The organism is Flavobacterium kingsejongi, from assembly GCF_003076475.1.
Classification (GTDB): Bacteria; Bacteroidota; Bacteroidia; order Flavobacteriales; family Flavobacteriaceae; genus Flavobacterium; species Flavobacterium kingsejongi.
Genome location: NZ_CP020919.1, coordinates 3,055,040 through 3,977,785 on the forward strand (window position 1 = coordinate 3,055,040; position 922,746 = coordinate 3,977,785).

A 922,746-nucleotide genomic window follows, 5' to 3' on the forward strand; every position below is an offset into this window, starting at 1 on the left:
AAAACTTCACTAAGGGCATGATTCCAATTCACGGATTCCAATGTAACAGCAGCCTCTTTCTCGGCATAAGTTCCAGTAGTAGTTTCTATTATAGCCGATGACTTAAAGTATTGATAGGCTACATTTTCAAAAGCATCATCAAACATCCATACTACAGGGTGGAATTCTGCAAAAACAAAGTTTCCACCCGGTTTTAAGAATTTTGAAATTACCTGTGCCCATTTTTGCAGGTCAGGAAGCCATCCAATAGTTCCATAACTGGTAAATACCAGGTCAAATTGCGCATCGAGATACTTTGGAAGGTCATAAAGGTCACAACAGATAAATTCTGCATGGATTCCCGATTCTTTGGAAAGCCTTTTGGCACTCTCAATAGCAACATCCGATAAGTCAACTCCTGTAACCAGGGCACCCATTCGGGCTAAAGAGAGGCTGTCCTGCCCAAAGTGGCATTGCAGGTGTAATATTTTCTTGTCCCTAACATCCCCCAGCAATTCCAGTTCAATGCTATTAAGGGAGGAATTTCCCTGAAGAAATCCCTGGACATTATAAAAATCAGAGGTCAGGTGCAAGGGCGTACGCTTGTTCCAGGATTCCCGGTTGATAGTAATATAATCTTCTTCGTTTGTCATGAGTTCTATTTTTCGGAGATGATCCGGGGTAGGGCTTACTTTGTCTTTTGGTTGATGGTATCGATGGCAACCTGCAGGTAATAGGTTTCAATTTCTGAGGCAACATCCGTTTTGGGATCGAGCAGGTCATCAGGCAGTATGCCTTCACCAATGGTGCTATATGCTTTTTTCGAACGATCGATCAGTGTGCCATTGGTCAGGATCAGGAAAGCACCGTCAGAAAGTTTATACTCCTGATTATCGGAGGTCAGTCCGTTGGTAGGCCTTCCAATTTGGGTTACATTTTTTTGTCCTTTAAAAGCGGCTACTATAAATTCACCCGAACTGGCCGTTTTGTTATCTGTTAAGATGATAATAGGTCTGGTAGTGTATTTAATTTTGGGAGCTGCTTCAAAAGTGTACAACAGCCTTTTGCCAAAATATACTTTTCCTTTTTTATAAGTATAGAAGGTACTAACATTAGTTATATTCACAGATCCCACAACCTGTGGATGATCTAATAAAGGCTGGATTGCAGCATACATAGGCGTAAACATTCCCCCTTCGTTTCCGCGTACATCAATAATCCATCCTTTGGGATTCTGGCTGCTCAATTCCTCCAAAGCGGCATAGAAATTACCAACATATTCGTTCCAGTCGTCATCATTCAGATTGCCGATAGCGGGTATGGATAGATAGGCATACTGCTGGTCGATCATTCGAAAATTGATGTTTGGGAATTCGAACCCCTGGTCCCTGTAGCGTTTATAAAAAGAGCTTACCATTTCCGGAGGGGCAAAATGGGAATGGGCATCCTTCATCTGGTCTAAGGCATATTGGATAGCAGGATACGTCATTCGTAGCGTCTTGGCATCCTTTGCAGCCTCCAGTGTTTTAGTGTAAACTTCCGGCCAGTTGATCTCGGAACGGTGGAGCGCATTGCTCTTCATCACGTCTAAGGCACTGATCACATATTTTTTAATACTGTCCTGTTGTGCCTGTAGTTTTGAACTGCAGCACAGCAGTAATAGTAAGAGCAAAGGAAATAGCTTTTTCATAGTAGTATGGGGGTATCAGTTTGATGGTGTTTCAGGCTTTAAATATAGTATTTTTCCCTGAATAAGGATTTATATTACAGGATTTCAGGATTTACAATTGCAGTAGGAGTGCCATTGGCATAGGCCAGTATATTTTCAAAAGCTTTACCGAAATACAATTCATAACTCTGTTGCTCCACATAACCCAGGTGCGGGGTGCAGATTACATTTGGCAGTTGCAATAAAGGGTAGTTAACGTCGTAAACAGGTTCATTTTCATAGACATCTACCGCTGCAAATCCGGGATTTCCCATTCCGAGTGCATTTTCCAATGCTCCTTCCTGAATCAGTTCCGCCCGGCTGATATTGACTATAATCGCAGTGGATTTCATGGTAGCAAGATCCAGTGCCGTTACACTGCCTGTTGTTTCAGGAACCAGTCTCAGGTGTAAAGAGATGACATCCGCCAAACGGAAAAAATCCATTTTATTCTCGGCACTTTCAAAACCGTCCGTTATTGCAGCAGTCCTTGACGTAAGGCTTCCCCAGACGATAACCCGCATGCCAAACGCCTTAGCATAATGAGCTACTTTTTTACCAATTTTCCCATAGCCCCATATTCCCAGTAGCTGTCCTTCCAATACCTGCCCGATATTGGTTTGCCAACGCCCTTCTTTCATTGCAGCGATAGCCTGTGGCAGCTGCCTTCTGGCATTAAGGATCAGGCTCCAGGCCAATTCAGCCGGAGCAGTAGGGGAGCCGCTACCTTCTGCCACGGCAACTTTGTGTTGGGAACAGGCGGCAAGATCAATATGAGACGCTATCTTCCCCGTTTGGCTAATTAGTTTAAGCCGGGGCAAACGGTCTAATAATCCTGCTGTAATTGGAGTGCGCTCCCGTATCATTACGAGCACATCGGCATCCTTAAAACGTTTTGCCAATGCTGCCTCATCGGAAACAGCATCATTGAAAACCGTAACATTATGCTCTTGTAGCAAACGGAAGCATTGTAATTTGGAAACAGCATTCTGGTAATCTTCGGGAATGATGATATTCATGGTGCTGTATTTAGGTCATAGTTAGAAAGCAGCGTTACGATTTTGTGCAATCCTTTTCCCTTGTTTGTCAACGTATAAAAAGTGTTATCTGCCCTTTTTTCTTTAATAAGTAAAAGGTCGTCCTGTAATTGTTTCAGCTGTAGGGAAAGGACCCGATCGCTTACAGTGGGTAATATTTTTTTAAACTCCGAATAGGTAAGTGCATTTTCCTGTAATGCAAACAATAGGGACAATTTCCAACGGCCACTAATCAGGGCTAAGGTCTTTGAAGCATTGCAGAAGTCATGCAACAGCATTTCATTTTCGAAGTTAACAGAGGTTACTTTTCGCATCACTAACAATTTTGTAAGTTGTATCTTTTGGATTGGGTTGCCGTAATTTTGTTCAAAAATAATTAAAAAATGAATCAGGATAACATTATTGGCTTTCATCATTTCGCTATTAAAGCACAGGATTTTGATGCAACAGTACAATTTTATACCACATTAGGGTTTGAAACCGTACACCATTGGGCATTACCCGATTTTCAGCTGGAGCGATGCTGTATGATGCGACACCGCCATTTCGGGAGTCATATTGAAATTTGTGACAGCAAGGCTAATTTTCCCACGCAGGGACGTAAAAAGCTCCCTAATGAAGATTATGTAGAGAATGCAATCATGCACCTCTGCTTTACGGTTAAAGATGCCCGGCTGGCTTACCATACTGCCATCCAAAATGGTGCTACTGCCTTGTCAGAAGTAACAACTCTGAACTTGCCAAACACTGATAAAAGTACTACAGTAACCAATGCATTGGTGTATAGCCCCAATGGGGAAGTGATTGAATTTTTAGAACAAGTGACTTTTTGAGACTTACGGGATAGCAATCTTTTTCCTACAGAATATTTAATATGACGCAATGCACTGACCTTTAGCCTATTTTAGGGCTGCCAAGCAAATGATGTCTTAATCTGTTATTTTTATGTCTTTTTAGGGCTCTTTTTTTGTGAATTCCACCTTAGATTTGCGCTCGCATAAAGAGATTATATCTTTTAATGCCATGGAAGAAGAGCAATAATAACATAAATATAAGAATGGAATACTACAAGACTAACAAAAGAAAGAATAAAATGGAATTAATTGGGATGGTTACTGGAATCCTGGTTTTTATTGGCGCCTTATGCTTTACGCTTTTTTTAGCTATTAGCGAATAAGTATTGAATTGATAAGCTGCTTAACTTAGCATGGTTGTATAAAATGAAAAAGCGGATTACTTTCCAAAAGTAATCCGCTTTTTTTATTGAATAGGAGAGGCGATCACAATTGGATGACGACTTTTCCAAAATGCTGCCCACTTGCGACGTACTGAAAAGCCTCCTTAAATGCCGAGAAAGGAAAGGCACGATCGATTACAGGTTTTAGGTTATTGTTTTCGATGGCGCGGTTCATGGCTTCAAAACTTGCTTTGGAACCTACCTGCAGCCCAATGATAGAAAGGCATTTCAGCATTATCCCATAAACATTGACCGAAGTATCGGCACCGCCCAACAGGCCAACTACGATGATTTTACCGCCCATTGCCATAGCAGTAATTGTTTTGTCGATACCGGTCCAACTGAGTTCTACGGCAAGATCAACCCCTTTCCCTCCGGTAAGCTCTAATACCTGTTGCTGCCAGTTGGGATGGGTAGTGGAATTTATGGTTGCATCTGCGCCCAGCAGTTTTGCTTTCGACAGTTTCTCGTCGGACCCTGAAGTGATAATTACCCGGGCACCAGCCAATTTTGCAAATTGCAGGGCAAAAATGGATACGCCGCCCGTACCTTGTAATAAAATAGTTTGCCCCGCTTGTATATTTCCTTTAGTATATAAGGCTTCCCAGGCACTCAGGCCGGCAATGGGAAGGGTAGCAGCTTCTGCCGGGGTCAGGTTTTTCGGGATTTTTACCAATCCTTCTTCGGGTAATGCCCAGTATTCTGAGAAAACCCCGGGACGGTCTGTTCCCAATCGGGTGGTCTGTTGCTCTTTGGTCAGCTTACCGGATTGCCAGGACTGTATAAATTGAGGGATGACCACATCACCTACATTGAATAAAGAAACCGCGGCTCCGATTTTTTCGACCACGCCTACGGCATCCGAACCTAAAACATGCGGTAATGCCGTACCAAAATCACCTTTTGTAATCATCAGGTCCAACTGGTTGAGTGCCATTGCGGTTGCTTTTACCAATACTTCTTTCGGCCCGATTTCCGGGATGGATTTTTCTTCCAGAGCGATATGCTCCAGGCCATACTGCCCTTTTATAACGATTGCTTTCATAATAGTATCATTTAATTTGAGCAAAGCTATTTATTCGATATCTTTGAAACAAGTATGTACTTTTTAGTACCCTACGAACTAAAAAGATACTATTATTGATTTACACTACTTTAAAAAAATGAAAAAAGACAAAAAATATAATGATATCCCTATTTGTTCAGTAGATTATGCCTTTCGGCGGATTGGTGGAAAGTACAAAGGACGAATTATCTGGTATCTGAGTCACAACAAAAATGTCCTGCGGTATGGAGAACTTCGTAAAATCATTACGGATATCACCCCGAAAATGCTCACACAGACTTTACGGGAACTTGAAGAGGATCGGTTGGTTACCCGGAAAGTATACCACGAAGTACCGCCCAAAGTGGAATATTCATTAACAGATGATGGCCAGGAATTGATCCCGTTCATCAATCACCTACGGGAATGGGGCGATAAACAAATGGAGAAGGACGAAAGGCTGGCGATTAAATGCTAATCGTAAACGATTTTATTGTAGTGTTTTAAGGTAATCCGCTGCAGTGGTAACTTTAGCATAGAAAAAGCTCAGTGCGGCTAAAAAAGAATGGTGTACTGCAGTGGCGTTTATCGTTTCACCATTAAGTTCAAGATCTTTAGTCGCACAGCAGTCGCTTAGCACCTCACAATGGAATCCAAAATCTTTAGCAGCGCGCACTGTGGCATCCACACACATGTGTGTCATCATCCCACAGATGACCAGTTCAGAAATGTTATTTTCCTGAAGGTATTCCAATAGTGTTGTTTCCCTGAAACTGTTGGGGTAATGTTTGGTAATTACCGTTTCAGTAGCTAACGGTGTTACTTCCTTGTAGATTTCCGCTCCGGGTGTATTGGTTTTGAAAAAGGTAGCTTCCGGACTTAGGGCAATATGTTGGATATGGATGATGGGAAGTTGTTGTTCCCGAAAGGTTTGTAATATTCCTTTTGTCTTTTGGGCGGCTTCTTCAGAACCCACAAGGCGCATGGTACCGTTTTCAAAATAATCATTCTGGATATCGATCAGGAGCAGTGCTTTTTTCATGGGTTTGCTTTTTAATTATTTCCTATGACTGTACTTAAGGAAGATAAATTTAATCAATTAAATTGATTTTGTAGGCACAACGCCTTCCGTTATGCAGGATATGTTCGGTACGTTCTATTGTGACTGTACTACCCAGTGCCTGCCGAAAGCTTTGCAGCTCTGCACGGCAGAAACCCTGGCATTCTGATGCCGCTGCACAGATAGGGCAGTGGTTCTCTATAAAAAAATAATCGGAATCTACTTTCTCCCATTCGGCCATATAACCTTCCTGGCTGCGTATTTCAACCAGGCGTTGCAACTTGTCCTCGAGTAGTGATAAAGATTCCAGTTCACGGCGGTAATGCTCTAATGACAGGCGCTCCCGTTCTTCAATCAAACGGTCAAGTGCCTCCTGTCCCAACATTTTTTTAACCGAATTCAGTAACTGTACGGTCAATTCGGCATGGGTATCCGGAAACCGCTTTTGGGCTTTATCAGTCAGCGAAAAAACAACGGTCGGCCGTCCTACACCTTTGGAAATCGATTCCGGGCTGATCCATCCGTCTTCGGTAAGCTTTAAGAGGTGCAGGCGTGTACCTTCATTGGTAATACCCAACGATTTTGCCAATAGGGAGGCTGGCTGTTTGCCCTTCATCTTAAGGTGCATCAGTATGCGTTCCTGGGTAGTGTCTACCCGTTTCGTAAGTTTGTCAGTTTTATTTTCCAAGTCTTTACTTGTTTTATAATGCAAATATAATAACTTTGCTGTAGTGTTAGCGCTATAATTATCATAAAAGCAAGAAACCAATAGGATGAAAGAGGAAACAATAGTCAATAAAGTAACCGCTTCGGGTATACAAAGCCTTGATTTGATGGCGTATTCCCCTACGGTTGAATTTGTTCATTTTGATATAGCGCCCTATCTCTATATGGGACTTATCATAAAGGAAAAAGAATTCCGTAAGGCCATGGAAACCATCGATTGGGCATCCTATGAAAACAAAGCCGTTTCAATCGGCTGTGCTGTAGAGGCCATTTTGCCACAATGGGTTTTTATGGATATTGCCAGCAAACTCTATCCCTATGCGTTTGCTGTAATAGAAGGAACGCCAGATTTACATAAGGAACAGCTTTGGGCTGAAAAACTGATGGAGCAGGATTTCGGAATTTTTACAGGACAGAAAGTGACCCTTATTGCCAATCCCGATGTCCCGGTTGCTTTATATGTATTGGCGACCAATCTGCTTACCGGTAGTGTGGCTTCTTTGATGTATGGGGAACCAGGATTGCCAAAAGTGATTTATAAGAAAGCAAAATAATAGAACATCCGGATCTAAAATTTTTTTTGAATCCGGATTTCAATGACATAGTACCGGGGCTTACCGTTTGACATATTTAGCTTTAGTTTCAATTTAAAGCAGTCCCGGTATTTTTCTTTCGATTAAAAATTATTTTTCAACCAGTGTACAGCCGCCTTTATTTTGCTGTCTTTTTTAAGATCTTCAAAGTTATCTCCGCCCACGATTAGGGTATCAGGTACGAGTTTGTAGCTGTAACGCACCCCATTGCGGTCTATTGGATAAGCTATTGCAAGATTGAGCCCGGAATTGGAATTTAATTCGAAACCCTGATTGGCCGTCGTATACCCGGCTGTATTTTCACCCAAAAGAATACTGTTCTTCCGTCCTTTAGTTGCGATTGCAGTCATCTCCCCTGAGCTTGCAGTATAACTGCTTACCAATACCACCAAAGGGATGTTTTTGGGAATCGGAAAACCATCATAATCTGCGATGGCGACTTTAGTGCTGTCCACAAAAAAAGTTCCGTTTTTAATACTCCATACCCCGTCCGGTTTACCATCAGACGTGATAAAACCGCCTACTTTTTCGTCCTGTCCAATAAGATCGCTCAGGCCCGCAATCATAGGATACATATTGCCTCCTGTATTGTTTCTTAAATCAATGATCCATCCTTTTACCGATTTGCTGCTTACCTGGCTAATGGCTTTTTTGATGTCCCGGGTAATGCTGTCCATCTTACTCGTATTAAAATCATTATTCCCCGGAACACGGATGTAAGCGATGTTCTTGGAAATGAGCACCGATGTGACATTAGTGTACCGGGCCACTGCTTTTTCCACCGCCTTATTGGGGATTATTGATTCTGTACCGTCCCATTTATAGGTTTTATTGTTGTAGAGCAAGGCACCATGATGGTCATCAATGGCTTCAAAAATATACGGATAGAGTGGTAGTATATCTTCATAATTTTTTGACTGTGCGCTTTTATCGTGCAGTTCCTTCCGGAAATCCACCCAGTTGATTTTATCGCGGTTTAAAGCATTTTTAGCGATAATGTCAAGGCTTTTATCTAAGTACACCCGAACACTGTCGGCATTATTTTGTGCGGTCAGGGTGTTGCATAATACACAGCAAAGTAGGAAGGGCAGCGCGTAATTTGTAATGATTTTAATTGTCATTGGGTGTATAGGATGAGTTTTATGGTGCATTGAGATAGGCATGCCGTATGAGATCATTTTTGTCCGTAATTACAATCTTATTATGATCTTTGATCAGGAAGTTCCGATCGCTTACGGCTAATACGTCTTCATAATAATGGTCGGTTAAAACGATGCCTTTAGATTCTTTTAAATGGAGCAGGGTATTTTTGATGGCTTCTTTATACAGCGGTTCTACCATCGAAAAAGGTTCGTCGAGGAGTAAGAAGTCGTGATTGAGGTGACCGATCAGCAGCAATTCGAAGTAGCGAAGTTGTCCTAAGGATAGTTCCCCAATACGGCGGTTTTCAAACCCATGCACGCCGGGAGCATAAAAAATCAGGTCCTGGTCTTTTCCATCGGGATATACCAACGGAATCATATCGCGTACTTTCTTTCTTTTTGGCAGAAAACTGTGCTGGGGCAAATAGGCTATTTTTTGCTGTGGAATTACAGATTGAGGCAGCAGTATTTCGGAATTGTAGCGCAATGTGATCGATTGCGCCTTCTGAACACCGTAAATGGTTTTGAGCAGTGACGATTTTCCACTTCCATTCCTGCCGAAAATGCCGATGATTTCTCCCGTTTTACAGTCCAAACTGATATTTTGCAATACCATTTTAGAACCATAGGAAAGGTGTACATTTTCAATTTCAAGTAGATTCATACGGTACAGAGGAATATAATGAAGAGCATTAAAAGCGTTATTGCCAGATTAAGGATCCCTGCCCGCAGCATAAGGTTTCTTTTGCTGTATCCTAAATTGCTATAGAGGAAGTATTCCTTTTTTTTAAATTGCTGAAAGCCCAAAAGGCCAATCAGGGTTCCTACTGTACCAAAAATAATCAGTCCCCATTGTAGTCCATAAAAGACACCAAAAATCATAGAAAATAAAAGATTATACAGGTTTACATCCTGATAATAGTGCCAGAAAGCTCTTGGATTATTCATTATCGGTTAGGCTGATTCATGCTGTTATGGTATTATTTACAGTGCTTTTTATCCTATGTTGAGTATAAAAAGCAGGCTTTTCATTATGATTCTTTTATTTCACCAGTATCGGGCTGGCTTTGTCATTATAGTAGCTCAGCACTTTCCGGGCTTCGGCAGGAGTCACTATTTTCAGCTCGGTATTTTCCAAAGCTTCTTCTTCTGGCATCATGGATCGTGATAACAATAATTTAAAAATTTCTTTTTCTTCTTTCAGTTCCGGTTTGGGGGTTCTGCCGGAAAGATACTTTTCATAGGCATCAGCCATAGCAAGCCAGATCCTGATTTCGTTATCCGGATTCAGGTCCCGTTCAAAATTGGTAATGGATTCTTCCAGGCTTACCGGATATACATTGGCAAAAACAGCTTGTATTTTGGTTACTTTCTGTAATTGTTCCGCTGTTAGCGAATCCTGTAGTATTTCCGTTTGGTGCAATGTACCGGGTTGTGGGACTTTCTGTGGTTCCGCAGGCTCCTTTTTACAGGAAATAAGGAACACTAAAAGTAATAGGGAGTATAGTGTTTTTTTCATGGATGCAGGTAATTTAAAAATTAGAAGCACGCTATAGTTCATAGAGAAGCGGGAATAATACTCCAAATTTACATAATATTTGATTGTCTATTGAAATAGTGCCACTTATTGTTCTACTGAAGATTTGGATTTACTTTTTGACGCATAGCTGAAGATCATTAGAAAACATACCGGAACCAGGACACAGGCCGTGGCATATACTTCTTTGGGGATGCTATAGCCTAAAACATCCAAAACTTCCAGGCCTATAATTATAGAAAATAGGATACTAATTAAGACCAGGAACAATTGCATTTTGTAAAAGGCTATTGCTTTGTTTTCCGGGGTTAGTGCCATAGGGAAATTTGTATATTTTGGATTGCGGATTATATAATAGATAAAAAGCAGCAGGGCCAGGTTGAGTACGACCGTAAGCCAAACGTATGTCTTATTCCCATATCCATCAATTGTCCCGGAAATATCACGGTGTATGGCTATAGTTTCGGGAAGTATGGCATAATTGAAAATAAGTAATAGTGTATAGGCCACCAGGATCAGGACACTGCAGGAATAAAGTAGGGTAATCTTTTTGGGAAGCATTGTATGCTACATTTTATAAAATTAGTGTAAAAGTTTTTTTCTTCTGGTAATTTTTTCTATTGTTTACTACCACTTTTCGCGTGCTATGAGGCTTGTGATATGGGCTAAGTGGTGATTGCAATGCCAGGCATAAATACCCATATTTTCTGCAAGGGTAATTTCTTTTCCCTGTTCGGGATGTATAAAAGTGCGTTGCAGGGTTGTGGTATCGAGGGATTGTAATAAAACGTTCCAACGCTGGTGCAATCCTTCTAAAAGCAGCAATGCCGGTTCAATAGCCATATGGCTGTCGGGCAATTCCGCCCATCGGTCTTCAAAATACGGCTGGATGACTGGATTTTCCTCCGTCAGGGCAAGTTTAAATCGGATCAGGCTGTTCATGTGGCTGTCAGAACAGTGGTGTATTACCTGGCGAACAGACCAGCCGCCGGGACGATAGGGCGTATCAAGTTGTGTCTCGGAGAGGGAAGCTACGGCTGTGCGCAGGCGTTCCGGAAAAGCTGCAATAGCATACCGATACTCCTCTAATAAGGCTGCTGTAAAAATCGTAGGTTTCTGAAAATGCCCGATCGGGTATTGTAAGGCTGTAAGATCCATAGCGCTAAATTGTTTTTATTTGACCAATTGGAACGTATAAAAAGGTTTGCCTTTGGCATCGCTATACCGTTTCCAGTTGCCAGAGGCTGTGGGGTCGTTGAATTCGGTATCGGCTACGGGAGCAATTTCAAAAGCGGTAAACCAACTTTGGGGACTCCCCCCGTTTTTCTTAAATCCGATCCTTCGGGCCAGTATGCTGTCGCGTGGTGGTACATCAAAGGATTGATTGTAAGGATAGGATCCCAGTGTTCCACTATATTTTATGACGGTTGCATTGAAGTGTACCGGTTGGTCAGAATTATTTTTGACATAAAAGGAAGTCATCGGAAAACGGCCGCAACTTACTGTTATGAAAATGAGCAGTAGTAGGAAGTATTTTTTCATCACCTTTATTTTGTGCTAAAGATCTGTATTTATTTCTACATTTAATACTACTGCATGAGGTCTTTTTTAAGGCTTAGGCAACGTGACCAGAAGCTTAGGCAACGCGGCAAGAAGCTTAGGCAATGCGGCCAATGGGGTCAAATCTCCGTAACCTACATCGACAAAATGGTTTTTACTTTATTGACCAGAAGCAAAGAGGGCGTGACAAAAAGCAAAGAAGGTGTGACAAAAAGCAAAGAGGGCGTGACAAGAGGCAAAGAAGGCGTGACAAGAGGTAAAGAAGGCGTGACCAGAAGCAAAGAAGGCGTGACAAGAGGCAAAGAAGGCGTGACCAGAAGCAAAGAAGGCGTGACAAGAGGTAAAGAAGGCGTGACAAGAAGCAAAGAGGGCGTGACAAGAGGTAAAGAAGGCGTGGCAAGAGAGACTGGTCGAAATTTTGTGTAAACAGTTCTTAGTGTTTAATATTACACCTTTCTCCAAATATGACCAAGAACTGATTCATGATTAATCCCCAGCTTGGTATTGCATTTATCCAGCTTTTTTCACAATTTTGTATTGCTAAATAGACTGATTTCTTGACGCTTTTTTCATCTGGGAACTGCACTTTTGTTTTGGTATATTTTCTAATTCCCCTGTTTAAGTTTTCTATTGTATTTGTGGTGTACATTATTTTCCTGATTTCAGCAGGATAGGCCAAAAAAGGCATGAGATTTTCCCAATTCTTTTCCCAGGAGCAAACGGCATATTTATATTTTGCTTCCCAGTTTTTTTTAAATTCAGCCAGAGCTAAAACGGCTTCTTCCTGATTTATTGCAGTATATACTTCTTTCATTGCACTGCAAAATGCTTTTCTATCCTTAACTACTACAAACTTAAGGCTATTCCTTATTTGATGAACAATGCAAAGCTGGGATTCTGTATTTGGAAAAACACCTCTGATAGCTTTTGTAAATCCGGTAAGGTTATCTGTACAGGCAATGAGAATATCCTTTACTCCACGAGATTTTATGTCAGAGAGTACAGTCATCCAAAATGAAGCCGACTCTTCTTTATTTAGCCACATTCCTAATACTTCTTTCTTACCATCTGTTTTTAGTCCGATTACAATGTAAATTGCATGGTTTTCATATTTCCCATCTGTTCTTACTTTCATATGCACAGCATCCATCCAAACAATCAGATACTGTGGTTCTAAAGCCCTTTTAGTCCATAAATCAACATCAGCCAGTATTCTATCAGAGATGGTCGAAATCGTGGACTCACTTACTGATATCCCATAAACTTCTTTAACTTGTTCTACAATATCACTACGGGTCATTCCACGACTGTACATTCCTAAAATAGCATCTTCAATCTTTTCACTCATCGATTGGCCTTTTCCGATGACCTGAGGCTCGAATTCACCATTTCTATCCCGGGGAATAGCCAGGACCATATTGCCCAAAGTCTCTGATTTTATATTCTTTGAGAAAGAACCATTACGGCTATTGCCTGTATTGTATCCGTCAATATTATGCTTCTCATATCCCAGATGAGCATCCAATTCTCCCTGGAGTAGTTGTTCAATGCCTTGTTTATACAGGTCTTGAAAAAAAGTATGGAAGTCTTCTTTGTTTTTAAATTGCTTTGCAAAATCTTTGGGTAATTTACCATCTTCGATCATAATCCGCTCTTTTTAAATTATTTAAATGTAGTTCTTTTAAATTCTATACTTAATGATCTGTTGTTTTTTGGCTAAGCCTTAAAATCTCAAATCAAATTAAAATCAATTTCTACGTTTACACAATCTAACGACTACTCCCTGACCAAAGCGTAGAAGGTGTGGCAATAAAAAGGCAGGCTGTAAAACGTATAAGGGGTAACCGTGCGATTGTATACAGTAAGAATTGAGATTTGATAGTAGTATTTTTTTTGATCAAGCTAGAAATCAAGCGGTGTGGTGGGGTCTATAGTTTACGTAAAACCATAAAAAAAATCTAAAATTTAAATTGCACTATTCGCAGAATGAAATATTTTAAAGTAAAAGCAGCGGTATTCTAATATTTTTTATACTTTTGCCAATACAAAGTTAAATTTGTGCTCCCCTTCCTACTGTAAAAATTAATACACCATCTTATCGTATGCAAAAAATTACCACCTTATTCCTATTGGGATTGGGCCTCTATGGCTATTCCCAGGACATCCTTTGGGAGAAATCCTATGGCGGCCAGCACGCCGAATACTTGTTTGATGCCCAGCCTACTGCCGACTATGGTTTTATACTGGCAGGCAGCTACTTATCTAAAAAGACAGGCAAGAAAACCGAAGACAATAATGGCGATTTGGACTTCTGGCTTTGGAAGATGGATGAAAAAGGGCAGGATGAATGGCAGAAAAACATTGGCGGTTCGGGAGCCGACTTATTGCAAAGTATTCGCACCACGCATGATGGTGGTTTTATCCTGGCCGGCACCTCCGAATCGAATAAGGGATTTGCAAAACTCCATGACGGAAAAGGCAAGGAAGATTACTGGATCATAAAACTCAATGCCAAAGGCGATGAGCAGTGGCAACAAACCTTTGGCGGCAGTGGACAGGACCGGGTGACGGCAGTGATCCAAACCCGTGATGGCGGTTATTTTATCGGTGGCTCCAGTAGTAGTAGCCTGGACAAAAAGAACCTGCAGGACCCTACCGGGAAATCGGAAGCGAGCCGTGGGAATTTGGACTATTGGGTGATCAAGCTCGATAGCAAAGGCAAAATGGAATGGCAGAAAACAATGGGCGGCCAATATGCTGATATCTTAGAAAGCTTACAACAAACCACCGACGGTGGGTATATCTTAGGCGGGTATTCCAACAGTCCATCGGGCGTTTTGGAAGATGGCCGTCGTAGTGATAAATCGGAAGATGTGTTGGGTTATGGTGATTTCTGGATCGTAAAATTAGATGCCAAAGGTGAAGAAGAATGGCAACAGACTTTAGGGGGTGAAGGGGACGATCATTTGTACAGCATCATCCAAACCCAGGATGGCAATTATATCGCTGCGGGCAATTCCAACAGCAACCGCTTACCCAAAGGCGGCAGTACCCGCGACACCGATTTCTGGCTCATTAAACTCGATGCAACCGGCCAACCGCTGTGGAGCCGTGCCTACGACTTTGGCAAAACGGATATCCTGACTTCCTTGACTGAAAATAAAGATCGAACGCTGATGGTGGGTGGCTATTCCAAAAGCAGCAATGTACCGGGCAGTAAAAAGAAAGACAAAGAAGGCATTAACGATTATATCGCACTGAAACTCTCCGCTACCGGAGACGAATTGTGGAGTAAAACGGTAGGCAGTAATGGCGAAGACCTGTTAAAGAAATTGGTCGAAACCCGTGATGGCGGTTATATCCTAGCGGGTACTTCCACACCCAATCCAGCCTCAGTAACCGCCTACAACAAAGGCAACTCCCGGGACCGGAATACGGCTATTGGGAAAAATGACTTCTGGGTGGTAAAACTTTTAGACAAAGACAAACCCAAAGACAACCGCCTCAACATACAGGCCGTACCGAATCCTGCGCAGCAGTTTACCAACGTGATTGTAGGCTATGAATATAACACCGGAAATGCTTTTGTCTACGATTTAGGTGGCCGTTTACTGCAAAGTTTTGCCATTGAAAACCGTACGGTTCCGGTAGACTTAAGCACGTATCCTGAAGGCATCTATATCGTACAAATCAAAACCGATGTACAGGAAGATTCGGTGAAGGTGGTGAAAGGAATTGAAAAACATTAATACTACAAAATATTTTAAATGAAACGATTATTACAAGTATTACAATTATATAGCCTAATGGCCTGCAGTTGGGGCTATGGACAGACTGCTACCTATCCTTCGGTGGTGGCACCGGAAGCTTCGATCGCTTCGCTGATGCGCTTTGAAGAATTTGCAGTGAGCAACTATACGGGTGTTCCGGATGTATCCATCCCTTTATTTAGCCTGCCCACCAAGAGCAAGGATGTGAGCCTGCAAATGGCATTGGGATACCATCCTTCTTCAGTTTCGGTATATGAAGGCATTGGGGAATGTGGCCGGGGCTGGAGCCTTTTTGCAGGCGGTGTTATTTCCCGTACTGTTATTGGTGATGTGGATGAAGTGATCCTGCAACAGGGGATGAACCAGACCGATGATGTGTACCAGTTTAACTTTATGGGGCATATGGGGCGTTTTTATATGAAAAAGGATGCCTCCGGGGCTTTAAATATCAGGGTTTTGGAAAACAAAGGCGCCAAACTGGCACTGACTTTTGTACAGCATCCTACTAATTATACCATCACATCCTTTACCATTTATGATGATAAAGGGAACAAGTTTGTATTTGAAGAGAGGGACCGGGAAGTACAGTACATCTATACTACCTTCCGGACATTTAACGGATCCTACCACCTGAGTAAAGTATATGATAATAACGGGATTGAACTGATGGGTTTTACCTATCAGGACAATGTGGTCCAGGTGCCCGGTGACGGAAGCGGCCAATTGATCCTGCCCAGGATTTATAAAAAGACAAAAGAAATTACTGTCCCGGGTTATGGAAAAGTAGGCTTTACCTATAGTACCCTTGCTGGAAATACATCGAAACTTACGGAATTATTATTAAGTGACCAATTTGGGACGCCGGTACGAAAAGCCAAACTAATTGGTGCCTTAAAAGAAGTGGTGCTTTCCGATCCCGCGGAAACCCTTAAGGAATCCTATAAACTTACCTATGGTAGCGTGGAGGAACCTGGCTCCGGTAGGTTTGGTGCGGATAAATGGGGTTACCGCAATTATACCCCTTCCTGTCTTGGATTGTGGTATGACCTGGATAAAACCGAACCCTCCCTGGTTACTGGTGGGGTATTGGAAAAAATGACCCTGCCTACGGGCGGCTGTATTATCTATGGGTATGAATCCAATACATTTGGAAATTCCCGGAAGTTCAATCCCGATACGCAGCAAATGGAAGAAGGCCCGTTTGATGTGGAATCGTATTATAAGGAAGACTATTACAACTACCTGCCGGAGAACCATATTGTGGAAACCATTGGCAACGCGGCTTTTACCCCGGGAGGCACTAATATCACCCTTTTCCGGGTAACGGCAGCCAATCCTACGATTTATATCCAGGCAGAGGGATTTCCCTATACGATCGGCGGGATTGAAAATGGGAATGGGAATAACAACTTATACCCTCGATTTACAATAAGCGGCCCCGGGCTTGCTGAGACCACCTTAGAGCAGGGAAGCAATTATGAATCGAGCTGTATGGGGAATAAATTTACCTTAAGCCCTGGATTTTATACCATTAGTATCCTTACCGTTGCTAATGCCCATGGGGATGGACAGGTGACTATACGAACCCGAAAGCGCAACCCGAATGTCAAGAAATGGTTTTATGGCGGAGGGATCCGGATTAGGGAAATAGGGTATTTTGATGCAGATGCCCCTTACAACTACTACCGGAACAAGGCACATGCCAATAGTATGGGGTATTTCCCGGTGCGGGAAAAACGATATGCGTACCACTTTTTTGGAGAGCCTAACAGCAGTAGCGGTTATGTTGCTTACGATGGATTTTACCTGCCTACCAATGCGCGGGCGCGTAAAGAACAGATTGGGTACCAAAACGTCACGGTATATGATACCGGAGTTGGGGTAGCCAATGGAAGAACGGAATATACTTATACGGTACCCCGGGTCAATAATGTGGGCAATGAACTGGTACAAACCTATTACGATTACAAACGGGGACTGGTGACCAACCAAAAGGTCTATAACAGTGCCAACGAACTGCAGGCTTCTACCGATTTTACGTATGAGTATGTAGAAAGCCCTGATTTTAATGTTTTATACAACCATCCGGCGCTGAACGAAAAGCTGGGCTGGGCAAAACTGGTGGGTAAAACCAGTAAGAACTATTACAGTAACAGCGCTACGCCGGTTACCGTGACCGAAAATTTTACCTATAGCAACCTGAACCGAAAGCCATTGAGCCAGACCATCGCCTTTGGTAATGGCGATACCCAAAAAACGGAATATACCTACCATAACGGGAACTCGACCTTATCGCAAAACCGGATCTCAATGCCCGAAACGGTTAAGACTTATGAAAATGGGGAATTATTATCGGCTACTACAATCAATTATAGCAATGCCTGGCCCTTAAATGTGTCCTACCTGCCTTCTTTTATAGCCTCCAGCAAAGGCCCACAGGGTGTTTTAAAACCCCTTACCCGGTATACCTTATACGATGACCATAGTAATGTATTGGAAGCCCGTGCCGAAAACGGTATACCAACACTATATATCTGGGGGTATAATAAGACGCTGCTGATAGCCAAAATTGAGAATATGGCTTATGCTTCGCTTACAACGATTATCAACAGGCAGGTTTCTTTGGCGGTCACGGCCTCCAATACCGCCAATAATGAAGCGGCATTACTAACCGCACTTGCGAATCTGCGGCTGAACCTGCCTGCTGGTGCTATGGTAACGACGTATACCTATAAACCACTCATTGGTATCAGTACCGTTACAGATGTCAAAAACGACCGGTTGAATTATTTTTATGATGTCCAGGGGCGATTGCTCATGGTAAAAAATAAAAACAACCAGATTGTATCAGAGCAGGAATACCATTCTAAAACCCAAAACTAAGCCCGGATGAAAAAACTATACTACCTTATCGTATTATTATTCCCACTGCTGGTTTTAGGGCAGAGTGCGGACCAGAATTATATCAAGACGATGATCTATAAAAAAGCAGTTCTGGCCACAATTCCCGGAACTGTTCCGCCGGTAGAAACGGCAGATATCCAGATCACCTATATGGATGGGCTGGGTCGCCCGATCCAGCAAAGGGCTTATCGGGAAACCCATACAGGGAAAGACATGGTGACCCACATCGAATATGATGGGCTGGGGCGCCAGTCTAAAAATTACCTTTCTTATCCTAATAATAGTACACCTTCCCTAAACTATGATCCAAATGCGGCTACAGCGGTAAAGGATTATTATACGCCTTCGGGGGTGAGTTTTACCAATTTTGAAGGTACGGCCTATCCGTATAGCGAAACTCAATATGACAATTCACCTTTGAACCGTGTGGTTAAACAATCAGCTCCGGGTGATGATTGGTATATGGGCAGTGGTCATGAAATTAAAATGGAGTATCAGGCCAATACCGCGGCTGACGGTGTCAAACAATTTAAGGCAAATGCCCAATGGGTGGCTTCGTATGGGATTTTTACTATCTCAATGACTGAGCTGAGTAGTTATGGTACCGGGCAATTGGTCAAAACGGTATTAAAAAACGAAAACTGGACCTCTGGTAAAGACAATACTACCGAAGAGTTTAAAAATCCAAAAGGGCAGGTAGTGCTCAAAAGAGCTTACGAATCACAGGTCGCCCATGATACTTATTATGTGTATGACCAGTATGGCAACCTGACGTATGTGCTTCCACCTTTAGCCGGAGGAATTGTAACTCCTGAGATATTAAATAATCTGTGCTACCAATACGGCTATGATGAAAACAACCGATTGGTTGAAAAAAAGCTACCCGGTAAAGAATGGGAGTTTATTGTGTATGATAATTTAGGCCGGGTAGTGGCTACAGGCCCGGCACTTTCCCCTTTTGGGGACGAAAGCAAAGGCTGGCTGGTTACCAAATACGATGCGTTTGACCGGGTAGTGCTGACGGGTTGGATGCCTGTTGCTTTTGAAACCTTAACCCGTAAAAATTTACAGTTTAGCTTAAACGCTACGGTTACCAACCTGAATGAAACCAAAAGTACCGCGGTTAGTACAGTGAATGGTGTTGGGTTTAACTATACGAATGTGGCTTTCCCGACTTCAGGGTGCCATGTGCTGAGTGTCAACTATTATGATGATTATGCTTTTGCAGGTGCGCCTTCCAGTTTTGCAGCAACAGCAACAGCGGATATCTATTATAACAATAGCACCCAAAAACCTAAAGGAATGCCTACGGGCAGCTGGACCAGGACCCTGACGGGGATCAGCCAGTATGATGGGGAAACGGCCTATGTGTTGTATGACGTAAAATCCAGGGCAGTATGCAATTACAGCAGTAATAATTTCGGGAAATACACCCAGGTGGATACCCAATATGATTTTTCGGGCAAACCCCTGAAAGCCATTACCCTGCACCGGCGCAGTACGGCTATGGCAGAGGTTAAAACCACCCAAACCTTTGAATATACGCCACAAGACCGTTTGCTACGCCACCGCCACCAGGTGAATAACCTTCCGGAAGAGGTGCTTTCGGAAAACCGGTATAACGAGCTGGGACAGCTCTGGATAAAAAAAGTAGGGGGTGTGGTGGATAATCCGTTACAGGTAGTTGATTACGGCTATACAGTACGGGGCTGGCTCAAAGCCATCAATCCGGATACTTCCGGGCCACCGCCACCGCCAAATGATTTGTTTTACCTTCGCCTGAATTACAGTACGGCAGAAGGCGATCCGGCTCCGGCAGTACAACAGTATAACGGAAATATTGCACAGGTAAGCTGGAAGACAGCTTCTGACGGGCAATGGCGGAAGTACCATTACAGGTATGACAACCTGAACCGCCTATTGAGTGCGAATTACCAGAAGAATTATGATGCTACTTCGGCTTATGATGAGCAGTTGACTTATGATAAAAATGGCAACATCCAATCACTGCTGCGCAATGGAGGCCATGATCTCCAGGTAGGTATCGCGATGGATGAATTGGTATATGGCTACTCCCCAAACAGCAACCAACTGGAAAAGGTAACGGATAATAGCCAAAACGCGGGCGGCTTTTATGATGGGAATACCGCAGGCAATGATTACGAGTACGATCTAAAAGGGAACTTGACGATAGACCGAAATAAAGGCATTAGCAAAATCTATTATAATCACCTGAATCTGCCTACAAAAATACTTTTTGGTTCGGAATCCCGAAAAATTGAATATTTTTACAATGCTGATGGTAGTAAAATACTAAAACAGGTGACCGATGGGGCAACAGTGACCAGTACAGATTATTTGGATGGTTACCAGTATACCAACGGGGTATTGCAATTTTTTCCTACTGCCCAGGGGTATATCAGCCATTCCGTGGGGAATTATAACTATGTGTATAACCATACGGATCACTTGGGGAATGTTAGGGTATCGTATGCAAAAGACCCGGTAAGTGGACTGACCAAAATTGTAGAGGAAAGCAATTACTATCCTTTTGGGATGAAACATGCCAATTACAATGACTATGCTCCTCCTGCGCCGGGAATAGCCAATAAGGGGTATCAGTACAAATATAATGGTCAGGAGTTGCAGACCGAGCTGGGGCTAAATTTGTATGATATGCCTTTACGCGATTATGACCCTGTCATTGGGAGATGGAGTTCTATGGATCCCGTAGTAGATTTTGAGCGCTCTCCTTATAATGGCTTCGACAATAATCCAGTGTTTTGGTCGGATCCAAGTGGGGCTTCTGTAACTTTTTACAACAATGGAGTCACAGCAGATGGGGAAGATGCAGGTGCATTTTATAATGCGATACTCGGGGCACAGAATAATGGTATTGCGTCGTTTACGCCATTAGGCCCCATTTATGACTATACGGCATATACCACCTTACCACCGGTATACCTGAATTATGGGAATTTTGGAGATAATGCTACAATGCTACGCCAACATGTTTATAGGAATAGCCCTTTTTATAATTATATTTGGGAACAGGGCAGGCAAAGGCAATTGGATAGTTTTAATACAATGTTGGATGCCTTTGGTCTCATTCCAGGTATTGGTGAATTTGCTGATGGACTTAATGTTGCTATTTATACTGCCAGAGGCGATAAAGTGAATGCTGCTATTAGTGCAGCTTCGATGGTACCTCTTTTAGGTTGGGCTGCAGTGAGTACTAAATATGCGGTTAAGGGGGGAGTGCAGGCTGCTGAATATACTTTTACGAAATCAGCTGGAAAGCATCTAACAGAGGTTGTTACCAAAGGAGCAAATAAAGGGCAATTATCAAGGCCTTATATGAATTCATCGTTAACTATTCAAGAGATTATGTCAACTGGCAAAGGAAGTATTGATGCTACTTTTAAAGGCGGTATGAATTGGAAGGTGCCGGGTACGTTTAGAGGGTCTCAAGGAATTTGGGAATTAGGGATTAATCCTAAAACAAGTGTCATTTATCATTTTAATTTCGTCAAATAACAAACTATGAAGTTTATAATTGATCATACAGATTATATAGGTAGCTCTAAACGACTAATCTATGATGCAGAGGAATTTTCTTTTGAAACAGAACCCTCAATACAAGAGATAAATTTTGATATCGTGATAAACAGATTAAGCCTATCGGCAGTTGATGATGATAACAAGATTGTTCAGCTTAGGGGTTTTTGTGGATATAAAGAATGGCAAAAATCTAATTATGAGCCACCTAAATATAAGGCTGGTATTTTGAAAGTTGCAGGTCATTTAGAGGAAGGTTTCTCTTACAGTGTAAGCAAAGATGATTTGCCAATGTTTATTAATGTTCAAAGTGGCTGGCTATGTATTGGAAACCCAGAAAAGAAGGGTAATACTGTTGAGTTTATAAATAATTGTGTTGTCGTTATTGACGATGACAAGGAATTTATATCTCTATGGCTAAAGCCTGAAACATTGCCTGATATTTAATAATAAAAGCCACCGATTAGGTGGCTTTGTTGTTTATCTAAAAGCCTGTTTAGTTTTAAAATTTGGATGTAGGTATCAATAATGTTGAACAGCACGCTTTTGGTCTCTACATCCATTTTTTGTATGTCGTTGATACGTTCTACCGTTTCTTTATCGTATGAAGTATTTTCCCCTTCCCAGATTAAAAAGTCCACCGTTACGCCAAAAGTAAAAATAGTTTTGGAAATTAAAGTCAAAAAATCGAATATCTTTATGACGGGGCGGAACCAAATTACAAAAAAGGTTACAGAAGGAGCAACTATTGCCACAACAGAGTACTCCGATGGCTTCCAGTATAAAGATGGCGTGTTGCATTTTTTTCCTATTGCCGAGGGGTATATCAGCCATTCTGCGGGGAATTATAATTATGTGTACCACTACAAGGATCACCTGGGGAATGTTAGGGTATCGTATGCAAAAGACCCGGTAAGTGGACTGACCAAAATTGTAGAGGAAAGCAATTACTATCCTTTTGGGATGAAACATGCCAATTACAATGACTATGCTCCTCCTGCACCGAGAGTGGCCAATAAGGGGTATCAGTACAAATATAATGGTCAGGAGTTGCAGACCGAGCTGGGGCTGAACGTGACGGCGATGGATTACCGCCAATATGATAATGCACTAGGTAGATTTTTAGGAATGGATAGATTCGCAGAACTGTCTTTTTCTTTAACACCCTACAGGTTTGCATTTAATAATCCCGTTTATTGGAGTGATCCTACTGGTCTTTTTGAAACAAAAGATGACGCTAAAAAATGGGCAAAAACAAATGGAATAAGAACAGGTTGGTTTAGTCGTAACAAAATTCAAGAAAGTGAAGATGGAACCTGGGCAATTAACAATAAAGAACAAGGAACTTCTATCTTTGCAATTAATAAAGAAGATGCAGAAGCTTTGGGAATAAATGTAGGTGATGTTATCACTGCACCATTGGTTGAAGGAGCAACAAACGCAGGGGAATCAGGTTATAAATCTTTTGGCTGGCTTACTATATGGGGAACAGACAGAAGCGGTGATACAAGCGGTTTGAAAGGAACTACAACACATTCAGTGCAATCGAGTGATTTTATAACCCCTGGAATTTCTCGGTCTTTAAATAATAAGTCGACTGGTATATTAGAATGGATAATGAGTTTGGTTTATAATTCAGCTTATTCATCTCAATATGGTACCGCTATTGAGGAAGCTGTAAAGAAAAATGGGAATACCTCTACTATGGAAGTACAGAATTTAGAGCCAGTACTTTCTCCAGAAATACTCATCATTTTTCTTGACACGACACATTACCACATACATTTAGAAAAAAAGGCAATAGAAAAAAGGATAGGAAAGATGCCATTTAAGGGAACAAAAAGAGATATTCAAAAATCAAAAGACTCAATTAATGAGAAAAGCAATTACTACAACAACTGGTTTAACAATTAAAATTGTTATTATGCTAATACTTTTTTTTACTTCATGTAAAGAATCTTCATTAGAAGAATTAAAAACTTATTATCAAAATGGGAATATAAAAAGTATTGAGTATCTAAATAAAAAAGGAAAAAAGGAAACTGCCAGTAGGTACTATACTGAAGATGGTATTTTAAGTCATATCACAACTTTTAAAAATGGAACTCCAATTAAGGTTTTACATTTTTATAGTGATGGAAAATTGCATTATAGTTCTGAATTAATGCAAAACGATACAATAAAAGCATTAAGTTACTTCAAAAATGGTAAAATAAAAACTGTTGGTAATCTTATTGATACTATAAAAATTGGTTGGTGGAAGGAATATCGCTACGATGGCACTATAGGTGCAGCATATGAGTATCTAAATAATAATGGTAAACAATATCTAAATCAGCTAAAAGTTTATACTAAAAATGGTACCCTAAATGAAAATGAAAGTTCTTTTTTTACTCTAAGTCTTCCAGACACATTGCAAATAGGTAAAAATGCAGGAAGCATAAAATATTATTCGATACCAAATAAAAATTCTGAAAGATATTTATACATTATTATAGATAATGAATATGAAGGTGGAATAATAAAAAAAGACACTTTTTTTATTACAAATAATGAAAATAACCGATTCGGGATATACGCTTATAAGCCCGGTTTATTGAAAGTAAAAGGGACAATATTGGACAGGGAATTATATGAGAAAAAAGTAGGGAAAGATTCTTATGAGTTAGAATTTAAAGACGGATATAAATACTTTGAAAAAGAAGTGTATGTAAAGGATTAGGGTTAATTGTTTGGATATCATGAAAAAGTTCTCAAATTATGAATGTTAATATAATGAAAGGTATGGTTTAGATTCAATAGAAGTTATCCACTTGGCTTGCGAAGTAAATTAAGCAAGAAGTTTAAAGTAACAACCAACTCTAATCACAATTATTTAATTGTCGAAAATGTATTAAACAGAGAGTTTGATGTAAAAAATGCCTTCAAAGGTTTGGGTTTTGGATATTACATACATCCAAACTAAAGAGGGATTTGTATACCTGACCACTATTATGGATTTATACGACAGAAAAATTATAGGCTGGAGTTTAAGCAACGGAATGTGGACATATTAATAATACCGAAGTAGATAATATGATAAACGATAGTTATGAAAGATAAAATAATAATATCTGTATCATTGTTATTAACTTCATTTGGCATTTTTTCTCAAAAAGGAGAAATTCCCAAATATGTGATAATAACTTATCAAACGGACAAGAATAGAGATCAACACCCGGCAAAGGATTATTATTGGATCATTCCTTTAGATGATAGTTTTAAAGGCAAAAATGATTTTAAAATTTTCCCTCTTTATTTAGATGAATTTTCTAAAGATGATATAAATGATTGTGTCCATGGCAAAAATATCAATATTTTGACAATGAATTCCAGTGAGGATTTCTCATGGGGAGAGGAAGATAATAAACACATTAATAATCTTAAAAACATTTTAGACAAAAACAGCAAATTATTTTTTAAGATTAAAAAAAAGTGGACGAATAATTATAACGAAAAAATAAAAGTATTTATGACTCCTGTTTTTGGTGAATTTTGTAATAGTTTAATAGCTCCAGAAAGTGGAAAACTAATAGATTATAAAGGTTTGATTTATATTCCTATAAAGAATTTTAATCTTTATAGTGATTTTTATCGTCTAAAGTATGAGAAGGATATTTTAGCTAGTGATTTTTCAAACTTAATTTATGTTAATAGGAATTAGGAAACGAATATATTCGTAGTGTTCCAGATTAACTGTTTTTCTGAAGTAGCTGCTAATTGCTTTAACAAAATATAAATTTAAATTTTGGAATAAATAGAGACGATCATTGGGTCGTCTCTCTATTTTTATAGTTTTTAAAAAGGAATTGTTGATGGAGTAGAATACTCCGAGGGTTTCCAGTATAAAGCCGGGATATTGCAATTTTTCCTTACTGCAGAAGACTATGTAAGTCGTACCGGGAATGCATATAATTATATTTACAATTATACCGATCATTTGGGGAATGTCAGGGTTTCGTATACTAAAGACCCGGTAAGCGGGCTGACCAAAATTGTAGAGGAAAGCAATTATTATCCTTTTGGTATGAAACATGCCAATTACAATGACTATGCTCCGCCTGCACCGGGAGTGGCCAATAAGGGGTACCAGTACAAGTATAATGGTCAGGAGTTGCAGACGGAGCTGGGGCTGAACATGACGGCGATGGATTACCGCCAATATGATAATGCCATAGGGCGATTTAACAGTATGGACGTCTTATCAGTACTGGGAATGTCAATGACCCCTTATCAGTTTGGGAATAACAACCCGGTATCTTTTAGTGACCCTACGGGTTTGATTGCGGGGGGGAATCCATTTATGAATGGGCTTTGGAATAATAGTCCAGATAATAAAAATACAATATGGACGAATAACGGATATGGTTCTTTTGTGAATCAATCATATACCGGAATGGTGGATATTCAGGATGGAATGTATACGGATTTGACGGAAGTGGTTAATTTACCGGAAATTTCAGTTTCTATTCGTCCGGGCGGAGGAGCAGCAGGAATAGCAATTCAGAATCATGTGTATAATAATAGTCCTTTTTATGATAAATATACATTGTTTGGATTGATAAAAAACCCTGATGTTTATGATCCTATGGGGAATTATATAGCTAAGAGAGATAATCCAAATTATAATCCTGGTGAAACTAAATGGGATAGAATATTTCGGTTAATGAACAGCTCTCATATAGAGCAAATGGCTGATTTTGGAAGTGGAGGGCATAATATGTTGGGGGATATGGTAGAGCTATTCAAGTTGTAAAAGGGACTTATTCAGTGTATCAGGGAATTGATGCAGCAGGAAATGTTAAATATGTTGGAATTACTTCGAGAATTCCGGCACTTAGATTTGCAGAGCATTTAGGATCTGTTGGTACAGGAAAAGAAAATTTAATTTATCGAGTTATTGATGGTGCTAAGGATTTAAGTAAGGAACAAGCTAAAGTTTTAGAGCAAACATTGATAAATCAATACGGGATACAAAAAAATGGAGGGCAATTAATAAATAATATGAACTCAATATCTCCCAAAAAAATGGGAGGCTAATGGAATAAAAAAATAATGATAAGGACAAAAACAAAATTAGGAGATGTGTTTTCAGTTCAAATAGACGAAAATACAAAGAAATATTTTCAATATATTGCTAACGATTCAAATCAACTTAATAGTGATCTAATAAGGGTATTTAAGAAAAAATATAGGATACAAGAAAAAGTCGAATTGCATGATATAATAAATGATGAAGTAGATTTCTATGCTCACTGTGTAACTAAATTTGGTGTTAAAATGGAATTATGGGAAAAAGTAGGTAATGTACTTTTTAAAGGTGAAATAGATGTGATTTTTAGAGATACAAATGATTATGGGCGTAGAGTTGGAGATCAACCAATAAAAATATCTGAAAGTTGGTATATTTGGCAAATAAAGGATAAAGATTTTACCAGAGTTGGTAAGTTAAGTGGGGAAAATAGAAAAGCAGAAATAGGAGTTGTTATACCTCCTTTATCAATTATTGAAAGAATAAAAACTGGTAAGTATGATTTTGTATATCCTGATTTTGAATGATTTGAATAATAGATAGTATGTTAGGGTTTTTGTTCCTAATTATTTCAGAAAAACATTCTCAAAAATCAAAATTTTGATGATACTCTTGAATTCAAAACTAAACAACCTAAGGTTGTTTTTTATTATATATAGATGCATTTGAATAAAAATGAATAAAGTAGTGCAAACTGCTAAAAAGTAGTAAATTGTAGTTACGACACAACAATTCAGATGCACAACTTTACAGCAAATTACGAGAAAATTTTAGAAGTATTAAAGGAATTAGAGCTTAAGAGCGAGAATTTTTTATCTCAAGATCGAAGATCTATAAAAGAATAAAAAGAGATCATTGCTAATGATCAAGAAACATTATATAGAGAAAATAAGGCAATTAATTCAAATTGGCAAATATGGCCAGGCGCAATGATAATATAATATCATGAAGTTTATAAAAGCATACGAATTTTTATTTTACAAATTATTCGGATTTTTTGAGACATCAATGTATTCAAGATGGTGGAGTGAATGGAAATCATTGACAACAATTTTAGTATTGGAATTATGGACAATACACTCCATTAAAATTTATTATCATTTTTTCTCAGTGAAAGCATTAAATAATTCTGGTGATGCTATGAGTATAGAAATTATAGCTTTTGGGATACTTTTAGCAGTTATAAAATGGTACCTGTTTGAATATAAGGACAAATGGAAACAAATTGTGGCACACTTTGATAAGCTCCCTAAAAGCATAAATAGAAAGGGGTCTATAATTGTGGCTCTTTTTAACTATATATAATTATACCGATCATTTGGGTAATGTCAGGGTTCCCTATACCAAAGACCCGTTAAGCGGGCTTCCTAAAATTGTAGAGGAAAGCAATTATTATCCTTTTGGGATGAAACATGCCAATTACAATGACTATGCTCCGCCTGCACCGGGAGTGGCCAATAAGGGGTATCAGTACAAGTATAATGGACAGGAATATCAGCAAGAGTTTGACCTTGATCAATATTCAATGCCCTTTCGACAATATGACCCTGCGATAGGACGTTGGACTAGCATAGATCCTATAGTACAATTTAGTTTGTCACCCTATAATGGTTTCGGCAATAATCCAGTATTGTGGTCTGATCCAACTGGAGCTTATGCTGAATATAACTGGAAAGCTCATGATAATGGGTATATGGGGCTTACAAATATTGGTGGTACAAACTATGATTATGAAGGCAATGAAGATAATAAAGCTGTCTTTTCATTGAAAACTACTGCAAAGTTATATTTTGAAGGTAAGGATGTAAGTACTTTAACTGAAAATGATAAACAAAATATTTTTAAAACTAATGCAACTGAAACAATCGGGGTTTTATTATGGGAATTTGCAACTGGAACAGGTTTAGAAAATAGGAGTTTTAATTATGGAGAGCATCCTTTTGCAACTCAATTTATGGATGGTAGGATGCAAATTCCGGTTATATTGATCACCCCATTCCGTTTTAAAGTGAGCACCTGATTCCAGTTCAAAATGACCACCTAATTCCGGTGCAAAGTGAGCACCTCCGTTTTGATTAAAAACTATATTTTTTCATCTGTTAATTAGTATTCAAATATAATAAAATATCACTCTTTGTTTATTCCTCTTTTCTTTCTCATGGATTCTCCATGTAATTCAAGCCTATGAGATTGGTGTATAAGTCTGTCTAATATTGCATCGGCTATCGTTTTTTCTCCAATTATATCATACCAGCCTTGAACTGGTATTTGTGATGTCACGATTATAGAGCCGTTATTATGCCTGTCCTCTATGATCTCTAAAAGAGTAATTCGGTTATGGCTGTCAAGTGCCTGGAGTCCAAAATCATCAAGTATTATAACATCCTGTCTTTGTATTTTGGTAAGTTCCCGTAGATAAGTACCATCTGCTTTAGCCATTTTTAGTCTAGCGAACAATTTTGAGGTATTAAAATAACTTACCTTAAAACCCTGTATACAGGCTTGATAACCTAATGCAGTACCTAAATAACTTTTACCGACACCGGTGCTTCCAGTGATTAAAATGTTTTCGTTTTTCTCTATAAATTCGCATTCTGCCAGACGCAGTACCATGTTTCGGTCCAGGTTACGTGATACATCAAAATTGATACTTTCAATATTTGATTTGTAATGGAATTTGGCATTAGTGATACTTCGTTCAATACGACGATTGTACCTTTCATCCCATTCTGCATCAATAATCATCGATACAAACTGGTCAAGGGTATAATGATCTGTTTTCCCGCTTTCAATGGCTGTTTTAAAAGCATTAAACATGCCATAAAGCTTCATTTGTTTCATTTTGGTTACTGTGGATTCATTCATTTTTTCAAGATTTAATTTAGTTATAATAGTGTTTTCCTCTTATGTTACTGTGATCGGGAAGTTCCTGCTCAGGTTCTTGATCAAAATCAATATGATCCAAGTTGTTTTCTAAAATGTTTTGTATGGTCTTAAAATTGTAAATTTTAAAATCAAGTGCCCGCCTGCAGGCATTTATTAATCGCTGTCTGCCTACCTTTTTTTCAAAATTCAGTATTCCTAAACAGCTTTTATAAGCCTGTTCTGGATGATTTCTGCTTTCGATTATCTGCATTATATATTCTCCTACTGACTCATCAATATTATTAGCCCATTCAATGAAGCGGGCAGCACTCCATTGGGCTACAAATTGATGTGTACTGGCTAAATGCTCAGGAGTTGTTGTATAGACATAAGGTTTGTAGTTTCTTGGATGTACAGCTATTCGATTGTATTTATAATAAATCTCTACTGTTGATTTGGTATATAACAGCTTGGCTTTCTTCTTTACATATTGATACGGAACGCTGTAATAGTTTTTGTCCTGGCTTAATTGAACATGACCGTTTTGCATTACTGTTGCAAAAGACTGGTATTTAATTTCAAAACGATCTTGTGGGAGTGGACGCAGTTTTTCTTTCTCGTCTTCTAAAAATAATTCAAAGCGGGAATAAGGGCGTCCTGTCAGTTTTCTGTTATTGTGAGAGTCAAGTAAATCCCAGATCTGCTGGTTTAATTCTTCCAGAGAAAAGAACTTAGTTTCTTTTATGGTTACATAAATCCTTCGATATAATATCTTAACAGCTCCTTCAACTAGTGACTTGTCTCTGGGCCTGTAAGCTCTGGCAGGTAAAATTGTGGTTTCGTAATGTTCTGCTAAATCAGCCAGGGTTTCATTGATTGTCGGTTCAAAACGACTGCTTTTTATTACGGCAGATTTTAAATTATCTGGAACAATGGCGGCAGGAGTGCCTTCAAAAAAGCGCATGGCATTTTCTACCGAGTCAACAAAGTTTTCCTTTTGCTGGCTCATGGAAGCTTCAGCATACGTGTATTGGCTAGCGCCCAATATTGCTACAAAAAATTGTACTTCTTTGACTTCTCCAGTATCTATATCAATAATTGAGAGTGTCTTTCCGGCATAATCAACATACATTTTATCACCAGCCTTATGGTTCATATGCATGACCGGATTAACTCGTTTGCCCCATATATTGTAATGATAATGAAATTGTGAAGTTCGATAACCATCAGGATTTACAGCAATATATTGTTCCCACATATGCTGTACGGTAACGCCAACTTTTTTTAGTTCACGTTCCATTTTAGGAAAAAAATCATAAAGTGTCTGTAATCTCGGGCTAATGGCCTCTACACTAGTCTGGGAGAATAAAAGTTCCAGCTCTGCATCGGTTTTTTGGTCGATTAATTCAAAGCTTAATTCGAGAACTTCAAATAAAGAAATATATTTCTTTACCGTATTTCTTGAAAGGGATAAGTAGCTACTTATAAATAACTTACTCTTTCCATTACAATAGAATTTAATTACTTTTCTAATTTTACTCATGTCTGTTATTTTGTTTGCCATAATCCGTAAATTTTTAACGAATGTATGGTTCTAACAACATGAAAAAATCAATAGTTTTTAATACTTAATTCACCACAAAACTTGGTGGTCAATTTGCTCCGGAATTAGGTGGTCAGTTTGCTCCGGAACGGGTGGTCAATTTACTCCGGAATTAGGTGGTCAAATTGACCGGTTTTTCCACCTATACATCAATAAAAAAAACTAATTTAGAACACTAAACTTAGGACTTATGCACGAAATACAGCAGTACATCGAATATGTGGCTAAAGGAATCGAGATCACCGGTATTATTGCGCTGGTGGTTGGGATGGTGTTGGCATTAGGGAAATTTATATTGGGGATGCAGGCCGGGCGGCAACGTTCCTATAAAATACTACGGCAGGAGTTGGGCAAAGCGATTTTGCTGGGGCTGGAGATCCTTGTTGCCGGGGATATTATTGGGACTGTAGTGGCGGAACCCACAATGGATCGTGTACTGGCATTGGGGATTATTGTCCTTATCCGTACTTTTCTCAGTTTGTCCATCGAAGTAGAAATTGAAGGCCGTTTTCCATGGCAGAAAAAAACGGAAGATCCGGCAAAAGAGTAAGAATAGTACTGTATTTTAATTATTTTACCGGAGTAATCAGCAGGTATTTGGCAGTCAGGGTAGGGGGAATCGGGAATAAAAAGGATTAACAGTAAATTTATTAGCGTTTCATATCCTATGTTGTAACTAATTTGTAATTTTACGCTCTTTTAAATATAATTTTCGTGGGAAAAAATAGCCATTTAGGACATAAGTTATCTGCAGCAGGATTATTGGTGACATTAGGAATTATTTTTGGGGATATTGGAACCTCTCCATTATATGTTTTAAAAGCAATCGTTGGTACCCATGACATCAAAGTCAATGAAATAAAAGGCGCTATTTCTGCCATTTTCTGGACACTTACCTTACAAACGACAATCAAATACGTTATTATCACGCTACAGGCCGATAATAATGGAGAGGGAGGAATCTTTTCCTTATATACCTTAATACGAAAAACCAAAGTGAAATGGTTGCTGTTCCCGGCCATTATCGGGGGTAGTACCTTACTGGCTGACGGGATCATCACACCACCGATTTCCGTTTCTTCTGCAGTAGAAGGGCTTATGGTCCTTAACCCGGAAATCAAGACCATTCCAATCGTTATTGTTATCATCACCTTATTATTCGGAATCCAGCAGTTTGGAACCAAATTTATCGGGAAGTTCTTCGGCCCTGTAATGTTCTTGTGGTTCTCCATGCTGGGGATATTGGGATTCTCCCAGTTATCACAGAATTTAGGAATTATAGAATCTCTTAACCCTTATTATGCTTACCGTTTACTGATCGACCACCAAATGGGATTCCTGATCCTTGGTGCCGTGTTCCTGTGTACCACCGGAGCAGAAGCGTTGTATTCGGATTTAGGGCATTGTGGTAAAGACAACATCCGCGTAAGCTGGATTTTTGTAAAACTAATGCTGATCCTGAATTACTTCGGACAGGGTGCCTGGCTGATCAGCCATCAGGGCAAGACACTGGAAGAAGTAGGCGTTAGCAATCCCTTCTTTGCCATCATGCCGGAATGGTTTGTACCTTTTGGAATCGGTATGGCAACATTGGCTGCCGTTGTAGCCTCCCAGGCAATGATCAGTGGTTCCTTTACCCTTATCAATGAGGCAATCCGCCTGAATTTCTGGCCTAAAGTAAAAATTAAATACCCAACGGATCTTAAAGGGCAGTTGTATATCCCGTCCCTAAACTGGATGTTGTGGGCAGGTTGTGTAATGGTGGTATTGTATTTTAAAGAATCATCAGGAATGGAAGCCGCTTATGGGCTTGCTATTGTAATGACCATGCTGATGACTACCTCTTTATTGAATTACTACCTGATCCTGAAACGTTACAATAAGTTTTTCATCATCATCTTTATCTCGACTTTTGCTATTCTGGAAACCGCATTCCTGATCGCCAACCTGCATAAATTCAAAGATGGTGGTTATATTACCTTACTGATTGCAATGATGCTGATGGCGACGATGTTTACGTGGTATTTTGCCCGTAAAATCCGAAACCGTTACCTGGTCTTTGTAAAACTTACCGATTACCTGCCGATACTGGAAGATTTGAGCCGCGATTTAAGTGTGCCTAAATATGCGACCCACTTAGTGTATTTAACCAGTGCCGACAACCGTCAGGAGATCGAATCGAAAATTATCTACTCTATATTAAATAAACAACCGAAACGGGCAGATATCTATTGGTTTGTACACGTACATGTGGTAGATGAGCCGTATACTATGGAATACAAAGTGAATGAGTTCATTCATGATGATGTTATCCGTATTGATTTCAGGCTTGGTTTCCGTATTGCGCCCCGTATCAACCTGATGTTTAAAACAGTGGTGGAAGATATGGTAAAAAAAGGGGAAGTGGATATCACAAGCCGTTATGCGTCACTAAACAAAAATAACATCATTGGTGATTTCCAGTTTATCCTGATTGAGAAATTCATCTCCTATGATAATGACCTGCCATTCTACGAAAAATGGATCCTGGATATCTATAACATCCTAAAGAAATTAGGACTTTCAGAAGGAAAAGCTTTTGGGCTGGATTCCAGTTCGGTCACGGTAGAGTCAGTACCGCTGATGATTACGCCATCGAAAGAAATCAGTATGAAACGCATCGAATAAAAAAAGAAAGCCTGTTGCAACGCAACAGGCTTTCTTTTTTAATAAATTAATTCTTCTACATTCTTCTTGATATTCTCTGCTATTTTCTGAGTTGGCAGGTCATTCGGATCATTGCCAAACGGATCTTCAATCTCTTCTGCAATCAGCTCCAAACTGGCTAATACATAAAATATAAAGACAACCACCGGAATAACATAATACCCCAATTGGAATACATAGCCAAAAGGTAGTGTAAGCACATAGGTAAAAATGAACTTTTTAATGAAAGCGCTATAGGAATAAGGAATAGGCGTGTTTTTAATCCGTTCGCAGGCACCACAGGCATCAGTAAAAGAACTGAGTTCTTTATTAAGGATAATCAGTTGGTCCCCGGATAATTTCTTGTCCAGATAGAGCTGGTTGATCTTCGCCAGCATTGTTTTGGCGATCTGGTTGGGTTTGTGCTGATAATGTTCTTGTGAAAGGGTTTTATCATCAAACAGCTCATGGCTGATCTCGGCACTTTTCAGGTGCAGGTTCAGGACTGAAGCATAGGCTGGGATTAACTTCCTGAAAAAATCCTTATCTGCTTTATCGGTAAGCATCACCGCGAGTTTTATCGCCAGGTTACGGCTGTTGTTCACCATCGACCCCCATAGTTTGCGGCCCTCCCACCAGCGGTCATAGGCTGTATTGGTTCGGAATACCAGTAAGAGGGAGATAACAAATCCCAGCATATTGTGCATGAGGGTAATGTTCTTTACATGGCTTCCGTTGGACAACTTCCAGTATTCGATTTCGAGGTAGGCAACACCGTAGGAATAGACTGCGATGCCGATCATCGCCGGAAGGAGCTTGCGGAATGTGTCGCCTTTATGGAACTGGAAAATAAACGAAAACCATTCTTTTGGATTGTAGGATATCATAAGTGGAAATATTAACTGATTGCAAATATAAAATAGATTTAATTAATTTAAATTTGCAAAATGTTTTTATGTTATACAATTTAACGCAGATAGTACCTTATTAAACGCATTCCAATGATTGAAATCCACAACGCTGAAAATGAAGATTATGCTGTTATCCGAAAAATTGCCGAAGCCACCTGGCCGGTAACATACGGTGCAATATTGTCCAAAGAGCAGATAGACTATATGTTCGACATGATGTACACCGTAGCCGTATTAAAAGAGCAGGCAGAAGTGAAAAAACACCACTTCCTGATCGCAAAAGAAAATGGCGAAGCTTTAGGATTTGCTTCGTATGAACTCCACTATGGGAACCAGCCGGTAACCAAAATCCATAAAATTTATATCCTGCCAACAACGCAGGGGAAAGGAATCGGTAAGTTATTGATTGATAGGATATCGAATGCTGCTATCGCAAGTACTGATTCGAAGCTTTCACTGAACGTAAACCGCTATAATCCGGCTTTTACATTTTATATTAAATCGGGATTTGAGAAAGTGGCAGAAGAAGATATTGCTATTGGGAACGGCTACCTGATGGAAGATTATGTGATGGAAAAACAGTTGTAACTAACTGATGTAATTCCAGATGTTTTTCTTTTTTGTCAGTTGGATATAGGTTTCGCGGGTATTGAGATGCTCGGGTAATTTCAACGCGGGATCTTTTTTGAGGATGGTCATGGCATAGTTGCGTGCCAGCATCAGGATATCCCGGTCCCGGACGATATCGGCAATTTGCAAATTCAGGATACCACTTTGTTGTTTTCCCATAAGATCACCAGGGCCCCTGAGTTTCAGGTCGACTTCGGCAATTTCAAAACCATCATTGGTAGCGGTCATAGTCTCCATACGGGTTTTACTGTCACTACTCAGTTTATGTCCTGTCATGAGTATGCAATAGCTCTGTTCCGCACCACGGCCAACGCGACCCCGGAGCTGGTGGAGTTGGGAGAGCCCAAAACGTTCGGCACTTTCAATAATCATCACACTGGCATTGGGGACATTTACTCCAACTTCAATGACCGTGGTTGCGATCATAATATTCGTTTTTCCCTGGGAGAAACGTTGCATTTCGGCATCTTTCTCCGCAGGTTTCATCTGTCCATGTACAATACTGATGCTGTACTGCGGAAGCGGGAAATCCCGGGAGATGCTTTCATAACCGTCCATCAGGTCTTTATAATCCATCGTTTCCGATTCATTAATCAACGGATATACAATATAGATCTGTCGTCCGAGGGCGATTTCATCTTTGATAAACTTCCATACTTTGAGTCGGTTGCTGTCAAAACGATGTACCGTTTGTATGGGTTTACGGCCCGGAGGGAGTTCATCGATTACCGAAATATCCAGATCGCCATAAAGGCTCATGGCCAATGTGCGCGGGATTGGCGTTGCAGTCATGACCAATATATGTGGCGGGATGGTATTTTTCTGCCATAACTTAGAACGCTGTTCGACACCAAAACGGTGCTGCTCATCGATAACGGCGAGTCCTAAATTCTGGAATTTCACTTTATCTTCAAGTAGGGCGTGGGTTCCGATGAGAATGTGAAGCGTGCCATTTTCGAGTTCCTCATGGATAATTTTCCGGGCTGCAGTTTTCGTAGAGCCCGTGAGTAATTTTATATTGATATTGAGCTCGTTTGCGAGTTCAGAGAGCCCCATAAAATGCTGATTGGCTAATATTTCTGTGGGAGCCATCAGGCAGGACTGAAAGCCATTATCGAGGGCAATGAGCATCGACATCAGGGCAACAATTGTTTTTCCTGAGCCTACGTCACCCTGTAGCAAACGGTTCATCTGGGCATTGCTGCCCATATCATTCCGGATTTCCTTAATCACCCTTTTCTGGGCATTGGTCAGTTCGAAAGGCAGGTGGTTCTTATAAAAGCCATTAAAATGTGCGCCGACAATCTCAAAGCTATGGCCTTTGATCTTGTTTTTCTGGATCATATTCTTCGCGATCAGCTGGAGCTGAATAAAAAAGAGTTCTTCAAACTTCAGCCGATACTGTGCTTTAGCCAGTAATTCCGGTGTTTGTGGGAAATGAATATTGAATAAAGCGAGGTTTTTGGGGATCAGCTTTAATTCTTCCAGTAAATAGGGCGGAAGCGTTTCTTTAAACAGCTGGTGTGTCTCCTGGAATAGCTGCTGGATCAGCTTGTTGATTACCCGGTTACTGATGCCTCTTTTTGTGAGCGTTTCTGTAGAAGGATATACCGGCTGCATCGCTGTCTTCAGGCTATTTTTATGTTCTTCGAGCAATTCCATTTCGGGATGTGCCATCGAATACTGATTGTTGAACGCGGTACATTTTCCGAAGATGACATACACGGTATTCAGTTTCAGGCTTTCGCGAATCCATTTATGGCCCTGGAACCACAACAGTTCCATTTCCCCGGTTTCATCGGCAAAAACAGCGACCAGGCGTTTGCCTCTTTTTTGTTCTACCGTTTTGATGCGGATTACTCGGCCAATAATCTGTACATCAGCATTATTATTCTGTAATTCATTGATCTTATAATAGCGGGTACGATCAATATAGCGGTTGGGGTAAAAATTAATTAAATCTTCATATTTATGGATACCCAATTCCTTACGAAGGAGTTCGCCCCGGTTGGGACCAACACCTTTGAGGTATTCTATAGGAGTCAGGAGCAGGTTATTCATGAAGATAGTTGAAAATGGGTTGTGGTATCAAAAAGCGAAGATAACTCTTAATTTGAAAACCTGAAAATGAGAATTGAAAATTGCGGTCAAGGCCATCTCCGGGAAATTAATATCTTTGGAAGGATTTTAAATATGCACGTACGATCCCAAAGTCCCATGAAAAATATCCTTACCATACTATTGCTTTTTAGCTCTATGCTAATGGGGGCGCAACAGCCCAATCCACAACTCCAAAAAGTCGATTTTCTGACAGCTACCGGAGCGATTAGCATCAACCCGGTAAAACAAAATGTTATAGGAAGCGCTTCGTATACTTTTGACGTAAAAAGTGCCATAGATACTATCCGGATGGATGCCGTAAAAATGACTTTCCAATCTGTGAAAATCAATGGAAAGGAAGTTTCTTTTAAAGAAAACAAAAAAGAACTATTGCTCTTCGAAGGTTTCCGGATAGGGGCAAATACACTGACATTTGATTATGAGGCTTTCCCTACACAGGCCATGTATTTTGTGAATTGGGGCTTTACGACAGCAATTGATACTCCCGAAGAAGTGCAGGGACAGATTTGGACACAAGGGCAGGGGAAATATACGAGCCATTGGTTTCCGAGTTTTGATGATGTAAATGAAAAAATGGTCTTTGGCCTTGATATTACTTTTCATAAAAGTTTTACGGTGCTTTCTAACGGGAAGCTTGAGAAAAAGATTGCTGATGGTGACAATGTCACGTGGCAGTACCGTATGCAGCGTCCCATGAGCAGTTATCTGCTGATGCTGGCGATTGGCCATTTTGAAAAGCAGGACCAGGTAGCGGCTTCCGGAATTCCGTTGGAATTGTATTACGAGCTACAGGACGAAAGTAAATTTGCTGCCACCTACAGGGACAACCAGAAAATATTCAATTATATCGAAAGTGAGATAGGGGTACCTTATGCCTGGGAAGTATACCGGCAGGTTCCGGTACGGGATTTCCTGTATGGCGGGATGGAAAATACCTCCGCAACAACGTTTACCAAAGATTATGTCGTAGATAATATAGGCTTTAACGACCGCAATTATACTAATGTGAATGCCCATGAGCTGGCCCATCAGTGGTTTGGGGACCTGGTTACAGCGGCATCGGGCAAAGACCATTGGCTGCAGGAAGGTTTTGCGACTTATTATGCTTTATTGGCGGAACGGGAAGTATTTGGCGAGGATTATTTTTCCTGGCAGCTGTATAATACCGCCCAGCAATTGCAAAAAGCGGCACTGACTGATACAATACCGCTCCTGAATCCCAAAGCCAGCACTTTATCCTTTTATCAAAAAGGCGCCTGGACATTGCATGCATTACGGGAAAGCATCGGACGGGAGAAGTTTAACCTGGCGGTAAAAAATTACCTGAATCGGTATGCCTACCAGAATGTGGTAACCGATAACTTTTTTGCAGAAGTGAATAAAGTGAGTGATTTTGATACCGATAGTTTTCGTAAATTATGGCTGGAGCAGGCGAAGTTCCCCGAAGCAGAAGCCAATCGCTTATTGCAGAAGAACGCTTTTATCAAAGAATACCTCGAGTTACAAAATAATCCTTTAGCCCTTGCGACACATCAGAAGCAGTTATTGAAAATCCTGAAAAGCAAAACCTATTATCCGATAAAAGAATTGGTGGTTTACCAGGTGGCGTCGGAGCCTTTTGAGAAAAAAGAAAAAATACTGCGCGCGGCATTGGATACCCGGGAAATTAAAGTAAGACAGGCAGTAGCGTCTACTGTGAATCCGGTACCAGAAAGTTTCCGCACTGCTTATGAAACCCTGTTAAAAGATGATTCCTATGTGACCCGTGAAATTGCACTGTTTACACTATGGAAGTCGTTTCCCGAAAAACAGCAACAGTATGTTGACCTTTCGCGGGACTGGATTGGATTCCAGGATCGTAACCTGCAATTTTTGCACCTGACGCTGGCTTTTGTCACTTCAAAAAGCGATAAAGAGAAATCGGAGATTTATAAAGATATCATTACTTTTACCGGAACGAATTACGAAGCCACCCTGCGCCAGAATGCGTTGGAAAGATTGCTAAGCCTTGAAATTTATACAAAAGATGTATTTAAAGGATTGGTGTTCGGACTGTCGAGCCATCGCTGGCAGTTTGTGAAATTTTCAAAAGATACGATCCGTGGACTGATCAAAACTGAAAAACACCGCAAAACTTTCGAGCAATTGTTACCCAATTTATCCTTTAAAGAAAAGACACAATTACAACGGCTGCTGGATGAGAAATAAAGCAGTTGATTAGCTTAAAATTATTAGACTATTTGTATTCAATCTTCCGTTCGGTTATTTCGATTTTCTGTTTTCCAGAAAGCGTTGTTTTTACTGTCCAGTTGCCTTGTATATCGTAAGTGTATTCATATTTTGTTTCGGGCGGGGTTACGCCATCATTAAGGTAGGCTCCCAATTCGGTTTCGCTGATTGTACTTCCTTTTTTGTCATAGCGGTAGGCTGTTTTTGAAACAAGGTTTTCAACGGTATTGTCTTCAGGATCATTCAGGTAATAGCTGTAGGTACTCATAAGGCCTTTATTATTATAGGTATACCGACCGATAGAAAATAAAACAGGAACAGGTACTGTTGTAGTATCTTTTGCAGGATAGTAGAGATAGGATTCTGCCCCGATTTGGTTGCCATTGGCATCGTAGCTGTACTTCTCTTGGGAATAGGGCTTGCCCTCCGGACCGAAAGCCCGCTGAGCGATTAACGTTCCTGCAGCATCATAATCATACCAAACGGTTAAAAGGGTTTGCGGTTGCTGTTTTTCTGCCTGTGCTGCTTCAAAATAACGTTTGTTGTGCGTTGTTACCGCTTTTTTTAGCCGCTTGTGTTCGTCGTATTCATACTGAAGGGCATAACAATCCGCATACATCCAGTTGGTATAGTTTCCGCTAATTTCCTGAGTAGCAATTTTTCCTGTTGGTGTAAAGGTAAATACAGAGGTGGATACTTTTATTGCTTCGGATGGAGTAGCCTGAGGTACCCTCTTTTTAGTTTCAGTCATTTTGACCACAGTTCCTTTTAGGGCATAAGCGGCCATGTTTGTTTTTGTCATTTGCTGGCTAAAAATGGGGCCTATGCAAAATAAGAGAAGGAACAATGCGGCTATTTTTTTCATGATAGAGAATTCTAAACTATAAATATTATAATGCGGTTATAGGGAAGTCCAGCTGTCTGGAAATCCATTGTATGCGATCGGCATGTTGCAAAGGAACGACCAGGAAAAGATAATCATCGCCTAAGGTATCATAATTGAATAATTTGAGCCCTTTGTGTGCCAATGCTTCCTGTGCATAAGGGAAAAGTTGCTGTCCGTACAATTCCTTTTGAGGCAGTTGCAGCCTGATTTCATGTCCTGCTAATTCACTAAGATGCATGGTGAGGTCTGCGGCATCAAACTTCCAGTCGGAGGAGACCTGTGGTATATGCCCAATTAGTGCCAGTGCTGTAAGCGGACCGGGCTCCAAAGTATCGGAATCATCGAGGTCCTCAATTTCAAAATCTAAGTCATCGTCCTCAAAGTAATCCGGGTTTTCTTTGATAAAGGCCACTGGGTTTTTATAAAGAGCCTGCAATTGAGTTGAAATTACGGCCACGGGTTCGGGAGCAAGTGGAATCAGGTAGCCTGCGAGTTCGGTGATCAGTTCCTTTTCTTTTCCAATATGGGCAAAAGCTTCCGGTACAGGATAGCCTGTGGGTATTGCAATGGATTTTTTTAGGAATAAAGCATACAAGGCAGTATTGAGGTTTTGTAGCGCAATACGATTACTTTCGGAAGCGATGGTATCCAAATGCAGGGCTTCATTAACTTCGGTCACTATGTTTTCAACATCTGGATTTTCATTATAAAGCACTTTAATTCCTGTATCAGTCGAAAATAAAAAATAGGTTGTCATGCACTGATTTTGATAGTTTTCCTGTAGTGTTGGTATCGGAACCGGAAAACGTACCATAATCCCATAGTGCGAAATCGGAGTGCCTATTTTAGCGAGTAGGCGTTCAAAAAAAGGTTGCGCTGCTGCTGCTTTTCCTTCTCCAAAGATCAATTCGGCATTGTTTCCAAAACTTGCCAGATTCAGCCATCCTACCGAAGCATAATCCGGTATGCCGATTATATGGAGTAGTGTTTCAGTATTCTGGCTTAGCAATAGTGTGGTTACCGGATCAAAATTCTCCGGGGTAACGAGCAAACTGTTTTCTTTAGGATTAGTAGCGTGGGTTTTATGAAGCATCATACCAAATAGGAGAGGGATTATTTTTTTTAGCATTTTGAACGGTACTGTTGTGTACGAATTACGAATGTTACGGTCTGTAATTCTTAGACGGTTATGGCAAATATAGTCCGTTATGGAATAAATAGAAAGCGGTAAATGTTATAACGGACTTAAAAAATACAGCTATCGTTTTATCTCAGGTAGTACAGATTAAAAAAGCCTTCCGGTTGGGAAGGCTTGCTATAAAAGTTGGGTGCGGATTAAAAAAGCTGTGACACATCGTTTCGGATGTAGGCGAGGGCAGCGTTGCTTGGGGACTGTTTTTCCAGCAGTTCATTCAGCACGGTTTCCCGTAAGGAATCTGCATTGTCTACTTTTTCATTCCGTCCTGCTTTGCGAATCATTTGTATGGTAGCATTTTTAGCAGTAACAATAATGGTCCAGCATTCATCGGTCATATAAATCTGTTGGGTGAGGTTGTGCTCGAATTCCTGTTCGATTTGGGCAATGACAAAATTTTCATAGCTATTTTTATCATTCGATTCCGGGGTAATGCGAATCAACAGTTTCGAAGGATTAATGCGCTCCAGGAATAAGGTTAGCCTTTCATACGCTTGCAGGCGCAGGGGCAGGGCATCTTTTTGGGCCTCCTTTTTCAGCAGGTAGCGGCGGCGTCCTTCTTCGTTTTGGGTGTGCAGGTTAAAAAAGTAATAGGCCACAAGCCCGGTTACAATCGCAGGAAGGGTATACGCCAGTAATTCTATAATTTTAGTGGTATTCATAGTTTGTTTTGTTTTAGCACAGCAAAAATAGAACTTTCGTGCATTTACCATCATCAAAACGCTATATTTTTTAATTAATTGTACGGGATTACAATTCACTTTTAAAGCAAAATTATTTACACAAATCGATTTCTGAATGTTATAAATGTGTTTTAAAATTTTGAATAAAACGCCTATATTCGGCCCCAACAACAATTAATTAACCGAAATCTTATGAAAAAAACTTTACTATTGTTAATCCTGTGCCTACAGGGGCTTTTCAGTACTGCACAACAAACGACGCTTACCGTTTTTAATGAAATATTATTCTATGACGGGTATGCTGGCGTGGTGAGCTTCCCGGTTCCGGAGGGTGTGATCCGCCATCGGAATGACCTCTATGCCAAAAAACTGACAGATGCACAGTTGGCTGCTTTTGGAACCACCCTAACGGCAGACGTAACTATTAAAGCGGCTTGTGATAACTACGACCGTATTGGAAATGTCAATCTGGCTTTTGTACCGAAAGGTGCCACCACGTATGTGCCTTCTGAAGTGCAACGTATTGAATTGGGGCGTTTTATCACTCCTTTTATGAACAAAAATATAGCTCCTACCCAGGTGCCTTATACTTTTAATGTGGATAATATCGCAAAAATACTAAAAGATCCAACGATACTGGCGGCTTATGATATCTGGGCGGAACTGGAGGTTTTTGGAGTGCCTTATGCGGCACAAACCCAGGTAAGCGGCTGCACTGGTCGTAATGATGTTTTCTATGGCACACTGAAATTGGTATCCAACAGCGAAACACAATCTGTTGTCCCTTCTTTCCTGTTGCCTCTAAACTTTAAAAAGGATCTGAATAATTATGCTGCCGGTGCAAGTGATGCTGTAGGCCAAACGGTACGAACCATTACTTTTACGCTATCAGAACAAGTGCTTAATGCAAAAATGTACCTGATCACGTCCAATCATGGCGCCAATTCCGGTGGGGAAGAATACAATAGGAGACAGCACAATATCTTTGTAGATGACGTATTGAAATTGCAATATACACCAGGAGGGCTTTCCTGTGAGCCTTTCCGAATGTTTAATACTCAGGGTAATGGTATCTATGGTCCGGTACCGCGGACACTGGCTACCTGGGCTTCTTTTAGCAACTGGTGCCCGGGTGATGTAATCCCGATTCGTACCATTGCTTTAGGCGATCTTGCTCCGGGAGTTCATACGTTTAAAATCACAGTTCCTACTGCCGTATTTGCGAACCAGGAAGGGTATATCCCGGTTTCCGTTTACTTGCAAGGAGTGAAATATTCTTTGGGCACTGAAGAATTCAACACTACTACTTTTAGCCTTTATCCAAACCCAACCAATGGGCAGGTGACCATCCAGTCTGAGGAAGCGGTAAAAAGCGCTGTGGTATATAATATGCTTGGACAGCAGGTATGGAAAGGATCAACGAAACAAATTGATCTTTCTGGCAGCCAGCCGGGCGTGTACACTGTTCAGATTGAATTCGCAAACGAACACAAAGCGACTCAAAAAATCGTTCGAAAATAATAAAGAATAGAATACCCGATAAGAAGCGGCCGTCCATTATTTTGGAGGGCCGCTTTTTTTATTCCGGAAGCCAGGAACCTACTTCGATTATGGACTGTATTTTACTGCACCATTTCATACATGCTAACTTCAAAATTCTTATTTTTGCATCTAAATCAAAAAAATGCAAATTCAGAATTATATCAGCCAGCTTAATGAAGCCCAACAGGCACCGGTACTCCGTAAAGATGGGCCGATGATTGTAATTGCGGGTGCAGGATCCGGTAAAACAAGGGTGCTTACCATTCGTATTGCCTACCTGATGAGCCTGGGTGTAGATGCTTTTAATATATTATCACTCACGTTTACCAACAAGGCGGCGCGGGAAATGAAAAAAAGGATTTCGGATATTGTAGGATCCAGTGAGGCGAAAAACTTATGGATGGGGACTTTCCACTCCATCTTTGCTAAAATTCTACGTATCGAAGCCGACAAATTGGGATATCCCAGCAATTTCACTATCTATGATGCACAGGATTCCGTAAGGCTTTTGGGATCTATTATAAAGGAGATGCAGCTGGATAAGGATGTCTATAAACCCAAACAGGTATTTAGCCGGATTTCGTCCTATAAAAACAGCCTGATTACAGTTAAGGCCTATTTTGACAATCCCGAACTTCAGGAAGCAGATGCGATGTCCAAAAAACCGCGTATGGGGGAAATTTACCAACAGTATGTAGAGCGATGCTTTAAGTCGGGCGCAATGGACTTTGATGATTTATTGCTAAAGACCAATGAGCTGCTGACGCGTTTCCCTGATGTACTCTTGAAATACCAGGATCGTTTCCGGTACATATTGGTAGATGAGTACCAGGATACGAATCACTCCCAGTACCTTATTGTACGCGCGCTTTCCGATCGTTTTCAGAATATCTGTGTGGTTGGGGACGATGCACAAAGTATCTATGCCTTCCGTGGGGCAAATATCAATAACATCCTGAATTTCCAAAAAGATTATGACAATGTAGAGATGTTCCGTCTGGAGCAAAACTACCGTTCCACCCGTAATATTGTGGAGGCAGCAAACTCTATTATTGATAAAAATAAAACCAAACTGGACAAAATCGTATGGACTGCCAATGATGATGGCCCTAAGATTAAAGTACACCGCAGCCTTACCGATGGGGAAGAAGGACGTTTTGTCGCTTCTACCATTTTTGAGGAAAAAATGAACAACCAGCTGAATAATAATCAGTTTGCAATCCTCTACCGGACCAATGCACAATCACGTGCTATGGAAGATGCCCTGCGAAAACGCGATATTCCCTACAGGATCTATGGAGGGCTGTCGTTTTACCAACGTAAGGAGATCAAGGATGTATTGTGTTACCTGCGGTTGGTGATCAACCCAAAGGACGAAGAAGCCCTGGTCCGTGTGATCAATTACCCGGCAAGGGGAATTGGAGATACCACAGTAGAAAAGCTGACCATAGCTGCCAATCATTACAAGCGTTCGATCTATGAGGTGATGCAGAACATAGACCGTATCGATTTGAAGCTGAACACAGGGACTAAAAACAAGTTGAAAGATTTTGTGACCATGATCCAGAGTTTCCAGGTGATCGACCAGAACCAGGATGCTTTTTACCTTGCCGATCATGTTACTAAAAAGACCGGATTGATCCAGGAGCTGAAAAAAGACGGAACACCGGAAGGTATTGCACGTCTGGAGAATATTGAAGAGTTGCTGAATGGTATCAAAGATTTCATTGATGGTCAGAAGGAAATTGACGGTGCCCGTGGCGCTTTGTCTGAATTTATGGAAGATGTAGCACTGGCAACCGATCTGGACAATGATACCGGTGATGATGACCGTGTGGCGCTGATGACAATTCACTTAGCCAAAGGGCTTGAATTTCCACATGTATTTATTGTAGGAATGGAAGAAGACCTTTTCCCGAGTGCGATGAGTATGAGTACCCGGAGTGAGCTGGAAGAGGAGCGACGGTTGTTTTATGTTGCCCTAACCCGGGCAGAGCACCAGGCTTACCTGACTTATGCCCAATCCCGCTACCGTTGGGGGAAACTGACGGATTGTGAGCCTTCCCGTTTTATTGAAGAGATTACAGAACACTTCCTGGATTATATGACGCCTATGGAAGGATCCCGATACAAACCTATGATTGATATTGATATTTTTGGGGATGTAGATAAGTCCAAATTGCGTTTGGCAAAACCAACGAACGGGACACCGCCAAAAAATTATAGCAACGATGAGCCGCTTTTTTCATCAAATATTCGTAAATTGAAGCCTATGGACGGCAGCAGTCCGACAAAAGGCAGTATTTCGGAAAGCAAACTCAACATTGGCAATATCGTACTTCATGAACGTTTTGGAAAAGGGCAGGTGGTGAATCTGGAAGGTGTCGGTGCCGATAAAAAAGCAGAAATCAAATTTGAAGTAGGTGGCCTTAAAAAGCTACTGCTGCGCTTTGCCAAGCTGGATGTTATAGCATAGCATAAAAAGAAAATACCAATCCCCAAAAACAATCTATCATGGCACAATTTATAAAAATATATCCCCAAAATCCCAACGAGAAAGAAATTGCCAAAGTGGTGAAAGTACTCCGGGATGGCGGCCTGGTGATTTATCCTACCGATACCGTTTATGGTTTGGGATGTGATATTACCAACACCAAAGCATTAGAGAAAATAGCAAAGATCAAAGGCATCAAACTGGACAAAGCCAATTTTTCATTCATATGTCATGATTTGAGTAATATCTCCGATTATGTGAAGCAGATTGATACCAGTACCTTTAAGTTGCTCAAGAGAGCCCTGCCAGGGCCTTATACTTTTATTTTGCCAGGCAATAATAACCTGCCAAAGGAATTTAAAAAGAAAAGTACTGTCGGGATCCGGGTACCCGATAACCCAATCGCCCTTGAAATTGTAAAAGTATTAGGGAATCCTATTGTTTCCACTTCAATCCACGATGATGATGAAGTACTGGAGTATTCCACCGATCCGGAATTGATTTTCGAAAAATGGCAAAATATTGTTGATTTGGTTATTGATGGCGGTTATGGTGATAACCAAGCTTCTACAATTATTGATTTGTCCGAAGGGGAACCTGTTGTGATCCGGGAAGGAAAAGGCAGTATCGATATACTATAGTAGCTGCTATATATAAAAAAGGTTGCCTGTTTAAATTCAGGCAACCTTTTTTTATGGCGAATGATGGCAGGGCACATCACCGTGTAGTTGTATTTAAATAAATAAATGTTCACTTTCATCTCCATACCAATCTTCAAACTTTAAGTCAGAAAGCCAGTTGTCAGTAGTGTTTTTGGTATAAAGATCTTCGTCTTCATCGCTATATCCGTTAGAATAGTCGTGTGCGTCTTCTTTGGTTGCTTCTTTTTTAAGAATAATATAACCCAGTACGGCTGCCATGGAGGCTGCGGCTATACCAGCAACTAAAATCTTAGAAAAATTCATAATGTCTCAATTTATGGTTAGGTATAAATAGGGCTTCTCACATGTAATCCCCGGACTGAAATTAATAATAAAAACTCAAATCTATATTGATTTTAGTATAAATTTAGTAAATGATTTTTAAAATTATTAATTATGTAATGTATACTTTTATTAGAGGGTTAAAAATGAGGATTATGCTGAAAATTATGTATTTTTAATTTATGATTTCCCCAGGATTATCAGTATTTTGATAGTATTTCGGCAGTAGTTCAAATGTGGAAACGGATAAAACAATTGTGTTTAATTTTCCTACTGCAAACTAATTATTTATATTTGTCACTTCATAAAAATAAAATCAACAATAATATGAAATTATTAGAAGGGAAAACCGCTATTATTACCGGTGCCAGTAGAGGTATTGGCCGTGGCGTTGCTGAAGTTTTTGCAAAACAGGGCGCTAATGTCGCTTTTACATATAGTTCTTCTGTAGAGTCCGCTAAAGTATTGGAAGCAGAACTTATCGCGTTAGGGGTTAAAGCCAAAGGATACCAATCCAATGCTGCTGATTTCACAGAAGCACAGACATTGGTAGAAAATGTTATCGCTGATTTTGGTACGATTGATATATTGGTGAATAATGCGGGAATTACAAAAGATAATTTATTGATGCGTATTTCCGAAGAGGATTTTGATAAAGTTATTGAAGTCAACCTGAAATCAGTTTTCAATATGACGAAAGCTGTGCAGAAAACATTCCTTAAACAAAGAGCCGGATCCATCATTAATATGAGTTCTGTGGTAGGGGTAAAAGGAAATGCAGGCCAAACGAACTATGCTGCTTCTAAAGCCGGGGTAATTGGATTTACAAAATCGGTTGCACTGGAGTTGGGATCCCGTAATATTCGTTGCAATGCTATAGCTCCCGGATTTATCGAAACAGAAATGACCGGAAAACTGAATGAAGATGTTGTACAGTCCTGGAGGGATAATATTCCATTGAAAAGAGGAGGAACTCCGGAAGATGTAGCGAATGTATGTGTATTCCTCGCAAGTGATATGTCTGCTTATGTAACAGGGCAGGTATTAAATGTAGACGGTGGAATGCTGACCTAATAAAAAAGAAGTATTTAATTTAAAAATGACACTATTATAATGGCAAAAAGCACCATAGTACTGATTTTACTTTCGATTCTGATCGCTTTTGCCCTGTCATTTTTTCAATATTATTATAAAGCCAAAAGCAGGAGCAAAGTGCAACTGCTTTTGGCTTCTTTTCGTTTTCTGAGTATTTTCGGAATACTCCTGTTAGTGATCAATCCCAAAATAAGCAGGGAAACCTATCGGGATACTAAACCGCCTCTGGCAATCGTAGTCGATAACTCCGGTTCCATTACCTATCTTGAGCAGGACAGCCTGAGCCGTTCGCTGGTAAAAAAGATAACTGAAAATAAAGCATTACAGCAAAAGTATGACATCCATACCTATGCCTTTGCGACTGATTTTGAAAGTGTGGACCAATTCACTTTTAAAGGTACCCAAACCAATATTGACCAGGCTGGAAAACAACTAAAAAGCCTCTATAAAAATAAAAAATACCCTACCGTATTGCTTTCCGACGGAAACCAGACTATAGGTTCGGATTATGTATATGGTTTTGATGCTGAAAATGCCGTATTTCCAATCGTTTTAGGAGATACCATTTCCTACCTTGATGTAAGGATCAGTGGTCTCAATGTCAATAAATATGCTTTCCTCAAAAATAAATTCCCGGTTGAAGTCCTGCTGCAATACAATGGCAAAAAAGTGGTAACAGCAGACTTTATAATTCAACAGGGGGGTGCGGTGCTGTACAAACAAAAAGTAAATTTTTCACCACAGAATAAGTCGGCGGTACTGCAGGTAGTATTACCTGCCGATAAAGTAGGGCTTCAGGTTTTTAAAGCCTCGGTACTCCTGGCTGAAAAAGAAAAAAACACCTATAACAACACGAAAAATTTCGCGGTAGAAGTAATCGATCAAAAATCGGAAATAGCCATTATTTCTGAAATCAACCATCCGGATATCGGGGCGCTGAAAAGGGCGATTTCTGCGAATACACAACGCAAGGTTACAGTACTACAGCCCAGTGCAGTCGAATCTTTGCAGGACTATAATGTGTTAATTTTTTATCAGCCAACCGCTGCTTTTAAAACGGTATTTGAAAAAAATAAAGTTGCTGGTATTAATTCCTGGGTAATTACCGGACTTTCGACGGATTACAATTTACTGAACCAGTACCAGGATGTGATTGGATTTAAAATGACTTCCCAAAAAGAAGATTATACTGCTGCCTATAATGCCCAGTTTAATCTTTTTGCGCTCGATGACATCGGGTTTGAAGGTTTTCCGCCACTGCAAAATGGGTATGGTACCTTAAACCTAAAGCAAAAAGGAGAAGTGCTGCTCAGTTCCAAAGTGCGTAATATTGATACAAATGCCCCAATGCTGGTCTTTACGGAGAATCAGTCCAGGCGTAATGCTTTCCTGTTAGGGGAGAATATCTGGAAATGGCGCCTGCAATACTATGTGGATAAAAAATCGTTTGAAGGCTTTGATATTTTTATTGACAAAACAATACAATACCTGTCTTCGGCGAATTCCGGGAAAAGGCTGGTAGTCCATCACGAAAGTTTTTATAATTCCGGCGATGCCATTACCATTGCTGCTGAATACTTCAATAAGAACTATGAGTTTGATGACAAAGCCCGTTTGTCTATTACAGTAACCAATAAAAAAAGTAAAGCGGTTAAGAATTACGATATGCTAAAGGGCAATAACAGTTTTCGGGTGAACCTCGATGGTTTTGCAGCCGGAGCGTATGCTTTTACTGTAAAAGAGCTGAATTCGAATACCGTGTACAGCAGCCATTTTGAAATTTTGGATTTCGATATGGAAAAACAATTTGTAAATCCTGATGTACCACAACTCCAGGCTCTTTCATTGGCTACCGGAGGTAAACTCTATTATCCGGGTCAGGCAGAAGAGCTGATCACAAGCCTTTTGGAAAATGAGCAATACCAAACCGTACAAAAAGCGATCGTGGAAAAAAAGCCGCTGATTGATAGTGTGTTGCTGTTATTGCTAATCGCTTTGCTGCTGGCGGCAGAATGGTTTGTACGCAAATACAATGGCATGTTATAGTGCTTTCTTAAGATTCGCTTAAATCTCGGAATGCGAATCAATTTTAAAGGTAATGCTACGTTAATTTTGTAATAGCAATTACGTAACATTATGACATTTAAAGTACCTGGGTTTGCACACTTATCCAAACGTTTTTCACTACTTTTTAATTTTATCAAAGGTTTTATTCTCTTATCCTTTCTGCTGAGGATTGCCTTTTTTATATGGCAATATGATGAAGTCTCCTGGAATATCTTTGCTATTTTCCGAACGGTGCTTACGGGTGTCTTTTATGATTTTGGTGTAAGTATCTTTATTGCTTTTCCGGGGATAGTGTATCTGCTGTTGTTTCCAAATAAATTTATAGGCTCAATTGTCGATAAGGTATTGGTCTTCTTTTTCTTTGTCCTGACGATTTTTATATTGGTTTTTACTTTTTTTGCTGAAATCACGTTCTGGGATGAGTTTAAAAATCGTTTCAATTTTATCGCTGTCGATTATTTGATTTATACCCATGAAGTCGTTAAGAATATCCAGGAATCCTATCCGTTGCCGTTATTGATCTCCGGTGTAGTCGGTATTACAGCATTCATTGTATTTTTATTTTATAAATGCGGATCATTTCGCGATACCTTTACTGCCAAAGCACCATTCAAGCAGCGTACCGTGGTGTTCCTATCGGCTTTACTGATTGTTACCGTCTACATTTCATTTGTTACCAATAAAGATGCGGAGTGGTCGTCCAACCGGTACAACAATGAGATTTCAAAAGCCGGAATTTATTCTTTTTTTGCTGAATTCCGAAACAACCAGATGAAGTACGAGGATTTTTATACCACCTGCGACAATCAGGAAGCCTTTGGTATTGTCCGGGATAAGATTACTCAAAAAAATAGCACATTCCTAAAAGACGATTGGTCCATTCGCAGGACAATAACGGATACCTTACCAGAAAAAGTAATACAGCCGAATGTAGTGTTTATCCTGATGGAAAGTATGAGTGCTAATTTCATGAAGGAATTCGGGAATGATAAAAATATCACACCGAATATGGATGCACTGGCGCAAAACAGTATTTTCTTTTCTAATTTATTTGCAACCGGAACCCGTACCGTACGCGGAATGGAAGCGGTCACTTTATGCATTCCGCCGACACCGGGACAAAGTATCGTCAAACGTCCGGATAATCATAACCTGTTTACCGTTTCCAGTGTCTTCCAAAAGAAAAACTATAAGAATAATTTTTTCTATGGAGGTGATGGCTATTTTGACAACATGAACAGTTATTTTGGAGGTAATGGCTTTACAATTTACGATCGTGGCCGTGGCAGTGTGCTTAGTGATGATATAAAGACCGTTAGGCATAATATTGAAGACAATGAAGTGACCTTTGAAAATGCCTGGGGTATTTGTGATGAAAACATCTATGACAAAATGCTGAAAGTAGCCGATGCGCATTACCAGAAAAAAGAAGCCTTTTTTAATTTTGTAATGACAACTTCAAATCATAAACCGTATACGTATCCGGACCATACCATTGATATCCCTTCGGGAACTGGCAGGGATGGAGCGGTGAAATACAATGACTATGCTTTTGGAAAAATGATGGAAAAAGCACGTACCAAACCATGGTTTAAAAATACTGTATTTGTTATTGTGGCAGACCATTGTGCCAGCAGTGCCGGTAAGGATGAAATTGATATTAAAAATTACCATATTCCGGCTTTCATTTACAATTTACCGGGCGTTGCCAATCAGAAAATAATGCAGCAATGTTCCCAAATAGATTTATTTCCAACATTATTTTCGCTTTTACATTGGAATTATGAGTCTAATTTCTTTGGAAAGGACGTTTTTGATAAAAAATTTGAGCCTCGTGCCTTTGTGGGAACTTACAGAAAATTATCTTTGCTGAAAGGGGAAAAGGCGATGATTTTGTCAGATCAGAAAAAACAGGCATTTTATGCTTGGAATAAAGAGACGAATGACCTCAAGCCACTCCCAATGGACAAAAAATTTCTGGATGAAGCCATTTCCTGGTATCAGACAGCAGATTATTTATTTACAAACAAACTGCTTAAAGAATGATTTATTTACATTTTATTGTAAATCCGATTTCGGGAAAAGGAAAACATACAATAACCAAAGAGTATTTAGATACTTATTTTTTAGAAGGCCAATATAAGATACGGGTCGACTATTCGGAATATAAAAAACATGCGGTGCTGCTCACCCAAAATGCGATAGCTGAAAATCCGGATGTGATTATCGCCTGTGGTGGTGATGGCACGATCAATGAAGTTGCTTCCTGTTTGGTGAATACCAGTATACGTTTGGGAATTATTCCTGTAGGATCCGGGAACGGCCTGGCTTCAAATCTTAATATTCCCAGGAATATAGAGCAGGCATTAGCGATTATACGTAAGCAAAATGAGCAGGCAATTGATGTAGGCAAGATCAATGACAGGTATTTTTTCAGTAATATGGGATTGGGTATAGATGCGCTGATCATCCGGAAATACGAATGTTTTGAAAAACGAACCCTGAGCGCTTATGTGAAAGCATCGCTTAGGGCGAGTGCTGAATTTAAACCGCCAAAAATGATTGTGAAGTGGGCAGGTCAGGAGAAGAAGGTAGTTCCCTTTTTGTTTTTTGTGTCTAATTCCAATGAAATGGGGTACAATATGAGCCTTACGCCAAAAGCGAGCCTTTCGGATGGATGGCTGGATTTATTGATTGTATCTAAACTTAATATCGCACAGAAAATGATGTTTGGTACTTTGGTGCTGCTCAATAAAACGGATAAATTCAAAAAGGCAGAGCGATTTTTGGTCAAAGAACTGGAGATTGTACTTCCGGAAGCTACGACGGTTGACTTACAGGCTGATGGCGAGTATTATCATCTTGACAATAGTACAATCAGTGTGGCGGTATTGGAAAAAGCCTTAACAGTACTGGTGGATTCAAAGTTATAATGTGTGCTGTAAAGCGATAGAGTAATTTATGGGAAAGGGGATGAAAAACTGGATGATAATGCTGTTGTTTGTAGCGTTAGGAAAAGGATATGCGCAAAATAAGGCCGTAGAGACTTCTGGCGACATACTGATGCTGGCCATTCCGGTTTCAGCTTTAGCAACGACCTTATTTTATGAAGAAGATAATAAAGGGACCTGGCAATTTGTAAAAGTATATGGAACCTCTTTTGTGGTGACACAATCCTTAAAACGGATCATTGCAAAAGACCGGCCGGAGCATAATGGTACTAATGCGTTTCCGTCGGGGCACAGCTCCAATGCTTTCTCGGGGGCAGCTTTCATTCAGCGCCGCTATGGATGGAAAGTAGGACTACCGGCTTATGCTTTGGCGGCGTATACTGGATGGACCCGTATTGATGCCCGAAAACACGATGGCTGGGATGTGCTGGGTGGTGCTGTAATTGGGATTGGAAGTGCCTATTTATTTGCTACGCCTCATGAAAAGAAGACCCAGATGGATCTTACTTTTTCAAAGACGAAAGAGGGCTGCGTTGTTGGTTTTATTTATACTTTCTAAAGTACAGGAACGATTACATTTTTACTACTTTTGCAAAAAAGAATCTCCATGAAAAGTACTATAGTTATCGCGTTGCTTCTCTTCTCTAATGCGGGTTATACTCAGGAATGGTATACCAATTTAGATACGGCAAAAGCACGTGCGATTTCTGAAAATAAAAATATTTTACTCGTCTTTTCGGGTTCCGACTGGAATCCATCAAGCATAGCGTTGGAAAAAGAAGTATGGCAGTCAGAAGAGTTCAAAGCAGATGTTTTGACACACTGGGTATTGCTATCGGCAGATTTTCCACAGAAAAATCCGGGATCCAAGCCTGTGAATGTCCAGAATGATAATATGGTGCTGGCAGAGAAATACAACCGCGATGGTTTTTTTCCGTGGATTGTAGTACTGGACAAATATGGAAAAGTACTCGGTAAAACGGGGTATGATACAGAAATGTCCGTACGCGAGTATATCAATCATATCAAATCATTTCTGAGATAATTTAGCGGCCTTAACTAAAAATTAAAGGGTATGCATATTTTAATTGTTGAAGATGAAAAAGGAATATCCGATTTCCTGAAAGAAGGCTTGGAAGAAGAAGGCTATCAGATTACCATTGCCAGTAATGGAATGGAAGGATTGCGTTTAGCACAATTGCATCTATATGACCTGATCCTGTTGGATTGGATGTTACCGAAGCTAAACGGTTTACAGGTCTGCATCGAATATCGCAAAAAAAACATGCTGACTCCCATTATTTTTCTGACTGCCAAAGATACACTTCAGGAAACGATTGCCGGACTTCAGGCAGGGGCCAATGATTATATCAAGAAACCTTTTAGCTTTGAAGAATTGCTGGAGCGTATCAAAGTACAGTTTCGGACAATTCCGCCAACTCCCACAGAATATGTGTTGGGAACGATTCGTATTAAAAATGAAACCCATCAGGTTTTCAATGGAACCAAAGAAATTTTCCTGACCCAAAAAGAATACCTGCTTTTGGAGTACCTGATCAAAAATACAGGTATTGTATGCACGCGGACGCAGATCATCCAGGATGTGTGGAATATTTACTTTGAATATGATACCGGAGTCATTGATGTGTTTATCAATTCGATTCGCAAGAAATTAGGGTTGAAAAAAGAAGAAGACTACATTCGAACCATCCGGGGAGTGGGCTATATTGCTAATACCATCGTATAAATGAAATCATTATCATTCCGGAACCGCATCGCCTTTTACAACCTGATCAGTACTGCTACGATTATTTTTGGCGTATTTGTAATCATTTATAGTATTGTATCCTTATCGGTAAATCGGGATATCAACAATGACCTCGCAATGGAAATCGACATCCATAAAAATCAGGTTGAAATCCAAAAAGGGGAAGTACGGCTGGTGGATGAAGAGGAATGGGGTGAGGTGGAGCATAATGAAATTAATATCAATCCGGTTTTTGTACAGGTTTTTGATAAAAACCGGAATTCCGTAGAGAAATCACCCAACCTGAAAGATGAAAGCCTCAGGCTCATTCCGAATAAGGGGGAAAATGATTATTGCAATACCTATTTGGGCGATATTGCTATTCGGCAGGTGCAAACGGCACTCACGAATAAAGGAAACACTGTAGGGTATGTGGTAATACCAATGTCAGTGGAAGCGCCTAAAAAAGTACTTGAAAACCTATTGTATACGCTATTTACCATCTTTCCAATTATATTATTCCTGCTGTTTTTCCTGACGCGCTATATTGCGGGCAGAAGCATAAAACCGGCATTAAATATTATCAATACCACCAGTCGGATTACCAATAATAATTTCAATGAGCGTATTGTATTGCCCCGTAATAAAGATGAGTTGTATGTCCTCTCAAAAAGCATCAATGACTTACTGGATCGCATTGAAGATGCCATTGAGCGTGAAAAACAGTTTACTTCAGATGCTTCCCATGAACTGAGAACCCCTTTGGCTGTTATAAAAGGAACACTTGAAGTCTTGATTCGTAAACCGCGTGAAATACAGCATTATGAAGAGAAAATAAAATACTGTGTAACGGAGGTCGATCGCCTGAATAATTTAGTAGATCAATTGCTGTTGCTGGCCCGGTTTGAAAATCAAAAGAAAATAGTCAAGGCTGAAAACATACTGCTGGATGAAGTGGTTTTGCAATCCCTACAGCGGTACTCTTCCCGAATTGAAGTGAAGAAACTGACGATTGATTTTAAATTCAAAGAGCATTTCAGAATTGTATCCGATGGCTATCTGGTTTCTATTATAATTGATAATTTGGTTTCGAATGCTGTAAAATATTCCAAAGATAATGGACAGATTGCTATTCACTTGAAAATGGAGCAGGATACCATTTCGTTTCGCATTTCAGACGAGGGCATTGGCATTGATGCTAAAGACCTGTCGAAGATATATGAACAATTCTATCGTTCTGAAGCCACAGAGCATGTGGAGATCAAAGGCAATGGCCTGGGACTGTCAATCGTCAAAAAACTATGTGTACTGTTGGGTATTGGCATAGAGGTCAAAAGTGAAAAAGATTGCGGCACTACGGCAATCTTATATTTCAAAAAGAATTAATCCTCTTGTTTACCGTACCGCGTTCCAGATTACTTCTGATGGTGTAGGAGCGACTATTGTAATCGGTTCTTTCGTTACAGGATGTACAAATACCAGTTTACGGGCATGCAGGTGAATACCGCCATCAGGATTACTTCGGTCAAAACCATATTTCAGGTCACCTTTAATCGGCGATCCAATGGCTGAAAGTTGTGCGCGTATTTGGTGGTGCCTACCGGTATGCAGGTTGATTTCCAATACGGAATAGTTATTCAGCTCTTTAATAATAGTGTAATCCAGGCTGGCCACTTTGCTGTCCGGTACTTCTTTGAGGTGTGCTTTGGAGGTATTGTTCTTTTCGTTCCGTTTTAGGAAATGCACCAGGGTATCTGCCGGTTTGGAAGGTTTATTTTTGACGACAGCCCAATAGGTTTTCTGTGTTTCCCTGTTTTTGAAAAGCTCATTGAGCCGTGTAAGCGCCTTAGAAGTACGGGCAAAAACCACAATCCCGGTGGTAGGCCTGTCCAGGCGGTGTACTACGCCTAAAAAAACCTCACCGGGTTTGTTGTATTTATCCTTAATATATTCTTTGACCACTTCACTCAAGGGTTTATCTCCGGTTTTATCTCCCTGGACAATATCGCCAACCCTTTTGTTGACTACAATAATATGATTGTCCTCATGTAATACCTGAAGATTATGCTTGGTCGAAAGTTCTTTCATTTTCAAATGTGAAATAGGAGGGATGCGTAAATCTGAAAATTAATATTGCTCTTTTTCATTTGGGAAATCAGCAGATTTTACATCGGTAACATAGTTTCCGATAGCTGTTGTCATTTCCTCATACAGATTCATGTAACGTCTCAGGAAACGAGGACTGAATTCATTGTTCATTCCCAGCATATCATGGATTACAAGTACCTGTCCGTCTACACCACCACCAGCACCAATTCCGATTACCGGAATGGAAATGCTTTCGGCTACTTTTTGAGCCAGGTGTGCCGGTATTTTCTCAAGAACAAGGGCAAAGCAACCAATACGTTCCAGGAGTTTTGCGTCCTGCAATAGTTTTTCAGCTTCCTCTTCTTCTTTGGCACGAACAGTATACGTACCAAATTTATAGATGGATTGTGGGGTCAGGCCTAAGTGTCCCATTACTGGAATTCCGGCGTTGAGTATTTTTTTGATAGAATCTTTTATTTCGCTTCCGCCTTCCATTTTTACAGCGTGAGCGCCGCTTTCTTTCATAATCCTGATAGAGGAGCGCAAGGCTTCTTTAGGATCTGATTGGTAGCTCCCAAAAGGAAGATCAACAACAACAAGGCTTCTGGAGATAGCACGAACCACACTGGATGCGTGGTAGATCATTTGATCCAGGGTTATGGGCAGCGTGGTTTCATGACCTGCCATCACATTGGAAGCAGAATCACCCACAAGAATTACGTCGACACCTGCGGTATCTACAATTTTGGCCATGGTGAAATCGTATGCGGTTAACATGGATATTTTTTCTCCATTCGCTTTCATTTCAATCAAAGACTTCGTTGTTATTCTTTTATAATCTTTTTTAGCTACAGACATAATTTGTAATTTAATAAGACGTAAATGTACTAAATACTATAAAAAGAGCACCCATCTGGGTAGATTATTATAATTTAAAAATAACGCGGAAAGTACGGTTTCCTGGTGCTGTAATCCTGTTATATTGTCATTGAAAACAGTTGGGTGTTAGGGGCTTTTCGTTGTAAGTGCAGGTCAAAGGCCATGCAAATATTACGGACAAAGGCCTTTCCGGCTGTTGTTACAGTAATACTATCAGGGCTTAAAACCACCAGTCCATCCTGTTCCATCTCTTTTAAGCGTACAAGGATTTCTGGCATTTCCTGCAGGTATAATGTATCTTCATTCCAGGAGGTTTGAAATTGGCACATCAGGTTAAGGATATGCCGGCGTACTATAAGGTCCTCGGAGTTTAGGATATGTCCTTTGGTAACCGGAAGGATGTTCCATTCCAGCAGCTGGTAGTAGTCTTCGAGATTTTTGGCATTTTGGGCAAATCCATACCAGCTATCACTGATGGAAGAGACCCCAAGACCAATCATAAGCTGTGTTTTGGAAGCGCTGTAGCCCATGAAGTTTCGATGCAGGTTGCCATTTGTAAAAGATGTATAAAGAGCATCTTCTGTGACTGCAAAGTGATCCATGCCGATTTCATGATACTGGTAACGTTCCAATAATGTTTTTCCAATTTCATATAGTAATCTTTTCTCACGGTCTTTTGGAATATCTTCCTCTTTAAAACCTCGCTGCCCATTCCCTTTGATCCATGGCGTATGGGCATAACTATAAAATGCGAGCCGGTCAGGTTTGAGGGATTTTGTCTTTTCGATCGTATCCACGATATCTTCAAGTTGCTGGAAAGGGAGACCAAAAATGATATCATGGCCTATAGAGGTATAACCAATTTCACGGGCCCAAAAGGTTACTTTGGCCACATTATGGAACGGTTGCTCGCGGTGAATGGCTTTTTGTACGACAGGAGAATAATCCTGAATGCCAAAACTCACCCTGCGGAAACCAAGATCATATAGTTTTTGCAATTGCTCCCGGGTAGTGTTATTAGGATGTCCCTCAAAACTAAATTCATACCCCGGAGCTTTTATAGCGTAACTCATTAGCCCATTAATAAGGTCTTCTAAATGTTTTATGGCAAAGAAAGTGGGGGTTCCACCGCCAAGATGGATTTCCTTGATCCGTGGTTTTTCACCCAGCAGGCTACAATAGATCTTCCATTCTTTCAGCAGAGCGGAAATATACGGATGCTCAACATTATGATTTTTGGTAATGCGTTTATTACAGCCGCAAAAGGTACAAAGGCTTTCGCAAAAGGGCAGGTGGATATACAGGCTTATACCTTCCGAAGCGTTACTTTCTGCAAATGATTGCCTAAAAGAGGTAACCCATTGATCGTAAGAAAATTTGGATTCCTCCCAATATGGTACTGTTGGATAACTGGTATATCTGGGCCCCGGGACATTGTATTTTTGGATCAGATTATTTTTCATGATAGCGGCTTTTTTGAGGATCAAAAGTAGCAGGTTACCTTTCTTTATAAAATGATATTTATCATGTAATTGCTACGATTTAAAGCGGTTACCCGCTATTATACCCGAAATACTGTTAATTATAGGGAAGATATAGTTTTAAAGGTTTTAAAATCTTATTTTTGCAAAAATCTAAAAGACCCAAATGTTTCAAAACGATTCAGAAATAGAAGTAATAGAAGACAAAAAACAACTCTATAGTTACCAGCAAAATGATATCAATTCGATATTCGATAAGATTGATAATTGTTCCGCGAACTATCACTTGTTGTATCAACTGCCAACCGGGGGTGGAAAGACAGTTATCTTTTCTGAAATTGTAAGACGCTACCTGGAAGAGCACAAGAAAAAAGTAGTGGTTTTGACACACCGTATCGAGTTGTGTAAACAAACCTCAAAAATGTTGAAAGGTTTTGGTGTTAAAAACAAAATCATCAACAGTAAAATTAAAGAGATGCCGGACCAGGAAGAATATTCCTGCTTTGTAGCGATGGTAGAAACCCTGAAAAACCGTCTGAATGATGAGTTGCTCGAGATTGATAATGTCGGACTTGTTATTATTGATGAGGCGCACTACAACTCGTTCCGCAAATTGCTGAGCTCCTTTGGGAATGCTTTTATATTAGGGGTAACGGCCACTCCGTTAAGCTCCAATATTAAGTTGCCGATGCACGAGAACTACGATGAGCTTATTGTTGGAGATCCGATTAAATCACTGATTGACAAAGGATTTTTAGCAAAAGCGACAACGTATAGTTATGATGTAGGATTGACTTCACTGAAAGTGGGGATCAATGGAGACTATACCGTAAAGTCTTCTGACGAATTGTATTCCAATATGGCGATGCAGGAGAAATTGCTGCATTCCTATGAAGCACGATCCAAAAACAAAAAGACCCTTATTTTTAATAATGGTATCAATACCTCATTATATGTATATGAGACATTCCGCGCTGCGGGATATCCGATACGCCATTTGGACAACACCAATTCCAATGAAGACCGTAAGGATATATTGCGATGGTTCAAAAATACTCCGGATGCTATCCTGACTTCTGTAGGGATTTTAACCACAGGATTCGATGAGCCTACAGTGGAGACCATTATCCTGAACCGTGCGACAAAATCCCTGACATTATACTATCAGATGATTGGGCGTGGTTCCAGGAAGTTACCTAATAAAGATCACTTTACCGTAATCGACCTGGGGAACAATGCTGCACGTTTCGGCTTGTGGAGTGAACCTGTAGACTGGCAGCATATTTTTAAATCTCCGGAATTCTACCTGGAAAACCTGAGAGACGATGCTGAAATCGAGAGCCACTTCAAATATACGATGCCGGATGAGCTGCGTAAGAAATTCAGCAATACCGAGATCGTTACTTTTGATGTAGAAGAAGAACACAAAAAAGCGATAGCAACAAATCAGCGGTCAAAAATCGTATTTGAAAATTCAATTGACCAGCATGCTGCGATGTGTGTGGATAATACCGAAGACCTCAATAAAGCACGTGCTTTATCCAGAGAGCTTTTTGATGATATTGAATGCCGCGTTAAGCGCTTCAGTAATTGCCTGAGCAAAAGCAGCAAGAACTACAGGGAATATCTGTTTGACGATTATAAAACAAAACTCACTTTGTTGATCGGAAAGAAATATCGTGAAAAGATAATGAACGAAGATTAAATACATACCGGGCCTTAAAAATAATTTTAACTTTTAATTATTTTTAAGGCCTGTTTTTTTGAGCATAAATTAAGTAGTTTTGATTTCTATCTTTTTATGAAATGAAAAAACTGTTTGTATTGCTCTTATTTTTTATGCCTATGGTTTCCCAGGCCCAGGATTATGATTTTATTACGCCGCTGCATAAAAGCAATGCCGAAAAGGCACGTACTATTGCTGATCTGATTGCTGGAAATGCCCGTACGAAGTACGTTTTTAATAAAGTGCTAACCGATCCCAAAACACAACAGGCCTCTTTTTTATATTACCCTGAAAATGTGACGGAAGCCCAGATCAAGTCCAAGAAAGCGACAAAGCTTTTGCGGGTGGATTTTTGGGCAAAAGAAAATCCTGAAAGTCCGGGAGAAGTGGTATTTCGTTTTAAGGAAGCTACCGGATCTTATATGGATTTGTTTCCGACCTGGCAGCGCTATTTCAACATGATGGCCGACGAAAATAACTTACCGTTCGATTATAATGGAAAAGGGCTGGTAGATTTTACTAAAAAAATAGAATTCCGTTTCCAAAAAGCAGATTTTAGCTCGGAGTGGAAGCTGACCAACAGATCCACATTACCTTAAATACAAAAGGCAACATTTTGAAATGTTGCCTTTTTTTATTACAGTATATTTTTCAGTCGTGCATATTGCAGGAGCATGATGGTTTTTCCGTCTTTGATGGCGCCCGTATCAATCATGGCTAAAGCCTCATCCAACGATACTTCCAGAACCTCAATTTCCTCCTGTTCTTTTTTTAATCCGCCCCCATCAGAAATTTTCATGTCTTTGGAATATTCGGCCACAAAGAAATACAGAATTTCAGTTACCGATCCTGGTGACATATACGATTCAAAAACCTTGCGTACATCTTTTAGCACATAGCCTGTTTCTTCTTCGGTTTCCCGGCGGATGCAATCTTCCGGATTTTCTTTTTCGAGCAGGCCGGCACAGGCTTCAATAAGCATGCCGTCGGTATTACCATTCAGGTAAGTAGGAATACGGAACTGTCGGGTCAGGATTACCGTTTTTCGTTCGGTGTTGTAGAGTAGGATGGTAGCGCCATTCCCGCGATCATAGACTTCACGGATTTGTGTTTCCCAAGTGTTGTCTTTACGGAGGTAATCAAAGGTCACTTTGTTGAGTACATACCAGCTGTCCGATAGCAGTTGGGTTTCTTTAATTTTTATGCGATCATTCATGGGTAAGGCGAAAATTGTATTAATGAAAGTATAAATATAAATCTAAAAGCCCGGATGTGCGACTGTAATAGATTAAAAAAAAGATAAATTATTTTCGCTAGCCTATACCTTGAAATGCCAGTAGCCGTAGGGTGATCATAAAGTGATAGGACTGTGATTATACCAACACGGACACCGCTTTATCACTAATAATAGCTACCTTTGCCAAAATTATATCCACAATGGCAAAATCATTCCTGCAGCTTGGCGTTTCCGAAGCATTAGTACAATCCCTGAATACACTAAAAATTACTGTCCCTACTGAAATACAGGAAAAATCCATTCCGGTATTATTGGAAAAAACGGATGATTTTGTGGGGGTTGCACGAACCGGAACCGGAAAAACCTTAGCGTTTGGATTGCCATTACTGCAACAGGTGGTTATTACTGACACCACAGTTCAGGGCGTTATATTGGTTCCTACACGGGAATTGGGGCAGCAGATTGCCACACACTTAGAAGCTATAGCCAATGCGATCCCTGGGATTTCCATTGGATTGGTTTGTGGTGGTACGCCAATCAAACCACAAATCGAGCGCCTTGCACAACCCACCCATATTATTATTGCTACGCCGGGAAGGCTAATTGACCTTTTAGAGCGTAAGGCTGTTTCGCTAAAAGAAACCAAAACACTGGTACTTGATGAAGCAGATGAAATGATGAGTGCGTTAAAAGACGGATTGGATACCCTTGTTGCAGAACTGCCAAAGAGCAGGAGAACCTGGCTTTTTTCGGCCACTATGCCGGGAACGATAAAACAGTTGATTCAAAATTACATGTCCAAACATGTGATCCAAATTACGGCTTCCGAACAGCCTACGGGCAAACAGGAAATCAAACACCAATACAGTATCTTAGAGCCTATTGAAAAACTGGATGTACTGATGCATTTCCTGACAGCACATGATGGTGAGCGTGGTATTATTTTTTGCAAAACCAAAGCAGCAGTAAATAAATTGGCTAAAAACCTGGCCATTAACCGTTTTTCTTCCGGTGCATTGCATGGTAGCCTGACACAGCCGATACGGGATCGTATTATGGAACAATTTCGCGAAGGGCATATCAATATTGTAGTTGCTACAGACCTTGCTGCAAGGGGAATTGATGTGGAAGGGCTTTCTTATGTAGTACATTATCATCTTCCGGATGTATATGAAACTTATGTACACCGAAGCGGAAGAACAGGAAGGGCCGGAAAAAGCGGTCTTTCATTAACGATACTGCAACCCGAGGAAGCGGCTGAAATACAGGATTTCGAAAAAGAACTGGGGATAAAATTCTCTGTTTATGAAAAGCCAACCCAGGACAGTATCGAAGGCAACAATACTTACCTTTGGGCGAAACAGATCTTCAAAACCAAACCGAATCATGATATTGATCCGGGATTAAAGGAAAAAGTAAAAACCGTTTTCCATCACCTGACCAAAGACGAACTAATCGAAAAAATGCTGGCAAATTATGTGTTACAGCATAAAATCGAAACGGGGCCTAAAGAAGCAGTAGTCAAAAAAAGAAAGCAATAGATCAGATTAGTTATTATCGTTCATAAATGCAATGATTTCCTTATAACGCGGATTGTAAGCATTAAAAAACTGGGTGATCATGCCCACATGTTTTTTGTTTTTCAGGATGTAAAAGTTCGGTTCCGGATCATATTGTTCCAGGGCACCGATAAATCGTTCTGTGCTGCTGCTAATTGAGGTGTATGTTTTTTCACCCTGGTAAATGAGGAGTGGTGGCATACCTGCGTGTAAAGCATAAAGTGGAGAAGCTTGTTTCCATTGTGATTCTGCTGTGGTAAAGGTTTTGAGGTAGGTATTGTCCGGACTGAAATTTTCTGCTTTCAGGTAACCATACATGTCCAGACCTGCTGCGTCAATCAATATGACGCCTTTGATGGGATTCGGTTCGTCGATTGCTTTAAAATAACGATTGTCAATAGCCACCAATGCTGCCAGGTGTCCTCCCGCAGAATGCCCGGAGATAAAAATAGCATTGGGATCACCACCATATTTGCTAATGTTTTTACTGACCCATTGTACCGATCGGGCTGTTGCTAATGCCATTTGTGTATAATCAGCGTTCGGTGTCAGCGGATAATCTATGATCACAGTCACTACGTCTTTTCGGGCCAACCGGTTACCCAAAAAACTATATAACCCTTTCCTACCCGAATTCCAGTTGCCGCCATGAATAAAAATCAATACTTTTTTTAGTGAGGTTCCTTTTTCCGCCGGGGCAAAAACATTCAGCTTTTGTGCGGTCACACCCGATTCTTTTTCATTTTCGAGATAGGTGATATCTTTGGAACGGGTTACACTTTTAAAGGCACATCCGGAGAGTACAAACACAAGCAACGCAGCGAAGAGGATGCCAAAAAATATGTTTTTGATGGGGAAAGCAAGGAATGGTATCATATGAGTCAGGAGTAGGTTGGGCTTATTTATAATATTAACGAGAATATACAAATTCCAGTTTGATTTTTAGTCTCAAATTTTAAAATTAGATTGTTTATCGTTAATTTTCACGGACACAATCAAAAATGCAGAGAATATTCCTATTTTTGGAATGCTCCGATTACGACTATTGTTGCGGAGTTACTTTAACTTTACTTTAAATCAAAAAAAATGAAAAACCGCTGCCTGATTTTTGCAATGCTTGTGTCGGCATTAGTATCAGCTCAAAAACAACCCTCCGCTTCTGTGGAAGGCAAAAAAATTACCGTGTATACCACAGCCGAGAATACGGACTACAGGATCTCGCCAACAGCAACTGCTAACTTTAAAAAAATGGGACAGCCTCTTGAAACACAAATCTGTGTTTTTGTAGATCCTACCCATAGTTTCCAAAGTATTATGGGCTTTGGTGGTGCGATAACGGATGCTGCTGCTGAGACCTTTGCCAAAATGCCGAAAGCACAACAGCAGGAAATCCTTACAGCCTATTTCGATGCTGAAAAAGGAATCGGCTATACGATTGGAAGAACAACCATCCACAGTTCTGATTTTTCCAGTGGAAGTTATACCTATATTAAAGAAGGTGATGCCTCTTTAAAATCGTTTAACATCGACCATGATAAGAAATTCAGGATTCCAATGATCAAGCAGGCGATGAAGACTGCAGGTGGAAAACTTACCTTATATGGTTCTCCATGGAGCCCACCGGCATTCATGAAAGACAATAACAACATGCTAAAAGGAGGGAAATTGAAACCGGAATTTTACCAAAGCTGGGCGAACTATTATACAAAATTCATTGCTGCTTATGAAAAAGAAGGCATTCCAATCTGGGGTATTTCCATTCAGAATGAGCCTATGGCAACCCAAATTTGGGAATCTTGTATTTATACAGCAGAAGAGGAACGTGATTTCCTAAAGAACTACCTCGGGCCAACCATGCATAAAGCCGGTTATGCCGATAAGAAAATTATTGCCTGGGACCACAATCGTGACCTGATCTACCAAAGAGCCAGCACGATGTTAAACGATCCGGAAGCAGCAAAATATGTTTGGGGTATTGGTTACCACTGGTATGAAAACTGGAGTGGTGGAGAGCAGATGTTTGGTAATCTTGCCAAAGTGCACGAAGCATTCCCGGAAACCAACCTGATTTTTACCGAAGGTTGTAAAGAAGCGTTTAAACTGGACAAAATCAACGATTGGAAATTGGGTGAATTATATGGTAATGCCATGATCAATGACCTGAATAGCGGTATTACAGCATGGACTGACTGGAATATCCTCTTGGATCAAAAAGGTGGGCCTAACCATGTTGGGAACTTTTGTTTTGCCCCAATCCACGGGGATACCGAAAGTGGTAAAGTAATGTATACTAACGAATATTACTATATCGGTCATTTTTCTAAATTCATCCGTCCGGGCGCGAAGCGTATCGCAAGCACACCAAGCCGTAGTGCGATTAGCAGTACTGCTTTCCTGAATAAAGATGGTAAAACAGCTGTAGTCGTAATGAATAAAGGAGACGAAAAAGTATCGTATTTCCTTTGGATTGATGGACAGGCAGCAGAATTAAGCATAGCACCACACGCTATCCAGACATTGGTGTATTAATACCAATAGCATTTGCTGAAAATTACAAGGCCGGAATAAAGTGATACACTTCATTCCGGCTTTGCTTTAAACCATAAAATTACAATGACCATGAAATCACAGAACATCATTGCCTTGTTGCTTTTAATGGCTGTTTCCGGCCTGCAGGCACAAAAAAAGCAAACCATTACCTATTTTAAGAATGATACACTTAGCCTTCAACTCAATCTGTTCCTGCCTGAAAAAGCAAGTGCTAAAAAGTTACCATTAGTGTTGTATGTGCATGGCGGTGGATTTTCAGGAGGCGACCGAAGCGCAGGAGATAGCCCGTCTAAGTTCCTTGCACAGAATGGGTATGCCGCAGCTACCTTAAGTTATACGCTATATGCAAAAAATAAAAAATACAGTTGCGATGGTGCCCTTCCGGAAAAGATTAAAGCATTTCAACATGCCGTAAATGATCTCTGGCTTGCTACTTCTTTTTTTATTGATAATCAGGAGAAATACAATATTGATACTTCAAAAATTTTCATCACAGGAGTAAGTGCCGGAGGAGAAACGGTCCTGCACGCCGCCTTTTGGGATTTCAAACTGATGAATATGTACTCCAATACACTACCCGGAAATTTCCGTTATGCCGGGTTGATTTCCGGAGCAGGAGCTATCATGGACCTGAATCTGATTACTGCAGAAAATAAGATACCCATGATGCTTTTTCATGGAAATGGAGATCAGACTGTGCCTTATGGAACAGCAGCGCATCACTATTGCCCGACGAATGCTACCGGATGGCTGATGTTGTTTGGATCCTATTCCATATATAATGACCTGATTGCGAAAGATGGTACGGTAAGCCTCTATACTTTTTGTGGTGGAGGACATGAATACAGTGGTTATCTTTTTGAAAAAGACCAAAAGCCGATGTTGGATTTCCTGAACGATGTTATGGCTGGTAAGAAATTCCAAAATCATACGATCATCCCTACAGGGAAAAAGAATGCGCTATCTGCGGCCTATCATTTTTGTGATTAAATAGAGCTTTATTGGCTCACTGTATTGCAATGAGCCAATAAAACCCTAAAGTGTCATAGTTTTTTTTTATCTTTAATGTGGAGTTAAGATTCTTATTTTAAATTACTTATAAACTTAAAAGGAAAATTATGACAACAATTACTACAACAGAGATTAAAAAATTACACAAAACGCTAAAAGTGCTCAGTTCAGTATTTTTGTTTTTAGCGTATGTTATTGCTATCCTGACTTTAATTGGGACGATCTATCTTATAGCCACCCCACGTGGACTCGGAGGCTGGATTTTACCGGCTTTTACTTTTGGTGCTGGCTTTATTATCTTTTTGTTTTTGTATGCCTTTGCAAAAATTATAAGTTCTTTAATCGAAATCAGTAACCGATGAAAAAGTGCCTGATCTATTTTGTATGCATCATTTTATTAGGTTCCTGTACTGATAAAAACAGTAGCGAAAGCGAGACTGTAGATGTGGTTTTGGTAGGGGGCGGCATTATGAGTGTTACACTCGGAACGATGCTCAAAGAGTTAGATCCCAATATATCGATTGCAGCCTATGAAAAACTGGATGCTGTAGGGCTGGAAAGTTCGGCAGCATGGAATAATGCAGGAACAGGGCATTCGGCATTGTGTGAACTTAATTATACTCCGGAGCTTAGTGATGGTAGCATTGATATTCATAAGGCAGTAGAAATAAATGAATCTTTTGAGATTTCTAAAGAATTCTGGTCGTACCTCGTTACAGCACAGAAAATAGGCCCACCCAAAAGTTTTATCAATCCTACGCCACACATGAGTTTTATCACAGGAGCGGACAATGTGGCCTATTTGAAAAAAAGATTCCTGGCTTTACAAAAGGCCCCTCTTTTTACCGGGATGGAATTTTCTGATGATCAGCAGCAAAATAAGCAGTGGATTCCATTGGTCATGAATGGGCGTGACGCCTCCCAAAAAGTAGCAGCTACGAAAATCGATATTGGTACTGACGTTAATTATGGGGCACTCACGCAGGAACTGACTTCAAATCTGGTAAAATCATCCAAAACATTCCTGAAAGTAAACCACGAGGTTACAAACTTCAAGCGAAATACCGATGGTACCTGGCGAGTGTATGTGAAGGACCTGGCCACTAAAAAAACGAAAACGATAAATGCAAAATTTGTATTTATTGGAGCAGGTGGGGCAACGCTACCCTTATTAGAGAAGACACACATTCCCGAAGCTAAAGGATATGGTGGTTTTCCGGTTAGTGGTGAATGGTTGGTATGTAATAATCCTGAAATCATTGCGCAACACCAGGCCAAAGTATATGGTAAGGCTTCTGTAGGATCACCACCAATGTCGGTACCTCATCTTGATACCAGAATTATTAATGGGAAGAAGGAATTACTATTTGGACCTTTTGCGGGATTTTCACCTAAATTCCTAAAAAATGGTGCCTGGACTGACCTTCCCGAGTCCTTTAATTTTTATAATATCCGTCCTATGATGGAAGCGGGACTGGATAATGTACCGTTGACGAAATATCTCGTAGAACAGGTCGTACTTACACCAGAGCAACGCCTTGAAGCCCTGAGGGAGTATTTCCCAAAGGCAAAAATGGAGGACTGGGACCTGAAGGTTGCCGGGCACCGGGTTCAGGTTATTAAAATCGACGAAAGTACGCAAGGCGGGATCTTACAATTCGGAACCGAAGTAGTTACAGCTTCCGATGGTAGCGTAGCCGCATTGTTGGGCGCTTCTCCGGGAGCTTCCACTTCCGTTTCGATTATGCTGAAAGTAATCGAGCAATGTTATAAAGAACAACTGAAAACCCCGGAATGGCAGGCTAAAATAAAAGAAATGATTCCGTCTTATGGACAAAAATTATCAGACAATATCCCACTGGCAAATGCAATCCGGAAACACAATTGTGAAAAATTGGGTATCATTTGGAAAGAAATTCCAGAGGCAAATATGGCGAAAAAGCCTTAATCATTTAAGCATCTAAAGATTCCCTATACATTAAAAGTATAGGGATTTTTTTTGGATAGTTTTGCTATGGGACTTTTTATACCTTTAACCGCAATTCCTAAAACTGAATCGCCAATTGTATTTTTAAATTACTTATTGTAAGGTGCCATGAGAAAAATAGTAGTATTGTTTTGCTGCTTCCTGATCCCAGCAGTATATGGGCAAGCATCCCGGGTAAATCGCGTTTTGGATTCCTGTGTTGCCCATAGCAATTTTAATGGTGTTGTATTGATTGCTAAAAAAGGAAAAACGGATTATCTCAAGTATACCGGTATTGCAAACCGGGAGCAGGGCACAAAATTCTCTAAAGATTCCCGATTCCATATTTTCTCAGTCACCAAGACCTTTACAGCAGTACTGATAATGCAGTTGTATGAAGCCCATAAAATTGATCTTGATGCTACCATTGCTACTTATTATCCCGAATATACAGGAGAAGGAGCGAACAAAATCACGATTCGGAACCTGCTGACTTATAGCAGTGGGAGGGATCTTGAAGAGATGCGTAACTTTCTCGAGGTCTACAGCAATGATATCTGGGGAGTTGATACTTTTATCACGAAATATTGTTCCGGTAAATTACTGACGACACCCGGTACGACATTCAATTATAGCAATGGTGATTATATCATCCTGGGGAAAATCATTGAAAAGATTTATGGAAAACCGTACGAAGTAGTATTGCAGGAAAAAATAGTACAGCCATTAGGAATGAAACATACCGATTACCTCCATCATGTGGATATCATCAGGGGGCTTGATGCTGCCTATACAAAAGATGATAGTATTCCCAACCGATTGAATCGGCCGACGAACTTTTATATGGATAATTTCTATGCTGCGGGGGCGATGTATTCGACTCCGGAAGACTTACTGATTTTCGACCAGGCCATTTTTAAGCATACATTGCTAAAAAAAGAAACCGTAGATCTGATGCTAACGGCTTATAGTGCCCTTGGGGATGTCGCTATAGGATTTTGGGTCTATCCGAAAACATTTGGAAAGACCCAAACTATTTTTGCCGAAAGGCAGGGTTATGGCTATGGTCATAGTGCCAACTGGATCCATCTCGTTGATAAAGACCTTACTTTTATTATATTATCCAATACCAATTCTGTTGACCTGAATAAAATGCGGGAAAAGATTATCAGTGCTTATCTCGGAGAATAGCTTTTTATCTTTTTATGCTATTGTAAAATTGCAGGCAGCAGGTAGGTTGTCACTATTTCATCAGCCTGGGTGTGCCCAAAGGAACTATTATACGCTGTGGACGTGATTACAATAGTAAGCGGAATTGTAGTGAAAACGATAATTTTATTACCCCCATTGCCATTGCATAAAAAGGCATCATAATTTTTACCATTTACCGTATAGGTTTGGTTCCAAAACAGGTAACCGTATTTTTTCGGATCGTTGGGATTGGTGAAATAATTGGTAAATGTTTTTTTGACCCAGTCCTGCGTAAGGATTTGCTGCCCGTTCCATTTTCCTTTATTTTGATAGAGTTGCCCGAATTTAGCATAATCCAGTGTATTCATCTGTAGGGATCCTGCGGTATTACCCACATTTTGAGGCGTATATTGCCACTCATAATGCGTAATGCCCAGTGGGGCAAATAGTTTTTTATCAGCATAAGCCACCAGGCCACCGGGAACATTTTTATCGATAATATCTCCTAATACTACTACCCCCGCAGTAAAATAATCCCAATTTTTTCCAATAGTTTTAGTCTTATCCATAGGCAGGTTTAATGTAAAACTCACCCAATTGTCGGTAGGATACATGTTTTCCTCATTCCCGGGTGAATCATTATTGGCATCTGAACCGTCAAAACCGGAACTCATCGTCAACAGGCTTTTTAGGGTTACTTTTTCTTTTTTCGGACTGTAATTTTTAAATTTTTTAAGGTCAAAAAATTCACCTAACGTTTGTTGCTCATTTTTGAGGTAACCATCGTGTATGGCAATTCCGGTAAGGGCAGAGGCAAACGATTTTCCTACAGATCGCGTGTCGTGCAGGGTCGTTCTGTTGGCCCCATTAAAATATTCTTCAATTAGCAATTCCCCTTTTTTGATTACAACAATGCTGGTGATCTTTCGAAATTTACTTTCGGCAATTTTACGGTTCAGCTCTTTTATCGTTTCAGTAGCATACGCATCTTTAGAAACTGGCCAGCCACTATTAGGAGCAATTGGTTGTATGGCGGCCTCAGCTTCAGTAGCCTTAACCGGGGGTGTGACTACAAGTTCGACGGCACCAACTGCAATCAGCGGGCTTATTTTAAGGCCATTATGATCCAGGTAAGTGCGCATTTCTATTTTGAGTTGATGAGTTCCTACCGTAAGGTGCTGCTCACCAGCATTATTCTCATAAAAGCGCCGCCACATCGAACGTCCCCATGATCCTTCACTGCGTTGGCTAACCAAAGGAATGGTCAAAATAGTCTTACTATTTTTATCATTAGGCCATTCTGCCCCATGATGCAAATTTTCTACATATACCAATTTTCCATCCACCCAAAAACTAAACTGGTAATTTCCTTTTTGCAGCAATTCTTCAGCAGTTAAGTTGGTATCTAGGCGATGGAGGTAATTGGTTACCGAATTATCCATAAATGCCCTAAGGTAAAGATTAGTTGTACTATTGAACTGTACAGAAGCCATAGCATCCGAATCTTTGTAGTCTTCTATCGGGGCTGGAGTCGCTATAAAAACTATTTTTCCCAGATTAGCCCGATGATCCGGAGTGTTGATACCGTTATTTTGTACTAAATCTTTTGTTTGTCCCAATACGCCGATTGTTAGTATGAAGGAGCAGAAAAGAAGGATTTTTTTCATGTTTATTTTTATTTGTCGATGTTCCAAAACTACCCTATAAACAAGTGTCAAAATAGAACAGGATTAACATCGGGTTATTTTGAGTAGAGTTTGCGATAGTCAGATGGTGTGGTTCCCATCATGATACGAAAACTGCGGGTAAAATGGCTTTGATCTGAAAAACTACAGGCATAAGTGATATCCTGCAGAGAAAACTGTTTTTGGGAGAGCAGGACAAGCGACTTTTCGATTTTTAGCTTTCTGATATAATCCCCAAGATTGCAATGAAAATACTTCGAAAAGTCCCGGGACAGGTGTACGGGATGGATGCCTAAGTTTAGTGATAGTTCCTGTAAAAGCAAATTTTCAGGATAGCTGTCGTGTAATATTTCACGCAGTTGTCCTAACCATAAAGGTTTATTTTTACGATCTGTTTGATGCGATTCGTGAAGGGTGGTAAATGTTTTTAAAAGTAGTGTTTCTATGGCCAGTGCTGTAGTAGCGTCGTCCATCTTGGTTTCCCGAAAAAGCGAAAAAAACAATAATTTTAATTCAGGATCCTGAAGTTTTAAGCTGCCCTGAACCTGATCGAGGGCTATTCCGGATTGCCTGATCCACTCTGGGCGGACTTCAATCTGGAAACCCCTGGTATAGCCTTTCGGTTTCCGGTTGTAATGGGGCTCCTGCCAGTTATGAAAGAGCAAATCCCCACTGGTACAATTGTAGATTTCTTTTTTATTCCCTTCCAGTACATTTCCCTGTAGGATAAATGTGAAATAAGCATTCTCATGATAGTGCCAGTCTACCCAATCATGGGTATATTCTGTATCGGTGAGAATGATACCACCAATTTCAAGTTTCTGATTGGTTTGTCCATAAAATTGTCCAGTAGTCAGCTGTTTCATTAGAATAGGGATAAAAGGGATTACCCTTTATTTTGCCGTTAAAGTACAACAAAAAACGTTTCCGGATCTATGGCAATTCCTGCAGTGTGTTTTTCTTAGTATTCCTAAGGATCATATAGGCTAAAGCAATTACGGTTATTCCGGCTGAAGCATAAATGATATGAGGAATTTTGGCAATTGCATCCTGATAATACCAGCCGGCAAACAGTGCACCAAGGCCAATCCCGGCTTCCAGTGCAATATACATTGTCGCCATTGCTTTTCCACGATGATCGGGATGGCTCAGGTCGACGGTCCAGGCATTGATCGCCGGGGAAAGTATTCCGGTAGCAATACCATAAAAGACCGATCCCAGCATCAGCCCTACAATAGTTTCTGAATACCCAACAATAAGCAGGGCGATGATCAGTACTACAAGTCCGGCCTTCAGTACATCGGTGCGGCCATAACGATCGGAAGCTCTTCCTGCAACAAATCGGATAACGAGCGAGGAAAGCGTGAATACCATAAAGAACATTCCTTTATTGGCAATGCCCAGATGTTGCGACCAGTCTGGAATCAGTGTTAGGATACAACCATAGGCCATATAGGATAAAAAGGTGACAATACCCGCCGGCAGCACTTCAATGGCAATAATGTCTTTCCGCGAAATTTTCAGCATAGACATACGAAAAGGCTGCTTGTTTTTTAAGGTTTCGGTCATGTTCATAAGAATGACTATCGAGAGCAATGCAAAAACAGAGGAAGCATAAAAAAGTACATTGATGGAATAGTACAGTCGGATGGTACTGCCGATGGCCGGTCCGATGGCCATTCCGGTGCTAAAGCACAGCCCGTGTATGCCTAAGGCTTCCCCCCAGCGTTCCCGCGGGATAATATCAGCCACATAAGCAGCGGTAGCCGTTGGTTTAAATCCAGTAGAAAAGCCATGCAGTAAACGTAAGAAAAGAAATCCCGAAACCGTACCCAATACCGGATAAAGAAAACCACAGACAAAACAGACAATAGATCCAGCAGCCATTACCGGCACACGGCCTAAGGTATCGGTCAACCGGCCGCTAAAAGGACGGGAAATTCCTGCGGTCAACGTGAATAAGGCGACAATAAGCCCTTTGTGTTCGGCTCCTCCCATAGCACTCAGATAGGCAGGAAGTTCGGGAATAAGCATATTAAAACTTGCAGAAAAAAGTAAGGAACTCAGGCATACTAATCCAAAATGGATATTGTATATGGGATGGGCTTTAGGAATCATATTAAGCATACTAAACTAAGCCGCAAAATTACTGTTTAAAAGTGGAGGCAAAAAGAGAAATAGGGAAAAGGTAAGCGAAAAAAAGGGAATGCCGAAACGGATCCTGTCAGTGTGCCACTAGGGTTCAAAAAAAATCAAAAACGCTTGGGTTTTGGATTTTCAGGAATTATAATTTAGAGGTTATCGTACTGATGAGTTTGGTAAAAAACGGATAGTATATTTTTCCCCATAATGGTTTTTGATGGTAGCGGTAAGCAATACTTTTGGTGGAATCAAATACGATTGGAATTTCAAATGCTGAAAAATGTTTTTTCGAGAAGCGCTCACAGAAATCGGAAGCACTCCGGTCTACATTTTTGCTTTGGAGAATGGCAATAGATCCTACAGCGGACTGTAGGCCTCTCGGCCAGCCTTTATTATTTTTGATGGCATATTCCAGGCAACTGCTGGAAAATTTTTCGATGGTATTTTTAGCTATGGTATCTTCGGTTTGTGCCATAAAGACAAAGGTATTGAGTTGGGTGGCCATCCAGCTCCATTTGAATTTTTTGCTATAGCCTACAGCGCAGGAAATGCCATTGATGGTCACTTCGCCGATATAATCCATTTCTTGTTCGAGTAGTGGCTTAAAATGAGACATGGGGTTGTGGATATGCAAACAAAAATTGCACAGTAAGTTAAGCTACATTTTTGTAATTAATTTGATTGTTGAATTCTTCAATAGTTGCATAATTTAAAGCAGAATGCCTTCTTTTTCTGTTGTACCAAATTTCAATGTATTCAAAGATTTCCAGTTTCATTTGTTCTTTAGAAATGAGTTTGTTGCCATAAATCAATTCCGTTTTCAAAGATTTGAAGAAACTTTCGGCTACAGCATTATCCCAGCAATTTCCTTTACGGCTCATACTGCGAGTTATTTTTTTATAGGAATCAAGAACATTTACAAACTTTTTACTGGCATATTGGACACCTCTGTCGGAATGAAAAATCAAACCATTTTTAAGATCTCGGTTTTTAATTGCCATTTTCCAAGCTCCAAGTGTCGTTTGCTCAGTGCTCATTGCGTTGCTCAAACTCCAGCCTATAATTTTTCTGTCGTATAAATCCATAATAGTGGTCAGGTATACAAATCCATTGGATATGCAAACAAAAATTGCACAGTAAGTTAAGCTACATTTTTGTAATTAATTTGATTGTTGAATTCTTCAATAGTTGCATAATTTAAAGCAGAATGCCTTCTTTTTCTGTTGTACCAAATTTCAATGTATTCAAAGATTTCCAGTTTCATTTGTTCTTTAGAAATGAGTTTGTTGCCATAAATCAATTCCGTTTTCAAAGATTTGAAGAAACTTTCGGCTACAGCATTATCCCAGCAATTTCCTTTACGGCTCATACTGCGAGTTATTTTTTTATAGGAATCAAGAACATTTACAAACTTTTTACTGGCATATTGGACACCTCTGTCGGAATGAAAAATCAAACCATTTTTAAGATCTCGGTTTTTAATTGCCATTTTCCAAGCTCCAAGTGTCGTTTGCTCAGTGCTCATTGCGTTGCTCAAACTCCAGCCTATAATTTTTCTGTCGTATAAATCCATAATAGTGGTCAGGTATACAAATCCATTGGATATGCAAACAAAAATTGCACAGTAAGTTAAGCTACATTTTTGTAATTAATTTGATTGTTGAATTCTTCAATAGTTGCATAATTTAAAGCAGAATGCCTTCTTTTTCTGTTGTACCAAATTTCAATGTATTCAAAGATTTCCAGTTTCATTTGTTCTTTAGAAATGAGTTTGTTGCCATAAATCAATTCCGTTTTCAAAGATTTGAAGAAACTTTCGGCTACAGCATTATCCCAGCAATTTCCTTTACGGCTCATACTGCGAGTTATTTTTTTATAGGAATCAAGAACATTTACAAACTTTTTACTGGCATATTGGACACCTCTGTCGGAATGAAAAATCAAACCATTTTTAAGATCTCGGTTTTTAATTGCCATTTTCCAAGCTCCAAGTGTCGTTTGCTCAGTGCTCATTGCGTTGCTCAAACTCCAGCCTATAATTTTTCTGTCGTATAAATCCATAATAGTGGTCAGGTATACAAATCCCTCTTTAGTTTGGATGTATGTAATATCTGAAACCCAAACCTTTGATGGCATTTTTACAGTAAACTCTCTGTTTAATACATTTTCGACAACTAAATAATTGTGACTAGAGTTGGTTGTTACTTTAAACTTCTTGCTTAATTTACTTCGCAAGCCAAGTTCTTTCATATACTTTGCAACTGTAACTCTTGAAATTTTATAACCAATGCTTCGAAGTTCTAATGTTATTCTAGGACTCCCGTATCGTTGCTTGGTTTGAAAATAAATCAATGCTATCTGTTTTTTTATGGCGCTTTTTAGTTGCTGTCTTGCAGTATTTATTTGTTTTTTCCATCGGTAATAACTTCCATTGCTTACTTGTAGAACTCTGCACATTTTTTCAATCGGGAATAGCTGTTCATTGTTTTTAATGAAACTATAAATCATCGACCGTTCTTGGAAAAAATGCCGATTGCTTTTTTTAATATGTCACGTTCTAACTCTGCATCTTTGAGTTTTTTCTCCAGTTCATGGATTTTTTCTTGCTCGGGAGTTAGTTTTAAATTTCCTTTTCCAGGAAAACTTCCTTCTCCAAATTCCTGGAGTTCTTTACGCCATTTATAAAGCTGGGGGGCTGTTATTCCTAACTCCCTGGCAAGTTCTGATACATTTGTTCTATCATAACTCAATTCAACGGCTTTTTCCTTAAAAGCCTTGTCGTAAATTTTGCGGACTTGTTTCATAGATTAAAATTAAGATTATTTCTTAACTTTCAATGCAGGCTAAGTTAGCATGTCCACCTCTTTAGTTTGGATGTATGTAATATCTGAAACCCAAACCTTTGATGGCATTTTTACAGTAAACTCTCTGTTTAATACATTTTCGACAACTAAATAATTGTGACTAGAGTTGGTTGTTACTTTAAACTTCTTGCTTAATTTACTTCGCAAGCCAAGTTCTTTCATATACTTTGCAACTGTAACTCTTGAAATTTTATAACCAATGCTTCGAAGTTCTAATGTTATTCTAGGACTCCCGTATCGTTGCTTGGTTTGAAAATAAATCAATGCTATCTGTTTTTTTATGGCGCTTTTTAGTTGCTGTCTTGCAGTATTTATTTGTTTTTTCCATCGGTAATAACTTCCATTGCTTACTTGTAGAACTCTGCACATTTTTTCAATCGGGAATAGCTGTTCATTGTTTTTAATGAAACTATAAATCATCGACCGTTCTTGGAAAAAATGCCGATTGCTTTTTTTAATATGTCACGTTCTAACTCTGCATCTTTGAGTTTTTTCTCCAGTTCATGGATTTTTTCTTGCTCGGGAGTTAGTTTTAAATTTCCTTTTCCAGGAAAACTTCCTTCTCCAAATTCCTGGAGTTCTTTACGCCATTTATAAAGCTGGGGGGCTGTTATTCCTAACTCCCTGGCAAGTTCTGATACATTTGTTCTATCATAACTCAATTCAACGGCTTTTTCCTTAAAAGCCTTGTCGTAAATTTTGCGGACTTGTTTCATAGATTAAAATTAAGATTATTTCTTAACTTTCAATGCAGGCTAAGTTAGCATGTCCAAGCTGTGAAGTTATCTTTTTACATTTAAAAATAAATATGAAATTATATCTTTAAGTTGTTGCTGGTAGACCGGTAATTTTTTTTATAACATCTCCAATAAGTATAAAATTAGTAGGTTTAATAATGAGATTAAATAAAGATGCGTCAATATTTCTATTGGTTAGAGCTTCTCTAATTTTATTGTTACCTGTTAGAATTACAATTTTCTTATGTATTAAATTATAAGTTTCAACTAAATATTCAATAAGGCTGTATCCATCATTGACACTTTTACTTGATAAATCTATATCAATAAATATTACATCAAATTTATTCAATGCAACACCTTCAGCAGATTGTGAAGAAGGGAATATTTTGAAAGTAATAATATTGTTGAAATATATTAGATTAGCTGTTTCAAAAGCTATCTTAACAGAATCATATTCATTTTCAAATATCGCTACTTTCATCGTGGTAAATTTTTAATTTTAATTTAAGCATTAGTATTCCCCCATCTTCATAAACACTAAAGATGATATCCATGTCATTAAGAACCGATTTAATTTGATGTAATCCATGAGTCGTTCTCTTCATAATTTCATTTCTATCATTGGATGTTAAATCATTAATTAGATTAGAAACTACTTCTTTTGTTTGTGAATGGTCATTCTCAAAAGTTATATAAAGATAATCACCATCTTCAGTAAAAATACATTTTATATGATGGACATGCTAACTTAGCCTGCATTGAAAGTTAAGAAATAATCTTAATTTTAATCTATGAAACAAGTCCGCAAAATTTACGACAAGGCTTTTAAGGAAAAAGCCGTTGAATTGAGTTATGATAGAACAAATGTATCAGAACTTGCCAGGGAGTTAGGAATAACAGCCCCCAGCTTTATAAATGGCGTAAAGAACTCCAGGAATTTGGAGAAGGAAGTTTTCCTGGAAAAGGAAATTTAAAACTAACTCCCGAGCAAGAAAAAATCCATGAACTGGAGAAAAAACTCAAAGATGCAGAGTTAGAACGTGACATATTAAAAAAAGCAATCGGCATTTTTTCCAAGAACGGTCGATGATTTATAGTTTCATTAAAAACAATGAACAGCTATTCCCGATTGAAAAAATGTGCAGAGTTCTACAAGTAAGCAATGGAAGTTATTACCGATGGAAAAAACAAATAAATACTGCAAGACAGCAACTAAAAAGCGCCATAAAAAAACAGATAGCATTGATTTATTTTCAAACCAAGCAACGATACGGGAGTCCTAGAATAACATTAGAACTTCGAAGCATTGGTTATAAAATTTCAAGAGTTACAGTTGCAAAGTATATGAAAGAACTTGGCTTGCGAAGTAAATTAAGCAAGAAGTTTAAAGTAACAACCAACTCTAGTCACAATTATTTAGTTGTCGAAAATGTATTAAACAGAGAGTTTACTGTAAAAATGCCATCAAAGGTTTGGGTTTCAGATATTACATACATCCAAACTAAAGAGGGATTTGTATACCTGACCACTATTATGGATTTATACGACAGAAAAATTATAGGCTGGAGTTTGAGCAACGCAATGAGCACTGAGCAAACGACACTTGGAGCTTGGAAAATGGCAATTAAAAACCGAGATCTTAAAAATGGTTTGATTTTTCATTCCGACAGAGGTGTCCAATATGCCAGTAAAAAGTTTGTAAATGTTCTTGATTCCTATAAAAAAATAACTCGCAGTATGAGCCGTAAAGGAAATTGCTGGGATAATGCTGTAGCCGAAAGTTTCTTCAAATCTTTGAAAACGGAATTGATTTATGGCAACAAACTCATTTCTAAAGAACAAATGAAACTGGAAATCTTTGAATACATTGAAATTTGGTACAACAGAAAAAGAAGGCATTCTGCTTTAAATTATGCAACTATTGAAGAATTCAACAATCAAATTAATTACAAAAATGTAGCTTAACTTACTGTGCAATTTTTGTTTGCATATCCAAAGTCTATCTTCAAAACTTACGATTTTAGCCGAAACAAAGATAAATAGTTTTTTTAGGATCTTTAAGAAAATCCATTCAATATAAAAAATCTGCGCATTAAGAGAAATCTACTAACGTGGGAAAATGCATAACATCGGAGAACCTTTGAAAATATCCTATATGCGATAGAGGAGGAATATGTACCATTGCCGACCTTGAAGCTGCTGCAGATGTTGATTCCACCCATATTTCGGAAGCCATCCAATACCGCAGCCTGGATCGGGAAGGATGGTTGGGATAAGATTGTATTTAGTGTATAATAGCAATGTTCTACAATTTAAATAGATGTAGGGGCTATTGCTATAGGTGTGAGTAGCGTTTCTATAGGCATGTAGTATATTGCTATAGGTGTGTGCACTGCTTCTATAGGCGTATAGTATATTGCTATAGGTGTGGGTCCAATTTCTATAGGCGCGTATTATATTTCTATAGGTGTGGGTACAATTTCTATAGGCGCGTATTATATTGCTATAGGTGTGGGTACAATTTCTATTGGCGTGTATTATATTGCTATAGGTGTGGGTACAGTTTCTATAGGCGTGTGTAATGTTTCGTATACCTAAAAGGTCATTCTGACACTACATATAACAAAGCGCAGCATTACTACGCCCTGTTTAAAGTCATCTGTATTTTTTTATAGTGTTGCTATATAAATGGTCATTTCTGATGGTTTCCCTTCGGGATAAATTTCAAAATCGGTAGTGTAGGCACGGGGTAGGTCTGATTTCCAGATCTTAGTCCATTCGTCATATACAATTCCCTGTTGCAGTTCCCCTTTTACCGGAAATAGGGAATAAGTTCCTTCCGGTATGGTTTTTCCCGTCATTCCCTCCGGGATCTCATCCAAACTACTGACCCTGCAGCCCAAAAGGGTTGTATAGGGACGTGTGTAGTCTTTTTCATATTCGGTATACAGGCAATAAATAGAATGGTCAATCGCATTTGGAATTTTATGCAGCAGTCCGTTGGTCATAAACTGATTCCATAATGCTGGAATCGCTATTGCAGATTCCCCGTTTTCATTGGTGGTATGTATGGCAATGCCGATAATATGGAATTCAGGGTGGGTTTCAGGATTCATGTACTATTATTTTTAGAGTTGATTACAAATATAAAAGAGGGCAATGACAACAGTATGTCAGGGGATAATTTTAGTTGTCACGATAATTTTAGTTTTGCCTCGCAAAATCAATATGAATTACGGGAGCTTTGCGTAATTTTAGGGACTGATAAAAACAATTTTAAGCATTTAATAGTAACTATAAAACAGCTGAAATAATGGAGGATCTCTGGCTTGACCGATGGAATGAGCGCTATAGCAAAGAGGAATTTGCGTATGGCGAACAACCGAATACTTACCTGAAACAACAATTGGAGCAATTAGAAGTAGGAACCATGCTCTTGCCCGCAGAAGGGGAAGGGCGTAATGCCGTATTTGCCGCTTCGCTGGGATGGAAGGTTTCGGCATTTGATATCAGCGTTGAAGGAAAAAATAAAGCATTGCAACTTGCCGCATCTAAGAATGTTACGATGGATTATCAGGTTGGCCCATTAGACACCATGAATTACCAGGATGGGCAATTCGATGCTATTGCACTTATCTATGCACATTTTCCGGCCAACATAAAATAAGCATACCATAAGAGGCTTGACCATTATTTACGTTCGGGCGGAGTGATTATTTTTGAAGCATTTAGTAAAAAGCACATTGAGTACCTCGCTAAGGATGAAAAGGTAGGCGGGCCAAAAGAAGTATCGATGTTATTCTCCATTGCAGAAATAAAATCAGATTTTGAAAATTATGATATTATGGAATTGGAAGAAAAAGAAATTGAGCTGAACGAGGGGCAATTTCATAATGGAGTAGGCTCAGTAATACGATTTGTCGGGCGAAAAAAATAAACGGGTTTTGCTTACAATTCATATTAAAAGAGGCGAAAGTTTGTTATAATCGTAAATAGTACTATTTGCTAAAAATACCCTGAAATGAAAGAAACCCCAATGCAGCGTTATATACTGCTTTCCAAAGATTTTAGAGATTCGAAACAGTCCAAAGAAAGTATTGTGCACTTGTATGCCTTTTTGGATCGTCTCTGTTTGCTACACGATAAAGAATCTCTTTTAATTTCTTCTTATGTGTACTCGTTATTAGGCTATCACAAAAAAGCATATACTATTTTCCTGCCTCTTGCCGACAGGAACAACCGCAAAGACGTTAATAAACTCTTTGCAATGGAACAGCTTGCCCAATCCCATCAGGATAATTTTATACTGAAAAGAAAAAGGGAAAAGCCTGATAAAAGTTTGTACCAACTGTCAGTAAATGACTTCCAGAATGAAGGTATCGACGCTGAATGGCGCAGCTATAAGATCAATAAGCCGGTTGTCGTTTTTGATATGGTATTTGAAAAGGAACCTATAACTGTTTTTATTCATAATAAATTGAATTTTAGTGATCTATATGAACTACTTATAGCATACATTCAATGGATGGGCAATTGCAAATCAATATTAGAAACGGGATATCAGGTCCTTATGGAAGAAGAAGTTGATAAAGAATGGTATGAAGAGTTGGAGATTTTCAGTGTTGTCATTACTGTAAATGAGCTGGGTCGTATATCAGCTGTTATTACAGCTGGTGATTCGATTATGCCGGATCATATATTAGAAATTAGTTTCGATGACAAAAAAATAGCCGCTTTAAATTACGATGGCTAACTTAGGGGAATCGGAGGCTTACATCCAATAAATTGGTATTTTTGTAATGCATCAGGCGTAATTATTGTGTGGCAATGGAAAAAATGAATCAGGAAGAAAGGAATAAAAAATATAGTGGTTTTGTAACCGTAACAGGTGCAAGAGAACATAATCTTAAAAATGTGGATGTCGTAATCCCGCGGGATGCACTGGTGGTATTCACGGGTATTTCGGGATCTGGAAAATCATCATTGGCGTTCGGAACATTATATGCCGAAGCCCAAAGACGGTATTTGGAATCGGTATCACCGTATGCCCGAAGGCTCTTTAACCAAATGGCCATTCCCGAGGTAGATGCTATTGAAGGATTACCCCCGGCAGTAGCGCTACAGCAGCAAAGGGGTGCTGCAAGTACCCGTTCTTCGGTGGGTAGTGTAACTACATTATCCAATTTGTTGCGGATGCTCTATTCCCGCGCTGGTGATTATCCTGAAGGACAATCGATACTGTATGCGGAATCTTTTTCACCGAATACTCCTGAAGGGGCATGTCCGGAATGCCATGGTTTGGGGCGGGTTTTTGAAGTCACTGAAAAATCAATGGTACCGGACGATTCTCTAACGATACGGGAACGTGCTGTCGCTGCCTGGCCAATGGCCTGGGCAGGCCAAAACCAACGCGATATACTAACGACGCTGGGGTATGATGTGGATGTACCGTGGCGGGATCTTCCCAGAGAAACACGGGACTGGATTCTTTTTACAGAGGAACAGCCTGTTGTGGCCGTATATGCCGGACAGCCGCGGGAGCAGGTACTGAAAGCGATAAAAAATAAGACACAACCGGATTATATGGGGACTTTTACGGGAGTAAAACGCTATGTTATGCACACGTTTGCCAATACCCAAAGCCCATTGATGAAAAAGAGGGTATCACAGTATATGCTGAGTGCCGATTGCCCGGTTTGTAAGGGCAAAAGACTCAAAAAGGAATCCCTGTCCGTGACCTTTGCAGGGCTGGATATTACCGAAATGACCCGGGTACCTTTGGAGCGCCTGGCTGAAATATTCGAGCCTTTTACAAAGACAAAAACGACTGCAACTACAGCATTTGAAAAGGAGAATCCTGAAAAAGTGCTGGTTGCCCTGCGTATTGCAGAAGATCTTATCGCCCGGTTGCATGTGTTACTGGATCTTGGCCTGGGCTACCTGACGCTCAACCGAAGCGCTCCAACATTATCTCCGGGTGAGTTACAGCGGTTGCGTCTTGCAACACAAATACGATCCAATTTATTTGGGGTGGTGTATGTGTTGGATGAGCCTTCAGCAGGGTTGCATCCAGCCGATACGGCAGCACTGCTTCGGGCGCTTGACCGTCTTAAAGCTTCCGGAAATTCACTGTTTGTAGTGGAACACGAGATCGAAGTGATCCGGCATGCCGACTGGATTGTCGATGTAGGTCCTGCGGCGGGAGAATTAGGTGGGCATGTGCTGTATAGTGGACCTCCAGAAGGCTTGCATAACATTAAGGATTCGGTGACCCGGCATTATCTTGAAAAGCATAAGCCTGTATTAAAAGTACCTGCTGTTCCTAAAGGCTGGCTTCAGTTGGAAGATGTATCCCGTAATAATCTCAATACCATTTCGGTAAAATTCCCACTGGGTGTATTTACAAGTGTAACAGGAATATCGGGTTCGGGCAAAAGCAGCCTGGTGAGCCAGGTATTAGTTGATTTGGTTGCCAGCCAGTTGGGCCAGCCTGAAACCGCCGCTAATGAGGAAGAAAACCAACTGCTGGATGAGCCTGTTGTAAAAACAGTGGGAGGCAGTATTACAGCTGGGATGGAATTTATAAAACGGCTGGTTGTGGTGGACCAGAAACCCATCGGGCGTACCCCAAGATCCAACCTCGCTACCTACACCGGATTATTTGACCATATCCGTAAGTTATTTGCCACGACAAAAATGGCCAAATCACGTAAATATGATGCGGGACGTTTTTCATTCAATGTGGCCAAAGGACGTTGTTCGCATTGCCAGGGTGAAGGATTTGTGATGGTGGAGTTATTATTCCTGCCCAGTGTTTATGCACCTTGTCCTACCTGTAACGGAAGCCGTTATAATGAAGCAACACTGGAAGTGCGCTACCAGGATAAAAATATAGCCGAGGTATTGAAGATGACAGTCGATGAGGCCTGGGAATTTTTTAAAGAAGAGAAGCAAATTCACCATGGACTTACCGTAATCCGGAAGGTAGGGCTTGGTTATTTGCGTTTGGGACAGCCTGCAACCGAATTATCAGGAGGTGAGGCACAACGGATTAAACTGGCGACAGAACTGCAACGCGTACAACATGGAAATACATTATATGTCCTTGATGAGCCTACGACCGGCCTACATCCTTCCGATGTTGAAAAGCTAATGATCCAACTCAACGGATTGGTACAATCCGGAAATACCGTTATCGTGGTGGAACATGATATGGATGTAATTGCCGCGAGTGACTGGGTAATTGATATTGGTCCCGGAGCAGGAGATAAAGGAGGAAAACTTGTAGTAGAAGGTGTACCGGCTACAGTGGCTAAAAGCACCAAAAGTAGTACCGCACACTATTTAAAAAAGTATTTGAGATAATACCGTCTCTATTGCTACTGATTATAATAATAGCCAGCCGAAACTGTAGTTTCATTTGGGCTGGCTATTGCTTTTGTTAGGATTTAAAAATAAGGGGTAGCTACCCAATTATTTTTAGAATCCTGATTGGGGATTACTCCTCAAAATTATCATAATAGGTAAAGTCTTTGGTGATTATACCGTTTTCAATAGTGAAAATAGTACAGATGGGCAATTCAAATTTGGATTGATCCGGAGCTGTACCTGTGGAAAGAAACTCTACAATGATATGGTTTTTCCCGGAAGGGTACACAGTGAGCACTTTATCATTTACATCCGGAAACATGGTGCTGAGTTCCGCATATTTTTTGATAATTTGAGCGCGCGTTTGTTTGACAATTCCACTGCCTAAGGAAGGATCTTTAAATTCAGCGGTCTCCGCGTACATTGCGGCCATTTTCTCCCATTCATGTTTGTTGAAATGGCTAAAGTATTGCTCGATCAGCTTTTCGTTGTCAGAAGTCGTTTCGGAGTGGGAGTCAGTATTCATACAGGAAGTAAAGGTTAGTGTTACAATAAGGATCGGGAGTAGTTTTTTAATCATGGTGTAGTAGTTATAAAGGTTGTGCCGTTAAGCTGGCTATTGAAATACTTCAAATATACCATTTTTCCATTCGAATAGCTTATCCGAAACTAAATAACTGTCAGTCAGGTTAATCTCAGCAACGATGTCATACATTTTGTGCAGATTTTCTGAATCCTTATCTCCCGTTATCAGTAGATGACCCCGGGAAGGAATTCCTATTATAAAATTGCCCTGTACCGGAAAATAATCATGGTTCCAGATATCGAGCAGGATAAGGCTGGATTCATAATTGCCATCAGTCGCAATTCCATAGTAGCCGTTTTCGCCATGCCTTTCAATTACCAAAACATCTTTTAGGTTCTCCAGTGCTTTAGTTTTTACATATTCCGGACACAAACGCAGCATTTGTAGGTGTTTTTGAGTCAGATAGGTAATCGTATCTTCTTTGTCTTCTACATAAAAGATATAAAGTTCACTATTATACTTTTGGTAGACATGGGTGATTTCATGTCCGGGATGCAGGCTTTCCAAATGATCCAAAAAACGCTTGTCTTTGAGTACTGGTAAGATCCGGTCTATCGATATGGCCGTTTTAGAATCATAGAATTCCCGGATGCCATTAATGTATTTTTCGATGATGCTGCTAATGGCCGTTGGATTTTTTAAATAGTCCGTATAACAGGCGCTAAGGATATGATTGTATTTTTTGGATTGCCGGAATTGTGTATGGATTGTCAGATCGTGGATGGATACAATTTCCAATCCCAGTACCTTTTTTTGTAATGCTGTGGCAAATTTTTTGGAAAATTCAGCTTCTGAAAGTGTTGTATTTTTGAAGATTTTGAAAAACATAATTTTAAAATTTGGGGTTCTTAAAATAGTGTGCCGATTCAAAGTGGCAGCTGTAGGGCTACCGTATACAAATATAGTATTACAAATATAAATAATAATCCGCTAAATAACAGTTGTTTACGGGTTAAAAAAAGGTTTGTCTTTGATTTCAGCACTAATGATAGCGGTTGACGATTTAGGAAGCAAGGGAAATCCGGTAAGCAGTAGGCGATAGCAGCTGGTTTTTCCTGAAAAAATTATTGAAATGGGCTTGTTCCTCAAAGCCAAGGCAATAGCTGATTTCAGCGATTGTCCAGTCCGTATATTTCAATAAATCCCGGGCTTCGGAAATTATTTTCTGGGTAATATGGTACGTAGTTGTTTTCCCTGTGGTTTCCTTAATAGCCCGGTTGAGATGATTTACATGTACTGATAACTGCGTGGAGAAATCTTTTGCAGAGCGCATTGCAAACTGCTGTGCATGGGATTCGATCGGGAACTGACGGTCTAAAAGTTCTTTAAATACTGCAGTAATGCGGCTATTGGCATCGGCATTCGGGTAAAGTGTTTCTGTAGGTTCCATCTTGAGGGCAAAGTGAAAAAACTCGGTCACATAATTCTGGATCAGGTCAAATTTATAGCGATAATCCGAATTCATCTCCGCCAGTATTTTTTCAAACAATGCAACAATCTGCTGGTGCTGCCCGGAATCGAGGCTATACAAAGGCTTATTGATTGTTTTAAACATCGGGAGCTCCCGGATGTTGCTTCGCATATAATCGGTAAAAAAAGATTCTCTAAAAATGCAAAAATAACCGGTACTGTTATCGTCTCCACAGGCCTCCCAACGGCAGGGAATCTGCGGATGGAAAAACATCAGGTTATTTCCCGAAGTTTTGATACTCTTATTTCCAAAATGGAATATATGTTCACCGCGGATCAGGCTTATTTTGTAAAAATCCCGCCGTGCATAGCGAACCGGGGGTGGGACTATGGCATTGTCTATAATGTCTTCCCGCCGAAAAACATTAAAATGGGTAAAGTCCTGCCCACAGTTTGCCGGCAGCACCTGGTTTTTATGTTTGTAAAAATCTTCTAAAGATTCGGATGGGATCATAATATGAATTTTGTGAGTTGCCCCCGTTCCTGAAAATTATAGTGTTTCATCTCTTTGTAGCTGCCGGGGCACAGCATCTTTTGATTTGCAATAGGATAGCCCTATTTCGAAACGCACAAAGTTACCGCAGAACCAGCGTACCGGATTTGCATATTTCAAACTATTTTTTACGAAATTCAAACAATTTTAAATAAAAAGGGATCCTCCGTTGTTCGGTTTTGCTCAGGCACCTATTTCATAATCGATGGAATGAGTGATGTCTTTCCACTGTTCCAGGATTTGGGATAATCCCCTGATTTTATTCCGGGCTTTGCTGTGGGCATCATTGCCTAAGAATAAATAAAGCGGTGGATTGGGATGGCTACTGATTTTTAGCAATGCTTCGGTAACCTTATCATAATCGCCCTGACGCATCCTTTCGAAGACAAATTGCTGCTGCTGCCGTTTACGGGTATTTTTATAATCTGCAATAGCCTTTGCTGCAAAAGGCATAGCGGTCTCATCCTGCATGTCCGTATTAAACTCTCCTGGCGTTACAATACTCACCTTGATGCCCAGTGCAGCTACATCCTGTGCCAGCGCTTCAGAGATTCCGTTGACGGCATATTTCGCTGCAGTATAAAGTGGCAATGGTGCACCAGATGAAAATCCGGATATCGCAGAGATATTGATAATGTGCCCGGAACGCTGTTGGCGCAGGTACGGCAATACATTCTGAATGACACGGATAGTAGCCAATAGGTTGACATTCAGGCTGTGCATGATTTCCATACTGCTGAGTTCTTCAATACTGCCGCCAATCGCGTATGCCGCATTATTAAGGACTACATCAATAGCACCAAAAGTCGTATGGGCACGGTAGAGCGATTCGGAGATAGCATCTTCATCATTCAGGTCTACGCTCAGGGGCAGTAGCTTTCCGGAAGCGGTATCAGAAATATCCTCCATACTCCAGTTGACTGCAGCGACATTATGACCTGAATCCAACAGTTTTTTTGCCAGCATACGACCAATCCCCTTGGAAGCATCTGTAATATACCAGGTTTTTACTTTGTCCATGATTTCTTTTTTTTAGATACAAAGTTACAGGCATTCGCAATCACTGGAAATGTAAGAATCAAACCAATATTTGCAAATATCAAACAATTATAGGCATTTCATAATTTCCGGATTGAGTGATTAAAATTTAGCCTGATCCGAAAAGAAATGCTATCATAAGGAGATGTTGAAAAATAGTGGGCGACTGGAAAAAGAATAGAAAGTTGCAATTTTAAAGCATGAAATCGGTGGAACTGTTAAGAGAAAGTGTAGCTTTGTGATGATGAAAATTTTAGTAATAGAAGACGACCAAAGGGTAGCCGAACTGATTCAGAGGGGCTTGGAAGAGCAGGGATTTGAACTTTCCCTGGCTTATGACGGCCTTTCCGGAAAAAAATTAGCACTGAATAATGATTATGACCTGGTCATTACAGATGTCATATTGCCCAAACTCGATGGCCTGGACCTGTGTAAGGAAATACGAAAAACGAAACCAGAATTGCCCATTTTGATGCTAACCGCTTTGGGAACTACGGATGATAAAGTGGAAGGATTTGATGCCGGAGCCGATGATTACCTGACCAAACCTTTTGAAATGAGGGAACTCCTGGTGCGTATCCGGGCTTTGCTAAAACGAAGCAACGGTAAAATGAACAGTATCGGTTTTATCTTGAAATACGACGATCTCGAAATGAACCTGAAAACACTAAACGTAAAGCGAAAGGATATTGCCATCAGCCTGACGCCTAAGGAATTTAAGCTATTGGAATACATGCTCCAGAATACAGAACGGGTACTGTCCAGAACAGAAATTGCCGAAAAAGTATGGGACATGCATTTTGATACCGGGACCAATTTTATTGATGTGTACATCAATTACCTGAGAAAAAAGATAGATAAAGATTTTGACAAAAAACTGATTCATACCAAATCGGGAATGGGATTTATTTTGAAAGCAGAATGAAAATACGACAAAGGCTTACCTTATTGTTCACTTTTATCACAGCAACAATCTTATTGTTTTTTGCTGCGATTATTTATATTTCCGCTAAGGAAAACCGGGAGAATGAATTTTATGCCGTACTGAAAAAAGAGGCAATCACCAAAGCCAATTTGTTCCTGAATGCCCAGGTGGATACCAAAACCCTGCAAAGCATTTACATCAATAACCGCGCAACGATCAACGAAGTAGAAGTCGCCATTTACGATACTTCTTTTCACTTGTTGTATCATGACGCCGATGATATTGATGCTGTCAAGGAAACCAAAGCGATGATCGATGAGATCCAAAAGAAAGACAAGCTACAGTTTTACCTGGACGATTGGCAGGTCGTTGGCCTTAAATACAAATTCCAGGACAAAGAATACATCATTACTGCCATTGCGTATGATGAACATGGCTATAAAAAATTGCAGAATCTGCTGGAAAATAGTGTGATTCTTTTTATTGCTTCTATTTTGTTCATTTATATTGCCGGGCGGTATTTTTCCAAAAAGGCATTTGAGCCTATTGTTGAAATGACTGAAAAAGCAAAAAACATTACTGCGACCAACCTGGATTTACGAATTGCCACCAAGGGAAGCAAGGATGAAATCTCTAAAATGGCGGATACTTTTAATGAAATGCTGGATCGGTTGGAGAATTCATTTGATGCGCAAAAGAATTTTGTTTCCAATATCTCCCACGAATTGCGGACACCACTTTCGGCAATTATTACCGAACTGGAACTCTCTACAAATAAAGAACGCAGCATCAGCGAATATAAAATTGTGGTGCAAAATACCTTGCAGGATGCACAAAAGCTGGTGAAATTATCCAATAGCCTGCTCGATCTTGCCAAAGCAAGTTATGATCCTTCTGAAATTACCTTTAAGCCGGTACGTATTGATGAGATATTATTGGATGCAATACAACAGGTGCAAAAGGCAAAACCCAATGTTTACCACGTTTCCATTCATTTTGAAAATGATTTTGAAAACGACAACCAAATTTCGGTTAACGGAAATGAATACCTTTTAAAAGTTGCTTTTGTAAACCTGCTGGAGAATGGCTGTAAGTTTTCTGAAAACCACCAGAGCAGGCTTTCGGTTTCATTTACCAACCATAGCATTGTACTGCAGTTCTACGATAGCGGGATTGGGATTTCAAAAGAAGACCTGGCTTGTATCTTTACACCGTTTTACAGAGGGGAAAACAAAGAATTTGCCGACGGGAACGGGATTGGGCTTTCGCTGACCCAAAAAATAATACTGCTCCACCGCGGAACAATTTCCGTGACTTCCAATCCTGGCGAAGGCACTACTTTTACAGTAGAAATCCATCATTTATAAGGGGTTTTTAGCTCTAATGAATTTCTAATAATTTTCTAAAACATCTCTAACAGGCCTGTGTGAAAAGCTGACCTAACTTTGCTATGCAATCTATACAAAGCAAAGCAATGCAAAAGCAAAAACAACTTCTCATCTTATTTGTTGTGATGGTTTTTTCAGGAACAGGTTTTTCACAAAGCAACTACAGTCTGCAAAAAGCACTGCAGACTGCCAGGAGTAATAACCCGGTCCTCAAAAATCAATCCTATACAATTAACATCGCGGAAAGCGATGCCGTAACGGCAAAAATGAGGCCTAATCTTACGTTAGGGTTCAACTATATTGGGGTTTTAGGACAACAATATCAGGTAGCCAATACCGGTACCCTAAACGGGGCTAATACACAAGCCAATTTCCAGTTGGGTAAAGTTTTTCAACTTCCCGGCATGCGAAAAAACAAAATTGACCTGGCCAACCAGAACACGGACCTGGCGCATAAAAACTATGCGGAAACAGAACGTAACCTGTACCAGGATGTAGCCTTGAAATGGCTGGATGTCTGGACTTCTCAAAAACAATTGGAAATTGTAGAGAAAGCAAAGAATAATCTGGACAGCCTCGTTATTATCAATAAAGTGCGCCTTAAAAACGAGGTGATTACCGAGACGGATTTTAATCGTACCCAATTGTTGGCTAATCAGTATGGGCTTCAGATCAAATCATCGGAACAAAATTATCGAAATGAACTGACAGAATTGAAATACCTGTTGGGCAGTACCGAAGAGATCACAGTGGATAGCAAAGACGGTTTCAATTTTATCGTGCTTTCCTCCCTGAATGATTTTCTAAATGAAGCGATGGAGAAACGTACCGATGTACAGGCCGCTAAATCATTAATTGATGCAGCAGATACCAACATCAAACTGCAGCGTTCTATGGCTTATCCGCAGCCTGAATTGGGAGTTATCTATAATCCACAGAATGCTATTCCGTATGCTGGAGTATATGGCACTGTAGATATTCCAATATTTTCCAGGAACCAGGGAGAAATCAAAAAATCAAAATATTTGAAATTGCAGGCAGAACAAGGATTGGAGATCACACATGCTCAAATTCAGACCGAAATTACGAATGCCTATCAGACCTATCAGACGGAAAAGGAAAACGTTCGGAATTTTGATGTGCTGTTGCCACAGTCCGAAGCCATTCTGAAAAGTGTGCGTTATTCTTACCTCAGGGGCGGGACCACGATTATCGACTTTTTGGAAGCGCAGCGCAGCTGGCTGGAAACACAGCAGCAATATTATGATACCATGCAGCACTACAGGGAAAGTTACATCAAACTACTATATACTTCAGGATTAATCAATCAAATAGCTCAATAAATATGAAAATTTTAATGCAATACAGCAGCTGGATTATGGTCTTTTTACTTTGCGCCTGCGGCAGTAAAGAAGACAAAACAGTGGTAACCAAAGATAATACGCCACAGGTAACGGATAATGGTACAAAAATCATGTTCCCAAATCCTGAAAATGTAGCTTTTTTTGAAACGGAAACGATCAACAATTCGCTGTTGAACAATCAGGTAACCGCTCCGGCGAAAGTATCTGCGACAGTAATCCGATCTGATGAAGGAGCATCACAGAATATTGTGCTATTTGAAAATCCGGAATTAGCGGGAAATTATACCCAACTGATCCAGCATTTGATTACGATCAAACAGATTCAAAGCCGCAATATCAAACAAAAAGAAATCGAGTTGGATCGTGCCCGGGATTTACAGGCGCATGGTGCAGCTACCGGAAAAGATTTGCTGGAAGCGCAAACGGCCTTATCTATGGAGAATGCCAGCCTGGCGAATGAAAAAGCAGCGATCATTGAACATGAAACTAAATTAAAAGCAGGTGGATTCCTGCCGGAAGAACTAAAAACTGCCAAAGCCGGTACCGCATTTATTACTTGTGATATCCCAGAGAATCAAATCAGCAAAATCAAAAAAGGAAATGAATGTATTGTTCAATTGACGGCATTCCCTAATGAGAAATTCAAAGGTACCCTGGACGGAATTGCCGATATGGTGGATGAATCTACCAGAATGGTGAAACTGCGAATTAAGATGAATAATGACAGCGGGAATTTTAAAGCAGGCATGTTTGCTACAGTTTCATTTGGTATCAGTGAAGGCGATTACATCAGTGTGGATAAAAATGCATTGATTACAGTACAGGCTAAGAATTATGTATTTGTGAAAAAAGGAGCCGATACTTTCGAACGCAGGGAAGTAGCGATAGGAAGCCAGCTTGGCGACCGGATTTTAATTTACAGCGGACTGAATAATGGGGATGCTATTGCCATCAAAGGCGTAATGCAACTGAAAGGATTAAGTTTCGGATACTAAACACAATGAAGATGACACAGGCACAAGTATATATTGATAAAGATGAGATGTACGGCACACAATCACTGTACGAATATGTATTCCGGCTTTTGCTGGAGCATCAGATACTGGGGGCTACATTATTCCAGGCCAGCCTTGGTTATGGAGCGAGCCAGCACCTGTACCGTCCCAATGATTTGTTCAGTTTTGACGGAATTCCCATGCTGATCCTCTTTACAGATGAGGACGAAAAGGTAAAACAGGCCCTTACAGCACTTCGTGCGGTATACAAAGGCGGTTTTATAGTTACTAACCAAGTAGATAAATGGTAATATAATGATTAAAAATTTGCTACTATTCAGCCTGCGAAATCGCTGGGCTGTAATTGCGATTAGTGTAGTATTAATGGCAATCGGTTTCTGGTGTTTTACCCAGTTAAAAATTGAAGCCTATCCGGATATTGCCGACACCAATGTTATTGTTGTGGCACAATATGATGGAAGAGCTGCCGAAGAAGTAGAGCAACAGGTGACTGTTCCTATCGAAAGAGCGCTACAAAATACCCCTAATGTACTGGACAGAAGAAGCAGGACGATCTTTGGATTGTCTGTAGTACAGTTGACTTTTAAAGATGGGACTGATGATTATTTTGCGCGTCAGCAGGTTATTGAACGTTTGGCAGCAGCAGAATTGCCTGCAGGCGTATCACCTGAATTGGCACCATTATCTACTGCGGTAGGGGAAGTGTACCGCTATGTGGTGGAAGCACCGCCAAGCTACAGCCAGGCAGATCTTAGGGATTTACAGGACTGGGTAATCAAACCGGCATTGTTGCAAGTGCCTGGTATTGCCGATGTGACCACTTTTGGTGGGCCGCTAAAACAGTTCCATATCATTACTTCACCTGAAAAACTAAGAAAATACAACCTTAATTTACAGGATGTAATCGATGCGGTAAATGTGAACAACCAGAATACCGGAGGGAATATTATCGAACGTGGTGGGCAAGGTTTTGCGATTCGCGGTTTAGGAGCGATAAAAACAGATCAGGATATCCGTAATATCGTATTGAAATCAGAGAATGGAATTCCGGTTTTTATACGTGATGTGGCAACAGTGGAAATTACGCCACCACCACCAAGCGGTGTAATGGGGTATACCATTACCAAAGATAAAAAGGATGTAAGCAGTGGGGTGGAAGGAATCATACTATTACGCCGTTATGAGAATCCGAGTGAAGTGCTCAAAAAGCTGAAAGAAAGGATTTCTGACCTGGAAGCCCATGACTTACCGGAAGGCGTTACTTTACGTCCAATGTATGACCGTAGTTTCTTAATTGATCACTCTTTGGAAACCGTAGCCCATACTTTATTTGAAGGAATCTCGATTGTGGTTATCCTATTGATTTTCTTCCTGGGAAGTGCCCGTAGTGCGCTGGTTGTAGCGCTTACAATTCCATTTTCTTTGTTCTTTGCTTTCATTTTAATGCGTTTATCCGGAATTCCGGCCAATTTACTTTCTTTAGGTGCTATTGACTTTGGGATCATTGTAGATGGAGCGTGTGTCATGGCCGAACACCTGATTCGAAAATACAGGACGGCGACCACGGAAGAGAAAGAACAGGGAATTGTTAAAATCACATTGCAGGCTGCTCAGGAAGTAGGCCGTGAGATCTTCTTCTCTGTTACAATCATCATATTGGCTTATATGCCGATACTTTTAATGACCCGTGTAGAAGGTAAACTGTTCTCTCCAATGGCACTGACACTTGCATTTGCAGTAATCGGTTCCATGTTGGCAGCCCTGACGTTTATTCCGGTACTGATTTCGTTTGTCTACAAAAAGAGCCTGACGGATACCAGCAAACCGATTAAAGAGCATAAGAATTTTATCCTGGATTTCCTGACACGGATCTATACTAAAACGTTAGATAAGTTTTTAAAAGGATACAAAAAAACAGTATTGATAGGTTTCTCTGTAGTATTGATCTTTATTTTATGCGGACTGAAATTAGGAACTGAATTCCTGCCTACGCTGGATGAGGGATCCATTTTCCTGAGAGGGAATTTCCCAGCCGGTATTTCAATACAGGAAAATGTAAAATATGCGCCTAAAATCCGTAAGATTATAGCAAAATATCCGCAAATCTCTTATATCATCACCCAAACGGGACGAAATGACGAGGGTACCGATCCTTTTCCTGCCAACAGGAATGAAATCCTAGTAGGGCTAAAAGATTACAACCTGTGGAGTGATACCATTTCTAAAAAAGACCTTGTAGAAAAAATAAAAAACAACTTGCAGCAGGAGATTCCTTCCGTTCAGTTTTCTTCCGGCCAGCCGATTATCGACCAGGTGATGGAAATTGTGAATGGTAGTGCGGCAGACCTTGCGATATCTATTGTAGGGGATGATTTGGAAATGATGCGTAAAAAAGCAGATACGATTGCACAGATTGTAAAAAATACACCCGGAGCAGCCAATGTGAATATTGAGCAGGAAGGGGAGCAGGAGCAACTGGCAGTGGATATTAATCGTGAAGCAGCAGCCCGTTTTGGGATTAATGTGGCGGATATCCAAAATATGATCGAAGCCGCGATTGGTGGGAAAAGCATCTCTACATTATATGATGGTACAAAACGTTATGATATCGTAGTCCGCTTTTTACCGGAAGACCGGAACTCAATAGATGCTATCAAAAACATTCTGATTCCATCTGCGAATGGTTCTTTAATTCCGATGAGCCAACTTGCCAATATCCATTTTGTGGAAGGGCAGACCAATATTTACCGCTTTGGCAGCAAACGCATGATTACGGTTCGAACCAACATCAAAGGCAGGGATCAGGGAAGTTTTGTAAAAGAGCTGAAAAAGAAAATCGATAAGAGCGTCCATGTTCCAAAAGGGTATGACATTAAATATGGTGGACAATATGAAAACCTGGAGCGTGCTGGAAAACAGTTATTATTTACTATTCCGCTAACGATAATTATGGTGTTCCTGTTCTTATTCATGCTGTATAAAAATTTCCAGAATACATTGATTACCATGAGTTGTATATTATTTGCCCTTGGTGGTGGAATTGTAGCATTGCTGCTTCGGGGGTATTACTTTAATGTTTCTGCAGGAGTAGGTTTCGTGAGTATTTTTGGAATCTCAGTAATGGCGGGTGTCCTCCTGGTATCGGCAATTAACAGAAAGAATTTGTTTAAGGAAAATGATATCGAAAGCAATGTGCTGTCTGCTTCCAAAGAACAATTACGCGCACTCTTATCCATTTTGGTCGTAGCAATTATTGGACTTGTTCCAGCTGCTATATCCTCGGGTATCGGTTCTGATGTGCAACGTCCTTTGGCCACAGTAATCATCGGTGGTTTAACCAGTACACTGATTTTTGCACCATTGCTGATTCCACCGTTATACATTTGGATTCATAAAAATAGAAAAGAGAAAATAGTAACAAAAGAGGATAATTAATGCCGTTGGATTTCAGTAAGCTGGTATGGATTGCACTACAGTGTACTGATAAATGAATCATTGAAGATGAATCATGTAGTGTAGTTTATTTTCAGTGTATTAAAGTTACTATATAAATTGGGAGAACTGCTTCTGGAAGGTGGATTTGGTACAACAAATCGATTTCTGGGAGCAGTACTTTTTTAGGGTATAACGTAAAATTATTTTAGAATAAAAACAGTCGTTTTATGCAACACATTAAGGAACCAATACGAGATACCGGACATGGATTGGATAATCAATTAATTAGGTTAAATTTGCCCTGTACTTTCCTTTTACCCTAAAAATAGCGCAATGAAATTATTATTAGTCGAGGATAATCCTGAGCTGATTAAGAGTATGGCCGATTACCTGGTACATGAAAACAATATTTGTGAAATGGCCCATACCTTTGAAGAAGCCCGCGAAAAGTTGGTTTTATTTACCTATGACTGTATTATACTCGATATAATGCTTCCCGATGGTAATGGGATTAACCTGCTGAAACTGATCAAAAAGGAAGGATTGGAAAGCAGTGTCATTATTATTTCTGCTAAGAATTCGCTGGATTTTAAAATTACAGGTCTGGATGAAGGCGCAGACGATTATATCACCAAACCTTTTCCATTACCGGAGCTGTATTCCAGAATCAAAGCAGTAACACGACGGAACAGCAAAACAGCTTCCCAACTGCTACAGTTTAATGAGATTACAATAGACCTGCTGTCTATGGAAACCCATATTAACGGACAAGCTGTAACCTTAACCCGTAAGGAAACCAATCTCCTGATTTATTTTCTGAACAACCAGAACCGGATCCTGTCCCGACAGGCTATTGCAGCACACCTTTGGGGTGATTATACCGACAATCTTGATAATTTTGATTTTGTGTACCAGCATGTAAAGAACCTCCGAAAGAAAATTACAGATGCGGGTGGAGAAGATTATATCAGTACCGTTTATGGGCTGGGGTATAAAATAAGCCATCAGTAATGCGGCTCAATTACCGGTATACGATTGCTTATTCCTTAATCACTTTTTTTGTATTGCTGATTGGTCTTGCGATTGTTTACACTGCCGTAAAAAGAAGTAGCGCACAGGCAACAATAGGGGAACTAAAGCACCTTAACCGTGTTGTGGCCAACCAACTCAGCAGTTCCGAAGACTATAGCAGCCATCCTTCACGTAAAAATGTTACAATTGAAAAACTAACCGGGATTCCCAATACTACCGAAAAAGTAGATTATAACATAGTTTGGAATGCGGAACTTCAAAATAAGGTAATGAATGTAAGCCTGGCGACAGTACATCAGGTAGGCACTGATTATTATCGGATTACGAGCCATACTTTTATGATCATTACCGAAGACATTTACCTCAATGGGATATTTATGGTATTTGCCTGGACGTTTATCTTCCTGATTTCGATGGTTATTATTTCCAGTGAAGTGATCTCCGGATATATCCTTGCACCCTTTAATGCCACTTTATATTCGATACAAAAATTTGCCCTGCACCAGCAAACCAATATCAAATTCCAGAAGACAAGTACCTTAGAATTCCAGGAACTGAATCGATTTTTACTAAAGATGACAGAGAATGCTAAAAAAGATTATTGGGCGCTAAAAGAATTTTCTGAAAATGCATCCCATGAATTGCAGACTCCAATTGCGGTTATCAAGGCCAAAATTGAGTTACTCATACAGTCAAAGCTCGATGAATCCCAACTGACCCAACTCATGTCGATGCTGGATGAACTCGAAAAGCTTTCTAAGATCAATCAATCACTAACTTTATTAACCAAGCTGGAAAATTTTCAGGCGAATACTAATAGTGTTACCAATATCAGTAGTATTGTATCAGAAACACTACTTTCTTTTGCAGACCTGATCGAGATGAAGCAGATTACAGTAAAGAGTCATTTGATCGATTTGGTTTATATTCCGATGGAAGAGTCATTGAGCCGTATTCTACTCAATAATCTGCTTAGCAATGCCATACGGCACAACTGGATTTCAGGGTCGATTGAGCTTATGGTAAGTCCTTCCGGACTTATGATCCGTAATACCGGGAATCAGCCTTTGGTACCGACCGAAGAATTATTTGGGCGTTTTAAAAAAGATAATCAATCACTGAATTCTATTGGGATTGGACTGGCTATTGTTAAAAAGATCTGTGAGATTTTTGGACATACCATCACCTACCACTTTATTGCCGGTTACCATACTATCGAAATTGCTTTTGTACAGCCTGAAAAGTAGCCCGCAGCGCAGCTGTAAAACGAAAACGTTTGAAATTTCAACTTAAAAACAATATTTCTTCAAAATTCCTTCAAAATTGAAACCTTAGTTTGTAACAGGCAAAGTGCCGGATTCTTGTTTACTCACTAATTATATTTTGATTAAAATGAATTATATGAAAAAAATAGTGTTTAAAACCTGCTTTACTGTATTTTTAGGTGGAGTAAGCGGTGTTTTAAATGCACAGGAAATCAAAGATACGATTCCCATATTACAGGTGCCGGCTGCTAAGGTCAAGACACCACCTTTGGGTGACCTGAAAATAAAATTCAATGAGGATGGAAGTAAATACCTAAAATTTGGTTTTTGGAATCAAACCTGGCTTCGGGTGATTGAGAATAATCCTGGAACGGCTGTCAATGGTACACCACAAACGACCACCTATGATGCGGGTATCCGTAGGATGCGAATAACGGCTACCGCACAACTTTCCCCACGTTACCTGATTTTTATACAGATGGGAATCAATAACCAGTCTTTTATTTCCGGTGGTGGTACAGGAACAGGTGGTAATGGAGCAGGAAAGAAAGCAGTATTCTTTTTTCACGATGCTTATAATGAATTTGCTATTTTACCTGCAATAAATGAGGAAACCAAAAAGAAAAATGCATTCAATCTGTATATGGGAGCGGGATTGCACAGCTGGAACGGTGTCAGCCGACTGACCAATGCGAGTTCCAACCGGATGCTGACGGCTGATTTACCAGTATTTAATTTCAACACCATAGAAGTTTCAGATCAGTTTGCCCGGCAAATGGGGATTTTTGCCCATGGTGAATGGAACCGTCTGGCCTATCGGGTGAATGTAAATAAGCCTTTTGCAACCAATTTAGTGCCGTTGGTCAATGGTTCTGCTTTAGACAATAATAAAAGCGGGAAACTTTCCTTTGCCGGCTATTTTGATTACCAGTTTTTTGATACCGAAAATCGAAGCAGCCCATTCCTTGCCGGAACCTATTTGGGTGAAAAACGGATACTGAATGTGGGTTCCGGATTTTATTCTACTAAAGATGGTACCCTAACACAACCACAGGAAGGCGTTTTTGAAAACCATGATATTACTATCTTTGGAGCAGATGTTTTTACTGAACTTCCGATAGGTGCGAAAGACAAAGAAATGTCTCTGTCCATTTATAGTGTGCTGTATAATTATAATTTTGGACCCAATTACATCCGCACGACCGGACTGATGAATCCCGGTACTGCCGATCCTGATTTTACAGGTATGGTGGCCAAAGAAGGATTTGGAAATGCAAAGTACTTATTGGGCACCGGAAAAATATGGTACACACAGGCAGGTTTCCTATTGCCAAAGTTTAGTGATAAAATCCGGATCCAGCCCTATGTGACCTATACGTTGAAAGACCTGAAAGCACTTTCAGAAACAGGCCATTTTTATGATTTGGGAACCAACCTTTTATTGGATGGGCATAATGCAAAAATATCACTTCAGTATTCGAGCCGTCCTTTATATGATGCGGCTACCAATACTGTTTTTAAAAGGGCAGGGGAAGTTATCGCCGCTGTCCAGATTTATCTTTAATACTTAAAAATTTATTTATAACTATGTCACAATTATCAAGTATAGCCCGGCCAGAAGAAATGAGCATGGCACGACGTGTGAAAGCAATTATGAGCGGTTCTATAGGGAACCTTGTTGAATGGTATGATTGGTACGCTTATTCCGCCTTTTCCATCTATTTTGCGCCCGTCTTTTTCCCTGAAAGTAGTGCTACGGCACAATTACTGAATACAGCCGGAATCTTTGCAGTAGGATTTCTAATGCGCCCCATCGGTGGTTGGCTCTTTGGGAGTTTAGCCGATCGTGCTGGCCGTAAATTCTCAATGACACTTTCCGTATTATTAATGTCTTTTGGATCGCTCCTGATTGCATTAACTCCTTCGTATGAAGCTATTGGCGTACTCGCACCAATCTTATTATTGGTAGCGCGCTTGTTACAGGGATTGAGCGTTGGTGGGGAATACGGAACTTCAGCAACCTATCTCAGTGAAATGGCTACGGCCAAACACCGTGGTTTTTTCTCCAGTTTCCAGTATGTGACCTTAATTGGTGGACAGCTCATTGCTTTAGGGATCCAGCTTGCTATGCAGAAGCTATTTCTTACCGATGCCGAAATGCATGATTGGGGTTGGAGGGTACCGTTTTTTATTGGAGCAGCCTTATCATTGGTCGCTTTATACCTGAGAAGCCACATGGACGAAACTGCTGCATTCAAGAAAACAGAAGAAAATGAAAATGTAGTAGAAGAAAAAAAGAAAAGTGGTTCTTTACGGGAATTAATGCGCCATCCAAAAGCTTTGGCTATTGTTGTAGGGCTTACTTTAGGCGGGACGATCGCTTTTTATACCTACAGTACGTATATGCAAAAATTCTTAGTCAATACCGTACACCTGACTAAAGATGAATCGACTCTTATTACATTTTTATCCTTACTGATTTTTGCTTTGCTGCAACCTGCATTTGGCTTATTATCGGATAAAATTGGAAGGAAACCTTTGCTGCTGGCTTTTGGGGTTTTGGGAACCATTGCAACCTATCCGTTACTGACAGCGGTCAGCAATTCGTCAGGGAAGTGGGAAGCCTTTGGTTATATCATGATTGCATTGGTTATTGTGAGTGGTTATACCTCCATTAATGCAGTCGTAAAAGCAGAATTGTTTCCTACAGAAATCCGGGCATTGGGAGTTGGTTTTCCCTATTCCGTTACCGTAGCACTTTTTGGAGGTACAGCAGAATATATTGCCTTGTGGTTTAAAGATGCAGGCCACGAAACCTATTTCTATTGGTATGTAACGGGATGTATCTTTATCTCACTGTTAGTCTACAGCTATATGAAAGATACCCGCAAAACGTCTACTTTTGGAGATACGAATCACTAATATTTTTTAAATAAAAACACGAAATCCCCTTACTAATAAGGGGATTTCGTGTTTTCAAAAGTTGAAATTCCGCAGTTAGGGATTAAATAAAGAAATACCCCAGGCTCAGGCTAAAAGAATTTGGTTTGGATTTAAAATCCTTACTCAGGTTATTCAGTCCGCCTTCATAACGAAGATCGATGGTAAAGCGGGAAATATCTACTCCGGCTCCAAGCTGGTACCCCACATTCGATTTGTCAAATTCACGGTAGGAATTGTTTACGTTATTCAGGATAGAGATGTTGTCATCCATGACATAAGAATATACACCACCACCAAAAACACGTACATTCAGCAAAGAAAGATCTACAATTTTATACCCAATTACCAATGGCACTTCGATGCTTTTCCATTTCGCATCTTCAGTTCTGCCATCGTTCGTTTCGATTTTGGATTTTTTTTGTGCAAATAAAACGTCACCCTGGATATATACTTTTCGCAAATCAACACGAACCATAGCTCCGGCAAAATAACCACCAGAGAATTTAGAGTCCAGTCGTGTATCCGATAAAGAAAGGCTGCTGAAATTCCCACCACCTTTGATTCCGAAATGTACAGGAGAAAGGGTTTGTGCCTTTCCGGATAGGGCGATAAAACTCAGGATAAGGCTTAGGAATAGGAGGCATTTGTGTGTTCTCATTTTTTTCATTTTAAATTAATTTATACAAAGAAGCCACAATATTTTGGGCTATAAAAATAATTTTGACCAACACCTTTCAAATATTGACAAAAGGCTTAAGGAAGCCGGCCTAATCTATGACGATTACCGGAGCGTTACATTGTGAAAGGCCAAAATAAAAGGCAATACAACAGCAATCTTTCAAATTTACACAGAAATTAATAAAAAAGACAGCCTTCATGGGGCTGTCTTTAGTTTTTATGCGAATAACAGTCAAAGCTGTTCTCTTTTTATTTTTATACCTGTATTACGCCCAGATTAAAAGGTTTTTCAATCGGTGCGTGATTGGCAGCCTCAATTCCTAAGGAAATCCATGTACGCGTGTCTAACGGATCGATGATTCCATCAGTCCAAAGGCGGGAAGCAGCATAATACGGAGATACCTGAGCATCATATTTCGCTTTAATTTTATCGAACAATTCTTTTTCTTTTACTTCATCTACAATCTCCCCTTTCGATTTCAGGGAAGAAGCTTCAATTTGCATCAATACTTTTGCCGCCTGGGTACCACCCATTACGGCCAGTTCCGCACTTGGCCATGCAAAAATTAACCTCGGGTCATAGGCCTTACCACACATAGCATAGTTTCCGGCGCCATAAGAATTCCCTACGACTACAGTAAACTTAGGGACTACAGAATTACTGACTGCATTCACCATTTTAGCTCCATCTTTAATAATACCGCCGTGTTCCGATTTGGAGCCGACCATAAATCCGGTAACATCCTGAAGGAAAACCAACGGAATTTTCTTTTGGTTGCAGTTGGCAATAAAACGCGTGGCTTTATCGGCAGAATCGGAATAGATTACACCACCAAACTGCATTTCTCCTTTTTTGGATTTTACAACTTTTCGCTGATTGGCTACAATTCCCACAGCCCAGCCATCAATACGGGCATATCCTGTAATGATCGTCTGTCCGTAACCGTCTTTATAAGGTTCAAATTCTGAGTTGTCTACCAGTCGGTTGATGATTTCCATCATATCATATTGCTCCGAACGGGATTTTGGAAGTATGCCGTAAATATCTTTTTCGTCCAGTGCCGGTTTCTCTGCTTTAATACGGTTGTAACCCGCTTTGTCAAAGTCCCCGATTTTATCAATTATATTTTTAATTTTATCCAGGGCGTCTTTATCATCTTTGGCTTTATAGTCCGTCACACCCGAAATTTCACAGTGCGTCGTAGCGCCACCCAGGGTTTCATTATCAATACTTTCGCCGATTGCCGCTTTTACCAGGTAGCTTCCCGCTAAAAATATACTTCCTGTTTTATCTACGATAAGCGCTTCATCGCTCATTATAGGAAGGTAGGCGCCACCAGCAACACAACTGCCCATGACAGCAGCGATCTGGGTAATCCCACGGCTGCTCATAATGGCATTGTTGCGGAAAATACGGCCAAAATGCTCTTTATCCGGAAAAATCTCATCCTGTAGTGGCAGGTATACACCGGCACTATCCACCAGGTAAATGATCGGCAGGCGGTTTTCCATAGCAATTTCCTGAGCCCTGAGGTTTTTCTTTCCCGTGATAGGGAACCAGGCACCGGCTTTTACAGTAGCATCATTGGCTACCACAATGCATTGTTTTCCTTTGATATAGCCAATTTTAACGACTACACCTCCAGAAGGGCAACCGCCATGTTCCACATACATCCCGTCTCCGGCAAACGTACCAATTTCGATACTTTTTGCTTTAGGGTCCAATAAATAATCAATTCTTTCCCGGGCAGTCATTTTGCCCTCTCCGTGCAGTTTTGCAATTCTTTTTTCACCGCCGCCAAGTTTTACTGTAGCAAAACGCTGTTTTAAATCGGATAGTAATAGTTTGTTGTGGTCTTCGTTTTTGTTGAAGTTAATGTCCATTGTATGAGTCGTATAATTTTTTTGGGCGTGTCCCAAAGGGCCGGGCTTTTCGCTTTATCTTTTCCCCGCTGAAAGACCGGGAAAAAGGATGCCGCTGCACTCCCTCACGCAATTTAGTTCATTTTGTTTTGCGCCTGCTAAAGTACGAAATCGTTTGAATTCTAAGCATGCCATGACAATATAAGTTTAGCGGTATGGTATTCCATAACCCGCATTTGACGTTAACTTAATATTATCTTAACATTGAAAGGGTACATTTGCAGCATTAAATTTAAGATATGAATCTCAATAGTATTTTCCAGTTTTTTGTTCCGAAAGATAAAAAATTCTTCCCGCTTTTTGAAGAAGCAACCGCTAATTTAGTGAAACTTGCTGAAACATTACATGAGGCCGTAAATGCGCCACTTGCCGAAAGAGAAATTCTGTATAAGCTTATCGAAGAGCTGGAGCAGAAAGGAGAGGACATCACCCACAAGACCAATCTTGAATTAAGTGTCAATTTTATTACACCTTTTGACCGTGAGGATATTCACTCATTGGCGAGTTCAATTGATGGTGTGGCAAATTATATCTATGGTGCTGCCAGCAGAATGCGTTTGTACCAGGTAGATAAAATCACCAAATCAATCCGTAAGCTGACAGAGATTAACCTTGAAGCCTGCCAGCTGATTCAGGTAGCTATTGTAGACCTGAAAAGCATGAATAAAATAAAAAGCATCACTGCAGCTTGTGCAAGGATTAATAAATTAGAAAATAAGTCAGACAATGTTTATGACAGGGCAGTAGCTGATTTATTCGAAAATGAAACCGATGCTAAGAATATTATGAAATATAAAGAAGTGTTATCGGCTCTGGAAAGCGGTATGGACAAATGTAAAAGTGTGGCCAATGTCCTGGAATCGATTTCTGTAAAACATTCTTAATACAAATTTTATATAGAAATTAAATTCTATGACTCTACTTATTATAATAATAGTTCTTGCATTAATTTTTGATTATATCAACGGTTTTCATGATGCTGCGAATTCTATTGCAACTGTAGTAGCCACTAAGGTTTTAACGCCTTTTCAGGCGGTACTTTGGGCGGCGTTCTTTAACTTTTTGGCCTATTGGGTTTTTGGTTTTGGTGTTGCCGATACGGTGGCCAAAACAGCCCACACGATGGAGATTGACCTTGTCGTTATTTTAGCGGGGGTTATTGCAGCTATTTTATGGAACTTGCTGACCTGGTGGTTGGGAATACCTTCCAGTTCCTCCCATACTTTAATTGGAGGTTTTGCCGGAGCTGCCATCGCACATGCCGGATTTGGAGCTGTCGTATGGTACAATGCCGGAAAACCAGGCGAAATGCCAACAGGTGTACTTATCATTGCAGCCTTTATATTTCTGGCACCATTAATAGGAACACTGGTTTCGTACCTGATTTCCCTTTGGTTAATGCATTCTTCTAAAAAGACGATAGGCCCTAAAATCTTTACCGTTCTATTAATGGTAGTGACAATATGGTTTGTAGTAACCAAAATAGAATATTATGATGAAATCAAACACCCGCGTTTTGCCTCGCAATTCCTGAGTGTTATTACCGAACCCCATAATATTAAGTGGTTGCTGGTTGCTTTTATTATACTATCCATTAGTTTTTTCTGCCTAATATTCAGCAGCCTGAATCAAAACCAGTCTACTTCATGGTTGCGTAAGATGCAATTGTTGTCTTCAGCATCATTCAGTTTGGGACATGGTGGTAATGATTCACAAAAAGTTATGGGTATTATTGCAGCAGCAGTAGTCGTATACATCCATACCAGTGGTTCTTCATTGGCAGCAATGCCGGAATGGTTACAGGTAAGCCTGCCATCGATAGGAGCCAATGGAGAAGAATTTACCGGACACATGCCCGGATGGATTCCATTAGCCTGTTATACTGCGATTGCCGCCGGTACCTTAAGTGGTGGTTGGAAAATCGTAAAAACAATGGGATCTAAAATTACAAAAGTAACGCCATTTGAAGGTGTAGCTGCAGAAACTGCAGGAGCACTGACGCTTTACTTTACAGAACATTTGAAAATTCCGGTAAGTACAACACATACCATTACAGGTTCTATCATCGGTTGTGGACTTACAAAACGTATTTCTGCTGTTCGTTGGGGCGTAACTGTAAAATTAATATGGGCATGGATTTTAACCATCCCGGTCTCAGCATTATTAGCTGCTCTGATCTATTACTTCTTAAGTATATTCCTGGAGTAATACCATTGCAAAAAAATCATAAGGCCTAAGATGACAGTCAGAAACTACCATCTTAGGCCTTTTTTTAATTTCTTCATTGAGTACTACTGTACAAATCTAATATCCTAATTGCTATGACTTTTACGCTTCAAGGTGGAACTATTGTTGACTTTTCTAAAATTTCCTATCGCAGCCTTGGCTTTGGTGAAGCTACGACGCTTCCGGTTAAAAAGTTCAAACTGGAAATAGGCTATAGTGCCCTAAAACCAGAATTTATTGATAAAGCAGCGCTTTTTATTGAAGAATGCCAGGCCGAAGACGAAGGGCAGGGCTATTCGGACGTACCTGAATTACGCGATTTAGGGTATCCCGATTTTATAGAACTTGTCGAGCAGTATCCGGATGTCGCTGGAATGCTGATTACTGATTACCTCTATTTTGATTTTCTGAAATCCCTTTTTGGTGCTGTAAAACAACCGGAATTGATCATAAATACGGTACTGGGTGTAGTAATAAAGAACAGCGTTTTTGCTGTATATGGCGAAGTATTTGAACAGGGCAAGTAATATATTGAGGTGTAAATCAAGGTAAATAAAGACAATATTGCTGATCGATCAGCAAGTCTGTTCTTTTTTTAATACTTTTGCAGCCACCCAATCTCCTTACAAATGAAGTTATACCAATACCCATATTGCCTATTCCTGTGCTTACTTCTTTTTTCCTGTTATACAGGAACTGCACAAATTAATACATTATTTGATAGTTCCAAGCAATTCCGTACACTCAACGAACGATGGGAACTGGACAGTACCAGCCAGAAAGGGACTTTCCTGATTACACCTTACAAATCAATCTATATATTGCCCACACGTTGGTCCAGTAAACCCAACGAAAAGCCATTTAGCGATAATCCTCAAAACGTATCTCCGGAATCGGTCGATTATAACAATGTGGAAACCAAATTTCAGATTAGTTTTAAAACCAAAATTTTTCAGGGCTTGTTTTTTGGACGGGGAGATCTGTGGGTTGGCTATACACAAAAGGCCAGCTGGCAGCTTTACAATAAAAGCCTTTCCAGGCCATTTCGGGAACTGAATTATGAGCCAGAAGTTATCCTAAATTTCGCCACAGATTTTAATGTATTTGGGCTGCGTAATAAAATGTTGGGGATATCGTTTAATCATGAGTCCAATGGGCGCGGTATGCCACTGTCCCGCAGCTGGAACCGGATTATACTTCAGGCCGGATTGGAAAAAGGGAATTGGAGTGTATATTTACGTCCGTGGTACCGTTTGCCGGATACCGAAGATGATAATCCTAATATTAGTAAATACATGGGCAGGGGAGACCTGACGGTTATCTATATAAAAAATGCCAATGTACTATCGCTAATGGCACGTCATAACCTGTATTTTAATTCTAAAAGCAAAGGCTATCTTGAATTTGACTGGGCTTATCCAATTTCTGGAAATTTAAAAGCACATTTACAGGTTTCACAAGGATATGGGGAAACATTAATTGATTACAACAACAGGCAAACAACCATAGGTTTAGGGGTGTCTCTAATTGAATGGTTGTAATTAACGATTTAAATATTCCAATTCCGATTGAAAGATAACCGGTAATGAAATAATAAAAGAAGCTCCTTGCTCTTTTCCTTTGCTTGTGGCGTATATTTTACCTTTGTGCAATTCTACCAGTGATTTGCAAATGGAAAGGCCTAAGCCATTCGAGCTTTCTTTTCCGGTAGGAGAGGAACTCAATTTGGCAAATTTCACAAATAACTTATCAAGATCAGTATTACTAAGTCCCTGGCCTTCATCCTGAAATTCAATTTCAACACAATCACCCGATAATTTTGCAATGACACGAATAAGGGTATTGGGATACGAATATTTGATGGCGTTGCTCAATAGATTGTGCAATACATCAGTGATCTTATTTTTGTCCACATTAATTTTTGGGATGCTGCTGTCATAGTCCAGAATTATTTTTTGTCCTTTACGATTGGCAATTAACTCAAAGCTGGAAATCATGCGGTCGAGCATAAGCTTAAGGCTGGTTTCTTGGATGGATAATTTGAATTCCGTATCTTCCATTTCTGAAAGTTTCAGCAAATCGGTCAGTTTGTATTGGATACTGTCAACGCTTTTCTTGATCATATCGGCCATCTTTGGAACCCGTTTGAGATCCATTTTCAGGATATCATTTGCCAATTTGATAGAGGCCAGCGGATTTTTAATCTCATGCAATGTGATCCCCATAAGGTCGTTCTGGGCTTTGATTACCTTTTTATAGCGTAAACGGTCTTCCAGTTCATCCACTACAAGTGTGGAAAGCGTTTTTAGCATTTTCAGCTGTTTTTCGGTCACTTCTCGCGGTACGGTATCTGTCACGCATACGGCACCCAACAAAAAACCTTCCGGAGATTTTAAAGGTGCGCCAGCATAAAACCGAATTCCTTTCGGGCATTTTACCATGCTATTGCTTTGCAGCTCCGGGCTGAGTAAAGTATCGTTAAAAACAGTAATTTTAGTGTTTAATATTGCAAGGGAACAAAGGCTGTTCTCCCTAAGTACCTGACTTATTTTATTGGGAGTATTGCTAATCATTGATTTGAAAAAGACGCGCTTCTCATCCACGAATGTGATATACGCATGAGGCGTATCAAATATTTGGGAAGCCAGCAAGGCTATCTTATCAAAAGTATCTTCTGGATGCGTATCGAGTATCTGGTACTCGTACAGCTTCTCAAGACGGGATTTATCGTTTTCTGGTATGATGGTCTGGGGTTTTGTGGTAATCATATCTCTTTGATATTTAAATTATTAAACATTTCCATTGGGATAGATTTAACTAAAAAGGACATGCCACAAAAATACAATTAAGATTTTATTAACAGTTGCATAATTACGTTTTATTTTTACATGATCTTACGATTTATAAAAAAACCTGCTACATTTAACTGAAGCAGGTTTTTCCATAGGCATTTTATATTTTATTCATCTTCTTTCTGTCCCATCATCATTAGGAATGATTTTAGAAATTCATCAATCTCACCATTCATTACGCCATCGACATCACTGGTTTCATAGCCTGTACGGACATCTTTCACCAATTTATACGGATGCATCACATAATTACGGATTTGCGATCCCCACTCAATTTTCATTTTTTTGGCTTCAATCTCATCCCGTAAAGCCTGTTTTTTCTTGAGTTCAATTTCATATAACTGTGACTTTAAAAGCTGCATGGCTTTCGTTTTGTTGTCCAGCTGGGAACGGGTTTCAGAATTTTCGATAATAATACCAGTAGGGTGGTGTCGCAACCTTACTGCAGTCTCTACCTTATTTACATTCTGGCCTCCGGCACCACTGGATCGCATGGTTTCCCAGGAAATGTCTGCGGGGCTAATCTCGATTTCAATAGTGTCATCTGCAAGCGGATATACATAAACTGAAGCGAAACTGGTATGCCGTTTTCCGTTGCTGTCAAAAGGAGAGATACGTACCAAACGATGTACCCCATTTTCGCCTTTGAGGTAGCCAAAAGAATAATCCCCTTCAAATTCAAGGGTTACCGTTTTAATTCCGGCAACCTCCCCGGCCTGGAAGTTAAGTTCTTTAATTTTGTAGCCATATTTCTCCCCCCACATCATGTACATACGCATCAGCATTTCAGCCCAGTCACAACTTTCGGTGCCACCGGCACCAGCTGTAATCTGTACTACTGCGCTCATACTGTCACCTTCATCGGATAACATATTTTTGAACTCCATAGCCTCAATATGGTCATTGGTGAGGGTATATTGAGCATCGAGTTCTTCCCCTGTCAATTCTCCTTCACGGTAGAATTCATAGGCGAGCTGCAATTCATCTGCCATCGAAACTGCTTTTTCATAATCTTCAACCCATTTCTTTTTAGAACGTAGGTTTTTTACGATGATTTCTGCTTGTTTCGCATTATTCCAAAAGTCAGGTGCAAACGTCTTTTCTTCCTCGTTTGTAATTTCAATTAGCTTTTTATCAACGTCAAAGATACCTCCTCAACGCACCAAGGCGCTCTATAATACCTTTAATTTGTTCGGTATTTGTCATATTTATTGTAGTTTTGTAACCGCAAAAATAAGCTTTCATTCTGAAACTATGGAAATAAATTTAATTAGCGATACTGTTACGAAACCAAGCCATGAAATGCTGCATTATATGATGCAGGCAAAAGTAGGCGATGATGTGTACAAGCAGGATCCTACTGTTATTGAACTTGAGACGATTATAGCTAATATTTTTGGTATGGAAGCCGCTATGTTTTTTCCTTCCGGAACCATGGCCAACCAAACGGCAATTAAATTGCATACCCAACCTGGTGAACAGCTTATTTGTGATAAATGGGCTCATGTCTATAATTATGAAGGTGGTGGTGCCTCTTTCAATAGTGGGGTCAGCTGTTGCCTTTTGGATGGGGACAGGGGAATGATTACTGCAGATCAGGTATTGGCGGCCATTAATCCACCTGAATTTTTCCACAGTCCACTGACCAGTCTTGTTTGTGTTGAGAATACCACAAACAAAGGAGGTGGGGCTTGTTATGATACACTGGAACTTGCTAAAATAAGAGCGGTTTGTGATGACCATAATTTAAAATTCCATTTGGACGGCGCACGCCTTTGGAATGCATTGGTTGCCCGCCGGGAAAATCCAAAACAGTACGGAAAAATATTCCATACGATTTCAGTATGCCTTTCCAAAGGGCTTGGTGCACCAATAGGATCGGTATTGGTAGGGGATAAGGAAACAATCCACCGCGCTTTGCGTATCCGTAAGATTCTGGGTGGTGGCATGCGTCAGGCAGGGTATCTCGCCGCTGCAGGGATTTATGCGCTTAAAAACAACGTGAGCCGCCTGGATGAGGATCATCGCAGGGCACGTGAGCTTGCAGGAATATTACAAAAGTTACCCTGGGTCAACAATGTAGAGCCGGTAGAAACAAATATTCTAATATTCACAGTGCGGGAACCGCTGAAGGATACTATTGTCATTGAAAAATTAAAACAAAAAAGCATTTTTATCAGTGCGATGGGACATGGTAAATTACGCATTGTAACCCATCTCGATTATAAAGGTGTAATGCATGATTATGTGATGGAAACATTGCATAAGATTACATTTTAAATATAAAAAGCCTGGTAGTACCAGGCTTTTTTATGCATGATGTCGTAGCATATTAGGCAAACATATCCATTCCGGGAATATTTGGCATGCCATCTTTCGCAACAGCACCCAGTTCTGCATCATTCACTGCAGAAGCTTTTGCTATGGCTTTGTTAATAACCAGCACCAAATAGTCTTCCAATTGCTCTTTGTCCTCAAGTAAACTTTCATCAATACTGATGTTTTTTACCGTACGGTTTGCGGTTAAAGTTATCTTTAATAACCCGTCATTGCTCTGCTCGTCGATTAAAACGGTGTCAAGACGCTTTTTAGTTTCTTCAATTTTCTGTTGGGTTTCCTTAATTTTTCCCATCATTCCCATAATATCTCCAAACATTGTTGATAATTTTTATAATTAATATTTACAAATTTAGTAAATTGGCAAATGATTGTCAATAGGAAATATCAATGAAAAAAATAATAGTATTAGCGGCTGTTTGTATTACTTTTGCATCTTCGTATTCGCAAAAAATCGAAAAAAAAATGACTCACAATATACCGACACCCTCGGCTCCTATAAAGCCTGTTACTTTAGAAAAACATTCCGATAAAAGAATTGACAATTATTTCTGGCTCAACGATCGCGAAAACCCTGAGGTTATCAATTACCTGAACCAGGAGAATGCGTATTATGAGCAAATGACAGCACATACCAAGCAGTTTCAAACGGACTTATTTGAGGAAATGAAAAGCCGGATCAAGGAAGATGATGCTTCTGTTCCTTATCTTTATAATGGGTATTATTATATTACCCGTTTTGAAAAAGGTAAAAATTATCCAATCTACTCCCGTAAAAAAGGGAGCCTGGCTGCAGCAGAGGAAATTATGTTCGATTGCAACGCACTTGCAGAAGGCCATACGTATTTTAACTTAGCAGGTGTAAGCATTAGCCCGGATAATAAATGGGCTTCTTTTTCTATCGATACCGTAGGGAGAAGGATTTATACGTTACAGATTAAAAATCTTGAAACCGGTGCGATTTTAGCAGATAAAATTGATAATACTACCGGTGGCGGTACTTGGGCAAATGATAATAAAACGTTATTTTATACCCGCCAGGACAAAAAAACACTACGTTCGGATAAAGTATACAAACATACACTGGGCAGTAAATCAGCAGATAAATTGATTTACAATGAAAAAGACGATACTTTCAGTACCTTTGTGTACAAAGAGAAATCAAAAAAATATATTGTAATAGGCTCTTCCAGTACGTTAACTTCGGAATACCGGATTGTAAGTGCTGATAAGCCCAATGAGGAGTTTAAAGTGTTTCAGCCCAGAGTTCGTGGCCTGGAATATAGCATTTCCCATTATGGGACTGATTTTTATATTGTTACCAATAAGGATAAGGCTACCAACTTTAAACTAATGAAGACTCCGGAAAAGGCTACAGGCCAGGAAAACTGGAAAGACCTGATTCCGCACCGTGATAACGTATTGTTGGAAGATATTGAGATTTTCAAGAATTACTTAGTTGTAGAAGAACGCACCAATGGATTGAATGTACTGCGTATTATGGCCTGGAATGGAGAGCCGGAGTATTACCTTCCATTTGAAAGTGAAACGTATACGGTTTATACGACCTCAAATGTCGATTTTGATACGGATGTATTGCGCTATGGCTACCAGTCGATGGCAACGCCTGCATCTATTATCGATTTTAACATGAAAACGAAAGCCAAAGAAGTCCTGAAAGAACAACAGGTTTTAGGAGGTAAATTCGATAAAAATAATTATACGGAAGAAAGGGTATGGGCAACGGCACAGGACGGTACTAAAATCCCAATTTCAATGGTGTATCGTAAAGGATTAAAAAAGGATGGTAAAAATCCATTATTGCTTTATGCATATGGTTCTTATGGGGCCACAATGGATGCTTATTTTTCCTCATCCAGGCTATCATTACTCGATCGTGGTTTTGTATATGCTATTGCTCACATCCGTGGAGGTGAAGATATGGGGCGTGAATGGTATGAGAATGGAAAGCTCCTGCATAAAAAAAATACTTTTACCGACTATATTGATTGCTCCAAGTTTGTTATTGCAGAAAAATATACTTCACCCGAGCATTTATATGCAGAGGGAGGCTCTGCAGGAGGTTTGCTGATGGGTGCTGTAGTCAATATGGCTCCGGAACTCTATCATGGCGTTATTGCTCAGGTTCCTTTTGTCGATGTGATTACTACCATGCTGGATGATACAATTCCTTTGACAACCGGAGAATATGATGAATGGGGGAATCCGAATGATAAAGAATATTACGACTATATGAAGTCTTATTCGCCTTATGACAACGTTACAGCGCAGGAATATCCCAATTTATTGGTCACAACCGGGCTGCATGATAGCCAGGTTCAGTACTGGGAGCCTGCAAAATGGGTTGCCAAACTAAGAGCCGTAAAAACAGAAAACAACCTGTTATTCCTTGATACTAATATGGATGCGGGGCATGGGGGTGCCTCCGGAAGATTCGAAGCACTGAAAGAACTTGCTAAAGAATATACTTTTTTATTAGATTTAGAAGGAATTCAAAAATAATTAAAATTTTTTAATTAAATTTGCAAGGTTTTGCGGTTATTAAAACTTTGTAAGAGTTTATACCCTTGATTAACTTATTTTTTATGAAAGAAGAAATAAAAGCCTATAATAATGTTTTGGAATTAATAGGTAACACACCACTTATTAAACTGAACAAAGTTACAGAAGGATTAGAAGGAAATTTTTATGCGAAAGTAGAAGCCTTTAATCCCGGACATTCAACCAAAGACAGAATAGCTTTATATATCATTGAAGAAGCTGAAAAAAGAGGAATTCTAAAGCCGGGTGATACTATCATCGAAACGACTTCCGGAAACACAGGTTTCAGTATCGCAATGGTAAGTATTATTAAAGGTTATGATTGTGTTTTGGCGGTGAGTTCAAAATCATCAAGAGATAAAATTGATATGCTGAGAAGTATGGGGGCTAAAGTATATGTTTGCCCTGCACATGTTTCTGCCGATGATGAAAGATCGTATTACAATGTTGCTAAAAGGCTTCATGAAGAAACGAAAGGATCGGTTTACATCAACCAGTATTTTAATGAATTGAATGTCGATGCTCATTATAAATCTACAGGTCCGGAAATCTGGGAACAGACCAACGGAAAAATCACCCACCTTGTCGCGTGCAGCGGAACAGGAGGTACAATCTCCGGAACAGCACGTTTCTTAAAAGAAAAAAATCCAAATATAAGAGTTCTGGGCGTTGATGCTTATGGATCTGTACTGAAAAAATACCACGAGACCAAGGAGTTTGATAATGATGAAATCTATCCTTATCGAATTGAAGGTTTAGGGAAAAACCTAATTCCTACAGCTACCGATTTTGATGTTATTGATGAATTCATTAAAGTAACAGATGAAGAAAGCGCGCATGTAACTCGTGAGATAGCAAAAAAAGAAGGTTTATTCGTAGGATATACCAGTGGTGCAACGATACAGGCTGTACGTCAATATGCTGAAAAAGGAGAATTTGATAAAGATAGCAATGTAATTATTATCTTCCCGGATCACGGTTCCCGATACATGAGCAAAGTATTTAGCGATGACTGGATGAATGAGCAAGGTTTCTTTGACAGTGTAAATGTAGAAGAAGCACAAAAAATAGAATTTATAAAGTAACATACTACAACTGTAGATAAAGATAAGAGCCTCAAATTTTGGGGCTCTTATCTTTTATAAATAATTTAGAGCTTTTATTTTAAATTATAAAATGGCTATTAGTTAAAATGTTCTATATAAATAATATAACAATAAATATTCTCAAAACGAGAAATTTTTATTTTAAAAAGATGTATTAATGAGAATTATGTTTATATTTGAATGTAAATTTTAACCTACAAATTTTTATTATGAAAAAATTATTATTGTTACCCCTTATGATGTTTAGTATTTTTATTGGATGTTCATCCGATTCAGATCAAGTAATTGCTGATCAGCAGCAAAAGATTGTAACTACACCTGTTGATTCAGAAATTGTAATTTCATTGCAGGAACAAGAAAAAGCTGCAGCTGTGCCAGGTTGTGTAGTTAATTTTAATGTTAATGAAACAGCTACTCAGCCCGCGCCTGGTATTATGGCTGTTAGTTATTCTACTTTCCAGCCTTTAGATCTTTATTTTTGCCAACTTAGCGCTTATATTGAAGCTAAATCTTGTGCTAACCCAACGGTGATTAAGAGATTTGCTATAAATTTATTTAGTAATACTCCTACTTTGACTTATTATGTAAATATCTCTGATATTGTTGGATTTGATACGACTAACGCATGCTTTAGCTGGAGGGTAGTCCTAAATGGAGCATCCTGTTCTTCAGAATTTGGATCACCTACTTGTAATAATGCAACACCATGGCATAATTATTAAATCAAGAATAAAGAGATTTTTTTTATAAATATAAGCCTGTTCATTTAATTGGACAGGTTTTATATTTAATTAGATATGCAATATTTATATAAGTTATAAAAAATCCCGATCAATCGAATGTCGGGATTTTTACTTTAAATTTTTCAGGAAAAGTTCTATGTAAATTTAGTAGTATAGGTTTCGTGATTGTATTTCCTTTTGGATCTCTTTTTCTAAGATTTTATTATTTTTCGAATTTCTAATTATGATATAGGCCAACAGTAAAAGGAAAGAAAGTAAAGAATCCAAAACCATTTTATACTGCACTATAAATCACAACTCCAATAGTACTTCCTACAATTGCAGCGTCAATTATTGAATTGGTTTTTATTCTTTTTATTTTCTGTAAAAGTTCCTGGTTGCTTAATTCGGTCAGGCTTTCTGGTTTCATACCTCTAATTTTCTTGAATATTAAATTTAAAAACTAAATGCACCAGGAATAGGAGCTATATTTTACCCAAAAAAATAAAACAGTTGTAAAGGGTTTACAACTGTTTTATTTTTACATTATTGCCTGAAAATTTATTGTAGTGGAAAAGGACAGTTAACCCTCCATAGTATGATAGACATTTTGAACGTCATCATCTTCTTCAATTTTTTCCAGTAATTTTTCAACATCTGCTATTTGTTCTTCTGTCAGTTCTTTGGTAACTTGTGGGATACGTTCAAAACCAGAAGAAAGAATTTCAAGGTTTCGGTGTTCCAGTTCTTTCTGGATAGCGCCAAAACTTTCAAAAGGAGCATAGATTAAGATTCCGTCTTCATCTTCAAAAACTTCTTCCACACCGAAATCAATTAGTTCCAGTTCCAATTCTTCTGTATCTATATCTCCTTTTGGGATACGAAAATTACAGGTATGGTCAAACATAAATTCAACAGATCCCTGTGTGCCCAAACTACCATTACATTTGTTAAAATAGCTACGGATGTTTGCTACAGTACGGTTATTGTTATCGGTTGCTGTTTCAATTAGCAAGGCAATCCCGTGTGGTGCATAGCCTTCAAATAATACTTCCTTATAGTTGGCTGTATCTTTATCGGTTGCTTTTTTGATAGCTCGCTCTACGTTGTCTTTCGGCATGTTTACTGCCTTGGCATTCTGGATGACAGCACGAAGCCTGGAATTGGATTCCGGATTTGGACCACCTTCTTTCACAGCCATCACAATATCTTTTCCTATTCTTGTAAATGCTTTGGCCATAGCTGACCAACGTTTCATTTTTCTATTTTTTCTGAACTCAAACGCTCTTCCCATTTCTAATGTTTTTTTAACGTTGCAAAAATAATGTTTTCCCAATTATTTTTAAGGATTACAACTCTTTTTTGCTAATTTTTATTCTATTTTTTACTCTAAGCTGCTGTTGAAAGAACTAATCCCGAAAGTCATAAATTGTAAAACCAAATAATGACATGGCTACCGACTCCTGTATTAATATTCGGTTGCAACAAAATCTTTTATGATGTGTACGGCTTCAGGAATATAGGGATTTGTTTTAATATTTTTAATTTTAAAAGTATTCATTTCTTTTAACTGCGGGTTATTTTTCATCGATTCGCTATCATAAGAAGTATTGAGTATTGTCAGGGTGTTCTCTTTGGAGGTCACCATTTTAATGGATTCCCAAATACTATCATTCTGGTGCGTGCTTGCGAAAACCTCATTAAAAAGAGAAGGCACAGGCTCTTTAGGAGTGGTCATATAAGAATTGATACTTTTATTGAGTGCTGTTATAGTCATGAAATCTGCATTTGTTTCAATACGCTTTTTACTTTTATCAATTGCATCCTGATAAATAGCCTTGGAATAAGGGATAAAGTTGTAATGAATTTTGATGCTATCATTCGGCAGTGCGGTCTTGTAATTCTTTTCACGGCTGACGAAATCATTAAAAAGGTATGGGATCTCAATATCCGGCAACACCCCTGTAATTTGATGGCTTTTTCCTGTAACCCTGTAAAATTTATCAATAGTAATTTTTAAAAAGTCTTTTTGTTTTTTATCAATTGGCAATACGGTTTGCATGGTCGCTTTACCAAGGGAGGGGGAACCAATCGTAATGGAGCGGTTGTAATCCTGTAAGGCTGCAGCAAAAAATTCACTTGCAGAGGCTGAATTACCATTGATCAGCACCACAATAGGACCGTTATAAATTGCCCCTTTATTATAATCGTTGATGATGTTTTGCCGGTTTTTATTGTCAACCAATACAGAAATAGGGCCGCTATCCAGAAACATCGTCAGCAATTTGATGGCTTCATCCATGGAGCCACCACCATTATCTTCCAAGTCAATTAAAAGGCCATCAATGGTATCGGCTTTTAATTTTATAATTTCTTTTGCAACATCACGGGCACATCCTTTATTCAGATCATCATCAAAATCACTGTAAAAACTGGGTATTTTCAGGTAACCCAATCGGGTATTTTCATCTTCAATGATAAAACTATAAACAAGATTTTCATCCGATTTCATGATTTCTTTTTGAATCGTCACCTCATACACCGTTCCATTTTTTTTACGCAAGGTGAGTGTTACTTCTTTGTAATTATCAGAAAAAACAATATCAGCAATAGTTTTCATTGCGACACAGGTCACCCAATAGGATTCGTTTTGAGAACCTACTTTGATGATCTGGTCTCCAATATCAATTTTACCCGATTTGAAAATGCTGCTTCCGGGTATTACTTCCTCAACAATAATTTCTTCTTTTTCATTCAGGCTAACATAAATTCCCAACGAATATTTTTCCGTAGAGAGACCTGAAAAAAAAGTAGATTTTTCTTCAGATGAAAAATAAGCAGTATGGGGATCAAAATAGGAAGTGTAAATCGTATAGAAAGAATTCTCCAGATTGGTTTTCAGGTGGTCCGGATCATCGAGTATGCTATTGATTTTGCATAACTTGGTTTCGAATACTTTAGCTTTTGAAATTTTTTCAAAAGCATCAAACTTTTGCTTTACACTATCAATATCCGGGCTCATTTTAGCAATGTCTTCGAGGATATCATAGCGGATTTTTTTGCGAAGGATTTTCTCTACATCCTGTTCTTTTAGGTAGAAAGCAATGGTTTCAGTAGTGAAACGTAAGGTATCAGTATTATAGAAATAGTCTAAATCTTCCTTTTCTAATTTTTGGATAACCGCTTTATTACGTTCTAATGCTGTTTCATACGTAGTCGTAAAATCATTAAAAAAGGAACAGTCTTTTGCCCGAATGGCATTATCAATCGTTAAACGGTGCTTTTTAAGATGCTCATATTCTGATTTTAAAAACAGGCTCCGGTCTGGATCAAGTTCATTGATAAAACTATCAAAAACATAAACCGATAAACTGTCGTCTATCGGTTTAGGCCTGAAATGCTCTTTTTTGATGAGCTTATTGATTTTAGTAAGCAGGTCACAGGCTTCCTTATTATTTTGCCCATATAAAGAGAATGATAAAAATATAAGTAACAGTGTGAGCTTCTTCATTCCATCAGGATTTTATTTTTTATAAAAAGGCAACTTTACCACTTTAGCTGGAACATCGTTTTTACGGATCCGAATAAAGATATCAGAGTCGACTTTGCTATACGGCAGGCTTACATAGCCTAAACCAATTCCTTTATTAAGGGAAGGAGACATGGTTCCTGAGGTTACGTGTCCAATAACTGTTCCGGTAGCATCAACAATTTCGTAATCATGACGTGGGATTCCACGATCGGTTAACTCAAAAGCAATTAGTTTTTTAGTGACACCATTTTCTTTCTGTGCTTTTATAGCTTCAGAATTTGTAAATGTTTTATCGAATTTGGTAATCCAGCCCAATCCGGCTTCAATAGGAGAAGTGGTGTCGTTGATATCATTCCCATACAGGCAGAATCCCATTTCGAGACGTAAGGTGTCACGTGCCGCAAGGCCAATTGGTTTAATGCCAAAAGGAAGCCCGGCTTCAAAAATAGCATTCCAGATGTCTTCAGCATCTTCGTTTTTAAAATAAAGTTCGAAACCACCGGAACCTGTATAACCAGTTGCGGAAATAATTACATCATCCTTATCCGCAAATTTTCCGATTTTGAAACTATAATAGTCCATATTATGGAGGTCTACATGCGTTAATGCCTGTAAAGCGGTTGCCGCATGTGGTCCCTGGATTGCCAATAGCGAATAGCCTTCAGAAGCATTTTCCATTTCTACCCCTAAATCATTATGTTTCCAGATCCAGTCCCAGTCTTTTTCGATGTTGGAAGCATTTACAACCAATAAATATTCCACATCAGAAATTTTATAAATCAGTAAATCATCTACGATTCCACCTTCATTATTGGGCATACATGAATATTGTGCTTTACCTACTACAAGTTTGGAAGCATCATTTGTCGTTACTTTTTGGATTAATGCCAGGGCATTTTCGCCTCTCAGAAAGAATTCACCCATGTGGGAAACATCAAACACTCCGACAGTATTACGTACTGTTTCATGTTCAGCAATAACTCCTTCGTATTGAACAGGCATATTGTAACCCGCAAAAGGTACCATTTTTGCTCCTAAACTTTCGTGAACATGCGTAAGCGCAGTATTTTTCATTGTTGTATGTTGTTTTAATTTGTCGCGCTAAATTATTCAAAAAAAAGGAATTTTAATAGTTATTCCTGATGAAGTTTCCCGCGATTATCCATTGCTATTGCCTAATAAAAAGGATTTAAGATCTTCATAGCCTGCAATAGTATGGCTTTGTTTCTTTTTATCCAATAACTCCTGTATTTGTGCTGGTACTTCTAATTTTTCTGAAAGAATCGCTTCTACTGTTTCTTTGAATTTTATTGGATGTGCGGTTTCCAAGAATACTCCGGTATAATCGTTATCCCCATTGTATTTTTTCAATCCCAAATAGCCTATCGCACCATGGGGATCAGCGATATATCCTGATTTTTTATATAATTCCTGCATGGCTTGCAATGTTTCTGTGTCACTAAAACTGTAGGATGAAAATGATTGTTGTAATAGCTGAATTTTATTTTCATAGAGCTTTAATATCCTGATAAAATTACTGGGATTGCTGACATCCATTGCATTCGAAATTGTTGGGATAGTAACACCAGGTTCATATTTTCCGCTAACTGTAAACCGCGGTACAGTATCGTTGCTATTGGTAGCAGCTATAAAATGCGACACTGGCAATCCCAATTGAGCGGCCATCATACCGGCACAACAGTTTCCAAAATTCCCGCAGGGAATGCTAAACACTACATTGGAAGCTTCTCCTTTACTTTTTAAGTTTTTATAGGCCAAAAAGAAGTAAAGCATTTGCGGAAGCCATCGGGCTACATTGATAGAATTTGCGGAAGTCAGTTTTCTATGGGCCAGGCCAGGATCTAAAAAGGCTTTTTTTACCATTTCCTGACAGGCATCAAAATCACCTTTAACTTCAAGAGCGTTAGTGTTTTTTCCCAAAGTGGTCAGTTGTTTTTCCTGTATTTCACTGACTTTTCCTGAAGGATAGAGGATCACAACTTCGATACCGGGTGTGTCGAGGAACCCATTGGCTACCGCTCCGCCAGTATCTCCGGATGTTGCGACAAGAACAGTACTGTTTGATATTTTAGTTTTAGAATTAAAATAGGCAAGGCATCGCGCCATAAATCGTGCCCCAACATCCTTGAATGCCAGGGTAGGGCCGTGGAACAACTCCAGGGCATAGGTTCTTTTTTCGATAGCGACTAATGGAAAATCAAAAGAAAGCGTATCGGAAATGATTTCGCGCAATGCCATTTCCGGAATTGCATCTCCCACAAATTGCTTCAAAGCCTGATAGCCGATTTCTTCGGGAGTAAGATCCTGGATAGTTTCAAAAAAAAGATTGGGCAGTGGCATAATTGTTTCCGGAAAGTACAATCCACGATCGGGAGCAAGGCCATTAAATACAGCTTCCCGAAATCCTACTTTTGGTGCTTTATCATTTAGACTGATATATTTCATAATCAATAGTTAAGATATTATTTTAATTCCGGCTGGATTGATTCCGGATACATGGACTTCAAACGGAAGTTGCATTTCGGTATAAATATTTGAAATCGCAACTGCTACATTTTTAGCGGTTTCAATCCCTTTGCTTAAAGCGAATACAGAAGGTCCGGATCCGGAAATCCCACTGCCTAATGCGCCATTATCCAGAGCTGCCATCTTTAGTTTTTCGAATCCTGGTATGAGGATACTACGCAAAGGCTCGACAATTTCATCATGAAGCGATCGCCCGATCAATCCATAATCTTCGGTATATAGCCCACTGATAAGCCCGGCAATATTTCCACATTGGATAACAGCTTTCCCAAGGGGTATATTTTCGCGAAGTACAGATCTGGCATCTGCGGTTCGCACTTCAATCTGTGGATGGATAACAGTGGCAAAAAGGGCTTGCGGGGCGTTTATTTTAATAATGTCCAGAGGAGCATAACTTCGGATTAATGCAAAACCTCCCAATAGCGCCGGTGCCACGTTGTCTGCATGTGCTGTCCCGGAAGCCAGGCGTTCGCCTTCCATGGCAAAAGGAATAAGATCTGCCGATGAAAAGGGCCTGCCCAGCAGTTCATTAATCCCAAATACAGCTCCGGCAGCACTGGCGGCACTGCTTCCGAGTCCACTACCGGCTTTTATTTTTTTATGGATCCTGATTTCAAAACCAATTTCAGTGTGGAACTGATCCAATAATGCCAAACCTGCTACACCTGCTACATTTTGTTTTGTGTCCATAGGAAGGTCGGCACCGGTAATTTCAATAATACGGATGCCTTTTGTCCGGCTTTTCCGGATAATCATTTCATCACCAATATGATCGAGGCAGACACCCAGTACATCAAAACCGCATGATAAATTGGCGATTGTAGCTGGGGCAAATAGTTTTATTTCATCCATTTTTGTATAGTAAGGAATTAAAAATAGTGTCTCTAATTATTGATTTTATTGGATTACTATGGAATTAGTTATTACCAATCCGGATCACATCTGCAAAAATACCCGAAGCTGTTACTGCGGCTCCGGCTCCGGCTCCTTTGATTAATAGGGGTTGTTCATTATAGCGCTCTGTAAATAAAAGCACGATATTGTCTTTTCCTTCAACAGCATAAAACGGATGGTCTTTTGGAATCTGCTGTAAGCTGACACTTGCCTTGCCATTTTTTAGTTGCGCTACATATTTCAATCTGCAATTTTTTTCATTTGCCTTGAGCAGCAATGATTCAAAATGGTGGCTATTTGTGGCTAAACTGCTCAGGAAATCAGCTACAGTATCAGTAGATAAGCTGGATTCCGGAAGAAAAGAAATATTTTCTATGGCCTCCATTTCCATAGCCAAACCACTTTCCCGGGCAAGGATTAATATTTTACGCATTACATCAATACCACTTAAATCAATTTTCGGATCTGGTTCAGTATAGCCTTCTGCCTGAGCTTGTTGTACGATATCGTAAAAGCTGTTTTCTGTATTGAAATTATTGAATATAAAGTTCAGGCTACCGGAAAGAACGGCTTGGATCGTATGGATTTTATCGCCGGAAGCCATGAGGTTTTTTACGGTGTCAATAATTGGTAATCCGGCACCCACATTTGTTTCATATAAAAAGGGGGCATTAAATTTACGGGATAGGTCTTTCAGCTGCCTATATTTATCAAACGAAGAAGAGCAGGCAATTTTATTGCAGGTTACTACAGCAATACTATTTTCAAGATAATAGCTATAGCCCTCAGCAACTGCACTGCTGGCCGTATTATCAATAAAAATGCTGTTTCTGAAATTAGCCGCTTTTACTTTTTGCTGGAATATGTGAATATTGGAAGGGATACCATTTTCTATATCGGCCTGCCAGTTTTTTAGTAAAATTCCATCTTCATCAAAAATCATCTTTCTGGAATTGGAAAGTGCAATGATGCGGATTGTAATTTTATGATGCGCTTTCAGATAGTGCTTTTGCTGCATTATTTGCGCTATAAATCGTTCACCAACATTACCGACACCCATCACAAACAGATTTAATTGCCTGCTGTCTTCTTCGAAAAACTTTTCATGAAGGCTATTGATGGCTTTTTTGGTATCACTGCTTTGGATTACTGCGGAAATATTTCGTTCTGAGGCGCCTTGTGCGATCGCCCGGACATTAATGTTATTACGCCCCAGAGTGCTGAAAACGCTACCGCTAAGCCCCTGATAGTTTTTCATATTTTCCCCAACTACAGCAATAATCGATAAACCGCTTTCAATAGCACAGGGTATAATTTTAAACTGTGAAATTTCAAATGCGAAAACAGTATCCAATGCTTTCTTAGCTTCAGTAGTATCAGCATCGCTTATGCCAATACAAATGGAGTATTCTGAAGAAGCCTGAGTTATAAATATAACGCTAATGTTTTTATTGCCCAGTGCTTCAAATATTCTTTTGGAAGTACCGGAAACTCCTATAATGCCTGATCCTTCAATAGTAAGTAAGGTAATCTTATCGATATGGGTAATACCTTTAATAGGATTGCTTTTCGGGTTTCCATATTCTGTAATTAAGGTTCCAGTTGCGAGGGGGGCAAATGTGTTTTTAATCGCAATTGGAATTTTGGAATTGAAAACCGGTTGTATGGTCGGGGGATAGAGTACTTTGGCCCCAAAATGAGAGAGTTCCATCGCTTCCTGATACGTGATATCGGTTATGGGATAAGCATGTTTGACCAATTTTGGATTCGCAGTATACATACCACTTACATCGGTCCAGATTTCTAATAGATCAGCCTGTAGGGCCGCAGCAAGTATGGCAGCGGTATAATCCGAACCACCACGCCCTAAAGTAGTGGTATGGCCGTCCTGTGTACGGGCAATAAAACCCGGAACGACAACTAACGGATTATCAACAGTCGCCAAATACTTCTTTATCAGTATATTGGAAACTTCAAAATCGACCATAGCCTTACCAAAATGATCATTCGTTTGGATCAGTTCCCGGCTGTCTTGTAGTATCGCTTTTAGTCCCTGAACTTTTAGTGCTTCTGTAATGATGTAAGAGGAGAGCAACTCACCAAAACTGATGATCCCATCTTTGGTTCGTTTTGAGAGTTCTCCAAGCAGGAAACAGCCGTCAAGTAAGGTTTCTAAATGATTTAAAGTACGTTTGGTATGACTGATAATAGCGCTTTGTGCTACAATCGGGATTAATTCCCTTATCACTTCAAAATGACGGAATTCGATAGTCTCAAAAAGCGCTTTGTATTCCTGTTTTTTATCCGCTGCATTTTCCGCTGCAGTCAATAGTAGATCAGTAATGCCTCCCATGGCAGAAACAACAACAATAAGCCTGGGTTCGTTTTGGATTTGATTTTTAAGTATCGCAACCACTTTTAAAATATTTTCCGCATGTGCAACAGAAGTTCCACCGAATTTTAATATCTTCATAGGTATTCTTTTTTAGTTATAATAAGAGAAATGGAAATACCGTTGGCATTTCAGGTGTTTATTAAGAAATAAACAGAGGGACGATATTATATATAGAAAGAATACCCCAAAGGGTTGTAGTTGTAGTAGCTGTAGCAACAACAGTACGTTTATCCGAAGTCTCGGATAACACTAAATTACTGTATTTTAAACTGATGCTTAGCAAGTTATTTCTTTTTGTTTTTCAAATGTAAGGTTTTTATGCTAACGGTTGAAAGCTGCTATTAACATTTTCGGATAATTTATAAATCGATAGAAAAAATGACAATATGAAAATTTTAAGTGGTGATCAGATTCGAAAAGCAGATAGCAGGACGTTAGTAGAACAAAATTTAACCGGGGTAGCACTGATGGAAAGAGCCGGAATAGTACTGTATAAATGGTTCAATGATTACCTGAAACATACCACTGCTACGATACATATTTTTTGTGGAACAGGAAATAATGGAGGTGATGGCCTGGTAGTTGCCCGTTTGTTATCTTTTGAGAATTATAACGTTACAGTGCATATCGTTCCTACCAGCAAGCCGACTCCGGATTTTAAGACTAATTTGGAGCGCCTCACAGAAGCAGTGCTTTATCCGGATCACTATGATAAAAATGCAGCTCTTCCGGAGATTAGCCCTCAGGATATAGTGATAGATGCCATTTTTGGCAGTGGGCTCAACCGACAACCGGATGCTGGAGTCGTGCGCCTTTTTCAGCATATTAATAATACAGGAGCTACAGTAATTGCAATTGATATACCTTCGGGATTATACCTGGACAGGAAACCGGAAAGAGAGGAAGATGTACTCTGTGCTGCGATAGTATTAAGCCTTCAATTTCCAAAATTGGTTTTTTTCCTACCCGAATTACAGCGTTATCTTGAAAAATTTGTGGTATTGGATATTGGGCTCAGTAAAAAATACAGTCAAGAAGTAGTGACCGTTTTTTCATATACCGATGCAGATGACATTCAAAAACGATTAAAAACTTTTGGGCCTTATTCTCATAAGGGAACTTTTGGGCATGTGCTTACTATCGGTGGCAGTTATGGTAAAATCGGATCGATGATTTTAGCTTCTACAGCCGCTTTAAAAACAGGATGTGGGCTTGTGACTGCTTTTGTACCGGAATGCGGTTATGAAATTCTTCAGGTAGCCATACCGGAGGTGATGGTCGTGACCGATAAAAATAAGAACTTCATTACGGCTATTCAATATGAACTTCAGCCGGACGCAGTGGTAATTGGGATGGGAATGGGTCAAAATAGTAAAACACAGCAGGCACTACATGAGTTTCTAAAGTCCTATGAAAAAGCATTGGTCATTGATGCCGATGGACTAAATATTATTTCTGAAAATAAAACCTGGTTATCATTATTGCCGTCAAAAACAATTCTTACGCCACACCCTAAAGAATTAGAGCGTTTGATTGGTAAGTGGAAAGATGATTTTGATAAAATAGATAAAACAGTTGCTTTTTCTAAAAAATATGATATTGTCGTCCTTATTAAAGGAGCCTATTCCATGGTTGTATATGATGGAAAAGTCCATATCAATTCAACCGGAAATCCAGCACTTTCTACCGGTGGGAGTGGAGACGTACTATCGGGTATGATTGCGAGTTTACGCGCACAGTCGTATGATGCGACAGATGCTTTAATTATTGCGGTGTACCTTCATGGACTTACGGCTGACCTTGCACTGGCAGACATGAGCTATCATAGTTTTGTAGCTTCGGATAGTATAAACTATCTGGGCAGGGCGTATCAAAAAATAGGGGAATAAAAAAGCCTCCCGATCAGGAGGCTTTATCATTTATATTTTTAAAGATGTCCCGTCCTGAAATAGCGATACAAAAAAAAACTCAATTATGTCTAAAGAGAAAAATTATGTAAAGCGAACCCAGCGAGATTACAGTATGTCTCTCAAATTGCAAATCGTCCATGAGATTGAACGAGGAGAGTTATCTACACATGGAGCTTGTAAAAAATATGGTGTGCAAGCACATTCAACAGTTGTTAGTTGGCTTAGAAAATTTGGTAACTTTGATTGGGAAACCCAAACCCCATCTCAAATGGCTAAAACACCTGAACAGCAAATCATGGAACTCGAAGCTAAAGTTACGCTTCTTGAAAAACAGAAAGCTCATCTGGAGCAACAAGTTAATTTTACGGATAAGAAAGCTATTATTTTTGATATGCTTATTGATATTGCAGAGAAAGAATATAATATCGATATCCGAAAAAACTCATCACCCGAACAATTGTCCTATTTAAAGAAGAACAAAAACAAACCTTAGGTTTTACCTGTAGTTTGTTCGGGATAGACAGGCAGGTCTATTATCGTAGCATTAAAAGAAAAATCTTAAAGCAATCAAAGTCTGAACAAGTCATTCTTATGGTAAGAAAGATTAGGATGAAAATGCCTCGTATCGGTACGAGAAAGTTGTATTATTTATTAAACCAGGAGCTTAGAGCATTGAAGATTGGAAGAGATATGTTTTTTAATATCCTCAAAGTAAACCATCTGCTAATATCTCCAAAACGGAGCTATCATATTACGACTAACTCATATCATCGTTTTAAAAAACACAAGAATTTAATTGAAAACTTAAAAATAATACGTCCTGAACAGGTTTGGGTATCCGATATTACATACATCGGAAAAAGAAGTAAGCCCTGCTATTTAAGCTTAGTAACAGATGCATATTCAAAACGGATCATGGGATTTAATGTAGCTACTAATTTAAATGCCGAAAATAGTCTTAAAGCTTTACAAATGGCTCTTAAGAGCAGGAAAAATAGTTGTTTGTCGTTAATCCATCACTCAGATAGAGGTATACAATATTGTTCTGATGAATATCAAAAAGTGATAAGCAAGACTAAAAACCTGCGCTGTAGCATGACTGAGTCTTATGATCCATATCAAAATGCGGTCGCTGAAAGGGTAAATGGAATATTAAAACAGGAGTTTTTAGTAGATAGGTATAATGATCAGCAACTTAATATTATTAAGTTAGTAGTTAAGGAATCTATACAGATTTATAATCTAGTAAGACCGCATTGCTCTAATCATATGCTTACTCCGATGCAAATGCATCAGCAAAAAGAAATAGAAATGAAAACCTATAAAACAAAAAACAGAAGTAACCATGAAGCTACTTCTGTCTAAAAAATGTACTTTTATTATTATTAATCCTGTATTGCTATTCTAGGACTAGACAAGAAGTAAAAAGTTCTTTTAGTTTTGGATCCGATGGTCTTGGCGCATCTGCCGAAACGATATTTCCATTAGGGTCTATCAGGATGAATCTTGGAATACCATCTACAGCATAATCTACTGCAAACTGTGATTTCCAGTCTTTATCTGCCATCAACTGAATACCTTCCAGTTGTAAATCGGCCACCATTTTTTTCCAGGTTTCATGATCTTTCTGCTGATCAATGGAAAGGCTTACAAATTCGATGTTTTTACCTCTGTAGGCTAACTCAGTTGCTTTTAATGAAGGAATTTCCTGTTTGCAAGGCCCACACCATGTAGCCCATACATCTACATAAACATATTTCCCTTTCAGGCTTTCAAGGGAGGTAGTGCCACCTTTATAATTTTCATAGTTAAAAGAAGGTGAAGGTTGCCCTTTGGCTAATTTCTTTACTTTTTCAAATTTCTCTGCAAGCTTAGTTTTGAATAGTTCATTCGTTGAAATTTTATTAAGTTCATCAAAAAGTTGCTGTGATTTCTCATTAGCTGGTGAAATATCATAAGCTAAATCAGTAGCTAAAGCATTTTTAATGTTTTGGCTTTTTATCTTTTTAAGGAAAGGAAGTGCGATATCCGAAAGTTTATCCTCTTCTGATTTTGTATTTTTTTCTACCTCTTCATAGAATTTTGAAGATACGAGTTGCTTGTAAGCATTAGAGAAATAAAAGTCTTTCTCATTATCCAGGTTCAGTTTATCGTCAAATTTCGGAAAAGTAGCGGATGGCTTGTAATCCGGAGCTTCAGCATAATGCGCATGGTAGGAAGGATAGTTAACGAAAGCCAGTGCTTTTGCATAATCGATATTTTTAAGTTCTTCTTCTTTATAGGAAGGAACATCAAATTTTGTTTTTTCAACCAATGCTTTTTGTTTCCCTACCAGTTCTTCCACTTTTTCTTTGAAAGCTTCTTCGGATAAGGCATAAAATTCACTATTGGAAGAAATTAATGATTTTTTGATTTCCGTTTTAGCTTTGATATAATTGTTTTCGGCACTCAGGTCACCTGTAAAAGCAATTGATTTTGTAAGATCTGAATAATCTGCATTGATTTCGAGATGCTTGCCTGGCATAAGGTAAAGCTCATTACTTTCGCTATTGGTTTTGATTGCATAAGCTCCGGAATAGTTCAGGTCCAGTGTATCGCTAAAGGTGCCATCAGGCTTAAGGGTCAGCTCTTTTTCAAAAGAATCTCCGGTAATAGTAATTTTGTTTCCATCAGAATTGATAATCTTCCCCGAAACCAGTAAATAATCAGCGTCTTTACTGCACGAAGCCAGTACAAGAAGCGTAATAAGTCCTAATATTTTTTTCATCGTATGTGTTTTTTATGATTCCAAATTTAAGCTATAAATCATAAAATAATTTAATTGTCTTCTCTTTTTTTATAATGAGATTTTACAGAGCACCACAATTTCCCTACTTCACAAAACTCTCATAAATAACCCGAATAAATTTTGCTTTTCTGCAAACGTTTGCGGAATTTTGGGAACTCAAAAATTAACTTCAAAAATGGACAATTTTCATTATATCAGCTCTGAAACCTTAACAATAGAATCTGTTCAGGAAATTCATTCCCAGGGCAAAAAATTAGCGTTATCAGAAGAAGCTACTGTCAATATCGAAAAATGCAGAAATTACCTTGATCAGAAAATGCTTACTCATAGTGATCCTATCTATGGTATTAATACTGGTTTTGGTTCTTTATATAATATTAAAATTTCAAATGAGAATCTTTCCCAACTTCAGGAAAACCTGGTAAAATCCCATGCTTGCGGAACAGGGGAAGAGGTCTCCCAGGAAATTGTAAAATTGATGCTCTTATTGAAAATACAGTCCCTGAGTTATGGACATTCAGGAGTACAGTTGGAAACCGTTAACCGTCTGATCGATTTTTACAATAATGATATTTTCCCGGTAATTTATTCACAGGGTTCACTGGGTGCCTCTGGTGATTTAGCGCCGTTAGCACACTTGTCACTTCCCTTGATTGGAGAAGGGCTTGTCTATTTTCAGGATAAGAAAGTACACGCTTCAGAAGTACTGGCTCACTTTGGCTGGAAAAAAATCATCCTGAAATCAAAAGAAGGTTTGGCATTATTGAACGGTACTCAGTTTATGAGCGCTTTTGGTGTTGCTGTATTGATAAAATCCGCGAAGTATTCTTATATGGCAGATTTAATCGGAACCATCTCGCTGGAAGCTTTTGACGGTAGGATAGAGCCTTTTAATGAATTGATTCATTACATCCGTCCCCATAAAGGCCAGATCATAACAGCGCAACGTGTGACTGCGTTCCTAGAGGATAGTGAAATTATTGTACAGCCGAAGCAGCACGTTCAGGATCCTTATTCTTTCCGTTGCATGCCACAAGTACACGGTGCTTCCAAAGACGCTATTGATTACGTAAAAAAAGTATTTAAAACAGAAATAAATTCCGTTACCGATAATCCGAATATTTTTATCGAAACGGATCAAATAATTTCAGGTGGGAACTTCCACGGGCAACCCCTTGCGATTTCATTAGACTTTTTAGCGATTGCGTTGGCCGAATTGGGAAGTATTTCTGAAAGAAGAACCTACCAGCTAATTTCGGGCCTTCGTAATTTACCCGCCTTTTTAGTTGATAATCCGGGGCTTAATTCCGGTTTTATGATTCCACAATATACTGCAGCCAGTATTGTAAGCCAGAACAAGCAGTACGCAACACCCGCAAGCATTGACAGTATTGTTTCATCTAATGGACAGGAAGATCATGTGAGCATGGGCGCTAATGCAGCGACAAAAGCACTGAAAATAATAGAAAATTTAGAAACCATTTTAGCGATTGAGCTAATGAATGCTTCCCAGGCTATGGAATTCAGAAGACCTTTACAGTCAAGCCCTTTTATTGAGATGTTCCTAAAGTCATATCATGAAGAAGTGTCTTTCGTAAAAGAAGACCGTATCCTGCACGATGATATCATGAAGACTATTGCTTTTTTACGCAGTTTTCAAATTGATGAAGCAGAGCTATAGCACCTTTTTATAAGTAATAATACCACAAAAAAATAACCTGCACATCTTAAAAATATGCAGGTTATTTTTTTATATTTAGAGTAGAATTAATTGATTCCTCCCAGTGATTTATGGGCTCTTTTTCTTTTGAAATGAGTTTGCTTCAAATTTTTATCTCCAGAGATAATACTGATATTCCCATCAATTTCCAGCATGGCTAATTTTACATCTTTATAATATTCTACGCCATGTTCGTGCATTGCTTCGGTCAGTTCATCTGAGGTAATCCCCAGTTTGCTTAAGATGTCAAAATCAATTTTACCATTGTGAATCAGGATTTCGGGTTTTTGCTGCAATAAATTATTAAGGCGTTTGTAGCGAAACATCAGTTTTTTCAAAATAAAATTGACTACAAATAAAACTGTTGCTGCAGCCAATCCACCCCACAGGCTTGTATCTGTTCCTACCATAGCATTTTGGACAGAATTACTAATCAGCAAAATCAATATGACATCGGCAGTATTGAGTTGTGAGAGTTCTTTTTTTCCGAAAATGCGGAGTGCAATGACCATAAATAAGTATACAGAAGCACTTCGTATGATGATATCGAGATAAGGATTCATGAATAAAAGCCGTTTTTAAGGGTTATTTCCATTTAAAATTCTTTTCAATCGCTTTGATCATTTCTCCGGCAATATCTTTATTGGTAGCACCTTCAATACCCTCAAGGCCTGGAGAGGAGTTCACTTCCAACAACAGTGGTCCTTTGGAAGAACGGATAATATCTACACCGGCTACTTTTAGGTTCATCGCTTTTGCAGCTTTAATGGCAATCCGTTTTTCATCAGCAGTAACTTTAATGATAGAAGCTGTCCCACCCAAATGGATATTTGCGCGGAATTCACCCGGTAAAGCTTCCCGCTGAATGGCGGCTACCACTTTCCCATCAATAACAAAGCAACGGATATCTTTTCCATTGGCTTCTTTGATGAATTCCTGTACCAGGATGTTTGCATTAAGGCTTTTAAAAGCATTAATAACACTTTCAGCAGCTTTTTTAGTCTCTGCCAAAACAACGCCTTTTCCTTGTGTACCTTCCAGTAATTTTACGATAAGGGGAGAACCACCTACCATTTTAATCAAATCATCGGTATCTAAAGGCGAATTGGCAAAACCGGTAGTAGGAATGTCGACTCCGTGATTTAATAACAATTGCAGCGAAAATAATTTATCTCTCGATTGGGTTATAGCAGCTGCAGAATTGAGGCAGAATACTTTCAGCGCCTCAAATTGCCGGGTCAGGGCACAACCATAAAAAGTAATACTCGGACGTATCCTTGGGATTACCGCATCAAAATTACTCAGGATCTTACCACCACGATAGTGAATCTCAGGATTGGTAGCATCGAGTTTCATATAACATTCCTTGATATTCAGGAAATGCATTTCATGCCCGCGCATTTCACCCGCTTCAATAATTCTCTTATTGCTGTACAAATCCGGGTTACTGGCTAAAAGCCCAATTCGCAAACCTGTTTTTGCTTTTTCTGAATTTTGGTATAACTCCTTTAAAACCTCGCTGGTAGGTTGTCCCAGCAGGTATTTTTTTTCAGGATCGACCAACACACGGCCACTCATTGCTTCACGTCCCAATAGCATCCGGAATCCCATGGAATCCCTATTGGTAAGCGTTACTTCAATCTGCCATTGGGAACCGCCAATTTCAAGCTCGGTACGGATAACATAGCGTTGTTCGCGGAAGCCACTGGAGCTTTTGACCACACGTTTATCGACCAAAGGTGATTCACAATGGATTACTGTTTTTAAATTATTCTGGATAGGATTGATATCATACTTCACCCAGTTTTCTCCTTCTTTAATGAAAGGAGCAATATTTATCGCGTGTAATGCTGAAGTCTTAGCACCCGAATCAACACGTGCTTTTATAGTAGGGATTCCCAGAGATGGAAACGAACACCATTCCTCACTACCAACAATTACTTTCTCTTGTAACATATTTTTCTAAATTGAAATAAGATTCTAAAGTACTACTTTTTTTGAAATGCCGATGCGAATGCACTGTTATTATATGAACAAAAAAAAGAAGCTGTCTCAAAACTGAGTCAGCTTCTTTTTTTTTAGTTTGTATTTTTATATGCAATTTTGTAAATTTAATCAGTGATAAACAGCTGATTATATATGAGATTCAAACATTATAACCAACAACAAACGATGCTTCTACCTTATTCGTTTGATGATTTAATTCCACATACACATGCGGTTCGAATAGTTGACCAAGTTGTGGAATCCCTTAATATCCAGCCTCTTTTAAAAGCGTACAGTAAAGAAGGTAATCCTGGATATCATCCAAAGATGTTACTCAAAGTGATGTTGTATGCTTATATGACTAATATCTATTCTTCGAGAAAGATAGAACTTGCACTTCGTGAGAATATCAATTTTATGTGGCTTACTTCTATGACTATTGTTGATCATAATACAATTAATAGATTTAGAAGTGATAAACTAAAAGAGAGTTTTAAAGAAATCTTCAAGCAGGTAGTTTTGATGTTGGCCTCAGAAGGACTGGTGAATCTAAAACAAATTTATACCGACGGAACAAAAATAGAAGCTCAGGCCGGCAGGTACACTTTTGTGTGGGGTAAGAGCATAAAAACCAATAAAGCAAAAATGCTCACCCAGTTGGAAGAATTATGGAACTATGCCCAAAGTATCGACAATGAAGATGACCCCAACCCGGAACCAACAGAGTTCAAAGAAATCAGCAAAGAGGTAATTGAGAAAACTGTAGCTAAAATAGATGCCAAACTCTCTGGTAATGAAAAGACCAGTTCTAAAGCAAAAGCTAAATTACGCTACATAAAAAATAATTTTACTTCCAATCTTGAAAAGTATGAAAAGCAAGAAGCTATTCTGGGAGAAAGAAACAGTTACAGCAAAACCGACACCCAGGCTACTTTTATGCGAATGAAAGAAGACCATATGTTAAACGGACAGCTCAAACCAGCTTATAATACTCAAATATCTACACAAAATCAGATCATTGTTCATTATACCATCCATCAAAATCCGACCGATACTAAAACACTCCAGCCTCATTTAGAAAATTTGGAACAAACCTTTGGTAAAAAATTATTTAAAAAGATAAAAGAAATAACTACTGACGCAGGTTATGGAAGTGAAGAAAACTACGATTATCTGAAACAGAAGAAACTCAAAGCTTTTGTGAAGTATAATACTTTTGAAAAAGAACAAGATCAAAACTACCAAAAGAAACACAAGGCTTTTAGCAAGGAAAATCTCTATTACAATCCAGAAGAAGACTATTATGTATGTCCAATGGGACAAAAAATGCATAAAACATATCAAAACCAGAAAACAACAACTACAGGATACACCCAAACCTTATCGCATTATCAGGCCAAAAACTGTGAAGGCTGTTCACTTCGAGGTCAATGTTTTAAAGCTCAGGGAAACAGAAGCATCGAGCGAAACCACAACCTTGAAAGACATAAACAACAAGCAAGGGAATTACTACTAAGTGAAATAGGAATACAAAGAAGAAAGCAACGCTCTGCCGATGTAGAGCCTGTATTCGCTCAACTCAAGCATAATAACGGTTTTAGACGGTTTTCTTTAAAAGGACTTCAAAAAGTAGAATTAGAATTCGGATTAATGGCTTTAGGTCACAACTTAAGAAAGAAAATTGCAGCATAAAGGCAATTTTTTACTCCCGTTAAAATCTAGATAGTTAAAATCCAAAATTGTATCAAATAAAAAAACCGTCTCAAAATTTGTTTTGAGACGGCTTCTTTTCTATTTTCTGAATCTTCACAACCAGTTCATTATCTTCTAAATCGATGAAAATCTCATCGCCTTCATGAATCTTAGAAGTTATAATTTCTTCGGCCAGGGCATCTTCAACATATTTTTGAATTGCTCTTTTCAATGGTCGTGCTCCAAATTGTTTGTCAAATCCTTTATCTGCAATAAAATCTTTTGCAGCATCGGATAATTTTAATTTGTATCCAAGATCATTTACACGAGCATATAATTTATTCAGCTCAATATCAATAATCAGGTTAATTTGCTCTTTTTCCAAGGCATTGAAAACGATTACATCATCAATTCTATTTAAGAATTCCGGTGCAAAAGCTTTCTTAAGCGCGTTCTCAATAATCCCTTTAGAGTGATCGTCTGCTTGTGACACTTTGGCAGATGTACCAAAGCCAACACCTTGACCGAAATCTTTCAGCTGACGCGCGCCAACATTGGAGGTCATGATGATAATAGTGTTCCTGAAGTCAATTTTTCGACCCAGACTATCTGTCAGGTATCCATCATCCAAAACTTGTAACATCATATTGAAAACGTCCGGATGGGCTTTTTCAATCTCATCAAGCAATACAACACAATAGGGTTTTCTACGTACTTTTTCGGTTAACTGGCCACCTTCTTCGTATCCTACATATCCCGGAGGCGCTCCAACCAATCGTGAGATTGCGAATTTCTCCATGTATTCACTCATATCAATACGAACCAACGCATCTTCTGAGTCAAAGAGTTCTTTTGCTAGTACTTTTGCCAATTGGGTTTTACCAACTCCTGTTTGTCCCAGGAATATAAAGGATCCAATTGGCTTGTTTGGATCTTTAAGTCCAGCACGGTTTCTCTGGATAGAACGGGCAATTTTTAACACCGCTTCATCTTGACCAATTACCTTACCTCTAATGAGTTCCGGTAGTATGGCTAATTTATTGCTTTCAGTTTGTGCAATACGATTTACGGGAATCCCGGTCATCATCGAAACTACATCTGCAACGTTGTCTTCTGTTACCAGAATTCTATTGTTTTTAGAATCCTCATCCCATTGTTCCTGAGCGATTACAAGGTCTTTTTCGATACGTTTTTCGTCATCGCGTAGTTTCGCAGCTTCTTCATACTTCTGTTTTTTAACAACCGTATTTTTCAGTTCGCGTACTTCTTCTAACTGGCGTTCCAAATCAAGGATTTGTTTTGGGACATCAATATTGGTAATGTGAACTCTTGATCCTGCTTCGTCCAGTGCGTCAATAGCCTTGTCCGGAAGGAATCTTTCAGACATATATCGGTTCGTTAACTTCACACAAGCCTCAATAGCTTCTGGTGTATACGTTACGCTGTGATGGTCTTCATATTTGTTTTTAATATTATTGAGGATCGTAATGGTTTCTTCTACAGAAGTAGGCTCTACAATTACTTTTTGAAAACGTCTTTCTAAAGCACCATCTTTCTCAATATACTGACGGTATTCGTCTAATGTAGTGGCACCAATACATTGGATTTCACCTCTGGCTAATGCCGGTTTGAACATATTGGAAGCGTCCAGTGAGCCAGTAGCCCCGCCTGCACCTACAATAGTATGAATCTCATCGATAAATAAGATAATATCCTCATTTTTTTCGAGCTCGTTCATAACAGCTTTCATACGCTCTTCAAATTGCCCTCTGTACTTAGTACCGGCAACAAGACTCGCTAAATCCAGCGTTACCACACGTTTATTGAATAAAACGCGGGATACTTTCTTTTGTATAATTCTTAGGGCAAGACCTTCAGCAATAGCTGATTTTCCCACTCCTGGTTCTCCGATTAATAACGGATTGTTCTTTTTTCTACGACTAAGGATCTGAGAAACTCTTTCTATTTCTTTTTCTCGTCCTACTACAGGATCTAATTTTCCTTCTTCTGCTTGTTCAGTTAAATCTCTTCCGAAGTTGTCAAGCACCGGAGTTTTAGACTTTTTGTTAGCTTTATTCGTTGGATTATTGAATGTTCCTTCTTTTAATCCTTCATCCTGGCCGGAATCATCATTAAATGATTCTGCCCTTGGAAGGTCCTGTAAAAAATCTTCTTCGTTTGGGATCATATTTAAAAATTGTTCTTTGACTAAATCATAGTCGATTTTTAATTTATTCAATAATTTTGTTGTAGGATCATTCTCATTCCTGAGAATACACAATAATAAGTGCGCAGTACTTATGGAAGTGCTCTGAAATACCTTTGCTTCCAGGAATGTTGTCTTTAAGGCCCTTTCTGCCTGACGTGTCAGGTGTAGGTTTTTCTTCTCGTTATTGCGTTCCAGACTCGGATTTGGCGGGCTTAATATTTCTACTTTTCTGCGTAAATGCTCTAAATCAACTAATAGATTGTTTAATATATTAATAGCCTTACCATTTCCGTCTCTCAAAATCCCGAGCATTAAGTGTTCTGTGCCAATGAAATCATGCCCCAGACGTAATGCTTCTTCTTTGCTGTAGGTAATAACATCTTTTACTCTTGGTGAAAAATTATCATCCATAATAAATAGGTTTGTTGCTGTAAATTTAATAAATATGAATTGGGAATTGCAAAAACCATTCCTTGTCATACTGCTGACAGCTAAGTGACAAAAAAATTATTGAAAATAAAAATGAAATAACAATATTTTTAAGAAATATTCATGGAATATGTGTTGATAAATCATTGAAATTTAAACGCCAAATTAGTCGTCAAAAAAAATTAAATATCGTATATTGGCACGTTTTGAAACTAATATAATTTTTTAATTTAAATACTTATGTCTGAAGGAGAAAAGTTAATTCCTATTAACATTGAAGACGAAATGAAATCATCCTACATTGACTATTCGATGTCGGTAATTGTATCCAGAGCGCTTCCAGATGTTAGAGATGGCTTGAAACCAGTACATCGAAGAGTACTTTTTGGAATGTATGAATTAGGAGTTTTTTCGAATAGAGCTCATAAAAAATCTGCAAGAATTGTAGGAGAAGTTCTTGGTAAATATCACCCACACGGAGATACTTCCGTATATGATGCGATGGTTCGTATGGCACAGGAATGGAGCCTTCGTTATCTTTTAGTAGACGGACAGGGTAACTTTGGTTCTGTCGATGGTGACAGTCCTGCAGCGATGCGTTATACAGAGGCCAGAATGCGCAAGATTTCGGAAGAAATCATGGCTGACCTTGACAAAGAGACAGTAGACTTCCAGCTTAACTTTGATGATACTTTAGAGGAACCTACAGTTATGCCTACTAAAGTACCTACATTACTGATCAACGGAGCTTCCGGGATTGCAGTAGGGATGGCTACTAATATGGCGCCTCATAACCTTACCGAAGTAATCGATGGTACATTGGCCTATATTGACAATGAAGACATAGAAATTGACGAATTAATGAACCATATTAAAGCACCCGATTTTCCTACCGGTGGGGTGATTTATGGTTATGATGGTGTTCGTGAAGCATTTAAAACAGGACGTGGCCGAATTGTTATGCGGGCGAAAGTTGGTTTTGAAGAAGTAGATGGAAAAGAATGCATCATCGTTACAGAGATTCCATATCAGGTGAACAAAGCCGATATGATCAAGAAAACAGCTGATCTTGTTAACGATAAGAAAATAGAAGGTATTTCAAACATCCGTGATGAATCGGATCGTAACGGAATGCGTATCGTTTATATATTGAAACGTGATGCAGTTCCGAATGTAGTACTGAATACACTCTATAAATTTACCTCATTACAATCTTCTTTTAGTGTTAATAATATTGCTCTGGTAAAAGGTAGACCGCAAATGCTGAACCTAAAAGAGCTGATTCACTATTTTGTAGAACACCGTCATGAAGTTGTTGTAAGGAGAGCGCAATATGAATTGCGTAAAGCAGAAGAAAGAGCACATATTTTAGAAGGTTTAATTATTGCTTCCGATAATATTGATGAAGTAATCCAATTGATCCGTTCTTCTAAAAATACCGATGAGGCTAAAGAAAAATTAGTCGAACGATTTAATTTATCTGAAATCCAATCGAAAGCTATCGTAGAAATGCGTTTGAGACAGTTAACCGGGCTGGAGCAGGATAAACTGAGAGCAGAATACGAAGATATCATGAAATTAATCAATCATTTGAGAGAATTATTGGCAAGCAAAGACCTGAGAATGGAGCTTATCAAAGAGGAATTGAATGAGATTAAAGAAAAATATGGCGATGCCAGAAGATCGGTCATTGAATATTCGGGTGGTGATGTAAGTATTGAAGATTTAATTGCAGATGAGAGTGTCGTAGTTACAATTTCACATGCTGGTTATATCAAACGTACTGCACTTTCGGAATATAAAACTCAGAATAGAGGAGGAGTAGGGCAAAAAGGAGTGGCTACAAGAGATGCCGATTTCCTGGAGCATTTATTTGTTGCTACCAACCACCAATATATGATGTTCTTCACCCAAAAAGGAAAATGTTTCTGGATGCGTGTTTATGAAATTCCGGAAGGTAGCAAAACATCGAAAGGACGTGCGATCCAAAATTTGGTAAACATAGAAAATGACGATAAAGTAAAAGCCTTCATTTGTACCCAGGATTTAAAAGACCAGGATTACATCAACAGTCATTATGTGATCATGGCTACTAAAAACGGCCAGGTTAAAAAAACACTGTTGGAGCAATATTCCCGCCCAAGATTGAATGGTATCAATGCCATTACAATTAAAGAAGATGATGTATTATTGGAAGCCAAACTGACTACAGGTGAAAGCCAGGTATTAATTGCAGTGAAATCCGGAAAATTAGTACGTTTTGAAGAAGCTAAAACACGTCCAATGGGAAGAAGTGCTTCAGGAGTTCGTGGAATAACTTTAGCAGACGATAAAGATGAAGTAATTGGAATGGTTACTGTTAATGATATGAATAGTGAAATTCTTGTGGTTTCTGAAAATGGTTATGGAAAACGTTCCAGCCTGGATGACTACAGAATTACCAATAGAGGTGGTAAAGGTGTAAAAACACTGAATATCACTGAAAAAACAGGCAAATTAGTTTCTATCAATAGCGTAACTGATAGTGATGATCTTATGATTATCAATAAATCAGGATTAACAATCAGGATGGCAGTTTCTGACCTTAGGGTTGTTGGAAGAGCTACACAGGGTGTAAAACTGATCAATATTAAAGGAAATGACTCTATTGCTGCGGTTACAAAAGTACTTCGTGAAGAAGAGGCAATAGAAAATCTGGAAAACCTTGACGGTGTAGAAAGTACCGGTATAACTGAGGGAGAAGAAACCAGCGAAGATACAATTGAGAATACTGACACTGAAGAATAAATAAACTTAAAATTAAAACTATGAAAGGTAAATATTTAATCACTGCATCGGCGATTATGATATCATTCGGTTCATTTGCACAGAAAGATGAACTCAAAGCGGTAGAAAAAGCATTAAAATCAAATAATGCTGTAGAAGCTAAAACGAATATTGAAAAGGCAGAGTCTTTGATAGCCAATGCTGACGATTCCCAAAAAGCGCAGTTCTATTATTTAAAAGGTAATACTTATTATGAACTTGCTAAAAAGAAAAATGCTGAGACTAGTAAAAATTACAGCACTGCAGTTCAGGCTTATTCTGATTTAATAGCTGTTGAAAGTAAATCTGGAAAGCAAAAATTTAGTAAACTGGCAGAAGTTTCATTGTTACAAATGAAAAGCGAAATTCAAAATAGTGCTATAGCCGATTATGAAGCTAAAAGGTACAAGGATGCTGCAATAAAATTAAATGAGGTGTATCAGCTGGATAAAAAAGATACTTTAAGTCTTTTCAATGCTGCATTGAGTGCTGTTACTGCAGAAGATCTTGATTTAGCTTTAGGATATCTTAATGAGTTAAAAAGATTAAATTATACTGGTCGTGGAAATTTGTATACTGCTGTTAGTAAATTAAATGATCAGCCGGAAGGTTTTGCGAATGCAAAAGACATGAATGATGCTGTTAAAAGAGGAACGCATACAACACCAAAAATAACAAAACTTGAATCTAAAAAAGGAGAGATATTTAAATATATTTCTTTGATTTTAGCTAAAAATGGTGATGTTGAAGGGGCTAAAAAAGCAGTCTCTGATGCTAGAAAAGCCAATCCTAATGATGATAGTTTATTAGAAACAGAGGCCAATTTATACTTGCAAACTAACGATATCGCTAAGTACGAAGAGTTGATTAAAGAGGTTGTGGCTAAGAAACCCAATGACCCTATTTTATTTTATAACTTGGGAGTAGTAACGGCTCAGGCAGGTAAAACTGCTGATGCTGAAAAATTCTACAAGAAATCAATAGAATTAGATCCTAAAAACGTAAATACATATTTGAATCTTGCCATTTTGAAGTTCTCTAACGATAAAGCGATTGTAGATGAAATGAATAAATTAGGTACTACGCCAAAAGACAACAAGCGTTACGAAGAGCTTAAGAAAAAGAAAGACGGTATGTATAAAGATGCATTACCTTATTTAGAAAAAGCACATGAATTGGCACCTGATAATACTGATGTATCACAAACGCTTATGAATGTATACAATGCTTTGGACATGACTGATAAATATCAGGCAATGAAAGCGAAAGCAAAAAAATAAGCAATAGCTTAAAATTAAAAATCCCTTAACAGGTAACTGTTAAGGGATTTTTTTAGTTATTCCAATTTTTATCAAGGAAGTTCTCAATGTCACTTTTTTTAGTGACGATTGTGAGCTCTTGTTTTTTAAGGAGTGTTTCCACTTTTTGAAAGTTCTGTTTATCACTTAAAATAGGACGATCCTTAATGTATTCATTGGCAAATTCAATTACCTGCATTCCGTCACTTTTGTCTAATTCCTCTACCGAAACATCTAAAGGTTTAAATTTTTTGGAATCTTTTTCTACGGTCCAATTATAATCCTGGTACCATAAATCATCTTTTTTGAAATTCTCCATTTAACTGTATTTTAATAGGTTAGTTTTGCTAAGCTACTCAAAAGATACTATTAGGACGAGGGAATTATGTTAATGTTTGCTTTTTAACGCTTTCTTATGATTTAAAATACAATGCAATTTTGAAACTCTGATTTATCTTTGTTCCAGCATAATCATCATAACGACACTCCCTTTCCAATTATATGAAACAAGGTAAGCCTTCCTTTCGAGATCGTTTTTTAGAAAAGAACCCTGCATTAAAAATAAATGAATTTCTTTACTTTCTTACCATTCGGTTTGGATTGATTTTCGCACTGAATTTACAATCGACAACAATTTACTATTGGGTATACCATGTTACCAATGATAAGTTGTCATTGGGATTTGTTGGTTTGGCAGAAGTAATTCCTGCCGTATGCTGTTCCCTTTTTTCAGGACATATCGTAGATCTGAATGAAAAACGTAAAATGGTGCTCTTCTGTATTGTGGGTTATCTTTTTTTGGGCACTGGGCTTTTTATATTAACTACTTCTTTTATCACATCGCATCTCGGTACCTCATTGACGATATACTGGATTTATTTCTTTGTCTTTTTGGGTGGAATTTTACGCTCCTTTTTAGGGCCTTCAATGTTTTCACTCTTTGGCCTTGTCGTCCCACGAAAAAATTATGCCAATGCAACGAGCTGGAGTAGTATGACCTGGCAGATAGGAGCAGTTATCGGTCCGCTTGTTGCTGGTTTTATTATTGCCTGGAAAGGTATAGAGGCAGGGATGTTTCTGGTGATAGTCATCGAAGTCTTACTACTGATCCCAATACTTTTCATTTCGACCAAACCTGTAGTAAAAAAAGAAAAAGAACCGATATTGGATAGTCTGTCGGAAGGGCTCAAATTTGTTCTTAAAACTCCCGCATTGCTCGGGGCTCAATTACTCGATATGTTTTCAGTGTTATTTGGTGGCGCTGTTGCTTTATTGCCGGTTTATCAGAAAGAAATATTACATGTAAATGAAATGGGATTCGGTATTTTACGTTCCGCCCCAGGTTTGGGCGCATTGCTCACTTTTGGATTATTGGCTTTTCTGCCACTCCAAACGAATCCCGGAAAAAAATTATTTATGGCTGTCACCGGTTTTGCACTTTCCATTATTGTTTTTGGCCTATCAAAGAATTTCTACCTTTCCTTCTTTATGTTACTCCTCTCCGGAATGTTTGATGCGGTGAGTGTAGTCATCAGGAGCACTATATTACAACTGGTAACTCCAGATGAAATGCGGGGGCGTGTTGCTGCCGTAAATACTATGTTTGTGAGTTCTTCTAATGAACTGGGGGATTTCGAAAGTGGTGTTATGGCCCATTATCTGGGAACAGTACGTGCTGTAGTAGCTGGTGGCTGCCTTACATTAGGTGTTATTGCTATCACCTTTTTTAAAGCCCCTCAGTTGCGGAAATTTAAGTTTGAAGAGGAAGGCAAAGAAGTATAGTTTTTGAAATTACTATTTGTTTCTAATTTTATTTTAAAAGCATCCCGTACTGGTATATTTTTTCTAAATTTATAGTAACCTTTTATACCATACCTATGGCTTATATCGATTACTATAAAATTTTAGACCTACAAAAAGACGCCACTCCAGAGCAAATCAAAAAAGCCTATCGCAAACTGGCACGAAAATACCATCCCGATTTAAATCCGGATGATGCCGAAGCGAATAAAAAATTTCAGCAAATCAATGAGGCCAATGAAGTATTGAGTGATCCTGAAAAACGGAAGAAATTTGATACCTATGGTGAAAACTGGGAGCATGCAGACCAATTTGAGTCACAGCGAGCCCAATCCCAACAACGAAATGGTCAGGGAAATCCGTTTTCCGGAGCTGAGTATTCAGGAGAAGGCGATTTTTCCGATTTCTTCTCTTCGATGTTTGGCGGCCAGGCTGGCGGTGGAAGACGACAGGCACAATATAAAGGACAGGACTACCAGGCTGAACTTGAAGTACCGTTACGGGAAGTGGCCAAGACACATAAACACACCTTAGCTGTCAATGGTAAAAACCTCAGGATAACCGTTCCTGCCGGTATTGCAGACGGGCAGACCATTAAATTGAAAGGCCATGGTGCTCCTGGAATGAATGGAGGCCCCTCAGGCGATTTATATATCACCTTTAGGGTTCTGGAAGATAATACGTTTAAAAGGGTTAACAACGACCTCTATCTTGCTGTAGAACTGGATCTTTATACTGCTGTTCTTGGCGGTGAAATCACAGTTGAAACCCTTGATGGAAAAGTAAAACTAAAAATACAACCCGAAACTCAAAATAATACTAAAGTACGCCTCAAAGGAAAAGGGCTTCCGGTTTACAAAAAGGAAGGTGCTTTTGGCGATCTGTTTGTTACTTACACTATTAAGATACCAACAGGACTGAATGACAAGCAAAAGGAATTGTTTCAGGAATTATCAAATTTATAACTAATACCGAGGACGTATGCCAACAGAATATATAACAGTAAAAACCTATTGTGTACATTATAATGTGACACCTGATTTTATACTACTACTGGATGAAGCCGGACTGATTGAAATTCCTGAGGTCGATGGGGAGCCATCCATAGCATTGGATTACTTTCCGAAACTGGAACGGTATATCAACCTGCATTATGACCTTCGTATTAATATTGAAGGTATTGATGTTGTTACCAATCTTCTAGATCGCGTGTCAACACTCCAAAATGAAATTAACAGCTTGAAAAGCCGTCTGAAACTCTACGAATAAGAAAACGTTATATGCTAAATGTTTCATAATTTTTAGCTTTAAACCTTTGACTATGCTACTTAAATTCGTGGAATAGACTAATTTTATAGTCTCAAAAAAATACGTTTTTATTGTATTTATCTTACAAAAACAAAGTGTTTTACTAAAAAATAAATCACATGAAACTAGTAATAATCGGTGGTGGTTTTGCAGGAGTCAATCTTGCAAAAGAGCTGGCAAACTATAAAGATATCCAAATTACCCTGGTGGATAAAAACAATTATAATTTTTTCCCTCCATTGATTTATCAGGTGGCTACTGCTTTCCTGGAACCTTCAAGCATCAGTTATCCGTTTCGTAAACTCTTTCATGGAAAAAAGAATATCCAGTTTCGACTCGGTGACCTTCGAAGCGTAAACATGGCTGAGAATAAAGTAATCCTGAATAATGGAGAGCTTTCTTATGATTACCTCGTTTTTGCCACGGGAGCAGAGACCAATTACTTTGGGATGGAAAACGTAAAGAAAAATGCGATCCCGATGAAAACGCTGAACGATGCAATTGTTATGCGTAACAAAATGCTGCAGCGCATGGAAAAAGCTTCTATTTGTAAAGACAGTAAAGAGCGCAGAAAATTATTGAATATTGTAGTTGCCGGTGGTGGACCAACAGGAGTGGAACTATCAGGGATGTTTGCAGAAATGCGTAACGGTATTGTACGAAAAGAATACCCGGAACTTACCACTACAATCGCAAATATCTACCTCGTTGATGGGCAGTCAGCAGTATTAAGCCCGATGAGCGAAAAGTCACAGAAAAACACTTATAAAGCTTTAACGGATCTCGGTGTAATTATCAAACTCAATACTCAGGTAAAAGATTATGTCGATGACACAGTCTATTTTTCAAATGGAGAGAGCATACAAACCAAAAATCTAATCTGGACGGCTGGAGTAGGAGCACGCACTTTTGAAGGAATCCCGGAGGAAAGTTATGGTCGTGCCAAAAGGATGACTGTAGATGCCTATAATAAACTGGTCAATACAACTAACGTATACTCTATCGGGGACACCTGTATCCAAAATAGCGATCCTAAATTTCCAAATGGGCATCCCCAGGTGGCACAAGTGGCTATCCAACAGGGACTCAATTTGGCAAAAAATTTCAAGGCAATGCTTCAGAATAAACCACTAACCCCTTTCCTTTATAAAGACAAGGGTTCAATGGCTATCATTGGAAAAAACAAAGCTGTGGTTGATCTCCCGAAACCAAAGATGCACTTCAAAGGCTTTTTTGCCTGGATGATCTGGTTGTTTATTCACCTGATATCTTTGATCACATTCCGCAATAAAATCAGGACGTTTATTAACTGGATGGTGGCTTATCTGGCCAAAGACCAATCCCTGCGAATGATTATCAGGCCGGATAAAAAGATTAAAGTTGTCCCTAAAGAAGTTTAGAATTGAAAAGCTCATTTATAGTAAATGGGCTTTTTTTATGTTCTATAAATACTGGTTTCAATAAAAGCCTTAAAATGCGACTAAGCGCCTATGGTAATTGATTTGTCCTAAATGATAAGCAAGATGCGTCGTCAGGTGAATCATAAAATAGGCCGTCGATGTTTTGTTTTCCAGTACCAAAATTGGATATTCATCGTCGAGTTGCACATCGTTCATGCTGTCTAATGTTGCAATTACGACTGCTATGGTTGCTTCAACTTTCAGGATTAGATCGGCTTTAGGAATATCTTTTGCACTGAACTCGAGTTCCCGGTTCCGAATGTAACCGGAGTTTCCCAACTGAGCTCCAATATAGGTATTCAGGTTGCCTACAATATGCAGGCAAAGGTTCCCTGCCGCATTAGAAATACCTTTTTCAATGGCCCATAAACTTTCTTCTGAATTATAGGCCGCAATTTCATCCCTTAATGCGGTAAGATCTCTTAGGAATATTTTTTTTAGGATATCGATGATCATCTGTTACTCTAAATTAATTGGTCAAAATTACAATTTATCCTTATTCTTTTTGATTGTTTAACACACAATATCCTTTTGCAGGCTGTGAGTATTTATACCTGTAACCCTAATTCCAGTATTTCTACCTGAGTAAAGATAGTAGGGATCCATTTACTTTGTAATGTATTCAGATATAACGCAATAGGTCTAGGGATTTAAAGAAGCACCTACAAGATTATTGTATCAAAAATACCCCAAATATTTAATCATTAAAAAAACGTACATCATGTCAAAAGAAACAAAAACAATCAGTATCGGACCAGGCGCAATTGCCACTCCATCAGAAGTAAATGGCCCGGGATTCGCATTAGCAGCCTCAGAATGGTATGCAATCCAAACGTATGTAATCACAGCACAAAGTAAAGAAATCATGCCGCATAACAGCGCTGATTTTAAAGCGTATCTGGGTAGTGGAGCACCCAGTGATATGACCCCATTTAATCCACTGATCAAAGCTTATAAAGATATTTATGATCACGTAAAAGTATGGCAGGATGATACTTTTCCACAAAGTGTTTCTTTGGCTTCAGATGTAGTGGCTTATGCACAACAGGCACCTACCTACTACAATCCAATTTTGCCACTCGCGCAAAAATTAACAACAAATCCTGACGATCAGCCTACGAAAGACAAACTTAAAGCTATTTTGAGTGTATTGACCAATAGCGCCAATGGCTATCAGAAAAAAGCAGTGGAAGTGGCTTCAAAAATAAAAACATTCGCTGACGAGACTATGTCGGATAAGATTGTATTAGTTGGTACAGACGGTAAAACAGGATTATTTAAAACCTATAATGACCAATATGGCGCTACAAGTGCTGACGTGGTAGAATTAAACAAACAACTTGTAGCACAACAATTAGTTCTGGATTCGGCAAATGCAGAATATGAACATGATGTTATAGTTGCTGCAACCTCTCCAACCTATGCCTGGATATTTCCTTTTGGAACTATTGCAGCTGCTGTTGTAGCTGGAGTTTATGGAAAAAAAGCTACAGATGCATTAGACAGGGCACATGCCGCTACACAAAAAATTAAAGAACTAAATGCTAAAAAACAAGCAGATGCTTATTTGATGATGTCATTATATACTTCACAAGAGACTGGTCGAAATTTTGTGTAAACAGTTCTTAGTGTTTAATATTACACCTTTCTCCAAATATGACCAAGAACTGATTCATGATTAATCCCCAGCTTGGTATTGCATTTATCCAGCTTTTTTCACAATTTTGTATTGCTAAATAGACTGATTTCTTGACGCTTTTTTCATCTGGGAACTGCACTTTTGTTTTGGTATATTTTCTAATTCCCCTGTTTAAGTTTTCTATTGTATTTGTGGTGTACATTATTTTCCTGATTTCAGCAGGATAGGCCAAAAAAGGCATGAGATTTTCCCAATTCTTTTCCCAGGAGCAAACGGCATATTTATATTTTGCTTCCCAGTTTTTTTTAAATTCAGCCAGAGCTAAAACGGCTTCTTCCTGATTTATTGCAGTATATACTTCTTTCATTGCACTGCAAAATGCTTTTCTATCCTTAACTACTACAAACTTAAGGCTATTCCTTATTTGATGAACAATGCAAAGCTGGGATTCTGTATTTGGAAAAACACCTCTGATAGCTTTTGTAAATCCGGTAAGGTTATCTGTACAGGCAATGAGAATATCCTTTACTCCACGAGATTTTATGTCAGAGAGTACAGTCATCCAAAATGAAGCCGACTCTTCTTTATTTAGCCACATTCCTAATACTTCTTTCTTACCATCTGTTTTTAGTCCGATTACAATGTAAATTGCATGGTTTTCATATTTCCCATCTGTTCTTACTTTCATATGCACAGCATCCATCCAAACAATCAGATACTGTGGTTCTAAAGCCCTTTTAGTCCATAAATCAACATCAGCCAGTATTCTATCAGAGATGGTCGAAATCGTGGACTCACTTACTGATATCCCATAAACTTCTTTAACTTGTTCTACAATATCACTACGGGTCATTCCACGACTGTACATTCCTAAAATAGCATCTTCAATCTTTTCACTCATCGATTGGCCTTTTCCGATGACCTGAGGCTCGAATTCACCATTTCTATCCCGGGAATAGCCAGGACCATATTGCCCAAAGTCTCTGATTTTATATTCTTTGAGAAAGAACCATTACGGCTATTGCCTGTATTGTATCCGTCAATATTATGCTTCTCATATCCCAGATGAGCATCCAATTCTCCCTGGAGTAGTTGTTCAATGCCTTGTTTATACAGGTCTTGAAAAAAAGTATGGAAGTCTTCTTTGTTTTTAAATTGCTTTGCAAAATCTTTGGGTAATTTACCATCTTCGATCATAATCCGCTCTTTTTAAATTATTTAAATGTAGTTCTTTTAAATTCTATACTTAATGATCTGTTGTTTTTTGGCTAAGCCTTAAAATCTCAAATCAAATTAAAATCAATTTCTACGTTTACACAATCTAACGACTACTCCCCTTCACAAATTGGATTATCAAAAAATGTAGAGTCAATTTCTGCAGCATTACCAGTAATCCAAAAAATTCAGGGTGTCTGGGCAGCTATTTCAGATGACCTTAGCAACATCAGCAAACTAATTGAAACCAATATAGCAGAAGCACTTCCTATCATTATGGATTTAGGGGTGGATGCAGCACTTACTGCGTGGGTTGCTGTAGGGAAAGAGGCGCAAGCTTACCGTGTTAATGCCTATGTAACTGCTCCAGCAGCAGCTAAAGCAGCCTAATATGTCTACAACAACTTTACAACTGAACCATTCTGTGCCCGGCACGGAATGGTTTAAATTTTATGAAGATCTGGAAATTAAAGGTAATGTTCCCGATACTTCATGTGCGATACTAAATCCGAATAACAGTATTTTCCGTGGAATGTACCAGAACCTTGGAGACATTAAAGCAGCCATAGAAAATGCTAATATTGCACCGGTACTGGTCACTGTGTATGCAGACGTACTATTTGTTCCCCAGAATATGGTTTGGGTTTTAAAGGCAGAAGGATTAATTATCTACGCCCGCCAAATAGAAATAGAGGGAAATTCCTCAATAATTCTGGATTACCAACAAAACACAACTGCTAAACTGATACTGTTTGGTAGTGAGATGACAGGGGCTTTAACTGTAAAAGCGGTGTTTAATACCAGCAGCCAGCCACAGTTATTTGAGATTACAGCACGTAATATTGCTCCCGGATTAATTATAGCAGCTGTCAATAAAGAAGCGAGTCTTAAAACACTTGATTTGAAACAGGGTTTTGCATTGCAATTGAGTGCTGATATGGCACTGTATCTAAACAACTCTTTTATTTTCGGATCCTTATTATACGATCAGAATCCAAAGCTTGCGGTTGCTCTTTTTTTATGGGTCAAAGGCTGGGCGGCACAAAATGATGAATTACAGGAGCTCTTTTATCGCAGTACCAGTTTAGCAACATTATTAAACTCAGAATTGAATGCTAAAGTAAATGGCGCCCGGTTTGTTCCTTATTTAACTTCCGATATTTACAAAAATCTATCGCATGTTTTCGCTGCTTCAGCTGCAAAATATGAAAGCGATTACAAAATACTGAGCCTGCAGAAAGTACTAACCCAGGAAAATATCGAAATGGCTAAAACCATGGCGTTAAATTCTCAAAAGGAAATTGAGTATGTCAATGCACTTTTGGCTCAGGCTAATGAAAATTACAACAATGCTGAAACTGCAGCTAAAAATGCATTAGCTAATTTCAATAAGCAACAGCTTGCAGTAGATATGGTAGCCGTCGATTTTGAGTTGGTAGGAATTCCGGAATATAAAAGAAAGGTAATTATACAGGGCGTTTTTGATTTGGTCTCAGCAATAGTCACTTTTGGAGGTGCTATCGCATTAATGGCGGTTGGTGATGAAGCAGCTGCTCCCGCTGCGGCAAAAGGAGCGGTAAATGCCGTAGATGCTGTTGCAGGTGCTGCATCATCCGGGGCTAAAGTGGCCAAATTAGCAGAAGACCTGGCGAAAACAATGAAAGATCTTAAAAAGCTTGTTGAAGTTTTAAAGCAAGTTTACGATTTGGCAAAAGCAGTTAAGGCTGTTGCGGATAACATTAGCTCAGCTAAGAGTAAAATAGGGATCATCCAGGAAATGCATGATACCACGAATGGAGCTGACTTAAGTGCTGCAGATGGATGGACTGTTTTTCAAATCAAAGCCAGCAATATTATGGAAGATCCTATAGAACTGGAAATCGGATATGCCAAAGAATACAAAGAAGCAATGGATATTTTGGTTGTGTATGGCCAGTCTCTTGCCGCAGCACAATTAGCGGTGATTAAAGCCAGCCAGGATGTTGCATCATTATATTTTCAATTGCATTATACGCAGGAAAAACAAGCCAATCTGCAAAAATTAGTAGATAGCCTTCAGGTGGGCGAAAATACAACTCTGGCGCTGATGCAACAGTTTTATCAAAAGTACCTAAACAGTAAAAGTTTGTTGTTTTCAGCTTTAAAGTCTTACCAAGATTCCTTTTTCTATTGGGCTTTGGCGAATTCTAAGATTCAACCTAAAATTATTGATTCGGTAGATGATCTTAATTCAGGAATCCAGGATATAGTAAAAATTGCAATGGATAATGCTTCAGCACTGGAAAGATTTAATCCACCACCACAGAAAATGGAAAACATGACTTTTGAGATTACCGACGAAGCCATCCTAAAAAATTTGCGGGAAACTAGAGAATCAAGCTGGATTCTACCATTATCGGATCAGGAATTTATGGGATTGGAACGCGTTCGGCTGGATGATATTCGTGTCTGGCTGGAAGGAGCTGAATTTAAAAACAATAAGGAGCAATCTGTTTTTATGACCATTACAAACACTGGAAACTATTTGGATCGGTATAAAAACCTGGGGTATCAGTTCAATAGCAAAGGGCTTACAAGAGTCTTTAAATATGAAGTCTCGAAAAACAATACAAATGCTAAGTGGGCCTTTAAAAATGGTACTTTCGGAATTGTCAAAATTGATGGGAAAGTAGATGATGAAGTAAAATATGCCTATTTCCGCCCTACACCCTTTAGTGAATGGAAAATCTCCCTGAAATCAAATAATGATGGAGTTGATTTTTCTAAAGTCTCCCGGATTACAATGTATTTTGAAGGATCTGCAATTGGTACCACTGCCAGTGTCCAAAAATTACTCCTTAAAAAGATAAATGATGCCAAGTTTAGCTAATGAATCCGTAACCAGTCTGTTCACCATTCCAACAAGTCAATGGACAGCTATAAATCAGCGTGTAGGAGCTGTCTTCAGTGTTGAGAGTATTGCTGCTGTAATTTCAAAGGACCTGCCTGGTTACCCGGGCTTGCTATCAAGTAGCAAATTATGGCAATCCACTACTTTTAACGGACTGATTTCAGTATCGGGAAGTATAGCTCAGTATGCAGATACTGCTATTACGAATTTTACGAATTTGAATAACCAGGTTCAGGGCATTTCGGGCAATACTGTTCCGGTTAGTATACAAGACCTAACACTCTCCGTACTGAATCAACTTGTAACTGATACAGCACCTATAGTCGTAAGTACAACGCAGTTGTCGAATGCACTCAAAATATTCCTGACGAACAATCAGATTGTTGATGCTGAGATTGCCTTAAATAAGGAATCGCTCGGTAGCTTTTGGGCACCTTTGGGCGCTATTATTACTACTGTCGAAAATGCTGCGGGGACGGTGACAGGAACGTGGAAGGCTATTTTGGATGATCTGAATAATACGGTAGCCAAGGAAATTACGGTAACCCTACCTTTCATAGAATCCTTAGATATTGATGCCGCTCTTATAAGTTGGCAAAATGTAAAAACAATAACTTCTGCTTTTCCTGCCAATATGGCTAACCAGAAAAATTATTGGAATACAAATTAATTTAATTCTTCAAAATTATGATAAAAATTAGTAACGGCAGTTTGTCTGAACTTTTAAAAGCAGCAGCAACCGGACCTTTTATGCAGGCAGAAATCTATTCTTTAACCGGGCTAGGAAATGTACGGGTAACCTGCAACTGGGCTTATTCGGCATTGAATATCGACCCCAGTAATGGAGCTGAATTTTTATGGCAATTCAACAAAGTTGATGATAACAATATCTCTTTATCCCCGGTATCCAGTTGTATTGATAAAACAATTTATGCCAGTGTACGGGATGATAACGGGTACTATTTGAAAGTGCAGGCACCCTTTTCAGCTGATTGGATAACAGAAGTACGCAGGGATGAAATTATTGCGTTAAAAATGCATGACCTGAATGTTGCAGAATTAAAGGGATTTAATGGAGCCTTTTTTTTCTTGGATAATGGAATGTCATCATATCAAAATCATAGTGGTTATTGCATTCGCAGTATTGGTAGAACTTTTGATCAAAATATGCAGTGGTATTTAAAAATTAAAAGATCATTGCAAGATGGAATTGATTTTAGTTATAGCGATCATAGTTTAGGTACCGTAAAGAATCAATTGGACAATTGTGGAATACAACTCGATGATGCAACGTTGAATACTTTAGTTACACAACTTAATTCCCACTAATACGCTTTATTATTTAATACAGAAGCCCCTCTAATGGGGCTTTTTTGATGCTATAAAAACAAGATAAATAAATATTTATTTATTTATCCAGAATTCCTTTCCATTTGGTATACCCCCAAACCAGGATAGTCAATGTCAATACTAAAGGAATTCCGGTTTCTATAAGTTCATGTGGGCGGTTGTCAATAAGCAGGTGAAAGAGGAAAATGGTTACAATAACCGGCGTTAAAAAGAGTACACCTAAAATTCTCGTTCGCGGAATGAGCAACAATATACCGGAAAGTATTTCGATAAAACCTACAACTTTGGTAAATCCGGAACTGCATAATGCCGTCATCAGATTTTTGTAATCTTCGGGTAAAGGACTATCAGATCCATAGGTTTTACAAGGGGAGAGAAAATGTTTATTAAGTCCTTTATAAATAAAAAATAATCCAAGTGCTGTACTAAGAATCAGAATGGAATACGAGGTGACTTTTTTTTGCATGATACTATAGTTTTTTGGTTTTTTTTTATACAATAATCTAATATAGATTAAATTAAACTAGTAAATGTAAATAATTAATTTAATCTATATTATCATAGATTGGGTGTAGATACCAAGTGCAAATATATACAAAAAAATGTTAAAAATATTTTTATTTAGATTTGGTATAAATAAAAATAAGATTAGATTTGCGGAAAATTTAGCCACCAAAAAAATGAAAAAAATTTTACATGGAATCCTCCTGATGATGACTTTTGGAATCATGGGCCAAACTAAAAACGACTCCGTGTCGTCGTTTCAAAAAATGAAAGAAGCGATCAAGCTTGAGTTGAAAGAAGAGCTAAAAGCGGAACTGAAGAAAGATTTTATAAAAGAAAACAAAAGCCTTGTGGATTGGAGCAAATTTACACTCAGTGGTTACGGAGTGGTAAATTATTACCACTATGGGCGGTATGATACCGATCTCAATATCAAAGACAAATTTGATGCAGAACGCCTCAATCTCTATTTGGGATATAATTTTAATGATTGGATCAGTTTCAAATCGGAAATTGAATTTGAGCATGGGGGAACCGGTTCTACGATTGAATTGGATACGCAGGAAGAATTTGGTGAATACGAACAGGAAATTGAATCCGGGGGCGAAGTAAAAATTGAGCAAATCCATATCAATTTCGCCATACGTCCGTATCTGAATGTACGTGTAGGGCGTATGAAGATACATTTTGGCCTGGCACAGGATTTAGATCGCCCTATTTCTTACTTTACTACCCACCGACAGGAAATGGAAAACGAAATACTGCCGTTGGGATGGTATGAAAACGGAGTACAGATCCATGGTATTTTCTGGAAACGGTTAAAGTATGAAGTCTCTATTACCAATGGACTGGATGCTTCAGGCTTTAGCTCACGAGGCTGGATCAAAGATGGTTATCAAACCCGTTTTGAAATGGCTAATGGAAATTCTTTAGCTTTTACAGGACGACTGGATTATAAATTTGGCAAAAATAAATATACGTATGTCGGAATGTCGGCTTACCTAAATGATGCCGCAGCCAACCGCCCTAAAAACGATATGTCCGAATCAGCCTATGTGACCATTCTCGAAGGACATATCACTTATGATGAAGATTACCTGCGTTTTAATTCAGTAATCCTTTGGGGTAATCTTGAGAATTCTAATATCGTTTCCCGTAAAAATTCCTCCCTTTCCAATAACCTGGGCGTAAAAAGAACTCCCGTAGGTAAAAATACCCTGGGCTTTTCTTTTGAAGGCGGTTACGAAATATTGCATTTTATCAATACCACGGCCAAACAGAAAATTTATCCTTTTATCCGATACGATTACTACGACACCATGCACGAAGTGGAAGGCAACGTGATTCGTAAGCCACGATGGGAGCGTAGTGCACTTATGGGAGGGATTAACTGGTTCGTACATCCGCAAATTGTATTAAAAGCACACTATCAAAACAGAAGATTAGGATCTGATAACTATGATCCAGTGACTTCGTTGTATACCGGAAGAAAGCAGGAAGAGAATACACTTTCTGCCGGAATCGGATTTTCATTCTAAAAAAATAGTCTAACCATAATATCCAAAAAAATGAACAAACAAATTTTAAATTTAGGAGCACTCATAGTAGCTTCCCTGTTTTTTGCCAATTGTAGCAATAACGATGATAGTACGTATGTAGATCCTAATGCAAACCTGTTTACGGAAGTACTGAACAATGTTCCTACAAACGTAATCACCGATACCTACAAGCAGCTGAATGAAAAAGCGATGGCCTTAAAAAATGCCATCAATACATTAGCTATTACACCAGATGAGGCTAATCTTGCTGCTGTTAAAGCAGCCTGGCAAGCTACCAGGTCACCGTGGGAACAGTCTGAAAGTTTCCTGTATGGTCCTGTGGGCATTGAAGAAGTAGTGGATCCGGCGATTGATTCCTGGCCGGTAGATGTTGCTGCTATTAATACGATTATATCAAATAGCGCCCCAATCACGGCTGCTTCCTTAGAAACAAATGATGATGCAAGAGGATTCCACACAATTGAATATTTTGTATGGGGTATCAACGGTAACAAAGCGGCTACAGCACTCACCGCAAGAGAACTGGAATTCCTGAAAGCGGCAGCTGATGATTTACAGCGAAATACACAAAAATTGTATGATGCCTGGAAGACTTCAGGAAGCAATGCGGGTAGTTTTGCCAATCAGTTCATCAATGCAGGCCAATCCGGCAGTCAGTATGTTTCTCAAAAAGCAGCATTGGCAGAGATCGTGGAAGGTTTGTTTGGTATTGCTGATGAAGTGGCATCCGGAAAAATCGAAACTCCATTGAATGGTAATGCTGGTGCTGCAAAACCAGAAGCAGAAGAATCCCGTTTTAGCAATAATTCCAAATTGGATTTTGCAAATAATATCCGAAGCATACAGAATGTATATACGGGTGATTTTGATGATACTTCAGGTAAAGGTATTTCGGATATTGTTATTCTGACCAATCCAACCCTGGATGCTATCATTAAAGCTAAAATAACGGCTGCTATTGAGGCTATTGAAGCGATTCCCGGTACTTTTACCCAGGCGATTAGTAACAACAGGGCACAGGTACAAAATGCACAACAAAAAGTAGATGAATTGAAAATTGCATTGGAGAGTCAATTATTCCCTTTCATTAACAACCTATAAGCCTCATTATTTATAGTGCCCCACCCATTATGAGGTGGGGCATTTTTTTAATTTTATATAACGCATACGGATGGAAATAGTTAAGAAAGGGATGGTATACGCGATCATAGGCATGCTAATAGCTTCCTGCCAAAATGATGACGCAGCGGAGTATGAAACACTTCCGGATCTCTCGGAGCGCTTATATGCCGGTGGGCAAACCACTACTTTTTCTGCTACCAGCAATGCTTTTGGATATCCTGCACCCAATCTTTCTGCAGCAGAACTTCAAAAACACCTGGCGGGCGATCTTCAGTTTGTAGCTACTTTTATCACAGCTCCGGCACCTGTAAATCCGGGATTGGGACCTTTATTTAATAATGTCTCCTGTATTGCATGCCATCCCAAAGACGGCAGGGCAGCGCATCCATCCACTATCAATTCCAGAAACGGGTTGTTGGTTCGTGTGAGTATTCCGGGTATGGATGAACATGGTGGTCCTTTGGCTGTTCCTGGTTTTGGGTTACAGATCCAAAACCATGCACTCGCAGGTTACTTGCCCGAAGCAGATTATCAGGTGACCTATATTCAGAAAACAGAAACGCTTGCTGATGGAACCGTAATCACCCTTCGCAAACCCATTATTAGCCTTACCAATCCGTATATCAGCCTACCACCGGGTGTGATGCTTTCTGCCCGGCTTGGCCCACCGGTATTTGGCTTGGGACTTTTGGAAGCCATCCCGGAAGCTGATATTATTGCGTATATCGATCCAAATGATTGGAATGGTGATGGCATTTCAGGTAAAGCCAATTATGTGTGGGATAGTTATTTGCATCAAACGATTTTAGGCCGTTTTGGATGGAAAGCCAATACAGGAACCATTCACATGCAATGTGCGTCAGCCTATTTGGAAGATATGGGAATTACGAGTAGTGTTTTTCCGCAGGAAACCGGCCATAACCAGCCGAATGGGAATGACGGGCAAAATGACGATCCTGAACTATCTGATGAAATAATGGAGCAAATAGTAATGTATTCCAGCACTTTAGCAGTTCCAGCACCAAGAGGAATTACTAATTCAAATGTTAGGGAAGGGGCTCAGATCTTTGAACAGCTTGATTGTGCCAAATGCCATGTTCCGAGACAACGGACAGGCTATAGCCCAATTTCAGCACTGGCATTCCAGACCTTTTATCCCTACACCGATCTGTTATTACACGACATGGGACCAGATCTGGCAGATCAACGCCCGGATTATTTAGCCGATGGAAGCGAATGGAAAACCAGGCCACTCTGGGGTCTCGGGCTCACACAACTGGTTAATGGACATACCGATTTGCTGCATGACGGCAGGGCCAGGAATACTACCGAAGCCATATTATGGCATGGTGGAGAAGCCCAAAATGCAAAAGAAAAATTCAAACAGTTGCCTACAGCCCGACGGGAAGCCTTATTGGCCTTCCTGAATTCATTATAATATACATAAGCGGTGGTAATGCTGCCGCTTATTCTATAAAACGGCTCCCGCTTACCTGTCCAAATACCACCAGGACATCATAACCATTGATAAAAGAAAGTAATCTCGGTTCTATTTTTAGTGTCCCGGCTTTGACAGCCTTACGGATTGGCCTGAAATCAAAAAGAGCCCATTCCTCACCTTGTACCTGATCGGAAAAAGGGAGTAACGATTTTAATTCATCATCAGTAGCTATATCATACGGCTGGATAGCCAATGTATTATCGGTTGGTGCCATGGTATTCGAAGTTCCTTTCTTGCCAAAAACCAAAATATGCAGCGTTTTCTTGACGGCTGCTCCTGCCAGGTTATCGGCGAGATTGCCTACTTCAAAGGCAGTATTCATTTCATCAGTTCTGGAAAGGTGATTGGCTCCGAATTTAAAGAGCAGTTTAGGCATATTAATAGCATCAGCCGTAATATCGGAATGCAGGTAGTTCAGCAAATTCTTTTTCATCAGATTCACCCTTTGAGTGTAGCTGCTGTTAGCAAATAAAGGAATGGATCGTTTTAAATCCTGTAACATTTTTTTGCTTGCTGCATTTTCATTTTTAAAAGCAACAATCATCGAATCTACTGTAACTTCTTTTAGGCTGTAGGCACTAAAATCGCTGTATTTTGCTATGTCTTTATAAAGAGGCAGGTCATGAAGGGAAATAGTTGCCGCCTTTTTAAGGGCTAATTTTTTTAGTCCCGGTTTTTTAGTTTCGGCAGCCAGGGTTTCAAAAAAAGTAGGTAAAGAGAGGAAGTTGATTTCATTTAATCCCCATATATCGATGTTGGAAGATGTCATCTGCCTGGCCAGCGCCATTTCGGTTTCCCAGCTGTAGAAGGCAAAATCATACGGTTTTTGTCTAAAATAAGCAGCATATTTAGAAGGATCCACACTTACTTTTTTCAATTGTGATGCGGTATAGGGATCAATTTCAATAACCAGTGCTTTGGGCTGGAATACCTGAGCCACTTTACCCGCAAAAACCGGAATTTCGGCTTCTCCGTGTTGTTCACCGATCATTACGAATTGTGATTTTGCAATTTCTGCTTTTAGCAAATCCCAGCCTTTACCGCTATATTCTCCATTACTATAGGAAAACGCAGATTTGTGAATCATGGATTTTAGATCGGGATCCTGTACGGATTGTGCGGTAGAGATTAAAAAAGAATAACAAATGAAAAATAAAAGGGCAATGAGTCGAGCAAGCATGGTGGTGGTTTTTTTATAAGACTATCCAGCAGGATTTTTGTTACAGCGCAAACGAAATAAAGTAACGGTTTTCGTGTGATTTTTTATTCGATGTTTTAATTGCCCAGTTTCAATTACTATGGAAAGGATATCGTCGTTTACCAATTTCAATCTCAAGCCTTTATTCTTCTGGCATTCCAGCATTTTTAGCTTCTTCTTTTTCTATCGCTTTACATTTGTTGTAATTTATTTCATCTTTCGCCTGAAGGTAAGCTGCAGCAACGAAACCAGCCTGTACATAGGTTTCTATTTTATCTTCTCCTTTTTTAGCAATTTCATATTGTTTTTCTGCATCTAAAGCTATCTGATTTTCAATATTTTGAAGGTTTTTAATGAAAATAAAGGATACTGCTAAAATAGCAATGGACTTATAGTTTGCATTGCCCCATCATAACGGGGTATTTGTTTTTTTAAATCGTTAGTTATTGGTTTACTTTTTTAATTGCATTTGAAGGGTATCTTTATTTAAAATCATATTCCACTGCATGCTTGTACCATTGAATTTTTTGATCTGTACTGGAATGGTATCGGGTATACTTCCTTCATACGAGATGACATCTAAGCTATTTTTGGTATCATCATACAGGTATCGCATTGCAACAGCAGTACTGTCCACAAACATATGAGGATTTGGTGAATAATATAGTTTGCCGCGCTCTTCAAAATAAATTACTTTCCATGCAGCTGTATCTTTTTCCCAGGCATTTTCCGGCACTATTTTTCCATTGCGGGTCATCGTTTCTACTTTCCATTTCCCGAAATACTTTTCAGAAAGCCGTACTCCATGGCTATAATACAATATAAATATACAAGGGATCAGGATACACAGTACGCGCGCTAGCAGACGAGCGATTTTACTTCCAATTACTGGTCCTGTATTTTTATAGTGCATAAAAAGTGCTATTATTTCTTCTTTTCGCTGCAATAATAAATAACATAATCCCAATGTAATCAATACACAGGTAAAGATCGTGATGGGACCAATGCCATAAAAAATATTAATCAATACAATATTGAAGAATACCGGTAACAACGTTACGATCCCTAATAATATGGTGCGCCTGAATAATAAAAAGATACTGCCGACAATTTGCAAAAAACCTATGATTAAAGAGAGCCCATAGGAAAAACCATAATATTTCCAGGTGAGCTGTTGCCCTGTAAGGGAGTTTACCAGCGTATCATCCGCATGATAAGAAAAGGTAAAATTAACTTCGAACAGTTTTTCAAAACCATATACCGAAATCTGGAATGCCAGCCAATAGCGCAATAGTATAATGAACCAGACCTTGTATTTTAGAATGGTGGTATTTCCCCTTTTTTCTTTATAATTCCAGTATATGGAGAAACCAATAGCAAATAAGATGGCTCCTAATAATGAAAAGAGCCCTGCGATATTAAAATAATTTGCATATTAAGAGGCAATAACGGGATGATTACTGTGAGGCTTGCATTAACAGCGCCAACAAAAGCTAAAAAGCATAAAGAGAATTTTGAAAACCAATTGGATCGTTGTGTTTCTGCTGCAATCATATCAAATTTATATGTATAATCTATTTGTTTTGTTTATCTCTATTTTTAACGACGATGTGATGAACAAATATAACTTTTTTAGGCAAAAAGTATTACATAAACAATTATTTGACGAAAGGATTTTGTAAGAGGGGAGAGGTCTTGTTCTTATTGTTCTACTTCTGTTATAAGGAGTTTAAATTTTTTTAGTATTTGCATCTATAAAGCTAAAAAAAGACTTTTACGAAGTATATTTTACTAAATATTCTTCGTATTTCAGTGCTGAAAGGGGAACAAATTTCTTCTCATTTCTATTTTCAATTATTATGTAAAATAGAAATTTAATCATACTTGCAGTTTCATTTAGGTAAACTATCTTGAGATTTAGGATCACTACTATAAATTTTATTCATCAGTCAGTTCATGCTTAACTATGAGTTTGAATACATAAGCTTTGTAGCGATTATTATTTTAATATGTTATATAAAAATTTGAATTAATTTTAGGTACACACACTGTACTAATAAAAATATAATTCAAAGCTATTAGATTTAAATTCATTGCTATGATAAATTGACTCCTAAAATAAATAAATCGATAGGCAGGTAATTATTTCTATGGTTTTTAAGAGCTGATAATATATCTATTTGGATTCCGAAGTATAAAGAGAGAAATAGTAAGCGTTCCAGTTTTACATAATAATCATTATTTAAGGTAAATTTGACCTTAGGAACCTGTAATCTATGCATTTCTATTTAAAATATCATTTTGATCTATAATTTATATTATGTAAAATAGAAAAATTTAATGATAATGGATGGTTTCATTTCCGTATAATTATGCTATTTTTATTTAAGTTAATATTAAAGCTATGAATACAACTTACCATACCCTCTACTATTTAGAGAATTCAAAAATTGCTCTAATTGAAATTAAGATTGATACTATAGAGACCAATAACCTGGATAAAATATTCTATTGGTTTTTGTATGATAAAACTGAGGATACTTTACAGCGTTTGGATTTCCAGTCCAGTCATCTGCATAATAATTATGAAGAGCGCCATTTTGAACAAGGTTATTTGCGTTTTACCAATGAAGTTGGTCAGTATACCGCTGATACGGAAACAGAAGTTTCTAAATTAGTGAACAATCAAAGGCTTTTTTTACCGGAAAATATTATATCATACATCAATAAATACCTGAAAGAACATTGATTATTCTATTTCATTTTTGGGTTCTTCGGATGGAATAACGGCTACAACCGGTGGGTTGTCATCTTCACCCAGCACTAATCCCCAAGGTTTTAATCCTTCAACTCGATCAAAGACCACTTTGAAAATAGCAATTACGGGAATGGATAAAAACATTCCTTTTATACCCCATACCAATTCCCCTATCACCAATCCCAAAAGGGCTACCAGCGTATTGATTTTTACTTTTGATCCTACTATTTTCGGCATAATGTAATTACCATCTACAACATGAATGAGGACTACTGCAATTAAGACAAATAGTACATCCGTTGATCCCATCGTGGCAAATGTGATGAGTATGGTTAATAATGAGGCTGTTAATATTCCGATATACGGGATTACATTAAACAATCCTGTGATAAGGCCCAGCAGCAAAGCATATTTAATACCGATAATTTCAAATGCAGTACAGGCTAAAGTCGTAACGATTAACATCTGCAGGAAAAGCCCTGCAATGTATTTTTTGACAATGTATTGAATCTGGCCCACCACATCATATACAATAACAGAATGTTCTTCGCGGAATAAAGAGATGATAAATTTGAGCAATAATCTTCGGTGCAATAGTATAAAGAAGGTGTACAAAAATATAAATACCAGAAAAAGCATCAGCGATGAAACAGACAATAACGTATGCCCCAATAAGGTTGTGCCTTTGCTTAAAGCATCAGTTGTAGCACTATTTACATAACTCAATTGCTCGTTATTATCAATATGGAAGGTTCTGGAAATCCAGTCCTGAATATCAGTGGTGGCCAAAAGAATCTGCTCTTTAAAAGCAGGAAGGTCGTTAGAAAGTTCGCTAAACTGGCTAAACAGCAGAAAAAGCATACCCGATATGACAATCACCAGGCTTAGCAATACTAATATTGATGAAACGGAGCGTGGCATTTTCCATTTTCGTTCCAAAAAATTGGCAAAGGGTAGCAATAATAAAGAAAAGAGAAATGCAAATAATAATGGAGCCAATACCGTTTGTCCGATAATAGCCAGATAAAACATACAGATTATACTAACAAGTACATGGGCTAACCGGGTATAAAAAGGTGTAGATCGTATCATAATTTTCTTCAATTTGGTATAAATATAAGTAAAACGGCGTAATTCTATATCCTAAGTTAAGAACAAAAAGGAAAAGTATAAAGAATTTGGAACTCGTTTATTTAATTTTTTTTTATAGGGTTAAATTTAGTATTTTTAAACTTTATATTTTTTTATGAAAAATACAATAGCAGAACGCATTGCTGATTTTTTAAAGCGTTATCCCCCATTCCTTTCGCTCAGTTATGCTGAGCTCCTGGAAATAGCATCGGAAGTCCGTATCCTCTCTTTGGAAAAGAATAAGACTCTTTTCCAGATTGGCGATCCCTGTCATACTGATTTTTATGTAATCAAAGATGGCGCTGTAGGGCTCTCCATTACTTCTGATGCAGAAGAAACCCTCATCGACCGTTGTGCGGAAGGTGATATTCTCGGACTACGTCCATTTTTTGCCAAAAATAATTACCTCCTGACGGCCAAAGCCCGTGAAGAAACGATCATATTTGCTATTCCGATATTGATTTTCCAAAAGATACTATTGCGGAATGAAGAAGTTCTTAGTTTCTTATTGGAGAGTTTTGCTTCCAACACCCGTAATCCTTATGATAAAGAGCATAAAGGCAAGCTGATTTCTGAAAATGTAATTTATAGCGACCAACAGTCCGAAATCCAGTATTTCCAGTCTATCGATTATTCGGAAAAACCACTTTTGGCTACTGCAGATGCGATTGCAAAAGATATAGCACAAATGATGACCGATAATAATATTGGCAGTGTCATTATTCAAAATAACAATCTCCCGATAGGTATTGTAACGGACAAAGACCTGCGTACCAAAATTGCTACCGGGCGTTTTCCAATTACAGTCGAAGTTGGTAAAATAATGGTTTCTCCAGTGATTACCGTTCCGGAAGATTTATCACTGGCCGAAGCACAACTCTACATGCTAAAGTATGATGTGGATTACCTGTGTGTAACACTGGATGGTACAGCCAAATCCGAAATAAAAGGTATTATTTCTGAGAATGATTTAGTTGAAGCACAGGCGAATAACCTTGGTGTGTTAATTAAAGAGATCAAGCGTGGCCATTCTTCAAAAGACCTTAAACGAAGCCGTGAAAAACTATCCGAGCTGATTGAATCTTCCTTGGCGAATGATATCCCATTACCCCAAATTACCAATATTGCGGGTGAAGTCAATATGGCTTTAATCAAAAGAGCCATTGATATTGCTATTTTAGAAATGGGCTCTCCTCCTGTCCGATTTGCCTGGCTTGCTATTGGTAGCCAGGGCCGTAAAGAGCAACTATTACTTACGGATCAGGATAGCTTCCTCGTTTTTGAAGATGTGGCTAATGATAAATACCGCGATGTGAAGGATTATTTCCTGAAACTGGCCCGTCGGGTGACGACTACACTGAATCGTGTGGGTTATCAGTCTTCACCTGAAGGGAATATTGCGAGTAATATATTGTGGTGTAATTCCCTTAGCGTCTGGATTAGTCAATACGGAAAATGGATTAATACTCCGGGTGAAAACTCAGATGCTATCAGCAGGACTTTCTTTGATTATGAATTTGCCTATGGTGACATTGCTATAGAAGAAGCCATTACTACGGTGATCTTTAAAGATATCCGGGAAAAGAAAAAATTCTTTGGTTATTTAGGAAATGATGCGTTGAAAAAACCACCAGCCTTAGGTTTCTTCAAGCAGTTTAATGTGGAGGAAGATGGTGAAAACAAAGACCTGTTTGATATTAAAAACCGTGCACTGGCGCCTTTAATTGATGCAGCACGCCTATTGATCCTGAGCCAGAATATTAAAGGTGTAAACAATACATATTACCGGTTCCGCCAATTGGCTGTTTCGGAGCCTAAATATGCCGAATTGTACCTGGAATGTGCAGATGCCTTTATCACACTTTCCCAGTTCCGTACAGAATCTGGAATAAAAAATGATAATAACGGACAATACATTAATCTGGAAGAACTTTCAAAAACGGATAAAGCCAAACTGAAACATACTTTCACTGTAATTAAAGAAGTACAGGACCTGATTAAAAACCGATTTGCCCTAACTTATTTCTCATAACCATGCTGGAATGGCTTAAAAATATCACTAAAGAAACCCCGGAGTTCTGGAAAAATTACCTTGGTAAATTCGATAAGAAAACCGAGCGTCGCTTTGTGGTATTCAGTACTGAAACTACAGGTACGGATCCTGAAAAAGATAAAGTGCTCTCTATTGGGGCACTGGCAATTATTGATAACAAAATCATTGTAAAAGATGCTTTTGAAATTCAAATTGATCCGGAGAAAAATATTACTGATATTACCCCGCTTTCCCCTATCGGGACAAAAGTATCCGAACCAGAAGCCCTTAAAGAATTTGTTGACTATATTGGTAAAGCCATACTTGTAGGCCATCGGATTAATTTTGATATTGAAATTATCAATGAAGGCCTTTTAAAGCTCAATTGTGGTAAATTAAAAAACGAGGCACTGGATATCGAGATCATGTACAAAAAATGGAAACAACTTACTGATGAGAGGCAACTCTCGCTGGAAGAGCTTTCTAATGCTTTTAAAATGATCAAAAGCGAACGGCATTCTGCGTCAAACGATGCTTATACTATTGCGCTTTTATTCCTGAGGCTCAAATCCCGATTGGACCTGTTGAATTAAGCAATAATAGATTTAATACGATATAAAAAATAGAAAATGATACAATTAGGCTATACCATACTCTATGTTCAGGATGTCGTAAAGACAGTAGAATTTTATGAGAATGCTTTTGCTTTTCAGCGTAAATTTATTGCTCCGGACAATAGTTATGCCGAATTGATTTCTGGGAGTACAACCCTTTCATTTGCAGCTATTGACTTGGCAGCATCCAATCTTACAGCGGGTTTTATAACAAGCACCTTAAAAGCAAAACCTTTTGGAATTGAAATTGGTATGGTTACAGATGATGTTCCTACAACCCTTGCCGCTGCGATTACTGCGGGTGCGACACTACTGGAAACCCCAAAAACAAAACCATGGGGACAGATTGTTGCTTATGTAAGGGATTTGGATGGCTTCCTGATCGAAATTTGTACCCCTGTAGGATAGTTAGAATTATCAATTTACTTTAACGCAAACAATATGGATGCATTAGTTATTTCCGGAGGTGGCAGTAAAGGCGCATTTGCAGGCGGTGTTGCCGAATACCTCATGCAGCATAGCGGCAAAGATTATGATTTATATGTCGGTACTTCCACCGGTAGCCTGTTAATCCCTTTTCTTGCCTTAGGAGATATTGAACGGATTAAAAAAATTTATACGACTATCCGTCAAAGTGATATTTTTACGGTATGCCCTTTTATCATCAAAAAGAAAAATGGTGTAGTTACCACCCGGATGAATCATTTGGGGATTATAAAACAATTTATAAAAAGACAAAAAACCTTAGGAGACAGTACTAATTTACGCAAATTAATCGGGGAAAGCTTTACAGCCGAAGATTTTGCCATGCTGCAATCCAGAGGAAAAGAGATTGTGGTGACAGTCGCTAATCTTACCACTCAGACTATTGAGCACAAATCCTCTAAGGATTATGGTTATGAAGATTATTGTGACTGGATCTGGGCCTCTGCTAACCTGATTCCCTTAATGAGCCTTGTTTGTAAAAACGGACAGGAATATGGTGATGGTGGATTTGGGAACCTGATTCCCGTACAGGAAGCGATTATACGTGGCGCTTCTGCCATAGATGTTATTGTGCTCCGATTGGAAAAAGGGGTTTATAATAATCCACCATTGCGTAATGCCCTCGAAGTTTTCAGCCGAACCTATGATTTTATGCTCAATCAAATTGGGATTGATGACCTGCTTATTGCCAATCTGCAGGCAGCAGGAAATAATGTAGCGGTTCACTTTTATTACATCAACAGACTATTGACCACGCGGTCCTATATTTTTGATGCGGATGAAATGAAAACCTGGTGGCAGGAAGGGTATGAAATGTTTCAGAAAGAAGCCTGTAAAAGCCATTATATCGAATCCAGGGACACCGAAAGTATGGATTAAAATCCTATCAAAATAGCGTTCAAATACTCTTTACTCATTCCAAAATACCAATTCCTATGTTTAGAATAGTACTTTTTAGTTTTTGCCTGATCCTATCTCTTTCTTCCGTAGCACAAACCAACAAATACCCGAATAGCAGCTTTTTAGCCCAGTGTTACAAGGATCCGCAATACCTTGCTTTAAAAGAAAAAGTTTCCAGAGAATTTGCCCATACCCCACCCGGCCAATGGGGCGAATTTGTAAAAGGGGTAGATGAGGATTTGATTACGAGCCAAAAGATCATTGCTTTTACTTTTGATGCCTGCGGTGGTAAAAATGCAGATGGTTATGATTCTGAACTCATTAATTACCTGCGTAAAGAAAAAATTCCGGCTACTTTATTTGTGACTGGAAAATGGATTGATGCCAATTATACTACTTTTTTGGAATTAGCGAAAGATCCTTTATTTCAAATTGAAAATCACGGACTGAATCACCGTCCATGTTCAGTTGATGGGGAAAGTGAATATGGTATTCATAGTACAAAAGATATTCCCGATGCTTTTGATGAGATAGAGGCTAATGCCGAAAAAATTGAAAAAATTACGGGCAAACGGCCCCTTTTTTACCGCTCTGCCACTGCTTATACCGATGAAGCCTGTGCTAAAATTGCAAAGCAACTCGGGATTACCGTAATCAGCTTTGATGTGCTTTCGGGTGATGCAGTCCCAAATACACCCAAAAAAAAAATAACGGATGCCGTTTTAGAACATGTACGTCCGGGGGCTTTGATCATCATGCACTTTAACCGTCCAAAATGGAATACTTTTGAAGCCATGCAGGATATTGTACCCCAACTTCGTAAATCGGGTTATACTTTTGCCCGGCTGAATGATTTTCCTTTAAAACAAAAATAGTAATCGCGGCGATTTAGGTAACCGGAAATTGTAGTTTGACGTGGAAAGTTTTATCTTGGCAGAGACAACTCATTTCGTATCGATCCGCGAGTTCGATTACAGTCGAAAAAAATTACCATTAATAATTTATGGACAGCCACTATAGAATAGCACTTGACCAGGCATTGGCCTGGATAAACTCAAATTATACTGCGACAGGAATAATTGTTAGCGGAAGTATAATTCGTGGCAATCCCAATAAAAATAGCGACTTTGATATCTTTGTTATTCACGACGGCTTATTTAGGCAAAGAGTTCAAAAATTGTTCAATAAAGTACCTTGCGAAATATTCGTAAATAATATTGAACATGTTTACCGCTATTTTGAAAGTGAATTAGCGGATAACAGACCTGTTAGTGCCAATATCATTGCAACAGGACAATTATATATGGGAAACGACAATCAAAAAATAGTTGCCCTTGTTGACGATGCAAAAAAGTACATTTTATTGCCCAAACCCTTAACAGATGAACAACTGATATTTTATAAATACGCTATAACAAATCTGCTTGAAGATGCCACAGATATTTATACCACAGACAAGATAACAACTTTATACATTCTTGACAAAGTAGTAATAGACATAATTCATTTCATTTTTTATGCTAAGCAACAACCCTTACCAAGACTAAAAGACAGAATTGAGAATCTATTAGAATTAGACCCAGTAATAGGAAATTTGATAACGATATATTATGGTGAAAAGAGCGTTGAGGAAAAGTATAAATTGACAAAACAAATGGTTATTGGCTTGACAGGTGTAACAGGTTTTTTTGAATGGAGTTCAGCCCCAGAATAATTATTCTATATAGGCTGTCTCAAAAAACATTTAAAAATCCAATTTATATGTGAGGCATTTTCTATCCTACTTGACATAATGTTAAAAAATATTTTACTACCTAACTAACTACACCTACATTAAATCATGGTACAAAGAATTATTGGTATTATGGGCGCTATGCCCGAGGAAACGAATGGCATTGTTGCATTACTCCAAAATCCGGTTGCTACTACCCGAGGCCGAAGAACTTATACTTCAGGTACCATTAATGGCATTACGGTCGTTGTTGTTTTTTCACGCTGGGGTAAAGTAGCAGCTGCCACCACTGTAACCCACTTGATCCTGGAATTTAATATTACTGAATTGATTTTTACAGGAGTTGCTGGAGCTATACTCGATGATTTAAATATTGGTGACATCGTCATCGGTAACCAGTTCATACAACATGATATGGATGCACGGCCACTAATGGCAAAGTATGAAATCCCTTTACTGGGCGTTACTCATTTTGAAAGTCCAGAGGATTGTATAAACGCTGGATTTGTTGCAGCAAATTCAGCCATTGCAGAAAAGAAACTACATACTGAAATTCCAGAAGCCGATCTAGCCCAATTTGCAATCACAGCCCCAAAAGTAATTATTGGGGTCATTGCCAGCGGAGATCATTTTTTCTCTGACACGGAGACAAAAACAAAATTACTTTCAGAATTACCCGACGTGGTATGTGTAGAAATGGAAGGCGCAGCGGTAGCTCAGGTATGCTATGAATATGCCATTCAGTATACGATCATACGGACAATTTCAGACAACGCAGAAAGCACTTCAGATATTGACTTCGCCGCTTTTATTGCAACAATAGCGAGCAAATATGCTGCATTAATCATACAAAAATTGATTCTATAAACCAGCATTTATAGAAAAGCCTTATAGAAATTATAAGGCTTTTTCTAATATTTATCTTTAAAAAAATAAATTAAAATCTAAATTAATACTTTAAATAAACCGTATAAATAATTAAATTACAATCTATAAATCCATTATACTATCAAGTCCTCTTTTAAACCCTGTAAACGACCCCACTTTTTTGATGGCTAATAAACCACCTTTTACATAAGGAGCTGCTCCAGTACCGGAATCATGGCGGATGGTAAGCCGTTCCTCTTCCAATCCAAAGATTGTTTCCACAGCGATTGTGTAGCTGGGTAAACGTACAGCATGAACTGTTACATTACTTACTTTCGCTCCCCTACTTTCTATTGGGCCTATCAAATTTTTAGCGGTTACAAAATCAGTAGGAACCTGAACTTTAGAAAGTTTGTCTACCAGTTCCAGTGTGGTACCACTGGGGGTATCAATCTTATGGCTATCGGCATAATCAATTACTTCAAAATTTGGAATGTATTTAGCCGCCATTTCTGAAAATTTCTGCAATAATACGGCTGTAATAGCAAAATTCCCGACTGCCAGTACTGAGACTTTTTTATGTAGTGCAAGCGCTTCAATTTCTTCGTAATCTTTCGTAGTTAATCCTGAAGTGCCAATAACTACATTAATTCCTTTTTCGATTGCGATAAGCACATTTTGTTTTGCCACGTCAGGTTTGGTAAACTCTACAAAAACGTCACAATCTATGGTAGAGAGGGCGTCGGATGCATTTCCAAAAGCAGGAACATCATGTGCTGTGAGTTGCAATAACTCTGAAAGGTTTTTCCCTGCCATCTTTCTGGAGATGCCCCCCACAAGTTCTAATTCCGGATCACTATCAATTCCTTTACTCAATGCAGCACCCGCCCAACCTGTGGCGCCGGCTACACAAACTTTTATCTTTCCCATAGTCTATTTTTTGTTCTTTATTTTCATTTCCAAGACAACTTGGCTATAACAAAATTAGTATTCTTTATTTGTTTAAATTTGCCATCTATTTAATATAATACGACAATGCTAAAATGTGGAATGTATTCTGAGAGACCTAATGTACTGGTAGACCGTATCGAAAAGGAAGCCTATGTCTGGTATGAGGCGGATTGGGTGCATGATACCGAAGAACATTCGCATCAGCGGGGCCAGTTGGTTTATGTCGAGAAGGGATTCCAGTATTTACACATATTGGATCGTGTTTATTTGCTACCACAGAACCATGCGGCCTGGATTCCTCCCCATTTACCCCACCGGACTACGGCTGCCTCTCCCCATATCCATCTTCGGACAGTATTCTACCATCTTACAGAATCAGACAGTTTTTATCAGGAATTACGGATTTTTTCAGTTCCCCCTGTCCTGAAAGAAATGATTCTTTACGCGTCCAAGTGGAGCACACGTACAGAATATATTATAGAAGAAGCTACATTTTTAAAAGCGATACTATTGGAGTTGCCGCACTTTTTCAAGCACGCACTTGCACTGAATATTCCTGTACCCCAACAGGAACAATTAATAGCAGTATGCAATTATATTATGGAACATTTTGACTCCGATTCCACTATACTAGATATTGCCGAAAAGCATAATTTGTCACTGCGCTCCCTGGAAAGGCTATTTAAAAATGAAACCGGGATAACCGTTTCAAAGTACCTGCAATTGGTCCGAATTATTAAAGGGGTAGAATTCCTGAGTTCCGGTAACTATAATGTTTCAGAAGTAGCCTATAAAGTGGGATACAAAAGTATACAGGCATTTAGTGCCAGCTTTTATGCGCTGCTGCAAAAAAGGCCTAATGAATTTTTAGGGTAAAAAGCCTCTCATTATAAAATGAAGGGCTTATAGTAAATGCTATTAAAAAGAAACATCATCGGCACTGGGGCCATAGCTTCCGGGAATTGGAATATCTAATAATCTTAAATAGACACCCAATTGCGCACGATGGTGTACTGTTTGGAAAAAAGACATCCGGATCACTTCATATTTGCTCTCCCTGCTGTAAATCTGGCTTCCATTACGAAGTACCCACTCTTTTTCAAAAGTGCTGTCATCTGCCTGGGCTAATGATGCAGTACCATCCCGTAAGGATTTTTCAAAAAAATCAAGAAGTTCTCCTGTGCTTTTTACTATATTATGTGGATAGGGATTGCTCTCAAAATCGAGTTCGTCCGTAGTCAATGCCATTGTCACCCAACCCGGAAGTTCGGCTACATGGGTCGAAAGTCGCTGTAAGGTCATACTCTTGGGGTGTGGCTGCCAGCCAAATTTTTCTGCAGGAACTCGGGCAAGCATTTTGCGGGTTGTTGCTGCTTCCTGTAGCATTTCTTTCTGTAATAATGTGATAAGTTCCATCTTGAATCGGTGTTAATTTGTTTCTGGTACAAAGTAAATCACAGTCGATGACAACCCTATGTCAGCAGGTTTTCGAAATCTGCATTTTTTTTGATCATTTTTTGAAGCAGGTCCTTAACCCTGTCTTTTAATTGCTGTGGTTCGACTATAGTGGCATAATCCGCAAACATCATGTACCAACGTGCTAAACCTTCATCCAATGATTGCGAGAGGAATGTCATATCAACATGAGTATCCGTTACAATTTCTGAAACAAATCCGTAATAATGTTTTCTGTCCTGAAGGTAAACAGCAATCGTGGGATCAATTCGGAGTATAGCTTTCACTAATGTAAGAGTAGTTTTTGATTTTTCCTTTAGTTCCTGGTATTCTTTTAAGCTTGCTCTTTCCAGTTGGTCTATTTCGGTCAGTTCGAGGGCAAAAATCCTATCGGTTCGGAATTGCCGATAACTTTCCCGCAAGTGGCAATAGGCAATGGTATACCAATTTTCATTTTCATGAAAGATACCTATAGGCTCCACCATCCGTTCTTTAGTGGCAGTATCGCCAAAAGTACAGTACTCCATTTTTACTGCTTTCTTATCGGTAATAGCTTTTAGCAGGACATCCAGGATATTTCCCGGTACATTTTCCCTGTTCTGTACTTTTTCCTTTACGATAATCTGTGTTTCTAAATTTTCCAACAGGTCTTTTTCACTGCCTCGTAATACAGCTCTTACTTTATATATTGCAGCACTAAAATGTTTTTGCAGCGTTTGATCGGTAAACTTTCCCATTAGTTTTTCGGCGGTGAGGAAAGCGGTCGCTTCTTCGGGAGTAAACATTACTGGTGGCAAACGATAGCCTTCCACTATGGAATATCCCACTCCGGCTTCACCATATAAGGGTACGCCTGCTTCTTCCAGTGTGCGGATATCCCGGTATACGGTTCGTAAGCTAATCCCAAACCGATCGGCCAAATGTTGTGCTTTGACTACTTTTTGAGATTGGAGCTGGATCAATAGGGCTGTTATTCTGTCGAAACGATTCATGATGTGAATTTATCAGGTTCCAAATATAAATCTTTTACCCCGCATAATGCCAACAGTACCCTATTGGAGATTCTAAATTTAGGAAAGAGCAGGCATTGCTTCTAATTCTTGTTTTAGGAAAGTTTGCACTTCCTCCCAACTGTGTATCCTAAAATGACGCTCGGTAGTACTGTTATGCGCAGCATGGAATAAGATGGGTTTACCTTTGCAAAAATCGAGATTCTTGAAATGATCATCAATCATATAATCCGTTGCAATCACACTTTTGTCTCCACAGAAAATAATATTTTTCCAGGAAATAAAAGGGAAATGCTCTCCCAACCAGGCTTGTTTTTCACTTAATGATTGTGGGAATTCCATTGCTGCAGATACGATGTAGATTTCAAAATCATCGATTAATGCCTTTAGCGCAGCTATAGCTCCCGGCATTACAGGAACAGTCCTGAAAAATCCGGGCGCATTCACAAATTTCCAAACCGCTTGTTTATCCGGAAAAGCTTCTGACTCCGGTTTTCCAATTAATTCTTCCCGGGTTACAAGAACACCATAGTCTCTGGCATACCAGTTAATAAAATGGGTTTCTGTATCGGCTATTACACCATCCATATCGATGGCTATTGTAGGTTTTTTAGTTTTCATATTGCATATATTTGCTGTTTCACGAATACAAAGCTACAACTTATTGCAATATACTGCAATATTTTGCAATATATTTTTAGTTATATTTGCAACATGATAAAGGCAGAAAGACATACGCTCATCTTAGAATCACTCGCAAAAGACCATAAAGTCCTACTGGATCAGATCAGTAAAGTATTGTTGGTTTCAGAAGATACGGTGAGACGTGATATCAAAGAATTATCAGATAAAGGACTTTTAAAAGCAGTACGTGGCGGTGCGATTCCGAAATCCAATATTCCCATGCACTTCAAAGAGCGCCAGCATATTGCTATAGGACTTAAAAAAATAATAGCAGAAAAAGTATTGGAATACATCAAACCTGGTATGGTTGTGCTTATCGATGCAGGAACTTCCGTACTGGCTGCTGTTGTAAACCTACCGAAAGATATTGAACTCACCGTAGTTACGAATAGCTTCCCGGTGGCTTCTATTTTGGAAGATTATCCTAAAATAGAAGTGCTATTCATGGGTGGCAAGCTCAATAAAACCTCTTTTTCTACGACTGGCCATGAGACCATAGAAGCTGTACGTAATATCCGGGCTGATATTTGCCTGATGGGTATCTGTAGTATTGATTCAACAATGGGAGTTACCGGTGATGATTATGAAGATAGCTTGATAAAACGGGCTATGGTCGAAACATCCAAATCAACTATAGCACTTTCTACTTACGATAAGTTGGGTACTTGTGAGTCTTTTTATATTTGTGGGACCAACCAATTGGATGTAATTATTACCGAAGCTGATCCTTCACTCGCCTTTTTTGATGATTATAAAAAAATGGGAATTACAATACAATAAGCTTTTACCCCACTCTTTGTCGCTTTAGATTAACAATATGGCAATTTCAAACAAATTCCTACGCGTATTTTTGTGCCTTAATTAATCCTTATGAAAAGTACAAAAGTCGCTTCCGACAGTCTCCTCCCGAATAAAATAAAAATAATCCTGTCTTTCCTTGGTGTAGTTTTAATAGCCGCCAATCTTAGGGCACCTTTGACTGCAGTGGGACCGGTACTCAATGAGATTAGAAATGCATTGGACTTATCGATCACTGCAGCAGGCTTTTTGACAACAATCCCTTTGTTTGTTTTTGCCTGTTTTTCGATACTGATTCCTAAGCTGACCCAATACTATACGATAGAAAGGATACTTTTTTGTGCTTTACTCCTGTTATCCCTTGGACTTTATACTCGGATATCGGGCACTACTACATCTTTATTTATAGGCTCAGCTATTGTTGGATGCGCCATTTGTATAGGGAATGTACTGATTCCAGCCTTTATCAAAAAAGATTTTCCGAATGCTACAGGAGTGATGATGGGTATTTATGCTGTATCTATGAATTTAACTGCCGCACTGGCCTCAGGTTTTAGTATTAGCATTGGAAAGACAACAACATACGGCTGGAAAGGATCGTTGGGTATCTGGATGGCAGTAGCAATAGTAGCGTTGGTATTGTGGTCACCATTGGTATTCCAAAAGAAAGAAATAAAGATGGGCACGGCTGAGCCTAAGCCGATGTCCAAAAGCATTTTACAATCCAAATTGGCCTGGCAGATTAGCTTATTTATGGGATTGCAGTCTTTGATGTATTATTGTTTAGTAGCCTGGCTTCCAATTGTCCTTCAGGAATGGGGAATGCCCAATGAAGATTCAGGGTGGATATTATCCTACATCCAGATGGCTATGTTGCCCGTGACTTTTGCGGGCCCTATCATTGCTAACAAAATGGCCAATCAAAAAGTTTTGGTGCTGCTTGTAAGTGCAGCTATGGCACTAAGTATTTTGTTGCTGATTGTGTTTAAAACCGATTATATCTATCTTGCTGCCATTTTGTTTGGTATGGCCTCAGGATTGGCTTTTAGCCTCTCAATGATGTTCTTTGTACTGCGAACCAAACAGAATGAAACGGTGGCCAAAATTTCCGGAATGGCACAGTCCATAGGATATTTCCTTGCTGCCTTTGGCCCTCCAATATTTGGAAAACTATATGAATTAAATCACAATTGGAATTACTCTTTCTATTTTATGTTTGGACTGTTATTCCTCATGTTATATGTGGGTATACAAGCGGCCCGGAATAAATATATAGACTAAGTTAATTTCACTATTTAAGAACATTTCAATAGTATTAGTCCTTTTTTTTAAATGGAAATAGCTTAAAGTAAAGATTTAACAAAGCTAGGATAAGTGCTGTAAAAACACCTACAAACAGGCTACGCAATGCGATGGCACCTAAAGTACTAAGAAGATTTGTTCTCTCGAAGTTAAATAAAATAGTATTCAGGACGTCATACACAAATAAGCCAGTGGTTAAACCAACTGCTACTATAATAAAAACAAATTTAAACGTATTTAGTTTTTTCATTTTATAATTCCAATCAGGTAAGGCTGATATACTTCAAAAATACTAATTATTTAGAAATCACACTAAATTCCATTGTTTTTTCTACGTGCTTTTGGGCTGTAATTCCTGTTGCATATTTTGAGTTCTTGCCATGATTGTATTTTTTGAGGTAAGCAACATTAATCGCAGCACTTAAATCGCTGGAGTCTTCCGGAATATCGGCTTTAATCTGAAATTGCCTTTCGCCACATTGTAGGTAACCAATCGGTTCCGTTAAAAATGTATTGTACCAACTTTTTTCTGCAAAGCTCCACGATCGTGCAAAAATCCGGTTGCCCACAGCAACCATCCAGATGTTGGTAAAAGTCTCCCGCTCCATTCCTGCTTTAATTCCAATTAAATTTGTCGCGTTGATCAATTGTACTGCTAATTCCTGATTCGATTGTTCCATAGCCTGATTTTAAAAGTTAATGCTTTTAGGAATCAAAAGTACTAGCAAGGGATTACGTTACAAACTTTATTATACCATTTGACCCTAAATCAATGTTGTTCGCCTATTCTGGGATGTAGTTGTACTATAACATTCTTTTCTCTATGGCTGTTATGAGGCAATTTTTATAGCTTTTGGCTATTGCTATTTTTTGATACTGCACTATTACATGATTGTCTTCTATCCGATCGATGCTATCAAGGTTGACGATATAGGAATTATGAACCCGCATGAATTCCTCCGGGAGAGTTTCAATAAGTTCCTTCAGGGATTTATAATAAAGATGCTTTTGACCATCAAGGAGGTTGATTTCGACATAATTTCCGAGCCCTTTAATTACTGTGATCTCTTTATAATAGAGCTTTATCAGTTTTTTATCAGTTTTTATAAAAGCAAAGCTATCTTTCATTCCGTATCAATTTGGTGGCCTACATAAGCATTATTTTGCAATACGGGAACTGTGTTGCTTATATTGAAGTCAGCCGCCAGGATAATGTCTTTTTCGAATCCTCGGGCAATAAGTTCTTTCCCTGAGCTGCATCTTTTAAGTTCTTCATATAAAGTTGGCTGTAGCTGCTCAAAAAGAACCAGTCCTGTTTTACTTTCCGGGGATAAGGTTCCGGGTAAATAAGAAATAATAGCGCCAGCACCTAATAAATCTTCAAAAGCAACCCGCATGCTACCATCCGGCCACTGTTCACCGGCAGCAATAATTCCAATCTTACGGCCATAGGTTTGGGCCTTTAGGGCAACTGCTTTTGCATTTCGTAAGCTGCCGCAAAGTGTTGGTGTAGTCTGTGTCGCCAAGCTTAAGGTCGCTCCGTTTGGAGATGCCAATACTAATTTATGATGGGCTGGTATATTCAATAATGAGGTTGGAGAGAGTGAAAATCCATCGGTGAATTTACGTTTAAAATCAGCCAATTCAGCGCCAATACTTTCCGCATAGGCAATAGCCGATTCATCTTTCCAACGATATGGATATACGATAGCACCATTTTGTGTTGCTATGGATACGCAGGTAGAAAACGATAGGACATCGACAATAATAGTTACATCACAAATTGGAACAAGCATTTCAATTGCCCCCATACCCCATTCTAAGCGGATATCAAATTCATGTTGGTTATAAATCATATTTTAATACTGAATTTGAAATTATTTCGTTGCGATGTATTCTTTGTAACCACTCTTTTGGTAAAAATCAGATATGGGGATATTATAAATATCTTTCCAGGAGTTTTTCCCATGAATTTTGACATATTCTTCAATAATACGGAATCCCATAAAGTAGCATAATTCATTTTCTACTTCTTTGGATAACCCTTCAATCAATGGCTTGCAATCGTTATTCCTGCCACAATGCCTGAATATAGGACACCCCTCTTCATTGGTTTTAAACAAATAAGGCTCGAGTTTTTCAAAAATTTCTTTTTCCCTGCTCATGAGTAGCTGCGTTTCTGAACCATACAGTGCATCTTCCCGATTTTGTTTCAGGTAGATGTATGTAAAATATACGGCCAGGCCTTCATCCATTGTTATTCCAAGTCCCATTTTACCAACCGGGTCTTTTTCCATCAGCGGACCAAAAATCAAATGCTCCAATTCGTGAGCAAACACTTTGTTAATGGATTGTGTATTCCAGGAATCACCAAACATATCAAGTATCATGGAATTATTATCACATCCTCCAAAAATCTGAAAATCTTTTGGGCCAAAATAAACCAGCCACTTACCTTCTCCTGTATGCCCTGTAATTTTCTGGACAGCAGTTAAATGATTAGTAAATAATGCATTGATGTTTAGGCTATCCAGAACTGCCAGCTTTTTACGGATAACACTTTCATTGGCGAGTAAATTCCTATTCCATTCATACAATCCTTTGGGTTGAAAAAGCGGGCTATTGGCATCGCCAAAGATCATTCCCAGGCAATTATCAAAAGCATATTTATTGGGTTCGTATACTTTTTTTAGAATTAACAGACTGTCATATTGATTGTCTTTATGCGCAAGGATTTGTTGCTTAAAAGCATTATTGATGGTCATTTTTCCTACGGTAATACTGTCTTCTACCAAGAGTACTTTATCAAAAATAGTAGCTATTGTATTTTGTTTTTTATGGGCTTTACAGCCAATGCAAAGCACGACTATAAGTGCAAGAAATCCTTTTTGTATCATTTGTACAGGGAGTAATTTCAGAGTGATGATTTTGAGATTTCAAACATACAATTAATTTAAATAGTAAAAAATGAGTAGTGGCTATGATTCCATTAATAAGATAGGAATAAGTTTTAAAAAAAAGTATAAGTGACGTAGGGGTAAAATGAATATCAGTTGTATTACCAGTATAACAAGAGCTCAATTACATAATCCTAAAAACAAATTGCCTTATGACACGGCTTATCATTACCACTGTTTTTCTTTTTTGGCTATTAAAAAAAATATAGCATCGCTATTCTTTTATGGTGCCTACTATACTGATGTATTGTATAAAAACCTGAAAAAATATTCAGTGTTCAATTCCATATTGGCCATGAAACTACAAGCTAAAGAAGAACATACTGTGTCTTTCAGCAACTCCCATGACCTAAACGTTACAGAACTTCAAACCAAATAAATCCACTTATGCAGCTCACAATTCTAAACCGTTGGATTGATAAAATGCTTTTTTTCAGTGTAAACCATGGGCCAATTCCTATGGTACAACTTCATGAAATTGAAAATAACAGCTTTATATTATACACCTTATTAATTGCAGTAAGTTTTATGCTATTTGAATTTATATTGTTGCACGTTTTCCAATATAACAGTATTGCAAAAAAAATGTACTCAGGATCCGGACAGCTAAACAACCCTAATTACATGGAAGCTTTATTTCTAAAAAAGAATGTATTGTACAGGAGTTATCATAGAATTCCATATCGCATTACTATAAATCGGGGGCTTCCCTTACCCGGCTTTATTTTATTGCCTATGATATTGCTACTTATTGCTTTTTTTCGGATAACCCTAACGGCTCTTTCGTGAAATTAAAAGAAAACGGAATACAACGTCTCTTCCATTTTTTAAAAGAAGGCTCAATTCAAAAATAAATTAAAACACTATGACCATCCAGAAGCAACATAAATTATTTCATTTATTCCAAAAAGAAATTATCGCCTATTTCAAGAGTAAAAATGACCAGGTCCGTATTCTAAACAACCAGACTATTATTATGTCCGGGACAGACAAAGGACTTATTTTTACCTGCATGCCTGATAATAGCTGCGATATCAGTTATGATGAGTTCAGTCTCAGTATCGATATTTTATCTGATTTTTCAATAGAAGCTTTTATTTCCATTTTGACCAATCATAAATTAATACAACAGGAAGATTTTATACCCCATCGCACTGAATTGGAAATGATACTGCGGTAAACAGTAAAAAGCATCTATCTTTGGTTTCTGGTTTTCAAATTATAACTGTGGAGTATAACAATAATAATCAATTTTCTGTGCTACGGGTCAGTAATGAAGCCGCTTTTGAAAAGGTTTTTAAGCTTTATTTTAAAAGCCTTCATGCCTATGCCTTTACTTTTACTAAAGAAAGTGGGACTGCAGAAGAAATTGTACAAAATGTATTTTTTAAGATCTGGGAAAAAAACAGTCATCTTCAAATAGATGATTCCTTAAAGTCATATCTCTACAGGGCGGTTCATAATGAGAGTCTCAATTACATCAAACATGAAAAGGTAAAATCCTCTTTTCAGTCCGCATATTCAGGCTATACTGATTTCGCAGATGCTGATGCTTCAGAAGCAATCATTGCTACTGAATTGGAAGGTGCTATCCAAAAATCCATCGATCAGTTGCCGGCACAATGCCGCCTGATATTTCAAATGAGCCGTTTTGAACAATTGAAATACCAGTAGATCGCCACCCAACTGAACATCTCTATCAAAACAGTAGATAACCAAATGGGGAAAGCCCTTAAAGTATTACGACAAAAACTTGTCGAATATTTGCCTTTTATTTTATTCTTATTCTATTTAATTCAAAAATCATGAGCGAAAACTACCATATTATAAATGATGACATGCTAGTGAAATACCTGGTAGGTGAAGCAGATATTACTGAAAAAGCCGCAGTAAAAAAATGGCTGGATGCCGATGTATCCAATCAAAAACACTATGATGATTTCCAAAAAATATGGAATGCAAGCCTTACCATTACTCCAAATGATGCCGTAAATACAGATGCTGCCTGGCAACGTTTGCAAAAAAGGATACATGAAAAAAGCGATCTTGTAGCCGTGCCTATCGTCAGAGCCCATCATTTCCGGAACTGGATTCGTATTGCAGCATCGTTTTTACTCATTAGTACCTTAGGATTGCTTGCCTATACTTTCCTGGAATACAGGGCTACAACAGTCCTTCGTTTGCAGGCGTTACATAGCACCATTAACAGTACATTGCCGGATGGCACTACAGTAACATTAAATAAAAACTCCATGATTTCTTACACCAGGATGTTCCAGGGGGAAACACGGCCTGTAACCTTGCAAGGAGAAGCTTTTTTTGATGTTGCTCCTAATGCGCAAAAACCTTTTATTATCACCATCAATGATGTTACAGTAACAGTTGTGGGAACTTCTTTCAATATCAAAAATAAGAACGGAAAAACAACGGTAGATGTGGAATCGGGTATTGTTACAGTCCGTAAAAATGCTGAATCCGTAGCCCTCAGTAAAGGTGAAAAGGTGATTGTACAGGAACAGCAATCGCTCTTTCAAAAAGAAATGAGTAAAGGGCAATTATACAATTATTACCGCACCAATGCTCTTGTATGTGATCAGACACCATTACAGGAACTGATAGCGGCCCTAAATGAGATTTACGGAGTTACTATTATTATTAAAAATCTTACATTACAAAATAAACCCATAACTACAACGTTTAAGAAACAATCACTTACTCAAATTCTCAATGTAATCTCCGAGACCTTTATGGTTAAAGTAATACGCGAAAATAATCGAATCATATTAGAGTAGTTTTTTAAGCCTATGCGGTCAATTTTACGATTCTTTCTTTTCCTTTTTCTGATCAGCAGTACTGTTTCCAGTGCCCAATCATTATTGTCTAAAGAAATTTCGATAAAGGCAACCGGGCAGTCTTTAGGAAGTATTCTGGATCTGATTGAAAAAAGGGAAAACTTTAAATTTTCGTATTATAGTAAACTGGTACCGCGCGACAGCATCGTTTCTATTACTGCAGATAAGATTTCGATTAAGGACGTATTGGATCGATTGCTTGACAAACGTTATGAATATAGGGAATCTTCTGATTTTATCATTTTACGCTACGCTCCTTCCGAACTTACCCTGATTGTTGAAAAAAACACCAACATGGGAGATTACTACCTGGTTACCGGTTATGTCAGTGATGCCGCCACTAATAAAAAGCTTGAGAATGCTACGATTTATGAAAAAAATGTCATTCAGTCCGTAATGACAAACAATTCCGGCTATTTTGAATTGCATTTAAAAAACATACAGCGGCCGATAGAAATTACAGTATCCAAAGAAAACTATAAGAGCATTACGACTTTTTTCCTTTCTGAAATTATTATCGAAACAGGCCCTAAAAAAAATTGGTTTGATTATTATAAAGACGATTTTTCAAATGTAGAACGAACCGGTATAGGGCGTTTTTTTATTTCGTCCCGGCAAAAAATACAGTCGCTTAACCTGGGTGGACTGATTGCCAAAGCGCCGGTGCAGGCTTCATTGATTCCCAGTATAGGAACCCATGGATTGATGAATGCACAAATGGTAAATAATTTTTCATTGAACTTAATTGGCGGTTACAGTGGTGGCGTACGGGGTTTTGAAATTGCGGGCCTTTATAATATCAGTAAAACGAATGCAGAAGCATTGCAAATGGCAGGACTGTTCAATACTGTTGGAGGTTCTGTCAGAGGTGTCCAGATGGCCGGAATCTACAATAATGCTTTTGGTGATCTTATGGGATTGCAAATGAGTGGGATCCATAATAGCGTAAAAGGAACTCAAAACGGGCTGCAAATTAGTGGTGCTTATAATAGCGTTGGAAAAAATGGTCGTGGTATGCAACTATCGGCAGGTTATAATAACATCAGGCAATCCCAGGCAGGAATGCAGCTTACATTCGGATACAACAGGGTACGGGAAAATGCCTACGGTGTTCAAATGGGTAGTTACAATTATGCTGGTAATCTGCAAGGCCTCCAGATCGGGCTTGTGAATGTTACGGGCTCTACTTCGGGCTATAGTATCGGTTTGCTAAACTTTAAAAAAGGAGGTTATAAAAAAGTGAGTTTCTCCTCCAATGAAATCTCTGATTATAATATCGCCATAAAAACAGGAGACAATAAATTTTATACTATAATAATGGCCGGAAAAAGTGAACGTGCTGACGAAGCAAAGCTTTTTTCCTTCGGATTTGGATTTGGGAAAAATATAAAGCTTTCAAAATACATTCATTATAATCCGGAAGTGAGTTTCCAATCACTATACCTTGGTAATTGGGGAAATATCAATATCCTGAGGAAGATTGATTCTCCCTTTACATTTCGCATCCTGAAAGGTCTTTCTGTCCATGCCGGGCCTTCTTTTACACTTTATACGTCTGATATATTGCCTTTTTCGACACCAGATCCTAATGCTACGGCTTTTATAGCAAAACGTACCGATCATCTTACAGTAATTCGGGATAAAAAGCTATCGGGGTTTCGGGGTTGGTTTGGATGGAGCGTTGGAGTAACCATTTTTTAAAGCACTTTTATTCTTAAATCTCCTCACTATTTGTTATTTTTAATGAAGCTTATTTTTTAGAAATTATTCTGTGCTTTAGCAATAAAACTTAAAAAAATGACAACAGCATTAACTGAAATACCTCAGGATGAATCGGATCAAAATGCCATTGATCACTTGATTTCCAGGTTTTATGGTATATTCAACACTAAAAACAACACACCCGATTTCGAAACTATCTATAGTTTATGCATTGTTGAAACACAAATCATAAAGATTGAGGATGCTTCTCCAGTGTTGTATAATTTACATAGTTTTATGGCGCCGAGAAAAGCATTGCTAACGGATGGCAGGCTAACGGATTTTGAAGAGTATGAAACGGTTTCGGAAACTAAAATTAGTGGCCATCTTGCCCAACGGTATTCTGAATACTCTAAAAATGGAATTTTGCAGGGTAAACCATTTGAGGGTAACGGGAAAAAAATGTTTCAGTGTATCCGGATGGAAAATCGCTGGCAGATTACAGCCGTGCAGTGGGAAGATGAATAGTAATATTAGACTCTCTCCCCTTGTTGCTGCATCATAAATTTTGCAATATAATATATTCCAGCACTATAACAGGCGTAATCTGTTTAAAATCAAGACTATTCGTTCCGCAGTAGAGAAATCACCGTTGATTTCAAGTACTGGTATTTGCTGATGCTGTAACCATTCCCGGTGTGCTTTGATATTCCGGGTAGCGATTCCTGTGACTTCATCATAATCTTTAGCCCATTCCAAAAATACCTCACTTTTTTCTTTGCGGGCCGGATCGGCTAAAATGGCGGCACCATACCGTTCCGTTTCCCTTTTTTGCAAACGTTCCATCCGGATGGGCTGTGGAATATGCAGGAATACTATAAAATCAAATTTTTCCGTAATGGCAGTTCCCCAGTTGACTACTGAACCTCCCGGAATCCAGTCTTCCGAATGTCCGGATACCGTCAAAAACTCTTTATTACGCAATTCTGGATCACGCGTTACACTGAAGGGCCTCCGTCTCTTCCCAAAAAAAAGCATCACTATCAAAATAGTTTATTTTTAATTGGGTAGCCAACGCAGTGCCTAAAGTGGTTACACCCGACCCTGATGCTCCAAAAATATTAATTTTCATGTGTACGTATTGATTTTAGTAGCAAAACAGGCATAAAAAAATCCTTATAAAAAGGATTTTTTAGAATAGTATAGCTTTAAAATTGTTTTATTCTTCGCTGTCTTTTAAGATCTCCATGATTTGATTTTCGATGTCTTCCAGATTTTCAAAGTTTTGGAATACAAGTTCTTTCTGAAGGTCTTTCAACTCCTGGATGATTTCCAATACCAATTCCAGCGGCTCGATTTCAAGGCCAGACAGGTTTTCGTCAAAATCGGTTCCGATCAGTAAGGCATCATTGGACATGCCTACGCACCAGTTTTCGATAAATTCATTCAATGGAATTTCAACAGCAGTAAAATCAGCCCAGTCATTGTTGGCCGATTTTTCAGCTAATGCTTTCTTAGACCAAAAACAAAGAATTTCTACCGGTTCACCATTTTCATCCGTATAATCATTCGAATCGGAAGTTGCAAAACCATCATTACTTTCCAGTCCGTATACTTTTTGTGTTTCACAGATTGTTGCCAGGAAGTTTTTATAACGCTCCTCTAATTGTATGTTTTCGTCTGACATGATTTTTCTTTTTTGAAGTTTATCAGCGTCAAAGGTAGTTTTCTTTTTTTACAAAAAAAATCTCCCCCACCCATTTAAATAAGCAAAGCCGGTATAAAAGGATACCGGCTTTACTGTTTGTTGTTATTTTGTAGTAAAATTATAATTTACCGTTTTTAATTTCGTCTACAATTTCCGGATTGAGTAAAGTCGAAGTATCCCCAAAATTACTAAAATCACCTTCGGCAATTTTTCTCAGGATCCTACGCATGATTTTACCCGAACGTGTTTTAGGCAAGCCCGAAACGAACTGGATTTTATCCAATTTAGCAATTGGCCCGATATGGCTGGAAATAAACTGGTTGATCTCATTGCTTAGGTTATCGCGATCCCTGGTTTCTCCAAACTCTTTCAGGATAATAAATCCGTAAAGAGCATTTCCTTTTACAGCGTGTGGAAAACCAACAATAGCCGATTCTGCAACAGCCGGATGTTCATTGATGGCATCTTCGATAGGTGCTGTACCCAGGTTATGCCCAGATACGATCACGACATCATCTACACGTCCTGTAATCCTGTAATAGCCTACTTCATCGCGCAATGCACCGTCACCGGTAAAATATTTACCCGGGAATGTCGAAAAATAAGTATCTACAAACCGCTGGTGATCGCCCCAGATGGTTCGGGCCATACCTGGCCATGGGAATTTAATGCATAAACTTCCAACTACCTGGTTCCCTTCTATCTCATTGCGTTTTTCATCCATTAAAACTGGTTGTACCCCTGGTAATGGCAAGGTAGCATAAGTAGGTTTTGTAGGCGTTACAAATGGAATCGGTGAAATCATGATTCCGCCGGTTTCTGTCTGCCACCAGGTATCTGCAATAGGTGCTTTTTTCTTGCCGACATGGTCATTGTACCAGTGCCATGCTTCTTCATTGATTGGTTCACCTACGGAAGCCAATACTTTTAAGGAGGTTAATTTGTATTTATCAACCCATTCCGAATTTTCTTTTGCCAGCGAGCGTATGGCTGTTGGCGAAGTATAAAACTGAGAAACTTTATGTTTGTCGATGACCTCCCAAAAACGTCCAAAGTCTGGATAAGAAGGAACTCCTTCAAATATAACTGTAGTAGCGCCATTCAATAAAGGCCCGTATAAGATGTAGGAATGACCTGTGATCCAGCCAATATCAGCAGTACACCAGTATACATCATTCTCTTCGTATTGAAATATATTTTTAAAAGTATAAGCAGAATAAACCATATAACCTGCGGTAGTATGCAACATCCCTTTAGGTTTTCCGGTAGATCCGGAAGTATAAAGTATAAACAATGGATCTTCTGCATCCATAATTTCAGCTACGTTATTGTTTAGGGCATCGTCCAGTAAAGGCTGAATCCATTGATCACGCCCCGGTTTCATTGTGATTTCCGAATTGGTGCGTTTTACAACAAAAACTTTTTCTACAGAAGGCGTTTTCTCCAGGGCTTCATCAATAATCCCTTTCAGGTCAATCGATTTGCTCCCTCTGTAACCGCCATCTGCCGTAATGATAACTTTGGATTCAAGGTCATTCACACGGGTGCTGACAGCAGAAGCTGAAAAACCGGCAAAAATAACGGAGTGCACGGCACCAATACGGGCACAGGCCAATACCGCAAATGCCAGTTCCGGAATCATAGGCAGGTAAATACATACCCGATCTCCTTTTTTGACTCCCTGTTCCCGTAATACGTTAGCCCATTTTGAAACCTGTTCGTATAATTCGTTATAGGTAATATGGCGTGCTTCTTCTTTGGGATTATTCGGCTCAAAAATAATGGCTGTTTTTTCTCCCCTTTTGGCAAGGTGGCGATCGATGCAGTTCTTAGTGATATTGACTTTGGCATTTAAAAACCATTTCACATCTGCCGTCTGCATATCAAATTCTACAACTTTATCCCATTTTTGATACCAGGTAAAGTTCTCATCGGCTATTTTGTCCCAAAATTTACGGGGCTCCCGTACTGATTTTTTATAATGCTTGAAATACTGTTCTAAATCGTCAATTTTATAATAACTCATCTCCTTTATTTTTAGTTATTTATTTCGTGAATTTTTATGTTTGGATCTTAATTCAATGTAAATATAAGCATCCTGTTTTTTATTTTAAATCTATAAGTTGCAAAAATAATATATATAATGAAGTGGTTTAAACTTTTTCCTTTTTAAATTTTTTTGATGCTATTACTATAAATGCTATATAATTGAATCCTTTCCAAGATTCAGTTGTTGTGTCATATCTATTTAAGATTGACCTAAACCCATCTAACCAGGCATTTGTGCGTTCGATTGTATATCTCTGCTTATAGAGTTGCTCATCAAAATATTCATCCCTCTCACTATGACCGTTACGTTTGTTAAAACAGATATTAGCTTGAATGTTCTTATCTGAACATGCTTTTCTTAAGTCTTTAGAGTCAAAACCTGCGTCTGCATTGAGGAACAATCCATCTACAGAAATATTGGCTTGTTCTAATGTTGCTGTAATGTCTTCAAACTGAACCTCAATATTATACAGGTCGTTGTGGTTTCCCGCAAGAGGTTCTGACATTGCTAATGGCAAGCCTTGCCTATCGGTTAGATAGAGTGAATTAGTTGTTTTTCGCTTCTTCCGACCTTGATAGTCAACCTGTTCACCGCCTCGGATAGCAGGAGTATGGCTTCCGTCCAAATCCACACTGGAAAGGTCAAGTTTTGAGTGATGACGGCTAAGGAATTTAATCCAACAAGCTTTCCAGAAACCGCAAAGACTCCACTTGCGATAGTGATAGTAAACAGATTGCCAACTTATAACCTTATTTTCAAAAAGAGCCCTAATGGGTAGCTGATGCCATTGAAGGCCCGTTTTAAGTTTGTAGAGTATAGCATTTATCACTTCTGATAATGGAACTGTTACAGGAAATCCACGACGGGCTTTAGGTATATATGCAACAATTTCCAATTCTATTGTATCTTTGTCAAGTACACTGTACATAAAGGGTTGGTTTTGATAATTGTATGTTTAGCGACACAAATATCGACAACCCTTTTTTAATTCTAAAAAAAGTTTAAATCACTTCAATGAAAATTAGGGATCTTATTTTTGTAATTATACTATTTACCACCCTCATATACTTTGAAGTCAGCAGTTATTTCTGCAATAATGGTCACATCATCGATTGTGGAGGGTATTTGAATGACTTCTCCATCAGCAATACTGCGAAGTAATTTACGCAATATTTTACCAGATCGTGTTTTTGGAAGTCGTTGTACGACAATCACATTCCGAAGTGAGGCTACAGCGCCTATCTTAGCGCGCACTTTTTGTACGATTTCATATTCCAGTTGGAACTGAGCAATAGTTTCTCCTGCTTTAAGAACGACCAAAGCAAGTGGTACCTGCCCTTTCAGGTCATCATGAACTCCTATCACAGCACACTCAGCAACCGCACTATGGGTCGCTACAATCTCTTCCATTTCAGCTGTTGACAAACGATGCCCGGCAACATTAATAAGGTCATCTACCCGACCTGTAATATACACATAACCGTCTTTATCTTTAAAACCACCATCACCGGAAAGATAATAGCCTTCGAATCTACTAAAATAACTATTTTGGAAACGTGTTTCATTTTCCCAAAGCCCCAATAGATTGCCAGGCGGTAAAGGTAATTTCACCACAACGAATCCTTCTTCGCCATCTCCCAAAACCATACCTTCTTCATTAAAAATACGGATGTCGTAACCACAAACTGCTTTTCCTCCAGCACCTGTTTTTAAAGTCGTGTTTCCAAGTCCGAGGGAATTGGCAACCATGGGCCATCCTGATTCCGTTTGCCACCAGTGATCAATCACAGGAATCGGGATGTGTTTTTGAAACCATGCTATAGTAGCTGAATCACAGCGTTCCCCGGCAAGGAATTGATTCCGCAAACAGCTCAGGTCATACTTTTTTATAAAAAGACCATCAGGATCTTCTTTTTTGATGGCCCTGATAGCTGTTGGAGCCGTAAACATGGTTCCCACTTTATGCTCAGAAATAACACGCCAAAATGTGCTGGCATCGGGTGTTTTAATCGGTTTTCCTTCAAATATCACAGTGGTGTTTCGGTTGATCAATGGCCCGTATAAAATATAACTGTGCCCCACTGCCCATCCCATATCAGACGCGGCCCAGAATGTTTCTTCCGGCTGTACATCATAAATATAGCGCATCGAAAATTGAAGTGCCACTGCATAACCGCCTGTATCCCTTACAATACCTTTCGGTTTTCCAGTGGTTCCGGATGTGTATAAAATATACAAAGGATGGTTAGACGCGACAGCAACACAATTGGTTTCTTCCGATCCGTATACTAAAGCTTCATAATCCACATCATATTTTTTAAAAGGTACCCTTGCCCCCAACTTACGATTGAAAACAATCACATGGTCCGGCTGGTGACTGGCGAGTGCTATTGCTTCATCAACCAAAGGTTTGTACGCAATAAGACGATCGATTTCAATTCCGGAGGAAGCGGTAAGCAGTACTTTAGGTTTGCAGTCATCAATCCTGATCGCCAGTTCATGCGGTGCAAAACCGCCAAAAACAACCGAATGGATCATACCGATCCGGGCACAGGCGAGCATTGCAAAAGCGGTCTGTGGAATCATCGGCATGTAGATGATTGCAGTATCTCCTTTTTTAAAACCCAAAGATAAAAGTCCCCCGGCAAGTTTGGCAACTTCCGTTTTTACCTCCTGATAAGTATATTTTTTAATGCTTTGTGTAACCGGCGAATCATAAATAAAAGCGACCTGATCACCATGTCCATCCTGTATGTGCTTGTCAAGCGCGAGGTAACACATATTGAGCTGCCCGTCCTCGAACCACAACGGATATCCATTGGCATCTTTTGATACTATCGTTTCAGGCCTGCTGTACCATTCAATTTGCTCCGATTGTTCCCGCCAAAAATCTATTGGATTTTCGATGCTTTTATTATAGAAATGATTGTAGTCGCTCATAATCAAATACTTTTATTTTCAATAAGTTCATTTACCTGTTCTACCAGTTTTTTTAAGGAAAAAGGCTTGGTAACATAGGCATCCGCCCCTAATAGTAATCCTTTTTGAATGTCACTTTCTTTATTTTTAGCTGTCAGGAATATCACTTTACATTGTGATAGCCTTTTTTCCTTGCGTATTTGTTCTAAAGTGGCATACCCATCTACATGAGGCATCATAATTTCCAGGATAATCACGTTGGGTACTTCCGATTTTAGGATATCCAATGCTTCTTGTCCATCCCGGGCAATGAAAACTTCAAAATTGTTTTTTTTGAATGTATATTCCAGGGACATGACGATATTAGGTTCATCATCCACAATTAATATTTTTCTGGCTTTAGTATTCATAAACTCTTTGTGTTTTTAGGGAGGCTAAAGGTAATTTTAGCCCCGGAATCAGGCCTGTTCTCTGCCCATATCTCCCCATTATGGTGTGCTATTATTTTTTTGCAAATCGCAAGTCCAAGTCCGCTTCCTATTGGTTTCTGGATATTTTGGTGCTGCGACTGATAAAATTTATCAAAGATAGCTTCAAAATCTTCTTCTGCAATTCCTTTCCCATTGTCTTCAACCCCTACTTGGATAAGTAACGGGGTTTCAATGATGGAAATTGTAATAAGGCCATCGGTAGCCGGGCAAAATTTTATGGCATTCGACAAGAGGTTGTGCAACACCTGCGTGATGTGGTCTTCATCATAATAAGCTTTAAAAATATTCTTCTCCGATACGATCTCCACTTTTATATTTTTGTTCTCTATTAGCTGCTTCAGGTTGACTAATGATTCTGAAATACTGCTATAAATATTATTCTCTGTAAGGTCAATTTTCTGTTGTCCGGAGTCAAATTTTTCCAGGTCCAGTATTTTTGTAATCAGCCTGTTCAGCCGATCCGACTCAGAAATAATGTTTTTCAGGAATTGTTTGCGCATTTCTTCCGGTAGATCATCGTCTTCATATAAAATTTCTGTAGAAGCCCGGATCGCTGTTATTGGTGTTCGCAATTCATGGGAAATAGTATCCAGGAAATCATCTTTCTGCTTGTCTTTTTTCAATAGGTCCATATTCGCTGTTTTCAATTGCTGTGTTATGGCCTGCAGTTCTTTTGAGGTTTCAGTGAGCTTTTTATTGATCACGATATTTTCTTTGGACTCTTCCAATATCTTGAGTAATTCCGGCAATGATATTTTTTCCTCTTTGACAACATTTGAAATCAGTATTTTGGCAGAGGCGGTACCAATATGCCCCGTAAGAAGGTTCTCTGCATATTTGATCAACCGGGAATCAGCCAGTTGGTTTTCGAGGGGAATATTGTATTTTGTATTAAACGTATCGATAGCTTCCATCGTTTTTTCTTTACCCAGGAAACGAAAGAGAATATTTTGTATATCATTAATATAGGCCGTTCCTTTCCATACAAAAGCGTTTTCATGTAAGGTAATGTATTTCTCGATATCCACGAACATTTCGGCATAGTTCCGTTCCCGGTAATCTCCTTTAAAACTTATGGAGACAATCATGTACGCAAACAAGTTAAAAAACAAACTCCAGAATAAGGCATGAGGTACTATATCCAGATAATCCAACCCAAATAACTGATACGGCTTCAATAATTCTATACCAAAAATGCCATGTTCAATATAGTCCCCATCCACTATAAAATAGGGGATTAAAAGCGTATAGGCACAAAGTATAAATCCGATGCAAATTCCAATTATAGCGCCTTCTGAAGAGCCTCTCTTCCAAAATAAAGCGCCAAAAAAGGAAGGTGCTAACTGTGCAATAATGACAAAAGAAACCAATCCTATAGAGAATAGAGACGATTCCAAGATGTACTCCCTATAGATGATATAGGAAATAATGATTAGGGAAAAATAGCGATTTTACGAATAAAAACGATGCGCCAGGTATTTGTTTTTTCTTTTTCATTGAGGAAAGAACCCAAAAAACCATAGGGGATCAATACATTATTGGAAAGCATAATCGATAAGGAAACAGAGGATACGATGACCATCGAAATTGCGGCAGAAAATCCGCCAAGAAATACGAGTAATGTCATGGTATTGTTTCCAAAATGCTGTGGGATCAATAAAGAATAGGTGTCGGAATTATGATCCTGCCCCTGAAACAGTATATTGCCTCCCCAGGCAATCGGATATACAAATATATTGAACAGTAATAAGTACAGTGGAAACAACCAGATGGCTTTTTTAAGATGGCTTTCGCGATTATTTTCTACAACAGCGGTATGGAACTGCCGCGGCAATAAGAATATTGCAAAAAGGGAAAGCATACAGAGGAAAAACCAATTCAGTCCTTGGGATAACCCACCAATGGTATTGCGTTCTTTAAAATTAGGCAAGATAGAGGCCTGCGCATAAATATCATCAAAACCATCAAAGACAAAATAGGTAACATAAATCCCGGCGATGATAAAAAATAATAATTTTAATAATGATTCCAAAGCTACTGCTGTAACGATTCCCCTCCTTTTTTCAGAAGCATCTACATAACGTGTCCCATAATAGGAAGCAAACAGCGCAAGGCTAATAGCTACATAGGTAGAAGTATCTTCGAATATATTTGAAGTAGTGCCGGTTTTGGTAATAACATGGAAGGTTTCGGAAATAGCTTTAAGCTGTAATGATATATAAGGCAATACTCCCGAGATGCATAGTAGCGTAACCACCGCGCCTAATGCCCTATTATTCCCATAGCGCAGCGAAATAAAATCGGCAATGCTGGAAATCTTATTTACCTTAGTGATACGGATTACTTTTCGTAAAATTACAATCCATGCCGGAATAGCAATGATCGGCCCCAGATATACGGTAAGGTAGTTCAGTCCACTATCCGCTGCTACCCCTACACTGCCATAATAAGTCCAGGCCGTACAATATACCGCCAGCGAAAGGCTATAAACGTAGGCATTGTTAGTCCATCTTGAACTTGCCTTTTTCTCTGCCCACCAGGCTGTGAAGAATAATACGCCCAAGTACATCAGTAAAATCAATAAGACAACAATGCTATTCATAAAAATGATTAATGATGATGTACGATATAATGATAGAAGCCAACCAGCAACTGAAAATATAGATATAAATGACAGGAAAGCCCACTATACTTTCGGTACTCTTAAATAATGTAATGATAGGGATATTGAGCAGTGCCAATAACGAAATCGTTACAATCACCAATTTCTGTTCGTGCCTTCTTTTCATTTGTCGCTTATTAAAAGCCAAAGCTCCCGGGGATTTCCGGAAGCTTTGAACTATATTAACCAATTTATTTAAACGTCATCATATTCTCCTAACAAAGCATAATACCCAAAAGTCCCCAATCCAAAAACAATAAGAGGTGTAAGGATGAAAAGTATTATTATTCCAAAAACAAGATCGTCCTGTTTTCCTGTGGCAAATTTAGGCAACCCAAATTCTATGATACAAAAGTAGGCAGCCGCTGCAGCTAATAACAGCCAGATGATTCCCAATATTCTTTTTACTATTTTCATATACTTTTTAATTAATCGTTAGCGGTGTTATTTTTGTTTTTCAGGTATACCATCCCAATCACGAAGCTGATTGCAGCAATCACAATGGGATACCACAATCCTTCTAAATAGAACTCCGGATTTCCACCTTCCTTGGCACTCGTGACAAAATAGGTTGAAATAGCGGGAAGTAAACCTCCAAAAATACCATTACCAACATGATAGGGCAACGACATCGAAGTATAGCGTATTTTTACCGGGAACATTTCCACCAGAAAAGCAGCAATAGGACCGTATACCATTGTCACAAAAATAACCTGTATAAATACCAGCCAGATTAGGCTCCATTTATCGGAAGAATTGGCAACAATCGTTGTTTTCGTATCCGATTTTGCCTTTCCGTCCACCATAATGGGCTTTCCATTATCTAAATGTACGGTTTTTACCTGTTGCCAGGTGGTTCCATCCGAAAATTCTTTAGTGCTCGTATAGACAGAATCCAGTACCTGATGGCTATTTATTTTGGTCATGGCCACCACTTTTGATTTTTCGAGGAGTTCTGTTTTATGGGCTACATCAGTTGTTTCATACATCTTTTTATAAATCGGGCGGTACAATAAGATTGCACAGAGCATCCCCAGCATCATAATACTTTTTCGACCTACTTTATCACTCAGCCATCCAAAAAACACAAAAAACGGGGTTCCAAACAGTAAGGCAATCCCTAACAGGCCATCCACTTGGGAAGACTCAATAAACATTACTGTTTTTAGGAAACTCATTGCATAAAACTGGCCTGTATACCAGACTACCCCCTGTCCCATTGCGGCTCCAAATAAAGCCAGTAATACAAATTTTAAATTATAACGGTTCCCAAAACTTTCTTTTAACGGATTAGTACTGGTTTTTCCTTCTGCTTTTGCTTTTGCAAATACCGGGGATTCATGCATGTTCCGGCGAATGATGTACGAAACAAATACCATGACAATAGACAACCAGAATGGTACCCTCCATCCCCATTCATCAAAAGCTTCCGCGGATAAGGCTCCTTTCGTAATCAGGATTACGACCAAAGAAATGAATAAACCAAAGGTTGCAGTAGTCTGAATCCAGGAAGTCCAGTAGCCACGCTCCCCTTTAGGCGCATGTTCTGCCACATAAGTTGCTGCTCCGCCATATTCTCCTCCCAAGGCCAATCCTTGTAATAAACGTAGAATCAGCACTAATAATGGAGCCATAAAACCGATCGATTCATAGCTTGGAATACAGCCAATCAAAAATGTTGCCCCACCCATTAATAACAAAGTAACCATAAAAGTATACTTTCGTCCGATCATATCGCCTAACCTGCCAAAGAATAAGGCTCCAAAGGGACGTACTACAAATCCTGCTGCAAAGGTAGCCAGTGTAGATAAAAAGGCGGCTGTTGGGTTATCCGAAGGGAAAAACTTTGTCGAAATAACAACGGCCAGGCTTCCAAAAATATAAAAATCATACCATTCAATCAGGGTTCCCATAGAAGAAGCCGTAATGACTTTCCAGATCCCTTTTGTTGATTTTGCTTCTGTGCTCATAAAAATTCAATTAAGTATTTATAAATAGATTTGTAGTTGTACAGTAAATTCTCCTTTGAGTCCATCCGTCTTATCAACAGCTGTATAAACCGGTCGCGTAGAATATTGTGTGGTTACTTTGGCGTGATGCCCATCGATAAAAAAATTTGCGCCAACATCAAACTGGCTACTGGCTTTTTGCAGCGCCTCAAAATTTTTGTAGGTATAGGCTCCATAGGGCTGTATTCTTACTTTGGGTTTTTCCTGTGCTGTAGGTAATAATATTCCTGCCTGTGTATACCAGATATTTCCGGTTCCCATTGTAGGTTGAAAGTTCCCGGGCCCTGCAAGTGCCCGTTCTCCTTCATAATCCGGATTCACAGTGCCCACATTCATAATCCCAAGGTTCCTCAGGTAATTAGGGCCAAAATCATAATTGTAAAATACGCTATAGGCAGTAATTGCCATTTTTTTCTCTGGTTTTCCTATGGGCATGTCTACAAAAACATCGGCAGAAAGTAATGTAATATCATGTTTCCAGATATCACCACCACCAGATGTTCGGGTAGCATCCGGAGCATTGTAGAATCCGGCTCCGATATTAAATACTCTTTTAGTTCCCAGATAAGACCCTACTTTATACGGCAGCACATTCGATTCAATGTCCAAAAACTGATATTCAAAATAGCCGGCTTTAGACCATTTTGCATTACCGTTATTATCGACCGCTACGGCAGATTCGCCATTGGTTGGTTCAACAGGAATAAGATTGGTTGCAAATGGTTTATTATAACTAACACGGTATTCGAACTTACCATATTTTCCTTTGGCAAATAACCCCATCTGGCGGGCAAACTGATCTGAGTTTTCAATAAGTGGCCAATTAAATATTGGGGCATCGATAGTCAGGAAATTCAAAGTAGAGGCCATTGTCATCCGGGAAAGCCCCATATAATAATGCAAACCACCGCCTAATGAAAGGCTGAACTTGCCTTCCTCCGGTAGAATTACTGCATATTCATTCCAGGCATCATGAAAAAACAATCCTGGTTTTTTCCCGGCTCCGTAGCCACCGGTTCCCGAAGTGCCTGAAGCGCCACCATTTGTAAACGTTTGGTTGTTAATTCCAAAATGGGTTACGATCATGTAACGTTTGGAAAGCTGTGCCTGAAGGAGTATGCGTAATCTCCGGTTTCCAATATCGGTGCTGGATGTCGCTTCTTCCCCGTTAATCATAGTACCAGGATTCATTTCGGAAGCCCTAAACCAGATTTGATTCCAGGCCAGTACCCGCAGGTATTTGGATCCATCTTCATTCAGGTTGAATTTCAAGCCGCTGCCATAATCTGGTGCTCCTTGTGAAAATCCGGACGCTGCGATCAACAGCATAAAAAAGAGGAGGTTTGTTTTTTTCATAATACGCCAGAATTGAATTAGTAACTGAATTACCCTGTCCAAATTCTAAAATTGTATCGTAGAAAAAAAAATGCTTATATATATTTGTAAAGTACTATAGTTAATCTTTGAAACGCTCCCATTTTATGAGCATAAATTTATCACCAAGTTCCGTAATAATCATCCCTGCACCGGAAAGCTGATCCTTATTTTTCAGGTATTCAATTAGTTCCGAGTGGTTATAAATCTTATACGTAGGATGGTAATCTTTATGAGAAGGCTTTTTAATCTTAAATTCCTTGACCCAATTGCTTACCGTAACGTGTGAAACCCCGATAATGCGCTCTATTTTCCTAAAACTTAAACCTTCCAGATAGAGCTGTAATGCCTTAGTAACATAATAATCATCAATCTTTTTACCCATTTTATTTACGGTAAAAAAATAATTACAATTTTTGCATAAATACCTTTGTTTACTGTTGATGACACCACTTTTAACGATAGTAGCACTCTGACATTTAGGACAGGCTAAAATCTCCATATATATATAAATTTTGCATAAATATACTAATTTAGCAATTATGCAAAAAATGAATATTGCAATAAAATCATATTTTTTTTACACACCTATTAATTTTAATTTCATTTTATTGAATAATTAATTCAATATTTGGAGTAAACAGGAATTCAATTATACTAAAAAGGAACTACATCATAACTGCACATCACGATCAATAAAAAATTTACTATATTTAGGTAAACTAAAAAACGAAAAGCTATGAACGGATTTTTTAAAACAATTCTTGCCGGATGGGGTGCCAAAAAAATGGGCTTCGGGTGTGTAGGTACGATTATCGTATTTTTTATTTTATACTATTTATTAGGGCATTTATAGACAGTCCATACAGCACAAAGCCCCAAAAATTTCGGGGCTTTGCTGTTAGAATTATTTTTTTAATATCCAGGGTGGATTTTCATTATACTCATAGAGTTCTTTGACTTTTGCCAAAAGTGCCACCGTTGGAGTTTTTTCAGAAGAGTCCAGATTTCGTAACGGTGCCATTATTCTTATAAAATCATCATTAAAATCCTGTGTAGGTAAAATTTCAAAGCTATTTTCAGTGGCAATCGCAAGGTATCTTCCTCCTTCATTCAGGGCCAATCCTATTTCGTAATACGAAACCGATGTACCAAAAGCTGCCAGTTCTTTAGAGTAAATCTCTTCATAGTAAATACTGCTGCTATCTACAGGAACACCTATTTCCCTATGATTGCTCAGAAAATTAATAATTTGTGTTTTTTTAGTATCCAATTTGGGATCTAAAAGTTGTGCGTAGCCACTGGGAATTATCCCCATTAATAGTAGTAATTGTAATTTTTTTATCATGCAATAAGTAGGTATTTTGGGGGCTTAACAGGAGAAATTTGGAATTATACTGCATTTGCCAAATCAAACATACGATTTTACTTTTTAATTCATAAAAGAAATTTAGAGCTGTTATCTATATTTAACACTATCATAAACTGCCCGTCTGATTAGCATCAGATACCATAGATTAGATCTGGTTTAATTCCGTATTTTTGATTTAGATTTGTAAAATAAGGCTGACTTTATACAACAAAGAGATCTTTTTAATTTATACACTATGCTTGAAATTAATACCAAAGAAGATTTTATTATTCCATTTGAGAAAATTGGAGATGATGAATGGATAGAACGTACCCAAATTATACTGGAAGCGATTGCAGATAATTCTTATGCCACTTTGGAAACACCTGTTTCCGATAGTGAAATTGACATACTCGAACAACGATTGGGTACTGCACTCCCCACAGGATTAAAATTATTTTACTCCACATTTGGTATTGCGGATATAGGGGAGATATTAATGGATTTTGATACCATAGGGAGGCTGAGTGCTATATGGGCCAATAGTTCCCATGGTCCTTCTTTTACAGCAAAAGATCAGGAATACCTTCCCTATCTCATAACCTTTGGCGATTATTTAGGGAACGGCAATATGTTTTGTTTCCATGAGAAAACCCATGAAATCTATTATTTTGATCATGATAGTGCTCCATTCCTTAGCAAACTATTTGATACAGCAGATGATTATATCCGAAGTTGCCTGATTTTTGCACAATGCGAATTTTGTGGAGAGGAGACTGATGAAGAAGAAACAGAAGAGTGGGCAGAAGAAATTGTTGAAGCATTCGTAGGGCGTGCTGTAATTGATAAGTGGCATTATTAAAAGAACAGTAATCAATAAAACAAAACTCCCGAATTAGAGATTCGGGAGTTTTTGTTATGATAGCATAGTGCTATTAATAGGCAATCAGTTCTTTCAGTGCATTTTCAAAACGCCCTTTAGCCATATATTGATCTTCCAGGGCTTTAGTAAACGGTATTGGGCTATCCAAACTCGCTACTCTTTTTACTGGACCATCAAGGTATTTGAAGCAATTTTCCATAATCATAGCCGAAATATCACTGGCAATACCACCAAACATACTGTCTTCCTGCAAGATAATTACTTTTCCTGTTTTTCGCACAGAGGCATAGATAGCATCGGTATCCAAAGGCTGTAAAGTTCTTAAATCCAATAGATCAGCTGCAATTTCCGGATTGTTTTTTAAAGTTTCCAGTGCCCAGTGTACACCGGCGCCAAATGAAATAATTGTAACATCATTTCCTTCTTTTAACAAAGCAGCTTTACCCAAAGGCAGCGTATAATAGTCTGTAGGCACATCCTGGTAAACGCTTCGGTATAATTGTTTGTGTTCAAAATATAACACCGGATTCGGGTCATTAATCGCACTGGCTAATAATCCTTTTGCGTCGTAAGGAAATGCCGGATAAACTACTTTTAATCCCGGGGTTTTAGTAAACCAGGCTTCATTCGTTTGTGAATGGAATGGGCCTGCCTGTGTTCCTCCACCACAAGGCATCCGCACCACTACATCAGCCTTTTCAAGCCAGCGGTAGTGTGATTTTGCCAGCAAATTTACAATCGGATTGAATCCGGTAGAAACAAAATCCGCAAATTGCATTTCAACAATAGCTTTATAGCCGTTAATGGATAATCCCATGCCGGCAGAAACTACTGCGCTTTCACAAATAGGTGTATTGATTACCCGTTCCTTGCCAAATTGTTTGACAAAACCATCTGTAATCTTAAAAGCACCACCATATTCAGCAATGTCCTGCCCCATAATAACCAGATTATCATGGCGCTCCATGGACTGGCGTAATGCTGTTGAGAGTGCATCAATGAAACGTATGTTTTCGGTCTTATCTGAAGGGGTTATCGCTTCAAACTCATAGGATTTATACACATCATTAAGTTCTGCTTCATAAGTGGCTACAATTTCAGGCTCATTATTAGCTATCGCCAGGTGCTCATCAATTTCTTTCTTGATTTCTGATCGTAATGTTTCGTCATAATCCAATGAAAGGATTCCGTGATCCTTCAGGTATTTCCTGAAATTATCAACTGGGTCTTTTATGGCCCACATATCCATTAATTCCTGTGGCACATATTTAGTACCACTGGCTTCTTCATGGCCCCGCATACGGAAGGTTTTAAACTCCAGTAATACCGGCCTCGGACGTTCCACCATCGATTTTTTTAATTCAGCAATCTTTGTATATACATCGAGGATATTGTTTCCATCAATAATATACGATTCCATTCCGTAACCGACACCTTTATCGGCGAGGTTTTCACAACGGTATTGTTCATTTGTAGGTGTAGAAAGTCCATAACCGTTATTTTCGATCACAAACAGTACCGGAAGTTCCCATACGGAGGCAATATTCAGTGCTTCATGGAAATCGCCCTCACTGGTAGCGCCTTCACCAGTAAATACAGCGGTAACTTTGCCATTTTTACGGAGTTTATTGGCCAATGCAATTCCATCTGCTACTCCCAATTGAGGTCCCAGATGCGAAATCATTCCAATAATTTTATATTCCTGCGTTCCAAAATGGAACGATCGGTCTCTTCCTTTGGTAAATCCATTCGCTTTGCCCTGCCATTGCGAAAATAGTCGGTATAACGGGATGTCCCTCCCGGTAAATACCCCTAAGTTCCGGTGCATCGGAAGGATGTATTCGTCTTTGTCCAAGGCTGCAGTAATTCCTACAGCAATAGCTTCCTGGCCAATGCCCGAAAACCACTTGGAAACTTTCCCCTGACGAATCAGGATCAGCATCTTCTCCTCTATCAGTCTTGGTTTTACAATTCTTTTATATAAGTCCAACAACTGTTCGTCGGTAAGATTTTTTCTGTCGAAATTCATAATAATGCGAAAAGGTTATAGTAGTTGATTAACGGATCCAAAAGTATAAAAAAATAACAGTATTCAGGTTCAATGTTACATAATTTTAAATTGTTAATAACTTTTAAAATTGCTTTCTCAAATAATTCTATACTTTTGTGAACTTAAGGCCTTAGCGCCAGCAAAGTTATTAACAAATATTTTTAGGTATGCAAAATATTCCTAGTGTTGACTTGCGTGATTTCCTTTCGGACGACCCGAAACGTAAACAAAAATTTGTAAATGAAATCGGAAAAGCTTTTGAAGATATTGGCTTCGTAGCTTTAAAAGGTCATTTTTTGGATGATCAATTGGTAGAGGAACTGTATAGTGAAATCAGAGATTTTTTCGCCCTGCCTTTAGCCACAAAAGACAGCTACGAAATCCCTGGTATTGGAGGGCAACGAGGTTATGTCTCTTTCGGTAAAGAACATGCCAAAGGCCGTAAAGAGGGCGATCTTAAAGAGTTCTGGCACTTTGGGCAGTATGTAGATGCCGATTCCAAATATGCTTCGGAATATCCGGAAAATGTTACGGTAAAAGAGCTGCCACGATTCAATGTTGTGGGAAAAGAAGCCTACGAAATGCTGGAAAAAACGGGTATTTATGTTTTAAGAGCATTAGCATTACACCTGGGACTGGATGAATTTTATTTCGATGCTTTTGCAAAAGAAGGAAATTCTATTTTACGTCCGATCCATTATCCCCCAATTACCCAGGAACCAGAAAATGCTATCCGCGCTGCTGCCCATGGTGACATCAATCTGATTACCCTGTTAATGGGAGCTCAGGGACGCGGATTACAGGTTCAGAATCATAACGGTGAATGGATTGATGCGATTGCACAACCGGATGAGCTGGTCATTAATGTAGGAGACATGCTTTCCAGGCATACCAACAACAAATTAAAATCAACCATCCACCAGGTTGTTAATCCTCCAAGAGAATTATGGGGAACTTCCCGCTATTCTATTCCGTTTTTTATGCATCCCGTGAGCGATATGCCGTTGGATTGCCTGGAGAACTGTACAGATGCAGCACATCCTAAAAAATATGAAGACATTACTGCAGGTGATTTCCTTTATGAACGTCTTGTAGATTTAGGGTTAATTAAAAAATAATTTATATTTTTATACTGTGGAAGAAGACATTGGGTGTACTTAATGTCTTCTTTCCTGTTTTAAATACATCATAATTATGGCAAAGAAATTAAGCAGCTTAGACGATTTGGGCGGATTTGTTTTTTCGACTAATGAAAATTTCGAATTCGATACCAATTCCGATACAGCAGAAACACTTGCTCCAAGTAAGCAAAGACTGGAAGCGCATCTCGATAAAAAAAACCGGGGTGGTAAAATTGCTACTGTAATCAAAGGTTTTCAGGGCAATGAAGAAGATTTGAAAACTTTAGGAAAAATGCTCAAAACCAAATGTGGTGTCGGTGGAGCAGTAAAAGATAATGAAATCATTATACAGGGCAATTTTCGCGATAAAATAATACAAATCCTCCAGGCTGAAGGCTATAGTGTCAAACGTGTAGGCGGATGATTCCTGCCATTAAAAATACTTCTAAAATTAAATATATGTCCATACAATCTTCAGAATTAATTCTTAATCCGGATGGTAGTGTATATCACTTAAACCTGAAACCGGAACATGTAGCAAACGATATTATTTTTGTAGGTGACCAGAACCGGGTAGAGAAAATCACCCAGTTTTTTGACAGCATCGAATATTCTACTCAAAAAAGAGAATTTAAAACACAAACAGGATGGTACAAGGGAAAACGGCTTACCGTGCTTTCAACCGGAATTGGTCCTGATAATATTGATATTGTTATCAATGAACTGGATGCTTTGGTAAATATTGATCTGGAAACACGCCAGCCCAAAGCAGCATTGACAGCACTGAATATTATCCGTGTCGGGACTTCAGGCTCCTTGCAAAATGATATCCCTGTTGACAGTTTTGTACTATCCAAATTCGGATTGGGACTTGATAATATGCTACGCTCTTACTGTATCGATGCAGTGACCAATACTGCTCTGGAAGATGCTTTTATAGCACAGACCAACTGGGATCAAAAAAAAGGAAGGCCTTATGCTGTAGGCTGTAGTGAAACGTTGGAAAAATTGATTGAGAGCGATATAATATTCAAGGGAATAACAGCTACTGCGGGCGGTTTTTACGGACCACAAGGCCGTGTATTGCGCCTTCCGGTACAAGATCCGGAACTGAATGGAAAAATGGATCATTTTAGCCATGAAGGTCAAGCCATTACTAACTTGGAAATGGAAACTGCTGCTATTTATGGCCTTTCAGCTTTATTAGGACACAATGCCCTATCCCTGAACGCCATTATAGCTAATCGCGCAAATGGTACTTTTAGTGAAGATCCCTATAAGGCCGTTGATGCTCTAATCACTTATACTTTAAATAAGCTGGCGGAATAATCTGCCGGCTTTTTTAATATCTCTACTCCACTTATGTATTCTGACGGACGTTGCCCTATTATTTTATAAAAGGTATTCGAAAAAGTGGGTACACTGCTATAGCCAACTTTTCGGGCTACTTCATTCACTGTGAACTTATGTTCCAAAAGTAGGCTCAAGGCTTTTAAAATACGCTGAATTGTATAAAATTGTATATTCTGGAGGAAGTTTTTTTTCTGAAACACCCGCTTTTCCAATGCAGGAGAACAAACAGCAAAGCTGACCCCGTCGAATAAAAAAATACTACAGTTCTCTTTTTCAATCTTTTTAAACTTCATCATAATAAGAAATTATTTTTGGGGAAGTTTTTTTACTTTTTTTCATAATTTTTGACTAAAATAGTACCATATTTGGTGTATTAAATATTCTGTTAGTACCTTTATCATCTTAACGATTAAAAATGAAAACAATAAAGATAGCCGGAGTTCCTGAACACTTCAATCTGCCTTGGCACCTGTGCCTGGAAAATAAAGAATTTGAAGCAGTGGGAATCGATTTACAATGGACCGATGTTCCCGAAGGAACCGGTAAATTATGCCAGATGCTCCGGAGTACTACCATTGATATTGCCGTAATACTAACCGAAGGGATTGTAAAGGATATCGTTGCCGGAAATGAAACGACTATCGTTCAGGTCTATGTTGCCTCTCCCTTAATCTGGGGTATCCATGTAGGCGCAAATTCCAGTTATCAAAAAATGGCTGATTTAGAAAATACTAAAATTGCCATTAGCCGCATTGGATCAGGATCCCAACTGATGGCCTATGTAAATGCGGAAAATCAGGGATGGAACACTGATGAACTTTCTTTTGAAATTATTAATACACTGGATGGCGCTGTACAGGCATTGACAGAAGGTACGGCGGATTATTTTATGTGGGAACGCTTTATGACAAAACCACTGGTCGATAAGGGTATTTTCAGAAGAATTGCTGACTGTCCTACCCCCTGGCCTTCTTTTGTTATTGCCGTTCGCAGTGAAGTATTGCAAAGTGATCCCGGCATTATTGCAAAAATTCTCGAGATCATCAATCATCAAACTGCTGGATTTAAAGTTATTCCGGGTATTGATGAAACGTTAGCCGCACGTTATGGTCAGAAAGCAGAAGATATCCAGGAATGGCTATCCCTTACAGAATGGTCAGCAAACCCTTTGACTATAAAAGAGTTGGAAGCTATACAGAAAGAATTACTTGAACTAAAAATTATCGATAAAATAATACCTTTCGAAGCTGTTGCCCAATACTAAACTATAATTTTTTCGCCATTTTCAGCAGCCTATGACTGTAAAGCCAAAAATAGATTTAAAGACGATTAAAGAGAAACTAAGCATTAAAAAGCCTTGGGACAACGTCATTATATTTATTTTGAACCTGCTGATTGCTATTCCTGTTTTTATCATCATTCACCAAAATGTCGTCGATCCCGATATGATTTTTCATCTGGATCGGATATTGCTTTTTATCGTTATTTTGGCTGTAATACAGATTATCCTCCGATTGATGCGCACTGTAATTATCATCTGCATTGCGTTATACTTAGTCGTGCTTCTGTATGGTAGTACGATTGGAAATTATGGTTTCGGAAGTGTCTATGAGGACTACCGCTCTATGATCTATACTATGGCTGATGATGCTAATCCCCAGGATATTATTATTTCAAAACTCCTGCCATTCCCCAATAAATCAAAAATTATTGCAGCTGTAGAATTTGAAAACCCTGCTGTCCGAAACTTTGCGCTTTCGGCAACCACTAAATATTTCAGGGATATAAAAGGATACCATAAATACCGTCGGATCATCCAGAGTTTTGCTATTTTCAAGGAAATAAATACGCGCTGGAATTATGTCAATGACCCTAAAGGCAGGGAATATATCGCAAGTGCGAGTGAAACCGTCAGGCATCTTTCCGGAGATTGTGATGACCATGCTGTATTCATGTCCGCCTGCATCAAAGCCATTGGAAGCACGCCCCGTATTATCCATACTGGTGGCCATCTTTATCCCGAAATGCTTATCGGGGATAAGAGTGATCTTGAAAATATCAACTACCTCATAAAAGAAGTCTTATTTAAAGAGGAAAGCAAAGGAAAAGAAATCCATTACCATATCGATGAGCGCGGACAAATATGGCTCAATATGGATTATACCGCTAAATATCCAGGTGGGCCTTTTATGTCGGCGGAAATATTGGGTGCATTGACCTTAAATTAGATTAAAATACTGATTGATTTAATTATATATAGATGCTTTTGAATAGTACTCCTTCAAAATGAATTACTTAAAAAGCAATACTAAAATCTACCATACAATCGGTTCAATTGCCTTCTCTTCTAAAAACGCATTGGTCTTGCTAAAATGTTTATTACCAAACCAAAAACCCCTATTGGCACTCAATGGGGAAGGATGGCCGCTTTCCAATATGAAATGTTTACTCCTGTCAATTTTGGCTCCTTTTTTCTGTGCAAATCCACCCCAAAGTAAAAATACTACATTTTCTTTTTTATCCGAAACTGCCTGAATGACAGCATCTGTAAATGTTTCCCAGCCTTTCTTTTGGTGGCTTCCGGCCTCTCCGGCACGAACGGTTAAGGTGGCATTTAACAGCAACACACCCTGGTCTGCCCAGCGTTCCAAATTTCCTGTTTGTGGAAAAGGTTTTACGAGATCCGTTTCGATCTCTTTAAAAATATTAATTAAAGAAGGTGGAAAGGCAATACCATCATTTACCGAAAAGCATAATCCGTTCGCCTGTCTTGGTCCATGATACGGATCCTGGCCAATGATCACAACTTTCACGTCATCAAAATGACAATGGTCAAAAGCAGCAAATATCTGGCTTCCCTTAGGATAACAAGTGGTTGTAGTATATTCCGATTTTACAAATTCTATCAGACTATCAAAATAGGGTTTTTCAAACTCATTGCCCAAGGCTTCTTTCCAGGAAGGATCAATTTTTACAAGCATTTTTATAATTTTATAAGTCAAAAATAAGACCTTTTTCCCACTATTTCAAGTTTGGAATTTTCAAGACGTTGCTTTTACTTAAATTTCAGTAAATTTGTATTCAAATTTGCTATAAAACAGAATGATTGCGATTACAGATAAAACCCTAAAAGACTTAGAATTTTCAACCGTTTTGGAAACTATTGCCGCTTCCTGTGTAACAGAAACCGGAAAAGAGAAAGCGATGCAGGTACTTCCCTTTCCAAATAAGGAAACATTACTGGAAGCCCTACAGCAAACTTCTGAATATGTATCTTCCTTTGCGAACAATAATGCCTTACCCAATCATAGTTTTGATACGATTACCAATGAAATAAAATTTCTGGCTATTGAAGATAGCTATTTAGATACAGCCGCTTTTCGTAAAATTGCCACTATCTCAGATACTGTCAATACATTGATTGTTTTTTTGAAAAAATTCGATGATTATTATCCTACACTAAATCAAAAAGCGGAACAGGTAACTTTCACCAAGGAAATCATTAAAAAAATCGATGAAATTGTTGACAAATATGGTGAGATAAAAGATAACGCCTCACCTGCCCTTTCTGCCATACGTAAAGAAATGAACCTTGTAAAAGGAAAAATTAACCAGAGTTTTGTTGCGGCTTTAAGCCAATACAGCGCATTGGGATATTTAGATGAAATAAAGGAAAGTGTTGTAGAAAATCATCGCGTGCTGGCCGTATCGGCGATGTATCGGAAAAAGGTTAAAGGTTCCATATTGGGCAGTTCCAAAACAGGTAGCATTGCTTATATTGAACCTGAAGCAACACTGCGATATTCCAGGGAACTAAATAATTATGAATACGAAGAAAAAGAAGAGGTTACCCGAATTTTAAAACAGCTCAGTAACCACATCAGGCCATTTGTTTCATTGCTTTATGAGTATCAGGAATTCCTTAGCGATATTGATGTTATTTCCGGAAAAGCGAAATATGCCAACAGGATTGGCGGAATTCTCCCAACCATCATAGAAGAAAAACGGCTATTTTTTAGGGAAGCCTTCCATCCTATATTGCTGTTGAGTAATAAAAATAAAAAAGTTCCTACGTATTCACAAACGATTGAACTGGATGAAAAAAGCCGGATTATTGTTATTTCAGGGCCAAATGCCGGAGGTAAGACGATCTCGTTAAAAACGGTTGGATTACTACAATTAATGCTACAAAGTGGTATCTTAATTCCGGTACACGAACGTAGTGAGACCTTTTTATTCGATCGGATACTTACTGATATTGGAGACAATCAGTCTATTGAAAATCATTTAAGTACATACAGTTACCGATTGAAAAACATGAATTATTTTCTCAAAAAATGCAATGCTAAAACCTTATTCCTGATCGATGAATTCGGTACAGGATCTGATCCGGAATTGGGAGGTGCTTTGGCTGAAACATTTTTAGAAGAGTTTTACCATCGGGAAGCATTCGGAATCATTACCACCCATTATTCCAATCTAAAAATACTGGCGAATGAACTCCCTTTTGCTACGAATGCCAATATGCTTTTTGACGAAAAATCGCTGGAACCTATGTACAAGCTGATCTTAGGTCAGGCTGGAAGTTCTTTTACCTTTGAAGTAGCACAGAAAAATGGTATTCCATTTGGTTTGATCAACCGGGCTAAAAAGAAAATAGAAGGTGGAAAAGTTCGATTTGACAAAACGATTGCTACGTTACAAAAAGAACGCTCCAAATTGGAAAAAACCTCTCAAAATCTAAAAGAAGAGGAAACCAAGGCACGTGAGGAAGGCAAAAAAATGGAAGGCATCAATACCAAAATTCAGCAAAAACTGGAGAGTTACCAGGAATTATATGATGCAAACCAGCGCCTGATTTATATGGGGCAAAAAGTAGATGATATTTCTGAAAAATATTTTAATAATAAGAACAAAAAAGACCTTATTGGAGAATTTCTTAAAATGGTAGAAATTGAAAACTCCAAGCGTAAAAAAGCTACGCCAAAGGAACAAAAGATCAAACAGGTCGTTCAAAAACAAATCATTGAAGAAGTCAAAGTGATTGTGGAAGAAATTCGACAGGAGAAAAAAGAAAAGAAAGTCAAAGCAGCCAAACAGGAGCTCAATAAACCAAAAGTAGCTTTAAAATTAGGCGACCGTGTTCGAATGATTGATGGTAAAGCCGTGGGAAGTATTGATAAGATCGAAAAAAATACGGTCACGGTTAATTATGGTATCTTTACTTCCAAAGTAAGTCTGGATGTGCTAGAATTAGTAGAGGCTAAAAAAATTACGCGATGATCTTACCTGAAAATAAAAAAATAATACTTTTTGATGGTGTTTGTAATCTTTGCGATAGCGCAATACAGTTTATCATCCGTAAAGACAGCAAAGACCTGTTCCGTTTTGTAGCACTGCAATCAGAAAAAGGTCAGGAAATACTATCGTATTTGGGAATAGATCCTTCAAAAATCGATTCTATTATTTTGTATGACCCCCGGATCGCTTATTATCATAAAGCTGAAGCGGCTCTTAAAATAGCTGGGCATCTTGGCGGAATCTACAGTCTTCTGGCTACATTAAATGTACTGCCTACAGGACTAAAAAATACTGTCTATGATTATATTGCCAGAAGCCGGTACAAGTGGTACGGTAAAAAAGAGGCCTGTATGATTCCAACTCCGGAACTTAAAGCTAAATTTTTATAAAAAATCCCCTGGAAACGAATTTTCAGGGGATTTTTAATTATGAGGAAATAGTAACTATTATTTCTTGATAATTTTCTTTACAGTTGTTCCCTGCTCTGAGGCAATATTCATCATATAGACACCTGCAGATAAATCTGAAACATTAATCTGTTCTGCGCTATTCGTGTTTTTTACGATTCTTCCATTTAAGTCCGTAATCGTTATGCTATTGATTGCAATAGCATCATGATTTGTAATGCTTATGATGTCTGTAGCTGGATTAGGGAATACCGAAAACTTAGAAGCTAAGAAATCTTCCCTTCCTAAAGTTGCTGTCGTTACTTTGAAATCATCTATCATGAACATATAGACATCGGCAGAAACACATTGAATACCGATCCGAATTGTTTGTCCGCTATAAGCATCTAATGATTGTACTCTTTCAGCCCAGTTCGGATATGTTGCAGTTAGTGACGTTGGACTACCTGCAATAATTGTAAAATTAGCAGATGAAGTTGGATTTCCGGTACCTACATACACACCAATACGATAGCGTTCCGCACCATAACTACCTGATAATGCCTTTACCCAAAAACGTACTTCATTAGCTGAAGCACCTAAAGTAACAGGTGGGCTAATCAACCAATCTTCATTTGCCGTTATCCCACCACCGGGAACAGCATTCCATGCTACAGCACATTTTAAACCTGTTCTGGGATCAAAATTACGGGTTTCGTCACCTGTACTTGCATTGGTAACCCCAGCGGCTGTAGGATTAAAAATCTGAAAAGCTTGGGGAGCACCTGCGTTAGGCCATGCAGGATCAGCAAGACCTCCAGTATAAGTTGGTCTAAGATCAATGTCTAATGTTTGCCATTGCCCAAAACCAGAAATAGCAAAATCAGTATAAGTATCAAAACTATCTTCAAATAGTGTTGTTTGTGCATTTGAAGAAAAAAAGGTGCCCATTAAAAGCCCTGCAAAGAGTAATGTTTTTTTCATAAAATATGTTTTTGGTTATTAGTAATACTAAAGTTACTTATATTTAGTCACTTACCATATATGTTATATGAAAATTATTTGTTTTTTATAAGCAAAAAGGCTTTTTAGTTTTAATATGAAACTTTGTTAAGTGAAATAGCGATGATACCGTAAAAAACAAAAGCCAAACTTCCGTTTGGCTTTTGTTAACTATTTGAGAATTATTATTTTTTAATAATTTTCTTTACTGTTGAACCTTGGTCAGAAGAAACATTCATCATATAAACTCCTGCAGAAAGGTCAGATACATTTACCTGAGTATTAGCAGCACTATTCACTTTGATAGATTTCACAACGCGACCATTAAGGTCTGTAATCTGAATTGCATCAATAAGCGCATTGTTACTGTTTGATATTGTTAATACATCTGAAACTGGGTTTGGAGCAATTATAAATTCTGAAACAGGAGCGAATTTTTCAGTCCCTAGCAATGAATCGACATTAGTAGCTTTAACAGTTATATTGTCTACAAGACCTACACCTGCAATGGTATTAGGTGTTGTGATGTTTGTTCCTGTATATAATGATCCTGAAAGCGCTGCAATATCCAATTCATAAGGAACTGTTGTAGGAGCAGTGCCAGCAATACCACCATTAAAACCAGGTCCTTTGAATTTAACTGCACCTGTAGTATAGTTATAACTAAACGAAAGCCTAACCCATGTATTTGCTGCTAAAACTATTGGAGAACTGGCATTAGCACCTAACCCAAAGGTATAGTTACCAGAATTTGGTCCGGAAGTATAATATGCCAAACCAGAAACGATACGTGTATTCATTGCTACTGAGATACCAGCTAATACTTTGTTATATGTTTCATCATAAATAGCAAGCCTCATAGTATTCAAGCTTGTAGTAGCAGCCCCGGTATAGAAGTCATATTCTACTTCAATAATATTGTTCCCTGAACTTCTGGCTGCCCACCATGTGGCTCCACCATTTTGCCACATGAAATTTCCGCCCAGATTTCCGTTTGGACCTGTCATTTGGAGTACATTTCCATGAGGAGCTGCATTAGCAACGATTTGAAAAGATGCATTTGAAGCATTTGTAGTAGTCGTTGGTGCAGTCCCATTGGTAGGATTTGTATACCAACCACCTTGTCCGGCTGTAGCACCAGTTATATCAGTTCCTACATTGCCCACGTTTAATGCATTGAAGTCATAGCTCAAAGTTTGCGCATTAACTGTAAATAAAGAGCCCATTAAAAGCCCTGCTAAAAGTAAAGTTTTTTTCATATAAAATTAAATTGGTTATTTTAAGGCACTAAAGTAATTGATAATTTCATTTATACAAGAATTATAATGTTAAAAAATAATCAGTATCCAATTTATACTATTAATTTAAAAAGAATCTCTAATTTTTTAAAGATACCTGTCCAGGATTGTTGTAAATATTGTATTCTAACATAAAAGAGGCGCATCCTAAATAGTAGGATGCGCCTCTTTTATTAAAATTTCCTAATTGGAAACAGGCTGATTAATATATTTTATTGAGGAGGAAATAATCAGCAAGTACCATTGCTGCCATCGCTTCCACGATGGGTACAGCGCGTGGCACTACACACGGATCATGCCTGCCTTTACCCTGCATCGCAACAATATTACCCTGATTGTCCAGTGTTTCCTGCTCTTGCATAATAGTGGCTACGGGCTTAAAAGCAACACGGAAATAAATATCCATGCCATTGCTGATACCACCCTGGATACCACCAGACAAATTGGATTGTGTTGTGCCATCGGTATTGTGTAAGTCGTTATGCTCGCTACCCTTCATTTTCGCTCCACAAAAACCGCTACCATATTCAAAACCTTTCACCGCATTAATCGATAACATGGCTTTTCCTAATTCAGCATGTAATTTATCGAATACAGGCTCTCCTAAACCAACAGGCACGTTTTGAATCACGCAGGTTACTGTTCCTCCTATTGTATCTCCCTGTTTACGGATCTCCTTAATATAGGCTTCCATTTTTGCTGCTGATTTCTCATCAGGACAGCGTACCGGATTACTTTCTATTTTGGAAAAATCTAAATCCTGGTAAGGTTTATCAATAAAGATATCCCCGACAGAGGAAACAAAAGCATTTATTTTTATTTCTGGCAGCATCTGTTTTGCAATCGCACCTCCTACTACTCTACTGGCTGTTTCGCGTGCAGAACTTCGCCCACCACCACGGTAATCCCGAATGCCATATTTTTTTTCATAGACATAGTCAGCATGACTGGGCCGGTAATTGTCTTTTATATGCGAATAATCTTCTGATTTCTGATTCGTATTGGGTATGATAAAGCCAATAGGAGTTCCCGTAGTCTTGCCTTCAAAAATACCGGATAGGAATTGTACTTCATCGTTTTCTTTTCTTTGCGTTACGATAGCAGACTGCCCTGGTTTCCTACGCGACATTTCATATTGGATCTTTTCAAAATCCAGTTCAATTCCCGGTAAGCATCCATCAATAATTCCTCCTAATGCTTCTCCGTGGGACTCACCAAATGTTGTAATTCTGAAAAGTGTTCCAAAGCTATTTCCTGCCATTTTTTAGGGTATTTAAGACTCTACAAGCCTAATTTCTATTAGTAACAAATTTATGGGTTATGGGTTAGAATAAAAAGCCGAAAGCTAAAAAAGTTCTGAGACATCAAATTTAGCCCCGACAGCAGTGGTATCTTTTTACCTTTATTCCGCTCTAAATCTACACTGGTAAAAAATTTCAAACGGATGGCGGGAATAGGGTCAATAGTAATACCCAATGTTTTGCTTCTCAAAAACAATTTCTTAACAGTAATTTCGTAATGGTACCGGAAAATTAACTTTGTGCTAAATCTGGATTTAATTTAATTGCTTTGCTTTGATAAACGATAAATCAGGATCACATGAAAAAAAGAATAGTAGATGTAGTAGTTATTTCTGATGTTCATCTGGGGACTTTTGGTTGCCATGCCAAAGAATTATTGTATTATTTGTCTACCATAAAGCCAAAAATACTGGTTCTGAATGGCGATATCATTGATATCTGGCAATTTCGAAAATCATATTTTCCAAAATCACACCTTAAAGTTGTCAAAAAACTGATCGATTTTGCATCAAAAGGAACAAAAGTATATTATGTAACCGGAAATCATGATGAGATGCTACGTAAATTTAGTGATACTGTCATGGGTAATTTTTCTGTGGTTGATAAACTCATACTGAATCTGGATGGAAAAAAAGCCTGGATCTTTCATGGTGATGTATTTGACGCTTCTGTACAGCATGTAAAATGGATTGCCAAACTGGGGGGAATCGGATACGACTACCTGATCCTTTCCAACCGCTTTATCAACTGGTGCCTCGCTAAAATAGGACGGGAACCCTACTCACTTTCTAAAAAGATCAAATCAAGCGTTAAAAAAGCCGTCAAACACATTGGGGATTTTGAAGCCATCGCTACGGATCTTGCCATCGATAAAGGCTATGATTATGTCATTTGCGGCCACATCCATGAACCCAAAATGGAACGCAAAGAAAATAGGAAAGGACAAACATTATATCTCAACTCCGGCGATTGGATTGAGAATCTTACCGCTTTGGAATACAATAAAAAACGCTGGAAGCTGTATCAATATGCTGAAGAAATCCAAGTGCAGGAAGAAGAATATTTTGAATTTGAAAATGAACTGACACAGCAGCTGTTTAATGCAGCGATATTGACAAAATAGGTTGTTTCGAAAGTTTCATTATATTAGCTCCCAACTAATTAATAAACTACTATGAAATATCGATTCCTTTTAATGGCCTGTGCTGCTTTAATTTTCTCCTGCTCTTCTGATGACAGTACACCTGACAATGTTAACCCTTCTGGCGACATGGGCGTTTACCTTCCTTTGAAAAGTGGGAACTACTGGAATTATGACAACACCAGCCCCGATGATTTACCCACAGGAAGCGACTCTTTGTATGTCAAAAAAGATACTGTTATTGCAACAAAAACGTATACTGTACTCGAGGTAGATGGTATCCCAAATGGACTTTTCACCGGTGCAATCAGTGGAAGCAGCATCCGTAAAGAAAATAATTTGTTAGTTCTGACAGGAAGTACAAACGCATTGAACCTTGGTGAAATTCCACTCGAGATTGCGATGAATGATTTCATTCTTTTGAACGCAGCTGCCACACCCAACCAGGTTTTAGGTTCGGTATCCGGTACCTTCAGCCAGGAGGTAGAAGGGATTCCCTTAACCTTTGATTATACTCTTACCTCCACAGCAGGAGCGAATTTTGCGAGCCATGTTTCCGGAACTACAACCTATCAGGATGTAAAATCAAGTACTATTACTTTGAATCTTAAAATTTCATTAGTTACTTCCGGAATAACGATCACCGTTATGGCACCTCAAAATGTACTAACATCTACTTATTATTTTGCGAAAAATATCGGAATTATTGAATCTTCCACTATAGTAGCCTACACTTTGCAGAGTTTCCCGGGAATGACCTTACCCATCCCATCTTCGGGATCACAGAGCCAGTTACAGGTTTTGCGGAACTATACTGTAAATGAATGATTTTAACAAATTTTAACCTGAAAATATGTTAATGTTATTTTAATACAACGGTAATTGCTGTTTCCGAAACTTATTTTTGTTTCGAACATTTAATAAAACCAAACTATGAAAAAACTGATTTTATCTGCCCTGATGCTAGTGGGGTTTGCATTTGGTGCATAGGCACAAAATTTTTCGAAGAATGCTATTGGACTCCGTTTGGGAGACAATGATGGATTTAGCGCTGAAGTTACTTACCAGCGTGCATTAAGCTCAGACAACAGACTTGAAGTTGACCTGGGTTGGAGATCTTCTGACTACAGAGGATATGACTACAATGCTGTAAAACTAACCGGACTTTACCAATGGGTATGGAATATCGATAAAGGTTTTAACTGGTATGCCGGTGTTGGTGGTGGAATTGGAACCTGGAGCTATGATTTTGATCACAACGGTCCTTATGACAGGGATTATGATGATAGCGGTGCTTTGCTATATGCTGCAGGTAATATTGGTATCGAATATAATTTTGATATCCCATTAATGGTAGCACTTGATTTCCGTCCTGAATTTTACTTCACGAATGATGATTTCAGAAATGATCACTTTGGACCGGACATCGCGCTAAGTGTAAGATACCGTTTCTAATAAATCTCATTCATGAGATTTTGCTAAGAAAAATGTCTAGTCCTAGAATAGCAATACAGGATTAATAATAATAAAAGTACATTTTTTAGACAGAAGTAGCTTCATGGTTACTTCTGTTTTTTGTTTTATAGGTTTTCATTTCTATTTCTTTTTGCTGATGCATTTGCATCGGAGTAAGCATATGATTAGAGCAATGCGGTCTTACTAGATTATAAATCTGTATAGATTCCTTAACTACTAACTTAATAATATTAAGTTGCTGATCATTATACCTATCTACTAAAAACTCCTGTTTTAATATTCCATTTACCCTTTCAGCGACCGCATTTTGATATGGATCATAAGACTCAGTCATGCTACAGCGCAGGTTTTTAGTCTTGCGTATCACTTTTTGATATTCATCAGAACAATATTGTATACCTCTATCTGAGTGATGGATTAACGACAAACAACTATTTTTCCTGCTCTTAAGAGCCATTTGTAAAGCTTTAAGACTATTTTCGGCATTTAAATTAGTAGCTACATTAAATCCCATGATCCGTTTTGAATATGCATCTGTTACTAAGCTTAAATAGCAGGGCTTACTTCTTTTTCCGATGTATGTAATATCGGATACCCAAACCTGTTCAGGACGTATTATTTTTAAGTTTTCAATTAAATTCTTGTGTTTTTTAAAACGATGATATGAGTTAGTCGTAATATGATAGCTCCGTTTTGGAGATATTAGCAGATGGTTTACTTTGAGGATATTAAAAAACATATCTCTTCCAATCTTCAATGCTCTAAGCTCCTGGTTTAATAAATAATACAACTTTCTCGTACCGATACGAGGCATTTTCATCCTAATCTTTCTTACCATAAGAATGACTTGTTCAGACTTTGATTGCTTTAAGATTTTTCTTTTAATGCTACGATAATAGACCTGCCTGTCTATCCCGAACAAACTACAGGTAAAACCTAAGGTTTGTTTTTGTTCTTCTTTAAATAGGACAATTGTTCGGGTGATGAGTTTTTTCGGATATCGATATTATATTCTTTCTCTGCAATATCAATAAGCATATCAAAAATAATAGCTTTCTTATCCGTAAAATTAACTTGTTGCTCCAGATGAGCTTTCTGTTTTTCAAGAAGCGTAACTTTAGCTTCGAGTTCCATGATTTGCTGTTCAGGTGTTTTAGCCATTTGAGATGGGGTTTGGGTTTCCCAATCAAAGTTACCAAATTTTCTAAGCCAACTAACAACTGTTGAACGTGCTTGCACACCATATTTTTTACAAGCTCCATGTGTAGATAACTCTCCTCGTTCAATCTCATGGACGATTTGCAATTTGAGAGACATACTGTAATCTCGCTGGGTTCGCTTTACATAATTTTTCTCTTTAGACATAATTGAGTTTTTTTTTGTATCGCTATTTCAGGACGGGACAAAACTATTGCATAAAAAACCGGGCTTGAAAGCCCGGTTTTTTTTATTTAAACTCAATCGGTTTTGTAGTGTGTATTTTTACAATTGTAAATGGCCTTGTTATTGCCATTGTGCTCATCTCTCCCGCTGCGGGTTTCGTCTCTTTAACCGTCACCCAGACTACATTGTCTTTTTCGGTAACTTTATCTACAGCAATCCCATAACCACCTGAATTTTTTTCTCCTAAAAATAAGGCTACAATTCTTGATTTTTTAAAATCTATTGTCGGCACTTCAGGATCTTCAACTGCAGCATAAAGTGCTTTTAGCTGGGCTTCATTCTGGATCACTTCATACATTTTTTTTTCTTTTCCTTTGTATTCGGATACTGTCAACACCTTGAATTCAGGTGCGCTTTCATTAGAAACCACTTTTTTTCCCGTGTTACACGAAAATAATAAAAGGGTTACGGCAAGTGTGGCTAATTTTTTCATACGTACATACTGTTTAGTGCTTTTTCATAAAGTGCTTCATACTGAGGCAAAATGTTTAAAATATCAAATTCTTTGGCAACTTTACGGGCATTCAATTTAAATTCAGACAGGATTGCGTCATCGCTTAGGATTTTTATAGCATTTTGAGCCATATCATCAATGTCTCCAACATCACTAAGGTAGCCGGAAAAACCTTCGATATTAACTTCTGGAAGTCCGCCTGAATTACTGGAAATCACAGGTACACTACAAGCCATTGCCTCTAGTGCAGCAAGTCCAAAGCTTTCTGTCTCAGAAGGCAATAGAAAAAGATCGGAATAACATAATATTTTATCGATCTCATTACTATTCCCAAAGAAGATAACTTTGTCGGTCAGTCCTAATTTTTCACACAGCAATTCTGCTTTTGCTTTTTCAGGCCCATCTCCTACCATCATTAATTTGGCAGGTATTTTCTTTTGAATTTTATTGAATATTTTTATAATATCCGGAATCCTTTTTACTTTCCTGAAATTGCTAATGTGAGTGATAATTCGCTCGTTGGGCAAAGCCATCACACTACGTTGGCAACTGTTCATTATTTCGACTTTATTTTTGTCGAGGTCAATAAAGTTAGGAATAACGGTAATTTCTTTTTTAATATTGAATAACTTATAAGTATCATCTTTCAGGCTTTGTGAAACCGATGTCACCATATCCGATTTATTAATACTGAAACTTACTGCGGGTTTATAAAAAGGATGATTTCCAACTAATGTAATATCGGTACCGTGCAGTGTGGTGACCATTGGTATTTTGATTCCTTCATCTTCCAGCATTTTTTTTGCCATATATCCGGCATACGCATGCGGTATGGCATAATGGACATGGAGCAATTCAATACCATATAATTTGACCATATCAACCAATTTGCTTGATAGTGCCAGTTCATAGGGTTGGTAATGGAATAGTGGATATTCAGGAACATTCACTTCGTGATAGTGAACATTAGTATTTAAAAGTGCTAAACGTACAGGCTGGCTGTACGTGATAAAATGTATTTCATGACCTTTACGAGCGAGTTCAAGACCGAGTTCGGTAGCTACTACACCGCTTCCTCCAAAGGTTGGATAACAGACAATTGCTATTTTCATTTTGATGTTTTATAATCTTACGAATTTACTCAAAATAAAAATCGAATGGTTTATTTTAGCTAAAATTAACTTTAACAAATTGAATTTTCTATCCCTTGCGGAATGCTTTCTCATATAAGGAAATCCAATGATCGGGAGTTATTTTTGTAAGTAATTCAGTAATAAGTTCCCAAGGGATCGTCTCCATATTTTTAAATCGGATGCAACTTTTACCCATATCCAGTTTTGCAGTAGTATGTTTCGGATAGGCCTCTATAAACCAATTTATCAGTTCCGCATCAGCATACAATCCCATATGATACAAAGCGATAAAATTCTTTTGTGAAGCCAGGTTTAAAAAAGGCAACGGTAATGTAGGATTACAATGATAGCCTCCGGGATACAAGGTGTGAGGTACAAAATACCCTAACATGCCATACCCCATTCCCTCTTCAAATCCTGTTGGCAAGTTCGCAACGATTATATTTCTAAAATGAACCATGGCTGCTTTTCGTTCTTCCGGCAGCTGATCCAGGTATTCTAAAGGAGTAAGTGCTTCTGATCGCATGTTTTTTGATTGTATTATTTTAGTACAGCGTCATTGATTATTTGTTGGATGTTGGTCCTGATATTCTCTTTGGCTAAAAGATTATTTTCTGCATCAGGGAATGTACGGTTGGAAAGAAATACATATACAATTCCGGTTTTAGGATCTGCCCACGCCATTGTTCCTGTAAATCCGGTATGCCCGAAACTTTCCGGTGACACACAATCACATGTAGAACCTCCTTTACCATTCACCGGTTTGTCGAATCCAAGAGCCCTACGGTTATTTTCTTTATTAAAATAGGTAGTATTGAACAGGTCAAAAGTCGCAGCACTGAAGTACGTTTTTCCTCCATAGTGCCCTTTTTGCAAATACATCTGCATGATCTTAGCCACATCTACAGCGTTAGAAAATATACCTGCATGCCCGGCAACACCGCCTTGCATTGCAGCCCCCATATCATGGACATAACCATCAATAGTCTGGTACCTGAAATAGTTGTCAACCTCCGTAGGCGGGATACTACTCATATCATATTTTCGCAACGGATTATACGTTGTATTATTGGCTCCTAAAGGTTTGTAGAAATTTTCCTGGCTCAAAATATCTAATGTTTTACCGGTTGTTTTCTCTAAGTATTCTTTTAATATAATAAAAGAAAAATCACTGTATTTGTATACTTTTGGTGTAATCAGCTTACTGTCGGCAATTTGCTGTAAAATATTTTGAGTATACCCTTTTTTAATATACAGATTTTCTGCTACCTGATCCGGAAATTCAGGACTGTAGAACTTACTGTAAATTTCAGGCTTCGGATGTTTCTTAGCATCCAGCGTAGACTGATAAAATGGAATCCAAGCCTGAAAACCGGCAATATGGGATAACATTTCTTTCAAAGTAATATCGCTTTTATCTGTATTTTGGAAAACCGGTAACATGTCACCCAATTTGGCATCGAGGCTTAATTTTTTTTCATCTACCAATTTCATGATATTAGGTAAAGTTGAAAGCATTTTGGTCAATGACGCAACATCATAAATATCGGTATTTTGAACTTTATAGTCCTTTTTATCATACGTATGATTACCAAAGGATTTATTATAGACTACTTTACCATCCTTAGCTACTAAAATTTGCATACCTGGCGTAATTTTACGGTCGATTGTATTTTGAGCAATTTTATCGATTTTGGATAGTATTTTAGAATCCATGCCTGCTTTTTCAGCAATTGTATACCCTAAGACATCCAGTTTCTTCGTATGCAAACCATAATTCACTTTGAATTCCGGGCTAATCGTCACTGGCAGTTTCCCTTTAGCTTCGAAAGCACCAAAAATCAGCTGAGCAGAAAGGCTTTGGGAAATATCATTATTCTGGTAGGATACAATCACCCCTTCAATATTCTCATAAGAAGTAATCGGAATCATTGCATACGGCTTAGCAAATATATCCAGAATTACATTTTTGTTGCGTGCAATTTCCTGTAAGCGTACCAATTCAGAATCTTTAAAATCATGATTCTTCCAGGCATTGGCGTCCGATTTGTGGTAGCCAACAATTACGGTGGTATATTCTTGCAACTTCACCAATAAGCTATCCAGGTTTTCTTCGGTTACTTCGGTAACTTCGGTATAATTTTTTAACGTGCTTAAAAATGTACTTTTAAAATCATCCCCTAATTTTACGTAAGCGATTTTTTGACTTTCTAAATTTTGCAGCGGCAGGATATCATTTTTATTCTTTAATACTGTAATTGCATTTTCAAACAATTCATATTGCAAAACATCATCTTCCGGATTCACCAAATCATTAGCAAGATTCTTAGTGCTTATAGGCGTGTAATTATTCAGGCCTGCTCTGTATTTATACTCCAGGATTTTTTTAACCGAATGTTCTAAGCGTTCGTCGGTTAGCCTGTTCTGCAGGTAGGCATCGGCAAATTTTTCAATAGCAACGGGAACATTTTCTGCAAAAAGTAAAATATCATTTCCTGCAAGGAATGCTTCCAAATCGATTTCTCCCGGTTGTTTAAAATTGCTCGCGGCTTTCATATTCAGGGCATCCGTAAAAATAAGACCTTTAAAGCCCAATTGTTTCTGCAATATATCGGTCACTATGGTGTATGATATCGAAGAGGGAAAGTTTTCCCTTTTTTCCAGAGCAGGAACATTAAGGTGTGCAACCATGACGCTGGCAAGCCCTTCCTGGAATAATCTTTTATACGGATAAAATTCAACTTCGTTAATGCGTTCTTTAGTAAAATTGACTGATGGCAAGGAATGATGCGAATCGGTAGCGGTATCACCATGCCCCGGGAAATGTTTTCCTGTTGCATAAACGCCCTGGCTTTGCGATCCTTTCATCAGTGCCAAAGCCCGATTGGTTACGTTTTCTTTATCCTCTCCAAAAGAGCGGTTTCCAATAATTGGATTTTTAGGATTGGTGTTAATATCCAATACAGGGGCAAAATTAAAATGAATCCCCATTCTTTTGCTTTCTTTACCATATTGTACGCCAAGGCGTTCTATCAGGCTCATGTCCTGAATAGCTCCTAAAGTCATATTCCACGGATATCGATAGGTAGAATCCAATCGCATGCTAATTCCCCATTCCGCATCAATCCCTACAAACAAAGGTACTTTTGCTTTCGACTGAAACCTATTGGTTAGATTCGCCTGCCGTCCGGGACCACCCTGAAAAAAAATAACACCCCCAATTTTTTGTTCTTCTACTAACCGATCCACACTTTTAATGTGTTCTGCATCTTTATTAGAATAAGCAGCAACCATAAATAATTGGCCCACTCTTTCTTCAAAAGACATTTGATTGTACACACTATCTACCCAGACAGTTTGCTCGGTTGTATTTAAACTTTTTGGATTTTTATTTTGAGACTGGGAAATCTGAAAAATAAAAAAAAATGCTATTATAAGATATTTCATCCGTAAGGTCTACTAAGTATTGGTGATTAGTACAGGTATGGCCCTAAAATAACAAATTACATAAATGAATTATGTAATTTGAAAAGAAGGTATATTTTTAATTAGAAAAATCGGCTATGCCAACTGTCTTCAGCAGGAACTTCCCAATATTCATGCCATTCGCCCACTGTATTTACAAGATTATTAAATACGATGGTATTCGCTGAAACCGCTTTTTCCTTTGCCATTTTTTTAAATTCGATCAATGGCTTGTGTGCAATGTGCTCTCCTAATTTGAACGTAACATTCATTTTGTCCAGCAAGTCGATCTCGTATCTTTTCTCCAGATCCTGAATGAACTGCACTGAGGCATCGATAGAACAGCCAGTCGCTGGTTGCGTTTCCTGATTCACTGCTATAATAATAAAACGGTTATATCTGAGTTGGTAAGAAGCTTCCAAAGGTTTTCCGTGTGCCGCCCAGTTTTCCAGGAATGCTTTCAGATCAGCTTCGATTTCATTCATCTCATCATCAGAAAGTTTTCTGTTGGATTGGTAAATCCATATTTTGGATTCGTCCGGTAAAGTATCAAATGGTACGTACATTATGTTACGGATTATTAAGTTTGGATTTAGAGATCTTTTGCATTGGCAATTAGTTCCGCTACATCCATCACTTTGATTTCGTGTTCTTTGTTTTTATTTTTCACTCCGTCGGTCATCATTGTATTACAGAACGGGCATCCTGCAGCAATAATTTCCGGTTGTGTTTCAAGCGCATCTTCAGTTCGTTCTACATTCACATCTTTAGTACCCGGTTCCGGTTCTTTGAACATTTGGGCACCACCGGCACCACAGCATAATCCATTTTTACGGGAACGTTTCATTTCCACCAATTCGGCATCAAGTTTCTGGATCAGTTCTCTTGGAGCTTCATACACATTATTGGCCCTACCCAAATAACAAGGATCGTGGAATGTAATACGCTTTCCTTTGAATTGTCCTCCTTCAATCGCCAACCTTCCATCGTCTAATAAGGATTTTAGAAATTCGGTATGGTGTACAACTTCGTATTTCCCGCCCAATTCCGGATATTCATTCTTAATAGTATTAAAACAATGCGGACAGGCAGTTACTATTTTTTTTACTTCATAGGCATTCATGACCTCGATATTCATCATGGCCTGCATCTGAAATAAAAACTCATTACCTGCTCTTTTTGCAGGATCTCCGGTACAGCTTTCTTCCGTCCCCAATACTGCAAAAGGCACTTTGGATTCGTTTAATATTTTTACAAAAGCTTTGGTGATTCTTTTGGCTCTGTCATCAAAACTTCCAGCACAGCCTACCCAGAATAAAACTTCCGGTTGCTGTCCCTGTGCCATCATTTCTGCCATTGTAGGCACTACTAAACTTTCTGACATATGTTTTTTATAAGTTGCCGCTCATTATAAGTAGGATGAGTTGCAGAATTGTTCGTTATAATTCTTGAATTTGACTTTTAATTATTCATGGTTTCCATCATCGAAAACCTGAATTGTCACATCTTTATCTACAAGATCTGTAAACTTACCTCTGTAGCGTGTTGCTTTTACCAAATGATTATCAATCCAATGGTAATTTCCACCTCTTGGTTTGCCCATTAGCATACCATGATATTTAAATCCGTGTTTTTTCAACCACTCTTCCGTGATGGCACGATGTGCTTCAGTCCTGGAAGTGAAAAAGAAAATAATATGACCTTCATCATACCATTTGTTCAGGGTAATTTGTGCATCAGGATATACTGCCGCTGTAGCCATTCTTTCCGGCTCTTCGTTTGGGATATCATCACAAATAGTTCCATCTATATCTATAAGATAATTTTTAATTCCCTCAGGCAATACGGGACTGATTGCTTCTCCGTTTTCTGTTGCTGCCTGTAAATTCTTATCTATATCTTCTGCTTTCATTGTTGTGTTATTCTAGTAGTTAGGTGTTTTATATGTTATGTTTTACTCGTCTTTCCAGTTGAGGCGGTCCATTTGGTTGTATTGCCATGGTGCTCCATTGTTTTCAATATTGGTCATCATATTGTTCAGCTCTGTTGGTGCGGCACTTTGCTCCATTACTAAGTAGCGGCGCATGTCAATAATGATGGAAAGCGGGCTGATATTAACCGGACATTCTTCTACACAGGCATTACAGGAGGTACAGGCCCATAATTCTTCAGCTGTAATATAATCGTTCAGCAATGTTTTACCATCTTCAACAAAAGTACCTTTGTTTTTATCAATGTTTTTACCGATCTCTTCCATACGATCACGGGTATCCATCATAATCTTTCGGGGCGATAATTTTTTACCGGTGATATTGGCTGGACAGGAAGAAGTACATCTTCCGCATTCCGTACACGTATAGGCATTTAGAAGCTGTACCCAGTTCAGGTCTGTAGCTTCACTTGCCCCAAATTTTGCCGGTACTGCATTTTCATCTACAGGTGCTGCAGCGAAAGGATCAGCATTAGGATCCATCATCAGTTTTACTTCAGTGGTCACCGATTCCAGATTATTGAATTTCCCCTGTGGATTCAGGTTGGCAAAATAAGTATTTGGAAACGCCAATAAAATATGCAGGTGTTTCGAAAAATACAGGTAATTCAGGAACAATAGTATTCCCGTGATGTGAAGCCACCAGGCAGCACGATCAATGATTTCAACACTATGATTGCTCATGCCGTCAAAAAGAGGCGCTATGAACTGGCTTATTGGGAAAGATCCTGCTTGTGTATAATGGGAATATCCTCCTGGTACATATTGCAAATGAAAATCTGCAGCATTCATCACCAGGAACAATGTCATCAATACCATTTCAAAATAGAGGATGATATTACCATCGCTTTTAGGCCAGCCTTTCAGGTCACCATGCACCAGTCTTTTTATTTTGATAATATTCCTGCGCAACCAAAAAACGATTACAGCGACCAATACTAAAAATGCAAGTATTTCAAAAGAACCAATTAATATATTATAGGTGACACCTAAAAAAGAAAATACACGGTGTGTTCCAAACAACCCATCAATTATAATTTCGAGTACTTCAATATTGATAATAATAAATCCTGCATAAACGACAATATGGAGTATTCCGGCTATTGGCCTTTTGACCATTTTTGATTGCCCTAAAGCAATCATTGCCATATTTTTCCAACGTTCTTTTGGATTATCATAACGATTTACAGCTGCTCCCAGCTTAATATTACGGATTAGTTTTTTTACATTGCTTGCAAAATAACCACCTCCGAGTATCAAAAGGACAGCAAATAAAATATTATCTAAATAACTCATATAAGTAATGGTGTTTCTATGGTAATTATTTTATAGTGTCTTTTTTAACCGTTTCATTGTATGGGGTTCCTTTTTTTCCAAAAACTGAAAAATGTACGTATCGTTTTGGATTGTTTTTAACATCTGCCAGCAGGAGCTCTAACTCTTTTGAAGCAGCATCAAGATTATTGTACATACTTTCATCTTTCAACAGTTTTCCAATAGAACCTTTTCCGGATTGTACATCATTGATCAACTTGTCTACATTTGCAAGTGTTTTCTCAAGATTACGTGCCGCTTGCCCAAGTTTCGCATTATTAAGGGAATCAGATAATGTTGCAAAATTACCGGACGCTTTATTCAGGTTAGCCATGGTACCATCGATATAATTTTTATTCCCTGAAATAATACTGTTCAGGCTTACAGAAGCCTTGTTGAACTGTTTCATCGTTTGGGTAAGTTCCTCAATGGTAATTCTGAGGTTCTCTTTGTTTTTGGCATCAAAAACAGTATTCATACTGGTCAGCAAACTGTCAGCAGTCACTACTGTAGCTTCAACTTTTGTTTGCAGTGGTGTAAGCTTATCGCCTACTACCGAAAGCATTCCTGGCTTCACACTACTGTTAAGATGATCTCCCGATACTGCTACGCTCGTATCTTTAAAATTAGGCAGGATTGCAATTTGTTTACCGCCAATAATACTCGGCTCATAAATAGTTGCAATACTTGATTTTGAAATAGGGAAGTCCGTTTTGACCTGAAGTTCCACTAAAAGTTTACCGTTTACATCCAAAGTGATACTCTCAACCTTACCGACTGTGAGTCCGTTGATGGTTACCGGAGCAGATGGGGCAAGCCCTTCCACTTCTTCATAAACTACATAAAATGTTTTATAGCTATTAAAAAGGTCTTTGCCTTTTAAGAAGCTGTAGCCCCAAATAAATAATAAAATGGAGGACAATACTAAAATTGCCGTTTTAATTTCTCTAGATATTTTCAAAGTTCTCGTGTTTTATTAACAAATGTAAATAAATGCAAATATAAAATAATTAATTTTGTGTTATAATTAATTATCGTAAAGCTTCCTGTATTGTTACTTTTTTGCCATTTTTGAAGGCAACAATAAAGGCACTGTCGTAGCCTTTTGCCTTTGCTTCTTTTAATTGATCTTTTGCAGCATCATAATTACCGGTCTCACCATACATATACTTGTATATTTTATTCTCCTGCTCTACACTAATGTTACCCAGTCCTTTAAAGTTACTGGCTACCGGTTCCAGTTTTTTTCCACTGGCTGCAATCTGTACTTTAAATACCACACCGTTTGACTCTGCTTTTTTAGGTGTTTCCCGCTCTTCTGCTTTTTTCTCCAGTTTTTTAGTTACCGGTTTTTCTACAATGGTTTCACCTCTGCTAATTGGTGCTGTTTCTCTTGGTGTATTTGTTTTTACAGAAGGCTTGTCTTTTTCTGCAACTTCAGGCACACCGCCATTTCCATAATATTCCTTTTTATATTTAATGATTGCGTCCGCAATAGATTTAGCAACTTTATCCTGCCCGTCTTCGGAATTCAGGTACTCTCCTTCCGGCTTGTACGAAATAAAACCTAATTCAATCAGGATGCTTGGCATTGCTGTTTTGTGCAGTACCCAAAAAGGAGCCTGCTTTACACCGCGGTTTTTACGTTCGAGATCATCTGTAAAATTAGCCTGTACGTTACTGGCCAGTGTAATGCTCTGGTCGATGTATTCTTCCTGCAACAGCATGAGCCCGATCATAGATTGTGGCGAATTGGGGTCAAAACCACCATATTTCATTTTATAGTCACTTTCTAACGTAATTACCGAGTTCTCCTTTTTAGCTACTTCAAGATTGGATGCATTCTTAGTAAGACCCATTACAAACGTTTCCGTACCATAAGCTACCTTTTTTACTTCCCCGTTACAGTGGATGGAAACAAAAAAATTAGCATCCGCTTTGTTGGCGATATTAGGGCGTTCGGTAAGCTCAATAAAAACATCTGTCTTACGGGTATAAATAACATCAATATTCCTGTCTTTTTCCAAAAGTTTCCCCACTTTCAATACGACACTCAGGGCAATATTTTTCTCGATAAAACCGTGGTAATTGGCTCCAAAATCTTTCCCTCCGTGACCCGCATCCAATACTACTTTAAATTTAGTATTGGATTGTCCGGAGACGGAGAGACTCACAATAGTGGCTAACACAGTTAAAGTGGTATAGAGTTTATTTTTTAAAGTCATATTTTAAAATGTTATTTTTAATATAGTATAGGTTATAATTTTTATAAATGCTTATTTTTGATGAAAAATATATGTAAGTTTGGCTCCACAAAATTAAGCCATATTTTTACAAAAATAGCATTTAAACCTTTGCGTACAAACTTATTTCATATCGTTTTAGCGGCTTTTTTCCTATTCTTAGGAAATGCCAATCTTTATTCCCAGGAAATCCCAAAACCAAGTAAAAGCATTGCTGCTGAAAAACAACCAGATAGCCTTACGATTACTCCTCAAGGCCTTATTATACCCGCAGATTCTACTGCTGTTAAAGACTCGTTAAAAGTCAAAAAACCGATTATTGAAGACCAAATCCGTCACAAAGCTAAGGACTATACAAAAATGGATCAGAAGAAAAAACTGACCACAATGTATAACGAAGCGGAAGTCTACTACCAAGATATCGAATTAAAAGCAGGAATTATTGTAATTAACTATGAAAAAAGTGAAGTATATGCCGGCCGGATTAAAGATTCCCTTGGAAATTATACCCAATTTCCTAATTTCAAACAGGGGAATAACACCGTAGAACCCGATTCGATCCGATTTAATTTTAAGACTAAAAAAGCATTGATCTGGAATTCCAGGACAGAACAAGGTGATATGAGAATAAAGGCTGAAGTCACGAAAAGAGAAAATGACTCGGTGTACTTCATGAAAAATTCCAGGTTTACTACTTCGAAAGATGTTGACAATCCGGAATATTATTTCCTCGCACGAAAGGTAAAATTCGTTCCCGGAAAGAAAGTTGTTGTCGGCCCTACCAATATGGTAATCGCTAACGTCCCTACCCCTCTTGGGCTTCCTTTTGCTTATTTTCCAATGTCGGAAGAGAGTGTGTCGGGTTTTATATTGCCAAGCCCGGGACAAAATAACAATCGGGGATACTTCCTTCAAAACGGTGGTTATTATTTTGCTTTAAGCAAAAATTATGACCTGGCAGTTATTGGTGATTATTATACTAATGGAAGTTACGGGCTTCGTTTTGAATCCAGTTATGCCAAGCGTTACAAATACCGGGGCAATGTGAATTTAAGGTACGAGAACCTTATCAACAGCGAAAGAGGCCTTCCCGATTATAACAAAACAAAAATTTACAACTTACAGTGGTCGCATTCTCAGGATACGAAATCCAGTCCAAGCTCCCGTTTTTCTGCTTCTGTCAATTTAGGAAGCAGCAAGTACTTCCAGCAGTCCATTAATCAGGTAAATACCGGCTCCAGGCTGAACAATACATTAAGTTCATCGGTATCCTATGCCAAAACATTTAATTCGATCCCACAGGTCAATGTTTCGTTAACAGCAACCCATTCCCAAAACACACAAACACAGCAGATTGATATGACGCTTCCCACATTGCAGGCCAGTGTGGATCGTATTTATCCATTTGCCCCAAAAGATGGAAGCAAAAGAGGATTAATCAAAAACATTAACTTTCAGTACAATTTAAATGCAAAGAACCAGATTCAGACTACTGACTCGCTTTTCTTTAAACCTGAAATGTTCCGTGATGCCAAAGTAGGATTCCAGCATTCTATTCCACTCAGTACCAACTTTAAAGTCTTCAAGCACTTTAGCGTGACTTCCGGAGCGAATTATAACGAGGTCTGGACGTTAAAAACGATCAGCAAAAGATATGATGCGGCACAAAACAAAGAAATAACAACGGATATTAATGGATTTGATGCCTACCGTACTTACAATTTCAATACCAGCATCAATACCATCATTTACGGTACGTTTAATTTTGGTGAAGATAAAAGAATCCAGGCCATTCGCCATTTAGTAAAACCTTCCATAGGGTATAGCTACGCACCGGGTTTTGAAAAATACTTCGATACCTACGCGATTGATGCCAGCGGAAGAACAGCGGAATACACCCGATTTGCCAATGGTGTTTACGGTGGGCCTTCAAAAAATAATTCCAATCTTTTAACCTTCGAGTTAAACAATACTTTCGAAGCTAAAGTCACTGATAAAGACAGTACTAAAACGGCTCCTAAAAAGGTAATGCTGCTGAACAGTTTGCGTTTTGCGACCAGCTATGACATGACAGCCGATTCATTGCCATGGTCACCTTTACGAATCAGTGGTGGAACCCTGCTCTTTAAAGACAAGATGAACATTAACTTCGCGGTAACCCTGGATCCTTATGCTTTGGATAATTCTAATCGAAAAATCGAAAAATTCAATATCGACAATGGCGGTAGCTTGTTCCGAATGACCAGTGCCAATTTAACCATGAATTACTCTTTGTCCAGTAAAGACAACAAAGCAGCAAAAAAGAACGAAGACCAGCTTTCCAATCAGGGATTGCGTAATGGTGGACGTGCCGATGACCTGTTTGGTACTTCTACCGATTTCAGTAACCAGAAGAGCCAGTTCGAAGACGACGATGATGAGGAAGAATCAGAGTTTAAAGGCTTCTTTAATGCTGAAATCCCCTGGGACCTGCGCCTTGCCTATTCCCTTACCTATGGAAATATGACACGACAAAATAAGATTACGGGGAATTCGATAATGGTCTCCGGAAATATTGATTTAACACCGCGATGGAAAATGGGTGTTTCGACCGGATACGATTTTGTCCAGAAAGGTGTTACTTTTACACAGCTCCGGTTTGAAAGGGATCTCTTAAGCTGGCGCATGGACTTTAACTGGGTTCCTATTGGGGATTATTCCTACTGGGGATTCTTTATCGGAATCAAATCCGGGATGCTTAGTGATATCAAATGGGATAAACGAAGCACTCCTGACCAACGTATCCGCTAACCAGAATACTACAATTAATACTCATATTATCATGAAAAAAATTATTCATACAACAAATGCTCCGGCACCTATCGGGCCATACAACCAGGCAGTTTTAGTAGATGGTACTTTGTACATCTCCGGGCAAATTGCGTTACATCCCGCTACCGGCGAATTGGTTAACGACTCTATAGAAACGGAAACCAAACAGGTAATGGAAAATATGAAAGCGGTATTGGAAGCTGCAGACATGACTTTTCTGGATGTCGTAAAGACAACAATTTTTATCATGGACATGAATGATTTTGCTAAAATAAATACGGTTTACGGCAGTTATTTCGACGAAAAAACCGCTCCTGCAAGAGAAACGGTTCAGGTGGCAGGTTTGCCAAAAAACGTAAATGTAGAAATTTCTATGATTGCTGTGAAATAGCTTTCAGCAATAATTCGGCCGTAGCATAATTCGTTGCTAACGGCACATTATGGACATCACACACACGAATCAGCATATTAATATCTACTTCGTGTGCGTGGTTGGCCAAAGGATCTTTAAAGAAAATAACCATCTGGGTTTTTCCCTCTGCAACTCTTGCTGCGATCTGCGCATCACCCCCCATAGGACCGGAAAGCATTTTTGTCACTTCAAAACCGGCTCTTTCCGCTTTACTTCCCGTTGTTCCGGTAGCAATCAGCGTTATGCCTTCCGCAATGAGTATATCCCTATGCTTGTTTAAAAACTGAACCATGTCTGCTTTCATTCCATCGTGGGCAATTATCGCTATTTCCATAGGGGTATCTTTATAAAAGATTATTTTTTATTTACAGTATGGTATTCAATCAGTCCATCAATAGGGCGTCGTAATACATTCCCCAATTGCAGTCCGTTACGATCCAATACCACTTTCAATTCTTCTTTAAGGTAGAATGCAATAGAACCTACAAAATGCACTTTTACTTCAGCACAATTATCATATTGACGAATGTAGTTTTCTACGAAAGTTTCCATCGCATCAAAAATGATCGTTTGGAAAAAAGGTTCATTTTTATTTTGGATCAGGAATTTCGCAAATGTAGCGAGGTACGCATTTGGATTTGGTTGTTTGTACAAATGGTTTTTGATCACATCCGGGTCCATATCATATTCCTTACCAAACTTCTCCGCTAAATGTTTTGGCATTTTACCAAAATAGTACGAACGTACCAATTGTCGTCCAAAACGATTTCCGGAACAATCATCCATAGCAATATAGCCCAAAGACTGTACTTTCTGATGCAATTCTTCCCCGTCAAAAAAGCTACAGTTTGAACCGGTTCCTAAAATAGAAATAATAGCGGGTTCATTGTGTGGGTTAGTCGCGTAAGCTGCTGCATAAGTATCTTCTTTCACGCTAATTTCAGCATTTGGAAAAAACTCCTTAAAAGTTTCAGCCAACGCATTTTTCATACGATCGGTTCCACAACCGGCACCATAAAAATATAAGTGCGAAACCTGATTTCTATTGTGGTAGATATCGAAACGGTCTTCCAATCGCTCGATTACTTCCTTTTTTTCTAAAACTTCTGGGTTTAACCCCAATGACTGCGTTGTGAAAAGTCTGTTTCCATTATCATCTAAAGCAATCCAATCGGCTTTCGTAGAGCCACTGTCAACAAGTAGGATCATATTTTGTGTGTACTATCTCAATAATTGCAGTTTTACGCTGCTTCCCAAACGAAGGAAAGTATGGCTGCAGGGCGATGGTGCTCAATCCGGACGTTTGCGCAGTGGGATAGCTATCCCGACACATAACGCTTTTTAAAATACCCTTGCGGTCTGCTCTGAAACTTACTTTTATTTAACGATATATTAATATTTAAAAAAATTATAAAAAAATCCCGCTATGCATTAGTCATACATAGCGGGATTGGGAAATTATTATTTCAAGTTAGCGATATGAACCGATAAATCAATTAATTTACTGGAATAACCATATTCGTTATCATACCAGGATACTACTTTAAAGAATGTGGAGTTCAGACCGATACCGGCTTTAGCATCTACAATAGAAGTTCTGGAATCAGATACGAAATCCTGAGATACAACATCATCTTCTGTAAATCCTAAAATTCCTTTCAGGTTGGTTTCTGATTCTTTTTTCAAAACAGCCATGATAGCCTCATAGGTAGTTTCTTTGGCTAATTTTACCGTTAAATCTACTACAGAAACGTCAGCGGTTGGTACACGCATTGACATTCCCGTTAATTTACCGTTTAATTCAGGAATTACTTTTCCAACGGCTTTAGCAGCACCTGTAGAAGCAGGAATGATATTCAATAAAGCAGCACGTCCACCACGGAAATCTTTTCTTGATGGTCCGTCAACAGTCAATTGTGTAGCTGTAGTTGCATGGATCGTAGTCATAAGCCCTTCAACGATACCAAAGTGGTCATTGATTACTTTGGCCAATGGTGCAAGACAGTTTGTAGTACAGGAAGCATTAGAAACGATAGTATCAGCCGCTGTAGCTTTAGTATGGTTTACTCCCATAACAAACATAGGTGCATCTGCAGATGGCGCAGAAATTACTACTTTTTTAGCCCCACCTTTAATGTGTGATTGTGCTGTTTCCAGTGTGGTAAAAATACCCGTGCATTCTGCTACTACATCTACACCTACTTCATCCCATTTTAGGGTTGCAGGATCTTTCTCAGCAGTAACACGAATGTGTTTATCATTTACAAATAATTTACCGTCTTTTACTGCTACAGTACCAGCGAAACGCCCGTGAACTGAATCATATTTCAATAGGTAAGCCAGGTGGTCTACATCCAATAAATCATTGATTGCTACAACTTCTACATTATCTCTGTTGAATGTTTCTCTGAATACAATTCTTCCAATTCTACCGAAACCGTTTATTCCTAATTTTACTTTTGACATTTTTATGTTATTTAATTTTATGATTTGATTTAAAGTGAATGCGTGATCTGATGGATTAAGTTGACATTATATCAGAAACGCGCAATAATTCCCTGTCGATTTCGCTATGACCTTTCACAGCTTGCTCCAGCGGAGTGAGCACAACTTCATCTTTGATGAGTCCTGCCATATAGTTGCTTTTACCAGCAATAAGGGACTCTACAGCCTTTACGCCTAAACGACTGGCCAATACACGGTCAAAACAACTTGGTGCACCACCGCGCTGCATATGCCCTAATACCGATACCCTAACGTCGTATTCCGGAAGGTTTTCTTCTACATAATCTTTCAGTTCAAAAACGTTTTTACCCATTTTATCCCCTTCAGCGATTACTACAATACTGGATGATTTTCCAGAAGCTTTACTTTTTTGAAGTGATTCCAGCAAACGGTCCAGTCCCAAATCCTCTTCAGGAATCAGTATTTCCTCTGCTCCTGCACCAATTCCGGCATTCAGTGCAATGTGTCCTGCATCACGCCCCATAACTTCCACAAAGAAAAGTCGGTTGTGTGAACTCGCGGTATCCCTGATTTTATCAATTGCTTCCACCACAGTATTCAGTGCTGTATCATAGCCAAGCGTATGGCTTGTTCCAAAGATATCATTATCGATAGTACCCGGAATTCCAATTACCGGAAACCCATATTCTTTATTGAAGACCAAACCTCCGGTAAAACTTCCGTCACCTCCAATTACTACCAAAGAATCAATCCCGGCTTTCTGTAGGTTATCGAATGCTTTTTTCCTTCCTTCTGGTGTCATGAATTCTTTTGAACGGGCAGATTTCAAAATCGTCCCTCCTTTATTCACAATGTTATTTACACTTCGGGGACCCATTTCTTTGAAATCACCTTCAATCATTCCCTGGTAACCTCTGTAAATTCCTATACATTCGATATTATGGAATGCACAGGTTCTGACCACGGATCTGATGGCAGCATTCATACCCGGAGCATCACCTCCTGATGTTAAAACGCCAATTTTTTTAATTTTTCCGGACATTATTTTTGTATTTGATTGTAAATTTAAGAAACATATGCCATTATCAATTATCAATTTACGGTAAATTAATACACCGTCGGCAATTCAAACGATTTCGTTAATAAGTTTTATTTTAAAATGACTTTTCTAAGCGTCAATAAAGGGACATAAAATAGAATATGATGGTATAAAACGGAAAAAGCTTTCAAAAGTATAATTTTGAAAGCTTAATTTTATCAATCCTATAATTATGGATTTGGTATTAGTCTACTTCAGGCACTCTTTCGACCTGGTGCTTCGGTTTTTTGACATTTTTCTTTTTATCCCGTTTTTCAATAAATTTAATATACTCTGGAGAAAAGTCCGAATCCGGGATTTCCGTGGCAGAACCCTTTTGCTGCTTTAACTTTTCACTGTTGAATATTTTGGTTAGGAATTCCCGGAAAGTATCAAAGCTCATTTCCCACGAAAGCCCTACCCCTTGGGTATATCCAATGTTTTCACCAAAATAGTTAATATCATTTTCACGATTAAAGACACGGGCATTCAGCGTCCGGTCTTCATTGAGTCGCAGCAATACTTCTACATTACCTACAATTACCGTTTCGGTAGCACCACCAACCGGTACTCCTAACTTCCCATTGATCGTTATATCTTCATTGATCTGGGTTGTAATATTCAATCCTACCCTGCCATCAGTTACCGCATTCGGATTTCGGTCGGCCTGTTGGTAATCTACCCCAACATTAAATTTACCATCCTGGTCTGCAAAAATATCAGAAAAAATACCACTGGCACGTTCCAGCAAACTACCCGTTACAGCATTTTCACCAGAATCGGTATTGCTCAGGAAGCTTCCGGAAGCAAGCAAATACAACGCCTGTGTCTGGCGCGTATCCCGATCATCCAGCTTGTATTGTATTTCCGATTTCAATACCGAACTTACATTCGGGAAGTTAATCGCGAAATCCAGCGTAGGCTGCATCAGCTGATCGGTTAATTTAATCGATACTTCTACAGGGATTTTACGGTTAAAGGAAAGGTTATCCAATAATACCGCAGGGTTAGCCTGTGTTTTATATATGGCTTCAATATTAATGATTGCACGGGTCGGATCCCCTTCCCAGTTGATGGAACCGCCATTTTTTACCTCAAAACGCTTATCGATGATTCCACCATATTTGAAGTTATAATACCCTTTATTGGCAATAAAGTTACCCCACATATTGAATTTACCCAGCGTATTGATATCTAACAATATCGTTCCAAAACCCTGCCCCTTAATCCCATGGCCCGTATTCTTATCGATAATGATTTCAATTTCAGCTTCCGGGGTAATGTCCAGGTTGAATTTCAGTTCCAATCCGGAGTTATTGATTTCAGAAGCGATTGCATTTTTATCTTTATTGTATTTTTCTTTAGGGCTGATAAAATGGATGTACGGCGTACTGCCCACCGCCCGGGCGCTGTTTACCGGAATTTTAATCGCCGTTCCTTTAAGCGAAGTGGCTTCAACTTCAATCAGCAATCCTTTTGTAGGCCCTTTTATGGTTGCGCCTCCCTTTATAATAGCAGTTCCATAGTAAATAGCATCATCAGAATCTTTCGAATCCAATACCAACAAACGATCTGACTGAATGTTCAGGTCCAAAATCCAGTTTGTAAAATGCTTGTGTCGTATTACACCGTCCAGGATCCCTGAAGTTCCCATCTTGGTATCGGTCATCCGCATTCTACGCAAAGAAATTTCACTTTCGGTCAGGTCGACCACTACGTCTTTATCAAATTCATAATCCACATTCAGGTAAGGAATCGTCATACCCGTTTTTTGAAGATACAGCCTTCCATCAACTTCCAGGTTTTTCACCGGGCCTTGTATATTGGCCCTTCCCGAAGCATAACCCCGGATATTCGAGATCACCGAACCTCCAAAAGAACTAAAAGCAGAAAGGTCGAGCTTATCCATCTTTACATCCAGGTCCAGATTGGTTTCCTTATTGACGATCTGTAAGCCTCCTTTGGCCGAAAACGTTTCTTCATCATTCTTTTCCAGCGTACTGGAGATATTAAAACGACGCAAAGATTCATCTCCGGTAACATCCACCATCAGGTTCCCCAGTTCGGTTTTATTGAGTTTTAAATCCTGTACCCGCAAAGAAGAAGTGGGCTGGTATACATTTTTATCCTGCTTGAAATTAATCATCCCCCGCAGTACACCATCCACTTTTAAGCTATCAATAGTAGGCACCACCTTAGAGAGGTCGACATCATTAAAATTCAGGCTAATATCTTTATAGGTAGAATCCCGCAGTACTCCCATCAGTTCTATGTTCTGGTTTTCGTGCGACATGATAATTTTATCAATCGAGAAGTCAGTCAGTTTTTTATTGAATACAATTTTATTATCCCCGGTATCTTTTTCATTCAGGAACCATAAATAGTTTTTAAAGTTCACCTCCGATTTTTTAAACCCAACAACCGATTTATTATCCTTATCAATCGTATGGTAGAGATTTAAGTTGTAATAATCCTTGTTCTCATTTCCTCCTTTAAATTCGGTACGGACAAATAAGGTATCATTACTTTTAATGTTGATGGAGCTGAACTCTGATATCTTATAATATTTTGTACGAACACTATCCATCTCGATATAAGCATCAAAAAGCGGATTCTTATTATCGACCTTAATCTGGATGTTATTGAAGTAATTCTCAAACGCAACAATATTGGGCGAATTGAAATTAAACTTAAATTCTCCAGCATCTGAATTTATGGTACCACTAACAGCCGTATTCGTCCCAACTTTAATCTCCGGATAAAAGATCTCTATAATTTTATTGTAAATGGTAAAATTGAACTTCATGAACTGGTCGGGCTCTACCTTATTTGGAGAATAATTGGCATACAAACTACCCAAAGCATTTTCTACCAGTTTTTGTACTTCTTTAAATTTATATTTCCCTACCAACTGCCCTTCTATAATATCCGGGGAGTTAATCGTAATGGTACGTACACGATCCGCATCAAAAAGCGATTCAATCGTAAAATCCTCAAAAAAGTAAGTATCCCTATTATTCTGATACGAAGTTTGCGCAATCGTCAGTTTACCCGCAACATTCTCAAGGGTATTCCCTTCTGCTTTCAGGTCCAGGTCCCCTTTAAAGATCGCGATACTGTCTTTCTTGATAAAATTAAGCTCATGCAAATCGGCATAATCCACAGTCGCGTGGAAATCATATCGTTTTTCCTTTTTGCTCAAATCAATCAATCCATTAAAGGACAACAATAAATTAGGGTCATTCACATCGATACGCCCTTCATAGATTGGCATTTTCATGTGTCCGTTTACGGTAATGTTCCTATAATTGTATTTGTTATAATACACACTCTTAACAGTTCCTACAACAGCGGTGTTCAGGTATTTTTCAGTAAAACCTTTACCGTCTACATCTAAGTTCAGTGTCACCTTACCCAAACCGTTTTGATTCAGCATCTTGCCAGCATCAAAATTATCCAGGATTACCTTTCCTTTATAGGTAGCATTATCAATGTTATTAATATTAGTCATCACCATTTCTGCAGACAGGTTCCCCAACTGGGTTACCATTTTCAGGTTGGCATCAATACTGGTTTTCGTTATCTCCGCAAGCCCCGATAAATTAAACTGACCCAATTTTTGAAAAGAACTTGGTAATTTATTCCCCAACACATTCGGAAGTATCCCGATCAGATCCTTGTAATTTGAATTTACTTTCTCAAATTTCCCTCCAATATAAAACAGGTTTTTGTCCGGATTCAGCAGGTTTTTAAAATGCACATCCCCTTTTATTTCCGATCCGCGCTCATCGATCAGGTGCAAATTATGCGTATACAGGTTGTTTAATGTCCCTTTGGCATGCGTTTTAAGCGCAAACTTTTTATTTTTCCCAAATTCATTGTAGAAAAAATTCAAATCATTAGTCGCTACAGAAGCCGTATCTAATTTAATATCAAGGTCTACTTTATTAATAAAATCGGCCATTCCGCCTACTTTATATTTCATTGTGATATTCCCTTTTAACAATGAATTGCTGGTGGTAGCATCCAGGTCTTTCAGTACTATTTTTTCATTAGAATAGTACATGGTGGTTTTTAAGTTTTCTACAAAAATCCCCCTGTGGTCCTGGAAGGATAATTTTTCAATATCAGAATTGATTTCGCTTCCCTTAATTTTAAAATTATGGAGCGTCGCATTCATTTTTGTAAAATCAACACTCTTAGGCGTATGTGCATCTTCATTGATGACACGAAAGTGCCCGGAAGTCAAATAAATATTGGTGGCCTGAAGTTCAAACGGCTTCTTTGATTTCGGCTTGTCATTTTCAAATAGCTTGACAAAAACATTAATATTGGATTCATGTTCCCCTTTGTAGTTTTTAAGGTAAAATTTGAGGGAGTCCGCACGGATATCGCCAAAATGAAGATCGCCATTCGTTAGTTTTCGAAAATTAAGGATATTTGTTTTTAACCGATTGGCATAAATTAAAGTATCTTTGTGGTGATCTCTGATCAAAACTTTTTTTAATTTGACACCTCCAAAAACGCTGATAGCCACCTGGTCGACACTAATGTCGGTTTTGAAGTCTTCATTCAGTGTATCAGTTACATAGTGCGCAATTTTTGTCTGCACAAAAGGTAATGAAAGTGCAATTCCTAAAAGCAGGAGCAGGATAATGAGTCCTATAATAATCCGAAATAGTATTTTTAGAAATTTTTTGATACTCTGAAATGTTTTAAATTTGTCAAATATAATTCAAAATTTGCGTCTGTCTATGGGAAATCTGCCCATTTTTATCTTAGCTATCGAAAGTTCTTGTGACGACACTGCCGCTGCAGTATTGAAGAACGATAAAATCCTGTCTAATATTGTTGCCAACCAGAGCATACACAACGAATATGGTGGTGTTGTACCGGAATTGGCTTCCCGTGCCCACCAGCAAAATATTGTCCCGGTTATCGATATGGCATTACGAAAAGCCAACATCAATAAGGACCAGCTTGATGCTATTGCCTTCACGCAGGGCCCGGGCCTGATGGGATCGCTATTGGTCGGAAGTTCTTTTGCCAAATCCCTGGCTTTAGCACTGGATATCCCATTAATTGCCGTTAACCACATGCATGCCCATATATTGGCGCACTTTATTGATGAAGAAGGTTTTGATAAACCGGAATTTCCTTTCCTGGCCCTGACTATTAGTGGTGGCCACACACAAATCATTCAGGTAAATGGTTTTTTTGATATGAAAATTATTGGGGAGACTACAGATGATGCTGTTGGTGAAGCTTTTGACAAGAGCGCTAAAATCCTTGGCCTGCCTTATCCTGGCGGTCCTTTGATCGATAAATATGCCCAATTAGGAAATCCAAAAGCATTTCCATTTACAAAACCAAAAGTACCCGGTCTTGATTTTAGCTTCAGTGGCCTAAAAACACAAATTCTTTATTTTGTCCAAAAGAATGTAGCTTTGAATCCTGATTTTATTGCCGAAAATAGAAATGATATCTGTGCTTCCATTCAGTATACGATCGTACAAATTCTATTGGATAAACTAAAATTAGCCGTTGCACAAACCGGAATTCATCAGATCGCCATAGGTGGTGGTGTTTCTGCCAATACCGGCATACGACAGGCAATCAAAGACGGAGAGAAAAAGTACAACTGGAAGTCCTTTATTCCAAAATTTGAATACACCACCGATAATGCTGCTATGATTGGAATTGCAGGTTATCAAAAGTTCTTAGTCCATAATTTTGAAAATGCTGCTGTAGTCTCTAAAGCACGAATTGAATTTTAACATGCAATTATTTTATAATCCTGATATTACACCCAGTAGCGATGAATTTTCTTTTGACAAGGAAGAAAGCCGTCATATTGTTAAAGTTTTACGCAAAAAAGAAGGCGATACACTTCATGTAACCAATGGCTTAGGTTTTTTATTTACCACCAAAATCATTATGGGATCTGAACGTAAATGTACCGTAAAAATCATTGCTTCTGAAGAAAAAGAAAAACCGGGGTATCACCTGCATCTTGCAGTCGCCCCTACCAAAATGAATGATCGTTTTGAATGGTTCCTTGAAAAAGCTACTGAAATGGGAATTCAGGAGATCACTCCTGTAATTTGTGATCACTCGGAAAGGAAGTTTATCAAAGAAGAACGATTCGATAAGATCCTACAGGCCGCAATGAAACAATCGTTACAGTGTTACCTGCCAAAACTCAATCCTCCTGTCGCTTTCGCTCATTTTATAGAAGCGCCCCAGAAAGGCATGAAATGTATTGCGCACTGTGAAGAGACCGATAAAAAGCTGCTAAAAGACATTTTAAAACCCAAACAGGATATCCTGATCCTGATAGGCCCGGAAGGCGATTTTTCTGAAAAAGAAATTCAAAAAGCGCTACAATTAGAGTATATCCCCGTTTCTTTAGGAAATACCAGGTTACGTACTGAAACGGCTGCAGTTGTAGCATGCCATAGTGTTGTTTTTACAAATGAAGTCTAAATAGTATCCCCCGTATGAGAAAAATCATAGGCCTGCTCTTACTGATCTTATCCTGTAATGCTCATGCGCAGGAAATTGCTTTGGTGAAATATAATGGCGGTGGTGACTGGTATGGTAATCCGACCTCGTTGCCCAACCTGATTAAATTTTGCAATCAGAACATCCATACCCGCATCAAATCCAAGCCCGGAACTGTAGAGTTATCCAGCCCGGATTTATTATCCTATCCTTTTGTGCATCTCACAGGGCATGGCAATGTTTTTTTTAATGAATATGATGTAAACAACCTGAGAAATTACCTTACTGCCGGCGGTTTTCTTCATATTGATGATAACTACGGTATCGATACATACATCCGGAAAGAAATGAAAAAGGTGTTCCCGGGCAGTGATTTTGTAGAAATCCCGGCTACCCATGCCATATTCCAGAAACCCTATGCTTTTCCAGGTGGGCTGCCTAAAATACATGAGCATGATGGAAAAAGACCTCAGGCTTTTGGTATTTTTATTGGGGGGAAATTAGTGTGCCTTTACACGTATGAATGCGATCTTGGTGACGGATGGGAAGATGCTGAAGTTCATAATGATCCGGCAGCAGTACGCGAAAAAGCACTAAAGATGGGCGCCAATATCATCAATTATGTCTTTAATAACTAAGGAATGCAATTAGTCCACGAGCAGAATTTTTCCACCAAAACCCTTTTTCCAGTAGTAATTGTAAGTGATACCATCAGCTTTCTGGACAATATTGGTTCATTATTTCGGGCAGGAGATGCTTTTGGAGTGTCTAAAATATTTTTTTATGATGAAAATCCAGCATTCAACTACCGCAAAATACATAAGACATCCCGCAATACCCATAAAACGGTACCACACGAAGTTATAACCGACCGGAAAGAAATAATCCGAAGGCTACAGGAGGAAAATTATACTATTATAGCACTCGAAATTACCGCTACCAGCAAAGATTTACGAGACATCGAACTGAACAAAGACCAAAAAATAGCCTTAATTATTGGTAATGAAGTGCATGGCATCCAACAGGATTTTTTAGAAATTGCACACCAGACCGTCCATATCCAGATGCATGGTACCAACAGCAGCATGAATGTGGTTCAGGCAGCGGCTATTGCATTATATGAAATCATCAATCAAATTAAATAACTCAGCATTGGAAAATCCTGTTTTAGCACCGGAAATACAACACTTTATCCAGGACCACATCGGTGCGGACATCACCCGTCTTGCCTTACAGAAAAACCCCTTCCCTGCTGTTTCATGGCTTGAAATCCTAAACCAGATTGCTGCAAAAACAAAATCAAAAGAAAAACTCCCGACCTGGTTTAATGCTACGGATATTATCTATCCTGCTAAAATTTCAATAGAACAGACTTCTTCTGAAAAAACGGCTTTGTATAAATCCCAAATCGTTTCCGGTGAGACACTTATTGACCTTACGGGCGGCTTTGGTGTGGATGATTTTTATTTTGCCAAAGCCGTAAAAAAAGTAATTCATTGTGAGATCAATCCCGAACTATCCACACTTGTCCGTCATAATTTCCAAGCACTTGGAATCGACAGTATAACCTGTATTACAGGGGATAGTACTGAAATCCTTAAAACCATACCGGAAAAACTGGACTGGATCTATATCGATCCTTCCCGCAGGAGTGATCATAAGGGAAAAGTATTTATGTTACAGGATTGCCTTCCAAATGTACCGGAATTGCTGGACTTTTATTTTGAGCATACCGATGCGCTCCTGATCAAAACAGCTCCCATTCTGGATCTAAGCTCTGGTATTTCAGAACTTTCTCATGTCAAAAATATCCATATCGTCGCAGTTGAGAACGAAGTAAAAGAACTGCTATGGGAATTATCAAAAGGTTACAATGGTGCAATTACATTGAAAACAGTCAATATCACCAATAGCGGTATGGAATATTTTCAAAGCACTCATAAAGAATCAATTGCTGACGTACAGTATAGCTTACCCAAAAAATACCTTTACGAACCCAATAGCGCCATTATGAAATCCGGTAGTTTTGATGCGATAAGCAGCACTTTCCATGTGGAAAAATTACACCAGCATTCCCATCTCTACACTTCAGGGAAGTTAATTGATTTTCCGGGAAGGCGCTTTGAAATTCAATCTGTTGTGCCTTATCAAAAAAAGGAGATGAGCCAGTTCAAAGGCAAAAAAGTAAATATCACTACCCGCAATTTCCCGGATAGCGTAGAAAACATCCGTAAAAAATGGAAAATAAACGATGGTGGCGATGATTATTGTTTTTTTACAACAGATGTAAATACTAACAAAATAATCTTAATTTGCACCAAAATAAAAAACACCTAATGAAGCGTCTTCTACTTACCTTATTTTTCTTCGGAACCCTTACCCTGACAGCACAAAAAAATTGTGTTTATGAAACCAATATCAGCGATTCTATCGGAACCCTCAAAACCACAGAAAAATATTTGGTAAATGAAATGGTATTTGGTAATACCACGAAGTATGTGTTTCTTTCCCTGATGAACGTCAGCGGGTATCCGATGCTGAATTTCCAGACCATCACCAAAACAAAAGACTTTCAAAAAGTAAGCTGTTTTGATAAAAACTCCAGAATCTATTTCCAGTTGACCAATGGTAAAATTTACACTTTAATTGCAGCGGAGGAAAATAACAATTGCGGAACTATTATTCCGGATGAATCAAAACAATACAACATCAACCTGCTGACTTCAAATTTCCTCTTCATGAAAGCCGATTTGGAAGACCTGAAGAAGTACCCGGTTGTATTAATGCGTGTTCGCTATGGCGCTGACAACACCGTTGATTACATCTTCAATAAGGAACTAAAATCAGATACCATAAAAGGGAATTATGCTCCTGAAACCTACTTTATTAATTACTTCAAATGCATTGAAGAATAGCTTTTTAACGCTATTGTATTAAATTAAAAAATTACTCATTTTTTAATCGAACACTGGCCCAGGGTGAACTTATTCACAGGGCCATACAAAGTTGGACACTCCATACTATGTAGATCCTTTTAGGTTAAAATGCCACCATTCCGTACGAATGGATTCAAACCCGTTTTTCTCCATGATCTCACGGAGCAAATTTCTATTGGCTCTTATTTCAGGGGATAACTTTGTATAATCCTGATGTGCTTCTTTCCCGAAATGATCGAATTCAGTCCCCATCGGTACAACTGCTCCTGTGCTGTCAATTAAAGAAATATCAACCGCTCCACCACGGTTGTGTATTGATCCAGTTTTAGGATTCGCTACATATCGGGCATCCGGAACAATTTTGTACATCCTTTTTTGGATCTCCAACGGGCGGTAGCAGTCATAAATCGTAATCTTGTACCCCAGTGCCCCAAATTCCTTATTCGCCGCCAAGAGCGCTTTAATTGTAGCATAACGAAGATAGCATTCGGCACAATCATACACCTTTGCCTTCAAAAAATTATTTGGGGTAGCATAACGCATGTCATAATTAAAATCGGAACTGTACGCATTTAAATTCACAAAGGCAGTGTCCTGGGGTTCTATAGTATCCGTAACGGGCGAGTTGTAGGAATGGCTTCGAAAACTTCCTGTTTCAAAGTGCTCCAGCCTTGTTGCACCGCAAAAAGTGAAGATAGACAGCCCAAAACTTAAGATAAAATATTTCATACGCGTGATATCAGTAACCGTAAAAATACAGGTTTAAAATAACTTTAGAAACCTCCTTTTATTTTTAGTCCCAAAAAATTATTTTTATTAAAAAATTATTACTTTTATAGTACAATTTTAAAAATAAACCAATTATGAAAAATTTATTAACGATTTGCCTGTCATTACTGCTTTCCTGCTCTGTTTTTTCTCAGGCTACCACTAAGGAAAAAGTCAAAGCAGATGCTAAAGAAGTAAAAAACGATGTTAAGTCCACTGCAAAATCTGCCGCTGACAAAACTAAAAAAGAAGCTAAAGAGGTAAAAGAAGACGCTAAGGCTACTACTAAGAAAGTAGAGAACAAAGTGGATAAAGGAGCGAAGGAAGTAAAAGCAGATACAAAAGCTGCCGCTAAAAAAGTAGAAAGCAAAACAGAAAAAGCAGCTGACAACGTAAAAGCTGATACGAAGACTGCTGCTTCAAAAGTAAAAACAGAAGCTAAGACGGTGAAAGCGGATGTGAAAGCTGCTGTTGGCGAAGATAAAGTTACAGGTACCTACAATGGGAAAAAAGTATATACCGGCCCTAAAGGCGGCAAGTATTACATCAACAGTAACGGGAATAAAACTTATATTGAATAATTAATTTAGTTCATCTTTCTTAAATGCGGCTCTTACAAAAAGTAGCCGCATTTTTTTTTGACGCTATATATTTGAGTATGAATGATTTTAAAAATAATCATAAAATTTATTAAAAATAATCCTCAAAATAGTTGCAGGAAACATAATACATGCTTAGATTTGCAACCGCAAAAAAGGGTAAGTTTTACCAACTTATTTCAGGAGAGGTGCCGGAGTGGTAACGGAGCAGATTGCTAATCTGTCGACGAGCAATCGTCGCCAGGGTTCGAGTCCCTGTCTCTCCGCTTTTTTTCGGGGTGTAGCGTAGCCCGGTTATCGCGCCTGCTTTGGGAGCAGGAGGCCGCAGGTTCGAATCCTGCCACCCCGACTACACTTTCCTAAGGAAAGAATTTGAAATTATGGACGCATAGCTCAGCTGGATAGAGCACCTGCCTTCTAAGCAGGCGGTCGAAGGTTCGAATCCTTCTGCGTTCACAACCAAAACCTCTGTTTTACAGGGGTTTTGTTGTTTATACACGTTTCCATAATCTTTATTTTTATACTTTTACCGACACAAATCGACCCTTTTTAAACCAAAATCGCGGATTTTTCGCGGATTATAATATTAAAAATAAATCCCTTTTGGTTGGCGGAAATGATAAAAAGCTAAGTATCTGCTTAGTACATTATACTATGTATTTAAAACGCCTCTATAAGCAATAGACATATAGAGGCGTTTTGACTGTACTACTTAAGTACATTCTACTTATGAACTTTATTCTTTAGCTGTTTATTTTGGATCAAACGCAAAGCTTGGGGATTACCCAAAAAGATTAGATAATCTAAATAAGAAGAAATCTACTTTACGCACTCCTCTAAATTGACTTCTAAATGCTTTTACTTTAGCATTAAAAGATTCTGCTGAAGCATTTGTACTTCTATTGTCAAAATAGTTTAAGATTGACTGGTAATTAACCGTTATAGTATTTAAAAGGATATTAAAATTTTTAAACCCTGACTCCTCTACATTCCTGTACCAATGTGCCAATTTTGTCATCGCAACGTGTTTATTGTTATGATTGTTGTAAATACCTCGTAGTTGTTGGGTTAAACTGTATGCCTTTTTAATATCGGGATATAAGCCAAATAACAATTGGGCTCGTTCATTTTGTCTTTCGGTCCATTTATCGCGGGATTTATAAAGAACATATCTACTTCTGGCGAGCAACTGTTTTACAGAGTCTCCATTAGATAAAAGATCTGGGAGATAAGTTTTTTTTTCTTTTTCCGCTTGTAATATGAATCGATTCTCAGTATCCATCGCTTCCCAACGATATTTTATTCTAATCTCCTGTAATGCTTCTAGAGCTAATTTTTGAACATGAAATCTATCGGTAACCTGTACCGCTTTTGGAAAACATTTTTTGGAAATCAACTTCATGGAATTAGCCATGTCAAGTGTTATTTCTTGAACCCAACTTCTTTTTTTGTAATCAATTTTACAGATATGTTCAATGACCTGATCTGCCTTTGTCCCTGCAATAATAGCAACTAGGCAACCTTTTTTACCTTTAGCTTCCTTATTGGTTACAATAGTAAAAAGCTCACCCTGAGACAAGGCTACTTCATCAATTGACAAGTGGGTACCTATATTTTCAGGATAAATAATCCACTCATGTGCATGTTCACGTTGAGCCCACGTACTAAAGGAGCTTAAATGTTTTTTGTATTGTCTTTGTAACTTTTTCCCATTGACTCCAAAGAAACCTCCAATGGTATGACAGTCAATAGCAGTTTTATCTATTAATTTCTTTTAAAAAAGCCGCAAACTCCTGAGTCATGCGGGTTCCCTTGGCAACTAGATTCCAATCTCTTTTAACGATCTCACTTGTGTCTTTATTGGTCCAGCGACGTCTTTTGATGTGTAGATACACGAACTTCCCTCTCAAAGGAAAGTCCTGAATAGTGATCTCATCCTGGAAACCCTTTGAGATTAACTGAAGTCCATTAAATTCTGACGGAGGTTTGGCATTCTCTTCAAAGTATAGGTGTAATATTTCTTCTGTATTAGTAGAAGAAACCACTTCAAAATGGTCAACTAAAAAATCAGGAAGCATAAACTTCAATAGCTCTATTGGGGTCATATCAAATTCTTAGATTGCAAATTTCTGATTTTATTTTGACATTCCTCCCCAACTTTTGTTCTTGATCCGAAATAATTATCTTAAAATACAATTCGGAATCGGTTAAGACCCCATACAGAAAAGCAAATGTAGATAATAAGAATGTAAATAGTTTTTTCATAGAATTAAGCTTTTTCCCATATAATTTGGCTTTAGCGACTTTAGATACTACCCCACATCCCAAAAGCACAACAGCAAGATAGGTGAATGCTACGTGTTAAACTCACGGCTTTACATAAATTCATTAAAAACACAGTATCAAAATTCATAATAGTTCCTCTTTTGTACTACAATTTGCTATGCTCGATTTCATTCTAATCCCACTATGCTACTCAAAGCGCAAAAAAGAGCGTCGCCATTCCAAAGTAAATCAGCAATCCTGTTATATCAACCACAGTAGTAATTGCAGGACTTGCGGCCACCGCCGGATCGCCTCCAAAACGATTCACCAGCAAAGGCAGCCCTGCTCCTATCACCGTGGCTGTAATGACTTGCAATGCCAGTGCCAAGGAAATCATAAACGCAATGGATTCTAAACTATAAGCTGTCGGGATTTCCGTTTCCCAGCTCAGAAAAAGCACTTTCCCATAGGCCAGCACACTCAAACACAACGCTAACAGAAGACTGATTTTAGCTTCTTTCCATAAGATACGCAGCCAGCTTCGGGGTGTTACCTGCCCTAATGCTAAGGCCCGTACAACCACAGTTGCCGCCTGGCTTCCTGAATTACCTCCCGTATCTGCTACCATAGGCATGTATAAAGCCAGTATTAATAATTTTTCCAGTGCATTCTCATAGCTATGGATAATCAGCCCTGAAATAATCCCAACTGCTGCCAGCGACACAATCCAGACCATCCGTTTCTTAAAATGCTTCCAGCTCGACGTATCAAGATAGGCAGATTCTTCTCTGGCAGGGACAATCCCCATGAATTTCTCCATGTTTTCCGTATGCTCTGCCCGTATGATTTCAATGGCATCATCGTGCATTACGATCCCCACAAGCTGATTTCCCCTATTCAGTACTGGTATGGCAACCAAATCATATTTCTCAATTTTTTCAGCTACTTTTTTTCGATCCTCATCCACATACACCCATACAAAGTCAGTATGCAGGGCTTCTTCCACCAGCGTTTCCGGATGCGCCAGAATCAGGTCTTTCAAGGTGATAAAACCCTGGATTTTCTGATCGGCGTCTACTACATAGGTATAATAGATCGTACGCTTGGAGGGTGCATCACTCCGTACTTTGGCGATAGCCTCTGCACAGGACATCGATTTTACCACCGTAGCAAAATCGGTACTCATGATTCCCCCAGCCGTTTCAGGAGGATAGGAACTCAGTTCGATCACATTCTCCTGCACTTTTTTAGACAAATAGGGCAATAGCAAAACCTGTTCTTCCTGACTGAAATGCTGAAATAGATCCGCCCGGTTTTCTGACGGCATATTCTCAAAAAAAGAAACAAATTTCTTTTTGCTCAATCCCTGGAATATATCCAATTGCAGGCGAACCGGAAATTCGGCATACAATAAGCCTTGTTGTTCCGGGCTGAATCGAAAAAGCAGGTCCATGATGTAAAAAGTATCCAGTCGCAATAATACCTCTGCCACTTCAACCGTCGGCATCTTTTTCAATAAAGGGATTACCTGGATCAATTGATCGATATCCTGAAATTCCTTCGCCAGTTTTTTTAAATCCAGTATATTCATTCTATTAGTCATTTTGTTCGCCATTTACTTCCCAGCTCACCTGTGTCACTCCATATTCAACAGTAAGTTTGCCGGCTAATATTTCCATTTCCAGGTCATGGTTGCCATTGGCCAGAATTTCCGCTTCCACATAGGCGTATCCCACACTTCCATTATCACTGCTTTTCAGGGAACGCAATTGCAAATGCACATCGTTTTTTAAAAAGCCCAGCATCAGCACACGCAAGTGATTTTCTACCTGCTCCTTACATCGTATTTTGAAAGAATAGAAATACAGGCTGTCTTCTGTAGCCCTAAACGTGAGCCGGTTCATTTTTAGGCCTACCGGCCTCAGGAACAAATGGGTCAGCATAATGGCTATTGCCACCACAAAAGATTCGGCAAATAATCCCAACCCTGCCAATGCCCCTACAGCAGCGGAACACCATAGTGTTGCTGCAGTGTTCAATCCCTGTACGCTTAGGCCATCTTTCATGATGACCCCAGCGCCCAAAAAACCAATTCCGGTAACGATCTGTGCCGCAATACGCCCCGGATCACCGGATTCTCCCGTAATCGATACCGACAGGAGAATAAAAGCTGCTGCACCTAAGGAAACTAAAGTATTGGTCCGGAGCCCGGCGCTCTTTTGGCGCCACTGCCTTTCAAAACCTATCGTCACACCAAGTGCTGCTGCCCATCCCAGACGTAGTGCAAATTCAAATATTGGCATCATTGTACTGATTTTTTCGGTGCTTCTTTCGCCGGGGCGTTGCTACAGGAGTACTTATCGTTTTATACGTAATCACATCCAGGTACCCTGCAATCCCTATAGCAATATAAGGCATGGTCTCAGGGGCGAGATTTTCAACAGTACCGTGCTGCTTCGATCTCTTTAATTTTGGTACGAATTTTAATCCAAACATTTTTTTTTAGATTTTCCCTACTACTACGGGGAAAACCAAAAAAGGAATTCGTGCAGAAGCAGGAGGTTAATAATTAAAACAACAATGAGGGGGTTCGATATCCATAATAATAGTATTTGATTATGCATTCTTTATTGTCTTACAAAAGTAAAACGACTTCTCCGGAAAAGGCGTTAGAGATATTTTAGAAAAAAATTAGAATACTATTAGAGCCTGCTCCAAACATAAATTCCCCAATCCAATTTCCTTATTGTAAAGCCCATACGGATTAATAAATCCCTATAGGATTCGATTATCCGTACTTGTATGCCGTTCCCTTTATCCGCAACTTTGATCAAAATTAACAACAAGATGAAAAACGAATCACAATTCCAGATGGAATTATCAGGCAAAACAGCCTTGGTTACAGGCGGTACCAAAGGAACCGGAAAAGCAATTGCAGCACGCTTGTTACAAGCCGGGGCCCGGGTTATCATAACAGCCCGGAATACACCAGATGCGCTGGACGAAAAGTATCATTTTATCGCTGCCGATCTCAGTACCCCAACCGGTACACAAAAAGTAGTAGAGGCCATCACGGCAACTTTTGGTGGTGTGGACATCCTGATCAATAACATGGGCGGTTCCGAAACGCCGGGCGGTGGATGGAATGCCTTGACCGATTCCCATTGGGAGGCCACATTACAGACTAATCTTTTGGCACCTGTACGAATGGACAAAGGGCTATTACCCTATATGATTACTCAGGGTGGCGGTGTAATCATTCACATTGCCTCTATACAGGCGAAGCTTCCCTTGTATGAATCCACGCTGCCTTATGCAGCAGCAAAAGCAGCGCTGGTCAATTATAGCAAAGGCCTTTCTAATGAAGTAGCCCCCAAAGGTGTCCGGGTACTTACAGTATCTGCCGGATTTATCCAAACCACAGCTGCGGAGCGCATGATTGACCGCCTTGCCGAAAATTCCGGCAGTACCCACGAAGCAGCATTAAATGAATTGATGGCAGCTTTGGGTGGAATTCCTATGGGAAGGCCTGCACAGCCTGAAGAAGTAGCTGAACTGGTCGGCATTCTTGTTTCGCCAAGAGCCGCTTACCTCACCGGTGCTAATTATACTATAGACGGAGGTACTATCCCAACACTATAATTTTAGCGGTTTTCCCATAAAAATGGCTTTAATAAATGCTTATTCAACAAAGAGCATGTGGAATGTTATAGTACTTTAATAAAGGCTTTAGATTTTATTATCATCAGTTTTTACTGTCAATCACCGATAAAAATTAAATATTGTATATTTTTATAAATAAAATTTAATTAATTTCGCAACTTAAAACCACATTCAAACATATATATTATGAATACAAAAGTTGTTATCGTATCGGCTGCAAGAACACCAATTGGAAGTTTTATGGGAGCTTTATCTACTGTTTCTGCTCCACAACTGGGCGCTGCAGCGATTAAAGGTGCGTTAGGAAAAATTAATTTAGATATCAACCTGGTAGACGAAGTTATCATGGGTAACGTAGTCCAGGCTGGTGTTGGACAGGCTCCGGCCCGTCAGGCAGCACGTTTTGCAGGATTACCGGATTCTGTAATCGCTACAACAGTAAATAAAGTTTGTGCTTCCGGAATGAAAGCCGTATCACAGGGCGTACAGGCAATTTTAAGCGGTGACGCTGAAATTGTAATTGCTGGTGGAATGGAAAACATGAGCATGATCCCTCATTATGTACACATGAGAAACGGGAACAAATTTGGTCCTGCGACAATGATTGACGGTATGCAAAAAGATGGCCTTACGGATGCTTATGACAATAATGCCATGGGAGTATGTGCCGACTTATGTGCTACAGAATATAAAATTACAAGAGAAGAGCAGGATGCCAATGCAATCCAGTCTTATGAGCGCGCTGCAAAAGCATGGGAAGCAGGAAAATTTGATAACGAGGTAGTACCGGTAGCGGTGCCACAACGCAAAGGAGATCCGATAATGGTAACCCGCGATGAGGAATATACCAATGTAAAATTGGATAAAATTCCTGCATTAAACCCTGTCTTTACTAAAGACGGTACAGTAACAGCTGCCAATGCTTCTACAATCAATGACGGTGCAGGTGCTGTCATCCTGATGACTGAAGAAAAAGCAAAAGCATTGGGACTACAACCATTGGCTTATATCACAGGATATGCTGATGCAGAACAGGAGCCAAAATGGTTTACAACTTCTCCATCAAAAGCATTACCAAAAGCACTTAAAAAAGCAGGTGTAGCTATCGAAGATGTAGATTTCTTCGAATTCAACGAGGCTTTCGCAGTAGTAGGGATTGCTAATGCTAAAATCCTTGGATTGAATGACAGCAAAATCAACGTTAACGGAGGAGCGGTTTCATTAGGCCATCCACTGGGATGTTCCGGAGTTAGAATCCTGATTACGTTACTGAATGTACTGGAACAAAACAACGCAAAAATCGGTGCAGCTGCAATCTGTAATGGTGGCGGTGGCGCTTCTGCAATGGTGATTGAGAGAATCTAATTTGTAAAGTAATTTTTTTAGTCTTAGTTTTGTATTTTTATCTAAATTAAGTAATGTTCGGAATCTGCAATTTAGCCATCATCCCGTTAAGAAGTGAGCCCAATCACCGAAGTGAATTAGTTTCGCAGGTATTGTTTGGAGAACACTTTCAAATTATTGAGGAAAATCCGGAATGGAGTAAGATCCAACTGGCCTTCGACGATTATACCGGGTGGATTGATAACAAGCAGTACCAGTCAATTTCTGAAAATGAATACTTTCAATTGCAGGAGGATTCACTCGTATTGAATTCCGATCTGATCGAATACATTACAGCGCCGAATAACCTGTTGATCCCTATTCCATTGGGGGCATCCCTTACATTTTTGAACCATCAAAACATCAATACGTCCAATTTTGAGTTTGAAGGCCTAAAGATTACCGGGACAAAGCCAAAATCGAATCTGATCAACACTGCTTTTATGTACCTGAATACCCCTTACTTATGGGGCGGTAAGACGCCTTACGGTATTGATTGTTCCGGGTTTACACAAATGGTATACAAGTTAAACGGTTATAAAATACTGCGTGACGCATCACAGCAGGCCGCAATGGGAGAAGCACTAAGCTTTATTGAAGAGAGCGAACCCGGCGACCTGGCCTTTTTTGACAATGAAGAAGGCAAGATCATCCATGTTGGTATGATCATGGATAATAATTATATCATCCATGCCCATGGTAAAGTGCGCATTGACCGGCTCGACCACTTGGGGATTTATAATGTAGATACCAAAAGGCATACCCACAAACTCCGGGTAATTAAAAAAATTATATAATAGTTTATCAATACCAAACCTGTTCTTCTGAACAGGTTTTTTTTGCTTTGCAGGAATTAACCCTAAAATAAATGCGGGTTTACCGTAGGTTACTACAGCCAATTTACGATATTTGCCAATATTCTGTTAATTCAAAACTTGCTTCCCTCTTATGGCGCACCATCACTTACGAAAAGACCGAACTTGCCTGAATTGCAATTATGTCGTTGAAAACCGGTTTTGCTCCCGTTGCGGACAGGAAAACACAGAAACACGTCAATCTTTTGCACATTTAGTAACGCACTTCTTTGAAGATTTTACGCATTATGACAACTACTTCTGGAAAACAATAAAAACCCTCCTTTTTAAACCCGCAGTCCTTACCAAAGAATATTTAGCAGGTAAAAGGCAACTGTATGTACCTCCTGTTAAACTGTATATTTTTATCAGTTTTATTACCTTCCTGACCGTGGGATTATTACAATCTGATGATAATGAAGCGGAAACAGACCGTAACCTCAATGAAGCACTGAAATTAGAAAAAAAAGATGAAGCTACTTCAGGACAACAGAGAGGGCGCGATAATGATGACTTAGCTTACATTTCTGAATACAACTTTAATAGCATCCACGAAATGGATTCTATACAAAAAACACTGCCACCCCCAAAAAGGCTTAAGGGCATGAATCACTGGATGGCAACTAAACTCATCCAAATAAAGGAAAATACCCGTAAGGAAGGCTTTAGTGAAAAATTCCGGGAGTCCTTCCTCCATAATGTGCCCAAAGTACTATTCATTTACATGCCCTTTTTTGCTTTTGGCTTATGGGTAATGCACAACAAAAAGAAATGGTATTTCTTTGATCACGGCATTTTTACGCTGCACTATTTTTCGTTTTTGCTGATTTCCTATCTGATCCCGTTCCTTATAGGTTCTTTGTTATCCCTGGTCGATTGGATGGAAATAGATGGGATCATGCATCTGGGATTTTTAGCCTGGTCTTTCTTTTATTTCTTCCGCTCACATAGCAAATTCTATGGTGAGCGAAAAGCAATCTCCAGGCTAAAGGGAATGGTACTCTTTGTTATCAATATGTTTTTTATAACCCTATTGCTTCTGGTATTATTCATCTATAGCGTATTAAACATCCATTAGGCAAAAGCATACAAATCCATATAAAAACTCCCGTACCTGTGAAGGCCGGGAGTTTTTTTATCGTACGAAATGATCTGTTTTTATTGTCCGTCACTTCGGAGTCGGTCCAGTAATAAATTCAGGTCTACCGTAGCAAAGCCCGAACTGTGGTCTGATAAGCCATAAGGTATAATCAATTCGCCGTTGTGGATAATCGAACCACAGGAGTACACAACGTTAGGTACATACCCTTCTCGTTCATCCGGATTAGGCATGATCAGTGGTTCTTTTAACCTTCCGATTTCAATTTCAGGATTATCAATATCCAAAAGTGAGGCCCCGATACAATAGCGTCGCATAGGCCCTACCGCATGGGTCATAATCAGCCATCCGTATTCCGTTTCAATTGGAGAACCACAATTTCCAATTTGGACTAATTCCCATGGATATTTAGGGCTTTGTATTTTGATCGGGTTTTCCCAGATATTAATATGGTCAGAATACATCAGGTAATTATTCCAGCCATCAATACGCGACATCATCACATATTTACCATTTATTTTTCTCGGGAACAACGCCAGATTTTTATTTTGTGCCCCATCGCCGTTCAGCGGGCTGGTTTTAAAATCATAAAAGTCATAGGTATGCAGTAATTTCGGCATAATATGCGCACCATCATAGGCGGTATACGTAGCATAATAGACTACTACCCCGTTCTCTTTTGTGAATTTTACAAAACGTGCATCTTCAATTCCTTTGCGTTCAAAGTCAGAAATAGGGAAAATCACACGATCACTAATATCGGTATCTTTTGAAAAACAAATCTTGCGATAACTGTCGGATAATGCCAGGATCTGGTTGAACTGGTTGTTCGTCTTGACATCAACTTCCTTGTCTTTGGCTTCCAACACAAGGCGTTTTAAACTTTCGTAATCAAAACGATCTCCAAGCTGGGAATCCACTGTTTTCAGGAAATCAGGATTGATTTCAGCTTCCTCACCTTTTTTCAGGAAGAGTTTCTTGTTGTAAATCATATTGTGAATCTTTTCGGCTTCATCAATATAATTTCCTGCTGGAATCACTGTAATATTATTATAGCGGTCGATTAAGGCTCTCCGGAATACTACAGAAGAAACATGGCCCTCACCTACTGCCCTAAAGCTAATCAAAACGCGAAGTTGCCCTTCTTCCAGATTCGTCTGGTCCGGATCAGGCACGATCGAAGGATTGAAAAAAGCAGCAGACTCAATCGAGTATTCATGCGTAAAATAAGAGCCTATTAATAGTTTCGTATTATAATTCAGTGTCTCATAGTCAATTCCTAATTTTTCAATGTAAGGCTTTATGCGTTCGCAATGGTGCATCAGTTTTTTGGTGATGTTACGATGCCGTTTTGAAAAGTCCTGCAGTAATGGGGATAAAATTGAAAATACCATGTCATCTTCCAGTTCCAGTACTTTCTTGATCAGCTCAATGGCGCGTTCTTCACCATTAAAAAAATAACGTGCTATAACGCGTCTTGCATCTGGAGTTACCTTTACCGGCTTTCTTTCTACGGATAATCTCATAAGGGGTTAATTTTGCAAATTAATATACAGTGAGGCCTACACAAGGCCCCATAATTTTCAATATTCTAAAGTACGATTTCTGACCGAAAAACCATGGTTGTGAATCTTAAATTTAAGAGAAAAATCAGATCGGCAGCCTATAACGCAATTATCCACGGGATTCATTACGTGGTTATCGTGCTGAAGCCTACTGATGTACCCTTAGTTATTTACCGGGTTTACGCAGTTCATGCGCAGCATAAGGCTTCGTTATCCGGAACCGTACCTTAAATTATATACTATATTTAACAGTATTCGGATTTCTTATTACTAAATTTAATAGCCTAAAAAATCTACAATACTTTATTAAATCATGGAATTAATCTGGACAGAAGTTACCCTGCGTCTTATTATGGCTGCGGGTTTGGGAGCTATTATCGGACTGGAACGGGAACGAAAAGACTGGGCAGCAGGGATGCGAACCCACATGATGGTCTGTCTGGGTGCTTCATTAACCATGATTGTATCCTGTTATGGCTTCTCCGATGTCCTGAATAATGACCATGTTACTCTTGACCCCTCCCGTGTGGCCGCTCAGGTAATCAGTGGGATCGGGTTCCTTGGTGCCGGAACCATACTCTTTTTGCGTCCGGGTACTGTAAGGGGATTAACCACCGCTTCCGGATTGTGGACCGTTGCTGCAATTGGCCTCGCTGCCGGAGGAGGAATGTATTATGCCGCTGGAATCTCTACCGTATTAGCCTTGGTTATTTTATGGCTGCTACAACCGGTACAGCGCAGGATTGCTACCCGGTACAAAAAGAAAACCCTTGTCATTACCGCATTCCCATCTGCCGACTCCAAAGTTATTATTGAGAAGATTATGGACAATAAGTTTTTGGATTTTCCCAATTTCTCCATGAACAAAAGTGACAAGCACTACGAAATACAGGTACAATTCAATAGTATCAATAAAATTAAAATGGCAGAAATAATAAAAGAATTGCATTCGATCGAAGCAATCAAAAAAATAGAATGGATCACAACCTAAAAAACAAAGCGTATGATATTCCTGATCTTATTAAATGCTGTACTACTAATTATGCTGGCTTTCCTTCATGTATTTTGGGCCATGGGTGGTAATTTTGGCATGAATGCTGTATTGCCTTCCCTGTCCCCCGAACATTCGCCAAAACATCCCAGCACTTTTGCAAAAGCAGCTGTTGCGGCCGTACTCATGCTTTTTGCTTTTATCATTATGTGCAATTATGGTATTATTGATCCATATGTCGAACGCCGGTATATCCAGTATATCACGATTGCTATAGGAATCCTATTTTTGGGAAGGGCTATTGGAGATTTTAAATTTGTGGGCTTTTTTAAAAAGATACAAAGCACTCTTTTTGCCAAAAATGATACCCGCTATTATTCGCCCCTATGTGTACTCATTGGGCTGAACTGCATTCTGATGGTACTCATCGAATAAATTACGGACGACCGCGCTCGATATCTTCCAACGTAGCACATGGGGTCAGGATCCTGATCCCATCATACACTACAGGCAGTTGAACCGTTTCTACTTCCGATAAGTCTTCTTTAAGGTAAAAAGCCATATCTTCAAGCGCATAAAACCATTCAGTATCAAACTGTACTTTGTGGATTGACATATCTTTAAGGAGTAAAATCTCCGTTAGTTTTTTTGTTTTTGAAGCCATTGTAATTGTTTTAATACTGCAACACTATTTTTATTTTACGGAATACTACAATCCCATTACAGGAATTGAAAATGCAAATTTAATACATCAGTATTGAATTTATGCTATGGTATGCTTGAATGAAATTTTTTTTCAAGTGCCGCTATATGAAATATTGCTATACCTTCTACGCTTCTTGTCACGCCTTTGCGGGAGTAGTCGTTAGATTGTGTAAACGTAGAAATTGATTTTAATTTGATTTGAGATTTTAAGGCTTAGCCAAAAAACAACAGATCATTAAGTATAGAATTTAAAAGAACTACATTTAAATAATTTAAAAAGAGCGGATTATGATCGAAGATGGTAAATTACCCAAAGATTTTGCAAAGCAATTTAAAAACAAAGAAGACTTCCATACTTTTTTTCAAGACCTGTATAAACAAGGCATTGAACAGCTACTCCAGGGAGAATTGGATGCTCATCTGGGATATGAGAAGCATAATATTGACGGATACAATACAGGCAATAGCCGTAATGGTTCTTTCTCAAAGAATATAAAATCAGAGACTTTGGGCAATATGGTCCTGGCTATTCCCCGGGATAGAAATGGTGAATTCGAGCCTCAGGTCATCGGAAAAGGCCAATCGATGAGTGAAAAGATTGAAGATGCTATTTTAGGAATGTACAGTCGTGGAATGACCCGTAGTGATATTGTAGAACAAGTTAAAGAAGTTTATGGGATATCAGTAAGTGAGTCCACGATTTCGACCATCTCTGATAGAATACTGGCTGATGTTGATTTATGGACTAAAAGGGCTTTAGAACCACAGTATCTGATTGTTTGGATGGATGCTGTGCATATGAAAGTAAGAACAGATGGGAAATATGAAAACCATGCAATTTACATTGTAATCGGACTAAAAACAGATGGTAAGAAAGAAGTATTAGGAATGTGGCTAAATAAAGAAGAGTCGGCTTCATTTTGGATGACTGTACTCTCTGACATAAAATCTCGTGGAGTAAAGGATATTCTCATTGCCTGTACAGATAACCTTACCGGATTTACAAAAGCTATCAGAGGTGTTTTTCCAAATACAGAATCCCAGCTTTGCATTGTTCATCAAATAAGGAATAGCCTTAAGTTTGTAGTAGTTAAGGATAGAAAAGCATTTTGCAGTGCAATGAAAGAAGTATATACTGCAATAAATCAGGAAGAAGCCGTTTTAGCTCTGGCTGAATTTAAAAAAAACTGGGAAGCAAAATATAAATATGCCGTTTGCTCCTGGGAAAAGAATTGGGAAAATCTCATGCCTTTTTTGGCCTATCCTGCTGAAATCAGGAAAATAATGTACACCACAAATACAATAGAAAACTTAAACAGGGGAATTAGAAAATATACCAAAACAAAAGTGCAGTTCCCAGATGAAAAAAGCGTCAAGAAATCAGTCTATTTAGCAATACAAAATTGTGAAAAAAGCTGGATAAATGCAATACCAAGCTGGGGATTAATCATGAATCAGTTCTTGGTCATATTTGGAGAAAGGTGTAATATTAAACACTAAGAACTGTTTACACAAAATTTCGACCAGTCTCGATTCATGATTAATCCCCAGCTTGGTATTGCATTTATCCAGCTTTTTTCACAATTTTGTATTGCTAAATAGACTGATTTCTTGACGCTTTTTTCATCTGGGAACTGCACTTTTGTTTTGGTATATTTTCTAATTCCCCTGTTTAAGTTTTCTATTGTATTTGTGGTGTACATTATTTTCCTGATTTCAGCAGGATAGGCCAAAAAAGGCATGAGATTTTCCCAATTCTTTTCCCAGGAGCAAACGGCATATTTATATTTTGCTTCCCAGTTTTTTTTAAATTCAGCCAGAGCTAAAACGGCTTCTTCCTGATTTATTGCAGTATATACTTCTTTCATTGCACTGCAAAATGCTTTTCTATCCTTAACTACTACAAACTTAAGGCTATTCCTTATTTGATGAACAATGCAAAGCTGGGATTCTGTATTTGGAAAAACACCTCTGATAGCTTTTGTAAATCCGGTAAGGTTATCTGTACAGGCAATGAGAATATCCTTTACTCCACGAGATTTTATGTCAGAGAGTACAGTCATCCAAAATGAAGCCGACTCTTCTTTATTTAGCCACATTCCTAATACTTCTTTCTTACCATCTGTTTTTAGTCCGATTACAATGTAAATTGCATGGTTTTCATATTTCCCATCTGTTCTTACTTTCATATGCACAGCATCCATCCAAACAATCAGATACTGTGGTTCTAAAGCCCTTTTAGTCCATAAATCAACATCAGCCAGTATTCTATCAGAGATGGTCGAAATCGTGGACTCACTTACTGATATCCCATAAACTTCTTTAACTTGTTCTACAATATCACTACGGGTCATTCCACGACTGTACATTCCTAAAATAGCATCTTCAATCTTTTCACTCATCGATTGGCCTTTTCCGATGACCTGAGGCTCGAATTCACCATTTCTATCCCGGGGAATAGCCAGGACCATATTGCCCAAAGTCTCTGATTTTATATTCTTTGAGAAAGAACCATTACGGCTATTGCCTGTATTGTATCCGTCAATATTATGCTTCTCATATCCCAGATGAGCATCCAATTCTCCCTGGAGTAGCTGTTCAATGCCTTGTTTATACAGGTCTTGAAAAAAAGTATGGAAGTCTTCTTTGTTTTTAAATTGCTTTGCAAAATCTTTGGGTAATTTACCATCTTCGATCATAATCCGCTCTTTTTAAATTATTTAAATGTAGTTCTTTTAAATTCTATACTTAATGATCTGTTGTTTTTTGGCTAAGCCTTAAAATCTCAAATCAAATTAAAATCAATTTCTACGTTTACACAATCTAACGACTACTCCCCTATTTCCCGGTGATTCTCTGGAATATCGGAACCCTTATTGCCTTTTCTTTCGTGGCACTCTATACCTATCTCGGCTACAAAGGCATGTTCCAGTCCCAAATCCTGCTTCCGGAATTCCTGTTGCAGCGCCTTTCTATCACAACAGTCGGGGATCCAACCGCTCCGGCACCACCTCCAAAAGCGGTTATACGCCAACTCGACCATTATCCAATAGCCGAAATAGAACGCCTGAAAAAAAAATTATTCGATATCCTGGAACACAAAAAACTTTACCGCAATGATACCCTTAGCCTGACGGAACTCTCGGAAACCATGGGAATTTCAAATAAAAAATTATCCGAATTGCTGAACCAGCATATAAAGATCAATTTCTATAACCTGATTAACAACTACCGGATGGCCGAAGTGATTGAACGAATGGGCGCTTTGGATTCAGACAAATATACGCTGGTAGGGATTGCCTATGAATGTGGTTTCCAGTCTAAAGCGAGTTTTAACAGGATCTTCAAACAGAAAACCGGGGTCTCACCGTCCAAATACAAGAAAGAGCTGGAATTGAAAACAGGGCATACAATACGTACTCCTGCATAACCTTGTTTCGCATACTATCAGGAGGGCCAATTAGAGGGTATTTTCCCGTAATCCGGTGCCTCAAATGCAAATTTCAAAGTCCCTTTTGGGATCAAAAAAGAAAGTAAAATACTTTATCCTAAAAATTTTCGTTATAATTTTAACGGTAACAAAAAAAAGCTATTTTTGTCACAGGTAAGGAGCCGGTAGTAATGGCAGCAGGACGTTCGGTCGTTTCCTGTCGTATGAATCCCAATCCTGCAATAACATCAAAAATCAATACCTCTGTTTATGATATTTTCAACATTTTTTTTACAGGCTGATACGTTGGCAGCAGCAACAACAAATACTGTTTTAGACGGTGTTGCAACGGGACAGGAAGTTTCAGCTTTAAGCTTTCTTTTAAAAGGGGGTGTATTCATCTATCCTATTATCCTATTGTTATTTTATACCATATACCTTATTATAGAACGTATCATGTTCATTAACAAAGCAACCAAACAGGATGCCCGTTTACTGAATGACGTAAAAAGCCAGCTGAATGCCGGTAAAATTGATGCTGCACTGGCCGTATGCTACCGGGACAATTCGGCAGCTTCAAATGTGCTGCAGGCAGGAATCTCCACTATTGGAAGGCCGATCAATGAGATTGAATCCAAAATGGAAAAATCCGCTAATATTGAAATTGGTGAGATGGAGAAAAAATTAGGGTACTTAGGGCTTATTTCCGGTATTGCGCCTATTTTAGGATTTATCGGTACAATTTCCGGAGTTATCAAGATTTTCTATAGTATTTCTGTAACCGAGAATATTAGTATCGGAAATATTTCCGGAGGGCTTTATGAAAAAATGATCAGTTCCGGTGCCGGACTTGTAGTAGGGGTTATCGCCTACTCTGCCTACCATATCTTCAACGTAATGATTGATAACTTTTCGCTGAACGTACAGAAACAAGTTTTAGAATTTATTAATATTATCCAACAACCAAGCTATGAGAATAAAAAGGAATAAACGATTTGCTGCAGAAGTTGCCACATCATCGCTGAGTGATATCATGTTCTTTTTACTATTATTCTTCCTGATTATTTCTACCCTTGCGAATCCCAATGTGATCAAGATGACATTGCCGAAATCAGAAGCAAACCAGCAAACGAACAAACAGCATATCAGTCTTTCTGTCACCGAAGATAAACATTACTTTATCGACAAGCAGGAAGTTGCCTTCAGCGATATCGAAGCACAGCTAAAAGCCAAAGCAGCTGCCGGAGCCGAACAAACGGTAATCATCCGTATTCCTTATAACCTTCAGGTACAGGATTTGGTTGATTTACTTCAGATCGGGGTCAAACTGAACCTGAAATTTGTACTGGCCACCAGCAAAAAATAAAACCGAAGCCTCATTTCTTAAATGGGGCTTTTTTACTTAAATTTGGTAAAACTACAATCGGATGCGTACAAAAATACTACTGTTATTCTTCTTTTATGCCTTTACCGCTGCGGCACAGCAAAAAATGGTACTAACCGCAAAAGGCTTTGAGCCGCTAAAAGTGGAAGTACCGCAAAACAGCGCCTTCCAGATTTTTACCAATTCCAAAGACTGGATGCGTGGTTATTACCAGACCGAAACCGAATTCCAGGAAATCGAAGGACAGCAGCTGACCATTGACGCGTTTAAAAACAATGCTTTCTTTTTCCGCAGCCTTGGGGAAACGTATTATTACAAGATCAAATACAATCTCAAAATCGAATTTGTCGATGGTTTGTATACCTTTTACTTTCGCGTAGACGAAATCTATACCATCAATACGCTTACAAAAACACAGATCGCCGATTATTTCCTGAGCAACGGAAACATCAAGGATGACTATGCCGATGTAAAGTCCTCACTGGAATATACTGTAAATGCGATTGCACGATCCCATTACAACTATGTTTTTGGTATCTAACTCATAAAGAAGCGGCTATAGCCACCACAGCAGGTAAAATACTGCACACCCCATAAAATGCATCGCAAAAAACAATAGCATCCGTAGTTTTCACTCCGGAAAAAGTGGTTAAAAATACTGAGAAAAGTAACTATTTTTTTTCAACTGCAAAATGCAATTGTTATCTTTGCTCACTTAGCAAAAAAACATCCAATACACAAATGAAAATATCTTACAATTGGCTCAAGCAATTCATCAAAACAGACTGGAAATCAGGTGAAATATCATCATTATTAACCGATTTAGGTTTGGAAGTTGAAGGAGTCGATGCCTATCAATCTGTAAAAGGCGGCCTGGAAGGCATTGTTGTGGGTCATGTATTGACCTGCATCCAACACCCGAATGCAGACAAATTAAGCCTTACTACAGTAGATTTGGGCGATGGTAATCCACCAGTTCAAATTGTTTGTGGCGCCCCTAATGTTGCTGCAGGGCAAAAAGTGGCAGTAGCTACAATTGGCACCACACTTTATGATAAGGAGGGCGCCGCTTTTCAAATTAAAAAAGGAAAGATCCGCGGGGAAGAAAGCCACGGTATGCTGTGTGCGGAAGATGAATTAGGCCTGGGCGGAAGCCATGAGGGTATCATCGTATTATCTCCGGACTTAAAACCGGGTACCCTGGTTGCCAAAATCTATAACATTGAAAACGATGAAGTTTTTGAAATTGGCCTGACACCAAACCGGGCAGATGCCATGAGTCACTGGGGTGTTGCACGGGACCTGAAAGCAGGACTGACACAACGCAATGTACACACCGAGCTGATCACTCCTTCTGTGAGCAGCTTCAGAGTTGATAAAAGAACCTTGAAAATTGATGTTAATATCCAGGATTCTAAATTGGTGCCACGCTATTGCGGGGTAACCATTTCAGGCGTTTCTATAAAACCTTCTCCGGAATGGCTTCAAAACCGGTTGAAAGCGATCGGCCTAACACCCAAAAATAATATTGTTGACGTAACGAACTATGTATTGCACGAGCTGGGACAACCCCTGCATGCGTTTGATGCGGCTAAGATAAAAGGAAATAAAATAAGCGTTAAGACACTTCCTGCGGGTACAAAATTTACCACACTGGATGATGTGGAACGCATACTGCACGAAGATGACCTGATGATTTGCCACGAGGAAGGCCCGATGGCTATCGCCGGTGTTTTTGGTGGTAAGAATTCTGCCGTGAATGAAAATACCAGTACTATATTTTTAGAAAGTGCGTATTTTAATCCGGTATGCATCCGCAAAACAGCCAAAAGACAAGGATTAAGTACTGATGCTTCCTTCCGTTTTGAACGTGGAATCGATCCATCAATCACAGAATACGCCCTGAAAAGAGCAGCAAACCTGATTAAAGAATTGGCTGGTGGTGAAATCACATCCGATATCGTTGACCTTTATCCAAAGAAGATCGAAGATTTTTCAGTTTTCCTGAATTTCAAAAATGTAACTAAGATCATCGGGCAGGAAATTTCCAAAGAAGTAATCAAGAATATATTGGCTTCTTTAGAAATAAAAATCACCAGTATCTCAGATGCCGGTTTAGGGCTTTTGATTCCTACCTACCGTGTCGATGTACAACGGGAGATAGACGTCATCGAAGACATACTGCGTGTTTACGGATATAATAATGTGAAGTTCACCCAAAAACTAAACGCTTCCATATCCAATTCATCCCGTACAGAAGACCATAAAGTACAGGATATCATTGCCAATCAACTGGTTTCTTTAGGTTTCAATGAGATGATGGCCAATTCGCTTACCACACCGGACTATATTAAATTATCCGAGCAATTGCGTGAAGAATTTAATGTGATCATGCTGAATCCGTTGAGCAATGATTTATCGGCCATGCGCCAGTCGTTATTGTTCTCTGCCCTGGAAGCGATCTCCTTTAATATCAACAGGCGAAATGCCGACCTGAGGTTATTCGAATTTGGTAAAAGCTATCACAAGCTTCCTTCCGGATATGAAGAAAATAAACACCTGACACTTACCGTTACAGGAGATAAAATGCCAGAAAACTGGACGGCAACAGCCAAACCATCTGATTTCTTTTTGTTCAAAGGATATGTAAACAGCATCCTTTCCAGGCTTGGGATTTCCGCTTCCCAGATTGCAACGCCTACTTCCGATGTATTCGCAGAAGGAATTGCATTGGTATTGGGTAATGAGACAATAGTTGAATTTGGAACGATTAAAAAATCAATCCTGAAACATTTCAGTATCAAGCAGGAAGTTTTATTTGCTGATTTCAACTGGGGTGCTATCCTAAAAGTAATTTCCAATAAAACGAAATTTGTTGAAATTCCAAAATATCCTGAAGTACGCCGTGATTTAGCATTACTGGTTGATGAAAATATTTCGTTTGAAAGCATTTATAATTTAGCCAAGCAAACAGACAAAGGATTATTGAAAGAAATCAGCCTTTTTGATGTGTACCAGGGCGATAAATTACCGGAAGGTAAAAAGTCCTATGCCGTTAGCTTTGCAATCCAGGACAGTACCAAAACACTGACAGATGCACAGATTGAAAAATTAATGAGTAAACTGATCCAGAATTTTGAAAGCCAACTTGGCGCACAACTGCGATAGTGCTATCATAAAAAGAATAGTATAAAAGCATGCCCCCAAAAAGTAAAACACGATTTGGGGGCATTGTTTATTTTGGATCTTTTTATTTTGCCTTAAATTACATTGAGGTGATGATAAACTGGCTTCTGCGGTTTTCCTGATGTTGCGCTTCGGTACAAGGCACTCCGTCTGCACAGCCATTCACCAATTGTGTTTCCCCATATCCTTTTGCTGTTAACCGATCCCTGCTGATTCCGGATTGTACCATATATTCTAAAGTGGCCTGTGCTCTTCGCTCTGACAGTTTCATATTATAAGCCCTGGAAGCCCTACTGTCGGTATGCGAGGCAATAGCAATTTTCATATTGGGATACTCCTTCATCACTTCCACAACTTTGCTGATGTCGAGCGCCGCGTCGGGGCGTATATTGGATTTGTCCAGGTCGAAGTAAATGATGCTGATACGGAATAATGTTGCCAAATCCGTTCCGGTTTTTGCTGTTTTAATATTTTTATCCAACGCAATAGATCCGTCTGTTTTTCCGGAAGTTGCCGGGATCGTTACTTTTTCTTCTTTGGTTTCATACTGTGGGTGCTGGGCCCGTACATAATAAACTACATCACAATTAGCTCCGTCCCAGGAATAGTAGCCTTGTTCATCGGCATAGGATTCTTTGATTATTTTCATGTGATCGTCGAGCACTATGACTTTGGCATTGGCTAATGGCGTTTTGGTATCACTATCCGTTATGGTTCCTTCAAGCAACTGTTCACAACTTAACTTACGGGTTTCGGTAAATTTATAAATATCATCATATCCCAATCCTCCATCGCGGTTGGAAGAAAAGAATCCGTTTCTTGATTTTGCATCAATCATAAAAGCAAAGTCATCCGTTGGCCCGTTAACCGGAGCGCCCACATTGGCAACTTTACCCAGTGTATTATCTTTCATTATCCTGGAGACAAAAATATCCAGCCCTCCAAGTCCCGGATGCCCATCGGAAGCAAAATACAATTCATTGTCCGCTGAAACAAAAGGGAATGTTTCTTTTCCTTCGGTGTTAATAGCGATCCCAAGATTTTCGGGTTTGCCATAACTTCCATCGGTATTAATCACCACTTTAAAAATATCGGATTCCCCCATAGTACCCGGCATATTGGAAGCAAAGTACAGGGTTTTCCCGTCAGGGCTTAATGCGGGGTGTGCAGTGCTGTAATTGTTGCTGTTAAAAGGAAGTTCCACTACATTTTTCCATTTCCCATTGTCCAGTGTCGCTTTGTATAATTTCAACAGAACCTGGTCCTTTTTATCTTTTCCCTTTTTACCGTCATTATAATTATTGCGCGTAAAATACATCGTAAGCCCATCGGGAGTAAATGCCGGTGTGGCTTCGTTAAACCGGGAATCGATAGTACCGGAAAACTCCTCCGGCTTTAGCAACTGCCCATCGCCATTGATCTTAGCGGCATAGAGCGTCGTAAAAGCCTGATTGTTCCATTTCTGGACCCGTTTGGTAATCCCTGGTTTTTCACGCGAACTCGCAAATACCAGCTGATCATCGAAGAAAGCAGTTCCATAGTCAGAGTATTCAGAGTTAATTCCTGCATTTTCAATCCGGAAACGACCTGAATTGGCTTTGATGACGGCCAGGTAATCTTTGTTGCTTTCATATAACTTTGCCCTTTGGTCATTACCGCTGCGGGTATTGAACTCTTCGAGCATTGCATTGGCTTTGGTATAATCCCCGACTGATTTGAGGGTCTGGGAATAGCGGTAATAATATTCTGGGGCTATGGGCTGGTTGAGCTCAAAAAGGGCTGTATACCATTTATTCGCGGGCTCGAGTTCGGCATTAAAATAATAGGCATTCCCCAGTTTCTCAAACAAATCAACCGATTTATGTCCTTTTTCGGCTACGCGTTCATAAATTTTAATCGCATCGATATAAGCCAGTTTATCATATTGCTGATCAGCTTTACGGATTTGGGTAGTTTGGCTGTATCCTGTAGCAGCGTAATCAAGGCAACAGCACTAAGGAGTATTTTTGATTTCATAATAATCGGTTTTTAGAAAAATCGAGGTGATATGATCTTATCGTAGCTTTTAAAAAGTTCAAAACGCAGAAAAACTTCATGAGATCCTGAATTATAATTGGCCAGTCGTGTTGTTTCCGCATCATAAGCATAACCAATAAATAGTCCGTCTGACACCTGGAAACCGACCAACGCACTAACTGCAGCATCCCAACGGTAAGCTACCCCGGCAGTAAATTTTTCACTGAATAAAAAATTTGCAGAAAGGTCGACCTGCAATGGAGCACCCTGGGTCATTTTCACCAATGCAGAAGGTTTAAACTTCAGGTTGTAGGCAAGGTCAAAAACATGCCCCCCCATAAGGTAATAATGAATTTGCTCTTTGGCAACAAAACTGGAAGAGGTATTGTAATCGGCCGTTTCATCAAAATGTTTGGTTTGTAGCAGTGCGGGTGCAGAAAGCCCTATATAGGTATTTTCAGAATAAAGGTATGCCCCGGTTCCGATATTAGGAGAGAATTTATTGTCAACATTGTTTTGAAATCTTGGATCAGAAGGATTATAGATGTTGAGCTTTGTATAATCTACGTTGAGTAAGTTGGCTGTGGCTTTAACCCCAAAGGCGAGTTTATATCGTTCTGATACCGGAACCGTATAGGAAATGTCTACGGAGATATTAGTTTCATCAGAAGGCCCAATACGATCATTCACAAAGGACAAACCAATCCCTACATTCGTATCAGAAATAGGAGTATGTATAGAAGCTGCTCCTGTTTTTGGTGCTCCATCAAGCCCGACCCACTGCGCACGGTATAAACCAAAAATACTCATGACTCCACGGGAGCCTGCGTAAGCTGGATTAATGGTAATTGGATTATACATGTACTGTGTATACTGGGAGTCCTGCTGTGCGATCAGCGTTCCACCCCAAAAAAGAAAACCGCAGTACAAACTCTTTTTAAGTAATTTTAGATTCATCTTCAATGTTTTAAAGTTTTAGCCAGCATTCAGATAAAGGTCGCTACTTTTAATCGTTGTATAAACTTAACTTTTTTTGTAGGTATCTTTTGCAGTTGATAATAACTTTAATTTTTCAAATGATGGATACAAATTCATCATCCCGCACAAAAGAACCCCCTAATAATATCACTTAAATAATGTTAAAATTACAAAATATATTTACGCCACAATACTATTTACCTATTATTTATCGCTTACAATCAGAAAATCATCTAAATAATAATACTTCATACTCTAATTTATTCAAAATAAGAACAAAAAAAAACTGTTACTAATAGCAACAGGTTTTGAATAGCTTTGTTTGATTTTATAATTTACTGATATAACTTCCGTAAATATCTTTAAACTGATAGCCTTCTGTGAATCGGTCTTTGCTTAATTTTTTATACTGTGCCAATCCCCATAAAATGAATTCCCGCATAAAATACTGATCTTCTTTCGGAGTATCAGGTTGGTATTTTAAAAGCAATTGCTTCAATGGAATAATGGCATCCAGCTGTTTTTTATATTCTTCATCGGTAGCATCATCCAATAATTCAAAGCCGCTTTCGGTAAAGAACCAGTCAATAACCTCCTGATACGGGCTTTTGTCATTCTGCCGTTCGAGTTTTTCTATTTTTGGGAAAAAATCAGGGAAAAAGGTCTGTATGGCATTTCCAATTAGATGCTCTGCAACCATCGCAGCTCCCTCCTGTTCTCCTTCATACACCAACTCTACCTTACCGGTGATCGCAGGGATAATCCCCATAAAGTCTGACAGGCGCACGGTCGTTTTTTCAGCTCCCGAACGCAAGGCACGACGTTCTGCGGTACTCAATAAATTTTCAAATGCGGTGATACTCATACGGGCGCTCACCCCACTTTTGTAGTCGATAAATTCACTCTCGCGGGCTTCAAAACTAATTTGCTCCAATAAATCTTTTGCTAAAGACGGCACATGGATGCTATCACTCTGGCGGCCATCCAGGTTGGCTTCCTGTTCGGTGATGGTCCTGGCTATTTTTACAGTCTCCGGATAATGCGTCAGGATTTGTGATCCGATACGGTCTTTCAGAGGTGTGACAATACTACCGCGATTCGTATAATCTTCGGGATTGGCTGTAAATATAAACTGCAGGTCTAAAGGCATCCTTACTTTGAATCCACGAATCTGGATATCCCCTTCCTGCAGGATATTAAATAGTGCGACCTGGATCCTCGCCTGTAAATCGGGAAGCTCGTTGATCACGAATATACAACGGTTGGCACGTGGAATCATCCCAAAATGGATCACGCGGTCATCGGCATAGGATAATTTTAAATTGGCAGCTTTGATCGGGTCAATATCCCCAATCAAATCGGCTACCGTCACATCCGGAGTCGCTAATTTCTCATAAAAACGTTCCGATCGGTGGAGCCATGCAACAGGCGTCTCATCACCCTTTTCTGCAATCAGGTCCAATGCGTAACGTGACACAGGGCGCAACGGATCATCATTGATTTCCGAACCTGCCACTACCGGTATCCATTCATCCAGCAATTCCACCATCAGCCGTGCGAGCCTCGTTTTGGCCTGTCCGCGCAATCCCAGTAAATTGATGTTATGGCGGGATAAAATCGCGCGTTCCAATTCCGGGATTACGGTATGCTCAAATCCCCATACTCCGGCAAAAACAGTTTCGCCATTTTTTATTTTAGTCCTTAAGTTCGTACGAAGTTCATCCTTTATACTCTGGCTTTGATAGCCTGCCTTTTTCAAGGCTCCTAATGTTTGTATCGTTGTTGTATCCATTATTGCTTTACGGGTATTATTTAATTTTTTTCTTTCTGTTGGTCTCGTAATCTTCAAAAATCATCTCGCCCAGTCCTTTTAATCCGGTATAAAATGCCTTCCCCTGGTTGGCTGCCGTAAACTGGTTCACAAAACGCTGCAGGTATGGATCATTTGCAATCATAAAAGTGGTAATGGGAATGTGCAGTTTTCGGGCCTGTTGTGCCATCGTATAACATTTGTCCACAATATACTCATCCAGGCCATTACTGTTCATGTAGTAAGAGCCATCCTTTTCCCGGATGCAGCTTGGCTTACCATCTGTAATCATAAAAATCTGCTTGTTGGTATTTCTTTTTCTGCGTAGCAAATCCATCGCCAGCTCAAGCCCCGCTACCGTATTGGTATGGTAAGGCCCTACCTGTAAGTAGGGTAAATCTTTAATTGCGATTGGCCAGGCATCATTGCCAAAGACCAGGATATCCAAAGTGTCTTTAGGATATCGGGTGGTAATTAATTCAGCCAGGGCCATTGCCACCTTTTTGGCCGGTGTGATCCGGTCTTCCCCATACAGAATCATACTATGGCTGATATCGATCATCAAAACCGTACTCATCTGGGATTTGAACTGGGAATCTTCAACGACAAGATCATTTTCAGTCAGCTGAAAACGATCTATTCCATTATTCACCTGTGCATTCCGGATGCTTTCTGTCAGGGAAATACGCTCCGGGCCATCACCAAAATGGTATTACCGGAATTCTCCGGTATGCTCATCGCCACTGCCCGAGTATTTGGTTTTATGATTTCCAGAACCGCTTTTTTTGAGGTTGCCAAAAATTTGATTTAAGGCCTGCTGACGGATCGACCGCTCTGTTTTGGCTGTTATTTTTAGGCCTCCGGAGCCATCATCTTTGATTTCATCCCGGATGTATCCTTTTTTCTTGAGGTCTTCGATAAAATCGTCTATCGTATATTTTTCATCCGTAAGTTTATATTCTTTATCCAACTCCCGAAGCCATTCTAAAGCCTCGTCCAGATCACCCGAAGTGTGTGTAATCAGTTCCGTAAAAATTTCGAAAAGTTTATCAAACGGAGACAGATTAGGAGCTTCATATTGCCTGAATATAAACCCTTTCTTTTTGTTTGCTTCCATAGTGATTAAAATTAAGCGTTTATCCAGTGCGCCAGCCTATAAAAATTATTAATTTTTAGTTAAAGAAATGCTGCTATCAAGCGGTGTATCCTACGGTTTTATCTCCTTTTTAGCATAAATTAAACGCTCCTATAACAAAACACAAAAAATATGGCAATGCTGTAATTTTTTATAAAAAGCATGTAATAAAATTTCAATAGAATAAGGTAAACTTTGTAAGTAGGACTGGTTTTTGGCACCAATCCGGATGATTGCCATCTGATGGAGCGGAAACCCTATCTCATAAACTCAAAATTTTATATCATGGACATTACTACTCTCATTACTTCAATGGTGCCCAGCACTGAAGACCATATCTCAAAAAAACAGCGACTCCTGATGATCGCAGCGGGTGGTTACCTGCTTTATAAAGCACTTCGCAAAAAAGAAGACCGCAATATACTGGAAACGATTACTGCAGGGGCTTTATTATACCGGGGACTTTCGGGATACCTCCAGGAAAGCCAGCAGCGTAAAGAACCGGTATACGACAACCATTATACCAACATCCGGTAAACGGGACTAAAAAAATAAGTATGAAAGCAATATGGAAAGGCGGGATCAGTTTTGGACTGGTCAATATCCCGGTACGGCTCTATAGCGGAGCCACCACCCATCGCATTGATTTTGACATGATCCGGAAGAAGGATCAATGTGCGATACAATATGTGCGGGTGTGTAAAAAAGACGGTAAGGAAGTTTCCTGGGATGATATTGCCAAAGGCTATAGAAAAGAGAACGGCGATTATATTATCCTCGATAAAGCTGATTTTGCTAAGGCTGCGCCTGAAAAGACCCAGACGATTGATATTTTCGAATTTGTCAAAGAAGAGGAAATCCCTTCCAAATATCTGGAGAAACCGTATATCGTTGAACCGGCAAAGGAAGCCCAAAAGACCTATACCCTGCTCCGTGAGGCCCTGAAAAAAACGGAAAAAGTAGGGCTGGCTAAATTTGTCATCCGTACAACTGAACATTTGGGGATTTTAAAAGTGGAAGATGATGTCATCCTGCTGATCCAAATGCGTTTTGACGAAGACCTGAGGGATCCCCATGAAGCTAAAATCCCGGGCAAGAGTACCGTTTCAAAAAAAGAACTCGACATGGCCATCAGTATTGTAGACCAGCTGACCGAAAAATTTGAACCGGAAAAATATAAGGACACTTATAAAAAGGAACTGCTGGATATGATCCAGAAGAAATCCAAAGTCAAAACCGAAAAAAAGGAGGCAAAACCCGTAAAGTCAAAAAAAGAAAACGCTGCTTCAGATGATTTGCTGGAACAATTGAAAGCCAGTATTGAGGCGCTAAAAAATTAGGCTATGAAATTAGAACGATACAATCAAAAGCGTGATTTTACAAAAACGAAAGAGCCTAAAGGTGTTCCGAAGAAATCCAAAAACACCTTACAGTTTGTCGTTCAGAAACATGCCGCCTCCCATCTTCATTATGACTTCAGGCTGGAAATTGATGGGGTACTCGTCAGTTGGGCAGTACCTAAAGGCCCTTCTGCGGATCCTGCCGACAAAAGGCTGGCTGTAATGACGGAAGACCATCCTATGGCATACCTCCATTTTGAAGGAAGTATACCTGCCGGAGAATATGGTGGTGGAACTGTAATGGTTTGGGATACGGGCGAATACCGCCCCGAAGGTTCCGAAAAGCCAGCAGATGACGCCAGAATGATGATGGAACAACTCAAATCAGGATCAATAAAAGTGGTATTGGAAGGCGGGAAACTCAAAGGTGCCTGGCATTTGGTACAAATGAAATCCGGGAAAAACTGGCTTTTGATGAAAGCTAAAGATGAGTTCTCGGGTGATCACGTTACATTTGATGAAAATTCCATCCTCAGTCAAAGGGATTTTCCTGAAATTGAAAAAGAAGGTGTTGCCTGGGGTGAAAAAAAAAGTAACATCCAGAAACCAAAAACTGATTCAGTTGCAGCTACAAATACAGCTGAATTCACAGCCGACAGCCTTTCGGGAGCTGTAAAACTTACCCGCTTTCCGATGGACTGGCGACCACAATTAGCAACACTCACCGATAGTGTTTTTGATAGTGAAGACTGGATTTTTGAAACGAAATATGACGGATACCGTGCGCTGGCACAAATCCAAAACAATAAAGCAGACCTGATTTCCAAAAATGGCAATTCTTTTCTTTCCAAATACAGCACTATAGCCAAAGCCTTGGAGCAAATTCACGATGATGTCATCCTTGATGGCGAGATTGTAGTAGAAGATACCAAAGGGACTAGCCATTTCCAATGGTTACAGCATTATGAAGACACTCCTGAAAAAGGGCTGTTGAAGTTTTACATCTTTGATATCCTCTATTTTAATGGATATGACCTGAGAGGGCTGGAATTACTGCAGCGTAAAAAAATACTAAAAGCCATTTTACCACCACTTGAAAACTGCGTGTATTCCACCCATGTAACCACTACCGGAACGGCACTTTTTCAAACCATTCAAAAAGAAGGCGGTGAAGGTATTATTGCAAAAAAGAAAAGCAGTACCTACCATACTGATACACGAACCAAAGACTGGCTAAAAGTAAAAACAACCAAGGAACAGGAAATGGTAATTGGCGGATATACCGACCCACAAGGGCAACGCTCCGGTTTGGGGGCCCTGCTTTGCGGCTATTATAAAGACAATGCTTTTGTCTATTCCGGAAAAGTAGGTACGGGATTTTCAGACAACTACCTGACTGCCTTACAAAAGCAGTTAAAAAAACTGGAACAGCCCTCCTGCCCGTTTAGTACACCGCCAAAAATCCAAAATGTACATTGGGTAAGCCCAAAACTTGTAGCCCAAATCAAATTTTCAGAATGGACTGAAAGTGGGAATATGCGGCATCCTGTTTTTATCGCCCTGCGCTCAGACAAAGATCCCAAAACAGTAGTTCGGGAAACAGTACAATCGAAGATCAAAAAAACCCCAAAAACAAAAATGGAAAAGAAAGCAAAACCATCCGAAGTGCAATCCGATAAAGTAACCTTTACGAATCCGGATAAAGTATTCTGGCCGGACGAAAAAATAACCAAAGGTGCTGTGATTTCCTATTATGAACAGATAGCACCTTACCTCCTACCCTTTTTAAAAGACCGTCCGCAGTCATTACGGAGGAATCCGGATGGAATTAGTAAGCCCGGCTTTTTCCAGAAGAATGTTGCCGGTTTGGTACCGGATTGGATCAAGACCCGAAAACTAAAATCAAAAAGTACAGATGAAACCATTGAATACCTGCTTTGCCAGGATAAAGATACCCTGCTTTTCCTGGCCAACTGGGGTTGTATCGAATTAAATCCCTGGAGCAGTCGTGTCGGGAGCATTAATAATCCCGATTATATTATATTCGATTTAGATCCTAATGAGGCTGATATGGAAAAATTAGTCGCTACAGCATTAAAGGTAAAGGAACTATTAGACCGGCTAAAAGTCACAGCCTATCTTAAAACTTCGGGCGGCAAAGGCCTGCATATCTTTATTCCGGTATTGCCTAAATACACCTATGACCAAAGCCGTCAGTTTTCGCACCTGATCAGTCAAATGGTACATCGTGAATTGCCGGATAGTACCAGCCTGGAACGAAGCCCCGATAAACGAAAAGGTAAAATCTATCTCGATTTCCTCCAAAATGGTAAAGGCAAAACAATGGCCAGTGTCTATTCTCTCCGGCCCCGTGCGGGTGCTCCTGTGAGTACACCATTGGAATGGGAAGAACTACACCCGAAAATGGACCTTAAAAGTTATAACATCCATACCATCATCGATCGTATCGCGACAAAAGGGGATTTGTGGAAAGATTTCTTTGAGCATAAAATGGATTTGAAGACTATTTTAGCCTCTTTATAAGCTAATTTCAATGTTACGCCCCTTTATTATATGCATACATACAAATTGTACAATATTTAAAGAAAATCATATAAGAACCTTTCCATACTCGTGATGTATCTTTGAATATAAGCTAATGGTTCGCTATCAGCTGAATCAGTTTAAAAATTATGCTATGAAAACAGTACCCATATTAGTAAGCCAAAAATCAAGCTGTATAACAGCTCCACTATATGTGCCGGATCACCGGTAACCCTATATGAGACGATGTTCTCATTGCAATAAAAAGTGGAGTGTCTTATCAAATAAGTTATTCCACTTTTTTTTTGCAGCCTACGGAATAATTTCCGTGGATTTGAAATCCAAAAACAAACTTATACTAACTAAAATCAATGCGAATGAATAAAAATGGTGAAATTTTAATTGTTGATGATGATCAGGACGATCATGATGTTTTAGCCGATATCTTTAAGGAATTAAATTATAGCAACGAAATACGCTATTTCTTTAATGGTTTTGATCTATTAGATTATTTGAGACAACCTACGACAAAACCGTTTCTGATCCTTTCTGATATCAATATGCCAAAAATAGACGGCTTTGACCTTCGAAGCCAGATATTCCAAAATGAAGAATTACGGACCAAATGCATTCCGTACCTCTTTTTTACTACCCATGCAAACGATCAATTCGTAAAAGATGCGTACCAATGTCTGTACAGGGTTTTTTCCAAAAGCCCAACAGTTATAACGAACTCAAAAATACGATCTTTAAAATCATGGAGTATTGGAAAGAGTGTTATGCACCTTAAAAACAAATACTTACTATTAGTGACTGCTCCACGCCTATTGGGCGATGGGGCAGTTTTATTTTTTTAGCAAATGAGAATCATATAACAATATATAAAAATTGTATAACGGGATATTATGCCAAAAAGTCCAACTTTGAAACTAACAAACAAACTATCTCTTATAATTATTTAATTAAAACCAGAACGCCATGGGATTACATCACACCGACCTGAAAAATCAAGGTAATTCGAAAGGTCAAAATGCTACACCAGAAGGAACATTTTCACGAATAGACCCATCCGGAACCAGTCCGAACCGCTATGAAAACATTTATAGTAAAGATCAGGATGAAGACTATAGAAAGAGCTGTAAAAGCAAAGATAAAAACTGTGTCATCCCGGGAGTTGAAGTCAATGTAAGTAAAATAGAACGCCTCCTTATGATTGCAGCAGGATCTTTCCTGGTATACAAAGCCATCAAAGGACGTAAGAAAAATATAGGCCAGGGTATTGCAGGGGGAACAATGATTGCCCGTGGCATTAGCGGCTACTGTCCGGTATATGATGCTTTGGGACAAGGAGGGCTAATGAAAAGTGCGAATATCAATATCCACACCGCCGTAGAAGTTAGCAAACCTATCAATGAAGTATATGCTTTCTGGCGCAATTTAGAAAATTTGCCCCTATTCATGAAACACCTGGATAGTGTAGACGAAAAAAACAACCTTACTTCTATATGGAAAGCCAAAATCCCCGGAGGTATTGGTACGGTAGGATGGAAAGCGGAAATCCTGATGGATGAACCTGAAAAAGTATTGAGCTGGCACTCCCTTCCAGGATCTACAATTAATAATGCCGGAAAAGTTTCCTTTACAAAAACAGGATCCGGCAGCACCACAGTAGATGTTGTAATTTCATACCATGCGCCACTGGGAACAGCTGGTGAAGCCGCTGCTAAATTACTGAATCCGATCTTTGAAAAAATGGTCAAAAAAGACATCCAAAACTTTAAAGACTATATTGAAAGTCAACCACAGCACGCCTTAATCAATTAATATTGCCTATTATAGGCTGAATTAAAAAACACTGGACTATTCTAATACGAATGCTCAGTGTTTTTTGATTTTTAGTTTGTCACCATCATTTACTTAAAAAAAATCCAAATGGAACCTACAGATCCTACCCCAGATCAATGCAATTTGATACCACATCATTCCGAAAAGGCCTTTAATGACCTTATGGAAATTGCTTCAATTATGTGCAATAAATCGACTGCATTGCTGTCTTTTTTAGATTCCAACCTGAAAATTTTCGAAACTCATTTTGATACGGTTATTTTTCGTATCCCTATTGAAAAAAGCTTTTGTCAATATACCATTGAAAATACCGAGGGTATCTTTATCATTCCCGATGCCCAAATCGATGTGCGCTTTAAGGATAATGCCCTGGTGACGGACTATCCCTTCATTCGCTTTTATGCCGGTGTACCGTTACGCCTTCAAAATGGGCAGGTGATTGGCGCTTTATGTGTGATTGATAATACACCCGGAACCTTAAATGAGGAGCAACAACGCATCCTGAAAATAATAGCCGCTAAAATCAGTACAGAACTGGACAAACGTGAGAAAGACCTGAAAACGAAAATACGGCTAAAGGATCTCAACCGCCAGTTGAACTACCTTACTACTGAGTTCTATAGTGCACAGCAAAGTGCCAATTTTGGAACATGGACCTGGGATATCGAAAAGAAAGTCTTTGAGTTTTCTCCCAACCTGATCCATCTTTTTGGTTTTGAAAACCGAAAGTCATCGGAAATTGAAATCCAGGAGTGGATGAACAAAATCCATCCGGAAGACCTCCCGGCTGTAAAAAACAGCCTGAGAGCCTCGAGGGAAACTACAGAGAGCCAGTCAGTCGAATACCGTATTTTTGATGCCAACGGCACAATACAATGGATGCTTTCTGAAAACGAGCTAATAGTATCCAATGGAAAACCCGCCAAGCTGAAAGGGCTGGTAATCAACATAACGGCCAAAAAGGAATACACTGCCATGCTGGAAGAAATTTTGTTTTCCATTTCCCATGTGATGCGCAGGCCTGTAGCCAATATGCTCGGACTTTGTGAAAACCTGCCTTCCGATAATATTCCCCAGGCACAAATCCGGGAACAAATTAACTATTTTAAGAAAGTGGCTTTAGAAATGGATTCCTATATACGGGAACTCAACGACGTTTTCCATAAAAGGAAAAACAAGTTCTCCGTTGATTCCGCATTCAAGCACTGTCTGTAACCATCACGCTAATACAAGGCTTATGAAAAAAGACAACACCTATAAAAAATCATTTAAAAATACATTCCATATCCTGAAACAATCTTTCACAGGGTTCATGGACGATAAAGGGCTAAAATTAAGCGCTTCTTTATCCTATTATACGGTATTTTCGCTGGCACCATTGCTATTACTGATGATTTCCCTGGCGGGGCTTTTCTTTGGTAAAGAAGCCATACAGGGCCATGTTTTTGCAGAAATCAATGGCCTGATTGGAAATGCTGCTGCTGCCCAGATACAGGAAATGATCAAAAGTGTAGAGCTATCCGGCAAGACCACAACCGCAGTCATCATTGGTGCCGTAACCCTGGTTATTGGTGCAACGACCGTTTTTGGGGAAATCCAGGATTCCATTAACATGATCTGGAAAGTAAAAGCCAAACCTAAAAGAGGCTGGCTGAAACTCATCAAAGACAGGCTGCTTTCCTCCTCCCTGATTGTAGGGCTGGGATTCCTGCTTATTGTTTCCCTTATGGTAAATGGGGCCTTGCTCGCTTTGAGTGATCTTATCAAAAGCTACTTTCCCGATATTACCGTACTACTTTTTAATATCCTCAATATTGCAATCAGCTTTGTCGTGATTACGCTTTTGTTTGGTGTTATTTTTAAAATACTGCCCGATGCTAAAATAGCCTGGAAAGATGTCCGTATGGGTGCTTTTTTCACAGCCTGCCTTTTTATGCTGGGCCGTTACCTGATTGGCATCTACATAGAAACCACCAGTACCGGATCTGCTTATGGTGCCGCAGGATCACTGATTATTATTTTGGTCTGGGTATATTATACTGCTGCAATCCTTTATTTTGGTGCCGAATTTACACGGGTATATGCTGACTTTATCGGAGCCCGTATTGAGCCTGCAGATTATGCCGTCTATGTGGAAGAGCATGAAAAAGAAATTGATACGGCGGTATTGCCTAAAAAAACAACTTCTGAAAGCGATACTCGTCCTTAAAATGGTAATCATATAAGATTAGTAGGAAATGTTATAAAATATAATGGCCTTGTCCTATAGATCTTTACAGTACCAAAATCAAAATAGTACTGCCATGAAAACGAAAACCAAAAATAACACGAACACCACACAGGAAACGGGTAAAAAAACATCCGCAACCAAATTAGAAACAACCACCAACAAAGTAGAAATTCCGGATTATATGTCCCACTGGACGTAATCCTATTGAAAAACACCTCAGGATCCCCAAATTTATAAACAACTATAGATTTGGGGATTTTGTCTTTCCTGCCATCGGATTGCGTTAAAATGAAGCAACAAAATTTAACAGAGATTCTATGGTTTCCTTATTTCTTCCTTGTAAATTTAATTCATGATGGCATCCGGCCGTCTGCCCGAAACCGAAAGCCCCTGTATGACTGAAAAATTACCCTCAAAACGCTGGTTACCAAAAACTAATTTCCCCCGATGGCTTAGGATCACACTTCGCATTTTCGGGGCTTTTGTAGTACTCCTATTGCTTTCCTATATCGGTATTGCCTGGTATGTGAACGCGCATAAAAAAGAATTACTCGGAAAGATTACCGAAAAGCTAAATGAGAATATTGATGGGGAACTTACGATAGGCAGTATGGATCCTTCTTTCCTCAAAGGATTACCCAGAATATCACTCAACCTGAAAGATGTTGTCATCAAAGATGCCCAATGGAATGTCCATCAGCATACGTTACTCGATGCCAAAAACTTTGATGTTTCCGTCAATACTTTGGCGCTGCTGCGGGGAGCTGTCGAAATTCGCATCATTGAGATCAGCAATGCCAAAATCTACCTGTATACCGATGCTAATGGCTACAGCAACACCTCTATTTTTAAATCCAAAAGCAACGATACCAAAAAGGAATCATCCGATGGTGCCACCGAAATAAAACGTTTCTACCTCGATAATGTAAGCCTGGTGATTGACAACAAAAAGGGAAATAAGCTATTTCAGTTTGATGTTGATAAAATTGATGGCCGGATGGATTATTCTTTTTCCGACTGGGAAGCCAAAATCAATCTGAAAACCTATGCCCGAAGCTTGGCTTTTAATACCGTGCACGGCAGTTTTATCAAAGACAAACTGGTACAGGGAACCATTGCGGCGAATTATGATTCCGGAACCAAAAACATTACGGTTCTACCCAATAACCTTGATATCGGTGAAGACCGCTTCAATATCGGAGGAAAATTCAGCCTGGGAGATACAGCCGATTTTACCATCAATATCAAAACCAATATACTATGGCGCAATGCCTCTACCCTGCTTTCGCGGAATATCAGCCAGAAACTCGATCTTTTTAACCTCGAAAAACCAATTGATGTCAGCTGTGACCTTATTGGTAATTTTGATGCCGAAGGAGATCCCTCTATCGTAGTGACCGCCCAGGTTAAAGAGAATGTACTGACCATTCCGGATGCAACCATAAAAGAATGCAGCTTTACCGGCATTTTTACTAATGAATACGTGGCTGGCAAAGGATTTTCTGATGCCAATTCAGCTGTGAAATTATTGAATTTTGCTGGAAGCTATGAAGAGATTCCTTTTACCATGCAAAAAGCTTTTATCGTTGATTTTGATCATCCAATGGCAATTGGTGATTTTAAATCCAAATTTGACTTAAAAAAACTCAACAATATTATCGGGGATGACCTGCTTCAGTTTTACAACGGCAAAGCCAGCGTTGAAGTAACCTACAAGGCACCGATTGAAAACTTTAAGCTGACGAAACCATTGGTGGAAGGGCTTATTGAAGTTGAAAATGCCAACCTGAATTATATTCCACGACACCTGAATTTTAAAAATACAACGATCTCCCTGAATTTTAATAATGACGATCTTTTCATCAAGAACATAAAATTGCAAAGTGGTAAGAGTATCGTATTTATGGAAGGTAGTGTGAACAATTTCCTGAACCTCTATTATACCGCTCCCGAAAAGATTGTACTGAACTGGAAGATCCGCAGCCCACAGCTGCATTTGGGGGAATTCCTGGGTTTCCTGGGACAACGCAAGCAGGTGGCGGCAGTACGTAAAAGAAGCCGGACGACTAATTTTACCAAAGAGATGAACTCCCTTTTTGAAAAAAGCAATGTCAATATGCAGCTGAAAGTAGACAAACTCTATTATAAAAAATTCCTCGCCACCAACGCTACAGCTTCCATTTTGCTTTCCGAATCGGGTATTAACCTCAACAATGTATCGGTACAGCATGCCGGTGGTACAGCAACGCTAAATGGTAAACTCTATCAGCAGGGCAAACGCAACCAGTACCAATTTCAGACAAATGTCAATAATGTCGATATCCAAAAATTCTTCTATTCGTTTGATAATTTTGGGATGCAGTCCTTTACGTCCAAAAACCTGAAAGGCTACCTGACAGCCAAAGCCGCCATTTCGGGAGCCATCACCGATTCCGGGGATATGGTTCCGGGTACTATGAATGGAAACCTGAGCTTTGACATAAAAAAAGGCGCACTAATCGGATTCGACCCTATTCGCAATGTCGGTAAGTTTGCCTTTCCGCTGCGTGACCTCAACACCATCACTTTTACCAACCTGAATGGCAAATTTGATATCAAAGGGGAATTGGTCACAATCAATCCGATGCAAATCAATTCCAGTGTCCTGAATATGGACATTGCCGGAATCTACTCCTTTTCAAAAGGAACCAATATAGCCCTGGATATCCCGCTCCGGAATCCGAAAAACGATAAAAATATTGTAGATAAGGAAGAACGGAAGCTCCGTCGGAAACGAGGCATTGTATTACACCTGTTGGCGACCGATGGTGATGATGGAAAGATCAAGATCAAATGGAACGGCAACCGGAACAAAGACAATAAAGAGGAATAAGTTTCAACCCACAGGTGTTAATTATATAAAAAAATAGAAATATTGTATAAAGCATTTGTGGCCTAAAAGCTGAATCTTTGGTATATCATAAATCATGGTTGCACAATGAATAACCTCCCTAAGAAAGAGCCTGTTTCGGCCACCGAAAGCAATTCCAGTAAAAGGAAAAAGATGCCAGAACGTAAAACTGTGGAAGATGTATTGCCATCCGAACACCACAATGGCACACTGGACGCAGAAGATGGTTCTTCGATGCACCGTGATAATTTTGACAACAATCCTGACAGCACTGATGACTGGAATGCGGAACACAACCGTAGCAGTCGCCATAAATAATGATTATTTTAGTACTACCCTTCATAAAGTCCATTCCTGTAATGGACTTTTTGTTTTTAGATCAGGTCCTTAAATTTAATTTTGCCTTCACATAAAAATTTTGCCCCTCTGAAAAAACGGGTTACCTTTGCACCCTTCCAATAATCACAACAATGTCCAGACAACGTTATATCTCCCTGATTCTTATTTTAGGATCCTTAACCGCTTTAGGGCCCTTTTCTATTGATATGTACCTTCCGGGATTTCCGGCTATTGCAAAAGACCTGAACACAACAGTAGCCAGTATTTCCATGTCGCTATCCAGTTATTTTATTGGAATCTCAGCCGGGCAATTACTCTATGGGCCGTTACTGGATCGCTTTGGCAGAAAAAAACCACTTTATATCGGATTGGGTGTATACATATTGGCCTCGTTAGGATGTGCCTCGGCAACGACACTTGATGCCCTGATCTGGCTTCGTTTCATACAGGCTATCGGAAGTTGTGCTGCTACAGTAGCTTCTGTCGCTATGGTACGTGATTTATTCCCTGTAAAAGACAGCCCTAAAGTATTTGCATTATTAATGTTGGTGGTGGGGCTTTCCCCTATGCTGGCTCCAACAGTGGGAGGTTATGTGACCGCCTATTTTGGATGGCATACTGTTTTTATCGTTCTTGCTGTAATGGGCTTTTTATTCCTCTTAGCTTCTAAGTTCGGGCTGCCGGATACCCACAAGCCGGACCCTTCCATATCACTCAAACCGAAACCCATCATTCGTAATTTTATTATGGTGTTGCGAGAGCCTCAGTTTTATACCTATGCCTTTACCGGTGCAGTGGCTTTTTCCGGGCTTTTTACCTACGTTGCGGCCTCTCCAATGATCTTTATGGATATTTATAACGTCGACGAAAAGGTGTACGGATGGATCTTTGCGTTTCTTTCCATTGGGATGATCGGTGGAAGTCAATTGAATTCCCTGTTACTAAAAAAATATAAAAGTGAACAGATCATTTTTGCCACCCTCGTTTCCCAGGTAGTGATTACGATCGCATTTCTAATCTGCAGCTGGTACAATTGGCTCGGTTTATATGGGACTATTGCCCTGATTTTCTTTTTCCTGCTGTGCATTGGGTTGGCCAATCCTAACAATGCCGGACTTTCATTAGCGCCTTTCGCACGAAATGCAGGAAGTGCCTCTGCTCTCATGGGAGCAGCACAATTGGGAATGGGTGCCGTAGCCTCGTTTATAGTAGGCATTTTTACTGCAAAATCGGTTATTCCTATGGTGATGATCATGGCTGTGTCTTCCATAATTGCCTTACTGATCCTTACTTTGGGCCGCCGAAACATTAAAAATACAATCGACATCAGTGCCGACAGTGAAACCGTTTTGCACTAATCCTAATTTATGAAAATACAGTATACCTACGATAGGGAAATTAAAAATAAAGTCTTTCGTCCGGAAGAACTCATGTACAATGAATTTGAAAATTGTATTTTCCGGGATTGCGATTTTTCAGCCTGTGATTTTCTCGCTGTTGTTTTTGTAGAGTGTACTTTCTATTCCTGTAATTTCAATGCTGCCGAGATCAACTATGTTTGCTTTAGAACTGCGATTTTTATCGATACCGACTTCACCGGTGTCAACTTCTCCATGTGCAATCCGTTAGTGTTTGAAGTGCATTTTGAAAGCTGTACGCTGGATTTCTCCAAATTCTATAACCTTAAGATGAAACGCACGACCTTTAAAGACTGCCGCCTCATTGCCGTAGACTTTATGAATGCCGATCTTACTGAAGCTGTTTTTAGCAATTGTGATCTTTATCGGGCTGTATTTGATAAAACAACACTTGTAAAAGCTGATTTTATGACGGCTTACAACTTTACAATTCATCCGGAAAAGAACAAACTAAAAAAAGCCCTGTTTTCAAGAATGAACCTGAAAGGGCTTTTGGATGCTTATGAAATAAAAGTTGTCTGACGTATGTATTTGTTATCCGTGGATGGTTTCCTGATTGCCATAACGGGCAATAACCGAGGCTTCAAAATCCAGCCATTCCCGCCATCTTTTTTCTACATCGATCCCTGTACCATATTTACGGGCAAAAGTGATAAAAGTGGTATAATGCCCTGCTTCACTTTCCATTAATTCCCGGTAAAACACAGCCAGTTCCGGATCCTGTATATTTTCAGAAAGAATCTTGAACCGTTCACAACTCCGGGCTTCAATCATAGCCGAAAACAGCAATCGCTCTACCAATCCCGATACCCTGCTCCCCGTATTGCTCTTTTTCATGTAGGTATACAGTTCATTCACATAATCGTCTTTGCGCTCCCGCCCTAAAGACAGACCTCTTTTTTTTATGATCTCATGGACCATTTCAAAATGTTCCAGCTCTTCTTTCGCCAGTGCCAAAAGTTCGGTAACCATATCCGGGTATTCCGAATTATTGGTGATGATCGTAATGGCATTTGTAGCTGCTTTCTGTTCGCACCAGGCATGATCCGTAAGGATTTCTTCAATATTTTTCTCAACAATATTCACCCATCTCGGGTCTGTAGGCAGCTGCAGGCGTAACATCATGGCTTTTTTTTACAAAAATAATAAAAAATCATCACGTTTTGGCCACTGCGTTACCTAATGCGGCGATAGCTCCCTATAATCCAATACCCCTGATTATTTTTACCTGATCCTATCCGCTTGTATTTCTACCTGTGTTACCGGTACAATTACCTGAAATGCAATTCAGGTGCATCTACATACTGTACACCAGCATATTATGTCAAAATTTGTGTTATACAAAAGGAGATCGGCTGAAAATCCTAAAGAGAGTAAGCATCAATTGTTCAATTTAATTTTATTTATCATGGGATTTTTAGGAATAATACCAGCTGCTAAACTTGCTGCTATGTACGATACAAAACAGCAAAAACTTATTTTATATGCCGAAGGGGTGCTCAAAGGCGCTACGTATGGGTTCAGCTTTAAGCAGGATACCTTTATGGGCGGACTTAAATTTACGCTTCAGGCATGGACAGGACCTCTTACTGGAAAAGAACAACCGTACCAATACAGTGAAGGTTTCCAGATGCACCTGCCACAATCGCATTTCAATTCAAAATCAGTGCTTATTGTGACGGAGAACCATCCACAGGGAGAAACTGTAACGATCAACTATACTGGATTTGTAGGGCCCGATAAAGCTAAAGCCAATGCAAAAGAAGCTGTAGCAGTTCCGGCTGATGTAGCGGTTAATGTACCTGCAGCAAACAGTTCTCAATTGAATGTATTGTTTAAAATGCCTTTCAATATCAACGCCAATTCAAATGTGCCAAAGATGGGATCGGTCGATATTCAATATGATAGAACCCTATTGCAACTGGTCACAGCAGGTATTAATGATAGTGATATTGTCTGGACCTTCAACTCTTTAAAAACCGGCGATACGCAGATTGTAGTAACTACCTACGGTGGCATCGCTCAATTTGTAATGGCAAAAACTTATGACGTGCGCATATTTGTGCTCTAATTACCCTTACTTTTAAATTTAAAAACCCCTGTGTACGAATAGTGCACAGGGGTTTGATAGTATGGGCAGATAGAAGAATCATCCATACCTATAGAAAATCGTTACATGCCTACCGAAGCTTAGTACACGCCTATAGAAGGATGATCCACACTTACAGAAACTTAGTACACACCTATAGGAGGATGAACCACACCTACAGAAACTTAGTACACGCCTATAGAAGGATGACCCACACCTACAGAAACTTAGTACACGCCTATAGAAGAATGAACCACACCTACAGAAACTTAGTACACGCCTATAGAAGAATGACCCACACTTACAGAAACTTAGTACACGCCTATAGAAGAATGATTCACACCTACAGAAACTTAGTACACGCCTATAGAAGAATGACCCACACTTACAGAAACTTAGTACACGCCTATAGAAGAATGATTCACACCTACAGAAACTTAGTACACGCCTATAGAAGAATGATACACACCTACAGAAACTTAGTACACGCCTATAGAAGAATGATACACACCTACAGAAACTTAGTACACGCCTATAGAAGAATGATTCACTTATCTGGAAGTATAACACAAACGACATAGAAGCTGTCACTACCAGCTCCTACGTCGTTCTTTCATCGGTTAGCCTTTAATGCGATTTTGTTCGCTTTCGGCACCGCCGCCTTCATATTTCTTTTTATTTTCGATTACTTTTCCAAAAGCATACGTAAATACCAATCCCACAAAACGCGTGTCGACAAGATTTCTATAACTCGCATCGGTCAGCCTTAAATTATTGATGACACCCTTATTTAAATAACTGTAAAAAATATCATTGAAAATAAATCGGATACTGCCCTGCTTATTCAGTATTTTCTTTTGGACTGCCAGATTGATCGCGCTTCGTGCCCCGGCCGTAAACTGAGCCGATTCCTGTTTGGAAATATAACGCCCTCCGAGCTCTGCCGACCAGTCTTTCTGGAAAGTAAACCGGTTCCCGCCCGAAACAGACCAGAAGGCCCCTTCGGTATTGAGTGTTTCCGTATACAGCTGGCTTTTAAAGCTGACATAGGAAACGCTGGTATTCAGATTGAAATTCCACCATTTAGTTACCGGCAGGTCTGTGCTTAAGTTCAGTGACAGGTTTTCACTTCGCCCAATATTACCCGGGCGGCTGTAGTAAATCCCATCTCTAATCTCGATTGATTCCGTGATATTATCCCTGGTTTTTTCATAACCCAAAGCCGCAGAAAACAAACTCGTATAATTGTACTGCAATTCAACTGCATTCCCGAAAGAAGGATTCAGGTACGGATTTCCCGAATAATAGGTAAACTTATCCAATGGGCTCAGAAAAGGGTTCAGGGACTGATAGTAAGGCCGGTTAATCCTTTTGCCATAAGAGAGTGTAATCTGGCTGTTGACTACGGAGTCCAACTGGTAGGAGAAATATACCGTAGGAAAAAGATTGGTATAGTTCCGGCGGAAGGTGGATGGCGGTTTCTCTACATTACCAAGCTGATTCCCTTTTGAGGTGGTATTTTCAAGCCGTAAGCCCGTTTGCAGTGAAAATTTACCGAAACCCACATTATAATTCACATACGCCGCATTGATCACTTCATCATACTGAAAGTGATTGCTCCGGTCATAATTGGGCACTATACCACCCATCGTAACATCATCATAGTCCGCTATATTATCCGTCTTGGAATAACTTATCTTATAGCCGGCATCCATTTTTCCCGATCCCAAAGGCTGTTCATAATCGGTTTTAAAACTGTAGATGTTGATGGTTGATGGTAAACTCCCCAGAAGTTCATCGGTACTCTTTAACATTCCATCCTGCTGGTAAGTGGCATTTACGAAACGCTGGTCCCCATCCATGGTATAATGCAGGTAATCTGCATCCATAGTAATTTTGGTTCCGAGGCTATCAAAATCATGCCTGAAGTTCAGGTTTACGGCTCCATAATCGAATTTTCTCGTTTCATAATTATTGGATCGTACAATGGAATCAGTAACCCCGGCAGGACTGGAGAGCACGCTTTCACCTGCTTTGGTCCCCAAACCCGACCGGAATGTACCATCCACACTAACTCCCAGAGTACTGCTGTCCGAAAGGTAATAATCCATTCCCAGTTTGATGGTTCCGGAATTCGAACGGCTATATATTCTGGTATTCTGATCGAAAAGCAACTTCGCGCTTTCATCCTCATTTTTAAAACGCCTGAAGATATAAAGATGGTTTATAATCTCCTGTTTGGCATAACTCAGGTTACCATACAGACGGATCTTATCTTTACTATAATTCAGGTTAAGACTATTGGTACTATAGGAGCGCCTGCCTTGTAAAAGGCGCGATGAAAAATTACCATTAAATCCTACATTCCGGTTTTTCTTAGTCTTAATATTAATGATTCCGGCTGTTCCCGCTGCATCGTATTTTGCCGGTGGATTGGTGATGATCTCAATCTGGCTTAAGGTACTCGATGGCAATGATTTCAGGTACATTTCCAAATCAGCCCCGGACAGGTTGGTAGGTTTGTCGTCGATAAAAACCATTACCCCCGATTTACCATTAATACTGATGGTACCATTCTCATCCACCTGGATACCCGGTGCCTTTTCGAGCACTTCCAAAGCATCGGCTCCAGCATTAGAGAGGAGTGCATCAACATTAATGACAGTACGGTCGATCTTATGTTCGATATATGATTTTTCCTTTTGGACAACGACTTCATCCAGATTATTAATACTTTCCTGTAGCACAATTGTAGGAATGATGAGCTCCTTTTGTTGTACTGTCAGCTGGAATTTACCACTTTGATAGGTTGCAAAATCCGGACTATTAACCTGTATGCTGTACTCCATAAATTCCAGTCCGGTAAATTCAAATTTGCCATTGCCATCTGTTACTGCCTCTTTTTGCGGCGTTGCCAAAAGTGTGACGGTAATGCCTTTGAGTGGCTGGTTACTACTGCTGATTACGGTACCACTAATAGTACCTACAGTTTGGGCATGTACTATCCCGGCATAGAAAAGTAAAAAAAGGAGGAGTTTTTGTGCCTTCTTATTCATTGATTGATTTGTTGATTGATTGATGATTGAAACTCGTGGTTTTTGATGATTGTTTGTTGTGAATTGGGCATAGGTAGGGCCGTTCACTATTGTGAATACGTTTTTAGTATCGTAAATAAAGGGGTATTAGTTATTTCGAATCTTCCCCGGTAAACTTAAAGTTATAGTAGGTCGCCGTTATATTGGGGGAAGTCAGGTATTTTGCTTTCAGCTTTTCATGGATGTTCAGAGGTTGTTTAACACCATTCACGATAAGTTCATCATTCGATAACTTATAGCAGAGATTCACTGGGGTCTTAATGACGTTTTCAATGAGCAGATCCTGGATAATAGCCTTAACTTCTATATCGGCCTCCTGGCGTCTGATATCGGATTTCTGCATTGCTGCTCCTGCTTTTTCCCTTTCCTTTGATGCTCTTTTCATGGCCTCTTTCTGTAGTTCCAATCTCGCTTTCATGATTTCTTTTTGAGCTTTTAATTGCCCCTTCATAATTTCTTTCTGGGCTTTCAGCTGCTCTTTCATGAACTCTTTTTGTACGCCACTGTAAGCACTTCCCTTCATTGCTTTCGTAGTCTCGGTACGGGCGTCCATTGCGGCAGCACGGGCAATATCAGCTGTAATACGGCTCTCTGCCATCCCCTTTCGGATATTTTTACTTTCAGCCTCACTCATTACCATGACCTCGGAAGCTGAGCTCTTCATTTTTTCAGCATTGGCTTTTAGCTCCGTTTTGATAGCGGTTATTTCTTCCTCGATAGCTTCTTTTTCGGCTTTAGTCTGTGCAGCCTCTCTTTTCCGGATTTTGGATACTAAGAGATTTGCCTGTTGCTCGATTTGAGCTTTTGCAGCTTCGATGTCCGCTTCCATTGTTTCCGTCTGATTTTTCATCTGAGCTCGTAATGCTGTTGCCTTTTGGACCTGAACTTCAGCCTCCGTTGAAGCTGCCCGGGCCGCTTCTGCTGCAGCTAAAGCTGCAGTGGTGATTTTGGTTACTTCTTCAGCACTTAATACTGGTACGCTACTTTCCGGATAGGTTGGGGATACCGGCAACACTGATGGGGCCACTATTGCTAAAGGAACCTCATTTGCTTTCTTTTCTGCTTTACGCTCTGCCATTGTTTTGGTAGTAGTACAGGCTGCAAAACAAACTGTAATAATAACCAGGCAAAGCGAAAGAAAGGTTTTTTCAATAGTATCCAGCGACGTATTATCATTATAAATAATACGCTTGGCCCGGTTTAGCAGATGCTCTTTCTTAGCACCAAATCCCATAGCCAGCTGGTTTTCTTTTGCATTATATTCCTGGAAAGATACCAGGGCATGCACAAAACGGGTTTTGTTTTGAGTAATGGCAACTGCCATATCATCGCAGCAATTTTCACGCTCTTCCTTTAGCAGGGACGATAACCATAATACACCAGGATTGAAGAAAAAGATCACTTCGGCAAAACTCTGTAACAGGTTCATTGCATAATCCTTACGTTTAATATGTGCCAGTTCATGTAATAATATGGCTTCCAGCTGATCCTGTGGCAACTGAGTCAATAATCCTATTGGAATCAATATAATCGGTTTAAAAAAACCAGTTACAGAAGGTACTTTAACCAATTGGGATTCTAAAAGCTGAACGGGCTGACGGATGCCGAGAACTGCACAAAATTCATTAATGCGGTTGTTCCACAATTCAGGAACCGGATGATTCCTGTAATTCCGAACCCTGTAGATGTACCGCAGGTTTGTCATCATGGAAAAACTTTTGATACAAAATATAATAAACCACAGGAGTACTATGATATCGGAATGATTGGTCAGGTAATTACTGATTTTTGCAGAAGCAGGGATCGCCGTGGCAATGCTATGTGTGACTATTTCCGGATGTTCCGCAATTGCTATTGTACTGATGGTAGTGTTTATCGTATCGCCGGCCTGATATTCAGTGTAAAAAGTATGACCTACTCCTACAAAAAAGAGCACAAACAAAGCCGATAGTAAATTGTACCGTAAAGCTGCTGTAGTTTTTTTAGTCGCTAAAATTACTGCACCGGCTAAAATTGCCAAGATAAGCCCCTGCCAGATGGTATGTACCAATGTCCAGGAAATGGCTTTTAAAAGGGTATTGCTGATTGTAAACATAACGTGTCGTTTTAAAGTTGGTCGTTGTCTAATTTATCCAGTAAATTCCTGATTTCATCAAGCTCTTTCTTTGATGTTTTTTTATTGCCTAATAATTGCATCATCAGGCTGCTGCTTGATCCATTATACAGCGTATCCACAAATTTGTCCAACAGGAAGCCTTTGGTCTTCTTCTCTTCTATTGCGGGTGTATAGATGTGTTTCATATTGGTCTTATCACTAACGAGCATTTCCTTTTCGGTCATGATCTGCATCAGTTTTAATGTCGAAGTATATTGTACTGCCCGTTTTTGCTCATTGAGTGTATCATTGACAAAACGCACAGTAGAAGGTCCGAATTCCCATAGTATCTGGAGAATTTCAAGTTCTGATTTTGTTGGTTCTGACTGCATAGTTTTATTTTTTAAATTTTTATAGCTTCTATTGTTACCTGTTGCTCGGGTTGTGTATTGATATACTTCACCACCTTTCCATTCTCCATTACAAATTCAAAAAACACATCGGGTGCGAAGCCATCGACAATGAATTTATATCCCGAAACGGGAATCAGCTCGAGCTTTACTTCCGGATTCATCTGGATGTACAATTTCCCTGATTCCAAAAGTACTACTTTCTCGCTGCCTTTTGCCGTTTTGTATTTTCCGGCCATTTTTTCCAAAAGGGGAAGATCTACCTTTACATCCGTACCATGCAGTATATTACGAATCTGCCGCGAAGGGATAACTGTTGCTTTTGTGCTCTGGTTTTGTAATAGGATTATTGTATACTCCTGATCCAGATACCGCCCGATATAGGTGATATAGCCACCCCATCCTCCGCTATGGGATGCCGATTTTCCATAAACCGGATCATTACTGATACTCCATCCAAATCCATACCCAGTAGGCTCTTCTTTTGTGGTGTAGGAATTAAATATCAGTTCTTTATCTTTCGCGTTGACTAACTTGTCCGTATATAAAGCAGTATCCCAAACCAATAGATCCGAAGCAGTAGTATGGACCATCCCGTCTCCTACCACACCATCCAGGTAAACCACATAGTGCCTTTTCCCAAGATCGTCCGGGAATACCAAACTTTTCAAACTGTCGGAATACACGTGCCCTTCGGTCAGATTACTGATTTTTCCAGGCTGGAATCTACGTCGGTATACCTGTGTGTGCTGCATTCCCAAAGGATCAAAAATAGCTGCTTTTAAATAATCTCCATAGGTTTTTTTAGATACCTTTTCGATAATGCTCGCCAGGAATACATATCCGGTGTTACTATACTCCCATTTTTCACCAGGATCAAATAAAACTTTGGGTTGCTGCTTTTGAAAGGCTTTCAGAATTGTCGCATTGGTCGCAAAATCATTTTTGTCATTCGCCTCTTGCAGCAACTCCATATAATCAGGAAGGCCGCTGGTATGCACTAACAAATTTTTAATGGTTATACCTTTATAAGCTGCTAATTCCGGTAAATATTTGCTTATTGGATCATCATACGAAAGTTTATGCTGCTTTTCTAATAATACAATCGCCATAGCTGTAAACTGTTTGGTAACGGAAGCCAGTTCAAATACGGATGCTTTTGTTAACTTTTCCCCTGTCTTTACATTCGCCACTCCGAAAGAATGTTCATAGACAATCTTTCCTTTTTCTGCAACAAGCACATTGCTATTAAATGCACCATCATTATGAAGTGCACTAATAAGGTGATCGATTTTCTCTGCCTTGGTCTGTGCAGTCGCCTGTTGCAACAGTAAAATGCTAATGAATGTGAAAACAACTTGTATCATACTATTTGGGGTAAAAGGGTAAAAATTAGTATCGAAAAAAATTACTCATCCTGATCAGGAACAAAACAAAGGTAGGAATTAATTCGTACGTTGTTATAACTAACTTCACTTTTTTTTAAAAATATTTTATTAGTTAACTGTAAACTATAGCTTTATAGAGATTCAAATCATCTATTTCCTAATAAAATAAGAGTTTCCGGAATTATTGGTATGCTGTGCCTATCCGATATAAAAAACAAAAAGAGCCCGGAGTATAATACTCCGGGCTCTTTTCAACATTCTAAAATTATATTTTTAAAGACTTAAACGGTATGTTTCGGTGTGAAACCATCATCGCTTAATTCTTTATGCTCATATTCTTCGACCATCAATTCATCAATGGTTTTCTCTCCTTTATTTTTATTGAATCGGGCAATAAGACTATCAAAAATAGCATATACTACCGGTACAATAATCAGCGTCAGGAATAACGAACTGGTCAGACCACCAATGATTACCCAAGCCAATCCATTATTCATCTCAGCCGCTGCTCCGGAAGCCAAAGCAATTGGAATCATACCAAAAACCATCGCAATCGTCGTCATTAAGATCGGGCGTAATCGGGCGTGGTTTGCCTGGATCAGTGCATCAAACGTATTTTGTCCTTCTGCTTTCCTATGGTTGGCAAAATCGACAATTAGGATCGCATTCTTACACACCAGACCAATCAACATGATGACCCCAAGGATAGTAAAGATATTCAGGGAATTATTGGTCAGTGCCAATGCAAGCAATACTCCGATGAATGATAATGGGATAGAGAATAATACCACGAATGGATATATAAAACTGTTATATAAAGCTACCATTACTAAATATACTAATATAATTGCTGCCAATAAAGCCACTCCTAAGGTACCAAAACCTTCAGATTGATTTTCTTGGTCTCCACTCCAAAGATAGTTGACACCAACCGGTCTCTTCATTTTAGAGAATACAGCTTCCCATTCTGACGCTACTGTACCGGATGGTTTTCCAACCGACTGTGCTTCGATGGTTACAGAAGGGCTTTTGTCCCTCCTTTCCAAAAGGCTGGGGCCCGAACTCATCTTGATATTAGCAAACTGGGATAATTTTATCTGTTGTCCCATATCGTTTACGAAAATCAGGTCACTTACATCATTGATATTGGAACGGTCAAATTCATTGTAACGGATATTGATATCATACTCATATTCTCCAGCACGGAATTTACCATCGGTATTACCACTGAAGGCGGTTTGCATGGTCATACCTACAGTTTGTAATGATAATCCCAATGCCGCCATTTTATCACGGTCCACCTGTACATTAATCTCCGGGCTACCTGATTCTGAAGTCAGCTTAATTTCGGAAGCTCCTTTTATTTTAGCCAGTTCAGCTGCAGCTTTGTTCGCAAATACCATCGCACTATCCAAAGAAGATCCTGTGATCACCAATGCAATTGGTGCCTGATCAGCTCCCATTAAACCTACCGGAACAGTTTTTACTTTCGCACCAACTAATACAGCTTCCAATTCTCTTTTAATCCTCGCAGCAGTGATATAAGAACTTTCACTACGTTTCGATTTATCAATCAATTTTACATCGATTTCCCCTTTGTATTCTGTAGCCTGTGTACCGCCCATTCCTTCACTCGTCTGTCCAACAGTGGTGGTAAGGCTCAAGACTTCTTTCTTCCCTTTCAGGTAAGCTTCTGCCTTTTGTGCCATAAAGTTCGTTTGTTCTACCGATGCATCTTTTGGGAGCTCAATCTGAACTAAGAATTCACCTTTGTCGGTTTTCGGGAAAAATTCCTGTCCAATAAATCCGAAACCTACTAAAAAGAAGGACCCAAAGAACATTACTACTACAATAAGCAGCGTGATCCTTTTGTGTACCAATGACCATTTCAGGATATCCGTAACTTTGTGTGTAAAAGTATCCAGGCCTTTTTCAAATCCTAAGATCACACGGCCAAACAGGTTTTTTCCGGTAATATGCTCTAATTTTCCATAACGGGAAGACAACCACGGTACTAATGTAAAGGAAGCCAGCAACGACAGTAATGTGGCGATAATTACAGTCACACAAAACTGGGAGATAATATTAGATACTAATCCGGTACTCATTGCAATTGGAAGGAATACCACTACGATTACCAGGGTAATCGCCATTACTGTAAACCCAATTTCAGAAGCACCATCATAAGCGGCACGTACCCTGTTTTTACCCATCTCCATATGACGGTAGATGTTTTCCAATACTACAATCGCATCATCCACAAGGATACCCACTACCAGTGAAAGTCCAAGTAAACTCATTAAATTCAGCGTATAGCCCATCAAAAGCATACCAATAAAGGTAGCAATAAGCGAAGCCGGAATCGAAACCATTACGATAAAGGCATTTCGGATACTGTGCAGGAAGAACAGCATTACAAAAGCTACCAGGAATACCGCAAGGAATAAATCATGGATTACAGAATCTGCTGCAGCCAGGGTAAATTCACTCGTATCATTGGCCACTTCCAGTTTTACGCCATTTACTTTATAATCTTTTTCTACCTGTGCAATTGCCTTGTTGATCATCTCACTCACCTGTACCGCATTGGCATCGGATTGTTTGATCACCTGAAGGATAATTGCGCTCTTCTGGTTTACACGGGAAATTTTCTCTACTTCCTTTTGTGAATCCTGTACATCGGCAATATCACTCAAACGCACCTGAACTCCGTTTTTGGAAGAAACCACTAAGTTTCGAAGTTCATTTACATCTTTATATTTACCGGATAAACGGATCAGTGTGCTATTTTCCCTGGTCTTGATATTTCCGGTAGGAAAGTCAAGATTAGAGGTTAAAATTACCTGCTGTACTTGTGGTACTGATAATCCGTATCCTTTTAATTTCGCTGCATCCAGGCTTACCTGAATTTCACGTTCTTCCCCTCCAACAAGATTAACCTGAGCTACTCCATTGACACGGGAAAGAATCGGTTGGATCTTTTTGTCCAGCAAATCATAGAATTCCGTTTCATCCATATTGGATGTTGCCCCAATTGTCATAATTGGCAAGTCACTCAACGAGAATTTACTCAGGGAAGGTGGATCTACATCATCCGGTAAATCCTTTTCTATGGCATTAATTTTACGTTGGGCATCATTCAGGGCATAATCCGCATCGGCATCAGCATTTAGCGTTACCATTACTACGGATAGGCTCTCATACGATTTGGATTCTACTTTCTTTACATTTTCGAGAGACGATACCGCATCTTCTACTTTTTTGGTTACCGTATTTTCTACCTCTCCCGGCGAAGCTCCCGGGTATACGGTGGAAATGGTCACCACATTGATCTCAAATTTCGGGATCAGCTCGTAACTCAGCTGGGTGTAGCTGAACAAACCACCGAGAATCAGGATAATAAAAAGTACGATTACTAATGTCGGCCTTTTAATTGCTATATCTACTAATTTCATTTATCTGTTTTTTATAATTATTGGCAATGCCAAAGGATACGCTATTTAACGACTGATATTTGCGCTCCGTCTGTCAGGTTGATTTGCCCGCTGACCACAACGATATCGCCTTCTTTTAATCCGCTTAGCACTTCTACCTTATCTCCGAAGTTTCTGCCGGAAACGATTTTTGTCAATCGCACTTTGTCGCCATTCACTACAAATACCTGGTTGCTGCTCACACTACCCACATAGGCATTTCTGGAAACCGTAAGTACTGGTGTCTGGTCTGCTGCAGAAGTAAATACGGCTGTTCCATACATACCTGCTTTGAGGTCATTGTTAGCATTGTTGGTAATTTCGATTTCAACCGGGAAGTTCAGGGATTCATCTGCTTTTGGCGCGATGAATGTAATTTTTCCTGTAAATTCTTTATCAGGATATACGCTGGCTGTTACTTTAACTGTACTTCCAACTTTTAAAGTTGCAATATGACTTTCATCTACTGTTACTTTCAGTTTCAGTTTGGATACATTCACTAATTCGAATAATTGTGTCCCCGGAGCCACTACAGTTCCTGGCTCTACACTTTTTTTGTTCACAATTCCATTAATGGATGATTTTATTGTAGCATCTCCAAAAGTGATATTGGCCTGTTGCAATTTAGCCTTAGCGTTCACCAGGGCCAGTTTTGCCTGATCCAGTTGTTGCCTGGTTACCCCACCGGTTTTGAAAGCATTTTCATAACGCTGGCTGTCAGTCAATGCATTTTGGTAAGCAGCATTGGCATTGGATACTTCAATAGAAAGCTGATCACCTTTGATAACCGCTAAAGTCTGCCCAATACTAACCGGACTTCCTTCTTTAACCAATACTTTTACCACTCTTCCGGAGTTTTCGGCCTGGAAGTTCAATTCCTGTAATGGGATAAAGTTTCCATTGGCTACATAATCCGCAGCAATTTTCTCCAGTTTGATGGTATCGGTACGAACAGCAATAGAAGCATTCTTCTCTCCTACTATCGCCGTATCGGCTTCATTTTTCTTTTTGTTATTCATCAGGATATATGCAACAAGCCCTATAGCTGCAATTCCGATTACGATATATAATACTTTTTTCATTTTCTTGGTTATGATTAATTGATAAGTGTTTTTAATTCTCCTTTAGCTTTGATCAGCTGAATTTCTGCCAGCCTGTAATCCAGTAAAGCAGAAGTATAATTGTTCTGGGCTTCCACCAGAGAGTTTTCACCATCTAACAAATCGGTTAAAGAAGCCAGTCCGTTATAATAGTTGTTTTTGGTATCATCTAGTACTTCCTGTGCCAGTTTCAGATTTTGCTTTTGGTTATTGATGGTTACAATACTGTTGTCAATCTGTGTTCTGGAATTTTCATACGCCAGTTCCAATGATAATTTGGTATCCTTCATATCTTCTTCCAATTTTCTCAGGTCAACATCTGCCTGGCGTACTTTGGCACGCGTTCCAAAACCGGTAAAAATCGGGATGTGCAGGTTTAATCCAATAGAAGAATAATCAGACCAGTATACTTTATCCGCAGTAGGTTTGAACCATGGCATTTCAGGTCCCTGACCGATATAATTGTAGCCTGCCGTCAGTGCCAGTGTTGGATAATAGCCTGCCTGTACTGCTTTCTTTTGGTATTCTAACAGTTTTTCCTGTGTTTTCAACAAAATATAATCCGTTCTCTGGGTAGCATCCGGGGTTTCCCCTAATATTTGCGGAGACAATTCAAATTCCGTCACCGGAAGTTCAATCGGGGTTGCAATAGGCATACCCATGTAGAATTTCAGGGTATTTTCCTGAAGTTGTACCGCGTTTTTCAATTGTTGGCGTTGTGTATCGATATTGTACAGTTTTACCATAATACGATCCAGGTCAATCTTTTTTGCCAGGCCGTTATCATACTGTCCTTTGATAATATTTTTGACTTTACTCGTGTTTACATAATTGCTGTCTACTACAGTAAGTTTCTGCCTTTGGACATAGACATTATAATAGTTATTGGCAACACGTTCGATTACCTGTTCGTCGGTAAGCTGTGCATTGACCTGATAGAACTCACGGGTCGTTTTAGCCGCTTTTAATCCGGTAAAGATCGACTGGTCAAAAATATTCTGGGTCAGGTTCAGTCCTGCCGTTGAACTCCACTTTTGCCCTAATGCGGCTAAAAGCACTCCTGATCCACCACCGAATGCACTTGCATCAATAGCATTCAATTGAAGGATTGGATTGTACATCAGGCTACCTGTTGCAGAGATTTGCGGTAATGCCCGGGAACGGACCTCCTCAATCTGGTATTGGCTGTTTTCTATTTGCAGCCTTGATTTCTTGGCATCCGATTTGTTTTCCAAAGCATAAGTAATTGCATCTTTCAGCGTCAGGCTTCTTTTTTGTGCAACTATGCTTCCCGAAAATAAAAATGCCATCAGCAAACCGGCGACTGACATTTTAGCTATCGAAAAGTTGGGTATTATTTTCATTACTCGTTAGTATATAATTGGGTTAGACATTACTTTTTAAAAAGGGTATTCAATATAATTTCTTTGCGATCTTTCAGTATTTTTTCATAATCCTCGTCGCTTATGCGCATCGTCTGCTGAAACAGCGGCCGCATGGATATGGGAAAGGAAATCAGGGAGATCATATTTAGTATAAACTGGATCGGATCCATCTTATCGATTGTGCCTTTGTTCATTTCGACTTCAAATTCTTCATAAAACTTAGCCAGTAAACGTTCCATATCTTCCGGGTTTTTAAAGAAACAGCCCTGGTTGAACTGGGTAACTAAATAGATCTCCATATAAGGATATTCTTTCGCCATAATAAAGGAATCATCAATGAACTCTTCTATTTTCGCTTTAAAAGGCAGTTCGGAGAATATAATAGCTTCCGATCGTTGTTGTTCTTTTTCCTGTGCATCAAGAAATACAAGATCAAATAAAGCATTACGGGACCTGAAGTAATAATTGATAAGCGTTCTGTTCACTCCTGCTGCATCTGCTATTTCCTGTGTGGTCGCATTAAAACGCCCCTCGCCAAAAAATAATCGCTTCGCTGTATCCTTAATCAGCTGTTCTGTAGCATCTTTATTCGTTATTGACATAATAGTTTGACATTTTTGTTAGACAAAATTATTGAATAATTTAATTTGACAATTTTGTCAAAGCTTAATTTAACAAACAGTTAACATTATATCGTTTTCGTCCAGTAGGCAATAGGACAAAAAAAATCCCCCATACCTAAATTGGCATGGGGATTTAATAAAAATAGGTTCTGTATTAGAAAACGAAAATTGGCCTTTCGCTCATCATATCGTTTACTTCATCCGCAATTTGCTCCAATAATTCTTCATTGGTATGGTCCATAATTACCCTGTCAATAAGGTCTACTATAGTTTCCATATCAGCTTCTAAAAGTCCACGGGTAGTAATTGCTGCTGTACCCACACGGATCCCGGAAGTAACAAATGGTGATTTGTCATCAAAAGGCACCATATTTTTGTTTACTGTAATTTCTGCTTTTACCAATGCATTTTCAGCATCTTTCCCTGAGATATTTTTATTTCTCAAATCGATTAGCATCATGTGATTATCGGTACCACCAGAGATGATATCATATCCTCTTTTTACAAATGCTGCTGCCATCGCTTTAGCATTTTTCTGCAGTTGGCGGGCGTATGTGAAAAATTCATCGGATAACGCTTCGCCAAAAGCTACTGCTTTTGCAGCGATGATATGCTCTAAAGGCCCGCCCTGGTTTCCAGGAAATACGGCACCATCAATTAGAGAAGACATCATACGGATTTCCCCTTTTGGAGTTTTGATACCGAAAGGATTTTCAAAATCCTTCCCAATCATGATCATCCCACCTCGTGGTCCGCGTAATGTTTTATGCGTAGTGGTCGTAACGATATGGCAATGTGGCATTGGATCATTCATCAACCCTTTGGCAATTAATCCTGCCGGGTGCGAAATATCAGCCATAAGGATTGCTCCTACACTGTCTGCAATCACTCGGAAACGCTCAAAATCCATATCTCTGGAATAAGCAGAAGCACCGGCAATAATTAATTTTGGTTGTTCTTTGGTCGCAATTTCCTGAATTTTATCATAGTTTAAAACGCCTGTTTCTTTGTCTACACCATAAAATACCGGATTGTATAATCTACCGGAGAAATTCACCGGAGAACCGTGTGTTAAGTGGCCACCATGAGACAGGTCAAATCCTAAGATTTTATCACCTGGTTTCAGGCAGGCATGGTAAACAGCCGTATTGGCTTGTGATCCGGAGTGAGGCTGAACATTGGCATATTCTGCACCAAACAATGCTTTAGCTCTGTCAATAGCAATCTGCTCAATAACATCGACTACTTCACATCCGCCGTAGTATCTTTTGCCTGGGTAACCTTCAGCATATTTATTCGTTAGTATGGAACCTGCTGCTTCCAATACCTGATCACTTACAAAATTTTCCGAAGCGATAAGTTCCAGTCCGTGAATCTGGCGCTCTTGTTCTTCAAGAATTAAGTCAAAAATTTGTTCGTCGCGTTGCATCTGATAATTTTTCGTTAAGTTTGGTGACAAAAATACAAAAATGGTTTTGTAAATTCATAGATAACAATATATTTGATAACGAAATTATAAACAAACTAAAAATGCCAATAACAGCTAATAATCCTGATAGAAAATCCTGGCTTCAGGTCCCTGAAAATAGTGATTTCCCTATTCAGAACATACCCTTCGGCGTCTTTTTAACCAAGGAACATGTCGTGACCATCGGAACCCGGATCGGCAATTATGCAATTGATTTGGGTGCACTCCAGCAATTGAGTTATTTCGAAGGAATCGAACTGACGGATGATATGTTCATGCAGGATACCCTAAATGATTTTATTTCAGACGGAAAAAAAACATGGCGCCTGGTACGCAACCGTATCGCCGATATTTTTGACCAGAACAATCCCGAATTACGAGACAATACATCACACAGAGATGTGGTGATTTTCAACATAGAAGATGTAGAAATGCAGCTTCCCATCCTAATTGGTGATTATACCGATTTTTATTCCAGTAAAGAACATGCGACCAATGTTGGTAAGATGTTCCGCGATCCGGACAATGCCTTATTACCCAACTGGGTTCATATCCCGGTAGGCTATCACGGCAGGAGTTCTACTATCATTCCATCCGGTATCCCGGTACATCGCCCTATGGGGCAAACGCTTCCAAATGGTGAGACACAACCTGTTTTTGGGCCTTCCCGATTGGTTGATTTTGAACTGGAAACAGCATTTATTACTACCGACGCTAATATTATGGGTGAAAATATTCCCATTGAAGAAGCGGAAGAATACATCTTTGGGATGGTATTGCTGAATGACTGGAGTGCCCGCGACATCCAGAAATGGGAATATGTGCCACTTGGGCCATTCCTGGCTAAAAATTTCGCTTCTTCCATTTCACCATGGATTGTAACTCTGGACGCTTTAGAGCCTTTCAGGACTTCAAGCCCGGTACAGGAACCAAAACCGTTAGCGTACCTGCAACAGGAAGGTGACCATGCTTTTGACATCAATCTTGAAGTAACTATCGCTCCGGAGAATGTAGCGCCGACCTTACTTTCAAAATCAAATTTTAAATACATGTACTGGACCATGAGCCAGCAATTGACTCACCATACTGTAAATGGGTGTCGGGTAAATTCCGGCGATATGATGGGATCAGGAACGATTTCAGGCAGCACTCCGGATAGCTTCGGTTCTATGCTGGAATTGACCTGGGGCGGAAAAAATCCAATCACCATGAAAGATGGAACGGAACGTAAATTCATCAACGATGGCGATACGGTAACCATGACCGGATATTGCCAGAATGACCTGGTTCGCATTGGATTTGGTGAAGTAAGCAGTAAACTGTTACCCCCTTTTGTTCGGAAATAATTCAAAAAAAAAATAGCCTCAAAACCTCCCTTTGCCCTGCATTGGTGAGGTTTTTTTATGCCTTAAAAAATCGTGGCACAATTACTGTTAAATCACTTTAAGAAAGTTAAAAACAAAATGCACAACAGCAGGTGAAAAAAATTACTTTTGCACAAATAATCCGTATCATGAAAAAAATTACTTTTTTGATTGTAGCAGCACTTTTAGTAAGCTGTGGTGTCCGCCAAACTACTAATATGATCAGCTCTGGCGATTTTGACGGCGCTATTGACAAGGCGATCAATAATCTCCGTACCAATAAAACGTCCAAGGGCAAGCAGGATTATATTTATTTACTGGAAGAAGCCTTTGCCAAAGCCAAAGAGCGTGACTTGCGTGATATTGATTTCATGGTTCGGGAGGCCAATCCCAATAACCTGGAAAGAATCTACGTCACTTATGTACAGCTGAAAGAACGCCAGGAAAAAATACGCCCCATACTCCCACTCCCGCTGATTCGTGAAAAACGAGATGCTATTTTTCCTTTTGATGACTATTTCGCAAAAATAATCAGTAGCAGAGATGCGCTTTCCAAACACCTGTATGCCAATTCCAAAGCACTATTACTGACCAATGACAAAATGGCTTTCCGTCGTGCTTATGATGATTTTGCCTACCTGGAACAAATCAACCCCAATTATAAAGATACCCGAAAACTGATGGAAGAAGCCCAGTTTAAAGGTACTGATTTCGTGAGGGTGTATGCTCAAAACCAAACCAATAGTGTAATTCCGGTACAGCTGGAAAGGGACTTGCTCGATTTTAGTACCTATGGCCTTGATGACAAATGGACGGTATACCACAATACGCAACAAAAAAATGTATACTATGATTATGGTTTAGCTATTAATTTCAGAAATATTTTGATTTCACCGGAACAAGTAAGCGAAAAGGAATTTACCAGAGAGCGGCAAATCAAAGATGGCTATCAGAACCTATTGGACAGCCGTGGGAATGTCGTAAAAGACAGCCTTGGTAAAGCCATTCAGGTAGATCGTATAGTCACGCTTCGCGCCATAGTACGTGAGGTCGTACAGTTTAAATCCACACAGCTTAATGCACAGGTAGATTATATTGACCTGCGCTCCAACCAGCTGATACAAAGCTTTCCTTTAAGCAGTCGTTCGGTCTTCGAAAATGTCTATGCAGGATACAAAGGCGATAAGGATGCTATCGAACAGAGTTATTATATTTATTTCATGAGAGGCGCTATGCCTTTCCCAAGTAATGAGCAAATGGTATATGATACAGGCGAAAATTTAAAACTAAAACTGAAAAATATTCTGAATCAGAATCAATTTCGACAGTAATCCAAAACCGCTGATTTATAAGAAGCTGTCTCAAAACTGAGTCAGCTTCTTTTTTTTTAGTTTGTATTTTTATATGCAATTTTGTAAATTTAATCAGTGATAAACAGCTGATTATATATGAGATTCAAACATTATAACCAACAACAAACGATGCTTCTACCTTATTCGTTTGATGATTTAATTCCACATACACATGCGGTTCGAATAGTTGACCAAGTTGTGGAATCCCTTAATATCCAGCCTCTTTTAAAAGCGTACAGTAAAGAAGGTAATCCTGGATATCATCCAAAGATGTTACTCAAAGTGATGTTGTATGCTTATATGACTAATATCTATTCTTCGAGAAAGATAGAACTTGCACTTCGTGAGAATATCAATTTTATGTGGCTTACTTCTATGACTATTGTTGATCATAATACAATTAATAGATTTAGAAGTGATAAACTAAAAGAGAGTTTTAAAGAAATCTTCAAGCAGGTAGTTTTGATGTTGGCCTCAGAAGGACTGGTGAATCTAAAACAAATTTATACCGACGGAACAAAAATAGAAGCTCAGGCCGGCAGGTACACTTTTGTGTGGGGTAAGAGCATAAAAACCAATAAAGCAAAAATGCTCACCCAGTTGGAAGAATTATGGAACTATGCCCAAAGTATCGACAATGAAGATGACCCCAACCCGGAACCAACAGAGTTCAAAGAAATCAGCAAAGAGGTAATTGAGAAAACTGTAGCTAAAATAGATGCCAAACTCTCTGGTAATGAAAAGACCAGTTCTAAAGCAAAAGCTAAATTACGCTACATAAAAAATAATTTTACTTCCAATCTTGAAAAGTATGAAAAGCAAGAAGCTATTCTGGGAGAAAGAAACAGTTACAGCAAAACTGACACCCAGGCTACTTTTATGCGCATGAAAGAAGACCATATGTTAAACGGACAGCTCAAACCAGCTTATAATACTCAAATATCTACACAAAATCAGATCATTGTTCATTATACCATCCACCAAAATCCGACCGATACTAAAACACTCCAGCCTCATTTAGAAAATTTGGAACAAACCTTTGGTAAAAAATTATTTAAAAAGATAAAAGAAATAACTACTGACGCAGGTTATGGAAGTGAAGAAAACTACGATTATCTGAAACAGAAGAAACTCAAAGCTTTTGTGAAGTATAATACTTTTGAAAAAGAACAAGATCAAAACTACCAAAAGAAACACAAGGCTTTTAGCAAGGAAAATCTCTATTACAATCCAGAAGAAGACTATTATGTATGTCCAATGGGACAAAAAATGCATAAAACATATCAAAACCAGAAAACAACAACTACAGGATACACCCAAACCTTATCGCATTATCAGGCCAAAAACTGTGAAGGCTGTTCACTTCGAGGTCAATGTTTTAAAGCTCAGGGAAACAGAAGCATCGAGCGAAACCACAACCTTGAAAGACATAAACAACAAGCAAGGGAATTACTACTAAGTGAAATAGGAATACAAAGAAGAAAGCAACGCTCTGCCGATGTAGAGCCTGTATTCGCTCAACTCAAGCATAATAACGGTTTTAGACGGTTTTCTTTAAAAGGACTTCAAAAAGTAGAATTAGAATTCGGATTAATGGCTTTAGGTCACAACTTAAGAAAGAAAATTGCAGCATAAAGGCAATTTTTTACTCCCGTTAAAATCTAGATAGTTAAAATCCAAAATTGTATCAAATAAAAAAACCGTCTCAAAATTTGTTTTGAGACGGCTTCTTTTTTATTTTAAAATTATTCTATGCTGATAAAATAAGTTTGCAACTATTTTAATCTCATTTTAACTTGGATTCTAACAAAATAGTTTTACATTTGCGGCCTGATGAATAAAAAAGTGCAACATATCACTATGCTATTACGGAAACAACTACGGGAAACTTCTCGGGTTGTGCGGATATTCTCTATATAATCCGCCAAAGTACCGTCTTAAAATAGTTTATTCATTTTTTACATCAAGATTTTGAAAACATCACAATCTTTTTCCGGGAGTACCACTTCCAAGACATTACATAGTTTTACCCTACAATTTTCTGCCTTCCGGATGCTATTCCGGCCGTAAGGTCTCTATACTATTTAGGAATTGGTGCGTCCGATTCCCTACTTCCGAAACTTGTCTTTACCCTTTTATTTAATCCTATTATACATTTTTAAATGAATGTATCCATCATTATTGCTCAGGAAGAGCATTACAAATATGCACAGGAAATTTGTGATACCATTGAGGCATCTGCCCTATTGCGAGGTACCGGGATTGCGAAGCGAACGCCCGAATATGTCCAGAAAAAGATGGAAAACAAAGATGCTATTATTGCATTGGCTGACGGTAAGTTTGCCGGTTTTTGTTATATCGAAAGCTGGCAGCACGGAAAATTTGTCGCCAATTCAGGATTAATCGTACATCCCGATTTCAGAAACCTCGGACTGGCCAAGAAAATCAAAACCCGTGTTTTTGAATATTCCCAGGAGAAATTCCCGGGTGCCAAAATCTTTGGAATCACAACTGGATTGGCGGTGATGAAAATCAATTCCGACCTAGGCTACAAACCCGTCCCGTTTTCAGAACTAACAGATGATCCGAGTTTCTGGAAAGGCTGTAGCGGATGTACCAATTTTGATATACTCCAGCGTAAAGACTATAAGATGTGCCTGTGCACCGGAATGTTATACGACCCGAAACAACGCGAGGAAGAAGACCAATATACCTTTAACAAAAAGGTCCTTACCCGCTTAAAAAATATAAAACAAACCCTTTTCCTAAAAAAAGAAAAATAACAACTACAACAATATACTCATGAAAACAATTGTTTTAGCCTATAGCGGCGGATTAGATACCTCTTACTGCCTGACCTATTTACAAAAAGAACTACACTACGAAGTACATACTGTACTGGTGAATACCGGTGGTTTTGACGCTGCCGAACTGGAAGCCATCCAAGAAAGAGCATTAGCCCTGGGGAGTGCAAAGCACACTAATCTTGATATAGTTGATCATTATTATGAAAAAGCCATCAAATACTTAGTGTATGGAAATGTTTTAAAAAACAACACTTATCCACTATCTGTAAGTGCTGAGCGTGTTTTTCAGGCGATTGAAACCGTGAAATATGCCAAAAGCATCGGAGCATCAGCGCTGGCGCATGGCAGCACCGGAGCCGGAAATGACCAGATTCGTTTTGACCTGATCTTCCAGACCATTGCACCTGAAATGGAAATCGTTACACCCATCCGTGACCTGAAATTATCCCGTCAGGAAGAAATGCAATACCTGCAAAATAACGGTGTGGAATATTCCTGGGAAAAAGCACAGTATTCAATCAATAAAGGAATATGGGGCACGAGCGTAGGCGGAAAGGAAACTTTAGTATCCAACCTTCCACTGCCCGATGCCGCTTATCCTTCCCAATTACAAAAAGAAGGCACAGAAAAAGTAACCCTGCAATTTGAAAAGGGAGAACTAACAGCCATCAATGGTGTGTCGGACAAACCTACCGCCAATATTACCAAACTGGAAAAACTGGCCAGCGCCTATGCTATTGGCAGGGATATCCATGTTGGCGATACCATTATCGGTATCAAGGGACGTGTTGGATTTGAAGCTGCGGCTCCGATTATTATTATAAAAGCACACCATCTGCTGGAAAAACATGTATTGGGCAAATGGCAACAATACTGGAAAGAACAATTAGGAAACTGGTACGGCATGCTGTTCCACGAAGGGCAATTCCTGGATCCTGTAATGCGCAATATCGAATCTTTCCTGGAAGACACACAAAAAACGGTTACCGGTACTGTTACCGTAAGCCTGAAACCATATCATTTTTCGCTGGACGGCATCACATCAGCGCACGACCTTATGAACTCGGGCTTCGGACAGTATGGGGAAACCAACAATGCCTGGTCGGCAGAAGACGCCAAAGGCTTTATCAAAATCCTGGGGAATGCCCAGGCCATTTATTCACATGTAAACGACATCAGTTATGATTAATATCGGAATAATAGGAGGTTCAGGTTATACCGCAGGCGAATTGCTACGCCTGCTGGTTCACCACCCCAACGCTGCTATTGACTTCGTTTTTAGTACGACCAATGCCGGCAAACCGATAGCTTCTGTACACCAGGATTTATTGGGTGATACTGCACTTATCTTTACCGACACCATAAATCCGGAAGTGAATCTGGTATTTTTATGCCTGGGTCATGGGAAGTCAAAAGCTTTTTTAGCACAGCATCCTTTTGCCTACCATACCCGAATCATTGATTTAAGCAATGACTTCAGGCTGATAAATGAAGCTGTTTTTCAAGATACACCGTTTGTTTATGGCCTCCCGGAACTCAATAAAAATAACATTGCTACAGCGAAGTATATCGCAAATCCCGGATGTTTTGCAACGGCGATCCAATTGGCGTTGCTCCCTTTAGCCGCCCAAAAGGAGTTGCAACATCCCATACACATCAATGCTACAACAGGCAGTACAGGCGCAGGAGTACAACCTTCCGCCAGTTCACACCACCCGTGGCGTACCGGCAACATGTCACATTACAAAGCCTTTGAACACCAGCACCTGGACGAAATCGGACAAAGCCTCGAACAACTACAGGGGAATCCTGCTACGGAATTGATTTTTATTCCCAATCGTGGCGATTTTACGCGAGGCATATTTGCGACACTATATACCAAGACCGATCAGTCATTGGAAGCGATCACTGAGGCATACCAGGAATTTTATAGTACCCAGCCTTTTGTAACAGTTACCAATGCCGCGATCAACCTGAAGCAGGTCGTACAAACCAACAAATGCATCATCAGCATCGAAAAAAAAGGGGCCTATGTATTGCTTACCTCCGTTATAGATAACCTGTTGAAAGGAGCTTCCGGGCAGGCAGTACAAAATATGAACCTGATGTTCGGGCTGGAAGAAACCACCGGATTACGGCTAAAACCTGCAGGATTTTAGATTTGGAGCAGTCGTTTCGGTTGCATCACCCCTCGTGTCCCGCTGTTCCCGTTATCTTTTTTCGAAAAGAAAAAAGGATATTGGTGCCATCGGGGCTAAACAAGAACCTTTATTTTTATAAAAACAAAAAACATCATGAGTTTATTCGACGTTTATCCAATATATCAAATTACCCCTGTTAAAGCCTCCGGAGCCAAAGTCTGGGATGATAAAGGCCAGCAGTACCTTGACTTCTACGGAGGTCACGGTGTAATCTCCATCGGGCATTCCCACCCTGCATATGTTACGGCGATTGAGGAACAGGTACAGAAAATAGGATTTTATTCCAATTCCATCCAGAATCCACTACAGGAAAAAGTAGCGAAACAATTGGCCCAGCTTTCCGGTTACACCGACTACAGCCTGTTTTTGTGCAATTCCGGAGCAGAAGCTAATGAAAATGCACTAAAACTGGCCTCTTTCCACAATGGGAAATCAAAAGTTATTGCCTTTCATAAAAGTTTCCATGGCCGTACCTCTGCCGCTGTTGCCACTACCGACAATCCGGCTATCGTAGCACCGGTAAATGCAGGACATGCTGTAATCTTCCTCCCTTTAAATGACAGCGACGCACTAAAAGCCGCTTTGCAGGGCGGCGATATTACAGCCGTAATCATCGAAGGTATTCAGGGTGTTGGTGGCCTGGACGAAGGAACGACTGCTTTTTTCCAGGAATTACAGCAGTTATGCCACGAACACAATGTGGTGCTTATCCTTGACGAGATCCAGAGTGGCTACGGACGTTCCGGAAAGTTTTTTGCCCACCAGCACCACAACATCCAGCCCGATATCATTTCGGTAGCCAAAGGGATGGGTAATGGTTTTCCAATTGGAGGGATACTCATTTCACCCAAATTCAAAGCTTCCCACGGATTGTTAGGCACTACTTTTGGAGGTAACCACCTCAGTTGTGCCGCTGCCCTTGCCGTTCTGGATACTATAACCAATGAAAACCTGATCGCGAATGTGATAGCACAAAGCGCTTATTTGAGGGAGAAAATGGCTGAGATTCCACAAGTAAAAAACATCAAGGGCAAAGGCCTGATGCTGGGATTGGAATTTGATTTTGAAATCGCTGCGTTGCGTAAGCAACTTATCTACGAAGAATTTATTTTTACCGGGAATGCCTCACAGAAAAACCTCTTGCGTATCCTGCCACCGCTATCTATTACAGCGAAAGAAATCGACCAGTTTACCATCGGGCTTCAGCATGCGCTCGAAGAATTAGGACTTTAATCAATACATTAATTGTTTAATCATAATTATCTTTTAATCAGGATATAAAATTAATTCACTATGAAGAATTTCACTTCCGTAAATGATATCACCGACCTGGAAGCGCTCCTGGCATCGGCACAAAAAATAAAAGCCGCCCCATTGGCCGATAATGCTTTGGGACAACATAAAACCATAGGCCTTTTATTCTTCAATCCCAGCCTGAGAACCCGACTGAGTACACAAAAAGCAGCGACTAATTTAGGCATGCATCCGATTGTGATGGACCTGAATGCTGACGGTTGGAGCCTGGAATTTGAAGATGGCGCCATCATGAATGGCAGCAAATCGGAGCATATTAAAGAAGCGGCACAGGTCATTTCTCAATATTGCGACATTATAGCCGTACGAAGTTTTCCCAGCCTGGTCGACAAAGAAAAAGACGCCTCTGAATATGTACTCTCTGCATTTTTAAAATATGCTACTGTACCGGTAGTCAGTCTGGAAGGTTCGTCCGAACATCCCTTGCAATCGGTCGCCGATGCCCTGACTATCACCGAATATAAAACCGTAAAACGACCTAAGGTAGTTTTGAGCTGGGCGCCACATTGTAAGGCCCTGCCCCATTCGGTACCCAACTCTTTTGTAAAAATCATGCAATTGGCTGATGTTGACTTTGTGATTACCCACCCTGAAGGTTACGAACTCAATCCCGAAATCACCCAAGGCAGTGTAATTACTTACGATCAGGATGCTGCTTTTAAAGATGCCGATTTTATCTATGCCAAAAACTGGAGTTCCTATTCCGATTATGGTAAAATCCTCTCTACAGACACCAACTGGACTATTTCTTCCGAAAAGATGGCACTCACTAATGAAGCCAAGTTCATGCACTGCCTTCCGGTACGCCGTAACCTGGTCGTTACCGATGCCGTCTTGGACAGCCCCGCTTCGATTGTAATTCCACAAGCCAACAACAGGACCTTTGCCGCACAGGCGATCCTGAAAAAAATACTGGAAGATGCAAAATAAAACCCCACTCACAATTGTGAAAATTGGCGGAAATATATTGGATGATGCCCAGGCACTTCAAAACTTCCTGCAGGATTTCAGTATGCTGGAAGGACTTAAAATAATGGTTCATGGTGGTGGAAAAACAGCAACAAAAACCGCAGAAAATTTAGGATTAAAACCTTTATTTTCAAATGGAAGAAGAATCACAAATAAAGCCATGCTTGAAGTCGCTGTAATGACCTACGCCGGACTTATCAACCAGTCCGTTACTGCTGCTTTACAAGCCATGCAATGCAACGCTATCGGCTGTTCCGGTGCTGGTGGAAATCTGATCGCTGCTATAAAACGAAAAGTTGAAACCATTGATTTTGGTTTTGTGGGGGACATTAGCACAGTCAATGCAATAGCAATAGAACAACTGCTCCACATTGGTCTTGTTCCTGTATTTTCCGCAATTACTCATGATGGGCACGGGCAGCTACTCAACACTAATGCGGATACAATTGCAGCGGCATTGGCCATAGCACTATCCGGGAATTTCAAAGTTCGGCTGGTCTATTGCTTCGAAAAAAATGGTGTTTTACAAAATGCCGAAGACAATAATTCTTATATTTCCGAACTGGATTATACGACTTATGAAAACCTGAAAAATAATGGACAGATTCATTCGGGCATGCTTCCCAAATTAGACAACTGCTTTCACGCCTTGCAACAAGGTGTAGCGGCAATCAGTATTGGTAATCCCGAAATATTAAAATCCGGCAATGCAGTGTACACCAAAATTATCCATCAGCCTGCCTGATCCTATTATAACAAAATAATTTACATGACTACCAAAACGATTACACAACTCACACAGGAAGCCATAGCCTTACTCAAACAGCTTATTGCCACGCCTTCTTTTTCATCTGAAGAAGACCAGACAGCGTTGCACATTGAAAACTGGATGACTACCAACGCTATTATTTTCCAAAGAGATCAAAATAACATTTGGGCAACCAACCTGCACTATGATCCTAAAAAGCCAAACCTGCTCCTTAACTCCCATCACGATACCGTAAAACCCAATCAGGGCTACACCCTCAATCCGTTTGAAGCGATCGAAAAAGACGGAAAGATCTTTGGCCTGGGCAGTAATGATGCTGGAGGCTGCCTTGTTTCGCTATTGGCCACCTTTACCCACTTTTACAAAAGCGAAGACTTGCCATACAACCTGATTATGGCCGCTACAGCAGAAGAAGAAAGCAGCGGCCCCAATGGACTCAACAGCCTGCTTAAATTATTACCCGAGATTGATTGTGCTATTGTAGGCGAACCTACCGAAATGCAGCTCGCTATTGCCGAAAAAGGGCTATTGGTACTTGATGTGACTGTAGAAGGTATTGCGGGCCATGCTGCACATCCCAATGACCAAAATCCTATATACAAGGCATTACCTGTAATTCAGTGGTTCGAAAGTTACCCGTTTGAAAAAGTATCCGAAGTCCTGGGCCCTGTAAAAATGACTGTAACCCAGATCAATGCCGGAAAGCAACACAATGTTGTTCCTGCCGAATGCCAATTGGTTGTAGATGTTCGTGTAAACGATTGTTACAGCAACATCGAAATACTGGAACACATCCAACAGCAGGTCAAAGCAATTGTTAAGCCACGCTCCTTACACCTGAATGCTTCTTCCATCGCCAAAAGCCACAGATTGGTACAGGCTGGAATTGCATTAGGACGGAGCACTTATGGCTCCCCAACGCTTTCGGATCAGTCAGTGCTCAGCTGCCAGTCTTTAAAGCTAGGCCCAGGCCAGTCACCCCGCTCCCACACTGCTGACGAATTCATTTACCGCAGTGAAATCGAAGAAGGCATCCAATTATATACCGCTATACTAAGCGATTTTTTCAATAACACCAAGGCTGCATCCGCATCCGCATAAATACTAAAGATTATGAAACTCTGGGAAAAAGGCATACCAACCGATCAGAAAATCGATGCATTTACCGTAGGCAATGACCGCGAACTGGATTTGGTGCTGGCACGCTATGACGCACAAAGTTCTATCGCACACGCACAGATGTTGGCTACTGTCGGTTTACTTACTACCGACGAAGCCGCACAACTCACCGCAGCCCTGGAAACCATCATCACAGACATCAAAGCAGGTAACTTTACTATTGAAGACAGCTTTGAAGACGTTCATTCCAAAATCGAATACCTGTTAACCGAAAAATTAGGGGATACCGGAAAAAAAATACATACTGCACGATCGCGTAATGACCAAGTGTTAACTGATGTACAGCTTTATATTAAAGCAGAGCTTTCGGTATTAAAAAACCAGACGAAAGCACTTTTCGACCTGCTTATCACCCTCAGCGAACGCCACAAAAACGTATTATTACCAGGCTATACACATTTGCAAATTGCTATGCCTTCCTCTTTTGGAATGTGGTTTTCTGCCTATGCGGAAACACTGATTGATGATATGACATTACTGAATGCAGCTTTAAAAATCGCCGATCAGAATCCTTTGGGTTCCGCTGCAGGTTATGGCAGTTCGTTCCCCATCAATCGTACCCTGACGACAAAATTATTGGGTTTTGAAACCCTAAAATACAATTCGGTAGCGGCACAAATGAGCCGTGGAAAATCAGAAAAAGCAGTGGCTACCGCAATGGCTGCCCTGGCAAGCACCTTATCTAAATTTGCGATGGACACCTGCCTTTACCTGAGCCAGAATTTTAATTTTATAGGCCTTCCGGCACACCTGACAACAGGATCCAGTATTATGCCGCATAAGAAGAACCCGGATGTTTTTGAACTTATCCGAGGTAAGTGTAACATTATACAAGCCTTACCCTATGAACTCAGTTTATTGACAAACAATCTTCCAAGCGGTTATCACCGTGACTTTCAATTGCTAAAACAAAGTCTGTTTCCAGCTATTGAATCGCTAAAATCCTGTTTGGAAATCCTACATTTTTCATTACAGGACATAACCGTAAATTCTACTATTCTGGACGACAGGAAATACGACTACCTGTTTACTGTTGACACGCTAAACGAAATGGTCACTCAGGGAGTTCCTTTCCGTGACGCCTACAAACGCGTTGCAGAACAACTGGAAAACGGTACGTTTACTGCCCCAAAAGCTACAAAACATACACATGAAGGCAGTATCAACAATCTTTGCCTGGATAAAATCGTCGCTAAAATGGAACAGGAATACTAAACGACAAAAACCGGCTTACAAGCCGGTTTTTCATTATACTGTTTTATTTAAATGTGATGTAGCTTACTTTCTGCATTCTTACACTTTAGGATAGGTTGCCCAATTCATTCTTTTTGGTTTAGCGTCATAAAATTCAACTCAAAACAACTGTCTTAGCTGTTTTATCCCGGCCAAAAGCATTATTTTCAATCGTTTTCTTGAAATGAACTGATTTGCCATTTTCTTTTTCATTTCGTTTTATTAATTTAATTAAAAATATCCGACTGTACCTTCCTTAAAAAAACGCATCTGATTATTTTAACTTCCAATCGGTAATAATAGTAGAAAAAACAAAATATAAAACCATTACAAATTTTGTATTCGTAAATTTATACTTCCTAAACAAAAACGGATAGTCGCCTACGGGAAACTGCCCGGACTAAAAACACACATATGCACCAGGACCAGAAAACAGTTACCAAAAACCCATACATCATTGCCTGGGCATTAGGATTGATATTTTATCTTTTAGAATATGCAATACGATCGGCACCCAGTGTCATGATTCCGGAACTTTCTGTGGCTTTCACGACCAATACCGCCAATGTTGGGGCTATTATTGGAATGTATTACCTCACCTATTCCGTAACCAGCCTTGTGGCGGGAATTGCATTGGATAAAGCCGGCGCAAAATACCCCTTAACTATCGGTACTATCGTTGTTGGATTGGGTTGCGTTGTATTTGCAATCTCAAGCCATTACACCGGATATGCCGGACGATTACTACAGGGAGCCGGATCTGCTATGGCTTTTCCTGCCTGCGTATACTTAGCATCCCGCGCATTTTCACCCCGCAAACTGGCAACTGCTATCGGGGCGACCCAATGTCTCGGTATGCTCGGAGGTTCAGCGGGTCAGTTCCTCGTGGGACCAGCCATTAAAAACGGGATGTCGCTTCCTTTTTTCTGGATTGGGATTGGCATCCTCGTGATTGGAATTGGGATATTTATCCTATTCATTACCCCAGCTGAAAAAACAGAGTTGGCCACACATAAAGAAGATTCAGGGCTGCTAACACCTTATAAAATTGTATTCTCCAACGTCCAGAGTTATTTATGCGGTGCGATATCCGGATTATTATTTGCCCCTACTACAGTATTTGCCATGACCTGGGGAGTTGCTTTTTTCCAAAAAGACCGCCACATGGATTTCCAATCTGCCACATTGGTAAGTGCTTTTGTTGCCATGGGATGGGTATTGGGATGTCCGTTAATGGGATGGATTGCTGATAAAATCGGGCGTAGGAAACCTGTACTGATCGGTGGTGCCATCATGATGATTCTGAGCCTGCTGCAACTGTTATACCTTCCGGAACTGTATCCTGCTTATATCAGTACTTTCCTGTTAGGTGTTGCTTCGGGTGCAGCCATGATCCCTTATTCTGTGATCAAAGAAAGTAATCCGGACAAAGTAAAGGGAAGCGCTACCGGAGCCATTAATTTCCTGACGTTTGGTGTTACTTCCCTTTTAGGACCTTTATTCAGCTACCTGTATGGAAATACACTACAAACCGTTACCGATCAGGAAGCCCATTTCCGTGGCGCTGGTATGTTTTGGATCATCTGTATCGGGGTTTCCATCATTCTTGCGCTAATCCTGAAAGAAACCGGGCAAAAGGCGAATAATTAATTCGCTTCCGCTACCCTTACCTGTAATTCCTCGGCATCAATATCACTATGCGACACGGTGTAAATACATTTTCCATCTTTGATCGCGATCAATTGTGGTGACTGATGTTCTACGCCAAATCGTTCGGCAATCGCATTCGAAATATCGCGGTGGCTTAACAAATCTAAAAAGTAAGGTTTCACTTCTTCCTCAGAAAGTTTATAATGCGATTCGAATTGTTTTAACGCCATACGGCTGATACTACAGCGGGTACTGTGCTTAAAAAACACAACAATCTGCAAATTTGAAACTTCTACTGCTTCGTCTAATTGTTTTAATTGTGTTAATTGTGTCCAATTAATCCTATTTTGTGGCGTACCTTTACTATCAGAATCTCCGAATATTTTATTGAATATACTCATAATGACATATTTTATGACTTTTTGTCGGTTTATTTTTGGCTTTTTTACTAAAATTCAGACTTATTGTCATAATCTAGTACTTGGAACATAAATTGAACTATAGGAATCAAATTTAAATATATAATTTATGAACTTTAATAATTTTACCATAAAATCTCAGGAAGCTTTACAAAAGGCACAACAGATTGCCCAAAATTTTGGTCATCAGCAGATCGAAAATGAGCATATCGTAAAAGCTATTTTTGAAGTTGATGAGAATGTTACGCCTTTCCTACTTAAAAAATTAAACGTAAATATAGGACTGTTCCAACAAATTCTGGACAGTACATTACAAAGCTTCCCTAAAGTATCCGGAGGCGATATTATGCTTTCCCGTGATGCTTCGGCGACGTTAAATGAAGCCAGCACTATTGCTATGAAGATGAATGATGAATTCGTTTCGATTGAGCATTTATTACTGGCCATATTCAAATCAAAAAGTAAAGTCGCACAAATCCTGAAAGATCAGGGTGTGACTGAAAAAGGGCTAAAAGCCGCAATTGAAGAATTACGCAAAGGCGAAAGGGTAACCTCAGCTTCTGCAGAAGAAAATTACAATTCGCTGAATAAGTTTGCCAAAAACCTGAACCAACTGGCGAAGGACGGAAAACTGGATCCGGTAATTGGGCGTGATGAAGAAATCAGGAGGGTTTTACAAATCCTTTCCCGACGTACTAAAAATAACCCGATGCTGGTGGGAGAACCCGGAGTGGGTAAAACTGCTATCGCAGAAGGATTGGCCCACAGGATTGTAGACGGTGATGTGCCTGAAAACCTGAAGGACAAAATTGTCTTTTCACTGGACATGGGGGCATTAATTGCCGGAGCCAAGTACAAAGGTGAATTTGAGGAACGATTGAAATCGGTAGTGAAAGAGGTTACGAATGCCAATGGCGATATCGTACTTTTTATCGATGAGATCCATACCCTTGTTGGAGCCGGTGGTGGTGAAGGTGCTATGGACGCTGCCAACATACTGAAACCTGCCTTAGCGAGAGGTGAATTAAGAGCTATTGGTGCGACTACCCTGGATGAATACCAAAAGTATTTTGAAAATGACAAAGCATTAGAGCGTCGATTCCAGAAAATCCTTGTGGATGAGCCCGATACCGAAAGTGCGATCTCTATCTTACGTGGAATTAAGGAAAAATATGAGACCCATCACCAGGTGCGAATTAAAGATGATGCAATTATTGCTGCGGTAGAACTTTCGCAACGCTATATTACCAATCGTTTCCTACCGGACAAAGCGATTGACCTGATGGACGAAGCCGCTTCCAAACTCCGAATGGAAATCAACTCCAAACCGGAAGAACTGGACGTCCTTGACCGTAAGATCATGCAACTCGAAATCGAGATTGAAGCGATCAAACGGGAAGATGACGAACCGAAATTGAAATCTTTGGGAATTGAATTGGCCAACCTGAAAGAGGATCGGAACGAGATTTATGCCAAATGGAAAAGCGAAAAGGATGTGGTAGACCAAATCCAGGCAGCAAAAACAGGCATTGAAAATTATAAAATAGAAGCCGAAAAAGCAGAACGTGAGGGCGATTACGGTAAAGTAGCCGAACTCCGTTACGGAAAAATAAAAGAAGCACAGGAACAACTGGATGAATTACAGAAAAACCTGGCTGCTAACGAGGGACACTCCCTTATCAAAGAAGAAGTAACGCGTGAAGATATCGCTGAAGTAGTAGCTAAATGGACCGGAATTCCAGTCATGAAAATGCTACAGGGCGAGCGTGAAAAATTGCTGCATCTGGAAGAAGAGCTCCACAAAAGGGTTGTTGGACAGGAAGAAGCGATTGAGGCAGTAAGTGATGCCGTACGAAGAAGCCGTGCAGGATTACAGGATATAAAGAAACCTATTGGTTCATTCCTATTCCTGGGAACTACCGGAGTCGGAAAAACAGAATTGGCAAAAGCACTGGCCTCTTATCTTTTTGATGATGAAAGTGCTATGACCCGTATTGATATGAGTGAGTATCAGGAACGTCACAGTGTGAGCCGCCTTGTAGGCGCACCTCCGGGATATGTTGGTTATGATGAAGGTGGTCAGTTGACAGAAGCCGTTCGTAGAAAACCATATTCTGTAGTGTTACTGGATGAAATCGAAAAAGCGCATCCCGATACTTTTAATATCTTATTGCAGGTATTGGATGAAGGCCGCCTGACTGATAATAAAGGACGATTGGCTGATTTTAAGAATACAATCATCATTATGACTTCCAATATGGGAAGCCAGATCATACAAGAGAAATTTGACAACATGAAAGGTAGCGTAGAAGCTGCAATTGAGCTGGCCAAGGTTGAAGTGCTCGCATTACTAAAACAAACCGTACGTCCGGAATTTATCAACAGGATTGACGACATCGTAATGTTCACTCCGCTGAACCAGGATAATATTAAAGAAATCGTTGGCCTGCAACTAAAATCAATTACTAAAATGCTGGCATTACAGAGCATCACGCTCGACGCCACACCAGAAGCAATTGAATATTTAGCCAAAAAAGGATATGACCCGCAATTTGGAGCACGTCCTGTGAAAAGAGTAGTACAAAAAGAGGTTCTAAACGAACTTTCCAAGGAGATTTTATCCGGGAAAGTTACCACAGAAAGCATTATCCTATTGGATAGTTTCGATGGGAAACTCGTTTTTAGGAATCAGACCGATCTTGTAAAAGAAGAACGTCTATAAGATTTTTATTTGGTTGGTTTGGTTTATCACCGGAAGGCATCAGTTTCGAAAGAAGTTGGTGCCTTTCACCATTTATAGCAGTCTCAAAGTAAAAAAGTCGCTACTCCTCTTTCACTACGATAATGGTGGCTTTAAATCCCGTGGCCAGGTTCCACTGGTCACCCGAAATCAGGTTGCCTTTATCATCCCGAACCTGAAATTCGGCAGTATTAGGCCCGGAAGTTCCCTGATTCAGTGCTTCAAATACAATTTTATTGAATCCAGGTACCAATTCCAGGTCAAATCCCTGAAAATCGCTATCCAGTGCTACAACATCTTTGATGACAACATCATTTACATAGATTTTTATTAAATCACCATCAACTGCTCCAAAGTCCCTGTATTTCACCTTGATGGACTTGGTTTTACTCTTAAAGTCACCCAGGTATTGATTCCTGCGGTATTCTTTGGAGTCATCCCCTTCTCCTTTTGGTAAACTATTCTGTAACTTGTCTTCATACATTATTCCGGAACTCACCATTGTATTATTTTGCAACATAACATTGTCATTCTTTTTGCCAATCTGGTAGGTTCCTAATGAGGGCTGCGGTTTTGTTGCCCCGCCAAACAACGACGGAGTATTGGATGTAGTGGTTGGCGGTGTTGTAGTAGCAGGCTTAGCCGTGCTTTTTATAGGCGGAATGGACAGGGATTTCGTTCCTGTATCAAACTGTGCCGATGCCTGAAAGACTGCACAAAGAAGTATAATTGCTGAAAATATAAGTTTCATAACTGTTTTAATTTTAACTGAATTAAAAATTCAAGCCTAAAATAGACAAAAAAAATGGGCTTGCAGGGGGCTATATTTTAAAAGAGCCAGTATTAACACCGCTTTCACATTCACAAAGCTATTTGGTTTGTACTGTGAAGAATAGCATTTTTTATGCCGTAAAGATAAAATTTGAAATTTGTTTTCACCCAGGTTTTCAACATTAATATATTCTTAAAAATACTATTCCTACCGGGTAAGTTCCCTTAGAACTGTTTATCTTTACATAACACTTTAACAAATTTACCTCATTTTATGCTATTAGAAACCAAGATCCCTTTTACTTACCTCTTCAATAAAGTTAAAAAAGATATCCTCAGGGTTTTCATCATCTCGATTATCTTTCATACCGTCAAGCATTTTTATGCCCCATATCTTCCTAAAATTCCGATTACATTACCTACCGTTTTAGGAACCACCATCTCACTCCTGCTAGCTTTTCGTCTGAACCAGGCGTATGACCGTTGGTGGGAAGCCCGTAAAATATGGGGATCAATTGTAAATGACTCCCGTAGCCTTATATTACAATTAAAAGGTTTTGTGAAAGATACTTCTTTCAGGGACGACAATATTAAAGCACTGTATAAAAATATCGCTTACCGTCAGATCGGCTGGGGCTATTGCCTGGGGCAATCGTTGCGAAAAGACCACAATGCGATTGATGATATTGAATGTTTTGTGGCCGGAGAGGACATGCTGGAAATGCGTCGCCATAACAACAAGCCGTTGTTTTTAATTATGAAACATTATAAAGACCTTAAAGAATTGCACAACCAGGATGCCATCAACGACTTCCAGGAAGTACAGCTCAATGCAACGATGGTACGACTTGTTGACTCTATGGGAGCCGCCGAACGTATTAAAAACACGGTATTCCCTTCGACGTACAGCCAGTTTATCCATTTTTTCATTTACCTGTTCCTGACATTGCTATCCATTTCATTGGTAGAAAGTATGGGACTGTTTGAAATACCAACACTAATGCTTTTTGCTTCGACATTTTTCTTGGTGGAGAAATCCTCCCGACACATGCAAAACCCTTTTCAGAATAAACCTACCGACACGGCAATGACTTCTATTGCCCGTACGATAGAAATCAATATTAGGGAAATTCTAAAAGAAGATCCTGATACCATTCCTGAACCTATTAAAGCCAACGGTTTTTACATCATGTAATCCCGATATTTTCCTTTTCGGTTCGCAGCGGAATGCAACTATACTACCTAAATACAAGACTATGATGACTGAAATAGAACGTGCCGACCTAGAGAAGGCCAAATATTACCTTGAAAATCCCGGGATTGCTTCCCAACTTACAAGCCTTATCGGTACTCCAATCGAAAAAGGGATTAGTATGCTACCCGAGAACTGGAACAGTAAAGTCGCCGATGTGGTAAATAAAGCCTTGTTGAAATCCAGCGAGATTGCCATATTCAGCATGAAAGATCCCAGTGCTAAAAAATCGTCTGATTACCTGCACAAGGTATCTGTTGCCATTACAGGAGGCCTTGGCGGATTCTTTGGTATTGCTGCCCTTGCGGTAGAATTGCCCATTACCACAACACTGATGATGCGCTCTATTGCCGATATTGCCCGTAGTGAAGGGGAAAACCTGAGTGACCTGCAAACAAAACTCGCCTGTATTGAAGTCTTTGCCCTTGGCGGAACTTCCGCTACTGATGATGCTGCCGAAGCGGGTTATTTTGCCGTTCGTGCCGCACTCAGCCGTACGCTTTCAGGATCGGCCCGGCAAATTTTGGAAAAAGGAATTACCGAGCAAGGTTCACCGTTATTGATGCGTTTTATTGCCAAAGCAGCCGAACGCTTCAGTATCCAGATCACGGAAAAAGCAGCAGCACAGGCCATTCCAATTATTGGAGCAGCTGGTGGTGCGATCATTAATACCGTTTTTATCAATCATTTCCAAAATATGGCCCGTGGTCATTTTATCGTGCGCCGCCTCGAACGTAAATACGGACCGGAAACCGTTGCCCACGAATATGCCATTGCATAACATCAATCTATTAGATTGGTGCTTTATTATCTAAAGTCTGTATCAACGCCATCCACCACCCAGGCTACGGTATAAATCCACTACGGCCTGTAATTGCTGTAACCGATCGCTGATACTGCTTAATTGTGCTGCCAGAAGGCTTTGCTCAGAAGTCAGTACATCTGTATAATTCGTATTTGCAGTATATTTTAGTAAGGCTTTGGTATAATCCACCGATTTCTGCAAAAACAAAAGCTGTTGGGTACGTATCGTTATTTTTTCCGAAGCCGCTTCATAATCATACAACGCATTTGATACTTCATTACCTGCGGTCAGCAAAGTCTTTTTGAGGGTCGCTAAATATTCCTGTTGCTGCGCTTTGGCAATTTCCAATCGTTGTTTATTCAGCCCTTTATTAAAAATAGGCTGAGTGAGTCCACCGATGATATTTCCGAATAACGTAGAAGTATTGAAAAAATCAGATAACTTTTCGTCTGATAATCCTCCTTGTGCCGTAATTGTAAGGGACGGGTAAAAGTACGTTTTCGCAGTATTAATCATTTCAAAATAATACCGCAGCTGGTATTCTGCTTCCTGCACTGCAAATTCCGGTTATATTGATCACCCCATTCCGTTTTAAAGTGAGCACCTGATTCCAGTTCAAAATGACCACCTAATTCCGGTGCAAAGTGAGCACCTCCGTTTTGATTAAAAACTATATTTTTTCATCTGTTAATTAGTATTCAAATATAATAAAATATCACTCTTTGTTTATTCCTCTTTTCTTTCTCATGGATTCTCCATGTAATTCAAGCCTATGAGATTGGTGTATAAGTCTGTCTAATATTGCATCGGCTATCGTTTTTTCTCCAATTATATCATACCAGCCTTGAACTGGTATTTGTGATGTCACGATTATAGAGCCGTTATTATGCCTGTCCTCTATGATCTCTAAAAGAGTAATTCGGTTATGGCTGTCAAGTGCCTGGAGTCCAAAATCATCAAGTATTATAACATCCTGTCTTTGTATTTTGGTAAGTTCCCGTAGATAAGTACCATCTGCTTTAGCCATTTTTAGTCTAGCGAACAATTTTGAGGTATTAAAATAACTTACCTTAAAACCCTGTATACAGGCTTGATAACCTAATGCAGTACCTAAATAACTTTTACCGACACCGGTGCTTCCAGTGATTAAAATGTTTTCGTTTTTCTCTATAAATTCGCATTCTGCCAGACGCAGTACCATGTTTCGGTCCAGGTTACGTGATACATCAAAATTGATACTTTCAATATTTGATTTGTAATGGAATTTGGCATTAGTGATACTTCGTTCAATACGACGATTGTACCTTTCATCCCATTCTGCATCAATAATCATCGATACAAACTGGTCAAGGGTATAATGATCTGTTTTCCCGCTTTCAATGGCTGTTTTAAAAGCATTAAACATGCCATAAAGCTTCATTTGTTTCATTTTGGTTACTGTGGATTCATTCATTTTTTCAAGATTTAATTTAGTTATAATAGTGTTTTCCTCTTATGTTACTGTGATCGGGAAGTTCCTGCTCAGGTTCTTGATCAAAATCAATATGATCCAAGTTGTTTTCTAAAATGTTTTGTATGGTCTTAAAATTGTAAATTTTAAAATCAAGTGCCCGCCTGCAGGCATTTATTAATCGCTGTCTGCCTACCTTTTTTTCAAAATTCAGTATTCCTAAACAGCTTTTATAAGCCTGTTCTGGATGATTTCTGCTTTCGATTATCTGCATTATATATTCTCCTACTGACTCATCAATATTATTAGCCCATTCAATGAAGCGGGCAGCACTCCATTGGGCTACAAATTGATGTGTACTGGCTAAATGCTCAGGAGTTGTTGTATAGACATAAGGTTTGTAGTTTCTTGGATGTACAGCTATTCGATTGTATTTATAATAAATCTCTACTGTTGATTTGGTATATAACAGCTTGGCTTTCTTCTTTACATATTGATACGGAACGCTGTAATAGTTTTTGTCCTGGCTTAATTGAACATGACCGTTTTGCATTACTGTTGCAAAAGACTGGTATTTAATTTCAAAACGATCTTGTGGGAGTGGACGCAGTTTTTCTTTCTCGTCTTCTAAAAATAATTCAAAGCGGGAATAAGGGCGTCCTGTCAGTTTTCTGTTATTGTGAGAGTCAAGTAAATCCCAGATCTGCTGGTTTAATTCTTCCAGAGAAAAGAACTTAGTTTCTTTTATGGTTACATAAATCCTTCGATATAATATCTTAACAGCTCCTTCAACTAGTGACTTGTCTCTGGGCCTGTAAGCTCTGGCAGGTAAAATTGTGGTTTCGTAATGTTCTGCTAAATCAGCCAGGGTTTCATTGATTGTCGGTTCAAAACGACTGCTTTTTATTACGGCAGATTTTAAATTATCTGGAACAATGGCGGCAGGAGTGCCTTCAAAAAAGCGCATGGCATTTTCTACCGAGTCAACAAAGTTTTCCTTTTGCTGGCTCATGGAAGCTTCAGCATACGTGTATTGGCTAGCGCCCAATATTGCTACAAAAAATTGTACTTCTTTGACTTCTCCAGTATCTATATCAATAATTGAGAGTGTCTTTCCGGCATAATCAACATACATTTTATCACCAGCCTTATGGTTCATATGCATGACCGGATTAACTCGTTTGCCCCATATATTGTAATGATAATGAAATTGTGAAGTTCGATAACCATCAGGATTTACAGCAATATATTGTTCCCACATATGCTGTACGGTAACGCCAACTTTTTTTAGTTCACGTTCCATTTTAGGAAAAAAATCATAAAGTGTCTGTAATCTCGGGCTAATGGCCTCTACACTAGTCTGGGAGAATAAAAGTTCCAGCTCTGCATCGGTTTTTTGGTCGATTAATTCAAAGCTTAATTCGAGAACTTCAAATAAAGAAATATATTTCTTTACCGTATTTCTTGAAAGGGATAAGTAGCTACTTATAAATAACTTACTCTTTCCATTACAATAGAATTTAATTACTTTTCTAATTTTACTCATGTCTGTTATTTTGTTTGCCATAATCCGTAAATTTTTAACGAATGTATGGTTCTAACAACATGAAAAAATCAATAGTTTTTAATACTTAATTCACCACAAAACTTGGTGGTCAATTTGCTCCGGAATTAGGTGGTCAGTTTGCTCCGGAACGGGTGGTCAATTTACTCCGGAATTAGGTGGTCAAATTGACCGGTTTTTCCAATTACCAATTTGGTTACGCAATAAAATTAATTAAGGAGCAGTCGTCCTTAAACGTAATGTCTTTTTTTGGAATTGTTTGGCTTGATATGTCAAATGGATGCACCTACGGGCAATAGATAATTTTACAGTTAAATCTTATTTTCGATAAAAAAAAGCCGAACAGTATACTTAAATTTTTTTATTATCTACGCAATTATTTTATTAGATAGTTGACAGTCGTCTATTGTACAATTGTCTACTAAATGCGATTTTGGCTATATGGAAGATGTTAGAATAAAATTTGGCGCAAAAATAAAAGCATTAAGAATCTCAAAGGGATATTCTCAAGAAAAACTTGCTGAACTCGCTGATTTAGACAGAACTTACATTCCTGGTATAGAAAGTGGAAAGCGAAATGTTTCAATTATTGTAATAGAGAAAATAGCAAAAGCTTTTCAACTTACCATCTCTGATTTGACAAACAGCTTATAAGCATTGAATCGTATTGTCAAATTTTGGGACATATTCTGCATTTTAGCCACATTTAATCTAATAAAAATTCAATGTCATTAAATCCATTACTAGAAGAATTAAAAAAGCTGAGGGATTCGTCAAAGTACGCTGTGGCGCAAGGTGCTTATTCAAATTTAAATGAATTTAAAAAGTATCTACATGTTGAGCGAGACGTTGAGAAAAAATTAAAAAAAATCATCTCAAAAGCAAGTGAAAAAGATGATGCTCAATTATTGCTTGTTTGTGGCAATGTTGGTGATGGAAAATCACATATACTTTCGCATCTGCATGATGAGCTTAAAAGTGTTATCTCACAATTTAGAATTCATAATGATGCAACAGAATCGCATAACCCTAATGAATCTTCCAATGAAACGCTTTATAAATTATTACACGGATTTAAGGATGAGAATATAACTGCTTCAAAAGACAAAATTATTCTGGCAATCAATTTAGGTACTTTAAGTAAGTTTATTGAAGAATTTGGTGAAGAATTTAAAATCTTAAAAAACTATATTTCATCAAGTAAAATATTAGATACAGATTTAATTCATGATGATGAATTTGATAGCAAAAGCAATTTTCACCATGTGAATTTTACTGATTATCATATGTATTCACTGACTGAAAATGGGCCTACCTCTAAAGTCATTTCTACCCTACTTGAAAAAATAGTTGCTACTAATGAAGCAAACGCAATACATAAAGCCTACCTGGAGTATAAAGTTATTAATTCGAACAAAGTATGTTGTCCAATACTATACAATTATGAATTTCTATTTAGTGAAAACAACAGAAATATCATATCACAACTGATAGTAAAATCCATAATTAAAAGTAAAGAAATAGTATCAATCCGTACTTTATTAAACTTTGTATATGATATAATTGTCCCAGTTGATCTATCTGTTTTTAATGAAGCTGATTATTTCAAAGTAATCGAAAGAATGAATGGTCCTCAATATATTTCAAATTTAATTCCTAACTATTTATTTGAGCATCCGGAGCTTTCCAGTTTATTTGAAAAAATTGAGAGTTTGGACCCTTGTCTTCATAGAGATGCTGCTACCGATGATGTATTATTAACCTTGATAAATGCAGAGAATGCACTTGATGTTTTTTCAAAGCATATTGAAAAAACATATTTGGAGAAAATTGAACCAAAACTAATAAAGGTAACAATTTCAAAACCTGACCTCTCTCGATTCTTTATGAGGTTAAACTATTTTAGTAACTACTTTGAAAAAGATTATTTGAAAGACACTGATTATAATGAGTATTTAGTTTGGCTCTTCCATTATAACAATCATAACCCTATTTACATTAAAAAGATATATAACCTTGTTGAAAATGCGGCCAGGAATTGGAATGGGGATCCAAAAGCAGATGATAAAGTAGTTATTAATGTTGGAAAAAAACAAACTCAATATAGAGTATTTAAAGATTTTGAAGTCATTCCAGATGTGAATCCGTTAAAAGAAAAAAAGGATTCCTTAGTTAATAAATTTACACAAGAATTTTCTTTATCCTTTAAAATAAATAATGAAAGAGAAACCATAAGGGTTCATGTCGATTTCAGTTTGTTTAAAATACTGAAAATGATTTCGCAAGGATATAGGCCTAATAAAAAAGACAACAATAACTATGTTTATTTTGTTAATTCTATCAATATTTTAATCAATCAGAACAACAATAAAGCGGCATTGTATATTGACGAAGTTAACATTGGAAAACCGGTTGATTACAAATTTTCCAAAGACGCTTTTAGCGGCTATAAATTCCAAGTGATATGATGCAAATAGAATTAAATAAATCCGGATCAAACAGTCTTGAAAAAAGATATTTTAAAAACAAAACTTTTAGTCATGTCACTGGAAATCAAATAAGATTATTGCCATTTAAAACGAATCCCAGTGGTGATACTTTTACTGAAGATTTTAAATCCTTTCAAGGTATTATTGGTGAATTATTTAGAATTTTAAATAACAAATCACAGGTTGAATTGAAACAAACTGATAGTTCTTTCAAGATTGAGCTTAAAGAAATTATTGTAAAAAAAGCCATTTCTAAAGTCGAAACTCAAAATATTGAGGAATTAAAAAACATGCTTTCCAAAATATTCTTTGATGAAGAAAATGGATTAATAAAATTCAACATTAAGACTCTTTCTTATATGAATTTTATAAATTCTAATAACGCCATAAAAGAAGTTTCAAAATTTATTTTTGATATTTTTTTAAATGACAATTTTGATCCAAATAGTTTAGATCAGGATACAAATCATGAAAACATATTACATCAATTAATACTTCAATGTTTACCTGAACTATCAGTTTTAACATCTAAATCAAAGGGTTTAACATATCATAATTTATTTCCAGAGATAAAGGAGCGGTTTGTAGAGGACTTTGCATTTTTAGCAAAAAATAGTTCTTTTCTATTAAAACACGTTGAAGACTTTTTTAAATATTATTATTTTCATTATTTAAGCCAGTTAATACTTCGTTTTAATGATTTTGGTATTGCAAAAGCAAGAATAAAACCTATCTATTACACAATGGATTGGGAAACTATATCAGAAACCAGATTACTAAGTCATACAGTTGGTTGGAAGCAATTAAACAAATCTTCAGAATCTGTTTTTGCACATGTAAACACTATAGAATTGTTAAATTATATCTATGTTGATGAAAAACCAGTTGAAGACTATCAAAACATTATAAATATTTGCAACAGCTTTAGTCCTGATGAAAAAGAGAAATTTCAAGATTGTTTAAATGAATTAATCATTTTTTACACAGAAAATATTACTGTTTTTGATACAGGAAAAAACTGGGCAGATTGTGACCGTTTATTAGAACTTGATCTATTTTATAACAATCTTTCAGATAATATCCTTAAGGGTATTTATTCACTTTGGTTTAAAATAAAATATCAATTTGAAAACTCGTCCAGGAGTAAACCTTATGGCGACTATTCAAAGTGGTACTCCCAGTTTGGAAAAGTAAATTATACTAAGTTCAGAGGTAGATTAGGTAATACAACGGTTTTATCACAAGAACTTTTATTGTTCTTAACAAGAATATGCATCGGAAGCGAAGATAAGATCCGATTAAAAACATTGTGGGATAAATTAAAAGACAGAGGAATTGTCTTTGATGAAACGACAAAATTGGAAATTACCAAATTGTTTGAAAAAATTAATTTAATTGAGAAAAAAAGTGATAGCGGAGATGCACAATACGTCAAGTCAACTATATAAATATGTTTCGAATTTAATAATCGGATATTTTAAATCCCAGAAAATCCAACCTGGGGACCGTTTCAATCTATATCTGGAAGACAAGGAAAATATTGAATTTCTTTATGAGTCGTTGGAACATACTTCAACGGTAACTATTCAACCATTTTCATATACTCATCCTGAAGGAGGTGAAGCTTACACTACTTGTTGTCTATTAATTGGCGATACTAAAGTAATTATAGCTTCCAGTACTTTTGCGTCTGAGGATTACTTTACCATGCTTAGAAATAAAGTAGCTGACCAAAATGATCTTTTTGAAGGAACTGCTATTCTAATTTTATTTAGCGGAAAATTGGATAGTTTGCTAGGCGGCAGTAGTAGTTTAATTAAAGAAGGAATGCCTTTGCATTATTCAAGATTTAAAAATCAAATTGAATATGATATTGAAAATAGTGCTACCTTAAAAAAGTACGAGAAGCAAATTTTAAAATCTGTATTAGATAGAAAAACAAAAAGTGTTGTTGAAGATAATAACTCTATTTTTGATTATGAACAAGTCATTAATTCACTGCAAAAAGGCACAATTGATTTAAAAGATTATCGGTTTTTAGGGCTTTTCCCGCAAGAAGAATTAGGCAGTAAACATGGAGACCTTTCAAAAGATTTGACTAGTAACTTTAGTCTTTATGAAAAATTTGAAAATATTTTTTTAAACGGTAATCCTGCTTCAGATTTAGAACAAGATTTACCGAGTACCGCGCTTACCAGAATTATAAAAGAGGACTGGCATGACTTTGATTATTCGGAAATAGTTAAATGGATGGATAAGGAGAAAGAGAAAGCGCCACCTGTATTTCAAAATATTGAAGGGGACAATTTACTTCAAACCATATGGTACAATACCGATGGTGATTCAGCATCTAAAAAGAGGAATGTAAACATTATTGTGTTTAATCCTCCATTGGAACTTCCATTCAAAATAAATGTAAAATATGATCAATTTATAAAAAAAGAAGGCCTTAGCATTAAGCTAGGTTCAAAAAACATTAGTGCAACTAATAGCGGATTTAGTGTCGTTTTAGAGTTTAAAGAATTTGATGCTCAGAACTTATTTACTTTGATTGAGTACAAAGATTCTGAAACAGATAAAAAATATGTAATTAAGATATTGCACCTACCATTTAAGCCAGATATTATTTCGCAATTTGAAGGAAACTTTCAGTTAAACATACAAAAATCGAACTCTTACCTCCAAATAAAGGAAAGTTCATCATTAGTTTTTAATCCTGATGGTGAAATACCTATTACAGAACTTTTAAGTTTGAACAAAACTTTTCAAATAAAAGAAGATAATAAATTAATAATAAACAACGATTATTCACTGGCTCAAGAAGATCTAATTCATTTTAAAATAGAATTATTTGACGTTATAATACCTATTGCTTTCAAGACAGATTTTGAGGCACCAAAACCAATTTCTGGACTTGATGTATGGAAAGAAAAAAGAGTTAATTGCCTTGATTTTAAGTACAAAAAAGAAGGGAATATAATTAAGTTGCTGTTTAAAAATAATGAAAAAACAGTTAGTGGTGAATTTAGAAATAATTTGATTCAGGAAGAACAGATTATAAATTCTGAAGGATATTCCTGGCTCTTAGGAAATGAAAATAGCATTTCAATTAATGACTTGGAGTTAAGTGATGACATGAAATTAGCTTTTAATAAACTCAAAGCTTATTACAAAACTAAAGAAACCCAGCCTAGTTTAGTATACCTGAATGAGGAACTGAAGCAAATTGCATTAGAATATGTTAGCTGCTTCATAATGCAGTTGGAACAGTTAGAGGAAAACAAGCCGTTAACCTATAAACAAAAAAATCTTTTATGGTTAGGGGTGGTTAAGGTGGAAAAACCGGTCAATTTGACCACCTAATTCCGGAGTAAATTGACCACCCGTTCCGGAGCAAACTGACCACCTAATTCCGGAGCAAATTGACCACCAAGTTTTGTGGTGAATTAAGTATTAAAAACTATTGATTTTTTCATGTTGTTAGAACCATACATTCGTTAAAAATTTACGGATTATGGCAAACAAAATAACAGACATGAGTAAAATTAGAAAAGTAATTAAATTCTATTGTAATGGAAAGAGTAAGTTATTTATAAGTAGCTACTTATCCCTTTCAAGAAATACGGTAAAGAAATATATTTCTTTATTTGAAGTTCTCGAATTAAGCTTTGAATTAATCGACCAAAAAACCGATGCAGAGCTGGAACTTTTATTCTCCCAGACTAGTGTAGAGGCCATTAGCCCGAGATTACAGACACTTTATGATTTTTTTCCTAAAATGGAACGTGAACTAAAAAAAGTTGGCGTTACCGTACAGCATATGTGGGAACAATATATTGCTGTAAATCCTGATGGTTATCGAACTTCACAATTTCATTATCATTACAATATATGGGGCAAACGAGTTAATCCGGTCATGCATATGAACCATAAGGCTGGTGATAAAATGTATGTTGATTATGCCGGAAAGACACTCTCAATTATTGATATAGATACTGGAGAAGTCAAAGAAGTACAATTTTTTGTAGCAATATTGGGCGCTAGCCAATACACGTATGCTGAAGCTTCCATGAGCCAGCAAAAGGAAAACTTTGTTGACTCGGTAGAAAATGCCATGCGCTTTTTTGAAGGCACTCCTGCCGCCATTGTTCCAGATAATTTAAAATCTGCCGTAATAAAAAGCAGTCGTTTTGAACCGACAATCAATGAAACCCTGGCTGATTTAGCAGAACATTACGAAACCACAATTTTACCTGCCAGAGCTTACAGGCCCAGAGACAAGTCACTAGTTGAAGGAGCTGTTAAGATATTATATCGAAGGATTTATGTAACCATAAAAGAAACTAAGTTCTTTTCTCTGGAAGAATTAAACCAGCAGATCTGGGATTTACTTGACTCTCACAATAACAGAAAACTGACAGGACGCCCTTATTCCCGCTTTGAATTATTTTTAGAAGACGAGAAAGAAAAACTGCGTCCACTCCCACAAGATCGTTTTGAAATTAAATACCAGTCTTTTGCAACAGTAATGCAAAACGGTCATGTTCAATTAAGCCAGGACAAAAACTATTACAGCGTTCCGTATCAATATGTAAAGAAGAAAGCCAAGCTGTTATATACCAAATCAACAGTAGAGATTTATTATAAATACAATCGAATAGCTGTACATCCAAGAAACTACAAACCTTATGTCTATACAACAACTCCTGAGCATTTAGCCAGTACACATCAATTTGTAGCCCAATGGAGTGCTGCCCGCTTCATTGAATGGGCTAATAATATTGATGAGTCAGTAGGAGAATATATAATGCAGATAATCGAAAGCAGAAATCATCCAGAACAGGCTTATAAAAGCTGTTTAGGAATACTGAATTTTGAAAAAAAGGTAGGCAGACAGCGATTAATAAATGCCTGCAGGCGGGCACTTGATTTTAAAATTTACAATTTTAAGACCATACAAAACATTTTAGAAAACAACTTGGATCATATTGATTTTGATCAAGAACCTGAGCAGGAACTTCCCGATCACAGTAACATAAGAGGAAAACACTATTATAACTAAATTAAATCTTGAAAAAATGAATGAATCCACAGTAACCAAAATGAAACAAATGAAGCTTTATGGCATGTTTAATGCTTTTAAAACAGCCATTGAAAGCGGGAAAACAGATCATTATACCCTTGACCAGTTTGTATCGATGATTATTGATGCAGAATGGGATGAAAGGTACAATCGTCGTATTGAACGAAGTATCACTAATGCCAAATTCCATTACAAATCAAATATTGAAAGTATCAATTTTGATGTATCACGTAACCTGGACCGAAACATGGTACTGCGTCTGGCAGAATGCGAATTTATAGAGAAAAACGAAAACATTTTAATCACTGGAAGCACCGGTGTCGGTAAAAGTTATTTAGGTACTGCATTAGGTTATCAAGCCTGTATACAGGGTTTTAAGGTAAGTTATTTTAATACCTCAAAATTGTTCGCTAGACTAAAAATGGCTAAAGCAGATGGTACTTATCTACGGGAACTTACCAAAATACAAAGACAGGATGTTATAATACTTGATGATTTTGGACTCCAGGCACTTGACAGCCATAACCGAATTACTCTTTTAGAGATCATAGAGGACAGGCATAATAACGGCTCTATAATCGTGACATCACAAATACCAGTTCAAGGCTGGTATGATATAATTGGAGAAAAAACGATAGCCGATGCAATATTAGACAGACTTATACACCAATCTCATAGGCTTGAATTACATGGAGAATCCATGAGAAAGAAAAGAGGAATAAACAAAGAGTGATATTTTATTATATTTGAATACTAATTAACAGATGAAAAAATATAGTTTTTAATCAAAACGGAGGTGCTCACTTTGCACCGGAATTAGGTGGTCATTTTGAACTGGAATCAGGTGCTCACTTTAAAACGGAATGGGGTGATCAATATAACCGGAATTTGCAGTAATGGTAAACGTTACTGTTTTTGATTCTCCTGCTTTGAGCTGTATCTTTTCAAATCCTTTTAGCTCTTTTACCGGACGGCTTATCGTGCCTACCAAATCCCTCAGGTACAACTGCACTACTTCCACTCCGCCTGTTTTACCTGTATTGGTAACGGTAACCGATGCCGTAATGGTGCCGGTACTGTTCATCGTGGTTGCATTCAGTGTGATTGGGCTGTACGAAAATTGAGTATAGCTCAGTCCGTAGCCAAAAGGATATAATGGTGCATTCTTTTCATCCAGGTAATTGCTTCGGAATTTTTCGAATCCATTATCCGATGCCGGGCGACCGGTGCTGTAATGATTGTAGTACAATGGGATTTGCCCTACACTGCGTGGGAATGTAGATGGTAATTTCCCGCCTGGGTTAACGTTTCCAAATAAAACATCTCCAATAGCATAAGCCGCTTCACTTCCGCCGAACCATACATTCAGTATTGCCGGTACATTTTCGTCTTCCCAGACTAAGGTCATTGGCCTTCCGGTAAACAATACTAAGACTACCGGTTTTCCTGTTTTTAATAACTCTTTCAGTAAGCGTTGTTGTACATCTGGAATTCCAATATCGGTACGGCTGCTGGATTCGCCACTCATTTCAGAGGCTTCACCCATTGCAGCTACGATAACGTCTGCTTTGGCTGCAATTGCCAATGCTTCTGCCCGCAGCGCTTCTTCACTGGTGGCATCACGATGCAGCTCGCGATTGAACATCGTGGAATGCTTCTCCAGTACCGGATCACTGGTCAGGTTACTGCCTTTTGCATATAATATGGTGGTATTCTTCCCGGCAACCGCCTGTAATCCTTCTACTACTGTAGCCGGATTATCTAATTTTGCTGCTACACTCCAGGTACCCGGCATGTTGGAACGGGTATTGGCTAATGGGCCTATTACAGCAATCGTCTGTTTTTTAGCCAAAGGAAGCATATTCCCTTCATTCTTTAGCAATACAAAACTTTCTGCTGCTGTCTGGCGTGCTATTGCCCGGTTTTCCTTGGTATAAATTTCTTTTTTTGCACGGGAAGCATTACAATATTTATACGGATCTGCAAATAATCCCAATTTGTATTTGGCTTCCAAAATACGGCGGCAGGCATTATCGACCTGGGCCATACTCACTTTGCCTTCAGCAACCGATTGCTTGAAAGAAGAGATAAAGCCTTCGCTTACCATATCCATATCAAGCCCTGCTTTTAGGGCCAGTTCGGATACGCTTTTGATATCACCCAAACCATGGTTGACCATTTCACTTACCCCACCATAATCGGCAACGGTAAACCCATTGAATTTCCATTGGTCGCGCAATACTTCGGTCAACAGCCATTTATTACCGTGTGCTGGAACGCCATCCACCACATTAAAAGAAGCCATCACACTTCCTACACCTGCTTCCACAGCTGCTTTATAGGGATAAAAGTAATCGTTATACATCCGGTTACGAGACTGGTCGAAATTTTGTGTAAACAGTTCTTAGTGTTTAATATTACACCTTTCTCCAAATATGACCAAGAACTGATTCATGATTAATCCCCAGCTTGGTATTGCATTTATCCAGCTTTTTTCACAATTTTGTATTGCTAAATAGACTGATTTCTTGACGCTTTTTTCATCTGGGAACTGCACTTTTGTTTTGGTATATTTTCTAATTCCCCTGTTTAAGTTTTCTATTGTATTTGTGGTGTACATTATTTTCCTGATTTCAGCAGGATAGGCCAAAAAAGGCATGAGATTTTCCCAATTCTTTTCCCAGGAGCAAACGGCATATTTATATTTTGCTTCCCAGTTTTTTTTAAATTCAGCCAGAGCTAAAACGGCTTCTTCCTGATTTATTGCAGTATATACTTCTTTCATTGCACTGCAAAATGCTTTTCTATCCTTAACTACTACAAACTTAAGGCTATTCCTTATTTGATGAACAATGCAAAGCTGGGATTCTGTATTTGGAAAAACACCTCTGATAGCTTTTGTAAATCCGGTAAGGTTATCTGTACAGGCAATGAGAATATCCTTTACTCCACGAGATTTTATGTCAGAGAGTACAGTCATCCAAAATGAAGCCGACTCTTCTTTATTTAGCCACATTCCTAATACTTCTTTCTTACCATCTGTTTTTAGTCCGATTACAATGTAAATTGCATGGTTTTCATATTTCCCATCTGTTCTTACTTTCATATGCACAGCATCCATCCAAACAATCAGATACTGTGGTTCTAAAGCCCTTTTAGTCCATAAATCAACATCAGCCAGTATTCTATCAGAGATGGTCGAAATCGTGGACTCACTTACTGATATCCCATAAACTTCTTTAACTTGTTCTACAATATCACTACGGGTCATTCCACGACTGTACATTCCTAAAATAGCATCTTCAATCTTTTCACTCATCGATTGGCCTTTTCCGATGACCTGAGGCTCGAATTCACCATTTCTATCCCGGGGAATAGCCAGGACCATATTGCCCAAAGTCTCTGATTTTATATTCTTTGAGAAAGAACCATTACGGCTATTGCCTGTATTGTATCCGTCAATATTATGCTTCTCATATCCCAGATGAGCATCCAATTCTCCCTGGAGTAGCTGTTCAATGCCTTGTTTATACAGGTCTTGAAAAAAAGTATGGAAGTCTTCTTTGTTTTTAAATTGCTTTGCAAAATCTTTGGGTAATTTACCATCTTCGATCATAATCCGCTCTTTTTAAATTATTTAAATGTAGTTCTTTTAAATTCTATACTTAATGATCTGTTGTTTTTTGGCTAAGCCTTAAAATCTCAAATCAAATTAAAATCAATTTCTACGTTTACACAATCTAACGACTACTCCCCCGGTTACGGCTCATGTCTACTGTATTGTAGTCCCTTCCGCCTTCTGCTGCGCCATAAAGGGCAAAATGTTTTACACAGGCTAAGATATTGGTATTGGAAGAAAAGGTATTGTCTTTACCCTGGTAACCACGGATCATGGCTTTAGCGATTTGTCCCCCTAAGAAAGGGTCTTCCCCACTACCTTCGGATACACGGCCCCAACGTGGGTCCCTTGCGATATCGACCATAGGGCTGAATGTCCAGTTGATACCGTCGGCACTGGCTTCAATAGCTGCAATACGGGCAGATCTTTCGATGGCATCCATATCCCAGGTACTGGCAATCCCCAACGGAATCGGGAATACGGTTTCATAGCCATGAATAACATCCATTCCAAATAACATTGGGATTTTCATGCGGCTCTGTTCCACAGCAATGCGCTGAATGGCACGGATTTTTTCCACGCCTTTGATATTGAACATACCACCGACCTGGCCCAGCTTGATCTTTTCTCCGATGTTACTATTTTTTCCCAGTCCGGTCACAATATCGCCCTCACTCGGAAGGTTCAATTGCCCCACTTTTTCTTCCAGGGTCATTTTCCCCATCAGGTTAGTGATGAAAGTATCCATCTTAGGATCTTTGGATTGTTGTGCATTCAGGCTGATGGCAGCTGCACATACAAAAATTGCGGTTACTACTTTTTTCATGATAATTAAATACGATTCTGTTTGCTATAATTACAGATTCCCGTCGGCCATGAGGTGGGCAAAATGAGGGGAATCCAGTCGTAAAACTATAACGTTATAGTATGCGCAGGATTTCTATTATAAAAAAGTAGCAACTTAAAAAGACAAACCACTGAATAACAAAGTACTAATCCTATTCAGGTGGGTAAAAAAAGTAGTAAAAGTAGAGCCGTTTAATACATTTTTCCGGGGATCATACCAATTTTGGAGACCATTACTTCAAACTCATCCCGGGAAACAGCAGCCTTGTTCCGGCCCTTTGTCCGGTAATTGTAAATCGTGCTCAGGGAGTAGCGAAGGAAGGCCGCAATCTTGACACTGTCGGTAATTCCCAGGCGGATTAATGCAAATATACGCAGCTCGGTATTGAGCAGTTCACCATTTTTCAACACCACCTGTTCGTCTTTAATCAGCAGTGCATTAAAGTCACGGACAAATCCGGGATAAAGATTTAAAAAGATACTGTCAAAGTTTTTGTACAGTTCTTCCAGTTCCGTATCTACAACTGTGGTAGATTTCAGCATGCGGAACAATTCATCGAGTTGCTTTTCGGTAGCCTTTTTATTCAGGGCTTTGCGGTAATTTTCGAGTTTATTGATGTAGGTCGAACACAAATCAAAGAAATGGGCGATGTATTCCTCTTTCACATGATTGGCTTCGGACAATTGGGTATTCCGTTCATTCAGCTGATCGTTGGTACTGCTGATGTCTTTATTCAGTTCTGCCAGCTTCTCACTGGTGCGGTGCAGCTCTTCCTTAATCCGGGACACTTTGCGCATCTGTTTGTATACATACAATACTGCTAGGATCAGGAAAAGCGACAGGAGGCTGATCAGTATCAGATAGGTTTGCAATTGCCCTTTCCCTTTGGCTTCTTTGTCGAGGTAAGCGGTATTGATAATGGTATAGAGTTCTGATATCTGGAGGGTACGGAACTTCACATTGCAAAAAATGGCATCTTCTATCGCAGATTGGGTACATTTATAGGCATTGTCAATCGCACCGGACTCATAATAGATCAGCGCCAGGTTCTGCATGGAGGCATTGTCCTTAATGGCATTTTCAATATCGGTAATCGCCGAAATACTATAGTATTGCTTTTCCAGTTCGAAGTTGTCCTGCAGCTTATACGTATCACCCAATAGATAGGCGACCATGGCATAATCAGCATTTTTATGTTGTGCCGTTTTTAATAACTCCAACAGGCTTTGCTGGGCTTTGTCCACCTTTTTGGTATAAATGTCTTGCTGCGCCTGGTTGATCTTATATTTTACCGTAGCGGGATCCAGTACCCCCAATAACGAATCGCGGTAGATTTCGATATTCTGGATGTATACGTCGCTGTAAGTATTGGTAGAATAATGCTCAAAAAACTGGCTGTAGGCTTCATAATACAACGGAAAAAGCACCGGAGACAATTTTTTCTTATTGATCTTTTGAAGTAGCAGCTCCGATTCCCGGTATTTACCCGAAGAGGAATACAGGTTGGCCAGTTGCAGCTGTGCTTCCTCCGACAGGTTTTCATCATGGAGCATCCCACCAATCTGCAGGTTTCTCTTGACATAGTAAATAGCGGAATCCAATTTGAATTTCCGGTATTCCTGATAGAGCTTTTTATTACAGTCATATTCCTGCTGTGTGGATAAATCCCCCAATAAATTGCGTTTCAGCCCAGCAATCTTTTTTTCTTTCTTCTTGACGTACTGCTGCTTATTTTTAATGGCATAGTCCAATTGACTAAAAATGGAATCGCTTTTGGTTCCCGAATAGGCAGGATAAAATATGCTAAGGAATACGAGGAATAAAAGACTTTTTTTCAAACTATTTCGATATAAGTATTGTGGCTCACAAATATAGTAAAGTACCTATAAACAAAATAGCTTTTCCGGAATACGTATGCAATACTGTAGTGTCAAACATTCCGCTCTTTGGGGTTTCCGTAGTGCCTGTGCCTGTTATCGTGCGATTTTTTTGATCATTCCATCAAAAATAAAATAATGAAAAGGTACTAAAGAATACCAATACAACCTGCCCCAAAGCCCTCTGGGACGGAAAGTCGCAATCTGGTGCAGTACATTCTTATCATCGATACTGAACTCCAGCCAGGCTTCTCCCGGTAATTTCATTTCTGCAAAAAGCAGCAGCCGTTTTTCCGGGCGACTGGCCAGGAGTACCCGCCAAAAGTCTAAGGCATCGCCGGAGTGGATCAATAGCGGATGGGTTCTGCCGCGGCGCAATCCTACCCCGCCAACAGCCTTATCCATGATTCCGCGGATTTTCCACATCCAGTTGCCATAATACCATCCCGTTTCACCACCAATAGCGAATATAGCATCCAGTGTGGCATGCGGATCTTTTATTTTTATGGACTTGCTATCTTTCAGGCAGCCATACACCGGAACCTGTATATAGCCTCTCAGGTCATCTGCGTTCCTGCTGCTGGACAAACTGTCTTTCCAGCTGGAGAGCACAATATTTTGCTCAATCTTAAGGAATGCCAGTTTGAGGGCATCCAAATAGGAAATGGGTTTAATACCCAGCAGGGTTTGTAATCTTTTATCTTTGGCAACGACTTCCATTTTCATACTGTCCACCAGGTTTACCGCCAGTTTATAGGAGGTTGAGGTGACAAAATAAAGCCAGTAGGACGATAGTTTCGGCGTCATCACCGGAAGGGTAAAAATCCATAATTTGATTCCCCGGCTCTTTGCATACAGCAACAACATTTCTTTATACGTGAGAATATTAGGCCCACCGATATCAAAAGAATCATGGTAACATTCCTCCCGTAAGGCCACACCAATAAGGTATTTGATGATATCCCGGATCGCTATGGGCTGGGTCTTCGTCAGCACCCATTTTGGGGTGATCATAACCGGTAGCTTTTCACACAGGTCCCGTATGATCTCAAAGGAAGAACTGCCGGATCCTACAATAATCCCAGCTCGTAAAACCGTGAGTTCAAAATTGCCTTTGTACAGGATGTCCTCTACATCACTACGGGATTGCAGGTGTTTTGACAGCACGCTATCATTAATGATCCCGCTTAAAAAAATGGCCTGCTGAATACCAATCGCATCCATATAGGTATTGAAATTCCGCGCTGCCGTGGCTTCCAACTGGCCGAAATCATCGGTGGCGGCTGACATGGAATGGATGAGGTAGTAAGCAACATCGACACGATCAGGCAGCGTACTGAGATCAGGCTCCTGGAGGAAATCTACTTCCCAAATTGTAATCCGTGCCAACGTAATATCATCAAGCCCGTGGCGCTCTTTATTCCGCACACAGCAAATCACCTCATGATTGAGGTTCAGTAACTCCGGCAGCAATCGTTTGCCTACATATCCATTGGCTCCTGTCAGAATAATTCTCATTGATAGCTTTTTCATAAAGTTACATAATTATTGTTTAACTCTATTATTGTTTTTGTACAACAAAAGTTAACAGAACCGGGATTGTACTGCCCTAAATCCCAAAAATAAGCCGGCAACGGTAAACAAACAGGTATTTTTACGTATCGGCAACTCAGCTGTATGTGATACTTTGCAGGCTCAATAAGTCCCTAAACTTAAAACCTAATAGCATGCAAAATCATTTATCACAAAAAGCAACTGCTGCACCGGACTGTAACAGCGATCCGGCAGCATCCCTCAAAAAGATGTTTATTGACACGACCATGGGCAACCGGATCAATGCCGGGCAATGCCCTGTCCGAAGAGCGGTGTTCCTGAAACCCCATGGTGTCGCCAAAGCCGATTTCATCATTATGCCCGGGCTTCCGGCGGAATATAAAGTTGGTATTTTTGCCTTAGACCAGTTAGAGGCCTGGGTTCGTTTTTCCAGCGATACCCTACCCCACAGTACCGATGTAAAATCTACCGTAGGTGTTGGGATAAAACTCTTTGGTGTACCCGGTAAAAAACTCCTCCCGTCAAGCGAAGAAGGCACTACAGTCGATTTCCTGCTGCAAAATATGGATGTTTTCTTTGTAAACAATGCGACAGAAATGTGCCAGTTTACAAAAGCAGGTGTAGTCGATCATAATTATGACAACTTCCTGAAAGACCATCCCGTGACGCAACAAATCCTGGATGAGATGGAAAAAAATGTAACCAGCTGCCTGGCAACCGATTATTGGAGCGGGCTTCCCTATGCTTTTGGAGATCGTTTTGTAAAATACAAACTGGAACCCATCGATCCTCCTTTTACCACACCTCCTTCCCAAAATACACCGGACTACCTGCAGGCAGACCTACAGGCCCGGCTGAATATGGGAGAAGCGCAGTTCCGCTTTATGGTACAATTCAGCACTGATCTGGAAAAAATGCCCCTCGATAAAGCCACAGTACGTTGGGAGGAGTCTGAATCCGCCCCTATTCAAGTAGCCACCTTAGTGATCCGCAAACAGGATATTACCAACCAGGGGCAACGCGAATATGGGGAGAACCTGTCATTCAATCCGTGGAGAACGCTGGAAGTCCACAAACCTCAGGGGACAATCAGTGATGCCCGGAAAATAGTCTATCAGGCAGGTGCAGACCTGCGCCATTATAAAAATGGTGTTCCTGATGCCGAACCTTCCGTACCAAGACAACTCAATAACTACTAAACTTAGCAAAATGGATACGAAACAACCCCATAGTGTTGCCATTTACCCTGCCATAGGCATCGCACGGATAGGCAATTCAAAAGAATACTACCTCGCTTCCGACCTGCCGGGTGTTGCACCTGTTGCGGAAGGCGGCTTTAAAGACAATAACAACCTCTTTAAAAAACAGGTACCGGTATTCCGGATTTATGCCCTGGACCAAGAGGGAAAACCGCTTTATGAAATCAATGCCGATACCGCAGATATCGAGTGGCGCGTACATGTGGCCAACAGAAAATCAGCCTGGTACCAGTTTAATAATGCCTTAGACCTTGGCGATGACAGTATTCCGAGCACCAAACGCAACGGCGCGGTTATCGGTGAAGACCGCAACCAACTGGTGATTGATCCGGGACCGAGAACCATCCGGGGTATCCAAAAATCAGGTCCAGAATACCATTTTGATTCCGGTACCTTTTATGGGAAAAAAGTTTCCCTGGGAGAAATCCGTACCGATGAAAAAGGGCGTTTGCTCTTTTTAGGAGGCGATGGAGTGAGTGCTTCCCGCTTTAATGTCAATGCTATTACGTTTGCCAATAATGACGACTGGCACGATGATACTTCCGACGGTAGCGTACGGGCTACAGTGACGATAGGTGGTCAGGCGTTTGAGGCCAAGCCAGCCGTCGTGATCTGTACGCCTCCCAACTTCGGGCAGGGGTTATTCCCGGTAGTAAGTATGCTGGATGTGGTTCAGGACTTATACCTCCGCGAAGGATGGCTACAGCCCAAAGCTACCGTAAATTTCTATGAGGATATTTATCCGATATTATCCCGGATGAGCAGTACCCAATGGGTCAATGAAGGATTCTTCATGCTCTTTGGCAAAAACTCCCCGAGCGATTTTAGCGATCCCGAACTGATCAAAGTGCTGGAAAGCCCGGATGCTGCCTATGCCCCCGAACGCAAACGCATCTTTGAATGGTTCAGGGATAAAAATTCACCAGACTATTTACCCAATAAAGTACCGCCACACTATGGTGATCTATTTGGCGACTATGAGAAAATGGCTGCGGTGGACCTTTCCGTAACGCTGACACAATATAATAAGCTCGAACAATGGGCTTCGGGGAATTTTACTACAGGCACCCCAAAGCAAGAAGTCCCTTTTGACGAATTATCGGTTGCCGATCAGGTCAATGCCCTGCTCCATGCACCACTGGAGGAATGCCTGGGAGGCCCTTTTCACCCGGGGATTGAAATTACCTGGCCTTTCAGGCACCTTATGCTATGGGAAGAACCTTTCCGCTTAAAACTATTGCCGGAAGACAGCAGTGCCCGGGACGATTATGGTGGAATTATCACTTCTGAAATCGCATTGTCAAAAAATGGCCCACTGGACGGCAGTGGCCCCGGATCCATCACGCGATGGCTGGGTGTCCCATGGCAAACAGATGAAGCCAGTTGCTTGTCGGGATATGATGTGACACTCTACCTTCCCTTACCTTCATTCTGGTCGGTACGGGTACCCAATACCATATTGTCAATGGACAGCTTTGACCGTATCAGCACTACAACTATTAATGACGGGCAGAAATTAAAACATTTCTCCTACCGGGTGGACTGGATGCGGGATTTCACCACAAATTATGTCATAAGGATCAACAGGATGGTTCAAAAATGGCATCAGCTGGGGATTATCACCAAACAGGAAATGGAACACAAATCCCAATTTGTACCGGATGAAGTGTGGGTAGAAACCCATCGCAAAGGAGCTATCGGAATAGATCCGACCGTAGAACAGGTAAAATATGCCGAAGGCGAAAAAACGCCCCAAAACCAATTATTACGGGCTGCACCGCGACAAAGCCACCCTTTAAAAAGACACGAATTATAACACCTCCAACCTCCATACCAGTTGTCATTGTCGGAGCCGGGCCAGCAGGCCTGGCTACCGCATTGGCGTTACAGCAATATGGAATTTATTGTACCATCATTGACAATCATCCGGAACATGTGGTAAAGCCCGGAGAATCCTTACCCCCCAATGCCAATGCTATTTTAAATACATTGGGCATTGAAACCCTATTGGAATCCCCCAACCATAATCACTATGTAGGCAATACTGTAGTGTGGGGAGACGGCACTGTCCGTTCCCGATATTTTATGAATGAACCCTATGGCAATGGCAGGCACCTGAACCGTATCGCTTTTGAAACCGAACTCCGCAACACTGTACAGCAACACAACATCCCTTTATTCCTGGATTACCGCCTGACTAACATTACCGAACAGGAAGAGCAATTATTCCTAAATTGCACTACGCCTGATGGCACTGTCAGGACATTAAAAGCAGGTTTTGTGGTCGATTGTAGTGGCCGCGCTGCTATTGTGGCTAAGAAAATGGGCGTAAAAAGGACAACACTCGATACTTTATCGGCGTATTATTGTACCGTGCCCCAACCGGGAAATACATTAAACGGAATGACTTTTATAGAATCGGTGGAAGATGGCTGGTGGTATGCTGCACCAATCGGAGACAACAAAATCATTATGCACTTTATGTCCGATGCTGATCTCCATACGCTCAAAACCCCGGATCTCCAATATTGGTTCCAACAAAAAATAGCCGAAACACAACACCTCAATACCCTGATTCATCCGGATATTTCAATGGCAACGGCAATCACTATCAAAACCGCAACAACCGCGATACTGGAACAACCCTGTGGCCCGCGATGGCTGGCTGTAGGCGATGCCCTATGCAGTTATGACCCGCTTACTTCCTTTGGGATTACCAATGCCCTCGCTGGGGGACATGCCGCCGCACAGGCGATAGAAAAGTTATTCAACGGCGACAGCAGTGGCATTTCGGACTACTGCCAGCAGCAAATAAGCGTCTTTGACAAATCGGTTGCAATGCTGCAAAACCAATACAAAATGGAACAACGCTGGCCTTCAGCCCCGTTTTGGGAAAGACGGCACTGATTCCACCAATGATGCGAATGAACTGTAAAACATTGCTTCGAATACTTGAAAACCAACAGTATATTTTATACTTTAGCTTTTCCCTGATCCGCTGACGGGCTTTGAAAAAATACTGCTATGTTACGTCATTTCCCTATTATCCTTTTGACTTTAGTCTTGCCACACCTTACTTTTGCACAGGAAGTTCTTCCACTATACCCTGCCGGAGCCATCCCAAATAGTATCCCCGGCCCCAACACCGAATTCACTACACTAACCGACACGGGAATTCCGCTGTTACATAAAGTATCCGTTCCAACCATAGTTGCTTACAATGTCCCCAACAGCACCCAAAACCATAGTCCCGTGATTATATGCCCCGGAGGCGGGTATGGCGCACTGGCGAATGTGCATGAGGGTTCCGATGTTGCAAAACTGCTGAACAGCTGGGGTATCAGTGCTTTTGTGCTCCACTACCGCCTGCCCGATACTGCAATTATGAAAGACAAATCCATAGGCCCGTTACAGGATGCCCAACGTGCCCTTCAAATGGTTCGGGAACATGCTGCCGAATGGCATATTGACCCGGCAAAAATCGGGATCATGGGGTTTTCTGCCGGAGGCCATCTTGCCGCGACAGCAAGCACACATTATAAGGATCCTAAAATCAAAAACCCGAAACACATTTCACTACGCCCCGACTTTTCCATACTGATCTATCCCGTAATCAGCTTTACCGATAGCCTGACGCATAAATGGAGCCGGGAAAACTTACTCGGGGCACAGCCCTCTGCCGAAAGTATCCGTTATTATTCTAATGAACTACAGGTTACTGCTGATACACCACCCGCCTTCCTGGTGCATGCCCTAGATGATCCGGATGTGGTAGCCCTGAATACGACTTCTTACCATAAAGCTTTATTACTGCATAAGGTTTCCAGCGAAATTATCCTCTATCCCCATGGTGGCCACGGCTTCGGGATGAACAATACCACCACCACCGAAAAATGGACGGACGACCTTAAAGCCTGGATGATTGCCCATAAATGGCTGTAAAAACCCTGTATTTCAAACAGATAACCTTAATAAATCAAAAGAAAAACTATAGGCCATTCCCCTGTTTTTATCCTATTTAATACGTTTCGTCCCTATAGCATTATCCAGCTATTATTCCTACATTAGCGTATATGCAAACAAATGTGGATGTACTTATTATTGGTGGTGGACTGGCCGGACTGGCCGCTGCAATCCATTTGTCCCAAAAAGGAAAACTGGTAACTGTGGTGGAAAAATCAGCCTATCCGCGCCATAAAGTCTGTGGGGAATACATCTCTAATGAAATCGTCCCCTACCTGGAATCCCTGGGAATGGATGTTACAGTACTCCATCCGGCACACATCAACCAGTTTCATTTTTCGACCCAACGGGGCACTTCTGCTACGGCTCCACTCCCCTTAGGAGGCTTTGGAATCAGCCGCTATGTGCTGGATGCCTTTATGTACGAGAAAGCAATAGCCTCCGGTTGCCAGATGGTAGAAGATACAGTGACCCAAATTGCTTTTGCCAATGACCGTTTTACAGTAGGTACTGCGACTCAGGAATTTTCTGCCGGGGTAGTATTGGGTGCTTATGGCAAGCGCTCCAATGTAGACCAGGTACTGTCCCGTGAATTCATCCGCAAAAAATCGCCCTGGCTCGCGGTGAAAGCTCATTATTCGGGTGACTTCCCCAATAATGTGGTCGCCCTGCACAACTTCAGCGGTGGCTATTGCGGGGTTTCCAATGTAGAAAATAAGACTATCAATATTTGTTATTTAGCCCATTATAGCTCGTTCAAAAAATATAAGAATATTGCCCAATACCAGCGTGAGGTGCTCTGTAAAAATCCACAATTGAAAAGGATATTGGAATCCAGTACGCTACTTTTTGAAAAACCACTCACTATCAGCCAGATTTCATTCGATAAAAAACAACCTGTAGCAGATCATATCCTGATGATTGGTGATACTGCAGGCCTGATCCATCCGCTTTGTGGCAACGGTATGGCCATGGCATTGCACAGCGCGCAAATTGCGGCTACGCTGGTACTGGATTTTTATTCGGGTGCTATTGCTTCCCGAACACTATTGGAACACCGCTACCGCCGGGAATGGCAAAAACACTTTGGTAAAAGGCTACGGGCCGGGAGAATGTTAGCCGGAATTTTGCGCAACACAACCATAACGAACTTAGTGCTTCCGCTACTGGTTCGGTTTCCGGCACTCCTTCCAAAGATCATACAGCAAACGCATGGCAAACCTATAATCCTGATACCCTAATGGCAATCGATACTACCTACCGAACGGAAGCGACCGAGATTATGGACGACTTCTCGTTAGCCAGCGAAGAGTTACAGGACGCCCTGGATAAAATTGCGAGCATCAACCAATTGCTCGGCGGCAACCGGCTTACCCTAAATGGTGTAAAAAAACTGCTGGACATTTGCGATACTACCCAAACCATTACTATTGCCGATATCGGCTGTGGGAATGGTGATATGCTGCGGATGCTGGCCGATTATGCAACCCAAAAAAATATCGTATTGCAACTCATTGGTATTGATGCGAATGCCTTTACCATTGCCTATGCCCAAAAATTGTCAGCAGCCTATCCTAACATTTCGTACAGCTGTGTTGATATTTTTAGCCCGGCATTTGAAGACGTCACTTATGATATTGTATTATGCACCCTTACCTTACATCATTTTAAAGAAGACGAAATTGTCAATATAATTAGTATCTTTAGTAAGAATGCCACCACTGGCATCCTGATTAATGACCTGCACCGGAGCCTGCTGGCCTATCGCCTTTTTGAGTGCATCTGCTGGATATTCCGGCTGAACCGGATGTCACGGGAAGACGGCCTGGTCTCGATACTCAGGGGATTCAAGAAAAAGGAACTGGAGGATTTCTCCAAAAAGCTGAATGTTAACCGCTATAGCATCCGTTGGAAATGGGCCTTTCGCTACCAATGGATAATTTATAAAAGATGAGTGTAAAAATAATAACGGTTGCCAGGCAACTTCCTCAATATTCCCGGACAACGGCTGATATACTCCCATTGCTTGATGGCTGGCTTACGGGTCAGGAGGAGCGCTTTATCAAAAAAGTAAAAAAGATATTTGAAGGCGCTGCAGTCGACCAACGGTATTCCATCATGGATCCACTGGAAGTATTTACAGCCTCCTCTTTTGAAGAAAAAAATAATATTTATACGCGTGAAGTCATCCAACTGGGTGAAAAGGTACTCCAAAAGGCATTGGAAAAAGCCGGATGGGATCCCCAAAGCCTGGATTATATCATTACAGTTAGCTGTACCGGGATCATGATTCCATCGCTGGACGCTTACCTGATCAACAGCATGAAACTCCGGCAGGATATTGTCCGCCTTCCGGTGACTGAAATGGGATGTGCTGCCGGGATTTCCGGGATTATTTATGCCAAGAATTTCCTGAAGGCCAATCCGGGGAAACGTGCTGCGGTCATTGCGGTGGAATCGCCAACGGCTACCTTTCAGCTGAATGACTTTTCAATGCCCAACATCGTCAGTGCGGCTATTTTTGGCGATGGAGCCGCGTGCTGCCTGGTTTCCTCACACGCAGAAGACCAGGGCCCGGAGATCATCGATGAGCAGATGTATCATTTTTATGATGCCGAACACATGATGGGATTCCAGCTTACGAACACCGGCTTGCAAATGGTCCTGGACATAGAAGTTCCCGATACCATTGCGGCCCATTTCGGGGATATCATCCATCCCTTCCTCCACAAAAATCATTTAAAAATAGAAGACATAGACCACATGATTTTCCACCCCGGTGGTGAAAAAATAGTGCAGACTGTGGAAGCCTTATTTTCTGGACTGGGTAAAAACATCGATGCGACCAAACAGGTCTTAAAAAACTATGGCAATATGTCGAGTGCTACGGTGCTTTATGTTCTGGAACACATTATGGACCAGCAACCTAAAGCAGGCGAAAAAGGGCTTATGCTGAGCTTTGGCCCTGGCTTTTCAGCACAAAGGGTCTTATTACAATGGTAAATTTATAACTTAAAAAAATACAATGGATTTAAAGAATATTATCGCACAGCTACCGTATAGCAAACCTTTCCTATTTGTGGATGAATTACTCCATGCTGATGAAAACGGAATTTCAGGAACCTATACTTTTGATGAAAGCCTGGATTTTTACAAAGGGCATTTTAAGGACAACCCGGTTACTCCCGGTGTGATCCTGACCGAGACTATGGCGCAGATCGGTATGGTATGCCTGGGTATTTACCTGCTCGATAGTAACCTCAAAAAAGATACTGTCATCGCATTCACTTCTGCTGATATTTCCTTTTTAAAACCGGTATATCCCAATGAAAAAGTAACGGTAACTTCCGAAAAGACGTTCTTCCGGTTTGGCAAACTAAAGTGTAATGTGGTGATGACTAATGCAGCCGGCCAGGAAGTCTGCAAAGGAGTGATTGCCGGTATGATTACTACGAAACTATGAAAAAAAGGGTTATCATAACAGGTTTAGGTGTTGTGGCTCCCAATGGAGTCGGCCTACCGGCATTCACGCATGCCCTTAAAAACGGGCTTTCGGGGATACGCCATGATGCCCGGTTGGAAGCCCTGCAGTTTTCCGGCCAGATCGCCGGTGAACCCGAAATATCGGATGCGCTCAAAAGCCAGTATTTTACCGATCTCGAATTACGGGGTTTCAATAGTACCGGTATACTTTATGGCGTGATTGCCGGAATGGAAGCCTGGACAAGTGCCGGACTGCCGATAGTGCAAAAGGAACATCCTGACTGGTACAGCGGAACCATCTTTGGTTCGGGCACCTCGGGTATTGATAAATTCCGGGAAAGCATTTACAAGATCGACGAGCTGCAAACCCGCAGACTGGGCAGTACTGTAGTCGCCCAAACGATGAACAGTGGCATCAGTGCTTATTTGGGTGGAAAGCTCGGCCTGGGCAATCAGGTCACCACAAATTCCTCTGCCTGTGCGACCGGTACCGAAGCCATTATCATGGCTTACCAACGCATCCAGGCAGGGCTTGCCAAACGCATCCTTGCCGGCAGTACTGGTGATAGCGGCCCTTATATCTGGGCGGGATTCGATGCCCTGCGGGTGTGCAGCTCCAACCATAATACCACTCCCGAACAGGGATCAAGGCCCATGAGTGCGTCGGCATCAGGATTTGTACCGGGCAGTGGCGCCGGGGCATTGCTCATCGAAGACCTGGAGAGTGCCACACAGCGTGGCGCTACCATTTATGCCGAAATCATCGGAGGGCATGTCAACTCCGGAGGCCAGCGTGGGAGTGGCAGTATGACGGCACCCAACAGCGTTGCGGTACAACGCTGCATCACCGAGGCGCTCAAAAGTGCCCATATTACAGCCGATGCTATTGATGCCATCAACGGACACCTGACCGCTACTACCAAAGACAGCCTGGAAATCAAAAACTGGACGGAAGCCCTGGGACGCAGTGGAGATGATTTTCCTTATATAAATTCCTTAAAATCAATGACCGGGCATTGCCTGAGTGCTGCCGGAAGTATTGAAAGTGTAGCCACCGTACTCCAGCTCCACGAGCAGTTTTTGTTTCCAAATATCAATTGTGAAGACCTGCATCCTGAAATAGCCGCCTTGGTCGCGGCTTCAAAAATACCTACTCAAATGATCACTCCCCCACTCCGCATTATTGCTAAAGCGAGTTTTGGATTTGGAGATGTCAATGCCTGTGTACTTTTTAAAAAATTTGAACCTGAATCTTATGACTAAAGAAGAAATTATAGCCCAACTGAAAGTAATTGTAAAACCCTACACGACCAATACCGAAGCGTATGAGGCCCTGACGGAAACCACTGATTTTATTAATGACCTGAACATCAATTCCGCTAACTTAGTGGATATCGTACTGGATATTGAAGAACAGTTTAAAATTGTAATCGACACTACCGATATGGAACGCATGCTGGATGTTAAAGCTACGGTGGAAATTATCAGCCGCAAATTGGCGGCCGCATGATCGGCAATGACGTGGTGGACCTGATTCAGGCGCGTCAGGATAATAACTGGCAGCGCATCGGGTTTCTGGACAAACTGTTCCTGGAATCCGAACAGCTGCTGATTGCAAAAGCCAAAAACCCGGAAATCATGGTCTGGATGCTGTGGAGCATGAAAGAAGCGGCTTATAAAATTTTAAACCGGAAAACCCAAAAGCGGGAGTATATCCCAAAACAATTGTTGTGTAGTGTATCCAGTTCCGATGATTCCGGATACACTGGTTTTGTCCGGCACGTGGATTTCAGCTGTTACACCCAAACCCGGATTACCGAAGGGATCATCCATACATTCGCCACAGCGCAACAGGAAGACCTGAAGTGGGTTACCGAAGTAACGGCGCCCAACATTATAAAAGATGAGCACCGCATTCCCTGGCTATATGACAGAGCTTCCGCTACCTTAGTGCCGGTTTCTGTCAGCCACCATGGGCGGTGTACAAAAGTCGTTCAGCTCCTGAAAAAGCCATTACCCCTTTAGCCCTCCGAAGATACTGGTCAGCATGATACACAATACGATCAGTGTGATCACGACATACATCCTGTCTTTCTCTAATATAAAGGCAAACAGGGAGCAAATGATCCGCAAGATGGGGGTGGCAATCAGTACCAGGACACCCAACTGTATAATTTCTGTTGCCTGTAGTGCCATAGCACCTTGCAGGATGCCTTTGACTGTAATATCAGCCACCCTTTCTCCTACGAATTTATCGTAATGCGGCAACGTGTTGCCACCGTGTTGTATCAGGTACGCCACTCCGCCAATAAAGGCAATTGTACTGGCAGTAAGTACTCCATAGCGGAGCAATTGCCCTACCAGCTGTTCAATATCATGATCGTTCAGCAGTTTTTTTGTAAGTCCGTTTTTCATAAGGCTGTCATTTTAAAATTTGTGGTGAATACCGTTATAGATCATTTCGATGGCGACGAAAACAATCGCAACACAAAAGATGATACGGAGGATTTGTGGATTCATTCGCGTCAGTAATTTAGATCCGGTAAAAGCACCACCCAAAACCCCCAGGACGACCGGAAAAGCAATCCCGGGATCCATATAGCCCCTTTGCAAATACACCACCGCACTCGCCGCCGCAGTCACACCAATCATAAAATTACTGGTGGTGGTACTTACCTTAAAGGGAATGCGCATTACGGTATCCATGGCCAACACTTTTAAAGCTCCGGAACCAATACCCAATAAGCCCGAAATAACGCCCGCTACCGCCATAATGGAGAAACCACCGCCTATATTTTTCAGTTTATAGGAGATTTCGCCCTCTTTCGTGGGATAACTCCCGTTGAGTTTTAGCGTATAGGAAAGCGGGCTTCCTTCAGTCAGCGCCTCCTGGTTCTTTTTGCGCAGGGTCATCGCTGCCGAAAACAACAATACAGCCCCAAATAAAATAGCAATGGTATTGGTTGGTGTATATACGGCAATTAAAGCCCCGCATACCGCACCGATTGTGGTGGCAATCTCCAGGAACATCCCCAAACGGATGTTGGTAATCCCTTCTTTCACATAGGCACTGGCCGATCCCGATGAGGTGGCAATCGAGGCCAGTAATGCGGCACCAATGGCATAGCGGATGTCAACACCAAATGCCAGTGTCAATAATGGAATTACAATTACGCCACCGCCCAAACCGGTCAGTGAGCCCAGGAGCCCAGCAAAATAAGCCCCAATAAGCAAGACGATACTAAATACAAGTATGCTCATAAGAATATAAAATTAATAGTTGTTATCGAGGATTTCCTGAAGCGCCTGTTGTGCTGCTTTTGCCTTCCTGCTTTTTATCGCCAGGAATAACTGTTCGTGCAAATGATGGCTCAACGCAAAATTGACAATTCCACCCGGTTCACGCTTCGCAAAAAAGTCACGGATCATCAGGGTAAAGCTTTTATAAAGATCGGCAAGTACCGAATTACCACTGGCATGCGCTATGGCCATGTGAAAATCGATATCGGCGTTGGCACAGGCCTCGCGGTCTTCTGCCTGGATAGCGATTTTACGGTTTTCAAGGCTGCGTTCCATTTCTAACAGGAGTTCCGGGGTATAATTTTGTACCGCAAGCCGTACGAGTTCTTTTTCTAATAAAGTACGTACCGCATTGATCTCATCAAAATCGGCGCGTCCCAAGCGCTGCTCGATGGATTCGGTAGCTGTATGTTCCATCACAAACGTGCCCGATCCCTGCTGCACCTTTAAAATTCCGGCCAAAGCCAAGGCTTTTATCGCTTCCCGGATCGATGACCGTCCGACTCCATACAACAGCATCAATTCCGGCTCCGAAGGTATTTTGGAACCCGGAGGGTATTTCCCGCTCCCAATATCTTCCTTGATCCGGCTAATTAATCGCTCGCTTAGTTTTGTGGCCATGAGTATGATTGTTTAAAAAACAGCACAAACATACGATGTTTATTTTAAACATCAGATGTTTTAACGTTTTTTAACCGTACTGATGCTCTTTCTGTATCACAACTGACGGAAAGGACAATGTTATAAAACCCTACATCTCTTCCACCTCTCTACTATTCGAACATCTACTTTGCAACACTGTAATTATATTCCTTTTTTACCTCCGGTTCCTTTTTTGGATTCCGTCCACGATCGTGGACAAGCTCCTGCACACCTGCAACAGATCGTCCACGGTATACAACAGGCTCCTGCACACTTACGGCAGTCCGTCCACGATCGTGGACGAGCTCCTGCTCACTTACAGCGGTCTGTCCACGATCGTGGACGAGCTCCTGCACACGTACAGCGGCCGTCCACTATCGTGGACAGGCTCCTGCAGGTTTTCATAGCATTGTCAACCGTGGACGGAACTGTAAAATTGCAAATTAGTGCTGATACAGCTGATTTTGGTTGTAAAAACAATTACCCATTATCCACAGGGTGGCCTGCCTCCGAAGCTTGGTAAAATAGTGCTGGTAAAAATTGGCAACCCTCCCATTTGTTGTCTTACTTCAGATTCTATTTTTATTTTTTTCCTTACATTTACCACTTAATTCCGCACCATTTACCGTGAAATCGAATAAGAAACCCAACATACTCCATTTGCTGAAGCCCTATCGTGGTGTATTGGCATTGCTATTACTTTTTACGCTGTTGAGTAACGCCATCAACCTTTGGCTTCCAAAAATAATAGCACAAAGCATTGATGCATTCAGTGCGGGAACATTCCAATTCCGCCCGATAATCATTGAATTCACGCTTGCCGTCTTCCTCATCCTGATCTTTGGATTCCTACAGGGGATCATACAGACATATGCTTCGGAAAAAGTGGCACGTGACCTAAGAAGCCGGCTTTCCAATACGATATCCAGGCAGAGTTATGCCTTTATAGAAACAGCAAACCCATCCAAATTGCTGACGAATCTCACCGCCGATATCGATTCGATAAAAATGTTTGTCTCACAAGCTATTGTTGCTGTCGTTTCATCGCTGTTTATCATTATCGGTGCCAGCATTTTATTGTTTTCGATCAACTGGGAATTAGCCTTATGTGTCATTGCGATCATTCCCATCATCGGGATTACCTTTTATATGGTCTTGCGAAAAGTCCGGGCATTATTTGTTGCCAGCCGTGCCGTGACCGACCGCCTCAATAAGGTCATTACCGAAAGTATTTTAGGAGCGGCACTCATTCGCGTGATCAATTCGCAGCAACCCGAATACCAGAAGTTTTTAGAATCCAATACCAAAGCCAAAGAATACGGGCTTTCTATATTAGGCCTTTTTGCAGGGCTTATTCCTGTTATTACGTTTACAGCCAATATGGCTGGGCTCGCCATATTAGCACTTGGAGGGCATTTCGTGATTACGGGAAGTATGAGCCTTGGTGATTTTGCGGCATTCAACAGTTACCTTGCCATGCTTATATTTCCAATCCTTGTCATTGGTTTTATGAGTAATATCATGGCACAGGCCAGTGCTTCCTATAGCCGTATTACCAACATATTAGAAACACCTGATGCTCCCGAAACCGGGACACTGACCAGTCCGTTAACCGGGGCAATCACACTGGATCGCGTAAACCTGTCCTACGGACAGACACCAGTACTAAAAGATATTTCGTTTACCGTACAACCGGGTTCAAAAATTGCAGTTATCGGCCCTACAGCTGCCGGTAAAACACAATTGCTCTACCTGCTCACGGGATTGATCCAGCCGGAATCAGGAACCATTACATTCGACGGCCATAGCATTTCGGAATATAAGAGTGAGACTTTTCACAGCCAGACTGGATTTGTGTTTCAGGACAGCATTATTTTTAATATGAGTATCCGGGAAAATATTGCCTTCAGCGATACAGTGACCGATGCTTCATTGCAAAAAGCCATCGCTACTTCTGAATTAACAACTTTTATTGAGGAACTTCCCGAAAAGCTCAATACGATTGTTTCCGAACGCGGTTCCAGCCTCTCCGGCGGCCAAAAACAACGGATTATGCTTGCCCGTGCTTTATCACTCAACCCAAAAATCTTGCTCCTCGACGACTTTACAGCCCGTGTAGATCAAAATACAGAGGAAAAAATACTCGGGAATATCCGGGAGAATTATCCGGGGCTGACCTTGTTGTCGGTTACCCAGAAAATAGCTGCCGTGGCACATTACGACCAGATCATATTAATGATGCAGGGCGAAATTATCGCTATCGGAAAGCATGAGGACCTGCTTCGTACCAGTCCTGAATACATCCAATTATACCAATCCCAGCAAAGTACCAGCAATTATGAATTATGAATTGAATAAACTGTCGGGCAAGGAAAAAAAATCCTCGACACTGGCAGGGGTAAAAAGCCTCTTACAGCTCATCGCACATGAGCGTAAAAATCTATTGCTGGCACTGGCCGCCATCTTGCTGAATTCGTCACTGAATCTATTGGGTCCCTACCTGATCGGGCATACTATCGATACCTATGTGCAACACAAAGAGTACCATGGGGTATTGGTCTATTCCGGTATACTGTTAGGCATGTACCTCATTGCATTATTCACGAGTTATTTCCAGACCAAGCTAATGGGCGGTGTAGGACAACGGATGTTATTCACGCTCCGCAATGCTATTTTTAATAAATTACAATCCCTGCCGGTCGCTTTTTTCAATGCCAATAAAGCCGGTGACCTGATTTCCAGGGTGAACAACGACACCGACAAACTAAACTCCTTTTTCTCCCAATCCTTAATGCAGTTTATTGGAAGTATTGTTCCCATGCTCGGTGCGGGAATCTTTTTGCTTTCTATCAACCTTAAACTGGGTGCCGCCACGCTGGCTCCGGGAGTCTTTATCCTACTCTTCACCCAACTGGTTTCACCCTGGGTAAAACGTAAAAATGCGGCCAACCTGAAAAGCACCGGGAGCCTGAGTAGTGAAATACAGGAAAGCCTGGCAAATTTTAAAGTGATTATCGCATTCAATCGCCGGGACTATTTCCGGAAACGTTTTGGTGAAGCCAACCAGCAGAATTATAAAACCGCTATTGGTGCAGGATTGGCCAATAACTTATTCCTGCCCGTCGCCACTTTCTTTTCCGGCCTGGCGCAATTAATCGTGCTTTCTTATGGTATTTACCTGATTGCACACGGCGAATTTTCTATCGGATTACTGGTCAGCTATTTGGCTTATTCGGTGAATTTTTACAATCCGTTACGCCAACTCGCCTCGTTGTGGACCAGTTTCCAGGTCGCTATGGCGGGATGGGATCGGATTAGTGAGATCCTTTCGATGGAAACCAATCTGGAACAAATACCAACTGGTGCAACATCCCAAAATTCCAATGCCCTGGTGGAATTCCGCAATGTTCATTTCGGTTATACTGAAAAAGAAATCCTGCACAATATCTCCCTGGAACTTGAAAGAGGAAAAACCTACGCGTTTGTAGGGCCAACCGGAGGCGGAAAAACAACTACGGCTTCCCTGATTGCGCGTTTGTATGACCCCACCCAAGGCCAGGTGTTCTTAGACGGAAAAGATATCCGCACCTATACCCAGGAAGAGCGGGCTCAAAAAATTGGTTTTATCCTGCAGGAGCCTTTCCTTTTTACAGGAACAGTAAAAGACAATATCCTGTATGGCAACAGCAATTATGCCGCGTACACCAATGAGCAGTTGGAACAGGTAATCACAGCTGCCAACCTGGAAAGCCTCTTGAAAATCTTTGAAAAAGGACTGGATACCACGGTTTCTTCCAACGGTGATAATATCAGCTTAGGGCAAAAACAGCTCATCGCTTTCATGCGTGCCGTTTTACGAAATCCGGAAGTCCTGATCCTGGATGAAGCCACCGCCAATATCGATACTGTAACAGAACAGTTGCTGGAAAACATACTGGACAAGCTACCGGAACAAACGACGCGTATTATCATTGCCCACCGCCTCAATACCATTAAAAATGCCGATGTCATCTTCTTTGTAAACTCAGGAGAAGTCATTCGTGCCGGGTCTTTTGAGGATGCTATGGACAAGCTCCTGAAAGGAAAAAGATCCAGTTAAAGCTATTGTCTGGATTTATTTTTTATCCGGGACTATATTTAGCATTTTGATATTACTATTTAAGCCTAAAATTAAATACATTTGGCAGGAAAAAAAATAGCTTGTATCCCGGACTAATCATAGCACCATGCGTTGAATTCATTAGGGTGTACCGGGCTGCTTTCCTAATATGCTGAATAATGACAACCGAGACTTTCCCGATTCCTGAAAATGAAAATGACCGATTAAATGCCCTGCAACGGTACACTATATTAGATACCCTATCGGAAACGGAGTATGATGCGATAACCCAGCTGGTCTCTTATATTTGCGAAGTCACCATTGCACACATCTCCTTCATTGACGACAAAAGGCAATGGTTCAAGTCCACCCTGGGCATTGAGGTCAACGAAGTTCCAAGAGACAGTACTTTTTGCCAGTATACGATCATGGGATCTGAAATGGTGGAAGTATCGGATACTTTGGAAAACGAACGCTTCAAACACCATCCTAACGTCACCGGAGGACTCAAAGTGCGGTTTTATGCCGGGATGCCCCTCACCACGCCTGACGGTTTTAATATCGGTACCATTTGCGCTATTGATACGGCTCCCAAAAATCTTACTGCAGCACAGAAAATGGCATTGGATACCTTATCCAAACATGTGATGACCCAACTGGAACTGAGAAGCAAGAATGAGGAACTCATCCGGCAACGGAAAATAGCCGAAATGGCCGTGTATGCCAAAGACAGCTTTTTGGCCAATATGAGCCATGAAATCCGCACTCCTATGAATGCTATTATGGGGTTTACCGACCTGCTGGTGCAAAGTAACCTGAATCCAGAGCAACGCGAGTACATTACCAATGTACAGACTGCTGGTGAAAACCTCTTATTTATTATAAATGATATACTGGACCTCTCCAAAATAGAATCCGGAAAATTAATAATCGAATCCCAGCCTTTCAACCTGAAGAATACCTTAAAGGAAGTGTATGACTTATTAAAAATCAAAGCCGTCGAGCGTGATCTCGAATTTGATTTGTTTTTGGATGCCGAATTACCCGACATTATGGTGGGTGATAAAGGCCGGATGAACCAGATCATCATGAATCTTGCCGGCAATGCGATCAAATTTACCGAAGAAGGCGAAGTAACTATTGCGGTAAAAATGTTGGCTGCAACCGATACCCATTACAGCCTGCGCTTTTCAGTTAAGGACACAGGAATTGGTATTTCGGAAGACCAGTTAGCGACTATTTTTGAACGCTTTACGCAGGCGGAAGAAAGTACCACCCGTAAATTTGGAGGCACTGGGCTTGGGCTGAATATTGTAAAACAACTGGTCGAATTGCAAAATGGGGAAATCCATGTAAAAAGCAAAATCGGGCGTGGCTCCGAATTCTATTTCACACTGGACTTCAAGAAAGCAACTGATTCTGATACGGATATGCAGGAAGAAAAGGTAATGGCCAGACAAATCAACCGCAGCGTTAGTATCCTTTTATGCGAAGATAACCTGCTGAACCAACACCTGGCAAAAAGCGTAATCCGGAATTTCGGATTTGATCTGGATATTGCCAATAACGGACAGGAAGGGATCGAACTGCTGGCTGCCAAAAAATATGACCTGATTTTAATGGACCTGCAAATGCCGGTGAAAGATGGCTATGAAACCACAGTGTATATTCGGAAGGAATTGCAATCCAATATTCCAATTGTAGCCATGACAGCACATTCCCTGGTGGGCGAACAGCAAAAATGTTTTGACATTGGGATGGATGGCTATGTGGCCAAGCCGTTCAAACAAGCCGATTTATGGCATACCATTACATCCGTACTGGAAAAAGAAAACACAGTTTCCCAATCCCCCGATTCATCGAATTCAAAAAGTATCGATTTCTCTTACTTAAAGGAAATATCCGATGGTAACGAAGAGTTTATTACGGATATGATCGGATTATTTCTCAGTAAAATGCCCTCAGAAACTGATTTGCTCGAAAAGGCTATCGCCACAAACAATTATGCTATCATCAAGGCTTTAGCACACGATATGCGTTCGGCCCTTTCGGTATTCCAGCTGAATGATCTGTTGATCCATTTGGATGCTATCGAAAAAGAAGCACAGGCACACCATTGTACAACAGTATCACAACAGGAGTTCCAGGCACTGAAAGAAAAAATGCTCACGGCTGCAAACGCCTTAGAACAATCCTTTACACCCAAAGAAACCGATTCAGCCCTCAGGGAATCCCTATAAAAAACAGTCATAACGTTCTGGTACCAATTTTCTGTCGCTGTATTGCATTTAAAATAGTAACTTCACTATTCCAATGTAATACGGCTCAGGCATTTAAAAAAGGACTATGGAACCAGAGAAACACTACATCAATCGAAGTGGATGGCTAAGGGCTGCCGTTTTAGGCGCCAATGATGGCATTATGTCCACCAGCAGCCTGGCTATTGGCATCGCTGCGGCAAGTGAAACGCGGGATCCTGTAGTTTTGGCAGCATTAGCGGGCCTCGTTGCCGGTGCTTTATCGATGGGCGCGGGAGAATATGTTTCTGTAAGTTCGCAGGCCGATATCGAAACCTATGACCTGAAAAGAGAACAAAAGGAATTAGACTACAGCCCGGATTCTGAATTACAGGAGCTGGCAAAAATTTACGAGAAAAGAGGCCTTACCCACGAACTGGCACAGGAGGTAGCCCGGCAGCTCACTGAAAAAGATGCGTTGGGAGCCCATGCCAAAGAAGAACTGGGAATCAACGTTCATTCACAAGCGAAGCCCTTTCAGGCGGCACTGGCCTCAGCAACAGCCTTTCTTACCGGTGGCATTTTACCCCTTTTAGTCGCTATTTTTGCACCTTTCGATCAGATGATACTGTCCCAATATGGGTTTTCCATACTTTTTTTAGCCCTCTCGGGAGCATTAGCCGCAAAAGCCGGTGGCTCGGCAATTTGGAAATCGGTAATCCGGATTTGCTTCTGGGGTACTTTTGCCATGCTTATGTCGGCACTCGTAGGGCATCTTTTTAGCGTTACACTCGCCTAAATCCATTATACACGGTATCCATCCTGCAATTGAGAATGGTTTTAAATACCAAGCTTTAACGTCTTCTTGTTACTATCACTATTTTTATTCCTTACCTTTAGTACTATAAATCATTGCTTTATGATCCATAGTATCCCTGTGCAACACGCCACAACATACACGTAATTTCTTACGAATGCTTTTGACACCCCTCTGCCTGCAGTGCACTTCGATTTAAATAGAGCACAAGAATATACTCCCTATCTGATTCTCAAACTTAAAAAATTAATACTTTTTATTATGCCAAATGATATTTACCAGATTAAAAAGTTACTGAACACCAAAAATGGTACTTACACCTACTACAGCCTTCCAGAATTAGAGAAACAGGGATTTGCGATTAGCAAAATGCCCTTTTCCATCCGGATTTTACTGGAAAACGTATTGCGGAATTTTGATGATTTTGCCATCACCAAAGAAAATATGGAAACCCTGCTCAACTGGAAACCGGAAGCCTCCGATAAGGATATCCCTTTCAAACCGGCACGCGTACTGATGCAGGACTTTACCGGGGTTCCTGCAGTAGTGGATATTGCTTCACTACGTGCGGAGATAGCCCGGAAAGGCAAAAATCCCGATGAGATCAATCCGTTAATTCCGGTGGATTTGGTTATTGACCATTCGGTACAGGTGGATTATTTTGGAACAGAATATTCCTATGACCGGAATATGGATGAAGAATACAAGCGTAATAAAGAACGGTATCAGTTCTTAAAATGGGCCCAGCAGTCGTTTAGTAATTTTAGTGTAGTACCGCCGGGAATGGGAATTTGCCATCAGGTAAACCTTGAATACCTTTCTAAAGGAGTTATTGAACGCAATGGGGAAATATTCCCGGATACCTTAGTCGGAACCGATAGCCATACGCCGATGGTGAATGGAATCGGGGTTGTCGCCTGGGGTGTTGGTGGTATTGAGGCGGAAGCGGCTATTTTAGGCCAGCCGATCTATTTCATCATGCCAGAAGTAATCGGGCTGCGACTGACCGGGCAGCTTCCTGCAGGTTCCACAGCTACGGATATGGTATTGACGATTGCCGAATTACTGCGTAAATATGGCGTTGTAGGTAAGTTTGTTGAAGTATTCGGTTCCGGGCTTGACCATCTTTCCGTACCTGACAGGGCTACCATTGGAAATATGTCCCCCGAATTTGGATGTACCATTACTTATTTCCCAATTGATGACAAAACACTGGAATACATGCGCCTGAGCAACCGTTCCGAAGATCAGGTAAAACTGGTGGAGGATTATTGCAAAACCAATATGCTGTGGCGTACCGGAAATGAATCCATTAGCTATACCGATATACTCGAACTGGATCTTAGCACTGTGGAACCTACAGTGGCTGGCCCAAAACGCCCACAGGACAAAATATTGCTCAAAGATTTCCAAGGCACCTTTATCGATGTACTCCATAAAACATACGGTCGGAAATACATCAAACCGCAGGAGCAGCTGACCCGATGGTATGCTGAGGGTGGTGGCTCACAGCCCATACCTTCTGAAGCCCCGATGCAACCCGATACAAAAATCGAAAAGATCATCGAAAATGGGATGAAAATGGTTGCTGTAACCGTTGGCCAGGAACAATTCATGCTTTCTGATGGGGCTGTAGTAATTGCCGCTATTACTTCCTGTACCAACACCTCTAATCCTTATGTAATGATCGGAGCGGGTTTAGTGGCACGAAAAGCGCGCGAACATGGCCTGAATGTAAAACCATGGGTCAAAACATCGCTCGCACCAGGATCCAAAGTAGTAACCGATTACCTGATCAAAGCCGATTTATTAGATGACCTGGAATCGATGAAATTCCATGTGGTTGGATATGGCTGTACGTCGTGTATTGGAAACTCCGGGCCTTTGCCTTCCCATATTGCCAAAGCGATTGATGACCATGACCTGGTAATGGCTTCTGTATTGTCGGGAAACCGGAATTTTGAAGCCCGGATCCATCCGCAGATAAAAATGAATTTCCTAATGTCGCCTATGCTGGTCGTTGCCTATGCCATCGCCGGCCGTGTGGATGTTGACCTGCTCAATGACCCCATCAGTTACGATCCAAACCAGCAGCCGGTATACCTCAAAGACATCTGGCCAAGCAATGATGAGATTAATAAAGTGATGCAGGCCGTGCTTTCACCAAAACAGTTTGCGAAAAGCTACGGGACCATCTTTGAAGGTAATGAGACCTGGCAAAAACTCGAAGTGCCACAGGAAAAAATATATGTGTGGGATGAAGATTCTACCTATATCAAAGAAGCTCCATTTTTCAAGGATCTGCCGGATGAAGCTTCGCCTTTACTTGATATCGAAAATGCCAATGTACTTTTAGCATTAGGCGATAGTATCACTACGGACCATATTTCACCTGCAGGTGCCTATAATGAGTCTTCTGCTGCCGGGAAATACCTGATAAGCCGTGGGGTAGAAAAAGCAGACTTCAACTCTTATGGTTCCCGCCGGGGCCATGATGAAGTAATGGTACGGGGTACTTTTGCCAATGTACGTATTAAAAACTCCCTTGCCGACAAAGAAGGGGGGTATACTAAATATATGCCTACAGGTGAGGAAATGAGCGTATACGATGCTGCAATGCAGTACAAAGAAGCCAAAATCCCACTGATTATCCTCGCTGGTAAAGAATACGGTAGCGGATCATCCAGAGACTGGGCTGCAAAAGGTACTTTTTTGTTGGGTGTAAAAGCGGTACTGGCCGAAAGTTATGAACGGATCCACCGAAGCAACCTCGTGGGGATGGGCGTAGTACCACTCCAATACAAAACAGGTGAAAGTGCAGAAAGCCTTGGCCTTACAGGCAGGGAACGCTTTAGCATTACCGGGATTGCAACAGATATCAAACCACTCAAGGAAGTGACTGTCACAGCCGAGAAAGAAAATGGGCAAAAAATAACGTTTCAGGTCATCGCAAGACTGGATTCTAAAATAGAAATTGAATACTATCGCAATGGTGGTATTTTACAATATGTATTGCGCCAGTTCCTGAATAAAGCGTAACACGCATTATTTGATTCTAAAAATAAAGCCCGATAGCAAGTAACTATCGGGCTTTATGCTGTAAAGACATCTTAACTATTCGTGTATTCCAAGAGCCTGTACTAATTCCTCGATTTCATTATTTTTTTCTTTAGGCTCAAAACTTCTATTATTCTTTAAACTATAGAATCGTTGCATAAAATTTGTAAAATAACCATCTTTTAGAATCCCTGATCGATAGGCATCATACAGATAGTGAAAGTTCTTTTCCCTATCCTCAATTGTGGCACTATGATGGATGATAAGCCAGGGAGTATAGATGGCCTTTTCACTAGAACTATTTGTTGGATGGCCATACTTTTCTAAATACAATTCTATCTTCTGAAGGTTCAGTAAATCCAACTGGATCGTATTGTTATTAAGTTGATTATATTCATGCGAATAATAGCCATATTTCATGATGTAGTAGCCGTCTTTATTCCGGATACCCTGATCGGCATCAACAATCTCTTCCAGGAAACAGTCCCGCTTTTGTGGGGTATCGAGATTGCATATTTCTTGTTTGTCTTCCTCTGTCAGGACATTTATCCGTTCTTTTCTATGGCAAGCTCCAAAACCCAGTAGTACAATCAAAAGAAGGATTAATTTAAATTGATTTTTAACTTTAAATCTATCAGTATTATTCATGAAAATTCATTAAATTGTTGTCTATATAGCAATATTAAGTATTTAACAACAAATACCTTATTCCTATTAGAACTAAATAATTTTATTTTTTTCCTAACAAAAATCAAATTTATTTGTATAATTGTATAGTTTATTTCTAAAACCATATCGCTATGATTCGTCAGGTATATCAAAATATTCAGGAGAAACGCCTTGAAAAAAACTTTACTCAAGAATACATGGCAGATCAATTATCCATCTCACAGACGCACTATAGTAAAATTGAAAGAGGCATAAAAAATATTACATTAGAGCGCTTTATTAAAATTGGAGAAATTTTAGAGGTGGACCCTAAAGACCTCTTTGACCCTCTCTCCTTTGATTGATTAAAACTTAAAACTGCATAAAAATAAAGCCCGATAGTTACTCACTATCGGGCTTTATTATAAAAAAATTATTTTTTTACTTTTTTGGATTTCTTTTTAGACTTCGCTTTTTTCTTGGCTTTGGCTACCTTATTTGCTTTTGCCTTTTTCTTAGCTTTATCTTTTTTAGTTTTTTCTTTATCTTTCTTTTTCTTCGCTTTGGCTTTAGCCTTTTCTTTTTCTTTTTTCGCTAATACTTTTTTCTTGGCTTTGTTTTTCTCTTTTTTCGCTTTTTCTTTGTCTTTATCTTTTACTTTCATCTTTTTGATTTTTTTATCTTTTGTTTTGTGTCCTGATTCCAGTGATGCTTCCAGATTCTTTTCTTTTTCCGCTACTGTCGCTTCATGTGCTGGAACTTCTGCAATAGCTTCTTCTGCCTTTGGTACTTTTGTTACTGGCTTCCGAATACGACTTGCTGGCTTTGCTGTTGCTGGTTTTGGAGCCGTTGCCGGTTTTGGCGTTGCTGTAGTTTTTGAAGCTGCAGTCCTGGTTCTCGTCCTTGGTGCAGGCGGTGCTTTTTCAACCGGAGCTGGTGTAGCTGCTGCAGTTTGTTCCACATTTTCCTGTGTAACAACAGCTTCCGTCTCTGAAGCATTGTTTTCGGGTTTATTCTGATTTTCTCTTGCCATACATTTCCTGATTGTTAATTAGATGTAAATTTAACGTTAGCAACGCTTTTATCAAAAATAGGGAATTAATCAATACGCCAATGTTAAGCTTTTTTCACATTACTGTTGAGAATTTATTAATAACCTTACCCACTTAAACTTCAAAAAAACCACCACATTACTTCCGAATTAATAGTATCAAAGAAAAAAGCATTCCCAGTAGGGTCGTTATTCCTTTCGCAGATTTATTATATTTGGCATGCTATCGTCCCTGTATTGCACTACCGAAGGCAAATTGAAAATTTAAACATAACATTCAACAGTAATTCCGCTATCATGAATACTCCCGGTATACCAGCACTTCTTGCCGAAATCTATGAACGTATATTCCGCCCAATGGGTTTTGGAATGGAGGACCTGGAAAGCCATACAGAAAGCTTAGCATACGACGCCTGCTCCTTTACAGTACATAAGGTTCCGGTGGTCTTTCGAAAAGCTAAAATTACGCCTACCAAAATCGGGCAGTTCGTTACCTTATGGAAAAGAAGCACCGCAGGCCCTATTGCACCATATGCTATTACTGATGCAGCAGCACTGTTTATCATTGCCACAAAAACGGAACATCGCCTGGGCATATTCCTGTTTCCAAAAGCTGTGCTTGCCCGGCAGGGAGTTGTCACCACTGGTACCAAGGAAGGAAAACGTGCCCTGCGGGTATATCCACCGTGGGATAGTGTAACAAGCAAACAAGCTCAAAAAACACAACAATGGCAGCTGGATTATTTTGTAGAAATCCCAGCAGTCAACACAATTGACCTCGAAAGAATACAGGAGTTATTCCAGGATTTAATGTAGGGATGAAGAAGTGCAGTCCTATTTTTGTTTGGGACTAAAAAACGGCATGGTATCGAATCGTTTTGTAAAGGCAAGCATTAGGGTACCCGAAGACAATTCTATCGCAGAATCTTTACCCAAAGAAGGATAAACGGAATTATTATGATAATTAAGTGCTAAAGCCCATTTCTCATGATTGTAGCCAAAGGCAAACCGAAAAAAAGATGTGGGATAAGCCTGCCACTTGCGTCCTTCATCGGTGCGTTCATGGGAAAAATTGGCACCTATCGTACCTGATCCCGATAAAAACCAATGTTGTCCTATGGCCCAGGTGTAGGCATAGCCACCGCTTATTCCAAACTGGAAATTATCCAGTTCTACTTTTTCGGAACGCAGGACATTTTCTCCCGATTCGATTCGATTCATATACATCCCGCCACCAAGCGTAAAACTTCCGGCAGAATGCTTTTGCCTTTCATTCTGATTAAAGGCCGCTTTATGTGAGAATTTCTTCCCGTTAAAGACATATTGTCCATGGAGCCCATATTGCCGTGCTTTAAGATCAGGGTATAAGGTAATTTGTTGGTTTTCACCTTCCACATAAAATCCTCTGTAGCGTTGGATAAATACATCAAAAATAAATTTCCGCCCGTAATGATGGAGTTGGAAGTCAAATGATTTTGTTTTCCCCATATCCTTATCCAATAAAAAATTAAGCCCATAGCCATAAGCAAAATTAAATGCGGTGTTGTTAATGGAAAATCCTGCACCGATTTTTGTCGGAGTATTGGGTCTGTAGCTTGTACTTTTCTCCCCTTCATCACTGGTCAATGTGAGATAATTGCGTTCTATGTATAACGTTGCCGAGAGCTTTTGATCATAAAAACCAATATAGGTACTGTCTACCTCCTGCGCTTTAGAAACTTGCCCTGTAAGGATGAAACATAAAAATACAATCGATAAATAAACGGAGCGGGTCATAGCTTTAGTAAGGAAATTGAAAGATACTATTTTTACAACGATCAGTATCCTCAAAAATTGTAGGAATAGTGCAAAAAAACACTAATCAGAACCCATTATTGGGATCCCGGTTTAATACGAATTAATGTGGTTGATGAGATCGCATAATTCCGATATCCCCACTACATAATCGGGAGTGGTATGGAGTAGCGCATTCTGTGGCATAAAGGGCATTTCTGCTGTTAAGGGATCTTGTATGATAATCGTACCGCCGGTTTTTTCGATTGCACGTAATCCTTCGGTACCATCAGCATTGGCACCAGACAGCAAAACGGCAGTAAGTCCTTTGCCGTACACCTCTGCAGCAGATTCGAAGGAGACATCGATGCTGGGGCGGCTGTAATTGATTTTTTCGGAAGCATCGAGAGAAAGCAGCTCTTCTCTTTCGAACAACAGATGGTATCCTGAAGGGGCGACATATATAGCTCCTTTTTCCAGGGGTGTTTTGTCCTCCACTTCATTCACCGGAAAACTGGTTTTGAGGGCGAAAAGCTCTTCCAGTGTAGTATCTTCTGCATTTTTACGATGCAATACAATAACAATTGTAAAAGTAGGAAAAGCCGTGAGTCGTGGCAGCAGTTCCATCAGGACTTTAAGACTTCCTGCCGAACCACCGATTATCAAAACTTTACATCCGGAAATTAGGCCATCTTTTTCCATATCTTTTCTTTATTCAATTGCTTAAAACGATGTTGTATGGAAGAAAACTTTATCGTTTCCTTGGTTCCAAGCGCCAGATACCCCAGTTTGGCCAGGCTATCATCAAAAAGTTCTAAGGCGTGTTCCTGTAAATCCTTATCAAAATAGATCAGGACGTTCCGGCATAAAATCAGGTCAAATTCATTAAAAGACCTGTCCGATACCAGATTATGCTGGGAGAATACCATTTTGCTCAACAAATCGTCGCCAAATTTTGCAAACCCATAATTGGCGGTGTAGTAGTGCGAGAAATCTTTATCACCACCGGAATCTCTATAATTCTCTGCATACTGCTTCATCACACGTAAAGGAAAAACACCTTTCTTAGCAGTCTCCAGTACAACGGGATTGAGGTCTGTAGCATACAACAGGGATTTATGGAGCAAGTTGGCCTCTTTTAATAGGATGGCCATCGAAAATACCTCCTCGCCTGTTGAACATCCAGCATGCCAAAAGCGGATAAAAGGTTTGGTGGCCAATTGGGGTAATATTTCATTTCGCAATACCGAATAAAATTGCGGATCCCGGAACATTTCGGTCACGTTCACGGTAATCTCCTCGACCATGCGTTTGAAATAATCAGCATCCGCCAATATTTGCATCCGGAATTCGGTAAAGTGGGTGAATCCATCCAACTGATACAAACGGTCCACACGCCTTTTCAGAGAGGCCCTGGAATAACCACTAAAGTCGTATCCATAGGCATCAAATATATCGTTAATTAAGAGTTCCAGTGCTGCTGCTTCTATCATGCTGCTTTTATAATACGCTTAATACATCCAGTAATTTATCGACGTCTACCGGTTTTGAAACATAATCATCGGCACCGGCCTGCAGGCATTTTTCACGATCCCCTAACATCGCCTGGGCTGTCACCGCAATAACGGGCGTCTTTGCCCTGTGTGGGATGTTTTTTATAAGTGGAATGGCTTCATAACCATCCATTTCGGGCATCATCATATCAATGAGCACGGCATCTACGATTGCATTGCTTTTCAGGAGTTGCAGCGCCTCTTCGGCACTCATGCACGAAAGGCATTCAAATGATTTCGCACGCAATGTTGCCGAAAGGGCAAAAATATTTCGCGTATCATCATCAATAATTAAAATTCTCTTCTTAGTCATAGTAACACCTACAGTATATTGTATTAATTTTTATCGTACAGCCAGACTCTTAACAGCGACAACAACTGATCGACATCGACCGGTTTTGTAATGTAATCGGAGGCACCGGCATTAATACATTTCTCCCGGTCACCGGTCATCGCCTTCGCGGTTACCGCAATCACAGGCAATTCCTTTAATTTTTCATCTTTACGGATTCGGGCGGCTGTTTCATACCCGTCCATATTTGGCATCATCATATCGAGCAGCACAATATCAATTTCAGGATGGCGCTCCAAGGCCTGCAAAGCTTCTTTTCCATCAATAGCAGCAATGATATTCATCTTTAACGCCTCCAGTGCTTTGGTCAGCGAATAGATATTACGTACATCATCATCTACCACCAATACGGTTTTATTGTTGAGTATATTTTGCAGCAGGTTCCGATTTTTATAACTGTCACTGTTTCCGCTGGTCTTTTTATTTTCTTCTACCAGGTGCAGGAATAAAGAAACTTCATCCAGCATCCGTTGGTAGGAATGTGCTGTTTTTACCACAATGGAATCAGCATATTTTTTGATTTTCAGTTCTTCCTGCATCGACAGGCTTTTTCCGGTAAATACAATAACCGGCAGGTTTTCTAGCCCCGGGCTTTTCTTAATATTCTCCAGGATTTCATACGCTTGCTTGTCCGGAATACCCATATCGAGGATTACACAGTCCACATGTGCATTTTGCAAGGCACTTACCCCTTCGGCAACTTCACTCCTGATCTCTGAATTGATATCATAGGTTTCCAGGAAATAAGCGAGTGCTTTGGCATGTTTCGGATTGTCTTCGATAATCAGTACTTTCTGGGATTCCCGATTAATAATATGCTCTATCCTCTTGAAAATATCAGGCATCTGCTCAAAAGCAACTGGCTTATCAAGGAAGTTCACCGCACCTTTTAAGAGGCTTTCCTGTTTTAGCTTATGGGAAGACATAATGTGTACCGGAATCGGCTTGGTTTTAGGATTCGTCTTCAACTCTTCCATAACCTCCCAGCCGCTTTTTATTGGCAACTGAATATCCAATAATATCCCGGCGGGTTTATACATCAGGGCCAGGTTCAAGGCAAGGTCGCCGCGCACGGACACAATCCCTTTATACCCGCGTTTCCGCGTAAAATCCAACAGCGATTTGGCAAAACTGATATCGTCTTCTACGATCAGGATTACCCGGTCTCCTTCCTGGATTGCCTCCCGGTCATCCGGTACATCTTCCGGAATGTGGGCACTGATGTATTTGTTTTTTGGTAGTACGGGAACAGCTTCATGTACTGTCGTAGCTTCCGCAATAATTTCCTGCCTTTCACTATACTGCAGGAGTGCCGTTCCAATTACCGGAATGCATAAGGTAAATTCACTTCCCTCATCCGGCGTACTTTTTAGTGTAATTTCACCTTTCAGCAATTTTGCCAGCTCCCGGCTGATCGAAAGCCCTAAACCGGTACCTCCATATTTACGTTTCGTAGACCCATCGGCCTGCTGGAAAGCTTCAAAAATAAGGGGCTGTTTGTTCAATGGAATTCCAATACCGGTATCTTTCACACTAAAGCAAATGATCTTATCATCGGTAGGATGGATTTTAATTTCAAGGGTAACGTTCCCCTGTGCCGTGAATTTTATAGCATTGGAGATTAAATTTTTAAGGATTTGCTCCAAACGCATTTTATCTGTCCGGATCACTACCGGTGCCTCATCTGCCAGGACTTTAAAAACTATATTCTTGTCTTTTGCCACCTGGTTGAACAGGTCGTAAAGACTTTCTGAAATTTCATTTGTCGCAACATCATCAAATTCCAGTTCCATTTTACCAGCTTCAATCTTAGAAAGATCGAGGATTTCATCAATCAGTCCCAACAAGCCATTTCCGGAGCTCCGAATCACCTTAGCGAATTCAATCTGCTCCTCATTCATATTCTTGTCGTTATTTTCCGAAAGCAGCCTGCTCAACAGTAAGATCGAATTAAGGGGCGTTCGCAATTCATGCGACATATTGGCCAAAAATTCCGATTTGTAACGGGTTGTAAGTTCCAGGTCTTCGGATTTCTTTTGTATTTCTGTATTTTTCTCTTCTAATAAAACGCTACGTTCTGCCAGTTCTTCGTTGGTTTGTTGCAATTCTTCCTGTTGTACCCTCAGTTCTTCTTCGGAAGCCTGTAATTTTTCGGTTTGGGTTTCCAGTTCCGCATTCATACTTTCCAACTCAGTATGCTGCGTTCTTAATTCCTCCGATTGTGCCTGTGTCTCTTCCAGCAATTCCTGCAAACGCTGCCTATTTTGGGCTGCTACAATCGCAATACCAATTGTATTGGATACGGCATCAAAAAACTCAGTAATCAATGGCGAATATTTCGACAATGCAACCAGTTCTATAGCGCCAATAATTTTATTTTCAAATAAGGGCACGGCAATAACATGCCCGGGAGTAGCTTCACCCAGCGCATAGGATATCTGAATGCTGTTTGCCGGGATGGCTTCTAACTGTAATATTTTACCCGAAGCTACCGACTGCCCCATCAGGCCTTCACCCAATTGAATCGTCTTGCGCTTATCGTTTGGTACATAACTGTAACCTGCCGTGAAATGAAGGGTATCACGATCCAACAGGTACACTACTCCCGCACTGCTCTTTGTATAAAAGGCGACGTATTCAACAACATCTTTCGTCAGCTGTTCCAGGCTTTTCTCGCCAATCATGACCTCATTTAATGCTGCAATACCCGTTTGAAGCCATTCCTTATCGGATAATGATTTGAACGAAATATCCAACGCACTTGCCATATTGTTCAGCGAATCGCCAACGCTTCCTAACGCATCACTCTGGCTGTTATTGACCCGGATATCATAGTTTCCCTGGGCAATTTGCCCCGCAATACCACTGATAACCGTAATTCTTTCTGCAGTTTCCCTGTCGCTTTTTTCCAGTTCCTTCTGCAATCGGGTGCGTTCGTTAAAATCTTTCAAGATGCGCCCTAAAAACACAATACTGATGAGCAAAGCCACGATCGCAGCCACCACAATCAGTACCAGGCTGCTGGATCCATATTTTTCGGAAGCGGAAGTACGCTCTTTTAAAAGTGCCTGTTCATGGTTCTCCATCCGCTTGAAAATTATACGGATGCGATCCATCAGGTTTTTGCCAATATCCAGATCGTCGGCCAGGATTTCCTTTCCTGCCGCCTTTTCCTTTATTCTAAGGGCAAGGTATTTAAAAAACTGATCCTGTAGGGGTTTGAGTTCCTCCAATATTTTTTGCTGTGTAGGATTGTCTGAGGTCAGTGTTTTTACTTCCTGGAAATATCGGTTGGAGCGCTCTTCGGAATTGGCATATAATTCCAGGAAATCTTTTCTCCCGGTAACCAGATAGCCCCGCATGTTGGTTTGCGCATCCACCATAACGGTGGCGTTTTCATTGATATTGTAGATTACCTTATGGGTGTGATCCACCCAGGCATTACTATCCAAAAGGCTATTGATGCTGATAATTGATGCTGTCGAACTGATAATAAGAATAATCAGTGACACGCTGAAACTGACTAATAAGTTTCTTTTAAAATTTCCTTCCATATGTATGCTATAAGCAAATTGCTATTTTACAAGGGTAATATGATGATAAAGCTGGAGCCACTGCCCACTTCGCTTTTCGCCGTAATTAAACCGTTGTGTTTTTCTATTATTTTTTTGGCGATGGCCAATCCTATGCCGGTCCCTTCATAACTTCTGCGGTCATTCAGGCTCTGAAATATGATAAATATTTTATCGAGGTAGGCTTCATCAAATCCAATTCCATTATCTTTTACAATAATCCTGCTGTAAGCTCCGGAGGCATCCATTGGGCTGTCCGGTTCTTTACTGGCGATACGCTCAGCAGTAATTTCGATTTTAGGAGCTACCTCAGCCCTGGAGAATTTGAGGGCATTCCCAACCAAATTTTGAATTACCTGCCGCAACTGGCTTGGAACACCATTGATTACCGGTAAATCCTCGATGGAAACTGTCGCATTCTTACTCTCAATCAGGTAATCGAGATCGGACAATACTTCCTGTAAAACATCGTTCAAATCGGTTGGATAGGGTTTAACAATCGCTGATAAACGGGAATAATCCAATAAATCGGTGATCAGTTTGGACATTCTTTCTGCAGAACTCAAGGTACGGTCTATATAATCAACAGCAGTAGCGTTATCCTGCAGATATTTCTCTTTGATTATTTTTATGAAGATTTCGATTTTACGAATGGGCTCTTTCAGGTCATGGGATACCACCCAGGAGAATTGCTGCAATTCATGATTCCGGAATTCCAGTTCTTCATTCTTGGCCATCAGTTCTCTTGTCCGTTCGGTGACTTTTATTTCGAGGCATTCATTAGCCTGTTTTTGCTCATGGATATCGGTAAAGGTACCTACCCAGCGCGTAATGCTTTCATGGTGGATTACCGGTACGATTTTCATTATGAAATAGCGAAATTCATGGGATTTTAAATTGCGGATCCGTACTTCACAACTGAATTGGGTACCCTCACTCAAATGGTATTGCCATTTCTGAAAGCCGCTGCAATCCTCCGGATGCACTTCCGGAAATCCAGTAGTATCCGCAGCATATTGGTACCAGGGTTCGTTGGCATAGTCTATACTGCCGTTCCGGGATATGATAAACGCAATTTGGGGCAATGATTTTAATACCGACGTGAGTTCTTCCATCTGTGAAGAAAGCTTTTCCTGGGCTTCTTTCCTGATTTCCACCTCTTTCGACAGCATGTCCCGAATATCTTTGAGCTCTTTTTTTTGTTCGTAGAGCTTTAGAAAAGTTTTGACTTTTAATATCAGCAAATCCGAATCTACCGGCTTGGTGATATAATCCACACCCCCGGATTCATACCCTTTGGATATAAATTTCTTTTGTTTGTTTACCGCAGAGAGGAAAAGTACCGGAATATCTTTGGTCCGGTTGCTGCCAGCCAGGTTTTCGACGACTTCAAATCCATCCATCCCAGGCATTTGCACATCCATGATGATCAGCGAATAGTCGCGTTTTAATATCTTTCGCAGCGCCTCTTCACCAGATTCAGCCGTATCGACTGGTAAACCATGCAGTTCCAGTATTTTTTTCAGTGCAACAATATTTGCCCTTATATCATCAACAATTAAAATCATAGTGCGGGAGGAATTGTGTTAACTGCAGGAAGAATGCCCTGCCGTATCACCCCGGCAATACGTGTACATAATGTTTTAAAATCATTCGGTTTTTCAATATAATCAACGGCACCATTTGCAAAACATTCTTTTTGGTATTCGACAGAACAGGAAGTAGAATACATGATCACATGTATGTGCTTCAGTTTTGTGGATTTTTGAATTTCTTTGAGGCAGTCCAGTCCATTCATCCGGGGCATGTTGACATCCATAAAGATCAGTTCGGGAAGTACAGCACCTTCGGTATTAAGTTGCTCCAGGGCATGGATACCATCTGATGCGCTGGTATACTGAATAGAATTATCGGCGTCACTAAGCGCCTCTTGGAATAGTAGCTGATCGTCGGGGTCATCATCTACCAGTAGTATTGAGTTTATTTTTTGAATCACAACCCAAAAGTATAAAAAAGAACTGACAATTTATTATACCATTATCGTATTTCACAAATTATTAGGGATCCTAAAACGGATCTATTTCACCTAATTCCCCTGCCGTAAATCAGCCCGTATAGCAATTAGTACCCCAAAACACTGTCTTATAAAACCTTATTTTTTATGTATTTTAGAGGCCTGATTTGAAACAACCATGAAAAAAGCTATCGCTATCCTAAGTGGAATCCTGTTATTTACCGCTGCTGGACATTCCCAAAAAGTTGTCCGAAAAAACTACGAATACATCAATCCCATTATTGGTACCCAACGGATGGGACATACCTATCCAGGAGCCACTGTGCCCTTTGGGTCAGTACAGCTAAGTCCGGAAACGGATACTATCGCTTATGAGCTGGACAAAAAATACAATGGGGAAGCGTATAAATATTGTGCGGGATACCAATATGATGATCCTACAATCACCGGATTCAGCCATACCCATTTTAGTGGAACAGGGCATTCCGATCTCGGGGATTTCCTGATTATGCCCACCACCGGCGCCTTACAACTCAATCCCGGTACTGCTGCCCATCCTGAAAAGGGCTACCGATCGCGGTATTCCCACACCAGTGAATCCGCACAGGCCAATTATTATAAAGTAAAACTGGAAGATTACAATATTGTCGCAGAGCTTACGACCAGTCCACGGGTAGGATTCCACCGCTACAGTTTTCCAAAAAGCACCGATGCCCATATTATCTTCGATCTTATGGCAGGAATTTACAATCATAAGGAAAAAAATGTATGGACTTTTGTCCGGGTGGAAAATGATACCCTCATCACCGGATACCGCCAAACACAAGGCTGGGCACGCACCCGAACGGTCTATTTTGCGATGGCATTTTCCAAGCCAATCCAAAAATACGGTACCCGAAACTACGATGAAAACAACATCTATAAAGGCTTTTGGAGAAAGTTTGACCAAACCCAAAACTTCCCTGAAGTAGCCGGGCGTAACCTCAAAATGTACTTTGACTTCGACACTGAGGAAAACGAACAGATCCAAATCAAGTTTGCCCTTTCACCTGTCAGTACCGAAGGCGCATTGGCGAATATGAGAGCCGAGATTCCACACTGGGATTTTGACCGCACGAAGAACGAAGGACAACAGCTTTGGGAAAAGGAACTGGATAAAATAAAAGTTATAACGCTGAATGAAGATGACAAAACCAATTTCTACACCGCCATGTACCATGCTTTTATCAATCCTACAGTATACATGGATACTGATGGACGCTACAAAGGCCTGGATCAGAACATCCATACAGCAGTAGGCTTTACCAATTACACTACTTTTTCTTTGTGGGATACCTATCGTGCCCTGCATCCGTTATTCAATATTGTACAGCCGAAACGCAACAGCGATATGATCCAATCCATGCTGGCTCATTACGACCAAAGCGTACACAAAGCTTTGCCCGTTTGGTCCCATTATGCCAATGAGAACTGGTGTATGATTGGCTACCATGCCGTATCGGTAATTGCGGACGCCATTATTAAAGGCAATGCTGATTTTGATACTGAAAAAGCACTACAGGCGTGTATCAGTTCCTCCAACCTCCGCTACTATGATGGAATCGATTCCTATTTGAAATTTGGATATGTCCCTGAAGATAAAAACGGTTCTTCCGTTTCCAAAACTCTGGAATATGCATACGACGACTGGTGTATTGCACAAATTGCCAAAAAGTTAGGGAAGGCCGATATTTATGCGAAATACATGAAGCGTTCCCGCAGTTATCAAAATGTATTTGATGCGAACACAGGCTTTATGCGTCCGCGCCTTAGTGATGGAAGCTTTAAAAGTCCGTTCGATCCATTGGATACGCATGCTTCCGGTTTTATCGAAGGCAATGCCTGGAATTACAGCCTGTATGTGCCGCATGATCCGGAAGCTTTGATACAGCTTAACGGTGGCAAGGAAAAGTTTGTTCGACATCTTGACTCCCTGTTTACCATGACGCTACCCGACAAATATTTCGAACATACCGAAGACATCACACGTGATGGCATCATTGGAAATTATGTACACGGGAATGAGCCCTCCCATCATGTGGCTTATTTGTACAACTGGACGGACCAGCCCTGGAAAACGCAGCGACGCATCCGGATGATTCTAAAAGCGATGTACAAACCTACTCCCGACGGACTGGGTGGTAATGATGATACCGGCCAAATGAGTGCGTGGTATATTTTCAGCACTTTGGGTTTTTATCCGGTAGCCCCGGGTTCTGACCAATATGCCTTTGGAAGTCCCAGTGTTACCGGGGCTGAACTGCAACTTGAAAACGGCAAGACATTTACCATTACTACCAAAAACCAAAGTGCCAAAAATGTCTATGTCAAAAAAATAATACTAAATGGCACGCCCCTCAACAGGCATTATATCACCCAGAGTGAAATCATGAACGGCGGAACACTGCAATTTGAGATGAGCGGAAAGCCAAAACGGTAGCAGTATAGAATACCGAAGGCGGTTATCAACTAACCGCCTTCGGTACTTATTGTTTTAAATCATTCGGAGTCTGTAACCAGCATGGCACAAAACAGCATCCTTATTAATTTCTTCATATTATTCATTGATTGTATATACTTTACCATTACACCTACAAGGAAAACTTAGAATTGTATCTTTTTTATGGATGTTAAATGTCAATTCCCCTTTTCGTTTGATGATGGTATCTCCTTCTCATAAGTTCTTCAGATAATGGCAAAACCAGGACCAAATATAGCCAACTATACCAAAATTAAGAGTTGATAAATTGAGGATTAATAAGATTTTCAAGCGAATAAATCTGATCCCATTTTGCCTGTGTGATTAACTGTTTTTCAAGTACTACGATATCATGAATGGACTTCCCGGTAGCCAGGGCTTCTTTTGCTATACCTGAACAAGCCTCGTAACCCAATATCGGGTTGAGTTGGGTCACAATCCCTATACTTTGCATCACCTGTTCCCGCATGTGCTCCACATTGGCAGTAATACCGTCAATGCATTTTTCCCGCAGGGTATCACAAGCTTTCCCAAGGTATTCTAAAGATGTGAAGAGGGAAAATCCAATTACTGGTTCCATTACATTAAGTTGCAATTGCCCTGCCTCGGCGGCCATAGTGACCGTAGTATCGGCACCAATCACATAAAAACAAGTCTGATTGACCACTTCGGGAATCACCGGATTTACTTTTCCAGGCATTATCGAAGAACCGGGCTGTAATGCGGGCAAATTGATTTCACCAAAACCACAACGCGGACCACTACTCAGCAACCGTAAATCATTACAGACTTTACTGAGTTTAATCGCACTTCTTTTTAAAGTACCGCTTAATTGTACAAAGGCACCCGGATCATAAGTGGCTTCAAATAGGTCAGCTGCAAGATATACAGGAACACCACTGATTTCTGCCAGATGGCGGACACAAATTTCAGAATATCCCTGAGGTGCATTTACTTTTGTCCCAATCGCGGTTGCTCCCATGTTGACTTCGGTAATCAAATCTTCCGACTCACTGATACGGGTTGCATCTTCTGCTATGGTCGTTGCAAAAGCATTGAACTCCTGCCCCAGTGTCATTGGGACAGCATCCTGTAACTGCGTCCGACCCATCTTTAATACGGTAGAAAATTCCTGGCCTTTGGCAAAAAAAGATTGCTGTAATTTATCGAGCTTATCGGCAAAATGCTCCATTTTAAGGTAAAGTGCAATACGGAAAGCCGTTGGATAGGCATCATTAGTGCTTTGCGAAAGATTGACATCATTATTGGGATGCAGGTATTGGTATTCGCCCTTTTTATGGCCCATGTGTTCCAGTCCGAGATTGGCAATTACCTCATTCGCATTCATATTCGTCGATGTTCCTGCACCACCCTGAATCAGGTCGCTGATAAACTGATCGGTAAACTCTCCGGCAATGAGACGGTCACAGGCATAAACTATGGCATCTCTCTTTTTTACATCCAGTACACCCAGTTCATAATTGGCCAGGGCAGCCGCTTTTTTCACATACCCGAATCCACGGATAAACAGCGGCTCACTCCCAATAGGAATTCCTGTGATATTGAAATTCTCTTTGGCCCGGAGCGTTTGTACTCCGTAATAAAACTCATTGGATATCTTTTTTTCTCCAAGAAAATCGTGTTCAATGCGAAAATCATCCATAATAGCAGGGGTGTTAAGTTTCGTAAAATCAAGGGTTAATAGCGGAAGAAATAGCTTTGCAGTTCTTTACGGTTTTTAGTTTTGGTCAGGCCAAGCATCAGTAGGATCCGGGCTTTTTGGGGATTCAGGTCATCAGAAACAATGGTTCCCAAAGCTTCATCATTTACTTCTCCATCCAATACGACACGACCTGAAAGGCATCGGCTCGCCCGGCATACAATAATACCGGAGGCAGTCGCTTTTTTAATGGCTTCGGAAAAAGCTTTCGAAAAATTCCCATTTCCTACTCCGGCAATAATGATTCCGTCTACTTTTTTACGGGTAAGCATTTTTATATAGTCAACGGAGGCATCTGTATACATGTAAACAATTTCAACCTGGGGCAATTTGGTATTTTTTGTAATGGGAAAAGGAATCGAAGTTCCGGTATCCCGAATGGACTGTTTGTAATATTCCACATGCCCATCATAAACTTCCCCTAATGGCCCTGTTCCGGGAGCACTGAAAGCATTTACTTTTGTACTGTTGGTTTTTGTCACTTCCCGTGCATCATAAACCGATTCATTAAAAGAAATCAATACGCCCCTTCCCCGGCTCTTCGGATTGGCTGCTACAATAATGGCATCATGCAGGTTTTTAGGCCCATCGGCACTAATTGCAGTCGAGGCCCGCATGGCTCCTGTGAGTACCACAGGAATCGTTCGGGGTACCACCAGATTGAGGAAATAAGCCGTTTCTTCCTGCGTGTCGGTACCATGTGTAATCACAATACCATCTGCTTCTTTGTTATTGATTATTTCAGTACAGCGCACTGCCAGTTTTTTCCAAATTTCAAGACTCATGTCCTGGCTCCCCACCGATGCAATCTTTTCTCCACTGATTGCTGCCACCTCTTTTACGGAAGGAATGCTCCCAATCAGGTCGGAAACGGGAAGCGTGCCTGCGGTATAGCCTGCCCGGTCCGAAGTAGTCCCTGTACCGGCAATAGTTCCGCCGGTTGCCAATATGATGATTTTCGGTTTTTGCTGTGCTGTGGCTGATAAAGAAAGGCATAACACTACAAATAGTATAATTTTTTTCATAGGTGATTTTTTAATGTGGGCTAAAGTTAAAAATTAATAGCATTCCAAATCAATATGCTGTGGATCACCGCCACTTTTTTTAAATTATAAGCCAATTCCCTTCTTTATACACACATTCCGGTATTAAAAAAATCAAAAGCTATATTTTACTAAAATGTGCCTACTGATAGTAAAGGTAAAACTTTAGAATTGGATTTTTCAGGTATATGTACCATAATGATATAGTTGTAAAATAGTCTTAAATATCTAATAAACAACACTAAAGCTTTCGTTTATTTTGATTAAATTGCAGTGCATTAGCATTTTACATAGTAATTGTCACTATCCGTTGGCCAATCCTACACTGCTTAACGGAACCCGTTCTTATTTTATTTCTGATGGATCTATAGCAACATTTTAATTCCCCCAAATTATATGGTACAAAATTCATTTCGCAAGCCAAAAGCAGTAATGCTGTCCCATTTTACGAGTATTATTATTTCTTCCAAAAGTTATAAACGGGGAATTATGCTATTTTTCCATACCTGTAAAAAACAGGTCGTACGACAATTTTACCTTAGAAACCAAAAGGCGTTTATGGCAGTAGAAAATAGCTACCAGCCTGCTGTCCTTTTTAGTGAAGAAAAACGGGAAGAATACCTGCTCGTTTTGGAAACCTTCATGCTGCAAAAACGGCCATACCTTACTACATGCTATACAATACAGGAAATGACTGAAGATACGGGAATCCCCATATTCCATCTTTCCCACCTGATCAACAGCCAATTCAATATGAATTTCCAGAATTTTATCAATCTGAAAAGAGTGGAATACATCAAGCTGCGTTTTCAGGAAGAAGAATGGAAACAACTATCCCTGGAAGGTATTGCCTTAAAAGCAGGATTCACATCCCGCACTACTTTTTTCAGGGCTTTCATCCGCAACACAGGGATGGCACCCTCCTCCTATATCTGCATGACCCATTCACAAAGTAATTAAAAGTAAAAAGTGGAAGCTGAAATAGCGAAATTAAGCTTATCCTCACAAACAACTTTTAAGCACCATTAAATTGCGGGGAACCAAAGTCGCACCGTTAGTACATAAAGGATTATAATTTCAGGACTTCAGCATTTACAGTCATTTATAGTCTCCATTGCGAAGTTCCTGAAATAATTCAGTATCTTACCTCCTGATTCACTCAAACCAAGTAGCATGCAAAAAGGATTATTCATTTTAGTATTCATCGTCATCAGCTGTTCTAAAAAAGAAAAAACAACCACCGGAAATGATGGGGAATGGACTACCTATACAACCACGGATTCAATTCCGGAACTACTGCGCCAAAAAGTAATGGCCTATTACCACGGCGATCTGGATATGGCTAATCCTGGTGCACCTTATAATGCCACAGATATGAGAACAGACTCACTCCCTACCCGTCCGTTGATGCTGCTTGCTAAAAAAGGAGATGAATGGAGAATGTCTTATGTCCAGGGCGGTTATGGAAAATACTATGTGTATGTCCAGGCCACAATTCAAAAAAAGGCCATTAGTGACTTTAAAGTTGCAGAATCAAGAACGCTATTGGATAATAATGATACTATAGACAAGCGGATAAAAAACCACCAGTTGGAATTTAAGAACAGTCCAGCAAAATAATTCAGTTATTGCAAAATATTTATAGTATTAATAGTCCCAGGCCATTTTGGCAATAGCAGCGATTAGCCCCTCGCGCTCTTCCCGACTGACATAAGTATCTGCTACAAAAACACTGATTGCCAAATGATTTCCATTGGGTAATGTAATAATACCGACATCATTGGTAGCACGTGTCAGGCCATCATTGGTACCCGAAGTTCCAGGTTTGTGTGCTACTATTGCATTTTTGGGCAGTGCTCCTTTCAGTCGTTTTGCTCCCGGAATCGATTCTTCCATCCATTTTAACAATAACAACCTGCTTGGCGTAGAAAGCACCTTCTTACTGTAAAACAGGTATAGCAATTGTGTCATAGCATCTGGCGTTGACCAATTTTGATATTGGATCCAGTCATCGGAAACCTGAACCATTTCTGTTGTTGCAATGTTGATCCCTGTAATTCCCAGACTATTCAGGTAGTGCTGCACTTTAGCCGTACCACCCATTATCCGTAATAACACGTCACAAGCTGTACCATCGCTATCAACAATATTAAGCCGCAACAATTCTGAAAGTGTCAGTACAGCACCCTGAGGGTATTTCTCCCGGATCGGGCTCACTCCCCTCGGTATGATCTCCGAAGGCTCCACTTTTATTTTCTGGTGGAGCTGTAACCTCCCCTGGTCTACCTCATTCAGTATGGCCATAGCAATAGGGAATTTATAAACACTCTGCATCGGGAAGCGGTCACCACCATGAAATGAAACCAAAATCTCCTCGGTTTCCAATACTAATGCGGTTACTCCAATTTTAGCTTTAAATGGTGCGCTAAGCACTATAATCTGTTCCTCCAGTTTCGTCTTCTGTCCCAAAACCGGAAAAACGGTAAGTAAGGCTGCTATAATAAAAATAATGCGGCTGTTGTATGCGCTCATTCGATACCTTATTTTAAAATATAATTCGGATAAAATTAATCTGGGAGTAGTAGTATTTTACTGGAGCTCTTCCCACTTTCCAGGTATTCATGTGCTTTCTGCCCTTCAGAGAGGGCAAATGTTACGGGTGGTGTCAGCAGAAGCTGCCCGGTTCTGATCCAGTCAAAGAGTTGTGATGCGCGATTTATTCGCTCATCCTGGGTGGTCAGATAACTCCAGAGATCTCCACCAGTCAGGGTTTTACTGGTATCCATCAGCATTCTTGGGTCTACGGGTTGTGGATCACCACCACTCATTCCGTAAAATACCACATGCCCACAATCCCGGGTCACCTCAAAGCTATCCATTAATGTACTCCCAACGCTATCATAGGCTACAGCAACACCTTTGCCATTCGTGATTTTCATTATTTCAGCCTTCCAATCGCCCTGTAAAGCGACTGCATAATCTGCCCCATTATGGAGGATGGTACCGAATTTGGTCTTGTCCCGGCTTAACCCAATGACAATTGCACCTTTATTTTTGCACATTTGGATGAGTAACTGGCCTACACCTCCGGAAGCGGCATGAATCAGTACTATTTCCCCTTTTTGTACGTCATGGCTGTCTTCCGAAAGATAGTGCGCTGTAAGCCCTTGTAACAAAACAGCCGCCGCAGTAGCAAAATCAATAGCTTCGGGCAAAGGAATCAGGTGGGCTTCCGGCACAGCCACATAGGCTGCATTGGCAAACGGTACATCAGCAAAAGCAACACGGTCACCCACCTTATAGGCAGATGTATTCGATACCGAAACTATTCCTGCTCCTTCATAGCCTGCAATATAGGGTGGTGTACCTTTCAGATGATAGTTCCCTTTCCGCCGGTAAATATCGGCATAATTAAGTCCTATGGCTTTCATTTCCACCAGGACTTCCCCTTCGTTGAGTACCGGAATAGGTACCGCCTTATACTCCAATACCGACGCATCCCCAAATTGGGAAAAAGTCAGTGCTTTCATAGTAGTATCCATACGTTTATGTTTGATTTTGAAGAGTAGGCTCTTGCTACTGAATGTTCATTTATCGTTTGATAAATATAGCGATAATACTTTTCTGCCCGCTTTCTCTTTTATAAGAAAGTTCACTTTTTATACCCCGTTCATTTCTTCAATTTGTTTAATTTTGTGCCCTATTCCATATCAAAGAAAATAATGACAACCAATCATCAGCCTTACACTATTTATTTTGAAAAATATACGCCGGAGGACTTTGTCCTTTACAATAGCCTGGTGAATAGCGAACAGGTAATGGCTATGATTACAGAGCGGGCACTTACAGAAGAAGAAGCGCGGGTACAATTTGTCGAATTGCTACACAACAACACCTTACATCCTGACTTTGGACGTTTTAAAGTATTTGAAACCGAAACGAAAACCTATATTGGACTGGCTAAAATTGAAATACAATCCGGCATACTGACCGAAGCTGAATTGGGCTATATGGTAGTTCCGGAATATTGGGGTAAAGGTTTTGGAAAACAAATCGCAGCACTGCTTTTGGATATAGGCCTGAAACAGGAAACACTGGAAAAAGTAACTGCTATCATCGATCCTTCGAATGTGGCATCGCGAAAAATATTAATCCATCAGGGGTTCATCTCCGAAAAGATAGATATAATAGACGACCTGCCTACAGAAATACTTAGCAAAAGGCTAAAGCTGCTGGTGTCGGAAAAATTATAATTTTGTAGTAGTCCCGGCGATGACCAGCCACTTTCCATTCATAAAAGTCCAGGTCCGGGTATAAATAAAATCACCCTTAAAATCAATTCCCATATATTTCCCGCTAATGGTATTCGTGATATTGGTAATGGCAACATTATTAAAAATCCGTATCATTTTGTCTGTCACTACTAACGATTCGATGTGGAATTTTTCAGGATGCATCAGATCCATACTTTCGAGGCTGGTAAAAATTCGGCCAGCTTCATTTTTATAAACTACATTCGCATGGGTCAATCTTCGTATCTCGTCATAATCTTTAGTCAAAAAAGCTTTTGCAGCCCGATCTTCCAAATCCACTATAATTTCCTCATGTGATTTTATTCGCATATCGTATGTTTATTTTGCCTTGGCCAGCAAATATTCGCACAAAAGTACTATAATCGAACTAAAAGCCGGAACAATAACCCTATTTTTTTGATAGTGTTCACATTTAACTATCCCGACTGGAAGCATCTGTATTTTGATACTATGTCACAATTTAAAAAAAAACAAAATTATTTTTCCGCATTGGATCCCTCACAAACAACAATTATCATCAAACAATATCTTAATTTTATATTTATATATTACATTTACAATATATTCTTTCAAATGAAAGATTATTTTAAAAGTAGCGTGACAAAAATATACTACCGTTTTTTGATACACTACTCCGATTCCATTTTGTACCTTAAAAACTATAACACATGAGAATCCTGAAAAAAATCCTGTTGGTCATTATTGCAATTGTCCTACTGTTGTTGGTTGTAGCACTTTTTATCCCCAGGACGTATACCGTTACGGTTACCGAAACCATCCATGAGCCTTCTGATATTGTCTTCAATTATGTCAAGCTGATTAAAAATCAGGAAAACTACAGCGTTTGGGTAATGCAAGATCCCAATATCAAAATGGAATATATAGGCACTGATGGTACTGAAGGTTTTATTGCGCGATGGAACAGCCAGGAAGATGGTGTGGGTGAAGGCGAACAGCAGATTACGAAAGTGACTGCCGATCGTATTGAGGTCGATTTACGTTTCAAACGCCCTTTTGAATCCAGCCAGAAAGCAGCCACTTTTGTACAGCCACTTCCAGGGAACAGAACACTCATCACCACTGAATTTTACGGAAGCGATGCCTATCCGATGAATCTTTTATCCCTGCTTATTGGTAGAAAAATGATCCGTGATGCCCAAACAAAAAACCTGGAGAACCTCAAAAAAATCTTAGAGAAGTAACATGATGCCGACTCCCTCCCATAGCTTTGCAAAGCTATGGGAAAAAATAAGGTTCCTATTTTTTATTCCTAAGCTTACTGTGTTTTCGGCCATAAAACCAATAGAAAACAATTCCAATACCCATCCAGATCATCAGCCGGATCCAGCTTTCCAACGGGAGGCCAATCATAAGGAAAACACAGACCAATATCCCCAGTGCCGGAATAACAGGTACTCCCGGAACCCGAAACGGACGGTGAATCTCCGGGTTTGTATACCGCAAAAGTATAACACCCAGGGAAACCAATGAAAAGGCAAACAAGGTTCCAATACTGACCATGTGCCCCAAATCGGAAATTGGGACAAAACCCGCCAGTAATCCTACAAAAACCAAGAAAAACAAATTACTTTTCCACGGTGTTTTGAACCGGGAGTGGATATCACTAAAAAATGCAGGCAGTAGTCCGTCTTTGGACATACTATAGAATACCCGTGACTGTCCCATCAGCATAACTAATATCACCGAAGTATAGCCTGCTAGTATAGCAATAATAAGGGCACTGTTTAGAAAACTATATCCGGTAACGGCAAAAGCGGTAGCCGCCGGGCTGGCATCTCCTACAAATTCGGTATACGGTACCAATCCTGTCATTACATACGCAAAAACCACATACAATAACGTGGCAACCACCAACGATCCGATAATACCGATGGGCATATCCTTTTGTGGATTCTTGGCCTCCTGAGCCGCTGTAGAAACGGCATCAAAACCAATAAAACCGAAAAACACCACGGCAGCGCCCCGCACAATTCCCGACCATCCAAAATGCCCAAACGTTCCTGTATTTTCAGGGATAAACGGGCTATAATTTGATGGATTGATAAAAGCAAAACCCAAGGCGATAAACAGCACAATAACACTGATTTTTATAATTACCAAAAGATTGTTGAAAGCAGAGGATTCCCGCGTCCCTTTGGCCAATACCAACGATAAAAGCACCACTATACACACGGCCGGGAGGTTAATGATCCCCCCGCCTTCCAACAGGCTTCCATCGGCAAGCTTTACGGTATCAAAAGGGGAAGCCGTCAGTTGTGGTGGCAGTGACAAATGGAATTGTGCCAAAAGCTTATTGGCATAACTGGACCAACTGACCGCAACCGTAGCCGATGCCAAAGCATATTCCAATACCAGGTCCCAGCCAATAATCCAGGCCATCCATTCTCCAAGTGTGGCATAGGTATAGGTGTATGCTGAGCCCGCAACCGGGATCATAGAAGCATATTCGGCATAACTCAGCGCACAAAATGCACAGGCTATTCCGGCAAGGATAAAAGAAAGAATGACAGCCGGCCCTGCATTTTCTGAAGCGACAATCCCGGTTAAGGAAAATATTCCGGCACCTACGATAGCACCAATTCCCAGCGCGACCAGGTTAAAAGGTCCCAGGGAGCGGCGAAGCCCATTTTTTGTATCAGTTTCTTGTTCTGAAATCAGTTGTGCTATTGGTTTTTTAAAACGCATTGGAATCTAATTTTTATGGTAATTATAAATGAGTGATGTGTTTGTACGGGTGTGTCAGCCGGTTGAGGGTACGCTCCAGTTTACGAAAATGAACCCGCTTGCGTTTGGAGACTTTATAGTGGGCCATATTCGTAAATAGCACCCCTATCAGGATAATAAACAATCCTGTAAACTGATTTTTAGAAATACCTTCATTGGCCATAAACCAGCCAAAAAGTACTGCAACCACAGGATTGACATAGGTATGTGTACTCACCAGCGCCGGAGGCTTGATGGATAACAGCCAGATAAAGGAAAGATAGGCCACTACTGATCCGAAAATGATGAGGTAAACCAATGCCAGCCAGGCAGCTGCAGGAATTAGATTCCATTGGATTACCTGCCATTCTCCACGAAAGGACGCAATAATAAGGCTCGCAAGACCCCCGATTGTCAGCTGCTGCGCGACATTCATAAACAGCGACTGGGAGGAAGGCCTTTTTTTGGAATAGAGCGATCCTAAAACCCATAAGATGGAACTCACTACCAGCAGGCTGAAAGCGATTACCCGTATGTTGCTGTCGCCACTGGCTTCCACTGTCCCAAGACTATCTTTTAGGAACAGTACCAATCCGGCAAATCCAATGAGTAGGCCTCCACCAATAAAAGGATTGGAAAAATAGGCCTTCCAGTTTTTCTTATCGAGTACAATAAACCAAAATGGCTCACTGGCCATCACAATGGCAGCTTCTGTAGAAGTTACATATTGCTCCCCCCAGGCAACAAGCCCGACACCAGCGGCTAAAATAAGGATACCAGGTATCGCATTTTTTTTCCAGTTGGCGATTGAGTTGGGACGCTCTCCTTTGCGATAGAGCCAGAGCAATATCAACACACCAGCTACCAAAAACCGGAAGCCCGATAACAAGAAAGGCGGAAAACCTTTCAGCCCATAGGAAATGGCGAGGAATGTGGTTCCCCAAATGATATAAATACCGGTGAAAGCCAGTAGCACCCGTAATTTATGGTTGGTTGTGATTGAAGCCATAAGGATAAAGTATTAAATGATTAGATTGGGTTTGATGTCATAAAAAAAGCCCCTCCAGATGTATAATGAAGGGGCTTGGTAGATAGTGAAAAATACAACTATAAAAAGCTCCTGCAACACGAAGGCATAACCATAGGGCAGCAATTCATTTTCGTTAGGGGAAGCATAATAGTAATCATATCAATTGTAAATTATAGGGAATAAAAAAAGCCTTTCATAGTGGTATGAAAGGCTTTTATATAAGGGTGTATATACTTTATTTTCTGTAGGCCATATCATACAATAGATTCGTCGTGCAACACATCATGTTACAGAAAAATGGAATCATATTTTGGCTTTGTTTTGTCATTTCGCTGCAAATGTAGGATTATGTTTTGGAATAATTCTCAAAAAAATATTTTTTTTAACACTGCAATAATAACCGTTATACAATAATCGTTTTGGGCTCAAGGTATTCTTCCAGCCCAAAAACACCATATTCCCTACCCAGTCCGGACTGTTTGAATCCTCCAAAGGGCGCCATTGGATCATGGTTCAGGCAGTTTACCAATACCCTTCCGGCAACAAGCTGTCCTGCGACGCGATGTGCGCGTTCTGAATTTTCAGAACTCACATAAGCTTGTAATCCGTAATCGGTATCATTGGCGATCGTTATAGCTTCTGCTTCGGTCTTATACGTAATGATACAAAGTACCGGACCAAAAATTTCCTCTCGTGCAATACGCATGGTATTGGTCACATTTACAAAAGCTGTGGGTTTTACAAAATTCCCTGCTTCGAGTCCTTCAGGATGCCCGGTACCTCCAATCAGTACTTCGGCACCTTCATCAATTCCCAGCTGTATGTATTCCTGCACCCGCTCGTATTGCCGAACAGTGGCTAAGGGGCCTACACTGACGCCTTCCCGTGAAGGGGGCCCCGTTTGTACTGCTGCTATCGCTTTTTTAACCAATTCCTTTACCGTTTCCAATTGTGCTTCGGGAACCAACAGGCGGCTTCCAGCAATGCACGCCTGCCCACTATTTATAAAACAGGCCGCTACTGCCATGGGTATTGCCTTGGTAAGATCGGCATCGTCCAGGAGGATATTGGGTGATTTTCCGCCCAATTCCAGCGTAACCCGTTTTAGGGTATCTACAGCACCACGGGCAATGGCTTTTCCTACTGCAGTCGATCCGGTAAACGAAATTTTAGCAATATCAGGATGCCGGGTAAGTTCTGCTCCAACAACGTCTCCCCTACCATTTATAATCGAAAATACCCCTGCTGGCAATCCCGCTTCATGCAGGCATTCGATGACAATTTGGGTCTGCAGGGCGCTCAGTTCACTAGGTTTGATTACTGCCGTACAGCCCGCAGCAATAGCGGTAGCAAGTTTGTTGCAGATAAATGCAGCATTGGCATTCCAGGGCGTAATAATTCCTACTACACCTAAAGGTTCCATGATGACCTGTGAAGTGCCAACGGTACGTGAAAAATCAAAATCTTCCAGTACTTTTTTATAATTCAGAAAACTTTCCGCTGCCATAAGGTTAGATCCATATGCCCTGTCACGCGGTGCCCCATATTCGAGCATGGTGGCTTCTGTCAGGTCGCCTACCCTTTTCAGTACTGCGTCATGCAGGCGTTGCAGGTAGTCCATCCGTTCTGGAACCGTGGTTTTGGAAAATGTTGTAAAAGCGGCTTTCGCAGCTGCAATAGCTTCCCGGGTATCGGTAACATCCCCCAGGATTACCTGCCCGATAAGCGTTTGGTCACTGGGATTGATCAGGTCAAATTTTTCCTGTCCGTGGGGCTTTTGAAAAGCACCATTGCTGTAAATATGGTCAATACGTTTCATACGATTATTATTTGATTCAAAGTTCGGTCGTTATTTCTTTACCGACTTTGTTATAAAGCTCAATTAATTGTGTTAAAACGATCATTGTCTACTAAAAACCTTTCGTGGACTTTACAAAATAGGGTGAATCATTCCATTGGATTTTACGGTAGCTGAATTCTTTTTTCAGGGATTCGGGCAGGCAGCTCCACAGGGATTCACTCATTTTTTCCAGCAGCAGCTTACGCGAAAAACTTGCGGCGACTACCAAGCTAATTTCACGAACTGGTTTTGGGTCTGCAAAGGATTTATACAATTTATGATCCACTTCATGCGCGATTGAAAGTTCGGGTACTATTGCAAATCCGAGATCAGCACGTACCATATTTTTAAGGGTTTCTATGGAACTGATTTCATACGTAAACTGCCCTTTTATTTTCCGGCCATCTTCTATGGCACAAATGTCCAGCAATTGGGCATTGTAGCAATACTCATTTTGCAACAGCAGTAATTCCTGTCGGTCTTCCGGAAGCAATGCATAAAATTCCTGTCCTGCCATTGGGTGTGAGGGATACAGGTAGGCTACAAAGGGTTCATTGAATACCGGGTATTCCCGAAGTCCGGTGCGTCCTGTAGGAGTTGCCATCAGCGCCACATCGAGGACGCCTGTTTCCAAATCCTGCATCAGTTGCAGGGTGTGCGATTCTTTGATAGTAAAATGCATCTCCGGCAACGTGGCTTTTACCGCCGAAATAAACAAAGGAATCAGGTAAGGCGATAACGTACTGATTACCCCCAAACGGACTTCTCCCTGTAATGTATCTTTAGAATGAATAATAAAATCCCGGATCTCATCGGCTTCCCGCAGTATCTTCTTTGCTTTTTCAATAATTTCCATACCCAGTGCCGTAGGCTTTAAAGGGACTTTACTCCGATCAAAGAGCTGGATTCCAATTTCCTCTTCCAGGTTTTTCAGCTGTATGGTCAAGCCCGGCTGAGAAACATTGCATACATCTGCGGCTCTTGCAAAGTGACGGTATTCCTCCAATGCAATAATGTATTTCAGTTGCTGTAAGGTCATGGTTATATTTTTAATTTATAAAGGTAAAAAATTATTAATTTGATTTATATCTATTGCTGCTCTAAATTTGTCCTGTCGGTTGATAAGGCATTTACAAAAAGATAATCTGTTTATCCTACTGACAATCATCCTCGTATAAAAAAAAGTATTATTTTTAAGAACCACTAAAATTTATAATTATGAAATTTACAAGAAAGGCTAACGCCAACTGGAAAGGAACGGGAATGGAAGGAACGGGAACTATTACTACCCAAAGCACCACATTGGATAAAGCCCAATTATCCTTTAAAACCCGTTTTGCAGAAGGTGTAGGAACCAATCCTGAAGAACTGATTGCAGCAGCACATTCCGGCTGTTTTACAATGCAACTGAGTTTCCTGCTGACGGAAGCAGGATTCCCTCCCGCTGACCTGAATACGGAAGCCCGCGTTACTTTTGAAGATGGAGCCATTACCTTAATCCACCTGGAATTAAGTGGTGACGTACCCGGAATTACTGATGAAGCATTTCAGTCCGCAGCACAAAAAGCCAAAGAAATTTGCCCAATCTCTAAATTGCTGAATACCACCATTACTGTAACAGCAACCTTAGTGTAATTCTTTTCTCTCAAAAGACAAAAGCAGCCTTATGGCTGCTTTTGTCTTTTCTATCAACTTGTCTATTGCACCTCTTATAACCAGTGTTTTCGCCGGAACCAGAAAAAGATCACTACGGTTACGATGCCCATAGCGAGTAAGGATAAAGGATACCCCCAACGCTGTTCCAGTTCGGGCATAAACTTAAAATTCATACCGTAGATCCCGGCAATAAAAGTAAGCGGCATAAAGAAAACGGAAAAAATGGTCAGGATTTTCATTACATCATTCGTTTTACGGGCAGAAAGCGATAAATAAATGTTCAGTAAGTTATTGGCATCATCCTGTACCTGGTCGTACAAAGTCATTAATTTCAAATGAAGATCGCGAACATCTTGTAATGCAGGCCGGTCGTCTTTTTCTGCTTTGATCGATTTTACCACTTCATTCGTCAATAGCAATAATTTTTTACATAATCCGGCTTTACGTTTCAGGTAATAAATTCCTTCAATCATACCTGCAGGCACATTCTTCTTAAGGAATACTTTGGATTCATAATAGTCGATCTGTTCTGATAATTTGAATGCCGGGGCTTCATAAGAATGCAGCATTTCACGAATCAGTTTTATGGCCATTGCCGTAGTCGTTTTCAATTTGTCCTCTACAATACAGCCTTCATGAATCTCCTTCATAACCGGTTGGGCAGAACGATGGATCGTAATAATAAAATGGTCATTAAAAAAAACGGCTACTTTGGTACTCAGGTCGCGTACCGTTTGTTCATGCTTTTTAGAATGCTCCAATATCCTGACAATAAAGAAATGCGTATTGTTGTGCTCTTCATATTTTGGCAGGTGATCGGGATCGAGGCTATCAATAAGCGTATAAGGATTGAGCTCATATTCTTTACTTACCGTCTCGAGTTCTTCGCGTGTAGGACTGGTAAGGTCAATCCAGGTTATGTCTGAATTTTTGAATTGGTGTTTTGCTACAGCCATGTAAGGTGGTTTATTGGTGTGTTAAATTTAGTACTTTATTAAAGTCAAAAGTGTGAAGGAATCGTGAAAAATAGCAACAACAGCTAATTCTAATAAAATCCGGATACAATAGTTAAGATTAACCCCTCCTATCGTTACAAAAATCGCCTGCCTGACAAGCATCTATTTAAAAGTAAATAAACTCTAAAATGACATGCAGGTTATTATTTAGGCCTAAAATTGATATGGAATGTAACTTTTAACCCGATCCTACGACTGATACAGTCGGCCCTATTTTTGGTTTTCTATAGGAATGGACTACGAGACCGTTGATTTCCGTGAGCTACCAGCATTCCCACTGATCTTTATCACTTCAGTACATAACATTATTTTGTAAGAAAAAATAGCACAACATTTATAACAAAACGAAAAAATAATCGTTTTGTAAACATATTATTCGTCCTTAATCATCTTATTTAAACAATAATCCTAATGAATATAAGAGTACTTTTTGTTTTCCTCCTTTTATTTACTACAGTTACGAAAGTATTTTCACAAGAGAAATACACACTAAGCGGCACTATTTCTGATGGTGCCAGTAATGAGACCCTGATTGGGGTCAACATTTATGTCCCAGCCTTAAAAATTGGAACTACTACTAACGAATATGGATTCTATTCCCTGACTTTACCTGCGGGAACACATACGGTCGAAATCAGTTATATGGGATTTAGAACCCAGGAGCAACAAGTAAACCTGACCAAAAATACCAAACTGACCATTGCGATGAACGGTGATGGTGAAGAACTGGAAGAAGTTGTGGTAAGTACCGACCGGGTACGATCCAACATCCGAAAACCGGAGATGAGTGTCAGCAAGCTCTCTATGGAAACCATTAAGAAAATGCCGGTGGTCATGGGCGAAGTCGATGTATTAAAATCGATATTGCTCTTACCTGGTGTGACCAATGCCGGTGAAGGTGCTTCAGGCTTTAACGTGCGCGGGGGTGGTGCCGACCAAAACCTCATCTTACTGGATGAAGCCACTATTTACAATTCCTCCCACGTTTTCGGTTTCTTCTCGGTGTTTAACCCGGATGCGATTAAAGACCTTAAATTATATAAAGGTGGCATTCCTTCCCGTTATGGTGGCCGTGCTTCTTCTGTCCTGGAAATCTACCAGAAAGACGGAAACTCCAAAGAGTATCATGTAAATGGGGGAATTGGGCTCATTTCAAGCCGTATATTGGCCGAAGGGCCTATCGTAAAAGATAAAGGATCGTTCCTGATCGGCGGAAGGGCTTCCTATGCCCACCTCTTTCTAAAACTGGCCGATAATGATAATTCTGCTTATTTTTATGACCTGAATGCCAAGCTGAACTACAAGCTGAACGATAACAACAGCCTTTTCCTGTCCGGTTATTTCGGAAGGGATGTCTTCGATCTCGCCGGCAGCTTTACCAATATCTATGGTAACTCTACGCTAAACCTGCGTTGGAACCACCTGTTTTCCGACAAACTGTTTTCTAACCTTTCCGTTATTTATAGTGATTATTACTATGGGCTCGACATTGACCTCATTGGCTTCAAATATGAATCCGGCATCAAAAATTATAATATCAAATACGATTTCAGGCATTATGTATCGGATAAACTGAAACTGAACTACGGGGTAAATGGCATCTATTATGATTTTAATCCGGGAATTATCAAACCTACCAGTGAAGGTTCCGGGGTGAATTATAAAAAGCTGGAGCAGAAATATGCTTTTGAACCTTCCCTTTACCTGGAGGCAGAGCAACAGCTCTCCGATAAAATATCGGTCATGTATGGTTTGCGCTACAGTATGTTTTACCGTTTGGGTTCCGGCAATGTAAATAGCTATGCTAATGATCAGGCGGTCACTTTTAACCCGTTGTTCCAGATTTATGAAAAAGGGGTGCCTATTGGTACTAAACATTACGACAGCAATGAAGTAATTCAGTCCTATGACAATTTTGAACCCCGGTTAGCAATATCGTATGCCCTGAATGATGACCAGTCGGTAAAAGCCAGCTACAACCGTATGACGCAATACCTTCAACTGGTTTCCAATACCTCTTCCCCTACACCTTTGGATATCTGGACGCCAAGTGATAGCTTCCTGAAACCACAAATTGCAGATCAGGTAGCCGTAGGGTATTTCCGAAATTTTAAAAATGACGAATACTCCTTTGAGTTTGAAACCTATTACAAACATATTAAAAACCGACTGGACTATATTGATGGTGCCGACCTGATTGCCAATGAGGCGATAGAGCAGGTAGTCCTGAACGGGCAGATGCGTACCTATGGGGCTGAATTCCTGTTGCGAAGGAATACCGGCAGGCTGACTGGATGGATTTCCTATACACTCTCGCGCTCTGAACAGCAAACGCCGGGCAGGACACCTGCAGAAACCGGTATCAATAATGGAAATTGGTACAAGTCAGCCTATGATAAAACCCATAACCTTGCCGTGACAAGTGCTTATGCACTGAATAAAAAATGGTCTTTTGGAGCAAGTTTCGCCTTACAATCCGGACAACCGGTTACCTACCCTAACGGACAATATGAATACCAGGGCATTACAATCCCAAGTTATGGGCAACGGAATACCGATCGCCTTCCGGTTTACCACCACCTTGATATTTCAGCAACCTATGTACCGAAACCCGATCGGAAAAAGGGCTGGCAGAGCGAGTGGGTATTTAGTATTTATAACCTCTATAACCGTAGCAATGCGGCATCGGTAAGTTTCAGGCAAAACGAAACTTCCGGTATCAATGAAGCGGTACGCCTGTCGATCTTTGGCCTTGTACCCGGAGTAAGTTATAACTTCAAATTCTAAGCTGCACCACAGTATTTATAAACACAAATTACCGATTATGAAAAAGATATTCCATTATACCACACTACTGCTTGTCCTGATACTAACTGCCTCCTGTGAAGATGTCATTGATGTGGATGTTACCACGGCTGCCCCAAAATTGGTGATTGACGCGTCGATCAACTGGCAAAAAGGCACAATAGGCAATGAGCAAAAAATCAAACTAACCATGACGACGGGCTATTTTGAAAATACAATCCCTGTAGTATCCGGCGCTACGGTATACATCACTGATGCCAATAATGTGGAATACCAATTTGTGGAAGAATTTCCGGGTACCGGGCTCTATTTTTGCCATAACTTTCAGCCGGTACTGCTTACCGATTATGTCCTTACAGTAATTCATGATGGCGAAACCTATACGGCTACAGAGACCTTACAAGCTGTTCCACCGATTGACCAAATCGTGCAACGTAATGATGGTGGATTGACCGGAGATGAAATTGAGATCAAGACGCTCTATACGGATAATGGTGCTACCGACGATTATTATATGATCCGCTATAAGCCGAGCTTTTCTGCTATTGCGTATCTCGATGTGCAGAGTGATGAATTCTTCCAGGGCAATCAAATGAGCGATATCTTCTTTCATGAAGACCTCGATCACGGCCAGCATGTCGAAATAACCCTATCCGGAATTTCCAGAACCTATTACAATTACATGACCATATTAAACAATATTGTCGGTGGTGGAGGCCCTTTTCAAACTCCTCCGGCAACATTAAGGGGAAATATTATCAATACCACCCATTTTGATAATTATGCCCTGGGATTCTTTAGTATGTCCGAAACCGATTACCGGGATTATCTGGTAGAATAAAACATGTAGCATAGCACACAGTAACAAAGGACCGGTATATCATGTATACCGGTTTTTTTAGGACCACAGGTGGAGGTTATTCTGCAGTACTGTATTTCATATAAATCCGATCGGGATAACACCAAAGCCAATGTTCTCCAACTTCTGCAGAAGCAATTACAGGATGTCCCGTTGTCTCACAATGCCGGTTCATATGCTGTTCCGGGGAATCACTACAGCATAGTGTTACACCACAGGACTGACAGGTACGTAAATGCACCCAGCTGCCATCTGTTTTAATACATTCCTCGCAAACATCGCTACCCTTTTGGACACTATCGATGCGATCAAGATGGATACAGTATACTTTCTTTTCCATAACTAAAGTATTTCAGTATAAATTTAATAAATTAATGTTGTCCTGCCCAGTTTTTCAGCAGTTGCTATGGAATGCAATCTAAAAGTATATCATACTTCTAAAGCTACTGATGTACACTATTTTGAAATAATCCTTCTCTCCAATACAACACCTGTAACAATCGGGGATTTAATGGGTATTCAATGCCTTTTTAGGGTATCCCGATACGTCCTAAGTGTGGTCGCGATACGTCCCAAGTGTGGTCGGTATACGTCACCTGGCGTGTCGCGATACGTCTCAAGTGTGGTCAATATACGTCCCAAGTGTGGTCGCGACACGTTACCTGACGTGTCATGATACGTTGCCTGACGTGTCGTAATATTGACTAAAAACCAAAAAAACGAAACGGAAGCGAACTAAAAGACCTTCCGCTGGCAGACTATATACGTACTCGTGACAAACACTATCGAAATACCGACGAAAAGCAAATACTACACCGGTATACCCATTTCAACAGGCACTATTTTGTTTTACAATGCTCTTATCAATCCCACAATCGGTAATTCCGTATACGGATTAATTTATCCCTATAGCGGAATCGTTATGAATTGCTTAATTTTGCCTTATGTATGAACGGAAAATCCCTTTAAAGCCGGAATGTGGCCTGGACCTGATCCGGGAAGTTGTATATGGCAAATGGAAAATACACCTCCTGTATTATATCGCCCAGGGCATACAACGTCCTGGAGCCTTACAGCGACAGATTCCCGATGCTACCCGCCGGGTATTGAACGTACAACTCAACCAGCTCGAAGCCCATGAACTGGTTACTAAAATTATTTATCCCGAATTACCTCCTAAGGTAGAATATCAGTTAACGGAACTGGGGAAAACCCTGATTCCCGTGATCAACGCCATGGGGGAATGGGGCGATACCCATAAAGAACAACTCCGTAAAGCAGTAGAACGAAATTTACTGATCCCTGAAAAAATAGTATCATGAGCGCCTTAAAAGATCTTTACTCCCTCCCTTTTTATGACCGGTTTGCTTCGGTATTGGAAAAAACGCTTCCGGATTTTAACCGCGAGCATTTTATAGCACAAATTTTTGATGAAACATTTGCTCAAAAAGAACTGAAAGCCCGGATGCACCATACCACGCTGGTACTGCACCAGTTTTTACCCGCCGATTTTGGGGCCGCAGCCGGTGTATTGATTCACATTATCCGGCAATTGCAAAAAGAACAATTTGGAGAAGACGGACTGGTGTTTATATTTTTTCCGGATTATATCGAAACCTTCGGACTGGACGATTACGATCATGCCATCCAGGCTTTGGAAGAGACTACACAATTTGTAAGCTGTGAATTTGCCGTAAGGCCATTTATTTTAAAATATGGCGCACGTATGCTCTCCCAAATGAGTTCCTGGTCCCTACATCCCAATTATAAGGTACGCCGTCTTGCCAGCGAAGGCAGCCGTCCAAGACTACCGTGGGCCATGGGATTACCGGCTCTCAAAAAAGACCCGGCACCTATCCTTCCCCTGTTGGATAATCTTAAAAATGATCCTTCCGAGTGGGTACGCCGCAGTGTCGCGAATAGCCTTAATGATATTGCCAAAGACCATCCACAGGTAGTACTTGATATCGCCCGGAAATGGAAAGGCATCAGTAAAGAAACCGATGCGATTATCAAACACGGGAGCCGTACCCTATTAAAACAGGGGCACGCCGAAATATTAAGCCATTATGGACTGGATAATGAAGGATTGGACTGGGGAAATTTTACGGTTATTACGCCCACAGTTAAAATAACGGAAGCATTACAATTCCGTTTCGCAATTGCAAATACTGGAGCCATAGCCAAAACAGTACGTCTTGAATATGCCCTATATTACAATAAAGCGAATGGACAGCTGTCCAAAAAAGTATTTAAAATCAGTGAGCGCATATTCCAGCCGGGCCAAAGCGAAACGATAACACGCAACCAATCCTTCCGGATCATTACCACCCGAAAGTTCTATATCGGTGCCCATAAAGTATCACTTATCATCAATGGGAGTGAAAAGGAATTGCTGGAGTTTGAATTGGTGGGTTAACATAATACCCAATCGCTAAAATCAATGAGATAGCATTACTTCTTCTCCGGTACTTTCATCCTATGATTCAAATGGGATTAATAAAACGTACCATCAACATAGAACCATTGAGTACCATCAAACCGGAAAGTCGATCGCTCATGATGTACCTGTGCCTGTAATTGGGAATCCAGAAAATAGGCCTTGAATTCTACGCTATTTTGGGCTGCACTGATAATTTCGAGCCGCAGCCAGTTGTTGGATTTAGACCATTCCAGAATATCCGATTTAGAATGGTACTTTCTCCGGGAGCTATCTGTTGTGGCCACGAGGTAATCCGCAGCCTGAACCACATAGGCCGAATAGCGGGAGCGCATCAGTGCTTCCGCAGTAGGCGCCTTCTGCCTCCCATTGATATAAGGGCTGCAACATTCTTTGAATGAACGTCCGGAACCTCAATAACATGTTGGATCAGTCTCCATACCTCTGATTATGCTTCGGGAGTATGGATCTTTTGATACAATTGGTTCAGCAATACCTGGTAATGGCTGATTTCCACCAAATCGGCATCATCATCAGCATGATCCATGATACTGTCCAGGTCTTCCCCTGCGTCTTCCAGTTTGATTGTCGCTTCCGCATATTCTTTTTTAGCAATCAGGTCGATAATTTCCTGTACCGTATTCTTTAATTTAATAAGGGCATTGGCATTTTCCATAGTTATTCTTTTATTTCGGAGTCTAGTGTATTAAATTTTGCCTGGATCTGTTTTAACTTCTCTTTGCGCAGTTGTTCTGCCTCTTTTTCCCGGCTTTTCTTCTGGTCCACTTTTTTCTTGTGGGCCAGCCGATTGGTTTCATTACGTCGTCCCATGCTGTTTTCATTTTGGTGACCGCTGCAAATATAGTAAATGTAAAATGAGACTATGGCAAGTAGGGATTGCAAAAATTACGTACTTTAGAGGTATTGTTTCACCTCCTTATCCATTTTATGCCTGTACCCAAAAAAATATTAAACCGGAAAGATGAGATTACAGCAGATTTTCTGGCAATAATGGAAAAGCACATCCACGACCTGATGGAAGGACGCGATCGTTCCCGTTTTGGAGCCAGTACTTTTGCGGCCCGTTTATTCATCCACCCCCGGCATCTTACCAATACTATAAAACTGACCACCGGAAAATCACCCTGCGAATTTATGGAAGAACGCATTCTATTGGAAGCGCAGCAATTACTGGAAGAAACACCGCTTCCTATTGCCGACATTGCGCTAAAGTTCGGTTATGAAGAGCCCGCCAATTTTACCAAATTCTTTAAAGGCATGGCCGGGAACACCCCCTTGCAATACCGTAAAAAAAGCCAGGTCATGCTATAAAATACTGAAGAGTACACCATTTTTGAGGCAATTGCTCCCATTACCTTTGTCCTGTTCATAATGATAATCTAAAAAACAGTAAATATGAAACCTACTAAAATTGCATTAGTTACTGGCGGAAGCCGCGGATTAGGAAAAAACATGGCGCTTAGCCTCGCCCAAAAAGGACTGGATGTACTCCTTACCTACCACAGTAAAAAAGAAGAGGCACTGGAGGTGGTAGCAGAAATCCGCAAAATCGGGCAGAAAGCTACAGCATTACAACTGGACACTGCCAATAGTAAAAGTTTTGATGGTTTTATTACCGAAGTCAAAGCTGCTCTGCAATCCGATTTTGGTGCTGATAAAATCGATTACCTGGTCAATAATGCCGGAATTGGTATTCACGCCTCTTTTGCAGAAACAACCGAAGAACAGTTTGACACCCTGGTAAATATCCAATACAAAGGAGTATTTTTCCTGACACAGAAAGCATTACCCATATTGGCCGACGGCGGTGGGATCGTTAACCTTTCCACAGGACTGGCACGTTTCAGCCTTCCGGGATATGCCGCATATGCCGGGATGAAAGGTGCTGTAGAAACCCTGACAAAATATTTAGCAAAAGAACTTGGACCCAGAGGGATTCGGGTGAATAGCGTAGCGCCTGGTGCCATCGAAACCGATTTTGGCGGTGGCGTAGTACGGGATAATGCTGAAGTTAATGCCTTTATTGCTTCCCAAACTGCGTTAGGCCGTGTGGGCCGTCCGGATGATATCGGAGGCGTTGTTGCTTTCTTATGCAGTGATGATGCCAAATGGGTCAATGCACAGCGTATTGAGGCTTCCGGGGGAATGTTTTTATAAATCGTCTTTATAGAATCTGTAAAACCAGAAAGCCGCCTGATGTACTTCAGGCGGCTTTCTGGTTTTTAATATGGTACTCGCTATGCAATACTTTGTAAGGCCGTAATCAGCAAATCGATGTCTTCACGTGTATTGTAATGGCTGAATGAGATCCGCAATGATGGTTTTTTAAGATCCTCTTCGCTTAAAATTTCTTTGAGCACATGTGACGGACGAATGCTTCCTGACTGACAGGCGCTTCCGCGGGATACAGCAATACCTTTCATATCCAGGTGGAATAAAATCATGGCCGTTTTCTCTGCTGAAAAGGGAAACAATATATTGATAATATTATAAAAAGAATCCGCATGTTCACCGTTAATTGTGCTTCCTGGAAAATGCAGCCCTACTTGTGCTTTCAGGTACTCTTTTAAATCCCCAATAGCTTCTTTTTCTATGGCTAATGCCGAATAGGACAACTCCAATGCTTTTGCCATTCCGGCAATATTGTGCAGTGCTTCCGTTCCCGGCCGCAATCCTTTTTCCTGTTCCCCTCCAAATAACATCGGCTGTATGTTCGCTTTTTTATTAATGTACACAAAACCGATCCCTTTTGGCCCATGGAATTTATGAGCACTCGCTACGATAAAATCAACCGGCAGGTTATGAAGGTCAAAAGGGAATTTCCCAACAGACTGTACGGTATCAGAATGAAAATAGGCATTGTACTGGTGGCAGATACGCCCGGTAAGTGCCAGGTCGAGTACCGTTCCGGTTTCATTATTCACATGCATTAAGCTCACCAGCGTCGGGATATTGTCGCTCAGTAAAGCCGTCAGGTGGGTCAGGTTGATTTCACCATTCGGTTTCAGGTCGACATAAGCCACTTTTACCTTTCCTTCGCGCTCCAATACTTCCAGTGGATGCAGCACTGCATGGTGCTCAATGCGACTGGAGATAATACGGGTCACCTTGAGATCTTTTACAGCACTATTCAGGATCCAGTTGTTGGCTTCGGTGCCCCCGGAAGTAAATATAATTTCCTGGGAAGCCGCCCCCACTAATTTAGCAATGGTCTTTCGGGAAGTCTCCAGTATCACTTTAGCCGTTCTTCCAAAACTATGTGTGGAAGAAGGATTACCATAATCTTCCTCTAAAACCCGGGTCATTGTACCAATTACCTCCGGCCGTAAGGCTGTGGTTGAGGCATTGTCTAAATATACTTTTTTCATCGCAGCAAAATTACTAAAAAGTTTGCTGCTTCCGCCTTTTGGATCCAGGGAATTCCATCCCACAAAAAAACCGGACAGTTGTCCGGTTTTATAAAATATTATAATAATTCGTCTGGAGCAGTTTCCTACCTTCCACATCTTACATTTAGTGTCCTGCACCTACTTCTATTTCATGATCGATTCCCTGTTCTTTCAATATTCGGATTACTTTCCAACCATAAAAGGCCAGGTAAGCAAAACACAATACCGGAATAAAGTAGGATTCATGAATTCCGATGATATCAGATATTTTCCCCTGAAGCGGTGGTATAATTCCGCCACCCAGGATCATCATAACCATCAGGGCAGAACCTTGTGAGGTATATTTTCCGATACCGGCAATGCCTAAAGAGAAAATGGCAGGCCACATAATACTACAGAATAATCCGCCACTCATAAAAGCATAAATTGCAGTAGTTCCTGTAGTAGCCAAACCGATTAGCATAGAAATCATCCCTAAAATACCGAAGATCATCAATGTTTTTGCCGGACGGTCCTGGCCCAGGAAGAAACCACCAATTTGTATCAGGATAAGTCCTGCATACGCATACAATGGCGTAATATCCTGCCCTGAAATAGCATTTGCTGCCAACACCACACCAAATGCGATATAAGGCACTATAATCAGTAATATTTTTCGTAATGAATTCGAAGGGTTAAATACCGTTATAGCACCCGCCCATCGACCGATCATCATACTTCCCCAATACATGGAAATAAAAGGTGCGATAGCCGATCCGGTGATATTTCCAAAAGCATCAGTCCCCAATAATTCCCCCAGGTTACTCTGGATCGTTACTTCTACCCCAACATAGGTAAAGATACCCAGCATCCCCAATACCAGTTGTGGATACCGCATCGCTCCCCATCCTTCCGGGCTCTTACGTGCGGCAGTATTGGCAAACAATAAGCCCAGGACAATGATTAATAACGTTGATATGGTAAGGCCAAGCCCTAAATAATCTTTTTCCTTGTTTTCGATAAAACGGGTCACAAACTCCGGATCTTCATAACGGGAGAAGATATAAGCAAAGATGACAATCAGTGCTGCAGTAATGATCAGTAAGGTATTAAGTGCTTTTTTAGCGGGCTCAAACGTAGCTGGCAATTTACCGGCAGGAAGCTTTTTAGAGAAAAAGAATAATCCCGCTGCAATAAGGAACAACGCCCCTACAAAAACATACAGGATCTCCATTTTGTCTAACGAATCTGCTTTTTGTGCAAATTCTTCAATATTTACACCTGTCGCCACTCCAAATAGTGCAATTGAAACTACAATCGGCCCGATGGTGGTTCCAAAAGAGTTGATCCCTCCAGCAAGGTTCAGTCGGTTTGATGCTGTATGTGCCGGGCCTAAAGACGCTGCAAAAGGCTGTGCTGAGGTTTGCTGTAATGAAAACCCAAGGGCTACAATAAATAAAGCCCCCAGGATCATATAATAATTCCCCTGGCTTACGGCAAAAATCATTGCTGCTGCACCTACAGCACTAATCAGCAAGCCGTTGATGATTCCCTGTTTAAATCCCCAGGCATTCAGGATGTCTTTCTTGATAAAGCTGCTGAATGCAAATAATAGTAAAGCGCCCAGATAGTAAGCCCCATAAAAGGCAAAATCGATCAGCTGGCTCTGGAATTGATCCAGTCCAAATTTCGCTTTACAAAAAGGGATGAACACCCCATTCGAAGCTCCGATGAATCCCCAGAAGAAAAACACCGTAATCAGCGTATAAAGCGCAGGATAATTGGTTTTGGTTTCGTTGTTATACATAATTGGTTTTAAAATAATTAGGAAAGTTAAGGTTATAAGGGAAAGAAACTTACCGCAGCTCCACCACCAGCGGCCAGTTTCAGGTTCAGTTTGCTTTTTGAAGTTACTGTCAGTTTACGAATTTTGTATGATATCGGATTTTTCTCCCAATCAGCTGCAGGGCCATCTTCATATACGATCGCCTGGTATTTTTTCCCAGGAGTCAGGAAGTCTAATTTTAGGGTCGTTTCGCGTGCCTGCTCATCGGTAATAGCCCCCAGGAACCATTGCTCTTTTCCTTTTGCTTTTCGTGCAATAGTGATGTAATCTCCCGGTTCTGCTTCCAGTACTTTTGTATCATCCCAGTCTAATGCCACATCTTTGATAAATTGAAAAGCATCTGCATAACGTTCATAGTTCTCCGGAAGATCTGCCGCCATTTGCAACGGACTGTAAATCGTAACATACAATGCCAGTTGTTTTGCCAGTGTTGTATGTACCTGTTCTGTTTTCTTCGGATCATAATAACTCATTTTGATCTCAAAGATCCCAGGAGTATAATCCATAGGGCCGCCCAAAAGCCTGGTAAAGGGCAGTATTGTTTCATGTGCTGGTGGATTTCCCACGCTCCAGCCATTAAATTCATTTCCACGGGCAGCCTCGGCTGCGATATAATTCGGCCACGTACGCGAAACACCTGTTGGGCGTACCGATTCATGTGAATTCACCATGATTTTATACTCGGCAGCACGTTGTGGTACATAATTGAAGTGATTTACCATCGTTTGCCCGTCATGCCATTCCCCTCTCGGGATGATTTTACCTACATATCCTGTTTTTACAGCATCGTAACCATTGTCTTTCATAAAGGTAAAAGCCCGGTCCAGGCGACGCTCATAATTTGCGACCGAACCTGCTGTTTCATGGTGCATGATCAGTTTTACATTTTTAGATTTTGCATAGGATTCTAAAGCTTTAACATCAAAATCAGGATAGGCTGTTGTAAAATCAAATACTTCTTCTTTCCAGTTTCCGGTCCATTCTTCCCAGCCGGTATTCCAGCCTTCAATCAAGACCCCATCAAAACCGTTTTTAGCAGCAAAATCAATATAGTGTTTGGTATTGGCAGTTGTCGCAGAATGTTTGCCATTGGGGATCAGTTTATTTACATCAGTTTCATATTTATCGGCATAATTCCAGGTGCCGCGATTCACGTGCATTTCCCACCAGATCCCTACATATTTCATCGGTCTGATCCAGGAGGTATCTTCTAATTTTGAAGGCTCATTCAGGTTCAGTATCATTTTAGAAGCCACAATATCACGGGCATCATTGCTCACCATGATGGTACGCCAGGGTGATACAAATCCGGTTTGCAGGTAGGCTTTGTCCCCAATAGCATTCGGTGCCAGATTGGCCTTGAAGCTGTTGTTTTTCACATCAGTATCCAGGTGCAGCACCGGGTAGTTAATGGCAGCCGCTTCAAATATATTAATGTAAATCCCCTCTTTCGACTTCATCATCAAAGGCGTCTGAACCCTGTATTTTTCAAGCCTTCCCGGTGCTCCGATACCGTTATCCGTATCTACTTTGGCAACATCAATCCCGGAAATAGGAGTTTCGAGGTATACATATTCATTACTGTCATAATCCCCCGGAATCCAAAACGTCTTATGATCTCCGGTCAGGTTGAAGGCCGTAAGTTCATTTTTAACAACGAAGAAATTCAGGTTGTCCTGTTTTGGAAATTCATAACGGAAAGCAATTCCCTCGTCAAAAGCCCTAAAAACAATATTCAGTAGCTTGTTATCCGATTTATGCCGCAGGAAAACTTTTAATTCATTGTATTCGTTTTTGATCGAAGCGACTTCTCCGAGTACCGGTTTCCAGTTTTCAGAAAACGAACGGGTAGCGGTAGACACCACTTCAAAATTATCCTGTAAAGCGGGAAGGTCTTTCAATTCAAATCCTAAGGCACTTTTGGTAATAATCGCCTTATCCTTATACGAAACGGCATAAACCGGTTGCCCGGAAGCAGTGAGGCGAAAAGTAGCCTGTACGGATTTGGAAGGGGATACCAACACTTGAGAATGGATAATCTGGGTAGCTGTGAGGACTAAAAAAAATAAAATCTTTTTCATTTCTGGAAATTAGGATATATAAAGAATCGGCATAGAAATTATGCAGAATATAAATTACGTACCTATAAATTAAGAATAATAAATTTCCTCACCTTTATTATGCTTTTTTTAAGAACATCCAAATATAATAATTCAAGTGGATTTATCCGTGTTTTTTTTTATTTGGGAATTAAAATTGATAAAAAAAGTTATTTTTGTTTCAAATTAAATTGTGATGAAAAAATTTTTAGGCCTTTTTGTATTCTTAGTATTGTTGAATGGCTGTGATGATGGTGACCTTACTGTGAGTTCATTTAGCTTTTCCGGTACTGATACGGTACAAAGTTGTCCCCTGGATGCTACAGTGGCCGATCCGAAACAACTGCTTTATAAAATCAGTGGCAATGAAGCCATTATACTGAATATCCCTTCCAGCTTTTATAGAAACCAAAAAACGGAAGATGGTGTACCAAGAACCCGTGTATTACAGGCAGGGGAATTAATTTACAGGGTATATGCGAGTACTCCTGCAGGATTCTGTTCCTCTGCTACTGCAGCACCGGCCATCAACGAAGAATGGAGCGGAACGGCAACGGCATACATTACCTCTAAACCGGTACTCACAGATGATACCTCGACACCAGCAGTTGGAGATTCTATAATTACAAAATACGATCACCAGATTATTTTACAAAATATCACCTTTACCAAAGGGGAACAACAACAGGTAATCAGCACAATGGACTTTGGTTCGTTCTCTACTCCTTATAATGTACGTTTTAATTTCAGCCCCAATAATGTTGATCCGGCCGTGATTACAAAATGCCCATCCAAGGAATTGCTTTTTGTTTCCAAAACGACACTGGCAATTATCCTGCTACCGGAATCCAGTGCGGCCCTATTCCCAAATACTGTAGGAACCAGGACACAACCAATTAACGCGACCAACCGTGTTGCCTACCGTATCTTTAACGCCAGCCCGGGTACCAGTTATTTCTGTGCCAATATCCCACCCGTGAGCCCTACCGTAAAGGATGAATGGTATGCCCAGAATAATATAGCGGGTAATACCAATGGAATCATACAGGTGGTCACTACCGCATTTATGAATAACAATCAGATTGCAGGATACAGCCACACAGTGACCTTAAAGAATGTTACTTTTGAAAATGCACTAACCAATTTCCCAATACCACAGGCCGATTATATCCTGGGGGTCTACAATGTGAACTTGTAAAAGCTTCAGATCAAAAACAAAAAAACTCAGTACTTGATTGTACTGAGTTTTTTTATGCTTTATACGGACAGAACGATTACAATTCTCTATTTCACATTTTGCTTTATGATTACCTCTGTGGCACCAATACCATATTTTTGGTAATTGGCATCCTGAAAGATAATATTATCATACCGCCCGAAAAGGAAATCCAGTTCTGCTTTTAATATCCCTTCGCCCACACCATGGATAAAAACAATCTTAGGCATTCGATTTTTGATCGCAAATTCAATCTGCCGTTGCGCCGTTTCCGTTTGCAACGTTAGGATATCATAATTCGACATTCCGCGTTTGTTTGGAACCAGCTTTTCGATATGAAGGTCTACTTCCAGTACAAATTCATCGCGGGTAGATTTTTTCTCTTTGACAAAACTTCTTTTTTTAGGCTCTTCTTTTTCTTTACGGATCTCATGAATATTCTGCCTTCCTATACTATTCGCAAAATCAGCAGTGTTCCCCATGTGAATGAGTTCTTTGGGCTTAAAGTCCAATTCAAAACCATCATCCGTTTCTATAGTGATCACCTCTATGGTTACTTTAACGACAACACCATTTATAGCATCATCCAAAACGGTTACTTTATCACCTTTAGTAAACATCATCCTGGTCATTTTCAATATTCTTACTTGGGGTTGCGGCACTCAGGCGCATCATACCATACATAAAAACCACCAAAGCGCCTATTTGTATCCAGATATTCGCATGTTCTTTGCTCTGTTCATAAATTGCTGCACCGCCGGCAATTACCATCATCGGGATAAATATTTTTTTCATTTTGATTTTAAGATCTAATTGTTTTCAAATTTAAGAAACTTTAAAACAATATACTTTATAGAAATAATAATTTCTTTTTTTGTATAATTGTACTGCAAAAATTTAAGAAAAGATGGCATTAGAATACTATATGATACCCTGCATGAACAAAAAACTCTTCGGAGTGGATTGTATGGGTTGTGGTATACAACGCTCCTTCCTATTAATTATCAGGGGCGATTTCTCGGCTGCTTTCCACATGTATCCCCCCATTTATACCCTTCTTCTATTTTTTGGTGTCCTCGGCCTCAGTTTTATAGATAAAAGCCGGAGTTACCATAACCTCATCATTGGATCTGCTGTACTTAATGGCATTGCAATGGTGATGGCTTACACGTATAAAATGTTCTTTATATAACCAAAACTAAACCTTAACTAAAAAACAAACCATGGAAAAATTTATTATGGACAAACAAAAATTACCCAACAGTACTGCGGTATTAATTTTAGGAATACTATCAATCCCTACCTGCTGCTGCTATGGAGTCTTAGGATTGGCACTGGGTATAATTGCCCTTGTACTTGCCAAAAAAGACACGAAGCTATACATGGAAAACCCGGAACAATATGATGGTTTCAAAAATATCAGCACTGGAAAGATATTAGCAATTATCGGTATTGTACTTAGTGCTATTTACCTGATAGTGACTATTTACTTCTATGTAGCAATCGGTCAGGAAGGCATGATGGAAATGCAACAGAACTGGATTGAAAAAATGCAGCAAAACCAATAATCCTGATATACAGTTATAAAAAAATCCGCCTTAGGGCGGATTTTTTATTGTCTTCTATTCAAATGTTTTCAAAGTCGTAATGATGATACGGACACAATCCAAAAGTTGCTCCTCTGTCATCACCAATGGCGGTGCAAAACGGATAATATTACCATGTGTTGGTTTCGCCAACAGCCCATTATCACGCAATGCCAGACAGATATTCCAGGCGGTATCGCTTTCCTCTGTATCGTTGATCAAAACGGCATTCAGCAAACCTTTACCGCGAACTAAAGTAGCAATGCGACTGTTGCTTTCTTTAATATAATCATTTAGTTTTTCACGGAACAGGATTCCGAGCTTTTCAGCATTTTCTGCCAAATGCTCTTCCTCTACTACTGCCAATGCTGCAATAGCCACTGCTGCTGCAACCGGATTCCCACCAAAAGTAGAACCATGCTGCCCCGGTAATATCACATTCATTATCGCATCGTTCGCCAAAACAGCAGATACTGGATAAGCCCCCCCGGATAATGCTTTTCCTAAAATAAGGATATCAGGCTGTACCTCTTCATGATGTACCGCTAATAATTTCCCTGTTCTTGCAATCCCTGTTTGTACTTCATCAGCAATGAAAAGCACATTATGGGCTTCACAAAGCGCTTTGGCTTTTTTCAGGTATCCTTCCGATGGGACATAAACTCCAGCTTCACCCTGAATAGGCTCAACCAGGAATCCTGCACAATTTTTATTTTCTTTTAGTACCTTTTCCAATGCTTCAAGGTCATCATAAGCAATCGGAATAAATCCTGCTGTAAATGGCCCGAAATTTTTCTTGGCATTCTCGTCATTTGAAAAGGAGATTATAGTAGTAGTCCTGCCGTGGAAATTATTTTCACAAACGATGATCTGTGCTGCTTTTTCGGCAATACCCTTTTTTTCATACGCCCATTTACGACAGATTTTAATGGCTGTCTCAACTGCTTCAGCACCAGTATTCATTGGAAGCACTTTATCGAATCCAAATAATTTGGTCACGACTTCCTCGTATTTACCCAGTTTATCGTTATAAAACGCCCTGGACGTTAAAGTAAGTTGCTGCGCCTGTTCCATCATAGCTCCTATAATCTTAGGATGGCAATGCCCTTGGTTTACAGCAGAATAAGCGGAAAGAAAATCATAATATTTTTTCCCATCTACATCCCACACATATACCCCTTCACCTTTGCTTAAAACCACCGGTAGCGGATGATAATTGTGCGCTCCGTATTTGTTTTCCAAAGCAATGGCTTCTTCTGAACCGATTTTTTCTAAAACTGACATTCTGATATTTTTTTTATTCGATAACTGAGAATTCCTTCTTGTGGAGAGAAATCATCCAATAAGGCTGCAAATTACTAAATTTCAGGGACTCTTTTTAGGAATTTGATACTATTCTGCTTCCAATAGCCTTTTTGATAACATTTCTGATAATGTAACTGTCATCTTCCAATTCCGCATCGTACTATCACATTGCAGTTTGTTTTCGATCCGTTTATTGGTCAATTTTGATACGCCGGCACTGGTAAGATACCGGATGTACACTGTTTTCCCATCAATCGAAAACAGATCAGGAGCTATAGCTGCAGATTGTAATACCGCAGTGGCTGCCGCTAAGGGAGTATCGGATAAAAAAGCAACATAGAGTTGTTTTAACTCCACATCAGTGGCTGTCAAAAAAGGATTATTGGCTATAATTGATAGGAGTGCATCCTGGTCTAACAGTAGAACCGGGACAGAAAAATGATAGTGGTCTGCTATGACTTTCGACAATCGGAGCGCTAATTCGTTTTCCAAAGTTTCGGGAGCATCAAAAATAATATTACCACTTTGAATGTAGGTAGCCACGTTTTGAAATCCATTGGCTTCCAGCACAACTTTCAGGTCGGCCATTTTAATCATTTTTTGCCCGCTTACATTGATACCGCGCAGCAAGGCGATGTATGATTTCATTTAATGCGTTTTAGTCTTGACACTGGTCAATATATCATTCATCATCTCGATCTGAACGCGTTGTATCTCGATCAGTTCCTGTTGCTGGTGCAAAATCAGGTGATCCAGCTTTTCATGCAGCATCCGGATTTCCAGCTCTGATTTTAAATTGATCATATAATCTTTTTTAGCACGGTCACGGTCTTTTTCTTCCTGACGGTTCTGGCTCATCATAATAACCGGAGCCTGTAAAGCTGCGAGACAGGATAGTATTAGATTCAGTAAGATAAAAGGATAAGGATCAAAGCCTTTGTCTGCCAGGGCGATAATATTAGCACAAATCCAAAATAATATGAATACGGAAAAGGAAATGATAAATGTCCAGCTTCCGCCAAATGTAGCCACCTTATCGGCAATACGCTGCCCAAAGGTAAAATCACCCGGCTCATCTTCTACCTTGCTAACCAGAGACTCATCGGAATGTAAGGAATCCAGGACGGTAGATTCCAGGCTTGTCAATTCACTCACCTCTTTCGAAAGATAATCGGAAATGTATTTTTCCCGATACAAATTCATCTCTGTCATTGAAATACTCATCGTATTATTAAAATCCGGAAAATCTTTCTGTATCAGTGTTAGGATAGGATTACGGATTACGGCAGCTGATATTTTCTGGGATTCAGGATATTCTTTACCCGTAATATCACTGATGAATGTCTTTTTGTTCTTCATAGCAAAGTGTAATTGAAAGCTAATATACACAATATAAAAAAACCTCAAATCAAAAAGTATTGAAATGAGGCTTTTATACACGATGTAATTATTTTTAGGCCAACACTAGAGTAGCATTGGAAGTAATTTTAGTATTAAGCAATCGCGATATCGGGCAGGTTTGCTCAGCCTTTGTAACCAATGCCTGGAACCTGTCTGTAGTAATTGCATTTACTTTTGCTACGATCGAAAGATAAGACCCTACTACACTTCCATCCTGAAAATCGATGTCACATTTGGTCTCTATAGAATCTACGGTACAGCCTTCTTCTACCAGATAGGCGGTTAACTGCATGGTAAAACATCCAGCATGTGCAGCCCCGATAAGTTCTTCCGGATTGGTACCATGACCATGTTCAAATCGGGTCTTGTACGAATATTGTGTGTTGTTTAATACGTTACTTTCTGTACTGATTTTTCCATGGCCTTCTTTCAATGAACCATTCCAGACTGCTGTTGCACTACGTTTCATAAGTTTTAATTTTTTGGTTTAATTCTTTGAAATTACGCATTAAAGCCCGGAAATGCGGCTTCATTTTATAAAGTTTAACACCACAAAAATTAAAAGAGGATCGTAAATACAGCTCCTTTGTCTTTGCCCTCACTATCACCAATCAGCTTTGCCTGGTATTTCTCAATGATTTTGCGGCAAAGGTACAATCCAATACCTGTAGAGGCTTCATTTCGTGTTCCGGAACGCCCGGCAACAGTGAATTTCCTAAAAATAGCTTCTTTCTCTGCCAGGACAAATCCTGTTCCATAATCCCGCACAGAAATAGTATCCTTACTGACTATAAGATCAATCACACCTGAGACGTAGGAGAATTTAATAGCATTATCCACCAGGTTGACTAAAACCCGCAACAGCAAGTCCTCATTTATTTTAAAGTGTACCACATCGGTGGGCATTGTAATGGTAAACTTTAATTTTTTGTTTTTTATTTTCGTTTTTACCTGTTGCTGCAAACGGTCCAAAACAGCGCGGATATCGGCATCATGATCCGCCATCGGTGCTTCTGCCAATTCTTCTTCCTGCCGCAATAAAGTGATAAACGTTTGCAGAAATTTTTTCTGCTGTTGGGTTGATTCCAAAATAAGCTGGGAATATTCTACTATAGCCTCAGCAGGCTCTTCCTCCAGTATCAACTGGGCCAGATAACCGGGATTATCTGCATAGTTTTTCATATCATGGGACAAGAGATAAATCAGGTCCTGCTTGTCTTTTAAATTAGTTTCGTTAGCCTCAATAGCCAGCTGGAAGTTTTTCATCAAAAATCCTGCTTCGTCACTATAGTGCAATGGCAAATTTGGAATCATGCGGCTTTGCTGATAACCATGTAATGCTTTTGAAACCAGTTCGATCGGATACATCAATCCTTTTAGGAAATAAAGTGTGATGGCTGTTGCCAGTAGCGTTAATAGTAACGTAAAAACAATTATAGTACTCGCAGACAGGGTATTCCCATGGAAGATTACAAAAAGAATAATGCCTATTAAGGGAATGTGGGTACCTAAAAAAGAAATAAAAAGGAATTTAAAAGCATAGCTTTTCTTGAGGAAGCCAATTTTGGATAAAAGATGGTACAACTGCATAAAGGGAATATTTAAAAAATTAAAGGTTAGGAATTCGCAATTTGTAATTATTTAGATCGTTAATCCAAATTTAGTGTATAAACTGCACCATTAATTTCTTCCTATAAAGTTTGTGAAAATATTTTATAAATTAGAGCATAACTCTGAACAAAAACTTATTTTTGCGCTATGGCACGAAAAAATACAGATAAAATCGTTTTTGATTTTGTAAAAGTCCTTGATGCGGGTGCAAAAGGCGTTTCAGTAGCAAAGGCTCCTGATGGGAAAGTAATATTTATACCTAATGTAGTTCCGGGTGATGTAGTGGATGTACAAACTTTTAAGAAGCGTAAAGCTTATTATGAAGGAAAAGCCGTTCGTTTCCACGAATATTCCGAGCATCGCATCGATCCTGTTTGCGAACATTTTGGCGTATGTGGTGGCTGCAAATGGCAAAACATGAACTACCCTCAGCAATTATTCTACAAACAGAATGAAGTAAAAAACCATTTGCAACGCATTGGTAAAGTAGCGCTTCCTGAATTTGATCCGATATTAGGATCGGAAAAACAGTTTTTCTATCGCAATAAAATGGAATTTTCATTCTCGAATGCCCGATGGCTGACAGAACAGGAAATCCAGAGCGATGATGCTTTAGACAACCGAAATGCATTGGGCTTTCATATCCCTAAAATGTGGGATAAAATATTGGATATCAACAAATGTTACTTACAGGAAGATCCCTCTAATGACATTCGTAATGAGATCCGCAGATTTGCCAATGAAAATAACCTGACCTTTTTCAATCCGAGAAACCACGAAGGGCTGTTGCGAACTGTAATGATTCGTACTGCTTCGACTGGGGAAATAATGATAGTAGTCCAGTTTTTTGAAGACAATGCCACCGAAAGGGAATTGTTACTCGATTTCCTGGCAGGCCGTTTTCCGGAAATTACTTCGCTACAATATGTAGTCAACAGCAAAGCAAATGATACCTTATACGACCAGAATATCATCCTTTACAAAGGAAGAGATTATATCCTGGAAGAAATGGAAGGGTTGAAATTCAGTATCAATGCCAAATCTTTTTACCAAACAAACTCAGAGCAGGCTTACGAACTTTATAAAATAACCCGTGATTTCGCCGGACTTACCGGAAACGAAGTGGTGTATGATCTGTATACAGGAACCGGTACTATTGCACAGTTTGTATCCAAAAAGGCTAAAAAAGTAATTGGTGTTGAAGCCGTTCCTGAAGCGATTGCCGATGCAAAAGTGAATGCCGAACGCAATAGCATTACTAATTGTGAGTTTTATGTAGGAGACATGAAAGTTGTTTTTAATGATGCTTTCATCGCAAAACACGGACATCCGGATGTGATCATTACCGATCCGCCGAGAGATGGGATGCACAAAGACGTCATTGAGCAAATCCTGAAAATCAGCCCGGAAAAGATCGTTTATGTAAGCTGTAATTCAGCGACACAAGCCCGTGACCTGGCCCTGATGGATGAGCATTACAAAGTATCCCGTGTACGCCCGGTAGATATGTTCCCGCAAACACATCATGTGGAAAACGTAGTCCTGTTGGAAAAACGCTAATTGTTACCCTGTAATTTTATACCTGTAAAGCTGATGAAAAAAATAGTTATAGCACTGTTGCTTATTGCAATCCCAATAATCTATTGGAGTTGTGAGAAGGATGATATCTGTACCGAAGATACCACCCCAAAAATGGTGGTCACTTTTTATGATAATGATAATCCATCGGTGCCAAAACGATTTGTCAAGCTTCAGGTGGTTTTGGATGGCAATGCCTACAACAATCCGAATAAGCTCGTTTTTACCAATCTGGATTCGATCGGTATTCCACTGCGACCCAATTCGGAATCAACCAAATACCATCTTTTCCTCACCTATGTGGTATTAAACGACACCATCATCACCAATGATATCGTCGAGTTTAAATACAGTAAGGAGGACCTGTTTGTATCAAGAGCCTGTGGGTATAAATCTAATTTCAGGCTCAGCCCGGATCCGATTGTCCCAACCGATTCTATTGGCACACCTCTAAACCCATGGATCAAAAACATTACCGTAATCAATCGGGAAATCATCAATGAAACTGCAGCCCATGTTAAGATACTTTATTAGCGGCCTGCTGATCGTGGGGTTTTCATCCCTTCAGGCACAAAGCAAGAAAACAACAACAGCTGCTGATACGATTCCGGTTCCTCTCGAACGCTATGGTCTACGTATAGGTGCCGATTTGCAAAAATTGTCCCGTTCCCTTTATGACAAAGATTATAAAGGTTTTGAAATCGTTGGGGATTACCGCCTGACCAAAAAGATGTACGCTGCCGCAGAAATCGGGACGGAGAATAAAAACACAGTCGACGAACAATTGGATTTCACGACCAAAGGACAATACATCCGCATTGGTATCGACCTGAATACCTACGAGAACTGGCTGGATATGGAAAACATGATCTTTACCGGTTTTCGATATGGCTATTCCAATTTCAGTCAAAACCTGAACAGCTATTCTATTTATTACAATACAGCTCATACCAATCCGGATAACATCGCACAACCGACACAGCCTAATTTACTGGACAATACGACTGTTTATCCCAACAAGGAATTCAGTGGTCTTTCTGCCCACTGGGTCGAGTTTGTCGCCGGAGTAAAGGCGAAGGTCTACAATAACATCTATATTGGCTTTAGCGCCCGGTTAAACTATCTCATTACCGACAAGAAACCGGAGAATTTTGAAAACCTCTATATCCCTGGATTTAATAAAACCTATGACGGAAGTTTTGGTGTTGGTTTCAATTATACCGTTTCGTATATGATTCCTTTATATAAGAAAGCCAAAAGCAAACCAATCATCATTCCGGATCCGAAAGCACCGAAAGCAAAATAAAAAACAACCCTCCTGATCCTTCAAACCAGGAGGGTTATTTATTTATAAGTACATCTATTTTCTAAGAATCAGGAACAAGTGGACTATATTGTGATCTAATAAAAAAGGCTGCCTTTGGAAGACAGCCTTTTCGGTTTATTATAATTTCCGTACCCCTTTCAGGAAAATCCATTTCATGAAAATGGCTTCCCCATCGCGGGTCTGTAGTGCTTTAAATTGTGGTGATAATATAGTACTCACCACAAAAGCGGTAAGCGGGATCCAAATACCATTAAGGTGTGTGTATACCGCAATGATATAACGTGCTGCGATAAACAGCACCGCAAAACTCAATAGCTGGTAAATAAAGGCTTTTGTTTTTAAACTCATCTGCGCTGGTATTATTCGTTGGTCGTATCGGTTGCTTCTTCTCCCCTGTCCTGGAATTTGGTTCTCTTGCTACCTTCATACATTTCATACTTCACCAATCGGGCTTCGAGGCTACCGTTAAATAGTTTTATTTTTCGGGAAGGCTTCAGTCCTACAAATTTCAAAGCATCCAGGTTCGCTGTAATAAACCAGGCGTTTGTTCCCGGATAGTTCTTTTTCAGCGTATCGCCTATGTTACCATAAAACTGTTCCATCTGTATATCCAGACGCTCGCCATACGGAGGATTGAATACCATGTGTAACGGCCCTTTAGTTTCTTTTTCCGTAGTAAAAAAATCACGCTGCTCAATTTTTATATATTCATCAAGATTGGCATTTCGGATATTATCTTTTGCTTTGGCCACTGCCGAAGGTGCTTTATCATATCCCTGAATGGTATAATGAAACTCACGCACTCTTTTCATCAGGGAGTCGATAATCTGGTCAAAAAGGTCATTATCCCAGTCGTTCCATTTCTCAAAAGCAAATTCCTTACGGTTCAGGTTTGCCGGGATATTACAGGCGATCATCGCAGCTTCCGCCAACAATGTACCGGATCCACACATCGGATCCAGGAAATCACCCTGTCCTTCCCAACCGGAAAGCAAAATCATACCGGCTGCCAGCACTTCGTTGATTGGTGCAATATTGGTCGCCGTCCTGTAGCCACGCTGATGCAGGGAGTTTCCAGAAGTATCTAATGCGACAGAAACCTGGTCTTTGTCAATATGGATGTTAATCCTAAGATCCGGGAAGTCTTTGTCCACACTCGGGCGTTGCCCGGTACGGTTTCGAAACTGGTCTACAATAGCATCTTTACTTTTCTGGGATACAAACTGGGTATGTTTGAAATAATCCGAATGCACCGTTGTATCAATTACAAAAGTCTGGTTGGCATTCAGGTATTTCGACCAGTCAATCCCGGAAATCCCTTTGTACAATCCCTGCTCATTATTGGCACGGAAGTAATAAATCGGTTTTAGGATTTTCAATGCCGTACGCAACGCCAGATTGGCCTTGTACATAAATCCCTTATCACCAACAAAGCTCACCATACGCACGCCCTGTTCCACATCCTGTGCGCCTAAAAGCAATAACTCTTTGGCTAATATCTCTTCAAAACCAAAAAAGGTCTTGGCAATCATCTTAAAATTTTCCATATTTTCTAAATTCCAATCCGTAAAATCAAAATGCTCTATCTGAGAATTTAAATTTACTATCGTCCATTCTTATAATTCCTGCCAAAAATACACTAAATTTGTCGGCTTTTAAAATTCAGTTCGAACCTTAACTATGGTCTTGCACCAAAACCGGGCTGAACCTAACAAAACTACACTATGCACAAAGAAAACAAAACTTGGTTTGCCTCATGGTTTGATTCCCCTTACTACCATATTCTGTACAAAGACAGAGACTATGAGGAAGCACAACTGTTTGTTGATAATATCACCAACTACCTGAATCTTCCGGAAGATTCAAAAATACTGGACCTGGCCTGTGGAAAAGGGCGCCATTCCATCTACATGAATAAGCTCGGGTACAATGTTACCGGTGCCGACCTCTCTCCCAACAGTATCGAAGAAGCTAAACAATTCGAAAATGATACCCTTCATTTTGAAGTACACGACATGCGTGAGCCTTTCGAACAGAAATTTGATGCTATTGTCAATTTGTTTACCAGCTTCGGTTATTTTGAAAATGATGCCGACAACCTGCTTACATTAAAAGCCATTCAGCACAGCCTTACCGAATATGGGTTTGCCGTAATTGACTTTATGAATGTGAATCGTGTGATCAACAATCTGGTACCCGAAGAATTAAAAACGGTAGACGGAATTGATTTCCACATTAAGCGTTACCACCAGGATGGCTACATTATCAAGGACATTGATTTTGAAGACGATGGGGAAAAATTCCACTTTACCGAAAGGGTAAAAGCATTAACACTTCAGGATTTCCAATCCATGATGGACGAAGCCGGTATCTACCTGTTGGATATTTTTGGCGATTACAAACTGAGAAAATTTCACAAAGACGAAAGCGAGCGACTCATTCTGATTTTCAAATAATATGAAATACCTTTTACCACTTTTTTCTGTTTTGATGGGCTATGCTATTGCATTGTTCCTGAAACCGCAAGACAAAAAAAACCTGAAGCTCCTTTTGGCTTTCAGTGGTTCATTTCTTTTATCTCTCACCGTGATGCACCTCCTGCCGGAAGTGTACCACGAGGAGTCTCATGTCCATGAGGGCAGCCATAACAATCCGATAGGATTGTTTATTATGATAGGTATCCTGTTTCAGATTATCCTGGAATTTTTTTCCAAAGGAGCCGAACACGGGCATGTTCACGGACATGAGGAGATACATCATATCCCCTGGTCTTTATTTATCAGCCTTTGTATCCATGCGCTATTGGAGGGATTCCCGGTAAGCCATCACAATGACCTTGCGATTGGAATTGCGATACACCATTTGCCTATTGCCATCATCCTGACTACTTTTTTTGTCAATGCCAAACTCCGAAAACCAGCGATATTGCTGTTCATGGTAACCTTTGCGGTAATGACACCTTTAGGTACCGTCATTTCACAATACCTGCCCTTACTGAACCAGTATTATGCTGAAATTTCGGCTGTTGTTATAGGAATCCTGTTCCATATTTCATCGACAATCATCTTTGAAGCCAGCGAAAATCATAAATTCAACACCGCCAAGGTATCCATGATTGTATTGGGAATCCTGTTGGCCTACCTGTTATAATATCCAGATCCTGCCTATCCGTAACGGCCGGCCGGCCTGCTGTATTTTTTTCCTACTCCCGAATCGTATGGAGTAGGAAAAACATACTGTCTACCATTTCTTTGAATTTATCGCCTATTTACTGTACCCATACACTTGCTTCATAACCGGAACATCCTGCTTAGGGACCTGGACAACTATGGCAATAGACTGGGCTAGCCTATTTATTTCGGGAGTAGTCGTTAGATTGTGTAAACGTAGAAATTGATTTTAATTTGATTTGAGATTTTAAGGCTTAGCCAAAAAACAACAGATCATTAAGTATAGAATTTAAAAGAACTACATTTAAATAATTTAAAAAGAGCGGATTATGATCGAAGATGGTAAATTACCCAAAGATTTTGCAAAGCAATTTAAAAACAAAGAAGACTTCCATACTTTTTTTCAAGACCTGTATAAACAAGGCATTGAACAACTACTCCAGGGAGAATTGGATGCTCATCTGGGATATGAGAAGCATAATATTGACGGATACAATACAGGCAATAGCCGTAATGGTTCTTTCTCAAAGAATATAAAATCAGAGACTTTGGGCAATATGGTCCTGGCTATTCCCCGGGATAGAAATGGTGAATTCGAGCCTCAGGTCATCGGAAAAGGCCAATCGATGAGTGAAAAGATTGAAGATGCTATTTTAGGAATGTACAGTCGTGGAATGACCCGTAGTGATATTGTAGAACAAGTTAAAGAAGTTTATGGGATATCAGTAAGTGAGTCCACGATTTCGACCATCTCTGATAGAATACTGGCTGATGTTGATTTATGGACTAAAAGGGCTTTAGAACCACAGTATCTGATTGTTTGGATGGATGCTGTGCATATGAAAGTAAGAACAGATGGGAAATATGAAAACCATGCAATTTACATTGTAATCGGACTAAAAACAGATGGTAAGAAAGAAGTATTAGGAATGTGGCTAAATAAAGAAGAGTCGGCTTCATTTTGGATGACTGTACTCTCTGACATAAAATCTCGTGGAGTAAAGGATATTCTCATTGCCTGTACAGATAACCTTACCGGATTTACAAAAGCTATCAGAGGTGTTTTTCCAAATACAGAATCCCAGCTTTGCATTGTTCATCAAATAAGGAATAGCCTTAAGTTTGTAGTAGTTAAGGATAGAAAAGCATTTTGCAGTGCAATGAAAGAAGTATATACTGCAATAAATCAGGAAGAAGCCGTTTTAGCTCTGGCTGAATTTAAAAAAAACTGGGAAGCAAAATATAAATATGCCGTTTGCTCCTGGGAAAAGAATTGGGAAAATCTCATGCCTTTTTTGGCCTATCCTGCTGAAATCAGGAAAATAATGTACACCACAAATACAATAGAAAACTTAAACAGGGGAATTAGAAAATATACCAAAACAAAAGTGCAGTTCCCAGATGAAAAAAGCGTCAAGAAATCAGTCTATTTAGCAATACAAAATTGTGAAAAAAGCTGGATAAATGCAATACCAAGCTGGGGATTAATCATGAATCAGTTCTTGGTCATATTTGGAGAAAGGTGTAATATTAAACACTAAGAACTGTTTACACAAAATTTCGACCAGTCTCTTTATTTCGTCCGAAATCCGGGTTAATACCTTAAAAAACGGACCTAAGGAACCTCAAATTCCAGCTTCAGAAGTGCGGCATCCTGGTTAAAGGCTACGAAATACAGCTTCGGAACCACGAATTCGAGGTAAAATACCAGGGCATGCTCGTTATAAACTACGATATTCGGCTCCGGAAATTCAAAATCTGACGCTAAGTAACCGGAAAAAGCGGCGAATTCCGTTGTTGTACTATTACGCAATCCCATTAAAATTTATAAAAGATAAATCCTCTTTTCAGAATATAATTTTAGAAATCTCATTAACTTTGAGAATCTGAAAAAAAACAGGTAAAACAAGTCGCAATGACTGCTTTCCCTATAAAGTACCACATCATGCAGTTTACCAAAACCACTGAGCAGAATTCAAACTATGAGCATCTGGAAACGATGAGCGTATCGGAACTGTTGTCCAATATCAATGCCGAAGACCAAACGGTTCCAACAGCTGTAGCCAAAGCATTGCCCCAAATAGAATCCCTGGTTACCCAAACTGTAGCGCAACTCAAAAAAGGCGGCAGGATTTTTTATATTGGTGCCGGAACCAGCGGCCGTTTGGGCGTTGTAGATGCTTCGGAATGCCCGCCTACTTTTGGTGTTCCCTATGATCTGGTCAATGGTATCATTGCCGGTGGTGACCTGGCCATTCGTAAAGCTGTTGAAAATGCTGAAGATGATCGCGAACAAGCATGGAAAGACTTACAGCAGCATGGAATAAATGGAAATGATATTGTAATTGGCATTGCTGCCTCCGGAACCACTCCCTATGTCATTGGTGGGCTTGAAGCCTGTAACGCGAATGGTATTCCTACAGGATGCATCACCTGTAACGCAGGAAGCCCGCTTTCGATAACGGCCAAGTATCCGGTTGTTGTTATTGTAGGGCCCGAATTTGTAACCGGAAGTTCCAGGATGAAAGCGGGTACTGCGCAAAAACTGGTCCTCAATATGATCTCGACGGCTACCATGATCCAGTTGGGGAAAGTCAAAGGCAACAAAATGGTCGATATGCAGCTCAGCAATGATAAACTGGTACACCGTGCCGCCCGTATGATTATAGAAGAACTTGGTGTTTCCGATGAAACCGCCAACGCCCTGCTCAAAGAATACGGAAACGTACGCAATTCAATCGAAAATTATAAACGATAATCTATCCTCAAAAACGGATCATCCTATTCCATACAATAATGGCAAACAAAAAAATACTCTTTCGGGGCATCAAATACCTGGGTTGGTCACTTCCCCTGTTTTTTATTGGCCCGGTAGTCATTCACAGTTCTTTTAAAAACCAAAATAACCCGCTCTATTATGTAGTACTCGCCCTGGGTATTATCATATGCTTGAGTGCCATGTTATTGCTGTTCCGCGGCGTACAAACGGTTGTAAAAAGCTTATTCGACCATGAATGAATTGATCCACATCGATAAAACCTTCTCCAAGATCACCTATTCCGAGAAATCCATCCGGAACCGGGAATTTGAGAATTGTGTTTTTGAAGGCTGTAATTTTTACAACACTGATTTTGCCTATAACCAATTTAGTGACTGTACCTTCAACAATTGCAACCTGTCCATGACCAGCCTGAATGGATCGGGACTGAAGACTGTCACGTTTGAAGAATGTAAGCTCTTAGGTATCAAGTTTCATGAATGTGATGATTTCCTGTTTGCTGTGACTTTCACAGACTGCACGATGGATTATGCCTCTTTTATCAATAAGAAAATGCCCAAAACAGTATTTCGAAACTGTTCGTTGCAGGAAGTCAATTTCTCCGGAACCGATTTGACCAAAGCAGTGTTTGACAACGCCAATCTGCTTCGGGCTATTTTTGATGAAACTACACTTACCGAAGCTGATTTTTCAACGGCCTATAATTTCACTATGGATCCGGAACGCAATACCATCCGTAAGGCAAAATTTGCCACCAAAGATCTGGCAGGGCTTTTAGAAAAATATGATTTAAAAATCCAATAATTTAATCCGCTATACCTATGGATCTGAATGAGACTTACCTTGTAAATGTAAAAAAGCAATTCGTATACTATAAAACTGTTGCCGAAAAAGCCATTGCACAGTTGGAAGAAAACCAGCTTTTTGTCGCACTGAATGACGATACCAATAGTATTTCGGTGATCATCAAGCACCTGAATGGTAATATGCTGTCCCGATGGACCGATTTCCTGACTGCTGATGGCGAAAAAGAATGGCGGGACCGTGACGCAGAGTTTATCGATACCTATACCAGTAAAGCTGAAGTGATGGAAAAATGGGATGCCGGATGGAAATGCCTCCTGAATGGACTGGACAGCCTGGCTCCGGAGCAATTGTCTACTATTGTTTACCTGCGTAATGAAGGCCATACGGTAATTGAAGCCATCAACCGCCAATTAGCGCATTATCCGTACCATATTGGCCAAATTGTCTTCTATGCAAAACTGCTAAAAAAAGGAAACTGGGATAGTTCTGTCCATCCCTAAAAATGGTTCCAAAGAACATAACTCGACCATGTTTTCAAAAGATAAGGCCATTCGGAATTTTACCGATGTCGAAATGAAACGATTAGATACAAAATAAAAAAAGGCTTTTGCCTGCTGATGCTTACACGATGAAAAAACTGCTCCTGCTTCCCCTGTCCTTATTACTATTTTCCTGTTACGAACAAGAACGTAACTGTAAAGATTTTAAAACCGGTAAATTCCGTTTCGAAATAGAAATCGACGGACAAAAAAAAGTAACCAATTTCGAACGCAATGAAACTATTGAAATTGAAGACTTTGAAGGTAAAATTGATACTTCTTCCATACGATGGATTAATGACTGCGAATACATCCTGGAAAAATTACATCCAAAAAATCGTCAGGAAAAGAGCGCAATCCATATGAAAATATTGAATACTACTGGAAAAACATATACTTTTGAATTCTCTAAAGTTGGAGATACACAAAAACAAAAAGGAACAGTAACCAAAATCGATTAATATGGAAGTATTTTTAAATCCCGATGCGTGGATTGCCCTGCTCACGCTAACTTTCCTGGAGATTATCCTCGGAATAGACAACATTATTTTTATTTCCATAGTAACAGGGAAACTACCGGTTGAAGAACGTAAAAAAGCCACCCGTATCGGTTTGTTTTTAGCTATGTTTATGAGAATCGGGCTTTTATTCGGGATCACGGTATTGATTGCTATGAAAAAACCATGGTTCAGTTTTGACTTTGGCTGGTTCAGCGCCGGCATTACCGGACAAGCGATGATCCTGCTATTGGGAGGTTTATTCCTGATTTATAAAAGTACCAAAGAAATCCATGAAAAGGTAGACCACAAAGGTGAAGAAGAAAAATCATTGGGCAATGCTGTAAAAAAGTCATTTTCCGGAATCATTGTACAAATCCTGATGATTGACCTTATTTTTTCTGTAGACTCTATCCTGACTGCAGTAGGAATGACGAATGGAATTGAAGGCGCCTTATATATTATGGTTACTGCCGTAGTCATTTCTGTAGGGATTATGATGTTGTTTGCCGTACCTGTTGGGACATTTGTCAATGCGAACCCTTCCATTCAGATCTTAGGCCTTGCTTTCCTGATCCTGATTGGATTCATGCTAATCACGGAAAGTATGCACCTCTCCGACGCCCAACTTGCAGGACAAAAAGTAGGTACTGTACCCAAAGGTTATCTTTATTTTGCCATCGCGTTCTCCCTTGCGGTAGAATTCATCAATATGAAAATGCGTAAAAAGAAAGTTGCTTAACTGCTCTTTTTCTCCCTATATGGAAAGCTTTCAGAGGATTCTTTGAAAGCTTTCTTCTTTTTACAGAAGATCATGTATATTCAACAAAAAGAGGCTGTCTCAAAACTAAAACAAGTCTTTGAGAATTGCATATTTGAGACCTACGCTCCGACAGGAGTCCGAGTAAAAAACAGAAAAAGAGGCTATTTCACGAGTTGTGAGACAGCCTCTTTTTTATATGGTATAAAACCTCTTAATCGAGACTTAACGTAATCTGTCCATCATCATCCAAAGACACATCACCTATGGCCTCATCATAGTGTGTTTCGGGCTCTTCCGGCACTTCTTCAACAGGTGGTTCATACGGCAAAGGCTCAAGAAGATTTACTTGTTTCAGTTTATCTGCCGTGAGTTGATTCCCCATTGCTTTAATCCCTTTTACCGCAATAAAAGCCTCAAGATCAATTGTCTGATTTTCTTTTTGTACCCCTTTAACTTTTGCAAAGATAATTTCCGCTACAGGACGGTAATCCGTGGAAACGATTTCCAATTGGGAGTTGGCGTGCTCCGTAATAAAAATTTCTTCTTTATTTTCATTTTCTACTAAGAAACGTTTGATATAATACCGCTCTTTTTCCCCATCAAAGTAAATGACCGACACCGGTTTCTTAGGGTTCCATTTTTCCAGAACAACCATATCGGTATCAAAGTGCGTGGTCAGTTCCGGGGTAATCGTTTTTAACTTACCCGACTGGCTGATAATTAATAATTTATCGTTCGGCCTGAATTCTCCCAATAGTTCCCCTCTGGCATCTACGTTAAGCCTGTTGACTGTATCGTCAAACCAGATTTTTCTGGGTTTCAGGGTGGAGATCCCTTTTTCTTTTAACTCGATCTTTTTTATAGGATACTTGGTCACCAAATTACCTTTGGAAGCACGTCCTTTAATCATCATCGTAGCAAAATCAAGGTCGAATTTGAGTTTTTTGACGCTGCCTACCTGTCGTAACAATATAGTAACCACTTCTGCTTCCCCGTTAGGATTAAATGAGAAGTACGTTACCTGTGAGCCCGGTTTTTCCTGGGTCAGGTCATAGGCCTTATCCCTGGTTATCCCGGAAACATTAAAGCGTTTCACATAGGATGGCCCCGATTTACCATCACGGTAGATCATATTATAGATCGTACGCTTGTCGTTTTTATCAAATATAGCGATGTGGATGATATCTTTACCAATAAAGGTTTTAGCATCCACTTTGGTCACCATCATTTTTCCATCCCGCATAAAGACAATCACATCATCAATTTCCGAACAATCGGCTACATATTCATCTTTTTTAAGGCTCGTTCCTACAAATCCTTCTTCGCGGTTGACATACAATTTTGTATTCCTCAGGATTACTTTTGTAGCTTCAATATCATCAAAAATACGCAGTTCAGTCTGGCGCTCGCGGCCTTTACCATATTTCTCTTTTAGTTTCAAGAAAAAAGCGATCGCAAAATCCACCAGATGTTCCAGGTCGTATTTTACCTGTTCAATATCACCTTCCAACGATTCGATTTTCTCTTCGGCTTTGTTGATATCGAATTTAGAGATTCTTTTAATCCTGATTTCCGTCAGCCTTACAATATCTTCTTCGGTAACCGCTCGTTTCAGGTGTTGGATATAAGGTTTCAGCCCTTCATCAATCGCCTTGATCACGCCTTCCCAGGTCGATTCCTCCTCAATAAGGCGGTACACCTTTTTCTCAATGAAGATACGCTCTAAGGAAAGGAAATGCCATTGTTCTTCCAGCTCATCAAGCTGAATCTCCAATTCACTTTTCAGCAATTCTACTGTTCGTGCAGTTGAGATTTTCAGCATCGCAGAAACACCGATGAATAGCGGTTTATGATCTTCGATCACACATCCTAATGGGGCAATGGAACTTTCGCAGGCGGTAAATGCAAATAATGCATCGATCGTTTTATCCGGTGATACGCCTGGAAACAGGTGAATCAGGATTTCAACTTCCGCTGCCGTATTGTCTTCTATTTTTTTGATTTTAATTTTACCCTTTTCATTAGCTTTCAGGATACTATCAATCAAGGTCGACGTATTGGTACTGAAAGGAATTTGGGTAATCACCAGTGTATTTTTATCCTGTTGCGCAATCTTGGCACGAACCCGCACCCTACCACCACGCAATCCATCATTATAATTGGATACATCCGCAATACCGGCAGTTGGAAAATCCGGATAAATCTGGAAAGGTTTGCCTTTTAATATTTTCACCGAAGCATCAATCAGCTCGAGGAAATTATGGGATAGTACTTTTGTAGAAAGCCCTACTGCAATACCTTCAGCTCCCTGTGCTAATAAAAGCGGGAATTTTACCGGAAGGTTCAGCGGTTCATTACGCCTGCCATCATAGGAAGCCTGCCAGGTCGTTATTTTGGGGCTGTATAATACTTCCAGCGCAAATTTAGACAAACGGGCTTCAATGTATCGCGATGCCGCAGCACCATCACCCGTGAGTATATTTCCCCAGTTTCCCTGGGTATCAATCAGTAAATCCTTTTGACCAATCTGTACCATCGCATCCCCGATACTGGCATCTCCGTGAGGGTGATACTGCATGGTATGCCCTACAACATTGGCTACTTTATTATAACGCCCGTCATCCAGTTCCTTCATTGAGTGCATGATACGACGTTGAACCGGCTTAAAACCGTCTTCAATCGCCGGAACTGCACGTTCCAGAATCACATAAGATGCATAGTCCAGGAACCAGTCTTTGTACATCCCGGTTACCTTGGTAATGGTATCCTTGCTGTCTTCCTGGTCGTAAAAATGCTGTCCACCTTCTATTGGATCTTGATTCTCTTCGCTCATTATACTAAATAGTCCTTATTATTAATTTTGTTTATTCTTCAACTGTAATAGAATCTGTTTCTCCTTCTTCATACTCATCTCCTCCCTCAGTTTCCATTGCATCACGCAACTTCATATCCTTTAAGTCTTGATTTGAATATTGGGTGTATTGTTCAAATTTCTTAGTCTTCGGATTGTATATTATCGCTTCCTTCCCGTAATTAAAATACAACAGTATGCCATCGGCCGGGGCAGCAACTAATTCCAGTCCATCCATAAAGATCTTACTGCCTTTTTTAAAGCTGGAAATGGTAGGCATTTCGCTTTCAAAGCTCTTATGAAAAAGAAGCAGGCAATCATCGGAGATCATGAATAAGGCACTACTGGCAAAATCATTTTTTTCCAATATAAAAGCCATATCCCGATTGTCTCCTGTACTTCCGTCATTGGAAAAATCACCATAGGTAATCACCTTAGCGGCGCGATCCGGGATCTTGGAGAAAAAATATTCATTGGATTCCAGATACCCGTTTACACTAAATACGGAATGAACACAATCCCTGTAATTGTCAGGGACTACACCATATTCATTGATCGGAAATATTTTATACATATCCAGTAAGAAATCATCATCCCGTTCCTTGATTTCTTTCTTTTCCAAAAGGACAACCGCTAAAAACAATCCGCCAAAAGAGATTATGAGCGTGGCTACGATAATTCCAATTGTTCTCCATATTTTCTTTTTCGGCTTCTCACTATTTTCCATATAATCAAGGGAATGAATTAATTTTTAATACGGCAATATAGTACTTTTCCCTTATGTAATACGGCAAAAAATGTGTCCAGCTTATGCTTTTTCCACTACATCCAGTTCCACCTTGAGGTTATTGATGATAAATTCCTGGCGGTCGGGTGTGTTTTTACCCATGTAAAAAGATAATAACTGTTCGATTGACGTTGCCTTATCCAGCATTACCGGATCAAGCCTGATATCTTCGCCAATAAAAAACTGGAATTCATTGGGCGAGATCTCTCCCAATCCCTTAAATCGTGTGATCTCCGGTTTGGGTTTTAGTTTTTCTATCGCATCTTTACGCTCCTCTTCACTATAACAGTAAATGGTTTCTTTTTTATTTCGAACCCGGAATAATGGGGTTTGCAGAATGTACAAATGCCCTTCCTTGATGAGCTCCGGGAAAAATTGCAGAAAGAATGTAATCAGCAATAAGCGGATGTGCATTCCATCGACATCGGCATCGGTAGCGATTACGATATTGTTGTACCGCAGGTCTGCCATGTCTTCTTCAATATTCAAGGCTGCCTGGAGCAGGTTGAACTCTTCATTCTCGTAGACAATTTTTTTACTCATCCCGTAAGAATTCAGCGGCTTACCCCGTAAACTAAATACGGCCTGGGTATTTACATCCCTGGACTTGGTAATGGATCCGGAAGCCGAATCACCCTCGGTAATAAAAAGTGTACTCTCCAGGTACCGTGGATTCTTGGTATCTGGTAAATGCACCCGGCAATCCCGAAGTTTTTTATTGTGGAGACTGGATTTTTTAGCCCGGTCCTTCGCCAGCTTACGAATGCCCGAAAGTTCTTTTCGTTCCCGTTCCGCCTGTAGTATTTTTCGAAGTAGCAAATCTGCCGTTTCCGGGTTTTTATGCAGGAAATTATCGAGTTGTGTTTTGACAAAATCATTGACAAAAGTACGTACTGAAGGTAGGTCTGGCCCCATATCGGTAGAACCAAGCTTGGTTTTTGTCTGGGATTCAAATACCGGTTCCATCACCTTCACACTTACCGCACTCACAATGGATTTACGAATATCTGAAGGTTCAAAAGGCTTGTTGTAAAATTCCCGTATAGTACGCACTACCGCTTCACGGAATGCACCAAGGTGCGTCCCTCCTTGAGTGGTATTCTGCCCGTTGACAAAGGAATGGTATTCTTCTGAATATTGCGTTTTACTGTGGGTAAGAGCCACCTCAATATCTTCTCCTTTCAGATGGATAATTGGATATACCAGATCATCCTCATGAATCGTTTCTTCCAAAAGGTCTCTTAGTCCATTATCAGAGTAATATTTATCGCCATTGTAAATAATGCTCAGCCCTGTATTCAGGTAACAGTAATTCTTGAGCATTTTAATAACATACTCATTTCTGTATTTGTAGTTTTTGAAAATGGCTTCGTCGGCAATAAAAGAAACCTTTGTTCCTTTTCGCTTTGTTGTTTCAATTATATCTTCTTCGAGAATCAGGTTTCCTGCAGAAAATTCTGCTGCTTTTTGTTGATTGTCCCGAACAGATTCCACACGAAAATAGTTGGATAAAGCATTTACGGCTTTTGTTCCGACACCATTCAATCCAACTGATTTTTTAAAGGCCAGCGAATCGTATTTTCCCCCGGTATTCATCTTGGACACTACATCCACAACTTTCCCTAACGGAATCCCACGGCCATAATCCCTGACGGTAACTGTTTTATCTTTGATAGTGACCTCAATTGTCTTTCCGGCACCCATCACAAATTCATCGATACAGTTGTCAAGCACCTCTTTCAGAAGGATATAGATACCATCATCCGGAGATGATCCATCACCCAATTTACCAATATACATTCCGGGACGCATACGGATATGCTCCTTCCAGTCGAGTGAACGGATGTTGTCTTCGGTGTACTGATTTTCTTCTGACATAAAGGATTTTGGATTTTCAGCTAATGTACTGCTTTACGCAAAAAAAAGAAAGCTGAAAACAAGAAAATTTTTAAAAGATATCGACAAAAAAACAGCTGTTTAGCGCTGAATTTTATAGGTTACCACTGATTTCTGATTGACAAAAATAGTAAGGTATCCATTCGAATTATTATCCATGACAATATCAAATTGCGATAGATTTCCATTCCGTACCGGCACCACTTCTTTTGACTGGTTTTTACGGCTGAACTGGTAGCTGACCACATCATTATTGCCCAGGTTTTGAATGCGAAATGGAATCACATTCGACTTGGAATTGGTAAATATTCCAATCCCGGGACTTAAAAAAGTATAACCCGAAGTCAGATAATTACCGTAATACAAAGGCAATGCTGCAAAATCTTTTGCGGTTAAATCGGTAAGCAGCCAACGGGTATCATCGGGAAAATGGTTTAGGAAAAACAACTCGGGGGCAGTACAGAAATACCCATCATTAAACTTTGAAACAAAAGTTTTTGTCGTCGTGTTCATCGCTCCGGAAGCCCAGGTTGCATCAACTAATTTCCATTGGCCATCAATCTTAACAGCATTCCAGGCATGATCGCTGGCTCCGGGCAATTTCCCAATTTGGGACGGATGTGCTTTTGAGGTTCCCGGCACAATAACACTTTCCAGTCCCACAAGGCCAGCCACCTCAGAGAACAACGTTGCATACCCTTCACAAACCCCTTTCTTTGATTTTAATGTCTTTCGGGCAAGTTCATACCGGAATTGCTTTTCTTTTTCAAACTTTTCTGCTTGCGTCCGAAAAGAATAGGCCACACGGCGTGTTCCGCTTTGCGCATAATAACTTTTTAGGTCATAATTGATATTCAGTGCGATCCAGGTAAATATAGCACGTGCTTTTTCATCTTCACGCCTGAAATCGGCAGTGATTTTTGAAGCAAGTTCTTCGGGTTTGGAAAAGGACTTCGAATAGGCTCGAACGGTCTGGTCTACACTAGAAAAATCCTGCGACCGGGCAGGCATCGAAAACAGTAATACGGCTAAAACTATAAAAAATGTATTTTTCATACTTTTTTATTTTCAATAATATTGCCACAACTCCCACATCACTCATAATGCCAAAAAATCCCTTTATCAGCAGGCGTCCATAAAGCCGCCTTTTGGCCTGAAGCTTTCAGCGCATTGTTTGTCCAGGTATTGCAGGTATAAAACAGGCTGTATTTTCGATTCGCCTCATAAAAACTATCGTGGTTTCCATACGTTGAAGCGGTAACCAATAATGGATCGCCATTGGCATCATACTGAAAGCTCTGTTGAATATAATCAATCAGTTGCTGGTACTCCTCTTTGCTAATAGGAATTGCTACACAATCTTTATCTTCATTGATCGTATTGTAAAAAGTGGTATGCATGGCGGAAGTACCCAGGTAAAAAGCCGCTTTAAAGGCCGTTTTAGCCTTTAGGTCGGACCATTGAGGTAAAATCCCTTATCACCCCATCCCATCGCAATATACCGCGCCAAGGTATCATTTGCCTTTGTGTTGCTAATTTTAATTTTTTGAGACCAATCGATAAGCTCTGAGCGCAGCGGCATTACAAGATCAGTATGTACGCCATTGGTTTTAATATAAACCGTAATATCATTCGCCGGATCCCGGTCTGTAGTATGTACCGGAATTAAAGACAGCACAAAAGCCGCAACGAGATACAGCACTACAAAACCAAATATTCCTAAAATCAAATTTCGGAGTACACGAACTCCTTTACGCAGTACAGTCATAAGCATCCTCTTCAACAGCAGTATTCCCTGTTGGTTTATAATGGGCTAATATAGAGATAAAACAGGCGCCTAATACCAAAAAATAAGGCACAAAAAAAAAGGCCTCAAATGATATGAAGCCTTATTGATACTATACAAAAACAGTATTATTTTTCGTTCTTATTTTTTACAACAAGCCTGAAACCTTCTCCGTGGATGTTCAGAATTTCAACACCATCATCTAATTTTAGATATTTTCTTAATTTGGCGATATACACGTCCATACTTCTGGAAGTAAAGTAGTTATCATCTCTCCAAATTTTAGTCAATGCTAATTCTCTCGGCATCAAATCATTTTCATGAAGTGCAAGCATTTTCAGCAATTCGTTTTCCTTTGGAGAAAGCTTAATTGGCTCTTCATTTTTAAATGTAAGAAAACGCAGTTTTGAATTCAAATGAAAGTTCCCAATTTCAAATTCGAATTTTGTATTGTCTGTTTTATTTTCAGAAGCTTTACGCTGTATAATCGCTTTGATTTTCATCAATAGCACTTCAGAATCAAACGGTTTATTCAGATAATCATCGGCCCCTACTTTATATCCTTTCAACACATCTTCTTTCATTGATTTTGCCGTAAGGAAAATCAATGGAATCTCTTTATTTTTTTCTCTGATTTCTTTTGCAAGTGTATACCCATCTTTATAAGGCATCATCACATCTAAAATACATAAATCATAAGTATCTTTTTTGAATTTTTCAAAACCTTCCATCCCATTTTTTGCCAGGATAACATCGAAGTCATTAAGCATTAAATAGTCTTTCAGAATTGAACCAAAATTCGGATCATCCTCAACAAGAAGTATTTTTTTGTTTACAGTTTCCATATCTTTTTAATTTATTAGGGGTAATTTAATATTAAAGGTACTTCCCTTTCCCTTTTCGCTTTCTACGTAAATTTGACCATTATGGTCGTCTATTATTCTTTTAACATAAGCTAATCCAAGCCCGTGCCCTTTGACATTATGCAAATCTCCGGTATGTTCACGGTAGAATTTTTCAAAAATCCTCTTCTGTGCCACTTTACTCATTCCGGCACCATGATCCTTAATTTTTATCAGGATAAAATCTTTTGCATTCTCTGTATAAATATCGACTACCGGCGCATCAGGAGAATACTTAATCGCATTATCCAGGATATTGACGATCACATTGGTAAAATGCACATCATTCAATAAAGTAATCCCGCGATTCGCTTTAAAATGAGTTGTTATCTTACCCTGACGATCTTCAATAATTAAATTCACATGCTCAATGGCATCTTCAATAATTTCATGAACATCCATTGGCTCCTTTGAAATATCCAATTCTTTTTTCTCGAGTTTGGATATCCTCAACACGTTTTCAACCTGCGCATGCATCCTTTTATTTTCATCCCGTATCATTTGGAGATAACGGGTTACTTTTTCCTTGTCATCAATAATTTTTGGATTCTTGATAGCATCCAGTGCCAAATTTATTGTAGCAATCGGAGTTTTAAACTCGTGTGTCATATTATTAATGAAATCGGTTTTGATTTCAGAAATCTGCCTTTGCTTGATGGACTGGTTTAATGCACTGGTATACGCAATAATGATAATTAACGTAAAAATGAGTGACAATGTCGTTATCGGTGTAATTTCAGAGAATAGAAATTTTTGCTTTTGGGGAAAGCTCACCCATAATTCGAATTTATTGTTCCCGTCGGCATCTGTAAAAACCGGAATGCCGTAGGTAGCATTTTTATCCAGCTTGAATTTGTCCGATTTTACTTTAGTTGCAAGCCCATTACTATATATGCCGAATTCAAAAGGTGTCTTAACACCATATTCGTTTAATTCTTTTTTCAACAAAGCCTCAAGCTTCTCTTTCGATACCCGGTCCTGAATCGGAATAGCCGCAGCGATATCCTTAAATGCAATTTCGAATTGCGCTTTTTCCAATATTTCAAGATTTCCGGTTTTCTCGATTTTCAAATCGGGAGTAGCGGAACGCTGTATGTTGTTATTATCAATATGCGCGCCATTATATACTTCGGTTACCCTTTTGGACACATAATTCTTTAATTTTATGGTATCGGACTTTTTCCTGTCAAAATTTTTATCAAAGAACGATGAGTTAATATTGTAATCCTCGGGAATTATGCTATTCGAATAAATGATCGTCTCATTTGTTCTGGAATCCCTTTGGTAATATCCAAATTCTAAGAAATCGCTTTTTTCAGGTGTTTTACCAATACTATCTTTTAACTGATTATATTTTAAAGTAAAACTGTAGGCCTCCTGGTCCTGAAGCTTATCAGCGACATTTCCTATTACCTGCTTAACGTGATATTTAAATTGCTCTTCATTGATTTTCAGGGATGAATTAATCCAATACACCTGAACCAGGATGATACCGATTAAAGACAAACTCATTAATATGGCGAGCAAACGAAATAATGTTTTATTCATACCCCCCAAAATTAACATTTTAACATTTATAACTCGAATGCATTAACCAAAAATTAACATTAAGGCTTAAATTACGAATTTCGCAATTCTTTAAGAACTTTACTAACTTGTTCCTTAGCAGAATCCAAATTGATATTTTCGATTATAAAATCGCTTAATTCCATTTTTTTAGCTTCATCCCATTGGTTATTGATTCGTATCCGAACCATTTCTTCGGTTATTCCGTCCCGTTTCATGACACGTTCGATCCGAATGGGTTCAGGTGCCGTAACCATAACTATCGCATCGCAATCCTTATAGCTTCCACTTTCAAATAAAATAGCGGCTTCCTTAACTACAATTTCAGCATCGGCATGTTTTGCGACCCATGCTTTAAAATGATGGGCCACTGCCGGATGTACAATAGCATTTAATTCCGCCAGTTTCCCTTTATCTGAAAATACAATTTCAGCAATTTTTTTTCTATTTAATTCATTATTTTGAAGTATCGCATTTCCGAATTTTTTTGTAATAGCATCTTTTATATCGGCATTATCCATTAAGTTTTTTGCTTCCGCATCGGCAATATAAACAGGCACGCCTAAACTATTGAAAAACTGCGCTATAGTACTTTTTCCACTACCAATTCCTCCGGTAAGCCCTACGATTTTTGTCATGGTTAATCAATTTTAAAAAATAATTCGGGAAAAGCCTGTTGTGGCTTTTTCTTAAAAATCTTAACAGCTGTGAAGGACTTTAAAAAACCTGTCCCATACCCATAAAACTGAACGCCGACAGCATAAATCGCAAGCATCCCGATTTTAATACTTTTGTATTCAAAAGCAGCAAAAACAAAAACCAATACAAAATAAAACACATACATTCCGAAGAGGTAAGGGAATCCAAATGCCAGTGCTATAATCGACACTAAGAATCCTAATAAAAACAGCGATGGAATAAAAAACGTAGGCTTGCTGTATTCCGGATACCAGGAATCCAGTATAGGTCTTGCTTTACCAAATTTATTAACCTGCTTGTAAAACTTAGACCAATCAATACGTCTTTTATGATATACATACGCGTTTGGGAACAGTTTGGTTTCCAGGCCGGCTTTCCATAATCGGATAGAAAGATCCGGATCTTCCCCAGGATGTATATTGCCAAAACCATTAGAAATTTCAAATGCCTTTTTAGAAAGTCCCATATTAAAACTTCGTGGCTGGAATTTCCCTATTTTCTCTGAGCCCCCACGGATTCCTCCGGTAGTCAGGAATGAGGTCATCCCAAAATTAATGGCTTTTTGTATGTCTGAAAAAGAATCCAGCGCCCGGTCTGGTCCTCCAAAACAATCTACATAATTTGCATTGAGTGCTTTTTCGGTTTCTTCCAGATAATCATCCGGCAAAATACAATCAGAATCTAAAATAAGAAAGTAATCTCCTTTCGCCTTTTGCATCCCAAAGTTCCTGGAATCTCCTGGTCCTGAATTGGGTTTGAAATAATACGAGACGTTGAGTTTTTCTGAATATTTATCAATAATATGCCCACAGGTAATTGTAGAACCATCTTCCACAATTACAATTTCATAGGGTTTGGCATAACGTTGCAACGATAAGCTTTCCAAAAGCTCATCCACTTCATCCGGTCGGTTATAGACCGGGATTATAAAGGAAAAATTCATAGTGTACAATCAAATTATTGAGGAACTTACTCACAGCAAAGATAAGTGTTAAAAAACAAATTTTCTGCTTTAAATTTAAAGGCTGCGTTGCAACAGTCCATAAAAAAGAAGCTGTCTCAAAACTGAGTCAGCTTCTTTTTTTTAGTTTGTATTTTTATATGCAATTTTGTAAATTTAATCAGTGATAAACAGCTGATTATATATGAGATTCAAACATTATAACCAACAACAAACGATGCTTCTACCTTATTCGTTTGATGATTTAATTCCACATACACATGCGGTTCGAATAGTTGATCAAGTTGTGGAATCCCTTAATATCCAGCCTCTTTTAAAAGCGTACAGTAAAGAAGGTAATCCTGGATATCATCCAAAGATGTTACTCAAAGTGATGTTGTATGCTTATATGACTAATATCTATTCTTCGAGAAAGATAGAACTTGCACTTCGTGAGAATATCAATTTTATGTGGCTTACTTCTATGACTATTGTTGATCATAATACAATTAATAGATTTAGAAGTGATAAACTAAAAGAGAGTTTTAAAGAAATCTTCAAGCAGGTAGTTTTGATGTTGGCCTCAGAAGGACTGGTGAATCTAAAACAAATTTATACCGACGGAACAAAAATAGAAGCTCAGGCCGGCAGGTACACTTTTGTGTGGGGTAAGAGCATAAAAACCAATAAAGCAAAAATGCTCACCCAGTTGGAAGAATTATGGAACTATGCCCAAAGTATCGACAATGAAGATGACCCCAACCCGGAACCAACAGAGTTCAAAGAAATCAGCAAAGAGGTAATTGAGAAAACTGTAGCTAAAATAGATGCCAAACTCTCTGGTAATGAAAAGACCAGTTCTAAAGCAAAAGCTAAATTACGCTACATAAAAAATAATTTTACTTCCAATCTTGAAAAGTATGAAAAGCAAGAAGCTATTCTGGGAGAAAGAAACAGTTACAGCAAAACTGACACCCAGGCTACTTTTATGCGAATGAAAGAAGACCATATGTTAAACGGACAGCTCAAACCAGCTTATAATACTCAAATATCTACACAAAATCAGATCATTGTTCATTATACCATCCATCAAAATCCGACCGATACTAAAACACTCCAGCCTCATTTAGAAAATTTGGAACAAACCTTTGGTAAAAAAGTATTTAAAAAGATAAAAGAAATAACTACTGACGCAGGTTATGGAAGTGAAGAAAACTACGATTATCTGAAACAGAAGAAACTCAAAGCTTTTGTGAAGTATAATACTTTTGAAAAAGAACAAGATCAAAACTACCAAAAGAAACACAAGGCTTTTAGCAAGGAAAATCTCTATTACAATCCAGAAGAAGACTATTATGTATGTCCAATGGGACAAAAAATGCATAAAACATATCAAAACCAGAAAACAACAACTACAGGATACACCCAAACCTTATCGCATTATCAGGCCAAAAACTGTGAAGGCTGTTCACTTCGAGGTCAATGTTTTAAAGCTCAGGGAAACAGAAGCATCGAGCGAAACCACAACCTTGAAAGACATAAACAACAAGCAAGGGAATTACTACTAAGTGAAATAGGAATACAAAGAAGAAAGCAACGCTCTGCCGATGTAGAGCCTGTATTCGCTCAACTCAAGCATAATAACGGTTTTAGACGGTTTTCTTTAAAAGGACTTCAAAAAGTAGAATTAGAATTCGGATTAATGGCTTTAGGTCATAACTTAAGAAAGAAAATTGCAGCATAAAGGCAATTTTTTACTCCCGTTAAAATCTAGATAGTTAAAATCCAAAATTGTATCAAATAAAAAAACCGTCTCAAAATTTGTTTTGAGACGGCTTCTTTTTAAAGAATTAGATTATTTTTTTAGTATTTTAAAATTACGGACTGCTTCCGCTCCTTTTATACGAACGAGATAAGTCCCCTGAGGCAAGCTTGAAAGATCCAACCGCGCACTGGTCCCTTCTATTGCTTTAGATAGTACTTGCTGCCCAAGTAGATTGTAAATAGTTGCTTCCTTCATATTTTCATTCCAATCGACAAATAACGTTTCTTTTACCGGATTCGGATAAGCCTTGAAACGTATCGCATCAAAATCTCCCGTACCCAATGTTGCATCATACGCTGAAATACTGAATGTCCCGGAAGCATCATTGCCCTTTTCATATACCCTGATGTAAATTGAGGTATCCGGTGTTAATCCTGTAAGGTTTATTTTGGAATAGCCTCCTGTACCCGCACCATCATCATCACAACCAATCTGGCTTAACGCGGTACAGCTACCCGCATACACTGCAATGGCAGTATCCAGGCCTTGCCCCCCGGTTGATGCATCACCCGTTTCAATGGTCAATGATCCACTTGCCGGTACGACTGTAGTGAACCATACGTCACCTCCATTATACCCCACACAGCTTATCGCTGCTGACGAGGCGGTGGCACCTACTGTTGTGGCATCTAAATTATGATCCGAGAATTGTGTACCTACTGTCAAAGCGGCAGCGGTAGCACATTCATCATTTACTGGAATTAGAATTGGGGTTCCGATACAAATCGTGAAATTTTGCCGGGAAGTATTTGATACGCTATACACACGTACCCAATAAGCAGTCCCAATAGTAAGCCCCGTTATCATATTTGTTTCGGCATCGCTACACAATACCGACTCTAATGCGCCACAGCTTCCGGAAAATACCTGAAAATACATATTGACATCCGTTGGTCCCGAAACGGTAACAACATTTGCAATCACCAATTGCTGCGTTACTGATTGTGCTGTAAAACGATACCACACATCATCATCAGGTGTACCGCTACAAACTCCTGCAGCCATCGACTGTGTTGCTCCAAGAGTAGTTCCGGCGGTAGTAGTAGCACAATTCAAATTAGGATTAACCGTTAATGTTACCGCATTTCCACAGTCATCATTAACCGGAGGTGCTGGTGCTGTCGTAAAAGAGACCATGCGCCAGAGACTTCCCCCATTGGCACAGGTTGTCCTAAGATGGAAGTAATAGGTTGTAGCAGGCAAAAGCCCACTTGCAGTATAAGAATTGCCATTAATCACTATCCCCTGTACTGAAGGATTGACCGCTCCGGGCGTAGTGGTAAGGTAACCCTCAAATTGTGTGATGTCCGGAATAGCATTCCAGGAAAATTGTGCAGTTGTCGCAGTACTATTAGTTACCACCAATCCTGCAGGAGTCGGGCATCCAACAGAGTAAATACGGGGTGAATTGAAACAGAACCCATAATTATACCCTATCCCATTAAGATCATCATTATAGTAAATCCGGTATCGGAAACCGGCTAATTGTGTCGCTGTAAAATTAGTAATCATAAGCGGTACCGATGTATAATTCGTTTTAGGAATGGAACAAAAATTAAACGTCACGGTTGTATTGTTACCCGGTAAGTTTTCCGTCCATGGTACCCAAACGGAAGCATCTGCATTCCAATATTCCAATCGGAGCACATCTTCATTCAGAAAATAATATCCATAGTCTACAGTGACCTCTATACGATTTTCTCCAGCGGTATGTGCCGCAGTCAAATTGATTACAGGCGATTCCGCAGCAATCTGGTCGTCGTGGTTAAATCCAGCTGCATCATCATTAAAGGCAAAGCTTGAAGTCGTCAACGGACTGGATTCAAATGCCGCCGCCGAAGTATTGTAATTACCGGTAACTGACCAACTGGTATTGGGCCACCCAGCAGATTGATTTAAAGTTTGTGCCTGCAGTAAAGCACTCCAGAACAACAAAATAAGGCATAAGTAGTTTTTTTTCATAGCATTTGAATAAGGGCAAATCTAATATAGAGAATTATCCTTTCCCTTGTTTTTAAAAAATTATAAAAAAACCCGCATGAAGCGGGTTTTTTAGTATCATTACAAAGTGGGTTTACTTTTCAAAAGCATCCACCACTTCCTGGCTCACTCCCGTATTGGAGAATCCACCATCATTATATAAATTTTGAAGAGTCACTTTTCGGGTCAGGTCAGAAAACATTGCTACGGTATAATCAGCACATTCCAGAGCCGTTGCATTTCCCAATGGTGACATTTTATCGGAAAAAGCAATGAATCCATCAAATCCTTTTACCCCCTGACCGGCAGTAGTCGGTGTAGGAGATTGGGAAATTGTATTGACCCGTACCTTTTTTTCTTTTCCGAAGAAGTACCCAAAACTTCTGGCAATAGATTCCAGATAGGCTTTATTATCTGCCATATCATTATAATTCGGAAATACCCTTTGCGCTGCCATATACGTCAACGCGACAATACTTCCCCATTCATTCATGGCATCTTTTTTATAAAGTACCTGTAGCACTTTATGAAAAGACAATGCGGATACATCCCAGCCTTTTGTAGTAAAATCATAATTCATATCTGTATAATGATTGCCTTTGCGCACATTGACAGACATTCCTATAGAATGCAGCACAAAATCTATTTTACCACCCAGAATATCCATAGCCTGCAGGACAAGCTTTTCGAGATCTTCAACATTAGTAGCATCAGCAGGAATAACAACCGATCCGGTTTTTTCCGCTAATTGATCAATGGTACCCATTCGCATGGCTACAGGAGCATTGGTAAGAACAAAAACACCACCTTCTTCATGCACACGCTCAGCAGTTTTCCAGGCGATTGAATTTTCATCCAAAGCACCAAATATAATTCCTCTTTTGCCTTTTAACAGATTGTACATTCTAATTTATTTTAAGCTTAAACGATTCTGAAATATTAAGATAAACTCGGGATTGCCACTAATTCATTTGCCTCTTTGGAATAATCCACTCCCGGAACTTCGAAACCAAATAGATTGTAAAAATCTTTTCGGTACCCTTCCAAATCCCCTATTTCAGCCAGATTCTCAGTAGTTGCTTCTTTCCATAACTCCGCTACTTTAGCTTGTATGTCTTCCCGCATTTCCAAGTCATCTACACGGATTCTTCCTTTTTCATCTGTTGGAATTTCTTTCCCGGAAAACAGGCGATCCTGATACAAGCGCTGCATTTGTTCGATACAGCCTTCATGCACTCCTGCTTCTTTCATTATTTTATACAGCAATGAAATGTATAATGGAATTACCGGAATTGCAGAGCTTGCCTGAGTTACCAAGGCTTTATTTACAGACACATACGCTTTACCGTTAATATCTTTCAGGCTATCAGTGATTAAAAAGGCTGTTGCTTCCAAATCATCTTTAGCACGCCCAATAGTTCCTTTTCGGTATACCGCTTCTGTCAATGATGGCCCGATATACGAATAAGCTACAGTAGTAGCACCCGGAGCCAATAATCCTTCTTTTTTCAGGGCATCCATCCACATAGCCCAGTCTTCACCACCCATTACGGCAATCGTATTTTCGATATCACCTTCTTTGCTTGGCTCAATAGAAATATCAGATACTTTTCCAGTGTGGAAATCTACTGTTTTATTGCTAAAGGTCTCTCCAATTGGTTTCAGTACTGAACGGTGCGTTACCCCTGTTACCGGGTGTACACGAACCGGGGATGCCAAACTGTATATTATTAAATCTACCTGCCCTAAATCGGCTTTAATCAGGTCTAATGTTTCTCTTTTTATTTCATTTGAAAAAGCATCTCCATTGATACTTTTTGCATATAATCCTGCTTTTTGCGCTTCTTTTTCAAAAGCTGCTGAGTTATACCAACCCGGAGATCCCGGTTTGCCTTCAGCTGGTGCTTTTTCGAAGAACACACCAATAGTGGCTGCATCGGAACCAAAAGCACTTGTAATTCTGGAAGCCAGTCCGAATCCGGTTGATGCTCCTATTACCAAAACTTTTTTAGCACCCGCGATCGCGCCTTTTGATTTTACGTATTCAATTTGATTTTTTACATTCTGCGCAGCGCCATCAGGGTGTGATGTCAGGCAGATAAATCCTCTCATTCTTGGTTCTATAATCATAAATTCTGTTTATCTATTGATGTGAAATAGTATAAAAATATCGTTTACTAACGGCAAATATAGTTTGTTTTTTTAGTTCAGCAAGGCTTTCGCATGGCCTATTGCGCTTTCCGTAATCTCATTTCCACTGAGCATTTGGGCGATTTCAATAATCCGGTCCTCAGTATTAAGGAGTTTCAATTCGGAAACGGTATTCTCACCCTGGGTAGATTTCGACACTTTATAATGCTGATCTCCTTTTGAGGCAATCTGTGGCAAATGCGTAATCGCAAACACCTGCATCTCCCGACTCATTTTTTTCATGATATCCCCCATTTTTTGCGCGATTTCACCAGAAACTCCGGTATCAATCTCATCAAAAATTATTGTTGGAAGTTTAGAATACTCGGCCAGGATTGCTTTTACAGAAAGCATGATACGGGACATCTCCCCGCCGGAAGCGACTTTTTTTAGCAGTCCAAAATCGGAACCTTTATTCGCAGAGAATAATAACTGTATTTCATCCTTTCCATTTTGGAAATATGAAGCTCTTGGATTGATTTCAATTGCAAAACGAGCATTTGGCATTCCCAGCAACTGCAGGATCCCAACAATTTTTTCCTGAAAAACCGGAATTGCTTTTTGTCTTTTCGCATGGATTTTTGCTGCGATTCCATCTAATTTCTCCGCAGCTGCTGCGATCTCTTTTTCAATGGATGCAATCTTAGCCTCCAGGCTGTCAAGCGCCATGACTTTGGTATCCAAGGCTTCCTGGATTTCCAATAACTCCGCTACAGTAGTTACCTGGTGTTTCTTTTGTAAAGTATAGATCGCCTGAAGTTTCTGGTTGATCAGTTCCAATTGTTCCGGATCATTCAATAATTTCTCGGAATGTTCTGAGATCTCTTCTACGATATCATCCAGCTCTAAAAGCACACTATTCGTCCTTTCGTAAAACTGATTATACGTTGTTGAGAAAGAGGCAATTTTATGTAATGTATTTTTTATTTCTTTTAAATGCTGCAACACACCAATCTGGTCATCATTTGCAATCGCAGTTACTTTGACCAATGATTCCTTGATGAACTCAACATTATTGAGCTGTTCGAAACGTTCTTCCAATTCTTCCTGCTGCCCATTTTTTAACTGAGCCGTAAGAAGCTCCTCCAAAAGAAATGCATTGTAATCCTGCTCCTTAATAGCCTCCTGCCGTTCCACTATTAACTGGGCCAACTGGCTTTTTTGGGATTTATATTTTTTCAATACACTTTGATAATCCAATACAAGCGGATTATTTTGCGCAATAGAATCAATGATTTGGAATTGGTAGAGTTCTTCTGATAATTCCTGTGTTTGATGCTGGGAATGGATATCGATAAGAAAGACGCCTAATTCCTGAAGTTCCTGCAAATTGACAGGACTATCATTTATAAAAGCCCTTGATTTTCCGGACGGAAGTATTTCCCTCCTGATGATTGTCTCATCTTCATAATCAAGGTCATTTTCTTCGAAAAATGGTCGAAGGCTGTATTTTGAGAGTTCGAAATGGGCTTCAATAACACATTTCTCATTTTTATCTTTTAGGGAAGCTAAGTCCGCTCTTTTTCCGAGAATCAATCCTAAAGCTCCTAAAACGATGGATTTCCCAGCTCCGGTTTCTCCGGTGATGATAGAAAACTGATCCGAAAAGGCTATATCCAGTTTTTCAATTAAAGCAAAGTTTTTTATAGAAAGAGTCGTGAGCATTTGTTTTTATTTAAGGGCTTGTAAGTCTGAAAAAGCAGACGTAAAGTTACAAATTAATAAGACAGACCTATTAAAACAAATCAAAATCAGAACTTAATTTTTTCCCATTTAGCAGAATTTAAAGGAGAAATACGATTCAGATTGTCCAATAAATCGGTTACAGTAATTTTAGGGCCTCCGGAATAAATAGATACCAATTCATCTGACTTCGCATCAAAAAATACCCGGGTCAAAAAGGCATTTGGGCGAACATTATTTAATTTGCTCAGGGAACTAATAGCCACTTTTATTTTTTCTTTTGCAGTTGTCTGATTATCCCCCATCAAATCCAAACCTCCGGAATGATATTCGTATAGCGCTGCACGATAGGGAGCAAATGTATTCGAGAGTACATCTGAAATAAGGAAATAACGGTTTTGATTTCCATCGGACTGATTCCAGCCTTTATAACCGCTGGATTGGGCCACCGTCTGGATTGTTTTGGCCGCTTCATAATAAGGCGTTCCTCCTTCCGGAGCAAATGTATCGGCATCTATCCCAATAATCATATTGGCATAAAATGATACTACTGAAATCAGATTGGTATCAAAACTATTCGGATTGTAAAACAGATTTTCATATTCTACATACGTAAAATTAAAATCCTTATCATTATAATTGAATACCGGAGAGGAATACATGGAATTGAATACTGGCCGGGACGATTGTACCTGAATCGTTGCCACAAACTGATCTGAATTGTATTCCGAAATATTAATAAACATCGAGCAGTCTATCTTTTCATTTTGCTTGTATGTCTGACTCGTCCATTTTGTATTATTGACAAAATCAGATAAAGACCGTTCCAGGGTCTTGAATATTTTATTGTTTGCGTTGGTAATCCTGTCTGAGTTAATTTTAACGGAACAATTCAGTTCCTGTGCCTGCATCGAAATACCGGCAACCAATACGATCAAAAGACTTACTACTTTACGCATACTGTATTTATTATTTTATTTACTATATCTACCGCTACTGCTTCTTTTGATTTCAAAGGCATTGGCTCGATCACAAAATCCTTATCGATAAAGGTTACTTTATTCGTAGCTTTACCAAATCCGGCCCCTTCATCATTCAGCGAATTCAGAACAATCAAATCTAAGTTTTTTTTCCGGATTTTCAACTTCGCATTCTCAATTTCATTTTCTGTTTCCAGCGCAAATCCAACTAAAAACTGGCCGGATTTCTTTTGCCCTAAAGAAGCGAGGATGTCTTTGGTTTTTTCCAGTTCAATAACGAGATCATTTTCTGCTTTTTTAATTTTTTGGGCAGCAACCGTTTTGGGCTTGTAATCGGCTACTGCTGCCGCGGCAATCGCAACCGCAACCGTATCAAAATACAGATGGCAGGCATCGTACATTTCCTGAGCCGAAACGACCGGAATTACCGTCACATTAGCTTCCGCTTTAAGATGTGTAGGACCTGACACTAAAATCACATCAGCACCAAGGCCTGCTGCGACTTTTGCAAGGTCATACCCCATTTTCCCGGAAGAATGATTTCCTATAAAACGTACAGGATCTATCGCTTCGTATGTAGGTCCGGCGGTAATCAGTATTTTTTTTCCCGCTAATGGTAATTTACCTCTGATATCCGCTTCCAGAAAAGCTACAATATTTTCAGGTTCTGCCATCCTGCCTTCTCCCGAAAGTCCACTGGCAAGTTCTCCCGATTCTGCCGGAATTATAGTATTCCCATAGCTTTTCAGGTGTTCAAAATTAGCCAGTGTGGAAGGATGCTTGTACATATCCAAATCCATAGCCGGAGCAAAATAAACAGGGCATTTGGCAGAAAGATAGGTCGCTACGAGTAAATTATCGCAGTTCCCGGAAGTTAATTTAGAAAGTGTATTGGCTGTGGCCGGAGCGATTAACATCAGGTCGGCCCACAATGCTAATTCTACATGGTTGTTCCAGACAGCATTTTCGTCCTGTTCATCATAAAAGGCAGAATGCACCGGATTTTTTGAAAGTGTGGATAGCGTCAACGGAGTGACAAAATCCTTAGAAGCAGGTGTCATGATCACTTGGACATGTGCACCTGCTTTTAGTAAAAGTCGGACTAATGAAGCTGTCTTGTATGCAGCAATTCCACCAGAAACTCCCAGTATTATTTTTTTACCGCTTAAAACAGACATCGTTATTCTTTTTTATTTTGAATCCCTGTAATAGATTTTATCATCTAACCATTCCTGTACCGCTAATGCGTGTGGTTTTGGCAGTTTTTCATAAAATTTAGAAACTTCGATTTGTTCTTTATTTTCAAAAACTTCCTCGAGACTATCATTATAGGTAGCAAATTCTTCTAATTTCTCCGTCAATTCTTTTTTGATTTCAGAATTGATCTGGTTAGCTCTTTTAGCTATAATAGTTATAGCCTCATACACATTACCTGTTGGCTCTTCAATAGTGCTTTTATTGTAGGTAATTGTATTAACCGGAGCAGTAGTCTTTTTTAAATCCATGACTTATTTTATTTAGAAAATTTTTGTAATTCAGTTTCAATATCAGCTAACATTTTGTCGGCTTTCTCTTTGTAATCTGGGTTTTCGGTAGCTTTGTTTAACGAACCATAAATAGTTTTAGCCTCATTAAGCCTTTCTTCTTTCTTGGAAGGAATACTATTCATTGCTAATTTATAGGCAGAATCCAATTTATAGAACAAAGCAGGTTCTTTATATTTCGTCCCCGGGTAATCCAGGATAAAATTGTCCAATGCTTTAATCGCTGCTTTGTAATCTGAAATCGTATTATATTGCTTCGCGATCTCAAAATATTTTTTCTCTAACTTTTCATTCAATGCCTTAACCATAACATTCGCTTCTGGCAGGTATTCTGAATCCGGGTAATTATCAATAAAAACCTGTAACTTATCTAATGCTTTATAAGTATCTACCTGGTCCAATGAATAGACCGGTGAGATCTGTGCATAACTTTTAGCGCCTAAAAATGCAGCTTCCTCTCTCTTTTGCGATTTTGGATAAGCCGATGAGAAACTTTCAAACTGGTAACCGGAAAGATAATATTGTTTCGTCTTATAATACGACTGCGAAAACATATAAAATAACTTTTCCGCTTGTGGTTTCCCACGGTACGAAGGCGCTATTTGCTCAAAAAGGCGTATTGCCTTAGAATATTTTCCTTTTTCGTATAATTTTTCTGCAGTTGCATATTTAACAGCAACATCTTCTGATTTCAATGCTTTTTGGAATTCACTACAGGAACTTAAAGTGACCAACAGTAATAATAATGCTAGAAATTTATTCATTTTTGTCTTAAGGTTTCATTGATTACCAAGTCTCTACAGAACATGAAAAACCAACTGCAAATTTAGTTATTAATTAGAGATTACAAAACTTTTTTTTATCACTGGAAATAAACAAAAAAAGATGCCAAATTCATGACATCTTATAAACTGTTTTCGTCGGGATTTATTGTGTTACGTTTTGTCCGTTAAAATTCTTCATGTCATTATCAAACATGTATAACCCCCCTTTATCGTCACCGATTAAGTTGATTTTATCCAGGATTGTACGTGCCGATGCTTCCTCTTCAATTTGCTCTGCCACATACCATTGCAGGAAATTATGCGTCGCATAGTCTCTTTCCTCCAAACTGATATGAACCAGATTATTGATGCTTTGCGATACTTTTACTTCATGCTCATACAACTGCTTGAACAACGCCCGAAACGAAGAATAATCCAGTAACGGTTCTTCGGTAGCAGATATTTTTGCCTGGCCGCCACGTTGGTTTACATACTTTACCAGCTTCAGCATGTGCATACGTTCTTCGTCAGATTGTGCATACATAAAGGTAGCAATACCTTCAAATCCCTGAATTTCCGCCCAGGAGGCCATTGCTAAATATATTTGTGAAGAGTCAGACTCTACTTTTATCTGATTATTAATCGCTGCTTCTAAAGATACTGATAACATAGTTTTATATTTTCGGGTGGTTATTTTATAGGTATTATGGCAATCTCAAGTCCGTTCAGGAATGCACTACAATTATAGCAAAAAGACTTCAAATGCCAGCCTATTGCTGCTGAAATTGTATCCTGAAACCTTAAAAGGAATTTAATTTCGGCTAATTTATTATTTTCTTCACAAAGGCATCAATTCGGGATGCTAAATCTTCGTTAACATTTACTAAAGGCAATCGGACTGTGTTTTCCGATAGTTGTAATGATTTAAATATTTCTTTGATTCCTCCTGGATTTCCCTGTTCAAAAATCATATCAATACTGTCTGCAATTTTATAATGCAATGCATAGGCCTCATCTACCTTACGCTCCAGCCCCAAACGAATCATTTGAGAAAATTCTTTTGGAAAGCCTTCTCCGATTACTGAAATCACCCCGGAACCACCTGCCAAAACCATTGGAAGTGCCACCATATCATCTCCTGAAATTACCAGGAAATCTTTCGGTTTATCCTGTATCAGCCTCATGGCCTGTACAATATCTCCAGCCGCCTCTTTTATGGCAACGATATTCTTAAAATCATTTGCAAGACGCACTACTGTAGCAGGCAACATATTGCTTGCCGTCCTTCCGGGAACGTTATACAAGATAACCGGAACCGGCGAAGCTTCCGCTATAGCTTTGAAATGTTGGTAAATTCCTTCTTGTGTTGGTTTGTTATAATACGGTGAAACCGATAAAATAGCTGCAAAAGCAGACAGGTCACGTGTTTTTAATTCGGCTACAACTTCCATTGTATTATTGCCTCCCACTCCCAAAACTAAAGGTAATCGGCCTTTATTCGCTTCAATGATCGTTGCGATTACAGTTTCTTTTTCCTCTTTAGTCAACGTTGCAGGTTCTCCTGTAGTTCCCAGCACGACAAGATATTCTACACCGCCATCGATTACATAATTAACAATAGCCGCTAAAGCTGCTGTATCTACCGATAAATCTTTTTTAAATGGGGTTACAAGTGCAACTCCGGTACCAACTAATGATTGCATATGGGATTATATTTTATTAAGTATTTTTAGATATTTGAATAATTCCTCTGTAAAAACCTTATAATTCTCTACATTCGAATGAATCATAAAATGATTAAGCCGCTTATCAACAGTAGAGAATCCAACTTTAAAACGGGCTATTGAAGCATTGGTCACATATAGTAAAGGAGCTTTTTCCGTATCGTAATAACTGATTAGCATATCGAATTCCTGCGCTATAAAAGCCGCAACGGATTCGTTCTTATTTTTCCCCTTCCACCCAATGTCTTTTCTGGTGAATGTTGGGTACAAATACACGTCGCTTTTTCGTTTTTTCTCGCGATAGACCACAATCTGAACCTGATTCAGGGCAATTCCACGATCGGTTATCTTTTTAATCAAGGCTTCTTTTTCGATAAAATGTGTTTCATCAATCAGCAATCCAACAGTATGAATCTTACGATCAGCATGGTTAGGAACGGTATCGGATAAACTTTTCTTAACGTTTTTTTTTATCGAAAAGTTCTTCAGGAAATTTAAAAACATAGTACTTTTACTTGGAATACAAATTTAATCAAAATTAAGTCTTTACTAATGACAAATCTAATAAACTACAAAGTTTTTAAAAAACAATTTGTTATATTTTTAACTCTGGGCGTTCTTTTATCCTGCGCTCCAAAACACGAATACATTACCCGAATTGAGGGAAAAAAGATCGGGATCGACCAAAGCTATACTCCCGTAGATTCCATCGAAAAATTCATTCGCCCGTACCGGGAACATATTGAACAGGATCTTGACAATGTATTATCCTACGCCCCGGTTACCTTTGACAAATCAAAAGGAGAATGGCAAACCACAATAGGCAATCTACAATCGGATATTACCCTTGCCAAAGCCAATAAGGTATTCCAGCTAAGGGAACACAAATCTGTTGATATCTGCCTTTTGAATCATGGCGGAATCCGATCCACCATCCCTAAAGGGAATATCACCACCCGTACTGCTTTTGAAATTATGCCTTTTGAAAACAATCTCTTTGTCGTCGCACTCAAAGGAGCTCAAATCGCAGAAATGGTAGAATACCTGATTAAAGCTAAAACACCACACCCTTTATCCGGGATGAGTTTTGCAATCGACAAAAATAACCAGCCTAAAAATATCCTGGTACAGGGACAACCACTTGAACTCGAAAAAACCTATTATGTAGCCACTAATGATTATTTGTACAATGGTGGTGACAGCATGTTTTTTTTCAAAAAAGCCATCAAATCCTATGACCTGGATTATAAATTACGAAATGTACTCATTGATTATTTCAAAGAAACCGATACCCTACCAGTACCGACCAATGCCCGAATCATCAAAGAATAACACAAAAGGAAAGCGTATCCCGAATTAGAGAATCAAAGAAATGAAAAGAAGAAATTTTATACAGACCACTGCTGCAAGCTCTGCCTTATTAGTACTTCCCAGCTTACCGTTGATGAGTTTTAACCCATTGACCACAAAACACATAACCATACTCCACACGAACGACGTACACAGCCACATTGATCCTTTTCCAGCCAGTGACCCCAAAAGCCCCAATATGGGCGGCGTTGCCAGAAGAGCTACATTAATTGACAGCATTCGAAAAGATAATCCAAATGTACTATTACTTGATGCCGGAGACATTTTTCAGGGCACCCCATATTTCAACTATTATGGTGGTGAATTGGAATTCAAACTCATGAGTATGCTGCAATACGATTTGGCAACACTGGGTAATCATGATTTTGACAATGGACTGGAAGGGTTCTTAGCCCAATTGCCTCATGCTAAATTTGAATTTGTATCTGCAAATTATGATTTCTCCAATACCATATTACACGGCCATGTCAAACCGTATAAAACTTTTGTAAAAGACGGCATTAAAATTGGCGTTTTTGGACTTGGCGTTGAACTGAATGGGCTTGTCGATAAAAAAATGTATCAGGAAACCATTTACAGCGATCCAACAGAAACTGCTCAGGAAATGACCCGGATCCTAAAAAAAGACGAAAAATGCGACCTGATAATCTGCCTTTCTCACATTGGCTACCAATATAAAAATCAGCCAGATAAAATCTGTGACCTTAAACTTGCTGCCCAAACCAGGGATATCGATTTGATTATTGGAGGACATACCCACACTTTCCTGGAAAAACCAACAATTGTAAAAAACCTCGACAGTATTGACACATTAGTCAACCAAGTGGGCTGTTACGGCATCAATTTAGGTCGTATTGACTTCTACTTTGATGATGATAAATCCAAATCACATACCGGACGCACCATAGTTGTATAATGCTCATGGTCTTTTTCTGTCCAAAATAAAAACAGCCAAACTATCTTGTTTTAAGATGTTTGGCTGTTTTTATTATTACTGGTAAACTAAACAGTAACTCCCAAATAGTAGCTGTAAATTTTGAACATTAAGACTCAAGCATTTGAATGAAATCATTTTCTGAGATAATCGGGACATTGAGCTTTACTGCTTTTTCCAATTTTGCAGGCCCCATATTTTCTCCAGCTATCACATAATTGGTCTTTGCCGAAATAGAGCTCCCGACCTTTCCACCATTATCTTCAATTGCATTTTTAAGCTCATCTCTTGAATAAACAGAAAAAACACCGGACACTACAAAAGTTTTTCCTGCAAATTTATCACTGGCATTTTCTTTTTGTTGTGCCATTTCCAATTGCACCCCATACTCTTTCAATCGCTGTATAAGTAATTGATTTTCGGCATTCTCAAAGAAATCCACTACACTCTGAGCGATTCGTTCCCCAATTTCATCCACCAGGATCAGGTCCATCAGCGTGGCTTTGGCGAGGTTATCAATACTCTTATAATGACGGGCCAGTTTTTTGGCTACGGTTTCTCCAACATATCGAATCCCCAAAGCAAACAATACACTTTCGAATGGGATTTGCTTCGACTTTTCAATTCCGTTGATCAAATTCTCAGCCGATTTCTGAGCCATACGCTCTAAAGGAATCACCTGGTCGATTGTAAGTTCGTATAAATCAGCATAATTCTGAATCAGGCCATTATTAAACAACAATGCGACGGTCTCTCCTCCCAGCCCTTCAATATCCATAGCTTTTCGGGAAATATAATGCTGGATCCGGCCTATAATCTGTGGCGGACAACCATAAAAGTTAGGACAATAATGTTGTGCCTCCCCTTCTTTTCGCACCAAAGCTGTCTGGCATTCCGGGCAATTCGTAATGTATACTGTCGGCAGAAGGTCTAAAGATCGTTGTGTAAAGTCAACACCAATAATCTTTGGAATAATTTCGCCGCCTTTCTCTACAAAAACAGTATCTCCCACGCGGATATCTAATTTTTCTATCTGGTCAGCATTGTGAAGCGAAGCCCGTTTTACAATGGTTCCTGCTAATTGTACTGGCTGAAGGTTAGCCACAGGCGTAATAGCACCAGTTCTACCCACCTGATAGGAAATAGCATCTAATTTTGTAGACACCTGCTCTGCTTTGAATTTGTAGGCTATCGCCCAACGTGGAGATTTCGACGTAAACCCAAGCTCTTCCTGCAGATGAAGATCATTGACCTTAATCACAACACCATCGGTTTCATACGGCAGGTCATGGCGGTGAACATCCCAATAGTCAATGAAATCAAAAATACCCTGCATATCTTTCACCAACTTTGTTTCTTTGGGAGCTTTAAAACCAAAACTCCGTGCTTTTTCCAAACTTTCAAAATGGGTTGCAAAACGGACATCATTACCTAAAAAAGTATACAAAAGACAATCAAGCGGTCGTTTTGCCACTTCGGCACTATCCTGCAGTTTAAGGCTTCCGGAAGCAGTATTTCGGGGATTGGAATAGGGAGTTTCACCAATTTCTATCAGTTCCTGATTCATTTTAGCAAACCCCTCCAACGGCAATATGATTTCACCACGGATTTCAAAACTGTCCGGATAATCGCCTTTTAGCTGTAATGGAATGGAACGTATTGTCTTTATATTATTCGTCACATCATCACCCTGAAAACCATCACCACGTGTTACTGCACGTTTCAATTTGCCATTTTCATACGTAATGCTAATCGAGGCACCATCATACTTTAGCTCACAGACATATTCCAAAGCAACATCCCCCAGATTCTTCTGGAGTCGTTTTTCCCAATCCAGCAGGTCTTCTTTGGAATACGAATTATCAAGGGAATACATTCGGGTTTTATGGGGAACTGTTTCAAAATTTTTAGTGATTGCACCGCCCACACGCTGTGTTGGAGAATTAGCATCAAAAAACTCCGGATACTGCTCCTCAAGCCCCTGAAGCTCTTTCAGTTTGATATCAAAATCATAATCCGAAATTGTGGGCATATCCAGTACATAATAATTATAATTATGGAGGTTGAGTTCCTCCCGTAAAGACTGGATTTTATTTTGAATTTCCATAAAAAAAACGGTTACTTTAGTACTTGAAAAAGTGCACTAAAATAACCATTTTTTACTAAAATCAACCGCTTTTTAAGAGCGAATTATCGTATCAATCTGTTGGTATAACTGCCCATCACTTAAAAAGGCGCCCTGCATAATGATATCAAAAATCGCCTGGTTGCGGTCAGGTCCAAATTCTTTTTTACCCACTTGCATTTCAACCGTTTCTGTGAACATATTATCACTCAGCCATTGCAATCCTTCCTTACTTAGAAAATCGGTTTCCGGCATCAGGCTTTTCAGTACTATAGAATGCATCGCATCTTCGGTACAGTAAAAAAGGAAAATAATATTTTTTGAAAAATGCTCCAGGTAGGCTGCTTTTGTCAGTACGCCTTCCCAGATCAAATCTGAAAACACATCCAGTTCCTGTTCTGCTACTTCCGGTTTTTCTATTTTTATCTTATCCCATTCCGCTTTATCAATAGCTTGTGTAGCCAGGAAATTGATAAATTCAGGATGCAGTTCATCAAACTGCTCTTTTGTCAAACGTGTATATTTCATGGTATGCGTTTTTTATACTTTTAGGGCTTCCCGTGCTACAGGAAGATTCTTTAATTTTAAAAATCAAAAAAAAACCTCCTCGAATGAGAAGGTTTTAGTATAATGATGTTGGGAAATATTATTTCTCAGCAATGATTTCGTAAGATAATTCTACGATTACATCTCTGTGAAGTCTAACGTTAGCAGTATATTTACCGACACGTTTAACGATTCCACTTGTGATGAATTTTCTGTCGATAGGCTGTCCTGCTTTTTCCAAAGCTTCAGCGATATCAGCATTAGTTACTGAACCGAAAAGTTTTTCACCACCTGCTTTTGCAGAAATTTTAATTTCAATAGCTTTAATTTTTTCCGCTAATTTTTTAGCATCTTCAACAATTTTAGCTTCTTTGAAAGCTCTTTGTTTTAGATTTTCAGCCAATACTTTTTTAGCTGAAGGAGTTGCTAAATGAGCAACACCCTGAGGGATTAAAAAGTTACGTCCGTAACCGTTTTTCACGGTAACAACATCATCTTTAAAACCTAAATTCTGTACGTCTTGTCTTAATATAAGTTCCATAATTCTGCCTCTTTATTATTTTAGTAAATCAGCCACATATGGCATTAGTGCTAAGTGACGCGCTCTTTTCACAGCTACAGACACTTTTCTTTGGTATTTCAAAGATGTTCCAGTTAAACGACGTGGAAGGATCTTCCCTTGTTCGTTAACGAATTTCAATAAGAAATCAGGATCTTTGTAATCTACATATTTAATACCTGACTTTTTGAAACGACAATACTTTTTAGTTTTGTTAGTTTCAATATTTAAAGGCGTAAGATATCTGATATCTCCGTCTTTTTTTCCTTTTGCTGATTGTTCTATCGTTGACATAATAATTACGCTTTAGATGCTTTTAATTTAGTTCTTCTTCTTTCAGCCCATGAGATAGCATGTTTATCTAAACTTACAGTAAGAAAACGCATCACTCTCTCATCACGTCTGAATTCAGTTTCAAAAGCAATAAGTACTTCAGGAGCTACTTTGAATTCGAATAAATGGTAAAAACCACTTTTCTTGTTCTGAATTTCGTAAGCCATTTTTTTCAGGCCCCAATCTTCTTTGGATACCATCTCTGCTCCTTTAGTCGTAAGAAAATCTTCGAATTTGCTTACTGTTTCCTTTACCTGTTGTTCAGATAAAACGGGATTCAAGATGAAAACAGTTTCATAATGATTCATAATAATCAATTTATTTGTTAAAAATATGGGTGCAAAAGTAATCATTAATTTTTAATTTCCAAGCCCTACTATAGCCTTTTATTAAAATTTAATACTTTCCCCGGGAGTTTATAGGTTGTTATTAATTTTTTTATCTACATTTAGGACGATAAATTGATTAGACGCTTATGAAACTGAACTGCATTGTCGTTGATGATAGCACCATCCAGAGAATGATTGTAACCAAATTGGTAAACGGCCATCCTAACCTTAATCTTGTAGGAGAATTCTCTAACGCCGTAGACACCCGAAACTGTCTCGCACAGAAATCTGCCGATCTTATTTTCTTAGATATTGAGATGCCTGTTATTAATGGATTTGACCTTTTGGACGGGTTAAAAGTCAAACCCCAGATTATTTTTATTACTGTCAAGGCCGAATATGCACTCAAAGCTTTTGATTATGACGCTACTGACTACCTTCATAAGCCCATTTCAAAGGACCGCTTTAATGCTGCCGTAAAAAGAGCCATTGACCTGCAGATCCTCAAAAAGGAAAACACTGATGAAGATGGGGATCATATTTTTATAAAAAGCAACCTTAAAAAATTAAAAATCTTTACCGTACGGATAAAGTGGATCGAAGCCTATGGCGATTATGTAAAAGTAGTTACTGATGACGAAAACCACCTGGTCCTTTCCACGATGAAGGCTTTTGAAGGCGACCTGCCTAAGGATAAATTTATCCGTGTGCATAAATCTTTTATTGTCAACATTGACAAGGTGGAGAAATTCAACAGCAAATATGTGGAGATCGGGATCAACAAAATACCATTAAGCCGTAACAAAAAGGAAACGCTGGCAAAAGCCCTTCATTCGGATTAATAAAAATCTACATTTATGGCTGTTTTTACAGCGCGGTACTGTGGCACGGATTCAAAACTATGCAATATTTTACGTAAGGTATTTTTAACCCCTCCGATAGGCTGATCCTGTGGTATTTTAATCAGGATGGTTCTGATGTATTCATTTCGTATCCTGCTGATTGGTGGTTCCTCCGGCCCAAGTACCGGCAAGTCAAAGGTTTGATCCAGGACTTTGTACAGCCACATCGCCCCTTCTTTTAATTTATCAAAATCGCGGTGTTTCAGTGTTATTTTCACAAGCCTGAAATAGGGTGGATAATAATAAATTTTCCGTTCATACACCTGTTCTTTAAACATTCCAAAATAATCCCCTTCGGTCACCTGCCGGATGGTATTATGATTGGGGTTATAGGTTTGTATAATCACACGGCCTCTTTTTTCGGAGCGCCCTGCCCTGCCCGCCACCTGCGTCATCATTTGGTAACTTCGTTCCAGTGCCCTGAAGTCGGGATGGTACAGCATATTATCGGCATTCATGATCCCTACCAATGAGACATTATCAAAGTCAAGCCCTTTGGCCAGCATCTGCGTTCCAACGAGCACATCAATTTCCCTATTTTTAAAACTGTCGATAATCTTTTCATAGCCATACTTGCCACGCGTTGTATCCTGGTCCATCCTGCCAATCCTGCGTTCCGGGAACAGGCCTTTCAATTCCAGCTCTACCTGCTCCGTACCGAAACCTTTGGTCATCAGATCGATGCCGGAACAATGGTGGCAATTCGTCGGTTTTGCCATAGAATATCCGCAATAATGGCAACGCAACTGATTTTTGTGTTTATGAAAGGTCAGGCTGACATCACATTGCGGGCATTCCGGAACATGTCCGCAGGTCATGCATTCCATAACAGGCGAATAGCCCCTTCGGTTTTGAAACAATATCACCTGCTCTCCGCGCATCAGCGCTTCTGCGATCGCCTGAACAAGCGCATCACTAAAATGGCCAGTCATTTTTTTCCGGAAATAACAATCCTTGAGGTCTACCAGTTCAATTTCCGGCATCATGACTTTACCGAATCTTTCGGTAATTTCCACCAATCCAAATTTCGCCGTTTTGGCGTTAAAATAGGTTTCAATACTGGGCGTCGCAGAGCCCAATAACACTTTTGCCCCAAAATAACCTGCCAGTACGATTGCTGCATCACGGGCATGGTAGCGCGGAGCCGGATCCTGCTGTTTGAACGTCTGCTCATGCTCTTCATCCACAATGACCAACCCAAGGTTCGAAAAAGGCAAGAACAAGGCAGAACGGGCACCAATAACAATTTTTGCCTTATCCGATTGCTGCAATACCTGATTCCAGACCTCAACGCGTTCATTATTACTGTATTTGGAATGGTATACTGCAACCTGGTTCCCGAAATAAAACTGTAACCGTTGTACCAATTGTGTCGTCAGGGCTATTTCAGGCAGCAGGTACATTACTTGCTTCCCCTGATTGATATATTCTTCAATCTGGCGAATGTAAATCTCCGTTTTACCGCTCGCTGTCACACCGTGCAAAAGACAGACTTCTTTGCTTTCAAAAGCGTCATTGATACCGTCAAAAGCTTTTTGCTGTGCATCACTGAGTGACGGTCGGGTATCGTTCATTTCTCCGGTATACACCACACGGTCTTCCTGCAGGTAGTACTGCTCCATAACTCCTTTGTCAATCAGCGCTTTCACTCCGGCTACCGAAGCTCCGGAAGCTTCTACAAGCTGATTTACGGTAATGGGCTTTTTTTCACGGGCACTTAACTGAAAAAAGCTCAACAGAATTTCTTTTTGCTTTCGGGCATTTTTCAGCAATTCCAACAATGCTGCCAATGCCTCATCGGTATGATGATTGGGATGGATGCGAACATACCGGGTCAGTTTGGGCTTATAAACTTCCTGTACCTCTTCCTGAAGAATAAGGATACCTTTATCAATTAGCTTCTGGATGACCGGAAAAATGTTCTTCCGGTTCAAGATATCCATGATATCTTTGATCTTAAGGGCACTTTGCTGTTGCAGAGCCTCATAGATCAGGAATTCATCATCGGTAAATGTTGCACTGTCTGCAAATACGTCCTGCTTTTGAGAAATAATCGTTTCGCTTTCCAGCAATAAGGCCGAAGGCATAGCGCCGCGGTAGACATCCCCGATCGCACACATATAATACGAAGCGATCCATTGCCAGTGCCGAAGCTGGTATTCGCTTACCACAGGCTCTTCATCTAAAATCTGATGAATTTCTTTGGCCTCATACAGCTCAGGCTTCTTTGAATGGATATCGATTACAAGTCCGGTGTAAATCTTGCTTTTCCCGAAAGGCACCGTAACCCTCATTCCTTTTTGGATGTACTGGGATTCAGCTTCCGTGATGGAATATGTAAAGGTTTTATCCAGGGAAAGGGGTAATACGATTTCGGCGAAAAACATGGTTATTTTTTTATTTAAATGCAGGAAAGTGGCTTTTTCCGGATTCCTGAAAATGCCTCTTTTATTGCACTACAAATATAGTATTTTGTTGCTCAAATCCCACATGCATTCTACGGGGAAGCTGTATTTCCATAGGAGACAACTCTTACTGTTCCCTCATCCCTTCCCTTTGATTTCCCATAGCCCCGACAGACGGGGTATCTTTTACAGTCCCTGCTTTTGGACTGTAAAAAAATACAACCAGATGGCGGGAACTGCCTCAAAAACGAAGCCCTTTCCTTTTGCTCCAAAAAAAAACACCTCATTGCTGAAGTGTTTTTATACTTGTTAACTGCTGTATTATTTAACCCTGGACCAGGTTTGTGTTCTTCCTAATAATGAAATCCCCACATATCCGCGGACATTCAGTTTATCTTTACCATCGAGTGAAATCGTACATTTGTATAATTTCCCTTTTTGCGGATCTAAAATTTTACCATTGGTATATTCGTCTCCTTTTTTCTCTAATCCTTTGATAATAGTCAGTCCTAAAATAGGCTTGTCTTTATCGGTACCAGTACAATTCTGGCATTTGGATGCTTTTTTCTCCGGATTTAATATCTCTACAACTTTCCCGTAGATCTTACCGTCTTTCTCTGTAATCTCGACAATGGATTTGGCGTCGCCGGTTTCATCATCAATTGTTTTCCATTTTCCTGTTACCTGCGCCTGTGCGGAACAAATTCCTGCCACCGCGATGAATAGGAGTGTCAAAAAGTGATTTTTCATCATTGTAAGGGTTTTAGTTTTGCTAAATATATAAATTTTTTCTTTTTAATTTATGAATTGTGGCATTTAATTCGAATCCTAATAACAAAATAACACAATTCAACCAGATGTAAATCATCAAAACAAGAAGCGTACCAATAGATCCGTACAACTCATTATAACGGGAAAAACGCAGCACATAAATTCCGAAAAAGTAGGATGAAATAATAATCAATATCGTCGTGAATATGGAGCCAATACTGATAAAAGCATTCCTGGAATATTCTTTGGAACCAAATTTAAACACAATGGAAGTCGTCACCAAAATCATAAGCATCACAAAGATGTAACGTCCCCAAACGACCAGATAGACTTTATCCAGCAGCGCATAATCAGCTTGCAGTTTTTGAATCAGCACCTCAAATATTACAATTGCCGCTACTGTAAAAATCAGGATGAGTGACAGTACCACGCCCATACCCAAAGCTACAGCATATTGCCTGAAAAAATTACGCTTTTCAATGACATGATAGGAATTCTGGAATCCTCCTAATATTGCATTCACCCCATTGGCCATTAATATAATCGACAGCAAAATCCCCGAAGACAAAAGGCTCTTGTAGCTCTTCTTCATGATATCCTCAATAATAACCGAAATCGCATCAAATGTATTGGGCGGAACGCTATCGGCTACAAATTGTAAAAAATCCTCCCGGAATCCTTTAATCGGGATATAGGGAATGAGGTTTAAGATAAAAAGGGCAAAGGGGAACAGTGCCATAAAAAAACTGAAGGCAATAGCTGCTGCACGAAACGAAAAAGCACCTTTGGCAATACCGATTCCATACAGTTCCAGTATATCATAAAGTGCCAGCCCCCCGAGGCTCCTGAACTTTACCTTTTTGGCTTTTCGGGCCAGCGTGCGGAGTACGGGTATTTTTTCAATTTGTGCTTCTATTTCCTGTGACATAGTTTGTTTTTATACGGCTATTACCACCGTAGTACCTTTCATTTATTCGATGGCTTTCAGGCTTAAATCCATATTATATACGGAATGTGTCAATGCCCCGGATGAAATATAATTAACCCCACATTCTGCATAGTGGCGTATGGTCGCTTCGTTGATGTTACCGGAAGATTCTGTGGTACTTTGATCGCCAATGAGAGCCACCGCTTCCCGGGTCATAGCATAATCGAAATTATCGAGTAAGATGCGGAATACCCCACCACTTTTCAATATTTCGTCTACCTCATCCAGGTTCCGGGCTTCAACAATGATTTTCAGGTCCAGATTGTTTTCTTTAAGGTACGTTTTGGTTTTGGCAATGGCATTGGTAATCCCACCGGCAAAATCATTATGATTATCCTTTAGCATGACCATGTCATACAGTGCAAAACGATGGTTTTCACCACCACCAATACGTACGGCCCACTTTTCAATGGCGCGGATCCCCGGTGTTGTTTTTCGGGTGTCCAAAATACCGGTTCCGGTGCCTTCCAGCAAATCGACATAGGATTTGGTTTTGGTGGCAATCGCACTCATGCGCTGCATGGCATTGAGCACCAACCGTTCCGATTTCAATATGGATTGTGAGCTGCCCGATACATGAAAAACAACATCGCCATATTTAACGGCTGTACCGTCCTGGATGAATGTTTCCACCACCAGGGCAGGGTCAACATAGGCAAAAATCATTTTGGCAAATTCGACTCCGGCGATGATGCCCTGGTCTTTTACCAGTAATTTGGCTTTTCCCTGTGCTGTTGCCGGGATACAAGCTAATGAGCTGTGGTCTCCACTACCAACGTCTTCGCGGATTCCGTTGGCTATAATTAATTCGAGTTCCTTTTGGAATTGTGCTTCTGATATCATGAATGTCTATTATGATGCTAAAATAGGATATATTTTTGAAACCTGCTCTTATCAAAATCTTAATGCGCCCCTACCCTCATAATTTATTCTGTGAATAACGAGACCTACTGGATTGGTTTCGGGAGGTGTGTATTGCGCTTCTATAGGTGTGGAATTCATTTCTATAGGTATGCTTTGACTTTCTATAGGTGCGGATTTAATTTCTATAGGTCTATTTTAAACTTCGGGAGGTGTGTATCAATATTCTATAGGCGTGCTTTAAACTTAGGCAGGTATGCGTAAATATCCTATAGGTGCGGAATTCATTTCGGGAGGCGTGTATACATATTCTATAGGTGTACACAAACAGGCTATCCATAGATTCCAATATTCTTTTTTTATTTACTATACCACTTCACAAAAAACAAATACATTTACCGGAATTTAACTTCTTTAAAAACAATCCGATAAAACAACTAATCCCTTCCCAATGCTTAAAAAATTACTAGTACTGTTACTCCTGCTCCCTTTGTCTGTTTTTGCAAAATTCTATCAGGGTACTATTACGCTTACCAACGGAACCGTTCGACAGGGCTATATCAAACTTCCAACAGAACCAACGGACTCCAAGATAAAATTCCGTGCGGAGGAAAAAGGTAAAAACGAAAAATACAAAATTAATGAAGTACGAGAATTTGAAATCATCAATGATGATAAAGAAACCATACGCTTTACAACTATCTATCTTGGGAGTCCAAGGCTATTTAACCACTCTGAATTCAAAATAGAAAAAAAGAAATCCTGGGTCAGTATTGTTAAAGAAGGTGGGATCGCCTTATATGGTGCACATTATGCTCCCCGCGCCGGATCTGGTATGCATCCCGGAACCAGTAGTAGCCCCGGAGGTGTTGTATTTTACATCCAAAGACCAGGAGAGACACATGCCCTTTATTTATACACTATTGAAAATTTCAGTTTTACGATCGCGATCAATTCCTTCAAAGAACTGCGAAAAATAATAAAATTATATTTTGATAAAATTTGCCCCAATTTAGAAAGCCTGATTACAAAAGCGGATTTTAAAGAAAATGGCCTTTCCTATATTGTCAATTTATATGATGAGAATTGCGGGAAGGAGTAGCTTTTACTATTTTTTCCTTATCGACAGCACTCTTAATTCCTTTTCATTGCTATGTTTTTTCAAGGCAATTGAACCCCAAAAGCATTATTTGTAATCAGGATTTATATCATTATTCTAGTTGTATACTGCTGTAACATTCAGGTGACTTTACGACTTATACCATACCGCACCGAAATCGATTACCTACGATCTGCCACTTTTGAATTTGATGCAATAAAAGGCACCATGCAGATGCAACAGGATGGAAAAGTTTATAATTTACACGATAATGGAATTGGAACACCTTTAAGAATCAACCTATGAAAAGTTACCTGTTTTTGTTTTTAGCGATTATTTTTGAAATTATTGCTATTACAGCCCTGAAATATTCCGAGCAATTTTCGAAAGTCATACCTTCCATCATTACTGTCCTCGGCTATGCTGTGGCTTTTTATTGCCTGAGCATTACCTTAAAAACGGTTCCGGTAGGAATTGCTTATGCGATATGGTCGGGTGTGGGAATTGTAATGATTACCCTGATCGGTATTGTTGCCTTTAAGCAGATTCCTGATCTTCCGGCAATCCTGGGACTATTACTCATCATTGCTGGTGTAATTATTGTAAATGTATTTTCTAAAACTGCAGGACACTAAACCTGTATATCCTGAAACCTGTATCACTATTAATTCTTTTATCATGTCAAAATCACTGAACGAACTTACTAAAGAAGAGATTGCGCAATTATTTCCGGTTGTTTTAAGCCCTTATGATACGCGTTGGCCGGAACTTTTTGAATTGGAAAAGTGCATCATACTGGAGACACTGGAAAATACGGCTTTGCGAATTGAGCATTTCGGGAGTACTGCCATCCCCGGGCTTACCGCTAAAGACACCATCGACTTACTAATAGAAATTCCAGAAGATGAAAGCCTGCATGCCGATATCATTGAAAAAATGAAGCCGTTAGGTTATGAATTCATGTGGCAAACGGATGCCAATCCACCCTATATGGTATTTGCCAAAGGCTATAATACCGCTAAAAAAGAACAGACCTACCATATCCACATGGGCCCGGGAAATCATTCGCTCTGGGATCGTTTGTATTTCAGGGACTACCTTAGAGAGAACCCGGATCATGCTACTGCATATGAAACCCTAAAATTACAATTGGCAAAACAATATGAGTTTGACCGCGTAGGCTATCGGATTGCCAAAACTGAATTTGTCACCCGTATCACTGCACAGGCCAAAGCATATTATACTACCTGAATTTCATTATCATCTATGATCGATTTTACGACGCTCTGTTATCTGGAAACAGGCAATCTACGCCAGCAAAAAGCTTTTCGTGTATTGACCGATCATACGATACTGGATTGCATATCCGATTTCGATCCGTTACTCGTTGGCACTATTCCCATTGCTATCGACCTGCCGTCCAGTGACCTGGATATCATCTGCTGCTGGACGGACAAAATTGCGTTCCGGAATGTGCTGATTGCTGCTTTTAGCCATCACGAAAAATTTAGGGCTACTGAAACGATTATTGCCGAGATACCAACTGTATTGTGTCATTTTATACTGGACAGTTTCGAGATTGAAATCTTTGGGCAACCACTTCCCACACGGAAACAGTCGGGATACCGCCACATGCTCATTGAACACCGACTGCTCGAACAAAAAGGATCTGGTTTCAGACAGCAGGTTGTGGCCTTAAAAGCAAAAGGCCATAAAACCGAACCTGCATTTGCCTTGCTCCTGGGGCTTCTCGGAGACCCATACGCTGCACTCTTAGAATATTCGTTTCCGGAAAGCCCTTAAAGACTTTCTTCTTCGGATTTTCCTTTTTTAAGCTTTTTGCGTAGTACGCTGTTTTTCTTTCCGTAGACATAATAAATCAGCAAGCCAATAGCGAGCCATACAAAAAGGCGCAACCAGGTTTCCCAACGCATAAAAACCATCATTCCCAGGCAGGTCAGTATACCCAAAATCGGAATTAACGGCACCCACGGCACTCTAAAAGGCCTTGGTGTATCGGGATTGGTTTTTCGGAGGATCAGTATCCCCACACAAACCATCAAAAACGCGAGTAATGTTCCGATACTGGTCATTTCTCCCACGACATGAATGGGGAGAAAAGCGGCAAACAGCGAGATAAAGGCACAAAGCAGGACATTGGATTTCCAGGGTGTCCTGAATTTGGGATGCACTTCTGAAAATACCTTAGGCAATAAACCATCCTTACTGATGGAATAAAACATACGGGATTGTGCCATGAGGTCAATCAATATTACAGAAGTATAACCGATTAATATGGCGAGTATAATGGCCTGGCTCAACCAGGCATAAGGCGTTTTTTCTATTGCAATTGCCACTGGTGCACCGCTTCCGGCGAATTCTTTATAATTGGCCAACCCGGTCATCACATGTCCGAATAATCCAAAAAGTATCGTACAAACGATCAGGGATCCTAAAATTCCAATCGGTAAATCCCTTGATGGTTTTTTGGTTTCCTGTGCAGAAGCTGCTACTGCATCAAAGCCGATAAAGACAAAAAATACCAATCCGGCACCACGTAATATCCCACTCCATCCATAATGCCCAAATTCACCTGTATTTTCAGGAATATAAGGCTGATAATTCGCAGGATCGATGTAATTCCATCCCAGGGCTATAAACACCAGCACTACGCCTACTTTTAAGAATACGATAAAAGCATTGACCATCGCCGATCCCTTGGTACCCCGGATCAGGATCAGGGACATCAGCACAACGATTAGTGCTCCTGGTATATTAACCCAGCCACTTACTACAGAGCCATCGGCCAGTGTAGCAGACTCAAAAGGGGAAAGTGTAAGCTGCGGGGGCAGGTAAATGTGCATGGAACTTAAAAACCGGGTCAGGTATTGGGACCAGCTAATGGCTACCGTAGCACAGCCTACAGAATACTCCAAAACAAGATCCCAGCCTACAATCCAGGCAAAGAGTTCGCCCATAGTGGCATAAGAATAAGTATATGCACTTCCGGAAACCGGAATCATAGAGGCAAATTCAGCATAACATAAAGCCGCGAATCCGCAGCCCAAAGCGGCAATTAAAAAGGAGATGGTAACGGCAGGCCCGGAGTATTCCGCTGCAGCCAATCCGGTAATGGAAAATAAACCGGCACCGAGGGTCAGTCCAACACCAATCAGGATCAGATGCATGGGGCCCAATGTCCTTTTTAGGGAATTCGCGTTGGTCTCATTAGCTTCTATGGTAATCTGTTCTATCGATTTCTTCAGCATGGCTCTTCTTAAGTTTGGATGCAAAATTATGAAATACATGCGCTGTTTGTGCTACGTGCTGAATTTCTGCGGATTATTAGCCGAAAAACGATGTTTTTTTTCGTAATCGTAATTTATTGCGCTTTTCCTATCTTATTTTTCAGCATCGCTTTTACGTTTCGTCAGAAATGTCGTATTCACTGTAATTCCGGAGGTTGTGGTCCATTCTGATTTTATCTGATTTTAGTGTTTCATTGTTCATTTTTTCTCAATAATTTAGCCGCATGATAAAAATTAGTATTATTGGTTCCGGGAATGTAGCCCAACACCTTATACAGGCATTCGCCAAAAGTACGCAGGTTACTGTAGTACAGGTCCTGGCCCGAAACCGAAGTGCTATTGCCCAACTGATTGAAGCCTCAAAAATCATCAGTGATTATAAGCTTCTTGTAAAAGCCGACCTTTATATTATAGCTGTTTCGGACGATGCTATAGCAGCTGTATCCGAGCAATTGCCTTTCAAAAATGAATATGTAGTGCATACCTCGGGTAGTATTCCCCTGGAAGCCCTGTCGGATAATAACCGTAAAGGAGTATTTTATCCCTTGCAGACATTTACCAAAGGCAAAGAAGTCAATTTTAGGACAATTCCACTGTGCCTGGAAAGCCAGTTTATTTATGATTACGACCTGCTAAAACGCGTTGGAAATGCCATCTCGGACAAACTATACACCATCGGTTCAGAACAACGCAAAGCCCTGCATGTGGCTGCGGTATTTGTCAACAACTTCACCAATCACATGTATAGTATAGCAGCGGCTATTTGTGAAGAAAACCGGATTTCTTTTGACATCATGAAACCTTTATTGCAAGAAACAGCAGAGAAAGCGCTATTGCTTTCCCCGGAAGCCGCACAAACGGGTCCTGCAATACGCCATGACCAAACCACCATAGAACAGCATCTTTCTTTTCTCGAAGTACCGCTTCAACGGGAAATCTATCAATTAATTACAAAATCCATACAAGACAACAATGGCACGAAATTATAAAGAAATAATGAATGACATTACCACCTTTATCTTTGATGTAGATGGTGTGCTTACCGATAGTTCGGTTCATATTACCTCAACTGGAGAAATGCTCCGTATCATGAATATCCGTGATGGATATGCTATGAAAGCCGCTGTAGAAAGTGGTTATAACGTATGTATCATTTCGGGTGGCAGCAATGAGGGTGTACGCGTACGCCTTCGCAATTTAGGACTGACCGATATTTACCTCGCAGCTCCGGATAAAGTAGAAACATTCAAGGAATACACCGATGTATATGGTATACAACCTGAGCAGGTACTTTATATGGGCGATGATATTCCGGATTACCACGTGATGCAGTTGGTTGGGCTTCCTACCTGCCCGCAGGATGCCAGCCCGGAAATCAAGGAAATCAGTGCCTATATCTCCCACAAAAATGGTGGTACAGGCTGTGTACGCGATGTAATCGAGCAGGTCATGAAAGTCCAGGGAAAATGGATGGAACATTTCAACGCACAATACGATTAAATCCCTGTTTTGCTAAATTCTTCAAATCAACTGTATTTATGAAATTCCTTCGTCTCATACGTTACCAAAATTTATTGCTGCTGGCTTTTATGCAGCTTATTTTTCGATTTGGCTTTTTAAAATTCCAAAATGTACCACTGGCACTGGCCGACTGGCAATTTGGTTTACTGGTACTGGCAACTGTATGCATTGCAGCCGGGGGTTATATCATCAACGCTGTATATGACCGGGAAACTGATACCATTAACAGGCCGGAATCCTTTATGATAGGTCGTGACCTCTCTGAAAGTGCAGCTTACAACTGGTATGCAGCCTTTAATATTATAGGTGTTGGTGCTGGATTTTATTTATCCAATGTTATCGAAAAACCCAGCTTTGCGGCTATTTTTATTGTAATCTCAGGGACACTTTATATGTACTCGGCAGCGATGAAGCAAAGTTTGTTGATCGGGAATAGTATCGTAGCTTTATTATTGGCATTCAGCATCCTGATTATTGGTGTTTTTGATCTTTTCCCAGCGATTACATTGGATAATAAAGGGAATATGGCAACCCTGTTTGGTATCCTGATTGATTATAGTGTCTTTGCTTTTATCCTTAATTTCATCCGTGAAATCGTAAAGGATCTGGAAGATATTAATGGAGATTACAATGCCGGAATGAGTACCCTTCCAATTGTCCTGGGTGTTTCAAGAACTGTAAAACTGGTATTTGCCCTGAGCCTGATACCAATTGGGCTTATTATTTATTATATCAATCAGTACCTTTACAGCAGTGACCTGATCTGGGCCTCTGCCTATGGTATGTTATGTATCCTCGCACCCTTGTTATACGTCTCTGTAAAACTTTGGCCAGCCAAAACGCAACAGGAATTCCACCATATCAGCAGCATCCTGAAACTGATCTTACTATTTGGTATTATTTCCATTGCGGTTATTACTTTTAATATAAAATACAATGCTTAGAACCCTGTTACAAGATCACAACGTTATATTAGCTTCGGGATCACCCCGGCGCCAGGAATTTCTACGAAATCTGGATATCGATTTTGAAATCCGCCTCAAAGAGGTTGAAGAGATTTATCCCGATCACCTGCAGGGCGCAGCCATCACCGATTTTCTTGCGGTGCTTAAAGCAGATGCCTTTGAAGGAAAGCTTACCGAAACAGATATCCTGATTACCAGCGACACTATTGTATGGCATAATAATACGGCATTGGGAAAACCGAAGGATACTGAAGATGCTTTTCGTATCTTACAATCGTTATCCGGAACTACACACGAGGTGATTTCATCGGTATGCCTCCGCTCGGCCAGCCGTTCTGTCGTATTCCATGAAATCACTAAAGTTTCCTTTGCCCCGTTGCCCGAAGATTCCATTCGCTATTATATCGACAACTACAAGCCTTTCGATAAAGCAGGAGCCTATGGCATACAGGAATGGATCGGACTGACCGGTATCACTAAAATTGAAGGATCGTATACGAATGTCGTAGGCCTTCCCGTGCAGAGAGTGTATGAAGAATTACTGAAGTTTATAAAATAAGTGATTATGTTTAACGAATATTACAAGGAAATCATTAGCACTATCATCGTCATCGTGGTATTGCTGCTATTACGCGTCTTTACGAGTTCTGTGGTAAAAAGCTACGCAAAAGTAACAGAGATCAATGACCACCGCACCCATTTAATGGTGAAGTACATCAATATTTTTGTACAGGTACTGGCCCTAATTTCCCTGTTTACAATCTGGGGTGTCAAAGCCAACCAGATTTATGTGGTACTCTCCTCTGCCTTTGCAGTAATTGGCGTTGCACTTTTTGCACAATGGTCCATCCTTAGTAATATTACCGCAGGTGTAATCTTATTCTTTTCCTTTCCCTTTAAGATCGGTGATATCATCAAGATCCATGATAAAGATTTTCCGATTCAGGGCGAAATTTATGATATCCGCGCCTTTCATGTGTACATGAGAACGGCAGAAGGGGAATTCCTTACGTATCCGAACAATTTGCTGTTGCAAAAAGGGATCACAATCGTAACCATGCAGTCCGACGTACGCGAATTCACGGATTAATCCATCATTCATTTCTTAAAAAAAATAAATTAGTATTCTTTCTGGATTTTATATAATTACATTTATATAACTAACGCTTTTTTTTAGCAAACCCGACTGAATATGGAGAAAACTACTACTCAATTCCCTTTTTATGCCCGACTGGCATTCGTACTTATTTCATTAATTGCCATATTTTTTGTGCTTTCCTTAGCCCGGGGAATTGTTGTTCCTGTGCTCATGGCACTTTTGTTTTCCATACTGTTGCGCCCGGTTGCCAATTTCCTGCATACCAAATTACGCTTCCCTAATGTACTTGCTTCGCTTTTTAGTGTGGTCATGATGATTATTGTTGTGGCCAGCATTTTATTCTTTATTTCATGGGAAATCAGTGATTTTACAAAAGACTGGGACACCATCCAGAAAAACCTGAGCATCCACGGAAATAACATCCAAACCTATGTGCGGGAAAAATTCAATGTAACGGAAACGGAACAAAAGGAATACCTGAATAATGCCACACAAAACTCACTCGAAAGCGGTAAAAAGATTGTAGGAACCACCCTGATGTCTTTTACCGATACCATCATGAGCTCGACCCTGGTTCCGGTATATACTTTCCTGTTTTTATTGTACCGCACCCATTTTCTAAAATTCCTTCATAAACTCGTTAGCGATAAAAATCGCGCTACCCTCCAAGCCATCTTGTGCCAGGTAAAAGTGGCAGTTCAGAGTTACCTTGTGGGACTTATTACCCAAATGGTCACCGTATCTACCCTAACAGCCATAGGCCTCACCATCGTTGGAGTCGATTATGCGATCCTTTTAGGCGTAATTACAGGCTTGCTGAACCTAATCCCTTACATTGGTATTTTGGTAGCCTGCCTCATTAGTATTTTTGCCACCTTAACCGGATCACCGGATCTCTCGCTGATTTTAGGCGTTATCATAGTAACCATTGTAGTCCAATTGATCGACAATAATATATTGGTGCCAATTGTCGTAAGTTCCAAAGTAGAAATTAATGCCTTTGTCTCCATTGTCGGAATTATTATTGGTGGTAATCTGGGCGGTATTGCAGGGATGTTCCTGGCCATTCCGCTTATTGCGATCTTAAAAGTAATATTTGACCGTATTCCCAGCCTGGAGCCCTGGGGCTATCTTATGGGAGATGATTTGCCCAAGACATTCGAATGGCAGAAAATCAAACTTCCTTTGTATGGTACCAGCACTACTACAGTGAGTACCGTAATCGCCCCACCGGTTTTCACCGATACAACACTGCCGGAAAAACCGGAAGAACCTGAAAATAAAAAAGAATAAAATACCAACAGCCGTTTTTGTCAAACAGAAACGGCTGTTCTATTTGCAATGGAATCTGAAATCGTTTTATTTAATTATTATCTTTGAAACAATTCCGATTAAAAAAAATTATAATGCATAAGCTTTCAATAGGAGCCCTGCTCCTGCTTTTCTTATTCCAACAGCCGCTTCAGGCGCAGGAACCGCAGAAAATGAATACTACTGAAATTTTCGAACAGGTCCAGAAACTCAATTTTCTGGGATCTGTACTGTATATTGCTGCACATCCCGATGATGAAAATACAAAACTGATATCTTACCTCGCCAATAGCGTAAAAGCGCGTACGGCGTACCTTTCCCTTACCCCGGGCGATGGCGGACAAAACCTGATTGGAAATGAAAGGGGCGAAATGCTTGGGGTACTCCGTACGGAAGAACTGCTCGCAGCACGCAGGATCGATGGAGGGGAACAATTTTTCTCCCGGGCGAATGATTTTGGCTATTCTAAAGTACCCAAAGAAACCTATCAGATCTGGGATAAAAAAGAAGTCTTATATGATGTGGTATGGGCCATTCGTAAATTCAGGCCCGATGTAATCATCAACCGATTTGATCACAGAACCCCAGGTTCCACCCACGGCCATCATACCGCCTCTGCAGAATTAAGTTATGAAGCCTATGATCTTGCCAGTGATCCAAAAGCTTTTCCGGAGCAATTAAAAAGTGTAACGATATGGCAACCAAGACGGTTGTTTTTTAATACTTCCTGGTGGTTTTTTGGCAGTGAAGAAAAATTCGAAAAAGCAAATAAAGACAAATTCCTAACCGTAGATGCCGGAGTATATTATCCGCTAAAAGGCAAGAGCAATGGGGAAATTTCTGCTTTAAGCCGAAGCCAGCACCGTTGCCAGGGTTTTGGAACTATGGGAAACCGGGGTAGTGAAAAAGAATACTTGGAATTTTTAAAAGGTGATTTCCCGAAAGACAAAACCAATCTTTTTGATGGTATTGATACCTCGTGGAATCGTGTACAAGGTGGTGCTGAGATTGGAAAAATACTCTCTGGTATCGAAGCCAATTTTAATTTTAAAGATCCTTCCCTTCACATCGACCAACTGCTCGAAGCATATAAGCTGATCCAAAAACTGGACGATGACTATTGGAAAACGGAGAAAACACTGGAAATAAAAAAAATAATCCTGGCCTGTAGCGGTTTATTCCTCGAGGCCAATGCGCTGCAGTCATCAGTTAGTACGGGCGAGCAAACCATAATCGCTACCGAAGTCATTAACCGAAGTGAATATCCCGTTCAATTAGCCGCTATTACAATAGTCCCTACACAGAACACTATCGCCAAAAAACAGGTATTGCTTCCGAATAAAGCAGTATCAGACCGGATTAACATTACAATCCCTGAAGGCATTCCCAGTTCTAATCCGTATTGGCTGAATGAAACAGGCACAAATGGAATGTATAAAGTAACCAATCCCGAACTGATCGGCCTACCCAAAACACCAGAAGTACTAAATGCCGAATTTGCATTGGATTTTAAAGGATTCAGCCTTTCTTTTGAAAAGCCGATCCAATATAAATATTCCGATCCTGAAAAAGGAGAACAATACGAACCGTTCATGGTGATTCCTGCTGTAACAGCAAGCATCGTCCATGATGTTACCATTTTTCCAGACAATACACCAAAAGAAATCGCTGTCATTGTAAAAGCCGGTAAAGCGGGTATCCACGGTACCGTAGCGCTGGAGGTTCCCAAAGGATGGTCGGTATTGCAACAGGACTTACCTTTTGAAATTGACCAAAAAGGAGCAGAAAAAACGATTCATTTTGTTGTTGTGCCTTCGGAGACAGAGGGCCGTGAAATCATACGCCCTATTGTCACAATCGGAACGACAACCTATTCCAAAAAACTGGTAGAAATCAAATACGACCATATTCCAAAGCAAACCCTGCTGCTACCATCACAAGCCTATGTTACACGCCTTACCATCCAGAAAACAGGGCAACAGATCGGATATATCAAAGGTGCGGGAGATGAGGTACCAGAAAGCCTGACCCAGATTGGGTATCGTGTGACTATCATTAATCCGGCAAATATTCTTGAAAAAGAGTTACAAAAATACGATGCCATCGTCTTAGGTGTACGGGCATTAAATGTAGTGGAAGAACTTAAATTCAAACAGGGTGTTTTATTGGATTATGTAAAAAAAGGAGGAAACCTGATTGTACAATATACCACAACCGGTAGGAATGGATTTGATATGTCACAGTTTTCGCCCTATCCAATTCATATTTCCAATGACCGTGTGACGGATGAAAATTCCCAAATTTCGTTTATCGACGCAACGCATCCCGTATTAAACCATCCTAATAAAATAACAGCACAGGATTTTCAGTACTGGGTACAGGAACAGGGATTGAATTTTGCAGATGAATGGGCCAGCCAATTCCAGCCGATACTATCGATGAAAGATGAAGGAGAGAGTGCAAAAAAGGGTTCTTTACTGATCGCAAATTATGGGAAAGGGCATTATATTTACACCGGATTAAGTTTTTTCAGGGAATTGCCAGCCGGAGTTCCGGGAGCCTACCGGTTATTATCCAATCTGATTGCATTAAAAAACAATAATTAATTTATCCCCACGGCCAAATCAGAGCAATGGCTTATAGTATTACACTACGATGAAAAAAAAACAAAGTCACTGGAAAAGAGTATATACCATGGTCCTTTTGGCCAATACTGCTTATATTCTGATTTTTTATTTCCTAATGCAATTATTTTCTTAGTATGCAAACAATTGACTGGATCATTTTAATTGTTACCCTCCTCTTCATTGTCATCTATGGAACATTGAAAACGCGGGGAAGCAAAGATGTTAAGGATTATATTTTAGGAAACAATGAAGTGCCCTGGTGGACGGTCGGGTTATCCGTCATGGCCACACAGGCCAGTGCCATCACCTTCCTTTCTACTCCGGGGCAGGCGTATCATGATGGAATGGGTTTTGTACAGTTCTATTTTGGACTGCCCTTAGCCATGATTGTCATTTCGATCACTTTTATCCCCATCTATCACCGCTTAAAAGTATATACTGCCTATGAATTCCTGGAGCAGCGTTTTGACCTCAAAACCCGGTCACTTGCAGCAGTATTATTCCTGATCCAGAGAGGGCTTTCTACCGGGATTACAATCTATGCGCCTGCAATTATCCTTTCCTCTATCTTAGGATGGAACCTGACCCTGCTGAATATTATCATTGGAGCGTTGGTGATTATTTATACCGTTAGTGGTGGTACCAATGCTGTAAATGTGACGCAAAAACATCAAATGTTCGTTATCATGTCTGGGATGATTATCGCGTTTTTTATTATCATGTCCCAACTACCGAAAGAAGTTACATTTTCCAATGCCTTACATGTTGCCGGGGCAAATGATAAAATGAATATCCTTGATTTCTCATTCGATCTCAAAAGCCGTTACACTTTCTGGAGTGGGATAACCGGAGGTTTTTTTCTGGCACTCTCCTATTTTGGTACCGATCAGTCACAGGTTGGCCGCTATTTATCCGGCAAATCCATTCGTGAAAGCCAGCTTGGACTTGTATTCAATGCCTTGCTAAAGGTTCCGATGCAGTTTTTTATACTGCTAACCGGGGTTATGGTCTTTGTTTTTTTCCAATTCCAGTCGGCTCCTATCAATTTTAATCCCAACAGTAAAGTTATCGTAGATAAGTCGGTATATGCTGGTGAGTATGCAAAACTGGAAGATAAGCTGGAAGAAGTTACTACAGATAAAAAAGAGTTTACACTGCAATATGCCAATCAGCTGAATGAAAATTATGATAATGAAACGCTGAAACATAAAATTGTTGCGTTAGGGCTTAAAGAAAAAGACCTTCGCGACCAGGCCAAAGATATTATCCATAAAGCCGACCCAACTGCGGAAACAAATGATAAGGATTATGTCTTTATCCGTTTCGTATTGGATTACCTTCCAAAGGGGCTGGTAGGGCTGCTGATCGCCGTAATCCTGTCGGCAGCAATGTCCTCTACCGCATCAGGTTTGAATGCCCTGGCGTCCACTACTGTGATCGATATTTATAAGAGGAACCTGAAAACTGAAAAATCGGAAGCTCATTTTGTAAAAGCCTCCAAAGGATTCACCCTGTTTTGGGGAATCGTGGCGATCATATTTGCCTGCTATGGAACGCTTTTTGAAAATCTGATCCAGTTTGTAAATATCATTGGTTCAGTATTTTACGGTACGATACTCGGAATATTCCTGGTGGCTTTTTACCTGAAATACATCAAGGCAAAAGCAATATTTTATGCTGCAATCCTTTGCCAGTTGTCCGTATTTTACATTTTCTGGCTGGACATTGTCAGCTTCTTATGGCTGAATATCATCGGTGCAGTACTTACGATAGTATTATCATTACTGCTACAGTTCTTTTACAACAGGCAAGAAAAAATAACGATTTTATCCTAAAAAAAAAGACCCGCTATTATGCGGGTCTTTTTGTATACAACTCTTATTTTTATTTTTTCCACTCGGAAATAGAGTCTTTATTCATTTTGATATAATCAGCATTGTTTGCTTTTTCTGCAGAGGCTAATGATCGTTTTGCCGCTTCCAGTGCAGATTTCTTATCCCCTAATTTAGCATGGATCAATGATTTTAATCTCAAATACCAATACGCATCATCATTTCCTTTTAATTCAATTGCTTTATTTACCCAGGTTAGTGCTTTATTCAGGTCACCATTGGATAAATAATAATAGTTTGCAGCGTTGTAGTACGAATCAGCGCTTGGGCCTGCTAATGTTTTCGCAATGCTCTCATTAGCGATCTTTTGGGTCGGTACTTCAAATTTTACATCAATCAGGGTTTTGTCCCACATGATTTCCAAATGACCAGAATCATTATCCAGGTTGTTAATTCCAATAGTTAGGGTTTCAACACGATCCACCAGCATTTTTGGAGCAACACTTGTTTTTAATACGACTTTACTATCATCCCACTTTTCAGGTGTTCCCCAGTTATCCGTCGTTTTATAGAAAATCACATCCCATTTATCCGCTTTTGGAATCGTATATAAAGCATATTCCCCATGTGGTAATTTTTTGCCATCAATGGTTACATCATCTCCAAAAGTAATAATGGTATTCTCATTAGCTCCTGTTCTCCATGGTTTACCAAAAGGAACCAAATCGCCAAATACATTACGGTCTTTTACTCCCGGTCTGGAATATTCAAGCTTAACATCTGTTAATCCTACATATTGTTCTACAATTGCTTTCGGGCTGGCAGCCGGAGTCCTTACCTGAGAAAATCCTGAAAAAAAGGCAAGCAGGAATGCAGCAGTAATAATTACTTTCTTCATACTGTTATATTGTTATATTTTAATTTAATTCTTTGCGAAATTACTAATTTCTGAAAAATAAAATGTTAATAATTCAATAATAAAAAAGAGTTTTTGTTTACCCGTTTCGTACTTTTACCTCAACAATAATACTTCTGATGCTATGAAAATTTATACCATGCAAAGCACTCAAAAGTTCCCGATATCAATAGCGGAACTATGGCAATTTTTAACGGATCCAAAAAACCTCAAAGTCATTACTCCCGAGGCCATGGGATTTAATACCGTGTCTGGTGATGAACGCGATATGTTTCCGGGGCAGATCATACAATATACCATAACCCCGCTATTTGGCATCAAAATGACATGGGTCACTGAAATTACCCATGTCATGGATCAAAAGTATTTTGTAGATGAGCAACGTTTTGGTCCTTATGCCTTTTGGCACCATAAGCATTTTTTAAAAGAAATTCCCGGTGGTGTGGAAATGGAAGATATTGTTCATTATAAAGTGCCTATGGGTATTTTGGGACAGGCAGTACATCCTTTCCTGGTCAAACCCAAACTACAGGAAATCTTTGATTACCGAACTCAAAAACTTACCGCCCTATTTGGGGAATTTTAAAAACTTCATCTTTCTATTATGCATTTATTTTGGTTCCGAAGGGATTTACGACTGGAAGATAATACTGGGCTGGCAGCAGCTTTAGCCACGGAAGAGGAAGTGCTTCCCCTATTTATCTTTGATAAAAACATACTATCTGAATTAGCTCATGATGATGCAAGGGTCACTTTTATCCATCAGTTATTGGAACAGATACAGGAAACACTGGCAAAAAAAGGAAAATCATTGGCCGTGTTCTATGGGGAGCCCGAAACGATATTCACGCAATTGCTAAAAGATCATCCTGTAAAAGCGGTGTACACCAACCATGATTACGAACCTTATGCGCTGCAGCGTGATACGGCAATTGCAAATTTCCTACAGCAACATCAGGTCGCTTTCCATACTTTTAAAGATCAGGTCATTTTTGAAAAATCAGAAATCACCAAAGAAGACGGTTCACCCTATGTAGTCTATACCCCTTATGCGAAAAAATGGAAACAGGTATTCCGGGAACAAAAAATCCTCTTCACAGATTCGGCTAAACATCTGGATCGTATCTTCTCCCATAACTATCCTTTTCTAACGTTGAAAGCTATTGGTTTTGAAAAATCCAAAATACAGGTCCCAGCTTATACGCTCGCTACAGCTATGATCACCGATTATAAGGCAAAACGGGATTTTCCAGCCGCCAATCCCGGTACTTCTTCCCTTAGTACCCACCTGAGATTTGGTGCCGTGAGTATCCGTCATGTCATTCTGAAAGCCAGTGCAAATGCGCAGGAAACATTTTGGAATGAATTGATATGGCGTGAATTTTTCATGCAAATCCTATGGCATTATCCTCATACCGTAACCCAAAACTTCCGCCCAAAATATGATGGCGTACAGTGGCGTAATAATGAGGAAGAATTTAAAAAATGGTGTGAGGGCACTACCGGTTATCCGCTTGTCGATGCTGGAATGCGGCAACTGAATGCTACCGGGCTGATGCATAATCGCGTTCGAATGGTGACCGCCAGCTTTTTATGCAAACACCTGCTGATTGACTGGCGTTGGGGTGAAGCTTATTTTGCAGAAAAGCTACTGGATTATGAACAATCCAGCAATATTGGAAACTGGCAATGGGCTGCAGGCTGTGGCGTAGATGCCGCACCCTATTTCAGGATATTTAATCCTGCAGAGCAAATAAAGAAATTTGATGGTGCTTTTGCCTATACTAAAAAATGGGTGCCTGAATTTCAGGAACTCGACTACCGCCCTATTGTAGACCACAAAGAAGCACGGGAAAGGTGCCTCAGGATATATAAGCAGGCCGTTGGATAACCACGGCCTGCCTGTACTTTTATTTTGTATCCTCCGTCGCTTTTAGCTGTTGGATTACGTCATAATTAAGTTCGCTAAAATGACGGATCACTTTATCAGCCAATGCAGTATCCTGCAATCCGGAATGCTCCCCAATATAGCCAATACAATAAATTCCGGCAGCCTTTGCTGCTTTGATACCATTGGTACTGTCTTCAATTACAATACATTCTGACTTCGGGGCTTTAGACAAAGCTGCGGCATATTCAAAAATGGCCGGGTTGGGTTTTGATTCCGGAAAATCCTCTCCACTCACGCGATGCGAAAAATAGGGAGCCAGCCCAAATCGTTCAAAAACCTTATCAATGATTACCTTCTCCGAAGAAGAGGCTAAAATAAGCTCCACACCATTCTGGAAAAGATCCTGTATCAGGTCTTTGACTCCCGGTAGTAAATCCAGGTCTTCACTATGATCAAATGCTTCCAGGAAGATATCATTCTTGTAGGTAATCAGGTCATCTACCTCATCCGCCAGTTCAAACATATTTTTAAGGGTCTGGAAATAATTCTTATTGGACGTTCCGGTAAAAGTGCTGTACACCTCATCGGTAACTTCAATATTCAACGCCTTATGATGTTCCTTATTGACGAGATAATGGAGCGGTTCCGTATCGACGATAACCCCATCCATATCAAAAATTACGGTTTTGACCATGGTAATTGTTTTAGGTGAGTTGTTTTACTTTTTGGGCATCCAACTCGTTAAAATGATTGATAATTAAATCGGCATGGGAAATATCCTGAAGCTTGGAATGTTCACTATTATAACCGACACAATAAATTCCGGCAGCTTTAGCAGCTGTTACGCCATTTTTACTGTCTTCGATAATAATACATTCCGCAATTGGTGCTTCCGAAAGGCTGGCCGCATGTACAAATATAGCAGGATTCGGTTTGGATTGCGGAAAATCTTCACCGCTTACAATATGACTGAAATACTGGTGTAAATGAAAACGACGAAATACCCGCTCAATAGTAACTTTAGAAGCTGAAGAAGCCAAAATCAACTGTATCCCGTTTTGGTGTAAATCTTTGATGAGGTCTTCTACACCTGCAAGCAGGAATAAATCTTCCTTAAAATCAAAAGCATCATTGAAAATTGCTCTCTTACGCTGCACAAGATCTTCTACTTCTCCGGTAAGGCCAAAACGGTCTTTCAGGCTTTGGAAAACATTCTTAGTAGAATTACCCGTGAAAGTTGTAAAAAGTTCTTCCGTAACCGGAATCTTCAATTCATCAAAATGCTGGAAATAAGCATAACGGTGTACGGGTTCTGTATCTACAATTACCCCGTCCATGTCAAAAATTACTGTCTTAATCATTGTTGTTGTGTTGTTATCCTGCAAAAATAAGAATCTGAAAAGAAATAAGCGGTTATTTTAGCGGAAATATAGGCGCAATGATAATCGGTATTGCCGCCTGTTTATCGTTCTAAATCCCATCACTTGGGTATTTTTAAATTGCCAATTAAACCTTTTGGAATATCTTTAGTCTTACTAAGAAACATTTCATTGAAGGAGGATCAGGATTTTATACGTGACTTATTGGATGCTAAAACGCAAAACACCGCGTTTCAGCAACTTGTGTCCGACTATCAGCGTCCTTTGTACAACCTGATCCGGGGTATTCTCCTCAATCATGACGATACAGATGATGTATTGCAAAATACGTTTATTAAAGTGTTTTCAAACCTGAAAAATTTCAAAGGAGAGAGTAAGTTGTTTTCCTGGATTTACCGGATTGCGACTAATGAATCGATCACATTCTTACAGCAAAAGGCAAAACGAAATGGTTTGACCAGTGAGGCATTACAACAGAAAAACATAGAAAACCTAAAAGCCGACAGTTATTTTGATGGAGATAAAATCCAGTTAAAATTACAACAGGCCATAGCGATACTCCCTGAAAAACAGCAGCTTGTTTTTAGAATGAAATATTTTGAAGAACTGAAATATGAAGATATTTCTACTATTTTAGGCACTTCGGTAGGCGGACTGAAAGCTTCTTACCATCATGCGGTGAAAAAAATAGAGGATTTTATGACTGCCGATTAAACCTTTTAGAATTTAAATGGTCTTATGAATATGAAACGCTTTACCTTAGACAACCATCCCAAAATACAATCAGGACTACAGGCTCCCGATGGTTATTTTGACACCATATCGGCTCGGATCCTGGACAACCTCCCGGCTCATACCCCACGGGTAATTCCGTTTTACAGAAAGAAAATGACTTGGATAGCTTCAGCGGCAGCGGTATTGGTACTGGCGCTTATGATTCCATTCGCCACCCGAAATACTATTAGCACAGACACGATTGATGCTACTTCTATAGAAAACTACCTCAGTTACCGATCCAACCTGAGTCAATATGACCTGATCGACCTGCTGGATGATAAAGACGTTAAAAATATAAACATTGACCTTGCTTTAGATGACAAGGCTGTAGAAGAATATCTTGCACAAAATAATAATGTTGAACTTTATTTAAATGAATAATATGAAAATGAAACCGCTCTTTCTATTGCTTTTAGTGCTTATTACTATGGGCGCTACTGCTCAGGGCAGTGATGCAAAACGCGACAAAATAAAGGCTCTAAAAACGTCTTTGCTGACAACGAAACTGGAACTAACTTCTACTGAAGCAGAGAAATTCTGGCCGGTATATAATGCTTTTGAAGAAAAACAATATGACATACGCCATAAAAAAATGCATTCCTTAATCGATAAGCTTAAAGATGGTTCTGCTGAAAAAATGAATGAAAAAGAAGCTGCTGTATTTTTATCCCAACTCCAGTCAGCAGAAGATGACCTTTACCAAAACCGAAAAAAACTGGTCACTAATCTTAAAAATATTATCAGCCCGATCAAAATCATAAAACTAAAAAAAGCAGAAGAAGATTTTAACCGTACGCTGCTCAAAGAATACCGGGGCAAGAAAGAATAAGACATAATCTCACAAAAGGCCATAAACACAAAGGGTTTGACTTTAGCAGTCAAACCCTTTATTATTTTAAGTCCGCATAAGCTATTTAAACCTGATCCGTATAATCTTGTTATTTCCGGCAGCAAAGGCCGTACTGTCATTTTGAAACTGAATTGTATACAAATCCTTGTCTTTGGAGAGCTGTTGCCAGTTTTCACCTGAATCCTTAGAATAGTAAAGCCCATCCGTTCCTACTGAAACCAGTTGTTTCGCATTGGAATTGGGCACATATTGCACACAGGAAGCATACCCAAAACCTTTATTCTCGGCTACTAATTTCCAGGTTTTCCCGCCATCCTTCGTTATCGCTTTATTCTTATGATTCTGCATCGGAGTATCATAATCGCCGCCTGCAATAATCCCGTTCTTTTCATCATAAAAATCGGCAGTAAAAATACCCGTCATCGTTCGTCCCTGAACAATTGGTGTCTCAAAAACACTCCAGGTTTTTCCTTTATCCGGAGCATAAAATACCCGTGCTTTTTTGCCGCCTGTCACGATCCAGGCCTTGTCTCCTTTGACTACAATATTAGTATTACTGGCAGCAAAGGCAGCTTCTCCGGATTCAATCTGAGGAAGATCACTACACGGTATTTTATGCCAGGTCGTTCCGCCATCAGAAGTTAACAGTATCGAAAGGCAATTTTCCGTTGGATCGCCCATAGCAATACCTTCCTTATCATTCCAGAACTTCATGCAGTCATAGAATACCTTTTCATGGCTTTCTACATAGACGAGCTCATTGTGTTTGCCATCTTTCGAAATCTTATGCAGTTGTGCCGGATTGCCAATATTCAAAATAAAAAAATGGCTGCTGGTCAGGGCGAGGGCACGGAATTCAAAATGACTGCTGTCTTTTGCAATAACTCCCTGAAAATCTTTATCATTGATGAGATCCTGATAGCCGTATTTTCCATTCGTACCTGCATACCAAACCTTATTATTATCAATCCCAAGTGCCCGGATGCTGATATCATCCTGCAGGATCGTATCGATTTCCAATCCTGTAAAAGGTTTTCGCTCCATGGTTACAGTCGCTGGTGTTTCTTTTTTACAGGAAAACAGCGTAATCAGCGAGAGTAATAATAAATATTTTTTCATATTTCCAATGCGTTAAGGTAAGGGCAAAATCAAAGCTCCAGTCAAAATTAAACATTGTACTGGAGCTTCGTATTGGGTGTCTTAAAATTTTATTTCATCCAGAGATTGTCTGTTGGATCAATATCGGGAACCAGGTTGTCCGGATCGATCTGGATACGGTTCGCTGCTTTCGAAGTAGCTATAGTAGCGGTCCATTTATTGCCACGCTGCCAGATTTCTACCGGAAGCATTTTACGTTCCTTAGTACCATCTGTATAATAGATATCATATACTATAGGCATTGGGACTTCGCCTTTGTTTATGAATGTAATCTGCAGTTCCTTTCCGGTATTTTTAACTTCGGCAATACCCAAATCAATATTTCCGGTACCATAGAACCATCCTTTCCAAAACCAGTTCAGGTTTTCACCTGCTCCATTATCCATTGCATTGAAAAAATCAGAAGGTTGCGGGTGCTTGTAGGCCCAGTTTTCAATATAAGCTTTAAAAGCGGTATCAAAACGTTCCGGGCCAAGTATGTATTCGCGCAACATGATCATTCCAGTCGCAGGTTTATAATAGGCTGTGTAGGCTAAATTCATGCTTCGCGCCACATCAGGATAGGTATTAATTCCTTCCCTGCCATTCCACTTCATCCATGCCACCTTTGATTTTGCATCCGCGATATCCGATTGGTATTCGCCTTTATTAAATTCTTTGGTGCTGTAATAATTGATAAAAGTATTAAATCCTTCATCCATCCATGGGTACCGTCTTTCATTAGACCCGACAATCATAGGAAACCAGTTGTGCCCAAATTCATGGTCAGTAACATCCCAAAGCGATGCCCCTTTTGAATTCCCTCCACAAAATGATACGCCCGGATATTCCATACCGCCGACGTTTGAAGCCACATTAACCGCTACCGGATACGGGTATTCAAACCATTTTTTGGAATAATTCTCTATGGAATTCTTGGTGTATTCTGTAGATCGGCTCCATCCCTCTTTACCATTACTTTCTGCCGGATATACCGATTGTGCCAGGGCTTTTTTACCACTGGGCAGGTTTATTTTTGCAGCATCCCAGATAAACGATTTAGAGCTGGCAAAAGCCACATCCCGCGTATTGTTCATTTTAAAATGCCAGGTTACTGTACCTTTTTGCTGCGGTCGAGTATTTTTAGTATTTCCTACTTCTTTGGGCTCAATGATATAAACCGTTTTATCACTGTCGGCTGCTTTTTTGAACCGGCTGATCTGCTCTTTGGTCAATACTTCTTCCGGGTTTTGCAGTTCTCCGGATCCGACTACAATGTGATCATAGGGAACGGTAATTTTATAATCAAAATTGCCATACTCTAGGAAAAACTCTCCAGCTCCCAAATAAGGATCAGTATTCCATCCGACAATATCGTCAAAAACAGCTACTTTAGGATACCATTGCGCAATAGAATATACGGTTCCCTGCTTGCTTTCTAGCCTTCCCATACGATCCATACCATCTTTGGGAATCTTGAATTCAAAATTCATCGTCACTGTCGCTTTCCCTCCTTTGGCAGGAATAGGCTCCTTAAAGAAAACCTGCATGCGTGTATCATTGACCAGGTATTTATCTGAAGTACTGCTATGTACTTTTGCTGCAAAATAAGTAATCTTAATTCCACCATCCGTATCACCGGCATAACGATTCCCTCCTGAAGGTGTAGTTAATGTTCCCCTGGAATTTTCAGTGAAACGGTTTTGTTCCACATACATCCAGATGTAAGGCAATGCTTCAGGGCTATTATTATGATAGGTCATTGTCAGCTTTCCTTTCAGTACATTTTTAGTATCATCAAGTTCTGCTTCAATAACATAATCGGCACTATTTTGCCAATATTGTGGTCCCGGAATCCCGGATGCAGATCGGTATTCATTTCCCCTACGGTACATGAATTCATCGAATTTCGGTTGATTATTGGGCACAGCATCCTGTGCATAAAGTACATTTGCAATTCCCAGGAAGGAAAAAGCGATACATAATGTTTGGAATCTAAACTTCATTCTCTGTAAGTTTTTTATGAATAGGCTAAAGTAAGGAAAAGTGATGATATGGTATAGGCTTGCCTCCTTATTTCAATTTTTTTCTATTTATTTGCACCTGACCCTGTCTATTTCATTCTATGACAGCCTGTTTTCCTTCTAAAAGGAGCTAATAGGTTATTTTTTCCAAGAAAAGAATACAGAAAGGATACGGGAATTTGAGCTGAAAATTATGCCGGAAATACAACTCCTTTTGTTACAACTTAAATTCTTGGCACGGTATTGGAATAAGCATATAACAAGGCCTAAAAAAACAACAATTAGTACTGACCTTAATAGTATCGTATATGAAAATTAAAATCTTTACCATAGCCATTTTTGCTCTCCTTTTCGGAAGCACTATCGAAGCGCAAGACCGTACAACCGTACGCGCCAATAACGGCGACATCAGTGATAACCTCGACTTACAGGCAGTTGCCTCTATTTTTGGTGACTCCAGGGATTTAGCCGATTTTGAACAACGCCTTAATGACCCAAGCCTTCAGATTTCAAATCTTGACCTTAATGGAGATAACCAGGTTGATTACCTAAGAGTAATCGAAACCGGGGAAGGCAATACACATGTTATTGTGATTCAATCTGTTTTGGGCCGTGACATGTATCAGGATGTCGCTACTATTGAAGTGGAGAGAGACCGAAATAATAATGTCCAGGTTCAGGTAGTTGGAGACGTTTATATGTATGGGCAAAATTATATCTACGAACCGGTATATGTGAGACCACCTGTAATTTATAATGTTTTCTGGGCCAGTAACTATAATTATTATGCTTCCCCATGGTCTTGGGGATATTACCCAACTTATTTTAGCTATTGGAACCCTTATCCGGTTTACCGATACAGGAATAATGTCCACATTCATATTAACAATAACAACCATTACAATTACGTAACGACCCGTAGAAGTAACAGGGCTGAATCCATATACCGTTCTTCCCGTTCCAACTACTACGAAAGACAGCACCCGGACCAATCTTTCTCCCGTAGAAATACTAATGCAACCAACAGGCAGCAATTGGTAGAAAACCGTCGCAGCAACAGCAATAATGCCACACGTACCAATAGGGATAATTCGGTTCGAAATGGAGGGACTATACCAAATACAAATGTAAGGCCTTCGAATACATCAAATAACAGGACACAAGGTCAGGGTACTCGAAATACTACCACAGGAACAAGAGGAAATACTACTGCACAGCCTAATACGCCAAACAGAAGTACGACACCGGCAACCACGAATGTGAGAACAAATACGCCAAGCAGAACCACTCCGGCAACAAATGCTGTGAGAATGAATACGACGCCAACACAGCCTACCCGTTCGGTAAATACAACACCCCGTAACACGGCTCCAGTAAGTGCACCGGCTCCATCCAATAACAGAAGTCAAAGTGTTAGAAGTGCAGCACCAGCTCCGGCTCCGGCACGTTCTGCAGCACCGGCAAACAATACCCGATCTGCGGCTCCATCAAATGCTGGTTCAGGAAGATCCAGTGGAGGACGATAATATATATAAAAGGTTTTGAGTATAAAAAACACTGTCTTCCGACAGTGTTTTTTTGTTTTAAGCACTTTGCTCTCCTAAAAATTTCAGTCCGAGTATGGACATAATGAGTGTCGCGATAAAGAATACACGCCAAAAGTTTGCCGGTTCATTAAAGTAAAAAATCCCTACCAAAACAGTTCCCACCGCTCCTATCCCGGTCCATACCGCATAAGCAGTACCCAACGGAAGGGTAAGGCAGGCTTTATTCACAAAATAAAAACTCATCACGATACAAATAATAAAAATAATCGTCCATTTAAGGTTGGTAAAGTTATTCGACAGTTTCATACTGGTTGTAAAACCAATTTCTAAAATTCCTGCAATAATCAGGTAAATCCAGTTCATAATACATATTTTTTAAGTACTACAAAATTAGAACATCGATTTCCTACCCCATTTTACAAATGTTAAATAATATCCTTATTTTATTTCTGCCCTGATCCTGCTCAGCGTCACCTGGCTGATTCCCAAATAGGACGCGATATAACGCAATTGCACCCGTTGTAACAAGGAAGGAGAATTGGTGAGTAACTCCATATAGATTTCTTTAGCCGTTTTGAACTGCCGGTAGATAAAACGTTCTTCCAGCTTCAGCAATTCATATTCTGCCAGCTTCCTGCTCCAGTTCGCCAGTTCGATATTGGATTCAAATAATGCAATCATTTCATCGGCATTGATTTCATATAAGATGCAGTCTTCCATCAATTCTATGGTCTCATAACCGGGCAATCGGTTGATTAAGCTTCGGGCGGATATAATATAATCCCCTTCTTCACCAAACCAGAATGTCAGTTCGTTATCAGGGAGGTCACAATAGGCGCGGGCGATCCCTTTTTCAATAAAAAAAACAGACTCTTCCACTTTATTTGCTTTTAAGATGATTTCGCCTTTCGGCAGATTTCTCTGCTGCATAATCCCTATCAATGCTTTGAGCGAAACATCGCTTAGGGGATAGAGGGATTTTATTTTTCGTAATGTATTTTCCAATGGACTGCTGTTTGATTTTACAAAAATAGCCAATACTGCGCTTTTACTATTTTTTTATGCTTCTTTTATAGCGGTCCTATGGGAATTACGCTGTAAAACAACAAAAAAACAATATCTTTGCACCTCAATTACAAAAAATGAGATTACACAGAAATTTAGTGTACACCACTATAGACTCACTGAACGCCATATTTAACGAAAGTGAATATGCTGACAAGGTGGTAGCAAGAGCATTAAAAAAAGACAAACGCTGGGGAAGCAGCGACCGGAAATTCGTCGCAGAAACGATTTATGAAGTGGTACGCTGGAAGCGCCTGTACATGGAAATTGCAGAAGTAAAAGAGCCTTTTAACAGAGATGATATCTGGCGTATTTTTGCCGTATGGGCCGTTTTAAGAGGTTATCCAATCCCAGACTGGAGACAACTGGAAGGCACTCCGGAACGAAAAATCAAAGGCCGTTTTGATGAGTTTTCAAAAACACGTAAATACAGGGAATCTATTCCAGATTGGATGGATGAACTGGGAATAAAAGAATTAGGCGAAGACCTGTGGACCAAAGAAATAGCAGCACAAAACAAGCAGGCTAAAGTAATACTGCGCGTCAATACCCTAAAAACAACACGCGAGCAACTTCGTGCGTTACTAATGGACCTGAATATTGAAACAGACTTCCTAAAAGAGCAGCCGGATGCATTAGTACTTAAAGAACGGGCAAATGTATTTATGACTGATGCTTTCAAGGAAGGATTCTTTGAAGTACAGGACGCCTCTTCACAGCTTGTTGCAGCCTATCTTGATGTAGCACCTGGAATGCGGGTAGTAGATACCTGTGCCGGAGCTGGTGGTAAAACCCTACACCTGGCTTCCTTAATGGAAAACAAAGGGCAATTGATCGCAATGGATCTTTACGAAAGTAAACTGAAACAGCTAAAATTAAGAGCCAAAAGAAACGGTGCCTTTAATATCGAATACCGAATTATCGATAGTACCAAGGTGATTAAGAAACTGCATGAAAAAGCAGACAGAGTCCTGATTGATGCACCATGTAGCGGTTTAGGGGTTTTAAAACGTAATCCTGATGCAAAATGGAAACTGCAACCGGAATTCATTGATAACATCCGAAAAATACAGGCGGAAGTTTTAGAAAGTTATTCCAAGATTGTAAAACCAGGCGGAAAGTTAGTGTACGCTACCTGTTCGATCCTGCCTTCTGAAAACCAGGAGCAGATCAAACGTTTTCTGGATACGGAAATTGGAAAACAATTCACTTTCATCAAAGAAACCAAAGTGCTGGCGTCAGAATCCGGATTTGATGGATTCTATATGGCACAACTGGAACGTAAAGAATAAAACAAACTCGTTTAGAGTAGCACATAAAAAAGCCCGCAATTTTTGAAATTGCGGGCTTTTTATATGCAGTATGATTGTCCTTAATCGTTCATCGAAATCAGGAACTCTTCATTATTTCTCGTTTTCTTAAATCGGTCGTTGATAAAATCCATCGCTTCCACAGGATTCATATCTGCCAGGTATTTACGCATGATCCACATACGCTGTATTGTTTTTTCATCCAATAGCAGGTCATCACGACGTGTACTGGAAGATGTAAGATCCACAGCAGGAAAAATACGTTTGTTGGCAATCTTACGATCCAATTGAAGTTCCATGTTACCGGTACCTTTAAATTCTTCAAAGATCACCTCGTCCATTTTAGAACCAGTTTCTGTCAGTGCAGTAGCAATAATACTCAAAGAACCACCATTTTCAACATTACGGGCAGCTCCGAAGAAACGTTTTGGTTTTTGTAATGCATTTGCATCCACACCACCACTTAATACTTTTCCGGAAGCCGGTTGCACGGTGTTATAAGCACGGGCCAAACGCGTGATAGAATCCAAAAGGATTACCACATCATGCCCACACTCTACTAATCTTTTTGCTTTTTCAAGTACGATATTAGCAATCTTAACGTGTTCCTGTGGCTCACGGTCAAAGGTCGAAGCGATAACTTCACCTCTTACGTTACGCTGCATATCCGTTACCTCTTCAGGACGTTCATCGATCAGCAATACAATAAGGTATACTTCAGGGTGATTGGCCGCAATAGCATTGGCAATATCTTTCAACAACATGGTTTTACCGGTCTTAGGCTGTGCCACGATCATCCCTCTTTGTCCTTTTCCAATCGGGGAAAACAAATCGATGATACGCGTTGAAATAGAACTCTGTTTGCCGGCAAGATTAAATTTCTCTGTTGGAAAAACAGGCGTCAGGTGCTCAAAAGAGATCCGATCGCGAACGACCTGTGGATCATGTCCGTTAATTTTAAGGACTCTGACCAATGGGAAGTATTTCTCTCCTTCTTTCGGAGGACGTACCACACCTTTTACCGTATCTCCAGTTTTTAATCCGAACAAACGAATTTGCGAATTGGAAAGGTAAATATCATCCGGGGAACCCAGATAATTATAATCAGAAGAACGAAGGAAACCATAACCATCAGGCATCATTTCCAATACACCTTCGCTTTCGATGATACCGTCAAACTCAAAATCAGAATCTCTGAAATTTTGTTTTTTATTTTTGTTTTGTGCCGGATTTACATTCCCGTTTGCCTGATTCCCATTAGCCTGGTTTCCGTTAGCCTGATTCTGGTTGGAATTTTGGTTTTGATTCGGATTCTGGTTTTGGTTGGGATTTTGTTTCGGGTGGGGATGTTTTTGATTCGGATTAGCCGGTTTTGCCACCGGAGCTTCTGCAGTATCTGCAGCATTCGGCTGGCTTGGGGCTTTGGATGTTGTATCGGCAACAGGAGCGTTGCGGTCTACTACAGTATTGTTATTGTTATCTTTCTTAAACTTGATAACTTTCTTTTCGGCTGGATTTTTTGAAACTACCGGCTTCTGTGAAACAGGAGCTTCTGCTACAGGAGCAGCTACTTCGGGAGTTTCTTCAGCTACAGGCTCTACTTTTTCTGTAAAAATAGGTTCCGAATTGAAAAGAGTTGTTTTTTCTGCTTTAGGGACTATTTTTTTAGCGGGTAAAATACGGCTTCTTTTGGATTTTGCCTCCGGCTGTGCTGCCGCTTCTGGAGCTATAACCTCCGGATTTGCAGCCTGGCGATCCAGGATCTGGTAGACCAATTCTTCCTTTTTTAATCCTCTAAACTTATTTATTTTAGCATTCTTAGCTATTTCCTGAAGTTCAGACAACTTCATTTCTTTTAATACAGAAATATCAAACATGTATATAACTTGAATTTAATTATTTTAACAGCGTGTGTAGATGGGTAGTGTTTTTGTTGACTTTGAAAATCCCGTATTATGAAGTACTTACGGAATTGTTATGCAATAATACGAATTAATTTTATCAATCAATAGTATTTTTAAAAAAGAAAATATATTTTTGTGCAGCAAATAAAACGAAATGATCCAGAGAATACAGACTATATATCTGCTAATAGCTTTCATTACCACAGGGATTCTTCCTTTCGTATTCCCATTATGGGCAGACGTTTCCGGGAAAGATTACTTCTTCATGAAAAACATGGCTTATGTTGTATTATTCGGATTGAGTACTACCCTGACTGTTTTCAGTATCACTTCTTACAAGAAAAGACAAACGCAATTTGTTATCGGCAGATTGAATATCATATCAAACTTAATTTTACTAGGATTATTTGTGTATCGTTCCCTAAATTTATCTGGAGAAACTTCGGTTTCTGAGAAAGGTATTGGGATGTTCCTCCCTATTGTTTCTATCGTTTTTTTAGCTCTTGCTAACAAAGCCATCAAGAAGGATGAAGATCTCGTAAAATCTGTGGATCGGTTGAGATAAACCTTTTAACTTAGTTTATTAGTGCGCGGAAAAAACCTGAATTGAAATACATTCAGGTTTTTTTATGCTTTATTCTTACCCAGCCCTTATATCCTTTTCTCCATTTCAATCACTTCCAAATCACTGATCTTACCTTCGGACACTACAAATCGTAGCATGGTTCGTACCTGATGGAAACCGTGTTTGCCCGCAGCACCGGGATTCATGTGCAGCAGATTGAACTGCTTGTCATGCATGACTTTTAAAATATGCGAATGCCCACAGATAAATAACTGCGGAGGATTGTCCTGTATTTCTTTACGGATAGCAGGATTGTATTTCCCGGGATATCCCCCGATGTGCGTGATCAATACCGTCACCCCTTCACAGACAAAACGGTTGTTCAGCGGAAATTCCATACGGGCTTCATCATCATCAATATTACCATACACAGCACGAAGCGGTTTCAGCTTTTTTAATGTATCTGTCACCACCAAATCCCCAATATCGCCGGCATGCCATACTTCGTCAGCCTGGTTGACATATTTCAAAATGGTAGCATCAATATAACTGTGTGTATCGGAAAGTAAAAGGATTTTTTTCAAGGTTTATTTTTCTAACGTTATGGGAATCTGATTTTATACAAAGTTAACAACTCATTATCGAATTATCTAATGAACAAATTACCGATTTAACTATCTTTGCAAAACAAAAAGCACTTCACGTTTGAGATATTTTATCAGATTCGCCTATAACGGTAAAAACTACCACGGTTGGCAAATTCAGCCCAATGCCAGTTCTGTACAGGAAACCCTGGGTAAAGCACTAACTGTTTTGCTGGGGCAATCTATTGAGATCATGGGCGCCGGAAGGACCGATTCGGGAGTGCATGCCAGGGAAATGTACGCCCATTTTGATATGGAGCACCCTATGGAAGGGGATTTATGGGTACACAAACTCAACAATTACCTGCCTAAAGACATTGCACTATTTGAGATCATTCCGGTACACGACAGTGCGCATGCCCGGTTTGATGCCACCCGCAGAACCTATGAATACCACATGCATACCCATAAAGATGTGTTTGAAAACGAGAACAGTTGGTATTATCATAAAACACTGGATATTGACGCCATGAATGCCGCTTCCCAATTGCTTTTTCAGCATACGGATTTTCAGTGTTTCTCGAAGGTCAATACAGATGTCAATACCTTCAACTGCACCATTTTTGAGGCGCATTGGGAGCGACAGGGCAACAAAATGGTTTTCACCATATCGGCAGACCGTTTTTTACGGAATATGGTCCGGGCCATTGTAGGCACACTGGTCAATGTAGGGCTACACAAAATCACGCTGGAGGATTTCAATACCATCATCGAGCGTAAAAACAGAAATAATGCGGGATTTTCAGTCCCCGCACACGGATTGTACCTGACCAAAATCGTCTATCCGTATTTAAACTAATACCCCAAAATGAAAGCAATAAAAAGCGATATTTTTAAAAAGATAATGAAGTTTACCAAACCGTACCAATGGCGCTTTAATGGCGTGATCATCTGGGCGGTTTCACTTTCGATATTTGCGGCACTACGCCCCTACCTGCTCAAAAAAACAGTGGATAGCTATATCGAGCCCAAAGATTCCCAAGGACTTTTACTATACATTGTTATCATGGGCGTGGTTTTACTCTTAGAAGTAGCCTCCCAGTTTTACTTTGTATACTGGGCCAACTGGCTTGGACAGGACATCGTAAAAGACATCCGGGTAAAATTATTCAATCACCTCTCAAGTTTCAGGATGAAGTATTTCGACAATGCCCCGGTAGGCCAATTGGTCACCCGTTCGGTGTATGATATCGAATCCATTGCCAAAATATTCAGCCAGGGACTATTTATGATCATCAGTGACTTGATGAAAATGGTGGTGGTCCTGATTTTTATGTTCTTCATGAACTGGAAACTGACATTGATCGTTTTAGCGGCTATGCCAATATTATTATATGCTACCAGTGTATTCCAGAAAAAAATGAAAGTCGCTTTTGAAGAGGTACGTACCCAGATATCCAACATGAATACTTTTGTACAGGAACGCGTAACCGGAATGAAAATCGTACAGCTTTTTTCCAGGGAAGATATCGAATATGAAAAATTCAAAGAAATCAATAAAAAGCACAATGATGCGTGGTTGAAAAACGTATTATACAACTCCATCTTCTTCCCGATTGCCGATATCGTATCTTCACTTACCCTCGGTTTTATCGTTTGGTATGGCGGTATGAGTATCCTAAACGGAGATAACATTACAACATTCGGGGATTTATTCGCCTACACCATGCTGATCAGTATGCTGTTCAACCCTTTACGCCAGATCGCTGATAAATTCAATGAGATGCAAATGGGTATGGTTTCTGCCAACCGTGTTTTTGAGATCCTCGAAAGCGATGAACTGGTACAAGATACCGGAAAACGCGAAGCACCCAAATTCAAAGGCAGTATCGAATTCAAGGATGTACATTTCGGATACCTTGAAAAAGAAGAAGTGCTTAAAGGCGTAAGCCTGTCTGTCAATGCTGGGGAAACCATTGCGATTGTCGGGGCAACCGGTGCCGGAAAATCAACCATTATCAACCTGCTGAACCGTTTTTATGAAATCAATAGTGGTGAAATCAGTATCGACGGCATCAACATTGACGAGTTCCGACTGGCGTCCCTCCGCACCCAGATCGCTGTTGTCCTTCAGGATGTTTTCCTGTTTGCCGACACGATCCTAAACAACATTACCCTGAACAATCCTGACATTACACGTGAAGATGTAGTGAATGCAGCAAAGAAAATCGGCATCCACCAGTTCATTATGAATTTACCAAATGGCTACGACTATAATGTAAAGGAACGCGGTGTAATGCTGTCTTCCGGGCAACGCCAGCTTATTGCTTTCCTTCGGGCCTATGTAAGCAATCCTAGCATCCTGATCCTGGACGAAGCCACATCATCCATCGACAGTTACTCCGAAGAATTGATCCAGAACGCTACCGAAACCATTACCCAGGGCAGGACTTCGATTGTTATCGCCCACAGGCTGGCTACTGTAGTTAATGCCGATAAAATAATTGTAATGGACAAAGGGCTTGTAGTCGAACAGGGCACCCACCGGGAACTTTTAAGTTTACCCGATGGTTTCTACCGAAATCTCTATCAATCCCAGTTTTTAGCTGTAGCTGAAGAATAAATTAACGGTATACAGATTTTTATCTGACCAAATAAATAACTATTTTCGTGGTCTGAAATCAAATCCGCTTTTTTAGATCGTGGACGAGAGCAATAGAAATAATTAAAAATTTAGAAATGAAATACGATATCATTGTTTTAGGAAGTGGTCCGGGTGGCTATGTTACTGCGATCAGAGCTTCTCAGCTTGGATTTAAGGTTGCGGTTATCGAAAAAGAAAATCTGGGCGGAATCTGCCTGAACTGGGGTTGTATCCCAACAAAAGCATTGCTGAAAAGCGCGCAGGTTTTTGATTACCTGAAACATGCTTCAGATTACGGACTTACTATTTCGGAATTTGATAAGGATTTCGGAGCTGTAATTTCACGTTCCAGAGGTGTTGCCGACGGAATGAGCAAAGGAGTTCAATTCCTGATGAAAAAAAATAAAATCGATGTTATTGATGGTTTTGGAAAAGTAAAACCAGGTAAAAAAGTCGATGTTACCGATAAAGACAATAAAGTAACTGAATACAGTGCTGACCATATTATCATTGCTACAGGAGCACGTTCCCGTGAACTTCCAAACCTGCCACAGGATGGAAAAAAAGTAATCGGATACCGTCAGGCAATGACGTTGGCAGAACAGCCTAAGAAAATGATCGTTGTAGGCTCCGGAGCTATCGGGGTTGAATTTGCTCATTTTTACAATGCTATGGGAACTGAAGTAACGATTGTGGAATTCCTTCCAAACATCGTTCCTGTAGAAGATGAAGATATCTCTAAACAATTCGAGCGTTCCCTTAAAAAAGCAGGCATCACGATCATGACCAATGCTTCTGTAGAGAAAGTCGATACTACTGGTACAGGAGTAAAAGCTACTGTAAAAACGGCAAAAGGAGAAGAAATCCTGGAAGCTGACATTGTACTTTCTGCTGTTGGTATCAAATCCAATATCGAAAATATCGGACTGGAAGAAGTAGGCATTGCTACAGACCGTGATAAAATCCTTGTAAATACATTCTACCAGACCAATATCCCGGGCTATTATGCTATCGGTGATGTGGTTCCTGGCCAGGCTTTGGCACACGTTGCTTCTGCTGAAGGTATTTTATGTGTGGAGAAAATCGCCGGACTTCATGTAGAAGCATTAGATTACGGAAACGTTCCGGGATGTACCTATGCTACTCCTGAAATTGCTTCTGTAGGCCTTACCGAAAAACAAGCCCGTGAAAAAGGATATGAATTGAAAATTGGTAAATTCCCATTCTCAGCATCTGGTAAAGCCAAAGCATCCGGAACTCCGGACGGTTTTGTAAAAGTTATTTTCGACGCGAAATACGGCGAATGGTTAGGCTGCCACATGATTGGTGCCGGTGTAACCGATATGATTGCTGAGGCTGTAGTAGCCCGTAAATTAGAAACTACAGGTCATGAAATCATCAAATCCATCCACCCTCACCCTACCATGAGTGAAGCGATTATGGAAGCTGCAGCAGCGGCCTATGATGAGGTAATCCACCTATAAGACCACAACAACAGTTTTCAACTACTGTTACCACTATAAATCCGTTTTGAAATTTCAAAACGGATTTTTTTATATTTTAACCCAAGTATAACACATTTGACAGTGATCATCCTGTGATCGGGAAACAGAATTTTATATCTTTATAACTACCAAAATCCCAAATTATGATGATACGCCTCCCTATACTGGCCTTAATCCTACTGCTGCTTTCAGGCTGTAACAACATTTCGGATAAGCAAATCATTGAAAACCAGAAAAAAATAGAGGCTTCTCCCTACGAACCTAAAGAATACGTCGAGATTACCCACCCGGAATGGAGCAAAAATGCCACCATCTACGAGGTGAATATCCGACAATACACACCCGAAGGTACTTTTAAAGCTTTTGAGTCACACCTGCCCCGCTTAAAGGCTATGGGAATTGATATTTTATGGATTATGCCCATTCATCCTATTGGGATCAAAAACAGGAAAGGCACCTTGGGCAGTTATTATGCTGTCAAAGATTATTATGGCGTTAATCCCGAATTGGGGACTATGGCCGATTTTAAAGCATTAGTCGACAAAGCCCATGAAATGGGCATGTACCTGATCATCGACTGGGTGGCCAACCATTCTTCCTGGGACAATGAACTCGTCAGCCGCCATCCCGAATGGTACAGCAAATCGCCCGATGGCAAATTTGAACCTACCCCCTGGTACGATTGGGAAGATAGTATTGAGTTCGACTATAATCAACCCGGACTCCGGCAGTACATGACCGATGCGATGAAATTCTGGGTCGATAAAACAAATATTGATGGCTTCCGCTGTGATGTTGCTGGTTTCGTCCCGATTGATTTCTGGGAAAATACCCGCTCAGAACTGGACAAAATCAAACCTGTATTCCTGCTGGCCGAATGGGAATCCCGTGACCTGCACAAAAAAGCATTTGACATGACCTATTCCTGGAGCCTGTGGAACCGCATGCACGCCGTGACCACCAAAGGCGAAAACATGAATGGCCTGATAGAATACCTCGCACATGATGTGAATTCATTTCCAAAAAACGGCTACCGGATGACCTTTACCGACAATCACGACAAAAACTCCTGGGAAGGCACCCCGTACACCAATTTCGGCAAAGGACTGGAAGCCTCGATTGTGCTGGCCGCGACGGTAAACGGTATGCCACTCGTATACAGCGGGCAGGAAGCCGGCATGAACCGCTCGCTCGCTCGCTTTGAGAAAGATTCCATTCAATGGAAAGACCATCCATTCGCTCATATATACACCCGGCTTTTTACACTGAAACATACCAACCAGGCTTTATGGAACGGAAAGTATGGCGGTGAAATGATCCGGATTTTTAATGATAAGCCCCAACAGGTACTTTCCTTTTCCCGGGAAAAGAATTCCGATCGCGTGATCACACTGGTCAATTACAGCAAAAATCCTGTAACCGTTGTTTTAAATTCAGAATACCAAAAAGGAAATTATACCGAGCTATTCTCCGAAGAAACCTATCTGTTAAAAGGAAATGATACCCTTTCTTTTAAACCCTGGGAATACCATGTTCTTGTACAGCAAAAAAACTAAATTTTCCTTTGACCCTAACTGCAAAACAGGCCTATGCAAAAATTATTTTTCCCCTTATTTATACTACTCTTTCTGAACAGCTGCAAAGGAACCCAACCGGCTTCTGAAAAGAAAATAGACGATTATGTGTTCAAGAACCAAAAAGAGCGCTCCGCTTATCTCCAGTCCTATGATGCGGCACTGCAGCTCTGGCAGGTTCCTTTTCAGGAAGACGATATTATCACCAGTTATGGCACAGCCCACGTAATTATCGCCGGTCCCGAAAATGGGCAACCGCTGGTGCTTTTACACGGCATGGATGCCAGTTCCACGATGTGGTTTCCCAATATCCGTGCATTTGCGTCAAAATACCGTGTGTATGCCATTGATTTCCTTATGGAACCGGGAAAATCGATCTCCTGTGGTGAGTCGCTGAACAAAGAAGAAATTGCCAGTTGGTACCGGGAAATATTCCGGCATTACCATCTGGAACATATCGATATTGTTGCCGCTTCCCGCGGTGGTTACTATGCGTCCTATCTTGCCATGCAGCCGGATAGCCCGATTCAAAAATTGGTATTGCTGAGCCCGGCCCAAACCTTTGAAATGATTGATCAAAAAAACAAAGCCATTCCCGCCTTGCTGCTAAAATTTTTCCCCAACCGTAACAAATTGGAGAAAACACTACATGCCTTTTCTTTGTATCCGGACCGGATCAATCCGATCTATAAAGAGCAGTTTTACTTAGCTAATAAATACAGTAAAAGCAATACCAGTTTCATACAGATGACACCTTTTTCCGATGCCGAATTAGGGCAAATTACCTGTCCGACTTTAGTGTTAATTGGCGATCATGACATCGTGAACTCCGCTACCGGAATTGCAAGGGCACAAAGGCTCATTCCAACGGTAGAAACCAATACCATCACCGATGCCGGGCATTTCCTGACCATCGACCAGGCCGAAATCATCAATACCCGGGTGCTGGAATTTTTAAACCGAAAAAACACCGCTGCGCCCAAAAAACAGCTCAAAATCTAAATATTATATACTGTGGACATTACCATTTCCAATTCATTACTCACAGCCTCTTTTAAGCGTAAAGGCGCTGAATTAATTTCACTTAAAAACACCGAAGCCACCGAATACATGTGGGAAGGAAACCCGGAATTCTGGGGTAAACACTCTCCTGTGTTATTCCCTATTGTCGGGACCTTAAAACAAAATATCTACCGGTTTAACGATCAGGAATATACTATGGGACGCCATGGGTTTGCCCGCGACCTGGATTTCGAAATCGCCAGCCAATCTGAAAGCAGTATCACGTTTGCCCTAAAAGCTTCTGACGCAACCCGGACAGTATATCCTTTTGATTTTGAATTGCAAATTACCTATACGCTTGCCGGAAACCAATTGGAAATCCGCTACGACGTCGCAAATACCGGCAGTTCAGCACTACCCTTTTCGATTGGTGCCCATCCTGCTTTTGCCCTGCCCGGAAACTTTGAAGACTATAGCCTGCAATTTTCAGAACAGGCTCCCGATGCGTATTACCTGCTTCAGGATGACCTCCTGTCTGATGTTACCGCACCAGTCCATACTACCGCAGCGACACTGCTCCTGAACTATTCCCTTTTTGAAAATGATGCCTTGGTATTCCGAAAAAACCAAGTGACCAGTATTGCTATACTCCACCAGTCCAAAGAACGGATCAGGGTACATTGTAAAGGTTTTCCTTTTTTAGGAATCTGGACCAAAAACCAGGCACCTTTTCTTTGTATTGAACCCTGGTATGGCGTTTCCGACACTGTAAACAGTAATCAGGACCTTTTTGAGAAGGAAGGCATCACAATTCTGCAGGCCAAAGAAAATTTCACGGCAAAATTTGCCATTGAAATAGTATAAGCTATAAAAAAGGCTGTGGCACTCTAAAATGATAGCACAGCCTTTTATTCCCCACTGACCCTCCGGAATCCCAATTCATACTGTTGTATACTCCTAAATACAGCAGGATTATGCACCCCTATAGAATATTCACCCACACCTACCGAAGCTTTAAACACACCTATAGAATATGTACCCACACCTACCGAAACTCTAAACACACCTATAGAATATTCACCCACACCTACCGAAACTCTAAACACACCTATAGAATATTCACCCACACCTACCGAAACTCTAAACACACCTATAGAACATTCATCCACACCTCCCGAAACTCTAAACACACCAGTAGAATATTCATCCACACCTACCGAAGCTTTAAGCACACCTACAGCATATTCACCCACACCTACCGAAGCTCTAAACACACCTATAGAATATTCACCCACACCTACCGGAATACGTTGCAACTAACTCGTAAGTCCCGATCATTGTATTGCAACGGATTACGACCAGGACGGACATTGAGGGATAGGGGCATAAAAAAAGAGGTCATTCCACCAATAGTGAAACAACCTCCTATTATAAACCATAATCCTTATTTATTGAACGGCTAAAAGCGCATTCACACTGCCGTATCCAAAATCAGCATTTTTATTGGGGTACAGCGAAGCTGATTGTTTCATTTTGGTCAATACCTGTGCGCGCGTCCATGATGGATTTTTAGACCACACCAAAGCTGCAATTCCCGCAGTAGTAGCCGTTGCCACAGAAGATCCTCCCACATATTTCGATTCATTATTATAATAGCCTAAAACCGGGGTATTGCTTCCAGTAGCTGCTTTTTCCATCACTACTGTAAAGTCAATTTTAGCCCCTTTATGGCAAACATCACATTCCTGGTAGGTACTGCTGTCTTTTATACCCGTTACCGCTACTGCTTCCGCCATAGAAGCCGGAAAAATAACACCTACAAAATTGGTAAAACTCGTTGATGTCCCGCCTGCGCAAAAGATCAGCTTGCCTTTGCTATACGCATATTTAATCCCATCTTCAATTTTCCCAACCGAAAAAATATGCCCCATCGACATCGAAATGATCTTAACATCAGTTCGGTTGCCCAATGCTGTAAAGGCATCTTTTACACCATTTTGCTCATGATAGCCCTCTAATAACACATTGGCAGCAGCACGATACGTAACCAGATTGGCATTATAAGCAACACCTACTGTCATTCCACTATTATTCCGGGGAGCTGCTGCTACAGACGCCATACTCGTTCCATGACCACATTGATCGTTTGGCCCATCCGTTGTGCTTGACCAGGGCCAGACAGAATCTACATAAGTACCATATTTTTGTATTGAGCGCCCGGAAGATTGCCCTGTATTGAAACCGGAGCCCAGTAAGTTTTGTTCCGGAGAAACACCGGAATCTACAATACCAATGGTAATACCCGCGCCGGTAGCATAGGACCAGGCACCCGGAATATTGTGTTTGTAAAAAGACCACGGCACTTTCGCATTGGGAGCAACAGTGGTATAATCCGCAGCATTCAACGCCGCTGATTCAAAGCCACAACCGGAAGAACCCGATGAGGATGATTTATTGGCCATGGCCTGCTGATCGTAATAGCGATAGTTAGCCGGTTCAATATAGCGTATTCCTGTGGTATGACGCAGGATTCGGACCGTCTCCGGCTGTACCACCATAACATCCATCGTAGTCAGGTAGGCATCACTGCGAATCAGGATTTTTTCCGGTGCCAGGTTTTCTGCAGTTGTCAGAGTATTCAGGAGTTCCCGTTCCAAAGATGCGGCTCCTGCCACTTTGCTTTTATCAAAATCGTTGGCAGTGGCACCATAACCCAAGGACACACTGTTTCCTCCTCTGAAAATAGCGCTCCACAGCAAATGATCGGTAGCCTCACTCCAATTGAAGTATCCTTTGGTACGGATGGATTCATCGATAGCCGCATTGATCTGTTGTGTGGTTAAAGGATCTTTTAGTATTTCCCCGGCAGTAGGTGTTTCGGGGATTGCCATCATTTCATCTTCCCTGGAACATGAAATTGTTACCAATAAAACAGCAACAAACCATAATTTGAAATAATTCTTTTTCATAATTAAAATAGATTTAGGGGTTAAATATAGGAATTAAAGCAGCTAAACTACTAACAAACAGTAAGTCACAAAATCAATATCACAAATAATTTTATTTCAAACCATAAAATGTATTTTTAGAAAATTATATTTAGATTTATAAAAAATTTTAAAAGTGCAAAAATTACTTCTTTCGCTGACCCTTTTCATTGCTTCCTTAACTACATACGGACAGACTTATGCTAAATTCAATACCGTTACTGCTATAGTAGGTGTGCCCAATATTGGTGTAGAAACCAGCATTGGCAAAAAGTTCACTTTTCAGTTTGATGTTACCGCTTCATTTTGGAAATCGGTAAATGGCGGACCGCAACAATTTGTGATTGCCATTCCGGAACTTCGCTATCATTTTAACGAAAATTTCAAAGGCTTTTATGTGGGTGCCCATGTGGGTGGCGGAACATTTAAAGCCCAAAAATGGAACTACTTCAATACCGATATGTACCAAAAAGGATACAACCTTTATTATGGTGCTTCTATTGGATACCAATGGCAGATCAATGATAAAATAATGCTCGATCTTTTTGCCGGAGGCGGTAACCAGCAGGGCTTTTACAAGGGCTACCATTTGAGTACCGGAGAACGTTATGAATCCGTTCGTAATTACAACAAAAGCGGGGAATGGTTCCCCTACCGTGGTGGTGTAATGTTATCCTATAAATTCTAATCCACTAGCTTTATCAATTATAAAGCATCTTTTTTTGTAGTACTGTCATTATTCGGTTATATTTGAGTAGCAATTACACCACCTATGACAGAATTCCAAAGACAGTTTCAGGAAATTAAGAACCATCTTCTTTTTGAAGATTATACGCTTCTCATTAAAAGGATCATTGACCTGACCCTGGATACAGAAGACATTGCTTTTTACAAAAAGACCAATGCCCTGCTAGACTGGCTGGATCAGGAAAACCATAGTAGTGCAGCGCAAAAGGAAAAATTTGAAAGTATCCTGCAGGAACTGCATGATTATTTATCCCTAAAGGAAATTCCGGAAAAAGAGCTATTAGTCAGTACGAATGCCATCCGGAAATCCTATGCCCATAATGGCTTTGCTTTAGGTCCCGTGGATCTCAATCTTTACCAGGGGCATATTTTAGGCCTTGTAGGTGAAAATGGCAATGGAAAAACAACATTGCTCCGGTTGATTTGTGGGGAACTCTATCCTACTTCCGGAAGCCTTGACTACCATTTTCAGTACCAGGATGCTTTTGACCTCAGGACACAATTGGTCTATATTCCCCAAAGAACCGATTCCTGGAAGGGTTCGATGCTCGAAAACCTGCTTTTTACTGCAGCGGCATACGGCTACACTCCCGAAGAAAATGAATTGGTTACCGAATTGATTATTGCACGGCTTAACCTTCGGCCGTATCGCAACCACCAGTGGAAAAATTTATCGTCCGGTTATAAAATGCGTTTCGAATTGGCACGAATGCTGCTCCGAAAACCGAAAATACTGCTGATCGATGAGCCATTGGCAAATTTGGATATCCTGGCACAACAAACCGTACTGGAAGATTTCCGTGCTATTGCAAAATCACCTTTCCGTCCCCTGGCTATTATACTGAGTTCCCAACAGCTGTACGAAGTCGAAAAAACATCCGATCAGGTTATTTTCCTGAAAAACGGAACTCAGAAAAACCTGCATGCTATCGATACTCCGGATGCAATCGTTGAAGAAAAACAACTGGTCATCGAATTTGAAAGTGAATGGTCACAATCGGAACTTACAGCTGCCTTTGGTGCTGCGCTGTTATCCTTAAAGTTTAATGGAGGTACTTATATCGGAACCTTTTCCGCTGCGGATACGATTTATGATTTCTTAGCAATCGTGACTGCAGAAAGAATTCCACTCAACTATTTCAGGAACATCTCCAATTCGACCCGACGCTTTTTCGTATCTTAAAACTTCCAGCCATGATCAAAAATATTCAAAAGAAATTATTACTGCACCATCCACTGCTCTGGAATACTAAAATTATTCCCTTCGGATTGCTGGCACTCCTGATAAACCTCATTTTCCTGGCCTTAGGATATTACAATGGCTCCATTGATTTTTCCGTCAGTGAGTATACCTATAACAGTGGTACCGACACAGCTTTAATTGTGTTCGTGAGCATCGTACTCTCCTTGCTGGTCGGCATTGTATGGATGGTATTATATTCCCGCAATAACGCATTTAAATCTTTCTATCCCAAAAGTGCTGTTTCCCTATATGTCGAATGGCTGCTGATCCTGGTATTCTGTATCTTTAATGTCGGTTATTCCATCTCCTATCTGTATGGAAAAGAACTAAGAGCCAAGACCTATTTTACAGAAAAAGAATTTGCCCGAAGAACAGAAATAATCAGCCTGTCCTCTATGTTTGTGGAAGGTGATATTATAGAAAACCCACAGCAGGAAATAACTAAAAATGGAGAGGTCACTTCTATTCCTATAGGCCACTTTTCCTACAAAGGCAAAGAATATCCCGTAAAATCACTAATCAACAAACGGATTACCAGTTTTGAATACACCACTCCCATGATGGATTCCCTAAATCAGGAGCGTATAAAAGGGTGGCTTACCGAAAATCGCAAAGATTCCGTACGCTGGTTGTTTCAGGAATTCTTTAAAATCGTAGAGGATCATAAGCTTAAGGCCTCTATCACACCCGAATCATGGCTTAAAATGGTATATACCTATCCTGATTTTAGCAGCTACCCAACCATTGGAAGGGTACCGAAACTGCTAAATTATAGCAATACTTATTTCCGGGGGGTAAAGAACAATCCGGGCGACTATAGCATGTATGCACTTCCCATAGACAGCACTTCGATTGTTACAACGGATGATGGTGCTATTGGGGCATCTAATGACACCATTCCGATACCGAATGAATACGATTATTATAAATACTATGTCCCGTATAATGCATTGCTAAATTCGTATGGACAAATAGCCGAAATTCAAAGTACCCCGATTGTCAATTCGGAATTTGTATTGTATTATGGGTATCTTCCGCTAATGTTATCGCTTTGTATTTTTTCCTTCAGGGTAACATCAGGAAGGAACTGGCTGATTGGTTTAGTATCATTGGGAATCACCGGTATCATTGTAGGCATCCTGTCTGCCGTAATCTCCTTTTTAGGTTTTGAGACTACTTTTACGGTATTATACTGTTTGGTATTTGCTGTGCTCCTGATTTATTTTATAGTCGTATGCTACCGCAAAACAAGTAAAGGCATTTCCGGTATTACGCTAAATCCTTTATTGTGGTTACTGCCGGCATTCCTGCCTATTATTTATACCACCATTATACAAATTTCCAACCGGCGGTATTACAACTATAGATACGATCAAAACCTGCAGATTTATACTGAGTCCTCAACAATCCTCTGGATGGAAGATCACGTCATGGAATTCATGCTGGCAAATATCGTTTTGGTATTTATCATTATGTTCTATTTTGCCCATCAGATCCGAAAATGGAAAGCCGTAGCCGAGGCATAAACTAAAATATTCCAAGTTCTTTACCGAAAATCAGGCTTTGAATTTCGGTAAAGTCCTTAGGTATAACTCTTCTACTTTTTTGCGTGCCCAATCCGTTTTCCTCAAGAAGGTAAGACTGGATTTGACACTGGGATTATCGGTAAAACACTTGATTTTTATCAATTCGCCCAAGGTATCAAAACCATAATGCGCGACCAATTGTTCCAAGATGTGCTGTAATGTGATTCCGTGAAGCGGATCTTTGCTCTTTCCATTTTCCATACTGCAAAAGTACAGAAATAGAAGTGGGTGTTCCAAACTCCTTCCTATTATTTAAACAAAAAGAGGACTGCTCCGGAGAAGAGCCCTCTTACCTTATACACACAAACAAACTAAAATTTCATTCCAAATCCAAAACCTACCAGCCAGGGATTAATATCGACAGCTGCAGGGATGCTCAATCCCGGTGCCAGATTGGAAGCATCTACTGTAACATCTGTACTGAGGAATAACCGTTTTAAATCAAGGTTGATAAAAAAACGATCGTCCAGCATCAAATCAAAACCCGCCTGTGCAGCATAACCAATCGTATTTTTATAGTCCACACCCTGAACTGTACCTCCGGATTTTGCGTTGTAAAAAATCGTATAATTCAACCCGGCACCAACATAAGGCTTAAAAGGTGTTTGGGCTTCCTGGAGGAAATGGTATTGTACCGTAAGTGTTGGCGGTAGCAGGTAGACGCTTCCCAAATCGATATTTACATTAGTCGGTCCCCCTATCGCTGAAATATCCGAACCTACGGTATTGGTGCTGTGCTTTGTGGTTCCTAAGATCAGTTCGGCAGCAATATTTTTGGTAAAGAAGTAGGTGAAATCCAATTCCGGGATAAATGTATTGGTAATCCGTACATCTCCGCCTATAGTTCCTATACTTGCCTGCTCTTCGGGAATCACACCCACACCCCGAACCCGAACCTGCCATCTTTTAAAATCTTCTTTTGGTGTTTGCTCCTGTGCCTGCATAAAATTCACACTCAGTAAGGCGAATGCCATTACTGTAAAAATTACTTTTTTCATGATTTTGGTTTTAATTACAAGGCAAATGTAGCCTGCTATTCCACTCTAATAAGTGATAAAAGTCATTGTATAAAAATTATTTGCCACACTATTTTTCAGGCATAATTGCGGGTTCGCCAATTTGTTAGTACCTTTGCCCTGCAATGGTAAAAACAGTCAACATAGTAAATAAAAGGGCGCGGTTCGATTATGAAATAATCGAAAAGTATACTGCCGGTATTGTTTTGTCAGGAACAGAAATCAAAGCCATCCGTTTGGGTAAGGCACAAATTGCAGAAAGTTTTTGTGAATTCTCTAATAATGAGCTATTTGCCATCAATACCTATATTGAAGAATACGCATTTGGCAATCAATTCAACCACAAATCCCGAAGCGAACGTAAATTATTACTCAACAGAAGGGAATTAAAAAGCCTCGAACGCAGCGTACAGGCGAAAGGCCTTACCATAGTGCCGTTACGTCTTTTTACCAACGAAAAAGGCATGGCGAAACTCGAAATCGGGCTTTGTAAAGGAAAGAAAAACTATGACAAGCGCGAATCCTTAAAAGAGCAGGATACCAAAAGAGACATCGACAGGATCAAAAAAGCATATTAAAAAAAAACCGCTATACAGCGGTTTTTTTATATTTAGTTTTTATTCTCCAGCAGTGGTACAAAACGGAATTCTCCGAATTCATGCTTTTCAAATTGCGTTTCATTTTTTCGGATCAGCAAAGTCATGATCTGATGATCCTCTCCAACCGGTATCACCAATCTGCCTCCTATTTTCAGCTGAGCCATCAACGGCTGTGGAATGATCGGTGCTCCTGCTGTCACAATAATACTGTCAAAAGGTGCATCATTGGGAAGTCCTTTATAACCATCTCCAAACATCATCACCTTAGGACGAATCCCTAATTTCGGCAATAGCAATGAAGTAGTCCGGTACAATTCATTTTGGCGTTCAATACTAAACACTTTGGCGCCCATTGCACACAATACCGCGGTTTGGTAACCCGAACCGGTTCCAATTTCCAAAACCTTATGATCCTGTTCTACTTCCAGCAATTGAGATTGAAAAGCTACTGTATAAGGCTGTGAAATGGTTTGGCCTGCCCCAATCGGGAAAGCTTTATCCTGATAGGCGTAATTTTCAAAACTGGAATTCAGAAATAAATGTCTTGGAATTTTTCGGATAGCTTCCAGGACATTTTTATCGGTTATTCCTTTTTCTTTTAAAACGGTTACTAACTGATTGCGAAGTCCTTGATGTTTGGCTGTATCTTTCAAAATTGTGGAGTGTTTATTTGGTAAAAATAAGAAAGTAAAAGGTATTATACCCCTTGATTTTTTAAAATTAAATGCCCGAAACTTTAAAACCCGAAACTTCAAACTTTAAACAATTAATCTTATTTTTGTTCAAAATACATTTTATGCTAAAAATCGGAGTATTAGGTGCCGGACACTTAGGAAAAATACATTTACGCCTACTCAACCAATCAGAAAAATATACCCTGGTAGGATTTTACGATCCCAATCAGGAAAATGCCGAAAAAGTAACTCAGGAATTCGGTTATAAAAACTTTACCACCATCGCCGAACTTATTGAAGAAACTGACGTTATTGATATTGTTACCCCAACCTTATCCCACTATGAATGTGCCAAACAGGCGATCAAAGCCGGTAAGCATGTTTTCCTGGAAAAACCAATCTCCAATACCGTTGCTGAAGCGGAAGAAATCATTGCACTCTCTAAAGAATATAATGTAAAAGGCCAGGTGGGACACGTAGAACGGTTTAATCCTGCTTTCAAAGCTGTAAAAGACCAAATCGAAAACCCGATGTTTATCGAAACACACCGATTGGCAGAATTCAATCCGCGTGGTACCGATGTTCCGGTAGTATTGGACCTTATGATCCACGATATTGATGCTATTTTAAGCGTTGTAAAATCCAAAGTAAAGAACATTAATGCCAGTGGAGTTTCCGTAATCAGTGATTCCCCGGATATCGCCAATGCACGGATTGAGTTTGAAAATGGCTGTGTCGCCAATATTACTTCCAGCCGTATTTCATTGAAAAACATGCGTAAATCACGCTTTTTCCAAAAAGACGCCTATATCTCTGTAGATTACCTGGACAAAATATGTGAAGTGGTTAAGATGAAAGATGCGCCGGAAGTTCCCGGAGATTTTGATATGATCCTTCAAAATGCAGAAGGGGTAAAAAAACAAATTTATTTCAACAATCCCGAAGTGGCACCGAACAATGCGATATTGGACGAACTGGAAACATTTGCCGATGCGATTGTCAATGATACCACTCCAATTGTAACACTGGAAGACGGAACGGAAGCCTTACGGGTTGCCTATCAGATCATCGACTGTTTTAAAAAATAAAGAACACTAACTAAAAAATAGATAATGAAAAATATTGCCGTAATTGGAGCCGGAACCATGGGTAACGGAATTGCACATACATTCGCGCAAAGCGGATTTACAGTAAAATTAATTGATGTTTCAGAAAAATCACTGGATAAAGGTATGGCTACCATTGCCGGAAACCTGGACAGAATGCTGGCTAAAGGTACCATTACCGAAGCTGACAAATTAAAAACCATCGGCAATATCATCACCTATACCGATATTAAAGATGGCGTTACGGGTGTTGACCTGGTTGTGGAAGCGGCTACTGAAAATGTAGAGCTAAAACTGAACATCTTCAAACAACTGAATGATGCCTGTGATCATAATACAATCCTGGCCACCAATACCTCTTCCATCTCAATTACACAAATCGGTGCTGTAGTGGCACATCCAGAACGTGTAATAGGAATGCACTTTATGAATCCGGTGCCGATCATGAAACTGGTTGAAATTATCCGCGGTTACAATACGTCTGATGAGGTAACCAAAATCATCATGGACCTGTCCGAGAAACTGGGCAAAACCCCAGTGGAAGTAAATGACTATCCTGGTTTTGTAGCCAACAGGATCTTAATGCCCATGATCAATGAATCTATCGAAACGCTCTACAATGGTGTAGCCGGAGTATATGAAATTGATACGGTAATGAAATTAGGAATGGTACACCCTATGGGTCCGTTACAATTGGCTGACTTTATTGGCCTTGATGTTTGCCTTGCCATTTTAAATGTGATGTATGAAGGTTTCAAAAATCCAAAATATGCACCTTGCCCTCTTTTGGTAAATATGGTACGTGCCGGTAAACTGGGTGTAAAATCCGGAGCTGGTTTCTATGATTATTCCGAAAGCAAAAAAGCAGAAAAAGTAGCAAAACAATTTGCCTAAAATATAGTAAAACAGGTTCCGCCTGTAGCACTTCCCTTAGGATCTCCCGGAAAAACCGGGAGATCCACTTTTGAGGCCTCATGCTACCTTAGTAGCTAATACCAGTTCTCAAAAGCTATAGCATACAATCCGGTTGCTATTATCATAGTAACTTCAAAAAAACACAGTTTGGCAAAAATTATCCCTTTCAAAGCAGTTCGCCCAACACGGGACAAAGTAAGTTTGGTTACCTCACGCTCCTATGATGAATATTCACCAGCCGAACTTGCGTCACAACTTGATTTTAATCCGTTTTCATTTTTACATGTGCTGAATCCGGCATATGTAAACCAACAGAAAATAGGGCTGGAAAAAAGATTTAAACTCGTGGCTCAGAAATACCATGATTTCAAAGAAGAGCAGATCCTGATCAAAGAAGATAAGCCTGTTTTTTTTATTTATGAGATACAGTCCAAAAATCAGCAATTCACGGGTATCATTGCCGGTACAGCCATTGCGGACTACCAGAATAATGTGATCAAAAAGCACGAAGACACCTTACAATACCGGGTGGAATTGTTCAAAGATTATTTGCACCAAACCGGTTTCAACACCGAGCCCGTACTCATCACCTATCCGGACAATACTGAGCTAACAGCCTGGATTGCCCAGAAGAAACAAGGGGACTCATTGTATGAATTTGCAACGACCAAAAGAGAGAAACACATCCTTTGGAAAATTGACGATGACGCCGAAATCGCCTGGCTGATGAAACAGTTTGATACTATCGGGAATCTTTACATTGCCGACGGCCACCACCGTTCTGCCTCCGCCGAATTGCTATACGAGCAGGACCATGCTTCCGGCAACAACAACCTGAATTACTTCATGAGCTTCCTGATTGCAGAGAGCAATGTCAAAATATACGAATACAACCGGATCATACGCGACCTGAATGGCTTATCAAAAACAGCCTTTCTGGAAGCTTTATCCGCAGAATTCTGGATTAAAAACAAAGAGCAGCAACTTTGGAAACCTTCCAAAAAATTTGAATTCGGGATGTACCTCGATGGCGAATTTTACGCGCTGCTCCTCAAGGATGAACACAGTTTCACTTCTGTACTGGAGCGCCTTGATGCACAAATTTTATATGAAAAGGTATTGCATCCTATTTTAGGCATTGGCGATTTGCGCAATGACGAACGTATCGATTATATTCCGGGGAAACTCTCTATTGTTACCATTAAAGAAGTGATCGATGAAGGTGAATTTGAAGTAGGATTTATGCTATTCCCTACTGATATCTCAGAAATCAAGAGCCTGGCCGATAATAACCTGATCATGCCACCAAAGAGTACATATATTGATCCTAAATTCCGCAGTGGACTGGTTGTATATGAGCTGGCTCCTTAAGTTGCTACCCGTTTGAATTAATCCTATATCGTAAAACAAGCTTATGTCCATAAAAAATAACTTACTTGAAATACAAGCAACTCTTCCGGAGCACGTTACATTAGTCGCTGTTTCCAAAACAAAACCTGTACCCGATTTGCAAGAAGCCTATGATGCCGGGCAGCGTATTTTTGGAGAAAACAAAATCCAGGAAATGGCCGAAAAGTCAGAGCAGCTTCCCAAAGATATCGCATGGCACATGATCGGGCACGTACAAACCAATAAAGTAAAATTTATGGCTGGTTTTGTGAGTCTTATCCATGGCGTTGACAGCCTTAAATTACTGGAAGAAATCAATAAACAGGCTTTAAAAAACAACAGGATCATTGATTGCCTGCTCCAAATGCACATTGCCGAAGAGGAAACCAAATTTGGACTGAACGAAGAAGAGCTTGAAGCATTGTTAGCCAGTCCTTCCTTTCAGGGACTCAACAATATCAGGATCAGCGGATTAATGGGCATGGCAACATTTACCGAAAATAAAGAACAAATCAGAAAAGAATTCCTATATTTAAAGACTGTCTTTGACGCGCTGGCACTGCGACCAAAAACGAACAACTTTGCCCCGGAAATAATTTCAATGGGCATGTCCGGAGATTATCAGATCGCCATTGAATGCGGAAGCACGATGGTTCGGATCGGAAGCAGTATCTTTGGGAATCGTTAAGAAACAGTTTAGAAAACACCATTAAAAACTTAAACCACTCATCTCTTTTTGTACGCAATACTCGACATAGAAACTACCGGTGGACAATACAATGAAGAAGGAATTACCGAAATTGCCATCTATAAATTTGACGGACATGAAATTGTAGACCAGTTTATCAGCCTGGTAAACCCGGAAAAACCCATTCAGCCTTTTGTCGTAAAACTTACAGGCATCAATAATGCCATGCTTCGTAGCGCTCCTAAATTTTATGAAGTAGCCAAACGCATCATTGAGATTACAAAGGATTGTGTTATTGTAGCCCATAATGCCCAATTTGATTACCGCATCCTCCAAACTGAATTCAGGAGACTGGGTTATGATTTTGAATCTGAAAACCTGTGTACCGTAGAATTATCTAAAAAATTATTACCGGAACAACCTTCCCACAGCCTGGGGAAACTCGTACGTGCGCTGGGTATCCCAATGAGCGACAGGCATCGTGCCAGTGGTGATGCGATGGCTACCGTCAAATTGTTCAAGATGCTATTGGCTAAAGACCAAACCCGGGAAATCGTAAAAAGCTTTATAAAAACCGAAGTCAAATCCGGTATTTCTACGAAACTGAAAGATTTATTGGAATCCGTCCCGTCCGCAACTGGTGTGTATTATATCCACCGCCAGGATGGAACCATTATTTTTATCGGTAAAAGCAAAAACATCAAAAAACGAATCAATCAGCATTTTACCGCAACTTCCCGTACCAATAAAAAAATACAGCTGGAGGCTTTTGCCGTTACCTATGAAGAAACAGGTACCGAACTTATAGCGTTACTCAAAGAAACACAGGAAATAAACATCAATAAACCCGTATACAATCGTATTTCAAAGAAAAGCCCTTTCCAATGGTCTTTATACACTGAAAAAGATACTAACGGATACCTGAACCTCACGCTCCGAAAAACGGACAAGCGAAAGAAAGAAATCCTTTCGTACACCACGTACCTGGAAGGGCGGAATGAATTATTCCGCCTGAGTGCCACATTCAAATTATGCCAGAAATATACGGGTCTGTATGAAACGGAAAATGAATGTTTCCAATTCAAGATCAATGAGTGCGATGGGGCGTGTATTCAAAAAGTCACTACTCAGGACTACAATGCCAGAGTGATGGAACTTATTGCTGCCAAAAAAATCAATTCCAAAACCATGGTAATTATTGATAAAGGCCGCACTATAGAAGAACGAAGTGCCATCCTGATTGAAGAAGGTGTTTATAAAGGCTATGCTTTTTATAACCTGAATTACCAGATACACAATATTGATATCCTCAAAAATATCCTGGTCCCTATGACCAGCAGCAGTGAAATTACCAAAACCATACAAAGCTACATCCGAAAAAAGAAGGTGCTTAAAATAGTAGAATACTAATAGTTTGCGTAATTTTGATAAGATGCCTCTAAAATTCCCGGTTTGAAAAAATTAATTACCGAAGAACAGCGTAAAAAACTCCATGAAATAATTTATGAAGCAGATACTCCTGCCGGTAAGTTATTTGATATCATTTTACTCTCCCTGATCCTGATTAGTATTATCGCGATCATGCTGGAAAGCATTGCTTCTGTACAATTAAAATATGGCTTTATCCTGGCAGAGATCGAATGGATCATCACCGCTTTTTTTACCCTGGAATATATCGCCCGGATTATTGCCGTACGGGAACCGCGCCATTATATTTTTAGTTTCTATGGAATCATTGACCTGCTGGCTACAATACCAAAATACATCGGGCTTCTTTTCCCCGGTTTTGGTTTCCTGCTCGCCATTCGTGCGATTCGTTTGCTTCGGGTATTCCGGATTTTAAAACTCATAAAATTCGTTGGGGCTGGAAACAATTTGGCCATTGCCCTAAAAAAAAGCCGTGCAAAAATATTTGTTTTCCTGTTTACCGTAATGGTGCTTTCCATCATATTAGGAACCCTGATGTATATGATTGAAGGTCCCGAAAATGGATTTACCAGCATTCCTAAAAGTGTCTATTGGACCATTGTCACCCTTACAACTGTAGGATTTGGCGATATCACTCCGCATACCCCATTAGGACAGCTGCTCTCCGTGGTTATTATGGTATTGGGATATGGCATTATTGCTGTACCAACAGGAATCGTAACCTCCGAATTGGCCAATCAGAATAAAGACGTCCACCTCAATACACAATCCTGCCCAAACTGTGGCGCTTCCAATCATAAAGATAATGCCGAATTCTGCTACAACTGTGGCACACGATTACACTAATATAATGTCCGAACAAAAACAACATACCAAATACCTGATTACCATTGTAGGTCCTACCGCTATTGGAAAAACCGCTATGGCAATCCGGGTGGCACAACACTTCAACTGCGAAATCATATCCTGTGATTCCCGTCAGTTTTTCCGGGAAATGAATATTGGGACTGCCGTACCCTCTGCAGTAGAATTAGCAGCCGTCCCGCATCATTTCATACAACACATCTCCATCTTCGATAACTATACGGTAGGCGATTTTGAACGCGATGCCTTAGCCCAAATTGCCACACTGCATCAAAAAAATGACTTTGTCGTAATGGTTGGCGGATCCGGGTTATATGTCGACGGCCTCCTGAATGGGCTCGATACTTTCCCGGAGGTCGCTATCGAAATTCGCGAAGGGATTATCACCAATTACAATCAACACGGGATTGAATACCTGCAAAGGCAACTCCAGGAACTCGATCCGGTACATTATGCTGTTGTAGCACAGGAAAACCCACAGCGTCTCATGCGGGCATTAGAAGTATCCATTGCCAGTGGCCAACCCTACTCTTCTTTCCTCAACCGGGAAAAAGAACCCCGTCCCTTTGTCCCGATTCTTATTGGCCTCGAAGGGGAACGTAGTGCAATTTACGACCGGATCAACCAACGGGTAGACCTGATGATCAACGCCGGGCTCGTTGAAGAAGCGAGGGATCTATTGCCACAACAAACATTAAACGCATTACAAACAGTGGGCTATCGGGAACTTTTTAGTTATTTCTCCGGAGACATCACCCTGGACTTTGCAATTGAAGAGATCAAAAAAAATACCCGCCGTTTTTCCAAACGTCAAATGACCTGGTTCCGTAAGAATCCCGCCATAGCCTGGTTCGATTATAAGTCTGACCCCAAATCGGTCATTGCACATATCGATTCCAAAACAACCTCATAAAGTAAAGGACCTGAACTTAAAAGAATAAGAAATGCCAATAGCCAAAAACTTTCAATCTATATATTCCCAGGATTGGGAAATCAATTTTACCCATTGCACTCCAAATGGATTTTTAAAATACACCGAGTTGTGCAATTTATTACAGCTTACAGCCGGCAGCCACGCAGAAACGGGCGGCATGAGCTTTACAGACATGCAGCACTACAACCAGGCATGGGTCTTGAGCCGCATGCGTGTGGAAATACAGGAATTACCGAAGTGGCGGGATACAGTAACTGTGAGCACCTGGATCAAGGATATCGAAGGCGCGCGCTCTATCCGTTGTATGGAAGTGCACATTGGAGATCGTAAAGTAGCGGGATGCGAAACCTATTGGGCCGTATTCAATACACAAACACGACGGGCAGAACCGTTGGCCATGCCTAATGATCATTTCATCCGTTATCCGGAGAAACATGCCACTAAAGAAACATTTACCAAAATCAATATTGATGTAGCTGCAACATTGGCTACCGAACGCCAGGTTGTTTTATCTGACCTTGATATTGTCAATCATGTCAACAATGTCAAGTACCTCGAATGGTGCCTGGATATTGTTCCTTACAAAATGATCCTTTCCCAAAAGCTGCAAAGTTTTGACATGAATTTTATGCGGGAATTAAAGCATGCTGATACTGTCCAGATCAAACAGCTGGAAACTGAAAATCAATCGCTGTATACCGTATCCAAAACAGATAAAACCTGTTTCGCCCTGCAATTGGACTGGAAATAAACCGAAACAACAACGCATAAAAAAACCTTCAGTACTCTCATACTGAAGGTTTTTTTATACAGAACTATTATAGTATTATACGTTGAAACGGAAATGCATTACATCACCATCCTTAACAATATATTCTTTTCCTTCGACACGAAGTTTTCCAGCTTCTTTTACTTTAGCTTCTGAACCATAGGCTTCAAAATCAGTAAAAGCAATTACTTCCGCACGGATAAATCCTTTTTCAAAATCAGAGTGGATCACACCAGCTGCCTGAGGAGCAGTATCACCAACATTAATCGTCCAGGCACGTACTTCTTTTACTCCTGCGGTAAAATACGTTTGAAGATTCAGCAATTTGTAGGCTGCCCTGATTAAAGCAGAAGAACCCGGCTCCTGTAGCCCTAAATCTTCCAGGAACATTTTGCGCTCTTCATAAGTCTCCAGTTCTGTAATATCAGCTTCCGTACCTACTGCCAAAACGATGACCTGTGCATTTTCATCTTTTACCAATTCACGAACTTGGTCTACATATTGGTTTCCGTTTACTGCAGCACCTTCATCAACATTACATACATACAATACCGGTTTTGATGTAATCAGTTGAAAAGCTTCCATCAATACTTCTTCATCATAATTCTTAGGCTCTACCGTACGTACCGATTTTGCCTGCAATAAGGTTTCACGGATACGGTTCAGTAATGCTTCTTCTACCTGTGCTTCTTTATTTCCTGTCTTTGCAGCTCTTTTTACTTTTTCCAGTCGTTTTTCAACTGTTTCAAGATCTTTTAATTGCAATTCAATATCGATGGTTTCTTTATCACGGATTGGGTTTACACTACCATCAACGTGGATGATATTATCGTTATCAAAACAACGCAGTACGTGGATAATTGCATTACACTCCCTGATGTTGCCCAGGAACTGGTTACCCAGGCCTTCTCCCTTACTCGCACCTTTTACCAAACCTGCGATATCAACAATATCAACAGTAGCAGGCTGTACACGTTCCGGATTAACCAATTCTTCCAGTTTTTCGAGCCTTGGATCAGGAACATTCACTACTCCAATATTCGGTTCAATAGTACAAAATGGGAAGTTTGCGCTCTGTGCTTTTGCATTCGACAAACAGTTGAATAACGTTGATTTTCCAACATTGGGTAATCCTACAATTCCTGCTTTCATTTCTTATTTGGATTGAAAGTTTAGCGCCAATCGCTAATACTTATTGATTTATATTTTAAAAGTCTGCAAATATAAGGTTTTGAATTAATATAATTTCAAGTTTTATCCGTTCGATACTAAAATCATAATGCTTTTGCACATTCTTTTTTTAGCAAAATATTACCATATCATTAATATTAATTTTAACATAAATTCTGTATTTTTGAGTAGTAATAATCCCAAAACCAAAGCAAAATGAAAAAGTTATTTTTAAGCGTTGTGGCTCTTTTCGCCGTTATGACAATACAAGCACAAAAAAATGTCGAGAAAGTGACAACTACAACTGTAAAAACAGTTAATGATGGTACGGCTCCTAAATCAGTTGTAAAAACTGAAGTGGATGAAAAAGTACAGGACATCAAATTAAAAGACAAGACAGAATCGCTCAACAAGAAAAAAGATATGGATGCTCAGGTAGAAACAGTGGAGTCTTCTTCTACAGTAGCTTACCTTACATCTGAGAATCCATTGAAAACTAAATTGAACGAAAGTGTATTCTACACGCTGAACGGAAAAAAATATCAGTTTGTGACCCGTCAGAGTGGTTTTAAAGTATCTACAGATGAAAATCCTCATTTCGCTTTCCTGAAAAAAACAGGTCAGAACGAATATGTTTATGAAACTGAAAATTCAAAAGCTGTAGGGCATTTTGATGAAAAAGGAAACTTTGTAGTAGACCGTTCTGTAAAAATGTCAGATGGTACAACCGATATCACCTATACTTTTGTAAAACAATAAGTATAAAATAAGGCTATAAAAAAATCCTGAATTTACATTCAGGATTTTTTTTTATTCATCATGAAGGAAAGCCTGCCTGTTCAATAGTGTTTCATCACTTTCGACATGGTTATCATCCGGGACACAACAATCTACAGGACATACTGCCGCACATTGAGGTTCGTCGTGAAACCCTTTACATTCTGTACATTTTCCAGGGACAATGTAATAAATATCATCTGAAATAGGCGTCTGAGGATCATTAGCATCCACTTCTTCTCCATTAGGCAAAATTATTTTTCCGCTTAATTTCGTTCCGTCTTTATATCGCCAATCATCAGCACCTTCATATATCGCTGTATTTGGGCACTCCGGCTCGCATGCTCCGCAGTTAATACATTCGTCTGTTATTATGATTGCCATAGCTGTTTTTTATTTTATAAACTGTAAATTTGCACAAAATTACGTCCAAAACTATTCATAAGCAAATTCATAATGACATTAGCAGACAAAAAAAAGGCATTTATCACACTGGGAACTTTTTTAAGCCAGTTTTCTTTGGATCACAATGAAAAAAAAGAAAATGTACCCCACAATGATCGTTTCTTTGATTCCTTCAGTTCCCTGATCAAACTGTTGCAGTCTCATAATGGATGGTACACCGAAGAGCAGGTTACCTTTGCCCTTCACTCCTGGGCCGAAGCACTTACGGCTGCTAATTTGGACGAATGGCTAAAACCCTATTCCTTAGACAATACCACACCAAAAAATGTTGGGCTGATTTTAGCGGGTAATATCCCACTGGTCGGTTTTCATGATTTCCTGAGCGTATTGATTAGCGGACATAAAGTATTGGTAAAAACCTCATCCAATGATCAGCACCTCCTGCCTTTTTTAGCCAAGTACCTTATTGCCGTTGCACCTGGATTTCAGGAAAGAATTACGTTTTGCGAAGGAAAGCTTGAAAATTTTGACGCCGTTATTGCAACGGGAAGCAATAATACAGCCCGCTATTTCGAATATTATTTCAAGGACAAACCTTCCATCATACGCAAAAACAGGAATTCCGCTGCTGTACTCACAGGAGACGAAACCAAAGAGCAGCTTATCGGGCTGGGAGAAGATATTTTTCGCTATTTCGGATTGGGATGCCGTAATGTTTCCAAATTATTCCTTCCTGAAAATTATGATTTCGCATTACTTTTCGAAGCACTTTACGAATACCGTGATGTGATTTATTATGAAAAATACGCCAACAACTACGATTACAATAAGGCTGTATTCCTAATGAGTAACTTCAAACTTCTGGATAATGAGTTTTTAACGCTGAAGGAAGATCCGGGATATGCCTCACCGATTTCCAGCGTTTTTTATGAATATTATTCCGATTTAAACCAGTTGACCGGCCGCTTGATGGAAGAAAGAGACAGCTTGCAATGTATTGTTACTGCAGCCGATATCCCTTCCCGTACCGCTTTTGGGACCACACAACAGCCAAAGTTGTGGGATTATGCGGATAACGTCGATACTATTGCATTTCTGACCACACTATAATTTGTTTTTTTGCCAAATATACAGGTACTACAACGTTTTTGTTAATAACCTTGTGTAATAATTACTAAATTGTAAACTAATCTTTAATCCTATATTATGAAATTTGTGGTTTAAACCCATTGGATCAACTTTACAACACAATGAAAAAACACAACTACAGCGCAGGACCTTGTATACTACCACAGGAAGTCTTCGAAAAAGCGGCACAAGCCGTATTAAATTTTAATGATTCCGGGTTATCCATATTGGAAATTTCACACCGCAGCAAAGATTTTGTTGCCGTCATGGAAGAAGCCCGTGCACTCGCACTGGAATTACTGGGACTTACTGGAAAAGGCTACCAGGCCTTATTTTTACAGGGAGGTGCCAGCCTGGAATTCCTCAGGGTGCCTTACAATTTACTCAAAGAAAACGGACAAGCGGCATATTTAGATACCGGAACATGGGCTAATGCTGCTATCAAAGAAGCAAAACCTTTTGGTGAAACATTGGTAGTCGCTTCTTCCAAACCGGAAAATTACAATCATATCCCAAAAAACTATACTGTTCCTGCTACTGCTGATTATTTTCACTGTACGAGTAACAATACCATTTTTGGTACCCAGATAAAAGAATTCCCAGCACTTGACATTCCTGTGGTATGCGACATGAGTTCTGATATTTTTTCCCGCCAGTTGGACTTTACAAAATTTGACCTGATTTATGCCGGTGCACAGAAAAACATGGGCCCTGCCGGAACCACGCTTATTGTCGTAAAAGAATCCATACTGGGAACTACCGGAAGGAATATCCCGAACATATTGAATTACCAGCAGCATATTGAAAAGGAAAGCATGTACAATACTCCCCCGGTATTTGCAGTTTACACGTCACTACTAACATTGCAATGGCTAAAAAACCTGGGCGGTATTCCAGCAATTGAAAAAATAAACGAAGCCAAAGCCACGTTATTGTATACCGAAATCGATCGCAATCCTTTATTCCGTGGTACTGCTGCCAAAGAAGACCGTTCTAACATGAATGCAACGTTCCTGCTAAACGATGAGGCACATGCTCCGGTATTTGATGGGTTATGGAAAGCAGCGGGTATCTCAGGATTACCAGGACACCGTTCTGTGGGCGGCTACCGGGCATCCATGTATAACGCCCTGCCACTGGAAAGCGTACAGGTATTGGTCGATGTAATGAAAGATCTGGAAACGAAAGTATAACGGCCACTTTCTAAACCCACAACACAACAACTAAATTTTACCCTATAATCACATACAATGAAAATATTAGCAAATGACGGGATTTCAAAAAGTGGAATCGAAGCTTTGGAGAAAGGCGGATTTGAAGTTATTACCACTAAAGTAGCCCAGGAGCAGGTTGCAAATTTCATCAACACAAACAACGTCAGCGTACTCTTAGTGCGCAGTGCTACAAAAGTGCGCAAAGACATCATCGATAGCTGCCCGGGACTTAAGGTAATCGGTCGTGGTGGTGTTGGTATGGACAACATTGACGTGGAATATGCACGTTCCAAAGGGATTCATGTCATCAATACGCCTGCTTCTTCATCAGAATCCGTAGCAGAGCTTGTTTTTGCCCATTTGTTTACTGGCGTACGTTTCCTGCATGACTCCAACAGAAACATGCCTTTGGAAGGAGACCTTAAATTTGATTCCCTGAAAAAAGCATACGCTAACGGGGTCGAATTGCGAGGTAAAACTTTAGGCATCATTGGTTTTGGCCGTATCGGGCGTGCTGTAGCAAAAATTGCTTTAGGATTAGGCATGCGCGTTATTGCTTCTGACAAATTTGTAGGCAATGCTGAAATTAAAGTTGATTTTTATAATGGCCAGTTTATTAATGTTGAAATCATTACCGAACCGATAGAGGATATCTTTAAGCATTCGGATTTCATTTCCCTGCATGTACCGGCACAACAAGACGGCTATGTAATTGGAAAAACACAATTTGACTCTATGAAAGATGGTGTTGGAATTATCAATGCGGCCCGTGGTGGGATTATCAATGAAGTCGAGCTGATTGCGGCACTGGACAGTGGCAAAGTTCTATTCGCCGGACTGGATGTCTACGAAACAGAACCTACACCGTCCGTACAAATCCTGATGCATCCAAAAGTGTCGCTAACGCCTCATATTGGAGCAGCAACGAATGAAGCACAAGACCGTATTGGAACCGAATTAGCAGAACAGATTATCAGCCTTTTAAAGCTGGATATCGCTTAAAGGCATACCCTTATATTTATTACAACACATTAACATTCAAGTCGATATATTCGCTACATTTGTATTAAATCTATAAATTTATACAGCTATGGCAGGACTATTGGATTTATTAAACAGTGATACGGGAAAGCAGATTATTGACGGAATAAGTCAAAAAGCAGGGGTCAGCAGTACTGAAACCTCTTCTGTTTTAACCTCAGCTTTACCGCAGTTGGCAGGCGCCTTACAAAGTAATGCTGCAACCCCTGAAGGAGCTTCCGGATTATTAGGCGCTTTAACCGGTGGCAAACATGACGGAAGCATTTTAGATAATCTTTCGGGGTTCCTGGGTAGTGGTGACGCTACTGCTGAAGGTGGCAGTATTCTCGGGCACATCTTCGGAAATAACCAGGATGCCACACAGAATGCCATCAGTGCCAAAACCGGTGTGAGCAGCGATAAGGTAAGTGCCATCCTCAAAATGGCCGCGCCAATTATCATGGGTTACCTTGGAAAGCAGACCAAGGCCAATAATGTAGGCTCGGCAGGTGGACTAAGTGATATGCTGGGCGGATTACTGGGCGGCGGTTCCGGAGGTGGATTAACTTCCGTACTGGACCAGAATGGTGATGGAAAACTGGACATGAGCGACGCTACTGCTGCGCTGTCCGGTAAAAAAGGAGGAATTGGCGGATTTCTTAGCAGCCTCTTTGGAAAATAATACAGTACACATACTATAAAACACCGGAATCATCCGGTGTTTTTTTTTATCTTTATGCTAATCCGACATGTCATGAAAAATATAGTCTTTGCCAGTATCATCATCCTGCTCGCCATAAGCTGTGGCTCACACAACACTACTCAGTTTGCCAGCTCCGGCAGTACCAACGATACCATAAAAATTGCCAATGACAGTATCGGGTATGAAGTCATCATCATCGAACCCGGATTCAATAGCTACATTAATTCTATTGCACGTCCCCGTGGCTATTACAGCCAGAATTACCTCGAGAATAAAAACCAGCTTTGGGTACGGGAATGGAATAGCAGGGTCAATCAGCCCTTCCGGTATGACCCAAATTTATATGAAATGCAAATTGATTACAATGCCGGTACGGATTATGGCTATGAGGTAAATTACCTGCTGTATAATTATCTGGTATACTTCCAAAATAAATACAAACAGTCCTTATTTGGATTTGTTCCACATAACTAAAACAACTACATTTGTGTTTTTTAAAGCCTTATGGAAAAGTTGAAGCAACGTTGGGGAATATCTTCCAACTTTCAGATTGTAATGATTTTTATAGTATTTGCAGTGACAGGTTCCACATCCGCGTACCTTTCCAAACCCGTATTAGCTCTTTTTGGCTTATCAAAAGAAACTATATCCCTTTGGGTTTATTACCCACTTTACATCATTCTGATCTTCCCTATTTACCAGGTTTTACTGGTTACTTTTGGGTTTCTGTTTGGACAGTTTACCTTCTTCTGGAACTTTGAGAAGAAAATGCTCCGCAGCATGGGGCTCGGTTTTTTAGTCGGCTCCAAAAAACAATAATTCCCTTTACATCATTTTATTCCTATTCAATAACAATCTTTTTTGTCACTGACGCTTCTCCAGCGATTACAGCAGCACTGTACACTCCGGAAGCCAGGTTCACTAATGTGATAGTCTCTTCCGTTCCGGGATGCTGGATTTGGGTATCCAATACTATTTTTCCGGATAAATCGGTCAGGGTAAAACGATACGAAACTCCGCCCAGGTCACCCCGGTGAATCGTAAGCCTGTTGTGTGCAGGAACAGGAAAAAAAGACACTCCATAATCCTTTTCGTTTGTAGCAATATCGAGTGTAGCCTGGGTAGCTTTTGCAAAATGTAACGCAGCACCAGTAGCGGCACGCGCGACCTGATGTACATAAGCAGGATCCATATTTATCAATCGATCGGAACTGGAATGCGGATGCGTTGATTCATTTCCCTCAAAAAAACCGGTAATGATTTCACCATTATTTTCGAAAGGCACATAATCGGAACTGTAAGCATAGGACAAACTCGGCGTTAAGGAAGAATACAGATTCACACACGCTATCAACTGTGCCGTCATAGTATTGGATGCAGCATTATTTGTTGAAGGATTATTATCCGTATCGCGCTCACACATAATCGTATTGTTATTCGCACCTGCCACACCGCCTACTTCATCAATATTAAAAACCAGGCGAATGTTCATTTTTGGTACCGTACCATTTACCACGGTAGTCACATAATGCTGGCTGCCTAATAAACCATCTTCCTCGCCACTGAAATTAATAAATTTTATAGAATATTCTGTCGAAACATTCTGCAGGAGCTTTGCAATCTCTAAGATCACCGCTACCCCACTCCCATTGTCATTTGTTCCGGGACCGTAAATCGTATCATAATGCCCATCAATGATCACAAAAGTATTCGGGTATACCGTCCCGGTTTTGGTTACAATAAGATTGACCGAAGTACTGCCTCCATAGGAGAAGGAATCCGTTGTAATCTGCGAAAGCGTATAACCATAACTCAGGTATTTATTCTTGAGCCAGGTAAGCGTATTGGCCTGTGCAGCCGTTCCTTTGGATTTTATTCCTAAATTCTCAAATTCCGTTAAATTCTGGATGATCCGGGTTTCAGAACACTGGTCCGCTATTCCGGCATATACCGGGACATAAGATTGGCCGCTACCGGATATAAAATAAAATAAAGCTGCAAAACAGGGGTAATAGCTTTTAAAAAGACGTTTCATTGGGTTGGTTTTATGTCAGTAAGAAGAACAGCAATCCCCAAATCCATTGTATTAAAAAAGGGACAATGACATGCACCGGATGACCGGTTTAGTTCATTATCCCTTGGATACTGTTTTTAACAGATCAGGAAGTAATTCTCCGTTTCAAATTTAAACATTTTTACGAATCATTATTCTAATCTCAAAATTTATTTGTTTTTAATACCGTAGGTATAGATCCAGGTTAGTGTGAACGTGGGGATGAAATCCAGTCCCGGAGTGAGTTCTTCTATGAAGGAAATCATCCCTCCTACTTTACCTACTGTACCTTTATACATCCTTGCCAGTATAATTCCTGAAACCGGAGCCCAGATGATATCAATTATTTCTGCAAATCCTGGAATACTATACGATAGCATCCCGATTCCATCAAATAGCAACCCTAAAAAAAGGTGTAACATCCGGTTACTGGATTTGCTTTCTGCCTGTAATACAAGTTCTTTCGCCATTTTCAAATTGTTTTATGCTTCTAAAACAACTTTAGTGCCAAAATATTGTATCTATTTTTTTAGCTTACTGCCAAATTTCTTTTTCAGTTTTTCTAATTTAGGGCTGATGACCATCTGGCAATAGCCTTGTCCTGAATTCTGGTTGTAATAATTCTGGTGGTAGTCTTCGGCTTTGTAAAATGTGACTGCAGGTGATAGTTTGGTCACAACCCTTTTACCAATACTCTGTGCGTCCAGATCAGCAATCATCGCCTGAGCCGTTTGTTTCTGCTGTTCCGAATGGTAGAATATTTCACTTCGGTATTGTGTCCCTACATCTGCCCCCTGGCGATTTAATGTCGTTGGGTCGTGGGTCGCAAAAAATATTTCCAACAAATCATGGTAGCTGATGACTTTAGGGTCAAAAGTAATTTCTATCGCTTCCGCATGCCCTGTATTCCCTTCCGATACCTGGCGGTATGTTGGATTTTTAACGGTTCCCCCTGTGTATCCCGATACCACTTTTTTTACGCCTTCCAATTCTAAAAAAACCGCTTCTGTACACCAAAAGCAACCTCCGGCTAAAGTAGCCACTTCTAAATTCTGATTTTCCATAAGTACTGGTGTTGCTTCTTTTTGTGTCACTTGTTTATCTTCACTCTCTTTTGACTGACAGGCAAATGTCAGCATACATAACGATACGCCCAATATTTTTTTCATGATAGCCTTATATTTAACTCAAATTTACTGAATTGCAAATCGATTATTTTTTACTTAACGAAACTTTATACTCCTATATACGGAAGAATATACCTTTAAAGATTTACGATTGGCAAAAATCTTTGTTACTTTTGTGAAAATTCATTGCGATGATCCAAGCCAAAAACATACATAAATATTACGATAAGCTTCATGTCCTTAAAGGTGTGGACCTACACATCCAAAAAGGGGAAATCGTCTCTATTGTAGGCGCTTCCGGTGCCGGAAAAACCACCCTGCTCCATATTTTAGGAACGCTGGACCGTGCAGATGCTACAAACGGCTCTTCACTGATCATCAATAATGAGGATACCCTGAAAATGAGTGACAAAGCCATTTCCAAATTCAGGAACCTGCATCTGGGATTCATCTTCCAGTTCCACCAGCTGCTTCCCGAATTTACCGCTTTGGAAAATGTATGCATCCCCGCTTTTATCGCTGGAAGAGGAAAAGCTGAAACAGAAGCTGAAGCTAAAAAACTATTGGATTACTTGGGGCTTTCCCACCGTATCAACCACAAACCGGGCGCACTTTCCGGTGGTGAACAGCAACGTGTTGCCGTAGCCCGTGCACTGATCAATAAACCTGCTATTGTTTTTGCTGATGAGCCTTCCGGGAACTTAGATACCCATTCTGCCGAAAACCTGCACCAGTTGTTTTTTAAATTGCGTAATGAATTCGGGCAAACCTTTGTCATTGTCACCCACAATGAAGAGCTCGCCAATATGGCCGACCGCAAACTTGTTATGTCCGATGGTAAAATCATCACCAAAGAATCCGTTATTCCGCAGTTATAATCCATGAACATACATCAATATTTTACATATTTTTATTGTTCATAACTATATTTTAATCTAAGATTCAGGCAATATTAATAAATCCGTATTAGAATAAAGTTCATTAAAAATCCATTAATGTCGAATTCTTTCTAATGTTTACCACAAAGTGGTCTAAGTTTATGAGCAATTATTTTTTCAAAGGCTTCAAGATAATAGTTCGGAAATTTTTCTTCAAACTGAATAATATTTATTTTTATCTTGATATCAGAATTAAGTGACCAATGTGCCAATTGTAACCCTTGAGTAGAGCCTTTTTCATAGTAGCCTAGATGTTGTATCATACGCCCAGAAATATTGGAAAGCCCCCATTTTTCAGTAAAACCACCTCTTCTAATTCCAACATACAAAACGTTGCTATTATTATTTTTATTAATTACAGGTACAACTCTGAATTGCTCCTTTAATATGGGTCGTATTTCATTCAAATGTTTAACTAATAGATCGCAACTGTTATTATTCTCCACCTCAAACCAGTACAAACAGTTTGTCACCTTGGTGTCTAACATTACAAATAAATCTTTAAATCTTTCATGGTTGCGAATACTTTTGTGCTTATTATTCTTTGTCGGTGTATACTCTGGACATGCTAACTTAGCCTGCATTGAAAGTTAAGAAATAATCTTAATTTTAATCTATGAAACAAGTCCGCAAAATTTACGACAAGGCTTTTAAGGAAAAAGCCGTTGAATTGAGTTATGATAGAACAAATGTATCAGAACTTGCCAGGGAGTTAGGAATAACAGCCCCCCAGCTTTATAAATGGCGTAAAGAACTCCAGGAATTTGGAGAAGGAAGTTTTCCTGGAAAAGGAAATTTAAAACTAACTCCCGAGCAAGAAAAAATCCATGAACTGGAGAAAAAACTCAAAGATGCAGAGTTAGAACGTGACATATTAAAAAAAGCAATCGGCATTTTTTCCAAGAACGGTCGATGATTTATAGTTTCATTAAAAACAATGAACAGCTATTCCCGATTGAAAAAATGTGCAGAGTTCTACAAGTAAGCAATGGAAGTTATTACCGATGGAAAAAACAAATAAATACTGCAAGACAGCAACTAAAAAGCGCCATAAAAAAACAGATAGCATTGATTTATTTTCAAACCAAGCAACGATACGGGAGTCCTAGAATAACATTAGAACTTCGAAGCATTGGTTATAAAATTTCAAGAGTTACAGTTGCAAAGTATATGAAAGAACTTGGCTTGCGAAGTAAATTAAGCAAGAAGTTTAAAGTAACAACCAACTCTAGTCACAATTATTTAGTTGTCGAAAATGTATTAAACAGAGAGTTTACTGTAAAAATGCCATCAAAGGTTTGGGTTTCAGATATTACATACATCCAAACTAAAGAGGGATTTGTATACCTGACCACTATTATGGATTTATACGACAGAAAAATTATAGGCTGGAGTTTGAGCAACGCAATGAGCACTGAGCAAACGACACTTGGAGCTTGGAAAATGGCAATTAAAAACCGAGATCTTAAAAATGGTTTGATTTTTCATTCCGACAGAGGTGTCCAATATGCCAGTAAAAAGTTTGTAAATGTTCTTGATTCCTATAAAAAAATAACTCGCAGTATGAGCCGTAAAGGAAATTGCTGGGATAATGCTGTAGCCGAAAGTTTCTTCAAATCTTTGAAAACGGAATTGATTTATGGCAACAAACTCATTTCTAAAGAACAAATGAAACTGGAAATCTTTGAATACATTGAAATTTGGTACAACAGAAAAAGAAGGCATTCTGCTTTAAATTATGCAACTATTGAAGAATTCAACAATCAAATTAATTACAAAAATGTAGCTTAACTTACTGTGCAATTTTTGTTTGAATATCCACTCTTCAACGTTGGGTAAATCATTTAATTTAAACGAAAATGATTCAGCTTTAAGTAAGATTGAATCAGCCAATGTATCGAAATCATAAGTTTTTAAAATCATTGTCAATAGTATAGTTTAAAATATTTTATGCCGTCTCAAAGTTTTAGATTAGAACGGATTATTACTTCCAACCTTCAAAAACACCTAATCCAAACAAAGCATAATCATATTTAACGGGGTCAAATGGGTCAAAATTTCTAAGATGAGTATCTAACTCGTTTAGAGTCTTTATATCATCTTGCTTTCTTGTAATTAAGCCAAGATTTCTGCCTACGTTACCTGTATGAATGTCAAGAGGACATGACAGTAAGCTTGGAGAAATGGATTTCCAAATACCGAGGTCTACACCAGCATTGTCATTTCTAACCATCCACCTTAAAAAAAGATGAATTCTTTTAGCTGCACTACCTCGCAACGGGTCTGCAATATGCTTATGTGTTCTTTGCTCATGTTCAATCTCAAAAAACTTCTGCTTCAATTGGCTAATGGCATTATGCAAATAGCCATCCTTTTGATGTTCATTAAAAACACCCTCCAACCCATTATGATTGGTGTAAATATGCTTTAATCCTCGTATAAAAGTTGCAAAATCACCCCCGTTGAATGTCCTATGAACAAAGCTTTGTAAAGGCTCGAGCTGATGTGATTGATGTGACATTACAAAGTCATAAGGTGAATTACCCATTAGGTTCATCATCTTGTGACAATTATTGATAACCATTTTTCGATTACCCCATGCAATTGTAGCTGCTAAAAATCCAGCAATCTCAATATCTTCTTTTAGGCTAAAGAGATGAGGGATTTGAACAGGGTCAGACTCAATGAAATTTTGATTATTATATTGTTGATACTTTGTATTCAGAAGGTCTTTTATATCAGTTATATCCATAATTGTAAAGTTCTTAAAAATTTATTACATTTAAGTAAATTTTTAAATAGTGAATAAAAAATATCTAACGTATAAAGCCGAAAGAAATATGATATATTTCTTGAATTATATGTAAATGGCATTCATAGTATATTAGACGTAGTCTACACACAAAAAAATGAAAGTGAATCTCTAAATAGAGATTTAAGAAATGTATTTACTAACCAGGAAAAAAAATTATTATACCATAAATTAATGACAGGTACTACTACAAGGGAGCTAGGAATCTATCTATTAGAACTTAAAATATTTAATATGACATTATCAAAAGAATTTTTCATAACAGACATGACAATCGAAAAACACACTACTGATGTTAAACATATCCAATCTTTAATTTATGTCAAAGATTAATTCCTTAAATCGCGTGCTTCTTTTTTAGAGGCTTTTAAAGACAATAATACATTTAAAACCGGAACCAACACCAACCAGGGCGAAAGTCCCGCATCCCGCAATCTTCTAACTGTAGCCGATACCATAGGAAGTAACAAAATGGAATAATACACATATACATCGGTAAATAGCAAACCATTGGGCTGAATATTATTTATTTTTTGATACCTCCCCGTCACTACTCCTAAGATACCGGCAAGAATAAATAAGGTGATGTAATATACTAAGAGATAAGACCAATAGGCTTTCCTGCCGGTTACCCCTCTAAAATTAAATGTGTTTACTATAATATATTTAATGTTTTTCATACTAAAACTGTTGCTCTTAAAGTGATACATACCACCCTTTTAAGTTCTATTTTTTAAATACTTCTAAGGTTGGACATGCTAACTTAGCCTGCATTGAAAGTTAAGAAATAATCTTAATTTTAATCTATGAAACAAGTCCGCAAAATTTACGACAAGGCTTTTAAGGAAAAAGCCGTTGAATTGAGTTATGATAGAACAAATGTATCAGAACTTGCCAGGGAGTTAGGAATAACAGCCCCCCAGCTTTATAAATGGCGTAAAGAACTCCAGGAATTTGGAGAAGGAAGTTTTCCTGGAAAAGGAAATTTAAAACTAACTCCCGAGCAAGAAAAAATCCATGAACTGGAGAAAAAACTCAAAGATGCAGAGTTAGAACGTGACATATTAAAAAAAGCAATCGGCATTTTTTCCAAGAACGGTCGATGATTTATAGTTTCATTAAAAACAATGAACAGCTATTCCCGATTGAAAAAATGTGCAGAGTTCTACAAGTAAGCAATGGAAGTTATTACCGATGGAAAAAACAAATAAATACTGCAAGACAGCAACTAAAAAGCGCCATAAAAAAACAGATAGCATTGATTTATTTTCAAACCAAGCAACGATACGGGAGTCCTAGAATAACATTAGAACTTCGAAGCATTGGTTATAAAATTTCAAGAGTTACAGTTGCAAAGTATATGAAAGAACTTGGCTTGCGAAGTAAATTAAGCAAGAAGTTTAAAGTAACAACCAACTCTAGTCACAATTATTTAGTTGTCGAAAATGTATTAAACAGAGAGTTTACTGTAAAAATGCCATCAAAGGTTTGGGTTTCAGATATTACATACATCCAAACTAAAGAGGGATTTGTATACCTGACCACTATTATGGATTTATACGACAGAAAAATTATAGGCTGGAGTTTGAGCAACGCAATGAGCACTGAGCAAACGACACTTGGAGCTTGGAAAATGGCAATTAAAAACCGAGATCTTAAAAATGGTTTGATTTTTCATTCCGACAGAGGTGTCCAATATGCCAGTAAAAAGTTTGTAAATGTTCTTGATTCCTATAAAAAAATAACTCGCAGTATGAGCCGTAAAGGAAATTGCTGGGATAATGCTGTAGCCGAAAGTTTCTTCAAATCTTTGAAAACGGAATTGATTTATGGCAACAAACTCATTTCTAAAGAACAAATGAAACTGGAAATCTTTGAATACATTGAAATTTGGTACAACAGAAAAAGAAGGCATTCTGCTTTAAATTATGCAACTATTGAAGAATTCAACAATCAAATTAATTACAAAAATGTAGCTTAACTTACTGTGCAATTTTTGTTTGCATATCCACAAGTCCGCAAAATTTACGACAAGGCTTTTAAGGAAAAAGCCGTTGAATTGAGTTATGATAGAACAAATGTATCAGAACTTGCCAGGGAGTTAGGAATAACAGCCCCCCAGCTTTATAAATGGCGTAAAGAACTCCAGGAATTTGGAGAAGGAAGTTTTCCTGGAAAAGGAAATTTAAAACTAACTCCCGAGCAAGAAAAAATCCATGAACTGGAGAAAAAACTCAAAGATGCAGAGTTAGAACGTGACATATTAAAAAAAGCAATCGGCATTTTTTCCAAGAACGGTCGATGATTTATAGTTTCATTAAAAACAATGAACAGCTATTCCCGATTGAAAAAATGTGCAGAGTTCTACAAGTAAGCAATGGAAGTTATTACCGATGGAAAAAACAAATAAATACTGCAAGACAGCAACTAAAAAGCGCCATAAAAAAACAGATAGCATTGATTTATTTTCAAACCAAGCAACGATACGGGAGTCCTAGAATAACATTAGAACTTCGAAGCATTGGTTATAAAATTTCAAGAGTTACAGTTGCAAAGTATATGAAAGAACTTGGCTTGCGAAGTAAATTAAGCAAGAAGTTTAAAGTAACAACCAACTCTAGTCACAATTATTTAGTTGTCGAAAATGTATTAAACAGAGAGTTTACTGTAAAAATGCCATCAAAGGTTTGGGTTTCAGATATTACATACATCCAAACTAAAGAGGGATTTGTATACCTGACCACTATTATGGATTTATACGACAGAAAAATTATAGGCTGGAGTTTGAGCAACGCAATGAGCACTGAGCAAACGACACTTGGAGCTTGGAAAATGGCAATTAAAAACCGAGATCTTAAAAATGGTTTGATTTTTCATTCCGACAGAGGTGTCCAATATGCCAGTAAAAAGTTTGTAAATGTTCTTGATTCCTATAAAAAAATAACTCGCAGTATGAGCCGTAAAGGAAATTGCTGGGATAATGCTGTAGCCGAAAGTTTCTTCAAATCTTTGAAAACGGAATTGATTTATGGCAACAAACTCATTTCTAAAGAACAAATGAAACTGGAAATCTTTGAATACATTGAAATTTGGTACAACAGAAAAAGAAGGCATTCTGCTTTAAATTATGCAACTATTGAAGAATTCAACAATCAAATTAATTACAAAAATGTAGCTTAACTTACTGTGCAATTTTTGTTTGCATATCCAGGTTGCTTATTACAATAATAATACGTTTTTGCATTGGAGACAATAGTGATTCAAAAAATATCCGAGAATACCTAAATACACAACAATTTAATCTTAAAATGTTTTAAATTTTTAAACATGCCAATCGTGCGACCTATGCCTTTTTCTTTATTTGGGTTGTTTTTTAAAGAATTCCAGCACCAATCAATAAATCATTTATAAAGCCGATTTACTTTATTGTTTGCCCGACTGTTTTCTTTTGAATAGGAAGTAAACCATACTAAATCCAAAAATAAAACTGAGGAATAGTTTTACATAAAATGTACGTGTAGTGCTTTCGGCAAGGAGCAATGCCATATCGCCATACATAAAGACGAAAAACAATATACTGATAAGAAGTGCTATTCCGATTTTTACTGCTTTCATAAAACTAATTTAAAAGCAAACTACTCTAAATAACCGAAATAGCCAAACACAGTTGCGCTAACGATATCTCATAAGATGAAACCAGTAGGCTTATTTCGCTATTTCTTTATAGACCACAACTTTTTCTTTGGACAGCTTTTGTTCCAGCCATGCTTCCAGTTTTATCCTGGCTTCTTCCGTCAGGGCTTTTTTACCTTTATAAATCAGTACCGGAACTGTTTTTACGCTATCCGTTTCGGGATTGAAAACATGGTCACTGATAGCAATATTATCAATCCCGGGAAACAGGATTTTCATTTCGGCTAAAATACCTTTAGTATCGTATTTTTTAGCCTCTAATTCTTTTTTCAGGTTATCAATGACAATATCTTTTTCATTCACCCGCAGTTTATCCGAATTGATTGCCCTCAGGATGTCTTTTTTCAGGTCGGTAGTGTCCTGGCGGATGAGCAGTTGGGTATCGGTAATATCATAGTCTTTTAGTTTCCGGTTCAGCGCTTCAATTTCGCTATCGGTAAATTTCTTACTCAGGAATACCAATTCAATGGCTTTGGGAGTCTGGTTGAATTTGGTCTTTTCATACAATATCGTATAGCCTTTATCCGTAAACTCCTGTTCCAGGAACAATTCTGTCTTTTGTGTATATTTCTTCTGCTGAAACAGTTGGTTGGCAAAATAAATACTCGGCAAAACCATGACCAGTGTGAGTATCGTTATGGCATATTGCACCCTTTTTTCATTCTTCTGATCTACAAGTGCCGCTTTAGGATAATTGAGGTATTTGACAATAATAAAGGTCGCGATACAAATGAATACGCAATTGATGGTGTACAGGTACATGGCTCCAAAGAAGAACTTAAAATTCCCGATCGCCAGTCCGTAACCCGCAGTACAAAGGGGTGGCATCAGTGCTGTAGCAATAGCCACACCGGGAATCGGGTTGCCTTTTTCGACACGGGTAATCGCTATCACGCCTACCAATCCACCAAAAAAGGCAATCAGCACATCATAAATATTCGGGGAGGTCCGGGCGAGCAATTCGGTCTGGGTTTCTTTAAAGGGACTCAGGTAAAAATAAAGGGTGGAAACCACCAAGCTGACGATGGTAGCAATCAGTAAGTTTTTAAGTGATTTTTTCAAGAGCTGGAAATCGAAAATCCCAAGGCCAAACCCGGCACCGATAATCGGTCCCATCAACGGTGAGATTAGCATCGCACCAATGATTACGGCTGTAGAATTGACATTAAGCCCTACCGAGGCAATTACGATTGCACAGGCCAGAATCCAAAGATTCGATCCGCGGAATGAGGTGTTGGCTTTTACATTTTCCAGTACTTTTTGCCTGTTTTCCTCCCCGGAATGCAGGTTAATAAAATCAAATATCCTATTCATTTTCTTAAGAGTTTAATTCGAAATCTACCTGGGGAAACTACAGCTGCCTTTTCAACAAACCTTGTTGGCAGCGATAAAGTTATATAATAAATAAATACAAACAACACAGCAACAGGCAGATTTTAAACTCCTCTATATTTTTTTTATAGCATGCTGAACAAGCCGTATGCTTAGGCAACGTGGCAACAACCATAGAAGGCGCGGCAAGAAGCAAAGAAGGCGTGACAAGAGGTAAAGATGATGTGACAAGAAGCAAAGAAGGCGTGACAAGAGGTAAAGAGGACGTGACAAGAAGCAAAGAAGGCGTGACAAGAGGTAAAGAAGACGTGACAAGAGGCGTAGAAGGCATGACAAGAGGTAAAGAGGGGAGGTAGTCGGGAGTAGTCGTTAGATTGTGTAAACGTAGAAATTGATTTTAATTTGATTTGAGATTTTAAGGCTTAGCCAAAAAACAACAGATCATTAAGTATAGAATTTAAAAGAACTACATTTAAATAATTTAAAAAGAGCGGATTATGATCGAAGATGGTAAATTACCCAAAGATTTTGCAAAGCAATTTAAAAACAAAGAAGACTTCCATACTTTTTTTCAAGACCTGTATAAACAAGGCATTGAACAACTACTCCAGGGAGAATTGGATGCTCATCTGGGATATGAGAAGCATAATATTGACGGATACAATACAGGCAATAGCCGTAATGGTTCTTTCTCAAAGAATATAAAATCAGAGACTTTGGGCAATATGGTCCTGGCTATTCCCCGGGATAGAAATGGTGAATTCGAGCCTCAGGTCATCGGAAAAGGCCAATCGATGAGTGAAAAGATTGAAGATGCTATTTTAGGAATGTACAGTCGTGGAATGACCCGTAGTGATATTGTAGAACAAGTTAAAGAAGTTTATGGGATATCAGTAAGTGAGTCCACGATTTCGACCATCTCTGATAGAATACTGGCTGATGTTGATTTATGGACTAAAAGGGCTTTAGAACCACAGTATCTGATTGTTTGGATGGATGCTGTGCATATGAAAGTAAGAACAGATGGGAAATATGAAAACCATGCAATTTACATTGTAATCGGACTAAAAACAGATGGTAAGAAAGAAGTATTAGGAATGTGGCTAAATAAAGAAGAGTCGGCTTCATTTTGGATGACTGTACTCTCTGACATAAAATCTCGTGGAGTAAAGGATATTCTCATTGCCTGTACAGATAACCTTACCGGATTTACAAAAGCTATCAGAGGTGTTTTTCCAAATACAGAATCCCAGCTTTGCATTGTTCATCAAATAAGGAATAGCCTTAAGTTTGTAGTAGTTAAGGATAGAAAAGCATTTTGCAGTGCAATGAAAGAAGTATATACTGCAATAAATCAGGAAGAAGCCGTTTTAGCTCTGGCTGAATTTAAAAAAAACTGGGAAGCAAAATATAAATATGCCGTTTGCTCCTGGGAAAAGAATTGGGAAAATCTCATGCCTTTTTTGGCCTATCCTGCTGAAATCAGGAAAATAATGTACACCACAAATACAATAGAAAACTTAAACAGGGGAATTAGAAAATATACCAAAACAAAAGTGCAGTTCCCAGATGAAAAAAGCGTCAAGAAATCAGTCTATTTAGCAATACAAAATTGTGAAAAAAGCTGGATAAATGCAATACCAAGCTGGGGATTAATCATGAATCAGTTCTTGGTCATATTTGGAGAAAGGTGTAATATTAAACACTAAGAACTGTTTACACAAAATTTCGACCAGTCTCTGTAGGATTTTTTTACAGATCAATAGCCTCCGGTAATTTTTAAAAGACCTCATATATTGGTCAAAAATCAATTGATTGGGATCCGAATTGCCCTGATTAGCGAAACATTGCGGTATTCTTGGTAATTCTGCCTATCTTTGCCTAAAATTTATAACAATGTCCACTTTCGAAAATTTCAATCTTCCTAAATCACTACAAAAAGCAATAGATGATTTAGGATTTACTTCCCCTACTCCTATACAGGAAAAATCTTTTTCCGTTATTATGTCGGGGCGCGATATGATGGGAATTGCTCAGACGGGAACGGGTAAGACTTTTGCTTATCTGCTGCCGCTTCTTAAACTCTATAAATTTACACCTACCGAAACTCCTAAAATCGTTATTATCGTCCCTACCCGGGAATTGGTAGTACAGGTTGTGGAAGAAGTAGAAAAAATAGCCAAATACATGTCCGTGCGCACCCTTGGTGTTTATGGTGGTGTGAACATCAACACGCAAAAAAAATCGGTTTATCAGGGGATAGATATCCTTGTGGGTACGCCGGGGCGAATGATGGATTTAGCCTTGGACAATGTGATCCGTTTTGATGAAACCCAAAAACTGGTTATTGATGAATTTGATGAAATGCTGAACTTAGGGTTCCGTTTTCAGCTGACTTCTATCCTGGCCATGATGCGTCCGAAAAAACAGAGCATCTTGTTTTCAGCTACGATGACGGATGAGGTTGATGAAGTACTGAATGACTTTTTTGATTTCCCGGAAGAAGTATCCTTGGCAACCTCCGGTACACCATTGGAACAAATCCAGCAATTCCGTTATGATGTACCCAACCACAATACCAAAGTAAACCTGCTGAAACACCTGTTGGCAGAAAACGAAAACATGAGCAGGATTCTTATTTTCGTGAATAATAAGAAAATTGCCGATATGGTGCACGACAAGATTGATGCGGAATTCCCCGATCAGTTTGGGGTAATCCACTCGAATAAATCACAGAATTACCGACTTAGCACCATGGCCGAATTCCAGGAAGGAAATATCCGTGGGATCATTACAACCGATATTATGGCGAGGGGCCTTGACATCTCCGACATTACACACGTCATCAACTTTGAAGCTTCTGAAGTGCCGGAACAATACATTCACCGTATTGGTAGGACAGGCCGTGCAGACAAAGAAGGAACAGCGTTGAGCTTTATTACAAAAAGAGAACAAGAGTTTTTTATTGAAAGTGAAATGCTGATGGATATGGAAGTAAAAATACTGCCCCTTCCCGAAGCTGTTGAAATTTCTACGGTACTGATTGAGCCTGAAAAGCTGAAACAGAAAGTGAAATTCATGATGAAGAAAGTAAAAATGGACGGTGGTGAAGCGTTCCATGAAAAATCAGCCAAGAACAAAAAAGTAAATCTTGGAGGCCCTGGAAAAACGAAACCAAGGAAAACGAAACCGAGAAACCGTGGTGTTGAAAAAACAAGAGCGGCTAAGAGAAAGAAAAACAAAGAATAGATACCGGATTTAGTTCAGTACTACACCTAAAAAAAGCGTCCCGATTAATTATAATCGGGACGCTTTTTTTATAGTAATGAAGGACGTATTAATGCCCGGAGACATTTTGGCCTACTGCTACATTTTTCAGTTTTCGGGAACAATAGATACCGAAATACAGGATATACAGGTAACAGAATACCGGAACAATAAAGGATTTCTGCACCCCGATTTCAGAATCTGCAATGGCACCCTGAATCAATGGTACTAAAGCTCCACCCAATATAGCCATGACCAGCAGCGAAGATCCCTGGCTGGTATATTTGCCCAAACCGGATATCCCTAAAGTATATATATTGGAGAACATAATAGAGTTAAAAATCCCTATTCCCAAGATGCTGTACATCGCCAGCTCCCCACTATTGAATATGGCAGAAAGCAACAACATTACGTTGATACTGGCAAATACTGACAGTGTACGTGCGGGTGCTGATTTCCCAATCATAAAGGCAACAAAGTTCAAGACTATAAATCCGATGAAGAAACTGATTTGTGAGAAATCCAGGTTAACGATACTAAAGATCAACAGGAACACCAGTGTCGCAGCCACAACCATGTATACTGCTTTTTTGGTAGCACTAATGCCGTGGTTCAGCGAAATGGCCCCCAGGAATCGGCCAATCATGGCACCACCCCAATACAGGGCAAGGTAATTTTTACTCACCGACTCAGAAAGTCCCATGATACTATCCTGTTCCAAAAAGCTAATGATAAAACTACCTACGGCTACTTCTCCTCCTACATAACAGAAGATCCCCAAAACCCCCAGTCGCAATTGTGGGAATTTCAAAGCCCCAAGGCCTTTGGTTTCTGTTTCTTCGGCCTGGAAAGAAGGTAATTTCACATTGTAGATCAATACCGCTACCAACAGCAGGATCACCGCAAATATAAGGTAGGGAATACGGGTAGCTTCAGCAGAAATACTTCCATCAGCATCCGCGAAAAATTCAAATATCAGGTGACCACCCAATACAGGGGCAATCGTAGTTCCGAAAGCATTGAATGCCTGGGTCATATTCAAACGGCTGGAAGCACTATCTTCCGGCCCAAGAAGGGAAACATAGGCATTGGCCGTAATCTGCAGGATGGTAAAGCCCAATCCTAACACAAATAAAGCCCCAAGGAACAATCCGTATACCGAGAAGGTTGCCGCCGGGTAAAACAAAGCACATCCTATTGCTGACAATATAATTCCCGAAATGATCCCGGCTTTGTAACCAATTTTATTAATAGGGTCTCCTTTATAATAGGAGATCACGAAATAGGCTAATGAACCAATAAAATAGGCCCCAAAAAAGCAAAACTGTACCAACATCGCTTCAATAAAGCTCAGGGCAAATATTTTTTTCAGGTAGGGAATCAGGATATCATTCATACAGGTAATAAATCCCCACATAAAAAATAAAAGCGTAATCGTAATCAGCGGAACGGTATAATTAGTTCTGGTTTTCTCGGATGTATTGGTCATTTTGATTTAAATAATTGAATATGGTTTTATTTAGGTAATAATAGTTTCCAAAAATACGGATCTTTTCGATCTAAAAATTATTTCACAGGGGTAAAAACCAAACAAACCGGGGCACAAACCTCAATTTCTTTGCCTGTAGGACGCAGCAGCCCTGTTTTTTTATCCCGTTTGAAGATAACGATGTTTGCGGTGTACTGATGCCCTACCAATACATACTCCCCACTCGGGTCAATCGCAAAGTTTCTGGGCCCTTTACCGCCGGAACTCATTTGCCCGATTTGTGAAAGCAATCCCTTGCTACTGATCTTAAAAATGGTAATATCATTGGCATCTCCACGGTTGGTGGCATAAAGGAACTTCACATCTGCCGAGATATGGATGTCTGCGGAACTGATGTCTCCTTTAAAATCTTTGGCGACAATAGTGGTTTCCTGGATTTTTGTAAAATGACCTTTCTTATACTGAAAGGCGGTAACTGTACCATCTAGCTCATGGATCAGGTAAGCCAACTTGCCGTTAGGGCTAAAAGCAAAATGCCTTGGCCCACTGCCGGATTTAACCGCAAAACTATGATCTAATGTAAGCGTATTGGCTCCGCCGTTGGCGTCATATTTATATACCGAAATCTTATCGGTACCTAAATCATTTGCAATGACAAATTTCTTATCGGGCGAAAACACGGTCATGTGTACATGGGCACTTTCCTGCCTTTGCGCATTCGGGCCTTTACCCTGGTGCTGGATGACCTGTTTGGCTTCCGTTAGCGTTCCGTCGGCATTCCTTCCGAATACGGCAATAGTACCTCCGGAATAATTGGCGGTGATCACATTGTTGTTGTCGGCAATAATATAACAGGGATCTGCTCCATGCGCATCCTGCTTATTCAGGTACTTCATTGCACCATCAGCCGGATTAAAGGAAAAAGCACTTACGGTACTTTTAGCGCCTTCTTCATTCACGGAATACACCAGCGTCGCTTCCGGGCTTAACGCCAGATAACTTGGATTAATGGTTTGCGGACTTGTATTTTTAAGGCGGAAATCCCCGGTTTTTGTATCGAAATCATAAACGTAAATCCCTTTGCTTTCGCAGGTATTGGTGTAGGTTCCTACCAGGAGATTATAGTGTTGCTGTTGTGCAGTGGCATGAATAAAGAACAGGAAAAAGAGCGGGAAAAAACTCAATTTTTTCATCTAAAAGTAATTTAAGAAAAACAAAAGTAACTTTTTTCATTTTTTAAATACAATCCGTAAATGTTAATTAGAAATAAAAAAGTTTTTTCGGTGATTAACGTCCTAAATAACTGTTTTTTACGAAAAATACTTTTAAATTCCTTAAAATCTATCCTTGCCAAATTCATGAATAAACACTATTTTTGACAAACTTTGATAGGAATGCAATTTAAACACCCGGAAATCCTCTACTTTCTTTTCTTGCTGGTCATTCCAATCCTTGTTCATTTATTCCAACTCCGGCGTTTCAAAAAAGAATATTTTACCAACGTCCGTTTCCTGAAAGAACTCAGTATCCAAACCCGTAAAAGCGCCTCCATCAAAAAATGGCTCCTGCTTGCGACACGCCTTTTATTATTAGCCTGTATTATCCTTGCCTTTGCACAGCCTTTTTTCAATGCGAAAGACCAGAAAAATACGTCGAATGAAATGTATATCATTTTAGACAATTCATTCAGTATGCAGGCGAAAGGCAAAAATGGGGAATTACTAAAAAGAGCGGTTCAGGATATCCTGAAACACACCCCGGAGAACACCACTTTTTCGTTACTGACCAATGATGATGCTTTTTGGGATACCGACATCCGATCCCTGCAAAAAGAATTACAGCAGCTCTCCTATTCCTCCACCCCTTTTATGCTGGACAATCAGACTGCGAAAATAAAAGCTAAAAAATCACCCTTCCGCAAAGATATCGTCGTCATTACAGATGGTATCGGAACACAGGCCAAACAGCTTAAAAACCTGGATACCGATTTCAATCCGTATTTTGTACTGCCGGAAGCGGAAAACCGCAATAATATTGCTACCGATAGTGTGTACATCCACCAAACGCTTGACAATTTCTACGAAATCAAAATCAAACTTTCCCAGTCCGGGAAATTTGAAACTAAAATCCCGGTAGCGGTATACAACGGCACTAACCTGATTGCAACTACACAAGTAGCCTTTACCCATCCTACCGAAGAAATTGGCTTTACGATTCCAAAAGGTGATTTTAACGGCTATGTAGTGGTTACCGATAACAGCCTGGAATATGATAACAAATTGTTTTTCAGCATTACCCAACCCGCAAAGGTCAACGTGATCAGCATTGGTGCGGCTGCTAAAAGCCTGTTTTTGAACAAAATTTACACCCCGGATGACTTCCACTACAGCAATTCGGAAGTACAAAACCTGGATTATAACCTGCTGGAAAAACAAGATGCCATTATTTTGAATGAACTGGCCGATATTCCGCAGGCATTACAAACGACATTAAATGCCTTTGTCAAAAAAGGCGGGAATGTAATCGTGATTCCTTCCCTTGAAAATCCGGTGGCCAACCTGAACGGCTTCCTGGCTAATTTTGGGCGTATGAGTTATGGCCCTTCCGAATCAAAATCCAAGATCATCACTAAAATTGCTTTTGGGCATCCGTTGTACCAGGGAGTTTTTGAAAGGAAAACCGATAACTTCCAATACCCGAGCGTCCAGCATTCTCTTGTGCTCAGCGGTGGCGAAATGATATTGGGCTTTGAAGACCAGACGCCATTCCTGGCAGGACAGAAAAACCTACCGGGTTCGGTCTATGTTTTTGCCGGCCCTATCAATACTGCGAACAGCAACTTTCAAAACGCACCACTGATTGTCCCAACGTTTTATAATATGCCTCAGAACAGCGAAAACAATGCACTGAATGCTTTGGTGATCGGGCAAACGGCTCCGTTGTTTGTAGAAGCCAATCTGGCGAAAGAGGATATCCTGATCGTAAAACAATTTCAGGCCACTGATAGCAAGCAATTCATCCCTACCCAACAAATCCTGAACAATAAGGTCCGGATCTCTTTTGGCGAATCGCCACAGGAAGCCGGAAACTACGGAATTTATAAAAAAGAGGCCCTGCTGAAAAACATCAGCTTTAACTACAGCCGCTCAGAAAGCGACCTGAGCCCACCTGATACCCGGCTTTTTGCTGATTACAAAACATCCGGCAGTGTCGAGACCATTTTTGATACACTGCAGTCCGAACGGACCAATACTGAAATATGGAAATGGTTTGTCGTCCTCGCCTTACTGTTTTTAGTTACTGAAATATTCATACAAAAATTTGTAAAATGAACATTATCCTCAAAGAAGCCAGAATAGTGGATCCCCAAAGCCCTTTTCACAATGAAACCGTAGACATTATTATCGAACACGGCATCATCAAGCAAATTGGTAAAAATCTGCCTGCTCCTGAACAATTTGAAGTAGTACAACTGGAAGGCCTACACGTCTCCCAGGGTTGGTTTGACAGTTCTGTAAGCCTGGGCGAACCCGGTTTTGAAGACCGTGAAACCATTAGCAATGGATTGCAGGTAGCGGCAAAAAGTGGTTTTACCACTATTGCGGTGCAGCCTAATGCGTATCCCGTGGCAGACAACCAGTCGGCCATTCAATTTATCCGGCACAAATCGGCCCATGCCGCCACAAGCGTATTTCCTATTGGAGCCCTGACCAAAGGGAGCGAAGGGAAAGACCTGGCTGAATTGTACGATATGAAAAATGCCGGAGCTGTAGCTTTTGGCGATTATAATAAAGCACTGGACAATGCCAACTTACTCAAAATCGGATTACAGTATGTACAGGATTTTGACGGGCTGGTGATCGCTTACTCCCAGGATTCCAATATCAAAGGCAGTGGCGTAGCCCATGAGGGAATTGTCAGCACGCGATTAGGACTGAAAGGCATTCCAGCATTGGCGGAAGAATTGCAAATCTCCCGAAACCTGTTCTTATTAGAATATACAGGAGGAAAATTGCACATCCCAACTATTTCCACTGCAAAATCAGTAGCCTTGATTGCTGCTGCAAAAAAAGCAGGATTGGCTGTAAGCTGTAGTGTTGCTGTCCACCATTTGACACTGACGGACGAAAAACTGCACGATTTTGACACCCGCTATAAAGTCACCCCACCCCTACGAACGGAAGAAGACCGGCAAGCACTTATCGCCGGGCTACAAGACGGTACAATCGATATGATTACCTCCGACCATAACCCGATGGATATTGAGCATAAGAAAATGGAATTTGACTTAGCCAAAAATGGCACAATCGGGCTGGAAAGCGCTTTTGGAGCCCTGATGACAGTATTGCCTTTAGCCCTTATCATTGAAAAACTGACGTCCGGCAAAAAAACTTTCGGCATTCAGCCTACTGCCATCGCTACCGGGGAAAAAGCGAACCTGAGTTTGTTTACAACTGCCACCCAGTGGACGTTCAGCAAAGCAGCGATCCTTTCGAAATCTAAAAACACTGCCTTTTTAAACGTTCCCATGACTGGAAAAGCGTATGGCATCTACAACAACAATACATTAGTTTTAAATCAATAACATGAAAAATCCCGCAGAAGAAGGCAAGAAGATCGCTATTATCAGTTACATCACTTTTATCGGTGCCCTCATTGCTATGGTAATGAACAGTGATAAAAAGATTCCTTTTGCTTCTTTCCACATTCGCCAGGCACTGGGCATTATTTTATTGTTCTTCGCTTTGGGCTATCCGGTGGGCAGTTTTGACAACTGGTCTGTTAGTTATGCCTTTTACCTGTTCTTTTTTATTTTATGGATTTACGGTTTTGTCGGGGCACTACAGGGCGAAATGAGGCTCATCCCGATCTTGGGCCGTTTATTCCAAAAAGCTTTTAAATCATTATAATACCACGCACATGAGTTTATCCTTATACCACCTGGTTCGGGAACCGAAACAGATCCTGGACAAAAATCCATTACTGCTTTTACTGCACGGTTATGGCAGCAATGAGGAGGATCTTTTCTCCTTTGCTTCAGAATTGCCGGATCACTATTATGTGATCTCCGCACGGGCACCTTACCCATTGCCTCCGTATGGCAATGCCTGGTATGCGATCAATTTTGATGCAGACCAAAATAAATTCTCCGATAACGAGCAGGCGATCACATCCCGGGATGCTATTGTACAGTTTATCGATGAAGTGGTAGCTGCCTACCCAATTGACGCCAACGCTATTACCCTGATAGGCTTTAGCCAGGGCAGTATACTGAGTTATGCCGTAGCCCTGAGCTATCCTGAGAAAATACAGAAAGTAATTGCACTGAGCGGTTATTTGAATACCGATATCATTGCAGCAGGATACCAGAACAAAGATTTGAGCTCGCTTAAGTTTTTTGTTTCACATGGTACAGCAGATCAGGTGATCCCTATTGACTGGGCCCGAAAAACTCCGGACGCACTGAAAGCATTGGGTGTAGCGGTAACCTATAAGGAATACCCAAGTGGCCATGGGGTGGCACCACAAAATTTCTATGACCTGAAACACTGGTTGGAAACCAATTAAAGACAATAAAAAAGGGGTTCTATTACGAACCCCTTTTTTTAATTTTCGACGTTATCATCTCCAATTTCTTTCTTATCAATGCTTTCGGCACCACGGTATAAAATCGTACCGCCCTGTTTCAGCAAAATCGGCTTGGAGGTTTCCAGTGTCCAATCGCCTTTTTTATAGATTTTATCTTTCGAATCCCGCTCCAGGATCATAGATCCTTTCGTACTCGGCAGGTATATTTCAACTTTATCCTGATCCTCGCCAAAAACAGCAAAGGCACTGAATACGGTTTCTTCGGCTTCAATTTGCTCGATGGTATCTCCTACTACTTTAGGAGTAACTATAGGATTCAGGCGAAGCCCTTCTTCAAAAGGACGAATACACTTCTGCAATAAGACTGACCAGCTATAGCCTGCAGATCCTACACATCCGTTTTCGTCTTTATCAATACCCAGGACTACTTTCTTAGGATCTTCGGTACTGGTATCTTCAGGGGTATCTTTTTTGAGTATATAATCACACGAAAACATCGAAAATCCAATGATGATGATTAAGGCAATTTTTTTCATAATTAAGAATTTAATAATTAAGGTCTGCTAAAATAACGTTTTTTTAGAATTTTAATTATCTAATTGGGATAAATAACTGTTTCTGCAACTTCAAAAGAAAAGCTTCCATTCGCATTTACAAAATACTTCAGCAGCACTTCGCCCCACAGGGAACCATCACTAAAGTCACAGATGATCCAACGGTGATTGAGGAAGCGTACTTTATTGATCAGGAAGTTTGTCCCATTTACAGGATCGTATTGCACCAGTATATTTCCTTTTGGGCTGGCATTTAAAGAGAGTATAGAATCTTTGGCGGCACTCATCATTTGGTCGACATTACTCACCTTTACCCGCTCGATCAGGTAATCTTGGGCTTTCTCATCATTCGCCAGCGAAAAGTAATCCGCATCCGCTAATTTGGCATTCAGATGTTCGAGCGAATCTTTACGCGAAAGCGCATTTTTCTGAAGGTTTTCAATCCTGCTATCCTCGAATTTTGACTTTTTGGTAAAATACATATACGTAAAAACATTCATCAATACTGAAAAGATGAACAAGTAAAGTAAGGGTTTTTTCATTTTTAAAATTATTATTAAAGTGTAATTTCTAAATTATCATACGCTAAAAAAACATTCTGGGGCAAACGCTGCTGTACTTCTTGGTGGAAACCCAGCAAATGACTGATGTGCGTCAGGTAGGCTTTTTTAGGGCGTACCAAAGCTATAAAATCCAATGCTTCCTGCAAATTAAAATGTGTATTATGAGGTTCTTCCCGTAAGGCATTTATTACGAGCACCTCCAAATTTTGCAGTTTCTCCACTTCAGCCTCACTGATCGTTTTAATATCGGTCAGGTAAGCAAAATCAGCAATCCGGTAACCGAATACCTGCAGGTCACCATGCATTGCACTTATGGGTACAGCTGTTTTATCCCCAACAGCAAAAGGAATACCCTCTACCACTTCATGCGGCGTTACAGCTGGTGCCCCGGGATAGCGGTTTTCCGTTTCAAAAATGTAGTCAAATCTTTTTTCGAGGGATTGCAGCACCCGCTGGTGCAGGTACACGGGGATATTGCCCTGCTTAAAGTAAAAAGGGCGGATATCATCAAGACCGGCAGTATGGTCTGCATGCTCGTGTGTAAATAAGATCCCATCGATTTTTGTGCAGCCGCTCGTGAGCATCTGTTGCCTGAAATCCGGGCCGCAGTCGATTACAAAAGAGTAATCTTCCCAATGGATCCAAACAGAAACCCGCAGTCTTTTATCCCTGGGATCGGTGCTTCTGCAAACAGAATGTGTACTCCCAATTACCGGAATACCCTGTGAAGTTCCTGTACCTAAAAAATATACTTTCAAATGCGTTAATTTTATACAAAAATAGCACTATTTATCGTTATTAGAATGCCCTGTTTCGTTAACTTTGCAACTACCTAAGACGAAACTGAAAATTTTGGAAACTGAAATAACACTCAAAGGGGATAAAGTCATTGAACAAATTCCCTCTATTAAGGACAAAGCACTCCGTATTAATTTGAACGAAAACATTTACGGAACATTTGCCGAGATTGGTGCCGGCCAGGAAACAGTGAGGCATTTTTTCCGTACGGGAGGATCTTCCGGGACAATTGCCAAAGCCATGTCAGCGTATGATAAGGATTTTAGCGACGCTGTATACGGCTCCGAAGAAGATGGCCGCTATGTTACGGAAGCCCGTCTTAAAAAAATGCTCTCCCACGAAGTCCGACTGATTGAGGAACGACTGACACGGGAAAAACATCCCAGCAAATTTTTCTTTAGTTTCGCCAATACTGTTGCCACCATCGACTTTGCCAAGCAATTCAAAGGCCATGGCTGGGTGGGGATCAAATACCAGGTGGAACCGGATGAAGACTACAATGAAATCATCCTCCACATCCGATTCAAAGAAACCGATGCGCGACTGCAACAGGAAACCCTTGGAATATTAGGCGTAAACCTGATCTATGGTGCTTATTACAAATACAACGACCCTAAGAAATTATTACGGTACCTTTATGACCACCTGGACAAAGACCAGCTGGAAATTGATACCATCAATTTTTCCGGTCCCCGATTTGCCGATGTCGACAATCGACTGATGAGTCTTCAATTGGTTAAAAACGGAATGACCGATGCGGTAATGTTTGGTCCTGATGGCAATAACATCCTTCCGGCCGCCATACTGTATAAAAAAAACATACTCGCACTTCGTGGCAGCTTCAGGCCAGTAACGCAGGTGAATATGGACATGTATGAGAAATCACTCAAGATTTTTACAGAAGAAAACAAAGTTGACGTAGCAAATACACTGGTTATCTTTGAGATTACCCTGTCCAATCTCCGTTCCGATGGAGAAATAGACGAACGTGATTTTATGGACCGTGCAGAGCTTCTGTGCTCGCTGGGCCAGACGGTGATGATCTCTAACTTCCAGGAATATTACAAAGTGGTAGAATATTTCTCCAATTATACCAAAGCCCGTATGGGACTGGCAATGGGAGTCAATAACCTCGTGGATATTTTTGATGAGAAATACTATCGCCATCTTAGCGGTGGCATACTGGAAGCTTTCGGAAAATTATTCTACCGTGACCTCAAAGTATACCTTTTCCCAATGAAAGATGAAAACGGCGTTGTAATCAATTCCGAAAATCTAAAGGTACACCCACGAATGAAAGAGCTCTATAAGTTCTTTAAATTCAACGGTAAAGTAATTGATATCACGGAATTTGACGAAGACCACCTTGATATTTTCTCGAGGGAAGTATTAAAGATGATCAACAAAGGAAAGGCCGGATGGGAAGAAATGCTGCCGGTAGGTATTGCCGAGTTAATCAAAGACAATAATTTATTTGGCTATGACCCCAAGAAATTCCTGGGAGAGAAAGCAGAATAAATTCAATACAAATACATATAAAAATCCCGGAGAGGCTATTCTTTCCGGGATTTTTTATTTAATCTAAGATCTGTGCAGCATGTTTCTTAGTCTTCACATCCGTGATAATATCACTGATCATCCCTTTTTCATCGATTATAAAAGTAGTCCTGCGGATCCCGTCATATTCACGGCCCATAAATTTATTAGGTCCCCATACGCCAAAAGCAGTGATGATTTCTTTATTCTCATCTGCCAGCAATGGGAAAGGGAATTCATATTTATCCCTAAATTTCGCCTGCGCTTTTTGTGCATCCGCACTCACGCCAAGCAAGGCATAGTTCCCGGCTTCAAAACGGGCATAATTATCCCGAAGATCACAGGCTTCTGCGGTACATCCGGGTGTATTGGCTTTAGGATAAAAGAAAACGACCAGTTTTTTTCCGGCATAGTCTGAAAGTTTATGTTCTTTTCCGTCCTGATCCAATCCTGAAAATTGAGGAGCCGGATCCCCTATTTTTAATGCTGTCATAAAATGGTATATTTGTTTTTATAAAAATAAATAAAAATGAACAAAAAGGAGCGTGTAAATTTCATAATTACCACCCTAAAAGAATTATATCCTGAGCTTCCGATCCCCCTGGACCATAAAGACCCTTATACCCTGCTGATTGCGGTATTGCTTTCTGCACAAAGTACCGATGTAGGCGTTAATAAAATTACCCCCATATTGTTTGCCAAAGCAGACAATCCGTATGATATGGTAAAACTTAGTGTAGAGGAAATCCGGGAAATCATAAAACCCTGTGGCCTGTCTCCAATGAAATCCAAAGGAATCCACGGACTCTCACAAATCCTGATTGACCGATACAATGGCGAGGTGCCCCAAAGTTTTGAAGCCCTGGAATCCCTGCCGGCCGTAGGCCATAAAACGGCGAGCGTAGTGATGTCACAGGCCTTTGGTGTCCCTGCATTCCCCGTTGATACCCACATCCACCGACTGATGTACCGCTGGAACCTTTCTAATGGAAAAAATGTAGTACAGACGGAAAAAGATGCGAAACGCTTGTTTCCTGAAAACTGCTGGAATGACCTTCATCTCCAGATGATCTGGTACGGAAGGCAGTATTCTCCAGCACGTGGCTGGGATCTTGAAAAGGATATCATCACCCGTACAGTAGGGCGGAAACAGGTACTGGAAGAGTATTATATTAAAAAATCCCGGTGATAGCCGGGATTTTTTTTAGTTTGCTATTGATTCAAATTTAAATTGACCAATTGTAGTAAAGCTCAGGGCTTTGGAGTAATTCAACAAAAAAGATATGGTTTCTTTTTTCGGCTTCATTTTACTTTGTTCTAATGATTTTCTAGAGTAGATTTTTGCCATGCTATGCGTTTTTAAGTAGGTTTATAACACAATAACGCAACAAAGACTATAATAGTATCAATTCGTCAAAATAATTTGATGTTTGTCGATTACTTTTCTAAGATTCATGAGCGCATAACGCATTCTTCCTAAAGCGGTATTAATACTCACTCCTGTAAGTTCTGAAATTTCCTTAAAGCTCAAGTCCTGGTATATACGCATAATAAGCACTTCTTTTTGGTCCTGTGGAAGTTCTTCAATAAGTTTTTTAAGATCGCTTTCTACCTGTCCGGAAATCATCCTGTTCTCAATATTAGGAGAGTCATCCGACATAATGGAGAAGATAGAAAATTCTTCAGTCTCCCGATATAGGGGCATTTTTTTAGTTTTTCTAAAGTAATCCACAACAAGATTATGGGATATACGCATCACCCAGGGAAGGAATTTCCCTTCTTCATTATACGAATTTGATTTTAGCGTTTTGATCACCTTAATAAAGGTATCCTGAAAAATATCGTCTGTGATATCCCTATCTGATACTTTAGAATAAATAAAGCCGTAAATTTTTGATTGATGTCTCTCTATCAGAGTTGATAATGCGGTTTCGTTTCCTGCCACATAGCTTTTCACCAATTCAGAGTCTGGTAGTATAACGTTAGCCATAAAATTACTTTTTAGTTTTTGGTATAAGTCGGTTAGTCTAAAAAAAAAGTAGTTTTATTGTATAGGCTCGTGTTAAATAAAGATTAATTATTAACCAAATATAGCAATATTATTTTTGAACCGCCAAACTTAATTTCAACATTTAACACTTTTAGCACTACAATTATCAAAATATTTTTGTGGAATTGCGTTACGCCCCGCGCTATAAGACATCCTTCTTTAGGTTTTGTTAATTCCGTTCAAATAATTTTTAAATGATTATCTTTGCGTTTACTGACTTTTTTGCTATGAAAACTGACATTTCGACTTTAGATCCAAAGAAAAATATAATTATAAAAGGGGCACAAATCCACAATCTAAAAAATATAGATGTGGCGATTCCCCGCAATAAACTGGTTGTAATTACCGGACTTTCGGGTTCGGGAAAATCCAGCCTTGCTTTTGATACTCTTTATGCCGAAGGGCAGCGCCGGTATGTGGAGAGCCTTTCTTCCTATGCCCGACAGTTCCTGGGTCGTTTGGACAAGCCAAAAGTAGAATACATCAAAGGCATAGCCCCTGCCATTGCCATAGAACAAAAAGTAAATACAACGAACGCCCGTTCTACTGTAGGTACTTCTACCGAAATCTATGACTATATGAAACTGCTGTATGCCCGTATCGGTAAAACCTTCTCCCCTGTTTCCGGACAAGAGGTGAAGAAGAATACCGTTTCGGATGTGATAGAAGTGGTACAGCAACTCCCGCTGGAAAGCAAATGGCTGCTTATTTCCCCCATTCACCTGGAAGAAGGCCGGACATTAGATGACAAACTTAAAGTGCTGCTACAGCAAGGATATGCCCGTGTACTGGTTGATAACGAAATGCTGCGTATTGACGAGTGGGATGCGGCAACACATATCAAAAAAGAAACATTCCTGATCATTGACCGGATTATCGTTAAGGAAGAGGAAGAATTTTACAACCGGCTTGCCGACGCAGTACAGACTGCTTTTTATGAGGGGAAAGGTACGGCTTACCTGCAGGAATTAAATGGGACGCAACGGTTCGGGTTCAGCAATAATTTTGAACTGGACGGTATCACCTTCTTGGAGCCTAATGTACACCTTTTCAGCTTCAACAATCCGTATGGCGCCTGCCCTTCTTGTGAAGGTTATGGCAATATCATCGGAATTGACAGTGAATTAGTAGTTCCGAATACTTCCCTATCGATTTATGAAAATGCCATTTATGCCTGGCGTGGTGAAAGTATGAGCTGGTACCGTGATATGCTCGTCAACAACGCTTATAAATTTGATTTCCCTATTCACAAGCCATTTTTTGAACTTACGGAAGATCAAAAGGCATTGCTATGGGAAGGAAATAGCCATTTTACAGGACTGAATGAGTTTTTTGCCGAACTGGAAGCCAAGAATTATAAAATACAAAATCGCGTAATGCTTTCCCGGTATCGTGGAAAAACAGTCTGTCCTACCTGTAAAGGGAAGCGATTGCGCAAAGAAGCAACCTATGTGAAGATCGATACCAAAAACATTACAGACCTGGTGATCTTACCGATTAAAAACCTGATGCAGTTTTTTGAAAAATTAGAACTTTCCGAATATGATGCTAAAGTAGCCAAGCGGCTGTTGGTCGAAATCAACAATCGTCTTTCCTTTTTATCGGAAGTTGGATTGGACTACCTTACCCTCAACCGAAATTCAGCAACGCTTTCCGGTGGGGAGTCCCAGCGTATTAACCTGGCTACGTCATTAGGAAGCAGCCTTGTAGGGTCCATGTATATCCTGGACGAACCGAGCATTGGGCTCCACCCAAAAGACACAGAAAAACTGATTAAAGTACTGATCTCATTACGGGATTTAGGAAATACGGTGATTGTAGTCGAGCATGATGAAGATATTATGAAACATGCCGATATGATTATTGATATTGGTCCCGAAGCTGGAACAAATGGTGGCCATCTTGTCGCTCAGGGTGATTATGACACGATTTTAAAATCCTCTTCCCTGACAGCCAAATACCTTAATGGAGAATTAGAAATCAGTGTTCCAAAGAAACGGCGCCATACCAAGAATTTTATCGAAATTACAGGCGCCCGGGAGAACAACCTTAAAAATGTCACGGTAAAATTCCCTTTGGAAGCCTTAACGGTAATTACCGGAGTTTCAGGAAGCGGAAAAAGTACCCTGGTCAAAAAAATCCTATTCCCTGCCATGCAGAAACAACTGGATGGTGTGGGTGAAAAAGCAGGGCAGTTTACCGAAATGAAAGGAAGTTACTCCCAGATCAAGCATATTGAATATGTAGACCAGAATCCTATTGGAAGAAGTTCCCGTTCGAATCCGGTAACCTATATCAAAGCCTATGATGATATCCGGGATTTGTTTGCCAAACAAAAGCTATCTCAAATACGGGGCTATCTTCCCAAACACTTTTCGTTCAATGTTGATGGTGGCCGTTGTGAAACCTGTAAAGGAGAAGGAACTGTGACCATTGAAATGCAGTTCATGGCCGATGTAGAGTTGGTATGTGAAACCTGTAACGGAAAACGTTTCCAGAAAGAAGTATTAGAGATAACCTTTGAAGGCAAAAATATCGATGATATCCTAACCATGACCATCGACGATGCGGTTGCTTTTTTCCACCAGCACAAGCAGTCGAAAATTACCCAGAAATTACAACCGCTTCAGGATGTTGGATTGGGTTATGTACAGTTGGGACAATCTTCATCGACTCTTTCCGGTGGTGAGGCACAGCGTATCAAGCTGGCATCATTCTTAGTAAAAGGTGCAACCAAAGACAAAGCACTATTCGTGTTTGATGAACCGACTACCGGGCTTCATTTTCATGATATTAAAAAACTCTTAGCTTCCTTTGATGCGTTGCTGGAAAAAGGGCATTCGATCATTGTGATCGAGCACAACCTGGACCTGATCAAATGTGCCGACTGGATTATCGACCTCGGCCCTGAAGGTGGTGAAAATGGTGGGAATATACTGGCCATAGGAACACCGGAAGAGATTGTAAAAAACAAAGATTCGATCACCGGGAAATATCTCAAGGAAAAACTATAATACGGACAGGCTTAGGCCTGTCCTTTTTTTTATAATTTCTTTGCCTGATTCCAAAATACATCCATTTCTGCCAATGTCATATCCGACAGTGATTTGCCCAATTCTCCTGCTTTGCTTTCAAGGTACTGAAAACGCTTGATAAACTTTTTGTTGGTACGTTCCAGCGCATCTTCAGGATTGATTTTTAAGAAACGGGCATAGTTGATCATGGAAAACAGCACATCTCCGAACTCTGCTTCCATCGCCTCCTGATCTCCGGATATTACTTCGTCCCGAAATTCCTGCAATTCTTCCTCTACCTTTTCCCAGACCTGCTCGGGTTGTTCCCAATCGAACCCAACTCCTTTGACCTTATCCTGGATCCTGCTCGCTTTGACCAATGCCGGCAAGCTTTTAGGCACTCCTTCTAATACAGACTTGCGCCCTTCTTTTAGCTTGAGTTTTTCCCAGTTTTGCTTTACCTCTTCTTCATTTTCCACAACCACATCGCTATAGATATGCGGATGCCTATGGATCAGCTTTTCACAGATCTCATTTGCTACATCGGCAATATCAAAATCATTGGTTTCACTTCCGATTTTAGCATAAAAAACAATATGCAAAAGCAAATCTCCCAATTCCTTTTTTATCTCAGGCAGGTCATGATCCAGGATCGCATCTCCTAATTCGTAGGTTTCTTCAATTGTCAGGTGCCTCAGGCTCTCAAGCGTCTGCTTTTGATCCCACGGGCATTTCTCCCGGAAATCATCCATAATATCGAGCAATCGCTCGAATGCTTTTAACTGGTCTTGTCTGGAATTCATAGCATTTCGGGTTTTGGTAAAAATAAGAAATCCTGTCGTTGTATGATCAAGACAGGATTTCTTTATACTGAAAATTATTATTTATTCTTCTGTTGCTGCTGCAGCTGCTTCTGCTGGTGCTGCTTTTACTGCCATATCTTTAGATACCAACCCCTGAGCCTGTAACATATTGTACCAGTTTAGGATTTTTTTGATATCCGAAGGATATACCCTGTCCTGATCGTAATCCGGAAGGATTTCTTTAAAATAGGCTTCTTGCTTTTCTTTATCTTCTTTATGGGATAAAGCAGGGCCATTATCTTCTTTTTCTGCAATCGTTTTCATTACCTGTCCCAAAGGTACTTCGGAACTATCTGTATAAATGGATATTTCTGACAATAAACTTACGTTGCTTCTCAATCCTACTGTAATTTTTTTCCCATCAATCAATGACTCAGCAACAAAACCGGAACGCGTTTGAACTTTTAATGCATATAAACCCGGTTTTCCGGCAATGGCTAATATTTTTTCTAAACTCATTTTATATTATATTTTTATAGTGATAACAAATATCTGTTGTTTCGATCTAAATTCAAAAATTATCTCCCTTTTTTGGCGATAAATTTCATTTTGTAGTCAGGTCTCGTCCTGCCTTCCATGATATTCTGCAATTTCTTCTGAATTAAACGCTTTTTTAATGATGATATTTTATCCGTAAACAAAATTCCTTCAATATGATCGTATTCATGCTGAATGACACGGGCAATCAGGCCGTCATATACTTCTGTACGCTTGTTGAAATCCTCATCGTAAAATTCGATTGTGATCTTTTCATTGCGGAATACATCTTCACGTACCTCAGGAATACTCAGGCATCCTTCATTGAATCCCCATTCTTCTCCTTCTTCTTTCAACATTTTAGCGTTGATAAAAGTCTGCCTGAAGCTTTTTAATTGTTCCTGTTCTTCCGGGGAAAGATCATCACTATCGCTAAAAGGTTCTGTATCGATCATGAACAAACGTATCGGCAATCCTACCTGTGGCGCTGCCAATCCAACACCATACGCATTGTACATTGTCTCATACATATTTGCAATAAGCGCCTTCAGGTCAGTATATTCTGCCGTGATCTCCTCACACATTTTTCTTAGCACCGGATCACCATATCCTACAATTGGTAAAATCATTTCTTAATATTTTAAAATTAGTATTGCAAATTGCACTTGGGCTCCTCGAAATACGGGTCTGCAAAAGTAGTAAAAATTAAACAAGATTAAAATTGATTTAAGAAGTTGTAAATGCTAATTTTTTGTGAGAATTACATCCTATTCTATTTTTATGATTTTAACAATCATTATATTTGTAATCAAGCCATCCAAAAATGATTTATAGAGTTAAAAAATTCGCTGACAGCACTAATTTTACGAATGCCCTAAAAGTCACTACAGCTGCCGTAATCCCGGTGTTTGTAATGAATTACTTGGGTCATTTTGAAATTGGATTTACCATTGCCCTGGGAGCCTTCCTTACTTATCCAAGTGATATCCCGAGTAATCTCAAACATAAAATCAACGGTCTTTTAGTAGCCGCCCTTATTGTTGCAGGATGTAATCTTTTGGTCAACTTTCTGCATCCGTATACCTGGATTTTATATCCTGTGCTGTGTGTCCTTATTTTTTTCCTATCCATGATTTCGGTGTACGGGCAACGTGCTACCATGGTTTCATTCTCCGGATTATTATCGACCGCACTGGCTTTTGGGCATATCCATACCGGAGTAGAAATGCTGCGGTATTCGGGACTGATGCTTATCGGTGGGATTTTCTACCTCCTTGTTTCCTTAATTTTTAATTTTATCCGCCCAAAACGATATGTAGAGCTCCAGATTGCGGATTGCATCAAGCTAACGGCAAAATACATGAAACTCCGTGGAGACTTGTGGAATGCTGATGCTGATAAATCTAAAATCATCGAGAAACAGCTGAACCTACAGGTAGAGATCAATGTGATACACGAAAACCTCAGGGAAATCCTGATGCGTAACCGTACTTCAGGTACTTCTAACCAGAACCGGAAAATGCTGATCGTGTTTATTTCACTATTAGAGATATTGGAACTGGCATTGTCCACTTCCTTTGACCACAATAAGCTCCATCAAAAATTTGAAGGCTACCCCAAAGTGCTTTCTACCTATCAAACCCTAGCCTATAACCTGGCTGCTACGCTAAAACAGATTGGTAAAAGCATAGAGAACAGCAAGAAATATGTTTCCAAACATGCCCTTTTCAAAGACCTGGAAGCACTGGAAAAAGTCATTGCCGACTACGAACAGGAACTGGGTAAAGAAAATGCAGCCGAAGGCGTTTACATGCTTTCCAATATGCTCCATTATGCACAGAAGCAAATTGAAAAAATAAAAACCATTGAACGGGCTTTTAGCCTTAGCATCGTATACAAAGATTTTAAAGGAGAGCGAAATAAGGACATGGAAAAATTCCTCGCTCCAATGTATTATCCGATTAGTACGCTGATAGAGAATTTAAGTTTTTCTTCTACGATTTTCAGGCATTCCCTGCGGCTGACCATCACTATCCTGATTGGTTTTATCATCGGGCAGTTCCTTCCGTTCGAGAATGTGTATTGGATATTGCTTACGATAGTAGTGATCATGCGCCCTGGATATGGCCTTACCAAACAACGGTCCTTTCACCGAATGATCGGGACAGTTGCCGGAGGGCTTATTGCCTTTGCGATCCTTTCATTGATCCATAACAATATCATTATTGGTAGTTTGGCCATTATCTGCATGATTTTGGGGTATTCGTTTACACAAATCAATTACAAAATCGGCGCCACCTTTGTCACGATCTATGTGGTTTTTGTGTACGGTATCATCACACCTAATATTGCCGATGTAGTACAATATCGAATCCTGGACACACTTGTAGGAACCGGGCTTACCTTTTTGGCCAACTATTTTTTCTGGCCTTCGTGGGAGTTTATCAGTATTCCGCTTTTCCTCAAAAAATCGATCGAAGCCAACCGGAATTACCTGAATGAAATTTCGCTTTTTTACAATCATAAGGGTGATGTAACCACCTCTTACCGACTGGCCCGTAAAAATGCTTTTATTGAGATCGGAAACCTGATGGCTTCTTTCCAGCGCATGTCGCAAGAACCCAAATCGAAACAGAAAGAACTTCCGCAGATCTATAAGTTGGTAGTCCTAAACCATACGCTACTTTCTTCGCTGGCTTCTTTGGGAACGTACATCCAGTCCCATAAGACCTATTCAGCCTCCGAAGCCTTTAATGTTGTGGTGAATACTGTGATTAAAAATCTGGATTCTGCTATTAAGCTCCTTAATCTGGAATCGTCTGCAGCCTTATCGGATGCAGAAAATGAAGAATTGGCCATGCGTTTTACGGAATTAAAGAACATACGCGCCAAAGAACTAAAGGAAGGCAATATTTCTGAAGATGAAGAATTCAACCTCAAAATGCAGGAAGCCCAGTTGGTGATTGAACAATTGATACTCCTGACTAATTTATCCGAAAGTATTGTACAGGCTTCTAAAAAACTAAACTTAACGCGATAGCAACGTTCAGCTTGCTTCTCCTAAATAAAAAAAGAGGGAGTCTCAAAACTAAAACAAGTCCTTGATAATTGCATATTTGAGACTTGCGCTCCGACAGGAGTCCGAGTAAAAAACAGAAAAAGAGGCTATTTCACGAGTTGTGAGACAGCCTCTTTTTTATAGGACATTGTTATGCTGTATTTATTTTTCCAGTACGATACTTTCAAGTTTTAAAACCTTGGAAGTATGTGCCCTCACTGTTGCCAGCAATTCCGGGTTTTTATTCAGGGACTGCCCGTAGGAAGGAACCATTTGTTTGAGTTTAAACTGCCATGCTTCTGATTTTTCCTGTTCCGGGAAACATTTTTTCAGCAGATCCAACATAATCGATACCGCAGTGGAGGCACCGGGTGACGCACCAAGCAATACTGCCAGGGAACCGTCGGCTGCACTTACTACTTCGGTTCCAAATTCCAGAATCCCTCCTTTTTCAGGATCTTTCTTAATGACCTGTACCCTTTTTCCTGCTGTTTCCAATACCCAGTCTTCCATTTTTGCATCTGGCAGGTATTCTTTTAACGCTTCCAGTCGGTCTTCCGGTGATTGGCGTACCTGGTCGATCAGGTATTTGGTCAACGGCATGTTATGGTAGCCTGCAGAAAGCATCGGACGCAGGTTATTGGCTTTTATAGAAAGTGGTAAATCAAGGTAGGAACCGTGTTTCAGGAATTTTGTTGTGAATCCGGCATAAGGGCCAAAAAGCAATGCTTTTTCGCCATCTATCATACGGCTGTCAATATGCGGTACCGACATTGGTGGTGCACCAACAGAGGCTTTACCGTATACTTTGGCATTATGTTTTTTGATAATATCAGGATTAATGCATTTAAGCCATTGCCCGCTTACCGGGAAACCACCAAATCCATCACCTTCGGGAATGCCTGCTTTTTCCAGCAACGGCAGCGATCCGCCACCAGCACCGATAAACAGGAACTTCGTCCATACTTTTTTCTTATCGCCATTGGAAAGGTCTTTTACTTTAACCCTCCATCGTCCGTCAGGGTATTTTTTCAGGTCGCGAACTTCATGGTGGAAATTGGTCGTTACGCCATCCAGGGTTTTCAGGTAATTGAAGATGTCACGTGTCAGCTCGCCAAAGTTCACATCAGTTCCCAGTTTCATGGAAGTTGCTGCAATTTTTTCGTCAGGGTCACGTCCATCCATTACCAAGGGCATCCAGGCATCCAAAACGGCCTTATCATCGGAAAACTCCATTCCCTTGAAAAGGTTGTACTGCTGTAATGCTTCAAATCTTTTACGCAGGAATTCAACATTTTTATCACCCCATACAAAACTGAGGTGTGGAATGCTACGGATAAAATTTTCGGGATGTTTGATCAGTCCGGTTTCAACAAGATAAGCCCAAAACTGTCGGGAAATCTCGAATGATTCGGCGATTTTGACTGCTTTTACAGTTTCTATCGATCCGTCCGGAAGCTCGGGAGTATAATTGAGCTCGCAGAAGGCCGAATGACCTGTTCCTGCGTTGTTCCAAGCATCTGAACTTTCGGCTGCTGCAACATCGAGCCTTTCATAAATTTGAATTTTTATATCTGGCTGGAGTTCCTTTAAAAGCAGGCCAAGAGTAGCACTCATAATCCCTGCACCTATCAAAACTACATCAGAATCTGATTTTATAGTTGTAGTAGTCATCACAAAGTTTTAAAGCACAAAGATAGATTTAAGAATTCAAAAATATTCTTAATTTTAACAGTTTTAGAATAGATCTATTATTTTTAGCAAAATGCAAAGAAAAACTAAAATATTTTCCTTGATAAGTAATCCTGCAACATAATTGTTGCGGATATTTCATCAATAAGGGCTTTATTTTGTCGTTGCTTCTTTTTTAGGCCGCTATCAATCATGGTCTGAAATGCCATTTTCGAAGTAAATCGCTCATCTACTCTTTCGACCTTCATATCAGGAAACATTTTGTTGAATTTGACTACAAAAACTTCGATAAGCGGAGCACTTTCAGAATCTTCATAATTCATCTGTTTCGGCTGTCCGATCAATACTTTTTCTACCTTTTCTTTCCCAAAATAATCCTTCAAAAAGACCAGTGCTGTTTCAGAAGGGATAGTAGTGAGCCCGGAAGCGATGATCTGGAAATCGTCAGTCACGGCAATTCCGGTTCTTTTTTGTCCGTAGTCTATTGCAAGTATTCTTGGCATCGCGCTATTTTTTTTACAAAGTACTGGATTTTTCCTGAATTGGTTTCAGGATTCTTCAAAATAGTAATGCTAATTTTCAGGTCGGTGCGGCTATTTTACATGTAAAACAAGTGATTCTTTACCTGCTTTTGTAAATTTGTGTTTTCAAATACCGTAAAACATGAATATCCGGATTCTTGCCATTGGCAAAACAGACAATAAAGCGTTACAATCGTTAATCGATGATTACCAGAAAAGGCTTTCGTTTTACATCAAATTTGATTTGGAGGTTATTCCAGATATCAAAAATGTAAAACATCTTTCTGAGGCACAGCAAAAGGAGAAAGAAGGCGAACTCATCCTTGGCAAACTTACCCCTACAGACCAGCTTGTCCTTTTAGATGAAAACGGCAAGCATTTTTCGAGTATGGGCTTTTCCGAAGAATTGCAGAAAAAGATGAACAGTGGCGTAAAAACACTGGTATATGTTATTGGCGGCCCTTATGGTTTTTCAGATGCTGTGTACCAAAAGGCACAGGGAAAAATAGCCTTATCTTCTATGACATTCTCCCACCAGATGGTCCGTTTGTTTTTTATTGAACAGCTGTACCGTGGTTTTACGATTCTTAAAAATGAACCCTACCACCATCAGTAAACTATTGTTGCTATAAAGACATGAGGCTCATGAGCTTCAGGCTTTCCATGGCTTCCTTCACATCATGAACGCGAAGGATATTTGCTCCTTTGGTCAGGGCAAGTGTATTGAGTACCGTCGTTCCATTGAGCGCATTGGCTGCAGAAGTCTCGAGGGTTTTATAAATCATTGATTTTCGGGACACTCCTACTAATATCGGTAATTCCAGTACTTTAAAGAGTTCCAGTTTTTGCAGTATCTCATAGTTCTGTTCCAGTGTTTTTGAAAAACCAAATCCGGGATCGATAATAATATCGTTGATGCCCCAGCTTCGGGCTTCGGTTATTTTCTCCGAAAAATAAAACAGGATATCTTTGACCAAATCGTCGTACTGGCAAAAATCCTGCATCGTTTTTGGCGTTCCCCTCATGTGCATCATAATGTAAGGCACTTTATATTTTGCAATAACACTAAACATGTTAGCATCCAGGTTACCCGCCGCTATATCATTAATCAGGGCAGCACCGTTTTCAATGGCAACACGGGCCACTTCGCTCCGGAAAGTATCGATCGAAATCAGGGTGTCAGGAAAATGCTGTACTACAAGTGCTACAATCGGCTGGAGGCGACTGATTTCCTCGGACTCAGAAACAAAATCAGCTTTGGGCCGGGAGGAATAGGCACCAATATCGATAAAAGTCGCCCCATCGGCAAGCATTGTTTCAACTTTTGTAAGAATCTCTTTTTCTTCTTTGTATTTTCCGCCATCAAAAAAAGAATCGGGGGTAACATTCAGTATGCCCATCACTTTGGGCGTCGTTAAATCGACCAGTTGGCCTTTACAATTGATATTCATTGCCAGTATTATTTATTGAATGTAGTCGCAGCATGCCTCCAGGATCTAATTTTTTAGTTATATACATGTATATATACATCTTTGTCCGGATTGTGCACCCCAGTTATTCTAAATTCCTTATTTTTGAAAAAATTATTACACAAAGATACACTAATAATGAATACTACTTCACAGGAATATGATGCTGTAATTGCGATTTGCCGGCAACTTTTCAGCAATAAAATGAAAGATTATGGCAGTGCCTGGCGTATCCTCAGGCTACCTTCACTTACCGACCAGATTTTCATCAAAGCGCAACGCATCAGAAGTTTGCAGGAGAATGAAATCCGGAAAGTAGATGAAGATGAAACCGGTGAATTTATAGGAATTATCAATTATTCGATCATGGCACTCATCCAGCTGGATAAAGGTGTAGCAACACAACCGGATTTGGATGCTGCAACAGCAATTGCCCTCTATGATGAAAAAATTCAACTGACAAAAACGCTGATGGAAGCTAAAAACCATGATTATGGTGAGGCATGGCGTGATATGCGTGTGAGTTCGCTGACAGATATCATTTTGCAAAAGCTACTGCGTGTCAAACAGATTGAAGATAACAAAGGTCAAACTCTGGTTTCTGAAGGCATTGATGCCAATTACCAGGACATGATCAATTATGCTGTTTTTGCCCTTATTTTAATGCGATTCGGACAGGAATAAACCGTCTATCGTTAACATGTCATTAACTATAATTTAAAACCACTTAACAACGAGAAAGATTATTCTTACGTTATTTGCAATTCGATTACCAATTCAATTATTTTAAACGATCCCAATGAAAATACTTACCCACTTCTCCAGAATATTTGTCGGAATATTATTTATTATTTCAGGGCTGATTAAGCTGAATGACCCGGTTGGTTTTTCCTATAAGCTACAGGAATATTTTAGCGCTGAAGTATTGAACCTGGAATTCCTGATTCCGTTTTCGCTGGGTATTGCCCTTTTCGTTGTCATCTTTGAAGTGGTTTTAGGCGTGATGCTCCTTATTGGCTTTAAGCCCAAATTTACCATGTGGAGCTTATTGCTGATGATCGTATTCTTTACTTTTCTGACGTTCTACTCTGCTTACTTTAATAAAGTGACCGATTGTGGCTGTTTTGGCGATGCGCTGAAACTAACGCCATGGCAATCGTTTACCAAGGATGTGATCTTATTGGTATTTATCCTCATCCTGTTTTTCAACATCAAACTTATCAAGCCTTTTTTCAAAGAAGCGGGCGTTACCCTGATCGTATTTGCAAGTTATACGCTTTGCCTTGTCTTTGCTTATTATGTACTGAACCACCTGCCACTGATTGATTTCAGGGCCTATAAAACCGGAACCAATATCCAGTCGGCGATGACTGTGCCGGAAGGTGCACCCAAATCTGTGTATGAAATGGTTTTCATCTATAAGATCAATGGGGTGGAAAAAGAATTTACCGAAAAAGAAATCAACAACGTTCCCGAAGGTGCCGAATTCGTAGACCGTAAAGACAAACTGATCACTCAGGGATATGTACCGCCAATCCATGATTTTAGCATTGAAAAAGATGGAACGGACTACACGGAAGAAATGCTAAACACTCCAAAACTGATCCTGATTATTTCCTATGACCTGGAAAAAGCACGGGAAAAAGGATTGGCTAAAGCCGAAGTTTTCGCTAAAACAGCGGAAGCGAAAGGCTACAAAGTAATTGGAATGACTGCTTCTACTCCACAGACCATTGAAAAAATAAAAAAAGAAAACAACCTGACTTTCGATTATTATTTCTGTGATGCTACCGCCTTAAAAACAATTGAACGGTCCAATCCCAGTATTGTAGTATTGGAAAAAGGGACTATTGTAGATAAGAAACACTGGAATGATATCGACCAGATCATTTTGAAATAGGACAAAACACTAATCCCCTGCCGATTGATACGCTATTTTCTTTATAAATTCGGTTATGCCCTGCTCACCCTTTTTGGTGTGGTTACTGTGATCTTCTTTTTGTTTACAGTCCTGCCCGGAGATCCTGCGCGCATGATGCTGGACCAGAATGAAAATTCGGAACAGCTTGCCATCATCAAAAAGAAATATGGCTTCGACCAGCCGGTTAGCCGACAATACCTGTATTACCTGAATGACCTCTCCCCGCTTTCCCTGCACAGCACGACACGGGGTGATTATACTTATCTGTCTCCCGGAAAATACAATGCACAACCGCTTTTTACTATTAAAAAGACAATCGTTGCGCTCAAAACACCTTACCTGAGGGAGAGCTTTCAGAAAAGTGGTAAAAAAGTCACCGCGATCATTGGGAATACGCTGCCGAATACTGTGTTGCTCGCCCTGTTTGCGATAATTATTGCCATAGTCGTCGGCATTGCGCTCGGGATTGTCTCTGCCCTGTATAAGGACACTATATTGGATCGTATGATTGCGTTGGTCAGTTCACTGGGGATGAGCATTCCTTCTTTTTTCAGTGCTATTCTTTTTGCCTGGTTTTTTGGCTTCCTGCTGCATCGCTATACCCACCTGAACATGACAGGAAGTTTATATGAAGTCGATGATTTTGGGGAAGGCTCTTTTATCCAGTGGAAAAACATACTCTTACCCGCAATTGTACTGGGAATCCGCCCTTTGGGTGTTGTAATCCAGCTGATGCGAAATTCACTGCTTGAAACCCTGGGACAGGATTACATCCGTACTGCTCGTGCCAAAGGGCTGAGTGAATTTACAATTATCCGAAAACATGCTTTAAAAAACTCCCTCAACCCGGTAGTTACGGCTATTTCAGGCTGGTTTGCCTCCATGCTTGCCGGAGCTGTTTTTGTAGAATACATTTTCGGATGGAACGGATTGGGAAAAGAAATTGTCGAAGCCCTGAATACGCTGGACCTTCCGGTAATCATGGGATCGGTACTGGTCATTGCGACTACTTTTGTCTTTATCAATATCTTAGTTGATATTATATATGCCTATCTCGATCCAAAAGTACGACTGTCGGAGTAAGTCATTTCCCGGTTCTCTAATTATTCGGTCTATGCCTGTCATTTTTTAGTATCTCTTTAGGGATATTTGATAATATGTTGCTTAAATTTACCGCAGTTTTTGAAGAAAATTACCAGACGGTACAGGCATTAGCCGATAGTATCCGATGTAAATTCCCAAAATCCGCATAAGGGCCATACCGCTCTTTGCTGAATATAGACCTTTAACGATACCATAAATGAAAAAATTACTGTTACTTCCTATTTTACTACTGGCGTTTATCGCCACTTCCCATGCGCAGGAAACCACTTTTGAAACTGCAGGCCTGGAGAACAAAATGATTGCCTTAGATGGCAAAGAGATTGCATTTAAAGACATCCTGCAAAAACACAAAGGCAAGACGATTGTAATCGATGTATGGGCTTCCTGGTGCCCGGATTGTATCAAAGGGATGCCGAAAGTAAAAGAACTGCAGGAAGAGTTCCAGAAAAACACGGTTTATCTTTTCCTTTCTATGGATAAAAATGCTGATGCCTGGAAAAAAGGAATTGAAAAATATGAGGTCAAAGGAGAACATTACCTCGTTACGGATGGCATGAAAGGTATTTTTGGCAAATCTATCAAACTGGACTGGATCCCACGCTATATGATTGTTGACAAAAAAGGTAAAATTGTACTGTACAAAGCAATTGTTGCCGATGATGAAAAATTGATTACTACTTTAAAAAACCTAAAATAATGAGAAAAAAGATTGTTGCCGGAAACTGGAAAATGAACAATACTTTACAGGAAACAGAAAATTTGCTTAATGAACTGATTTCTAAAAAACCTACAGAAAGCAATGCTAAAATAGTAGTAGCACCGACCTTTGTAAACCTGCAGACGGCCGTGACTAAAACTGCCGGAACAGGAATTATCGTATGTGCACAAAACGCACACCAGGCTGAAAATGGGGCTTTCACCGGTGAAGTATCGGTAGGGATGCTAAAAAGCATCGGTGTTCAAACTGTAATATTAGGACATTCTGAAAGACGTGCTTATTTTGGTGAAACCAATGCGATACTGGCACAAAAGGTCGACACTGCCTTAAAACATAATTTCACAGTAATTTTTTGCTTCGGTGAAGAATTGAGTGACAGAGAATCTGGTAATCACTTTAGCCTGGTAGAAAGCCAGATTAAAGAGGGATTATTCCACCTGGCAGAACTGGACTGGAAAAACATTGTACTGGCTTACGAACCGGTATGGGCTATTGGAACCGGAATTACTGCTTCTTCCGACCAGGCACAGGAAATGCATGCTTTTATCCGTACTTTATTACGTACGAATGTAGGCAACAAAATCGCGGAAGAAACATCAATCCTTTACGGTGGTAGTGTAAAACCGGACAACGCGGTAGAGATTTTCTCTAAACCGGATGTTGATGGTGGCCTTATTGGTGGTGCAGCCCTTAAAGCAGATGATTTTATTGCTATCGTAAACGCGATGCGCTAATTATCTTAATTGCCCTAAAAAAGCCCGTAAAGAGTACTATTACTCTTTACGGGCTTTTTTTATGCCTTGTATTGTGCTCTATAAAGGTTATGCTTTTGAATGTGGGCAAAAAATTTCTATTGATGTGCGCGCGTAGCGTAGTGCATCGGTAGGTGTGGATAACGCTTTTATAGGCATGTGTTAAACTGCGGTAGGTGCATACTAACTTTCTATAGGCGTGGATTGAATTTCTATAGGTGTGGGTAAAGCTTCTATAGGCGTGTACTAACTTTCTATAGGTGTGGGTAAAGCTTCGGTAGGCGTGGATTGAATTTCTATAGGCGTGGGTAAAGCTTCGGTAGGCGTGTACTAACTTTCTATAGGTGTGGGTAAAGCTTCTATAGGCGTGTACTAACTTTCTATAGGTGTTGGTAAAGCTTCGGTAGGCGTGGATTGAATTTCTATAGCTGTGGGTAAAGTTTCGGTAGGTGTGTACTGAACTTCTATAGGCATATATTGAATTCCTATAGGCGTTGGCAAAGCTACTACAGGTCTGAAATACTTTTCTGGATATGTTATACGTCTCAATATAGGCAATATACTACTTGCCTGTTTCGGTAACGGCTACCAATAGTAAAAACTATCGGCACCCATCCTTAATTTTAAATTCCTATTTCTACCTGGAAACGCACATACCAATTGTTTTTGGTTGCTCCGTCGTAATAGGTCAGTTCATCGAAAGTAAGTTCACCCTGCAGCTTAAAGGCATGTTCCCAGATGTATTTGGTCACGCCAATAGTATACTCTTTGGTATCCGGAGCCAATAAGCGGATATCATTATTTACTTTCTGTGTCGAATACCTTCCGATAAATTCATAATTGGATGGAAAAAGGTAACTCAGCTGATAATCAAGGCCACTTCCCGTAAATACATACTGAATGTCTGTAGCATCTAAAGGGTTTACCGTAATGGGATCCTTGGAAACACGATTCATGTAGGCCGATTGAAAGGCCCAGCCGTTGTATTTGAACATCGCATCTAGCAATAACGACGACATATCTCTTTTTTCAAACAGGTAATTCCCAAGCTGCCCCTGTGTTTTACGGGCTTTATCATTGTACTGGTAGGCACCGGAAACCATTACCTTCGGAGTGGCTTCACGGGAGACATCACCTTCAAAATAAGTTCCATCCTTGGTAAAGGAACCAAAAGGAAATAATTCTATTTTTCCGGTATAAGCTAATCCGTTATCGGGGGTTTTGGTGGAATTTCGCCCTTCTCCCATTGTGATAGCAGTTTTAAAATTATAGGAGAATTTATCTTTCCACTCATTCAGGTTATGGACCTGGAATCCAAAATCACGATCGATGGTAAATTTAGCATTGTTGATCGTCCGGTCTGTCAACTGTAATCCTCCTGAAGAATTGACACGCTGACGGTTCCCCGGAAGTTTGGTTTGTCCAAAAGCAATATTCCAATGCCGGTTCGGGCGGTAAAAAAGTACCGCATCCCGGATAATATTAATATTTTCACCGTCCTGGATTTCCCCTACATCACCCGGAGCAAAAGAAAGCTGGATGGCATACAGGAATTTAGGATTCCCCACATAACCGTCAAAACGCAGCCTCAATCTTCGGATTTGCCCGTCAATGGCTGGTTCCTGCCCCTCATTTTCAATATAGCTGACACGGTTTTGCATCCGGAAGCGGATATTCAGCTGGAAAATACTATCGGGAGAAGTTAGTCCTAATCCTTTTCCATAGCTGTAATAGGGAAGCGCAGATAATTTCAGGTCGTTATCGGTTTTCGTCTGGCGAATATCGACCTGTGCCTGCAGCAAAGCAGTACACAGCATTAATAATAACAGGAGTAACTTTTTCATATCGTATGGACGTATTTTTTTGACTAGACAAACTTGGCGAAACAATTCGGAAACATTTAGGAAACAGGTATCTAAAATGTTATCCAAATGTTAACTTAATGACAGCGCAAACTTAATATTAATTTTATACCGACAATGTTATGATAATATTACCTTTGCGGAAAATTAAAGTTATGTCAAATAGTTACCTGGGCTACCATTTTACCGTTACCCCCAAAGAAATAGGGTCTGAAATATTAATTGCAGAATTAGAAGCTACCGCTTTCGAGAGTTTTATTGAAACTGAGAATGGATTCTCGGCTTTTGTACAAAAGGAACTCTGCACAACTGACATCCTCGACCACATCCAACTTTTACAATCTCCTGATTTTACTATTTCTTATGAAGTAGAAGAAATTGAGCAGGTCAACTGGAATGAAGAATGGAAAAAAAACTTTGAGCCTATTAATGTAGATGGTATTTGCCAGGTACGTGCACCTTTTCATGAGAAGACGGATGCGCAATACGATATCATTATCGAGCCCAAAATGTCTTTTGGAACAGGACATCACGAAACAACGCACATGATGATCCAGCATATACTGGAAACGGATTTCACAAACAAGAAAACCCTGGATATGGGTTGTGGCACGGCAATCCTTGCGATCCTTGCGGAGATGAAAGGTGCGCAGCCAGTCGATGCTATCGATATTGACAACTGGTGTTACCAAAACTCAATTGAAAATGCCGAACGCAACAATTGTAAACATATTAGTGTTTATGAGGGCGATGCTGCCCTGCTACAAGGCCGTACTTACGATATTATTATTGCGAATATCAACCGTAATATCTTACTGAATGACATGCAACAGTATGTGGATTGCCTGAATCCCGGAGGGACTTTATTCCTTAGCGGATTCTATGAGGAAGACATCCCGTACATCGATGCATCCTGTACTGAGAAAGGCCTAAAATATGTTAAAAAGCATCAAAGAAATAATTGGGTTGCTTTAAAATACGTAAATTAGCATCCTGAAAATCAGATCATCAGAATTTTAGAATAGCATAACAATGAGTACAAAAGAAAAAGAATTAGAAGAGGTTTTAGTAGCAGAGTCTACTTCACTAAACAATGAAATCATACTGTACAACGATGAAGTCAATACGTTTGACCATGTAATCAATACGTTAGTCAAAGTATGCCGGCATACATCGGAACAGGCTGAACAATGTTCCCTGATCGTACATTACAAAGGCAAATGCACCGTAAAAACCGGACAGATCGACGAACTTGTCCCACAATGCACCCAGCTTCTGGAAGCAGGACTCAGCGCCGAAATCGTTTAATAGTACAATACGAATTAATTATAGCAAACCCGTTTCTTAGGAAATGGGTTTTTTTATGCTTTCCTTTTAGGTATAAAGTCCACCTTCCTTCACTGTTATCGCCAATCATTACGCCTGCTCCTTCTCTATTTTCCCAAATTATTATTACATTTATTGCCTGCTAACAGAAATCCCGCCCTACTTTGAAATATACTGCTCTACTGCTGTTTTATCTTTGTTCCCTATTTTGTGTTTCCCAGGAACTTCCACCTATCATTAAATATGGTGCAGATACTTACCTGGCCGGTAACCAAAACTGGATGATCAGCCAGGACAACGAGAAGTATGTTTATTTTGCCAATAATTATGGACTACTGCAATATAACGGTGCCAACTGGTCTCTCTACCCTGCAATAAATGAAACCATCATCCGGTCGGTAAAAGTAATCCACGACAAAATCTATACGGGCTGTTATATGGAATTTGGATTTTGGCAGAAAAATTCCAAGGGCATTCTGGAATATACCTCCCTAAGTGCCAAAATAAAGGATAAGATCATTGATGACGAACAATTCTGGACCATCATCGATTATGATCAATGGGTCGTTTTCCAGTCGTTAAATCAGATTTACATTTACGACAGTGTGCGAGGTACTTTTAAAGTAATCCATCCCAACACGGGCATTATTAAAGCGTATAAGACTAAAAATGCAATCTATTACCAGCTGGTCGACGGTAATTTCTACGAAATCGAAAATGGGAACAGCCGGCTGGTGATCAGTGGCCAGGTACTGCAGTCAAAACGGATTGTCAGTGTCTTTCAGGATAATGAAGGTTTACTCTTCCAGACACAGCACGATGGCTTTTACCGCTACTATAACAATCAGCTCAGCCACTGGGTGACCGAAGCAGATGCTGAAATCATGCGCAATACAGTGTACAGTGCGATTGCCCTGTCCGACAACAGCTATGCGATCGGAACGGTATCCAATGGGGTTTATAATATTGATGCTCACGGAAAACTTGTCTTCCATCTTACTCAAAATAAAGGCCTAAGCAATAATACTGCATTGTCGTTGTTTGAAGATAAGGATAAGAACCTCTGGATCGGATTGGATAATGGGATCAACTGTATCAATATTGCTTCTCCGATCAAAACCTACCTGGATAATACCGGGATATTGGGTACCGTATACACCGCCCTGCATTTTAAAGACTACCTTTATGTAGGAACGAACCAGGGCCTCTTTTACAAAAAGGACAACACGAATGATGATTTTACATTTATTAGTGGCACCAAAGGCCAGGTGTGGTCTTTGTTTTCTTATGATAATACGCTTTTCTGCGGGCAGGATTCGGGAACCGCCATTATTGATAAGGGAAGTGCGCAACAGATTTACTACTTTTCCGGAACCTGGAAATTCGAACGTTGCCCAAACAATCCCAACCTGCTCCTACAGGGCAATTACAGTGGGCTCAGTGTATTGGAAAAAAAAGACGGACGGTGGACCTATCGTAATAAAATAGCAGGTTTTGACTATTCCTCCAAGTATTTTGAGCTTGATGAACCAGGCGAAATTTATGTGAGCCATGAGTACAAAGGTATTTTCAGGCTTTCGGTAACGCCGGACCTCCGATCGGTTTCCAGGGTAACCGCCTATACTTTTCCCGCGAAGGGCAAAAATGCAAGTCTTGTGAAGTACAATTCCATGATCTTATATGCCTCCCGCGAAGGGGTTTTCAAACTCAATCCGGCAACGAAACAATTTTCCAAAGAGAAAAACCTAAGCAAAGCGATAGAACAGGACAGTTATACTTCCGGAAAAATGATTGCCGATGATTCGGGTAAATTGTGGCTTTTTACTAAAAATGCCATCAATTATTTTACCGTGGGAAAACTGAATCACGATTTCAGGCTGAATACCATCCCCATTCCTTCATCCGTAACCAATTCGATGCTGGGGTATGAGAATATTACCCGCGTGGATAATTCCAATTACCTCATCGGTACGACAGATGGCTATTATGCCATTCGTATCGATGACCTTAACTTTACTGATTACGCTGTCGGGATCACTGGTGTAACCCAAAGCAAATTCACCGACCCGGTTAATATTGCCATCAATCAGGAGGAGCATGTCCCCTATTCTTTTAACAACCTTACCTTTAGTTATTCTGTACCGGAATACAACAAATATGTGATGGCAGAATACCAATACCTGCTGGAAGGTTTCTATGAAGAATGGTCGGAATGGTCGCCTAAAACAACTGCAAGCTTTAAGAAATTGCCGTATGGGGAGTATACTTTTAAAGTACGTGCCCGTATTGGTAATGAGATCACCAAAAATATCGCTTCTTATCATTTTACAGTATTGCGGCCGTGGTATGCTACTACGATAGCCATCATCATTTATGTGCTCTTATTTTCGGTCGTGCTTTATTTTGTGAACCGGGCTTATAAATCCTACTATCAAAAACAGAACGAAAAATTAATTTCGGAAAACAAGCGGCAGTTGGAAATGAAAGAACTGGAAAATGAGCAGCAGATCATGAAAGTAAAAAACGATCAGCTAATCCAGGATGTGGATAGCAAAAACCGCGAACTGGCCATTTCGACTATGAGCCTCATCAAGAAAAATGAATTTCTTACAATGATCAAGGATGATCTTAAAAAATCGGCAGATGATGGTAAAAACATCAAATCGGTCATTACAACAATTAATAAAAACATTAGTGAAGAGGATACCTGGGATTTATTCAAAGAAGCATTCAATAATGCTGATAAGGATTTCCTAAAGAAAGTTAAAAGTGCACACCCATCATTAACTCCCAATGATCTGCGTTTGTGTGCGTACCTAAGGCTAAACCTATCCTCTAAGGAGATTGCCCCACTGCTTAACATTTCAGTACGCAGTGTTGAAATAAAACGATATCGTTTGCGTAAGAAAATGGACTTACCCCACGAAAAAGGGCTTGTAGAGTATATCCTTTCGCTCTAACCGGACTACTACATCTATTGAATTCACCTATACATTACCACAACAACAACGTTGTAGCGGCTGTAGTAAGGCTTTATTTTATAGTCTTGCCAATTTAACATAACCTTAAGAAGGTCTGTTTTTGCTCACTTTTTGATCATACTCAAAATGAAATTCCTTTTTTTTTGCATTGTATGTTTTTTGTTGTGGTCTTTTTTAAAGAATTCTTAATTTCTAACAGTAATTTTCAACTTCACAAAAAACATTATTATGAAGTCTAACATTTTTACAATTGCTTTACTTCTCTTCTCATTATTTGGGTTTTCACAAAACTATACAATAAGTGGAGTCGTAAAAGAGGCCAAAGCCAATATCCCGATTCCGGGTGCGAGTGTGGTCATTAAAAATTCAACTAAAGGAACATCATCTGACTTTGATGGGAACTTTTCACTTAGTGAAGTACCCTCGGGATCGACGATTGTATTTAGTTTTGTAGGTTTTAAAAATTATGAATATGTCGTTAGCGGCAACAACACCAATCTTACGATTAGCCTTCAGGAAGATGCGCAGTCGCTGGAGGAAGTTGTCGTTATCGGATACGGTACACAAAAGAAAAGGGATGTTACCGGAGCAGTTTCTATTGTTAGCAGTAAAACACTGGAACAATTAAAACCGATTAAGGTAGAACAGGCTTTACAGGGAACAGTATCCGGGGTCAATGTTACCACACAGTCGGGAGCTCCCGGTGCGGGACTTAGCATCCGTATCCGTGGTATCGCTACCAATGGTGAAAATAAACCTACCGTTATCATTGATGGTTATGTAGGTGATATCAGCCTGCTGAACCCGAATGATATTGAGAGCATCACCGTATTAAAAGATGCACAGGCCGCCATTTATGGTACTATCGGTGCCAATGGAGTTATTTTGGTAACTACTAAAATGGGTAAGAAAAATTCTAAAACGACCGTTTCCTATAATACGTATACCGGATTCCAGGAAACCAGTAAAAAAATGAACCTGCTGAATGCTACGGAATATGGCTTATTATTAAATGAAAGCTATACTAATGCCGGAAATCCGGCTCCTTTCCCTAATGTTTCGGGATTGGGTAAAGGTACCAACTGGCAGAATGAAGTTTTTGATACTGGAGTAGCGGTAATCAACCATGATCTTTCCGTTTCCGGAGGATCTGATAAAATGACTTATAACATTAGTGGTTCACATTTGGACCAGGGTGGTATTATTGGTGGGGATAAATCCAATTTTCTTAGAAATACGGCACGAATCGGTATCAATGCTGACATTACTGATAAATGGCGTATCAAAACCAATGCGATGTATACGTACATCCGTACCCGTAACTTCAATGAGAACGGATTGGGATCGGTATTGTTCAATGCGATCAACACCCCTTCTATCTACGGACCTTACCAGCCTAATGGTGATTTTACACAATTGCCAAGTGGTAGCACGAACATCCCGGGAAGTAACCTAGGAAATGAAATCATTAATCCATTGGCACAATTGTCCAATACCTTCAATGATTACAGCCTTAAAAAACTGAATGGGACTGTGGCATTGGAATATGATGTAATCAAGGACCTGACCATCACCGGACGTGTGGGTTTCAACACTTCAAACAGCCAGTCCAGAGTATTCAATAAAGAAATCTCTTATGGTGGATCCAAAGTATTCAACAACCCAAGAAGCAGTGTAGACCAAAACAAAATAGAAGATAATAATTACTCTTTTGACTTGTTTGCTACTTACAAAAAGACGGTTGGTGAGAACCATAACTTTACCGGAACGGTAGGAACTACTGCTTTCAAAGAATGGGGAACCGGATTATACGCTACCGGATTTGATGTCCCTAACAACTCCTGGGAGTTCGCTGATATTTCATTAACCACTGGATTTAAAGATGCCAAAACAGCCAATTCTTATAGTTATGATGAACGCAGGTTATCTCAGTTCGGAAGGCTTCAGTACGATTACAAAGGAAAATATTTGCTTTCAGCAATGATCCGCAGGGATTTGTCTACGAAATTCGGACCGAACAACAGAGTAGCCTACTTTCCTTCCTTTACCGGAGGATGGGTGATTTCTGACGAAGGTTTTTTTGGAGAATCCAAAACCCTGAATTTTGTAAAATTAAGAGCCAGTTACGGTTCATTGGGTAATGACCAGATTCCTAAATATGCCTATTTATCACTTTTAGACGGTGAAGCTACCTATATCCTCGATGGTGCTTTAACCAATGGTAAAGCGATTGGCCTATTGGCGAATCCGGATGTAAAATGGGAACAGGCAAAGAAATTTGACGTTGGTCTTGATTTGCGTTTCTTCAGCGATAAAGTAGAATTGAATGCCGATTATTTTATCGACACCCGTAAAGACCTGTTGATTCCGGACATCCCTGTATCTGCTATTGGCGGTGTGGCTGCTCCGGGTGCACGCTCCCCTGTTATCAACGCGGGTACGGTACGAAATACCGGTTTTGAATTTGCCATCAATTACAAAGACCAATTGTCTGATAATTTGTCTTTCAATGTGAATTATAACGTTACTACGCTTAAAAATGAAGTGACTGAAGTGAATAACGGAACCGGATTTATTGAAGGTGGATTATTTGGAACTGCTACGGCAACTTCCAGAATGCAGGTAGGCTTACCGATGGGGTACTTCTTTGGTTACCAGGCTGACGGTATTTTCCAAAACCAGGCAGAAGTAGATGCACATCCTTCCCAACTTGCTGTTGGAGCGAATGCTGCTCCTGGAGATATCCGCTATAAAGATGTAAACGGTGATGGAAAAATAGATACCAATGACCGTACAAAAATTGGATCTCCAATTCCAGACGTAACAATGGGTATGAATATTAATCTTGTATACAAGAATTTTGATTTTGTAGCCTATGCGTTCGCTTCTATCGGAAACGATATGGTTCGTGGTTATGAAAGAACACTGAATGACGTGAACCGTTCCAATTATATCTTAGGGCGATGGACTGGCGAAGGTACCAGCAATTCCGTACCACGTGTTACTACAGCGACTACAGCGAATAATATCTTCTCCAGCTATTTTGTAGAAGATGCTTCTTACCTGAGAATCCAGAATGTACAATTAGGGTATACCCTGCCTACAGATGTGATTAAAAAAGCCGGGATGTCCAAATTACGATTTTATGCTGCAGTGAATAACCTGTATACGTTTACCAAATACAGAGGGTATGACCCTGGAGCTTCTAGTGGTAATCCTATTGGGGGTGGAGTGGATTACGGATTCTATCCGGTTCCGAGAACGTATATGTTAGGTTTAAATGTTAATTTTTAATTCCGCTACAAATGAAAAAAAATATTATATCAGTCCTAATGGCTTTTGCCATCCTCACTACGCTCACAGTGTCTTGTAGTGATGACTTTATCGATCGCCCGGTTCCCTATTCTATTGATGCCGATAACTATTTCAATTCCGAACAGGAATATTATAATGCCCTGGTAGCCGCTTATGATATTTTACAATCCAGCTATGTGAATGTGTTATTGGGTGAGATTGCCTCTGATAATACAGCTGCCGGAGGTGAAAGTGCCAATGACGTTATCGGGTTCCAACAAGTGGACGAAATGATCCATACACCTGTAAATGCCAATGTCAAAAATGTTTGGGACTGGATGTTTGCCGGGGTAAATCGTGCTAGTTTTATATTGGAATTCAAAGATAAAACCGATTTTCAGGGCAAGGCGCAAATGATTGCCGAAGCACGATTCCTGAAAGCCTACTACGAATTTGAACTGGTAAAATGGTTTGGTGGTATTCCGTTGAATGGCGATAAACGATTTACATTAGGAGACGAGAAAAAAATACCAAGAGCTTCTGTTGCCGAAAGCTATGCTGCTATTGAAAACGAATTGCTGCTGGCTATACCTGACCTGAACACTACTGCACCACAATTAGGGCGTGTTACCAAAGGAGCGGCTCAGGCGTTATTGGGAAAAGTATACCTCTACCAAAATAAATTCCAGGAGTCTGCCCAAGTTTTGGAAAACCTGATTGAAGTGACCGGTGGTTATTCCTTAGTTCAGGATTACAATACCATTTTTGAAGCAGCTGGTGAAAACGGAGTGGAATCTGTATTTGAAATCCAATATACGGATATTGAAGGTGCAGGATTTGGTTGCCTGCAGTGTAGTGAAGGAAATGTGGCTGTTGGATTTAATGGCCCACGTAACTATTCTGGTCCGCTTTACAGTTCAGGCTATAGCTTTAACGTGCCTACACAGGAAGCTGCAGATGCTTATGAAACTGGAGATTTGAGAAAAAATGTAGCTATCCTGGATATTGAAGCCTGGGCAGCACAAACTGGCGCTACTTATGGTATTGGCTACAAGCATACTGGTTTTTACAACCGTAAATACATCCCAAGAACACGTAGTGCAGGTGCCGCAGGTGATTTAAACCTGACGAATCCTAACAACTACCGTGCAATCCGCTATGCTGATGTATTGCTGATGGCTGCTGAAGCCCTGAACCGTGGCGGTATCAATGATACTAAAGCCCGTTTTTACCTGAATGAGGTACGCCGCCGTGCTTTCGGTGATACCAACCACGACATCAATGGAACAGGCAGCACACTAACCAGCTTTATCTGGGCAGAAAGAAGAACGGAATTATTGGGTGAAGGCCACCGTTTCTTTGACCTGGTACGTACCGGAAGAGCCCCAATTGAAATTGAAGGTTTCACCGCAAACAAAAACGAAGTGTTCCCACTACCGATTGAAGAAATCCAGTTTTCTGCTGGCAATTGGCAACAAAATCCTGGATACTAAAATTTAAAATTATGAGAAAACTAACACTAATAGTCTCTTTTGTCTTTGCCTCCCTCCTTTTAGGGTGCAATACGGATGATGATAGCAGCATTGATGCTGTAAATAATGCTGCAGCTCCAGCCAATTTATCAGGTCTCTTTACCATTACCCAGGACAACTCCGGATTGGTTACTATTGAGCCCCGGGGCGATGGACTGGTTAAATACGAGGTATTCTTTGGAGATACCACAATCAATCCTACCGAAGTGACTCCGGGACAAACTGTAAACCACGTGTATGCAGAAGGTCAATACAATGTCAAAATTGTGGCTACCGGGATTACCGGAAAAACAGCTGAGGTCATCCTTCCTTTGACGGTTGCTTTTGTAGCGCCGGAAAACCTGGTTGTGACTGTAGCACCGGTAACTGGGGATACTTTTTCAATCAATGTATCTGCAGTTGCTGATTTTGAGACGTTTTTTGAAGTATGGTATGGTGAAGACCCTAACCAGCTTCCGGTTCAGTTTATGCAGGGACAAACGGTAACCCATACCTATGCTGCTACAGGAACCTACCAGGTAAAAGTGGTAGCTTACAGTGGTGGAGTGGCTACTGCCGAACAAATTGTTCCGGTATCAATCACAAATCCTGTAGTACTTCCAATCACTTTTGAAAATGCTTCCCTAAATTATGCTTTCCTTGATTTTGGTGGTGTGGCAACGAGTAAAGTCGCTAATCCTGATATTTCAGGCATAAACCAAAGTGCTACCGTTGGAAAACTAATCAAAACCAACGGTGCAGAAGTTTGGTCAGGCACCACCATGGTACTGGATGCCCCGATTCCGTTTAGCCCGACACAGAATAAGTTCAGGGTAAAAGTATGGTCTCCACAAAGTGGTATTACCGTAAAATTGAAAATTGAAAACCTAACGGATGCCAACACGAATTTTGAAGTAGACCAGCAAACGACTACAAGCAATGCCTGGGAATACCTTACGTACGATTTCTCTGCGGTAAATATGGACAATAGCTATTCTAAAGTTGTACTATTCTTTAATTTTGGTACGAATGGTACAGGCGAAACGTATTATTTTGATGATATCCGCCTGACAGATGGTGCAGAACCAAAAATCCTGCCCCTGACTTTTGAATCTACTACCCTGGATTACGCCTTAGGTGGCTTTGGACAGGCCGTTGCTACTAAAATAGCGAATCCGCACCAAGCAGGCATCAATACGAGTGCAAATGTGGTACAACTGACAAAACCTAACGGTGCAGAAGTATGGGCCGGGACAGCAATCACGCTGACAGAACCTATTGATTTTTCTGCTTATCATAAGATCAAAGTAAAAGTATGGTCCCCACAAGCCGGTATCATAGTTTTATTAAAACTGGAAAATTCCGGCAATACCGGAATCAATATTGAGCTTCCTGTTACTACAACTGTGGCCAATGACTGGGAAGAAATCACGTATGATTTTTCAGGAATAAACAATAACAACAATTACCAGAATATCGTATTGTTCTTTGATTTTGGCAATGCCGGAACCGGAGCGAACTACTATTTTGATGATATCAAACTTTCAAATTAATACTATGAAAAAGCTATTCAAACATTTCGGACTGTTCCTGATGCTGGCACTCTTTGTTGCTGGTTGCCAGGAAGACGATAAAACGTTCGGAAGCCTTGATGCTCCGTCCAATATCAAAGTGACCTATGAAATCATGGGAAAAAGTGCCGAAAATCCTTATGGGGATGGAAGTGGTGCTGTAAAATTCACTGCTACAGCGGACAATGCGGTAAGTTTCAAATACATCTTTATTGATGAAACCAAAGTCACTTCCGGTGGTATTTATACCAAGCGCTTTAATAAAAACGGAATCAATACTTATACGGTTTCTGTAGTTGCCAATGGTAAAGGTGGTGTTACCAGTAATACCTCGCTTGAAGTTACTGTTTTTAGTAATTTCTCTGATCCTGAAGCCATTGACCTTCTAACAAACGGTGCATCCAAAACCTGGTATTGGGCTGCTGCTGAGCCGGGTCATTTAGGAGTAGGCCCGAACAATAGTGATACAGGTGCCAATTACCTTCCTGGGTTTTATGCCGCTGCACCTTTTGAAAAAGCGGGGTCTCCGGACAGTAGCTGCCTGTATGAAAATGAGCTTACTTTTACCAAAGACGGTGAAGTCCTCAAATACGCTTTGGATAACCACGGCAAAACCTTCTTTAATGCTGGTTTTGGTGAAGCTGCCGGACAGGCACTTACGGGTGATTTATGTGTAACTTACAACACTGCCGGATTAAAAACGGTAGCCCTTGGCCCATCGGGATCATTAGTGGCACCGGAACATACAAGAGGAACTTCCATGACCTTCTCTGATAATGGTTTTATGGGGTATTATATTGGCACCAGTACTTATGAGATCATTTCACTTACCGAAAACCGAATGGTCGTTCGTGCCATCCCTGGAAATGACCCAAGCCTTGCCTGGTATCATACTTTCAGTACACAACCTCCGGTTCAGAACCCAAATCCAGGAACACCAGAAGATTTTACAAATCTGGTATGGTCTGATGAGTTTGAAACTCCAGGTGCACCAGATCCTGCTTACTGGTCGTATAACACTGGCACAGGAGACAATGGCTGGGGAAATAATGAAGCTCAATATTATACTAATTCCGCAACCAATGTGAAAGTTGAAGGCGGCGTATTGAAATTGACAGCTAAAAAAGAGATTTTAAATGGTTCTCAATATACCTCTGCCCGTATTGTTACTGATGCGAAGTTTAGTTTCAAATACGGTAAGATTGTCGTACGTGCCAAACTGCCAACCGGTGGTGGAACCTGGCCTGCGATATGGATGCTGGGCCAAAACTATTCTACAGCGATATGGCCTGCCTGTGGGGAAATCGATATGATGGAACATAAAGGCAATGAGCCGAATGTGATCCATGGTACGCTTCATTACCCGGGTCATTCCGGTGGCAATGCCGATACTGCCACTACGACGATTACAAATGCTTCATCAGAATTCCACCTGTATAAAATTATCTGGAGTGCTACTGCCATTAAGTTTTACGTTGATGATACCCTGTATCATTCGTATGCCAATACTGCCAGTTCTCCGTATAATAATCCGTTTTTCATTGTCCTCAACGTCGCTATGGGCGGTACTTTTGGAGGCACAATAGATCCGGCGTTCACGCAGTCTACTATGGAAGTGGATTATGTTAAAGTATATCAATAAACCGATATACACACTTCGAAGATTAAGGCCGGTTCCCGCCGGCCTTTTTTATTCGGATTATCTAATACAATACAAAAATGAAAAATAAATTTATAGCACTATCCCTATTAGCCACCTTCATTATTTCACAAAGCTGTGGAAAGAAAACCAACAGCTTTGCTTCTACTCCATCTAAAAACAATGCTATTGAGCGCAAAGTAGATTCGGTACTCCGATTGATGACCCTTGAGGAAAAGGTTGGCCAAATGAACCAATACAATGGTTTTTGGGACGTTACAGGTCCCACTCCTGCAGAAGGCCAGGCTGCCTTAAAATATGAAAACCTGAAGAAAGGTTTGGTCGGCTCGATGCTGAATGTCAAAGGTGTCAAAGATACCAGGGCTTTACAAAAAATAGCCGTAGAACAAACCCGCCTGGGTATTCCCCTGCTTTTTGGTTTTGATGTTATCCATGGGTATAAAACGATTAGCCCGATTCCGTTGGCAGAAGCCGCGAGTTGGGATATGGAAGCCATGCGACGATCCGCTGAAATTGCTGCGGCAGAAGCAGCTGCTTCCGGGCTTCACTGGACTTTTGCCCCGATGGTAGACATTTCCCGCGATGCCCGATGGGGTCGTGTGATGGAAGGAGCCGGGGAAGATCCGTACCTGGGAAGCCAAATCGCAATTGCCCGTGTCAAAGGATTCCAGGGAGACCATTTTACTGAATTTTCTGTGGCTGCCTGTACCAAACATTTTGCAGGCTATGCCTTTGCCGAATCCGGACGGGATTACAATACTGTCGATATTAGTGATAATACACTGCACAATATCATCTTACCCCCTTTTAAAGCCACTGTTGAAGCCGGTGTAAAGACGTTCATGAATTCATTCAATGAACTGGAAGGCATCCCCGCGACTGGTAATGCCTACCTGCAACGGGAGCTCTTAAAAAAAGAATGGAACTTTGACGGATTTGTTGTTTCCGATTGGGGATCTCTTGCCGAAATGATTCCGCATGGCTATGCCAAAGACCTGAAACAAGCAACGGAGTTCGCTGCCAATGCCGGTTCTGATATGGACATGGAATCCTATGGCTATGTTACCTACCTTGCCGGTTTGGTAAAAGAAGGAAAAGTATCCGAAGCCCATATCAATGATGCGGTACGCCGGATCCTCAAACTAAAATTTGAATTAGGCTTGTTTGACAATCCGTATAAATATTGTGATGAGGCCCGCGAGAAAGCCACTATTGGCAAACCGGAATTCCAGGAAGGTGTACTTGATATGGCCCGGAAATCAATCGTCTTATTAAAGAATGATAAAGAACTGCTCCCTTTGCGTAAGACAGGACAAAAAATTGCTGTAATCGGTGCGTTAGCCAATGACAAAACAAGTCCGTTGGGAAGCTGGAGAATCGGTGCTGACGATAATACTGCTATTTCCGTATTGGAAGGACTGGCAAAATACCCTGGAAATACCATTACCTATGAAAAAGGTGCTGATGTGGTAACCGGACCTACGCTGTTCCCCAAAGAACTGAACATCAATACCACAGACAAAAGTGGTTTTGACAAAGCGGTGGCGCTGGCCAAAAAATCGGATGTGGTTGTTATGGTTTTAGGAGAACACGGACTGCATTCCGGTGAAGGCCGAAGCCGAAGTGAACTCGACCTCCCCGGTGTACAACAGGAACTGCTGGAAGCTGTTTACGCGGTTAATCCTAACATCGTTTTGGTATTAAACAATGGGCGCCCTTTAGCCCTACCCTGGGCCGATGCCCATATTCCAGCTATAGTGGAAGCCTGGCAGCTGGGTACACAAAGTGGCAATGCGATTGCACAGGTATTGTATGGTGATTACAACCCCAGCGGCAAATTACCGATGACCTTTCCAAGAAATGTGGGCCAGGTTCCTATTTACTACAATCATAAAAATACCGGACGCCCAAGTACTAATGATCCACAAAGTGTATTCTGGTCCCATTATACCGATGTTTCCAATACACCGCTTTATCCTTTCGGATATGGCTTAAGCTATGCTAAATTCGCGTATTCTGACTTAAAAATTAGTGCCCCTTCTTTTTCCGGTGATGGAAAACTTACTGTGACAGTCAAGGTTAAAAATACCAGTAAAGTTACTGGTAAAGAAGTAGTACAATTGTATATCCGTGATTTGTTTGCGAGTGTCACACGCCCGGTAAAAGAACTGAAAGGTTTTGAGTTGACGGAAATTAAAGCAGGAGAGACCAAAACAATCTCTTTTACTATTGATCAAAAGTTAATCTCCTTTTACACCGCCAATAAAAAATGGGAAGCTGAACCTGGCGATTTCAAAGTAATGATCGGCGGAAGCTCTGCTACTGTACTGGAAGCTGATTTTAATTACACACACTAAACCTATGAGAAAAATAGCCGTACTATTTGTGCTCCTGCCCTTCCTGGGACTGGCACAAAGCCAAAAAAGAAAACTGGTATGGGAAGAAAATTTTAACGGAACAAGCCTGAACCCAAAAGTCTGGACCATTGAAACCGGTGACGGATGCCCCAATTGCGGATGGGGCAATAATGAGCGCCAGCTTTATGATGCACAGAGCCATAAAGTCAGCAATGGCTTTTTAGTGATCACCGCAACTAAAAAGGAAGATCATTATGCCTCGACACGGATTAATACTAAAGGAAAAAAAGAATTCCAATATGGGCGTATGGAAGCCCGGGCCAAACTTCCTGTAGGACAGGGCATCTGGCCTGCCTTTTGGATGTTGGGAAAAAACATTTCGACAGTAGGCTGGCCTAAAGCAGGTGAAATCGATATCCTCGAATACATAGGGCGTGAACCTCATATGGTATTTACGTCACTACATACTGAGGCAAGCCATGGCAATACTGTAAATACTAAAAAAACAAGGATTGAAAACATTGAAGAAGGATTCCATGTTTATGCCGTAGAGTGGACCAAAGACAAAATGGACTTTTTTGTAGACGACAAGCTGGTCTATACTTTTGAGCCTGAAGTAAAAACGGAGGCAACATGGCCATTCGACCAGCCCTTTTATTTTATTGTGAATATGGCTGTAGGGGGCAACTTCGGGGGCCCTGAAGTGGATGATCGTATTTTTCCACAGGAATATACCGTTGATTACATCCGGGTGTACCAATAAACAGGATCTTATTTCCCTTACTACATAGATTGGAATTGATTATTTGCGTTAGAAATGAAAACCGTCAGGAGCAATCCTGGCGGTTTTCTGTTTTTATAATATTATAAACGCTTTAGTGGCAAAAATTAATGCGGTAATTTAGATTTTAGCAATCCGTAAATAAATGTCCCGATTAGTGCTCCGGCCAATACATACAGTACGCCCCAAACTCCGGCACCCAGTAAAGTAAAAATAGGTCCCGGGCAGGTTCCTGCAAGTCCCCATCCTAATCCAAAACATAAGCCTCCCAACATATAGCCGGTAAAACCCTTATTTTTGTCAGGGATTATGATGTCCTTCCCTTCTATGCTTTTTATTTTATTTCTTTTGATCAATTGGATACCAATAACACCCGTTACAATAGCAGTCATAATGATACCATACATGTGAAAGGACTGAAACTGAAACATTTCATAAATCCTGTACCAGGAAACAGCTTCCGATTTTGTCATCACAATACCAAAAAGAACACCTGTCAATAAAAATTTTATTAATTTCATATCAGTTGAAGTATAAGGGGTAAAAGAAAATGAGACATGATCAGCCCGCCAATGAAAAAACCAATAACGGCAATCAGCGAAGGGATCTGAAGGTTGCTTAATCCGGTAATTGCATGTCCCGAAGTACAGCCTCCGGCATAACGGGTCCCAAAACCGATGAGTATTCCCCCTACGATCAAAATACCTATTACCACCGGGGATTGCAGTGTTGCTGGACCAAACATCGCATCCGGCACTAATTTCCCATTCGGTTCATCGATACCCATGGCAACCAATTGTGCATTGGTCTTGGGATTAAGTTGCACCCCACTGCCATCAGAAAGATAATTTTGGGCAATAAATCCACCGATAATTACTCCAATAACAACTACCAGATTCCATTTTTGTGCTTTCCAGTCAAAACGGAAAAAATCAGAAACCTTTCCAGCTCCTAACATAGAGCACATTGTCCTCAGATTCGAAGACATACCGAAGGTTTTTCCAAAATAAACCAGTAGTAGCATCGTAGCTCCTATCAGAAATCCTGACACATACCACGGCCAGGTTCCATAAATTATTTCCATTTGTATAACTTTTGAATGTGATGCCAAAAATAACGCTTTATCTTTAAACCCTATAAATATTTAATAAAACTTGGCGATATTCCTTTAAAAAGTATAAATTTGGATTATGAAAATCCTCGAAATGAAAACCAAATTCATCCTTTGCGCTTTTGTAGCCGTATTATCCACTTCCTGCCTGAGTACTAAGTCTACACTTCAAAATGTAGATGACAGCGCAAAAGTTCCGGAGTTACTGGATAAGGAAACCTACAAGCTTACTGACTTCAGCAAAAATGAAAAATATGCTTATGATGAGGATTACCCGGTAAATGTTGGCTTCGGAAAACTTGCTGATGGCCCATTGAACGAACGCCGGTTCCTGAATGCACTTGCAGGCCCTAAAGGGGAAAAAATTACCTATACCCGCATTGGCAGCTGTTGCCCTTTTCCTTCTAATAAAAGTGAACTCGGAGGTGGCCTTATCGACCAATATGAAATCGTTTGGGAAGGGCAGACAAAACCTGTAACCCTCTACCTCAACATGTACGAAAAAGGAAAAGTAGAAGTTCCGGTAGGATTTACCTTAAAAAAGAAATAAATACTTTATTCTTCTAATTCAGTATCTTACAAGCTTCTATTTAGCACTATAACCAACAGCAAACTATAGCATTTACAGCAGTTTCGTTATTGACCGCATACACGCACGGACTAAGATTCCTACATCAAAAAAAAATCTTAAAGCCCAATTGGTTACACATTATTATTGTAAATTTGCACTGTTTAAAAACAGATACAATGAATTTACAAGATATACCACAGATTAAGCATTTAGACAGCGATAATTTTTTCCTTTTAGCCGGACCCTGTGCTATTGAAGGCGAAGAAATGGCACTTAGAATAGCCGAAAAAATCGTCTCTATTACTGATGCCTTACTAATCCCTTATGTTTTCAAAGGTTCTTTCAAAAAGGCTAACCGTTCCCGGATCGACAGTTTCTCTGGAATCGGGGATGAAAAAGCATTAAAAATCCTGCGCAAAGTTTCCGAAACTTTTGGTGTTCCTACAGTGACTGACATTCATACGAATGAAGATGCTGAAATGGCTGCGGAATATGTAGATGTATTACAGATCCCTGCCTTTTTAGTACGCCAGACAGATCTTGTGGTAGCCGCTGCGAATACGGGTAAAGTCGTGAACCTGAAGAAAGGGCAATTCATGAGTCCGGAAAGCATGAAACATGCGGTTCAGAAAGTTATCGATTCACAAAACAATAAAGTTATGGTAACCGATCGTGGTACCATGTTTGGTTACCAGGATATGATTGTTGATTATCGCGGTATCCCTACCATGCGTGAATTTGCCACTACTGTACTGGATGTAACACATTCCCTGCAACAGCCAAATCAGACTGCAGGAGTGACCGGCGGAAGACCTGATATGATCGAAACAATTGCCAAAGCAGGAATTGCTGTAGGTGTAGACGGCATCTTTATCGAAACCCATTTTGATCCAGCACATGCTAAAAGTGATGGTGCGAACATGCTGCACCTGGATTATTTCGAAAACCTGATGAAAAAGCTTGTCGCAATACGAAAAACAGTTAACTCATTCTAATAATTATCACATTTATCATTTACTACATTGAAACAACTATCTAAAGTTGTGATGCTTTTTGTGTTTTTTTCCCTTCACACTTTTGCGCAGGATGCCGCAATAAGTCCAGAAAAATACACGGCCCATAATAAGGGGAAATTCTTTTTTTACTGGGGAGGAAATCGTGCCCATTTTTCGAAGTCGGATATTACGTTCCGTGGTGACAACTACAATTTTACAATCAAGGATGTCGAAGCACATGACAAACCGAAAGGCTATCATATCGACTACCTGAATCCTGCGCGAATGACGATTCCGCAAACGAATTTCAGGATGGGGTATTACATCAATGACCATTATAATATTTCGATTGGTGTTGACCACATGAAATATGTGATGAACCAATACCAAACTGTAAATATGGACGGTCAGATCAACCTTCCTGCTGATGCTGAAGGTGCTGCTTTCAACGGGAATTATAACAACAGTCCTATGGTCATGACGCCGGAATTCCTGGCTTTTGAACATACGGACGGACTAAATTACGTCAATATTGAAATCGCGCGTGTCGATGATATTTCGACTAAACTTTTCAACTGGGACAGTGATAAAATCCAGATTAACCTTACCGAAGCTGTAGGAGCCGGATTATTATATCCTAAAACCAATGCCCAGGTATTGGGTATGGAGCGTCATGATGACTTTCATGTTTCAGGTTATGGATTGTCTGCCAAAGGCGGGCTTAACATTACTTTCCTGAAGTATTTCTTTGTTCAGGGCGAATTAAAAGGCGGTTATATCAACATGCAGGATATCCAAACTACACATGAGGGATCAGACAGTGCTTTCCAGGACTTTTTCTTCGTTCAGACGAATTTGGTTTTTGGTGGTATTTTCAGGATTTAATCCATTTCCTTGCTAAAAACAAAAGCCCCGGATTACCGGGGCTTTTGTTTTTTTAGGCTCAATGTACCTTACTTATTGTACGATTACTTTTCGTACTATAGTGGTATTCGTCACGGTGTCGGTAATTCTTACGATGTAAATCCCTGCACTCAGTCCGGAAACATCCAATTTACATTGCCCATTCGTAATGCCGGCAGTATTCTTAACCGTTACCCCTAGCTGGCTGATCAATGTTACGGAGTAAATTGCATTATTATCTGATTTCAGGTCAATGTTCAATAGGCTGCGTACCGGGTTCGGATAAATGGCCTGTACGATCTCATTCGCTACCGGATGCTGGATGCTTAAAGTTCCATCAAATGTTTTAAGCATGAATTCATTCACACCCATACAGCCCTCTATGCTACCTGATTCGATCAGCGTAAAATCGGTGCCATTGACAATTTCATATTTGGATCCGGAAGTAAAAGCACTGGCACTTCCAATGACGAAATCCCCGCTTTCAGCATCTACATCAAATGATTTTCCATAAGCAAAATCCCAGGAGCCTGTTAGCGTACTGGTGTATACAAATGTTGCGGTTGTTCCCGGAGCAGCTGCATCATAAGCATGCACATTCTTACCGGAAAGGAAATAGAGTTTATGATTGCCCAGTCGCAGTTGTGTGGCATTGGTTACTCCGGTAAGAGTTACTGGTGCTGCCAGCTCATTGGCTCCATTACTTTGCATTTTTATCACTACCGAAGTACCACTTACCTTGCCTAATATCCAAATGATATTATTGGCAGCATCGTATTGCAATCCCGCTACAGTTCCTGCATTCGGCTGAATCACAGCTGCTACAGTGTTGGTTGCTACATCGATCTTAACGATTTTGGAACTCAATGCAGCATAGATATAACCGTCAGCATAAACCATGTAACTTGCCGTTCCATTGATTACTGCATTAGGGTCGGCAACAGCAGTGGCTACATTATTTGTGAGGTCAATACTGTAAATGGCATTGGGGTTACTTGAACCGAGGTATGCTTTAGCAGTACCCGCTGCTGCCAGTGTCTGTGGTCCACCCAGGCCCGTTAGCGTAGCGATATGGTTCAAGGAAGGATAATCCGCAATGACGACACGAAATCCGGCGGCTTTGGATAACAATACGGCTTTGTTACCTATAATCTGAAAATCCTGTAATACGTCAAATCCTGTAGTATTGTTGGCATTCTGATATATTTTTGCGTTTACCTCCGGAGTGCCGGTTGCATGTGTGCCTACTGTAAAAATATCGCCATTGGGTGTTCCAAAATTCCCTTCTGCTACTGCAAGCAGTTCATAGGTTTTTGGGGTTGTTTGCGGCAGCATGTATTGCGCACTAAATACAAGTAAAAAACTGAGTAAATTTTTTTTCATTCTCCTTTTCGTTAAGGTTATAAATTGGGTTATAAAAAATCCCGGAGAAATGACACAATAGCACAGCACTACCCGTAGGTATTTCGTGTGTATCCTTGTTTTTTCTCCGAAAACAACATACGCTATCCTAAGGCAGGTCTCCTGGCTCGGCCCAACATTTCACCTTCCCGTCTGGATAACAGTGGTATTTCGAAATGCATTTACAGGCCTTACAGTTGCGGGAACAGCCTCTGTTTTAAACAGAGTTCCCTTTTAATTCTTGTATCAAGAAACCTTAAGACGGTGCAAAAGTACTAATAAAAGACTGTTTTTTTGTGTAATGCACCCCGATTAATTCTACTGTTTCCGATGCTTCCCGGTGCTCCTATACTATATTTCTGCTATAAATCTTATTTTATTCTATTTTGCTATTGTAGGAACCAAATGAATTACTTTACTTTGTATTTCAAAGTACTTTATTTTATGACAAAAAAAGACTACCTCCAGGACATTCACCATATCAAGAGTATGATGGATAAATCTTCACAGTTCATATCCCTTAGTGGGCTTTCCGGTATACTTGCCGGTTGTTATGCATTGATTGGTGCTGCGTATGCCAAACACCTTTCTGATCAGCATACCTACCAGTACATTACGCTGGAAAGCGCTACTTTTAAAGGTATATTGGCAACGGCAGTTGTTGTGCTGCTACTATCGCTACTAACCGGGTGGATATTAAGTTCCCGTAAAGCTAAAAAAGCGGGGGAAGTATTATGGAATGCTACTTCCAAACGATTGCTGATTAATTTCCTTATTCCATTGGTAACCGGAGGATTAGTAATTATACTCATGCTTAAGAATGGGCACTATGGGCTTGTAGTTCCTTTTGCATTGCTCTTTTACGGATTGGCCTGTGTGAATGCCAGTAAGTTCACCTTCAGGCATGTACGCTATCTCGGAATCACTGAAATTATATTAGGGTTATTTGCAGTAGAATATTCAGGATATGGATTGTATTTTTGGGTCCTGGGATTTGGAATCTGCCACATCCTGTATGGTGCTATCATGTATTACAAATACGACAGGAAATAATTTGAAAAATATCCTTAAAAATATCAATAAAGCATTCGATCACAGGATCAGGCTCGGAATCATGTCGGTTCTGATGGTCAATGAATCTGCTGATTTTACTACGCTCAAAGAATTGCTGGGTGTCACTGATGGAAACCTGGCTAGCCATGCCAAAGCCCTGGAAGCAGAAGCATATATTATCGTGGAAAAACAATTTATTGGCAGGAAGCCCAATACGCGCTATGTAGCTACACAACTTGGAAAAAAAGCATTCCAGGAACACATTGAAGCACTTGAAAAATTAATCCAGAATAGTTAAACACTATTTTTTTACCTCTTTGCTTTGAAATACAAAGTACTTTTAAATAAATTAAAATGAAACAATTACACCTCCTATTGTCCCGAAAACCAAGTCCTGCACAACTTGTAATGGTATTGTCCAGCTATTGCCTCGTATTGCTTATAATTCGGATTCTGGTTTCCCATACTTTGTTTTATGGTTTCCTCGCCTGGAACCTGGTATTGGCTTTTGTTCCATTACTCCTGACTATGATCCTGCAACGAAAGGAACGCCTTCGCCACAACCGCTACGGATTGCTATTGCTCTCTTTCGTCTGGCTCTTGTTCCTGCCTAATGCGCCCTATATCATAACCGATTTTTTTCATTTAGAAAAAGGGGCTTTATACATGCCGGAATGGTTTGATGTATTGCTACTCACCTCTTTTGCCTGGACCGGAGTACTCGTAGGACTACTTGCTATGACGGCTATGCAACAACTTTGGGCACAACGGTTCTCAGCTTCAAAAGGCAGGATTTTTATTGTTTTTGCTGCGCTCCTTTCCGGATTCGGGATTTACCTGGGCCGCTTTCTCCGATTCAACAGCTGGGATATCCTGCAGCATCCTTTTGACCTGACAACAGCTATTACAACCGCGGCTTTTCATTGGAGGACGTTCGGGTTCTCCCTGGGTTATGGTGCCCTGTTGCTGCTACTCTATTGTTCGTTTCGTATTCCATTCCAATCTACTGTACAATGAGAGCCTTAATCATTGAAAAACTATACGACTGGAGTAAAATCCCATACCAGAAATGGCTCAAAAAAAGTATTCCCTGGCCCGTGGATCAGGATGCTTTATTGGATTTCCCCTACGATAGCCTTGGTTTTCATTTGGGCCTTTTCCTTCAAAGCCACAATTTTGATATACAGCCCAAACTGGAAGACCATGATGTCTTTCATGTACTGACGGCTACGGGAGTTACTGTCCCGGATGAAATAGGGATGCAGTTTTACCTGTTTGTAAATGGCAAACGCAGCCTGTACCAATTTTCGGTGATGTGTATAGGAAGCCTTTTATATCCGGACAAATGGGGCCATTTTATCCGCCAGTGGCGCAGCGGAAAAAATGCACTCTGCTTTCATCAGTTGGATTTTTTAAAACTATTGAACCTACCTCTTTCTCAATTGCGAACCACCTTTTTAATTCAATAATGATGTCTAAAATCCCAATACAAGCCCAAACCATTGGAACGGCTACCACGTTTTTAGCCGGTGGTGCCTTTGCACTCGGTACTTTTTTGCTCCTGGCTTATTTCTGTATTCCTGAAGGACGGGGCCTCTATGGCATTACCCGCAATAACCTGATCATGATAGGCCTGTTTTATGTAATGCTGATGGTGGTACTCCATATCATTGCTTTTGTTATGCTTGTTGTTTGCCTGATCGTCTACAGACAACAGCCGACTTACTTTTTTATCCGGATTGGAGTCTTGCTACTCAACATACCTGTTGCTATTTTTTACACATATTTCATTATTTCTATACAAAATTAATCCTCAAAATCACTATTTCATGGAAAACCAAGATTCACAACCCACAACAGCCACATCCTTTTTACAAAGCCATACAGCACGACTGATTATGGTAGGCGTACTAACCCTTATTTTACTGCTTCCGCTTCAGCTGGTCAATAACCTCATCCGGGAAAGGGAACTCCGTCAAGCGGATGTTATGAATGAGATTACCGATAAATGGGGTAAAGAGGTGTATTTCTATGGACCGATCTTAAAAGTGCCCTATACTATCTTTTCGGAAAGCGAAATCGTCAACCAGATGACCAAACAGGTATCCAAAACCCGTACAGCCCAAACAGCTTATGCCTATTTCTTTCCGGAAGTACTGAACAATACTTCTAAGGTAGAAACCAAACTACTGAAACGCAACAATTATGAAGCCGTTGTATTTACCACCAAAATGAACTTCAATGGTAATTATACCGTACCTGATTTCAGCGCTAAAAATATACCCGAGGAAAACATACAGTGGGATAAAGCCACGATACTGATTCAAACTGAAAACCTCAAAAGCATCAAGGAGGAGATTAAAATTAAACTGGGTGGTACAACACTTACCCTGGAGCCTGTATACAATTCCGAAGAAAATCCGGACGCCGAAGGCCTGGAGACTGCTTTTGTTAACCTGAATGACCATAAGGACTTGAAGAACCTTACTTTTGAATTTACCTTCCAATATGATGGCAGCAGCAGGATCAGTATGGTTCCTATCGGTAAAACTACAACGTCGAAAATGACCTCTAACTGGGCTTCCCCAAGTTTTAACGGAAACTTCCTGCCTAATGATAAGAGTAAACATATTTCGGCAGCTGGTTTCGAAGCAAACTGGAAAATATTACACATCAACCGTCCCTTTTCGCAATCATCTTTCGGTAGCCTGCCTAACTTACAGAAGTATGCTTTTGGGGTAGACTTTGTGATCCCGATTGATGAATATCAAAAGAATGAAAGAGCCTCCAAATATGGATTTCTCGTCATCGGGCTTACCTTTTTAATCTTTTTCCTGATCCAGTCCGTTAGTAAAATAAAGATCCATATTTTCCAATATTCCATGATTGGCCTGGCATTGATCATGTTCTATACGCTCCTGATTTCGATTACAGAACACAGTAGTTTTCGCCTTGCCTACATTATATCGGCGCTTTCAGTGGTTGTCCTGATCAGCCTGTATTCTGTATCCATACTCAAAAACAGAAAATTCCCGATGCTGATTGCAATTTCTTTGGCCGCCCTCTATGGTTTTATCTATGTGATCATCCAATTGGAAAATTATGCATTGTTGGTGGGCAGTATTGGTTTGTTCGCCATATTAGCAGCTGTGATGTTTGTTTCCCGTAAAATTGACTGGACTAAAAACTAATCAATTGCATATTATTGACAATCCTATTGCATAAAAAATGCCCAACTACTGTTGGGCATTTTTTATGACTAATCCTGAAAATATTATTGTACGATTTCGGTAACCTTTACATGGTTCTCTTCGTCCATTTTCCATACTGTACCTTTTACTTTTACTGTTTCTCCAACTTTATAAGCGTGGTATTGTTTGGGATCTTTCAGGTTTGGAATACTGATCGTAGCAAAATAGGTTTGCTTTTCGTTCGTCAGTATTTCAGCTGTATAGCCATCTTTACCCTGGTTAATCGATTTAATTGCGCCTTCGATAACAATCGTTTCTACGGGCTCTTCGGCAGTTTCCCGGATAGAATCCCGGGTTTGTTCTACTTCCGCAGCATTCACTGGTACGGCTTTATCGTTGGTTTCATTCGTCTTTGGATTACAGGCTACAGCCATCACCACTAAGGTTGCCATGGCACTATTTCGGATTGTTTTTTTCATAATGATATCTTTTTTGATAGTCAAAGCTACTAAATTAATTGGAATTTTGATAGGGCTCCAACAATTAGAAATTTACTACATTTCCTATTCTGACTTTTTTATATCGCTTTTAGGACCTCTTCCGTTGCCACTGAAGGCTTCGATCTGGAAATAATAAGCATCTGACTTGTCCAGTCCATTAAAATAATATTCGTTTTTGCCATAGACCATAATAGAGCCATATAGTTTATCGGGGGATTTGCCAAAGTAAATAACATAGCCATCTGCTAATGGATTCTGCTGCCACTTGAACCATACATTACGGCGCTCGCCTTTTTTTCGGGGTGCAGCACGCAATGGAGAGAAATTTTGTACGGCATCGGGAGCCTGCCCCATTCCTTTACCAAATATCCGGAATCCGGAAAGGGCAAATTTTCCGGTAGGCATTTCGATATTTTCCAGTTTTACAAACCGGGCCTGCGCCGGACGTTCTAATTCGATATAATCGTGTGGCACATCGTTATCATTTTTGCTTTTGTCAACCAATTTCTTCCAGTTCTTCCCGTCATCTGAAATGGAAATCACATATTTGTGCCCTGTAGTATGCGAAGGCTTGCCCATCAGTTCGGCATCCTGATCGGCATAATTAAGCTGGATCGCATTGATGGTGCTTTTTTCACCCAGATCCGAAATGATATATTCCCCTTTGGCTCCAGTTTTTGCGGACCAATAGGTCTTAATATCCTCATCATTGGCAAAATTAGCATTGAAACCACCCAATACCGAAGATACCTGAATTGGTTTGTTGTAGTTGAGTAACATCCATCCGGAAAAACTACCCTTGAGGTGATTTTTCTTTTCGGATGGCAGGAAGGTCGGATAGTCACCATAAGCGGTATTGGAATACAATACACCATCGGCATCAAATCCGGCAGGCCAGATCCCGAGGCGGCGCTCAAAATTATTCTTTACCGATACTACAATCGTTGAAACATGCCAATAATCATCATTGCGGTCCTGATAAGTCGCGCCATGACCAGCGCCCCGTGCAAACCCACCCGGTTTATACGAAAAGGGATTGTGGGATTGGTATTCGAATGGCCCCATTGGAGTAGCACTGGTGTATACGCCATCGGAATAACCACTGAATTCGGTTCCCGGAGCACCATATTGAAGGTAATACCTGTTGTTGTGTTTGGTCATAAATGCCCCTTCTGTAAAAGGTTGCATGAAAGTATTGTCGTTGTGTTCACCAAAACGCTCCCACCCGTGTTCGTCATCATTCAGTGCCAATACCGGAACGGGCTCGCCCTCGGGCTGGAATGTCTTACGGTTAAGTTTTACCACATACAGCGGATATAGGTTGCTGGAGCCGTAATACAGGTAGACTTCATCTTTTTCCTTGTCCCAGAAAATCTGCGGATCCCAAGCTCCGGCCTCCGATTTGTGTACGAGTTCCTTCCAGTCATCTACTTCAGGATTGGTACTCATCCAGATCGGGAATTCTTTGGTATGGGTCGAGCCTAAAACGAGTAAGGTATCGTTGACAAATGAAACGGAAGGTGCACAAAGCTCGTCATAGACATCATGCTCGGGGCGCAGGAACTTTCGGGGAATGAACTTCCAGTCAGACATGTCTTTACTATGCCAGTAGCCCCACTGGTTGGTAGAAAACAAATAGTATTCACCTTTGAAAAAGGTAATAACAGGATCGGCCGTAGCACGATGCTTTCCCTGGGTCACAAAATTAGGGATGGGACAATACCCATAATCGATATTGATGGGATTGCAATAGGTTTTTTGCTGAGCGAAGCTACTCCCAGTCATTAGAAAAAGAAACAGCAGTACGTATTTTTTCATAGTATTACTTTTGGAGGTTGTACACATGCAATGCAGATTGCCGAAAGAAATCCTATCGTTTTCCATTAGCCCCGATGGGAGGGAAAATCCTCCCTTTTTCAGGGAGATTTGGAAGGACAGCGGGAACAGGGTTAATTACTGCCCAGACGCTATGCTCCTGATAGAAAAAACCCTCCAGCTTTCGCCAAAGGGTTCATTCGAATCCACAAAAAAATTATTTAACTAACTCAAACTTTCCTTTTAATTCGGCATTTGAACTGCCACCGATGAAAATCTCGAAATCGCCTGCTTCTGCAGTTTCTTTCATGTTGATGTCATAGAATTTCAGGTCTTCTGCACTGATTTCAAAACTTACGGTTTGTTTTTCTCCTTTTTTCAGGGGGACTTTTTTAAAGCCTTTCAATTCTCTGACCGGTCTTGTTACAGAACCTACTAAGTCATGTACGTACAACTGCACTACTTCGCTACCATCATAATTCCCAGTGTTGGCCAGGTCTACGGTAATGGTTAGTTTTTGTTTTAAATTGACAGTATTTGAAGACAATTTCAGGTTAGAATATGCAAAAGTGGTATAGCTTAGTCCGTATCCAAATTCAAATAATGGTGAATTGTCTACATCGGTATAACGGGATTTGTATTTTTGTTCTGAATCAGCTGCTCCCAAATAAGGGCGTCCTGTATTCTTATGATTGTAATACAATGGAATTTGCCCTACATTTCTTGGGAAAGTGATTGGTAATTTACCCGAAGGGTTGTTCGCTCCGTATAATGTTTGTGCTACGGCATCCCCACCCATAGTTCCAGGCCACCAGGCTTCCAGAATAGCATCCATATTTTCGTTTTCCCACTCTAATGTCAGCGGTCTTCCGTTCATCAGGACCAATACTACAGGCTTGTTGAGTTTTTTCAATTCTGCCAGGAATTCTTTTTGCAGTCCCGGTAAATTAATATCGGTTTGTGAAGCGGCTTCACCAGTCATGTTTTCAAATTCTCCCATTACGGCAACAATGACATCAGCATCTTTCGCATTGTTCAGCGCCTGTTGGATATTATCCCTTTTGGTATCCTTAATTTCAACCCCTTTGCTGAACGTTGCTTTATTGGAATTGGCGAGGAATTTTTTCACCCCTTCTTCCACACTTACAGCAAAACCATAACGGTCTCCGGAAGCTGCCCAGGAACCGATGATATTGAATTCGTCACTTACCAAAGGCCCAACGAAAGCTACTTTCTGGTCTTTTTTAAGCGGAAGGACATTGCCTTTATTTTTTAACAATACCATTGATTTGTTGGCAATATCAGTAGCGGCAACAAGGTATTCTTTTTTATAAATGGTTTCTTTTTCCCGTTTCTCGTTGTTGTATCGGTACGGATCTTCAAAAAGCCCTAGTTCATACTTTACATCCAGGACACGTTTACAGGCATCGTTGATCTGAGCTTCGGTTACTCTACCTTCCTGCAATAGTTTTTTCAGGTTTTTCATGTAAATACCACCCACCATGTCCATATCAATTCCGGCATTCATAGCCAATTCCCCTGCATGGGCTTCATCTTTGGCAAAACCGTGAGGAATCATCTCGTTGATTCCGGTATAATCGGTTACAACCATTCCGTCAAATTTCCATTCTCCTTTCAGCACATCATGCATCAGGAATTTGCTGCCTGTAGATGGTACTCCGGCAATTTCATTAAAAGATGCCATAAAGGTACGCACACCCGCATCTACAGTTGCTTTAAATGGAGGGAAGTAGATATCGCGCAATACTCTTTCGGACATATCTGTCGTATTATAATCCCGTCCGGCTTCTGCAGCGCCATAGGCAGCGAAGTGTTTGGTACACGCCAGGATAGTATTCAGCGCCATAAGATCTTCACCCTGGAATCCTTTTACCCTCGCAAAGGCCATTTTAGACCCTAAGAATGGATCTTCTCCTGCTCCTTCGGAAACTCTTCCCCATCGCCCGTCCCGGGAGATATCTACCATCGGTGCGAATGTCCAGTGTACACCTGATGCAGCAGCTTCGGCAGCAGCGATCTGTGCGGATAATTTTGCCGCTTCCAGATCCCAGGAGGCTGTTTCTCCCAAGGTAATTGGGAATATTGTTTTGTAACCGTGAATTACGTCATAACCAAAAAGCAATGGAATTTTCAGCCTTGAATTGTCCAGGTTGAGTTTTTGGATTTCATTGGTATATTTTACTCCGGTAGCGTTCAGGATCGACCCTACATTTCCTTTTTTGATCTGCTCGATAAAATTATCGCCCGATTTGGGTCCGGTGATGGAACCATCGGCTGTAAACTGCACGGTTTGTGCAATTTTCTCATCGATTGTCATTTTTGCCATCAATTCTGCCACAAATTGCTCTTTGGGCTTGATGCTTTTGCTTTTACTCTTTTGCCCGTATGATACTGCAGAGACCATAAGGGCCAGCAAGATCAGTTTGTTCACTCTATTATTCATTCTTTGTATTTTTCTATTTTTTTCTTTGTTCCAACATCCAGTCATAAATCGCACTGTTGTCGTATACCCGCGTCCAGCTGTCATGGTTTGCATCATCAAAAATGGTAAGTTTGATATCGGCATTACAGGCTTTCAGCTTTTTATAAATTATAATGGAATACTCCACATCGACCACATCATCCAGCAAGCCATGAAAAATGCGGATTGGTATTGTTTTAATCTTACAGTCTTCAATCATCGGCACGCGGTCTACAAAACCGGCTACCGGTACTAACGCCGCAAACATATCGGGATAGGCAAAAGCCAGGTTCCAGGCTCCCCACCCTCCCATACTCAGTCCTGTCAGATAGATTCGAGCCGGGTCAATATTGTACTGTTTTTGTATTTTCAGGATCAGTCGGTGCAACACTTCGGCATCCCAATATTCGTTCTCCGGGCATTGTGGTGCCAACACATAAGCATCCAGTTCATGGTCTTTCAGGTATTTGAAAGGACCGTGTATTTTGACCTTATCGATGTCCCCAACTGCATTGCCTTTTTCGCCGGAACCGTGAAGGAAAACAATAAGTGGCTTTTTACCTTTAGTATCCTTCGGACTGTACAACGCGTAATTGAGCTCGTGTTTCTGTACAATTTCCGTCTTAAAACTTCCGTTAGCGTCCTTTTGCGCCCAGATCGATGCGGAAATGAGTAAAGCGGCCAGTATTAATTTTAGTTTCATAAGCTGCTTTTAAAATCCGTATTTCCCGGAATGGAATTCGAGTGCCTGCAATCCGGTTTTTACTTCTGGTGCATTCATAAACAGGTTCCACAATAATCCAGAACGGTAATTCTCAAGCATTACGACCATTGGTCCCTGGTCAATTGCCAGATACCGTTTGGCAGACCAATTGTACTGTTGGCTGTGCGCATCATAAAATCCGGCAGGCCCCCAAAGCAATGCACTATGGTTTTCATAAAAATTGCGCATAGCCGCCAGTGATTCTGTAGGTGTGTATACGATTGAGCTTACTGCTGCTGTTGGCGAAATTACTCCCACATCGTTACTCGGCATGTGTGCGTTGTAGCCTATTGAATTGTCGTTGTTTCGGCTATAAGATGCTGTAAGCCCCCAGTAATCAGGGCCATATCCTGCATAATGGTGTGGATTTTCCACGCAATAGCGGTAATCAATTTTTGTCTGGTTTACATTCAGGTCCCAATAATTGGCATAATTGTCTGTCAGTTGATTCGGGTCTAATCCTACATAGGAATAGTGTGCCCAAAATAATGGCCCGCCGTATTCTTCAGCACCATTGTGTTTTAGGATCAGGGGCAAATTGTATTTGGTATTTCCGGATACAATATTCCCGTTTCTCGCCCAACCCTGGTGATAGGCATCGGGTGTAATCCCGTGTGTAGGCGAAGCGCTGGCCAATACATAGGTAATAAGGCATTCATTATAGCCTTCTAGTGCAAAATTCATTTGCCAGCCGTAACTCGGTGACCAATGCCAATACAGTACATTCTGTCCGTTTCTGTACCAGTCCCAGTCCACTCCTTTCCACAGTGCATCATAACGGGCAGCCAGAGCTTTTTCAGCAGTAGTTCCATTTTTCAGGTATTCCCTTACACAGATCAGCCCTTCACAAAGAAAAGAAGTCTCTACCAGATCCCCACCATTATCCTTAGTTCCAAAAGGCACAACATCGCCATTGTTCCCATTCATCCAGTGCGGCCACGCACCGTGAAAACGGTCGGCATTTTCCAGGAAATGGGCAATTTTTGTAAAGCGTTCGATCGTTTGATCCCGGGAAATATATCCCCGGGAATCTGCTGCAATAATAGACATAATCCCAAATCCACTTCCCCCTGTCGTTACAACGTGAGCATCATTATCGGGATAAACCCCATCCGGATGATAACGTTCTCTCGCCAGTCCGGAATTCGGTTCGGCATAGTCCCAAAAATATTTAAATGTTGATTTTTCTACCAGGTCTACCAGCTGTTCATCTGAAAGTGGTGTTGCCGGAGGCGTAGGTGTTGGAGGTGTTGCTGTAGCAATGTCTCCTGAACTGCATTGAATGATGCTAAAAAGCGGGATGGCCCACAATAGCGTAAGCATCGGTTTTAGTGTTATTCTCATGATTGAAGGTGAAAAAAAAATCTTCCTTCGCGCTACCGCGAAGGAAGACTTAAAATTATTAATAACCCGGATTTTGTGTCATCGTCGGAGTCTGTATTAATTGGTTGTACGGAATAGGAAATAATTCCTGTGTCCCTACGATAAAGGTTTTGCCGTTAGCAGCCATTGCCGCCTGTGCTTGTCCGGTTCTTACCAGGTCAAACCAACGGTCATGTTCGAATGCCAATTCCAATCTTCTTTCTTTCCAGATCAGGTTTCGTAAAACGGCTCCTGAACCTGCTACTTCCGGAAGATTAACACGCGCTCTCACCAAATTCAAAGAAGCCAAAGCTGCCGGGGCATTCCCCAATTCGTTTGCTGCTTCTGCATGGATAAGATAAAGTTCCGCCATACGCAATACGCGGATGTTTTTATCGCCATCTGCCGCACCTAAATTGGCACTGGAATAGGCTTTTTCATTGTACATTGGATTTTCTACAGAAGCACTGACTACACGTCCGTCCCATAATGTTTCTCCTTCAAAAATGATTGTTGCATCTCTTCTGATCGCATCCCCTTCGGCATTATAAGCCGCAAGCAGGTTGTCTGAAGGCGTATTGAAACCCCAACCCCAACCGCTGGTACCACGGGCACCTTGCGTCTCAGAATATTGTTGAACCCCGTGTGCTACGACTACGCCTCTACCTTGAATTTCAAAAATAGATTCCGTTCCGTTTTCACTTGAAGCTCTCCACAGTACAGCATAATCGGACTCCAATCCATATTCACCGGAGTTGATTACATTTTGTGCCATATCGTAGGATTGTTGCCATTTTTTCTCATACAGGTATACTTTTGCCAACAATGCCTGTGCAGCACCTTTGGTAGCACGCCCTAAATCAGCAGGAGCATATTGGCTTTTTGCCGGTAATTTTTCAATAGCATCCAGTAAATCCGCTTCGATATACGCATATACTTCTTCTTTTGGTGCGCGGTTAAAAAGGCTAATATGCTGTAAAGGCACATCTCCAAAACCTCTTACCAGGAAAAAGTAATTAAAAGCACGTAAAAATTTTGCTTCGCCAATCAGCCTGTTTTTGTAGGCTTCATCTGCTATTCCAAAACTTTCGGTGTATTCTATTGCATAAGAAGCCCGTCCGATTGATTTGTACCAATTGGTCCACATGGCGCCAAATGAGCTTGTACTGCTGGTGAATAAAAGGTCATCCAGTTCTCTTTTATCCGTACCGTTATCCGATGGCGAACTTCCTTTATCGGCATTATCAGAAAGAATTTCTGTAATTCCTAAATAAGCAAAAGCATAATCAAATTCGGTCATCATTCCGTAAATCCCATTCACAAAAGCTTCCGGTTTTGCTAAATCAGTCTGGTCTTCTGCATCGATGTTTTCTCTTGAATCTACATCCAGATAATCATCACAGCCTGTAAGGACTGCCATCGCGAAGAGTAGGCACGCTATTTTTTTATATTGTATTTTCATAATATCTTATTTTTATAATTCTATAGAAACACCAAACATGAATGTTTTTGTATTTGGGTAAGCCGATAATTCGATCCCTGCTGTCTCTCCCGGTACTCCTCCGTTATTTAACTCTGGAGTAAATCCGGAATATTTAGTGAATAAGAATGGGTTTTGTGCAGTAGCATAAATCCGTACTTTGGATACTTCTCTTAAAACATCTGTAAAAGTATAACCTACAGTGATGTTGTTAATTCTGAAATAATCTCCTTTTTCAAGATAATAGCTGGAAGCGGTAGCTGTTCTGTTAGCTCCCGGATCTGTATTGGTACTTCCCGGACCTGTCCATCGGGTATCAAAAGCTTCCTGTGTGATGTTTTCTCCACCATTAACACGGGTACCTTTTAATCCGTTGTACACTTTATTCCCTCCTACACCAAAACCGTCTACAGAGAAATCAAGGTTTTTATATGTGAATCCAACATTAATTCCGTAGTTAAAGGTTGGCAGATAAGAGCCGAAGAATTTTTTATCCTCATCGGTAATTTTACCATCACCATTTAAATCGGTATATTTCAACTGTCCTGGCTGTGCACCCGGTAAGTGTGGGTTAGCATCAATTTCAGCCTGAGTCTGCCAAACTCCATCTGCCTGGTACATCCACCATGCATAAATCGGTTGCCCTGCCTGAAGCCTTTTAGTGATTTGCCCATTCGCTAAACTTCCTCCTGTTGTCCCATCGTAAGCAGGCTTCACATTGGTTAAGGTATTTTGGTTCCGGGTAAATGTACCTCCGATAAAGTATCCAAAATCTTCACCGATTTTATCTTTCCAGTTTAAAGAAATCTCAAATCCTTCATTTTTAATTTCGCCACCGTGATCGTAATACTTCTCTGTATAGGGATCATTCAAAAGCGGGGTTACATATAAAATTGCATTGGTTGTTTTTCTATTGTAATAGTCTACACTACCTGCTAATCTTCTATCCAAAAATTCGAAATCCATACCTACATTCACCTCTTTGGTTACTTCCCAAGTCAGCTGTTTTGCAGGAGATCCTAAATACGCTCCATATATTAAATCCTGGTTCGGTCCGAATACATAGTTGTAACTTTTACTATCCAATCCACTAAAGATCAAATTGGCATTAAAAGGAACATTCGCATTTCCTAATTCCCCGTAACCCCCACGGATTTTAAGGAAATCTACATTTTTAATATCGCTTAAGAAATTCTCTTTTGTCAATACCCAACCTCCGGATACTGATGGGAAATTCCCCCAATATTCATTGTTTTGCTTGAAGTTACTGTTACCGTCTCTTCTAAAGTTGGCTGTTAAGAAATACTTTTCGTCAAAATTATATTGAAGACGTCCAAAATAAGATAAAATCTGTGTTGGAGTTGAGTAATACTGCGTAGCGCTTACTGCTCCATTTGCATGTTTAATATTCCAGTATTGCTCCTGAACCGGAACATTGTAACCGGACATTTTAGAACTGTAAATATCATTTCTTCTGTCTTTGGTAACCCCAGCTACTACAGTCAGATTATGTTTGTCAAAACTTTTATTAAAAGTCAGGAAGGTATCCCAGTTGTAACGGAAACTCTCTACATCTTCATACGACAATAAATTGTTTGCATAAGTTGCTGAAGTAGGATTTGCTACTTGTAAAGCATCAAATTCTGCTGCTGTCCTTGTTGGATCTGCGGCTAAATATGTCCCTCTGATATCATTATAAATCCTGTTCTTGGAGAAACTCTTATTCAGACCTACTCTGGTATTTACTTTCAGGTAGTCCGTTAATTTCAGTTCTGCATCAAACATACCCTGAAGTTCTGCCATTTTTGTTTCTTCATTTGCAAATCCTACAGTAGCCAATGGGTTTCCTGTTGAATTTAACTTACCAATATTCTGGCCTGGAGCTCCTGTATACCCTACAACTCCTGTTGCTACATTATAAAATGGCTGCCCATAAGCTCCATTAGCATAATAAGCCGGTACAATTGGGGCTTGGCGGTATGCCTCATCAAAAGCAGCAAACGGTTTTGGATTTATTTTAGTAAAAGCAGCACTTGAATTTTGTGAAATTTTCAGTTTGCCATCGAATAATTTAAAGGTATTGTTGGAACGCAATGTATTTCTACTCAGGTCCTGCCCTTGCAAAACGCCTTCCTCATTATAGTTATTAAAACTAAAATAATAAGTTGCCATGTCACTTCCTCCAGACACTGCTACATTGTTGTTTTGAGAATGCCCAACGTGGGTCACTTGTTTGAACCAGTCTGTGTTATACGGCTGATTTGGAGACAAGAAGCTGGTACTTCCAATGGCTTGTTGATTTTCGTTGAAGAATGTCACATAGTCACTGGCACCGGCCATTTTCACCTGGTTTAACACTGATTTTGCAGCATAAGTAGAGCTGGCAGAAATATTCATCTTACCTGCTTTTCCTTTTTTAGTTGTGATCAAAACTACCCCATTAGCTGCAGAAGAACCGTAAATCGCAGCTGAGGAAGCATCTTTCAGGATGTCCATGCTTTCAATATCGGTTGGGCTGATATTGGCAATACTACCTGTTACCACACCATCTACTACATATAAAGGTGCACTTCCTGAGGCAGCACTTCCCAATCCCCTGATTCTTACTGTTGGAGCAGCACCTGGGGCATCATTATTAATAATGGTTACCCCGGCAACTTTACCCTGAATGGATTGCATTGCATTGTACGATTGTTGTTTGGTGAACTGATCTGATTTTACAGAACCTACAGCTCCGGTTAGATCCGATCTTTTTTGCGTTCCGTATCCTACCACCACCACTTCATTAAGGGTCGTTTCGGCACTTGGGAGCATAATAACACTCATTGGACTTGCCGCTTTCATAGTGACAGTCTCAAAACCAATCATTGAAAACCTGATTGGATCACCTTGTTTGGCATTTAAAGTAAAATTTCCATCCAAATCAGTTAGTGTAGTCTGATTGGTGGAAGCCGACAACACAATCACATCGGGAATAGCGAGTCCATTTCCGTCCTGTACTTTTCCAGTAATGCTCTGCCCGTTCGTCAAAAGGGGAGCAAAAAGCAAGGCGAGAATTCCTAATAGAAAGTTTCTCATTAGTTATTTTATTGTTAAAGTTAGTGGAGCCAAATTAAAAAATTACAACGTTGTAGTAACTATGGGAGTGTTGCTACACAACTACATCAAAATGATATCTATTTTACAATTTATCCGTATTTACTGGTCTTTAGCAGGGGTTATGTTGTAGTGTGAAGCCTTGCTTGATGTAGTATTGATGTGGTATAGAATATGCAATAATGCCGCTTAAAATTACATTATTGGTAATTTTAGAGTATATTAAATGGTAAACATAAATCGAAGTAGGTTCTCTTCGGGTGCAAGCTCGAGTTTCTTACGCAAACGATAGCGTTGCAACTCTACCCCACGATAGGAAATATTCATTAATGGGGCAATTTCTTTAGAGGATAAATTCATCTTAAGGTAGATGCATAACTTGATATCCTTCGGGGTGAGTACCGGATATTTTTTGGAAAGTTTCTGGATGAAATCCTTATTCACTTCAAAAAGGTTATTTTCAAATATATCCCATTCATGTTTATTGATATCATTAATTTTGATCGACTTTTTAATTTGGTCTTTCATTTTATTGAGATCCGTTTCGGTATTCAGGATTTCCTGAATCTTTTCAATCATTTCCGTTTGTTTCGCAATGGAAAGAGATTTCCCTGCTACTTCAGACGACTTCGACTGTACCTGAAGTTCCAAAATATGCTTTTCGTACTCCTGGATATTGAGCTCATTCTCGGCTTTTAACTCGATTTCTAAAATTTTCTTCTGGTGTTTGAGTTCTTCCTCCCTTAAAAGGAGTTTTTGCTGGTACCGTATTTTGTTCCATTTATAATACAGGTAAAAACTACCTGAAATGACGGCACAATACACGAGGATCATCCAAAAAGAAAAATACCAGGGCTTGGCGACGCTAAAATGATATTCTGCAATCCGGATATAGTTTTTTCCGTCATTGTAAAACACATTGATTTCCTGGGTACCACTACTCAGGTTATTCAGTATAACACGCCCGCTTTTCACCCGGATCATTTTCTGGGTGCCATTCAGCGTGTAAAACAAATTAGGACGGCTATAGCCGTAATATTCTGGTATGATGTTCACATCTACGGATTGGTTGTAGCTTATTTTAGTATCTTCATCAACCAAATTGCCCTGGTAGAAAGCCTCAATGGTCACATTATCGACTTTCTCCCCTATCTTATTCAATTGTAATGATACGAAACCATCATCCAGGTTAATCAGGAGATTGTTCTTATCCTTATGTACTTTTGTATTCTCAATAATCAGTTTTCCTTCATAATACTTCTCCGGAATAAATTGCCAGATAAATTCATCGTTCACCTGTGATATGATATACAACAAACCATCCCGGGCTACCAGAAAGCTATCGTCTTCAATGGGTACGATATCCGAAAAATTTTGAAAATATTTATTGAATATGACATTCAGCTCCAGTTTTTCCGAAATAGAATTATAGTTGTACCACTGCCTGTTGATCAGGAACAGCATCTCATTTTTATAGTTGAAAAGCTTAACCGTATAATCGTTCTTGATTCCGTTTTTCTCCGAGATATTTTCGATTTTTGTGGTATTGTAGTTTTCGTCGTATTGAATCCGGTACAAGCTTCGGTAATTATCTGCTGCCCATAGTTCGCCGGGCTTATTCTGTGCGATATTTCGTATTGGCTTCGAAAATCCCTTCAGGATTTTCCATTTTGTGAGGTCGTTTGGATTTTCATATACAGCAATCCCGAAGTAGGTACACTGAAAATAGGCATTGTCAAATTCGCTTTTCAGTATTTTCCATCCGCCACTCACTGTATTTATCTTACGTAGGCTGGTGTTTCCGTCATAAATATAAGTTCCGTCATTATGCCCGATGATAAATTGCTTGCCACTTTTGTAAATATCCCAGACCTGCCCCTGCGAATTTGGAATCACTGCCAATTTATTATCCTTACTCGTAAATATACCATGGTTGGTCACAAAGAGATAGCCATTATCAATAGTCGATAGCGCATATACAGAACCGAGAATACCGGAATTGTCTGAAAATATCCGTACTGGTGAATTGATTTCTATATGACTGATCCCATTATCCAGTCCGAGCCAAAGGTCTTTTTCCCGGTCGATAGTAATCGACAGTACAGCATTGTTTTTTAAGGAGTTTTCCCTATTGATGTTTTTATAGGAATTGGTTTTAAGGTCTATAATGTAAAGTCCCTGTAAACCGGTACCGATTACAAGATTTTCCCCATCTATGAACTTCGCCGTCACAATAACCTGACTCTTCAACAACGCATTCAGTGGATTATTCCAGGGTACGAGTGTATTGTTTTCGGCTACAAAAACACCATTATTTTTGGTAAAAAAGTAAACTACGCCATTGTGCTTTTCAATATTATGCACCACATTATGCTCTAATAAACCCCAATTTTGTTTTTTCGTGAATTTGCTACCCTCCATTACGTAAATCCCCTCTGTTACCGAAGCTGCGTAAATCTGATTATCAATTACATAACAATATGAAATTTGGGTAGGGAATTTTATTTTTTCTATAGCCTCCTTCGTACTGCAATAAATCTCATTGAAACCCTGGAAGTAGATGGTGTTTTTTAATTTGAATATTTTCCATATTTCTTCATTGTCAGCATTCCCATCAAAAAGCTTTTTATTTTTTGACATGGAAAAATACTGCATTTTGCCTTTTATACGCTTCCAATACCCGAATTCCTTATAAGAGCCGCAATATATTCTATCCCCATCTACAAAAATGGAACGAATGATTGTTTTATTAGGTAAGATGTATTTTTCCCACTTAACGCCATCATAGCGTAATAGATAATGGTTATTGGCAAAATACATAGCATTGTCATTGCCCTGAGCCACATTCCAAACCTGATTGTCTCCCTTATAATCGGATTTACTGAAATTTTCAACAAAAGGAAGGATTTGTTGGGCTTGTAACTGGAAAGAAATAAGAAGAAATAAAAATATTTTCAGAACATTGATTCTCACGGCGTACTATTTATAGTCAAAAATAGAAAACTTATTGCTTATATCAGTACTCCTTATTATATGTTTATAAAAAATGCCCCATTCCTGGAGCATTTGCTTTATTTTCCGTCTACGTAATCCTGCAGGTAACTGAATCGTGGTGTCAGTTTTCCTTTTTCTGTGATCTTAGCCCTTTCGAGTATACCTTCCTCATCTCCATTAAAGAAAGCGGGAATCACATGTTCTTCAAACATCTGCCCAAATCCTTCACTGGCATCTTTAGGAAGCTCACAAGGAAGATTGTCTACAGCCATTACTACTATGGCAGCGGGATGGTGCACATCAATTTCCTTTTCTTCGTGTGGGTGATAACCGTATAAAGGTTCTGCAATTGTGGACGATCGAATAGTACTCGCAATCGGCCCGTTTACATCACAGGAAATATCTGCGATTACCTTAATTTTAAAATCCGGTGCTTTAATCATGGGTGACGTCAATATTACCGGTGATGCGTTATTATAAAAGTGCCCGGCCATATAGATATCGGCCACTTTAGTATATTTTTCGAAATCAGAAACGTAGGCTTCAGGATTATCATAAAAGTCCTCATTCCCTAACACCTGCCCATCCTTACGCTTGTTGTACTCTAATACATCAATCTGGGTATAAACGGGTTTGTCATAGTTTTTAGTGAGAAAATCATGGTGTGATACTTCTTTGACCTTCATTTCATCCAACAGTTCTTTGGCACCATTCCCTACTTTACCTTTTCCTGTCAGTACAATCTTCAACGGTGGCAAAAAAGGCCTTTTAAGGTATTTCACCAAATCATCTTTACCAGCCAGTGTTTCTGCTTTAGGCAAATTAAAGAGTTCAAATTTAAGCCCGAAAGCTCGGAAAGCATTATAAGCTCCTACAATCCCAGCATATTTACCAAAACCAATCAAACGCCGGTGTTCGGCATCGACTATCGTTTCATGATCGTATAATTCTATATTTTTTTCTAAAACAGCCTGCAAAAGCTTGCGGTTATAGGGTTGTTTTTTTATGGTATGGGAAAAGAAAAAATACTTTTTATTGGGAATCAAGTACTCCAAAGGCACTTCTTTTACACCAATAAGGACATCACAATCGGAAATATCATTACTAACTTCTATTCCGAGACTGGCATATTGCTCGTCTGTGAATATCCTGATATCAGAACTTTCTACTTTTACTGTAGCTTCCGGATATTTTTCTGTAATCGAAATTAAATTCTGAGGTGGAAAAACGACTCTTCTGTCGGGTGGATTCTTTCTTTCTTTAATTATTGCGAATTTCATTTTGGGGGTAGTTAGTTTGGTGTTTATCTCTATGTAACGTTAAGGTTATGTTTTGTTTCAAATGTAACATTTACTAAAATAGTATGCAATAGTTTTTTTTCAAATTTATTTGGGCTACCTTTGCACCCTGTTTTACAGTATCCGTTACTTTAAAATGGGAATTGCACTACTGGGGCCGACTGGTTTTGACAGCAAGTGGAATTAAATAGTAAGCACGTCGAGCGTTGTAATGTAGCTCGTAAATATCATGTTGCAACACTTTTACACGGCGAAAATAACTACGCTCTAGCTGCATAATCTGAATTATAGTAAGATTAGCCTTGTTCCTATCAGATAGGAAAGCAAGATTCTCCTTGAAAGCCTTGGTTTGTGGCGTTCTTTAAAGGGGAACCGTAAAAATAGACCTAGAGATGGTTACGCTTCGGAGCCATTTTGACAACTAAGAAGATAAGGATCATGTGGCTGTTTCTGGCCGAGCATGATTACGAAAATTCAATCGGAAAATAAGCGTGTAGAAAGCTTTTTGATTGCTTGTTTGGACCCGGGTTCGATTCCCGGCGGCTCCACAAAAAAGCCTGCAAATATGATAATTTGCAGGCTTTTTATTTTTTAGTTGACAATTTAGTTGATATTTTTATTGTGAATAAAAAGCTTTCGCTCTCATCTAATTAAATCTCTTTTAAATATTTAATCTTCAAAAATATTTTGCCCATCTTTGATTTCCCGAACTTCCGATATCCGGTTAAGTTTAAAATTACGAACTTTCCCATTTCTCAATAAACAATTGGTTTTTAATAATATTTCAACATTATCATCTTCAAAAACTACTTTAGAGAGAATATTATTAGGAATGGAATCACCTTCTAAATGGATAAATATTAATCAATTTTACCATAGTACATCAATTGTAATATTTCTTTTTTGTGTACTATTGTAAAAATACTATACTCGATTAGGTACCAAATATAGCGCTATAATGAGTCGGGAACGACCCATAAAGCATTGACTAAATACAACTTAAACCCCTTTAACAACACCGAGATGATTAAAAAAACTTTTGTATTACTTTTTATTTTTAATTCACTAACTGTAACTCTATTTGCACAAAAATACGAAAGGTATAAAAAGTTAAAAGACACGACCATAATTTCTAAATATCTTGGATTTGAAAAAAAGATTTCTATACTGGTTCCAATAGAGTGGCAAAATGAATTAAAAAACAATTTCCCATTAATTATTATATTTGATGAGCAAAATCAAAGAAGTCATAACTATATAATTAATACAATTGATTACCTGACCAGTAATGAACTAATGCCATCATCTATAATAATTAGTGTAGCATCGGAACAGCGTTATCGGTACATTGAAACACAGTATAAAATTTCTGATCCAAATGGACTGGCTTCAGAGAATGAAAAATTCATTTTTGAAGAACTTATTCCACTTGCCGAAAAGGAATATAATGCTTCTCCTTTTAGGTTATTAATTGGTCATTCAAGATATGGTTATTTCACGACATCGCTTTTTAATTCCAGAATAAATGATTTGAACGCTGTTATTTCTATGAGTCCGTTTTTTATTCAGAAAAACGTTGACTTAACAGATTCAATTAGCAAATTAAATAAACAATCCTATTCTTCTAAAAAATATTATCGCTTTGGAATTGGTAACGATTTTCCAGAGGATTTTAATAAGATGGATTCCATTATAAAGAAACCTGTACTCCATCCTTTATTAGACATTAGAGGGTTTCGTTTTAAAGAAGCGGGTCATGATGCTACACCTGGCCTAATAATAAATACTGCGCTTTATGAAATATTTGAAGAATGGTCTACAATTCAGGCAAAGTATTCCTCCATCAAGCAAAAAGATTTAAGTATTAAAGCATCCCTTGATCAGGAGATATTATCCAACTATGGTATCCAACTGAATTTTTCAATTGGAATTTTGAATGGTAAAGGATGGTATTTTTATAATGAAAAACAATATGACAAAGCTATCCAAGCCTGGCAAATATTAATGGCTTCTTACCCTAATTTTTCTGAAGGTTATTTATATATGATAAAAGCTCAAATTCAACTAAAACATAATTATTATAAAACAGTCGATGATTTCAAGAAGTCTTTGGATAATTCTGGGATTTATACCGAAAAAGAAAAAAAGGAATTAACATTGGAATTAGAAGAAATGATAAAATAAACAGCAGCTAAAGTATTGCAAAATGCTTCATTTTATATTTTCAAAAATGTCAAAAGAGGTATTAGGTATTCGATAGAGATCCTGATCATTTCACAAAAAAGCCTGCACATTATTATATTTGCAGGCTTTTTTTATGGTATTCCGAGTTGTCAAAATTTATAATTATAAGCTGGTATCCTAAAATTATTTAATGGCGTTTTGTTTTACAAACTGCATATTTATCGCTCTCGGGTGACTTAAGGTAAAAGCGGTAAATTCTCCTTTTTCGTCCTTGATAAAAGTAATTTTACCATGTGAGGTGGAAAATAAATCTTCAGCCTGGGGTGGGCTTGCACTATAAGACTCCTTGTCTCCCATCCTGTAATACAGTATGCCGTTTTCAGTAAATAAAGTTATCTTGGAGTCTAGTGATTTGCAATAAAATGAACCCGTATATTTGTCGTAGATCGTTACATCAGGATCTTTATCCAAACGTTTGAAGAGGCTATTTTCCCCATCGCCCACTATGCGTAACTCCGTAGCTTTGCCCAACTTAAAGCCGCTAAAAATAAGGCTAAGATCTTCAACATTAAAATGATGCTCTTCTTTAGCTGGCTGAAGCAATAAACCAACCTTGTTCCAGAGTTGTGTCATCTTTAATTTGCCCTCTTCAATTGTTATTTTAATTACATAACCTGACGAAAGCTCATAGTTGCCAACATAGCTTTCCTGTATAGCCGGATCAATTGTCACAGCTTCTGCCTGAATCTTTGCTACTGTGTCAGTTGCATTTGCTACTTTTGGATAGTCGTATTTGTCTCCCAGCAACAGATCTACCGCTGCCCCTAAAACTGGATATCGCTCGAAATCATCATCATTGGACAACACTACAATAGCGATCTTATCATCCGGAAAGTAAGCCGTTATACAATGAAACCCTACCACATCGCCCCCGTGATTAATCATGGTATGGTTTGCGTATTTTAGATTAAACAACCCTTTAGTATATACGAACCCTTTACCCTGAGCAGGATTTCCTGCTACCATTGCCTTCCAAAATGCATCCCCAAAAACATGGTGCGTTTGCATTTCAAAAAGCCACTTTTGAAGATCGTTTGCAGTACTGTACACTCCTGCACCTCCAACAAAAAACTCATCTATTTCACTTGGGCTATACCCCTTTTCATTATTTTCATACCCGATAGCGGCATTTTTGACGGTATTGTTTGACCTTAAAACATAGCGTGTGTTTTTCATTTTAAGTGGACGGAAAATATTTTTTTCAGCAAATGCGCCCACACTCATACCTGAAACTTTTTCTATGATTTGTCCTAAGCACCAATAGCCAGAATTGCTGTAATTCCAATTGGCTCCGGGTTCATCATTGAGATCCTGCGCAATAAGCATCTTTTTTATCTGTTTCGCACTATAATCTTCTGAATTGTCACCTCTTAACATGGCAAGGGAGCGGTAGTCTTTTAATCCGCCAGTATGATTCAGCAATTGATTGATAGTTATTCTTTCCGCATATTCAGGAAACTCGGGTATGTATTTCCGCAGATTATCGTTAAAATTCAGTTTACCCTGTTGTTCCAATAATACGATGCATGCCGCTGTAAATTGCTTAGATGTAGAGGCAATCGCGAAAACCGTCTTATCGGTGATCTTCTCTTTACCTTCAAGATTAGCATAACCTGCCTGTTTGCTGTAGAGTACTTTACCATTTTTACTCACTAAGACTGTAAAACCCGGTTTATTTTTACCATCGTACAGTTTCATAATAGAATCAATAGGCTTAAAGTAATCTTGTGCTTTTAATTGCATCGTAGTTAGCATAATTGCCAGAAGTACTATTAATTTTTTCATATTGATTTTCTTTTCTTTTATATGTAAGTTCCTTGTTAATCTAATTGATATCTTTTACGTTTTATTGTTCAACCGGGACATTAAATCCCGAAACGCGAATATAGAAAAAAATCGAATAATGCCTAATGAATAATACCGTTCAGGAAAAGGATATATTACAACAATTCTTTTAATTTTTTCCGGAAAACTGAATACAATTCAATAAAAACTGTAAGAATTATATTCGATTTTTTAGTAGTATTGTAAACCCTTACCTTTAGCGTTTATCCCGCAAAAAGGGAACCCCCATAATTATGCAACGGACGCAATAATTTTACAGTAATTTTTATGATCACACTACAAACATTAGAGAATATTTCGATAGAAACACTTTTAGAGGTTTTCAATTTATCATTTTCTGACTATATCGTCCCTTTTCACCTCACTAAAGAACAATTACAGGATAAAATAAAAAGTGATAGTGTAAGGCTGGAATTTTCGGTAGGCGCATTTGAGGATAATCAGCTAATTGCTTTTTCACTGCATGGTTATGACATTATTGACGGTTTTAAAGTTGTCTATAATGCCGGAACGGGTGTAATCCCAGCTAAAAGAGGCAATAGATTAACTTCTAAAATGTATGATTATATCCTGCCCATTTTGCACAACAATAGTATTGACAAAGTAGTACTGGAAGTGATTACTACAAATGAGACTGCAGTAAAAACGTATCAGAACATTGGATTTAAAATTATCAGGCAATTGAACTGTTTCAAAGGTGTACTAAATACCTCCACGACAAATCATGACTTTGAAATTCGGGAATTAGAAGCCTATGACTGGCTCAAATTCCAGTCTTTTTGGGACTTTAAACCCACTTGGCAAAACTCTCTAACAGCGGTTGAACAACTAAAACAATCCAACGTCTCCATTGGAATTTATGATAATGAAACATTAATTGGCTATACCATTTATAACCCTAAGTCAAAGCGAATCCACCAACTTGCCGTTGACAAAAACTACAGAAACAGCGGTATTGCCCGGGAACTTTTAGCGTACATTTCAAGTAACCATGAAGCCGCTATTGCCTTCCTCAATATCGAAGACAGTTCCGCAGAAGTTTTAAAATTTATGACCGGTATAGGAATGGATGTTTATATTAAACAGTATGAAATGCAGCTAAATCTAAATTAAATTTCCTTTAAAGAAACGGCATGCCTTCTAATACAATTGAATTTATTTCTCAGTAAATAGATCAGAACCGGTGAAATCGCCTGTTTTGTACTTGCCGGAATCTTTCTTTTTCATAACTTCGTTTTGTCTGACAGAAAGTGTTCACTATCACGTTCCGGCAACAAAATCCGTAGCGTATTTACTGACAGGCTTTTACATGAAATAACAACTCCTTAATCAAAAGAAATATGTCCATAACGACCGAATCCGAATTAATCGGCATGCAAAAGGCAAGCGAAGTGGTTGCTTACACTTTGAAGGAAATGAGAAACTATGCCCAACCGGGTATGACAACAAAAGAATTAGACAACTTTGGCGGACAAATCTTAAATGATTTAGGAGCAAAATCAGCCCCTTATCTGACCTACGGCTTCCCGGGCTGGACGTGCATCAGCGTAAATAATGAATTTTGCCACGGTATACCATCAGACAAGACAATACTTCAGGAAGGTGATTTAATCAATATTGATGTATCCGCAGAATTAGACGGTTATTGGTCGGATAACGGAGGGTCATTTGTTATTGGAACTGACATCAACCAACATCAAAAACTTATTGAGGCTTCAAAAGAAATTTTACATAAAGCTATTGCAACTATAAAAGGGGGAATTCGAATTTCAGACGTGGGATTTTTAATTGAAACGGAAGCCAAAAAACGAGGCTACAAAGTTGTTAAAAACCTGACCGGACACGGAATAGGCCGAAGCCTTCACGAGGAGCCAAGCGAAATCCCTAATTTCAGGGATCGGTTTAACCTTGCACGATTTAAGAAAAATTCTGTAGTGGCTATAGAAACATTTATTTCAACCACTTCCACATTTGCCGAAACCCTACAGGACGGCTGGACTATGGTAGGAAATAAGGGTGGTTTTATGGCGCAACACGAACATACTATTGTTGTGACTGATGGTACACCAATTGTATTGACGGAGCGGAATGAAATATGGAATTAATCAAAAGATCATATTATAATATCTGACTACAGTACCAACAAAGGGAAGAGTGGCCTCTACTACGCTTTGTTTATAGATACGGCTAACTTACTTTATAAGCGATAGCATTACTCTATCAAAATTGTTTTGGCTTACGTTTTGCTGCCGTAAGTGTTGCTGCACTGGAAACTCTAAAAGTAAACTCATGAAAATTATTATAACAGGTGCTACCGGAATGGTAGGTGAAGGGATTCTGATTGAATGCCTCAATAATGAACATGTAACTGCTGTTCGCTATGTCGGACGGAAAACAAGTGGAATGGTGCATCCTAAGCTAAGCGAATATCTTATTCCTGAATTCCTTGCACTCAAAGATGGTGATGACAATCTCTCTGGTTATGATGCGTGTTTCTATTGCGCTGGCATCAGTAGCGTAGGGATAAATGAACCGGATTATACCCGGATTACCTATGATACCACATTACATTTTGCACAAATTCTACTACACCTAAATCCAGATATTGTATTCGACTTTGTATCGGGAGCTCATACAGACAGCACGGAAACGGGTAAAATAATGTGGGCTCGTGTTAAAGGAAAAACTGAAAATGCACTTGGTAAAATGGGATTCAGGGATCAGTATAATTTCCGCCCCAGTCTGATGATGCCCGATAAAAATCAGGTACACTTAAAAGGTTACAATAAATACATCAAACTGATGTACCCGTTACTGAATCTCTTTTATACCGGATGTTCCATTAGGGAAATAGGCAGGGCAATGATTGCTACTGTAAAAGTCGGATTCCCTAAAAAAACATTGGAAGCACGGGACATAAAAAAAGTAGCAACCCTCGGATGATCCATGCAATCGGATAACGTAAATTGACAACAGGTATTTTTATTATCAAACAGTATGAAATGGAGCTCAATCTAAATTAAAATCAGCCTTGTTTATTTTTGTCTTTACTTCTTTAAAATTCCACTTTCAACACTATCATCAATCAGCTTTTCAGCGTAACTCCATATCACATTTGAGCCCTCCTTTATCACGCTCTTTTTTTCATATACTTTTTCATACTTCACCCCGTATTCTTCCCATGTCCCTCCATTATTGGAACTATTTTGCAACAGTGGTTCCAACCTGTCCATTGCTTTGGCAAACTTAGCTTCCTTCGTCTCTCCTGCTTCAAATTCTTCCCATATCATAATAAATTCTTTGGACTGTTCCTCAGGTAACATACCAAAAATTCGGTTTGCTGCCAATCGTTCATCCTTTGTGTTTTGATGGTCTTTTTGAGTATCATAAATAAAAGTATCACCGGCATCAATTTCAACAATATCATGAATTAGAACCATTTTTATTACTTTTAGAATATCAATAGCTTCATTGGAATGTTCTGATAGAACGATTGCCATTAAAGCCAGGTGCCAACTATGTTCCGCATCATTTTCATGCCTATTACTATTGAACAATCTGGTCTTGCGCTGAATATATTTTACTTTATCTATTTCTTTGATGAAATCAATTTGTTTTAGCAATTTTTCTGTGAACATGTCTAAAGTGTTTTACGGGATTCTACTCTTAATCAAAGGTATAATTTTTAGAATTCTTGATACGCAATATGTATTATTTAAGTGATTAAAAACACCAACTATACCTACTTCCCCCATGTATACTCACTTTTTCTGGCTCTCTAAACACGCTGAAAACACGGAACATCAAAAAGTGGCAACCCGGGCTGAAATTTTGAACGGAAGCATCAAGCGGCCAATACTGCTATAAATCTTATGAACAGACATTTATATAATATTTATCAAAATTGTTTTGGCTTACGCCTTTCTGCTGCAAGTGTTGCTATTTCAGCAATCCGTTTTTGCCTGGTTTCCTGACGTTTGGCAAGCACGAGCCATTGTAATATACTCTTCCGTACGGACTTACTCAATCCTAAAAAGAAGTCAAATGAGCCTGGCTGGGTTTTGAATGCTTCTTCCAGGTCTGTAGGGATTTTCAATTCTTCCACATCGTCCAGGATGAGCCAGGAGCCATTTTGTTTGGCTGTTTCAATACTGTTATAACCGGCTACCGTCATGAGCCTTTCTTCTATTAAGCTTTGTACTTTACCTTTGTTTATTTTAGACCAGACACTATTTGGTTTTCGTTTGCAGAAAAATTGCATAAAGGTACGATCATCAATAGCTTTTTTTGTACTATCGATCCACCCAAAACAAAGGGCTTCGTCTACAGCATCACTGTAGCTTACAGTAGAAACATTAGACTGCTTTTTATGGTAAATCAACCAGACAGACTGCTCCGAGCTATGATTTTTTTCTAACCACAACCTCCAATCAGCCCGGCTTCCGGGACAAACTGTCCGTATCTCTTTTTCTTTCTTACTCATAGTGCTAATTAAGCCCCAAACTGCCTTAAATGGTGATCAAAATGTTTCCATTGCATAACGGCCCATTCTTCAGGCGTAAGGATTCCAAAAAATGCATGTGGATGCGTGGTACATTGTGCCGGGCCAACTTCAGAAAACAATTGAATTTGTTGTAGCAGTTGGGCCTTCCCGGTTTCAAAGTCCGGAGTGCCTGTAATGATATAACTCTTATCGGTTGTCCCATTTTTAGGAAATGGTTTATCACTGAAAAATTTAGGTTTCAATAACTTCCCAAAAGTACGCCCAACAAATCCTAATCTTTTAGGCCGATGCAATCCCATAGCAGTTTCGAGAGACGCACTACAATGCGCCAACATTTGGTTTACAGTCATTTTTCCCCATTGCCTTTTTGCGGTTGGTAATAGTTTTTCAATTCGTATTACGATCGCCGAAGCATCTGATTTGTGAAATAAATTATTCATTTATTATTGTCCTTTTTAGTTTGGGACAAAAGTAATAGCATACTGTGACAGCCCTATGTCAGGGGTCAGGACAACTTAATAATATTTGTTGAAATAGTCTTGTAGCGTCATATTGTGTGGGGCAAATTTATCCGGGAGTACTTCCAGTTTTTTAATCCGGTCCAGCCGGAAATACCGAAATTCATCCCGCAACCGGCATTTGGCTACCAACAGCCAGTTTTCCTGTGTACTTAGTAATGCAAAAGGCTCAATAATCCTGTTTGTAGTGCTATTTGCTTCGTTGGTATATTCTATTTTAGCAAGGTAAAAATTCGTCAGGGCAAATTGCAAATCGGATAAATTACTGCTGTTTCTCTCCCTGTTTGTATTCTGACTGAAACGGGTGCGATCGGCCAGTAAATTGGCCTTGTCTTTTAGGTTTTGTTTCAATACCGCTTTGATCTTATCAATAGCCTGTGCATAATCCTGGATGAAGGAAGTATCGCTATTTTTTAGTACCAGCTGTTCCGCAAGAATCAAAGCATTGGCTTCGGCTTCTGAGAACATAATCGGAGGAAGCCTATAGTGTTCCATCATCGTATATCCTTTACCTTCTTCCGTCACAATTGGGATTCCTGCCTCTTCGAGTGCCCTGATATCCCTGTAAATTGTCCTGACACTAACGGAAAATTTAGACGCAAGCGCTCCAGCTGTCACAATCCGTTTGGTTTGCAATTGGGTGACGATTGCCGTCAATCGTGAAATTCGTTTGGTGTCTGTAGTATCCATATTTACACAAATTACGGACAAATATGTCAATAATGATAATGCCTACATACAAGAACTTCGCTTTTCTATTTTATACGTAAAAGAGGGAGTCTCAAAACTATAACAAGTCCTTGAGAATTGCATATTTGAGACCTGCGCTCCGACAGGAGTCGAGTAAAAAACAGAAAAAGAGGCTATTTCACGAGTTGTGAGACAGCCTCTTTTATTTGATATTAAAATATCTTACATTCTAATGATCCCTGTTACATACGGATCTCCATTCAATGGCTTATAAATTTCTACAATAGCTTCCCAGATCGCATACGATGGTGGCACTGTAGCATCACATCTAAAACGATAATTTACACCTGCGACAACCTGAGTAGATACCATCTTTGGCGTATACTTTACACCCAGGATATTTTTGATTGCCTGTTCGAATACATTTTTATCTTCTGCTGTAAGTTCGTGGTATGGACTCCATCCACCAATTTGGCTTTCTTGATTTGACATAATTGCTATTGTTTTATTATTTTTCCTACTCTCCGGCTTTTCGGATTCCGCCTCGTTTATTACAGTGGTTGCTGTCTCCACTTATTTCATATTATTACAATTTTTACGGAATCAAATTCAAGAATCATAATCCGATAAAAATCATATACTTAACGAGTGCAAGCTAAAACAAAATCCGTTTTTGCAATTAAGTATAAATACCCGTTTTTCTATGACAGGTAGAAATACGAGCGATTTTAGTAGCTGGGAAATTTGATTTGAAAAAGTTTTCTGGGATGAAAATAAAGACCAGTACTTGCCGAAGTTGTTAAACATAGTATTGATCAGGAAAACCGGGATATCGCAATGCGAATGCACTACAAGCAGGAATACCCTATAATACAGGAGGGATAGATGACATTATTCCAAGCTGGATATCATAATTGGGCGGCTCATCATTTTTGGTTGAAATAAGGTAATGCTTTTAAAGCACAAAAAAGCCGTAATTACTATCATAATTACGGCTTTTTTATTTTATATCGGACTACTATTCCTCGTCGTCGTCGTCGTTATCATCCATTTCTAACAGATCCTGCTCTAAAAGATGTTCTTCAATAATCAGAAAGTCCCAGGCTTCTTTTAGAATGGTTTCTTTTTGTGTATCTTCAAGATCATTACCATCCAGCCAATGAATTTCTTCGATACTATCAAAAAACTCTTTGAAGTTAGCCTCGAGGACATCTTCCAGTTCATAACGTATCAGGACACGTGGCGTGCTTAACTTTATTATGGATTGTTGCCCAGGATAAAACTGTGCATTTTCTCCCCACCAGTAGTCTTTGTATTCTTCCTTATATTCTTCTTTTCTGCTCATGGCAATATTTTTTAGTGTAGGATTCAAAAGTAAGGAAAAAGTTTTTTCTATTCGACTTAAAAAAACTTAAATAACCAAGCAAATATTACCTGCATCCCTTAGATAGGGCTACAACATTTTACTGCTAATAATCAATATTATTGATCGCTTTAAGCACTTTAAATTAGATATCGTCTTCCCTCTTAAAGATAAGTTCCCTAAAAGTCAAATCTGAATACGATTGCTTATTGGTCAATAATTTGGTTACTTCCAATATTCCAATTGGAATCATAAGGGATACAAATCCTAAAAGAAGCAGATGGACTTCTTTACCGGAATCAAATACTTCCTCAATAATAACAAGTACTATTATTATCAATAAGAACAAGTATTTTACGAAATTAAGTGTTTTCATAAGTAGGGTGTGATTAACAAATCTACATTTTTTTCTGAGATAACAATAACATATTATAGGTGTTTTACTGCAGTGTATGAATAAAAACCAAAAAAAATGAAGATTTTAAAAACTATAACGTTTGCAGTTTCGTACATACTTTTTCAATGGCTCTTTTTTTCAGTGCATTTTTATTTTAGAACGTTTAATCTAAAACGGATTACTATGCTAAACTACTACAAAAAACACCTGAATTACAATTACTCTTGGGATCCTTTAAAGAAGGAAGCTACAGTTGGAAGATCACATCCGAATCCTTTACTGGATAGCGATGATGGTTATATGGTAGTATCATTTATCAATTCCTATATGCATTCCCGAAATTATCACGCATTGAGTACTTTTCAGGCTATTGAAGAATGCCTGAAAAGCCGGATTCCTTATTATATCAGAAATCCGGTGTTGGTATCAGAATGGCTTGACCTCTATTTTCATCCTGAATATATAATTGGTTTTCTCTGAACTCCCAATTATAGTTTACAGGTAATTTTTTTCAGAATTTTTAATTTTCTGAACGAAGCTTTCCAGGGTATTGATTTTATTATTAAAGTATTTCAGATTACTCGTATTGTTAATATCGCAGGACATTACAGACTTTACTTTCCAAAGTTCATCTATATCAGCCAGATCAAATAACAATGTCCTTGCATGCGGATTATTATCATTTATAAGCTGAATCGACTGATCCGATTCCGAAATCATTTTAACCCTGTTCACAAACATCCCTTTTTTACGGCTAATGATAATATAAATTTTATCATCCTGTAGGTTAGCAATATTTGCTTCTTCGCATATCGCAAAAGAATTTTCTTCCAATGTAGGAAACATATTATTGCTCATGATCTGAAATGCCCGGGTCGCATCCGATTTTACAAATGGAAAGTTATACCGTGGCAGGTTGTCCAATAGCCCTTTATCCGTTCCTAATATGTATTGAAAAAGAATTTCTTTGGAAACCAATACCGTTTCTGTAGAATGTGCACTGTCCATTTCTTTATAAAACTTTTTTCCTAACAAAAGATAGTTCAGATCAATCTCATAAAGTTCACAAATCGCGATTATGGAGTTAAAATCAACGCTGTTCCTTTTTTTCCAGGTAGATATTGTGTTAGGCTTTATAGTAAGGAACTGTGACAGTTCAATATCGGTCTTTATTTTAAGCGACTTCTTTAATCTTGTAATAATAAGATTCGCATTTAGAGAATTATTTACTTGCATGTTCGCAAAATGTATTATATTTTTATCCTGAAATAAAAAAAGTTAATTATTAGCTCTATATTAATCAACATTAAGTAGGTTATGGAGGGGGCAAAATGACAAAACGTGAACTACTTAGGCATTAAATAATTCATCTGAATATATTTTAAACTATGTAATTTTTATTTTGGGTTTATAAAATATTACACTCTGAATAATAACATACTAACTAATAGATAAATCTTAATAATCTAAAAATAGTATAGCAAATATATTTTATTTTTTTTAAAAATTTAAAAAAAACGCCTAAACAAACATTAAACTTCTCTTAATTAATTTAACCAGTTTTAATCTACAAATATAAAAGTAAAAAAACCTAAAATCGCCATAATGACCTACCAAAATATTAAAAAACAGAACTTTACCAAAAAATAAAGCGTATGAAATTAAACTTTACCCCTAAAAAAATTTGTAAGATTACGTTCTTTTTGTTATCATTTATGTTAATTTTGAATAACGAAGAAGCAAAAGCACAATCTGTCAAAGTATATCCTACTGTGATATCCGGGCAAGCCCAAGTGACTGCCCCAAATAACGCCACTGATGGTAACCTTACTACCAGTGCAACGCTTACTGCAAACTCAGGCGTCTTAGGTGTTGGAGCAACAACTGGTTATATTGAATTGGAATACCCAACCACACTTCCGGCAAACACTACTTCTTACATTAAAATCACAACCCAGGAAAACCTACTGTCCCCGCTACTTGGTGGCTCTTTAGGCAATTTATTATCCACTGTCCTCGGTACCGTATTAATTGGTAATCAGGAATTTAGCGTAGAAGCAAAAAATGGTACAACTACGGTTCAGCTTAACGAAAGCTCTAACAATGGTTTTTCTACTGTACGATCCCGGATTTTGGTCAATGCCAATAATGAATATTTTATTGCCATCACCCCTTCCCTTCCCTACAATCGCATCAGGGTTACCAACCGCTATCTGGCACTATTGGGACTTGCACAGGACAGGACACTCCAGGTGTATGATGCCTATTATATCTCTGGCAGTAGCGGGAATGATTGTGGTATTGCTTCGGCTACCGCATTTGATGGTAGCGGCCTTACCTGGATCTCATCAATGTAGGAGGTGCCGGTGTACTTAATCCTGGGAATGCCATTGACAGTGACCTTACAAATTTCTCCCGCTTAAATTTTGGTATTATCGCTGTTAATGCCACAGTACAGCAAACAGTTTATTTTGACCAGCCTTCTCAAACGGGCGATATTTTTAACATTCGTCTAAAAGTAGATCCTTCATTGCTCGCTTTAGGCGTAGCGAATAATATCGATATTGTATCTGTTACTGAAACTGGAGAACAGGTCGTCAGCCTTAACTCTTTGCTCAATGTTGACCTTTTAGGGTTACTACAGGGTGGACAGGAAGCCGTCATCCCATTTATTCCCTCTTCCCCCACCAGCCGTATCCGGGTGAGTTACCGCTCTTTACTCAACATAAACCTCACCCAAAGACTGGATTTGTATGGAATCACGCGTACTCCCGGAGCCCCGGTTATCAATCCAGCTTCCCTGAATCCCGTAGTTTGTAGTGGACAAAGCGCGAGTATTATTGCAGCTACAAACAGTACTTCCCAGTTACGCTGGTACACTACACCAACAGGTGGCAGTGCGATTGGGCTGCCATTAGGCTCTGGTGCTACTTTTATAACTCCTGCCTTAACACAAACCACTACTTATTATGTTAGTGCTACAACAATAGGATGTACATTAGAATCACCACGGGTTCCGGTTACTGTTACCGTCATTACGCTACCAGTAGCTTCTGACATCACTATTCCTGCCACTGTAGCTGCCTGTAATGGAGAAGTTACTTTAGTCCCTCAAACATCACTACAAAACCCTACATTCCATTATTATACAGATCAACTCAAAACTACAGAAATCCTCACGGGCTATCCCGGAAATCCAGGTATTACTTATGTCAAAGATGCTACTACCGGTACACTTGCTATAAGCGGATTAACTGCTGTTAATACGCCGCAAACCTATTATGTCGCCGTGAGTACAAATGGAAGCTGTGAAAATGCCACTAACACACTTGCTCCGGTGACTGTCAATTATTTGGCTCCGGTAGCGCTTACTGTCAATGCGAATTTAGCAGCCTGTGGATCAGCAGATCTTGCCAGTGCTATTCTCAGTCTGGATACCAGTGGCACGACAATCTATACCTTTTATAATGCCTCTAATGTGTTGATACCAACACAGGATGTCACAACGATTACGACCAGCGGAACGTATTACATCCAGGCATCGAATGCCTCCGGAATATGTTCCTCACAGCGTCTTGCGGTTGCCGTAACTGTAAATCCATTACCTACGCTAACCGTTCCTACCAATTCATTTGTAACCAATGTGGGCAGTACGGTGACAATAGCTGCCACCTCTAACGGAACGCTGGCCTTTTACAATTCTTCAGGAGCTCTTGTAGGATCCAATACGGTCGGTCCGTTCCCCACAGCAGGAATTTATACTTACACTATCATTGCAACACTTGGGACCTGTACTGTTACTGAAAATGTCACGGTAACAGTGGTCGATCCAACAAGCTGTTTTCCACTCAGCAAACGCAACTTTGCCACTACACAAACTGATGGTACTATCATTACAGGTGGTGTTATGAATGGTGGAAATGCGGTGGATCAAAACATGCAAACGTATTCTACAGTAACTACCGGAGTAGGACTGTTGGGAATTGGAACTACATGGCAAACACTGCAATGGCCACAAACGATACCGGCAGGAACACCTGTTACTATTAAATTAGGTTCTGAATATAGCCTTTTGACATTATTAGGAGGGTATTCAGTAGTTGGAACTAAAAGAAATGGATCGGGAACTCCGGTTGAAATTGGCCCGATTCAGTCTATTTCAGGATCATTACTCAATTTACTACCGGGCCAAAACAGCTTTGAAGTCACTTTTGTTCCTTCCAATAATACAGGCCCTAAAGCTTATGATGGAGTACGTATCGTTATTGGTTCTGTATTAAGCGTTGCCCAAAGCGTAAAAGTATATGATGCCTATTATACCGAAGTAGCAACTTCTATTGCCTGCCAGAACGACATTGATGATGTGTTATCGGGAGTCGTTGATTTAGGTGTCGGTGCTGCTACTGCTACCGTAAATGTATTTGATCCTTTTAACGCAATAGATGGAAATACTGCTACTTTCGCAAAAATGACCTGTGGTGTAGGTGTATTGGCTGCCGCTCAAATGGATTTCTCTTTCGCTACCCCTTCGGTGCCAAATGATGTTGTTAAAATTATTGTCTCTAAAAATGCCACGCTATTAAGCCTCGGTTTACTAAGTGGATTTACGATTCAGAAATTTTTAGGCGATACTCCTGTGGGTGCCCCGATAGACAATTCCAGCAATTTGCTTACACTATCTTTATTAGGTGGCGGAGCGCAGGCACAACTCCTGGTTAATTCAGGCACTGCACCGTTTGATCGAATCAGAATCCGGATTGGTGGTGTCGCAGCCGTATTAAATGAACTTAACGTACACGAAGTCAGTCGTGCTGCGATCATAAAAATTAATAATAATTCTGATACTATCAATGCCTGTATCAATGAAGTTGTAACGTTGGCCGCTCCCGCAGACAATTGTACGACCTATGTTTGGTATGATGCAGAAACAGCCGGAAATATACTTTCTACAGGAGCTTCTTTTACTATCCCAGCCAGTTATGCTGCAGGAACCTACACTTTTTATATCCAGCCGGTACGGTATGGTTGCCAAAGTTTCTCCCGCACTCCTGTTAAAGTAATTGTGGGTGCGAATGCTCCTGCAAATGCGATTAGCACTATTACTATAAACGGTGCGACTGCTACTCAAATTTGTGCCCCAACAGGTGCCGTAGCATTAGCAGTACAATTGGCCACTACTCCTGTGCTTACTGCGCCAATTTTTGAATGGTATAGCTATGATGGTACTATCATGACACTTGTTCCTGGCCAAACAGCAGCAACATTACCCTTAACAGGATTGATTCCCGGCACTTATACCTATTATGTTGGGGTTCGTTCCAATGAATACTGCCCTACCGCAGCGGAAGACAGAAAACCAGTAACCTTTACTTTACTTCCTTTTTCTATTGCTTCAGATATTACGATTGATCCAGTGGCAATATGCCTGAATAATGATGCTGCACTTACGCCAAACAGTACATTAGTCGATCCCGTCTATACCTATTACCTCAGCAATGATAGCACTCAGCCTATAACCAGTGGACAAACGATTAATAATGCGCTTTATACGATAACTGATGGGACATTATCCATTTCAGGACTCTCTGCAACTAATAGCCCCTATACTTTATATATCGCTGTTGCAAGTACGACTACCTGTACCAATCTGGATGGGACTTTAAAAGCCGTAACCATAACGGTAAATAATACGGCAACACCTACAACCAATAACACGACACAACAATTCTGTGCCACTACCTTACCAACGGTGGCTAACATCCAGGTGAATGAAACCGGAGTAGTATTTTACGACGCAGCAACTGGTGGAGCTGTTGTAACGCCAACGACTGCCTTAGTCAACGGCACAATCTATTATGCATCGCTGACGGATCCAACCACAAACTGTGAAAGTAGCATAAGATTAGCGGTTACAGTCAATGTAAACGATGCCGCAACGCCATCCACTAACAATGCTACACAACAATTCTGTGCGAGCACTTTACCAACGGTAGCCAACATCCAGGTAAATGAAACAGGAGTGGTATTCTACGATGCAGCAACTGGTGGAAACATCATAACACCAACGACTGCCTTAGTGAATGGAACGATCTATTATGCTTCCCTTACCGACCCAACCACAAACTGTGAAAGCAGCGTAAGATTAGCAGTTACCGTGAATGTAAACGATGCCGCAACACCTACAACCAATAACGCGACACAACAATTCTGTGCCAGTACGTTACCAACAGTGGCTAACATCCAGGTAAATGAAGCCGGAGTAGTATTTTACGACGCAGCAACTGGTGGTAATATTGTAGCACCAACGTCTGCCTTAGTGAATGGAATGATCTATTATGCTTCACTTACCGACCCAACCACAAACTGTGAAAGCAGCATAAGATTAGCAGTTACCGTGAATGTAAACGATGCCGCAACACCAACCACTAACAATGCGACACAACAATTCTGTGCCAGTACCTTACCAACAGTGGCTAACATCCAGGTGAATGAAGCCGGAGTAGTATTTTACGACGCAGCAACCGCTGGAAATATCATAGCGCCAACGACTGCTTTAGTGAATGGAACGATCTATTATGCTTCCCTTACCGACCCAACCACAAACTGTGAAAGCAGCGTAAGATTAGCGGTTACTGTGAATGTAAACGATGCCGCAACGCCTACAACCAATAACGCGACACAACAATTCTGTGCCAGTACCTTACCAACAGTGGCTAACATCCAGGTGAATGAAGCCGGAGTAGTATTTTACGACGCAGCAACCGCTGGAAATATCATAGCACCAACGACTGCTTTAGTGAATGGAACGATCTATTATGCTTCACTGACCGATCCAACCACAAACTGTGAAAGCAGCGTAAGATTAGCCATTACAGTAAATGTAAATGACGCCGCAACACCTACAACTAATAACGCGACACAACAATTCTGTGCCAGTACGTTACCAACAGTGGCTAACATCCAGGTAAATGAAGCCGGAGTCGTATTTTATGATGCGGCAACTGGAGGAAACATCGTAACGCCAACGACTGCCTTAGTGAACGGAACAACCTATTACGCCTCAGTGATTAATACAGAAACAAACTGTGAAAGCAGCGTAAGATTAGCCATTACAGTAAATGTAAATGACGCCGCAACACCTACAACCAATAACGCGACACAACAATTCTGTGCCAGTACGTTACCAACGGTAGCTAACATCCAGGTGAATGAAACAGGAGTCGTATTTTACGACGCAGCAACTGGTGGTAATATTGTAGCGCCAACGTCTGCCTTAGTGAATGGAACGATCTATTATGCTTCACTAACCAATTCAGAGACAAACTGCGAAAGTAGCGTAAGATTAGCGATTACTGTGAATGTAAACGATGCCGCAACACCTACAACCAATAACGCGACACAACAATTCTGTGCCAGTACCTTACCAACGGTGGCTAACATCCAGGTAAATGAAACCGGAGTCGTATTCTACGATGCAGCAACTGGTGGAAACATCATAGCACCAACGACTGCCTTAGTCAATGGAACGATCTATTATGCTTCATTGACCAATACGGAAACAAATTGCGAAAGTAGCGTGAGATTAGCGGTTACTGTCAATGTAAACGATGCGGCAACACCTACAACCAATAACGCTACACAACAATTCTGTGCCAATACCTTACCAACGGTGGCTAACATCCAGGTAAATGAAACCGGAGTCGTATTTTATGATGCGGCAACTGGAGGAAACATCGTAACGCCAACGACTGCCTTAGTGAACGGAACAACCTATTACGCCTCAGTGATTAATACAGAAACAAATTGTCAAAGTAGTGTGAGATTAGCAGTTACCGTGAATGTAAACGATGCCGCAACACCTACAACCAATAACGCTACACAACAATTCTGTGCCAGTACGTTACCAACGGTAGCTAACATTCAGGTGAATGAAACCGGAGTAATATTTTATGATGCGGCAACTGGTGGTAATATCATAGCATCAACCACTGCATTAGTTAACGGAAACATCTACTATGCTTCACTAACCAATACAGAAACAAATTGTCAAAGTAGTGTGAGATTAGCGGTTACAGTCAATGTAAATGATGCCGCAACGCCTACAACTAATAACGCGACACAACAATTCTGTGCCAGTACCTTACCAACGGTGGCTAACATCCAGGTAAATGAAACCGGAGTCGTATTCTACGATGCGGCAACTGGAGGAAACATCGTAACGCCAACCACTGCATTAGTCAATGGAACGATTTACTATGCTTCATTAACCGACCCAACCACAAACTGTGAAAGTAGCGTAAGATTAGCCATTACTGTGAATGTAAACGATGCGGCAACACCTACATCCAATAGCACGACACAGCAATTCTGTGCCAGTACTTTACCAACGGTAGCCAACATCCAGGTAAATGAAACAGGAGTGGTATTCTACGATGCAGCAACTGGTGGAAACATCATAACACCAACGACTGCCTTAGTGAATGGAACGATCTATTATGCTTCCCTTACCGACCCAACCACAAACTGTGAAAGTAGCATAAGATTAGCGGTTACAGTCAATGTAAACGATGCCGCAACACCTACAACTAATAACGCTACACAACAATTCTGTGCCAGCACGTTACCAACGGTGGCTAACATCCAGGTAAATGAGACCGGAGTGGTATTTTATGACGTGGCTACTGGTGGAAACATCGTAACGCCAACCACTGCATTAGTTAACGGAAGTACCTATTACGCTTCATTAACCAATACGGAAACAAATTGTCAAAGTAGTGTGAGATTAGCGATTACTGTCAATGTAAATGATGCCGCGACACCAACGACTAATAACGCTACACAGCAATTCTGTGCCAGTACGTTACCAACGGTAGCCAACATTCAGGTGAATGAAACTGGAGTAGTATTCTACGATGCAGCAACTGGTGGTAATATTGTAGCACCAACCACTCCATTAGTCAATGGAACGATTTACTATGCTTCATTAACCGACCCAACCACAAACTGCGAAAGTAGCGTAAGATTAGCCATTACTGTGAATGTAAACGATGTGGCAACGCCTACAACCAATAACACGACACAACAATTTTGTGCCAGTACATTACCGACTGTAACCAATATCCAGATCAATGAAACTGGAGTAGTATTCTACGATGCAGCAACTGGTGGAAACATCGTAACGCCAACCACTGCATTAGTTAACGGAAGTACCTATTACGCTTCATTAACCAATACGGAAACAAATTGCCAAAGCAGTGTAAGATTAGCCATTACAGTAAATGTAAATAATGCTGCAACACCAACGACTAATAACCTCGCACAACAATTTTGTGCCAGTACGTTGCCAACGGTGGCTAACATCCAGGTAAATGAAACCGGAGTGGTATTTTATGACGCGGCTACTAGTGGAAACATCGTCGCACCAACCACAGCCTTAACTAATGGCTCAACCTATTATGCTTCATTGACCAATACGGAAACAAATTGTCAAAGTAGTGTGAGATTAGCGATTACTGTAACAATAAACAATGCAGCAACGCCAACGACCAATAACCTCACACAACAATTTTGTGCAAATACATTACCGACTGTAGCCAATATCCAGGTGAATGAAACCGGAGTCGTATTTTATGATGCAGCAACCGGTGGAAACATCGTAGCACCAACAACCGCATTGGTTAATGGAGCGACCTATTATGCTTCACAGGTCCTCGGTACTTGTGAAAGTACAATCAGGCTTGCCATCACCGTAACAGTAAGCAATGTGCCAACCCCAACAACAAATGACCTTACCCAGGAATTCTGTGCAGTTGATAATCCAACAGTAGCAGATATTCAGGTAAATGAAACTGGGGTTATTTTTTATACTGCTGCCTCAGGAGGTACCGTAGTAACTCCCGGAACAGCTTTAGTAAGCGGCACTACCTATTATGTGTCACTGACAAATGGAAACTGTGAAAGCGCTGTCCGATTGGCTATCAGTGTGCTTATAAACAATGCCCCTACACCAACTGCTACCAATCTTACACAGCAATTTTGTAGTGCCAATAACGCAACGGTATCCAGTATTCAGGTAAATGAACCTGGCGTGGTATTTTATACCGCCGCTACTGGTGGAACGATAATCCCTCCAGCTACAGCATTGGTCAACGGAACAATCTACTATGCTTCTTTAACCAATCCGAACACAGGTTGTGAAAGTTCTATAAGACTTGCCATTTCTGTAGCCTTAACCGGTGGCAGTACTTTGGCAGCAATCAGTAGCACTGATGATAGTAATGTTTGTGTATTCGAAGACGTTACTTATACCACTGCCCCAGGCATGACCGGTTATATATGGACCATTACCAATGGAACCATTACCGCTGGTGGAACAGCGACAGATAATTATGTAACCGTCTCCTGGGAGAATGTAGGGCCGGGATCCGTTAATTTATCCTATCAAAATTCCGGAGTTTGTAACACGATCAGTTCCGGATCAGTAGAGGTTGCCGTTACGAGTTGTTCAGATTTGACCATCACAAAAACAGTGGACAATCCAACACCGATGATTGATGACAATGTTGTGTTCACTATAACTGTAAATAATATAGGATTGGGCGAATTGACCGCTATTGTGGTTAACGAGCATCTTCCTTCCGGTTATCAGTTTATCAGTGCCACAGCATCCCACGGAAGTTATAATAACCTTTCCGGTTTATGGAACATTCCAGCGTTGGCTGCAAATACATCCGCTACCCTTTCGGTGACGGTGAAAGTACTGCTGCAGGGTGAATACCTGAATGTTGCCAGTGTGGAGAGTTCAAATCCAATCGATGCCAATCCGAATAACAATATTGCAGAAGCAACGATAGAACCTCTGTGCCTGATTGTGTACAATGAATTCAGCCCTAACAATGACGGCCAGAATGATTTGTTCCGAATTGATTGTATTGAGAAATATCCAAACAATAAATTAGAAGTGTATAATAGATATGGTTCATTAGTCTATAAAGTGAATAGTTATAAAAACGAGTGGGATGGCACTGCCAATGTGAATAGCCCAGTCGCTACGGATAAATTAGCCGCCGGTACATATTATTATGTATTGGATACCGGTACAAATATCATCAAAAAAGGGTGGTTGTATATTACCCGATAAGCGATGGATTCACACAGTATCTCGGAAACAATAACTAAAAAATTACACGTATGAAAATCAATATCAACACCATTATACTCTATACACTACTGCTCACCATAGGAGCAACAGTACGTGTACAGGCACAACAAGAACCGCAATACACACAATACATGTATAATACGATGTCCATCAACCCGGGTTACACCGGGTCTGCGGGGACACTTGAAGCCATCCTGATGCACCGGTCCCAATGGGTCGGTGTGGACGGGGCTCCACAAACCCAGTCATTCAATATTCATACTCCTATCGCAGATGAAAAGATGGGACTCGGATTAACGGCTGCCAATGATAACCTGGGGCCTTCCAATCAGGTTTCGTTGGAAGGGAACTTCTCGTATACCATCATGACAGGATACAATACCAAAATTGCCTTTGGGGTAAAAGCAGGGGCGCGAATGCTCAATATCGACTGGAGCAAAGGCCGTTTTTATGATGCTAATGATGTGCTTTTAAATACTAATGTGGATAACAAAATCCTGCCTTCTATAGGAGCAGGTGCTTATTTCTATTCCGACAAATGGTATGTAGGGCTCTCCGTTCCGAGTTTTATAAAAGGCGATTATTACAATGATGTCCGGGAAAGCGTGATTACCGAAAAACTGCAGTATTACCTCATCGGAGGGTATGTTTTCAATATCAATGATGATTTATTGATCAAACCTACCGTTTTGGCCAGGGCATTGAGCGGCGAACCGATTACTGTAGATGTGTCTGCCAATTTGCTCATCCAGAATACAGTCACACTGGGCCTCTCCTACCGCTGGGATGATTCCGTGAGCGGACTGGCAGGTTTCCAGATTTCGAACAGTTTTTTTGTGGGGTATTCCTATGATTATTCCGTTACTGATTTCAACAAATACAATGACGGCTCCCATGAAATCATAATCCGGTACCAATTACCACAAAAATCGACACGTATTAAATCTCCGAGATTCTTCTAATCTAAAAAACATCTTATGAAAAAAATAATTACTTTATGCCTTCTTTTAGTGTCGGTTATGATGTTTTCACAACAAACATTAAAAAAAGCCGATAAACTCTTTAACCAAATGGCGTACAAAGAGGCCGCAAAAACATACGAGGAATATCTGGAAAATGCTAAAAAACCTCTGGTTTCAGCGTATAGAAATGCCGCTGACTCCTATTATTTCCTCGATGATAATGTCAATGCACTCAAATGGTATAAAAAATTGTATCAGGTTCAAAACCAAAGCCTCACAGATGAGTATTTCAGGCGTTATCTCCAATCACTCAGAGGTGTAAGGGATTATGATACTGCCGATCAGCTCACCCGGGAATTCCTGAAGCAAAAAGGCGATGAAAAAGAAATTGAGCGCTATGTATCCCAGAAAAAATATGCCGACAGCCTCGAAAAAGCACCACAGCGCTATGCCATAAGAAATCTTGAAATCAATAGCCCCAATTCCGATTTCGGAACAGCTTTTTATGGAGATAAGGTAGTTTATTCCTCTACTAAAGATTCCATCAACTTCGATAGAAAGTTATATACCTGGAACGAACAGCCATTCCTCGATTTGTACATTACAGATCGGAATTCGGCTACTGGTGCTTTGTTTAATGAAACGTTCTTCCTGCAGGAACTGCGAACGAAATACCATACGGCAACCGTAACCTTCAGTAAAGACCTGAACACGATCTATTACACCACTAATACCCTTAAAAAGAAAAAATTACTCAATGATGCTGCAGGAACCAATAACTTTCACATCATGAAAGGTACTCTGGAAAATGGCAAAATTATAAAATCGGAATCTGTTCCTTTTAACAGCACCGATTATTCCGTGGGGCACCCTTCGTTAAGCCCGGATGGCAAATGGTTATTCTTTGCCTCCGATATGCCGGGTGGTTATGGCAGTATTGACATCTATGTGGTCGAATTATTCGATGATGGCACAATGGGGCCGGTGAAAAACCTTGGCCCTACAATCAATACTATCGGAAGGGATATGTTTCCTTTTTTCTCCAATGGAATCTTATATTTTTCTTCTGACGGCTATTATGGGTATGGCGGACTGGATGTCTATGAAAGTAACTTTTCCGGTAAAATGAATTTTTCAGCACCGCGAAGCCTTGGAAAAGTAATCAACAGCAATAAAGATGACTTTTCGTTTATTATTGATTCCACCGATACTTACGGGTACTTCTCTTCAAACCGCGCAGGCGGAAAAGGTGACGATGATATCTATTCATTTACCAAAACCAAAGCGGCCTGTGACCAATTGGTATCCGGGAAAGTAACGACTGTAAAATCAAAAGAGCCTGTAGAAGGTGCCACTATAAAAGTATATGATCTTTTTGAAACCGTAATGCAGCAAACTACTTCCGACAAGGAGGGAAATTATCATATTAGCCTTCCGTGTGCTGCTACGTATCGCTTAGAAGCATCCAAACAAAATTACAGTACCAAATCCCAGAAGATTACTACCGTGAAAGCCAACCCAGGAGAAATGAAAGGAGTTGATTTTGAACTGGATAAGCTGCAGGATCTTATTATACCAGATGGCGATCATGAAAAAATCGATATTAATACCATTTTCTTTGACTACAATAAGGCTACCATTACCCCACAAGCCACTGTCGAACTGGACAAAGTAGTCTATGCCATGACGCAGTTTCCTACTCTTAGGATTAAAATAGAATCCCATACCGATTCCAGGGGTAAAGATGCCTACAACCTGAAGTTATCCAATGAGAGGGCAAAAGCTACCGCAGCCTATATCTTTTCCAAAGGTATAGCCGAAAACAGAATTGAAAGTGCGATAGGATATGGAGAAACACGATTATTGAATACTTGTGGCAATCATTCCAAGTGCACCGAAGCAGAGCACAGTATAAACCGAAGATCCGATTTTATTATCGTAGCAAAATAAAGTTTAGTTTGTTTGTTAAAAGAGGTAAAGTGCCAAGCGCTTTACCTCTTTTTGATTATAATTCTGTTATGAGGTGCCCCCCACCCGTTATCGTTTGCTCTTTTGCAAGTTGTATTGAGTCCCGGTCTGCCTGCATCAGGGTTTCCAGTTCCTCCATTTTCTCCCGTACTGCTACGAGGTATTCATCGGTATTTCGGATGCTGGCCAGGTATTTTAAGGTTTTTTCATCGTGTACAAAAAATGTTTTTGCCGATCGTGTCGCTTCATAAGTCGTATGCCCTAATAATTTCAGTACATCCACTCCTAATCTAAGGCTCGTATCCAAGGTTTCCCTGTAAATGTGCATGATACCGGCATTCATTTGGTCGTAGGCATCATACCGGTTGGCAGAGCGCACTAATATATAAAGGTTTGGAAAATGCTTTTTTACTGTTTCAATCATACCCAGGCGTTTCTCCCGGTCATTAATCGCAATTACAATAATTTTTGCTTTACGCGCACCGGCAATTTCGAGCAAATCATACCGCGTTGCATCTCCATAATATACTTTCACCCCCATTTTACGCAGCAGGTCGACATTGTCACTATCATTATCCAAAACCGTTGTAGGAATATTATTAGCTTGTAGAAAACGTCCCACGGTATTGCCAAAATGTCCAAAACCAGCAATAATCACAGGATTATCCTCCGCTTCGATATCGCTTTCTTTTTCTTCTGTTTCCGCTCCCTCTTTAGTGGCACAAAGGCTTGGGAGGATTACTTTTTCATTCAGCATCATAAACAAAGGTGTCAATGCCATACTAACCGCAGTAACGCCCATCATCATATCGGTAATTTCTTTGGTCAATATACGTTCCTGTAATGAAAAGCTCAACAATACAAAAGCAAATTCGCCGACTTGGCTGAGGCCAAAAGTAAATATGAAATTTTGTGCGTTACGGACTTTAAACACCTTTCCAACACCATACAGCACTATCATTTTACACAGCATCAGCCCAATTACCAATCCTGCAATCAACAGCGGTTTGCTCATGATGAGGTCAAAGTCGATTGAACTTCCTACCGAGATAAAAAACAGTCCCAATAAAAGCCCTTTAAAAGGATCTATAGCGATTTCAAGCTGATGGCGGTATTCGCTGTTCGCCAATACTACTCCGGCCAGGAAAGCACCCAAGGCAGGGCTTAATCCTACAGAAGTCATCAATACTGCTATACCAACAACCAACAGCAATGCGGTAGCGGTAAACATTTCCCGCATGCCTGTTTTGGCCATCAGGTGAAAAACAGGACGCAGCAAGTGCCTTCCTGCAAATACGATAAACATCACAGAAAAAAGGATCACTACTGCGTGGGACCAATCCGGCAATCCCTGTATGAAGGTGGGATCCTGGCTTACACCAGCAGGCCGCTTCATTGTATTGTCTGAAAGCATAGGAAAAAAAGCAAGCATCGGAATAATGGCTAAATCTTGAAACAATAATACGGCAAAGGAACTCTGTCCGGCTACCGATTTCAGCCAGCCTTTCTCTTCCAGTGTTTGTAAAACAATAGCCGTGGAAGACATGGAAATAATCATCCCCAATACCAGAGCCTGCTTCCATGGTAACCCCAGCAGCAGGAGCCCACTGGTGATTATAACGGTTGTTGCAACGAGCTGCAATCCTCCCATACCGGTAATGGCGCGGCGCATGTTCCATAAACGTGCCGGTTCCAGTTCAAGCCCAATGACAAAAAGCATCATTACAACTCCAAATTCAGCAAAATGCATAATATCGTGGCTCTGGTTTCCCGTCAGGCCCAATGCCGCCGGGCCAATAATTACGCCTGCCGCAAGGTAGCCCAAAACAGATCCCAGTCCCAGCCGTTTGGCAATGGGCACCATGATTACTGCTCCGGCCAAATAGATCATCGCCTGAAAAAAGAAAGTATCCTGCATCATTTTCAAAAATTGTTAGTAGGTAAAAGTAACCCAATAGGGCATTGTCACTGTAAGCCAATTGCTGGACTTACGGAAATCATCCCGAAGTTCAGGATTACTGCTTTATAATAGTGTGAATATACGAAAAAAAAAGAAAAAAGTAGTGGATTAGCCCCGACAGACGGGGTATCCTTGTGCCCGGTTATTTGTGTTCAGCAAATAACCGGGCATAAGATACAACCAGATGGCGGGAACAGGAGTCGGTAAAAACCTACTGCTTTGCTCCCACCGCTACGACTAAAAAACCGCAGTAAAGAATTTGATATTATTTCCAGCCACCGCCTAAAGCACGGTACAATTCTACATTGGCATCCAATTGTGCTTTACGGATAGAAGCTGCTTCGAGTTCGCTTTGCAACAGGTTGGACTGCGCTACAATCACTTCCAGGTAGTTCGCCATACCATTCTGGAAAAGCATAGTGGCATTACGGATCGCTTTTTGAAGTGTTTGTACACGTGCCGCTGCTGCCTCATGTTGTGCTTTGAGTTTTTCCACTTTAACCTGTGCATCAGAAACTTCACCTACTGCTACAAGAACCGCCTGGCGAAATGCAATTACTGATTTTTCACGTTCGATTTTCGCGATTTCAAATTGTGTTTTTAATTTTTTACGTTGCAATAAGGGTTGTGTAAGGCTACCGGCAACGGTTCCAAACAACGAAGCAGGAAGTGAAAACCAGTTGGCACTTTCAAAAGCATTTACCCCACCAGAAGCAGTGATATTCAATGCCGGATACATGGCCGCTTTGGTAATTCCAACTTTAGCATTCGCTACTTTTAAACCCAATTCAGCACTTTTCACATCCGGCCTGCGGGCCAGTAAGGCGGATGGAAAACCCACTGCAGGATCTTCGGTAACCACCATAGCACTCAATACTGTGTTACGCTCCCGTGCTTTTGGAAAACTTCCTGTAAGTATGCTCAGGGCATTTTCCTGCACGGTAATATTTTGTTCCAGCTGTGGAATCAATTGAGCGGCTGTAAGCCTTTGTGCTTCCGCCTGCTGTATGGCAAGGCTCGTCACCTGTCCAGCATCATATTGCAGGTTGATCACAAATAATGTACTGTCATTGAGCACTAAGTTTTTACGGGCTGTACGAAGTTGCTCATCCAGCATCAACAGGTTATAATAGCCTTTGGATACATTGGCAACAACGATCGTCTGCAATGCTTTTTTAGCCTCGCCTGATTGTAAATATTGTGCCAGCGCACTTTTTTTCTGGTTCCGGATTTTACCCCAGATATCCGCTTCCCAGCTCAGGAAAGCACCAGCATTGTAATCTTCCACATGGTTTTTACCCAAAAATGTATTGGTGCTCAACCCATTAAGGCTGTTTTCCGATAACCGGTTACTCACTGCAGTTGCCTGCAGGTTGATTTCGGGTATATTGCCCCATTTTGCCTGTTTCAGTTGCCATTGGGCAGCTTCAACATTTTTCTGTGCAATTAAAAGGTCATTATTTTTAGCGACGGCACTGTCAATCAGTTTCAAAAGGGAAGCGTCGGTAAAAAACTGCTTCCATTCCAAATCGGCCACACTTAACGAATCGGCCGTAGCACTGTCCCTGAAATGATCAGGAACAGCGGATTTTGGCGCTACAGTATCTGTTGAAATTTTACAGGCTGTGAGTGTGAGTAGCAATAACCCCACTACCACATACTGCATGTTGTATTTTTTCATTTTTATATTTTTAAAATTCCCTTAGGGTTCAATAATTTAGATCAGCGGATTTAAAACAGTATCTTCTTCCTGAGCGAACTTAGGTTTGCCCGAAACTTTCTCCTGCAGGTATTGGAACACGATGAACAAGACCGGAATAACAAATAATCCCAGGATAACACCCGAAACCATCCCGCCTGCTGCACCGATACTAATGGAGTGGTTCCCCATAGCGGAAGGCCCTTTGGCATTCATCATCGGCATAAGTCCTACTACAAAAGCAAGAGAGGTCATAATAATAGGACGCAATCTCAACTTTGCAGCTTCTAAAGCCGAAGACAACAGGGATTTACCTGCTTTCCTTCGTTGTGAGGCAAACTCGACAATCAATATGGCATTTTTGGCCAGCAATCCGATCAGCATCACGAGTGCTACCTGTACGTAAATATTGTTTTCGATCCCGGTAAGGCCAATGGCGACAAAAACACCAAAGATTCCTGTAGGTATAGAAAGAATAACGGAAAGTGGTAAAATATAGCTCTCGTATTGTGCTGCCAGCAGGAAGTAAATAAACAACAGGGAAAGCACAAAGATCACTGCCGATTGTCCACCGGAAGAAAGCTCTTCTTTGGTCATTCCTGAAAATTCAAATGCATATCCGGTTGGTAGATGTTGGGCGGCTACCTCTTCTACAGCCCGTATAGCATCCCCGGAACTATAGCCTGGTTTCGCAATGGCATTTACTCCTATCGAATTGAACAGGTTATAACGGGAAGCCGTTTCCGGTCCGTATACCCTTTTCAGGGTTACCAATGTACTGATTGGTACCATATTCCCTAATCTGTTTTTAACGAAAATACCGTCCATGGCGCCAATTTCTGTACGGGCTGTTTTATCTGCCTGCACCATAACGCGGTAGTATTTCCCAAAGCGGTTGAAATCAGAAGCCTGCGCACTACCAAAATAGGCCTGCATAGTTTGTAATATATCCCTGGTGCTTACGCCCAATTGCTCTGCTTTCACATCGTCAACTTCCATATCGTACTGGGGATAATCGGCTTTAAATGAAGTAAATGCTACTGCAATCTCCGGCCTTTTCATCAGTTCCCCGATAAATTTATTTCCAATACCACTGAATTTATCCAGTTTACCACCGGTTTTATCCTGCAATACAATATCCAGACCATCCACATTACTAAATCCTGGAACCGTTGGGAACGTAAAGACGAAGAAATTGGCACCTTTAATACCTGATAACTTTTGGCGTACCTCATCCATAATACCGTTAATATCCTGGATTTTACCGCGTTCTTTCGTTGGTTTCAACAAGACAAAGGCTACTCCGGAAGAAGGGCTGGACGATTGGGTCAGGATATTAAATCCGGACAATCCCATCAGCGTTTTCTTGGACTCCATATTGCCTAATAAATCTTCCGCTTTGTGGATCACAGCTGTAGTACGTTCCAGTGAAGCGCCAGCAGGCATCGATAATGAAATCGCAATGAATCCCTGATCTTCAGAAGGGATAAATCCGGTTGGTGTGCGTTGTACCATAACCACAGTCGCTACAATTACCAAGGCAAGACCTCCAAGGCTTACCCATTTATGACGGATTAAAAAGCGAAGGCTTCCCAGGTAATTGTGGGTGATTTTATCAAATCCACTATTAAAACCGGCAAAAAACTTCTCTTTGAATGATTTTTTCTCTTCTGGCCCATGCCCATTCGAGTGCGTTTCTTTTAGGAATAATGCCGCAAGCGCCGGGCTTAGCGTTAATGCATTTACTGCTGAAATCACAATGGCTATTGCAAGAGTAAAGGCAAATTGCCGGTAAAATACTCCTGTAGAACCCTCCATAAAACCAACGGGTAAGAATACGGCAGACATTACAAGTGTAATGGAGATAATTGCTCCGGTAATCTCACTCATTGCCGAAGCTGTTGCCGCTTTCGGAGAAAGATGTTTATGCTCCATCTTGGCATGTACGGCCTCGACGACGACAATCGCATCATCGACCACAATACCAATTGCCAGTACCAGCGCAAACAACGTCAGCAGGTTAATGGAGAATCCAAGCAAGGACATGAAGAAAAAGGTCCCTAAAATTGCTACCGGAACGGCAATTGCCGGAATCAGCGTAGATCTAAAATCCTGTAAGAACACAAAAACTACAATAAAAACCAGTATAAAGGCCTCGATCAAAGTTGATTTTACCTGTGCAATAGACTGATCCAGTGAATCCTTCGTATTATACAATACCAAATGTTTTACCCCGGTCGGGAAATCTTTGGATGCTTTTTCCATCAGTGCTGCAATGGCAATCTGTATTTCATTTGCATTGGATCCGGCAAGCTGCATGGTCGCAATATTAACGCCAGGTTTTCCATTGACACGGGTAAAATTACCATAGGTGTAGGATCCAAATTCAACTCGTGCCACATCCTTCAAACGCAATACCGAACCGTCGGCATTCGAACGTATTACGATATTTTCATATTCTGTAGGCTTATTGAGTTTTCCTTTATATTTTATTACATATTCAAAAGACTCCTTACTGCTTTCCCCGAATTTTCCGGGAGCCGCTTCCAGGTTTTTATCCTGGATTGAAGCCATAATTTCTTTTGGCGTCAGGTTATAGGCTGCCATTTGGGCTGGGTTCAGCCAAACCCGCATCGAATAATCTTTACTTCCTCCAAAAATCAGGGATTGCCCTACTCCGGGAATCCTTTTGATTTCAGGGATAATATTGATCTGGGCATAATTGGCTAAAAAGGTCTGGTCGTATTTGCTTTCATCTTCAGAATACAAATCCACTACCATGATAAGGCTGTTTTGTTGTTTCGCTGTAGTGATCCCCGCCTGTACTACTTCAGAAGGAAGCTGGCTCGTGGCTTGTGCTACCCTGTTTTGTACGTTTACAGCTGCCTGGTCCGGATTGGTGCCCAATTTAAAATATACCGTGATCACTAATGAACCATCATTACTCGCCGTAGAACTCATATAACTCATGTTCTCTACCCCATTAATGGATTCCTCCAGCGATGGCGCTACCGAACGTAATACCGTTTCAGCATTTGCACCGGGGTAAAGTGCAGTCACCTGAACTGCCGGTGGGGCAATATCAGGAAACTGTTGTAGTGGCAGTTTTGTGAGCCCTAAGATCCCCACAATAACAAGCAGGATAGAAATTACTGTCGCCAGTACAGGTCTATCGATAAATTTTTTAAACATAATTATGATCTGAAATTAATTTTTAGCCAATTGTTTTTTAATGTTTTCAGGCTGTATTACGGTTCCTTCCTGAAGGTTTTCAAAGCCGCTGAATACAATTTTGTCTCCCGATTTTACTCCTTCTCCTACCAGGTAATCAGTACCGCTTTTTCCGGAAACAAGGATAGGCTGTTTGGTCACTTTATTGTCTGCCCCAACGGTAAACACAAAAATCTTATCCTGGATTTCCATGGTAGATTCCTGAGGTACCAATAAAACATTGGCATGATCCAATTGCAACTGGATTTTTCCCGTGTTTCCGGAACGCAATAATCCTTGTGGATTCGGGAATGTAGCCCTGAGTGTGATTGCTCCTGTATTTTTATCAAATTGCCCATCGACCATATCAATATGCCCGGATTGTGCGTAAGCTTTGGTATCCGCCAGAAGCAATTGTACCGGTGGTAATTTTTTGATCTTATCACTAATGGTAATGCCCGGATATTGTTCTTTAAACTGGATAAAGTCATTTTCGCTTAATGAAAAATAAGCATACACTTCGTGTACATCCGAAAGTCGGGATAAAGGCTCAACATCCGTAACACCAACCAGGCTTCCTTGTTTTTTAGGCAAACGCCCAATGTAACCGCTCACCGGAGCTGTAATTAAGGTATAACCGAGGTTTATTTTGGCAGAAGCTACTATCGCTTTTGCCTGCTCTATGGTAGACAATGCGATACTATGGCTTGCTTTTGCAGTTTTGAGTTGGTAATCCGATACTACTTTATTTTGTACTAAAGGTGTCAGCTTATCAATTTCCAGTTGTGCATTTAGTAATGCGGCCTGAGCTGCATGTAAAGAAGCCAATGCATTATTGTATTGCTCCCGATAAGGCTGCTCGTTGATTTTAAATAAGGATTGCCCTTTGGTAACATATTGCCCTTCATCAACGAAAATCTTTTCAAGATTGCCATTTACTTGTGGGCGGATTTCAATATCCACTGTTCCCTGTATGGAAGCGGGATAGGTAACACTGGTAACCGCAGCCGCATTACTGATGGTAAGGACAGGCAAAGATGGAGCCGGAGCCGCAACATTAGCGTTTTTATCTCCGGAACAGGAATAAACTATCAGTATAAGGACTGCTGCAATTATTCTTTTCATGATGTGAAAAATTAGGATTATGGATTGTTTTAATTTTTGATTATTGCTACTAATCATAGTAGTCAAGTTTTATAAATAACACGATTAAACTATTTAATGACGTTAAGTAATTATTACGAAAATGCACTGAAATAAGAGGATCGTTACATTCTATACTTTTTAGTATTAAACTAAATTAAACCATTTAATGACGTTAAGTAGTACGCCAAAAAAGAATGAAAAAAGGAACTTTACACGATTCGTAGAGTATTAAGTTAAAATTAAATTGATGTTAGCAAATTTAATGCTGTTAAGTAGACTGGCAAATTTTTTTAATTTGCTACGGTCAGCGAACGGATGATTCCTCCGATGGCATCTTTTAAAATTTGATTATTAATATTGTCTGATAATCCATTCCCCACAATATTGATCGATATTAGTCCGTGGATTACTGCAAAAAATGTAAAATACTTTTGTTTCACTGATTCATCCGAAGGATTCTGTCCTTTCATCACTTCCCGTATCACCGAAGTGAATAACAGTAATGGCGCTTCGGCTTCCGGAACACGTTCCATACAACAACTCACTTCCACCCCGAACATCACCTGATACATTTCTTTATCGGCGAACGCAAAATTCCAATAGGCCATCCACATCGCTTCCAACTGGTCTGCCGAATTTTCAGCACTATTTTTGGCTTCCTGTATGTATTTGGTCAGGCTTACAAATCCCATTTTAGTCATTTCCTGCAGAATGGCTTCTTTATTGGAAAAATATTCATAAATGATTGGCGCGGTGTATTCAATTTTATCGGCTATCTTACGCATACTTAATCCTTGCCACCCGTCTGTTTTCACAATTTGGCAGGCAGCTATCAATATGTTTTTTTTCGTTTCTTCCTTCTGTCTGAGTATTCTGTCTTTACTTGCCATAATCTCTTCACTCCTCGTTAAAAACTGTAAATTCGTTTAACACCGTTAAGCAAAATTACTATAAAATTAAAACTCCTGCAATTTTCGGTATAATTTTTTCTTATAATAGTATTAAAAAAGGCACAGGCAATTACTCTAATCACCTGTAAACTATGATATTAGAATATAAATTTAGTACTCAGGAAATTTGATTTTTCCTCGTGTACAATTTCATTAATCAGCTTTTTATTACTTTCATTCATCTTAAAAGCGACTAAAGAACGGATCGAAAAAGATCGAATTGCATCCGTTACAGATAACGTCCCTTCGGCACTGTCTTTTCTTCCGGTAAAAGGGAAAACATCTGGTCCGCGTTGGGATTGGCTGTTAATATTGACACGGCTCACCTGGTTTACCAAAGGATCGATCAACGCAGCCAGTTCATCAGAATCTGTACTAAAAATACTAACCTGCTGTCCGTAGTTACTTTCAATCAGGTATTCAATTACTTCTTCCATATCTTCAAAAGGGACTATAGGCACTATAGGCCCAAACTGTTCTTCATAGTAGAGTTTCATCTCTTTATTTACCGGATAAACTACTGCGGGATAAAAAAATGATGCTTTCACAGTACCTCCGTTTTCATTCACCACCTGTCCGCCATGTGCTACTGCATCGGCAATACATTCCTTCAGGTAATCAATTTTATAGGGTTCCGGTAATGGTGTCAGTGAAACCCCTTCCTCCCACGGTAATCCAAATTTCAATTCCGAAACGGCCTGATTGAACTGTTTTAAGAATTCATCGGCAATGCTTTTATGCAGCCAGACAATTTTTAAAGCGGTACAACGCTGCCCATTAAATGATAAAGCACCGGTAAGGGTTTCTTTAACTGCCAGTGGAATATCTGCTTTCGAAGTAATGATCGAGGCATTTTTAGCATCCAGCCCTAATACCGCCCGTAATCGATTTACTTTAGGATGTTGTTTTTTCAGTTCGTTGGCAACCTTACTGGAACCAATTAACGTCAATACATTAATTTTTCCAGATTGCATCAACCCCGGAATAATTATATTGCCCCGCCCGTAAATCACATTAATCACGCCTTTTGGAAAAGCCTCCTGGAATGCTTCCTGTAACGGATAGTGCAACAATGTCCCAAATTTGGGTGGTTTAAAGAGTATGGTGTTACCCATAATCAATGCCGGGATCAACGTGGTAAATGTTTCGTTTAACGGATAATTAAAAGGGCCCATGCACAATACAACCCCTAATGGAGATCTGCGGGATTGCGAAGCAATACCTTCAACAATCGTAAAACCAGAAGAATCGCGATCCAGGTTCTTCAAGGCATCGATCGTAGCATAAATATATTCCACCGTACGATCAAACTCTTTTATAGCATCGGCATGGGATTTTCCAATCTCCCACATAATCAGCTTGACGACTATTTCCTTACGGGCTATCATCTTTCCTGTAAAAGATTCTACATGATGGATCCGTTCTGCGACACTCATGGTTGGCCACTCGCCACGACCATCATTATAGGCTATAACTGCTGCATTTAATGACTCCTGCGCTTCTTTTTCGGTGGCTAAAGGATAACTCCCGATGCGCTTTGATACCAATCCTTCAGCTGTTTTGAGGTAAATTGGCGAATACACCTCGTGCATGGCACCGTCCCACTTTTTCATTTCGCCATCACTGAGGTATTCTTTCTGATGGATCTCATCAATCTGGAATTCAGCAGGAATAGCGTTTTCTGTTACAAATAAATTTTCTAAAGCTTCATTAAAAGACTTGGTATCCATAGACTATAACTTAGAGGTTGGTATTTATAAATTTAACCATAATATCTTTGGGAAATCCTAAATTTGACTAAAAATTAATCCTTTATAATTGAACGTTTGTTCCAGATTAAGCGGGTAAAAAATGCTTTTTACCACAAAGCACCTAATATAAAATCAGGAATTTCTTTAGGGGCTATAGGAGCATACGTCACTACATTTTGTTCCGGTTCAAAAGTTGGCGAACCTGTACTGCTTGGTGTGGCATAGGTATAATTGCCTACAATTTTTTCAGTATACATTTGCTGTTGTAAGGCATTAATCACTTTCTCTTTGGACACGCCTTCTTTTTCACTGATAATTTTCACACACTTATTCAGTACTGCTATCGATTCTTCAAAAGAATTCGTATTGGATACCCTGTTTTTGATATCAATTTGCTGCGGAATGAGATTGCTATTTTTCATAATAGTAAGTTTTAATATTGAACGTTCATTCTAAAATAAACTAAATTTTTTTACTTTTTAATCATTGAAATTAAAAATGTAATCTGGTTCTGGATCAATTGTTTATCACCGGTTACAATGTAAGATTGCCATAAGCCACTGAAATAAGTGCCGACAAAGTTAGCCAGCATTTTGGCATCCTGCTCTTTGATTTCTCCTGCCTCCTGCCCTTTGATAATCAGTTCTTCAAATACCTTTGTAATCTTACAGCCACTGAGCTGTATGATGTGCTGCACGCTTTTGTCGTCAGAAGCCAGTTCCAGGGAACATTTGACAGACATACACGAGTTCTTGCCATTTACAAAAGCTTTTTTTACATTGCCCGACAGGATCTGCTCTATCGCTTTTAAAGGGGATGATACAGTCGTCGCAACATTTGTATATTCCTTCAAAATTTCTTCTGCATAATTACTAAGGCTTTGCAAAAACAAACTGTGCTTGTCTCCAAACGTATCATAAATACTTCCCCGGTTGAGTCCCATAGCTTCCACCAGGTCCTGCATCGAAGTACCACTGTACCCCTTCTCCCAAAAAAGGTCGCGGGCTTTAATCAGTTTTTCTTCCGGTTCAAATTCTTTTGTCCTTGCCATGATGCAAATTTACAATAATAGAACGTTCGTTCAAGAATAAAAAACAGATTTATATAAATTTTAACTTTATATAAATCTGTTTCAGGGTTTTAATCATCACTCAGCAGGTCTTCATCATCCTGATCGGAAGAAACCGACTGGTGGCTTTCTCGCGAGATTTCGATGTTATCTTCGAGGATTGTATCATCAGCATCATATACTTCTGAATCCCTGGAGATTTTCAAAGTATCATTTGCTTCATCATATAATAATTCGTCATTAGCCGTCTCATTATGATCTGAATTTCGTGTTGGGTTACTGTCTTTTGTATACTGAACGCCTTCCTGCTCCATCGCAAGGTATTTATCATGCACATCAAAATTATCTTTATCTTTTGTAGTGTCCGGCGTTTTAGGGACTATTTTTTTATCTGTTTTTTCGTTTTCTTTTTTCATAATACTTTCTTTTTAGAATAAAATAAAACAATTTACATCATTGCCATTTAACAGCTGTAAATTGGTACGTAGCATATTGGTTAATAACTGACTTTGTTTGGTTCTCTTTTTTGTTTTATTGACCAAATCCAATGAAATCTGAACCTTTTTGTGCGTGTAATTTTTTGTTTTCATAGCAATAAAATTTAGTAAATGAGCAACTGGGGTATGGTGTGCCTAAAGACCCTTCCTTACAAATTTCAGGAATTTATAATCCCTTAAATTATACAATTTTACTATATCGTTATACAATTGCCACAAATAAAAAAACGGCCTATACAATAAGCCGTTTTTTAAATCCACAATAGGTAGTACTTATATGGTTTGAATTTGTTTTTGGTGTTTGAAAACAGGGAATGAATATCCCCTTTTTACTTCTAATTTCAGGTTCGAAATGAAGAACAATTTAATTTGATTGATTCCTTTTCCAAGAAAAGATTTGTGAATCAATAAATTTACGATGCAAATCAGCATTAATACAACTTCCATTAGCATTACGATGATCGTATTAAATTCTTGTACATAATCCAATTGGCCTACAAAACTGTTAAGGGTCAATGAAAATACTATTACTGACAGGAGGAGCGATATTGTCTTCATAATTTTACTTTTTTTAGATTAGTATGGTGATAGTGGTTTGTCAAATTTGTTTCTGCTAAATTATACTATCTGTACACCTGTGCCGTTACACAATTTTAAGAAAATATTATATTTAAAAATTATCAGCACCAAATTCTGCAGATCCCAATAATCCAAAAATCCGCGCTACAGCAGCTGTAACGCGGATTTAGTCCTTTTAGTCCTTTTAGTATCAGCTTTTTCTGCTTACAATTTTATTATTCACGACCTCCTGGTTGAGTTCATTGGTAAATAAAATCTGATTTTTTTCATAATTCTGCAGGGAAATATTATAACGGGCATTTTTTACCTTTTCATAATTAATAGTAGTATCTACTTCATAATAAGAAAAGCCTTTTCGCATCTTTGAAGGCAGGTAACCGCAATAGGCATAATATTTCCCATCAATAATAATACTCACATTATAATAGTCAAAATTATCATTGTTGATTAATATCATCCCGGCATCGGTAAATTCCATTTTAGGATTGATGCGGTATTTTTCTCCTTTTGAACAGGACAATTGCAAATTCCGGTTATATTGATCACCCCATTCCGTTTTAAAGTGAGCACCTGATTCCAGTTCAAAATGACCACCTAATTCCGGTGCAAAGTGAGCACCTCCGTTTTGATTAAAAACTATATTTTTTCATCTGTTAATTAGTATTCAAATATAATAAAATATCACTCTTTGTTTATTCCTCTTTTCTTTCTCATGGATTCTCCATGTAATTCAAGCCTATGAGATTGGTGTATAAGTCTGTCTAATATTGCATCGGCTATCGTTTTTTCTCCAATTATATCATACCAGCCTTGAACTGGTATTTGTGATGTCACGATTATAGAGCCGTTATTATGCCTGTCCTCTATGATCTCTAAAAGAGTAATTCGGTTATGGCTGTCAAGTGCCTGGAGTCCAAAATCATCAAGTATTATAACATCCTGTCTTTGTATTTTGGTAAGTTCCCGTAGATAAGTACCATCTGCTTTAGCCATTTTTAGTCTAGCGAACAATTTTGAGGTATTAAAATAACTTACCTTAAAACCCTGTATACAGGCTTGATAACCTAATGCAGTACCTAAATAACTTTTACCGACACCGGTGCTTCCAGTGATTAAAATGTTTTCGTTTTTCTCTATAAATTCGCATTCTGCCAGACGCAGTACCATGTTTCGGTCCAGGTTACGTGATACATCAAAATTGATACTTTCAATATTTGATTTGTAATGGAATTTGGCATTAGTGATACTTCGTTCAATACGACGATTGTACCTTTCATCCCATTCTGCATCAATAATCATCGATACAAACTGGTCAAGGGTATAATGATCTGTTTTCCCGCTTTCAATGGCTGTTTTAAAAGCATTAAACATGCCATAAAGCTTCATTTGTTTCATTTTGGTTACTGTGGATTCATTCATTTTTTCAAGATTTAATTTAGTTATAATAGTGTTTTCCTCTTATGTTACTGTGATCGGGAAGTTCCTGCTCAGGTTCTTGATCAAAATCAATATGATCCAAGTTGTTTTCTAAAATGTTTTGTATGGTCTTAAAATTGTAAATTTTAAAATCAAGTGCCCGCCTGCAGGCATTTATTAATCGCTGTCTGCCTACCTTTTTTTCAAAATTCAGTATTCCTAAACAGCTTTTATAAGCCTGTTCTGGATGATTTCTGCTTTCGATTATCTGCATTATATATTCTCCTACTGACTCATCAATATTATTAGCCCATTCAATGAAGCGGGCAGCACTCCATTGGGCTACAAATTGATGTGTACTGGCTAAATGCTCAGGAGTTGTTGTATAGACATAAGGTTTGTAGTTTCTTGGATGTACAGCTATTCGATTGTATTTATAATAAATCTCTACTGTTGATTTGGTATATAACAGCTTGGCTTTCTTCTTTACATATTGATACGGAACGCTGTAATAGTTTTTGTCCTGGCTTAATTGAACATGACCGTTTTGCATTACTGTTGCAAAAGACTGGTATTTAATTTCAAAACGATCTTGTGGGAGTGGACGCAGTTTTTCTTTCTCGTCTTCTAAAAATAATTCAAAGCGGGAATAAGGGCGTCCTGTCAGTTTTCTGTTATTGTGAGAGTCAAGTAAATCCCAGATCTGCTGGTTTAATTCTTCCAGAGAAAAGAACTTAGTTTCTTTTATGGTTACATAAATCCTTCGATATAATATCTTAACAGCTCCTTCAACTAGTGACTTGTCTCTGGGCCTGTAAGCTCTGGCAGGTAAAATTGTGGTTTCGTAATGTTCTGCTAAATCAGCCAGGGTTTCATTGATTGTCGGTTCAAAACGACTGCTTTTTATTACGGCAGATTTTAAATTATCTGGAACAATGGCGGCAGGAGTGCCTTCAAAAAAGCGCATGGCATTTTCTACCGAGTCAACAAAGTTTTCCTTTTGCTGGCTCATGGAAGCTTCAGCATACGTGTATTGGCTAGCGCCCAATATTGCTACAAAAAATTGTACTTCTTTGACTTCTCCAGTATCTATATCAATAATTGAGAGTGTCTTTCCGGCATAATCAACATACATTTTATCACCAGCCTTATGGTTCATATGCATGACCGGATTAACTCGTTTGCCCCATATATTGTAATGATAATGAAATTGTGAAGTTCGATAACCATCAGGATTTACAGCAATATATTGTTCCCACATATGCTGTACGGTAACGCCAACTTTTTTTAGTTCACGTTCCATTTTAGGAAAAAAATCATAAAGTGTCTGTAATCTCGGGCTAATGGCCTCTACACTAGTCTGGGAGAATAAAAGTTCCAGCTCTGCATCGGTTTTTTGGTCGATTAATTCAAAGCTTAATTCGAGAACTTCAAATAAAGAAATATATTTCTTTACCGTATTTCTTGAAAGGGATAAGTAGCTACTTATAAATAACTTACTCTTTCCATTACAATAGAATTTAATTACTTTTCTAATTTTACTCATGTCTGTTATTTTGTTTGCCATAATCCGTAAATTTTTAACGAATGTATGGTTCTAACAACATGAAAAAATCAATAGTTTTTAATACTTAATTCACCACAAAACTTGGTGGTCAATTTGCTCCGGAATTAGGTGGTCAGTTTGCTCCGGAACGGGTGGTCAATTTACTCCGGAATTAGGTGGTCAAATTGACCGGTTTTTCCAGGACAATGCCAAAAAACAAAATAGCAGCAGTATGTAGTTTCTCATATTATTAATTCTTTTGCTCCTGATCTGGTGGAGCTATCGGCTTTGTATTCTCCATACAATCCCGTCAATTCTTTAGTATAGATAGAAATGCTAAGCGCCAAAAACAAAACGGCGGTTTGCATCATAAATTGTTCTTTCTTTAAAATTGGCTTTTGTTATTCTTTGGGCTCAACATGTATCAGGATATTGGCAATTTGCGGAATCTGACGTTGCAATTCGATTTTTAAGCGGTGTGCAATATCGTGCCCTTCTTTCACTGTAATCTCACCGGCAACAATCAGGTGCAAATCTACATGGAAGGTCATTCCTGTTTTTCTGACAAAGCATTTTTCGGTATCGACAACACCGTTTACCTTTTGCGAAAGCACCCGGATATCCCCCACTAAATCATCATAGAGGTGCTCATCCATAATTTCCCCCAAAGCTGGCCTGAAAATAAGGTAGGCATTATAAATAATAAACCCTGAAGCCAATAAAGCAGCCCAGTCGTCGGCCGTTTCATAGCCTTTACCCATAAAAATTGCAATCGAAATCCCGATAAAGGCCATCAGTGAAGTAATGGCATCACTCCGATGGTGCCAGGCATCTGCTTTTAAAGACGAACTATTGGTCTCTTCGCTTTTTTTGGAAACGATCCGGTAGAATACTTCTTTTATAATTACGATAATCCCCAGTACTATTAAGGTATAACCTTTGGGTATATCATGGGGTGTCCGGATATTCTCAATACTCTCATAGGCGATAATTGTAGCCGAGACCACCAAAAACCCGACTACAGCAAAAGTAACCAATGGCTCTGCTTTTCCATGTCCGTAAGGATGGTTCTCATCGGCAGGGCGTGAAGAATATTTTAGCCCAAAAAGGACCAGTAAGGACGAAAATACATCGGTGGTGGATTCTATCGCATCTGCTATTAAGGCATAGGAATTTCCAAAAAAACCGGTCAATCCTTTTACAATGGCCAAAGCCAGATTACCAAGGATACTCAGGTAGGTTGTTTCTATTGCTTTTTGTGCATTGTCCATTTGCATTTTGTATTGAATTACAAAACAGCTCCGCCGTTTCAGGCTGCAAAAATACAATTTTTAATACGTTGGAGTTTCATTTCAATCCAATAAAAAACCACCAAAAAACAATCTTCTGGTGGTCTTATTGGTAACAAATCAGTATGCGGTTAAGGGACAATAACTTTACCTTTCCATTGCGCAATACCACCGATCAGGTTATTGGTATTTTCAAAACCCATTTCTTGCATGATCGCACAAGCTTTGGCACTTCGTACCCCGGCATGGCAGTAAACATAATAGTTTTTGGTTTTATCCTGCTGATCTATCTGGTAAACGAATCCCTGTCCTTTATAGATATCAATATTAATCGCACCGGGAATAATTCCGGTTTCATATTCATCGGGTGTTCTCACATCCAAAATAACTGCATTTGTGTCGGCCTCCAGTTGAGACAGCCATTCTTCCTGAATTAAGTCCATTGTAATTTTAGTTTCAAATTATATATTCTGTTATTTTATTCCACAACCGATTGCTTTCGTTTCTTTTACTGCGATTGCTTTATTCTGCAATAAGGCATCAACAGCATTTTCAACATATTTTACTTTTACTGCTTTGGCATCCTCATAATTATCATCGATAGCACCAATGTATTCTACAACATTTCCCTGTGGCGTTTTCTTCAGCACATAGACATGAGGTGTTTTTGTAGCGCCATACTGTGGGTATATTTTTTGCCCTTCGTCAAATAGATATGGAAAAGTAAATCCTTTTTCCTTTGCTTTTACTTTCATCAGCTCAAAACTATCATCCTTTTGTTTTGCAGGATCATTTGGATTGATCGCGATAACCGGATAGCCTAATTTTTTATATTTCTTATCCAGTGCTACAATACGGTCTTCATAGGCCTGTGCATAGGGACAATGATTACAGGTAAAGATAACAATGTATCCTTTTGCCGCTTTAAAATCCTTCAGCGACACTTTTTTATTATCTATGTTTTTAAGGCTGAAATCTGTCGCTATAGCACCAATTTTATAACCTCCAGGCGGTTGCATTGTACTGAATGCGCTTAGCATTCCAACAACAATTACCGCAGCAATAATTTTAAATGTTTTCATAATTTTATTTGTATTTTTTGTGTGTTATTATTATTTAAAATGTTCGATTTCTTTTTTCAATTCCTCATAGGTAAACGTTTTTTCAAGAAAAACCCTTTGCTCTTTTTTATAAAAAATGGTTGCAGGGATAGCGCCCGACCAGGTACTGTCTATTTTTTCGATCCAGGTATTGGCATCTTTGTCATCCAATAGCACAACTTCAGATTCTATCGCATGCTTTTGAATAAATGGAATGAGCTTGCTTTCGATTGTTTTCGGCATGTCAAGGCTTACCAGTACTACTTTGACAGGTTGGTTCTTATAAGCTGTAGCCAGTTTTTCAAAATTAGGAAGTTCTTCAATACAGGGCTGACACCAGGTTGCCCAAAAGTTAACGATATATAAGGTATCGTTTTTTTGTTCCAGAAAAGGACGTAACCCTTCATAATCGTAGGATTTTATCGTAATCCCATCCTTAGTATATCGCGCTTTTACGATAGATTCTGCTTTTGGGGCTGCAGGTTTTTGTTTACAGGATACTATGCTAAATAATAAGAAAAGTGAAATGCTTTTTAGAATCGTTTTCATCGGTATAAGAATGCTTTAGTATCAGGGAGCTAAAATTACCGAAACTCTTTTGTTTATTATTCCTGATTTTAATTTTAACATAATTTTAATACAACTGTTGTATATACAAATTAAATATAACTCTACATTTGTACCTACAAATTTTGTAATTACAAATGAAGATCGAAGCAGTAATAAAAACAGAAAAAGCATTGACCCTGTCCAAACAGGTTCTTTTGAATATTCTACATACTCAGAACGTACTACAAGAGAAGTTTAATGAAGTTTTAAAACCTTATGAAATCTCCGGAGAGCAGTTCAATGTGCTACGGATATTACGGGGGCAAAATGGAAATCCAGCCAATATGTGTGTGATCCAGGAACGGATGATTGCCAAAACAAGCAACACTACACGACTGGTAGACAAATTATTATTAAAAAAACTTGTGACACGGGAAATCTGTAAAAACAACAGGCGTAAAGTAGAAATAAAAATTACAGATAAAGGATTAGGGCTACTCAATGACCTCGATCCAAAAATTGTGTGCCATGAGCAACGCTTCTCCGATAACCTTGCTGAAAATGAACTCCTTCAGCTGATAGAACTGCTGGAGAAATTTAGAAATGAATAATTTAAACACCACTATGAGCGATTTATTAAATAGCCTTAAATGGCGCTACGCAACAAAGAAATATGATGCGACACGTAAAGTTTCAGAAGCCGATTTGGCTACTATTAAGGAAGCAATACGACTCAGTGTTTCTTCAATGGGACTTCAACCCTACAAAATCATGGTAATTGAAAACCCGGAAATCCGTGAAAAACTGAAAGCAGCAGCTTACAACCAGACTCCTATTACAGAAGCTTCACAACTTTTTGTATTTGCCAATGAAGTAAATGTCGGAGAAAAACAAATTGAAGGCTACCTTACTAACATTGCGCAGGAAAGACAAATCCCAAAAGAAAGCCTTCAGGGCTTTAGCGATATGCTTTATGGCGCTATCAATGGTTTTTCTGAAGAAGGAAGAAATACCTGGACCGCAAAACAAACTTATATTGCTCTTTCTACATTAATTGCAGCAACAGCAACCTTACAGATTGACGCTACTCCTATGGAAGGTTTTAATGCCGCACAATTCAATGAAATCCTTGGCCTGGATCAATTGGGCCTAAATGCTGCTGTTATCGCGACTATTGGATACCGACATGAAGAAGATGCTACCCAGCATTTCAAAAAAGTACGAAAATCTCATGATGATTTGTTCATCACTTTATAATCAAAAACCCTTAATTAATCTTTAATTCCTTTTCAAAATGAAAAATTTAAAAACAGTTGCAATCGCATTATTAGTAGCATTCGGCACACTTAACGCCTCAGCTCAGGAGAAAAAAGTCGATGTTGCTAAAAGCAAAATCAACTGGGTAGGTAAAAAAGTTACCGGTAAACACGAAGGTACCATCAACCTTAAAGATGGTGTTTTAATCTTTAAAGACGGAAAATTATCTGGTGGTAACTTTACTGCAGATATGACTTCTATTACAGTAACTGACCTGAAAGCTGGTGAAGGTAAAGAAAAACTGGAAGGTCACCTGAAAGCTGATGATTTCTTCGGTACAGATAAATTTGCTACTGCAAAATTAACGTTCAAAACCATCGGTACAAAAGCTAAAAATGTATATACTGTAACTGCAGACTTAACCATCAAAGGCATTACAAAACCAGTTACTTTTGAAATCACTGTAAATAAAAACAATGCTGTTGCAGCACTTAAAATTGACAGAACTAAATACGATATCAAATACGGTTCTGGTAGTTTCTTCGACGGTTTAGGAGACAAAACGATCTCTGATGAATTCGAATTGACTGCTGATTTAAAATTCTAATCGCTTTTTCACCCCAAAAAACCCCTGACAATACAAGATTGTCAGGGGTTTTTATTTTTATAACCATTGCTGTTTTCAGATTAAAACAGTCCTTCGACCGATAAATAGCGTTCTCCAGTATCGTAATTAAATGTCAGTATCCTGGCTCCAGGTTTCACTTCGCCCAGTTTTTTGGCCACAGCGGCTAAGGATGCCCCGGTCGAAATTCCTCCTAAAATCCCTTCCTGAAGTGCCAGATTTCGCGCATATTCAAAGGCTTCTTCTTTGCTTACCTCAATTACACCATCAATAAGTTCACTTTTATAAATGGAAGGCACAAAACCTGCCCCGATCCCCTGTATCGGATGCGGTCCCGGAGCACCACCACTCAATACCGGTGATAATTCCGGTTCTACGGCAAAGACTTTCAGCTCTGGAAAATGCTGTTTTAAGATTGCTGCTACCCCAGTAATATGGCCACCGGTTCCCACACCTGTAATTACATAATCCAATCCTTCCGGAAAATCGGCTAAAATTTCCTGGGCAGTTGTTTTTTTATGCGCTTCTACATTCGCATTATTATCAAACTGGCTTGGAGACCAGGCATGGGGAGTAGATGCTGTTAACTCCGCAGCTTTTTCTATAGCTCCTTTCATACCTTTTTCCCGTGGCGTCAGCTCAAATTCTGCCCCATAGATCGACATCAGTTTGCGACGCTCAACACTCATGGATTCCGGCATCACCAAGATGATTTTATAGCCTTTGACTGCTGCGACTAAGGCCAGTCCAATTCCTGTATTCCCAGAAGTCGGCTCAATGATAACACTCTCTTTCGTCAACAACCCTTTGCTCTCTGCATCTTCAATCATCGCCAGGGCAATACGGTCCTTAATGCTGCTTCCCGGATTATTTTTCTCTAATTTGATCCATACTTCGTGTTGGTCTCCAAAAAGAGTATTGATTTTCACAACCGGTGTTTTACCGATGGTCTCTAAAATGGTTTTCGCTTTCATAACTAAATATGTTTTATATTATAAAATTTAATGGTTCGGGAAATATCTCCCTTGTTTTTATGCTAATTTCACTTTTATGGTATACTAATGAATTGGGCGGAACAGTACGCGTGATCCATACATTACCCCCAATAACCGACCCATCCCCGATATGGGTATCACCACCCAGGATTGTCGCATTGGCATATAAGGTCACGTCATTGCCGATAGTAGGATGCCTCTTTTCTGCTGCTTTTTCTTTGCTGACACTTAAAGCTCCCAATGTCACACCCTGGTATATTTTGACATCATCCCCGATAATAGTGGTCTCCCCGATGACAATGCCAGTTCCATGATCGATAAAAAAACGCGATCCGATTTTTGCGGCAGGATGGATATCAATACCTGTTTTACCATGGACATACGCCGCCATCAGACGGGGCAAAACCGGGACATCTAAAACCCAAAGTCGGTGTGCCAGACGGTAAATCGCTATAGCATAAAAACCGGGATAGGCTGTCAATACTTCACTCCTGGATTTAGCCGCAGGATCAAAACGTAAAATGGCCGCCAGATCCTCTTCCAATTCTTCATGAAGAAGCACTATTGCCTCTTTTAATCCCTGCAGTACAGAATCTATTTTTTCAGGCTCCAGTCCTGTTTGCGTCAGAACCACCTGTAATAGGGCTTCCAGTTCAGCCTCTTTCTGTATAAAAAAGTCATAATCGGAATATTCCCGGCGAATGCAGAACAACCATTGAAAAAACTCTTCGGTCCAGCCCTCCACCTGGATTTTATCGGGAACATTTTCTGATTTCAGATAATTTGATCTGTAAATGGGATGTTTCATTGTGTAACGTATAGGGTCAATAAAAAAAGCTCCTCATGGTGATGAGGAGCTTTAGCATATCTTGAAAAGTAAAAATTACTTTATACGATAGCAGAAAAATCCTCAGATCCTGAGAAGCAGCTGCACATCATACAAATCAAATTTTTACCGTACATTTTTTATATTTTATACTAACAAATTTAAAGGAAAAAGGGTCAACAAAAAAAGAAAATCTAAAAAATATAAAACTATTAACGTAAATTCTGTTTGGTAAATCCAATTTACTTTTTACATTTGCAGTACATAATAATACAATGAACACAATTTTAAACAATACTTGGTGGTGGAATACTTTACGTCATACGTCGTGAACTAGTCCCCTATAGTATTTTTTTAAATCAAAATATACCTAAAAGGCTTGTCTATCACGACAAGCCTTTTTTTTTATGCCTTAATTTTAAGAAACTTTATCCCATGGAACGTTACCGCTTTACAACCCAATACAAACAAATACTCGCAGACACCCTGACGCCTGTGAGCATCTACCTGAAAATAAGGGATAAATTCCCCAACAGCCTGCTATTGGAAAGCAGCGATTACCATGCGAACAACAACAGTTTTTCCTATATCTGCTGTAATCCCGTAGCCTCGATCCGCATTGAGAATGAGACTGTTTTTTACCATTATCCCGATGGCACAGCAGCAACCCATAGCATTGATAAAGACACCGATGTCCCGTTCCTCATCCAGCAATTTTCAGAGCAGTTCCAATCCGAAGACAATGATTTTAAATTCATCAATAACGGATTATTCGGATACATTGCTTATGATGCAGTGCGGTATTTTGATACACTGAAAATTGCAAAAAAAACAAATTCCACCACGATCCCGGACGTGCATTATGCCGTGTATCAAAACATAATTGCCATCAATCATTTCAAAAATGAAGCTTTTATCTTTTGCCACAGCCTTGACGGCAGAAACAACATTCCGGAAATTGAGCAATTATTCCAGAATCCTAATTCCACTTCATTTTCATTTACCCGTAACGGCACAAAAAAATCCAATCTTACCGACGATGAATTCCGTAGTAATGTTGCCATTGCCAAACAGCATTGCCAGCGGGGTGATGTATTCCAGCTGGTACTTTCCCGTCGCTTTACACAGGATTTCAAGGGTGATGAATTTAATGTATATCGCGCCTTACGAAACATCAACCCCTCTCCGTACCTTTTTTATTTCGATTATGGAAGTTTCAAAATTTTTGGTTCTTCCCCCGAAGCACAGCTTGTTATTAAAGACCGGAAAGCGGAGATCCACCCTATCGCCGGAACCTTCAAACGTACTGGAAATGACGAAAAAGATACTGTATTGGCCCGTAAATTATCCGAGGACGAAAAAGAGAACAGCGAACATGTAATGCTTGTTGACCTCGCCCGCAATGACCTGAGCCGCAACGGGCATGACGTAACAGTAACGAACTACCGTGAAGTCCAGTTTTTTTCCCATGTGATCCACCTGGTCTCCAAAGTAACCGCCAAACTACACCAAAAGGCCACAACCATGCGTGTCGTAGCCGATACTTTTCCGGCCGGAACCCTTAGTGGCGCCCCAAAATACAAGGCTGTAGAGCTTATTGAAAAATATGAAAACACCAATCGAAGTTTTTATGGTGGCGCAATTGGATTTATGGATTTTGACGGTAACTTTAACCATGCTATTATGATCCGTACATTCCTCAGTAAAAACCATCAACTTCAGTATCAGGCCGGTGCAGGAATTGTCTCTGTGTCTGATGAAGAAAGTGAAATGCAGGAAGTATACAACAAATTAGGCGCATTAGACAGCGCCTTAGAATTAGCCGAAACCATTTAAAACAGCCCTGATGAAAAAAATACTTGTTATCGATAATTACGACAGTTTCACCTACAACCTTGTCCACTACCTGGAAGAATTGGAATGTACCGTGACGGTATTGCGAAACGATGAAGTCGATCTTGAAGAGATAAAACACTATGACAAAATACTGCTTTCCCCAGGCCCGGGAATACCGGAAGAAGCCGGGCTCCTGAAAGCCATAATTAAAGAATATGCGCCTTCCAAAAGTATTTTAGGCATTTGCCTCGGGCAACAGGCGATTGGTGAAGTTTTTGGAGGTCACCTGAATAATCTGGAGAAAGTCTACCATGGTGTGGCTACGAAAGTTACACTTGCGGTAACCAACGAACCACTTTTCAAAGGCCTTCCCAATGAAATTACCGTAGGACGCTACCACTCCTGGGTGGTAAACCGGGACTTACCGGAGGTCCTGGAAGCCACTTCCTTCGATGAAAATGGCGAGGTGATGTCGCTCCGCCACCGTCATTATGACGTCCGCGGTGTACAATTTCATCCCGAAAGCGTCCTTACGCCTGACGGTAAAAAAATACTGGAAAACTGGATCAATGGCTAACCTATCCCCTATTTATTTCCTATACCTATATTATATAATGTCATTACTATTATGAAAAACATATTAAACCGGCTGATCCAACACGATACACTAACCCGGGAAGAAGCCGAAAATGTACTGATACAGATCTCTAATGGCGACCATAATTCCAGCCAGATCGCAGCATTCCTTACAGTATACATGATGCGGAATACAACCATCGCAGAGTTGGAAGGTTTTCGGGATGCCATGTTACAGCTTTGCATTCCGGTAGACTTTTCGGCCTATAACACTATTGATTTATGTGGTACTGGCGGCGATGGCAAAGACACCTTTAACATCTCGACACTCGCAGCATTTGTAACTGCAGGTGCAGGAATTAAAGTCGCGAAGCATGGTAATTACGGTGTTTCCTCGATCTCTGGATCAAGCAATGTCATGGAGCAAATGGGGATTCGGTTCAGTTCCAATCCCGATTTCCTGAACCGGTGTATGGATCAGGCCGGGATTGCGGTATTACACGCTCCGCTTTTTCATCCCGCCATGAAAAATGTGGGCCCCATCCGTAAGGAACTGGGTGTGAAAACCTTTTTTAATATGCTGGGTCCTATGACCAATCCTGCTGCTCCAAAGAACCAGTTAGTTGGTGTTTTCAGCCTGGAACTGGCCAGGATGTATGCCTATCTGTACCAAAAAACAGACCTCAATTTTACCATTATCCATTCTTTGGATGGCTACGATGAGATCTCACTTACAGGCCCGGCAAAATCCATTTCCAACACTACCGAAACCTTCCTGAAGCCCGAAGATTTTGGAGTATCACTCTTGCAACAAAGCGAAATTAGGGGTGGTGATTCCATTGCTGCTTCCGCAAAAATATTCACCGGAATACTGGCCGGACAGGGTACAAAAGCACAGAACAATGTTGTTTGTGCCAATGCCGCCGCCGCTATAGCTACTGTCAATAAAACGCCATTAAAAGCCGCATTTGAGCTGGCCGAGGAAAGTTTACTTTCTGGAAAAGCGTTACAAACCTTAAAGAAAATCCAGGAGTTAAGCCGTTAACTGCCGCTAAAAAAAACACTATCTCATGACCATATTAGATAAAATCATCACAGATAAACGACGGGAAACAGCATTAAAACAATCCCTGATTCCAGTTAAACAATTGGAATCATCGGTGTTATTTGAACGAAAAACTGCATCCCTTTCACAAGATTTACGCGACAGCAAGACCGGAATTATTGCCGAACACAAGCGCAGATCACCCTCCAAAGACACGATTAACACCTCTTTTTCGGTAGAGGAAGTGGTTACGGGGTATCAAAATGCCGGTGTATGTGGCATTTCAGTACTCACAGACGGCAAGTATTTTGGGGGTTCAACAGATGATTTGCTATTAGCCAGGGCATCTGTTAACATACCACTACTCCGTAAAGAATTCATCATCAGTGAATACCAGATCCTGGAAGCCAAGGCTTTAGGAGCCGATTGCATATTATTGATTGCAGCCGTATTAAGCCGGGAACAAATACGGCAATTTTCATCTTTTGCCCGAAATTTAGGGCTGGAAACGCTTTTGGAGGTTCATAATCTCGAAGAATTGGAAAAATCAATGCTGCCCGGCATAGCGATGATCGGTGTAAATAACCGGAATCTGAAGACATTTGAAGTAAATTTAGACAATAGCAAAACACTTTCCAGCCATATTCCAGACGAATTCATTAAGGTTTCCGAGAGTGGAATCAGCACTCCTGAAGCTATACATGAGCTCAAAAAATACGGATATAACGGATTTTTAATTGGGGAGAACTTCATGAAAACGTCAAATCCAGGTCAAAATGCGGCGGCTTTTATCGCTCAAATCGAGGCCTTACAACACTAAAAAATTATGAAACTAAAGATCTGCGGCATGAAATTTTATGATAATATCCTGCAGACAGCAGGACTATTACCGGACTATTTAGGCCTTATTTTTTATGAAAAATCATCCCGATATTTTGACGGAATCCTCCCTGAATTACCAAAATCCATACAGAAAACAGGTGTATTTGTAGATGAAAACTACACTAATATCGTCCGAAAAATTGACCAATATCACCTTCAGTGTGTACAATTACATGGCAATGAATCACCCGAATTATGTCAAAAACTACAAGATCACGCTCTCGTAATTAAAGTCTTTCCTGTAGGAAATCCCTTTGATTTCAATACCCTAATCCCCTATGAAAAAAGCTGTGATTTTTATCTTTTTGATACCAAAGGCCCGTTAAAAGGAGGCAATGGAGTCTCGTTTGACTGGTCTGTTTTGGATCAAAATCCCTTTGAAAAACCCTTCTTTTTAAGTGGTGGTATCAGCATAAATGACCTCGAAAAGATAAAAAAATTAGCTTTCCCAACGCTCTACGGAGTGGATATTAACAGCCGTTTTGAAGAGGAACCCGGCTTAAAAAACATCGAATTATTACGCGAATTTAAGTTAAAATTACACCGCAAATTATGAATTATAATGTAAACGAAGCCGGCTTTTATGGTGAATTTGGAGGGGCTTTTATACCCGAAATGCTCTATCCAAACGTGGAAGAACTCCGCCAGAATTACCTCAAAATCATGTCTGAACCCGCCTTTAAGGAGGAGTTCGAACAGCTCTTAAAAGACTATGTCGGACGCCCGACTCCCCTTTATTTTGCTAAGCGTTTATCCGAAAAATACAATACGAAAATCTACCTTAAACGGGAAGATTTATGCCATACTGGTGCCCATAAAGTCAATAATACCATTGGTCAGATCCTATTGGCGAAACGCCTTGGAAAGTCCCGGATCATTGCTGAAACCGGAGCAGGACAACACGGTGTTGCGACCGCAACAGTCTGTGCCTTAATGGGTTTGCAATGCATTGTATACATGGGGGAAATCGATATTGAACGCCAGGCACCCAATGTGGCCCGCATGAAAATGCTGGGAGCCGAAGTCCGTCCGGCTTTATCGGGCTCCAGAACACTGAAAGATGCTACTAATGAAGCGATTAGGGACTGGATCAATAATCCTGTCGATACCTATTATATCATCGGTTCAGTCGTGGGCCCTCACCCCTATCCGGATCTTGTAGCCCGGTTTCAAAGCGTTATTTCGGCAGAAATCCGCAGCCAGTTATTGGAAAAAGAAGGTGCTGAAACACCCGATTATGTGATCGCCTGTGTGGGTGGTGGCAGTAATGCCGCAGGTGCTTTTTACCACTTTTTAGACACTCCTTCTGTACAATTAATTGCGGTAGAAGCTGCGGGAAAAGGAGTGCATTCCGGGGAGAGTGCAGCCACTTCCGTACTCGGAAAAACCGGGGTAATTCATGGGAGTAAAACACTCCTGATGCAGACAAAAGATGGCCAGATTACAGAGCCCTATTCTATCTCTGCAGGCCTCGATTATCCCGGAGTTGGACCTTTACATGCCCACTTATTCCAGACCGGAAGGGCTCGTTTTTTCGCTGCTACTGATGCGGAATCCATGGAAGCAGGACTCGAATTATGCCAATTGGAAGGCATCATTCCTGCCATAGAAAGTGCCCATGCACTTGCCGTATTGCAACAAAAAAAGTTCGGAAAAGAAGCGATTGTCATCATCAACCTTTCCGGAAGAGGTGATAAAGATCTCGATACCTATATTGATTATTTCCAACTGTAGCCAAACATAAATCAGGAGCCAGCCTTATACTACCTGCTCCATTAAAACAATTTCAAATGAACCGGATACATACTACATTATTAGAAAATAAAAAATCACTATCTATCTATTTTACAGCAGGATTTACGCAACTTAACGACACTGTTACTTTAATAGAAGAATTAGAAAAAAATGGTGTTGATTTCATCGAAATCGGACTTCCTTTTAGTGATCCTTTAGCAGACGGACCTATTATACAAGCCAGTTCCAAACAAGCTTTAAGCAACGGAATGACTACTAAAATACTCTTTGAACAGCTCCAAAATATCCGGAAAACAGTCAAAATCCCATTATTAATCATGGGCTATTTCAACCCGATACTCCAATATGGTGTAGAAGCTTTCTGTATTCAGTGCAGTAAAATCGGGATTGACGGCTTGATCATTCCGGATCTCCCACTGGAAATTTACAAAGCCGAATACGAACCCCTGTTCCTAAAACACGGATTATCAGCCATATTCCTCGTTACACCCCAAACTTCCGATAGCCGGATCCTGGAAATCGATGCCGCTTCTTCCACTTTTATCTACCTCGTTAGTACAGCAGCCGTTACCGGGGGAGCAGGAGAATTTGGTCCTGAACAAATGGATTATTTCAAAAGAATTGCCGCTATGAATCTTAAAAACCCACTCATTACCGGTTTTGGAATTAGCTCTCAAAAAACGTTTTCGCAAGCTTCTGAGCATACGAAAGGAGCCATTATCGGAAGCGCTTTTGTCAATTTCATTAAAAACAACAGAATTGAAGATGTTAAATTATTTATCGAAAATATACTTTAAATAATAAATCCATAGCTACTGGTAAACAATAATTTAAACATTTACTATAGAAAAACTCTATGGATTAAAAATCAGCCAGACGGCTGATTTTTTAAGTTAAAATAAAGTTAAAATTAAATTAAACAAACGTTTAACTTAAACGGGTGTTTAACTTTGTGCCGGATTTAAAAACCCCCATTAAAATGACCGAGTTTAACGAGAAACAGATTGACATCCTCCAGGTAGCTGAAAGGCTGTTTGCAGAGAAAGGTTTCGACGGGACTTCAATACGGGATATTTCGAAAGAAGCAAAAATCAACATTGCCATGATATCCTATTATTTCGGGTCTAAAGAAAAGCTCCTTGAGGCTTTGATTTTCTCCCGGACGGCAGACTTAAAAATCCAATTGGAAAACCTCCGGAATGAGGCCATCCCCCCAATGGAAAAAATTGACCGGCTGATTGAATTCTATGTCCACCGAATTAATAAAAACAAATGCATTTACCAGATCCTTCACTTCGAGTTTTCGTCTCAAAAAAGATCGGTAGATTTCAAGGCATTTACAGAGGTTAAAAAAAGTAATTTATTATCTTTAGAGAAGATTATTACGGAAGGCCAGGATCTTGGAATTTTTAAAAAAAATATCGTCATCGCGCTCATCCCTCCTACCATTTTAGGAACCTATTTTCACTTCAACATGAATCGCCCCTATTACGAGGAAATTTTTGATTTGAAAACAGAGCAGGATTATGATAACTATATAAAAACAGATTTAACAAAGCACATTCAACAAACCATTAAAGCTCTTCTCGTTTATGAAAATTAAAAATTTTCTACTGAGTCTTTTTTTCCTGTTTGGTATATCCGAAATATATGCCCAGGAAAAAAGTACACTCACCCTTGATGAGGCTATTAATTTAGCACTCACAAAAAGCACCGAAGCAAATTTGGCCAACACCAAAGTTGCGAGTTCGCAATACGAACTACAGACTGTAAAAAACAACCAGTATCCAACCCTTAAAATTTCGGGCCAGTACCAACGTCTTACGGAAGCTAATGTTAACTTCAAAATCAACACTGGAGGTTCTTCTACAGAGGAAGGTGAAACTACTGCTTCGCCAAAAGTAAACCAGTTGGTTTTGGGGCAAGCCAGTTTGGCTGTACCCCTGTTCAGTGGTTTTAAAATCAGGAACAGCATTAAGGCTTCTGAAAACATGTTGCAGGCAGAAACCTACAATGCTAAAAATACAAAAGAACAATTGGCCATGAATGTGGTGATTCTTTATGTGAACCTTTACAAGGCACAACAGTCGGTTGCCCTGATCAATGAAAACATCGTCAGTGCCAAACAACGCGTCAAAGATTTTACTGCGATGGAGGAAAATGGACTGATTGCCCGTAATGATCTTTTGAAAGCACAATTGCAGGCTTCCAATATTCAACTGTCCTTAGACGAAGCCAAAAAACAAGTGACCACAATCACCTACCAGTTGGCTACGTTACTGAAGCTTCCTGAAAATACGCAAATCACACCGAGTGATCCTATTTTTGGAAATGCGCTGAATGCTACTGCCACCATCAATGAAAATGATGCACTGGAAGGGCGAAGCGACCTGGAATCCTTAAGATGGCAACAAAAAGCTTCGGAAGCCAATATCAAAATTGCACAGGCTAATTATTACCCTTCTTTATCTTTAACTGGAGGTTATGTTGCTTTTAATCTTCAAAACGTCTTAGAAGTCACCAATGCGATTAATTTCGGTATTGGATTGTCTTATGACCTGTCTTCTATTTTCAAAAACAACAAAGACGTGAAATTAGCAACCAGCCGTGCTTCTGAGACAAGACAGTCCGTAGAGCTATTAACAGACCGTGTAAAAGTAGAAGTGCAGGAAGCACAGGAAAACTACAACCTGATGATCAAGCAAAATAAAGTATATGTGGAAGCTACAGGACAGGCTACTGAAAATTACAGAATTGTAAAAGACAAATACGACAATGGGCTTTCGGACACCAATGACCTGCTGGAAGCCGACGTGCAACAATTGCAATCCAAAATCAACGAAGCCTATTCAAAAGCAGATATTACTCAAAGTTATTACGCCTTGCTGAACGCCTCTGGAAAATTAACCAACTCATTCAACCTTACCAAAAATTAAAAAGTATTTTCACAATGGAAAAGAAAGAAACAAATAAGAAATTTACCATCATCATTATTGCTTTGGTATCCATAGGCCTCGTTTATGGAATCTACAAGTATGTGCACTCGCTTTCTCACGAAACTACCGATGATGCCCAGATTGAAAAAAACATGAACCCTATCATTCCGAGGGTAACAGGATATGTTACCAAAGTATATGTGAAAGATAATGACTTTGTCAAAAAAGGCGATACCCTTTTCACTATCGATGACAAAGATTACCAGGTCAAAGTAGAAGAAGCAAACGCTGCTTTAGTTGCTGCACAAGGTAACCTGGAAGTATCCAAAGCAGATATCGGTGGTGCCCTGGCCAATATTTCTATTTCTGAAGCTAACATCTCTTCTGCAGGCGGAAACATCGAAACTGCAAAAATCAGGCTTTCGAGAGCTACAAATGACTTTGTACGCTACCAAAACCTGTATAAAAACAAATCGATTACCAAACAACAGTTTGAGCAGGCTGAAGCCGCAAAACTGGAAGCGGAAAGCGAAGTTCGTATTTTACAACAACAACAGAAAGCCAGCAGTTTCCAAAAATCGGTTGCTTCTTCCCGTTCTAATGTAACGAACAAACAAACTGAAGTTGCCGCAGCTAATATCAAAAGAGCACAGGCGGTTCTTGATGCAGCAAAATTAAACCTGAGTTACACTGTAGTTACCGCCTCTATTGACGGACAGGTTTCTAAAATCAACATTCAGCCGGGACAATTAGTACAACCGGGACAATCCCTGTTTTATATCATCAACAACAGTGAAGCCTGGGTTATTGCCAATTTCAAAGAAACCCAGTTGAGCAAAATGGTTATTGGACAAAAAGTGGGCATCTCTGTCGATGCCTATCCTGATACAGAATTCATGGGAACGATCACCTCTTTCTCTCCTGCTACCGGCGCACGTTTCTCTTTGCTGCCTCCGGATAATGCTACTGGAAACTTTGTAAAAACAATTCAAAGGCTACCGGTAAAAATCAGCCTGGATGCCAATAACGATCCTGAAAAAATCAAAAATCTGCGTCCAGGAATGAATGTAGATGTTGATGTACATTTAAAATAAAGTTTTCCGGCAATACTACCGCCTTTAGCTGATTTTATAATCGATTGGCCTATCAATACGGCAGTATTCCTGATTTACAGCTGCAGCGTATCATCTGCTGCAGCTGTACTTAACAACCCATTACGCGACCGAAGGTCTACTATACCATACATTTTAAACAAAATATTAAATGGAAGCAACTGCAGGAGAAGACAGTTTAGTCGAATACGGCTTCAGGAGGGTGATCATTACGATTACTGCGGTACTTTGCGCCCTGCTGGAGATCGTCGATACCACGATCGTTAATGTCGCTTTAACCGACATGCGCGGAAGCCTTGGTGCAACCCTAACCGACGTTGCCTGGGTAATTACTGCTTATGCGATTGCAAACGTAATCGTAATCCCAATGACCAGCTGGCTGTCACAGCAATTTGGAAGACGGAATTATTTTGCCGTTTCAATTATTATATTTACCGTTTCATCATTTTTATGCGGAAACGCCTCCAATATCTGGGAACTCGTAGCCTTCCGTTTCATACAAGGGCTTGGAGGAGGTGCCTTACTGGTAACCGCACAGACTATCATTACAGAAAGTTATCCTGTGGCGAAACGTGGAATGGCACAAGCCATCTACGGGATGGGAGTTATTGTAGGGCCTACTTTAGGGCCGCCTTTGGGAGGTTACCTGGTGGAAAATTATTCCTGGCCTTATATTTTCTATATCAATATCCCATTGGGTATTATCGCTACATTACTAACACTGACCTATGTTAAAAGCCCGAAATATGGCGAGAAATTAAAAGCCAACCAGGTCGACTGGTGGGGAATCATACTTTTAGCCGCATTTATCGGATCCTTACAGTTTGTACTGGAACACGGACAACAGGATGACTGGTTCGACGAACCATTGATTGTTATACTGAGTGTAGTCAGCCTCTTTGGCCTCGTGCTATTCATCTGGAGAGAGCTCACTTATCAGTACCCGATTGTTAACCTGAGTGTATTAAAAGATGGAAACCTGCGGATTGGAACCGTTATGTGTTTTATCCTTGGTTTCGGATTGTACGGCTCGACGCTGATCCTCCCGATCTATACCCAATCGGTATTGGGATGGACCGCACTCGACGCCGGATTACTACTGATTCCAGGGTCGATCACCACAGCGATCATGATGCCGATTATCGGGCAATTGCTGCAACGTGGCGTACCACAGGGTTACATGGTAGGTATCGGGTTCCTGATTTTCTTTTTCTTTACCTTCTGGATGCATAATGTAATCACACCGGATACCGGAGCGGAACACATGTTCTGGCCCCTGATCCTGAGAGGAATTGGACTTGGACTACTGTTTGTACCGATCACCACGCTGGCCCTTTCTACCCTGAAAGGAAAACATATTGGTGAAGGTGCGGCATTTACAGGAATGATGCGCCAATTGGGCGGATCTTTTGGTATTGCGATCATCACCACCTTTATTACCCGTTTCAGCCAGGACCACCGTGTCAACCTGGTAGCTAACCTGAGTACCGATAAATTAGAAGTACAAAACAGGGTGCACCAGTTGCAACAAGGATTTATGTCCAAAGGATTTAGTGCCAGTGAAGCGCTTGGAAAAGCCTATCAGGTCTTGGAAGGTTCAGTCATGAAACAAGCAACAGTGCTTTCCTATATGGATATCTTTATGTACCTGGGTATTATGTTCCTGTGCTGTATCCCAATTATTTTTTTCATCAAAAAAGGGCAAAACAAGATCAATCCGGCAGATGCCATGCACTAATTGACAATACACTGAGAGTATGAATAAAAGAAACCACCAATACCGGATTACCGTAACGCATTTGGAAAGTGCGAAAGAGTCAGCTCCGATACAGCCCGAATTGCAAATTGATATAGAAAATCATGATGATATTTTTGCTGTTATTGAAAAGATACAACAAAAGCAGCTGTTTGACGATCCACAACAAGCCACAGAATTCGGGTTAGGGTTAAAGTTATTCAGTGAAGTCCTGCTCAAAAACCGAAAACATCCTTTATTCGATGAATTCTATCCCGCCTTTGGCGATTTCATGAAAAAGCTAAAGTCACAATAAGCCATTAGCCTACTATACAAAAAAGCCCCTGAGTCAGGGGCTTTTTTATGCTATGTCGATACGATAACCTTGCTCTTTTGTGCGCTGATTACTTACTTCTATAATTTTATATTAACAAAAAAGGCTGTTAGACAGCCCTTTTTTTGTTAATTGTAGATTTCATTTAAAACTTTTGCCAGACGTACACCGCCTTTTAGCATTTGGTTTTCCAGAATATCTTTGTTCAGGTAATGGTAACGGTAACTCAGGTCATCGTTTTGCTTTACCTCAGCATAAATCTTATTGGCAATGGTATACGAATCATAAATCCAGTCGGCCAATGTACCCTGTGCCAATTCTTTTTTTAGTTTTTTATCGTTCAAATCCAATACCGTAGCATATTCAGTAAAGCTATATTTGTCAAAATCTACCAATTTTGAATCCCATACTGAGTGAATGTTGGTTTTACTACCAAACCACTCTACTGTAACCTTATTGCCTCCCAGGTCTTCCAGACGACCAACGTGTAATGGCTGGTGCCCATCCCCGATCATGTGGATGATAAAATACAGGTACTGCTGTTTGGTTTTCAGGTCCAGGTTTTTATTGTTCTTCAACTGGTCTGCCAGAAATAAGGCTTTTTTATACAAATTCTCCTCTGAAGAATTCGCCAGTTCTTTCATGAAATCATCATGAGACAGGTTGCCCTCCACATTAACGTAGTGCCAGGTATCGGAAAATTTCATTGCAGGATCGGATTTGATAAAATCAGGCCAGTTCGCCCAATACGCCAAAGATTGATTCCCGATCAATTTCTGGATGTTTCGTTTTGCTTTACGGGACAGGTTGCGTTCCGCGATTTCGGCTACCACACGGTGTCCGGTTGTTCCCCAGGCAAATAGGCTGCCGGAGCTGGTGATAAAGAAAATAACTACTAAAGCTATTTTTAAAAGATGCTTCATTTGATTTTTTTTGCAAAGATACGAAGATTCTTTTTTGAACCACTTTTGCAAAAGCATAGCAACTGAAAGTAACACCTGATAAAAAGCTGAAAATTAAAAAAAACACCATTAAAAATGATTCATTTTAATCAAAACACAACTGGTAATCGAAAGATTAGACGGATTTGCTGCTGATCTGTAAAAAAGAAAGAGGGACATGTTTTTTATACCAGCCTTATCGGGTAAAAACCAATGCATTACCTTTAGACAACTGTTCATCGTACCGGTAGCCTTCACTATCAAATCCTTTTAGCCCTTCAATAGTGCGTACATTTTTGTCCAATATATACCGTACCATCAAGCCACGTGCACGTTTGGCAAAGAAGCTTATTATTTTTGCCTTACCGTCTTTATAGTCTTTAAACTCCGGAGTGATTACCGGAACTTTCAACCGCTTGGTATCTACCGCGTCAAAATATTCCTTACTGGCTAAATTTATAAAAATCTCTTTCTCAGTAAGTTCTTCATTGAGCTGATCCGTGATTTGGGTTTTCCAGAATTCATACAGGTTTTTAGATTCTCCTACAGGCAGTTTTGTCCCCATTTCCAAACGATAAGGCTGAATCAGGTCCAATGGCTTAAGCAGTCCATACAATCCTGACAAAATGCGCAGCGTATCCTGGAGCTTATCGATTTTAGCTGCCGGAATGGTATAAGCGTCCAATCCTCCATATACATCGCCATTAAAAGCAAATGCCGCAGGACGGGCATTTTCTTTCGTAAAAGGTGTACTCCAGGATTGGTTCCGTTCCCAATTGAGATTGGCCAGCTTATCTGAAATATGCATCAGGGCACTCAAATCGTTTGGTGATTTTTCTTTTAGCACCGCATTGATGATTTCCGATTCCGCCAAAAAATCCGGTTGGCTGTATTTACGGATCGGCAATTTAGTTTCGAAATCCAGAGATTTGGCAGGCGATATGACAATTTTCATGCGGGAGTAGATTTAATCCCAAAACTACAAAAATACACCGGAATAAAAAAGAGGGACTATCATGGATAGCCCCTCTTGTAGGTATAAATGCAGTAAAAAAATTAATCTTCCTCCTCTTCTACCGTATGTGATTTGGAGTACGTACGCCATTTTTCCAGTATATCTTTCATATCCTGAGGCAATTCGGTATCAAAACGCATCATTTCGCCGGTTACAGGATGTACAAAACCTAATGTTTTGGCATGCAGCGCCTGTCTTGGCAATATTTTGAAACAGTTATCAATAAACTGTTTGTATTTTGTAAACGTGGTTCCTTTCAGAATGATATCCCCGCCATAGCGCGCATCATTAAATAAGGTATGCCCGATGTGTTTCAGGTGTACCCGAATTTGATGTGTCCGTCCCGTTTCCAATTTGCAGGAAATCAACGTTACATATCCAAAACGCTCCAGTACTTTATAATGCGTTACTGCATGTTTCCCGATTTCTTCATCTGCAAAAACAGCCATTTGCATCCTGTCTTTTACGTGGCGTGCTATATTTCCGGTAATCGTCCCTTCCTCTTCAACGACATTCCCCCACACTAAGGCTACATATTCCCTTTCGGAAGTTTTAGCTTCAAATTGCTTCGCTAAATGCGTCATAGCCGCCTCTGTTTTGGCCACTACCAATAGCCCCGTGGTATCTTTATCGATACGGTGCACAAGTCCCGGGCGCTCACTGCTGTTCATCGGGAGGTTTTCAAAATGATAGGCCAGCGCATTGACCAGAGTACCGGTATAATTACCATGTCCCGGATGCACAACCAATCCTGCCGGTTTATTGACAATCAGCAAGGCATCATCTTCATACACTACATCCAAAGGAATGTTTTCCGGTTCTACATTGTTTTCAAACGGCGGATGTGAAAGCATCACCTTCACCACATCCCCAGCTTTGACTTTATAATTGGATTTTACAGTCACATCATTGACAAATATATTGCCTGATGTGGCTGCGTTTTGTATTTTATTTCGGGTTGCATTGGAAATGAGTCCCATTAAATATTTATCCACCCTTAGCGGTGACTGCCCTTTGGAGGCTTCAAATTTAAAATGTTCGAATAACTCATCTTCTAAATCGACATCTGTTGTTGGAAACTGATCCATAATTATTGTATCTCTGTACTATCTATTTGTTCATCAAAGCCTATTTTTCCATCACCCAAAACCAAATCGATTTTAGATTTCTTCAATACTGCATCCCCTTCTCTAAGGATTTTACCATTTTGGCTCACTTCCAGCACCATATCTTTTGCCAGGTTAGGACGGTAAGTAATCTTTCCTTCTTCCAGCCCTAAAGATAATAAGGAAGGCAGCACTTGCCTGTATGTTTTTTGTACGTAATCCGGAAGTTTGATTTTAGCATATCCCGAAGAATTGATCCGTACATATATTTTTCGGTTCTTTTTCACCTTTGTATTTGGAAGCGGATCCTGTTCTACGACAGAACCTACCGGAAAATCCTCTTTAAAGTCAATAGAATCGGTAATTTCATAATTAAGGTCCATACTTTTTAGTTTGTCCTCCATTTGAGCCACGCTCAGTTTTTTAAGGTTGGGAACAATAATTTCTTCCCCATGATTCGTACTGAAATTCAGCCATTGCAATAGTAAAAAAATAGAAACACCAAGAATCAGGAACGCTATGATTAGCTGCTTTATAAACACCCGGCTGGTAAGGAAATTTTTCAGACTCATAATATTTAATTTGCTGCAAAGATATAAAATACTAAACGTTTTTTGTTTCAATGAAATAATGATATTTTTGTTTTGCAAAAGGATGGGGATTGGAATTGAATTCCCACAGCAAAAAAGAAGCCTTTTGCCGGATGGAATAGCCCCGACAGCAGCGGTATCTTTTTTTTGGTTTTTTTCCGAAAAAAAATACAAGCGTATGGCGGGAACAGGGATCATACCTGCCTGGAGTTTTGCTACAGATAAAAAAAACAGCTTATTAAAACGATACGATCTATGAAAAATGTAGCCATTATTATGGGCGGATATTCCAGCGAGTTCCAAATTTCCCTTACAAGCGGAAATGTGGTTTACCAATCACTGGACAAATCAAAATACAGCCTTTACCGCGTCCATATCCTGGAAAAAGGATGGGAATTGGTCGATGCAGATGACGCACATTACCCGATTAACAAACATGATTTTTCTGCGGATGTGAAGGGCCAGAAAATCAATTTTGATGTAGTTTTCAATGCGATTCATGGTACTCCCGGTGAAGATGGCCTCTTACAAGCGTACTTCCAGCTTTTGGGTATTCCACAAACAGCCTGCGATTATTACCAGGCAGCACTAACCTTCAATAAACGGGATCTTTTGGCCGTACTGAGGCCTTATGGCATCAAAACGGCAGTTTCCTATTACCTTAATGAAGGTGATGCCATCGACCAGGATAAAATCATAGCTACCGTTGGCCTTCCCTGTTTTGTAAAACCCAATAAGGCAGGATCCAGTTTTGGGATTTCCAAAGTTAAAACCAAGGATGAGCTTTTATATGCTATTGCAAATGCCTACAAAGAAGACAACGAACTGATCATTGAAAGTTTCCTTGACGGTACCGAAGTATCTGTTGGCGTCATCAATTATAAAGGAGCAATTACCGTATTGCCGATTACTGAAATCGTTTCTGAAAATGACTTCTTCGATTACGAAGCGAAATACCTTGGAAAATCACAGGAGATTACGCCAGCGCGCATTTCTGATGCACTAACGGAAAAAGTAGGCGCCGTTGCAAAACGTGCGTATGAAGTCCTGAAAATGAAAGGATTCTCCAGAAGTGAATTCATTATCGTAGACGACGAACCCTACATGCTGGAAATGAATACCATTCCGGGAATGACCACAGAAAGTATTTTACCCCAACAGGCGAAAGCAGCCGGGATCAGCCTTGCTGATTTGTTTGGGAATGCATTGGAACTGGCTTTGGCCACAGACACAAAATAAGTATGAGAAAAGCCATATTCCCGGGTTCTTTTGACCCTATGACGCTTGGGCACTATGATATTATCAAAAGAGCCATTCCGCTTTTTGATGAGATTATTATAGCCATTGGCGTGAACGCTGAAAAAAAGTATATGTTTTCACTAGAAGAGCGCAAGCAATTCCTGGAAGCCGCTTTTGAAAATGACCCTTCAGTCTCCGTGATCACCTATACGGGTCTTACGGTAGATTTATGCAAAGTGCACAAAGCAAAATTCATCCTGAGAGGCTTACGCAATCCCGCTGACTTTGAATTTGAAAAAGCCATTGCACATACCAACCGAAAGCTTTCTAAAGTGGAAACGGTATTCCTGCTGACTGCAGCCAACACCTCCTATATCAGCTCGAGCATCGTACGTGACGTTATCCGGAATAATGGTGACTATACTGTTTTGGTACCCGATGCCGTACGCGTAAAATAAAAACACATTATACCACAAAAAAACCTGCAGCTTAAACTGCAGGTTTTTTTATCTCGAATTTTTCCTTTATTTTTCTTCTGTTTTAATCACTTTACGGGCCACTTCAATTTTATATTTGCGGCCTTTCATTTTTTCTTCCCGGATATTTTGCAGTAATTCTCTGACCTTACCATATTTTACCGCAGCAAAAGAGATAAAATCCTTCACTTCGATAAGCCCTAAATTCCCTTTTTCCAGTTTTCCTTTTTGCGAAAAGAAACCTACAATATCAATTTTATTCAGTTTGTTCTTTTTACCGCCACTGATATAAAGCGTTTGAAATTCCGGTGGTTTCGGAAGTTGTGACTGGGCCGGAAGTGTGAGTACAGGAAGCGATCCCGAAATATAATCAGGACGTTTCTCACTGTCATGAAACAGCAAATAGGCGGTTCCGGAAGCCAGCATACGGGCTGTTCTTCCATTCCGGTGGGTATATTCCTCTTCTTTGGCCGGCAGGTGGTAGTGGATCACATGTTTCATTTCCGGAATATCAAGCCCACGGGCGGCAAGATCGGTCGTAATAAGATAGGAAACACTTTTATTTCGAAACTGGATCAGGGCGCGTTCTCTTTCATCCTGGTTCATCCCACCATGATAGTAGGTCGAATAAATACCTTTTTCGTTTAAGGCATCACTAATACGCTCTGCAGCATCCCGGTGGTTGCAAAAAATCAATGCCGATTCCGATTTCAGGGAGCACAACAGTTGAAAAAGCGTATTAATCTTGTCTTTTTCTTTTGATATGACAATTTTCTCCGTCAGGTTTGTCGGTTCTTCTTCCACAATAAAATCCAAAACCGTAGGTGTTACCACACCCGTATATTTCGGGATTTCAATTTCTGAAGTAGCCGAAACCAAAACACGTTTACTCAGTTTTTTTAGATTTCCAATGATAAAAGACATTTCATCGTGAAAGCCCAGTTGCAGTGATTTGTCAAATTCATCCAGGATCAGCGTTTTAATACGGTCTGTTTTAAAATTTCCACGATCAATATGATCGGCAATCCTTCCCGGTGTACCAATTAATACTGCTGGTGGATTGCTCAGGTTTTTGATCTCCGTATCCAGCGAGTGCCCTCCATAACAAACATTGACCTTATAATCGGTTTTTAGCTTCTTCCAGACCTGTTCAATCTGTAATGCTAATTCCCTTGAAGGCACCAGAATAAGGCATTGTACCGAAGAAACCTCCGGGTCAAGCAACGTGAGTAAAGGCAACAGGAAAGCCAGTGTTTTACCGGATCCTGTAGGAGAAAGCAGTACCACATTAGTATCTTGTACAATTGCGGTTCCGGCAGTTTCCTGCATGGTATTTAGTGCCTGGATTCCTAAATTCTGGAGTATCGTAGTGTGAGAGTCATTCTTTTTCATGCTGCAAATTTAAACACATTCCCGGTATTTTACCCATAAAAACAAAAAAGCGACACATTATAATGCATCGCTTTTTATTTTTTATCCTATTTATCGGAAGCTGCCTGTTTCATTTCTTCCACATCCACATCAAATAACAGCTTTATATTCTCATATGAATTGGTTAGCGCTTCCCGGATTTGCTCCGGATTCAGCCAGGCTACTTTTTCGATTCCTTCTTCGATTTGCCCTTTGGGGGTTCCTTCAAAATCCGTTTCCATTTTAAACCAATGCGTGATTTTTAGCTTGTACTTTCCATTACGCCGGAATACATGATAGGTCTTTTGCAGTTTTTCGGTAATCCGCAACTGATTGACGCCCGTTTCTTCTTCCACTTCCCGCATGGCCGTATCGGTAATATCCTCGGCTTTTTCTGTTCCGCCTTTCGGCAAATCCCATTTTCCGTTCCTAAAAATAAAAAGCACCTCTCCTTTTTTATTGTATACCAAGCCGCCGCCAGCTTTATTTACAGGGATTTTAGCTTTTAATTTCTTCATGATTTCCTTTTCATCCGCGTCATATAAAAAAGCTTTCTGAATTTTATCCTGAAACATTTTTACAATAATTTGCTCTATATCAACACTTTCAAGTAAAAAAAACTGAAAATCGGTTTCTTTTATGATTTGATTTGTTAGAAAAAGAGGTTTGTCGTTCACAAAAACTTTATACATTTGTACTATGATTTTTAATAAAGATACAGCTCAGAAAACTGCTGAATTGCTTTTGCAAATAAATGCAATTAAATTGAATCCGAAAAATCCTTTTACATGGGCTTCGGGTTGGAAATCCCCTATTTATTGCGACAACCGCATAATCCTCTCATTCCCAGCCATACGGAATTACATTCGTGATGAATTTTCTAAAAACATAGAAAAACAATTCGGAAAACCGGATGTCATTGCTGGTGTTGCTACCGGTGCTATCGGAATCGGGATATTGGTTGCGGAATCATTAGGGCTTCCTTTTGTATATGTACGACCGGAACCTAAAAAACACGGCCGTCAAAACCAGGTGGAAGGTTTTTTGCAAAAAGGCCAAAATGTGGTAGTGGTTGAAGACTTAATCAGTACAGGAAATAGTAGCCTGCAAGCCGTTACCGCTTTACGCGAAGCCGGAGCAAACATCAAAGGGATGGCCGCTATTTTCACCTACGGATTTGACGTCGCTACAGAAAATTTCAAAAAAGCCAATCTTGACCTATACACCCTGAGCAATTATGATGCTTTATTGGAACAGGCAGTTACACAACGCTATATCCAGAAAGAAGAACAGGAAACACTCAGCGAATGGCGTGTGAACCCTTCTATTTGGGGCGTATAAATTTTAAAGACTAAAAAAAGCTGCTGCTATACACTAAAATACCATAAAAAATGAACTTAGAAAGCCCTAAAGTAACCGTTAAAAAACCGGCTCAGTATCTTTTTGATGCTTTGACAGACGTGAAGAATTTTGAAAAATTGATGCCGGATAATATCTCCAAATTCGAGGTAACCGGTGAAGACTCTTTTATCTTCGGATTAAAAGGCATGCCTGAGATCAAATTAAAAATGAAAGATAAAACGGCTCCTTCGAAAATTATCCTTGGTGCTGCCAGCGACAAGCTGCCTTTTACACTTACTGGAAACATTGATGCTATCAGCGAAAACTCCAGTGCTGTACAATTGCATTTTGACGGTGAATTCAACGCGATGATGGCGATGATGGTCAAAGGGCCTATTTCAAAATTTATTGAAACCCTGGTGAGCAATATGCACAAATTATAAGAGTTTACCTCCTATACTAAAAATGCCTTTACTGATCGTAAAGGCATTTTTTATTAGTACAACATCTGGATTTCTTTGATATCATAATAGCGGATAATTTCATTTTCATCGATTACCTCCAGTTTTCCTGTAGGTGAGACCTGTCGGATGATCCCCATGAACTGCTTCCCTGCCAAATCCTGAAAGGGCATTGGCACACCTTTTTTATATAATCTCGCATCGTATTTTTCTAAAAAAACAAGGGTATTCTTGTGTAGTATAGCAGCCATATTCTGTTTCAGGTTTTCTGCTATTTCATAAAAAACGGCCTGTTTGTCGAACTCCATGCCTTTAATCACGCTAAGCGATGCGGCTTTGGGGAGGTTTGAAAAATCTTTCTGATTCACATTGAGCCCAATTCCTACTACCGAAAAGATCTCACCATTATTCTTTATGGTGTTCTCTATCAATATGCCACCAACCTTTTTATTGCCTGCCATAATGTCGTTAGGCCATTTGATCGATAAATCAGGAATTTGAAAAGTTTCCAATGCTTCTACGATGCTTACAGCAACTACCCGGTTCAGATTGAATATCTCTCCGATATCCAGCAAAAAATCCCGAACCAAAACACTAAACGTCAGATTCTTACCAGGCTCTACATTCCACACAGCCCCCATCTGCCCTTTGCCCTGTGTCTGGTTTTCGGCTGTTACTATCGTAAAGTTTTCCACATACTGTCTCGACATTAACTTTTTAAGGTAGTCATTTGTAGAACTAATGGCATCGAGTTTGATAATATTCATTGTATAATAAAAAAGTATTTAATTTAATCTTATGTTAAGGTTCAAAATTAAAAACAAAAAATGATAACTTTGCGAAAACATACAAAATTTTAAATGGCGAAAAAAAATATAAACAATGATGATTTATTGGCTAACATCATTAAAGGAATTGAAGAAGTAAAAGGTAATGATATTGACATTCTGGATTTAAGAGAAATCGAAAACACCGTGTGCGATTATTTTGTAATCTGCAACGGTAACTCCAATACACAGGTTAACGCAATCGTTAATTCTATCCAAAAAGTAGTTTCCAAAAGTTTAAAAGACAAGCCCTGGCATGTGGAAGGAACCGACAACTCGGAATGGGTCCTTATGGACTATGTAAACATCGTTGTGCATGTTTTCCAGAAGCATATCCGGGAGTATTATGACATTGAAAGCCTTTGGGGTGATGCTAAAATCACAACAATAGAAAACAAATACTAAACATACAAAATTCATGGCTAAAGATAAAGATCCGAAACCTTCAAGAATTAAAATAAGCCCTTGGTGGATTTATGGCGGAATTTTAGGAATATTCTTAATTGCAAGCTATTTTAATAATTCCAACTGGCAGGAACCTATTCAGACTAACATTTCCCAATTCCAAAAATACCTGGACAACGGAGATGTTAACAAGGTGATCATCGTTAACAAAACACAGGCGGACGTTTATTTAAAGCCCAGTGCTTTAGAAAAACCCGAATTCAGTAAAATCCCTAAAAAGAATTTATTAAACAAAGAAAACACAGGCCCTCACTTTAGTTTTTCAATTGGTAATGATCAGATTTTTGAAAACAAACTGATTGAAGCGACAAAAGAAGGCAAACTATCGTCCTACGAAATACAGTCGAATCCGAACTACTTCATGGATATCCTTGGGTTCATTTTACCCATTATTGTCCTGGTAGTAATCTGGATCTTCCTGATGCGTAAAATGTCAGGTGGTGCTGCCGGTGGTGGTGGCGGCCAGATTTTCAATATTGGTAAATCGAAAGCAAAATTATTTGACGAAAAGACCGATATCAAAACAACGTTTAAGGATGTTGCAGGATTAGAAGGTGCGAAAGAGGAAATACAGGAAATCGTTGAATTCCTTAAAAATCCACAAAAATACACCAACCTTGGAGGTAAAATCCCAAAAGGCGCGCTATTGGTAGGTCCTCCGGGAACCGGAAAAACCTTGTTAGCCAAAGCAGTAGCAGGCGAAGCACAAGTTCCTTTCTTTTCGCTTTCAGGTTCTGATTTCGTTGAAATGTTTGTAGGTGTTGGTGCTTCAAGAGTACGTGACCTTTTCAAGCAAGCTAAGGAGAAATCCCCGGCAATCATCTTCATTGATGAGATTGATGCAGTAGGACGTGCCCGTGGAAAAAACAACATGTCAGGTTCTAATGATGAGCGTGAAAACACACTGAATCAGTTGTTGACAGAAATGGATGGTTTTGGCACGAATACAAGCGTAATTGTATTAGCCGCTACCAACCGTGCAGATGTATTAGATAAAGCATTAATGCGTGCTGGTCGTTTTGACAGGCAAATCTTTGTAGACCTTCCGGATATCCGTGAGCGTCAGGAAATTTTTGAAGTACATTTAGCCCCGTTGAAAAAAGCAGAAGGACTGGATACCAGTTTTCTTGCAAAGCAAACTCCTGGTTTTTCCGGAGCTGATATTGCCAATGTCTGTAATGAAGCAGCACTTATCGCAGCCCGTTATGACAAACAGGCGGTAGACAAACAGGATTTCCTGGATGCGGTAGACCGTATTGTAGGAGGTTTGGAAAAGAAAAACAAAATCATCTCTCCAGAAGAGAAAAGAGCTATTGCGATTCACGAAGCAGGCCACGCTACAGTAAGCTGGATGCTGGAACATGCCGCACCGCTTATCAAGGTTACTATTGTTCCCCGTGGACAAAGCCTTGGAGCTGCCTGGTATCTTCCGGAAGAAAGACAAATTGTACGTCCGGATCAGATGCTGGATGAAATGTGCGCTACTATGGGTGGTCGTGCTGCTGAAAAAGTAGCCTTTAACCGAATTTCTACAGGAGCACTGAGTGATTTGGAAAAAGTAACCAAACAGGCACGTGCGATGGTAACTATTTATGGACTGAATGAAAAATTAGGTAACATTACTTATTATGATTCTTCAGGACAAAATGAATACGGTTTTACAAAACCTTACTCAGAAGAGACTGCAAAAATAATTGACCAGGAGATTTCTATTCTAATTGAAGCGCAATACCACAGAGCTATCGCAATTCTTGAAGAAAACAAAGATAAACTGTACCAATTAGCCGATATTCTGATTGACAAAGAAGTAATTTTTAAAGACGATTTGGAGAATATCTTTGGAAAAAGACCGTTTGACAAAAATCTGCAGGAAGAAACTACATTATAATAGCCATTTTTATGGTTTTTTCGGAAAAATCTTAATTCGATAGCACTATTGAATTAAGATTTTTTTATCTTTGATTCTTAGTTAATGCAAATACTAAGGATTTTATAACATATGAGTCTTTTTAAAAAACTTTTTGGCGCTTCAGGAGAATCATCCAATGATGACAAGGATAATGACTACAATCCTTTTCAAGCAGATTCTTCTATTCCAATCGATGAGCGCTTTACCTCAAACTTCAAAAAAAACGGCGGCAAATTTTTGTACTGTGAAAACATTAATGAAGTACGGGATCAGTTTGAAAATATTTTAGAAGAGAATGACTGGTTTGAATCTGAAGTATTGTGTTTTGATTCGAAGCTTTACAGCTTCCTTGATGAAAACAAATTAACGTATAACGCACCAGCACAACCCAAATTTTTCTTTGCTACCTGCGAAAACCTGATTGCCGAAGAAGGATCTGTACTTTTCTCTTCCAAGCAAATCAAGCAGAACAAACCCAATGAATTGCCGGTAAATATTATTATTTTTGCAACAACCAGCCAGATCATTGAAGGGACCAGTGATGGTTTACGGGAAATTAAGAAAAAATACGAAAAAGACTACCCTACCAATATCACCACAATAAAATATTTTGAAAAGGCAAAAGAAGAGGATTTTTTGCATTACGGAAGTTCCGCAAAAAACCTGTATTTATTGCTATTAGAAGATCTATAAGATGCGTGAAACTCTCATAAGGACATTATCGGGTCTTATTTATATCCTTTTATTACTTACCGCGATATTGATTACCGAAAACGGAATAAGCTTTATTATTCTTTTTGGTATCTTCATGCTCATTGCTGTAATTGAGTTTTGTAATCTCACCCACCTAAGTAAAACACTACCGATCGCCATTGCTTTGGTATTTTATACGCTGTTTTCATTTTATACTTCTTTTGATGCCACCACTACATTGCTCATTGTAGCCGCATCCCTTTTTGTATCCGTAAAACTTTTGTACTTTCTTTTTGATAACCGGCCGCAAAAAACCGACCAGCTGTCAAAATTTGTCAATCTCATCGGCTATATCGTTTTACCCATAACATTAATCACCAAACTTCCATTCATCAATAGTGTTTATACTCCGGGTATCATCATTGGAATTTTCATACTGATGTGGACTAACGATACTTTTGCTTATATCGTTGGAAAATCGATCGGAAAAAGAAAGCTATTTGAGCGCATTTCCCCTAAAAAGACCACGGAAGGTTTCTTTGGTGGCATTATATTTACTTTATTATTTAGTTTTATAATTGCGCATTACCTGAACCAGCCCAACTATATTTGGATGGCTACTGCGCTTATCATTAGTATTTTCGGTACTTTTGGGGATCTAATTGAATCTAAATTCAAACGCATTGCTGGCGTAAAAGACAGCGGAAAAATTATGCCGGGCCATGGAGGTATCCTGGATCGCCTGGATAGTATTATATTTGTATCACCTATTTTGTTTTTGTTTTACCAAATCATAAATTATGTTTCATAAAGAAGGCTTTAAAATAATTTTAATTGCATTAGTAATTACCGTAGGCACCTTGCTGCTTGCCGATTCATTAATCGAAACACTCTGGATTCAGAAAACAGTACAGGTCGCTATTTTAGTTTTCCTGCTGTTGATCCTACAGTTTTTCAGAAACCCTAAAAGACCGGTCAACAGTGATGACTTTAAACTCATTGCTCCTGTAGACGGCAAAGTAGTTGTAATCGAAGAAGTTTTTGAATCCGAATACTTTAAAGACCGACGCCTGCAGGTATCCATCTTCATGTCTCCTATCAATGTACACGTTACACGTTACGCCTTAAGCGGACTTATCAAATTCAGTAAATACCATCCTGGTAAATATTTAGTGGCGTGGCATCCCAAAGCAAGCGAGGAAAATGAGCGCACGACTATCGTAATCGAAAATCCAGTTTTTGGTGAAGTCCTCTACCGACAAATTGCCGGAGCTCTTGCCCGTAGAATCGTAAACTATGCAAAAGAAGGCATGCAGGTCGTTCAGGGTGAAGATGCGGGTTTCATAAAGTTTGGGTCAAGAGTAGATTTATTCTTACCTTTAGGAACTGAGTTGAATGTAAAGCTTAATGAAAAAGCAATTGGCGGTAAAACAATCATTGCTGTACGATCTTAATGACAGAGAAGGATTTAGATACACGGTTCCAGGAAGCTTATGAAAAAGCCTCCAATATGACTGAGCTGCTTCCTCAGGATGTAATGCTTCGCATTTATGCTTATTACAAACAGGCAACTTATGGCAGGGCGGGTTTCTCACAAGGAACAAACCATGATATTCGTGATGCTTTTAAAATGAATGCATGGATGCAGGTCAGCCACCTAAGCTCGGAAGAAGCCAAACAATTATACATTGAAATCATTAATTCATTATAAATTAAATACAACCTACATTATGAAGAAGACAAGTTTGTTTATTGCAACATTATTATTCGCTGCAGGTTTACAGTCCTGCAACAAAAAAGACAATTTAAAAGAAGTTGTAGAAGTTCCATTACCTGCAGAAAAGACTGAAGTTCCTGCATTGGGCAATCCTGCAGATGTAAAAGCGGATGCCGGACCTTTCCAGATTGTGGCACTTCCTTATGCCTATGATGCATTAGAGCCGAACATCGACGCCAAAACAATGGAGATCCATTATTCAAAACACTACCTTAAATATACGAATGAGCTGAATAAAGCTATAACCGGAACTGAGCTTGAGAAACAATCTATCGAAGATATCTTAGGTAAGCTGGATCTTGAAAACAAAGCCGTACGCAATAATGCAGGTGGTTATTACAACCATACCCTATACTGGGAGATCATGGGACCAAAAGCAGGTGGTGAGCCTAAAGGTGCTTTGGCCGAAGCGATCAATAAAGATTTCGGATCTTTTGAAGCTTTCAAAACACAATTAAGTGATGCTGCTGCAAAACGTTTCGGATCAGGATGGGCCTGGTTAGTTTTAGACAAAACAGGTAAATTGGTTATTGGTAGTACCGGGAATCAGGACAACCCACTAATGCCAAAAATGGAAATCTCCGGAAAACCTCTGTTAGGCCTGGATGTATGGGAACATGCTTACTACCTGAAATACCAAAACAAAAGACCCGATTATATTACCGCCTTTTTTAATGTAATCAACTGGGATGCTGTTGCCAAAAGATTTGAAGCTGCAAAAGGTCCAGCTGTACCTGCTGTAAAATAATAGCACAGTCTCATAATAAAAAAATCCGCTATAAGCGGATTTTTTTATGCACTGAACTTTGTCTAGTCCTAGAATAGCAATACAGGATTAATAATAATAAAAGTACATTTTTTAGACAGAAGTAGCTTCATGGTTACTTCTGTTTTTTGTTTTATAGGTTTTCATTTCTATTTCTTTTTGCTGATGCATTTGCATCGGAGTAAGCATATGATTAGAGCAATGCGGTCTTACTAGATTATAAATCTGTATAGATTCCTTAACTACTAACTTAATAATATTAAGTTGCTGATCATTATACCTATCTACTAAAAACTCCTGTTTTAATATCCCATTTACCCTTTCAGCGACCGCATTTTGATATGGATCATAAGACTCAGTCATGCTACAGCGCAGGTTTTTAGTCTTGCGTATCACTTTTTGATATTCATTAGAACAATATTGTATACCTCTATCTGAGTGATGGATTAACGACAAACAACTATTTTTCCTGCTCTTAAGAGCCATTTGTAAAGCTTTAAGACTATTTTCGGCATTTAAATTAGTAGCTACATTAAATCCCATGATCCGTTTTGAATATGCATCTGTTACTAAGCTTAAATAGCAGGGCTTACTTCTTTTTCCGAAAGAATGACTTGTTCAGACTTTGATTTCTTTAAGATTTTTCTTTTAATGCTACGATAATAGACCTGCCTGTCTATCCCGAACAAACTACAGGTAAAACCTAAGGTTTGTTTTTGTTCTTCTTTAAATAGGACAATTGTTCGGGTGATGAGTTTTTTCGGATATCGATATTATATTCTTTCTCTGCAATATCAATAAGCAAATCAAAAATAATAGCTTTCTTATCCGTAAAATTAACTTGTTGCTCCAGATGAGCTTTCTGTTTTTCAAGAAGCGTAACTTTAGCTTCGAGTTCCATGATTTGCTGTTCAGGTGTTTTAGCCATTTGAGATGGGGTTTGGGTTTCCCAATCAAAGTTACCAAATTTTCTAAGCCAACTAACAACTGTTGAACGTGCTTGCACACCATATTTTTTACAAGCGCCATGTGTAGATAACTCTCCTCGTTCAATCTCATGGACGATTTGCAATTTGAGAGACATACTGTAATCTCGCTGGGTTCGCTTTACATAATTTTTCTCTTTAGACATAATTGAGTTTTTTTTTGTATCGCTATTTCAGGACGGGACATTTTTTTTAAATAAAAAAGTCCCGGAAATACCGGGACTTTTTTAAACCATCATCTGATCTCACTATTTCAGGCCTGCCAGGCTCTGCTCTATTGTTTCAATCTTCGATAAAGCATCTGCTTCTTTTTGCCTTTCAATAGCCAATACTTTTTCAGGGGCATTATTGACAAACTTCTCGTTTGATAACTTAGCCTGCACTGATTTCAGGAATCCCTGATTGTATTTTAGTTCAGTTGTTAATTTCTCTATTTCTTCTTCAATATTAATCGAACCGGTCACCGGAATAAAATATTCATTTGATTTTACACGGAAGGATAAAGCACCATCTACTTTTTCAGTACCATATTCCAAAGTGCTGATATTTCCAAGCTTGGTAATGATACAGTCAAAATAAGTATCGGTTGCCTCATTATTAATCGCCTTAAGCTCAATTGCATCTTTGAATGCGATATTTTTGTCTTTACGGATCGTTCGTATTCCGGAAATTACTTCGGCTGCAAAATCAAAATCTGTAATGATTTTCTCCTCATAGGAAGTGATTTCTGGCCAGGTAGATACAATTAATGCATCTTCCGCTGTTCTTTCCTGGATAATGTGCCAAATCTCTTCTGTAAGGAATGGCATAAATGGATGCAGCAATTTCAGGTTTTGCTCCAACATGGTTATAGCACTATCAAATGTAGCTTTATCAATTGGAGCCTGGTAAGCCGGCTTAATCATTTCGAGGAACCAGGAACAAAAATCATCCCATACCAATTTATAAATGGTCATCAGTGCATCTGAAATCCTGTATTTTTCAAAGTGATCTTCAATTTCAACTAAGGTCTTTTGTAATTTAGCTCCATACCATGCAATAGCAGCTTTGGATGATTCCGGTTGCGGGATTGTATCACTAACCTCCCACCCTTTTATCAATCGGAAAGCATTCCACAATTTGTTTGTAAAAGCTTTTCCCTGATTGCATAATTCTTCATCAAACATAATATCGTTACCGGCAGAGGCACTCAAAAGCAATCCTACACGAACACCATCCGCACTAAATTTCTCAATAAGATCCAACGGATCTGGTGAGTTCCCTAATGATTTTGACATTTTTCGACGTTGCTTATCCCGTACCAAACCGGTCAGGTACACATTAGAAAATGGTTTTTGCCCTGTATATTCATATCCGGCAATCAGCATTCGGGCTACCCAGAAGAACAAGATGTCCGGCCCAGTAACCAAATCATTGGTCGGGTAATAGTATTTAAAATCTTCATTTTCCGGTTTTGTGATGCCGTTAAATACAGACATTGGCCACAGCCACGCAGAAAACCAGGTATCTAATGTATCCGGATCCTGTCTTAGGCTTTCCTGGGTTAAACCCGGATTATTTGTTTTGGATTTTGCCAATTCTAAGGCTTGCTCTTTGGTTTCGGCAACTACAAAATCTTCCTTACCATCACCATAATAATAAGCAGGAATTTGTTGCCCCCACCACAACTGACGGGAAATATTCCAATCGCGAATATTTTCAAGCCAGTGCCTGTAGGTATTATCAAAACGTTTTGGATATAACTTTACCTCTTCCGTTTCTAAGACTGCTTTTATGGCCGGCTTCACCAGTTCTTCCATGCTCAGGAACCATTGATCTGACAATCGTGGCTCAATCACAGCTTTAGTCCGTTCTGAAGTCCCGACTTTATTCAGGTGGTTTTCAATTTTATCAAGGTTACCCAATTCCTGTAATGCTACCGCAATTTCTTCACGAACTACAAAACGATCTTTACCCTGATATTCCAAACCAAACGAATTCAGTGTAGCATCTTCATTGAAAATATCAATAATCTCAAGATTATGCTTTTCTCCAAGCGTTTTGTCATTCATATCGTGTGCCGGCGTTACCTTAAGGCATCCGGTTCCAAATTCCATATCCACATATTCATCAAAAATGATAGGGATTACACGGTTGGCAATAGGCACAATCGCTTTTTTTCCTTGGAGGTGAAAATAGCGTTCATCATTCGGGTTGATACAAATAGCAGTATCCCCCAAAATGGTTTCAGGACGGGTAGTCGCTACAATAACGAATTCTTCCGAGCCTTCAATTTTATATTTTAAATGGTATAATTTGCCTTGTCTTTCTTCGTAGATTACCTCTTCATCAGAAAGGGTAGTTTTCGCTTCCGGATCCCAGTTTACCATTCGGTAGCCACGGTAGATCAACCCTTTGTTATACAAATCCGTAAAAGAATGGATTACAGCAGCGGACATTTCCGGATCCATTGTAAATTTAGTACGTTCCCAGTCACAGGAAGCCCCTAATTTCTTCAATTGATCTAAAATTACACCGCCATATTTATGTGTCCATTCCCAGGCATGATCTAAAAACTCTTCTCTGGTAAGATCATTTTTATTAATTCCTTCTGCTTTTAATTTAGCGACTACTTTGGCCTCTGTAGCAATAGAAGCATGATCCGTCCCCGGTACCCAACAAGCGTTAAACCCTTTTAAACGCGCTCTCCTGATCAGAACGTCCTGAATGGTATTATTCAGCATATGTCCCATGTGAAGGACGCCAGTTACGTTAGGTGGTGGGATTACAATAGTATAGGGCGTTCTATTATCGGGTTCCGAATGAAAATAATTATTTTTCATCCAGTAAGCGTACCATTTTTCTTCTACAGATTTGGCATCAAATTGAGCAGGGATTGTCATAAATTGTTTTTATTTCAGGTGTATTCGGCCAGCCTCTATGCTAAGCCCTGTTTACAACATATACTATTAAAGCCAAACGCAGCCCCATTATGCATAACATAACGCAGGAACTTCAGTTTGGAATAAAGTGCGATCAGGATCATTTAGCGGCACTGGCTACGGAATACTATTATTCTCAGGTTATATTTTGGACTGATTATTGTAATTCTTTACAAAAGTAATTATTCGCACAATATAAAAAAAGGGATTTAAATATTTGTGCTTTGATTAAAAGTAAGTATTTTTACGAAAACAACTTTAAATTAATTCAAAAAAAAATGAAAAAATTATTAGGTTTGATGGCTGTCGCAATAATCGGTATTTCCGGTTATGCACAATCCGGCCCTAAAATTCAATTCAAAACAGAAACAATTGATTATGGAACTGTAACTAAAGACAGTGATAATGGGCTGAGAACATTTGAGTTTACCAATATCGGAGATGCTCCACTAAATATCGTAAATGTGCAGTCTTCCTGTGGATGTACTATTCCCTCCTACTCTAAAGAGCCTATAATGCCTGGAAAAACAGGCAAAATCGAAGTAAAATATAATATGAGCCCTGGCCCAATACGTAAATCATTAACCGTAGAATCGAATGCGGTAAATATCGAGGGTGGACGTGTGCAACTTAAAATTAAAGGAAACGTCGAAGTCCCGAAAGAGACGAACATAATGGAAAAGAAAAAAGCCATTCCGGGATCATAACACAATACAAAAACACCTCAAACGGGGTGTTTTTTTTATAGTATATTTTTAAGCCTGAACTCATACTCCAACACTTGGTTCTTACGCCTGACCTGCATTTTAACCACCCTTCCTTCCTCCGATTGCAGCAAGTCGGTAATCTGTTGGATTGAATAGCGATATGCCGGCCTGTTGTTAATGGAAACCAGTATATCATCCTTAAGTAATCCTGCAACTCCCCCAGGCGAATCTTTCCGGACATTCGTAATACGATAAATGGGTTTTAAAATATAATTATACCTGAAATCATTGCCCCCAATATTGAAATTACTGGTTGAATTTGAGGATAAATTGGAAACAAAAATACCTTTATCATCTGCAATCCATTGTTTGCCACTATGCTCAATATCAATCCCACTCATATTATAATGGAAGGGCGTTAAAAAATATTTGTTCTTTTTGTAGTATAAGGTATTATTTCTATAATCAAAGATTAAGGAAAATCGTTTTAATACTTCATTCCCCACAGAGCCATTTCTGCCCTGTACAATCGAAAGATGCTGTAAAGAGGCATCATCTGGAAATGCTGCCAGCGGGTACTGAAACATTTCTTTTCCGAAGTACAATTCAGCAACTTTACTTCTTCTGCCATAAATATCACCACTAAACCCAGTTCCCAGATAGTCTTCAAAATTATGTGCTGGAATTTTTAGCCGTTCATTAGTATCTTCAAACAGGAATAAAGCATTGGTACTACCGGAATCCACCAGTAATTTCACCGGAATGGGTAATCCTTCTTCAAGTACCACAGCAGACATAACATAGGGCTTTCCTTTTTCGATGCTGATATCCAATACATCGTATTTTTTTAACTTCCGTGGCCTTACATCTTCCAGGCTTTTGTAGACTATAATTTTCCTGGAACTATAATTTATTTCCACTATATTATTTTTAAAGAAATTATACCCTGTAATCCCGTGCACAGGAATTCCGAGTTGTGAAGAGAAATTGATATCCCCATCAGAAATAATATAGAGGGTATGCTTAAAGTCTTTCATCCCCTCGATTTCCATTGTATTATTGTTTGATTTCAAAGCTTCAAAAGCCGCTCCGCTCCCGAGTCCTTTGAGGCTTATTTTTTCTACATCAAAAAGGTTGAGTTCTTCTATATTTTCAAGATTGAATAAAACCGTTTTTTCCACACCCGTATCCAGGATAAACTGAAATTTCACTTTGTTGACAACAACGGGAAAAACAATAAGGTTATTGACGAACTTAAACGGAATTACAATCTTGTTTTTATCCGGTCGCCAGGATAACGAATCCTGGCAATATGATAAGATTGGGAGGCCAAAAATAAGGATTATAAAAAAAATTCGGCGCATGGGGAAGGATTTGCCTAAAGTTAGTAAAAATTAACAGTAAAATATTTTTTGAACCCAATTTTTCGAACTGCCTGATACTGTATAATTTTAAAAAAAATTGCAAATTTGCACAACTAAAATTTATCATATGCCATCTATTTCAAATAAAGGAAAATTAATGCCGGAATCACCCATCAGAAAGTTGGTTCCCTATGCTGAAATTGCAAAAAGAAACGGAAATAAAGTATACCACCTGAATATCGGGCAACCGGACATTAAGACTCCAGAAGTAGCGATTAATGCGGTTAAGAATATTGATATTAAAGTTCTTGAATACAGTCATTCTGCAGGCTTTGAAAGCTACAGGACTAAACTTTCACAATATTACCGCGATCACGGGCTTCCAATTGAAACGGAAGATATCATTATTACTACCGGCGGTTCCGAAGCCCTATTGTTTGCCATGGGAAGTACGATGGATGTGGATGATGAAATCATTATCCCAGAGCCTTTTTATGCAAATTACAATGGTTTCTCTATCGCTTCTGGCGTAAAAGTAGTTCCCGTTATCTCTACCATCGATGATGGGTTTGCGTTACCTCCAATTGCGGCATTTGAGAAATTAATTACACCAAAAACAAAAGCAATCTTAATTTGTAATCCAGGTAACCCTACAGGGTATCTTTATTCTAAAGAAGAAATTATGCAACTTGCAGCCATTGTAAAAAAGCATGATCTTTTTCTTATCGCTGATGAAGTATACCGTGAGTTCATTTACGATGGAGAAGAACATTTCTCTGTTATGAATGTTCCGGGACTGGAAGAACATGCGATTATGATTGATTCTGTTTCCAAACGGTACAGTATGTGTGGTGCCCGAATAGGATGTATCGTTTCCAAAAACAAAGCAGTAATGGCAACAGCTATGAAATTTGCACAGGCACGTTTGAGTCCTCCTACATTTGCACAAATTGCCAGTGAGGCAGCATTAGAAACGCCACAAAGTTATTTTGATGAAGTTATCACGGAATATAAAGATCGCAGGGACACTTTAATCGCTGAACTTCAAAAGATAGAAGGCGTAAAAGTTGCCTCGCCAAAAGGAGCTTTCTACTGTATTGCCCAGCTACCTGTTGACAATGCCGACCAGTTTGCTCAATGGTTATTGGAGAGCTTTGACTATAATAAAGAAACTGTAATGGTAGCACCTGCTGCAGGTTTTTACTCTACTCCAAATGTTGGATTAAATGAAGTTCGTTTAGCGTATGTATTGAAAAAAGAAGACCTGATAAAATCAGTGGCCATCCTGAAGGAAGCTTTAAAAGCCTACAAGAACTAACAACTCACCTAATATTAAAAAAGGCCTGATTCAGTTTTGAATCAGGCCTTTTTTATGGTCTAGAAGCATACTAAGAAATTTTCTGCTTTTACTAGTACAAAAAAAAGCTGCCAAATAATGGCAGCTTTTTTTATTGTATTCTCATTTTACATTATCGTTTTAATGAGAAGTGAGCTTTAAATTCTCTTGTTTGTCCATCTTCTTCAAATGTCACAGTGAACCAGTAATCTGTTGATGGAAGTAGTTGACCGTTGTAGGTTCCATTCCATCCTTCTGAGGTGCTGCTGATTTGTTTTAGTAATTTGCCGTATCGGTCAAATATATAAATTTTTGCGTTAGGTTGGTTCTCCAGTCCTATAATATTCCAGGTATCGTGGTAACCGTCTCCATTAGGCGTAAAGTAATGCGGATAGTTGATGGCAATAACCTCTACCGGAGCATTAAAGTCACATCCATTCTGGTCAATTACCTTCACATTATGAACCCCTGGCGTTACGTTAGTAAACACATTGCTCGTCTGTGGTGTACCTTCATCCAACTGGAATACATAGTCGCCATAACCGCCTGTTACATTCACTGTAAGGGTTTGCTCATCAGAGAATGCTCCGCTTACCGTAGTAGTGAATACTGCCGGGCCGGATTGTCCTACTACTGAAACTGGTGACATTAAAGAAACACATCCTGTAGCGGTATCTGTTACCTGTACCGTGTAGTCTCCAATTTCACTTGCGGAATAGGTATTCCCTGTAGCTCCTACAATTGCTGTTCCTCCTAAATACCATTGGAAACTATGAGTAGCCGTAGTATAACTCGCAGGCTCAATTGTCAATACTAATTCAGACAATACATTACCATTGGTAGAATCCACACAAATCACTCCCTTACCATTATTGATAATCGGTTCCGGTAGTTTATTGATGGTAAATACTATCGAAGTAGTAGCCACACATGGAGTCGTAGTCTGACCGTTTACAATACGGATCCAGATCGTAGTCAAAGGACCAACCATATGCGCTGTTGCATCGGTAATGGCATTCACACCTGCTATAGCATCGGACTCAGAAGTGTGATAGCTTACCGGGAAGTCTGCTACCGGAGTTTGTGTACCCCGAACAATAGCATCAAGAGTAGTCAGGTCATAAGCAATCTGGCCATCATTAGTACCGTCTTCATCACACTGGGTAACATCTGCCGGTTTAGTAGCCACGGCTGCATCTTCAACCAATAAGATCAGGTCAGCAATGCGGATACAACCCGTAGCGTTGTTCACCACTTTTACAGCAATAGTCTGTTGCGGGATAGTCACATTCTGGTACATATTCGGCAATGCGCCAACACCATTTTGTGCATCTGTAGCATTCAGGTAATACGTTACGGTATAATCTGCAGGATCCTGAGGCGGTACCTGAGTTGGGTCATTCGATCCTAAAATCGTTGGCACATGTCCTGCAAGGTCAAATACCTCCTGCCCATTGCCATCGGTTTCACACATTACAAAGTTCGAGTTATGAACTGTCGGAAGCGGATTCACTTTCAGAACCAGTTCCACTACTACACCACATCGCCCTGGGCTTAGTGAATTCGTAGCACGAACATAGATCGTGGTCAATGGTCCTGCCGGATATGCTGTAATCTGAGCTGTTGGGATGGCATTGGTTTCGGCCAAAGCATCTTCCGGTGTCAGGTAGTAACCGAAGGTAAGATTCACTTCTGAACCTGCAATAACAGGTTCGTAAGAGGTAAGGTCAAATTCTTCAATACCATCTCCAGGGTTATTGTTATCACACAATTCAAATGGGGCTACTGTGGTAGCTACATTTGGAAGTGGAAGGATTACGTAAGTTAAAGTAGTAAAACTGAAACATCCTGTTGCATTATTGATCACTTTTACGCCAAATGTATGTGGCCCTAAAGGATAAGCTGCATTATCAAAATGTTGTGGATCGGTAATCAGTCCTGTTCCTGCCTGAGCATCTGCCGGGGTCGGATAGAATTCAAAAGTATACAAGGATACATCGTTTCCTGCTCCTATGATTTCCTGGTTTTTAACCGTGATATCAAAAATCGCACGCCCATTATCATCACAAACATACAATCGTGTTGGGGCTGTAACTACCGGTGGCAGGTTCACCTTAACATTGAATGTACCGATGTCGAAACAGCCTGTAGCGGTATCTTCAATACGCACCCAGATCGGTTGTGGATTTACAGAGTTGATAAAAGCTCCAGGGCTACTGATAGCTGGAACACCTTGTTCTGCATTGGCTAACGAAACATAATAACGGATCGTATAGGTACCACCCGGATTAGCGGCCTGTATGATTGGCGTCTGAAGGTTCAGGTTAAATGGAGCAAATCCATCCTGATTGGTATCACAAACGGTAAGATCAGATAAAGTTGGAACTACCGGAGCAGCTTTCACTTCCAATACAATTGGGAATATACGGAAACAACCGGTATCATCATTCTCAATACGCACCCAGATCGTTTGCATAAAAGCAACTGAATTCTGGAATGTAGTCTCATCTAAAATACCTGTATTGCCATTTTGGGCATTGGTTTCTGTCTCATAATAGGTAACACTTACTCCTGGAGCACCATCGATGATGTCCTGAGTTAAAGTCGTAAGGTCAAAAAATGCATATCCATCGCCATCAGCATCACAAACAGTATAGTTTTCTGTCGGTGGCATTGGTGTTGGGATTGGGCTTACCCTTAAATCTAAGAAGGTACGTGATACACATCCTGTAGCAGGATTGGTAACTACGGCTACTATCGTTTGGGCATAAGGCACCTGATTGGTATAGATATAAGGTAGTGGCGCCGTTCCTGCATTGGCAGCAGCTTCATCAAAGAAGAATGTAACCACCATGCCTATTTGGGTACCTACGATCTCAGGAACTTTGGTTCCAAGATCAAAAACCTCTACTCCATCTCCAGAAACATCATCACAAAGCACATAAAGGCTAGGTAAAGTAGCCACCGGAAGTGGATTAACTCTTAAAATAAGTTGTACAATATCAAAACATCCGGTAGTGTTATGCTCTACACGCACATAAAGCGTCTGAGGATTACTGGTATTTGGATAGGATAGAACATTAAGGATCGGGCTGATATTTCCTACGGCATTCGCCTGGGAAGTAAAGTAGCTAACGGTATGCTGCGCCGGATCTAAAGTCCCAAGAATCTCTGGAGTTTTAGTGGTCAGGTTAAACAGGTGTACCCCATCAATAGTACCATCATCATCACAAAGCTCATAAGGTGTCGGATCTGTAGCAATTGGTGTAGGATATACGATCAGTTGCAATTCCACGATATCGTAACAAGGCGTCAGGGTAGAATGTACATTCACATAGATGGTCTGAAGCCATGGTGTTACGTTATTGTAAGGTAAAGTCGTATTGATCGGGTTGATCGAGTTATCGGCATCTTCCGGTGTTTCATGGAAGGTTACTGTCACTCCGGTGGCTCCACCAGTTACAGCAGCAATTACATCGGCAAGGTTGAACATACCATAACCGTCACTGTTAGGATCACAATAGGTCAGCGGCTCCGGGGTGATGGCTACCGGACCCGGGATGATCTCCAGTTGTAAGGTCGTTGTATCATAACAGGTAGTGGCATCATTTTGCACCCGTACATAAATGGTCTGTGGGTTATTACCATCGCTGGTATATAATAATGGTAATGGGGAAGTCGCACTATCGGCATCGGCCTGGGTGTAGTAATAACTTACTGTCACTCCGGTAGCTCCGCCTGTAATCTCATTATTTTTTGTGGACAGGTTAAATACGGAAACGTTAGGGTTGATTCCATCGCTACACGCAAATAAAGTTGTTGGCTGCACTACTGTTGGTAGTGGATTAACAATAATATGGAATGACCCTACAGAGAAACATCCTGTAGCAGTATTCTCTACCCGGAACCAGATAATATCATCCGGACCACCAACATGTGCTGTGGGTACCGCAATAACATTGGTTCCTCCCGTAGCATCTGCCTGGCTCGTATAATACGTAATCACCATGCCGGTAGCATTTGCGATTAACTCTGCATTTTTAGTGGTAAGGTCAAAAACCTCGATACCATCCCCTGGATTGTCATAATCACAAAGTGCATAATTGGAAACGTTGGTATTGATCAGTGGTCGTGGATCAACTATCAGTACCAAAGTGGTAAATGCCGGACATTGTGGTCCTGTTGGTGGTGCATTTACATTCACTACACGAACATAAACAGTTTGTGTATTAGGGACAATGTTAGGATATGGTGACCGTAACGCTAATGATGGGGCTCCCAAAGCCGCATCGGCCTGGGTAGCATAATAGGACACTACAAGATCTGGGTTACCACCCGTGATTGCAGCATTGTTATTCGTTAGCATAAACGTTGAGAATCCGTCATAATTCAGGTTCTCATCACAAACATGCATCGGGGCAGGATCGAAAATAACGGAAGTAGGGATTACAAAAAGGGTAAAGCTGGTTGTAGCAAAACAGGTAGGTGTTGAACCTACTACTCTTACATAGATTACCTCATTGTTGTTTCCGGTATAAGTAGCCGGAGTTCCAATTGCATTGAGCCCTGCATCCGCATCCGCCTGGTTGTTATAATAAGAAACCGTATAATTCGCTGGATTCTGGCCGTTTAATGCCGCAGCATTCTGGCTTGTTAAATTGAAAACACCAATACCATCATTCGGATTCTCATCACAAATACTTAAATTCGGTAAAGTACCGATTGTTGTCACTGCGCCGAATATGATTTGGAAAGGAACTGTTTTAAAACAGCCACTATTAAAACTCTCAACGCGGATATAAATAGTTTCCGTTTGCGTACTTACATAAGCATTATCCGGAAATATTGGGCTAAAGTTAGTATTGGCATCAGCCTGACTATGGAAATAGCTTACTAAATAATCCCCTGGATTTAATGCTCCAAGGACAAGTGGCGTATTTTCTGTTAAATCAATTGTTGCTGGTGGTGGTGTACAAAATTCAAAATTCTTAGGCGTTCCTAAAAGAATTTCCGGCTGTACGTTCACACATACTACATGATGATATTCACAATCAAAATTATCAATTGCAGTATAGGTATAACAATGTTCTCCTTCCGTAGTTGGAGTAATCGTCACAGGATTCCCCGTACCAACATCCCATGTTGCAGAAACAATGGTCGGTGTAAAAGAGAGGTCTCCAGGTACTAAAGCAGGATCAAAAGTCAATCCCCAGGAAAAAATATAACCATTATCACTGGCCAGGTTATCTGTAACAGTAATCGTCCAGTTACCATTCAAAGGGCTACCAATTAAAGATGCAAATGATCCTGTTGGTAAATAGGTCCCTGGTGCAACTGTATTTCCTGGTGTATTTGTAGATGGAATGGTTGCTCCATTCACTAAAAAGGTGGTTCCTGACATGGAAAAACAATAATCCAAGCCTATACCGGGTCCTGCTGCCACATCCTCTGCTGTTCCTCCCGGATCAAAAGGATGCCCTAAATGCAGGCCACCACCACCACCGCCTGTACCATTGTAAGGTTTCAAAATGGCTACCTGTCCGCTTGGACTGGTTATAGTAATCTCCAAATCTCCTAAATAGGAATGTTCCATATTAAGACAGATCTGCTGTAATTGATTGATATTGGTCAATGTCTGTCCCGAAGAGAAACAATCTACCGTTACTGAAGTTTGATAGGATACTCCAGACCCATCAGGAAGAAATGTAGTACCACTTACCGGTGGAGTACACTGATAATTAAAGGGCACTGCAGTGACCACTCCTGTCAAGGTCGCGGGATCCCCAAAACAAATTTCACCGGGTCCAGTGGTCCCTGTAAAATCCGGGGTGGTCGAAACCTGGACAATAATATTTAAAAAATTCTGATTGGTACAGTTATTAGCATCCCGTACTAATAAATTTACCCTGTAAACACCTGGGTTCACAAAAGTTGTAGTAGCAGAAGCTCCGGTACCGGTACTTCCATTATTAAAATCCCATGTATAGGTTGCTCCTACACCGCTTGAAGAAAAGGTTGCAGAACCATTAAAAGTAACCGCCGTATTTTGGCAGATTCGAATAACACCATCTGCATCCTGTGCCGGCGAAGAACCGTTAAAAACGGCATTAATAGCCTGACAAGGTACTATACAAGAAACTGCAGCAACCCAGCCTGTGCCGGTTACTGATGCATCCGATGTAAACTGAACCGTGATACATCCTGTTGGGTTTTCCGTAGTAGCCTGAACGACACTAGGGCTATCTGTCCCGGAATATGTCCCGAATGCCGGAGATGTCGTGTTAGGACCATTATATATCGTCATTACATCACCCGTACCGAGATTAAACGCTGAGAAGTTCAGTCGTATCCCTGCCCCGGGTGTCGTTGGACAAAATGTTTTTGTAAAATTCTGATTATTCCCATAATTCCCGGTAGCTCCCCCAGAATCATAAAATGTCCCCGCACAAGTATTAACTGGCGCGTTGCTCATGTTATAATTTTGAGCAAATACAGAAAAGAATAATAAATTAAAAAATAAGAGTAAAAGCTTCTTCATAATAACTAGTTACTTTTTTAAAACGGGTTGGGGGTAAATAACAATGACTTTATCTGTATTATCTATTCTATAGATTACGGTAGTTCGGGCATGAAACCTGAATTCATACTTCAAAGGATTGAAAGTATTCTCATCTACTACAGTATCACGCTTTAAATCAGGATTATTGGTAGTATACAATGGTACCGAAGAGAGTTTTGGGTATTTTTCGTCCTTTTCTGCTTTCAAATCCTCAATTTTAACCCTTTTGGTCAGGATATCATTCAGGTCTTTTAAGCGATTAGGAACATTCAGTACTAACGCCTGTAATTGGTTTCCAAAAACTTCTGAAATTCTCGGATCTACCGTAGCGGGACTGAGATTTTCAATACTTGTTGGCGCATCATTATGATTCTGCGAAACGCTTTTGGTAACGATAAAACCCAAAAATAGTAATAATAGGTACTTTATTCTCATCTTGATAACATGTTTTAAGGGACGAAATTTACATAATTTTAAGAAATAATTGTACTAAATTTAATAAATTTTCAAATATTAACATCTCACTATTTTCTTTTCTATTTGTTTAGGTTTAATTATTTATCTTTGCTCATTATTTTTCAAACTTAAACACAGTAGTATCATAATGATCCATAACGAAGATTTTTCAGACGAAATTGGAGACAATCATATCGCAACAAATGCAGTAAATCCCCTGAGAAAAGATGCTTTTGATATTTCAGACGACCAAAAAATTGAGCGTATAAAAAAAGACGTAGAAAACATTCTAAATACCCTGGGAATGGACCTTACAGATGACAGCATGAAAGGAACCCCAAACCGGGTTGCTAAAATGTTTGTCAAGGAAATTTTTGGAGGACTTAATCCAGCCAAAAAACCAAGTGCCTCTACTTTTGATAACAATTATAAATATGGGGAAATGTTGGTTGAAAAGAACATTACTCTTTATTCCACCTGTGAGCACCACCTTTTACCTATTATAGGCAGGGCCCATATTGGCTATATTTCAAATGGTACTGTAGTCGGATTATCTAAAATGAACCGCATTGTCGATTATTTTGCAAAAAGACCACAGGTACAGGAAAGACTAACCATGCAAATCGTACAGGAACTTCAGAAGGTATTAGGTACGGATAGCGTAGCTTGTGTGATCGATGCTAAACACCTTTGCGTAAACTCCAGAGGAATCCGCGATATTGAAAGCAGCACGGTAACGTCTGAATTCGGCGGAAAATTCAAAGAAGAACAAACCCGCAGGGAATTCCTGAACTATATCCAGCTGGATACTAAGTTTTAATCCTGATTGCGTTTACCCTATGTTATCCGGTAACTTTTAGGCCTGCATACGATTCTAATTACAGGCAGACAGAAAGAAAACCAACTAAAACAAAATCATAATATGCCATTATATAAAAATCAAACTATAAAATTATACAATTCTTTATCGGGAGAAAAAGAAGTTTTCAGGCCAATACACGAAGGTAATGTTGGAATGTATGTTTGTGGACCTACCGTTTACAATTTAGTACACCTGGGAAATTGTAGAACTTTTATTTCTTTTGATTTAATATTCCGATACCTGAAACACCTGGATTATAAAGTACGGTATGTCCGTAATATTACGGATGTAGGCCATATTGTGGATGACGAAGATGAAGGAGAAGATAAGATTGGGAAAAAGGCACGTTTGGAACAATTGGAACCGATGGAAGTCGTACAGCGCTATACGGTTGATTTTCATCAGATCCTGGAATTATTCAACAATCTCCCACCGAGTATTGAACCTACTGCCACGGGCCACATTATCGAACAAATCGAAATTATCAAGAAAATTATCGATAATGGCCTCGCCTATGTTGTAAATGGCTCTGTCTATTTTGATGTATTAAAATATAATGAAACCCATCATTACGGTATCTTAAGCGGTCGTAATATAGACGATATGCTCGCCAATACCCGAGAACTTGCCGGGCAATCGGAGAAAAAGAATCCTCAGGATTTTGCTTTATGGAAAAAAGCAGAACCGGAACATATCATGCGATGGCCTTCCCCGTGGAGCGATGGTTTTCCGGGCTGGCATTTGGAATGTACCGCTATGAGTACAAAATACCTGGGCAATCATTTTGATATTCATGGAGGCGGTATGGATTTAAAATTCCCGCATCATGAATGTGAAATTGCACAAAATGAAGCCTGCACAGGCCATACACCGGTAAATTACTGGATGCATGCCAATATGCTTACGCTGAATGGTAAAAAAATGTCAAAATCTACAGGAAACAATATCCTGCCAAGAGAAATCTTCACAGGAAACAATGCTGCCCTAAGCAAAGCATTCTCCCCTGCTGTAGCACGTTTTTTTATGCTGCAGGCACATTACAGAAGTATACTGGATTTTTCAAATGACGCTATACTGGCTGCCGAAAAAGGATTTAACCGCCTGATGGAAGCCCTGGAAAGCACGGCTGAAATAAATCCCGCTAAAACATCAACACTGAACATCGAAACCTGGAAACAATCCTGCTATGATGCTATGAATGATGACTTTAACAGCCCTATCCTGATAGCTAACTTATTTGAAGGCGTACGCTATATCAATCTGCTAAAAGAATCTAAGGAAACACTTACTGCAGAAGATTTAAAAACAATCGAAAAAACAATGAACGCTTTTGTTTTTGACGTTTTAGGCCTTGCTGACAAAAATATATCGAACGACCAGACCGAAAAACTGGAAGGAATCGTGAACATGCTTATCACAATGCGAAACGAAGCAAGAGCGAATAAGGATTTTGCACTTTCCGATCAAATTCGGGACCAATTGATTACATTGGGTATCCAGTTAAAAGATGGTAAAGACGGTACTACATTTTCCGTCAATTAATCGATAGCCTATTTTGATTAAAAAAATAATCATATTCCCTTTTATAGTTTTGATCCGGTTTTACCAGGGTGCCATTTCACCATTTACACCTGCAGTATGCCGCTACACTCCTACCTGCTCCCATTATGCCGCTGAGGCCTTACAGAAACACGGGTTATTCAAAGGAGGATGGCTGGCACTAAAACGCATAGGCAGTTGCCATCCCTGGGGAGGCAGTGGTTATGATCCTGTACCCTGAAATCAACATAACAGTGTTGAAAAAATATATAAATGCTAACCGACACAAAAGTATACTCCGGGAATAAATCTTTACTTTTACAGAAACACAATCTATTTTAATATGACACATCCCTTAGGAATTGTTTGGAATCCTTCAGAAGGTATCGCCATAGGTTCATTTACCATTCGCTTTTACAGCCTCATGTTTGTCGTTGCCTTTGCTTTAGGCTGGTACATCATGAAGAAAATCTTTGAAAGAGAAGATGAGTCTATCGAAAAATTAGACTCCCTATTCATTTATACCGTTATCGCTACATTGATTGGAGCACGTTTGGGACATGTTTTCTTCTATGACTGGCCCTATTTTAAAAATCACTTATTGGAGATTTTTCTGCCGGTTAAATTTGAGCCTGAATTCCACTTCACAGGATTTGCCGGATTAGCCAGTCATGGTGCGGCTATAGCCATCATCCTGACGATGTATTATTACAGTAAAAATATCATCCGAAGACCGCTCTTATGGGTACTGGATCGTGTTGTACTTCCCGTTGCCAGTGGTGCTATTTTTGTACGTTTAGGTAATTTTTTAAATTCAGAAATTTATGGCCATGTGACTTCAGGCGATTCACCATTTGCAGTAAAATTCATTCGGGAAGAAGAATTCTGGCAAAATCATGACTTAAACCAGATCACCCAAACCAGCAACACTAATCAGGCCTACAAACTCATCCAAAATGATCCGCAGTTTGCAGAATACCTTAATGCCATCCCTTTCAGGCATCCGGCACAATTGTATGAAGCATTTGGCTACATCTTTGTTTTTGCCATCTTATATTTCCTCTACTGGAAAACCGATGCGCGTAAAAAAACGGGATACTTGTTCGGTGTATTTTTAGTAACCTTATGGACTGTTCGTTTTATCGTGGAGTTTGTTAAACAAAGCCAGGGAGGCTTTGAAGGCGAGAATCCCATACTGCTCACAGGTCAATGGCTGAGTATTCCATTTATTATCGCAGGCTTGTATTTCATGATTAAGGCAAAGAAAAATCCAGATATCATTTAATATTTTCACAGCATAACATTATAACCGGTAGCCAACAACTACCGGTTTTTTTATGCGCAGCTGTTTTATATAATAGAAACATTACTGACATTACAAAGCTTCCATCACCACAAAAAAAGTTCCGATAGCCACTATAAGTGCAAATTCCGGTTATATTGATCACCCCATTCCGTTTTAAAGTGAGCACCTGATTCCAGTTCAAAATGACCACCTAATTCCGGTGCAAAGTGAGCACCTCCGTTTTGATTAAAAACTATATTTTTTCATCTGTTAATTAGTATTCAAATATAATAAAATATCACTCTTTGTTTATTCCTCTTTTCTTTCTCATGGATTCTCCATGTAATTCAAGCCTATGAGATTGGTGTATAAGTCTGTCTAATATTGCATCGGCTATCGTTTTTTCTCCAATTATATCATACCAGCCTTGAACTGGTATTTGTGATGTCACGATTATAGAGCCGTTATTATGCCTGTCCTCTATGATCTCTAAAAGAGTAATTCGGTTATGGCTGTCAAGTGCCTGGAGTCCAAAATCATCAAGTATTATAACATCCTGTCTTTGTATTTTGGTAAGTTCCCGTAGACAAGTACCATCTGCTTTAGCCATTTTTAGTCTAGCGAACAATTTTAAGGTATTAAAATAACTTACCTTAAAACCCTGTATACAGGCTTGATAACCTAATGCAGTACCTAAATAACTTTTACCGACACCGGTGCTTCCAGTGATTAAAATGTTTTCGTTTTTCTCTATAAATTCGCATTCTGCCAGACGCAGTACCATGTTTCGGTCCAGGTTACGTGATACATCAAAATTGATACTTTCAATATTTGATTTGTAATGGAATTTGGCATTAGTGATACTTCGTTCAATACGACGATTGTACCTTTCATCCCATTCTGCATCAATAATCATCGATACAAACTGGTCAAGGGTATAATGATCTGTTTTCCCGCTTTCAATGGCTGTTTTAAAAGCATTAAACATGCCATAAAGCTTCATTTGTTTCATTTTGGTTACTGTGGATTCATTCATTTTTTCAAGATTTAATTTAGTTATAATAGTGTTTTCCTCTTATGTTACTGTGATCGGGAAGTTCCTGCTCAGGTTCTTGATCAAAATCAATATGATCCAAGTTGTTTTCTAAAATGTTTTGTATGGTCTTAAAATTGTAAATTTTAAAATCAAGTGCCCGCCTGCAGGCATTTATTAATCGCTGTCTGCCTACCTTTTTTTCAAAATTCAGTATTCCTAAACAGCTTTTATAAGCCTGTTCTGGATGATTTCTGCTTTCGATTATCTGCATTATATATTCTCCTACTGACTCATCAATATTATTAGCCCATTCAATGAAGCGGGCAGCACTCCATTGGGCTACAAATTGATGTGTACTGGCTAAATGCTCAGGAGTTGTTGTATAGACATAAGGTTTGTAGTTTCTTGGATGTACAGCTATTCGATTGTATTTATAATAAATCTCTACTGTTGATTTGGTATATAACAGCTTGGCTTTCTTCTTTACATATTGATACGGAACGCTGTAATAGTTTTTGTCCTGGCTTAATTGAACATGACCGTTTTGCATTACTGTTGCAAAAGACTGGTATTTAATTTCAAAACGATCTTGTGGGAGTGGACGCAGTTTTTCTTTCTCGTCTTCTAAAAATAATTCAAAGCGGGAATAAGGGCGTCCTGTCAGTTTTCTGTTATTGTGAGAGTCAAGTAAATCCCAGATCTGCTGGTTTAATTCTTCCAGAGAAAAGAACTTAGTTTCTTTTATGGTTACATAAATCCTTCGATATAATATCTTAACAGCTCCTTCAACTAGTGACTTGTCTCTGGGCCTGTAAGCTCTGGCAGGTAAAATTGTGGTTTCGTAATGTTCTGCTAAATCAGCCAGGGTTTCATTGATTGTCGGTTCAAAACGACTGCTTTTTATTACGGCAGATTTTAAATTATCTGGAACAATGGCGGCAGGAGTGCCTTCAAAAAAGCGCATGGCATTTTCTACCGAGTCAACAAAGTTTTCCTTTTGCTGGCTCATGGAAGCTTCAGCATACGTGTATTGGCTAGCGCCCAATATTGCTACAAAAAATTGTACTTCTTTGACTTCTCCAGTATCTATATCAATAATTGAGAGTGTCTTTCCGGCATAATCAACATACATTTTATCACCAGCCTTATGGTTCATATGCATGACCGGATTAACTCGTTTGCCCCATATATTGTAATGATAATGAAATTGTGAAGTTCGATAACCATCAGGATTTACAGCAATATATTGTTCCCACATATGCTGTACGGTAACGCCAACTTTTTTTAGTTCACGTTCCATTTTAGGAAAAAAATCATAAAGTGTCTGTAATCTCGGGCTAATGGCCTCTACACTAGTCTGGGAGAATAAAAGTTCCAGCTCTGCATCGGTTTTTTGGTCGATTAATTCAAAGCTTAATTCGAGAACTTCAAATAAAGAAATATATTTCTTTACCGTATTTCTTGAAAGGGATAAGTAGCTACTTATAAATAACTTACTCTTTCCATTACAATAGAATTTAATTACTTTTCTAATTTTACGCATGTCTGTTATTTTGTTTGCCATAATCCGTAAATTTTTAACGAATGTATGGTTCTAACAACATGAAAAAATCAATAGTTTTTAATACTTAATTCACCACAAAACTTGGTGGTCAATTTGCTCCGGAATTAGGTGGTCAGTTTGCTCCGGAACGGGTGGTCAATTTACTCCGGAATTAGGTGGTCAAATTGACCGGTTTTTCCAATATAAGCACACTTCTAAACCTATTACTCTAAAAACACGACATCTTTCACCAGCATCACTATACCATAGCTTAAAAGCCCGCATTTCACACCAGCACTCCTTCATACGAATCACTCCGTGTAACCCTTATTAATTATACAAAAATAGCACCTAAGAATTAAAAGGTTCTTATGGCCTAACACTATTTCTTACAGCACTCACTACACCTCACTTCCCCTGCTAGAAAGAATGTCTTTATACGATTTAATGCGACGACCAGCCCATTATCTTTTATAAAAATAACGCAAAATCAATAGGGTTGCTACCAAAAAAAAGGACCTGGTTTCCCAGATCCTTCTCTATATATAATTTGTGCTTTGGAATTAAACTGTTTCCTGAGCGTTGTTATTGTGCAGTTCTTCAATTCTTTTGTGCTCTGCATCAGAGATAGTATCACAAAGTACCGGAGTCGCAATAAACAAAGAAGAATAAGTTCCTACAATGATACCCACAAGCATCGCGAAGATGAAACCTCTGATAGACTCACCACCGAAGATAAACATAATCAATAATACCAAGACCATCGTTAAGGAAGTATTGATTGTTCTGGACATTGTCGTATTGATAGAACGGTTTACAATTTCATTAAAAGTACCTGTAGTTTTACCTGCCAGATATTCCCTGATCCTGTCAAATACAATTACAGTATCATTCATAGAATAACCAATTACTGTAAGGATAGCCGCGATAAAATGCTGATCTACTTCCATGTTGAAAGGCATAAATTTATAGCATAAAGAGTAGATACCCAATACAAATATAACGTCATGCGCTACAGCAGCGATAGCACCAAGGCTGTACTGCCATTTTCTAAAACTGATCATCAGGTAAAGGAAAACAATTGCCATAGCTCCCAATACCGCATAGTATGAATTTGTTTTGATATCATCAGCAATCGTTGGTCCCACTTTAGAAGCCTGAAGGATTCCTAATTTCTTACCGGCATAAGCGTTTACAAACTGCTCATAAGTAATTCCTGTAGTATAATGTTTTTTCAACGTCTCATACATCAGTTTGTTTACTTCCTCATCTGCTTGAACTCCATGCTCTTCTACTTTATAAGTAGTCGTAATTTTCAACTGATCTGAATTACCAAATATTTTAGCTTCAGCAGTTCCAAAAACTTTAGAAAGTTCTTCTTTTACTTCATCTGTAGAAATTGGTTTCTCAAATTTCACCTGGAAAGTACGCCCACCTTTAAAGTCAGCTCCTTCTTCCAGTCCATTGATGCATAAAGAAGCAATACTTACAATTACAACAATACTGGAGATGATGTAAGTATATTTCTTTTTCCCTAAGAAGTCATAATGGAAATTTGTAAACCAGTTTTTAGACATTGAAGTCACAAACGTGAGGTTGTTTTTCTTGTTGATACTCCAATCCAATAACATTCTTGTAATGAAGATAGAAGTAAATAAAGACGTTATAATACCGATTAATAAAGTCGTTGCAAATCCTTTGATTGGACCTGTACCGAAGATTAATAATACTGCACCTGTCAATAAGTGTGTAACGTTAGCATCTGTAATAGATGACATCGCACCTCTCCAGCTGAATGACGCTTTAATCGACTCACTAAGTGATTTACCCATGCGAAGCTCTTCTTTCGCCCGCTCATAGATAATAATATTTGCATCCACTGCAGTACCCATGGTCAAAACGATACCTGCAATACCAGGCAATGTCAATACAGCTCCTAAACTGGCTAATGATCCAAAAAGGAACAATAAGTTAACCAATAATGCAATATTAGCATACCATCCCGCTTTACCGTAGTAAACTACCATCCATAAGGACACTAATAAAAGACCGATGATAGAAGATAAGATACCATTATCAATTGCTTCCTGGCCTAAAGATGGCCCTACAATTTCTGATTGTACGATATCAGCTGCAGCAGGCAGTTTACCCGCTCTTAATACGTTTTCTAAATCTTTAGTTTCTGTAAGTGTAAATTTACCAGTGATCACAGAGCTTCCTCCAGAAATTGCTTCATTTACATTCGGTGCAGAATATACTACGTTATCCAAAACAATAGCGATAGCTCCTTTTTGAGCTGCTACATTTCTCGTTACTTCTTCCCATTTCTTAGAACCTGCAGGGCTCATTTTCATGGTTACAGAAGGTTTTCCGAATTGGTCAAAATCAGCTTTAGCGTCAATTACAGCACCACCACCCAATTGCGGTTGGTTTTCTCTGTTACCTTTTAAAGCATATAATTCTACAGCGTCAACATTAACTCCTTTTTCATTTTTGATAGAAGTTGGTTTACCCCATGCAAATCGGGCATAACGCTGATCTGCTGAAAGCAAAGCTCTGATATCAGTTCTTTTGAAATAGCTATTGATTACTGCAGTATCCTTTGGAGAGAAATAGCCCAGGATAGGACCACCACCACCAGCGATAATTTTATCAAAAATAGGATTGTTTCCTTTTACTGTTTTTGCAGAATCTTTAGTTGCGCTGGTCAATAAAGTATCGATACCGGTTTTAGCCGTTTCTTTTACTTCAACAGATTTCTCTGTTTTTTTCAAAGCTTCGTTAGCCGCCATTACGAACTGGCCAATTTCTTCTGCTTTGTATACTTCCCAGAACTCTAACTGAGCTGTACTTTGTAATAATTTCTTGATACGATCCACATCCTTTGCACCTGGAAGCTCTACAAGGATTCTTCCGGTTTCTCCTAATTTTTGGATATTAGGCTGTGTTACACCAAATTTGTCGATACGCTCTCTTAAAACACGGAATGCACTTTCGATAGACTCATCTACTTTTTTGCGGATAACGGTTTTAACCTGGGCGTCGGACATTTGAAAATCAATCTCACCACTTAAGTTTCTGTTGGCAAAAACTTCAGGAGAGCCTAATTTTATTTTTCCACCTGCTTCAGCAGAGGCTTTGTCAAAAGCTTCAAAAAATACATCCAGGTAAGGACGCTTACTGTTTTCAGTGTTTTTTGTCGCTTCCGCTAAGGCTTTATTAAATACCGGGTTTTTAGAATTGTTCGCTAACCCTTTCACGATATCTTTTACAGACACTTGTAAGATTACGTTAATCCCTCCTTCAAGGTCAAGACCTTTGTTGATCTTTTTATCTTGTACCTCGCCGTAAGTAAATCCTAATAACGGATAAACTTTTTCACTGTTCATGGAATCCAGATATTTCAATTCCACAGCTTCGTTGCCTTTAGCAAATGCTTTCGCATCGCCCTCGACTTTGTCGGCAACATAGGTAAACGTAAGTTGGTAAATACTTACCAGTGCAAATATTATTGCAAAAAATTTAATAAGTCCTTTATTCTGCATTAGTACTAAAATTAATTAATTTTTGTTTGTATTCCCTGCTTTTGTCAAAACAAAACAATACCATTTATAACTCCAAAAAGCTTTAGACTTACAAATTGTATGGCTCCATTTTTTCTAAAAACGAGCAAATATATAATTTAACATAGGATTAACCAATTAATTTATTGATTAATATCAAAAAAAAGACTGCACGGCTGCAGTCTTTTTGGGTATTCATTTTATATTATTTATTCGAGTACCGATTTCAGGGCATCATTCATACTTCTTACTGCATCCGCACTTTTGGCAAAGAGGGTTTTCTCTGCATCATTCAGTTGAATATCTACAATTTTTTCTACGCCATTTTTACCGATTACACAAGGAACACCGATACAAATATCATTTTGACCGTATTCTCCTTCTACAAAAACGGAACATGGGATTAGTTTTTTCTGATCGTTCAGGATACTATCCACCAAATAGGCTACAGACGCTCCCGGAGCATACCAGGCTGACGTTCCTAAAAGCCCTGTCAGTGTTGCACCCCCAACCATAGTATCAGCTGCTACTTTAGCAAGTTCTTCTACTGATAAAAATTGAGAAACCGGTATACCATTATAAGTAGCTAAACGCGTCAATGGGATCATTGTAGTGTCTCCGTGACCACCGATCACCATTCCCTGAACATCATTTGCCGGTTTATCCAATGCCTGCGACAAATAGGTCTTAAAACGCGAACCATCCAATGCACCACCCATTCCGATAATTCGGTTTTTAGGAAGCCCGGTAGATTTCAACGTCAGGTAGGTCATCGTATCCATAGGATTAGAAACGACTACAATTATAGTATCCGGTGAAAATTTAAGCACATTTTCCGCAACAGTTTTAACGATGCCAGCATTGATGCCTATCAGTTCCTCACGGGTCATCCCTGGTTTCCTTGGAATACCTGAAGTAATCACCACCACATCGCTGCCCGCTGTCTTTGAATAATCATTTGTACTTCCTGTCACTTTGGTATTAAATCCCAAAGTCGTTGCTGTTTGAGAAATATCAAGCGCTTTACCTTCTGCAAAACCTTCACGGATATCCAATAAGACAATTTCGCTTGCAATTCTTCGGTATGCTATAGCATCTGCACAGGTAGCGCCTACATTTCCGGCACCTACAATAGTAACTTTCATATCTTTAATTTTTTATAGTATTAATTTCTTTCTAAATATATCAATTTTATACAACTATCCGATTACAATGCCCTATACTTTTCAAAATAACACTTCAGGCAATACAATCGATAGCCGATTAAAATGTTGTTCTCACAAATTTATCAAAACCCAATTGAGTACTCCCTATAAAAAACTATTTATTTTCAGCTCTTATCACACTAAAAATAGGAACACAAAAAAAAGGATGCCTTTTTTCAGGCATCCTTTTAAACATTTTATCATTGACAGCAGAACTGACCCACTATTTAAGCATCGATTTTTGCATAGGCTGCATTTTTCTCGATAAATTCTCTTCGTGGTGGCACTTCATCCCCCATTAACATAGAGAAGATACGATCGGCTTCCGGGAGATTATCAATTGTTACCTTTCTTAGCGTTCTGAATTCAGGATTCATAGTGGTTTCCCATAATTGCTCTGCATTCATCTCTCCAAGACCTTTATAACGCTGGATACCGGCACTACCACCCATTTTCTCATTCGCAATGTCACGCTGATTATCGTTCCATGCATATTCTTTTTTATTTCCTTTTTTAACAAGGTACAAAGGTGGCGTTGCAATGTATACGTGTCCGTTTTCAATCAGCTCCCGCATAAATCGGAAGAAGAAAGTCAGGATTAAGGTAGAGATATGGCTACCATCGACATCGGCATCACACATAATGACTACCTTGTGGTAACGTAACTTTTCAAGGTTCAAAGCTTTTGAATCTTCATTAGTCCCTATTGTTACTCCTAAAGCGGTAAATATATTCTTGATCTCTTCGTTTTCAAATACTTTGTGGTGCATCGCTTTTTCCACATTCAGGATCTTACCCCTTAAAGGAAGAATCGCCTGAAAATTACGATCGCGTCCTTGTTTAGCGGTTCCACCTGCAGAGTCTCCCTCGACAAGGAAAACCTCACATTTTGCAGGATCCTGCTCAGAACAATCTGAAAGTTTTCCAGGAAGTCCGCCACCACCCATAACTGTTTTACGCTGTACCATTTCACGTGCTTTTTTAGCAGCATGACGAGCCTGGGCAGCCAATATTACCTTTTGGATAATAATTCGGGCATCGTTTGGATTTTCCTCCAGATAGTTTTCCAGCATTTCAGAAACTGCCTGGCTTACTGGCGCCACTACTTCACGGTTTCCTAACTTCGTTTTAGTCTGTCCTTCAAACTGAGGTTCAGCCACCTTAACGGATATAATAGCCGTTAATCCTTCACGGAAGTCATCCCCTGCAATCTCAAATTTCAATTTATCCAATAACCCGGAAGCATCGGCATATTTTTTCAACGTATTTGTAAGCCCTCTACGGAATCCTGACAAATGCGTCCCTCCTTCGTGTGTATTGATATTATTTACATACGAAAAGATATTTTCAGCATAACTGGAATTGTAAATCAGCGCTACCTCTACCGGTATTTCACTTTTTTCATTTTCCATACTGATCACATGGGAAATAATCGGCTCGCGATTTCCGTCCAGGAAGCGTATGTACTCTTTTAATCCTTCTGTAGAATGGAATACTTCAGAAATGAAATTTCCTTCTTTATCAACTTCTCTTTTATCGGTAAAGGTGATTGTAATTCCTTTATTCAGGAAGGAAAGTTCCCGCATACGGGCAGATAATGTATCAAAAGAGAATTCAACAGTCTGTGTAAAGATGGTATCATCCGGATAAAACGTTTGTCTTGTCCCTCTTTTTTCCGTTTCCCCTATCTGTTTTACAGGATAAAGGGCTTTTCCTTTTGCATATTCCTGCTCATAGATTTTACCATCGCGGAAAACCGTAGAAGTCATATGGTTTGAAAGTGCATTTACAACAGAAACCCCTACCCCGTGAAGTCCACCGGATACTTTATAAGAATCTTTATCAAATTTACCTCCGGCTCCAATTTTGGTCATTACAACCTCCAAAGCAGAAACGCCTTCTTTTTTATGCATATCCACCGGAATTCCACGACCGTTATCTTCAACGGTAATCGAATTATCCTCATTTATAGCAACCGAAATGGTATCGCAATGCCCACCCATCGCTTCGTCAATAGAGTTATCGACAACTTCATAAACCAGGTGGTGTAATCCTCTAACTCCTACATCTCCAATATACATCGAAGGTCGCATTCTTACATGCTCCATTCCTTCCAGAGCCTGAATACTGTCTGCTGAATAATTATTTTTTTTGATTTCTTCGCTCATATAAATGTTATTCTGTATGTTTTTATGTTTAACGAACAAATATATGAAAACCGAAGGGATAATCGGGTACAAATGATGTTTTTAGCCTTTAAGTTATCAACATTTCCATCAGAAAATCGGCATTTATTCCCAAACCCTAAAAGCATCTTGCAAAATCAGGAATCGATACCTAATCTGCTACAAATAAACCCTTAAAACACAAAAAGCATCAGCAGGTAATGCTGATGCTTTTTTCCAAACTAACTAAACTTAATCCTGCGCTACAGATACACCATGGGCAATGGTAGTATCCGCATTTACGTGAGCCGCATTGGCTCTTCCGCTCGGATCAGTGTTTTCCTGCCATTTAGGAATCCATTTCCGCACGGTCTGTGCCGCACTAACCTGCGGGAAATGTTTATGAAAAATATCCCTATAAAAATAAGCTTCTTTCGTGGTCGGGGTATTGTATGGAAAACGCTCCCCTGCCCTTTCCAATTGATAGTCAGTGATCTGAATCGAACAATATGCTATCAGCTCATCAATCCAATTGTATCCTACGCCATCCGAAAATTGTTCTTTCTGGCGCCATAATACTTCTTCCGGCAAATAAGGTGCTTCAGGCGTATCAAAAGCTTTCCTAAGGATATATTTTTCTATGCCATCATAGGTTTTAGGCTGCTTTTCAACTGATTTTATTTTTATTGCAGCTTCCAAAAAGGCCTTATCCAAAAAGGGAACGCGGGCTTCCAGCCCAAAAGCCATGGTGGACTTATCGGCGCGGAGTAAATCAGCGGTAAAAAGCTTCTGTACGCGCTCGATGGTTTCTTTCTGGAATTCATCATCGGAAGGGGCATTTCTAAAGTAAAGGTAACCACCAAATATCTCATCGGCACCTTCTCCCGACAGTACCACCTTAATTCCCAAATCCGTAATGGCCTGGGATAGAAAATACATGGGTGTACTCGCCCGAACTGACGTTACATCATACGTTTCAAGATGCCATATTAATTTATCCAGGATACGAATCCCTTCTTCTACCGAAAAATGGATTTCATGATGTTCTGTACCCAGGAATTCTGCCACATTTCGTGCTGCTTTTGTATCTGGAGCCTCCGCATTAAGCCCTATAGAAAAGGAATGCAGCTGCTTTCCTTCCTGCTTCATCAAGCGGGCTGCAATTGCAGAAATCAAGGAAGAATCAAGCCCGCCGGAAAGCAATACACCAATCTCGACATCACTCATTAACCTTTTTTGCACGGCAGTTGTAAGGGTTTCGCGAATCACTGCTAAGTCCAAATCCTCAACAGCTTTTGCAGCATCTTCCCATTGTGGTTTGTAATATTTAACAAAACCGGTTTTTGCCGTGTAATAATGTCCCGGAGGAAAGGTTGAAAATGTCTTGCACTGGTCTGAGATCGCTTTCATTTCTGAAGAAAAATAAATACGCCCTCTTTCATCAAGCCCATAATACAGCGGCTTTACACCCAAAGGGTCTCGTCCGGCAATAAAATCATCACCATTCACAACAACAAAAGCAAAAATCCCATCAAGCTTGTTGCAAAAATCATATCCGTATTCTTCATACAAGTGCACAATAACCTCAGAATCGGAAGTCGTCCGAAAAGCATGGTGCTGCAATTCATTATCCCTCAGATCCTGATGATTGTAAATTTCGCCATTATGGATCATATAGGCTCTATTAGAACCCTGAATAGGCTGTTTCCCTGTAGTAAGATCAATAATAGATAATCTTTCATGACTCAGGATATGCCCTTTTTCCGTAACAACTAAATCACTTTCATCCGGCCCTCTGTGAGACATTCTTTTAGAAAGCAGTTTGACCAACTCTTCATCTTTTCCTTTTCCTATAATGGCTAATATTCCACACATATATTCTTACTATTAATGTTTTCATTTATTTACTAAAGCAAATTTGATGTATTAATATAATTATTAAAACAAATAAAGCTATTTTGGTTTTAAATTAAAACCAAAAATAGAAAAATGCCGTAAATACAAAACCAATCCCTTTCGTGATTCCCATGTAATGATTACAATCTGAAATGGCCTAAAAAATGACCCATAAAAAAAGGCCGCTTCAATGAAGCGGCCTTACAATAGAAACAAGCTCTTTATTTCTAAACAAGTTCTTTAAAATACTGCAATAAAACAGCATCGTTCTCAAGCATAGGCGTAAAAACTTCTAAAATAGCCGGAGCATCACCTGGCTCATAAAATCCTTTAAGTTGAACTTTAAGTTCATTTTCATCATGCGCCGTCACATAGGTAAACCCATACATTTTCGCAAGATGTGCTGCCGTATAGTGATGTGAGGTTTCAAAAAAAGTATTAAATACCGGTGTTTCCTGATGTCCTGGCAGAATGCGAAAAATACCACCACCACCATTATTCAGGACTATAATACGGAATGAAGCCGGAATGTAAGTATTCCACAGCGCATTACTATCATACAAAAAGCCAATATCGCCCGTCATAAGCACCGTTTGCCTGCCCGAAGCTACTGCAGCACCAATAGCCGTAGAAGTACTTCCATCAATGCCGCTTGTACCCCGATTGCAATACACTTCAATAGCAGGATCGATTGCAATAAGTTGCGCATAGCGGATCGTAGAACTATTACTCAATTGGAGCTGGCTGTTTTTAGGAAGCGAAGGAATAGCCGTTTCAAAAACCTTGAAATCTGAAAATGGTGTTTTTCGCAGGTATTCTTCATGTTTTATACTTCGCAGTTCCCTTATTTTTTGCATTTTTTCATCATAATCACTTTCGACAGGAATCGTCAATGGCAAAAATGTACTGAAAAATGTTTGAGGACTTACTTCAAAATGCTTTGTCAGATTCCCAAAGGTATCATAGGACCGAAGCACATCAACATGCCAGTGCAACTGTGACTTATATTTCCTAAGAAAAGCTTTTATTCTTTTAGAAACCACCATACCACCGAAGGTCAGCAGGATATCAGGCTGGAAAGCCTCAAAATCGGCAACTGTAAATGGCGTGATAATAGTATCGATATTGGTGATAAAATCTGGATGATGCAGATTCGAAGTCGTCTCTGTCATTACCACCACAGATCCATCAGTTGCCAACTGCTCCAACAACTCCTGCTCCAACACATTCGGAGGATTAACCCCAACTAATATTAGTTTCTTTTTTACGGTATTCCATTGCGAAGCATAGGGCTTTAGTTCATCGGAAGTAATGGAATTATTCACTAAGCCGTCTGCAACAACCAAGGAAACAACCGTAGCCTCCGGGATTGTCTCATATAGAGGCTCCTCAAAGGGCGCATTGATATGCACCGGGCCCTTTTGCCGTTTCGCAATAGTAATCGCATTATGGATTTCCAAATCATTCTCAGGCGACGCCATCTCTGCAAGGTTAGCACTATATAAGATATGATTTTGGTAGACATTTTCCTGTCGTATGGTCTGCCCATCCCCTATATCGATTTTATCATGGGGCCGGTCGGCCGAAATAACCAATAGTGGGATCTGGCTATAAAAAGCTTCAGCAACTGCTGGATAATAATTCAACAATGCCGATCCCGACGTACATACCAATGCTACTGGCTCGGAATTTTGCTGCGCTATTCCCATACCAAAGAAGGCTGCACAGCGCTCGTCAGCGATGCTATAACAGTTAAAATACGGATTATTCACAAATCCAATAGTCAAAGGTGCGTTCCGGGAGCCCGGAGAAATTACAATATTCTTGATGCCCCGGCTTTTACAAATTTCTATTATACTTTGCGCCAAAGGTATTTTGGGGTATATCATCCTGTAGATTCTGAAGTTATTATTTCTTATAAGCATAGCGAAAAGCTTCACTCAAAGTAGAGCAAATTTACTATTCCCCAAGCAGACTTTCATACAAATTAGTCTAAAGTTTTTTTATCTTTGAACGGATTAAAAAATAAAAGCAACAGGATAATGGAACTAAAAATCAGGCCGGCAAAAACAGAAGATCTGGAAATGATCCTGAAGATCACTAACCACGCCATCCTCCACACTACCGCGCTCTACGATTACGAAGCCCGAACGTGGGAAGCACACGAAAAATGGTATGAAAATAAAATTACTGCAAACTTCCCTGTACTGGTCGCAGACCTTAACGGAAAAGCGATTGGATTTGGCACCTATGGGACTTTCCGGGAAAAACCAGCTTACCACCCTACAGTCGAACATTCCGTCTATGTTGACCCGGAACATACTGGTCATGGTGTTGGAAAAATATTGCTGGAGGCACTTATAACCACTGCCAAAGCCCAAAACTATCATCTGATGATTGGGTGTATTGATGCTGCAAACGCAACAAGTATCGCCTTCCATAAAAAATTCGGATTCACATCCTGCGGCACTATCACGGAAGTAGCACATAAATTTGACCGCTGGCTGGACCTCGAAATCATGCAATTGAAATTGCAATAATCCGCAGTTTCTCTAAAATAAAAAAGCCATTCTTTCGAATGGCTTTTTTAGCATTGCCTCAATAGACAATTATATTTTGAAACGTTTTCTATCTGTTTCTGTCAAATAGATTTTTCTCAAACGAATAGATTTTGGCGTAACCTCTACATACTCATCTTTCTGAATATATTCCAAAGCTTCCTCTAATGAGAAAATAATCGGAGGAATAATCCTTGCTTTCTCATCATTTCCAGAAGAACGAACGTTAGATTGTTTTTTCTCTTTAGTTACGTTTACACACATATCATCACCACGAGAGTTTTCTCCAATTACCTGACCTTCGTAGATTTCGGCATTTGGTTCAACAAAAAACTTACCACGATCTTGTAATTTATCGATAGAATAAGGAATAGCTTTTCCTTTTTCCATAGAAATCAATGAACCCTTGTTACGTCCGGAAATTTCTCCTTTGTAAGGCTCATATCCAATAAAACGGTGCGCCATAATAGCCTCACCAGCTGTTGCAGTAAGTAATTGGTTACGCAATCCAATAATTCCACGTGATGGAATATTAAATTTAATAATCATACGTTCCCCTTTAGTTTCCATACTCAACATTTCTCCTTTACGGAAAGAAACAAACTCTACCGCTCTACCTGAAAGTGATTCTGGTAAATCGATAGTCAATTCCTCAATTGGCTCACATTTTTTACCATCAATTTCTTTGATGATAACCTGTGGCTGACCAATTTGCAACTCATACCCTTCTCTTCTCATTGTTTCAATAAGAACAGATAAGTGAAGTACTCCACGACCAAAAACCATGAATTTATCAGCAGAATCAGTTTCACCTAACTTCATCGCTAAGTTTTTCTCTAATTCTTTTGTCAATCTTTCTCTAATATGACGAGAAGTTACAAATTTACCCTCTTTACCAAAGAAAGGAGAGTCATTAATTGTAAACAACATACTCATTGTAGGCTCATCGATATCAATCGTTTTTAGACCTTCAGGATTTTCAAAATCAGCAATAGTATCACCAATTTCAAACCCTTCAACTCCAATGATTGCACAAATATCTCCAGCAATAACCTCTTGTACTTTTTTACGACCAAGTCCTTCAAAAGTATGAAGTTCTTTGATACGAGATTTAGATATACTACCATCTCTTTTTACTAATGAGATTGGCATACCTTCTTTAAGAACTCCTCTTTCAAGACGACCAATAGCAATACGACCTGTAAAAGCGGAAAAATCTAAAGAAGTAATCAACATCTGAGGTGTACCTTCAGATACTTTAGGAGCTGGAACATTAGCAATAACCATGTCTAACAAAGGCTCGATGTTATCCGTCTGGTTTCTGAAATCATCAGACATCCAGTTATTTTTAGCAGAACCATATACAGTTGGAAAATCCAATTGTTCTTCGGTAGCGCCCAATTCGAACATCAGGTCAAAAACTTTCTCATGAACTTCTTCAGGAGTACAGTTTTCTTTATCTACTTTATTGATTACTACACAAGGTTTCAATCCTAAGTCAATCGCTTTTTGCAATACAAAACGCGTTTGAGGCATAGGCCCCTCGAAAGCATCTACAAGCAGACAAACACCGTCAGCCATATTCAATACACGCTCTACTTCACCACCAAAATCCGCGTGACCTGGGGTATCTATAATGTTGATTTTTGTTCCTTTATACATTACAGAAACGTTTTTAGAAGTAATAGTAATACCTCTTTCACGTTCTAAATCGTTATTGTCAAGAATTAAGTCTCCCGTATTTTCGTTTTCACGGAAAAGTTGACAATGATACATAATTTTATCAACCAAAGTAGTTTTACCGTGATCGACGTGGGCAATAATTGCAATGTTCCTGATAGATTCCATCTGTATTTTTTTGAAGTTGCAAAGGTACACTTTATTTTGATATATAAAATGTTTTTTATAAGGCAGTTATCGTATCCAGTAATATAATAATAATGTGGTAATAATCAATTCATTTTGACCTCCCCGAAACACTTAGGATTTACGCCACATCACCCTCACAAATGATTGTTTTCATCATATTTATAATTGTTTAAGATTTAATTAAAAAATAATGTATTTTTACACTTAACTAATTCTGAAATCATGAAGTCAACCCCTAAAGACACTCTTTAGAAGCCATTGTAATTCAATAGTTTAAATAAAAACTAAACTATCCCATGTCATGAACCACCATTCGAGAAAATACACAAAATACACTTACTTACATGACGGATTCCATCAGAACACTCAAAATCCTTATTATAAGCACCGCTTCAGATGATGCAGAAATAATTGACCCCATGCTTGGCAATTATATAATTTCTACAACATACACGAGCACATTCCCTACTGACACCAGCATAGTAAGCAACTTTGACCTCGTTCTTTTACAATCTGTTTTTTTCGAACAATTACACACGACAGAAAACTTAAAAAACAAAGAAAACGAAACTACAGATATACCCGCTTTTATCATACTTACCCGGGACAATACGACAATTGACACAACCGAAGCTCTGTACATACAACAAGGTGCCCTGGACGTTCTGGACACCACAGGACTACCAATACAATTCATTCAAAAACGAATACTTTTTGCCCTCGAAAGAAGCTTACTTCTAAAAAAGCAGCCTAATTTCGATCCTTATAATGCGGTTTTCAACTCTATTCCAGAAAACAACCTGATTTACGACATTGATACCTTTGATTTTCTTGACGTAAACAATGCTGCAATAGCATCCTACGGATACAGCAAAGAAGAATTCCTAAAGATGAAAGTAACCGACATCATCCCGAAAGATGATTTAGAAAAAGCCCACAAACGCTTGTCCGAAAAGAAACATTCTAAAAAAATAAACCGGGGCATACACCGCCATATTAAAAAAAATGGCAAAATTATTTATGTAGCAGTCAAAAGTATAGAAACCACTTTCAAAGGCAGGAATGCGCGCATTGTAACCGTTACCGACATCAATCTAAAAAAAGCAGAAAAGCAGAATTTAAAAATTGACTCCATCCGCCTGCGTTCTCTGGTACAGGAAGGTACTGATCTGATAACCGTACTCGACCACCAAGGCAACTTTCAGTTCGCCAGTCCCAATCACGAATCGATTTTAGGCTATAGCAATGAGGAAATGATCGGCAAAAACGTCCGTCAGTTTGTTTTTGAAGAAGACTATAATTATTTCTACCAATTGTACCAAAACCTTGACGACCAAAAAAGGATACACATCGCACCATTCAAATTCAAATGTGCCGATGGAAACTGGATTTGGCTCGAAACGGTAATCACGAATATGCTGAACGACCCTACCATTAATGGCATCGTTGCAAATTCCAGAAATGTCACCGAAAGGATTAAAGCCGATTTAAAAATAAAAATCAGCACCGAACGGTACGAATCTGTTGCCCGGGCCACCAGCGACGCCATTTACGATTATGACTTTAACACCAGTGAAATTTACCTTTCCGGCTCTGGCTATAAAAAACTATTTGGCTACGATATAATAAACAACTCCGAAAATTTAAAATTTTGGGAATCACGCATCCATCCGGATGACAAGCGAAAAGTATTACACTTTACCTCTAAAATTATAAAATCCGGCAATCCCTCCAACCACCAGATCGAATACCGGTTCCGGAGAAACGATGGGACTTATGCTTATATCCTGGATCGCTTTTTTATCATTTACGAAAATAACCAGGCCGTTCGAAAGTTGGGTGCCATGCAGGATATTTCCACACGAAAGTTCCAGGAAAAAATCCTGGGCTTCGAAAAGAAAATTTACGAACTCAATGCCTCCCCAAGAATACCATTCACGGAAGTGCTTCATAAATTAACCGAAAATATAGAAAACCTTATTCCGGCATCCTGGTGTTCGATACAAAAACTGGATCACGAAAATATTGCCGAATTCCTGTCCGGTAAAAAAATGCCGGCGCCTTATGCTAAAATCATCAGCAGCATTCAATTCCTACCCAATCCGGAAGCCTATGAACGATTTTTTATCAAGGGAAAAAGTATCTATATTGAAAACCTGAGCCATAATACAAAATGGCAGGAATACACTCCTTTAGTTGCAGAATTTGGATTTCAATCCTGCTGGCTCATTCCTGTCAGAAAAAGCAACGGCACCATATTTGCCGCCATAGTATTATACTTTAAAGACCTCAAGAAACCGAAAGACGAGGAAATTGCTTTTATAGAAAGAGCTGCCAACCTGTTAGGCGTCCTGATGGAAAATAAAAGCAACATTGAGGAAACCGAATACGCAAAAGAACGCTACGATATGGTCGCCAAGGCTACCAGCGATACTATTTGGGACTGGAACCTTCCGGAAGACAAGTTCACCTGGAACAAGGGCATCGAAACCATTTTCGGCTACAAAAAAGAAGATGTAGGCACAAACTCCAAATGGTGGTTTGACCGTGTACATCCGGAAGACAGCATGCGCGTGTCTGTAAAACTCTATAATTTTTTAGAAGAAAAAGTCGAAAAATGGCAAGATGAATACCGCCTCAAATGTGCGGATGGCACTTATAAATATGTTTTTGACCGTGGTTTTTTAGTCCGCGACGAAAATGGCAACCTATTGCGAATGATTGCCTCTATGCAGGATATCACTAAACAAAAGCAGGAAGAACAACGCCTTCGCCTTTTAGAATCCGTCATCACACACACCAAAGAAGGCATCATCATTACCGAAAAACAAAAACACAACAATAACGCAAAAATCGTTTATGTCAATGACGCACTGACCGAAATGACCGGATATCAGAAAGAAGAGCTTTTAGGAAAATCTTCTGCCATCTTTTTTGGTCCTAAATCAGATGCCAAAGAACTTACAAAACTCAACAGCACCATAGACAACGGGCAATCCTGCGAAATAGAAATCATAACCTATAAGAAAAACGGAGAAGAGTTCTGGACCAATATCTCTGGCGTTCCGGTAGACAGCAGTGAAGGTACCACACACACCATTGCCATACAAAGAGACATTACTGAACGAAAATTACAGGAAAAGGAAAAAGAACACCTGATACGGGAACTCACACGCAATAATAAAGACCTAAGACAATTCTCTTACATTACATCACATAATATAAGAGCCCCTTTATCCAATTTAACCGGATTATTAAACCTATTAGAGGAAATTCCAGTAGACAACCCGGAACTCGAAGAACTTCTCCAGGGTTTTAGAAAATCTACGCACCAGCTCAACGAAACTATCGACGACCTTGTGAAAGTAATTATCATAAAAGATAATCCATCATTAAATACAGAGGTAATAGACATACATCAAACCATTTCAAAGGCAATAAGCCAGATTCCAGCCATAATCAACACAACAAATGCGAGCATCGAAATTAGCGTACCCAAAAACACTGAATTACTGATTAACAAAAGCTATTTTGAAAGCATTTTATCCAACTTATTTTCAAATTCGCTAAAATACAAATCAGAAGAAAGAGCATTAAAAATAGCGGTAACCGTAAAAATCAAAAAGAAAACTATCGAAATGACTTTTGAAGACAACGGACTTGGCATAGACACCGAAAGATACAAGGACCGAATTTTTGGATTGTATCAAAAATTCCACCATCTTAGCCAGGAGAGCAAAGGACTGGGCCTATATTTAGTAAAATCCCAGGTAGAAAGCATGGGCGGCACGATCGAATTAGAAAGCGAGATTGAGAAAGGCACCAAATTCAAATTAATATTCAAAAAATAACACTATGCTGAAAAAAGTTTTCTGCGTTGACGACGATTCAATCGCATTGATGCTTTACAAGATGGTCATTAAAAAAGCAGCATTTACAGACGAAATCATTACAGCCTTTAACGGACAGGAAGCGCTGGAATATTATGATACACTATTAAGCGAGAATTCTGAGCCGATGGATTATCCAGAATTGATATTCCTGGACCTGAACATGCCTATTATGGGCGGATGGGAGTTCTTAGAACGCTTTTCAAACGAGGAGTACGCCGCGTTCCGGGGTACGAAAGTAATTATCCTATCCTCTACCATTGACCCTGCAGACCTGAGAAGAGTAGGCGAATTCCCCATTGTAATTGATTTTTTATCAAAACCCATCTCTAAGGAAATGCTGGAAAATTTAAAAAGCAAATGGATGTAAAACAAAAAACTCCCGGTGAAGACCGGAAGTTTTTTTATATGTTTAAAACATATGTATCAACTATAGTGCAGATACGTGTTTTGTCAATTTAGATTTCAAGTTAGAAGCCTTGTTATCATGAATGATATTTTTCTTCGCTAACTTATCGATCATAGAGATTACACTTGATAATTTTGCAGAAGCTTCTCCTTTATCTGTAGCTAAACGTAATGCTTTTATAGCGTTACGAGTAGTTTTGTGTTGGTATCTGTTCAACACTCTTTTCTTTTCGTTGCTTCTGATTCTTTTTAAAGCTGACTTATGATTTGCCATTTTCTTAAATGATTTTTTTCTTTATTATTTTTTTTGTAGTCCGTGGGGAATCGAACCCCCCTTACCAGGATGAAAACCTGGCGTCCTAACCGATAGACGAACGGACCATTACCTATTTTTCTGCTTAGGATATATTTCAATATCCTGATTTTTGTAGTCCGTGGGGGAATCGAACCCCCCTTACCAGGATGAAAACCTGGCGTCCTAACCGATAGACGAACGGACCATTACTTCGTTATTGCGGATGCAAAAATACAACTATTTTTTATCCGTACAATAGCTGAAGCAACTTTTTTTCATTTTTTTTAATAAGCCTTAGCAAAAAGCACTCTTCCAACGGACGGTTTCCCAGTAAACACGCAGGTTCCAGCCTCTTCTTTACGGTCAAGGGGAATACAACGAATTGTTGCTTTTGTTAGGTCTTTAATTTGCTCTTCTGTTTCGGCTGTACCGTCCCAATGTGCCGAAATAAAGCCGGTTTTATGTTCTAAAACTTCCTTAAATTCCTCAAAACTATTTACTTCCGTAATATGAGCATCCCTATAATTTAATGCTTTTGTAAATAAATCACTCTGGATCTGTTCCAGAAGGTCGCTCACATAATTTACGATGCTTCCCTTCAAAACAACCTCTTTAGTTAGCGTATCACGTCTGGCAACTTCAAAAGTACCTTCTTCAAGATCTTTTGGACCAACAGCAATTCGAACGGGCACGCCTTTTAATTCATATTCATTAAATTTAAATCCGGGCTTATGCGTAGTACGATTGTCATACTTCACTACAATACCGCGTTTTTTTAATTCTGCGGTTAGTGTAGCCACTTCTGCAGAAATAGTCTCCAATTGCTCCTCTGTTTTATAGATAGGCACGATAACCACCTGTATTGGTGCCAGGCTTGGTGGCAATACCAATCCGTTATCATCAGAGTGTGTCATTACCAGGGCACCCATCAATCGGGTGGAAACACCCCAGGAAGTTCCCCATACATGTTCCTGCTTTCCTTCTGCATTAGCAAACTTCACATCAAAAGCTTTGGCAAAGTTTTGCCCTAAAAAGTGGGATGTCCCGGCCTGTAATGCTTTTCCATCCTGCATTAGCGCTTCGATACAATAAGTCTCTTCCGCTCCTGCAAAACGCTCCGTTTCTGTTTTAAATCCTTTAATTACTGGCATTGCCATGAAATTCTGGGCAAATTCAGCATATACATTCATCATTTGTACTGATTCTGTGATCGCTTCTGATTGCGTCGCATGCGCCGTATGCCCTTCCTGCCATAAGAATTCCGCAGTTCGTAAAAAAAGACGTGTCCTCATTTCCCATCGCACTACATTCGCCCATTGATTAATCAGCAGGGGCAAATCACGATACGACTGTACCCATCCTTTATAAGTACTCCATATAATAGCTTCACTTGTAGGACGCACAATCAATTCCTCTTCCAGCTTTGCATTGGGGTCAACAATTAACTTACCTTTATTGTCAGGATCTGTTTTTAATCTGTAATGGGTAACAATTGCACATTCTTTTGCAAATCCTTCCGCATTTTTTTCTTCGGCTTCGAACATGCTTTTCGGAACAAACAAAGGAAAATAGGCATTCTGATGCCCGGTCTCCTTGAACATTCTGTCAAGCTCCGCCTGCATTTTTTCCCAAATTGCATAACCGTAGGGCTTGATCACCATACAACCCCTAACGCCTGAGTTTTCGGCAAGGTCAGCCTTTACCACTAATTCGTTATACCATTTGGAATAATCTTCCGATCTTTTTGTCAAGTTCTTGCTCATTTTTAATTATTTGGCACAAATATTGTTTAACTTAAATTAACTAAAATAGTTCCACAAAACTAACTATTTTTGTATTGTCCAACAATTAAATTACCGATATATGAAAACTTATTATTTTTCAACCCAGAAAATTTCCCTTTATACGATAATTGGATTTCTTAGTGTTGTTCTGGCTTCATGCAGTTCATACCAAAACAAGTCCTATTATGATAACGACGGGATATACGGTTCAGGTTCACAAAACCGGAATAATAACAGGACCACAAATAATTCAAACCAAAATAGTAACCATTACCAGGAATATTTCAGCTCTCTTTCTAATGAAGTAGCAGAAGAGCCTGTTGAAATCTTTACTGATGTGGACGGTTATTATGCTGATGAAAATGGAAATCAAACCTCACAGGGTAACATTGCATATACCAGCGGATATTCCGGATGGGGCAATGACAACCAGAATGTCTCTATAAATATCTACGGTGGCTCCAACTGGGGCTGGAACAATTGGTACGGCTACGGTGGTGGCTGGGGTTGGGGACTTGGCTGGGGCTGGGGTTGGAACAACTGGTACACTCCTTACTACGGTTGGGGCTGGAATAGCTGGTCTCCTTATTATGGTAACGGCTGGTACGGTGGTGGAAATTATGCCTATGTGAATGGAAGGCGTGGCGCTTACAGAAGCCCTGCAGCAAACACTTTCAATAACGGATCCCGAAGCAGCTATGCAAACCGCAACGGAGGAAGAAGCACTTTAAGCTCTACACGCTCTGGATACGGAAACCGTTATTCAAGATCTTCTTTCACGACAAACAATACCCGTTCTAACTATACTAATAGTGGAAGCAGAAGTAACTTTACGAACAACACTACAAGAAATACCTATAATCCGAACAACACTACAAGAAATACCTATAATCCGAACAACTCCACAAGGAGCAACTATAATAATAGTAATACTACAAGATCGTCCAATACAAATTATAACTATAATAATTCCAATAATTCGTCAACCCGAAGCAACAATAGCAACTACACACCTACCCGATCATCATCTCCTTCTCCAAGTTATGGCGGCGGAAGATCATCTGGCGGTGGCGGTGGCGGAGGAGGAAGATCCGGTGGTGGCGGTGGCGGAGGTCGTCGTTAAGCTATAATCTTTTATTGAATACCCATTTAAATACTGCAAATGCGGTTTACTTGGGTATTTTTTTTGTCAATTAAAATACATCAAAAAATGAAAAAATACTTACTTCTCGGTTTAATAGGCTTAAGTGTCACTGCTGTAAAAGCTCAGGATATTTCTGATGCCCTGCGGTACTCGCAGACCAACCTGAATGGAACAGCGCGGTTCAGAGCCATGAGTGGCGCATTTGGTGCCTTAGGAGGCGATCTGTCTTCCCTGAATGTAAATCCGGCGGGTTCAGCCATATTCAACAACAATCAGGTTACTTTTACCATCAGTAATTACAACACTAAAAATAAATCCAATTATTTTGGGACCACAACCAGTGCAAACGATAATTCTTTTGACCTGAATCAAATTGGTGGTGTTTTTGTATTTAACAATAACAATCCGGAAAGTTCCTGGAGAAAACTTACGCTGGCAGTCAATTATGAAAATACCAATAATTTTGACAATTCACTCTATTCGGCAGGAACTAACCCTACGACTTCAATAGGCCAGTATTTTGTCAATCAGGCGAACGGCGTGCCTTTGGATTACCTCGTAACACGACCTGGAGAAACTGCCGGTGGACTCTACTCTTACCTGGGTGCTTTTGGTGGAAATTACCAAAATGCCTTTTTAGGATATGATAGTTTCATATTGGAACCGAACAGCACCAATCCACAAAATACACTTTACACATCCAATGTTGTTCCGGGAGGAAATTACAGCCAGGCTAATTATATTAATTCGTCCGGTTACAATGGTAAGGTTTCTTTTAATGCAGCAGCACAATATCAGGACTGGCTTTCTTTGGGGTTAAACCTGAACACCCATTTTTCTGATTACACCAGCACTACCGATTTTTACGAAAACAATAACAACGCAGCTGTACCAGGCAGCACTAATGTAAGGAATATCCGTTTCCGCAATGAATTGTATACCTATGGAAATGGTTTCTCTTTTCAGGTTGGTGCGATTGCGAAAGTGACTAATGCCATCCGCTTTGGACTTGCTTACGAATCACCAACCTGGATGAAACTTAACGACAAATTGAGACAATCACTGGTAGCCTACAGGGACGGTAGTGGTATTCCGGCTATATTTGACGAAGGTATTACCAATGTATATCCTTCCTACAGAGTACAAACACCAAGTAAATACACTGGAAGTTTTGCCTATATCTTTGGTAGCAACGGATTGATCTCTATCGATTACGCCTTAAAATCCTACAGCGATACCAAATTAAAACCCAGCGATGACCCTACATTCCAGGAATACAACAGCATTATGAAAAACATACTGGACGTTACTTCTGAAGTTCGGGTGGGTGCTGAATACCGTATTCAGAATTTCAGCCTTCGTGGCGGTTATCGCTTTGAGCAAAGTCCCTATAAAAACGGAAACACAATTGGTGATCTTCAGGGCTTTTCGGGAGGTTTAGGATACAACTTTGGCGCAACCAAACTCGACCTTGCCTACTCTTACGCCAAAAGAGATTACGACCAGCAAATGTTCAACACCGGGTTAACAGACAGCTCCCGTATTAAATCAGTCAATAACAATGTTTCTTTAGGATTAACATTCGATTTTTAAGATACCCCTATTTATTTTTAAAACCATCCTCTAGACCTATTCAGGATGGTTTTTTATTTCTACCCCGTTTCGATAATAACCGCGAAGCATAAAATATGCCGTAACAATTAGTCCGCTATTGATAAAAAGCGTAATTTTGCACTCCAATTTACAATTCTATGAGAACCAAGTCGTTAAAGAAAAATAAAATTAATGTAATCACTTTAGGATGTTCTAAGAACGTTTATGACAGTGAAGTCCTTATGGGACAGTTGCGTGCCAGCGGTAAAGACGTACAGCATGAAGCCCCTGCTCATGAAGAAGGAAACATCATTGTTATTAACACCTGTGGTTTTATTGATAATGCAAAGGAAGAATCTGTAAACATGATCCTTAACTATGTCGACAAGAAAGAACAAGGACTGGTAGACAAAGTATTTGTTACCGGTTGCTTATCCGAACGATACAAACCAGACTTAATTAAGGAAATCCCGAATGTTGACCAGTACTTCGGTACTACAGAATTACCGGGACTATTAAAAGCTTTAGGTGCTGATTACAAACATGAATTATTAGGGGAACGCCTTACCACAACTCCTAAAAACTACGCTTACCTTAAAATTGCAGAAGGCTGTGACCGTCCGTGCAGTTTTTGTGCTATCCCTTTAATGCGTGGTAAACACGTTTCGCAATCTATTGAGAAATTAGTAAACGAAGCAAAAGGATTGGCAAAAAATGGTGTAAAAGAACTTATCCTTATTGCACAGGACCTTACGTATTATGGTCTTGATTTGTATAAAAAAAGAAACCTTGCTGAATTATTAGAGAACCTTGCTGCTATTGAAGGTATCGAATGGATTCGCCTTCATTATGCATTCCCGGCAGGATTTCCTATGGATGTGCTGGAATTAATGAAGCGGGAGCCTAAAATCTGTAATTACCTGGATATTCCATTGCAACATATCTCTGATAAGATCTTAAAATCCATGCGACGTGGAACGACACAGGCAAAAACGACCAAGTTATTAAAGGAATTCCGCGAGGCTGTTCCTGGAATGACCATCCGTACTACACTTATTGTAGGTTATCCGGGAGAAACTGAAGAAGATTTCCAGATCCTGAAAAACTGGGTGGAAGAAATGCGTTTTGAACGTTTGGGCTGTTTCGCTTATTCCCATGAAGAAAATACCCACGCTTATCTATTGGAAGATGATGTTCCTGCTGAAGTAAAACAACAGCGTGCCAATGAAATTATGGAAATTCAGTCCCAAATTTCATGGGAACTGAACCAGGAAAAAATCGGGCAGACATTACGTTGTATTATTGACCGTAAAGAAGGAGCACACTTTGTAGGAAGAACAGAATTTGATAGCCCTGATGTAGATAATGAAGTACTAATTGATGCTTCTTTAGCGTACCTGAAAACCGGAGAATTTGTAGACGTTAAAATTACCGATGCCACTGAATTTGATTTATATGGTGAAGCCGTTATTGCGTAACACCCTATTTTATGTCTAGTCCTAGAATAGCAATACAGGATTAATAATAATAAAAGTACATTTTTTAGACAGAAGTAGCTTCATGGTTACTTCTGTTTTTTGTTTTATAGGTTTTCATTTCTATTTCTTTTTGCTGATGCATTTGCATCGGAGTAAGCATATGATTAGAGCAATGCGGTCTTACTAGATTATAAATCTGTATAGATTCCTTAACTACTAACTTAATAATATTAAGTTGCTGATCATTATACCTATCTACTAAAAACTCCTGTTTTAATATCCCATTTACCCTTTCAGCGACCGCATTTTGATATGGATCATAAGACTCAGTCATGCTACAGCGCAGGTTTTTAGTCTTGCGTATCACTTTTTGATATTCATTAGAACAATATTGTATACCTCTATCTGAGTGATGGATTAACGACAAACAACTATTTTTCCTGCTCTTAAGAGCCATTTGTAAAGCTTTAAGACTATTTTCGGCATTTAAATTAGTAGCTACATTAAATCCCATGATCCGTTTTGAATATGCATCTGTTACTAAGCTTAAATAGCAGGGCTTACTTCTTTTTCCGATGTATGTAATATCGGATACCCAAACCTGTTCAGGACGTATTATTTTTAAGTTTTCAATTAAATTCTTGTGTTTTTTAAAACGATGATATGAGTTAGTCGTAATATGATAGCTCCGTTTTGGAGATATTAGCAGATGGTTTACTTTGAGGATATTAAAAAACATATCTCTTCCAATCTTCAATGCTCTAAGCTCCTGGTTTAATAAATAATACAACTTTCTCGTACCGATACGAGGCATTTTCATCCTAATCTTTCTTACCATAAGAATGACTTGTTCAGACTTTGATTGCTTTAAGATTTTTCTTTTAATGCTACGATAATAGACCTGCCTGTCTATCCCGAACAAACTACAGGTAAAACCTAAGGTTTGTTTTTGTTCTTCTTTAAATAGGACAATTGTTCGGGTGATGAGTTTTTTCGGATATCGATATTATATTCTTTCTCTGCAATATCAATAAGCATATCAAAAATAATAGCTTTCTTATCCGTAAAATTAACTTGTTGCTCCAGATGAGCTTTCTGTTTTTCAAGAAGCGTAACTTTAGCTTCGAGTTCCATGATTTGCTGTTCAGGTGTTTTAGCCATTTGAGATGGGGTTTGGGTTTCCCAATCAAAGTTACCAAATTTTCTAAGCCAACTAACAACTGTTGAACGTGCTTGCACACCATATTTTTTACAAGCGCCATGTGTAGATAACTCTCCTCGTTCAATCTCATGGACGATTTGCAATTTGAGAGACATACTGTAATCTCGCTGGGTTCGCTTTACATAATTTTTCTCTTTAGACATAATTGAGTTTTTTTTTTGTATCGCTATTTCAGGACGGGACATTATATTCATACAAAACGCCCGATTGAAAAATCGGGCGTTTTTATTTTTCATTCCATTTAGAAAACTGGAAATCAAACTATTGCTCTATTTAGTTATTTCCTTTATTGAGTTGTCGTAAATAGTCCCGGGTCTTAATTCCGGAGGCTTTAAGATCTTTTGCTTTCCATTTTCCGGTTGATGCTGCTGATTTTTGCAATACAGAACAGGTTTCCTCTTTATCCGATACAGACCAGGTAATCCAACTGATTTTTCGCGATTCCATCCAGTCAATAAACAATTGCCATTCGGCATAATCCAGAGACCCATCGCCCGTTGCTTCCATTCCTGCTGACTCTGACACAAATATCGGTAGTCCTTTAGCCAGGGCTTCATCGGTACGGTCACGCAACCACTTTTTATGGGTTCCGGCATAAAAATGCATGGTATACATTAGATTAGCGTATCCTTTTATAGGATCTTCTGCAGGCAGGTTAACATCCTGATCCCAACGGGGTGATCCTACCAATATAATATTATTGGGATCATTTGCGCGGATCACTTTGATCACTGCTTCAGAATAAGCCTTTATCTCGGGCCAGGTTTCATAATCGGGTTCATTGAAAATTTCATAGATCACATTCGGGTATTGCCCATACGTTTGGCTCATTTCCGCAAAAAACACTTTGGCTTCTTCCAGATTGATATTATGGCTGTGCCAGTCGATAATCACATAAATATCTTCTGCAATCGCCCCTTCAATGACTGCTTTGATTTTAGCTTTTGAAAATTCAGGGTTCTCCAGATAAAAATTCTCCCCATGCTCCACGCCCATAGCAGCGCGTACCACATTTACTTTCCAGTCTTTATGCAACCATGCAACGGCTTCTTTATTGTAAAACCGAGGCCACATACTGTGCCATCCAAAACTCATGCCGCGTAACATAACATCCTGTCCATTCTGATCGGTCAGTTGCGTGCCCATTACTTTGAGCGCACCATGAGACTTCACAAATTGCCCCTGAGCCAAAAATGTACAAAGCAGGAAATATACTGCCCATTGTATTTTCATCTTCATGATAAATCTGGTTTGGTTATTATTTTCCTTTTGACTTTGGCGTTAATCGCAATGTAACAGTATCGTGGCCAGGAATTTGGGCAATGAGGTTCTTTTGGGTAGTCCCACCTGTTTTTCCACCCCATAAGTCTTTAATCATATAAACATCCCCCTTAAAATCGGCCGTTAGCTTATTAATTGGATCGGTAATAGTATGCGCTTTCCAGTCAAAATTTAATGATTGCGTCTTTTCATTCCGGTTCAGGAAGGTCACGGCCCAACTGCCATCCGTTAATGGTTTTACCCATATTTCAATGCTCCCTTCCGTAGCATATTTAAAACCCTGGATTCCTAATTTATCCTGATTTACGGAGATAATATCTTTATTTGTGAGTATTCCCAACGTTTCTTTGGTCATCACACGCAAATCATTTCCTGTAATCAATGGCGATGCCATAAGTGCCCACATCGTAAAATGTGACTTATCCTCTGCATAGGTCATCCCATTCCCGACTTCAAGCATGTCAAAATCGTTCCAATGGTCAGGCCCGGAAAATTGCCGGATATCTTTACGCATTTCAATAATTTTCATGAATCCCCACGACGACCAGTTTTCAGGATGCTTGTATTCACAGTCAAAGCAAGGGTAAATATCTCCTGAAATACGCCAGGAGTTCCCTATAGGTGATGCCCAATTCCAGGGCTGGTTGTCGCCCCACTCACAAATATTAAATAATATTGGCCTGCCAGCCACTTTCAAGGCATTACTCATTGTCGTAAAAGCTTCTTTTGCATTAATCCCTTCCGTGTTGCACCAGTCAAATTTCAGAAAATCAATACCAAACGATGCATAAAGGCGCGCATCCTGATATTCATAACCCCGTGTTCCGGGATATCCCGCACAGGTTTTTGTCCCGGCACAATTGTAAAGACCAAATTTCAATCCTTTACCATGTACATAGTCCACGAGGGCTTTCATACCGTTTGGGAATTTCTCCGGATCTGGAACCAGGTTACCATCCCCATCTCTTTCACGTGTCATCCAGCCATCATCCAATACGATGTAGTTGTAACCTGCTGCGACCATACCGGAAGAAACCATAATATCAGCAGTTTGCTTTACTAATTGTTCATCTATTTTGGTTTCGAAGGTATTCCATGAATTCCATCCCATAGACGGTGTCATCGCCAGTCCTTCATATTTTCCCGATTCCGATTTATGGGTATTTCCCTGACCCATCACAGCCACTGAAACACAAATGCCTAACAGGGCTAAAAAATATTTTCCGGTCATATCGTGTATTTTAAATTAAGATTAAAAAAACATTCCCCGACGAATCAGGGAATGCTACAAAAAACGAACTCTAACAAATTTATTCTAATGTGAAACCGATATCGTCAATGAATATTGTATTTCCTCCAGGTACTCCCCATTCCTGGAAAACAATCTGGTTCACTGCTGTAAGATTATTTACCTGAAAAGCAGAGAAAGGAATGAAAAATGTTTTCCACTGGGTAGTAAAACTGATAATATTAAGCTGTTCTGAAGGATTAAAATTACCATTCAGTATCATTTGCACACGCCCTTCAGAGCTTCCCTTTAATGCAATACGGATTCCACTATAACCCGCTGTAATAGCATTATTGATATCAAACTGCAAACCGGAATAGCTCGGGAATGCATATTTAATAGATTTTACACCCTGAGTGGCATCACTATTTTCAAAATCAATTGGCAATCCTGCCCAAGCACTAACATTAGTCACTAAAGGTGAAAGTGCATCATCAAAAAGTGCTGTACCTATAGCCTGTTTGGAGGTACTGCTTCCCGAAATTGTAGTTACGGTTACATACTTATGGTTGGAGCCTGGAGGTACTGTTACTTCTATTTGGGTTAATGTATTTGAAATCACTGTGGCTGGTGTAGTCCCAATGGTAACCTCAGGATCTAAAAAGAAAGAACCGTAAATAGTAATCACTTCCCCGTCATTCGCATTAATCGGATTAAAGCTATCCACTCTTGGTGCCGGTGGAGCCACTACAAAACCATATACCGCAGTACCATATTTTGTCACGATACGCAATTCATTCGGAACATCTGCATAAGGAGTGTCCCGGTCAATCGTTACGAAAATAACATTATCAGTAACCAATGTTGGATTGAAATAAGTATCCGTATCATTAAAATAGATCTTTTGCAGCGCACTGAAACCAGTACCCCTGATAATATAGGTATTATCCGCAAAACCAGTCGTTACCAGAGAATCCTGTACCGCTTCACTTACACTGATAATAGTCGGTGGATTGGTATTTATGCCGCCCTGGTCATCATCGGCACAGGAAGCAAAAAATACAGCGAATATCCCTACGGCCACGATAGCCCATAATTGTATGAATTTAATTTTTTTCATGATAACTGCTTTATTAATTAAAAGAATAAGGAACCGGATCCTGTCCCAATAACGGATTTTTCACAAGTTCCGTTGCTGGATAAGGCAATCTTAGGAAATCTCCTGTTGGTACCGGGATAAATTCCGGAGTAAGGACATTACCACGGTTTTGTGCCGCAATAATTGCCGCTGCCTGAGAACGTGGTATACGGCCCAGGTCATACCAATAATCTCCTTCAAAAGCCAGTTCAATTCTTCTTTCATGAAACAATTCGTTGAATGTAAAAGAGGTAACCGGCAAAAGTCCAGCTCTGGTACGCACCTTATTATAGGATTCCAATGCCTGTGCGTTTGAAGTAGAAGAAGCTCCGGCCAATATTGCTTCTGCATGAATCAGCAATACTTCTGCATAACGCATTAGGTAGGTGTTATTCGACATCATTCCCCAGGCATCTGCTGTTCCGGCAATGGCACTATTTTTCCCTACTACATATTTTTTAATCCCGGATCCTGATCCCTGAGCATCAATCGTCGCAGGAACAGTAAAACCGGAACCGATACTGGAAGTAATATTAGGATATTGATCTCCGGGTAGCATCACTGTTTCTTTTCTTCTGCGATCCCCGGCTTCAAAAGAAGCCAGTAAATCCTGGGAAGGAGCAAAAACACCACCGTACGTTGCCATATTAATATCAGCAGAATAGGCAAACTGCGTATTGCAGTTGCTTGCTGTACCATATTGCCCTGAATTAATCCATTGCAACGCAATAATAGACTCTTCATTATTATTATTGGTCGTTAAAAACAGGTCCCCAAATGTTTTCGTCGGCATTTCTGTACCTCCAAAAAGTTTAAACTCTCCACTATTAATTACAGCCTCAGCCATTAATCTCGCATTGGCATAATCACCATCATAAAGATAGACTTTGGACAAGACTGCACGGGCAGAACCTTTGGACACATGTCCGTTATCTGAATAATTTACACCTCTTATTTTCTCCGGAAGGTTCTCTATAGCATACAAAAGATCTCTTTTTACAAACTCATAAATATCTTCTTTACGGTTTGTTGGAATCTGAGGATTCTCTACAAAGTCAAGGTTATTTTCAATAATTGGCACCGGACCCCACAAACGTACAATATAGAAATAGGACAAGGCACGCATAAAACGGGCTTCCCCTAAGGCATTATTCAAAACCACAGGATCTACCGCTGATCCGGCTCTGGAAGGCAATGAGTTGATCAAACTGTTCGACTGCGCCACCGTAGCCCAAAGTGACCTCCAGGCATTGGCCATTTCAGGATCAGAACTTGAAATCATTAAAGTACGTAAACTGTTTACGTCGCTGGAACCCGTATAGCTGTTTCCGGAACCTACTTCCCCGATCGCAAAAAAGGCTTTATTGTGAAAGTTAAACCACGTTTTGCTATACAATGCATTCGTACTGGCTTTCACCTGCTCATTCGTATTGTAAAAATTATCCAGGGTAACACCATCTTCCGGAGCCCTGTTCAGGAACTCCTCACTGCAGGATGTTATCGCCAGTCCACATACTGCCAAATAAACAATCCCTATATTCTTTATATATTTTTTCATTGTAGCTCTTAATTAAAATTCAACATTTAATCCCATTGTAATTGTTCTTGCAGACGGGTAACGTCCATTATCCACTCCCATCAACAGGGCATTTTGGTTAAACGATCCCACTTCCGGATCATAGCCTTTGTATTTGGTAAATGTATGTAGGTTCTGTACTCCGGCATAAATCCTAAGTTTGCTCAGTTTCACTTTACTGATGATATCCGTAGGTAAGGAATAGCCTAATGTTACGTTTTGTATTCTCAGGTATGATCCATCTTCTACATTACGGTCTGAGATTTTCAGGTTACTGTGCCCTAAATTGGCCACAGGCCGTGGAGTATTACTGCTTGCATTTTCCGGTGTCCAGAAATCAGACGCTTCTGCCAATTGATTCTGATAGAGATTCGCATTTAAAGTACCAGCTCTACGGGTCAGGTTTAAAATGTCATTTCCTTGTGACCCTTGTAAAAACACTGACAACTCAATGCCTTTATAACGGAATGTATTGGTAAATCCATAAGTAAAGTCCGGATGCGGGTTACCGATAAATACATTATCAGCATCGGTAATTTTACCATCTCCATTTTGATCTACATAAGCAACATCTCCCAATTGAAGCGGTGTGGCTACAGTTCCAAACTGAACGGGTACCGCAGCATCCAATTCGGCCTGGTTGTGGATCACACCTACAGTCTGCAATCCAAAAAACTGGCCCATCGCCTGTCCTACCACTGTATTTGTGGCAGTTACCTGCGTATAGTCATTGGTATAAATTGACTGGGATAAATCCAGTCCATTATTCAGTGCCAATACTTTATTTTTATAATGAGATACTACAAGTGTAGAGCTCCAGGAAAAATCTTTACCGGGATTGGTGTTATACGTTAATGTAACATCAATTCCCGTATTCTGCATGCTTCCAATATTGGATGTCGGAGCTCCTACTCCACCTTCATAATCCGGTCCACCGGTAAGAAAGTCGGGTAATGGCAATTTCACTAAGAAATTTTCCGATTTCTTTTTGTATACCTCTACAGTAGCACCTAAACGGCTTTCGAAAAGGGTAAAATCAATACCTAAATTGGTTTGTTTTGAAGTTTCCCAGATCAGGTTTGGATTCGCCATATTTGCAAACAGGAAGCCTGTCCCTAAACCGGTGGGTACTGCTGTAATTCCAGTTCCATAACGGTAGTTTGGAATCTGCTGATTCCCTACTTCTCCGTAGCCCGCTTTGAATTTAATATTATCAATATATTTACGGGTACCTTCCATAAAGGATTCATTGGATAATTTCCAGGATCCTGAAACCGATGGAAAATAACCCCATTGTTTTTTTGCTACCGGATCGAATTTAGAAGAACCGTCAGCTCTTATAGAAGCAGAAAGGCTGTATTTGCTATCAAAATCATAGATAAACCTCCCAAAATAAGAATACAAAGCCTGGCTTCCTTTATAATCAGTAGCCGTAGTACGACTCGCCTGCCCGGCACTGATAGTATGAATATCATTGCTAAGGAATCCTGAAGCCGTAGCCGTAATTCCTTTCCATACTGTTTCATTTGCTTCCTGTCCTCCTAAAAGGGAGATGTTGTGTTTTCCAAAAGAAGCACGGTAGGTTACTAAGTTTTTTAAGTTCCAGGAATACCAATCCTGCCTTCTCACATTCAGCAAGGCGATTTCATTTTTATAGGTCCCCCATTGGTAGGTTGGTGTAAACTCATTATTTTCAGAAAATTCGGTATTAGCGCCCAATTCCAAACGGTACTCTAACCCTTTCGCCAGTTTCATTTCTGCAAATACATTTGCCATGAAATTCTTGCGCACCAATTCATTACTTTTGGTCAGCGCAAGTGCAACCGGGTTAATTACAGCAACACTCTGGTTATTGGCCGGAGCCCCTCCATAACTACCATCCAGGTTGCGCACTGCCAAATCCGGAACCTGGAGCAGCGAAGTGCTTACGATTCCATTCTGAGCTGAATTCAGGGTAATATCTTCATTGGTAATAGCACCAGTAACTTAGGCACCTACTTTTAGCCATTCTTTCACTTTAGCATCAATATTGGCCTTAAAAGTATAACGCTTGAATCCGGAACCGATTACTGTACCTTCCTGATCCGTATAGCCTCCGGAGAGGTAATAGGAAATTCCTTCTTTACCCCCCGAAAAAGCCAATTGATGGTTTTTCAGGACTCCGGTTTTGAAAATCTCTTTTTGCCAGTTGGTTCCACTACCTAATAATTCAGGGTGTGAAAATTCTGTTCTTGGGGTTTGATTGTATTCTACCGCCAATGCATTTTGTAACCTTGCATATTGCTGCAGGTTCATTACATCGAGGAATTTACTTTGTTCCTGAAAGGAAATCGAAGAGTCAAATGTCATCTTACCCGATCCTTTTTTACCGGATTTAGCAGTAATAATTACGACACCATTAGCTCCACGTGATCCATAAATCGCCGTAGCAGAAGCATCCTTTAAGATGTCGATACTTTCAATATCATTGGGGTTAATCATAGCTAAAGGGCTGACAGCATTGCTTCCTGCAGAAGTAAAATCATTCCCCGCAACCGATCTTCCACTCGTAGACTGATTGGTAGCATCTCCCGAAATCGGAATACCATCGATGATATAAAGGGGCTCGTTGGTACCTGATATTGAAGTCGTTCCCCTAATTTTCATGGAAACAGAACTACCTGGCTGTCCTGAATTATTGGTTATAGAAACCCCGGCAGCTTTACCCTACATCATCTGATCAATACTAACCTGCGGAATATTCTGAAGTTCTTCTGCTTTAATAGAAGAGATAGAACCGTTGATATCGCTTTTCTTTTGTTTTCCGTATCCAATAACTACTACTTCATCAAGGCTTTCGGTATTTTCGGCTAAAACAATACTAATTTGTTTCTTTCCGTTTACTGCTATTTCCTGAGTTTTAAAGCCAATAAAAGAAAAAACCAGCACCGCATTGGAAGCTGCTTTGATTTCGTATTTCCCATCAATATCAGTTGTTGTTCCTTCTTGTGTATTCTTTACAGTAACAGAAACACCCGGAATAGTCATTCCTTTAGCATCCGAAACTACCCCACTGATATTTTGTGCCTTCAGTGAAGAAACGGAAGCAAAAAGCAGCAGGAGGAGGAACAGCCCGGCTTTTTTATTCCATTGGTTAACGTTGAATAATAAATTCCCCATAGTAAATAGTAGTTATAAGTTATATTTAGTAATTATGAAATAAACAAACCGTTAATTTTCGAAATCGATAATTATATAGTTTAATTATTAACAAAAACAAATTTAGTCGACATGTTAACCAAACGTTAATATTATTTTATCATTTATTGATAATATTTTCTCTAACGTTTGCGTAAATAGTACAACCTCACTTTGCAACTAATAAAAACGGGGAATAAAGTATTGTTTTTCAATACAATACCAGAAATAAAACCACTATACTTAAATGACAAAAAATACACCCACTCTTACAAAAATCGCTTCAAACCATAGAATTCTTCGCGGTATTGGCTGGGTGTTGCACTTTTCACGCTTTTAAAAATGCGGTTAAAATTTGCAATATTATTAAATCCTGATTTGAAGGCAATCTCCGAAATACTCAGGTCTTTTTCGACCAGCCAGCGCGAAGCATAGCCCACCCGGATATCATTCAGGTAGTTGACAAAAGTAGTCCCGGTCCGTTTTTTAATAAAGCGGTTAAAGGACACAGCACTCATATTGGCAATAGCCGAAACCTCATCGAGTGTGATCTTATTTGAAAAGTTTTTCTGGACATATTCATACACCAATTTCATTTTATCATCATCTTCAAAAGTATCGTAGTCGACTGTATAGGTAGATAACAAGCGTTGGTTCCTGGAATTTGCCATATCATGCAGGATGGAAATGAACTCTACAAAATAATCCATTCCGTCTAACCGCGATATCTGAACAAAGCGTTCGGATAGCTCTTTGGCAGTCTTTTTAGAGAATAAAATGCCATGAATAGAGCGGTTGAACATATCTTTAATAGGCATCATGATCCTTCGTGACAATAAAGTGTCATCAAAAAGATCATTGTGGAATTGAATTGTAATCTCATGGATTTTCTTCTGCCTGCATTGATGCAATTCCCAACCATGGTATAAATTCGGGCCAACCAATACCAGTTCGATATCATCAATCTCCTCCATATGATCCCCAACAATGCGCTTCACGCCTTTCCCATTGGAGATAAAATTGATTTCGTACTCCGGATGAAAGTGAATCGGAAAATCAAAATTATCCTTAACCCGATCAAAGACCAAAAAGCTGTCTCCGGAAGAAAGTGGTGTAATTTCACGATGGAATTTATTGAGGGGATTCATATCTGTTATTTTTGCTGCAATTATATGATATAAATTTGATAAAATAATATTATCCCAAATTTATTTGACTCCCTATCTTTGAGGTTTAGGAAAAATAATGTTCGTAAATATTTTATTCCTTAAATATATTTGTCCATTCCTTACGAAATTGACAAAAAATAACACTATTTACTGAACTGCCTTTTCAAGTATTCAGAGGATAGCTGACCACAATACCATAAACATGAAAAAAAACGCTTTACTACTGATTGCCTGCACATTCCTCTGCTTTTCGGGTGGGATGCTGGCACAGCAAAAAAATAAACTACCGGTCGTATCCGATAGCAGTGCCACACCCGAAACCCAAAACCTCTACCGCAATCTTTTTGCCTTAAAAGAAAAAGGATTTTTGTTTGGCCACCAGGATGACCTGGCGTATGGTGTAAAATGGCGGGGTGAATCAGGCCGAAGTGATGTCAAAGAAGTTACAGGCGATTATCCGGGAGTATATGGCTGGGATATTGGCGGCCTGGAACAGCAAAGCGATAAAAATATTGACGGGGTGCCATTTTCCAAAATGAAAACGCTTATCAAAGCTGTTTACGATCGTGGCGGAGTCAATACCATCAGCTGGCACCAGGACAATCCGCTTACTGGAAAAAATGCCTGGGATACCACTCCAGGGTCATTAGCTTCAGTAGTACCCGGTGGCGCAAAACACGAGTTATTCAACAGCTGGCTGGATATTTCGGCCCAATTTTTCCTGTCCCTAAAAGGCAGCGATGGAAAAGCCATCCCAATACTATACCGCCCTTATCATGAACTTACGGGAACCTGGTTCTGGTGGTGCAAAAATAATGGTACAGCCGAAGAATTTAAAACACTATGGAAATATACTGTCAATTACCTGAAATCAAAAGGAGTACACAACCTGATTTATGTGTACAACACCTCCGATTTCACCTCCAAAGCTGACTTTTTGGAATACTATCCCGGCCCTGAATATGCCGATATATTGAGTTTTGATACCTACCAATATAAAGATCCTGCTGAAAACCAGGATTTTGAAAGCAATGTCAACCGGCAGTTTGCTATCATTGATACCATTGCCCAGGAACAGCACAAACTGATTGCGTTTGCCGAGACCGGATATGAAGCAATCCCTTATCCAAAATGGTGGACCCAAACACTATTAAAAGCCATTGGCACCTATAAAGTATCCTTCGTATTGGCCTGGAGAAACCATGGCTGGAATGAAAGTTCCACACCGCCGCGCATGCACTATTATGTACCTTACAAAGGAGGTCCTAATGAACAGGATTTTATTGATTTCTATCATTTGAAAAACACCTTGTTCCAATCGGATGCAACCAAAGAAAAACTGTATCGCAAAAAGTAACAGCCACCATTTCAACTTAAAACAATCCATTAGAATGCACGATAAAGTTTCTTTAAAAGAAAAAGTAGGCTACGGCCTTGGGGATGCTGCTTCCTCCATGTTTTGGAAAATATTCAGCATGTACCTCCTGTTTTTTTATACCGATGTATTCGGGCTGGCACCCGCTGTGGTAGGGACGATGTTCCTGGTCACACGCATTTGGGATTCCTGCTTTGATCCTATAGTAGGGATTATTGCCGACCGTACCAAAAGCCGTTGGGGAAAATTCAGGCCCTATCTTTTATGGGTAGCCATTCCTTTTGGTGTTATCGGTGTGCTTACATTTTACACTCCCGATTTTGACGAAAAAGGCAAAATAATTTATGCTTACATCACCTATTCCCTGATGATGATGGTGTATTCGATGATTAATGTACCCTATGCTTCACTGCTGGGCGTTATTTCTCCGGATCGTAAAGAACGTACGACACTCTCCTCCTACCGAATGGTATTTGCCTTTGCCGGAAGCCTTTTAGCCTTATGGCTTTTGGAGCCGTTAGTACTCTATTTTGGTGGAAACCTGAACTCCAAAACCGGATGGCTCATGACCAGTATCATCTTCGGCTGTATTACTACACTCTTTTTCTGGGGTTGTTTTTTCCTGACGAAAGAAAGAGTACAACCCATTTCCGAAGAAAAAAATAACCTGAAGGCAGACATTAGCGATTTATTTAAAAACAGGCCCTGGTGGATTCTTCTCGGTGCCGGAATTGGTGCACTGATATTCAATTCCATCCGCGATGGTGCTGCCGTATATTATTTCAAGTATTATGTCAGCAATGCTACCGGGATCAGCCTGGAACTCTTTGGACAAAGTTTTAACATGACGCCTACTTCCTTATACCTGGTCCTCGGACAGGCTGCCAATATTATCGGGGTTATTGCCGCAACACCAATTGCCAACAGGATTGGCAAGAAAAAGACCTTTTTAGGGGCTACGGCACTTGCCGCACTGCTAAGCTGTATCTTTTTTTGGTTCGGGAAAGAAGATGTTGCCCTTATCATGATTTTCCAGGTGCTCATCAGCATCTGTGCAGGATGCATCTTCCCGTTAATCTGGTCGATGTATGCCGATAGTGCCGATTATTCCGAATGGAAACGGGGCAGGCGCGCTACGGGGCTTGTATTTTCCGCCTCTTCCATGTCACAAAAATTCGGATGGACTATCGGAGGTGCAGCAACCGGATGGCTATTGGGCTATTACGGATTCCAGGCCAATGTCGTACAAACCGCCACTACCCAAACCGGCATCCAGCTCATGCTTAGCCTACTCCCGGCCGCAGCCGCCATTATCTCGGTACTTTTCATCTTTTTTTATCCGTTGACAGAAGAAAAGCTGCAAATCATCGAAAATGACCTGAACACCAAAAGAAAACTTTCATAATTGACTAAATACAGAATCCAGAATTATAGTATATGACTACAATAACCAACACCATTTTCGAAGATCGAAAAAGTGAGCTGATACAAGAACACCAGCTGCTAACCCATAAAAAAAATGATCCGGTATCCACTGCCGGAAACGGGATCTATGAACGCTATCAAAATCCTGTTGTTACGGCAGCACATGCCCCATTAGCCTGGCGTTTTGACTTTAATGCCAAGACAAATCCATTCCTGCTGGAGCGTGTAGCCATCAATGCAGCTTTCAATGCCGGCGCCCTAAAATGGCAGGATCGTTATATCCTTTGCGTACGCGTGGAAGGTGTAGACCGGAAATCTTTTTTTGCTATCGCAGAAAGCCCTAATGGCGTAGACAACTTTAACTTCTGGGAAAAACCATGTGTTATCCCACAGATTCCGGGAGAACCGGATACCAATGTCTATGATATGCGTTTGGTACAACATGAAGACGGCTGGATTTATGGGATATTCTGTACAGAACGTAAAGATCCGGGTGCGCCCAAAGGAGATACCAGTGCAGCCATTGCCAATGCAGGGATTGTACGTACCAAAGATTTAGTGCAGTGGGAAAGGCTTCCAGACCTGATTTCAAAGACAGGGCAACAGCGTAATGTGGTACTGCATCCAGAATTCATCAATGGAAAATACGCTTTATATACCCGTCCGCAGGATGGCTTCATTGACGTTGGAAACGGTGGTGGAATTGGCCTCGGTTATGTAGAATCGATGGAAAATCCTGTAGTCCTGAATGAAACGATTATATTTGGAAAAATCTACCATACCATTTACGAATTGAAAAACGGACTGGGCCCGGCACCTATCAAAACCGACAAAGGCTGGTTGCACATGGCACATGGCGTGCGGAATACTGCCGCAGGACTGCGTTATACCTGCTATATGTTTATGACAGACCTTAACGATATTGCTAAAGTAACCCACGTTCCAGCCGGTCATTTTCTGGCACCGGAAAATGAAGAACGCGTAGGCGATGTTTCCAATGTGCTTTTTTGCAACGGATGGATTGCCGATACTGATGGAAAGGTCTATATCTATTATGCTTCTTCCGATACGCGCATGCATGTAGCCGTATCCTCAGTAGACAAACTGGTTGATTATGTATTGAATTCTCCACAGGACACCTTTACCTCTGCAGGATCTGTACAAACGATCATTCAATTGGTAGATACCAATAAATCATTTTTATAAGCCCCGCTTTATACTACTAACCTGCAGCCACAAGCTGCAGGTTTAATATCTTTTACACCAATGCCGCAACATCACACTATTACCTCCGAAATATCCCAGGAACTACACAACATCCTCCAGTATTGGAGTACACATACCGTAGATACCCAACATGGTGGATTTATCGGTCAGATTGATACGGACAACCAAATTCAGGAACTGGCCGAAAAAGGATCAGTGTTGAATGCGCGTATATTGTGGTCTTTTGCAGCAGCCTATCCGGTTACCAAAGACAAGCAGCATTTAGAATTGGCCGAAAGGGCTTTCCACTACCTCAGGGATTATTTTTATGATCCGGAAAATGGTGGTATCTACTGGAGTGTACACTATGACGGTACTCCTAAAGACACCAAAAATCAAATCTATGCTATTGCCTTTACCATCTATGGGCTGAGTGAGTTCTATGCCGTCTCCCAAAATGAAGAAGCCCTGCAATTGGCCATCCGATTGTACCAAAAAATAGAACAATACAGTTTTGATCCGGTAAATAAAGGTTATTTTGAAGCTTTTACACAAGATTGGAACCCGATCCAGGACCAAAGGCTGAGTGATAAAGATGCCAACGAAAAGAAAACAATGAATACCCATCTTCACATTGTGGAGGCTTATGCAAATTTATACCGGGTATGGAAAGATGAAACGTTGCGCACCGTGATAATCCAGCTATTGGAAACCATTGCGGCCCATTTTATCAATCCTGAAACCTGGCACTTGAAATTATTCTTTGATGATTTATGGAACGAAAAACCCGATGTGATTTCCTATGGCCACGATATTGAAGCAGCCTGGCTGTTACAATGGTGTGCCGAAATCTCGGAATCCGAACCTTTGATAGCCCGATACCGGGAGTATGCTGTACAAATGGCTGAAGTTACCAAAGAAGGAATCGATACTGATGGTGGATTATGGTATGAATTTGACCCTGAAAAAAAAGAAATGATTGCCGAAAAACACTGGTGGCCCCAGGCGGAGCTCTGGATTGGGATGATCAATGCCTGGCAGCTTACCGGTAACGCAGCATACTACAAAATCTTTGAAAAAAACTGGCGCTTTGTACAGCGATACCTGCTGGATACTCAAAACGGCGAATGGATTTGGGGTATCCATGCTGATACAACATCAATAGCCAAAGACAAAGCTGGATTCTGGAAATGTCCATATCATAATTCCAGAGCCTGTATCGAAGTCCTAAAACGTCTTAATGAAGAACCTCATAACTAATAGCATAGCACAATTTTACCGATACACATCGCTTCCAAAAAATATTCTTATGAACAAAATAATCGCCCTGACCGTATTGCTGCTTTCTCTTTTGGTAACACCCTCCCATGCACAAAAATTCATCACTGTCCGGGATGGTAATTTTATCAAAAATAAAAAGCCCTATCACTATATTGGTGCCAACTATTGGTATGGTGGACTGGCGGCAGCCAAAAATGGAGACCGGAAAAGAGTGCTTAAGGAACTGGACGAACTGAAATCCAGGGGGATTACCAACCTCCGTATATTGGTAGGAGCCGAAAGCGGAGAACAGGACTTTACTGTAAGTCCGGCACTGCAGCCACAACAAGGAACATACGATGAGACTTTGCTGGACGGACTGGATTACTTGTTAGCTGAAATGGGCAAACGTGATATGGACGCCGTACTTTACCTCAACAACAACTGGGAATGGTCTGGAGGAATGGCACAATACCTGGAGTGGAATGGGTATGGAAAACTTCCCAACCCTAATGTAGCCCCAAACACCTGGCCGCAGTTTATGGCCTATACCAAACAGTTTTACAGTTGTGCACCATGCAAACTGGCTTTTGAAAATCATATTCGCTTTATACTGGGGAGAACTAATGCCTATACGCATAAAAAATACACGGACGATCCCGCGATTATGGCCTGGCAGCTGGCAAACGAACCCCGCATTTTTACTCCGGAAAATGAAGCTGCATTTACAGCATGGCTTACTACTACCGTCAACCTAATCGACAGCTTAGACCCCAATCACCTGATTTCTACAGGATCGGAAGGTAAAGCCGGATCGAATGATGATCTGCAAACCTTCCAAAGAACCCATGACAATCCAAAAATAGATTACCTGACCATGCACATCTGGCCCAAAAACTGGGGCTGGTACCAAGTCAATGATGAAGCTGGCTCTACCCCTGTCGCTATTGCCAAAACAATCGAATATATCGACAGCCATATTACTGTAGCAAAAGCACTGAATAAACCCATCGTATTAGAAGAGTTTGGCTATCCGAGAGCACAGGAAAGCCTGTCCAAAACAGCGGAGCTTACCTACCGCAACCAGTTTTATAAAGCCATCTTTCAAAGACTTGTGACGAGCATTGAAGCACACGAACCATTTACAGCCCTCAACTTCTGGGGTTATGGTGGTTATGGAAAAAATGATCCCAAAAATGGGAAATGGAAAAAGGGAGATGACTTTACTGCCGATCCTCCACAGGAACCGCAGGGATTTAATTCTGTTTTTTCCACTGATACGACTACATTAGAGCTCATTAAGGAATACAATGCCAAAATCAGGAAATAATACCGAAAAGAAAACCCGCCTATGAATTAGGTCTTTCATCAGGAGTATTTCAATGCGGGAGGCTTCCGTCTGCTATTGTTTGGTATATTTGCGCCAATAAGTTCTTTTACTTTATTTCTTTCAAATGGAAAAGGTCCCCGGCAACCGGGGTGAATAGGGAATCGTGTGCAAATCACGAACTGTCGCGCAACTGTAAGTAATACTATAAGTTTTACCCTTGAAGTCCACTGTCATCACACTGATGGGAAGGACGGTAAAATATTACAAGTCAGGAGACCTGCCTTTACCAACTTGACAATGCTTTCGCGGTTTGAAGCCTTGGTTACTGTTCTATGGGATAGCTCTATCCTGTACCTACTGTTTTCCTGCTTCTTAAGGCATTGTGAAATCTGGCCAAAGAGCTTTTAACTAATTTATTTAATTTTTTAAAAGCAGAAAAACATGCAGACATTTAGCCACAGCACCCTGGAAATGGGCAGCTACATCCGGCTTCAGAAAACCTGGAGCAATGCCCTGATCCGTCATCCTTTACCTGTTCCTGACCTGGCTTTACTTCGCCATTTACAGGGCAAAACAGATGCTCTTGTTAAAGAAATCAGAATACCGCGACCAGTTCTTTTATAGTTCATTATTTTAATTTAATTTTATAGCACGTAAAAAATCACCTCGCTTTATAACTTTAAAATAAAAGTCAATTAGAAAAAGACTACTATTCCCAACAATAAATGATCACTAAACAAAATGCAGTAATCTCTGCCCTAGGAGGTTACACCCCAGACACCATTCTGGACAATAAAATGCTTGAAAAAATGGTAGATACTTCCGACGAGTGGATTACCTCCCGAACCGGAATCAAAGAGCGTAGGATTTTATCCGATAGCACACTTGCTACTTCTGATATGGCTGCTTTTGCTATCAAAAACTTACTGGATAATTCCGGTGTAGCCCCAGAAGAAATAGAATGCCTGATATTAGCCACATCCACACCCGATCATATCCTGACCCCGACTGCAAGTCTTGTCTGTGAAAAAGCAGGACTTAAAAATGCCTGGGGTTTTGATTTTAATGCCGCTTGTAGCGGTTTCTTATTTGCATTATCTACCGGAGCTGCTTTTATTGAAAGCCGCCGACATAAAAAAGTGTTAGTCGTAGGTGCAGACCAGATGAGTGCCATTGTAAACTATGAAGACCGTAATACCTGCGTGCTTTTTGGTGATGGTGCCGGTGCAGTTTTATTAGAGCCTGCAAACGAAGGCGAAGGAGTGATCGACAGTATTTTTAAAACAGATGGTAGTGGTACCCAATTCCTATCGGTTCCTGCAGGCGGATCATTATATCCGGCTTCTGAGGAAACTATAGCAGGGAAAAAACATTTTGTGCATCAGGATGGGAAAACAGTATTTAAGAATGCGATCAACGGAATGAGCAGTACCTCGAGTGCCATCATGGAACGAAATAACCTCGATGCCGATGCTGTAGACTGGATCATTCCGCACCAGGCTAACCTGCGTATCATACAAGCCGTAAGCGACAGGTTAAAATTCCCTATCGAAAAGGTAAAGATAAACATCCAGAAATACGGAAATACTACAGCAGCAACGATTCCGTTATGCCTGTGGGATTTTAAAGACGATTTCAAACCGGGAGAGAACATTGTACTCACCGCATTTGGAGCCGGATTCACCTGGGGGAGTACCTACCTGAAATGGGGAACTTTGCGAAAAGCCAACTAAAATAATACCCTTTTTGCAAACTGTTATTGCTTATAGGCCATTCACCCTTATAGCAAATTACAATTATTAAGAAATTCAAAATGACATTAGAAGAAAAAATAAATGCTGCCGAAACCCATATTTTTAAAGCAGTATTCCCCAATACCACAAACCACTATGATACTTTATTCGGAGGTACAGCCATGCAGCTGATGGATGAAGTGGCTTTTATTACAGCTACCCGTTTCAGTCGCCAGCGTGTTGTAACCGTAAGCAGTGACCGTATTGATTTTAAAAAACCAATCCCTGCCGGGACTTTTGCCGAACTTATCGGGAAAGTAACCCATATCGGAAATACCAGTATGCAGGTTCACGTAGAAATTTTTGTAGAAAAAATGTATTCTACCGAGCGCGAAAAAGCAATTACCGGCAACTTTACTTTTGTTGCGGTAAATGAAAATAAAGAGCCTGTCTCGATTATCAAATAAGGTATTGCTTCAGCTCTTACAATGTAAAAGAGGCTATCTCACAAATCGTGAAATAGCCTCTTTTTTTGTTGATTAATATATGATATGTCATGGTTACAATCATACACTATAACAGAAGCTCCAGAACATCCCTAAAAAAACAGGAACTTCCTACAGCAATTAAATACACGCCTATAGAAATTGAATCCACACCTACCGAAGCTTAATACACGCCTATAGAAATTGAATCCACACCTACCGAAGCTCAATACACGCCTATAGAAATTAAATACACACCTACCGAAACTCAATACACGCCTATAGAAATTGAATCCACACCTACCGAAGCTCAATACACGCCTATAGAAATTAAATACACACCTACCGAAACTCAATACACGCCTATAGAAATTAAATACACACCTACCGAAACTCAATACACGCCTATAGAAATTAAACACACACCTACCGAAGCTCAATACACGCCTACAGCAATTGAATCTACACCTATAGAAGCTCAATACACGCCTACAGCAAGTAGAGACACACCAACCGAAGAACGTTATAAATCGGTAGTATTGGGAGTAGTCGTTAGATTGTGTAAACGTAGAAATTGATTTTAATTTGATTTGAGATTTTAAGGCTTAGCCAAAAAACAACAGATCATTAAGTATAGAATTTAAAAGAACTACATTTAAATAATTTAAAAAGAGCGGATTATGATCGAAGATGGTAAATTACCCAAAGATTTTGCAAAGCAATTTAAAAACAAAGAAGACTTCCATACTTTTTTTCAAGACCTGTATAAACAAGGCATTGAACAGCTACTCCAGGGAGAATTGGATGCTCATCTGGGATATGAGAAGCATAATATTGACGGATACAATACAGGCAATAGCCGTAATGGTTCTTTCTCAAAGAATATAAAATCAGAGACTTTGGGCAATATGGTCCTGGCTATTCCCCGGGATAGAAATGGTGAATTCGAGCCTCAGGTCATCGGAAAAGGCCAATCGATGAGTGAAAAGATTGAAGATGCTATTTTAGGAATGTACAGTCGTGGAATGACCCGTAGTGATATTGTAGAACAAGTTAAAGAAGTTTATGGGATATCAGTAAGTGAGTCCACGATTTCGACCATCTCTGATAGAATACTGGCTGATGTTGATTTATGGACTAAAAGGGCTTTAGAACCACAGTATCTGATTGTTTGGATGGATGCTGTGCATATGAAAGTAAGAACAGATGGGAAATATGAAAACCATGCAATTTACATTGTAATCGGACTAAAAACAGATGGTAAGAAAGAAGTATTAGGAATGTGGCTAAATAAAGAAGAGTCGGCTTCATTTTGGATGACTGTACTCTCTGACATAAAATCTCGTGGAGTAAAGGATATTCTCATTGCCTGTACAGATAACCTTACCGGATTTACAAAAGCTATCAGAGGTGTTTTTCCAAATACAGAATCCCAGCTTTGCATTGTTCATCAAATAAGGAATAGCCTTAAGTTTGTAGTAGTTAAGGATAGAAAAGCATTTTGCAGTGCAATGAAAGAAGTATATACTGCAATAAATCAGGAAGAAGCCGTTTTAGCTCTGGCTGAATTTAAAAAAAACTGGGAAGCAAAATATAAATATGCCGTTTGCTCCTGGGAAAAGAATTGGGAAAATCTCATGCCTTTTTTGGCCTATCCTGCTGAAATCAGGAAAATAATGTACACCACAAATACAATAGAAAACTTAAACAGGGGAATTAGAAAATATACCAAAACAAAAGTGCAGTTCCCAGATGAAAAAAGCGTCAAGAAATCAGTCTATTTAGCAATACAAAATTGTGAAAAAAGCTGGATAAATGCAATACCAAGCTGGGGATTAATCATGAATCAGTTCTTGGTCATATTTGGAGAAAGGTGTAATATTAAACACTAAGAACTGTTTACACAAAATTTCGACCAGTCTCGTAGTATTCTTACGAATCATTATGGCAGCAAAGTAGTAGCATTCCTTTTATAGATTATTGCTTATCCTCATCAGATCGTGACCTGCTGTAATCGTACCGCCCTTTGTTCTAGTAAACTCCTGGTTCCTATCATTAGGAGCGAAAGAATCCCAAATCCCATTCCCGCCCAGGGTATCAGGCCTGTACTGTATTCCGCGATAATCCATCCGCCTACAGCAGTCCCAACAGCGACACCCAAATTTCCAAACGAAGTGGCCAGGCTATTGGCAAACTCAAGCGCATCAGGCGCGGCAGAGATCATATAGGCCGAAGCATTCAGGAAGCAGGGTGCATACATAAATCCCCAAAAGGCCACTATAATAATTATACCTGTCGTTCCACCTCCGGAATATTGTAAAGCCATGGGTACCGCTAAGGTTCCTAACAGAAAGATCGCCGTTGTTCCGGGAATACTCCACCCGAGCATCTTACCGGCAACACCATTGGAAATCACACCCATCACTCCAAACAAAAACAACATTATACTGATCATTCCGGTATCCATCTGTTTCTCCTTTCCTAAATATTCTGCAAAATAACTGTAAGTGGAAAACCAGGCGGCAATCATAAAAAAGTTCATTGCCACACTCAGTAAGAATGTCGGCTTTTTCAAAATTTGCAACTGGCTGCCATAGGATTTCTTTTCCCGGACTGGCATTGGCGGCAATGCTTTCAATATCCCTAACAGTGCTATCCCGCTTACTACAGCTTGCACTACAAAAGAAGCCTGCCAGCTAAATATTCCCGCAAGATAGGTCGCAATAGGCACTGTAGTGACCATAGCAATGGCAATCCCACCCATTACAATACCCATCAATTGGTTTTCATGTTGCTTCTCTCCTTTTTCCACAGCTGCAGCAATGGCCGTCGCAATATAAACAGGCTGCAAAAAAGCAGGCAGTACCCGTACAACCATTAACAGCCAGAACGGAGGTGATAATGAGGATACAATTCCTGTAATCAGGAACAGGCTTATGGCCAAAAGCATAATTTTACGGCGGTCAAAGCCTGAAGACAACAACGTCATAAAAGGCCCTGTCAGTGCAATGACCAAAGCAAAAGCACTTAATAATACCCCCGCTTTGTCAATTGTAATAGCATAATGTGCCGCGAGTTGGGGCAATATTCCGATAATACCAAATTCAGTACTAATGATGCCAATCATTCCAAGGCATCCGATATAAGCAGTCTTTTTCATGTTGTTTTATTTTTTTAGGGTTTCGGAAGCCAGCGTGCTATAAATCATATTTTTAAAACGATACCCGAGATCCCAGTAGGACTCCGGCATATATTCCTGTGTGAACACTAATCCGATTAATTTTTCTTTGGGATCCACCCAATAGTGGGTATTGAATGCACCGCCCCAATAGAAACTCCCAATCCCTATACTGTGTAGGAATTTATTCTTTTCGGTAACCAGTGAAAAACCTAACCCGAATTGAAAATTTTCATCTTCTCCATTGATTTTCGTCCCGGGAGCCAATTGATTGGTCAGCATCAGGGCAATAGTGCGGGAGCCGATCAATTGCTTTCCACCTACCTTTCCATTATTCAGGAACAATTGCAGGAAACGGGCATAATCTGTAGTGGTGGAACTGAGACCTGCTCCACCGGAGGCATAAACACCTTCCTGTAGCGGATAATTGAACGCATTCCCTTCATAAATAGGACTATTAACTGCTACAAAACCATTGGCGTTTTTCGTCATCAATGCCACTAGCCGGTTTGATTTTGTTTCAGGAATGCGAAAATAGGTATCGTGCATCGCTAAAGGTTCAAAAATCCGTTGCCGTAAAAAAGCTTCCAAAGGCATACCACTCCACACTTCGACCAGGTAACCCAACACATCGGTATTAAGGCCATAGGTAAAGGCAGCTCCAGGCTGGTGTAACAAAGGCTGTTGCCCCAGTTTCCGGATTTGATCTGCCAAAACTCCAGTACTTCCTATTCCGGTAGCAATCCCATTTTTAGCATAAATCGCACTCATCCGTTCATCAATAGAAAAGACAGGATAGCTAATTCCCGAAGTATGCCGCAGCAAATCCCGAATGGTAATTTCCCTTTTTGCCGCTACTGTAGTGTAGGTACTATCCCTTTTATTAAAATCAGCCAGGACCTGCGGATTTTTAAATTCCGGTATGTACTTGGAAACCGGTTCGTCCAGCAGAAATTTACCTTCTTCCCACAATAGCATCGCTGCCAGGCTGGTGACCGCTTTTGTCTGGGAAGCAATCCGGAATATCGAATTCGTTTTCATAGGGACACTGCCGCTCGCATCAGCGGTACCAAATGCTTTATTATAAATGGTTTTGCCGTCCTTTACCAGGAGTATAGTGATTCCGGAAACTGTTTGTTGCTGTAACAATGTTTCCGCTAAACGATCGATATTTTTAGCAGGTAAAGTGGAAGGCGCCTGTGCTGCAGCCTGAACACCCAACGCTGCAACAGCTGCTATAAATGAATATCTAAACATAATATTATTTTTAAAATTTGATGCGGCAAAATTAAATTGAAACTACTAATTTTGTATGCTATACGACCCAATGTATGATACTAACAAAAATGTAAGTAATGGCAGCCAGAAAGGAAAACTCCACCAATACCCAGAACCGAAAACACATCACCGATTGTAATCTTACCTATTCGGTATGCCTCGTTGGTGGACGATGGAAACTTTTAATTTTGTGTAAACTGGAAAAGGGCAAACTTCGTTTCGGAGAATTGCGCAAGGAAGTCGGCAACATTACCGAACGAATGCTGACCCTGCAACTCCGCGAATTAGAAGAAGATGGGATTGTAAAACGCACCGTATATGCAGAGGTACCTCCAAGGGTAGAATATGAACTTACAGATATTAGCAAAGAACTTATTCCAATCTGGAAACAGTTAAGCGAATGGGGAGGAAGGCATAAAGCACTCGAAAAATAAGATTTTCCAAAAGGACCACAATCCATTTTACAATAACACAACAAAATACTTTAAACCTAAGGCCTCTAATTATTCCTATTTGGAATAAAATGGTGGAACTTATCGTTTTAATATTTATTTTTACGTAGCTAATATTAATTTCAGGCCGTTAGCCTTTTGTAAAAAGCACGGCATTGCCAATTCCGAACTGAGATTATAATTCCAACAGTATGAAAAAAAGCTTTTCAATATTCTGGATACTCTACATGCTCTTTTTTGCAATCCCCTTCCCTATGATCCTTTATTATAGTATCAATTATAGCGAGGAGGTCTATTCCACCGACCGGTTGAGTTCTCCGGTGTTGAGCCTTATTCTTCTTGGAATTTCAATAATGCTTTGGGCCATCCTTTTGGTGCGGTATTTCAAAAAATGGGTACTTGCTACTTTCCGGTTAAAAGAAGATCTAAACAACATCCAAAAACGGGGACTCCTGAAAGAAGCAAGGGTGGTATCGGCCGTAAAAACAGGTGCTATAGTAGATCACAACACCGAATATGATGTGGTATTTTCATTTGAAAACTTAGTCGGTACACCGATACAGGAAAAAATGATACTCGTGGACACGAAACCCGGATTACACCGTTATGTTGCTGGAAACAAACTAAAAATCAGGGTCGATCAGGAGCTAAAATCATTCCCTTATATTACCGTAGATGGTGCTGCTATACATTACAATACAAAAAAAATAATACTGGCAATACTGGTATGGTTGCTCTTTGTGGTCTTTGTTGTGGGCTATTACATCTTTTCGTATAACTTTGAAAATGGCGGCACAGGATGGCGGTTTTTACAATTCTGGCACCCATTGGTGCTTTGCCCTATCATACTATTAAGCTATGGCTTCCTGCTCGCATTGATCTATAATCGGCTGGAAGGAAATCCTAAAAATATAAATGAACTAAAATACCGGGGAATACAAACTGACGCCAAACTGATTCGGGCCACACAGACCGGAATGTTGATCAATGACCAGCCTCAGGTTAAATTTGAATTTGAATTCCAGGACCTGCACGGCAAAACACAACACGCAAGCCTGAAAAAAGTGATCAGCTTATTAAAAGTACACATCACGCAACAACCGAGCATTCGTATTTTTTACCTGAAAGAGAACCCGCAGATTATTGCTTTCGCGGATGATTTTAAAACCCCTTAATCCGCTGTGTATGTCAATCCGATTTATTTTTAAGAGTATCGCCTGCATCCTGTTATTGGGATTTAGTTCCTGTGAAAGCATCAATAACAGCATCTCCGATACTTTCAAAGCACCTAATTCAAAAAAAGAATCCGAAAAGGCTACTCCGGACAAGCCAATACGGGCCAAGATGGCTACGCCACACAGCGCGACAGAACCAGTTGCTCCAATCAAAGAAACAGAAGCAATCGTAGAGACGAAAGCAGTACCCCCCAATTTCCTGATTGATAGCGATGCACTTGCCAAAGCAGAACAGGAATTAAAGACACTACCGGAATTTCGGGGCAAAACTATTTATGTGTACCAGTCGGTTCATTTTTTTGACGACGGCAGAATTTCAATTAAAGTCCAAAATCCCGAAAATCCTGATTATGCAGATCAATATGATTACAGGAATGACCAATGGAATACGCCAAAACCGGTAAAAATCTACCTGCATGATAAACTTTCTGAGAACCTGGTTGCACTGGACAGAGTATCTTTTACAACTATTGCAAAAATCATTAGGGTCTATAATGAAAAAGCAAAAACGGTTGTGGGCGCGAAACCCGCTGATCATAGTTATGCCTACATTAGTAAAGGACGAATTAAATGGTATCCCTCTACTATTACAGGCGATCGGGAATCCTATCAGATCCGGTTTAATGAAAATGGTACATTACAGCATTATGAACGGCTATAATTAAGTATAAAAGACTCTTTTAGCCTAACAATAACAACTTGTAGTTACTACAAACTGCTAAAGTGTGGTGTTGAACAAAATAGCAAAAGCCCGGAATGTTATCCCGGGCTTTTAATACTATCGTTCTAATTTTTAGTATTGCAATTCAAATCCCACTTCCTGAACATTCTCGGAACTGGTGCCTACAAAAACTTTAAACTGTCCGGGTTCTACAAGATAATTTCCGTCATTATCATAAAACCCCAGTTCCTTGTCTGTCAGCTTAAAAGTAACCGTTTTGGTTTCACCTTTTTTAAGGCTGATGAGCTCAAATCCTTTTAACTCTTTTACCGGACGGGAAAGGCTGGCAAAAATATCGCGAATATATAATTGTACTACTTCTTTTCCATCGTATGGGCCTGTATTCTTAACTGCTACACTTACGGTCACAGCTTCGCCCTTAGCATAAGTTGCTTTTCCAACTTTCAAATTTTTATAGTCAAATGTCGTATAGCTCAATCCATAGCCAAAAGGATACAATGGCGTTTTTTCAACGTCTGTATAATGGGACCAGAATACATTTTTATCACTATCTACAGGTCGGCCGGTACTGTGTTGGTTGTAATAAATTGGAACCTGCCCTACATTTCTCGGAAAGCTCATCGGGAGTTTTCCACTCGGATTATAATCTCCATACAGCACCTGGGCGATTGCATTTCCAGCTTCAGTTCCCAAATGCCAGGCTTCGACTATAGCTGGAATATGAGTGCTGGCCCACGGCAATGCTAAAGGACGTCCATTATTCAATACTAAAACAATATTAGGATTTGCAGCATAAACAGCTTCCAGTAATTCCTGCTGGTTCCCTGGCAGATCCAGTTGGGTACGGCTTCGGCCTTCACCACTTTGGAATCCGTGCTCTCCAAGGACAATTACGACAACATCTGCGTCTTTAGCTGCTTTGATAGCCGATTCAAAACCACTTTTATCTGTCGTATTAAAAACCAGTTCATCCAAAAATGTTGTTTTGCCCACAGTAAGATCTGATCCTTTTTCATACTGCAAAGTATTCTCTTTGTATTTTTGCATGCCTTCCAGTACGGATACCGCGGTATTATCTTCAGAAGCAATTCTCCAGCTGCCTAAAGGGCTATTTTTATCGGCCGCCAAAGCACCAATCAGGGCTATTTTCTGTCCGGAACGTTTTAAAGGCAATATATTTTTTTCATTGCGCAAGAGTACAATTGATTTTTTAGCCATATCCAGTACTCCTTCATGGTTGGCTTTACTGCCAATCACTTCCTGCTCTCTCTTCTCATCCAAATACTTATATGGATTATCGAATAATCCCAATTCAAATTTTACCCGGAGGATTCGCCGTACAGCATCATCGACCAAAGCAATTTCAATTTTCCCTGTATTCACCAGTTGTACCAGTTCCGAAATATACAAATGGGACTCCATATCCATATCAGAACCTGCTTTTACGGCTTTAAGGGTTGCTTCGGCACCATCTTTGGCAAATCCGTGGGTAATCATCTCCCGAACGGAGGCCCAGTCGGACACTACAAAACCATCAAATCCCCATTTCCCTTTTAAGATATCCCGTTGCAAAAAGCTATTACCGGTTGCGGGTACACCATTTAGGATATTAAAAGAATTCATCATCGTTCGCACTCCGGCTTCCTGGGCGGCTTTAAAAGGTGGCAATATGGTATTGTACAATGTAGCATTTCCTACATCTACAGTATTATAATCTCTTCCGGATTCTGCAAAACCATAGGCTGCAAAATGCTTGGCACAGGCTGCAATGGTATTTACAGCGGCAAGATCATCTCCCTGAAATCCTTTTACCCTGGCAATAGCTACCTTACTTCCTAAATAAGGATCTTCTCCGGCACCTTCCATCACCCTGCCCCAACGGGCATCGCGGGAAATATCTACATTAGGCCCAAATGTCCAGTTGATCCCCGAAGCCGAAGCTTCAGCAGCAGCCACCTGTGCCGATTTCCTAATCGCCTCCATATCCCAGCTTGAGGCTTCTGCCAATGGGATTGGGCTCAAAGTCTTATAGCCATGAATTACATCAAATCCAATAATCAATGGGATCCCAAGTCGTGTTTCTTCGACAGCTATTTTCTGTACAGCACGGACTTCTTTTACACCCCGTACTGTTAGCATCGAACCGACCCATCCTTTACGCAGGTGTTCGTATTTTAATTCAGCACTCCCGCCTTTAGGAGCTGGTCCTGTGACATCCCAAAAACCATTATACTGATTCATCTGCCCGACTTTCTCTTCGAGGGTCATTTCTTTTAATAACAGATCAATACGTTGTTCTATTGTTTTTTTGGTGTCCAGGTATGGTTTCTTTTGTGCATTCATTGTTCCAAGTGTCATCAGGATTACAATTCCTGTGGTAAGCATTTTAGTTCTGTTCATAATAAGATTATATAGCCAAGTGTACTGTAGATTCTGCTTTAGAAAAAGTACTACTCTGTTTATTCCGATTGAAAAGTGGAAGCCGGAAGCCCCGCTGCATTGAAAAGATCCGCCTGATCTGTGTTTTTCCAGGCATACCGCACATGAACCGGATTGGGTACTTTAATAGCTGACAATGCTATTTCATTTCCAACAATCTTCGCCAGTGCAGGATAAAACTGCCCATCAGTACCTGCAATTTCGAATAGGCTTGTTTTTTTATTCTTAAAATACAATCCCTGTGCATGATTGAATGCCACATACAGTTTTCCATTACGTACTGTTGTACTTTTAAAAAGGGGCCCATTTACGGTAGCATTATTTGTTTTATACCAGTCAACTAATGCCAGGTTTGCCAAACGAGTACCTACTGTTTTTTTATCTTTCGGATGGATATCGTCAATCGTAGAAATATCGGAAGTCACTACCATTCCTGTATTCGGTATGGTATTCTGCACCTTTCGCTGGGCATCACGAATGATCGCACCACCTGGATGATCCTCCCCGTAACGATACGGAGCAATCTGAACATAATAAAAAGGGAAATTATAGCCCCAGGAATTTCGCCAGGAATTGATTAATGCCCCCAATGTCTGGTCGTATACAGCAGAGCCTATATTGCTTTCGCCCTGGTACCAAAGCACACCTGCAATCCGATAACCAATTAATGGATGAATCATGGCATTATAGGCACGTCCCGGTTCAGTTGGCCCCCATTGCGAAGGCTTTAATGCTGCTGCAGCCTGTTGTACTACGCTATTTTGCGCTATCGTTTTTTCTGACATCCAGATTTCCGCCGGAGTACCTCCCCAGTTGGAACTAATCAGCCCAATGGGAACACCTTTGAGGTCTTCCCGCAATCGTAATGCAAAGTAATACCCCACAGCACTAAAACGTTTCATACTTTCTGGTGTGCATACTGTCCAGGATCCCGGAAAATCCTGCTGGGGTGAGTCGGAAGCCCGTTTGGAAACCGTAAAAAAATGAATGTCCGGATAATTTGCTTTTGCAACTTCCGCATCACCATTGGCAATACCCCAACCGGCATTCATTTCCATATTCGATTGTCCCGAACAGATCCAGACTTCACCGATAAGAATATTTTTTAATTGTATTTCATTGTATCCCTTAATTGTGATACCAAAAGGCCCACCGGCTTCCGGGGTCATCACTTCAACAGACCAGTATGCCTGATTGTTTGGGGTGACTTTATATTCTTTACCATTCCACCCTGTGAGTATCGTAATTGCTTCTCCGGGATCCGCCCAACCCCAGATTTTTGCATTTGCATTCCTTTGCAATACCATACCATCTGAAAAGATCGTGGGTAATGTAACATTTGCGGAAGCATGTAAAAACACAAACAAAAGTAAAATCAGGAAATGACTATTTTTTTTCATCCAGGATTTTTTTTAGGAATGGAATATATTGCGCTGCCATTAATTTATGATCGGCAGCATCGGGGTGGCTGCCACAACCGTTCGGGTTCATTGCACTGAACTTAAATACCGCAATGGGCTTATGCTTATCATCCTTAAAATAGTCCCTTATTTTCTCCAGGCATTCCGTAAAAACCTGGTCTTTTGTACCATTGACCATCGGGCTGTTCACTAATACAATCTGTGCCTCGGGATTGTGCTCATACAGCATCGAGATAAAAGCAGTATAGCGATTGATGAACTGCTGCGCATCAAAAGGTAGTCGTTCTTTTTTACCATCACCATCGGAGAAATCATTTGTCCCAAGTGCAATACTGATAATATCGGGTTTAAATTGAAAATCATATGGTTTGGAAGCATCGGTATTCAGGTACAGGTTACCATACACGTCCGGCATAATCGCTTCTTTATTATGTTCATCATTCCAGTTGCGGTACATCCCAATACCGGATACGGAACTGAGCTGAAATTCTGCATTGAGGCTTTTAGCACTCTGGGGACCATATGCGAGATAAGCATTGTGCTGGTCATACCATTCCCCCGTTCCACAAGGAATCTCTTGCGTATCGGCACCCATGCCACAGGTAATAGAATTTCCTATAAACTCGATTTTTGCACGGGGCGTTGTTTCAGTTTTGACGATGTTTGCTTTGATGTCCTCAACTGCTATCGCACCGTTTCCAGCTTCTGTCGCCTTATAAATGGTCAGTGTATGGATATTTTTTTTAGCTGTTACAGCAATTTTGTAGTTTTTGAGTTCGCTTTCAACACGAATCCTGCCCTGATAGTTACCATCTAATTCTAAGGCTACATAATTATGATTAGCCGTCATGCTTTTTAACGCTACTGCACAATCCGAACCTTTAAAACGAAATGTTACTGCAGCTCCCGGACCAACAAGGATGACTTTTTCAGCGGATGGATGTTCCATACGGCCCTGATAGGTAAAATTAACTTTTTGGGATTGCTGCTGCCCTATTCCTAAAACAGAATAGGATAAGAACAATAATAGGGTGGTTTTTTTTAGGAATTGCATCTTTATTACTTACATTTTTTGTAAAGTTATCAAAAAGCATTTTCCGATGGCAATACTAAACGATCAAATTATGGTAGGAATTTAAAACCCTTCTGCGAAATAATCATTGCAATTATTTCATAGTAGTGTAAAATTGAGTAAGTTTGATTTTGTAAATTTTATTCTCATGGCTACTAAGAAACTCCTCCTATTATTCGCTTTTCTAACATTTTCCTTTACAGCATCAGCGCAATATTATGGTAATGGCGTGAACCGATCAATTGGACAAAATGCACGTATGGATCATTCAACAAAAAAGAAGAATGATAAAAAAATCGATTACGCAGAATCAACAGTGGAATATTTCACTAAAGAACTTAATTTGGACGGATTACAACAAGCTGCCATCAAAGGTATTATAAATGATTATAAAACGCCTATGGATGAAATTATGGCCATGGACATTACAGATGCTGAAAAACAAGATAAAATGCGGGAAATCGGTGATAAAATTGATGTTGAAATTCTAAAATTACTATCAAAAGAACAATCCGAAAAATATCTTAAAATGAAAGAAGATCAAATGAAAAAAATGAAGCGTTAATAGCTTTTACAGCAATAACAATCCATAGGATCTGAGTGTTTTTACAGGTTTACTGAACCAGAATAATTCAAAGTCTTCCAGTCCAAGGTCATCATACTCGCGTTTTACCTCCTGAAAAGTAAAGATCTTGGCATTGGAAACGCTAATTTTCAGCAATAGTCCCTTTAGCCAGTTTCCCTGTTCTATATTGAGCTGAACGCTGAAACTTTCTTTTCTGTCATGAAAAGTTAGGGTAACCATTTCCCAACTATTGCCTTTTTTAGATTTTGTAAAATAGTCTACTGCAGGTTTATTTCCCAACCATACTACCTTAGCACTTGATTTTACAGCGAGTTCTTCCTGCTCTTGTATAGCATCATAAATATAGTCCGAGGCTATCGAGGTACGCGGTACTTTGAATTCAAACCAGTCCTGTAGTGGAAAATCAAAACAGATACCGTGCATAAAATTAAACAGTGATTTTTTTAGCCCAAAACTGAACTGCTCATGGTCGGTTCCTACAGTATCAATATGTACAATATCATTATTGGCAAAAGTACCTATGGCTTCCGTTTCTTTCAATACTCCAAATTTCTCAGGATACATTCCCACTGGACTATGCGCCGTCATTGCAAACTGATGCCAAAATCCCGATTGTAAAATTCCAATCTCGAACAGTTGCCGCACCATTTCCAACGAGTCAATTGTTTCCTGTGCGGTTTGCGTCGGGAAACCATACATCAGGTACGCATGAACCATAATACCCGCTTCTGTTAAATTCCGGGTTACCCTGGCTACCTGCGAAACCGTCACTCCTTTATCAATTAGTTGCAGTAAACGGTCGGATGCTACTTCAAGACCTCCCGAAATAGCGATACATCCTGAGGATTTCAATAACAGGCAGAGGTCCTTTGTAAAGCTTTTTTCAAAGCGGATGTTCGTCCACCAGGTCACTGCAAGTTTACGCCTTAGTATTTCCAATGCCAGGGCACGCATCAGAGCCGGTGGTGCTGCTTCATCAACAAAATGAAACCCATTCTGACCGGTCTGTTCCATAAGTTCCTCCATCCGATCACAGAGTAATTTTGCCGCGACGGGCTCATACACTTTTATGTAATCTAAAGAAATATCGCAAAAAGTACATTTCCCCCAGTAGCAGCCATGAGCCATCGTCAGTTTATTCCAACGGCCATCGCTCCACATCCGATGCATCGGGTTGACAATTTCGATGACCGATATATAATAGTCTAACAATAAATCAGAATAGTCTGGTGTTCCAGTTTCCGATTGTTTGTAGTCCCGTGTCAGTGAATTATTAATGTATTTTACCACTCCATCTACCAAGGCGAAAGTGCGCTTTAAATCCTTGAGTTCCCTGTTTCCTTCGATATGCTCAATCAGGTTATCCAATGGGGCCTCGCCATCATCCAGCGTAATAAAATCGAAAAATTCCATTACTCTGACATCTGTTAACGAGCGTAATTCTGTATTCGGAAAACCACCGCCCATCGCAATCTTTACTCCTGGGAAATATTTTTTAATAAATTGTGCACTCCGGAAGGCACTATAAAGGTTTCCGGGAAATGGTACTGAAAAACAAACCAGCTTCGGTTGAAGATCCTGCATTTTATCGTTCAGGTTCGCCAAAAGCAAAGTATCGATATAGGTAAGTTCTTTGTGCAACATACCATACAAATCATCAAATGAATTGGCCGATCGCCCCATTCGTTCTGCATAACGGCTAAAGCCAAAGTTTTCATCGACACATTCGATAATCAAATCTGAAATGTCTTCCAGGAATAGTGTCGCAAAGTGCTTTGCTTTATCTTGCGTACCCATGGTTCCAAAAGCCCAGTCTAACTCTTCCAATTGTGCGAATCGGGAAGCTTCGGGAAGGAAATCTTCCTGGCAGATCAAATGCGATAAAGTGGGATTTTTTCCCTGCAAAAAAAGAATCACAGCATCAATCACTTTGATATAATCTTCCTGCAATGCGAGTATACGCTTAGCATTCTCCGATTTTGGATTCGGATTCTTTTCTGCTTCCAGAAAAATATCTTTTAGCCCCTGTTTCGAAAATAATTTCAAAATCACTTCAATTCCTAAGTCAGACTGAAAAGATGACTTGCCTTTTGTATTTAGGAATCCTTTAATATGAGCTGTGGCCGGATAAGGTGTATTCAGCTGTGTAAAGGGCGGTGTGATTAGAAAAACGGTTGGATTCAAAACAAAGTAATTAGTCTGCAAAAATATTGCTTATTTATGGAATAGCAATATTTTTAGCTATTACAGAGAAAAAGTTTATCCCGGAATCCGTAAACAAAAAGTTAAAGGCATTCCCATACCAGTAATTTTCGTTAATTTTGCTTAAAATTTTTAAGTAACCTTACCATGCCATCAGACTGTATTAGCTACCAGGATTCCGGATATTTCTCTCCTTTAATGAATGATTATCTGGAACAAAAGGAAAACCTCAAGTCGCTATACAATCGTTTTCCAACTTTGGAGAATTTTGGTCCTCAAATCTTAGAAAAACAACAAAATTTTAATGACAACCAGCGGCAGATACTGGTTAACGCCGTGGAAGAACAGTACAAAAAACTTACAGTTTCTTCGTTAACGCAAAAAAATATCGCATCGCTCAAAGCATCCAATACCTTCACAATAACTACCGGCCACCAACTCAATTTATTCACAGGCCCGCTTTATTTCTTATACAAGATTATTAGTGTAATCAATCTGACGAAAGAATTAAAATCGGAATATCCTGAATATAATTTTGTGCCTGTATATTGGATGGCCACCGAAGACCATGATTTTGAAGAAATTAATTATTTTAATTTTAAAGGCAAAAAAATACGCTGGAACCGCGAAAGTTCAGGTCCTGTAGGGCGATTATCTACCGAAGGGCTTGATGAAGTTTTTGAATGTTTTGAAAAAGAACTGGGAATAGGCACGAATGCCAAATACCTCAAAACCCTCTTTACGGATGCTTATCTCAAACATGATACCCTGGCAGCTGCTACCCATTTTCTCGCCAATGCTCTTTTTGGACACTACGGCCTGGTGGTTATGGATGCTGATGAAAGTAATCTGAAACGGCTTTTTATCCCTCATATCAAAGAAGAATTATCCTATCAGACCGCCAATAGTTGTGTTGCGGAAAGCACCTCCCTATTGTCCGGTTATAAGATTCAGGTAAATCCGAGAGAGATCAATCTTTTTTATATCGGCGGAGCATTCCGTGAAAGGATCATCCTGAAAAATGATTTATACTATATTAACAATACTGACCTGGTATTTACGCAGGAGGAAATTCTTCGACTGGTAGATGAACATCCGGAGCACTTTAGTCCTAATGTAATTATGCGCCCCCTCTACCAGGAAGTTATTCTACCCAATTTATGCTATGTTGGTGGTGGAGGTGAACTGGCTTACTGGCTGGAGCTAAAGTCTTATTTTGACCGATCAGCTGTTACATTCCCGATACTATTGCTTCGTAACTCCGCGCTTCTGGCTTCCCAAAAACTTGCCGAGAAAGCCGACAAACTAAATTTATCGTGGGCAGACCTTTTTAAAAAGCAATCCGATTTAGTCAATGAGAAAGTACGTTTCTATTCCACCTTCGCACTTGACTTTACACCACAAAAAAAACTGTTGCAAGAGCAGTTTGCCTTGCTTTCTGAAATTGCTTCCAAAACGGATGATTCCTTTGCAGGTGCTGTAAAAGCGCAGGAAACGAAACAATTGAAAGGTTTGGACAACCTTGAAAAGAAATTAGTACGGGCAGAAAAGAAAAAACATGCCGATCAACTGGAACGTATTACGGAATTACAAAATATGCTTTTCCCAAACAATAGCCTTCAGGAACGGCAGGCCAACTTTTCTGAATTTTACTTAGAAAGTGGCTCCCAGTTGATTGAAAACCTCTTTACCCAACTGCATCCTTTACGCCAGGATTTTACTATAATTGTAGTTTCCTAAACGAAACAGCAATTATTTATTTGAATTTTTTATAAAAAGAAGACTTTTATAGGCATTCAACTTCTAAATTAATAGCATTATTCCATAGAAATTACCTACTTTTGCAGCAAATTTAAAAAAACAAAATGGCAACAAATAGAACTTTTACAATGATTAAGCCGGATGCTGTCGAAAATGGACACATCGGAGGAATTCTAAACATGATCACCGAAGGTGGTTTCAAAATCGTATCCCTGAAATTAACGCAACTTACTGTTGCTGATGCTCAGAAATTTTATGAAGTGCATGCTGCAAGACCTTTCTACGGAGAATTAGTAGAATTCATGTCAAGAGGCCCTATTGTTGCTGCTATCTTAGAAAAAGATAACGCTGTTGAAGATTTTAGAACTTTAATTGGTGCTACTAATCCTGCTGATGCAGCTGAAGGAACTATCCGTAAAAAATATGCAAAATCTATTGGTGAGAATGCTGTACACGGTTCTGATAGCGATGAAAATGCAGCCCTTGAAGGTGCGTTTCATTTTGCAGGAAGAGAGCAATTCTAATCCCATTACAATTCATAAAAAAAGCCTGACAATTTAAATTGTCAGGCTTTTTTTTATCGCAATACGACATCTTTTACCACATCCCTCCGCAATTCCTCATTAATCATTTTGATTATTTTTTCTTTCCCATAACTCAACTCCTGTCGCAAGACAGAAGATGTTAATGCTACATATAATGTATTATTTTTCAGCATTACATCCTGGGTATAACTATTAACACCATTTCCCATTAGGTTTCTCCAGGCTTCCTTAACAGCCACCTGGTCTATTCCCGGCTGGAGTTTATTTGACTGCATGATCTCTTTCAGCACATCACTGATGCTACTGTTATCATTTTTCCGTTTCGCCATTGGTGATATTTATTGGGTTAGCTCTTTTATAATGGTATTCTTTTTTTTCCGCATTGCGTACAACTAATTCTGAATCAGAAAGTGCAATCAGCTCTTCAGTCCACTTGGAGTACGGTGAGGTATAATTAATAAGTACTTTATCACCTTCTTTTATCAATTGCAAATCTTCTTTGGTATCGTCTGTAAGAAAAGTACCATCAAGCTGTGGGGTTACTTTTTTTCGAAATCCTTTGTTGTCCTTTCCTATTTCAAAATAATCATAATTCATATTGATTTTAAAATCAACCTCCTTACCATCGGGCTGGATTACTTTTTCTATTTCCCAATAGCCATTGATCTGCGCAAGATCAAGTTCCTGATGGCAGGCACAAAAAAGTAGTAAAACAGGAATGATTTTTAAGATATTTTTCATAGAAAAGACTTTTGGATTTATTTATACCGGAAGACAAAGTTAGGCCTAAATTTCTGGAAAGCCTGTTATTTGCAGCCAAACAAAATCGGTTTTTTATTCACAATTGATATGCTTTGTACAGGACTATTCTCTCTTGAAAGTTCAGAACTGTAAACAACAAGAATTACCCTATAGACAATACAGTCGTATTAAAAACACAACTTAAATTTGGCACTACCGCACCATAAAAGAAATTTATTTTTTTCGGGTAAAGAACTTTTTAGCCGCTATATACAAGCAGGCAAAACCCAATAACACAAAGAGGTAGTAGAGTATTGCAATCTTATTTTCAAAGAGGCGTGCAATCAGGATGGAGACTACAAACAGGACATAGTAATGTACTGGTTTTACATTTTTTAATGAAACAGCCATTTAATTTTATTTAAAGAAAGAATCTACAAATTCTACTTTATTAAATACCTGCAGATCTTCAATTCCCTCCCCTACACCGATATATTTTACCGGAATCTGGAATTGGTCTGAAATTCCTATAACAACACCACCTTTTGCAGTACCATCAAGTTTAGTCACTGCCAGTGAAGTCACTTCGGTTGCAGCAGTAAATTGCTTTGCCTGTTCAAAAGCATTTTGTCCGGTAGACCCATCCAAAACCAACAAGACATCATGCGGTGCATCTTCAACGACTTTTTGCATTACCCTTTTTACTTTGGTAAGTTCATTCATCAGGTTTACTTTATTATGCAGACGACCAGCAGTATCGATAATAACTACGTCGGCATTTTGGCTTACCGCAGACTGTAACGTATCAAATGCCACAGAAGCAGGATCACTCCCCATCTGTTGTTTTACGATAGGCACACCTACACGGTCGGCCCAAATTTGCAATTGGTCTATTGCTGCTGCACGAAAAGTATCTGCAGCTCCTAATACCACGCTATATCCTGCCTTTTTAAGCTGGTATGCCAGTTTTCCAATAGTTGTAGTCTTACCTACACCATTAACACCGACCACCATCAGCACGTATGGTTTTTTATTTTTAGGGATATCAAATTCTGTGGATTCACCAGTATTTGTTTCAGAAAGCAAACCCGCAATCTCTTCACGCAATATAGCATTCAGCTCTTCGGTTCCTACATATTTATCCTTAGAAACCCGCTCTTCGATTCGCTTAATAACTTTTAGAGTTGTATTCACACCTACATCGGAAGCCACAAGTATTTCCTCCAGGTTATCCAGTACCTCATCATCAACTTTTGATTTTCCCGCTACTGCTTTTGTCAGTTTCGAGAGAAAGCTTGATTTGGATTTTTCCAGGCCTTTGTCTAAGGTTTCTTTTTTGTCGGATGAAAATATTTTCTTAAAAAAACTCATTGCTGTGCGCGATTGATTGATTATTAACTCTTTCGATATTCCAGAAGGAACAGTTCAAAATTTAAAAAAAACGAGTTAAAAGCCCCACCATTTCCTTCTTCTTGTGCGATAAGAGCCGGGGATATGCTTCTCCTCAAATTTGACGTAAATATAAAAAATAAAAAAGCTACTTCCGAAATGAAAGTAGCTTTTCTATATATTTATGTCTTAGATTATTTCTTTTTCAAGAATTCTTCTACTAATTCAGGAGCCATAACGCTTTCAACGAAAGTATATGCACCAGATTTTGGAGACTTTACCATTTTGATCGCTTTAGATAATCTCTTAGAAGCTGTCTGTAATGTTGCTACGGTTTTCTTTGCCATGACTAATTATTATTTAATTTCTTTATGAACAGTTACTCTTTTCAGGATTGGATTAAATTTCTTAATCTCTAATCTGTCCGGAGTATTTTTTTTGTTCTTTGTTGTTATGTATCTTGATGTACCTGGTCGACCACTTGTTTTGTGTTCAGTACATTCTAAAATCACCTGAATTCTATTACCTTTTTTTGCCATCTTGCTATATATTTATTAGGAACGGATTATTTAATAAATCCTTCAGCTTTGGCTTTTTTCAAAACCGCAGCAATTCCATTTTTATTAATTGTTTTTATTGTAGATGCAGCTACTCTAAGAGTAATCCATCTGTCTTCTTCAGGAAGATAAAAACGTTTTTTAACTAAGTTAACAGAAAATTTTCTCTTAGTCTTGTTCATCGCGTGAGAAACATTGTTTCCTACCATCGCTCTTTTACCCGTAAGGTCACAAACTCTTGACATTATGCTTATCTTTTATCGTTATTCAAAATCAGGGTGCAAAGAAACAAAAAAGAAACCTATAAAGCAAACTAATTAATCTAGTTTTTTAAAATTTCTTTCTGAATCATCTCTAAAGCCTTATTTATCGCTCTGTCAATGACTTTCTCCCGGGGCTGCCCAAAGTTAAATTCTTCGGACGTAACACCGTTTGGGGTGGCTAAAGCAATAAAAACAGCACCGATTTCTGCCTCGGTATCATCCTTGGACGGACCGGCATTTCCGGTCACTCCAATGGCATAATCCGTGTGCATTATCTTTTGTATTCCCAATGCCATTTCTTCCGCAACCTGTCCACTTACCACAGAATAGTCGCGAATTGTCTCTTCAGACACGTGTAAGACATCTATCTTAGCCGCTTTGGCATAACTGACCACACTGCCCTGGAAATAGGCCGAGGATCCCGGTATGGACGTTAAGAGAGCTGCCAGTCCGCCTCCGGTACAACTTTCAGCTGTAGCAATCGTTTTTTTATACTTTGCCAACAGTTGCCCGACTACGAATTCCAATGTTTCACTATCGTCATAACCTACAATAATATCTCCAATGATTTTTGTCAGGGAAATCACATTGTCTTCAATGCCTTTCATCAAAAAAGCTTCGTCTGTTCCCCGGGCAGAAAGACGCAGGCGCACTCTTCCGGGATTGGGCAAATAGGCCAGTTTGATAAAATCAGGGAGATTGTTCTCCCAGGCTTCAATCCGCTCTGCCACCAGGCTTTCCCCCTGCCCGTAAGTCAGGACAGTTTTATGCAGTATAAAAGGCCGCTGGTATTCTTTAATCACCTTGGGCAGTATTTCATTTTCGACCAGGTATTTCATTTCATAAGGAACTCCCGGAAGTGATACAAATACCGTATTTTCTTTTTTCATCCACATGCCCGGTGCTGTACCTACTGTGTTTGGAAGCACTGTACATTTGGATGGCACCAGTGCCTGGTCTTTATTGATTTGGGAAATAGGGCGCTTGTAAAACCCTTCTATCAGCTCTGTGACATGGGCCAGCACTTTCTCATCAACTACCAAAACATCTTCAAAATAATCGCAGAATGTTTTTTTCGTGACATCATCTTTCGTCGGGCCAAGACCACCCGTGATAATTACCAGGTCTACCTGGTTTTGCAGTTTTTTAAAAGTGGCTAAAATATGCTCCCTACTATCACTTATCGAAAGTATTTCATGTATTTCAACCCCTACTTTATCAAGTGTTTTTGCTATAAATGCTGAATTTGTATCTACAATCTGGCCAATGAGAATCTCATCGCCTATGGTGACTATGGTTGCCTTCATTACTGTTGTTTTTAGCTATAATCTGCCGATGAGTCCTTCCTTTTCGTGCTGTTCCTTCCTCCTGAATCACTGCAGATTTTATAAATTAAAATCCTTTTTTATTTCTTTGACGGCTTTTTCGATATGGTTTTCCAAACTTTTAAGCACCTCAATAATTTCTTTTTTCTTGCCCTGTTTTTCCGCCCACTTCTCTACCAAAACAACTTCTTCCAAAGCGGAATCCATCCCGAGTAAATCAATAGTAGGCTTTACTTTATGAGCATAACTATAGGCTTCCTGAAAGTCTTTTTCCTTGATCCCATTTTTTATTTTTTTCAAATCCTGGGGTACATCGGCGACAAACAGTCCAATAATCTGGAGCACGAATTCCGTGTCGTTATCTGAAATAGCGTACACTTTTTCTAAGTTATAATTTATCGCCATTATTTCACCTGTATTCTGAAAAGCTTTTGACCTTCCAAGTATCCTTCCAAGATATCGTCGGGCTGTACCCTCGCCACACCTTCCGGAGTTCCGGTAAAAAGGATATCACCAATTTTCAGGGTGAAATATTTGGAAACATAGGAAATCAGCTCGTCAATTTTCCAAAGCATGTGGCTTGTATTTCCAAGCTGGACAGTTTCACCATTGTTTTTGAGCTCAAAACTTACATTATCCAAGGACGCAAATTGTGCTTTAGGCACAAAATCACCCAGTACAGTTGCGCCATCAAAACCTTTGGCTTTCTCCCAGGGCAATCCTTTTTCTTTTAATCTTGCCTGTAAGTCACGCGCAGTAAAATCAATCCCTACTCCAACCTCATCATAATATTTATGGGCAAATTTAGGCTCGATATATTTACCGACTTTGGTAATTTTCACAATCACTTCTATCTCATGATGGATATCATCTGAAAATTCCGGGATCACAAAAGGCATTTGCTTGATTAAAATGGAGGAATCGGGTTTTAAAAAAACTACCGGCTCTTCCGGGCGCTCATTTTGAAGCTCTTCTATATGTTTGGCATAATTCCTGCCGATGCAGATGATTTTCATACAATTGGGATGATTGTGGGTTATGATTCTGGATTATAACGATCCAATCAATTTAATTTAGTATTCAGTTTTCGCAGCTTAATTGCCGTCAGTACTTTTTTGGTATACAAAGGGAAATCGGCATTTTGTATCCATCCGAAATAGCCCGGCTCCGTTTCCAGCACTTTATTTACTTTGACACCTTTATGTTTTCCAAAAGCAAAAATTTCCTCATTGTCTTTATCCAACGCAATAAAACCTGCAAAATCCACTGATTTTTTACGGGTTGTATATTCCGACAGCGATTTCATGTCATGAGGCAAATCCTCATAACGATCCAACTGGGATTTCAATATCTCATAGGTAGCCATAGTATCCGCTTCTGCTGAATGCGCATTTTCAAGGCTTTGCCCGCAATAAAATTTATAGGCAGCACTCAATGTACGCTCTTCTTTTTTATGGAATATCGTTTGAATATCTACCGCAACGCTATTTTTCATATCAAAATCTACTCCGGCCCTTAACAATTCTTCTGCCAACAATGGAATATCAAAACGATCCGAATTAAATCCGGCCAGATCACAATCCTTCATCATGTTATGAATAATTGTAGCCAGTTCTTTAAAAGTAGGCTCATTAGCCACTTTCTCATCCGTGATTCCGTGAACGGCAGTCGTTTGAGGCGGAATAGGCATTTCGGGATTTACAAGCCAGGTTTTACTCTCTTTCGTTCCGTTGGGATATACTTTAAATACCGATATTTCAACAATCCGGTCTTTACATATATCGATTCCAGTGGTTTCAAGATCAAAAAAGCAGATTGGTTTAGTTAATTTAAGTTCCATTTTTTATGTTTTGTATGGATGACAAATATAAAGATTTACACGTAAACTGCTTTACTGTTTAAGTTTTTATATTGATATCCTCACTCGTTTTAAGGCATAAAAAAACCTCAAAAGCGATATGCTTTTGAGGTTTTTTAATCTTCCCGACTTCCATCATCCGCCATACGGACTATTTTTGGTGTAAATTGAGCTACTATGTCAACCAGGTTTTTTTGTGAAGCCATGACCTGATGAATATCTTTATACGCCATAGGGGCTTCATCTTTTCCTGCACCGATTAGCGTAACATTATGATCTTTTAGCTGCTGCCTCATTTCTGATTTTGTGATACTCTTAATCGCCTGTGTACGGCTCATCAGCCTACCGGCACCATGGGAAGCGGAATTAATAGCATTTTCTGTCCCTTTCCCCCGCACTAAAAACCCAGGAGCCGTCATCGATCCCGGAATGATTCCCATCACACCTTTACCTGCAGGCGTAGCTCCTTTACGATGTACGATCACTTCTTCCCCATTCCAGATTTCCTTCCATGCAAAATTATGATGATTTTCAACTTTAGCCAAAACGACTCCACCAATGGCACGGGTTAATTTCTCATGGATTACTTCATGACAGGCCGAAGCATAATCTCCTGCTAAATTCATTGCAATCCAGTATTCCTGACCTTCCTGCGTATTCATATCCAGATAAGCAAGATTTACAGCCTCTTTGGGTAATTTTGTCTTTTGCTTTGCCAATTGGGTATAATGTCCGGCGATAGTAGCGCCAAATCCCCTGGAACCAGAATGTGTCAATAAAGCGACATAGCGTCCTTTGTTAATATTAAGCACCTCATCTCTTTCACTGAATTCGATAATTCCAAATTCAACAAAATGATTCCCGCCTCCGGAAGATCCCAATTGTGACCAGGCTTTATCTTTCAATTTCTTCATCAGGGGTGTCAGGTCAAATGTATTCCGATCCATCACTTCATGCCCCGATTTATACTGCCCATGGAAGCCACGCCCTGCACCAAATTTCGTATGTGCAATTAATTCCCGTTGGTATTTTGCCCGGTTTTGCTCAAAATAAGTTTCCGGTACATCATAAATCGATAGCGCCATTCTACATCCAATATCCACTCCTACCCCATACGGCATGATAGCATTTTTAGTTGCCAGCACCCCACCTATCGGCAATCCATATCCCTGGTGAGCATCGGGCATCAATGCTCCACCCACGGTTACCGGAAGCCGCATTGCAACATCCATCTGATCTCTGGCTCCCGCTACAATCTGATCTGCTCCATATACTGCATAATCCTGGATCTCTTCCCGCAAAGCAATAGTTTCATCCTGTGGCATTTTAGCACTTTCAATCAACTGAGAAGCCAGTGGCGCTATAACAGCATCTGCTAAAAAATGCGCCGGATTTTCTACTACTTTTTGGAATAATTCTATTTTTTCTTTTACTGGAAGTGCTTCAAAATGCATATTGGCAATTTCAATTGCAGTTCCTAAAATTTTATTTTGCTCATAACCAACGGCCATAAAATCCGTTCCTGATACTGTATTTTTCATGATTTATTTTTTTTTTAAAATTAAAAGAGGCAACTTTGGTAAAATGTTTATTTTTTAATTGGACGAAGTAACACTTTACGACGGCACTCTTAGTAAGAGCTACAATAACAAGTGTTGTATTACTTTCAGGATTCGAACCTGACAAAACTACCAGACGAAGTAACACTTGCAAACGGCATCTTATTTTTGAAACAGAAGCAAAAAGCGGGTGAGTAACAGGGCTTGTCATGCCGGAGTCGAACCGGATAGTCTTGTTGCTTACTACAACTTCACTATTCCTCCCTTTATAGCGACGAAGTAACTCCTCCCTACGGCATCCTGTTTTTTATAATTAAAGCAAGGCAAAAAACGATAAGAGACTGTCCTGCTCTAACCAACTGAGCTACATCTTACAGATGGCAGGATTCGAACCTGCGACCTGGGCGTTACAATTGCGAAGTAACCCTTACCTACGGCACTTGCATTTTTTATTTTTAAATCTCCCGCAATTCCCTGATTGCGGGAGAAGCCTACAACTGAACCTGCAGGATAGTATCCAATGCAGTTTCTTTATTTTCAATAGCGTCCAGTATTTCAAATACTTTATCCGACCAACCTGCAATCAGGTATACCTGGTTCTCCTGAATTTGTAAAGGCGTAGTTCCATGTCCGGCCATATCAAAAAGATACAGCGTGGCGGCAGGCGCTATTTTTTTATAGTTTTTCCAGGAAGATGCCATAGTATTATTCGTAGCGTTGCTATTCCACAATTGCACATCGGTAAAAAGCATGATTTTATCAACCACTTTTTTTCTCCGGATCAGGTCTTCCAATACTAAATATCCATTTGTAGCATACCCAACTTCGCCTTCTCTTTTATAATATTCCTGAACATTCGCCAGAATATTATGTTGCGGCATCGGAATGGTTTTCCAGGTATCCCCAAACATTCCACTGATGACATTCTTACATCTGGACTGCATCAGCATGCCCAGCATCAGTCCGATATCATACAGCAATACTGAACTGCGGGCAGAAACCGGTCCCTGCATCGAACCCGACACATCGCAGGCAATTACTACTGCGGTATCCAAACCAAAACCTTTAATATTCTTTGCGCCCTGCAATACAGCTTTTTCCAGCGCCTGCAAGACCAATGGCACATAACCGGAGTCCAGTGCTTTTATTTCGCGGTAAGCGGATAAGTAACGAAAAGGCAACTGTTTTGAATTTTCTACCGCTTTTGCATCGGAGAGGTAATCACATACCATCTGGATATGAATCCCCGAAACACCAGCCTGGATTATATTCCTCAGGTTACGCATCAAAGCCATGTACCCGATTTTTTTACTTTCAATCAGCGCTTCCCATTTTTGGGCTACCGCTCTTTTTTTAGCATCCGCATCTGCAAACTGGATCTTACCCAATTCGGAAAGCTGCGTTTCCCAGGTATAAGGCGTCGCAAGTGTACCGGAAGCGATTTTATTAAAAATAAGCTGCTGGCCTTCATCTTTTGCTTTTGGATGCACCAGGAACAAAGCATCTTTGAGCTTTACCGCTGTATTCCTGTCATATTTGGCAAATTGGTATTCATCAAAATTATTAAATGCAATCGCCAATCCTTTTTGTACCTGTTTGGAAAGCCTGTTCAGTTTTTTTACCGCTGTTCTTTCGTTCAGCATTTGGTAGCAAGCCAATAACTCGGTAATCTCATCAGCACGCTGCACTACCTTACCAATCGTATGCCGTACCAGGGATCCCCCGGAAACCCGTTGAGCCAGCGCTACCGAAAGCAGTACCGAAACCGAACGCAGCTGCATCACCGTACGGGCATATACAGCCAGTTTAGCGACAAACTCTGGGGCACATTTTTGCAATAATCCGCTAATTCTTTCGAATCTTACATTGTCAGCTTCATAAAAGGAATCATTCAATCCGGTAGTTACTACTGCAGTATACAATTCCATTTCAGGCGTCATCACAAATGCTTTTGCATTTTCGTGATTTTGCGTTACCGTTTTTTGTTTATTATTAAAATTGAATTTCATACTATTTAGATTTAGGAATTAGTACCTCTCTGGAACAAATCAATCCTTGTTCGTTTCTGACATTGCAAAGATGGCCACCTCACTACGCAACACAATTGCGCAGCATAAAAAAATTTCAATAAAAAAAACAAACACCTATATAATAAAGCTTTAAAAAATAAAATAATTTTAAAATTCACTTTCCGCACTCTTACTACGCAATTATACCGCGTAGTAATCCGCTAAATTTGTATTTTTGAAATCCTGCAGCATTCCAATTTTAGGATTTTATACTGCTATACTGTTGCGTGAGGGATGGAAACGGCATCCTTTTTCTCCTTTTCTGGGAGAAAAAGATAGAGTGGACAGCCCGGCCCGCAGGGACACGCCCAAAATAAAACTGAAATACTATGGCAACAAATAAACTGGCTTTGATTCGTTATAAAACAATAGACAATTGTTTGAAAAACCGTTTCCGAAAGTGGAGCTTGGAAGACCTGATGGAAAAAGTATCCGATGCCTTATATGAATATGAAGGGATCACGACGGGAATCAGCAAACGTACGCTACAAAGCGATCTCCAGTTGATGCGAAGCGACAAATTGGGATACAATGCCCCGATTGTTATTGTGGACCGGAAGTATTATACTTATGAAGACCCGAAATTCAGCATTGCCAATTCCCCGATCAATAGTGCGGATATGGAGAAGATGAAGGAGATTGTCAGTGTTTTGAAACACCTGAACGGATTTCATTATTTTGATGAAATGAGTGACATGATTGCCAAACTGGAAAACAACCTGCATAAATCTTCGGACAAGGGCAGGAACTACATCCAGTTTGAAAGTAATGCCCAATTAAAGGGACTGGAACACATCAATCCCATTTACCAGGCGATCCTGGGTAAAAATCCATTACTTATCGAATACAAGTCTTTTAAGGCTCAAAAATCCAGTCAGGAGATCTACCATCCCTACCTGCTTAAAGAATACCGTAACCGCTGGTTCCTTATTGGACAATCCAAACACACTCATCTTGTAACGTTGGCACTGGATCGGATCATAGGATTCTATATTTTACCACAGGCCTCATTCATAGCTTATGAAGGGGTTGACTTTGACCGCTATTTTGATGATGTACTGGGTGTTACCAAAACGGCACAGGAACGGGCACAAAAAGTCATCCTGGAATTTACGAATGCCCATGCCCCGTATGTCATCACCAAACCGCTGCATCATTCCCAGACGGTACTCCAGCAAAATGAAAGCGGTATCAGGATCCGTATTGATGTGATCCTCAATTTTGAATTGGAACGTGAAATACTAGGGTTTGGCGACGGAATCAAGGTTGTCTCACCGCGCCATCTTATCCGAAGGATTGCCAAGAGGCTTGAAAATGCCCAAAATCAATATTTTGAGATATAAAAAAACCTCCCAGGCTAACGCTTGGGAGGTTTTTAATTTTATTGCTACATTCTTTAGTAGTCCCTGTTTACATCAAATGCTTCCAGGTATTCGGCCACGCGTTTTACGAAGCTTCCTCCCAATGCACCATCAACAACCCTGTGGTCATAACTGTGGGATAAGAACATTTTCTGACGGATCCCGATGAAATCTCCTTCTGGCGTTTCAATTACAGCCGGCACTTTACGGATCGCACCCAGTGCTAAAATCCCTACTTGTGGCTGGTTGATAATTGGTGTTCCAAAAACGCTCCCAAAAGTTCCTACATTCGTTACCGTATAAGTACCACCCTGTGTATCGTCTGGTTTTAGTTTTCCGGCTTTCGCTCGGTTTCCTAAATCATTTACGGCTTTGGCCATTCCAACGATATTCAATTGATCGGCATTTTTGATAACCGGCACAATAAGGTTCCCGTTTGGCAAGGCTGCTGCCATACCCAGGTTAATATTTTTCTTTTTGATAATATAATCGCCATCCACAGAAATATTCATTCCCGGGAAATCTTTTAATGCTTTAGCCACGGCTTCCATGAAAATAGGTGTAAAAGTCAGTTTTTCACCTTCTCTTTTTTCAAAAGCATTTTTCACTTTATCGCGCCATTTCACAATATTCGTCACATCCACCTCAATGAAAGACTGAACGTGTGCGGAAGTCTGTACAGAGGCCACCATATAGCCCGAGATCAGTTTACGCATTCTGTCCATCTCGATGATTTCGTCACCTCCATTTACAGAAACAGGTGCTGCTTTTGGAGCCTCAGCAGCTTTAACCGGTGCTGCACTGGCCTGTGCTTGAGCAACAGCGGGTACCACAGCTGGCTGGCTACTTCTATTTTTAATATAATTCAGGATATCATCTTTGGTTACTCTGCCTTCTTTACCGGATCCGTTCATAGATTCCAGTTCGGCTACAGAAATGCCTTCTTCTTTTGCAATATTTTTTACCAAAGGAGAGAAGAATTTTTCGGAATTGGAAAAATCCTGTGCTACTGTTTCTTTCGCTGCAGTAATTGTATTTTCAACCGCTTGTATGTTATTTGTCGTTGTTGTTGTTTCCGTAGCAGGAGCTTCTACTACCACACCACCGGATATTTCGATAATAGCAATAGTTTGTCCAACCTGTACCAGGTCATCTTTCTGAAAAAGTTTTTCAACAAGTACTCCGCTTACTTCAGAAGGCACTTCTGAATCTACTTTATCTGTTGCTATTTCCAGTACCGCTTCATCTGCTTCAATCGTATCTCCAACTTCTTTCAACCAATTGGTAATTGTTGCTTCTGCAACGCTTTCACCCATTTTGGGTAATTTCAATTCAAATCTTGCCATATCGTTAGCCTAAAGGTGGTTTTTTAATTTCTGCTTGCGAAATTAATGAATATTTCGAATTAAAATTTAATTTAATGTAATTTTTATGTCCGATTTAGCATCAATTTTTCTCATGGCCCAATGACCACTACTTCGCCTCTGTCATTACTGCTGTTACTTCCGATTATAAATGCGGAATGTTGTGGCAGGATTTTAAATGTGGCAGCCGGATTTTGGGAGTTTTCGAGCACCTTAATAATACTTCGGAAAGACATACCATTGTTATCGAGGATAATCTCTACCGGCCCCATTCCGTAGCCCTGATGCGAAAATACGTTATTTTCTATTTTTGAAGAATCCAAAGCCACATTTTTTTGCAAAATACTTTCGAGTTTTGCTTTTAAAATACCATTTTCCGATCGTAGTACATAGCGATCCGGAACTCTTTTGGGACGGGGTTTCCCCTGAAACCTTTTAATAGCAGAAAAGAATACAATCCCCATACTCATAAAAAAGGAAAAAACAGGCGCTACTTTAAAATGCTTGGCATAGAAAAAATTCATCGCTTCCTGAAATCGCTTCATATAGGTACTATCCTTTACAGTACTCTCTCCTTTATAATGGATTACAGTAGTCTCCGGATAATAATAATTGGATTTTCCGGCCATCAAAGCGCAATAGGACAAATCAATATCATCGGAATACATAAAGCATTTTTCATCAAATCCACCCAATTGCAGATACAAATCCCGTTGCAGCACCATAAAAGCGCCCACCAGGATTTCGACTTTGCCTGCCTGATCTTTATCCAGGTGCCCGGCATAATACCGCCCCAGTATTTTTGATTTGGGAAAAAACCGGTACCATCCCATGATTTTAGTAAAAGCCACCCAAGGTGTGGGAATACCTCTTTTGGATTCCGGCAGAAAATTACCGGTCCCATCAATCAATTTTACCCCAACAATACCTAAGTCGGTTGTATTACGGGCAAAAGCAAGCACTTTTTCAAAAGTATCTTCTGCCACTACAGTATCAGGATTAAGGATACAAACATACTCTCCTTTTGCAATCGCAACACCTATATTATTGCCTTTCGGAAATCCGGCATTCTCTGTGTTTTCGATTAAAGTAACCTCCGGAAATCGCGCTTTCATCATAGCACAACTGCCATCAGCAGAATTATTATCCACCACAATAATTTCGGCATCAAGGTTTTTAATGGCCTCCTGGACACTCAAAACACACTGCTCCAGAAAATAGCGCACATTATAATTAAGGATGATTACGGATAACTGCATGGGACAAATATAATTTGAAATTTGTTTTTGTCACTAACATCAATATTAATGATCTAAACATTTTCCAACAAATTTCAAAGTTAAACTAAGATTCAAAAAAAATCATAACACTTGTCTATACGAAATGAAAAAAAAAAAATCATAAAACTTAAAAATTCTGATCTTAAAATCCAAATATGGAGCCTTTAATTAAAATCGTTCATCAACTCGAAATCATTAAAAGAGACTCGCAATATTATTTTATATTATAATTATCTACTACTTTATTATCATTATCGATATAGATAATTTTATTATGCAGTGTATCAGAGCCATCCATCTGGATTGCTTGAACCTTCCAAAACTTTTCACCAGTAGACTTATTTGCTTTTTCTAAAATTTCCATCTGTTTTTTTTGTACGGCAGTAATTTCATCAAACGTGCCGATTTTGCTAATGCGATGGAAGTTTTCAGCATATTTCTTTTCAATCATTAAGTAAATATCTTTGTCGTTGAATTCTTTTACCGTAAACGTGTACGGTTCGATTTCGAAATCCTTATATCCCATATTTTTCATCTCAGCTTTAGCTATTTTTACCTGTTCAGATTCAGATTGACAAGATACTATTGATATAACTGACATAGATAGTAGTAATATTTTTTTCATACTTTAAAAATTAAATTAACACCATTGTCTTTAAATGATTTGTGCAATTATATGATATTTAATTTAATAAAAATTACGTTTAAACTTAAATAAAAAAATTATTACCAACAATCTGTTTTTGTTCAAAAACGAATTATAATGCGGTTCTAACAATTCCTGATTCATTCCAAAAAAACTAATAAATAAATTATAGTACGACAACTATACTAAATAAATCACCATTTATAACCTCAATCAATTACAGCAAAACCATGTAAAATTCCTTCTTCTTAAAGCACAACTATCACAGTATAAAAGAAGGATTACGGCTGATTTTTATCGTCCAAACAAACAGGACAGTACCACGGAAGCTTCAAGTTAAAAACAAATACCTTACTTTTGCAAAAATTTTGTATTGTGAATTACTTATCAGTTGAGAATATTTCGAAATCCTTTGGGGAGCGCACGCTTTTTAAAGACATTTCTTTTGGGATTAATAAAGACCAGAAAATTGCTTTTATCGCCAAAAACGGTTCAGGTAAAACCTCCATTATGAAAATCATCAATGGTGAGGACGAATCGGACACTGGACAAGTGGTTTTGCGTAAAGACATCAAAATGGCTTTCTTATCCCAGGATAATAAACTCCAGGATGACCTGACGATCGAAGAAAGCATTTTTGCTTCTGACAATCCTATCCTGAAAGTCATCCACGAATATGAAACGGCACTGGAAAATCCCAATGATGAAGAAGCGTATCAAAAAGCCTTTGACAAAATGGACCAGCACAATGCCTGGGATTTTGAAACACAATACAAACAGATTCTGTTCAAACTCAAACTGGAAGACTTTAAGCTAAAAGTAAAAAGCCTATCCGGGGGACAGAAAAAACGATTATCGCTGGCGATCATCCTGATCAGCCGTCCGGATTTGTTAATTCTGGATGAGCCTACCAACCACCTGGATCTTGAAATGATCGAATGGCTGGAAAGTTATTTCGCCAAAGAAAACATCACCCTGTTCATGGTAACGCACGACCGGTTCTTCCTGGAACGCGTTTGTAACGAGATCATCGAACTGGATAATGGAAAATTATATCAGTATAAAGGAAATTATTCTTATTACTTAGAGAAAAAAGAAGAACGTATTGCTTCTGAAAATTCCAGTGTTGACAAAGCACAGAATCTTTTTAAGAAAGAACTGGAATGGATGCGCCGCCAGCCAAAAGCGCGAACCACAAAATCCAAATCGAGACAGGATGATTTCTATGTGATCAAAGAAAAAGCTGAAAGCCGCCGTAAGGAGAATAAAGTCGAGCTTGAAATCAACATGGAACGTATGGGTAGTAAAATCATTGAACTCCATAAAGTATCCAAGAAGTTCAACGACCATGTTATTCTGGATAACTTCTCTTTTGACTTCCAACGTGGGGAACGCATTGGTATTATTGGAAAAAATGGAACTGGAAAATCAACTTTCCTGAATTTACTCACCGGAACCTTACCCCTGGACAGTGGGAAAGTAGTAGTGGGGGAAACCATTAAAATTGGGTATTATACCCAAAGCGGTATCAATCCAAAACCAGCACAACGTGTTATCGATGTTATTAAAGAATATGGTGAATACATTCCTTTAACCAAAGGAAAGATCATCTCTGCTTCCCAATTGCTGGAACGTTTTCTATTTGACAGCAAGAAACAGTATGATTTTGTCGAGAAATTAAGTGGTGGTGAATTGAAACGTTTGTACCTCTGTACAGTTTTGATCCAAAACCCAAACTTCCTGATCCTCGATGAGCCTACAAACGACCTTGACATTGTAACACTAAATGTACTGGAGAGCTTCCTTTTGGATTATCCAGGCTGCTTATTGGTAGTCTCGCATGACCGTTATTTCATGGATAAGATTGTCGATTTACTGTTTGTGTTCCGTGGAAATGGCGTTATTGAAAATTTCCCTGGCAATTATTCTGATTTCCGCGCCTATGAAGATAGTGCCGATGTACAACAGAAAGAAGAAAACAAAGCCGAGAAAAAAGCCTGGAAACAAAACAACCCCACAGGTAACCTGACTTTCAACGAACAGAAAGAATTTCAGAAAATAGAAAAAGAGATCAAAGAACTCGAAGCACAAAAGACAACCATTGAACAGTTATTTGCCGATGGAAAAGTTCCCGATACCGATATCCAGAAAAAAGCCGATGAACTCCAGATGCTCATCTCCAAAATGGAGGAAAAAGAAGAGCGCTGGTTTGAACTGAGTGCCAAAATGGAAGAATAAATATGATCGAAGTCCTCAAAAGACTTCGATTTTTTTTACTTTTAATTCAAATTAAAAAAAATGCCAATCTCCCAGGATATAAAAGTAGCCGTAGACGCTATTGTTTTCGGTTATGAAAAAAATGAGCTTTTCGTATTATTAGTACGACAGAAATTAGGTGTTTTAAAAAATACCTGGTGTCTTCCCGGTGGTTTCGTTTTAAATGAAGAAACATTAACCGAAGCAGTAACACGGGAACTTCATGAAGAAACCGGTATTACGGTAAACTATATGGAACAGCTTTATACTTTTGGAGACGATATTAACCGGGATCAACGCTTTAGGGTGATTTCAGTAGCCTATTTTGCCCTGATTGAACCTTCAAAAATGATCCTGACTACCCAAACTGCTACGGATGCAGAATCAGCCCAATGGTTCCCTATCCACGAACTGCCTGAGCTGGGTTTCGATCATAAAAAAATCATCCATACTGCTTTTGAAAGATTGCAAAGCAAATTAACCTACCAGCCTATTGGATTTGACCTGCTGGATGATGAATTTTTATTTTCAGATTTGGAAAACCTATATGCGACCATACTTGAAAAACCATTAGACCGCCGCAATTTCAGGAAAAAGATTTTAAGCTTCGGAATCATTGATGAAACCAATAAGATCGCCCCTTCCAAAAGCGGTCGCCCGGCTCGTTTTTTCAGATTCAATAAACAAAAATACCTCGACCTTTCCACAGCAGGTTTCTTCTTCGAAATTAAATTTGCGTAAATTATACACAAATAACTTGTGTGTAAAATTCTTTTCGATTAACTTTGCGTAATAATAACACAAATACATATTATTATGGTACTCAATTTAGATAACAGCTTCAATCCCTTTCCTACACAAAATACTATTGCATTCCAATCCTTCACTTTTTCAGGTGGTGAGCCACACATTAAAATCGATCCTGATTTTAATACTGCGGAAACCGTGACCATCACCCATCGTTTAAATTCTTTTGATGCAATTGGCATGGTTTGCCTTGCGGTTGACGCACTCAGGAGAATGGGTGTACAATCAATTGAAGGTTTTTTTCCCTATTTTCCAGCTGCACGCCAGGATCGTGTTATGATTGCGGGAGAACCACTTTCTGTAAAAGTCAATGCTACAATCATAAATGCACTCCAATTAAACAAAATTACCATTTTCGATTCCCATTCCGAAGTGGCTCCTGCATTACTTAATAACTGCGAAGCCTTGACGAATCACATTTTTATACAAAAGGTATTGAAAGAAATTGGCCAGAATACTTTATTAGTCGCTCCCGATGGTGGAGCGTTAAAGAAAATTTATAAAGTATCTCAATTTTTAGGCGGAAAAGAAGTTATAGAATGCAGTAAAAAAAGAGATGTAAAATCTGGAAAATTATCTGGCTTCAAAGTATACTCCGACGATTTAAAAGGACAAAATTGCCTGATCGTAGATGATATTTGTGATGGTGGCGGCACCTTTTTAGGCCTTGCCGAAGAATTGATAAAAAATAATGCAGGCAAACTATATTTAGCCATTAGTCACGGTATTTTCAATAAAGGTTTTGATACCCTGAATGCTGTATTTGCAAAAATATATACGACTAACTCTTTCCAAGATATCAAAGAGCCGAATGTTATACAAATGGATATTAAAGACCTGATGTAACAAACAAAATATTCCTCGATTATTAAAACATAGCACTAAAGTATATTTCCTAAATCCCATTATTATGAATCCTTTATTATTAACCGACGGCTACAAAGTAGATCACAGAAGACAATACCCAGACCATACCACTTTAGTATATTCGAACTGGACTCCCCGAAAAAGCAGAAATAAAGACATTGATGCTGTTGTATTTTTGGGACTGCAATATTTCATAAAAAAATACATCTTACACGATTTTGAGCATTATTTCTTTCAACAGCCAAAAGCAACAGTTGTAAAAAAATATGCCCGGAGAATTAATAATTTCCTCGGAGAAAATCAGGTTGGCACAAAACATATTGAAGACCTTCATGACCTGGGTTATATCCCTATGACCATAAAAGCGCTTCCCGAAGGCACAGCAGTTCCTATGCGGGTTCCCATGTTTACACTTTACAACACCAAACCGGAGTTTTTCTGGCTTACAAATTATTTTGAAACGTTGCTTTCTACCGTAATCTGGATGCCATGCACTTCTGCAACATTAGCCAAACAATACCGTAACATCCTGGATCGTTATGCTTCCGAAACTTCTTCTGTTCCTGAATTTGTAAACTGGCAGGGACATGACTTCTCGATGCGGGGAATGTCAGGAATTGAAGCTGCTACACTATCAGCAGCTGGCCACCTCTTAAGCTTTACAGGAACTGATACCATACCGGCAATTGATTTCTTTGAAGATTATTATAATGCGGATTCCGATATGGAACTCATTGGAGGATCAGTGGCGGCTACTGAACATTCTGTAATGTGTATGGGAACGAATACTGGTGAACTTGAGACTTTTAAAAGACTCATTACAACAGTATATCCAAAGGGTATCATTTCCATTGTATCCGATACCTGGGACTTATGGAAAGTACTCACTGATTATTTACCCCGATTAAAAAATGAAATCATAGGTCGTGAGGGCAAAGTAGTAATCCGTCCCGATAGTGGTGATCCGGTAGCCATAATTTGCGGAAATCCCGAAGGAAAAACAGTCGAGGAACAAAAAGGCGTAATCGAATTGTTATGGGATACTTTTGGCGGTATGACCAACGACAAGGGATATAAAGAATTGATTCCCCAAATAGGTGCTATTTACGGTGACAGCATCAATCTTGAAAGAGCAGAAGAAATCTGCAGCCGCCTGCAACAAAAAGGATTTGCTTCCACCAATGTCGTGCTCGGAATAGGCTCTTATACTTATCAATATAACACACGCGATACTTTCGGCTTTGCAATGAAAGCAACCTATGGCGAAGTCAATGGTGAAGGAAGAGCGATTTTCAAAAACCCAATCACTGATGATGGTACCAAAAAATCTGCTAAAGGACTATTGCAAATCTATAAAGATAACGAAGGGAAGTTACAATTAAAAGATGACTGTACCTGGGAAGAGGAGAAATCAGGAGAATTAAAAGTCGTTTTTTCTGACGGTAAGTTACTAATAGACGACAACCTGGCCGCCATACGAGAACGTATGTCATTATAACCTTTCCGATGCTACATCTTTTAAAATCGTATCTCAAATTCCTTTGGAACTCCAAAAACGCACACGGATTGCATTCGCCTTTCGTGTACCGATTGGTGAGCCGTTGTTTTTATGACACTACGGCTTATCCGGAATACAATCTGTTAAAACAATACCGCAAAGGACTTCAGGAGAATACTGAAGTCCTGGAGGTAACCGATTTTGGGGCCGGATCCCGGGTTTTTATCAGCAACCGCCGAACTGTCCAACAAATTGCAACTAATGCAGGTATTTCGACTAAAGATGGAGAACTCCTTTTCCGTCTTAGCCGCTATTTTGAACCTCAAAGTATTTTAGAAATCGGAACTTCATTGGGCTTAGCCACTGCCGCTTTAGCTACAGGGAGTCCAAAAGCTACTATTACTTCGCTCGAAGGTTGTTCGGCTACCGCACAAAAAACAAGGGCAGAATTGGCTAAATATGATTTCAGAAATGTTTCGGTCCATACCACAGAGTTTAGTGCTTATTTTAATACACTACCAAAAACAATTTCTTATGATTTCGTTTATTTTGATGGCAATCACCAAAAGCAAGCCACATTAGCCTATTTTGAGCAGCTTCTCCCAACAGCAACCAACGATACAGTTTGGATTTTTGACGACATTCATTGGTCTGCAGGTATGGAAGAAGCCTGGGAAATCCTAAAAAAACACCCCAAAGTAAGTGTCACGATAGATACCTTTCAGTGGGGGATTGTTTTTTTTCGTCGGGAACAGGAAAAGCAGCATTTTGTGATTCGCGCATCTTCCTCAAAATTCCTGAATGCTTTTTTAGGGATCCGTAAACTCTGGGGGCTGCTCGATTAATTGGTACGCAATGCTTTTATCAGTTCACTTTTAGTCATTTTGGAACGACCCACTTTTTTAGCTTCATCGTAAATTTGTACCTTGGTCTGGTCTTCGTATGCTTTAGCCTTTCCTCCTCTTTTTTCGGCTCCGGGACTATTGGAAATCCGGGCTGATTTTTCCTTACTATATCCCTTATCCCGTAAGGCTTCATATTGGTCCTTATTTTTAACCTGCGAACCTGGGCTTTTCTTTGGCATAATCATTCATTTAAAGATTAAACATACTATTAAAGTTAGCCAACAATTGGAAACAAGCACGTTAACCTTCCGTTAAACTCAGCAATAGCCATAAAAAAAGGCAGCCCTTAGGCCGCCTTTTAAAAAACTAATTTAAAAAATTATTCTTTAGCTTTTGCATTCTCATCTGCTTTAGCAGTCATACGCTCCCATTTGAATTTTGGAGCAAATTCTAATTTCAACTTAGCGATTTGTAAATTATCCTTAGAAGTAAGTCCTTCTTTTTCTACTTTATTTTTATGAGCATCCAAAGCTTCATACCAGGTTTTGATTTTATCAAAATCTTCTCTTGAGTAGGAATCTTTATTTTTATTGAATGTATCTACAAAATTCTGATATACACTCAGGATGTTATCTTTATTTACCCAATTAAAGTTCATATCTTCTCCAAGTTTACCACCAAAAAAAGTATCTCTTAAACCGTTTCCTGTAGCAGCAGTAGTTGTTTCAGCTTTTGCTTTTTGTTCTGCAGCTACCTGAGCTTCATATTTCGCTTTTAATTCTGCATATTTGGCTTTACTGGCATGCAGTCTTTCCTGAGCTTTGGTTTTATCTTTGAAATTCTCAAGAGCTGCTTCTGCTTCTGCTGTTCTGGCTTCATACCCTGCTTCTACAGCAGCCCAGTTGGCTTTGGCATCCACTTCTGCAACTTTACCTACAGAATCCACATATTTCTCATAAGAATCTACTGTTTTCTCTGCTTTCATTTCTGTTTCGTTCTTACATGAGGTGAACCCCATTGCAATAACTGCAAGTCCTAGTACTACATTTTTTGTTTTCATAATGTTTGGTTTTAGTTAAAAATTATTAGTCTAAATTTACAAAAACGATTATGACATAACGATACAAATACTACATTATTAAGAATAATTTAATATTTTGGCAATCTATTTCCTGTCAAAAGAATTGGCTTTATACGCACAGATGCTGGATCTCTTCGTATTTATTATAATGAAATGCACAACAGCCATATCTAAAAAAATCATTACTTTTAAGCCTCAAAACAACGGTATGTCAGATTCATTAATAAAAATCACGAACATAAAGCGCGATTTCGTCCTCGGAACAGAGATCATCCATGTGCTTAAAGGCATTGATATAGAAATTAAAAAAGGGGAATATGTGGCACTGATGGGACCATCCGGTTCCGGAAAATCTACACTGATGAACCTGCTGGGTTGCTTGGATACGCCCACCTCCGGAAATTATATCCTGAATGGAAAAGATGTCAGCCAGATGAAAGATGATGAACTAGCGGAAATCCGGAATAAGGAAATTGGATTCGTCTTCCAGACGTTCAACCTTTTGCCACGGACAACAGCATTGGCCAATGTGGCACTACCGATGGTCTATGCCGGCTATTCCAAAACCGAACGCAACAAACGTGCTGCAGAAGTACTGAAACAGGTAGGGCTTGAAGACCGTATGGATCATGAGCCGAACCAGCTATCGGGAGGACAACGCCAGCGGGTTGCCGTAGCCAGAGCCCTGGTAAACCACCCTTCAATTATACTGGCAGATGAACCTACAGGAAATCTGGACAGTAAAACTTCGGTTGAAATTATGAATCTTTTTGACGAAATCCATTCCAATGGCAATACTGTCATCCTGGTCACTCACGAAGAAGACATTGCCGAATACGCTCACCGTATCATACGATTGCGCGATGGAATCATCGAAAGTGACAAACCCAATCGGTAATCTATAAGTACAAATAAAAACATCAAATGAAAGTATATACCAAAACAGGAGACAAAGGTACCACCGCATTATTTGGAGGAGACCGAGTGCCAAAACACCATATCCGTATTGAAAGCTACGGTACTGTAGATGAGTTGAATTCCCATATCGGGCTCATTCGCGACCAGGAAATCAATTCGCATTATAAAGAAATCCTGATTGAAATTCAGGATCGGCTGTTTACTGTCGGTGCCATTTTGGCTACACCACCCGAAAAAGAAACCCTGAAAAACGGAAAACCACGACTTAATATTCCCAAAATAATTGAAGGCGACATTCAATTACTTGAAAATGAAATTGATGCTATGGAAAGCCAATTACCACAAATGACTCATTTTGTACTCCCTGGCGGCCATACTACTGTGTCATATTGTCACATTGCCCGATGTGTTTGTCGTCGTGCAGAGCGTCTTTCAGTCCATTTGAACGAGCTTGAACCTACTGATGCGTATGTTATAAAGTACCTAAACCGACTTTCTGACTACCTTTTTGTGTTGGCACGAAAGTTGTCCTCAGACCTAAAAGCGGAGGAAGTAAAATGGATTCCGCAAAAGCAATAATTACTGCTTAAACCGAGCTTTTGGAGTTTTAATAGGAACTATTATCGTTCGAAAGCAAAAATTATAAACTACGTTCTTAAATTTATTTAAAATAAATCGAATTTTACTTGACTATATCAGTAGAAAATTTATTTTTGCATAAAATATTAAAATCGATATCAGATGTATTGGACTTTAGAATTAGCATCCTACTTAAGCGATGCTCCTTGGCCAGCAACCAAAGACGAACTTATCGACTACGCTATCAGAACTGGAGCACCACTGGAAGTGGTTGAAAATTTACAGTCTATAGAAGATGAAGGTGAGATATATGAATCAATGGAAGAAATCTGGCCTGATTATCCAACAGACGAAGATTATCTTTGGAACGAGGATGAATATTAGAAAATAAATCATGAAAAGTCTCTAATAGAGGCTTTTTTTTATGATACGCATACAAAGGAGTACCTTTACAGAGGCATTCCAGGCTGCTCACGGAGATTTTTAAAAATACAGGATCAGGTTTGCCCCACCCTTGTAGGATTAAGTGTCCGTATTGACGACAGCCACACGAATAAAGAGCATACACTAAAAAATAGAAATACAAATAATTATGAGTTTTATAAACAGCCTACTCAAAGCTTTTGTTGGAGATAAATCCGAGAAAGACGTTAAAGCATCCCAGCCTGTCATTAAAAAAATAAAGGAACTGGAAGCTGCTCTTGCCGCATTGTCCCACGATGAACTAAGAGCCAAAACCATTTACTTCAAAGAAGTAATCCAAAAAGCACGTTCTGAAAAAGATGCGCTTATTTTTTCTAAAAAACAGGAAGTAGAAACTACTGAAGACATTGATAAAAGAGAAGATATCTATCTTGCTATCGATGCTTTGGAAAAAGAAGCTTATGAAATTTCTGAAAAAACGTTGTTGGAGATTCTTCCGGAAGCTTTTGCTGTCGTAAAAGAAACTGCCAAACGATTCAAAGAAAACGACTTCATAACAGTAACAGCAACAGAGAAAGACAGAGAACTTGCTGCGGATAAAAGTTATATCACCCTGGATGGCGAAACTTCCACCTGGGCGAACAAATGGAATGCTGCCGGTAAGGAAATTACCTGGGATATGATTCATTATGATGTACAGCTGATTGGTGGTATGGTACTGCACCAGGGTAAAATTGCAGAGATGCAAACCGGGGAAGGAAAAACACTCGTAGCAACATTACCATTATACCTGAATGCCTTAACGGGAAACGGTGTACACTTAGTAACGGTGAATGATTACCTTGCCAAGCGTGATAGCTCCTGGAAAGCGCCTCTTTTTGAATTCCACGGATTAACGGTAGACTGTATTGACAATCACCAGCCTAACTCACCGGGAAGACGTAAAGCTTATAATGCAGATATCACTTACGGGACAAATAATGAATTTGGTTTTGATTACCTGAGAGATAATATGGCACATACGCCAGAAGAATTGGTACAGCGCAAACATAATTTTGCCATCGTCGATGAGGTCGATTCTGTATTGGTAGATGATGCCAGAACACCATTGATCATTTCAGGCCCGGTACCGCAAGGAGACCGTCATGAATTCAACGAACTGAAACCAAAAGTAGAAAACCTGGTAACATTACAACGCCAGATTGCCAATGCGTTTTTGATTGAAGCTAAAAAACTAATCAAAGACGGGAATACTAAAGAAGGTGGTTTCAACCTTTTGAGATCTTACCGTGCCCTGCCAAGAAATAAAGCCCTGATTAAATTTTTGAGTGAAGAAGGTGTACGCCAGATTCTTCAAAAAACAGAAAACCAATACATGCAGGATAACAATCGTGACATGCACAAAGTGGATGAAGCATTGTATTTTGTAATCGAAGAAAAAAACAACCAGGTAGAGCTTACTGACAACGGTGTTGAATTCCTTTCTAAAGATACCGATGACAGCTTCTTCGTTTTACCGGATATTGGAACTGAAATTGCTGCTATCGAAAAACTAAATCTTTCAAAAGAGGAAGAAGCAGAGCAAAAAGACCAGTTATTCCAGGATTTCGGAATCAAAAGTGAGCGTATCCACACCCTTACGCAGTTGCTAAAAGCATACTCTCTATTTGAAAAAGATGTAGAATACGTAATCATGGACAACAAGATCATGATTGTTGATGAGCAAACCGGACGTATTATGGACGGACGTCGTTATTCCGACGGCTTACACCAGGCCATTGAAGCGAAAGAAAATGTAAAAATTGAAGCCGCTACTCAAACATTTGCTACAGTAACACTACAGAATTACTTCAGAATGTACAGCAAACTTGGTGGTATGACCGGTACAGCTGTTACAGAAGCGGGTGAGCTTTGGGAAATATACAAATTGGATGTTGTTGAAATTCCAACCAACAGGCCGATGTCCCGTAAAGACAAAGAAGATTTAATTTATAAAACTACCCGGGAGAAATTCAATGCGGTAATTGAAGATGTAACACAATTAGCTGCTGCAGGAAGACCGGTACTTATCGGAACTACTTCTGTAGAGATTTCGGAATTATTGAGCCGAATGCTTAAAATGAGAGGCGTTGCCCATAACGTTTTGAATGCTAAAATGCACAAGCAGGAAGCACAGATCGTAGAAGAAGCTGGTAAACCCGGAGTAGTGACTATCGCAACGAATATGGCGGGTCGTGGAACGGATATCAAATTAACGAAAGAAGTGAAAGAAGCAGGCGGTTTGGCTATTATCGGTACAGAACGTCATGATTCCCGCCGTGTTGACCGTCAGTTAAGAGGTCGTGCAGGACGTCAGGGAGATCCGGGAAGTTCCCAGTTCTATGTGTCGCTGGAAGATAACCTGATGCGTTTATTCGGTTCTGAAAGAGTAGCCAAAGTTATGGACCGTATGGGACTAAAAGAAGGCGAAGTGATTCAGCATTCTATGATGACAAAATCAATCGAACGTGCGCAGAAAAAAGTAGAAGAAAACAACTTTGGTGTCCGTAAGCGTTTGCTGGAATATGATGATGTTATGAATGCACAACGTGAAGTGGTATACAAACGTCGTCGTCATGCTCTATTCGGAGAACGTCTGAAAGTGGATATTGCCAATATGATGTATGACACTTGCGAATTGATCGTAGAGAACAATAAAGCCGCTTCTGATTTTAAAAACTTCGAGTTTGAAATCATTCGCTACTTCTCTATCAGTTCTCCTGTTGATGAAGCTGAATTTGGCCGTCTTTCCGAAATGGAAATCACCGGTAAAGTATACAAAGCAGCATTACAGCATTATACTGAAAAAACAGAACGCAACGCAACAGATGCTTTCCCAATCATCAAAAATGTATATGAAAACAATAACGGTCAGTTCGAACGTATTGTAGTACCTTTTACCGACGGGATCAAAACCCTGAATGTGGTAACAGATCTTGAAAAAGCCTATACTTCCAATGGAAAACAATTAGTGTCTGATTTCGAGAAAAACATTACACTGGCAATTATTGATGAAGCCTGGAAAAAACACTTACGTAAAATGGACGAACTGAAACAATCCGTTCAGCTGGCTGTCCACGAACAAAAAGATCCATTGCTGATTTATAAATTCGAAGCATTCAATTTATTCAAGAAAATGATTGATGAGGTTAACAAAGAAGCAATTTCTTTCCTTTACAAAGGAGACCTTCCAAGTCAAAACCCGAATAACATCAGTGAGGCTAAAGAAGTACAGCAGGAGAATTATACCATCACTAAAGATGAAATTCCAAATACGGATGAAGTAGCATCCAAAAATGAAGCACAGCACACACAACGCCAGGTAACCGAAACAGTAGTGCGTGATGCTCCAAAAATCAACCGTAACGACACGGTTACCATCAAACATGTGGTGAGCGGTAAAACGGAAGAAATGAAATTTAAAAAAGCAGAAGCCTTATTGCATTCGGGAGAATGGATTTTGGTAGACTAAGCTATCGCATACAGGGTAATTTTATGCCCATATCAAAACCCGGTTGTCTCTGATAACCGGGTTTTTTAATTAGTAAAATCGGATAGCACTCCGGGTAACATCTTAAAAATCATTGAATATCCTTACAAATAAGCAATAAAAAAAAGCATAAATAGAATCGTTCTTGAACTACTATTCCTTAACTTTACTAACAAATCAATTAGACGATCACCAACTGTTAACATTAATACGATACGATTATGGCAAAAAGTCAGGACTCCAAGAAGAACGTAAAAAAAGAACCTCTGAAGACCGCAAAGGAGAAAAAAGAGGAAAAAAGAGAAAAGAAAAATACAAAACCAAGAGACTAAATTTAATCCCCAATGCATTGGGGATTTTTTTATGGTTTAAATTTAAAATATCTCTTAAAGCCATAAAATATCAGGTTCAAAATAATAAATACAATCTTTATTTCTTTGGCTATTTCGCTATGCAATCCTGCAACTATTTACTTAAAAACGCTCATTGCATTAAACACCGATAATCCCTAATTTCCAAGCATTAAATCATAATAAAAGATTAAAAAAGTAACAATAATTAGGTATTTTGCCTGATTTATGTATTTTTGCATTTATCACATCTATGCCACCTAAATACATTAACATTCGTTACACTCATGGAATTATATTATTCTTTCTCTGTTCTTATTGTACTTGCCTCCTTTTTTGCTTACCTGAACATCCGCTTTTTAAAATTGCCCTCTACCATTGGCGTAATGATTATCGCCATGATTGTCTCGATATTCCTGGTAGTTTTTGGACACATTATCCCGAATACAACGCTGACTCGTTTCTCTAAACTTATTGCTGAATTTGACTTCACGGAAGTATTGATGGGAGCGATGTTAAACTTTCTGTTGTTTGCAGGCGCCATACATATCAACCTAAAGGATTTAAGGGAGCAACGCGGGCCCATTATGGTATTCTCCACCATCAGCGTGATCATATCAACCTTTGCTGTAGGAACTATTGTATATTACGTTATTCCATTCGTTGGGGTAACTGTCCCTTTTATTTATTGCCTGTTATTTGGCGCACTCATCTCTCCTACCGACCCTATTGCGGTATTGAGCATACTGAAAGAAGCGAAGGTACCAAAATCATTAGAAACTAAAATTGCGGGGGAATCCTTGTTCAACGATGGGGTTGCCGTAGTGGTATTTGCCGTTATCCTGCAATTGGCACAGGACACCAATAGTGATTTCTCGTTACCCCACATCACCTGGCTTTTGATCAAAGAAGCTTTGGGAGGATTTATCCTGGGAACGATATTAGGAATTACTGCCGCAAAGGCAATGGGAAAAATTGACGATTATAAAGTATCGGTATTAATTACACTTTCTATTGTAATGGGCGGTTATCTTATCGCACACGCCATGCACATATCTGGCCCGTTAACCATGGTTGCCGCAGGTATCATCATTGGTATTTTCAATAAAAAATCAGCGATGTCTGCCATCACTAAAGATTACCTGGACAAATTCTGGGAACTTATCGATGAAATCCTAAATGCCATATTATTCCTTTTTATCGGATTCGAATTACTGCTTATTCCGGATATATCCGGCTATTGGATAAGCGGTGCTTTATGTATTATGATTGTTTTATTGTCCCGATACATCTCCGTTTGGTTCCCGACAATGATTATTCCTTTCAAGAAGAAATTTAGCAATGGCACCATCAAGATTCTCGTATGGGGTGGACTTCGCGGCGGGGTTTCCATTGCGCTGGCGCTTTCCATAAACGAAGGCCCACACAAACAGTTTATCATAGCCATTACCTATTTTGTTGTAGTGTTCTCCATAATCGTACAAGGACTGACGATTGGAAAATATGCTAATAAAGTTTTAGCGCAGGAAACAAGTTAATTTGGTAATTCACTTTAATCCATAACAAAAAATCAGCAGCTATAACTGCTGATTTTTTTATAGGAACCCGCCTATATTGGGTTTAAGCGGTAATGATAACTATAAAACATCAATTTTAGGATTGTTGCCCAATATTGTCCGGAAGCACTTTCCCGGGATTAAGGATTCCATTAGGATCAAAAAGATCTTTTATCCCTTTCATCAAATGCAGTTGCGTTGTGTTAAAAGCAATATCCATATAATTTTTCTGAACCAGCCCTATCCCATGTTCTCCGGAGAGCGTTCCTTTTAAGCTAACAGTCAACTCAAAAATTTCCCGTATTCCTTTTGGGATCTCCGTAGTCCATTCGGCATCTGTCAGGTCACCTTTAATAATATTGACATGAAGGTTTCCATCGCCCGCATGACCATAACAAACCGATTTAAAGCCATATTTCAGGCCAATCGCTTTTATGCCCTGTAATAATTTTGGAAGCTCATAACGCGGTACCACAGTATCTTCTTCTTTATAGACTGAATTGGATTTCACCGCTTCTGCCGCAGCCCGTCTCAGTTTCCACAATGCATTCTTTTGATCCTCGGTATCGGCAAACAAAATTTCATCTATATCAAATTTTTCAACGACAGCACTTATTTTTTCTGCTTCCGCAAAAAGAACCTCAGGATAATTCCCATCTACTTCAATCAATAAATGCGCTTGTATGTGATCCCCTATTGGCATTGGAGAATCATCTACATAACGCAGGGCCCATTCCAGGGCATCACGCTCCATAAACTCCAGGGCGCTCGGGACAACACCAGCCCTGAAAATTTCAGATACGGCTTCACATGCCGCACTGGCATTATGAAAAGGAACAAGCATTAATATGGTATGGGTATTTTTAGGAAGCAGTTTCATGACAATCTTGGTAATTATGCCCAATGTCCCTTCACTTCCCACCATCAGTTGAGTCAGGTTATAACCTGTTGCATTTTTTAAAGTATTGGCACCTGTCCAGATGATTTCTCCTGTTGGAAGCACCATTTCGAGATTGAGCACATAATCTTTGGTCACCCCATATTTTACAGCACGGGCACCTCCTGCATTTTCAGCTACATTCCCACCAATAAAACAACTCCCGCGACTACTGGGATCGGGTGGATAAAATAAATTTTTATCCAGGACAGCTTCTTGTAGTGTTTGAGTAATTACGCCGGGCTCTACAGTCACCTGGAGATTTTTTTCATCGATTTCGATAATGGTGTTGAAACGTTCCATCGAAAGCCCTATTCCCTGGTGTATGCTCAGGGCACCACCACTTAAACCCGTGCGGGCACCAATAGGGGTAACCGGGATCCGATGGCGGTTTGCTAGTTGTAATATATCAGAAATTTCTTTTGGGTTGGAAGGTTTTACGAGTACAGCTGGAGGAAATGAAAAATCTTCCGTTTCATCACGTCCATAAGCGATTCGCGTGGCCTCGTCTGCAAATACAAATGATTGCCCTACTATGTTCTCAAGGTCGGCAATCACTGCTGCTGTTATATTTACTGTCGTCATGGGTACAAGTATCTAAACCCCGAAGATATCCGAGGAAGCTACAAAAGTACTATTTATTACGGTGAGCCAAAAGACCAAGGTGAATTTATACCCCACGAAATCTAAAAAATAACTCCTGCTGAATCTTAATAGGCAGGATATTTATCACGTCGTGAAATAAAATGATCTACTGAAAATTTTCCACTACCAGTAACTAAAAGAAAAAGGTATACTAACAAATAAAGGCTTGGAAGCTCCCTAACTTCAAATCCGTCCATACCATGAACAACAAAAACAATGACGAACATAGTAATGATTAATGGAAAAACAACAATTCGTGTAGCCAATCCGATAAAAATAAATATCGAACATAAAACTTCGGCAAAAACAGCCAATGTAAGGGAGTTAGTAATTCCGACACCTAAAGGATCGGGGAATTTTACTGGCCCTCCGGATAATAGCATGTTTAATTTTTGCAACCCATGAACCAGCATAAATACGGACACGGTTGCTCTTACAATAAATAAAGCGATATGGTATAGCCCCTTATTGGCACTGGTACTGAATATTCTTTTCATCTTCCTTATTATTAATAGGTTCTAAAAATAAGAAAAAAAAGCCATCTGTAATAGATGGCTTACAAATATTTATTTTTCCTGGATAAATTGAAGATTTGCTATCAATTTTACTTCCTCACTAACGGTAAGTCCGCCACCTTCAATGACAGCATTCCAGTTGAGTCCAAAATCTTTTCGGTTCAGTTTCCCTTTCACTTCAAGACCTACTTTCGTTTGTCCGTAGCCATCAGTAACTATTCCACCGTATTCTGCTTTAAACTCTACAGGTTTTGTTACCCCTTTCATAGTTAAATCCGCCTGAATGATATATTCATCATCATCCGTCTGACGAATTGAAGTCGTTTTAATTATAATTTTCGGTGTATTCTCTACGTCAAAAAATTCGGCGCTTTTCAAATGCCCGTCTCGTTGTTCATTATTAGTATTGATACTTTGTGCATCAATAGTAACTGTTATGCTACCACCCTGAAATGTATCTTCCTCTGTAGCAGCCGTTCCTTCAAATGTTTTGAAATTACCGGTAACTGTTGAAATCACCAGGTGTTTTACTTTAAACTGAACTTCCGAGTGTGCCGGATCAATTGTCCATTTTTTTTGAGCCATAATAGTATTCGTTTAGGGTTAATTAGATTCCTATAAATTTATTAAAACTAAAACAAAGACTATTTCATAAACCGTTAAACTTATGTGAATTGTTAATCGGTATTCGCTATTGCCTCATTACATTATGCCGCTTTCTTATGTTTCAGGTTGGGAAGGAATATCGCAATTACCCCAATTAGGGGAAGATAGGCACACAGGTGGTACACATAGTCAATACTGGTATGATCGGCTAAATTTCCTAATAAAGCAGAACCAAGCCCTCCCATTCCAAAAGCGAAACCAAAAAACAACCCGGATACCATTCCTACATTTTTGGGCAACAATTCCTGTGCATACACTAATATGGCCGAGAAAGCAGAAGCAATAATAATCCCGATGATAACGGATAAAACCCCGGTCCAGAATAAATCAGCATACGGCAGCATCATAGTAAAAGGGGCAGCACCCAAAATGGAGAACCAAATGATGTACTTTCTTCCAAACTTATCGCCAAGCGGCCCACCAATCAATGTTCCTGCAGCAACAGCCCCTAAGAATAAAAATAAGTGGAATTGGGCATCCTGAACTGAAAGGTGGAATTTCTCGATCAGGTAAAACGTAAAGTAACTGGACATACTTGCCATGTAAAAATATTTGGAGAATATCAGTACCAGCAAGATTACCACAGACCAGATAATTTTATTTTTAGATAAATCCGGTAACTCAATGGCTTTCTTGACTTTTTTCAGGGTCAGGTGGCTTTGGTACCAAAAGGCAACTTTACTCAAAATCGCCATCCCGATAACAGATATAATGACAAACCATAAAATATGCGTTTGCCCGTAAGGTACGACTATCAATGCTACCAATAAGGGGCCGATCGCACTTCCGGCATTTCCGCCCAATTGGAAAATGGACTGTGCCAGGCCACGCTTACCCCCTGAGGCCAGATAGGAAACCCGTGAAGATTCAGGATGAAAAATAGACGACCCGATACCCACTAATATTACGGACACCAAAATCATGTGAAAATTAGCAGCAAAAGCCAGCACCACTATTCCGGCAGTAGTAAATAGCATCCCGAAAATCTGTGAGAAAGGCTGTGGCCGCTTATCGGTATAAATACCTACGAAAGGCTGTAAGATCGAAGCAGCTATCTGATAAGCAAAGGTAATCATCCCAATCTGCGTAAAAGAAAGATTGAAACTATCTTTAATGATGGGATAAACTGAGGGGATGACAGACTGTAACATGTCATTCAGCAAATGCGCAAAAGCAATAGAAAATAATATAGGATATACTGTTTTTTCTACAGCATTCTTTTCGATTCCCTCCTGGGACGCTACGGTTGTTTTCATACAATAATAAAAGTTAAAAAATAGCCTGACACCATACAAACACTACGAAAAAGATACTTTTAAAGTCCACATTCAGTATCAGTATAAAGCGCCATCCAAGCATTAAAATGATGGGTATTATGTGACCAAGCCATAATTGGCGCAAAAATACTTACTAATATCTTCCTAAACTTTGTAATTCTACTTTTTAACTTCAATTTTAAAGAAAAAAATAAACTGGAACCAAAAACAATTGTACATTTGTAATATATTTTATTACAGTATGATTTCAGGTAAGTTTGCCATAACATTACATATCCTCACACTCCTCTCAAAATTCCCGGATGATTTTTTATCCTCTGAATATATTGCGGGTAGCATGAACATGAGTGCTGTATTGGTACGAAAAGAAATTGCCAACCTGAAAAAACATGCTGTTGTAGAAAGTAAAGAAGGAAAGAATGGTGGTACCCGTTTATTAAAACCTGCTGCACAAATTACACTGGATGCCATTTTCAAAATGACTTTTGATAAAGTTTCCCTGGGATATTCAAAAAACACACCTAATCCCGATTGTCCTGTAGGGAAACAAATTAACCAAAATCTTGACTATCTTTATGATGATATCAACCAAAAGATCAGTAGTACGCTTCATACAATTACATTGGAAGCGTTTACAAGCAGGTTCTGACCTTTTTTTTGACTTAAACTGTAACATTTTTTATTATATATAAATTTTATCCATATGAAAATAGCTATTATCGGAGCCACAGGATTTGTAGGTTCCACTCTATTACATGAATTTGCGGGCAGAAACCATGAGGTTACTGCCATTGCCCGAAATCCAAAAACATCTGTTGCAGCAAATGTCCATTGGGTACAGGCAGATGTACTCGATACAGCAGCACTTGCTGCCGCCTTAGAAGGTCAGGACGTAGTGGTAAGTGCCTATAATGCAGGCTGGGCCAATCCCAATCTTTATGATGATTTTATCAGCGGCTCAAAAGCCATACAGGCAGCAGTAAAAAAAGCCGGTGTTAAACGTTTTATCGTAATTGGTGGTGGTGGTAGCCTTTTCGTTGCTCCAGGCTTACAAGCTGTAGACACACCCGATTTCCCTGCTGATTATAAAGCCGGTGCCACAGCAGCGCGTGATTACCTGAACTTTATCAAAGAAGAAAAAGAACTGGACTGGGTATTTTTCAGCCCTGCTTTCGAAATGCATGCAGGCATTACTACCGGCAGAACCGGAAACTACCGTTTGGGACTCGAAAATCCTGTATTTGATGAAAACCAAAGAAGCATTTTGTCAGTAGAAGACCTTGCAGTAGTGATCGCTGACGAAGCAGAAAATCAAAAACACCATCAGCAGCGTTTTACCGCAGCCTATTAATTGGGTATGAAAAATTATGCCCTCATCTCCGCACTATCATTTGCTTTTCTTGTATCCTGCCAACAAAAACAGGAACCAAAGGAGGCCAAAGCTGTAACAGCGCTTACAAAACCAATAGTACTGAGCGGAAAAAAAATCCATTATGATTATGGTGACTCCCAGTATGAGGTTACTGTGAAAAATGATACCCTTCTCCGTTGGGAAAGCCTCTCGGGTACTTCCAAAGGAACAACGGGAGAAGAACGCTATTACAGGCAGGACATCGCTCCGGGGATCATTTTCATTTCCTGGATTGAAAAAGATGGCCTCGGAGTAAGCCAGGTGGTAAATTGGAACACCCATGTGGTGAACTCCTATCTGCGCATTAAAAATGAGATTATTCCGATTAGTGGTACCGTAACAGAAGTGCAGTAACACCACAAGATCAATCCATAATAAAACAGTTTCTTTAAGGCCTGCCTTTTTGAAACTGTTTTTGTTTTCATTACTTTTACTTTCAAAATCGTACTTGTGACAAAATCTGCCTCATCCAAATCGGCCTTACAGGAAAAAGAAGGAATTTCAGCTCCTGAAATTGTCAATATTGCCTCTGCAGCGCAACTGAAAAAACTGCGCAGCCGGCCTATTTCCGCCGAAACCTTAACCAAGGGTATCGTAAGCGGTGCAATCCCGGCACTCAGCCAGGCCATTACACTTATAGAAAGTACAAATCCCAACCATCTCGAGAAAGCCAATCAGGTTATTACAGCCTGTCTCCCCTATTCCAATAAATCGGTTCGCATTGGCATCACCGGTGTACCGGGTGTCGGAAAAAGTACCTTTATAGAAGCTTTTGGAAAATACCTGACCGGAATGGGCAAAAAAGTGGCGGTTCTGGCTGTAGATCCGAGCAGTACGATTTCTCATGGCAGTATCCTGGGCGATAAAACCCGTATGGAAGAATTAGTCAAAGATCCGAATGCCTATATCCGACCGTCGGCTTCGGGAGAAACACTCGGAGGTGTGGCCCGAAAAACACGGGAGACCATTATCCTTTGTGAAGCAGCAGGATTTGATACTATTATTATCGAAACGGTGGGTGTCGGCCAAAGCGAAACTGCCGTTCACAGTATGGTTGACTTTTTCCTGCTCCTCAAAATTGCTGGTGCGGGAGATGAATTACAAGGCATCAAACGTGGGATTATGGAGATGGCCGATGCTATTGTGATCAATAAAGCGGATGGTGATAATATTAAAAAGGCACAATATGCCAAAACGGAATTCAACAGGGCACTGCATTTATTTCCTGCCAAAAAATCGGGATGGACACCAACGGTAACCACCTGTAGTTCCATTACCCATGAAGGTATTACTACCGTATGGGATACTATTTCCGCTTTCCTGGAACTCACTGCAGCCAATCACTATTTTGAAGAAAAACGGGCCGGGCAAAATCAATACTGGCTTATGGAAACCATAAACGAGCAACTGAAACAACATTTTTATACCGATACCAATATCATGGCTTCCCTGGAATCCTACAAAAAAGCGGTGCAAAACAATGAAATATCACCATTTGCAGCCGCCAGTGTGTTGTTGGAAAAATACTTTAAATAGTATCGATTTTAGTTCGCTTACTCTTCGTAACGTTCCATTTCCCTGTCATAAAATTCATTGGCAAGGGTAATTAGGTTTTCCATTTCCGCATTCAATTCATTTTCATCCAGATCTTCCGGTTCTTCCAGAATCTCTACTTCATCATCTTTTAAGTTAATGATAAATCGTGGGTAATCCAGGTGGATGATATAGATATCCTCTGGAAAATCTGTGTTGTCTCCTAATAAAAATTTTGGTAATTCCATAGTTTAAAATTTATTTGATACGGTAGCCAATACAGCTATTGTCCGTTGTTATGTATTAATTTTCGGGCCAGGTAATTGAATCGAAGACACAAAAATAGCGCAGCAGTACTCAGCCCTGCTAACAATCCAATCCAGATTCCGGTTGCTTTTAGATCGGTATATTCCCCAAGGTAAAAAGATATTGGAAATCCCACAATCCAGTAGGCGATAAAAGTAATAATGGTGGGGAATTTTACATCCTGCAATCCACGCAATGCCCCAAGCACCACTACCTGGATTCCATCCGAAATTTGAAATAAAGCAGCAACCAACAACAGTTTTGAGGCGATCGCAATAACTTCTGAATTATCAGCCAAATCCGTGATATTCTCCATATTCAGGAACAAGTGTGGCAATTGCTGGTGAAAAAGGACAAACAAGCCGGCAAAAACAATTTCTACTACCAATGCCAAAACAAAAATGGATTTGGCCACTGTCTGCAGGTATTTATAATCTTTTAGCCCTTTTTGGTTCCCTACCCTGATCATCGCTGTTACACTTAGACCCATCGCAATCATAAAAGTCATGGAAGCAAGGCTTAGTGCAATCTGGTTTGCTGCCTGGCTGGTTTTTCCAATAGAACCGGAAAGCCAAACAGCAGCTGTAAATAAAGCTACTTCAAAAAACATTTGCATAGAGGACGGCAATCCTAAAGCTGTAATTTTTTTCAACATTGACTTCTTGATCTGATTGAAGCTAAAATCCTGGAAATACATCGTAAGAGTTTCATTTCGGGACAGGATATAATGCATGTAAGCCACCATCGATAATCTTGAAATCACAGTACCCAATGCAGCACCTAAGATACCCAATTTAGGAAAAATCCAAATCCCATAGATCAGCATATAATTCAGGAAAATATGGATTACATTGGAAAATATAACAGCATACATTGAATATTTGGTCAGGGACAAGCCATCCGCAAATTGTTTATAGCCCTGAAAAACTACCATTGGGATCAATGAAAACGCAACCCAGTTGATAAAAGGGGAAGCCATATTAATTACCTCTTCCGGCTGGTGCATCAGGTACATCAGCGGTTTCGATACAAACACAATCAGAAATAACATGATTCCCAAGGCGAGGCATAAAAACAACCCGTGATGGAATGCTGAACGTACTTCTTCTTTATTGTCCGACGCATCTGCCTGGGCTACAATGGGAGTAATAGCCGTAGAAAAACCAATACCAACTGACATCGCAATAAAAATCAGGCTGTTACCCAAAGATACTGCTGCCAATTCCGTTGTTCCCAGTTTTCCAACCATAATATTATCTACGATAGAAATCATCGTATGACCTAACATACCCAATATAACTGGATAGGCGAGCTGGAAATTCCTCGAAAACTCGTTCTTGTATTGTGCTAAATTCACTACTGCAATTTTTGGCAAATATATAAAGTAAAATCCATTATATCCTGAATTCTTAGGAATGCTTATTCCGATTGTAAAACCATTATTTTCAATTGGAATTGTCTACTCAAAGCGACTTAACAGTCCCTTTGACACCAAAAACAAGTGTTAAAAAATATGGACAAAATTACTGGAATACACAACGGTACACGCCGAAAACTTTAACATCTTAAAAATTTAGAATTTAATTAAGACTTTTAAAAAGATATTCGCGTTAATCTTACATAAACTAAAACTGAACAAGCTATGAAAAACATGTTTAAAACCTCACTATTACTGGTGGCTATTATGGCACTATTCTCGACGAACTCCATGAATGCGCAAAAAACAGCAGCATCTTCTACTTATGAACAAGGATTCCGTTTGGGATTTGGTGTGAATGCCGGAGCACCGACCTCAAATCCGTACGATTTTGCCTTGGGTGGTGACGTAAGGTTGCAATATGACCTTTCTCAAAAAACATCTCTAACCCTGACTACAGGATTTACCAACCTGTTTATTGGCGATGGTGCTAAAGATTTAGGATTTATTCCTGCAAAAGCAGGTTTCAAAGGATTCATCTGGGAAGATCGCTTTTATATCATGGGAGAAGCCGGTGCTGCGTTTGCAGTAACCAATGGCTATAATGAAACTTCTTTTTTATGGGCACCGAGTATCGGATATGCCAATAAATATGTTGATATCAGTATCCGTTATGAAGATTACCAAAAGTTCAACACGGGACAGGTGGCATTACGATTGGCTTACGGGTTCAAACTCTAATCCACGGCCTTGTTAAAAAAAGCAAAGCTCCGATAGCAATCGGAGCTTTTTTTATGACTGGGCAGGATCTATTTTTCTTCTTCCAGCGCCCTTCGGTAGACTGTAATGTTATCCTTGATGGCGTCATCCAATTCCGGATTTTTGATATCGGTATATTTCTCTAACTGCTGGTGAATAATATCGGCAACAATAAAACGGGCGGTTTCTTTATTATCAGCCGGAACGATATACCACGGAGCATAATTGGTACTTGTTTTAGCAATCGCTTCTTCGTAATATTCTTGGTACTCATCCCAATGCTCGCGTTCTTTCAAGTCGTCAGGGGAAAATTTCCAATTGTGTTTTTCCTTTTCAAGCCTACGGATTAATCGCTGCCGCTGCTCTTCTTTGCTCAGGTGCAAAAAGAACTTTAAGATGATCGTACCATTCGCGGTTATATGTTTTTCAAAATTATTGATCTGTTCAAAACGGGATTCCCAAAAGCCTTTATCAATGTCCTCTACTTTGGTAATCGTTGGCAGGTTCTCTTTCAATATATATTCCGGATGTACACGGGTCACCAGTACGTTTTCATAATGGGTCCTGTTGAACACTGCAAATTTCCCTCTTTCCGGAAGCGCAATGTAATGCCGCCAAAGGTAATCGTGTTCCAGTTCTGCTGAATTCGGTGTTTTAAAACTGCTGACCACCATCCCTCGAGGATTAAAATCCTTGAAAACTTCACGGATCAGGCTGTCTTTACCCGCAGTATCCATACCCTGAAGACAAATCAGTACGCTGTATTTATTATACGCATACATTTTCTCCTGGATTTCACTGATTTTACCAGTTACTTTATCCAGTGCTTTTTGCTTTTTCTTTTCGGACGCTTCAATATCAAGGTGTGTAGGAAACTTTTCCAGTCGTATGTTTTTATCCGCCAGAAAATTTTCAATTGTCAGTGTTTTCATAGGGTTAGTTTTGGTACATATTTGTTTTTTACTGCTATATTTATCCTTCAAAAAATAGCACTAACTAAGATACTAAAAAAATGCAGCAGTTTTACCTTGACCTGCTGATCCGGATCATTGGAATCGGATCTGCTTCGGGATTATTCTATAAAGACAATACGGTGTATGTCGTTTCAGACAACAGCGCCTACTTATATGAGTATCACATCTCCGAAAAGACATTGGAAAAATCAATCCTAATTGCTCCCAAATCCGGAGAAGCCCTTGAAAATATCCCTAAGAAACTCAAGCAGGATTTCGAATCCGTATGTGCTTATAAAGGATGCCTCTACGTATTTGGATCGGCCTCTACAGCAAGCAGGCAAAATGCAATAGTCTATGATTTGAAAAGCAAAAAAGTAACCAGCACATACGATCTCGCTCCCCTGCATGCTAAAATGCAACAGGTGGCTGGTATTAAAGCTGCCGACTATAATATCGAAGGAAGCGCCTATGATGGCAAAAACTGGTATTTCCTCCAACGCGGCAATGGCGGAAGCGGGATCAATGGTCTTTTTACCGTAAAAGGTGATCTTTTTTCAGGCCAGTACACGATTCACTTTACTCCCTTTACTCTACCCAAAATCCAAGACGTAGAAGCCAGCTTCACCGATGTTATCCTGGTAGATCAAAAACTTTATTTCCTGGCTACCGTTGAGAATACAAACTCCACCTATAATGACGGGGAGATCCTGGGAAGTTTTGTCGGGAGTATCAATCGGGAGACGATGGTTATTGATTTCACACAAAAGATTACCGATAACCATAAATTTGAAGGTATTTCCCTTTACAAAAAAGATAAAAAAAGTATCGAATTCCTCCTCTGTGAAGATAATGATACCGATGCACTCCAATCCGATATTTATAAACTTAGCATACCCGTTAAATGAATCCAATTTTAAACAAAAACCTTTTCTTAATTAAGGAACATATCGGCATTTTCAAAGCGGCCAACAATTATGACATCTACGATCCCGAAAGCAATGAGATGATCATGCAGACGCGGGAAGATTCACTTGGTTTTTTTACCAAAATGTTCCGTTTTACCGATTACAAACGCATGACACCGTTTCATATTGAAATTAAAAATAAGGCGGGTGAAAAAATAATCAGTGTCAAAAGAGGCATTACCTTTTTTAAATCTGATGTGGAAATTTTGGATGAAAGAGACCGTCCTATCGGCCTTTTCAAACAACAGCTCTTCTCGATTGGTAGCAAGTTTAATATTTTTGATACTCAGAGCCGTAAAATCTGTACCTTACAGGGGAAATGGACCGGTTGGGATTTCAAATTCATGAAAGAAAACACCGAACTGGCGCATGTCAGTAAGAAGTGGGCCGGTATTGGAAAGGAATTTTTCACGTCTGCCGATAATTACATACTGAAAATCAGCGACGACGTTACACCCGAAGATCCGGTACGCCAATTGATCCTTGCAGCCGTAATGTGTATTGACATGATATTAAAAGAATAAACGCCCTAATCCTGAATGATCTGCAAGACGTCCAGGATTTTTTTTGAAATAAATTTGACTGTCGTCCCAACCTTTGCTACAAAATAACACTCTATACCAGAAAGACATCAATTGTGATAGACGAAAAATTAATAATAGCCTGCAAAAAAATGCACCGGGACTCTCAGAGGAAGGTGTATGAGCTTATGGCTCCCAGGTTGTACCGCACCTGCAAGCGGTACCTGAAAAAAGAGGAAGAGATCGAGGAAGCCATGGCCGATACCTTCTATACGATCTTTACCAAAATGGATCAGTTAAAAGAAGTCCTTGCCTTTGAAGCCTGGGCCCGTAAGATCGCGGTGAACCAGTGCCTGCTCAGCCTTAAGAAAAATGTCAATTTCAACATTTACCTCGAGGATATGAAATCCAGCTCCCAACCCGAAAGCGCCACAGAGACCTTTCTGGAAGCCGAAGATTTAATGCTGCTATTAAACCGCATCCCCGAAGGCTGTAAGACCATTTTTAACCTGTTTGCCATTGAAGGCTATTCCCATAAAGAAATTGCAGGTATGATTGGTATTTCCGAAGGAACATCAAAATCACAATTGAATGCCGCCCGAACGAAACTAAAAGAATTGGTGCAACATCTTTATTATCAAAAAGCGAAATAGTCATGGACAATCACGATAAATTAGACAAACAATTTCAGAAAGCCGCTGGTATTTCTGAAGAAAACAAAGACTTCCCCGCATTGGATAAAGTCTGGGCACGGGTAGAAGAAAAGCTGGATCAGAAAGAAGACAAAAAAGTGATCGCACTCTGGAAGAAAATCGGGGTAGCTGCTTCGCTATTGTTATTCTTTTCTTTGGGCTATCAATTCCTGAAACCTGAGCCACACCCTATTGTACCCGAAAACAGTATTGTCTTGGAAAACGATTTACCTGCTGAGAAAGCAGTTCCGGAAACAACTCCTGCTGCAAGCATTCCTAAAACCAAAATCCTGCCACAACCGGAAGTAGAAAAAATCATTAAAAAGCAACTCCAAAAAGAAGTTGTTGTAATGGCAGAAGAAACCAAGCCACAAAAAGAAGCAACCTATACCAATTATGCTCCGGTCATGCTGGAAAAAGCAACTGCAGTTGTTGAAGAAAACACTACCGCAGCCCCAGCTTTAGCCAAAAAAGCGGCCGCACCGTCCACTCTTATGAGCCGCAGTACCGTGACACAGGACGTAATCGTAAAGGAAATAAGTACCAACGAAATAACGGGAATTCAAACGATAAAAGGAACCGTTACCGAAGGAGGACTTCCACTCCCAGGTGTTTCTATAGCGGTAGTACAGGCCAACCGCGGAACGCAGACTGATGTTGATGGTAATTTCACGCTACAGGTGCAAGTTGGAGAACGTATGCAATTTAGTTATCCAGGAATGAAAACGACAATGCTAACTGTAGGAGAAAATAAAGAAATGGACGTTGCACTGCAGGCTGATGATCAAAACTTACAGGAAGTAGTAGTCATGGGCTATCAGAAGGCCAATCGCAAAACCCGTAAATTAGCAAAAGCCAGAATGGAAGCGATGGCTACCCCAAAAAGGAGTAATAGGGCTAAACAAGTTAAAAGCGACGGTACACCTACCATCATTACAGCTTTAGCAGGAAAGATCACAGGGCTTACTGTTACAGCAGACACAGTGCAATCTGGTAGCACCGTGCTTCGTGCAGCAGGCAGCCAAAGCCAAAATCAACCGTTGTACATTATTGACGGAGTGATCATTAATCGCCGTAATCTAAAAAAAATGAATCCGGAAGTCATTGAAACGATAACCATCGTAAAGAGCAGCGAAGCAGAAGCACACTATGGTACTACTGGCAAAAATGGCGCTATTATCCTAACCTCCAAAAATGCAGTGTTCCGAAACATGACCAACAGGGAAATCCGAAGAAAACTCCGTCAGTTGAAAAAAGAATCTCCTGTATCCCCGCTATCTGCAGTGGAAAATTCAGAAGAAGAATATGATTCCTTTGTTGAAAATGCATTCGAAAACCCACAGAACAATCCACTTTCCACATTTTCGATTGATGTTGACAATGCTTCCTATACCAATATCAGGCGGTTCATCAACAATGGGCAACCGGTACCAAAAGATGCCGTTCGGGTAGAGGAAATGATCAACTTTTTCAAATACAATTACCCGCAGCCCACAGGTATTCATCCTTTTTCCATCACTACTGAATATAGTGTTGCCCCCTGGAATATACAACATCAGATTGTACGGATCGGGCTGCAAGGGAAAATCATTCCAACAAATGAATTACCTGCTTCCAACTTTGTATTCCTGATTGATGTTTCCGGTTCCATGGAAGATGAAAATAAGCTTCCGCTCCTGAAAGCGTCCATGAAAGTACTGGTAGATCAGTTGCGGAAAGAAGATACCGTAGCAATAATCGTTTATGCGGGAGCAGCCGGGATGGTGTTGCCTCCCACTTCCGGAGCAGCCAAGCAAACCATTATTGCAGCGCTGGACGATCTGAATGCCGGTGGCAGCACTGCTGGTGGTGCAGGAATTGAGTTAGCCTATAAAACCGCAGCCGAACATTTCATCAAAAACGGAAATAACAGGGTCATTTTAGCTACGGATGGGGATTTTAACGTAGGAAGTTCTTCCGATAAAGCCATGCAATCCCTCATTGAAGAAAAAAGAAAAAGCGGTGTTTTCCTGACCTGCCTGGGATTTGGAATGGGCAATTACAAAGACCGTAAGATGGAACTGTTATCGAATAAAGGTAATGGCAACTATGCCTATATCGACAACATGCAGGAAGCCAATCGGTTTTTGGGTAAGGAATTCAAAGGATCCATGTTTGCTATCGCGAAAGATGTAAAAATCCAGATCGAATTCAATCCGAAACATGTGCAATCATACCGACTGATTGGATATGAAAACCGTAAACTCCGCAATGAAGACTTTACCGATGATGCCATCGATGCCGGCGAATTAGGAAGCGGGCATACCGTGACAGCACTATATGAAATTATCCCGGCAGGCAGTAACAGCCCATTTGGCACCAGTGCAATACCTTTGAAATATACGGATACCAAAGCAACAGCGCCCCATACTGACGAGCTGGCTACCATAAAATTCCGGTATAAAAAACCGGATGGGAATAAAAGTACCGAGATCGTTCAAACTATCAAAAACCAATCGGTGCCCCTGCAGGACGCTTCCGAAGATTTCAGGTTCAGTACCGCCGTGGCCTGGTTTGGGTTAAAACTCCGGGATTCCGAATATGTGCCCAATAAAAACCAACAGGATATAGTAGCACTGGCCCGAAAAGCAAAATCCCATGATCCCGATGGCTATAAAGCCGAATTTATACGATTAGTTGAAACTATAGAATAATTTAAAAACACAGCATCATGAAAACAATCATCGCAATAGCCCTAACAACCATCAGCTTTACAGCTTTTAGCCAGGAAAAAAACTTTATTGACAAGCCCTATATTGAAGTACAGGGAAAAGCCGATACACTGGTCGTTCCGGATAAAATCTACATCAGTGTATCGCTACTTGAAAAAGATACCAAAGGCAAAAAATCAGTTGAAAGCCTCGAAAAGGATATGATTGGTAAAATGAAGCAAATCGGTATTGACACCGATAAAAATATAACGATTGAAGACATGTCCAGCAATTTCAAAAAATACATCCTGAAAGCAACTGACATCCAAAAGTCGAAATCCTATTCGATACTGGTGAATAGCGGAAAGATGGCTTCAAAAGTGTTTATTGCATTGGAGGAAATTGGTATTTCAAATGCTACTATTGAAAAGGCAGAATATTCCGGGTATAAAAAAATGCAATTGCTATTAAACAGTAAAGCGATGATCAATGCCAAAGAGAATGCAGCAAGTTATGCCAAACCTGGAAACCAGAAAGTAGGAAATGCGCTTTTTATCAGCAATCTGCAAACAGCAGGAAACGATACTTATTCTAATCGTTTAACAATTCGGGCTATGGCTGACAGTACTGATTACGAAAGCAGCCTTGACTTTGAAAAAATCAATATCGAAAGTGAAGTAATGGTACGGTTTGCACTGGAATAAATAAGTAAAGGGTCTGTTGCAAGCAACAGACCCTTTATAAATAGTCCTTGATGGTGCTTCAACACCTGTATAAGATTGGCGCACACCTATAGAAATTCAACACACCCCTATAGAAGATCAATACACGCCTACAGAAATTCAATACACCCCTATAGAAGATCAATACACGCCTATAGAAATTCAACACACCCCTATAGAAGATCAATACAAGCCTATAGAAATTCAATACACGCCTATAGAAATTCAACACACCCCTATAGAAGATCAATACACGCCTATAGAAATTCAATACACGCCTACAGAAATTCAAAACACACCTATAGAAGCTTAATACACGCCTATAGAAATTCAATACACACCTATAGAAGATCAAAACACACCTATAGAAATTCAATACACACCTATAGAAGGTCAATACACGCCTATAGAAATCAATACACACCTGTAGAAATACATCCCCGATTACACGAAAGGCAATTCTTCAGGCTATCGATTATTTGCGCTCGATTTCCCGTAGGTTATCCATTTTCTTGTGCTCCAGGAAGCCTTTAATATCTTCAAAATGTTCTTTCACTCTTTTATTTCCAAATTCAAAAACCTTAGTAGCTAATCCGTCCAGGAAATCACGATCATGTGATACGAGGATTAATGTCCCGTCAAAATCCCGCAAGGCATCTTTAATGATATCCTTAGTCTTCATATCAAGGTGATTCGAAGGCTCATCGAGAATCAGGAGGTTAACCGGTTCCAACAATAATTTTATCATAGCCAGACGTGTTTTTTCACCTCCGGAAAGTACTTTTACTTTTTTGGTCACATCATCACCCTGAAACATAAATGCGCCCAACAGGTCTTTGATTTTAGTACGGACATCCCCTACTGCAATATTATCAATGGTTTCAAAAATAGTGGCATTTTCATCCAATAACGAAGCTTGGTTTTGTGCGAAGTAACCGATCTGTGCATTATGCCCGATTTCTACAGTCCCACCTTCCGGGCTAATTTCTTTCATAATGGCTTTGATCATCGTGGATTTCCCTTCTCCATTTTTACCGACAAAAGCGATTTTGTCCCCACGTTCAATCACAATATTAGCGTCTTTGAACACTACATGATCGCCATAGGCTTTCGAAAGTTCTTTTACGATCACAGGATATTGCCCGGAGCGTACCGATGCTGGGAATTTTAATTTTAAAGCGGAATTATCAACTTCATCAATCTCTACGATGGTTAGCTTTTCCAGCATTTTTACGCGCGACTGTACCTGTAGTGTCTTGGAATAGGTTCCTTTGAAACGGTCAATGAACTCCATATTATCAGCGATCATACGCTGTTGTTCGTCATATGCTTTCTGTTGGTGTACCCTTCTATCCTTTCTTAGTTCCAGATAATGAGAATATTTAGCTTTATAATCATAGATCCTTCCCATTGTAACTTCAATCGTACGGTTGGTAATGTTATCTACAAAAGCCCGGTCATGTGAAATCACCACAACCGCTTTGGCACTATTAATCAAAAAATCTTCCAGCCACTGTATGGATTCGATATCCATGTGGTTGGTCGGCTCATCCAGCAATATCAGGTCGGGTTTCTGTAAAAGTATTTTTGCCAGCTCAATACGCATTCTCCATCCCCCTGAAAATTCAGAAGTCTGTCGGGTAAAGTCCTCCCGCATAAAGCCAAGCCCCAATAATATCTTTTCTACCTCTGCTTCATAGTTTACTTCTTCAATAGCATAAAATTTCTCACTCAGATCAGAGACCTGCTCAATCAATTTCATGTACTCATCGGATTCATAATCAGTACGCACGGTAAGCTGTTCGTTGATGACATCAATTTCCGACTTCATTTTGAAGATCACAGAAAAAGCTTTGGAGGCTTCTTCAAAAACAGTCGCACCATCTGCAGTTAGTAAATGTTGCGGCAAATAAGCAATTACAGCATCTTTAGGCGCTGAAACACCTCCGGAAGAAGGTTTGGCTTCTCCGGCAATAATTTTTAAAAGCGTTGATTTTCCCGCTCCATTTTTCCCCATCAGGGCGATTTTATCATTTTCATTTATGGAAAAAGAAACATCACTGAAAAGGCTTGTTCCACCAAATTGGACTGAAATTGCGTCTATTGAAATCATTTTATTGGACTGTTGGATTTAGATTGCCCGTAAATAGGCAACCGCTGATTTTTTGAAGCTGCAAAGATAGGATAATGTGGGAATTAGGCAATATGCTATTGGAATGTTCGGAAAGCGTTTAGTGTAGTGCTACTTTCCATTTTCCTCAAAATAAAAAAAGATACCAGAACCCGAATTATACTGGTGCTGTGTATCTTTTATATGCTATACGCATTGAAAAATGCTATTGCGCACTTTACCGCAAAAAATCAGTTGCTTTTATTTCATACCAGACTGCTGATAGCCCATCCAGTTCAAATGAGTGCAGTAGACGCAGTCCTGATTTCTCGAGAATTTTCCTGGAACCTGCATTATCAGCATCGGCATACGCATTGATTACTGGCAGCTTCAGCACGTTAAAACCGTAGTCCAGGAAAGCAGTTGCCACTTCGCTGCCATAACCCTTGCCCCAGTACGCTTCTATGAAACGGTAGCCAATGTCATAATACGGCTGCCCATCAACAGGGTGTTTTTCGAGTTTTAATCCTGCCCAGCCTATAAAGGCTCCGGTGCTTTTAAGGATTACTGCCCAACGCCCTATTCCTGTTTCCTTGTATTGCTGGTGGAGTATCGCTATATAAGCACGGCTTTCTTCGATGTTTTTTACCGGATTATTTCCAAGGAAGCGGTGTACCTTGGGATTTGAATCCAGTTCAAACATGCCTGCATCATCTGTAGTACGCATTTCACGTAAAAGAAGCCGTTCGGTCTCAAATGATTTTTCCATACTTTAGATGCTCATCCTGAAATCCTCAATAATTGGATTCGCTCTGGAGAAATCTGTTTCCTGGATAAAAACCTCTACTGCAGGCGATAAATTTTCCAAACTTGGTAATACATTTGCCTGATTATTATTTTTCAAAACAGTTGTAATTCCTGCTTCTTCAATTTTAGACTGTAATGACAATGCTAAAATTTCGCTTCCTGAAAATACTTTCATCAATCCCATACTTGTAATTTTTAAGGTTATTATTCTGTTGCTTCCTGCTCTCCTTCTTCCTCATCTTCTTCGATTTCAAAAAAGAAAGGCTCAATCATTATTTTATCCGCCAGTATTTCAATACGTTCTGTAGTATGCTCTGAAAAAAACAATCGCTGGGTTTTTCCCATAGCTTCAGAGATGCGTGCTATTTTGGTATCAAAACGCAATCGCAGCAGGATATCTGTATCTTCAATAATGAACATTTTGATCTGGTTCACATCATAGCCTGCAGATGACATCATGTCACTCAGTCGGTTGGGTGTCCCAATCAGCACATCGATACCCATGGAAATTTGATTTTTATCAAAATCTACATCTCCCTTTTCATGTACACCGTACACTCTTAAATCGGTATAGTTTCCTAAGGTTTCGAACAGGTCTTTCATTTCCTGCACTTTTTCCTTTGTTTCCACCATAATCAGGGCTCTTGGAGATTCTTCAAATTCCTTCTCCAAACGCTGGATTACATTGAGGACAATAGTCGTCGTCTTACCCGATTTGGGCGGTGCAATCACAATAGCATCTGCCCCGCTTTTTATCGCAGCAAAAGTTTCTTTTTGCAATGCATTGGCTTCTGTCAGTCCGTTCTCAATCAAAGCCTCTTGCAGCTTCTCGTTTATTTTTTTTAATTTCATTTTGTTTATGCTGTAGGGGTTCTGATGCTTTTATGGTCATTCCGGTTACTTGCCCTTTCATCACCATTGAAGTCTCCCCAATTTATTTTATTTACTTGCGAATAATTTTACATCGGTTTCCGAAATTTCACTTCCGCCCAAAATAATAAGGCGTTCCACTACATTTCGTAATTCCCGGATGTTTCCTGTCCAATCGTATTTCTTCAGCAGCGTTATTGCGTCTTCTGAAAAACGTTTGGGTGCATTGCCTTGTTCCAAGGCTATTTTTTCTGTGAAATGATTGATCAATAACGGAATATCATCCCGCCGATCATTCAAAGAAGGTACTTTTACCAATATTACAGCCAGCCTGTGGTATAAATCCTCCCGGAAACGCCCTTCGGCAATCTCGAGTTTCAGGTCTTTATTGGTTGCTGCAATAACGCGTACATTTACTTTAATGTCTTTTTCGGCTCCGACCCTTGTGATCATATTTTCCTGAAGTGCCCGCAATACCTTCGCCTGTGCAGACAAACTCATATCACCGATTTCATCCAGGAAAATTGTGCCTTTATCGGCAGATTCGAACTTACCGGCCCTGTCTTTTACTGCAGAGGTAAAAGCACCTTTAACGTGTCCAAAAAGCTCACTCTCGATAAGCTCTGATGGAATTGCGGCACAGTTTACTTCTATAAAAGGGGCATTGGCCCGTTCACTTTTTTCATGAAGCCAATGGGCGACAAGCTCTTTCCCGGTTCCGTTAGGCCCAGTAATCAATACCCTTGCTTCGGTAGGCGCTACTTTTTCAATAATATCCTTGATCAAATTAATCGGCTCGCTTTCGCCAATCATTTCATAATTCTTACTGACTTTTTTCTTCAGCAATTTATTTTCAATGATTAGTTCTTTACGGTCCAGTGCATTTCTTACGGTATTCAGCAGTCGGTTCAGGTCCGGTGGTTTTGAGATGTAATCAAAAGCCCCCAAACGCATTGTATTAATGGCCGTTTCCAAATCACCATGTCCGGAGATCATGACCATTGGAATTTCGGGTTTTATTTTCCGTACTGCTTCCAGCACTTCTACACCATCCATTTTGGGCATTTTAATATCACAGAGTACCAGGTCATAGTCTTCATTTTTGATCTTTTCCAGTCCTATCTGCCCATCTTCGGCTTCGTCTACCTGATAGGTTTCATTTTCTTCTGACAGGATCTTCCCTAAAACTCGGCGTATGCTGGCTTCGTCCTCTATAATTAATATTTTTGGCATAAAATTTTAGTTTAATGGTTTTAAAGATAGGCAGAGTTGTACCGAAATACTAAAAATTCACAAAGGTTTAATATCCTGAAATGCTACACTATCGCGCTATGGTAAATTAATACTTCAGCCATTTGAAAATCTCCTTATAGGTCGGTTTCTTTCCATACATTAAGATTCCTACACGGTATATTTTGGCAGCAAACCATACAATTAAAAAGAAAGTTCCAAACAGCAGCACTACGGAAATCAACAGTTGCCACCACGGCACCCCAAATGGGATACGCATGATCATTACAATCGGTGAGGTCAATGGAATCATGGAAAACACGGTTGCCACGGTACCATGCGGATTGTCTATTACGGTAAAGAAACCGATATACACACCCAGCATTAATGGCATGATGATTGGCAGGAGAAATTGTTGGGAATCGGTTTCACTGTCTACTGCAGCCCCTATAGCAGCATACAATGAGCTGTACAGGTAATACCCTCCAATAAAAAAGACCAGGAAACCAAAGAAAATGCTAAACAGCGGTAATTTCAGGAATTCCTGCAGATAGACCTGCGCATCGGCAGCAATACCATGGGCCATTTCCGGCGGTATGGAAGAAGCCTGTCCCGGTTGGACATTAAGGAATAGAGAAAGCCCAAACAGCAATCCTCCACCTAAGATAACCCAGATTAAAAACTGCAATATCCCGGCCATTGATGTGCCTATAATCTTCCCCATCATCAACTGATACGGTTTTACCGACGAAATAATAATTTCAATAATACGATTTGTTTTTTCTTCAATAACACTGCGCATTACCATATTGCCATAGATGATAATGAACATCATAATCAGGTATCCCAAAAAGCCCCCAATAGCAATTTTCATGATATTGACTCCTTTGAAACTTTTTTCGCCGTTGATGTTCTGCAGGCTAATACTGGATTTTGCCTGGTTTTTATCCACCAGCTCATAGCTGATATTGGTATTCTCAAAATTGATTTTGGTCAGCTTATTATCGATCACATCTTCCAGGTCACCAATAAAATTCAAGCTTGGATCATCGTTGGAGATGTACTGGATTTGCTTTTCCAGTACTTTTGTATCGCTTGATTTTGGGATGTACAGCAATCCTTCATAACTTTCTTTTGCCACAGAATCTTTGGCAGTCGCTAATGGCAACATGGACAGGTCATGGTAGGCAATGCTTTCGGAATTTTTAAATTCGTTCTTGAACAATCCCGATTCATCGTAAATCCCGACATTTTTCAATTCGTTTTTATTCATGCTCGCCAAATAGCCTATCAATAATGACATAGCGACTAAAAGCAGCGGGCTCAGGAATGTCATCACAATAAAAGATTTATTGCGGACTTTAGAGATAAATTCTCTTTTTATAATTAACGTTAGGATACTCATTATTTGCGGCTTACAGTTTGGATAAAAATATCATTTACGCTTGGTATTTTCTCTACAAAATGGGTAACCTGCCCCATTTGTGTCAATATTGAAAGTAATTCATTGGGAGTGGAATTACCAATCTGCACTTCCAGCTTGAGATCATCATTCAGGGTTTTAAAATTGGTCTGCCCTACCGTAAATTTTTGCGTCAGCTGGTACATCAGCCCTTCCACATTGCTGGTCATAATCCCAACTTCGAAACTGTTGCTGCGGTATTCACGCTTCACATCGTTCAGTTTTCCTTCAATCAGTTTATTCGATTTGTGGATCAATGCGATATCATCACATAATTCTTCCACACTTTCCATCCGGTGGGTTGAAAAAATAATAGTCGCTCCCTGTTTTTTAAGTTCCAGGATTTCATCTTTTATAATGTTAGCATTCACGGGATCAAATCCACTAAAAGGCTCATCAAAAATCAGCAGTTTCGGTTTGTGCAATACAGTCACGACGAACTGGATTTTTTGTGCCATCCCTTTCGACAATTCCTGTATTTTTTTATTCCACCAGCCGGTAATTTCCAACCTGTCGAACCAATAATCGAGTTGCTTCTTGGCTTCTGCTTTTGTTAGTCCTTTCATTTGTGCCAGGTAAAGGCATTGTTCCCCGACTTTCATCGTTTTATACAATCCGCGTTCTTCGGGCATATAGCCTATATTCTGTACGTGTTTGGGTTGGAGTTTTTCACCATCCAGAATCACTTCGCCGCTATCCGGCATTGTAATTTGGTTGATGATGCGTATTAGAGAGGTCTTACCTGCACCATTAGGCCCTAAAAGCCCATAAATGCTACCTTTAGGAACTGTCAACGAAACATTATTAAGAGCAGTATAATTGCCATATTGCTTCACCACATTCCTGACTTCAAGTATGTTGTTCATTCTGTTACTGATTTTGGTAAAAGTAAAAATTATATAGGAGATTTCAGATCAGAAAACAGAATAATATTGCAAATCACAGCAGTTTTTGTACGCTCTAAAAGTTTGTCCATTTTTACCGGACGTAATTGCCTTGTAAAATTTTGTTTTAAGAAAATTACGGCTTTAAAAAAAGATTAGCAGGGAGATAAAAGCCTGAAAATCCTGACAAGTCAAATCCAAAAAAAAAACCCATCCATTTGTTGCCAAAAGGATGGGAAAAATTGCTATGAAAAAGAAAACCACTACTTACATAGTGATTTTCAAATGTATAATTTTTTTAAAGATTATGAAAACATATCTTTAACTTTTTCAAAAAAAGATTTATCGGTCTTTTCCGGATGCGGAAGGAAGTTATCATCGGTCAGTGCATTTTCAAAAAACTGTCGTTGCTCCTTGTTTAGTGTTTTTGGTGTCCACACATTAATATGTACCAACAAATCACCACTACCATATCCATTGATATTCGGGATTCCTTTTGATTTTAGTCGTAGTATTTTACCGGACTGGATACCTTCTTCCAGCTTGATTCGAACTTTACCATTGACGGCATCAATATCTTTAGCTGTTCCGAGTGCAGCTTCAGCAAAACTGATATATAAATCCAGGTGCAGGTTTTCACCTTCTCTTTTCAGGAATTCATGTTCCACCTCTTCAATAACTACAATTAAATCTCCGGACAGGCTGTTGGATCCAGGGGCGTCATTTCCTTTTCCGGAAACTTTCAACTGCATCCCATCTACTACTCCTGCTGGAATTTTGATTGGAACAGTCTCATCATGTGTTGTCATTCCCTGAGCATCTGCATCCGCTGGTTTTTTATCCAAAATCTGGCCTGAACCACCACAGGTAGGACAAGTAGCTGCTGATTGCATTCTTCCCAATATCGTATTGGTAACACGCATCACCTGACCTTGCCCGTTACAGGTCGAACATGTTTTATAACTTACTCCGGCTGCCTGTATTTTTCTTTTAACTTTTACTTTTTTCTCTACTCCTTTCGCAATTTCTTCGAGTGTCATTTTGACTTTGATCCGAAGATTGCTTCCTTTTACCCTGCGTTGACCGCCGCCGCCGCCGAAACCACCACTAAATCCGCCGCCACCGCTAAATCCGCCAAAAATATCACCAAACTGGCTAAATATATCATCCATGTTCATGTGACCACCGCCGCCATAACCACCGCCATCAAAAGCCTGATGACCGTATTGGTCGTATTTCGCTTTTTTGTTAGGGTCGCTTAATATTTCATAAGCTTCGGCTGCCAGCTTAAATTTCTCTTCCGCTTCTTTATCGCCCGGGTTTTTATCCGGATGGTAGGCTATCGCTTTTTTTCGATATGCTTTTTTAATCTGTTCAGCAGAAGCACTTTTGTCAATGCCTAATATTTCGTAAAAATCTTTTTTCATTTCCTTATTATGATAAAACCAACAGCTCTTAAAAAAAGCTACCTGTTATAAACTTTATTTTCCGCTTTTAACTGCCTTACTGTCCGATTACAACTTTTGGAAAACGGATGATCTTGTCTCCCAATTTATAGCCTTTCTCCAAAACATCTACAATTTTTCCTTTCAGTTTTGGTGTAGGTGCCGGAATTTGGGTAATTGCTTCTGCGAAATCAGCATTAAAAGTATCTCCTGCTTTTATCTCCACTTCTTCCAGTCCTTTTGAAGCCAGGGTATCTTTCAATTTATTAAAAATCAATTCCACACCTTTCAACATCAGCTCATCTTCCGATTTTGAAATCTGAACCAAAGCACGGTCAAAATCATCCATCACCGGCAATAAAGCTTGTAATACTTCCTGATTGGCTGTTTTAAAAAGCTCAATACGTTCTTTTGAAGTTCTTTTTTTATAATTTTCAAATTCTGCAAAAAGACGAATATGCTTATCTTTTTCTGCTGCCAACTGTTCCTGCAACTGCTCTTCCACACTTAAAGTTTCAGCAGCAGGAATTTCCGCTTCTGTTACTGGTGTTTCGTTACTGTTGTTTTCTAATGGTGCAGCGTTTAATTCCTGCTCTTGTGAGGTATCTTCAGTATTCATTTTGCTTGTATTATTAAATATATTTTTAAACTTCATATTAATTTATTTTCTGTGAAAGCAAAAGGTTTGCCATTTATCCTAAAATGTCAAATTGTCATTTTTAGTGCCATTCATTGTTTACTCCATCCTACTACCGGATTACAGCTGTTTGCAGGCCTTCCGAATAATGTCAATTTTTCCCTGCTTTATGATTCAAAAAGGACCTAATTTGATTATTTTTAATAAATATTTAACATGTTTATCCATTTCTTTTGATAGATTTGTTGAAATTAAATGTTTTTAAACCCATGAAGAAAGTAATTTTAAGCCTTGCAATTCTGTCATCTTTGGCCCTGACAAGCTGTAAAAAAGAGGCTAATGCCCCTGAAGCGCAAACTACTGAAGCTGCAGATGCAAAAGCAAGCAGTGAAGCTGCTGCTGAATACAAAGTTGATGCTGCAAAATCAGTTATTGACTGGACAGGAACAAAACCTACAGGAAAACATACTGGCACAATACACTTGAAAAGCGGAGAAATTTTCGCTAATAACGGTGCTGTTGAATCAGGAAAGTTCACCATTGACATGAACTCTATTGCGGTGACTGACCTTACTGAAAAAGATGGAAAAGCCGATCTTGAAGGCCACCTTAAAGGAAGTGCAAAAGAAAAAGAAGATCATTTTTTTAACGTTGCCAAATACCCGGAAGCTGTTTTTGAAATCACTAAAGTTGGTGCAGCCGTTCAGGGGAAATCAATCATTGAAGGAAACCTGACAATGAAAGGCATCACCAAAAACATTAAATTCCCTGCGATGGTTTCCATCGATAACACCCATATTGCTTTAGTAAGTGATACCTTTACTATTAACAGAACAGAGTGGGGCGTGAATTATGCTTCTAAATCTGTATTTGGCGATTTGGGTGACAAATTTGTAAATGACGAAATTGAACTTAAAATATCTGTTGAAGCTGCTAAATAATTATTAATTCACCTTATATTATTAGCTAAAAAAAGCTCCATTTTCTAAATGGAGCTTTTTTATTTTGTGTTTCAAGTACTCTATTTCATCGCCTTTTCAGGCTTCTTAACGTCTTGATGTAATAATTTGCTTTATCCTTACAATACAACCTGCCTCTTCTAAACTGCAGCTATTTCCAACCAGCATATCAGGCATATAGAAAAAACCATGAACATTTCTATAGCAGGTCTTTTAGGGCAGCCTCAATTGTCTTAAATTTAAAATCATATCCCGCCTCTATTGCTTTTGAAGCACTTACATTTTGACTTGTAAACAAGAGTATGTGCATTTCCCCCAGCATTAACTTCATCAAAAATTGCGGAATATTAGGCATAAATAAAGGCTTTTGCACCTGATTTGCTATTTTCACAGTGAGCTCTTCATTCGTTACAGGTTTAGGCGCAACAGCATTATACACCCCTTCCCATCTATTTTTGACTGCATAATAATACAAATGAACCAAATCATAAATATGAATCCAGGATTGGTATTGCTTTCCTGATCCGAATGGCGCTCCCAGGCCAAGCTGTATGGGTTTTAGCATTTCGGCCAATACGCCTGCTTTTTTTGAGAGCACAAGCCCTGTACGGATTTTGCACACCTGGATATTCAATAACCTGAATTTATCAACGGACTGTTCCCATTTTACCACCACAGTGCCTAAGAAGGAATCATCAACTGCCGTGGCATCTTCCGTATATACTGTTGTCAGGTCATCCTTGTAAATCCCTATCGCTGAAGCTGAAATCAACTGCCGGACCTGGTGTGGATTATTTTTTAGTACTTTATATAATAGATTCGAAGACAATATCCTACTCTCGATGATCTCCTGTTTATAAGCCCTCGTCCATCGTTTTGATATTGATGCACCCGCCAAATGAATGATCACATCGACATCCAACAGGCAGTTTTCATCAATTTTACCTTCCTGAGGATTCCAGTAAAAACCCTGGTATCTTGGCTCATCTGTTATTTTTTTCCTGGAAGTGGTAAGGTAATTTATACTGATACCGTTTTGCAATAGCAATGAAACTAATTCATTCCCTATCATACCGGTAGCGCCTGTGATTAAGATTTTCATATTGCAGTGTTTCTCTCAAATTTACAACCTCATTATTGGTTATAAAATAGCTTTAAGTAAGGTTTAACTAAGCATTTTAGTTAATTTATTGTTATCTCAACTCCCGAAAAACAGCATTATTGCTTTATTCGGACACTCCATTCAAAATCCATTTCGGAGACCTGTACTCCTTTTTCATCGGTACCAATGGATTTCATCCAGAACGTTTGTCCTTCTCCCGTTGCAATAGTATTCCGTATTGCTTCTTCTATCTTATACCCTTCATTGCAGCTGAATTTTATCCTTCCGGTAGCCTTTTTACTAAAGTTTCCTTTATTGTTGGCCACAAGCATGGATATTTTTTTGCCGCTTTTATGAATCTGTCGCATGACCAGCGCTCCGGTACTCAATTCAGCAGCCATAGCCTGAACCGCAAAATACATGGAATTGAAAGGGTTTTGATTGATCCAACGGTGCCTGACAGTCACCAAACAGGCAGTATCATTAATTTCTTTAACCCTCACGCCGCAGATAAAGGCTGAAGGCAATTTAAAAAACAGAAACTTATTGAGATTTTTAACTGTGAATTCCATAAGAAAGTATTTTTTCGTGAATATACAATTAATTTATAGCCCAAACAAAATTCCTTAGTACTAAGGTATGGTATTCGAAAAGCCATTGTTCACAGGGACTAAGCTCTAAATCAGCTTTCAATCAAATCTTAAATATGTTAAAATAATGTTAATTGAAGGTACTGTGCTTTGCATAATACCTTTTTTTAGCCATATATTTGCATAGGATAATATTATATACTTTTACAATCATGGAAGCATCAATCAAAATCGAAGAACAAAACATTGACAATCAGCTTACAGCAGCAAATAAAAATCTGGCTGCTTTATTACACCTGAGCACTTTTACACAATATTTTATTCCATTTGGGAATTATGTTATTCCAATTATACTTTGGAATATTGGAAAAAAAGAATCTTCTTTTGTTGATTTCCACGGTAAACAAACCTTGAACTTTCAATTGAGCATTTTCTTATATACTTTATTGCTGGCTATAATTGCGGTGCCGATTTTTTTCTTTACGCTGTTAAAAAACTTAGATTTCAATGCAGTAATCAATAATGAGCAAACATTTGAAATTACGGACTGGGATTTTTCAAATATCAGTGGACTTGTTTTAGTCGCTGCCACCTCCATTCTACTATTCATTTTCCTGAAACTTGCTGAATTCTTCCTTGTCATCTACGCCGCAGTAAAAGCCGCAAATGGAGAACAGTATACTTATCCTTTATCAATCAAATTTTTTAAATAATAGCAAACAACTACTCAATCATCACAGGTTTCAATCATCAATCAATCAATCAATCAATCAATCAATCATCATCAATCATCAATCAAAAAAACGAACAATTATGTTTAAACTCATTACCACATTAGCCGTGCTTCTGACAGGACTTCTTGCCAGCGCACAAAATACCGAAGTACGAAAATCCAATACCGCTACCCGCATTGAAGTACAAAACGGTATCGAAGTTATTTTTACACAACAGGATACTCCATCATTGATGGTCGAAACAGATAAACCCGAAAAATTAAGAAACGTAATTACAGAATTCAATGGAAAAACATTAAAAATATATTTAAAAGATAAAGAGGAATCTTTATCGACTGCCCAGCCGTATGCAAAATTGAAAGTATACGTAGGCCAAAAAGAAATTTCTTCTTTTAAAGCTATTGCAGGAGCTTCTATAAAATTTAAAAATGACTTAATTTTACCGGAAGTTTCTGTGACATTAGGATCAGGAGGATCATTCCAGGGCGATATCAAAGCAGTGAAGCGTTGTTCTATCACAACCACTTCTGGTAGCGCATACACTGGGAAGATCCATACATCGGAACTGAATGGCAGTTTTAAAAGTGGCTCAAGCATCAAAATACATGGTTATGCTGTTACTTCTAAAATCAATACGGCCTCCGGGGCAACCTTCCAATCGAATAAATTGGTAACGGATAATGCAACAATTAATGCGCAACAGAATTCTTCAGTGTCGATTAGTGTTACTACGTCACTGCATGCCAAAACAGACAATTCTTCATCGATACTCTATTTTGGTGACCCTAAAAAAATAGAAATGGACGAAAATTCATATGCTATTTATAAAAACTAAAGCTAACATTTTAATATAAAACTAATCATCAATCGCCAATCAAGAAATGAACCGTTTAATTAAAAAAACAAAACAGCCTTATGAACATTGAAAATACCAAAGCCCAAATGCGTAAAGGTGTTTTAGAGTTCTGTATCCTATCTGTACTGAAAGAAAAAGATGCCTATACTTCTGAAATCCTTGATACCTTAAAAAGCGCAAAATTGTTAGTTGTGGAAGGCACCGTATATCCTTTGCTGACACGACTCAAAAATGATGGCCTCCTGAATTACAGATGGGAAGAGTCGACATCGGGCCCGCCACGAAAATATTACGGGTTGACCGAATTAGGACAAACCTTTTTAAACGAATTGAATGGTACCTGGACCGAATTGTCTGATGCCGTAAACATAATAACCAGTCAAAAACATTAGTCATGAACAAAACAGTAAATATCAACTTAGGAGGAATTTTCTTTCACATAGATGAAGATGCCTATCAAAAATTAACTCGTTATTTTGATGCTATAAAACGCTCGCTGTCCAACTCCAATGGCCAGGAAGAGATAATGAATGATATTGAAATCCGTATTTCTGAACTATTAACTGAACGACTCGGTAGTGACAAACAAGTCGTGAGCAGCAAAAATGTTGACGAGGTAATCAGTATTATGGGACAACCGGAAGATTATCGCCTGGATGATGAAGCAGAGACCAATGGTACTACTTCTTCCTTTACAAAAACAGCAAAAAAACTATACCGCGATAAAGAGAAAGCCTTAGTTGGCGGTGTACTTTCTGGTTTAGGCCATTATTTTGGAATTGATAAAGTTTGGCTGCGCATCTTGTTCCTGGTGCTGGTATTTTTTTACGGAACAGGGATATTAGTATATATCGTGCTTTGGATTGTTATGCCGGAAGCGGTAACCACCTCTGAAAAACTCGAAATGACCGGAGAGCCAGTCAATATTTCCAACATTGAAAAAAAGGTGCGGGAAGAATTTGAAAATATTTCCGGAAAAATAAAAGGAGCCGATTACGATGCTTTAGGACGAAATGCTAAAACAGGTGCCGAAAGAGCGGTTTCAAACTTAGGTACTATTATCGTATCCATCTTTAAGGTTTTTGCCAAAGTCATTGGTGCATTTTTAGTAGTTATTGCAGCTTCCATGCTGGCCGGTCTTGTCATCAGCCTGTTTACCCTTGGATCAACTTCATTCCTGCACATGCCGTGGCTTGAAACTATAGAAACCATGAATTATAGCGGATTGCCTTTATGGTGTCTTCTACTATTGTTTTTCTTTGCTATTGGAATTCCATTTTTCTTCCTATTCATTTTGGGATTGAAATTACTAATCACCAATATGAAATCGCTGGGAAACATCGTGAAATATACCCTACTGGCGATATGGCTGATTACTGTTGGTTTATTAATTGCTTTCGGTATCCAACAAGCTGCAGAAATTGGTTCTGAGGGAAAAACAGTTGAGAAGAAAGAAATTAACATTACCCGTAAAGACACACTTTTTGTAAAATTCCGCTATAGTGATTTCTATGCTAAAAATTTTGATTACAATGAGGAGTTTATTTTCTCACAGGATTCTGCTGGAAAAAGTGTGATCTATTCCAACAATGTAGAATTGCATTTTATGAATACCGATGAGGCAAATCCTTACATTCAAATAGAAAAAACCGGTCATGGTAAATCTTTGGACGATGCTAAGAAAAGAGCGGACAATATTACCTACCACTATAGCATCAATGGCAATCGTTTAGTTTTGGATAACTTTCTGCTGACAGATATTAAGAACAAATACCGCAAGCAACAGGTAAAAATATTCTTATACCTTCCTACCGGAATGATCTTGGCACCTGATTCCTCTGTAGATCGCTACACCAGTACCCGTTATTCAAACCTGTATCTGAATGGCTATAATGAAAATGAAGATCCAACTCCAGTATACATGGTAAAAAAAGATCAATTAAAATGCCTGAATTGCCCGAATGAAGAAGAGCCGGAAGACTTATCTTCCTTTGAAGTACTAAATCCCGAAGAAACAGAACCAGAACCTATCGATACGGTCACTTCAAAATCAATCACGATCAGTGAAAATGGTGTTATCGTGAAAGACGGTAACAGGACAAAATCAAACAAACGAATTGATCGATTAGAAATCAGTAAAGACGGTGTTATTATTAAAACGAAATAAATCATGGCTACAAATAAAAATAAACTGATCCAATTCCTGATGCTTACCCTTGTGATATTCGGATTCACAAGCTGCCATAATCGTATTGAAGGCACACAGGGAAATGGCAATGTCACCACCCAGGAAAGACCAGCCACAACCCCTTTCAGCAATATTGAAGCGGGGAATGGTATCGAAGTATATGTAGAACAAGCGGACAAACACGCTATAGCTGTTGAAGCCGATGACAATATCATGCCATTTATCAAAACGGAAATTGAAGGGAACACTTTAAAAATTTATTCGGAAGGCAGCTATAGTGCAACCAGAACAATAGTAACGGTAAGACTCCCTGAAATCAATACCTTGGCCAGTAGGAGTGCTTGCCATATTTCTACAATTAACACAATACGTGGTGAACAACTTATCCTGAAATCCGATGGCGGCAGCCAAATCAATGCTAAGGTTGAATATGACAATATTCTTTTAGATGTGAGTGGTGGCAGTAGTGTCCTCGTTAGTGGTAAAGCATTACAATTATCGACGGAGGCTACCAGTGGCAGCCAGGTTAATGCTGGTGGGCTATTGGTGAATGACGTAGTCGCCAAAGGTTCCAGCGGCAGTTCTACAGAAATCCATCCTATCGTCAATTTAACTGCAGAGGCCTCCAGTGCGAGTTCCATCAACTACTACGGATCACCAAAACACATCAGCAAATCGGTATCTTCCGGAGCCAGTATCAGTCAACAAAATTAAAACTCCATCCCGATATGATCCATATCGGGATTTTTTTTTGCAGTTATATAAGGGGATGGTATTCCTCTGCTAAAAACTTTGCGGACTATTATGTTACCTTTATATTTGCAGAAATATTTTTTTACAACAGATCATGAAAAACAACATCATTTTGCTTTTAGCTGTTTTTGCCACTTCATTCACCTTTGGACAGTCAAAAGAGAAAATTAAAGGCATAAAAACAGTCACAATCGAATCCAAAAAAACCGAAGATTTTACCCAGATCCTGGTCGAAGATAATTTAGAAATCTTTTTAGTAAAAGGAGAGCAATGTGCCCTTGAAGTAGAAACGGATGAAAACCTTCATGAAGTAATCCAGTTTGAGAACAATGGTGGCAGCCTGAGAATATTCACTTCGAAAGATGTGACACGGGCCAAAAAACTCAATATCCGTGTCACCTATACCGATAGCCTGAAAACGGTTACCATGAAAAATCAATCGGTATTAAATGCCTTATCTGAAATTCAGCTTCCGGATATCACCATTAACAATATGGACAATTCAAAATCTTTTATGAATGTGAACGCGGCAAAATTCAAATTAACTGCAAATGATAAAACCCGCATTGAGTTGAATTTAAAGTCTGAAAACGCTACTGTCGAACTCAGCAAGAATGCACAATTGAAAGCTTTGATTGCAGCGAATACCTTTAAATTAGATATGTACCAAAAAACTACTGCGACTATTGAAGGTGATGTTTCTGAATTAAAACTCCGCCTGGATAACAATTCCATCTTAACCGGGAAAAACCTGATCGCGAACATTGGTGATATTGTAGTAGAGCAATATGCTAATTGTACTCTTTTTGTGAATCAAAACCTGAGTATTGATGCTTCTGGAAAAGCCGAAATCAACCTGTATGGTGCCCCAAAAGTAGAAATGAAAAACTTTGCCGGGAGTGCTACTTTATTCAAAAGAGAAAAATAGCACAAGTTCCCCTAAAAAGAAGCGGGCATAATCAGTGATTATGCCCGCTTCTTTTATATACAGTAATACTTCTTTATTCCAAAGTAGACAGGTAACGTTCTGCATCCAGAGCGGCCATACAGCCTGAACCAGCAGCAGTAATCGCCTGACGGTAATCTTTATCCTGGACATCCCCGGAAGCAAAAACGCCCGGTAAATTGGTTTTTGTAGATTTCGCCTCTGTAATCAGGTATCCGGTTTCATCCATCTCCAATTGTCCTTTGAAGATATCGGTATTCGGTTTGTGCCCAATGGCTACAAATAATCCTGTAATCGCGATATCGGTCAGTTCCTTGGTCTCGTTATTGATCATGCGCAGTCCTTCCACCACAGTATCACCTAAAACCTCGGCTACTTCTGTATTGTACAACACTGTAATATTCGGTGTTTTTGCAACACGGTGCTGCATGGCTTTTGAGGCCCGCATCTCTCCTTTTCGCACTAACATCGTAACATTCTTACAGATATTTGCCAAATAGGTTGCTTCTTCAGCTGCAGTATCTCCTGCTCCTACAATGGCAACATCCTGGTTTCTATAGAAAAATCCATCACAAACGGCACAGGCAGAAACACCACCACCGCGTAATTTTTGCTCACTTGGCAATCCAAGATATTTGGCTGTAGCACCTGTCGAAATAATAATCGTTTGTGCGTGTATTTCTTTTTTGCCATCTACAGTCACTTTATGAATACCACCAGCAGTAGTACTAAAATCAACTGCAGTCACCAATCCGATTCGTACTTCGGTACCAAAACGTTCCGCCTGCTGTTGCAGTTGTACCATCATGGTCGGTCCGTCGATCCCTTCTGGATATCCAGGAAAATTGTCTACTTCGGTAGTAGTTGTCAATTGTCCTCCTGGTTCCATCCCGGTATACATTACAGGTTTCATATCAGCACGTGCTGCATAAATTGCTGCAGTATATCCTGCAGGCCCGGAACCTATAATAAGGCATTTTATTTGTTCAATAGTATCAGACATAACTTATTTGTTCTAATTTTTGATGGCACAAATGTAAGTTTTAATTAAAAAATTATGGGCATAATCAGATTACTTTTAACTATGTAAAAATAAAATTACTTTATTTTGAAAATATGTTTTGAGATTTGAATAATTCACTTATATTTGCACTCACGTTTACGGGGTGTAGCGTAGCCCGGTTATCGCGCCTGCTTTGGGAGCAGGAGGCCGCAGGTTCGAATCCTGCCACCCCGACTAAAGAGCCTTTCAAAGGCAGTCAAAACCCCTTAAATCCAATGATTTAAGGGGTTTTTCTTTTTATTCAACTCCAAAATATTCAAGTTGTATCAAAGTAAATGGGACCTATTCGGCTACCCCTTTTCTTTTTTTACCTTGCAGGTCCCAAAAATCATTTTAATACCATCGTTTTCAGTCTCTTGTACTCAAATTTTAACATTTGATGCATCTCGAATACGCGTTTTTATTTGATCATAAAATCAGCTGTATTGAGACCATTTAATGTGCAAATCTTTTGAAACATTAAATTTTTGAGATATGAAAACAGCAAGCACTACATTCGGGGTACTTTTTTACCTTAAGACACAAAAAACTTCGGCACAGGGTTCGGCTCCTATCTGTGCCCGAGTAACAGTAAATGGGAAACGGACCGAGATTTCGGTAAAGCGATCGGTTAATGCAAGTGAATGGGATGAAAGAAAGGGAATGACAAAGGGAAACCGTAAAGAGACAGCTGAACTTAACATGTTCATAAACCAATTCAAGGCAAAAATCATAAATGCGTACCAGCAGATGGTTCTGACCGACGCCGCGATAGATGGGCCTGCAATTCGAGACCGGGTTTTAGGCACAGACCACCTCGCTCCAACATTAGTTGCACTGATGGAGTATCACAATGAGCAGCAGCTGCACAAACTCGCTCCCGGAACAATGAAAAATTACTACACCACACAGCGGTATGTAAAAGCATTCCTAAAGGAGAAACTGTATAGAAATGACATTGCCCTTTCCCAGCTGAAGTACAAGTTTATTCTAGATTTTGAACGCTACCTATTTAATTATGTTCCCAAGGACCACCAAAAGCCACTCAACAACAACGGCATAATGAAGCATATTGAAAGGCTGCGCAAAATGATAAACATGGCTGTCCAGCTGGATTGGCTTGCCAAAGACCCTTTTGCCAGCTTTAAGAAACGTTTCGATAAAGTGGAACGCGAGTCATTGAACAGCGAGGAGCTTGCTGGATTGGCAGACAAAGAGCTGTCTATCGAACGGCTGAGTCATGTTAGGGATATGTTTCTTTTCAGCTGCTATACTGGTCTTGCATATATTGACCTCTATGAACTAACCCCCATCAAGGTTATCACAGGTATAGACGGAGGACTTTGGATATCTACAAGCAGGGCAAAAACAGATACTGGCGTACGTGTACCGCTGCTGCCACAGGCAATAGAATTGATGGAGAAATATAGAGATAATCCGAGGGCTCTAAATAACGGTACAGTCTTCCCTGTAATTTCAAATCAGCGAATGAATGGCTACTTGAAAGAGGTTGCTGACATTTGTGGGATAAGCAAGACGTTGACATTCCATATAGCACGTCATACTTTTGCGACTACTGTTACTCTGAGTAATGGGGTACCAATAGAAAGCGTCTCGAAAATGCTCGGCCATACCAGTATCCGGACTACTCAGATATATGCAAAGGTTGTAGAGTCTAAGCTTAGTGAAGATATGTATAATCTTAAACAACGAATGTCTGCTGATGCATAAGACAATCAAAAAAAGATAGTAATTTAAAAGGTGGTCGATATAGACCACCTTTTGTTTATATGATAACAACGCATTTTTCTGGTAAAAGAGAGCCACAATCAGCCAAACATCGACAGTTTATTATTTTATACCCCTGATGAGTTTACTTTGTAATGGTTTGTAAAAACTACCAAAAGCTAAGTTAGATATTGTTCAATGTAAAAGTGAGAATTATGAATGTGGATCTTATTACTAGGGATGACCTTGATAAATTTAAAAAAGAACTGTTAGAAGAAATTAGGAGATACCAGCAATATCCGCGTAAACCAGGCGAGGAAACGCGGGTATGGCTCAAAAGTTATGAAGTTCGTAAACTTCTAAGTATTTCAGCAGGGACATTGCAAAACCTACGAATAAATGGCACCCTTCCTTATAATAAAATTGGTGGACTTATGTACTATCGCTATGAAGATATTCAAAAACTTATGGATGGGGACAATAAAATTAAGTAATCGGATAAAATCTGTCTACTAACAATATGAACCTTACTATTAAAACGTTCCCATCATGTTATTTTTTTCGGACTCGCAGCATCTGCCCTGTAGGGTACTGCAACTCAAAAGTATATTCTTTCCCTTGTAATGGTTCCACCTTTTTGTATTTTTTCTTATTGGTGTTTAAGATGTTTAAAATTAGATATGACTGTTCAAACCAAATTTTACCCATTTCGATTTCATAATTTATAACTTTCTGCTCGTCTTTCACATATTCGTGATAATCAAATTTTAAGGTTATTGATCCGTCAAATTTTATGATTTCATCATAATCCGTTTGATTCATGGATAAGTTTCCCGGGTCATAAGTTAGGTGAATAGTTCTGAAAATATCATTTGCTTTACTCAAAATAATTTCACCACCATGAAGCGTTGTAGCTATATTTTCATCTACTGTAATAATAAAATTGAATGTTCTTTTTGCATCTTGTGCCAATGCTATTTCACAAAATATACACACCAAAATTAAAATTATTTTTTTCATGCATTAATTACGCTATCGAATATTGAAAACTTTAAATAGAACATTTCTTTTATCATCTGTAACAATATAATTTTCCAGTGCATCTAAATTTTGTTTGTCATAATCTGATGCATATTGTTTTTTGTAAAATTTAAGCTGTTCCAGCGCATAATCTTTATCTTTAAAATAATTGTCCAATGCTAGCTTATAAAAAATATTGCTGGAAGTTGGTTTCTTAATTTTTGCTATTTTAGTATAGACCTCACGTAAGTCTTTATCTGCATCATCATTATTAAGTTTTAGTTTTAGCGCACAACTAAAAAGCTTAAGTGACGGATCAATTGAATCAATTTTAATCTCGTTTAGCTGATTAAGTGCCTCTTGGTACTTTTGATTATCAACGAAAAATTGTGCTTTGCTAAATTTATAATCATTATTAGCTGGATCACAGTTTATACTTTTATTTAGGAAGTATATTGCACTATCATTTTCCATCTTAGATGCTTTTTCAATATACTTGTTATAAATAATTTCGCATTCAGGTTTGTCTGTAATTGTTTCCTTTTCCAGATTTTTTTTTGGTTCACTTTTACTTTGACAACTCGAAAGTGATGTTATAAGTAGCAGTATAATAATATGATGTGCATTTTTCATAGCTTATTTTTATTCCGTATTGCTTCCCTGGATAATTTTCAATAATGTAGTCCATTATATACTTAATGGAATTAAAGCACTCAATCCTTAATATTGAAGTGGTTTAAACTTTTTCCTTTTTAAATTTTTTTGATGCTATTACTATAAATGCTATATAATTGAATCCTTTCCAAGATTCAGTTGTTGTGTCATATCTATTTAAGATTGACCTAAACCCATCTAACCAGGCATTTGTGCGTTCGATTGTATATCTCTGCTTATAGAGTTGCTCATCAAAATATTCATCCCTCTCACTATGACCGTTACGTTTGTTAAAACAGATATTAGCTTGAATGTTCTTATCTGAACATGCTTTTCTTAAGTCTTTAGAGTCAAAACCTGCGTCTGCATTGAGGAACAATCCATCTACAGAAATATTGGCTTGTTCTAATGTTGCTGTAATGTCTTCAAACTGAACCTCAATATTATACAGGTCGTTGTGGTTTCCCGCAAGAGGTTCTGACATTGCTAATGGCAAGCCTTGCCTATCGGTTAGATAGAGTGAATTAGTTGTTTTTCGCTTCTTCCGACCTTGATAGTCAACCTGTTCACCGCCTCGGATAGCAGGAGTATGGCTTCCGTCCAAATCCACACTGGAAAGGTCAAGTTTTGAGTGATGACGGCTAAGGAATTTAATCCAACAAGCTTTCCAGAAACCGCAAAGACTCCACTTGCGATAGTGATAGTAAACAGATTGCCAACTTATAACCTTATTTTCAAAAAGAGCCCTAATGTGGAAAAACCGGTCAATTTGACCACCTAATTCCGGAGTAAATTGACCACCCGTTCCGGAGCAAACTGACCACCTAATTCCGGAGCAAATTGACCACCAAGTTTTGTGGTGAATTAAGTATTAAAAACTATTGATTTTTTCATGTTGTTAGAACCATACATTCGTTAAAAATTTACGGATTATGGCAAACAAAATAACAGACATGAGTAAAATTAGAAAAGTAATTAAATTCTATTGTAATGGAAAGAGTAAGTTATTTATAAGTAGCTACTTATCCCTTTCAAGAAATACGGTAAAGAAATATATTTCTTTATTTGAAGTTCTCGAATTAAGCTTTGAATTAATCGACCAAAAAACCGATGCAGAGCTGGAACTTTTATTCTCCCAGACTAGTGTAGAGGCCATTAGCCCGAGATTACAGACACTTTATGATTTTTTTCCTAAAATGGAACGTGAACTAAAAAAAGTTGGCGTTACCGTACAGCATATGTGGGAACAATATATTGCTGTAAATCCTGATGGTTATCGAACTTCACAATTTCATTATCATTACAATATATGGGGCAAACGAGTTAATCCGGTCATGCATATGAACCATAAGGCTGGTGATAAAATGTATGTTGATTATGCCGGAAAGACACTCTCAATTATTGATATAGATACTGGAGAAGTCAAAGAAGTACAATTTTTTGTAGCAATATTGGGCGCTAGCCAATACACGTATGCTGAAGCTTCCATGAGCCAGCAAAAGGAAAACTTTGTTGACTCGGTAGAAAATGCCATGCGCTTTTTTGAAGGCACTCCTGCCGCCATTGTTCCAGATAATTTAAAATCTGCCGTAATAAAAAGCAGTCGTTTTGAACCGACAATCAATGAAACCCTGGCTGATTTAGCAGAACATTACGAAACCACAATTTTACCTGCCAGAGCTTACAGGCCCAGAGACAAGTCACTAGTTGAAGGAGCTGTTAAGATATTATATCGAAGGATTTATGTAACCATAAAAGAAACTAAGTTCTTTTCTCTGGAAGAATTAAACCAGCAGATCTGGGATTTACTTGACTCTCACAATAACAGAAAACTGACAGGACGCCCTTATTCCCGCTTTGAATTATTTTTAGAAGACGAGAAAGAAAAACTGCGTCCACTCCCACAAGATCGTTTTGAAATTAAATACCAGTCTTTTGCAACAGTAATGCAAAACGGTCATGTTCAATTAAGCCAGGACAAAAACTATTACAGCGTTCCGTATCAATATGTAAAGAAGAAAGCCAAGCTGTTATATACCAAATCAACAGTAGAGATTTATTATAAATACAATCGAATAGCTGTACATCCAAGAAACTACAAACCTTATGTCTATACAACAACTCCTGAGCATTTAGCCAGTACACATCAATTTGTAGCCCAATGGAGTGCTGCCCGCTTCATTGAATGGGCTAATAATATTGATGAGTCAGTAGGAGAATATATAATGCAGATAATCGAAAGCAGAAATCATCCAGAACAGGCTTATAAAAGCTGTTTAGGAATACTGAATTTTGAAAAAAAGGTAGGCAGACAGCGATTAATAAATGCCTGCAGGCGGGCACTTGATTTTAAAATTTACAATTTTAAGACCATACAAAACATTTTAGAAAACAACTTGGATCATATTGATTTTGATCAAGAACCTGAGCAGGAACTTCCCGATCACAGTAACATAAGAGGAAAACACTATTATAACTAAATTAAATCTTGAAAAAATGAATGAATCCACAGTAACCAAAATGAAACAAATGAAGCTTTATGGCATGTTTAATGCTTTTAAAACAGCCATTGAAAGCGGGAAAACAGATCATTATACCCTTGACCAGTTTGTATCGATGATTATTGATGCAGAATGGGATGAAAGGTACAATCGTCGTATTGAACGAAGTATCACTAATGCCAAATTCCATTACAAATCAAATATTGAAAGTATCAATTTTGATGTATCACGTAACCTGGACCGAAACATGGTACTGCGTCTGGCAGAATGCGAATTTATAGAGAAAAACGAAAACATTTTAATCACTGGAAGCACCGGTGTCGGTAAAAGTTATTTAGGTACTGCATTAGGTTATCAAGCCTGTATACAGGGTTTTAAGGTAAGTTATTTTAATACCTCAAAATTGTTCGCTAGACTAAAAATGGCTAAAGCAGATGGTACTTATCTACGGGAACTTACCAAAATACAAAGACAGGATGTTATAATACTTGATGATTTTGGACTCCAGGCACTTGACAGCCATAACCGAATTACTCTTTTAGAGATCATAGAGGACAGGCATAATAACGGCTCTATAATCGTGACATCACAAATACCAGTTCAAGGCTGGTATGATATAATTGGAGAAAAAACGATAGCCGATGCAATATTAGACAGACTTATACACCAATCTCATAGGCTTGAATTACATGGAGAATCCATGAGAAAGAAAAGAGGAATAAACAAAGAGTGATATTTTATTATATTTGAATACTAATTAACAGATGAAAAAATATAGTTTTTAATCAAAACGGAGGTGCTCACTTTGCACCGGAATTAGGTGGTCATTTTGAACTGGAATCAGGTGCTCACTTTAAAACGGAATGGGGTGATCAATATAACCGGAATTTGCAGACTGCTAAAGGTTCAGAATCCCCTGTAGTGATTTATACCAACCTTACCAATCTCAAAATTGAAGCCCGGGAACTGGGAACAGAGAAAACCTGGACCGTAACACCCGATGAAGGGCAGTTTTACAATGCGATCCTATCCCATGATGGCAAAAAAGTAGCCGTACACAATGGCGCTGATATTTACATTTATCCTATTGATGGCAAGGCGAAAGGCCAAAAATTAGGTACCGGTATTGCAACTGCATGGTCCGATGATGACACGTATATTATTGGTTTTTTAGATGAGAGTGAAAACGGGCACACCGTTTCAAATTCAGAATTGTATCTTTTTGATGTCCAAAATTCACGCACCAAAAAAATTACCAATACCGAAGAAGTAGCCGAAATGTTTCCTACAATCCACAGAGACAAAGTCATCTTTGCAGATGATAAAACCGGTCGAATTTTTAAAGCAACCCTAAACCTGAAATAAGATGAGAAAAATTACTTTTATACTGGGCTTACTACTTGTTACATTAGGAATGGAGGGACAAATTGTGGTGTTGGATCCGGGGCATGGCTATGGGACTTCTACAGCTGATAATCCTGATGGCAGGACTGCTACTGAAATTGAAACTGCTCTCGCAGTAGGATTAAAAACAAGAACTCTAATCCAGGGAAGCTGCAGTTGGACCGCATACATGACCCGAACGACAAATTTGAATGGCTGGATTTCTGTAAACCAACGGGCATTAATGTCCAATAACTGGAATGCCGATCGTTTTTTGAGTATTCATTGTAATGCCGGAGGCGGTACAGGTACAGAAACATTCTATTGTACTTATGACGACACCAATACTGCTCCTGATATCGCTTTTGCAAAAAAAATCCAGGCCAATATGGTTTCCCAAGGCTCATGGAACAATAGGCGTTGTGTAGATGATATTGATTTTCTGGCCTACCATTTGGGTGTCCTGCGCTATTCTTCCACTACAGCCTGCCTTAATGAGATCGGTTTTGTAGATTATACTACTGATGCTGCTAAACTAACGAGCGACAGCTGGAGGAATAACTTTGCCCTTGCTTATTTTAATGCGCTTAAATCCGACCTCAATCTCACCTGTAGTGCTGTTGCGGCACCTGGAGCCTTTACAATCGCTACCACCACGACTTGCAGTGGTACTCAAAGTGGTATTAACCTGACCTGGACCACCTCAGCCAATGCCGTAACCTATGATGTATATCGCAACGGAAACCTCTATGCCCCTGATTTAACGGGTAACTCCTTTCTCAACACTTACCTCATCACGGCCGGGACTTCCTATACCTACTCTATAAAAGCGAAAAATGCTACAGGTACCACGACGAATAGTAATGGAAATGTATCTAAAACGGCTATCGCCTGTGCTGCTGGGAAAAGTAATACGGTAACCAGCCTGGAAGCATCTGATATTACTATTTATCCTAACCCAAGCGATGGAAAATTCCTATTGGCGATTGGGAATACCACAAATAACGATACCTATTATAGCATATATGACACCGCTGGAAAAATGATATTGAATCAAAGGGTTTATACTAATGATAATGATTCCGGAATTGAAATCGATCTCTCTGGATTTGCTCCGAATACCTATTTTTTAAAGGTTACAAACGGAACACAGGAGTTCACTAAAAAAATTATTAAAAAATAATAGTCTGATTTAGTGCCTTATTACAAATCTGAAGCTTTCACCGGCTTCAGATTTTTTTATAGTTGCAATGCTTCGATAGTTCTTTGCCGTATCTTCTTAAAAAACAGTATTTTCACCACAGCAATTGTACAGGACTTATGGAGCACTATTCTTCTTTACATCTCACCAATATTTTTATCCATGTAACCGCAGGATCGATCGCCTTATTGATTGGTATTGTGGCGCTATTGACAAAAAAGGGTGGCAGGATACACACCAAAAGCGGTATTCTATTTTTACTTTTGCTTGTAATTGTGATTGTCACAGGCCTGGTCGGCGTTTTTGTTTTTAAGCGAAATACATTTCTATTGGTAATTACAATACTAAGCGGCTATTTTGGCTTTTCAGGATACCGTACGTTACAGGCCAAATCCAACCAGCCCAAATGGATTGATATACTTGCCGCGGTCAGCGCAATCGCCTGTGTATTTTATTTTTTGTATTATTTCAAATCTATCGGTATGATGTGGTCACCTATCATTATCTACAGTACGGTAGGGACATTACTGATGATTACCGCCTATGATTTTATCCGCTATCTCATTCCAAAAGCAAAGTATGGAAATATATGGCTTTACGAACATATTTTTAAAATGATAGGCGCTTTTTCAGCCTTGCTATCTGCATTTTCGGGAACCGTTTTTGAAGACTACCAGCCTTATAGCCAGTTTTTGCCCTCTGTTTTGGGAACCCTGATGCAAATCGGGTTTATTATATACTATTACCGGAAAAATAATGCTGCCAATTCAAACCAACCTGTTGCTGTGAAGTAATACTTTCATAGGCATACCTGATTTCTGCAAACATTATACTGCATAAAAAAACGCTTCTGTGACAGAAGCGTTTTTTATAATAATCGTAGCATTCAAAAAATTAATTTAGAGATAGAAGCGCTATATCTTCAAGATCCGGGGTGTGTCCCGATTCTGCTGTACTAAAGAAATTGGCAATTTGCGTGGTCAGTAGTGTTGGTTCAAAAGCATGTTCAAGCGTTTGGTACACTTCTTTATTGATAGATAAATCCACCACTTTCCCTTTTGAAACATACAGCAAATAAGGGTATCCTGAACGGTTTTTTATATTAAAAAGTGCTTTAGCTATATATTCAGTAGTATAATCCGATCGCGGTGATTTTCCTTCCACATAGATAATTTCAACATTTTCCGACAGATTGGGAATAATTTCCGTTTCAATAAAAGACTTACTGGTTTCTCTGTTATTATAACAAAAGAAACAGGTTCCTTCAATAGAATGCAGGTATTTTGTATAGGCATTATGGAAAAGAGTATCTTCAAAATAACTAAAAATAGCATAGATAATAATAAATGGTAAACATGCGATAAGCAATCCTAAAACAAACGCTGAAAGGACCAGTACAGCGATGCCTTTTCCTATATTTTTAATTATTTTCATCAATCTATGGTATTTTATTGCCGTCTTTAAAATTATAGCACTATTGTTTTTACGTTATGCTAATTATAGTATTAAAGTATTTTAAAAAAGCCAAATATAATTAGTATTCTATTAATAACTACTATAACGTAAAAAAAAGACTTTATTGCCTGATATACAGCGAATAATTTCCAATTTATTTGTTGAGTGGTTCAAAATATATTTTGCTCACTACAACTCACATTCTCATTTAGAAATCCTTTTTAACATTTTTTTTGCAATATGTCGTAATCTGATATTTTTATAACTTATTGGGGTACATTTTATTGTTCCTAAAATATACATTTGATTTTCAGATACACTACGAAAACGTTTTCTACTATAAATCAAAAAGTGTATCATCCATATAACCCCCGCTATTTTTATTTTTCCCCATCCCATTTTCCATTTCGAATACATCAACAATTAAAATAATGTTTAACCTTTTAATTCAATATACCTATGGCATAAAGTGAGCGACCAACACCTGTACTACAACAACAATAATCAACCTATAAAAAACAATTAAATGAAAAAAAGAATCAGCGGTTTACTATTACTAATGCTATTATTAGTCGTACAAACCGGGTTTGGGCAGGAACTTACTGTCAGCGGTATTGTTACTGATGATAGTGGATTCCCAACTCCCGGGGTAAACGTCCTTGTAAAAGGTACCTCCACAGGCGTGGCTACCGATTTTGATGGAAAATATACTATAAAAGCAAACAAAGGGCAAGTGCTAAGCTTTAGCTTTTTGGGGATGCAAACACAGGATATTACAGTAAGTACTTCAAGTATCAATGTAAAACTACTTTCTGATGCACATGAACTCGACGATGTTGTTGTGACGGCATTAGGTATAAAAAGAGATAAGAAACAACTCGGATATGCCACTCAGGAAATCAAAGGAGAAGACCTGAATAAGGTGAATTCCGGTAACATTGCCAATTCCATTTCGGGTAAAGCTTCCGGGGTACAGATTCGGCGGAACAACAATATTGGAGGGTCTACGAATGTTATTGTCAGGGGGCCTTCGAGTTTAACGGGCAACAACCAGGCGCTATGGGTTGTCGATGGAATGCCTATTGACAATTCCAATTCCAATACTTCCGGGCAACTTTCCGGTGGTGGCGGTTATGATTATGGCAATACAGCTTCCGATATCAATCCGGAAGATATCGAATCCATGAACATCTTAAAAGGTGCTGCTGCAACCGCGTTGTATGGTTCAAGAGCTGCAAATGGCGCTATAATCATTACAACTAAAAAGGGCAAAAAAGGTAAAGGACTGGGTGTAACTGTAAACAGTGGTGTTTCCATTGGCCAGATTGATCGTTCTACTTTTCCGAAGTACCAAAAACAATACGGTGCCGGTTATGCTCCAGGATTTGGATCGGGCGATATTAATGGCGATGGAACGATTGAATCTCCAATAGCACAAACCAGTGCTGATGCTTCCTTCGGTAGCGCTTTTGATCCAAACCTTATGGTTTACCAGTGGGATTCCTTTGATCCTGAATCTCCTAATTACATGAAGAAAAAAGCATGGGTCGGTGCTAAAAATGGTCCGGAAAGCTTTTTTCAAAACAATGTGATACTTACCAATAGTGTTTCGATCACAGGGAGTTCCGATACTGGTTCCTTCCGTTTGAGTTATTCCAAATTTGATCAAAATGGTATATTGCCCAACAGTAAATTAGTTCGTGATAATGCCAGTTTTAGCGGTAGCCATAAGCTCAATGACAAATTAAAAGCAACGGTGAATGCCAATTATATCAAAACCAATGGAACGGGTTTAAATGAAACGGGATATTCTGATAATATACTGTCAGGATTCCGACAATGGTGGCAAAATAACGTAGACCTGCAGGATCAAAGACAAGCTTTTGAGAATACAGGCAGGAATATATCCTGGAATCCGAATGGTGCGGATGATAAATCGCCGGCTTACTGGGATAATCCCTATTGGCAACGGTATAAAAATTACAATAATTTCACGCGGGAGCGTTTCTTCGGAAATGTAGGACTGGATTATGAAGTGAACAGCTGGATGTCAGCGACCGGTAGGGTTTCTGTAGATGAATACAGCGAATTACAGGAAGAACGTGTAGCGGTAGGATCAAATCCGGTATCGAAATACAGCCGTTATGACAAAACATTCCGGGAAATGAACTACGATATGATCTTAAACTTTAAGGCTGCAATTTCTGACAGGATTTCTTTTGCGGGGATGTTGGGATCTAATATTCGACGTACGACTATAAACTCTGTTTTCTCTACCACCAATGGTGGCCTTTTGGTACCGGAAGTATATACCATTTCTAATTCCCTGAATCCGATCAATGCTCCAACAGAATCCAGGAGTACCGTAGGTGTAGACGGAATTTATGGTAGTGCCTCATTTGGGCTGGATGATACCTTTTTCATGGAAGGTACCATCCGAAGAGACCATTCCTCTACCCTTCCAAAAGACAATGCAGTATATTATTATCCGTCTCTTACAGCAAGTTATATTTTCTCCAACCATATCGAAGGGGAATGGTTGTCTTTTGGTAAGTTCCGAGCCAATTATGCTGAAGTAGGAAGTGATGCGGCTTTTGCAGTGTTGAGAGACCTCTATTCCAAACCACCTTCCGTAGGTGCAGAACATTCTTTTTCTGTTCCCGATTCGAAGCGAAATCCGAATCTTAAAAATGAAAATACCAGAAGTGTTGAAGCTGGATTGGAAATGCAATTCTTCAATAAACGACTGGGATTTGATGTATCCGTTTATAAAAGCAATACTTCCAACCTGATTATGCCCATTAATGTTACAGCAGCCACTGGTTATTCTTCTTTTTGGGTTAATGCCGGAGAAGTTCAGAATACCGGAGTAGAACTAATGCTGAACGCCACACCAATCAAAACGGAAAATTTTGCCTGGAAAGTGAATGTCAACTGGTCTAAGAATAAAAATGAAGTTCTTTCCCTTTATAATGGGGTTGACAACCTTGTTCTCGGGAGTTTTCAGGGTGGTGTGACGATGAATGCCGAAGTTGGGCAGCCAATAGGTGTCATGAAAGGAACCGATTATGTCTATGTAAATGGAGAGCGCCTGGTGGACGAAAACGGTTTCTATGTCATTTCTGATAGCGACCAGATCATCGGAAACTCACAACCCGACTGGATTGGTGGAGTAAGCAATACTTTCACCTATAAGAACATGTCCCTGAGCTTTCTTATTGATGTTAAAAAAGGCGGAGATGTGTATTCTATTGACCAGTCCTATGGACAGTCTACCGGACTGTATGAAAACAGCGTCGGGAATAATGATCTTGGAAACCCAAAAAGGAATCCGATTTCTGAAGGTGGGGGGATTATCAACCCGGGGGTTAAACCTGATGGAACTCCAAACGACAAAAGAATAGAATACAATTCAGGGACTACAGGGTATAAAAAATTACCAAACTCCGAATTTGTATATGATGGTTCCTATGTAAAACTTAGGGAGTTATCATTAGCCTATGCCGTACCCACTAAAATGCTGGAAAAAACATTTTTCAAAGATGTCACTTTTACCCTGACAGGATCGAATTTGTGGATCATTCACAAGAATATGCCGGATGCCGATCCCGAAGCCGGATTAAGCTCCGGAAACAATCAGGGCTTTCAGTCAGGTGTAATGCCTACCACGAGGGACATTAGTTTTAATATTAAACTGCAATTCTAAAAAATAAAACGATGAAAAAAAGATTTCTTATACTATTCAGCGGGCTGTTATTTTGCACCATCTCCTGTTCGGATGACCTCAGTGGGTTAAATGACAACGATAAGGGTTTTGAAAAAGCACTGCCCGAAGGATTAATGACCAATGCACAGAAAGAATATGGCGTATGGTTGATGAATACTAATTCCAACCGTAATCTCTTTCGGTTATTTGCACAACATTGGACCGGAATTTCCTATCCTGATGAGTCCAATTATAACCTCACTACACGGAATGTTGCCGGCAGAACCTGGAGCATGCTTTACAAGGACATCCTTAAAGATTTGGACGAAGCACACAAGCTTATTCAGGCACAGGCAAGTGGTGGTGATACCGCAGAAGACGTGATACGCAGGAAAAACAAACTGGCTATACTGGAAATACAATCTGTAGTGGCCTGGCAGTCCCTGATTGATGTTTTTGGTAATGTACCTTACAGTCAGGCATTGGATATTAACAACATCAGTCCGGAATATGACGATGCTGCCACAATTTATACTGATCTGATCCAACGCCTGAACACCGCCATCCTCGACCTGGATCCTGATTATGGTAGTTTTACAGAGCCGTATGGCAATGGTTCTGCTGATCTTATTTTTAGAGGTGATGCCGGAAAATGGCTTACCTATGGGAACAGTATCAAATTGCGTATGGGAATGCTATTGGCCGATAGTGACCCGGCACTTTCCAAAATACTGGTGGAAGAAGCGTATGCCAGTGGGGTCATCAGCAATCCACTCGATAATGCTACTATCACCTATTCTGGATCTTTTCCAAATACCCATCCATTATGGGCCGATTTAGTTCAGAGTAACCGAAGGGATTTCGCTCCTGCCGATACGTATGTGAATGCCTTAAACGGCCTAAACGATCCCCGGAGGGATGTATTTTTTGTCGATAAACTGGATGGTGCTTATGTTGGAGCGTTATATGGCGCTTTAACGAGCTATGCCAATACATCCCACATTGGACGTGCTTTTTTCAAACCGGATTTGGAAGGTGTATTATTTGATTATTCCGAAGCGAGTTTTTTGTTGGCAGAAGCCACAGAAAGAGGTTATAATGTAGGTGGAAATGCCGAAACATTATACAACCAGGCGATCACAGCCAATATGAACTATTGGGGAATTCCTGATAGTGATATTTCGGCCTATCTGGCACAACCCGAAGTAGCCTATACTACAGCAGCGGGAAGCTACAAACAAAAAATTGGCGTACAATCGTGGATTGCGTTATACAATCGTGGTTTTGAAGCCTGGACGGTATTCAGGCGCCTCGATGCGCCGGCATTGGTTGCACCGCCTACCGCACAGGTGATTACTACAGTTCCCGTACGGTTTACCTATCCCCTTTCGGAACAAACCCAAAATGGTGCCAATTGGTCCGCAGCTGCAGCAGCGATTGGTGGTGATAAAATGGATACCAAACTTTTTTGGGATGTGAACTAAGTAGTGATGGTTCACTTTTCATGCTTTTCGTTAGCAGGCCATCCCGATTCGTCGGGATGGTTTTTTTATGCTTAAAAATAGATCCAATAATTATAGCTTAGTAACGTTTTGGAATCCCTTTCGCTTTAATGAAATATTTCAATATCCTATCTTTGCCAAAATTCAAAAAATGAATTATTTTATAATTGGAGATATCCACGGATGCTATTATACATTCCTGGAAATATTAAAAAAATGGAACAGGGAAGATGAAATGCTCATTTGTGTTGGAGATCTTATTGACCGTGGTAATCACAGTGCAAAAGTAGTTTTGGAGTGCATTAAAATTGCAAAGGGACATCCGAACGCAGTATTTTTAAAGGGCAATCACGAAGCTGAAATCATTGATTATGGTAAAAATGGACATAATGACAATTGGATCACACAGGGAGGACACGCTACGCTCCATAATTTAAAAGAAAACCACCTCAGCATAGAGACAGCAATACAGTGGTTCCATACGATGCCACTGGTCTTTGAAAACGAATTCCTTTTAGTAAGCCATGCCGGGTTTTCCAATGCCCCAGATCCATTGGATGAACCTCATGATGACAGCGTATTATGGAACCGGAAAGAACTTGTAAACAAAGGTAAACTTCAGGTTCATGGCCATACGCCGCTCAGGGATATTATACCCTTTTACACCATATCCTCCAACTCCTGGAATATCGATACCGGAGCTTATTACGGATATGGATTGACAGCCCTGAAAGTAACCACAAATGGAGCCGTCAGTAGTATCCTGAATATAAAAACGGATCCCCGGGATATTACTATATAATAAACGTAGTTACTTCTTATTTATAAGAAGTACTTTTTAAATTATTGTAACCCTAACCACACCTGTTCTGGAATAGCAATTTACGAAAGCATCATTAAAATTAACAGCACTCATAGGAGCAACCGTAACACTGCCCGTATAAACTAAGATATTATTAACGTAAATCTGAAAATTAAAACTCGTAGGGCTATTAAAATTATTATATACTAAGAAATTATTGATACAGCTATGCACGCCATTAATGACGTCATTTGAAAACTCAAAATCATTAGGGTTTTGCCCTGCCGTATTAAATATTTTAATTCTTCCCCCATAGGGACTTTCATAATTTTGTGCTAAGGCTAAAGATCCTGTGAGAATTAAAGCCAAAGTCAGTATGAATTTATGAAAAAATAATTTTACAAACATAGCTTGTTTTTTAAGATTAATACTCCATTTATCTCTTCAAATTTACGATTCAATAAGGAATTAAAAAATACCTAATTATCGGTATATCAAAACCTTAAAACCTAAATTGTCATGTTTTTTTTCAATATATTTATATATAAAAATATATATTCTAAATATGGAGAATTTTTTCTTTAAACAAGCGCAAAAAATATGGAAAAACAGTACTATGGATGCGACGCTTGAATCCCTTGAACTGGAACTAAATATCCATAAAAAATTACTAAGTATTTTTCAGGTTGGTGATTTTTACTATTTTATTTTTAATGTTGCAGAAGCTAATTTTGAATTCATAAGCGCTGAAGTTGGTTCCGTATTAGGATATGATCCTAATACGATTACTGCTAACGAATTTTTAGAAAATATTCATCTTGAAGACCAACCTTACTTTTTAAATTTCGAAAATTGTCTTAATGTCTTTTTTAGAAAACTTCAACCAAATCAGATAGAAAATTATAAGGTTTGTTATGATTTTAGAGTAAAAAACAAAAATGGTAAATATGTTAGAATATTGCACCAGTTGGTAGCATTACAATATGATGAATCGTATAATATTACTCGCACTTTAGGAATACATACCGATATTTCCCATCTTAAAACTAACGGCATTCCGGTACTTTCATTTATTGGACTTAATGATGAACCTTCTTTTATAAATGTGAAGCCAGAAATGATATACTTACCTGTTAAGGAATTTTTTTCCAAAAGAGAAAAACAAATCCTGAAATACTTATGTGAAGGAAAAAATAGCTCAGAAATTTCCATAGCACTTTATATCAGTAAGTTTACCGTAGATACACATCGGAAAAATATGCTAATGAAAACCAATACAAGGTCAGCTGTAGCATTGGTTATGAAATCATTACATGAAGGTTGGATATAATTAGTTTTATAATTTAAATAATCATGGCCTATATAATCTATCGTAAGACAATTTTCTATCCGGAAACGAATTAGCTAAGTAGTCTCTTTAGTAATCCACTTTCCTACTGCTGGTGCTGTATAATGTTGCATTTTATGGAGTAAATCATCAATCGTGTCACTTACAATAAGCATCTCCTGATTTACTGCTTTTAAAAATCCTTTATCGACCATTACCTCAATAAATTCAATTAGGGTATCATAAAAACCATTGGTATTCAATATTGCGATTGGTTTTTTGTGCAGCCCTAACTGTGCCCAGGTCAACATTTCAAAAAATTCCTCCAGCGTACCAAAGCCACCCGGAAGCGCAATAACACCATCGGACAAATCATTCATTCGCTTTTTCCGCTCGTGCATTGTATCTACCAAAATCAATGAAGTCAGGTGCTCGTGTGCAATTTCCTTACCTTGCAGAAAGTGTGGCAATACACCGGTTACAATCCCGCCATTGTCCATAGCCCCGTTTGCCACTGCACCCATCAGTCCCACATTGGCTCCGCCATACACCAATCCGATTCCAGATTGGGCTAAGGTTTTTCCTAAAGCATAGGCGTGTTCTTCAAATATTTTTTCAGTTCCAGAGCTGGAACCGCAAAAAACGGTTATATTTTTCATGTTGTGCTGTATTTAACGAAGTAAAGATACTAAAAGCCGTGAAGTCTAAAAACGACAACCCTATCCTGTTTTTTATTTCTTTAACGATTTGACAAAATATTTCGGCACTTCCTCATAGCCTTGTTTTTGGTAAAATTGATGCGCTTTAACCCTTTTGAAATTGCAATGTAATTCTATACGATCACAATACCGTTCTTCTGCCAATGTAACAGCATGGGCTTCCAGCAGACTGCCTATATTTTTTCCTCTTACGACCTCGTCTACGGCAAAGTAACTTATACGGGCAAAATCGCCTTCCAGCGCAAGTTGCGGAATAAAATGTACCGACATAAATCCGAGCACATTTCCGTCAGATTCATATACGAATATAGATTCGTCCGGGTGTTGCAATAGCCGCTGCAGCTGCAAGGCCATGAACTTCTCCGTTCCCGGATCATCCAGTTGGGTCAGTAAATTAGATATTTTTTCATGATCGGACATCTTTGCTTCCCGTAGTAGTTCCATAATCAATTGGTTTAAAGCGTAATTCAAATGTAGCAATTGATCTGGAAATGTAATAATCCATGGATGCAAATATTACAAATTGTAATGCAAATACTGTAACTATGATTTCGCATTTAATAATAAGCTTTGTAGTACAACCATTAAAAATCATGTTATGCCAGAAGGACCCAGTATTGTAATCCTGAAAGAACAGGTTGCATCATTTACAGGAAAGAAAATCATCTCCGCAACCGGAAATGCCAAAATTGATATCCAAAGGCTGGAAAACAAAAAAATACTGGCTTTTAAAACCTGGGGGAAACATTTCCTGATTTGTTTTGACACTTTCACCATCCGGATCCATTTGCTATTATTCGGCACCTACCGGATCAATGAAAAAAAAGATGCACTGATACGTTTGGGACTTACTTTTAAGGATGGCGAAATTAATTTTTACACCTGTTCCGTAAAAATACTAGAAGGAAAACTCAACGACTATTATGACTGGAGCGCCGATGTGATGAATGACCATTGGGATCCTGAAAAGGCAAAAGTCAAATTAAAAGAATTTCCCGATAAAATGATCTGCGATATCCTACTCGAACAGGATATCTTTTCCGGTGTAGGCAACATCATAAAAAACGAGGTCCTCTATCGCGTACGTGTGCATCCCGAAACACTGACCGGAAATATTCCACTCTCCAAAATAGACGAAATTATTGCTGAAGCACAAAATTACAGTTTCGAATTCCTGGACTGGAAAAAGAAAAATGTACTCAAAAAACATTGGCTGGCACATGGGAAAAAGACCTGTTTGCGCTGTAATTTACCATTGATCAAGGAATACACAGGATTCAAAAAACGCAGGAGTTTTTTCTGTGAAAACTGCCAGATACACTACTAATATGGACACAAAAACACTACATATCGGATGCTCGAGCTATAATACCGCTTCTTGGCTTGGAATTTTTTATCCTGAAGCAATTATGAAAAAACAGTGGTTTGAGTATTATTCCAGCCATTTTAAAACGTACGAGCTCAATGCTACTTTTTACCGGTTTCCTACCCTTAAAAGCCTGCAAAATTGGTATGACAAAACCCCGGAAGGATTTCTGTTCGCTGTCAAAGCCCCAAAGCAAATCACGCACTTTAATAAATTTGTAGAAGTGCAACAACTTGTATCCGATTTTTATAGCGTCTGTAAAGAAGGATTACAGGAGAAATTAGGCCCCGTGCTTTTCCAGCTACCGCCCAGTTTCAGTTATACCCCGGAAAGGCTGGAATTGATCATTAGCACCTTAAATCCTGATTTTACTAATGTGGTGGAGTTCCGAAATGAAAGTTGGTGGCTGCCGGAAGTCTACGAAGCTCTTAACAAAGCCACGATTACATTTTGCAGCGTCAATTATCCCAAATTGCCTACCACACTAATTGGCACTACCGATATCGGTTACATACGGCTGCATGGGAGCCCCAAATTATTTTATTCCGCTTACACCCCTTCCGAACTACAGGAACTATTTCAACAAATCCTAAACATGCAACAGTGGAAAACGGTCTATGTCTATTTTAATAATACTGCCAGTACTGCCGGAATTGAAAATGCAGTGGCTTTTCAAAAAATAGAAGAAGACCATAAAATAACACCGAAATAAAACTATATTTACAGCATTACAATGTCTTTATAAAATATACGATCCTTTTTTACAAAACTACCTTTCGGTAATTGTAAAACACTGTCACCCAAAATAAGTGGCAGTATACTTCTATGATTTAATTTTATAAAGCAACAAAATGAAACTACATAATAAAATAGCCATCATTGGCGGAACGGGAAAATCAGGTCAGTACCTTGTAAAAGAAGCACTGAATCAGGGTTATACAATAAAAGTACTCGTTCGAAATCCAGAACATTTTACAATCCAGCATCCATTACTTGAAGTCATACAGGGCAATGTCACCGATTATGCTACTGTATTACGACTGACAGCAGGATGTGATGCCATTATCAGCACATTAGGATTGGGAATTCCGAATAGTATTTTTACCGTTTTTAGCGAAGGGACGATCAATATCCTCCGTGCAATGGAATCTCGCTCGATACAGCGTTACATTGTTATTACCGGACTCAATGTCGACACTCCAATGGACAATAAAGGACCTAAGACACAATGGGGAACCAATTATATGAAGGAGAACTTTCCTAAAACTAGCTCAGACAAACAATTGGAATACCAGTTATTGAAAGACAGTACTGTGAACTGGACTTTGGTACGCCTCCCATTAATTGTACAAACCGATGAACGGAATCCAATTACCCACAATCTCCAGGATTGTCCCGGTGATACTATTAGTGCCACCAGCCTTGCTATTTTCCTCTTGCAACAATTGCAGGATACAACTTTTATCCGGCAGGCACCTTTTATAGCGAATACATAATTAAGAAAGTATGCGGATCTATTCTAGATTCGCATACTTTTTACCTTATATCTTACTTCAAAACAGTACAACTATTTTGTTTTTTTATTGATCCAGTACAATATTTTAGCCTTTTTATCCCTCAAACAAGGCCTCATAAATAATGCAGAAACAAATCTATAAAACATAAATTATACCAGTATAATCAGTATTTCACGGTAAAAAAAGAGCCCTAAATTTATAAATTTAATACCCCAAATTTATAAATTCAGATTACATCCGTTTTTACAGTGCCTAAAACCTCCTTAGTTTTGGAATACAGAATCACAACAAAAAATACATTCGATTTTAGTCTAAGCATATTAGATATTGAATTAAAGTGTTATATCTATTTATAAAAAATGTCCGGAATTAACTCTGACACAGGGGACAAAAAAACCTGAAGGTAGGAAAAAAACTATATCTTTATGAAAAATTTATTATTTGGTTTCATGGCAGTAGCAGCATTTACAACATTAAGCAGCTTCACAAGTTTAGACACAGAAGCAGGAACAGTACCATGCAGATGGAGAACTATTAAAACAATTGATGGCGTGCAATATGCTTCAGCATGGACTGAAGGTAACTGTAACGTTACTCATGAGTTGAATGGTTCAACTACCTTAAGTCCGATAAAATAATAATTATTTTTAATTATCGATTTTAATATGAGGGTTACGAGAGTACCCTCATATTTTTATTTTATAAATTTTGCCTTATGAACCTACTAAAGTACCTACTATTCTATTTTGTATTCATGGCTACCCAAGCCCAAACAACTTCTAATGGTGAAGTGGAATACAAGCACACTGTAAATTACGGACATGGTGATTACAGTCGTAATTTTATTTTATATTTTGATGACAAAGCTTCCTATTTTGAAGAAGTTCTTGTAAAAAACAAACCAACCGATCTGGGTACAGATAGTGATGGTACGGAAAGAAAAGCCGAATATTTTAATGATAATACTCCTGAATATTATTATACCGATTTAAAAAATAATACGTTGGTTTTTAAACAACGTGTTGCTCAAAAAATTATCGCTGTAAACGATAAACCAGAGCCTATAAAATGGAAACTCAGCAACGAATTTAAAAAAATAGGCAGCTATGACTGCCAAAAAGCTACAGGTACTTTCCGTGGAAGAGAATACACGGCTTGGTTTACCCCAAAAATCCCTGTAAGCTATGGCCCGTGGAAACTTAATGGACTCAGTGGACTTATCCTTGAAGCCTACGATAAGGATGGTGCTTACAAAGTAAGAGCTACAAAAATAGGCCTTACCAAAAAAAGTATTGCCGGAAAAATAAGCAAAATCAATTCCGAAAAAAAAATAACGCTGGAAGAATACCGTAAACTCTGGAAAAGAAGGCATAAGGATCAAATTAGTTATTTGAATTCAAAACTATCCAAAGGAGAAGCCTTATTTAGTGAGGATAACCTGGATCCGGTGAAGGAAGTTGAAATCTTCAAATAACAACCCATCCTCAATTTTTTTACATCAGCCCTAATAAAATAAAGATGCCCCAAATCTTATTAAAAATTAGTATCCTGACAGGAATCTTATTGCTTCCTGTCATTTCTTTTTCACAGACTACATTTTCAGGTACGGTACGCGATACTGCCAATGTTGCAATTCCCTTTGCTAATATTTCTATAAGCCCGGAAAATAGTGCTGCTGTTACAGCCTATTGTACTTCCGACGATAAGGGGAACTATATACTGACGACAGACAAAATGGGAAATTTTTTATTAAACATCTCCGCATTATCATATAAGGCATTTTCTGTTCCGGTAACTATTACTACTACAAATCAAAATATAAAGCAAAATGCTGTTTTAAAATACGAAGCTTTTAGCCTTGATGAAGTTATCATTGAAAATGACAGCCCTATAGTAGTACGCAAAGATACTATTGTATTTGATGCTAAAGCTTTTGCCCAGGGAAATGAACAGGTCGTGGAGGATTTATTGCGCAAAATACCGGGCTTGAATATTAGTAGCGAAGGTGTGATTAAAATTGGCAATCAGGAGGTCGAAAAAGTAATGATTGATGGTGATGATTTCTTTGAAAGAGGCTATAAAATACTTACTAAAAACATGCAGTCCAATGCTATCGATAAGATCGAGCTGCTACAGCGTTATTCCAATAACCGCTTGCTGAAAGGGGTTGAAAAAAGTGATAAAGTAGCCCTAAACCTTACCCTAAAAGAAGGATTTAAGAGACAATGGTTTGGAAATATTAACGCCGGGTATGGCCTCGCCTCTGAAAATAGGTATGAGGTAAAAAGTAATCTGATGAACTTTGGCAAACAGGCCAAATATTATTTCCTTACCAATTTAAACAATACCGGTATGGATGCTACAGGAGATATAGACAACCTGATAAGGCCGTATCGTTTTGGGGAACCCGGTGGATTAGGTGATGACCAGACAGCTTATACTTTACTGAATATTTCCGCATCGCTTCCCGATCTAAAGCCCAGTAGGACAACTTTCAATAATGCCGAGTTGCTGTCGCTGAATGCCATTTTTACCATCTCGAAAAAAATGAAATTAAAAACATTGGGATTCTTCAACTGGGATGAAAATAATTTTTACCGAAATGGCTATGATACTTTCGTGTTAAATGGAGACTCCTTTACCAATACTGAAAATTATCAGATGCGTAAGAAAAAAATAATAGGGTTTGGTAAAATTGAATTTTCTTATGATATTTCTACAACACAGATGTTGGAATACAGCGGCAAATACAATAATGCTTCAGAAAAGACCCATACCGATTTACTTTTCAATAATGACCCAACCAATGAAAACTTACGATCCAAAAATGAGCTCATGGATCATAAAATCAATTACACCTATCGTTTAAATGAGCATCAGGTAATGTTGCTTTCAGGACATTATATCAATGAGAAAACGCCGCAGGGCTATGCGGTTAATCGTTTCTTTTACTCCGATTTATTTACTCCGGCTGCAGCGATAAATAATATCGCACAAAACAGTGAAAACAAAATGGAATACAGAAGTCTCGAAGGCCATTTGCTCCACAAAAGTGAAAACGGAAGTCTTTTTGAGTTTAAATTTGGTAATCAATACCGCAAAGACAGGTTATTATCTTCATTTTATTTAAAAGAAAACCAGGCTGAAATTGCAGCTCCTGAGGGATATCAAAACAACAGTGCCTATTTATCTAACGATTTATTCGCCAATGGGCGCTACAACTATAAGTTTCGGCGCTTTACCATCGAAGGAAATTTAGAGTTCCATCAACTGTACAATAAACTTGATAATACTATAGAAAGTCAAAAGGAAACACCTTTTTTTATAAATCCGAAAATAGGGGTTGAATGGCAGATCAATCAAAAAAATAAAATTGTAGCCAACTATTCCCATACGACAACCAATGCACGGATTTTCGATATCTATGACAGTTATGTTCTGACGGGGTTTCGCAACTTTTCAAAAGGAACCGGGACATTCAATCAATTAGGGGCTTCATCAGCATTTCTTAATTATACACTCGGCGATTGGGGTGATAAATTCTTTATCAATACCGTAGCCTCCTATACTAAAAACAATGATTTTTTTAGTACTAATTCATTCATTAATCCTAACTATGCATTATCTGAAAAAATTATAATCAAAGACCGGGAAAGCTTTCAGGCCGCAACAAATGTTGATCGCTATCTGAAGTTTATGTCTACAAACTTAAAACTTGAGGCCGGGTTTAGTAAATCAGAATATAAAAATATTGTCAATGATGAATTACGTAAAGTTGCTTCCCGCAATTACAATTATGGTGCTGAACTGCGTTCGGGTTTTCGGGGGGTATTTAATTATCACTTGGGAACAAAATGGCTCACTAATTCTGTAAAAACACCTGCTCTCAATAATTCGTTTACAGACAACCTTACTTTTCTTGACCTTTCTTTTATTTTTAGCAGTAAGTTCAACATACAAATTCAAACAGAACGCTACTTTTTCGGTAATTTAGACAAGAACAATAATCGATATTATTTTCTGGATCTTGAAGCCCGGTATGTCATAAAACCCAATAAGCTGACTATCTTCCTTTCCGGCCAGAATTTATCCAATACCAAAACATTCAGGAACTATACCGTGAGCGACATTAGTATCTCCAGTACCGAGTACCGCCTGATGGAACGTTATGGTTTGATAAAACTTGAATACTGCTTCTAAAAAAGCAATAAAAAAAGCACCGAATCCGGTGCTTTCTTATATTTTAAAACTATAGTAATTTAAGCTTTACGTCGTGTACGTTCTGTTTTTAATAGCGTCAGTTCACGGCTTGTTTGCCCGGCTACAGAAGTATTTTCCTCTGCACGGCGGATCAGGTAAGGCATCACATCGCGAACCGGTCCAAAAGGAAGGTATTTCGCCACATTATATCCCGCTTCTGCCAGGTTATAACTGATATTATCACTCATTCCATACAACTGCCCGAACCAAACCCGGTGATCGCCTTTGGCAATACCATTTTCCTGCATCAGCTGCATGAGTTTGTACGAACTGTCTTCGTTGTGTGTTCCTGCAAAAATGGACATCTTTTCCAGGTGTTCTACCATATAAGCTACAGCAGCATCATAATTGATATCCGTTGCTTCTTTGGACACACAAATTGGTGAAGTATAACCTTTTTCTTCGGCACGTTTATTTTCTTTTTCCATATACGCTCCACGAACCAGTTTCATTCCGATATAAAACCCTTCCGTTTTCGCTTGTTCGTGCAGTTTTTTCAAATAATCCAAACGATCCCAACGGTACATTTGCAGTGTATTAAAAACGATCGCTTTCTCCTTATTATACTTCCGCATCATCTCGGTCACCAGTGCGTCAGCAGCATCCTGCATCCAGCTCTCTTCCCCATCAATCAATAATGCCACATCTTTTTCATGGGCTGTTTTGCATACTAAGTCAAAACGGGTCACTACTCTTTGCCATTCCGCCGCCTCTTCAGCATTAAGCGTCTGGCCTTCACCCAATTTCTCATACAATTCAAATCGGCCTAAACCTGTAGGCTTAAAAACCGCAAAAGGAATTGCCTGGCGTTCTTTTGCAAATTCGATGGTTTTCAGGGTCATATCCAATGCCAGGTCAAACTGGCTCTCTTCTTCTTTCCCTTCAACAGAATAATCCAATACCGAAGAAACCCCTTTCGTGTACATTTTATCCACTACCGAAAGACAATCATCCTCACTCACACCGCCACAAAAATGGTCAAAAACAGTAGCACGGATCAATCCTTCTACCGGTAAATGCGCTTTTAGTGCAAAATTAGTCACTGCTGTACCAATCCGCACCAGAGGCTGGGAATCAATCATTTTAAACAAAAAATAAGCCCTGTCGAGCTCCGTATCACTTTTTAGGGCAAATGCGACTTGTGTATTGTTGAATATTTTTTCCATCATAATTTTAATAATGCTGCAAATATAAATAGTATAAAACTATTTTTTCTTAAAAATTGCCTTATTTTACCCGTTCTAAAAACGGAATTATTTAATTTTGTCCGGGAGCAAAAGTTCCGGCATATTTTTGGGTGTATTTCCCGCTGTAAGCTGTATCTTTTGGCTCAGAACCCCGGAGCCAAAAGGATACCCGCAACCATCGGGGCTAAAGGATCACAAAAGGTTCGAAAGAAACCCCGCTCCGACACTAATACAAATGAAAATACCAATGCCTGCGCGACAGGAAAATCCAATACCTTATGCAAACCATACAAGCCAACGGTTACGAAGTCGTTTTCAACCAGCACGGATATGAAGTGTTAAACGCGTTGTTACCGGAGAAAAAATATTCCAAAATATTTATTTTAGCCGATACCATCACTTCCGAATATTGCCTCCCCCTGTTCCTGCAGCAACTCGCTACAGAAACAGCGATCGAAATTATCGAATTTGAAACCGGCGAAGCCTTTAAGAATATTGAAACCTGTGTGGAAATATGGAATGTACTCACAGAATTGGGAGCCGATCGCAAAAGCCTCATGATTAATGTTGGCGGTGGCGTAGTGACTGATCTGGGTGGTTTTGTAGCTTCTACCTTTAAAAGAGGGATTGATTTTATCAATGTCCCTACCACACTCCTTTCGATGGTCGATGCTTCCGTTGGTGGTAAAAATGGGATTGACCTCGGCAATCTCAAAAACCAGATTGGAATTATTAATGTCCCACAACTGGTATTGATCGATACCGACTACCTGGATACTTTACCCAAAGAGCAACTGCGCTCCGGACTGGCAGAAATGCTCAAGCATGGCCTTATCTATGACAAAGCCTACTGGACCCAGTTTGCCGACCTTAGTACACTCGATCTTGCCGATCTTGATACATTGATCTATGATTCGGTAGTGATCAAAAACAAAATTGTACAGCAGGACCCTACAGAAAAAGGAATCCGGAAAGCATTGAATTTCGGACATACACTCGGACATGCGATAGAAAGCTATTTCCTGGAAAATGAAAATAAGAAAACCTTGCTGCACGGCGAAGCTATTGCAGCCGGAATGATCCTGGAAAGCTATATTGCCATGGAGAAAAATCTACTGACAGATGCAGAATACTCAGAGATCAAGCGCGGTATCCAGAATGTTTTTGAAGACATCATTTTCGAGAAAAGAGACCTTGCCCCTATACTGGAACTCCTGATTCATGACAAGAAAAATGAATACGGTACAATACAATTTGCGCTGCTTGATGGCATCGGAAAAACAGCCCTTAATCAAACGGTTGACAATGAATTAATTAACATGGCTTTTGAAGATTATAAATCTTAATATTTTTTTAATAAAAATGGTTGCTTTGCAGCTATAATATTTTTTACATTTGCCCGATGCGAAAAAACAAAAACTACCGATTCCAATCTCCCAAAGAGACCGAAAACAATAGTGCTTTCCAGAAGCTGTTGTGCCGGTTATTTTCGGTGAAAGGCATCCATAATTTTGATATTTTTCAATACTGCAATACCTATCAGGTAAAACTGCCTATCATTTACGCTAACATCAGGGTTTGAAAATAGGATTTCCTATCCGTTTTCACAGCAATTAACTTTAAATCCCCTGACGACTAAATGAATACAAAATATTTTGACCTGATCAACCAGACTTTCTATTTCCCACAGGAAGAATTCAAACTCAACAAAGACAACCTTCAGTTCCACAATATCGACCTGATGCGCCTTGTAGAGCAATACGGAACCCCATTAAAGTTCACTTATCTGCCACAGATTTCCACGAACATCAACAAAGCCAAAAGCTGGTTCCGGAAAGCTATGGAAAAAAACAAGTACGAAGGTAAATACTACTATTGCTACTGTACAAAAAGCTCTCATTTTGAATACATCATGAATGAAGCTTTCAAAAACAACATCCATATTGAAACTTCCTCCGCTTTTGACGTGAATATCGTTGAAAACCTTTTGGAAACAGGAAAAATAAATAAAAATACCTTTGTGATCTGTAACGGTTTCAAAAGAGACCAGTACATTGACAACATTGCACGACTGATCAATAATGGGCACAACAAAACCATTCCGATCATCGATAATTACGAAGAACTTGATTTATTGCAAAATGCCATTGATGGCAAATTCAAAATCGGGATTCGTATTGCAGCCGAAGAAGAGCCTAAATTCGAGTTTTATACTTCAAGACTTGGAATCGGTTACAAAAACATCGTTCCTTTTTACAGAAAGCAAATCCACGAGAATAAAGATGTAGAGTTGAAAATGCTGCACTTCTTTATCAACACCGGTATTCGCGATACATCCTATTACTGGAATGAGTTGGTAAAATGTCTGAAAGTGTACGTAAACCTGAAAAAAGAATGCCCAAGCCTGGACAGTCTTAATATCGGTGGCGGTTTCCCAATCAAAAATTCCCTGGCTTTCGAATACGATTACCAGTACATGATTGATGAAATCATCAACCAGATTAAAATTGCCTGTGAAGAAGCAGAAGTAGATGTTCCTAATATTTTCACAGAATTCGGTTCGTTTACCGTAGGTGAAAGTGGGGGAGCTATTTACCAGGTGCTGTACCAAAAACAGCAAAATGACCGGGAAAAATGGAACATGATTGATTCTTCATTCATTACAACACTTCCTGATACCTGGGCGATTAACAAGCGTTTTATCATGCTGGCCATCAACCGCTGGAATGACCAGTACGAACGTGTGTTATTAGGCGGCATGACGTGTGATAGCGATGATTATTACAACTCAGAGCAGAACATGAATGCCATTTACCTGCCAAAATACAACAAAGAGAAACCATTATATATCGGATTTTTTAATACAGGCGCTTACCAGGAAACGATCGGTGGTTACGGTGGACTACACCACTGCCTGATCCCACAGCCAAAACACATCCTGATCGACAGGGATGAAAATGGGATCCTGGCAACCGAAGTCTTTTCAGAACAACAAAGTTCAGAAGATGTATTAAAAATATTAGGATACGATAAAAAATAATTTATTTTTGAAAAATAATTTTCTGATATTTATATAACAGAAAAGAAAGCTTGACAAAGAAAACAAAAAACAAAACAAATGAGTAAAGGACCAATAAGTCAGTTTATTGAAAAATACTACCTGCATTTTAATTCCGCTACTGTTGTAGATGCGGCGAAAGCTTACGAACAACAGCTTCAGAACGGTGCAAAAATGATGGTTACCCTGGCCGGTGCGATGAGTACTGCCGAAATCGGAAAAATATTTGCCGAAATGATCCGTAAAGATAAAGTTCAGATCATTTCCTGTACAGGTGCCAACCTGGAAGAAGATGTCATGAACCTGGTAGCACATTCTCATTATGAGCGTGTTCCTAACTATCGTGACCTTACACCACAACAGGAATGGGATTTATTGGAAAGAGGACTTAACCGTGTTACTGACACTTGTATTCCGGAGCATGAAGCTTTCCGCAGACTACAAAAACACATCCATAAAATATGGAAAGATGCTGAAGATGCTGGCGAACGCTATTTTCCGCATGAATTCATGTACAAAATGCTGCTTTCCGGCGTACTTGAAGAATACTACGAAATTGACTTAAAAGATAGCTGGATGTATGCTGCTGCTGAGAAAAACCTCCCGATTATTGTTCCGGGATGGGAAGACAGCACAATGGGTAACATTTTTGCTTCCTATGTAATCAAAGGAGAATTAAAAGCTTCTACGGTGAAATCCGGGATCGAATACATGACCTATCTTGCTGACTGGTATAGCAAAAATAGCAGTAAAGGTGTTGGATTCTTCCAGATTGGTGGTGGTATTGCAGGAGATTTCCCAATCTGTGTCGTTCCGATGCTGTATCAGGATATGGAAATGCATGATGTACCATTTTGGAGCTACTTCTGCCAGATCTCTGACTCAACTACCAGTTACGGTTCCTACTCCGGTGCGGTTCCTAACGAAAAAATTACCTGGGGGAAACTGGATATCAATACCCCAAAATTTGTTATCGAATCGGATGCTACTATCGTTGCGCCATTAATTTTTGCTTATCTACTAGATTTATAATCGATTTTTATGAAAAGAGTTATTGTTGATTACGCCAAATTAACCAATGAAATCTTGACCCTATTGGTTGAAAGATTCCCCGACGGATATGATGATTCCAACATTATCCGCTTTAAAAATGCCAAAAATGAAACCATCGAAGCAGTGGAAGTTCGTACAGAAGATACTATCTATCTCGTAAAAGTAAGTACCAAACTGGCTGACAGAATTGAAAATTTCGATGAAGATATCGATATTGATGAAGTAGCAGCGCCAATCAAAGGCCTTAAGATCGATGACGACGATGATATCGATGACGACGATGATGATGACGATAAAATCAAAGATTCTGATGATGCTGCAGATGGTGAGGATGACGACGATGATGATGACAGGGATACTGAAGATATCGCAGACGAAGAAGATGAAGATGAGGACGAAGATTAATACATCCTACTAAAAATACAATCAAAGGAACTCTGTTGAGTTCCTTTTTTTTATACCGTTATTTTTTTAAAATACACCAATAGCGCCATTTATAACATATTTTAGTATTTTTACATAAATATATACGCCATGACAGATCAATTACACGCCACCTTAAAGGAGAATTTTGGGTTCGAAAAATTCAGGCCCAACCAGGAAGAAATTATCAATTCGGTGCTTGCCGGTACCGATACCGTAGCCATTATGCCTACCGGAGGCGGAAAATCAATCTGTTTCCAGCTTCCTGCCCTCTTGCTTCCCGGGATTACCATTGTGATCTCCCCGTTAATCGCCCTGATGAAAGACCAGGTAGACAGCCTGAAAGCCAATGGCATTAGTGCCTGTTTTATCAATAGCACCCAATCGGCCATTGAGCAGCAGCTACTTATCGAAGCATTGAGAAACCATACCATTAAACTGGTGTACCTTGCACCCGAAAGCCTTTCCTATCTTGATAAAGCTTTTAACGACCTTACCGTGAGCCTAATCGCTATCGATGAAGCGCATTGTATTTCATCCTGGGGACATGATTTCAGGCCGGCCTATACCAACCTGAGTTATTTAAAAAACCGATTCCCCGCTACTCCGGTACTGGCACTTACCGCTACCGCAGATAAAGCCACCCGTGAGGATATCATCACACAGCTCAACCTGCAGCACCCTAATAAATTCGTTGCCTCTTTTGACCGTAAGAATCTGAGCCTGGAAGTACGGCTTGCACAAAACAGGATCAAGCAGATTATCGAGTTCATCACCGAAAAACCTACAGATTCCGGTATCATCTATTGCCTCAGTCGGAAATCTACGGAAGAAATAGCCGATAAGCTTCAAAAAGCCGGTATCAATGCAAAAGCCTACCATGCCGGGCTGAATTATGAAGAACGTTCCAGAACACAGGATCTTTTTATCAATGACCAGGTACAGATTATCTGTGCGACCATTGCCTTTGGGATGGGAATCGATAAATCAAATGTGCGCTGGGTCATCCATTACAACCTGCCCAAGAATATCGAAGGCTATTATCAGGAGATCGGTCGTGCCGGACGGGACGGGCTTCCCTCCGAAACCGTATTATTTCAAAGTTATGGCGATGTCATCCAGTTGCAGCAGTTTGCCAATGAATCGGCTAATGCTGAATTCCAGCTGGCTAAACTCGACCGTATGAAACAATATGCCGATGCGCTAAGCTGCCGCCGGAAAATTCTGCTCAGTTATTTCGGGGAACTTATTTCCGAAGATTGTGGGAATTGTGATGTTTGCAAAAATCCACCCGCTTTCTTTGATGGGACAGTGATCGCCCAGAAAGCACTTTCAGCCATAGTCCGTTTAAACCAAAATGAAAGCCTCGGAGTCATTGTAGATTTCCTGAGAGGTTCCAAAAACGCCCATATTTTTGACCATGGCTATCAAAATCTAAAAACCTATGGTATAGGTACTGAAATTTCATGGCAGGACTGGAACCAATACCTGATCCAGCTTATCAATCTCGGCTATTGCGAAATCGCTTTTCACCAGAATAATAAAATTAAACTGACCGCTTTTGCAAAAAAAGTGCTGTTTGAAAATCATACGGTACAATTGACCAAAGCCAATCAACCCATTACTGCGCCGAAACCCGAGAAACCTGCACGGCAAAAAGCGGCTGCTTCCTCCCTATTTGAAATGCTCCGTAAATTACGGCAGCAAATTGCAACCGAAGAAAAGGTCCCGGCTTATATTGTATTCAGTGATGCCGTACTCCGGAATATTGAAAATGAACGCCCGATGTCAGATACCGAGTTTTTAGCTGTTGATGGTGTCGGAAAAGCTAAAATGGAAAAATATGGTGACGAATTCATTGCGCTGGTCCAACAATTTCAAAAAGAAAAGAAAACTAAAGCCCGAAAAACCGATACTTTCCTGGAGACTTTTGATTTCTATACCAAAGGAAATAGCCCGGAAGCTATTGCCGCAGCCCGCAAACTGAGCCTGACGACTATTATGTCGCATCTGGCAAAATTATACATGGATGGCAAAAACATCAATATGTTTGATTTCGTTTCCCGGGAAGAAGTGACCAAAATCCAGAGTGTGCAGTTGCAATTGGGATACCCTACAGGCCTGAAAGCCTACTTTGATCATTTTGAAGAAGCTATTTCTTACGAAAAGATCCGGTTAGCACTCGCTATTATCGAAAAAGAACATTTAGATGCTGAAGCAATTCAGTAAATCTATAATCCTACATAACAAAAACCCGGAAAGCCTGCAATAGGCTTTCCGGGTTTTATATGCTAAACAATACTGTCCTATGCTTCGTGTACATATTCTTCCGTCAGGTAACGCTCACGGAAGATTTTTTCGTGGTGTTTCTGATGCCCGATAATCATAAAACCTAATGCACCTACGGTTATGGCATTTTCAGAAGCAATTCCCTTACGTTCCAGGAGTTCTTCCGAAAAAGTCTTATACAGTGCAATAGTGGATTGACGTACCAATGCCATTTCCGTCAGCATGTCTTTCAGGTGCCTCGCATTCGCGTTTGTATTTTCGGCATATGAACTTTCATCGAATCCTGGCAACTGCGTTTGATCGTTTCTGGAAAAACATAATGCCCGGTAAGCAAAAATGCGTTCCGTATCGATCAGGTGCTGGATAATATCTTTAATAGTCCATTTTCCGGGAGCATAACGGTAATCGTGTTTGTCCATTGGAATATCCTGCACAAAACGGATAAAATCATGAACGGATATTTCCAGTTCCTCCACTAAGTCCCCATCATTCAGAAGGCTTACATAGTTGGCATAATACGGCGCATAATCAGTACTTTTTAATTGACTTGTTCTCATATGTTTTAGTTGTATTGTATTTAAGCGGAATTCCTGCTGGCATTGATGTTTCCAAATAAGGAGCGTGTTACGATTTTCTCATAAACAGCGATCATTGCTTCATCCTGATTTTCCTCTTCGTTAAGTTCACTAATTTTCAGTAATGCATATTGCTGGATAGTCAATAGTGGCAGTACGATATTTTCCCTCACTTTAATTGAGGCTTTACTGTCCGGATAATTTTCCATCAGCGTTTCAAAGCCTGCAAGTTTAAGCAAAAGCCGTTCGGTTTCCAAATATTCGGTGTGAATAATCTGCCAGAATTCCCCAAACTCCGGATCGTCTTTCATGTACGCTGTCAATGCAAAAAAGGATTTAGCAAGGGACATCATACTATTTTCGATCAGGGTCTTAAAAAACATGGAGTTATTGTATAAATCCTGGACTTTATCCCATTCCTGGCTGTCTTCAAATGATTTTAGTGCACCACCCAGTCCAAAGAATCCAGGAACATTTTGTTTCAGCTGGCTCCAGGCTCCTACAAAAGGAATCGCCCTCAGGTCATTAAAATCAAGCGTTGCCGATTTACTCCTTTTGGCAGGGCGGCTACCGATATTGGCCATGGAATAATATTTTAAAGCACTTCTACGCTCCAAATACGGAATGAACTTAGGATGTTTTTTAAAAGCCAGGTATTCATCATAGGCATATTTTGCGAGCCTGTCCATGGTCTCCACCTCACTGGTAGAAAGCATATTTTCACCTTTGCTGAAAATCTCATTGGAGATTCCGGCACTTAAGAGATTCTCAAGATTGTAACGGCAGGTATCGCGGGTACCAAAATTGGAACTTATCGTCTGTCCCTGGATAGTAATCTGGATTTCTTCATTTTCGATATTAGGTCCCAGTGAAGCATAGAATTTATGGGTTTTACCGCCACCACGTGCCGGTGGGCCACCACGGCCATCAAAGAATATGACTTTGATGCCATATTTGCGTGACATGGCCGTCAGGGATTCCTTAGCCTGGTAAATTCCCCAGTTAGCCATCAGGTAGCCTCCGTCTTTGGTTCCGTCAGAAAAACCAAGCATGATGGTTTGCTTCATGCCCCTTCGAGCCAAATGTTCCATATACGATTCATTCTGGTACAACTGCTCCATTACCGTATCAGCAACATGAAGGTCTTCCACGGTTTCAAATAAAGGAATAATATCTACTGTCGGCTGTTCCCATCCGGTCAGTTGAAACAACGCTAAGGTTTCATAGACATTATGGGCATTTTCATTATTACTGATGATATAACGGTTAGCGCCCAGTTCCCCATTCTCCTGCTGTATTGTTTTAATTGCCGCTACAGATTCCAAAGTTGATTTTGTCATCTCATCCGTAAACCAGTCTGCCTGTATGTTTCCTTTTGCTGCAGCCAAAACTTTCAGTCGTGCTACTTCCTCCAGTTCAAAATAATTATCCGGAAAAATAGACAGGTTCCTTTTTTGTGTTTCTGCAACAATATTTTTGAAAACGCCATCGTGGATTTTACTATTCTGGCGAATATCGAGTGTGGCAAAATAGAATCCGAAAACATCCACCTTATTAATAAGGTCATTGATGTCGTCGATATATAGGGATTGCTTCTCATTGATCAGCAACACCCGTATCTCTTTTAATTTCGCTTTAAACTCTGCTACGGTAATGAATATCTCACCATCAGAATAGAATACCGAACGGTAAAGCTTTTGTTCAACATCCAATACTATAGCATCTATTTTTGAGAATGTTAGCTTTCGTTTTAAAGCACGGATATCTTTGTAATAACACTTTAATATGGAGGATCTCAGCCGTGCTGCCACTTTGAGAGTAATATCAGTTGTAACGAAAGGATTTCCATCCCGATCGCCTCCAGGCCAGAATCCCAGGTTGACAATTGCATTGTCTTTCAGTTCTCCGCCCAAGATATTCTTTTGAAAATATTGAAGGATTTCCCCAATGGAATAATAGAATACATTTTCCAGGTACCAGGTCAGGCTAACTGCTTCGTCAAAAGGTGTCGGCTTTTCTTTTTTGATAAAAGGTGTTTTTCCCAGCTGCGCTAAAAGCTGCCGAATACTGTTCAGGTCATTTTGTTTTATCGCTGCAGTAAGATCGGTAATGATCCCCAATACAGACCCGGGATAGAATTGTGTCGGGTGTGCGGTAAGGACCGTACGGATCTTAAAATCATCCAGCACTTCCCGCAGTTTACCCATCTTATTGTTGGATTCCGCTTTCTCCTTAATATTACGCAGGGAACCTGTTCCTTCAAGATTATGGACAACGGCAAATGAAGCATCCTCAATGGCGTCAAAAAGGACGACCTGCCGCTCTACATACTGTATAAAGCGAAACATTATATCAATCTTCTGCTGTTCGCTGGCATTTTCCAGGTAACGTTCGGAAAAACCGTTTACAATATCTTTGGGAGAATCTCCTTTTTTAAAGCCGGCTTCACAGCATTCGGAAAAAAGGGGAAGAAGGGCACCTGTATTATCAATAGAATCAAAAGGAAGTGTGATAAAAATACTATTGAAAAGCTGGTATTTTAAAAGAACGTTATTATTAAAACGTTCCATTTTCGTGGGGGTATACATCGGCTTAAAATTTTTATTAAATTAATAAAAAAACCTCAGATAACAGTATCTGAGGTCTTAAATAAATTTTAAACTTTGTATGTAAATTCGTAATATCTCCCTGTCATACCGTCGCATTACGACAATCTAAAAGAGGCAATGCCGAAAAAGCACTGCATCATATTACGCTATAGAGTACCCAGTAAAAAGCGTGGTGAATTACATGTTTTTGAAGATGGTATGCATCAGACGTTTTTTGTCATTGATGCTTTCTTCAAGTGAAATCATAGTTTCAGTTCTGTAAACTCCTTCGATATCATCGATCATGAAAATTACTTCTTTGGCATGTTTAGTATCCATAGCTCGGATTTTGCAATAGATATTGAACTTTCCAGTAGTAACGTGTGCTACAGTTACAAATGGGATATCATTAATACGCTCTAAAACAAATTTTGTTTGTGAGGTATTGTGCAGGAATACTCCAATATAGGCAATAAAAGAATACCCTAATTTTTCATAGTCCAATGTTAGTGATGACCCTGTGATAATACCAGCATCCTCCATTTTTTTCACTCTCACATGTACAGTACCGGCAGAAATTAATAATTTCTTGGCGATATCTGTAAATGGAACCCTTGTGTTATCGATCAACATATCCAAAATCTGATGATCTACCTCATCTAAACGAAACTTACTCATAGTGTGTATTCAGTATTAAAAAATTTTACTATTATTCTACAGCAAAAAAACTAAAAAAAATCAGATTTTAGAGCAAATCATTAAATATTTGGCATTCCGTTAACAATTTTAACCTTATTTCCCAAATAAAAGTCAGCTTTTTGACCTATTTCAGGAATCGGGTGGCTATTGTCAGCATAAATAGCCTCTTTTGCATCGAATTCAAAATGTCCGTAAAAACCTTCTAAATTTCCAATTTCTTTAATATGAGCCTCAAAAATTATATTATTCTCAATTAGCTTCTCTGTATATTGAATTGCAAAATTCGTAATTATTTCTTTATTATCATACTTAATTTTGATATTTTTATACATCATATCAAAAAATACACAATTATTTTGTGGTATAAGGAAATAATCGTGCAGATTTTTAGCAACTAAAACGTTTTCGTAAATACATTCAATTCCTGCTAATAATGAAATTAAAATAAATTTCCTGGTAACATCACGCTGGTAATCTTCCTGAAAATGACCGGCTTCAAAAAGTACTGTTGGTACATTCAGGTGCTGAAATGTATCTCCAATACAGTTGATATTAAAAGAATCATCAAATCGTCCTATTTGTCCGGGAATAAAGTGCTGTAACACCTCATTCATCGCTACAATAAGCTGTATAGCCGCCTCACGTGTTGGATTGATTTCGCGTGCATCATTATAGGAAGGCGCTAAAAAGGATACTGTAGCTGGTTTACCGGTAGTATCTACGCCAAAAATGGTCCGTTGATCGTGGAGGTTAAAGCAATAATCCGGCATAAAACCTTCAAATACCGCACGCAATACCCTGCTCTCCGGCTGTGTCAGATCCTGTGAGTCCCGATTAAGATCTACCGCATTAGCATTAGCCCGAGTATATAAGGAAGCACCATCCGGATTTAGCATTGGTATAATAAGGACCGTAACCGCATCCAAAATTGGTTTCGCCTCGTCACTCTCCAGAAAAAGCATTAGGTCAAAAACAGCTTTGGTTGTCGTTGCTTCATTGCCATGCATCTGCGACCACATCAATATTTTCGTTTTACCGGTTCCGATCCGGTACTCATAAATTGGTTTTTCGAGGACCGAATGCCCGATTATTTTTACATGCGGTTTCCGATGCGGTTCCTGTAATAAGGGTTCAATATGGTCTAAAGTAATATAGCGTCCTGATAGGGATGCTACAGTATACTGTTGGGCTAATTTTTCGAAATTCATGGCTTTATTTTAGATTTACAAAAGTAAACATCTTATTTTTTACAATTGTAAACAATACAATTTGATGGTTAGTTTAATATTGTAACCACTTATATTTTCACCTTACCATGCTTTAACAGCACTGTTATGTATATTTAATTACAAAACAAATATAACCTAACATTCAATCAGTTAACATTGCTTATTTAATCCTTCACTTATAGTATATTTGCAAATAAATGCTAATATCCACGGTATATCATTCTGTTTTGTTACATTTGTAATCAACAGCATTCCAATAAACATGTTACAATGGTAAACACAGAAGACTTTATAAAAAGGCTGGAAAAGATATTGGATTATTATGCGCTCAATGCTTCTGCCTTTGCCGAGAAAATTGATGTGCAGCGCTCCAGTCTCTCCCATCTCCTATCCGGAAGAAACAAACCCAGCCTCGACCTGATCCTAAAAATTACCGATGAATTTCCAGAGGTCAATTTGTACTGGCTGCTAAAAGGCAAAGGGCAATTTCCTGGGTCCAGTGATGATGGGGTACCAATGGCCGAACCAAAAATCAAGGCTCCGGCTCCGGAAAAAATCACGGCCAGTACCCAGCCTGATTTATGGGATGCCGTCGAAACCACTGCACCGATACTTCCAAAAACAGAAACACGCCCCCTTCCCCTTCCGGATAGTACCACAGAAAAAGCCATTGAGCAGATTGTAATATTTTACCGTGACGGTACGTTCCGGCACTACAATCCCAACAAGGCATAAAAAAACCTGCTCCAAACGGAACAGGTATTATAGTATAACGGATGTCGGTGATTAGTCGACGTCGAAATTATATTGAGGATTCTTGCCCGAAACTCCTTTGTAATGTTGCCGGATGATTTTCAGGTCGGCAGTGATGTCACCTGTCGGATAAAAGGGTGCTCCGATCTTTACTTCTTTTTTACCGTAGTCAAATGCGACCGGGATAATAGGCACGTTGGCTTTGATCGCGATATAATAAAATCCCGTCTTCCACTCCGTTACTTTCTTACGGGTACCTTCGGGAGCTATGGCCAGGCGGAATACCGGCTCTCTTTTAATCACTTCTGCTATCGCTTCTACTTTGTTCTGCCCTTTTGTACGGTCTAAGGGTGCGCCACCCATCCATTTCAGGTACGGGCCAAAGGGGAAACGAAAAAGCTCTTTCTTGGCGACATAGTTCATTTTTATTCCCATACTGCCCCGGGTCAGGACGCCGATAAAGAAATCCCACCAGCTGGTATGTGGCACCACAATCATGATGCATTTTTTAAGTTCCCTGTCAATTGTGCCGTTAATTTTCCAGCCGAGTAGCCTCAGGAAAATCCATCGGTATATTTTTTGCATCTTTTGATTTTATATTGCGGTAAAAATAATATTATTCTTTTATTTTTGAGAAAAAATTACATGCTCAAACGCTTCTTCAGTTACTTTATTCCGGTGATGGTCTACCAGAAGAAATCGGAGATCAATAAAAATCTCGAAGTGACCTGGAATAACGGACAACTGGTCCTCGACTCCAAAAACACCAATTACTCGTACGGGAGCCTGCAGCGTATTTTACGCAAAGGATTGCAGTATATCGGATTTGAGCGTATCCGGAATTTTGAACAGATTCTCGTATTGGGTGTGGCTGGCGGCAGCGTGATCAAAACACTGGCCGAAGAAATAAAATGCAAAGGGCATATCACAGGCGTTGAGATTGATCCAGCCGTGATTGCGATTGCCAATGAGTATTTTGGACTGGACCGGATTCCGAATGTGGAAATCATCATTGACGATGCTTTTGAGTTTATCCTGAAAACCAAAAACCGCTACGACCTCATCATCATTGATATTTTCCAGGACCTGACGATGCCGAATTTCCTCTTTGAGGAGTTTTTCATCCACCGCATCAATTACCTGTTGCGCAAAGAGGGGTTTATCTTATTCAACACGATGACGCTAACCCCGGAGCATACACAACGGAACCTCGACTACCGTTCGAAGTTTGACAGCGATTATTCCGTGCGGATGTATCCCAAAGTGGAAGACCACAATGAGCTGTACACTATTAAAAAATTACGGTAAGCGTTTAGAGCATTTTCCGGGCTTTCTCCAGATCTTCTGCAGTATCGATCCCGATGCCTACATGCGTAGTTTCGACCATTTTTATTTTCTTGCCATATTCCAGGTAGCGCAGCTGCTCTAACTTTTCAGAAGCTTCAAGGCTTTTCATCGGCAGGCGGCTAAAGTCCATCAGGGCCTCTTTACGGAACGCATAAATCCCGATATGCTGGAAATAGCGTACGCCGGCATTCGTATCCCTTGGAAATGGGATTACCGAACGCGAGAAGTACAATGCCAGGCCATTCTGATCCACCACTACTTTTACGTTATTCGGATTGTCTATCTCCTCCGGAATGGTGATCTCCCGCATCAGGGATGCCAAATCAATTTTCTTCTCGCCATCGTTCCTGAAAACGGACAATACCTGCTCCAGCGGCTCGCGGTTGGTAAAAGGCTCATCCCCCTGCACATTGACCACGATATCCACATCCATCGTTGCTACAGCTTCGGCGATACGGTCACTGCCCGATTCGTGTTCGGCAATACTCCGGATGGCTTTACCGCCATGTGAAACGATTTCATCATAAATATTGTCCGAATCGGTTACGACAAAGACATCATCGAATAGTGCCGTGGCTACAGCAGCTTCATACGTGCGTAAAATAACGGTTTTGCCGCCCAGGTCCTGCATGAGTTTGGCAGGAAAACGGGTCGAGGCATAACGGGCGGGTATCATGGCTATTATTTTCATAATCGTAGGGTAACTAAGGATTCATTTTGGTGTTGCTATTAGTGTCCGGCTTCATTAAAATTCTCATCTTTAAAGCCAATCAGGTAGAGTTTGTCTTTGGCCCGCGTCACGGCGGTATACAGCCAGCGGATATAATCGCGGTCGATTCCGTTGGGCAGGTAGGGTTGTTCTATAAATACGGTATTCCATTGCCCACCCTGCGATTTGTGACAGGTGATGGCATACGAGAATTTGACCTGCAGCGCATTAAAATACGGATTGGCTTTCACTTTCTGGAATTTCTTGTATTTCGAATATTCCGATTCATAATCCAACAGCACTTCCTGATAGAGTTTATTGGACTGTTCATAAGTAAGTGACGGCGATTCGCTGCTTATCGTATCGAGTAGCAGGACGGTTTCAAACGGTTTCTGGTTCGGGTAATCGACCATGCGGATTTTGACAGTGGCGAATTTGAATTCATAGAGTTCCTGGATCTTAAAAATCTCCAGTACTTCGATAATATCCCCATTGGCAATAAATCCTGCTTCGTCCGATTCCTTGAGCCAGAAATAATTATTCTTCACGACCATCAGGAAATCCCCGGTAGATAGGTCGCTTTCCTTGTCCAGTATCCGGGTACGGATCTGTTGGTTGTACTGGTTCGCCCTTTTATTGGAACGCACAATAAACGCCGTATCCTCCACCCCATAATTACTGTAGGCGGTATTAATGGCATCCTGGATAACATATCCATCGCTAAGGCGAACAATATCTTTAAAGCCCCGTACATAAAACTGAAAGGTATCGATAAAGTTTGATTTGAGTATTTCCCGTAATTCGGTTGCATTGTATAAGATCCCGGAGTTTTCCTCCTGACGCATTACTTCATCGAGTTCGATATGCTGTACGTCCATATTGTAATGGATGCCTAAGGTTTCTGTATTGAGTGCCGGGCTTACATCCATATTCACCGGTGGCAGCTGCGCGGTGTCTCCTACGAAGATCATCTTACAATTGGTACCGCTGTAAACGTACTGAATTAAGTCATCCAGCAAGGAAGCGGTTTCAAACATGCTGCTATCGGTATTCACATCGGAGATCATGGAGGATTCATCGACGATAAAGATCGTATTCTTGTGTTTGTTGGGTTGCTTGGTAAAGCTTACGCCACCACCGCCACCAGCTTTGGGGAAATAGATTTTTTTATGGATCGTGAAGGCTGGCTTCTGTGAATAATTGGCAATAACCTTGGCTGCACGCCCTGTAGGCGCCAATAGCACAAATTTCTTATCAATATCCTGAAGGTGGTTGACAATCGTGGCAATCACCGTTGTTTTCCCGGTTCCTGCATAGCCTTTCAGTACAAAAATTTCATCCCTATTGGTATTGGTGACAAAATGGGCGATTTGCTGGAAGAAGAGATCCTGTTTCACAGTGAGGCGAAAAGGGAATTTCTTTTTTAGAATGGCATAAAACAGTCCTGAACTCATTAGTGTGTTGTATATTTTTGGAGGCTCAAAGATAAGCATGAATTCTTTGGCACCTGCCTTTGTGGAAAAAAATTGTAGGCTATTTCAAATTCGCTTGCGCTAAAACCGGGCTGTGGCTGATGGTATAGCCCCGACAGCAGCGGTATCTTTTTTGCCCGTACGCCGGTCCTTTTCCGCTTAAAAACGGGTGGGCAAAAAAATACAAGCGTATGGCGGGAATAACGCCGCTAAAATGCTGAAAGTTTTGCTCCTGATCCCCATGCTATCTAAAAAAATTGTAAGTTTGCGGACTGTCCCAAGAGTAGTTCAGGACGTTAAAAAAGTCGCTTTCCCAATCCTATGTCATTAAAATATAACACAAGCATAACGGAAAAAATATACAAAAAACTGTCCCTTCAGGTATCTTTGAAAGGGCTTTCATTTTGTATTTTCGATACGTTAAACTTTGAGGTGGTAGCGGTAAAGGAGATTGATTTTGCCGATTTCCCGGAAGCTGACAAGGTGGAAGACCACTATTGGAAGGCATTCCTGGATTATCCGGAGTTAATGAAGCTGTATGATGAGATTGTGGTGGTGCATGAGAACAACCTTTCGACGTTTGTGCCGAATGCATTATTTGATGAGCAGTACCTGAGCCACTACTTAGAATACAATACGAAGGTTTTTGAAACGGATTTCTTTGCTTTTGATACGCTGGAGAATTATGATATGAAAAACGTGTATATCCCGTATGTGAATGTCAATAATTACCTGATCGACCAGTTTGGGCCGTTCGAATACCGGCATACCCAGACGGTACTGGTAGAAAAACTGCTGGACTTGTCGAAGAATATCGATGAGAAACAGGTGTTTGTACACTTTCGGAAGCAACAGTTTGAGATTGTAGTGGTCGAAAACCAAAAGCTCTTGCTGTTCAATTCTTTTGAATACCATACGCCGGAGGATTTTATCTACTACCTGCTGTTTACCGCGGAACAACTAAAGCTGAATCCGGAGCACTTTAAACTCCGCTTGCTGGGCGCGATATCGGAAGAAGACCCTCTGTATGCGATTGCGTATAAATACGTACGGAATACGGCATTACTGGACACTGCCAACTTGGAGCAGTATAACAATTTTGGGGCTTTACAGAACCTAAAGCATTTTATTTTATTTAATTTATGAGAATCATTTCCGGAAAATATAAGGGACGACGACTAACGGCACCTAAGAATCTCCCCGTTCGGCCGACTACAGACATGTCCAAAGAAGCCCTTTTTAATATCCTCAACAACTATTTTAGTTTTGAAGGGCTAAAGGTGCTGGACCTGTTTTCCGGAACGGGAAATATAAGCTATGAATTCGGATCCCGCGGCAGTGATAATATCACGTCTGTAGATGGCGATTTTGGCTGTATCAAGTATATCAAGCAAACGGCAGAGGAATTTGACTTTAATATCTCGGCCATCAAAAGCGATGTATTTAAATTCTTAGAAAAGAACAAGGCTTCCTATGACCTTATCTTTGCCGACCCTCCGTATAACCTCGACCAGGCTTCGTTTGAGAAGATCGTCCTGCTTGTTTTTGAAAACGAACAGCTGAATGATGATGGGATGATGGTTATCGAACATTCCAAGCATACCAAACTCGACCACATGATCAATTATTCCTTCCATAAAAACTATGGCGGATCGGTATTCACTTTCTTTGAACTCAACCATGAGGAATCGGAAGATGTCAAAGACACCGGACTGGACGCTACCGAAGAAGGATAATTGCACCTTACTACGATCAATATCTTACGAAAATAAACGCTTTATCCCCGCCTATAGCGGGGATAAGGCGTTTGGGTACTATTTCTAATTGGCATTACCGAATCCTATTGGTATTTTCATCCACCACTTTCTCCGTATATGCGGAGGCTTTGACTTTCCCGAAGGTATAGCGCAGGTTAAGGGCGAACTCATGGACATTGGTAAAGTAAGTCGTCTGGATCGCAACCGGATACAATTGCATATCCTGCTTATAGGCCATACTCTCCCAGATATCGTTACAACTAATGGTACATTGCCAGCTCTTCCCTAACTTTTTGGATACCGAGAGGTCCATGCACCATAAAGGCTCGACATTAAAAAAAGTCTCGGTGCGCTTCCCTATCGCCCAGCCTGAAACGGCAATTGTAAAATCATGCGGCAGTGTAAACATCTGGCTGGAATACAGGTACAGGAACGGATTCGACTTTCGGGGCGCTACCGAAGGATCTTCAACCCGGTTCCATAACACACTCACGATATTGATGCTGTTCCAACTATTATGGGTAAAAGGCATTGTAAATTCCAGCGTATATCCGGTTTCTTTTTTGAAGTTGAGCGGTAGCGAGGTCAGCAGTGTTTTTGCTGCGTCATAATCATAGCCGTAATACATTGACCCCCGTCGGTCATAATAGGTCAGCTTTATGGATTTATCGTTCCGCTGGTAGTTTAAAGTCACTTCTGATGTAAAGGCAGGATTTAGGTTGCTATTCTGCGAAAAGGCATAATACGGATTAATATAGGCCGTCACCTGGGTTAACGAGGCATATTCCGGACGTTCGATACTGCGGGCATAATTCAGGCTGATCGTCTGGGTACTGTCTACCGGGAAGTCCAATTGTACCTTAGGGAAGAAGTTGTCCAGCTGTTTGCGGATGGGCGGCGCACTATCGTCTTTAAAATGCCCCCGGACTTTCATATCTTCCATGCGGGCACCCAAGCGATAACTCATTTTATGAAACGTACCGGAGAGCTGGGTATAAGCCGCGGCCTGCTGCTCCTGATGCCTGTAATTGGAATGGGTTGTGGCCTGTTGCTCATAATCATTCACGTTAAATACCGATCGTGCCGTGGTAATCCCATACAGTACCCCAATTTCCCACTTGATCCCTTTTCCGATCAGCTGTTCATAATCGATACGGCCCGAAAAAGCATCCAGGATAAAATGCTGCTTCCGGAATTGCGAATACAAAGGAGCCGCATCATTATAGGTATTATAGACGTCATAGTTCCCCTTCCGGTTAAGGCCGGAATACTGGAATCCTGTAAAAAGCTGGGCTTCCTTTTCCTTAAACTTCTTTTGGTAGTTCAGGAAGGCATTCAAAAAGTTACGGTAAGCCCGCGTATCACTATCTGTAGCCACCCGGGTAGCATTTGCCTCCTGTATCAGCGCAGAATTTGCATAAATGGTGCTGTGGTCTTCTATATATTGATTGTTGGCGGTAAAAGAAAAGTAATCGGTGTCGTTGATTTTATACACTACTCCTACGCCACTGTTCAGTTCAGGCTTAAAGGTTTTAGCATGTACATCATAACCCGACTGCAGGTCTTTTTCGGCAATAGTGAAGTTACTGGCATTCCCTTCCCAGGGCTTGCTTTGGTTGTACGACAGGTTGGCTTTAACTTCAAAACGTCCCTTTTGAAGGCTCGAGTTAAGGTTGAGGTAATTACTGTAAAACCTTTTAAAAGAAACGGTTTCGGCTACTGTAGTCGTAAATCCTTCCCTGCGTCCGATCTTCCGGGTGATCAAGACCACCGCACGCCCATCGGCCTCATATTTGGAAGAGGGATTGGAAATGATCTCGATACTTTTGATATCATCGGTAACCAAAGCATTCAGTTCATTCATCCCGATTTTCTGGTTGTCCAGGTAGATCAGCGGGGTACCACGCCCCATAATAGTGATTCCTTCCCCGTCAGCGCTTACGATGACATTAGGCAATTTACGCAAAACGTCCAACGGATTGGGAATACTATTGTAAATGGAGTTGGCAATGTCCACTTTAATCACCCCATTTTTGGTGGTGTAGGTTGGTTTCTTCTTTTCGACATGTACTTCATCAAGTTGGTTTTCCTTAGCAGGAATACTATCTGTAACGGTGGTTTCCTGTGCCATACTGCTCCAGGTGGTCGCCAGTAACAGCAGGATACTGTATTTTTTAATCATTAGGGGGTAGTTTCTGTTTATGTATTGGTATTGAGCCATTCCAGCCAGTCGCGGCCTACTTTCTCCCAGTTGTATTGGGCATAATCGGGTTTGTGGTGTCCGGCTACCGGATAATAGCCATGCTCGAGGCTGCGGTAGCTCCGGAATTGGAAATTGGTTTTCTGTTCCCGTATGGTTTCAATCTGGAACAGGTCGTTAAAGGCTGCCGACCAGTCCCCGGTGGCATAGGCAAACAGCACCGGGATTTCCAGTTGCATCAGGTTCTCTTTTTGCGGCAGCGAAAATTCATAAGTCGTCTTATAGCAATCACCCCCATCCAGGTTGATCGTCCGGGAATTGGCCACTACCGTTTTCCAGTAGGCAATGGTACGGTCGGCTTGGGGAAGGCTGTCTTTTTCCTCATAACGTGCCTGTGCCAGCTGGTTCATTATTTTACCATAAGGATTGCCCCCGGAATAAATCAGGTGGGTCACCTTCTTATTCACCGCGGCCATTTTTGCCGCAACCGAACTCCCTTCAGCATTTCCGGTAACTACTAACTTTCTGCTCTTTACCCACCGCTCTTTACTCAATTGCTTTAATATAAAATTATTCCGGTACACATAATAATCTAAGGAATTCCGCTCCAAAAATGCTTTGGGTGGCAGGGCGCTTTCCCGGTTTTTATAGTACTGGTATTGCGGCCCCAGTATGGCAGTATCGGCAATGATCGGGATAAAAGGTTTGCCCGGGACTACAATATGAAACTCCTCCAGGAAAGGTTTTTCGTCAAACGGCAATGTACCCAGTAGTCCCTTTTCGCCATACTTAATAACGGGCTGTGGCTGGCAATCCTGGCAGTAAAACAATAGCGGCTTGGCGAGCTTCTCCTCTCCTTTTTTGGATATCACGATCAGGTCTACCGGGTCATCCTGGAATTTCAGGGCGAAATACCGGTACCCGAAATCTTCCGGTCTTTTCTTTTGCAAAGGCGAATACGGTTTAGAGTATAACAGCATAATAAAGTGATTTAGGGTGGACGGTTACTTGGTGTTCTGGTACAAAATTGGGTCAAAAATCAGCAGCGTAGGTTAATGCCCGGTTAATGGCGGGTTAATGTGTTGTTTTAGGATTAAAACCCTTATTTTTGAACCACAATCTCCAAGCATGAAACGTAAGATAAATTTGCTGATCGCTTTTGCCGCCCTGATCCTCATTGCCTTATCGGCGATGCAGTACTACCTGGTCAAAACGGCCTATGAGTATAAGGTCGAGCAGTTCCGGACCGAAATCAAAGATAAGATCGCAGCTATCACTAATGATTACAGTGATATCGACTCGACGATCTTCTACAAGAAAGATTTATTATACAAGCAGTTGGCCGAGAGTTACATCCGCGATAACAAGACCCGCTTTGACGTTAAAAACGATATCCTGCGCAATGAATTCAAAGAGGAACTAACCCGGAAACTGCAAGAGGAATTTAAAAGCGAAATCCCCGACCTCCAACTGGATTTTGCCATAGTCCTGGACAAATTTGTTGTCTTTGATGCCGCCAAGGGAGCCGATACCATCTTTGCCGAGAAGCCTTTTATCCGTAATAAGCTCTATGGCAACCTGGCTTCGCTGGACGATGCTTTCCTGATCCGGAATTATGTAGGGACTACGAGCGGTACACTCCGCCGGGAGACCTTAGATTCTGATTACCGGCTGCTGACGGAAGATACACTGTATGTATCGGTGAAAGGATGGGAAATGATTGTCCTGAGCCGGATGAAGCTCTTATTGGCTTTTGCTTTTTTATGCATCCTGACGCTCGTGACTTTGTTTGTCATCGCCCTTAAAGCCCTGATCCAGCAGAAGAAAGTAAGCGACATCAAAACCGATTTTATCAATAACATCACCCACGAACTCAAAACCCCACTCACGACACTATCCGTTTCTACAAAGATTTTGGAACGTAAGGAAGTCCGGGAAAACAATGAGGCCTACCAGAATGTCCTCAATACCATTACCCGCCAGAATAACCGGTTGCAAAACCTCATCGACCAGGTGATGAGCAATTCCCTTGGATTTGAAGAAATAGACCTGCAGAAGGAAAAGGTGCTCCTGCCCGACTTCCTGAACAGCATTATCCACGATTTTAAACTGGCTTATCCCAATGTAACGCTGGAAAGCGCTTTTGATCCCACATCGGTAACCCTGAACCTGGACAAGTTCCACCTGACAACAGCACTGACGAACGTATTGGAAAATGCGGTTAAATACGGTTGCCATACCATCACCATTGGCACTGCTTTCCACAATGACCTGTTTACGATCAGTATCAAAGATGATGGTATTGGGATTGCCAAAAGCAAACAGTCCCTGCTATTCGATAAATTCTACCGTGTGGAACAAGGGAACATCCATACCACCAAAGGGCTGGGGCTGGGATTGTATTACGTGAACCGGATTATTAAAGCCCACCGTGGCAACATCAGCGTAGTGAGCGACCTGGGCCAGGGTGCGGCTTTTACCATCAGCATTCCTTCCCTATGAGCCGAAAAGTACTATTAGCCGAAGACGATTATGACTTCGCCATGATCCTCAAACAGTATATCGAACTCCATGATTTTGAAATCATCTGGGCCCGCGATGGCGAAGAAGCCCTGGAGCTATTCCAGAAAGGCGTTTATAGCATCTGTATTTTTGATGTGATGATGCCCAAGATCGACGGTTTTACCCTGGCAGAAAAGATCATTAAGATCAATCCCGAAGTACCCTTTGTATTCCTGACAGCCAAAAAGCTAAAAGAAGATAAGCTCATCGGGCTGAAACTGGGTGCCGACGATTATATTGTCAAACCTTTTGAAGCAGACGAACTCGTCCTGCGCCTGAATAACATCTTAAAACGAAGTGAGAAAAGCACCAGCTTTGCTGCGGCCGAGATTGCTATTGGCAAGTATACCTTTAATCCGCAACGGCTGGAACTGGTTTTAGACGATCAGCTGCAACGGCTGACCGAAAAAGAAGTGGCCTTAGTCTTATTCCTGTACAACAATAAAAACAGGGTACTGAAACGGGAAGCTATTTTAAAAGCGGTTTGGGGTACTGATGATTTCTTTTCGGGACGCAGTATGGATGTCTTTATCAGCAGGCTGCGGAAGTATTTTAAAAATGACGACCAGATCGAGATCAAGAGCATCCGTCATATCGGGCTGGAGTTCCGATTGTAAAAAAAGCAGACCTATAAGCCGGGTTCTGTATCCTGTAAACAGGATCCTTATCATTTATCTAGCCCCGGTATTACTACCGGGATCCATCTACCTACCCTTCGGCAACGGGCGAGCAACCCTTAAATGCCGATATACTTGGTATTTCACCGCATAGAGTTTACCTGGTTTCACTACAGCATTACCTGTACATACTTTCTGTTGCACTTGTCCTCCCGTGGTTGCCCACAGTGACGGGCGTTACCCGCTATGCTGCTCTATGGTGCCCGGACTTTCCTCCCTCCTGATAAATCAAAACGGCGATAAGGCGGTCTGCTGCGCAAAAGTAATCTATTTTCCCGGGAATCCCTATCCCGACTGACTATTTCCTGCCTGGGCTTTAGAATTTAGCGATACCGCTGAAAATGTATTAGGATTTACAGATTACCTGCTTAAACTAAAAACACCTATAAGCATCATGTCTATAGGTGTTTTTAGTTAGTGTATGCTCTATTTTATTCCGAACACTTTTTCCAAATGTTTCGGATAATGCTCTAAATCCTTCGCAATATCGCCGTCCTTGAAAATATCAAAGCAATTATAGTCCTGCATGATTTCTACACCGCAGAAGCGGTAATTACTCGTTATCTGTAGCAGCAAATCAGAAGTTCCTGCTCCTTTAAATAATTGCTGATCCGGATTGCCAAAGCTTTCTGATGGGGCGTTCCAAGTTGACGATACCATAAACTTTTTGCCTTGCATTTTTCCGCCTGTGCCGTATTGCCTGGTTGTGTCTTCCCGCGTTCTGCCGTCGCCAGATAGAAATTTAGCACTATGCAATCCACTGTTGAAAACCTCATCCACATACTTTTTATAGATCCACGGAGCGCCAAACCAATTGATCGGAGTCTGTAAAATAATGATGTCGGCTTGCAGGTGTTTTTCTACTTCTTCATCTGCATCATACCCCTCCTCGACTTTGGTTACTATAACCTCATAATTATGAGCTTTAAAAAAGTCTTTTGCTTTTTGGGTAAAGGCATCGTTCAAAAGACCTTCTGACCAGTTTGGATAAGTCAAATGTGTATTGATTAATAAAACCTTTTTGTTGTTTCCATTGTACTATTATCTAATTTTTTTTATCATTAAGATTTAACGCCGAATGCTTTTTTCAGGTAGGCCGGATAGCCTTTGCTGAGCCAAAAAAATATATTCGCAATTACTCACAAACAGCCATTTCTTTTGCATTCATACGGCCACCATATACTTTTAGCTTTAAAAATGCAGTATCCAATTCTTGTAAATCAGCAGCTGTCAATTTAATTTCAAGTGCCCCTAAATTCTCGTTTAGGTGGGGAATATTTCTTGTCCCCGGAATCGATACAATAAAGGATTTCTGAGCCAGGAGCCAGGCTAATGCAATTTGAGAGGCTGTTGCATTTTTTTTAGAAGCAAAATCGTTTAGCAGATTTACTATAGGCATATTCGCTGCCAGGTTTTCAGGAGTAAAACGCTCGAAATTAGAACGCCCATCAAACTTAGGATCAAACGTAGTGCTGGCATTCAGTTTTCCTGTCAAATATCCCATGCCAACTGGCCCCCAGGGCACAAAGCCAATGCCCAATTCTTCGCAGACGGCCAGTACGCCATTTTTTTCAACACTCCTTTCCATAAAAGAATACTCCGTCTGGATTGCTGAAACAGTTTGTACCGAATGTGCTTTTCGAATGGTTGATACATTCGCTTCAGACAAGCCAAAGTGCAAAACTTTTCCTTCTTTGATTAACTCTTTTACAGTTCCGGCAACATCTTCGATAGGTACATTCGGGTCGACTCTGTGTTGGTACAAAAGATCGATACGGTCCGTTTTTAAGCGCTTCAATGATTCTTCGACGACTTTTTTAATTTGTTCAGGCCGGCTGTTCAGTCCACCGGATTTTGACCCAGATGCAATGTCAAAACCGAATTTAGTCGCAATTGAAATTTTATTTCTAAAAGGGGCTAATGCTTCACCGACAAGTTTTTCATTGGTAAAAGGCCCATATACTTCAGCTGTGTCAAAAAAGGTAATGCCATTTTCATAAGCTGTGTGTAGTGTCTTTACTCCTTGTTCTATTTTTGCCGGCGCACCATAATTTGCGCTTATGCTCATGCAACCCGCTCCTAATGCCGATACTTCCAAACTTCCTAATTTTCTCATGCTCCTATTTCCTTCTTTATCTGATTTATGGTACTTGCTTTCGTTTAGACTTTCAGATGCAGCCAAGATGTTAGGGGCAAAAAATAAACCTGCGCCTGCAATTGCTGATTGCTGCATAAAATGCCTCCTTGAACGTTTTCCGCTGTTAGAATTATTGTCTTCCATTTTACAATTGTTTTACTAGTACAAAGCTAACGGGATGCAGAGTCTCCAGAGGAAACAAACTACTATCAAAAAAGAAACAAATTACTGATATAAAAAAACGCCCCGTTAGGAAGGCGTTTGTTCGTGTCTATTTTTATTGTTTGCCTGCATCCGGTATTCTTTTGGTGTAAGGCTGACTTGCTTTTTGAAGAATTTGGAAAAGTAATTGGGGTATTCAAATCCCAGTTCATATGCAACTTCGGTAGTATTCAGTTTTGGATTTTCGACCAATAATTCTTTTGCTTTCCTAATTACAAAATCATGGATGTTTTCCAGTGCCGATTTTTGGGTAAAATGCTTTATGATATCGCCCAGGTAGTTTGCGGTCAATCCCAGCTTGTCTGCGAAATACTGAACGTTCGGAATCTGTGTAACCGGTTTGTCATAATATTCGATCAAGTTTTGCTGAAATTGAGTAACAATGCGATTGTATTGCTTAGGGTCGGTCGAGAATTGTCTTTTATAATAAGCTTCTACCAACGAGATAAGCACATTTACGTATGATAATAGCACATTATAGTTTTGCTTTTCGCTTTCATAATATTTTACCATCAGTCGAAAAACAGCACTGATTTCCTCCACTTCCTCTTCATTTAGGTACAAGGCCTCATGCTGTCCATAATCGAGATACGATTTGAACAGGTAGCGGTTTTCCTCAATTATTTTTTTAGATAGCTGCACATACATTCCGGTATAGGTCGGTTCCACATCCCATCCTGCGGGTACGATTAAAGTGGGGCTATTAAAAAACACTGCGGTAATGGGAGTCCGGTCTGACTTCAGCTTGTTTACCAGGTTAATCTTAATGGAAATCCTGTAAAAGTCCACAGATACAGCTTCCGACTTCAATAGCATCGTTGGGGGATTATAATATCCAACGTCAATATCATGGTCTAAAGGACTGTCTAAACCGATGTATTCATTATAGGACGCAAAGTCTGTAAAATGTTTCATGTGATGGTTTGATTCGTGTTATGGCAGTAAGTTCGGTAAAAGGAATGGTTACGCAAAACTATTAATGTTTTTTGCTCATAGCTTCTAACGCTTCAATTTGTTTTCTTTTTTCCTCTAACATTTGCTTGTTTATATGTATAAGAGCTCCACCAAAACAACTATATTCACCTGTTATTGAGACCATTGAAAAGTAAGCGATGTGATTATCTAAGTCTCATAAGTAACGTATTTAATTGTTCATATAATTGTTTGTCCTGTTTTACTATGGATAGCTGCTGCTGAAAAAAAATGTGGCTCGCCTCTTTAGATTCAATTATATATTCAATTTTTTCAGAACCGTTAGTACAGCTAACTTTATAAGAACCATACTGATATTCTTCACCTACTTTTGATTTTATGACGTTATTAGAAATATGCTTTTTTAGTAAAGCAAACGTCTTATCATTGACGATAAAAACTTTGACATTGTTCCTTTCCTTCTTTTTTTCTTTCGTATAAATTTCTATTGTGGGAAGGGGCTTGTCCATTATCCCTACAGGCTCATAAATAATAGATTGTGCAGCACAGGAGCTAACCATGAATAAAATAGAAAATAAGTATATTCTTTTGATATTTTTTAGTTTCATAGGAAATGTTTTAAAATGTCACATCTAGTTTAGGTAGTCCTCTCATTTTGATTAGACTGGTGACGGCTAACAATTACAATCTAGCATTTAAAATTCATTTTTATCTCTTTCACAAAACCAGGTTGGCTGGCAATCTGAAATTACACATCCTCCTGAGTTTTGAGTTTTGATTTTTCACCTTTTACTGCTGCTATAGCAGACAAGATGGTGAAAAGGAAATTAAATATTAATTTTTATGAAATTTTACGGTATAGAGAGCGTTGATTAATAAATCTTTTTCAATTTTATTTAAATTTTTAGAATAAATAGTCAATCGATTATTGGTTTTAAAAAGACTATCAACTGAAATACCTGTAATTCCTTCATTATCTTTTTTTGAAATTCTAAATTTGACATTATAATTATCAATAACTTCATACATATAATATTCATTCAAAAATGTGCCTTGTGCTTGGTCTATTTCTGGGCAATCAGAAAAAAATAAATTTTTCGTGTCCATTCCTAACCTTTTATATTTTGATATTTGTGCTTTGGAAAATACTTTATTTGTTTCATCAAATTTTTCTGAATATTTACCATAATCACTGATAATGGTGTCTCCAGACTTTGTTAATATCGCAGCTACATTAGAATCTATTCCTTGAATAGTTATTTTTTTCCAATCATGAGGAATTTCAATTGTATATATAACCATATCAATTTTATTACTTTTCTCACTGTTACAACTTGAAAACGTTATACAAGTGATTAAACCTATTATTAATATTAAATTTTTCATTGTTTTAATCACTATTCGCAACCATAATACTCATTAACAAAAAACTCATATGCTATCTTTTTTGATCTATCAATCAACTGGTAAAATTCGTATTGATTGATTAAGCCAGTCCATTGTGTTGGCTGTGACTTTATCAGAATAAAATTTTTATTAGAATACAATTTTGCATTACGATAGTCAGACATAAAACCAGTAAAATTAAATTCAATACTATCTTTAATAAAAATTCTTTTTAAATGTAATGGTTTACCCGACATGATAATTTTTCTATCCTCCCCTTCTTTGGTAGCTGAAAATTGATAACTAAAAACAATCGTATCTTTATCAATATTGAAATGATAAGAAAGACTATCAGTATTTGGAACATAATAAGGCTTTGGCTTTATTAGCTTGAAACCGGTCGACTTAACTAAATCACAATAATAAAAACCATTCACAACATTTGGGAATACAGATATCGTTGTGTCTATTTTTAATTTCTCATGAATTAACTCTTGAGTATTCTGATGAACCTCAATTTCTTTTTTTATTTCAGATTTACATCCAAACAAAACACATAGGTAAAAAATAAAAATATACTTATTCATAATTTATTGAGGTTTACTTCCCTTTCCATTTAAGAGAAGATTTGACATACCTACATTATTCTTTTTCCTTATTTTTAATATAATTCAATCCATTGAGGTTTTTAGAGCTAAACAGATCGTTAATGGAATCTCTTTCAATACAAATCATTGTTTTCTCTTCAAAACCTAAACAAGTGACATAAGGAGTTTGAGATGGAGAAACATTTATTCCACCTATCATAACTTTTTCATTCCAAATTGAATGTAACGAAAACCTATAATCAGTATTAATTTTAATTTTATTATTACGTATATTTTTTTCCTTTTTTGATACAATCTTAAACCATTTATTGTTTCTTTTAGCATAAATAAGATAGTAATTATTAATGGAATCAATCTTACGAACTGTAAAAATGGAGTCCAACTTGGCAGTAGTTGTGAGTTGACCAGATTTCTTAATATTAACTTTTTGGGCGCACGACGCGAGATAACAAAAAGTTACGAGAATTAAAATTGAGGTAAAACGAAAATATATTTTCATAGCTTATGGATAAGTCATTATAGTTTGCGGAGCTTTGGTGCCTTGTTGAACAGTATAATCAACCCGAGTAGCCCCCGTAAATGGAGATTGAAGTTGATTTCCTTGTGCATCATAAACATTTTCATTAATTATCATATTTTGTGGAGTTGCAGCATTATGTGACTGCATATATACACTGTTTGGATTAGCGGCATCAGCATTCGTTGCTGATCCTACTGAAATTCCCGAAGCCTGAGTAATCAAAGCACCTTGATAAGATTCGGTAACCTCGTGGAGTGTAAGTAATCCGGATGTTCCAAAATAATTATCGGCGATAGATAAAACACCTGGATTAATTTCCTGTTGCGTACTAACTGTATTGCTCCTCCTAATAAAGTATCCTTAGCAACTATAATATTCAAAATAGCCCTGTTCATTTTATAAAGTGATTTGAACAAACATTTAATTTCCCTTATCCTCTTATTCCAACCTCAAAAATACCGTTATTCATTTCATTCTTGCATCAATGTCTCATAATTTACGATCCCTTTTTGAGTTTGATAATGCGAAAAGGAAAGTCTGTAAAGGAAATCATAATATTTATTATCAAAGGAATAAATAGAATAATCCTCATTACAGCCCTAGAACCGCTGCCAAGAATAGTACTTAACGAGTAAGTGTAATTCGTAACAGGATGATTGTGAAAGGATGCGACCGAGCTTTCGCTAAATTAAAAATACCAAAATGTAATATTTATAAACATGAGCAGTACTAACGACCACTTTTTATAAAAAATAAAGCAGCTAAAAAAAACAAGAAGAAATAAATTCCTAAAAGATACAGTACCTCCAAAATCTTGTTCTCCTATGCTCACAACCAAATTAGCTAAAAGTGATAACAAGATTGTAACCACTATAAAATACCTGAATAAGCTATATAACTTCATAATAATCTCGCAAAACCTCTGCTCTCTGCAGGCTTTAAATTATTTCTCTGGATATACTTGTATGTTTTCTCTTAAAATCTCATAAAAAACATCTGAATAGGATTTATTGTTTTTTTGCATACTGTCAATTTCAATTAACGTTTTGTTTTTCCCGTTTAAAAACATTTTCATGGAGAAATAATCAATATAAAGCAAAGAATCAATTGGTTTTTTATTAATTGAATCATTTATTCTTTTAATATTTTCGTAAAGATATCTGTTTGAATCTTTAGTATCTTGATCTTTAGTATTTAAAAACTTCACAATATTTAAAGTGTTTAATCTGTGATACTTACTTAGCGTTTTATTTTTAAGTATGAGGTCTTCCTGCAAATTCCGGTTATATTGATCACCCCATTCCGTTTTAAAGTGAGCACCTGATTCCAGTTCAAAATGACCACCTAATTCCGGTGCAAAGTGAGCACCTCCGTTTTGATTAAAAACTATATTTTTTCATCTGTTAATTAGTATTCAAATATAATAAAATATCACTCTTTGTTTATTCCTCTTTTCTTTCTCATGGATTCTCCATGTAATTCAAGCCTATGAGATTGGTGTATAAGTCTGTCTAATATTGCATCGGCTATCGTTTTTTCTCCAATTATATCATACCAGCCTTGAACTGGTATTTGTGATGTCACGATTATAGAGCCGTTATTATGCCTGTCCTCTATGATCTCTAAAAGAGTAATTCGGTTATGGCTGTCAAGTGCCTGGAGTCCAAAATCATCAAGTATTATAACATCCTGTCTTTGTATTTTGGTAAGTTCCCGTAGATAAGTACCATCTGCTTTAGCCATTTTTAGTCTAGCGAACAATTTTAAGGTATTAAAATAACTTACCTTAAAACCCTGTATACAGGCTTGATAACCTAATGCAGTACCTAAATAACTTTTACCGACACCGGTGCTTCCAGTGATTAAAATGTTTTCGTTTTTCTCTATAAATTCGCATTCTGCCAGACGCAGTACCATGTTTCGGTCCAGGTTACGTGATACATCAAAATTGATACTTTCAATATTTGATTTGTAATGGAATTTGGCATTAGTGATACTTCGTTCAATACGACGATTGTACCTTTCATCCCATTCTGCATCAATAATCATCGATACAAACTGGTCAAGGGTATAATGATCTGTTTTCCCGCTTTCAATGGCTGTTTTAAAAGCATTAAACATGCCATAAAGCTTCATTTGTTTCATTTTGGTTACTGTGGATTCATTCATTTTTTCAAGATTTAATTTAGTTATAATAGTGTTTTCCTCTTATGTTACTGTGATCGGGAAGTTCCTGCTCAGGTTCTTGATCAAAATCAATATGATCCAAGTTGTTTTCTAAAATGTTTTGTATGGTCTTAAAATTGTAAATTTTAAAATCAAGTGCCCGCCTGCAGGCATTTATTAATCGCTGTCTGCCTACCTTTTTTTCAAAATTCAGTATTCCTAAACAGCTTTTATAAGCCTGTTCTGGATGATTTCTGCTTTCGATTATCTGCATTATATATTCTCCTACTGACTCATCAATATTATTAGCCCATTCAATGAAGCGGGCAGCACTCCATTGGGCTACAAATTGATGTGTACTGGCTAAATGCTCAGGAGTTGTTGTATAGACATAAGGTTTGTAGTTTCTTGGATGTACAGCTATTCGATTGTATTTATAATAAATCTCTACTGTTGATTTGGTATATAACAGCTTGGCTTTCTTCTTTACATATTGATACGGAACGCTGTAATAGTTTTTGTCCTGGCTTAATTGAACATGACCGTTTTGCATTACTGTTGCAAAAGACTGGTATTTAATTTCAAAACGATCTTGTGGGAGTGGACGCAGTTTTTCTTTCTCGTCTTCTAAAAATAATTCAAAGCGGGAATAAGGGCGTCCTGTCAGTTTTCTGTTATTGTGAGAGTCAAGTAAATCCCAGATCTGCTGGTTTAATTCTTCCAGAGAAAAGAACTTAGTTTCTTTTATGGTTACATAAATCCTTCGATATAATATCTTAACAGCTCCTTCAACTAGTGACTTGTCTCTGGGCCTGTAAGCTCTGGCAGGTAAAATTGTGGTTTCGTAATGTTCTGCTAAATCAGCCAGGGTTTCATTGATTGTCGGTTCAAAACGACTGCTTTTTATTACGGCAGATTTTAAATTATCTGGAACAATGGCGGCAGGAGTGCCTTCAAAAAAGCGCATGGCATTTTCTACCGAGTCAACAAAGTTTTCCTTTTGCTGGCTCATGGAAGCTTCAGCATACGTGTATTGGCTAGCGCCCAATATTGCTACAAAAAATTGTACTTCTTTGACTTCTCCAGTATCTATATCAATAATTGAGAGTGTCTTTCCGGCATAATCAACATACATTTTATCACCAGCCTTATGGTTCATATGCATGACCGGATTAACTCGTTTGCCCCATATATTGTAATGATAATGAAATTGTGAAGTTCGATAACCATCAGGATTTACAGCAATATATTGTTCCCACATATGCTGTACGGTAACGCCAACTTTTTTTAGTTCACGTTCCATTTTAGGAAAAAAATCATAAAGTGTCTGTAATCTCGGGCTAATGGCCTCTACACTAGTCTGGGAGAATAAAAGTTCCAGCTCTGCATCGGTTTTTTGGTCGATTAATTCAAAGCTTAATTCGAGAACTTCAAATAAAGAAATATATTTCTTTACCGTATTTCTTGAAAGGGATAAGTAGCTACTTATAAATAACTTACTCTTTCCATTACAATAGAATTTAATTACTTTTCTAATTTTACTCATGTCTGTTATTTTGTTTGCCATAATCCGTAAATTTTTAACGAATGTATGGTTCTAACAACATGAAAAAATCAATAGTTTTTAATACTTAATTCACCACAAAACTTGGTGGTCAATTTGCTCCGGAATTAGGTGGTCAGTTTGCTCCGGAACGGGTGGTCAATTTACTCCGGAATTAGGTGGTCAAATTGACCGGTTTTTCCAGTTAATGCAACTAACCAGGTCGCGAAAAACGGTTATGACGGCGGAAGTGGAGGAAATGAAAATTACGTACTCCGCGGTAGCAATCAGGCCGCAGCACACGGTAATACAAGCGCAACCGGCTCCAATGTCGCATTTTCAATTTTAAACCCATACAGGGTAGTAATCTTCATAAAATTCGTAGGATAATATGGCAACTCCAATCAGTACAATATTACAATGGTTCACAACAGGAAAGAAACCCTCACAGGCTCAATTTTGGGCTTCCTGGCAGTCGTTTTGGCATAAAGACGAACAAATACCCCAGTCAAGTGTAAACGGGTTACCAGGGGCTTTAATAGGGAAAGCTGACAAAATACAGCTTGATGGTCATATCGCCGACGCTAATGCGCACGGCATAGCTGACAAATTAGCCACTAAAAGCGACGTGGGGCATACTCACATGATCCCGAAGTTTTAGGCTTGCAGCAGACCTTAAACGAGCATGCCGACGCAATTGCGGTTAATGATGGGTTGACACTTATAGCGAATCAGGCAGCCCAGGAAATTGAATTGCGCAATAGTGCCGGGGACATACTTGCGACTTTGAATGTTTCATTTTTGAATAACGAGGGCACCGAGTTCCGATTTAACCAAACCACGAATAATTTAGAGTTGTGGAACGATCAGGGTGAAATGCTTTCTGCCGTTCCGGTCGGTTCATTTGTTACAAATGTGGCAAAATCTATCAATTTCAAATCAGGTCAGGCCAATGTCCTGGAGTTAAAAGATACTGCTGGTAATGTCCTTTCATTCGTGAATTTTAATATCGTAAATATTTCCGGGCTACAATCTGCTTTGGATTCAAAAATATCTGTAGTTGCTTATAACGGATTCGTTAGCCAAACGAATGATGCTTTAGAATCCATTAATGGCAATGTCACTTCGCTTATTGCGCAGGATATTATCAATGTTAAGACGCAAGGAAATCAAGTTGTGCAGGGTATAAAAGATTTTGTCGGGGGCGTAACTGTGCCAGTAGCCACAACCGCTGGCCAAGCTGTGAGGTTTTCGCAATTGCAAACCGTCGAATCCGCAAAAGCAAATATAAACGGCTCTAACGTTTCCCCCCTATCGTTTTGGAATATTGTTTCGCAGCATTCAAACGGATTGGGTGGTTATGCCTACTCAGATCAATTCGTGCCAAATAGTGATATATCTTCGATAATGATACGCTCTGGCAATCAGTCCACCTGGAAGCAGGCCGGTTCTGATACGATTAGGGACTGGCTAAATATTTCATCGGTTGCCAGTAATAACGTTGTTTATAAATCCCTAAATCAAGATATCGGGGGGCAGAAAACATTTTTAGAAGCACTGACGGTAATCGGAATTGTGAAATGTAGTTCCGAAGTCGTAAGCGAATCCAATCGTACGGGGTCAATCGTATTTAAAAAGAACTCTAATTCCGTTGATGCCCGGGAATGGGTTGTTATCCCGAATTATAGTTCAACCGGAACACTGGATACAATAGTTAGGTTTGATCAAAGTAGTGATAATTTTGTGGCTCTAACAATTGGTCGCGATGGTCATTATAATTTTAAACTGCCTGTATCTTTACCCGATGGTTTATTGCCAGATCAAGCTATAAATTTACGGCAATTAAAGTCATTGGTTCAGACAACAGATTGGGTAAATATACCTTTTACGCCGCCAGCAGATACGGGTATAACAATTAACGTTTGTCGTATGCGTCTAAAAGATGGCCTTGTTTTGATTAATTTAGAAGCTGTTAAAATTGGCGGCACGTCCACTGGTGGAATATCCATCCCAATGAATGCTATAATTGACCCGGAAAAGATTTTTTATCAGATACTTAATAATCATGCGCAGATCGTTGATAAAGGCATATACGAGGTTATTTTACAATCTCATAATCTTACTTTGAATTTTTTAGCTAATCAAAACGGCAGCGTTAAAATGACTTGTGCTTTACCGATAGCGAAGTCAGTATATAATTAAAATGCGCCGGCCAACATATTGTTGGTCGGCGCATTTGCGTTATAATGCTTTTTTCTTTCTCAGGTTGATGTATAAAAAATAACCGATACTGATGCAGTATATAACAGTAAAAAATATCATAAAATAGGTTTCTACACTTGATAATATGGCGTATATAAATACTGTGCTAGATAATAAGAAAGAAATAATTCTTTTCATGTGGTGTAAGTTTAAATTAGTAGTACACAAATTTATGTGCTACTTTTGTTCTAACCTTACGGTTTTGCGTAATTAAAACGCGTTTAAACATTATTTGAAAATAAGACTATTTGGCCAAAACGTGTACAATTCATTTTTTATTTTTGTACAATTCATTTTTGCGATTATACATCAGTCAATATCAATGATCCTATCACCTATACTATCGTAGTATCCAATGGTGGTGCGGGAGATATTTTTAATGCACTGATCGAGGATAATGTTCCTACATCAGTAACTGTATCTGACTGGAGTATTACAGCTGGCGGAGGTGCTACCATTAATGGCGCATTGTCAGGAACGACTAATACTGTTACTACTTCCGGAAATATCCCGGCTGATGGTAATCCTGCTACAGCACTCACTATAATAGTACATGGTATCGTAAGTTCCAATGCTTTAAGTACGTTTACGAATACAGTGACAGTAACTTCAGACGATGTAATGCAAAGTTCTGTGACTACATCCATTAACCAGTCTACCGACCTGATCATCCAAAAAACCGGTTCCCAGACAGCTACAGCAGGTGCTCCTATAACCTATACTATTAAAGTAAGTAATGGTGGCCCGCTTGATGTTCAGGGGCTAACCATACAGGATCTAATTCCTTCTGACGTACAGAATGTAAACTGGACCGCTACCGCTACCGGGGCAGCTGCTATAAATGGAACTGCTGCCGGAACGACCAATACCATCCAGTTAACTGGAGATATTGCAGCCGGACCAGCAAATTATATCACGATTAACATCACCGGTACCGTAAGCCCTTCTCCAAGTGCAACGACCGTAAGTAACAATGCTACCGTGACTTCATCTGCTGCCGTTACCGATTACAACCTGGCCAATAACAGCAGTTCTGTAACTACGATCATCAGCAAAGAAACCAACTTAGCGATTACTAAAACAGTTGATAATGCAATGCCAAGTGTAGGTAACACCGTTGTGTTTACATTAGTAGCGGCCAATGCAGGTCCTAGTGATGGTACTGGCATTAGTGTAACGGACCTTCTTCCGGCAGGTTATACTTACATTACCTCAACTCCAGCGGCAGGAACAGCTTATGTTCCCGCAACCGGAATATGGACTATTGGTACACTTTCAAATGCTACCAGCGCTACACTGACCATCACAGCTTCTGTAAATCCAACAGGGCCTTACGCCAACACGGCTACTATAAATGGAACTGAAAATGATCCAACGCCAGAAAATAACAGTTCAACTGTAACTCCTGTGCCGATAGCTACTTCAGACCGTTCATTGGTTAAAACAGTTGACAATGAAAACCCGGCAGTTGGAAGTACCGTAACATTCAGCCTTGCTGCAACTAATAACGGACCAAGTGATGGAACCGGTGTCACCGTAATGGACTGGTTGCCTGCTGGATATACATATGTAAATAGCGTAGCTCCTGTTGGGACAACCTATAATTCCGCAAGCGGACTATGGACTATTGGTACGTTAGCCAGTGGTACTACTGCTACACTGACTATCACAGCCACTGTAAATGCAACTGGCTCTTATGCTAATACGGCTACCATTACCGGAAACGAAAATGACCCTACACCGGGTAATGACAGTTCGACATCAACACCAACGGCAGTACCAACTTCTGACCGTTCTATTGTCAAAACAGTAGATAATTCAAATCCTGCGGTAGGAAGTACGGTAACATTTAGTCTGGCTGCAACTAACAATGGACCAAGTGATGGTACCGGAATTACAGTAACCGATTTACTTCCGGCTGGATATACCTATGTAAGTAGCGTAGCACCTATAGGAACTACCTATGATCCGGCCACAGGATTGTGGAACATTGGTACATTAGCCGGTACAACCACGTCAACCCTGACCATTACAGCAACGGTAAATGCCACTGGCCCTTATGCCAACACAGCTTCTATCACCGGAACTGAAAATGATCCAACACCAGGTAATGACAGTTCGACAGCTACACCAACGGCGGTACCAACTTCTGACCGTTCTATTGTCAAAACAGTAGATAATGAAAATCCTGCAGTAGGTAGCACAGTTGTATTCAGCCTTGCAGCGACCAACAACGGGCCAAGCGACAGTACCGGAATTGTAGTGAATGACTTATTGCCATCTGGATATACTTATGTGAGTGCTGTTGCACCAACGGGTACCACCTATGATTTCACTACAGGGATATGGAACATTGGAACTTTAGCAAATGCTGCAACTTCCACACTGACCATTACAGCTACGGTAAATGCAACCGGCTCTTATGCCAATACTGCATCCATTACCGGAAACGAAAATGATCCGACTCCGGGCAATGACAGTTCTTCATCAACCCCAATAGCGGTACCGACTTCTGATCGTGCTATTGTCAAAACGGTAGATAACCCGAATCCTGCAGTAGGTAGTACCGTAACATTTAGCCTTGCTGCCACTAATAACGGCCCAAGCGATGGTACCGGAGTTACAGTTACAGATTTACTACCGGCTGGATATACTTATGTAAGCAGTGTAGCTCCTATAGGAACTAATTATGATCCAACGAGTGGATTATGGACCATCGGTACATTAACCGGTGCGACTACTTCCACCCTGACCATTACTGCAACGGTAAATGCTACTGGCCCGTATGCCAACACAGCATCTATTACCGGAACTGAAAATGATCCAACACCGGGTAATGACAGTTCGACATCAACACCAACGGCAGTACCAACTTCTGACCGTTCTATTGTCAAAACGGTAGATAATTCAAATCCTGCAGTAGGAAGTACGGTAACATTTAGCCTGGCTGCAACTAACAATGGACCAAGTGATGGTACCGGAGTTATAGTGACGGATTTACTTCCGGCTGGATATACCTATGTAAGTAGCGTAGCACCTATAGGAACTAATTATGATCCAACGAGTGGATTATGGACCATCGGTACATTAGCCGGTGCGACCACGTCAACCCTGACCATTACCGCAACTGTAAATGCCACTGGCCCTTATGCCAACACAGCTTCTATCACCGGAACTGAAAATGATCCAACTCCGGATAATGATAGTTCGACAGCTACACCAACGGCGGTACCAACTTCTGACCGTTCTATTGTCAAAACAGTAGATAATGAAAATCCTGCAGTAGGTAGCACAGTTGTATTCAGCCTTGCAGCGACCAACAACGGCCCAAGCGACAGTACCGGAATTGTAGTGAATGACTTATTGCCATCTGGATATACTTATGTGAGTGCTGTTGCACCAACGGGTACCACCTATGATTTCACTACAGGGATATGGAACATTGGAACTTTAGCAAATGCTGCAATTTCCACACTGACCATTACAGCTACGGTAAATGCAACCGGCTCTTATGCCAATACTGCATCCATTACCGGAAACGAAAATGATCCAACTCCGGGCAATGACAGTTCTTCATCAACGCCAACCGCGGTACCAACTTCTGATCGTGCTATTGTCAAAACAGTAGATAACCCGAATCCTGCAGTAGGTAGTACCGTAACATTTAGCCTGGCTGCAACTAATAACGGCCCAAGCGATGGTACCGGAGTTACAGTTACAGATTTACTTCCAGCTGGATATACTTATGTAAGCAGTGTAGCTCCTATAGGAACTAATTATGATCCAACGAGTGGATTATGGACCATCGGTACATTAGCCGGTGCGACTACTTCCACCCTGACCATTACTGCAACGGTAAATGCTACTGGCCCTTATGCCAACACAGCATCTATTACCGGAACTGAAAATGATCCAACACCGGGTAATGATAGTTCGACTTCCACACCAACGGCGGTACCAACTTCTGACCGTTCTATTGTGAAAACAGTAGATAATGAAAATCCTGCGGTAGGAAGTACGGTAACATTTAGCCTGGCTGCAACTAATAATGGGCCAAGTGACAGTACTGGAATTACAGTTGCCGATTTGCTTCCAGCAGGTTACACGTATGTAAGCAATATGGCACCAACAGGTACTACCTATGATCCGGCCACGGGATTGTGGACAGTAGGCACTTTAGCAAACGGTACCACATCAACTTTGACCATTACCGCAACAGTAAATGCCACTGGCCCTTATGCCAACACAGCTTCTATCACCGGAACTGAAAATGATCCAACACCAGGTAATGACAGCTCGACAGCTACACCAACAGCTGTACCAACCACAGACCGTTCTATTGTCAAAACAGTAGATAATGAAAATCCTGCAGTAGGTAGTAACGTAGTGTTTACGCTTGTAGCAACCAACAACGGGCCAAGCGACAGTACCGGAATTGTAGTGAATGACTTATTGCCATCTGGATATACTTATGTGAGTGCTGTTGCACCAACGGGTACCACCTATGATTTCACTACAGGGATATGGAACATTGGAACTTTAGCAAATGCTGCAACTTCCACACTGACCATTACAGCTACGGTAAATGCAACCGGCTCTTATGCCAATACTGCATCTATTACCGGAAACGAAAATGATCCGACTCCGGGCAATGACAGTTCTTCATCAACCCCAATAGCGGTACCAACTTCTGATCGTGCTATTGTCAAAACAGTAGATAACCCGAATCCTGCAGTAGGTAGTACCGTAACATTTAGCCTGGCTGCCACTAATAACGGCCCAAGCGATGGTACCGGAGTTACAGTTACAGATTTACTTCCGGCTGGATATACTTATGTAAGCAGTGTAGCTCCTATAGGAACTGCCTATGACCCTACGAGTGGATTATGGACCATCGGTACATTAACCGGTGCGACTACTTCCACCCTGACCATTACTGCAACGGTAAATGCTACTGGCCCTTATGCCAACACAGCATCTATTACCGGAACTGAAAATGATCCAACACCGGGTAATGATAGTTCGACATCAACACCAACGGCGGTACCAACTTCTGACCGCGCTATTGTGAAAACAGTAAGCAATGCGAATCCTGCAGTAGGAAATACTGTAGTATTCACGTTAGTGGCTACTAATAACGGACCAAGTGATGGTACCGGAATTACAGTAACCGATTTACTTCCGGCTGGATATACCTATGTGAGTGCAACGCCGTCAACAGGCATGACTTATGATCCTGGAAGTGGATTATGGACTATTGGGATGCTTGCCAATGAAGATAGTGCGACACTTACTATTACAACAACAGTAAATGCCACCGGGCCGTATGCCAATACTGCTTCTATTACCGGAGCTGAAAATGATCCTACTCCGGATAATGACAGTTCAACAGTGACTCCAACAGCTGTACCTACAACGGACAGATCGATTACTAAAACGGTAGATCAACCGAATCCAGCTGTGGGTAGCAACGTTGTCTTTACATTAGTAGCGACAAACAATGGCCCGAGTGACGGTACCGGAATCATAGTAACAGATTTGTTACCTGCCGGATATACCTATGTAAGTGCCATACCGTCAATCGGAAATTATGATCCCGCAACAGGTTTATGGAACATCGGTACCATGACTAATGCGGCAACCGCTACATTACCCATTACCGCAACGGTAAATGAAAATGGGCCTTATGCCAATACAGCATCCATTACCGGAAACGAAAATGATCCGGCTCCGGATAATGACAGTGCTACCGCCACTCCAACAGCAGATCCGAGAGCACATTTAACGGTTGTAAAAGTCATTAAAGACCCTACACAAACCACATTTGTACCAGGTGAAGCAGTGATCTATCGCATTTCTGTAACCAATGATGGTCCGAGTGATGCTATAGGTGTTAATGTACAGGATACTCCTCCTGCCAATACCACAATCACAAGTTGGACAGCAGTATCTTCTCCAGGTGTTACTTACCCTAATACTACAGGTAGTGGTAGTCTTAATGAGACAATAGCAACCCTGGCGAATGGACTAACTGCAATATATGACATCACCATACAGACGCCTTCGAATTTTACGGCCAGTCTGGTGAATACTGCCAACGCAGGAAGTATGACTCCGGATCCAACTCCGGGGCCATGTACAACCTGTTCCAGTGATCCGGTTACACCAACACCTCAGGCACACCTCAACACAGTGAAAACCCTGAATGATCCTACACAAACTTCGTTTGTTCCAGGTCAGGCAGTGGTGTATCGTATCGCAGTAACCAATAACGGGCCTAGTGATGCCACAGCAGTAAACATTGTGGATAATGCTCCGGTGGGAACTACGATCACCGGTTGGATGACTGTCCCTTCTCCTGGAGTCGCTTATCCAGACAATAGCGGTGCTGGAAACTTAAATGAAACAATAACGCTATTAGCTAATGGACAAACAGCCATCTATGAAGTGACGGTTCAGACACCTGCTGACTATACCGGAACATTAAGTAACAGTGTGGTGGCCACCAGTACAACGCCGGATCCAACTCCGGGACCTTGTGCCACTTGTAACACTGATCCATTGCCTCCAAATGCACAGGCACACCTCAATGTATTGAAAGTGCTGAAAGATCACCGGGTCAGGCGGTTGTCTATCGTATTAACGTAACGAACAGTGGACCAAGTGATGCTGTAGCCGTAAATATTGTGGATAATGCACCGGCTGGTACAACCATCAGCAGCTGGACTACTGAAGTGTCTAATGGAGTGACATATCCAAATGCAACGGGAACTGGTAACTTAAATGAAACCATTGCCCTGCTTGCCCCTGGTACAACGGCTATTTACGATGTTACTGTACAAACGCCTTCGGATTACACAGGAACATTAAGTAATAGTGCTGTAGCAACCAGTACAACGCCGGATCCAACTCCGGGACCTTGTACCACCTGTACTACCGATCCGCTGCCAGCAGCAGAGATGGCACACCTGAATACGGTAAAAACACTGAGTGATCCTACGCAAACTTCGTTTGTTCCAGGACAGGCTGTAGTATACCGTATTACAGTAACCAATAATGGACCAAGTGATGCCACAGCAGTAAACATTGTAGATAATGCTCCTGCTGGTACAACCATCAGCAACTGGATGGCAATCCCTGCAACGGGTGTAACTTATCCAAATGCGAATGGAACCGGTAACTTAAATGAAACACTGGTAACATTAGCCAACGGACTGACAGCTACGTATGAAGTAACCGTTCAGACTCCAGCTAATTATACCGGAACATTAAGTAACTCGGTAACTGCAACCAGTACAACACCGGATCCAACTCCGGGACCTTGTACCACTTGTACTACCAATCCGCTACCACCAAATGCACAGGCACACCTGAATGCGGTGAAAACACTGAGTGATCCTACGCAAACTTCGTTTGTTCCAGGTCAGGCTGTAGTATACCGTATCACAGTAACCAATAATGGACCAAGTGATGCAGCGGGTGTAACTATTATCGATAATGCACCAACCGGTACAACCATCAGCAGCTGGACAGCAATCCCTGCAACGGGTGTAACTTATCCAAATGCGAATGGAACCGGTAACTTAAATGAAACACTGGTGACATTAGCCAACGGACTGACAGCTACCTATGAAGTAACCGTTCAGACTCCGGCTAACTTTACCGGAACATTAAGTAACTCCGTAACTGCAACCAGTACAACACCGGACCCAACTCCGGGACCTTGTACCACCTGTACTACCGACCCGCTGCCAGCAGCAGAGATGGCACACCTGAATACGGTGAAAACACTGAGTGATCCTACGCAAACTTCGTTTGTTCCAGGACAGGCTGTAGTATACCGTATCACAGTAACCAATAATGGGCCAAGTGATGCTACAGCAGTAAACATTGTAGATAATGCTCCTGCTGGTACAACCATCAACAACTGGATGGCAATCCCTGCAACGGGTGTAACTTATCCAAATGCGAATGGAACCGGTAACTTAAATGAAACACTGGGGACATTAGCCAACGGACTGACAGCTACCTATGAAGTGACTGTACAGACTCCGGCTGACTATACCGGAATATTAAGTAACTCCGTAACTGCAACCACTACAACACCGGACCCAACTCCGGGACCTTGTACCACCTGTACTACCGATCCACTGCCAGCAGCAGAGATGGCACACCTGAATACGGTAAAAACACTGAGTGACCCTACGCAAACTTCGTTTGTTCCAGGACAGGCTGTAGTATACCGTATCACAGTAACCAATAATGGGCCAAGTGATGCTACAGCAGTAAACATTGTAGATAATGCTCCTGCTGGTACAACCATCAACAACTGGATGGCAATCCCTGCAACGGGTGTAACTTATCCAAATGCGAATGGAACCGGTAACTTAAATGAAACACTGGGGACATTAGCCAACGGACTGACAGCTACCTATGAAGTGACTGTACAGACTCCGGCTGACTATACCGGAATATTAAGTAACTCCGTAACTGCAACCACTACAACACCGGACCCAACTCCGGGACCTTGTACCACCTGTACTACCGATCCACTGCCAGCAGCAGAGATGGCACACCTGAATACGATGAAAATACTGAGTGATCCTACGCAAACTTCGTTTGTTCCAGGACAGGCTGTAGTATACCGTATTACAGTAACCAATAATGGACCAAGTGATGCCACAGCAGTAAACATTGTAGATAATGCTCCTGCTGGTACAACCATCAGCAACTGGATGGCAATCCCTGCAACGGGTGTAACTTATCCAAATGCGAATGGAACCGGTAACTTAAATGAAACACTGGTAACATTAGCCAACGGACTGACAGCTACGTATGAAGTAACCGTTCAGACTCCAGCTAATTATACCGGAACATTAAGTAACTCGGTAACTGCAACCAGTACAACCCCGGATCCAACTCCGGGACCTTGTACCACTTGTACTACCAATCCGCTACCACCAAATGCACAGGCACACCTGAATGCGGTGAAAACACTGAGTGATCCTACGCAAACTTCGTTTGTTCCAGGTCAGGCTGTAGTATACCGTATCACAGTAACCAATAATGGACCAAGTGATGCAGCGGGTGTAACTATTATCGATAATGCACCAACCGGTACAACCATCAGCAGCTGGACAGCAATCCCTGCAACGGGTGTAACTTATCCTAATGCCAACGGAACCGGTAACTTAAATGAAACACTGGTGACATTAGGTAATGGACTGACCGCTACCTATGAGGTAACCGTACAGACTCCGGCTAACTTTACAGGAACACTGAGTAATACAGTAAGTATCAGTATGATTACGCCAGATGATAATCCTGTACCATGTGCCACTTGTACTACAGATCCTATTTCACCAATGATTGCTCAGGCACACCTTAATACAGTGAAAACCCTGAGTGATCCGGCACAGACATCCTTTGTACCAGGTGAAGTGGTGACCTACCGTATTACAGTGACGAATCAGGGACCTGATGCCGCTACAGCAGTAAACATTGTAGATATCGCACCAGCCGGAACGACGATCAGCAGCTGGACTGCAATCCCTTCTACCGGTGTAACCTACCCTAATGCCAACGGAACGGGTAACTTAAATGAAACCCTCGCAGTATTAGGGAATGGTCTGGCCGCAATCTATGAAGTCAATGTCCTGACACCTGCTGATTTTACAGGAACATTGAGTAACTCGGTAATTGCGACTTCTCCAACTCCGGATCCAACTCCGGAACCTTGTACGACCTGTAATACGAATCCAATTCCGCCAACTCCAAGAGCGCACCTCACTACAGTGAAAACGCTTAACGACATGACTCAGGTTTCATTTGTACCAGGTCAGGCAGTGGTGTACCGTATTACAGTAACCAACGATGGACCAAGTGACGCCACAGCGGTAACTATTGTAGACAACGCACCTGCAGGAACAACGATCAGCAGCTGGACTGCGATCCCTTCTCCAGGAGTGACCTATCCGAATACTTCGGGTACCGGTAACCTTAATGAAACGTTAGCGAATTTAGCAGATGGTCTGGTCGCCATTTATGAAGTGACCGTACAGACTCCGGCTGATTTCAAAGGCCCATTGAGCAATTCCGTTACGACAACCAGTACCACGCCGGATCCGGCACCAGGGCCATGCACGACCTGTACTACGGATCCGATTCCACCAACTGCTCCAGGCATTTTCATTCCGAACGTGATAACACCGGATGGAGATGGTAAAAACGACACGTTCGTTATTACAGGCTTAGAAAATTATCCGGGTTCTGTCCTGATGATTTATAACCGATGGGGGAATCAGGTGTACCGCTCTGACAGCTATGACAATAGTTTTAGTGGAGACGGGTTAAGCGGAGGTACATACTACTACATCTTTAAACTCAAAACAGCTGAAGGGAATAAAGACTATAACGGTTGGATCGAAGTAATGAAATAACAGAAAAATTTCGAGCCCCGAAGTTCTCGGGGCTCTTATAAAAAATCATATATTATGACAAAGGATAGTGTAATGCAATTAAAGTTATGTTTACTATTAGTATGGGTAACAACTTCAGGCCTCACGGCTATTGCGCAGCAAGATATACAATTTAGCCAGTATGTCTTTAATGGTCTCAGCGTGAATCCCGCATATGCAGGATACAAAGAAGATATTTTTATCAATTCTACCTATCGTAAACAATGGGTCAGCTTTCCGGGAGCACCGGAAACAGGTACATTAACAGTCGATGGATTGGCGAATATACTGGGAAATAAAACCGTAGGACTGGGAGCACAGTTTACCTGGGATCGGGTCGGTCCACAGGATATCCTATCTTTTTATGCCTCCTATGCTTACCGGATACGTCTGAATGAGGAAGATGACAGCCGACTGGCATTAGGACTCGGTGTAGGTGTGAATCAATATTCCATTAATGGGGATCGGTTGTCTCCTACAGATGCCGGTGATCCCAATCTTCCTGCAGGAAAGGTCAGCACTACAAAACCCAATGCGAATTTTGGAGCCTATTATTACAATCCTTCATTTTATGTTGGGTTCTCCATCCTCGATCTTTTTCCAAGCAACATCTATGATGATATCTTTGTTGGAAAAAACAATTATGATTGCCTGGTCACCCGTAAAGTTCCACATTATTACCTAACGGCAGGATTTATGGTCACTTTATCAGAAGACATAAAACTGAAACCATCGATCATGATAAAAGAGGATTTCAAAGGCCCTACAAATGTTGACTTGAATGCTTTCTTTTTACTGGGTGAACGCGTATGGATTGGAGGATCCTACCGATCCGGAGTAAAATTGTGGAATAAAGATAACCTTCAGAAAGGCCTGGAACAAAACGATGCTGCCAGTGTTATGGCGGAATTCTTCATCACGGAACGCCTTCGGGTAGGATATGCCTATGACTTTACGACGAGCAAATTGGATAATTACCAGAAAGGTTCTCATGAAATTTCAATTGGTTTTTTATTATTCAACAAAAAAAGAGCGGAACGCATCATCAGTCCGCGTTATTTTTAATAGCGGTTTAACCTAAACAAGAGTAATATGTATCGATTTCTAAAATACTACGTAGCACTATTATTGGTGGTAAGCAACCTAAGTGCAACTGCCCAGGACCGTAAACCGGAACTTAAAGTAGCCAATGAATATTTCGACAGGTATCAATACAAGCAGGCAGCACTGGTCTATGAAAAACTGGCCCGTAAAAAAAATGTCAAAACGGCAACTTTGGAAAAGCTTGCATACAGTCATAAAGAAATGAATAACTATGACAAAGCATCAGAATGGTATCAGGTCATTACCCAGAAAAATGATGCGAGTGCCGATTCTTTCCTTTTTTATGGTGATGTCCTAAAAAACCAGGGCAATTATACGAAAGCAAAAGAAGTATATCTGCAGTACAGGCAAAAGGAATCCAAAGATATCACTACCCGGATTATGGGTTGTGATTCGGCTATGGTATGGCTGAACCGCCCTACTTCCGGTAGCGTTGCAAACCTCAGCAAAGTCAATACAGCAGCATCGGAATGGGGCGCAACAGCCTATAAAGATAAAAGTATCATCTTTACTTCCGATTCCCTTCGCGCCTCTTTATTTGGAAAAGAAATCAATAAAAAAGCAAAATATGGCTGGACCGGCCGCTCTTTTATCAAACTCTACCAGTTTAACCCAAATTCGGATGCCAATGCCATTGCGCAATTCTCAAAAGAGTTCAATGATTTCAAATACCATGTAGGCCCTATAACCTTCTCTTCCGACTATACTATGGCTTATTTTACAGTGACCAATCCGGACAAAATAGCACATGTCAAAGCACCAAATTATAATTATTACGGTGCCCGGAGACTGGAAATCTATAGCAGTACTTTTACAGATGGCAAGTGGCAGCAACCCGTTGCTTTTGCCTATAATAATCCGGGATCCTACTCTGTCGGCCATGCCGCAATCAGCAAAGATGGGAATACACTCTATTTTAGCAGTGATATGCCGGGTGGAAGTGGAAAAACCGATCTTTGGTACTGCGAGAAAAATAGCGACGGCAGCTGGGGAACTCCTATAAACTGTGGCAATGCTATTAATACCAGTGAAGATGACGCATTTCCTACGGTAGGTGAAAACGACATATTGTATTTTGCCAGCAAAGGGCATCCGGGGATGGGAGGATTTGATATTTTCAGTACAATGGGACAAAAAAATCAATGGTCCAGCCCCCAAAACTTAAAAAGCCCGGTAAACTCACCAGCAGATGATTTTTATTTAACGATGCTCGATGCAACTAATGGTTATTTTGCTTCCAATAGAAAAGGCGGTATGGGCAATGATGATATCTACAGTTGTAGTATTGTAACTCCGAAAACAAGTCCGGAAAAAATAATCACTGTGCCTTTAATAACCGATAAGCAACCAGATGATAATGGATCTTCATCAGGTACAACACTTCCTAAAGAAGGCGAAAAATTTATTATTTATTATGATTTTGATAAAGCTAGCATACGTCCGGATGCTTCAGCAGTATTGGATGATCTCGCTGCCCTACTGAAACAATATCCTAAAGTCAGGATCACAATTTCATCCTACACCGACTCCAGAGGAACAGAAGCCTACAACATGGAGTTGTCCCGAAAACGAGCCCAATCAGCTATGGCTTACCTGGAACGAAAAGGAATTGCAAAAAGCAGGATGGCAGGCAAAGGTTATGGTGAAACCAATCTGGTTAATCATTGCCGCAATGGTGTACAATGTTTCGAAGCAGAGCATCAGGAAAACCGGAGGACTGAAGTACTGATTATTGCCCGATAAGAAAACCATAAAAAAGGAATATGCAAATTGAACTGCCCCCAAACTTAACAAAATCCTACGAAGCAACTCTACAGGATTGCTTCGATAGAAGTTAGCTGCAAAAATCAACTTGAGCAACTGCAAAAAAAATCCCCGGCTGAACCGGGGAACTTCTATAATTATGTTCTATTAACAGTATTATTTTGCCCTTTTGATAACAGTACCTTAAGTTCCAATAATTTTCTGAGATTCCTGAAGTCTGTTCTTGTAAAATGCATTGATACGGTTTCGAATAGTATTAGGATGTGGTGGGGTAATATTTTGGATGGCAAATTCCGATTGGATACGTTCTATAATTTTCTTTATAATGATCTTTGTATCCTGAGGGACTATCTTGCTGATAACAGCATCAATCACGCTGTCCTGCTCCGGAGTTAACCGGCTTGTGCCTTTGCCTCCCGTTCTTACTTTGCCTAACAGGGCTATTGCCGTGCCATAAGTATCATATATTTTTAACCAACGGTATAACGTTGCGATACTGATTCCCCTTTTTAAAGCTATTTTTTTGATAGCTGACAAATTTCCCCTGTCTCCGAGTAGTGGTTTGATAATCGCATACCGCTGTTGCGCTTTTTCAATTTTCGCTTTACTATAAATAGCTGCATCCGGGGTTGTAATAATAGGAACCACCAAAACCTTTTTGTAGGGACTCTGTACAGGATCGGCAATATGATGGCATGCTGTTGCATCAATTTCAAATTTTACAGTTTCTATTCTCATAATACTGGCGTTTAGTAGTGAATTATTTGGGGCTGTAATATTACAAACAAGAAAAAATTCCGAACCACAACATCAATTTACTACTCCCAAAATACCAGAATAGGATTACGATATTTTAGAAAAAAGAAAAAATGGCCTACTACTAATTTATAAAAAAAAGGGTGTACAACCTACAAAATTTAAAATTAATTGTCCCTACAAATACAATTATTTTTAAAATACCAGCCAAATAAAGCATTCATTATCAATTTATTGAAACTGTAAAAATTAACAACAATACCAGTCCGGCAATTACCGGCAACTGTATTCAACAGATCAGGATATCTTGAATATACATAGGTACATTCCTTACACTATCAAAATAAGGGACTCACAGAATGCTGCGGCAGATTATGGTACAAAAATGGAGGTTTATTTCGAATAAAAAAATGGAGGCTTCCCGAGTGTAATTCTTTTCTGCTTTTATTCCGCTACGGTATATATCGGGTCTTCGGTGACATTGACTTCAATAATGGCTGCTGCATTCTTCAACAATTGGCGGCAATCAGGACTCAGGTGCTGGAGGTGTACTGTTTTCCCTAATGTGTGGTATTTTTGTGTCAGATTGTTCAGCGCCTCTATGGCCGACATATCTGCAATGCGGCTATCCCGAAAATCAATAATGATCGTCCCGGGATCTTCTGCAGGATGGAACAATTCCATAAAATTTGCAGTAGCACCAAAAAATAAAGGGCCATGGATCTCATAATATTTTATACCCTTAGGATCTGTGTGTACCGCTGCATGGATTCTTTTGGCACTTTCCCAGGCAAATACCAAAGCTGAGAGGATTACGCCTGCCAAGACGGCCAGGGCGAGATTATGCAGCACCACAGTAATTGCAGCCACTAATATCCCGACTATGATATCCGACTTCGGCATTTTGTTGATGACTTTAAAACTTGCCCATTCAAAGGTACTGATAGCCACCATGATCATCACACCGACCAAAGCAGCCATTGGCAGCCTGCCAATCACCGGGGCACCATAGAGTATGATCAGCAATATGGTTAGTGCAGCAATAATTCCGGATAAACGGGCACGTGAGCCAGCAGAAAGGTTCACCAGTGTTTGGGCAATCATCGGGCAACCGCCCATACCAAAGAAAAAACCATTGGCAATATTAGCCGTACCCTGTGCAATGCATTCCCGATTCGGTTTTCCCTTAGTGCCGGTAATTTCATCGACAAGGTTTAAGGTCAGTAAGCCTTCCGTTAATCCTACAGCAGCCATAATCAAACCATAAGGCAATATTATTTTTAACGTTTCCAGGGTCAGGGGAATGGCGGGAATATGAAAGGGCGGAAATCCGCCACTGATAGAAGCGATATCGGCTACTGTTTTAGTTTCGATACCAAAAACCAATACCACCACAGCCACAACAATTATGGCCACGAGCGAAGCCGGTACTTTCTTGGTCACTTTAGGAAAAAGGAACACTATCGCTATTGTAAGGGCTACCAGACCTGCCATAACCCAAAATACAGATCCGCTAATCCAGGTAGACGTGCCATTGGTAACCGTTTTAAACTGTTCTAACTGTGCCATAAAAATAATGATTGCAAGCCCATTCACAAATCCAAACATAACGGGCCGTGGCACTAAGCGGATGAATTTACCCAACTTAAAAATACCAACTGCGATCTGGATAATTCCAGCCATGACTACAGCCGCAAAAACATATTCAATACCATGCGATTGCATCAGCGCGATCAGTACCACTACCGTTGCTCCTGCCCCTCCCGAAATCAGTCCCGGCCGGCCTCCCAATATAGCAGTAACCAATCCCATGATAAAAGCAGCATACAAGCCTGTTAGGGGTGAGAAACCTGCTAAAATCGCAAAAGAAAGCGACTCCGGAATCATGGTCATAGCCACTGTAAGTCCGGCTAAGATTTCATTACTGTAGTTTATTTTCTGGGAAAAATCAAAAAAAGGGAGCGCTGTTTTCATAGTGCCGCAAAAGTAAAAAATTAATGCCGATCGTCAATTATTGTTTTTGATTGTATTTACAAAGCTTATTGTGGTCTTTAATTTTCTGCCGAATAGATTTTTTTACAGCTTTCACTTTTGATATTTCAAATTAAAATAATAAAAGTAGCTTTGTAGTTCCGCATTCCATTTATGGACATGGGACTAAAACAAGTAGCACTATGGAGAACCAACCCCATCTCAGAACCGTGAATGTCACCCGGTACATCAGTCCTCTCAGGGAGGGCGGATCATTACCGGCATTGGCAGAAGCGGATGATGATTTTAAATATGTACTCAAATTCAAAGGCGCCGGCCACGGTGTCAAAGCACTCATTGCGGAACTCATCGGTGGTGAAGTCGCACGTGAGCTGGGTTTGCAACTGCCGGAACTGGTATTTGCCAACCTGGACGAAGCCTTTGGAAGAACTGAAGCCGATGAAGAAATCCAGGATCTATTGCAGGGCAGCCAGGGTATGAACCTCGCACTACATTTCCTATCGGGTGCCCTTACCTTTGACCCGGTAGTCACACAAACGGAACCCAAACTGGCGTCACAAATTGTATGGCTCGATGCTTTTATTACCAATGTCGATCGAACCTTCCGGAATACCAATATGCTCATCTGGCACAAAGAACTATGGCTTATTGATCATGGCGCAGCCCTATATTTTCACCATTCATGGATCAATTGGGAGCAACATGCCAAAAGTCCATTTGCACTGATTAAAGACCATGTATTGCTTCCCCAGGCCTCGGAACTGGAAACGGTCAATCAGGAATACAAAGCCCTGTTGACGCCGGAAAAAATCAGGCAGATCACCGCATTGATCCCCGAAGACTGGCTGCAGTGGGAAGATACTGAGGAATCACCGGAAGCCTTACGGGAAGTCTATTCCCAATTTTTAATCACTCGCTTAGCCCATTCGGAAATTTTTATAAAAGAAGCTCAAAATGCAAGACAAACACTTATATGAATACGCTGTAATCCGCGTACTGCCCAGGGTGGAGCGTGAAGAATTCCTGAATGTCGGCATTATCGTATTCTGTAAAAAATCAAAATTCATACAGGTGCTTTATGCGCTGGATGAAAAACGATTACAGGCACTCGCGCCGGAATTCGATTATGAGCAATTGGTGCTCAACCTCGAATCCTTCCAAAAGATAGGCCATGGCACTAAGGATGGCGGCCCCATAGCACAGATGGATATTCCGTCCCGCTTCCGGTGGCTCACTGCTGTACGGAGTTCCGTAATCCAGACCTCCCGCCCGCATCCGGGACTATCCGACAATCTCGAAGCCACAGTACAACGGCTCTTTGCCGATTTGGTAGCCTAATAATTCCGGGAAGGCAATCTTATTGCTTTTCCCGGATAATTCTAATAATTTCCTCTTTGGACAATACACCCGACTGCCGCCACAATTGCTTCCCATTTCGGAATAACAGCATCGTCGGTACGCTTTTGACCTGGTACTGAATGGCCAGTGGCTGGTTTTTATCCACATCTATTTTTAATATGGATACACTGTCGCCCAATTCGTCTTTTACTTCTTTCAGTATGGGAGCCAACATTTTGCAGGGCCCGCACCAGGTGGCAAAAAAATCAATCAGCACCGGCTTATCGGACTGAATAAGGGTTGAAAAATCACTCATCTTATTTTCTTTTTTAAAGGATTTATAGTAGTATTTCAATATTAATCTCCCGTTTCTGCATTCGGGGCATCAACAGGCTTGGATTGTGAGGAACCTTGCTGCCTCAGGAATACCGACAATATGATAATTGCAAAAACGGAAAGGAATTCACTCTGCCAGTTTTGGAAGGATTCAAACCAAAATCTGGAATTCCCCAGGTATTGTAAAGCGGTCTCCATCGGTTTATGCTGGTAGAATAGCTGTTCATTTTCATCTTTCAGGCTTCCGTAAAAGTGGAGTACGAAAGATACTAAAAACAAAAGCAACAAGGCAATAGTAAGGGAATGTTTATATCCGGCCAATAACCACCCTCCTGCCCTTACCGGCCAAGGTGCATCCTTCCGATTCGGGTCGGGCTCACGGTCTACCGCTTCCTCCTTGTCAAAATCTTTGGATTCTGAAGATCCTTTTTGCTGTAGAAATATCGTCAGGATCACAAAAATTGCCATTTGTAAAAATTCGCTTTCCCAGTTTTCAAAAGTCGATTGGATAAAATGCCCCGAAGTGAAATAATGCCCTATCGTAATTGCAGTTGCCCCTTCCTCCAGCCGTTCCGAATTGTATTCCTTAAAACCAAAAATAACCTGGCCCACAATAGCCATTAAAAATAGCAGGATGAACATCAGGGAAAGACTATTGTTTTTAATGAATTTTTTCATGTTTGTTCCGTTATGGTACTGCGTTAAGAATCGTTGAGAAATCACTACTATAAAAGAAGCCCAAATAAACCATGTTATTCGGGCAATTCTTTATAGGGTATCCTTAATTTTATTTGGCGTTATCTTCTTCAGCCGCATCAAAATTAATCGTATTGTAAGCGGACTCCGTAAGGGTCACATCAGCTTCTTTTTCTTCCGCCAATGTTTCGGCTAATAAAGAAGCAACTTCGTCTTCTCCTAACGTTTTCGCAAAGGCACACAAGGTCCCATAAGATGCAATCTCATAGTGCTCAATTTTTTGGGAAGCTGAAATAATTCCGGCATCACGAACAGGTCCCGGTTCTGTTTCCTCCATAATACTTTCGCCTTCTTTTAACAAGCCATCCATAGCATCACACTTTTTACCACGTGCCGTTTCTCCCAAAATTTCAAAAACACGTTCCAGGCGCTCTATCTGCCCTTCCGTAACTTTGGTGTGGTCTTCGATAGCAGCAACCAGATTTGGAGCTGTAGCATTCTTAGCCATTTTCGGCAAGGCTTTTACCAAAGCCCGCTCGGCCCATAAAATGTCTTTTAACTCATCTACAAATAACTCACGCAGGCCCTCAGCTGCTGTAGGTTTCGCTTTCACAGTTCTGGCCTTTCTTCCGTCTTTTTCTGTTTTTACATCTGAATTTTTCATAGCATTATATTTTGGGGTTAATGTCAAAAAATGACTATATAAAGTAACACCCATTATCGATATACCGTCTTATACAATTTTTTAAAGTTTTTATATAATTGCTACCGACACATCCCGACCAAAAACAAGCATAGGATAAAGGGCTGTAAAAAGTACATTCCTTTATCCTATCATTTTATGACACAATCTGTTTTCCGATTACTAAAAAATAGGCAGATTAAATTTCGGGTGTATCCCCGGCTTTGCCTTCCTGTTGTGTCTTGTGTTTTTTCATAATAGCCTTCAGGGCTGCTTTACGCTCTTGTTGTGCCTCTTTGTCCCGCGCCTTTTTCTGGTTGACAATTTTTGAATATAACTTCTTGCTTAAATCTCTTTTACTACTCATAATCGTATTTTTTGTAGTGATAACAACACTAATCCTTCTTATTTATAAACAGGCCCATCTGTAAATGTGCTTTTGACAGCTATAGCAATAACTCCCGAACCTATAGCAACTTAAAGCAAACCTGTATCAATTAATTACACACGTATAGCAGGTTCAAACACGCCTATAGAAATTGAATCCACACCTATAGAAGATCAAAACACGCCTATAGAAATTAAATCCACACCTATAGAAGATTAAACCACGCCTATAGAAATTAAATCCACACCTATAGAAGATCAAAACACGCCTATAGAAATTAAATCCACACCTATAGAAGATCAAAACACGCCTATAGAAATTAAATCCACACCTATAGAAGATCAAAACACGCCTATAGAAACTTAAAACACACCTGTAGGAATACATTTACGCATCCAAATCGTTTCACGGGTTTACATAGGCGGCTTTAATTTGCTGCAATGATTTTTTCGTGGTGACCAACGTAGTAATTATTGCAGTACGCAGCGTCTCGATATCGTCATAATCCATATATTTCGCCCAGCTTTCATTCTCAAAAAGATTTCGGATGTCCCGAATGTGGCGGGCTGTTTCGGCAGCATTTCTCAAAATTGCAATCCCATCATAATCGGGTGCATCTTTATGGTAGAACTGAACCGTTTTGGTTTCATAATCAACTCCGATATAATAAAATGCTTCCTGGTCGTTATTCGCATAAAAATCATTCCATGCCGCATAGCCCAATCGGGTACCGGACTGTTTCCTGTCAGCCGTTTCAAGGCGCCAGCGGCAATTGGCAGCCCTACCCCAATGATTGGAAAGGCGGTACACACCCGACGGGGAAAAATAATAACTGCTCCCTGAACTGCTTTTATGATCCGGTACACGATCGGCAAGCACATCTTTTGGCACTTCGGTAAAAATGCAAAAGGTATGTTTGAAAAAGTTGTGCCGGTGATAGGTTTTTCGTTCCATAGCGCAAATTTAGCACTTTTTCAGCAATCAAAATCCGATGATAAATTGTGATTCTCCATAAAAAACGAACACTGTTACCGTATTTTACTTTTATTTTGTTACTTTCAAACCTTCATTTAAATACATTCCTATTGTACACACAAATCAACACTGGTATCAGCCGCTATGTTACCTTTTCCGATACAGAACTCGCTATTTTTGACAGCCTATTGGAATACCGGGAAGTGCCTAAAAAAAGCATTTTGCTGCGTGCCGGTGAAAGCTGTGATTTTGAAGCGTTTGTGGTCAAAGGCTGCCTTCGCAAATATTATATCGATACTAATGGTGTGGAAGTCATCCTGCAGTTTGCAGTCGAAAATGCATGGATTAGCGATATCTCCTTTAGCATTTATGAAGACAAACCCAGTCAGGTATTTATTGAAACGCTCGAAGACTGTGTGCTATTGGTATTCTCTCCGGAATCCAAGGAAGAGCTCTTCGATAGAGCACCGCGGTTCGAACGCGCCTTCCGCATCCTGATGCAACGCAACCTCTCGGTTACCCAAAACCGCCTTTTTTGTACCATTGCCAAAAGCGCTACCGAAAAATACTTAGACTTTCTGGAACTGTATCCTACAATACCACAGCGTGTCGCCCAGCATTATATTGCTTCCTATTTGGGTATTTCTGCAGAGTTCCTCAGCAAAATAAGGGCTAAACTCGCCAAACACTAAAATAAGCTACTCACACTACAATTGTTTTTCTTGTCCTGGTTCAATGTTTTTGAATCCGGGAAGCCCCAACTTTGCCTTATAATTAGTACGAAATAGCACCGCTACTCATTTGATTTCTTGTCCTGGTTCAATGCACAGCGATTCCAAAGACCCGAAATTTGTACTATAAATAAAGTAATACAATGAACCGAAAAGATTTTATCAGAAAAGGGATTATGGGAACAGGAATGTTCGTAACCTCAACTGCGATCGGCAATACATTACAAAACGAAAAAACATTAACACCTTTAGCGCCCGTTGGCTATAATCATTTACCTAATACAACTTCAAAAATCATGGAAAATACAATCTTACACAAAGCAGCAACTCGTGGTCATGCCAATCATGGCTGGCTGGATTCACATCATACTTTTAGTTTTGCCAATTACCATAACCCGGACCGGATGAACTTTGGCGTATTGCGCGTTTTAAATGACGACCGTGTCGATGGCGGAATGGGTTTTGGAAAACACCCACATGACAATATGGAAATTATCTCCATCCCATTGGAAGGTGACCTGAAACACATGGACAGCATGAATAATGTAGCGGTGATTAAAAAAGGAGACATCCAGATAATGAGCGCCGGTACCGGTATCTTTCATAGCGAGTACAACCTCAATAAAGATGAGCCCACAAAATTCCTGCAAATATGGGTGTATCCTAATAAAAAGAATGTAACCCCACGTTACGACCAGATCACTCTTAACGAGGGCGAACGCCACAATGCTTTACAACAGGTTATTTCACCCAATCCTGATGATGCAGGAGTATGGATCCATCAGGATGCCTGGTTCCATTTAGGGACTTTCGATACCGGTTTTACAACGACATACAACCTTAAAAAACCAGGAAACGGGATCTATGCCTTCATCATCAAAGGTGATTTTACCATTGGTACTGTAGCATTGAACGAACGTGATGGCCTGGGTATCTGGGACACGGATTCCATCACCATCCAGGCCAACTCACAGGATGCCGAAATCCTGTTGATGGAAGTACCTATGGTTTTATAATACAAACAATAAAAAATAATTATACACTTAAATTTATATCAAAATGGCAACAACAAAATGGGCAGTAGACCCAACACACTCCGAAATAGGCTTTAAAGTAAAACACATGATGTTCACTAATGTGTCCGGGAAATTTCAACAATTCGAAGCTGCTATCGAAACAGAAGGCGACAATTTCGAAAATGCGAAAATATCTTTTTCAGGTGCTATTGATTCCGTGACCACTGGAAATGCCGATCGTGACACTCATTTATTAAGCCCTGATTTCTTTGACGCGGCACAATATCCTACCATCACATTCACAGGCGATACTTTTAAAAAGATCAGTGAAGGCGATTATGAATTAACCGGAACACTGGGATTACACGGTGCCGAAAAACCAGTAACACTGGCGGTAGAATTCGGTGGGCTGGCAAAAGATCCATGGGGAAATACAAAAGCCGGATTTACAATCACCGGAAAGATCAATCGTAAAGACTGGGGATTAAACTGGAATGCTGCTTTGGAAACCGGTGGTGTTTTAGTAAGTGAAGAAGTTCGGCTGAACATTGAACTTCAGTTCGTAAAACAATAAAGAATACCAAACCCCACGATATAGTATCGTGGGGTTTTATTTTGATACTGCCATGAAAAAAAGAAATATATTATACATCGGAAACCATCCTGAAATTCTGGAAATCGTAGTTCGGTTGCTCAATGCAATGCCGGGGCAATTTGGAATCGGTGCTTCGGGAAGTGAGCAGGCACAACAGCTGTTCTGCGAATACGATTTTGATCTCGTCCTCTTGGGGTGTGGGATTAGCGAATTGGCAGAAAGCGCACTTCGCACCTTTTTTACGAACCACAAGCCCACGATTGTAATTGTGCAGCACTATGGTGGTGGGAGTGGTCTTTTGGCGGGCGAGATCCGGACAGCATTGGGAGAACCGGGTAAAAAATAAAACCTACTGATCCGGTAAAATCCTCTATTGCTTTTGGTTTTTACCAATAATTTAGTTTTTAAAGTTTAGGGATTTCCGGCGGATTGCTTAAATTAGCCAGATGAATTTATCCAATATCAAACTGGTTGCCACCGATATGGATGGCACGTTACTCAACTCGAAAGGAGAATTAAGCGAGACCTTTTTTCCGATATTCGAAAAAATGAAATCCCAAAACATTTTATTTGCTGCTGCCAGTGGCCGCCAGCTTTTCAGCCTGGAAACGGTGTTCAAGCCCATTCAGGAGGAAATGATTTTTGTAGCTGAAAATGGTAGTTATGTTATGTACAAAGGCGAAGAACTGTTGGTACAGGCACTGGACCGAAATGTAGTAAAAGCCGCAATTGCACAGGCAAAACAAATCCCGGATACCTTTATTATCCTTTGTGGTAAAAAGATGGCTTACATCGATACTTACGATCCTAAATTTGTCGGGCAGCTTGAAAAGCATTACCGCAAATTTGAAATTATAGAAGACTTTACGGAACTTCCCGATGATGACTTCCTGAAAATTACCCTTTGTGACCTTGCCGGTTCCGAAAGCAATAGCTATCTCTTTTTTAAAGATTTTCATGAGAGTGTAGCCGTAAAGGTTTCAGGGCCAATATGGCTGGATATCTCCCATAAACTGGCAAACAAAGGAAATGCACTCCGGTTGCTGCAAGAGAAATTTGGAATCAGCATTGATGAAACTATGGTATTTGGTGACTACCTCAACGATACCGAAATGATGCAACAGGCCTACTACAGTTATGGTATGGAAAATGGGCATCCGGATATCATTGCCATGGCACGTTTTACAGCCAAATCCAATGATAAAGACGGGGTGCTGGAAGTACTCGAAAACCTGGTGGAAAGAAAAGCCGTGGCCAATTCCTAGAATAAAACTTTACAATACGCATATAACAACAAAAAGCGCTACAGTTTTCCTGTAGCGCTTTTTCATTATAGGTATTTGATGGCCTTAGACTATTTCAAAGCTACCGGTACTTCCAGGTTTTCCCAGTTCAATACTACAGCGTTTGCTGTAACCTTAAAGGTCATTTTCTCTGTGAAGGCAGCCGATTTTTTAGCTTTTACTTTAACGCGAAGTGCATCTTTTTTGGCATCATATTTATAAGCGCCCCATTGTTTGGCATCAGTGTTGAAGATAATGGTCCACTCTCCTTTTTCAGGAATTGCGAAAAAAGAGTATTTCCCTGCTGCCAGTTTTTTACCCTCTACCATAATATCTTTGCTGGTTTCAAATGTAGTGGCCTCATTTGCGCCTACTCTCCACACTTGTCCATAAGGAACTAATTCACCCCAAATGGCTCTTCCTTTTACAGAAGGGCTTCCGTAAGATACTGTAATTTTTGCTCCGTTAACAGTTCCTGTAGCAGTAGTTGCCGGGCTTTCTTTTTGTTGTGCATTCGCAAAAGCGGTCATTACAAAAGCAATCAGAAGCATGCTGATTTTTTTTTGGATTCTCATAATTCTATGGTTATTTAAATTTATCAATACCGTAAATATAAGGATATCCGCAATTACAAAATAACTTTTAAAGCAATTTTGTAGCACTACTGCCCTACCGATTATTGTACGGTATACATTCTTTGTTCCATTTCCGAAAGCCTGAAATACCCCAAGGCATAATTTTTACTGTCGGTCTGATTGACCAGGTTCCCCCGAACACTCGCCGGAGGTGTCTGAAACGGCCCACCTCCATTGCCACCGGAAATACTCAATAAAACCTGCATATAATTGTAATACCGTTCTGAAATGCCAAATAACCGGATGGCAACCTGAGTTCCCGGTTTGGTATCCTCATTGCTAAAAAGCCCAAACATCTGATTCCCCTGGAAAAATTCATCCGAAGTCACACTATATTCCGGGAAAGCGGAAAAATCTGCCTTAAAACTGTCTAAGTAATAATTGTTGACTGCCCCATCATCCTGGTAGTAATATTTAACCTCAATGACGTCTTCCGAACCAAATCCGCCGGTAGTTTCCTGCTGCACACTCGTAATTTCAGGTACTGCTTTGAGGGTTTCCTGTGCTTTATAAGTTTGCCCGTCGACAGTTATTGTAAGTGTATACGCCTCGTCGATGACCGGGACAAAAGTAGTACACACATAGTCGCCGGTACCCGGTGTTTCGGTAAAATTAAAAACGGTATTGGTACTATTCGTTATCGTCACTATTGCTCCTGAAACGGGAGGCACAGTAGTTTCATAATATCCTGCAGTAGTAGTCAGCCGGATTTTTTGTTGCTGCCCGGTAGTTCCTTTCTGCCAGTCGATAGAAGCTTCGACAACTAATCGTGGCGGTGCGGTATCTAAATCGATATCCACCACATCTTCACATCCGGTAAGGCTAAAAATCAAAACCAAGAGCACGAGGGAATATATTTTTTTCATGGGATTTAAAATTTAAAATTATACGTAACACTCGGGATCAATCCAAAAATGGACAAGCGCACAGCTTCATTGATTCCGGAAGTTTCATTTTGGGTAAAAGTCACCGAAGCAGCATTCCTGCGATTGTACAGGTTGTAAATACTAAATACCCATTCACTTTGCCATCCCTTTGTTTTTTCGGGCTTAGGCGTATAAGTCGCCGAAATATCAAGGTGATGATAAGCTGCCAGGTTGTTCTTATTCCGTTCACCATACACCGGAACATTAATTCCCTGGTATTGGTACTGGCCCTCCGGATACGTAACCGGACGGCCGGACTGCACGGCAAGGATGGCACCAAAGGACCATTTCTCTGTGTATTTATAGGAACTGGTCACCGCAAGGTTATGCATTTTATCATAGGTCGAACGGTACCATTCCCCATTATTGATTCCAGTCTCTTCAGGAGTACGTCCCGGCGTTCTTTGCTCTGCACGCGATAAGGTATAGGAAATCCATCCATTGAGTTTACCAGTATTCTTACGCAATAAGACTTCAAGGCCATACGCTCTGGCTTCTCCGTTAAGGATTACCTGCTCGATCGCATCATTGGCAATAAGGTCGGCACCATCAATATAGTCAATCCTGTTTTTGATCTTTTTATAAAATCCTTCTACCTCCAGGGAATACGCATCGTCCTTAAAATTCCTAAAATAGCCCAGGGCATACTGATCCAGCAATTGCGGTTTTATAAAATTGTCACTCGGCGCCCAAACATCCAAAGGTGTTGCAGAAGCCGTATTGGAAATCAAATGGATGTACTGTGCCATCCTGTTGTAACTCGCTTTAACCGATTCATTATCATTCAGCGTATAGGCAATGGAAGCACGGGGCTCTAAATTTCCAAAGTCAGCAATCGACTTATTTTTTCCATAGCTCTGGCTTCCGGTAGGGGTTCCTTTTTCATACAATTGCAATTCCGTATTAAAAACTACCGCCTGGTCATTGGCATACGTATTAACCTTTTGTTCGCCAAGGCGGTTAAAACGACTGTAACGCAATCCGTAATTGACGGCAATATTATCGCTCAGCTGTTGTTCTGCTTCTACATATACAGCCTGTTCAAAAGCATATTTACGATCCAACTGCCTCGGATTGATTCCGGAAGATTCATTTGTAGGACGTATCGTTCCGGGATTAAAGTTGTAGTAAATCCCGTTGACACCATAACTCAACGTGAATTTATCAGTCAGGTAATGCTTCAGGTCATACTTTATATTGTAGTTTTTGATACCGGAATCCCAATCAAGCCCCACCATTCCCAATGACAACCCATAATAGTAATCCGTGTAGATCATGGAAAGGTTGGAAAAGAGCTTATCCGAAAATAAATGATTCCAACGCAGGTTGAGTAGCGTATTCCCATACGTCATATTAAAAGACTTGTCAAAATCAAAAACATCACGCCCGAAGTAACCGGACAGGAATAACGTATTGTTCTCGTTGGCCTTGTAGCTCAATTTGGTATTCAGGTCATAAAAATAAGCGGAGTTTTTCATATCGGCCAATTTCAGGAACAAATGGGCATACGAACTGCGTCCGGCTATCAGGAAGGAAGCTTTATCTTTTACGATAGGCCCTTCAACCATAATACGGCTGGAAATGGCACCAATACCGCCCGTCATATGAAAGTCCTTGTTGTTTCCTTCTTTCTGGTAAATATCCAAAACCGAAGAAACCCTGCCGCCAAAACGCGCCGGAATCCCACCTTTGTAGAGTTTCAGGTCTTTGATCGCATCCGAATTAAATACCGAAAAGAAACCAAATAAGTGGGAAGCATTGTAAATCGTGGCCTCATCAAGAAGGATCAGGTTTTGGTCGGCAGCTCCACCACGAACATTAAAACCGGAAGCCCCTTCACCTCCATTGGTTACTCCGGGCAACTGTAGTATCGATTTTAATACATCTACCTCTCCCATTACTGCAGGCATTTTTTTAATGTCCTTAATACTGAGTTTGTTGACACTCATTTCCGGTTTCCGGATGGCCACCCGGTTTTTCTTTTCAGAAATCACGACTTCTTCCAGCTGTTCACTATTTTCAGCCATGCCAAAATTCTTTCGGATATCGGTGTTCAAGGCTACTTTTTCCTGCTGTAGCTGAAAGCCCATATAATCGAGCTGTACTGTATATTCGCCTTTAGGCAATGAAATCGAAAAAAAGCCGTATTGATTGGTCACCGTTACTTTTTGCAATTCGAGGATGTAAACGGTTACCCCGATAAGCGTTTCACTGGTTTTACCATCCGTTACAGTACCGCTCAGTGTATATTTTTCCTGTGCCCGCGCTGTAAAAGAAAAGATTCCCATAATCAAAAGCGACAACCAAAAGATGTTCTTTAAATTCATGATAGCATTTGTATTAATTTATAAGCGTTAATTGATTTAAAACGCAGCAAATATATTCGCCGAGGCGTTGTAAACTGCTCTAAATTATACCGGAAGAGTTGTAAATTATGTTAGTGGCGTTGGCGTAAATTCGCCCCTGTCATGCAATACCGTTTTGTTTTTCATTATTTTTGCGGGTAATGAGACTCTCCTACGAAAATATTTGGATCAGGAACTGTATAATATATGTTTTCCTGTTCTCCATCATTTACATTGCCAATTACACCACAGAAGATAAAGATCCGCTGTATATGTTTGTGGAGCTTATTGTAGTTTTTACATTTGTGTATGGTTTAGTTTTGGTTAATAACCTCTTCCTTATCCGGCCATTCCTGCTGTATCAAAAAAAATACAACTTGTTTTTCATTGGCTTTGCCCTACTCTGGAGCTTCTTTTTAGTCGTGGCTAAAATCACCCATTACATTATGGAAGAAACGATATCCATTTTCAATGACATTATGGGCATCATCATGATTTCCCTAATTGGATCCGGTATTTATTTCATCCATCAGTGGATTTTGCAAAACATCTTTAAAACACAGATAAAACTCCTGAATACCGAAGCGGAACTCTCCTTACTAAAACAACAGATGAATCCGCATTTCCTGCTGAACGCTATGAACAACCTCTATGGCGATGCGCTGATGGCTCCCGAAACATTGCCCGATAAGATCTTAAAACTGTCGGAACTGTTGCGCTACCAGATTGAAGCCACCAAAAAAGATTTTATCAGCCTCTCAGAGGAAATGCATTTTATAGAGCAGTATTTAGGCTATCACACCTATAGAAGCCATAACCTTTCTGTAAAAGAGGAACATAACGGCAGTGGTAACGACCTGAAAGTCCCCCCCTTTATTTTTTATGCCTTTGGTAGAAAATGCCGTGAAATTTACACTGGAAACCGCCCGGCCGGATATCCGGATATCCTGGACTTTCCGAAAAAATCACATGACATTTTATATTACGAATAACTACAATGAAGATGGCAGTGCTTCAGGAACCGGAACCGGGATTGAAAACCTCAAAAGACGGCTGGAGGTATCCATGATACGCTACACATTAACCTTACAAAAAGAAAACGGAATTTTTAATTCAGAATTAAAACTATGGAACCTTCCCTTAAATGCCTTATCGTAGACGATGAAAAACCCGCACATCAGGTGATTCGTTCCCATATTATGAACAGTGTCGGATTTGAATATGCAGGAAGTGCCTACAATGGTACTGAAGCGCTAGCCATGCTGCGTGAAACGAATTTTGATATTCTTTTTCTCGACATCAACATGCCGCTTATCAATGGTATTGAACTGATGAAAATTCTCCCGGAACGGCCTGTCACTATTATTACGACGGCCTATTCAGATTTTGCATTGGAATCCTACCAGCAGGATGCTGTAGATTATCTTTTAAAACCCATTCCACTCTCCGGTTTCCTGAAGGCAATTGAAAAAGCTAAATTATTTTGTGAGGCTAAAAAACGGAAACAAAATACCGAACTTACCATTCCGTTGCGTCACAACAAAGAAATTGAGGAAGTATTACACCGGGATATCCTTTATATCGAAAGCCTTGGTAATTATGTAAAAGTGTACCGGCTGTCGTTGTCCAGGCCAATGGTGGTCTATGGGACGTTGGCACATATATTCGCAGGACTCAAACAAAAAGGATTCCTTCAGATACACCGCTCTTTTGTAGTGAATACCCTGCATATTAAACATTTTTCAAAACAGAAACTAATTCTCCATAATGACAAAACAATTCCTGTAGGGCGTAAATATCAGATCCTGCTGGATGAAAATCTTTCTGTCAAATTCTTATCATAAGTCCATTTTTTTTATAACTTTATTAAAAATAGAAAAGATAAAATTATGAAAGTTGAAATTTGGTCGGACATCATGTGTCCGTTTTGCTATATTGGGAAGAGACGTTTTGAAGCCGCACTGGAGCAATTTCCTGATGCCGGGGATATTGAAATTGAGTGGCATAGCTTTCAACTCGATCCGGATATAGAAGGGAATCATGGGAAAAATTTATATGAATACTTCTCCGAACGAAAAGGGGTCCCTTACGAGCAATCAGTAGCCATGCACCAGCAAATGGCCGAAAATGCCAAACACTCCGGACTAACTTACAATTTTGATAGTGCAGTGGTGGCCAATTCTTTTGATGCTCATCGACTGATACAACTGGCAAAAACACACCATTTAGGCGATGCGGCCGAAGAACGGCTCTTCAAAGCCTATTTTACCGAAGGCAAAGATTTTAGCGATCACGATACGCTTGTTGCACTGGGGACTGAAATTGGATTAGAGGCAGCTGAAGTGCGTAAAGTACTCGACAGTACCGATTTTTCCGATGCTGTAAAGGCAGATATTAATGAAGCCGCTGAAATAGGGATTAATGGAGTGCCATTTTTCGTCTTTAACCGAAAATATGCCGTTTCCGGCGCCCAGGCCAGTACGGTATTTGAAGATGTACTGCAAAAATCCTACAAAGAATATAAAAAAGAACAGCCTAAAAATAATTTTGAAATCATTGATGGGCAGAGTTGTACTCCCGACGGAAAATGCGACTAAAAATAATCCGGTAAAATCTAAAATCATACTGTAATCTCTCCTACTTTTGTGCGGTAATTTTACACGCTATGGAAACCCAGGTATTGATTTTATTGTGTATTGCCGCCTTTGCTGCTGGATTTATAGATGCAGTGGTGGGTGGCGGTGGACTCATACAAACCCCGGCCGGGCTGATCTTATTACCGGGGCATATGGTGTCTACCGTAATCGGTACTTTAAAAATCCCGGCATTCAGCGGGACAGCCTTTGCGGCGGCTCAGTACCTGAAAAAGGTTACGATGGACTGGAAGTTATTGGGTATTATGGCAGTATGCGCTTTTGTATCCGCATTTGCCGGATCCACATTGCTCACCTATGTCAGCAACGACTTCATGAAACCTTTATTACTCGTTATTTTATTGCTGCTTGCCATTTATACGTTTACCAAAAAAAATTTCGGCCAACACACGGCAAAACAATATTCGCGTAAAAAGAGCATTGTACTGGCCATAGGGATTAGCCTTTTGGTTGGATTCTATGACGGTTTTATAGGCCCTGGAACGGGAAGTTTCCTGGTATTGGGATGTATTGCCCTACTGGGATTTGATTTCCTGCATGCATCGGCAAATGCTAAAATGGTGAACCTGGCTACTAATTTCGGTTCCATCTGCCTGTTTAGCCTAAAAGGCAAAATTATATGGGCAATTGCTTTACCCATGGCTGCCTCCAATGCTTTAGGCGGTTGGATAGGAGCCAAAATTGCAATCAAAAAAGGCAATGGCTTTATCCGTATTTTCTTTTTGATTGTAGTAATCGGTACACTGATACGGTTTGCCTATGATGTATTCTATACAACATAAAAAAACCGGAGATCAAAAAATGATTCCGGTTGATACGATCAGGATGATGTATTTAGAATGCTACATTCCATCTTGGAAGGCGGTTATTTTCTGCAAAAAACTCTTGCAAAACATAGCCTTCAACCGAAGTTGGAATCCCTTTGGATTCAGTATTGAATGTTTCATACCAAACCACTTCTAAAGCATCGATATTTTCTTTTTCCATTTGTGTTGGCCAGGTGTATTTACGCGCTGATTTCACAAACTGCTGCCCATTAACGATTTTGTCGTATAATCCACCATTTTTGGTTTTCAGGTCGCCATTGTTTTGGATTGTTCCTGAGGAACCCACCATTACCAGTTCTTTCGTACTGTTTTCTACGCTATATACCAGGTAAACACCGCTTGCACCTTCTGGAGCATTACACTTTTCTTCCAGGCTTTCGTCTTTTGTAAAAGTGAAATAATTACTGCTTTTGTATTTTTCTAATTCTTGAAACATTCTTTTCTGTTTAAACTATTTCTATTTTGAGGGCGCAATTTACGATTTCCAAGGCGCATTTAGCCATTAATTCCAAAAACTTTTGAATTTCAGTCCCGGAAGTTCTTAATACACAATTAACAATGAATAAAATAGGTGGTATTTCATTTTATAGAATTAATGGTATCTTTGTAATCCAATCGATTTGAAAAACAAAAGAACATGAAAATCCAACAAATATATACCGGATGTATTGCACAGGCAGCTTACTATCTTGAAAGTGATGGAGAAGCCGCTATATTTGACCCGCTACGGGAAGTGCAATCGTATATTGATACGGCAGCCAAAGACAATGCCCGTATCAAATACATCTTTGAAACCCATTTCCACGCCGATTTCGTTTCGGGCCATTTGGATCTTGCAGCCAAAACGGGTGCAGCTATTGTATACGGACCAAATGCCAAACCTGCTTTTGAAACCATTATTGCAACAGACAATCAGGAATTTAAAGTAGGCCGTTATACGGTAAAAGCGATCCACACACCGGGACATACTATGGAAAGTACCTGTTACCTTTTGTCCGATGAACAAAACATCCCGTATGGTATAATTACAGGTGATACTTTATTTATAGGCGATGTAGGCCGTCCCGATCTGGCACAGGATTTTTCTAATGGCCTGACTCAGGAAAAGCTCGCTGCTCATTTATTTGATTCCCTGCGCAATAAAATCATGCCTTTGCCCAATGACCTTATTGTATTCCCAAGCCATGGTGCCGGGAGTGCCTGTGGAAAAAATATGAGTAAGGAAACTACAGATACCTTAGGGAATCAGAAAAAAGTGAATTATGCCCTTCGCCCAGATATGACCCGTGAGGAATTCACTAAAGAGTTATTGGATGGACTTGGGGCGCCTCCCGCCTATTTCCCTCAAAATGTGAGCCTGAATATCAATGGTTATGACAGTCTCGATACGGTAATTTCAAAAGGTAAAATTGCGCTGGAGCCTAAAGAGTTTGAAGCTTTGGCAAATGAATCGGGTGCGATCATCCTGGATGTACGCCCTGAAGGTGATTTTGTAAAAGAACACATTCCAAATTCCATTTTTATCGGCCTGAATGGTGGTTTTGCCCCTTGGGTTGGTGCACTTATCAAAGATGTCAATCAGCCGCTTTTGCTGGTGATTCCGGAAGGAAAAGAAGAAGAAGCCATTACCCGACTGGCGAGAGTCGGTTTTGATCATTCTTTGGGCTACCTCAACGGTGGCTTGGACAATTGGAAAAAATCTGGCCTCGAAACCGATTATATAGTGTCCGTAGGGCCGAAGCAGTTTGTTGATGATGTAGCACAGAATAATTTGCCTGTAGTTGATGCCCGCAAACCCGGAGAATTTTCTGCAGAGCATGTGGAAAATGCCCTGAACA

The 922,746-nt window shown here is 39.9% G+C and carries 836 protein-coding genes, 6 tRNA genes, 2 other RNA genes, 14 pseudogenes and 2 riboswitches (2 of these 860 only partly in view); of the genes and pseudogenes, 443 read left to right on the forward strand and 415 right to left on the reverse strand.

What is annotated here, in order from left to right:
- From FK004_RS13710 to FK004_RS13725, 4 genes are all read right to left on the reverse strand, one after another.
- Positions 1-632 carry the 5' portion of a class I SAM-dependent methyltransferase gene (locus FK004_RS13710; protein WP_108737772.1) on the reverse strand. The gene continues 169 nt to the left of window position 1, outside the view, so only the first 632 of its 801 coding nucleotides appear in the window; it begins with the start codon at positions 630-632; its stop codon lies off the left edge, out of view.
- Positions 633-667: 35 nt separating this feature from the next.
- Positions 668-1,669, reverse strand: a complete 1,002-nt coding sequence (locus tag FK004_RS13715; protein ID WP_108737773.1) for a S41 family peptidase — start codon at positions 1,667-1,669, stop codon at positions 668-670.
- A gap of 74 nt (positions 1,670-1,743) precedes the next feature.
- The gene (locus tag FK004_RS13720) at positions 1,744-2,706 is read right to left on the reverse strand and encodes a D-2-hydroxyacid dehydrogenase family protein (RefSeq protein ID WP_108737774.1); all 963 of its coding nucleotides are present in this window, start codon (positions 2,704-2,706) and stop codon (positions 1,744-1,746) included.
- Positions 2,703-3,038: a winged helix-turn-helix transcriptional regulator gene (locus tag FK004_RS13725; protein WP_108738848.1), complete on the reverse strand. Its 336-nt coding sequence runs from the start codon at positions 3,036-3,038 to the stop codon at positions 2,703-2,705. The genes FK004_RS13720 and FK004_RS13725 overlap by 4 nt, the downstream gene beginning before the upstream one ends.
- Positions 3,039-3,107: 69 nt before the next feature.
- On the opposite strand from FK004_RS13725, the gene FK004_RS13730 reads away from it, so the two are divergent.
- The gene (locus FK004_RS13730) at positions 3,108-3,557 is read left to right on the forward strand and encodes a VOC family protein (protein WP_108737775.1); all 450 of its coding nucleotides are present in this window, start codon (positions 3,108-3,110) and stop codon (positions 3,555-3,557) included.
- A gap of 447 nt (positions 3,558-4,004) precedes the next feature.
- On the opposite strand, the gene FK004_RS13735 is transcribed toward FK004_RS13730, so the two are convergent.
- A complete protein-coding gene (locus FK004_RS13735; protein ID WP_108737776.1) occupies positions 4,005-5,006 on the reverse strand; it encodes a zinc-dependent alcohol dehydrogenase family protein in 1,002 nt (333 codons plus the stop codon).
- 118 nt (positions 5,007-5,124) lie between these two features.
- Here FK004_RS13735 and FK004_RS13740 point away from each other — a divergent pair, with 118 nt between their 5' ends.
- Positions 5,125-5,484, forward strand: coding sequence for a winged helix-turn-helix transcriptional regulator (locus FK004_RS13740; RefSeq protein ID WP_108737777.1), 360 nt, complete (start codon positions 5,125-5,127; stop codon positions 5,482-5,484).
- A gap of 12 nt (positions 5,485-5,496) precedes the next feature.
- On the opposite strand, the gene FK004_RS13745 is transcribed toward FK004_RS13740, so the two are convergent.
- Together FK004_RS13745 and FK004_RS13750 are read right to left on the reverse strand one after the other, a co-directional pair.
- Complete coding sequence (locus tag FK004_RS13745; protein WP_108737778.1) at positions 5,497-6,048, reverse strand: cysteine hydrolase family protein; 552 nt, start codon at positions 6,046-6,048, stop codon at positions 5,497-5,499.
- Positions 6,049-6,097: 49 nt separating this feature from the next.
- Positions 6,098-6,754, reverse strand: a complete 657-nt coding sequence (locus tag FK004_RS13750; RefSeq protein WP_227871605.1) for a helix-turn-helix transcriptional regulator — start codon at positions 6,752-6,754, stop codon at positions 6,098-6,100.
- An 85-nt stretch (positions 6,755-6,839) separates the two neighbouring features.
- Here FK004_RS13750 and FK004_RS13755 point away from each other — a divergent pair, with 85 nt between their 5' ends.
- The gene (locus FK004_RS13755) at positions 6,840-7,346 is read left to right on the forward strand and encodes a DUF2480 family protein (protein ID WP_108737779.1); all 507 of its coding nucleotides are present in this window, start codon (positions 6,840-6,842) and stop codon (positions 7,344-7,346) included.
- 122 nt (positions 7,347-7,468) lie between these two features.
- Here the strand turns inward: FK004_RS13755 and FK004_RS13760 are convergent, their stop codons facing one another.
- From FK004_RS13760 to FK004_RS13790, 7 genes are all read right to left on the reverse strand, one after another.
- Positions 7,469-8,506 carry a S41 family peptidase gene (locus tag FK004_RS13760; RefSeq protein ID WP_157956110.1) on the reverse strand — a complete coding sequence of 346 codons (1,038 nt, stop codon included), beginning with the start codon at positions 8,504-8,506 and terminating at the stop codon, positions 7,469-7,471.
- Positions 8,507-8,525: 19 nt separating this feature from the next.
- Positions 8,526-9,191 (reverse strand): ATP-binding cassette domain-containing protein, encoded by a 666-nt coding sequence (locus FK004_RS13765; RefSeq protein ID WP_108737781.1) that lies wholly within the window; start codon positions 9,189-9,191, stop codon positions 8,526-8,528.
- Complete coding sequence (locus FK004_RS13770; protein ID WP_108737782.1) at positions 9,188-9,475, reverse strand: hypothetical protein; 288 nt, start codon at positions 9,473-9,475, stop codon at positions 9,188-9,190. The genes FK004_RS13765 and FK004_RS13770 overlap by 4 nt, the downstream gene beginning before the upstream one ends.
- A 94-nt stretch (positions 9,476-9,569) precedes the next feature.
- Positions 9,570-10,046, reverse strand: coding sequence for a hypothetical protein (locus tag FK004_RS13775; protein ID WP_108737783.1), 477 nt, complete (start codon positions 10,044-10,046; stop codon positions 9,570-9,572).
- Positions 10,047-10,151: 105 nt separating this feature from the next.
- On the reverse strand, positions 10,152-10,625 hold the full coding sequence (locus tag FK004_RS13780; protein ID WP_108737784.1) for a DUF1648 domain-containing protein: 474 nt from the start codon (positions 10,623-10,625) through the stop codon (positions 10,152-10,154).
- A gap of 66 nt (positions 10,626-10,691) precedes the next feature.
- Positions 10,692-11,222, reverse strand: coding sequence for a YfiT family bacillithiol transferase (locus tag FK004_RS13785; RefSeq protein ID WP_108737785.1), 531 nt, complete (start codon positions 11,220-11,222; stop codon positions 10,692-10,694).
- A gap of 15 nt (positions 11,223-11,237) precedes the next feature.
- Positions 11,238-11,606 (reverse strand): hypothetical protein, encoded by a 369-nt coding sequence (locus tag FK004_RS13790; RefSeq protein WP_108737786.1) that lies wholly within the window; start codon positions 11,604-11,606, stop codon positions 11,238-11,240.
- Between the two features lie 165 nt (positions 11,607-11,771).
- Between FK004_RS13790 and FK004_RS13795 the strand changes: the two genes are divergently transcribed.
- The gene (locus FK004_RS13795) at positions 11,772-12,050 is read left to right on the forward strand and encodes a hypothetical protein (protein ID WP_157956111.1); all 279 of its coding nucleotides are present in this window, start codon (positions 11,772-11,774) and stop codon (positions 12,048-12,050) included.
- Between the two features lie 7 nt (positions 12,051-12,057).
- Here the strand turns inward: FK004_RS13795 and FK004_RS13800 are convergent, their stop codons facing one another.
- Entirely contained in the window at positions 12,058-13,269 is a 1,212-nt protein-coding gene (locus FK004_RS13800) for an IS256 family transposase (protein WP_108735429.1), read from the reverse strand.
- 457 nt (positions 13,270-13,726) lie between these two features.
- Here FK004_RS13800 and FK004_RS13805 point away from each other — a divergent pair, with 457 nt between their 5' ends.
- From FK004_RS13805 to FK004_RS13820, 4 genes are read left to right on the forward strand one after another with little or no spacing between them, the layout of a single operon-like run.
- On the forward strand, positions 13,727-15,373 hold the full coding sequence (locus FK004_RS13805) for a T9SS type A sorting domain-containing protein (protein ID WP_108737788.1): 1,647 nt from the start codon (positions 13,727-13,729) through the stop codon (positions 15,371-15,373).
- Positions 15,374-15,391: 18 nt separating this feature from the next.
- Complete coding sequence (locus FK004_RS13810) at positions 15,392-18,277, forward strand: hypothetical protein (RefSeq protein WP_108737789.1); 2,886 nt, start codon at positions 15,392-15,394, stop codon at positions 18,275-18,277.
- Between the two features lie 6 nt (positions 18,278-18,283).
- A complete protein-coding gene (locus FK004_RS13815) occupies positions 18,284-21,835 on the forward strand; it encodes a DUF6443 domain-containing protein (protein WP_108737790.1) in 3,552 nt (1,183 codons plus the stop codon).
- 6 nt (positions 21,836-21,841) lie between these two features.
- Positions 21,842-22,303, forward strand: coding sequence for a hypothetical protein (locus FK004_RS13820; protein ID WP_108737791.1), 462 nt, complete (start codon positions 21,842-21,844; stop codon positions 22,301-22,303).
- Here the strand turns inward: FK004_RS13820 and FK004_RS19245 are convergent.
- The gene (locus FK004_RS19245; RefSeq protein ID WP_157956112.1) at positions 22,300-22,539 is read right to left on the reverse strand and encodes a hypothetical protein; all 240 of its coding nucleotides are present in this window, start codon (positions 22,537-22,539) and stop codon (positions 22,300-22,302) included. The genes FK004_RS13820 and FK004_RS19245 overlap by 4 nt on opposite strands.
- On the opposite strand from FK004_RS19245, the gene FK004_RS13825 reads away from it, so the two are divergent.
- The 10 genes and pseudogenes from FK004_RS13825 to FK004_RS13865 all read left to right on the forward strand — a co-directional run bounded on the left by FK004_RS13825 (position 22,523) and on the right by FK004_RS13865 (position 28,947).
- Positions 22,523-23,770: an RHS repeat domain-containing protein gene (locus FK004_RS13825; RefSeq protein ID WP_157956113.1), complete on the forward strand. Its 1,248-nt coding sequence runs from the start codon at positions 22,523-22,525 to the stop codon at positions 23,768-23,770. The two genes, FK004_RS19245 and FK004_RS13825, sit on opposite strands and share 17 nt — an antisense overlap.
- Positions 23,730-24,578 carry a toxin-antitoxin system YwqK family antitoxin gene (locus FK004_RS13830; protein WP_108737793.1) on the forward strand — a complete coding sequence of 283 codons (849 nt, stop codon included), beginning with the start codon at positions 23,730-23,732 and terminating at the stop codon, positions 24,576-24,578. Before FK004_RS13825 ends, FK004_RS13830 begins: the two co-directional genes overlap by 41 nt.
- A 193-nt stretch (positions 24,579-24,771) precedes the next feature.
- Positions 24,772-24,900, forward strand: a pseudogene (locus FK004_RS19710) (DDE-type integrase/transposase/recombinase); the annotation flags it as partial.
- 47 nt (positions 24,901-24,947) lie between these two features.
- Entirely contained in the window at positions 24,948-25,559 is a 612-nt protein-coding gene (locus tag FK004_RS13840) for a hypothetical protein (RefSeq protein ID WP_108737795.1), read from the forward strand.
- A 195-nt stretch (positions 25,560-25,754) separates the two neighbouring features.
- Positions 25,755-26,651 carry an RHS repeat domain-containing protein gene (locus tag FK004_RS13845; RefSeq protein ID WP_108737796.1) on the forward strand — a complete coding sequence of 299 codons (897 nt, stop codon included), beginning with the start codon at positions 25,755-25,757 and terminating at the stop codon, positions 26,649-26,651.
- Positions 26,652-26,665: 14 nt separating this feature from the next.
- Positions 26,666-26,935 (forward strand): hypothetical protein, encoded by a 270-nt coding sequence (locus tag FK004_RS13850; RefSeq protein ID WP_108737797.1) that lies wholly within the window; start codon positions 26,666-26,668, stop codon positions 26,933-26,935.
- A gap of 15 nt (positions 26,936-26,950) precedes the next feature.
- Positions 26,951-27,454 carry an Imm26 family immunity protein gene (locus FK004_RS13855; RefSeq protein ID WP_108737798.1) on the forward strand — a complete coding sequence of 168 codons (504 nt, stop codon included), beginning with the start codon at positions 26,951-26,953 and terminating at the stop codon, positions 27,452-27,454.
- Between the two features lie 210 nt (positions 27,455-27,664).
- Positions 27,665-27,757 (forward strand): annotated as a pseudogene (locus FK004_RS19715) (IS982 family transposase); the annotation flags it as partial.
- A gap of 115 nt (positions 27,758-27,872) precedes the next feature.
- Positions 27,873-28,232 carry a hypothetical protein gene (locus FK004_RS13860; protein WP_108737799.1) on the forward strand — a complete coding sequence of 120 codons (360 nt, stop codon included), beginning with the start codon at positions 27,873-27,875 and terminating at the stop codon, positions 28,230-28,232.
- 13 nt (positions 28,233-28,245) lie between these two features.
- The gene (locus tag FK004_RS13865; protein ID WP_262497650.1) at positions 28,246-28,947 is read left to right on the forward strand and encodes an RHS repeat-associated core domain-containing protein; all 702 of its coding nucleotides are present in this window, start codon (positions 28,246-28,248) and stop codon (positions 28,945-28,947) included.
- Positions 28,948-29,054: 107 nt separating this feature from the next.
- On the opposite strand, the gene istB (FK004_RS13870) is transcribed toward FK004_RS13865, so the two are convergent.
- Both istB (FK004_RS13870) and istA (FK004_RS13875) read right to left on the reverse strand, forming a co-directional pair.
- Complete coding sequence (istB, locus tag FK004_RS13870; RefSeq protein WP_056251131.1) at positions 29,055-29,792, reverse strand: IS21-like element helper ATPase IstB; 738 nt, start codon at positions 29,790-29,792, stop codon at positions 29,055-29,057.
- A gap of 16 nt (positions 29,793-29,808) precedes the next feature.
- The gene (gene istA / locus FK004_RS13875) at positions 29,809-31,356 is read right to left on the reverse strand and encodes an IS21 family transposase (protein ID WP_108735486.1); all 1,548 of its coding nucleotides are present in this window, start codon (positions 31,354-31,356) and stop codon (positions 29,809-29,811) included.
- A gap of 229 nt (positions 31,357-31,585) precedes the next feature.
- Between istA (FK004_RS13875) and FK004_RS13880 the strand changes: the two genes are divergently transcribed.
- Together FK004_RS13880 and FK004_RS13885 are read left to right on the forward strand one after the other, a co-directional pair.
- Positions 31,586-31,945 (forward strand): DUF1622 domain-containing protein, encoded by a 360-nt coding sequence (locus tag FK004_RS13880; RefSeq protein ID WP_108737801.1) that lies wholly within the window; start codon positions 31,586-31,588, stop codon positions 31,943-31,945.
- Positions 31,946-32,103: 158 nt separating this feature from the next.
- Positions 32,104-34,062: a KUP/HAK/KT family potassium transporter gene (locus FK004_RS13885; RefSeq protein ID WP_170108582.1), complete on the forward strand. Its 1,959-nt coding sequence runs from the start codon at positions 32,104-32,106 to the stop codon at positions 34,060-34,062.
- Positions 34,063-34,100: 38 nt separating this feature from the next.
- Here the strand turns inward: FK004_RS13885 and FK004_RS13890 are convergent, their stop codons facing one another.
- On the reverse strand, positions 34,101-34,967 hold the full coding sequence (locus FK004_RS13890; protein ID WP_108737803.1) for a bestrophin family protein: 867 nt from the start codon (positions 34,965-34,967) through the stop codon (positions 34,101-34,103).
- A 114-nt stretch (positions 34,968-35,081) separates the two neighbouring features.
- Between FK004_RS13890 and FK004_RS13895 the strand changes: the two genes are divergently transcribed.
- A complete protein-coding gene (locus tag FK004_RS13895; RefSeq protein ID WP_108737804.1) occupies positions 35,082-35,579 on the forward strand; it encodes a GNAT family N-acetyltransferase in 498 nt (165 codons plus the stop codon).
- Here the strand turns inward: FK004_RS13895 and recG are convergent, their stop codons facing one another.
- Positions 35,580-37,682 (reverse strand): ATP-dependent DNA helicase RecG, encoded by a 2,103-nt coding sequence (recG, locus tag FK004_RS13900; RefSeq protein ID WP_108737805.1) that lies wholly within the window; start codon positions 37,680-37,682, stop codon positions 35,580-35,582.
- 156 nt (positions 37,683-37,838) lie between these two features.
- Here recG and FK004_RS13905 point away from each other — a divergent pair, with 156 nt between their 5' ends.
- Complete coding sequence (locus FK004_RS13905) at positions 37,839-39,950, forward strand: M1 family metallopeptidase (protein WP_108737806.1); 2,112 nt, start codon at positions 37,839-37,841, stop codon at positions 39,948-39,950.
- Positions 39,951-39,978: 28 nt separating this feature from the next.
- Here FK004_RS13905 and FK004_RS13910 read toward each other — a convergent pair whose 3' ends face one another.
- The 3 genes from FK004_RS13910 to FK004_RS13920 form a co-directional block, all read right to left on the reverse strand.
- The gene (locus FK004_RS13910) at positions 39,979-40,836 is read right to left on the reverse strand and encodes a hypothetical protein (protein WP_157956115.1); all 858 of its coding nucleotides are present in this window, start codon (positions 40,834-40,836) and stop codon (positions 39,979-39,981) included.
- A gap of 25 nt (positions 40,837-40,861) precedes the next feature.
- On the reverse strand, positions 40,862-41,953 hold the full coding sequence (locus FK004_RS13915) for a DUF6630 family protein (protein WP_108737808.1): 1,092 nt from the start codon (positions 41,951-41,953) through the stop codon (positions 40,862-40,864).
- Positions 41,954-42,192: 239 nt separating this feature from the next.
- On the reverse strand, positions 42,193-42,714 hold the full coding sequence (locus FK004_RS13920) for a DUF7935 family protein (protein WP_108738850.1): 522 nt from the start codon (positions 42,712-42,714) through the stop codon (positions 42,193-42,195).
- A gap of 213 nt (positions 42,715-42,927) precedes the next feature.
- On the opposite strand from FK004_RS13920, the gene FK004_RS13925 reads away from it, so the two are divergent.
- The 3 genes from FK004_RS13925 to FK004_RS13935 all read left to right on the forward strand — a co-directional run bounded on the left by FK004_RS13925 (position 42,928) and on the right by FK004_RS13935 (position 47,412).
- Positions 42,928-44,256 (forward strand): peptide-N-glycosidase F-related protein, encoded by a 1,329-nt coding sequence (locus tag FK004_RS13925; protein ID WP_108737809.1) that lies wholly within the window; start codon positions 42,928-42,930, stop codon positions 44,254-44,256.
- A gap of 169 nt (positions 44,257-44,425) precedes the next feature.
- Positions 44,426-46,753 (forward strand): ATP-dependent helicase, encoded by a 2,328-nt coding sequence (locus tag FK004_RS13930; protein ID WP_108738851.1) that lies wholly within the window; start codon positions 44,426-44,428, stop codon positions 46,751-46,753.
- Positions 46,754-46,791: 38 nt separating this feature from the next.
- A complete protein-coding gene (locus FK004_RS13935) occupies positions 46,792-47,412 on the forward strand; it encodes an L-threonylcarbamoyladenylate synthase (protein ID WP_108737810.1) in 621 nt (206 codons plus the stop codon).
- 93 nt (positions 47,413-47,505) lie between these two features.
- Here the strand turns inward: FK004_RS13935 and FK004_RS13940 are convergent, their stop codons facing one another.
- A complete protein-coding gene (locus tag FK004_RS13940) occupies positions 47,506-47,736 on the reverse strand; it encodes a hypothetical protein (protein ID WP_108737811.1) in 231 nt (76 codons plus the stop codon).
- Positions 47,737-48,081: 345 nt separating this feature from the next.
- On the opposite strand from FK004_RS13940, the gene fabG reads away from it, so the two are divergent.
- The 8 genes from fabG to FK004_RS13980 all read left to right on the forward strand — a co-directional run bounded on the left by fabG (position 48,082) and on the right by FK004_RS13980 (position 57,000).
- Complete coding sequence (gene fabG, locus FK004_RS13945) at positions 48,082-48,828, forward strand: 3-oxoacyl-[acyl-carrier-protein] reductase (protein ID WP_108737812.1); 747 nt, start codon at positions 48,082-48,084, stop codon at positions 48,826-48,828.
- A gap of 39 nt (positions 48,829-48,867) precedes the next feature.
- Positions 48,868-50,895 (forward strand): hypothetical protein, encoded by a 2,028-nt coding sequence (locus tag FK004_RS13950; protein WP_108737813.1) that lies wholly within the window; start codon positions 48,868-48,870, stop codon positions 50,893-50,895.
- Positions 50,896-50,985: 90 nt separating this feature from the next.
- The gene (locus FK004_RS13955) at positions 50,986-52,962 is read left to right on the forward strand and encodes an LTA synthase family protein (protein ID WP_108737814.1); all 1,977 of its coding nucleotides are present in this window, start codon (positions 50,986-50,988) and stop codon (positions 52,960-52,962) included.
- Positions 52,959-53,849, forward strand: a complete 891-nt coding sequence (locus FK004_RS13960; protein ID WP_108737815.1) for a diacylglycerol/lipid kinase family protein — start codon at positions 52,959-52,961, stop codon at positions 53,847-53,849. The genes FK004_RS13955 and FK004_RS13960 overlap by 4 nt, the downstream gene beginning before the upstream one ends.
- Before the next feature lie 40 nt (positions 53,850-53,889).
- The gene (locus FK004_RS13965) at positions 53,890-54,426 is read left to right on the forward strand and encodes a phosphatase PAP2 family protein (RefSeq protein WP_157956116.1); all 537 of its coding nucleotides are present in this window, start codon (positions 53,890-53,892) and stop codon (positions 54,424-54,426) included.
- A gap of 48 nt (positions 54,427-54,474) precedes the next feature.
- Positions 54,475-54,912 (forward strand): thioredoxin family protein, encoded by a 438-nt coding sequence (locus FK004_RS13970; RefSeq protein WP_108737817.1) that lies wholly within the window; start codon positions 54,475-54,477, stop codon positions 54,910-54,912.
- A 30-nt stretch (positions 54,913-54,942) separates the two neighbouring features.
- Entirely contained in the window at positions 54,943-55,614 is a 672-nt protein-coding gene (locus tag FK004_RS13975) for a response regulator transcription factor (protein ID WP_108737818.1), read from the forward strand.
- Positions 55,615-57,000, forward strand: a complete 1,386-nt coding sequence (locus FK004_RS13980) for a sensor histidine kinase (protein ID WP_108737819.1) — start codon at positions 55,615-55,617, stop codon at positions 56,998-57,000.
- A gap of 9 nt (positions 57,001-57,009) precedes the next feature.
- Here FK004_RS13980 and FK004_RS13985 read toward each other — a convergent pair whose 3' ends face one another.
- The 3 genes from FK004_RS13985 to hemN all read right to left on the reverse strand — a co-directional run bounded on the left by FK004_RS13985 (position 57,010) and on the right by hemN (position 60,044).
- A complete protein-coding gene (locus FK004_RS13985) occupies positions 57,010-57,702 on the reverse strand; it encodes an RluA family pseudouridine synthase (RefSeq protein WP_170108560.1) in 693 nt (230 codons plus the stop codon).
- Positions 57,703-57,741: 39 nt separating this feature from the next.
- Positions 57,742-58,560, reverse strand: coding sequence for a 3-methyl-2-oxobutanoate hydroxymethyltransferase (gene panB / locus FK004_RS13990; protein ID WP_108737821.1), 819 nt, complete (start codon positions 58,558-58,560; stop codon positions 57,742-57,744).
- A 119-nt stretch (positions 58,561-58,679) separates the two neighbouring features.
- Entirely contained in the window at positions 58,680-60,044 is a 1,365-nt protein-coding gene (hemN, locus tag FK004_RS13995) for an oxygen-independent coproporphyrinogen III oxidase (protein WP_108737822.1), read from the reverse strand.
- Between the two features lie 184 nt (positions 60,045-60,228).
- On the opposite strand from hemN, the gene FK004_RS14000 reads away from it, so the two are divergent.
- On the forward strand, positions 60,229-61,767 hold the full coding sequence (locus FK004_RS14000; RefSeq protein ID WP_108737823.1) for a DEAD/DEAH box helicase: 1,539 nt from the start codon (positions 60,229-60,231) through the stop codon (positions 61,765-61,767).
- A gap of 101 nt (positions 61,768-61,868) precedes the next feature.
- Entirely contained in the window at positions 61,869-62,387 is a 519-nt protein-coding gene (locus tag FK004_RS14005; RefSeq protein WP_108737824.1) for a hypothetical protein, read from the forward strand.
- A 38-nt stretch (positions 62,388-62,425) separates the two neighbouring features.
- On the opposite strand, the gene nudK is transcribed toward FK004_RS14005, so the two are convergent.
- Entirely contained in the window at positions 62,426-63,004 is a 579-nt protein-coding gene (gene nudK / locus FK004_RS14010; RefSeq protein ID WP_108737825.1) for a GDP-mannose pyrophosphatase NudK, read from the reverse strand.
- Between the two features lie 221 nt (positions 63,005-63,225).
- On the opposite strand from nudK, the gene FK004_RS14015 reads away from it, so the two are divergent.
- Entirely contained in the window at positions 63,226-64,566 is a 1,341-nt protein-coding gene (locus FK004_RS14015; protein ID WP_108737826.1) for a DEAD/DEAH box helicase, read from the forward strand.
- A gap of 6 nt (positions 64,567-64,572) precedes the next feature.
- On the opposite strand, the gene FK004_RS14020 is transcribed toward FK004_RS14015, so the two are convergent.
- Positions 64,573-65,460: an alpha/beta hydrolase gene (locus tag FK004_RS14020; protein WP_108737827.1), complete on the reverse strand. Its 888-nt coding sequence runs from the start codon at positions 65,458-65,460 to the stop codon at positions 64,573-64,575.
- Positions 65,461-65,670: 210 nt separating this feature from the next.
- On the opposite strand from FK004_RS14020, the gene FK004_RS14025 reads away from it, so the two are divergent.
- From FK004_RS14025 to FK004_RS14045, 5 genes are all read left to right on the forward strand, one after another.
- Complete coding sequence (locus FK004_RS14025) at positions 65,671-67,113, forward strand: glycoside hydrolase family 30 protein (RefSeq protein WP_108737828.1); 1,443 nt, start codon at positions 65,671-65,673, stop codon at positions 67,111-67,113.
- Between the two features lie 90 nt (positions 67,114-67,203).
- Positions 67,204-68,124 carry an alpha/beta hydrolase gene (locus FK004_RS14030; RefSeq protein ID WP_108738852.1) on the forward strand — a complete coding sequence of 307 codons (921 nt, stop codon included), beginning with the start codon at positions 67,204-67,206 and terminating at the stop codon, positions 68,122-68,124.
- A gap of 128 nt (positions 68,125-68,252) precedes the next feature.
- Positions 68,253-68,507: a hypothetical protein gene (locus FK004_RS14035; protein ID WP_108737829.1), complete on the forward strand. Its 255-nt coding sequence runs from the start codon at positions 68,253-68,255 to the stop codon at positions 68,505-68,507.
- Positions 68,504-70,093 (forward strand): malate dehydrogenase (quinone), encoded by a 1,590-nt coding sequence (gene mqo, locus FK004_RS14040; RefSeq protein ID WP_108737830.1) that lies wholly within the window; start codon positions 68,504-68,506, stop codon positions 70,091-70,093. The genes FK004_RS14035 and mqo overlap by 4 nt, the downstream gene beginning before the upstream one ends.
- 147 nt (positions 70,094-70,240) lie before the next feature.
- Positions 70,241-71,302 (forward strand): serine hydrolase domain-containing protein, encoded by a 1,062-nt coding sequence (locus FK004_RS14045; protein ID WP_193844342.1) that lies wholly within the window; start codon positions 70,241-70,243, stop codon positions 71,300-71,302.
- A 17-nt stretch (positions 71,303-71,319) separates the two neighbouring features.
- Here the strand turns inward: FK004_RS14045 and FK004_RS14050 are convergent, their stop codons facing one another.
- The 10 genes and pseudogenes from FK004_RS14050 to FK004_RS14095 all read right to left on the reverse strand — a co-directional run bounded on the left by FK004_RS14050 (position 71,320) and on the right by FK004_RS14095 (position 79,214).
- Complete coding sequence (locus tag FK004_RS14050) at positions 71,320-72,969, reverse strand: serine hydrolase domain-containing protein (RefSeq protein WP_108737831.1); 1,650 nt, start codon at positions 72,967-72,969, stop codon at positions 71,320-71,322.
- Positions 72,970-73,043: 74 nt separating this feature from the next.
- A complete protein-coding gene (locus FK004_RS14055) occupies positions 73,044-73,853 on the reverse strand; it encodes a helix-turn-helix domain-containing protein (RefSeq protein ID WP_108737832.1) in 810 nt (269 codons plus the stop codon).
- A 67-nt stretch (positions 73,854-73,920) separates the two neighbouring features.
- Entirely contained in the window at positions 73,921-75,105 is a 1,185-nt protein-coding gene (locus FK004_RS14060; protein WP_108737833.1) for an MFS transporter, read from the reverse strand.
- A gap of 166 nt (positions 75,106-75,271) precedes the next feature.
- Positions 75,272-75,745, reverse strand: a complete 474-nt coding sequence (locus FK004_RS14065; protein ID WP_157956117.1) for a hypothetical protein — start codon at positions 75,743-75,745, stop codon at positions 75,272-75,274.
- 37 nt (positions 75,746-75,782) lie between these two features.
- Positions 75,783-76,244 (reverse strand): annotated as a pseudogene (locus FK004_RS14070) (IS3 family transposase); the annotation flags it as partial.
- Positions 76,245-76,270: 26 nt separating this feature from the next.
- Positions 76,271-76,732, reverse strand: a pseudogene (locus FK004_RS14075) (IS3 family transposase); the annotation flags it as partial.
- Positions 76,733-76,758: 26 nt separating this feature from the next.
- Positions 76,759-77,933, reverse strand: a protein-coding gene (locus tag FK004_RS14080; protein ID WP_420358875.1) for an IS3 family transposase whose coding sequence is annotated in 2 segments (ribosomal slippage) — positions 76,759-77,666 and positions 77,666-77,933 — 1,176 coding nt in all. Because the reading frame shifts where the segments join, the coding sequence is not laid out codon by codon here.
- Positions 77,934-77,972: 39 nt separating this feature from the next.
- Positions 77,973-78,413: an IS3 family transposase gene (locus FK004_RS14085; RefSeq protein WP_108737836.1), complete on the reverse strand. Its 441-nt coding sequence runs from the start codon at positions 78,411-78,413 to the stop codon at positions 77,973-77,975.
- Entirely contained in the window at positions 78,410-78,709 is a 300-nt protein-coding gene (locus FK004_RS14090; RefSeq protein WP_108736037.1) for a transposase, read from the reverse strand. Before FK004_RS14090 ends, FK004_RS14085 begins: the two co-directional genes overlap by 4 nt.
- A gap of 106 nt (positions 78,710-78,815) precedes the next feature.
- Complete coding sequence (locus tag FK004_RS14095; protein WP_108737837.1) at positions 78,816-79,214, reverse strand: response regulator; 399 nt, start codon at positions 79,212-79,214, stop codon at positions 78,816-78,818.
- A gap of 310 nt (positions 79,215-79,524) precedes the next feature.
- On the opposite strand from FK004_RS14095, the pseudogene FK004_RS14100 reads away from it, so the two are divergent.
- A pseudogene (locus tag FK004_RS14100) lies at positions 79,525-80,698 on the forward strand (IS3 family transposase).
- Between the two features lie 704 nt (positions 80,699-81,402).
- On the opposite strand, the gene FK004_RS14110 reads toward FK004_RS14100, so the two are convergent.
- Positions 81,403-81,849, reverse strand: a complete 447-nt coding sequence (locus FK004_RS14110) for a GyrI-like domain-containing protein (RefSeq protein WP_108737838.1) — start codon at positions 81,847-81,849, stop codon at positions 81,403-81,405.
- 197 nt (positions 81,850-82,046) lie between these two features.
- Here FK004_RS14110 and FK004_RS19615 point away from each other — a divergent pair, with 197 nt between their 5' ends.
- From FK004_RS19615 to uvrA (FK004_RS14125), 4 genes are all read left to right on the forward strand, one after another.
- A complete protein-coding gene (locus FK004_RS19615) occupies positions 82,047-82,400 on the forward strand; it encodes a class I SAM-dependent methyltransferase (protein WP_317046942.1) in 354 nt (117 codons plus the stop codon).
- A 42-nt stretch (positions 82,401-82,442) separates the two neighbouring features.
- Positions 82,443-82,670, forward strand: coding sequence for a hypothetical protein (locus tag FK004_RS19620; protein WP_317046943.1), 228 nt, complete (start codon positions 82,443-82,445; stop codon positions 82,668-82,670).
- Positions 82,671-82,754: 84 nt separating this feature from the next.
- On the forward strand, positions 82,755-83,486 hold the full coding sequence (locus FK004_RS14120) for a hypothetical protein (protein WP_108737839.1): 732 nt from the start codon (positions 82,755-82,757) through the stop codon (positions 83,484-83,486).
- Positions 83,487-83,569: 83 nt separating this feature from the next.
- Positions 83,570-86,098 (forward strand): excinuclease ABC subunit UvrA, encoded by a 2,529-nt coding sequence (gene uvrA, locus FK004_RS14125; protein ID WP_108738854.1) that lies wholly within the window; start codon positions 83,570-83,572, stop codon positions 86,096-86,098.
- Between the two features lie 133 nt (positions 86,099-86,231).
- Here the strand turns inward: uvrA (FK004_RS14125) and FK004_RS14130 are convergent, their stop codons facing one another.
- The 4 genes from FK004_RS14130 to FK004_RS14145 form a co-directional block, all read right to left on the reverse strand.
- Positions 86,232-86,681: a nuclear transport factor 2 family protein gene (locus FK004_RS14130; protein WP_227871608.1), complete on the reverse strand. Its 450-nt coding sequence runs from the start codon at positions 86,679-86,681 to the stop codon at positions 86,232-86,234.
- Between the two features lie 36 nt (positions 86,682-86,717).
- A complete protein-coding gene (locus FK004_RS14135) occupies positions 86,718-87,515 on the reverse strand; it encodes a DUF1444 family protein (RefSeq protein WP_108737840.1) in 798 nt (265 codons plus the stop codon).
- Positions 87,516-87,690: 175 nt separating this feature from the next.
- A complete protein-coding gene (locus tag FK004_RS14140; protein WP_108737841.1) occupies positions 87,691-88,611 on the reverse strand; it encodes an AraC family transcriptional regulator in 921 nt (306 codons plus the stop codon).
- 222 nt (positions 88,612-88,833) lie between these two features.
- On the reverse strand, positions 88,834-89,670 hold the full coding sequence (locus FK004_RS14145; protein ID WP_108737842.1) for an SDR family NAD(P)-dependent oxidoreductase: 837 nt from the start codon (positions 89,668-89,670) through the stop codon (positions 88,834-88,836).
- Between the two features lie 259 nt (positions 89,671-89,929).
- Here FK004_RS14145 and FK004_RS14150 point away from each other — a divergent pair, with 259 nt between their 5' ends.
- The 10 genes from FK004_RS14150 (at position 89,930) to FK004_RS14195 (ending at position 103,035) form a co-directional block, all read left to right on the forward strand.
- Entirely contained in the window at positions 89,930-90,613 is a 684-nt protein-coding gene (locus tag FK004_RS14150) for a response regulator transcription factor (RefSeq protein WP_227871609.1), read from the forward strand.
- Positions 90,610-91,980, forward strand: a complete 1,371-nt coding sequence (locus FK004_RS14155) for a HAMP domain-containing sensor histidine kinase (protein WP_108737843.1) — start codon at positions 90,610-90,612, stop codon at positions 91,978-91,980. The genes FK004_RS14150 and FK004_RS14155 overlap by 4 nt, the downstream gene beginning before the upstream one ends.
- A 107-nt stretch (positions 91,981-92,087) precedes the next feature.
- A complete protein-coding gene (locus FK004_RS14160; protein WP_108738857.1) occupies positions 92,088-93,344 on the forward strand; it encodes a TolC family protein in 1,257 nt (418 codons plus the stop codon).
- A gap of 2 nt (positions 93,345-93,346) precedes the next feature.
- Entirely contained in the window at positions 93,347-94,360 is a 1,014-nt protein-coding gene (locus FK004_RS14165; RefSeq protein WP_108737844.1) for an efflux RND transporter periplasmic adaptor subunit, read from the forward strand.
- 11 nt (positions 94,361-94,371) lie between these two features.
- Positions 94,372-94,671 (forward strand): DUF190 domain-containing protein, encoded by a 300-nt coding sequence (locus FK004_RS14170; protein ID WP_108737845.1) that lies wholly within the window; start codon positions 94,372-94,374, stop codon positions 94,669-94,671.
- Positions 94,672-94,675: 4 nt separating this feature from the next.
- The gene (locus tag FK004_RS14175) at positions 94,676-97,816 is read left to right on the forward strand and encodes an efflux RND transporter permease subunit (protein ID WP_108737846.1); all 3,141 of its coding nucleotides are present in this window, start codon (positions 94,676-94,678) and stop codon (positions 97,814-97,816) included.
- 333 nt (positions 97,817-98,149) lie between these two features.
- Positions 98,150-98,827, forward strand: coding sequence for a response regulator transcription factor (locus FK004_RS14180; protein WP_108737847.1), 678 nt, complete (start codon positions 98,150-98,152; stop codon positions 98,825-98,827).
- Positions 98,827-100,095 carry a sensor histidine kinase gene (locus tag FK004_RS14185; protein WP_108737848.1) on the forward strand — a complete coding sequence of 423 codons (1,269 nt, stop codon included), beginning with the start codon at positions 98,827-98,829 and terminating at the stop codon, positions 100,093-100,095. The genes FK004_RS14180 and FK004_RS14185 overlap by 1 nt, the downstream gene beginning before the upstream one ends.
- Positions 100,096-100,249: 154 nt before the next feature.
- On the forward strand, positions 100,250-101,677 hold the full coding sequence (locus FK004_RS14190; protein ID WP_227871610.1) for a porin: 1,428 nt from the start codon (positions 100,250-100,252) through the stop codon (positions 101,675-101,677).
- 23 nt (positions 101,678-101,700) lie between these two features.
- Complete coding sequence (locus FK004_RS14195; RefSeq protein WP_108737849.1) at positions 101,701-103,035, forward strand: MFS transporter; 1,335 nt, start codon at positions 101,701-101,703, stop codon at positions 103,033-103,035.
- Positions 103,036-103,117: 82 nt separating this feature from the next.
- Here FK004_RS14195 and FK004_RS14200 read toward each other — a convergent pair whose 3' ends face one another.
- Both FK004_RS14200 and FK004_RS14205 read right to left on the reverse strand, forming a co-directional pair.
- Positions 103,118-103,714, reverse strand: coding sequence for a porin family protein (locus FK004_RS14200; RefSeq protein WP_157956118.1), 597 nt, complete (start codon positions 103,712-103,714; stop codon positions 103,118-103,120).
- A gap of 275 nt (positions 103,715-103,989) precedes the next feature.
- Positions 103,990-105,618: an acyl-CoA carboxylase subunit beta gene (locus FK004_RS14205; protein WP_108737851.1), complete on the reverse strand. Its 1,629-nt coding sequence runs from the start codon at positions 105,616-105,618 to the stop codon at positions 103,990-103,992.
- Between the two features lie 278 nt (positions 105,619-105,896).
- Between FK004_RS14205 and FK004_RS14210 the strand changes: the two genes are divergently transcribed.
- The 4 genes from FK004_RS14210 to FK004_RS14225 all read left to right on the forward strand — a co-directional run bounded on the left by FK004_RS14210 (position 105,897) and on the right by FK004_RS14225 (position 109,424).
- Positions 105,897-106,541 (forward strand): DUF47 domain-containing protein, encoded by a 645-nt coding sequence (locus tag FK004_RS14210; protein WP_108737852.1) that lies wholly within the window; start codon positions 105,897-105,899, stop codon positions 106,539-106,541.
- Positions 106,542-106,569: 28 nt separating this feature from the next.
- Positions 106,570-107,865: an inorganic phosphate transporter gene (locus FK004_RS14215; RefSeq protein WP_108737853.1), complete on the forward strand. Its 1,296-nt coding sequence runs from the start codon at positions 106,570-106,572 to the stop codon at positions 107,863-107,865.
- Between the two features lie 113 nt (positions 107,866-107,978).
- Complete coding sequence (locus tag FK004_RS14220; RefSeq protein WP_108737854.1) at positions 107,979-108,410, forward strand: hypothetical protein; 432 nt, start codon at positions 107,979-107,981, stop codon at positions 108,408-108,410.
- Between the two features lie 102 nt (positions 108,411-108,512).
- Positions 108,513-109,424 (forward strand): phospholipase A, encoded by a 912-nt coding sequence (locus FK004_RS14225; protein ID WP_108737855.1) that lies wholly within the window; start codon positions 108,513-108,515, stop codon positions 109,422-109,424.
- Here the strand turns inward: FK004_RS14225 and FK004_RS14230 are convergent, their stop codons facing one another.
- Positions 109,425-110,651 (reverse strand): GAF domain-containing sensor histidine kinase, encoded by a 1,227-nt coding sequence (locus tag FK004_RS14230; protein WP_108737856.1) that lies wholly within the window; start codon positions 110,649-110,651, stop codon positions 109,425-109,427.
- A 191-nt stretch (positions 110,652-110,842) separates the two neighbouring features.
- Positions 110,843-111,941 (reverse strand): peptide chain release factor 2 gene (prfB, locus tag FK004_RS14235; protein ID WP_108738859.1). Its coding sequence is split into 2 segments (ribosomal slippage): positions 110,843-111,877 and positions 111,879-111,941, totalling 1,098 coding nucleotides; the frame shifts between segments, so codons are not numbered across the junction.
- 48 nt (positions 111,942-111,989) lie between these two features.
- On the opposite strand from prfB, the gene FK004_RS14240 reads away from it, so the two are divergent.
- Entirely contained in the window at positions 111,990-113,015 is a 1,026-nt protein-coding gene (locus FK004_RS14240; protein WP_108737857.1) for a threonine aldolase family protein, read from the forward strand.
- Positions 113,016-113,067: 52 nt separating this feature from the next.
- On the opposite strand, the gene FK004_RS14245 is transcribed toward FK004_RS14240, so the two are convergent.
- On the reverse strand, positions 113,068-113,391 hold the full coding sequence (locus FK004_RS14245) for a YbaB/EbfC family nucleoid-associated protein (RefSeq protein ID WP_108737858.1): 324 nt from the start codon (positions 113,389-113,391) through the stop codon (positions 113,068-113,070).
- A 71-nt stretch (positions 113,392-113,462) separates the two neighbouring features.
- Between FK004_RS14245 and FK004_RS14250 the strand changes: the two genes are divergently transcribed.
- The 3 genes from FK004_RS14250 to FK004_RS14260 all read left to right on the forward strand — a co-directional run bounded on the left by FK004_RS14250 (position 113,463) and on the right by FK004_RS14260 (position 117,462).
- Positions 113,463-115,595, forward strand: a complete 2,133-nt coding sequence (locus tag FK004_RS14250; RefSeq protein ID WP_108737859.1) for a S9 family peptidase — start codon at positions 113,463-113,465, stop codon at positions 115,593-115,595.
- Positions 115,596-115,678: 83 nt separating this feature from the next.
- On the forward strand, positions 115,679-116,719 hold the full coding sequence (gene capA, locus FK004_RS14255; protein ID WP_108737860.1) for a cysteate synthase: 1,041 nt from the start codon (positions 115,679-115,681) through the stop codon (positions 116,717-116,719).
- A 230-nt stretch (positions 116,720-116,949) separates the two neighbouring features.
- Positions 116,950-117,462, forward strand: a complete 513-nt coding sequence (locus FK004_RS14260; RefSeq protein WP_108737861.1) for a hypothetical protein — start codon at positions 116,950-116,952, stop codon at positions 117,460-117,462.
- 295 nt (positions 117,463-117,757) lie between these two features.
- Here the strand turns inward: FK004_RS14260 and FK004_RS19580 are convergent, their stop codons facing one another.
- The 7 genes from FK004_RS19580 to thrA all read right to left on the reverse strand — a co-directional run bounded on the left by FK004_RS19580 (position 117,758) and on the right by thrA (position 126,908).
- Complete coding sequence (locus FK004_RS19580; protein WP_262497651.1) at positions 117,758-117,892, reverse strand: hypothetical protein; 135 nt, start codon at positions 117,890-117,892, stop codon at positions 117,758-117,760.
- Positions 117,893-118,045: 153 nt separating this feature from the next.
- Complete coding sequence (locus FK004_RS14265; protein ID WP_108737862.1) at positions 118,046-118,756, reverse strand: YebC/PmpR family DNA-binding transcriptional regulator; 711 nt, start codon at positions 118,754-118,756, stop codon at positions 118,046-118,048.
- A 174-nt stretch (positions 118,757-118,930) separates the two neighbouring features.
- Positions 118,931-120,973 (reverse strand): S41 family peptidase, encoded by a 2,043-nt coding sequence (locus FK004_RS14270; protein WP_108737863.1) that lies wholly within the window; start codon positions 120,971-120,973, stop codon positions 118,931-118,933.
- Positions 120,974-120,985: 12 nt separating this feature from the next.
- The gene (gene gcvT / locus FK004_RS14275; protein ID WP_108737864.1) at positions 120,986-122,068 is read right to left on the reverse strand and encodes a glycine cleavage system aminomethyltransferase GcvT; all 1,083 of its coding nucleotides are present in this window, start codon (positions 122,066-122,068) and stop codon (positions 120,986-120,988) included.
- A gap of 84 nt (positions 122,069-122,152) precedes the next feature.
- Positions 122,153-123,460 carry a threonine synthase gene (thrC, locus tag FK004_RS14280; RefSeq protein ID WP_108737865.1) on the reverse strand — a complete coding sequence of 436 codons (1,308 nt, stop codon included), beginning with the start codon at positions 123,458-123,460 and terminating at the stop codon, positions 122,153-122,155.
- A gap of 9 nt (positions 123,461-123,469) precedes the next feature.
- Positions 123,470-124,393, reverse strand: a complete 924-nt coding sequence (locus tag FK004_RS14285) for a homoserine kinase (protein ID WP_108737866.1) — start codon at positions 124,391-124,393, stop codon at positions 123,470-123,472.
- 64 nt (positions 124,394-124,457) lie between these two features.
- Positions 124,458-126,908 (reverse strand): bifunctional aspartate kinase/homoserine dehydrogenase I, encoded by a 2,451-nt coding sequence (thrA, locus tag FK004_RS14290; protein WP_108737867.1) that lies wholly within the window; start codon positions 126,906-126,908, stop codon positions 124,458-124,460.
- 308 nt (positions 126,909-127,216) lie between these two features.
- Here thrA and FK004_RS14295 point away from each other — a divergent pair, with 308 nt between their 5' ends.
- The 3 genes from FK004_RS14295 to FK004_RS14300 all read left to right on the forward strand — a co-directional run bounded on the left by FK004_RS14295 (position 127,217) and on the right by FK004_RS14300 (position 130,105).
- Positions 127,217-128,719, forward strand: a complete 1,503-nt coding sequence (locus FK004_RS14295; RefSeq protein ID WP_108737868.1) for an NAD(P)H-hydrate dehydratase — start codon at positions 127,217-127,219, stop codon at positions 128,717-128,719.
- A gap of 85 nt (positions 128,720-128,804) precedes the next feature.
- On the forward strand, positions 128,805-129,233 hold the full coding sequence (locus FK004_RS19485) for a hypothetical protein (RefSeq protein WP_227871611.1): 429 nt from the start codon (positions 128,805-128,807) through the stop codon (positions 129,231-129,233).
- A gap of 14 nt (positions 129,234-129,247) precedes the next feature.
- The gene (locus FK004_RS14300) at positions 129,248-130,105 is read left to right on the forward strand and encodes an IS3 family transposase (RefSeq protein WP_262497652.1); all 858 of its coding nucleotides are present in this window, start codon (positions 129,248-129,250) and stop codon (positions 130,103-130,105) included.
- A 34-nt stretch (positions 130,106-130,139) separates the two neighbouring features.
- On the opposite strand, the gene FK004_RS14305 is transcribed toward FK004_RS14300, so the two are convergent.
- The gene (locus FK004_RS14305; protein ID WP_108737869.1) at positions 130,140-131,507 is read right to left on the reverse strand and encodes a TlpA family protein disulfide reductase; all 1,368 of its coding nucleotides are present in this window, start codon (positions 131,505-131,507) and stop codon (positions 130,140-130,142) included.
- Between the two features lie 196 nt (positions 131,508-131,703).
- Between FK004_RS14305 and hutH the strand changes: the two genes are divergently transcribed.
- Positions 131,704-133,209, forward strand: coding sequence for a histidine ammonia-lyase (gene hutH, locus FK004_RS14310; RefSeq protein ID WP_108737870.1), 1,506 nt, complete (start codon positions 131,704-131,706; stop codon positions 133,207-133,209).
- Positions 133,210-133,295: 86 nt separating this feature from the next.
- Here hutH and FK004_RS14315 read toward each other — a convergent pair whose 3' ends face one another.
- Together FK004_RS14315 and rimK are read right to left on the reverse strand one after the other, a co-directional pair.
- Complete coding sequence (locus FK004_RS14315) at positions 133,296-133,811, reverse strand: DUF421 domain-containing protein (RefSeq protein ID WP_108737871.1); 516 nt, start codon at positions 133,809-133,811, stop codon at positions 133,296-133,298.
- A gap of 22 nt (positions 133,812-133,833) precedes the next feature.
- Complete coding sequence (gene rimK, locus FK004_RS14320; protein ID WP_108737872.1) at positions 133,834-135,204, reverse strand: 30S ribosomal protein S6--L-glutamate ligase; 1,371 nt, start codon at positions 135,202-135,204, stop codon at positions 133,834-133,836.
- Between the two features lie 183 nt (positions 135,205-135,387).
- Here rimK and FK004_RS14325 point away from each other — a divergent pair, with 183 nt between their 5' ends.
- Positions 135,388-136,926 carry an IS1182 family transposase gene (locus tag FK004_RS14325; RefSeq protein WP_108737873.1) on the forward strand — a complete coding sequence of 513 codons (1,539 nt, stop codon included), beginning with the start codon at positions 135,388-135,390 and terminating at the stop codon, positions 136,924-136,926.
- 70 nt (positions 136,927-136,996) lie between these two features.
- Here the strand turns inward: FK004_RS14325 and FK004_RS14330 are convergent, their stop codons facing one another.
- Complete coding sequence (locus FK004_RS14330; protein ID WP_108738860.1) at positions 136,997-139,546, reverse strand: ATP-dependent Clp protease ATP-binding subunit; 2,550 nt, start codon at positions 139,544-139,546, stop codon at positions 136,997-136,999.
- A gap of 258 nt (positions 139,547-139,804) precedes the next feature.
- Here FK004_RS14330 and gyrA point away from each other — a divergent pair, with 258 nt between their 5' ends.
- Together gyrA and FK004_RS14340 are read left to right on the forward strand one after the other, a co-directional pair.
- Complete coding sequence (gene gyrA, locus FK004_RS14335) at positions 139,805-142,351, forward strand: DNA gyrase subunit A (protein WP_108737874.1); 2,547 nt, start codon at positions 139,805-139,807, stop codon at positions 142,349-142,351.
- Positions 142,352-142,371: 20 nt separating this feature from the next.
- Entirely contained in the window at positions 142,372-143,649 is a 1,278-nt protein-coding gene (locus FK004_RS14340) for a tetratricopeptide repeat protein (protein ID WP_108737875.1), read from the forward strand.
- 52 nt (positions 143,650-143,701) lie between these two features.
- Here FK004_RS14340 and FK004_RS14345 read toward each other — a convergent pair whose 3' ends face one another.
- The gene (locus FK004_RS14345; RefSeq protein ID WP_108737876.1) at positions 143,702-143,986 is read right to left on the reverse strand and encodes a hypothetical protein; all 285 of its coding nucleotides are present in this window, start codon (positions 143,984-143,986) and stop codon (positions 143,702-143,704) included.
- A 182-nt stretch (positions 143,987-144,168) separates the two neighbouring features.
- Between FK004_RS14345 and FK004_RS14350 the strand changes: the two genes are divergently transcribed.
- The 4 genes from FK004_RS14350 (at position 144,169) to FK004_RS14365 (ending at position 148,175) form a co-directional block, all read left to right on the forward strand.
- Positions 144,169-145,449, forward strand: coding sequence for an MFS transporter (locus FK004_RS14350; RefSeq protein WP_108737877.1), 1,281 nt, complete (start codon positions 144,169-144,171; stop codon positions 145,447-145,449).
- A 95-nt stretch (positions 145,450-145,544) separates the two neighbouring features.
- Positions 145,545-146,432: a DnaJ C-terminal domain-containing protein gene (locus FK004_RS14355; RefSeq protein ID WP_108737878.1), complete on the forward strand. Its 888-nt coding sequence runs from the start codon at positions 145,545-145,547 to the stop codon at positions 146,430-146,432.
- Positions 146,433-146,448: 16 nt separating this feature from the next.
- On the forward strand, positions 146,449-146,736 hold the full coding sequence (locus FK004_RS14360) for a chaperone modulator CbpM (protein WP_108737879.1): 288 nt from the start codon (positions 146,449-146,451) through the stop codon (positions 146,734-146,736).
- Between the two features lie 158 nt (positions 146,737-146,894).
- The gene (locus tag FK004_RS14365) at positions 146,895-148,175 is read left to right on the forward strand and encodes an NAD(P)/FAD-dependent oxidoreductase (RefSeq protein WP_108737880.1); all 1,281 of its coding nucleotides are present in this window, start codon (positions 146,895-146,897) and stop codon (positions 148,173-148,175) included.
- Positions 148,176-148,244: 69 nt separating this feature from the next.
- On the opposite strand, the gene FK004_RS14370 is transcribed toward FK004_RS14365, so the two are convergent.
- A complete protein-coding gene (locus tag FK004_RS14370) occupies positions 148,245-148,691 on the reverse strand; it encodes a DUF1572 family protein (protein WP_108737881.1) in 447 nt (148 codons plus the stop codon).
- A 265-nt stretch (positions 148,692-148,956) separates the two neighbouring features.
- On the opposite strand from FK004_RS14370, the gene FK004_RS14375 reads away from it, so the two are divergent.
- Positions 148,957-149,853: an alpha-xenorhabdolysin family binary toxin subunit A gene (locus tag FK004_RS14375; protein ID WP_108737882.1), complete on the forward strand. Its 897-nt coding sequence runs from the start codon at positions 148,957-148,959 to the stop codon at positions 149,851-149,853.
- Positions 149,854-149,860: 7 nt separating this feature from the next.
- On the opposite strand, the pseudogene FK004_RS14380 reads toward FK004_RS14375, so the two are convergent.
- Positions 149,861-151,071: pseudogene (locus tag FK004_RS14380) on the reverse strand (IS256 family transposase).
- Positions 151,072-151,480: 409 nt separating this feature from the next.
- On the opposite strand from FK004_RS14380, the gene FK004_RS14385 reads away from it, so the two are divergent.
- From FK004_RS14385 to FK004_RS14395, 3 genes are read left to right on the forward strand one after another with little or no spacing between them, the layout of a single operon-like run.
- Entirely contained in the window at positions 151,481-153,958 is a 2,478-nt protein-coding gene (locus FK004_RS14385) for a hypothetical protein (protein ID WP_108737883.1), read from the forward strand.
- Positions 153,939-154,649 carry a hypothetical protein gene (locus FK004_RS14390; protein ID WP_157956119.1) on the forward strand — a complete coding sequence of 237 codons (711 nt, stop codon included), beginning with the start codon at positions 153,939-153,941 and terminating at the stop codon, positions 154,647-154,649. The genes FK004_RS14385 and FK004_RS14390 overlap by 20 nt, the downstream gene beginning before the upstream one ends.
- Before the next feature lie 17 nt (positions 154,650-154,666).
- On the forward strand, positions 154,667-155,308 hold the full coding sequence (locus FK004_RS14395; protein ID WP_108737885.1) for a hypothetical protein: 642 nt from the start codon (positions 154,667-154,669) through the stop codon (positions 155,306-155,308).
- A 79-nt stretch (positions 155,309-155,387) separates the two neighbouring features.
- On the opposite strand, the gene FK004_RS14400 is transcribed toward FK004_RS14395, so the two are convergent.
- A complete protein-coding gene (locus tag FK004_RS14400) occupies positions 155,388-155,795 on the reverse strand; it encodes a DoxX family protein (RefSeq protein ID WP_108737886.1) in 408 nt (135 codons plus the stop codon).
- A gap of 262 nt (positions 155,796-156,057) precedes the next feature.
- Between FK004_RS14400 and FK004_RS14405 the strand changes: the two genes are divergently transcribed.
- The 3 genes from FK004_RS14405 to FK004_RS14415 all read left to right on the forward strand — a co-directional run bounded on the left by FK004_RS14405 (position 156,058) and on the right by FK004_RS14415 (position 159,952).
- The gene (locus FK004_RS14405; protein ID WP_420358900.1) at positions 156,058-157,371 is read left to right on the forward strand and encodes an autotransporter outer membrane beta-barrel domain-containing protein; all 1,314 of its coding nucleotides are present in this window, start codon (positions 156,058-156,060) and stop codon (positions 157,369-157,371) included.
- Between the two features lie 30 nt (positions 157,372-157,401).
- Entirely contained in the window at positions 157,402-158,493 is a 1,092-nt protein-coding gene (locus tag FK004_RS14410) for an imelysin family protein (protein WP_108737887.1), read from the forward strand.
- Between the two features lie 70 nt (positions 158,494-158,563).
- The gene (locus FK004_RS14415; RefSeq protein WP_108737888.1) at positions 158,564-159,952 is read left to right on the forward strand and encodes a di-heme oxidoreductase family protein; all 1,389 of its coding nucleotides are present in this window, start codon (positions 158,564-158,566) and stop codon (positions 159,950-159,952) included.
- Between the two features lie 28 nt (positions 159,953-159,980).
- Here the strand turns inward: FK004_RS14415 and FK004_RS14420 are convergent, their stop codons facing one another.
- Both FK004_RS14420 and FK004_RS14425 read right to left on the reverse strand, forming a co-directional pair.
- Positions 159,981-161,102 (reverse strand): hypothetical protein, encoded by a 1,122-nt coding sequence (locus tag FK004_RS14420; protein ID WP_157956120.1) that lies wholly within the window; start codon positions 161,100-161,102, stop codon positions 159,981-159,983.
- 562 nt (positions 161,103-161,664) lie between these two features.
- Positions 161,665-162,504 (reverse strand): hypothetical protein, encoded by an 840-nt coding sequence (locus FK004_RS14425; RefSeq protein ID WP_108737890.1) that lies wholly within the window; start codon positions 162,502-162,504, stop codon positions 161,665-161,667.
- 1,113 nt (positions 162,505-163,617) lie between these two features.
- Between FK004_RS14425 and FK004_RS14430 the strand changes: the two genes are divergently transcribed.
- Complete coding sequence (locus tag FK004_RS14430; RefSeq protein ID WP_108737891.1) at positions 163,618-163,962, forward strand: hypothetical protein; 345 nt, start codon at positions 163,618-163,620, stop codon at positions 163,960-163,962.
- On the opposite strand, the gene FK004_RS14435 is transcribed toward FK004_RS14430, so the two are convergent.
- Positions 163,963-165,063 (reverse strand): AI-2E family transporter, encoded by a 1,101-nt coding sequence (locus FK004_RS14435; RefSeq protein WP_108737892.1) that lies wholly within the window; start codon positions 165,061-165,063, stop codon positions 163,963-163,965. It abuts the gene before it with no gap.
- A 154-nt stretch (positions 165,064-165,217) separates the two neighbouring features.
- On the opposite strand from FK004_RS14435, the gene FK004_RS14440 reads away from it, so the two are divergent.
- From FK004_RS14440 to FK004_RS14470, 7 genes are all read left to right on the forward strand, one after another.
- Positions 165,218-167,134 (forward strand): DUF294 nucleotidyltransferase-like domain-containing protein, encoded by a 1,917-nt coding sequence (locus tag FK004_RS14440; protein ID WP_108737893.1) that lies wholly within the window; start codon positions 165,218-165,220, stop codon positions 167,132-167,134.
- Positions 167,135-167,136: 2 nt separating this feature from the next.
- A complete protein-coding gene (locus FK004_RS14445; RefSeq protein ID WP_108737894.1) occupies positions 167,137-167,727 on the forward strand; it encodes a 3'-5' exonuclease in 591 nt (196 codons plus the stop codon).
- A 36-nt stretch (positions 167,728-167,763) separates the two neighbouring features.
- Complete coding sequence (locus FK004_RS14450; RefSeq protein ID WP_108737895.1) at positions 167,764-168,156, forward strand: VOC family protein; 393 nt, start codon at positions 167,764-167,766, stop codon at positions 168,154-168,156.
- 33 nt (positions 168,157-168,189) lie between these two features.
- Positions 168,190-169,113 (forward strand): patatin-like phospholipase family protein, encoded by a 924-nt coding sequence (locus FK004_RS14455; protein WP_108737896.1) that lies wholly within the window; start codon positions 168,190-168,192, stop codon positions 169,111-169,113.
- A 56-nt stretch (positions 169,114-169,169) separates the two neighbouring features.
- Positions 169,170-170,009: a polysaccharide deacetylase family protein gene (locus tag FK004_RS14460; protein WP_108737897.1), complete on the forward strand. Its 840-nt coding sequence runs from the start codon at positions 169,170-169,172 to the stop codon at positions 170,007-170,009.
- 128 nt (positions 170,010-170,137) lie between these two features.
- Positions 170,138-170,848 carry a nucleotidyltransferase domain-containing protein gene (locus FK004_RS14465; RefSeq protein WP_108737898.1) on the forward strand — a complete coding sequence of 237 codons (711 nt, stop codon included), beginning with the start codon at positions 170,138-170,140 and terminating at the stop codon, positions 170,846-170,848.
- Positions 170,849-170,974: 126 nt separating this feature from the next.
- Positions 170,975-171,733: a 5'-methylthioadenosine/adenosylhomocysteine nucleosidase gene (locus tag FK004_RS14470; RefSeq protein ID WP_108737899.1), complete on the forward strand. Its 759-nt coding sequence runs from the start codon at positions 170,975-170,977 to the stop codon at positions 171,731-171,733.
- A gap of 123 nt (positions 171,734-171,856) precedes the next feature.
- On the opposite strand, the gene dapB is transcribed toward FK004_RS14470, so the two are convergent.
- A complete protein-coding gene (gene dapB / locus FK004_RS14475) occupies positions 171,857-172,663 on the reverse strand; it encodes a 4-hydroxy-tetrahydrodipicolinate reductase (protein WP_108737900.1) in 807 nt (268 codons plus the stop codon).
- Positions 172,664-172,783: 120 nt separating this feature from the next.
- On the opposite strand from dapB, the gene FK004_RS14480 reads away from it, so the two are divergent.
- On the forward strand, positions 172,784-173,560 hold the full coding sequence (locus tag FK004_RS14480; RefSeq protein WP_108738862.1) for an AraC family transcriptional regulator: 777 nt from the start codon (positions 172,784-172,786) through the stop codon (positions 173,558-173,560).
- A gap of 42 nt (positions 173,561-173,602) precedes the next feature.
- Here the strand turns inward: FK004_RS14480 and FK004_RS14485 are convergent, their stop codons facing one another.
- From FK004_RS14485 to FK004_RS14495, 3 genes are all read right to left on the reverse strand, one after another.
- Entirely contained in the window at positions 173,603-174,100 is a 498-nt protein-coding gene (locus tag FK004_RS14485; RefSeq protein WP_108737901.1) for a DinB family protein, read from the reverse strand.
- A gap of 56 nt (positions 174,101-174,156) precedes the next feature.
- Positions 174,157-175,131, reverse strand: coding sequence for a helix-turn-helix transcriptional regulator (locus FK004_RS14490; protein WP_108737902.1), 975 nt, complete (start codon positions 175,129-175,131; stop codon positions 174,157-174,159).
- 78 nt (positions 175,132-175,209) lie between these two features.
- Positions 175,210-175,770: a 5' nucleotidase, NT5C type gene (locus tag FK004_RS14495; RefSeq protein ID WP_108737903.1), complete on the reverse strand. Its 561-nt coding sequence runs from the start codon at positions 175,768-175,770 to the stop codon at positions 175,210-175,212.
- 93 nt (positions 175,771-175,863) lie between these two features.
- Between FK004_RS14495 and FK004_RS14500 the strand changes: the two genes are divergently transcribed.
- Together FK004_RS14500 and FK004_RS14505 are read left to right on the forward strand one after the other, a co-directional pair.
- A complete protein-coding gene (locus FK004_RS14500) occupies positions 175,864-176,613 on the forward strand; it encodes a DeoR/GlpR family DNA-binding transcription regulator (protein ID WP_108737904.1) in 750 nt (249 codons plus the stop codon).
- Between the two features lie 90 nt (positions 176,614-176,703).
- Complete coding sequence (locus FK004_RS14505; RefSeq protein ID WP_108737905.1) at positions 176,704-177,912, forward strand: CynX/NimT family MFS transporter; 1,209 nt, start codon at positions 176,704-176,706, stop codon at positions 177,910-177,912.
- A 317-nt stretch (positions 177,913-178,229) separates the two neighbouring features.
- Here the strand turns inward: FK004_RS14505 and FK004_RS14515 are convergent, their stop codons facing one another.
- The 4 genes from FK004_RS14515 to FK004_RS14530 form a co-directional block, all read right to left on the reverse strand.
- A complete protein-coding gene (locus tag FK004_RS14515; protein ID WP_108737907.1) occupies positions 178,230-178,613 on the reverse strand; it encodes a DUF2255 family protein in 384 nt (127 codons plus the stop codon).
- A 124-nt stretch (positions 178,614-178,737) separates the two neighbouring features.
- On the reverse strand, positions 178,738-179,061 hold the full coding sequence (locus FK004_RS14520; protein WP_108737908.1) for a LytR/AlgR family response regulator transcription factor: 324 nt from the start codon (positions 179,059-179,061) through the stop codon (positions 178,738-178,740).
- On the reverse strand, positions 179,058-179,789 hold the full coding sequence (locus FK004_RS14525) for a 2-phosphosulfolactate phosphatase (RefSeq protein WP_108737909.1): 732 nt from the start codon (positions 179,787-179,789) through the stop codon (positions 179,058-179,060). The genes FK004_RS14520 and FK004_RS14525 overlap by 4 nt, the downstream gene beginning before the upstream one ends.
- Positions 179,790-179,810: 21 nt before the next feature.
- Complete coding sequence (locus tag FK004_RS14530; RefSeq protein ID WP_108737910.1) at positions 179,811-180,830, reverse strand: hypothetical protein; 1,020 nt, start codon at positions 180,828-180,830, stop codon at positions 179,811-179,813.
- Positions 180,831-181,077: 247 nt separating this feature from the next.
- Here FK004_RS14530 and FK004_RS14535 point away from each other — a divergent pair, with 247 nt between their 5' ends.
- The 6 genes from FK004_RS14535 to FK004_RS14565 all read left to right on the forward strand — a co-directional run bounded on the left by FK004_RS14535 (position 181,078) and on the right by FK004_RS14565 (position 185,971).
- Positions 181,078-181,269 (forward strand): hypothetical protein, encoded by a 192-nt coding sequence (locus FK004_RS14535; protein ID WP_227871612.1) that lies wholly within the window; start codon positions 181,078-181,080, stop codon positions 181,267-181,269.
- A gap of 486 nt (positions 181,270-181,755) precedes the next feature.
- The gene (locus FK004_RS14545; RefSeq protein ID WP_108737913.1) at positions 181,756-182,070 is read left to right on the forward strand and encodes a hypothetical protein; all 315 of its coding nucleotides are present in this window, start codon (positions 181,756-181,758) and stop codon (positions 182,068-182,070) included.
- 77 nt (positions 182,071-182,147) lie between these two features.
- A complete protein-coding gene (locus tag FK004_RS14550) occupies positions 182,148-182,564 on the forward strand; it encodes a sigma-70 family RNA polymerase sigma factor (RefSeq protein ID WP_227871613.1) in 417 nt (138 codons plus the stop codon).
- A 131-nt stretch (positions 182,565-182,695) separates the two neighbouring features.
- The gene (locus FK004_RS14555) at positions 182,696-183,682 is read left to right on the forward strand and encodes a FecR family protein (protein WP_108737914.1); all 987 of its coding nucleotides are present in this window, start codon (positions 182,696-182,698) and stop codon (positions 183,680-183,682) included.
- Between the two features lie 12 nt (positions 183,683-183,694).
- A complete protein-coding gene (locus FK004_RS14560) occupies positions 183,695-185,443 on the forward strand; it encodes an LA_2272 family surface repeat-containing protein (protein WP_108737915.1) in 1,749 nt (582 codons plus the stop codon).
- Positions 185,444-185,539: 96 nt separating this feature from the next.
- A complete protein-coding gene (locus FK004_RS14565; protein ID WP_108737916.1) occupies positions 185,540-185,971 on the forward strand; it encodes a DUF4440 domain-containing protein in 432 nt (143 codons plus the stop codon).
- 63 nt (positions 185,972-186,034) lie between these two features.
- On the opposite strand, the gene FK004_RS14570 is transcribed toward FK004_RS14565, so the two are convergent.
- The 15 genes and pseudogenes from FK004_RS14570 to FK004_RS14630 all read right to left on the reverse strand — a co-directional run bounded on the left by FK004_RS14570 (position 186,035) and on the right by FK004_RS14630 (position 200,004).
- Complete coding sequence (locus FK004_RS14570) at positions 186,035-186,490, reverse strand: P-loop NTPase family protein (protein WP_227871614.1); 456 nt, start codon at positions 186,488-186,490, stop codon at positions 186,035-186,037.
- A 172-nt stretch (positions 186,491-186,662) separates the two neighbouring features.
- Positions 186,663-187,130, reverse strand: coding sequence for a DUF2750 domain-containing protein (locus tag FK004_RS14575; RefSeq protein ID WP_108737917.1), 468 nt, complete (start codon positions 187,128-187,130; stop codon positions 186,663-186,665).
- 139 nt (positions 187,131-187,269) lie between these two features.
- On the reverse strand, positions 187,270-189,177 hold the full coding sequence (acs, locus tag FK004_RS14580; RefSeq protein WP_108737918.1) for an acetate--CoA ligase: 1,908 nt from the start codon (positions 189,175-189,177) through the stop codon (positions 187,270-187,272).
- 127 nt (positions 189,178-189,304) lie between these two features.
- Positions 189,305-190,129 carry an IS5 family transposase gene (locus FK004_RS14585; RefSeq protein ID WP_108735890.1) on the reverse strand — a complete coding sequence of 275 codons (825 nt, stop codon included), beginning with the start codon at positions 190,127-190,129 and terminating at the stop codon, positions 189,305-189,307.
- 119 nt (positions 190,130-190,248) lie between these two features.
- Entirely contained in the window at positions 190,249-192,141 is a 1,893-nt protein-coding gene (locus tag FK004_RS14590; RefSeq protein ID WP_108737919.1) for an AMP-binding protein, read from the reverse strand.
- A 2-nt stretch (positions 192,142-192,143) separates the two neighbouring features.
- A complete protein-coding gene (locus FK004_RS14595; protein WP_108737920.1) occupies positions 192,144-192,530 on the reverse strand; it encodes a response regulator transcription factor in 387 nt (128 codons plus the stop codon).
- Positions 192,527-194,008 (reverse strand): sensor histidine kinase, encoded by a 1,482-nt coding sequence (locus FK004_RS19625; protein WP_317046944.1) that lies wholly within the window; start codon positions 194,006-194,008, stop codon positions 192,527-192,529. Before FK004_RS19625 ends, FK004_RS14595 begins: the two co-directional genes overlap by 4 nt.
- A 35-nt stretch (positions 194,009-194,043) precedes the next feature.
- Positions 194,044-195,213 (reverse strand): SLC5/6 family protein, encoded by a 1,170-nt coding sequence (locus FK004_RS19630; protein WP_317046945.1) that lies wholly within the window; start codon positions 195,211-195,213, stop codon positions 194,044-194,046.
- Positions 195,206-195,400: a hypothetical protein gene (locus FK004_RS14605; RefSeq protein ID WP_108737921.1), complete on the reverse strand. Its 195-nt coding sequence runs from the start codon at positions 195,398-195,400 to the stop codon at positions 195,206-195,208. Before FK004_RS14605 ends, FK004_RS19630 begins: the two co-directional genes overlap by 8 nt.
- A 68-nt stretch (positions 195,401-195,468) precedes the next feature.
- Positions 195,469-195,690, reverse strand: coding sequence for a DUF6814 family protein (locus FK004_RS14610; RefSeq protein WP_108737922.1), 222 nt, complete (start codon positions 195,688-195,690; stop codon positions 195,469-195,471).
- 11 nt (positions 195,691-195,701) lie between these two features.
- Positions 195,702-197,243, reverse strand: coding sequence for an MFS transporter (locus tag FK004_RS14615; RefSeq protein WP_108737923.1), 1,542 nt, complete (start codon positions 197,241-197,243; stop codon positions 195,702-195,704).
- Positions 197,244-197,261: 18 nt separating this feature from the next.
- Positions 197,262-198,638 carry a porin gene (locus FK004_RS14620; protein ID WP_108737924.1) on the reverse strand — a complete coding sequence of 459 codons (1,377 nt, stop codon included), beginning with the start codon at positions 198,636-198,638 and terminating at the stop codon, positions 197,262-197,264.
- 100 nt (positions 198,639-198,738) lie between these two features.
- Positions 198,739-199,041 (reverse strand): helix-turn-helix domain-containing protein, encoded by a 303-nt coding sequence (locus tag FK004_RS14625; protein ID WP_227871615.1) that lies wholly within the window; start codon positions 199,039-199,041, stop codon positions 198,739-198,741.
- Positions 199,042-199,062: 21 nt separating this feature from the next.
- Positions 199,063-199,158, reverse strand: a pseudogene (locus FK004_RS19720) (transposase-like zinc-binding domain-containing protein); the annotation flags it as partial.
- Between the two features lie 405 nt (positions 199,159-199,563).
- Positions 199,564-200,004 (reverse strand): hypothetical protein, encoded by a 441-nt coding sequence (locus tag FK004_RS14630; RefSeq protein ID WP_157956121.1) that lies wholly within the window; start codon positions 200,002-200,004, stop codon positions 199,564-199,566.
- A 259-nt stretch (positions 200,005-200,263) separates the two neighbouring features.
- Between FK004_RS14630 and FK004_RS14635 the strand changes: the two genes are divergently transcribed.
- Complete coding sequence (locus FK004_RS14635; protein WP_108737927.1) at positions 200,264-200,869, forward strand: SMI1/KNR4 family protein; 606 nt, start codon at positions 200,264-200,266, stop codon at positions 200,867-200,869.
- Positions 200,870-200,942: 73 nt separating this feature from the next.
- Here FK004_RS14635 and FK004_RS14640 read toward each other — a convergent pair whose 3' ends face one another.
- Positions 200,943-202,919 (reverse strand): alpha-ketoacid dehydrogenase subunit alpha/beta, encoded by a 1,977-nt coding sequence (locus FK004_RS14640; RefSeq protein ID WP_108737928.1) that lies wholly within the window; start codon positions 202,917-202,919, stop codon positions 200,943-200,945.
- A gap of 188 nt (positions 202,920-203,107) precedes the next feature.
- On the opposite strand from FK004_RS14640, the gene FK004_RS14645 reads away from it, so the two are divergent.
- The 3 genes from FK004_RS14645 to FK004_RS14655 all read left to right on the forward strand — a co-directional run bounded on the left by FK004_RS14645 (position 203,108) and on the right by FK004_RS14655 (position 205,390).
- The gene (locus FK004_RS14645; protein WP_108737929.1) at positions 203,108-204,058 is read left to right on the forward strand and encodes an isopenicillin N synthase family dioxygenase; all 951 of its coding nucleotides are present in this window, start codon (positions 203,108-203,110) and stop codon (positions 204,056-204,058) included.
- A 76-nt stretch (positions 204,059-204,134) separates the two neighbouring features.
- On the forward strand, positions 204,135-204,485 hold the full coding sequence (locus FK004_RS14650) for a translation initiation factor (protein WP_108737930.1): 351 nt from the start codon (positions 204,135-204,137) through the stop codon (positions 204,483-204,485).
- Between the two features lie 35 nt (positions 204,486-204,520).
- Positions 204,521-205,390, forward strand: coding sequence for a nucleoside phosphorylase (locus FK004_RS14655; RefSeq protein WP_108738863.1), 870 nt, complete (start codon positions 204,521-204,523; stop codon positions 205,388-205,390).
- Here FK004_RS14655 and FK004_RS14660 read toward each other — a convergent pair.
- Entirely contained in the window at positions 205,363-205,710 is a 348-nt protein-coding gene (locus FK004_RS14660; RefSeq protein ID WP_108737931.1) for a helix-turn-helix domain-containing protein, read from the reverse strand. The genes FK004_RS14655 and FK004_RS14660 overlap by 28 nt on opposite strands.
- A 119-nt stretch (positions 205,711-205,829) precedes the next feature.
- Between FK004_RS14660 and FK004_RS14665 the strand changes: the two genes are divergently transcribed.
- Positions 205,830-206,678 carry a substrate-binding domain-containing protein gene (locus FK004_RS14665; RefSeq protein ID WP_108737932.1) on the forward strand — a complete coding sequence of 283 codons (849 nt, stop codon included), beginning with the start codon at positions 205,830-205,832 and terminating at the stop codon, positions 206,676-206,678.
- A gap of 31 nt (positions 206,679-206,709) precedes the next feature.
- Positions 206,710-207,642: a transglutaminase-like domain-containing protein gene (locus FK004_RS14670; protein WP_108737933.1), complete on the forward strand. Its 933-nt coding sequence runs from the start codon at positions 206,710-206,712 to the stop codon at positions 207,640-207,642.
- Between the two features lie 87 nt (positions 207,643-207,729).
- On the opposite strand, the gene FK004_RS14675 is transcribed toward FK004_RS14670, so the two are convergent.
- Positions 207,730-208,395 carry a uracil-DNA glycosylase gene (locus FK004_RS14675; protein ID WP_108737934.1) on the reverse strand — a complete coding sequence of 222 codons (666 nt, stop codon included), beginning with the start codon at positions 208,393-208,395 and terminating at the stop codon, positions 207,730-207,732.
- A 121-nt stretch (positions 208,396-208,516) separates the two neighbouring features.
- Between FK004_RS14675 and FK004_RS14680 the strand changes: the two genes are divergently transcribed.
- Positions 208,517-210,697 (forward strand): endonuclease MutS2, encoded by a 2,181-nt coding sequence (locus FK004_RS14680; RefSeq protein WP_108737935.1) that lies wholly within the window; start codon positions 208,517-208,519, stop codon positions 210,695-210,697.
- Positions 210,694-211,104: a thiol-disulfide oxidoreductase DCC family protein gene (locus tag FK004_RS14685; protein ID WP_108737936.1), complete on the forward strand. Its 411-nt coding sequence runs from the start codon at positions 210,694-210,696 to the stop codon at positions 211,102-211,104. The genes FK004_RS14680 and FK004_RS14685 overlap by 4 nt, the downstream gene beginning before the upstream one ends.
- A gap of 57 nt (positions 211,105-211,161) precedes the next feature.
- Here the strand turns inward: FK004_RS14685 and FK004_RS14690 are convergent, their stop codons facing one another.
- The 3 genes from FK004_RS14690 to aroC all read right to left on the reverse strand — a co-directional run bounded on the left by FK004_RS14690 (position 211,162) and on the right by aroC (position 214,662).
- Complete coding sequence (locus tag FK004_RS14690) at positions 211,162-212,085, reverse strand: T9SS-dependent choice-of-anchor J family protein (RefSeq protein ID WP_108737937.1); 924 nt, start codon at positions 212,083-212,085, stop codon at positions 211,162-211,164.
- A 203-nt stretch (positions 212,086-212,288) separates the two neighbouring features.
- Complete coding sequence (locus tag FK004_RS14695; protein ID WP_108737938.1) at positions 212,289-213,362, reverse strand: T9SS type A sorting domain-containing protein; 1,074 nt, start codon at positions 213,360-213,362, stop codon at positions 212,289-212,291.
- Positions 213,363-213,603: 241 nt separating this feature from the next.
- Positions 213,604-214,662, reverse strand: a complete 1,059-nt coding sequence (aroC, locus tag FK004_RS14700) for a chorismate synthase (RefSeq protein ID WP_108737939.1) — start codon at positions 214,660-214,662, stop codon at positions 213,604-213,606.
- 338 nt (positions 214,663-215,000) lie between these two features.
- Between aroC and FK004_RS14705 the strand changes: the two genes are divergently transcribed.
- From FK004_RS14705 to FK004_RS14715, 3 genes are all read left to right on the forward strand, one after another.
- The gene (locus FK004_RS14705; protein WP_108737940.1) at positions 215,001-215,825 is read left to right on the forward strand and encodes a UDP-2,3-diacylglucosamine diphosphatase; all 825 of its coding nucleotides are present in this window, start codon (positions 215,001-215,003) and stop codon (positions 215,823-215,825) included.
- Positions 215,826-215,876: 51 nt separating this feature from the next.
- Positions 215,877-216,671: a hypothetical protein gene (locus tag FK004_RS14710; protein WP_157956122.1), complete on the forward strand. Its 795-nt coding sequence runs from the start codon at positions 215,877-215,879 to the stop codon at positions 216,669-216,671.
- 198 nt (positions 216,672-216,869) lie between these two features.
- The gene (locus FK004_RS14715; RefSeq protein ID WP_317046946.1) at positions 216,870-217,298 is read left to right on the forward strand and encodes a hypothetical protein; all 429 of its coding nucleotides are present in this window, start codon (positions 216,870-216,872) and stop codon (positions 217,296-217,298) included.
- A gap of 85 nt (positions 217,299-217,383) precedes the next feature.
- Here FK004_RS14715 and FK004_RS14720 read toward each other — a convergent pair whose 3' ends face one another.
- The 12 genes from FK004_RS14720 to FK004_RS14770 form a co-directional block, all read right to left on the reverse strand.
- Complete coding sequence (locus FK004_RS14720) at positions 217,384-218,241, reverse strand: IS3 family transposase (RefSeq protein ID WP_262497642.1); 858 nt, start codon at positions 218,239-218,241, stop codon at positions 217,384-217,386.
- A gap of 14 nt (positions 218,242-218,255) precedes the next feature.
- Positions 218,256-218,684, reverse strand: a complete 429-nt coding sequence (locus tag FK004_RS19490; RefSeq protein WP_227871586.1) for a hypothetical protein — start codon at positions 218,682-218,684, stop codon at positions 218,256-218,258.
- A gap of 82 nt (positions 218,685-218,766) precedes the next feature.
- A complete protein-coding gene (locus FK004_RS14725; protein ID WP_108737942.1) occupies positions 218,767-219,195 on the reverse strand; it encodes a protease complex subunit PrcB family protein in 429 nt (142 codons plus the stop codon).
- Entirely contained in the window at positions 219,192-220,328 is a 1,137-nt protein-coding gene (bshA, locus tag FK004_RS14730; RefSeq protein ID WP_108737943.1) for an N-acetyl-alpha-D-glucosaminyl L-malate synthase BshA, read from the reverse strand. Before bshA ends, FK004_RS14725 begins: the two co-directional genes overlap by 4 nt.
- An 88-nt stretch (positions 220,329-220,416) precedes the next feature.
- On the reverse strand, positions 220,417-220,875 hold the full coding sequence (locus FK004_RS14735; RefSeq protein WP_108737944.1) for a DUF1801 domain-containing protein: 459 nt from the start codon (positions 220,873-220,875) through the stop codon (positions 220,417-220,419).
- Positions 220,876-220,889: 14 nt separating this feature from the next.
- Positions 220,890-223,796: a serine hydrolase domain-containing protein gene (locus FK004_RS14740; protein ID WP_108737945.1), complete on the reverse strand. Its 2,907-nt coding sequence runs from the start codon at positions 223,794-223,796 to the stop codon at positions 220,890-220,892.
- 101 nt (positions 223,797-223,897) lie between these two features.
- Positions 223,898-224,380, reverse strand: coding sequence for an ABC transporter ATPase (locus tag FK004_RS14745; RefSeq protein ID WP_108737946.1), 483 nt, complete (start codon positions 224,378-224,380; stop codon positions 223,898-223,900).
- Positions 224,381-224,406: 26 nt separating this feature from the next.
- Positions 224,407-225,198 carry a (Fe-S)-binding protein gene (locus FK004_RS14750; RefSeq protein ID WP_108737947.1) on the reverse strand — a complete coding sequence of 264 codons (792 nt, stop codon included), beginning with the start codon at positions 225,196-225,198 and terminating at the stop codon, positions 224,407-224,409.
- Between the two features lie 81 nt (positions 225,199-225,279).
- Positions 225,280-225,726: an LNS2 domain-containing protein gene (locus FK004_RS14755; protein WP_108737948.1), complete on the reverse strand. Its 447-nt coding sequence runs from the start codon at positions 225,724-225,726 to the stop codon at positions 225,280-225,282.
- 42 nt (positions 225,727-225,768) lie between these two features.
- Entirely contained in the window at positions 225,769-227,100 is a 1,332-nt protein-coding gene (locus FK004_RS14760; RefSeq protein WP_108737949.1) for a 4Fe-4S dicluster domain-containing protein, read from the reverse strand.
- 25 nt (positions 227,101-227,125) lie between these two features.
- Positions 227,126-228,079: an MlaD family protein gene (locus FK004_RS14765; protein WP_108737950.1), complete on the reverse strand. Its 954-nt coding sequence runs from the start codon at positions 228,077-228,079 to the stop codon at positions 227,126-227,128.
- Positions 228,080-228,149: 70 nt separating this feature from the next.
- The gene (locus FK004_RS14770; protein ID WP_108737951.1) at positions 228,150-229,343 is read right to left on the reverse strand and encodes an N-acetylmuramoyl-L-alanine amidase family protein; all 1,194 of its coding nucleotides are present in this window, start codon (positions 229,341-229,343) and stop codon (positions 228,150-228,152) included.
- Between the two features lie 129 nt (positions 229,344-229,472).
- Between FK004_RS14770 and FK004_RS14775 the strand changes: the two genes are divergently transcribed.
- Together FK004_RS14775 and FK004_RS14780 are read left to right on the forward strand one after the other, a co-directional pair.
- A complete protein-coding gene (locus FK004_RS14775; protein WP_420358878.1) occupies positions 229,473-232,151 on the forward strand; it encodes a putative LPS assembly protein LptD in 2,679 nt (892 codons plus the stop codon).
- A gap of 31 nt (positions 232,152-232,182) precedes the next feature.
- Positions 232,183-232,563, forward strand: a complete 381-nt coding sequence (locus tag FK004_RS14780) for a RidA family protein (protein ID WP_108737953.1) — start codon at positions 232,183-232,185, stop codon at positions 232,561-232,563.
- Here the strand turns inward: FK004_RS14780 and FK004_RS14785 are convergent.
- The 5 genes from FK004_RS14785 to FK004_RS14805 form a co-directional block, all read right to left on the reverse strand.
- Positions 232,544-232,918 (reverse strand): methylglyoxal synthase, encoded by a 375-nt coding sequence (locus tag FK004_RS14785; protein ID WP_108737954.1) that lies wholly within the window; start codon positions 232,916-232,918, stop codon positions 232,544-232,546. The two genes, FK004_RS14780 and FK004_RS14785, sit on opposite strands and share 20 nt — an antisense overlap.
- Before the next feature lie 20 nt (positions 232,919-232,938).
- Complete coding sequence (locus FK004_RS14790) at positions 232,939-233,793, reverse strand: N-acetylglucosamine kinase (RefSeq protein ID WP_108737955.1); 855 nt, start codon at positions 233,791-233,793, stop codon at positions 232,939-232,941.
- 252 nt (positions 233,794-234,045) lie between these two features.
- On the reverse strand, positions 234,046-235,050 hold the full coding sequence (gap, locus tag FK004_RS14795) for a type I glyceraldehyde-3-phosphate dehydrogenase (RefSeq protein WP_108737956.1): 1,005 nt from the start codon (positions 235,048-235,050) through the stop codon (positions 234,046-234,048).
- A 55-nt stretch (positions 235,051-235,105) separates the two neighbouring features.
- Positions 235,106-236,092 (reverse strand): 6-phosphofructokinase, encoded by a 987-nt coding sequence (gene pfkA, locus FK004_RS14800; protein WP_108737957.1) that lies wholly within the window; start codon positions 236,090-236,092, stop codon positions 235,106-235,108.
- Positions 236,093-236,333: 241 nt separating this feature from the next.
- Positions 236,334-240,740 carry a translocation/assembly module TamB domain-containing protein gene (locus FK004_RS14805; protein ID WP_227871617.1) on the reverse strand — a complete coding sequence of 1,469 codons (4,407 nt, stop codon included), beginning with the start codon at positions 240,738-240,740 and terminating at the stop codon, positions 236,334-236,336.
- A 142-nt stretch (positions 240,741-240,882) separates the two neighbouring features.
- On the opposite strand from FK004_RS14805, the gene tsaD reads away from it, so the two are divergent.
- The 6 genes from tsaD to FK004_RS14835 are packed head-to-tail and all read left to right on the forward strand — an operon-like array spanning position 240,883 to position 245,547.
- Positions 240,883-241,905: a tRNA (adenosine(37)-N6)-threonylcarbamoyltransferase complex transferase subunit TsaD gene (tsaD, locus tag FK004_RS14810; RefSeq protein WP_108737959.1), complete on the forward strand. Its 1,023-nt coding sequence runs from the start codon at positions 240,883-240,885 to the stop codon at positions 241,903-241,905.
- A 1-nt stretch (position 241,906) separates the two neighbouring features.
- Positions 241,907-242,614, forward strand: coding sequence for a 16S rRNA (uracil(1498)-N(3))-methyltransferase (locus FK004_RS14815; RefSeq protein ID WP_108737960.1), 708 nt, complete (start codon positions 241,907-241,909; stop codon positions 242,612-242,614).
- Between the two features lie 14 nt (positions 242,615-242,628).
- Positions 242,629-243,270, forward strand: coding sequence for a DUF4159 domain-containing protein (locus FK004_RS14820; protein WP_108737961.1), 642 nt, complete (start codon positions 242,629-242,631; stop codon positions 243,268-243,270).
- A 3-nt stretch (positions 243,271-243,273) separates the two neighbouring features.
- The gene (locus FK004_RS14825; RefSeq protein WP_108737962.1) at positions 243,274-243,777 is read left to right on the forward strand and encodes a TrmH family RNA methyltransferase; all 504 of its coding nucleotides are present in this window, start codon (positions 243,274-243,276) and stop codon (positions 243,775-243,777) included.
- 7 nt (positions 243,778-243,784) lie between these two features.
- Positions 243,785-244,969 (forward strand): class I SAM-dependent methyltransferase, encoded by a 1,185-nt coding sequence (locus tag FK004_RS14830; RefSeq protein WP_108737963.1) that lies wholly within the window; start codon positions 243,785-243,787, stop codon positions 244,967-244,969.
- Positions 244,969-245,547: a hypothetical protein gene (locus FK004_RS14835; protein ID WP_108737964.1), complete on the forward strand. Its 579-nt coding sequence runs from the start codon at positions 244,969-244,971 to the stop codon at positions 245,545-245,547. The genes FK004_RS14830 and FK004_RS14835 overlap by 1 nt, the downstream gene beginning before the upstream one ends.
- A gap of 105 nt (positions 245,548-245,652) precedes the next feature.
- On the opposite strand, the gene FK004_RS14840 is transcribed toward FK004_RS14835, so the two are convergent.
- Positions 245,653-246,297 (reverse strand): M15 family metallopeptidase, encoded by a 645-nt coding sequence (locus FK004_RS14840; RefSeq protein ID WP_108737965.1) that lies wholly within the window; start codon positions 246,295-246,297, stop codon positions 245,653-245,655.
- Positions 246,298-246,431: 134 nt separating this feature from the next.
- Between FK004_RS14840 and FK004_RS14845 the strand changes: the two genes are divergently transcribed.
- The 4 genes from FK004_RS14845 (at position 246,432) to FK004_RS14860 (ending at position 247,391) form a co-directional block, all read left to right on the forward strand.
- Positions 246,432-246,917 carry a hypothetical protein gene (locus FK004_RS14845; protein ID WP_108737966.1) on the forward strand — a complete coding sequence of 162 codons (486 nt, stop codon included), beginning with the start codon at positions 246,432-246,434 and terminating at the stop codon, positions 246,915-246,917.
- 200 nt (positions 246,918-247,117) lie between these two features.
- Positions 247,118-247,201 (forward strand) — tRNA-Ser (locus FK004_RS14850).
- 8 nt (positions 247,202-247,209) lie between these two features.
- Positions 247,210-247,284, forward strand: a tRNA-Pro gene (locus FK004_RS14855).
- Positions 247,285-247,317: 33 nt separating this feature from the next.
- Positions 247,318-247,391: transfer RNA gene (locus FK004_RS14860), tRNA-Arg, on the forward strand.
- 325 nt (positions 247,392-247,716) lie between these two features.
- On the opposite strand, the gene FK004_RS14865 is transcribed toward FK004_RS14860, so the two are convergent.
- The 5 genes from FK004_RS14865 to FK004_RS14890 all read right to left on the reverse strand — a co-directional run bounded on the left by FK004_RS14865 (position 247,717) and on the right by FK004_RS14890 (position 251,696).
- Entirely contained in the window at positions 247,717-248,700 is a 984-nt protein-coding gene (locus FK004_RS14865) for an ISAon1 family transposase (protein WP_108737667.1), read from the reverse strand.
- Positions 248,693-249,040, reverse strand: coding sequence for an ISAon1 family transposase N-terminal region protein (locus FK004_RS14870; RefSeq protein WP_108736801.1), 348 nt, complete (start codon positions 249,038-249,040; stop codon positions 248,693-248,695). The genes FK004_RS14865 and FK004_RS14870 overlap by 8 nt, the downstream gene beginning before the upstream one ends.
- A gap of 371 nt (positions 249,041-249,411) precedes the next feature.
- Entirely contained in the window at positions 249,412-250,803 is a 1,392-nt protein-coding gene (mgtE, locus tag FK004_RS14880) for a magnesium transporter (RefSeq protein ID WP_227871618.1), read from the reverse strand.
- A complete protein-coding gene (locus FK004_RS14885; RefSeq protein WP_317046947.1) occupies positions 250,796-251,506 on the reverse strand; it encodes an MgtC/SapB family protein in 711 nt (236 codons plus the stop codon). The genes mgtE and FK004_RS14885 overlap by 8 nt, the downstream gene beginning before the upstream one ends.
- Positions 251,490-251,696 (reverse strand): hypothetical protein, encoded by a 207-nt coding sequence (locus FK004_RS14890; protein WP_108737968.1) that lies wholly within the window; start codon positions 251,694-251,696, stop codon positions 251,490-251,492. Before FK004_RS14890 ends, FK004_RS14885 begins: the two co-directional genes overlap by 17 nt.
- 351 nt (positions 251,697-252,047) lie before the next feature.
- On the opposite strand from FK004_RS14890, the gene FK004_RS14895 reads away from it, so the two are divergent.
- From FK004_RS14895 to FK004_RS14910, 4 genes are all read left to right on the forward strand, one after another.
- A complete protein-coding gene (locus FK004_RS14895) occupies positions 252,048-252,842 on the forward strand; it encodes an SDR family oxidoreductase (RefSeq protein ID WP_108738866.1) in 795 nt (264 codons plus the stop codon).
- A 207-nt stretch (positions 252,843-253,049) separates the two neighbouring features.
- Positions 253,050-254,228 (forward strand): acetyl-CoA C-acyltransferase, encoded by a 1,179-nt coding sequence (locus FK004_RS14900; RefSeq protein WP_108737969.1) that lies wholly within the window; start codon positions 253,050-253,052, stop codon positions 254,226-254,228.
- Between the two features lie 53 nt (positions 254,229-254,281).
- Positions 254,282-255,043: a C40 family peptidase gene (locus tag FK004_RS14905; RefSeq protein WP_108737970.1), complete on the forward strand. Its 762-nt coding sequence runs from the start codon at positions 254,282-254,284 to the stop codon at positions 255,041-255,043.
- A 151-nt stretch (positions 255,044-255,194) separates the two neighbouring features.
- Positions 255,195-256,178 carry a DUF3667 domain-containing protein gene (locus tag FK004_RS14910; protein ID WP_108737971.1) on the forward strand — a complete coding sequence of 328 codons (984 nt, stop codon included), beginning with the start codon at positions 255,195-255,197 and terminating at the stop codon, positions 256,176-256,178.
- An 80-nt stretch (positions 256,179-256,258) separates the two neighbouring features.
- Here FK004_RS14910 and FK004_RS14915 read toward each other — a convergent pair whose 3' ends face one another.
- Positions 256,259-257,725 carry a glycoside hydrolase family 130 protein gene (locus FK004_RS14915; RefSeq protein WP_108737972.1) on the reverse strand — a complete coding sequence of 489 codons (1,467 nt, stop codon included), beginning with the start codon at positions 257,723-257,725 and terminating at the stop codon, positions 256,259-256,261.
- A 352-nt stretch (positions 257,726-258,077) separates the two neighbouring features.
- Between FK004_RS14915 and FK004_RS14920 the strand changes: the two genes are divergently transcribed.
- Together FK004_RS14920 and FK004_RS14925 are read left to right on the forward strand one after the other, a co-directional pair.
- Entirely contained in the window at positions 258,078-258,755 is a 678-nt protein-coding gene (locus FK004_RS14920) for an MgtC/SapB family protein (RefSeq protein WP_108737973.1), read from the forward strand.
- Between the two features lie 12 nt (positions 258,756-258,767).
- The gene (locus FK004_RS14925; RefSeq protein ID WP_108737974.1) at positions 258,768-259,190 is read left to right on the forward strand and encodes a DUF3995 domain-containing protein; all 423 of its coding nucleotides are present in this window, start codon (positions 258,768-258,770) and stop codon (positions 259,188-259,190) included.
- Between the two features lies 1 nt (position 259,191).
- Here the strand turns inward: FK004_RS14925 and FK004_RS14930 are convergent, their stop codons facing one another.
- Entirely contained in the window at positions 259,192-259,419 is a 228-nt protein-coding gene (locus FK004_RS14930) for a hypothetical protein (RefSeq protein WP_108737975.1), read from the reverse strand.
- 329 nt (positions 259,420-259,748) lie between these two features.
- On the opposite strand from FK004_RS14930, the gene FK004_RS14935 reads away from it, so the two are divergent.
- Positions 259,749-260,960: an IS256 family transposase gene (locus FK004_RS14935; RefSeq protein ID WP_108735429.1), complete on the forward strand. Its 1,212-nt coding sequence runs from the start codon at positions 259,749-259,751 to the stop codon at positions 260,958-260,960.
- On the opposite strand, the gene FK004_RS14940 is transcribed toward FK004_RS14935, so the two are convergent.
- Positions 260,957-262,159 carry an IS256 family transposase gene (locus FK004_RS14940; protein ID WP_108737976.1) on the reverse strand — a complete coding sequence of 401 codons (1,203 nt, stop codon included), beginning with the start codon at positions 262,157-262,159 and terminating at the stop codon, positions 260,957-260,959. The genes FK004_RS14935 and FK004_RS14940 overlap by 4 nt on opposite strands.
- Positions 262,160-262,308: 149 nt before the next feature.
- Here FK004_RS14940 and FK004_RS14945 point away from each other — a divergent pair, with 149 nt between their 5' ends.
- From FK004_RS14945 to pheT, 5 genes are all read left to right on the forward strand, one after another.
- Positions 262,309-262,890, forward strand: coding sequence for a helix-turn-helix domain-containing protein (locus tag FK004_RS14945; RefSeq protein WP_108737977.1), 582 nt, complete (start codon positions 262,309-262,311; stop codon positions 262,888-262,890).
- A 273-nt stretch (positions 262,891-263,163) separates the two neighbouring features.
- A complete protein-coding gene (locus FK004_RS14950; protein WP_170108584.1) occupies positions 263,164-263,880 on the forward strand; it encodes a MotA/TolQ/ExbB proton channel family protein in 717 nt (238 codons plus the stop codon).
- Positions 263,861-264,256, forward strand: coding sequence for an ExbD/TolR family protein (locus tag FK004_RS14955; protein ID WP_108737979.1), 396 nt, complete (start codon positions 263,861-263,863; stop codon positions 264,254-264,256). Before FK004_RS14950 ends, FK004_RS14955 begins: the two co-directional genes overlap by 20 nt.
- Before the next feature lie 61 nt (positions 264,257-264,317).
- Positions 264,318-264,815 (forward strand): DUF4468 domain-containing protein, encoded by a 498-nt coding sequence (locus FK004_RS14960; RefSeq protein WP_108737980.1) that lies wholly within the window; start codon positions 264,318-264,320, stop codon positions 264,813-264,815.
- A gap of 200 nt (positions 264,816-265,015) precedes the next feature.
- Complete coding sequence (gene pheT, locus FK004_RS14965) at positions 265,016-267,442, forward strand: phenylalanine--tRNA ligase subunit beta (RefSeq protein WP_108737981.1); 2,427 nt, start codon at positions 265,016-265,018, stop codon at positions 267,440-267,442.
- Positions 267,443-267,539: 97 nt separating this feature from the next.
- Here pheT and FK004_RS14970 read toward each other — a convergent pair whose 3' ends face one another.
- From FK004_RS14970 to FK004_RS14985, 5 genes and pseudogenes are all read right to left on the reverse strand, one after another.
- Positions 267,540-269,375: an OmpA family protein gene (locus tag FK004_RS14970; RefSeq protein WP_475404855.1), complete on the reverse strand. Its 1,836-nt coding sequence runs from the start codon at positions 269,373-269,375 to the stop codon at positions 267,540-267,542.
- Positions 269,336-269,476 carry a hypothetical protein gene (locus tag FK004_RS19250; RefSeq protein ID WP_157956123.1) on the reverse strand — a complete coding sequence of 47 codons (141 nt, stop codon included), beginning with the start codon at positions 269,474-269,476 and terminating at the stop codon, positions 269,336-269,338. Before FK004_RS19250 ends, FK004_RS14970 begins: the two co-directional genes overlap by 40 nt.
- 12 nt (positions 269,477-269,488) lie before the next feature.
- Complete coding sequence (locus FK004_RS14975; RefSeq protein WP_108737983.1) at positions 269,489-270,433, reverse strand: PorP/SprF family type IX secretion system membrane protein; 945 nt, start codon at positions 270,431-270,433, stop codon at positions 269,489-269,491.
- A 349-nt stretch (positions 270,434-270,782) separates the two neighbouring features.
- The gene (locus FK004_RS14980) at positions 270,783-272,246 is read right to left on the reverse strand and encodes a sigma 54-interacting transcriptional regulator (protein ID WP_108738867.1); all 1,464 of its coding nucleotides are present in this window, start codon (positions 272,244-272,246) and stop codon (positions 270,783-270,785) included.
- A 16-nt stretch (positions 272,247-272,262) separates the two neighbouring features.
- Positions 272,263-273,381: pseudogene (locus FK004_RS14985) on the reverse strand (vWA domain-containing protein).
- A gap of 303 nt (positions 273,382-273,684) precedes the next feature.
- Here FK004_RS14985 and FK004_RS14990 point away from each other — a divergent pair.
- The 12 genes from FK004_RS14990 (at position 273,685) to FK004_RS15040 (ending at position 286,527) form a co-directional block, all read left to right on the forward strand.
- A complete protein-coding gene (locus FK004_RS14990) occupies positions 273,685-273,936 on the forward strand; it encodes a hypothetical protein (protein ID WP_108737984.1) in 252 nt (83 codons plus the stop codon).
- A 20-nt stretch (positions 273,937-273,956) separates the two neighbouring features.
- A complete protein-coding gene (ku, locus tag FK004_RS14995; RefSeq protein WP_108737985.1) occupies positions 273,957-274,739 on the forward strand; it encodes a non-homologous end joining protein Ku in 783 nt (260 codons plus the stop codon).
- A 3-nt stretch (positions 274,740-274,742) separates the two neighbouring features.
- Positions 274,743-277,283 carry a DNA ligase D gene (gene ligD, locus FK004_RS15000; protein WP_108737986.1) on the forward strand — a complete coding sequence of 847 codons (2,541 nt, stop codon included), beginning with the start codon at positions 274,743-274,745 and terminating at the stop codon, positions 277,281-277,283.
- A gap of 377 nt (positions 277,284-277,660) precedes the next feature.
- On the forward strand, positions 277,661-278,140 hold the full coding sequence (locus tag FK004_RS15005) for a response regulator (protein ID WP_227871620.1): 480 nt from the start codon (positions 277,661-277,663) through the stop codon (positions 278,138-278,140).
- Between the two features lie 121 nt (positions 278,141-278,261).
- Positions 278,262-279,107 carry an SRPBCC family protein gene (locus FK004_RS15010; protein ID WP_108737987.1) on the forward strand — a complete coding sequence of 282 codons (846 nt, stop codon included), beginning with the start codon at positions 278,262-278,264 and terminating at the stop codon, positions 279,105-279,107.
- Between the two features lie 108 nt (positions 279,108-279,215).
- Positions 279,216-280,343, forward strand: coding sequence for a PAS domain-containing protein (locus FK004_RS15015; protein ID WP_108737988.1), 1,128 nt, complete (start codon positions 279,216-279,218; stop codon positions 280,341-280,343).
- Positions 280,344-280,365: 22 nt separating this feature from the next.
- Positions 280,366-281,337, forward strand: a complete 972-nt coding sequence (locus tag FK004_RS15020; RefSeq protein WP_108737989.1) for a YihY/virulence factor BrkB family protein — start codon at positions 280,366-280,368, stop codon at positions 281,335-281,337.
- A gap of 94 nt (positions 281,338-281,431) precedes the next feature.
- Positions 281,432-281,557 carry a hypothetical protein gene (locus FK004_RS19585; RefSeq protein WP_262497653.1) on the forward strand — a complete coding sequence of 42 codons (126 nt, stop codon included), beginning with the start codon at positions 281,432-281,434 and terminating at the stop codon, positions 281,555-281,557.
- A gap of 195 nt (positions 281,558-281,752) precedes the next feature.
- Positions 281,753-284,230, forward strand: a complete 2,478-nt coding sequence (locus tag FK004_RS15025; RefSeq protein WP_108738868.1) for an AsmA family protein — start codon at positions 281,753-281,755, stop codon at positions 284,228-284,230.
- 105 nt (positions 284,231-284,335) lie between these two features.
- A complete protein-coding gene (locus FK004_RS15030) occupies positions 284,336-284,566 on the forward strand; it encodes a hypothetical protein (protein ID WP_108737990.1) in 231 nt (76 codons plus the stop codon).
- 152 nt (positions 284,567-284,718) lie between these two features.
- Positions 284,719-285,945, forward strand: a complete 1,227-nt coding sequence (locus FK004_RS15035) for a multidrug effflux MFS transporter (RefSeq protein ID WP_108737991.1) — start codon at positions 284,719-284,721, stop codon at positions 285,943-285,945.
- A 9-nt stretch (positions 285,946-285,954) separates the two neighbouring features.
- Entirely contained in the window at positions 285,955-286,527 is a 573-nt protein-coding gene (locus FK004_RS15040) for a pentapeptide repeat-containing protein (protein WP_108737992.1), read from the forward strand.
- A gap of 12 nt (positions 286,528-286,539) precedes the next feature.
- Here FK004_RS15040 and FK004_RS15045 read toward each other — a convergent pair whose 3' ends face one another.
- Positions 286,540-287,127 carry a MiaE family protein gene (locus tag FK004_RS15045; RefSeq protein ID WP_108737993.1) on the reverse strand — a complete coding sequence of 196 codons (588 nt, stop codon included), beginning with the start codon at positions 287,125-287,127 and terminating at the stop codon, positions 286,540-286,542.
- 328 nt (positions 287,128-287,455) lie between these two features.
- On the opposite strand from FK004_RS15045, the gene FK004_RS15050 reads away from it, so the two are divergent.
- A complete protein-coding gene (locus FK004_RS15050) occupies positions 287,456-288,076 on the forward strand; it encodes a hypothetical protein (protein ID WP_157956124.1) in 621 nt (206 codons plus the stop codon).
- A gap of 53 nt (positions 288,077-288,129) precedes the next feature.
- The gene (locus FK004_RS19255; protein ID WP_157956125.1) at positions 288,130-288,675 is read left to right on the forward strand and encodes a hypothetical protein; all 546 of its coding nucleotides are present in this window, start codon (positions 288,130-288,132) and stop codon (positions 288,673-288,675) included.
- A 39-nt stretch (positions 288,676-288,714) separates the two neighbouring features.
- Here the strand turns inward: FK004_RS19255 and FK004_RS15055 are convergent, their stop codons facing one another.
- The 9 genes from FK004_RS15055 to glyA form a co-directional block, all read right to left on the reverse strand.
- On the reverse strand, positions 288,715-291,150 hold the full coding sequence (locus FK004_RS15055; protein WP_108737995.1) for a TonB-dependent receptor: 2,436 nt from the start codon (positions 291,148-291,150) through the stop codon (positions 288,715-288,717).
- A 130-nt stretch (positions 291,151-291,280) separates the two neighbouring features.
- Positions 291,281-293,284, reverse strand: coding sequence for a M56 family metallopeptidase (locus FK004_RS15060; RefSeq protein ID WP_108737996.1), 2,004 nt, complete (start codon positions 293,282-293,284; stop codon positions 291,281-291,283).
- An 11-nt stretch (positions 293,285-293,295) separates the two neighbouring features.
- A complete protein-coding gene (locus FK004_RS15065) occupies positions 293,296-293,676 on the reverse strand; it encodes a BlaI/MecI/CopY family transcriptional regulator (protein ID WP_108737997.1) in 381 nt (126 codons plus the stop codon).
- 11 nt (positions 293,677-293,687) lie between these two features.
- Complete coding sequence (locus tag FK004_RS15070) at positions 293,688-295,061, reverse strand: serine hydrolase domain-containing protein (RefSeq protein WP_108737998.1); 1,374 nt, start codon at positions 295,059-295,061, stop codon at positions 293,688-293,690.
- 302 nt (positions 295,062-295,363) lie between these two features.
- The gene (locus tag FK004_RS15075) at positions 295,364-298,537 is read right to left on the reverse strand and encodes an efflux RND transporter permease subunit (RefSeq protein WP_108737999.1); all 3,174 of its coding nucleotides are present in this window, start codon (positions 298,535-298,537) and stop codon (positions 295,364-295,366) included.
- Between the two features lie 41 nt (positions 298,538-298,578).
- Positions 298,579-299,637 (reverse strand): efflux RND transporter periplasmic adaptor subunit, encoded by a 1,059-nt coding sequence (locus FK004_RS15080; RefSeq protein ID WP_108738000.1) that lies wholly within the window; start codon positions 299,635-299,637, stop codon positions 298,579-298,581.
- A 14-nt stretch (positions 299,638-299,651) separates the two neighbouring features.
- Positions 299,652-301,019 carry a TolC family protein gene (locus tag FK004_RS15085; RefSeq protein ID WP_475404848.1) on the reverse strand — a complete coding sequence of 456 codons (1,368 nt, stop codon included), beginning with the start codon at positions 301,017-301,019 and terminating at the stop codon, positions 299,652-299,654.
- 29 nt (positions 301,020-301,048) lie between these two features.
- Positions 301,049-301,642 (reverse strand): TetR/AcrR family transcriptional regulator, encoded by a 594-nt coding sequence (locus FK004_RS15090; RefSeq protein ID WP_108738002.1) that lies wholly within the window; start codon positions 301,640-301,642, stop codon positions 301,049-301,051.
- Between the two features lie 175 nt (positions 301,643-301,817).
- Positions 301,818-303,092, reverse strand: coding sequence for a serine hydroxymethyltransferase (gene glyA / locus FK004_RS15095; RefSeq protein ID WP_108738003.1), 1,275 nt, complete (start codon positions 303,090-303,092; stop codon positions 301,818-301,820).
- Between the two features lie 101 nt (positions 303,093-303,193).
- On the opposite strand from glyA, the gene fahA reads away from it, so the two are divergent.
- The 12 genes from fahA to FK004_RS15155 all read left to right on the forward strand — a co-directional run bounded on the left by fahA (position 303,194) and on the right by FK004_RS15155 (position 317,969).
- The gene (fahA, locus tag FK004_RS15100; RefSeq protein WP_108738004.1) at positions 303,194-304,477 is read left to right on the forward strand and encodes a fumarylacetoacetase; all 1,284 of its coding nucleotides are present in this window, start codon (positions 303,194-303,196) and stop codon (positions 304,475-304,477) included.
- A 167-nt stretch (positions 304,478-304,644) separates the two neighbouring features.
- On the forward strand, positions 304,645-305,826 hold the full coding sequence (locus FK004_RS15105) for a hypothetical protein (RefSeq protein WP_108738869.1): 1,182 nt from the start codon (positions 304,645-304,647) through the stop codon (positions 305,824-305,826).
- Positions 305,827-305,943: 117 nt separating this feature from the next.
- Positions 305,944-307,482: an IS1182 family transposase gene (locus tag FK004_RS15110; protein WP_108737873.1), complete on the forward strand. Its 1,539-nt coding sequence runs from the start codon at positions 305,944-305,946 to the stop codon at positions 307,480-307,482.
- Between the two features lie 527 nt (positions 307,483-308,009).
- On the forward strand, positions 308,010-308,630 hold the full coding sequence (locus FK004_RS15115) for a GNAT family N-acetyltransferase (RefSeq protein WP_108738005.1): 621 nt from the start codon (positions 308,010-308,012) through the stop codon (positions 308,628-308,630).
- Positions 308,631-308,649: 19 nt separating this feature from the next.
- Positions 308,650-309,843, forward strand: a complete 1,194-nt coding sequence (locus FK004_RS15120; RefSeq protein ID WP_108738006.1) for an argininosuccinate synthase — start codon at positions 308,650-308,652, stop codon at positions 309,841-309,843.
- Positions 309,836-310,813 carry an N-acetyl-gamma-glutamyl-phosphate reductase gene (gene argC / locus FK004_RS15125; RefSeq protein WP_108738007.1) on the forward strand — a complete coding sequence of 326 codons (978 nt, stop codon included), beginning with the start codon at positions 309,836-309,838 and terminating at the stop codon, positions 310,811-310,813. The genes FK004_RS15120 and argC overlap by 8 nt, the downstream gene beginning before the upstream one ends.
- A gap of 135 nt (positions 310,814-310,948) precedes the next feature.
- Positions 310,949-312,088: an aspartate aminotransferase family protein gene (locus FK004_RS15130; RefSeq protein WP_108738008.1), complete on the forward strand. Its 1,140-nt coding sequence runs from the start codon at positions 310,949-310,951 to the stop codon at positions 312,086-312,088.
- 60 nt (positions 312,089-312,148) lie between these two features.
- A complete protein-coding gene (locus FK004_RS15135; protein ID WP_108738009.1) occupies positions 312,149-313,099 on the forward strand; it encodes an N-acetylornithine carbamoyltransferase in 951 nt (316 codons plus the stop codon).
- Positions 313,089-313,883: an acetylglutamate kinase gene (argB, locus tag FK004_RS15140; protein WP_108738010.1), complete on the forward strand. Its 795-nt coding sequence runs from the start codon at positions 313,089-313,091 to the stop codon at positions 313,881-313,883. The genes FK004_RS15135 and argB overlap by 11 nt, the downstream gene beginning before the upstream one ends.
- Positions 313,884-313,907: 24 nt before the next feature.
- A complete protein-coding gene (locus tag FK004_RS15145) occupies positions 313,908-315,008 on the forward strand; it encodes a M20 family metallo-hydrolase (RefSeq protein ID WP_108738011.1) in 1,101 nt (366 codons plus the stop codon).
- Positions 315,009-315,020: 12 nt separating this feature from the next.
- Positions 315,021-316,301, forward strand: coding sequence for an argininosuccinate lyase (gene argH, locus FK004_RS15150; RefSeq protein WP_108738012.1), 1,281 nt, complete (start codon positions 315,021-315,023; stop codon positions 316,299-316,301).
- A gap of 432 nt (positions 316,302-316,733) precedes the next feature.
- Complete coding sequence (locus tag FK004_RS15155; protein WP_108738013.1) at positions 316,734-317,969, forward strand: MFS transporter; 1,236 nt, start codon at positions 316,734-316,736, stop codon at positions 317,967-317,969.
- On the opposite strand, the gene ytxJ is transcribed toward FK004_RS15155, so the two are convergent.
- The gene (ytxJ, locus tag FK004_RS15160) at positions 317,966-318,370 is read right to left on the reverse strand and encodes a bacillithiol system redox-active protein YtxJ (protein ID WP_108738014.1); all 405 of its coding nucleotides are present in this window, start codon (positions 318,368-318,370) and stop codon (positions 317,966-317,968) included. The two genes, FK004_RS15155 and ytxJ, sit on opposite strands and share 4 nt — an antisense overlap.
- Before the next feature lie 127 nt (positions 318,371-318,497).
- Here ytxJ and clpB point away from each other — a divergent pair, with 127 nt between their 5' ends.
- Entirely contained in the window at positions 318,498-321,110 is a 2,613-nt protein-coding gene (gene clpB / locus FK004_RS15165) for an ATP-dependent chaperone ClpB (RefSeq protein WP_108738015.1), read from the forward strand.
- Between the two features lie 100 nt (positions 321,111-321,210).
- On the opposite strand, the gene FK004_RS15170 is transcribed toward clpB, so the two are convergent.
- The gene (locus tag FK004_RS15170; RefSeq protein WP_108738016.1) at positions 321,211-321,879 is read right to left on the reverse strand and encodes a hypothetical protein; all 669 of its coding nucleotides are present in this window, start codon (positions 321,877-321,879) and stop codon (positions 321,211-321,213) included.
- Positions 321,880-322,173: 294 nt separating this feature from the next.
- Here FK004_RS15170 and FK004_RS15175 point away from each other — a divergent pair, with 294 nt between their 5' ends.
- On the forward strand, positions 322,174-323,094 hold the full coding sequence (locus FK004_RS15175) for a bestrophin family protein (protein ID WP_108738017.1): 921 nt from the start codon (positions 322,174-322,176) through the stop codon (positions 323,092-323,094).
- Positions 323,095-323,155: 61 nt separating this feature from the next.
- Positions 323,156-323,932, forward strand: a complete 777-nt coding sequence (locus tag FK004_RS15180; RefSeq protein ID WP_108738018.1) for an EcsC family protein — start codon at positions 323,156-323,158, stop codon at positions 323,930-323,932.
- A gap of 42 nt (positions 323,933-323,974) precedes the next feature.
- Here FK004_RS15180 and FK004_RS15185 read toward each other — a convergent pair whose 3' ends face one another.
- The 3 genes from FK004_RS15185 to istA (FK004_RS15195) all read right to left on the reverse strand — a co-directional run bounded on the left by FK004_RS15185 (position 323,975) and on the right by istA (FK004_RS15195) (position 326,973).
- Complete coding sequence (locus tag FK004_RS15185) at positions 323,975-324,511, reverse strand: TolC family protein (protein ID WP_227871621.1); 537 nt, start codon at positions 324,509-324,511, stop codon at positions 323,975-323,977.
- Between the two features lie 160 nt (positions 324,512-324,671).
- The gene (gene istB / locus FK004_RS15190; protein ID WP_056251131.1) at positions 324,672-325,409 is read right to left on the reverse strand and encodes an IS21-like element helper ATPase IstB; all 738 of its coding nucleotides are present in this window, start codon (positions 325,407-325,409) and stop codon (positions 324,672-324,674) included.
- Between the two features lie 16 nt (positions 325,410-325,425).
- On the reverse strand, positions 325,426-326,973 hold the full coding sequence (gene istA, locus FK004_RS15195) for an IS21 family transposase (RefSeq protein ID WP_108735486.1): 1,548 nt from the start codon (positions 326,971-326,973) through the stop codon (positions 325,426-325,428).
- Between the two features lie 438 nt (positions 326,974-327,411).
- On the opposite strand from istA (FK004_RS15195), the gene FK004_RS15200 reads away from it, so the two are divergent.
- From FK004_RS15200 to istB (FK004_RS15225), 6 genes are all read left to right on the forward strand, one after another.
- Positions 327,412-327,624 carry a helix-turn-helix domain-containing protein gene (locus tag FK004_RS15200; protein ID WP_108738019.1) on the forward strand — a complete coding sequence of 71 codons (213 nt, stop codon included), beginning with the start codon at positions 327,412-327,414 and terminating at the stop codon, positions 327,622-327,624.
- Positions 327,625-327,695: 71 nt separating this feature from the next.
- Positions 327,696-329,438, forward strand: coding sequence for a DNA phosphorothioation-dependent restriction protein DptF (gene dptF / locus FK004_RS15205; RefSeq protein WP_108738020.1), 1,743 nt, complete (start codon positions 327,696-327,698; stop codon positions 329,436-329,438).
- Positions 329,435-330,907, forward strand: a complete 1,473-nt coding sequence (gene dptG / locus FK004_RS15210; protein ID WP_108738021.1) for a DNA phosphorothioation-dependent restriction protein DptG — start codon at positions 329,435-329,437, stop codon at positions 330,905-330,907. Before dptF ends, dptG begins: the two co-directional genes overlap by 4 nt.
- Complete coding sequence (locus FK004_RS15215; RefSeq protein WP_157956126.1) at positions 330,855-332,822, forward strand: hypothetical protein; 1,968 nt, start codon at positions 330,855-330,857, stop codon at positions 332,820-332,822. The genes dptG and FK004_RS15215 overlap by 53 nt, the downstream gene beginning before the upstream one ends.
- 151 nt (positions 332,823-332,973) lie before the next feature.
- A complete protein-coding gene (istA, locus tag FK004_RS15220; RefSeq protein WP_108735486.1) occupies positions 332,974-334,521 on the forward strand; it encodes an IS21 family transposase in 1,548 nt (515 codons plus the stop codon).
- 16 nt (positions 334,522-334,537) lie between these two features.
- Positions 334,538-335,275: an IS21-like element helper ATPase IstB gene (gene istB, locus FK004_RS15225; RefSeq protein ID WP_056251131.1), complete on the forward strand. Its 738-nt coding sequence runs from the start codon at positions 334,538-334,540 to the stop codon at positions 335,273-335,275.
- Positions 335,276-335,395: 120 nt separating this feature from the next.
- Here istB (FK004_RS15225) and FK004_RS15230 read toward each other — a convergent pair whose 3' ends face one another.
- The 5 genes and pseudogenes from FK004_RS15230 to FK004_RS15250 all read right to left on the reverse strand — a co-directional run bounded on the left by FK004_RS15230 (position 335,396) and on the right by FK004_RS15250 (position 342,403).
- Positions 335,396-336,943, reverse strand: coding sequence for a glycoside hydrolase family 3 C-terminal domain-containing protein (locus tag FK004_RS15230; protein ID WP_420358901.1), 1,548 nt, complete (start codon positions 336,941-336,943; stop codon positions 335,396-335,398).
- Positions 336,944-336,946: 3 nt separating this feature from the next.
- A complete protein-coding gene (locus FK004_RS15235; RefSeq protein ID WP_108735429.1) occupies positions 336,947-338,158 on the reverse strand; it encodes an IS256 family transposase in 1,212 nt (403 codons plus the stop codon).
- A gap of 139 nt (positions 338,159-338,297) precedes the next feature.
- Positions 338,298-338,987 (reverse strand): annotated as a pseudogene (locus FK004_RS15240) (glycoside hydrolase family 3 N-terminal domain-containing protein); the annotation flags it as partial.
- A gap of 212 nt (positions 338,988-339,199) precedes the next feature.
- Entirely contained in the window at positions 339,200-340,846 is a 1,647-nt protein-coding gene (locus FK004_RS15245; RefSeq protein WP_108738023.1) for a DUF6377 domain-containing protein, read from the reverse strand.
- Positions 340,847-340,981: 135 nt separating this feature from the next.
- Positions 340,982-342,403, reverse strand: coding sequence for an SDR family oxidoreductase (locus tag FK004_RS15250; protein ID WP_108738024.1), 1,422 nt, complete (start codon positions 342,401-342,403; stop codon positions 340,982-340,984).
- A 209-nt stretch (positions 342,404-342,612) separates the two neighbouring features.
- Between FK004_RS15250 and FK004_RS15255 the strand changes: the two genes are divergently transcribed.
- From FK004_RS15255 to FK004_RS15300, 11 genes are all read left to right on the forward strand, one after another.
- Complete coding sequence (locus tag FK004_RS15255; protein WP_108738025.1) at positions 342,613-343,638, forward strand: catalase family protein; 1,026 nt, start codon at positions 342,613-342,615, stop codon at positions 343,636-343,638.
- Between the two features lie 10 nt (positions 343,639-343,648).
- Positions 343,649-345,514, forward strand: coding sequence for a LodA/GoxA family CTQ-dependent oxidase (locus FK004_RS19260; protein WP_170108562.1), 1,866 nt, complete (start codon positions 343,649-343,651; stop codon positions 345,512-345,514).
- 26 nt (positions 345,515-345,540) lie between these two features.
- On the forward strand, positions 345,541-346,605 hold the full coding sequence (locus FK004_RS15260; RefSeq protein ID WP_227871720.1) for an FAD-dependent monooxygenase: 1,065 nt from the start codon (positions 345,541-345,543) through the stop codon (positions 346,603-346,605).
- Between the two features lie 117 nt (positions 346,606-346,722).
- Positions 346,723-347,640, forward strand: a complete 918-nt coding sequence (locus FK004_RS15265; RefSeq protein ID WP_108738027.1) for an alpha/beta hydrolase — start codon at positions 346,723-346,725, stop codon at positions 347,638-347,640.
- Positions 347,641-347,771: 131 nt separating this feature from the next.
- Complete coding sequence (locus tag FK004_RS15270) at positions 347,772-348,902, forward strand: NAD(P)/FAD-dependent oxidoreductase (protein ID WP_108738028.1); 1,131 nt, start codon at positions 347,772-347,774, stop codon at positions 348,900-348,902.
- On the forward strand, positions 348,902-349,615 hold the full coding sequence (locus tag FK004_RS15275) for a methyltransferase domain-containing protein (RefSeq protein WP_108738029.1): 714 nt from the start codon (positions 348,902-348,904) through the stop codon (positions 349,613-349,615). The genes FK004_RS15270 and FK004_RS15275 overlap by 1 nt, the downstream gene beginning before the upstream one ends.
- Complete coding sequence (locus FK004_RS15280; RefSeq protein ID WP_108738030.1) at positions 349,612-350,664, forward strand: type III polyketide synthase; 1,053 nt, start codon at positions 349,612-349,614, stop codon at positions 350,662-350,664. Before FK004_RS15275 ends, FK004_RS15280 begins: the two co-directional genes overlap by 4 nt.
- Positions 350,665-350,686: 22 nt before the next feature.
- The gene (locus FK004_RS15285) at positions 350,687-351,124 is read left to right on the forward strand and encodes a 3-hydroxyacyl-ACP dehydratase FabZ family protein (RefSeq protein ID WP_108738031.1); all 438 of its coding nucleotides are present in this window, start codon (positions 350,687-350,689) and stop codon (positions 351,122-351,124) included.
- Entirely contained in the window at positions 351,121-352,407 is a 1,287-nt protein-coding gene (locus FK004_RS15290) for a beta-ketoacyl-[acyl-carrier-protein] synthase family protein (protein ID WP_108738032.1), read from the forward strand. Before FK004_RS15285 ends, FK004_RS15290 begins: the two co-directional genes overlap by 4 nt.
- The gene (locus FK004_RS15295) at positions 352,400-352,654 is read left to right on the forward strand and encodes an acyl carrier protein (RefSeq protein WP_108738033.1); all 255 of its coding nucleotides are present in this window, start codon (positions 352,400-352,402) and stop codon (positions 352,652-352,654) included. The genes FK004_RS15290 and FK004_RS15295 overlap by 8 nt, the downstream gene beginning before the upstream one ends.
- On the forward strand, positions 352,651-353,169 hold the full coding sequence (locus FK004_RS15300; RefSeq protein ID WP_108738034.1) for a 4'-phosphopantetheinyl transferase family protein: 519 nt from the start codon (positions 352,651-352,653) through the stop codon (positions 353,167-353,169). Before FK004_RS15295 ends, FK004_RS15300 begins: the two co-directional genes overlap by 4 nt.
- On the opposite strand, the gene FK004_RS15305 is transcribed toward FK004_RS15300, so the two are convergent.
- From FK004_RS15305 to FK004_RS19265, 4 genes are all read right to left on the reverse strand, one after another.
- Positions 353,158-353,559, reverse strand: coding sequence for a DUF1634 domain-containing protein (locus tag FK004_RS15305; RefSeq protein ID WP_108738035.1), 402 nt, complete (start codon positions 353,557-353,559; stop codon positions 353,158-353,160). The two genes, FK004_RS15300 and FK004_RS15305, sit on opposite strands and share 12 nt — an antisense overlap.
- Before the next feature lie 12 nt (positions 353,560-353,571).
- Positions 353,572-354,405, reverse strand: coding sequence for a sulfite exporter TauE/SafE family protein (locus FK004_RS15310; protein ID WP_108738036.1), 834 nt, complete (start codon positions 354,403-354,405; stop codon positions 353,572-353,574).
- 12 nt (positions 354,406-354,417) lie between these two features.
- A complete protein-coding gene (locus FK004_RS15315; protein WP_170108563.1) occupies positions 354,418-355,065 on the reverse strand; it encodes a FadR/GntR family transcriptional regulator in 648 nt (215 codons plus the stop codon).
- A 164-nt stretch (positions 355,066-355,229) separates the two neighbouring features.
- Positions 355,230-355,442 carry a hypothetical protein gene (locus FK004_RS19265; protein WP_157956128.1) on the reverse strand — a complete coding sequence of 71 codons (213 nt, stop codon included), beginning with the start codon at positions 355,440-355,442 and terminating at the stop codon, positions 355,230-355,232.
- Between the two features lie 271 nt (positions 355,443-355,713).
- Here FK004_RS19265 and FK004_RS15320 point away from each other — a divergent pair, with 271 nt between their 5' ends.
- The 5 genes from FK004_RS15320 to acnA all read left to right on the forward strand — a co-directional run bounded on the left by FK004_RS15320 (position 355,714) and on the right by acnA (position 365,278).
- Positions 355,714-357,435: an ABC transporter ATP-binding protein gene (locus FK004_RS15320; RefSeq protein WP_108738038.1), complete on the forward strand. Its 1,722-nt coding sequence runs from the start codon at positions 355,714-355,716 to the stop codon at positions 357,433-357,435.
- Positions 357,425-359,185 (forward strand): ABC transporter ATP-binding protein, encoded by a 1,761-nt coding sequence (locus FK004_RS15325; RefSeq protein ID WP_108738039.1) that lies wholly within the window; start codon positions 357,425-357,427, stop codon positions 359,183-359,185. Before FK004_RS15320 ends, FK004_RS15325 begins: the two co-directional genes overlap by 11 nt.
- Positions 359,186-359,364: 179 nt before the next feature.
- Positions 359,365-361,425 (forward strand): GAF domain-containing hybrid sensor histidine kinase/response regulator, encoded by a 2,061-nt coding sequence (locus FK004_RS15330; RefSeq protein WP_108738040.1) that lies wholly within the window; start codon positions 359,365-359,367, stop codon positions 361,423-361,425.
- Positions 361,426-361,531: 106 nt separating this feature from the next.
- Positions 361,532-362,221 (forward strand): VIT1/CCC1 transporter family protein, encoded by a 690-nt coding sequence (locus tag FK004_RS15335; protein WP_108738041.1) that lies wholly within the window; start codon positions 361,532-361,534, stop codon positions 362,219-362,221.
- A 279-nt stretch (positions 362,222-362,500) separates the two neighbouring features.
- Positions 362,501-365,278: an aconitate hydratase AcnA gene (gene acnA, locus FK004_RS15340; protein WP_108738042.1), complete on the forward strand. Its 2,778-nt coding sequence runs from the start codon at positions 362,501-362,503 to the stop codon at positions 365,276-365,278.
- A gap of 75 nt (positions 365,279-365,353) precedes the next feature.
- Here the strand turns inward: acnA and FK004_RS15345 are convergent, their stop codons facing one another.
- Complete coding sequence (locus FK004_RS15345; protein WP_157956129.1) at positions 365,354-365,890, reverse strand: hypothetical protein; 537 nt, start codon at positions 365,888-365,890, stop codon at positions 365,354-365,356.
- Between the two features lie 206 nt (positions 365,891-366,096).
- Between FK004_RS15345 and FK004_RS15350 the strand changes: the two genes are divergently transcribed.
- Complete coding sequence (locus FK004_RS15350) at positions 366,097-366,309, forward strand: helix-turn-helix domain-containing protein (RefSeq protein WP_108738044.1); 213 nt, start codon at positions 366,097-366,099, stop codon at positions 366,307-366,309.
- 68 nt (positions 366,310-366,377) lie between these two features.
- Here the strand turns inward: FK004_RS15350 and FK004_RS19130 are convergent, their stop codons facing one another.
- On the reverse strand, positions 366,378-366,977 hold the full coding sequence (locus FK004_RS19130; RefSeq protein ID WP_121494807.1) for a hypothetical protein: 600 nt from the start codon (positions 366,975-366,977) through the stop codon (positions 366,378-366,380).
- A gap of 315 nt (positions 366,978-367,292) precedes the next feature.
- Between FK004_RS19130 and FK004_RS15360 the strand changes: the two genes are divergently transcribed.
- A complete protein-coding gene (locus tag FK004_RS15360) occupies positions 367,293-367,811 on the forward strand; it encodes a MepB family protein (RefSeq protein ID WP_108738045.1) in 519 nt (172 codons plus the stop codon).
- Positions 367,812-367,829: 18 nt separating this feature from the next.
- Here FK004_RS15360 and FK004_RS15365 read toward each other — a convergent pair whose 3' ends face one another.
- The 7 genes from FK004_RS15365 to FK004_RS15395 form a co-directional block, all read right to left on the reverse strand.
- Positions 367,830-368,771: a DUF4421 family protein gene (locus FK004_RS15365; RefSeq protein ID WP_108738046.1), complete on the reverse strand. Its 942-nt coding sequence runs from the start codon at positions 368,769-368,771 to the stop codon at positions 367,830-367,832.
- Positions 368,772-368,882: 111 nt separating this feature from the next.
- Positions 368,883-369,470 (reverse strand): chemotaxis protein CheB, encoded by a 588-nt coding sequence (locus FK004_RS15370; RefSeq protein WP_108738047.1) that lies wholly within the window; start codon positions 369,468-369,470, stop codon positions 368,883-368,885.
- Complete coding sequence (locus FK004_RS15375; RefSeq protein WP_108738048.1) at positions 369,452-370,261, reverse strand: CheR family methyltransferase; 810 nt, start codon at positions 370,259-370,261, stop codon at positions 369,452-369,454. The genes FK004_RS15370 and FK004_RS15375 overlap by 19 nt, the downstream gene beginning before the upstream one ends.
- 7 nt (positions 370,262-370,268) lie before the next feature.
- A complete protein-coding gene (locus tag FK004_RS15380) occupies positions 370,269-370,634 on the reverse strand; it encodes a response regulator (protein WP_108738049.1) in 366 nt (121 codons plus the stop codon).
- A 23-nt stretch (positions 370,635-370,657) separates the two neighbouring features.
- Positions 370,658-374,227, reverse strand: coding sequence for a response regulator (locus FK004_RS15385; RefSeq protein ID WP_108738050.1), 3,570 nt, complete (start codon positions 374,225-374,227; stop codon positions 370,658-370,660).
- A gap of 26 nt (positions 374,228-374,253) precedes the next feature.
- Entirely contained in the window at positions 374,254-375,813 is a 1,560-nt protein-coding gene (locus tag FK004_RS15390; protein WP_108738051.1) for a hybrid sensor histidine kinase/response regulator, read from the reverse strand.
- Complete coding sequence (locus FK004_RS15395; RefSeq protein WP_157956130.1) at positions 375,810-376,241, reverse strand: response regulator; 432 nt, start codon at positions 376,239-376,241, stop codon at positions 375,810-375,812. Before FK004_RS15395 ends, FK004_RS15390 begins: the two co-directional genes overlap by 4 nt.
- A 196-nt stretch (positions 376,242-376,437) precedes the next feature.
- Here FK004_RS15395 and FK004_RS15400 point away from each other — a divergent pair, with 196 nt between their 5' ends.
- Positions 376,438-378,738 carry a GH92 family glycosyl hydrolase gene (locus FK004_RS15400; RefSeq protein ID WP_108738053.1) on the forward strand — a complete coding sequence of 767 codons (2,301 nt, stop codon included), beginning with the start codon at positions 376,438-376,440 and terminating at the stop codon, positions 378,736-378,738.
- A 292-nt stretch (positions 378,739-379,030) separates the two neighbouring features.
- Here the strand turns inward: FK004_RS15400 and aspA are convergent, their stop codons facing one another.
- Both aspA and FK004_RS15410 read right to left on the reverse strand, forming a co-directional pair.
- Positions 379,031-380,440, reverse strand: coding sequence for an aspartate ammonia-lyase (gene aspA / locus FK004_RS15405; RefSeq protein WP_108738054.1), 1,410 nt, complete (start codon positions 380,438-380,440; stop codon positions 379,031-379,033).
- Positions 380,441-380,475: 35 nt separating this feature from the next.
- Positions 380,476-381,522 carry a type II asparaginase gene (locus FK004_RS15410; RefSeq protein ID WP_108738055.1) on the reverse strand — a complete coding sequence of 349 codons (1,047 nt, stop codon included), beginning with the start codon at positions 381,520-381,522 and terminating at the stop codon, positions 380,476-380,478.
- A 576-nt stretch (positions 381,523-382,098) separates the two neighbouring features.
- On the opposite strand from FK004_RS15410, the gene FK004_RS15415 reads away from it, so the two are divergent.
- Positions 382,099-382,500, forward strand: a complete 402-nt coding sequence (locus tag FK004_RS15415) for a helix-turn-helix domain-containing protein (RefSeq protein WP_157956131.1) — start codon at positions 382,099-382,101, stop codon at positions 382,498-382,500.
- A 213-nt stretch (positions 382,501-382,713) separates the two neighbouring features.
- On the forward strand, positions 382,714-383,160 hold the full coding sequence (locus FK004_RS15420; protein WP_108738057.1) for a hypothetical protein: 447 nt from the start codon (positions 382,714-382,716) through the stop codon (positions 383,158-383,160).
- Positions 383,161-383,187: 27 nt separating this feature from the next.
- On the opposite strand, the gene bla is transcribed toward FK004_RS15420, so the two are convergent.
- Together bla and FK004_RS15430 are read right to left on the reverse strand one after the other, a co-directional pair.
- Positions 383,188-384,072, reverse strand: a complete 885-nt coding sequence (bla, locus tag FK004_RS15425) for a class A beta-lactamase (RefSeq protein WP_108738058.1) — start codon at positions 384,070-384,072, stop codon at positions 383,188-383,190.
- 35 nt (positions 384,073-384,107) lie between these two features.
- The gene (locus tag FK004_RS15430) at positions 384,108-385,082 is read right to left on the reverse strand and encodes a quinone oxidoreductase family protein (RefSeq protein WP_227871622.1); all 975 of its coding nucleotides are present in this window, start codon (positions 385,080-385,082) and stop codon (positions 384,108-384,110) included.
- A gap of 180 nt (positions 385,083-385,262) precedes the next feature.
- Here FK004_RS15430 and FK004_RS15435 point away from each other — a divergent pair, with 180 nt between their 5' ends.
- A complete protein-coding gene (locus FK004_RS15435) occupies positions 385,263-385,793 on the forward strand; it encodes a GNAT family N-acetyltransferase (RefSeq protein WP_108738059.1) in 531 nt (176 codons plus the stop codon).
- Here the strand turns inward: FK004_RS15435 and FK004_RS15440 are convergent.
- Positions 385,788-386,162, reverse strand: a complete 375-nt coding sequence (locus FK004_RS15440; RefSeq protein ID WP_108738060.1) for a nuclear transport factor 2 family protein — start codon at positions 386,160-386,162, stop codon at positions 385,788-385,790. The genes FK004_RS15435 and FK004_RS15440 overlap by 6 nt on opposite strands.
- A 359-nt stretch (positions 386,163-386,521) precedes the next feature.
- On the opposite strand from FK004_RS15440, the gene FK004_RS15450 reads away from it, so the two are divergent.
- The gene (locus FK004_RS15450) at positions 386,522-387,055 is read left to right on the forward strand and encodes an SRPBCC family protein (RefSeq protein WP_108738062.1); all 534 of its coding nucleotides are present in this window, start codon (positions 386,522-386,524) and stop codon (positions 387,053-387,055) included.
- Between the two features lie 55 nt (positions 387,056-387,110).
- Here the strand turns inward: FK004_RS15450 and FK004_RS15455 are convergent, their stop codons facing one another.
- The 4 genes from FK004_RS15455 to FK004_RS15470 all read right to left on the reverse strand — a co-directional run bounded on the left by FK004_RS15455 (position 387,111) and on the right by FK004_RS15470 (position 392,486).
- Positions 387,111-388,559 (reverse strand): amino acid permease, encoded by a 1,449-nt coding sequence (locus FK004_RS15455; RefSeq protein WP_108738063.1) that lies wholly within the window; start codon positions 388,557-388,559, stop codon positions 387,111-387,113.
- 22 nt (positions 388,560-388,581) lie between these two features.
- Positions 388,582-389,586, reverse strand: coding sequence for an EamA family transporter (locus FK004_RS15460; protein ID WP_108738064.1), 1,005 nt, complete (start codon positions 389,584-389,586; stop codon positions 388,582-388,584).
- Positions 389,587-390,010: 424 nt separating this feature from the next.
- A complete protein-coding gene (locus FK004_RS15465; RefSeq protein WP_108738065.1) occupies positions 390,011-391,426 on the reverse strand; it encodes an aldehyde dehydrogenase family protein in 1,416 nt (471 codons plus the stop codon).
- Positions 391,427-391,517: 91 nt separating this feature from the next.
- Positions 391,518-392,486 carry a hydrogen peroxide-inducible genes activator gene (locus FK004_RS15470; RefSeq protein ID WP_108738066.1) on the reverse strand — a complete coding sequence of 323 codons (969 nt, stop codon included), beginning with the start codon at positions 392,484-392,486 and terminating at the stop codon, positions 391,518-391,520.
- 179 nt (positions 392,487-392,665) lie between these two features.
- On the opposite strand from FK004_RS15470, the gene FK004_RS15475 reads away from it, so the two are divergent.
- Positions 392,666-393,082, forward strand: a complete 417-nt coding sequence (locus FK004_RS15475; RefSeq protein ID WP_108738067.1) for an OsmC family peroxiredoxin — start codon at positions 392,666-392,668, stop codon at positions 393,080-393,082.
- A gap of 74 nt (positions 393,083-393,156) precedes the next feature.
- Here FK004_RS15475 and FK004_RS15480 read toward each other — a convergent pair whose 3' ends face one another.
- A complete protein-coding gene (locus FK004_RS15480) occupies positions 393,157-394,059 on the reverse strand; it encodes a magnesium transporter CorA family protein (protein WP_108738068.1) in 903 nt (300 codons plus the stop codon).
- 471 nt (positions 394,060-394,530) lie between these two features.
- On the opposite strand from FK004_RS15480, the gene FK004_RS15485 reads away from it, so the two are divergent.
- Positions 394,531-396,906, forward strand: a complete 2,376-nt coding sequence (locus FK004_RS15485; RefSeq protein WP_108738069.1) for a TonB-dependent receptor — start codon at positions 394,531-394,533, stop codon at positions 396,904-396,906.
- 37 nt (positions 396,907-396,943) lie between these two features.
- A complete protein-coding gene (locus tag FK004_RS15490) occupies positions 396,944-397,765 on the forward strand; it encodes a DUF4249 domain-containing protein (RefSeq protein WP_108738070.1) in 822 nt (273 codons plus the stop codon).
- Positions 397,766-397,841: 76 nt separating this feature from the next.
- On the opposite strand, the gene FK004_RS15495 is transcribed toward FK004_RS15490, so the two are convergent.
- A complete protein-coding gene (locus tag FK004_RS15495) occupies positions 397,842-398,123 on the reverse strand; it encodes a UBP-type zinc finger domain-containing protein (protein WP_108738071.1) in 282 nt (93 codons plus the stop codon).
- 604 nt (positions 398,124-398,727) lie between these two features.
- Between FK004_RS15495 and FK004_RS15500 the strand changes: the two genes are divergently transcribed.
- Positions 398,728-399,105, forward strand: a complete 378-nt coding sequence (locus FK004_RS15500) for a winged helix-turn-helix transcriptional regulator (protein ID WP_108738072.1) — start codon at positions 398,728-398,730, stop codon at positions 399,103-399,105.
- The gene (locus tag FK004_RS15505; protein ID WP_108738073.1) at positions 399,102-400,202 is read left to right on the forward strand and encodes a DNA alkylation repair protein; all 1,101 of its coding nucleotides are present in this window, start codon (positions 399,102-399,104) and stop codon (positions 400,200-400,202) included. Before FK004_RS15500 ends, FK004_RS15505 begins: the two co-directional genes overlap by 4 nt.
- 77 nt (positions 400,203-400,279) lie before the next feature.
- Here FK004_RS15505 and FK004_RS15510 read toward each other — a convergent pair whose 3' ends face one another.
- The 3 genes from FK004_RS15510 to FK004_RS19340 all read right to left on the reverse strand — a co-directional run bounded on the left by FK004_RS15510 (position 400,280) and on the right by FK004_RS19340 (position 401,054).
- Complete coding sequence (locus tag FK004_RS15510; protein ID WP_108738074.1) at positions 400,280-400,597, reverse strand: YchJ family protein; 318 nt, start codon at positions 400,595-400,597, stop codon at positions 400,280-400,282.
- A 74-nt stretch (positions 400,598-400,671) separates the two neighbouring features.
- Complete coding sequence (locus FK004_RS15515) at positions 400,672-400,899, reverse strand: hypothetical protein (protein ID WP_108738075.1); 228 nt, start codon at positions 400,897-400,899, stop codon at positions 400,672-400,674.
- A gap of 2 nt (positions 400,900-400,901) precedes the next feature.
- Positions 400,902-401,054: a hypothetical protein gene (locus FK004_RS19340; protein WP_170108564.1), complete on the reverse strand. Its 153-nt coding sequence runs from the start codon at positions 401,052-401,054 to the stop codon at positions 400,902-400,904.
- A gap of 117 nt (positions 401,055-401,171) precedes the next feature.
- Between FK004_RS19340 and FK004_RS15520 the strand changes: the two genes are divergently transcribed.
- Both FK004_RS15520 and FK004_RS15525 read left to right on the forward strand, forming a co-directional pair.
- Positions 401,172-401,555: a helix-turn-helix domain-containing protein gene (locus tag FK004_RS15520; RefSeq protein WP_108738873.1), complete on the forward strand. Its 384-nt coding sequence runs from the start codon at positions 401,172-401,174 to the stop codon at positions 401,553-401,555.
- Positions 401,556-401,639: 84 nt separating this feature from the next.
- Positions 401,640-402,401: an SDR family NAD(P)-dependent oxidoreductase gene (locus FK004_RS15525; RefSeq protein ID WP_108738076.1), complete on the forward strand. Its 762-nt coding sequence runs from the start codon at positions 401,640-401,642 to the stop codon at positions 402,399-402,401.
- Between the two features lie 80 nt (positions 402,402-402,481).
- On the opposite strand, the gene FK004_RS15530 is transcribed toward FK004_RS15525, so the two are convergent.
- The 3 genes from FK004_RS15530 to FK004_RS15540 all read right to left on the reverse strand — a co-directional run bounded on the left by FK004_RS15530 (position 402,482) and on the right by FK004_RS15540 (position 407,539).
- Positions 402,482-403,612 (reverse strand): cysteine desulfurase family protein, encoded by a 1,131-nt coding sequence (locus FK004_RS15530; RefSeq protein WP_108738874.1) that lies wholly within the window; start codon positions 403,610-403,612, stop codon positions 402,482-402,484.
- 145 nt (positions 403,613-403,757) lie between these two features.
- Positions 403,758-405,419 (reverse strand): MFS transporter, encoded by a 1,662-nt coding sequence (locus FK004_RS15535; RefSeq protein ID WP_108738077.1) that lies wholly within the window; start codon positions 405,417-405,419, stop codon positions 403,758-403,760.
- A 32-nt stretch (positions 405,420-405,451) separates the two neighbouring features.
- A complete protein-coding gene (locus tag FK004_RS15540) occupies positions 405,452-407,539 on the reverse strand; it encodes a glycoside hydrolase family 97 protein (protein ID WP_108738078.1) in 2,088 nt (695 codons plus the stop codon).
- A gap of 214 nt (positions 407,540-407,753) precedes the next feature.
- Between FK004_RS15540 and FK004_RS15545 the strand changes: the two genes are divergently transcribed.
- A complete protein-coding gene (locus tag FK004_RS15545) occupies positions 407,754-408,755 on the forward strand; it encodes a hypothetical protein (RefSeq protein ID WP_108738079.1) in 1,002 nt (333 codons plus the stop codon).
- A gap of 86 nt (positions 408,756-408,841) precedes the next feature.
- Here FK004_RS15545 and FK004_RS15550 read toward each other — a convergent pair whose 3' ends face one another.
- Together FK004_RS15550 and FK004_RS15555 are read right to left on the reverse strand one after the other, a co-directional pair.
- A complete protein-coding gene (locus FK004_RS15550; RefSeq protein ID WP_108738080.1) occupies positions 408,842-409,393 on the reverse strand; it encodes a Smr/MutS family protein in 552 nt (183 codons plus the stop codon).
- Positions 409,383-409,568, reverse strand: a complete 186-nt coding sequence (locus FK004_RS15555; RefSeq protein ID WP_108738081.1) for a hypothetical protein — start codon at positions 409,566-409,568, stop codon at positions 409,383-409,385. Before FK004_RS15555 ends, FK004_RS15550 begins: the two co-directional genes overlap by 11 nt.
- Before the next feature lie 112 nt (positions 409,569-409,680).
- On the opposite strand from FK004_RS15555, the gene FK004_RS15560 reads away from it, so the two are divergent.
- Together FK004_RS15560 and FK004_RS15565 are read left to right on the forward strand one after the other, a co-directional pair.
- The gene (locus FK004_RS15560; protein ID WP_108738082.1) at positions 409,681-409,965 is read left to right on the forward strand and encodes a DUF2752 domain-containing protein; all 285 of its coding nucleotides are present in this window, start codon (positions 409,681-409,683) and stop codon (positions 409,963-409,965) included.
- Between the two features lie 46 nt (positions 409,966-410,011).
- Positions 410,012-410,341, forward strand: a complete 330-nt coding sequence (locus FK004_RS15565; RefSeq protein ID WP_108738875.1) for a CCC motif membrane protein — start codon at positions 410,012-410,014, stop codon at positions 410,339-410,341.
- Between the two features lie 54 nt (positions 410,342-410,395).
- Here FK004_RS15565 and rocD read toward each other — a convergent pair whose 3' ends face one another.
- The 5 genes from rocD to FK004_RS15590 form a co-directional block, all read right to left on the reverse strand.
- Complete coding sequence (rocD, locus tag FK004_RS15570; RefSeq protein WP_108738083.1) at positions 410,396-411,643, reverse strand: ornithine--oxo-acid transaminase; 1,248 nt, start codon at positions 411,641-411,643, stop codon at positions 410,396-410,398.
- Positions 411,644-411,751: 108 nt separating this feature from the next.
- Positions 411,752-412,312: a DUF1697 domain-containing protein gene (locus tag FK004_RS15575; protein ID WP_108738084.1), complete on the reverse strand. Its 561-nt coding sequence runs from the start codon at positions 412,310-412,312 to the stop codon at positions 411,752-411,754.
- Positions 412,313-413,023: a DUF1003 domain-containing protein gene (locus FK004_RS15580; RefSeq protein ID WP_108738085.1), complete on the reverse strand. Its 711-nt coding sequence runs from the start codon at positions 413,021-413,023 to the stop codon at positions 412,313-412,315. It abuts the gene before it with no gap.
- A 94-nt stretch (positions 413,024-413,117) separates the two neighbouring features.
- On the reverse strand, positions 413,118-413,534 hold the full coding sequence (locus FK004_RS15585) for an OsmC family peroxiredoxin (protein WP_108738086.1): 417 nt from the start codon (positions 413,532-413,534) through the stop codon (positions 413,118-413,120).
- Between the two features lie 89 nt (positions 413,535-413,623).
- Complete coding sequence (locus FK004_RS15590; RefSeq protein ID WP_108738087.1) at positions 413,624-414,655, reverse strand: sensor histidine kinase; 1,032 nt, start codon at positions 414,653-414,655, stop codon at positions 413,624-413,626.
- A 168-nt stretch (positions 414,656-414,823) separates the two neighbouring features.
- Between FK004_RS15590 and rlmD the strand changes: the two genes are divergently transcribed.
- From rlmD to FK004_RS15605, 3 genes are read left to right on the forward strand one after another with little or no spacing between them, the layout of a single operon-like run.
- Complete coding sequence (rlmD, locus tag FK004_RS15595; protein WP_108738088.1) at positions 414,824-416,236, forward strand: 23S rRNA (uracil(1939)-C(5))-methyltransferase RlmD; 1,413 nt, start codon at positions 414,824-414,826, stop codon at positions 416,234-416,236.
- A 33-nt stretch (positions 416,237-416,269) separates the two neighbouring features.
- The gene (locus FK004_RS15600) at positions 416,270-416,788 is read left to right on the forward strand and encodes a DUF6452 family protein (RefSeq protein ID WP_108738089.1); all 519 of its coding nucleotides are present in this window, start codon (positions 416,270-416,272) and stop codon (positions 416,786-416,788) included.
- Complete coding sequence (locus tag FK004_RS15605; protein WP_108738090.1) at positions 416,769-417,560, forward strand: DUF6048 family protein; 792 nt, start codon at positions 416,769-416,771, stop codon at positions 417,558-417,560. The genes FK004_RS15600 and FK004_RS15605 overlap by 20 nt, the downstream gene beginning before the upstream one ends.
- A gap of 138 nt (positions 417,561-417,698) precedes the next feature.
- Here FK004_RS15605 and FK004_RS15610 read toward each other — a convergent pair whose 3' ends face one another.
- On the reverse strand, positions 417,699-417,929 hold the full coding sequence (locus FK004_RS15610) for a hypothetical protein (protein ID WP_108738091.1): 231 nt from the start codon (positions 417,927-417,929) through the stop codon (positions 417,699-417,701).
- A gap of 11 nt (positions 417,930-417,940) precedes the next feature.
- Positions 417,941-419,128, reverse strand: coding sequence for a THUMP domain-containing class I SAM-dependent RNA methyltransferase (locus FK004_RS15615; RefSeq protein WP_108738092.1), 1,188 nt, complete (start codon positions 419,126-419,128; stop codon positions 417,941-417,943).
- Positions 419,129-419,305: 177 nt separating this feature from the next.
- On the opposite strand from FK004_RS15615, the gene FK004_RS15620 reads away from it, so the two are divergent.
- From FK004_RS15620 to FK004_RS15630, 3 genes are all read left to right on the forward strand, one after another.
- Positions 419,306-420,037 (forward strand): SAM-dependent methyltransferase, encoded by a 732-nt coding sequence (locus tag FK004_RS15620; RefSeq protein ID WP_108738093.1) that lies wholly within the window; start codon positions 419,306-419,308, stop codon positions 420,035-420,037.
- A 1-nt stretch (position 420,038) separates the two neighbouring features.
- A complete protein-coding gene (locus FK004_RS15625; RefSeq protein WP_108738094.1) occupies positions 420,039-420,731 on the forward strand; it encodes a ZIP family metal transporter in 693 nt (230 codons plus the stop codon).
- 349 nt (positions 420,732-421,080) lie between these two features.
- Entirely contained in the window at positions 421,081-422,292 is a 1,212-nt protein-coding gene (locus FK004_RS15630; RefSeq protein ID WP_108735429.1) for an IS256 family transposase, read from the forward strand.
- Positions 422,293-422,366: 74 nt separating this feature from the next.
- Here FK004_RS15630 and FK004_RS15635 read toward each other — a convergent pair whose 3' ends face one another.
- Positions 422,367-422,564 carry a hypothetical protein gene (locus tag FK004_RS15635; protein WP_157956133.1) on the reverse strand — a complete coding sequence of 66 codons (198 nt, stop codon included), beginning with the start codon at positions 422,562-422,564 and terminating at the stop codon, positions 422,367-422,369.
- A 132-nt stretch (positions 422,565-422,696) separates the two neighbouring features.
- Here FK004_RS15635 and murQ point away from each other — a divergent pair, with 132 nt between their 5' ends.
- The 6 genes from murQ to FK004_RS15665 all read left to right on the forward strand — a co-directional run bounded on the left by murQ (position 422,697) and on the right by FK004_RS15665 (position 426,115).
- Entirely contained in the window at positions 422,697-423,509 is an 813-nt protein-coding gene (gene murQ, locus FK004_RS15640; RefSeq protein WP_108738096.1) for an N-acetylmuramic acid 6-phosphate etherase, read from the forward strand.
- 38 nt (positions 423,510-423,547) lie between these two features.
- The gene (locus FK004_RS15645; protein ID WP_108738097.1) at positions 423,548-423,769 is read left to right on the forward strand and encodes a DUF6095 family protein; all 222 of its coding nucleotides are present in this window, start codon (positions 423,548-423,550) and stop codon (positions 423,767-423,769) included.
- Complete coding sequence (locus FK004_RS15650) at positions 423,762-424,334, forward strand: pentapeptide repeat-containing protein (protein WP_108738098.1); 573 nt, start codon at positions 423,762-423,764, stop codon at positions 424,332-424,334. Before FK004_RS15645 ends, FK004_RS15650 begins: the two co-directional genes overlap by 8 nt.
- 17 nt (positions 424,335-424,351) lie before the next feature.
- Positions 424,352-424,837: a DUF1572 family protein gene (locus FK004_RS15655; protein ID WP_317046949.1), complete on the forward strand. Its 486-nt coding sequence runs from the start codon at positions 424,352-424,354 to the stop codon at positions 424,835-424,837.
- A gap of 128 nt (positions 424,838-424,965) precedes the next feature.
- Complete coding sequence (locus tag FK004_RS15660) at positions 424,966-425,337, forward strand: DNA topoisomerase IV (protein WP_108738099.1); 372 nt, start codon at positions 424,966-424,968, stop codon at positions 425,335-425,337.
- 1 nt (position 425,338) lies between these two features.
- Positions 425,339-426,115 carry a TerC family protein gene (locus FK004_RS15665; RefSeq protein ID WP_108738100.1) on the forward strand — a complete coding sequence of 259 codons (777 nt, stop codon included), beginning with the start codon at positions 425,339-425,341 and terminating at the stop codon, positions 426,113-426,115.
- 232 nt (positions 426,116-426,347) lie between these two features.
- Here the strand turns inward: FK004_RS15665 and FK004_RS15670 are convergent, their stop codons facing one another.
- From FK004_RS15670 to FK004_RS15710, 9 genes and pseudogenes are all read right to left on the reverse strand, one after another.
- On the reverse strand, positions 426,348-428,969 hold the full coding sequence (locus FK004_RS15670; RefSeq protein ID WP_108738101.1) for a DNA gyrase/topoisomerase IV subunit A: 2,622 nt from the start codon (positions 428,967-428,969) through the stop codon (positions 426,348-426,350).
- 31 nt (positions 428,970-429,000) lie between these two features.
- Entirely contained in the window at positions 429,001-429,714 is a 714-nt protein-coding gene (locus tag FK004_RS15675; RefSeq protein WP_108738102.1) for a hypothetical protein, read from the reverse strand.
- Positions 429,715-429,795: 81 nt separating this feature from the next.
- Positions 429,796-431,652 carry a DNA topoisomerase IV subunit B gene (locus FK004_RS15680; protein ID WP_108738103.1) on the reverse strand — a complete coding sequence of 619 codons (1,857 nt, stop codon included), beginning with the start codon at positions 431,650-431,652 and terminating at the stop codon, positions 429,796-429,798.
- 99 nt (positions 431,653-431,751) lie between these two features.
- Positions 431,752-432,726, reverse strand: a complete 975-nt coding sequence (locus FK004_RS15685; RefSeq protein WP_108738104.1) for a transglutaminase domain-containing protein — start codon at positions 432,724-432,726, stop codon at positions 431,752-431,754.
- Positions 432,727-432,764: 38 nt separating this feature from the next.
- Positions 432,765-433,444: pseudogene (locus tag FK004_RS19725) on the reverse strand (TIGR02117 family protein).
- Between the two features lie 140 nt (positions 433,445-433,584).
- Entirely contained in the window at positions 433,585-434,301 is a 717-nt protein-coding gene (locus FK004_RS15695; RefSeq protein ID WP_108738105.1) for a response regulator transcription factor, read from the reverse strand.
- Between the two features lie 6 nt (positions 434,302-434,307).
- A complete protein-coding gene (locus FK004_RS15700) occupies positions 434,308-435,906 on the reverse strand; it encodes a sensor histidine kinase (protein WP_108738876.1) in 1,599 nt (532 codons plus the stop codon).
- A 71-nt stretch (positions 435,907-435,977) separates the two neighbouring features.
- The gene (gene coaE, locus FK004_RS15705) at positions 435,978-436,562 is read right to left on the reverse strand and encodes a dephospho-CoA kinase (protein ID WP_108738106.1); all 585 of its coding nucleotides are present in this window, start codon (positions 436,560-436,562) and stop codon (positions 435,978-435,980) included.
- Between the two features lie 2 nt (positions 436,563-436,564).
- Positions 436,565-437,566: a glycosyltransferase family 2 protein gene (locus FK004_RS15710; RefSeq protein ID WP_108738107.1), complete on the reverse strand. Its 1,002-nt coding sequence runs from the start codon at positions 437,564-437,566 to the stop codon at positions 436,565-436,567.
- Between the two features lie 202 nt (positions 437,567-437,768).
- Between FK004_RS15710 and FK004_RS15715 the strand changes: the two genes are divergently transcribed.
- Positions 437,769-439,307, forward strand: a complete 1,539-nt coding sequence (locus FK004_RS15715; RefSeq protein WP_108735475.1) for an IS1182 family transposase — start codon at positions 437,769-437,771, stop codon at positions 439,305-439,307.
- 111 nt (positions 439,308-439,418) lie between these two features.
- Here the strand turns inward: FK004_RS15715 and FK004_RS15720 are convergent, their stop codons facing one another.
- From FK004_RS15720 to FK004_RS19590, 11 genes are all read right to left on the reverse strand, one after another.
- Complete coding sequence (locus tag FK004_RS15720; protein WP_108738108.1) at positions 439,419-441,350, reverse strand: T9SS type A sorting domain-containing protein; 1,932 nt, start codon at positions 441,348-441,350, stop codon at positions 439,419-439,421.
- 112 nt (positions 441,351-441,462) lie between these two features.
- Entirely contained in the window at positions 441,463-442,272 is an 810-nt protein-coding gene (locus tag FK004_RS15725) for an enoyl-ACP reductase FabI (RefSeq protein WP_108738109.1), read from the reverse strand.
- Between the two features lie 35 nt (positions 442,273-442,307).
- Positions 442,308-443,498 carry an enoyl-ACP reductase FabV gene (fabV, locus tag FK004_RS15730; protein ID WP_108738110.1) on the reverse strand — a complete coding sequence of 397 codons (1,191 nt, stop codon included), beginning with the start codon at positions 443,496-443,498 and terminating at the stop codon, positions 442,308-442,310.
- Between the two features lie 72 nt (positions 443,499-443,570).
- Positions 443,571-445,223 carry a DNA repair protein RecN gene (recN, locus tag FK004_RS15735; protein ID WP_108738111.1) on the reverse strand — a complete coding sequence of 551 codons (1,653 nt, stop codon included), beginning with the start codon at positions 445,221-445,223 and terminating at the stop codon, positions 443,571-443,573.
- 86 nt (positions 445,224-445,309) lie between these two features.
- Positions 445,310-446,200 carry a type IX secretion system protein PorD gene (porD, locus tag FK004_RS15740; RefSeq protein WP_108738112.1) on the reverse strand — a complete coding sequence of 297 codons (891 nt, stop codon included), beginning with the start codon at positions 446,198-446,200 and terminating at the stop codon, positions 445,310-445,312.
- Positions 446,188-447,399, reverse strand: a complete 1,212-nt coding sequence (gene coaBC, locus FK004_RS15745) for a bifunctional phosphopantothenoylcysteine decarboxylase/phosphopantothenate--cysteine ligase CoaBC (RefSeq protein WP_108738113.1) — start codon at positions 447,397-447,399, stop codon at positions 446,188-446,190. The genes porD and coaBC overlap by 13 nt, the downstream gene beginning before the upstream one ends.
- A 12-nt stretch (positions 447,400-447,411) precedes the next feature.
- Positions 447,412-447,726, reverse strand: coding sequence for a DNA-directed RNA polymerase subunit omega (locus FK004_RS15750; RefSeq protein ID WP_108738114.1), 315 nt, complete (start codon positions 447,724-447,726; stop codon positions 447,412-447,414).
- A gap of 8 nt (positions 447,727-447,734) precedes the next feature.
- The gene (locus tag FK004_RS15755) at positions 447,735-448,529 is read right to left on the reverse strand and encodes an outer membrane protein assembly factor BamD (protein ID WP_108738115.1); all 795 of its coding nucleotides are present in this window, start codon (positions 448,527-448,529) and stop codon (positions 447,735-447,737) included.
- Positions 448,530-448,692: 163 nt separating this feature from the next.
- Entirely contained in the window at positions 448,693-449,199 is a 507-nt protein-coding gene (locus FK004_RS15760) for a ferritin (protein WP_108738116.1), read from the reverse strand.
- 151 nt (positions 449,200-449,350) lie between these two features.
- Positions 449,351-450,232, reverse strand: coding sequence for a 4-hydroxy-tetrahydrodipicolinate synthase (gene dapA / locus FK004_RS15765; RefSeq protein ID WP_108738117.1), 882 nt, complete (start codon positions 450,230-450,232; stop codon positions 449,351-449,353).
- Positions 450,233-450,238: 6 nt separating this feature from the next.
- Positions 450,239-450,757: a DUF6913 domain-containing protein gene (locus FK004_RS19590; protein WP_262497655.1), complete on the reverse strand. Its 519-nt coding sequence runs from the start codon at positions 450,755-450,757 to the stop codon at positions 450,239-450,241.
- A 48-nt stretch (positions 450,758-450,805) separates the two neighbouring features.
- On the opposite strand from FK004_RS19590, the gene FK004_RS15775 reads away from it, so the two are divergent.
- Positions 450,806-451,585, forward strand: coding sequence for a 5'-nucleotidase C-terminal domain-containing protein (locus FK004_RS15775; RefSeq protein WP_108738118.1), 780 nt, complete (start codon positions 450,806-450,808; stop codon positions 451,583-451,585).
- A gap of 40 nt (positions 451,586-451,625) precedes the next feature.
- Positions 451,626-452,540, forward strand: a complete 915-nt coding sequence (locus FK004_RS15780; protein WP_108738119.1) for a bifunctional metallophosphatase/5'-nucleotidase — start codon at positions 451,626-451,628, stop codon at positions 452,538-452,540.
- Positions 452,541-452,667: 127 nt separating this feature from the next.
- Here FK004_RS15780 and ligA read toward each other — a convergent pair whose 3' ends face one another.
- From ligA to rpsF, 5 genes are all read right to left on the reverse strand, one after another.
- Positions 452,668-454,665 (reverse strand): NAD-dependent DNA ligase LigA, encoded by a 1,998-nt coding sequence (gene ligA, locus FK004_RS15785; RefSeq protein WP_108738120.1) that lies wholly within the window; start codon positions 454,663-454,665, stop codon positions 452,668-452,670.
- 72 nt (positions 454,666-454,737) lie between these two features.
- Positions 454,738-455,211 (reverse strand): DUF6495 family protein, encoded by a 474-nt coding sequence (locus FK004_RS15790; protein ID WP_108738121.1) that lies wholly within the window; start codon positions 455,209-455,211, stop codon positions 454,738-454,740.
- 118 nt (positions 455,212-455,329) lie between these two features.
- Complete coding sequence (gene rplI / locus FK004_RS15795; protein WP_108738122.1) at positions 455,330-455,770, reverse strand: 50S ribosomal protein L9; 441 nt, start codon at positions 455,768-455,770, stop codon at positions 455,330-455,332.
- Positions 455,771-455,785: 15 nt separating this feature from the next.
- The gene (rpsR, locus tag FK004_RS15800) at positions 455,786-456,082 is read right to left on the reverse strand and encodes a 30S ribosomal protein S18 (RefSeq protein WP_020211613.1); all 297 of its coding nucleotides are present in this window, start codon (positions 456,080-456,082) and stop codon (positions 455,786-455,788) included.
- Between the two features lie 5 nt (positions 456,083-456,087).
- Positions 456,088-456,429 (reverse strand): 30S ribosomal protein S6, encoded by a 342-nt coding sequence (rpsF, locus tag FK004_RS15805; RefSeq protein WP_108738877.1) that lies wholly within the window; start codon positions 456,427-456,429, stop codon positions 456,088-456,090.
- Between the two features lie 167 nt (positions 456,430-456,596).
- Between rpsF and FK004_RS15810 the strand changes: the two genes are divergently transcribed.
- Entirely contained in the window at positions 456,597-457,292 is a 696-nt protein-coding gene (locus FK004_RS15810) for a LytR/AlgR family response regulator transcription factor (protein ID WP_108738123.1), read from the forward strand.
- On the opposite strand, the gene priA is transcribed toward FK004_RS15810, so the two are convergent.
- The 4 genes from priA to nadC all read right to left on the reverse strand — a co-directional run bounded on the left by priA (position 457,289) and on the right by nadC (position 462,359).
- Positions 457,289-459,739 (reverse strand): replication restart helicase PriA, encoded by a 2,451-nt coding sequence (priA, locus tag FK004_RS15815; RefSeq protein ID WP_108738124.1) that lies wholly within the window; start codon positions 459,737-459,739, stop codon positions 457,289-457,291. The genes FK004_RS15810 and priA overlap by 4 nt on opposite strands.
- Positions 459,740-460,078: 339 nt before the next feature.
- Complete coding sequence (locus tag FK004_RS15820) at positions 460,079-460,507, reverse strand: DUF2147 domain-containing protein (protein WP_108738125.1); 429 nt, start codon at positions 460,505-460,507, stop codon at positions 460,079-460,081.
- 22 nt (positions 460,508-460,529) lie between these two features.
- Positions 460,530-461,456, reverse strand: coding sequence for a YihY/virulence factor BrkB family protein (locus FK004_RS15825; RefSeq protein ID WP_108738126.1), 927 nt, complete (start codon positions 461,454-461,456; stop codon positions 460,530-460,532).
- A gap of 42 nt (positions 461,457-461,498) precedes the next feature.
- A complete protein-coding gene (gene nadC, locus FK004_RS15830) occupies positions 461,499-462,359 on the reverse strand; it encodes a carboxylating nicotinate-nucleotide diphosphorylase (RefSeq protein WP_108738127.1) in 861 nt (286 codons plus the stop codon).
- Between the two features lie 469 nt (positions 462,360-462,828).
- Between nadC and FK004_RS15835 the strand changes: the two genes are divergently transcribed.
- The 4 genes from FK004_RS15835 (at position 462,829) to FK004_RS15850 (ending at position 465,279) form a co-directional block, all read left to right on the forward strand.
- Positions 462,829-463,479: a hypothetical protein gene (locus tag FK004_RS15835; protein WP_108738128.1), complete on the forward strand. Its 651-nt coding sequence runs from the start codon at positions 462,829-462,831 to the stop codon at positions 463,477-463,479.
- Between the two features lie 299 nt (positions 463,480-463,778).
- Positions 463,779-464,111, forward strand: coding sequence for a DMT family transporter (locus FK004_RS15840; protein ID WP_108738129.1), 333 nt, complete (start codon positions 463,779-463,781; stop codon positions 464,109-464,111).
- Between the two features lie 43 nt (positions 464,112-464,154).
- Positions 464,155-464,727, forward strand: a complete 573-nt coding sequence (locus tag FK004_RS15845) for a GrpB family protein (RefSeq protein WP_157956134.1) — start codon at positions 464,155-464,157, stop codon at positions 464,725-464,727.
- 15 nt (positions 464,728-464,742) lie between these two features.
- Complete coding sequence (locus tag FK004_RS15850) at positions 464,743-465,279, forward strand: DUF4269 domain-containing protein (RefSeq protein ID WP_108738131.1); 537 nt, start codon at positions 464,743-464,745, stop codon at positions 465,277-465,279.
- Here FK004_RS15850 and FK004_RS15855 read toward each other — a convergent pair.
- Entirely contained in the window at positions 465,276-466,784 is a 1,509-nt protein-coding gene (locus FK004_RS15855) for an amino acid permease (protein WP_227871623.1), read from the reverse strand. The two genes, FK004_RS15850 and FK004_RS15855, sit on opposite strands and share 4 nt — an antisense overlap.
- Positions 466,785-467,008: 224 nt before the next feature.
- Here FK004_RS15855 and FK004_RS15860 point away from each other — a divergent pair, with 224 nt between their 5' ends.
- The 8 genes from FK004_RS15860 to FK004_RS15895 all read left to right on the forward strand — a co-directional run bounded on the left by FK004_RS15860 (position 467,009) and on the right by FK004_RS15895 (position 476,142).
- Positions 467,009-467,773: a Rossmann-like and DUF2520 domain-containing protein gene (locus FK004_RS15860; RefSeq protein WP_108738133.1), complete on the forward strand. Its 765-nt coding sequence runs from the start codon at positions 467,009-467,011 to the stop codon at positions 467,771-467,773.
- The gene (locus tag FK004_RS15865; RefSeq protein ID WP_108738134.1) at positions 467,757-468,284 is read left to right on the forward strand and encodes a KdsC family phosphatase; all 528 of its coding nucleotides are present in this window, start codon (positions 467,757-467,759) and stop codon (positions 468,282-468,284) included. The genes FK004_RS15860 and FK004_RS15865 overlap by 17 nt, the downstream gene beginning before the upstream one ends.
- Positions 468,285-468,322: 38 nt before the next feature.
- The gene (locus tag FK004_RS15870) at positions 468,323-469,249 is read left to right on the forward strand and encodes a geranylgeranylglycerol-phosphate geranylgeranyltransferase (protein ID WP_108738135.1); all 927 of its coding nucleotides are present in this window, start codon (positions 468,323-468,325) and stop codon (positions 469,247-469,249) included.
- A complete protein-coding gene (locus tag FK004_RS15875; protein WP_108738136.1) occupies positions 469,242-469,829 on the forward strand; it encodes a Maf-like protein in 588 nt (195 codons plus the stop codon). Before FK004_RS15870 ends, FK004_RS15875 begins: the two co-directional genes overlap by 8 nt.
- Positions 469,830-469,835: 6 nt before the next feature.
- The gene (locus FK004_RS15880; RefSeq protein WP_108738137.1) at positions 469,836-470,360 is read left to right on the forward strand and encodes a mechanosensitive ion channel domain-containing protein; all 525 of its coding nucleotides are present in this window, start codon (positions 469,836-469,838) and stop codon (positions 470,358-470,360) included.
- A gap of 102 nt (positions 470,361-470,462) precedes the next feature.
- A complete protein-coding gene (locus tag FK004_RS15885) occupies positions 470,463-471,662 on the forward strand; it encodes an AI-2E family transporter (protein ID WP_108738138.1) in 1,200 nt (399 codons plus the stop codon).
- 113 nt (positions 471,663-471,775) lie between these two features.
- A complete protein-coding gene (locus tag FK004_RS15890; RefSeq protein ID WP_108738139.1) occupies positions 471,776-474,286 on the forward strand; it encodes a PIG-L family deacetylase in 2,511 nt (836 codons plus the stop codon).
- Between the two features lie 155 nt (positions 474,287-474,441).
- Positions 474,442-476,142 carry a sodium:solute symporter family protein gene (locus FK004_RS15895; RefSeq protein WP_108738140.1) on the forward strand — a complete coding sequence of 567 codons (1,701 nt, stop codon included), beginning with the start codon at positions 474,442-474,444 and terminating at the stop codon, positions 476,140-476,142.
- Positions 476,143-476,191: 49 nt separating this feature from the next.
- Here the strand turns inward: FK004_RS15895 and FK004_RS15900 are convergent, their stop codons facing one another.
- Complete coding sequence (locus FK004_RS15900) at positions 476,192-477,037, reverse strand: DUF2911 domain-containing protein (RefSeq protein WP_108738141.1); 846 nt, start codon at positions 477,035-477,037, stop codon at positions 476,192-476,194.
- A gap of 142 nt (positions 477,038-477,179) precedes the next feature.
- Here FK004_RS15900 and FK004_RS15905 point away from each other — a divergent pair, with 142 nt between their 5' ends.
- Both FK004_RS15905 and FK004_RS15910 read left to right on the forward strand, forming a co-directional pair.
- Positions 477,180-477,641 (forward strand): SRPBCC family protein, encoded by a 462-nt coding sequence (locus tag FK004_RS15905; protein WP_108738142.1) that lies wholly within the window; start codon positions 477,180-477,182, stop codon positions 477,639-477,641.
- A gap of 18 nt (positions 477,642-477,659) precedes the next feature.
- Complete coding sequence (locus FK004_RS15910; RefSeq protein ID WP_108738143.1) at positions 477,660-478,946, forward strand: cryptochrome/photolyase family protein; 1,287 nt, start codon at positions 477,660-477,662, stop codon at positions 478,944-478,946.
- 19 nt (positions 478,947-478,965) lie between these two features.
- Here FK004_RS15910 and FK004_RS15915 read toward each other — a convergent pair whose 3' ends face one another.
- Complete coding sequence (locus tag FK004_RS15915; protein WP_108738144.1) at positions 478,966-479,640, reverse strand: HAD family hydrolase; 675 nt, start codon at positions 479,638-479,640, stop codon at positions 478,966-478,968.
- Positions 479,641-479,650: 10 nt separating this feature from the next.
- A complete protein-coding gene (locus FK004_RS15920; protein ID WP_108738145.1) occupies positions 479,651-480,307 on the reverse strand; it encodes an HAD family hydrolase in 657 nt (218 codons plus the stop codon).
- Between the two features lie 189 nt (positions 480,308-480,496).
- Here FK004_RS15920 and FK004_RS15925 point away from each other — a divergent pair, with 189 nt between their 5' ends.
- The 3 genes from FK004_RS15925 to FK004_RS15935 are packed head-to-tail and all read left to right on the forward strand — an operon-like array spanning position 480,497 to position 481,931.
- Positions 480,497-481,039, forward strand: coding sequence for an RNA polymerase sigma factor (locus tag FK004_RS15925; RefSeq protein ID WP_108738878.1), 543 nt, complete (start codon positions 480,497-480,499; stop codon positions 481,037-481,039).
- Positions 481,040-481,063: 24 nt separating this feature from the next.
- A complete protein-coding gene (locus FK004_RS15930; RefSeq protein WP_108738146.1) occupies positions 481,064-481,483 on the forward strand; it encodes a hypothetical protein in 420 nt (139 codons plus the stop codon).
- 1 nt (position 481,484) lies between these two features.
- A complete protein-coding gene (locus FK004_RS15935) occupies positions 481,485-481,931 on the forward strand; it encodes a sensor of ECF-type sigma factor (RefSeq protein WP_108738147.1) in 447 nt (148 codons plus the stop codon).
- 81 nt (positions 481,932-482,012) lie between these two features.
- On the opposite strand, the gene FK004_RS15940 is transcribed toward FK004_RS15935, so the two are convergent.
- A complete protein-coding gene (locus FK004_RS15940) occupies positions 482,013-483,071 on the reverse strand; it encodes a sialidase family protein (protein WP_108738148.1) in 1,059 nt (352 codons plus the stop codon).
- 89 nt (positions 483,072-483,160) lie between these two features.
- Positions 483,161-485,095 carry a M1 family metallopeptidase gene (locus tag FK004_RS15945; RefSeq protein ID WP_108738149.1) on the reverse strand — a complete coding sequence of 645 codons (1,935 nt, stop codon included), beginning with the start codon at positions 485,093-485,095 and terminating at the stop codon, positions 483,161-483,163.
- Between the two features lie 326 nt (positions 485,096-485,421).
- Between FK004_RS15945 and FK004_RS15950 the strand changes: the two genes are divergently transcribed.
- A complete protein-coding gene (locus tag FK004_RS15950) occupies positions 485,422-486,639 on the forward strand; it encodes a hypothetical protein (protein ID WP_193844343.1) in 1,218 nt (405 codons plus the stop codon).
- 57 nt (positions 486,640-486,696) lie between these two features.
- Here FK004_RS15950 and FK004_RS15955 read toward each other — a convergent pair whose 3' ends face one another.
- Together FK004_RS15955 and FK004_RS15960 are read right to left on the reverse strand one after the other, a co-directional pair.
- On the reverse strand, positions 486,697-487,023 hold the full coding sequence (locus FK004_RS15955) for a DMT family transporter (protein ID WP_108738150.1): 327 nt from the start codon (positions 487,021-487,023) through the stop codon (positions 486,697-486,699).
- A gap of 75 nt (positions 487,024-487,098) precedes the next feature.
- Positions 487,099-487,665, reverse strand: coding sequence for a Crp/Fnr family transcriptional regulator (locus FK004_RS15960; RefSeq protein WP_108738879.1), 567 nt, complete (start codon positions 487,663-487,665; stop codon positions 487,099-487,101).
- A gap of 137 nt (positions 487,666-487,802) precedes the next feature.
- On the opposite strand from FK004_RS15960, the gene FK004_RS15965 reads away from it, so the two are divergent.
- Positions 487,803-489,017: an RsmB/NOP family class I SAM-dependent RNA methyltransferase gene (locus FK004_RS15965; protein WP_108738151.1), complete on the forward strand. Its 1,215-nt coding sequence runs from the start codon at positions 487,803-487,805 to the stop codon at positions 489,015-489,017.
- An 80-nt stretch (positions 489,018-489,097) separates the two neighbouring features.
- Here the strand turns inward: FK004_RS15965 and rho are convergent, their stop codons facing one another.
- Entirely contained in the window at positions 489,098-490,912 is a 1,815-nt protein-coding gene (gene rho / locus FK004_RS15970) for a transcription termination factor Rho (RefSeq protein WP_108738152.1), read from the reverse strand.
- 181 nt (positions 490,913-491,093) lie between these two features.
- Here rho and FK004_RS15975 point away from each other — a divergent pair, with 181 nt between their 5' ends.
- Positions 491,094-491,504, forward strand: a complete 411-nt coding sequence (locus FK004_RS15975) for a DUF4293 domain-containing protein (RefSeq protein ID WP_108738153.1) — start codon at positions 491,094-491,096, stop codon at positions 491,502-491,504.
- An 86-nt stretch (positions 491,505-491,590) separates the two neighbouring features.
- Here the strand turns inward: FK004_RS15975 and FK004_RS15980 are convergent, their stop codons facing one another.
- Positions 491,591-492,088, reverse strand: a complete 498-nt coding sequence (locus tag FK004_RS15980; RefSeq protein WP_108738154.1) for a metallophosphoesterase family protein — start codon at positions 492,086-492,088, stop codon at positions 491,591-491,593.
- Between the two features lie 121 nt (positions 492,089-492,209).
- Here FK004_RS15980 and truA point away from each other — a divergent pair, with 121 nt between their 5' ends.
- The 6 genes from truA to FK004_RS16010 all read left to right on the forward strand — a co-directional run bounded on the left by truA (position 492,210) and on the right by FK004_RS16010 (position 499,677).
- Positions 492,210-492,947 carry a tRNA pseudouridine(38-40) synthase TruA gene (gene truA / locus FK004_RS15985; protein WP_108738155.1) on the forward strand — a complete coding sequence of 246 codons (738 nt, stop codon included), beginning with the start codon at positions 492,210-492,212 and terminating at the stop codon, positions 492,945-492,947.
- A gap of 9 nt (positions 492,948-492,956) precedes the next feature.
- Positions 492,957-494,711, forward strand: a complete 1,755-nt coding sequence (locus FK004_RS15990; protein ID WP_108738156.1) for an ABC transporter ATP-binding protein — start codon at positions 492,957-492,959, stop codon at positions 494,709-494,711.
- Positions 494,712-494,827: 116 nt separating this feature from the next.
- Complete coding sequence (lpdA, locus tag FK004_RS15995) at positions 494,828-496,216, forward strand: dihydrolipoyl dehydrogenase (RefSeq protein ID WP_108738157.1); 1,389 nt, start codon at positions 494,828-494,830, stop codon at positions 496,214-496,216.
- A gap of 164 nt (positions 496,217-496,380) precedes the next feature.
- Positions 496,381-497,793 (forward strand): alpha-amylase family glycosyl hydrolase, encoded by a 1,413-nt coding sequence (locus FK004_RS16000; protein WP_227871624.1) that lies wholly within the window; start codon positions 496,381-496,383, stop codon positions 497,791-497,793.
- 33 nt (positions 497,794-497,826) lie between these two features.
- Complete coding sequence (locus FK004_RS16005; protein WP_108738158.1) at positions 497,827-498,813, forward strand: alpha/beta fold hydrolase; 987 nt, start codon at positions 497,827-497,829, stop codon at positions 498,811-498,813.
- A gap of 12 nt (positions 498,814-498,825) precedes the next feature.
- The gene (locus tag FK004_RS16010; RefSeq protein ID WP_108738159.1) at positions 498,826-499,677 is read left to right on the forward strand and encodes an aldose 1-epimerase family protein; all 852 of its coding nucleotides are present in this window, start codon (positions 498,826-498,828) and stop codon (positions 499,675-499,677) included.
- Between the two features lie 44 nt (positions 499,678-499,721).
- On the opposite strand, the gene FK004_RS16015 is transcribed toward FK004_RS16010, so the two are convergent.
- Positions 499,722-500,129, reverse strand: coding sequence for a hypothetical protein (locus FK004_RS16015; RefSeq protein WP_108738160.1), 408 nt, complete (start codon positions 500,127-500,129; stop codon positions 499,722-499,724).
- 132 nt (positions 500,130-500,261) lie between these two features.
- On the reverse strand, positions 500,262-501,782 hold the full coding sequence (locus FK004_RS16020; RefSeq protein WP_108738161.1) for a S8 family peptidase: 1,521 nt from the start codon (positions 501,780-501,782) through the stop codon (positions 500,262-500,264).
- A 154-nt stretch (positions 501,783-501,936) separates the two neighbouring features.
- Between FK004_RS16020 and FK004_RS16025 the strand changes: the two genes are divergently transcribed.
- The 3 genes from FK004_RS16025 (at position 501,937) to FK004_RS16035 (ending at position 505,316) form a co-directional block, all read left to right on the forward strand.
- Positions 501,937-502,488 (forward strand): DUF3575 domain-containing protein, encoded by a 552-nt coding sequence (locus tag FK004_RS16025; protein ID WP_108738162.1) that lies wholly within the window; start codon positions 501,937-501,939, stop codon positions 502,486-502,488.
- An 84-nt stretch (positions 502,489-502,572) separates the two neighbouring features.
- Positions 502,573-503,730 (forward strand): ABC transporter ATP-binding protein, encoded by a 1,158-nt coding sequence (locus FK004_RS16030; protein ID WP_108738163.1) that lies wholly within the window; start codon positions 502,573-502,575, stop codon positions 503,728-503,730.
- A gap of 11 nt (positions 503,731-503,741) precedes the next feature.
- Positions 503,742-505,316 carry a hypothetical protein gene (locus FK004_RS16035; RefSeq protein ID WP_108738164.1) on the forward strand — a complete coding sequence of 525 codons (1,575 nt, stop codon included), beginning with the start codon at positions 503,742-503,744 and terminating at the stop codon, positions 505,314-505,316.
- Between the two features lie 30 nt (positions 505,317-505,346).
- Here the strand turns inward: FK004_RS16035 and FK004_RS16040 are convergent, their stop codons facing one another.
- Together FK004_RS16040 and FK004_RS16045 are read right to left on the reverse strand one after the other, a co-directional pair.
- Entirely contained in the window at positions 505,347-505,577 is a 231-nt protein-coding gene (locus FK004_RS16040; protein WP_108738165.1) for a VF530 family protein, read from the reverse strand.
- A gap of 110 nt (positions 505,578-505,687) precedes the next feature.
- On the reverse strand, positions 505,688-506,374 hold the full coding sequence (locus tag FK004_RS16045; RefSeq protein WP_108738166.1) for an OmpW/AlkL family protein: 687 nt from the start codon (positions 506,372-506,374) through the stop codon (positions 505,688-505,690).
- A 143-nt stretch (positions 506,375-506,517) separates the two neighbouring features.
- On the opposite strand from FK004_RS16045, the gene smpB reads away from it, so the two are divergent.
- Positions 506,518-506,970: an SsrA-binding protein SmpB gene (gene smpB / locus FK004_RS16050; protein ID WP_108738167.1), complete on the forward strand. Its 453-nt coding sequence runs from the start codon at positions 506,518-506,520 to the stop codon at positions 506,968-506,970.
- 32 nt (positions 506,971-507,002) lie between these two features.
- Here smpB and FK004_RS16055 read toward each other — a convergent pair whose 3' ends face one another.
- Entirely contained in the window at positions 507,003-507,644 is a 642-nt protein-coding gene (locus tag FK004_RS16055) for a protein-L-isoaspartate(D-aspartate) O-methyltransferase (protein WP_108738168.1), read from the reverse strand.
- Between the two features lie 143 nt (positions 507,645-507,787).
- Here FK004_RS16055 and FK004_RS16060 point away from each other — a divergent pair, with 143 nt between their 5' ends.
- From FK004_RS16060 to FK004_RS16095, 8 genes are all read left to right on the forward strand, one after another.
- The gene (locus tag FK004_RS16060; RefSeq protein WP_108738881.1) at positions 507,788-508,753 is read left to right on the forward strand and encodes a Gfo/Idh/MocA family protein; all 966 of its coding nucleotides are present in this window, start codon (positions 507,788-507,790) and stop codon (positions 508,751-508,753) included.
- Positions 508,754-508,777: 24 nt separating this feature from the next.
- Positions 508,778-509,665 carry a 3-hydroxyacyl-CoA dehydrogenase family protein gene (locus FK004_RS16065; RefSeq protein WP_108738169.1) on the forward strand — a complete coding sequence of 296 codons (888 nt, stop codon included), beginning with the start codon at positions 508,778-508,780 and terminating at the stop codon, positions 509,663-509,665.
- A 168-nt stretch (positions 509,666-509,833) separates the two neighbouring features.
- Positions 509,834-511,057: a DUF1015 domain-containing protein gene (locus FK004_RS16070; protein WP_108738170.1), complete on the forward strand. Its 1,224-nt coding sequence runs from the start codon at positions 509,834-509,836 to the stop codon at positions 511,055-511,057.
- A gap of 43 nt (positions 511,058-511,100) precedes the next feature.
- Positions 511,101-511,763: a YggS family pyridoxal phosphate-dependent enzyme gene (locus tag FK004_RS16075; protein ID WP_108738171.1), complete on the forward strand. Its 663-nt coding sequence runs from the start codon at positions 511,101-511,103 to the stop codon at positions 511,761-511,763.
- 48 nt (positions 511,764-511,811) lie between these two features.
- On the forward strand, positions 511,812-513,173 hold the full coding sequence (locus FK004_RS16080) for an exonuclease domain-containing protein (protein ID WP_108738172.1): 1,362 nt from the start codon (positions 511,812-511,814) through the stop codon (positions 513,171-513,173).
- Positions 513,174-513,215: 42 nt separating this feature from the next.
- Complete coding sequence (locus FK004_RS16085; protein ID WP_108738173.1) at positions 513,216-514,037, forward strand: ion transporter; 822 nt, start codon at positions 513,216-513,218, stop codon at positions 514,035-514,037.
- 4 nt (positions 514,038-514,041) lie between these two features.
- The gene (miaA, locus tag FK004_RS16090) at positions 514,042-514,968 is read left to right on the forward strand and encodes a tRNA (adenosine(37)-N6)-dimethylallyltransferase MiaA (RefSeq protein ID WP_108738174.1); all 927 of its coding nucleotides are present in this window, start codon (positions 514,042-514,044) and stop codon (positions 514,966-514,968) included.
- 31 nt (positions 514,969-514,999) lie between these two features.
- Positions 515,000-515,740: an acyl-[acyl-carrier-protein] thioesterase gene (locus FK004_RS16095; RefSeq protein WP_108738175.1), complete on the forward strand. Its 741-nt coding sequence runs from the start codon at positions 515,000-515,002 to the stop codon at positions 515,738-515,740.
- 75 nt (positions 515,741-515,815) lie between these two features.
- Here FK004_RS16095 and ychF read toward each other — a convergent pair whose 3' ends face one another.
- On the reverse strand, positions 515,816-516,910 hold the full coding sequence (gene ychF, locus FK004_RS16100; RefSeq protein ID WP_108738176.1) for a redox-regulated ATPase YchF: 1,095 nt from the start codon (positions 516,908-516,910) through the stop codon (positions 515,816-515,818).
- 234 nt (positions 516,911-517,144) lie between these two features.
- On the opposite strand from ychF, the gene FK004_RS16105 reads away from it, so the two are divergent.
- Positions 517,145-517,687, forward strand: coding sequence for a hypothetical protein (locus FK004_RS16105; RefSeq protein ID WP_108738177.1), 543 nt, complete (start codon positions 517,145-517,147; stop codon positions 517,685-517,687).
- Positions 517,688-517,738: 51 nt separating this feature from the next.
- Here FK004_RS16105 and FK004_RS16110 read toward each other — a convergent pair whose 3' ends face one another.
- Complete coding sequence (locus tag FK004_RS16110; protein WP_108738178.1) at positions 517,739-518,089, reverse strand: 4Fe-4S dicluster domain-containing protein; 351 nt, start codon at positions 518,087-518,089, stop codon at positions 517,739-517,741.
- Between the two features lie 72 nt (positions 518,090-518,161).
- On the opposite strand from FK004_RS16110, the gene FK004_RS16115 reads away from it, so the two are divergent.
- From FK004_RS16115 to FK004_RS16140, 6 genes are all read left to right on the forward strand, one after another.
- Entirely contained in the window at positions 518,162-519,220 is a 1,059-nt protein-coding gene (locus FK004_RS16115) for an acyl-CoA reductase (RefSeq protein WP_108738179.1), read from the forward strand.
- 140 nt (positions 519,221-519,360) lie between these two features.
- On the forward strand, positions 519,361-520,431 hold the full coding sequence (gene serC / locus FK004_RS16120) for a 3-phosphoserine/phosphohydroxythreonine transaminase (protein WP_108738180.1): 1,071 nt from the start codon (positions 519,361-519,363) through the stop codon (positions 520,429-520,431).
- A gap of 57 nt (positions 520,432-520,488) precedes the next feature.
- Positions 520,489-521,454 (forward strand): D-2-hydroxyacid dehydrogenase, encoded by a 966-nt coding sequence (locus tag FK004_RS16125; protein ID WP_108738181.1) that lies wholly within the window; start codon positions 520,489-520,491, stop codon positions 521,452-521,454.
- Between the two features lie 88 nt (positions 521,455-521,542).
- Positions 521,543-522,154 carry a DUF937 domain-containing protein gene (locus FK004_RS16130; protein ID WP_108738182.1) on the forward strand — a complete coding sequence of 204 codons (612 nt, stop codon included), beginning with the start codon at positions 521,543-521,545 and terminating at the stop codon, positions 522,152-522,154.
- Between the two features lie 72 nt (positions 522,155-522,226).
- A complete protein-coding gene (locus tag FK004_RS16135) occupies positions 522,227-522,649 on the forward strand; it encodes a DUF6146 family protein (protein WP_108738882.1) in 423 nt (140 codons plus the stop codon).
- A 30-nt stretch (positions 522,650-522,679) separates the two neighbouring features.
- Entirely contained in the window at positions 522,680-522,994 is a 315-nt protein-coding gene (locus FK004_RS16140; protein ID WP_108738183.1) for a DUF6787 family protein, read from the forward strand.
- A 22-nt stretch (positions 522,995-523,016) separates the two neighbouring features.
- Here the strand turns inward: FK004_RS16140 and FK004_RS16145 are convergent, their stop codons facing one another.
- From FK004_RS16145 to msrA, 3 genes are all read right to left on the reverse strand, one after another.
- A complete protein-coding gene (locus FK004_RS16145; RefSeq protein WP_108738184.1) occupies positions 523,017-524,210 on the reverse strand; it encodes a M20/M25/M40 family metallo-hydrolase in 1,194 nt (397 codons plus the stop codon).
- Between the two features lie 188 nt (positions 524,211-524,398).
- Complete coding sequence (locus FK004_RS16150; protein WP_108738185.1) at positions 524,399-524,698, reverse strand: hypothetical protein; 300 nt, start codon at positions 524,696-524,698, stop codon at positions 524,399-524,401.
- A gap of 51 nt (positions 524,699-524,749) precedes the next feature.
- Positions 524,750-525,397 carry a peptide-methionine (S)-S-oxide reductase MsrA gene (gene msrA, locus FK004_RS16155; RefSeq protein ID WP_108738186.1) on the reverse strand — a complete coding sequence of 216 codons (648 nt, stop codon included), beginning with the start codon at positions 525,395-525,397 and terminating at the stop codon, positions 524,750-524,752.
- Between the two features lie 149 nt (positions 525,398-525,546).
- On the opposite strand from msrA, the gene FK004_RS16160 reads away from it, so the two are divergent.
- Positions 525,547-526,233, forward strand: a complete 687-nt coding sequence (locus tag FK004_RS16160) for an ABC transporter ATP-binding protein (RefSeq protein WP_108738187.1) — start codon at positions 525,547-525,549, stop codon at positions 526,231-526,233.
- Between the two features lie 131 nt (positions 526,234-526,364).
- Here FK004_RS16160 and FK004_RS16165 read toward each other — a convergent pair whose 3' ends face one another.
- A complete protein-coding gene (locus FK004_RS16165; RefSeq protein ID WP_108738188.1) occupies positions 526,365-526,877 on the reverse strand; it encodes a hypothetical protein in 513 nt (170 codons plus the stop codon).
- A 32-nt stretch (positions 526,878-526,909) separates the two neighbouring features.
- Here FK004_RS16165 and FK004_RS16170 point away from each other — a divergent pair.
- A protein-coding gene (locus FK004_RS16170; RefSeq protein ID WP_420358875.1) for an IS3 family transposase occupies positions 526,910-528,084 on the forward strand; the annotation gives its coding sequence in 2 pieces (ribosomal slippage) (positions 526,910-527,177 and positions 527,177-528,084; 1,176 coding nt in all).
- A 193-nt stretch (positions 528,085-528,277) separates the two neighbouring features.
- Here FK004_RS16170 and FK004_RS16175 read toward each other — a convergent pair.
- Together FK004_RS16175 and FK004_RS16180 are read right to left on the reverse strand one after the other, a co-directional pair.
- Positions 528,278-529,045 (reverse strand): TIGR02757 family protein, encoded by a 768-nt coding sequence (locus FK004_RS16175; RefSeq protein ID WP_108738189.1) that lies wholly within the window; start codon positions 529,043-529,045, stop codon positions 528,278-528,280.
- A gap of 389 nt (positions 529,046-529,434) precedes the next feature.
- Complete coding sequence (locus tag FK004_RS16180; protein ID WP_157956136.1) at positions 529,435-529,785, reverse strand: DUF805 domain-containing protein; 351 nt, start codon at positions 529,783-529,785, stop codon at positions 529,435-529,437.
- A 126-nt stretch (positions 529,786-529,911) separates the two neighbouring features.
- Here FK004_RS16180 and FK004_RS16185 point away from each other — a divergent pair.
- Together FK004_RS16185 and FK004_RS16190 are read left to right on the forward strand one after the other, a co-directional pair.
- Positions 529,912-531,086, forward strand: a protein-coding gene (locus FK004_RS16185; protein WP_420358875.1) for an IS3 family transposase whose coding sequence is annotated in 2 segments (ribosomal slippage) — positions 529,912-530,179 and positions 530,179-531,086 — 1,176 coding nt in all. Because the reading frame shifts where the segments join, the coding sequence is not laid out codon by codon here.
- 6 nt (positions 531,087-531,092) lie between these two features.
- Positions 531,093-532,285, forward strand: a protein-coding gene (locus tag FK004_RS16190) for an IS3 family transposase (RefSeq protein ID WP_475404849.1) whose coding sequence is annotated in 2 segments (ribosomal slippage) — positions 531,093-531,378 and positions 531,378-532,285 — 1,194 coding nt in all. Because the reading frame shifts where the segments join, the coding sequence is not laid out codon by codon here.
- 243 nt (positions 532,286-532,528) lie between these two features.
- Here FK004_RS16190 and FK004_RS16195 read toward each other — a convergent pair.
- Positions 532,529-532,720: a hypothetical protein gene (locus tag FK004_RS16195; RefSeq protein WP_108738191.1), complete on the reverse strand. Its 192-nt coding sequence runs from the start codon at positions 532,718-532,720 to the stop codon at positions 532,529-532,531.
- A gap of 90 nt (positions 532,721-532,810) precedes the next feature.
- Positions 532,811-534,112: a TIGR00341 family protein gene (locus tag FK004_RS16200; protein WP_108738192.1), complete on the reverse strand. Its 1,302-nt coding sequence runs from the start codon at positions 534,110-534,112 to the stop codon at positions 532,811-532,813.
- Positions 534,113-534,291: 179 nt separating this feature from the next.
- On the opposite strand from FK004_RS16200, the gene FK004_RS16205 reads away from it, so the two are divergent.
- The 3 genes from FK004_RS16205 to FK004_RS16215 all read left to right on the forward strand — a co-directional run bounded on the left by FK004_RS16205 (position 534,292) and on the right by FK004_RS16215 (position 537,379).
- Entirely contained in the window at positions 534,292-534,486 is a 195-nt protein-coding gene (locus FK004_RS16205; protein ID WP_108738193.1) for a hypothetical protein, read from the forward strand.
- A gap of 141 nt (positions 534,487-534,627) precedes the next feature.
- Entirely contained in the window at positions 534,628-535,839 is a 1,212-nt protein-coding gene (locus tag FK004_RS16210; RefSeq protein WP_108735429.1) for an IS256 family transposase, read from the forward strand.
- A 187-nt stretch (positions 535,840-536,026) separates the two neighbouring features.
- A complete protein-coding gene (locus FK004_RS16215) occupies positions 536,027-537,379 on the forward strand; it encodes a DEAD/DEAH box helicase (protein WP_108738194.1) in 1,353 nt (450 codons plus the stop codon).
- Positions 537,380-537,467: 88 nt separating this feature from the next.
- Here the strand turns inward: FK004_RS16215 and FK004_RS16220 are convergent, their stop codons facing one another.
- A complete protein-coding gene (locus FK004_RS16220; protein WP_108738195.1) occupies positions 537,468-538,886 on the reverse strand; it encodes a sugar MFS transporter in 1,419 nt (472 codons plus the stop codon).
- A 77-nt stretch (positions 538,887-538,963) separates the two neighbouring features.
- Positions 538,964-540,079 carry a lactonase family protein gene (locus FK004_RS16225; RefSeq protein ID WP_108738196.1) on the reverse strand — a complete coding sequence of 372 codons (1,116 nt, stop codon included), beginning with the start codon at positions 540,077-540,079 and terminating at the stop codon, positions 538,964-538,966.
- A 201-nt stretch (positions 540,080-540,280) separates the two neighbouring features.
- Between FK004_RS16225 and FK004_RS16230 the strand changes: the two genes are divergently transcribed.
- The 4 genes from FK004_RS16230 to FK004_RS16245 are packed head-to-tail and all read left to right on the forward strand — an operon-like array spanning position 540,281 to position 544,454.
- Positions 540,281-542,218 (forward strand): BatA domain-containing protein, encoded by a 1,938-nt coding sequence (locus FK004_RS16230; RefSeq protein WP_108738197.1) that lies wholly within the window; start codon positions 540,281-540,283, stop codon positions 542,216-542,218.
- The gene (locus tag FK004_RS16235; protein WP_108738198.1) at positions 542,215-543,471 is read left to right on the forward strand and encodes a dihydroorotase; all 1,257 of its coding nucleotides are present in this window, start codon (positions 542,215-542,217) and stop codon (positions 543,469-543,471) included. The genes FK004_RS16230 and FK004_RS16235 overlap by 4 nt, the downstream gene beginning before the upstream one ends.
- A gap of 1 nt (position 543,472) precedes the next feature.
- On the forward strand, positions 543,473-543,796 hold the full coding sequence (locus FK004_RS16240) for a hypothetical protein (protein WP_108738199.1): 324 nt from the start codon (positions 543,473-543,475) through the stop codon (positions 543,794-543,796).
- Positions 543,797-543,806: 10 nt separating this feature from the next.
- Positions 543,807-544,454 (forward strand): alpha/beta hydrolase, encoded by a 648-nt coding sequence (locus tag FK004_RS16245; protein WP_108738200.1) that lies wholly within the window; start codon positions 543,807-543,809, stop codon positions 544,452-544,454.
- 38 nt (positions 544,455-544,492) lie between these two features.
- On the opposite strand, the gene FK004_RS16250 is transcribed toward FK004_RS16245, so the two are convergent.
- From FK004_RS16250 to FK004_RS16260, 3 genes are read right to left on the reverse strand one after another with little or no spacing between them, the layout of a single operon-like run.
- Positions 544,493-545,011, reverse strand: coding sequence for a hypothetical protein (locus tag FK004_RS16250; protein WP_108738201.1), 519 nt, complete (start codon positions 545,009-545,011; stop codon positions 544,493-544,495).
- Between the two features lie 59 nt (positions 545,012-545,070).
- On the reverse strand, positions 545,071-545,571 hold the full coding sequence (locus FK004_RS16255) for a hypothetical protein (protein WP_108738202.1): 501 nt from the start codon (positions 545,569-545,571) through the stop codon (positions 545,071-545,073).
- Positions 545,572-545,585: 14 nt separating this feature from the next.
- Entirely contained in the window at positions 545,586-546,350 is a 765-nt protein-coding gene (locus tag FK004_RS16260) for an MBL fold metallo-hydrolase (RefSeq protein WP_108738203.1), read from the reverse strand.
- A 94-nt stretch (positions 546,351-546,444) separates the two neighbouring features.
- Here FK004_RS16260 and FK004_RS16265 point away from each other — a divergent pair, with 94 nt between their 5' ends.
- Complete coding sequence (locus tag FK004_RS16265; RefSeq protein WP_170108565.1) at positions 546,445-547,908, forward strand: TonB-dependent receptor; 1,464 nt, start codon at positions 546,445-546,447, stop codon at positions 547,906-547,908.
- Positions 547,909-547,966: 58 nt separating this feature from the next.
- Here FK004_RS16265 and bcp read toward each other — a convergent pair whose 3' ends face one another.
- Entirely contained in the window at positions 547,967-548,419 is a 453-nt protein-coding gene (gene bcp / locus FK004_RS16270) for a thioredoxin-dependent thiol peroxidase (RefSeq protein ID WP_108738204.1), read from the reverse strand.
- Positions 548,420-548,455: 36 nt separating this feature from the next.
- Between bcp and FK004_RS16275 the strand changes: the two genes are divergently transcribed.
- Complete coding sequence (locus tag FK004_RS16275) at positions 548,456-549,115, forward strand: endonuclease III domain-containing protein (protein WP_108738205.1); 660 nt, start codon at positions 548,456-548,458, stop codon at positions 549,113-549,115.
- A 15-nt stretch (positions 549,116-549,130) separates the two neighbouring features.
- Here FK004_RS16275 and FK004_RS19345 read toward each other — a convergent pair whose 3' ends face one another.
- Both FK004_RS19345 and FK004_RS16280 read right to left on the reverse strand, forming a co-directional pair.
- Positions 549,131-549,274, reverse strand: a complete 144-nt coding sequence (locus tag FK004_RS19345) for a hypothetical protein (RefSeq protein WP_170108566.1) — start codon at positions 549,272-549,274, stop codon at positions 549,131-549,133.
- Between the two features lie 57 nt (positions 549,275-549,331).
- The gene (locus FK004_RS16280) at positions 549,332-549,916 is read right to left on the reverse strand and encodes an RNA polymerase sigma factor (protein WP_108738206.1); all 585 of its coding nucleotides are present in this window, start codon (positions 549,914-549,916) and stop codon (positions 549,332-549,334) included.
- Positions 549,917-550,203: 287 nt separating this feature from the next.
- On the opposite strand from FK004_RS16280, the gene uvrA (FK004_RS16285) reads away from it, so the two are divergent.
- The gene (gene uvrA, locus FK004_RS16285; RefSeq protein ID WP_108738884.1) at positions 550,204-552,990 is read left to right on the forward strand and encodes an excinuclease ABC subunit UvrA; all 2,787 of its coding nucleotides are present in this window, start codon (positions 550,204-550,206) and stop codon (positions 552,988-552,990) included.
- 29 nt (positions 552,991-553,019) lie between these two features.
- Here uvrA (FK004_RS16285) and mazG read toward each other — a convergent pair whose 3' ends face one another.
- From mazG to def, 3 genes are all read right to left on the reverse strand, one after another.
- A complete protein-coding gene (gene mazG, locus FK004_RS16290) occupies positions 553,020-553,793 on the reverse strand; it encodes a nucleoside triphosphate pyrophosphohydrolase (RefSeq protein WP_108738207.1) in 774 nt (257 codons plus the stop codon).
- An 81-nt stretch (positions 553,794-553,874) separates the two neighbouring features.
- Positions 553,875-554,312: a DUF5606 family protein gene (locus FK004_RS16295; RefSeq protein WP_108738208.1), complete on the reverse strand. Its 438-nt coding sequence runs from the start codon at positions 554,310-554,312 to the stop codon at positions 553,875-553,877.
- Between the two features lie 59 nt (positions 554,313-554,371).
- Positions 554,372-554,959 carry a peptide deformylase gene (def, locus tag FK004_RS16300; protein ID WP_108738209.1) on the reverse strand — a complete coding sequence of 196 codons (588 nt, stop codon included), beginning with the start codon at positions 554,957-554,959 and terminating at the stop codon, positions 554,372-554,374.
- Positions 554,960-555,153: 194 nt separating this feature from the next.
- On the opposite strand from def, the gene FK004_RS16305 reads away from it, so the two are divergent.
- Entirely contained in the window at positions 555,154-557,370 is a 2,217-nt protein-coding gene (locus FK004_RS16305) for an FUSC family protein (protein ID WP_108738210.1), read from the forward strand.
- 180 nt (positions 557,371-557,550) lie between these two features.
- Here the strand turns inward: FK004_RS16305 and FK004_RS16310 are convergent, their stop codons facing one another.
- The gene (locus tag FK004_RS16310) at positions 557,551-559,062 is read right to left on the reverse strand and encodes a malate:quinone oxidoreductase (RefSeq protein WP_108738211.1); all 1,512 of its coding nucleotides are present in this window, start codon (positions 559,060-559,062) and stop codon (positions 557,551-557,553) included.
- A gap of 104 nt (positions 559,063-559,166) precedes the next feature.
- On the reverse strand, positions 559,167-559,583 hold the full coding sequence (gene ruvX / locus FK004_RS16315) for a Holliday junction resolvase RuvX (RefSeq protein WP_108738212.1): 417 nt from the start codon (positions 559,581-559,583) through the stop codon (positions 559,167-559,169).
- 160 nt (positions 559,584-559,743) lie between these two features.
- Here ruvX and rlmH point away from each other — a divergent pair, with 160 nt between their 5' ends.
- Positions 559,744-560,217 (forward strand): 23S rRNA (pseudouridine(1915)-N(3))-methyltransferase RlmH, encoded by a 474-nt coding sequence (gene rlmH, locus FK004_RS16320; RefSeq protein WP_108738213.1) that lies wholly within the window; start codon positions 559,744-559,746, stop codon positions 560,215-560,217.
- 10 nt (positions 560,218-560,227) lie between these two features.
- On the opposite strand, the gene folP is transcribed toward rlmH, so the two are convergent.
- Complete coding sequence (folP, locus tag FK004_RS16325) at positions 560,228-561,052, reverse strand: dihydropteroate synthase (RefSeq protein ID WP_108738214.1); 825 nt, start codon at positions 561,050-561,052, stop codon at positions 560,228-560,230.
- Positions 561,053-561,208: 156 nt separating this feature from the next.
- Here folP and FK004_RS16330 point away from each other — a divergent pair, with 156 nt between their 5' ends.
- From FK004_RS16330 to tpiA, 5 genes are all read left to right on the forward strand, one after another.
- Positions 561,209-561,754: a DUF1599 domain-containing protein gene (locus FK004_RS16330; RefSeq protein ID WP_108738215.1), complete on the forward strand. Its 546-nt coding sequence runs from the start codon at positions 561,209-561,211 to the stop codon at positions 561,752-561,754.
- 115 nt (positions 561,755-561,869) lie between these two features.
- Complete coding sequence (locus FK004_RS16335; RefSeq protein WP_108738216.1) at positions 561,870-562,970, forward strand: BT_3928 family protein; 1,101 nt, start codon at positions 561,870-561,872, stop codon at positions 562,968-562,970.
- A gap of 24 nt (positions 562,971-562,994) precedes the next feature.
- A complete protein-coding gene (locus tag FK004_RS16340) occupies positions 562,995-564,074 on the forward strand; it encodes an ABC transporter permease (RefSeq protein WP_108738217.1) in 1,080 nt (359 codons plus the stop codon).
- A 217-nt stretch (positions 564,075-564,291) separates the two neighbouring features.
- Positions 564,292-564,792 (forward strand): TlpA family protein disulfide reductase, encoded by a 501-nt coding sequence (locus tag FK004_RS16345; protein WP_108738218.1) that lies wholly within the window; start codon positions 564,292-564,294, stop codon positions 564,790-564,792.
- The gene (gene tpiA / locus FK004_RS16350; protein ID WP_108738219.1) at positions 564,792-565,547 is read left to right on the forward strand and encodes a triose-phosphate isomerase; all 756 of its coding nucleotides are present in this window, start codon (positions 564,792-564,794) and stop codon (positions 565,545-565,547) included. Before FK004_RS16345 ends, tpiA begins: the two co-directional genes overlap by 1 nt.
- Before the next feature lie 390 nt (positions 565,548-565,937).
- On the opposite strand, the gene FK004_RS19270 is transcribed toward tpiA, so the two are convergent.
- Positions 565,938-566,114 (reverse strand): hypothetical protein, encoded by a 177-nt coding sequence (locus tag FK004_RS19270; RefSeq protein WP_157956137.1) that lies wholly within the window; start codon positions 566,112-566,114, stop codon positions 565,938-565,940.
- A gap of 74 nt (positions 566,115-566,188) precedes the next feature.
- Positions 566,189-567,409 (reverse strand): porin, encoded by a 1,221-nt coding sequence (locus tag FK004_RS16355; protein WP_108738220.1) that lies wholly within the window; start codon positions 567,407-567,409, stop codon positions 566,189-566,191.
- Positions 567,410-567,582: 173 nt separating this feature from the next.
- On the opposite strand from FK004_RS16355, the gene prmA reads away from it, so the two are divergent.
- The 9 genes from prmA to FK004_RS16400 all read left to right on the forward strand — a co-directional run bounded on the left by prmA (position 567,583) and on the right by FK004_RS16400 (position 582,890).
- The gene (gene prmA, locus FK004_RS16360) at positions 567,583-568,416 is read left to right on the forward strand and encodes a 50S ribosomal protein L11 methyltransferase (RefSeq protein ID WP_108738221.1); all 834 of its coding nucleotides are present in this window, start codon (positions 567,583-567,585) and stop codon (positions 568,414-568,416) included.
- A 43-nt stretch (positions 568,417-568,459) separates the two neighbouring features.
- A complete protein-coding gene (locus tag FK004_RS16365; RefSeq protein ID WP_108738222.1) occupies positions 568,460-568,735 on the forward strand; it encodes an ATP-dependent Clp protease adaptor ClpS in 276 nt (91 codons plus the stop codon).
- A gap of 182 nt (positions 568,736-568,917) precedes the next feature.
- On the forward strand, positions 568,918-571,713 hold the full coding sequence (locus FK004_RS16370) for a triple tyrosine motif-containing protein (RefSeq protein WP_317046952.1): 2,796 nt from the start codon (positions 568,918-568,920) through the stop codon (positions 571,711-571,713).
- 249 nt (positions 571,714-571,962) lie between these two features.
- On the forward strand, positions 571,963-575,028 hold the full coding sequence (locus FK004_RS16375; protein WP_108738223.1) for a SusC/RagA family TonB-linked outer membrane protein: 3,066 nt from the start codon (positions 571,963-571,965) through the stop codon (positions 575,026-575,028).
- A gap of 11 nt (positions 575,029-575,039) precedes the next feature.
- Positions 575,040-576,521, forward strand: coding sequence for a RagB/SusD family nutrient uptake outer membrane protein (locus FK004_RS16380; protein WP_108738224.1), 1,482 nt, complete (start codon positions 575,040-575,042; stop codon positions 576,519-576,521).
- An 11-nt stretch (positions 576,522-576,532) separates the two neighbouring features.
- Positions 576,533-578,092 (forward strand): PKD domain-containing protein, encoded by a 1,560-nt coding sequence (locus tag FK004_RS16385; protein ID WP_108738225.1) that lies wholly within the window; start codon positions 576,533-576,535, stop codon positions 578,090-578,092.
- A 4-nt stretch (positions 578,093-578,096) separates the two neighbouring features.
- Entirely contained in the window at positions 578,097-579,752 is a 1,656-nt protein-coding gene (locus tag FK004_RS16390) for a glycoside hydrolase family 16 protein (RefSeq protein WP_108738226.1), read from the forward strand.
- Between the two features lie 77 nt (positions 579,753-579,829).
- The gene (gene bglX, locus FK004_RS16395; protein ID WP_108738227.1) at positions 579,830-582,127 is read left to right on the forward strand and encodes a beta-glucosidase BglX; all 2,298 of its coding nucleotides are present in this window, start codon (positions 579,830-579,832) and stop codon (positions 582,125-582,127) included.
- Between the two features lie 4 nt (positions 582,128-582,131).
- Entirely contained in the window at positions 582,132-582,890 is a 759-nt protein-coding gene (locus FK004_RS16400) for a glycoside hydrolase family 16 protein (RefSeq protein WP_108738228.1), read from the forward strand.
- Between the two features lie 125 nt (positions 582,891-583,015).
- Here FK004_RS16400 and FK004_RS16405 read toward each other — a convergent pair whose 3' ends face one another.
- Entirely contained in the window at positions 583,016-583,429 is a 414-nt protein-coding gene (locus tag FK004_RS16405) for a DUF6691 family protein (protein WP_108738229.1), read from the reverse strand.
- Complete coding sequence (locus FK004_RS16410; protein WP_108738230.1) at positions 583,426-583,992, reverse strand: YeeE/YedE family protein; 567 nt, start codon at positions 583,990-583,992, stop codon at positions 583,426-583,428. The genes FK004_RS16405 and FK004_RS16410 overlap by 4 nt, the downstream gene beginning before the upstream one ends.
- A 106-nt stretch (positions 583,993-584,098) precedes the next feature.
- On the opposite strand from FK004_RS16410, the gene FK004_RS16415 reads away from it, so the two are divergent.
- The 3 genes from FK004_RS16415 to FK004_RS16425 all read left to right on the forward strand — a co-directional run bounded on the left by FK004_RS16415 (position 584,099) and on the right by FK004_RS16425 (position 586,470).
- Entirely contained in the window at positions 584,099-584,569 is a 471-nt protein-coding gene (locus FK004_RS16415) for a 2-dehydro-3-deoxyphosphooctonate aldolase (protein ID WP_227871626.1), read from the forward strand.
- Between the two features lie 197 nt (positions 584,570-584,766).
- On the forward strand, positions 584,767-585,585 hold the full coding sequence (gene kdsA, locus FK004_RS16420) for a 3-deoxy-8-phosphooctulonate synthase (RefSeq protein WP_108738231.1): 819 nt from the start codon (positions 584,767-584,769) through the stop codon (positions 585,583-585,585).
- A 51-nt stretch (positions 585,586-585,636) separates the two neighbouring features.
- Positions 585,637-586,470 (forward strand): hypothetical protein, encoded by an 834-nt coding sequence (locus FK004_RS16425; RefSeq protein ID WP_108738232.1) that lies wholly within the window; start codon positions 585,637-585,639, stop codon positions 586,468-586,470.
- A 72-nt stretch (positions 586,471-586,542) separates the two neighbouring features.
- On the opposite strand, the gene FK004_RS16430 is transcribed toward FK004_RS16425, so the two are convergent.
- On the reverse strand, positions 586,543-587,871 hold the full coding sequence (locus FK004_RS16430) for a T9SS type A sorting domain-containing protein (RefSeq protein WP_108738233.1): 1,329 nt from the start codon (positions 587,869-587,871) through the stop codon (positions 586,543-586,545).
- Positions 587,872-587,985: 114 nt separating this feature from the next.
- Positions 587,986-588,163, reverse strand: a riboswitch (cobalamin riboswitch).
- 170 nt (positions 588,164-588,333) lie between these two features.
- Here FK004_RS16430 and FK004_RS16435 point away from each other — a divergent pair.
- Genes FK004_RS16435 through creD form a run of 6 tightly spaced genes read left to right on the forward strand, consistent with a single transcriptional unit; the run spans position 588,334 to position 592,133 of the window.
- Positions 588,334-588,942, forward strand: coding sequence for a hypothetical protein (locus FK004_RS16435; protein WP_108738234.1), 609 nt, complete (start codon positions 588,334-588,336; stop codon positions 588,940-588,942).
- A 1-nt stretch (position 588,943) separates the two neighbouring features.
- On the forward strand, positions 588,944-589,240 hold the full coding sequence (locus FK004_RS16440; RefSeq protein ID WP_108738235.1) for a winged helix-turn-helix domain-containing protein: 297 nt from the start codon (positions 588,944-588,946) through the stop codon (positions 589,238-589,240).
- Positions 589,241-589,296: 56 nt separating this feature from the next.
- Positions 589,297-589,959: a DUF1361 domain-containing protein gene (locus tag FK004_RS16445; RefSeq protein ID WP_108738236.1), complete on the forward strand. Its 663-nt coding sequence runs from the start codon at positions 589,297-589,299 to the stop codon at positions 589,957-589,959.
- On the forward strand, positions 589,956-590,411 hold the full coding sequence (locus FK004_RS16450; RefSeq protein WP_108738237.1) for a hypothetical protein: 456 nt from the start codon (positions 589,956-589,958) through the stop codon (positions 590,409-590,411). Before FK004_RS16445 ends, FK004_RS16450 begins: the two co-directional genes overlap by 4 nt.
- Positions 590,411-590,752, forward strand: a complete 342-nt coding sequence (locus FK004_RS16455) for a hypothetical protein (RefSeq protein WP_157956138.1) — start codon at positions 590,411-590,413, stop codon at positions 590,750-590,752. Before FK004_RS16450 ends, FK004_RS16455 begins: the two co-directional genes overlap by 1 nt.
- Positions 590,753-590,771: 19 nt before the next feature.
- Complete coding sequence (gene creD, locus FK004_RS16460; protein WP_108738239.1) at positions 590,772-592,133, forward strand: cell envelope integrity protein CreD; 1,362 nt, start codon at positions 590,772-590,774, stop codon at positions 592,131-592,133.
- An 83-nt stretch (positions 592,134-592,216) separates the two neighbouring features.
- On the opposite strand, the gene FK004_RS16465 is transcribed toward creD, so the two are convergent.
- The 9 genes from FK004_RS16465 to FK004_RS16510 all read right to left on the reverse strand — a co-directional run bounded on the left by FK004_RS16465 (position 592,217) and on the right by FK004_RS16510 (position 607,905).
- The gene (locus tag FK004_RS16465; RefSeq protein WP_108738240.1) at positions 592,217-592,612 is read right to left on the reverse strand and encodes a hypothetical protein; all 396 of its coding nucleotides are present in this window, start codon (positions 592,610-592,612) and stop codon (positions 592,217-592,219) included.
- An 84-nt stretch (positions 592,613-592,696) separates the two neighbouring features.
- Complete coding sequence (locus tag FK004_RS16470) at positions 592,697-594,451, reverse strand: family 43 glycosylhydrolase (protein ID WP_108738241.1); 1,755 nt, start codon at positions 594,449-594,451, stop codon at positions 592,697-592,699.
- Between the two features lie 214 nt (positions 594,452-594,665).
- Positions 594,666-596,912 carry a beta-glucosidase BglX gene (gene bglX, locus FK004_RS16480; RefSeq protein WP_108738243.1) on the reverse strand — a complete coding sequence of 749 codons (2,247 nt, stop codon included), beginning with the start codon at positions 596,910-596,912 and terminating at the stop codon, positions 594,666-594,668.
- A gap of 13 nt (positions 596,913-596,925) precedes the next feature.
- A complete protein-coding gene (locus FK004_RS16485; protein ID WP_108738244.1) occupies positions 596,926-597,633 on the reverse strand; it encodes a carboxylesterase family protein in 708 nt (235 codons plus the stop codon).
- A gap of 9 nt (positions 597,634-597,642) precedes the next feature.
- Positions 597,643-599,037: a glucoamylase family protein gene (locus tag FK004_RS16490; protein WP_227871627.1), complete on the reverse strand. Its 1,395-nt coding sequence runs from the start codon at positions 599,035-599,037 to the stop codon at positions 597,643-597,645.
- 58 nt (positions 599,038-599,095) lie between these two features.
- Positions 599,096-600,517 (reverse strand): RagB/SusD family nutrient uptake outer membrane protein, encoded by a 1,422-nt coding sequence (locus FK004_RS16495; protein WP_108738246.1) that lies wholly within the window; start codon positions 600,515-600,517, stop codon positions 599,096-599,098.
- 12 nt (positions 600,518-600,529) lie between these two features.
- Positions 600,530-603,613, reverse strand: coding sequence for a SusC/RagA family TonB-linked outer membrane protein (locus FK004_RS16500; protein ID WP_108738247.1), 3,084 nt, complete (start codon positions 603,611-603,613; stop codon positions 600,530-600,532).
- A 240-nt stretch (positions 603,614-603,853) separates the two neighbouring features.
- Positions 603,854-606,604 (reverse strand): ligand-binding sensor domain-containing protein, encoded by a 2,751-nt coding sequence (locus FK004_RS16505; protein WP_108738248.1) that lies wholly within the window; start codon positions 606,602-606,604, stop codon positions 603,854-603,856.
- Between the two features lie 98 nt (positions 606,605-606,702).
- Complete coding sequence (locus tag FK004_RS16510; protein ID WP_108738249.1) at positions 606,703-607,905, reverse strand: NAD(P)-dependent oxidoreductase; 1,203 nt, start codon at positions 607,903-607,905, stop codon at positions 606,703-606,705.
- Between the two features lie 171 nt (positions 607,906-608,076).
- Here FK004_RS16510 and ssrA point away from each other — a divergent pair.
- Positions 608,077-608,474, forward strand: a transfer-messenger RNA (tmRNA) gene (ssrA, locus tag FK004_RS16515).
- 472 nt (positions 608,475-608,946) lie between these two features.
- Entirely contained in the window at positions 608,947-610,107 is a 1,161-nt protein-coding gene (locus FK004_RS16520) for an alpha/beta hydrolase-fold protein (protein WP_108738250.1), read from the forward strand.
- A gap of 183 nt (positions 610,108-610,290) precedes the next feature.
- Here the strand turns inward: FK004_RS16520 and FK004_RS16525 are convergent, their stop codons facing one another.
- Positions 610,291-611,952, reverse strand: a complete 1,662-nt coding sequence (locus FK004_RS16525) for a serine hydrolase domain-containing protein (protein ID WP_108738251.1) — start codon at positions 611,950-611,952, stop codon at positions 610,291-610,293.
- 327 nt (positions 611,953-612,279) lie between these two features.
- Between FK004_RS16525 and FK004_RS16530 the strand changes: the two genes are divergently transcribed.
- From FK004_RS16530 to FK004_RS16540, 3 genes are all read left to right on the forward strand, one after another.
- Positions 612,280-613,125: a GNAT family N-acetyltransferase gene (locus FK004_RS16530; protein ID WP_108738252.1), complete on the forward strand. Its 846-nt coding sequence runs from the start codon at positions 612,280-612,282 to the stop codon at positions 613,123-613,125.
- 227 nt (positions 613,126-613,352) lie between these two features.
- Positions 613,353-614,117, forward strand: a complete 765-nt coding sequence (gene map / locus FK004_RS16535; protein ID WP_108738253.1) for a type I methionyl aminopeptidase — start codon at positions 613,353-613,355, stop codon at positions 614,115-614,117.
- A gap of 184 nt (positions 614,118-614,301) precedes the next feature.
- Entirely contained in the window at positions 614,302-614,955 is a 654-nt protein-coding gene (locus FK004_RS16540; protein ID WP_108738254.1) for a Rossmann-fold NAD(P)-binding domain-containing protein, read from the forward strand.
- Between the two features lie 104 nt (positions 614,956-615,059).
- On the opposite strand, the gene FK004_RS16545 is transcribed toward FK004_RS16540, so the two are convergent.
- From FK004_RS16545 to FK004_RS16575, 7 genes are all read right to left on the reverse strand, one after another.
- Positions 615,060-615,650 (reverse strand): HD domain-containing protein, encoded by a 591-nt coding sequence (locus tag FK004_RS16545; protein WP_108738255.1) that lies wholly within the window; start codon positions 615,648-615,650, stop codon positions 615,060-615,062.
- Between the two features lie 260 nt (positions 615,651-615,910).
- A complete protein-coding gene (locus FK004_RS16550; protein WP_108738256.1) occupies positions 615,911-616,495 on the reverse strand; it encodes a YdeI/OmpD-associated family protein in 585 nt (194 codons plus the stop codon).
- Between the two features lie 8 nt (positions 616,496-616,503).
- A complete protein-coding gene (locus FK004_RS16555; protein ID WP_108738257.1) occupies positions 616,504-616,956 on the reverse strand; it encodes a DUF1569 domain-containing protein in 453 nt (150 codons plus the stop codon).
- A gap of 75 nt (positions 616,957-617,031) precedes the next feature.
- Entirely contained in the window at positions 617,032-617,724 is a 693-nt protein-coding gene (locus tag FK004_RS16560) for a helix-turn-helix transcriptional regulator (RefSeq protein WP_108738258.1), read from the reverse strand.
- A 222-nt stretch (positions 617,725-617,946) separates the two neighbouring features.
- A complete protein-coding gene (locus FK004_RS16565) occupies positions 617,947-618,216 on the reverse strand; it encodes a hypothetical protein (RefSeq protein WP_108738259.1) in 270 nt (89 codons plus the stop codon).
- Between the two features lie 526 nt (positions 618,217-618,742).
- Positions 618,743-619,069 (reverse strand): hypothetical protein, encoded by a 327-nt coding sequence (locus FK004_RS16570; protein WP_108738260.1) that lies wholly within the window; start codon positions 619,067-619,069, stop codon positions 618,743-618,745.
- 163 nt (positions 619,070-619,232) lie between these two features.
- A complete protein-coding gene (locus FK004_RS16575) occupies positions 619,233-619,463 on the reverse strand; it encodes a hypothetical protein (protein ID WP_108738261.1) in 231 nt (76 codons plus the stop codon).
- Positions 619,464-619,667: 204 nt separating this feature from the next.
- On the opposite strand from FK004_RS16575, the gene FK004_RS16580 reads away from it, so the two are divergent.
- Positions 619,668-619,964, forward strand: a complete 297-nt coding sequence (locus tag FK004_RS16580) for a hypothetical protein (RefSeq protein WP_108738262.1) — start codon at positions 619,668-619,670, stop codon at positions 619,962-619,964.
- A gap of 15 nt (positions 619,965-619,979) precedes the next feature.
- Here FK004_RS16580 and FK004_RS16585 read toward each other — a convergent pair whose 3' ends face one another.
- Positions 619,980-620,720 carry a LexA family transcriptional regulator gene (locus FK004_RS16585; protein WP_108738263.1) on the reverse strand — a complete coding sequence of 247 codons (741 nt, stop codon included), beginning with the start codon at positions 620,718-620,720 and terminating at the stop codon, positions 619,980-619,982.
- Between the two features lie 419 nt (positions 620,721-621,139).
- Between FK004_RS16585 and FK004_RS16590 the strand changes: the two genes are divergently transcribed.
- The 4 genes from FK004_RS16590 (at position 621,140) to FK004_RS16605 (ending at position 633,557) form a co-directional block, all read left to right on the forward strand.
- Complete coding sequence (locus FK004_RS16590; RefSeq protein ID WP_157956139.1) at positions 621,140-621,841, forward strand: hypothetical protein; 702 nt, start codon at positions 621,140-621,142, stop codon at positions 621,839-621,841.
- A gap of 173 nt (positions 621,842-622,014) precedes the next feature.
- Entirely contained in the window at positions 622,015-630,624 is an 8,610-nt protein-coding gene (locus tag FK004_RS16595) for an Ig-like domain-containing protein (RefSeq protein WP_108738265.1), read from the forward strand.
- A 50-nt stretch (positions 630,625-630,674) separates the two neighbouring features.
- A complete protein-coding gene (locus FK004_RS16600; protein WP_108738266.1) occupies positions 630,675-631,607 on the forward strand; it encodes a PorP/SprF family type IX secretion system membrane protein in 933 nt (310 codons plus the stop codon).
- A gap of 15 nt (positions 631,608-631,622) precedes the next feature.
- Positions 631,623-633,557, forward strand: a complete 1,935-nt coding sequence (locus FK004_RS16605; RefSeq protein WP_108738267.1) for an OmpA family protein — start codon at positions 631,623-631,625, stop codon at positions 633,555-633,557.
- A 55-nt stretch (positions 633,558-633,612) separates the two neighbouring features.
- Here FK004_RS16605 and FK004_RS16610 read toward each other — a convergent pair whose 3' ends face one another.
- The 17 genes from FK004_RS16610 to FK004_RS16690 form a co-directional block, all read right to left on the reverse strand.
- The gene (locus FK004_RS16610) at positions 633,613-635,496 is read right to left on the reverse strand and encodes a monovalent cation:proton antiporter-2 (CPA2) family protein (protein WP_227871628.1); all 1,884 of its coding nucleotides are present in this window, start codon (positions 635,494-635,496) and stop codon (positions 633,613-633,615) included.
- Positions 635,497-635,800: 304 nt separating this feature from the next.
- On the reverse strand, positions 635,801-637,216 hold the full coding sequence (locus FK004_RS16615; protein WP_108738269.1) for a TolC family protein: 1,416 nt from the start codon (positions 637,214-637,216) through the stop codon (positions 635,801-635,803).
- A 36-nt stretch (positions 637,217-637,252) separates the two neighbouring features.
- Positions 637,253-640,426, reverse strand: coding sequence for an efflux RND transporter permease subunit (locus FK004_RS16620; protein WP_108738270.1), 3,174 nt, complete (start codon positions 640,424-640,426; stop codon positions 637,253-637,255).
- A 15-nt stretch (positions 640,427-640,441) separates the two neighbouring features.
- Positions 640,442-641,569 carry an efflux RND transporter periplasmic adaptor subunit gene (locus FK004_RS16625; protein WP_193844344.1) on the reverse strand — a complete coding sequence of 376 codons (1,128 nt, stop codon included), beginning with the start codon at positions 641,567-641,569 and terminating at the stop codon, positions 640,442-640,444.
- Between the two features lie 311 nt (positions 641,570-641,880).
- Positions 641,881-642,480 carry a TetR/AcrR family transcriptional regulator gene (locus FK004_RS16630; protein WP_108738271.1) on the reverse strand — a complete coding sequence of 200 codons (600 nt, stop codon included), beginning with the start codon at positions 642,478-642,480 and terminating at the stop codon, positions 641,881-641,883.
- A 158-nt stretch (positions 642,481-642,638) separates the two neighbouring features.
- Complete coding sequence (locus FK004_RS16635; RefSeq protein WP_108738272.1) at positions 642,639-644,270, reverse strand: NADP-dependent glyceraldehyde-3-phosphate dehydrogenase; 1,632 nt, start codon at positions 644,268-644,270, stop codon at positions 642,639-642,641.
- A 128-nt stretch (positions 644,271-644,398) separates the two neighbouring features.
- The gene (locus FK004_RS16640; protein ID WP_108738273.1) at positions 644,399-644,713 is read right to left on the reverse strand and encodes a hypothetical protein; all 315 of its coding nucleotides are present in this window, start codon (positions 644,711-644,713) and stop codon (positions 644,399-644,401) included.
- 50 nt (positions 644,714-644,763) lie between these two features.
- On the reverse strand, positions 644,764-645,342 hold the full coding sequence (locus tag FK004_RS16645; protein ID WP_108738274.1) for a TetR/AcrR family transcriptional regulator: 579 nt from the start codon (positions 645,340-645,342) through the stop codon (positions 644,764-644,766).
- An 89-nt stretch (positions 645,343-645,431) separates the two neighbouring features.
- Positions 645,432-645,776 carry a hypothetical protein gene (locus FK004_RS16650; protein WP_108738275.1) on the reverse strand — a complete coding sequence of 115 codons (345 nt, stop codon included), beginning with the start codon at positions 645,774-645,776 and terminating at the stop codon, positions 645,432-645,434.
- 354 nt (positions 645,777-646,130) lie between these two features.
- The gene (locus FK004_RS16655) at positions 646,131-646,415 is read right to left on the reverse strand and encodes a hypothetical protein (protein WP_108738276.1); all 285 of its coding nucleotides are present in this window, start codon (positions 646,413-646,415) and stop codon (positions 646,131-646,133) included.
- A 211-nt stretch (positions 646,416-646,626) separates the two neighbouring features.
- Positions 646,627-646,956 carry a hypothetical protein gene (locus FK004_RS16660; protein WP_157956140.1) on the reverse strand — a complete coding sequence of 110 codons (330 nt, stop codon included), beginning with the start codon at positions 646,954-646,956 and terminating at the stop codon, positions 646,627-646,629.
- Positions 646,957-647,117: 161 nt separating this feature from the next.
- Entirely contained in the window at positions 647,118-647,855 is a 738-nt protein-coding gene (gene istB, locus FK004_RS16665; protein WP_056251131.1) for an IS21-like element helper ATPase IstB, read from the reverse strand.
- 16 nt (positions 647,856-647,871) lie between these two features.
- Entirely contained in the window at positions 647,872-649,419 is a 1,548-nt protein-coding gene (gene istA / locus FK004_RS16670; protein ID WP_108735486.1) for an IS21 family transposase, read from the reverse strand.
- Between the two features lie 380 nt (positions 649,420-649,799).
- On the reverse strand, positions 649,800-650,669 hold the full coding sequence (locus FK004_RS16675) for a cation diffusion facilitator family transporter (RefSeq protein WP_108738888.1): 870 nt from the start codon (positions 650,667-650,669) through the stop codon (positions 649,800-649,802).
- Positions 650,670-650,818: 149 nt separating this feature from the next.
- A complete protein-coding gene (locus FK004_RS16680) occupies positions 650,819-651,130 on the reverse strand; it encodes a rhodanese-like domain-containing protein (protein ID WP_108738278.1) in 312 nt (103 codons plus the stop codon).
- A 30-nt stretch (positions 651,131-651,160) separates the two neighbouring features.
- Positions 651,161-651,769, reverse strand: coding sequence for a thioredoxin family protein (locus FK004_RS16685; RefSeq protein WP_108738279.1), 609 nt, complete (start codon positions 651,767-651,769; stop codon positions 651,161-651,163).
- A gap of 30 nt (positions 651,770-651,799) precedes the next feature.
- A complete protein-coding gene (locus FK004_RS16690) occupies positions 651,800-652,336 on the reverse strand; it encodes a TlpA disulfide reductase family protein (protein ID WP_108738280.1) in 537 nt (178 codons plus the stop codon).
- Between the two features lie 155 nt (positions 652,337-652,491).
- On the opposite strand from FK004_RS16690, the gene FK004_RS16695 reads away from it, so the two are divergent.
- From FK004_RS16695 to FK004_RS16705, 3 genes are read left to right on the forward strand one after another with little or no spacing between them, the layout of a single operon-like run.
- Positions 652,492-652,947, forward strand: a complete 456-nt coding sequence (locus FK004_RS16695) for a MarR family winged helix-turn-helix transcriptional regulator (RefSeq protein WP_108738281.1) — start codon at positions 652,492-652,494, stop codon at positions 652,945-652,947.
- A gap of 13 nt (positions 652,948-652,960) precedes the next feature.
- Positions 652,961-653,593 carry an NAD(P)H-dependent oxidoreductase gene (locus tag FK004_RS16700; RefSeq protein ID WP_108738282.1) on the forward strand — a complete coding sequence of 211 codons (633 nt, stop codon included), beginning with the start codon at positions 652,961-652,963 and terminating at the stop codon, positions 653,591-653,593.
- 37 nt (positions 653,594-653,630) lie between these two features.
- Positions 653,631-654,200, forward strand: coding sequence for a YceI family protein (locus FK004_RS16705; RefSeq protein WP_108738283.1), 570 nt, complete (start codon positions 653,631-653,633; stop codon positions 654,198-654,200).
- 80 nt (positions 654,201-654,280) lie between these two features.
- Here the strand turns inward: FK004_RS16705 and cysK are convergent, their stop codons facing one another.
- Both cysK and epsC read right to left on the reverse strand, forming a co-directional pair.
- Entirely contained in the window at positions 654,281-655,192 is a 912-nt protein-coding gene (gene cysK / locus FK004_RS16710) for a cysteine synthase A (RefSeq protein ID WP_108738284.1), read from the reverse strand.
- A gap of 13 nt (positions 655,193-655,205) precedes the next feature.
- Positions 655,206-656,021 (reverse strand): serine O-acetyltransferase EpsC, encoded by an 816-nt coding sequence (gene epsC, locus FK004_RS16715; protein ID WP_108738285.1) that lies wholly within the window; start codon positions 656,019-656,021, stop codon positions 655,206-655,208.
- Positions 656,022-656,474: 453 nt separating this feature from the next.
- On the opposite strand from epsC, the gene FK004_RS16720 reads away from it, so the two are divergent.
- The 12 genes from FK004_RS16720 to FK004_RS16775 all read left to right on the forward strand — a co-directional run bounded on the left by FK004_RS16720 (position 656,475) and on the right by FK004_RS16775 (position 668,232).
- Positions 656,475-657,875: an anthranilate synthase component I family protein gene (locus FK004_RS16720; RefSeq protein WP_108738286.1), complete on the forward strand. Its 1,401-nt coding sequence runs from the start codon at positions 656,475-656,477 to the stop codon at positions 657,873-657,875.
- A gap of 10 nt (positions 657,876-657,885) precedes the next feature.
- Entirely contained in the window at positions 657,886-658,452 is a 567-nt protein-coding gene (locus tag FK004_RS16725) for an anthranilate synthase component II (RefSeq protein ID WP_108738287.1), read from the forward strand.
- Positions 658,453-658,503: 51 nt separating this feature from the next.
- A complete protein-coding gene (gene trpD, locus FK004_RS16730; protein WP_108738288.1) occupies positions 658,504-659,496 on the forward strand; it encodes an anthranilate phosphoribosyltransferase in 993 nt (330 codons plus the stop codon).
- Positions 659,497-659,521: 25 nt separating this feature from the next.
- Positions 659,522-660,316: an indole-3-glycerol phosphate synthase TrpC gene (gene trpC, locus FK004_RS16735; RefSeq protein WP_108738289.1), complete on the forward strand. Its 795-nt coding sequence runs from the start codon at positions 659,522-659,524 to the stop codon at positions 660,314-660,316.
- Positions 660,317-660,322: 6 nt separating this feature from the next.
- Positions 660,323-660,934 carry a phosphoribosylanthranilate isomerase gene (locus FK004_RS16740; RefSeq protein WP_108738290.1) on the forward strand — a complete coding sequence of 204 codons (612 nt, stop codon included), beginning with the start codon at positions 660,323-660,325 and terminating at the stop codon, positions 660,932-660,934.
- Positions 660,931-662,112, forward strand: a complete 1,182-nt coding sequence (gene trpB / locus FK004_RS16745; RefSeq protein WP_108738291.1) for a tryptophan synthase subunit beta — start codon at positions 660,931-660,933, stop codon at positions 662,110-662,112. Before FK004_RS16740 ends, trpB begins: the two co-directional genes overlap by 4 nt.
- Positions 662,113-662,168: 56 nt before the next feature.
- Positions 662,169-662,930 (forward strand): tryptophan synthase subunit alpha, encoded by a 762-nt coding sequence (gene trpA, locus FK004_RS16750; protein WP_108738292.1) that lies wholly within the window; start codon positions 662,169-662,171, stop codon positions 662,928-662,930.
- A gap of 182 nt (positions 662,931-663,112) precedes the next feature.
- On the forward strand, positions 663,113-663,736 hold the full coding sequence (locus FK004_RS16755) for a TetR/AcrR family transcriptional regulator (RefSeq protein ID WP_108738293.1): 624 nt from the start codon (positions 663,113-663,115) through the stop codon (positions 663,734-663,736).
- The gene (locus FK004_RS16760; protein ID WP_108738294.1) at positions 663,726-665,069 is read left to right on the forward strand and encodes a TolC family protein; all 1,344 of its coding nucleotides are present in this window, start codon (positions 663,726-663,728) and stop codon (positions 665,067-665,069) included. Before FK004_RS16755 ends, FK004_RS16760 begins: the two co-directional genes overlap by 11 nt.
- A 14-nt stretch (positions 665,070-665,083) precedes the next feature.
- Positions 665,084-666,163, forward strand: coding sequence for an HlyD family secretion protein (locus tag FK004_RS16765; RefSeq protein ID WP_108738295.1), 1,080 nt, complete (start codon positions 665,084-665,086; stop codon positions 666,161-666,163).
- Between the two features lie 169 nt (positions 666,164-666,332).
- Positions 666,333-667,919 carry a DHA2 family efflux MFS transporter permease subunit gene (locus FK004_RS16770; RefSeq protein WP_108738296.1) on the forward strand — a complete coding sequence of 529 codons (1,587 nt, stop codon included), beginning with the start codon at positions 666,333-666,335 and terminating at the stop codon, positions 667,917-667,919.
- A 19-nt stretch (positions 667,920-667,938) separates the two neighbouring features.
- Positions 667,939-668,232 carry a DUF3861 domain-containing protein gene (locus FK004_RS16775; RefSeq protein WP_108738297.1) on the forward strand — a complete coding sequence of 98 codons (294 nt, stop codon included), beginning with the start codon at positions 667,939-667,941 and terminating at the stop codon, positions 668,230-668,232.
- Positions 668,233-668,378: 146 nt separating this feature from the next.
- Here the strand turns inward: FK004_RS16775 and FK004_RS16780 are convergent, their stop codons facing one another.
- The 4 genes from FK004_RS16780 to FK004_RS16795 all read right to left on the reverse strand — a co-directional run bounded on the left by FK004_RS16780 (position 668,379) and on the right by FK004_RS16795 (position 671,884).
- Positions 668,379-669,173 (reverse strand): S1/P1 nuclease, encoded by a 795-nt coding sequence (locus tag FK004_RS16780; RefSeq protein WP_108738298.1) that lies wholly within the window; start codon positions 669,171-669,173, stop codon positions 668,379-668,381.
- Between the two features lie 214 nt (positions 669,174-669,387).
- A complete protein-coding gene (gene yaaA / locus FK004_RS16785; RefSeq protein WP_108738299.1) occupies positions 669,388-670,146 on the reverse strand; it encodes a peroxide stress protein YaaA in 759 nt (252 codons plus the stop codon).
- A 101-nt stretch (positions 670,147-670,247) separates the two neighbouring features.
- On the reverse strand, positions 670,248-671,294 hold the full coding sequence (locus tag FK004_RS16790) for an RluA family pseudouridine synthase (RefSeq protein WP_108738300.1): 1,047 nt from the start codon (positions 671,292-671,294) through the stop codon (positions 670,248-670,250).
- Positions 671,295-671,296: 2 nt separating this feature from the next.
- Positions 671,297-671,884 carry a PASTA domain-containing protein gene (locus FK004_RS16795; RefSeq protein WP_108738301.1) on the reverse strand — a complete coding sequence of 196 codons (588 nt, stop codon included), beginning with the start codon at positions 671,882-671,884 and terminating at the stop codon, positions 671,297-671,299.
- 273 nt (positions 671,885-672,157) lie between these two features.
- Here FK004_RS16795 and FK004_RS16805 point away from each other — a divergent pair, with 273 nt between their 5' ends.
- Together FK004_RS16805 and coaD are read left to right on the forward strand one after the other, a co-directional pair.
- A complete protein-coding gene (locus tag FK004_RS16805; protein WP_108738303.1) occupies positions 672,158-673,141 on the forward strand; it encodes a D-alanine--D-alanine ligase in 984 nt (327 codons plus the stop codon).
- Between the two features lie 2 nt (positions 673,142-673,143).
- Complete coding sequence (gene coaD, locus FK004_RS16810; protein WP_108738304.1) at positions 673,144-673,599, forward strand: pantetheine-phosphate adenylyltransferase; 456 nt, start codon at positions 673,144-673,146, stop codon at positions 673,597-673,599.
- A 66-nt stretch (positions 673,600-673,665) separates the two neighbouring features.
- On the opposite strand, the gene FK004_RS16815 is transcribed toward coaD, so the two are convergent.
- Entirely contained in the window at positions 673,666-675,009 is a 1,344-nt protein-coding gene (locus tag FK004_RS16815; protein WP_108738305.1) for a DEAD/DEAH box helicase, read from the reverse strand.
- A gap of 86 nt (positions 675,010-675,095) precedes the next feature.
- Entirely contained in the window at positions 675,096-675,719 is a 624-nt protein-coding gene (locus tag FK004_RS16820) for an NUDIX hydrolase (protein WP_108738306.1), read from the reverse strand.
- Between the two features lie 7 nt (positions 675,720-675,726).
- On the opposite strand from FK004_RS16820, the gene pyrE reads away from it, so the two are divergent.
- Complete coding sequence (pyrE, locus tag FK004_RS16825) at positions 675,727-676,368, forward strand: orotate phosphoribosyltransferase (protein ID WP_108738307.1); 642 nt, start codon at positions 675,727-675,729, stop codon at positions 676,366-676,368.
- 50 nt (positions 676,369-676,418) lie between these two features.
- The gene (locus FK004_RS16830; protein ID WP_108738308.1) at positions 676,419-676,811 is read left to right on the forward strand and encodes an orotate phosphoribosyltransferase; all 393 of its coding nucleotides are present in this window, start codon (positions 676,419-676,421) and stop codon (positions 676,809-676,811) included.
- A gap of 53 nt (positions 676,812-676,864) precedes the next feature.
- On the opposite strand, the gene FK004_RS16835 is transcribed toward FK004_RS16830, so the two are convergent.
- Positions 676,865-677,596 carry a biotin--[acetyl-CoA-carboxylase] ligase gene (locus tag FK004_RS16835; RefSeq protein WP_108738309.1) on the reverse strand — a complete coding sequence of 244 codons (732 nt, stop codon included), beginning with the start codon at positions 677,594-677,596 and terminating at the stop codon, positions 676,865-676,867.
- A gap of 93 nt (positions 677,597-677,689) precedes the next feature.
- Between FK004_RS16835 and rsfS the strand changes: the two genes are divergently transcribed.
- The 7 genes from rsfS to FK004_RS16870 all read left to right on the forward strand — a co-directional run bounded on the left by rsfS (position 677,690) and on the right by FK004_RS16870 (position 683,248).
- Positions 677,690-678,061: a ribosome silencing factor gene (gene rsfS, locus FK004_RS16840; protein WP_108738310.1), complete on the forward strand. Its 372-nt coding sequence runs from the start codon at positions 677,690-677,692 to the stop codon at positions 678,059-678,061.
- 13 nt (positions 678,062-678,074) lie between these two features.
- Positions 678,075-680,009, forward strand: coding sequence for an ATP-dependent zinc metalloprotease FtsH (ftsH, locus tag FK004_RS16845; RefSeq protein WP_108738311.1), 1,935 nt, complete (start codon positions 678,075-678,077; stop codon positions 680,007-680,009).
- A 111-nt stretch (positions 680,010-680,120) separates the two neighbouring features.
- The gene (locus FK004_RS16850) at positions 680,121-680,723 is read left to right on the forward strand and encodes a lactate utilization protein B/C (RefSeq protein WP_108738312.1); all 603 of its coding nucleotides are present in this window, start codon (positions 680,121-680,123) and stop codon (positions 680,721-680,723) included.
- 1 nt (position 680,724) lies between these two features.
- Complete coding sequence (locus FK004_RS16855; RefSeq protein WP_108738313.1) at positions 680,725-681,534, forward strand: phosphatidate cytidylyltransferase; 810 nt, start codon at positions 680,725-680,727, stop codon at positions 681,532-681,534.
- The gene (locus tag FK004_RS16860; RefSeq protein WP_108738314.1) at positions 681,524-682,177 is read left to right on the forward strand and encodes a phosphatidylserine decarboxylase family protein; all 654 of its coding nucleotides are present in this window, start codon (positions 681,524-681,526) and stop codon (positions 682,175-682,177) included. The genes FK004_RS16855 and FK004_RS16860 overlap by 11 nt, the downstream gene beginning before the upstream one ends.
- Positions 682,177-682,434 carry an acyl-CoA-binding protein gene (locus FK004_RS16865; protein WP_108738315.1) on the forward strand — a complete coding sequence of 86 codons (258 nt, stop codon included), beginning with the start codon at positions 682,177-682,179 and terminating at the stop codon, positions 682,432-682,434. The genes FK004_RS16860 and FK004_RS16865 overlap by 1 nt, the downstream gene beginning before the upstream one ends.
- 19 nt (positions 682,435-682,453) lie before the next feature.
- Complete coding sequence (locus tag FK004_RS16870; protein WP_108738316.1) at positions 682,454-683,248, forward strand: superoxide dismutase; 795 nt, start codon at positions 682,454-682,456, stop codon at positions 683,246-683,248.
- A gap of 111 nt (positions 683,249-683,359) precedes the next feature.
- Here FK004_RS16870 and FK004_RS19495 read toward each other — a convergent pair.
- The 3 genes and pseudogenes from FK004_RS19495 to FK004_RS16880 form a co-directional block, all read right to left on the reverse strand.
- Positions 683,360-683,845, reverse strand: a pseudogene (locus tag FK004_RS19495) (transposase); the annotation flags it as partial.
- A gap of 124 nt (positions 683,846-683,969) precedes the next feature.
- On the reverse strand, positions 683,970-684,398 hold the full coding sequence (locus FK004_RS19500) for a hypothetical protein (protein WP_227871629.1): 429 nt from the start codon (positions 684,396-684,398) through the stop codon (positions 683,970-683,972).
- A 102-nt stretch (positions 684,399-684,500) separates the two neighbouring features.
- On the reverse strand, positions 684,501-687,134 hold the full coding sequence (locus FK004_RS16880) for a valine--tRNA ligase (protein ID WP_108738317.1): 2,634 nt from the start codon (positions 687,132-687,134) through the stop codon (positions 684,501-684,503).
- A gap of 317 nt (positions 687,135-687,451) precedes the next feature.
- Between FK004_RS16880 and FK004_RS16885 the strand changes: the two genes are divergently transcribed.
- Entirely contained in the window at positions 687,452-687,880 is a 429-nt protein-coding gene (locus FK004_RS16885) for a DUF1573 domain-containing protein (RefSeq protein ID WP_108738889.1), read from the forward strand.
- 35 nt (positions 687,881-687,915) lie between these two features.
- On the opposite strand, the gene FK004_RS16890 is transcribed toward FK004_RS16885, so the two are convergent.
- Entirely contained in the window at positions 687,916-689,244 is a 1,329-nt protein-coding gene (locus FK004_RS16890; protein WP_108738318.1) for a PDZ domain-containing protein, read from the reverse strand.
- A gap of 127 nt (positions 689,245-689,371) precedes the next feature.
- Between FK004_RS16890 and FK004_RS16895 the strand changes: the two genes are divergently transcribed.
- Complete coding sequence (locus FK004_RS16895; RefSeq protein ID WP_108738319.1) at positions 689,372-690,562, forward strand: pyridoxal phosphate-dependent aminotransferase; 1,191 nt, start codon at positions 689,372-689,374, stop codon at positions 690,560-690,562.
- A 151-nt stretch (positions 690,563-690,713) separates the two neighbouring features.
- Here the strand turns inward: FK004_RS16895 and FK004_RS16900 are convergent, their stop codons facing one another.
- A complete protein-coding gene (locus FK004_RS16900) occupies positions 690,714-697,118 on the reverse strand; it encodes a T9SS type B sorting domain-containing protein (protein WP_108738320.1) in 6,405 nt (2,134 codons plus the stop codon).
- 9 nt (positions 697,119-697,127) lie between these two features.
- A complete protein-coding gene (locus tag FK004_RS16905) occupies positions 697,128-697,574 on the reverse strand; it encodes a hypothetical protein (protein ID WP_108738321.1) in 447 nt (148 codons plus the stop codon).
- A 169-nt stretch (positions 697,575-697,743) separates the two neighbouring features.
- Here FK004_RS16905 and folE point away from each other — a divergent pair, with 169 nt between their 5' ends.
- The 4 genes from folE to lgt all read left to right on the forward strand — a co-directional run bounded on the left by folE (position 697,744) and on the right by lgt (position 701,281).
- Entirely contained in the window at positions 697,744-698,415 is a 672-nt protein-coding gene (folE, locus tag FK004_RS16910; protein ID WP_108738322.1) for a GTP cyclohydrolase I FolE, read from the forward strand.
- 102 nt (positions 698,416-698,517) lie between these two features.
- Positions 698,518-699,999, forward strand: a complete 1,482-nt coding sequence (gene cysS / locus FK004_RS16915; protein ID WP_108738323.1) for a cysteine--tRNA ligase — start codon at positions 698,518-698,520, stop codon at positions 699,997-699,999.
- 13 nt (positions 700,000-700,012) lie between these two features.
- Complete coding sequence (gene yidD / locus FK004_RS16920; RefSeq protein ID WP_108738324.1) at positions 700,013-700,237, forward strand: membrane protein insertion efficiency factor YidD; 225 nt, start codon at positions 700,013-700,015, stop codon at positions 700,235-700,237.
- 102 nt (positions 700,238-700,339) lie between these two features.
- Positions 700,340-701,281 (forward strand): prolipoprotein diacylglyceryl transferase, encoded by a 942-nt coding sequence (gene lgt, locus FK004_RS16925; protein ID WP_108738325.1) that lies wholly within the window; start codon positions 700,340-700,342, stop codon positions 701,279-701,281.
- A 298-nt stretch (positions 701,282-701,579) separates the two neighbouring features.
- On the opposite strand, the gene istB (FK004_RS16930) is transcribed toward lgt, so the two are convergent.
- The 7 genes from istB (FK004_RS16930) to menD form a co-directional block, all read right to left on the reverse strand.
- Positions 701,580-702,317 (reverse strand): IS21-like element helper ATPase IstB, encoded by a 738-nt coding sequence (gene istB / locus FK004_RS16930; protein ID WP_108738326.1) that lies wholly within the window; start codon positions 702,315-702,317, stop codon positions 701,580-701,582.
- Positions 702,318-702,333: 16 nt separating this feature from the next.
- Positions 702,334-703,881 (reverse strand): IS21 family transposase, encoded by a 1,548-nt coding sequence (gene istA, locus FK004_RS16935; RefSeq protein WP_108738327.1) that lies wholly within the window; start codon positions 703,879-703,881, stop codon positions 702,334-702,336.
- 542 nt (positions 703,882-704,423) lie between these two features.
- Positions 704,424-707,405: a protein translocase subunit SecDF gene (gene secDF / locus FK004_RS16940; protein ID WP_108738328.1), complete on the reverse strand. Its 2,982-nt coding sequence runs from the start codon at positions 707,403-707,405 to the stop codon at positions 704,424-704,426.
- 227 nt (positions 707,406-707,632) lie between these two features.
- Entirely contained in the window at positions 707,633-708,568 is a 936-nt protein-coding gene (gene mdh, locus FK004_RS16945) for a malate dehydrogenase (RefSeq protein WP_108738329.1), read from the reverse strand.
- A gap of 287 nt (positions 708,569-708,855) precedes the next feature.
- A complete protein-coding gene (gene gyrB / locus FK004_RS16950) occupies positions 708,856-710,796 on the reverse strand; it encodes a DNA topoisomerase (ATP-hydrolyzing) subunit B (protein WP_108738330.1) in 1,941 nt (646 codons plus the stop codon).
- 249 nt (positions 710,797-711,045) lie between these two features.
- Positions 711,046-712,668 (reverse strand): asparagine synthase B, encoded by a 1,623-nt coding sequence (gene asnB, locus FK004_RS16955; RefSeq protein WP_108738331.1) that lies wholly within the window; start codon positions 712,666-712,668, stop codon positions 711,046-711,048.
- A 248-nt stretch (positions 712,669-712,916) separates the two neighbouring features.
- Complete coding sequence (gene menD, locus FK004_RS16960) at positions 712,917-714,578, reverse strand: 2-succinyl-5-enolpyruvyl-6-hydroxy-3-cyclohexene-1-carboxylic-acid synthase (protein WP_108738332.1); 1,662 nt, start codon at positions 714,576-714,578, stop codon at positions 712,917-712,919.
- Positions 714,579-714,731: 153 nt separating this feature from the next.
- Here menD and FK004_RS16965 point away from each other — a divergent pair, with 153 nt between their 5' ends.
- Positions 714,732-715,229: a GNAT family N-acetyltransferase gene (locus FK004_RS16965; protein ID WP_108738333.1), complete on the forward strand. Its 498-nt coding sequence runs from the start codon at positions 714,732-714,734 to the stop codon at positions 715,227-715,229.
- A 69-nt stretch (positions 715,230-715,298) separates the two neighbouring features.
- Here FK004_RS16965 and typA read toward each other — a convergent pair whose 3' ends face one another.
- Positions 715,299-717,095, reverse strand: coding sequence for a translational GTPase TypA (typA, locus tag FK004_RS16970; RefSeq protein ID WP_108738334.1), 1,797 nt, complete (start codon positions 717,093-717,095; stop codon positions 715,299-715,301).
- Between the two features lie 365 nt (positions 717,096-717,460).
- On the opposite strand from typA, the gene FK004_RS16975 reads away from it, so the two are divergent.
- Both FK004_RS16975 and FK004_RS16980 read left to right on the forward strand, forming a co-directional pair.
- Positions 717,461-720,967, forward strand: a complete 3,507-nt coding sequence (locus FK004_RS16975; protein ID WP_108738335.1) for a PAS domain S-box protein — start codon at positions 717,461-717,463, stop codon at positions 720,965-720,967.
- 4 nt (positions 720,968-720,971) lie between these two features.
- Entirely contained in the window at positions 720,972-721,376 is a 405-nt protein-coding gene (locus tag FK004_RS16980; RefSeq protein ID WP_108738336.1) for a response regulator, read from the forward strand.
- Positions 721,377-721,436: 60 nt separating this feature from the next.
- Here FK004_RS16980 and rpsT read toward each other — a convergent pair whose 3' ends face one another.
- The 4 genes from rpsT to proS all read right to left on the reverse strand — a co-directional run bounded on the left by rpsT (position 721,437) and on the right by proS (position 723,472).
- Positions 721,437-721,688, reverse strand: coding sequence for a 30S ribosomal protein S20 (rpsT, locus tag FK004_RS16985; protein ID WP_108738337.1), 252 nt, complete (start codon positions 721,686-721,688; stop codon positions 721,437-721,439).
- 36 nt (positions 721,689-721,724) lie between these two features.
- A tRNA-Glu gene (locus FK004_RS16990) sits at positions 721,725-721,795 on the reverse strand.
- A gap of 47 nt (positions 721,796-721,842) precedes the next feature.
- Positions 721,843-721,914, reverse strand: a tRNA-Glu gene (locus tag FK004_RS16995).
- A 79-nt stretch (positions 721,915-721,993) separates the two neighbouring features.
- Positions 721,994-723,472, reverse strand: coding sequence for a proline--tRNA ligase (proS, locus tag FK004_RS17000; protein WP_108738338.1), 1,479 nt, complete (start codon positions 723,470-723,472; stop codon positions 721,994-721,996).
- A 100-nt stretch (positions 723,473-723,572) separates the two neighbouring features.
- Between proS and FK004_RS17005 the strand changes: the two genes are divergently transcribed.
- The 3 genes from FK004_RS17005 to rimO all read left to right on the forward strand — a co-directional run bounded on the left by FK004_RS17005 (position 723,573) and on the right by rimO (position 727,708).
- Positions 723,573-724,616, forward strand: a complete 1,044-nt coding sequence (locus FK004_RS17005; protein ID WP_108738339.1) for a hypothetical protein — start codon at positions 723,573-723,575, stop codon at positions 724,614-724,616.
- An 87-nt stretch (positions 724,617-724,703) separates the two neighbouring features.
- A complete protein-coding gene (locus tag FK004_RS17010) occupies positions 724,704-726,230 on the forward strand; it encodes an OmpP1/FadL family transporter (RefSeq protein WP_108738890.1) in 1,527 nt (508 codons plus the stop codon).
- Positions 726,231-726,388: 158 nt separating this feature from the next.
- Positions 726,389-727,708 carry a 30S ribosomal protein S12 methylthiotransferase RimO gene (rimO, locus tag FK004_RS17015; RefSeq protein WP_108738340.1) on the forward strand — a complete coding sequence of 440 codons (1,320 nt, stop codon included), beginning with the start codon at positions 726,389-726,391 and terminating at the stop codon, positions 727,706-727,708.
- Positions 727,709-727,772: 64 nt separating this feature from the next.
- Here the strand turns inward: rimO and FK004_RS17020 are convergent, their stop codons facing one another.
- The 10 genes and pseudogenes from FK004_RS17020 to FK004_RS17050 all read right to left on the reverse strand — a co-directional run bounded on the left by FK004_RS17020 (position 727,773) and on the right by FK004_RS17050 (position 738,478).
- On the reverse strand, positions 727,773-728,630 hold the full coding sequence (locus FK004_RS17020) for an IS3 family transposase (protein WP_262497658.1): 858 nt from the start codon (positions 728,628-728,630) through the stop codon (positions 727,773-727,775).
- 14 nt (positions 728,631-728,644) lie between these two features.
- On the reverse strand, positions 728,645-729,073 hold the full coding sequence (locus tag FK004_RS19505) for a hypothetical protein (RefSeq protein ID WP_227871586.1): 429 nt from the start codon (positions 729,071-729,073) through the stop codon (positions 728,645-728,647).
- Positions 729,074-729,203: 130 nt separating this feature from the next.
- Entirely contained in the window at positions 729,204-730,169 is a 966-nt protein-coding gene (locus tag FK004_RS17025) for a glycoside hydrolase family 5 protein (RefSeq protein ID WP_108738341.1), read from the reverse strand.
- A 19-nt stretch (positions 730,170-730,188) separates the two neighbouring features.
- Complete coding sequence (locus FK004_RS17030) at positions 730,189-731,442, reverse strand: glycoside hydrolase family 27 protein (protein WP_108738342.1); 1,254 nt, start codon at positions 731,440-731,442, stop codon at positions 730,189-730,191.
- A 79-nt stretch (positions 731,443-731,521) separates the two neighbouring features.
- Complete coding sequence (locus tag FK004_RS17035) at positions 731,522-732,559, reverse strand: IPT/TIG domain-containing protein (RefSeq protein ID WP_108738343.1); 1,038 nt, start codon at positions 732,557-732,559, stop codon at positions 731,522-731,524.
- A gap of 13 nt (positions 732,560-732,572) precedes the next feature.
- Positions 732,573-734,135 (reverse strand): RagB/SusD family nutrient uptake outer membrane protein, encoded by a 1,563-nt coding sequence (locus FK004_RS17040; protein ID WP_108738344.1) that lies wholly within the window; start codon positions 734,133-734,135, stop codon positions 732,573-732,575.
- 12 nt (positions 734,136-734,147) lie between these two features.
- Positions 734,148-736,046 (reverse strand): SusC/RagA family TonB-linked outer membrane protein, encoded by a 1,899-nt coding sequence (locus FK004_RS19510; protein WP_227871724.1) that lies wholly within the window; start codon positions 736,044-736,046, stop codon positions 734,148-734,150.
- Positions 736,047-736,139: 93 nt separating this feature from the next.
- Positions 736,140-736,841: pseudogene (locus FK004_RS19515) on the reverse strand (TonB-dependent receptor plug domain-containing protein); the annotation flags it as partial.
- An 18-nt stretch (positions 736,842-736,859) separates the two neighbouring features.
- Complete coding sequence (locus tag FK004_RS19520) at positions 736,860-737,312, reverse strand: carboxypeptidase-like regulatory domain-containing protein (protein WP_227871630.1); 453 nt, start codon at positions 737,310-737,312, stop codon at positions 736,860-736,862.
- Positions 737,313-737,599: 287 nt separating this feature from the next.
- Complete coding sequence (locus tag FK004_RS17050; protein WP_108738345.1) at positions 737,600-738,478, reverse strand: AraC family transcriptional regulator; 879 nt, start codon at positions 738,476-738,478, stop codon at positions 737,600-737,602.
- 223 nt (positions 738,479-738,701) lie between these two features.
- On the opposite strand from FK004_RS17050, the gene FK004_RS17055 reads away from it, so the two are divergent.
- The 9 genes from FK004_RS17055 to FK004_RS17095 all read left to right on the forward strand — a co-directional run bounded on the left by FK004_RS17055 (position 738,702) and on the right by FK004_RS17095 (position 749,205).
- The gene (locus tag FK004_RS17055) at positions 738,702-739,856 is read left to right on the forward strand and encodes a glycoside hydrolase family 26 protein (RefSeq protein ID WP_227871631.1); all 1,155 of its coding nucleotides are present in this window, start codon (positions 738,702-738,704) and stop codon (positions 739,854-739,856) included.
- A gap of 34 nt (positions 739,857-739,890) precedes the next feature.
- Positions 739,891-741,279: an MFS transporter gene (locus FK004_RS17060; protein WP_108738346.1), complete on the forward strand. Its 1,389-nt coding sequence runs from the start codon at positions 739,891-739,893 to the stop codon at positions 741,277-741,279.
- Positions 741,280-741,311: 32 nt separating this feature from the next.
- Positions 741,312-742,505 (forward strand): glycoside hydrolase family 130 protein, encoded by a 1,194-nt coding sequence (locus FK004_RS17065; RefSeq protein ID WP_108738347.1) that lies wholly within the window; start codon positions 741,312-741,314, stop codon positions 742,503-742,505.
- Between the two features lie 60 nt (positions 742,506-742,565).
- Positions 742,566-743,765, forward strand: coding sequence for an AGE family epimerase/isomerase (locus FK004_RS17070; RefSeq protein ID WP_108738348.1), 1,200 nt, complete (start codon positions 742,566-742,568; stop codon positions 743,763-743,765).
- A 49-nt stretch (positions 743,766-743,814) separates the two neighbouring features.
- The gene (locus FK004_RS17075) at positions 743,815-745,095 is read left to right on the forward strand and encodes a glycoside hydrolase 5 family protein (protein WP_108738349.1); all 1,281 of its coding nucleotides are present in this window, start codon (positions 743,815-743,817) and stop codon (positions 745,093-745,095) included.
- Positions 745,096-745,209: 114 nt separating this feature from the next.
- A riboswitch (cobalamin riboswitch) is annotated at positions 745,210-745,394 on the forward strand.
- Between the two features lie 142 nt (positions 745,395-745,536).
- Entirely contained in the window at positions 745,537-745,719 is a 183-nt protein-coding gene (locus tag FK004_RS17080) for a hypothetical protein (RefSeq protein ID WP_108738350.1), read from the forward strand.
- Positions 745,720-745,820: 101 nt separating this feature from the next.
- Positions 745,821-746,828, forward strand: a complete 1,008-nt coding sequence (locus FK004_RS17085; protein WP_108738351.1) for a beta-ketoacyl-ACP synthase III — start codon at positions 745,821-745,823, stop codon at positions 746,826-746,828.
- Between the two features lie 80 nt (positions 746,829-746,908).
- Positions 746,909-747,295: an acyl-CoA thioesterase gene (locus FK004_RS17090; RefSeq protein ID WP_108738352.1), complete on the forward strand. Its 387-nt coding sequence runs from the start codon at positions 746,909-746,911 to the stop codon at positions 747,293-747,295.
- A gap of 698 nt (positions 747,296-747,993) precedes the next feature.
- Positions 747,994-749,205, forward strand: coding sequence for an IS256 family transposase (locus FK004_RS17095; protein WP_108735429.1), 1,212 nt, complete (start codon positions 747,994-747,996; stop codon positions 749,203-749,205).
- A 101-nt stretch (positions 749,206-749,306) separates the two neighbouring features.
- On the opposite strand, the gene FK004_RS17100 is transcribed toward FK004_RS17095, so the two are convergent.
- Complete coding sequence (locus tag FK004_RS17100; protein WP_108738353.1) at positions 749,307-750,473, reverse strand: MFS transporter; 1,167 nt, start codon at positions 750,471-750,473, stop codon at positions 749,307-749,309.
- Positions 750,474-750,479: 6 nt separating this feature from the next.
- A complete protein-coding gene (locus FK004_RS17105) occupies positions 750,480-751,748 on the reverse strand; it encodes a serine hydrolase domain-containing protein (RefSeq protein WP_108738354.1) in 1,269 nt (422 codons plus the stop codon).
- A gap of 98 nt (positions 751,749-751,846) precedes the next feature.
- On the opposite strand from FK004_RS17105, the gene FK004_RS17110 reads away from it, so the two are divergent.
- The 3 genes from FK004_RS17110 (at position 751,847) to FK004_RS17120 (ending at position 754,117) form a co-directional block, all read left to right on the forward strand.
- A complete protein-coding gene (locus FK004_RS17110; protein WP_108738355.1) occupies positions 751,847-752,203 on the forward strand; it encodes a winged helix-turn-helix transcriptional regulator in 357 nt (118 codons plus the stop codon).
- A 209-nt stretch (positions 752,204-752,412) separates the two neighbouring features.
- Positions 752,413-753,396, forward strand: a complete 984-nt coding sequence (locus FK004_RS17115; RefSeq protein ID WP_157956141.1) for a hypothetical protein — start codon at positions 752,413-752,415, stop codon at positions 753,394-753,396.
- 10 nt (positions 753,397-753,406) lie between these two features.
- Positions 753,407-754,117 (forward strand): hypothetical protein, encoded by a 711-nt coding sequence (locus FK004_RS17120; RefSeq protein WP_108738357.1) that lies wholly within the window; start codon positions 753,407-753,409, stop codon positions 754,115-754,117.
- 132 nt (positions 754,118-754,249) lie between these two features.
- Here the strand turns inward: FK004_RS17120 and bglX (FK004_RS17125) are convergent, their stop codons facing one another.
- From bglX (FK004_RS17125) to FK004_RS17135, 3 genes are read right to left on the reverse strand one after another with little or no spacing between them, the layout of a single operon-like run.
- A complete protein-coding gene (gene bglX / locus FK004_RS17125) occupies positions 754,250-756,538 on the reverse strand; it encodes a beta-glucosidase BglX (protein ID WP_108738358.1) in 2,289 nt (762 codons plus the stop codon).
- Between the two features lie 59 nt (positions 756,539-756,597).
- Positions 756,598-757,977 (reverse strand): sialate O-acetylesterase, encoded by a 1,380-nt coding sequence (locus FK004_RS17130; protein WP_108738359.1) that lies wholly within the window; start codon positions 757,975-757,977, stop codon positions 756,598-756,600.
- A complete protein-coding gene (locus FK004_RS17135) occupies positions 757,964-759,052 on the reverse strand; it encodes an SGNH/GDSL hydrolase family protein (protein ID WP_108738360.1) in 1,089 nt (362 codons plus the stop codon). Before FK004_RS17135 ends, FK004_RS17130 begins: the two co-directional genes overlap by 14 nt.
- A gap of 166 nt (positions 759,053-759,218) precedes the next feature.
- On the opposite strand from FK004_RS17135, the gene FK004_RS17140 reads away from it, so the two are divergent.
- Positions 759,219-759,635, forward strand: coding sequence for a hypothetical protein (locus FK004_RS17140; protein WP_108738361.1), 417 nt, complete (start codon positions 759,219-759,221; stop codon positions 759,633-759,635).
- A 6-nt stretch (positions 759,636-759,641) separates the two neighbouring features.
- Here FK004_RS17140 and FK004_RS17145 read toward each other — a convergent pair whose 3' ends face one another.
- On the reverse strand, positions 759,642-761,840 hold the full coding sequence (locus tag FK004_RS17145) for a B12-binding domain-containing radical SAM protein (RefSeq protein WP_108738892.1): 2,199 nt from the start codon (positions 761,838-761,840) through the stop codon (positions 759,642-759,644).
- A gap of 165 nt (positions 761,841-762,005) precedes the next feature.
- On the opposite strand from FK004_RS17145, the gene bshC reads away from it, so the two are divergent.
- Together bshC and FK004_RS17155 are read left to right on the forward strand one after the other, a co-directional pair.
- Positions 762,006-763,598, forward strand: a complete 1,593-nt coding sequence (gene bshC / locus FK004_RS17150) for a bacillithiol biosynthesis cysteine-adding enzyme BshC (protein ID WP_108738362.1) — start codon at positions 762,006-762,008, stop codon at positions 763,596-763,598.
- A 125-nt stretch (positions 763,599-763,723) separates the two neighbouring features.
- The gene (locus FK004_RS17155) at positions 763,724-764,143 is read left to right on the forward strand and encodes a nucleoside-diphosphate kinase (protein WP_108738363.1); all 420 of its coding nucleotides are present in this window, start codon (positions 763,724-763,726) and stop codon (positions 764,141-764,143) included.
- 53 nt (positions 764,144-764,196) lie between these two features.
- On the opposite strand, the gene FK004_RS17160 is transcribed toward FK004_RS17155, so the two are convergent.
- From FK004_RS17160 to FK004_RS17215, 13 genes are all read right to left on the reverse strand, one after another.
- Positions 764,197-764,493: a DciA family protein gene (locus tag FK004_RS17160; RefSeq protein WP_108738364.1), complete on the reverse strand. Its 297-nt coding sequence runs from the start codon at positions 764,491-764,493 to the stop codon at positions 764,197-764,199.
- Complete coding sequence (locus FK004_RS17165) at positions 764,474-764,905, reverse strand: lipocalin family protein (RefSeq protein ID WP_108738365.1); 432 nt, start codon at positions 764,903-764,905, stop codon at positions 764,474-764,476. The genes FK004_RS17160 and FK004_RS17165 overlap by 20 nt, the downstream gene beginning before the upstream one ends.
- Before the next feature lie 234 nt (positions 764,906-765,139).
- Complete coding sequence (locus tag FK004_RS19275) at positions 765,140-765,316, reverse strand: hypothetical protein (protein ID WP_157956142.1); 177 nt, start codon at positions 765,314-765,316, stop codon at positions 765,140-765,142.
- A gap of 6 nt (positions 765,317-765,322) precedes the next feature.
- On the reverse strand, positions 765,323-766,276 hold the full coding sequence (gene ftsY, locus FK004_RS17170) for a signal recognition particle-docking protein FtsY (RefSeq protein ID WP_108738366.1): 954 nt from the start codon (positions 766,274-766,276) through the stop codon (positions 765,323-765,325).
- Positions 766,277-766,488: 212 nt separating this feature from the next.
- Positions 766,489-766,641 (reverse strand): DUF4295 domain-containing protein, encoded by a 153-nt coding sequence (locus tag FK004_RS17175; protein WP_108738367.1) that lies wholly within the window; start codon positions 766,639-766,641, stop codon positions 766,489-766,491.
- Positions 766,642-766,650: 9 nt separating this feature from the next.
- The gene (rpmG, locus tag FK004_RS17180) at positions 766,651-766,833 is read right to left on the reverse strand and encodes a 50S ribosomal protein L33 (RefSeq protein ID WP_108738368.1); all 183 of its coding nucleotides are present in this window, start codon (positions 766,831-766,833) and stop codon (positions 766,651-766,653) included.
- A gap of 26 nt (positions 766,834-766,859) precedes the next feature.
- On the reverse strand, positions 766,860-767,096 hold the full coding sequence (gene rpmB, locus FK004_RS17185) for a 50S ribosomal protein L28 (RefSeq protein WP_073355163.1): 237 nt from the start codon (positions 767,094-767,096) through the stop codon (positions 766,860-766,862).
- Positions 767,097-767,173: 77 nt separating this feature from the next.
- Positions 767,174-768,421 (reverse strand): CinA family nicotinamide mononucleotide deamidase-related protein, encoded by a 1,248-nt coding sequence (locus FK004_RS17190; protein WP_108738369.1) that lies wholly within the window; start codon positions 768,419-768,421, stop codon positions 767,174-767,176.
- Between the two features lie 78 nt (positions 768,422-768,499).
- Entirely contained in the window at positions 768,500-768,844 is a 345-nt protein-coding gene (locus FK004_RS17195; RefSeq protein WP_108738370.1) for an Hpt domain-containing protein, read from the reverse strand.
- Positions 768,844-769,455 (reverse strand): fumarylacetoacetate hydrolase family protein, encoded by a 612-nt coding sequence (locus FK004_RS17200; RefSeq protein WP_108738371.1) that lies wholly within the window; start codon positions 769,453-769,455, stop codon positions 768,844-768,846. Before FK004_RS17200 ends, FK004_RS17195 begins: the two co-directional genes overlap by 1 nt.
- A gap of 47 nt (positions 769,456-769,502) precedes the next feature.
- On the reverse strand, positions 769,503-770,279 hold the full coding sequence (locus FK004_RS17205) for a 3'-5' exonuclease (RefSeq protein WP_108738372.1): 777 nt from the start codon (positions 770,277-770,279) through the stop codon (positions 769,503-769,505).
- A 134-nt stretch (positions 770,280-770,413) separates the two neighbouring features.
- The gene (locus FK004_RS17210) at positions 770,414-771,838 is read right to left on the reverse strand and encodes an RtcB family protein (RefSeq protein ID WP_108738373.1); all 1,425 of its coding nucleotides are present in this window, start codon (positions 771,836-771,838) and stop codon (positions 770,414-770,416) included.
- Between the two features lie 509 nt (positions 771,839-772,347).
- On the reverse strand, positions 772,348-773,865 hold the full coding sequence (locus FK004_RS17215) for a TROVE domain-containing protein (protein WP_108738374.1): 1,518 nt from the start codon (positions 773,863-773,865) through the stop codon (positions 772,348-772,350).
- Between the two features lie 389 nt (positions 773,866-774,254).
- Between FK004_RS17215 and FK004_RS17220 the strand changes: the two genes are divergently transcribed.
- Positions 774,255-775,268 (forward strand): helix-turn-helix transcriptional regulator, encoded by a 1,014-nt coding sequence (locus tag FK004_RS17220; protein ID WP_108738375.1) that lies wholly within the window; start codon positions 774,255-774,257, stop codon positions 775,266-775,268.
- Between the two features lie 53 nt (positions 775,269-775,321).
- Here the strand turns inward: FK004_RS17220 and FK004_RS17225 are convergent, their stop codons facing one another.
- The 3 genes from FK004_RS17225 to FK004_RS17235 form a co-directional block, all read right to left on the reverse strand.
- Entirely contained in the window at positions 775,322-776,632 is a 1,311-nt protein-coding gene (locus FK004_RS17225) for a dihydrolipoamide acetyltransferase family protein (RefSeq protein WP_108738376.1), read from the reverse strand.
- A gap of 110 nt (positions 776,633-776,742) precedes the next feature.
- Entirely contained in the window at positions 776,743-777,909 is a 1,167-nt protein-coding gene (locus FK004_RS17230; protein WP_108738377.1) for a glycosyltransferase family 2 protein, read from the reverse strand.
- A gap of 235 nt (positions 777,910-778,144) precedes the next feature.
- Positions 778,145-778,555 carry a hypothetical protein gene (locus tag FK004_RS17235; RefSeq protein ID WP_157956144.1) on the reverse strand — a complete coding sequence of 137 codons (411 nt, stop codon included), beginning with the start codon at positions 778,553-778,555 and terminating at the stop codon, positions 778,145-778,147.
- A 396-nt stretch (positions 778,556-778,951) separates the two neighbouring features.
- Between FK004_RS17235 and FK004_RS17240 the strand changes: the two genes are divergently transcribed.
- From FK004_RS17240 to FK004_RS17260, 5 genes are all read left to right on the forward strand, one after another.
- Positions 778,952-780,814 (forward strand): ABC-F family ATP-binding cassette domain-containing protein, encoded by a 1,863-nt coding sequence (locus tag FK004_RS17240; RefSeq protein ID WP_108738379.1) that lies wholly within the window; start codon positions 778,952-778,954, stop codon positions 780,812-780,814.
- 60 nt (positions 780,815-780,874) lie between these two features.
- Positions 780,875-781,573: an NUDIX hydrolase gene (locus FK004_RS17245; RefSeq protein ID WP_108738380.1), complete on the forward strand. Its 699-nt coding sequence runs from the start codon at positions 780,875-780,877 to the stop codon at positions 781,571-781,573.
- 75 nt (positions 781,574-781,648) lie between these two features.
- Positions 781,649-782,485 carry a ribose-phosphate diphosphokinase gene (gene prs / locus FK004_RS17250; protein WP_108738381.1) on the forward strand — a complete coding sequence of 279 codons (837 nt, stop codon included), beginning with the start codon at positions 781,649-781,651 and terminating at the stop codon, positions 782,483-782,485.
- Positions 782,486-782,549: 64 nt separating this feature from the next.
- On the forward strand, positions 782,550-784,004 hold the full coding sequence (locus FK004_RS17255) for a nicotinate phosphoribosyltransferase (protein WP_108738382.1): 1,455 nt from the start codon (positions 782,550-782,552) through the stop codon (positions 784,002-784,004).
- 8 nt (positions 784,005-784,012) lie between these two features.
- Positions 784,013-784,849, forward strand: coding sequence for an O-methyltransferase (locus FK004_RS17260; RefSeq protein WP_108738383.1), 837 nt, complete (start codon positions 784,013-784,015; stop codon positions 784,847-784,849).
- On the opposite strand, the gene FK004_RS17265 is transcribed toward FK004_RS17260, so the two are convergent.
- Both FK004_RS17265 and FK004_RS17270 read right to left on the reverse strand, forming a co-directional pair.
- Entirely contained in the window at positions 784,846-785,088 is a 243-nt protein-coding gene (locus FK004_RS17265) for a DUF7218 family protein (protein WP_108738384.1), read from the reverse strand. The genes FK004_RS17260 and FK004_RS17265 overlap by 4 nt on opposite strands.
- Positions 785,089-785,228: 140 nt before the next feature.
- Complete coding sequence (locus FK004_RS17270; protein WP_108738385.1) at positions 785,229-785,909, reverse strand: hypothetical protein; 681 nt, start codon at positions 785,907-785,909, stop codon at positions 785,229-785,231.
- Between the two features lie 229 nt (positions 785,910-786,138).
- On the opposite strand from FK004_RS17270, the gene FK004_RS17275 reads away from it, so the two are divergent.
- The 5 genes from FK004_RS17275 to FK004_RS17300 all read left to right on the forward strand — a co-directional run bounded on the left by FK004_RS17275 (position 786,139) and on the right by FK004_RS17300 (position 793,267).
- The gene (locus FK004_RS17275) at positions 786,139-786,828 is read left to right on the forward strand and encodes an ABC transporter ATP-binding protein (protein WP_108738893.1); all 690 of its coding nucleotides are present in this window, start codon (positions 786,139-786,141) and stop codon (positions 786,826-786,828) included.
- Between the two features lie 26 nt (positions 786,829-786,854).
- Positions 786,855-787,427: a cob(I)yrinic acid a,c-diamide adenosyltransferase gene (locus FK004_RS17280; RefSeq protein ID WP_108738386.1), complete on the forward strand. Its 573-nt coding sequence runs from the start codon at positions 786,855-786,857 to the stop codon at positions 787,425-787,427.
- 162 nt (positions 787,428-787,589) lie between these two features.
- Entirely contained in the window at positions 787,590-787,811 is a 222-nt protein-coding gene (locus tag FK004_RS17285) for a DUF2795 domain-containing protein (RefSeq protein WP_002986941.1), read from the forward strand.
- Between the two features lie 208 nt (positions 787,812-788,019).
- Positions 788,020-791,361: a preprotein translocase subunit SecA gene (gene secA / locus FK004_RS17290; RefSeq protein WP_108738387.1), complete on the forward strand. Its 3,342-nt coding sequence runs from the start codon at positions 788,020-788,022 to the stop codon at positions 791,359-791,361.
- 655 nt (positions 791,362-792,016) lie between these two features.
- Complete coding sequence (locus FK004_RS17300) at positions 792,017-793,267, forward strand: cation:proton antiporter (RefSeq protein ID WP_108738389.1); 1,251 nt, start codon at positions 792,017-792,019, stop codon at positions 793,265-793,267.
- A 115-nt stretch (positions 793,268-793,382) separates the two neighbouring features.
- On the opposite strand, the gene FK004_RS17305 is transcribed toward FK004_RS17300, so the two are convergent.
- The 4 genes from FK004_RS17305 to FK004_RS17320 form a co-directional block, all read right to left on the reverse strand.
- On the reverse strand, positions 793,383-794,807 hold the full coding sequence (locus FK004_RS17305; RefSeq protein WP_108738390.1) for an FAD-binding oxidoreductase: 1,425 nt from the start codon (positions 794,805-794,807) through the stop codon (positions 793,383-793,385).
- Positions 794,808-794,932: 125 nt separating this feature from the next.
- Complete coding sequence (locus FK004_RS17310; RefSeq protein WP_108738391.1) at positions 794,933-795,364, reverse strand: DoxX family protein; 432 nt, start codon at positions 795,362-795,364, stop codon at positions 794,933-794,935.
- Between the two features lie 69 nt (positions 795,365-795,433).
- Complete coding sequence (locus tag FK004_RS17315) at positions 795,434-795,967, reverse strand: YceI family protein (RefSeq protein ID WP_108738392.1); 534 nt, start codon at positions 795,965-795,967, stop codon at positions 795,434-795,436.
- A 122-nt stretch (positions 795,968-796,089) separates the two neighbouring features.
- Positions 796,090-797,304 carry an MFS transporter gene (locus tag FK004_RS17320; RefSeq protein WP_108738393.1) on the reverse strand — a complete coding sequence of 405 codons (1,215 nt, stop codon included), beginning with the start codon at positions 797,302-797,304 and terminating at the stop codon, positions 796,090-796,092.
- A gap of 262 nt (positions 797,305-797,566) precedes the next feature.
- On the opposite strand from FK004_RS17320, the gene FK004_RS17325 reads away from it, so the two are divergent.
- The 4 genes from FK004_RS17325 to meaB all read left to right on the forward strand — a co-directional run bounded on the left by FK004_RS17325 (position 797,567) and on the right by meaB (position 800,272).
- Positions 797,567-797,974, forward strand: coding sequence for an Rrf2 family transcriptional regulator (locus FK004_RS17325; protein WP_108738394.1), 408 nt, complete (start codon positions 797,567-797,569; stop codon positions 797,972-797,974).
- Between the two features lie 54 nt (positions 797,975-798,028).
- Positions 798,029-798,676, forward strand: coding sequence for an NAD(P)-dependent oxidoreductase (locus tag FK004_RS17330; protein ID WP_108738395.1), 648 nt, complete (start codon positions 798,029-798,031; stop codon positions 798,674-798,676).
- 6 nt (positions 798,677-798,682) lie between these two features.
- The gene (locus tag FK004_RS17335) at positions 798,683-799,090 is read left to right on the forward strand and encodes a MoaF-related domain-containing protein (protein WP_157956145.1); all 408 of its coding nucleotides are present in this window, start codon (positions 798,683-798,685) and stop codon (positions 799,088-799,090) included.
- A gap of 96 nt (positions 799,091-799,186) precedes the next feature.
- A complete protein-coding gene (gene meaB, locus FK004_RS17340; RefSeq protein WP_170108568.1) occupies positions 799,187-800,272 on the forward strand; it encodes a methylmalonyl Co-A mutase-associated GTPase MeaB in 1,086 nt (361 codons plus the stop codon).
- A gap of 17 nt (positions 800,273-800,289) precedes the next feature.
- Here meaB and FK004_RS17345 read toward each other — a convergent pair whose 3' ends face one another.
- Positions 800,290-800,517 (reverse strand): hypothetical protein, encoded by a 228-nt coding sequence (locus FK004_RS17345; protein ID WP_108738398.1) that lies wholly within the window; start codon positions 800,515-800,517, stop codon positions 800,290-800,292.
- 35 nt (positions 800,518-800,552) lie between these two features.
- The gene (locus FK004_RS17350) at positions 800,553-801,932 is read right to left on the reverse strand and encodes an MATE family efflux transporter (protein WP_108738399.1); all 1,380 of its coding nucleotides are present in this window, start codon (positions 801,930-801,932) and stop codon (positions 800,553-800,555) included.
- Between the two features lie 285 nt (positions 801,933-802,217).
- Between FK004_RS17350 and FK004_RS17355 the strand changes: the two genes are divergently transcribed.
- On the forward strand, positions 802,218-802,733 hold the full coding sequence (locus FK004_RS17355) for a hypothetical protein (RefSeq protein WP_108738400.1): 516 nt from the start codon (positions 802,218-802,220) through the stop codon (positions 802,731-802,733).
- Positions 802,734-802,801: 68 nt separating this feature from the next.
- Here FK004_RS17355 and FK004_RS17360 read toward each other — a convergent pair whose 3' ends face one another.
- A complete protein-coding gene (locus FK004_RS17360; RefSeq protein WP_108738401.1) occupies positions 802,802-803,683 on the reverse strand; it encodes a PPK2 family polyphosphate kinase in 882 nt (293 codons plus the stop codon).
- Positions 803,684-803,763: 80 nt separating this feature from the next.
- On the opposite strand from FK004_RS17360, the gene FK004_RS17365 reads away from it, so the two are divergent.
- From FK004_RS17365 to FK004_RS17385, 5 genes are all read left to right on the forward strand, one after another.
- The gene (locus FK004_RS17365; RefSeq protein ID WP_108738402.1) at positions 803,764-804,612 is read left to right on the forward strand and encodes a DUF6929 family protein; all 849 of its coding nucleotides are present in this window, start codon (positions 803,764-803,766) and stop codon (positions 804,610-804,612) included.
- Positions 804,609-805,196, forward strand: a complete 588-nt coding sequence (locus tag FK004_RS17370) for an LURP-one-related family protein (protein ID WP_108738403.1) — start codon at positions 804,609-804,611, stop codon at positions 805,194-805,196. The genes FK004_RS17365 and FK004_RS17370 overlap by 4 nt, the downstream gene beginning before the upstream one ends.
- Before the next feature lie 149 nt (positions 805,197-805,345).
- On the forward strand, positions 805,346-805,846 hold the full coding sequence (locus FK004_RS17375) for an RNA polymerase sigma factor (protein WP_108738404.1): 501 nt from the start codon (positions 805,346-805,348) through the stop codon (positions 805,844-805,846).
- 2 nt (positions 805,847-805,848) lie between these two features.
- Positions 805,849-808,578, forward strand: coding sequence for a YfbK domain-containing protein (locus FK004_RS17380; RefSeq protein ID WP_317046955.1), 2,730 nt, complete (start codon positions 805,849-805,851; stop codon positions 808,576-808,578).
- 17 nt (positions 808,579-808,595) lie between these two features.
- Positions 808,596-809,279, forward strand: a complete 684-nt coding sequence (locus FK004_RS17385) for an SIMPL domain-containing protein (protein ID WP_108738405.1) — start codon at positions 808,596-808,598, stop codon at positions 809,277-809,279.
- 493 nt (positions 809,280-809,772) lie between these two features.
- Here FK004_RS17385 and FK004_RS17390 read toward each other — a convergent pair whose 3' ends face one another.
- The 9 genes from FK004_RS17390 to FK004_RS17430 all read right to left on the reverse strand — a co-directional run bounded on the left by FK004_RS17390 (position 809,773) and on the right by FK004_RS17430 (position 818,760).
- Positions 809,773-811,410, reverse strand: coding sequence for an ABC-F family ATP-binding cassette domain-containing protein (locus tag FK004_RS17390; RefSeq protein ID WP_108738406.1), 1,638 nt, complete (start codon positions 811,408-811,410; stop codon positions 809,773-809,775).
- A 235-nt stretch (positions 811,411-811,645) separates the two neighbouring features.
- Positions 811,646-812,176, reverse strand: coding sequence for a GNAT family N-acetyltransferase (locus FK004_RS17395; protein WP_108738407.1), 531 nt, complete (start codon positions 812,174-812,176; stop codon positions 811,646-811,648).
- 3 nt (positions 812,177-812,179) lie between these two features.
- Positions 812,180-812,398, reverse strand: coding sequence for a putative signal transducing protein (locus FK004_RS17400; protein WP_108738408.1), 219 nt, complete (start codon positions 812,396-812,398; stop codon positions 812,180-812,182).
- 20 nt (positions 812,399-812,418) lie between these two features.
- Complete coding sequence (locus tag FK004_RS17405) at positions 812,419-813,066, reverse strand: DEAD/DEAH box helicase (RefSeq protein ID WP_108738409.1); 648 nt, start codon at positions 813,064-813,066, stop codon at positions 812,419-812,421.
- Between the two features lie 87 nt (positions 813,067-813,153).
- Positions 813,154-814,317 carry a sigma-54-dependent transcriptional regulator gene (locus FK004_RS17410; protein WP_108738410.1) on the reverse strand — a complete coding sequence of 388 codons (1,164 nt, stop codon included), beginning with the start codon at positions 814,315-814,317 and terminating at the stop codon, positions 813,154-813,156.
- Between the two features lie 106 nt (positions 814,318-814,423).
- Positions 814,424-815,719: an ABC transporter permease gene (locus FK004_RS17415; RefSeq protein WP_108738411.1), complete on the reverse strand. Its 1,296-nt coding sequence runs from the start codon at positions 815,717-815,719 to the stop codon at positions 814,424-814,426.
- On the reverse strand, positions 815,719-816,642 hold the full coding sequence (locus FK004_RS17420) for an ABC transporter ATP-binding protein (RefSeq protein ID WP_108738412.1): 924 nt from the start codon (positions 816,640-816,642) through the stop codon (positions 815,719-815,721). The genes FK004_RS17415 and FK004_RS17420 overlap by 1 nt, the downstream gene beginning before the upstream one ends.
- A gap of 323 nt (positions 816,643-816,965) precedes the next feature.
- Positions 816,966-818,087 carry a molecular chaperone DnaJ gene (gene dnaJ / locus FK004_RS17425; protein ID WP_108738413.1) on the reverse strand — a complete coding sequence of 374 codons (1,122 nt, stop codon included), beginning with the start codon at positions 818,085-818,087 and terminating at the stop codon, positions 816,966-816,968.
- Positions 818,088-818,163: 76 nt separating this feature from the next.
- Complete coding sequence (locus tag FK004_RS17430; protein WP_108738414.1) at positions 818,164-818,760, reverse strand: nucleotide exchange factor GrpE; 597 nt, start codon at positions 818,758-818,760, stop codon at positions 818,164-818,166.
- A gap of 251 nt (positions 818,761-819,011) precedes the next feature.
- Between FK004_RS17430 and FK004_RS17435 the strand changes: the two genes are divergently transcribed.
- Complete coding sequence (locus FK004_RS17435; protein WP_108738415.1) at positions 819,012-819,683, forward strand: YceI family protein; 672 nt, start codon at positions 819,012-819,014, stop codon at positions 819,681-819,683.
- Between the two features lie 217 nt (positions 819,684-819,900).
- Here the strand turns inward: FK004_RS17435 and FK004_RS17440 are convergent, their stop codons facing one another.
- Positions 819,901-820,803, reverse strand: a complete 903-nt coding sequence (locus tag FK004_RS17440; protein WP_108738416.1) for a TIGR01777 family oxidoreductase — start codon at positions 820,801-820,803, stop codon at positions 819,901-819,903.
- A 116-nt stretch (positions 820,804-820,919) separates the two neighbouring features.
- A complete protein-coding gene (locus FK004_RS17445) occupies positions 820,920-821,375 on the reverse strand; it encodes a DUF4442 domain-containing protein (protein ID WP_108738417.1) in 456 nt (151 codons plus the stop codon).
- Between the two features lie 230 nt (positions 821,376-821,605).
- Here FK004_RS17445 and FK004_RS17450 point away from each other — a divergent pair, with 230 nt between their 5' ends.
- From FK004_RS17450 to FK004_RS17475, 6 genes are all read left to right on the forward strand, one after another.
- Positions 821,606-822,106 carry a DUF4870 domain-containing protein gene (locus tag FK004_RS17450; RefSeq protein ID WP_108738418.1) on the forward strand — a complete coding sequence of 167 codons (501 nt, stop codon included), beginning with the start codon at positions 821,606-821,608 and terminating at the stop codon, positions 822,104-822,106.
- 100 nt (positions 822,107-822,206) lie between these two features.
- Complete coding sequence (locus FK004_RS17455) at positions 822,207-822,962, forward strand: GIN domain-containing protein (protein ID WP_157956146.1); 756 nt, start codon at positions 822,207-822,209, stop codon at positions 822,960-822,962.
- 80 nt (positions 822,963-823,042) lie between these two features.
- Complete coding sequence (locus FK004_RS17460) at positions 823,043-823,375, forward strand: PadR family transcriptional regulator (protein ID WP_108738420.1); 333 nt, start codon at positions 823,043-823,045, stop codon at positions 823,373-823,375.
- A gap of 2 nt (positions 823,376-823,377) precedes the next feature.
- Positions 823,378-825,150 carry a PspC domain-containing protein gene (locus tag FK004_RS17465; protein WP_108738421.1) on the forward strand — a complete coding sequence of 591 codons (1,773 nt, stop codon included), beginning with the start codon at positions 823,378-823,380 and terminating at the stop codon, positions 825,148-825,150.
- A 3-nt stretch (positions 825,151-825,153) separates the two neighbouring features.
- The gene (locus FK004_RS17470) at positions 825,154-825,885 is read left to right on the forward strand and encodes a head GIN domain-containing protein (protein ID WP_108738422.1); all 732 of its coding nucleotides are present in this window, start codon (positions 825,154-825,156) and stop codon (positions 825,883-825,885) included.
- A 133-nt stretch (positions 825,886-826,018) separates the two neighbouring features.
- A complete protein-coding gene (locus FK004_RS17475) occupies positions 826,019-826,852 on the forward strand; it encodes a GIN domain-containing protein (RefSeq protein WP_108738423.1) in 834 nt (277 codons plus the stop codon).
- 73 nt (positions 826,853-826,925) lie between these two features.
- Here FK004_RS17475 and trxB read toward each other — a convergent pair whose 3' ends face one another.
- The gene (trxB, locus tag FK004_RS17480; RefSeq protein ID WP_108738424.1) at positions 826,926-827,873 is read right to left on the reverse strand and encodes a thioredoxin-disulfide reductase; all 948 of its coding nucleotides are present in this window, start codon (positions 827,871-827,873) and stop codon (positions 826,926-826,928) included.
- Positions 827,874-828,032: 159 nt separating this feature from the next.
- Between trxB and FK004_RS17485 the strand changes: the two genes are divergently transcribed.
- The 3 genes from FK004_RS17485 (at position 828,033) to FK004_RS17495 (ending at position 830,134) form a co-directional block, all read left to right on the forward strand.
- Positions 828,033-828,107 (forward strand) — tRNA-Pro (locus FK004_RS17485).
- A gap of 300 nt (positions 828,108-828,407) precedes the next feature.
- Entirely contained in the window at positions 828,408-829,643 is a 1,236-nt protein-coding gene (locus FK004_RS17490; protein WP_108738425.1) for a site-specific integrase, read from the forward strand.
- Between the two features lie 212 nt (positions 829,644-829,855).
- A complete protein-coding gene (locus FK004_RS17495) occupies positions 829,856-830,134 on the forward strand; it encodes a helix-turn-helix domain-containing protein (RefSeq protein ID WP_108738426.1) in 279 nt (92 codons plus the stop codon).
- A gap of 58 nt (positions 830,135-830,192) precedes the next feature.
- Here FK004_RS17495 and FK004_RS17500 read toward each other — a convergent pair whose 3' ends face one another.
- From FK004_RS17500 to FK004_RS17510, 3 genes are all read right to left on the reverse strand, one after another.
- Positions 830,193-830,660, reverse strand: a complete 468-nt coding sequence (locus FK004_RS17500) for a hypothetical protein (protein ID WP_108738427.1) — start codon at positions 830,658-830,660, stop codon at positions 830,193-830,195.
- A gap of 12 nt (positions 830,661-830,672) precedes the next feature.
- Positions 830,673-831,293, reverse strand: a complete 621-nt coding sequence (locus tag FK004_RS17505) for a tetratricopeptide repeat protein (protein WP_108738428.1) — start codon at positions 831,291-831,293, stop codon at positions 830,673-830,675.
- A 103-nt stretch (positions 831,294-831,396) separates the two neighbouring features.
- Positions 831,397-831,924, reverse strand: a complete 528-nt coding sequence (locus FK004_RS17510) for a transposase (RefSeq protein ID WP_157956147.1) — start codon at positions 831,922-831,924, stop codon at positions 831,397-831,399.
- Positions 831,925-832,246: 322 nt separating this feature from the next.
- Between FK004_RS17510 and istA (FK004_RS17515) the strand changes: the two genes are divergently transcribed.
- From istA (FK004_RS17515) to FK004_RS17535, 5 genes are all read left to right on the forward strand, one after another.
- The gene (gene istA, locus FK004_RS17515) at positions 832,247-833,794 is read left to right on the forward strand and encodes an IS21 family transposase (protein WP_108735486.1); all 1,548 of its coding nucleotides are present in this window, start codon (positions 832,247-832,249) and stop codon (positions 833,792-833,794) included.
- Positions 833,795-833,810: 16 nt separating this feature from the next.
- Positions 833,811-834,548 (forward strand): IS21-like element helper ATPase IstB, encoded by a 738-nt coding sequence (gene istB / locus FK004_RS17520; RefSeq protein WP_056251131.1) that lies wholly within the window; start codon positions 833,811-833,813, stop codon positions 834,546-834,548.
- Between the two features lie 155 nt (positions 834,549-834,703).
- Positions 834,704-835,180, forward strand: a complete 477-nt coding sequence (locus tag FK004_RS17525; protein WP_108738430.1) for a TolB family protein — start codon at positions 834,704-834,706, stop codon at positions 835,178-835,180.
- Between the two features lies 1 nt (position 835,181).
- A complete protein-coding gene (locus FK004_RS17530; protein WP_108738431.1) occupies positions 835,182-836,381 on the forward strand; it encodes an N-acetylmuramoyl-L-alanine amidase in 1,200 nt (399 codons plus the stop codon).
- Between the two features lie 137 nt (positions 836,382-836,518).
- Entirely contained in the window at positions 836,519-837,193 is a 675-nt protein-coding gene (locus tag FK004_RS17535; RefSeq protein ID WP_108738432.1) for a hypothetical protein, read from the forward strand.
- Positions 837,194-837,293: 100 nt separating this feature from the next.
- Here the strand turns inward: FK004_RS17535 and FK004_RS17540 are convergent, their stop codons facing one another.
- Positions 837,294-837,833, reverse strand: a complete 540-nt coding sequence (locus FK004_RS17540; RefSeq protein WP_108738433.1) for a hypothetical protein — start codon at positions 837,831-837,833, stop codon at positions 837,294-837,296.
- Between the two features lie 547 nt (positions 837,834-838,380).
- On the opposite strand from FK004_RS17540, the gene FK004_RS17550 reads away from it, so the two are divergent.
- From FK004_RS17550 to FK004_RS17560, 3 genes are all read left to right on the forward strand, one after another.
- The gene (locus FK004_RS17550; protein WP_108738435.1) at positions 838,381-841,560 is read left to right on the forward strand and encodes a SusC/RagA family TonB-linked outer membrane protein; all 3,180 of its coding nucleotides are present in this window, start codon (positions 838,381-838,383) and stop codon (positions 841,558-841,560) included.
- A gap of 11 nt (positions 841,561-841,571) precedes the next feature.
- Positions 841,572-843,044: a SusD/RagB family nutrient-binding outer membrane lipoprotein gene (locus FK004_RS17555; protein ID WP_108738436.1), complete on the forward strand. Its 1,473-nt coding sequence runs from the start codon at positions 841,572-841,574 to the stop codon at positions 843,042-843,044.
- Positions 843,045-843,213: 169 nt separating this feature from the next.
- Positions 843,214-843,864, forward strand: a complete 651-nt coding sequence (locus FK004_RS17560; RefSeq protein WP_108738437.1) for a metallophosphoesterase — start codon at positions 843,214-843,216, stop codon at positions 843,862-843,864.
- Positions 843,865-843,900: 36 nt separating this feature from the next.
- Here the strand turns inward: FK004_RS17560 and FK004_RS17565 are convergent, their stop codons facing one another.
- A complete protein-coding gene (locus FK004_RS17565; RefSeq protein WP_108738438.1) occupies positions 843,901-844,272 on the reverse strand; it encodes a hypothetical protein in 372 nt (123 codons plus the stop codon).
- A gap of 157 nt (positions 844,273-844,429) precedes the next feature.
- Between FK004_RS17565 and FK004_RS17570 the strand changes: the two genes are divergently transcribed.
- Positions 844,430-845,194, forward strand: coding sequence for a LuxR C-terminal-related transcriptional regulator (locus tag FK004_RS17570; RefSeq protein ID WP_227871632.1), 765 nt, complete (start codon positions 844,430-844,432; stop codon positions 845,192-845,194).
- A 74-nt stretch (positions 845,195-845,268) separates the two neighbouring features.
- On the opposite strand, the gene FK004_RS17575 is transcribed toward FK004_RS17570, so the two are convergent.
- Both FK004_RS17575 and FK004_RS17580 read right to left on the reverse strand, forming a co-directional pair.
- Positions 845,269-845,850, reverse strand: coding sequence for an LOG family protein (locus FK004_RS17575; protein ID WP_108738439.1), 582 nt, complete (start codon positions 845,848-845,850; stop codon positions 845,269-845,271).
- 72 nt (positions 845,851-845,922) lie between these two features.
- The gene (locus tag FK004_RS17580) at positions 845,923-846,354 is read right to left on the reverse strand and encodes a GNAT family N-acetyltransferase (RefSeq protein WP_108738440.1); all 432 of its coding nucleotides are present in this window, start codon (positions 846,352-846,354) and stop codon (positions 845,923-845,925) included.
- 154 nt (positions 846,355-846,508) lie between these two features.
- Here FK004_RS17580 and FK004_RS17585 point away from each other — a divergent pair, with 154 nt between their 5' ends.
- From FK004_RS17585 to FK004_RS17610, 6 genes are all read left to right on the forward strand, one after another.
- Positions 846,509-847,237, forward strand: coding sequence for a DNA-formamidopyrimidine glycosylase family protein (locus tag FK004_RS17585; RefSeq protein ID WP_108738441.1), 729 nt, complete (start codon positions 846,509-846,511; stop codon positions 847,235-847,237).
- A gap of 1 nt (position 847,238) precedes the next feature.
- Positions 847,239-847,988 (forward strand): DUF72 domain-containing protein, encoded by a 750-nt coding sequence (locus FK004_RS17590; RefSeq protein WP_108738442.1) that lies wholly within the window; start codon positions 847,239-847,241, stop codon positions 847,986-847,988.
- A 139-nt stretch (positions 847,989-848,127) separates the two neighbouring features.
- Positions 848,128-848,772 (forward strand): NAD(P)-dependent oxidoreductase, encoded by a 645-nt coding sequence (locus FK004_RS17595; RefSeq protein WP_108738443.1) that lies wholly within the window; start codon positions 848,128-848,130, stop codon positions 848,770-848,772.
- Positions 848,773-849,218: 446 nt separating this feature from the next.
- The gene (locus FK004_RS17600) at positions 849,219-849,431 is read left to right on the forward strand and encodes a hypothetical protein (RefSeq protein ID WP_108738444.1); all 213 of its coding nucleotides are present in this window, start codon (positions 849,219-849,221) and stop codon (positions 849,429-849,431) included.
- A gap of 77 nt (positions 849,432-849,508) precedes the next feature.
- Complete coding sequence (locus tag FK004_RS17605; RefSeq protein WP_108738445.1) at positions 849,509-850,267, forward strand: GLPGLI family protein; 759 nt, start codon at positions 849,509-849,511, stop codon at positions 850,265-850,267.
- Between the two features lie 44 nt (positions 850,268-850,311).
- Complete coding sequence (locus tag FK004_RS17610) at positions 850,312-852,993, forward strand: carboxypeptidase-like regulatory domain-containing protein (RefSeq protein WP_108738446.1); 2,682 nt, start codon at positions 850,312-850,314, stop codon at positions 852,991-852,993.
- A gap of 59 nt (positions 852,994-853,052) precedes the next feature.
- Here the strand turns inward: FK004_RS17610 and FK004_RS17615 are convergent, their stop codons facing one another.
- Positions 853,053-854,219, reverse strand: a complete 1,167-nt coding sequence (locus FK004_RS17615) for a proline dehydrogenase family protein (RefSeq protein ID WP_108738896.1) — start codon at positions 854,217-854,219, stop codon at positions 853,053-853,055.
- A gap of 299 nt (positions 854,220-854,518) precedes the next feature.
- On the opposite strand from FK004_RS17615, the gene aroB reads away from it, so the two are divergent.
- From aroB to recQ, 6 genes are all read left to right on the forward strand, one after another.
- A complete protein-coding gene (gene aroB, locus FK004_RS17620) occupies positions 854,519-855,586 on the forward strand; it encodes a 3-dehydroquinate synthase (protein WP_108738447.1) in 1,068 nt (355 codons plus the stop codon).
- Between the two features lie 56 nt (positions 855,587-855,642).
- The gene (locus FK004_RS17625) at positions 855,643-855,822 is read left to right on the forward strand and encodes a hypothetical protein (protein ID WP_108738448.1); all 180 of its coding nucleotides are present in this window, start codon (positions 855,643-855,645) and stop codon (positions 855,820-855,822) included.
- Positions 855,823-855,879: 57 nt separating this feature from the next.
- Positions 855,880-857,280, forward strand: a complete 1,401-nt coding sequence (locus FK004_RS17630) for a type III PLP-dependent enzyme domain-containing protein (protein WP_108738449.1) — start codon at positions 855,880-855,882, stop codon at positions 857,278-857,280.
- Positions 857,281-857,358: 78 nt separating this feature from the next.
- The gene (locus FK004_RS17635) at positions 857,359-858,330 is read left to right on the forward strand and encodes a deoxyhypusine synthase family protein (RefSeq protein WP_108738450.1); all 972 of its coding nucleotides are present in this window, start codon (positions 857,359-857,361) and stop codon (positions 858,328-858,330) included.
- A gap of 9 nt (positions 858,331-858,339) precedes the next feature.
- Entirely contained in the window at positions 858,340-858,756 is a 417-nt protein-coding gene (locus FK004_RS19285; RefSeq protein ID WP_157956148.1) for a DNA primase, read from the forward strand.
- A 129-nt stretch (positions 858,757-858,885) separates the two neighbouring features.
- Entirely contained in the window at positions 858,886-861,003 is a 2,118-nt protein-coding gene (gene recQ, locus FK004_RS17640) for a DNA helicase RecQ (RefSeq protein WP_108738451.1), read from the forward strand.
- Positions 861,004-861,080: 77 nt separating this feature from the next.
- Here recQ and FK004_RS17645 read toward each other — a convergent pair whose 3' ends face one another.
- The 4 genes from FK004_RS17645 to FK004_RS17660 form a co-directional block, all read right to left on the reverse strand.
- Positions 861,081-861,620 (reverse strand): DinB family protein, encoded by a 540-nt coding sequence (locus tag FK004_RS17645; RefSeq protein WP_108738452.1) that lies wholly within the window; start codon positions 861,618-861,620, stop codon positions 861,081-861,083.
- 20 nt (positions 861,621-861,640) lie between these two features.
- Positions 861,641-864,226: a phosphoenolpyruvate carboxylase gene (locus FK004_RS17650; RefSeq protein WP_108738453.1), complete on the reverse strand. Its 2,586-nt coding sequence runs from the start codon at positions 864,224-864,226 to the stop codon at positions 861,641-861,643.
- A 198-nt stretch (positions 864,227-864,424) separates the two neighbouring features.
- On the reverse strand, positions 864,425-864,904 hold the full coding sequence (locus FK004_RS17655) for an Lrp/AsnC family transcriptional regulator (protein WP_108738454.1): 480 nt from the start codon (positions 864,902-864,904) through the stop codon (positions 864,425-864,427).
- An 80-nt stretch (positions 864,905-864,984) separates the two neighbouring features.
- The gene (locus FK004_RS17660; protein ID WP_108738455.1) at positions 864,985-866,133 is read right to left on the reverse strand and encodes a M14 family metallopeptidase; all 1,149 of its coding nucleotides are present in this window, start codon (positions 866,131-866,133) and stop codon (positions 864,985-864,987) included.
- 291 nt (positions 866,134-866,424) lie between these two features.
- Between FK004_RS17660 and FK004_RS17665 the strand changes: the two genes are divergently transcribed.
- Entirely contained in the window at positions 866,425-866,889 is a 465-nt protein-coding gene (locus FK004_RS17665) for a helix-turn-helix domain-containing protein (RefSeq protein ID WP_108738456.1), read from the forward strand.
- 51 nt (positions 866,890-866,940) lie between these two features.
- Here FK004_RS17665 and FK004_RS17670 read toward each other — a convergent pair whose 3' ends face one another.
- Entirely contained in the window at positions 866,941-867,492 is a 552-nt protein-coding gene (locus FK004_RS17670; protein ID WP_108738457.1) for a 1-acyl-sn-glycerol-3-phosphate acyltransferase, read from the reverse strand.
- A 60-nt stretch (positions 867,493-867,552) separates the two neighbouring features.
- Here FK004_RS17670 and FK004_RS17675 point away from each other — a divergent pair, with 60 nt between their 5' ends.
- Complete coding sequence (locus FK004_RS17675) at positions 867,553-868,215, forward strand: spermidine synthase (protein WP_108738458.1); 663 nt, start codon at positions 867,553-867,555, stop codon at positions 868,213-868,215.
- Between the two features lie 4 nt (positions 868,216-868,219).
- Here the strand turns inward: FK004_RS17675 and kdsB are convergent, their stop codons facing one another.
- Positions 868,220-868,945 (reverse strand): 3-deoxy-manno-octulosonate cytidylyltransferase, encoded by a 726-nt coding sequence (kdsB, locus tag FK004_RS17680; protein ID WP_108738459.1) that lies wholly within the window; start codon positions 868,943-868,945, stop codon positions 868,220-868,222.
- A gap of 38 nt (positions 868,946-868,983) precedes the next feature.
- On the reverse strand, positions 868,984-870,417 hold the full coding sequence (locus FK004_RS17685; protein ID WP_108738460.1) for an ATP-dependent DNA helicase: 1,434 nt from the start codon (positions 870,415-870,417) through the stop codon (positions 868,984-868,986).
- A 339-nt stretch (positions 870,418-870,756) separates the two neighbouring features.
- Between FK004_RS17685 and FK004_RS17690 the strand changes: the two genes are divergently transcribed.
- Both FK004_RS17690 and rsmD read left to right on the forward strand, forming a co-directional pair.
- Positions 870,757-871,581 carry a DUF3822 family protein gene (locus FK004_RS17690; RefSeq protein WP_108738461.1) on the forward strand — a complete coding sequence of 275 codons (825 nt, stop codon included), beginning with the start codon at positions 870,757-870,759 and terminating at the stop codon, positions 871,579-871,581.
- Positions 871,578-872,171: a 16S rRNA (guanine(966)-N(2))-methyltransferase RsmD gene (gene rsmD / locus FK004_RS17695; RefSeq protein ID WP_108738462.1), complete on the forward strand. Its 594-nt coding sequence runs from the start codon at positions 871,578-871,580 to the stop codon at positions 872,169-872,171. The genes FK004_RS17690 and rsmD overlap by 4 nt, the downstream gene beginning before the upstream one ends.
- Positions 872,172-872,265: 94 nt before the next feature.
- On the opposite strand, the gene FK004_RS17700 is transcribed toward rsmD, so the two are convergent.
- Together FK004_RS17700 and FK004_RS17705 are read right to left on the reverse strand one after the other, a co-directional pair.
- Positions 872,266-874,374: an outer membrane beta-barrel family protein gene (locus tag FK004_RS17700; RefSeq protein ID WP_157956149.1), complete on the reverse strand. Its 2,109-nt coding sequence runs from the start codon at positions 874,372-874,374 to the stop codon at positions 872,266-872,268.
- A gap of 17 nt (positions 874,375-874,391) precedes the next feature.
- Positions 874,392-875,372, reverse strand: a complete 981-nt coding sequence (locus tag FK004_RS17705; protein WP_108738464.1) for a hypothetical protein — start codon at positions 875,370-875,372, stop codon at positions 874,392-874,394.
- Positions 875,373-875,520: 148 nt separating this feature from the next.
- Between FK004_RS17705 and FK004_RS17710 the strand changes: the two genes are divergently transcribed.
- Together FK004_RS17710 and FK004_RS17715 are read left to right on the forward strand one after the other, a co-directional pair.
- Complete coding sequence (locus FK004_RS17710; protein WP_108738465.1) at positions 875,521-876,894, forward strand: sensor histidine kinase; 1,374 nt, start codon at positions 875,521-875,523, stop codon at positions 876,892-876,894.
- Positions 876,891-877,571 carry a response regulator transcription factor gene (locus FK004_RS17715; protein ID WP_108738466.1) on the forward strand — a complete coding sequence of 227 codons (681 nt, stop codon included), beginning with the start codon at positions 876,891-876,893 and terminating at the stop codon, positions 877,569-877,571. Before FK004_RS17710 ends, FK004_RS17715 begins: the two co-directional genes overlap by 4 nt.
- On the opposite strand, the gene rnpB is transcribed toward FK004_RS17715, so the two are convergent.
- The 12 genes and pseudogenes from rnpB to istA (FK004_RS17775) form a co-directional block, all read right to left on the reverse strand.
- An RNA gene (gene rnpB, locus FK004_RS17720) (RNase P RNA component class A) lies at positions 877,570-877,887 on the reverse strand. The two genes, FK004_RS17715 and rnpB, sit on opposite strands and share 2 nt — an antisense overlap.
- 170 nt (positions 877,888-878,057) lie before the next feature.
- Positions 878,058-878,642, reverse strand: a pseudogene (locus FK004_RS17725) (NAD(P)H-dependent oxidoreductase); the annotation flags it as partial.
- A gap of 124 nt (positions 878,643-878,766) precedes the next feature.
- The gene (locus FK004_RS17730) at positions 878,767-879,912 is read right to left on the reverse strand and encodes an aldo/keto reductase (RefSeq protein ID WP_108738468.1); all 1,146 of its coding nucleotides are present in this window, start codon (positions 879,910-879,912) and stop codon (positions 878,767-878,769) included.
- A gap of 105 nt (positions 879,913-880,017) precedes the next feature.
- Positions 880,018-880,905, reverse strand: coding sequence for a helix-turn-helix domain-containing protein (locus tag FK004_RS17735; protein ID WP_108738469.1), 888 nt, complete (start codon positions 880,903-880,905; stop codon positions 880,018-880,020).
- Positions 880,906-881,108: 203 nt separating this feature from the next.
- Positions 881,109-881,531 carry a hypothetical protein gene (locus FK004_RS17740; RefSeq protein ID WP_108738470.1) on the reverse strand — a complete coding sequence of 141 codons (423 nt, stop codon included), beginning with the start codon at positions 881,529-881,531 and terminating at the stop codon, positions 881,109-881,111.
- Between the two features lie 226 nt (positions 881,532-881,757).
- Positions 881,758-882,309, reverse strand: a complete 552-nt coding sequence (locus FK004_RS17745) for a hypothetical protein (RefSeq protein ID WP_157956150.1) — start codon at positions 882,307-882,309, stop codon at positions 881,758-881,760.
- Positions 882,310-882,320: 11 nt separating this feature from the next.
- A complete protein-coding gene (locus FK004_RS17750) occupies positions 882,321-882,896 on the reverse strand; it encodes a hypothetical protein (RefSeq protein WP_108738472.1) in 576 nt (191 codons plus the stop codon).
- A 55-nt stretch (positions 882,897-882,951) separates the two neighbouring features.
- Positions 882,952-883,416 (reverse strand): hypothetical protein, encoded by a 465-nt coding sequence (locus FK004_RS17755; protein WP_108738473.1) that lies wholly within the window; start codon positions 883,414-883,416, stop codon positions 882,952-882,954.
- A 3-nt stretch (positions 883,417-883,419) separates the two neighbouring features.
- The gene (locus FK004_RS17760; protein WP_108738474.1) at positions 883,420-883,659 is read right to left on the reverse strand and encodes a hypothetical protein; all 240 of its coding nucleotides are present in this window, start codon (positions 883,657-883,659) and stop codon (positions 883,420-883,422) included.
- Positions 883,660-884,380: 721 nt separating this feature from the next.
- Positions 884,381-884,713 (reverse strand): hypothetical protein, encoded by a 333-nt coding sequence (locus FK004_RS17765; protein ID WP_108738475.1) that lies wholly within the window; start codon positions 884,711-884,713, stop codon positions 884,381-884,383.
- A 155-nt stretch (positions 884,714-884,868) separates the two neighbouring features.
- Positions 884,869-885,606: an IS21-like element helper ATPase IstB gene (gene istB, locus FK004_RS17770; protein ID WP_108736446.1), complete on the reverse strand. Its 738-nt coding sequence runs from the start codon at positions 885,604-885,606 to the stop codon at positions 884,869-884,871.
- A gap of 16 nt (positions 885,607-885,622) precedes the next feature.
- Positions 885,623-887,170 (reverse strand): IS21 family transposase, encoded by a 1,548-nt coding sequence (gene istA, locus FK004_RS17775; RefSeq protein WP_108735486.1) that lies wholly within the window; start codon positions 887,168-887,170, stop codon positions 885,623-885,625.
- Positions 887,171-887,537: 367 nt separating this feature from the next.
- Here istA (FK004_RS17775) and FK004_RS17780 point away from each other — a divergent pair, with 367 nt between their 5' ends.
- The 7 genes and pseudogenes from FK004_RS17780 to FK004_RS17810 all read left to right on the forward strand — a co-directional run bounded on the left by FK004_RS17780 (position 887,538) and on the right by FK004_RS17810 (position 902,712).
- Entirely contained in the window at positions 887,538-887,807 is a 270-nt protein-coding gene (locus tag FK004_RS17780) for a hypothetical protein (RefSeq protein WP_108738476.1), read from the forward strand.
- Positions 887,808-887,809: 2 nt separating this feature from the next.
- Positions 887,810-889,348: a hypothetical protein gene (locus FK004_RS17785; protein WP_108738477.1), complete on the forward strand. Its 1,539-nt coding sequence runs from the start codon at positions 887,810-887,812 to the stop codon at positions 889,346-889,348.
- Between the two features lie 402 nt (positions 889,349-889,750).
- Positions 889,751-889,795 (forward strand): annotated as a pseudogene (locus tag FK004_RS19730) (hypothetical protein); the annotation flags it as partial.
- Positions 889,796-890,041: 246 nt separating this feature from the next.
- Positions 890,042-896,056 (forward strand): DUF11 domain-containing protein, encoded by a 6,015-nt coding sequence (locus tag FK004_RS17795; protein ID WP_170108569.1) that lies wholly within the window; start codon positions 890,042-890,044, stop codon positions 896,054-896,056.
- Positions 896,047-899,847, forward strand: a complete 3,801-nt coding sequence (locus tag FK004_RS17800; protein WP_262497755.1) for a T9SS type B sorting domain-containing protein — start codon at positions 896,047-896,049, stop codon at positions 899,845-899,847. Before FK004_RS17795 ends, FK004_RS17800 begins: the two co-directional genes overlap by 10 nt.
- A 54-nt stretch (positions 899,848-899,901) precedes the next feature.
- A complete protein-coding gene (locus FK004_RS17805; protein ID WP_227871634.1) occupies positions 899,902-900,930 on the forward strand; it encodes a PorP/SprF family type IX secretion system membrane protein in 1,029 nt (342 codons plus the stop codon).
- 27 nt (positions 900,931-900,957) lie between these two features.
- Entirely contained in the window at positions 900,958-902,712 is a 1,755-nt protein-coding gene (locus FK004_RS17810; protein ID WP_108738480.1) for an OmpA family protein, read from the forward strand.
- A 204-nt stretch (positions 902,713-902,916) separates the two neighbouring features.
- On the opposite strand, the gene FK004_RS17815 is transcribed toward FK004_RS17810, so the two are convergent.
- Both FK004_RS17815 and FK004_RS17820 read right to left on the reverse strand, forming a co-directional pair.
- The gene (locus FK004_RS17815; protein WP_108738481.1) at positions 902,917-903,471 is read right to left on the reverse strand and encodes a helix-turn-helix domain-containing protein; all 555 of its coding nucleotides are present in this window, start codon (positions 903,469-903,471) and stop codon (positions 902,917-902,919) included.
- Positions 903,472-903,933: 462 nt separating this feature from the next.
- Entirely contained in the window at positions 903,934-905,463 is a 1,530-nt protein-coding gene (locus FK004_RS17820; RefSeq protein ID WP_108738482.1) for a SulP family inorganic anion transporter, read from the reverse strand.
- A 200-nt stretch (positions 905,464-905,663) separates the two neighbouring features.
- Between FK004_RS17820 and FK004_RS17825 the strand changes: the two genes are divergently transcribed.
- Together FK004_RS17825 and FK004_RS17830 are read left to right on the forward strand one after the other, a co-directional pair.
- Positions 905,664-906,458, forward strand: coding sequence for a HipA family kinase (locus FK004_RS17825; RefSeq protein WP_108738483.1), 795 nt, complete (start codon positions 905,664-905,666; stop codon positions 906,456-906,458).
- On the forward strand, positions 906,436-906,819 hold the full coding sequence (locus tag FK004_RS17830) for a DUF3037 domain-containing protein (RefSeq protein WP_108738484.1): 384 nt from the start codon (positions 906,436-906,438) through the stop codon (positions 906,817-906,819). The genes FK004_RS17825 and FK004_RS17830 overlap by 23 nt, the downstream gene beginning before the upstream one ends.
- A gap of 19 nt (positions 906,820-906,838) precedes the next feature.
- On the opposite strand, the gene trxA is transcribed toward FK004_RS17830, so the two are convergent.
- The 5 genes from trxA to FK004_RS17850 all read right to left on the reverse strand — a co-directional run bounded on the left by trxA (position 906,839) and on the right by FK004_RS17850 (position 909,875).
- Positions 906,839-907,135: a thioredoxin gene (gene trxA, locus FK004_RS17835; protein WP_108738485.1), complete on the reverse strand. Its 297-nt coding sequence runs from the start codon at positions 907,133-907,135 to the stop codon at positions 906,839-906,841.
- A 41-nt stretch (positions 907,136-907,176) separates the two neighbouring features.
- A complete protein-coding gene (locus FK004_RS17840) occupies positions 907,177-907,833 on the reverse strand; it encodes a DUF6766 family protein (protein WP_108738486.1) in 657 nt (218 codons plus the stop codon).
- Positions 907,834-907,942: 109 nt separating this feature from the next.
- Positions 907,943-908,515 carry a YciE/YciF ferroxidase family protein gene (locus tag FK004_RS17845; protein ID WP_108738898.1) on the reverse strand — a complete coding sequence of 191 codons (573 nt, stop codon included), beginning with the start codon at positions 908,513-908,515 and terminating at the stop codon, positions 907,943-907,945.
- Positions 908,516-908,732: 217 nt separating this feature from the next.
- Positions 908,733-908,900 (reverse strand): hypothetical protein, encoded by a 168-nt coding sequence (locus FK004_RS19290; RefSeq protein WP_157956151.1) that lies wholly within the window; start codon positions 908,898-908,900, stop codon positions 908,733-908,735.
- Positions 908,901-909,326: 426 nt separating this feature from the next.
- Positions 909,327-909,875, reverse strand: a complete 549-nt coding sequence (locus FK004_RS17850; protein WP_108738487.1) for a hypothetical protein — start codon at positions 909,873-909,875, stop codon at positions 909,327-909,329.
- Positions 909,876-910,006: 131 nt separating this feature from the next.
- On the opposite strand from FK004_RS17850, the gene FK004_RS17855 reads away from it, so the two are divergent.
- The 5 genes from FK004_RS17855 to FK004_RS17875 all read left to right on the forward strand — a co-directional run bounded on the left by FK004_RS17855 (position 910,007) and on the right by FK004_RS17875 (position 913,503).
- Entirely contained in the window at positions 910,007-910,588 is a 582-nt protein-coding gene (locus FK004_RS17855; protein WP_108738488.1) for a Crp/Fnr family transcriptional regulator, read from the forward strand.
- A gap of 335 nt (positions 910,589-910,923) precedes the next feature.
- Positions 910,924-911,643, forward strand: coding sequence for a pirin family protein (locus FK004_RS17860; protein ID WP_227871728.1), 720 nt, complete (start codon positions 910,924-910,926; stop codon positions 911,641-911,643).
- A 43-nt stretch (positions 911,644-911,686) separates the two neighbouring features.
- Positions 911,687-912,217 carry a YceI family protein gene (locus tag FK004_RS17865; protein WP_108738490.1) on the forward strand — a complete coding sequence of 177 codons (531 nt, stop codon included), beginning with the start codon at positions 911,687-911,689 and terminating at the stop codon, positions 912,215-912,217.
- 52 nt (positions 912,218-912,269) lie between these two features.
- Positions 912,270-912,584, forward strand: a complete 315-nt coding sequence (locus FK004_RS17870; RefSeq protein ID WP_108738899.1) for a response regulator — start codon at positions 912,270-912,272, stop codon at positions 912,582-912,584.
- A gap of 100 nt (positions 912,585-912,684) precedes the next feature.
- On the forward strand, positions 912,685-913,503 hold the full coding sequence (locus FK004_RS17875; RefSeq protein WP_108738491.1) for an HAD family hydrolase: 819 nt from the start codon (positions 912,685-912,687) through the stop codon (positions 913,501-913,503).
- 89 nt (positions 913,504-913,592) lie between these two features.
- Here FK004_RS17875 and FK004_RS17880 read toward each other — a convergent pair whose 3' ends face one another.
- From FK004_RS17880 to FK004_RS17890, 3 genes are all read right to left on the reverse strand, one after another.
- Positions 913,593-914,096 carry a DUF2911 domain-containing protein gene (locus tag FK004_RS17880; RefSeq protein ID WP_108738492.1) on the reverse strand — a complete coding sequence of 168 codons (504 nt, stop codon included), beginning with the start codon at positions 914,094-914,096 and terminating at the stop codon, positions 913,593-913,595.
- 101 nt (positions 914,097-914,197) lie between these two features.
- The gene (locus tag FK004_RS17885) at positions 914,198-915,022 is read right to left on the reverse strand and encodes a DUF4249 domain-containing protein (RefSeq protein WP_108738493.1); all 825 of its coding nucleotides are present in this window, start codon (positions 915,020-915,022) and stop codon (positions 914,198-914,200) included.
- Between the two features lie 5 nt (positions 915,023-915,027).
- A complete protein-coding gene (locus FK004_RS17890; protein WP_108738494.1) occupies positions 915,028-917,409 on the reverse strand; it encodes a TonB-dependent receptor in 2,382 nt (793 codons plus the stop codon).
- 179 nt (positions 917,410-917,588) lie between these two features.
- On the opposite strand from FK004_RS17890, the gene FK004_RS17895 reads away from it, so the two are divergent.
- The 5 genes from FK004_RS17895 (at position 917,589) to FK004_RS17915 (ending at position 920,863) form a co-directional block, all read left to right on the forward strand.
- Positions 917,589-918,419 carry a histidine kinase gene (locus FK004_RS17895; RefSeq protein WP_108738495.1) on the forward strand — a complete coding sequence of 277 codons (831 nt, stop codon included), beginning with the start codon at positions 917,589-917,591 and terminating at the stop codon, positions 918,417-918,419.
- The gene (locus FK004_RS17900) at positions 918,397-918,585 is read left to right on the forward strand and encodes a hypothetical protein (protein WP_108738496.1); all 189 of its coding nucleotides are present in this window, start codon (positions 918,397-918,399) and stop codon (positions 918,583-918,585) included. Before FK004_RS17895 ends, FK004_RS17900 begins: the two co-directional genes overlap by 23 nt.
- On the forward strand, positions 918,555-919,271 hold the full coding sequence (locus tag FK004_RS17905) for a LytR/AlgR family response regulator transcription factor (RefSeq protein WP_108738497.1): 717 nt from the start codon (positions 918,555-918,557) through the stop codon (positions 919,269-919,271). The genes FK004_RS17900 and FK004_RS17905 overlap by 31 nt, the downstream gene beginning before the upstream one ends.
- Positions 919,272-919,316: 45 nt before the next feature.
- Positions 919,317-920,024, forward strand: a complete 708-nt coding sequence (locus FK004_RS17910; RefSeq protein WP_108738498.1) for a DsbA family oxidoreductase — start codon at positions 919,317-919,319, stop codon at positions 920,022-920,024.
- A gap of 68 nt (positions 920,025-920,092) precedes the next feature.
- On the forward strand, positions 920,093-920,863 hold the full coding sequence (locus FK004_RS17915; protein ID WP_108738499.1) for a sulfite exporter TauE/SafE family protein: 771 nt from the start codon (positions 920,093-920,095) through the stop codon (positions 920,861-920,863).
- Between the two features lie 52 nt (positions 920,864-920,915).
- On the opposite strand, the gene FK004_RS17920 is transcribed toward FK004_RS17915, so the two are convergent.
- A complete protein-coding gene (locus FK004_RS17920) occupies positions 920,916-921,344 on the reverse strand; it encodes a hypothetical protein (RefSeq protein WP_108738500.1) in 429 nt (142 codons plus the stop codon).
- A 201-nt stretch (positions 921,345-921,545) separates the two neighbouring features.
- On the opposite strand from FK004_RS17920, the gene FK004_RS17925 reads away from it, so the two are divergent.
- On the forward strand, positions 921,546-922,746 hold the 5' portion of the coding sequence (locus FK004_RS17925; RefSeq protein WP_108738501.1) for an MBL fold metallo-hydrolase. The gene runs 212 nt beyond the window's last position; the window shows 1,201 of its 1,413 coding nt (coding positions 1-1,201); it begins with the start codon at positions 921,546-921,548; the stop codon falls past the right edge of the window.

Excerpts from the sequence above, each read along its gene's own strand:
- FK004_RS13715 (WP_108737773.1), bottom strand. The coding sequence starts at position 1,669 with ATGAAAAAGCTATTTCCTTTGCTCTTACTATTACTGCTGTGCTGCAGT.
- FK004_RS13720 (WP_108737774.1), bottom strand. The coding sequence starts at position 2,706 with ATGAATATCATCATTCCCGAAGATTACCAGAATGCTGTTTCCAAATTA.
- FK004_RS13725 (WP_108738848.1), bottom strand. The coding sequence starts at position 3,038 with ATGCGAAAAGTAACCTCTGTTAACTTCGAAAATGAAATGCTGTTGCAT.
- FK004_RS13730 (WP_108737775.1), top strand. The coding sequence starts at position 3,108 with ATGAATCAGGATAACATTATTGGCTTTCATCATTTCGCTATTAAAGCA.
- FK004_RS13735 (WP_108737776.1), bottom strand. The coding sequence starts at position 5,006 with ATGAAAGCAATCGTTATAAAAGGGCAGTATGGCCTGGAGCATATCGCT.
- FK004_RS13740 (WP_108737777.1), top strand. The coding sequence starts at position 5,125 with ATGAAAAAAGACAAAAAATATAATGATATCCCTATTTGTTCAGTAGAT.
- FK004_RS13745 (WP_108737778.1), bottom strand. The coding sequence starts at position 6,048 with ATGAAAAAAGCACTGCTCCTGATCGATATCCAGAATGATTATTTTGAA.
- FK004_RS13755 (WP_108737779.1), top strand. The coding sequence starts at position 6,840 with ATGAAAGAGGAAACAATAGTCAATAAAGTAACCGCTTCGGGTATACAA.
- FK004_RS13760 (WP_157956110.1), bottom strand. The coding sequence starts at position 8,506 with ATGACAATTAAAATCATTACAAATTACGCGCTGCCCTTCCTACTTTGC.
- FK004_RS13765 (WP_108737781.1), bottom strand. The coding sequence starts at position 9,191 with ATGAATCTACTTGAAATTGAAAATGTACACCTTTCCTATGGTTCTAAA.
- FK004_RS13770 (WP_108737782.1), bottom strand. The coding sequence starts at position 9,475 with ATGAATAATCCAAGAGCTTTCTGGCACTATTATCAGGATGTAAACCTG.
- FK004_RS13775 (WP_108737783.1), bottom strand. The coding sequence starts at position 10,046 with ATGAAAAAAACACTATACTCCCTATTACTTTTAGTGTTCCTTATTTCC.
- FK004_RS13780 (WP_108737784.1), bottom strand. The coding sequence starts at position 10,625 with ATGCTTCCCAAAAAGATTACCCTACTTTATTCCTGCAGTGTCCTGATC.
- FK004_RS13785 (WP_108737785.1), bottom strand. The coding sequence starts at position 11,222 with ATGGATCTTACAGCCTTACAATACCCGATCGGGCATTTTCAGAAACCT.
- FK004_RS13790 (WP_108737786.1), bottom strand. The coding sequence starts at position 11,606 with ATGAAAAAATACTTCCTACTACTGCTCATTTTCATAACAGTAAGTTGC.
- FK004_RS13795 (WP_157956111.1), top strand. The coding sequence starts at position 11,772 with ATGGTTTTTACTTTATTGACCAGAAGCAAAGAGGGCGTGACAAAAAGC.
- FK004_RS13800 (WP_108735429.1), bottom strand. The coding sequence starts at position 13,269 with ATGATCGAAGATGGTAAATTACCCAAAGATTTTGCAAAGCAATTTAAA.
- FK004_RS13805 (WP_108737788.1), top strand. The coding sequence starts at position 13,727 with ATGCAAAAAATTACCACCTTATTCCTATTGGGATTGGGCCTCTATGGC.
- FK004_RS13810 (WP_108737789.1), top strand. The coding sequence starts at position 15,392 with ATGAAACGATTATTACAAGTATTACAATTATATAGCCTAATGGCCTGC.
- FK004_RS13815 (WP_108737790.1), top strand. The coding sequence starts at position 18,284 with ATGAAAAAACTATACTACCTTATCGTATTATTATTCCCACTGCTGGTT.
- FK004_RS13820 (WP_108737791.1), top strand. The coding sequence starts at position 21,842 with ATGAAGTTTATAATTGATCATACAGATTATATAGGTAGCTCTAAACGA.
- FK004_RS13830 (WP_108737793.1), top strand. The coding sequence starts at position 23,730 with ATGAGAAAAGCAATTACTACAACAACTGGTTTAACAATTAAAATTGTT.
- FK004_RS13840 (WP_108737795.1), top strand. The coding sequence starts at position 24,948 with ATGAAAGATAAAATAATAATATCTGTATCATTGTTATTAACTTCATTT.
- FK004_RS13855 (WP_108737798.1), top strand. The coding sequence starts at position 26,951 with ATGATAAGGACAAAAACAAAATTAGGAGATGTGTTTTCAGTTCAAATA.
- FK004_RS13860 (WP_108737799.1), top strand. The coding sequence starts at position 27,873 with ATGAAGTTTATAAAAGCATACGAATTTTTATTTTACAAATTATTCGGA.
- istB (WP_056251131.1), bottom strand. The coding sequence starts at position 29,792 with ATGAATGAATCCACAGTAACCAAAATGAAACAAATGAAGCTTTATGGC.
- istA (WP_108735486.1), bottom strand. The coding sequence starts at position 31,356 with ATGGCAAACAAAATAACAGACATGAGTAAAATTAGAAAAGTAATTAAA.
- FK004_RS13880 (WP_108737801.1), top strand. The coding sequence starts at position 31,586 with ATGCACGAAATACAGCAGTACATCGAATATGTGGCTAAAGGAATCGAG.
- FK004_RS13890 (WP_108737803.1), bottom strand. The coding sequence starts at position 34,967 with ATGATATCCTACAATCCAAAAGAATGGTTTTCGTTTATTTTCCAGTTC.
- FK004_RS13895 (WP_108737804.1), top strand. The coding sequence starts at position 35,082 with ATGATTGAAATCCACAACGCTGAAAATGAAGATTATGCTGTTATCCGA.
- recG (WP_108737805.1), bottom strand. The coding sequence starts at position 37,682 with ATGAATAACCTGCTCCTGACTCCTATAGAATACCTCAAAGGTGTTGGT.
- FK004_RS13905 (WP_108737806.1), top strand. The coding sequence starts at position 37,839 with ATGAAAAATATCCTTACCATACTATTGCTTTTTAGCTCTATGCTAATG.
- FK004_RS13910 (WP_157956115.1), bottom strand. The coding sequence starts at position 40,836 with ATGAAAAAAATAGCCGCATTGTTCCTTCTCTTATTTTGCATAGGCCCC.
- FK004_RS13915 (WP_108737808.1), bottom strand. The coding sequence starts at position 41,953 with ATGATGCTTCATAAAACCCACGCTACTAATCCTAAAGAAAACAGTTTG.
- FK004_RS13920 (WP_108738850.1), bottom strand. The coding sequence starts at position 42,714 with ATGAATACCACTAAAATTATAGAATTACTGGCGTATACCCTTCCTGCG.
- FK004_RS13925 (WP_108737809.1), top strand. The coding sequence starts at position 42,928 with ATGAAAAAAACTTTACTATTGTTAATCCTGTGCCTACAGGGGCTTTTC.
- FK004_RS13935 (WP_108737810.1), top strand. The coding sequence starts at position 46,792 with ATGGCACAATTTATAAAAATATATCCCCAAAATCCCAACGAGAAAGAA.
- FK004_RS13940 (WP_108737811.1), bottom strand. The coding sequence starts at position 47,736 with ATGAATTTTTCTAAGATTTTAGTTGCTGGTATAGCCGCAGCCTCCATG.
- fabG (WP_108737812.1), top strand. The coding sequence starts at position 48,082 with ATGAAATTATTAGAAGGGAAAACCGCTATTATTACCGGTGCCAGTAGA.
- FK004_RS13950 (WP_108737813.1), top strand. The coding sequence starts at position 48,868 with ATGGCAAAAAGCACCATAGTACTGATTTTACTTTCGATTCTGATCGCT.
- FK004_RS13955 (WP_108737814.1), top strand. The coding sequence starts at position 50,986 with ATGACATTTAAAGTACCTGGGTTTGCACACTTATCCAAACGTTTTTCA.
- FK004_RS13960 (WP_108737815.1), top strand. The coding sequence starts at position 52,959 with ATGATTTATTTACATTTTATTGTAAATCCGATTTCGGGAAAAGGAAAA.
- FK004_RS13965 (WP_157956116.1), top strand. The coding sequence starts at position 53,890 with ATGAAAAACTGGATGATAATGCTGTTGTTTGTAGCGTTAGGAAAAGGA.
- FK004_RS13970 (WP_108737817.1), top strand. The coding sequence starts at position 54,475 with ATGAAAAGTACTATAGTTATCGCGTTGCTTCTCTTCTCTAATGCGGGT.
- FK004_RS13975 (WP_108737818.1), top strand. The coding sequence starts at position 54,943 with ATGCATATTTTAATTGTTGAAGATGAAAAAGGAATATCCGATTTCCTG.
- FK004_RS13980 (WP_108737819.1), top strand. The coding sequence starts at position 55,615 with ATGAAATCATTATCATTCCGGAACCGCATCGCCTTTTACAACCTGATC.
- FK004_RS13985 (WP_170108560.1), bottom strand. The coding sequence starts at position 57,702 with ATGAAAGAACTTTCGACCAAGCATAATCTTCAGGTATTACATGAGGAC.
- panB (WP_108737821.1), bottom strand. The coding sequence starts at position 58,560 with ATGTCTGTAGCTAAAAAAGATTATAAAAGAATAACAACGAAGTCTTTG.
- hemN (WP_108737822.1), bottom strand. The coding sequence starts at position 60,044 with ATGAAAAATAATCTGATCCAAAAATACAATGTCCCGGGGCCCAGATAT.
- FK004_RS14000 (WP_108737823.1), top strand. The coding sequence starts at position 60,229 with ATGTTTCAAAACGATTCAGAAATAGAAGTAATAGAAGACAAAAAACAA.
- FK004_RS14005 (WP_108737824.1), top strand. The coding sequence starts at position 61,869 with ATGAAAAAACTGTTTGTATTGCTCTTATTTTTTATGCCTATGGTTTCC.
- nudK (WP_108737825.1), bottom strand. The coding sequence starts at position 63,004 with ATGAATGATCGCATAAAAATTAAAGAAACCCAACTGCTATCGGACAGC.
- FK004_RS14015 (WP_108737826.1), top strand. The coding sequence starts at position 63,226 with ATGGCAAAATCATTCCTGCAGCTTGGCGTTTCCGAAGCATTAGTACAA.
- FK004_RS14020 (WP_108737827.1), bottom strand. The coding sequence starts at position 65,460 with ATGATACCATTCCTTGCTTTCCCCATCAAAAACATATTTTTTGGCATC.
- FK004_RS14025 (WP_108737828.1), top strand. The coding sequence starts at position 65,671 with ATGAAAAACCGCTGCCTGATTTTTGCAATGCTTGTGTCGGCATTAGTA.
- FK004_RS14030 (WP_108738852.1), top strand. The coding sequence starts at position 67,204 with ATGAAATCACAGAACATCATTGCCTTGTTGCTTTTAATGGCTGTTTCC.
- FK004_RS14035 (WP_108737829.1), top strand. The coding sequence starts at position 68,253 with ATGACAACAATTACTACAACAGAGATTAAAAAATTACACAAAACGCTA.
- mqo (WP_108737830.1), top strand. The coding sequence starts at position 68,504 with ATGAAAAAGTGCCTGATCTATTTTGTATGCATCATTTTATTAGGTTCC.
- FK004_RS14045 (WP_193844342.1), top strand. The coding sequence starts at position 70,241 with ATGAGAAAAATAGTAGTATTGTTTTGCTGCTTCCTGATCCCAGCAGTA.
- FK004_RS14050 (WP_108737831.1), bottom strand. The coding sequence starts at position 72,969 with ATGAAAAAAATCCTTCTTTTCTGCTCCTTCATACTAACAATCGGCGTA.
- FK004_RS14055 (WP_108737832.1), bottom strand. The coding sequence starts at position 73,853 with ATGAAACAGCTGACTACTGGACAATTTTATGGACAAACCAATCAGAAA.
- FK004_RS14060 (WP_108737833.1), bottom strand. The coding sequence starts at position 75,105 with ATGATTCCTAAAGCCCATCCCATATACAATATCCATTTTGGATTAGTA.
- FK004_RS14065 (WP_157956117.1), bottom strand. The coding sequence starts at position 75,745 with ATGTCTCATTTTAAGCCACTACTCGAACAAGAAATGGATTATATCGGC.
- FK004_RS14085 (WP_108737836.1), bottom strand. The coding sequence starts at position 78,413 with ATGATTTATAGTTTCATTAAAAACAATGAACAGCTATTCCCGATTGAA.
- FK004_RS14090 (WP_108736037.1), bottom strand. The coding sequence starts at position 78,709 with ATGAAACAAGTCCGCAAAATTTACGACAAGGCTTTTAAGGAAAAAGCC.
- FK004_RS14095 (WP_108737837.1), bottom strand. The coding sequence starts at position 79,214 with ATGAAAGTAGCGATATTTGAAAATGAATATGATTCTGTTAAGATAGCT.
- FK004_RS14110 (WP_108737838.1), bottom strand. The coding sequence starts at position 81,849 with ATGAATCCTGAAACCCACCCTGAATTCCATATTATCGGCATTGCCATA.
- FK004_RS19615 (WP_317046942.1), top strand. The coding sequence starts at position 82,047 with ATGGAGGATCTCTGGCTTGACCGATGGAATGAGCGCTATAGCAAAGAG.
- FK004_RS14120 (WP_108737839.1), top strand. The coding sequence starts at position 82,755 with ATGAAAGAAACCCCAATGCAGCGTTATATACTGCTTTCCAAAGATTTT.
- uvrA (WP_108738854.1), top strand. The coding sequence starts at position 83,570 with ATGAATCAGGAAGAAAGGAATAAAAAATATAGTGGTTTTGTAACCGTA.
- FK004_RS14130 (WP_227871608.1), bottom strand. The coding sequence starts at position 86,681 with ATGATTAAAAAACTACTCCCGATCCTTATTGTAACACTAACCTTTACT.
- FK004_RS14135 (WP_108737840.1), bottom strand. The coding sequence starts at position 87,515 with ATGTTTTTCAAAATCTTCAAAAATACAACACTTTCAGAAGCTGAATTT.
- FK004_RS14140 (WP_108737841.1), bottom strand. The coding sequence starts at position 88,611 with ATGATCCCATCCGAATCTTTAGAAGATTTTTACAAACATAAAAACCAG.
- FK004_RS14145 (WP_108737842.1), bottom strand. The coding sequence starts at position 89,670 with ATGGACAAAGTAAAAACCTGGTATATTACAGATGCTTCCAAGGGGATT.
- FK004_RS14150 (WP_227871609.1), top strand. The coding sequence starts at position 89,930 with ATGATGAAAATTTTAGTAATAGAAGACGACCAAAGGGTAGCCGAACTG.
- FK004_RS14155 (WP_108737843.1), top strand. The coding sequence starts at position 90,610 with ATGAAAATACGACAAAGGCTTACCTTATTGTTCACTTTTATCACAGCA.
- FK004_RS14160 (WP_108738857.1), top strand. The coding sequence starts at position 92,088 with ATGCAAAAGCAAAAACAACTTCTCATCTTATTTGTTGTGATGGTTTTT.
- FK004_RS14165 (WP_108737844.1), top strand. The coding sequence starts at position 93,347 with ATGAAAATTTTAATGCAATACAGCAGCTGGATTATGGTCTTTTTACTT.
- FK004_RS14170 (WP_108737845.1), top strand. The coding sequence starts at position 94,372 with ATGACACAGGCACAAGTATATATTGATAAAGATGAGATGTACGGCACA.
- FK004_RS14175 (WP_108737846.1), top strand. The coding sequence starts at position 94,676 with ATGATTAAAAATTTGCTACTATTCAGCCTGCGAAATCGCTGGGCTGTA.
- FK004_RS14180 (WP_108737847.1), top strand. The coding sequence starts at position 98,150 with ATGAAATTATTATTAGTCGAGGATAATCCTGAGCTGATTAAGAGTATG.
- FK004_RS14185 (WP_108737848.1), top strand. The coding sequence starts at position 98,827 with ATGCGGCTCAATTACCGGTATACGATTGCTTATTCCTTAATCACTTTT.
- FK004_RS14190 (WP_227871610.1), top strand. The coding sequence starts at position 100,250 with ATGAAAAAAATAGTGTTTAAAACCTGCTTTACTGTATTTTTAGGTGGA.
- FK004_RS14195 (WP_108737849.1), top strand. The coding sequence starts at position 101,701 with ATGTCACAATTATCAAGTATAGCCCGGCCAGAAGAAATGAGCATGGCA.
- FK004_RS14200 (WP_157956118.1), bottom strand. The coding sequence starts at position 103,714 with ATGAGAACACACAAATGCCTCCTATTCCTAAGCCTTATCCTGAGTTTT.
- FK004_RS14205 (WP_108737851.1), bottom strand. The coding sequence starts at position 105,618 with ATGGACATTAACTTCAACAAAAACGAAGACCACAACAAACTATTACTA.
- FK004_RS14210 (WP_108737852.1), top strand. The coding sequence starts at position 105,897 with ATGAATCTCAATAGTATTTTCCAGTTTTTTGTTCCGAAAGATAAAAAA.
- FK004_RS14215 (WP_108737853.1), top strand. The coding sequence starts at position 106,570 with ATGACTCTACTTATTATAATAATAGTTCTTGCATTAATTTTTGATTAT.
- FK004_RS14220 (WP_108737854.1), top strand. The coding sequence starts at position 107,979 with ATGACTTTTACGCTTCAAGGTGGAACTATTGTTGACTTTTCTAAAATT.
- FK004_RS14225 (WP_108737855.1), top strand. The coding sequence starts at position 108,513 with ATGAAGTTATACCAATACCCATATTGCCTATTCCTGTGCTTACTTCTT.
- FK004_RS14230 (WP_108737856.1), bottom strand. The coding sequence starts at position 110,651 with ATGATTACCACAAAACCCCAGACCATCATACCAGAAAACGATAAATCC.
- FK004_RS14240 (WP_108737857.1), top strand. The coding sequence starts at position 111,990 with ATGGAAATAAATTTAATTAGCGATACTGTTACGAAACCAAGCCATGAA.
- FK004_RS14245 (WP_108737858.1), bottom strand. The coding sequence starts at position 113,391 with ATGTTTGGAGATATTATGGGAATGATGGGAAAAATTAAGGAAACCCAA.
- FK004_RS14250 (WP_108737859.1), top strand. The coding sequence starts at position 113,463 with ATGAAAAAAATAATAGTATTAGCGGCTGTTTGTATTACTTTTGCATCT.
- capA (WP_108737860.1), top strand. The coding sequence starts at position 115,679 with ATGAAAGAAGAAATAAAAGCCTATAATAATGTTTTGGAATTAATAGGT.
- FK004_RS14260 (WP_108737861.1), top strand. The coding sequence starts at position 116,950 with ATGAAAAAATTATTATTGTTACCCCTTATGATGTTTAGTATTTTTATT.
- FK004_RS19580 (WP_262497651.1), bottom strand. The coding sequence starts at position 117,892 with ATGAAACCAGAAAGCCTGACCGAATTAAGCAACCAGGAACTTTTACAG.
- FK004_RS14265 (WP_108737862.1), bottom strand. The coding sequence starts at position 118,756 with ATGGGAAGAGCGTTTGAGTTCAGAAAAAATAGAAAAATGAAACGTTGG.
- FK004_RS14270 (WP_108737863.1), bottom strand. The coding sequence starts at position 120,973 with ATGAAGAAGCTCACACTGTTACTTATATTTTTATCATTCTCTTTATAT.
- gcvT (WP_108737864.1), bottom strand. The coding sequence starts at position 122,068 with ATGAAAAATACTGCGCTTACGCATGTTCACGAAAGTTTAGGAGCAAAA.
- thrC (WP_108737865.1), bottom strand. The coding sequence starts at position 123,460 with ATGAAATATATCAGTCTAAATGATAAAGCACCAAAAGTAGGATTTCGG.
- FK004_RS14285 (WP_108737866.1), bottom strand. The coding sequence starts at position 124,393 with ATGGATGAAATAAAACTATTTGCCCCAGCTACAATCGCCAATTTATCA.
- thrA (WP_108737867.1), bottom strand. The coding sequence starts at position 126,908 with ATGAAGATATTAAAATTCGGTGGAACTTCTGTTGCACATGCGGAAAAT.
- FK004_RS14295 (WP_108737868.1), top strand. The coding sequence starts at position 127,217 with ATGAAAATTTTAAGTGGTGATCAGATTCGAAAAGCAGATAGCAGGACG.
- FK004_RS19485 (WP_227871611.1), top strand. The coding sequence starts at position 128,805 with ATGTCTAAAGAGAAAAATTATGTAAAGCGAACCCAGCGAGATTACAGT.
- FK004_RS14305 (WP_108737869.1), bottom strand. The coding sequence starts at position 131,507 with ATGAAAAAAATATTAGGACTTATTACGCTTCTTGTACTGGCTTCGTGC.
- hutH (WP_108737870.1), top strand. The coding sequence starts at position 131,704 with ATGGACAATTTTCATTATATCAGCTCTGAAACCTTAACAATAGAATCT.
- FK004_RS14315 (WP_108737871.1), bottom strand. The coding sequence starts at position 133,811 with ATGAATCCTTATCTCGATATCATCATACGAAGTGCTTCTGTATACTTA.
- rimK (WP_108737872.1), bottom strand. The coding sequence starts at position 135,204 with ATGTTACAAGAGAAAGTAATTGTTGGTAGTGAGGAATGGTGTTCGTTT.
- FK004_RS14325 (WP_108737873.1), top strand. The coding sequence starts at position 135,388 with ATGAGATTCAAACATTATAACCAACAACAAACGATGCTTCTACCTTAT.
- FK004_RS14330 (WP_108738860.1), bottom strand. The coding sequence starts at position 139,546 with ATGGATGATAATTTTTCACCAAGAGTAAAAGATGTTATTACCTACAGC.
- gyrA (WP_108737874.1), top strand. The coding sequence starts at position 139,805 with ATGTCTGAAGGAGAAAAGTTAATTCCTATTAACATTGAAGACGAAATG.
- FK004_RS14340 (WP_108737875.1), top strand. The coding sequence starts at position 142,372 with ATGAAAGGTAAATATTTAATCACTGCATCGGCGATTATGATATCATTC.
- FK004_RS14345 (WP_108737876.1), bottom strand. The coding sequence starts at position 143,986 with ATGGAGAATTTCAAAAAAGATGATTTATGGTACCAGGATTATAATTGG.
- FK004_RS14350 (WP_108737877.1), top strand. The coding sequence starts at position 144,169 with ATGAAACAAGGTAAGCCTTCCTTTCGAGATCGTTTTTTAGAAAAGAAC.
- FK004_RS14355 (WP_108737878.1), top strand. The coding sequence starts at position 145,545 with ATGGCTTATATCGATTACTATAAAATTTTAGACCTACAAAAAGACGCC.
- FK004_RS14360 (WP_108737879.1), top strand. The coding sequence starts at position 146,449 with ATGCCAACAGAATATATAACAGTAAAAACCTATTGTGTACATTATAAT.
- FK004_RS14365 (WP_108737880.1), top strand. The coding sequence starts at position 146,895 with ATGAAACTAGTAATAATCGGTGGTGGTTTTGCAGGAGTCAATCTTGCA.
- FK004_RS14370 (WP_108737881.1), bottom strand. The coding sequence starts at position 148,691 with ATGATCATCGATATCCTAAAAAAAATATTCCTAAGAGATCTTACCGCA.
- FK004_RS14375 (WP_108737882.1), top strand. The coding sequence starts at position 148,957 with ATGTCAAAAGAAACAAAAACAATCAGTATCGGACCAGGCGCAATTGCC.
- FK004_RS14385 (WP_108737883.1), top strand. The coding sequence starts at position 151,481 with ATGTCTACAACAACTTTACAACTGAACCATTCTGTGCCCGGCACGGAA.
- FK004_RS14390 (WP_157956119.1), top strand. The coding sequence starts at position 153,939 with ATGATGCCAAGTTTAGCTAATGAATCCGTAACCAGTCTGTTCACCATT.
- FK004_RS14395 (WP_108737885.1), top strand. The coding sequence starts at position 154,667 with ATGATAAAAATTAGTAACGGCAGTTTGTCTGAACTTTTAAAAGCAGCA.
- FK004_RS14400 (WP_108737886.1), bottom strand. The coding sequence starts at position 155,795 with ATGCAAAAAAAAGTCACCTCGTATTCCATTCTGATTCTTAGTACAGCA.
- FK004_RS14405 (WP_420358900.1), top strand. The coding sequence starts at position 156,058 with ATGGGCCAAACTAAAAACGACTCCGTGTCGTCGTTTCAAAAAATGAAA.
- FK004_RS14410 (WP_108737887.1), top strand. The coding sequence starts at position 157,402 with ATGAACAAACAAATTTTAAATTTAGGAGCACTCATAGTAGCTTCCCTG.
- FK004_RS14415 (WP_108737888.1), top strand. The coding sequence starts at position 158,564 with ATGGAAATAGTTAAGAAAGGGATGGTATACGCGATCATAGGCATGCTA.
- FK004_RS14420 (WP_157956120.1), bottom strand. The coding sequence starts at position 161,102 with ATGATTCACAAATCTGCGTTTTCCTATAGTAATGGAGAATATAGCGGT.
- FK004_RS14430 (WP_108737891.1), top strand. The coding sequence starts at position 163,618 with ATGAATACAACTTACCATACCCTCTACTATTTAGAGAATTCAAAAATT.
- FK004_RS14435 (WP_108737892.1), bottom strand. The coding sequence starts at position 165,063 with ATGATACGATCTACACCTTTTTATACCCGGTTAGCCCATGTACTTGTT.
- FK004_RS14440 (WP_108737893.1), top strand. The coding sequence starts at position 165,218 with ATGAAAAATACAATAGCAGAACGCATTGCTGATTTTTTAAAGCGTTAT.
- FK004_RS14445 (WP_108737894.1), top strand. The coding sequence starts at position 167,137 with ATGCTGGAATGGCTTAAAAATATCACTAAAGAAACCCCGGAGTTCTGG.
- FK004_RS14450 (WP_108737895.1), top strand. The coding sequence starts at position 167,764 with ATGATACAATTAGGCTATACCATACTCTATGTTCAGGATGTCGTAAAG.
- FK004_RS14455 (WP_108737896.1), top strand. The coding sequence starts at position 168,190 with ATGGATGCATTAGTTATTTCCGGAGGTGGCAGTAAAGGCGCATTTGCA.
- FK004_RS14460 (WP_108737897.1), top strand. The coding sequence starts at position 169,170 with ATGTTTAGAATAGTACTTTTTAGTTTTTGCCTGATCCTATCTCTTTCT.
- FK004_RS14465 (WP_108737898.1), top strand. The coding sequence starts at position 170,138 with ATGGACAGCCACTATAGAATAGCACTTGACCAGGCATTGGCCTGGATA.
- FK004_RS14470 (WP_108737899.1), top strand. The coding sequence starts at position 170,975 with ATGGTACAAAGAATTATTGGTATTATGGGCGCTATGCCCGAGGAAACG.
- dapB (WP_108737900.1), bottom strand. The coding sequence starts at position 172,663 with ATGGGAAAGATAAAAGTTTGTGTAGCCGGCGCCACAGGTTGGGCGGGT.
- FK004_RS14480 (WP_108738862.1), top strand. The coding sequence starts at position 172,784 with ATGTATTCTGAGAGACCTAATGTACTGGTAGACCGTATCGAAAAGGAA.
- FK004_RS14485 (WP_108737901.1), bottom strand. The coding sequence starts at position 174,100 with ATGGAACTTATCACATTATTACAGAAAGAAATGCTACAGGAAGCAGCA.
- FK004_RS14490 (WP_108737902.1), bottom strand. The coding sequence starts at position 175,131 with ATGAATCGTTTCGACAGAATAACAGCCCTATTGATCCAGCTCCAATCT.
- FK004_RS14495 (WP_108737903.1), bottom strand. The coding sequence starts at position 175,770 with ATGAAAACTAAAAAACCTACAATAGCCATCGATATGGATGGTGTAATA.
- FK004_RS14500 (WP_108737904.1), top strand. The coding sequence starts at position 175,864 with ATGATAAAGGCAGAAAGACATACGCTCATCTTAGAATCACTCGCAAAA.
- FK004_RS14505 (WP_108737905.1), top strand. The coding sequence starts at position 176,704 with ATGAAAAGTACAAAAGTCGCTTCCGACAGTCTCCTCCCGAATAAAATA.
- FK004_RS14515 (WP_108737907.1), bottom strand. The coding sequence starts at position 178,613 with ATGGAACAATCGAATCAGGAATTAGCAGTACAATTGATCAACGCGACA.
- FK004_RS14520 (WP_108737908.1), bottom strand. The coding sequence starts at position 179,061 with ATGAAAGATAGCTTTGCTTTTATAAAAACTGATAAAAAACTGATAAAG.
- FK004_RS14525 (WP_108737909.1), bottom strand. The coding sequence starts at position 179,789 with ATGATTTATAACCAACATGAATTTGATATCCGCTTAGAATGGGGTATG.
- FK004_RS14530 (WP_108737910.1), bottom strand. The coding sequence starts at position 180,830 with ATGATACAAAAAGGATTTCTTGCACTTATAGTCGTGCTTTGCATTGGC.
- FK004_RS14545 (WP_108737913.1), top strand. The coding sequence starts at position 181,756 with ATGACCATCCAGAAGCAACATAAATTATTTCATTTATTCCAAAAAGAA.
- FK004_RS14555 (WP_108737914.1), top strand. The coding sequence starts at position 182,696 with ATGAGCGAAAACTACCATATTATAAATGATGACATGCTAGTGAAATAC.
- FK004_RS14560 (WP_108737915.1), top strand. The coding sequence starts at position 183,695 with ATGCGGTCAATTTTACGATTCTTTCTTTTCCTTTTTCTGATCAGCAGT.
- FK004_RS14565 (WP_108737916.1), top strand. The coding sequence starts at position 185,540 with ATGACAACAGCATTAACTGAAATACCTCAGGATGAATCGGATCAAAAT.
- FK004_RS14575 (WP_108737917.1), bottom strand. The coding sequence starts at position 187,130 with ATGTCAGACGAAAACATACAATTAGAGGAGCGTTATAAAAACTTCCTG.
- acs (WP_108737918.1), bottom strand. The coding sequence starts at position 189,177 with ATGAGTTATTATAAAATTGACGATTTAGAACAGTATTTCAAGCATTAT.
- FK004_RS14585 (WP_108735890.1), bottom strand. The coding sequence starts at position 190,129 with ATGTACAGTGTACTTGACAAAGATACAATAGAATTGGAAATTGTTGCA.
- FK004_RS14590 (WP_108737919.1), bottom strand. The coding sequence starts at position 192,141 with ATGAGCGACTACAATCATTTCTATAATAAAAGCATCGAAAATCCAATA.
- FK004_RS14595 (WP_108737920.1), bottom strand. The coding sequence starts at position 192,530 with ATGAATACTAAAGCCAGAAAAATATTAATTGTGGATGATGAACCTAAT.
- FK004_RS19630 (WP_317046945.1), bottom strand. The coding sequence starts at position 195,213 with ATGAATAGCATTGTTGTCTTATTGATTTTACTGATGTACTTGGGCGTA.
- FK004_RS14605 (WP_108737921.1), bottom strand. The coding sequence starts at position 195,400 with ATGAAAAGAAGGCACGAACAGAAATTGGTGATTGTAACGATTTCGTTA.
- FK004_RS14610 (WP_108737922.1), bottom strand. The coding sequence starts at position 195,690 with ATGAAAATAGTAAAAAGAATATTGGGAATCATCTGGCTGTTATTAGCT.
- FK004_RS14615 (WP_108737923.1), bottom strand. The coding sequence starts at position 197,243 with ATGAGCACAGAAGCAAAATCAACAAAAGGGATCTGGAAAGTCATTACG.
- FK004_RS14620 (WP_108737924.1), bottom strand. The coding sequence starts at position 198,638 with ATGAAAAAAACAAACCTCCTCTTTTTTATGCTGTTGATCGCAGCGTCC.
- FK004_RS14625 (WP_227871615.1), bottom strand. The coding sequence starts at position 199,041 with ATGGGTAAAAAGATTGATGATTATTATGTTACTAAGGCATTACAGCTC.
- FK004_RS14630 (WP_157956121.1), bottom strand. The coding sequence starts at position 200,004 with ATGATAAAAAAATTACAATTACTACTATTAATGGGGATAATTCCCAGT.
- FK004_RS14635 (WP_108737927.1), top strand. The coding sequence starts at position 200,264 with ATGCTTGAAATTAATACCAAAGAAGATTTTATTATTCCATTTGAGAAA.
- FK004_RS14640 (WP_108737928.1), bottom strand. The coding sequence starts at position 202,919 with ATGAATTTCGACAGAAAAAATCTTACCGACGAACAGTTGTTGGACTTA.
- FK004_RS14645 (WP_108737929.1), top strand. The coding sequence starts at position 203,108 with ATGCAAAATATTCCTAGTGTTGACTTGCGTGATTTCCTTTCGGACGAC.
- FK004_RS14650 (WP_108737930.1), top strand. The coding sequence starts at position 204,135 with ATGGCAAAGAAATTAAGCAGCTTAGACGATTTGGGCGGATTTGTTTTT.
- FK004_RS14655 (WP_108738863.1), top strand. The coding sequence starts at position 204,521 with ATGTCCATACAATCTTCAGAATTAATTCTTAATCCGGATGGTAGTGTA.
- FK004_RS14660 (WP_108737931.1), bottom strand. The coding sequence starts at position 205,710 with ATGATGAAGTTTAAAAAGATTGAAAAAGAGAACTGTAGTATTTTTTTA.
- FK004_RS14665 (WP_108737932.1), top strand. The coding sequence starts at position 205,830 with ATGAAAACAATAAAGATAGCCGGAGTTCCTGAACACTTCAATCTGCCT.
- FK004_RS14670 (WP_108737933.1), top strand. The coding sequence starts at position 206,710 with ATGACTGTAAAGCCAAAAATAGATTTAAAGACGATTAAAGAGAAACTA.
- FK004_RS14675 (WP_108737934.1), bottom strand. The coding sequence starts at position 208,395 with ATGCTTGTAAAAATTGATCCTTCCTGGAAAGAAGCCTTGGGCAATGAG.
- FK004_RS14680 (WP_108737935.1), top strand. The coding sequence starts at position 208,517 with ATGATTGCGATTACAGATAAAACCCTAAAAGACTTAGAATTTTCAACC.
- FK004_RS14685 (WP_108737936.1), top strand. The coding sequence starts at position 210,694 with ATGATCTTACCTGAAAATAAAAAAATAATACTTTTTGATGGTGTTTGT.
- FK004_RS14690 (WP_108737937.1), bottom strand. The coding sequence starts at position 212,085 with ATGAAAAAAACATTACTCTTTGCAGGGCTTTTAATGGGCACCTTTTTT.
- FK004_RS14695 (WP_108737938.1), bottom strand. The coding sequence starts at position 213,362 with ATGAAAAAAACTTTACTTTTAGCAGGGCTTTTAATGGGCTCTTTATTT.
- aroC (WP_108737939.1), bottom strand. The coding sequence starts at position 214,662 with ATGGCAGGAAATAGCTTTGGAACACTTTTCAGAATTACAACATTTGGT.
- FK004_RS14705 (WP_108737940.1), top strand. The coding sequence starts at position 215,001 with ATGAAAAAAAGAATAGTAGATGTAGTAGTTATTTCTGATGTTCATCTG.
- FK004_RS14710 (WP_157956122.1), top strand. The coding sequence starts at position 215,877 with ATGAAATATCGATTCCTTTTAATGGCCTGTGCTGCTTTAATTTTCTCC.
- FK004_RS19490 (WP_227871586.1), bottom strand. The coding sequence starts at position 218,684 with ATGTCTAAAGAGAAAAATTATGTAAAGCGAACCCAGCGAGATTACAGT.
- FK004_RS14725 (WP_108737942.1), bottom strand. The coding sequence starts at position 219,195 with ATGAAAAAATTAGCCACACTTGCCGTAACCCTTTTATTATTTTCGTGT.
- bshA (WP_108737943.1), bottom strand. The coding sequence starts at position 220,328 with ATGAAAATAGCAATTGTCTGTTATCCAACCTTTGGAGGAAGCGGTGTA.
- FK004_RS14735 (WP_108737944.1), bottom strand. The coding sequence starts at position 220,875 with ATGCGATCAGAAGCACTTACTCCTTTAGAATACCTGGATCAGCTGCCG.
- FK004_RS14740 (WP_108737945.1), bottom strand. The coding sequence starts at position 223,796 with ATGAAATATCTTATAATAGCATTTTTTTTTATTTTTCAGATTTCCCAG.
- FK004_RS14745 (WP_108737946.1), bottom strand. The coding sequence starts at position 224,380 with ATGTACGTACCATTTGATACTTTACCGGACGAATCCAAAATATGGATT.
- FK004_RS14750 (WP_108737947.1), bottom strand. The coding sequence starts at position 225,198 with ATGTCAGAAAGTTTAGTAGTGCCTACAATGGCAGAAATGATGGCACAG.
- FK004_RS14755 (WP_108737948.1), bottom strand. The coding sequence starts at position 225,726 with ATGAAAGCAGAAGATATAGATAAGAATTTACAGGCAGCAACAGAAAAC.
- FK004_RS14760 (WP_108737949.1), bottom strand. The coding sequence starts at position 227,100 with ATGAGTTATTTAGATAATATTTTATTTGCTGTCCTTTTGATACTCGGA.
- FK004_RS14770 (WP_108737951.1), bottom strand. The coding sequence starts at position 229,343 with ATGACTTTAAAAAATAAACTCTATACCACTTTAACTGTGTTAGCCACT.
- FK004_RS14780 (WP_108737953.1), top strand. The coding sequence starts at position 232,183 with ATGAAAAAAATTATTCATACAACAAATGCTCCGGCACCTATCGGGCCA.
- FK004_RS14785 (WP_108737954.1), bottom strand. The coding sequence starts at position 232,918 with ATGGAAATAGCGATAATTGCCCACGATGGAATGAAAGCAGACATGGTT.
- FK004_RS14790 (WP_108737955.1), bottom strand. The coding sequence starts at position 233,793 with ATGATCCTACTTGTTGACAGTGGCTCTACGAAAGCCGATTGGATTGCT.
- gap (WP_108737956.1), bottom strand. The coding sequence starts at position 235,050 with ATGTCAAAAGTAAAATTAGGAATAAACGGTTTCGGTAGAATTGGAAGA.
- pfkA (WP_108737957.1), bottom strand. The coding sequence starts at position 236,092 with ATGTCCGGAAAAATTAAAAAAATTGGCGTTTTAACATCAGGAGGTGAT.
- tsaD (WP_108737959.1), top strand. The coding sequence starts at position 240,883 with ATGGGAAATCTGCCCATTTTTATCTTAGCTATCGAAAGTTCTTGTGAC.
- FK004_RS14815 (WP_108737960.1), top strand. The coding sequence starts at position 241,907 with ATGCAATTATTTTATAATCCTGATATTACACCCAGTAGCGATGAATTT.
- FK004_RS14820 (WP_108737961.1), top strand. The coding sequence starts at position 242,629 with ATGAGAAAAATCATAGGCCTGCTCTTACTGATCTTATCCTGTAATGCT.
- FK004_RS14825 (WP_108737962.1), top strand. The coding sequence starts at position 243,274 with ATGCAATTAGTCCACGAGCAGAATTTTTCCACCAAAACCCTTTTTCCA.
- FK004_RS14835 (WP_108737964.1), top strand. The coding sequence starts at position 244,969 with ATGAAGCGTCTTCTACTTACCTTATTTTTCTTCGGAACCCTTACCCTG.
- FK004_RS14840 (WP_108737965.1), bottom strand. The coding sequence starts at position 246,297 with ATGAAATATTTTATCTTAAGTTTTGGGCTGTCTATCTTCACTTTTTGC.
- FK004_RS14845 (WP_108737966.1), top strand. The coding sequence starts at position 246,432 with ATGAAAAATTTATTAACGATTTGCCTGTCATTACTGCTTTCCTGCTCT.
- FK004_RS14870 (WP_108736801.1), bottom strand. The coding sequence starts at position 249,040 with ATGACCCCAATAGAGCTATTGAAGTTTATGCTTCCTGATTTTTTAGTT.
- mgtE (WP_227871618.1), bottom strand. The coding sequence starts at position 250,803 with ATGACTAATAGAATGAATATACTGGATTTAAAAAAACTGGCGAAGGAA.
- FK004_RS14885 (WP_317046947.1), bottom strand. The coding sequence starts at position 251,506 with ATGATGCCAATATTTGAATTTGCACTACGTCTGGGATGGGCAGCAGCA.
- FK004_RS14890 (WP_108737968.1), bottom strand. The coding sequence starts at position 251,696 with ATGTTTGGATTAAAATTCGTACCAAAATTAAAGAGATCGAAGCAGCAC.
- FK004_RS14895 (WP_108738866.1), top strand. The coding sequence starts at position 252,048 with ATGAAAAACGAATCACAATTCCAGATGGAATTATCAGGCAAAACAGCC.
- FK004_RS14900 (WP_108737969.1), top strand. The coding sequence starts at position 253,050 with ATGAATACAAAAGTTGTTATCGTATCGGCTGCAAGAACACCAATTGGA.
- FK004_RS14905 (WP_108737970.1), top strand. The coding sequence starts at position 254,282 with ATGTTCGGAATCTGCAATTTAGCCATCATCCCGTTAAGAAGTGAGCCC.
- FK004_RS14910 (WP_108737971.1), top strand. The coding sequence starts at position 255,195 with ATGGCGCACCATCACTTACGAAAAGACCGAACTTGCCTGAATTGCAAT.
- FK004_RS14915 (WP_108737972.1), bottom strand. The coding sequence starts at position 257,725 with ATGAGATTATCCGTAGAAAGAAAGCCGGTAAAGGTAACTCCAGATGCA.
- FK004_RS14920 (WP_108737973.1), top strand. The coding sequence starts at position 258,078 with ATGGAATTAATCTGGACAGAAGTTACCCTGCGTCTTATTATGGCTGCG.
- FK004_RS14925 (WP_108737974.1), top strand. The coding sequence starts at position 258,768 with ATGATATTCCTGATCTTATTAAATGCTGTACTACTAATTATGCTGGCT.
- FK004_RS14930 (WP_108737975.1), bottom strand. The coding sequence starts at position 259,419 with ATGGCTTCAAAAACAAAAAAACTAACGGAGATTTTACTCCTTAAAGAT.
- FK004_RS14935 (WP_108735429.1), top strand. The coding sequence starts at position 259,749 with ATGATCGAAGATGGTAAATTACCCAAAGATTTTGCAAAGCAATTTAAA.
- FK004_RS14940 (WP_108737976.1), bottom strand. The coding sequence starts at position 262,159 with ATGATCGAAGATGGTAAATTACCCAAAGATTTTGCAAAGCAATTTAAA.
- FK004_RS14955 (WP_108737979.1), top strand. The coding sequence starts at position 263,861 with ATGAGAATAAAAAGGAATAAACGATTTGCTGCAGAAGTTGCCACATCA.
- FK004_RS14960 (WP_108737980.1), top strand. The coding sequence starts at position 264,318 with ATGCGTACAAAAATACTACTGTTATTCTTCTTTTATGCCTTTACCGCT.
- pheT (WP_108737981.1), top strand. The coding sequence starts at position 265,016 with ATGAAAATATCTTACAATTGGCTCAAGCAATTCATCAAAACAGACTGG.
- FK004_RS19250 (WP_157956123.1), bottom strand. The coding sequence starts at position 269,476 with ATGAAATCAAAAATACTCCTTAGTGCTGTTGCCTTGATTACGCTGCTA.
- FK004_RS14975 (WP_108737983.1), bottom strand. The coding sequence starts at position 270,433 with ATGAATCTAAAATTACTTAAAAAGAGTTTGTACTGCGGTTTTCTTTTT.
- FK004_RS14980 (WP_108738867.1), bottom strand. The coding sequence starts at position 272,246 with ATGGATACAACAACGATACAAACATTAGGAGCCTTGAAAAAGGCAGGC.
- FK004_RS14990 (WP_108737984.1), top strand. The coding sequence starts at position 273,685 with ATGGACATTACTACTCTCATTACTTCAATGGTGCCCAGCACTGAAGAC.
- ku (WP_108737985.1), top strand. The coding sequence starts at position 273,957 with ATGAAAGCAATATGGAAAGGCGGGATCAGTTTTGGACTGGTCAATATC.
- ligD (WP_108737986.1), top strand. The coding sequence starts at position 274,743 with ATGAAATTAGAACGATACAATCAAAAGCGTGATTTTACAAAAACGAAA.
- FK004_RS15005 (WP_227871620.1), top strand. The coding sequence starts at position 277,661 with ATGAATAAAAATGGTGAAATTTTAATTGTTGATGATGATCAGGACGAT.
- FK004_RS15010 (WP_108737987.1), top strand. The coding sequence starts at position 278,262 with ATGGGATTACATCACACCGACCTGAAAAATCAAGGTAATTCGAAAGGT.
- FK004_RS15015 (WP_108737988.1), top strand. The coding sequence starts at position 279,216 with ATGGAACCTACAGATCCTACCCCAGATCAATGCAATTTGATACCACAT.
- FK004_RS15020 (WP_108737989.1), top strand. The coding sequence starts at position 280,366 with ATGAAAAAAGACAACACCTATAAAAAATCATTTAAAAATACATTCCAT.
- FK004_RS19585 (WP_262497653.1), top strand. The coding sequence starts at position 281,432 with ATGAAAACGAAAACCAAAAATAACACGAACACCACACAGGAAACGGGT.
- FK004_RS15025 (WP_108738868.1), top strand. The coding sequence starts at position 281,753 with ATGACTGAAAAATTACCCTCAAAACGCTGGTTACCAAAAACTAATTTC.
- FK004_RS15030 (WP_108737990.1), top strand. The coding sequence starts at position 284,336 with ATGAATAACCTCCCTAAGAAAGAGCCTGTTTCGGCCACCGAAAGCAAT.
- FK004_RS15035 (WP_108737991.1), top strand. The coding sequence starts at position 284,719 with ATGTCCAGACAACGTTATATCTCCCTGATTCTTATTTTAGGATCCTTA.
- FK004_RS15040 (WP_108737992.1), top strand. The coding sequence starts at position 285,955 with ATGAAAATACAGTATACCTACGATAGGGAAATTAAAAATAAAGTCTTT.
- FK004_RS15045 (WP_108737993.1), bottom strand. The coding sequence starts at position 287,127 with ATGTTACGCCTGCAGCTGCCTACAGACCCGAGATGGGTGAATATTGTT.
- FK004_RS15050 (WP_157956124.1), top strand. The coding sequence starts at position 287,456 with ATGTACGATACAAAACAGCAAAAACTTATTTTATATGCCGAAGGGGTG.
- FK004_RS15055 (WP_108737995.1), bottom strand. The coding sequence starts at position 291,150 with ATGAATAAGAAGGCACAAAAACTCCTCCTTTTTTTACTTTTCTATGCC.
- FK004_RS15060 (WP_108737996.1), bottom strand. The coding sequence starts at position 293,284 with ATGTTTACAATCAGCAATACCCTTTTAAAAGCCATTTCCTGGACATTG.
- FK004_RS15065 (WP_108737997.1), bottom strand. The coding sequence starts at position 293,676 with ATGCAGTCAGAACCAACAAAATCAGAACTTGAAATTCTCCAGATACTA.
- FK004_RS15070 (WP_108737998.1), bottom strand. The coding sequence starts at position 295,061 with ATGATACAAGTTGTTTTCACATTCATTAGCATTTTACTGTTGCAACAG.
- FK004_RS15075 (WP_108737999.1), bottom strand. The coding sequence starts at position 298,537 with ATGAAATTAGTAGATATAGCAATTAAAAGGCCGACATTAGTAATCGTA.
- FK004_RS15080 (WP_108738000.1), bottom strand. The coding sequence starts at position 299,637 with ATGAAAAAAGTATTATATATCGTAATCGGAATTGCAGCTATAGGGCTT.
- FK004_RS15085 (WP_475404848.1), bottom strand. The coding sequence starts at position 301,019 with ATGAAAATAATACCCAACTTTTCGATAGCTAAAATGTCAGTCGCCGGT.
- FK004_RS15090 (WP_108738002.1), bottom strand. The coding sequence starts at position 301,642 with ATGTCAATAACGAATAAAGATGCTACAGAACAGCTGATTAAGGATACA.
- glyA (WP_108738003.1), bottom strand. The coding sequence starts at position 303,092 with ATGCAACGCGACGAACAAATTTTTGACTTAATTCTTGAAGAACAAGAG.
- fahA (WP_108738004.1), top strand. The coding sequence starts at position 303,194 with ATGCCAATAACAGCTAATAATCCTGATAGAAAATCCTGGCTTCAGGTC.
- FK004_RS15105 (WP_108738869.1), top strand. The coding sequence starts at position 304,645 with ATGAAAAAAATTACTTTTTTGATTGTAGCAGCACTTTTAGTAAGCTGT.
- FK004_RS15110 (WP_108737873.1), top strand. The coding sequence starts at position 305,944 with ATGAGATTCAAACATTATAACCAACAACAAACGATGCTTCTACCTTAT.
- FK004_RS15115 (WP_108738005.1), top strand. The coding sequence starts at position 308,010 with ATGAATGTATCCATCATTATTGCTCAGGAAGAGCATTACAAATATGCA.
- FK004_RS15120 (WP_108738006.1), top strand. The coding sequence starts at position 308,650 with ATGAAAACAATTGTTTTAGCCTATAGCGGCGGATTAGATACCTCTTAC.
- argC (WP_108738007.1), top strand. The coding sequence starts at position 309,836 with ATGATTAATATCGGAATAATAGGAGGTTCAGGTTATACCGCAGGCGAA.
- FK004_RS15130 (WP_108738008.1), top strand. The coding sequence starts at position 310,949 with ATGAGTTTATTCGACGTTTATCCAATATATCAAATTACCCCTGTTAAA.
- FK004_RS15135 (WP_108738009.1), top strand. The coding sequence starts at position 312,149 with ATGAAGAATTTCACTTCCGTAAATGATATCACCGACCTGGAAGCGCTC.
- argB (WP_108738010.1), top strand. The coding sequence starts at position 313,089 with ATGCAAAATAAAACCCCACTCACAATTGTGAAAATTGGCGGAAATATA.
- FK004_RS15145 (WP_108738011.1), top strand. The coding sequence starts at position 313,908 with ATGACTACCAAAACGATTACACAACTCACACAGGAAGCCATAGCCTTA.
- argH (WP_108738012.1), top strand. The coding sequence starts at position 315,021 with ATGAAACTCTGGGAAAAAGGCATACCAACCGATCAGAAAATCGATGCA.
- FK004_RS15155 (WP_108738013.1), top strand. The coding sequence starts at position 316,734 with ATGCACCAGGACCAGAAAACAGTTACCAAAAACCCATACATCATTGCC.
- ytxJ (WP_108738014.1), bottom strand. The coding sequence starts at position 318,370 with ATGAGTATATTCAATAAAATATTCGGAGATTCTGATAGTAAAGGTACG.
- clpB (WP_108738015.1), top strand. The coding sequence starts at position 318,498 with ATGAACTTTAATAATTTTACCATAAAATCTCAGGAAGCTTTACAAAAG.
- FK004_RS15170 (WP_108738016.1), bottom strand. The coding sequence starts at position 321,879 with ATGAAACTTATATTTTCAGCAATTATACTTCTTTGTGCAGTCTTTCAG.
- FK004_RS15175 (WP_108738017.1), top strand. The coding sequence starts at position 322,174 with ATGCTATTAGAAACCAAGATCCCTTTTACTTACCTCTTCAATAAAGTT.
- FK004_RS15180 (WP_108738018.1), top strand. The coding sequence starts at position 323,156 with ATGATGACTGAAATAGAACGTGCCGACCTAGAGAAGGCCAAATATTAC.
- istB (WP_056251131.1), bottom strand. The coding sequence starts at position 325,409 with ATGAATGAATCCACAGTAACCAAAATGAAACAAATGAAGCTTTATGGC.
- istA (WP_108735486.1), bottom strand. The coding sequence starts at position 326,973 with ATGGCAAACAAAATAACAGACATGAGTAAAATTAGAAAAGTAATTAAA.
- FK004_RS15200 (WP_108738019.1), top strand. The coding sequence starts at position 327,412 with ATGGAAGATGTTAGAATAAAATTTGGCGCAAAAATAAAAGCATTAAGA.
- dptF (WP_108738020.1), top strand. The coding sequence starts at position 327,696 with ATGTCATTAAATCCATTACTAGAAGAATTAAAAAAGCTGAGGGATTCG.
- dptG (WP_108738021.1), top strand. The coding sequence starts at position 329,435 with ATGATGCAAATAGAATTAAATAAATCCGGATCAAACAGTCTTGAAAAA.
- istA (WP_108735486.1), top strand. The coding sequence starts at position 332,974 with ATGGCAAACAAAATAACAGACATGAGTAAAATTAGAAAAGTAATTAAA.
- istB (WP_056251131.1), top strand. The coding sequence starts at position 334,538 with ATGAATGAATCCACAGTAACCAAAATGAAACAAATGAAGCTTTATGGC.
- FK004_RS15235 (WP_108735429.1), bottom strand. The coding sequence starts at position 338,158 with ATGATCGAAGATGGTAAATTACCCAAAGATTTTGCAAAGCAATTTAAA.
- FK004_RS15250 (WP_108738024.1), bottom strand. The coding sequence starts at position 342,403 with ATGAGAATTATTCTGACAGGAGCCAATGGATATGTAGGCAAACGATTG.
- FK004_RS15255 (WP_108738025.1), top strand. The coding sequence starts at position 342,613 with ATGCAAAATCATTTATCACAAAAAGCAACTGCTGCACCGGACTGTAAC.
- FK004_RS19260 (WP_170108562.1), top strand. The coding sequence starts at position 343,649 with ATGGATACGAAACAACCCCATAGTGTTGCCATTTACCCTGCCATAGGC.
- FK004_RS15265 (WP_108738027.1), top strand. The coding sequence starts at position 346,723 with ATGTTACGTCATTTCCCTATTATCCTTTTGACTTTAGTCTTGCCACAC.
- FK004_RS15270 (WP_108738028.1), top strand. The coding sequence starts at position 347,772 with ATGCAAACAAATGTGGATGTACTTATTATTGGTGGTGGACTGGCCGGA.
- FK004_RS15275 (WP_108738029.1), top strand. The coding sequence starts at position 348,902 with ATGGCAATCGATACTACCTACCGAACGGAAGCGACCGAGATTATGGAC.
- FK004_RS15280 (WP_108738030.1), top strand. The coding sequence starts at position 349,612 with ATGAGTGTAAAAATAATAACGGTTGCCAGGCAACTTCCTCAATATTCC.
- FK004_RS15285 (WP_108738031.1), top strand. The coding sequence starts at position 350,687 with ATGGATTTAAAGAATATTATCGCACAGCTACCGTATAGCAAACCTTTC.
- FK004_RS15290 (WP_108738032.1), top strand. The coding sequence starts at position 351,121 with ATGAAAAAAAGGGTTATCATAACAGGTTTAGGTGTTGTGGCTCCCAAT.
- FK004_RS15295 (WP_108738033.1), top strand. The coding sequence starts at position 352,400 with ATGACTAAAGAAGAAATTATAGCCCAACTGAAAGTAATTGTAAAACCC.
- FK004_RS15300 (WP_108738034.1), top strand. The coding sequence starts at position 352,651 with ATGATCGGCAATGACGTGGTGGACCTGATTCAGGCGCGTCAGGATAAT.
- FK004_RS15305 (WP_108738035.1), bottom strand. The coding sequence starts at position 353,559 with ATGAAAAACGGACTTACAAAAAAACTGCTGAACGATCATGATATTGAA.
- FK004_RS15310 (WP_108738036.1), bottom strand. The coding sequence starts at position 354,405 with ATGAGCATACTTGTATTTAGTATCGTCTTGCTTATTGGGGCTTATTTT.
- FK004_RS15315 (WP_170108563.1), bottom strand. The coding sequence starts at position 355,065 with ATGGCCACAAAACTAAGCGAGCGATTAATTAGCCGGATCAAGGAAGAT.
- FK004_RS15325 (WP_108738039.1), top strand. The coding sequence starts at position 357,425 with ATGAATTATGAATTGAATAAACTGTCGGGCAAGGAAAAAAAATCCTCG.
- FK004_RS15330 (WP_108738040.1), top strand. The coding sequence starts at position 359,365 with ATGACAACCGAGACTTTCCCGATTCCTGAAAATGAAAATGACCGATTA.
- FK004_RS15335 (WP_108738041.1), top strand. The coding sequence starts at position 361,532 with ATGGAACCAGAGAAACACTACATCAATCGAAGTGGATGGCTAAGGGCT.
- acnA (WP_108738042.1), top strand. The coding sequence starts at position 362,501 with ATGCCAAATGATATTTACCAGATTAAAAAGTTACTGAACACCAAAAAT.
- FK004_RS15350 (WP_108738044.1), top strand. The coding sequence starts at position 366,097 with ATGATTCGTCAGGTATATCAAAATATTCAGGAGAAACGCCTTGAAAAA.
- FK004_RS19130 (WP_121494807.1), bottom strand. The coding sequence starts at position 366,977 with ATGGCAAGAGAAAATCAGAATAAACCCGAAAACAATGCTTCAGAGACG.
- FK004_RS15360 (WP_108738045.1), top strand. The coding sequence starts at position 367,293 with ATGAATACTCCCGGTATACCAGCACTTCTTGCCGAAATCTATGAACGT.
- FK004_RS15365 (WP_108738046.1), bottom strand. The coding sequence starts at position 368,771 with ATGACCCGCTCCGTTTATTTATCGATTGTATTTTTATGTTTCATCCTT.
- FK004_RS15370 (WP_108738047.1), bottom strand. The coding sequence starts at position 369,470 with ATGGAAAAAGATGGCCTAATTTCCGGATGTAAAGTTTTGATAATCGGT.
- FK004_RS15375 (WP_108738048.1), bottom strand. The coding sequence starts at position 370,261 with ATGATAGAAGCAGCAGCACTGGAACTCTTAATTAACGATATATTTGAT.
- FK004_RS15380 (WP_108738049.1), bottom strand. The coding sequence starts at position 370,634 with ATGACTAAGAAGAGAATTTTAATTATTGATGATGATACGCGAAATATT.
- FK004_RS15385 (WP_108738050.1), bottom strand. The coding sequence starts at position 374,227 with ATGGAAGGAAATTTTAAAAGAAACTTATTAGTCAGTTTCAGCGTGTCA.
- FK004_RS15390 (WP_108738051.1), bottom strand. The coding sequence starts at position 375,813 with ATGATTTTAATTGTTGATGATATAAGGGCAAATATTGTTGCACTGAAA.
- FK004_RS15400 (WP_108738053.1), top strand. The coding sequence starts at position 376,438 with ATGAAAAAAGCTATCGCTATCCTAAGTGGAATCCTGTTATTTACCGCT.
- aspA (WP_108738054.1), bottom strand. The coding sequence starts at position 380,440 with ATGGATGATTTTCGCATTGAACACGATTTTCTTGGAGAAAAAAAGATA.
- FK004_RS15410 (WP_108738055.1), bottom strand. The coding sequence starts at position 381,522 with ATGAAAAAAATTATACTATTTGTAGTGTTATGCCTTTCTTTATCAGCC.
- FK004_RS15415 (WP_157956131.1), top strand. The coding sequence starts at position 382,099 with ATGGCAGTAGAAAATAGCTACCAGCCTGCTGTCCTTTTTAGTGAAGAA.
- FK004_RS15420 (WP_108738057.1), top strand. The coding sequence starts at position 382,714 with ATGCAAAAAGGATTATTCATTTTAGTATTCATCGTCATCAGCTGTTCT.
- bla (WP_108738058.1), bottom strand. The coding sequence starts at position 384,072 with ATGAGCGCATACAACAGCCGCATTATTTTTATTATAGCAGCCTTACTT.
- FK004_RS15430 (WP_227871622.1), bottom strand. The coding sequence starts at position 385,082 with ATGGATACTACTATGAAAGCACTGACTTTTTCCCAATTTGGGGATGCG.
- FK004_RS15435 (WP_108738059.1), top strand. The coding sequence starts at position 385,263 with ATGACAACCAATCATCAGCCTTACACTATTTATTTTGAAAAATATACG.
- FK004_RS15440 (WP_108738060.1), bottom strand. The coding sequence starts at position 386,162 with ATGCGAATAAAATCACATGAGGAAATTATAGTGGATTTGGAAGATCGG.
- FK004_RS15450 (WP_108738062.1), top strand. The coding sequence starts at position 386,522 with ATGAGAATCCTGAAAAAAATCCTGTTGGTCATTATTGCAATTGTCCTA.
- FK004_RS15455 (WP_108738063.1), bottom strand. The coding sequence starts at position 388,559 with ATGCGTTTTAAAAAACCAATAGCACAACTGATTTCAGAACAAGAAACT.
- FK004_RS15460 (WP_108738064.1), bottom strand. The coding sequence starts at position 389,586 with ATGGCTTCAATCACAACCAACCATAAATTACGGGTGCTACTGGCTTTC.
- FK004_RS15465 (WP_108738065.1), bottom strand. The coding sequence starts at position 391,426 with ATGAAACGTATTGACCATATTTACAGCAATGGTGCTTTTCAAAAGCCC.
- FK004_RS15470 (WP_108738066.1), bottom strand. The coding sequence starts at position 392,486 with ATGACCTTACAGCAACTGAAATACATTATTGCATTGGAGGAATACCGT.
- FK004_RS15475 (WP_108738067.1), top strand. The coding sequence starts at position 392,666 with ATGAAATTTACAAGAAAGGCTAACGCCAACTGGAAAGGAACGGGAATG.
- FK004_RS15480 (WP_108738068.1), bottom strand. The coding sequence starts at position 394,059 with ATGGCTGTAGCAAAACACCAATTCAAAAATTCAGACATAACCTGGATT.
- FK004_RS15485 (WP_108738069.1), top strand. The coding sequence starts at position 394,531 with ATGAATATAAGAGTACTTTTTGTTTTCCTCCTTTTATTTACTACAGTT.
- FK004_RS15490 (WP_108738070.1), top strand. The coding sequence starts at position 396,944 with ATGAAAAAGATATTCCATTATACCACACTACTGCTTGTCCTGATACTA.
- FK004_RS15495 (WP_108738071.1), bottom strand. The coding sequence starts at position 398,123 with ATGGAAAAGAAAGTATACTGTATCCATCTTGATCGCATCGATAGTGTC.
- FK004_RS15500 (WP_108738072.1), top strand. The coding sequence starts at position 398,728 with ATGTATGAACGGAAAATCCCTTTAAAGCCGGAATGTGGCCTGGACCTG.
- FK004_RS15505 (WP_108738073.1), top strand. The coding sequence starts at position 399,102 with ATGAGCGCCTTAAAAGATCTTTACTCCCTCCCTTTTTATGACCGGTTT.
- FK004_RS15515 (WP_108738075.1), bottom strand. The coding sequence starts at position 400,899 with ATGGAAAATGCCAATGCCCTTATTAAATTAAAGAATACGGTACAGGAA.
- FK004_RS19340 (WP_170108564.1), bottom strand. The coding sequence starts at position 401,054 with ATGGGACGACGTAATGAAACCAATCGGCTGGCCCACAAGAAAAAAGTG.
- FK004_RS15520 (WP_108738873.1), top strand. The coding sequence starts at position 401,172 with ATGCCTGTACCCAAAAAAATATTAAACCGGAAAGATGAGATTACAGCA.
- FK004_RS15525 (WP_108738076.1), top strand. The coding sequence starts at position 401,640 with ATGAAACCTACTAAAATTGCATTAGTTACTGGCGGAAGCCGCGGATTA.
- FK004_RS15530 (WP_108738874.1), bottom strand. The coding sequence starts at position 403,612 with ATGAAAAAAGTATATTTAGACAATGCCTCAACCACAGCCTTACGGCCG.
- FK004_RS15535 (WP_108738077.1), bottom strand. The coding sequence starts at position 405,419 with ATGTATAACAACGAAACCAAAACCAATTATCCTGCGCTTTATACGCTG.
- FK004_RS15540 (WP_108738078.1), bottom strand. The coding sequence starts at position 407,539 with ATGAAAAAGATTTTATTTTTTTTAGTCCTCACAGCTACCCAGATTATC.
- FK004_RS15545 (WP_108738079.1), top strand. The coding sequence starts at position 407,754 with ATGAAAAAATTTTTAGGCCTTTTTGTATTCTTAGTATTGTTGAATGGC.
- FK004_RS15550 (WP_108738080.1), bottom strand. The coding sequence starts at position 409,393 with ATGTTTACTAAAGGTGATAAAGTAACCGTTTTGGATGATGCTATAAAT.
- FK004_RS15555 (WP_108738081.1), bottom strand. The coding sequence starts at position 409,568 with ATGAAAAAAATATTTATCCCGATGATGGTAATTGCCGGCGGTGCAGCA.
- FK004_RS15560 (WP_108738082.1), top strand. The coding sequence starts at position 409,681 with ATGGCATTAGAATACTATATGATACCCTGCATGAACAAAAAACTCTTC.
- FK004_RS15565 (WP_108738875.1), top strand. The coding sequence starts at position 410,012 with ATGGACAAACAAAAATTACCCAACAGTACTGCGGTATTAATTTTAGGA.
- rocD (WP_108738083.1), bottom strand. The coding sequence starts at position 411,643 with ATGTCAGTTTTAGAAAAAATCGGTTCAGAAGAAGCCATTGCTTTGGAA.
- FK004_RS15575 (WP_108738084.1), bottom strand. The coding sequence starts at position 412,312 with ATGAAATCATACATCGCCTTGCTGCGCGGTATCAATGTAAGCGGGCAA.
- FK004_RS15580 (WP_108738085.1), bottom strand. The coding sequence starts at position 413,023 with ATGAAGAACAAAAAGACATTCATCAGTGATATTACGGGTAAAGAATAT.
- FK004_RS15585 (WP_108738086.1), bottom strand. The coding sequence starts at position 413,534 with ATGAAACGTAGTGCAACAGCAGTCTGGAATGGTTCATTGAAAGAAGGC.
- FK004_RS15590 (WP_108738087.1), bottom strand. The coding sequence starts at position 414,655 with ATGCAGTTGTACCATCTTTTATCCAAAATTGGCTTCCTCAAGAAAAGC.
- rlmD (WP_108738088.1), top strand. The coding sequence starts at position 414,824 with ATGGCACGAAAAAATACAGATAAAATCGTTTTTGATTTTGTAAAAGTC.
- FK004_RS15600 (WP_108738089.1), top strand. The coding sequence starts at position 416,270 with ATGAAAAAAATAGTTATAGCACTGTTGCTTATTGCAATCCCAATAATC.
- FK004_RS15605 (WP_108738090.1), top strand. The coding sequence starts at position 416,769 with ATGTTAAGATACTTTATTAGCGGCCTGCTGATCGTGGGGTTTTCATCC.
- FK004_RS15610 (WP_108738091.1), bottom strand. The coding sequence starts at position 417,929 with ATGAGTTTAAAAACAAAAGCCTTTATTTACCAGCTATTGAGTTTTGCG.
- FK004_RS15615 (WP_108738092.1), bottom strand. The coding sequence starts at position 419,128 with ATGGAAAATTTTAAGATGATTGCCAAGACCTTTTTTGGTTTTGAAGAG.
- FK004_RS15620 (WP_108738093.1), top strand. The coding sequence starts at position 419,306 with ATGCACAAAGAAAACAAAACTTGGTTTGCCTCATGGTTTGATTCCCCT.
- FK004_RS15625 (WP_108738094.1), top strand. The coding sequence starts at position 420,039 with ATGAAATACCTTTTACCACTTTTTTCTGTTTTGATGGGCTATGCTATT.
- FK004_RS15630 (WP_108735429.1), top strand. The coding sequence starts at position 421,081 with ATGATCGAAGATGGTAAATTACCCAAAGATTTTGCAAAGCAATTTAAA.
- murQ (WP_108738096.1), top strand. The coding sequence starts at position 422,697 with ATGCAGTTTACCAAAACCACTGAGCAGAATTCAAACTATGAGCATCTG.
- FK004_RS15645 (WP_108738097.1), top strand. The coding sequence starts at position 423,548 with ATGGCAAACAAAAAAATACTCTTTCGGGGCATCAAATACCTGGGTTGG.
- FK004_RS15650 (WP_108738098.1), top strand. The coding sequence starts at position 423,762 with ATGAATGAATTGATCCACATCGATAAAACCTTCTCCAAGATCACCTAT.
- FK004_RS15655 (WP_317046949.1), top strand. The coding sequence starts at position 424,352 with ATGGATCTGAATGAGACTTACCTTGTAAATGTAAAAAAGCAATTCGTA.
- FK004_RS15660 (WP_108738099.1), top strand. The coding sequence starts at position 424,966 with ATGAAAAAACTGCTCCTGCTTCCCCTGTCCTTATTACTATTTTCCTGT.
- FK004_RS15665 (WP_108738100.1), top strand. The coding sequence starts at position 425,339 with ATGGAAGTATTTTTAAATCCCGATGCGTGGATTGCCCTGCTCACGCTA.
- FK004_RS15670 (WP_108738101.1), bottom strand. The coding sequence starts at position 428,969 with ATGAGCGAAGAGAATCAAGATCCAATAGAAGGTGGACAGCATTTTTAC.
- FK004_RS15675 (WP_108738102.1), bottom strand. The coding sequence starts at position 429,714 with ATGGAAAATAGTGAGAAGCCGAAAAAGAAAATATGGAGAACAATTGGA.
- FK004_RS15680 (WP_108738103.1), bottom strand. The coding sequence starts at position 431,652 with ATGTCAGAAGAAAATCAGTACACCGAAGACAACATCCGTTCACTCGAC.
- FK004_RS15685 (WP_108738104.1), bottom strand. The coding sequence starts at position 432,726 with ATGAAAAATACATTTTTTATAGTTTTAGCCGTATTACTGTTTTCGATG.
- FK004_RS15695 (WP_108738105.1), bottom strand. The coding sequence starts at position 434,301 with ATGGAAACTGTAAACAAAAAAATACTTCTTGTTGAGGATGATCCGAAT.
- FK004_RS15700 (WP_108738876.1), bottom strand. The coding sequence starts at position 435,906 with ATGAATAAAACATTATTTCGTTTGCTCGCCATATTAATGAGTTTGTCT.
- coaE (WP_108738106.1), bottom strand. The coding sequence starts at position 436,562 with ATGACAAAAATCGTAGGGCTTACCGGAGGAATTGGTAGTGGAAAAAGT.
- FK004_RS15710 (WP_108738107.1), bottom strand. The coding sequence starts at position 437,566 with ATGAATTTTTCCTTTATAATCCCGGTCTATAACCGACCGGATGAAGTG.
- FK004_RS15715 (WP_108735475.1), top strand. The coding sequence starts at position 437,769 with ATGAGATTCAAACATTATAACCAACAACAAACGATGCTTCTACCTTAT.
- FK004_RS15720 (WP_108738108.1), bottom strand. The coding sequence starts at position 441,350 with ATGAAAAAAAACTACTTATGCCTTATTTTGTTGTTCTGGAGTGCTTTA.
- FK004_RS15725 (WP_108738109.1), bottom strand. The coding sequence starts at position 442,272 with ATGTACAATCTGTTAAAAGGCAAAAGAGGAATTATATTTGGTGCTTTG.
- fabV (WP_108738110.1), bottom strand. The coding sequence starts at position 443,498 with ATGATTATAGAACCAAGAATGAGAGGATTTATCTGCCTGACATCACAC.
- recN (WP_108738111.1), bottom strand. The coding sequence starts at position 445,223 with ATGCTCACGACTCTTTCTATAAAAAACTTTGCTTTAATTGAAAAACTG.
- porD (WP_108738112.1), bottom strand. The coding sequence starts at position 446,200 with ATGCGTAAAGTAGTAAGTCTTTTGATCGTATTGGTTGCCGGTATTTCG.
- coaBC (WP_108738113.1), bottom strand. The coding sequence starts at position 447,399 with ATGTCTGTTTTAAGCGGTAAAAAAATAATACTGGGAGTTTCTGGTGGA.
- FK004_RS15750 (WP_108738114.1), bottom strand. The coding sequence starts at position 447,726 with ATGGATTTAAAAAAGACTACTGCTCCGGTTAATACAATTACCTACAAT.
- FK004_RS15755 (WP_108738115.1), bottom strand. The coding sequence starts at position 448,529 with ATGAATAAATTTCTAGCATTATTATTACTGTTGGTCACTTTAAGTTCC.
- FK004_RS15760 (WP_108738116.1), bottom strand. The coding sequence starts at position 449,199 with ATGTTATCAGTATCTTTAGAAGCAGCGATTAATAATCAGATAAAAGTA.
- dapA (WP_108738117.1), bottom strand. The coding sequence starts at position 450,232 with ATGCAATCATTAGTTGGTACCGGAGTTGCACTTGTAACCCCATTTAAA.
- FK004_RS19590 (WP_262497655.1), bottom strand. The coding sequence starts at position 450,757 with ATGTTTTTAAATTTCCTGAAGAACTTTTCGATAAAAAAAAACGTTAAG.
- FK004_RS15775 (WP_108738118.1), top strand. The coding sequence starts at position 450,806 with ATGACAAATCTAATAAACTACAAAGTTTTTAAAAAACAATTTGTTATA.
- FK004_RS15780 (WP_108738119.1), top strand. The coding sequence starts at position 451,626 with ATGAAAAGAAGAAATTTTATACAGACCACTGCTGCAAGCTCTGCCTTA.
- ligA (WP_108738120.1), bottom strand. The coding sequence starts at position 454,665 with ATGGAAATTCAAAATAAAATCCAGTCTTTACGGGAGGAACTCAACCTC.
- FK004_RS15790 (WP_108738121.1), bottom strand. The coding sequence starts at position 455,211 with ATGAAATATACACGTTTGACAAAAGAGCAGTTTGATGAACTGCATCCT.
- rplI (WP_108738122.1), bottom strand. The coding sequence starts at position 455,770 with ATGGAACTTATATTAAGACAAGACGTACAGAATTTAGGTTTTAAAGAT.
- rpsR (WP_020211613.1), bottom strand. The coding sequence starts at position 456,082 with ATGTCAACGATAGAACAATCAGCAAAAGGAAAAAAAGACGGAGATATC.
- rpsF (WP_108738877.1), bottom strand. The coding sequence starts at position 456,429 with ATGAATCATTATGAAACTGTTTTCATCTTGAATCCCGTTTTATCTGAA.
- FK004_RS15810 (WP_108738123.1), top strand. The coding sequence starts at position 456,597 with ATGAAACTGAACTGCATTGTCGTTGATGATAGCACCATCCAGAGAATG.
- priA (WP_108738124.1), bottom strand. The coding sequence starts at position 459,739 with ATGTTTTTCGCCGAAATCGTATTACCCCTTTCCCTGGATAAAACCTTT.
- FK004_RS15820 (WP_108738125.1), bottom strand. The coding sequence starts at position 460,507 with ATGAAAAATCACTTTTTGACACTCCTATTCATCGCGGTGGCAGGAATT.
- FK004_RS15825 (WP_108738126.1), bottom strand. The coding sequence starts at position 461,456 with ATGTCACAGGAAATAGAAGCACAAATTGAAAAAATACCCGTACTCCGC.
- nadC (WP_108738127.1), bottom strand. The coding sequence starts at position 462,359 with ATGATATCAGAAGCACAATTCCAAAAGGAACTCGAATTAATTATAGCC.
- FK004_RS15835 (WP_108738128.1), top strand. The coding sequence starts at position 462,829 with ATGCTTAAAAAATTACTAGTACTGTTACTCCTGCTCCCTTTGTCTGTT.
- FK004_RS15840 (WP_108738129.1), top strand. The coding sequence starts at position 463,779 with ATGAAAAGTTACCTGTTTTTGTTTTTAGCGATTATTTTTGAAATTATT.
- FK004_RS15845 (WP_157956134.1), top strand. The coding sequence starts at position 464,155 with ATGTCAAAATCACTGAACGAACTTACTAAAGAAGAGATTGCGCAATTA.
- FK004_RS15850 (WP_108738131.1), top strand. The coding sequence starts at position 464,743 with ATGATCGATTTTACGACGCTCTGTTATCTGGAAACAGGCAATCTACGC.
- FK004_RS15855 (WP_227871623.1), bottom strand. The coding sequence starts at position 466,784 with ATGTATTTCATAATTTTGCATCCAAACTTAAGAAGAGCCATGCTGAAG.
- FK004_RS15860 (WP_108738133.1), top strand. The coding sequence starts at position 467,009 with ATGATAAAAATTAGTATTATTGGTTCCGGGAATGTAGCCCAACACCTT.
- FK004_RS15865 (WP_108738134.1), top strand. The coding sequence starts at position 467,757 with ATGGCACGAAATTATAAAGAAATAATGAATGACATTACCACCTTTATC.
- FK004_RS15870 (WP_108738135.1), top strand. The coding sequence starts at position 468,323 with ATGAAATTCCTTCGTCTCATACGTTACCAAAATTTATTGCTGCTGGCT.
- FK004_RS15875 (WP_108738136.1), top strand. The coding sequence starts at position 469,242 with ATGCTTAGAACCCTGTTACAAGATCACAACGTTATATTAGCTTCGGGA.
- FK004_RS15880 (WP_108738137.1), top strand. The coding sequence starts at position 469,836 with ATGTTTAACGAATATTACAAGGAAATCATTAGCACTATCATCGTCATC.
- FK004_RS15885 (WP_108738138.1), top strand. The coding sequence starts at position 470,463 with ATGGAGAAAACTACTACTCAATTCCCTTTTTATGCCCGACTGGCATTC.
- FK004_RS15890 (WP_108738139.1), top strand. The coding sequence starts at position 471,776 with ATGCATAAGCTTTCAATAGGAGCCCTGCTCCTGCTTTTCTTATTCCAA.
- FK004_RS15895 (WP_108738140.1), top strand. The coding sequence starts at position 474,442 with ATGCAAACAATTGACTGGATCATTTTAATTGTTACCCTCCTCTTCATT.
- FK004_RS15900 (WP_108738141.1), bottom strand. The coding sequence starts at position 477,037 with ATGAAGAAAGTAATTATTACTGCTGCATTCCTGCTTGCCTTTTTTTCA.
- FK004_RS15905 (WP_108738142.1), top strand. The coding sequence starts at position 477,180 with ATGAAAATTTATACCATGCAAAGCACTCAAAAGTTCCCGATATCAATA.
- FK004_RS15910 (WP_108738143.1), top strand. The coding sequence starts at position 477,660 with ATGCATTTATTTTGGTTCCGAAGGGATTTACGACTGGAAGATAATACT.
- FK004_RS15915 (WP_108738144.1), bottom strand. The coding sequence starts at position 479,640 with ATGGTCAAAACCGTAATTTTTGATATGGATGGGGTTATCGTCGATACG.
- FK004_RS15920 (WP_108738145.1), bottom strand. The coding sequence starts at position 480,307 with ATGATTAAGACAGTAATTTTTGACATGGACGGGGTAATTGTAGATACA.
- FK004_RS15930 (WP_108738146.1), top strand. The coding sequence starts at position 481,064 with ATGAATATGAAACGCTTTACCTTAGACAACCATCCCAAAATACAATCA.
- FK004_RS15935 (WP_108738147.1), top strand. The coding sequence starts at position 481,485 with ATGAAAATGAAACCGCTCTTTCTATTGCTTTTAGTGCTTATTACTATG.
- FK004_RS15940 (WP_108738148.1), bottom strand. The coding sequence starts at position 483,071 with ATGAAAAAATATTTATTATTACTCTCGCTGATTACGCTGTTTTCCTGT.
- FK004_RS15945 (WP_108738149.1), bottom strand. The coding sequence starts at position 485,095 with ATGAAGTTTAGATTCCAAACATTATGTATCGCTTTTTCCTTCCTGGGA.
- FK004_RS15950 (WP_193844343.1), top strand. The coding sequence starts at position 485,422 with ATGAAAATTAAAATCTTTACCATAGCCATTTTTGCTCTCCTTTTCGGA.
- FK004_RS15955 (WP_108738150.1), bottom strand. The coding sequence starts at position 487,023 with ATGAACTGGATTTACCTGATTATTGCAGGAATTTTAGAAATTGGTTTT.
- FK004_RS15965 (WP_108738151.1), top strand. The coding sequence starts at position 487,803 with ATGAGATTACACAGAAATTTAGTGTACACCACTATAGACTCACTGAAC.
- rho (WP_108738152.1), bottom strand. The coding sequence starts at position 490,912 with ATGTTTGATATTTCTGTATTAAAAGAAATGAAGTTGTCTGAACTTCAG.
- FK004_RS15975 (WP_108738153.1), top strand. The coding sequence starts at position 491,094 with ATGATCCAGAGAATACAGACTATATATCTGCTAATAGCTTTCATTACC.
- FK004_RS15990 (WP_108738156.1), top strand. The coding sequence starts at position 492,957 with ATGAAAGCAATAAAAAGCGATATTTTTAAAAAGATAATGAAGTTTACC.
- lpdA (WP_108738157.1), top strand. The coding sequence starts at position 494,828 with ATGAAATACGATATCATTGTTTTAGGAAGTGGTCCGGGTGGCTATGTT.
- FK004_RS16000 (WP_227871624.1), top strand. The coding sequence starts at position 496,381 with ATGATGATACGCCTCCCTATACTGGCCTTAATCCTACTGCTGCTTTCA.
- FK004_RS16005 (WP_108738158.1), top strand. The coding sequence starts at position 497,827 with ATGCAAAAATTATTTTTCCCCTTATTTATACTACTCTTTCTGAACAGC.
- FK004_RS16020 (WP_108738161.1), bottom strand. The coding sequence starts at position 501,782 with ATGAAAAAGAATTATTTCAAATTATGGTTTGTTGCTGTTTTATTGGTA.
- FK004_RS16030 (WP_108738163.1), top strand. The coding sequence starts at position 502,573 with ATGACAGAATTCCAAAGACAGTTTCAGGAAATTAAGAACCATCTTCTT.
- FK004_RS16035 (WP_108738164.1), top strand. The coding sequence starts at position 503,742 with ATGATCAAAAATATTCAAAAGAAATTATTACTGCACCATCCACTGCTC.
- FK004_RS16040 (WP_108738165.1), bottom strand. The coding sequence starts at position 505,577 with ATGGAAAATGGAAAGAGCAAAGATCCGCTTCACGGAATCACATTACAG.
- FK004_RS16045 (WP_108738166.1), bottom strand. The coding sequence starts at position 506,374 with ATGAAAAAAGTAATTTTTACAGTAATGGCATTCGCCTTACTGAGTGTG.
- smpB (WP_108738167.1), top strand. The coding sequence starts at position 506,518 with ATGGTAAAAACAGTCAACATAGTAAATAAAAGGGCGCGGTTCGATTAT.
- FK004_RS16060 (WP_108738881.1), top strand. The coding sequence starts at position 507,788 with ATGCTAAAAATCGGAGTATTAGGTGCCGGACACTTAGGAAAAATACAT.
- FK004_RS16065 (WP_108738169.1), top strand. The coding sequence starts at position 508,778 with ATGAAAAATATTGCCGTAATTGGAGCCGGAACCATGGGTAACGGAATT.
- FK004_RS16075 (WP_108738171.1), top strand. The coding sequence starts at position 511,101 with ATGTCCATAAAAAATAACTTACTTGAAATACAAGCAACTCTTCCGGAG.
- miaA (WP_108738174.1), top strand. The coding sequence starts at position 514,042 with ATGTCCGAACAAAAACAACATACCAAATACCTGATTACCATTGTAGGT.
- FK004_RS16095 (WP_108738175.1), top strand. The coding sequence starts at position 515,000 with ATGCCAATAGCCAAAAACTTTCAATCTATATATTCCCAGGATTGGGAA.
- ychF (WP_108738176.1), bottom strand. The coding sequence starts at position 516,910 with ATGAAAGCAGGAATTGTAGGATTACCCAATGTTGGAAAATCAACGTTA.
- FK004_RS16105 (WP_108738177.1), top strand. The coding sequence starts at position 517,145 with ATGAAAAAGTTATTTTTAAGCGTTGTGGCTCTTTTCGCCGTTATGACA.
- FK004_RS16110 (WP_108738178.1), bottom strand. The coding sequence starts at position 518,089 with ATGGCAATCATAATAACAGACGAATGTATTAACTGCGGAGCATGCGAG.
- FK004_RS16115 (WP_108738179.1), top strand. The coding sequence starts at position 518,162 with ATGACATTAGCAGACAAAAAAAAGGCATTTATCACACTGGGAACTTTT.
- serC (WP_108738180.1), top strand. The coding sequence starts at position 519,361 with ATGAAAAAACACAACTACAGCGCAGGACCTTGTATACTACCACAGGAA.
- FK004_RS16125 (WP_108738181.1), top strand. The coding sequence starts at position 520,489 with ATGAAAATATTAGCAAATGACGGGATTTCAAAAAGTGGAATCGAAGCT.
- FK004_RS16130 (WP_108738182.1), top strand. The coding sequence starts at position 521,543 with ATGGCAGGACTATTGGATTTATTAAACAGTGATACGGGAAAGCAGATT.
- FK004_RS16135 (WP_108738882.1), top strand. The coding sequence starts at position 522,227 with ATGAAAAATATAGTCTTTGCCAGTATCATCATCCTGCTCGCCATAAGC.
- FK004_RS16140 (WP_108738183.1), top strand. The coding sequence starts at position 522,680 with ATGGAAAAGTTGAAGCAACGTTGGGGAATATCTTCCAACTTTCAGATT.
- FK004_RS16145 (WP_108738184.1), bottom strand. The coding sequence starts at position 524,210 with ATGAAACGTCTTTTTAAAAGCTATTACCCCTGTTTTGCAGCTTTATTT.
- FK004_RS16150 (WP_108738185.1), bottom strand. The coding sequence starts at position 524,698 with ATGGCGAAAGAACTTGTATTACAGGCAGAAAGCAAATCCAGTAACCGG.
- msrA (WP_108738186.1), bottom strand. The coding sequence starts at position 525,397 with ATGAAAAAAATATTGGGCGTATCGTTATGTATGCTGACATTTGCCTGT.
- FK004_RS16160 (WP_108738187.1), top strand. The coding sequence starts at position 525,547 with ATGATCCAAGCCAAAAACATACATAAATATTACGATAAGCTTCATGTC.
- FK004_RS16165 (WP_108738188.1), bottom strand. The coding sequence starts at position 526,877 with ATGCAGGCTAAGTTAGCATGTCCAGAGTATACACCGACAAAGAATAAT.
- FK004_RS16175 (WP_108738189.1), bottom strand. The coding sequence starts at position 529,045 with ATGGATATAACTGATATAAAAGACCTTCTGAATACAAAGTATCAACAA.
- FK004_RS16180 (WP_157956136.1), bottom strand. The coding sequence starts at position 529,785 with ATGAAAAACATTAAATATATTATAGTAAACACATTTAATTTTAGAGGG.
- FK004_RS16195 (WP_108738191.1), bottom strand. The coding sequence starts at position 532,720 with ATGAAAGCAGTAAAAATCGGAATAGCACTTCTTATCAGTATATTGTTT.
- FK004_RS16200 (WP_108738192.1), bottom strand. The coding sequence starts at position 534,112 with ATGAATAGGATATTTGATTTTATTAACCTGCATTCCGGGGAGGAAAAC.
- FK004_RS16210 (WP_108735429.1), top strand. The coding sequence starts at position 534,628 with ATGATCGAAGATGGTAAATTACCCAAAGATTTTGCAAAGCAATTTAAA.
- FK004_RS16215 (WP_108738194.1), top strand. The coding sequence starts at position 536,027 with ATGTCCACTTTCGAAAATTTCAATCTTCCTAAATCACTACAAAAAGCA.
- FK004_RS16220 (WP_108738195.1), bottom strand. The coding sequence starts at position 538,886 with ATGACCAATACATCCGAGAAAACCAGAACTAATTATACCGTTCCGCTG.
- FK004_RS16225 (WP_108738196.1), bottom strand. The coding sequence starts at position 540,079 with ATGAAAAAATTGAGTTTTTTCCCGCTCTTTTTCCTGTTCTTTATTCAT.
- FK004_RS16230 (WP_108738197.1), top strand. The coding sequence starts at position 540,281 with ATGCAATTTAAACACCCGGAAATCCTCTACTTTCTTTTCTTGCTGGTC.
- FK004_RS16235 (WP_108738198.1), top strand. The coding sequence starts at position 542,215 with ATGAACATTATCCTCAAAGAAGCCAGAATAGTGGATCCCCAAAGCCCT.
- FK004_RS16240 (WP_108738199.1), top strand. The coding sequence starts at position 543,473 with ATGAAAAATCCCGCAGAAGAAGGCAAGAAGATCGCTATTATCAGTTAC.
- FK004_RS16245 (WP_108738200.1), top strand. The coding sequence starts at position 543,807 with ATGAGTTTATCCTTATACCACCTGGTTCGGGAACCGAAACAGATCCTG.
- FK004_RS16250 (WP_108738201.1), bottom strand. The coding sequence starts at position 545,011 with ATGAAAAAAATTGCCTTAATCATCATCATTGGATTTTCGATGTTTTCG.
- FK004_RS16255 (WP_108738202.1), bottom strand. The coding sequence starts at position 545,571 with ATGAAAAAACCCTTACTTTACTTGTTCATCTTTTCAGTATTGATGAAT.
- bcp (WP_108738204.1), bottom strand. The coding sequence starts at position 548,419 with ATGACAGCATTAAAAATAGGGGATCCGGCTCCTCAATTTTCAGGATTG.
- FK004_RS16275 (WP_108738205.1), top strand. The coding sequence starts at position 548,456 with ATGAACAAAAAGGAGCGTGTAAATTTCATAATTACCACCCTAAAAGAA.
- FK004_RS19345 (WP_170108566.1), bottom strand. The coding sequence starts at position 549,274 with ATGGCAAAAATCTACTCTAGAAAATCATTAGAACAAAGTAAAATGAAG.
- FK004_RS16280 (WP_108738206.1), bottom strand. The coding sequence starts at position 549,916 with ATGGCTAACGTTATACTACCAGACTCTGAATTGGTGAAAAGCTATGTG.
- uvrA (WP_108738884.1), top strand. The coding sequence starts at position 550,204 with ATGAAAACTGACATTTCGACTTTAGATCCAAAGAAAAATATAATTATA.
- mazG (WP_108738207.1), bottom strand. The coding sequence starts at position 553,793 with ATGAATTCCAGACAAGACCAGTTAAAAGCATTCGAGCGATTGCTCGAT.
- FK004_RS16295 (WP_108738208.1), bottom strand. The coding sequence starts at position 554,312 with ATGAGTTTAGAAAAAATATTAGCCATTGCCGGAAAACCGGGTTTATAT.
- def (WP_108738209.1), bottom strand. The coding sequence starts at position 554,959 with ATGATTTTACCAATTGTAGGATATGGTGATCCGGTGCTAAGAAAAATG.
- FK004_RS16305 (WP_108738210.1), top strand. The coding sequence starts at position 555,154 with ATGATTTATAGAGTTAAAAAATTCGCTGACAGCACTAATTTTACGAAT.
- FK004_RS16310 (WP_108738211.1), bottom strand. The coding sequence starts at position 559,062 with ATGACTACTACAACTATAAAATCAGATTCTGATGTAGTTTTGATAGGT.
- ruvX (WP_108738212.1), bottom strand. The coding sequence starts at position 559,583 with ATGCCAAGAATACTTGCAATAGACTACGGACAAAAAAGAACCGGAATT.
- rlmH (WP_108738213.1), top strand. The coding sequence starts at position 559,744 with ATGAATATCCGGATTCTTGCCATTGGCAAAACAGACAATAAAGCGTTA.
- folP (WP_108738214.1), bottom strand. The coding sequence starts at position 561,052 with ATGAATATCAATTGTAAAGGCCAACTGGTCGATTTAACGACGCCCAAA.
- FK004_RS16330 (WP_108738215.1), top strand. The coding sequence starts at position 561,209 with ATGAATACTACTTCACAGGAATATGATGCTGTAATTGCGATTTGCCGG.
- FK004_RS16335 (WP_108738216.1), top strand. The coding sequence starts at position 561,870 with ATGAAAATACTTACCCACTTCTCCAGAATATTTGTCGGAATATTATTT.
- FK004_RS16345 (WP_108738218.1), top strand. The coding sequence starts at position 564,292 with ATGAAAAAATTACTGTTACTTCCTATTTTACTACTGGCGTTTATCGCC.
- tpiA (WP_108738219.1), top strand. The coding sequence starts at position 564,792 with ATGAGAAAAAAGATTGTTGCCGGAAACTGGAAAATGAACAATACTTTA.
- FK004_RS16355 (WP_108738220.1), bottom strand. The coding sequence starts at position 567,409 with ATGAAAAAGTTACTCCTGTTATTATTAATGCTGTGTACTGCTTTGCTG.
- prmA (WP_108738221.1), top strand. The coding sequence starts at position 567,583 with ATGTCAAATAGTTACCTGGGCTACCATTTTACCGTTACCCCCAAAGAA.
- FK004_RS16365 (WP_108738222.1), top strand. The coding sequence starts at position 568,460 with ATGAGTACAAAAGAAAAAGAATTAGAAGAGGTTTTAGTAGCAGAGTCT.
- FK004_RS16375 (WP_108738223.1), top strand. The coding sequence starts at position 571,963 with ATGAAGTCTAACATTTTTACAATTGCTTTACTTCTCTTCTCATTATTT.
- FK004_RS16380 (WP_108738224.1), top strand. The coding sequence starts at position 575,040 with ATGAAAAAAAATATTATATCAGTCCTAATGGCTTTTGCCATCCTCACT.
- FK004_RS16385 (WP_108738225.1), top strand. The coding sequence starts at position 576,533 with ATGAGAAAACTAACACTAATAGTCTCTTTTGTCTTTGCCTCCCTCCTT.
- FK004_RS16390 (WP_108738226.1), top strand. The coding sequence starts at position 578,097 with ATGAAAAAGCTATTCAAACATTTCGGACTGTTCCTGATGCTGGCACTC.
- bglX (WP_108738227.1), top strand. The coding sequence starts at position 579,830 with ATGAAAAATAAATTTATAGCACTATCCCTATTAGCCACCTTCATTATT.
- FK004_RS16400 (WP_108738228.1), top strand. The coding sequence starts at position 582,132 with ATGAGAAAAATAGCCGTACTATTTGTGCTCCTGCCCTTCCTGGGACTG.
- FK004_RS16405 (WP_108738229.1), bottom strand. The coding sequence starts at position 583,429 with ATGAAATTAATAAAATTTTTATTGACAGGTGTTCTTTTTGGTATTGTG.
- FK004_RS16410 (WP_108738230.1), bottom strand. The coding sequence starts at position 583,992 with ATGGAAATAATTTATGGAACCTGGCCGTGGTATGTGTCAGGATTTCTG.
- FK004_RS16415 (WP_227871626.1), top strand. The coding sequence starts at position 584,099 with ATGAAAATCCTCGAAATGAAAACCAAATTCATCCTTTGCGCTTTTGTA.
- kdsA (WP_108738231.1), top strand. The coding sequence starts at position 584,767 with ATGAATTTACAAGATATACCACAGATTAAGCATTTAGACAGCGATAAT.
- FK004_RS16425 (WP_108738232.1), top strand. The coding sequence starts at position 585,637 with ATGCTTTTTGTGTTTTTTTCCCTTCACACTTTTGCGCAGGATGCCGCA.
- FK004_RS16430 (WP_108738233.1), bottom strand. The coding sequence starts at position 587,871 with ATGAAAAAAAATTTACTCAGTTTTTTACTTGTATTTAGTGCGCAATAC.
- FK004_RS16435 (WP_108738234.1), top strand. The coding sequence starts at position 588,334 with ATGACAAAAAAAGACTACCTCCAGGACATTCACCATATCAAGAGTATG.
- FK004_RS16445 (WP_108738236.1), top strand. The coding sequence starts at position 589,297 with ATGAAACAATTACACCTCCTATTGTCCCGAAAACCAAGTCCTGCACAA.
- FK004_RS16450 (WP_108738237.1), top strand. The coding sequence starts at position 589,956 with ATGAGAGCCTTAATCATTGAAAAACTATACGACTGGAGTAAAATCCCA.
- FK004_RS16455 (WP_157956138.1), top strand. The coding sequence starts at position 590,411 with ATGATGTCTAAAATCCCAATACAAGCCCAAACCATTGGAACGGCTACC.
- creD (WP_108738239.1), top strand. The coding sequence starts at position 590,772 with ATGGAAAACCAAGATTCACAACCCACAACAGCCACATCCTTTTTACAA.
- FK004_RS16465 (WP_108738240.1), bottom strand. The coding sequence starts at position 592,612 with ATGAAAAAAACAATCCGAAATAGTGCCATGGCAACCTTAGTGGTGATG.
- FK004_RS16470 (WP_108738241.1), bottom strand. The coding sequence starts at position 594,451 with ATGAAAAAATACGTACTGCTGTTTCTTTTTCTAATGACTGGGAGTAGC.
- bglX (WP_108738243.1), bottom strand. The coding sequence starts at position 596,912 with ATGAATAATAGAGTGAACAAACTGATCTTGCTGGCCCTTATGGTCTCT.
- FK004_RS16485 (WP_108738244.1), bottom strand. The coding sequence starts at position 597,633 with ATGAAACTAAAATTAATACTGGCCGCTTTACTCATTTCCGCATCGATC.
- FK004_RS16490 (WP_227871627.1), bottom strand. The coding sequence starts at position 599,037 with ATGAGAATAACACTAAAACCGATGCTTACGCTATTGTGGGCCATCCCG.
- FK004_RS16495 (WP_108738246.1), bottom strand. The coding sequence starts at position 600,517 with ATGAAAATACAATATAAAAAAATAGCGTGCCTACTCTTCGCGATGGCA.
- FK004_RS16500 (WP_108738247.1), bottom strand. The coding sequence starts at position 603,613 with ATGAGAAACTTTCTATTAGGAATTCTCGCCTTGCTTTTTGCTCCCCTT.
- FK004_RS16510 (WP_108738249.1), bottom strand. The coding sequence starts at position 607,905 with ATGAAATTCGCAATAATTAAAGAAAGAAAGAATCCACCCGACAGAAGA.
- FK004_RS16520 (WP_108738250.1), top strand. The coding sequence starts at position 608,947 with ATGATTAAAAAAACTTTTGTATTACTTTTTATTTTTAATTCACTAACT.
- FK004_RS16525 (WP_108738251.1), bottom strand. The coding sequence starts at position 611,952 with ATGAAAAAATTAATAGTACTTCTGGCAATTATGCTAACTACGATGCAA.
- FK004_RS16530 (WP_108738252.1), top strand. The coding sequence starts at position 612,280 with ATGATCACACTACAAACATTAGAGAATATTTCGATAGAAACACTTTTA.
- map (WP_108738253.1), top strand. The coding sequence starts at position 613,353 with ATGTCCATAACGACCGAATCCGAATTAATCGGCATGCAAAAGGCAAGC.
- FK004_RS16540 (WP_108738254.1), top strand. The coding sequence starts at position 614,302 with ATGAAAATTATTATAACAGGTGCTACCGGAATGGTAGGTGAAGGGATT.
- FK004_RS16545 (WP_108738255.1), bottom strand. The coding sequence starts at position 615,650 with ATGTTCACAGAAAAATTGCTAAAACAAATTGATTTCATCAAAGAAATA.
- FK004_RS16550 (WP_108738256.1), bottom strand. The coding sequence starts at position 616,495 with ATGAGTAAGAAAGAAAAAGAGATACGGACAGTTTGTCCCGGAAGCCGG.
- FK004_RS16555 (WP_108738257.1), bottom strand. The coding sequence starts at position 616,956 with ATGAATAATTTATTTCACAAATCAGATGCTTCGGCGATCGTAATACGA.
- FK004_RS16560 (WP_108738258.1), bottom strand. The coding sequence starts at position 617,724 with ATGGATACTACAGACACCAAACGAATTTCACGATTGACGGCAATCGTC.
- FK004_RS16565 (WP_108738259.1), bottom strand. The coding sequence starts at position 618,216 with ATGTCAAATCAAGAAAGCCAAATTGGTGGATGGAGTCCATACCACGAA.
- FK004_RS16570 (WP_108738260.1), bottom strand. The coding sequence starts at position 619,069 with ATGAGCAGAAAAGAAGAATATAAGGAAGAATACAAAGACTACTGGTGG.
- FK004_RS16575 (WP_108738261.1), bottom strand. The coding sequence starts at position 619,463 with ATGAAAACACTTAATTTCGTAAAATACTTGTTCTTATTGATAATAATA.
- FK004_RS16580 (WP_108738262.1), top strand. The coding sequence starts at position 619,668 with ATGCTAAACTACTACAAAAAACACCTGAATTACAATTACTCTTGGGAT.
- FK004_RS16585 (WP_108738263.1), bottom strand. The coding sequence starts at position 620,720 with ATGCAAGTAAATAATTCTCTAAATGCGAATCTTATTATTACAAGATTA.
- FK004_RS16590 (WP_157956139.1), top strand. The coding sequence starts at position 621,140 with ATGAAATTAAACTTTACCCCTAAAAAAATTTGTAAGATTACGTTCTTT.
- FK004_RS16600 (WP_108738266.1), top strand. The coding sequence starts at position 630,675 with ATGAAAATCAATATCAACACCATTATACTCTATACACTACTGCTCACC.
- FK004_RS16605 (WP_108738267.1), top strand. The coding sequence starts at position 631,623 with ATGAAAAAAATAATTACTTTATGCCTTCTTTTAGTGTCGGTTATGATG.
- FK004_RS16610 (WP_227871628.1), bottom strand. The coding sequence starts at position 635,496 with ATGATGCAGGATACTTTCTTTTTTCAGGCGATGATCTATTTGGCCGGA.
- FK004_RS16615 (WP_108738269.1), bottom strand. The coding sequence starts at position 637,216 with ATGAAAAAATACAACATGCAGTATGTGGTAGTGGGGTTATTGCTACTC.
- FK004_RS16620 (WP_108738270.1), bottom strand. The coding sequence starts at position 640,426 with ATGTTTAAAAAATTTATCGATAGACCTGTACTGGCGACAGTAATTTCT.
- FK004_RS16625 (WP_193844344.1), bottom strand. The coding sequence starts at position 641,569 with ATGAAAAGAATAATTGCAGCAGTCCTTATACTGATAGTTTATTCCTGT.
- FK004_RS16630 (WP_108738271.1), bottom strand. The coding sequence starts at position 642,480 with ATGGCAAGTAAAGACAGAATACTCAGACAGAAGGAAGAAACGAAAAAA.
- FK004_RS16635 (WP_108738272.1), bottom strand. The coding sequence starts at position 644,270 with ATGGATACCAAGTCTTTTAATGAAGCTTTAGAAAATTTATTTGTAACA.
- FK004_RS16640 (WP_108738273.1), bottom strand. The coding sequence starts at position 644,713 with ATGAAAAATAGCAATCTCATTCCGCAGCAAATTGATATCAAAAACAGG.
- FK004_RS16645 (WP_108738274.1), bottom strand. The coding sequence starts at position 645,342 with ATGGCAAGGACAAAAGAATTTGAACCGGAAGAAAAACTGATTAAAGCC.
- FK004_RS16650 (WP_108738275.1), bottom strand. The coding sequence starts at position 645,776 with ATGAAAAAAGAAAACGAAAAAACAGATAAAAAAATAGTCCCTAAAACG.
- FK004_RS16655 (WP_108738276.1), bottom strand. The coding sequence starts at position 646,415 with ATGAAGACAATATCGCTCCTCCTGTCAGTAATAGTATTTTCATTGACC.
- istB (WP_056251131.1), bottom strand. The coding sequence starts at position 647,855 with ATGAATGAATCCACAGTAACCAAAATGAAACAAATGAAGCTTTATGGC.
- istA (WP_108735486.1), bottom strand. The coding sequence starts at position 649,419 with ATGGCAAACAAAATAACAGACATGAGTAAAATTAGAAAAGTAATTAAA.
- FK004_RS16675 (WP_108738888.1), bottom strand. The coding sequence starts at position 650,669 with ATGGACAATGCACAAAAAGCAATAGAAACAACCTACCTGAGTATCCTT.
- FK004_RS16680 (WP_108738278.1), bottom strand. The coding sequence starts at position 651,130 with ATGGACTTAATTCAGGAAGAATGGCTGTCTCAACTGGAGGCCGACACA.
- FK004_RS16685 (WP_108738279.1), bottom strand. The coding sequence starts at position 651,769 with ATGAAAACATTTAAAATTATTGCTGCGGTAATTGTTGTTGGAATGCTA.
- FK004_RS16690 (WP_108738280.1), bottom strand. The coding sequence starts at position 652,336 with ATGAAAACGATTCTAAAAAGCATTTCACTTTTCTTATTATTTAGCATA.
- FK004_RS16695 (WP_108738281.1), top strand. The coding sequence starts at position 652,492 with ATGAAGATCGAAGCAGTAATAAAAACAGAAAAAGCATTGACCCTGTCC.
- FK004_RS16700 (WP_108738282.1), top strand. The coding sequence starts at position 652,961 with ATGAGCGATTTATTAAATAGCCTTAAATGGCGCTACGCAACAAAGAAA.
- FK004_RS16705 (WP_108738283.1), top strand. The coding sequence starts at position 653,631 with ATGAAAAATTTAAAAACAGTTGCAATCGCATTATTAGTAGCATTCGGC.
- cysK (WP_108738284.1), bottom strand. The coding sequence starts at position 655,192 with ATGAAAGCGAAAACCATTTTAGAGACCATCGGTAAAACACCGGTTGTG.
- epsC (WP_108738285.1), bottom strand. The coding sequence starts at position 656,021 with ATGAAACATCCCATTTACAGATCAAATTATCTGAAATCAGAAAATGTT.
- FK004_RS16720 (WP_108738286.1), top strand. The coding sequence starts at position 656,475 with ATGGAACGTTACCGCTTTACAACCCAATACAAACAAATACTCGCAGAC.
- FK004_RS16725 (WP_108738287.1), top strand. The coding sequence starts at position 657,886 with ATGAAAAAAATACTTGTTATCGATAATTACGACAGTTTCACCTACAAC.
- trpD (WP_108738288.1), top strand. The coding sequence starts at position 658,504 with ATGAAAAACATATTAAACCGGCTGATCCAACACGATACACTAACCCGG.
- trpC (WP_108738289.1), top strand. The coding sequence starts at position 659,522 with ATGACCATATTAGATAAAATCATCACAGATAAACGACGGGAAACAGCA.
- FK004_RS16740 (WP_108738290.1), top strand. The coding sequence starts at position 660,323 with ATGAAACTAAAGATCTGCGGCATGAAATTTTATGATAATATCCTGCAG.
- trpB (WP_108738291.1), top strand. The coding sequence starts at position 660,931 with ATGAATTATAATGTAAACGAAGCCGGCTTTTATGGTGAATTTGGAGGG.
- trpA (WP_108738292.1), top strand. The coding sequence starts at position 662,169 with ATGAACCGGATACATACTACATTATTAGAAAATAAAAAATCACTATCT.
- FK004_RS16755 (WP_108738293.1), top strand. The coding sequence starts at position 663,113 with ATGACCGAGTTTAACGAGAAACAGATTGACATCCTCCAGGTAGCTGAA.
- FK004_RS16760 (WP_108738294.1), top strand. The coding sequence starts at position 663,726 with ATGAAAATTAAAAATTTTCTACTGAGTCTTTTTTTCCTGTTTGGTATA.
- FK004_RS16765 (WP_108738295.1), top strand. The coding sequence starts at position 665,084 with ATGGAAAAGAAAGAAACAAATAAGAAATTTACCATCATCATTATTGCT.
- FK004_RS16770 (WP_108738296.1), top strand. The coding sequence starts at position 666,333 with ATGGAAGCAACTGCAGGAGAAGACAGTTTAGTCGAATACGGCTTCAGG.
- FK004_RS16775 (WP_108738297.1), top strand. The coding sequence starts at position 667,939 with ATGAATAAAAGAAACCACCAATACCGGATTACCGTAACGCATTTGGAA.
- FK004_RS16780 (WP_108738298.1), bottom strand. The coding sequence starts at position 669,173 with ATGAAGCATCTTTTAAAAATAGCTTTAGTAGTTATTTTCTTTATCACC.
- yaaA (WP_108738299.1), bottom strand. The coding sequence starts at position 670,146 with ATGAAAATTGTCATATCGCCTGCCAAATCTCTGGATTTCGAAACTAAA.
- FK004_RS16790 (WP_108738300.1), bottom strand. The coding sequence starts at position 671,294 with ATGGATCAGTTTCCAACAACAGATGTCGATTTAGAAGATGAGTTATTC.
- FK004_RS16795 (WP_108738301.1), bottom strand. The coding sequence starts at position 671,884 with ATGAGTCTGAAAAATTTCCTTACCAGCCGGGTGTTTATAAAGCAGCTA.
- FK004_RS16805 (WP_108738303.1), top strand. The coding sequence starts at position 672,158 with ATGAAAAATGTAGCCATTATTATGGGCGGATATTCCAGCGAGTTCCAA.
- coaD (WP_108738304.1), top strand. The coding sequence starts at position 673,144 with ATGAGAAAAGCCATATTCCCGGGTTCTTTTGACCCTATGACGCTTGGG.
- FK004_RS16815 (WP_108738305.1), bottom strand. The coding sequence starts at position 675,009 with ATGAAAAAGAATGACTCTCACACTACGATACTCCAGAATTTAGGAATC.
- FK004_RS16820 (WP_108738306.1), bottom strand. The coding sequence starts at position 675,719 with ATGTATAAAGTTTTTGTGAACGACAAACCTCTTTTTCTAACAAATCAA.
- pyrE (WP_108738307.1), top strand. The coding sequence starts at position 675,727 with ATGATTTTTAATAAAGATACAGCTCAGAAAACTGCTGAATTGCTTTTG.
- FK004_RS16830 (WP_108738308.1), top strand. The coding sequence starts at position 676,419 with ATGAACTTAGAAAGCCCTAAAGTAACCGTTAAAAAACCGGCTCAGTAT.
- FK004_RS16835 (WP_108738309.1), bottom strand. The coding sequence starts at position 677,596 with ATGAATATTATCAAACTCGATGCCATTAGTTCTACAAATGACTACCTT.
- rsfS (WP_108738310.1), top strand. The coding sequence starts at position 677,690 with ATGGCGAAAAAAAATATAAACAATGATGATTTATTGGCTAACATCATT.
- ftsH (WP_108738311.1), top strand. The coding sequence starts at position 678,075 with ATGGCTAAAGATAAAGATCCGAAACCTTCAAGAATTAAAATAAGCCCT.
- FK004_RS16850 (WP_108738312.1), top strand. The coding sequence starts at position 680,121 with ATGAGTCTTTTTAAAAAACTTTTTGGCGCTTCAGGAGAATCATCCAAT.
- FK004_RS16855 (WP_108738313.1), top strand. The coding sequence starts at position 680,725 with ATGCGTGAAACTCTCATAAGGACATTATCGGGTCTTATTTATATCCTT.
- FK004_RS16860 (WP_108738314.1), top strand. The coding sequence starts at position 681,524 with ATGTTTCATAAAGAAGGCTTTAAAATAATTTTAATTGCATTAGTAATT.
- FK004_RS16865 (WP_108738315.1), top strand. The coding sequence starts at position 682,177 with ATGACAGAGAAGGATTTAGATACACGGTTCCAGGAAGCTTATGAAAAA.
- FK004_RS16870 (WP_108738316.1), top strand. The coding sequence starts at position 682,454 with ATGAAGAAGACAAGTTTGTTTATTGCAACATTATTATTCGCTGCAGGT.
- FK004_RS19500 (WP_227871629.1), bottom strand. The coding sequence starts at position 684,398 with ATGTCTAAAGAGAAAAATTATGTAAAGCGAACCCAGCGAGATTACAGT.
- FK004_RS16880 (WP_108738317.1), bottom strand. The coding sequence starts at position 687,134 with ATGACAATCCCTGCTCAATTTGATGCCAAATCTGTAGAAGAAAAATGG.
- FK004_RS16885 (WP_108738889.1), top strand. The coding sequence starts at position 687,452 with ATGAAAAAATTATTAGGTTTGATGGCTGTCGCAATAATCGGTATTTCC.
- FK004_RS16890 (WP_108738318.1), bottom strand. The coding sequence starts at position 689,244 with ATGCGCCGAATTTTTTTTATAATCCTTATTTTTGGCCTCCCAATCTTA.
- FK004_RS16895 (WP_108738319.1), top strand. The coding sequence starts at position 689,372 with ATGCCATCTATTTCAAATAAAGGAAAATTAATGCCGGAATCACCCATC.
- FK004_RS16900 (WP_108738320.1), bottom strand. The coding sequence starts at position 697,118 with ATGAAGAAGCTTTTACTCTTATTTTTTAATTTATTATTCTTTTCTGTA.
- FK004_RS16905 (WP_108738321.1), bottom strand. The coding sequence starts at position 697,574 with ATGAGAATAAAGTACCTATTATTACTATTTTTGGGTTTTATCGTTACC.
- folE (WP_108738322.1), top strand. The coding sequence starts at position 697,744 with ATGATCCATAACGAAGATTTTTCAGACGAAATTGGAGACAATCATATC.
- cysS (WP_108738323.1), top strand. The coding sequence starts at position 698,518 with ATGCCATTATATAAAAATCAAACTATAAAATTATACAATTCTTTATCG.
- lgt (WP_108738325.1), top strand. The coding sequence starts at position 700,340 with ATGACACATCCCTTAGGAATTGTTTGGAATCCTTCAGAAGGTATCGCC.
- istB (WP_108738326.1), bottom strand. The coding sequence starts at position 702,317 with ATGAATGAATCCACAGTAACCAAAATGAAACAAATGAAGCTTTATGGC.
- istA (WP_108738327.1), bottom strand. The coding sequence starts at position 703,881 with ATGGCAAACAAAATAACAGACATGCGTAAAATTAGAAAAGTAATTAAA.
- secDF (WP_108738328.1), bottom strand. The coding sequence starts at position 707,405 with ATGCAGAATAAAGGACTTATTAAATTTTTTGCAATAATATTTGCACTG.
- mdh (WP_108738329.1), bottom strand. The coding sequence starts at position 708,568 with ATGAAAGTTACTATTGTAGGTGCCGGAAATGTAGGCGCTACCTGTGCA.
- gyrB (WP_108738330.1), bottom strand. The coding sequence starts at position 710,796 with ATGAGCGAAGAAATCAAAAAAAATAATTATTCAGCAGACAGTATTCAG.
- asnB (WP_108738331.1), bottom strand. The coding sequence starts at position 712,668 with ATGTGTGGAATATTAGCCATTATAGGAAAAGGAAAAGATGAAGAGTTG.
- menD (WP_108738332.1), bottom strand. The coding sequence starts at position 714,578 with ATGATATACCCCAAAATACCTTTGGCGCAAAGTATAATAGAAATTTGT.
- FK004_RS16965 (WP_108738333.1), top strand. The coding sequence starts at position 714,732 with ATGGAACTAAAAATCAGGCCGGCAAAAACAGAAGATCTGGAAATGATC.
- typA (WP_108738334.1), bottom strand. The coding sequence starts at position 717,095 with ATGGAATCTATCAGGAACATTGCAATTATTGCCCACGTCGATCACGGT.
- FK004_RS16975 (WP_108738335.1), top strand. The coding sequence starts at position 717,461 with ATGACGGATTCCATCAGAACACTCAAAATCCTTATTATAAGCACCGCT.
- FK004_RS16980 (WP_108738336.1), top strand. The coding sequence starts at position 720,972 with ATGCTGAAAAAAGTTTTCTGCGTTGACGACGATTCAATCGCATTGATG.
- rpsT (WP_108738337.1), bottom strand. The coding sequence starts at position 721,688 with ATGGCAAATCATAAGTCAGCTTTAAAAAGAATCAGAAGCAACGAAAAG.
- proS (WP_108738338.1), bottom strand. The coding sequence starts at position 723,472 with ATGAGCAAGAACTTGACAAAAAGATCGGAAGATTATTCCAAATGGTAT.
- FK004_RS17005 (WP_108738339.1), top strand. The coding sequence starts at position 723,573 with ATGAAAACTTATTATTTTTCAACCCAGAAAATTTCCCTTTATACGATA.
- FK004_RS17010 (WP_108738890.1), top strand. The coding sequence starts at position 724,704 with ATGAAAAAATACTTACTTCTCGGTTTAATAGGCTTAAGTGTCACTGCT.
- rimO (WP_108738340.1), top strand. The coding sequence starts at position 726,389 with ATGAGAACCAAGTCGTTAAAGAAAAATAAAATTAATGTAATCACTTTA.
- FK004_RS19505 (WP_227871586.1), bottom strand. The coding sequence starts at position 729,073 with ATGTCTAAAGAGAAAAATTATGTAAAGCGAACCCAGCGAGATTACAGT.
- FK004_RS17025 (WP_108738341.1), bottom strand. The coding sequence starts at position 730,169 with ATGAAGATGAAAATACAATGGGCAGTATATTTCCTGCTTTGTACATTT.
- FK004_RS17030 (WP_108738342.1), bottom strand. The coding sequence starts at position 731,442 with ATGACCGGAAAATATTTTTTAGCCCTGTTAGGCATTTGTGTTTCAGTG.
- FK004_RS17035 (WP_108738343.1), bottom strand. The coding sequence starts at position 732,559 with ATGAAAAAAATTAAATTCATACAATTATGGGCTATCGTGGCCGTAGGG.
- FK004_RS17040 (WP_108738344.1), bottom strand. The coding sequence starts at position 734,135 with ATGAAAAAATATATAAAGAATATAGGGATTGTTTATTTGGCAGTATGT.
- FK004_RS19520 (WP_227871630.1), bottom strand. The coding sequence starts at position 737,312 with ATGGGGAATTTATTATTCAACGTTAACCAATGGAATAAAAAAGCCGGG.
- FK004_RS17050 (WP_108738345.1), bottom strand. The coding sequence starts at position 738,478 with ATGAATCCCCTCAATAAATTCCATCGTGAAATTACACCACTTTCTTCC.
- FK004_RS17055 (WP_227871631.1), top strand. The coding sequence starts at position 738,702 with ATGAAAAAAAACGCTTTACTACTGATTGCCTGCACATTCCTCTGCTTT.
- FK004_RS17060 (WP_108738346.1), top strand. The coding sequence starts at position 739,891 with ATGCACGATAAAGTTTCTTTAAAAGAAAAAGTAGGCTACGGCCTTGGG.
- FK004_RS17065 (WP_108738347.1), top strand. The coding sequence starts at position 741,312 with ATGACTACAATAACCAACACCATTTTCGAAGATCGAAAAAGTGAGCTG.
- FK004_RS17070 (WP_108738348.1), top strand. The coding sequence starts at position 742,566 with ATGCCGCAACATCACACTATTACCTCCGAAATATCCCAGGAACTACAC.
- FK004_RS17075 (WP_108738349.1), top strand. The coding sequence starts at position 743,815 with ATGAACAAAATAATCGCCCTGACCGTATTGCTGCTTTCTCTTTTGGTA.
- FK004_RS17080 (WP_108738350.1), top strand. The coding sequence starts at position 745,537 with ATGCAGACATTTAGCCACAGCACCCTGGAAATGGGCAGCTACATCCGG.
- FK004_RS17085 (WP_108738351.1), top strand. The coding sequence starts at position 745,821 with ATGATCACTAAACAAAATGCAGTAATCTCTGCCCTAGGAGGTTACACC.
- FK004_RS17090 (WP_108738352.1), top strand. The coding sequence starts at position 746,909 with ATGACATTAGAAGAAAAAATAAATGCTGCCGAAACCCATATTTTTAAA.
- FK004_RS17095 (WP_108735429.1), top strand. The coding sequence starts at position 747,994 with ATGATCGAAGATGGTAAATTACCCAAAGATTTTGCAAAGCAATTTAAA.
- FK004_RS17100 (WP_108738353.1), bottom strand. The coding sequence starts at position 750,473 with ATGAAAAAGACTGCTTATATCGGATGCCTTGGAATGATTGGCATCATT.
- FK004_RS17105 (WP_108738354.1), bottom strand. The coding sequence starts at position 751,748 with ATGTTTAGATATTCATTTATAGCAGCTGTTGCAGCGTTGGGTGTTCAG.
- FK004_RS17110 (WP_108738355.1), top strand. The coding sequence starts at position 751,847 with ATGGCAGCCAGAAAGGAAAACTCCACCAATACCCAGAACCGAAAACAC.
- FK004_RS17115 (WP_157956141.1), top strand. The coding sequence starts at position 752,413 with ATGAAAAAAAGCTTTTCAATATTCTGGATACTCTACATGCTCTTTTTT.
- FK004_RS17120 (WP_108738357.1), top strand. The coding sequence starts at position 753,407 with ATGTCAATCCGATTTATTTTTAAGAGTATCGCCTGCATCCTGTTATTG.
- bglX (WP_108738358.1), bottom strand. The coding sequence starts at position 756,538 with ATGAACAGAACTAAAATGCTTACCACAGGAATTGTAATCCTGATGACA.
- FK004_RS17130 (WP_108738359.1), bottom strand. The coding sequence starts at position 757,977 with ATGAAAAAAAATAGTCATTTCCTGATTTTACTTTTGTTTGTGTTTTTA.
- FK004_RS17135 (WP_108738360.1), bottom strand. The coding sequence starts at position 759,052 with ATGCAATTCCTAAAAAAAACCACCCTATTATTGTTCTTATCCTATTCT.
- FK004_RS17140 (WP_108738361.1), top strand. The coding sequence starts at position 759,219 with ATGGCTACTAAGAAACTCCTCCTATTATTCGCTTTTCTAACATTTTCC.
- bshC (WP_108738362.1), top strand. The coding sequence starts at position 762,006 with ATGCCATCAGACTGTATTAGCTACCAGGATTCCGGATATTTCTCTCCT.
- FK004_RS17155 (WP_108738363.1), top strand. The coding sequence starts at position 763,724 with ATGGCAACAAATAGAACTTTTACAATGATTAAGCCGGATGCTGTCGAA.
- FK004_RS17160 (WP_108738364.1), bottom strand. The coding sequence starts at position 764,493 with ATGGCGAAACGGAAAAATGATAACAGTAGCATCAGTGATGTGCTGAAA.
- FK004_RS17165 (WP_108738365.1), bottom strand. The coding sequence starts at position 764,905 with ATGAAAAATATCTTAAAAATCATTCCTGTTTTACTACTTTTTTGTGCC.
- FK004_RS19275 (WP_157956142.1), bottom strand. The coding sequence starts at position 765,316 with ATGGCTGTTTCATTAAAAAATGTAAAACCAGTACATTACTATGTCCTG.
- ftsY (WP_108738366.1), bottom strand. The coding sequence starts at position 766,276 with ATGAGTTTTTTTAAGAAAATATTTTCATCCGACAAAAAAGAAACCTTA.
- FK004_RS17175 (WP_108738367.1), bottom strand. The coding sequence starts at position 766,641 with ATGGCAAAGAAAACCGTAGCAACATTACAGACAGCTTCTAAGAGATTA.
- rpmG (WP_108738368.1), bottom strand. The coding sequence starts at position 766,833 with ATGGCAAAAAAAGGTAATAGAATTCAGGTGATTTTAGAATGTACTGAA.
- rpmB (WP_073355163.1), bottom strand. The coding sequence starts at position 767,096 with ATGTCAAGAGTTTGTGACCTTACGGGTAAAAGAGCGATGGTAGGAAAC.
- FK004_RS17190 (WP_108738369.1), bottom strand. The coding sequence starts at position 768,421 with ATGAAGGCAACCATAGTCACCATAGGCGATGAGATTCTCATTGGCCAG.
- FK004_RS17195 (WP_108738370.1), bottom strand. The coding sequence starts at position 768,844 with ATGGCGATAAATTATAACTTAGAAAAAGTGTACGCTATTTCAGATAAC.
- FK004_RS17200 (WP_108738371.1), bottom strand. The coding sequence starts at position 769,455 with ATGAAAATCATCTGCATCGGCAGGAATTATGCCAAACATATAGAAGAG.
- FK004_RS17205 (WP_108738372.1), bottom strand. The coding sequence starts at position 770,279 with ATGGAACTTAAATTAACTAAACCAATCTGCTTTTTTGATCTTGAAACC.
- FK004_RS17210 (WP_108738373.1), bottom strand. The coding sequence starts at position 771,838 with ATGAAAAATACAGTATCAGGAACGGATTTTATGGCCGTTGGTTATGAG.
- FK004_RS17215 (WP_108738374.1), bottom strand. The coding sequence starts at position 773,865 with ATGAAATTCAATTTTAATAATAAACAAAAAACGGTAACGCAAAATCAC.
- FK004_RS17220 (WP_108738375.1), top strand. The coding sequence starts at position 774,255 with ATGGCAACAAATAAACTGGCTTTGATTCGTTATAAAACAATAGACAAT.
- FK004_RS17225 (WP_108738376.1), bottom strand. The coding sequence starts at position 776,632 with ATGGCAAGATTTGAATTGAAATTACCCAAAATGGGTGAAAGCGTTGCA.
- FK004_RS17230 (WP_108738377.1), bottom strand. The coding sequence starts at position 777,909 with ATGCAGTTATCCGTAATCATCCTTAATTATAATGTGCGCTATTTTCTG.
- FK004_RS17235 (WP_157956144.1), bottom strand. The coding sequence starts at position 778,555 with ATGAAAAAAATATTACTACTATCTATGTCAGTTATATCAATAGTATCT.
- FK004_RS17245 (WP_108738380.1), top strand. The coding sequence starts at position 780,875 with ATGCCAATCTCCCAGGATATAAAAGTAGCCGTAGACGCTATTGTTTTC.
- prs (WP_108738381.1), top strand. The coding sequence starts at position 781,649 with ATGGTACTCAATTTAGATAACAGCTTCAATCCCTTTCCTACACAAAAT.
- FK004_RS17255 (WP_108738382.1), top strand. The coding sequence starts at position 782,550 with ATGAATCCTTTATTATTAACCGACGGCTACAAAGTAGATCACAGAAGA.
- FK004_RS17260 (WP_108738383.1), top strand. The coding sequence starts at position 784,013 with ATGCTACATCTTTTAAAATCGTATCTCAAATTCCTTTGGAACTCCAAA.
- FK004_RS17265 (WP_108738384.1), bottom strand. The coding sequence starts at position 785,088 with ATGCCAAAGAAAAGCCCAGGTTCGCAGGTTAAAAATAAGGACCAATAT.
- FK004_RS17270 (WP_108738385.1), bottom strand. The coding sequence starts at position 785,909 with ATGAAAACAAAAAATGTAGTACTAGGACTTGCAGTTATTGCAATGGGG.
- FK004_RS17275 (WP_108738893.1), top strand. The coding sequence starts at position 786,139 with ATGTCAGATTCATTAATAAAAATCACGAACATAAAGCGCGATTTCGTC.
- FK004_RS17280 (WP_108738386.1), top strand. The coding sequence starts at position 786,855 with ATGAAAGTATATACCAAAACAGGAGACAAAGGTACCACCGCATTATTT.
- FK004_RS17285 (WP_002986941.1), top strand. The coding sequence starts at position 787,590 with ATGTATTGGACTTTAGAATTAGCATCCTACTTAAGCGATGCTCCTTGG.
- secA (WP_108738387.1), top strand. The coding sequence starts at position 788,020 with ATGAGTTTTATAAACAGCCTACTCAAAGCTTTTGTTGGAGATAAATCC.
- FK004_RS17300 (WP_108738389.1), top strand. The coding sequence starts at position 792,017 with ATGGAATTATATTATTCTTTCTCTGTTCTTATTGTACTTGCCTCCTTT.
- FK004_RS17305 (WP_108738390.1), bottom strand. The coding sequence starts at position 794,807 with ATGACGACAGTAAATATAACAGCAGCAGTGATTGCCGACCTTGAGAAC.
- FK004_RS17310 (WP_108738391.1), bottom strand. The coding sequence starts at position 795,364 with ATGAAAAGAATATTCAGTACCAGTGCCAATAAGGGGCTATACCATATC.
- FK004_RS17315 (WP_108738392.1), bottom strand. The coding sequence starts at position 795,967 with ATGGCTCAAAAAAAATGGACAATTGATCCGGCACACTCGGAAGTTCAG.
- FK004_RS17320 (WP_108738393.1), bottom strand. The coding sequence starts at position 797,304 with ATGAAAACAACCGTAGCGTCCCAGGAGGGAATCGAAAAGAATGCTGTA.
- FK004_RS17325 (WP_108738394.1), top strand. The coding sequence starts at position 797,567 with ATGATTTCAGGTAAGTTTGCCATAACATTACATATCCTCACACTCCTC.
- FK004_RS17330 (WP_108738395.1), top strand. The coding sequence starts at position 798,029 with ATGAAAATAGCTATTATCGGAGCCACAGGATTTGTAGGTTCCACTCTA.
- FK004_RS17335 (WP_157956145.1), top strand. The coding sequence starts at position 798,683 with ATGAAAAATTATGCCCTCATCTCCGCACTATCATTTGCTTTTCTTGTA.
- FK004_RS17345 (WP_108738398.1), bottom strand. The coding sequence starts at position 800,517 with ATGGAATTACCAAAATTTTTATTAGGAGACAACACAGATTTTCCAGAG.
- FK004_RS17355 (WP_108738400.1), top strand. The coding sequence starts at position 802,218 with ATGAAAAACATGTTTAAAACCTCACTATTACTGGTGGCTATTATGGCA.
- FK004_RS17360 (WP_108738401.1), bottom strand. The coding sequence starts at position 803,683 with ATGAAAACACTGACAATTGAAAATTTTCTGGCGGATAAAAACATACGA.
- FK004_RS17365 (WP_108738402.1), top strand. The coding sequence starts at position 803,764 with ATGCAGCAGTTTTACCTTGACCTGCTGATCCGGATCATTGGAATCGGA.
- FK004_RS17370 (WP_108738403.1), top strand. The coding sequence starts at position 804,609 with ATGAATCCAATTTTAAACAAAAACCTTTTCTTAATTAAGGAACATATC.
- FK004_RS17375 (WP_108738404.1), top strand. The coding sequence starts at position 805,346 with ATGCACCGGGACTCTCAGAGGAAGGTGTATGAGCTTATGGCTCCCAGG.
- FK004_RS17380 (WP_317046955.1), top strand. The coding sequence starts at position 805,849 with ATGGACAATCACGATAAATTAGACAAACAATTTCAGAAAGCCGCTGGT.
- FK004_RS17385 (WP_108738405.1), top strand. The coding sequence starts at position 808,596 with ATGAAAACAATCATCGCAATAGCCCTAACAACCATCAGCTTTACAGCT.
- FK004_RS17390 (WP_108738406.1), bottom strand. The coding sequence starts at position 811,410 with ATGATTTCAATAGACGCAATTTCAGTCCAATTTGGTGGAACAAGCCTT.
- FK004_RS17395 (WP_108738407.1), bottom strand. The coding sequence starts at position 812,176 with ATGGAAAAATCATTTGAGACCGAACGGCTTCTTTTACGTGAAATGCGT.
- FK004_RS17400 (WP_108738408.1), bottom strand. The coding sequence starts at position 812,398 with ATGGGATTGATGAAAGTATTTTCAGGAAGCGAAATTTTAGCATTGTCA.
- FK004_RS17405 (WP_108738409.1), bottom strand. The coding sequence starts at position 813,066 with ATGAAATTAAAAAAAATAAACGAGAAGCTGCAAGAGGCTTTGATTGAG.
- FK004_RS17410 (WP_108738410.1), bottom strand. The coding sequence starts at position 814,317 with ATGCCAAAAATATTAATTATAGAGGACGAAGCCAGCATACGCCGAGTT.
- FK004_RS17415 (WP_108738411.1), bottom strand. The coding sequence starts at position 815,719 with ATGAGTATCCTAACGTTAATTATAAAAAGAGAATTTATCTCTAAAGTC.
- FK004_RS17420 (WP_108738412.1), bottom strand. The coding sequence starts at position 816,642 with ATGAACAACATACTTGAAGTCAGGAATGTGGTGAAGCAATATGGCAAT.
- dnaJ (WP_108738413.1), bottom strand. The coding sequence starts at position 818,087 with ATGAAAAAAGATTTTTACGAAATATTAGGCATTGACAAAAGTGCTTCT.
- FK004_RS17430 (WP_108738414.1), bottom strand. The coding sequence starts at position 818,760 with ATGAAGTTTAAAAATATATTTAATAATACAAGCAAAATGAATACTGAA.
- FK004_RS17435 (WP_108738415.1), top strand. The coding sequence starts at position 819,012 with ATGAAGAAAGTAATTTTAAGCCTTGCAATTCTGTCATCTTTGGCCCTG.
- FK004_RS17440 (WP_108738416.1), bottom strand. The coding sequence starts at position 820,803 with ATGAAAATCTTAATCACAGGCGCTACCGGTATGATAGGGAATGAATTA.
- FK004_RS17445 (WP_108738417.1), bottom strand. The coding sequence starts at position 821,375 with ATGGAATTCACAGTTAAAAATCTCAATAAGTTTCTGTTTTTTAAATTG.
- FK004_RS17450 (WP_108738418.1), top strand. The coding sequence starts at position 821,606 with ATGGAAGCATCAATCAAAATCGAAGAACAAAACATTGACAATCAGCTT.
- FK004_RS17455 (WP_157956146.1), top strand. The coding sequence starts at position 822,207 with ATGTTTAAACTCATTACCACATTAGCCGTGCTTCTGACAGGACTTCTT.
- FK004_RS17460 (WP_108738420.1), top strand. The coding sequence starts at position 823,043 with ATGAACATTGAAAATACCAAAGCCCAAATGCGTAAAGGTGTTTTAGAG.
- FK004_RS17465 (WP_108738421.1), top strand. The coding sequence starts at position 823,378 with ATGAACAAAACAGTAAATATCAACTTAGGAGGAATTTTCTTTCACATA.
- FK004_RS17470 (WP_108738422.1), top strand. The coding sequence starts at position 825,154 with ATGGCTACAAATAAAAATAAACTGATCCAATTCCTGATGCTTACCCTT.
- FK004_RS17475 (WP_108738423.1), top strand. The coding sequence starts at position 826,019 with ATGAAAAACAACATCATTTTGCTTTTAGCTGTTTTTGCCACTTCATTC.
- trxB (WP_108738424.1), bottom strand. The coding sequence starts at position 827,873 with ATGTCTGATACTATTGAACAAATAAAATGCCTTATTATAGGTTCCGGG.
- FK004_RS17490 (WP_108738425.1), top strand. The coding sequence starts at position 828,408 with ATGAAAACAGCAAGCACTACATTCGGGGTACTTTTTTACCTTAAGACA.
- FK004_RS17495 (WP_108738426.1), top strand. The coding sequence starts at position 829,856 with ATGAATGTGGATCTTATTACTAGGGATGACCTTGATAAATTTAAAAAA.
- FK004_RS17500 (WP_108738427.1), bottom strand. The coding sequence starts at position 830,660 with ATGAAAAAAATAATTTTAATTTTGGTGTGTATATTTTGTGAAATAGCA.
- FK004_RS17505 (WP_108738428.1), bottom strand. The coding sequence starts at position 831,293 with ATGAAAAATGCACATCATATTATTATACTGCTACTTATAACATCACTT.
- istA (WP_108735486.1), top strand. The coding sequence starts at position 832,247 with ATGGCAAACAAAATAACAGACATGAGTAAAATTAGAAAAGTAATTAAA.
- istB (WP_056251131.1), top strand. The coding sequence starts at position 833,811 with ATGAATGAATCCACAGTAACCAAAATGAAACAAATGAAGCTTTATGGC.
- FK004_RS17530 (WP_108738431.1), top strand. The coding sequence starts at position 835,182 with ATGAGAAAAATTACTTTTATACTGGGCTTACTACTTGTTACATTAGGA.
- FK004_RS17535 (WP_108738432.1), top strand. The coding sequence starts at position 836,519 with ATGGAGCACTATTCTTCTTTACATCTCACCAATATTTTTATCCATGTA.
- FK004_RS17540 (WP_108738433.1), bottom strand. The coding sequence starts at position 837,833 with ATGAAAATAATTAAAAATATAGGAAAAGGCATCGCTGTACTGGTCCTT.
- FK004_RS17550 (WP_108738435.1), top strand. The coding sequence starts at position 838,381 with ATGAAAAAAAGAATCAGCGGTTTACTATTACTAATGCTATTATTAGTC.
- FK004_RS17555 (WP_108738436.1), top strand. The coding sequence starts at position 841,572 with ATGAAAAAAAGATTTCTTATACTATTCAGCGGGCTGTTATTTTGCACC.
- FK004_RS17560 (WP_108738437.1), top strand. The coding sequence starts at position 843,214 with ATGAATTATTTTATAATTGGAGATATCCACGGATGCTATTATACATTC.
- FK004_RS17565 (WP_108738438.1), bottom strand. The coding sequence starts at position 844,272 with ATGTTTGTAAAATTATTTTTTCATAAATTCATACTGACTTTGGCTTTA.
- FK004_RS17570 (WP_227871632.1), top strand. The coding sequence starts at position 844,430 with ATGGAGAATTTTTTCTTTAAACAAGCGCAAAAAATATGGAAAAACAGT.
- FK004_RS17575 (WP_108738439.1), bottom strand. The coding sequence starts at position 845,850 with ATGAAAAATATAACCGTTTTTTGCGGTTCCAGCTCTGGAACTGAAAAA.
- FK004_RS17580 (WP_108738440.1), bottom strand. The coding sequence starts at position 846,354 with ATGGAACTACTACGGGAAGCAAAGATGTCCGATCATGAAAAAATATCT.
- FK004_RS17585 (WP_108738441.1), top strand. The coding sequence starts at position 846,509 with ATGCCAGAAGGACCCAGTATTGTAATCCTGAAAGAACAGGTTGCATCA.
- FK004_RS17590 (WP_108738442.1), top strand. The coding sequence starts at position 847,239 with ATGGACACAAAAACACTACATATCGGATGCTCGAGCTATAATACCGCT.
- FK004_RS17595 (WP_108738443.1), top strand. The coding sequence starts at position 848,128 with ATGAAACTACATAATAAAATAGCCATCATTGGCGGAACGGGAAAATCA.
- FK004_RS17600 (WP_108738444.1), top strand. The coding sequence starts at position 849,219 with ATGAAAAATTTATTATTTGGTTTCATGGCAGTAGCAGCATTTACAACA.
- FK004_RS17605 (WP_108738445.1), top strand. The coding sequence starts at position 849,509 with ATGAACCTACTAAAGTACCTACTATTCTATTTTGTATTCATGGCTACC.
- FK004_RS17610 (WP_108738446.1), top strand. The coding sequence starts at position 850,312 with ATGCCCCAAATCTTATTAAAAATTAGTATCCTGACAGGAATCTTATTG.
- FK004_RS17615 (WP_108738896.1), bottom strand. The coding sequence starts at position 854,219 with ATGGAAAAAATATTCAACAATACACAAGTCGCATTTGCCCTAAAAAGT.
- aroB (WP_108738447.1), top strand. The coding sequence starts at position 854,519 with ATGCAAACCATACAAGCCAACGGTTACGAAGTCGTTTTCAACCAGCAC.
- FK004_RS17625 (WP_108738448.1), top strand. The coding sequence starts at position 855,643 with ATGCGAAAAAACAAAAACTACCGATTCCAATCTCCCAAAGAGACCGAA.
- FK004_RS17630 (WP_108738449.1), top strand. The coding sequence starts at position 855,880 with ATGAATACAAAATATTTTGACCTGATCAACCAGACTTTCTATTTCCCA.
- FK004_RS17635 (WP_108738450.1), top strand. The coding sequence starts at position 857,359 with ATGAGTAAAGGACCAATAAGTCAGTTTATTGAAAAATACTACCTGCAT.
- FK004_RS19285 (WP_157956148.1), top strand. The coding sequence starts at position 858,340 with ATGAAAAGAGTTATTGTTGATTACGCCAAATTAACCAATGAAATCTTG.
- recQ (WP_108738451.1), top strand. The coding sequence starts at position 858,886 with ATGACAGATCAATTACACGCCACCTTAAAGGAGAATTTTGGGTTCGAA.
- FK004_RS17645 (WP_108738452.1), bottom strand. The coding sequence starts at position 861,620 with ATGAGAACAAGTCAATTAAAAAGTACTGATTATGCGCCGTATTATGCC.
- FK004_RS17650 (WP_108738453.1), bottom strand. The coding sequence starts at position 864,226 with ATGTATACCCCCACGAAAATGGAACGTTTTAATAATAACGTTCTTTTA.
- FK004_RS17655 (WP_108738454.1), bottom strand. The coding sequence starts at position 864,904 with ATGAGTAAGTTTCGTTTAGATGAGGTAGATCATCAGATTTTGGATATG.
- FK004_RS17660 (WP_108738455.1), bottom strand. The coding sequence starts at position 866,133 with ATGAATTTCGAAAAATTAGCCCAACAGTATACTGTAGCATCCCTATCA.
- FK004_RS17665 (WP_108738456.1), top strand. The coding sequence starts at position 866,425 with ATGGTAAACACAGAAGACTTTATAAAAAGGCTGGAAAAGATATTGGAT.
- FK004_RS17670 (WP_108738457.1), bottom strand. The coding sequence starts at position 867,492 with ATGCAAAAAATATACCGATGGATTTTCCTGAGGCTACTCGGCTGGAAA.
- FK004_RS17675 (WP_108738458.1), top strand. The coding sequence starts at position 867,553 with ATGCTCAAACGCTTCTTCAGTTACTTTATTCCGGTGATGGTCTACCAG.
- kdsB (WP_108738459.1), bottom strand. The coding sequence starts at position 868,945 with ATGAAAATAATAGCCATGATACCCGCCCGTTATGCCTCGACCCGTTTT.
- FK004_RS17685 (WP_108738460.1), bottom strand. The coding sequence starts at position 870,417 with ATGAGTTCAGGACTGTTTTATGCCATTCTAAAAAAGAAATTCCCTTTT.
- FK004_RS17690 (WP_108738461.1), top strand. The coding sequence starts at position 870,757 with ATGTCATTAAAATATAACACAAGCATAACGGAAAAAATATACAAAAAA.
- rsmD (WP_108738462.1), top strand. The coding sequence starts at position 871,578 with ATGAGAATCATTTCCGGAAAATATAAGGGACGACGACTAACGGCACCT.
- FK004_RS17700 (WP_157956149.1), bottom strand. The coding sequence starts at position 874,374 with ATGATTAAAAAATACAGTATCCTGCTGTTACTGGCGACCACCTGGAGC.
- FK004_RS17705 (WP_108738464.1), bottom strand. The coding sequence starts at position 875,372 with ATGCTGTTATACTCTAAACCGTATTCGCCTTTGCAAAAGAAAAGACCG.
- FK004_RS17710 (WP_108738465.1), top strand. The coding sequence starts at position 875,521 with ATGAAACGTAAGATAAATTTGCTGATCGCTTTTGCCGCCCTGATCCTC.
- FK004_RS17715 (WP_108738466.1), top strand. The coding sequence starts at position 876,891 with ATGAGCCGAAAAGTACTATTAGCCGAAGACGATTATGACTTCGCCATG.
- FK004_RS17730 (WP_108738468.1), bottom strand. The coding sequence starts at position 879,912 with ATGGAAGACAATAATTCTAACAGCGGAAAACGTTCAAGGAGGCATTTT.
- FK004_RS17735 (WP_108738469.1), bottom strand. The coding sequence starts at position 880,905 with ATGAAACATTTTACAGACTTTGCGTCCTATAATGAATACATCGGTTTA.
- FK004_RS17740 (WP_108738470.1), bottom strand. The coding sequence starts at position 881,531 with ATGAAACTAAAAAATATCAAAAGAATATACTTATTTTCTATTTTATTC.
- FK004_RS17745 (WP_157956150.1), bottom strand. The coding sequence starts at position 882,309 with ATGAAAAATTTAATATTAATAATAGGTTTAATCACTTGTATAACGTTT.
- FK004_RS17750 (WP_108738472.1), bottom strand. The coding sequence starts at position 882,896 with ATGAATAAGTATATTTTTATTTTTTACCTATGTGTTTTGTTTGGATGT.
- FK004_RS17755 (WP_108738473.1), bottom strand. The coding sequence starts at position 883,416 with ATGAAAATATATTTTCGTTTTACCTCAATTTTAATTCTCGTAACTTTT.
- istB (WP_108736446.1), bottom strand. The coding sequence starts at position 885,606 with ATGAATGAATCCACAGTAACCAAAATGAAACAAATGAAGCTTTATGGC.
- istA (WP_108735486.1), bottom strand. The coding sequence starts at position 887,170 with ATGGCAAACAAAATAACAGACATGAGTAAAATTAGAAAAGTAATTAAA.
- FK004_RS17780 (WP_108738476.1), top strand. The coding sequence starts at position 887,538 with ATGGCAACTCCAATCAGTACAATATTACAATGGTTCACAACAGGAAAG.
- FK004_RS17805 (WP_227871634.1), top strand. The coding sequence starts at position 899,902 with ATGACAAAGGATAGTGTAATGCAATTAAAGTTATGTTTACTATTAGTA.
- FK004_RS17810 (WP_108738480.1), top strand. The coding sequence starts at position 900,958 with ATGTATCGATTTCTAAAATACTACGTAGCACTATTATTGGTGGTAAGC.
- FK004_RS17815 (WP_108738481.1), bottom strand. The coding sequence starts at position 903,471 with ATGAGAATAGAAACTGTAAAATTTGAAATTGATGCAACAGCATGCCAT.
- FK004_RS17820 (WP_108738482.1), bottom strand. The coding sequence starts at position 905,463 with ATGAAAACAGCGCTCCCTTTTTTTGATTTTTCCCAGAAAATAAACTAC.
- FK004_RS17825 (WP_108738483.1), top strand. The coding sequence starts at position 905,664 with ATGGAGAACCAACCCCATCTCAGAACCGTGAATGTCACCCGGTACATC.
- FK004_RS17830 (WP_108738484.1), top strand. The coding sequence starts at position 906,436 with ATGCAAGACAAACACTTATATGAATACGCTGTAATCCGCGTACTGCCC.
- trxA (WP_108738485.1), bottom strand. The coding sequence starts at position 907,135 with ATGAGTGATTTTTCAACCCTTATTCAGTCCGATAAGCCGGTGCTGATT.
- FK004_RS17840 (WP_108738486.1), bottom strand. The coding sequence starts at position 907,833 with ATGAAAAAATTCATTAAAAACAATAGTCTTTCCCTGATGTTCATCCTG.
- FK004_RS17845 (WP_108738898.1), bottom strand. The coding sequence starts at position 908,515 with ATGAAAAATTCAGATGTAAAAACAGAAAAAGACGGAAGAAAGGCCAGA.
- FK004_RS19290 (WP_157956151.1), bottom strand. The coding sequence starts at position 908,900 with ATGAGTAGTAAAAGAGATTTAAGCAAGAAGTTATATTCAAAAATTGTC.
- FK004_RS17850 (WP_108738487.1), bottom strand. The coding sequence starts at position 909,875 with ATGGAACGAAAAACCTATCACCGGCACAACTTTTTCAAACATACCTTT.
- FK004_RS17860 (WP_227871728.1), top strand. The coding sequence starts at position 910,924 with ATGGAAAATACAATCTTACACAAAGCAGCAACTCGTGGTCATGCCAAT.
- FK004_RS17865 (WP_108738490.1), top strand. The coding sequence starts at position 911,687 with ATGGCAACAACAAAATGGGCAGTAGACCCAACACACTCCGAAATAGGC.
- FK004_RS17870 (WP_108738899.1), top strand. The coding sequence starts at position 912,270 with ATGAAAAAAAGAAATATATTATACATCGGAAACCATCCTGAAATTCTG.
- FK004_RS17875 (WP_108738491.1), top strand. The coding sequence starts at position 912,685 with ATGAATTTATCCAATATCAAACTGGTTGCCACCGATATGGATGGCACG.
- FK004_RS17880 (WP_108738492.1), bottom strand. The coding sequence starts at position 914,096 with ATGAGAATCCAAAAAAAAATCAGCATGCTTCTGATTGCTTTTGTAATG.
- FK004_RS17885 (WP_108738493.1), bottom strand. The coding sequence starts at position 915,022 with ATGAAAAAAATATATTCCCTCGTGCTCTTGGTTTTGATTTTTAGCCTT.
- FK004_RS17890 (WP_108738494.1), bottom strand. The coding sequence starts at position 917,409 with ATGAATTTAAAGAACATCTTTTGGTTGTCGCTTTTGATTATGGGAATC.
- FK004_RS17895 (WP_108738495.1), top strand. The coding sequence starts at position 917,589 with ATGAGACTCTCCTACGAAAATATTTGGATCAGGAACTGTATAATATAT.
- FK004_RS17900 (WP_108738496.1), top strand. The coding sequence starts at position 918,397 with ATGACATTTTATATTACGAATAACTACAATGAAGATGGCAGTGCTTCA.
- FK004_RS17905 (WP_108738497.1), top strand. The coding sequence starts at position 918,555 with ATGGAACCTTCCCTTAAATGCCTTATCGTAGACGATGAAAAACCCGCA.
- FK004_RS17910 (WP_108738498.1), top strand. The coding sequence starts at position 919,317 with ATGAAAGTTGAAATTTGGTCGGACATCATGTGTCCGTTTTGCTATATT.
- FK004_RS17915 (WP_108738499.1), top strand. The coding sequence starts at position 920,093 with ATGGAAACCCAGGTATTGATTTTATTGTGTATTGCCGCCTTTGCTGCT.
- FK004_RS17920 (WP_108738500.1), bottom strand. The coding sequence starts at position 921,344 with ATGTTTCAAGAATTAGAAAAATACAAAAGCAGTAATTATTTCACTTTT.